Annotated in this window: 770 protein-coding genes, 7 tRNA genes, 2 other RNA genes and 13 pseudogenes (2 of these 792 running past the window's edge); 493 read left to right on the plus strand and 299 right to left on the minus strand. The window is 65.4% G+C overall.

Translation table 11 applies throughout. The features are described 5' to 3' along the window. A protein-coding gene (gene recQ, locus ACVILH_RS11930; protein ID WP_456713057.1) for a DNA helicase RecQ crosses the window boundary here: on the minus strand, window positions 1–1,802 show its 5' portion. 73 nt of this gene lie to the left of the window's left edge; the window shows 1,802 of its 1,875 coding nt (coding positions 1–1,802); its start codon is at window positions 1,800–1,802; the stop codon falls past the left edge of the window. Between the two features lie 273 nt (window positions 1,803–2,075). Further along, window positions 2,076–4,061, minus strand: a complete 1,986-nt coding sequence (gene tkt, locus ACVILH_RS11935) for a transketolase (protein ID WP_456713058.1) — start codon at window positions 4,059–4,061, stop codon at window positions 2,076–2,078. A 271-nt stretch (window positions 4,062–4,332) separates the two neighbouring features. On the opposite strand from tkt, the gene ACVILH_RS11940 reads away from it, so the two are divergent. Then, window positions 4,333–4,677: a DUF4164 domain-containing protein gene (locus tag ACVILH_RS11940; protein ID WP_456713059.1), complete on the plus strand. Its 345-nt coding sequence runs from the start codon at window positions 4,333–4,335 to the stop codon at window positions 4,675–4,677. After that, window positions 4,674–5,057, plus strand: a complete 384-nt coding sequence (locus ACVILH_RS11945; RefSeq protein ID WP_456713060.1) for a cell division protein ZapA — start codon at window positions 4,674–4,676, stop codon at window positions 5,055–5,057. Before ACVILH_RS11940 ends, ACVILH_RS11945 begins: the two co-directional genes overlap by 4 nt. A 270-nt stretch (window positions 5,058–5,327) precedes the next feature. Here the strand turns inward: ACVILH_RS11945 and ACVILH_RS11950 are convergent, their stop codons facing one another. Next, entirely contained in the window at window positions 5,328–5,723 is a 396-nt protein-coding gene (locus ACVILH_RS11950) for an ester cyclase (RefSeq protein WP_456713061.1), read from the minus strand. Window positions 5,724–5,790: 67 nt separating this feature from the next. After that, the gene (locus tag ACVILH_RS11955; protein ID WP_456713062.1) at window positions 5,791–5,994 is read right to left on the minus strand and encodes a hypothetical protein; all 204 of its coding nucleotides are present in this window, start codon (window positions 5,992–5,994) and stop codon (window positions 5,791–5,793) included. 205 nt (window positions 5,995–6,199) lie between these two features. On the opposite strand from ACVILH_RS11955, the gene ACVILH_RS11960 reads away from it, so the two are divergent. Both ACVILH_RS11960 and ACVILH_RS11965 read left to right on the plus strand, forming a co-directional pair. Then, entirely contained in the window at window positions 6,200–7,474 is a 1,275-nt protein-coding gene (locus ACVILH_RS11960) for a serine hydrolase domain-containing protein (RefSeq protein WP_456713063.1), read from the plus strand. Between the two features lie 3 nt (window positions 7,475–7,477). After that, window positions 7,478–8,119: a glutathione S-transferase family protein gene (locus ACVILH_RS11965; protein WP_456713064.1), complete on the plus strand. Its 642-nt coding sequence runs from the start codon at window positions 7,478–7,480 to the stop codon at window positions 8,117–8,119. Between the two features lie 322 nt (window positions 8,120–8,441). On the opposite strand, the gene ACVILH_RS11970 is transcribed toward ACVILH_RS11965, so the two are convergent. From ACVILH_RS11970 to ACVILH_RS11980, 3 genes are all read right to left on the minus strand, one after another. Next, window positions 8,442–9,689, minus strand: a complete 1,248-nt coding sequence (locus ACVILH_RS11970; RefSeq protein ID WP_456713065.1) for a TAXI family TRAP transporter solute-binding subunit — start codon at window positions 9,687–9,689, stop codon at window positions 8,442–8,444. Between the two features lie 120 nt (window positions 9,690–9,809). Further along, the gene (locus ACVILH_RS11975; RefSeq protein ID WP_456713066.1) at window positions 9,810–10,265 is read right to left on the minus strand and encodes a DsrE family protein; all 456 of its coding nucleotides are present in this window, start codon (window positions 10,263–10,265) and stop codon (window positions 9,810–9,812) included. Window positions 10,266–11,303: 1,038 nt separating this feature from the next. After that, window positions 11,304–12,215: a LysR family transcriptional regulator gene (locus ACVILH_RS11980; protein ID WP_456713067.1), complete on the minus strand. Its 912-nt coding sequence runs from the start codon at window positions 12,213–12,215 to the stop codon at window positions 11,304–11,306. Between the two features lie 133 nt (window positions 12,216–12,348). Between ACVILH_RS11980 and ACVILH_RS11985 the strand changes: the two genes are divergently transcribed. From ACVILH_RS11985 to ACVILH_RS12005, 5 genes are all read left to right on the plus strand, one after another. Next, complete coding sequence (locus ACVILH_RS11985; RefSeq protein ID WP_456713068.1) at window positions 12,349–13,548, plus strand: HlyD family secretion protein; 1,200 nt, start codon at window positions 12,349–12,351, stop codon at window positions 13,546–13,548. Window positions 13,549–13,590: 42 nt separating this feature from the next. Further along, window positions 13,591–15,183 (plus strand): MDR family MFS transporter, encoded by a 1,593-nt coding sequence (locus ACVILH_RS11990; protein WP_456713069.1) that lies wholly within the window; start codon window positions 13,591–13,593, stop codon window positions 15,181–15,183. 98 nt (window positions 15,184–15,281) lie between these two features. Next, a non-coding RNA gene (gene ssrS, locus ACVILH_RS11995) (6S RNA) lies at window positions 15,282–15,443 on the plus strand. Window positions 15,444–15,483: 40 nt separating this feature from the next. After that, entirely contained in the window at window positions 15,484–16,065 is a 582-nt protein-coding gene (locus tag ACVILH_RS12000) for a 5-formyltetrahydrofolate cyclo-ligase (protein WP_456716954.1), read from the plus strand. Between the two features lies 1 nt (window position 16,066). Then, window positions 16,067–16,891 carry a TIGR00282 family metallophosphoesterase gene (locus ACVILH_RS12005; protein WP_456713070.1) on the plus strand — a complete coding sequence of 275 codons (825 nt, stop codon included), beginning with the start codon at window positions 16,067–16,069 and terminating at the stop codon, window positions 16,889–16,891. Window positions 16,892–16,907: 16 nt separating this feature from the next. On the opposite strand, the gene ACVILH_RS12010 is transcribed toward ACVILH_RS12005, so the two are convergent. The 3 genes from ACVILH_RS12010 to ACVILH_RS12020 all read right to left on the minus strand — a co-directional run bounded on the left by ACVILH_RS12010 (window position 16,908) and on the right by ACVILH_RS12020 (window position 20,426). Beyond that, complete coding sequence (locus tag ACVILH_RS12010; RefSeq protein WP_456713071.1) at window positions 16,908–17,138, minus strand: hypothetical protein; 231 nt, start codon at window positions 17,136–17,138, stop codon at window positions 16,908–16,910. A gap of 66 nt (window positions 17,139–17,204) precedes the next feature. Continuing rightward, on the minus strand, window positions 17,205–18,635 hold the full coding sequence (locus ACVILH_RS12015) for a methyl-accepting chemotaxis protein (protein ID WP_456713072.1): 1,431 nt from the start codon (window positions 18,633–18,635) through the stop codon (window positions 17,205–17,207). Between the two features lie 45 nt (window positions 18,636–18,680). Next, on the minus strand, window positions 18,681–20,426 hold the full coding sequence (locus ACVILH_RS12020) for a methyl-accepting chemotaxis protein (RefSeq protein ID WP_456713073.1): 1,746 nt from the start codon (window positions 20,424–20,426) through the stop codon (window positions 18,681–18,683). Between the two features lie 227 nt (window positions 20,427–20,653). Between ACVILH_RS12020 and ACVILH_RS12025 the strand changes: the two genes are divergently transcribed. The 7 genes from ACVILH_RS12025 (at window position 20,654) to ybgC (ending at window position 25,632) form a co-directional block, all read left to right on the plus strand. Beyond that, a complete protein-coding gene (locus ACVILH_RS12025) occupies window positions 20,654–21,400 on the plus strand; it encodes a YebC/PmpR family DNA-binding transcriptional regulator (RefSeq protein ID WP_434856217.1) in 747 nt (248 codons plus the stop codon). 74 nt (window positions 21,401–21,474) lie between these two features. After that, window positions 21,475–22,002 carry a crossover junction endodeoxyribonuclease RuvC gene (ruvC, locus tag ACVILH_RS12030; protein WP_456713074.1) on the plus strand — a complete coding sequence of 176 codons (528 nt, stop codon included), beginning with the start codon at window positions 21,475–21,477 and terminating at the stop codon, window positions 22,000–22,002. Then, window positions 21,999–22,616 carry a Holliday junction branch migration protein RuvA gene (gene ruvA, locus ACVILH_RS12035; RefSeq protein ID WP_009026702.1) on the plus strand — a complete coding sequence of 206 codons (618 nt, stop codon included), beginning with the start codon at window positions 21,999–22,001 and terminating at the stop codon, window positions 22,614–22,616. Before ruvC ends, ruvA begins: the two co-directional genes overlap by 4 nt. Window positions 22,617–22,656: 40 nt before the next feature. Continuing rightward, entirely contained in the window at window positions 22,657–23,076 is a 420-nt protein-coding gene (locus ACVILH_RS12040) for a cytidine deaminase (protein ID WP_456713075.1), read from the plus strand. Beyond that, window positions 23,073–24,119, plus strand: coding sequence for a Holliday junction branch migration DNA helicase RuvB (ruvB, locus tag ACVILH_RS12045; RefSeq protein WP_456713076.1), 1,047 nt, complete (start codon window positions 23,073–23,075; stop codon window positions 24,117–24,119). Before ACVILH_RS12040 ends, ruvB begins: the two co-directional genes overlap by 4 nt. 84 nt (window positions 24,120–24,203) lie before the next feature. Next, window positions 24,204–25,124, plus strand: coding sequence for a metallophosphoesterase (locus tag ACVILH_RS12050; protein WP_456713077.1), 921 nt, complete (start codon window positions 24,204–24,206; stop codon window positions 25,122–25,124). Window positions 25,125–25,185: 61 nt separating this feature from the next. Then, window positions 25,186–25,632, plus strand: coding sequence for a tol-pal system-associated acyl-CoA thioesterase (gene ybgC / locus ACVILH_RS12055; RefSeq protein ID WP_456713078.1), 447 nt, complete (start codon window positions 25,186–25,188; stop codon window positions 25,630–25,632). Here ybgC and ACVILH_RS12060 read toward each other — a convergent pair. After that, on the minus strand, window positions 25,629–30,443 hold the full coding sequence (locus tag ACVILH_RS12060) for a DUF3320 domain-containing protein (protein WP_456713079.1): 4,815 nt from the start codon (window positions 30,441–30,443) through the stop codon (window positions 25,629–25,631). The two genes, ybgC and ACVILH_RS12060, sit on opposite strands and share 4 nt — an antisense overlap. 9 nt (window positions 30,444–30,452) lie before the next feature. Beyond that, window positions 30,453–31,097 carry a glutathione binding-like protein gene (locus tag ACVILH_RS12065; protein WP_456713080.1) on the minus strand — a complete coding sequence of 215 codons (645 nt, stop codon included), beginning with the start codon at window positions 31,095–31,097 and terminating at the stop codon, window positions 30,453–30,455. Between the two features lie 91 nt (window positions 31,098–31,188). Here ACVILH_RS12065 and ACVILH_RS12070 point away from each other — a divergent pair, with 91 nt between their 5' ends. Then, window positions 31,189–31,860, plus strand: coding sequence for a TetR/AcrR family transcriptional regulator (locus ACVILH_RS12070; protein ID WP_456713081.1), 672 nt, complete (start codon window positions 31,189–31,191; stop codon window positions 31,858–31,860). Between the two features lie 4 nt (window positions 31,861–31,864). Here ACVILH_RS12070 and ACVILH_RS12075 read toward each other — a convergent pair whose 3' ends face one another. Continuing rightward, complete coding sequence (locus ACVILH_RS12075) at window positions 31,865–32,830, minus strand: 2-hydroxyacid dehydrogenase (RefSeq protein ID WP_456713082.1); 966 nt, start codon at window positions 32,828–32,830, stop codon at window positions 31,865–31,867. 89 nt (window positions 32,831–32,919) lie between these two features. On the opposite strand from ACVILH_RS12075, the gene ACVILH_RS12080 reads away from it, so the two are divergent. The 5 genes from ACVILH_RS12080 to ACVILH_RS12100 all read left to right on the plus strand — a co-directional run bounded on the left by ACVILH_RS12080 (window position 32,920) and on the right by ACVILH_RS12100 (window position 35,960). Further along, the gene (locus ACVILH_RS12080; protein ID WP_456713083.1) at window positions 32,920–33,258 is read left to right on the plus strand and encodes a hypothetical protein; all 339 of its coding nucleotides are present in this window, start codon (window positions 32,920–32,922) and stop codon (window positions 33,256–33,258) included. A gap of 99 nt (window positions 33,259–33,357) precedes the next feature. Further along, window positions 33,358–33,726 carry a YciI family protein gene (locus tag ACVILH_RS12085; protein WP_456713084.1) on the plus strand — a complete coding sequence of 123 codons (369 nt, stop codon included), beginning with the start codon at window positions 33,358–33,360 and terminating at the stop codon, window positions 33,724–33,726. Further along, the gene (locus ACVILH_RS12090; protein ID WP_456713085.1) at window positions 33,723–34,994 is read left to right on the plus strand and encodes an RNA polymerase sigma factor; all 1,272 of its coding nucleotides are present in this window, start codon (window positions 33,723–33,725) and stop codon (window positions 34,992–34,994) included. The genes ACVILH_RS12085 and ACVILH_RS12090 overlap by 4 nt, the downstream gene beginning before the upstream one ends. 138 nt (window positions 34,995–35,132) lie before the next feature. Further along, window positions 35,133–35,501 carry a DoxX family protein gene (locus ACVILH_RS12095; RefSeq protein ID WP_456716955.1) on the plus strand — a complete coding sequence of 123 codons (369 nt, stop codon included), beginning with the start codon at window positions 35,133–35,135 and terminating at the stop codon, window positions 35,499–35,501. 30 nt (window positions 35,502–35,531) lie between these two features. Next, entirely contained in the window at window positions 35,532–35,960 is a 429-nt protein-coding gene (locus ACVILH_RS12100) for a VOC family protein (protein WP_456716956.1), read from the plus strand. Here the strand turns inward: ACVILH_RS12100 and ACVILH_RS12105 are convergent. Together ACVILH_RS12105 and ACVILH_RS12110 are read right to left on the minus strand one after the other, a co-directional pair. Next, on the minus strand, window positions 35,957–36,403 hold the full coding sequence (locus ACVILH_RS12105; RefSeq protein WP_456716957.1) for a hypothetical protein: 447 nt from the start codon (window positions 36,401–36,403) through the stop codon (window positions 35,957–35,959). The genes ACVILH_RS12100 and ACVILH_RS12105 overlap by 4 nt on opposite strands. 8 nt (window positions 36,404–36,411) lie before the next feature. Beyond that, a complete protein-coding gene (locus ACVILH_RS12110) occupies window positions 36,412–37,218 on the minus strand; it encodes an SDR family NAD(P)-dependent oxidoreductase (RefSeq protein WP_456713086.1) in 807 nt (268 codons plus the stop codon). A 935-nt stretch (window positions 37,219–38,153) separates the two neighbouring features. On the opposite strand from ACVILH_RS12110, the gene ACVILH_RS12115 reads away from it, so the two are divergent. From ACVILH_RS12115 to ftsH, 17 genes are all read left to right on the plus strand, one after another. Further along, a complete protein-coding gene (locus ACVILH_RS12115) occupies window positions 38,154–39,488 on the plus strand; it encodes a hypothetical protein (protein ID WP_456713087.1) in 1,335 nt (444 codons plus the stop codon). 344 nt (window positions 39,489–39,832) lie between these two features. Next, the gene (locus tag ACVILH_RS12120) at window positions 39,833–40,246 is read left to right on the plus strand and encodes a YciI family protein (protein ID WP_456713088.1); all 414 of its coding nucleotides are present in this window, start codon (window positions 39,833–39,835) and stop codon (window positions 40,244–40,246) included. A gap of 32 nt (window positions 40,247–40,278) precedes the next feature. Next, on the plus strand, window positions 40,279–40,695 hold the full coding sequence (locus tag ACVILH_RS12125; RefSeq protein ID WP_456713089.1) for a YciI family protein: 417 nt from the start codon (window positions 40,279–40,281) through the stop codon (window positions 40,693–40,695). Between the two features lie 30 nt (window positions 40,696–40,725). Continuing rightward, window positions 40,726–41,094, plus strand: a complete 369-nt coding sequence (locus ACVILH_RS12130) for a hypothetical protein (RefSeq protein WP_456713090.1) — start codon at window positions 40,726–40,728, stop codon at window positions 41,092–41,094. Between the two features lie 334 nt (window positions 41,095–41,428). Continuing rightward, window positions 41,429–42,148 (plus strand): TetR/AcrR family transcriptional regulator, encoded by a 720-nt coding sequence (locus ACVILH_RS12135; protein ID WP_456713091.1) that lies wholly within the window; start codon window positions 41,429–41,431, stop codon window positions 42,146–42,148. 129 nt (window positions 42,149–42,277) lie between these two features. Further along, the gene (locus ACVILH_RS12140) at window positions 42,278–42,766 is read left to right on the plus strand and encodes a DUF2852 domain-containing protein (RefSeq protein WP_456713092.1); all 489 of its coding nucleotides are present in this window, start codon (window positions 42,278–42,280) and stop codon (window positions 42,764–42,766) included. Between the two features lie 488 nt (window positions 42,767–43,254). Continuing rightward, entirely contained in the window at window positions 43,255–43,929 is a 675-nt protein-coding gene (tolQ, locus tag ACVILH_RS12145) for a protein TolQ (RefSeq protein ID WP_050886856.1), read from the plus strand. Between the two features lie 39 nt (window positions 43,930–43,968). After that, a complete protein-coding gene (locus ACVILH_RS12150) occupies window positions 43,969–44,448 on the plus strand; it encodes an ExbD/TolR family protein (protein WP_456713093.1) in 480 nt (159 codons plus the stop codon). After that, a complete protein-coding gene (locus ACVILH_RS12155; RefSeq protein ID WP_456713094.1) occupies window positions 44,445–45,479 on the plus strand; it encodes a cell envelope integrity protein TolA in 1,035 nt (344 codons plus the stop codon). Before ACVILH_RS12150 ends, ACVILH_RS12155 begins: the two co-directional genes overlap by 4 nt. Window positions 45,480–45,547: 68 nt before the next feature. Continuing rightward, entirely contained in the window at window positions 45,548–46,828 is a 1,281-nt protein-coding gene (gene tolB / locus ACVILH_RS12160) for a Tol-Pal system beta propeller repeat protein TolB (protein WP_456713095.1), read from the plus strand. 98 nt (window positions 46,829–46,926) lie between these two features. Beyond that, complete coding sequence (gene tolB / locus ACVILH_RS12165) at window positions 46,927–48,249, plus strand: Tol-Pal system protein TolB (RefSeq protein WP_456713096.1); 1,323 nt, start codon at window positions 46,927–46,929, stop codon at window positions 48,247–48,249. A 250-nt stretch (window positions 48,250–48,499) separates the two neighbouring features. Beyond that, window positions 48,500–50,839 (plus strand): putative bifunctional diguanylate cyclase/phosphodiesterase, encoded by a 2,340-nt coding sequence (locus ACVILH_RS12170; protein WP_456713097.1) that lies wholly within the window; start codon window positions 48,500–48,502, stop codon window positions 50,837–50,839. Window positions 50,840–51,126: 287 nt separating this feature from the next. Next, window positions 51,127–51,849, plus strand: a complete 723-nt coding sequence (locus ACVILH_RS12175) for an N-acyl amino acid synthase FeeM domain-containing protein (RefSeq protein WP_456713098.1) — start codon at window positions 51,127–51,129, stop codon at window positions 51,847–51,849. 280 nt (window positions 51,850–52,129) lie between these two features. Further along, the gene (gene pal, locus ACVILH_RS12180) at window positions 52,130–52,624 is read left to right on the plus strand and encodes a peptidoglycan-associated lipoprotein Pal (RefSeq protein ID WP_006612227.1); all 495 of its coding nucleotides are present in this window, start codon (window positions 52,130–52,132) and stop codon (window positions 52,622–52,624) included. Between the two features lie 173 nt (window positions 52,625–52,797). Continuing rightward, window positions 52,798–53,856, plus strand: coding sequence for a tol-pal system protein YbgF (ybgF, locus tag ACVILH_RS12185; protein WP_456713099.1), 1,059 nt, complete (start codon window positions 52,798–52,800; stop codon window positions 53,854–53,856). 96 nt (window positions 53,857–53,952) lie between these two features. After that, window positions 53,953–55,047 (plus strand): tRNA lysidine(34) synthetase TilS, encoded by a 1,095-nt coding sequence (gene tilS, locus ACVILH_RS12190; protein ID WP_456716958.1) that lies wholly within the window; start codon window positions 53,953–53,955, stop codon window positions 55,045–55,047. Between the two features lie 234 nt (window positions 55,048–55,281). Continuing rightward, window positions 55,282–57,204 (plus strand): ATP-dependent zinc metalloprotease FtsH, encoded by a 1,923-nt coding sequence (ftsH, locus tag ACVILH_RS12195; protein WP_456713100.1) that lies wholly within the window; start codon window positions 55,282–55,284, stop codon window positions 57,202–57,204. 145 nt (window positions 57,205–57,349) lie between these two features. On the opposite strand, the pseudogene ACVILH_RS12200 reads toward ftsH, so the two are convergent. Next, window positions 57,350–58,556, minus strand: a pseudogene (locus tag ACVILH_RS12200) (acetylxylan esterase). 188 nt (window positions 58,557–58,744) lie between these two features. Between ACVILH_RS12200 and ACVILH_RS12205 the strand changes: the two are divergent. From ACVILH_RS12205 to ACVILH_RS12215, 3 genes are all read left to right on the plus strand, one after another. Beyond that, on the plus strand, window positions 58,745–59,968 hold the full coding sequence (locus tag ACVILH_RS12205) for a glycosyltransferase family 87 protein (protein ID WP_456716959.1): 1,224 nt from the start codon (window positions 58,745–58,747) through the stop codon (window positions 59,966–59,968). Window positions 59,969–60,124: 156 nt separating this feature from the next. Further along, entirely contained in the window at window positions 60,125–60,799 is a 675-nt protein-coding gene (locus tag ACVILH_RS12210) for a TetR/AcrR family transcriptional regulator (RefSeq protein WP_456713101.1), read from the plus strand. A 110-nt stretch (window positions 60,800–60,909) separates the two neighbouring features. Then, window positions 60,910–62,517: a glycosyltransferase family 87 protein gene (locus ACVILH_RS12215; protein ID WP_456713102.1), complete on the plus strand. Its 1,608-nt coding sequence runs from the start codon at window positions 60,910–60,912 to the stop codon at window positions 62,515–62,517. A 20-nt stretch (window positions 62,518–62,537) separates the two neighbouring features. On the opposite strand, the gene pyk is transcribed toward ACVILH_RS12215, so the two are convergent. Both pyk and ACVILH_RS12225 read right to left on the minus strand, forming a co-directional pair. Further along, window positions 62,538–63,974, minus strand: a complete 1,437-nt coding sequence (gene pyk, locus ACVILH_RS12220) for a pyruvate kinase (RefSeq protein WP_456713103.1) — start codon at window positions 63,972–63,974, stop codon at window positions 62,538–62,540. Then, window positions 63,971–64,564: a DUF1036 domain-containing protein gene (locus tag ACVILH_RS12225; protein WP_456713104.1), complete on the minus strand. Its 594-nt coding sequence runs from the start codon at window positions 64,562–64,564 to the stop codon at window positions 63,971–63,973. Before ACVILH_RS12225 ends, pyk begins: the two co-directional genes overlap by 4 nt. 194 nt (window positions 64,565–64,758) lie before the next feature. Between ACVILH_RS12225 and ACVILH_RS12230 the strand changes: the two genes are divergently transcribed. Together ACVILH_RS12230 and ACVILH_RS12235 are read left to right on the plus strand one after the other, a co-directional pair. Next, a complete protein-coding gene (locus ACVILH_RS12230; RefSeq protein ID WP_456713105.1) occupies window positions 64,759–65,061 on the plus strand; it encodes a DUF1244 domain-containing protein in 303 nt (100 codons plus the stop codon). Between the two features lie 246 nt (window positions 65,062–65,307). Beyond that, window positions 65,308–65,583, plus strand: a complete 276-nt coding sequence (locus ACVILH_RS12235) for a DUF2312 domain-containing protein (protein ID WP_456713106.1) — start codon at window positions 65,308–65,310, stop codon at window positions 65,581–65,583. 102 nt (window positions 65,584–65,685) lie between these two features. On the opposite strand, the gene ACVILH_RS12240 is transcribed toward ACVILH_RS12235, so the two are convergent. The 3 genes from ACVILH_RS12240 to ACVILH_RS12250 form a co-directional block, all read right to left on the minus strand. Continuing rightward, window positions 65,686–67,335 carry a DUF882 domain-containing protein gene (locus ACVILH_RS12240; RefSeq protein WP_456713107.1) on the minus strand — a complete coding sequence of 550 codons (1,650 nt, stop codon included), beginning with the start codon at window positions 67,333–67,335 and terminating at the stop codon, window positions 65,686–65,688. A 270-nt stretch (window positions 67,336–67,605) separates the two neighbouring features. Then, entirely contained in the window at window positions 67,606–69,723 is a 2,118-nt protein-coding gene (locus ACVILH_RS12245; protein WP_456713108.1) for a L,D-transpeptidase family protein, read from the minus strand. A gap of 322 nt (window positions 69,724–70,045) precedes the next feature. Beyond that, window positions 70,046–71,542: a sigma-54-dependent transcriptional regulator gene (locus ACVILH_RS12250; protein WP_456713109.1), complete on the minus strand. Its 1,497-nt coding sequence runs from the start codon at window positions 71,540–71,542 to the stop codon at window positions 70,046–70,048. A 120-nt stretch (window positions 71,543–71,662) separates the two neighbouring features. On the opposite strand from ACVILH_RS12250, the gene ACVILH_RS12255 reads away from it, so the two are divergent. The 12 genes from ACVILH_RS12255 (at window position 71,663) to ACVILH_RS12310 (ending at window position 82,531) form a co-directional block, all read left to right on the plus strand. After that, window positions 71,663–73,639 carry a M3 family oligoendopeptidase gene (locus ACVILH_RS12255; RefSeq protein ID WP_456713110.1) on the plus strand — a complete coding sequence of 659 codons (1,977 nt, stop codon included), beginning with the start codon at window positions 71,663–71,665 and terminating at the stop codon, window positions 73,637–73,639. An 81-nt stretch (window positions 73,640–73,720) separates the two neighbouring features. Beyond that, window positions 73,721–73,945 (plus strand): AbrB/MazE/SpoVT family DNA-binding domain-containing protein, encoded by a 225-nt coding sequence (locus ACVILH_RS12260; protein ID WP_006612211.1) that lies wholly within the window; start codon window positions 73,721–73,723, stop codon window positions 73,943–73,945. After that, window positions 73,942–74,358 (plus strand): type II toxin-antitoxin system death-on-curing family toxin, encoded by a 417-nt coding sequence (locus ACVILH_RS12265; RefSeq protein WP_456713111.1) that lies wholly within the window; start codon window positions 73,942–73,944, stop codon window positions 74,356–74,358. The genes ACVILH_RS12260 and ACVILH_RS12265 overlap by 4 nt, the downstream gene beginning before the upstream one ends. Window positions 74,359–74,442: 84 nt before the next feature. Further along, on the plus strand, window positions 74,443–74,595 hold the full coding sequence (locus tag ACVILH_RS12270; protein WP_006612209.1) for an aa3-type cytochrome c oxidase subunit IV: 153 nt from the start codon (window positions 74,443–74,445) through the stop codon (window positions 74,593–74,595). 141 nt (window positions 74,596–74,736) lie between these two features. Next, window positions 74,737–75,864: a Re/Si-specific NAD(P)(+) transhydrogenase subunit alpha gene (locus tag ACVILH_RS12275; protein WP_456713112.1), complete on the plus strand. Its 1,128-nt coding sequence runs from the start codon at window positions 74,737–74,739 to the stop codon at window positions 75,862–75,864. 23 nt (window positions 75,865–75,887) lie between these two features. Continuing rightward, window positions 75,888–76,205: a proton-translocating transhydrogenase family protein gene (locus tag ACVILH_RS12280; protein WP_006612207.1), complete on the plus strand. Its 318-nt coding sequence runs from the start codon at window positions 75,888–75,890 to the stop codon at window positions 76,203–76,205. A gap of 58 nt (window positions 76,206–76,263) precedes the next feature. Further along, complete coding sequence (locus tag ACVILH_RS12285) at window positions 76,264–77,661, plus strand: NAD(P)(+) transhydrogenase (Re/Si-specific) subunit beta (RefSeq protein ID WP_456713113.1); 1,398 nt, start codon at window positions 76,264–76,266, stop codon at window positions 77,659–77,661. An 18-nt stretch (window positions 77,662–77,679) separates the two neighbouring features. Further along, complete coding sequence (locus ACVILH_RS12290) at window positions 77,680–78,480, plus strand: alpha/beta hydrolase (protein WP_456713114.1); 801 nt, start codon at window positions 77,680–77,682, stop codon at window positions 78,478–78,480. A gap of 97 nt (window positions 78,481–78,577) precedes the next feature. Further along, on the plus strand, window positions 78,578–79,915 hold the full coding sequence (locus ACVILH_RS12295; protein WP_456713115.1) for a sodium:proton antiporter: 1,338 nt from the start codon (window positions 78,578–78,580) through the stop codon (window positions 79,913–79,915). A gap of 77 nt (window positions 79,916–79,992) precedes the next feature. Next, a complete protein-coding gene (locus tag ACVILH_RS12300) occupies window positions 79,993–81,090 on the plus strand; it encodes a calcium:proton antiporter (RefSeq protein ID WP_456713116.1) in 1,098 nt (365 codons plus the stop codon). A gap of 15 nt (window positions 81,091–81,105) precedes the next feature. Beyond that, window positions 81,106–81,390, plus strand: a complete 285-nt coding sequence (locus ACVILH_RS12305; protein ID WP_434832062.1) for a cupin domain-containing protein — start codon at window positions 81,106–81,108, stop codon at window positions 81,388–81,390. A 238-nt stretch (window positions 81,391–81,628) separates the two neighbouring features. Continuing rightward, window positions 81,629–82,531 (plus strand): hypothetical protein, encoded by a 903-nt coding sequence (locus ACVILH_RS12310; RefSeq protein ID WP_456713117.1) that lies wholly within the window; start codon window positions 81,629–81,631, stop codon window positions 82,529–82,531. Window positions 82,532–82,734: 203 nt separating this feature from the next. Here the strand turns inward: ACVILH_RS12310 and rpsU are convergent, their stop codons facing one another. The 3 genes from rpsU to purE form a co-directional block, all read right to left on the minus strand. Further along, window positions 82,735–83,037, minus strand: coding sequence for a 30S ribosomal protein S21 (gene rpsU / locus ACVILH_RS12315; protein WP_006612200.1), 303 nt, complete (start codon window positions 83,035–83,037; stop codon window positions 82,735–82,737). A gap of 166 nt (window positions 83,038–83,203) precedes the next feature. Next, window positions 83,204–84,313 (minus strand): 5-(carboxyamino)imidazole ribonucleotide synthase, encoded by a 1,110-nt coding sequence (locus ACVILH_RS12320; protein ID WP_456713118.1) that lies wholly within the window; start codon window positions 84,311–84,313, stop codon window positions 83,204–83,206. Then, on the minus strand, window positions 84,310–84,798 hold the full coding sequence (purE, locus tag ACVILH_RS12325) for a 5-(carboxyamino)imidazole ribonucleotide mutase (protein ID WP_456713119.1): 489 nt from the start codon (window positions 84,796–84,798) through the stop codon (window positions 84,310–84,312). Before purE ends, ACVILH_RS12320 begins: the two co-directional genes overlap by 4 nt. A gap of 149 nt (window positions 84,799–84,947) precedes the next feature. On the opposite strand from purE, the gene ACVILH_RS12330 reads away from it, so the two are divergent. Beyond that, entirely contained in the window at window positions 84,948–85,619 is a 672-nt protein-coding gene (locus ACVILH_RS12330) for a GGDEF domain-containing protein (protein ID WP_456713120.1), read from the plus strand. Window positions 85,620–85,639: 20 nt separating this feature from the next. Here ACVILH_RS12330 and ACVILH_RS12335 read toward each other — a convergent pair whose 3' ends face one another. The 3 genes from ACVILH_RS12335 to ACVILH_RS12345 form a co-directional block, all read right to left on the minus strand. After that, on the minus strand, window positions 85,640–85,891 hold the full coding sequence (locus tag ACVILH_RS12335; protein ID WP_456713121.1) for a hypothetical protein: 252 nt from the start codon (window positions 85,889–85,891) through the stop codon (window positions 85,640–85,642). A gap of 73 nt (window positions 85,892–85,964) precedes the next feature. Next, window positions 85,965–86,177, minus strand: a complete 213-nt coding sequence (locus ACVILH_RS12340; protein ID WP_456713122.1) for a hypothetical protein — start codon at window positions 86,175–86,177, stop codon at window positions 85,965–85,967. Between the two features lie 149 nt (window positions 86,178–86,326). Beyond that, on the minus strand, window positions 86,327–86,533 hold the full coding sequence (locus ACVILH_RS12345) for a YdcH family protein (protein WP_006612194.1): 207 nt from the start codon (window positions 86,531–86,533) through the stop codon (window positions 86,327–86,329). Between the two features lie 291 nt (window positions 86,534–86,824). On the opposite strand from ACVILH_RS12345, the gene ACVILH_RS12350 reads away from it, so the two are divergent. Further along, window positions 86,825–87,010: a YdcH family protein gene (locus tag ACVILH_RS12350; RefSeq protein ID WP_456713123.1), complete on the plus strand. Its 186-nt coding sequence runs from the start codon at window positions 86,825–86,827 to the stop codon at window positions 87,008–87,010. A 174-nt stretch (window positions 87,011–87,184) separates the two neighbouring features. On the opposite strand, the gene ACVILH_RS12355 is transcribed toward ACVILH_RS12350, so the two are convergent. After that, on the minus strand, window positions 87,185–88,288 hold the full coding sequence (locus ACVILH_RS12355; protein ID WP_456713124.1) for an NAD(P)/FAD-dependent oxidoreductase: 1,104 nt from the start codon (window positions 88,286–88,288) through the stop codon (window positions 87,185–87,187). A 212-nt stretch (window positions 88,289–88,500) separates the two neighbouring features. On the opposite strand from ACVILH_RS12355, the gene ACVILH_RS12360 reads away from it, so the two are divergent. The 5 genes from ACVILH_RS12360 to ACVILH_RS12380 all read left to right on the plus strand — a co-directional run bounded on the left by ACVILH_RS12360 (window position 88,501) and on the right by ACVILH_RS12380 (window position 96,106). Beyond that, on the plus strand, window positions 88,501–91,200 hold the full coding sequence (locus tag ACVILH_RS12360; RefSeq protein WP_456713125.1) for a sensor domain-containing protein: 2,700 nt from the start codon (window positions 88,501–88,503) through the stop codon (window positions 91,198–91,200). A gap of 147 nt (window positions 91,201–91,347) precedes the next feature. Next, the gene (locus tag ACVILH_RS12365; protein WP_456713126.1) at window positions 91,348–92,898 is read left to right on the plus strand and encodes a glycerol-3-phosphate dehydrogenase; all 1,551 of its coding nucleotides are present in this window, start codon (window positions 91,348–91,350) and stop codon (window positions 92,896–92,898) included. A 50-nt stretch (window positions 92,899–92,948) separates the two neighbouring features. Continuing rightward, on the plus strand, window positions 92,949–94,121 hold the full coding sequence (locus ACVILH_RS12370) for an ABC transporter ATP-binding protein (RefSeq protein ID WP_456713127.1): 1,173 nt from the start codon (window positions 92,949–92,951) through the stop codon (window positions 94,119–94,121). Next, the gene (locus ACVILH_RS12375) at window positions 94,118–95,032 is read left to right on the plus strand and encodes an ABC transporter permease (RefSeq protein WP_456713128.1); all 915 of its coding nucleotides are present in this window, start codon (window positions 94,118–94,120) and stop codon (window positions 95,030–95,032) included. The genes ACVILH_RS12370 and ACVILH_RS12375 overlap by 4 nt, the downstream gene beginning before the upstream one ends. 261 nt (window positions 95,033–95,293) lie before the next feature. Further along, window positions 95,294–96,106, plus strand: a complete 813-nt coding sequence (locus ACVILH_RS12380; protein WP_456713129.1) for an ABC transporter permease — start codon at window positions 95,294–95,296, stop codon at window positions 96,104–96,106. Between the two features lie 22 nt (window positions 96,107–96,128). Here the strand turns inward: ACVILH_RS12380 and ACVILH_RS12385 are convergent, their stop codons facing one another. The 5 genes from ACVILH_RS12385 to ACVILH_RS12405 form a co-directional block, all read right to left on the minus strand. After that, window positions 96,129–97,118, minus strand: a complete 990-nt coding sequence (locus tag ACVILH_RS12385) for an alpha/beta hydrolase family protein (RefSeq protein ID WP_456713130.1) — start codon at window positions 97,116–97,118, stop codon at window positions 96,129–96,131. 7 nt (window positions 97,119–97,125) lie between these two features. Next, on the minus strand, window positions 97,126–97,977 hold the full coding sequence (locus tag ACVILH_RS12390; RefSeq protein WP_009030131.1) for a carbohydrate ABC transporter permease: 852 nt from the start codon (window positions 97,975–97,977) through the stop codon (window positions 97,126–97,128). Continuing rightward, window positions 97,977–98,849: a carbohydrate ABC transporter permease gene (locus ACVILH_RS12395; protein ID WP_456713131.1), complete on the minus strand. Its 873-nt coding sequence runs from the start codon at window positions 98,847–98,849 to the stop codon at window positions 97,977–97,979. Before ACVILH_RS12395 ends, ACVILH_RS12390 begins: the two co-directional genes overlap by 1 nt. A 111-nt stretch (window positions 98,850–98,960) precedes the next feature. Beyond that, complete coding sequence (locus tag ACVILH_RS12400; protein WP_456713132.1) at window positions 98,961–100,340, minus strand: ABC transporter substrate-binding protein; 1,380 nt, start codon at window positions 100,338–100,340, stop codon at window positions 98,961–98,963. A gap of 153 nt (window positions 100,341–100,493) precedes the next feature. Further along, window positions 100,494–102,440 (minus strand): AsmA family protein, encoded by a 1,947-nt coding sequence (locus ACVILH_RS12405; protein ID WP_456713133.1) that lies wholly within the window; start codon window positions 102,438–102,440, stop codon window positions 100,494–100,496. Between the two features lie 310 nt (window positions 102,441–102,750). On the opposite strand from ACVILH_RS12405, the gene ACVILH_RS12410 reads away from it, so the two are divergent. Both ACVILH_RS12410 and ACVILH_RS12415 read left to right on the plus strand, forming a co-directional pair. Beyond that, window positions 102,751–103,479 (plus strand): CoA transferase subunit A, encoded by a 729-nt coding sequence (locus ACVILH_RS12410; protein ID WP_456713134.1) that lies wholly within the window; start codon window positions 102,751–102,753, stop codon window positions 103,477–103,479. Further along, window positions 103,479–104,129 (plus strand): CoA transferase subunit B, encoded by a 651-nt coding sequence (locus tag ACVILH_RS12415; protein ID WP_434861163.1) that lies wholly within the window; start codon window positions 103,479–103,481, stop codon window positions 104,127–104,129. Before ACVILH_RS12410 ends, ACVILH_RS12415 begins: the two co-directional genes overlap by 1 nt. 4 nt (window positions 104,130–104,133) lie before the next feature. On the opposite strand, the gene ACVILH_RS12420 is transcribed toward ACVILH_RS12415, so the two are convergent. Continuing rightward, entirely contained in the window at window positions 104,134–104,283 is a 150-nt protein-coding gene (locus tag ACVILH_RS12420) for a hypothetical protein (protein ID WP_456713135.1), read from the minus strand. 34 nt (window positions 104,284–104,317) lie between these two features. Between ACVILH_RS12420 and ACVILH_RS12425 the strand changes: the two genes are divergently transcribed. After that, window positions 104,318–104,878, plus strand: coding sequence for a hypothetical protein (locus tag ACVILH_RS12425; protein ID WP_456713136.1), 561 nt, complete (start codon window positions 104,318–104,320; stop codon window positions 104,876–104,878). Window positions 104,879–105,202: 324 nt separating this feature from the next. Further along, window positions 105,203–105,943: a hypothetical protein gene (locus ACVILH_RS12430; protein WP_456713137.1), complete on the plus strand. Its 741-nt coding sequence runs from the start codon at window positions 105,203–105,205 to the stop codon at window positions 105,941–105,943. A gap of 77 nt (window positions 105,944–106,020) precedes the next feature. On the opposite strand, the gene ACVILH_RS12435 is transcribed toward ACVILH_RS12430, so the two are convergent. From ACVILH_RS12435 to ACVILH_RS12445, 3 genes are all read right to left on the minus strand, one after another. Further along, window positions 106,021–106,899: an SUMF1/EgtB/PvdO family nonheme iron enzyme gene (locus tag ACVILH_RS12435; protein WP_456713138.1), complete on the minus strand. Its 879-nt coding sequence runs from the start codon at window positions 106,897–106,899 to the stop codon at window positions 106,021–106,023. A gap of 82 nt (window positions 106,900–106,981) precedes the next feature. Continuing rightward, window positions 106,982–108,076: a copper-containing nitrite reductase gene (gene nirK, locus ACVILH_RS12440; protein WP_456713139.1), complete on the minus strand. Its 1,095-nt coding sequence runs from the start codon at window positions 108,074–108,076 to the stop codon at window positions 106,982–106,984. 354 nt (window positions 108,077–108,430) lie between these two features. Further along, window positions 108,431–108,640 carry a hypothetical protein gene (locus ACVILH_RS12445; protein WP_456713140.1) on the minus strand — a complete coding sequence of 70 codons (210 nt, stop codon included), beginning with the start codon at window positions 108,638–108,640 and terminating at the stop codon, window positions 108,431–108,433. Window positions 108,641–108,836: 196 nt separating this feature from the next. On the opposite strand from ACVILH_RS12445, the pseudogene hemN reads away from it, so the two are divergent. Both hemN and ACVILH_RS12455 read left to right on the plus strand, forming a co-directional pair. Next, a pseudogene (hemN, locus tag ACVILH_RS12450) lies at window positions 108,837–110,190 on the plus strand (oxygen-independent coproporphyrinogen III oxidase). 81 nt (window positions 110,191–110,271) lie between these two features. Continuing rightward, window positions 110,272–110,463, plus strand: a complete 192-nt coding sequence (locus ACVILH_RS12455) for a DUF1858 domain-containing protein (protein ID WP_456713141.1) — start codon at window positions 110,272–110,274, stop codon at window positions 110,461–110,463. On the opposite strand, the gene ACVILH_RS12460 is transcribed toward ACVILH_RS12455, so the two are convergent. Next, window positions 110,464–111,180 (minus strand): Crp/Fnr family transcriptional regulator, encoded by a 717-nt coding sequence (locus ACVILH_RS12460; protein WP_456713142.1) that lies wholly within the window; start codon window positions 111,178–111,180, stop codon window positions 110,464–110,466. A gap of 159 nt (window positions 111,181–111,339) precedes the next feature. Here ACVILH_RS12460 and ACVILH_RS12465 point away from each other — a divergent pair, with 159 nt between their 5' ends. Further along, window positions 111,340–112,557, plus strand: a complete 1,218-nt coding sequence (locus ACVILH_RS12465) for an NnrS family protein (RefSeq protein ID WP_456713143.1) — start codon at window positions 111,340–111,342, stop codon at window positions 112,555–112,557. On the opposite strand, the gene ACVILH_RS12470 is transcribed toward ACVILH_RS12465, so the two are convergent. Beyond that, window positions 112,542–116,006: a PAS domain S-box protein gene (locus ACVILH_RS12470; RefSeq protein ID WP_456716960.1), complete on the minus strand. Its 3,465-nt coding sequence runs from the start codon at window positions 116,004–116,006 to the stop codon at window positions 112,542–112,544. The genes ACVILH_RS12465 and ACVILH_RS12470 overlap by 16 nt on opposite strands. Before the next feature lie 314 nt (window positions 116,007–116,320). Here ACVILH_RS12470 and ACVILH_RS12475 point away from each other — a divergent pair, with 314 nt between their 5' ends. From ACVILH_RS12475 to ACVILH_RS12535, 13 genes and pseudogenes are all read left to right on the plus strand, one after another. After that, window positions 116,321–116,701 carry a phasin gene (locus tag ACVILH_RS12475; RefSeq protein WP_456713144.1) on the plus strand — a complete coding sequence of 127 codons (381 nt, stop codon included), beginning with the start codon at window positions 116,321–116,323 and terminating at the stop codon, window positions 116,699–116,701. Window positions 116,702–116,931: 230 nt separating this feature from the next. Next, a pseudogene (locus ACVILH_RS12480) lies at window positions 116,932–117,354 on the plus strand (phasin); the annotation flags it as partial. A 277-nt stretch (window positions 117,355–117,631) separates the two neighbouring features. Then, window positions 117,632–117,708, plus strand: a tRNA-His gene (locus ACVILH_RS12485). Window positions 117,709–117,847: 139 nt separating this feature from the next. Then, window positions 117,848–118,036 (plus strand): hypothetical protein, encoded by a 189-nt coding sequence (locus ACVILH_RS12490; RefSeq protein WP_456713145.1) that lies wholly within the window; start codon window positions 117,848–117,850, stop codon window positions 118,034–118,036. A gap of 348 nt (window positions 118,037–118,384) precedes the next feature. Continuing rightward, a complete protein-coding gene (locus ACVILH_RS12495) occupies window positions 118,385–118,729 on the plus strand; it encodes a hypothetical protein (RefSeq protein WP_456713146.1) in 345 nt (114 codons plus the stop codon). 265 nt (window positions 118,730–118,994) lie between these two features. Further along, on the plus strand, window positions 118,995–119,393 hold the full coding sequence (locus ACVILH_RS12500) for a hypothetical protein (protein ID WP_456713147.1): 399 nt from the start codon (window positions 118,995–118,997) through the stop codon (window positions 119,391–119,393). Beyond that, window positions 119,390–119,578 (plus strand): hypothetical protein, encoded by a 189-nt coding sequence (locus ACVILH_RS12505; protein ID WP_456713148.1) that lies wholly within the window; start codon window positions 119,390–119,392, stop codon window positions 119,576–119,578. Before ACVILH_RS12500 ends, ACVILH_RS12505 begins: the two co-directional genes overlap by 4 nt. A 761-nt stretch (window positions 119,579–120,339) precedes the next feature. Next, a complete protein-coding gene (locus tag ACVILH_RS12510; protein ID WP_456713149.1) occupies window positions 120,340–121,398 on the plus strand; it encodes a toxic anion resistance protein in 1,059 nt (352 codons plus the stop codon). 26 nt (window positions 121,399–121,424) lie between these two features. Continuing rightward, window positions 121,425–123,002 carry a substrate-binding domain-containing protein gene (locus ACVILH_RS12515; protein ID WP_456713150.1) on the plus strand — a complete coding sequence of 526 codons (1,578 nt, stop codon included), beginning with the start codon at window positions 121,425–121,427 and terminating at the stop codon, window positions 123,000–123,002. Further along, window positions 123,003–123,659 carry a 5-bromo-4-chloroindolyl phosphate hydrolysis family protein gene (locus ACVILH_RS12520; protein ID WP_456713151.1) on the plus strand — a complete coding sequence of 219 codons (657 nt, stop codon included), beginning with the start codon at window positions 123,003–123,005 and terminating at the stop codon, window positions 123,657–123,659. 9 nt (window positions 123,660–123,668) lie between these two features. Next, window positions 123,669–124,778, plus strand: coding sequence for a hypothetical protein (locus tag ACVILH_RS12525; protein ID WP_456713152.1), 1,110 nt, complete (start codon window positions 123,669–123,671; stop codon window positions 124,776–124,778). A gap of 69 nt (window positions 124,779–124,847) precedes the next feature. Continuing rightward, a complete protein-coding gene (locus ACVILH_RS12530; RefSeq protein WP_456713153.1) occupies window positions 124,848–125,189 on the plus strand; it encodes a hypothetical protein in 342 nt (113 codons plus the stop codon). Window positions 125,190–125,417: 228 nt separating this feature from the next. Continuing rightward, on the plus strand, window positions 125,418–126,095 hold the full coding sequence (locus tag ACVILH_RS12535; RefSeq protein ID WP_456713154.1) for an AAA family ATPase: 678 nt from the start codon (window positions 125,418–125,420) through the stop codon (window positions 126,093–126,095). Window positions 126,096–126,142: 47 nt separating this feature from the next. Here ACVILH_RS12535 and ACVILH_RS12540 read toward each other — a convergent pair whose 3' ends face one another. The 4 genes from ACVILH_RS12540 to trxB all read right to left on the minus strand — a co-directional run bounded on the left by ACVILH_RS12540 (window position 126,143) and on the right by trxB (window position 129,635). After that, window positions 126,143–126,277 (minus strand): hypothetical protein, encoded by a 135-nt coding sequence (locus ACVILH_RS12540; RefSeq protein ID WP_456713155.1) that lies wholly within the window; start codon window positions 126,275–126,277, stop codon window positions 126,143–126,145. A gap of 103 nt (window positions 126,278–126,380) precedes the next feature. Beyond that, a complete protein-coding gene (gene dapA, locus ACVILH_RS12545) occupies window positions 126,381–127,286 on the minus strand; it encodes a 4-hydroxy-tetrahydrodipicolinate synthase (protein ID WP_456713156.1) in 906 nt (301 codons plus the stop codon). Window positions 127,287–127,738: 452 nt separating this feature from the next. Then, a complete protein-coding gene (locus ACVILH_RS12550; protein ID WP_006610484.1) occupies window positions 127,739–128,662 on the minus strand; it encodes a LysR family transcriptional regulator in 924 nt (307 codons plus the stop codon). A 7-nt stretch (window positions 128,663–128,669) separates the two neighbouring features. Then, window positions 128,670–129,635, minus strand: coding sequence for a thioredoxin-disulfide reductase (gene trxB, locus ACVILH_RS12555; RefSeq protein ID WP_456713157.1), 966 nt, complete (start codon window positions 129,633–129,635; stop codon window positions 128,670–128,672). 281 nt (window positions 129,636–129,916) lie between these two features. Here trxB and ACVILH_RS12560 point away from each other — a divergent pair, with 281 nt between their 5' ends. Next, the gene (locus ACVILH_RS12560) at window positions 129,917–130,396 is read left to right on the plus strand and encodes an Lrp/AsnC family transcriptional regulator (RefSeq protein ID WP_006610482.1); all 480 of its coding nucleotides are present in this window, start codon (window positions 129,917–129,919) and stop codon (window positions 130,394–130,396) included. 125 nt (window positions 130,397–130,521) lie between these two features. On the opposite strand, the gene ACVILH_RS12565 is transcribed toward ACVILH_RS12560, so the two are convergent. The 5 genes from ACVILH_RS12565 to ACVILH_RS12585 all read right to left on the minus strand — a co-directional run bounded on the left by ACVILH_RS12565 (window position 130,522) and on the right by ACVILH_RS12585 (window position 136,438). After that, window positions 130,522–130,926: a DoxX family protein gene (locus tag ACVILH_RS12565; RefSeq protein ID WP_456713158.1), complete on the minus strand. Its 405-nt coding sequence runs from the start codon at window positions 130,924–130,926 to the stop codon at window positions 130,522–130,524. Window positions 130,927–131,174: 248 nt separating this feature from the next. Then, window positions 131,175–131,651, minus strand: a complete 477-nt coding sequence (greA, locus tag ACVILH_RS12570; RefSeq protein WP_456713159.1) for a transcription elongation factor GreA — start codon at window positions 131,649–131,651, stop codon at window positions 131,175–131,177. A gap of 212 nt (window positions 131,652–131,863) precedes the next feature. After that, window positions 131,864–135,328: a carbamoyl-phosphate synthase large subunit gene (gene carB / locus ACVILH_RS12575; protein ID WP_456713160.1), complete on the minus strand. Its 3,465-nt coding sequence runs from the start codon at window positions 135,326–135,328 to the stop codon at window positions 131,864–131,866. 233 nt (window positions 135,329–135,561) lie between these two features. Continuing rightward, window positions 135,562–135,638 (minus strand) — tRNA-OTHER (locus ACVILH_RS12580). Window positions 135,639–135,736: 98 nt separating this feature from the next. Beyond that, the gene (locus ACVILH_RS12585) at window positions 135,737–136,438 is read right to left on the minus strand and encodes a class I SAM-dependent methyltransferase (protein ID WP_456713161.1); all 702 of its coding nucleotides are present in this window, start codon (window positions 136,436–136,438) and stop codon (window positions 135,737–135,739) included. A gap of 107 nt (window positions 136,439–136,545) precedes the next feature. Here ACVILH_RS12585 and ACVILH_RS12590 point away from each other — a divergent pair, with 107 nt between their 5' ends. Next, window positions 136,546–137,073 carry a Dps family protein gene (locus tag ACVILH_RS12590; protein ID WP_456713162.1) on the plus strand — a complete coding sequence of 176 codons (528 nt, stop codon included), beginning with the start codon at window positions 136,546–136,548 and terminating at the stop codon, window positions 137,071–137,073. A 112-nt stretch (window positions 137,074–137,185) separates the two neighbouring features. Here the strand turns inward: ACVILH_RS12590 and ACVILH_RS12595 are convergent, their stop codons facing one another. The 3 genes from ACVILH_RS12595 to ACVILH_RS12605 are packed head-to-tail and all read right to left on the minus strand — an operon-like array spanning window position 137,186 to window position 139,002. After that, entirely contained in the window at window positions 137,186–138,079 is an 894-nt protein-coding gene (locus tag ACVILH_RS12595; protein WP_456713163.1) for an MBL fold metallo-hydrolase, read from the minus strand. Window positions 138,080–138,122: 43 nt separating this feature from the next. After that, window positions 138,123–138,575: a DUF6691 family protein gene (locus ACVILH_RS12600; protein ID WP_456713164.1), complete on the minus strand. Its 453-nt coding sequence runs from the start codon at window positions 138,573–138,575 to the stop codon at window positions 138,123–138,125. 7 nt (window positions 138,576–138,582) lie between these two features. Next, on the minus strand, window positions 138,583–139,002 hold the full coding sequence (locus ACVILH_RS12605; RefSeq protein WP_456713165.1) for a YeeE/YedE family protein: 420 nt from the start codon (window positions 139,000–139,002) through the stop codon (window positions 138,583–138,585). An 88-nt stretch (window positions 139,003–139,090) separates the two neighbouring features. On the opposite strand from ACVILH_RS12605, the gene ACVILH_RS12610 reads away from it, so the two are divergent. Beyond that, a complete protein-coding gene (locus tag ACVILH_RS12610) occupies window positions 139,091–139,432 on the plus strand; it encodes an ArsR/SmtB family transcription factor (RefSeq protein ID WP_456713166.1) in 342 nt (113 codons plus the stop codon). Here the strand turns inward: ACVILH_RS12610 and ACVILH_RS12615 are convergent, their stop codons facing one another. Then, window positions 139,433–139,966: a cupin domain-containing protein gene (locus ACVILH_RS12615; RefSeq protein ID WP_456713167.1), complete on the minus strand. Its 534-nt coding sequence runs from the start codon at window positions 139,964–139,966 to the stop codon at window positions 139,433–139,435. A gap of 138 nt (window positions 139,967–140,104) precedes the next feature. On the opposite strand from ACVILH_RS12615, the gene ACVILH_RS12620 reads away from it, so the two are divergent. Both ACVILH_RS12620 and ACVILH_RS12625 read left to right on the plus strand, forming a co-directional pair. Beyond that, window positions 140,105–141,274, plus strand: a complete 1,170-nt coding sequence (locus ACVILH_RS12620; RefSeq protein ID WP_456713168.1) for an ROK family transcriptional regulator — start codon at window positions 140,105–140,107, stop codon at window positions 141,272–141,274. Window positions 141,275–141,318: 44 nt separating this feature from the next. Next, the gene (locus tag ACVILH_RS12625; protein ID WP_456713169.1) at window positions 141,319–142,890 is read left to right on the plus strand and encodes an ABC transporter substrate-binding protein; all 1,572 of its coding nucleotides are present in this window, start codon (window positions 141,319–141,321) and stop codon (window positions 142,888–142,890) included. A 12-nt stretch (window positions 142,891–142,902) separates the two neighbouring features. Here ACVILH_RS12625 and ACVILH_RS12630 read toward each other — a convergent pair whose 3' ends face one another. Together ACVILH_RS12630 and carA are read right to left on the minus strand one after the other, a co-directional pair. After that, window positions 142,903–143,394: a PaaI family thioesterase gene (locus ACVILH_RS12630; RefSeq protein WP_456713170.1), complete on the minus strand. Its 492-nt coding sequence runs from the start codon at window positions 143,392–143,394 to the stop codon at window positions 142,903–142,905. Between the two features lie 159 nt (window positions 143,395–143,553). Beyond that, a pseudogene (gene carA / locus ACVILH_RS12635) lies at window positions 143,554–144,751 on the minus strand (glutamine-hydrolyzing carbamoyl-phosphate synthase small subunit). 192 nt (window positions 144,752–144,943) lie between these two features. Here carA and ACVILH_RS12640 point away from each other — a divergent pair. The 4 genes from ACVILH_RS12640 (at window position 144,944) to ACVILH_RS12655 (ending at window position 148,881) form a co-directional block, all read left to right on the plus strand. Further along, the gene (locus tag ACVILH_RS12640; protein WP_456713171.1) at window positions 144,944–145,399 is read left to right on the plus strand and encodes a GatB/YqeY domain-containing protein; all 456 of its coding nucleotides are present in this window, start codon (window positions 144,944–144,946) and stop codon (window positions 145,397–145,399) included. A 230-nt stretch (window positions 145,400–145,629) separates the two neighbouring features. Next, window positions 145,630–147,237: an acyl-CoA synthetase gene (locus tag ACVILH_RS12645; RefSeq protein WP_456713172.1), complete on the plus strand. Its 1,608-nt coding sequence runs from the start codon at window positions 145,630–145,632 to the stop codon at window positions 147,235–147,237. Between the two features lie 326 nt (window positions 147,238–147,563). Continuing rightward, window positions 147,564–148,340: a DUF2189 domain-containing protein gene (locus tag ACVILH_RS12650; RefSeq protein WP_456713173.1), complete on the plus strand. Its 777-nt coding sequence runs from the start codon at window positions 147,564–147,566 to the stop codon at window positions 148,338–148,340. Between the two features lie 118 nt (window positions 148,341–148,458). After that, a complete protein-coding gene (locus ACVILH_RS12655) occupies window positions 148,459–148,881 on the plus strand; it encodes a hypothetical protein (RefSeq protein ID WP_456713174.1) in 423 nt (140 codons plus the stop codon). Between the two features lie 12 nt (window positions 148,882–148,893). Here ACVILH_RS12655 and ACVILH_RS12660 read toward each other — a convergent pair whose 3' ends face one another. Next, window positions 148,894–149,430 carry an SRPBCC family protein gene (locus tag ACVILH_RS12660; protein ID WP_456713175.1) on the minus strand — a complete coding sequence of 179 codons (537 nt, stop codon included), beginning with the start codon at window positions 149,428–149,430 and terminating at the stop codon, window positions 148,894–148,896. Beyond that, window positions 149,423–149,737 (minus strand): ArsR/SmtB family transcription factor, encoded by a 315-nt coding sequence (locus tag ACVILH_RS12665; RefSeq protein ID WP_456713176.1) that lies wholly within the window; start codon window positions 149,735–149,737, stop codon window positions 149,423–149,425. Before ACVILH_RS12665 ends, ACVILH_RS12660 begins: the two co-directional genes overlap by 8 nt. A gap of 475 nt (window positions 149,738–150,212) precedes the next feature. Here ACVILH_RS12665 and ACVILH_RS12670 point away from each other — a divergent pair, with 475 nt between their 5' ends. Continuing rightward, complete coding sequence (locus ACVILH_RS12670; RefSeq protein ID WP_456713177.1) at window positions 150,213–150,833, plus strand: LysE family translocator; 621 nt, start codon at window positions 150,213–150,215, stop codon at window positions 150,831–150,833. Window positions 150,834–150,860: 27 nt separating this feature from the next. Here ACVILH_RS12670 and ACVILH_RS12675 read toward each other — a convergent pair whose 3' ends face one another. From ACVILH_RS12675 to ACVILH_RS12685, 3 genes are all read right to left on the minus strand, one after another. Then, window positions 150,861–151,445 (minus strand): Uma2 family endonuclease, encoded by a 585-nt coding sequence (locus ACVILH_RS12675; protein ID WP_456713178.1) that lies wholly within the window; start codon window positions 151,443–151,445, stop codon window positions 150,861–150,863. A 98-nt stretch (window positions 151,446–151,543) separates the two neighbouring features. Beyond that, complete coding sequence (locus ACVILH_RS12680; protein WP_456713179.1) at window positions 151,544–152,380, minus strand: PhzF family phenazine biosynthesis protein; 837 nt, start codon at window positions 152,378–152,380, stop codon at window positions 151,544–151,546. A 23-nt stretch (window positions 152,381–152,403) separates the two neighbouring features. After that, window positions 152,404–152,547: a DUF1127 domain-containing protein gene (locus ACVILH_RS12685; RefSeq protein ID WP_008961913.1), complete on the minus strand. Its 144-nt coding sequence runs from the start codon at window positions 152,545–152,547 to the stop codon at window positions 152,404–152,406. A gap of 86 nt (window positions 152,548–152,633) precedes the next feature. Here ACVILH_RS12685 and ACVILH_RS12690 point away from each other — a divergent pair, with 86 nt between their 5' ends. Continuing rightward, on the plus strand, window positions 152,634–154,043 hold the full coding sequence (locus ACVILH_RS12690; RefSeq protein ID WP_456713180.1) for an aminotransferase-like domain-containing protein: 1,410 nt from the start codon (window positions 152,634–152,636) through the stop codon (window positions 154,041–154,043). 100 nt (window positions 154,044–154,143) lie between these two features. Here ACVILH_RS12690 and ACVILH_RS12695 read toward each other — a convergent pair whose 3' ends face one another. Further along, entirely contained in the window at window positions 154,144–154,956 is an 813-nt protein-coding gene (locus tag ACVILH_RS12695) for an N-formylglutamate amidohydrolase (RefSeq protein ID WP_456713181.1), read from the minus strand. Window positions 154,957–155,138: 182 nt separating this feature from the next. On the opposite strand from ACVILH_RS12695, the gene ACVILH_RS12700 reads away from it, so the two are divergent. The 6 genes from ACVILH_RS12700 to ACVILH_RS12725 all read left to right on the plus strand — a co-directional run bounded on the left by ACVILH_RS12700 (window position 155,139) and on the right by ACVILH_RS12725 (window position 164,351). Beyond that, window positions 155,139–155,537, plus strand: coding sequence for a gamma-glutamylcyclotransferase family protein (locus ACVILH_RS12700; protein ID WP_456713182.1), 399 nt, complete (start codon window positions 155,139–155,141; stop codon window positions 155,535–155,537). Window positions 155,538–155,653: 116 nt separating this feature from the next. Continuing rightward, window positions 155,654–157,660, plus strand: coding sequence for a DNA primase (gene dnaG, locus ACVILH_RS12705; RefSeq protein ID WP_456713183.1), 2,007 nt, complete (start codon window positions 155,654–155,656; stop codon window positions 157,658–157,660). A 426-nt stretch (window positions 157,661–158,086) separates the two neighbouring features. Further along, the gene (rpoD, locus tag ACVILH_RS12710) at window positions 158,087–160,198 is read left to right on the plus strand and encodes an RNA polymerase sigma factor RpoD (protein WP_456713184.1); all 2,112 of its coding nucleotides are present in this window, start codon (window positions 158,087–158,089) and stop codon (window positions 160,196–160,198) included. Continuing rightward, complete coding sequence (locus tag ACVILH_RS12715; protein WP_456713185.1) at window positions 160,195–160,566, plus strand: hypothetical protein; 372 nt, start codon at window positions 160,195–160,197, stop codon at window positions 160,564–160,566. The genes rpoD and ACVILH_RS12715 overlap by 4 nt, the downstream gene beginning before the upstream one ends. A 591-nt stretch (window positions 160,567–161,157) precedes the next feature. Then, window positions 161,158–163,371, plus strand: coding sequence for a tetratricopeptide repeat protein (locus ACVILH_RS12720; RefSeq protein ID WP_456713186.1), 2,214 nt, complete (start codon window positions 161,158–161,160; stop codon window positions 163,369–163,371). Between the two features lie 440 nt (window positions 163,372–163,811). Then, window positions 163,812–164,351: a helix-turn-helix transcriptional regulator gene (locus ACVILH_RS12725; protein ID WP_456713187.1), complete on the plus strand. Its 540-nt coding sequence runs from the start codon at window positions 163,812–163,814 to the stop codon at window positions 164,349–164,351. A gap of 139 nt (window positions 164,352–164,490) precedes the next feature. On the opposite strand, the gene ACVILH_RS12730 is transcribed toward ACVILH_RS12725, so the two are convergent. Continuing rightward, window positions 164,491–164,727: a hypothetical protein gene (locus ACVILH_RS12730; protein WP_456713188.1), complete on the minus strand. Its 237-nt coding sequence runs from the start codon at window positions 164,725–164,727 to the stop codon at window positions 164,491–164,493. A gap of 337 nt (window positions 164,728–165,064) precedes the next feature. Here ACVILH_RS12730 and ACVILH_RS12735 point away from each other — a divergent pair, with 337 nt between their 5' ends. Next, a complete protein-coding gene (locus ACVILH_RS12735; RefSeq protein WP_456716961.1) occupies window positions 165,065–165,439 on the plus strand; it encodes a thiol-disulfide oxidoreductase DCC family protein in 375 nt (124 codons plus the stop codon). A gap of 100 nt (window positions 165,440–165,539) precedes the next feature. On the opposite strand, the gene ACVILH_RS12740 is transcribed toward ACVILH_RS12735, so the two are convergent. Then, complete coding sequence (locus ACVILH_RS12740) at window positions 165,540–165,854, minus strand: hypothetical protein (protein ID WP_456713189.1); 315 nt, start codon at window positions 165,852–165,854, stop codon at window positions 165,540–165,542. Window positions 165,855–166,005: 151 nt separating this feature from the next. Further along, window positions 166,006–166,518, minus strand: coding sequence for a hypothetical protein (locus ACVILH_RS12745; protein ID WP_456713190.1), 513 nt, complete (start codon window positions 166,516–166,518; stop codon window positions 166,006–166,008). 451 nt (window positions 166,519–166,969) lie between these two features. On the opposite strand from ACVILH_RS12745, the gene ACVILH_RS12750 reads away from it, so the two are divergent. After that, a complete protein-coding gene (locus ACVILH_RS12750) occupies window positions 166,970–167,788 on the plus strand; it encodes a lytic murein transglycosylase (protein ID WP_456713191.1) in 819 nt (272 codons plus the stop codon). A 173-nt stretch (window positions 167,789–167,961) separates the two neighbouring features. On the opposite strand, the gene ACVILH_RS12755 is transcribed toward ACVILH_RS12750, so the two are convergent. After that, complete coding sequence (locus ACVILH_RS12755) at window positions 167,962–168,804, minus strand: SDR family NAD(P)-dependent oxidoreductase (protein ID WP_456713192.1); 843 nt, start codon at window positions 168,802–168,804, stop codon at window positions 167,962–167,964. Window positions 168,805–168,956: 152 nt separating this feature from the next. Between ACVILH_RS12755 and ACVILH_RS12760 the strand changes: the two genes are divergently transcribed. Then, a complete protein-coding gene (locus tag ACVILH_RS12760; RefSeq protein ID WP_456713193.1) occupies window positions 168,957–169,361 on the plus strand; it encodes a response regulator in 405 nt (134 codons plus the stop codon). 133 nt (window positions 169,362–169,494) lie between these two features. Here the strand turns inward: ACVILH_RS12760 and ACVILH_RS12765 are convergent, their stop codons facing one another. Next, window positions 169,495–169,647: a hypothetical protein gene (locus ACVILH_RS12765; protein ID WP_456713194.1), complete on the minus strand. Its 153-nt coding sequence runs from the start codon at window positions 169,645–169,647 to the stop codon at window positions 169,495–169,497. 303 nt (window positions 169,648–169,950) lie between these two features. Here ACVILH_RS12765 and ACVILH_RS12770 point away from each other — a divergent pair, with 303 nt between their 5' ends. Both ACVILH_RS12770 and ACVILH_RS12775 read left to right on the plus strand, forming a co-directional pair. Next, window positions 169,951–171,186 carry a GGDEF domain-containing protein gene (locus ACVILH_RS12770; RefSeq protein ID WP_456713195.1) on the plus strand — a complete coding sequence of 412 codons (1,236 nt, stop codon included), beginning with the start codon at window positions 169,951–169,953 and terminating at the stop codon, window positions 171,184–171,186. A gap of 21 nt (window positions 171,187–171,207) precedes the next feature. Then, window positions 171,208–171,828 (plus strand): peptidoglycan recognition protein family protein, encoded by a 621-nt coding sequence (locus ACVILH_RS12775; RefSeq protein ID WP_456713196.1) that lies wholly within the window; start codon window positions 171,208–171,210, stop codon window positions 171,826–171,828. Between the two features lie 74 nt (window positions 171,829–171,902). Here ACVILH_RS12775 and rpoH read toward each other — a convergent pair whose 3' ends face one another. Continuing rightward, window positions 171,903–172,802, minus strand: coding sequence for an RNA polymerase sigma factor RpoH (gene rpoH / locus ACVILH_RS12780; RefSeq protein WP_456713197.1), 900 nt, complete (start codon window positions 172,800–172,802; stop codon window positions 171,903–171,905). 219 nt (window positions 172,803–173,021) lie between these two features. Then, complete coding sequence (locus ACVILH_RS12785; RefSeq protein WP_456713198.1) at window positions 173,022–174,002, minus strand: RluA family pseudouridine synthase; 981 nt, start codon at window positions 174,000–174,002, stop codon at window positions 173,022–173,024. Between the two features lie 31 nt (window positions 174,003–174,033). Between ACVILH_RS12785 and ACVILH_RS12790 the strand changes: the two genes are divergently transcribed. The 3 genes from ACVILH_RS12790 (at window position 174,034) to ACVILH_RS12800 (ending at window position 181,089) form a co-directional block, all read left to right on the plus strand. After that, window positions 174,034–174,372, plus strand: a complete 339-nt coding sequence (locus ACVILH_RS12790) for a hypothetical protein (protein ID WP_456713199.1) — start codon at window positions 174,034–174,036, stop codon at window positions 174,370–174,372. A gap of 301 nt (window positions 174,373–174,673) precedes the next feature. Then, window positions 174,674–174,748, plus strand: a tRNA-Glu gene (locus ACVILH_RS12795). A gap of 725 nt (window positions 174,749–175,473) precedes the next feature. Next, window positions 175,474–181,089 (plus strand): P-loop NTPase, encoded by a 5,616-nt coding sequence (locus ACVILH_RS12800; protein ID WP_456713200.1) that lies wholly within the window; start codon window positions 175,474–175,476, stop codon window positions 181,087–181,089. Between the two features lie 397 nt (window positions 181,090–181,486). Here the strand turns inward: ACVILH_RS12800 and ACVILH_RS12805 are convergent, their stop codons facing one another. Next, window positions 181,487–182,683 (minus strand): cytochrome P450, encoded by a 1,197-nt coding sequence (locus tag ACVILH_RS12805; RefSeq protein WP_456713201.1) that lies wholly within the window; start codon window positions 182,681–182,683, stop codon window positions 181,487–181,489. A gap of 163 nt (window positions 182,684–182,846) precedes the next feature. After that, the gene (locus tag ACVILH_RS12810) at window positions 182,847–182,975 is read right to left on the minus strand and encodes a hypothetical protein (RefSeq protein WP_456713202.1); all 129 of its coding nucleotides are present in this window, start codon (window positions 182,973–182,975) and stop codon (window positions 182,847–182,849) included. Window positions 182,976–183,211: 236 nt separating this feature from the next. Here ACVILH_RS12810 and ACVILH_RS12815 point away from each other — a divergent pair, with 236 nt between their 5' ends. Together ACVILH_RS12815 and ACVILH_RS12820 are read left to right on the plus strand one after the other, a co-directional pair. Then, window positions 183,212–183,487: a response regulator gene (locus ACVILH_RS12815; protein WP_456713203.1), complete on the plus strand. Its 276-nt coding sequence runs from the start codon at window positions 183,212–183,214 to the stop codon at window positions 183,485–183,487. A 42-nt stretch (window positions 183,488–183,529) separates the two neighbouring features. Continuing rightward, window positions 183,530–184,669: a LuxR C-terminal-related transcriptional regulator gene (locus tag ACVILH_RS12820; protein WP_456713204.1), complete on the plus strand. Its 1,140-nt coding sequence runs from the start codon at window positions 183,530–183,532 to the stop codon at window positions 184,667–184,669. Window positions 184,670–184,686: 17 nt separating this feature from the next. Here ACVILH_RS12820 and ACVILH_RS12825 read toward each other — a convergent pair whose 3' ends face one another. The 4 genes from ACVILH_RS12825 to ACVILH_RS12840 all read right to left on the minus strand — a co-directional run bounded on the left by ACVILH_RS12825 (window position 184,687) and on the right by ACVILH_RS12840 (window position 187,939). Continuing rightward, window positions 184,687–185,316 (minus strand): LysE family translocator, encoded by a 630-nt coding sequence (locus tag ACVILH_RS12825; RefSeq protein ID WP_456713205.1) that lies wholly within the window; start codon window positions 185,314–185,316, stop codon window positions 184,687–184,689. A gap of 275 nt (window positions 185,317–185,591) precedes the next feature. Next, window positions 185,592–186,350, minus strand: coding sequence for an SDR family NAD(P)-dependent oxidoreductase (locus ACVILH_RS12830; protein ID WP_456713206.1), 759 nt, complete (start codon window positions 186,348–186,350; stop codon window positions 185,592–185,594). A gap of 85 nt (window positions 186,351–186,435) precedes the next feature. Next, on the minus strand, window positions 186,436–186,966 hold the full coding sequence (locus ACVILH_RS12835) for a chromosome partitioning protein ParB (protein ID WP_456713207.1): 531 nt from the start codon (window positions 186,964–186,966) through the stop codon (window positions 186,436–186,438). Between the two features lie 223 nt (window positions 186,967–187,189). After that, window positions 187,190–187,939, minus strand: a complete 750-nt coding sequence (locus tag ACVILH_RS12840; protein WP_456713208.1) for a thioesterase II family protein — start codon at window positions 187,937–187,939, stop codon at window positions 187,190–187,192. A gap of 387 nt (window positions 187,940–188,326) precedes the next feature. On the opposite strand from ACVILH_RS12840, the gene ACVILH_RS12845 reads away from it, so the two are divergent. The 8 genes from ACVILH_RS12845 (at window position 188,327) to ACVILH_RS12880 (ending at window position 229,786) form a co-directional block, all read left to right on the plus strand. Beyond that, a complete protein-coding gene (locus ACVILH_RS12845; RefSeq protein WP_456713209.1) occupies window positions 188,327–188,551 on the plus strand; it encodes an MbtH family protein in 225 nt (74 codons plus the stop codon). Window positions 188,552–188,870: 319 nt separating this feature from the next. Continuing rightward, window positions 188,871–191,009, plus strand: a complete 2,139-nt coding sequence (locus ACVILH_RS12850) for an AMP-binding protein (RefSeq protein WP_456713210.1) — start codon at window positions 188,871–188,873, stop codon at window positions 191,007–191,009. A gap of 216 nt (window positions 191,010–191,225) precedes the next feature. Then, window positions 191,226–203,483, plus strand: a complete 12,258-nt coding sequence (locus ACVILH_RS12855) for an amino acid adenylation domain-containing protein (RefSeq protein ID WP_456713211.1) — start codon at window positions 191,226–191,228, stop codon at window positions 203,481–203,483. Continuing rightward, window positions 203,483–208,879, plus strand: a complete 5,397-nt coding sequence (locus ACVILH_RS12860; RefSeq protein WP_456713212.1) for an amino acid adenylation domain-containing protein — start codon at window positions 203,483–203,485, stop codon at window positions 208,877–208,879. Before ACVILH_RS12855 ends, ACVILH_RS12860 begins: the two co-directional genes overlap by 1 nt. Next, window positions 208,860–215,870, plus strand: coding sequence for an amino acid adenylation domain-containing protein (locus tag ACVILH_RS12865; protein ID WP_456713213.1), 7,011 nt, complete (start codon window positions 208,860–208,862; stop codon window positions 215,868–215,870). Before ACVILH_RS12860 ends, ACVILH_RS12865 begins: the two co-directional genes overlap by 20 nt. A 15-nt stretch (window positions 215,871–215,885) precedes the next feature. Further along, on the plus strand, window positions 215,886–222,308 hold the full coding sequence (locus ACVILH_RS12870) for an amino acid adenylation domain-containing protein (protein WP_456713214.1): 6,423 nt from the start codon (window positions 215,886–215,888) through the stop codon (window positions 222,306–222,308). A 15-nt stretch (window positions 222,309–222,323) separates the two neighbouring features. Then, on the plus strand, window positions 222,324–228,371 hold the full coding sequence (locus ACVILH_RS12875) for an amino acid adenylation domain-containing protein (protein WP_456713215.1): 6,048 nt from the start codon (window positions 222,324–222,326) through the stop codon (window positions 228,369–228,371). Beyond that, window positions 228,368–229,786, plus strand: coding sequence for an MATE family efflux transporter (locus ACVILH_RS12880; protein WP_456713216.1), 1,419 nt, complete (start codon window positions 228,368–228,370; stop codon window positions 229,784–229,786). The genes ACVILH_RS12875 and ACVILH_RS12880 overlap by 4 nt, the downstream gene beginning before the upstream one ends. A 666-nt stretch (window positions 229,787–230,452) precedes the next feature. On the opposite strand, the gene ACVILH_RS12885 is transcribed toward ACVILH_RS12880, so the two are convergent. Then, the gene (locus tag ACVILH_RS12885) at window positions 230,453–231,289 is read right to left on the minus strand and encodes a hypothetical protein (RefSeq protein WP_456713217.1); all 837 of its coding nucleotides are present in this window, start codon (window positions 231,287–231,289) and stop codon (window positions 230,453–230,455) included. A 537-nt stretch (window positions 231,290–231,826) separates the two neighbouring features. Between ACVILH_RS12885 and ACVILH_RS12890 the strand changes: the two genes are divergently transcribed. The 5 genes from ACVILH_RS12890 to ACVILH_RS12910 all read left to right on the plus strand — a co-directional run bounded on the left by ACVILH_RS12890 (window position 231,827) and on the right by ACVILH_RS12910 (window position 240,372). After that, a complete protein-coding gene (locus ACVILH_RS12890) occupies window positions 231,827–232,471 on the plus strand; it encodes a histidine phosphatase family protein (protein WP_456713218.1) in 645 nt (214 codons plus the stop codon). A gap of 125 nt (window positions 232,472–232,596) precedes the next feature. After that, window positions 232,597–233,577, plus strand: coding sequence for a catalase family peroxidase (locus ACVILH_RS12895; RefSeq protein ID WP_456713219.1), 981 nt, complete (start codon window positions 232,597–232,599; stop codon window positions 233,575–233,577). Between the two features lie 821 nt (window positions 233,578–234,398). Then, the gene (locus tag ACVILH_RS12900) at window positions 234,399–235,952 is read left to right on the plus strand and encodes an outer membrane protein (RefSeq protein WP_456713220.1); all 1,554 of its coding nucleotides are present in this window, start codon (window positions 234,399–234,401) and stop codon (window positions 235,950–235,952) included. A gap of 170 nt (window positions 235,953–236,122) precedes the next feature. After that, entirely contained in the window at window positions 236,123–238,951 is a 2,829-nt protein-coding gene (locus ACVILH_RS12905; RefSeq protein ID WP_456713221.1) for a DUF3160 domain-containing protein, read from the plus strand. After that, window positions 238,951–240,372, plus strand: a complete 1,422-nt coding sequence (locus ACVILH_RS12910) for a CapA family protein (protein WP_456716962.1) — start codon at window positions 238,951–238,953, stop codon at window positions 240,370–240,372. Before ACVILH_RS12905 ends, ACVILH_RS12910 begins: the two co-directional genes overlap by 1 nt. Window positions 240,373–240,385: 13 nt before the next feature. Here ACVILH_RS12910 and aroQ read toward each other — a convergent pair whose 3' ends face one another. Next, on the minus strand, window positions 240,386–240,841 hold the full coding sequence (gene aroQ, locus ACVILH_RS12915; protein ID WP_456713222.1) for a type II 3-dehydroquinate dehydratase: 456 nt from the start codon (window positions 240,839–240,841) through the stop codon (window positions 240,386–240,388). 257 nt (window positions 240,842–241,098) lie between these two features. Between aroQ and ACVILH_RS12920 the strand changes: the two genes are divergently transcribed. Together ACVILH_RS12920 and adh are read left to right on the plus strand one after the other, a co-directional pair. Further along, window positions 241,099–242,061, plus strand: a complete 963-nt coding sequence (locus tag ACVILH_RS12920) for a helix-turn-helix domain-containing protein (protein ID WP_456713223.1) — start codon at window positions 241,099–241,101, stop codon at window positions 242,059–242,061. Window positions 242,062–242,199: 138 nt separating this feature from the next. Next, window positions 242,200–243,717: an aldehyde dehydrogenase gene (gene adh, locus ACVILH_RS12925; RefSeq protein ID WP_456713224.1), complete on the plus strand. Its 1,518-nt coding sequence runs from the start codon at window positions 242,200–242,202 to the stop codon at window positions 243,715–243,717. Window positions 243,718–243,828: 111 nt separating this feature from the next. Here the strand turns inward: adh and ACVILH_RS12930 are convergent, their stop codons facing one another. From ACVILH_RS12930 to xylB, 9 genes and pseudogenes are all read right to left on the minus strand, one after another. Beyond that, the gene (locus ACVILH_RS12930) at window positions 243,829–244,296 is read right to left on the minus strand and encodes a J domain-containing protein (RefSeq protein WP_456713225.1); all 468 of its coding nucleotides are present in this window, start codon (window positions 244,294–244,296) and stop codon (window positions 243,829–243,831) included. Window positions 244,297–244,357: 61 nt separating this feature from the next. Continuing rightward, window positions 244,358–244,690, minus strand: a pseudogene (locus ACVILH_RS12935) (Rieske (2Fe-2S) protein); the annotation flags it as partial. 111 nt (window positions 244,691–244,801) lie between these two features. Next, window positions 244,802–246,673, minus strand: a complete 1,872-nt coding sequence (locus ACVILH_RS12940) for a DNA translocase FtsK (protein ID WP_456713226.1) — start codon at window positions 246,671–246,673, stop codon at window positions 244,802–244,804. Then, entirely contained in the window at window positions 246,655–248,766 is a 2,112-nt protein-coding gene (locus ACVILH_RS12945) for a hypothetical protein (RefSeq protein WP_456713227.1), read from the minus strand. Before ACVILH_RS12945 ends, ACVILH_RS12940 begins: the two co-directional genes overlap by 19 nt. Continuing rightward, the gene (locus ACVILH_RS12950; RefSeq protein WP_456713228.1) at window positions 248,763–249,542 is read right to left on the minus strand and encodes a hypothetical protein; all 780 of its coding nucleotides are present in this window, start codon (window positions 249,540–249,542) and stop codon (window positions 248,763–248,765) included. The genes ACVILH_RS12945 and ACVILH_RS12950 overlap by 4 nt, the downstream gene beginning before the upstream one ends. Before the next feature lie 216 nt (window positions 249,543–249,758). Next, window positions 249,759–250,706 carry an ABC transporter substrate-binding protein gene (locus ACVILH_RS12955; RefSeq protein WP_456713229.1) on the minus strand — a complete coding sequence of 316 codons (948 nt, stop codon included), beginning with the start codon at window positions 250,704–250,706 and terminating at the stop codon, window positions 249,759–249,761. A gap of 98 nt (window positions 250,707–250,804) precedes the next feature. After that, entirely contained in the window at window positions 250,805–251,755 is a 951-nt protein-coding gene (locus tag ACVILH_RS12960; RefSeq protein ID WP_456716963.1) for an ABC transporter permease subunit, read from the minus strand. A 115-nt stretch (window positions 251,756–251,870) separates the two neighbouring features. After that, a complete protein-coding gene (locus ACVILH_RS12965) occupies window positions 251,871–253,394 on the minus strand; it encodes a sugar ABC transporter ATP-binding protein (protein WP_456713230.1) in 1,524 nt (507 codons plus the stop codon). 163 nt (window positions 253,395–253,557) lie between these two features. Further along, window positions 253,558–255,000 carry a xylulokinase gene (xylB, locus tag ACVILH_RS12970; protein WP_456713231.1) on the minus strand — a complete coding sequence of 481 codons (1,443 nt, stop codon included), beginning with the start codon at window positions 254,998–255,000 and terminating at the stop codon, window positions 253,558–253,560. 126 nt (window positions 255,001–255,126) lie between these two features. On the opposite strand from xylB, the gene ACVILH_RS12975 reads away from it, so the two are divergent. From ACVILH_RS12975 to ACVILH_RS12990, 4 genes are all read left to right on the plus strand, one after another. Next, the gene (locus ACVILH_RS12975) at window positions 255,127–255,960 is read left to right on the plus strand and encodes an SDR family oxidoreductase (protein WP_456713232.1); all 834 of its coding nucleotides are present in this window, start codon (window positions 255,127–255,129) and stop codon (window positions 255,958–255,960) included. A 144-nt stretch (window positions 255,961–256,104) separates the two neighbouring features. Then, entirely contained in the window at window positions 256,105–257,238 is a 1,134-nt protein-coding gene (locus tag ACVILH_RS12980; protein WP_456713233.1) for a diguanylate cyclase domain-containing protein, read from the plus strand. Window positions 257,239–257,317: 79 nt separating this feature from the next. Continuing rightward, complete coding sequence (locus ACVILH_RS12985) at window positions 257,318–258,652, plus strand: acyclic terpene utilization AtuA family protein (protein WP_456713234.1); 1,335 nt, start codon at window positions 257,318–257,320, stop codon at window positions 258,650–258,652. 85 nt (window positions 258,653–258,737) lie between these two features. Further along, on the plus strand, window positions 258,738–260,288 hold the full coding sequence (locus tag ACVILH_RS12990; protein ID WP_456713235.1) for a GMC family oxidoreductase: 1,551 nt from the start codon (window positions 258,738–258,740) through the stop codon (window positions 260,286–260,288). Between the two features lie 3 nt (window positions 260,289–260,291). Here ACVILH_RS12990 and ggt read toward each other — a convergent pair whose 3' ends face one another. Beyond that, window positions 260,292–261,965, minus strand: a complete 1,674-nt coding sequence (ggt, locus tag ACVILH_RS12995; RefSeq protein WP_456713236.1) for a gamma-glutamyltransferase — start codon at window positions 261,963–261,965, stop codon at window positions 260,292–260,294. 190 nt (window positions 261,966–262,155) lie between these two features. Here ggt and ACVILH_RS13000 point away from each other — a divergent pair, with 190 nt between their 5' ends. Then, complete coding sequence (locus ACVILH_RS13000; RefSeq protein ID WP_456713237.1) at window positions 262,156–263,649, plus strand: amidohydrolase family protein; 1,494 nt, start codon at window positions 262,156–262,158, stop codon at window positions 263,647–263,649. After that, entirely contained in the window at window positions 263,646–264,575 is a 930-nt protein-coding gene (locus ACVILH_RS13005; protein WP_456713238.1) for a CobW family GTP-binding protein, read from the plus strand. Before ACVILH_RS13000 ends, ACVILH_RS13005 begins: the two co-directional genes overlap by 4 nt. 12 nt (window positions 264,576–264,587) lie before the next feature. Here the strand turns inward: ACVILH_RS13005 and ACVILH_RS13010 are convergent, their stop codons facing one another. The 3 genes from ACVILH_RS13010 to ACVILH_RS13020 all read right to left on the minus strand — a co-directional run bounded on the left by ACVILH_RS13010 (window position 264,588) and on the right by ACVILH_RS13020 (window position 267,200). Continuing rightward, a complete protein-coding gene (locus ACVILH_RS13010) occupies window positions 264,588–265,721 on the minus strand; it encodes a diguanylate cyclase domain-containing protein (RefSeq protein ID WP_456713239.1) in 1,134 nt (377 codons plus the stop codon). A 103-nt stretch (window positions 265,722–265,824) separates the two neighbouring features. Beyond that, the gene (locus ACVILH_RS13015; protein ID WP_456713240.1) at window positions 265,825–266,895 is read right to left on the minus strand and encodes a DnaJ domain-containing protein; all 1,071 of its coding nucleotides are present in this window, start codon (window positions 266,893–266,895) and stop codon (window positions 265,825–265,827) included. Further along, window positions 266,892–267,200: a hypothetical protein gene (locus ACVILH_RS13020; RefSeq protein WP_456713241.1), complete on the minus strand. Its 309-nt coding sequence runs from the start codon at window positions 267,198–267,200 to the stop codon at window positions 266,892–266,894. The genes ACVILH_RS13015 and ACVILH_RS13020 overlap by 4 nt, the downstream gene beginning before the upstream one ends. Window positions 267,201–267,314: 114 nt before the next feature. Here ACVILH_RS13020 and ACVILH_RS13025 point away from each other — a divergent pair, with 114 nt between their 5' ends. Next, entirely contained in the window at window positions 267,315–268,190 is an 876-nt protein-coding gene (locus tag ACVILH_RS13025) for a dihydrodipicolinate synthase family protein (protein ID WP_456713242.1), read from the plus strand. A gap of 146 nt (window positions 268,191–268,336) precedes the next feature. After that, entirely contained in the window at window positions 268,337–270,670 is a 2,334-nt protein-coding gene (locus tag ACVILH_RS13030; protein ID WP_456713243.1) for a xanthine dehydrogenase family protein molybdopterin-binding subunit, read from the plus strand. A gap of 269 nt (window positions 270,671–270,939) precedes the next feature. On the opposite strand, the gene ACVILH_RS13035 is transcribed toward ACVILH_RS13030, so the two are convergent. Beyond that, window positions 270,940–272,316 (minus strand): sensor histidine kinase, encoded by a 1,377-nt coding sequence (locus tag ACVILH_RS13035; protein ID WP_456713244.1) that lies wholly within the window; start codon window positions 272,314–272,316, stop codon window positions 270,940–270,942. Beyond that, window positions 272,291–272,956 (minus strand): response regulator, encoded by a 666-nt coding sequence (locus tag ACVILH_RS13040; protein ID WP_456713245.1) that lies wholly within the window; start codon window positions 272,954–272,956, stop codon window positions 272,291–272,293. Before ACVILH_RS13040 ends, ACVILH_RS13035 begins: the two co-directional genes overlap by 26 nt. 119 nt (window positions 272,957–273,075) lie before the next feature. On the opposite strand from ACVILH_RS13040, the gene ACVILH_RS13045 reads away from it, so the two are divergent. The 6 genes from ACVILH_RS13045 (at window position 273,076) to ACVILH_RS13070 (ending at window position 278,425) form a co-directional block, all read left to right on the plus strand. Next, window positions 273,076–273,855 carry an ABC transporter ATP-binding protein gene (locus ACVILH_RS13045; protein ID WP_456713246.1) on the plus strand — a complete coding sequence of 260 codons (780 nt, stop codon included), beginning with the start codon at window positions 273,076–273,078 and terminating at the stop codon, window positions 273,853–273,855. Between the two features lie 18 nt (window positions 273,856–273,873). Next, on the plus strand, window positions 273,874–274,740 hold the full coding sequence (locus ACVILH_RS13050; protein WP_456713247.1) for an ABC transporter permease: 867 nt from the start codon (window positions 273,874–273,876) through the stop codon (window positions 274,738–274,740). 38 nt (window positions 274,741–274,778) lie between these two features. Continuing rightward, on the plus strand, window positions 274,779–275,792 hold the full coding sequence (locus tag ACVILH_RS13055; RefSeq protein WP_456713248.1) for an ABC transporter substrate-binding protein: 1,014 nt from the start codon (window positions 274,779–274,781) through the stop codon (window positions 275,790–275,792). A gap of 598 nt (window positions 275,793–276,390) precedes the next feature. After that, window positions 276,391–277,002, plus strand: coding sequence for a LemA family protein (locus ACVILH_RS13060; protein WP_456713249.1), 612 nt, complete (start codon window positions 276,391–276,393; stop codon window positions 277,000–277,002). 15 nt (window positions 277,003–277,017) lie between these two features. Then, a complete protein-coding gene (locus ACVILH_RS13065; protein ID WP_456713250.1) occupies window positions 277,018–277,917 on the plus strand; it encodes a TPM domain-containing protein in 900 nt (299 codons plus the stop codon). Between the two features lie 10 nt (window positions 277,918–277,927). Continuing rightward, a complete protein-coding gene (locus tag ACVILH_RS13070; protein WP_456713251.1) occupies window positions 277,928–278,425 on the plus strand; it encodes a TPM domain-containing protein in 498 nt (165 codons plus the stop codon). 766 nt (window positions 278,426–279,191) lie between these two features. On the opposite strand, the gene ACVILH_RS13075 is transcribed toward ACVILH_RS13070, so the two are convergent. Continuing rightward, a complete protein-coding gene (locus tag ACVILH_RS13075; RefSeq protein WP_456713252.1) occupies window positions 279,192–280,175 on the minus strand; it encodes a helix-turn-helix transcriptional regulator in 984 nt (327 codons plus the stop codon). Window positions 280,176–280,263: 88 nt separating this feature from the next. Here ACVILH_RS13075 and ACVILH_RS13080 point away from each other — a divergent pair, with 88 nt between their 5' ends. From ACVILH_RS13080 to ACVILH_RS13090, 3 genes are all read left to right on the plus strand, one after another. Further along, window positions 280,264–280,908 carry a glutathione S-transferase family protein gene (locus ACVILH_RS13080; protein WP_456713253.1) on the plus strand — a complete coding sequence of 215 codons (645 nt, stop codon included), beginning with the start codon at window positions 280,264–280,266 and terminating at the stop codon, window positions 280,906–280,908. 1,106 nt (window positions 280,909–282,014) lie between these two features. Beyond that, window positions 282,015–283,928, plus strand: a complete 1,914-nt coding sequence (locus ACVILH_RS13085) for a hypothetical protein (RefSeq protein WP_456713254.1) — start codon at window positions 282,015–282,017, stop codon at window positions 283,926–283,928. A 204-nt stretch (window positions 283,929–284,132) separates the two neighbouring features. Beyond that, window positions 284,133–285,659, plus strand: coding sequence for a hypothetical protein (locus tag ACVILH_RS13090; protein WP_456716964.1), 1,527 nt, complete (start codon window positions 284,133–284,135; stop codon window positions 285,657–285,659). A gap of 1 nt (window position 285,660) precedes the next feature. Here ACVILH_RS13090 and ACVILH_RS13095 read toward each other — a convergent pair whose 3' ends face one another. The 3 genes from ACVILH_RS13095 to ACVILH_RS13105 all read right to left on the minus strand — a co-directional run bounded on the left by ACVILH_RS13095 (window position 285,661) and on the right by ACVILH_RS13105 (window position 289,272). Further along, window positions 285,661–286,869 (minus strand): CaiB/BaiF CoA transferase family protein, encoded by a 1,209-nt coding sequence (locus ACVILH_RS13095; RefSeq protein ID WP_456713255.1) that lies wholly within the window; start codon window positions 286,867–286,869, stop codon window positions 285,661–285,663. A 248-nt stretch (window positions 286,870–287,117) separates the two neighbouring features. Next, the gene (locus ACVILH_RS13100) at window positions 287,118–287,318 is read right to left on the minus strand and encodes a cold-shock protein (RefSeq protein ID WP_006609369.1); all 201 of its coding nucleotides are present in this window, start codon (window positions 287,316–287,318) and stop codon (window positions 287,118–287,120) included. 232 nt (window positions 287,319–287,550) lie between these two features. After that, window positions 287,551–289,272, minus strand: coding sequence for an adenylate/guanylate cyclase domain-containing protein (locus ACVILH_RS13105; RefSeq protein WP_456713256.1), 1,722 nt, complete (start codon window positions 289,270–289,272; stop codon window positions 287,551–287,553). 170 nt (window positions 289,273–289,442) lie between these two features. On the opposite strand from ACVILH_RS13105, the gene ACVILH_RS13110 reads away from it, so the two are divergent. After that, window positions 289,443–290,990: a glycosyltransferase family 39 protein gene (locus ACVILH_RS13110; protein ID WP_456716965.1), complete on the plus strand. Its 1,548-nt coding sequence runs from the start codon at window positions 289,443–289,445 to the stop codon at window positions 290,988–290,990. Here the strand turns inward: ACVILH_RS13110 and ACVILH_RS13115 are convergent, their stop codons facing one another. Beyond that, window positions 290,991–292,022 (minus strand): YcjF family protein, encoded by a 1,032-nt coding sequence (locus ACVILH_RS13115; RefSeq protein WP_456713257.1) that lies wholly within the window; start codon window positions 292,020–292,022, stop codon window positions 290,991–290,993. It lies immediately after the preceding gene. Then, window positions 292,019–293,482, minus strand: coding sequence for a YcjX family protein (locus ACVILH_RS13120; protein WP_456713258.1), 1,464 nt, complete (start codon window positions 293,480–293,482; stop codon window positions 292,019–292,021). Before ACVILH_RS13120 ends, ACVILH_RS13115 begins: the two co-directional genes overlap by 4 nt. A 208-nt stretch (window positions 293,483–293,690) precedes the next feature. Between ACVILH_RS13120 and trhA the strand changes: the two genes are divergently transcribed. From trhA to ACVILH_RS13140, 4 genes are all read left to right on the plus strand, one after another. Then, window positions 293,691–294,386 carry a PAQR family membrane homeostasis protein TrhA gene (trhA, locus tag ACVILH_RS13125; RefSeq protein ID WP_456713259.1) on the plus strand — a complete coding sequence of 232 codons (696 nt, stop codon included), beginning with the start codon at window positions 293,691–293,693 and terminating at the stop codon, window positions 294,384–294,386. 24 nt (window positions 294,387–294,410) lie between these two features. Then, window positions 294,411–295,205 carry an SDR family oxidoreductase gene (locus ACVILH_RS13130; protein WP_456713260.1) on the plus strand — a complete coding sequence of 265 codons (795 nt, stop codon included), beginning with the start codon at window positions 294,411–294,413 and terminating at the stop codon, window positions 295,203–295,205. 189 nt (window positions 295,206–295,394) lie between these two features. Further along, on the plus strand, window positions 295,395–295,673 hold the full coding sequence (locus ACVILH_RS13135; RefSeq protein WP_456713261.1) for a hypothetical protein: 279 nt from the start codon (window positions 295,395–295,397) through the stop codon (window positions 295,671–295,673). A 724-nt stretch (window positions 295,674–296,397) separates the two neighbouring features. After that, the gene (locus tag ACVILH_RS13140; RefSeq protein WP_456713262.1) at window positions 296,398–298,071 is read left to right on the plus strand and encodes an outer membrane beta-barrel protein; all 1,674 of its coding nucleotides are present in this window, start codon (window positions 296,398–296,400) and stop codon (window positions 298,069–298,071) included. 1,139 nt (window positions 298,072–299,210) lie between these two features. On the opposite strand, the gene ACVILH_RS13145 is transcribed toward ACVILH_RS13140, so the two are convergent. From ACVILH_RS13145 to ACVILH_RS13185, 9 genes are all read right to left on the minus strand, one after another. After that, window positions 299,211–300,938, minus strand: a complete 1,728-nt coding sequence (locus tag ACVILH_RS13145; protein ID WP_456713263.1) for a hypothetical protein — start codon at window positions 300,936–300,938, stop codon at window positions 299,211–299,213. A 329-nt stretch (window positions 300,939–301,267) separates the two neighbouring features. Next, window positions 301,268–302,890, minus strand: a complete 1,623-nt coding sequence (gene mdlC, locus ACVILH_RS13150; protein ID WP_456713264.1) for a benzoylformate decarboxylase — start codon at window positions 302,888–302,890, stop codon at window positions 301,268–301,270. A 99-nt stretch (window positions 302,891–302,989) separates the two neighbouring features. Beyond that, window positions 302,990–303,838, minus strand: a complete 849-nt coding sequence (locus ACVILH_RS13155; RefSeq protein ID WP_456716966.1) for an FAS1-like dehydratase domain-containing protein — start codon at window positions 303,836–303,838, stop codon at window positions 302,990–302,992. Between the two features lie 2 nt (window positions 303,839–303,840). Next, window positions 303,841–304,953 carry a CaiB/BaiF CoA transferase family protein gene (locus ACVILH_RS13160; protein ID WP_456713265.1) on the minus strand — a complete coding sequence of 371 codons (1,113 nt, stop codon included), beginning with the start codon at window positions 304,951–304,953 and terminating at the stop codon, window positions 303,841–303,843. A gap of 9 nt (window positions 304,954–304,962) precedes the next feature. Further along, the gene (locus ACVILH_RS13165; protein ID WP_456713266.1) at window positions 304,963–306,129 is read right to left on the minus strand and encodes an acyl-CoA dehydrogenase family protein; all 1,167 of its coding nucleotides are present in this window, start codon (window positions 306,127–306,129) and stop codon (window positions 304,963–304,965) included. Between the two features lie 158 nt (window positions 306,130–306,287). Then, a complete protein-coding gene (locus tag ACVILH_RS13170) occupies window positions 306,288–306,869 on the minus strand; it encodes a thiamine pyrophosphate-dependent enzyme (RefSeq protein ID WP_456713267.1) in 582 nt (193 codons plus the stop codon). After that, on the minus strand, window positions 306,869–307,414 hold the full coding sequence (locus ACVILH_RS13175; RefSeq protein WP_456713268.1) for a phosphonopyruvate decarboxylase: 546 nt from the start codon (window positions 307,412–307,414) through the stop codon (window positions 306,869–306,871). The genes ACVILH_RS13170 and ACVILH_RS13175 overlap by 1 nt, the downstream gene beginning before the upstream one ends. 557 nt (window positions 307,415–307,971) lie before the next feature. Further along, window positions 307,972–309,243: a cytochrome P450 gene (locus tag ACVILH_RS13180; protein ID WP_456713269.1), complete on the minus strand. Its 1,272-nt coding sequence runs from the start codon at window positions 309,241–309,243 to the stop codon at window positions 307,972–307,974. Window positions 309,244–309,585: 342 nt separating this feature from the next. Then, window positions 309,586–310,881: a cytochrome P450 gene (locus ACVILH_RS13185; protein WP_456713270.1), complete on the minus strand. Its 1,296-nt coding sequence runs from the start codon at window positions 310,879–310,881 to the stop codon at window positions 309,586–309,588. A gap of 226 nt (window positions 310,882–311,107) precedes the next feature. Here ACVILH_RS13185 and ACVILH_RS13190 point away from each other — a divergent pair, with 226 nt between their 5' ends. From ACVILH_RS13190 to ACVILH_RS13200, 3 genes are all read left to right on the plus strand, one after another. Further along, window positions 311,108–312,280: an isovaleryl-CoA dehydrogenase gene (locus ACVILH_RS13190; RefSeq protein WP_456713271.1), complete on the plus strand. Its 1,173-nt coding sequence runs from the start codon at window positions 311,108–311,110 to the stop codon at window positions 312,278–312,280. A gap of 202 nt (window positions 312,281–312,482) precedes the next feature. Beyond that, window positions 312,483–313,613, plus strand: a complete 1,131-nt coding sequence (locus ACVILH_RS13195) for a DUF898 family protein (protein WP_456713272.1) — start codon at window positions 312,483–312,485, stop codon at window positions 313,611–313,613. Then, window positions 313,588–314,721 carry a M48 family metallopeptidase gene (locus ACVILH_RS13200; RefSeq protein ID WP_456713273.1) on the plus strand — a complete coding sequence of 378 codons (1,134 nt, stop codon included), beginning with the start codon at window positions 313,588–313,590 and terminating at the stop codon, window positions 314,719–314,721. Before ACVILH_RS13195 ends, ACVILH_RS13200 begins: the two co-directional genes overlap by 26 nt. A 338-nt stretch (window positions 314,722–315,059) precedes the next feature. Here the strand turns inward: ACVILH_RS13200 and ACVILH_RS13205 are convergent, their stop codons facing one another. Together ACVILH_RS13205 and ACVILH_RS13210 are read right to left on the minus strand one after the other, a co-directional pair. Continuing rightward, on the minus strand, window positions 315,060–315,803 hold the full coding sequence (locus tag ACVILH_RS13205; RefSeq protein ID WP_456716967.1) for a DUF2927 domain-containing protein: 744 nt from the start codon (window positions 315,801–315,803) through the stop codon (window positions 315,060–315,062). Window positions 315,804–315,931: 128 nt separating this feature from the next. Further along, window positions 315,932–316,501 carry a L,D-transpeptidase gene (locus ACVILH_RS13210; RefSeq protein WP_456713274.1) on the minus strand — a complete coding sequence of 190 codons (570 nt, stop codon included), beginning with the start codon at window positions 316,499–316,501 and terminating at the stop codon, window positions 315,932–315,934. A 279-nt stretch (window positions 316,502–316,780) separates the two neighbouring features. Here ACVILH_RS13210 and ACVILH_RS13215 point away from each other — a divergent pair, with 279 nt between their 5' ends. After that, the gene (locus ACVILH_RS13215) at window positions 316,781–318,328 is read left to right on the plus strand and encodes an acetolactate synthase large subunit (protein ID WP_456713275.1); all 1,548 of its coding nucleotides are present in this window, start codon (window positions 316,781–316,783) and stop codon (window positions 318,326–318,328) included. A 135-nt stretch (window positions 318,329–318,463) separates the two neighbouring features. Then, window positions 318,464–318,979: a hypothetical protein gene (locus ACVILH_RS13220; RefSeq protein ID WP_456713276.1), complete on the plus strand. Its 516-nt coding sequence runs from the start codon at window positions 318,464–318,466 to the stop codon at window positions 318,977–318,979. Between the two features lie 96 nt (window positions 318,980–319,075). Here the strand turns inward: ACVILH_RS13220 and ACVILH_RS13225 are convergent, their stop codons facing one another. Then, the gene (locus ACVILH_RS13225; protein ID WP_456713277.1) at window positions 319,076–319,273 is read right to left on the minus strand and encodes a hypothetical protein; all 198 of its coding nucleotides are present in this window, start codon (window positions 319,271–319,273) and stop codon (window positions 319,076–319,078) included. A gap of 274 nt (window positions 319,274–319,547) precedes the next feature. After that, complete coding sequence (gene dinB, locus ACVILH_RS13230; RefSeq protein WP_456713278.1) at window positions 319,548–320,654, minus strand: DNA polymerase IV; 1,107 nt, start codon at window positions 320,652–320,654, stop codon at window positions 319,548–319,550. A gap of 334 nt (window positions 320,655–320,988) precedes the next feature. Between dinB and ACVILH_RS13235 the strand changes: the two genes are divergently transcribed. From ACVILH_RS13235 to ACVILH_RS13245, 3 genes are all read left to right on the plus strand, one after another. After that, the gene (locus ACVILH_RS13235) at window positions 320,989–321,894 is read left to right on the plus strand and encodes a ribonuclease Z (protein ID WP_456716968.1); all 906 of its coding nucleotides are present in this window, start codon (window positions 320,989–320,991) and stop codon (window positions 321,892–321,894) included. 329 nt (window positions 321,895–322,223) lie between these two features. Beyond that, window positions 322,224–323,921 carry a methyl-accepting chemotaxis protein gene (locus tag ACVILH_RS13240; RefSeq protein ID WP_456713279.1) on the plus strand — a complete coding sequence of 566 codons (1,698 nt, stop codon included), beginning with the start codon at window positions 322,224–322,226 and terminating at the stop codon, window positions 323,919–323,921. A gap of 274 nt (window positions 323,922–324,195) precedes the next feature. Then, window positions 324,196–327,552, plus strand: coding sequence for a PAS domain-containing protein (locus ACVILH_RS13245; RefSeq protein ID WP_456713280.1), 3,357 nt, complete (start codon window positions 324,196–324,198; stop codon window positions 327,550–327,552). Window positions 327,553–327,567: 15 nt separating this feature from the next. Here the strand turns inward: ACVILH_RS13245 and ACVILH_RS13250 are convergent, their stop codons facing one another. Both ACVILH_RS13250 and ACVILH_RS13255 read right to left on the minus strand, forming a co-directional pair. Continuing rightward, entirely contained in the window at window positions 327,568–328,266 is a 699-nt protein-coding gene (locus tag ACVILH_RS13250; protein ID WP_456713281.1) for an HAD family hydrolase, read from the minus strand. Further along, window positions 328,263–329,768 carry a mannitol dehydrogenase family protein gene (locus ACVILH_RS13255; RefSeq protein ID WP_456713282.1) on the minus strand — a complete coding sequence of 502 codons (1,506 nt, stop codon included), beginning with the start codon at window positions 329,766–329,768 and terminating at the stop codon, window positions 328,263–328,265. The genes ACVILH_RS13250 and ACVILH_RS13255 overlap by 4 nt, the downstream gene beginning before the upstream one ends. Before the next feature lie 147 nt (window positions 329,769–329,915). Here ACVILH_RS13255 and ACVILH_RS13260 point away from each other — a divergent pair, with 147 nt between their 5' ends. Beyond that, the gene (locus ACVILH_RS13260; protein WP_456713283.1) at window positions 329,916–330,887 is read left to right on the plus strand and encodes a hypothetical protein; all 972 of its coding nucleotides are present in this window, start codon (window positions 329,916–329,918) and stop codon (window positions 330,885–330,887) included. A gap of 239 nt (window positions 330,888–331,126) precedes the next feature. Here the strand turns inward: ACVILH_RS13260 and galE are convergent, their stop codons facing one another. Beyond that, window positions 331,127–332,278, minus strand: coding sequence for a UDP-glucose 4-epimerase GalE (gene galE / locus ACVILH_RS13265; protein WP_456713284.1), 1,152 nt, complete (start codon window positions 332,276–332,278; stop codon window positions 331,127–331,129). Window positions 332,279–332,329: 51 nt separating this feature from the next. After that, the gene (locus ACVILH_RS13270; protein ID WP_456713285.1) at window positions 332,330–334,063 is read right to left on the minus strand and encodes a family 1 glycosylhydrolase; all 1,734 of its coding nucleotides are present in this window, start codon (window positions 334,061–334,063) and stop codon (window positions 332,330–332,332) included. 305 nt (window positions 334,064–334,368) lie between these two features. Between ACVILH_RS13270 and ACVILH_RS13275 the strand changes: the two genes are divergently transcribed. From ACVILH_RS13275 to ACVILH_RS13305, 7 genes are all read left to right on the plus strand, one after another. Further along, window positions 334,369–334,869 (plus strand): YciE/YciF ferroxidase family protein, encoded by a 501-nt coding sequence (locus ACVILH_RS13275; RefSeq protein WP_456713286.1) that lies wholly within the window; start codon window positions 334,369–334,371, stop codon window positions 334,867–334,869. A gap of 158 nt (window positions 334,870–335,027) precedes the next feature. Then, a complete protein-coding gene (locus ACVILH_RS13280) occupies window positions 335,028–337,844 on the plus strand; it encodes a glycoside hydrolase family 2 protein (RefSeq protein WP_456713287.1) in 2,817 nt (938 codons plus the stop codon). A 41-nt stretch (window positions 337,845–337,885) separates the two neighbouring features. Then, window positions 337,886–339,052 (plus strand): 1,4-beta-xylanase, encoded by a 1,167-nt coding sequence (locus ACVILH_RS13285; protein WP_456713288.1) that lies wholly within the window; start codon window positions 337,886–337,888, stop codon window positions 339,050–339,052. Between the two features lie 141 nt (window positions 339,053–339,193). Continuing rightward, on the plus strand, window positions 339,194–340,324 hold the full coding sequence (locus ACVILH_RS13290) for a glycosyltransferase (RefSeq protein WP_456713289.1): 1,131 nt from the start codon (window positions 339,194–339,196) through the stop codon (window positions 340,322–340,324). Next, window positions 340,324–341,481: a beta-glucosidase gene (locus ACVILH_RS13295; RefSeq protein ID WP_456713290.1), complete on the plus strand. Its 1,158-nt coding sequence runs from the start codon at window positions 340,324–340,326 to the stop codon at window positions 341,479–341,481. Before ACVILH_RS13290 ends, ACVILH_RS13295 begins: the two co-directional genes overlap by 1 nt. Before the next feature lie 83 nt (window positions 341,482–341,564). Further along, window positions 341,565–342,707, plus strand: coding sequence for a UDP-galactopyranose mutase (gene glf / locus ACVILH_RS13300; RefSeq protein WP_456713291.1), 1,143 nt, complete (start codon window positions 341,565–341,567; stop codon window positions 342,705–342,707). A gap of 14 nt (window positions 342,708–342,721) precedes the next feature. Further along, a complete protein-coding gene (locus ACVILH_RS13305; protein ID WP_456713292.1) occupies window positions 342,722–344,527 on the plus strand; it encodes an ABC transporter ATP-binding protein in 1,806 nt (601 codons plus the stop codon). Window positions 344,528–344,638: 111 nt separating this feature from the next. Here ACVILH_RS13305 and ACVILH_RS13310 read toward each other — a convergent pair whose 3' ends face one another. Further along, window positions 344,639–344,848, minus strand: a complete 210-nt coding sequence (locus ACVILH_RS13310; protein ID WP_456713293.1) for a hypothetical protein — start codon at window positions 344,846–344,848, stop codon at window positions 344,639–344,641. A gap of 127 nt (window positions 344,849–344,975) precedes the next feature. Here ACVILH_RS13310 and ACVILH_RS13315 point away from each other — a divergent pair, with 127 nt between their 5' ends. The 9 genes and pseudogenes from ACVILH_RS13315 to ACVILH_RS13355 all read left to right on the plus strand — a co-directional run bounded on the left by ACVILH_RS13315 (window position 344,976) and on the right by ACVILH_RS13355 (window position 357,144). Further along, the gene (locus ACVILH_RS13315) at window positions 344,976–345,839 is read left to right on the plus strand and encodes an SIR2 family NAD-dependent protein deacylase (protein WP_456713294.1); all 864 of its coding nucleotides are present in this window, start codon (window positions 344,976–344,978) and stop codon (window positions 345,837–345,839) included. A 125-nt stretch (window positions 345,840–345,964) separates the two neighbouring features. Further along, window positions 345,965–346,189, plus strand: coding sequence for a hypothetical protein (locus ACVILH_RS13320; protein WP_456713295.1), 225 nt, complete (start codon window positions 345,965–345,967; stop codon window positions 346,187–346,189). A gap of 188 nt (window positions 346,190–346,377) precedes the next feature. Further along, window positions 346,378–347,724, plus strand: coding sequence for a carbohydrate porin (locus ACVILH_RS13325; protein ID WP_456713296.1), 1,347 nt, complete (start codon window positions 346,378–346,380; stop codon window positions 347,722–347,724). 186 nt (window positions 347,725–347,910) lie between these two features. Continuing rightward, on the plus strand, window positions 347,911–348,363 hold the full coding sequence (locus ACVILH_RS13330; protein WP_456713297.1) for a (2Fe-2S)-binding protein: 453 nt from the start codon (window positions 347,911–347,913) through the stop codon (window positions 348,361–348,363). Between the two features lie 10 nt (window positions 348,364–348,373). Further along, window positions 348,374–350,644: a molybdopterin cofactor-binding domain-containing protein gene (locus tag ACVILH_RS13335; RefSeq protein WP_456713298.1), complete on the plus strand. Its 2,271-nt coding sequence runs from the start codon at window positions 348,374–348,376 to the stop codon at window positions 350,642–350,644. Continuing rightward, window positions 350,644–351,948, plus strand: a complete 1,305-nt coding sequence (locus ACVILH_RS13340; RefSeq protein WP_456713299.1) for a c-type cytochrome — start codon at window positions 350,644–350,646, stop codon at window positions 351,946–351,948. The genes ACVILH_RS13335 and ACVILH_RS13340 overlap by 1 nt, the downstream gene beginning before the upstream one ends. Window positions 351,949–351,967: 19 nt before the next feature. Continuing rightward, a pseudogene (locus tag ACVILH_RS13345) lies at window positions 351,968–353,164 on the plus strand (NADH-quinone oxidoreductase subunit D). A gap of 417 nt (window positions 353,165–353,581) precedes the next feature. After that, window positions 353,582–355,990: a hypothetical protein gene (locus tag ACVILH_RS13350; protein ID WP_456713300.1), complete on the plus strand. Its 2,409-nt coding sequence runs from the start codon at window positions 353,582–353,584 to the stop codon at window positions 355,988–355,990. A gap of 47 nt (window positions 355,991–356,037) precedes the next feature. Beyond that, window positions 356,038–357,144, plus strand: a complete 1,107-nt coding sequence (locus ACVILH_RS13355) for an SLOG cluster 4 domain-containing protein (protein WP_456713301.1) — start codon at window positions 356,038–356,040, stop codon at window positions 357,142–357,144. 332 nt (window positions 357,145–357,476) lie between these two features. Here ACVILH_RS13355 and ACVILH_RS13360 read toward each other — a convergent pair. The 3 genes from ACVILH_RS13360 to ACVILH_RS13370 all read right to left on the minus strand — a co-directional run bounded on the left by ACVILH_RS13360 (window position 357,477) and on the right by ACVILH_RS13370 (window position 359,860). Further along, window positions 357,477–357,551 (minus strand) — tRNA-Val (locus tag ACVILH_RS13360). A gap of 226 nt (window positions 357,552–357,777) precedes the next feature. Next, on the minus strand, window positions 357,778–359,055 hold the full coding sequence (locus tag ACVILH_RS13365; protein ID WP_456713302.1) for a hypothetical protein: 1,278 nt from the start codon (window positions 359,053–359,055) through the stop codon (window positions 357,778–357,780). Window positions 359,056–359,197: 142 nt separating this feature from the next. Next, window positions 359,198–359,860 carry a DUF1134 domain-containing protein gene (locus ACVILH_RS13370; RefSeq protein WP_456713303.1) on the minus strand — a complete coding sequence of 221 codons (663 nt, stop codon included), beginning with the start codon at window positions 359,858–359,860 and terminating at the stop codon, window positions 359,198–359,200. Between the two features lie 120 nt (window positions 359,861–359,980). Between ACVILH_RS13370 and ACVILH_RS13375 the strand changes: the two genes are divergently transcribed. Beyond that, window positions 359,981–360,490 (plus strand): YHS domain-containing (seleno)protein, encoded by a 510-nt coding sequence (locus tag ACVILH_RS13375; protein WP_456713304.1) that lies wholly within the window; start codon window positions 359,981–359,983, stop codon window positions 360,488–360,490. A 5-nt stretch (window positions 360,491–360,495) separates the two neighbouring features. On the opposite strand, the gene cysQ is transcribed toward ACVILH_RS13375, so the two are convergent. Further along, window positions 360,496–361,329 carry a 3'(2'),5'-bisphosphate nucleotidase CysQ gene (cysQ, locus tag ACVILH_RS13380; protein WP_456713305.1) on the minus strand — a complete coding sequence of 278 codons (834 nt, stop codon included), beginning with the start codon at window positions 361,327–361,329 and terminating at the stop codon, window positions 360,496–360,498. A 246-nt stretch (window positions 361,330–361,575) separates the two neighbouring features. On the opposite strand from cysQ, the gene chpT reads away from it, so the two are divergent. From chpT to ACVILH_RS13425, 9 genes are all read left to right on the plus strand, one after another. After that, window positions 361,576–362,238 (plus strand): histidine phosphotransferase ChpT, encoded by a 663-nt coding sequence (chpT, locus tag ACVILH_RS13385; protein ID WP_456713306.1) that lies wholly within the window; start codon window positions 361,576–361,578, stop codon window positions 362,236–362,238. A 236-nt stretch (window positions 362,239–362,474) separates the two neighbouring features. Further along, window positions 362,475–365,261, plus strand: coding sequence for a hybrid sensor histidine kinase/response regulator (locus tag ACVILH_RS13390; protein ID WP_456713307.1), 2,787 nt, complete (start codon window positions 362,475–362,477; stop codon window positions 365,259–365,261). A gap of 27 nt (window positions 365,262–365,288) precedes the next feature. Further along, complete coding sequence (locus ACVILH_RS13395; protein ID WP_456713308.1) at window positions 365,289–365,759, plus strand: chemotaxis protein CheW; 471 nt, start codon at window positions 365,289–365,291, stop codon at window positions 365,757–365,759. Between the two features lie 67 nt (window positions 365,760–365,826). Further along, on the plus strand, window positions 365,827–366,192 hold the full coding sequence (locus ACVILH_RS13400) for a response regulator (protein WP_006613312.1): 366 nt from the start codon (window positions 365,827–365,829) through the stop codon (window positions 366,190–366,192). Between the two features lie 73 nt (window positions 366,193–366,265). Then, window positions 366,266–367,429: a protein-glutamate methylesterase/protein-glutamine glutaminase gene (locus ACVILH_RS13405; protein ID WP_456713309.1), complete on the plus strand. Its 1,164-nt coding sequence runs from the start codon at window positions 366,266–366,268 to the stop codon at window positions 367,427–367,429. After that, on the plus strand, window positions 367,426–368,295 hold the full coding sequence (locus ACVILH_RS13410; RefSeq protein WP_456713310.1) for a CheR family methyltransferase: 870 nt from the start codon (window positions 367,426–367,428) through the stop codon (window positions 368,293–368,295). Before ACVILH_RS13405 ends, ACVILH_RS13410 begins: the two co-directional genes overlap by 4 nt. A gap of 174 nt (window positions 368,296–368,469) precedes the next feature. Further along, window positions 368,470–370,221 (plus strand): circadian clock protein KaiC, encoded by a 1,752-nt coding sequence (gene kaiC, locus ACVILH_RS13415; protein WP_456713311.1) that lies wholly within the window; start codon window positions 368,470–368,472, stop codon window positions 370,219–370,221. Continuing rightward, on the plus strand, window positions 370,218–370,514 hold the full coding sequence (locus tag ACVILH_RS13420) for a circadian clock KaiB family protein (protein WP_012046401.1): 297 nt from the start codon (window positions 370,218–370,220) through the stop codon (window positions 370,512–370,514). The genes kaiC and ACVILH_RS13420 overlap by 4 nt, the downstream gene beginning before the upstream one ends. Before the next feature lie 11 nt (window positions 370,515–370,525). Beyond that, window positions 370,526–372,013: a sensor histidine kinase gene (locus ACVILH_RS13425; protein ID WP_456713312.1), complete on the plus strand. Its 1,488-nt coding sequence runs from the start codon at window positions 370,526–370,528 to the stop codon at window positions 372,011–372,013. A 71-nt stretch (window positions 372,014–372,084) separates the two neighbouring features. On the opposite strand, the gene ACVILH_RS13430 is transcribed toward ACVILH_RS13425, so the two are convergent. From ACVILH_RS13430 to ACVILH_RS13455, 6 genes are all read right to left on the minus strand, one after another. Then, the gene (locus tag ACVILH_RS13430; RefSeq protein WP_456713313.1) at window positions 372,085–373,167 is read right to left on the minus strand and encodes a DUF2252 family protein; all 1,083 of its coding nucleotides are present in this window, start codon (window positions 373,165–373,167) and stop codon (window positions 372,085–372,087) included. 394 nt (window positions 373,168–373,561) lie between these two features. After that, window positions 373,562–373,948 (minus strand): response regulator, encoded by a 387-nt coding sequence (locus tag ACVILH_RS13435; protein WP_456713314.1) that lies wholly within the window; start codon window positions 373,946–373,948, stop codon window positions 373,562–373,564. 105 nt (window positions 373,949–374,053) lie between these two features. After that, entirely contained in the window at window positions 374,054–375,229 is a 1,176-nt protein-coding gene (locus ACVILH_RS13440; RefSeq protein WP_456713315.1) for a glutathionylspermidine synthase family protein, read from the minus strand. Between the two features lie 323 nt (window positions 375,230–375,552). Continuing rightward, window positions 375,553–375,954, minus strand: a complete 402-nt coding sequence (locus ACVILH_RS13445; protein ID WP_456713316.1) for a hypothetical protein — start codon at window positions 375,952–375,954, stop codon at window positions 375,553–375,555. A 1-nt stretch (window position 375,955) separates the two neighbouring features. Beyond that, window positions 375,956–376,360: a DUF350 domain-containing protein gene (locus tag ACVILH_RS13450; protein ID WP_456713317.1), complete on the minus strand. Its 405-nt coding sequence runs from the start codon at window positions 376,358–376,360 to the stop codon at window positions 375,956–375,958. Between the two features lie 69 nt (window positions 376,361–376,429). Further along, window positions 376,430–377,173, minus strand: a complete 744-nt coding sequence (locus ACVILH_RS13455) for a GntR family transcriptional regulator (RefSeq protein WP_456713318.1) — start codon at window positions 377,171–377,173, stop codon at window positions 376,430–376,432. Between the two features lie 189 nt (window positions 377,174–377,362). On the opposite strand from ACVILH_RS13455, the gene ACVILH_RS13460 reads away from it, so the two are divergent. The 7 genes and pseudogenes from ACVILH_RS13460 to ACVILH_RS13490 all read left to right on the plus strand — a co-directional run bounded on the left by ACVILH_RS13460 (window position 377,363) and on the right by ACVILH_RS13490 (window position 386,856). Then, complete coding sequence (locus ACVILH_RS13460; RefSeq protein ID WP_456713319.1) at window positions 377,363–378,370, plus strand: ABC transporter substrate-binding protein; 1,008 nt, start codon at window positions 377,363–377,365, stop codon at window positions 378,368–378,370. Between the two features lie 312 nt (window positions 378,371–378,682). Then, the gene (locus tag ACVILH_RS13465; RefSeq protein ID WP_456713320.1) at window positions 378,683–379,495 is read left to right on the plus strand and encodes an ABC transporter permease; all 813 of its coding nucleotides are present in this window, start codon (window positions 378,683–378,685) and stop codon (window positions 379,493–379,495) included. A 2-nt stretch (window positions 379,496–379,497) separates the two neighbouring features. Then, entirely contained in the window at window positions 379,498–380,277 is a 780-nt protein-coding gene (locus ACVILH_RS13470; RefSeq protein ID WP_456713321.1) for an ABC transporter ATP-binding protein, read from the plus strand. Window positions 380,278–380,492: 215 nt separating this feature from the next. Next, window positions 380,493–381,650, plus strand: a pseudogene (locus ACVILH_RS13475) (helix-turn-helix domain-containing protein); the annotation flags it as partial. A 358-nt stretch (window positions 381,651–382,008) separates the two neighbouring features. Then, on the plus strand, window positions 382,009–382,737 hold the full coding sequence (locus ACVILH_RS13480) for a maleate cis-trans isomerase family protein (protein WP_456713322.1): 729 nt from the start codon (window positions 382,009–382,011) through the stop codon (window positions 382,735–382,737). A 20-nt stretch (window positions 382,738–382,757) separates the two neighbouring features. After that, a complete protein-coding gene (gene hydA, locus ACVILH_RS13485) occupies window positions 382,758–384,161 on the plus strand; it encodes a dihydropyrimidinase (RefSeq protein ID WP_456713323.1) in 1,404 nt (467 codons plus the stop codon). Window positions 384,162–384,663: 502 nt separating this feature from the next. Then, entirely contained in the window at window positions 384,664–386,856 is a 2,193-nt protein-coding gene (locus ACVILH_RS13490) for a phospholipase D-like domain-containing protein (RefSeq protein WP_456713324.1), read from the plus strand. Between the two features lie 1,317 nt (window positions 386,857–388,173). Here ACVILH_RS13490 and ctrA read toward each other — a convergent pair. Beyond that, the gene (ctrA, locus tag ACVILH_RS13495; RefSeq protein ID WP_006614002.1) at window positions 388,174–388,875 is read right to left on the minus strand and encodes a response regulator transcription factor CtrA; all 702 of its coding nucleotides are present in this window, start codon (window positions 388,873–388,875) and stop codon (window positions 388,174–388,176) included. Window positions 388,876–389,263: 388 nt separating this feature from the next. Between ctrA and fliI the strand changes: the two genes are divergently transcribed. The 4 genes from fliI to ACVILH_RS13515 all read left to right on the plus strand — a co-directional run bounded on the left by fliI (window position 389,264) and on the right by ACVILH_RS13515 (window position 392,897). Further along, a complete protein-coding gene (fliI, locus tag ACVILH_RS13500) occupies window positions 389,264–390,586 on the plus strand; it encodes a flagellar protein export ATPase FliI (protein WP_456713325.1) in 1,323 nt (440 codons plus the stop codon). A gap of 109 nt (window positions 390,587–390,695) precedes the next feature. Then, window positions 390,696–391,115 (plus strand): flagellar export protein FliJ, encoded by a 420-nt coding sequence (fliJ, locus tag ACVILH_RS13505; RefSeq protein ID WP_008960735.1) that lies wholly within the window; start codon window positions 390,696–390,698, stop codon window positions 391,113–391,115. 150 nt (window positions 391,116–391,265) lie between these two features. After that, window positions 391,266–391,814, plus strand: coding sequence for a sigma-70 family RNA polymerase sigma factor (locus tag ACVILH_RS13510; protein ID WP_172114569.1), 549 nt, complete (start codon window positions 391,266–391,268; stop codon window positions 391,812–391,814). A 60-nt stretch (window positions 391,815–391,874) separates the two neighbouring features. After that, window positions 391,875–392,897 carry an anti-sigma factor gene (locus tag ACVILH_RS13515; RefSeq protein WP_456713326.1) on the plus strand — a complete coding sequence of 341 codons (1,023 nt, stop codon included), beginning with the start codon at window positions 391,875–391,877 and terminating at the stop codon, window positions 392,895–392,897. Window positions 392,898–393,028: 131 nt separating this feature from the next. Here the strand turns inward: ACVILH_RS13515 and ACVILH_RS13520 are convergent, their stop codons facing one another. The 3 genes from ACVILH_RS13520 to ACVILH_RS13530 form a co-directional block, all read right to left on the minus strand. Next, window positions 393,029–393,229: a hypothetical protein gene (locus ACVILH_RS13520; RefSeq protein WP_456713327.1), complete on the minus strand. Its 201-nt coding sequence runs from the start codon at window positions 393,227–393,229 to the stop codon at window positions 393,029–393,031. A 371-nt stretch (window positions 393,230–393,600) separates the two neighbouring features. Next, window positions 393,601–395,730: a flagellar biosynthesis protein FlhA gene (flhA, locus tag ACVILH_RS13525; RefSeq protein ID WP_456713328.1), complete on the minus strand. Its 2,130-nt coding sequence runs from the start codon at window positions 395,728–395,730 to the stop codon at window positions 393,601–393,603. 1,112 nt (window positions 395,731–396,842) lie between these two features. Then, window positions 396,843–397,421 (minus strand): TetR/AcrR family transcriptional regulator, encoded by a 579-nt coding sequence (locus ACVILH_RS13530; RefSeq protein WP_456713329.1) that lies wholly within the window; start codon window positions 397,419–397,421, stop codon window positions 396,843–396,845. An 87-nt stretch (window positions 397,422–397,508) separates the two neighbouring features. Between ACVILH_RS13530 and ACVILH_RS13535 the strand changes: the two genes are divergently transcribed. The 6 genes from ACVILH_RS13535 (at window position 397,509) to ACVILH_RS13560 (ending at window position 401,792) form a co-directional block, all read left to right on the plus strand. Beyond that, window positions 397,509–397,874, plus strand: a complete 366-nt coding sequence (locus tag ACVILH_RS13535) for a glutathione S-transferase N-terminal domain-containing protein (protein WP_456713330.1) — start codon at window positions 397,509–397,511, stop codon at window positions 397,872–397,874. Window positions 397,875–397,926: 52 nt separating this feature from the next. Beyond that, window positions 397,927–398,154, plus strand: coding sequence for a hypothetical protein (locus ACVILH_RS13540; protein ID WP_456716969.1), 228 nt, complete (start codon window positions 397,927–397,929; stop codon window positions 398,152–398,154). A gap of 27 nt (window positions 398,155–398,181) precedes the next feature. Then, on the plus strand, window positions 398,182–398,817 hold the full coding sequence (locus ACVILH_RS13545) for a hypothetical protein (RefSeq protein WP_456713331.1): 636 nt from the start codon (window positions 398,182–398,184) through the stop codon (window positions 398,815–398,817). A gap of 493 nt (window positions 398,818–399,310) precedes the next feature. Continuing rightward, window positions 399,311–399,934, plus strand: coding sequence for a hypothetical protein (locus tag ACVILH_RS13550; RefSeq protein ID WP_456713332.1), 624 nt, complete (start codon window positions 399,311–399,313; stop codon window positions 399,932–399,934). Between the two features lie 201 nt (window positions 399,935–400,135). Then, the gene (locus ACVILH_RS13555) at window positions 400,136–400,705 is read left to right on the plus strand and encodes a hypothetical protein (RefSeq protein WP_456713333.1); all 570 of its coding nucleotides are present in this window, start codon (window positions 400,136–400,138) and stop codon (window positions 400,703–400,705) included. Window positions 400,706–400,868: 163 nt separating this feature from the next. After that, window positions 400,869–401,792, plus strand: a complete 924-nt coding sequence (locus ACVILH_RS13560) for an alpha/beta hydrolase (protein WP_456713334.1) — start codon at window positions 400,869–400,871, stop codon at window positions 401,790–401,792. 74 nt (window positions 401,793–401,866) lie between these two features. Here the strand turns inward: ACVILH_RS13560 and ACVILH_RS13565 are convergent, their stop codons facing one another. The 12 genes from ACVILH_RS13565 to napE all read right to left on the minus strand — a co-directional run bounded on the left by ACVILH_RS13565 (window position 401,867) and on the right by napE (window position 417,625). Beyond that, complete coding sequence (locus tag ACVILH_RS13565; protein ID WP_456713335.1) at window positions 401,867–403,492, minus strand: inorganic phosphate transporter; 1,626 nt, start codon at window positions 403,490–403,492, stop codon at window positions 401,867–401,869. Window positions 403,493–403,733: 241 nt separating this feature from the next. Continuing rightward, entirely contained in the window at window positions 403,734–404,600 is an 867-nt protein-coding gene (locus ACVILH_RS13570) for an NAD(P)-dependent oxidoreductase (protein WP_456713336.1), read from the minus strand. Between the two features lie 440 nt (window positions 404,601–405,040). Next, window positions 405,041–406,201 (minus strand): TAXI family TRAP transporter solute-binding subunit, encoded by a 1,161-nt coding sequence (locus ACVILH_RS13575; RefSeq protein ID WP_456713337.1) that lies wholly within the window; start codon window positions 406,199–406,201, stop codon window positions 405,041–405,043. 377 nt (window positions 406,202–406,578) lie between these two features. Then, the gene (locus tag ACVILH_RS13580; RefSeq protein WP_456713338.1) at window positions 406,579–408,801 is read right to left on the minus strand and encodes an O-linked N-acetylglucosamine transferase family protein; all 2,223 of its coding nucleotides are present in this window, start codon (window positions 408,799–408,801) and stop codon (window positions 406,579–406,581) included. A 272-nt stretch (window positions 408,802–409,073) separates the two neighbouring features. Then, on the minus strand, window positions 409,074–410,468 hold the full coding sequence (locus ACVILH_RS13585) for a hypothetical protein (RefSeq protein ID WP_456713339.1): 1,395 nt from the start codon (window positions 410,466–410,468) through the stop codon (window positions 409,074–409,076). Between the two features lie 167 nt (window positions 410,469–410,635). Then, window positions 410,636–411,754, minus strand: a complete 1,119-nt coding sequence (gene ppk2 / locus ACVILH_RS13590; RefSeq protein WP_456713340.1) for a polyphosphate kinase 2 — start codon at window positions 411,752–411,754, stop codon at window positions 410,636–410,638. A 146-nt stretch (window positions 411,755–411,900) separates the two neighbouring features. Further along, complete coding sequence (locus ACVILH_RS13595; protein ID WP_456713341.1) at window positions 411,901–413,010, minus strand: ATP-dependent DNA helicase; 1,110 nt, start codon at window positions 413,008–413,010, stop codon at window positions 411,901–411,903. A 436-nt stretch (window positions 413,011–413,446) separates the two neighbouring features. Further along, on the minus strand, window positions 413,447–414,109 hold the full coding sequence (locus tag ACVILH_RS13600; protein ID WP_456713342.1) for a NapC/NirT family cytochrome c: 663 nt from the start codon (window positions 414,107–414,109) through the stop codon (window positions 413,447–413,449). Next, window positions 414,106–414,558 carry a nitrate reductase cytochrome c-type subunit gene (locus tag ACVILH_RS13605; protein WP_456716970.1) on the minus strand — a complete coding sequence of 151 codons (453 nt, stop codon included), beginning with the start codon at window positions 414,556–414,558 and terminating at the stop codon, window positions 414,106–414,108. The genes ACVILH_RS13600 and ACVILH_RS13605 overlap by 4 nt, the downstream gene beginning before the upstream one ends. A 23-nt stretch (window positions 414,559–414,581) precedes the next feature. After that, the gene (napA, locus tag ACVILH_RS13610; protein WP_456713343.1) at window positions 414,582–417,086 is read right to left on the minus strand and encodes a nitrate reductase catalytic subunit NapA; all 2,505 of its coding nucleotides are present in this window, start codon (window positions 417,084–417,086) and stop codon (window positions 414,582–414,584) included. A gap of 15 nt (window positions 417,087–417,101) precedes the next feature. Beyond that, a complete protein-coding gene (locus ACVILH_RS13615; protein ID WP_456713344.1) occupies window positions 417,102–417,422 on the minus strand; it encodes a chaperone NapD in 321 nt (106 codons plus the stop codon). Window positions 417,423–417,439: 17 nt separating this feature from the next. Then, window positions 417,440–417,625, minus strand: coding sequence for a periplasmic nitrate reductase, NapE protein (napE, locus tag ACVILH_RS13620; protein WP_006614930.1), 186 nt, complete (start codon window positions 417,623–417,625; stop codon window positions 417,440–417,442). A gap of 386 nt (window positions 417,626–418,011) precedes the next feature. Here napE and ACVILH_RS13625 point away from each other — a divergent pair, with 386 nt between their 5' ends. The 6 genes from ACVILH_RS13625 to ACVILH_RS13650 all read left to right on the plus strand — a co-directional run bounded on the left by ACVILH_RS13625 (window position 418,012) and on the right by ACVILH_RS13650 (window position 422,668). Beyond that, window positions 418,012–418,968, plus strand: a complete 957-nt coding sequence (locus ACVILH_RS13625) for an aliphatic sulfonate ABC transporter substrate-binding protein (RefSeq protein ID WP_456713345.1) — start codon at window positions 418,012–418,014, stop codon at window positions 418,966–418,968. 35 nt (window positions 418,969–419,003) lie between these two features. Then, window positions 419,004–420,179, plus strand: a complete 1,176-nt coding sequence (gene ssuD, locus ACVILH_RS13630; protein WP_456713346.1) for an FMNH2-dependent alkanesulfonate monooxygenase — start codon at window positions 419,004–419,006, stop codon at window positions 420,177–420,179. Further along, a complete protein-coding gene (gene ssuC, locus ACVILH_RS13635) occupies window positions 420,176–420,982 on the plus strand; it encodes an aliphatic sulfonate ABC transporter permease SsuC (RefSeq protein ID WP_456713347.1) in 807 nt (268 codons plus the stop codon). The genes ssuD and ssuC overlap by 4 nt, the downstream gene beginning before the upstream one ends. Before the next feature lie 9 nt (window positions 420,983–420,991). Further along, complete coding sequence (locus tag ACVILH_RS13640) at window positions 420,992–421,852, plus strand: ATP-binding cassette domain-containing protein (RefSeq protein WP_456713348.1); 861 nt, start codon at window positions 420,992–420,994, stop codon at window positions 421,850–421,852. A gap of 14 nt (window positions 421,853–421,866) precedes the next feature. Continuing rightward, window positions 421,867–422,442: a flavin reductase family protein gene (locus ACVILH_RS13645; RefSeq protein WP_456713349.1), complete on the plus strand. Its 576-nt coding sequence runs from the start codon at window positions 421,867–421,869 to the stop codon at window positions 422,440–422,442. Between the two features lie 70 nt (window positions 422,443–422,512). Beyond that, on the plus strand, window positions 422,513–422,668 hold the full coding sequence (locus ACVILH_RS13650; RefSeq protein ID WP_456713350.1) for a hypothetical protein: 156 nt from the start codon (window positions 422,513–422,515) through the stop codon (window positions 422,666–422,668). Window positions 422,669–423,122: 454 nt separating this feature from the next. Here the strand turns inward: ACVILH_RS13650 and flbD are convergent, their stop codons facing one another. The 8 genes from flbD to ACVILH_RS13690 all read right to left on the minus strand — a co-directional run bounded on the left by flbD (window position 423,123) and on the right by ACVILH_RS13690 (window position 431,499). Then, the gene (gene flbD, locus ACVILH_RS13655; RefSeq protein WP_456713351.1) at window positions 423,123–424,502 is read right to left on the minus strand and encodes a sigma-54-dependent transcriptional regulator FlbD; all 1,380 of its coding nucleotides are present in this window, start codon (window positions 424,500–424,502) and stop codon (window positions 423,123–423,125) included. 53 nt (window positions 424,503–424,555) lie between these two features. Beyond that, the gene (fliN, locus tag ACVILH_RS13660) at window positions 424,556–424,903 is read right to left on the minus strand and encodes a flagellar motor switch protein FliN (RefSeq protein ID WP_434869518.1); all 348 of its coding nucleotides are present in this window, start codon (window positions 424,901–424,903) and stop codon (window positions 424,556–424,558) included. Between the two features lie 30 nt (window positions 424,904–424,933). Then, a complete protein-coding gene (locus tag ACVILH_RS13665; protein ID WP_456713352.1) occupies window positions 424,934–425,551 on the minus strand; it encodes a FliH/SctL family protein in 618 nt (205 codons plus the stop codon). Next, complete coding sequence (gene fliG / locus ACVILH_RS13670) at window positions 425,551–426,639, minus strand: flagellar motor switch protein FliG (RefSeq protein ID WP_009028513.1); 1,089 nt, start codon at window positions 426,637–426,639, stop codon at window positions 425,551–425,553. The genes ACVILH_RS13665 and fliG overlap by 1 nt, the downstream gene beginning before the upstream one ends. A gap of 45 nt (window positions 426,640–426,684) precedes the next feature. Then, the gene (gene fliF, locus ACVILH_RS13675) at window positions 426,685–428,286 is read right to left on the minus strand and encodes a flagellar basal-body MS-ring/collar protein FliF (RefSeq protein WP_456713353.1); all 1,602 of its coding nucleotides are present in this window, start codon (window positions 428,284–428,286) and stop codon (window positions 426,685–426,687) included. A 336-nt stretch (window positions 428,287–428,622) separates the two neighbouring features. Then, the gene (gene sciP / locus ACVILH_RS13680) at window positions 428,623–428,898 is read right to left on the minus strand and encodes a CtrA inhibitor SciP (protein WP_002714638.1); all 276 of its coding nucleotides are present in this window, start codon (window positions 428,896–428,898) and stop codon (window positions 428,623–428,625) included. Window positions 428,899–429,169: 271 nt separating this feature from the next. Then, a complete protein-coding gene (locus tag ACVILH_RS13685; RefSeq protein ID WP_456716971.1) occupies window positions 429,170–429,847 on the minus strand; it encodes a flagellar hook assembly protein FlgD in 678 nt (225 codons plus the stop codon). Between the two features lie 32 nt (window positions 429,848–429,879). Further along, window positions 429,880–431,499 carry a flagellar hook-length control protein FliK gene (locus tag ACVILH_RS13690; RefSeq protein ID WP_456713354.1) on the minus strand — a complete coding sequence of 540 codons (1,620 nt, stop codon included), beginning with the start codon at window positions 431,497–431,499 and terminating at the stop codon, window positions 429,880–429,882. A 358-nt stretch (window positions 431,500–431,857) separates the two neighbouring features. Here ACVILH_RS13690 and mnmA point away from each other — a divergent pair, with 358 nt between their 5' ends. From mnmA to ACVILH_RS13710, 4 genes are all read left to right on the plus strand, one after another. Beyond that, entirely contained in the window at window positions 431,858–433,051 is a 1,194-nt protein-coding gene (mnmA, locus tag ACVILH_RS13695) for a tRNA 2-thiouridine(34) synthase MnmA (RefSeq protein WP_456713355.1), read from the plus strand. Between the two features lie 27 nt (window positions 433,052–433,078). Then, window positions 433,079–433,714: a class I SAM-dependent methyltransferase gene (locus ACVILH_RS13700; protein ID WP_456713356.1), complete on the plus strand. Its 636-nt coding sequence runs from the start codon at window positions 433,079–433,081 to the stop codon at window positions 433,712–433,714. A 70-nt stretch (window positions 433,715–433,784) separates the two neighbouring features. Then, a complete protein-coding gene (locus tag ACVILH_RS13705; protein ID WP_456713357.1) occupies window positions 433,785–434,135 on the plus strand; it encodes a hypothetical protein in 351 nt (116 codons plus the stop codon). Window positions 434,136–434,353: 218 nt separating this feature from the next. After that, window positions 434,354–434,430: transfer RNA gene (locus ACVILH_RS13710), tRNA-Met, on the plus strand. 72 nt (window positions 434,431–434,502) lie between these two features. Here the strand turns inward: ACVILH_RS13710 and ACVILH_RS13715 are convergent. The 3 genes from ACVILH_RS13715 to ACVILH_RS13725 all read right to left on the minus strand — a co-directional run bounded on the left by ACVILH_RS13715 (window position 434,503) and on the right by ACVILH_RS13725 (window position 441,848). Further along, on the minus strand, window positions 434,503–435,069 hold the full coding sequence (locus ACVILH_RS13715) for a DUF4399 domain-containing protein (RefSeq protein WP_456713358.1): 567 nt from the start codon (window positions 435,067–435,069) through the stop codon (window positions 434,503–434,505). A 343-nt stretch (window positions 435,070–435,412) separates the two neighbouring features. After that, window positions 435,413–436,900, minus strand: coding sequence for a formylglycine-generating enzyme family protein (locus ACVILH_RS13720; RefSeq protein WP_456713359.1), 1,488 nt, complete (start codon window positions 436,898–436,900; stop codon window positions 435,413–435,415). Between the two features lie 34 nt (window positions 436,901–436,934). Beyond that, window positions 436,935–441,848: a helicase gene (locus ACVILH_RS13725; RefSeq protein ID WP_456713360.1), complete on the minus strand. Its 4,914-nt coding sequence runs from the start codon at window positions 441,846–441,848 to the stop codon at window positions 436,935–436,937. Between the two features lie 916 nt (window positions 441,849–442,764). Here ACVILH_RS13725 and ACVILH_RS13730 point away from each other — a divergent pair. The 13 genes from ACVILH_RS13730 to ACVILH_RS13790 all read left to right on the plus strand — a co-directional run bounded on the left by ACVILH_RS13730 (window position 442,765) and on the right by ACVILH_RS13790 (window position 455,868). Continuing rightward, complete coding sequence (locus tag ACVILH_RS13730; protein WP_456713361.1) at window positions 442,765–444,597, plus strand: hypothetical protein; 1,833 nt, start codon at window positions 442,765–442,767, stop codon at window positions 444,595–444,597. A gap of 179 nt (window positions 444,598–444,776) precedes the next feature. Next, a complete protein-coding gene (gene gspD / locus ACVILH_RS13735; protein WP_456713362.1) occupies window positions 444,777–447,074 on the plus strand; it encodes a type II secretion system secretin GspD in 2,298 nt (765 codons plus the stop codon). Between the two features lie 164 nt (window positions 447,075–447,238). After that, window positions 447,239–447,598 (plus strand): tetratricopeptide repeat protein, encoded by a 360-nt coding sequence (locus ACVILH_RS13740; RefSeq protein WP_456713363.1) that lies wholly within the window; start codon window positions 447,239–447,241, stop codon window positions 447,596–447,598. Between the two features lie 124 nt (window positions 447,599–447,722). Continuing rightward, window positions 447,723–449,378 carry a GspE/PulE family protein gene (locus ACVILH_RS13745; protein WP_456713364.1) on the plus strand — a complete coding sequence of 552 codons (1,656 nt, stop codon included), beginning with the start codon at window positions 447,723–447,725 and terminating at the stop codon, window positions 449,376–449,378. Between the two features lie 4 nt (window positions 449,379–449,382). Continuing rightward, complete coding sequence (locus ACVILH_RS13750) at window positions 449,383–450,597, plus strand: type II secretion system F family protein (protein WP_456713365.1); 1,215 nt, start codon at window positions 449,383–449,385, stop codon at window positions 450,595–450,597. 5 nt (window positions 450,598–450,602) lie between these two features. Continuing rightward, complete coding sequence (gspG, locus tag ACVILH_RS13755) at window positions 450,603–451,076, plus strand: type II secretion system major pseudopilin GspG (protein ID WP_456713366.1); 474 nt, start codon at window positions 450,603–450,605, stop codon at window positions 451,074–451,076. 2 nt (window positions 451,077–451,078) lie between these two features. Beyond that, on the plus strand, window positions 451,079–451,552 hold the full coding sequence (locus tag ACVILH_RS13760) for a pilus assembly FimT family protein (protein ID WP_456713367.1): 474 nt from the start codon (window positions 451,079–451,081) through the stop codon (window positions 451,550–451,552). Beyond that, the gene (locus tag ACVILH_RS13765) at window positions 451,530–451,919 is read left to right on the plus strand and encodes a PulJ/GspJ family protein (protein WP_456713368.1); all 390 of its coding nucleotides are present in this window, start codon (window positions 451,530–451,532) and stop codon (window positions 451,917–451,919) included. The genes ACVILH_RS13760 and ACVILH_RS13765 overlap by 23 nt, the downstream gene beginning before the upstream one ends. Continuing rightward, window positions 451,919–452,617, plus strand: coding sequence for a PulJ/GspJ family protein (locus ACVILH_RS13770; RefSeq protein WP_456713369.1), 699 nt, complete (start codon window positions 451,919–451,921; stop codon window positions 452,615–452,617). The genes ACVILH_RS13765 and ACVILH_RS13770 overlap by 1 nt, the downstream gene beginning before the upstream one ends. Then, on the plus strand, window positions 452,614–453,558 hold the full coding sequence (locus ACVILH_RS13775) for a general secretion pathway protein GspK (protein ID WP_456713370.1): 945 nt from the start codon (window positions 452,614–452,616) through the stop codon (window positions 453,556–453,558). Before ACVILH_RS13770 ends, ACVILH_RS13775 begins: the two co-directional genes overlap by 4 nt. Window positions 453,559–453,569: 11 nt before the next feature. Then, on the plus strand, window positions 453,570–454,640 hold the full coding sequence (locus ACVILH_RS13780) for a PilN domain-containing protein (RefSeq protein ID WP_456713371.1): 1,071 nt from the start codon (window positions 453,570–453,572) through the stop codon (window positions 454,638–454,640). After that, complete coding sequence (gene gspM / locus ACVILH_RS13785) at window positions 454,637–455,194, plus strand: type II secretion system protein GspM (protein WP_456713372.1); 558 nt, start codon at window positions 454,637–454,639, stop codon at window positions 455,192–455,194. Before ACVILH_RS13780 ends, gspM (ACVILH_RS13785) begins: the two co-directional genes overlap by 4 nt. A 53-nt stretch (window positions 455,195–455,247) precedes the next feature. Next, entirely contained in the window at window positions 455,248–455,868 is a 621-nt protein-coding gene (locus tag ACVILH_RS13790) for a hypothetical protein (protein ID WP_456713373.1), read from the plus strand. A 75-nt stretch (window positions 455,869–455,943) separates the two neighbouring features. Here the strand turns inward: ACVILH_RS13790 and ACVILH_RS13795 are convergent, their stop codons facing one another. Beyond that, on the minus strand, window positions 455,944–456,246 hold the full coding sequence (locus ACVILH_RS13795) for a hypothetical protein (RefSeq protein ID WP_456713374.1): 303 nt from the start codon (window positions 456,244–456,246) through the stop codon (window positions 455,944–455,946). A 592-nt stretch (window positions 456,247–456,838) separates the two neighbouring features. On the opposite strand from ACVILH_RS13795, the gene ACVILH_RS13800 reads away from it, so the two are divergent. The 4 genes from ACVILH_RS13800 (at window position 456,839) to ACVILH_RS13815 (ending at window position 461,042) form a co-directional block, all read left to right on the plus strand. After that, window positions 456,839–458,833 carry a multicopper oxidase domain-containing protein gene (locus tag ACVILH_RS13800; protein WP_456716972.1) on the plus strand — a complete coding sequence of 665 codons (1,995 nt, stop codon included), beginning with the start codon at window positions 456,839–456,841 and terminating at the stop codon, window positions 458,831–458,833. 401 nt (window positions 458,834–459,234) lie between these two features. Continuing rightward, window positions 459,235–459,693 carry an FMN-binding protein gene (locus tag ACVILH_RS13805; protein WP_006614956.1) on the plus strand — a complete coding sequence of 153 codons (459 nt, stop codon included), beginning with the start codon at window positions 459,235–459,237 and terminating at the stop codon, window positions 459,691–459,693. Further along, window positions 459,674–460,552, plus strand: a complete 879-nt coding sequence (locus ACVILH_RS13810) for an FAD:protein FMN transferase (protein WP_456713375.1) — start codon at window positions 459,674–459,676, stop codon at window positions 460,550–460,552. Before ACVILH_RS13805 ends, ACVILH_RS13810 begins: the two co-directional genes overlap by 20 nt. Beyond that, window positions 460,542–461,042 (plus strand): hypothetical protein, encoded by a 501-nt coding sequence (locus ACVILH_RS13815; RefSeq protein ID WP_456713376.1) that lies wholly within the window; start codon window positions 460,542–460,544, stop codon window positions 461,040–461,042. Before ACVILH_RS13810 ends, ACVILH_RS13815 begins: the two co-directional genes overlap by 11 nt. Before the next feature lie 139 nt (window positions 461,043–461,181). Here ACVILH_RS13815 and ACVILH_RS13820 read toward each other — a convergent pair whose 3' ends face one another. From ACVILH_RS13820 to gspD (ACVILH_RS13835), 4 genes are all read right to left on the minus strand, one after another. After that, window positions 461,182–462,303, minus strand: coding sequence for a hypothetical protein (locus ACVILH_RS13820; protein WP_456713377.1), 1,122 nt, complete (start codon window positions 462,301–462,303; stop codon window positions 461,182–461,184). Window positions 462,304–462,525: 222 nt separating this feature from the next. Then, the gene (locus ACVILH_RS13825; protein WP_456713378.1) at window positions 462,526–464,406 is read right to left on the minus strand and encodes an alkaline phosphatase family protein; all 1,881 of its coding nucleotides are present in this window, start codon (window positions 464,404–464,406) and stop codon (window positions 462,526–462,528) included. A gap of 241 nt (window positions 464,407–464,647) precedes the next feature. After that, a complete protein-coding gene (locus ACVILH_RS13830; RefSeq protein WP_456713379.1) occupies window positions 464,648–465,193 on the minus strand; it encodes a tetratricopeptide repeat protein in 546 nt (181 codons plus the stop codon). Next, window positions 465,165–467,474, minus strand: a complete 2,310-nt coding sequence (gene gspD, locus ACVILH_RS13835) for a type II secretion system secretin GspD (protein ID WP_456713380.1) — start codon at window positions 467,472–467,474, stop codon at window positions 465,165–465,167. Before gspD (ACVILH_RS13835) ends, ACVILH_RS13830 begins: the two co-directional genes overlap by 29 nt. A 254-nt stretch (window positions 467,475–467,728) precedes the next feature. Here gspD (ACVILH_RS13835) and ACVILH_RS13840 point away from each other — a divergent pair, with 254 nt between their 5' ends. The 10 genes from ACVILH_RS13840 to ACVILH_RS13885 are packed head-to-tail and all read left to right on the plus strand — an operon-like array spanning window position 467,729 to window position 475,852. Continuing rightward, a complete protein-coding gene (locus tag ACVILH_RS13840; RefSeq protein WP_456713381.1) occupies window positions 467,729–469,381 on the plus strand; it encodes a GspE/PulE family protein in 1,653 nt (550 codons plus the stop codon). A gap of 8 nt (window positions 469,382–469,389) precedes the next feature. Next, window positions 469,390–470,601, plus strand: a complete 1,212-nt coding sequence (locus ACVILH_RS13845; RefSeq protein ID WP_456713382.1) for a type II secretion system F family protein — start codon at window positions 469,390–469,392, stop codon at window positions 470,599–470,601. Window positions 470,602–470,623: 22 nt separating this feature from the next. Continuing rightward, window positions 470,624–471,100, plus strand: coding sequence for a type II secretion system major pseudopilin GspG (gene gspG / locus ACVILH_RS13850; RefSeq protein ID WP_006614965.1), 477 nt, complete (start codon window positions 470,624–470,626; stop codon window positions 471,098–471,100). Next, window positions 471,093–471,554, plus strand: coding sequence for a prepilin-type N-terminal cleavage/methylation domain-containing protein (locus ACVILH_RS13855; RefSeq protein WP_456713383.1), 462 nt, complete (start codon window positions 471,093–471,095; stop codon window positions 471,552–471,554). Before gspG (ACVILH_RS13850) ends, ACVILH_RS13855 begins: the two co-directional genes overlap by 8 nt. Then, window positions 471,547–471,954: a prepilin-type N-terminal cleavage/methylation domain-containing protein gene (locus ACVILH_RS13860; RefSeq protein WP_456713384.1), complete on the plus strand. Its 408-nt coding sequence runs from the start codon at window positions 471,547–471,549 to the stop codon at window positions 471,952–471,954. Before ACVILH_RS13855 ends, ACVILH_RS13860 begins: the two co-directional genes overlap by 8 nt. Continuing rightward, window positions 471,951–472,673, plus strand: a complete 723-nt coding sequence (locus ACVILH_RS13865) for a type II secretion system protein (RefSeq protein WP_456713385.1) — start codon at window positions 471,951–471,953, stop codon at window positions 472,671–472,673. The genes ACVILH_RS13860 and ACVILH_RS13865 overlap by 4 nt, the downstream gene beginning before the upstream one ends. Continuing rightward, window positions 472,673–473,617 carry a type II secretion system minor pseudopilin GspK gene (locus ACVILH_RS13870; RefSeq protein WP_456713386.1) on the plus strand — a complete coding sequence of 315 codons (945 nt, stop codon included), beginning with the start codon at window positions 472,673–472,675 and terminating at the stop codon, window positions 473,615–473,617. The genes ACVILH_RS13865 and ACVILH_RS13870 overlap by 1 nt, the downstream gene beginning before the upstream one ends. Next, window positions 473,614–474,684, plus strand: a complete 1,071-nt coding sequence (locus tag ACVILH_RS13875) for a PilN domain-containing protein (protein WP_456713387.1) — start codon at window positions 473,614–473,616, stop codon at window positions 474,682–474,684. Before ACVILH_RS13870 ends, ACVILH_RS13875 begins: the two co-directional genes overlap by 4 nt. Then, a complete protein-coding gene (gene gspM / locus ACVILH_RS13880) occupies window positions 474,681–475,241 on the plus strand; it encodes a type II secretion system protein GspM (RefSeq protein ID WP_456713388.1) in 561 nt (186 codons plus the stop codon). The genes ACVILH_RS13875 and gspM (ACVILH_RS13880) overlap by 4 nt, the downstream gene beginning before the upstream one ends. Then, window positions 475,241–475,852 carry a hypothetical protein gene (locus ACVILH_RS13885; RefSeq protein ID WP_456713389.1) on the plus strand — a complete coding sequence of 204 codons (612 nt, stop codon included), beginning with the start codon at window positions 475,241–475,243 and terminating at the stop codon, window positions 475,850–475,852. Before gspM (ACVILH_RS13880) ends, ACVILH_RS13885 begins: the two co-directional genes overlap by 1 nt. A gap of 14 nt (window positions 475,853–475,866) precedes the next feature. Here ACVILH_RS13885 and ACVILH_RS13890 read toward each other — a convergent pair whose 3' ends face one another. The 5 genes from ACVILH_RS13890 to ACVILH_RS13910 are packed head-to-tail and all read right to left on the minus strand — an operon-like array spanning window position 475,867 to window position 479,530. After that, window positions 475,867–476,358, minus strand: coding sequence for a prepilin peptidase (locus ACVILH_RS13890; protein ID WP_456713390.1), 492 nt, complete (start codon window positions 476,356–476,358; stop codon window positions 475,867–475,869). Between the two features lie 46 nt (window positions 476,359–476,404). Continuing rightward, entirely contained in the window at window positions 476,405–477,025 is a 621-nt protein-coding gene (locus ACVILH_RS13895) for a HupE/UreJ family protein (RefSeq protein WP_456713391.1), read from the minus strand. Continuing rightward, window positions 477,022–477,633 (minus strand): HupE/UreJ family protein, encoded by a 612-nt coding sequence (locus tag ACVILH_RS13900; protein ID WP_456716973.1) that lies wholly within the window; start codon window positions 477,631–477,633, stop codon window positions 477,022–477,024. Before ACVILH_RS13900 ends, ACVILH_RS13895 begins: the two co-directional genes overlap by 4 nt. Before the next feature lie 17 nt (window positions 477,634–477,650). Continuing rightward, window positions 477,651–478,628 (minus strand): HupE/UreJ family protein, encoded by a 978-nt coding sequence (locus ACVILH_RS13905; RefSeq protein WP_456713392.1) that lies wholly within the window; start codon window positions 478,626–478,628, stop codon window positions 477,651–477,653. Beyond that, window positions 478,625–479,530, minus strand: a complete 906-nt coding sequence (locus tag ACVILH_RS13910) for a peptidylprolyl isomerase (RefSeq protein ID WP_456713393.1) — start codon at window positions 479,528–479,530, stop codon at window positions 478,625–478,627. Before ACVILH_RS13910 ends, ACVILH_RS13905 begins: the two co-directional genes overlap by 4 nt. Before the next feature lie 271 nt (window positions 479,531–479,801). Here ACVILH_RS13910 and ACVILH_RS13915 point away from each other — a divergent pair, with 271 nt between their 5' ends. The 3 genes from ACVILH_RS13915 (at window position 479,802) to ACVILH_RS13925 (ending at window position 482,962) form a co-directional block, all read left to right on the plus strand. Next, window positions 479,802–481,826 carry a hypothetical protein gene (locus tag ACVILH_RS13915; RefSeq protein ID WP_456713394.1) on the plus strand — a complete coding sequence of 675 codons (2,025 nt, stop codon included), beginning with the start codon at window positions 479,802–479,804 and terminating at the stop codon, window positions 481,824–481,826. Window positions 481,827–481,932: 106 nt separating this feature from the next. Next, window positions 481,933–482,262, plus strand: a complete 330-nt coding sequence (locus tag ACVILH_RS13920; protein WP_456713395.1) for a hypothetical protein — start codon at window positions 481,933–481,935, stop codon at window positions 482,260–482,262. A 76-nt stretch (window positions 482,263–482,338) separates the two neighbouring features. Next, window positions 482,339–482,962 (plus strand): 2OG-Fe(II) oxygenase family protein, encoded by a 624-nt coding sequence (locus ACVILH_RS13925; protein WP_456713396.1) that lies wholly within the window; start codon window positions 482,339–482,341, stop codon window positions 482,960–482,962. Between the two features lie 8 nt (window positions 482,963–482,970). On the opposite strand, the gene ACVILH_RS13930 is transcribed toward ACVILH_RS13925, so the two are convergent. Continuing rightward, window positions 482,971–485,481 (minus strand): spermine/spermidine synthase domain-containing protein, encoded by a 2,511-nt coding sequence (locus ACVILH_RS13930; RefSeq protein WP_456716974.1) that lies wholly within the window; start codon window positions 485,479–485,481, stop codon window positions 482,971–482,973. A 507-nt stretch (window positions 485,482–485,988) separates the two neighbouring features. On the opposite strand from ACVILH_RS13930, the gene ACVILH_RS13935 reads away from it, so the two are divergent. The 5 genes and pseudogenes from ACVILH_RS13935 to ACVILH_RS13955 all read left to right on the plus strand — a co-directional run bounded on the left by ACVILH_RS13935 (window position 485,989) and on the right by ACVILH_RS13955 (window position 493,158). After that, window positions 485,989–488,574, plus strand: a complete 2,586-nt coding sequence (locus tag ACVILH_RS13935) for an ATP-binding protein (RefSeq protein ID WP_456713397.1) — start codon at window positions 485,989–485,991, stop codon at window positions 488,572–488,574. Between the two features lie 154 nt (window positions 488,575–488,728). Continuing rightward, window positions 488,729–490,087 (plus strand): NAD(P)H-dependent oxidoreductase, encoded by a 1,359-nt coding sequence (locus ACVILH_RS13940; RefSeq protein ID WP_456713398.1) that lies wholly within the window; start codon window positions 488,729–488,731, stop codon window positions 490,085–490,087. Between the two features lie 173 nt (window positions 490,088–490,260). Next, a pseudogene (locus ACVILH_RS13945) lies at window positions 490,261–491,722 on the plus strand (aldehyde dehydrogenase family protein). A gap of 117 nt (window positions 491,723–491,839) precedes the next feature. Next, window positions 491,840–492,244 carry a carboxymuconolactone decarboxylase family protein gene (locus ACVILH_RS13950; RefSeq protein ID WP_006614985.1) on the plus strand — a complete coding sequence of 135 codons (405 nt, stop codon included), beginning with the start codon at window positions 491,840–491,842 and terminating at the stop codon, window positions 492,242–492,244. Further along, window positions 492,241–493,158 carry an NAD(P)-dependent oxidoreductase gene (locus ACVILH_RS13955; RefSeq protein ID WP_456713399.1) on the plus strand — a complete coding sequence of 306 codons (918 nt, stop codon included), beginning with the start codon at window positions 492,241–492,243 and terminating at the stop codon, window positions 493,156–493,158. The genes ACVILH_RS13950 and ACVILH_RS13955 overlap by 4 nt, the downstream gene beginning before the upstream one ends. Before the next feature lie 179 nt (window positions 493,159–493,337). On the opposite strand, the gene fabI is transcribed toward ACVILH_RS13955, so the two are convergent. Genes fabI through ACVILH_RS13975 form a run of 4 tightly spaced genes read right to left on the minus strand, consistent with a single transcriptional unit; the run spans window position 493,338 to window position 499,206 of the window. Then, entirely contained in the window at window positions 493,338–494,159 is an 822-nt protein-coding gene (gene fabI / locus ACVILH_RS13960; protein ID WP_456713400.1) for an enoyl-ACP reductase FabI, read from the minus strand. A 12-nt stretch (window positions 494,160–494,171) separates the two neighbouring features. Beyond that, window positions 494,172–496,526 (minus strand): DUF3141 domain-containing protein, encoded by a 2,355-nt coding sequence (locus ACVILH_RS13965; protein WP_456713401.1) that lies wholly within the window; start codon window positions 496,524–496,526, stop codon window positions 494,172–494,174. Between the two features lie 16 nt (window positions 496,527–496,542). Beyond that, on the minus strand, window positions 496,543–497,766 hold the full coding sequence (locus tag ACVILH_RS13970; RefSeq protein ID WP_456713402.1) for an acetate/propionate family kinase: 1,224 nt from the start codon (window positions 497,764–497,766) through the stop codon (window positions 496,543–496,545). Between the two features lie 3 nt (window positions 497,767–497,769). Continuing rightward, complete coding sequence (locus tag ACVILH_RS13975; protein ID WP_456713403.1) at window positions 497,770–499,206, minus strand: bifunctional enoyl-CoA hydratase/phosphate acetyltransferase; 1,437 nt, start codon at window positions 499,204–499,206, stop codon at window positions 497,770–497,772. Window positions 499,207–499,427: 221 nt separating this feature from the next. On the opposite strand from ACVILH_RS13975, the gene ACVILH_RS13980 reads away from it, so the two are divergent. The 7 genes from ACVILH_RS13980 to ACVILH_RS14010 all read left to right on the plus strand — a co-directional run bounded on the left by ACVILH_RS13980 (window position 499,428) and on the right by ACVILH_RS14010 (window position 522,884). Beyond that, window positions 499,428–501,056 (plus strand): inorganic phosphate transporter, encoded by a 1,629-nt coding sequence (locus ACVILH_RS13980; protein ID WP_456713404.1) that lies wholly within the window; start codon window positions 499,428–499,430, stop codon window positions 501,054–501,056. Window positions 501,057–501,058: 2 nt separating this feature from the next. Further along, window positions 501,059–502,066, plus strand: coding sequence for a transporter (locus ACVILH_RS13985; protein ID WP_456713405.1), 1,008 nt, complete (start codon window positions 501,059–501,061; stop codon window positions 502,064–502,066). A gap of 28 nt (window positions 502,067–502,094) precedes the next feature. Then, complete coding sequence (locus tag ACVILH_RS13990) at window positions 502,095–503,435, plus strand: carbohydrate porin (RefSeq protein WP_456713406.1); 1,341 nt, start codon at window positions 502,095–502,097, stop codon at window positions 503,433–503,435. A gap of 982 nt (window positions 503,436–504,417) precedes the next feature. Continuing rightward, complete coding sequence (locus ACVILH_RS13995) at window positions 504,418–506,343, plus strand: DUF47 family protein (protein WP_456713407.1); 1,926 nt, start codon at window positions 504,418–504,420, stop codon at window positions 506,341–506,343. A gap of 11 nt (window positions 506,344–506,354) precedes the next feature. Beyond that, window positions 506,355–507,968 (plus strand): PEP/pyruvate-binding domain-containing protein, encoded by a 1,614-nt coding sequence (locus ACVILH_RS14000; RefSeq protein ID WP_456713408.1) that lies wholly within the window; start codon window positions 506,355–506,357, stop codon window positions 507,966–507,968. 154 nt (window positions 507,969–508,122) lie between these two features. Then, window positions 508,123–508,683 (plus strand): STN domain-containing protein, encoded by a 561-nt coding sequence (locus ACVILH_RS14005; RefSeq protein WP_456713409.1) that lies wholly within the window; start codon window positions 508,123–508,125, stop codon window positions 508,681–508,683. Window positions 508,684–508,808: 125 nt separating this feature from the next. Next, a complete protein-coding gene (locus ACVILH_RS14010) occupies window positions 508,809–522,884 on the plus strand; it encodes a filamentous haemagglutinin family protein (protein WP_456713410.1) in 14,076 nt (4,691 codons plus the stop codon). Between the two features lie 75 nt (window positions 522,885–522,959). Here ACVILH_RS14010 and ACVILH_RS14015 read toward each other — a convergent pair whose 3' ends face one another. After that, window positions 522,960–523,547, minus strand: coding sequence for an RNA polymerase sigma factor (locus ACVILH_RS14015; RefSeq protein WP_456713411.1), 588 nt, complete (start codon window positions 523,545–523,547; stop codon window positions 522,960–522,962). Window positions 523,548–523,973: 426 nt separating this feature from the next. Here ACVILH_RS14015 and ACVILH_RS14020 point away from each other — a divergent pair, with 426 nt between their 5' ends. The 15 genes from ACVILH_RS14020 to ACVILH_RS14090 all read left to right on the plus strand — a co-directional run bounded on the left by ACVILH_RS14020 (window position 523,974) and on the right by ACVILH_RS14090 (window position 539,938). Next, window positions 523,974–525,869, plus strand: a complete 1,896-nt coding sequence (locus tag ACVILH_RS14020) for a substrate-binding domain-containing protein (protein WP_456713412.1) — start codon at window positions 523,974–523,976, stop codon at window positions 525,867–525,869. A 743-nt stretch (window positions 525,870–526,612) separates the two neighbouring features. After that, window positions 526,613–526,894, plus strand: coding sequence for an energy transducer TonB (locus ACVILH_RS14025; RefSeq protein ID WP_456713413.1), 282 nt, complete (start codon window positions 526,613–526,615; stop codon window positions 526,892–526,894). 147 nt (window positions 526,895–527,041) lie between these two features. After that, the gene (locus tag ACVILH_RS14030; RefSeq protein WP_456713414.1) at window positions 527,042–527,569 is read left to right on the plus strand and encodes an RNA polymerase sigma factor; all 528 of its coding nucleotides are present in this window, start codon (window positions 527,042–527,044) and stop codon (window positions 527,567–527,569) included. 145 nt (window positions 527,570–527,714) lie between these two features. After that, window positions 527,715–528,800, plus strand: a complete 1,086-nt coding sequence (locus ACVILH_RS14035; RefSeq protein ID WP_456713415.1) for a FecR family protein — start codon at window positions 527,715–527,717, stop codon at window positions 528,798–528,800. A gap of 276 nt (window positions 528,801–529,076) precedes the next feature. After that, window positions 529,077–530,774: a ShlB/FhaC/HecB family hemolysin secretion/activation protein gene (locus tag ACVILH_RS14040; RefSeq protein ID WP_456713416.1), complete on the plus strand. Its 1,698-nt coding sequence runs from the start codon at window positions 529,077–529,079 to the stop codon at window positions 530,772–530,774. Next, complete coding sequence (locus ACVILH_RS14045; RefSeq protein WP_456713417.1) at window positions 530,774–532,750, plus strand: DUF2341 domain-containing protein; 1,977 nt, start codon at window positions 530,774–530,776, stop codon at window positions 532,748–532,750. The genes ACVILH_RS14040 and ACVILH_RS14045 overlap by 1 nt, the downstream gene beginning before the upstream one ends. Before the next feature lie 5 nt (window positions 532,751–532,755). Next, window positions 532,756–533,160 (plus strand): biopolymer transporter ExbD, encoded by a 405-nt coding sequence (locus tag ACVILH_RS14050; RefSeq protein WP_434834454.1) that lies wholly within the window; start codon window positions 532,756–532,758, stop codon window positions 533,158–533,160. Between the two features lie 213 nt (window positions 533,161–533,373). Continuing rightward, entirely contained in the window at window positions 533,374–533,664 is a 291-nt protein-coding gene (locus ACVILH_RS14055; RefSeq protein WP_456713418.1) for a hypothetical protein, read from the plus strand. Between the two features lie 74 nt (window positions 533,665–533,738). Continuing rightward, on the plus strand, window positions 533,739–534,413 hold the full coding sequence (locus tag ACVILH_RS14060; protein ID WP_456716975.1) for an energy transducer TonB: 675 nt from the start codon (window positions 533,739–533,741) through the stop codon (window positions 534,411–534,413). 38 nt (window positions 534,414–534,451) lie between these two features. Then, entirely contained in the window at window positions 534,452–536,344 is a 1,893-nt protein-coding gene (locus ACVILH_RS14065) for a putative porin (RefSeq protein ID WP_456713419.1), read from the plus strand. Window positions 536,345–536,365: 21 nt separating this feature from the next. Further along, window positions 536,366–536,947: a hypothetical protein gene (locus ACVILH_RS14070; RefSeq protein WP_456713420.1), complete on the plus strand. Its 582-nt coding sequence runs from the start codon at window positions 536,366–536,368 to the stop codon at window positions 536,945–536,947. Continuing rightward, complete coding sequence (locus ACVILH_RS14075; protein ID WP_456713421.1) at window positions 536,944–538,005, plus strand: peptidylprolyl isomerase; 1,062 nt, start codon at window positions 536,944–536,946, stop codon at window positions 538,003–538,005. The genes ACVILH_RS14070 and ACVILH_RS14075 overlap by 4 nt, the downstream gene beginning before the upstream one ends. Window positions 538,006–538,077: 72 nt before the next feature. Beyond that, the gene (locus tag ACVILH_RS14080; RefSeq protein ID WP_456713422.1) at window positions 538,078–538,596 is read left to right on the plus strand and encodes a YbjN domain-containing protein; all 519 of its coding nucleotides are present in this window, start codon (window positions 538,078–538,080) and stop codon (window positions 538,594–538,596) included. 9 nt (window positions 538,597–538,605) lie between these two features. Beyond that, window positions 538,606–539,634 carry a lytic transglycosylase domain-containing protein gene (locus ACVILH_RS14085; RefSeq protein WP_456713423.1) on the plus strand — a complete coding sequence of 343 codons (1,029 nt, stop codon included), beginning with the start codon at window positions 538,606–538,608 and terminating at the stop codon, window positions 539,632–539,634. Between the two features lie 16 nt (window positions 539,635–539,650). After that, window positions 539,651–539,938, plus strand: coding sequence for a hypothetical protein (locus ACVILH_RS14090; protein ID WP_456713424.1), 288 nt, complete (start codon window positions 539,651–539,653; stop codon window positions 539,936–539,938). Between the two features lie 54 nt (window positions 539,939–539,992). On the opposite strand, the gene ACVILH_RS14095 is transcribed toward ACVILH_RS14090, so the two are convergent. Further along, window positions 539,993–540,166 (minus strand): hypothetical protein, encoded by a 174-nt coding sequence (locus ACVILH_RS14095; protein WP_456713425.1) that lies wholly within the window; start codon window positions 540,164–540,166, stop codon window positions 539,993–539,995. 169 nt (window positions 540,167–540,335) lie between these two features. On the opposite strand from ACVILH_RS14095, the gene ACVILH_RS14100 reads away from it, so the two are divergent. The 6 genes from ACVILH_RS14100 to ACVILH_RS14125 all read left to right on the plus strand — a co-directional run bounded on the left by ACVILH_RS14100 (window position 540,336) and on the right by ACVILH_RS14125 (window position 547,712). Continuing rightward, on the plus strand, window positions 540,336–540,917 hold the full coding sequence (locus tag ACVILH_RS14100) for a hypothetical protein (RefSeq protein ID WP_456713426.1): 582 nt from the start codon (window positions 540,336–540,338) through the stop codon (window positions 540,915–540,917). 530 nt (window positions 540,918–541,447) lie between these two features. Further along, on the plus strand, window positions 541,448–542,863 hold the full coding sequence (locus ACVILH_RS14105; RefSeq protein ID WP_456713427.1) for a carbohydrate porin: 1,416 nt from the start codon (window positions 541,448–541,450) through the stop codon (window positions 542,861–542,863). A 138-nt stretch (window positions 542,864–543,001) separates the two neighbouring features. After that, the gene (locus ACVILH_RS14110; protein ID WP_456716976.1) at window positions 543,002–544,336 is read left to right on the plus strand and encodes a glutamate decarboxylase; all 1,335 of its coding nucleotides are present in this window, start codon (window positions 543,002–543,004) and stop codon (window positions 544,334–544,336) included. 54 nt (window positions 544,337–544,390) lie between these two features. Further along, window positions 544,391–545,941, plus strand: coding sequence for a putative glutamine/gamma-aminobutyrate antiporter GadC (gadC, locus tag ACVILH_RS14115; RefSeq protein ID WP_456713428.1), 1,551 nt, complete (start codon window positions 544,391–544,393; stop codon window positions 545,939–545,941). Between the two features lie 15 nt (window positions 545,942–545,956). Beyond that, entirely contained in the window at window positions 545,957–546,952 is a 996-nt protein-coding gene (gene glsA, locus ACVILH_RS14120; protein ID WP_456713429.1) for a glutaminase A, read from the plus strand. A 115-nt stretch (window positions 546,953–547,067) separates the two neighbouring features. Further along, window positions 547,068–547,712 carry a MarC family protein gene (locus ACVILH_RS14125; protein ID WP_456713430.1) on the plus strand — a complete coding sequence of 215 codons (645 nt, stop codon included), beginning with the start codon at window positions 547,068–547,070 and terminating at the stop codon, window positions 547,710–547,712. Between the two features lie 41 nt (window positions 547,713–547,753). Here ACVILH_RS14125 and ACVILH_RS14130 read toward each other — a convergent pair whose 3' ends face one another. Both ACVILH_RS14130 and ACVILH_RS14135 read right to left on the minus strand, forming a co-directional pair. Then, complete coding sequence (locus ACVILH_RS14130; protein WP_456713431.1) at window positions 547,754–549,013, minus strand: APC family permease; 1,260 nt, start codon at window positions 549,011–549,013, stop codon at window positions 547,754–547,756. 97 nt (window positions 549,014–549,110) lie between these two features. After that, entirely contained in the window at window positions 549,111–550,499 is a 1,389-nt protein-coding gene (locus ACVILH_RS14135; RefSeq protein ID WP_456713432.1) for a hypothetical protein, read from the minus strand. Window positions 550,500–551,139: 640 nt separating this feature from the next. Between ACVILH_RS14135 and ACVILH_RS14140 the strand changes: the two are divergent. From ACVILH_RS14140 to ACVILH_RS14160, 5 genes and pseudogenes are all read left to right on the plus strand, one after another. After that, window positions 551,140–551,379 (plus strand): annotated as a pseudogene (locus ACVILH_RS14140) (hypothetical protein); the annotation flags it as partial. 49 nt (window positions 551,380–551,428) lie between these two features. After that, window positions 551,429–552,217, plus strand: coding sequence for a hypothetical protein (locus ACVILH_RS14145; RefSeq protein ID WP_456713433.1), 789 nt, complete (start codon window positions 551,429–551,431; stop codon window positions 552,215–552,217). Between the two features lie 33 nt (window positions 552,218–552,250). Further along, window positions 552,251–553,759 (plus strand): hypothetical protein, encoded by a 1,509-nt coding sequence (locus tag ACVILH_RS14150; protein WP_456713434.1) that lies wholly within the window; start codon window positions 552,251–552,253, stop codon window positions 553,757–553,759. A gap of 102 nt (window positions 553,760–553,861) precedes the next feature. Then, complete coding sequence (locus ACVILH_RS14155; protein ID WP_456713435.1) at window positions 553,862–554,260, plus strand: HdeA/HdeB family chaperone; 399 nt, start codon at window positions 553,862–553,864, stop codon at window positions 554,258–554,260. A gap of 164 nt (window positions 554,261–554,424) precedes the next feature. After that, window positions 554,425–554,937 (plus strand): DUF1269 domain-containing protein, encoded by a 513-nt coding sequence (locus ACVILH_RS14160; RefSeq protein ID WP_456713436.1) that lies wholly within the window; start codon window positions 554,425–554,427, stop codon window positions 554,935–554,937. A 134-nt stretch (window positions 554,938–555,071) separates the two neighbouring features. Here the strand turns inward: ACVILH_RS14160 and ACVILH_RS14165 are convergent, their stop codons facing one another. Next, window positions 555,072–555,548 carry a DUF6789 family protein gene (locus tag ACVILH_RS14165; RefSeq protein WP_456713437.1) on the minus strand — a complete coding sequence of 159 codons (477 nt, stop codon included), beginning with the start codon at window positions 555,546–555,548 and terminating at the stop codon, window positions 555,072–555,074. Between the two features lie 364 nt (window positions 555,549–555,912). Here ACVILH_RS14165 and ACVILH_RS14170 point away from each other — a divergent pair, with 364 nt between their 5' ends. The 3 genes from ACVILH_RS14170 (at window position 555,913) to ACVILH_RS14180 (ending at window position 558,079) form a co-directional block, all read left to right on the plus strand. Continuing rightward, complete coding sequence (locus ACVILH_RS14170) at window positions 555,913–556,095, plus strand: hypothetical protein (RefSeq protein WP_456713438.1); 183 nt, start codon at window positions 555,913–555,915, stop codon at window positions 556,093–556,095. A gap of 179 nt (window positions 556,096–556,274) precedes the next feature. Continuing rightward, a complete protein-coding gene (locus ACVILH_RS14175; RefSeq protein ID WP_456713439.1) occupies window positions 556,275–556,814 on the plus strand; it encodes a hypothetical protein in 540 nt (179 codons plus the stop codon). A gap of 917 nt (window positions 556,815–557,731) precedes the next feature. Then, entirely contained in the window at window positions 557,732–558,079 is a 348-nt protein-coding gene (locus tag ACVILH_RS14180; RefSeq protein ID WP_456713440.1) for a hypothetical protein, read from the plus strand. 116 nt (window positions 558,080–558,195) lie between these two features. On the opposite strand, the gene ACVILH_RS14185 is transcribed toward ACVILH_RS14180, so the two are convergent. Then, a complete protein-coding gene (locus ACVILH_RS14185; protein WP_456713441.1) occupies window positions 558,196–558,753 on the minus strand; it encodes a hypothetical protein in 558 nt (185 codons plus the stop codon). 25 nt (window positions 558,754–558,778) lie between these two features. Further along, entirely contained in the window at window positions 558,779–560,146 is a 1,368-nt protein-coding gene (locus tag ACVILH_RS14190) for an APC family permease (protein WP_456713442.1), read from the minus strand. Between the two features lie 259 nt (window positions 560,147–560,405). Between ACVILH_RS14190 and ACVILH_RS14195 the strand changes: the two genes are divergently transcribed. The 6 genes from ACVILH_RS14195 (at window position 560,406) to ACVILH_RS14220 (ending at window position 568,075) form a co-directional block, all read left to right on the plus strand. Continuing rightward, window positions 560,406–560,954 (plus strand): LPXTG cell wall anchor domain-containing protein, encoded by a 549-nt coding sequence (locus ACVILH_RS14195; RefSeq protein WP_456713443.1) that lies wholly within the window; start codon window positions 560,406–560,408, stop codon window positions 560,952–560,954. 133 nt (window positions 560,955–561,087) lie between these two features. Further along, window positions 561,088–561,642, plus strand: a complete 555-nt coding sequence (locus tag ACVILH_RS14200) for a DUF992 domain-containing protein (protein WP_456713444.1) — start codon at window positions 561,088–561,090, stop codon at window positions 561,640–561,642. Window positions 561,643–561,659: 17 nt separating this feature from the next. Beyond that, complete coding sequence (locus tag ACVILH_RS14205) at window positions 561,660–562,118, plus strand: cysteine rich repeat-containing protein (protein ID WP_456713445.1); 459 nt, start codon at window positions 561,660–561,662, stop codon at window positions 562,116–562,118. A gap of 444 nt (window positions 562,119–562,562) precedes the next feature. Next, a complete protein-coding gene (locus ACVILH_RS14210) occupies window positions 562,563–563,981 on the plus strand; it encodes an MFS transporter (protein WP_456713446.1) in 1,419 nt (472 codons plus the stop codon). Window positions 563,982–564,114: 133 nt separating this feature from the next. Further along, window positions 564,115–565,281, plus strand: a complete 1,167-nt coding sequence (locus tag ACVILH_RS14215) for an AI-2E family transporter (protein ID WP_456713447.1) — start codon at window positions 564,115–564,117, stop codon at window positions 565,279–565,281. A 241-nt stretch (window positions 565,282–565,522) separates the two neighbouring features. Further along, window positions 565,523–568,075 carry a type III effector HrpK domain-containing protein gene (locus tag ACVILH_RS14220; protein WP_456713448.1) on the plus strand — a complete coding sequence of 851 codons (2,553 nt, stop codon included), beginning with the start codon at window positions 565,523–565,525 and terminating at the stop codon, window positions 568,073–568,075. Window positions 568,076–568,138: 63 nt separating this feature from the next. Here ACVILH_RS14220 and ACVILH_RS14225 read toward each other — a convergent pair whose 3' ends face one another. Genes ACVILH_RS14225 through sctL form a run of 11 tightly spaced genes read right to left on the minus strand, consistent with a single transcriptional unit; the run spans window position 568,139 to window position 576,527 of the window. Then, entirely contained in the window at window positions 568,139–569,182 is a 1,044-nt protein-coding gene (locus tag ACVILH_RS14225; protein ID WP_456713449.1) for an EscU/YscU/HrcU family type III secretion system export apparatus switch protein, read from the minus strand. Then, window positions 569,179–569,979: a type III secretion system export apparatus subunit SctT gene (sctT, locus tag ACVILH_RS14230; protein WP_456713450.1), complete on the minus strand. Its 801-nt coding sequence runs from the start codon at window positions 569,977–569,979 to the stop codon at window positions 569,179–569,181. The genes ACVILH_RS14225 and sctT overlap by 4 nt, the downstream gene beginning before the upstream one ends. A 56-nt stretch (window positions 569,980–570,035) precedes the next feature. Then, window positions 570,036–570,305 carry an EscS/YscS/HrcS family type III secretion system export apparatus protein gene (locus ACVILH_RS14235; protein WP_456713451.1) on the minus strand — a complete coding sequence of 90 codons (270 nt, stop codon included), beginning with the start codon at window positions 570,303–570,305 and terminating at the stop codon, window positions 570,036–570,038. A 20-nt stretch (window positions 570,306–570,325) separates the two neighbouring features. Further along, complete coding sequence (gene sctR / locus ACVILH_RS14240) at window positions 570,326–570,979, minus strand: type III secretion system export apparatus subunit SctR (protein WP_456713452.1); 654 nt, start codon at window positions 570,977–570,979, stop codon at window positions 570,326–570,328. Further along, window positions 570,972–572,033: a type III secretion system cytoplasmic ring protein SctQ gene (sctQ, locus tag ACVILH_RS14245; RefSeq protein ID WP_456713453.1), complete on the minus strand. Its 1,062-nt coding sequence runs from the start codon at window positions 572,031–572,033 to the stop codon at window positions 570,972–570,974. Before sctQ ends, sctR begins: the two co-directional genes overlap by 8 nt. Continuing rightward, window positions 572,030–572,482 (minus strand): hypothetical protein, encoded by a 453-nt coding sequence (locus tag ACVILH_RS14250; protein ID WP_456713454.1) that lies wholly within the window; start codon window positions 572,480–572,482, stop codon window positions 572,030–572,032. The genes sctQ and ACVILH_RS14250 overlap by 4 nt, the downstream gene beginning before the upstream one ends. Window positions 572,483–572,508: 26 nt before the next feature. Then, window positions 572,509–573,855: a FliI/YscN family ATPase gene (locus tag ACVILH_RS14255; protein ID WP_456713455.1), complete on the minus strand. Its 1,347-nt coding sequence runs from the start codon at window positions 573,853–573,855 to the stop codon at window positions 572,509–572,511. Continuing rightward, on the minus strand, window positions 573,852–574,493 hold the full coding sequence (locus tag ACVILH_RS14260) for a SctK family type III secretion system sorting platform protein (protein ID WP_456713456.1): 642 nt from the start codon (window positions 574,491–574,493) through the stop codon (window positions 573,852–573,854). Before ACVILH_RS14260 ends, ACVILH_RS14255 begins: the two co-directional genes overlap by 4 nt. A gap of 19 nt (window positions 574,494–574,512) precedes the next feature. After that, a complete protein-coding gene (gene sctJ / locus ACVILH_RS14265; protein ID WP_456713457.1) occupies window positions 574,513–575,373 on the minus strand; it encodes a type III secretion system inner membrane ring lipoprotein SctJ in 861 nt (286 codons plus the stop codon). A 4-nt stretch (window positions 575,374–575,377) separates the two neighbouring features. Continuing rightward, the gene (locus tag ACVILH_RS14270) at window positions 575,378–575,857 is read right to left on the minus strand and encodes a hypothetical protein (RefSeq protein ID WP_456713458.1); all 480 of its coding nucleotides are present in this window, start codon (window positions 575,855–575,857) and stop codon (window positions 575,378–575,380) included. Window positions 575,858–575,915: 58 nt separating this feature from the next. Next, a complete protein-coding gene (sctL, locus tag ACVILH_RS14275; RefSeq protein WP_456713459.1) occupies window positions 575,916–576,527 on the minus strand; it encodes a type III secretion system stator protein SctL in 612 nt (203 codons plus the stop codon). A 396-nt stretch (window positions 576,528–576,923) separates the two neighbouring features. On the opposite strand from sctL, the gene ACVILH_RS14280 reads away from it, so the two are divergent. The 11 genes from ACVILH_RS14280 to ACVILH_RS14330 all read left to right on the plus strand — a co-directional run bounded on the left by ACVILH_RS14280 (window position 576,924) and on the right by ACVILH_RS14330 (window position 589,624). After that, complete coding sequence (locus tag ACVILH_RS14280; RefSeq protein ID WP_456713460.1) at window positions 576,924–577,460, plus strand: nodulation protein NolW; 537 nt, start codon at window positions 576,924–576,926, stop codon at window positions 577,458–577,460. A 64-nt stretch (window positions 577,461–577,524) separates the two neighbouring features. Next, window positions 577,525–577,731 carry a hypothetical protein gene (locus tag ACVILH_RS14285; RefSeq protein ID WP_456713461.1) on the plus strand — a complete coding sequence of 69 codons (207 nt, stop codon included), beginning with the start codon at window positions 577,525–577,527 and terminating at the stop codon, window positions 577,729–577,731. 124 nt (window positions 577,732–577,855) lie between these two features. Next, window positions 577,856–578,077 (plus strand): hypothetical protein, encoded by a 222-nt coding sequence (locus ACVILH_RS14290; protein WP_456713462.1) that lies wholly within the window; start codon window positions 577,856–577,858, stop codon window positions 578,075–578,077. Window positions 578,078–578,287: 210 nt separating this feature from the next. Further along, window positions 578,288–578,467, plus strand: coding sequence for a hypothetical protein (locus tag ACVILH_RS14295; RefSeq protein ID WP_456713463.1), 180 nt, complete (start codon window positions 578,288–578,290; stop codon window positions 578,465–578,467). Window positions 578,468–578,615: 148 nt separating this feature from the next. Further along, window positions 578,616–579,530 (plus strand): SctD/MshK family protein, encoded by a 915-nt coding sequence (locus tag ACVILH_RS14300; protein ID WP_456713464.1) that lies wholly within the window; start codon window positions 578,616–578,618, stop codon window positions 579,528–579,530. A gap of 10 nt (window positions 579,531–579,540) precedes the next feature. Then, window positions 579,541–581,532, plus strand: coding sequence for an FHIPEP family type III secretion protein (locus ACVILH_RS14305; protein WP_456713465.1), 1,992 nt, complete (start codon window positions 579,541–579,543; stop codon window positions 581,530–581,532). 84 nt (window positions 581,533–581,616) lie between these two features. Beyond that, entirely contained in the window at window positions 581,617–582,381 is a 765-nt protein-coding gene (locus ACVILH_RS14310) for a tetratricopeptide repeat protein (RefSeq protein WP_456713466.1), read from the plus strand. A 324-nt stretch (window positions 582,382–582,705) separates the two neighbouring features. After that, window positions 582,706–583,983, plus strand: coding sequence for a type II and III secretion system protein family protein (locus ACVILH_RS14315; RefSeq protein WP_456713467.1), 1,278 nt, complete (start codon window positions 582,706–582,708; stop codon window positions 583,981–583,983). 23 nt (window positions 583,984–584,006) lie between these two features. Continuing rightward, a complete protein-coding gene (locus ACVILH_RS14320; RefSeq protein ID WP_456713468.1) occupies window positions 584,007–584,639 on the plus strand; it encodes a CpaD family pilus assembly lipoprotein in 633 nt (210 codons plus the stop codon). 319 nt (window positions 584,640–584,958) lie between these two features. Next, window positions 584,959–588,462: a type III effector HrpK domain-containing protein gene (locus ACVILH_RS14325; RefSeq protein ID WP_456713469.1), complete on the plus strand. Its 3,504-nt coding sequence runs from the start codon at window positions 584,959–584,961 to the stop codon at window positions 588,460–588,462. A gap of 373 nt (window positions 588,463–588,835) precedes the next feature. Then, window positions 588,836–589,624, plus strand: a complete 789-nt coding sequence (locus tag ACVILH_RS14330; protein WP_456713470.1) for a GntR family transcriptional regulator — start codon at window positions 588,836–588,838, stop codon at window positions 589,622–589,624. A gap of 426 nt (window positions 589,625–590,050) precedes the next feature. Here the strand turns inward: ACVILH_RS14330 and ACVILH_RS14335 are convergent. From ACVILH_RS14335 to mobA, 5 genes are all read right to left on the minus strand, one after another. After that, a tRNA-Ile gene (locus ACVILH_RS14335) sits at window positions 590,051–590,126 on the minus strand. 197 nt (window positions 590,127–590,323) lie between these two features. Further along, complete coding sequence (locus ACVILH_RS14340) at window positions 590,324–591,289, minus strand: Bug family tripartite tricarboxylate transporter substrate binding protein (RefSeq protein ID WP_456713471.1); 966 nt, start codon at window positions 591,287–591,289, stop codon at window positions 590,324–590,326. 67 nt (window positions 591,290–591,356) lie between these two features. Continuing rightward, window positions 591,357–592,568: an ABC transporter substrate-binding protein gene (locus ACVILH_RS14345; RefSeq protein ID WP_456713472.1), complete on the minus strand. Its 1,212-nt coding sequence runs from the start codon at window positions 592,566–592,568 to the stop codon at window positions 591,357–591,359. 182 nt (window positions 592,569–592,750) lie between these two features. Continuing rightward, window positions 592,751–593,341, minus strand: a complete 591-nt coding sequence (locus ACVILH_RS14350; RefSeq protein ID WP_456713473.1) for a cation transporter — start codon at window positions 593,339–593,341, stop codon at window positions 592,751–592,753. A gap of 9 nt (window positions 593,342–593,350) precedes the next feature. Further along, window positions 593,351–593,974, minus strand: a complete 624-nt coding sequence (gene mobA / locus ACVILH_RS14355; protein ID WP_456713474.1) for a molybdenum cofactor guanylyltransferase MobA — start codon at window positions 593,972–593,974, stop codon at window positions 593,351–593,353. A gap of 205 nt (window positions 593,975–594,179) precedes the next feature. Here mobA and mobB point away from each other — a divergent pair, with 205 nt between their 5' ends. The 4 genes from mobB (at window position 594,180) to ACVILH_RS14375 (ending at window position 597,876) form a co-directional block, all read left to right on the plus strand. Next, window positions 594,180–594,725: a molybdopterin-guanine dinucleotide biosynthesis protein B gene (gene mobB / locus ACVILH_RS14360; RefSeq protein ID WP_456713475.1), complete on the plus strand. Its 546-nt coding sequence runs from the start codon at window positions 594,180–594,182 to the stop codon at window positions 594,723–594,725. Window positions 594,726–594,835: 110 nt separating this feature from the next. Next, window positions 594,836–595,075 carry a sulfurtransferase TusA family protein gene (locus ACVILH_RS14365; protein ID WP_456713476.1) on the plus strand — a complete coding sequence of 80 codons (240 nt, stop codon included), beginning with the start codon at window positions 594,836–594,838 and terminating at the stop codon, window positions 595,073–595,075. 725 nt (window positions 595,076–595,800) lie between these two features. After that, a complete protein-coding gene (locus tag ACVILH_RS14370) occupies window positions 595,801–597,456 on the plus strand; it encodes an OFA family MFS transporter (protein ID WP_456713477.1) in 1,656 nt (551 codons plus the stop codon). Between the two features lie 174 nt (window positions 597,457–597,630). Next, window positions 597,631–597,876, plus strand: coding sequence for a hypothetical protein (locus ACVILH_RS14375; protein WP_456713478.1), 246 nt, complete (start codon window positions 597,631–597,633; stop codon window positions 597,874–597,876). Window positions 597,877–597,915: 39 nt separating this feature from the next. Here the strand turns inward: ACVILH_RS14375 and dapA (ACVILH_RS14380) are convergent, their stop codons facing one another. From dapA (ACVILH_RS14380) to ACVILH_RS14395, 4 genes are all read right to left on the minus strand, one after another. Then, complete coding sequence (gene dapA, locus ACVILH_RS14380; RefSeq protein ID WP_456713479.1) at window positions 597,916–598,866, minus strand: 4-hydroxy-tetrahydrodipicolinate synthase; 951 nt, start codon at window positions 598,864–598,866, stop codon at window positions 597,916–597,918. Next, a complete protein-coding gene (locus tag ACVILH_RS14385) occupies window positions 598,863–599,132 on the minus strand; it encodes a hypothetical protein (protein WP_456713480.1) in 270 nt (89 codons plus the stop codon). The genes dapA (ACVILH_RS14380) and ACVILH_RS14385 overlap by 4 nt, the downstream gene beginning before the upstream one ends. Window positions 599,133–599,273: 141 nt before the next feature. Continuing rightward, the gene (locus ACVILH_RS14390; protein ID WP_456713481.1) at window positions 599,274–599,558 is read right to left on the minus strand and encodes a hypothetical protein; all 285 of its coding nucleotides are present in this window, start codon (window positions 599,556–599,558) and stop codon (window positions 599,274–599,276) included. A gap of 18 nt (window positions 599,559–599,576) precedes the next feature. Continuing rightward, window positions 599,577–600,020, minus strand: a complete 444-nt coding sequence (locus ACVILH_RS14395) for a hypothetical protein (protein WP_456713482.1) — start codon at window positions 600,018–600,020, stop codon at window positions 599,577–599,579. 293 nt (window positions 600,021–600,313) lie between these two features. Here ACVILH_RS14395 and ACVILH_RS14400 point away from each other — a divergent pair, with 293 nt between their 5' ends. The 8 genes from ACVILH_RS14400 to ACVILH_RS14435 all read left to right on the plus strand — a co-directional run bounded on the left by ACVILH_RS14400 (window position 600,314) and on the right by ACVILH_RS14435 (window position 609,169). Beyond that, complete coding sequence (locus tag ACVILH_RS14400) at window positions 600,314–600,451, plus strand: hypothetical protein (RefSeq protein WP_456713483.1); 138 nt, start codon at window positions 600,314–600,316, stop codon at window positions 600,449–600,451. 10 nt (window positions 600,452–600,461) lie between these two features. Continuing rightward, complete coding sequence (locus ACVILH_RS14405; RefSeq protein ID WP_006614032.1) at window positions 600,462–600,551, plus strand: K(+)-transporting ATPase subunit F; 90 nt, start codon at window positions 600,462–600,464, stop codon at window positions 600,549–600,551. A gap of 33 nt (window positions 600,552–600,584) precedes the next feature. Further along, a complete protein-coding gene (gene kdpA, locus ACVILH_RS14410) occupies window positions 600,585–602,288 on the plus strand; it encodes a potassium-transporting ATPase subunit KdpA (RefSeq protein ID WP_456713484.1) in 1,704 nt (567 codons plus the stop codon). 16 nt (window positions 602,289–602,304) lie between these two features. Further along, window positions 602,305–604,422: a potassium-transporting ATPase subunit KdpB gene (kdpB, locus tag ACVILH_RS14415; protein WP_456713485.1), complete on the plus strand. Its 2,118-nt coding sequence runs from the start codon at window positions 602,305–602,307 to the stop codon at window positions 604,420–604,422. 123 nt (window positions 604,423–604,545) lie between these two features. Continuing rightward, window positions 604,546–605,154, plus strand: coding sequence for a K(+)-transporting ATPase subunit C (locus ACVILH_RS14420; protein ID WP_456713486.1), 609 nt, complete (start codon window positions 604,546–604,548; stop codon window positions 605,152–605,154). Window positions 605,155–605,210: 56 nt separating this feature from the next. Then, window positions 605,211–607,928: a DUF4118 domain-containing protein gene (locus ACVILH_RS14425; protein WP_456713487.1), complete on the plus strand. Its 2,718-nt coding sequence runs from the start codon at window positions 605,211–605,213 to the stop codon at window positions 607,926–607,928. Further along, window positions 607,925–608,614 (plus strand): response regulator, encoded by a 690-nt coding sequence (locus ACVILH_RS14430; RefSeq protein ID WP_456713488.1) that lies wholly within the window; start codon window positions 607,925–607,927, stop codon window positions 608,612–608,614. Before ACVILH_RS14425 ends, ACVILH_RS14430 begins: the two co-directional genes overlap by 4 nt. A gap of 252 nt (window positions 608,615–608,866) precedes the next feature. Continuing rightward, window positions 608,867–609,169 (plus strand): DUF6496 domain-containing protein, encoded by a 303-nt coding sequence (locus ACVILH_RS14435; RefSeq protein WP_456713489.1) that lies wholly within the window; start codon window positions 608,867–608,869, stop codon window positions 609,167–609,169. A 307-nt stretch (window positions 609,170–609,476) separates the two neighbouring features. Here the strand turns inward: ACVILH_RS14435 and ku are convergent, their stop codons facing one another. Beyond that, complete coding sequence (gene ku, locus ACVILH_RS14440) at window positions 609,477–610,355, minus strand: non-homologous end joining protein Ku (RefSeq protein WP_456713490.1); 879 nt, start codon at window positions 610,353–610,355, stop codon at window positions 609,477–609,479. 630 nt (window positions 610,356–610,985) lie between these two features. Between ku and ligD the strand changes: the two genes are divergently transcribed. Beyond that, complete coding sequence (gene ligD / locus ACVILH_RS14445) at window positions 610,986–613,709, plus strand: DNA ligase D (RefSeq protein ID WP_456713491.1); 2,724 nt, start codon at window positions 610,986–610,988, stop codon at window positions 613,707–613,709. Between the two features lie 68 nt (window positions 613,710–613,777). Here the strand turns inward: ligD and ACVILH_RS14450 are convergent, their stop codons facing one another. Continuing rightward, window positions 613,778–613,942, minus strand: a complete 165-nt coding sequence (locus ACVILH_RS14450; protein ID WP_006614022.1) for a DUF3309 family protein — start codon at window positions 613,940–613,942, stop codon at window positions 613,778–613,780. A 171-nt stretch (window positions 613,943–614,113) separates the two neighbouring features. Here ACVILH_RS14450 and ACVILH_RS14455 point away from each other — a divergent pair, with 171 nt between their 5' ends. After that, a complete protein-coding gene (locus tag ACVILH_RS14455) occupies window positions 614,114–614,425 on the plus strand; it encodes a polyhydroxyalkanoic acid system family protein (RefSeq protein ID WP_456713492.1) in 312 nt (103 codons plus the stop codon). Here ACVILH_RS14455 and treY read toward each other — a convergent pair whose 3' ends face one another. The 5 genes from treY to treS are packed head-to-tail and all read right to left on the minus strand — an operon-like array spanning window position 614,426 to window position 626,516. After that, window positions 614,426–617,230 (minus strand): malto-oligosyltrehalose synthase, encoded by a 2,805-nt coding sequence (gene treY / locus ACVILH_RS14460; protein WP_456713493.1) that lies wholly within the window; start codon window positions 617,228–617,230, stop codon window positions 614,426–614,428. It lies immediately after the preceding gene. A gap of 2 nt (window positions 617,231–617,232) precedes the next feature. Beyond that, window positions 617,233–618,999: a malto-oligosyltrehalose trehalohydrolase gene (gene treZ, locus ACVILH_RS14465; protein ID WP_456713494.1), complete on the minus strand. Its 1,767-nt coding sequence runs from the start codon at window positions 618,997–618,999 to the stop codon at window positions 617,233–617,235. Then, a complete protein-coding gene (gene glgX, locus ACVILH_RS14470; protein WP_456713495.1) occupies window positions 618,996–621,071 on the minus strand; it encodes a glycogen debranching protein GlgX in 2,076 nt (691 codons plus the stop codon). The genes treZ and glgX overlap by 4 nt, the downstream gene beginning before the upstream one ends. 4 nt (window positions 621,072–621,075) lie before the next feature. Then, window positions 621,076–623,214, minus strand: a complete 2,139-nt coding sequence (gene glgB / locus ACVILH_RS14475) for a 1,4-alpha-glucan branching protein GlgB (RefSeq protein WP_456713496.1) — start codon at window positions 623,212–623,214, stop codon at window positions 621,076–621,078. Further along, window positions 623,211–626,516 (minus strand): maltose alpha-D-glucosyltransferase, encoded by a 3,306-nt coding sequence (treS, locus tag ACVILH_RS14480; RefSeq protein ID WP_456713497.1) that lies wholly within the window; start codon window positions 626,514–626,516, stop codon window positions 623,211–623,213. The genes glgB and treS overlap by 4 nt, the downstream gene beginning before the upstream one ends. 342 nt (window positions 626,517–626,858) lie before the next feature. On the opposite strand from treS, the gene malQ reads away from it, so the two are divergent. The 3 genes from malQ (at window position 626,859) to ACVILH_RS14495 (ending at window position 631,728) form a co-directional block, all read left to right on the plus strand. After that, the gene (gene malQ, locus ACVILH_RS14485; protein WP_456713498.1) at window positions 626,859–628,811 is read left to right on the plus strand and encodes a 4-alpha-glucanotransferase; all 1,953 of its coding nucleotides are present in this window, start codon (window positions 626,859–626,861) and stop codon (window positions 628,809–628,811) included. Between the two features lie 41 nt (window positions 628,812–628,852). Next, window positions 628,853–630,664, plus strand: a complete 1,812-nt coding sequence (locus tag ACVILH_RS14490) for a glycoside hydrolase family 15 protein (RefSeq protein ID WP_456713499.1) — start codon at window positions 628,853–628,855, stop codon at window positions 630,662–630,664. Between the two features lie 121 nt (window positions 630,665–630,785). After that, a protein-coding gene (locus tag ACVILH_RS14495) for an IS630 family transposase (RefSeq protein ID WP_456713500.1) occupies window positions 630,786–631,728 on the plus strand; the annotation gives its coding sequence in 2 pieces (ribosomal slippage) (window positions 630,786–631,123 and window positions 631,122–631,728; 945 coding nt in all). 224 nt (window positions 631,729–631,952) lie between these two features. Here ACVILH_RS14495 and ACVILH_RS14500 read toward each other — a convergent pair. The 7 genes from ACVILH_RS14500 to ACVILH_RS14530 form a co-directional block, all read right to left on the minus strand. Further along, the gene (locus ACVILH_RS14500; RefSeq protein ID WP_456713501.1) at window positions 631,953–632,765 is read right to left on the minus strand and encodes an HAD family hydrolase; all 813 of its coding nucleotides are present in this window, start codon (window positions 632,763–632,765) and stop codon (window positions 631,953–631,955) included. Between the two features lie 18 nt (window positions 632,766–632,783). Continuing rightward, window positions 632,784–634,037, minus strand: a complete 1,254-nt coding sequence (pgl, locus tag ACVILH_RS14505; RefSeq protein ID WP_456713502.1) for a 6-phosphogluconolactonase — start codon at window positions 634,035–634,037, stop codon at window positions 632,784–632,786. Window positions 634,038–634,041: 4 nt separating this feature from the next. After that, window positions 634,042–635,562 carry a glucose-6-phosphate dehydrogenase gene (gene zwf, locus ACVILH_RS14510; protein WP_456713503.1) on the minus strand — a complete coding sequence of 507 codons (1,521 nt, stop codon included), beginning with the start codon at window positions 635,560–635,562 and terminating at the stop codon, window positions 634,042–634,044. Continuing rightward, window positions 635,559–636,608: a phosphogluconate dehydrogenase (NAD(+)-dependent, decarboxylating) gene (gnd, locus tag ACVILH_RS14515; RefSeq protein WP_456713504.1), complete on the minus strand. Its 1,050-nt coding sequence runs from the start codon at window positions 636,606–636,608 to the stop codon at window positions 635,559–635,561. Before gnd ends, zwf begins: the two co-directional genes overlap by 4 nt. A 14-nt stretch (window positions 636,609–636,622) precedes the next feature. Continuing rightward, window positions 636,623–639,469 (minus strand): bifunctional transaldolase/phosoglucose isomerase, encoded by a 2,847-nt coding sequence (locus ACVILH_RS14520; RefSeq protein ID WP_456713505.1) that lies wholly within the window; start codon window positions 639,467–639,469, stop codon window positions 636,623–636,625. A gap of 179 nt (window positions 639,470–639,648) precedes the next feature. Further along, the gene (locus ACVILH_RS14525) at window positions 639,649–640,095 is read right to left on the minus strand and encodes a DsrE family protein (RefSeq protein ID WP_456713506.1); all 447 of its coding nucleotides are present in this window, start codon (window positions 640,093–640,095) and stop codon (window positions 639,649–639,651) included. 52 nt (window positions 640,096–640,147) lie between these two features. Beyond that, a complete protein-coding gene (locus ACVILH_RS14530) occupies window positions 640,148–640,756 on the minus strand; it encodes a hypothetical protein (protein ID WP_456716977.1) in 609 nt (202 codons plus the stop codon). A gap of 442 nt (window positions 640,757–641,198) precedes the next feature. Between ACVILH_RS14530 and ACVILH_RS14535 the strand changes: the two genes are divergently transcribed. From ACVILH_RS14535 to ACVILH_RS14550, 4 genes are all read left to right on the plus strand, one after another. Beyond that, window positions 641,199–643,142: a PrkA family serine protein kinase gene (locus ACVILH_RS14535; RefSeq protein WP_456713507.1), complete on the plus strand. Its 1,944-nt coding sequence runs from the start codon at window positions 641,199–641,201 to the stop codon at window positions 643,140–643,142. Window positions 643,143–643,376: 234 nt separating this feature from the next. Then, on the plus strand, window positions 643,377–644,654 hold the full coding sequence (locus ACVILH_RS14540; RefSeq protein WP_434918111.1) for a YeaH/YhbH family protein: 1,278 nt from the start codon (window positions 643,377–643,379) through the stop codon (window positions 644,652–644,654). Beyond that, a complete protein-coding gene (locus tag ACVILH_RS14545; RefSeq protein WP_456713508.1) occupies window positions 644,651–646,189 on the plus strand; it encodes a SpoVR family protein in 1,539 nt (512 codons plus the stop codon). Before ACVILH_RS14540 ends, ACVILH_RS14545 begins: the two co-directional genes overlap by 4 nt. Window positions 646,190–646,644: 455 nt before the next feature. Then, a complete protein-coding gene (locus tag ACVILH_RS14550) occupies window positions 646,645–647,943 on the plus strand; it encodes a TMEM143 family protein (protein WP_456713509.1) in 1,299 nt (432 codons plus the stop codon). 253 nt (window positions 647,944–648,196) lie between these two features. Here ACVILH_RS14550 and ACVILH_RS14555 read toward each other — a convergent pair whose 3' ends face one another. The 10 genes from ACVILH_RS14555 to pqqA (ACVILH_RS14600) all read right to left on the minus strand — a co-directional run bounded on the left by ACVILH_RS14555 (window position 648,197) and on the right by pqqA (ACVILH_RS14600) (window position 659,372). Beyond that, complete coding sequence (locus tag ACVILH_RS14555) at window positions 648,197–649,252, minus strand: 2-oxoacid:ferredoxin oxidoreductase subunit beta (RefSeq protein ID WP_434918113.1); 1,056 nt, start codon at window positions 649,250–649,252, stop codon at window positions 648,197–648,199. 256 nt (window positions 649,253–649,508) lie between these two features. After that, window positions 649,509–651,359, minus strand: a complete 1,851-nt coding sequence (locus ACVILH_RS14560) for a 2-oxoacid:acceptor oxidoreductase subunit alpha (RefSeq protein ID WP_456713510.1) — start codon at window positions 651,357–651,359, stop codon at window positions 649,509–649,511. Further along, complete coding sequence (locus tag ACVILH_RS14565; RefSeq protein ID WP_456713511.1) at window positions 651,329–653,128, minus strand: FAD-dependent oxidoreductase; 1,800 nt, start codon at window positions 653,126–653,128, stop codon at window positions 651,329–651,331. The genes ACVILH_RS14560 and ACVILH_RS14565 overlap by 31 nt, the downstream gene beginning before the upstream one ends. A gap of 692 nt (window positions 653,129–653,820) precedes the next feature. Then, a complete protein-coding gene (locus tag ACVILH_RS14570; protein WP_456713512.1) occupies window positions 653,821–654,489 on the minus strand; it encodes a hypothetical protein in 669 nt (222 codons plus the stop codon). Window positions 654,490–654,639: 150 nt separating this feature from the next. Next, on the minus strand, window positions 654,640–655,629 hold the full coding sequence (pip, locus tag ACVILH_RS14575) for a prolyl aminopeptidase (RefSeq protein ID WP_456713513.1): 990 nt from the start codon (window positions 655,627–655,629) through the stop codon (window positions 654,640–654,642). Beyond that, on the minus strand, window positions 655,622–656,815 hold the full coding sequence (gene pqqE / locus ACVILH_RS14580) for a pyrroloquinoline quinone biosynthesis protein PqqE (protein WP_456713514.1): 1,194 nt from the start codon (window positions 656,813–656,815) through the stop codon (window positions 655,622–655,624). Before pqqE ends, pip begins: the two co-directional genes overlap by 8 nt. Continuing rightward, complete coding sequence (gene pqqD / locus ACVILH_RS14585; RefSeq protein ID WP_456713515.1) at window positions 656,812–657,120, minus strand: pyrroloquinoline quinone biosynthesis peptide chaperone PqqD; 309 nt, start codon at window positions 657,118–657,120, stop codon at window positions 656,812–656,814. The genes pqqE and pqqD overlap by 4 nt, the downstream gene beginning before the upstream one ends. Before the next feature lie 245 nt (window positions 657,121–657,365). Then, window positions 657,366–658,121 (minus strand): pyrroloquinoline-quinone synthase PqqC, encoded by a 756-nt coding sequence (pqqC, locus tag ACVILH_RS14590; protein ID WP_456716978.1) that lies wholly within the window; start codon window positions 658,119–658,121, stop codon window positions 657,366–657,368. Between the two features lie 20 nt (window positions 658,122–658,141). After that, complete coding sequence (gene pqqB, locus ACVILH_RS14595; RefSeq protein ID WP_456713516.1) at window positions 658,142–659,071, minus strand: pyrroloquinoline quinone biosynthesis protein PqqB; 930 nt, start codon at window positions 659,069–659,071, stop codon at window positions 658,142–658,144. 220 nt (window positions 659,072–659,291) lie between these two features. Further along, entirely contained in the window at window positions 659,292–659,372 is an 81-nt protein-coding gene (pqqA, locus tag ACVILH_RS14600) for a pyrroloquinoline quinone precursor peptide PqqA (protein WP_012029362.1), read from the minus strand. A gap of 304 nt (window positions 659,373–659,676) precedes the next feature. On the opposite strand from pqqA (ACVILH_RS14600), the gene ACVILH_RS14605 reads away from it, so the two are divergent. Next, the gene (locus ACVILH_RS14605; protein WP_006614239.1) at window positions 659,677–659,934 is read left to right on the plus strand and encodes a DUF6894 family protein; all 258 of its coding nucleotides are present in this window, start codon (window positions 659,677–659,679) and stop codon (window positions 659,932–659,934) included. Window positions 659,935–659,958: 24 nt separating this feature from the next. On the opposite strand, the gene ACVILH_RS14610 is transcribed toward ACVILH_RS14605, so the two are convergent. Together ACVILH_RS14610 and ACVILH_RS14615 are read right to left on the minus strand one after the other, a co-directional pair. Then, window positions 659,959–660,393, minus strand: coding sequence for a group III truncated hemoglobin (locus ACVILH_RS14610; RefSeq protein ID WP_456713517.1), 435 nt, complete (start codon window positions 660,391–660,393; stop codon window positions 659,959–659,961). 59 nt (window positions 660,394–660,452) lie between these two features. Beyond that, entirely contained in the window at window positions 660,453–661,556 is a 1,104-nt protein-coding gene (locus ACVILH_RS14615) for a lactonase family protein (protein ID WP_456713518.1), read from the minus strand. A 397-nt stretch (window positions 661,557–661,953) separates the two neighbouring features. Here ACVILH_RS14615 and ACVILH_RS14620 point away from each other — a divergent pair, with 397 nt between their 5' ends. The 7 genes from ACVILH_RS14620 (at window position 661,954) to ACVILH_RS14650 (ending at window position 671,238) form a co-directional block, all read left to right on the plus strand. Beyond that, on the plus strand, window positions 661,954–663,348 hold the full coding sequence (locus tag ACVILH_RS14620; protein ID WP_456713519.1) for an amidase family protein: 1,395 nt from the start codon (window positions 661,954–661,956) through the stop codon (window positions 663,346–663,348). Next, on the plus strand, window positions 663,348–663,824 hold the full coding sequence (locus tag ACVILH_RS14625) for a glutathione peroxidase (protein WP_456713520.1): 477 nt from the start codon (window positions 663,348–663,350) through the stop codon (window positions 663,822–663,824). Before ACVILH_RS14620 ends, ACVILH_RS14625 begins: the two co-directional genes overlap by 1 nt. After that, window positions 663,821–664,069: a DUF3297 family protein gene (locus ACVILH_RS14630; protein WP_008966534.1), complete on the plus strand. Its 249-nt coding sequence runs from the start codon at window positions 663,821–663,823 to the stop codon at window positions 664,067–664,069. The genes ACVILH_RS14625 and ACVILH_RS14630 overlap by 4 nt, the downstream gene beginning before the upstream one ends. A gap of 542 nt (window positions 664,070–664,611) precedes the next feature. Further along, the gene (locus ACVILH_RS14635) at window positions 664,612–665,667 is read left to right on the plus strand and encodes a hypothetical protein (RefSeq protein WP_456713521.1); all 1,056 of its coding nucleotides are present in this window, start codon (window positions 664,612–664,614) and stop codon (window positions 665,665–665,667) included. Between the two features lie 269 nt (window positions 665,668–665,936). Further along, window positions 665,937–666,413, plus strand: coding sequence for a hypothetical protein (locus ACVILH_RS14640; protein ID WP_456713522.1), 477 nt, complete (start codon window positions 665,937–665,939; stop codon window positions 666,411–666,413). Window positions 666,414–666,544: 131 nt separating this feature from the next. Continuing rightward, complete coding sequence (locus ACVILH_RS14645) at window positions 666,545–666,955, plus strand: SRPBCC family protein (protein WP_456713523.1); 411 nt, start codon at window positions 666,545–666,547, stop codon at window positions 666,953–666,955. A 719-nt stretch (window positions 666,956–667,674) separates the two neighbouring features. Then, window positions 667,675–671,238 (plus strand): PAN domain-containing protein, encoded by a 3,564-nt coding sequence (locus ACVILH_RS14650; protein ID WP_456713524.1) that lies wholly within the window; start codon window positions 667,675–667,677, stop codon window positions 671,236–671,238. A 985-nt stretch (window positions 671,239–672,223) separates the two neighbouring features. On the opposite strand, the gene ACVILH_RS14655 is transcribed toward ACVILH_RS14650, so the two are convergent. Together ACVILH_RS14655 and ACVILH_RS14660 are read right to left on the minus strand one after the other, a co-directional pair. Beyond that, entirely contained in the window at window positions 672,224–673,573 is a 1,350-nt protein-coding gene (locus tag ACVILH_RS14655) for a malonyl-CoA decarboxylase (RefSeq protein ID WP_456713525.1), read from the minus strand. Between the two features lie 127 nt (window positions 673,574–673,700). Further along, window positions 673,701–674,087: pseudogene (locus ACVILH_RS14660) on the minus strand (helix-turn-helix domain-containing protein); the annotation flags it as partial. A 220-nt stretch (window positions 674,088–674,307) separates the two neighbouring features. On the opposite strand from ACVILH_RS14660, the gene ACVILH_RS14665 reads away from it, so the two are divergent. From ACVILH_RS14665 to ACVILH_RS14675, 3 genes are all read left to right on the plus strand, one after another. Continuing rightward, window positions 674,308–675,231: a hypothetical protein gene (locus ACVILH_RS14665; protein WP_456713526.1), complete on the plus strand. Its 924-nt coding sequence runs from the start codon at window positions 674,308–674,310 to the stop codon at window positions 675,229–675,231. Between the two features lie 138 nt (window positions 675,232–675,369). Beyond that, window positions 675,370–675,609 (plus strand): hypothetical protein, encoded by a 240-nt coding sequence (locus ACVILH_RS14670; protein ID WP_456713527.1) that lies wholly within the window; start codon window positions 675,370–675,372, stop codon window positions 675,607–675,609. Window positions 675,610–675,773: 164 nt separating this feature from the next. Beyond that, complete coding sequence (locus ACVILH_RS14675) at window positions 675,774–676,571, plus strand: transporter substrate-binding domain-containing protein (protein WP_456713528.1); 798 nt, start codon at window positions 675,774–675,776, stop codon at window positions 676,569–676,571. Between the two features lie 90 nt (window positions 676,572–676,661). Here ACVILH_RS14675 and ACVILH_RS14680 read toward each other — a convergent pair whose 3' ends face one another. From ACVILH_RS14680 to ACVILH_RS14690, 3 genes are all read right to left on the minus strand, one after another. Then, a complete protein-coding gene (locus ACVILH_RS14680; RefSeq protein ID WP_456713529.1) occupies window positions 676,662–677,456 on the minus strand; it encodes a substrate-binding domain-containing protein in 795 nt (264 codons plus the stop codon). A gap of 182 nt (window positions 677,457–677,638) precedes the next feature. After that, the gene (locus ACVILH_RS14685; RefSeq protein ID WP_456713530.1) at window positions 677,639–679,126 is read right to left on the minus strand and encodes a flavin-containing monooxygenase; all 1,488 of its coding nucleotides are present in this window, start codon (window positions 679,124–679,126) and stop codon (window positions 677,639–677,641) included. A gap of 271 nt (window positions 679,127–679,397) precedes the next feature. Then, window positions 679,398–679,847, minus strand: coding sequence for a cupin domain-containing protein (locus tag ACVILH_RS14690; protein WP_456713531.1), 450 nt, complete (start codon window positions 679,845–679,847; stop codon window positions 679,398–679,400). A gap of 133 nt (window positions 679,848–679,980) precedes the next feature. Between ACVILH_RS14690 and ACVILH_RS14695 the strand changes: the two genes are divergently transcribed. Beyond that, the gene (locus ACVILH_RS14695) at window positions 679,981–681,027 is read left to right on the plus strand and encodes an AraC family transcriptional regulator (RefSeq protein WP_456713532.1); all 1,047 of its coding nucleotides are present in this window, start codon (window positions 679,981–679,983) and stop codon (window positions 681,025–681,027) included. Between the two features lie 2 nt (window positions 681,028–681,029). Here the strand turns inward: ACVILH_RS14695 and ACVILH_RS14700 are convergent, their stop codons facing one another. Continuing rightward, on the minus strand, window positions 681,030–682,250 hold the full coding sequence (locus ACVILH_RS14700) for a polyhydroxyalkanoate depolymerase (RefSeq protein WP_456713533.1): 1,221 nt from the start codon (window positions 682,248–682,250) through the stop codon (window positions 681,030–681,032). A 194-nt stretch (window positions 682,251–682,444) separates the two neighbouring features. On the opposite strand from ACVILH_RS14700, the gene ACVILH_RS14705 reads away from it, so the two are divergent. The 3 genes from ACVILH_RS14705 to ACVILH_RS14715 all read left to right on the plus strand — a co-directional run bounded on the left by ACVILH_RS14705 (window position 682,445) and on the right by ACVILH_RS14715 (window position 684,696). Then, the gene (locus ACVILH_RS14705) at window positions 682,445–683,101 is read left to right on the plus strand and encodes a glutathione S-transferase family protein (protein WP_456713534.1); all 657 of its coding nucleotides are present in this window, start codon (window positions 682,445–682,447) and stop codon (window positions 683,099–683,101) included. Window positions 683,102–683,456: 355 nt separating this feature from the next. Next, window positions 683,457–683,891 carry a cupin domain-containing protein gene (locus ACVILH_RS14710; RefSeq protein ID WP_006614217.1) on the plus strand — a complete coding sequence of 145 codons (435 nt, stop codon included), beginning with the start codon at window positions 683,457–683,459 and terminating at the stop codon, window positions 683,889–683,891. Between the two features lie 328 nt (window positions 683,892–684,219). Continuing rightward, the gene (locus ACVILH_RS14715) at window positions 684,220–684,696 is read left to right on the plus strand and encodes an HXXEE domain-containing protein (protein WP_456713535.1); all 477 of its coding nucleotides are present in this window, start codon (window positions 684,220–684,222) and stop codon (window positions 684,694–684,696) included. Window positions 684,697–684,719: 23 nt separating this feature from the next. Here the strand turns inward: ACVILH_RS14715 and ACVILH_RS14720 are convergent, their stop codons facing one another. Then, complete coding sequence (locus ACVILH_RS14720; RefSeq protein ID WP_456713536.1) at window positions 684,720–684,992, minus strand: hypothetical protein; 273 nt, start codon at window positions 684,990–684,992, stop codon at window positions 684,720–684,722. A 135-nt stretch (window positions 684,993–685,127) separates the two neighbouring features. Between ACVILH_RS14720 and ACVILH_RS14725 the strand changes: the two genes are divergently transcribed. The 4 genes from ACVILH_RS14725 (at window position 685,128) to ACVILH_RS14740 (ending at window position 689,054) form a co-directional block, all read left to right on the plus strand. Then, window positions 685,128–685,487: a hypothetical protein gene (locus tag ACVILH_RS14725; protein ID WP_456716979.1), complete on the plus strand. Its 360-nt coding sequence runs from the start codon at window positions 685,128–685,130 to the stop codon at window positions 685,485–685,487. A gap of 203 nt (window positions 685,488–685,690) precedes the next feature. Further along, window positions 685,691–686,617: an SMP-30/gluconolactonase/LRE family protein gene (locus ACVILH_RS14730; protein WP_456713537.1), complete on the plus strand. Its 927-nt coding sequence runs from the start codon at window positions 685,691–685,693 to the stop codon at window positions 686,615–686,617. 145 nt (window positions 686,618–686,762) lie between these two features. Continuing rightward, the gene (locus ACVILH_RS14735; RefSeq protein ID WP_456713538.1) at window positions 686,763–687,356 is read left to right on the plus strand and encodes a GNAT family N-acetyltransferase; all 594 of its coding nucleotides are present in this window, start codon (window positions 686,763–686,765) and stop codon (window positions 687,354–687,356) included. A gap of 63 nt (window positions 687,357–687,419) precedes the next feature. After that, window positions 687,420–689,054, plus strand: coding sequence for a GMC family oxidoreductase (locus ACVILH_RS14740; RefSeq protein ID WP_456713539.1), 1,635 nt, complete (start codon window positions 687,420–687,422; stop codon window positions 689,052–689,054). A gap of 488 nt (window positions 689,055–689,542) precedes the next feature. Here the strand turns inward: ACVILH_RS14740 and ACVILH_RS14745 are convergent, their stop codons facing one another. Further along, window positions 689,543–691,963 (minus strand): LPS-assembly protein LptD, encoded by a 2,421-nt coding sequence (locus ACVILH_RS14745; RefSeq protein WP_456713540.1) that lies wholly within the window; start codon window positions 691,961–691,963, stop codon window positions 689,543–689,545. A gap of 210 nt (window positions 691,964–692,173) precedes the next feature. Between ACVILH_RS14745 and ACVILH_RS14750 the strand changes: the two genes are divergently transcribed. The 30 genes and pseudogenes from ACVILH_RS14750 to ACVILH_RS14895 all read left to right on the plus strand — a co-directional run bounded on the left by ACVILH_RS14750 (window position 692,174) and on the right by ACVILH_RS14895 (window position 721,249). Further along, window positions 692,174–692,809 (plus strand): DUF2975 domain-containing protein, encoded by a 636-nt coding sequence (locus ACVILH_RS14750; RefSeq protein ID WP_456713541.1) that lies wholly within the window; start codon window positions 692,174–692,176, stop codon window positions 692,807–692,809. 42 nt (window positions 692,810–692,851) lie between these two features. After that, window positions 692,852–693,088 (plus strand): helix-turn-helix domain-containing protein, encoded by a 237-nt coding sequence (locus ACVILH_RS14755; protein ID WP_006614171.1) that lies wholly within the window; start codon window positions 692,852–692,854, stop codon window positions 693,086–693,088. 753 nt (window positions 693,089–693,841) lie between these two features. After that, window positions 693,842–694,852, plus strand: coding sequence for a phosphate ABC transporter substrate-binding protein PstS (pstS, locus tag ACVILH_RS14760; RefSeq protein WP_456713542.1), 1,011 nt, complete (start codon window positions 693,842–693,844; stop codon window positions 694,850–694,852). A gap of 95 nt (window positions 694,853–694,947) precedes the next feature. Beyond that, a complete protein-coding gene (gene pstC, locus ACVILH_RS14765; RefSeq protein WP_456713543.1) occupies window positions 694,948–695,946 on the plus strand; it encodes a phosphate ABC transporter permease subunit PstC in 999 nt (332 codons plus the stop codon). A gap of 4 nt (window positions 695,947–695,950) precedes the next feature. Further along, window positions 695,951–696,826 (plus strand): phosphate ABC transporter permease PstA, encoded by an 876-nt coding sequence (pstA, locus tag ACVILH_RS14770; protein ID WP_456713544.1) that lies wholly within the window; start codon window positions 695,951–695,953, stop codon window positions 696,824–696,826. Further along, window positions 696,823–697,644: a phosphate ABC transporter ATP-binding protein PstB gene (pstB, locus tag ACVILH_RS14775; RefSeq protein ID WP_456713545.1), complete on the plus strand. Its 822-nt coding sequence runs from the start codon at window positions 696,823–696,825 to the stop codon at window positions 697,642–697,644. Before pstA ends, pstB begins: the two co-directional genes overlap by 4 nt. Before the next feature lie 31 nt (window positions 697,645–697,675). Beyond that, window positions 697,676–698,392, plus strand: a complete 717-nt coding sequence (gene phoU / locus ACVILH_RS14780; RefSeq protein WP_456713546.1) for a phosphate signaling complex protein PhoU — start codon at window positions 697,676–697,678, stop codon at window positions 698,390–698,392. Window positions 698,393–698,408: 16 nt separating this feature from the next. After that, complete coding sequence (gene phoB / locus ACVILH_RS14785; protein ID WP_257166943.1) at window positions 698,409–699,116, plus strand: phosphate regulon transcriptional regulator PhoB; 708 nt, start codon at window positions 698,409–698,411, stop codon at window positions 699,114–699,116. 141 nt (window positions 699,117–699,257) lie between these two features. Then, window positions 699,258–700,574 carry a trypsin-like serine protease gene (locus tag ACVILH_RS14790; protein WP_456716980.1) on the plus strand — a complete coding sequence of 439 codons (1,317 nt, stop codon included), beginning with the start codon at window positions 699,258–699,260 and terminating at the stop codon, window positions 700,572–700,574. Between the two features lie 182 nt (window positions 700,575–700,756). Beyond that, window positions 700,757–701,872 (plus strand): HoxN/HupN/NixA family nickel/cobalt transporter, encoded by a 1,116-nt coding sequence (locus tag ACVILH_RS14795; protein WP_456713547.1) that lies wholly within the window; start codon window positions 700,757–700,759, stop codon window positions 701,870–701,872. A 13-nt stretch (window positions 701,873–701,885) separates the two neighbouring features. Next, entirely contained in the window at window positions 701,886–702,902 is a 1,017-nt protein-coding gene (locus ACVILH_RS14800) for an NADH-quinone oxidoreductase subunit B family protein (protein ID WP_456713548.1), read from the plus strand. Continuing rightward, window positions 702,899–704,338 (plus strand): nickel-dependent hydrogenase large subunit, encoded by a 1,440-nt coding sequence (locus tag ACVILH_RS14805; RefSeq protein ID WP_456713549.1) that lies wholly within the window; start codon window positions 702,899–702,901, stop codon window positions 704,336–704,338. Before ACVILH_RS14800 ends, ACVILH_RS14805 begins: the two co-directional genes overlap by 4 nt. Before the next feature lie 235 nt (window positions 704,339–704,573). Beyond that, window positions 704,574–705,672, plus strand: a pseudogene (locus ACVILH_RS14810) (hydrogenase small subunit). A gap of 21 nt (window positions 705,673–705,693) precedes the next feature. Further along, window positions 705,694–707,484, plus strand: coding sequence for a nickel-dependent hydrogenase large subunit (locus ACVILH_RS14815; protein WP_456713550.1), 1,791 nt, complete (start codon window positions 705,694–705,696; stop codon window positions 707,482–707,484). A 14-nt stretch (window positions 707,485–707,498) separates the two neighbouring features. Continuing rightward, the gene (gene cybH, locus ACVILH_RS14820; RefSeq protein WP_456713551.1) at window positions 707,499–708,242 is read left to right on the plus strand and encodes a Ni/Fe-hydrogenase, b-type cytochrome subunit; all 744 of its coding nucleotides are present in this window, start codon (window positions 707,499–707,501) and stop codon (window positions 708,240–708,242) included. Between the two features lie 10 nt (window positions 708,243–708,252). After that, window positions 708,253–708,837, plus strand: coding sequence for a HyaD/HybD family hydrogenase maturation endopeptidase (locus ACVILH_RS14825; protein WP_456713552.1), 585 nt, complete (start codon window positions 708,253–708,255; stop codon window positions 708,835–708,837). Window positions 708,838–708,861: 24 nt separating this feature from the next. After that, the gene (locus ACVILH_RS14830; RefSeq protein ID WP_456713553.1) at window positions 708,862–709,152 is read left to right on the plus strand and encodes a HypC/HybG/HupF family hydrogenase formation chaperone; all 291 of its coding nucleotides are present in this window, start codon (window positions 708,862–708,864) and stop codon (window positions 709,150–709,152) included. A 233-nt stretch (window positions 709,153–709,385) separates the two neighbouring features. Then, entirely contained in the window at window positions 709,386–709,832 is a 447-nt protein-coding gene (locus ACVILH_RS14835; protein ID WP_456716981.1) for a hydrogenase accessory protein, read from the plus strand. Continuing rightward, on the plus strand, window positions 709,829–710,692 hold the full coding sequence (locus ACVILH_RS14840; RefSeq protein WP_456713554.1) for a hydrogenase expression/formation C-terminal domain-containing protein: 864 nt from the start codon (window positions 709,829–709,831) through the stop codon (window positions 710,690–710,692). Before ACVILH_RS14835 ends, ACVILH_RS14840 begins: the two co-directional genes overlap by 4 nt. After that, window positions 710,689–710,901 (plus strand): rubredoxin, encoded by a 213-nt coding sequence (locus ACVILH_RS14845; RefSeq protein WP_257166931.1) that lies wholly within the window; start codon window positions 710,689–710,691, stop codon window positions 710,899–710,901. Before ACVILH_RS14840 ends, ACVILH_RS14845 begins: the two co-directional genes overlap by 4 nt. Then, window positions 710,898–711,401 (plus strand): [NiFe]-hydrogenase assembly chaperone HybE, encoded by a 504-nt coding sequence (gene hybE, locus ACVILH_RS14850; protein ID WP_456713555.1) that lies wholly within the window; start codon window positions 710,898–710,900, stop codon window positions 711,399–711,401. Before ACVILH_RS14845 ends, hybE begins: the two co-directional genes overlap by 4 nt. After that, window positions 711,398–712,495, plus strand: a complete 1,098-nt coding sequence (locus tag ACVILH_RS14855) for a nickel-dependent hydrogenase large subunit (protein WP_456713556.1) — start codon at window positions 711,398–711,400, stop codon at window positions 712,493–712,495. The genes hybE and ACVILH_RS14855 overlap by 4 nt, the downstream gene beginning before the upstream one ends. After that, window positions 712,488–712,829, plus strand: a complete 342-nt coding sequence (hypA, locus tag ACVILH_RS14860; RefSeq protein ID WP_456713557.1) for a hydrogenase maturation nickel metallochaperone HypA — start codon at window positions 712,488–712,490, stop codon at window positions 712,827–712,829. Before ACVILH_RS14855 ends, hypA begins: the two co-directional genes overlap by 8 nt. Continuing rightward, the gene (hypB, locus tag ACVILH_RS14865) at window positions 712,829–713,797 is read left to right on the plus strand and encodes a hydrogenase nickel incorporation protein HypB (RefSeq protein ID WP_456713558.1); all 969 of its coding nucleotides are present in this window, start codon (window positions 712,829–712,831) and stop codon (window positions 713,795–713,797) included. Before hypA ends, hypB begins: the two co-directional genes overlap by 1 nt. Continuing rightward, a complete protein-coding gene (hypF, locus tag ACVILH_RS14870) occupies window positions 713,794–716,052 on the plus strand; it encodes a carbamoyltransferase HypF (RefSeq protein ID WP_456713559.1) in 2,259 nt (752 codons plus the stop codon). Before hypB ends, hypF begins: the two co-directional genes overlap by 4 nt. After that, window positions 716,052–716,288 (plus strand): HypC/HybG/HupF family hydrogenase formation chaperone, encoded by a 237-nt coding sequence (locus ACVILH_RS14875; protein ID WP_456713560.1) that lies wholly within the window; start codon window positions 716,052–716,054, stop codon window positions 716,286–716,288. The genes hypF and ACVILH_RS14875 overlap by 1 nt, the downstream gene beginning before the upstream one ends. After that, the gene (gene hypD, locus ACVILH_RS14880; RefSeq protein ID WP_456713561.1) at window positions 716,285–717,412 is read left to right on the plus strand and encodes a hydrogenase formation protein HypD; all 1,128 of its coding nucleotides are present in this window, start codon (window positions 716,285–716,287) and stop codon (window positions 717,410–717,412) included. The genes ACVILH_RS14875 and hypD overlap by 4 nt, the downstream gene beginning before the upstream one ends. Beyond that, window positions 717,409–718,449, plus strand: a complete 1,041-nt coding sequence (gene hypE / locus ACVILH_RS14885) for a hydrogenase expression/formation protein HypE (protein ID WP_456713562.1) — start codon at window positions 717,409–717,411, stop codon at window positions 718,447–718,449. The genes hypD and hypE overlap by 4 nt, the downstream gene beginning before the upstream one ends. Before the next feature lie 3 nt (window positions 718,450–718,452). After that, window positions 718,453–719,910, plus strand: coding sequence for a sigma-54-dependent transcriptional regulator (locus tag ACVILH_RS14890; protein ID WP_456713563.1), 1,458 nt, complete (start codon window positions 718,453–718,455; stop codon window positions 719,908–719,910). Further along, window positions 719,885–721,249 carry a sensor histidine kinase gene (locus ACVILH_RS14895; RefSeq protein WP_456713564.1) on the plus strand — a complete coding sequence of 455 codons (1,365 nt, stop codon included), beginning with the start codon at window positions 719,885–719,887 and terminating at the stop codon, window positions 721,247–721,249. The genes ACVILH_RS14890 and ACVILH_RS14895 overlap by 26 nt, the downstream gene beginning before the upstream one ends. 18 nt (window positions 721,250–721,267) lie before the next feature. Here ACVILH_RS14895 and ACVILH_RS14900 read toward each other — a convergent pair whose 3' ends face one another. The 3 genes from ACVILH_RS14900 to ACVILH_RS14910 form a co-directional block, all read right to left on the minus strand. Further along, entirely contained in the window at window positions 721,268–722,128 is an 861-nt protein-coding gene (locus tag ACVILH_RS14900; RefSeq protein ID WP_456713565.1) for a formate/nitrite transporter family protein, read from the minus strand. Window positions 722,129–722,268: 140 nt separating this feature from the next. After that, on the minus strand, window positions 722,269–722,955 hold the full coding sequence (locus ACVILH_RS14905; RefSeq protein ID WP_456713566.1) for a GntR family transcriptional regulator: 687 nt from the start codon (window positions 722,953–722,955) through the stop codon (window positions 722,269–722,271). Window positions 722,956–722,998: 43 nt separating this feature from the next. Continuing rightward, window positions 722,999–723,712: a GntR family transcriptional regulator gene (locus ACVILH_RS14910; protein WP_456713567.1), complete on the minus strand. Its 714-nt coding sequence runs from the start codon at window positions 723,710–723,712 to the stop codon at window positions 722,999–723,001. A gap of 132 nt (window positions 723,713–723,844) precedes the next feature. Here ACVILH_RS14910 and ACVILH_RS14915 point away from each other — a divergent pair, with 132 nt between their 5' ends. From ACVILH_RS14915 to ACVILH_RS14960, 10 genes are all read left to right on the plus strand, one after another. Then, window positions 723,845–724,384, plus strand: a complete 540-nt coding sequence (locus tag ACVILH_RS14915) for a copper chaperone PCu(A)C (RefSeq protein WP_456713568.1) — start codon at window positions 723,845–723,847, stop codon at window positions 724,382–724,384. Between the two features lie 82 nt (window positions 724,385–724,466). Beyond that, window positions 724,467–726,245, plus strand: coding sequence for a PQQ-dependent dehydrogenase, methanol/ethanol family (locus ACVILH_RS14920; protein WP_456713569.1), 1,779 nt, complete (start codon window positions 724,467–724,469; stop codon window positions 726,243–726,245). A gap of 98 nt (window positions 726,246–726,343) precedes the next feature. Continuing rightward, the gene (locus tag ACVILH_RS14925) at window positions 726,344–726,841 is read left to right on the plus strand and encodes a c-type cytochrome (protein WP_456716982.1); all 498 of its coding nucleotides are present in this window, start codon (window positions 726,344–726,346) and stop codon (window positions 726,839–726,841) included. Then, a complete protein-coding gene (locus ACVILH_RS14930) occupies window positions 726,838–727,470 on the plus strand; it encodes a hypothetical protein (RefSeq protein WP_456713570.1) in 633 nt (210 codons plus the stop codon). The genes ACVILH_RS14925 and ACVILH_RS14930 overlap by 4 nt, the downstream gene beginning before the upstream one ends. A gap of 133 nt (window positions 727,471–727,603) precedes the next feature. Beyond that, entirely contained in the window at window positions 727,604–727,699 is a 96-nt protein-coding gene (pqqA, locus tag ACVILH_RS14935) for a pyrroloquinoline quinone precursor peptide PqqA (protein ID WP_009028016.1), read from the plus strand. Between the two features lie 182 nt (window positions 727,700–727,881). Next, on the plus strand, window positions 727,882–728,376 hold the full coding sequence (locus tag ACVILH_RS14940) for a (2Fe-2S)-binding protein (protein ID WP_456713571.1): 495 nt from the start codon (window positions 727,882–727,884) through the stop codon (window positions 728,374–728,376). Further along, window positions 728,373–730,670, plus strand: a complete 2,298-nt coding sequence (locus tag ACVILH_RS14945; protein ID WP_456713572.1) for a molybdopterin cofactor-binding domain-containing protein — start codon at window positions 728,373–728,375, stop codon at window positions 730,668–730,670. The genes ACVILH_RS14940 and ACVILH_RS14945 overlap by 4 nt, the downstream gene beginning before the upstream one ends. A gap of 539 nt (window positions 730,671–731,209) precedes the next feature. Then, a complete protein-coding gene (locus ACVILH_RS14950) occupies window positions 731,210–732,760 on the plus strand; it encodes an AMP-binding protein (RefSeq protein ID WP_456713573.1) in 1,551 nt (516 codons plus the stop codon). 42 nt (window positions 732,761–732,802) lie between these two features. Beyond that, complete coding sequence (locus ACVILH_RS14955) at window positions 732,803–733,741, plus strand: AEC family transporter (RefSeq protein ID WP_456713574.1); 939 nt, start codon at window positions 732,803–732,805, stop codon at window positions 733,739–733,741. A 28-nt stretch (window positions 733,742–733,769) separates the two neighbouring features. After that, complete coding sequence (locus ACVILH_RS14960; RefSeq protein ID WP_456713575.1) at window positions 733,770–735,482, plus strand: thiamine pyrophosphate-binding protein; 1,713 nt, start codon at window positions 733,770–733,772, stop codon at window positions 735,480–735,482. Between the two features lie 237 nt (window positions 735,483–735,719). Here the strand turns inward: ACVILH_RS14960 and ACVILH_RS14965 are convergent, their stop codons facing one another. Then, the gene (locus ACVILH_RS14965) at window positions 735,720–737,027 is read right to left on the minus strand and encodes an MFS transporter (protein ID WP_456713576.1); all 1,308 of its coding nucleotides are present in this window, start codon (window positions 737,025–737,027) and stop codon (window positions 735,720–735,722) included. Between the two features lie 151 nt (window positions 737,028–737,178). On the opposite strand from ACVILH_RS14965, the gene cyoA reads away from it, so the two are divergent. From cyoA to ACVILH_RS15000, 7 genes are read left to right on the plus strand one after another with little or no spacing between them, the layout of a single operon-like run. Beyond that, window positions 737,179–738,354, plus strand: a complete 1,176-nt coding sequence (gene cyoA, locus ACVILH_RS14970; protein ID WP_456713577.1) for a ubiquinol oxidase subunit II — start codon at window positions 737,179–737,181, stop codon at window positions 738,352–738,354. Window positions 738,355–738,379: 25 nt separating this feature from the next. Then, the gene (gene cyoB, locus ACVILH_RS14975) at window positions 738,380–740,389 is read left to right on the plus strand and encodes a cytochrome o ubiquinol oxidase subunit I (protein WP_456713578.1); all 2,010 of its coding nucleotides are present in this window, start codon (window positions 738,380–738,382) and stop codon (window positions 740,387–740,389) included. Then, window positions 740,386–741,015 (plus strand): cytochrome o ubiquinol oxidase subunit III, encoded by a 630-nt coding sequence (gene cyoC, locus ACVILH_RS14980; protein WP_456713579.1) that lies wholly within the window; start codon window positions 740,386–740,388, stop codon window positions 741,013–741,015. Before cyoB ends, cyoC begins: the two co-directional genes overlap by 4 nt. Beyond that, complete coding sequence (cyoD, locus tag ACVILH_RS14985; protein WP_006611377.1) at window positions 741,012–741,383, plus strand: cytochrome o ubiquinol oxidase subunit IV; 372 nt, start codon at window positions 741,012–741,014, stop codon at window positions 741,381–741,383. Before cyoC ends, cyoD begins: the two co-directional genes overlap by 4 nt. After that, window positions 741,380–742,213: an SURF1 family protein gene (locus ACVILH_RS14990; RefSeq protein WP_456713580.1), complete on the plus strand. Its 834-nt coding sequence runs from the start codon at window positions 741,380–741,382 to the stop codon at window positions 742,211–742,213. Before cyoD ends, ACVILH_RS14990 begins: the two co-directional genes overlap by 4 nt. Before the next feature lie 46 nt (window positions 742,214–742,259). Further along, a complete protein-coding gene (locus ACVILH_RS14995; protein ID WP_456713581.1) occupies window positions 742,260–743,609 on the plus strand; it encodes an ATP-binding protein in 1,350 nt (449 codons plus the stop codon). After that, window positions 743,599–744,132: a response regulator transcription factor gene (locus ACVILH_RS15000; RefSeq protein ID WP_456713582.1), complete on the plus strand. Its 534-nt coding sequence runs from the start codon at window positions 743,599–743,601 to the stop codon at window positions 744,130–744,132. Before ACVILH_RS14995 ends, ACVILH_RS15000 begins: the two co-directional genes overlap by 11 nt. 209 nt (window positions 744,133–744,341) lie before the next feature. Here ACVILH_RS15000 and ACVILH_RS15005 read toward each other — a convergent pair whose 3' ends face one another. From ACVILH_RS15005 to ACVILH_RS15015, 3 genes are all read right to left on the minus strand, one after another. Then, window positions 744,342–744,611, minus strand: coding sequence for a GCG_CRPN prefix-to-repeats domain-containing protein (locus tag ACVILH_RS15005; protein ID WP_456713583.1), 270 nt, complete (start codon window positions 744,609–744,611; stop codon window positions 744,342–744,344). Window positions 744,612–744,888: 277 nt separating this feature from the next. Further along, window positions 744,889–746,571 carry a SulP family inorganic anion transporter gene (locus tag ACVILH_RS15010; RefSeq protein WP_456713584.1) on the minus strand — a complete coding sequence of 561 codons (1,683 nt, stop codon included), beginning with the start codon at window positions 746,569–746,571 and terminating at the stop codon, window positions 744,889–744,891. Between the two features lie 34 nt (window positions 746,572–746,605). Then, entirely contained in the window at window positions 746,606–747,523 is a 918-nt protein-coding gene (locus ACVILH_RS15015) for a LysR family transcriptional regulator (RefSeq protein WP_456713585.1), read from the minus strand. A gap of 100 nt (window positions 747,524–747,623) precedes the next feature. Here ACVILH_RS15015 and ACVILH_RS15020 point away from each other — a divergent pair, with 100 nt between their 5' ends. Both ACVILH_RS15020 and ACVILH_RS15025 read left to right on the plus strand, forming a co-directional pair. Continuing rightward, window positions 747,624–748,058: a DoxX family protein gene (locus ACVILH_RS15020; protein WP_456713586.1), complete on the plus strand. Its 435-nt coding sequence runs from the start codon at window positions 747,624–747,626 to the stop codon at window positions 748,056–748,058. Window positions 748,059–748,337: 279 nt separating this feature from the next. Next, window positions 748,338–749,150 (plus strand): DODA-type extradiol aromatic ring-opening family dioxygenase, encoded by an 813-nt coding sequence (locus ACVILH_RS15025; protein ID WP_456713587.1) that lies wholly within the window; start codon window positions 748,338–748,340, stop codon window positions 749,148–749,150. A gap of 63 nt (window positions 749,151–749,213) precedes the next feature. Here ACVILH_RS15025 and ACVILH_RS15030 read toward each other — a convergent pair whose 3' ends face one another. Next, entirely contained in the window at window positions 749,214–749,717 is a 504-nt protein-coding gene (locus ACVILH_RS15030; RefSeq protein ID WP_456713588.1) for a hypothetical protein, read from the minus strand. A gap of 1,026 nt (window positions 749,718–750,743) precedes the next feature. On the opposite strand from ACVILH_RS15030, the gene ACVILH_RS15035 reads away from it, so the two are divergent. From ACVILH_RS15035 to ACVILH_RS15085, 11 genes are all read left to right on the plus strand, one after another. Continuing rightward, window positions 750,744–752,048, plus strand: coding sequence for an MFS transporter (locus ACVILH_RS15035; protein WP_456716983.1), 1,305 nt, complete (start codon window positions 750,744–750,746; stop codon window positions 752,046–752,048). Window positions 752,049–752,117: 69 nt separating this feature from the next. Next, window positions 752,118–753,350 (plus strand): cytochrome P450, encoded by a 1,233-nt coding sequence (locus tag ACVILH_RS15040; protein ID WP_456713589.1) that lies wholly within the window; start codon window positions 752,118–752,120, stop codon window positions 753,348–753,350. A 174-nt stretch (window positions 753,351–753,524) separates the two neighbouring features. After that, window positions 753,525–757,304, plus strand: coding sequence for an AsmA family protein (locus tag ACVILH_RS15045; protein ID WP_456713590.1), 3,780 nt, complete (start codon window positions 753,525–753,527; stop codon window positions 757,302–757,304). Window positions 757,305–757,329: 25 nt separating this feature from the next. Next, window positions 757,330–758,271: a LysR family transcriptional regulator gene (locus ACVILH_RS15050; RefSeq protein ID WP_456713591.1), complete on the plus strand. Its 942-nt coding sequence runs from the start codon at window positions 757,330–757,332 to the stop codon at window positions 758,269–758,271. Between the two features lie 122 nt (window positions 758,272–758,393). Beyond that, on the plus strand, window positions 758,394–759,275 hold the full coding sequence (locus ACVILH_RS15055) for a shikimate dehydrogenase (protein ID WP_456713592.1): 882 nt from the start codon (window positions 758,394–758,396) through the stop codon (window positions 759,273–759,275). A gap of 79 nt (window positions 759,276–759,354) precedes the next feature. Then, window positions 759,355–760,494, plus strand: coding sequence for an ABC transporter substrate-binding protein (locus tag ACVILH_RS15060; RefSeq protein WP_456713593.1), 1,140 nt, complete (start codon window positions 759,355–759,357; stop codon window positions 760,492–760,494). 73 nt (window positions 760,495–760,567) lie between these two features. Then, complete coding sequence (locus tag ACVILH_RS15065) at window positions 760,568–761,443, plus strand: branched-chain amino acid ABC transporter permease (protein WP_456713594.1); 876 nt, start codon at window positions 760,568–760,570, stop codon at window positions 761,441–761,443. After that, window positions 761,440–762,438 carry a branched-chain amino acid ABC transporter permease gene (locus ACVILH_RS15070; protein ID WP_456713595.1) on the plus strand — a complete coding sequence of 333 codons (999 nt, stop codon included), beginning with the start codon at window positions 761,440–761,442 and terminating at the stop codon, window positions 762,436–762,438. The genes ACVILH_RS15065 and ACVILH_RS15070 overlap by 4 nt, the downstream gene beginning before the upstream one ends. Then, window positions 762,435–763,178: an ABC transporter ATP-binding protein gene (locus ACVILH_RS15075; RefSeq protein WP_456713596.1), complete on the plus strand. Its 744-nt coding sequence runs from the start codon at window positions 762,435–762,437 to the stop codon at window positions 763,176–763,178. Before ACVILH_RS15070 ends, ACVILH_RS15075 begins: the two co-directional genes overlap by 4 nt. Before the next feature lie 11 nt (window positions 763,179–763,189). Beyond that, window positions 763,190–763,927, plus strand: a complete 738-nt coding sequence (locus ACVILH_RS15080; RefSeq protein WP_456713597.1) for an ABC transporter ATP-binding protein — start codon at window positions 763,190–763,192, stop codon at window positions 763,925–763,927. Continuing rightward, window positions 763,924–765,795, plus strand: a complete 1,872-nt coding sequence (locus tag ACVILH_RS15085; protein WP_456713598.1) for a bifunctional sugar phosphate isomerase/epimerase/4-hydroxyphenylpyruvate dioxygenase family protein — start codon at window positions 763,924–763,926, stop codon at window positions 765,793–765,795. The genes ACVILH_RS15080 and ACVILH_RS15085 overlap by 4 nt, the downstream gene beginning before the upstream one ends. Before the next feature lies 1 nt (window position 765,796). On the opposite strand, the gene ACVILH_RS15090 is transcribed toward ACVILH_RS15085, so the two are convergent. Further along, window positions 765,797–766,720, minus strand: a complete 924-nt coding sequence (locus ACVILH_RS15090; protein ID WP_456713599.1) for a LysR family transcriptional regulator — start codon at window positions 766,718–766,720, stop codon at window positions 765,797–765,799. Between the two features lie 88 nt (window positions 766,721–766,808). Here ACVILH_RS15090 and ACVILH_RS15095 point away from each other — a divergent pair, with 88 nt between their 5' ends. Beyond that, window positions 766,809–767,597: an NAD(P)H-dependent oxidoreductase gene (locus tag ACVILH_RS15095; RefSeq protein WP_456713600.1), complete on the plus strand. Its 789-nt coding sequence runs from the start codon at window positions 766,809–766,811 to the stop codon at window positions 767,595–767,597. A 21-nt stretch (window positions 767,598–767,618) separates the two neighbouring features. Here ACVILH_RS15095 and feoB read toward each other — a convergent pair whose 3' ends face one another. From feoB to ssrA, 7 genes are all read right to left on the minus strand, one after another. Beyond that, window positions 767,619–769,496: a ferrous iron transport protein B gene (gene feoB, locus ACVILH_RS15100; protein WP_456713601.1), complete on the minus strand. Its 1,878-nt coding sequence runs from the start codon at window positions 769,494–769,496 to the stop codon at window positions 767,619–767,621. 18 nt (window positions 769,497–769,514) lie between these two features. Further along, on the minus strand, window positions 769,515–769,790 hold the full coding sequence (locus ACVILH_RS15105; RefSeq protein WP_456713602.1) for a FeoA family protein: 276 nt from the start codon (window positions 769,788–769,790) through the stop codon (window positions 769,515–769,517). A 107-nt stretch (window positions 769,791–769,897) separates the two neighbouring features. Then, window positions 769,898–770,194: a ribbon-helix-helix domain-containing protein gene (locus tag ACVILH_RS15110; protein ID WP_006615022.1), complete on the minus strand. Its 297-nt coding sequence runs from the start codon at window positions 770,192–770,194 to the stop codon at window positions 769,898–769,900. After that, window positions 770,194–770,379, minus strand: a complete 186-nt coding sequence (locus ACVILH_RS15115) for a DUF4169 family protein (RefSeq protein ID WP_035648592.1) — start codon at window positions 770,377–770,379, stop codon at window positions 770,194–770,196. The genes ACVILH_RS15110 and ACVILH_RS15115 overlap by 1 nt, the downstream gene beginning before the upstream one ends. Before the next feature lie 238 nt (window positions 770,380–770,617). Beyond that, complete coding sequence (fumC, locus tag ACVILH_RS15120) at window positions 770,618–772,039, minus strand: class II fumarate hydratase (RefSeq protein ID WP_456713603.1); 1,422 nt, start codon at window positions 772,037–772,039, stop codon at window positions 770,618–770,620. Window positions 772,040–772,135: 96 nt separating this feature from the next. Beyond that, window positions 772,136–772,666: an SspB family protein gene (locus ACVILH_RS15125; protein WP_456716984.1), complete on the minus strand. Its 531-nt coding sequence runs from the start codon at window positions 772,664–772,666 to the stop codon at window positions 772,136–772,138. Between the two features lie 219 nt (window positions 772,667–772,885). Next, window positions 772,886–773,255: a transfer-messenger RNA gene (ssrA, locus tag ACVILH_RS15130) on the minus strand. 94 nt (window positions 773,256–773,349) lie between these two features. Here ssrA and ACVILH_RS15135 point away from each other — a divergent pair. The 13 genes from ACVILH_RS15135 to ACVILH_RS15195 all read left to right on the plus strand — a co-directional run bounded on the left by ACVILH_RS15135 (window position 773,350) and on the right by ACVILH_RS15195 (window position 786,279). Then, the gene (locus ACVILH_RS15135; protein WP_456713604.1) at window positions 773,350–773,946 is read left to right on the plus strand and encodes a chromate transporter; all 597 of its coding nucleotides are present in this window, start codon (window positions 773,350–773,352) and stop codon (window positions 773,944–773,946) included. Beyond that, window positions 773,943–774,476: a chromate transporter gene (locus tag ACVILH_RS15140; protein WP_456713605.1), complete on the plus strand. Its 534-nt coding sequence runs from the start codon at window positions 773,943–773,945 to the stop codon at window positions 774,474–774,476. The genes ACVILH_RS15135 and ACVILH_RS15140 overlap by 4 nt, the downstream gene beginning before the upstream one ends. Window positions 774,477–774,573: 97 nt before the next feature. Further along, window positions 774,574–775,353, plus strand: a complete 780-nt coding sequence (locus ACVILH_RS15145; RefSeq protein ID WP_456713606.1) for a tripartite tricarboxylate transporter TctB family protein — start codon at window positions 774,574–774,576, stop codon at window positions 775,351–775,353. A 7-nt stretch (window positions 775,354–775,360) separates the two neighbouring features. Beyond that, window positions 775,361–776,875: a tripartite tricarboxylate transporter permease gene (locus tag ACVILH_RS15150; RefSeq protein ID WP_456713607.1), complete on the plus strand. Its 1,515-nt coding sequence runs from the start codon at window positions 775,361–775,363 to the stop codon at window positions 776,873–776,875. Window positions 776,876–776,992: 117 nt separating this feature from the next. Then, complete coding sequence (locus ACVILH_RS15155) at window positions 776,993–777,988, plus strand: tripartite tricarboxylate transporter substrate-binding protein (RefSeq protein WP_456713608.1); 996 nt, start codon at window positions 776,993–776,995, stop codon at window positions 777,986–777,988. Window positions 777,989–778,170: 182 nt separating this feature from the next. Next, window positions 778,171–778,965: a thymidylate synthase gene (locus ACVILH_RS15160; protein WP_456716985.1), complete on the plus strand. Its 795-nt coding sequence runs from the start codon at window positions 778,171–778,173 to the stop codon at window positions 778,963–778,965. Between the two features lie 3 nt (window positions 778,966–778,968). Then, entirely contained in the window at window positions 778,969–779,454 is a 486-nt protein-coding gene (locus ACVILH_RS15165; RefSeq protein WP_456713609.1) for an N-acetyltransferase family protein, read from the plus strand. Continuing rightward, on the plus strand, window positions 779,451–779,963 hold the full coding sequence (locus tag ACVILH_RS15170) for a dihydrofolate reductase (protein WP_456713610.1): 513 nt from the start codon (window positions 779,451–779,453) through the stop codon (window positions 779,961–779,963). Before ACVILH_RS15165 ends, ACVILH_RS15170 begins: the two co-directional genes overlap by 4 nt. 251 nt (window positions 779,964–780,214) lie before the next feature. Beyond that, on the plus strand, window positions 780,215–781,342 hold the full coding sequence (gene hflK / locus ACVILH_RS15175) for an FtsH protease activity modulator HflK (protein ID WP_456713611.1): 1,128 nt from the start codon (window positions 780,215–780,217) through the stop codon (window positions 781,340–781,342). Then, window positions 781,339–782,292, plus strand: coding sequence for a protease modulator HflC (hflC, locus tag ACVILH_RS15180; protein WP_456713612.1), 954 nt, complete (start codon window positions 781,339–781,341; stop codon window positions 782,290–782,292). The genes hflK and hflC overlap by 4 nt, the downstream gene beginning before the upstream one ends. Window positions 782,293–782,400: 108 nt before the next feature. Continuing rightward, entirely contained in the window at window positions 782,401–782,607 is a 207-nt protein-coding gene (locus ACVILH_RS15185; protein ID WP_006615035.1) for a DUF2065 domain-containing protein, read from the plus strand. A 233-nt stretch (window positions 782,608–782,840) separates the two neighbouring features. Further along, window positions 782,841–784,346 carry a Do family serine endopeptidase gene (locus ACVILH_RS15190; RefSeq protein WP_456713613.1) on the plus strand — a complete coding sequence of 502 codons (1,506 nt, stop codon included), beginning with the start codon at window positions 782,841–782,843 and terminating at the stop codon, window positions 784,344–784,346. Between the two features lie 964 nt (window positions 784,347–785,310). After that, on the plus strand, window positions 785,311–786,279 hold the full coding sequence (locus ACVILH_RS15195; RefSeq protein WP_456711844.1) for an IS110 family RNA-guided transposase: 969 nt from the start codon (window positions 785,311–785,313) through the stop codon (window positions 786,277–786,279). Window positions 786,280–786,554: 275 nt separating this feature from the next. On the opposite strand, the gene ACVILH_RS15200 is transcribed toward ACVILH_RS15195, so the two are convergent. Both ACVILH_RS15200 and ACVILH_RS15205 read right to left on the minus strand, forming a co-directional pair. After that, entirely contained in the window at window positions 786,555–787,085 is a 531-nt protein-coding gene (locus ACVILH_RS15200) for an N-acetyltransferase family protein (protein WP_456713614.1), read from the minus strand. Then, window positions 787,078–788,043 (minus strand): LysR substrate-binding domain-containing protein, encoded by a 966-nt coding sequence (locus ACVILH_RS15205; RefSeq protein ID WP_456713615.1) that lies wholly within the window; start codon window positions 788,041–788,043, stop codon window positions 787,078–787,080. Before ACVILH_RS15205 ends, ACVILH_RS15200 begins: the two co-directional genes overlap by 8 nt. An 87-nt stretch (window positions 788,044–788,130) precedes the next feature. Here ACVILH_RS15205 and ACVILH_RS15210 point away from each other — a divergent pair, with 87 nt between their 5' ends. After that, a complete protein-coding gene (locus ACVILH_RS15210) occupies window positions 788,131–789,543 on the plus strand; it encodes an MFS transporter (protein ID WP_456713616.1) in 1,413 nt (470 codons plus the stop codon). Window positions 789,544–789,562: 19 nt separating this feature from the next. On the opposite strand, the gene ACVILH_RS15215 is transcribed toward ACVILH_RS15210, so the two are convergent. Further along, the gene (locus ACVILH_RS15215) at window positions 789,563–789,835 is read right to left on the minus strand and encodes a hypothetical protein (RefSeq protein WP_456713617.1); all 273 of its coding nucleotides are present in this window, start codon (window positions 789,833–789,835) and stop codon (window positions 789,563–789,565) included. A gap of 774 nt (window positions 789,836–790,609) precedes the next feature. Continuing rightward, window positions 790,610–791,500 (minus strand): phosphoserine phosphatase SerB, encoded by an 891-nt coding sequence (gene serB, locus ACVILH_RS15220; protein WP_456713618.1) that lies wholly within the window; start codon window positions 791,498–791,500, stop codon window positions 790,610–790,612. A gap of 3 nt (window positions 791,501–791,503) precedes the next feature. Between serB and miaA the strand changes: the two genes are divergently transcribed. The 9 genes from miaA to ilvC all read left to right on the plus strand — a co-directional run bounded on the left by miaA (window position 791,504) and on the right by ilvC (window position 800,033). Further along, a complete protein-coding gene (gene miaA / locus ACVILH_RS15225) occupies window positions 791,504–792,430 on the plus strand; it encodes a tRNA (adenosine(37)-N6)-dimethylallyltransferase MiaA (RefSeq protein WP_456713619.1) in 927 nt (308 codons plus the stop codon). Window positions 792,431–792,460: 30 nt separating this feature from the next. Continuing rightward, the gene (locus ACVILH_RS15230) at window positions 792,461–792,718 is read left to right on the plus strand and encodes a FitA-like ribbon-helix-helix domain-containing protein (protein ID WP_456713620.1); all 258 of its coding nucleotides are present in this window, start codon (window positions 792,461–792,463) and stop codon (window positions 792,716–792,718) included. Next, window positions 792,715–793,149 (plus strand): PIN domain-containing protein, encoded by a 435-nt coding sequence (locus ACVILH_RS15235; RefSeq protein WP_456713621.1) that lies wholly within the window; start codon window positions 792,715–792,717, stop codon window positions 793,147–793,149. The genes ACVILH_RS15230 and ACVILH_RS15235 overlap by 4 nt, the downstream gene beginning before the upstream one ends. 374 nt (window positions 793,150–793,523) lie before the next feature. Next, window positions 793,524–795,293 carry an acetolactate synthase 3 large subunit gene (locus tag ACVILH_RS15240; RefSeq protein WP_456713622.1) on the plus strand — a complete coding sequence of 590 codons (1,770 nt, stop codon included), beginning with the start codon at window positions 793,524–793,526 and terminating at the stop codon, window positions 795,291–795,293. Between the two features lie 337 nt (window positions 795,294–795,630). Beyond that, the gene (locus ACVILH_RS15245; RefSeq protein WP_456713623.1) at window positions 795,631–796,614 is read left to right on the plus strand and encodes a threonine dehydratase; all 984 of its coding nucleotides are present in this window, start codon (window positions 795,631–795,633) and stop codon (window positions 796,612–796,614) included. Window positions 796,615–796,788: 174 nt separating this feature from the next. Beyond that, window positions 796,789–797,331 carry an acetolactate synthase small subunit gene (gene ilvN, locus ACVILH_RS15250; RefSeq protein WP_456713624.1) on the plus strand — a complete coding sequence of 181 codons (543 nt, stop codon included), beginning with the start codon at window positions 796,789–796,791 and terminating at the stop codon, window positions 797,329–797,331. Between the two features lie 3 nt (window positions 797,332–797,334). Next, window positions 797,335–798,024, plus strand: a complete 690-nt coding sequence (locus tag ACVILH_RS15255; protein ID WP_456713625.1) for a class I SAM-dependent methyltransferase — start codon at window positions 797,335–797,337, stop codon at window positions 798,022–798,024. Window positions 798,025–798,260: 236 nt separating this feature from the next. Continuing rightward, window positions 798,261–798,863, plus strand: a complete 603-nt coding sequence (locus tag ACVILH_RS15260) for a LysE family translocator (RefSeq protein WP_456713626.1) — start codon at window positions 798,261–798,263, stop codon at window positions 798,861–798,863. 150 nt (window positions 798,864–799,013) lie between these two features. Next, complete coding sequence (gene ilvC, locus ACVILH_RS15265) at window positions 799,014–800,033, plus strand: ketol-acid reductoisomerase (protein WP_006613763.1); 1,020 nt, start codon at window positions 799,014–799,016, stop codon at window positions 800,031–800,033. 601 nt (window positions 800,034–800,634) lie between these two features. Here the strand turns inward: ilvC and ACVILH_RS15270 are convergent. Next, window positions 800,635–801,027 carry a winged helix-turn-helix transcriptional regulator gene (locus tag ACVILH_RS15270; RefSeq protein WP_456713627.1) on the minus strand — a complete coding sequence of 131 codons (393 nt, stop codon included), beginning with the start codon at window positions 801,025–801,027 and terminating at the stop codon, window positions 800,635–800,637. Window positions 801,028–801,123: 96 nt separating this feature from the next. On the opposite strand from ACVILH_RS15270, the gene ACVILH_RS15275 reads away from it, so the two are divergent. Further along, window positions 801,124–801,849 (plus strand): SDR family NAD(P)-dependent oxidoreductase, encoded by a 726-nt coding sequence (locus ACVILH_RS15275; RefSeq protein WP_456713628.1) that lies wholly within the window; start codon window positions 801,124–801,126, stop codon window positions 801,847–801,849. 105 nt (window positions 801,850–801,954) lie between these two features. On the opposite strand, the gene ACVILH_RS15280 is transcribed toward ACVILH_RS15275, so the two are convergent. Both ACVILH_RS15280 and ACVILH_RS15285 read right to left on the minus strand, forming a co-directional pair. Then, the gene (locus tag ACVILH_RS15280) at window positions 801,955–802,530 is read right to left on the minus strand and encodes a hypothetical protein (protein WP_456713629.1); all 576 of its coding nucleotides are present in this window, start codon (window positions 802,528–802,530) and stop codon (window positions 801,955–801,957) included. Between the two features lie 421 nt (window positions 802,531–802,951). Further along, window positions 802,952–804,064, minus strand: coding sequence for a DUF2336 domain-containing protein (locus ACVILH_RS15285; protein ID WP_456713630.1), 1,113 nt, complete (start codon window positions 804,062–804,064; stop codon window positions 802,952–802,954). A gap of 531 nt (window positions 804,065–804,595) precedes the next feature. On the opposite strand from ACVILH_RS15285, the gene ACVILH_RS15290 reads away from it, so the two are divergent. From ACVILH_RS15290 to ACVILH_RS15310, 5 genes are all read left to right on the plus strand, one after another. Then, window positions 804,596–805,453, plus strand: a complete 858-nt coding sequence (locus ACVILH_RS15290; RefSeq protein WP_456713631.1) for an SDR family oxidoreductase — start codon at window positions 804,596–804,598, stop codon at window positions 805,451–805,453. Beyond that, window positions 805,453–805,761, plus strand: a complete 309-nt coding sequence (locus ACVILH_RS15295) for a hypothetical protein (RefSeq protein ID WP_456713632.1) — start codon at window positions 805,453–805,455, stop codon at window positions 805,759–805,761. Before ACVILH_RS15290 ends, ACVILH_RS15295 begins: the two co-directional genes overlap by 1 nt. Window positions 805,762–806,011: 250 nt before the next feature. Beyond that, window positions 806,012–806,593 (plus strand): DUF3592 domain-containing protein, encoded by a 582-nt coding sequence (locus tag ACVILH_RS15300; protein WP_456713633.1) that lies wholly within the window; start codon window positions 806,012–806,014, stop codon window positions 806,591–806,593. A 173-nt stretch (window positions 806,594–806,766) separates the two neighbouring features. Next, on the plus strand, window positions 806,767–808,476 hold the full coding sequence (locus ACVILH_RS15305) for a sulfatase-like hydrolase/transferase (protein WP_456713634.1): 1,710 nt from the start codon (window positions 806,767–806,769) through the stop codon (window positions 808,474–808,476). Between the two features lie 111 nt (window positions 808,477–808,587). Next, on the plus strand, window positions 808,588–808,983 hold the full coding sequence (locus ACVILH_RS15310) for a rhodanese-like domain-containing protein (protein WP_456713635.1): 396 nt from the start codon (window positions 808,588–808,590) through the stop codon (window positions 808,981–808,983). A 195-nt stretch (window positions 808,984–809,178) separates the two neighbouring features. Here the strand turns inward: ACVILH_RS15310 and ACVILH_RS15315 are convergent. Then, window positions 809,179–810,736 (minus strand): annotated as a pseudogene (locus ACVILH_RS15315) (glycine betaine ABC transporter substrate-binding protein). Then, a complete protein-coding gene (locus ACVILH_RS15320; RefSeq protein WP_456713636.1) occupies window positions 810,733–811,518 on the minus strand; it encodes an ATP-binding cassette domain-containing protein in 786 nt (261 codons plus the stop codon). Before ACVILH_RS15320 ends, ACVILH_RS15315 begins: the two are co-directional and overlap by 4 nt. 116 nt (window positions 811,519–811,634) lie before the next feature. Here ACVILH_RS15320 and ACVILH_RS15325 point away from each other — a divergent pair, with 116 nt between their 5' ends. Both ACVILH_RS15325 and ACVILH_RS15330 read left to right on the plus strand, forming a co-directional pair. Next, the gene (locus ACVILH_RS15325; protein ID WP_456713637.1) at window positions 811,635–812,447 is read left to right on the plus strand and encodes an ABC transporter ATP-binding protein; all 813 of its coding nucleotides are present in this window, start codon (window positions 811,635–811,637) and stop codon (window positions 812,445–812,447) included. A gap of 232 nt (window positions 812,448–812,679) precedes the next feature. Then, on the plus strand, window positions 812,680–813,465 hold the full coding sequence (locus ACVILH_RS15330; protein ID WP_456716986.1) for an ABC transporter permease: 786 nt from the start codon (window positions 812,680–812,682) through the stop codon (window positions 813,463–813,465). Between the two features lie 326 nt (window positions 813,466–813,791). Here the strand turns inward: ACVILH_RS15330 and ACVILH_RS15335 are convergent, their stop codons facing one another. After that, on the minus strand, window positions 813,792–814,841 hold the full coding sequence (locus ACVILH_RS15335; RefSeq protein ID WP_456711532.1) for an IS110 family RNA-guided transposase: 1,050 nt from the start codon (window positions 814,839–814,841) through the stop codon (window positions 813,792–813,794). A 248-nt stretch (window positions 814,842–815,089) separates the two neighbouring features. Here ACVILH_RS15335 and ACVILH_RS15340 point away from each other — a divergent pair, with 248 nt between their 5' ends. The 3 genes from ACVILH_RS15340 to ACVILH_RS15350 are packed head-to-tail and all read left to right on the plus strand — an operon-like array spanning window position 815,090 to window position 817,747. Then, a complete protein-coding gene (locus ACVILH_RS15340; protein ID WP_456713638.1) occupies window positions 815,090–816,103 on the plus strand; it encodes an ABC transporter substrate-binding protein in 1,014 nt (337 codons plus the stop codon). 4 nt (window positions 816,104–816,107) lie between these two features. Beyond that, the gene (locus ACVILH_RS15345) at window positions 816,108–816,824 is read left to right on the plus strand and encodes an NUDIX hydrolase (RefSeq protein ID WP_456713639.1); all 717 of its coding nucleotides are present in this window, start codon (window positions 816,108–816,110) and stop codon (window positions 816,822–816,824) included. Continuing rightward, the gene (locus tag ACVILH_RS15350; protein ID WP_456713640.1) at window positions 816,821–817,747 is read left to right on the plus strand and encodes a polyphosphate kinase 2 family protein; all 927 of its coding nucleotides are present in this window, start codon (window positions 816,821–816,823) and stop codon (window positions 817,745–817,747) included. Before ACVILH_RS15345 ends, ACVILH_RS15350 begins: the two co-directional genes overlap by 4 nt. 264 nt (window positions 817,748–818,011) lie before the next feature. Here ACVILH_RS15350 and ACVILH_RS15355 read toward each other — a convergent pair whose 3' ends face one another. Continuing rightward, window positions 818,012–820,771: an EAL domain-containing protein gene (locus ACVILH_RS15355; RefSeq protein ID WP_456713641.1), complete on the minus strand. Its 2,760-nt coding sequence runs from the start codon at window positions 820,769–820,771 to the stop codon at window positions 818,012–818,014. A gap of 138 nt (window positions 820,772–820,909) precedes the next feature. Further along, the gene (locus ACVILH_RS15360) at window positions 820,910–822,133 is read right to left on the minus strand and encodes a FecR domain-containing protein (protein WP_456713642.1); all 1,224 of its coding nucleotides are present in this window, start codon (window positions 822,131–822,133) and stop codon (window positions 820,910–820,912) included. Between the two features lie 127 nt (window positions 822,134–822,260). Here ACVILH_RS15360 and ACVILH_RS15365 point away from each other — a divergent pair, with 127 nt between their 5' ends. The 4 genes from ACVILH_RS15365 to ACVILH_RS15380 all read left to right on the plus strand — a co-directional run bounded on the left by ACVILH_RS15365 (window position 822,261) and on the right by ACVILH_RS15380 (window position 826,368). Next, window positions 822,261–824,051, plus strand: coding sequence for a ShlB/FhaC/HecB family hemolysin secretion/activation protein (locus ACVILH_RS15365; protein ID WP_456713643.1), 1,791 nt, complete (start codon window positions 822,261–822,263; stop codon window positions 824,049–824,051). 101 nt (window positions 824,052–824,152) lie between these two features. Next, window positions 824,153–824,500 (plus strand): Mpo1-like protein, encoded by a 348-nt coding sequence (locus ACVILH_RS15370; protein ID WP_456713644.1) that lies wholly within the window; start codon window positions 824,153–824,155, stop codon window positions 824,498–824,500. After that, the gene (locus ACVILH_RS15375; RefSeq protein ID WP_456713645.1) at window positions 824,497–824,922 is read left to right on the plus strand and encodes a DUF3995 domain-containing protein; all 426 of its coding nucleotides are present in this window, start codon (window positions 824,497–824,499) and stop codon (window positions 824,920–824,922) included. The genes ACVILH_RS15370 and ACVILH_RS15375 overlap by 4 nt, the downstream gene beginning before the upstream one ends. Window positions 824,923–824,982: 60 nt before the next feature. After that, window positions 824,983–826,368 (plus strand): serine hydrolase domain-containing protein, encoded by a 1,386-nt coding sequence (locus ACVILH_RS15380; RefSeq protein ID WP_456713646.1) that lies wholly within the window; start codon window positions 824,983–824,985, stop codon window positions 826,366–826,368. Between the two features lie 73 nt (window positions 826,369–826,441). Here ACVILH_RS15380 and ACVILH_RS15385 read toward each other — a convergent pair whose 3' ends face one another. Beyond that, on the minus strand, window positions 826,442–826,888 hold the full coding sequence (locus tag ACVILH_RS15385) for a GNAT family N-acetyltransferase (RefSeq protein WP_456713647.1): 447 nt from the start codon (window positions 826,886–826,888) through the stop codon (window positions 826,442–826,444). A gap of 236 nt (window positions 826,889–827,124) precedes the next feature. On the opposite strand from ACVILH_RS15385, the gene ACVILH_RS15390 reads away from it, so the two are divergent. Then, window positions 827,125–827,739 carry a carboxymuconolactone decarboxylase family protein gene (locus tag ACVILH_RS15390; RefSeq protein WP_456713648.1) on the plus strand — a complete coding sequence of 205 codons (615 nt, stop codon included), beginning with the start codon at window positions 827,125–827,127 and terminating at the stop codon, window positions 827,737–827,739. A gap of 508 nt (window positions 827,740–828,247) precedes the next feature. Here ACVILH_RS15390 and ACVILH_RS15395 read toward each other — a convergent pair. Next, window positions 828,248–828,865, minus strand: coding sequence for an LpxA family transferase (locus ACVILH_RS15395; RefSeq protein WP_456713649.1), 618 nt, complete (start codon window positions 828,863–828,865; stop codon window positions 828,248–828,250). A gap of 293 nt (window positions 828,866–829,158) precedes the next feature. Next, window positions 829,159–830,406 carry a multidrug effflux MFS transporter gene (locus ACVILH_RS15400; RefSeq protein ID WP_456713650.1) on the minus strand — a complete coding sequence of 416 codons (1,248 nt, stop codon included), beginning with the start codon at window positions 830,404–830,406 and terminating at the stop codon, window positions 829,159–829,161. Window positions 830,407–830,618: 212 nt separating this feature from the next. On the opposite strand from ACVILH_RS15400, the gene ACVILH_RS15405 reads away from it, so the two are divergent. The 5 genes from ACVILH_RS15405 (at window position 830,619) to mcrC (ending at window position 835,823) form a co-directional block, all read left to right on the plus strand. Continuing rightward, window positions 830,619–830,939: a hypothetical protein gene (locus ACVILH_RS15405; RefSeq protein ID WP_456713651.1), complete on the plus strand. Its 321-nt coding sequence runs from the start codon at window positions 830,619–830,621 to the stop codon at window positions 830,937–830,939. A 1-nt stretch (window position 830,940) separates the two neighbouring features. Then, entirely contained in the window at window positions 830,941–831,555 is a 615-nt protein-coding gene (locus ACVILH_RS15410; RefSeq protein WP_456713652.1) for a CAP domain-containing protein, read from the plus strand. A 572-nt stretch (window positions 831,556–832,127) separates the two neighbouring features. Then, entirely contained in the window at window positions 832,128–832,358 is a 231-nt protein-coding gene (locus ACVILH_RS15415) for a hypothetical protein (RefSeq protein ID WP_456713653.1), read from the plus strand. Between the two features lie 109 nt (window positions 832,359–832,467). Then, window positions 832,468–834,675 carry an AAA family ATPase gene (locus ACVILH_RS15420; protein WP_456713654.1) on the plus strand — a complete coding sequence of 736 codons (2,208 nt, stop codon included), beginning with the start codon at window positions 832,468–832,470 and terminating at the stop codon, window positions 834,673–834,675. A gap of 11 nt (window positions 834,676–834,686) precedes the next feature. Then, window positions 834,687–835,823 carry a 5-methylcytosine-specific restriction endonuclease system specificity protein McrC gene (gene mcrC / locus ACVILH_RS15425; protein ID WP_456713655.1) on the plus strand — a complete coding sequence of 379 codons (1,137 nt, stop codon included), beginning with the start codon at window positions 834,687–834,689 and terminating at the stop codon, window positions 835,821–835,823. Window positions 835,824–835,883: 60 nt separating this feature from the next. On the opposite strand, the gene ACVILH_RS15430 is transcribed toward mcrC, so the two are convergent. After that, the gene (locus tag ACVILH_RS15430; protein ID WP_456713656.1) at window positions 835,884–836,624 is read right to left on the minus strand and encodes a Crp/Fnr family transcriptional regulator; all 741 of its coding nucleotides are present in this window, start codon (window positions 836,622–836,624) and stop codon (window positions 835,884–835,886) included. Window positions 836,625–836,750: 126 nt separating this feature from the next. On the opposite strand from ACVILH_RS15430, the gene ACVILH_RS15435 reads away from it, so the two are divergent. Both ACVILH_RS15435 and ACVILH_RS15440 read left to right on the plus strand, forming a co-directional pair. Continuing rightward, the gene (locus ACVILH_RS15435) at window positions 836,751–836,978 is read left to right on the plus strand and encodes a hypothetical protein (RefSeq protein WP_456713657.1); all 228 of its coding nucleotides are present in this window, start codon (window positions 836,751–836,753) and stop codon (window positions 836,976–836,978) included. A gap of 77 nt (window positions 836,979–837,055) precedes the next feature. Further along, entirely contained in the window at window positions 837,056–837,616 is a 561-nt protein-coding gene (locus ACVILH_RS15440) for an HXXEE domain-containing protein (RefSeq protein ID WP_456713658.1), read from the plus strand. A gap of 9 nt (window positions 837,617–837,625) precedes the next feature. Here the strand turns inward: ACVILH_RS15440 and ACVILH_RS15445 are convergent, their stop codons facing one another. The 7 genes from ACVILH_RS15445 to ACVILH_RS15475 form a co-directional block, all read right to left on the minus strand. Continuing rightward, window positions 837,626–838,801, minus strand: coding sequence for a PepSY-associated TM helix domain-containing protein (locus ACVILH_RS15445; protein WP_456713659.1), 1,176 nt, complete (start codon window positions 838,799–838,801; stop codon window positions 837,626–837,628). Window positions 838,802–838,818: 17 nt separating this feature from the next. Further along, window positions 838,819–841,134 carry a TonB-dependent siderophore receptor gene (locus ACVILH_RS15450; protein WP_456713660.1) on the minus strand — a complete coding sequence of 772 codons (2,316 nt, stop codon included), beginning with the start codon at window positions 841,132–841,134 and terminating at the stop codon, window positions 838,819–838,821. Window positions 841,135–841,463: 329 nt separating this feature from the next. Further along, window positions 841,464–841,775 (minus strand): hypothetical protein, encoded by a 312-nt coding sequence (locus tag ACVILH_RS15455; protein ID WP_456713661.1) that lies wholly within the window; start codon window positions 841,773–841,775, stop codon window positions 841,464–841,466. Between the two features lie 104 nt (window positions 841,776–841,879). Then, complete coding sequence (locus tag ACVILH_RS15460; protein ID WP_456713662.1) at window positions 841,880–842,479, minus strand: hypothetical protein; 600 nt, start codon at window positions 842,477–842,479, stop codon at window positions 841,880–841,882. Then, window positions 842,476–842,703 carry a hypothetical protein gene (locus ACVILH_RS15465; RefSeq protein WP_456713663.1) on the minus strand — a complete coding sequence of 76 codons (228 nt, stop codon included), beginning with the start codon at window positions 842,701–842,703 and terminating at the stop codon, window positions 842,476–842,478. Before ACVILH_RS15465 ends, ACVILH_RS15460 begins: the two co-directional genes overlap by 4 nt. Window positions 842,704–842,715: 12 nt before the next feature. Further along, window positions 842,716–842,901 carry a hypothetical protein gene (locus tag ACVILH_RS15470; RefSeq protein WP_456713664.1) on the minus strand — a complete coding sequence of 62 codons (186 nt, stop codon included), beginning with the start codon at window positions 842,899–842,901 and terminating at the stop codon, window positions 842,716–842,718. A 164-nt stretch (window positions 842,902–843,065) separates the two neighbouring features. Then, entirely contained in the window at window positions 843,066–844,625 is a 1,560-nt protein-coding gene (locus tag ACVILH_RS15475; RefSeq protein WP_456713665.1) for a serine hydrolase domain-containing protein, read from the minus strand. 185 nt (window positions 844,626–844,810) lie between these two features. On the opposite strand from ACVILH_RS15475, the gene ACVILH_RS15480 reads away from it, so the two are divergent. Further along, complete coding sequence (locus tag ACVILH_RS15480; RefSeq protein ID WP_456713666.1) at window positions 844,811–845,293, plus strand: hypothetical protein; 483 nt, start codon at window positions 844,811–844,813, stop codon at window positions 845,291–845,293. A gap of 29 nt (window positions 845,294–845,322) precedes the next feature. Here ACVILH_RS15480 and ACVILH_RS15485 read toward each other — a convergent pair whose 3' ends face one another. Further along, window positions 845,323–846,057 carry an alpha/beta fold hydrolase gene (locus tag ACVILH_RS15485; RefSeq protein ID WP_456713667.1) on the minus strand — a complete coding sequence of 245 codons (735 nt, stop codon included), beginning with the start codon at window positions 846,055–846,057 and terminating at the stop codon, window positions 845,323–845,325. 373 nt (window positions 846,058–846,430) lie between these two features. Here ACVILH_RS15485 and ACVILH_RS15490 point away from each other — a divergent pair, with 373 nt between their 5' ends. The 8 genes from ACVILH_RS15490 to ACVILH_RS15525 all read left to right on the plus strand — a co-directional run bounded on the left by ACVILH_RS15490 (window position 846,431) and on the right by ACVILH_RS15525 (window position 854,645). Then, window positions 846,431–847,807, plus strand: a complete 1,377-nt coding sequence (locus ACVILH_RS15490; protein ID WP_456712550.1) for an IS30 family transposase — start codon at window positions 846,431–846,433, stop codon at window positions 847,805–847,807. A 738-nt stretch (window positions 847,808–848,545) separates the two neighbouring features. Then, the gene (locus ACVILH_RS15495) at window positions 848,546–848,674 is read left to right on the plus strand and encodes a hypothetical protein (protein WP_456713668.1); all 129 of its coding nucleotides are present in this window, start codon (window positions 848,546–848,548) and stop codon (window positions 848,672–848,674) included. A gap of 126 nt (window positions 848,675–848,800) precedes the next feature. Beyond that, entirely contained in the window at window positions 848,801–850,378 is a 1,578-nt protein-coding gene (locus tag ACVILH_RS15500; protein WP_456713669.1) for a 2-isopropylmalate synthase, read from the plus strand. Window positions 850,379–850,645: 267 nt separating this feature from the next. Continuing rightward, window positions 850,646–851,665 (plus strand): TRAP transporter substrate-binding protein, encoded by a 1,020-nt coding sequence (locus ACVILH_RS15505; RefSeq protein WP_456716987.1) that lies wholly within the window; start codon window positions 850,646–850,648, stop codon window positions 851,663–851,665. Window positions 851,666–851,776: 111 nt separating this feature from the next. Then, window positions 851,777–852,349 carry a TRAP transporter small permease gene (locus ACVILH_RS15510; protein ID WP_456713670.1) on the plus strand — a complete coding sequence of 191 codons (573 nt, stop codon included), beginning with the start codon at window positions 851,777–851,779 and terminating at the stop codon, window positions 852,347–852,349. Beyond that, window positions 852,349–853,632 carry a TRAP transporter large permease gene (locus tag ACVILH_RS15515; protein ID WP_456713671.1) on the plus strand — a complete coding sequence of 428 codons (1,284 nt, stop codon included), beginning with the start codon at window positions 852,349–852,351 and terminating at the stop codon, window positions 853,630–853,632. Before ACVILH_RS15510 ends, ACVILH_RS15515 begins: the two co-directional genes overlap by 1 nt. Before the next feature lie 149 nt (window positions 853,633–853,781). Beyond that, window positions 853,782–854,393, plus strand: a complete 612-nt coding sequence (locus ACVILH_RS15520; RefSeq protein WP_456713672.1) for a Spy/CpxP family protein refolding chaperone — start codon at window positions 853,782–853,784, stop codon at window positions 854,391–854,393. 176 nt (window positions 854,394–854,569) lie between these two features. Next, window positions 854,570–854,645, plus strand: a tRNA-Lys gene (locus tag ACVILH_RS15525). Between the two features lie 16 nt (window positions 854,646–854,661). On the opposite strand, the gene ACVILH_RS15530 is transcribed toward ACVILH_RS15525, so the two are convergent. Next, entirely contained in the window at window positions 854,662–855,573 is a 912-nt protein-coding gene (locus tag ACVILH_RS15530) for a LysR substrate-binding domain-containing protein (protein WP_456713673.1), read from the minus strand. Window positions 855,574–855,789: 216 nt separating this feature from the next. Between ACVILH_RS15530 and ACVILH_RS15535 the strand changes: the two genes are divergently transcribed. The 11 genes and pseudogenes from ACVILH_RS15535 (at window position 855,790) to ACVILH_RS15585 (ending at window position 865,607) form a co-directional block, all read left to right on the plus strand. Beyond that, on the plus strand, window positions 855,790–856,821 hold the full coding sequence (locus tag ACVILH_RS15535) for an ABC transporter substrate-binding protein (protein WP_456713674.1): 1,032 nt from the start codon (window positions 855,790–855,792) through the stop codon (window positions 856,819–856,821). Between the two features lie 263 nt (window positions 856,822–857,084). Then, entirely contained in the window at window positions 857,085–858,128 is a 1,044-nt protein-coding gene (locus ACVILH_RS15540; RefSeq protein WP_456713675.1) for an ABC transporter ATP-binding protein, read from the plus strand. Then, the gene (locus ACVILH_RS15545) at window positions 858,125–859,006 is read left to right on the plus strand and encodes an ABC transporter permease (RefSeq protein WP_456713676.1); all 882 of its coding nucleotides are present in this window, start codon (window positions 858,125–858,127) and stop codon (window positions 859,004–859,006) included. Before ACVILH_RS15540 ends, ACVILH_RS15545 begins: the two co-directional genes overlap by 4 nt. Continuing rightward, window positions 859,003–859,809 (plus strand): ABC transporter permease, encoded by an 807-nt coding sequence (locus ACVILH_RS15550; RefSeq protein WP_456713677.1) that lies wholly within the window; start codon window positions 859,003–859,005, stop codon window positions 859,807–859,809. Before ACVILH_RS15545 ends, ACVILH_RS15550 begins: the two co-directional genes overlap by 4 nt. Window positions 859,810–859,817: 8 nt before the next feature. After that, window positions 859,818–860,957 carry an NAD(P)/FAD-dependent oxidoreductase gene (locus tag ACVILH_RS15555; protein WP_456713678.1) on the plus strand — a complete coding sequence of 380 codons (1,140 nt, stop codon included), beginning with the start codon at window positions 859,818–859,820 and terminating at the stop codon, window positions 860,955–860,957. Between the two features lie 31 nt (window positions 860,958–860,988). Then, window positions 860,989–861,285: a (2Fe-2S)-binding protein gene (locus tag ACVILH_RS15560; protein WP_456713679.1), complete on the plus strand. Its 297-nt coding sequence runs from the start codon at window positions 860,989–860,991 to the stop codon at window positions 861,283–861,285. Beyond that, window positions 861,282–862,685, plus strand: coding sequence for an FAD/NAD(P)-dependent oxidoreductase (locus ACVILH_RS15565; protein WP_456713680.1), 1,404 nt, complete (start codon window positions 861,282–861,284; stop codon window positions 862,683–862,685). Before ACVILH_RS15560 ends, ACVILH_RS15565 begins: the two co-directional genes overlap by 4 nt. Further along, window positions 862,682–863,815, plus strand: coding sequence for an NAD(P)/FAD-dependent oxidoreductase (locus ACVILH_RS15570; RefSeq protein ID WP_456713681.1), 1,134 nt, complete (start codon window positions 862,682–862,684; stop codon window positions 863,813–863,815). The genes ACVILH_RS15565 and ACVILH_RS15570 overlap by 4 nt, the downstream gene beginning before the upstream one ends. Window positions 863,816–863,822: 7 nt before the next feature. Next, entirely contained in the window at window positions 863,823–864,170 is a 348-nt protein-coding gene (locus ACVILH_RS15575) for a RidA family protein (RefSeq protein ID WP_006613705.1), read from the plus strand. Between the two features lie 130 nt (window positions 864,171–864,300). Then, window positions 864,301–865,170 (plus strand): annotated as a pseudogene (locus ACVILH_RS15580) (peptidase dimerization domain-containing protein). A 203-nt stretch (window positions 865,171–865,373) separates the two neighbouring features. Beyond that, the gene (locus ACVILH_RS15585; protein WP_456713682.1) at window positions 865,374–865,607 is read left to right on the plus strand and encodes a hypothetical protein; all 234 of its coding nucleotides are present in this window, start codon (window positions 865,374–865,376) and stop codon (window positions 865,605–865,607) included. 27 nt (window positions 865,608–865,634) lie between these two features. Here ACVILH_RS15585 and ACVILH_RS15590 read toward each other — a convergent pair whose 3' ends face one another. After that, window positions 865,635–865,793: a hypothetical protein gene (locus ACVILH_RS15590; protein ID WP_456713683.1), complete on the minus strand. Its 159-nt coding sequence runs from the start codon at window positions 865,791–865,793 to the stop codon at window positions 865,635–865,637. 187 nt (window positions 865,794–865,980) lie between these two features. Between ACVILH_RS15590 and ACVILH_RS15595 the strand changes: the two genes are divergently transcribed. Continuing rightward, on the plus strand, window positions 865,981–866,481 hold the full coding sequence (locus ACVILH_RS15595; RefSeq protein ID WP_456713684.1) for a ferritin-like domain-containing protein: 501 nt from the start codon (window positions 865,981–865,983) through the stop codon (window positions 866,479–866,481). Between the two features lie 186 nt (window positions 866,482–866,667). Here ACVILH_RS15595 and leuD read toward each other — a convergent pair whose 3' ends face one another. Continuing rightward, window positions 866,668–867,288 (minus strand): 3-isopropylmalate dehydratase small subunit, encoded by a 621-nt coding sequence (gene leuD / locus ACVILH_RS15600; RefSeq protein WP_456713685.1) that lies wholly within the window; start codon window positions 867,286–867,288, stop codon window positions 866,668–866,670. Next, on the minus strand, window positions 867,285–868,706 hold the full coding sequence (gene leuC, locus ACVILH_RS15605; RefSeq protein ID WP_456713686.1) for a 3-isopropylmalate dehydratase large subunit: 1,422 nt from the start codon (window positions 868,704–868,706) through the stop codon (window positions 867,285–867,287). Before leuC ends, leuD begins: the two co-directional genes overlap by 4 nt. A gap of 353 nt (window positions 868,707–869,059) precedes the next feature. Between leuC and ACVILH_RS15610 the strand changes: the two genes are divergently transcribed. The 11 genes from ACVILH_RS15610 to ACVILH_RS15660 all read left to right on the plus strand — a co-directional run bounded on the left by ACVILH_RS15610 (window position 869,060) and on the right by ACVILH_RS15660 (window position 881,556). After that, window positions 869,060–869,884, plus strand: a complete 825-nt coding sequence (locus ACVILH_RS15610; protein ID WP_456713687.1) for a GntR family transcriptional regulator — start codon at window positions 869,060–869,062, stop codon at window positions 869,882–869,884. After that, window positions 869,881–871,104 carry an ABC transporter substrate-binding protein gene (locus tag ACVILH_RS15615; protein WP_456713688.1) on the plus strand — a complete coding sequence of 408 codons (1,224 nt, stop codon included), beginning with the start codon at window positions 869,881–869,883 and terminating at the stop codon, window positions 871,102–871,104. Before ACVILH_RS15610 ends, ACVILH_RS15615 begins: the two co-directional genes overlap by 4 nt. 308 nt (window positions 871,105–871,412) lie before the next feature. After that, a complete protein-coding gene (locus tag ACVILH_RS15620; protein ID WP_434918304.1) occupies window positions 871,413–872,285 on the plus strand; it encodes an ABC transporter permease subunit in 873 nt (290 codons plus the stop codon). After that, window positions 872,282–873,250: a branched-chain amino acid ABC transporter permease gene (locus tag ACVILH_RS15625; RefSeq protein WP_456713689.1), complete on the plus strand. Its 969-nt coding sequence runs from the start codon at window positions 872,282–872,284 to the stop codon at window positions 873,248–873,250. The genes ACVILH_RS15620 and ACVILH_RS15625 overlap by 4 nt, the downstream gene beginning before the upstream one ends. Then, on the plus strand, window positions 873,250–873,993 hold the full coding sequence (locus tag ACVILH_RS15630) for an ABC transporter ATP-binding protein (RefSeq protein ID WP_456713690.1): 744 nt from the start codon (window positions 873,250–873,252) through the stop codon (window positions 873,991–873,993). The genes ACVILH_RS15625 and ACVILH_RS15630 overlap by 1 nt, the downstream gene beginning before the upstream one ends. Continuing rightward, window positions 873,986–874,687 (plus strand): ABC transporter ATP-binding protein, encoded by a 702-nt coding sequence (locus ACVILH_RS15635; protein ID WP_456713691.1) that lies wholly within the window; start codon window positions 873,986–873,988, stop codon window positions 874,685–874,687. The genes ACVILH_RS15630 and ACVILH_RS15635 overlap by 8 nt, the downstream gene beginning before the upstream one ends. 43 nt (window positions 874,688–874,730) lie before the next feature. Then, complete coding sequence (locus tag ACVILH_RS15640; protein WP_456713692.1) at window positions 874,731–875,609, plus strand: isocitrate lyase/PEP mutase family protein; 879 nt, start codon at window positions 874,731–874,733, stop codon at window positions 875,607–875,609. Next, complete coding sequence (locus tag ACVILH_RS15645) at window positions 875,606–877,339, plus strand: hydantoinase B/oxoprolinase family protein (protein WP_456713693.1); 1,734 nt, start codon at window positions 875,606–875,608, stop codon at window positions 877,337–877,339. The genes ACVILH_RS15640 and ACVILH_RS15645 overlap by 4 nt, the downstream gene beginning before the upstream one ends. Continuing rightward, window positions 877,336–879,393, plus strand: a complete 2,058-nt coding sequence (locus ACVILH_RS15650; RefSeq protein WP_456713694.1) for a hydantoinase/oxoprolinase family protein — start codon at window positions 877,336–877,338, stop codon at window positions 879,391–879,393. Before ACVILH_RS15645 ends, ACVILH_RS15650 begins: the two co-directional genes overlap by 4 nt. Beyond that, the gene (locus ACVILH_RS15655; protein WP_456713695.1) at window positions 879,390–880,004 is read left to right on the plus strand and encodes a cysteine hydrolase; all 615 of its coding nucleotides are present in this window, start codon (window positions 879,390–879,392) and stop codon (window positions 880,002–880,004) included. The genes ACVILH_RS15650 and ACVILH_RS15655 overlap by 4 nt, the downstream gene beginning before the upstream one ends. 172 nt (window positions 880,005–880,176) lie before the next feature. Then, window positions 880,177–881,556: an FAD-dependent oxidoreductase gene (locus ACVILH_RS15660; protein ID WP_456713696.1), complete on the plus strand. Its 1,380-nt coding sequence runs from the start codon at window positions 880,177–880,179 to the stop codon at window positions 881,554–881,556. Between the two features lie 251 nt (window positions 881,557–881,807). Here ACVILH_RS15660 and ACVILH_RS15665 read toward each other — a convergent pair whose 3' ends face one another. After that, window positions 881,808–882,353: an SOUL family heme-binding protein gene (locus tag ACVILH_RS15665; RefSeq protein WP_456713697.1), complete on the minus strand. Its 546-nt coding sequence runs from the start codon at window positions 882,351–882,353 to the stop codon at window positions 881,808–881,810. A 1,050-nt stretch (window positions 882,354–883,403) separates the two neighbouring features. Here ACVILH_RS15665 and ACVILH_RS15670 point away from each other — a divergent pair. Next, on the plus strand, window positions 883,404–884,198 hold the full coding sequence (locus tag ACVILH_RS15670) for a fumarylacetoacetate hydrolase family protein (RefSeq protein ID WP_456713698.1): 795 nt from the start codon (window positions 883,404–883,406) through the stop codon (window positions 884,196–884,198). A 481-nt stretch (window positions 884,199–884,679) separates the two neighbouring features. Next, window positions 884,680–886,173, plus strand: a complete 1,494-nt coding sequence (gene ccoG / locus ACVILH_RS15675) for a cytochrome c oxidase accessory protein CcoG (protein WP_456713699.1) — start codon at window positions 884,680–884,682, stop codon at window positions 886,171–886,173. 8 nt (window positions 886,174–886,181) lie between these two features. On the opposite strand, the gene ACVILH_RS15680 is transcribed toward ccoG, so the two are convergent. Beyond that, on the minus strand, window positions 886,182–887,120 hold the full coding sequence (locus ACVILH_RS15680) for an acetamidase/formamidase family protein (protein WP_456713700.1): 939 nt from the start codon (window positions 887,118–887,120) through the stop codon (window positions 886,182–886,184). A gap of 307 nt (window positions 887,121–887,427) precedes the next feature. Here ACVILH_RS15680 and ACVILH_RS15685 point away from each other — a divergent pair, with 307 nt between their 5' ends. Beyond that, window positions 887,428–887,796, plus strand: coding sequence for a transposase (locus ACVILH_RS15685; protein WP_456713701.1), 369 nt, complete (start codon window positions 887,428–887,430; stop codon window positions 887,794–887,796). Between the two features lie 71 nt (window positions 887,797–887,867). On the opposite strand, the gene ACVILH_RS15690 is transcribed toward ACVILH_RS15685, so the two are convergent. The 6 genes from ACVILH_RS15690 to xoxF5 all read right to left on the minus strand — a co-directional run bounded on the left by ACVILH_RS15690 (window position 887,868) and on the right by xoxF5 (window position 895,220). Next, window positions 887,868–890,201, minus strand: a complete 2,334-nt coding sequence (locus ACVILH_RS15690; RefSeq protein ID WP_456713702.1) for a molybdopterin cofactor-binding domain-containing protein — start codon at window positions 890,199–890,201, stop codon at window positions 887,868–887,870. A 2-nt stretch (window positions 890,202–890,203) separates the two neighbouring features. Then, the gene (locus tag ACVILH_RS15695; RefSeq protein ID WP_257170676.1) at window positions 890,204–890,656 is read right to left on the minus strand and encodes a (2Fe-2S)-binding protein; all 453 of its coding nucleotides are present in this window, start codon (window positions 890,654–890,656) and stop codon (window positions 890,204–890,206) included. 376 nt (window positions 890,657–891,032) lie between these two features. Next, on the minus strand, window positions 891,033–891,596 hold the full coding sequence (gene gfa / locus ACVILH_RS15700; protein WP_456713703.1) for an S-(hydroxymethyl)glutathione synthase: 564 nt from the start codon (window positions 891,594–891,596) through the stop codon (window positions 891,033–891,035). A gap of 33 nt (window positions 891,597–891,629) precedes the next feature. Next, window positions 891,630–892,739 (minus strand): S-(hydroxymethyl)glutathione dehydrogenase/class III alcohol dehydrogenase, encoded by a 1,110-nt coding sequence (locus ACVILH_RS15705; RefSeq protein ID WP_456713704.1) that lies wholly within the window; start codon window positions 892,737–892,739, stop codon window positions 891,630–891,632. Between the two features lie 63 nt (window positions 892,740–892,802). Further along, entirely contained in the window at window positions 892,803–893,282 is a 480-nt protein-coding gene (locus tag ACVILH_RS15710; RefSeq protein WP_456716988.1) for a c-type cytochrome, methanol metabolism-related, read from the minus strand. Between the two features lie 132 nt (window positions 893,283–893,414). Further along, on the minus strand, window positions 893,415–895,220 hold the full coding sequence (gene xoxF5, locus ACVILH_RS15715; protein WP_456713705.1) for a lanthanide-dependent methanol dehydrogenase XoxF5: 1,806 nt from the start codon (window positions 895,218–895,220) through the stop codon (window positions 893,415–893,417). A 407-nt stretch (window positions 895,221–895,627) separates the two neighbouring features. On the opposite strand from xoxF5, the gene ACVILH_RS15720 reads away from it, so the two are divergent. Next, window positions 895,628–896,581: a helix-turn-helix domain-containing protein gene (locus ACVILH_RS15720; protein WP_456716989.1), complete on the plus strand. Its 954-nt coding sequence runs from the start codon at window positions 895,628–895,630 to the stop codon at window positions 896,579–896,581. Between the two features lie 28 nt (window positions 896,582–896,609). Here ACVILH_RS15720 and ACVILH_RS15725 read toward each other — a convergent pair whose 3' ends face one another. The 3 genes from ACVILH_RS15725 to ACVILH_RS15735 are packed head-to-tail and all read right to left on the minus strand — an operon-like array spanning window position 896,610 to window position 899,573. Then, complete coding sequence (locus ACVILH_RS15725) at window positions 896,610–897,542, minus strand: substrate-binding periplasmic protein (protein ID WP_456713706.1); 933 nt, start codon at window positions 897,540–897,542, stop codon at window positions 896,610–896,612. Continuing rightward, window positions 897,542–897,883: a c-type cytochrome gene (locus tag ACVILH_RS15730; RefSeq protein ID WP_456716990.1), complete on the minus strand. Its 342-nt coding sequence runs from the start codon at window positions 897,881–897,883 to the stop codon at window positions 897,542–897,544. Before ACVILH_RS15730 ends, ACVILH_RS15725 begins: the two co-directional genes overlap by 1 nt. Window positions 897,884–897,908: 25 nt before the next feature. Next, a complete protein-coding gene (locus tag ACVILH_RS15735; RefSeq protein WP_456713707.1) occupies window positions 897,909–899,573 on the minus strand; it encodes a methanol/ethanol family PQQ-dependent dehydrogenase in 1,665 nt (554 codons plus the stop codon). A 264-nt stretch (window positions 899,574–899,837) separates the two neighbouring features. On the opposite strand from ACVILH_RS15735, the gene ACVILH_RS15740 reads away from it, so the two are divergent. Together ACVILH_RS15740 and pqqA (ACVILH_RS15745) are read left to right on the plus strand one after the other, a co-directional pair. Further along, window positions 899,838–900,230: a hypothetical protein gene (locus ACVILH_RS15740; protein ID WP_456713708.1), complete on the plus strand. Its 393-nt coding sequence runs from the start codon at window positions 899,838–899,840 to the stop codon at window positions 900,228–900,230. Window positions 900,231–900,432: 202 nt separating this feature from the next. Next, on the plus strand, window positions 900,433–900,513 hold the full coding sequence (gene pqqA, locus ACVILH_RS15745) for a pyrroloquinoline quinone precursor peptide PqqA (RefSeq protein WP_009031067.1): 81 nt from the start codon (window positions 900,433–900,435) through the stop codon (window positions 900,511–900,513). Between the two features lie 96 nt (window positions 900,514–900,609). Here the strand turns inward: pqqA (ACVILH_RS15745) and ACVILH_RS15750 are convergent, their stop codons facing one another. Continuing rightward, complete coding sequence (locus tag ACVILH_RS15750) at window positions 900,610–900,918, minus strand: EthD family reductase (protein ID WP_456713709.1); 309 nt, start codon at window positions 900,916–900,918, stop codon at window positions 900,610–900,612. 194 nt (window positions 900,919–901,112) lie between these two features. Between ACVILH_RS15750 and ACVILH_RS15755 the strand changes: the two genes are divergently transcribed. After that, window positions 901,113–901,325, plus strand: coding sequence for a hypothetical protein (locus ACVILH_RS15755; RefSeq protein ID WP_006609620.1), 213 nt, complete (start codon window positions 901,113–901,115; stop codon window positions 901,323–901,325). Between the two features lie 24 nt (window positions 901,326–901,349). Here the strand turns inward: ACVILH_RS15755 and ACVILH_RS15760 are convergent, their stop codons facing one another. The 4 genes from ACVILH_RS15760 to ACVILH_RS15775 are packed head-to-tail and all read right to left on the minus strand — an operon-like array spanning window position 901,350 to window position 904,151. Continuing rightward, the gene (locus ACVILH_RS15760; RefSeq protein WP_456713710.1) at window positions 901,350–901,697 is read right to left on the minus strand and encodes a hypothetical protein; all 348 of its coding nucleotides are present in this window, start codon (window positions 901,695–901,697) and stop codon (window positions 901,350–901,352) included. Between the two features lie 36 nt (window positions 901,698–901,733). Next, window positions 901,734–902,444, minus strand: coding sequence for an ABC transporter ATP-binding protein (locus ACVILH_RS15765; RefSeq protein WP_456713711.1), 711 nt, complete (start codon window positions 902,442–902,444; stop codon window positions 901,734–901,736). After that, window positions 902,434–903,171 carry an ABC transporter permease gene (locus tag ACVILH_RS15770; protein ID WP_456713712.1) on the minus strand — a complete coding sequence of 246 codons (738 nt, stop codon included), beginning with the start codon at window positions 903,169–903,171 and terminating at the stop codon, window positions 902,434–902,436. The genes ACVILH_RS15765 and ACVILH_RS15770 overlap by 11 nt, the downstream gene beginning before the upstream one ends. Next, window positions 903,171–904,151: an ABC transporter substrate-binding protein gene (locus ACVILH_RS15775; RefSeq protein ID WP_456713713.1), complete on the minus strand. Its 981-nt coding sequence runs from the start codon at window positions 904,149–904,151 to the stop codon at window positions 903,171–903,173. The genes ACVILH_RS15770 and ACVILH_RS15775 overlap by 1 nt, the downstream gene beginning before the upstream one ends. Before the next feature lie 86 nt (window positions 904,152–904,237). Between ACVILH_RS15775 and ACVILH_RS15780 the strand changes: the two genes are divergently transcribed. Beyond that, entirely contained in the window at window positions 904,238–904,597 is a 360-nt protein-coding gene (locus ACVILH_RS15780) for a hypothetical protein (protein ID WP_456713714.1), read from the plus strand. A gap of 23 nt (window positions 904,598–904,620) precedes the next feature. On the opposite strand, the gene ACVILH_RS15785 is transcribed toward ACVILH_RS15780, so the two are convergent. Continuing rightward, complete coding sequence (locus ACVILH_RS15785) at window positions 904,621–905,442, minus strand: quinoprotein dehydrogenase-associated SoxYZ-like carrier (RefSeq protein WP_456713715.1); 822 nt, start codon at window positions 905,440–905,442, stop codon at window positions 904,621–904,623. A gap of 56 nt (window positions 905,443–905,498) precedes the next feature. Then, entirely contained in the window at window positions 905,499–906,425 is a 927-nt protein-coding gene (locus ACVILH_RS15790; protein WP_456713716.1) for a quinoprotein relay system zinc metallohydrolase 2, read from the minus strand. A gap of 161 nt (window positions 906,426–906,586) precedes the next feature. Between ACVILH_RS15790 and ACVILH_RS15795 the strand changes: the two genes are divergently transcribed. Both ACVILH_RS15795 and ACVILH_RS15800 read left to right on the plus strand, forming a co-directional pair. After that, window positions 906,587–907,462 carry a substrate-binding domain-containing protein gene (locus ACVILH_RS15795; protein WP_456713717.1) on the plus strand — a complete coding sequence of 292 codons (876 nt, stop codon included), beginning with the start codon at window positions 906,587–906,589 and terminating at the stop codon, window positions 907,460–907,462. Continuing rightward, on the plus strand, window positions 907,459–908,022 hold the full coding sequence (locus tag ACVILH_RS15800; protein WP_456713718.1) for a PQQ-dependent catabolism-associated CXXCW motif protein: 564 nt from the start codon (window positions 907,459–907,461) through the stop codon (window positions 908,020–908,022). Before ACVILH_RS15795 ends, ACVILH_RS15800 begins: the two co-directional genes overlap by 4 nt. A gap of 230 nt (window positions 908,023–908,252) precedes the next feature. On the opposite strand, the gene ACVILH_RS15805 is transcribed toward ACVILH_RS15800, so the two are convergent. From ACVILH_RS15805 to ACVILH_RS15825, 5 genes are all read right to left on the minus strand, one after another. Continuing rightward, entirely contained in the window at window positions 908,253–908,864 is a 612-nt protein-coding gene (locus ACVILH_RS15805; RefSeq protein WP_456713719.1) for a hypothetical protein, read from the minus strand. Beyond that, window positions 908,861–909,715: an ABC transporter permease gene (locus ACVILH_RS15810; RefSeq protein ID WP_456713720.1), complete on the minus strand. Its 855-nt coding sequence runs from the start codon at window positions 909,713–909,715 to the stop codon at window positions 908,861–908,863. Before ACVILH_RS15810 ends, ACVILH_RS15805 begins: the two co-directional genes overlap by 4 nt. Next, window positions 909,712–910,527 (minus strand): ABC transporter ATP-binding protein, encoded by an 816-nt coding sequence (locus ACVILH_RS15815; protein WP_456713721.1) that lies wholly within the window; start codon window positions 910,525–910,527, stop codon window positions 909,712–909,714. The genes ACVILH_RS15810 and ACVILH_RS15815 overlap by 4 nt, the downstream gene beginning before the upstream one ends. Then, window positions 910,524–911,528, minus strand: a complete 1,005-nt coding sequence (locus ACVILH_RS15820) for a YVTN family beta-propeller repeat protein (protein WP_456713722.1) — start codon at window positions 911,526–911,528, stop codon at window positions 910,524–910,526. Before ACVILH_RS15820 ends, ACVILH_RS15815 begins: the two co-directional genes overlap by 4 nt. Before the next feature lie 332 nt (window positions 911,529–911,860). After that, window positions 911,861–913,069 (minus strand): ABC transporter substrate-binding protein, encoded by a 1,209-nt coding sequence (locus tag ACVILH_RS15825; protein WP_456713723.1) that lies wholly within the window; start codon window positions 913,067–913,069, stop codon window positions 911,861–911,863. Between the two features lie 140 nt (window positions 913,070–913,209). Between ACVILH_RS15825 and ACVILH_RS15830 the strand changes: the two genes are divergently transcribed. Then, a complete protein-coding gene (locus ACVILH_RS15830) occupies window positions 913,210–913,689 on the plus strand; it encodes a DUF3280 domain-containing protein (RefSeq protein WP_456716991.1) in 480 nt (159 codons plus the stop codon). Between the two features lie 630 nt (window positions 913,690–914,319). Here the strand turns inward: ACVILH_RS15830 and fghA are convergent. Next, entirely contained in the window at window positions 914,320–915,165 is an 846-nt protein-coding gene (fghA, locus tag ACVILH_RS15835; RefSeq protein WP_456713724.1) for an S-formylglutathione hydrolase, read from the minus strand. 99 nt (window positions 915,166–915,264) lie between these two features. After that, window positions 915,265–915,885 (minus strand): response regulator transcription factor, encoded by a 621-nt coding sequence (locus tag ACVILH_RS15840; RefSeq protein WP_456713725.1) that lies wholly within the window; start codon window positions 915,883–915,885, stop codon window positions 915,265–915,267. Window positions 915,886–916,052: 167 nt separating this feature from the next. Between ACVILH_RS15840 and ACVILH_RS15845 the strand changes: the two genes are divergently transcribed. From ACVILH_RS15845 to ACVILH_RS15860, 4 genes are all read left to right on the plus strand, one after another. Beyond that, window positions 916,053–917,417, plus strand: a complete 1,365-nt coding sequence (locus ACVILH_RS15845; RefSeq protein ID WP_456713726.1) for an ATP-binding protein — start codon at window positions 916,053–916,055, stop codon at window positions 917,415–917,417. A gap of 191 nt (window positions 917,418–917,608) precedes the next feature. Then, the gene (locus ACVILH_RS15850; protein WP_456713727.1) at window positions 917,609–917,965 is read left to right on the plus strand and encodes a hypothetical protein; all 357 of its coding nucleotides are present in this window, start codon (window positions 917,609–917,611) and stop codon (window positions 917,963–917,965) included. A 179-nt stretch (window positions 917,966–918,144) separates the two neighbouring features. After that, window positions 918,145–918,333, plus strand: coding sequence for a DUF2934 domain-containing protein (locus ACVILH_RS15855; RefSeq protein ID WP_456713728.1), 189 nt, complete (start codon window positions 918,145–918,147; stop codon window positions 918,331–918,333). 28 nt (window positions 918,334–918,361) lie between these two features. Continuing rightward, window positions 918,362–918,517: a hypothetical protein gene (locus tag ACVILH_RS15860; RefSeq protein WP_456713729.1), complete on the plus strand. Its 156-nt coding sequence runs from the start codon at window positions 918,362–918,364 to the stop codon at window positions 918,515–918,517. 401 nt (window positions 918,518–918,918) lie between these two features. Here the strand turns inward: ACVILH_RS15860 and ACVILH_RS15865 are convergent, their stop codons facing one another. Next, window positions 918,919–919,089 carry a hypothetical protein gene (locus tag ACVILH_RS15865; protein WP_456713730.1) on the minus strand — a complete coding sequence of 57 codons (171 nt, stop codon included), beginning with the start codon at window positions 919,087–919,089 and terminating at the stop codon, window positions 918,919–918,921. A 152-nt stretch (window positions 919,090–919,241) separates the two neighbouring features. Between ACVILH_RS15865 and ACVILH_RS15870 the strand changes: the two genes are divergently transcribed. Next, window positions 919,242–920,099 carry an SDR family oxidoreductase gene (locus ACVILH_RS15870; RefSeq protein WP_456713731.1) on the plus strand — a complete coding sequence of 286 codons (858 nt, stop codon included), beginning with the start codon at window positions 919,242–919,244 and terminating at the stop codon, window positions 920,097–920,099. Window positions 920,100–920,553: 454 nt separating this feature from the next. Here the strand turns inward: ACVILH_RS15870 and ACVILH_RS15875 are convergent, their stop codons facing one another. Both ACVILH_RS15875 and ACVILH_RS15880 read right to left on the minus strand, forming a co-directional pair. Continuing rightward, a complete protein-coding gene (locus ACVILH_RS15875; RefSeq protein ID WP_456713732.1) occupies window positions 920,554–920,868 on the minus strand; it encodes a (2Fe-2S)-binding protein in 315 nt (104 codons plus the stop codon). A 51-nt stretch (window positions 920,869–920,919) separates the two neighbouring features. Next, on the minus strand, window positions 920,920–921,753 hold the full coding sequence (locus ACVILH_RS15880; RefSeq protein ID WP_456713733.1) for a xanthine dehydrogenase: 834 nt from the start codon (window positions 921,751–921,753) through the stop codon (window positions 920,920–920,922). Window positions 921,754–922,089: 336 nt separating this feature from the next. Between ACVILH_RS15880 and ACVILH_RS15885 the strand changes: the two genes are divergently transcribed. Continuing rightward, on the plus strand, window positions 922,090–922,746 hold the 5' portion of the coding sequence (locus tag ACVILH_RS15885; RefSeq protein WP_456713734.1) for an SDR family NAD(P)-dependent oxidoreductase. Its footprint extends 204 nt past the window's final position; 657 of the gene's 861 nt are visible here — the first part of the coding sequence; it begins with the start codon at window positions 922,090–922,092; its stop codon lies off the right edge, out of view.

The raw sequence follows: 922,746 nt of genomic DNA on the forward strand, positions 1-922,746 counted from the left end.
TGCTCGAGCTTCTTGTCGCCGATCCCTGGTATATCGCGCAGCTGGCCGAGCGTGGTCGGGCGGGCGCTGGCGATGCCGTCGATGGTGGAATCGTGCAGCACCACATAGGCTGGTACACCACGCTTGCGCGCGATCTCCGAGCGCCACGCCCTGAGGCTCGCGAGCAGCGGCGCATCGGCGGCTGCGGCCGGCCTCGCCACCAACTCGCCACGTCGTGATTTGCTGCGGATGGCGCGGGTGCTCGCGGTGTCCTCACGCAGCATGACAGGCGTCTCGCCCTTCAGCACGCCGCGCGAACTCTCGGTCAGCTTCAGCGCGCCATAAGCCTCGCTGTCGGGGGCGAGGTGCCCCATCGCCACCAGCTGGCGCAGCGCGGCGCGCCACTGCTTCTCATTCATTTCGCGGCCGATGCCGAACACTGACAATTGATCATGTCCGAACTGCTTGACGCGCTCGGTGGCGCGCCCGACCAGCACATCGATCAGGTGCATGGCGCCGAAGCGCTGGCCGGTGCGATAGGCGCAGGACAACAGCTTCTGCGCGATCACCTTGCCGTCGCGCATCTTCGGTGGCGACACGCAGTTGTCACAATTGCCGCAGTTCTCGGCCGCCGGGCTCTCGCCGAAATAGCTCAGCAGCAGCTTGCGCCGGCAGCCCGCAGTCTCCGCGAGCGCGACCAGCGCATCGAGCTTGCGGATCGACATCCGTTTGAACGCCTCGGCGCCGGTGGATTCGTCGATCATGCGCCGCTGCTGCACGATGTCCGAAAGACCAAAGGCCATCCACGCGGTCGACGCCTTGCCGTCGCGCCCCGCGCGCCCCGTTTCCTGATAGTACGCCTCGATGCTCTTCGGCAGATCGAGATGCGCGACGAAGCGCACGTCCGGCTTGTCGATGCCCATGCCGAAGGCGACGGTGGCCACGACCACCACGCCGTCCTCGTTGATGAAGCGGTCCTGGTTGCGCGAGCGCACCGCAGGGTCGAGGCCGGCGTGATAGGGGATCGCGGTGATGCCGGCCTCGTTCAGCGCCGCCGCGGTGTCCTCGACCTTGGCGCGCGACAGGCAGTAGACGACGCCCGCGTCGCCGGGATGGCGCTCCTTGATGAAGGCCTTGAGCTGCGCCGGCCCGTTATGCTTGTCGACGATCTCGTAGCGGATGTTGGGACGGTCGAAGCTCGCGACGAATTGCGGCGCGTCGGTCAGGCTGAGCCGCTCGGCGATCTCCTTGCGCGTCAGCTCGTCGGCGGTGGCGGTGAGCGCGATGCGCGGCACGTCGGGAAAGCGCTCGGCGATGATCGACAGCCCGATATATTCGGGCCTGAAGTCGTGCCCCCATTGCGACACGCAATGCGCCTCGTCGATTGCGAACAGCGCGATCTCGGCGCGCTCCAACAGCGACAGGCAGCGCGGCGTCACCAGCCGCTCCGGCGCGACATAGAGCAGATCGAGGTCGCCTGCGATCAGCCGGCGCTCGACCTCGTCGGCCTCCTCGCGCGACAGCGTCGAGTTCAGCACGGCCGCGTTGACGCCGGCCTCCAAGAGTCCCGCGACCTGGTCGCGCATCAGCGCGATCAGCGGCGACACCACGATGCCGCAGCCTTTGCGCAGCAGGGCCGGCAGCTGATAGCACAGCGACTTGCCGCCGCCGGTCGGCATCAGCACCAGGCAATTGCCGCCCTCGGCGACATGCCGGACCACCTTCTCCTGCGCGCCGCGAAAGCCCGGCAGCCCGAACACCGAATGCAGCACCGCCAGCGCGCGATCGGCCGTGTCGGTCGGGGCGTTGGGGGCTGTGGGCATGCTGGGAGACTACGCGAACCAGGTCATCTGATCAGACGATTGTAGAGCGCTTTGTCGCGTTGGACAGCGTGATTTATCTTGGGAAGCGAGCTGCCTGCGCCGAACTCCGTTCACCTCTCCCCACCGGGGAGAGGTCGGCGCGAAGCGCCGGGTGAGGGGGCTTGCGCGACGGATGGACCGTAATCCCTCACCCGGATTGCATCTGGCGATGCAATCCGACCTCTCCCGATGGGAGAGGTGGACCGCCGTTGCTGCGACAGTGGAGGCTAGCAATCAGCCCAGCCGCTTCACCGCCGCATCCACCGCCGCCTCGGCGGTGATGCCGAAATGCTTGTACAGCTCCTTGTAGGGGCCGCTCTCGCCGAACGAATGCATGCCGATGAAGATGCCATCGGTGCCGATCACGGCGTCCCAGCCCCAGCGCACCGCGGCCTCGATCGCGATCTTGACCGGCGCGTTGCCGATGATCTTAGCCTTGGCCTCGGCCGGCTGCTCCAGCAGCAATTCCAGCGACGGCACCGAAACGACACGGGCGGCGATGCCGCGCTCGGCGAGCTGCTTCTGCGCGGCCACCGCGATCTCGACCTCGGAGCCGGTGGCGAACAGCGACACCTTGGCCTCGCCTTGCGCCGCGACCAGCTCATAGCCGCCATGGCTGCACGGATTGTCTGATGGAGCCGACGTGCGTAGCTGCGGCAGGTTCTGCCGCGTCAGCGCCAGCACGGTCGGGCCGTTGGTGCGGTTGAGCGCCAGCTCCCAACATTCGGCGGTCTCGACCGCATCGGCCGGGCGAAACACGCGCATGTTCGGGATCGCGCGCAGCGCCGCGAGATGCTCGACCGGCTGGTGCGTCGGGCCGTCCTCGCCGAGGCCGATCGAATCGTGGGTCATCACATAGACCACGCCCGCGCCCATCAGCGCCGACAGGCGCATCGCGCCGCGGGCATAGTCGGAGAACACCAGGAAGGTGGCGCCGTTCGGCGCGAAGCCGCCATGCAGGAAGATGCCGTTCATGGCCGCCGCCATGCCGTGCTCGCGGATGCCGTAATGGATGAAGCGGCCCTTCGGCGTCTTGGCCGAGAACGAGGTGGCCGACTTCGCCTTGTTGTTGTTGGAGCCGGTGAGATCGGCGGAGCCCGCGACGAACTCGAACGGCATTGCCGCCGCGATCACCTCGATCGCGGCCTCCGACGATTTGCGCGTGGCGATGTTGAGCGGATTTTCCAGCAGCGCCTTCTTGTGGTCCTTCAGCGCCTTGGCGAGTGCGGCGGGACGCTCGTGGCGCAGCCGGCGTTCGAATTCCGAACGTTTGCGCGGACCCATCTCGGCGAGCCGCGTCTCCCACTCGGCACGCGCTGGCGCGCCGCGGCGGCCGGCCTCGCGCCAGGCGGCGAGCACGTCGTCGGGCACGGAGAACGGCTCCTGCGAAATGCCGAGCTTCTCCTTGGCGCCCTTCAATTCCTCGGCGCCCAGCGCCTCGCCATGCACCTTGGAGGTGCCGGCCTTGGTCGGCGCGCCATAGCCGATCGTGGTCTTGCAGGCGATCAGGCTCGGACGCGAGGATTTCTGCGCCCGCGCGATCGCAGCGGCAATCGCTTCCGGGTCATGGCCGTCGATCAGCTCGGCCGCCCAGCCGGCCGACTTGAAGCGCTTCACCTGGTCGACCGAATCGGCGATCGACAGCGGGCCGTCGATCGAGATGCCGTTGTCGTCCCACAGCACGATCAGCTTGTTGAGCTTCCAATGCCCGGCCATCGCGATCGCTTCCTGGGAGATTCCCTCCATCAGGTCGCCGTCGGAGGCCAGCACATAGGTGTGATGGTCGACGATCTTCTTGCCGTATTCCGCCTGCAACATCTTCTCGGCCAGCGCCATGCCGACCGCAGTCGAGATGCCCTGGCCGAGCGGGCCGGTGGTGGTCTCGATGCCCTTGGTGCGGAAATTCTCGGGGTGGCCCGGCGTGAGCGAATCGATCTGGCGGAAGCGCTTGATCTGGTCGAGCGTCATCACCTCGTTGCCGGTGAGGTACAGCAGCGCATACAGCAGCATCGAGCCGTGGCCGGCCGACAGCACGAAGCGGTCACGGTCCGGCCAGGCGGGTGCGGCGGCATCATATTTCAGCACGCGGGTGAACAGCACGGTCGCGACATCGGCGGCGCCCATCGGCAGGCCGGGATGGCCGGATTTCGCCTTCTCGACGGCGTCCATTGCGAGCGCGCGGATGGCGTTGGCCATGCGGGAGTGATCGACCTGCGTCATGCTGGAATCCGTCCAAACGTGAAATGCTGATGACAGGAGAGCCGCCGGTATCGCTGGCGGGCCGGGATTTTGCGGGCTGATTAGCACCTCAGTTCCGGGAATCAAAGGCAATGCAACGTCGTTTGCGTCCCAAAAGTTGCTTAGTAGTGCATAGTTTCGGCCGAGCGTTGCACTCGGCTCGCCCAGCACGTAAGATTCTGGCCGTAAACGCTTGCCGGACAGCGGCTTTTGTCGCTATCCCCAGGCGGTATAAGGGCCTCGCATCCGCGTCATGAACGATCACCCTGCCAATCTTGCCGGCCAGGTGGAACCCGGCGCTGCCGATCTGGAGGCGGCGACGCGGCGCCTGATGACCGCGCTCGACGCGCTCGAGAGCGCGGTCGAGCGGCGGCGCGAGGCCGATCGCGACGAGGACGAGCTGGCGACGCGCATCCAGGCGCTCGGCGCCGACCGCTCGCGGCTCGCCGACGAGCTCGACGGCTCCTTGATGAAGACGCGCCGGCTGGAGCGCACCAACCGCGAGATCGCCGAGCGGCTGGACACCGCGATCGGCACCATCCGCGCAGTGCTCAATGGCGCCGGGCAAGACAGCGCTGAAGACGAGGATGACGAATGAGCCACATCAACGTCACCATCAACGGCCGCCAATATCGCATGGCCTGCGAGGAAGGCCAGGAGCTGCGGCTGCTGAAGCTCGCCGAGAGTCTCGAATCGCGCATCACTGGTTTGCGCGGCAAGTTCGGCGAGATCGGCGACGCCCGGCTCACCGTGATGGCCGCGCTCACCGTGTGCGACGAGCTGATCGACGCCAATCAGCGCGTGCAGCTGCTGGAGCAGGAGCTCGAAGGCCTGCGCAACGTCCGCAACCAGGCCAGCGACCGCGCCCGCGCGACGCAAGTCGCAGTGGCGAAAGCGTTGAACGCCGCGGCCGAGCGCATCGAGCGCACGACCCAGGTGCTGAACCGCACGATCGGCGGCGGCGTGGCGATCGGGTAGGGTAGGGCGAGCTACCAACTCATCATCGGCCTCGGCACTGATACGTCCTGTCATTCGCCAGTGCATATGACTGTGCCCTCTCCCCTTGTGGGAGAGGGCATGTACGAAATCAGTGCCAAGCTCGGTTGGGTGAGGGGTATCTGTCCGCAAATTGCGCTGGTGGAGAGAACCCCTCACCCAACCGCGGACATGGACAAGCCGGCGATGCCCTCTCCCACAAGGGGAGAGGGCGCTGTATCTGGCAGCACACTCGTCTCTTCGATATCTTGCTCACATTCGCCCGAGCTGCGCCTCGATCGCCAGCTTGTCGATCACCGACCAGACCTCTGCGATCCTCCTGTCGCGAAACTCGTAGAACACGTTCTCGCCGAAGGCGATGCGCCGGCCGTTTACGGGCAGGCCGAGAAACTCACCCTTCGGCGTGCAGTCGAAGTCCAGCCGGCACGCGACATGCGGCGGGCTCGCCACCAGCAGGCCGATGTTGAAGCGAAGATCGGGAATGGCAGCGAAGTCGCCGATCAGCATGTCGCGATAGCCAGGCAGTCCAAGCTGCCGGCCGTTATGCACGACGTGCTCGTGCACGAAATCCCCGAGCGCGGGCCAAGCCTGCGCATTCAGGCAGACAATGTAGGCGCGATAGTGATTGGCAAGCTCGGCTGCGGTCATCGGCTGCGCTTCGTTCGGAACGAGAGCGGGCCAACCTCGCGCAAGGGCAACGGTTCCGAGGATGTGATCAAATGCCCTCCAGGATCAGCACGATCACTTCCAACGGAAATGCTGCGAGCACTGCGCCGACGACGAGGCCGACAATGCCCAGCACCACCGCGCCGATCCAGCCGCCGGAGTGGAGGCCAGCGGCGACACCCACGAATGTCCCAGTTGCGATCGCACATACAGCCCAGATCGCGTAAACGATGCGTCCGATCGCCTTCAGCATGCGTGACCTCGCGAAGCAGCGGCCTCCCCCCTCCCAATCATTCGTCGTGCCACGCGGCGATTGTGCAGCAGCGAACGCGATCACGTCGTCGCGATGCAATCGTGTTGCGAGCGCTTGTCGTTCGCCGCGTGCTGCCCTACTGCTGGAGCAGGCGGACATCATCATATCCCGCGTCCACAAGCGGGTTCGTGTTCGCCTCAGGGAGGTGCTCTTGACCAGACCGATCCTTGCGGCGGCCGCCGCAGCCTTCACCACGCTCGCCACGCCGCTCGCCGCCGCGCCGCTGCCCGAAGCCAAGCCCGACGAGGTCGGCTTCTCGCAGGCGGGCCTCGCCCGCATGGACGATTTCTTCGCCCGCGAGATCGCCGCCAAGCGCGTGCCGGGCGCGGTGGTCGCGATCGCGCGTGACGGCAAGCTGGTGCACTACAAGGCCTATGGCCAGCTCGATCCGGTCAAGGGCACGCCGATGCCGCTGGATGCGATCTTCGCGCTGGCCTCGATGACCAAGCCGATGGCCGCGGTGGCGGGGCTCACCCTGATGGAGCAGGGCCGTCTGCCGCTGCAAGCCAAGCTCGCCGACTACTATCCGGGGTTCGCCGACATGAAGGTCGGCGTCGTCCAGGAGAACGGCGCGCTGCTCTCGGTGCCCCAGGCGAGGCCGATCCTGATCCACGATCTCTACCGCCACACCTCCGGCCTGATGTATGGCGGCCGCCCAGACAGCGCGAGCCCGGTGGCGCGGCTCTATCCCGACGGCATCGCGCCGGCGATCGAGGGCGACACGCAGGCCTTCATCGAGCGCATCACCAAGCTGCCGCTGGCGCATCAGCCGGGCACGCAATTCGAGTATGGCTTCTCGATCGACGTGCTCGGCGCCGTCGTCGAGAAGGTCAGCGAGCAGCGGCTCGGCGAGTATCTCTCCAACAATGTCTGGAAGCCGCTCGGGATGCAGGACGCGACCTTCGCGCCGTCGGAGGCGCAGCGGCCGCGGCTGGCCCGGCCGTTCCCGAACGATCCGCTGACCGGCAAGCCGCAGGCGATCAGGCTTCTGGACACGCCGACGAAGTCGGATTGCGGCGGCGCCTGCTCCTTTGCCACCGTCGGCGACTACATCCGCTTCGGCCAGATGCTGCTCAATGGCGGTGAGCTCGACGGCGCGCGCATCCTCAGCCCGAAGACGGTGCACCACATGACCTCCAACCATCTCGGGCCCGAGATCAAGAACACCGTCGCCACCGTCGAGCCGCATCGCGCCGGCTTCGGTTTTGGCTTGAGTGTCGCCGTGCGCACCAGTGAGGGCCTCTCGGCGGTGCCCGGCAATCCCGGCGAGTTCAGCTGGAATGGCGCCTTCGGCACGCAGTTCTTCTGCGATCCCAAGGAGCGCCTTGTCGTGGTCGTCGGCACCGCGGCGCCCGGCGACCTGCGCAAATATTATCGCGAGCAGGTGCAGGACATCGTCTATGGCGCGATGGTAAGGTAGCGCATGCTCACCGTTCATCATCTCGGCAAGTCCCAATCCGAACGCATCGTCTGGCTCTGCGAGGAGCTGGAGATTCCCTACGAATTGAAATGCTACGCGCGCGACGCCAGCACGATCCTGGCGCCCGCCGAGTACAAGGCGCTGCATCCGATCGGTGCGGCGCCCGTCATCACCGACGGCGAGCTCGTGCTCGCCGAATCCGGTGCTGTCGTCGACTATATCATTGCCAGATACGGCCAGGGCCGGCTGCGGCCGGGGCCTGACGATCCCGACTTCGCGCCGTTCCTGTATTGGTTTCACGTTGCCAACGGCACCTTGCAGGCGGCGATGGGGCGGCTGATGATCCTCAACCGGCTCGGCCTGCCGGACGACAATGCCATGCTCGGCGCGATGCGCCGCCGCGTCGAGCTTGCCTTCGCCGCTGTCGAGACCCGCTGCGGCGAGGCCGACTATCTCGCAGGCCCCGCGCTCACCGCGGCCGACATCATGACCGTGTTCTCACTGACCACCATGCGCTACTTCCAGCCCTACGATCTCGCGCCATACCCCAACATCCGCGCCTATCTGTCGCGCATCGGCGCCCGTCCCGCCTATCAGCGCGCGATGGCCAAGGGCGATCCGGGGATGGCGTTGTTGTTGAGCTGATCCGGAGAACCTTCGGGCGAAGAGCCCGGCGGCTTGCTCAGTGCAAACCTCTCCCCGCCCTTTGCGGGGAGAGGTCGGATTGCGCAGCAATCCGGGTGAGGGGCATGGCACGCGCGGGGCCCAGGCTGAAGTCCATCGGACGGGCACGGATAGCTCTGCGTCACGCAAGCAGATGCACCGCCCGTGCGGTTGCCCCTCACCCCAACCCTCTCCCCGTGAAGAACGGGGAGAGGGAGCAGACTGCCCGAGTAGCGATAGATCGCCTCACTCAACTATCATCGACTGATGAGTCGAAGCCGTACGCAGCCTTTTCTGGACTCACTCACTTCTGCCGCTTCCGGCTCCATTCCAGGAACGAGCGATACAGCTCCTCCTTCTCCGCCTTCGACGGCGGCGCCTTGGCTTGCGAGGCGAGGAAGGCTTCGAAGCGCTCCTGCTGGGTCAGGCTGCCGGTGGCCGCCGGCGGCAGGCCGATGTCGGCTTCCTTCTTCATGCGCTCCAGCACGGTCTCGACGTAAGGGTAGCGTTGCCAGCCCGGCACCTGGGCGTCGAGGTTGAGATCCTTCCAGCCGGGATGAAACGGCGGCTGCTGCAGCCGGGCGAGGTTGGTGAACAACGTGTCGACGAAGCGGTTGACGCGGTCGGCGCGGTCGCTGCCGGGCTTCCAATTGTACACGGCGAGCACCGAGGGAACGGCGATCGTCTCCACCGCGGTGTCCGCCGCAACCAAGCCGGGATAGTGCTCGGCCTTGATGCTGGTCGGATAGTAGAAATCGGAAAATTGCTGCGTGTACGGCACCGGCACGAAATGGAAGCCCGGATCGGCCTTCTTGCCGGCGAACACCTCGCCGGGCTTGGAGGCGACATACACCATCGCCGCGATCTCGCCCTTGTGCAGCTTCTCCAGCGCGACAGGCCCGCCGACGGCGACCGGCTCGATGTCGATGCCGAGCCGACGGAAGATCAGCGGCCCGGTATGCGCGGCGGCGACGCCGGACGTGCCGACCGCGACCTTCTGTCCCTTCAGGTCCTGCAGCGTCTTGAACTCGTCGCGCGCATAGATGTGCACGTCGGAGATGAAGAAGCGCAGCACGTAGCGGATGCGATCGTTGATGTTCGAAAGGCCGGCCTGCTTGGCGTAGAAGTCGAAGGCATCGGCATAGGTGATGGCGACGTCGACGCCGCGCAGATACAAGAGGTCCGCGATGTTCGAGGTCGTGCCGCGCGTCACCATCGGGATCAGGCGCATGTTGTCGCCGTCATCCATCGTGCGCGCCATCTCGCTGGCGAAGCGCACGAAGCCGCCGTCGGGCAGGCCGGCGGCGAGGCCGACCGTCCACTGGTTCATGCGCGCCTTGATGGCCAGCTCCTCCGAGGCGCCGCGCGGCTCGGGCGCACGGGTCTCCACCACCCGGATCTCGACGGCGCGCCGCTCGGGCGCACGCGCCGGCTTCAGGGAGAGCGGCGCCGTGGGCTGGTCTTGCGCCCAAGCTGTGGCGTTGAAGGTGAAGAAGGCAGCAGAGATCGTTGCCAGCGCCATCAGCGCTGGGCTCGCGAGCGTTCGACGCATGACGATAGTCCCCCGATCGCGTCTGCCCTCGTGTCCCCGTGAGCAGACTGATGTGACCGCTTCAATCCAAGGTCGTATTGTTGTGCGACCTAAACCGGGCAGATTTGCGGCGGCGACTACCTATGGTTTCAGATAGCTCCAGCCGCTCTCTTGTAGTTCCATCAGCCGGACGGCGCCTGATGGCACGAGGCTCGCCTCGGCGACGATCGCGATCGGATGCCCCTCGCGCTTCTCCATGCCGCGCTTGGTGATGTTGCAGGCGGAGAATCGGATCTTGGCGGGAAAGCTCAGCTCGGCGATCTGCTTCAGCCGGTCCTTCACCGGCGAGGTGTCCTCGCGCAGCATGTTGAGACCGGGCCCGTAGGTGACGAGCTCGATCTCGACCTCCTCGCCCTTCTCCTTGAAGGTTTCCATGATGTTGCTGGCATTGTTGAGCGCCAGGTTCATGATCGCCGGATCGTTCTGATCGACCTGGATCGAGACGCGGTGAATCTTGACGTCGGCGGCGAGGCTCGCACCCGCCGAGGCGATCAGCAGCGCGCACGTCGCCGCCGCAGTTCTGAGATGAAAGCGCATGCCAGGACTCCAATGGACGCAACAGGAATGCACGATACAAGGCATTGGGTGTGGCGGTGATCTGCCACAACCTCAGCTCCAATCGATGAGCCCCAATCGTGGCGAGACTATGCGCTGACGGCGCAGCGCCGCCGCCCTTGCCATGCCTACCGTTGTCGTCCCGGCGAACGCCGGGACCCATAACCACCGCTGTTAGTTGGTGCACTCGCTGACTGCTGTCGTGCCTCATGGATGAATCCCGCGGTATGGATCCCGGCGTTCGCCGGGATGACGACGGAATGCTGGGATGCGTCATGGCTAACCGATGCACGAGAAGTGTTGTCAGCGACCACACGACGGGCAAGCCGCACATACCCACCATGCGCCAACTGCCCGTCGCGTTACGATGTCGCACACCGCAGGCCTTGTCGTGTCGGGCAAATCAGGCCGATGCTCTCGCTCGTCCTGCTGCCGCATGAGGGGCGTGTCGCGACCGTCACGAGGCGTTGGCTGTGGGATGCGATGGGCGTGTGTCGACGCAGCGTGAAGCGATTTGCGCGGACGAACGGCGAGGCACGACCGGTCAAGTCGCGTGGTCCTGACACCCCGAAGCTGGTGTCCCCCTTGCGACGACGCCTCAGGCGTCGCGCAGGGCATGGTGGCCAACAAGCCCGGCGCACCAGGGAGATCGCGGAGCAGCCGTTCAAACCGTCGCGCAGGGGAGGCCGGGCGAGTCCGGCTGCACCTGTGGTACCTGCCGCCTGCATTTTTTCTCGCAGGCGGGCCGCGGGCGTCAGCCGACGTCCGGCCTTCCCTGCGCCCTCTGTTCCAAGGAGGGTGATTGAAAAGAACAACTCGGGCGCTGAGCGCCGCGAGAGAGCGATCCCATGCCTGAAGCTGGATTGGTCACCTCCGCAGGAGAATTCCGGCATGACCAAATGGATCTGCTGCCAAGCAGGACGGTCGGCGCACCAGCGCGGTCCTCATGGGTCGAGACGCGCTCCCGGATCGGTCGAGCCGCCGGCGAATTCCATCATCGCTTCGTTCCCGGGCCTTCGCTCACGCATAGGGGTCGATCAGCCGCTGCTGGTCAGCCGAGTGCCGCGCCAGCATATCGATAAAGGTCCTGATCTTGGCCGAGACCAGATGTCGGTGCGGGTAGACCGCGATCATGGCCATGTCGACAGGGCGGTAGTCGGGCAGCAGCCGCACCAGGCGGCCGGCTTCGAGATCATCGCTGACCAGAAAGCCGGCAGCCATCACGACGCCGACGCCGTCGAGCGCGGCGCGGCGCAGAGCCTCGCCGCTGTTGGTGATCAGGCTGCCGGCGATCCGGGCCGAGGCGGGACGGCCCTCGCGATCAACGAAGCGCCATTCGCTGCCATAGGGATAATTGATATGGCGGCAGCAATTGCGGCTGCCGAGCTCGGCGAGCGACGACAGCGCGCCATGCTTCTCCAGATAGGCGGGCGAGCAGCACAGCACATGCCGCCAAGTCGCAAGGTTGCGCACGATCAGGCTGGAATCCGGCAGCGTCGTCATGCGGACCGCGATGTCGAACCCCTCCTCGATCAGATCGACGTTGGTCTCGCCCATCATCAGCTCGACCTTGACGTCCGGATAGGTCGACAGGAACTGCGCCGCCACCGGTGCAACGAACGGGATGATATGGGTCGCCGAATGCACCCGGAGCGTTCCGCGGGGGCTCGTGTGCTGCGCGCTTGCGAGGTCGTCGGCCTGGGCGAGATCGGCCAGGATCTGCGTGCTGCGCTCATAATAGGCGCGGCCGATCTCGGTCAGGCTCACCCGGCGCGTCGTCCGGTTGAGCAGCCGGGCGCCGAGCCGCTCCTCCAGGGCCTGCACATGGTTGGAGACCATGGTGGTCGACATGTTGAGGCGGCGGGCGGCCGCGGAGAAACCGCCGGCGTCGACCACGCCGACGAAGGCGGTCAGGCTGTCGAAGCGATCCATGTCACCCCCGTATTGTCCATCTGAGATTGATAATCATTTCGTAGATCGCGGTATTATACCGAACCGCGGGACATCGCATCTATGGAGCGAAGGGCGGCGCCACTTCCGACATTCCGCCGCCCGGAGTCCCGCTATGTCGCACACGAGCTATGTTTCTGATCTCAAACCCAAAACGAGCCTGCTGCCGGGCCGCGCCCTGCTCAAGCGCTTCGGACTCGGGCTGTTCCTGGCCTTAGCCGCCGCCGCGGGTGGTCATTATGGCTATGATTATCTGAGGACCGGCCGCTATCTCGAATCGACCGACGACGCCTATGTGAAGGCCGATTCCACCATCGTGGCGCCGAAAGTCTCCGGCTACATCGCGCAGGTGGAGGTCGGCGACAATGAGAGCGTCAAGGCCGGTCAGGTGCTGGCGCGGATCGACGACCGCGATTTCAAGGCGGCGCTCGACCAGGCGCGGGCCGATGTCGCCGCGGCCGACGCCTCCGTGCGCAATCTCGATGCGCAGCTCGCTTTGCAGCAGCCCATCATCGCGCAGGGGGCGGCCGATGTCGCGGCGGCCGAGGCCAATCTCAAATTCGCCCAGGAGGAGCGGGCCCGCTACGACGAGCTGATGAAGTCGGGCTCCGGCACGATCCAGCGCGCGCAGCAGACCGATGCGGCGTTGCGCGCCGGCAATGCCCAGCTCCAGCGCGCGCAATCGGGCCTCTCCGCCGCGCAGCTCAAGGTGGAGGTGCTCACCACCGACCGGGCCAAGGCCGTGGCGCAGCTGGCCCGTGCCCGCGCCGCCGAGCAGCAGGCTTCGTTGAATCTCTCCTATACCGAGATCACTGCGCCGGTCGATGGCACCGTCGGTGCGCGCTCGCTGCGGGTCGGCCAGTTCGTACAGGCGGGCACGCAGTTGATGGCGGTGGTGCCGCTCGACGCGGTCTATGTGATCGCGAATTTCAAGGAGACGCAGCTCACTTACGTGCGGGCCGGCCAGCCGGTCGAGCTTCGCATCGACGGCTTCCGCGACCACGCGCTCCACGGCCATGTCGACAGCCTGGCGCCGGCCAGCGGGCTCGAGTTTGCGCTGCTGCCGCCGGACAACGCGACCGGCAACTTCACCAAGATCGTGCAGCGCGTGCCGGTCAAGATCGTGCTCGACGACCATGATCTCACCGGACTGCTGCGCCCGGGCATGTCGGCGGAGCCGACGGTGGACACCAAGGCCGCCGTGATGGCGGCCCAGGACAATGCCAGGCGCGTGGCCGGCAATTCCTCGCGGCAGAGTCACGGGTCTCTCGCCGAGATCGCGCCGCCCATCACGGCGACGGGCCGCCAAGACTGATCTTCATTTCCAAGACTAATTCTCCTTTCGATGAGCCTCTCCATGACGACGCATCAATCCACTGTGGCGCCACCCGCACCGGCCTCAGCCAGTGCGGTGTCCGCCAAGACCTGGATCGCCGTGATCGGCGCCACCCTCGGCGCCTTCATGGCGGTCCTGAACATCCAGATCGTCAATGCCTCGCTCGCCGACATCCAGGGCGCGATCGGCGCGGGCATCGATGACGGCGGCTGGATCTCGACCTCCTATCTGATCGCCGAGATCGTGGTCATTCCCTTGAGTGGATGGCTGGCGCGCGTCTTCTCGGTCAGGCTCTATCTGCTCACCAATGCGATGCTGTTCCTTTTGATGTCGGCGGCCTGTGCGCTGGCCCAGGACCTGACGCAGATGATCGTGCTGCGCGCGGTGCAGGGATTCAGCGGCGGCGTGCTGATCCCGATGGCCTTCACGCTGATCATCACGCTGCTGCCGCGGGCGAAGCAGCCGACCGGGCTGGCGCTGTTCGCGCTGTCGGCCACCTTCGCGCCGGCGATCGGGCCGACCATCGGCGGCTACCTCACCGAGAATTTCGGCTGGCAATATATCTTCTACGTCAACATCGTGCCCGGCGCGATCATGGTCGGCATGCTGTGGTATGCGCTGGAGCCGAAGCCGATGAACCTTGCGCTGCTGCGCGAGGGCGACTGGCTCGGGATCATCACGATGGCGATCGGGCTGTCGGCGCTGCAGACCGTGCTGGAGGAGGGCAACAAGGACGACTGGTTCGGCTCGCCCTTCATCGTCAGGCTGTCGGTCGTCGCCGTGGTCGCGCTCACCGCCTTTCTCGTCATCGAGCTCAGCGTCGAGAAGCCGCTTCTGAACCTGCGCCTGCTGGTCCGGCGCAATTTCGGCTTCGGCATTCTCGCCAATGTCCTGCTGGGCGTCGCGCTGTATGGCTCGGTGTTCATCCTGCCGCAGTATCTGGCGCGCATCCAGGGTTACAATGCCGAGCAGATCGGCATGGTGCTGGCCTGGACCGGGCTGCCGCAACTGGTGCTGATCCCGCTGGTGCCGAAGCTGATGCAGCGGATCGACGCACGGATCGTGATCGGGATTGGCCTGCTGCTGTTCGCCATCTCCAATTTCATGAACATCTTCATGACCAATGACTACGCTACCGATCAGCTGTTCTGGCCCAACATCGTCCGCGCCATCGGCCAGGCGCTGGCGATGGCGCCGTTGTCGGCGGTCGCCACCGCCGGGATCGAGCGGGAGAATGCCGGCTCGGCATCCGGCCTGTTCAACATGATGCGCAATCTCGGCGGCGCCGTGGGCATTGCGCTGCTGCAGACCGTGCTGACCAAGCGCGAGCAGTATCACTCAAACGTGCTGATGCAGTCGGTGTCGCTGTTCGAGCAGGCGACGCGGACCCGGCTGGAGCAGTTGACGAATTATTTCATCGCCCATGGCGTGACCGACCGGACGGACGCCGCGCGCCGCGCCTATGTGGCAATCGGCCACCTCGTGCAGAAGCAGGCCTTCATCCAGGCCTTCAGCGATACGTTCTATCTGCTGGGCGTGGCGCTGCTGGTCGCGGTGGCGGCCGCGCTGTTTCTGAAGAAGCCCCGCGGCGTCGCGGCAGGCGACGCTCATTGAGGTCACGCGACCGCCTCGGCGGCCCGCTCGGGCAATATGGCCGAGGACGGGCCTGGTCGCCCTGGCAAATCGCCCGCGCGGTTGCTACATAGGTCCTTGCGAGGCTGCGACGCGCGTCCGGAACCAACATATCCCCGGGGCCTTATCGATCCTTAAGGGAACTGTCCCTGGCCAGGTCCGTGGACCTGGACATATGGTGCCCACCTACTTTCGTAGGGAACTCCGGGATCGAGCGTTTCAACGGCGATTGCGGCTTCGCTCTGCTCTTTTCTCGCGCCGCTCCGGTCCCCTCGCATGCCGATGAAGGCCGCTCAGCACACCAAGCAGCAATTGCGCGCCGCCGCGCTTGCCGCGCGCGATGCGCTGTCCGAGGATGCACGCAAGGCCGCCGCCGCGACCATCGCCGCGCGCGGCCTGCCATTTCCCCTGAAGCCCGGCGCGGTGGTCTCCGGCTACGCGCCGATCCGCAACGAGCTCGATCCGATGCCGCTGCTGCACGTGCTCGCCGGGCAGGGCGCGCGGCTGGCGCTGCCGGTGGTGCTGGCGCGCGGCCATTCGCTGTCGTTCCGCGCCTACGCGCCGGGCGACCGGCTGACCCTGGGCGCGCTGGGAATCCCCGAGCCGTCACCGGTGGCGGCCGAGCTGGTGCCGGACGTCATGCTGGTGCCGCTCGCCGCCTTCGACCGCACCGGGCATCGCATCGGCTATGGCGGCGGCTATTACGATTACACCTTCTCGCACCTGCGGAAATCGCACCACGTCGTCGGCATCGGCCTCGGCTTCGCCGTTCAGGAAACCGAGGCGGTCCCGGCCTTGGCCCACGACGCGGCGCTGGATTATGTGCTAACCGAGCTCGAGACCTTGGATTTCCGGAGCATTTGAGTTGCGCATTCTCTTCGTCGGCGACGTCGTCGGCCGGTCCGGCCGCAGCGCCGTCACAGACCATCTTCCTGGCCTGATCCGCGACTGGCGGCTCGATCTCGTGATCGTCAACGGCGAGAACGCCGCCGGCGGATTCGGCATCACCGAAGCGATCTACCAGGAGCTGGTCGATGCCGGCGCCGACGCGGTGACGCTCGGCAATCATTCCTGGGATCAGCGCGAGGCGCTGGTGTTCATCGAGCGGGCGCCACGCCTGGTGCGCCCTGCGAACTATCCGCCGGGCACGCCCGGCCGTGGCGCGGCACTGATTGAGACCAAGACCGGAGCCCGTGCGCTGGTGGTCAACGTGCTCGGTCGCGTGTTCATGACGCCGTTCGACGATCCGTTCGCAGCCATCGCCCGCGAGATCGGCGCCTGTCCGCTGCGCGAGGCGGCCGATGCCATTGTGGTCGATGTGCATTGCGAAGCCACCAGCGAGAAGCAGGGCTTTGGCCATTTCTGCGACGGCCGCGTCAGCCTCGTCGTCGGGACGCACACGCATGTGCCGACGGCGGATCACCAGATCCTGCCCGGCGGCACCGCCTACATGACCGACGCCGGCATGACCGGCGACTACGACTCCATCATCGGCATGCAGAAGGACGAGCCGCTGCGCCGCTTCCAGTCCGGCATCCCGTCGGCCCGGTTCGAGCCGGCAATGGGCGAGGCGACCTTGAGCGGCGTCGCGGTCGAGACCGACGATGCCACGGGGCTCGCGGAGCTGATCGCGCCGGTGCGCATCGGCGGACGTCTGTCGCCGGCCAAGCCGACATTCTGGGGGGCTTGAAATCGCGGCGCGCGCGTCAGAAGCCGAAGAACTTTTCGCGCAAGGCATCCTCATAGGCCGCCTTGGCGTCCTTCACCTTGCCGCGCACCGCGTCCTCGTCGAAATGCGCCTGCTCCCAGCTGTCGATGTCGGCGACGTCGTGGTTGACAGAGGCGAGCTCCTCCTCGCGGCGGATCGCCACGATCCATTCCTCGACTGCCTCCTTGTAGGCCTTCTGCAGTGCATCGAGCTCGGGATGGTCGCTCATCTCTCAACTCCTCACCAGGGCGACGGAGTTATAGGAAGCGCCAATGACCGCACGACGACAGGCGGACTACGCGGTTGGCCGAAAGCCCATCCGGAAGGCGCCCCAATGCCGGCCCTTGACGACGATCGGCGCCGAGAGATCCTTCATCAGCACGAACTGCCCGCCGCCCATGTCGCGGCGATAGGTCTGCAGCAGGAAGGGCTTGTTGCCGGCGGCAGCGACCTTCTTCACCGCGCGGTCGTCGAACAGCCGGCGGTTGCGACAATTGGCGTTGTTCCAGACCGGGTCGGGCCCCTGCGGCTTGCGGTAGTTCGGATTGTGCGTCGGCAGATAGCCGCCGCGCGCCCAGGCGACGCAGAACACGATGCGCGGGTCGCTGCCCTGGATCGGGTCCTGGATCGCGGGCAGCACGCGGTCGGTGAACTCGACGTAGCGGGTGAGATACTGCTTGGGGTTGGTGCCGGGAATCTCGCGATAGCTCTCGTCCATCAAATCGGCGAGCGTGATCTCGCCCCGGTCGACCGCGGCCTCGAACACGGCCGAGATCTGCCGTGCGGCCTCGATGACGGTGCGGATCAGCGGCGCATCGGCGGTCTCGACGCCGCTCTCGGCGATCAGCCCGATCAGCGCCTCGGAGTGGTCGAGCAACTTGGCGATCCGGCTATCGGCCTGCTTCAGCTCGAGCGACGATTGGTCGACGCCCTTCGCAAGCTCCGCGAGCTCGGTGATGACCGTGTCGCAATGCGCGAGGTTGGAGGTCGCGGCCTTCGCCACGCCGTCGATCTCATGGCCGACGCTGGTGAAGCCGTCCTGGACGCGGACGATGATGCCGCCGATCTGCTGGGCGCCTTCGCCCGCGGTCTTGGCCCGCGAGGAGGCCTGGCCGCTCTCGCCGAGCAGGCTCTTCACCTGCGAGTCCAGCCCGCGCAAGGTGTCGCCGATCTGCTGCGTCGCCTGCCGTGTCGCCTCGGCCAGCGACTTCACCTCGCTGGCGACCACCGCAAAGCCGCGGCCGGCCGTTCCAGCGCGGGCCGCCTCGATGGTGGCATTGAGCGCCAGCAGATTGGTCTGCTTGGCGATCGCCTCGATCGCGACCGAGACCTTGGCGACCTGCGACAGGGCATCGCCGACCGAGCCGAGCCGCTGCTCGATGCGCTCCACCGAATCGACCAGCTCGGAGATGTGCCGCACCGCCGTCTCGACCACGTTGCGCGACTGCGCGATGTCGCCGACGGCTGCGGTCGTCGCGGATTGCACGGCCTGCGACGCGGTGGCGATGTCGTGATTGGCCGCGACCATCGTCTTGGCGGTGGCCTGCAGGTGCCCGAAGCGTTGCGACTGATAGCTGACCCGGTTGGCGACCTCCTGGACGTTGCCGGCGACGTCGGCCAGCTCGACGCCGAGCCCGCCGATGCGGTCGGCGATCTCGTCCATCAGCCGTTCGGCGCCGGAGCGCGCATCGTGATTTTCCAGAATGGCGCGTTGCGCGACGGACATGTCCAGGCTCCCGGGCGTGAAGAATTCAGCAGGTCACCGCTCAGCTCACAATTTGTAGGCGGTGCGGAAGCCGCCCCAATGCCGTCCACGGACACGGATCGGCACGTCGATTTCGCGCATCATGACGGTGTTGCCGTTGCCCATGTCGCGCGCGTAGCTCTGGATCAGATAGGGCCGCTGGTTGCGGCCGGCCGCCAGGCCCGCCGGATCGTTGAAGATGCGGCGGTTGCGGCAGTTGGCGGTGTTGAAGGCCACATCGCCCGGCCGCTGCGGATGCGAGTAGATCTTGTTGTGCACCGGCAGATAGCCGTTGCGATCGATGGCGACGCAGAAGGCCATGCGCTGGTCTTTGGCCAGGAACGCCTCCTGGAACGACGGCAGCGCGCGCTCGGCCCAATCGAGAATCCGGCTGCGATGCTGTTGCGGGTTGGTGCCGGCGATCTCGACATAGTTGGTGTCGAACATGTCCTCGAGCGTGATCTCGCCGCGCGCGACCGCGCTCTCGAAGATGCGATTGAGCTCGGTGCCGGCCTCCATGGCGCGGGCGACGAACTCGTTGTTCTCCTCATGCAGCGCCCAGAGCTTGTCCTCGATCTTCTCGCGCAGCTCCGCGCTCGGCGCATCGAACCGGGCCTGGGCGCCGGCCTTGACCTGCTCGGTGATGCGGAGACGGCAGGGGCCGACATCCTCCAGCACGGCGTCGAACCGCTCGTCGGTGGCGAGGCGGCTGGCGTCGGGACCGGTGATCAGGATGCCGTCGTTGGAGATCTCGTACACCGGCGCGGTGATCGTGCGCGCGCCCGACTTGATCTCGAGCTTGAGATGGCAGGGCAGCCGCTCGCTGCCGCTGCGCGCCGTGCGGTCGCCCTGGCGCAGCAGCACGGCGCAGCGCGCCTTCAGCTTCTGGGCATACATCGTCACCGCGCGGCCGGCGCTGGTGACGCGCTCGCCATAGCTCTCCGCCTGCTGGGTGGCGCTGCCGATATCGGCGGCGCTGTCGACCACCGAGGAGATGAATTGCGAGGCTTGCGCGGCATTATCAGACATCTCGCCGGTGGTCTGGTTCTGCTCGGCCACGGCGCCGTTGACGTTGGTGAAGACCGGGCGGATCGCCTCGATCGCTTGCGCGATGCGATGCACCGCATCGGCCGAGCCGGCGGCGTCCCTCTGCAGCGCCTCGATCTTGCGGGTGATCTCCTCGGTGGCGTTCTGGGTCTGCACCGCCAACGCCTTCACCTCCGTCGCAACCACGGCAAATCCGCGGCCGGCCTCGCCGGCGCGGGCGGCCTCGATCGTGGAGTTGAGGGCGAGCAAGGTGGTCTGGCGCGCGATCTGGGAGATCAGATTGACGACATTGCCGATCGCCGCGGAGGACTCGCGCAGGCGGTCGACAGTCTCGCGCGCCTCGCGGGCGGCGGCGCTGGCCTGGTCGGCGAGCTGGCCGGCGTCCTGGACCTGGGCGCGGATGCCGTGGGCGGATTGGGTCACCTTCTCGGCGGCCTGGGCGAACGTCGTGGCCGTGCCCTGCGCGGCGCTGCTGCGGCCGGACAGGGCGTCGGCGCGCTGGCGGATGTCGGTCAGCGTGCCCGCGGTCGCCTCTGCGCCGCTCGCCACGGCATTGGCGGCTCGTTCGAGCTGGCGGATCATGCCGCCGAGCTCGAGTTCCAGCAGGTCGAGAATGGCCTTGGCCGAATCATCGGGGGCCGCCGGCGGCTCGGGCGCGGCGACCGGCTTCGGCTCGACCACCGGCGCAGGCGCGGGGGCCCGTCTTGCAAGGAAACCAAACGCCATTGGGGTGGACCCCTGGTCGCGCGTGAGAAGGTGCAGAAGGCCGGTATCCTTGCACTTGACAGTGAAGCCATGGTTAACATTTGGCTTATGAGGGCAGGCGGCGCGGCGGTCCCCAGGGCCGCTCGCCCCCCCCTTGAAACCACCCCAAATCTTTGATTTTGACGATTCCCGGCCTATAAGGCCGCGCTTCCCGCAACTGACCTCCAGACGATTGCAAGAGACCTCGCATGGCCGGCCATTCCCAATTCAAGAACATCATGCATCGCAAGGGCCGGCAGGATGCGATGAAGTCCAAGCTGTTCGGCAAGCTGGCGCGCGAAATCACCGTCGCCGCCAAGCTCGGCACGCCGGACCCGGCGATGAACCCGCGCCTGCGCGCCGCCGTGGTCGCCGCCCGCGCCGAGAACATGCCGAAGGACAATATCGAGCGTGCCATCAAGAAGGCGCTCGGCGGCGAGGGCGAGAACTACGCCGAGATCCGCTACGAGGGCTATGGACCGGGCGGCGTCGCCGTCATCGTCGAAGCGCTGACCGACAACCGCAACCGCGCCGCCTCCGACATTCGCTCCTTCTTCACCAAGTCCGGCGGCAATCTCGGCGAAACCGGCTCGGTCTCGTTCATGTTCGACCGCGTCGGCATCATCGAATTCGAGCGCAGCGTCGCCTCCGATGACGCCGTGTTGGACGCCGCGATCGAGGCCGGCGCCGACGACGTCATCTCGGGCGAGGGCGGCCACGAGGTCTATGCCTCGCCGGACAGTTTCCACGAGGTCGCCAAGAACCTCGAGGCCAAGTTCGGCGAGCCGCGCAAGGCGGCGCTGACCTGGAAGCCGCAGAACACCGTGGCTGTGGACGACGAGACCGGCGAGAAGCTGGTGAAGCTAATGGATCTCCTGAACGAGCACGACGACGTGCAGAACGTCTACGCCAATTTCGAGATCTCGGACGCGCTGATGGCGAAGATGGGCGGTTGACGGACGGTTAACCACGAAGCTCCGGCCGTTCCGTTTATGTTTCCTCCGGGGCGGCGCGAGGCTATCTCTAACCCATGAAAGCCCAGCCGATTCGCGCAGCCACCCGCATCATCGGGATCGATCCCGGCCTCCGCCGCACCGGCTGGGGCGTGATCGAGAGCGAGGGCAACCGGCTGATCTATGTCGGCTGCGGCTCGGTCGAGCCGCCCGACGACCTGCCGCTGGCGAACCGGTTGCTTGCGATTCACGAGGGGCTGGCCAAGGTCCTGAACGACTTCCAGCCGCTGGAGGCCGCGGTCGAGCAGACCTTCGTCAACAAGGATGGCGTCGCCACCTTGAAGCTCGGCCAGGCCCGCGGCATCGCCATGCTGGCGCCGGCGATGTTCGGAATTTCGGTCGCCGAATACGCCCCCAACCAGGTCAAGAAGACCGTGGTCGGCGCAGGACATGCCGACAAGGGCCAGATCGCGGTGATGCTGAAGATCCTGCTGCCCAAGGCCGAGCCGCTGTCGGCCGACGCGGCCGATGCGCTGGCGATCGCGATCACCCACGCCCATCACCGCCAGGGCCAGGCGCTGCGCATGAAGGTGGCCGGCCTATGATCGGCAAGCTCAAGGGCCTGATCGACTCCTACGCCGAGGATTTCGTCATCCTCGATGTCGGCGGCGTCGGCTATCAGGTGCACTGCTCGGCGCGGACGTTGCAGGCCTTGCCGTCGCCCGGTGAAGCCGCCACATTGTCGATCGAGACCTATGTGCGCGAGGACCAGATCAAGCTGTTCGGTTTTCGCTCGGATGTCGAACGGGAATGGTTTCGTCTTTTGCAGACCGTGCAAGGCGTCGGCGCCAAGGTCGCTCTTGCTGTGCTCGGCACCTTGCCCCCGGCCGATCTCGCCAACGCGATCGCGCTGCGCGACAAGGCCGCGGTGGCGCGCACGCCGGGCGTCGGCCCGAAGGTCGCCGAGCGCATCGTGACCGAGCTGAAGGACAAGGCGCCGGCCTTTGCCGATGTCGACCCCGGCGTGGTCAGGCTGTCCGGCGCGATCGAGGACTCCCGCGCGCCGCAGCCGATCGCGGATGCGATCTCCGCGCTGATCAATCTCGGCTACGGCCAGCCGCAAGCGGCGGCTGCCATCGCCGCCGCCTCGCGCGCCGCCGGCGACAAGGCCGAGACCGCGCAACTCATCCGCCTCGGCCTCAAGGAGCTGGCCAAATAGATCGCCGCACCGGGCGAGCAGAAGGACAACGATCTCCATCATGGTGAGCAAGAAGGACAAGGAGCTGATCGAGGCGGCGACAGCAGCCGTAAAGGGCCGCTACCGCAACGATTGGCAGGAGGTCGGCGCGGCCATGCGCACCCGCGACGGCCGCATCATCACCGGCGTCAACATCGACGCCTATCTCGGCCGCAACGCCGTTTGCGCCGAAGCCATCGCCATCGGCCGCGCCATCACCGAGCATGGCGACCACGGCATCGAGACCATCGTCGCCGTGCGCCATCCCAAGCCCGGCGAACCGGGCGAGGTCGCCGTGGTCTCGCCCTGCGGCACCTGCCGCGAGCTGATCCATGACTACGACGCGAAGGCGCGCGTCATCGTCCCATCGAACGGCAAGGGGCCGGATGTCGTGACCATCGGCGAGCTGCTGCCGAACAAATACCGGCGCGGCAACGAATGAAGCCGCCTGCGCGCATGGTCAGCCCGGAGCGGCGCTCCGACGATGTCGGCGACACCGCGCTGCGTCCGCAGCAGCTGTCGGAGTTCGTCGGCCAGCAGCAGGCGCGCGCCAATCTGTCGATCTTCATCGAGGCGGCGCGCAAGCGCGGCGAGGCGCTCGACCATGTGCTGTTCGTTGGTCCTCCCGGCCTCGGCAAGACGACCTTGGCGCAGATTGTCGCGCGCGAGCTCGGCGTCGGTTTTCGCGCGACGTCGGGGCCGGTGATCGCCAAGGCCGGCGATCTCGCGGCGCTGCTGACCAATCTCGAAGAGCACGACGTGTTGTTCATCGACGAGATCCACCGCCTCAGCCCGGCGGTCGAGGAGGTGCTCTATCCCGCGATGGAGGATTTCCAGCTCGACCTCATCATCGGCGAAGGACCGGCCGCGCGCTCGGTGAAGATCGATCTGTCGAAGTTCACGCTGGTCGGCGCCACGACGCGCGCGGGCCTGCTGACCAATCCGTTGCGCGACCGTTTCGGCATTCCGATCCGGCTGAACTTCTACACGGTGGAGGAGCTCGAAGGCATCGTGACGCGCGGCGCCCGGGTGCTCGGCGTCGGCATGACCGCCGACGGCGCCAATGAGATCGCGCGCCGTGCCCGCGGCACGCCGCGCATCGCCGGCCGGCTGCTGCGCCGGGTGCGCGATTTTGCCTCGGCGGCCGACGCCAGCGCGATCGACCGCGCCATCGCCGATCACGCGCTCAGCGCGCTGGAGGTCGATGCCGCCGGGCTCGATGCGATGGACCGGCGCTATCTCACCACCATCGCGCTGAACTACGGCGGCGGTCCGGTCGGCGTCGAGACCATGGCCGCGGCACTGTCCGAGCCGCGCGATGCGATCGAGGACATCATCGAGCCCTATCTCATCCAATGCGGCTATCTGCAGCGCACCCCGCGCGGCCGGCTGCTGACCTCGCATGCCTTCAAGCATCTCGGCATGGCCGAGCCTGCCAACCGCGATCCCGGCCAGATCGGCCTGTTCGGCAATGATGATGATTAACGAAACTGCTGACAATCTGCACAGACGCACCCGAAATCGGTTGCAATGACCGGGGAGAAGAGAGCTGCTGCGAGGAGTTCATCCATGCTGTCGCGCCGTCGCTTCCTGTCGTTCTCAGGCGGGCTTGCCGCCACCGGTTTTTCCACCGCCACCTACGGCGTCGGCATCGAGCCGCTCCGCCTCGGCGTCACCGACTATCATATCCATCCGCGCAACTGGCCGGCCGGGCTGAAGCTGAAGATCGCGGCAATCGCCGACATTCATGCCTGCGATCCCTGGATGTCGCTCGCGCATATCGACGGCATCGTGCAGCGGACCAACGCGTTGCAGCCGGATCTGATCGTCCTGCTCGGTGACTACGTCGCCGGCCATCGTCACCACATCGGACGCATCGATGCCTCGGAATGGGCGCCGGTGCTCGGCCACTTGAAAGCGCCGCTCGGCGTCCACGCCATTCTCGGCAACCACGACTATTGGGACGACCGGACCGTACAGCGCGACGGCCGCGGCGCGCCGTTCGCCCAGAAGGCGCTCGAGGCCGTTGGCATCCCCGTCTATGAGAACGATGTCGTGCGGCTGAGCAAGGATGGTCATGCCTTCTGGCTCGCCGGGCTCGGCGATCAGCTGGCCTACATGCCGGCGCGACGCTTCCGGCCGGTGCCGCGGATCGGCGTCGATGATCTCAAGGCCACGCTTCGGAAAGTGACGGACAGCGCCCCCGTGATCCTGCTTGCCCATGAGCCCGACATCGCGCTGCGCGTGCCGGCGCGTGTGTCGCTGCAGTTGTCCGGCCACACGCATGGCGGCCAAATCCGCGTGCTCGGCTGGTCGCCCGCGGTGCCCGCGCGCAACGGCGTCAACCTCGCGTATGGCCACATCCGCACGCAATGCGACGTGATCGTCTCGGGCGGGCTCGGCTGCAGCATCATGCCGGTCAGGATCGGCATGCCGCCGGAGATCGTGCAGGTCAGCGTCGGCGGGGAACCGATGGAGGTGACGTCCTAGGCTTGCGCTCGCAGCTCACTTGCGCGAAACGATGGCCATGTCCGGCGATCGAGGATTTCCAGTGACCCAGCATCTCGACGGCGAGATCCGCGACGGCCGTCATCATATGCAGGTTCGCGTCTACTACGAGGACACCGACTTCTCAGGCATCGTCTACCACGCCAATTATCTACGCTTCATGGAGCGCGGCCGCACCAACCATCTGCGGCTGATGGGCGCCGAGCAGCACGCGCTGTTCGCGGAGGCCGCCAGCGAAGCCCCGGGCTTCGCCTTCGTGGTGCGCTCGATGACGCTCGATTTCCTGCGTCCGGCGCGCATGGACGATGTGCTCGACGTCGTCACCTGGCCGATCGCGGTGAAGGGCGCTTCGATCACGCTGGCGCAGGAGGTGCGACGCGGCGAGGACGTGCTGGTCAAAGCCGACGTCCGCGTCGCCTTCATCAGCGGCGGCAAGGCGCAGCCGATCCCGAAGGCGCTGCGCGACCTGATGAAGGCCGACCTTGCCTAGGCGGGCGAGCTCTCGGGTTTGGTGAGCAGCTCTCCGTCGCGCCGCAGGAGCGAAGCGTCAAGGAGATCGCGAAGGCCGCTCTGCACGGCCTCACGCAGCTGCGCGCTGGTCGAGCCGAAGCCGAACAGGCGGGCCACCGCCTGGAGCAGCTGGTCCTCCTCGGCGCCAAAGTTCTGCTCGACGACCTGCAGGATCGCTGCCTTGATCTCCTCCGGCGGCAGCATCTCGGGCTTGCGCAAGGTCGTCGATTGCACGTCCTCGCGGTTGCGCACCACGATGGTCTGGCCGGGCACAACGTAGAACGGACCGCCTGCGATCTGTCCTTTCGCCGCGGCCGCGTTCAGTGCCGCCCTTACGGCATCGCGAATACGGTTGCCGGCGCGCGCGAGGCCCCAGGCAGATCGAATGCGGACGATGATTTCCGACTCGTGCACCGGTCCTTCGACGGCGACGATCTCGACAACATGCCGCATCATGTTGGTGAGTGATGTTTCGTGCGGTTCGACCTCGCGCCGGACTCGCAGCTTCACCTCTTCATAAGGCGCCGCGGTCGGCGTCTGAGCGGCGACCTCGGCGGGGCGCGCTTCAGCCGACTCTGGCGTTGCGACTTGCGGATCTGCCGGTGGCGCGGACTGCGTCTCAGTGACGCCCTCGTCGATCTCCCGCCAATGCGCCTTCGCCGCCTCGATTGCGCGCAGCACCTTCTCGGTCTCCTCCTTGGGGCGGAGAAACCAGTCCGTCGACCAGATCCGATGCAGCACCCAGCCATGGGCTTCCAGCACGTTCTGGCGCAGCCGGTCGCGATCCCGCGCTGAGCGCGACGCGTGATATTGCGCGCCGTCGCATTCGATGCCCAGGAGGAAGCGGCCGGGCTTGTCAGGATCGACGATCGCGAGATCGACGAAGAAGCCGGCGGTGCCGATCTGCGTCTTCACGTCATGGCCGAGCGCCCGCAGCTTCGCCGCGACCTGCTCCTCGAAGACGGAGTCCGGATCGCGACCGGTCTCCTGCGCGATGCCGAGCTGGCCGGTCTGTGCGAAGGTCAGGAACGTCTTCAGCGCCGCGATGCCGTGGCCCTTGGCGCGCGACAGGTCGATGTCGTCGCCGGTGATCGAGGAGAACACCTCGCAGCGCAGCTTGGCACGGGAAATGAGCACGTTGAGGCGGCGCTCGCCGCCATCCGAGTTCAGCGGGCCGAAGCTCATCGAGACGAAGCCTTCCTTCGTCCGGCCATAGCCGATCGAGATGAAGATGACGTCGCGCTCGTCGCCCTGGATGTTCTCGAGGTTCTTGACGAAGAACGGCTCGCTGGTGCCGCGGGAGAAGAACTCTTCGGTCTCGGGGCTCTCCTTGCGCATGATCTCGAGCTGATCCTGTATGGCCTGGCGCTGGGCCACCGAGAAGGTCGCGACACCCAAGCTTCGCTCCGGCATTTCTTTCGCGTGGCGCATGACGGCCTCGGCCACGATCCGCGCTTCCCCGGGATTGGTCCGGCTGCTGCCGCGCTCGTAATGCGCATCGGGGTTGTAGTTGAACTTCAGCCCCATGCCCGCGACCGCGTCATAGGGGCTCGGCACGATGAACAAGCGATTGTCATAGAACTGCTTGTTCGACACTGCGATCAGCGACTGGTGCTTGCTGCGATAGTGCCAGTTGAGCATCCGATGCGACAGGCCCTTGGCGAGACAGAGGTCGAGGATGCTTTCGGCGTCCTTCACCTGGAAGGTCGGCTGATCCTCATCGTCGGCATCCTCGTCATCATTCCCCGTGAGCTTCGCGAAGAAGCGTGTCGGCGGCAGCTGCCGCTCGTCGCCGACCACGACCATCTGCCGGCAGCGTGCGACGGCGCCGAGCGCGTCGACCGGCTCGATCTGTGAGGCCTCGTCGACGACGAGCAGATCGAACGCGATCGCGCCGGGTTTCAGGAACTGGGCCACCGACAGCGGGCTCATCAGGAAGATCGGCTTGATCTGCTGAATGACCGGACCCGCACGCTCGAGCAGCTGGCGGATGGGCAGGTGATTGCGCTTCTTGGCGAGCTCGCCATTGAGCACGCCGAGCGGCCCGATGCCGCCGGCATTGCGCGGCAGCGCCGCGGCATGCTCATAGGCGATCTGGTCGCGGGCAAGCTGCATGCGCTCGATATCGAGCTTGCGGAAGCCGTCGACCAGCCGGTCATGCGACTCGCCGTCGAAGCGTTTGAGCTGCGGATTCTGTGCGAAGATCACGCCGCGCATGGCGTCGTAATAGGAATTGTCGAAGGTCTGTTCGAGCGCGTCGCCCGGCAGCGAGCCATCCAGCGCGCGGTCGACCAGGGCCGTAAGACCGTTGGCGCGTGCGAGGCGGACGCGCTCCATGAACGCGATCCAGCGGGTGAGGCGCTCGGTCGAGCTCCGCCACTCCGAAAGGGTCTGCGACAACGCGTCGAGCCGCAGCTGATCGCCCGGATCGAGCGTGATGCGGCTCGGCTCCAACTGCAAGAAGTCGATCAACCGCTGAAGGCCTGACCTCAGGCTCGTGAGATCGGACTTGAGCTGATCAATCGCCTGCCGGTCCTCGGCTGACAGAGTGAGCTGCGCCAGATGTTGGCGCGTCGCATCAGTAGCGAATGGTTTCGGGAACTCGCTCCACCAGGCGGTCAGCTTCGCAAGTGCATCCCAGTCCGATTGCTCCTTTTGCCAGGCGGTGCCGAAGGCCGCGCGACCGGCGCTCACAACGTCGTCGAAGGATTTGCGCGCGGCCTGCGCGGCGATCAGACCGTCGATCAGCAGGAGTCGCTGATCGAGCGCTTTCGGCATCGGCACCTTCAGATACGAGGCCAGCAGCGCCATCTGACCGCGATAGCGTGCGCTGAGCAGTCGAAGCCACGAGCCGCCTTTTTCTGCGATGACCTTGCGGCAATCGACCATCGAGGCATCCCAGGCGGAGTCGACGAAAGCCTGCTCGAATGCCGTCTTCAGCTTGGCGTAGCGCAGTCCCTTGTCGACGATGTCGGCAATTTCTTGCGGCCGGCTCCATACGGACTCGCAAAAAGCGGTCTTGTCGCAATCGGGCATCGCGGCCGCGGCCTCGGCAAACGCCAACGCGGCCGTGACGTCGGCCAAGGTGGCCGGCGAAGCCAGCGCCAATAGCGAGCCGATTCGCGTTGCGCCCGCGGTGACGCGAGCGAGCACGCTTGCAAGATCCTCCAGCGATCTCCGCAGCTCGGCCATCTCGACGGGGTCCAGCGCGTCGCGGCCGACGCCGCGCCATGGGTGCTGATGAGGGGCGCCGTCGGCCGCAATCCGTTCCGCCAGCTCGGCGATCAGCTCGCGTCGCCGTTCCAGCTCCAGCGGAGTCCAGGAGGGCGCGTCCTGCAAGGGCAGAGCCGGCTGCCTCGACGAGTCTCCGCAGCGCACGAGGTGGCCGAGCAGCCGGAAAGGCGTCAGCTCGCTCGGCTGATGCGGCTGATGCATCATGTTGGCATGCTGGTTGAGGCTGTCGCGGCTATCGGCCAGCCGCTGCACCAGGGTGGCCTCGCCACGCGGCGCAGGAACGCCAGCGGATTTGCAGCGCTTCAGCTCCTCCAGCAAGACGCGCTTGTTGGCCTTGTTGGAGTGCAGCTCGAGCGCCAGCGAGCCGAGACCCACGGCCTTCAGCCGCCGGTGCACGACGTCCAGCGCTGCCATTTTCTCCGCGACGAACAGCACCGTTTTCCCCTCGGCCGCAGCCGAGGCGATGATGTTGGTGATGGTCTGCGACTTGCCGGTGCCCGGCGGCCCCTTGACCACGAGGTCACGACCGCGGACCACCTCCTCGATCACCACGGCCTGCGACGAGTCGGCATCGACGACGTGGTTCATCGCGATCGGCTGGATCACGGGATCGATCTTGCCATTGTCAGCGACGATCGGCTCGGACGCCTCGAAGCCGTTCTGCAGCAGCGCCGTGATCAGCGGATGCCGGTCCAGTGCGCCGTCGGACGGCCAGGTCTCCGGATCGAGGTCGCGATACATCAGGAATTTTGAGAAGGAGAAGAAGCCGAGGACGATCGCGTCCGCCTTCACCTCCCATCGCTTCTTGGTCGCGACGGTCTCGGCGATGCCGGCCAGATAGGCGGCGATGTCGACGTCGTCCTCGTCGCCGAAATCCTCGATTCTGAGCCCGAACTCCTCGTTGAGCTTGGCCTGCAGCGAGAGATTGGGCGAGGGCGGCTCCGAGCGCGACACGAGATGGAAGCGCTCGGCCGCGCTGCTGCGTTCGAGGCGCACCGGCAGCAGAACGAGTGGCGCGAAGCGCTCGGTGTTCGACTTGTCATCCTCGAACCATTTGAGCAGGCCGAAGGCGAGATAGAGGATGTTGACGCCCTGCTCCTCCTCCAGCGTGCGCGCGTCGTACCAGATGTCGAGCAGGCGCTTCTGCAGCGGCTCGGACGACAATCGCGTCTGCAGCCGGGTATCGGGTGAGCGGCTTGGCTTGTCCGCTTCATGATCGGCCGACTTGTCGTTGGCAGCCGGTGGAGCGGGCGGCGGAAGCGGCAAAGTCGGAGCGGATGCGGAGTCGGATGTCTCCGCAATGGCTTCGGGCTTGGCCGGAAGAAACGTGAAGCGCTTGCCTTCGCCGAGCTGCTCGAACAACGTTGCTGAGCGCGCGCCGACAATATCGATCGTGCGGGTGGTCTTCGTTTTCAGCGGGATGTGCACGAGCCGGTTGCGCGTGCCCAGATCGAGCAGCGCGCGCCGGTCCGCCAGCAATCGGTCTCGTACGGATGTTCCTGCCACCTGCAATCCTCCTGCGATTCGAGGATTGCAACCCGACGTGACCGCGGTCAAGCATCGCGGCTAGGCAGCTGCCTTGTGCCTTGCGAGTTCCGCCTTGTAGAGCTCGAACTCCTCGCTGATTGCGCGGGCAATCGAGGGGCGTGCGCGCAGCCGCTCATAATAGGCTTTCACGGCCGGCCATTTCGGGAGCTCGATCGGCGGTGTGGCCATGGTCCAATTGATCACGGTCACGAGATAGGCATCGGCGACGGTGAAATGGTCGAGCAGAAACGCGCGACCATCGAGATATTTGTCGAGATAGTCGAGCCGCGAGAGGTTCTTCTTCAGGACATGAGTCTTCATCTCGTCGGGTGCGGTCCTGTCGAGGATCGGGATGAACAGCCCCTTGTGCAGCTCGGTGCCGATGAAGCACAGCCATTGATGCAGCCGGCTGCGGTCCATGCCGGGGCCGGTCCCGAGTTTCGCGTCGGGGAAGCGGTCGGCGACATATTGCAGGATGGCTGCGTTCTCGGTGAGCAACTCGCCGTCATCGGTGCGGAGCGTCGGGACCAGGCCGAGCGGGTTGACGGTGCGGAAATCCGAGCCGTCGTTGCGGACGATCTTCGTCTTCGGATCGACCTCGAGATAATTCGCCGCGGCGCCTGCTTCATAAAGAGCGATGCGGGTGGCGAGCGAACAGGCGAGTGGTGAGAAATACAGATCCATTGGACGTCTCCCTGGGGCTCCGGACCGGAGCGTTGATTGATTTTTATACTGTCTCGCATAATATATGCCTGGTCAAGGAATTTAGTGCGAAATGGTACAAAAAAAGAAGGGGCCGCCGCATGGCGACCCTCCTCCCGAAAAATCCGCAGCGCCGGCCGAGCCGAAGCGGCGCGGGCGGCCGCGGGCCTATGAGCCGGAGGTCGCCCTCGGCAAGGCGCTCGATCTGTTCCGGACGACAGGGTTTGCCGCGACCTCGCTCGACGATCTCAGCGCCGCCACGGGCATGAACCGGCCGAGCCTCTATGGCGCGTTCGGCGACAAGCGCGAGCTCTACATCAAGAGCTACCAGCGCTACCGAGATAACGCGCGTGCCCTGATGGGCGATATCTTCCGCAACGACTGGCCGGTGCGGCGGCAGCTCGAGCAGATCTTTGCCACGGCGCTCGACATCTATTTGTCCGGAGAAGAGGGACCGCGCGGCTGCTTCACGGTGATGACCGCCGGTTCGGAAGCCGTCGCCGATCCCGACATCCGCGCCATGGTGCAGAATGCGCTGACCGAGCTCGACAAGGCGTTTGCGCATTGCTTCCGGCGCGCCAAAGAAAAGGGCGAGCTTCCCGATGGCGCAGATCCCGTGGTGCTGGCGCAACTGGCGTCGGCGACGATCCACTCGATCGCGGTGCGCGCCCGGGCCCGGGTGCCGCGTGAGACCCTGGAGGCGATCGTCGCCGGCGCGATCGATGTGATGCTGGGCGGCAAGTAACGTCTCAGTATCCTCTCGTGCGATCGACCGTGTTGCGCAGCGCGCCGCCGGCCTCGAACGTCGCGATCTGCTCGGCGACGTAGCGCGAGATCGCATCGGCGTCGGTGTCCGCAGCGTTGTGCGGCGTCAGCACGACCTTCGGATGGGTCCAGAACGGGCTGTCGGCCGGCAGCGGCTCCTGGCCGAACACGTCGAGCGACACGGCGCCGAGCGTGCCGTCGTCGAGACAGGCGAGAATGTCAGCCTCGTTCTGCAGCCCGCCGCGGCCGGCATTGATTATGATCGGCGCGCCGAGCGGCGACGTGCGCCGGAGCTTCGCGAACAGGCTGCGATCGAGGATGCCGCGCGTATCGGGCGTCAGCGGCAGCAGGGACACCAGAATGTCGGTCCGCGCCAGGAAGGCGTCGAGCTGTGCCGCGCCGTGGAAGGTCTCGATGCCGTCGACCCGCTTCTCGCTGCGGCTCCAGCCGGCGACCTGGAAGCCGATGCGCTTGAGCACCTCGGCGGCGTCGATCCCGAGCGTGCCGAGCCCGAGAACGCCGACATTGATCGCAGCGGCCGGCCATTGATATTTCGGCGCCCAGCGCTTCACCCGCTGCGACTCGCGCAAGTAAAGCTCCTGGCGATGATGCATCAGCACGTGCAGCACGACCCATTCGGTCATGCGCTGCGTGAGGTCGTCGACGGCCACGCGCACCAGCGGCACGCCGGGCAGGGTCTTGTCGGCCATCAGGGCGTCGACGCCGGCGCCGAGATTGAAGATCACGCGCAGGTTCGGAAAGCCGGCGAGCTCGCCGGGGACCGGCTTCCAGACCGCCGCATAGTGCACGCTGGCCGGATCGAGGCCGGCATCCGGCAGCAGCACGACCGAGCGATCGCTGCAGACTTCGTTGAAGCGCGCCTTCCAGCGCTGCGGCGACCAATTGTCGGTGCCGCCATGGATCAGGAGCGCCAGCGCGCCTTTGCTCATTGCAGGGTCCTCTGAGCTTGCGTGATCTGCTCCACATACCAGATCGCGCCGGCAGGCCAATCTCCGGGCATCAACACGGAGACATCGTCATGCGCAAACTGCTTCTCGCCACCGCCCTGGTCATCGCTTCCGCCGCCGCGGCCCAGGCCCAGACCATCGACGTCGGCTCGATTCTGTCGGCCAACGGCATCTCCATCGGCAAGGGTGGCGGTCAGCCGCAGGCCGGTGGCGCGGGTCTGGCGCAGGGCGCCGGTCAGCAGGGTGGCCAGAGCGCCGCCGGTCAAGGACAGGGCCAAGCCCAGGGCCAAGGACAGGGGCAAGGGCAGGGCCAGTCGCAGCGGCAGGCCGGCCGGGCCAAGCAACCGCGCGAGAGCGCCCAGGAGACGCGGGCGCGCAACATCGCCGCCAAATACGGCATCTCCTGGTAGGCACGCCGTTCCTGCCGGCGGAACCCGCGAAAATTGTTCGCGGGTCTGTCGGCCCCGGGCATACTCCGCCGTCTTGGAGACGAAGGGAGAGGCCTGCCCATGCTGTATGCGCTGCTTTGCTATCACGATGAGGATGTCGTCTGCGCCTGGAGCAAGGACCAGGATGCGGCGGTCATGGCCAAGCTCGCGGTGATCCAGGAGCGGCTCGCCAAGCAGGGCCGGCTCGGGCCGGTGGCACGGCTGCTGCCCACCACGGCAGCGACGACCCTGCGCAAGGAGGATCCGCCGCTGGTGCTCGATGGTCCCTATGCCGAGACCAAGGAGCAGCTGCTGGGCTTCTACATCGTCGACTGCGCCAATCTCGACGAGGCGCTCGACGTCGCCCGCGAGTTCGGCGAGGCCAATCCCGGCGGCTCCTACGAGATCCGTCCCGTCGGTACCTTCCGTCCGGGGGGAGCGCTGGCATGAGCGACGCGGCCTGGATCGATGCGGCCCTGACATCAGCACGCCCCCAGGCCGTCGGCGCATTGCTGCGCTACTTTCGCGACCTCGACACCGCGGAGGAGGCGTTCCAGAACGCCTGCCTGCGGGCGCTCAAGAGCTGGCCGCAGAACGGCCCGCCGCGCGATCCCGCGGCGTGGCTGATCATGGTCGGCCGCAACGCCGCGATCGATGATGTCAGGCGCACCCGCCGCGAGCAGCCGCTGCCGGAGGACGAAGCCATCTCCGATCTCGGCGACGCCGAGAGCGCGATCGCCGACCGGCTGGACGGCTCGCATTATCGCGACGACATCCTGCGGCTGCTGTTCATCTGCTGCCACAAGGAGCTGCCGGCGACGCAGCAGATCGCGCTGGCGCTGCGCGTGGTGTCCGGCCTGACGGTCAAGCAGATCGCCCGCGCCTTCCTGGTCAGCGAGGCGGCGATGGAGCAGCGCATCACCCGCGCCAAGGCGCGGGTCGCGCAGGCCGACGTGCCGTTCGAGACGCCGGGCGCGGTCGAGCGCTCGGAGCGGCTGCTCGCCGTCGCCGCGATGATCTACCTGATCTTCAACGAGGGCTATTCCGCCAGCGGCGAGACGGCGGCGCTGCGCCAGCCGCTCTCCGAGGAGGCGATCCGGCTGGCGCGGCTGCTGCTGCGGCTGTTTCCAGGCGAGCCGGAGATCATGGGGCTCACGGCCCTGCTGCTGCTCCAGCACGCGCGTAGTGCGGCACGCTTCGATGCCGAGGGCTTGCCGATCCTGCTCGACGACCAGGACCGCACACTGTGGAATCAGCCGCTGATCGCCGAAGGGCTGGCGCTGATCGACAAGGCGATGCGGCATCGGCGCAGCGGGCCCTACCAGATCCAGGCGGCGATCGCGGCGCTGCATGCGCGCGCGGCGCGGCCCGAGGACACCGACTGGACTCAGATCGATCTGCTCTACGGCGCGCTCGAAGTGGTGCAGCCATCGCCGGTGGTGACGCTCAATCGTGCCGTCGCGGTCTCGAAGGTGCGCGGCGCGGAGGCCGCGCTCGAGCTGATCGCGCCGCTTGAGGGACGTCTTGCCAATTACTTTTACTTTTTCGGCGTGCGCGGCGCGCTGTTGATGCAGCTCGGGCGCAATGACGAGGCGCGGACGGCGTTCGATCGCGCCATCGCGCTCGCGCACAGCTCGGCCGAGGCCGCCCACATCCGCATGCAGCTCGACCGCTTGATGCGCGACGGCGCAACTGCGCAGGCCAGAGTAGGTCAATGACCCCGGGCTGAGACCGGAGTGAAAATTTTCTGCTTCGTTGTCGGCGGAGGGGGGTCTCCGGCGTCCTTGGAGCAGCATCATGGGGAGGAGCTTGGAATGTCGACGATCACCTTGGACCAGCCGGTCTCGCGCGCCGAATTGTGGGGCGGCCGCATCCTGAGCGGGCTGGTGATCGCGTTCCTGCTGTTCGACGGCGCGATCAAGCTCATCCCGCTCGATGTCGTCACGCAGACGATGGATCAGATGGGCTATGGCGGCAGCGAGGGGCTCGCCCGCACGCTCGGCCTGATCACGCTGCTCTGCACCGCGCTCTATGCGCTGCCGGCGACCTCGCTGCTCGGCGCGATCCTGCTCACCGGCTATCTCGGCGGCGCCATCGCCTCGCATGTCCGCATCGGCAGCCCGCTGTTCAGCCACGTGCTGTTCGGCCTCTATCTCGGGCTGATGGTGTGGGGCGGATTGTGGCTGCGCGACCGCCGTTTGCGCGCGCTGCTGCCGCTGCGCTGACGCATGATCTTTTCCACCAAGGAGGACGACATGATCTGCCCCTATCTCAACTACAACGGCGACTGTGAGCAGGCCCTCCAGCACTACGCAAGGACGCTCGGCGCCAAGATCGATATGATGATGCGCTATGGCGAGGCGCCGCCCGAGATGCCGTGTGACCCGGAGCACAAGGACAGGATCATGCACGTCCGCTTCTCGATCGGAGGTGAAATCCTCATGGCTTCCGACTCGCCGCCCCAATACGATCAAGGCAAGCCGCACGGGATTTCGGTCGCGCTCCAGATCACGGATCTCGCCGAGGCCGAGCGCAAGTTCAACGCCCTGCTCGAGGGCGGCGCCGTCACCATGCCGTTCGGCCAGACGTTCTGGTCCAAGGGCTTCGGAATGGGGGTCGATCGTTTCGGCATCCCCTGGATGATCAATTGCCCCGCTGAGGGCTTCGAGGCCTCGCGCCACTAGCGGCACGAAGGATACATCGCCTTCAGATCGCGCCCGCGCAGCACCAGCAGCCGCGACGTCAGTCCGCCGCGGCGCTCGATCCAGCTGCGCACCGGCGCGGGATAGGTCTGCAGCACCAGCTTCGAGGCCTCGGGCTCGGCATAGACGCGGCCGCGACGGTCGACCGAGCGCGCGGCGTGGAAGCCGAGTGCGGCGCGCCGCGTCACGCAGATGCGCTCCTCGGGCACGACGCTGAGCACCAGCGTGCAGGCGGACAGGCACGGGCCGTCGATCACGACGCGCTCGCCGGAGGCGCGCACCTTCTCGAACAAGGTGAGGAAGGATCCAACCTCGCCGCCCGGCGAGGAGATGATGCGGACATCGGCGCGCGCCAGCAACGTCGCGATGCCCCAGAGGACCACCGCGAGCAGCAAGGTCAGGATGATGCGCACCCGGCTCGGCATCGTCGTCCTCATGCGTTCCTGCGTTGACCTCGCAAGGTCGGCAGTCCGATTCCGGCCGCGTCGAAGCCGCCGTCCACGGCGAGCACCTGGCCGGTGATGTAGCTGGATCGATCCGAGCTCAGGAAGAAGATGGCTTCCGCCAGCTCCTCTTCAAGTCCGTAGCGGTTGAGCGGAATGGCGTCGTGATAGTCGGCGCGGATCTCCGGCGTGTGCACCGCCTTGGCCATCGCCGTCTCGACCGGACCCGGCGCCACGGCGTTGACGCGGATGCCGGCGGAGGCGAGCTCGACGGCGAGCTGCTTGGTGAGATGCGCCAGCGCCGCCTTGCTGGTGCCGTAGGCCGACCGCAGCGTCGAGGCGCGCACCGCGGAGATCGAGGTGATGTTGACGATCGCGCCGCCATGCTCGCGCATCAATGGCACGGCCGCGCGCGTGCACAGGAACGGTCCTGTCAGATTGACGTCGAGGATGCGCTGCCAGTCGGTCTCGCTGGTCTCCATGATCGGCGCGAAGCGCGCGACGCCGGCATTGTTGACCAGCGCATCGAGGCGGCCGAACGTCTTGGCAATGCGCTCCAGCGCATCGGCGACCATTGCCGCATCCGAGACGTCGCAATGCAACGCCAGCGTTTGCTTTGGCGATTTGAGCGCGACGGTGGCATCGGCCAGCAGCTTGCTCTCGATGTCGAGCAGCGCGACGCGCCAGCCCTCCATCAGGAATCGCTTGGCAGTCGCAAGCCCGATGCCGCGCGCGGCGCCCGTGATCAGGGCGACCTTGTCGCTCGGCGTCGTCCTCGGTAACTCCGTCACGGCCATCGCCTCCTTCGGCCGGCGGCCCGGCTCTTGCTCGTTGTGGGTCCTAGCACGCGCTGCGCAGAGTAGCTGTGAAGGTCGTCACAATCCCTAGCGTGCGTTAAATCCAACTTATGGGAATAGCGACAGGGCACCGAACTTCGCGGGCATTGTCAAACAGCTAGGGGTAGTAACAGACGCGGCAGCTCGCGTTCTCGCGGCACGGACGCGCCCGAGTCGTGCTGGTATTCGTGTCCCTCACGATCGGAGGGCGCAGGGAAGACCAGGAGCTCGCCGCCCCCATGGCCCCCGTGCGGAAGAGATGCACGGGGCAGGAACCACAGGTTTGGCTGGGACATCCCGGCCTTCCCTGCACGATGGTCTGACGGCTTATACGTGCTCTCCCCGGGGACCGGCTGTCTTGCCCCCGTTTTCGCCACAATGCACACACGCATCGGACACGGCATCAGCGTCGGGATGCCAGGACCACACGATTTCGCCGTACGCGCCGCGTTGTTCGTCTGCGTGTCTACTTCTGAGCATGATCTCGTCAGAAAGCTGTGGCGCAATGTGCGTCAACGCTCTCCGGTTCCGAATCATGCTCCACGCTGCAACGTCGACACGTCCACCGCATCCCGCTCCCCACGTTCGTGACGACCGCGAAACGTCCCTCTCGATCGGGAACAGGACATGGCTAAGAGAGCATGAATTCTGAAAAAAAGAAAGAAGAATTTGTTAACGGGAAGAACTGGACAAGGGTGATCGGCTTGAAAGTCTTCACGAAACAAGTTTCCTGGCGCAGCGGAATCCTGGTCGCGCCAAGGCTTCCGACGGGGCAGTCAGCGTCGGCGGCGAGCATCTCTCCCCGGCTGATTTGCCCGTCGGGTCGTGTGCGCGGGGTTCTCGCTTGGACGAGCCCCGAGCTGGTAGCGTAAAGTCAGAGTCTCGGTAGAATCGATATGCGCGGTCACGTCATCAGCCAGCGAATCACATCTTTGTCGTGCAGCACGGAGCAGCCGCTGCGTCGGCCTGCCGGCGTGCTGCGCGCGCGCCGCACCTTGCTGCTGTCCTGCGTCGTCGTCGGTCTGACGGCGAATGGCGCCTTCGCGGCGGACGGGACGGTTGCCGCGAAGCCGGCTGCCACGGAGCAGGCCGCACGCGAGGTCGCCTCGCCAGCGCCTCAGCCGCAAAAGGCAGACGCCTCGAAAGCCGAGCCGCAGAAGGCGGACGTGAAGGCCGAACCGCAGAAGGCCGAACCGCAGAAGGCCGAGCCGCAAAAGACGGAGTCCCAAAAGGCAGAACCGGAGACGGTGGGACGTCCGGCGGAGGCCCAGGCGCCCGCGCCCAAGCTGGTCGTTCCGTCGACCGAGCCTGCGAAGCCTGTCGCGGCCGAGCGCAAGCCCGACACGAACAAGCCCGATACCAGGACGGCTGCGCGCGAGACCAAGGACGGCAAGAACCTCACCGTCCCGCAGCGGATGCTGCCGCCTGACGTGGCGCAGATGATCGGGCGCAAGATCTGGCTCAACGAGGCCGGTGGCCGGCGCGACGCGATCACCTCATGGAATGCGGGCGAGGAATTTGCCTCGCTGGGCATCGGTCACTTCATCTGGTACCCGACCACCGCGAAGCCGCCTTATGAAGAAGGCTTCCCCGGGCTGGTCGCATTCCTGCGCAAGGGCAAGACGCCGCTGCCGGCGTGGCTCGACAAGAATCCGATCCCGGCCTGTCCGTGGACCAGCCGGGCCGACTTCAAGCGCAATTTCAATTCGCCGCAGATGAAGCAGCTGCGCCAGTTCCTGCTCGACACGATGGCCGAGCAGACCCAGTTCCTGGTCGCGCGCGCGCAGGGCGCCATGGACAAGATCCTCGCCAACACGCCTGATGGTGCCGAGCGCGAGCACATCGTCGCGCAATATTCGCGCGTCGTGCGGGCGTCGGAGGATCTGTATCCGCTGATCGACTACATCAACTTCAAGGGTGAGGGCACCAACCCTTCGGAGACGGCGGTCGACAAGGAGACCGGGCAGCGCCAGGGCTGGGGCCTGAAGCAGGTGCTGCTCAAGATGAACGGCACAACGACGGAGCCGAAAGCGGTGCTCGCCGAATATTCCGACGCGGTGCAGGTCGTGCTGCAGCAGCGCGTCCGCAATCTGCCGTCCAACCGCGTCTGGGAAGCCGGCTGGCTGCGCCGCGCGGAGACCTACCGCCGTCCGATCGCGCAACTTGACCAGGCCCCCGAACGCGCGCCGCGCAAATCGTCGCGCTACCGCGCGGACAATTCGGCGTTCTGATCGGCGCGCGATTGTGACGCGGCATTCGCCGCGTCCACGTCGTCAAGCTCAGCTTCGGCCCGCAGCGGCCTTCCTGTCGGCGACCAGCTTCTGGCAGGCCGCTCGCCGACGCTCGGTGGCGAACTGACGAGGGGCCTGCCTGTCTCGAGCGCCTCAGCGCGCGCCCCTCCGTCGCGCGCGTCCTCGCCGAGGCCGAGTCTGATGTCCACCTGTTCCCGCGCGAGCCCGGCTGAGCGCGCCGCTTCCCGAAAAAAAATTGCACGGCTTCTGTCGGTGGCCAGGATTGCCGCTCGTCTTGATGAGGAGAGCAGGGGGACCTGCCGCAGCATCAGGGAGAACGAACCATGCGGTTCATGGTGATCGTGAAGGCAACGCAGGACTCGGAAGCGGGCGTGCTGCCGACCTCAGAGGAATTCGCCGAGATGGGCCGGTTCAACGAGGGGCTGATCAAGGCCGGCATGATGGAGACGGGCGAGGGCCTGCATCCGACCGCCAGGGGCGCGCGGATCGATTTTTCCGGCGGCGAGGCTCGCGTCGCGCACGGTCCGTTCAAGGACACGGGCGACCTCGTCGGCGGCTACTGGATCATCAAGGCGGATTCGCTCGACCAGGTGATCGAGGCCATGACGCGCGCGCCGTTTCCGAGCGGCCAGCTTGAGATTCGGCGGATCTATGCGGCGGAGGATTTCGGCGAGGCGCTCGCGCCCGAGCTGCGCGCGCAGGAGGATCGGCTGCGGGCGCTCGCGGCGAACGGCTGACGCGTCGGGCTATCGGACGAGGAGCAGACGCGATGCGATTCATGATGCTGATGATCCCGCTCGGCTATGAGAGCGCGCCGCCGGACGTGAAGCTCGATCCAGAACGGGTCGCGGCGATGATGCGCTACAACGAGGCGCTCAAGGCGGCCGGTGTGCTGATCACGCTGGAAGGCCTGCATCCGCCGTCGATGGGCGCGCGGGTGTCATTCCCCGGCGGCAAGCCTGTCGTCACCGATGGTCCGTTCGCCGAGGCCAAGGAGGTGCTCGGCGGCTTCTGGATGATCGAGGTCGGCTCGCGCGAGGAGGCGATCGCCTGGGCCAAGCAATGCCCGGCGTCCGACAACGAGATCATCGAGATCCGCCAGGTGCAGGAGATGGCTGACTTCTCCGACGATGTGCAGCAGGCGCTCGCCGGCTTCGCCGAGCTGCCGCATGCGGGATGTGCCTGATCCAATCAGTTCAAGAGGGAGGGAAGTGCCATGAGCGACAACCACAACACCTATCTCGCCGTGTTTCTCGGCAGCAAGACGAGTCCGGCCTGGAAGGAATGGGACGCGCTGCCGGAGGCCGAGCGCAATGCGAGGGGACGGCAGGGCATGACGGCCTGGCAAGGCTGGGTCGAGCAGCACAAGGATGCGATCGTCGCGATGGGCGGGACGCTCGGCAAGACCAAGCGGGTGGACAAGGCCGGGATCAACGACATCGCCAACGAGATGGGCGCGTTCACGGTGGTCCGCGCCGCCTCGCACGAGGATGCGGCGAAGATGTTCGAGGGCCATCCTCATTTTGCGATCTTCCCCGGCGAGCGCGTCGAGATCATGCCGGTGCTGCCGATCCCGGGTGGTTAGGTCGCGTCGTTAGGCGTTGGCCGCAATCGTGGTTGCGGTGAGCCCCGCTGCCACCCTCCCCTGGAGGGGGAGGGTCGGCTCGGATCCGCGCAGCGGAGGCGAGCCGGGGTGGGGTGACAGACGATCGGCATCCTCGGTGCTGATGGTCGACGGGTCCTTTAGTCGTCGTCCGTTGACCCCACGCTGACCTCGCCCCGGGGCTCACCCCACCCCGCTCGCCCGCTGCGCGGGCGATCGACCCTCCCCCTCAAGGGGAGGGTGGCGGCTGCGTGTGCCCGTGAGCGCCCAAAAGTCTCTGGCCTCTTTCGCCCCGGCTCATGTAAAAGCCCTTCACATGAGCTGGCGCAAGGAGCAGCGCCGCGCCGAGCGCGGCTATCATCACGGCAACCTCAAGGAGGCGCTGCTGCAGGCGGCGCTCGACCTGATCGCGCAAAAGGGAGCCGCGGGCTTCACCTTCGCCGATGCGGCGCGGATGGCGGGCGTCAGCCCGGCCGCGCCGTATCGCCATTTCCGTGATCGGGATGAGCTGCTGTCGAGCATCGCGCAGCGCGGCTTCGAGCAGTTCGAGGCTCGGCTGTCGGCCGCCTGGGATGATGGCCGGCCCGACACGGTCACGGCGTTCGAGCGCGTCGGCAAGGCCTATCTCGCCTTCGCCCGCGAGGAGCCGGCATTCTACTCGGCGATGTTCGAATCCGGCGTGCCGGCGGATTCGACGCCGGGTCTGCTCGCCGCCGGCGACAGCGCGTTCGGCGTGATCCGTGCCGCCGCCGAGCGGCTGGCGGCGCTCGCGCCACCCGGCGTGCCCCGACCGCCGGCGATGATGATGGCGCTGCATATCTGGTCGATGGCGCATGGCATCGCGTCGCTGTTCGCGCGTGGCGACGCGGCGCGCCGCAAGCTGCCGATGTCGCCGGAGGAGCTGCTCGAAGCCGAGGTGCTGATCTATCTGCGCGGGCTCGGCTTCAGCACCGATCGCCAGACCGCCGCCAAGCCCGAGCCCCCGCCGCTGCCGGATGACGACAAGCCGGCGGGCCCGTGGGGCCGGGCGAAATAAGGTTCAACGCAGCGTCAAAAATAATCCGGGCGGCGCGTCAGGCGGCCGCCTTGACAAAATCACGGATTGAGCTAGCTATGTAAATGTTATTTACATTCACACGGCATGGCGCCGCGAATGGAGAGGGAGATGGCCTACACCGCAGATGTCAATCGATGGCGCGGTTCGGAGGAGGAGCAAAGGTATCGGCCCCATATGATGGAGTCGCCCTGGCATCCCGGCTGGATCGCGGTGACCGTGCTCGGCTTCATCATCTGGTGGCCGATCGGACTTGCCCTTCTCTTTTTCACACTCGGGAGCAGAAAGATGGCGTGCTGGAACGGGAGCGACCGCTGGTCGAACAAGATGGAGCGGATGCAGTGGAAGATGGACCGCATGCGCGACAAGATGGAGCGCCGCGGCTTCGGTTTCGGCTTCTCGCAGCCGTCGTCGAGCGGCAACCGCGCGTTCGATGAGTACCGCATGGAGACGCTGCGCCGGCTCGAGGAGGAGCAGCAGGAGTTCCGTGACTTCCTGACCCGCCTGCGTCACGCCAAGGACAAGGAAGAGTTCGACGCCTTCATGGCGCAGCACAAACCCCGTCCGGCGACGCCGCCGAACGACCAGCCCCAGAGCTGATCCTGAAGGGCTGATCACTCAAGCGCTGATCGACCGATCCTGACGCCGCAGGGCTTTCAGCCCCCGCCCTGACGGCACGAGACGCCCGCCCGCGATCCCGCTGGCGGGCGTCTTGCGTTCCGGGATACCGCCCGGATGCGGCAGGTCGCCGCTGCCATGCGCCGACCGAACGCCTGCGGAACTCGCAAGGGACTGATCACAAAGGCTCTATCTGGCTGTCCCGGCTCGCCCTTTGACCTCCGCAAAACTCCGCGGTAACCCCGCCTTAACCCCGGAGGGGGTTTGGTTAAGGGGCGCTTACGGGCGCCGAGCCCTTGTTTTGACACGTTGGCAGAGGAAGCAGGCCACATATGGCTTCGGCGGGCCTCTTAAAGCGATCAGTTCAGGGCTTTCTTGCGTAGGCGCTTAGCGCCGCGGCGGCATTCGGCGTGGAACGGCGGATGCATGGTCCCGGGTGTCCCGGGCTGTTGGTTGAGAGGATACTGCGGATGGAAGGCGACTTCTCCCTGATCGCGCTGTTCTGGCAGGCGCATTGGGTCGTGAAGGGCGTGATGCTCGGCCTCATCACCTGCTCGGTCTGGGTGTGGGCGATCGCGATCGACAAGCTGTTCCTCTATTCCCGGACGCGCCGCTCGATGGACCGCTTCGAGCAGGCGTTCTGGTCCGGCGAGTCGATCGAGGAGCTCTATCGGGTGCTGTCCGCCAAGCCGACGCAGTCGATGGCGGCGTGCTTCGTCGCCGCAATGCGCGAGTGGAAGCGGTCGTTCGAGGGCCATGCGCGGTCGTTTGCGGGCCTGCAAATGCGCATTGAAAAAGTCATGAACGTCTCGATCGCGCGCGAGGTCGAGCGGCTGGAGCGGCGCCTGCTGGTGCTCGCCACGGTCGGTTCCGCCGGCCCCTTCGTTGGCCTGTTCGGCACCGTCTGGGGCATCATGACGAGCTTCCAGGCCATCGCCGGCTCCAAGAACACTTCGCTGGCGGTGGTCGCGCCGGGCATCGCGGAGGCGCTGTTCGCCACGGCGATCGGCCTGATCGCGGCCATTCCGGCGACGATTTTCTACAACAAGTTCTCCTCGGAGGTGAACCGGCAGGCGCAGCGCCTGGAGGGCTTCGCAGATGAATTTTCCGCCATCCTGTCCCGTCAGATCGACGAGCGGGGATGAGGGCGGGTATAATGGCGACCGGATCGTGAGTATCGCAGCATGGGCATGAGCATGGGCAGCGCGTCCGGCGGCGGTGGTCGTCGCGGTCGGCGCAAGGCACCGGTGATGGCGGAGATCAACGTCACGCCGATGGTCGACGTCATGCTGGTGCTGCTGATCATCTTCATGGTCGCGGCGCCCTTGCTCACCGTGAACATCCAGGTCGATTTGCCGCAGGCGCAGGGCGGCTCGGCCTCGACGGCCGACGCCAAGCCGCCGCTCGAGGTCACCGTGAAGAAGACCGGCGGCGGCTGCGCCTCCAAGGTCGACGTTTATATTGGTGACTCGCCGATCGGCATCAACGAGCTCGGTCCGAAGATCAAGGCGATGAAGGAGGCGGCTGCCGGCGGCGGCGACAACGTCGTCAAGATCCGCGGGGACCGCGATGCCTGCTACTCCGACATGATGAAGGTGCTGGGCATGGCGCGCGACGCCGGCTATCGCGCCAGCATCGTCGTGCTGCCGGAACAGGGCTCATGACGGCAAAGGACCTCATCCGGTTCGTTCGCACGCGCAAGGGCACGGTTCTTTCCGTGGCCTTGCATGTGCTCGTGCTGGGCTGGGGTCTGTTCAGCTTCTCCGCGCGCTCGATGGTGGCGCCGCCAGAGGATCTGGTGCCGGTCGACGTGATCTCCGAGGACAACACCTCGAAGGCCAAGGCCGGCTCGCTCGCCGGCAAGAAGGAATCGCAGAAGCTGCTCGCCGACAAGATCGGCGAGAAGAAGCCGACCGAGGACATCGTCGGCAAGGTCGACACCAAGCAGGTCACCGAGACCGACGCCGCGCCGGAGCCGAAGCCCAAGCCGGAGAAGCCGGTCGAGAAGAAGCCCGACCCGCCAAAGCCGGTCGAGAAGCAGCCGGATACGCCTAAGCCCGTGGCTGAGAAGAAGCCGGATCCGCCGAAGCCTCTGCCCGCTGAAAAGCCGAAGCCGGAAGAGAAGAAGCCTGATCCGTTCAACCCGGACCAGATCGCGAGCGTGCTGAACAAGGACAAGCCGAAGCAGCCGCCGAAGCCGCAGCAGACTGCGGCCGCGACGCCCGAGCCGCCGAAGCACAAGAGCGAGCGCAAGTTCGACGCCGAGAAGATGGCGAGCTTGATCAATCAGAAGGACCCGACACGGCAGGCGGTGACGGGGGCGGAGCTGAACGCCAACGCGGCGCTGGGCGCAGTGCATGGAACAGCGGAGGCCAACGCCGCGAGCTGGCAGAATGCGTTCCAGCAGGCGGTCATCCGCTGCTTCAATGCGCCCTATAGCGGCGTCGATGAAGACAAGATCGAGGTCGATATCGACATCCAACTCCGTCCGGACGGCTCGCTGGCCGCAATCCCCTCGGTGGTTGGAACGCGAGGACCGTCACAGGTGAGCGTGGCGGTGGCGGAGAATGCCAAGCGCGCGGTCGAGAACTGTGCGCCCTACGCGTTTCTGCCGAAGAACCGGTACAACGAGTGGAAGTTGATCCCGACGACATTCAATCTAAAAATGATGAATTCGATGCGAGGCCGAACTTGACGACACCTCCGAAGCGCACGACAGGATTTTTCACGCGGCGCGAGCTGTTGCTGACCGGAGGCGCCGCAATGGCTGCCCTGGGCGCAGGCCCTGCGCTGGCGCAACAGCAGGGCCGTCTGCCGATCGGCCCGAGCGAATTCAAGCCGATCCCGATCGCGATTCCGCCATTCGTTGCCGGCGGTGTGGGGGATGCCGATGTCGGCAATGGCATCGCGCAGGTGATTACCAACAATTTCAAGCGCAGCGGATTGTTCGCGCCGGTCGACCCGGCCGCGTTTCCCGAGCGCATCAGCAATTTCGAGGCGCCGCCGCAATTCGCGAGTTGGAAGCCGCTCGATCTGCGCGGTCTGGTCACCGGCCGTGCGACGCGTCAGTCGGACGGACGGTTGAAGGCCGAGTTTCGGCTGTGGGACCCGAATTCAGGCCAGCAGCTCACCGGCCAGCAATATGTCACGGCGCCGGAATATTGGCGGCGTATTGCCCATATCATCTCGGACCAGATCTACACGCAGATGACCGGCGAAAAGGGCTATTTCGACAGCCGTGTCGTGTTCGTCGACGAGAGCGGCCCGTCGGACCGGCGCGTTAAGCGGCTCGCGCTGATGGATCAGGACGGCGCCAATGTCCGCTATCTCACCCGCGGCGCCGACCTCGTGCTGACGCCGCGGTTCTCGCCGTCGAGCCAGGAAATCACCTACATGGAGTTCGGGCAGGGCGACCCGAAGGTCTATCTGTTCAACATCGAGACCGGTCAGCGCGAGATCGTCGGCAACTTCCCAGGCATGTCGTTCTCACCGCGCTTCTCGCCCGACGGCCAGCGCATCATCCTGAGCCTGCAGCAGGGCGGCAACTCCAATTTGTTCGTGATGGATCTGCGCTCGCGCACCACCACACGGCTCACCGACACGCCGGCGATCGATACTTCGCCGTGCTATTCGCCGGACGGCAGCCAGATCTGCTTTGAGAGCGACCGCGGCGGCAAGCCGCAGATCTACGTGATGTCGGCGAGCGGCGGCAACGCGCAGCGCATCTCGTTCGGCGAAGGCAGCTACTCGACGCCGGTGTGGTCGCCGCGCGGCGACTACATCGCGTTCACCAAGCAGGGCGGCGGACAGTTCGCAATCGGCATCATGAAGACCGACGGCTCCGGCGAGCGCATTCTCACCTCGGGCTTCCACAACGAAGGCCCGACCTTTGCGCCGAATGGCCGCGTGCTGATGTTCTTCCGCGATCCCGGCGGCACCGCCGGCCCGTCGCTGTATTCGATCGACGTCTCCGGCCGCTTCGAGCAGAAGGTGCCGACGCCCGGCTTCGCGTCGGACCCGGCCTGGTCGCCGCTGCTGTCGTGAGGCCGGCAAGCGCCGCTGCTGTCGCACGCCGGCAATAGACTGCGTTTTTAATCAGTCCCTGACGCGTTGGGCGTCAGGGGGGGGATAAAGGTGCATCGATGCTGACGCGCCGTCATGTCGTCACCGCCCTCGGCTCGCTCGCGGTCCAATCGGCAGCGATCAACGGAGCGCCGGCACAAAATGCTCGGCGCTTCTTCCCTGTGCTGCAGGAGCAGGAGCCGATCCTGGTCGCCGTGGTCCCCTTTACCGGGACGCAGGCCGGCGAGAGTCTGGCCGCGCGCCTGAGCCAAGTGATCGAGGACGATCTCACCAGCTGTCGGCTGTTCAGGTTGGTCGATCCAGCCGCGTCGCGCGCAAGCCCTCTCGATTTCGACGCTGTCCCGCCGGCCAAGAGCCTGCAGGCCCTGCATGCGGATGCCGTCGTCGTCGGGCGTGTCAAAGAACTCGATGACGGCCGCATCTCGGTCGAGTTCAGGCTGTGGGCTGCGCGGTCAGGCTATCAGCTTGCCGGCCAACGTTACGCCGCCCCACGCGATGGCGGGAGGCGTGTCGCGCACATCGTCGCGGATCAGATCTATCAGCGCCTGCTCGGCGACAAAGGCTATTTCGACAGCCGCATTGCGTTCATCGAAGGTGAGGGCGGCCAGCGCCGTCCGGGCCGGCTCGTCGTGATGGACCGGGACGGCGCTAATTCGACTCACCTGACGTCCTATGGCGCAGCGATGTGGCCGCGATTTTCGTCGGTTGGCAATGAGATCGGCTATCTCCAATGGGAGGCGGGCGCCCAGCGCCTCGCGCTGCTCAATCTCGTCACCGGCCAAAGCGAGATCCTGGGCAGGCTGCCCGGTCTGTCAGTGTCGCCGCCGGGCTTTTCGCCTGATGGCAAGCGCATGGCGGTCAGCATCGCGCAGGACGGACGCGCCAGCCTGTTCGCGATCGACCTGGATTCGAAGAGCTTCACTCGGCTCACGGAAGCGCCGGCGAGCGATGTCTCGCCGTACTACGCACCGGACGGCAGCCGGGTCTGTTTCACCAGCAACCGTGACGGTGCGCCGGAGATCTACGTCATGCCAGCTCATGGCGGCGAGGCGCGACGCATCTCGTCCGGCGGGGGCGGTTACTCAACGCCGATATGGTCGCCGGCCGGCGACGCGATCGCTTTCACTAGGCGGATCGACGGTCAGGTTGCGATCGGAATCATGAAGACGGACGGCTCGGGCGAGCGCATTCTCGCCTCCGGCGTCGATCATGAGGAATGCCCGACCTTCGCGCCGAATGGCCGCACATTGATGTTCTCCCGGGAGTCCGGCGCCAATGCCGGTCCGTCGCTCTACACGATCGACGTCTCCGGCCGCTTCGAGCAGAAGGTGCCGACGCCGGGCTACGCCTCGGACCCGGCGTGGTCGCCGCTGCTGTCGTGAGGCCGACGCGCGCTCGATCAGGGCCGCTCACGCCGTGGTGGACGTGATTTTTTGAGTCGCGCGATGCGTGTTTTCGGAGAAAATGGAACCATTCGTTGCAGGAGCCCGGTAGTGTTTGCCTAGTTCGCTGAATTCGCGGCGGTTTTCGTGCCTTCCTGCGCTGCGGCAACGCTCCGCTAACGATGTTCGCTCAGAAAGACTTCACTTGCGAACGGTAATGTTGCGCACCGAACAGGACGCGTGCGCACGAATGCAGCTTGCCAGCCAGAACCGAGACGACGATCGAAGATTGTCGCCCGCCATCCAGGCGGCTCTCGTCGACTCTCTCTTCCAGGATCCCGGCCCGATGTTCGCCGGCGCGCTGTGTGCCGCCGTCGCTGCCGTGATGACCGCGATCAAGAGCGGCGATGTCAATTTGTGGCCGTGCGCGGTGATGCTGATCGTTGCCGGCGGGCTCCGCTCGCTCGATATGCGCTACTATCGGCATCTCTGCGACAGCGGGCGGCTGACCCCGGAGGCGGTCGCGCGCTGGGAGATCCGCTACCAGATCGGCGCGATGTTGTACGCACTCGTGCTCGGCATCTGGTGCGTGGTGGCCGTGGTCGACAATGATGACGCCGTCGTGCACCTGATCGCGATCTCCGTCACGCTCTGCTACATGTCGGCGGGCGCGGGCCGGACCTACGGCCGTCCCTGGATCTTCCATGTCCAGATCCTGCTCGCTTGCGGTCCGCTGGCGCTGGCGCTCGCGCTGCACGGCAGTCCTTACTACATGGGGATGGCCGCTTTCTGCGTGCTGTTCTTCATGTCGCTGAAGCACATCTCGACGAACCTGCAGCGGATCTTCGTCCAGGCCTTCGTGGCGCGCGAAGGCGAGGCTGCGCTCGCCAAGCAGTTCGACACCGCGCTCAACAACATGCCGCACGGGCTGTGCATGTTCCGCCCGGACGGACGGCTCGCCGTGATGAATCACCGCTTCGGCGAGATGATGAGCCTGCCCGAGGATATCCTGCAGCGCGGCGGCAAGGCCGCCGACATCATCAATGCCTGCGTCATCTCCGGCGCGCTCTCTGCCTCGAGCGGCCGGATGATCCTGTCGGAGATCGAGCACACCAAGACCCACAACATCATCACCAGCGATCCCGACGTCGTGCGCGACCGCTCGCTGTCCTGGACCTTCCAGCCGATGGCCGATGGCGGCGCGGTGGTTCTGCTCGAGGACATCACCGAGCGTCAGCACGCCGAGGCCCGGATCTCGCATCTCGCACGCTATGACGAGCTGACGACCTTGCCGAACCGCGTCAGCTTCCGCGACGAGATCGAGCGCCTGCTCAAGATCCCGCAACGCCACGGCGAGCTCTCGGCATTGCTGTTCGTCGACCTCGACCGCTTCAAGCAGGTGAACGATACGCTGGGCCATCCCTGCGGCGACCAGCTGCTCTGCGCGGTCTCCGAACGGCTGCGCGACATGCTGCGTCCGGAGGATTTCGTCGCCCGCTTCGGCGGCGACGAATTCGTCGTCTACCAGCGCAATATTCGCTCCAACGACGATGCCGCCATCCTGGCGCGCCGCATCGTCGATCAGCTCAGCGAGCGCTACAAGATCGACAATCATCTGGTCGAGATCGGCGCCAGCGTCGGCATCGCCATGACCGCGCCTGGGATCAGCGCCGACACGCTGCTCAAGAATGCCGACATGGCGCTGTATCGCGCCAAGGCCGAGGGCAGGGGCACCTTCTGCTTCTTCCGCGACGAGCTCGCCCAGACCGTGGAAGCGCGCCGCATCCTCGAGCTCGATTTGCGCAAGGCGCTGGCGAACGAGGAGTTCGAGCTGTTCTATCAGCCGCTGGTCAATCTGAAGTCCGGCAAGATCTCGACCTGCGAGGCGCTCTTGCGCTGGAATCATCCGGTGCGCGGCACGGTCTCTCCCGTCGATATCATTCCGGTCGCCGAGGACATGGGCCTGATCGTCGATCTCGGCCGCTGGATCCTGCGCAAGGCGTGCCTGGAATGCATGAAGTGGCCGGACGCGGTGAGCGTCGCGGTCAACTTCTCGCCGCAGCAGTTTCATCAGCGCGACGTGCTGAGCGAGGTTCGCTACGCGCTCGAAGTCTCGGGCCTGCCGCCGCATCGCCTGGAGATCGAGATCACCGAATCCTCGCTGTTGCGCAACACGCAGCTGACCCACGATGTGCTGTCGCAGCTCCACATGCTCGGCGTGCGCATCTCGCTCGACGATTTCGGCACCGGCTATTCCAGCCTCAGCTATCTGCACAACTTCCCGCTGGAGAAGGTCAAGATCGACCGCTCCTTCCTGGAGGGCATCGACAGCGACCGGCCGCTGACCCTGCTGCGCGGCGTCGCCCGCCTGTCGGCCGATCTCGGCATGTCCGTGGTGGTCGAGGGCATCGAGACCAACGAGCAGCTCGAGCTGATCAGCGTCGACGGCACCGTAACCGAGGCGCAAGGCTATCTGTTCAGCCGGCCCGTGCCCGCCGTGCGGATTCGCCAGCTCCTGAACGCCTCGCATGGCCGCCGGGCGGCCGAGGAGCCGATGGCCGCCATCGTCGCCACGCGCTCGATCGCCTGAGCGGTGCCCTGATCTGCTCGCATGGCTTGGTTCATAGCCATGCAATACAACCGTACGTCGTATCAGGACCGTGCAGGACGAGCGTATACCACGCGCTTTCGTTTCGAATTGATACGTAGTTGATCCGAAGCGAGCCTTCGCGGCCTGACAACTACCTGTGTAAGTCACGGTTGTGGCACCGGGATTCTACGTGCCGTTAACTCTGTACCGCCGAAAGCTTTGCTTCCCCGTTAACGCGCTGTTAATCTCAATCCTGCTCGTAAGGGTTGTGTGAAAAGGGGTTGCGAATGAAGTCGGCGGCTAGAGTGACTGCCGTTGCCGAACAGAAGTCGGATGCGCTGGAGAACGTGGACTATCGGCTGGCTCTGACCGCTGAAGACAAGGATGAGATCTATCGCCTGCGCTATCGCGCCTATTTGCGCGAAGGGGCCATCCTCCCATCGGCCAGCGAACGCGTCACCGATGAATATGACGATCTGCCCAACAGCTTCATCTTCGGTGTCTATGTGAATGGCGAGCTGTACAGCTCGATCCGCATCAGCGTGCTGAACTCGCAATGGCGCAAGTCGCTGTCGGCCGACATGTTCGCGGACCTGCTGCATCCCGAGCTCGACCGCGGCAAGGTCATCATCGATCCCACCCGCTTTGTCGCCGACCACGAGAAGGCGCGTCTGTTTCCGGCGCTGCCCTATGTGACCGTTCGTCTCGGCTATGTCGCTTGCGCTCATTTCAACGCCGACATCGGTCTTGCCAATGTCAGGCCCGAGCACCGCGCGTTCTACAAGAAGGTGTTCCTGCAGGAACCCTGGGGCGAGCCGCGGCTGTATTCCGGCCTGACCAAGCCCGTCGGCCTGGTCGCCGCGCACTACCCCTCGATCCGCGATCGCGTGTTCCAGCGTTTTCCGTTCATGCGATCCAGCGCCTTCGAGCGCCGCATGCTGTTCGTCCGGCCGTCACCCGACGCGTTCACTGATTCGTTCAGCATTCCCCAGGTCGCCAAAGCGGGCTGATCGCCCACACCGTTTCAAGCGTCTCCGGCCGTTCGGCCGGCGCTTGCTGTGGCGTTGCCGCAAAAATCAGCGAAAAAGCGCCCTGCTGCAGGCCGCCGGCCGCTTGCCTTCACCCTGGCGCCACATTTACAACCCATTAACCATCGCGGTCGCTTTTTCGGGTTTCGTTAGCATTTGACGGGGTTCGGCAAGACCCCATCAAGGTTGACGGAACGTTCGCTTAACCATCGCCCTGTAGACCGGATGGCAGTCTAAGAACGTGAGCGTGGAGGCTCCCGGAATGAAATATCAGATGCGTATCCTCCAGGGATTGAAGTTGGCTGCCGTGTTCGCGGTCGCGCTGTCGATGGGCGCCTGCGCCAACAAGAATCTCACCGGGGCCGACGGGGCGATGGCCAGCGCTGCGACTCCAGGCAGCCAGCAGGACTTCGTGGTGAACGTCGGCGATCGCGTGTTCTTCGAGAGCGATCAGACCGACCTGACCCCGCAGGCGATCGCGACCCTGGAGAAGCAGGCGCAGTGGCTGCAGAGCTATCCGCGCTACAGCTTCACGATCGAGGGCCATGCCGACGAGCGCGGCACCCGCGAGTACAACATCGCCCTCGGCGCGCGCCGTGCCCAGTCCGTGCGTAACTTCCTGGTCTCGCGCGGCATCGATCAGGGCCGCATGCGCACGATCTCCTACGGCAAGGAGCGGCCCGTCGCGGTCTGTAACGACATCTCGTGCTGGTCGCAGAACCGCCGCGCGGTCACGGTGCTGAACGCCAGTTCATAAAGCTGAACGAATAGCTCGTTCATGAAGCCGGCGTCGGAGATCGACGCCGGCTTCATGTTTTTGTCTTCGCTTGAACGTCATTTGTCTCTATTGCGGTTCTGACGTAGAGCCTCGCTCGCAGGGCTATTATTTCAACCTCTCGCCGATCCGGTCGTCAGGGCAGCATGTCATTCATGTTTCTTTCCAGGAGCGCCGCCGCAGGTCTCGCGGCGCTCGTCGTTGTCTCGTGCCAGATGTTGTCGTGGCAGGCATTCGCTCAGGTCGATGACGATCCGGAGATCCGGATCCAGCGGCTGGAAAATCAGCTGCGCCAGCTCACCGGCCAGAACGAGGAGCTGCAATATCGCAACCGCCAGCTCGAGGAGCGGCTGCGGCAGATGCAGAGCGGAGCGCCGCCGGCGGCAGCGCCCGCGGCCCAGCCGAGTGCGTCCGTGCCGCCGCCGACGCAGCTCTCTCCCGGTTACGGGCAGCAGGCCCAGCCGGCCTATGGCCAGCCGCAACCCGCGCAACAGCAGGCCTATCCGCAGCAGCAGCCTGGCTATCCGCCGCAGCAGCCGACCTATGCCCAGCCGCCGGTCGCAGCCCCTGCCCCGATCGTGCAGGACCAGCCGGCGCCTGGCGTCGGCGGGCGGCGGCGCGGTGATGCGTTCGATCCGAACCAGAATCCGAATGCGCCGGGCGCTCCGCAGGCGCTGGGCGGCGGCCAACTGCCGATGCAGCCGGGCGGTCAGCCGCCCCGTCCCGTTGCCGATCCCGCGACGCTCGCCAACTCCGGCGGCGGCCGCTATCCGCAAGGCGCGCCGCCGGCTGCGGCCGGCGCCGGTGGCCTTGCGACAGCGCCGCCGACCCAGACGCCGCGCGACGAATATGATCTCGGCATCGGCTACATCCAGCGCCGCGACTATGCCCTCGCCGAGCAGACGATGCGCAACTTCTCGCAGAAATATCCGAACGATCCGATGGTCGGCGATGCGCAATACTGGCTCGGAGAGAGCCTGTATCTGCGCCAGCAATATCGCGATGCCGCCGAGATCTTTCTCGCGGTGACGACCAAGTACACCAAATCGTCGAAGGCTCCCGATGCGCTGCTGCGCCTCGGCCAGTCGCTCGCGGCGCTGAAGGAGAAGGAGGCGGCCTGTGCCGCCTTCGGCGAGGTCACGCGCAAATATCCCAAGGCATCGGCCGGGGTGAAGGCGACGGTCGACCGCGAGCAGAAGCGGGTGAAGTGCTGAGCGCGGCCACGTTTGCGACCCGGCTGATTCGATCCTGAGCTCCGGTGTCACGCCGGAGTTTGTTGTTCCGCCGTGGCGCGCTTAGAATCGGTGGTCATGGCAGCCGATAGGACCGTGCAGGACAAAGCGTCAGAGCAGGGTGAGCCGATCTCCGCCAGCGAGGCCGAGCGCCTGCTCGCGCCGCTTGCGGCCGCGCCGGCTCTGGTACTTGCCGTCTCCGGTGGTCCGGACTCGATGGCCTTGATGTGGCTGGCAGCGCGCTGGCGCGCCGCGCTCACGGATGGGCCTCGCCTCGTCGCGGTGACCGTCGATCACGGTCTGCGTCCCGAGGCCGGACGCGAGGCGCGCATGGTCAAGGCGGTCGCGCGCCAGCTCGGGCTGCCGCACCGGACGTTGCGTTGGACCGACGACAAGCCCGCGACCGGCCTCCCCGAGGCGGCACGCCTGGCGCGCTATCATCTGTTGGCGCGCGCCGCGCGGCAGGCCGGGGCCAGCCATGTCGTCACCGCCCACACCCGCGACGACCAGGCCGAGACCGTGCTGATGCGGCTGCTGCGCGGCAGCGGCCTCGCCGGGCTCGCGGCCATGGCGACGCTCAGCGCGCGCGAGGGGCTACTGCTGGTGCGACCGCTGCTGGATGTGCCGAAGGCGCGTCTCGTCGCGACGCTTCGGTCGGAAGGAATCGCATTTGCCGACGATCCGACCAACCATGATCCCACCTATACGCGGCCGCGGCTGCGCGCGCTGATGCCGGCTCTGGCGGCCGAGGGCGGCGATGCGCGGACGCTGGCGACACTGGCAGCGCGGCTCGGACGCGCCAATGCGGCCATCGACCTGATGGTCGACGGCGCCGAGAAGTACCTTGCACTGCAAGCAGCCGCTGGCCCCGCGGGGGCGAGCCCGGAGCCCGGCCAAACCTTCGAGCCGCGCGCCTTTGTCGCACTCCCGGCGGAAATCAAGCTGAGGCTGCTGATGCGCGCCATCGACCGCATTGGAACCGAAGGGCCGGTGGAACTCGCTAAGGCCGAGGCGTTGCTCGATCGTCTGGACCGGACTCTTGCGGGGATCGCAGATGGTGGTAGGTCTGGGCCGGACAGGCTAAAACAAACCCTGGCTGGTGCGCTGGTAAGCATGACCAGCAAGGCCATCCGCATCACGCCCGCGCCGCCTCGGCGATCGCGTCGGACTTGAGGCGGACGAAGCCTTCGCTGACCCTTAACCACCTGCGTCGGCGGCGCTTTCCCGCGCCATTTTTTGAGCGGGAATCGGGCTAGGATGCGTTAAATAGTCCTGTCTGGTTCCCTTGGCATTGGTGCGAGTGGTACCTAGATTACGAAACGGTCGACCGGGGGATTCCCTCGTGGCTACCCAGGGATGAGTCCGAGGACGAACGGCCGCGATCCGCGCGACCACGAAGGAAAATCGATGAACGCCAATCTGCGCAATTTCGCCCTTTGGGTCATTATTGTCCTATTGTTGTTGGCGCTGTTCACGCTCTTCCAAAATCCTGGGCAACGCGCGTCCTCCACCGACATCAACTTCTCGCAGCTCTTGACCGAGGTCGATCAGGGCAATGTGCGCGACGTCGTGATCCAGGGGCCGGAGATCCACGGCACCTTCAAGAACGGCTCGTCGTTCCAGACCTACGCGCCGAGCGATCCGAACCTCGTGAAGCGCCTGTACGACGCCAAGGTGAACATCCAGGCCAAGCCGCCGGGCGACAACGTGCCGTGGTTCGTGTCGCTGCTGGTCTCCTGGTTGCCGTTCATCGCGCTGATCGGCGTGTGGATCTTCCTGTCGCGGCAGATGCAGGGCGGCGCCGGCAAGGCGATGGGCTTCGGCAAGTCGCGGGCGAAGATGCTGACGGAAGCGCATGGCCGCGTCACCTTCGAGGACGTCGCCGGTGTGGACGAAGCCAAGCAGGACCTGCAGGAGATCGTCGAGTTCCTCCGCGACCCCGGCAAATTCCAGCGCCTCGGCGGCCGCATTCCGCGCGGCGTGCTGCTGGTCGGCCCTCCCGGTACCGGCAAGACGCTGATCGCGCGCGCGGTCGCCGGCGAAGCCAACGTGCCGTTCTTCACGATTTCGGGTTCTGACTTCGTCGAGATGTTCGTCGGCGTCGGCGCCAGCCGCGTCCGCGACATGTTCGAGCAGGCCAAGAAGAACGCGCCCTGCATCATCTTCATCGACGAAATCGACGCCGTCGGTCGCCATCGTGGCGCCGGTCTCGGCGGCGGCAATGACGAGCGCGAGCAGACCCTCAACCAGCTGCTGGTCGAGATGGACGGCTTCGAGGCCAATGAGGGCGTGATCCTGATCGCCGCCACCAACCGGCCCGACGTGCTCGATCCGGCGCTGATGCGTCCCGGCCGTTTCGACCGCCAGGTCGTCGTCTCCAACCCCGACATCATCGGCCGCGAGCAGATCCTCAAGGTTCACGTCCGCAAGGTGCCGCTGGCGCCGGACGTCAATCTCAAGACCATCGCCCGCGGCACGCCCGGCTTCTCCGGCGCCGACCTGATGAACCTCGTCAACGAGGCCGCTTTGACCGCCGCCCGCCGCAACAAGCGGATGGTGACCCAGGCCGAGTTCGAGGAGGCCAAGGACAAGGTGCTGATGGGCGCCGAGCGCCGCTCGATGGTGATGACCGAGGAAGAAAAGATGCTGACCGCCTATCACGAGGCGGGCCATGCGATCGTCGGCCTCAACGTCCCGAGCCACGACCCGATCCACAAGGCGACCATCATTCCGCGCGGCCGTGCGCTGGGCATGGTGCAGTCGCTGCCGGAGGCCGACCGTCACTCGCACACCCGCGAATGGTGCGTCTCCAAGCTTGCGATGATGTTCGGCGGTCGCGAGGCCGAGGTGCAGAAGTTCGGGCCAGAGAAGGTCACCAACGGCGCCACCGGCGATATTCAGCAGGCCACCAACCTTGCGCGTGCGATGGTGATGGAATGGGGCATGTCCGACAAGCTCGGCCGCGTCCGCTATCAGAGCAATGAGCAGGAGGTGTTCCTGGGTCATTCGGTAGCGCGCTCGACCAACATCTCGGATGACACCGCCCGCCTGATCGACTCGGAGATTCGCGGCCTGATCGAGGCCGGCGAGCAGGAGGCCCGCCGCATCATCACCGAGAAGCGCGAGGATTGGGAGGCGATTGCCCAGGCGCTGCTCGAATATGAGACGCTGACCGGCGAGGAGATCCTCGACCTGCTCAAGGGCAAGAAACCGAACCGCGAGTCCGCGATCGAGCCGGCGACGCCGCGCGCCTCGGCCGTGCCGCCGGCCGGCAAGTCACGGCCGCGTCCTGATCCGGATCCCGGCCTGGAGCCGCAGCCCCAGGCGTGAGGCGGAGCAGGGGATCATCTCCCCCGCGAAGGGTAGTCCAGCAAGCCCGTCCAAGAGAATGAAACGAAACGCCCGGCTTCGCAGCCGGGCTTTTTGCTATCTGTGGTCGGCTGCAACTCGCGATCGGCCGGAGATCGCCAACGGCCTACGGCTTGTCGAACCAGGCCTTCCATTGCGGGACCGCCGTGGCAAAGGTGCCGCGATGCGTGGTCGGGCCGGTCGAGACCGCCTCGACCTTGATGTTCCCAGCGCCGATCGCCTGCTGATAGGTCATCGCCAGCCGGCCCAGCCCGGTCGAAATCGCCTCGTCGGTCTCGCCATAATAGTTGCGGACCGGGCTCTTGATGATCCAGCGGTAGGCCTGCGTCTGCGCGACGAGCCGGCCATAGGCCGAGGCCGCGAAATATTGCGCGTCGAAATAGTCCGGCTTGAGCAGCTTGTGCAGATCGGTCGGCACGTCGGCGACGTTGAAGGGCTCGCGCTCATAAGCCTTGCGCGCGACGTCGTAATAGCTGTCGCTGATCACCGAGCGCGCCAGGCCCGGAACCGCGTAGTAGTTCTCGAAGGCGAAGGCCGAGAGGATGAACAACGAGTTGACCCAGGCGGCGTCGTTCTTGCGCGGGAAGCTCAGGAAGCCGTTGAGCGCGACGAAACACGTCGACCGGCGCGCTCGCGGTCGCGGCCGCCGCGACCGGCACGCCTGTGCTTTCGAGCTTCTCGAGAAACGCCATGGTGACGAAGCCGCCTTGCGACCAGCCGGCGATGGACAGCCGGGTGGCTGTCAGATGCAGGTCATTGAGCACGGCGCGGCTCGCGATCAGCATGTCGTAGGTCGCCTGCTGATGGCTGGCCTTGACCATGTAGCCTTCCGGCTCCGTCGATGTGCCCATGCCGAAATAGTCGGCGCCGATCAGCAGATGGCCCTGGCCCGCGAACTGCGCGATCATCAGCTGCGTCTCGGGCGACTGCTCCGGGAAGGACGGCACCTCCTGCTTTCCATAGACCGTGCCGTGCTGATAGGACACCAGCGGCAGGCTGGTCTCGCTGATCTCGGGCACGGCCAGCAGGCCGGTGGCGCGGATCGGCTTGTTGCCGCGTTCGGGGATCACGGACGCGTAGGTGATGCGATAGAGCCGGACGGCGTTCACAGCCGGCGTATAGCTGACGGTGACGCCGGCGAATTTCGGCGTGTCGACCGTCAGGATCTTGTTCAGCCGGTCGACGTCCCAGCGCGCCAGGAATTCGTAGGAGACGTCGGAGGTCACGCGCACCGCGCCCTTGTCCTGCGCGCGGCCTGCCGCCGGCCAGATCAGGCACAGCGCGAGAGCGACGATGATATGAATCCTGGGCATGAGAGCTCCCGCGTGGCGACGGCCAGTTGTATCGGAGGTTCTTGCTACAGAGCGCGCGTAAATAATCAGTACGGCCGGCGCCGAAAGCCCGGCCCGGGCGCGCTTAAGCCTTCTTCAAGTCTCCCAGCCTATCCCTGATCAGGAGTGCGCCCCTGTCGGCGCGGGCGAGGTTTCTCATGGCCGACAACATGGCCGACAATTCTGTTGCCGCGAGGCCGCCGCAGCGCCCCAGCGTTCCGAGGAGCCTGTTCGTCGCGTGCTTCGCGCTCGCCTGCATCAACGCCGCGTTCTTTCCCGGGGGGCTGTCATCCGGCATCTGGATCTGGGGCGCCGACGGCCTCGGCATTCCCACCGATTTCGTCAATGTCTGGGCCGCGGGCAAGCTGGCGCTTCAGGGCCATCCGGCGCTGGCGTGGGACTGGGACGTGCAGCGCCAGCTCGAGCTCGATCTGTTGAAGCAGGATTTCCCCGGCTATTTCGCCTGGCACTATCCGCCGCCGTTCCTGTTCGTCGCGGCGTTCCTCGCGCAGTTTCCCTACATCACGGGCTTCGCCGGCTGGGTCTATGCGAGCTTCGTTCCATTCGCGCTCGCCATGCGCGCCATCGTCGGCCGCGGCTTCGGCCTGCTGCTCGCCGCCGGCTTTCCGGCGCTGTTCTCAAATGCGCTGGTCGGCCAGAACGGATGCCTCACGGCAGCCCTGGTCGGCGGCACGCTGTATTGGCTGCCGGTGCGCCCGGTGCTGGCCGGAATCTGCCTCGGGCTTCTGACCTACAAGCCGCAATACGGTCTGCTCTTTCCGATCGTGCTGATCGCCACCCAGCGCTGGACGGCGGTCGCCTCCGCGACCGTCACTGCGCTCGTGCTCGCCGTGGCGTCGCTCGTGGCGTTCGGTCTCGACAGCTGGCAGGCCTTCTTCCACTGGCTGCCGATGTTCTCGCAGGCCTTCCTGACCGAGGGCAAGGCGACCTGGTGGAAGCTGCAGAGCCTGTTCTCGCTGGTGCGCTATTTCGGCGGCTCGGAAGCGCTCGGCTGGACCTTCCAATGGGTCCTGACGGCGGCGGTCGCGGTGGTGCTGGTGACGCTGTGGCGCAGCCGGGTGCGCTATTCGCTGAAGGCGGCGGCCCTTGCGATCGGGCTGCTGCTGACCACGCCCTATCTGTTCATGTACGACATGATGGTGCAGGCGATTGCGGTGGCCTGGCTGGTGCGGATTGGCCTGCATGACGGCTTCCGGCGCTACGAGCTGCCGGCATTCGGCTGCATCGCGGCGCTGCAGATCACCTTCATGCTGACCGGCATTCCGCTCGGCCTCGCGGCCAACCTCCTGGTCGGCGGCCTGGTGTTGGCTCGCGCCGGATCATGGTGGCGCCGGCAGCCGATCCGGGCCGAGGCCGCGCTTGCGGCGGCCTGACATCGGCGCAGGCCTGCCCATCCATCATTCCGCTTGTCTTCTTTCCTGAACAGGTGTTCAGTTCTTTCAGCGATTTGCGAGGGTCATCCTCCAAAAACACTGAACCAGCGTTCGCCGGGCGTTTCCTGGACGGGCGTGTCCGGGACGAGAAGCGCCATGGTCTATCGGCGAACCCATCAGGTCGTGAAACGGCTGGCGGCCCGTCGCAGCGCGATTCTAGCCGCCGCGCGCGAAGCCGCAGCCGAAGGCGGCATGTCGGCCGTCCAGATCGCCCCGGTCGCGGTCCGGGCCAATGTCGCAGCCGGAACCGTGTACCGCTATTTTCCGTCCAAGGCCGACCTGATCTCCGAGCTGATCGCAGAGGTGTCGCGTGACGAGCTGGCCGCGGTCCGCCGCGCCGCCGATGCCGCGCCCGGTCCGTCCTCGGCGCTCGCCGCCGCGGTCTCGACCGTCGCCGTCCACGTGCTGTCGCAGCGCAAGCTTGCCTGGGGCATCCTGGCCGAGCCGGTCGATGTCGACGTCACCGCGTCGCGGATCGCCAGCCGCCGCGAGATCGTCGGCGAGATCGCCTCCCGCATCGACGCCGCCGTCCGCGCCGGTCACCTTCCGGCGCAGGACACCCAGCTCGCGGCCACCGCGCTGCTCGGCGCATTGCATGAGGCCCTGGTCGGGCCGCTGGCCACCGACACGCTCGACGATCCCGCCAAGCTGCGTGACACGGTCCAGGCCGTCACTTTGCTGGCGCTGCGCGCCGTCGGCGTGATGGATGCCCGCGCCCGCGGGCTGGTGGTGCAGGCGGTGCTGCCGGTGAAGAGCCTGGTCGGCGCCTGAGCCGGGCCGGCGGGCGTCCATTTAAGCAAGGATTCATGCCTCGCCGCCATGGTCGTGGGTGGCGCCGGACGGTCGCCGCCGCTCGCAGGTCCCCAGCGTTTCCTCAACCGATGACCACTGCACGCACACATCCGGCCACGTGGTTCGTGATCGCCGGATCGGCGATGGCCGGCGCCGTCTACGCCTACGTCGCCGGCGAGGACATCAACTGGGACTGGCAGAACTATCACGACTATGGCGCCTTCGCGCTGATGCATGGCCGCTTCGATCTCGATGTCGCCCCGGGCGGCTTTCAGAGCTTCCTCAATCCGCTCGTCTATTTGCTGCCCTATGTGCTTCGCCACAGCCTGGCCGCGCCTTGGTGGGGACTGGCCCTCGGTGCGTTCCACGGGCTCAACCTTGCGCTGATCTGGTGGCTCACGCGGCTACTGCTCGGGCGCGCGGCCGATGCGTTCACGATCGCTGCGGCCGTGATCATCGCAGCCGTCAGCCCGATGGCCCTGTCCGAGGTTGGCACCAGCTTCGCGGACATCCTGACCGCGATCCCAATTCTGATCGGGATCGCGCTGATCTTCCGCGACGACGATGGCGGCCGGCGCTTTTTCATCGCTGGCCTGCTGATGGGGGCCGCCACCGGACTGAAGCTGACCAACGCTATCTTCCTGGTCGGCGCCGGCGTTTCGCTGCTGCTGGTCGCGCGGCCGCTGCTGGCGATGACAGCCTTCGGCGCCGGCAGCGCGCTGGCGGGGATCGTCACGGCTGGGCCCTGGGCGCTGAAGATGGCGCGCGAGTTCGGCAGCCCGCTCTATCCGTTCTACAACACGATCTTCCGCTCGCCCGAGGCGCCGCTGGGCTCGATTGCCGACACGCGCTTCATGCCGCAAGGCCTGCTCGACGCATTGGCCTATCCTTTCTACTGGTCGGTCGGGGTGCATCCCTCGTCGGAATCGCCATTCCGCGATCCGCGCTTTGCGGTGGTCATCGTGCTGCTGATCGCGCTGATCGTCACCGCGCTCTGGCAGAAGCGTGAGGTGCTGACGCTGCGCGACCGGCGCCTCATCATCCTGTTCTGGGTCAGCTACGTCTTGTGGATGCTGGCGTTCTCGATCCAGCGTTATCTCATTCCCCTCGAGCTGCTCGCGGCGCCGCTGATCGTGCTGTTGCTCGTGCGTCTGATCGATGCCTGGCGCGAGCAGGGCGTGCCGGAGAGGCCGTCACGGCGCGTCCAGGTAGTGGTGCTGATTGCCGCGGCCGCTGTCGCGCTGGGCTCGCAGCCGAGCGACTGGGGGCGACGGCCATGGTCCGATCCGTATCGGCCGCAGCTTGCGCAGGCGTTGCAGCAGCCGGCCACGTTCCTGATGCTGCAAAAGCCGTTCGGCTATCTGGCCGCGCTGCTGCCGGAAGGCTCGCGCTTTTATCAGCTCGCGGAGATCGTCGTCCCGATCGTCCCCGGCGGCGTGCTGGATCGTCGCATCCGCAGCGGGCTGTCCGATCCGCTGCCCGGTGGGATCTGGGCGCTGTACTTTGCCAACAGCCGGCCGGACTACCAGCCGCGGCTCGAAGTGCTTGCCGATTACGATCTCAGGATCGATGAGACGCGCCCTTGCGAGCACCTGTGGGCGCCTGACCGCGTCGAGGTCATGGCCTGTCCGGTCGTGCGCGGGGCAATCTCTGCTGCCTCGACGGCCGGCCTGAAGCCGGCCAGCCGCGCCGACTGATCAGCTCACAGACGGTCAGCTCACAGATGCGCCTCGCTCGACGGCCCGACATAGGCGATGCGCACCATGTTGGTGGTGCCGGGGGTGCCGAGCGGCACGCCGGCGACGATGATGACGCGCTGGCCCGCGCGCACGAAGCCGTCACGGAACGCGATCGAGCCGGCGCGCTCGACCATGTCGTCCTGGTCGCGGGCATCCTCGGCGACGACGCAATGCACGCCCCACACCACCGATAGACGGCGGCCCGTTGCGAGGTTCGGCGTGATCGCGACCACCGGCGGCTTGGCCCGCTCGCGCGCGACGCGCACCGCCGTCGAGCCCGACGAGGTCCAGCAGATGATGGCGGGCAGATCCAGATTTTCCGCGATCCGCCGGGCGGCTTCGGCGATCGCATCACCCGCGGTCGATTCCGGCTCGGGGCGCTGGGCCGCGATCACCGAGCGATAGACGCTGTCGCGTTCGACCTCCTCGCCGATGCGGTTCATGGTCGACACCGCCTCGACCGGGAATTTGCCAGCGGCCGATTCCGCCGACAGCATGATTGCATCGGCGCCCTCGTAGACGGCGGTAGCGACGTCCGAGACCTCGGCGCGCGTCGGCACCGGCGACTGGATCATCGATTCCAGCATCTGCGTCGCGACCACCACCGGCTTGCCGGCGCGGCGCGCCAGCCGCGTCATCTGCTTCTGCAGTCCCGGCACGCGCTCCAGAGGCAGCTCGACCCCGAGATCGCCGCGCGCCACCATCAGCGCATCGGAGACATCGACGATGTCGTTCAGCCGCTCGATCGCCTGCGGCTTCTCGATCTTGGACATCACGGCGGCGCGGCCGCGAATGATCTTCTTGGCCTCCAGCACGTCGTCGGCGCGCTGCACGAAGGACAGCGCGATCCAGTCGATGCCGATATTCAGGGCGGCTTCGAGATCGGCGCGGTCCTTCGGCGTCATCGCCGACACCGGCAGGTCGGTGTCGGGCAGGCTGACGCCCTTGCGATCGGACATCTTGCCGCCGATCACGACGCGGGTGACCGCGCGGGTGGGAGAGGTCTCCTCCGCGATCAGCCGCACCTTGCCGTCGTCGAGCAGCAGCGCGTGGCCGGGCTGCAGCGCGGCCAGGATTTCCGGATGCGGCAGGTAGACACGGGTGGCGTCGCCGGGCGTCTTGTCGGAATCGAGCACGAAGCTCTGGCCGTTGTTGAGCTGGACCGGGCCTTCGGCGAACGTTCCGACCCGCAGCTTCGGCCCCTGTAGATCGACCAGGATGCCGATGGGACGGCCATAGCTCGCCTCGACGCTGCGGATCGTGGCCACCAGCTCCCGCAGCTTATCATGCGGGGTGTGGCTCATGTTGATCCGGAAGATGTCGGCGCCGGCCTCGAATAGCTTGCGAATCATCGCGCTGTCCGAGGAGGCGGGACCGAGCGTGGCGAGGATCTTGATGCGGCGCAGCCGTCTCATGGCTTGGGCGCTTGCCCCGAAGGCAGGCCGGACCCGGCAGGCGGCGCCGCCTGCGGGCCGTTCGGCAGGCCAGGCACGTTGCCGCCGGGACCGAGGGTGCCCGGAATGCCCGGCACCCGCTGCTGCGCCGGCTGCTCATTGGCCTCGGTCAGCTGCACCGTCCAGGCGCGCTGGTCGCCGGTGTCGACCTCGAAGAAGCCGGTGCGATCGAAGCCGCGGGCCAGGCAGTTGTCCGTGCCCTTGATCGTGAACTCCTTGTCGCGGGAGCACATGAAGGCCTGCCCCGACCACTCGCCGCCGCGGTCATAGTCGAGCGCGTAGATGTAGTAATAGCGCGCGACCAGCGTGCCCTTGAGCAGGGTTTCGCAGCTGCGAGACGAGACGTTCCACCAGCCCTCGGTGGTCCAGCCTTCCGCGTCCTTGTAGCCGAGGGCGATCCCGACCCGGCTGGAGGTGTTGTTGCAGAGCCGGAAATCGGCCGCCGCCGGGCTCGACGAGAGACAGAGCGCGGCAAGCCCGAGCAGCGAAAGCAGTCCAAGACCAGGGCGGCGGGGAATGCGATGCACGATGGCGGAGGTTTTGGGGATCATTGCGCGACGCTATATCAAACGTTGAACGATGTCGCGTGACTTGGCCGCGGCTGTCAAAAGCAAGGCGATCCCGCGCAAAGGCGGATCCGATCGAGCTCCAACGCCCCTGACGGTGCTGCGATATGGCCAAACCGGCGACAAGGCCGCATGATATAGCAGATGTCCGTCGCGGCGCGGAACAGGGAACGAGAGAGATGACCATGGACGCCACCACCCGAACCGAACTCGAAGCGGCCGCCTTCCGCAGGCTGATCGAGCATCTGCGCACCCGAACCGATGTTCAGAACATCGACCTGATGACTCTGGCCGGGTTCTGCCGCAACTGCCTGTCCAACTGGCTGAAGGATGCCGCCGACGCACAGGGCGCCGCGATGACCAAGGACGAGAGCCGCGAGGCCGTCTACGGCATGCCCTATGACGAGTGGAAGGCGAAATATCAGCGCGAGGCCAGCGCCGAGCAGATCGAGGCGATGAAGAAGGTGCATCCGGGCCATTGAGGTCCGGCTCGGCCGCGCATCATGCGGATCTGCGAATCGCGCGGCTGTCCGCGAGGTGCGGAAAACGCAAGCGATGTGGCCGATGTTGTTGGCTTGGGGCGCGCCGGGCCCAACAACATGTGGGCGCTTTGTGGATGAGGGCGATGTCGCCTTGACGCGAGGCGCGCCAGATTTGAGGGTCGCGGCGAACACGACAGCGCCCGTGGGCGCGTCCTCCGACACACGAGTTCCACTCAGGAGTATCAGATGGCCACCTCCGCCGCCGCGAAGGACGATGAGTCGCCCGCGACCCGCTTTGCCGTAGACCAGCTCAAGTCGATCATCGAGCGCATCGAGCGGCTGGAGGAGGAGAAGAAGGCGATCTCCGAGGACATCAAGGACGTCTATGCCGAGAGCAAGGGCAACGGCTTCGACGTCAAGGCGCTGCGCACGATCATTCGGCTGCGCAAGCAGGATCCGAACGAGCGCCAGGAAGAAGAGAGCATCCTCGAGACCTACATGCAGGCGCTCGGCATGATCTGAGCGCCCGCCGCGCTCACATTATCGCGGCCGCACCGGATTTCATCGAAGTGCCCCGCGGGGCACTCGAGCAGCGGGAATACGGCTCGAGCCGCCGATAGAGCGTCAGCGCAGCGCCGCGGCGCGCATCGTGAAGGACTTGGTCTCGAGCTTGATGATCGCCGGGCCGGTGAACTGGTCATAGCTCAATCCCGGTGTCGGATCGGCGGCGAAGGTCATCGCCAGCGCCGTCTGCGGCTTGACGAAATAGCTGCGCATGACTGTCAGATCGGGATCGCCCATTTTCGTGACCGACATCGACGAGGATGCGCTCGGCGTCAGCATGATCGCCCGCATCCAGGTCGAATCGGGACCCTTGGCGGCCGACACACGCGTGGCCATCGTGATCAGGGCGTCCGAGTTCTGACCGGCCTTTGCGTTGGACTCAGGGGCAGCGGAGCGCGTGGCCGCCGGACGGGAATTGCGCACCGGGATCGGCGCGGTGGTGGCGTTGCTGCGATCGGGCGGGCTCGGCGGAGCAAACGCCATGGCCTGCATCAGGCTCGCATTCTGCGGCTGGTCGATCGCCGACAGCGCCCGGCGCGCCGTGATCGCGGCCACCTGCTCGGGCGTCGCCTGCTTCGGTGTGCTTGGGTTCTCACCCCAGAAGCCGCGGGCGTTGATGATATCGGCGACACTCTTCGGCGCGCTGTCCCGATCGCCGCCATTGATCGCACTCGTGGTCTCGGACTTGGTCTCCGGCTTTGCCGCCGGCTGTTGCACGCCCTGGGCATCCGCGGAGGCGAGCTGCAGGGCATTGGCAATCTTGCCGCGGGCCGTCGCCGGCTTGCTGTCGGCGTTGCTTCTGTCCTTATCGGCGGTCTTCTCAGTGGCGGTCTTGTCAGCGGCGGCTTTCTCACTGGCCCTGGCACTGACCGCAGCGACCTGGACGGGCTTGGCGTCGGCCTTGCTGTCGCTCTCGCCGGATTCTTCGTCATCCTCGCTCGGACGGCCGCGGAACAGGCGGGCCAGCAGGTTCGATCCACCGGACGAGGCGTCGTCGCCGGAGCCGCGCTTCTCGATCTCAGCCTTGGCCAGCTCATAGCCCTTGAGCGGCACGCCATTGGTCGGGACGTGAACGGTCTTGCCGTCGGGGAAGACGCGGGCGAGCTGGTCGGCGGTCATCCGCGGCCAGTGGCGGATATTGCCGGTGTCGAGATGGACGAAGGGCGATCCGGAGGTCGGATAGAAGCCGACGCCGCCGCGCTGCAGGCGCAGGCCGGCGTAACGGATCTGCTCGAGCGGCACGCCGGGGATGTAGAAATCCATGGCATGGCCAAGCATATGCTGGCTGTGGCGGGCGACTCCGGAGCGCGCCGAGCGCCGGCGCAGCATCGAGTTCGTGGCCGGCGAGCGGTACGACGAGATGATCTGGATCGGCTGCTTGCCGTCGACGTCGCGATAGACTTCCCAGAGGATGTCGAACAGGCGGCGGTCCATGACCGTCTGGTCCTGGGTGCGCCAGTCCCGCAGGAAATAGTTGAGCTTCTTCAGCGCGTCCTCGTCGTAACGGCCTTCGCGCTTGAAGGTGACGGTGAGGTCTTCGCCGGAATGGGTGTGGTGGAAGGAGAGGGTGCGGGTGTCGTTGAGGGCCTCGGCATCACGGATGGTGCCCGCTCCCATCAGCAGGAGCAGCGACGCAAGGCCGGTGCGGCAGACGGCGTTCCATGCCGTTCTCGGCAGTGAACGCGATTGGCGCGCGAAAACAGACAGCAAGATGCAGCCCACCCCGTCGACGAGCGTTTACTCGAATACCCTCTTGCGGCCCGTCCGGCGGAAGAGAGAGGAAACGCTTACCTAAGGCGGGATGGTTAAGGGATACTCACCGACCCGCCCCCCAATTACCCTTAACATATACTCTTGAGTGTGGCGAAAAAGAGCCATCGAATCGTGGTTGATCATTGTGGTTAACCTAAAGCAAAGGCCCCGCCGGACGGCGAGGCCTTTGATCGCAAATTGGAATTTGATTGGCGCTGGCTGCGCCGGTCAGCGCGTGAACACCCGGCGGGCCGGACGTCCGACCGGGGCGGGCGGGGTCGGCTGGCCGCCGCCGCCGAACAGTCGCTCGAAGAAGTTCGGGCCGGAGGAGCCGGACGAGAAGCTGTTGTCGCTGACATTGACCGCGTTCGGCAGCGGCCCCTTCGGACGCGAATAGTTCGGCTGGGCGTGGGCGACGACGTTCTCGAGATCCTTGCCGCGGCTGTTCTTGAGGATCGCGATCATGGTCGCATCGCGGCCATAGATGTCCTTGCGGAATTGCAGCTTGCCGGCGTCGTCGACGAAGGCGGTCTGATAGGTGATGTTGACCGGGATCGGCGTCGGGAATTTCAGGTCGATCTCGCTCGAGCCGTACATGCTGCGGATGCGCTCCGGCGTGTAGCGCTCGCCCGGCATGGTGATGTTCAGGAGCACGGAGGCGTACTGATCCGGATACTGCACGCGCATGCAGCCATGGCTGAAGGCGCGCTCGTCACGCGCGAACAGGTGCTTGTCCGGCGTGTCGTGCTGATAGACCAGGAACTTGTTCGGGAAGTTGAAGCGGATGCGGCCGAGCGCGTTGGCCTCGCCCGGCGGCTGCGAGATGTGGATCGAGCCGTCGCGGGCGCGCTCCAGGCGCAGACCCATGCGGTCGAGCACGGTCGGATCCTGCTGCAGCGCCGGCAAATATTCGTTGTAGATGATCGACGGCGGCACGTTCCAGGTCGGATTGACCGTGATGAACTTCATCGTCTCGCTGAGCAGCGGCGTCGCGTGCTGGCCCGGCTTGCCGGTCACCACGCGGGTGGTCCACACCTGCGCGCCGCGCTGCATCACCTTCAGCGTGTAGTCGGGGATGTTGAGGATGACATAGGCGTCGCCGAGCGAGGGCGCGCCGAGGTCGCGCGGCAGCCAGCGCCAGCGCTCCATGTTGACGAGGACCGTATCGATCTGCTTGTCGCGCTTGGGCGTATTGAGCGCCTTGACGGTGCGGTCGTCGAGCACGCCGGTCGGCTTGAGATCGACGCTCTCCTGGAATTTGCGCACCGCCGCCGCGACCTTCGCATCGTAGCGGATGTCGTCGAGGTTCTCGGTGAGGCCGAGCTTGGCGCGCAGCTTGGGCACGCGCGGGTCCGACATCTGGGCCTCGGCCTCCGGCGCATTCTTGCCGCGGGCCGGCGTGTATTTCAGCGGCTCGCCGTCCTCGATGATCACAGGCGCGCCGTCACGGTCGCCGCGCAGCTCGGCGAGCTTGGCCTTCAGCAGCTTGTAGAGCTTGTGCGGCGGGTTGTAGCTGTCGAGCGCTGCCGAGGCATCCTTGGCGCCCGTGACATTGGCCAGCACCTCGCTCGGATCGATCGGATGCTCGGGATACTGGATGTCGGCCGAGACCTGCGACCAGTGCATGCGGCCGCTCTGCGCCTGCCGCGCATAGTCCATCATGCTCTCGGTGAGCTTGAGGTCGGCCTCCGCCAGCGCGTCCGGCGCGGAGCCTGCGGCGGCGAAGTCCGGCACCGGATAGTCGGCGGGGTTGAGGCCATCGGACGCCGCATCCTTCAGGCGCGCGATCACGCCCTTGGCGGCGGCGGTCAGGTTGCCGCTCTGGGTCCAGATCGGCGCGTAGTCGCGGCCGGTGTAGAACTTCTCGACGGCGGCGCGCTCGGCCTTGCGATCGAAATACTTCGCTCCCTTGGTCGCGATCAGGTCGCGCAGCCGATCGGCCACCGGCTGGTCGGCGGCGGGAACGGTGCTGGCGGCCTTCACCGGCTCCGACGGGGCTGGGGCGGTTGCCGTTGCAGGAGCCGCAGAAGACGGGGGCGCAGCAACCGTCTTGGCGGGCTCCGTCGCTGGCGCGGCGGCTGCATCAACCGGCTTCGTGGTGTCCGAAGGCTTAGCCTGAGTGGGCGACACCGTCGCGGTCGTGTCCGGCTTGAAATCGCTGGCGGTCGGCGGCGGAACGTTGGCGGGCTCCGGGAGCGGGACGGCCGCATCGATGGCCAGCTCGGCGGCGCTGCGAGGCGTGTCGCCCTGGGCGAGGGCCGAGGTCGCGGACACCGCGAGGAAGGTTGCCGCGACAGCCATCAGCACGCGGTCATATCCGCCACGGGTCGTCACACAATCTCGCATCGTCAATCCCTCGGATGATCTGTCCCGTCGGAGACAGGGTCGGTAACAAGGTCGATCTCTGCCCGCCAGTTCCGGGTCGAGCACCGCTCATGAGAATGGGTCACGCCTGTACGCAATGATTCACGCCCAAACGATACTCAAGCCCCATTTCTGCGGCCAGCGCCACACGGGACAACTCACGACAAACTGACTCTTGGGAAACCCCGGCCAAACCGATCGTGCGTTTGTGCCACGCGTTATTTCCTTTGTCTGTCACCGCAAGGCAACGGTTCAGATGTTCCACTGTCGCGCAGGGTTGCGGCGTTTTTCGGACGGCTGCGGATCATCCGAGCGGCGGTGACTCCGTCGATTGTGTCTCGCCAGTGGCCTCGTCCAGCTTGCGATACAGCGTCGAGCGTCCGATTTTGAGACGCCGCGCGACCTCCGACATCTGGCCGCGGTAATGGGCAATCGCGAAACGGATGATCTCGTGCTCCATCTCCTCCAGCGGGCGGACCTCGCCGGCCGCTGTCAGCATGGCCAGGCTGCCATGCGAGGGCAGGGGCGCGATGGGTACTTCACTACCCGGCACCATCGCCGGCAGCGTGGCGTGAGCGGGGCGCTCGACCATCAAGGGCGGCGCCGGCTCGATCGGCGGCGCATGCGTCGGGATCAGCGGAAAATCGGTGACGCCGAGCTGATCGGTCTCGCTCATGACGACCGCACGATAGACGGCATTCTCGAGCTGGCGGATGTTGCCGGGCCAATCGAGCTTGGTGAGATAGGCGACGGCCTCGCCGCTGATGCCTGACACCGGGCGATTCTCCTCAGCAGCGAAGCGCGCCAGGAAATGCCGCAGCAAATGTGGGATGTCCTCGCGGCGTGCGCGCAACGGAGGGATCGTCAGCGGCAGCACGTGCAGGCGGTAGAACAGGTCCTCGCGGAAGTGGCCTTCCTTGACGCGATCGAGCAGGCGGCGATTGGTCGCCGAGATGATGCGGACGTCGACCTTGACCGGCTTGCGGCCGCCGACCGCCTCGACGGCGCCCTCCTGCAGAGCGCGCAGGAGCTTCACCTGCGCGGTGAGCGGCAGCTCCGAGACCTCGTCGAGGAACAGCGTGCCGCCATGGGCTTCGACGAACTTGCCGGTGTGACGCTCGGTCGCGCCGGTGAATGCGCCCTTCTCGTGGCCGAACAGGATCGACTCCACGAGATTGTCCGGAATCGCGCCGCAATTCACCGCGACGAACGGCTTGCTCTTGCGCTCGCTGGTGCCGTGGATGGCGCGGGCGAACAACTCCTTGCCGACGCCTGATTCGCCCTCGATGAGGACCGGGATCGACGACGCCGCGGCCTTCTCGGCGATGCGCAGGATCGGCGCCATCGCCTCGGCGCGGGTGATGATATCGGTGAAGGTCAGCCGCCCTTCGCGGCTGTGCCGGATGCGCTGCAATTCGCCCTTCAGCGCCGAGGTGTTGAGCGCGTTGCGCAGCGAAACCTGCAGACGTTCGATGCCGACCGGCTTGACGACGAAATCCTGCGCGCCGGCGCGCATCGCGGAGACGACATTGTCGATGCCGCCATGCGCGGTCTGCACGATCACGGGAATGGAGATCCCCGCTTCGCGCATCTTGGACAGCACGCCCATGCCGTCGAGGCCGGGCATCACGAGATCGAGCACGATCGCGTCGATCGGGCCGGCATCGGGATTGGTCAGCTTCTCGATCACGGCATCGCCGGTCTCGACGACGACCGCCTCGTAGCCGCATTTCTGCACCATGTTCTCCACCAGCCGGCGCTGGACCGGATCATCATCGGCAATCAAAATGCTGGCAGCCATGGCTTTCCTTGCACGCTACGACTATCTGTCTCGAATCGGGGCACTCTCGCCGACGCCGATTAACGCAACCTTAAACCTCGCTGATCGGGATAAACGTTCGAACAACAGGTTACCCATCCGATGACCTCGCGCGCCTCTTCCGCTCTTCGCAAGCCGACCAAAGCTTCTCCTCCGTCCAAACCTGCCAAGGCCAAGCTGGCGAACAAGCCGGCCAAGAAGGCCGCGGCCAAAACCTCGAAGCCCGCCGCCAAGTCCGTGCGTGCTGCGGCGGCCAAATCGTCTGCCAAGCCGGCGAAGAAGATGGTCGCGGCCAAGACGGGAATCGGGGCGCTGCCCGAATGGAATCTCGGCGACCTTTATATGGGCATCGACGCGCCGGAGATCGCTCACGATCTCGCGAAGATGGATGCCGAATGCGTCGCGTTTGAGACCGACTACAAGGGCAAGCTCGCCGAGCATGTGGCGCGCGAAGATGGCGGCGAATGGCTCGCGAGAGCCGTGCGGCGCTATGAGGCGATTGACGATCTCGCCGGACGGCTCGGCTCTTTTGCGGGTCTCGCCCATGCCGGCGACAGCGTCGACCCCGCGATCTCCAAATTCTACGGCGACATTTCGGAGCGGCTGACGGCGGCCTCGACGCATCTGCTGTTCTTCCCGCTCGAGCTCAACCGCATCGATGACGCGGTGATCGAGCGCGCGATGGAAAATCCGGCGCTCGGCCATTACCGCCCGTGGATCGAGGATCTGCGCAAGGACAAGCCGTATCAGCTCGAAGACCGCGTCGAGCAGCTGTTCCATGAGAAGTCGCAGACCGGCTATTCCGCCTGGAACCGGCTGTTCGACCAGACCATCGCCGGCCTGCGCTTCCAGGTCGGGGGCAAGGAGCTCGCGATCGAGCCGACCTTGAACTTCCTGCAGGATCGCGACGGCGCCAAGCGCAAGGCCGCCGCCGAGGCGCTGGCCAAGACCTTCAAGGCCAATGAGCGCACCTTTGCGCTGATCACGAACACGCTCGCCAAGGACAAGGACATCTCCGACCGCTGGCGCGGCTTCCAGGATGTCGCGGACTCCCGCCACCTCAACAACCGCGTCGAGCGCGAGGTTGTCGACGCGCTGGTCGCGTCGGTGCGATCAGCCTATCCAAAGCTGTCGCATCGCTACTATCAGCTCAAGGCGCGCTGGTTCAAAAAGAAGAAGCTCGCGCATTGGGACCGCAATGCGCCGCTGCCCTTCGCGGCCAACGCGACCATCGGCTGGCCGGAGGCGAAGAACATGGTGCTGACGGCCTATCGCGGCTTCTCGCCCGAGATGGCCGACATCGCGCAGCGCTTCTTCGACGACAGCTGGATCGATGCGCCGGTGCGTCCGGGCAAGGCGCCGGGCGCGTTCTCGCATCCGACCACGCCGTCGGCGCATCCCTATGTGCTGATGAACTACCAGGGCAAGCCGCGCGACGTGATGACGCTCGCGCACGAGCTCGGCCACGGCGTGCATCAGGTGCTGGCTGCGAAGAACGGCGCGCTGATGGCGCCGACGCCGCTGACGCTCGCGGAGACCGCGAGCGTGTTCGGCGAGATGCTCACCTTCAAGCGGCTGCTGTCGGAGACCCGCGACGCCAAGCAGCGCCAGGCGCTGCTCGCCGGCAAGGTCGAGGACATGATCAACACGGTGGTGCGGCAGATCGCGTTCTATTCGTTCGAGCGCGCGGTGCATACCGAGCGCAAGAACGGCGAGCTCACCGCCGAGCGGCTCGGGCAGCTCTGGCTGTCGGTGCAGACCGAGAGCCTGGGCGAGGCGATCGAGATCAAGCCGGGCTACGAGAACTTCTGGATGTACATCCCGCACTTCATCCATTCGCCGTTCTACGTCTACGCCTATGCGTTCGGCGACTGCCTCGTGAACTCGCTGTACGCCGTCTACGAGCACGCCGCCGACGGCTTCGCCGAGCGCTATCTCGCGATGCTCTCGGCCGGCGGCACCAAGCACTATTCCGAGCTGCTGAAGCCGTTCGGCCTCGATGCCAAGGATCCCAAGTTCTGGGACGGTGGCCTGTCGGTCATCGCCGGCATGATCGACGAGCTGGAGGCGATGAGGTAGGGGTGTAAAACATTTGTTGAACGGAACGAGAGGGCGCGTTATACATCTGTATAACTCGCCCTTTTTCGGAGTGGTCCTCCCATGAAAATCGAAATCAAGAAGATTGGTAATTCCGACGGTCTGCTGCTGCCGCGCGAGCTGATGCAGCGGCTCGATCTCAAGCGCGGCCAGCAATTGCACATCGTCGAGTTGCCCGGCGGCGGGTTCCAGGCGCTGCCCTACGATCCGGATTTCGAGCGGACCATGGAGATCGCTGACGAGCTCATGGACGAGTATCGCGACACCCTCGCCGCGCTCGCCAAATGAGCGAGCAACAAGGGCCGCTGTGGATCACCTACGAGCAGGCCATCGCGATCCACGCCCGGCAGTTGCGCCGTTTCGGTGGCGCGCCGGGACTGCGCGACGAAGGCATGCTGCGATCGGCGCTGGAGCGGCCGATCAACAAATCGAGCTATGAGCAGGCGACGCTGCCCGAGCTTGCCGCGGCCTATGCGTTCGGACTGGCCAAGAACCACGCCTTCGTGGACGGCAACAAGCGCATCGCCTTCATGGCGATGATGACGTTTCTGCGCAGAAACGAAATCGCGTTCGCGCCGGACCCGGCTCAGGCGACGGCAGTTATCCTCTCCCTCGCCGGCGGCGAGGTCAGCGAGGCCAGCCTGACGCGCTGGATTCGCGATAATTGGCCCGGTCAATCAGGCGATCGGAAAAGCCGATAAAACCGCCTTGCATGCCAGCCGTTGCCCTTGCATTGGCTTTGGGGTATGCGACCTTAACAAAGCAATGTTCTCTGGGGGACCCCGATGGCAAACCATGGCGAGATCGCCTACTCGACGGCTGATGGCAACGACTACGCGGCGCATGAGGCCACCTATGAAGGCTTCATCAAGCTGGTGAAGTACGGCACGATCAGCGTTGCCCTGATCGTCATCTTGATGGCTATTTTCCTCGTTTAAGTTCGCACTGGGCCCGCCGGCATCCCCGCCGGCGGGCCTTCAGCTGACTGCCGCAGCCGATGGCTGACCCAGGCGTTGCGCTGAAGCCATCGACGTCCCGCCCGTTTTTAAGCTCGCGCGCGCATCCGCGCCGGAGGCCTCATGAAGATTGCCGTCGCCAAGGAAATCGACCCGTTGGAGCCGCGGGTCGCGGCCTCTCCCGACACGGTGAAGAAGTTCAAGGCGTTGGGCGCCGAGATCGCGGTCGAGCCCGGCGCCGGCATCAAATCCGGCCTGCCGGATTCGGAGCTCACGGCGGCGGGTGCCACGGTGAGTGCCGATGCACTCAAGGACGCTGACATCATCATCAAGGTGAAGCGGCCGGAGGCGTCCGAGCTCGCCAATTACCGCCGCGGCGCGCTGGTATTCGCGATCATGGATCCCTATGGAAATGACGCCGCGCTGAAGGCGATGGCCGATGCCGGCATCGCGTCCTTCGCGATGGAGCTGATGCCGCGCATCACCCGCGCCCAGGTCATGGACGTGCTGTCGAGCCAGGCGAACCTCGCCGGCTATCGCGCGGTCATCGAAGGCGCCGAGGCGTTTGGCCGCGCCTTCCCGATGATGATGACCGCGGCCGGCACCGTGCCGGCGACCAAGGTGTTCGTGATGGGCGTCGGCGTCGCCGGTCTGCAGGCGATCGCGACCGCGCGCCGTCTCGGCGCCATCGTCTCGGCAACCGACGTGCGCCCGGCGACCAAGGAGCAGGTGGAGAGCCTCGGCGCGAAATTCCTGGCGGTCGAGGACGAGGAGTTCAAGAACGCCCAGACCGCCGGCGGCTACGCCAAGGAAATGTCGAAAGAGTATCAGGCCAAGCAGGCCGCGCTCACGGCGGAACACATCAAGAAGCAGGACGTCATCATCACGACGGCGCTGATCCCCGGTCGTCCGGCGCCGCGCCTCGTCACCATGGAGATGGTGAAGTCGATGCGCCCCGGCTCGGTGCTGGTCGATCTTGCAGTCGAGCGCGGCGGCAACGTCGAAGGCGTCAAGCTCGGCGAGACCGTCGAGATCGACGGCGTCAAGATCATCGGCTTCCCAAACCTCGCCGGCCGTGTCGCGGCCTCCGCGTCGGGATTGTACGCCCGCAACCTCTTGGCCTTCATCGAGACGATGATCGACAAGAAGGAAAAGACGCTCGCGGTGAACTGGGACGACGAGCTGGTCAAGGCCACGGCTTTGACAAAGGACGGCGCCATCATCCACCCGAATTTTCAGCCCAAGGCATAGTTGAAGGCCTGAGGAGCAAAGCCATGGAACATGTCGTCCAAGCCGTCGATCCCTTCGTCTTCCGGCTCTCGATCTTCGTCCTCGCCGTCTTCGTCGGCTACTTCGTGGTGTGGTCGGTGACTCCCGCGCTGCATACGCCGCTGATGTCGGTGACCAACGCGATCTCCTCGGTGATCGTGGTCGGCGCGCTGCTCGCCGTCGGCGTGTCCATGGTGTCGAGCGGCAGCGGTCTGGCGCGGGCCTTCGGCTTCATCGCGCTGATCTTCGCCTGCGTGAACATCTTCGGCGGCTTCCTCGTCACCCAGCGCATGCTGGCGATGTACAAGAAGAAGTCCAAGTAACAACGCCGCATAACAACGCCGCGCGACGCGGGATGACAGGCATAACGGGGCATCTGCAATGAACGCCAATCTGTCGGCACTCCTCTATCTCGTGGCGGGTGTGCTGTTCATCCTGTCGCTGCGCGGGCTGTCGAGCCCGGCCACCAGCCGCCAGGGCAATCTGTTCGGCATGGTCGGCATGGCGATCGCCGTCGTCACCACCTTGGCGAGCCATCCGCCGGCTGACGCCGTCGCCTGGATCCTGGTGATCCTCGGCGTTGCAATCGGTGGCGGCATCGGCGCAGTCATCGCGCGCCGCGTGCCGATGACGGCGATGCCCGAGCTGGTCGCTGCCTTCCACTCGCTGGTCGGCATGGCCGCGGTGCTGGTCGCCGCCGGCGCGTTCTTTGCCCCTGAGGCGTTCGACATCGGCACGCCCGGCAACATCCATCCGCAGAGCCTGATCGAGATGTCGCTCGGCGTCGCCATCGGCGCGCTGACCTTCACCGGCTCCGTCATCGCCTTCCTCAAGCTGTCGGGACGGATGAGCGGCGCGCCGATCATGCTGCCCGCGCGTCACGTCATCAACATCGCGCTCGCGGTCGCGCTGGTGTTCTTCGTCGTGCGCCTCGTGCTGACCGGCGGCGGCTTCGACTTCTTCATGGTCACGATCCTGGCGCTGGCGCTCGGCGTGCTGATGATCATCCCGATTGGCGGCGCCGACATGCCGGTCGTGATCTCGATGCTGAACTCGTATTCCGGCTGGGCCGCTGCCGGCATCGGCTTCACGCTCGGCAATTCCGCGCTGATCATCACCGGCGCGCTGGTCGGCTCCTCCGGCGCGATCCTGTCCTATATCATGTGCCACGCGATGAACCGGTCCTTCATCTCGGTCATTCTCGGCGGATTCGGCGGCGAGACCGCCTCGGCAGGCGCCGCGACCGGCGAGCAGAAGCCGGCCAAGCTCGGCTCGGCTGACGACGCGGCCTTCATCATGAAGAACGCCTCCAAGGTGATCATCGTCCCCGGCTACGGCATGGCGGTTGCGCAGGCCCAGCACGCGCTGCGCGAGATGGCCGACACCCTGAAGAAGGAAGGCGTCGAGGTGAAGTACGCGATTCACCCGGTCGCAGGCCGCATGCCCGGCCATATGAACGTGCTGCTGGCCGAAGCGAACGTGCCCTATGACGAGGTGTTCGAGCTCGAGGACATCAACTCGGAATTCGCCCAGGCCGACGTGGCCTTCGTGATCGGCGCCAACGACGTCACTAATCCGGCGGCCGAGGAGGACAAGACCTCGCCGATCTACGGCATGCCCGTGCTGCAGGTCTGGAAGGCCGGCACGGTGATGTTCATCAAGCGCTCGCTCGCGTCGGGATATGCCGGCATCGACAATCCGCTGTTCTACCGCGACAACACGATGATGCTGCTCGGCGACGCCAAGAAGATGACCGAGAACATCGTCAAGGCGATGTAGTTGTTGCTGTCAGGAGCCATGACGTTTCTGAAATGGCTCCTGATCGTCGTGGTGGCGATCTACGCCACCGTGCTCGCGGTGCTGTTCGTGCGCCAGCGCGCGATGCTGTTTCCGATCCCGCCCGTCGGCCGCATCGCGCCCGCCGCTGCCGGTTTCGCGCAAGCTGAAGAGCACGTGCTGACCTCGGCCGACGGCGAGAAGGTCATCATCTGGCACGTGCCGGCGCAGCCCGGCCGCAAGGTCGTGCTGTATTTCCCCGGCAATGGCGATTTCCTGGCCGGCGTGGTCTCGCGCTTCAAGGCGCTGACGGCCGACGGCACCGGCCTGGTCGCGCTGTCCTATCGCGGCTATGCGGGCTCCACTGGAAGCCCGAGTGAGACCGGCCTGCTACAGGATGCCGCAGCCGCCTATGCTTTCACGCGCGAGTGCTATGATCCGGAGCGCATCGTCGTGTGGGGCTTTTCACTCGGCACTGGCGTGGCCACGGCGATCGCTGCGGAGCATCCGATTGCCAAGCTGATCCTGGAGGCGCCCTATACGTCGACGGTCGATGTCGCGTCGGAGATGCTGAAGGTCGTTCCGGTCAGCCTGCTGATGCGTGACAGCTTCCATTCCGACCGGCGGATCGGCCGTGTGCATGTGCCGCTCCTGATCATGCACGGCGAAAGGGATCCGGCGATTTCGATCCGGTTCGGGGAACGTTTGTTCGCGCTTGCGCATGACCCCAAGCGCTTCGTACGGTTTCCCGACGGCGGACATAACGACCTGGATCTTTTTGGTGCGACCAAGACAGCCAAGAGCTTTATCGACGATCGGTAGTCCTGGTCACGGGCGGCCCGCGCTGCTCGTCGCGGCCGCGGTCGTCGCATGCATGCCGGGGCAGGCGCATGCTGCGGAAGGCTTGAACGGCGCAGCGATGACCTGGCCGTTCGCGCTGCCCTTCGCGGGATTGCTGCTGTCGATCGCGCTCGGTCCGTTGCTGTTCGCCAAGTTCTGGCATCACCACTACGGAAAGATCGCTGCGGCCTGGGCTGTGGGGACGCTGGCCGCGCTGACCTGGCAGGCCGGGCTCGGGACGGCGCTGGCCGCATTTGTCCATGCCCTCCTTGCCGAATATCTCAGCTTCATCGTGCTGCTGTTCGCGCTTTTCACCGTAGCCGGCGGCATTCTCGTGAGCGGCGACATCAGGGGCACGCCGGCGACCAATACGGCCATTCTCGCGCTGGGCACGATCATCGCGAGCATCGTCGGCACCACCGGCGCTGCGATGATCCTGGTTCGCCCGCTGATCCGCGCCAATCTGCCGCGGCCTCACAACGTTCATGTGATGATCTTCTTCATCATCCTTGCCGCCAATGTCGGCGGCGCGCTGAGCCCGCTCGGCGATCCGCCGCTGTTCGTCGGCTTCCTGCGCGGCGTCGATTTCTTCTGGACCACGCGCAATATCTGGCTGCAGACCGCGATCGTCGCCGGATTGGCGCTTGCGGCCTTTGCTGTCATCGACACGTGGCGCTTCCGTCAGGAGAAGCCTGTCTCGGGCGGGGCAGGCACGAAGGAGCCCGTCCGCATCCGCGGCCTCGTCAACGTCGTCCTGATCGCAGCCATCGTTGCTAACACGCTGGTCTCGGCGACCTGGAAGCCCGGCATCTCCTTCGATATCGTCGGCACGCATCTCGAGCTCCAGAACCTCGTCCGCGATGCCGTCCTGCTGGGGATCGCGGGCCTCTCGCTCTGGCTGACGCCGGACGAGCACCGCGAGGCCAATGGCTTCAATTGGGAGCCGATCCGCGAGGTCGCCAAGCTGTTTGCCGCGATCTTCACGGCGATCATTCCGGTCATCGCCATGCTGAATGCCGGCCACAACGGCTCGTTCGGCTGGCTCCTCAACGCGGTGACGACGCCTTCGGGGGCGCCGCGCGAGGTCGCCTATTTCTGGTTCACCGGGCTGATGTCGGCCTTCCTCGACAATGCGCCGACCTATCTCCTGTTTTTCGAGCTCGCCGGCGGCGACCCCAAGGTGCTGATGGGCCAGCTCTCGGGAACGCTTGCCGCGATCTCGATGGGAGCGGTCTACATGGGCGCGCTGACCTATATCGGGAATGCACCAAACTTCATGGTGGCGGCGATTGCCAATGAGCGCGGCATCCGCATGCCGAGCTTCTTCGGCTACATGCTGCGCGCCGCGGCCGTGCTCATCCCGCTATTCCTGCTGCTCACGGTGCTGCCGATCCATCCGCTGCTCAGCCCGGACTGATAGCGCCGCCGCGGCTCCATAGGTGACGGTCGGCGCGCCGTCGCGCATAGTCCACGACAGATCGAGGAGCGCGAATCATGAGCGTGCAGGGCGCGACGCCGGCATCATCGGTGATCTTTCCCGGATTGGCGGTGACGCTGGTCATAGTTGTCACGTTGACCCACTATGATTTCACACCCTCGGCAGCCGGCCTGGTGTTCGCCGCGGTGCTTCTGGTCATCCTGTTCGGGACGGTGTTCGCCGCCGTGCATCATGCCGAGGTGATCGCCCATGAGATCGGCGAGCCGTTGGGAACGCTGCTCCTGACGCTGGCGGTCACGATCATCGAAGTGGCGTTGATCGCCACCATCATGCTCGGCGACAAGTCAGCGCCTGCGCTGGCGCGCGACACCGTCTTTGCCGTCGTGATGATCGTTTGCAACGGGCTGGTCGGCATCTGCGTCTTCATCGGCGGCCTGCGCTATCGCGAGCAGGATGTCCTCGTGTCCGGCGCAAACCTGTATCTCAGCGTGCTGTTCACGATGGCGACCATCACGCTGGTGCTGCCGAACTATACGCTGACCACGCCCGGCCCGGTATATTCGGCGGCGCAACTGGCCTTTGTCAGCGTCGTCACGATCCTGCTCTATGCCGTGTTTCTGTACACGCAGACCACGCGCCACCGGGACTATTTCGTCGGCAGCTCGACCGGCTTCAGTGACGACGCCATCCGGCTGCCACGGGCGAAGCTGATGCTCAGCGTCGGGCTGCTGCTGGTGGCGCTGCTGGCGGTCGTGCTGCTCGCCAAGAAGTTTTCGCTGGTGGTCGATGCCGGCGTTGCGGCCACCGGCTCGCCTCCCGCTGTCGCCGGCGTGCTGGTGGCGCTGTTGATCCTGCTGCCGGAGAGCGTCGCCGCGATCTCGGCCGCCCGCGCCAACGATCTGCAGAAGAGCATCAACCTCGCCCTCGGCTCCTCGCTCGCCACCATCGGTCTGACGATTCCGGCCGTGGCGGTAGCGGCCTATGCGCTCGACAAGCAGCTCGTGCTCGGCCTGGACGCCCAGGGCATGGTGCTGCTGGTCCTGACCTTCGTCCTGAGCATGCTGACCTTCGGCACCGGCAGAACGAACATTCTGTTCGGGCTGGTGCACATGGTCGTGTTCGCGATATTCCTCTTTCTGCTCTTCGTGCCCTGATTGAGAAAGATCTCCATGCTCAGCGCCCAATCCGACGTCCAGGTCGATACGCCCGAGGTTCGGGTCACCGAGTGGCGGCTGGCGCCGGGCAGCGCGACGGGACGCCATGTCCATGAGATGGATTACGTCATCGTTCCCGTGACCGCGGGGGAGATGACGATCGTGGCGCCGTCGGGCGAGCGCTCCAAGGCGCAGCTCGCAGTCGGGAAATCCTACTTCCGCAAAGCCGGGGTCGAACACGATGTGCTGAACGAGACCGGTTCCGAGATCGTTTTCCTCGAGGTTGAGCTCAAGCCCTAACCATTTGTTTACCGGCATGCCGCTGATTGTGGTAACTTAAGCCGGTGATCCGGAAAGCTGCGGCGGCGTCCGAGCGGTCTCGGATTGCAGCACGGCTTCGGTCTCAAAGGCTTTCAGGAAAACGACTTTTCGCGGTTGGTCCGGGCGCGCCTCGCACCGATACGGGCCGCGGAGAGTGGGGAATGGTCCCTTAATTGTGCCTCAAAGTTCCCGCAAATACCGCGCGGGAGTGGTCAGCATGCTGAAATATCTCACGAAGTTTGCTCTGGAGATCATCCCCTCGGTGCTCGCCACCATCATCGGGGCCTACATCGTCAATCACTACATCAATACCAAGCCCGACGCCCCGCCTTCGACGGTGGCGGCCGTGGCATCGGCTGCCTATGCCAAGCTGACCGGCTCCAAGGCTGATGCGCACAAGGGCGAGGTGCCGAAGGCGGCCGACAAATCCGCAGACAAGCCGGCTGATGGCACTAAGCCCGATGCCAAGCCAGCCGAGACCGCGGCGGCGCCGTCCAGCGTTCCTGCGCCGGGGATCAAGGCGAAGGGCGTGTCGGAGAAGTCGCTGACCGACAAGGCTGCCGAGAAATCGGTCGAGGTGAAGCCGACGGAGGCGGCGAGCCTTCCGGCCGAGACGCCGGCTGCGCGCCATACGACATCGCCGCGCGAGAAGCTGATTGCTCGGGGCACCCCCGCCGAGACGCCGGCGGCACAGCCGGAGGAGCGTCGCGATGCGGCCGACCTCGCGCGCGCTGCGATCGAGCGGCTGCGGGCGAGCGAGGGCGCTGGAAAGGGATCGACTGACAGGGCAGCGGCAGAGAAGCCGTCCACCGAGACGCCGCGCGTCGTGACGGCTGCGCCGCCTGTGTCGCCGGTTCGCCCGTTGCCGCCGCCTGTGACGGTGTCGGCCCCGCCGGCGGAGCAGGGCTTCGTGATGCCGTCGGCGCCGAACCCGGCCTACACGGGATCGGTGCAGCCCGATGGTCGGCCGACGCCTCCGGCCGAGATTCCGGCGCAGCAGCTGCGCCCGCTCGATCTGCGGGCGGAGAAGGATCCGTCGATCAAGGATCAGATGTCGACCGTGGCGCAGGACATGATGTCCGCGGCCAAGTCAGTGTTCCACTCGGTGCTGCCGAAGTAATCGGCGGCATCCATCCGTGAGCTGATCTGCGAAGCGGTAGACCGTCCGGTCTGCCGCTTTTTCTTTGACCGTCAGCCGCGCCAATAGCCTGTCGCGACTGCGTGACCGCTCATCCCAGCCGTGCCGCCGAGAAACAGGCGACCAACAAACAAAAACGCGAGCCCAAGGCCCGCGCTTTTCAACTCAGCAGATGATCGTGCGGATCAGCGCGGCGCGCCGGGGCGGGCGCCTGCACCCGGACCACGGCCAGCGCCACGGTCGCCACCGGCGCCAGCGCCGAACACCGGCTTCGGCTTCATCGGCAGCAGGCCTTCGCGCTGCAGCTTCTTGCGGGCCAGCTTGCGCGCGCGGCGCACGGCTTCGGCCTTCTCGCGGGCTTTCTTCTCAGAGGGCTTCTCGTAATGGCCGCGGAGCTTCATCTCGCGGAAAATGCCCTCGCGCTGCATCTTCTTCTTGAGCGCCTTGAGGGCTTGATCGACATTGTTATCGCGAACGAGAACCTGCACGCGGCATCCTCTTTCTCAGTCTATCGGTTTGAAATCTGGTGAAGCCAGGGCTGGCAAATGGCCGCGCCCTTAACCTTGAGCGCGCCCATGTATCAGAGGAGTCCCCGGCTGTCCACCCGCTGGCGGGCTCATGACCGCAAGTTTAACGCGGCCGAGGCGGTTTATTTCAGCCCTGCCGCGGCGGCAGCGGCGAGACCTGGGTGACGTGCCCCATCTTGCGGCCGGGACGGGCAGCCCCCTTGCCGTAGAGGTGCACGGTGGCGCCGGGAACCGTCAGCCATTGCTCATAGGTGTCGATCTCGTCGCCGATCAGGTTGGTCATCGTGACGTGACCATGGCGCAGCGGCTTGCCCAGCCGCCAGCCGGCAATCGCCCGGATATGCTGCTCGAACTGGGAGATCGAGGCGCCATCGAGGGTCCAATGGCCGGAATTATGCACCCGGGGGGCGATCTCGTTGACCAGCACGCCGGGATTGGGACCGCTGGTGACGACGAACATCTCGACCGCCAGCACGCCGACATAATCCAGCGCCGTGGCGATTCGGCTGGCGATGTCCCGGGCTTCATCCGCGAGCGCATCGGGAATGCTGGCCGGGGCGCGTGAAACCTTCAGAATGTGGTCGCGGTGCTCGTTCTCGGTGACATCGAAGCACTCGACCTGGCCATCGGCGGCGCGCGCTGCGACGACCGAGATCTCGCGCTCGAACGGCACGAAAGCCTCCAAAATCGCCGATTTGGTGCCGAGCTCGGCCCAGATCCGCTCGAGGTCATCGCCTTGGCGAATCTTGACCTGGCCCTTGCCGTCATAGCCGAACCGCCGGGTCTTCAGCACGGCCGGCAGGCCGAGCCGGAACGCCGCCTCGCGCAGGGTCGCGAGCGAGGAGACATCGGCATAATTGGCGGTGCGGATGCCGAGCGAGGTGATGAAATCCTTCTCGATCAGCCGGTCCTGGGTGGTCTCCAGCGCGGAGCGGCTCGGCAGCACGGGACGGCGCGCCGCGAGCACCATGGCCGCTGCTGACGGGACGTTCTCGAACTCGTAGGTCACGACGTCGACGTCGTTGGCGAACAGCTCCAGCGCCTCGACGTCGGCATATTCGGCGCAGGTCGCGTTCAGGACCACGTCGAAGGCCGGCGAGTCCGGATCCGGCGAGAACACCTGGCAGCGCAGCCCGAGGCGGGCCGCGGCCAGCGCCAGCATGCGGCCGAGCTGGCCGCCGCCGAGAATGCCGATGGTGTCGCCGGGCTTCAGCTTGACCCGATTGGAGCCGGTCACGCCGCGCCCTCCGGACGTTCGGCGATCGCATCGGTTTGGGCCTGGCGCCACGCCGACAGGCGTTCGGCCAGCCCCGGATCGGACAGAGCGAGCACGCTCGCGGCCAGCAGCGCCGCATTGATCGCGCCCGATTTGCCGATGGCCAGCGTTCCCACGGGAATACCGGCGGGCATCTGCACGATCGAGTAGAGGGAATCGACCCCCGACAGCGCCTTGGATTCCACGGGAACGCCGAACACCGGCAGCTCCGTCAACGACGCGGTCATTCCCGGCAAATGGGCGGCCCCGCCGGCGCCGGCGATCACGACCTTGAAGCCGGCGGCCTTGGCGCCCTTGGCAAACGCGTACAGCCGGTCGGGCGTGCGGTGCGCCGAGACGATGCGGGCGTCATAGCTCACGCCGAGCGCGCCGAGTGTCTCGGCGGCATGGCGCATGGTATCCCAGTCCGACTGGCTTCCCATGATGATGGCGATCGGGGCGGTCATGGACCTCAATTCTTCTCGGGAATCCATCAGCATGGGCCGGAGTATAGGATCGGTCCCGACAGCGGCAAGCCATGGCATGGAGGTCTGAATGGACTATCCTGTCTTGGTTAAACCCGGCAAGTCCAAACCGTGGCGCGTTTAGGTCCAGGATGAAAAAGAAGCGTATCAAGAAGGTTGGACCGGCCACGAAGCGCGGACCTCGATACCATCGCAAGGCTTCGTCCCGCGCCCGCCCGCCGGCGACCGCCGCCGCGCCGGCCGGCGCCCGTCAGACCATCCGCCGCCTCAAGGCCGAGCTGGCCGCGGCCGAGGCCCGCATCGCGGAGCTGACGGCCACCGCCGAGCGCGACTTCCTGCTCGACATCTTCAACCGCCGTGGCTTCGCCCGCGAGCTGCACCGCTCGATCGCCTTCATCAAGCGCTATGACGCGACCGGCGCCCTGGTCGTGCTCGATGTCGATCGCCTCAAGCCGATCAACGACACGTTTGGTCATGCCGCAGGCGACGTGGTTCTGAAGGCGGTCGCGCGCGTGCTGGGCGAGCAGGTTCGGTCCTCCGACGTGATCGGCCGCCTCGGCGGCGACGAGTTCGGCGTGCTGCTCTGGCACCTCAGCGAGACCGATGCGCGCGCCAAGGCGGCCGCGTTGGAGGAGGCGATCGACGGGCTGAGCTTCACCTTCGGCGACCAGACCGTCCGTGCAGGGGCCTCTGCCGGGGTCGCGCTACTGGACAAGCGCGTCAACCCGGTGCGTGCGCTCGAGGAAGCCGATCGCGCGATGTACATCCGCAAGGCGCAGCGGCGGCATGACGTCCGGGCTTGAGCCCGCGCGTCGCGGCTCGATCAGAGCTCACCGAGATCGTCGGGCAGCTCGCCGAATGTGCGCAGCAGCCGCGCATCGCTGAACTCGCCCATCAAGGGATCCCCGCTGCGGCTGAAGGCGATGGCACCGATATTGTCCGGCAGCCGCGACATCGCCTCGGCGCGGCGCAGCGCCGCTGTCGAGCTCTGGCATTCCTCGGCCGTCCCGGGGATCACGGCGCCCATGTCGTCTCGCCTGAAGGGCATGGCGACGTAGTAGGTCACGTCAGGCATGGCATCATCCTCCTGGTGCTGTCGATACTCCAAGCAGATGCGGCAAAGATCCTTTGTGAGCGCGCCGTGCGGCTCAGGCCGCGCTGCTCTGCGCTTCGTCCGTGGCGGTGTTCGGCATGCAGCCGCAGGCGATGGCCGCGCGCAGCTCCAACAGCTCCAGCTCGAGATATTCGTTGGCCATGATCAGGGCCTTGATCGTGGAGCGCAGATTGCCGTCGCACATCGCGATGGCCTGATCGCAGGCTTGTTCGTAGAGGCGGTCTTGCGGAGAGAACGAGGTGGGCATCGAACCATCCTTGGCGCTGGCAGGACCTTGCGGTCGGGGGTCTGCGAGGGACGGTTTTATTGTTCTTGTTTTGTTCCATTTTGTCAAGACGGGTTCGTGGGCATCCCCACCAATCCGCTTCAATAGGACACGAGCGCTGACGCTTCGCGTCACGCGATGATGTCAGGCGTAATCTGGTCTTCGATGAAGGCGATCCGATCGCGCAGCATGAGCTTCCGCTTCTTCAGCCGTTGCAGCCGCAACAAATCGGGCGCAGGCGACAGATGCAAGGCATCGATCGCTGCGTCGAGGTCGCGGTGCTCCTGCTGCAGGCGCGCGAGTTCGGCCTGCAGTTCGCGCTCGTCTTGGTCAGCCATGATCTATGATAGCAAAAAAGCGGAAGGAAGTGGGAAGCCCTGCGAAAGGCGGTGGCGAATATTGCGCTTGCGAAGCTGATAAGCAAGCCGCGAGCCCCCGGATCTCTGCGGCTGTCCCGTGAATTTCAGGTTGGCGCGCCCTGAAGAATCGTCCGCATCCGCTCACGCTTCGTTACGCACGGCGCTCAAATCTGCATGTGCGGTCTTTTGGCCCCATCGACAGGTCAAGGGACTTGTGTACACTCAATGGCCCTGGTCGAATCTCAGGTTCACCTACCAAGGAGGTTTCGAATGGCCCTTCAGGCGCATCTCGTTGAACTGGAGCGTAAGCATAAAGTTCTTGAAAACGAATTGCATGAAGCCCTCGTGCATCCATCGACAGACGATCTGCGCATTGCCGAGCTGAAGCGACGCAAACTGATGGTGAAGGATGAGATTGAGCGTTTGAGACAGGTCACGACCGAGACGCTTCACTGACTTGTGACGACGACCGACGGTACTTCCGAGCTCAATACTGAGCGTGCTGGGATGGTGATCGCACCATCCCAGACGCAACTTGACAGATAGGCTGACATCGCGACCGGCTGCCGTATCCTGCTAGCGTGGACGGATTGTCCGCGGGGCGTCCACGATTCCGATGCCTATCAATTGTTAGTTCGCGGCGAGCTCACCGACATGAGCGGCAATCGCCAGCGACGACGTCAGCCCGGGCGATTCAATTCCGAACAGATTGATCAATCCCGTCACGCCGTGATCGCGTGGTCCCTGGATAACGAAATCCTGCGATGCCACCGCGGGCGGCACGATCTTCGGCCGGATGCCGGAGTAGCTCGGCATCAGCGCACCATCGGGCAGTGTCGGCCAATATCTGCGGATCGCCGGATAGAAGCGTTCGGCGCGCGTGGGGTCGACCGTGTAGTCGATGGACTCGATCCACTCGACATCGGGACCGAAGCGGGCCTGGCCCGCCATGTCGAGCGTGAGATGGACGCCGAGCCCACCGGGCTCGGGAACCGGATAGATCAACCGGCTGAACGGCGCCTTGGCGCTGCAACTGAAGTAATTGCCCTTGGCGAGATAGGCGGTCGGCACCTGGTCCGGCGGCATGCCCTCGATCAGGCGGGCGACCGCGGGGGCGCTGAGGCCGGCGGCGTTGACGAGCAACTGACAGGACAGCGTCATCGGCTGCTCGCCGCCGGCATCGAGCTCGATCGCGCCGTCGACCGCCTTGGCGCGCAGCAGCGGGGTATGGAAGGCCAAGGCGCCGCCGGCATCCTCGATCTCGCCGCGCAGCGACAGCATGAAGGCGTGGCTGTCGAGGATTCCGGTCGAGGGTGACAGCAGCGCGGCCTCGCAGGCCAGCGCCGGCTCCATCGCCTTCGCCTCGGCGCCGGTCAGAAGCCGCATGCCCTCGACGCCGTTCGCCTCGGCATGGGCGCGGATGCCATTCAGCTTCTCGGTCTCCGCCGGGCTCGTGGCCACGATCAGCTTGCCGCAATTGCGGTAGGGAACACCATGCTCGTCGCAATAGCGGTACAGCATGCGCTTGCCGCTGACGCAGAAGCGGGCCATCAGGCTGCCGGCCTTGTAATAGATGCCGGCATGAATCACCTCGCTGTTGCGAGATGACGTGACGGTGCCGATGTCCTCGGCCGCCTCGAGGACGATGACCTCGCGGCCCGCTCTGGCCAGCTGGCGGGCAATCGCAAGTCCCACCACGCCCGCACCGACGACGACGCAATCAACCTTTTCCATACGCGTTCCTGAAACAATCCCGGGAGGTCACGGCTCTCTGCAATCGGCGGTGGGCGGAACCTTCATGCCAAGCACGCCGCTGCTTAGCAAACCATTCATCATAGGAGGTCATCGCCCGAATTTGCTTCGTCTTTTTCGAAGTTTGCCGAAACCGTTTACCCGATCCCAACCGGTCGGGCCAGAGAATGCCATCCGGATACCGCGGGTGATTGATGGCTGGCAAGTTTTGGCAGGCGAGCGACCGAAGCGCGTTTCCGGCGCGTGTCGTTGCGGCCTCGGTGGCCGCCATGACGGCCGGGACGCCGGCGTGCGGATGGGCTGCCTCGCCCGGTTTTTCCCCCTCATTCTATCTCGGCAGCGTCGAACCCGATGTGCTCTGGGAGGTGCTGATCGGCGGCATCGTCGTCTGCGCGTTCCTGGCGTCGGTCGTGATCTGGATTCATCAGGCGTTGCGGCGCACCCGGCGCGCCGAGCTTCGGCGCAACGCCTTCATCAGCTCGGCCCTGAATAATCTCAGCCAGGGGCTGATGCTCACCGACGCCGCCAACCGCGTCGTGTTCTACAACCACCGCTTCCTCGAGATCTACGGCATGAGCCGCGCCGACATTCCGCCGGGCTGCACCGGCCGGGACCTGGTCGAGCTGCGGCGGCAGCGCGGCCTGCTCACGATGTCGGTGGAGGACTATGCGCGGCAGGCGCGCGAGCCCGAGGGCTGCCTGACCGAAATGCCCGGCGGACGGGCGGTGCGCGCCAAGATCTTCCGGCTGCCGAATGGCGGGTCGATCGGCATCCATGAGGATTGCACGGTGCAGCGCAAGCTCGAGGACGAGCTGGCCTCGACCAAGCAGTTCCTGGAATCGGTGCTGAACCATGTTCCGGTCTGCGTCGCCGCCAAGACCATCGAGGACGGCCGCTACGTGTTCGCCAACCGCGCGTTCGAGGAGTTCTCGCGCATTCCGCGCGAGCGCATCGTCGGCAACCTTGCGCGCGACCTGTTCTCCGCCGAGACGGCCGCCAACATCGAGGCGGCCGACCGGGCGGCGACTCTGGCCCCGGACACGTCTCACCGCAGCGAGTTGGTCATCCAGCGCGGCCGCAAGCAGCTCATCCTGGATTCCAACCGCGTCGTGGTCCGCAACGACAGCGGCAAGCCGCAATTCCTCATCTCGGTGTTCGACGATGCCACCGAGCGCCGCTCGCTCGGGCGCGAGCTGGAGGACACCAAGAAGTTCCTCGAGCTGATCGTCGACAACATCCCGGTGTCGCTGATCGTCGAGAGCGTCAATGACGGCCGCTATCTGCTCGCCAACCGCAGCGCCGAGATCATCCTCAACCGCAAGCGTGAGGAGGCCACCGGCCTGACGGCGGCGGATATCTTCAATCCGCGCGAGGCCCGGCTGATCATCGCGCGCGACGAGGCGGCGATCAAGAAGCGCAGCCTGATGACCGAGGAGCATCCGATCTCGACCAAGGACGGCCTGCGCCTGTTCCTGACCCGGCGGGTGACGGTGCTCGGCGACAGCGGCGAGCCGCAATATCTGATCAAGACCTATGAGGACGTGACCGACCGGCGCCAGACCGAATCGCGGATGGCGCACATGGCCTATCATGACGGCCTAACCGACCTGCCGAACCGCGCCGCCTTCCTGCAGGCGCTGAGCCAGATGATCGAGGCGTGCCGGGACTCCGACGAGGAATTCGCCGTCCTGAACGTCGACCTCAAGGCGCTGAAGGATGTCAACGACGTCTTCGGCCATGCCATCGGCGACAAGCTCCTGATCGAGGTCGCCCGCCGCGTTCACACCGTCGCCCGCGGCGGCGTCGTCGCGCGCCTGTCCGGCGATGAGTTTGGATTGATCATCGACGGCAAGCAGCCGGAGGCGGGCAGGGCGCTCGCCGAACAGCTGGCGGAGGCGATTGCCGTCGAATTCCAGATCGACGGCAAGTCGATCCGCACCGCGCTGACCACCGGCATCTCGGTGTTCCCGCACAACGGCTCGGATCCGGCGTCGCTGCTCGCCAATGCCGGTGCCGCCTTGTTTCGCGCCAAGGCCAAGGCCCGCGGCAGCATCACCTTCTACGAGCCGGAGATGGACCAGCAGATCCGCGACCGCCGCGTGCTGCACCAGGAGCTCTCGGTCGCGATCAAGAATGGCGAGCTGTCGTTGTACTTCCAGCCGCAGGCGAGCTCGGGCCGCACCGTCGATTCCAGCGAGATCATCGGCTTCGAGGCGCTGGCGCGCTGGCAGCATCCGGTCCGCGGCTTCGTGCCGCCGAGCGACTTCATTCCGCTCGCGGAAGAGAGCGGCCTGATTGTCGAGATGGGGGAGTGGATCCTGCGCGAGGCCTGCCGCGAGGCGGCGTCATGGCCGAAGCCGCTGCAAGTCGCCGTCAACCTGTCGCCGGCCCAGTTCGTCCATGGCGATCTCGTCGCGCTGGTGCATTCGATCCTGCTGGAGACCGGGCTCTCGCCCGGACGGCTCGAGCTCGAGATCACCGAGGGCGTGCTGATCGAGGATTTCGACCGCGGCGTCTCGCTGCTGCGCCGGCTGAAGGCGCTCGGCGTCCGCGTCTCGATGGACGATTTCGGCAGCGGCTACTCGTCGCTCAGCTATCTGCAGGCGTTCCCGTTCGACAAGATCAAGATCGATCGCGCCTTCGTCATGAATCTCGGCCGCAACCCGCAATCGGCCGCGATCATTCGTGCGGTGATCGGACTTGGCCACGGCATGAACATGTCGATCGTTGCCGAAGGCGTCGAGACGCCGGAGCAGCTCGGCTTCCTCGCCGAGCAGGGCTGCGACTCCGTCCAGGGCTACCTGCTCGGCAAGCCCTTGCCGATCGACAAATATGACGGCGTCGTCGGCCGCGCGCATGACGATCTCGTCGCGACCGTGCGCAAGACCGGCTGACCGAGCACGCCTCACCGTAGGATTGCGGTCAGAGGCTGCCGCGCAACAGCGCCGATTTATCCGCTCATCTCACAGCTCCGCCGCTACGAGAATCAGTGACCGAGGTCTACGATCCCGCGTCCTGACACGCTCGAAGATTTGGGCAGCATGGCGGACTACGATCTCGCAATCATCGGTGGCGGTCTGAACGGCGTCAGCCTCGCGCGCGATGCGGCGGGCCGTGGCTTGCGCGTCATCCTGATCGAGCAGGGCGATCTTGGCGGCGCCGCGTCGTCTGCGACATCCAGGCTGGTGCATGGCGATCTCGCTGCGCTGGAGCGCCGCGGCTTCCTGCGCGTGCGCCGGGCGCTCGCCGAACGTGATGTGTGGCTGACGATTGCGCCGCATGTCGTGCGCCCGGTTCGCTTCGCGATTCCCGCCCACGCCAACGAACGGCCGCAGTGGCAGTTGCGCACCGGGCTCTGGCTGTATGATCGTCTCGCGACGCGCAACCGCCTGCCGGCCGCAGCGACGCTCGACGTCACCCATCATCCGGTCGGCGACGCGCTGAAGCGTCCGTTCGGCACGGCGTTCGAATATTCCGACTGCGTCGTCGACGATTCCCGCCTGGTCGTGCTGACGGCACTCGATGCCGCCGAGCGCGGCGCCGATGTCAGGACCGGCGCCCGCTGCATCCGCGCGGACCGCGATCGCATCTGGCGTCTGGCGATCATCGACCGCGGTCATCGCCGCATCATCACCGCGCACGCCCTCGCCAATGCGACGGGCGCCTGGAGCGTCTCGACCGCAGAGACCGTGCTGCGCCAGCGGCCGCCGCGCGTGGCGGCACGGCAGGTCGGCCAGATCGTCGTGCCCAAGCTGTTCGATGTCGACGCGGTCTACGTGTTCCAGAACTCCGACGGACGGCTGATCTTCGCCCAACCCTATGAGCGGGAGTTCACGCTGATCGGAACGGTGGCCCATCCATTCAGCGGCGATCCCGCGGTCGTGGCCATGCCGGCCGCGGATGTCAGCTATCTCTGCAAGGCCGCCAATCGCTATTTCCGCTCCGACATCCAGCCGGTCGATGCACTCAGGACGATCTCCGGCGCCAACATGATGCTGATGAAGGGCGACGACGGCCGGCAGATGGAAACGGTCGTCAGCCTCGATGCGGGCCGGGGCAGGGCGCCGCTGCTCACGCTGTGCGGCGGCGACGTCACCACTGCGCGGCGCCGTGCCGAGCAGGCGGTGTTGCGGCTCGCACGGTTCCGTTCGATGTCGCCGTGCTGGACGGCAGGCGCGCCGCTGCCCGGCGGTGACTTCGCCTGGGAGCGTTTCGAGGACCTCGTCGACGACGCTCGGGATCGCTGGCGCTTCCTCGACGAAGCCGAGGCGCGCCGCCTCGTCGGCGCCTACGGCACGCGGATCACAGAGATCCTGGGCGATGCCCGAAGCCGCGCCGATCTCGGCCAGGCTTTCGGGGCACATCTGACGGAGGCCGAGGTTCGCTATCTCATGACCAGGGAATGGGCTCGGTTTGCCGATGACGTGCTCTGGCGGCGGACCAAGCTCGGGCTGACCATGTCAGCCGCCGAGCGCGACGCCCTCAACGCCTTCATGGTCACCGTCGCCAGCGGCCGGAGCGGGTCTGTTGCACGTGAAGGGGACGGGGATAGCCGGGCCCGTACGGTTGAGCTGCAGTCGATCGGCGGCTAGCTTGCGCTGCGCCGCGCCATTGTGAGCCGGCAGGGTGATTTGACCGGATCATGGCTGACGACATCGCGACTTCAGAGCCTGCCGCCGAGCCGGCGGCATCGCCTCCGCCGGACCCGCGTCCTGATCCCCAGCCGCCGATCCTGCGGATCGAGAATGTCGTGAAGACCTTCGGCAGCTTCCGCGCCGTCGACGGCGTCTCGCTGGATATCCGCGCCGGCGAGTTCTTCGCGCTGCTCGGCCCGAGCGGCTGCGGCAAGACCACGCTCTTGCGCATGCTGGCCGGCTTCGAGACGCCGGACGAGGGCCGCATCCTGCTGTCGGGCGAGGACATCGCGCAAGTGCTGCCGCATGAGCGCCCGATCAACATGATGTTTCAGAACTACGCGCTGTTCCCGCATCTCAACGTCCGCGACAACATCGCCTTCGGCCTCAAGCGCGCCGGCATGCCGCGCGGGGAGATTGCCACGCGGGTGGCCGAGATGGTGGCGCTGGTCCGGCTCGAAGGGCTGGAGAAGCGCAAGCCCGATCAGCTCTCCGGCGGCCAAAGGCAGCGCGTGGCGCTGGCGCGCTCGCTGGCACGGCGCCCGCAGGTGTTGCTGCTCGACGAGCCGATGGCCGCCCTCGACAAGAAGCTCCGCGAGAGCACGCAGCTCGAGCTGATGGAGTTGCAGCGCCGGCTCGGCATGACCTTCATCATCGTCACCCACGACCAGGAAGAGGCGATGACGGTGGCCACCCGGATCGGGGTGATGAATGCCGGCAAGCTCGAGCAGGTCGCGGCGCCGCGGCGCCTCTACGAGGAGCCGGCCTCGCGCTGGGTCGCGGAGTTCGTCGGCGACATCAATCTGTTCGAGGGCGAGGTGACCACGCGGGAGCCGCTGCGGCTCCGGGTCGCGACCTCGACGGCGGGCGAACTGGTCGCGGCGCAGCCGGTGGCTCCCACCAGCGAGAGCAAGGTCGCGGTGGCGATCCGCCCTGAGAAAATCCGTCTCGCGCTTCGTCGGCCCGCAGGCGATGCGGCGGGGATCAATTGCGTCGAGGGCGTCATCAGCGATGCCAGCTATCTCGGCGGCAAGACGGTCTACAAGATCAAGCTCGATGGCGGCGCGGTGCTGCACGCCGCGCAGGCCAACACCGCGCGGCTCGATGCCGACGGCTATGGCCTGAACCAGCGCGTCGTCGCCTGGTTCACCCCTGATGATTGCGTGGTGCTGGAGCGATGAGCGCGCGCCGCATCTTCTCACGTCCGGCGCGCTTCGCCGCGATCGCGCCCTATGTCTGGATGGTGCTGTTCTTCCTGGTGCCGTTCGCCTTCGTCCTCAAGATCAGCCTGTCGCAGACCGCGATCGCGCAGCCGCCCTATACGCCTGTGTTCTCGCTGGCCGATGGATTATCCTCGCTTCGCGAGGCCTTTGCGGCGCTGTCGCTGGACAATTTCCGCCTGCTGCTGTCGGACGATCTGTATCTCGCATCCTATCTGCGCAGCGTCGTCGTCGCGCTGACGTCGACGGCGATCCTGCTGCTGATCGGCTATCCCATCGCCTATGGCATGGCGCGGCTGCCGCGGCGCTGGCAGGGCATCGCGATGATGCTGGTGATCGTGCCGTTCTGGACCTCGTTCCTGATCCGCATCTATGCCTGGGTCAACATCCTCCAGCATGACGGCCTGTTGAACCAGGTCCTGCTCGCGCTGCACATTGTGTCCGCGCCTGTCGTGTGGCTGTCGACCGACGCCGCCATGTATGTCGGCATCGTCTATTCCTATCTGCCGTTCATGATCCTGCCGCTGTTCGCGACCTTGACGAAGCTGGAGCCGGCGCTGGAGGAGGCCGCCGCCGATCTCGGCGCGACGCCGCGCGAGACCTTCTGGCTGGTGACGTTCCCGCTGTCGCTGCCCGGTGTCGGCGCAGGCAGCCTGTTGTGCTTCATCCCGATCGTCGGCGAGTTCGTTATTCCCGACCTGCTCGCCGGCTCGAAGTCGCTGATGATCGGCCAGACCCTGTGGCTGGAGTTCTTCACCAACAAGGACTGGCCGGTCGCCTCCAGCATCGCCGTCGTGCTGCTGGCCGTCCTGCTGCTCCCGCTGCTGCTGTACGATCGGCTGCAGCGTCGGCAGTTGGAGGAGAGCCGGTGATGGCAAGCTCGCTCTTGACGCTTGCTCCGCTGCCCACCCTCCCCTGGAGGGGGAGGGTCGCCTCACATGCAGCGAAGCGGAATGAGAGGCGGGGTGGGGTGATCCCTCCGCTGGCACCGGTGCGCGCGGATAGATCACCCCACCCCGCTCGCCCGCTTCGCGTGCGATCGACCCTCCCCCTCCAGGGGAGGGTGGTCCTCAGCCGAAGCTGCTTCGAAACGTTCTGCAGGCTGAGGTCTGCTTCGCGGGAGTTCATCCCGCATGTCTAATCCCTCCCGCCTGTCCCGCTTCAACGTCGCCTCGCTCTCGCTCGGGCTCGCCTTCCTGTATCTGCCGATCCTGATCCTGGTGATCTACTCGTTCAACGCCTCGCGGCTGGTGACGGTGTGGGGCGGCTGGTCGCTGCGCTGGTACCACGAGTTCTTCAATGACGGCGCCATGATCGACGCCGCCTGGATGAGCCTGCGCGTCGGCGCAACGTCGGCAACCGTCGCGACGGTGCTCGGCACGCTCGCCGCCGTGGCGTTGTCACGCGGCCAGGGGTTTCGCGGCCGCATGCTGTTCTCCGGCATGCTCTATGCGCCCCTGGTCATGCCCGAGGTCATCACCGGCCTGTCGCTGCTGCTCCTGTTCGTGGCGCTGGAGGCCGAGCGCGGCTTCTGGACGGTCACCATCGCCCACACCACGCTGACGATGTGCTTCGTCGCGGTCGTCGTACAGTCGCGCCTGGTCTCGCTCGACCGCAGCCTGGAGGAAGCAGCGATGGACCTCGGCTGCGATCCGTTCCGCGCCTTCGCGATGGTCACCCTGCCGCTGATCGCGCCGGCGGTGGTCGCCGGCTGGATGCTCGCCTTCACGCTGTCCCTCGACGACCTCGTGATCGCGAGCTTCACCACCGGACCCGGCTCGGCGACTTTGCCGATCCGGATCTATTCCGAGGTGCGGCTGGGTGTGAAGCCGGAGATCAACGCGATCTGCACCTTGGTGATCGGGCTCATCGCGGTGGTCATCGTGATCGCGTCCCTCGCGTCGAAGCTGTCGAGCGACCGGGGCGAGAGTGCAGCTCCGCTCTAACGATTGTTGTTGTCGTGCAGCGTCACTCGGCAGCGAACAGCTGCAACGCAGCCGCCAGGACCGCGCGATGGACCGCGCCGCGATCGACTGACGGCGGATCGACGCAACTGGCGGGATCGGCGTTGCGGCCCAGTTCGGTGCTCTCCGGCAAGAACACATAGTGCCCCGCGTCATCGGCGACGACATCGAACCTGCTGTGAGGCAACCGCTCCTGCAGCCAGCGCGCCGAGGGCAGCAGCGCATCGGCGCCGCCGACCATGATGCGCGTCGGCACGGTGATCGCGGCAACGCTGTCCTCCGAGAAGCCCTGCACCGAGCGGCCGGGCGCGAGCAGCAGCGCCGCCTTGATGCGGGGATCGTGATACGACTCCGACATCCGCCCCCAGGAGTTGCGGAAGATCTGGCTCGTCTCCATCAGCCGCGGCAGATGATCGACGAGGTCGGGAAACTCGCGCGGACCGCGGCCGAGATTGGCGCCGGGCGCGAACGGCGAGCGGATCATGATGGCGCCGAGCAGGGCGGTGGCGGTGACGCCGCCGAGCGAGTAGCCGACGGCGAAGATGCGATCCGGATCGATACGGCCTGCGAAGTCCGGATCAGCGACGAGGTGGTCGATCAGCAACGAGATGTCGCGTGGCCGCTCCCATGAGCACAGAAAGGCCTCGGCCCTATATGGCTCGGCATTGCTGTTGCCGTGGTGATTGAGGGCGACGGCGATGAAGCCGCGGGCAGCCAGCTCGCGGGCCAGCCATTCGAACTGCAGGCCGTTGCAGCCGGTGCCGTGCGAGTAGACGACGAGCGGATACGGCGCATCACCGACCAGCGGCGCATTTAGACCCGCAGGCCCCGCCTTGAACCATCCTTGCGGCCACGGCGCCACCGGAAGCGCGGTTTCGACGGCGCTGTCCGCGGCCGGGTACCAGGCGAACCAATCGATCGGTCGCGGCCCGTCGCCGTCCCAGTTCGGCCGCGAGGCGTCCGTGAAGCGACCCTGGCGAAACCCGACGCCCATCACGCCGTCACGACTTCACGGCGCCCGCGGTGAGACCGCCGACCATGTAGCGCTTGAAGGCGTAGTACACCGCGGCCGGCGGCAGCGCGTAGATGAAGCCGGTGGTCATCAACAGCTCCCACGGCGAGTCGTCGGCGGCGAGGAAGTTGCCGAGCGCGACGGGAAGCGTGATCGCCTTGTCGTTCGACAGCAGCAGGAACGCGTAGAGATACTCGTTCCAGGCCAGCAGCACCGCATAGGTTCCGATCGCGACCAGCGACGGCATCATCAGCGGCACATAGACGAGGCGGAAGATCTGCAACGGACTCGCGCCGTCCATCACGGCGGCTTCGTCCAGCTCGACGGGCAGCTTGTCGGAGGCCTGCTTCAAGACCCAGATCGCGTAGGGCGAGGCGATGGTGACCATCGCCAGAATCAGCGACCAGTCGTTGTTGAGCAGGCCGTATTTACCCATGGTGCGATACATCGGCACCGCGAGGAACGCCGCGGGTATGAAATAGGTGAACAGCGCGAGGTTCATCACCACGCGGCTACCGGGCACGCGCAGGCGCGAGATCGCGTAGGCCGCGCAGGTCGCGATGATCAGGGTCAGCGCGCCCACGGCGACCGCAATGATCACGGAGTTGCCGAACTGGATCCAGAAGTCGCGCAGGAAGTAATGCTGCTGGTGGAACACGATCGAGAAATTATGCAGGGTCGGATGATCCGGCCACAGCTTGCCCGAGAACGCGTCCTCCTTGGGCGAGATCGCGAACAGGAACATGTGGTAGATCGGGATCATCGTCCAGATGAAGACGGGAATGCCGATCAGCAGCAGCCGGGCCTCGGTGCCGACTTCGCGTAAGGTAGGGAGCTTCATCACGACAACCGCTTCATCATGAAATAGACCAGGGGGAGCACCAGCGGCATCGCGCAGACGATCGAGGCCATCGCGAGGCTGAGCTGATCGAGCCGGAGATAGCGGATGCCGAGCGTCGACAGCACATGCGTCAGATCGGCCGGGCCGCCGCCGGTCAAGAGATAGACGCTGTTGAAGTCGCCGAGCGTCCAGATCATCGAGAGCAAGGTGCAGGTGATGTAGAGCGTCTGCATCGACGGCCAGGTGATGTAGCGGAACTTCTGCATCCAGGTGGCGCCGTCGACCTCGGCGGCCTCGAACAGGTCCTGCGAGATCGCGAGCCGGCCGGTCATCAGGATCAGGGTCCAGAACGGCAGCGACTTCCAGATGTGCATGCCGATCGCCATGCCGAGCGCGATCGTCGGGTCGTTGAGCCAGTTCGGGCCGTCGTCGCCGGTCAGGCTGAAGATGAGGTGGTTGACCATGCCCCATTCTGGATTGAGCATGAAGCGCACCGACAGGATGGTCGGAATCGAGGGCACCGCCCAGGGCAGGATGAAGATGACCGACAGCCATTTGATCCAGCCGCGCTGCTGGATGAAGAACCCGGACAGAAACAGCGCGATCAGCATCTTCAGATTGATGCCGACCAGCAGGAAGATCAGCGTATTGACGGCGGCGCGCGCGAAGATCGGGTCGTTGACCAGCGCGACGTAGCTTGCGGGATCGCGCGCCAGCCACAGGCCGTAGCCCACGGGATAGACGACGAAAGCGAGGAACACGAGCAGATAGGGCGCGAGCATGACGATGCCCCACACCTGCGGCGGCGTCAGCCGCGCCGGCCGCGGCGCCTCCGCGAGCGCGGAATCGGAAGCTGAGAGCGTGATCGCCATGATGGTCTCTTCTGGTCGTCTCTTCCTGCCGATAACCAAACCGGCCGCATGGGCTGCGGCCGGCAGTCTTTGTTGTCAGGACGTCAGGCTAGTGCATCGCGAGGCGAGAGACTAGCCGGCGACCTCCTTCAGGCGTGCGATCAGCTCGTCGACGGCCTTCTCGACCGGCACCTTCTCGCTGACCACGCGGTTCATCGCTTTCGCCCAGACGTTCTCGTTGTTGAGAATCGTGAACTTGTAGTTCTTGGTGAAGTCGAACGGCGAGGTGCCGCCGGTGAACTGGGTGTAGACGGCCTTGCGATGGCGGTCGGCCTGCCAGAACGGGCTCCTCTGGCCGGCCGTCGTCACCGGGAACCAGCGGCCCAGCGCGCCCTCGACGTAGGGGCCGAGGTTCTCCTCCTGCATCAGGAACTTGATGAACTCCTTGGCCTGCGCCTTGTTCTTCGCGTTCGAGAAGACGAGGCCGGTCTTGACGTCCGAGCGATACTTGATCGGCGTGCCATCGGGCTTGTTGGGGAAGGACGCGGTGATGATGTCCTCCTCATAGGCCTTCTTGCCGGCGGCGCGCTGCTCGGGCGTCAGCGACTGGTTGGTGGAGTCCTCGAACCACTTCGCCGCGATCGAGATCGTGAAGTTGTGGGTCATCACGATGGTCTTGTTGTGGAAGGCGACGTTGTTGTCGGGATCCTTCCAGGTCGTCGACGACGGCGGCGTGCAGCCCTTGATGTAGGTGTCGGTATAGTCCTTCAGCGCCTTGACCAGGCCCTCGCGGACCTTGGGATCGTCGACCAGCAGCTTGCCGTCGTCGTCCACCAGCTTGACGTTGTAGGCGTCCATGAAGGTGTAGAACGACTGGAAGGAGTCGGTGGACTCCACGCCCATCGGCTGACCGACGCCATAGATGCGCTGACCGGTGGCCTTGCGGATCGCCGGCTGCACCTTGTCGCACCAGAACGTCCAATAGTCCTCCCACTTGGTCGGGATGTCGGCCTGCTTGAAGCCGGCCTTCTCCAGCATGTCGCCCCAGATCTCGACATGCATGCTCTGCTGCTTCAGCGGGAAGCCGTAATAGGCCTTCTTCTTGGCGACGTTGTTGAAGAGATAGGCCGTCTCGATCGTATTCGGGGCGAAGGCCGATTTCATCGGCTCCAGGATGTCGCTGAGATCCTCGAGCTTGCCTTCATAGGCCCATTTGCCCTGGGCCTGGACGTCGTAGGTGTCGGCATAGGCGACGTCGGGCACGGTGCCGGAATCGAGCGCGGCGACCGTCTTCGGGATCATGTCCTGGATCGCATATTGCGACAGCTCGACCTTGATGCCGGTCTTGGCTTCGAATTTCTTGACGACATTGAGCAGCGCATCGTCCTCGGACTTGTAGAAGCCCTTGCTCCACCAGATGGTGATGGTGTCCTGAGCGACGGCTGGTGCTGCAGCGCAAAAAAGCCCGGCGGCTACTGCGATTGAAAGCGCACCCATTCCCCTGGATTTCACGTGTCTCTCCCTGATCCGCCGATCTTGCATGATCGGTTGTGGGCGGAGACTAGCTCACGGGGCGGACGCGATCCAGAAGTAATATATCAGACATAGGTCGAGGCGCGGCGCGCGGCGGATCACGCTTAACGCGCGCGAGAGAAAGAGCTGCGATCAGTTCTGTTTTGTGGGACTCTCGCTCGTCGGCGCATCGGCCGGAGGCGCGTTGTCCTGCTGAGCAGGACGCAGCCCGCCGGTGAAGCGCTCCAGCACCGAGCGCACCGCGTCGCGGGTCTTGCGATCCTTCACGGCATCGAGCAGCGGCGCCGCTGCCGGGGCGCGGCGGATCAGGCTTTCCGGATCGGGGAAGATCAGCGGATCTTCCCAGGGGCCCTGCACCACGAACGGCAGCTCGAAGCCGTTGCCGCCATTGCCTGCCGACAGCAGGCTCGCGACGCCCTTGAAATCATATTCGCGGCTCGGCACCGACGCGGTGCCGGTCATGGTGATCCGCGCGGTCGGGCTCTCGACCCGGATGTCGTCCGCAGTGGCGACGCCGTCGGCGAACTTCACCGCGACCGTCAGCGAGTCATAAGGCGTCGATCCCGTGCGGAAATTGCCGCCACGCGACAGCGGACTGCGCTCCAGCCGCTTCAAAAGCTGCTCGACATTGAAGCCGGAGATCGCGCCGTCGCGGCCTTGCAAAGTGGCGCTGCCGTCGAGCGATTGCGCAAGCCCGAACGGGCTCGAGCCGGACGCCGTCAGCGAGACGTTGAGATTGCCGCGCCCGGACAATGAGGACACGCCGAACATCTCGTTGGCGCAGGCCTGCAGGTCGACATCGTTGAATTGCAGCTCGGCCTTCACGTCGGCGACCGTGTCGGCCCGCGCAATGCCGAACGAGCCGCGCACGATGCCGCCATACATCTGCGCTTCGCCCACCGACAGCGCGAGCACGCCGTTGCGCAGATTGGCGCCGAACGCCGTGCGTCCGATTTTGGAGGACCCCACGGTGACCTTTGCGGCCGATAGCCGCATGTCGAGGTCGGTGGTCGACAGCGCCTTGAGATCGAACAGCTGCCGGTTCCAGTCGCGCGCGCCATTGGCGAGCAGCCGGAAGGTCGAGATATACGGCGTGAAGTCGAGCGCATCGGCCGCAAGCGTCGCCTGCAGCGCTTGCCGGCCGTTGTTGGCGTAGGTCATCACGCCCTCGGCCGTATTGCCGTCGAGCTCGACATTGACATTGGTGAGCGCGATCGAGGCGCCGACCACATTGGCCCGCGCCCGCAGCGCGAACCTGCCGAAGCCGCCGCCGCCGAGCGGCGTCTGTCCGGTCCAGCGCAGCGCGTCGCGCAGCGAGGGGCTGTCGACCGTGAGCGTGCCCTCCATCAGCGCGCTGGTGCGGTTGGCGACCGTGCCGTCGAAGGCGACCTTCAGCGGCGGGCTCGCGAGGCGCATCTTCAGGCCGGAGCGGTCACCGGACAACGCCGCGAGGAAGTCGCTGACGCTGATCGAGCCCTCGATGCGCTGGCTGCGCCAGTCGAATTGCCCGGTCGCCGCGAAGGAGCGCGAGATCGAGGGCCAGGCCAGCGACAGGTCGATGTCGTCGAGCCGCTCGGAGGCATGATGGCTCGAATCCTCGTAGACCAGGATGCCGTCCTGGATGCGGATCTCCGAGAACGACATCTGGCTGTCGGGACCCGGCCGCATCGTGCGCGCGATGGTCTCGATGAAGGGCGTCCAATTGCTGTTGCCGTCAGCCTCGCGGGTGACGTTGATCTGCGGTCGCAGCATCATCACGTCGGCGATCTCGAAGCGCTGCAACAGCAGCGGCAGCAATTGCAGATTGGCGGTCAGCACGTCGACGCGCAGCGCGGGGTCATCGGCGCCGCTGCCCTTCAGGCCGACATCGTGGAACGAGACGTAGCTGCCGGGGAACAAGGAGACGTCGATATGGCCTTTGACGACGAGCTCGAGCCCGGTCACGGCGCGGATCTGAGTCTCCACGGCCTGCCGCAGTGCCTCACGATTGACCAGCCAGGAGCTCGCGAGCAGGCCCACGAAGGCAATGCCGAGCAGCACCGCAATCGGTGTGCCGAGGCGCCTCATTGCTTGGGCCATGGTCACGGACATGTCCTGGTTACGTCGGATCGCTGGTGAGAGAGGATGGGCAGGGCGCGCCGAAAACCCTTGCCAACATCAACAACTTGATGCGTTTTCTTGACGCTTTCAAGGCCGCGCCGTTGGTGTGGCTGGATTAGGGCGGAGGCCACGAATCGCAGCCCCCGGATCATTCCGGGGCCGCGCGCCGCTGCGACTGCTAATGCAGGACATGCCCGTTGGGAAGGCATCATTGACGCATTGCGAAGATTTCGCCTAATAATCCGGTCGATATCCGCGCCGTCCTCGCTTTGCATCAGGTCATTCCCGTATGAACAAGGTCTATCCGGACGCCAAATCCGCCCTTGCCGGCCTCCTCAAGGACGGCATGACCATCATGTCCGGTGGGTTTGGCCTTTGCGGCATCGCCGAAACGCTGTCCGATGCCATTCGTGATTCCGGGGTGAAGAACCTCACCGTCATCTCCAACAATGCCGGCGTTGATGGCATCGGCCTCAGCCGATTGCTGGAGACGCGGCAGATCAAGAAGATGATCTCGTCCTATGTCGGCGAGAATAAGCTGTTCGCACAGCAATATCTGGCCGGCGAGCTGGAGCTGGAATTCTGCCCGCAGGGCACCCTGGCCGAGCGCATCCGCGCCGGCGGCGCCGGCATTCCGGCCTTCTTCACCAAGACCGGCGTCGGCACGCTGGTCGCCGAGGGCAAGGAAGTGCGCGAGTTCGACGGCGAGAAATATCTGATGGAGCGCGGCCTGTTCGCCGACATCGCGATCGTGCACGCCTGGAAGGGCGATACTGCCGGCAACCTCGTCTACCGGAAGACGGCGCGCAACTTCAATCCGATGATGGCCACGGCGGCCAAGGTGACGATCGCGGAGGTCGAGCATCTCCTGCCGGCCGGCCAGATCGATCCCGACCACATCCATACGCCGGGCATCTTCGTGAAGCGCATCATCCAGGTCGGCACCGCGCTCAAGCGCATCGAGCAGCGCACCGTCCGTAAACGTGAAGCCGCCGCTGCAGCGGGGGAGGAAGTCTGATGGCCTGGACGCGAGAGCAGATGGCGGCGCGCGCCGCCAAGGAGCTGCGGGACGGCTACTACGTCAATCTCGGCATCGGCATCCCGACGCTGGTTTCGAACTACATCCCGCCGGGCGTCGACGTGGCCTTGCAGAGCGAGAACGGCATGCTCGGCATGGGTCCGTTCCCGTTCGAGGGCGAGGAGGATCCCGACCTCATCAACGCCGGCAAGCAGACCGTCACCGAGCTGCCGATCACGAGCTACTTCTCCTCGGCGGATTCCTTCGCGATGGTCCGCGGCGGCCATATCGATCTCTCGATCCTCGGCGCCATGCAGGTCGCCCAGAACGGTGATCTCGCCAACTGGATGATCCCGGGCAAGATGGTGAAGGGCATGGGCGGCGCGATGGATCTCGTCGCCGGCGTCAAGCGCGTCGTCGTGGTCATGGAGCACAGCGCCAAGGACGGCCCGAAGCTGCTCAAGCAGTGCACCTTGCCGCTGACCGGCGAGCGCGTTGTCGACATGGTGGTCACCGATCTCGCGGTGTTCACGATCGACAAGCACGGCAATGACGGCATGGCGCTGATCGAGCTCGCCGACGGCGTCACGCTCGACGAGGTCAAGGCCAAGACCGAGGCCGAATTCCGCGTCGCGCTGAAGAACACCTGAGGCGCTACCAGCGGCGGCAGAGCATCTCTGCAACCTTGACCGCGAGCCGGCACGCCGCATTGGTGCGCGCGCTCGTGGCAGCCTGCGGCGGCAGCTCCAGGCTGTGGAGCACGAGGCAGGGGATGTCGTGGCTGAGGCAGATCAGCCCCGTCACATAGGCAGTGTCGTCGGTGGCGAGGGCACCCGGGATGGCCGCCGAGATATCGGCATCGCTGCCGCTCCCGTTTGCGCGTCACCGTCATTCCCTCGAAGAACACGCCGATCTCGTCGAGCATCGTCGTCGCGGCCTCATGCGCAAGGCGGCAAAGCTCCGGGTCGGCCGGGAGGATCATGCTGCCTTCGTGCCGAACCGGCGGCTCGGCGATGCTCAGCGCATCCCGCAGCTTGATCTCGATCCGGAACGGCGCGACCGACGTCGCAATCACGAGATCGCCCGGGCCGGCGCCGACGAAGCGGGCGCCATGAGTGGCCTGCGCCAAGGCCGGTCCGAGGGCTCGCGCGCGTCCCGGCATGATGACCCAGCGGGCGCCGTGCTCCTCGATCGCGACGGCTGTTGCGCTGGCCACCTCGGTCATGGATCGCCCGAGGCAGATCACCGCATGGAAGCAGGCGTGACGGATGATCGCGCGGGTGGCGTTGCGCTGCTCGATCAGCGTGCCCGGTCCCATCGCCTGGATCAGGCCTTCGATGTCATCAGGCGTGCCGACGACAAAGCCGATCGTGTGGGCCTTGGCGTGGAGGAAGCGTAGCGCGTCGAGCATCGCATTGATGCTGGCCTTGTCGCGCTCGTCGAGCTGCGGCCATAGCGCCTCGAGCACGTCGAGCGAGGCCTCGATGCTGGCACCGATCACACCCTGGCTGAGCGGACGGCCGGGCGTCTCGCAACGATAGAGCTCTTCCAGCGTCTGCAGCACCGTCCGCCGGTCCTTGATCGCGGCAGCGCCCTGCAGGATGCGTGCGAGAACCATTGCGCGCTTGCTGGGCTCGAGCGGCACGGCCAGCCAGGCGAAATCGGCAAGCTCGGCTGCCTGCTCGCTGGCAGCGCGCTGAAACTCGCCGACGACCTGGCCATAGTGCCAGCTGAGCTGCCACGGCGTCACCTGCCGGCCGCGATACCGGCCGCGATCGATCCGTTCGAGGGCCTGGGCCTGCAGCTCGTGGCGCAGGTCAGGATCGAAGCCGGCCGCGCGCGTATCCAGCAGATGATGCGCGCGTGTCGCGACAGCCGGACCGAACCACTCCTGGTCGGGATCTCCGACCGCAAGCCCGCTCGGCATGCGGATGTGCACCGTTCGGCGAAACTGATCCAGCTCGCGCTTTGCAACCCGTGCCGCGGTGTCGGAGACGCTCTCCACTTCGCAGAACGCGTCGACGACGCTGGCCCAGTCCCAGAAATCATCGCCATAGAACGGAATGCGGTATTGCCGGCTGGCGACGATCCGCGCGCAGATCTCCTCGATGTGCTGTGCGACCCGATCGAGAATGTCACGGCGCGCCAGGGCCGGGTCGGTCAGGCATTGATGGACGATGCGCGCCGCATCGGCATTCACCACGTGCCAGTCCTTGGCGGGGAATTTCGGCGTCTTCAGCAGATATTCCAGCGCGTCGACCAGGCAGCGTCCGGCCAGCGCGCGCGGCGAGTTGTCGTCGAACCAGCTGGTATTGCCGATGCCGTACCCATGCAGGTCGGACGTGAAGAAGACCGGCGGATGTCGAGAAACCACGCTCGCCTCCTGGTCCGCTCACCGCGTCTTTCATGCAATTGTGTAACGTTTGTAGCTCGATCGTCGCAACCGAAAGTTGATTTTAGGTGACTGTCATTTGTGCCAGTGCTGGAACACCGGTGGTGGCGGCGCCGCCCGCCGGTGATCGAGCTTGCTGATCCCCGCGTTCAGGCGCGGACAGCGCGCATCAAGCGGTTGAGCCGCTGCGCGATGCGCTGGCTCCACGCGGGTTGCTCGCGCACGAGGCGGAAGCCCAGATTGGTTGGTGGTGTTCCAGAGGCGCAGCCGCCGGCGCGCGCGTCACGGATGAAATCGGTCACATAGGCCCGGTGTGCGCCCTCGGCGAGCCGCACGCCGCAATTGTTCATTGTCTTGATGACGTGGCCGGCATGATCCTGCAGCTTGCGACTGAAGCAGGTCGAGGTCCATTCCCAGACATTGCCGGCGAGATCGGCGACGCCATGCTCATTGAGGCCGAAGCTGCCGAAGCTCCGTGGCTTCGGATCATCGGGCAGCGCGGCTTCCCGCTCATAGCGGGCGATCCAGCGCCGCGAGGGGTCGGAATCATCGACTGCGACGCCGTCGTCCTTGAAGCGGCTGCCGGCAGCATGGGCCCACTCGGCATCGGTCGGCAGGCGATAAATGTGTCCGGTCTTGAGCGAGAGCCATTCGGCATAAGCGAGGGCGTCGAGCCAACTGACCTGCACGGCCGGACGGTCGATGGCGATGGCGACGTCGCGATCGAGCGCGCGGCACGCACGGGCGTCGACGCAGGCTTGATAGTCCGCTGCGCTGACTTGGTGGGTCATGATCGCAAGCGGACGATCGAAGCGGATCGTGGTGAGGGGGGCCTCGGCCGACCGTCCGTCGCGCAGATGATCGCCGGAGTCACGGTAGCGGAGCGTGCCGGGCGCGATCTCGGTCAGCGCCGGGCCGTCGAAGCCGGCGGGAGCTTGCAGGCCCGCAATGAGCGGGGCCAGGGCAGTCGGGCCGGCGACGCCGACGATGCAGGCGAGGGCGAGCTTGATCTTGAAGGCGATAAGCATGGCAGCACATCGGAGATGGTGGGGGCCGGGATACCGGCCCCCAGGGTCTTGAGTGATGAGCGTCCTGAATGACGAGCGCTGATTAGTTGGTCGAGCCGGTCGGAATCTCCGCCGGAGCCTTCACCTGCGTCATCAGGTCGTCGTTCCACTTGCCCTCGACCTTGAAATGCGCGGTGGCTCCGAGATCGGCCGCCTCGATCAGGTTGTGGGTGACGTAAGCGTAGATGCCTGGCTGCAAGAACTTGTACATCGCCGCCCCCGCTGAGCCGCCGCGGATGAACCAGGTCTCGAGCCCGGTCTCCGGCGGATTGGAGAATTTTCCGGTCTCCCAGACATAGTCGCCATGGCCGCCGATCAAATGCGGGCGGCTGTCGCGATTGGCCTGCGAATGCACGATCAGCACGTTCTCGCCGACATTGGCGGTGAGTGCATTCTTGCCGGTGAGCGCGCCGGCCTTGCCGTTGAACACGACGTGGGTCGGCGTCAGCTTCTTCATGACCTCCTCGGTGTCGCTATAGGCTTCGCCGGGCGAGTCGTAGGACTTGAAATTGCCCTTCTCGTCGCGCGGCACATAGAGGTCCTGCTCGCCGATGTAGTAGACGCGGTCATAGCGCAACGTATGGCCATGGCCGTCATTGAGACCATCGCGCGGCAGCACCATCACGGCGCCGTTCATGCCGGAGACGACGTGCCAGGGGATCATCGGTCCGCCCGGCGCGCAATGATAGACGAACACGCCGGTCCGCGTCGCCTTCCAGCGCAGCACCACCTGCTCGCCCGGATTGATCAGGGTCAGCGCGCCGCCGCCGAGCGCACCGGTCGCCGAATGGAAGTCGATGTTGTGCGGCATGGTGTTGGTCGCCGGATTGACCAAGGTCAGCTCGACATAGTCGCCCTCATGCACGACCATCAGCGGGCCCGGCATCGAGCCGTTGAACGTCATGGCCTGGAAGGTGGTGCCCTTCTCGTCGATCACCATCTTCTTCTCCTGGACCACGAGCTTGAACTCCATGATCTTCGGCCCCTGCTTGGTCGCCTGCTCATGCACATGCACGAACGGCGGGGCAACGAGATCGACCTTCTGGCGCGGCAGCTTGAGGTCTTCGGCCACAGCGGGAGCCGCAAGCATCATCGCGGCGATGGCTGCACTGAGCAGGGCGGTGCGGCGGGTCAACATGGATCGCTCCTTCGTTTGGATCTGTTGTGTGCCGCAAACAGCATGCGCCTGTTGGAACCGAACTTGTTTGTGCTGCAACAAGCAATCTTGCGTTTGCGAAGCCGCTCGGTGCGCTGACGCGCAGGCTTGCGCCCGCAAACCCCTACGTGCCTGCCAATGAGTTGCATCGGCGAGCCACATCTCAGTTCGGAGATGATGATGAAAGCGAGGATCAGGCCGGCCCGGCGCGGCAACCGGATTCAGCGTTCAACTTTGGGGCGCTCGGAATGAAAATAGCCTCGCCCGCAACAGACCCCGCCTCGAAATGAGAGCGTCGCGCCGGGCCAAAGCCCGGGTGGCTGACTGATGGGGTGGTCAGCTCAGCCAGCGCACCGCCAGCAGGACGACGAACGCCACGGCGGCTGCGACGCAGAACAGCGTCGTCATGAACATCGCGAGGTTGCCGAGCAGGCCTGACGGCGCTGAGTCGTCGCGAAAGGATTCGAACCCGTCCGATTGAGGAATATGGCCGCGGATTTCGGTGAGGACGGCGAACAGGCGGATGAGCAGGTCGAGAGCTTCCATTGCTTTTCCTCGAATCGGGGGCACGCGGATGATCCCCGCCAAAACAGGCGGCCACTTTGACCAAGCGCAATGTCGAGGGCGAAAGCCGGGATTTTACTGGTCATCCGACGGGGCATCTGCGGCTGCGTCCTTGAGGAAGCTCAAGGCCGTCTCCATTGCCTTGTGTCAAACACGCCTCAACTCAGGTGGACAGGACATGAGACCAGATCTCGCCGGCATGCTACGGCCAGGAGCGCCTCCCGCGCTACACAAGCTATCCGACGGCGCCGCATTTCTCGGCCGCAGTCGGTCCCTCGACCTACGCCGAGTGGCTGCGCGCGATCCCGGCCGATGCCACGGCATCGCTGTACCTGCATGTGCCGTTCTGCCGCGCGATGTGCTGGTATTGCGGCTGCAACACCATGGTCGCCAAGCGCGACGAGCCGATCGCCGTCTATGAGTCCGCGCTGCGCTGCGAGATCGACATGGTCGCGCGCCAGATCGGCCGTCGGCTGCCGGTCGGGCACATTCATTTCGGCGGCGGCACGCCGACGATCATGGCGCCGGAATCCTTCGTCGATCTCGTCGGCTCGCTGCGCCATTCCTTCTCGGTGCTGCCGACCGCCGAGGTCGCGATCGAGATCGATCCGCGCACGCTGACGCCGGCGATGATCACTGCGCTGGGGACGAGCGGCGTCAACCGCGCGAGCCTCGGCGTGCAGAGCTTCGATCCGGTGGTGCAGAAGGCGATCAACCGGGTGCAGAGCTTCGAGCAGACCGCCGCGGCGACGACAGGGCTGCGCCGGGCCGGCGTGGCCGGAGTCAATTTCGACCTGATCTACGGCCTGCCGTACCAGACCGTCGCCTCCTGTCTGGACACGGTGCAGCGTGCCGTCGAGCTGCGCCCCGACAGGCTGTCCGTGTTCGGCTATGCGCATGTGCCGTCATTCAAGACGCATCAGCGCAAGATCCCGGATTCGTCGCTGCCCGACAGCCTGGAGCGCTATGATCAGGCGTGTGCGATCAGCGATACGTTGAAGGAGTCCGGCTATGTCCAGATCGGTCTCGACCATTTCGCCTTGCCGACCGATGCGATGACGATTGCCTTCCGCGAAGGCCGGCTGCATCGGAATTTCCAGGGCTACACCACCGACGCCAACGACCTGCTGCTCGGCTTCGGCGCCTCGGCCATCGGCCAATTGCCGCAAGGCTACGTCCAGAACGCGCCGCAGGTGCGCGCCTATGAGGAGAAGATCGCCTCCGGCGGCCTCGCCACGGTGAAGGGCTATGGCCTGACCGATGACGACCGGCTGCGGGCCGACATCATCGAGCGCATCATGTGCGACTATGGCGTCGATCTCGACGCGATCTGCACGCGGCATGGCACGGCAACCGATGCGATGCTGCAATCGGCGCCGCGGCTGCAATCGCTGATCTCCGACGGCGTGGTCGAGCTCAACGGCAGCGCGCTGGCGGTGACCGAGCATTCCCGGTTCCTGGTGCGCAGCGTGGCCGCGGCCTTCGATGCGCATCTCGATGCGTCGAAGCAATTGCACAGCCGCGCCGTGTAGCGAGCCTGCCGCACTGCTTGTGCCGCGACAAAGACGAGGCAGGCCGCGCCGGTTACCATTCACGTTCGAATGGAGGCGCGCATGCCTATCACCTTTGACGAACTGGTCGACGACGTCATGCGGCGCAAGCCGGAGACGATCCGCGTCTTCATTGCGTTTAAGATGCGCTGTGTCGGCTGCCCGATCGCCTGTTTCCACAGCGTCGCGGATGCCTGCCGCGAGCATGGTGTCGATCCCGACGCGTTCCTGTCCGCGCTCTGCGCCGGCACCTGATCAGGAGCGCGATGCCGAGGCGTCGGAGCTCTGTTCGGCCAGCAGCACGATCTTGTGCGGCTCCCGCAGCACGATCTTCTGCCGACCGCTTTCGACCAGGCCCTGCTGCTCCCAGCCGGACAGGATCCGGCTCACCGTGTGCAGCGTCGTGCCGGTCATCTGCGCGATGTCCTGCCGGCTGATCGGAAAGTCGATCTGCACGCCGCGATCGAGCTTGCGGCCGGCCTGGTTGGCGAGCCGCAGCAGCGCATGCGCGATGCGCTGCTCGACCTGCTGCGTCGACATCTCGATGACGCGGGCATGGGTTTCCTGCAGCCGCTGGCCGACCGTTTGCAGCGTATTCGCAGCCAGCGACGGGAACTTTGCGACGAGGCGCGGCCAGGCGGCCGATGGCCAGGCCAGCACGATGCTGTCGTCGACCGCGGTCGCCGTCGCCGGATAATGCTGCAGGCCGATCGCCGGCGCGACGCCGAACGTGTCGCCGGGCACGACGTAGCGCACCACGATCTGATCGCCGGTCGGCGTCGTCTTGGTGGCGCGGACATGGCCGTGCAGCAGCAGGAAGAACGAGGTCGCATCGGCGCCCTGCTCGAACACCGCGCCGTTGCGCGGAACACGCGTGGAGCGGGCCTCCCGCAGCACCTCGGTGAGGTCGTCGGTCGAGAGCCCCGCAAACAGCGGCAGATGCGCGACCAGCGAGCGGTCGATGGAAGCCATGATGTTCTCCGGGCGGGGCACGGCGAAATTTGCGCCGCTCCATAACACGATTTCGCGATCGGCCGGAAGTTTGTGCTGGCGCAATCCGTCGCGAGCCATGCGCAACTACATCGGGGGAGGCGCCCCGATCGGCGCGGTTCCCATCGATATCGAGCGAGCATGCCCATGGCCATTCCGCGCAACTATCAAGGCTGGACCGTTCTCGCCAACGGCTTCCGTCCGTTCTTCCTGCTCGGCGCGATCCAGGCCGCGCTCGCGATCGTGGTCTGGCTTCCGGCCTATTATGGCAAGCTGAAGCTGGGCTCGGCATTTGCGCCGCGCGACTGGCACGTCCATGAGATGCTCTACGGCTATTTGCCGGCGATCGTCACCGGCTTCCTGTTCACGGCGATCCCGAACTGGACGGGGCGGCTGCCAATCCGCGGCCTGCCGCTGCTCGCGCTCGTCGTGGTCTGGCTGGCCGGACGTCTCGCGGTGACATTGTCCGCTTTCGGCCCCTGGTGGGCCGCGCTGCTGATCGATGCGAGCTTCCTGCTGCTAGTCGTCCTCGCCGCGGCGCGCGAGATCATTGCGGGCCGGAATTGGCGAAACCTGCCGGTGGTCGCCGCGGTCGGCGTCCTGCTCGCCGGTAAGGTCGCCTTCCATGTCGAGGCGCATCTGCACGGCGCGGCCGACTACGCGATCCGCATCGGCGTCGCCGTGATCGTGCTGCTGCTGGCCTTGATCGGGGGCCGCATCACGCCGAGCTTCACGCGCAACTGGCTGGTGAAGCACAATCCCGGCCGGCTGCCGGCGCCGTTCGGCCGTTTCGACATGATCGTCGTGCTGCTCAGCGCGCTGAGCCTGCTCGGCTGGATCGTGGCGCCGGACAGCGCAGCCATTGGCGCTGCGCTCGTCGTCGCGGGCGTGCTGCATGCAGTCAGGCTCGCGCGCTGGGCCGGCGACCGGACGCTGCGCGAGCGGCTGCTGGTGATCCTTCACATAGGCTACGCCTTCGTGCCGCTCGGCTTCCTGCTCAATGCCGCGGCGAGCGTCGGATGGGTGCTGCCGAGCGCTGGCCTGCACGCCTGGATGGTCGGGGCTGCCGGGATCATGACGGTCGCGGTGATGACGCGCGCCACCCTCGGCCACACCGGTCAGGCGCTCACGGCCTCGGTCGCGACGCAGGCGATCTATCTCGGCATCATCATCGCTGTGGTGACGCGGGTCTGCGCCGTGCTGGCGCCGGCGCATGCGGGCGCGCTGCTGCACGTCGCGGCGTTGGCCTGGGTCATCGCCTTTGCCGGCTTCGCGCTGGCGTTCGGTCCGCTGCTGCTCGGCCTCAAGCTGCGTGCGCTGGCGATCCGCTCCGCGGGATCGGCTCAGCCCGTGCTCTGATTGCGCGCCACCGCGCGCGAGAACACCACCTCCATCAGCGTGCCGGATTTCGGCGCCGCCTTGACGTGGAATTGCGCGCGGTTGGCTTCGACCAGGGCCTTGGTCAGCGACAGGCTGAGGCCCGCGCCCTCGGAGCTCAGCTCGGCTCCCGCACTCGCGCGGAACGGCTCGAGCGCCGCGGCCACCGCCTGATCGTTCAGCCCATGGCCGGTGTCGCGCACGCGCAGCAGCACCTCGCCGAAATCGGACAGGGCGGTCGAGACGATCACCTGGCCGCCGGCATTGGCGAGCGAGATCGAGGCCGAGATCAGGTTCATGGCGATCTGCCGCAGCGCCCTCGCATCGGCGACGACGGGCGGCAGCACCTGCGACAGCGAGGTGCGGATGATGATGCGCGCCCGGTTCGCCTGCGGCTGCATCACCGCGACGCAGCTCTCGACCAGCTCATTGAGGTTCTGGCTGGTGAAGGCGAGCTCGAGCTTGCCGGTCTCGATGCGCGACAATTCCAGCAGGTCGTCGATCAGCGACACCACGCGCTCGCCGGAGGCGCGGATGTCCTTCATGTATTCGGCGTAGCGCGTGTTGCCGAGCGTGCCGAAGCGCTCGCCGATCATCACCTCGGCAAAGCCGATGATCGCATTCAGCGGCGCGCGCACCTCGTGGCTGATCCGCGCCAGCATGTCGGCCTTGGCATTGGCCGCGCGGTCGGCGACGCGCCGGGCCTGCAGCAATTCGTTCTCGCCGCGGCGGAGCTGCGACAGATCGCGGAACACCGCGAAGAAATTCGGACCCTCCGGCCTGGTGCGGCCGATCGTCATCGACAGCGGGATGGCGCCGCCCTGGGCGACCTTGCCGAGCACCTCGTGGCCCTGGTCGCGCACGCCCGACGCACCGGCCTGCTGCACGCAATCGAGATAGTCGAGCACGAGCCGGGCGCTCTCGGGCGCGAACAGCTCGATCAGGTTGCGCCGAACCAGCTCAGTGCCGTCATAGCCGAACAACGCCTCCGCGCTGCGATTGCAGGCGTGAATGTTGCCGCCGGCATCGAACATCAGGATGCCCTCGGCGGTGACGTCGAGGATGGCAGCGAGATCCTCGGCCTCGGCGTGACCGGCGGCCGGAGGCGGCGGCACCACGAGCGCGGCTTGTGCTGCGGGTGGAGGCGCCGGTGCGGCTTCCGTCGTTGGCGGCAGCGCCGCGGCAGGGCCGGAGGTCGGCGCGAAGATCAGCGCGTGCGCGGTGTCGCCGTCCCAGGTGATCGTGAACAGGCGCGCCTCGGCCTTGATCTCCTCGCTGGAGGAGCCGTCGGCCGCCGAGATCGTCACCGGCGTGCCGGTTTCGGATCTGTTGGAGGATCCCGAGCCGCCCGGCTCGACATAGAGCGCATCGAGGCCGCCGGCCTGCTCGAGCGCCGGCAGGTCGGCATAGCCCATCTGCTTGAAGAAGGCGGGGTTGGCATAGAGCAGCCGGTCGAGCCGGTAGATCAGCATGCCCGTCGGCAGCAGGTCGAGCAGGATGCGGTCGCGCTGGCTGTCCCCCTGGGCCGGCGGCGCCTCGGGCGTCAGCCACTCCGTCTGCAGCCCGCCGCCGTGCTCGCTCGTCGCGTCGGCCTTGGCCGACATCTCGTCGTGCTGAGTTGGTCCAAAGGGATCACTCACGCGCGGCGCCATCTCGTGCGCTGGGCCGGGAAGGTCCGTGTTGCGGACCTCACCTTCGAGCCGGGCCGACAGCTGGCGCGCAAGTTCATGAAACGCATTGTTCTCCACCGGCGTCAGCGCCGGAAGCTTGCTCTCGCCGAGGGCGCGGAACGGCACGACGTTTCCGGCCGCCTCCAGGCCGACACCATCCATGTGGGACGCGTCCGTCGCGATGGAAGCATCCCGGGCTGACAGCGTGATGTTGTCCCGCCGTGGCGGCACATCTGCGGCCGGCCCATGGTCGGATTGCGCAAGCTCTGCAGGTGCAACATCAGCCGCAGCAGGATCGGTCCCGCCGTCCTGCGACGCCTCGGCCGTGCCCGGCCGCAGCGCCTCCAGCCGGTTCAGGGTGTCGAGATCCCGGCAGACGCCGAAGCCACGATAGCCGGAATAGGTCTGCTCCCGGGTGAGGACCGGCAGCCCCGAGAGCTCGACGGCAAGGCGCTCGCCGCTGTCGTCGGTCGGCCACGTCACGACGAGGTTGCTCCAGGTCTGCCGCGATTCGATGGCGGCGCTGACAAGACCATCCGGATCAAGTCCAAGTCTCTCGCTGATGTCGTGCCAGGGCTGGCCGAGCAGGGCTGCGCTCCGTGCGCCGATCAGGCGAACGAACTCATCGGAGCCGACCGAGAACCGCCCCTCAGCATCCATCTCCCAGGAGAAGCGCAGCGGATGGCGGCGCGCGCGCGTCGACGCCTCATCCGAAACGGCGCTGGCGTTATCGTCGGCCTGCGGCATCGGCGGCGTGGCGGCCTCGGTCGCGCGGTCCTCGCTGGCCGCAGCCTGCGATGGCGCGAATGCGGAGGGATGCAGGTCGGCCGTGGTCCGCGACACCAGCGGCTGCGGCTCGAACCGCTCCGCCTCGGCGGGCTCGTCGATCAGGAGGAATTCAGCCGGCGCTTCGTTCGACAAAGCGGGAGCTTCATAGTCGGTGTGGCGTTCGGTCATGTCGTCCATCGAAGGAGCAGGCGGAGGCTCGGCCGCATCCGCACCGGCGATGTCCACCGGGGGCGGTGATGCCGGGGAGGCATCGGGAGCGAGCTCTGCATCTTGTGGGAGCGCCGGGCTCGGCGCGTCGATCTCGTCAGGCCTGATCGGGACGGGCATCGCGACCAGCCCGGTCTGACTGCCGCTGCCGACACGGCACAGCAAAGCGCGCTCCGCGCCGAGCGTCACCTCGGCGAGACCATCGGCCAGCGCCGCGTGTCGGGCTGCGGCAAATTGCGGATCGCTCAGGTCGTGCATGCCGAACAACTGCCGCCCGGCCGCGCTGATGCCGGCGAACTGGCCGTCCTGGGTGAACGCGATCAGCGCATGCGTGCTGTTGTCCACCAGCCGCTTCAGACGCTCGGCCAGCGGAACGCTGCGCCCGGTGCTGTCGGTGCTGCTGATCAGCACGGCCCGGGTGCCGTCCGCCAGATCGAGCCTGGCGCAGCCGCAGGTCGCGAGCGTGCCGAGAGGCGCGCCGAAACCGCGGATACGTTCGAGCCGCAGCGCGCCGGTCTCCGGCAACCGTCGCGCCAATTGCGCGACCTGGCGGCGATGCTGATCGGCCGGTCCGAACGTCCTGGCGCTCAGCGCCGCGCCATGGCTCGCGCCGAAGACCCGCGCCCCCATTGCATTCGACCACAGCACGCGGCTGCCATCGGCCGACCACAGCCACGCCGGCAGGCTGCCTGCTGCGTGGACCGCCAGCCGGGGATCGCTCAGGACCTGCAATTCGAGATCGGCGTTGGGATCGGCGTGAGTCATGGGCAAAGACGAACGACTCTTCTGACTTTCATCGGTGGCCGGAACTGGCAGCGTTAAGAATTCGTTACTATCGCGCGTTTTGAGGGCAGAGGTCCACGGCCCGGCGACCGCGAGGTCCTGCTAAAGCTTGGATAACCTTAATGTGTTCCCGGCCTGTCCTCGGCGCTGCAAACCCGGACGCGCGCGGCCTTTTGCATTGCAAAAGCGCCCGACGCCGTCACGATGCGGATGGGACCGGCAGGCTAAGGTGACCGGCGCGACCCCGATGCGGGTCGCGTCTCGCGGGCCGGTTTGGGCAACAGGAGGAGGGACAGATGACGGACGACGGACGCCGATTCGAGATTCCGAAGGACATGCGCGCCATGGCCGAGGCCGGCCTCGACCAGGCCAGGCAGACGTTCGAGAAATTCCTGGCGGGCGCCGAAGCCACCGCCGGCTCGCTCGAGGAGCGCGGCGCCACGGTGCGCGCCGGCGCCAAGGACATCGGCGCCAAGGTCCTGTCCTATGCCGAGAAGAACGTGCAGTCCTCGCTCGACTACGCCCAGTCGCTGGTGCACGCCAAGGATCTGCCCGAGGTGCTCCGGCTGCACACCGACTACATCCAGGGCCAGATGCGATCGCTGGCCGAGCAGGCGACCGAGATGGGCCAGGCGATCCACAAGGCCGCGGTCGACGCCGCCAAGCCCAAAGCTTGAAGGCCTGCGCATCTCGTCGTGCACGCATGGATTGAGCGGCGCGTCCCTTCGTGGGCGCCCCGCGACAAAGAGTTCCAGATATCGGAATTAGTCGTTGCGTTGCACAAATTCGACACGATATAGCTCTACGCGAGGTTGTTACCTCCCAGGGGCGGTTCCTCTGCGTGATCCGAAAGTGACGTCTCGTTGCCGGGACGATTCAGCCTTAAATGTTCCCAAGGATGCATGCCATGACCAATGCCACCGATCCTTTCTCTGCATCGATCATCCCGTTCGAGGTGCCCGAGCAGGTGCGCGCGCTCGCCGAGAAAGGCGTGTCGCAGGCCCGCGAGAACTACGCCAAGTTCAAGGACGCGGCCGAGACCCACAATTCGGCCATCGAGGCGTTCTTCGCCAACGCCAGCAAGGGTGCCGGCGCCTATTCGTCCAAGGTGATGGAGTTCACCAAGGCCAACACCACCGCCTCGCTCGACTTCGCCCAGGAGCTGTTCGGCGTGAAGTCGCCGTCGGAAGCGCTGGAGCTGTGGGCCGGCTTCGCCCGCAAGCAGTTCGAGGCGTTCACCGCCCAGGCCAAGGAGCTCGGCGAGCTCGGCCAGAAGGTTGCCATCGAGACGGTCGAGCCGATCAAGGAAAGCGCCACCAAGCTGTTCAAGCCGCGGCGGCCTAAAGTCCAACCCTTGAGCCCCGCTCGGCGCCCCCAAGGCGCCAGCGGATGGCCGCGAATCCCGAGCCCGGCGCGCCCCGCGTCCGGGCTCGATCGTTTTCGAGCCCGCATTCTGGGCAGCCCCGCGAAAGCGCTCACAAAGGCAGCAAAAAACCGCGGGGAGGCGGCCGACTTTATCCGTTCTCGGACTTGCCAAATCCCCCCATTGCACCTAGTTTCCGCCCCGTTCGGGCGCCCCCTCTCGCGGGGCTCTGCCCGTTGCGGATGCAGTTGTAGCTCAGTTGGTTAGAGCGCCTGTCTGTGGAACAGGAGGTCGGTGGTTCGAGCCCACCCAACTGTACCAAAATCCCGACATGTCGATCGTTTGTCTCACCACAAGGCTCGTCCGATCTTGCGAGGTCACGAGCGTCGGGGGCTGCCGATGAGCGCCACGGCTGGCGCGGGGCAAGTGGGCGCCAAGCGATCTCGATGCCCGAGGACGCATGATGAATCCGAAATCAGCCGCAGCATTCAAGCAGCATGTCGAGCGGTCCGTCGAGCAATTGTCGCTCGCGCTTACGCTCGCCGAAGAAGCTTGTGAAGACGAAGAATTTCTCAGGCTGAAGGGGATGATCGGCGATGTCATCGCCCGGCTGGACGTCATGCTTCAGCGAGTGTCGGAGGGCGGATGAGCGCCAGCGTAATCCGCCAATTTCGTTGCGGATCGGCGCGTTGGTGGCAGAGCAGGCGGAACACGCTGCAGGTCGTAGTGGCCAAGGTCTCACGGCGAAGCCGGTCGGCTCCCCTCCCCCTTGCGGGGAGGGGTTGGGGGTGGGGGTCCCCGGGCGATGACAGTCGGGGGTGACGTGATGGCTGACATCACCGAAGGCGACGGACTTCCAGGAGATCCTTCGCTCCGCGCTCCACAACTCATAGCGGAATTCGTGGACCCCCACCCCCGACCCCTCCCCGCAAGGGGGAGGGGAGTTGGCAGGCGGGCCAATCCTCTGCACAATTCCGTTCGCCACTGGGGACCGACCATGGGAAGTGACCAGATCGCTGAGATAGCGCCAGCTGTCCGCGAAATTCTGGGTGCCGGTTCGGGCTGGATCGCGACGTTCGAGGTCACCGGCGATCCGACGAAATGGGTTCAGTTCGAGATCGGCTGCATCAACGCGGCATATTTGTCCGCCGACGCCCCGAGCCAGAAACTCGGAGGGCTCCCGGCATTTGCGCCGTTGATGTGGGAGCCGAACAAATATCTGACCGGCAGTCTCGATCTGTCCGACCCGCGATCGATCGCGCGATGGATCGATGATTATTTCTCCGCTGTTCTGGACTGTGCGGACGACTACTCTACTGATGTCGGTATAGCGCGTCTCTGACCGCTTGGAGGCCTGCAGACATCCTGGTGCAGACCCGGCAACTTATGCTGGAATGAGCAAGTCGCAATTCACTGCCAGGCGGACATTCGGCGTGATTGTGTCAGTATACCGATCGACGCAAGGCCACGATCGGGGCGACGATGCGGTAGGCGCGAAGTGGGGCGGACGCTCAGCTTAGACGATCGCTCACTCGGTTCCGGTCTGCGCCTAATACATCAAGGCCTGGGGATGATAACATCAGCCGCCTTTCAACGGTTTTAATCTGATGCAGAGACCTGAAAACTATACTATGTTTGTCGAGCTTCTGTTCGGGGGCAGCATGCTCATGCTGGCCATCGCGATCATCTGTCACCTCTGCACTCGCCGTTTCCTGCGTAGCCGTCATCTCGCACTGAGAGTTTGCGCACTGCCGCTCCTCACGATTTTGATGATCGTTCTCTCGGCCGTTGTTATAGCTGTACTCCCTGCATTCTATTCGGCTTCGTATGGTTATCTGCCAGCGCCTGACGAGCCTATAGGGCTCTTGGGCACCACAGCATCTCAGCTTGGTATTCTCCTGATGCTGCTCGCCTTCTTATTGGTTCTCGCTCACTTGCTGTCGCTGGCATTTTTAGGTCTTCGCGTCGCGCTTTTCCAGACAAGTCCGCATGAACTCCGCTGGTGAAGATCGCGATGGATCGTTTGGCATCGATCTTCCGTTTTCCAGAAAAAATCTTGACGCCCACCCCAAATCAGTGGTCTTATCCGCGCATCCCGTCCCAAGCGAAGGGGCGTACGCGCGGTCGTCACGATACGTGGGGCGGGGATGCGGTGGCCGTGATTGATCAGGCGCTACGGCGCGACGACTGATCCATGACGGACGATGAAGTCGTGTGGTCCTGGCCTCTCGGTGCTGAGGTCAAGTCAACGTGTTGCTTGACGGCACGCGCTGATGATGGGGGCAAGAATGCCGATCCCCAGGGAGATCACGTATAATTCGTAAGCCCATCGCGCAGGGAATGCCGGATGCTCGGCTGAACCTGTGGTGACTGCCGCCTGCTTTTTTGTTGCAGGCGGGCCATGGGTGAGGCCTTCACCCGGCATTCCCTGCGCCCTCGCGTTGGTGGGGGCATCGTATGAGCAACTCGGGCGTTTGGCGCTGCGAGGATGCGGGCGCGTGGGTCGAAATCTCACAACCGTCATCCGGTCATGGAGGGCACCAATGCCAGCCCAAATCTGCGCTGTCGTCCCTGCGAACGCAGGGACCCATACCGCGGAATCTAAGTGAGACGCGCAATTGCCAGTCATCGTCCCATTTGGGCCGGTGGTTATGGGTCCCTGCGTTCGCAGGGACGACAGCGGGGCATGTAGCGAAAGCGCGGCCGTGGAGCGAATGGCAGCATTTGCGTATCATGTGATGAACCGATCTCCCGCTGGATCGACGAATCCATCAGCCGCTCCCAGGCCGAGCCATCCGCCGGCCAAACTGCGGCCAAGGGTCGCCTTTGTCATGTTCTTGAACATGCTTCGCATTTGGTTCTTGTCCGCCGTCATCGAACCATTGAAATGCGGCCCTATGATCTCCACCCTTTTGTTCGGTCGCTCCTGGCCAAATCCCCCGAGGTATCCGCATGTCTGAGACCGTCAACCTGCCGGCGGTTCACGCCGACCAGTCGGTGGTCGCCCGCATCCGCTCCGAGATCGACATCTCGGATCGCTCCCGCCTCGTCACCTTCGGCGACCGTGCCCAGCGCTCGGTGGTCGAGTTCGCCGACCGCATCCTCGCCCAGACCCAGAACCGCGAGATGGGCGCCACCGGCAAGCTGCTGACCGACATTCTTGCCAAGGCGCGCGGTCTCGATCCGGCGACGCTCAAGGATGCCGGGCTGCTGACCCGGATGTTCTCCTCGATGGAGGCGAGGGTGCGTCGCTTCGCGGACGCGTTCGACGACGTGGCCTCCCAGATCGACCGTATCTGCATCGAGCTCGATCGCAACAAGGAGACCTTGCGGCGGGACATCGCGCTGCTCGACGATCTGCACGAGCAGACCAAGACCGCGCTGACCGAGCTCGACGCCCATATCGCGGCCGGCAAGGCCTTCGTCGAGGACTATCGCCGCGGCCCGCTGCTCGAGCTGGAGCGCGCCGCGAAGGCCTCGGCCGACGGCAGCGACGCGCTGATGGCGGCGCAAACCTATCAGGACGCGGTGCAGGCGCTCGACCGTCTGGAAAAGCGCATCTTCTATCTGCAGCAGGCGCGCCAGATCGGCATCCAGCAATTGCCGCAGATCCGCATCGTGCAGTCCGGCGACGAGACGCTGATCGAGAATCTTCAGGCCACCACTGAGCTGACCATCCCGGTCTGGAAGCAGAAGATGATCCTGCTGCTCGGCCTGCAGCGGCAGAAATCGGCGCTCGAATTGCAGAAGACGGTGACCGACGCGACCAACGAGATGATGCGGCAGGCCTCGGAGATGATGAAGACCCAGGCGATCGCGATCGAGCAGCAGTCGCAGCGCGGCATCGTCGACATCGAGACGCTCGACAAGACCAACCGCGATCTGATCGACACCATCACCGGCGTGCTGACCACTCAGCAGGAGGGCCGCAAGAAGCGCGAGGAGGTCGAGCACCGCATGGCGCAGCAGACCGCCGAGCTGAAGGCGGTGTTGTCGAAGGCGCCGGTGTGAGTGTCCAGGCCATGTGTTTTCAGGCCATGAGTCTCCAGGCCGTGTGGCGGGTGCTTGCGATCGGACTGACTGCGCTCTGGCTCGCCGGCTGCGGCCCAAGCGGGCCGGAATTCTCGATCCTCTCGGGCTCCGAGAACGACGTGTTGGAGCCGCTGGTCCAGGAGTTCTGCAAGTCGCGCGGCGCGACCTGCGACATGACCTATCAGGGCTCCCTCGATATCGCGTTGTCGCTCAAGCCGGGCAATGAGGCGAAGGCCGATGCGGTGTGGCCGGCGGCCTCGATCTGGATCGACATGTTCGACACCGGCCGCCGGGTGAAGTCGGTCAAGTCGATCACGCAGATGCCGGTGATCCTCGGCGTCCGCCGCTCCAAGGCGGAAGAGCTCGGTTGGATCGGCGCCAGGGTGACCACCAAGGACATCCTGGCCGCGGTTCAGGCCGGGCGGCTGAAATTCCTGATGACCTCGGCGACGCAGTCCAATTCCGGCGCCTCGGCCTATCTCGCGATGCTGGCCTCCGCCATCGGCAAGCCCGATCTGATCGAGGCCGGCGATCTCGAACGCGAGGGCGTCGTCACCACGGTGCGCTCGCTGCTGCGCGGCGTCGAACGCTCATCCGGCTCCAGCGGCTGGCTCGCCGACCTCTATCGCGAGGGCGAGCGCAACGGCACCCGCTATCAGGCGATGTGGAACTACGAGGCCGTCATCAAGGAGACCAACGACAAGCTCAAGGCCGACGGCTTCGAGCCGCTCTATGCTGTTTATCCCGAGGACGGCGTGTCGGTGGCGGATTCGCCGCTCGGCTTCGTCGAGCGCGGCCGCGGCAAGGAGGTGCAGGCGTTCTTCAACGAGCTGCAGGCCTTCCTGCTCAAGCCGGAGACGCAGGCCCGTATCGCCAAGACCGGCCGCCGGGTCGAGCTGGCGCGCGCGTCCCAATTGCCGGGCGATCAGACGACCAACATCGATCCGTCGCGCGCGGTCACCGTGGTGCGGCCGCCGGAGCCGAAGGTGATCCAGATCGCGCTCGCCGCCTATCAGGATGCGCTGCGGCGGCCGTCGCTGACGGCGCTGTGCCTCGATCTCTCCGGCAGCATGCAGGGCCATGGCGAGACCCAGCTCCTGGAGGCCATGCGTTTCCTGCTGACGCCGGCGCGGACGCGGGAGCTGCTGGTGCAATGGTCGAAGCAGGATGAAATCCTGGTGCTGCCGTTCAATGACCACGTGCTATGGGTGTCGAGCGCCAGCGGCGACGAGCAGGAGCAGGCCGGGTTGTTGAAGCAGACGCTCGAATTGCGCGCCGGGGGCGGCACGGATTTCTACACCTGCGGCGCGCGGGCGCTGGCGGCGATGAAACCAATCCTGGACAAGGGCTCGCACCTGGCGGCAATCGTGATCATGACCGATGGTAAGAGCTTTGGCGAGCGGGCCACCTTCGAGCAGCCCTGGCGGGCCGATGGCGGCCGCGTGCCGGTGTTCGGCGTCACCTTCGGCGACGAGGCCGACCGCAAGCAGCTCGATGCGCTGGCCAAGCTGACCGGCGGTCGTGTCTTCGACGGCACCAAGAATCTCACCGACGCCTTCCGCGCGGTGCGTGGATATAATTAGATGCCGAGTGCGTCGTCAGAGACCGGATGGATCGTTGGCGGCCTGATCGCCGCCGTCGCGATCCCTGCGCTCGCGATCGGTCTGAGCATGCCGTTCTGGCTCGCCTGTGTGATCGGTCTCGGCGCCGGCGGCGGCGCCATCGCGGTGCTGGCGCCGCGCGCGGCGTTTCCGCTGCTCGATGTCAGCGGCGCCGCACGGGGCAAGGTCCAGCTCGCGCGCGAGCTGCTTGGCGAGGCCGCGCCCTGCGCCGAGCGGCTGGAGCAGGCCGCGGGGCGCATCCGCGAGCGCAAGGTCGCCGACGGCGTCCGCCACCTCGCGGTGATCGCGCGGCGCATCTTTGCCGGCATCGAGAAGGACCCGTTGCGGCTCGACCGGGTCAGGCGCTTCCTGACCTATTATCTGCCGCGCGCCGCCGAGATCGCCGAGGCCTATGCCGAGCTGGAGCAGGCGCCGGTCGTCGACACCGCGCGGCTGGCCTCGACCCGCGAGCTGATCGACCGGCTCGATGCGGCGTTCACGCGCTATGCCGCGAGCCTGCAGGATGCCGATCTCGACAAGCTCGACATCGAGCTCAAACTTCTCAAGAGCGCCCTCGATGAGGATCTTGGCCCGGCTGCGCCGCCGGCCGTTCCGCTCGAGCGGCGGGACAAGGTCTAGGAGGGGCTGATGCCCATGTCGCGCCGCGCACTCGGGATCGGCCTGCTGGCGACGTCAGCAGCGGCCACCGGCGGCTATCTGTATCTCAACCAGCACCCGGAGATCGCCGGCAAGTTCGGCAAGCCGAAGCAACTGTTCGGCTTTGCCGGCGGCGAGAAGGAAGGCTTTCTCGCCAATGCGCGCGTGCGCAATCTCCTGGAGCGACGCTTCGGCCTGGTGCTCGACGCCCGCCGCGCCGGCTCGGTCGAGATGGTGCGCGAGCGGACCCTGCTCGACCAGAAGCCGCAATTCCTGTGGCCGTCCTCCTCGGTGCTGGTCGAGGTCGCCCGCGGCGCCGGCGTGAAGATCTCGCGCGACCAGGTGATCTTCAACTCGCCGATCGTGCTGTATTCCTGGGATCGCATCGCCGACGGCCTGGTGAAAGCGGGGATCGCCGAGCCTGCGGGCGGGCCGCGCTACACGGTCGATCTGTTGAAGCTGCTGAAGGCGATCATCGCCGGCGACAGCTGGGCGCAGATCGGCGTTGCTGATTTGTTCGGCCGCGCGCGCATCGTCTCCACGGATCCGAACCGCTCCAACTCCGGCTTCATGTTCGCGGGCCTTGCCGCGAACCTGCTGAGCGGCGACGTGATCGCGCTCGATGCGCTTGGCAAGATCGATGGCGACGTTGCCACCGTATTCAAACGGATGGGCTTCAAGCCGCCATCCTCCGGCAAGCTGTTCGACGACTACATCGCCGGCGGCGTCGGCGCGCAGCCGCTGATCGTCGGCTACGAGAACCAACTGGTCGAATGGGTGCTGCAGGATCCCGAGCGCTGGAAGCGCGTCGAGGCGAATGCGCCGGCCAAGCCGGTCATCATCTATCCCAAGCCGACGGTGTTCTCGGCGCATCCGCTGATGAGCCTCGATCGCGGCGCCGATGATCTCATCGAGGCGCTGACCAGCGAGGCGCTGCTCGAGCTCGCCTGGGAGGATCACGGCTTCCGCGGGCCGCTCGGCACCATCGGCAAGGCGCGCAATCCGTTGCTGCAATCGCGGCTGATCGACCGCATCGATTCGGTGCTGCCGATGCCCGATGCACCGGTGATGATGGCGCTGCTGGATCATCTGGCCGCGTGAGGAGAGCGGGATGCGCAGCTTGCGAATCCCGGGAGGTTGCACCTAGTGTTGCAAAACGGGGAGGGCACGATGAGGGGCGTCCTGCTGACACTGCTGGGAACGGCGCTGCCGGTCCTGACGATGGTTCCTGTTTCCGTGTATGCCTATACCGCCGAGCAGGAGCAGGCGTGCACGGGCGACGCGCTGCGTCTTTGTAGTTCCGAGATTCCCGATGTCGACCGCATCACCGCCTGCATGGCCAGGCGCAAGGCCGAGCTGTCGCCGCCGTGCCGCGCCCAGTTCGGTCCGCCGCCGCGTCAGGCCTCGTCGGGCCGTGCTGAAAAGCCGATGAGCCTTCGGCCGGCAGCAACCAAGAAGCCGGTCAATGCGCGCGCAGGCAAGGCGAAGAAGTCGCGCCCGGATGAGACCTAGCTGTCCAATGCGTGCAAGCGTGCATCCTCAACATGCGAGAGCGATCGGTGAATACCGGATGTTGCCGGAGATCGTCGCACGATCGGCCGCTTTTCTGCCGATGGTGTGACTCAAAAACCAATGCGTTTCGGCAATCAGGAGTTACGCGTTAGCAATCGCTAAATTTATCTTCCGCGAATCAGTCCGCTGATTCATTTTCGCCGCCGGGGTCAATCTGGAGGCCAAGGTATGAACGTTATTGTTTTCGCATCGCGTAAGGGCGGTTCAGGCAAGAGCACCCTGGCCGCCCATCTCGCTGCGCAGATCAAGGCGAGCAAGTCCTGTCTGCTCATCGATGCCGACCCCCAGGGGTCGCTGACGCTTTGGCACAAGCTGCGCGGCACCAACGAGCCGCCGATCAAGACGGCCGTGAACTCGGTGAGCGCGATCGTGTCCGCGGCCCGCCGCGACGGCGTCGAGTGGGTGCTGATCGACACGCCGCCGACGATCTCGGCCGTGGTCGAGGATGCGATCAAGAACGCGACCATGGTGATCATCCCGGCGCGTCCGGGCGTGTTCGACGTCAACGCGGTGCAGGAGACGATCCAGACCTGCCGCGCCGCGCGCAAGCCTTACGCAGTCGTGCTCAACGGCGCGCCGGCGCGTCGCGACGAGGCCGAGAGTCCGATCGTGACGATCGCGCGCGAGGCGCTGGCCAAGTTCAAGGCGCCGGTGTGGGGCGGCCAGATCACCAACCGCGCCGATCTCCTGATGGCGCTGGGACAGGGCGAAGGCGTGCGCGAATATTATGCCGAAGGCCGCGCGGCGGCCGAGATCGCGCGCCTGTGGGCTGCGATCGAGCGCTCGGTGAAGGCGATCCGCGGCACGGTGTCCGCCAACGGCGCGATGCACAAGCAGGCGGCGTGATCGAAAAGATGGGAGTTGAACGCGCGGGGGACCGCGCGTTTCGGAGATCAGGCGACCATCAGCAGATAGAACGCGATCGCCGGCGTCAGCGTCAGGATCACCGACCAGATCCCGACCGCCCAGAGAATGTCCTCGGTGCTGAATCCCTGATTCTCAGGGAATGGATGATCCTGAAAAGCCACGACGCCCCCGCGCTCGTTTTGAGGTTTTCAACATCCATAGCGGATCATCTTTAAACATCACGTTGCGGACTAGGTCGCATTTGCCGCCCTTTGTTAGCACCGATTAACCACCGCCGCCCCGCCGCTCGATCTCCCGATCGAGTCGGCCCGCGAGCTCCGCGCCGACCTCGACCATCGGCAGCCGCACCTCGGGACTCGCGATCAGTCCGGTCCGCGCCAGCCAATACTTGGCCGGAGCCGGGCTCGGCTCGGCGAACAACAGCCGCGTGAGATCCTCGACTTGCGGCCAGCACGCCGCTGCGGCGTCGGTCCGACCGGCCCTCGCGTGGTCGAGCATCGCCGCGAAGGTCTCGGTCTCGAGATGCGCCGAGAGCAGGATGGCGCCGTCGGCGCCGGCCTGCAGCGCGTCGAAGCTCTGGGCGTCCTCGCCCGTGAGAATACGGAAGCCCGGTGGCCGGCGCGCAATCAGGTCGCGCGTCTGCATTCGGTTGGCGCAGCAATCCTTCAGGCCCACGATGGCTGGATGCTGCGCGAGCTGCAGCAATGTCTCGTTGTCGAGCCCGACAGCCGAGCGATAGGGGATGTTGTAAAGCACGATCGGATGCGCCGTGCGCTCAGCCAGAGCCGTGAAATGTGCCAGCAGTCCGCGCTGCGAGGGACGCACGTAAGGCGGGCTTGAGATCAGATAGGAGTCGATCGGCCAGGATGCCGTTCGATCGAGCGCCTCGATGAGGTCTGATGTCGCCACGCCGCCGATGCCGAGACAGATCGGCAGTGAGCGACCGAGTGCGGCGAGCTCGTCACGGACGACGCCGACGAGACGCGCGCGCTCGTCCCACGACAGCGCCAGTCCCTCGCCGGAGGTCGCGCCGAGCACGACGCCGTCGATCGGCTTGGCGGCATAGTGCCGCACGAGATTGCGCAAGGATGGCTCATCCAGCGCGCCGTCGCGAAACGGCGTGATCAGCGGCAGCCATAGTCCGTGCAGTCGCGTTCGAAGGGTCGTCATGGTCCATCTCCTCGGGGTGTTGAGGCCGGAGACGGGACACACGAAAAAGTCCTTGCGGCGGGGCTCGTGATGCGGCGGTGAAGTCTGGAGAGATTCTAGCGCGCGCGTCCACAGGTCCCCGGCAGGGGACCTTTTTTCGACGACAGCTTGGCGTGCGACGTGGACATACGATCTACATGCGGGGTGAGCGTCGCACTGTCAATGTCACGCGTGCGTGATGATGCTATGTGCGCGCAAATATTCTCCGCGCAAAAAAATAGCCGGGCCCAATGAGCCCGGCTGGAGGTATGGCCAATAAGGCCGACACAATCACCTTCCAAGAAGGATTCCGAGCGCTTGCGCCACTGGAGGAGGGGGACAATGCGCAGCGCCAACGCTCAGCACGCGAGCACTATGGTCCTCGATCCGGCCCTGCAGCAAGCAGGTGCACCGCATGTCAGACATGCACAATCTCAAGCCGGCCAGCGCTGCGCTTTGCTCACGACAAAGTCACGGAACACTTGGACGCGCGCGACCGTCTTCAATTCCTCGGGATAAACGAAGTAGGTGTCGAGCTGGATCGAATCGGACTCACCGAACAACTGCACGAGGCGGCTGTTCTCTTCGACCAGGTAGTCGGGCAGCGCGGCGATGCCGAGTCCCTGCTGACAGGCGCGCACCAGGCCGAGGATGTTGTTGACGCGGAAATAGGCCTCGCGCGGACCGGAGCCGTTGCGGCCGGCGTCGACCAGCCAGCTGCGGTTCTGCAGATGCGGCGCGACCTGGCCGTCGGCCAGCATGATGATGCGGTGGTCGTCGAGTTCGTCGAGCGTGCGCGGCGTGCCGAACCGCTTCACATATTCCGGCGAGCAGTAGGCGTGGAAGCTGATCGCGAACAGCTTGCGCTGGATCAGATCCGGCTGCGTCGGCTTGCGCGTGCGGATCGCGACGTCAGCCTCGCGCATCGACAGGTCGAGCTCTTCGTCTGTGACGATCAGCGAGATCCGAATCTCCGGATACATCGCGGTGAACTCGCCGAGCCGCGGGATCAGCCAGTTGATGCCCACGCCCGGGGTGGTCGTGATCTTGAGATCGCCGCTTGGACGTTCGCGGCTGTCGGTCAGCTTGGCCCGCGCCGCCTGCAGCTGCATGAAGACGTCGTGCGCGGTCCGGAACAGCAGGTCACCTTGCTCGGTGAGGATCAGGCCGCGCGCGTGGCGATGAAACAGCGACACCGCGAGCTCCTGCTCCAGCGCACTGACCTGGCGCGAGACCGCCGATTGCGACAGCCCGAGCTGCTCCCCGGCATGCGTGAAGCTGCCAGCTTCCGCCGCTGCGTGAAACACCTTCAGCTTGTCCCAATCCATATCCGTAAATCCATCCCGTGATCGTGGCATCGTCAGTTCATTCTGCAGCGGCGCGTTCGCTCGCCGTGTGGGCGATGAAGCGTTCGGCCTCGAGGGCCGCCATGCAGCCCATGCCGGCGGCGGTGATCGCCTGCCGATAGGTTTCGTCGGCGACGTCGCCGGCCGCGAATACGCCGGGGACAGAGGTCGCCGTCGAGCCCGGCACGACCTCGACATAGCCGGAGGGTTTCAGCTTCAACTGGCCTGCCACAAGCTCCGTGGCCGGCGCATGGCCGATGGCGATGAAGACGCCGTCGGCCGGCAGCTCCGTGAGCGCGCCGGTCTTAACGTTCTTGAGCCGGACATGCGTGACCTTCGACGGCGAGCTCGCTCCGCAGATCTCGTCGAGCGCGCTGTCCCACACGACCTTGATCTTGGGATGCTTGAACAGCCGCTCCTGCAGGATGCGCTCGGCGCGGAAATGATCGCGTCGATGCACGACCGTGACGGTCGAGGCAAAATTGGTCAGGAACAGCGCTTCCTCGACGGCGGTGTTGCCGCCGCCGACCACCACGACTTCTTTGCCGCGATAGAAGAAGCCGTCGCAGGTGGCGCAGGCGGACACGCCAAAGCCCTTGAACGTTTCCTCAGACGGCAGACCGAGCCAGCGCGCCTGGGCGCCGGTCGCGAGGATGACGGTCTCCGCCAGATAGACATCGCCGGAATCGCAGGTCAGGCGGAAGGGGCGCTGACCAAGCTCGAGCTTGGTCACCAGGTCGGTCCTGATCTTGGCGCCGACATGGGTGGCCTGCTTCTCCATCTGCTCCATCAGCCAGGGGCCCTGGATCACGTCGGCGAAGCCCGGGTAGTTCTCGACATCGGTGGTGATGGTGAGCTGGCCGCCCGGCTGAATGCCCTGGATCAGCACCGGCTCAAGCATGGCCCGTGCCGCGTAGATCGCCGCGGTGTAGCCGGCGGGGCCGGAACCGATGATGACGACTTTGGCATGGATCGGAGCTTGCATGACGACGAGAACTCGCTGGAAAGGGGTAGATTGACGACGCAGCGAGCGGAATGCGTGGAAGAAACGCCCCGAAGCCCCATCGAAAATGTCAAATCCAAGTCTAAGGCATCTGGCAAGCTATGCAAGAATTGCAACGCATCTCGGCGAATTTTCCCTTCACGAGGCGGTCAACAGGGGAAATCTAGAGTAATAAAATTGCGCAAATTGACCGGCTTGCGCTAAGAGATTGCCATCCACCCGGGGGCCCGCTCCCGCCTGTTCCCGCCAGCCCCCCAATCCCCGTGACGAAGAACCTCGACGACATCGATCTCAAAATCCTGAGCGAAATTCAGGCCGACGGCAGGATCACGAATGTGGAGCTCGCCAAGCGGGTCGGCATCTCGCCGCCGCCCTGCCTGCGGCGCGTCAGGACGCTCGAGGAGGAGGGCTACATCACCGGCTATCGTGGCCTGCTCGATCCGCGCAAGCTCGGCTTCGATGTCACCGTGTTTGCCGCTGTGCATCTGTCGAGCCAGGCCGATGCGGACCTGAAGGCTTTCGAGGAGTTCGTCCGCGCCGAGCCGCTGGTGCGGGAGTGCTGGATGCTCTCAGGCGAAGTCGACTTCATCCTGAAATGCGTGGCCCCTGACATGGCGACCTTCCAGGAATTCGTCACGCATCTGACGGCGGCGCCGCATGTGCGCAACGTGCGGACGTCGCTGGTGCTGCACAATTCCAAATACGACGCGGCCGTGCCTCTCGAGGTCAAGGGACGCGGCTGAGCCCGGCCATCATTCCGGGGCAGCTCCGAAAGGAGCTGGTCCCGGAAGTTTGACGTTCGAGAACTCAGCTCTGGATTCCGGGTCGATGCCGACGCATCGCCCCGGAATGACTTGCGAGGATGAGCTTAGGCCTTTTTGCGCAGCAGCGCGTCGAGGCTGATCGGGCCGCCGCCGGCTGTCGCCAGATACAAGCACGAGAAGCAGAAGGCGATCGCCGCGGTGCCGTTGTTGAGCAGCGGCAGCCAGACTGGCTCGCCGGTCTTGAACATGTGGCCGAGGAAATAGGCGAAGGCCATCTGGCCCGAGAGGATGAACGCCACGGGCCGGGTCAGCAGGCCGACCATCAGCAGGGCGCCGAGCACGAGCTCGATCATGCCGGCCGTGTAGATCAGCGGCGGGATGTTGGCGAAGTACGGAATCACCGGAAACTTGAAGATCTTGGCCACGCCGTACTGAAACAGCAGCAGGCCGGTGATGAAGCGAAACAGGCTGAGCACAGCCGGTTGCCATTTCGAGAGCATCTGCTCCATGTGTGATCGTCCCCCAAATCAAAGTGATCGTGATGGCGCCGGACGGGTTTGAGCTTTGCCCGGTTCGCCGGTTCTCACCTAGCTCATTACCAGAACCCCGTCACCGCCATGAATCTTCCCGTCCCGATGAATTGACCGTGTGCTGTCGAACCCCCCGGAGGAAGACTGCCGGCAAAGGTGACATCTCGAACGAAAAAGGCTGCGCTTTCGCGCAGCCTGAAATGTCTTGTAACAAAGGCGAACTGGCGTCAGCGCCACTCGACCTTGGCGATCTCATAGGACTTTGCCCCGCCCGGAGCCATGACCTCGACAGTGGTCCCCATCTTCTTGCCGATCAGCGCGCGGGCGAGCGGCGAGGTGATCGAGATCTTGCCCTTCTTGGCGTCGGCTTCGACCTCGCCGACGATCTGCCAGACCGCCTTCTTCTCGGTATCCTCGTCGATCAAGGTCACCGTCGCGCCGAACTTGATCGTGTCGCCGGAGAGCTTGGTCACGTCGATGATGTCGGCGCGCGCGAGCTTGTCCTCGAGCTCGGCGATGCGGCCCTCATTGTGCGACTGCTCTTCCTTGGCCGCGTGATACTCGGCGTTTTCCGAGAGGTCGCCATGCGAGCGCGCTTCGGCGATGTGCTCGATGATGCGCGGGCGGTCCACCGACTGGCGCTGCTTGAGCTCGTTCTCCAGCGCGGCGTAGCCGCCGGCGGTCATCGGAACCTTTTCCACCATCTCTTCTCGTCCTTCAGTCGTGCAGGCACAGGCGCGCACGATCAGCATCTTCAGAATAGGCCTTTGCGGCTCAAAGCAAAGCCTGAAAGCTCGGCGGATGCCGGCTCGGCCAAAGGCCGGACCAACATCGAACCGCGCGGCGAGTTCCTGCCGGAGGGCGTCATTTCCGATCACTGCCAATCGCTTAGCGGGCGTTCGCCCGCGCCAAGCGATTAGTTTTCGGAAAAGTAACTCTGCAAGGTGCGGACCTCAAGGTCTCCCCCGAGGTAGGCACGGATGCCTTGCGCAGCCGCCACGGCACCCGAAAGAGTGGTGTAATACGGCACTTTATGCAAGAGGGCAGCGCGACGCAGCGATCGGCTGTCGGCCAGGGCCTGCGGGCCTTCGGTGGTATTGAAGACCAGCTGGATATCGCCATTGGTGATGGCGTCCACGATGTGCGGCCGTCCTTCCAGCACCTTGTTGATCTTCTCGGTCGGCACGCCCTGATCGACCAGGAAGCGCTGAGTCCCCGATGTGGCGACAACCTTGAAGCCATGCTCGTGCAGCATGCGCACGACCTCGGTGATTCGGGCCTTGTCACTCTCGCGCACCGAGACGAATACCGTGCCCTTGCGCGGCACGCGCGTGCCGCCGCCGAGCTGGCTCTTGGCGAAGGCGACCGCGAAGGAGCGGTCGATGCCCATCACCTCGCCGGTCGAGCGCATCTCCGGTCCCAACACCGTATCGACACCGGGGAAGCGGGCGAACGGGAAGACCGATTCCTTGACGCCGACATGCTTCGGCGCGCGCTTCTTGAGGCCGAAATCGGCGAGCTTCTCGCCCGCCATGATTCGCGCCGCGATCTTGGCGACCGGCGTGCCGACGACCTTTGCGACGAACGGCACCGTGCGCGAGGCGCGCGGATTGACCTCGAGCACGTAGATCGTGCCGTCCTTGATCGCGTATTGCACGTTCATCAGGCCGACGACGTCGAGGCCAAGCGCGAGCTCGCGGGTCTGCCGCTCCAGCTCGGCGATGGTGGCTTCATCGAGAGAATGCGGCGGCAGCGAGCAGGCGGAGTCGCCGGAATGGATGCCAGCTTCCTCGATGTGCTCCATGATGCCGACGACGAAGGTGTCCTTGCCGTCGGACAGGCAGTCGACATCGACTTCGGTGGCATCCGAGAGATAGCGGTCGAACAGCAGCGGGTTCTTGCCCAGCACCGTGTTGATCTGGCCGGTCTTGTCGTTCGGATAGCGCGCCTTGACGTCGGCCGGCACCAGCTCGGGGAGGGTGCCGAGCAGGTAGTCGCTGAGCTGGTTGTCCTCGCGGATGATCTGCATCGCGCGGCCGCCGAGCACGTAGGACGGACGCACCACCAGCGGCAGGCCGAGATCGGCGGCAACGAGCCGCGCCTGCTCGACCGAATAGGCGATGCCGTTCTTCGGCTGCTTCAGGTGCAGCTTGTCGAGGATGCGCTTGAAGCGGTCGCGGTCCTCGGCGAGGTCGATCGCCTCGGGCGAGGTGCCGAGGATCGGCACGTCGGCGGCTTCCAGCGCGCGCGCGAGCTTCAGCGGCGTCTGGCCGCCGAACTGCACGATCACGCCATGCACCGTGCCGTTCTGGCGCTCGGTCGCGATGATCTCGAGCACGTCCTCGGCCGTCAGCGGCTCGAAATACAGCCGATCGGCAGTGTCGTAGTCGGTCGACACCGTCTCCGGATTGCAGTTGACCATGATGGTCTCGTAGCCGGCATCGGCCAGCGCGAAGCAGGCGTGGCAGCAGCAATAGTCGAACTCGATGCCCTGGCCGATCCGGTTCGGACCGCCGCCGAGGATGATCACCTTCTTCCTGTCCGACGGCGCGCTTTCGTCGCCGAGCTGACCGGCGAACGGCGTCTCGTAGCTCGAATACATATAGGCGGTGGGGGATGCGAACTCCGCCGCGCAGGTGTCGATGCGCTTGAACGCCGGACGGACGCCGAGCGCCTGCCGCTTGGCGGCGACCTCGGCCTCGGTGGTGTTGGCGAGCACTGCGAGCCGGGCGTCCGAGAAGCCCATCGCCTTCAAGGTGCGCATGCCCACGGCGTTCGGCGGCAGGCCGTGACGGCGGACCTTCTCCTCCATCTCGACGATGCCGCGCATCTGCGCCAGGAACCACGGGTCGATCTTGCAGGAGTTGAAGATCTCCTCGTCCGACCAGCCGAGACGCATCGCCTGCGCCACCTGCAGGATGCGGTTCGGCGTCGGCGTGCCCAAGGCGGCGCGGATCGCGTTCTTGTCGTCGCCGCGGCCGAGGCCTTCGATGTCGATCTCGTCGAGGCCGGTGAGCCCGGTCTCCAGCCCGCGCAGCGCCTTCTGCAGGCTCTCCTGGAAGGTGCGGCCGATCGCCATCACTTCGCCGACCGACTTCATCGACGTGGTCAAGGTGGTCGAGGCGCCCGGGAATTTCTCGAAGGCAAAACGGGGGATCTTGGTGACGACGTAGTCGATCGTCGGCTCGAACGACGCCGGCGTGGCACCGCCGGTGATGTCGTTGGCGATCTCGTCGAGCGTGTAGCCGACGGCAAGCTTCGCCGCGACCTTGGCGATCGGGAAGCCCGTGGCCTTCGACGCCAAGGCCGAGGAGCGCGACACGCGCGGATTCATCTCGATCACGACCATGCGGCCGTCGGCGGGGTTCACGCCGAACTGCACGTTGGAGCCGCCGGTCTCGACGCCGATCTCGCGCAGCACCGCCAGCGAGGCGTCGCGCATGATCTGATATTCCTTGTCGGTGAGCGTCAGCGCCGGCGCGACGGTGATGGAGTCGCCGGTGTGCACGCCCATCGGATCGAGGTTCTCGATCGAGCAGACGATGATGCAGTTGTCCTTTTTGTCGCGGACGACCTCCATCTCGTACTCCTTCCACCCGAGCACCGATTCTTCGATCAGCACTTCGTTGGTGGGGGAGGCGTCGAGCCCGCGCTCGATGATGTCGAGGAATTCTTCCTTGTTGTAGGCGATGCCGCCGCCGGTGCCGCCCATCGTGAAGGACGGACGGATGATGGCGGGCAGGCCGATCTCGGACAGCGCCATCAGCGCCTCGCCGAGGGCATATTCCTGATAGCGCTTACGGCGGTCGTTTTCGCCGAGCGTCCACTGCCGGTCGAGCTCGTCGCGCGCGGCGCCGGTGAGCTTCTCGCGCTCGGCGTGGTATTTGTCCCGATACTGCTTCTTCAGCGCGGAGGCGTTGGCGAGACGCGACTTCGGCGTCTGCAGCCCGATCTTCTCCATCGCGTTGCGGAACAGCTGGCGGTCCTCGGCCTTGTCGATCGCGTCAGCCGTGGCGCCGATCATCTCGACGTCGAACTTCTCCAAGGTGCCCTGCCGGCGCAGCGACAGCGCGCAGTTCAGCGCGGTCTGGCCGCCCATCGTCGGCAGCAGCGCGAAGCCGCCGGGGATGACGTGGCGCTCCTTCTCGATGATCTTGGCGACGATCTCGGGCGTGATCGGCTCGATATAGGTCGCGTCCGCCAATTCCGGATCGGTCATGATCGTGGCCGGATTGGAATTGACGAGGACGACGCGATAGCCCTCTTCCTTGAGCGCCTTCACCGCCTGCGTGCCCGAATAGTCGAATTCGCAGGCCTGGCCGATCACGATCGGACCGGCGCCAATGATCAGGATGGTCGAGATGTCGGTTCGTTTCGGCATTCAAGCTCACGGGCAAGAAACGGCAGAGATTTGGGCACAAAAAAAGGGCGCGCGTGCCGCGCGTCCCCCACAGGCCCAGGGAAGGCCAAGGCGCGACCAGTGCTCGCGCGCGAGCGGTCTTTAGACCAGTTTCCTCTGAGCGAAAAGGGTTTTGGGCCGAAATCAACGGCCAATTTGGCTGGAAGGGGACTGCGGCTCGCTCGCCGAGCCGAAGCTCCGAGAGCAGCGAAGGCTGGAGGCCCGGCCTGGACTTGAACCAGGTTCAAGAGCGTTGCACCGCTCTTCGCGTCGTAGCTTCCGCCACCGGGCCGAGGGTGATCTTACCTTTCACGGGGCCGTGAGCCAGCCCGTGTTTCCATTAACCCTAATCCCGTTGCTGGAGATGACGGTGCCTTGGCCGCCGCCACGTCAGGTTCCGCTCACCGGCCGCGCCACGAAGGTCATTCGCCAGGGATTGTGGCCGATGTTCTTGGGCGCTCGAACGGCGCTGAAGCCGGCCTTCTTGAGCCGCCCCAGCATGTCGGCCTCGGTGTAGCGCTGCAGGCCGACCTTGGTCCGCAGCTGCCGGTAATCGGACAGGGCTGTGGCAACCAGGCCGACCAGCGCGTCCTTGAGGAAGCCGTCGCGAGCGGCGAACCGCAGCAGCGCCAGCACGTCTCTGCCCATGCCAACCTCGGGCCGCAGGATGTCGCCGAGGACGAATTGTCCCGACGGCTTCAACAGCCGGCGGATGACGGCCAAGGCCGTCTCGAATTCGCTCTCGCTCATGTACTGCGCGACCGAGTTCATCACGACGAGGTCGATGGACGCCTCCTGCATGCTGCGGAGCTCGTCGAGGGAGCGGACCCGGATCTTGGTGTTCGGGGCGAACCGCGCGATCAGCCGGCCGCGCACGCCCGGGGCCGGCTCAGCCAGGATCAGCGTCATGCAGGCGTCGGCGACCTTGCCGGCCGACAGCGCCTCGCCGCAGGAATAGTCGAGCACGACCGCGTCCGGCGAGGGGATGTAGCTGACGATGTCGCGCGCGATCCCCTGGAAGTGCAGGTCGCGGTGCAGCTTGCTCGCATAGATCGTGTGCGTGGAATCGTAATAGTCGATCCAATCGTCCATGTCGGGTTCCGGCAAACACAGTTCCTTGATCGGAACTGGAGGGGTTAGCGAGCGTTAACGGGTCCGATCCCCCGTGTCCACGCTGCTTCTAACAGGAAGGTTAGCCCGTGAGTAAAACAAAGACCGACAAGACCGCCCCCGAGCTCGATACCCCGACCGATCTGTCGCCGGACGCCGTGAACAAGATTTCGACGGCGCTCAACACGCTGCTGGCTGATGCCTTTGCGCTGTACCTCAAGACCAAGAACTTCCATTGGCACGTCAGCGGCCGGCATTTTCATGACTACCACGAGATGCTGGATGAGCAGTCGGATGCGATCTTCGCCACCACGGACCAGCTGGCCGAGCGCGTGCGCAAGCTTGGCGGCACGACGCTGAAATCGATCAGCCAGATCAGCAAGCTGCAGACCATCAAGGACAACAATGAGGAGTATGTCCCCCCGCGCGAGATGCTGCGGGAGTTGATGGAAGACAACAAGCACATCGCCGCGGCAATGCGGAAGGCGCATGAGCTGTGCGACGACAACGACGATCCCGCCACCGCAGGTCTGCTCGAGAACTTCATCGACGAGACCGAGCGGCGCACCTGGTTCCTGTTCGAGGCCAGCCGCCAGGAAGGCAGCAACGCGGCGTAAGCTGCTCGCTGTAACATGATCTCAGGGGGCGCGCCGGGACCGACCGGCGCGTCTCTCATTCATGGCGTTGTGCGCCGCGTGCTGGACATCGGCGCGCCCACAGGCTCGCGTGTCAGAGCGCGTTGAGCGGCACCTTCAGGAAACGGCGTCCGCTCTCATCCGCGCTCGGCAATTGCCCAGCCTTCATGTTCACCTGCAGCGACGGAATGATCAGCTTGGGCATATCCAGCGTGCGGTCGCGTGCTTCGCGGGCTGCGACGAACTCGTCTTCGGTGATGCCGTCTCGCACATGGATGTTGTGCGCGCGCTGCTCGGCCACCGTCGTTTCCCAACGGATGTCGCGGCCGTTCGGGCCGTAATCGTGACACATGAACAGCCGCGTCGCCTCAGGCAGCTCGAGGACCCTGCGGATCGAGCGGTACAGCGTGCGGGCATCTCCGCCCGGAAAATCGGCCCGCGCCGAGCCGCCATCGGGCATGAACAATGTGTCGCCGACGAAGGCGGCATCACCGATGACGTGAGTCATGCAGGCCGGCGTGTGCCCCGGCGTATGCATCGTAAACGCCGTCATGCCGCCGATCCGGTAGGTGTCGCCGTCCTGGAACAGGCGGTCGAACTGGCTGCCGTCGCGCTGGAATTCGGTGCCCTCGTTGAAGATCTTGCCGAAGGTCTCCTGCACGATCCGGATGTTGGCGCCGATGCCGATCTTGCCGCCCAGCTTGGCCTGGATGTACGGCGCCGCCGACAGGTGATCGGCATGGACATGGGTTTCGATCAGCCATTCCAATTGCCAGCCGTTGTCCTGGATCAGGCGAATGATCTTGTCGGCCGACACAGGCGCGATGCGGCCGGATGCGTAATCGATGTCCATCACGGAATCGATCACGGCGCAGGCCGGCGAGCCGGGGTCCTTGACCACATAGCTGACCGTGTTGGTGGCCGGATCGAAGAACGGCGCGATGTCGGACTTCACTGACAGATCGACCGGATGCGGGATGCTGGACATGTGAACCTCCGCCAAAGCGTGTGTCTTGCTGATTCCGACTTGTTCATTCCGACAGCGCAACGCCGAGCGCCGGTTGGCGGTTCGCGAGCACGCGCGCGGCGGCCATCCCGACCATCATGGCGATGACGAACAGGGCGATCCCGGGCGAGCCGTAGCCCAGCGCGACGAAGGCCGGGCCGGGACAGATGCCGGCCAGGCCCCAGCCGATGCCGAAAATGGCGGGTCCCGTCGCGATTCGCCAATCCAATGTCTGCGCGTGCGGCAGATGGAAGCGGTCGTCGAGCACGGGGCGTTGCCGTCGGAAAACGAGCCGGAAGCCGATGAAGGCCGTGCCGACAGCGCCGGCCATCACGAAGAGCAGGCTGGGGTCCCAACCGCCGGAGCGGATCGCGGCGAGGTCGAGAAAGCTCAGCACCTTTTCCGGATTGGACATGCCCGAGAGCAGCAGCCCGAGCCCGAACACGATGCCGATGACGAACTGGACCAGAATGATCATGTCGGCCTCACATCACATGCCGCACGAGGAAGGTGGTCGCGACCGCGGTCGCCATGAACACCAGGGTCGCCACGATCGAGCGCGGCGACAGGCTGGCGATGCCGCAGACGCCGTGGCCCGAGGTGCAGCCATTGCCCCAGACCGCGCCGAAGCCGACCAGCAATCCCGCCAGCACGAGCGCCGTCGGGCCGGCCTGGAGGACGAGCGGTGGCAGGCTGCCTGTCGTCAGTCGCACCAGCAGGGTGGCGGCGACGAGACCGGCGATGAAGGCGAGCCGGCCGGCGAGCGTGCTGTCCCAAGGCGGCAGCAGCCGCGCGGCGATGCCGCTGACACCGGCGATCCGGCCGGTCAGGCCCATCATCAGGACGGCGGCGAGCCCGATCAGGGCGCCACCCGCAAGCGCGGTCAAGATTGGTTCGCTGATCATCGCTGTGCGGCCCTCGGCAGTCTGTGTGCGTTGCAATCCCTATTCATATGCATTATTGCTTATATACGAAATTAGAGAAGTAACAATCATGACAGCGCGGGTCGCACGCAAGGCCAAGGTACGCTCGGTGGTACGCTCGGTGGCCGAGGGGCTGGAGGACAAGGCGGAGGAGGCGGCGCGCCTGCTCTCGGCGATGGCCAACCCCAAGCGGCTCATGGTGCTGTGCAACCTGATCGACGGCGAGCGCGCCGTGGGAGAGCTTGCCGAGCAGGTGGGCTTGCGCCAGTCGGCGCTGTCCCAGCACCTCGCGATGATGCGCGCGCTCGATCTGGTCGCGACCCGGCGCGACGGCCAGACGATCTATTACCGCCTGGCGAGCGGAGAGGTTCGCGAGGTCCTGCAGACCCTGTATCGGCTGTATTGCGCCTGATCAGCGCGCGCGATGCCACAGGCGCGTGAGCGGACCGCTCGCGCCGCGCACCGGATCGGTCTCGGGCAGCGGCACGTTCGGGATCGACTGCAGAGCGCGCGCATGATTTTCCGGCGTTGGCCTCGTGACCTGCATCTTCGGCCCCGGCGGATAGGCGCCGACGATGCAGAAATCCGCGCTGGCGGAGATGCATTGGTGTCCGGTGCCGGCCGGCAGGATGGCCACGTCACCAGGTTTCAGCTCGAGCTCCCGTCCGTGATCGCCGCCGAAGCGCACCCGCGCCGTGCCGCTGGCGACGCCGAGCACCTCATGCACGGTCGCATGATAGTGCAGATAGTCGTAGACGCCGTTGCGCCACAGGTCGCCCCAGCCGTTGCGGCCGAACATACTCTCGATGCTTCCCGCGGGATCGTCGCGATCGAGAGTGACGGCCGCCCTGTAGACCAGGAACGGCATCGGATTGTTCGGCACCAGGCCGTCATCGGCAAACACGATGCTGATCGGCTCACTGCTGCCCGTGATCGTCGATGTCATGCGGGCTCCCAGCGGACCTCTCTCCCCCTCAACACGATCGGCGTCAGCAACGTTCCGGCAAGCCACGCCGAGCGGATTGACACCTCATGCCCGGCTGGATAGCGTTACAATAAGTAAGAATGAAGTCGGGAGGACTGTGTGCGGCTCGTCCGTAGTCGGCACGATACGAGATCTGCAATTCTGGGTTACCTGTGGTGCTCCGGCGGCTCCTTCCGGCCGGATCTGGCGCAGGGCGTCGCGCTGACCGAGGCCAGCATCTCACGCATCATCAGCGATCTGAAGACCGAGGGCGTCATCCAGGAGACAAGGCGCGCAGCGCCGTATCGCGGCGGACCCAGCCTGTTCGTCACCTTGAGCAGCGGCATTTCCGTCGCCGCAATCGAGGTCTCCAACAACCAGCTTTACGCCGCCGTCGGCACGCTGGCCGGCGAGACGCTGTACTCGGAGCGCTACGACCTGCCTGACGGCCTCGGCGCCGCCGCCGTCACGACGACGGTGACACAGGCGGTGCGCGAGCTCGCGGCCTGGGCCGTGCCACGCGGCCTCGTGCTGGAGCAGTTGGCCGTCTCGATCCCCGGCTATGATCCGGATCTGCGCGCCAGCCCGATCGTGCCGCTCGATGCCGAAGCGCTCGCCCACGTCCTGCAGCGCGAGCTGCCGGAGACGCCGGCGCGACTGACCAATTCGATGGTGGCTCGCGCCGTCGCGCATCGCCTGCAGATGGGAACGGGTGTGCTCGGCGGCTCGTATTTCTTCGTGTTCGTCGGTCACGGCGTCGGCGCGGCCATCGTCGACGAGCTCGCAGAAAGCGGCGATGTCGAGACCTGCGAGATCGGGCATGTCGTGATCGAGCGTGGCGGCCGCTGCTGTCGCTGCGGCCATGGCGGCTGCCTCGAACCCTATGTGTCGACCGTTGCGCTCGCCGACATTCTTCAGGTGCGGGAAAGCGAGCTGATCGGCCGCGGCGACCGCTGGCCGGATGACTTCAGCATCCCGGCGGCGGCGCGCGCAGAGATCAAGGCGCGTTTAGGCCTGCTGGGCCTTTCGATCGGCAACGCGCTCAATCTCAACCGCCAGCGCAATGTCGTGATTGCCGGATGGCCGGGGGCGCTGCCGGCCGAGGATCGCGCCGTGGTGATGGACGCCATCGGCGCATCGCGCCTCGGCGGCCTGCAGGGCATCGCGCTCAGCTTCGCGCCGGCGAGCCTCGGGCGCGAGCCGGTCTCCGGACTGGCGCTCGCCGCCTTCTCGTTCATCCGCCGCAGCGGCGCGCGCCGCAAGCAGCGGCAGCAATTGATCTCGAATTGACACACGTCGGCGGCCGTCACGTCCGACGATCAGGGGAGGGAAGCATGAAACCACATCACGTCCTGGCGGGCGCTCTGCTCTGCTTGGCAGCGGTGCTGCCGGCCACGTCCGCGCGCGCCGAAGCCGTGCTGAAGGTGAAGCCGTCGGGCGACCTCAAGGTGCTCGATCCGACCATCGCCGCGGATTCGATCGCGCGCAATTTCGGCTACATGATCTACGACACGCTGTTCACCGTCGACGACAGGCTGCAGGTCAAGCCGCAGATGGTCGACAGCTGGACCACCTCCGCCGACCGCAAGATCTGGACCTTCAAGCTGCGCGACGGGCTGGCATTCGGCGACGGGGCGAGCGTGACGGCGGAGGACGTCGTCGCCTCGCTCAAGCGCTGGAGCCAGGCTGATGCGATGGGGCAGATGCTCAATGCCCACGGCGCGGCCTGGGACGTCGTCGACGCCAGGACGTTCAGCCTGACTTTGAAGGAGCCCTGGGGCTTCGTCCTCGATGCGCTCGCCAAGCCGGGCGCACCGGTGCCGTTCATCGTTCCGGCGCGCGTCATCGCCGCGACTGCTGCCGGCCAGCCGCTTGCAGATCAGACCGGATCAGGTCCCTTCATCTTCAAGAAGGATGAATGGGTGCCGGGCTCCAAGCTGGTGTTCATCAAGAATCCGCATTACGTGCCGCGCGCCGAGCCGGCCTCGGGCCTTGCCGGCGGCAAGGTCGTCAAGTTCGACCGCGTCGAATGGCTGATCATTCCCGACCAGCAGACCGCGCTCGACGCGTTGAAGAAGGGTGAGCTGGATATCGCCGAGGACATTCCGACCGATCTCGTGCCGGTGGCGAAGGCCGGCAAGAACGTGGTCGTCTCCAACCAGGACGAGATCGGGGTGGCGCAGCAGATCCGCCTCAACTCGACCCAGCCGCCCTTCGACAATCCCGCCATCCGCCGCGCCGCCCTGCTGGCCGTCAATCCGCAGGACTACATCGAGGCCTGGGGCGGCGGCGAGGGCGGGCTCATCAAGGCCTGCAAGTCGTTCTACATCTGCGCCTCGCCCTACTACACGGAGGCCGGCTTTCCGTCCTTCGATCTGGAGAAGGCGAAAACGCTGCTGCGCGAGAGCGGCTATGACGGCACGCCCGTCGTGATCCTCGATGCCTCGGAGAATGCGCAGATCCATCCCGCGAGCCTGGTCGCCGAGCAGCAGCTCAAGGCGGCCGGTTTCAAGGTCGATGTCCAGGCGATGGACTGGGCAAGCGTCGTCAGCCGCCGCGCCAAGAAGGAGCCGGTCGGGCAGGGCGGCTGGTCGATCTTCATCTCCGGCCCCGGCGGCCTCGACATGATGCTGCCGATCAGCCATCTCGGCCTGCGCTCGAACTGCGACAAGGCCTGGTTCGGCTGGCCCTGCGATGCCGAGATCGAGAAGCTGCGCAGCGCGTTCGGCGATTCCGCCGACATGGCCGAGCGCAAGGCGCTGGCCGAGCAGATCCAGCAGCGCGCCGTGCAGACGGTGCCGTACATTCCGATTGCGGTGGCCTATCAGTTCCGCGCGGCGCGCGCGGATCTGGTGGGAATCCTCAATCCGCCGGCGCCGGTGTACTGGAACGTCTCCCGCAAGTGAGACGGCGCGGGGCTAGCCCTTCGGCAGCTCGAACACCAGGCACGTCGTAGTCGCGTGCGCCAGCAGCCGGCCCTGCTTGTCGATGATGCGTGCTTCGGCCGTCGCCGCGCGGCGGCCGAATGATAGCGTGGTGCCTTCGGTCCGCACCACGCCCGTGGTCTTTGTCATCGCCTTGATGAAGGAGATCTTGAACTCGAGCGTGGTGTAGCCGCTGCCCTGCGGGCAGCGCGTGTGGACGGCGAGCCCCATCGCCGAGTCCAACAGGATCGCAGCATAGCCGCCGTGCACGGATCCGATCGGATTGTAGTGCCGCAGGCCGGGCACGCTGTGCATCACGACATGGCCGGGCTCCGCGGTGCAGTCGAACGGCGCGACCGTGTGCATGATCGGCGGCTGCGGCAACGTCCCGGCAAAGATGCCGCGCACGAAATCGAGCCCGGGCATCGAGGCCAGCACCGACACCGGGACGACCCCGTAGCCTTCGCCCACATCCGCTTCGCTCATATCATTCTCCCTATAAATGATGATCATCATACAAAGAGCGCGGACGCAACGCGAGCGCAAACGCTGGCTGGATGATCACGAAATCATGGGTAAAAAGAAGTGATGGGCAAAAAAATGCCCGGGAGCGACCCGGGCATTCGATCTCTTAAGCGCTCAGCGTCAGGCCGCGCTGCGCTTCTTCTCGCGCATCAGCTCGGCGAAGCGCTGGAACAGGTAATGCGAGTCGCGCGGGCCGGGCGAGGCCTCCGGGTGGTACTGCACCGAGAACACCGGCTTGCCTTCCAGCGCGATGCCGCAGTTCGAGCCGTCGAACAGCGAGATGTGCGTCTGGGTCGCGCCGGCCGGCAGGGTGTCCTGGTCGACCGCGAAACCGTGGTTCATCGAGGTGATCTCGACCTTGCCGGTGGTCTCGTCCTTGACCGGATGATTGGCGCCGTGATGACCCTGATGCATCTTCTTGGTCTTGGCGCCGACCGCGAGGCCGAGCATCTGGTGACCCAGGCAGATGCCGAAGGTCGGCGTGCCCGAGGCGATCACCTGCTGGATGACGGGCACGGCATATTTGCCGGTCGCGGCGGGATCGCCGGGTCCGTTGGACAGGAACACGCCGTCCGGCTTCATCGCCATGATGTCCTCGGCGGAGGTCGTCGCCGGCACCACCGTCACCTTGCAGCCGACTCCGGCGAGCAGGCGCAGGATGTTGCGCTTGATGCCGTAGTCGATGGCGACGACGTTGAACTCCGGCTTGGTCTGGTGGCCGAAGCCCTCGTTCCACACCCAGGGGGTCTCGTCCCAATTGAAGCGCTGCGCCGAGGTGACCATCGGCACGAGGTCCATGCCCTCGAGGCCCGGCCATTCCCGCGCTTCCTTCTTCAGGGCATCGAGATCGAATTTGCCGTCCTTTGAGTGCGCGATGACGGCATTCGGCATGCCCTTGGAGCGGATCAACGCGGTCAGCGCGCGGGGTGTCGATGCCCGACAGGCCGATGATGCCGCGTGCGCGCAGCCACTGGTCGAGATGCCGGCTGGCGCGGTAGTTCGAGGGATCGGTGATCGCGGTGCGCAGGATCACCCCGCGCGCGCCCGGCGTCGCCGCCATGTTCACCGTCTCGATATCCTCGTCGTTGGTGCCGACATTGCCGATATGCGGGAAGGTGAAGGTGATGAGCTGGCCGGCATAGGAGGGATCGGTCAGGATCTCCTCATAGCCGGTCATCGCGGTGTTGAAGCAGACCTCGCCCACGGCATGGCCTTCGGCGCCGAGGCCGTAGCCTTCCAGCACCGTTCCATCGGCGAGCACGAGGAGCGCGGTCGGTTTATGGTCCGGCCAGGCGGCGTCAGTATCGATGTGTGTCATGAGGCCCCTACATAGTGGGGCAAGCGCCCGGCGTCAAAGCGGGAAGCGGCCGATTCACACGCGATTTCGGTCAATTTGCGCGGAGAATGGCCCGGTTTCGGCGCGGACACCCGGAACGGATGCGGAACCGAGTTGTCTCAAATGGGCGAACCGCCTAGACCAGCCGCCAATTGAATTCGAGAGGGCGAGATCATGCTGCGCGACGACATCAACAATGCGGTCAAGGAGGCGATGAAGGCCAAGGACGAGCGCAAGCTCTCCACCCTTCGCATGGTCAACTCGACCCTGAAGAACGCCGACATCGCCGCCCGCGGCGAGGGCAAGCCGCCGCTCACCGACGCCGACGTGCTCGCGGTGCTGCAGAAAATGATCAAGCAGCGCCAGGAGTCGGTCGAGCTGTACGAAAAGGGCGGCCGCGCCGAGCTCGCCGCCAGCGAGCGCGAGGAGATCGCGGTGATCTCCGCCTATCTGCCGAAGCAGATGAGCGACGACGAGGTGAAGTCGGCGATCTCGGCCGCGGTGGCCGAGACCGGCGCCGCCGGCATGAAGGACATGGGCAAAGTGATAGCCGTGCTGAAGGCGAAGTACACCGGCCAGATGGACTTTGCGAAGGCGAGCGGCCTGGTGAAGGCCGCGCTGACGGGCTGATCTGCTGCCGACTGTTGCGCGAAAGCGTCCCGCAAACGCGGTGCGCTCCCTCTCCCCGTTCTTACGGGGAGAGGGTTGGGGTGATGGGCAGCCACGCGCACCGACCGTGCGGAGAGCCCCCTCACCCGGATTGCATCTGACGATGCAATCCGACCTCTCCCCGCAGGCGGGGAGAGGTAAGAGACCGAGCCGGCGCTTGAACTAACAACCGAGAGGGAAACGCCTCCGCCATGCTTCAGGAAACGTCCGACTACGACCAACTGTATCGCGACTTCCGCTGGGACATCCCGGCGCAGTTCAATATCGCCGCCGCGACCTGCGATCGCCACGCCGACGGCTCGGGCCGCCTCGCGCTGATCGTCGTCGAGGAGGACGGCGCCGCACGCCGCGTGTCGTTCGACGAATTGCGGGACTATTCCTGCCGCTTCGCCAATGTGCTGAAGGCCGACGGCCTCGCCCAGTGCGATCGCGTCGCGGTGTTCCTGTCGCAATCCCTGGAGCTGCCGATCGTCCATCTCGCCGCGTTCCGCGCCGGCCTTGTCTCTGTGCCGCTGTTCACGCTGTTCGGCGAGGACGCGCTGCAATTCCGGCTGCAAAACTCCGGCGCCAAGGTCGTGGTCACCGACACCACGGGCCTCGCCAAGCTCGCCCGCATTCGCGACCAGTTACCGGAGCTCAAGACGATCTACGTCATCGACGGCGAGGGCAGCGGCGCCCGGCCGTTCTGGCCGACATTGGAACGCGCCTCCGCTCAGTTTCCGACCGTCGCCACCTCGAGCGACGATCCCGCGATCATCATCTACACCTCGGGCACGACCGGAAATCCCAAGGGCGCGCTGCACGCCCATCGCGTGCTGCTCGGCCATCTGCCGAACGTCCAGATGGTGCACGGCTTCCTGCCGAAGCCCGGCGATATGATGTGGACGCCGGCGGACTGGGCCTGGATCGGCGGACTGTTCGATGCGCTGTTTCCGGCCTGGTATCATGCCGTGCCCGTGGTGGGCTATCGCGCGAAGAAGTTCGTGCCGCAGGCGGCGATGCAGCTGATGGCGGACTATCACGTCCGCAATGTCTTCCTGCCACCGACCGCGCTGAAGCTGATGCGCCAGGCCAACGTCAAGCACCACGGCGTGAAGCTGCGCAGCATCCTCACCGGCGGCGAGTCGCTCGGCGCCGAGCTGCTGGACTGGGTGCGCGCGACCTTCGGCATCGATGCGCACGAGATCTACGGCCAGACCGAGTGCAATCTCGTCGTCGGCAACAACGCAAAGCTGTTTCCGATTCGGCCGGGCTCGATGGGCAAGGCGACGCCGGGCTTCGAGGTGCTGATCGTCAACGACAGAGGCGAGGAGCTGCCGCGCGGCGACCGCGGCATCATCGGCGTACGCCAGCCCAATCCCTGCACCATGATTGAATATTGGCGCAATCCGGAGGCGACGGCCAAGAAGTTCGCGGGCAACGTGCTGCTGACCGGCGATCTCGGCACCCAAGATGAGGACGGCTATTTCTGGTATGCGAGCCGCGAGGATGACGTCATCACCTCGGCCGGCTACCGCATCGGCCCCGCCGAGATCGAGGACACGTTGCTCAAGCATCCGGCGGTGGCGCTCGCTGCCGTCGTCGGCATTCCCGATCCCGTGCGCACCGAGGCGGTGAAGGCGTGGATCGTGCTGCGACCCGGCTTCGTTGCGAATGACACGCTGTCGCGTGAGATCCAGGACTTCGTCAAGGTGAAGCTCGCCGGGCACGAATACCCGCGGCATGTGGAGTTCACCGACAGCCTGCCGATGACGGCCACGGGCAAGGTGCTAAGGCGGGAGTTGCGGGCGCGGGGGTAGTAAGGGGACATCCTTTTGAGGCACGGTCGCGCGGCCTGCTTACCTCTCCCCGCGTGCGGGGAGAGGTCGGATTGCATCGAAGATGCAATCCGGGTGAGGGGGGACAGGTCTAACCACGTACACTTCTCGTGCGGCTGCCCCTCACCCCAACCCTCTCCCCGCAAGTGCGGGGCGAGGGAGTCGACCGCCCGTGCTGCTACGGACTCATCCTTACTGGATGTAGATCACTCCTGCGCCGTCGCATTTTGCCCACAAGTTGAAATTGAAATTCGCACCCTCCCGCTGTTAGCATCCTCCCTAATAAAAACGTGCAGGAGGGACCGCCGATGACCGCATCCGTCTCGGGACGCACCGATCCCGTGGTGCGCCGCATCACCACGGCCGACATTGCCGAGGCCTTGACCCAGGGCTTGCGCGATTTCCAGGCGCAGCCATTGTTCGGGCTCGCCTTCGGCCTGATCTACGTGCTGGGCGGCATCAGTATCGTGCTGTGCGTGACCGCCTTCGGCATGGTCTATCTCGCTTATCCCCTGGCCGCAGGCTTTGCGCTGATCGGCCCGTTTGTCGCCATCGGCCTCTACGAGGTCAGCCGCCGCCGCGAGCTCGGCCAGCCGATCTCCTATGGTGCGATCTGGCGCACGATCACCTCCCGTGCCGAGATCGCCTGGATGGCGTTCGTCACCGTGTTCTTCTTCGTCATCTGGATGTACCAGATCCGGCTCCTGATCGCGCTGCTGCTCGGGCTCAACGCGTCGTTCTCCAGCTTCAAGGAGTTCATGACGGTGGTGTTGACCACCAATGAGGGCCTGCTGTTCCTCGCGATCGGCAATCTCGACGGCGCCGCGCTGTCGCTGGTGCTGTTCTCGCTGACCGTCGTGTCGTTTCCGCTGCTGCTCGACCGTGATGTCGATTTCGTCACCGCGATGATCACCAGCGTGCGCGCGGTCGTGGCCAGCCCGGGGCCGATGATCGGCTGGGCCGCCGTCATCACTGTGCTGCTGATCGTCTCGGCGTTGCCGTACTTTCTCGGCCTGCTCGTCACCGTGCCGGTGCTGGGCCATGCCACCTGGCACCTCTATCGCCGCATCGTCGCGCCGGCGTGACGACGAGAGCTGGCCGGGACGAAGGTCGGATGGTCGTCAGGCGCGCCGCCGCGTAGGCTTCTTGCAAGGCGCGGCGGGCCGTCGGATGCCCGATCAGCGCGACCACCGGGGATGGATGATGCCGGACAACATCGCCTTATTCTCCACCATCATCCTGCTGCTGCCGATGTTCTATCTGCTGCTGGCCGCGCCGGCCTTCCTGCTGGTGCGGCTCGACATCGCGCCGGTGACGAGCCTCTTGCGCGGCATGTTCGCGTCCTACTTCGTGGCGCTGGCGATTGCGGGCAGCATCGGCACGCTCGCGGTTCTGGCGGATGGCCGACCGCTTCTGGCCCTCGGCCTCGCCGCGGTCGCCGGCTTCGCGCTGCTCTCGCGCCGCTGGTTTCTGCAACGCATGGACGCCCGCATCCGCGACCGCGATTCCGGCGATACAAGCGCCGTGCGCCGCCTGCGCCTGTTGCACTGGGGCGGCATGCTGAGCAACGCGGTCCAGGTCGGCGGCGTATTGGCCTGCATCCCACAAATCGCGGCGGTGTCCTAGACGACGTCGTCGCTACGGCATCCCGACTCCCAGCGCCTTCATGGCCGCGAGCATGCGCGCGGGCGGCGCCATTCGGACGGCGAGCGGCTTGCCGGTTTCGAGCAGGCTCTTGAGGCTCGACAGGATTGCCGGCCAGCCCTGGCGTCCGCCGGACAGGATGTCGTCCGACAGCGGCCGTTCATGCGCTTCGGTCATGGTGAGGCGCACGGTGTCGCCGGCCGCTTCGATCTCATAGGTGACGAGCGTGTGGCCGAGCGCCTCGACGAGGCCTGGCCAGTTGACGTCCCAGGTGATCGTCAGCCGCCGCCGAGGCTCGCACACGATCACCTCGCCACTGATGTGCTCCGAGCCATCGGGTGCGCGGACGATGAAGGCACCGCCGGTGCGCAACTCCGCCTCCACCGCGAAGCCGAAGAAATATTGCCGGCTGAACTCGGCGGAGGTCAGCGCCTCCCAGACCTTCTCCGGCGTCGCGGCGATGTAGATCGTGTAGACGGTCTCCGGCTTGAACTTGGAAATGTCGATCGTGGTGCTGCCCGGCTCAGTCATCGCTGTCCTCCAATCGCGTCTTCAAATCGTCGAGCGCAGCCATTCTGTCGTGCTCGAACTTCTTGATCCAGCGCGCGCCGATCCGATGGATCGGCACCGGATTGAGAAAATGCAGCTTCTCGCGGCCGTGTCTGATCGTCGTGACGAGGTTGGCCATTTCGAGAATCGCAAGATGCTTGGTCACGGCCTGCCGCGTCATCGCGAGGCCGTCGCACAGCTCGGTCAGGGTCTGTCCGTTCCGCGAATGAAGCCTGTCCAGCAACGCCCGCCGCGATGCATCCGCCAGCGCCTTGAAGACCTCGTCCATGCCCGCTTAATATGCAACCAAAAGGTTGCTCGTCAAGGACTGCAGTGGCGGCCTGGGTCAGCTTGTTTGTACCGGGATGATGCGGCTCGCTCGGTGCACCTCTCCCCGCCCTTTTGCGGGGAGAGGTCGGATTGCGCAGCAATCCGGGTGAGGGGCATGGCACGGACGGCGCCCAGATCGCGGTCCATCGGACGGGCACAGCGAAGGCGCATCGATCGAAGCGCCTGATTACTAAAGTACGGAGCAAACCGAGATTAGCTCATCGCACGTCAGCGACACCACCCGTGCGGTGCCCCTCCCCCCAACCCTCTCCCCGTGAAGAACGGGGAGAGGGAGCGCGCCGTTGCTGCGGCCGCAGCTCGGGTCCCAAAAGCGATCCATGCTCAATCATGCCGTCCAAGCTCAATCAACCGAGGCTTCCCTCCGAAGGCATGTCGTGCATTAGTGATCACATCCATCCGCACCGAGTCCCTCCATGTCCCTGCAACTCTATCTCGCCTTCATCGCCGCCTGCATTGCGCTGGCGCTGTTGCCCGGGCCCGTGGTGACGCTGCTGATCGCCAACGGCCTGCGCCATGGAACCCGCGCTGCGCTGATCAACATCGCCGGCGTGCAGACGGGGCTTGCGATCGCGATCGGGATCGTCGCGATGGGCCTGACGACGCTCATGGCGACGATGGGCTATTGGTTCGAATGGGTGCGCCTGATCGGCGCGGCCTATCTGGTGTGGCTGGGCATCCAGCTGATCCGCTCGCCGGTCGAAGGCATCGCCGAAGGCGAGGCGCCGCCTCCGCCGCCGCGCGGCGGCTTCTTCCTGCAGGGCCTCGTGGTGCTGCTGTCGAACCCGAAGGTGATGGTGTTCTTCGGCGCCTTCCTGCCGCAGTTCATGGACATGAGCCGGGATCACGTGCCGCAAGTCGGACTGCTCGGCGTCACCTTCATGGTGGTCGCCGGCCTCACCGATGCGGTCTATGCACTGCTCGCCGGCCGCGCGCGGAAAATGTTCTCCGCCAGGCGCACCCGCCTGGTCTCACGCATCTCCGGCGGCTTCATGATCGGCGGCGGCCTGTGGCTGGCGCTGACTCGGGCGCGGTGAGACTGCAATCGCCGGCCGGTGTCGCGCTTACTCGACGAGTCGCGGCTTCGGTCGGAATTCGAGTCCGGCGTAGACCTCGCGAAGCTCGAGCGTGACGTTCAGCTTCTTCAGCTCAATCACCGCCTCGATTCCCCTGAGCACGACATCCGTCCAGGTGCCGTGCGGCTCGCGTGAATAGAGATGGACGTTGGGGCTGTCGGTGTCGACGAACAGAATGTAGTCGAGACAGGGGAGCGCCTGATATTCGGCCAGCTTGACCGTCACGTCGAAGCCGCCGGTCGTCGGCGACAGCACCTCGACCAGCAGCGCCGGCCGGTCCGCCACCAGCGAGTCGTCATCGGGCTTGCCGCAATCGACGCCGAGATCGGGCATGCGACGGGTCGATGGTGAGGTGACCACGTAGGTGTCGCCGGTGAAGGTCTGGCACGGGCCGCCTCTGGTCTGGGCGTGCAGCGCCGCGGTCAGGTTGACGACGATCGCGTCGTGGCGCCGGCCAGCACCGGCCATCATGACGACGTCGCCATCGACAAGCTCGTAGCGCTCATCTTGCGCTTTCACCCAGGAAAAGAACTGTTCGGGCGTCACCGCCGCCGGGCCGATCTTGATGTTCATGCGAGAGCGCCTGTTCGGCTGAACTATAGGCGAGCCGGTCGGCATGTGAAAGCATCGCCCCGGCCTGGATCCGAGCTCCCGTCGACGCTGTCCGTGGCCTACAGGCTGATCGTGCCTTGCACCACCGGCGCGACGTCGCCACCGACCCAGATCGTCTCGCCGTCCTGGGCGACGTGCACGCGGCCGGCGCGGCCGAGCACGGTGCCCTGCGACGCGACATATTGCTTCGGAGCAATTCCGGCGCCGATCAGCCATTGCGCCAGACTTGCATTGAGGCTGCCCGTGACGGGATCCTCGACGCCGCTCCAGGTGAAGGCGCGGACTTCGAACTGCGCGTCGTCCCCGTCCTTTGCAGGGTCCCATGGCGCGACGACGCCGACCGGCTGCTGCGAGAGGGCGAGCACGTTGAACTTGATGTTCAGCAGCTCCTGGCGCGAGTCGATCAGCACGCCGATCCAGCCCGGGCCGTTGTCGATCCACTGCACCGCGCGCATGGCGCTCGTCTCGATGCCGAGGGCGGCTGCGATCCTGCTAGTGAGCTCGGCATCGACGGCGCCGGAGCGCTTGAGCGGCGGCGCCGCGAACGCCAGTCTGTCGCCGTCGCGCTTGATGCGCACGAGACCCGCGCCGCATTCCTGCACGACGTATTCGCCTTTCGGCCGGCCGCCGAGCGCGAGCCAGACATGGGCGGAGCCCAGCGTCGGATGGCCTGCAAAAGGCAGCTCGCGCTGTGGCGTGAAGATGCGCACGCGGTAATCAGCGCCTGGATTTTGGGCGCGCGAGAGAAAGGTCGTCTCGGACAGATTGGTCCAGTTGGCGATCGCCTGCATCGCCGCATCGTCGAGGCCGTCGGCCTCGGCGATCACGGCAAGCGGGTTGCCCTTGAAGGGGACTGCGGAGAACACGTCGACTTGCTGAAATGGAAGCGTCGGCATGACGGTTCTCCTCGAGGTCGTCGTCAGTCGCGCCAGAACGGCTTGTTGGCCTCGTCGTGAACGACAGTCGGATCAAGTCCGCAGTCGCGCATCTGCTCGGCGTCGAGCAGCGCGAGTTCCGAGCGCCAGAACAGACGCTGCAGCCACAGCTGGGGGACCTGGAGCAAATTGCTCTTTCCTTGAGCAACTTGCGGAGTTGCCCAACGCTGCGCCAGGGAATATGCCATGAGTCACCTATTGGTCTTCGATTGCGTTGTTCGAAGAGCAATCGCGCAGTACATATCTCGGTGCAATCGAAACATTGCTCTCGGTGCAATATAGCATGAATGCTTCGTATACGACCCTGGTGGACGACATCGCCGAGGAGATCGCGCAGGGCCGGCTGAAGGCCGGCGACCGGCTGCCGCCGCAGCGCCAGTTCGCCTATGAGCGGGGAATTGCCGCATCCACAGCAGCCCGCGTCTATGCCGAATTATTGCGCAGGGGTCTCGTGGTGGGCGAGGTTGGCCGCGGCACCTTCGTCGCCGGCGAGCCGGTGCCGGTCCCGCCGTCGTTGCGGCTGGAGGCGTTCGACGGCCGCATCGATCTCGAGTTCAATTTTCCGACGCTGCCCGATCAGGCGGCACTGATCGCGAAATCGCTCGCCGCCTGGCAGAGGCCGGAGAAGCTCGCGCCGGTGCTGGCCCCGATCACCCAGCGCCGGCTGGTCGAGGCCGGGCGCACCGCCGCGGCCTTCTTCGCCGGCGATCGCTGGCGGCCGCGCGCGGAGAATTTCGTGTTTGCCGGCAGCGGCCGTCAGTCGCTGGCCGCCGCGATTTCGGCGCTGGTGCCGGTCGGCGGCCGGCTCGGCGTCGAGGCCGTGACCTACCCGATGATCAAGGGCATCGCCGCGCGGCTCGGCGTCACCCTGGTGCCGCTGGCGATGGACGCCGAGGGCGTCCGCCCGGACGCGCTGACCAAGGCCCATCGCACCAGCGCGTTGAACGCGATCTACATCCAGCCGGTCATGCAGAATCCGCTGGGCCTGACGATGAGCGAGGCGAGACGCGAGGAGATCGTGCGACTCGTGCGCAAGCACGACCTGATGATCATCGAGGACCTCGTCTACGGCTTCCTCAGCGACCAGGTCTCGCTGTCGGCGCAGGCCGAGGAGCGTGTCATCGTGGTCGACAGCCTCGCCAAGCGTCTCGCGCCGGGCATCGCCGTCGGCTTCCTCTACGTGCCGTCGCATCTGCGCGAGAAATTCGCCGCGACCGTGCGCACCGGCGCGTGGTCGGTGACCTCGCTGGCACTGGCCGCCGGCATGGGCCTGCTCGCCGACGGCACCGCCGCCGAGATCACCCGGCGCAAGCGTGCCGACGCCGTGGTGCGCCAGGCGATCGTCGCCGAGTGCCTGGCCGGCCATCGCATCGATGCCGATCCGCGCTCCTATCACGTCTGGCTGCATCTGCCGGAGGGCTGGCGCGCCGAGGCGCTGACGGCCGCGGCGGCGCGCGCAGGCATCGCGATCACGCCGGCGAGCGCGTTCGCGGTGGCCCATGGCCACTCACCGAATGCTGTGCGGCTGGCGCTGGGCCTGCCGAGCCATGATGATCTGCGCACGGCGCTATGGCGGCTCGCCGGCCTGCTGTCGCACCACGACGCATCGGACATGACGGAGTAGCGAGCCGCCGCTGCTGCTCACCGTCATTCCGGGGCAAGGCCGCAGGCCTTGAACCCGGAATCCCGAGACGGTCGGCGCTGCTGCTCGACAAGTGCGAGGACTAGGCCAGCCCCTTGCTGCGCAGCTCAGTCTCGATCTCGCCGAGGATGCGGACCAGCCGCTCGGCCCAGATCTGCTGGCGCTCGGGCGCGGCGATTTCGTCCTGCCGGATCTCGATGCCCGAATTGATCAGCCCGCGGCCTTCGCCGTGCACGGGAATGGTGTAGTCGGTGCCGTTGCCGACAGCATAAGGCTGGTTGTCGCCGACGACGAGATCGGGCTCGGCGCGCAGCGCCTTCAGCAGCAGTGGCGGCAGCACCTTGTCGTGCTGATACAGCGTGCCGATGTGCCAGGGCCGGGCGATCCCCGCATAAACAGGCGTGAAGCTGTGCAGCGAGACGAGGATGGTTGGCCGTCCCGCCGCCTTGCGGGCATCGAGCACGGCGGTGATGCGGTCGTGATAGGGCTCGAAGACCGCGCGGCGACGGAGCTCGGCGTCCTCATGCGTGAGGCCCTCGTTGCCCGGAATGGTGGTGCGCTCGCTGATCATCGGAATCGAATTCGGCGCGCCCGGCGAGCGGTTGCAGTCGATGACGAGCCGCGAATAGCGTTGCGCCACCAGATGCGCATCGAGCGCGCGCGACACCTGCTCGGCCACCCCGGCGATGCCGATGTCCCAGGCGATGTGCCGCTCCAATTCGCTTTCGGGCAAACCGAGATCGCCGAGCGCGCGCGGCAGGAGCCGGCCGTAATGATCGCAGGTGATGAACAGGGCCGAGGCGCCGCCTTCGTTCTGCTCGATCACGGGGGAGGGCTCGTCGGACAGCAGCAGATGGCGCGGCTCGGTGCCAGGAATGGTCGTGGTCTGGTTCATTTTGCCTCTACGGAGCGGCCAACCCCGCGAGCCGGCCCTCGCGCGTCAGCGGCAAATCAGTCGATCACCCGACGATGCCGATTGCAGCCGATGGCGCAACCCAGAAATGCGCGAGCCCGGTCCATCCCTGTTGATCCCCGCCGGCGGTCGCATCGCGCGGCAAAGTCGGATAGAGACGGGCCATGACCCCCGATCTGCTCTTCGTCTACGGCACCTTGATGCGCGGCTTCGACCATCCGATGGCGCGGCTGTTGTCGGCCAATGCCGATTTCGTGGCCGAGGCCCACTGCCGCGGCCGGCTGTACCGCATCCAGCATTATCCCGGGCTGGTCTTGTCGGACGATACGGCCGATGTCGTTCATGGCGAGTTGTTCCGGCTGCATCAGCCCGCGCCGATGCTGCGCGAGTTCGACATGTACGAGGCCTGCGGCGAGGGATTTGCGCAGCCGACCGAATATGTGCGCCAGCGCCTCGGCGTCACGCTGGCCGACGGCTCGGTCCGCGAGGCCTGGACCTACGTCTACAATTGGTCGGTGGACGAGGCCGCCCGCATCGCCTCGGGCCGGTTCCTGGCGCCGTAACGGCGCGTTCGCTGCGTGCAGCCTGTGAATAGCCCTGATAAGGCCAAGGAAGTTCACATTTCGTACACGGCTGCCTATATGCGTAAGTCCACCCCCACCGGACCTCAACGCCGCCCATGGCCCGCTTCACGCCCGAATTTCTCGATGAGCTGCGCGCCCGGCTTCCGGTCTCGGATGTCGTCGGCAAGCGCGTGAAGCTCAAGAAGGCCGGGCGGGAGTGGAAGGGGTTGTCGCCGTTCCAGCAGGAGAAGACGCCGTCCTTCTACGTCAACGACCAGAAGGGTTTTTATCACGACTTCTCCTCCGGCAAGCACGGCAACATCTTCGACTTCGTGATGGAGACCGAAGGCTGCTCGTTCCCGGAAGCCGTCGAGCGGCTGGCGGGGATCGCCGGCCTGGCACTGCCGGTGGCGACGCCGGATGCGGCGCGCGAGGCGCGGCAACGCAAGACGCTGTATGACGTCATGGAGCTGGCGGCGAAATTCTTCGCCGACACCTTGGCCTCGCGACACGGCGCAAGAGCGCGGGGCTATCTCGCCGATCGCGCGATCCTGCCGCAGACCCAAGTTCAGTTCCGGCTGGGCTACGCGCCGCCGGATCGCTTCGCGCTGAAGGAATATCTCGGCGCGCAGGGCGTGCCGGTGAACGACATGGTCGAGGCCGGGCTGCTGATCGGCGGAGAGGACATTCCGGTCCCGTACGACCGCTTCAAAGACCGCGTGATGTTCCCGATCACCGACCTGCGTGGCCGCGTCATCGCCTTCGGCGGCCGCGCGCTGCAGAAGGACGTGCCGGCGAAATATCTCAACTCGCCGGAGACGCCGCTCTTCCACAAGGGCGACAACCTCTACAATCTCGCCAGCGCCCGCCAGGCCGCCCATAACGGCGCGCCGATGATCGTCGTCGAGGGCTATGTCGACGTCATTGCCCTCGTCGCTGCCGGCTTTGCCGGTGCCGTGGCGCCGCTCGGCACCGCGCTGACCGAGAGCCAGCTCGCGCTGATCTGGAAGATGGTCGACGAGCCGATCCTCTGCTTCGACGGCGACCGCGCCGGCCAGAAGGCGGCGTACCGGGCCGCAGACATCGCTTTGCCGCATCTCAAGCCGGGAAAAAGCCTGCGCTTCGCGCTGCTGCCCGAGGGCCAGGACCCGGACGACCTCGTCCGCTCCGGCGGCCGCGGCGCGGTCGAGGAGGTGCTCAAGGTCGCCAAGCCGCTCGCCGAGGTGATCTGGTCGCGCGAGATCGAGGGCGGCAGCTTCAATACCCCGGAGCGGCGCGCCGCGCTGGAGGCGCGGATCGGCCAGCTCACCGGCGGCATCGCCGACGAGGTGGTGCGGAGATACTACAAGCAGGACCTCAGCGATCGGCTGTACCGCGCGTTCGCGCCCGACGGCGGCAGGGGCTTCGGCCGCGGCTTCGGTGCCGAATCAGGACGCCGGTTTGGCCCGCGCAGTCCCGGTTCCGGACAACAGGGGCGGTTATCCACAGGAGGCGGCCGCCGCGGCGGGCCGCAATCCACAGGCCCGGCGATGGCCCGCGGGCCCTACATGGCGGCGAGTCCGCAGCTCGCCATGAGCCCGATCATGCGCGGCCAGCGCTCGGCGATCTCGCGCCGCGAGGCGCTGATCCTGCAATGCCTGATCAACCATCCCTGGATCCTGCACGACCACCTCGAGGAGGTCGCAGCATTGGAACTTGCCCACCCCGAGGCGCACAAGCTGCGCGCCGCCATTATCGCTGCCTTCGCCCACGACCACCATCATTCGCCGGATCCGGACGAGCAGGCCGAGAAGATGCGGGCCGACCTGGAGAAAGGAGGCTTTTCCGAGCTTCTTCAACGGGTTGAGCGCGCGATCACGACCGCCGCGGTGTGGGCCGCCAAGCCCGGCGCCGCGCGAGATGACGTTCTTGCGACCTGGCACCAGCTCGTTGCCTTGCATCGGCAATGGCACTCATTACTTAGGGAATTGAAGGATGCCGAGCTTGCCTTGGGCGAGGAGCCGAGCGAGCCGAACATGGGCTGGTTGAGGGACGTGAAGGCCAGGATGGCCGAGATGGACGGCACCGAAGCGCTGATCGAAGGCTTCGGGGAACTGTCCGGACGTACCAATCGCAACGTGTGAAAATCGGGCCCGGCGCCCTGTCATGGACGAGCACATTTTGGTCTGGTCTGCCCGAGCGGGATCAGGTCCGCGCGAAAAGACTCGCCAAATCCATGGTTTGGCTGCAAAAACAGGGTTAATCGAAGTTTAAGAGGTCCGGGGCATTTTCTGCAAGTGATGGGTTGGTTTCGCTGTCGGATACCACGCCGGTAATTGGGCGCCGGATTCGATTGCAAAACCGGTATCGCTTTTGCAAGAAACGCGCGCCGGTCCGAAAACGGGACGACACCAGCGTAGGACGAGACGAGCGAAAGACCTTTGGGGGTGGCGACGTGAGATGTGCGCCGCCCTTTCCGCGTCGACAACAGTTTGAGTAGAGCAGGCGGGCGCCGCGATGCCAAGGGCGAAGATGCCACGGGCGAAGCGGGCGCGTTTCGGGAGCAATGAATGGCCACGAAGGCAAAGACGCTGCAGGTGAAGGACAAGGAAAAGGACGACAAGGCGGCCGACGCTCCCGAAAAGGACGCCGCCGATGCGCCTTCGCCGTTGCTCGACCTGTCGGACGCCGCCGTCAAGAAGATGATCAAGCAGGCCAAGAAGCGCGGCTTCGTGACCTTTGATCAGCTCAACGAAGTGCTGCCTTCCGACACCACCTCGCCGGAACAGATCGAAGACATCATGTCGATGCTGTCCGACATGGGCATCAACGTGACCGAGGCCGAGGAGGCCGACGAGTCCGAGGAGAAGGACGACGGCGAGGACGAGACCGACAACGAGCTCGTCGAGATCACGCAGAAGGCCGTTACCGAGGTCAAGAAGTCGGAGCCCGGCGAGCGCACCGACGATCCCGTGCGCATGTATCTGCGCGAGATGGGCACCGTCGAATTGCTCTCGCGCGAGGGCGAAATCGCGATCGCCAAGCGCATCGAGGCCGGCCGCGAAGCGATGATCGCGGGCCTTTGCGAAAGCCCGCTGACCTTCCAGGCCATCATCATTTGGCGCGACGAGCTCAATGAAGGCAAGATCTTCCTTCGCGACATCATCGATCTCGAAGCCACCTATGCCGGCCCGGAGTCCAAGGGCGGCATGAACCCGCAGATCGCCGGGCCCGCGAACGGCGAGGCGGCCGCAGGCGAGGGCGGTGAGATCCAGGCGGCCGTTGCTGCGCCGCCGGCGGCGCCGCAGCAGGCCACGCCGTTCCGTGCCGCGCCGAACGGCGCGCCCGCCGAGGAGAAGGATCCCGGCGAGGCGGCGGCCGAAGCCGACATGGACGACGACGAGTTCGAGAACCAGATGTCGCTCGCCGCCATCGAGGCCGAGCTGAAGCCGAAGGTCGTCGAGACCTTCGACAAGATCGCGTCCGAGTACAAGAAGCTGCGCCGCCTGCAGGAGCAGGACATCGCCAACCAGCTGCAGAGCGAGTCGCTGTCGCCCTCGCAGGAGCGCAAGTACAAGAAGCTCAAGGACGAAATCATCGTCGAGGTGAAGTCGCTGCGCCTCAACCAGGCCCGCATCGATTCGCTCGTCGAGCAGCTCTACGACATCAACAAGAAGTTGGTCTCGTTCGAGAGCCGGCTGATGCGGCTCGCCGACTCCCACGGCGTCGCCCGTGAGGACTTCCTGCGCAACTACCAGGGCTCGGAGCTCGATCCGCGCTGGCTGAACCGCGTCTCCAAGCTCTCCGCCAAGGGCTGGAAGAACTTCGTCCATTACGAGAAGGACCGCATCAAGGATCTGCGCCAGGAGGTGCAGTCGCTGGCTGCGCTCACGGGTCTGGAGATCGGCGAATTCCGCAAGATCGTGCACTCCGTGCAGAAGGGCGAGCGCGAGGCCCGTCAGGCCAAGAAGGAGATGGTGGAAGCCAACCTCCGTCTCGTGATCTCGATCGCCAAGAAGTACACCAACCGCGGCCTGCAGTTCCTCGACCTGATCCAGGAAGGCAACATCGGCCTGATGAAGGCGGTCGACAAGTTCGAGTACCGCCGCGGCTACAAGTTCTCGACCTACGCCACCTGGTGGATCCGGCAGGCGATCACCCGTTCGATCGCCGACCAGGCCCGCACCATCCGCATCCCCGTGCACATGATCGAGACGATCAACAAGATCGTCCGCACCTCGCGCCAGATGCTGAACGAGATCGGCCGCGAGCCGACCCCGGAGGAGCTCGCCGAAAAGCTCGGCATGCCCTTGGAGAAGGTGCGCAAGGTCCTCAAGATCGCCAAGGAGCCGCTGTCGCTCGAAACCCCCGTGGGTGACGAGGAGGACAGCCACCTCGGCGACTTCATCGAGGACAAGAACGCGATCCTGCCGATCGACGCCGCCATCCAGTCGAACCTGCGCGAGACGACGACCCGTGTGCTCGCCTCGCTGACCCCGCGCGAAGAACGCGTGCTCCGCATGCGCTTCGGCATTGGCATGAACACCGACCACACGCTGGAAGAAGTGGGTCAGCAGTTCTCGGTGACCAGAGAGCGTATCCGCCAGATCGAGGCGAAGGCGCTGCGCAAGCTGAAGCACCCGTCGCGGTCGCGGAAGCTGCGGTCGTTCCTGGATAATTGATCGCCCTTCGGGCAGACGTCATTGCCGGGCTTGACCCGGCAATCCATCAGATGATGACGGCGGGCCGAAAGGTTCGCCGTTTTTATGTGTGGCCGGCAATGATGCCAGGATTCGAAAGACATGCGCTGATGTCCTCAACCCTGTTCGCGACCGTGCGCCTGCTCGAGAAGCTCGGCCACCGCTTCTTCATCGAACGAACGCGACCCGATACAATCCGACTCTCCATGACGTTGGTGGGCGAGCGGATGGAAATTGACGTGTTCGAAGACGATCACCTCGAATTCAGCCGCTTCCGCGGAGACGAGAGTGTCGAAAGTGGATATGATGAGCTGATGCGCATTTTGCAGTCTCAGACAAGCGACGCCTAACTAATTGCTCTATCAATCTCTGTGCTTCCGCTAATATATCCGTCGCTCTCCATGATGCAGGCGTCGAACGGTGGGCAAAGGTGGGCCCGCAGCGTATCGGCTCGTGCTGTTGCTTGCTGCGCTGTGCCCACCGCCCACGCGCTGCACTCCTGACGGTGGGCACGCGCCGCGCGGCGTCGCCTTGCCCACCCTACGACTCATGAGGCTGCTCGTGCGCTTTGAGATACAGCGCCCTCTCCCCTTGCGGGAGAGGGCGCATTCATGGGCACCTCGCTGCCTCATCGTTCTAATGTCTTGTATCGCCGCGATTCAGACGATCGCATCGACGACATGGGGCTTGATGACGGTGACAATGCACTAATCTCCCATGGCCCATAGTCGCAGACTGGTCTGGTCTCGATCTGGACCCGCTCCCCCATGACCACGACGGGCGTGGATTCAATTACCCTGCGGAGGGCGAATGCTTGTGGTGGTCGCAATTGTCCACCGCAACATAGTTAATGCATTCTTTACGCTTCTCACCGAAGCTCCGGCGGGCGACCGAATGACGCTCGCATTCCGGCACTCTGCCCCTCGTGACAGAACATGACGATGGCGGCTGATCCCCTGGAAGTCGTCAGCATGCAGCCAGCCTTGCGAAAAGGCGACGAGATCGCCGACCTGTTCGCTCGGGCGAGTGCGTTTCACCGGTCTGGCGATCTGGAGAAGGCGCAGGCCGGCTACAAGAAGATCCTGAAGAAGCGGCCGAACCATTTCGGCGCGCTCTATCAGCTCGGACTGTCCGAGCACCAGAGCAGCAATTCGGACTCGGCGGAGCGCCTTCTGAAGCGGGCGCTGCTGGTCGAGCCGCAAAACGTTGCGGCAAGATATGCGCGCGCGGTCGTCCTGTCCGCGCTGCAGCGGAACGGCGAGGCGTTGACCTGCTTCGACGATCTCCTCGCCTTGAAGCCGGATTTCTTCGACGCGCATCTGGAGCGCGGCAAGCTGTTGTCGCGGCTCCGGCGCTTTGCGGACGCGATCTCAAGCTACGACACCGCCCTCCAGCTCAATCCGCAGCGGCTGGACCTGTTGATGAACAAGGGCGAGGCGCTGCACTATCTCGGCCGGTTCGTCGACGCGATCGCGTGCTACGATCAGCTTCTCGCGGCGCATCCCACGCATGTTGCCGCCGTGATCAATCGGGGCTGCGCGTTCAAGGATCTGCGTCGCGCCGATGAGGCGATCGCCGAATTCAATCGCGCGCTGGCGCTCGCGCCCGACGACACCACGGCGCTGATCAATCGCGGCGAGACGTTCCTCACGCTCAAACGCAACGACGAGGCGCTCGCTGATTTCGACCGGGTGATCGCGCTCGATCCGAGATTTACCCTGGGCTGGCTCGGCCGCGCCAACGTGCTGATGTTGAACAAGCAGGTGAGCGAGGCGCTGGAGGCCTGCCAGCGCGCGCTTGCGATCGAGCCGAGCTCCGCGAAGGCGCTGAGCCAGATCGGTCAATGTCATGCGTTGCTCGGCGATGCCGAGGCCGCTGTCGCATTCTTCGATCGGGCGCTCGCGATCGACCCGGCCGACGAGATCGCGCTGGCGAACCGGATCTTCTCATTGGACTTCTGCGAGGTCGGCTTCGCGCAGCACCAGGCGGCTCGATCGGAGTGGTGGCGCCGGATCGGATCCAGGATCGCCGAGGCGCATCCACCCGACCATGCCAACGTTCTCGACCCTCACCGGCGGCTGGTCGTGGGCTATGTGTCGGGCGATTTCCGGGAGCATTCCGCCGCCCGCACCTTCCGGCCGGTGCTGCAGAACCACGACAAATCGCAGGTCGAGGTGATCTGCTATTCGAACTCGCCGGTCCAGGACGAGATCACGGCCTCGCTCAAGCAGGCTGCCGATCGCTGGCGCGACGTGATGCAATGGTCCGACGATCAGCTCACGGAGTGCATCCGGGCCGACCAGGTGGACATTCTCGTCGACCTCTCCGGACACTCGCGCGGCAACCGTCTCGGCACGTTCGCGCGCAAGCCGGCCCCCGTCCAGGTCACCGCGTGGGGCCATGCGACCGGCACCGGCCTGACGACGATGGATTATCTGTTCGGCGATCCGGTGATGGCGCCGCCGGAGGTGCGTCATCTGTTTGCCGAGCAGGTCCATGATCTACCCTGCATGATGATCATCGAGCCGCCGCCTGAGGGGCTGCGCAGCCTCGAGGCGCCCGTGATCTCCAATGGCCATGTGACCTACGGCGCGTTCACCCGGGCGAACCGATTGTCCAGCGCCGTGATCGACGTCTGGGCCCGCATCCTGCGCGCCGACGTCACCTCTCGATTGCTGGTGAAGGATTATCTGCTCAGCGATATCGCGATCCAGGCCAAGTTGCTGGCCGAGTTCGCTGCGCGCGGCATCGCGGCCGATCGCATCGACCTGATCGGGCCGACCTCCCGCGACGAGCACCTGGCCGCCCACCGGCTCATCGACATCTGGCTCGATCCGTTTCCGAATGGCGGCGGCGTCTCCGCCTGGGAAGCCCTGCACATGGGCGTGCCGGTCGTCTCGAAGCTCGGCAGCGGCATGTGCAGCCGCGCCGGCGCCGCGATCCTGACCGCGATCGGCATGGCCGACTGGGTCGCCGCGACTGATGATGACTATGTCGACATCGCGCTGCGCTCGACGCCTGATCAACTCAGGACGATCCGTCGCCAACTCCCCGACCTCATCGCCGCCCGCTGTGCTCCGCCCATCTACACAAGGGCCGTCGAAGCGGCCTATCGCACGATGTGGCAGACCTATTGCCGCGGGCGGCAGAGTTGACTCGGGTGACGGCGGGCCTCTGGCCGTCGTGGACACCTCTCAGGTAAGAGAGGATCATACCAGTGAAGTCATGGACTGTCGGGTGTTCCGGCGGGAACGTCAGGTTGTTTACCTCCATTGTTCATGATATGTTCCAGTTAGCGCGCACTTCCGTTGACATCTGTTAACGGTCTGAATATCTCCACCTCTCAAGGTGAAGCCGGTGGCCGACAGACCAAGACATCCAAAGAAGGACGTCGAGGAGGCGGTTCGATACTGCGAGCAGCACGGCTGGAGGTTCCGCAAGATGGGCCATTGGGGCTGGATGTATTGTCCCCACCCGGACCATGCAGATCGCTGCCACGTCGTGGTGAATGGTACTCCGCGAGATGCCGGCACGCACGCGCGGCAGATCAGGCGCGCTGTCGACCGCTGTCCCCACGGTGGCAGGGAGCAGGACGATGAAGACGTTTGAGTTCAGCATCATCGCGTCCGGCCTCGATCCTGAGGCAGAGGATTTTGGCGACCGCTTCTATGATGCGGGTTGCGACGATGCCTTGGTGGCCTATCAGAAGGGGCACATCATCATCGATTTCGCCCGCGAGGCGGCCACGATCGATCAGGCCGTCGCGTCCGCAATCGAGAACGTCCGGAAAGCTGGTGCCGTCATCGATCGGATCGAGCCTGACCCGCTTGTCAGTCTCGCCGACATCGCCGCGCGCACGGGGCTGACGCGTGCCGCGATCACCAACTACTTCAAGGGCAGCCGTGGCCAGAATTTCCCGGCGCCCGTCGCCAAGGTAACCTCGGAAAGCCCGCTATGGGATTGGGCCGAGGTCGCGCGCTGGATGGCGTCGAGGGCTAAGGTGCCGGCCGATCTGATGGTCGAGGCGTGCGTTCTGAAGGAAGCCAATGCCGCGATCGGTGCAGGAGAGGTGCATCTTGCGGATCGCCTCAAGCAAAGCGCTGATCAGGCTATGCAGGCGTTGAAGGTCGCTTGAACGACGCTCCGAAGCGGCGGGTGGGGCAGACACACGGGGCACGAAGCTGGCCTCGGTGATGCGCCCACCGAGCGTCGCCGCAGACACTTAAGGTGAGCACGCGCTTGCGCGCTTTGCCCACCCTACAACAAAGGGCCCGCTACTTCTTCTTCGCGCCAACGCGCTCCAGCGACTTGATCGCCAGCGGCGGGCGGCCGGATTTTTCGGCGATGTTGCGGTCCTGCTCCATGATGAAGCCGCGTGCGGGCTCGTCACCGTCGAGGCCGCCCAGCAGCTCGGCCGGGACGCGGCGGTTGGAGCGCTGCGAGCCGTCCTCATAGGTGACGTTGAAGAAGGCGAATTCGCCTTTGGGATTGGAGCCGGGTTTCTTTGCCATGGGGGCTTTTCCAGGATCAGGAGCGCCGCGTCAACGAGGACGGACGCCGGTCTGCTCGTCGATTTTGCTGAAGAGAATGGTTAAGGGCTCGAGCCGGGCAGGGCAGCGATGGCACCGATGCCTCGCGTCTTCCGCTCGGGGGCGAGCGCATCGCGCGGGGCGCGCGATGCGTGCCGGCTGAGACCAGCCTGATATGGGGATCGTGCGGCGGTTTTCCTACCCTTGTGCCTAGCCTGCGGCCACATTCGGGCTCCTCGATTTTGCCGGATCGGCATGCCCCCATGCGCCCGATTCCATGTCAGCCTGATGAACGCCGCCTTCCGGGACGCCGATGTCGATGCCGCAACTCACCATCTGGTACAACACGCGCTGCCCGGTCTGCGACGCCGGCATCGACTGGCAGCGCAACAAGCTCTTGGCGCTGGTGAAGTCGGGCCGCGTCGCGTTCAAGGATATCAACGAGGAGCCGCAGGCGCTGGCCGCATTCGGTGCCGACGTCGACGACGTCCGCCGCCGCCTGCATGCGACCGACGAGGACGGCCAGCTGATCACCGGTGCCGACGTCGCGCTGCTGCTATGGAAGCTGACGCCGGGCGAGGGCTGGCTCGCCACGCTGCTCGGCAACCGCGTGATGCGGCCGCTGACGCGCTTCGGCTACGACCGGTTCGCGGATGGGCTGTTCGCCTGGAACAAGTGGAAGGGGCATTGGTGAGGGTTGCGCGCTTGAGCCACCGCTCTCGCCGCGCGATCGGCGTGCTCCCCTCCCCCTTGCGGGGATGGGAGCGCACCGTTCGTGGAGAAGCAGCTCGGCTTTAGCGTCCCCGCACCTTCACCCGCGCATGTACCCGCGTGCCGCCGCGCGGACCATCCTCATCGTCGCTGCGGCCGAGCGCCATGATCGCGGTGCCCATCGCGGTCGAGCCGAAGGTGACGAAGAACGAGCCGAGCAGCAGGCCGATGGCGACGCCCGGCGAATGATCGGCGAAGATCAGGTGGCGCAGGCCCCACGGATCGAGCACCAGCAGGCCGCCGACCAGAACCACGGCCATCGCGAGCCCAAGCGCGAGGTTGATCGCGAGCAGGCGGAACAGAGGCGACTGCAGCAGTCGACGCTGGCGGGGCGGCATCGGCGATCTCCGTTGGGATCGTGAACGACAGCAGAATCGTAGCACCGATCACGCCTCGCTCAAGGCCGGAGCCGCCCGGGAGAGGCATGGCTGAGCCGACCTGCCGTGGCTCGTTTTGGCACAGGCGCGCAGATCGCCGCGCCGCGCCGCCTCAGGCCGCCTCGCCCTCGGCGACGCCGTGCTGCTTGGCGATCACGGCCTGCCAGACGCTGGCGATCGCGCGCTGCGTCTCCGGCGCGATCAGGCAGTGGCCCTCATGGTCGAAGCCGCAGAAGCGTGCCGACGGATCCTTGCGGGTCTCGATCAGCGCCTTGTTGATCATCTCCAGCGAGGCCATCACCTGGCCGATGTTCTGCAGCCGCGTGTGATGCAGGATGTCGATCAGCCGGTAGATCATCACAGGCGGCTGCCCCAGCGCGATGCCGGGACGGCCGAACTCGAAGAACACGTTCATCGCCGGCAGCACGCCCTGGATCTGCGCCAGGATCTTCGCGGCATCGTCATTGGTGCAGGCGACGAGATGCGCGCCCTGCACCGGCAGGCTCGGCGCCGGCGGCGTCTCCGGGCCGAGCCCGAGGCCGGCCAGCACCTGATGCTCGATCCAGCGCCGCACCTCCGGTGGCGCCGAACGGATCTGGTCGGCAGTCAGCGTAATCCCGATCATGGCGTCGTCTCCTTTTGCGCGGGAGATTAGGAAGTGAGCATGGCGCGGTATTGACGAGGATCAAGGGGGGCCTATCCCTTCTGCCTCAGCAACATCGCTGCCAAATACAGTGCCCTCGCCCCTTGCGGGAGAGGGCATGTGCGGCCTGTCCGAGCATGCGGTTGGGTGAGGGGTCTCTCTCCGCGAGCGACACTTGCGGAGAGAGACCCCTTACCCAACCGAGCTTGCTGCGCTGTCCTACATGCCCTCTCCCACAAGGGGCGAGGGCGCATTAACACCCGGCTCGCCCGCGGCGCGATTGCTGGAGCGATGCCCGGCATGACGAGATGATTGAGCGTCTGGGCCATTTCTGCAAATGCGCCGATCGCCACATCCTCCGCCCCTATTTTGACGCCGCGCTTTCTGCCATGGCATGATCCTCCCCGATTGCATGAATCATCAGGGATCCCGCATGCTCCTGCGTCGTCTTGCCGTGCTGCTCGCGGCCTCGCTCTCCGCCTGTGTCGCTACCAGCTCCGCGCAGGCCGCGCGCTGCGGCGGGGATTTCAATACGTTCATCTCGAGCTTCTCCGCGGAGGCGCAGAGCGCCGGCGTCTCGGCCGGTACGATCAGCCAGGCCTTGTCCGGCGTGACGCTCGATCCGGCCGTGCTCGCCTTCGACCGCCGCCAGCGCTACACCTTCAACAAGAGCTTTGAGCAGTATGTCTCGACCCGCGTCGGCGCCGGCCGGATCAATGGCGGCCGCGCGATGCTGCAGCGGCATGCGGCGCTGCTCTCGAAGATCGAGCAGCAATATGGCGTGCCGCGCCAGATCCTGGTTGCGATCTGGGGACTCGAGACCGATTTCGGCAAGGGCGATATGGGCAAGCTGCCGGTGATCCGCACGCTCGCCACGCTCGCGCATGATTGCCGCCGCACCGAGCTGTTCCAGGGCGAGCTGCTGGCCGCGCTGAAGATCGTCGAGCGCGGCGATCTCAGCTTGCGCGACCTGATCGGCGCCTTCGCCGGAGAGATCGGCCAGACCCAGTTCCTGCCGTCGTCCTACATCAAATACGGCGTCGATTTCGACGGCGACGGCCGCGTCGATCTGCGCCACTCCACCGCCGACGTGCTCGCCTCCACCGCCAACCTGCTGCACAGCAACGGCTTCAAGATGGGCCAGCCCTATGACGAGGGCTCGGCGAATTTCGATGCGATGCGCGAGTGGAACAGGGCGGTGATCTACCGCAAGACCATCGGCTACTACGCAGATCAACTGATGGGGCGATAAGGCGCACGGCTTCAATTCGACGACCTGACGTAGCCGCCGCCTGCTTTTCTTATTGCATGTGGGCTGCAGGCGTCAGCCGAGGCCTCGCTCTCCCTGTGCTCTCCATTTGTTGAGCGCGGCGAATGCCCGACACTCGGCGCGTCACGCACCGCGAGACCGCCTTCGCGCGACGATCAGCTCGCGCCGACCTTGGCGGCCGCCTTCTCCAGCCGCTTCGCCAGCACCTTCCAATAGGTGGCGGGCATGAACCGCTGCAGCAGATCCATGAAGCGCGCATCGCCGCCGATCAGGATGCGCGGCTCGTTGCGCTCGATGCCCTGGATGATGCGCAGTGCCGCGTCGCGCGGGCTCGTCTTGGCGAGCCGCTCGAAGCGTTCGATCGATTGCACGCGGCGCGCATTGTCGGTCATCCCCACGCCGGCGCGGGCGTTGCGCGCGATCGCGGTCGCGACGCCGCCGGGATGCACGACCGACAGCTTCACCGGGCTGTTGGCCATGGCGAGCTCGTGACGCAGGCTCTCGGAAAATCCACGCACTGCGAACTTCGCCGCCGCATAGGCCGACTGGCCGGGCGGCGCGATGATGCCGAAGATCGAGGACAGGTTGACGATGTGCGCCTCCGGCTTCTGCGCGAGATGCGGCAGGAAGGCGCGGGTGCCGTGCACGACGCCCCAAAAATTGATGTTGAACAGCCACTCGATCTCCGCCTGGTCGATCTCATGAAAGGCGCCGAACAGCGCGACGCCGGCATTGTTGACGACGATGTTGAGCGACGGATGGGCGGCCGTTGCATCCGCCGCGAATTGCGCGATCGCTCCGGGGGCGCTGACGTCGAGTCGGTGCGTGGTGATCTTGCGGCCGCGTGGCGCAAGCTCGGCCGCGACGCTGGCGAGGCCCGCTTCGTCGCGGTCCGCGAGCGCGAGGTCACAACCGCGGGCGCCCAATTCCAGCGCCAGAGCGCGGCCGATGCCGCTTGCGGCGCCGGTGATTGCAGCGGCCTTGTCGATTGCCGTCATTGTCGCATCCCCCTTTGACTGCCGGTTCCGGCTCGCGTTCCAAGCGGCCTGATCACGTTGCGTCACTTTTTCGCATTGGAACCGAACCATCCGGCGGCTTTGCTTTTAACTCAGACTGCTGATGGGAATGTCAGGTTTTTTGGAGGTATTGCATGGGACAGTCGCAGCCGTTCCGCGCCACGGCGCTGATCGTTGAGGACGATCCGACTCAGCGCGAGATGATCTCGCTGCTGCTCGAGGAGAGCGAGTACGACGTGATCGCGTGCGAGAGTGCCGAGGCGGCGGAGATGGTCTTGAACAAGCCCGGCAACCGCGTCGTGTTGCTGATGACCGACGTCAATCTCGCGGGCCGCATGAGCGGCGTGGAGCTTGCGCACATCGCGCGGGCGCGTCATCCGCACATCAACATCGTGGTCACCTCGGGCCGGCCGCTGTCGCAGCCGCTGCCGGGTGATGCCAAGTTTTGGGCCAAGCCATGGGCGCCGCTCGACGTGTTGCGCGAGGCGGAGGTCACGCTCGAACGCGCGCCTGAGCTGCAGCGGAGACTGGGGGAGTAGGACAGCGTGATGCCTTAACGGCCCGGAGCGGTCACCCCATTTCTGATATCGCGAAGATCGGGGTGGCGAGCAATGGAGGCGGGGGCCGCAGCAGAGACCGGGTGGAAGCCGCGCTCCCACCCGGGGAGTGCAACTACTTCTTCTTGGCGGCCTTCTTGGTCTTCTTCGCCGCTTTCTTGGTCGCCTTCGCGGCCTTCTTTGCCTTCTTCGCCATGGAATCCTCGTCAGGAGTTGATGGATTGCAACGCGACTTCGAGGCTTTCGCTGGCGCAAGCCAGCTATGCATCAGCCTCGGGAGTTGATCCCAGCAGATTCGCGAAGCTCTGCCTCACGCTGTCACCAGCGGGCATCGGCTTATCCACAGCTCGCTGCTTCGGTTGGTCGCGCGTTGTTCGCATCGGCCGGGGAGAGCAGGGTTAACACCGGGCAAATCGTGTCTTCATTGATTCAAAACCAAGGCGCAATCTTGGTTGTGCAATTGAGGAACCGTTAAGTGCGCGGCGCTCATGTTACCGCAAGCCACAGGGAAGGTCATGAGCGCGGCGTTGCTGAACATCGAGGACGGGACTCGCGTTGTCCCGCTGTCGGAATGCTGAACGTTCCGACCTTGTGGACCGCCTTCGTGGTCAACTTCCTCGCGCTCGGCCTGATCTGGGCCTATGTGATGCGCAGCTATCCCAATCTGGAGTCGGCGCGCTTCTGGACAGCCTCGGCCTTCATGTGCGCGCCGGCCGCGCTGTTCGCGCTCGCCCGGTTCTACGTCGGCTCGTTCCTGCCATTGCTGGTCGCCGCGTCCCTGATGATCTTTGCGATCTGCCTCGCCGCGATGGGCGTCGAGCGCTTCTATGGGCGACGGGCGTCATGGCGGCTGAGCGCTGTGGTGGTCGGGTTGAGCTGCGCGTCGATCGCGTTCTTTCTCTATGTCCACGACAACGGCCCGATGCGCATCCTGAGCTACTCGGTCGGGCAGGCCGTCCCGGTGGTCATGATCGCGCGGTTGGTGCTGGATGCCCGGCATGGCCCGATCAACCCTGGGGCCAGGCTTGCGGGGCTGCTGTCGATCCTGATCGTTGCCGTCTTCATGGTCCGCGCCGTCGGTGCCTTCCTCGGGGCCGACTTCAACTTCAGCCATTCCACCAGCGGCCAGGCCGCCGCGGTGCTGCTGCTGATCTTCCTGTCGATGTCGCTGAATTTCGGCTTTCTGCTGATGGCCGTCGACCGGCTGCGCAACGAGGTCGCCGATCTCGCGCTGCTCGATGACCTCACCGGGGTCGCCAACCGGCGTCACCTGATGCAGCGACTCACCGAGGAATGTGCGCGCGCGGAGCGGTCGCGGCGGCCGTTTGCGCTGTTGGTGATCGACCTCGACGGCTTCAAGCTCATCAATGACACTCATGGCCATGCGGCGGGCGATGCCTGCCTGCAGCATTTCACCTTGATGGCGCAGACGCGGCTGCGGCCTGGCGACATGCTCGCCCGCACCGGGGGCGACGAGTTCTGCATCCTGCTGCCGTCGTCCGGGGTGCGCGAGGGCGCTATGATCGCGCAGCGTGTCCTCAAAGTCTGCCGCGACGACGCGGAGGCCTGCGCCGGGGCCGACGTGCCGATCGAAGTGTCGATCGGCGTCGCCGAATGGACTCACGATGTCGGCGCGTTTCCGGACCGGCTGATGGCGCGGGCGGATCAGGCGCTGTATGCGGCCAAGAAGGACGGCAAGAATCGTTTTGCCGTCTATCAAAGCGAGCTGGATACGCCCGCATTGGCGCCCGACCAGATCGAGGCCATCACCATGCACCACCCACGTCAGGATGCCGCGGCGGAGTAGGGTCTGCTAACATCCCCGGCCATGAGGCCGATCCTGTTCTTCCTCCGCGCAGCGCTCACGCTGCTTCTCATCTCTCCCGCGGCGGCCGACGATCTCGCCGTGCTCGCCCGCGCTTCCGGCACGCCGGAGATTCCGGGCCTCAGAATCGTCTGGCTGGCACCGTGGGGCGCGCCGGAGAAGGCGCATCCCTGGACCAACATCATCGTCCACCAGACCGAGGGCCCGGCGGGATCGGCGAAGGCCGGGGCGCTGGCGCAGGCCAAAAACCCCAGAAGACGCGGCGTCACCTTGTGGGTGGAAACCGACGGCACGGTGTATTGGGCGGTGCCGGAAACCCTGGTGACCCTGCATGGTGACGGCGCCAATCGCAACGACAACCGCTATATCGACAACGGCCCGACCTACCGCAAGGTCGTGCGCGACAATTCGATCGGCGTGGAGTTCGCCGGCAACTATCCCGACGTCACCGCGCCTCCGACCGACGCCCAGATCGCCGCGTGGCGCATTCTCTCGAAGCTGCTCCGGCTGCGCTATCAGATCCCGCGGGAGCGGATCTATGCGCATAACTGGATCGACTACAAGGACGCCCGCTATTGCGAGGGCTGTGCGCTGGCCGAGCTCGCGCGCGCCATGCCGGACTAGCCTCACTCAACAAGAAGCCGGCGTTTCCGCCGGCTCCGATCGCTTTCAAAACCACCTCTGAGCAAGCCGCGCGTCTAGTGCGCGGCCTCCAGCGCCGCCGCCTCCTGCTTGGCGATGGCGCCCTTGACGGCGGACTGCACCTTCTCGAACGCGCGCACCTCGATCTGGCGCACCCGCTCGCGCGACACGCCGAACTCGGCCGCGAGGTCCTCGAGCGTCATCGGCTCGTCGGCCAGGCGCCGCGCCTCGAAGATGCGGCGCTCCCTGGCGTTGAGCACGCCGATCGCGCCGGTCAGCGCCTGCCGGCGGTGGTCGTACTCCTCGTGCTCGGCCATGATGGCTTCCTGGTTGGGCGAGGTGTCGACCAGCCAGTCCTGCCATTCGCCCGCTTCGCCGTCGTCGCGGATCGGCGCGTTCAGCGATGCGTCGCCGCCGAGGCGGCGGTTCATGTCGATCACGTCCTGATCGGTCACGCCGAGGCGCTTGGCGATCAGCTTGACCTGATCCGGACGCAGATCACCTTCATCCAGCGCCGAGATCTTGCTCTTGGCCTTGCGCAGGTTGAAGAACAGCTTCTTCTGGTTCGCGGTGGTGCCCATCTTAACGAGCGACCACGACCGCAGGATGTACTCTTGTATCGACGCCTTGATCCACCACATGGCGTAGGTGGCGAGGCGAAAACCCTTCTCGGGCTCGAACCTCTTCACCGCCTGCATCAGGCCGACATTGCCTTCCGACACGACTTCGGATATCGGCAGGCCGTAGCCGCGATAGCCCATGGCGATCTTGGCCACGAGTCGGAGATGGCTGGTGACGAGTTTCTGTGCTGCGTCGCTGTCGTCATGCTCGCGCCAACGCTTGGCGAGCATGTACTCCTCCTGCGGTTCCAGCATCGGGAACTTGCGGATCTCGGAGAGGTAGCGAGCAAGTCCGGATTCTCCGTTGAGAACCGGTAGTGTAGCTGTACGGGCCATCGAGCGCCCTCCAGTTGGTTCAGGCCCCCGATAGCGGCGGGCCAGGCAAAGCGGTCACTTGGTTAAAGCCAACCGGTTTGCGACGTTCCATGCGTCGACCATTCGACGCAGACGCAACATACACCATTTTTCTCCTCCCGTGGAAGGATTCCGGGGGTCACGTCCCCGTGTGGCAGCTATAACCGCTTGTCATACTTGCGTTTTCCTGAACGGCCTGCGTCATAGCGCCGCTCGCAAGGCGCGCTCCAAAAGAGAAAGATCCTCCGGCAAGTCCGATTCCCAGCGCATGATTTCTCCGGTGCGGGGGTGCTCGATTACCAGCAGATAGGCATGCAGCGCCTGCCGCCCGAGCTGCTCCAGCGCCGTCCGCGCCGCCGGCGCGAGCTGGTTCGCCTTGGTCTTGAAATGCGGGCCGTAGACCGAATCGCCCATTAGCGGGTGGCCGAGATGAGCGAGATGCACCCGGATCTGGTGGGTGCGTCCGGTCTCGAGATGGCAGGCGATCAGCGCCGCCACCGGCTTGCCGTCCCGGCCGGTAAAACTCTCCATCACCTCGTAATGCGTGATCGCCTCGCGGCCTTTTGCGCGCACCGCCATCTTGTCGCGCGCATGCGGATGCCGGTCGAGGGCTGCATTGATGGTGCCATGCGGCCGATGCGGCAGGCCCCAGGCGAAGGCGAGATAGCCGCGCTCCATCGCGCCGGTGCGGCCGTGATCGGCGAACTGCGCGCTCAAGGAGGCGTGGGCGTGGTCGTTCTTGGCGACCACCATCAGGCCGGTGGTGTCCTTGTCCAGCCGGTGCACGATGCCCGGCCGCTTGACCCCGCCAATGCCGGAAAGACTGGCGCCGCAATGCGCGATCAGCGCATTCACCAAGGTGCCGCTCTCGTGCCCGGCGGCGGGATGCACCACCAGGCCTGCGGGCTTGTCGATGACGATGATGTCGTCGTCCTCGTAGACGATTGAGAGCGGGATCGCCTCGGCGGCGGGCTCGGCCGGGACGGCTTCGGGCACGTCGATTGTGATCGTGTCGCCGGCTGCGACGTGATAAGCGGGGTCCCGCACCGCCTCAGCGTGAAGCGACACCTGTCCGGCCAGGATCAGCGCCTTCAGCCGGGACCGCGACAGCTCCGGCAGCTTGGCTGCCAGCACGCGATCGAGCCGCGGCGAGCCTTCGTCGCCGGCGACAATGACCGTCATCAGACCGTGGGATTGTGAAGTCGAGATGTCCATGAATTCTACCCTGGCGCCCGAGCCGTCCTCGCCCGAGCAGGCCCAGCTGATGGCGCGGCTGCGGCGCATGATGATGATCGCGGGCGTGACCACCTCGGTCGCGATCGCAGTGCTCTTGGTCGCCATCGGCTATCGCCTTTTCCGCGGCGAGGGAAGCACGGCGTCGGGTCCGGACCTCACCGCCATGCTCCCGAAGGGCGCCCGCATCGTCTCCACCGGCACCGCCGGCGACCGCCTGGCGGTGACCGTGGACATCGCCGGCGCCACCGAGATCCGCACCTTCGACGCCAAAACCCTCAAACCCACCGGCCGCCTCCGCTTCGCGGTCGAGCCGTAAGGGCAGGGCGGACGCTCTCCACGTCGAGCGGGACTCGCGGCCCCCACCCCCGACCCCTCCCCGCAGCCGAAATCGCTTCGCGATTGCGGCGGGGGGAGGGGAGCCCACCACGCTCGCGGCCGCCTGATTCCGTCCCCATTGTGAACCGCTCCCTCCACCACCCGGGCAGTCGACTCCTCTCCCCCTTGCGGGGAGGGGTCGTGGGTGGGGGTCCCCACGGGGACTCTCTCCACCACCCCCAAAAAACTCCCATCCCGCATCTTGCGGCGCGGCGCGTTCAAGGCTATGCGGTTCACCTCACGCTCCCTTCGTCTAGCGGTTAGGACGCGGCCCTCTCAAGGCTGAAACAGGGGTTCGATTCCCCTAGGGAGCGCCATTATTAGGCGCTCAACCCTTTATCTCCGATCTGCACGCGCGGCTCCTCAGCCTCGCGGCGCGCATGCGCGTCCGAGCTTTGCTCTCAGGCACGCCCTTTCAACAGAAGGGCGCAGGGAAGGCCGGGTGCAGGCCGCACCCATGGCCCGCCTGCAACAAAAAAGCAGGCGGCAGTCACCACAGGATTGGCCGAACAACCGGCCTTCCCTGCGCGATGGATTTAACGGCTGCTCCGTGCTCTCCCAGGGGACCGGGCTTGCTTGCCCCCGTCGTCGGCATCGTGACCGACCAAGACACCAGCGTCGGGGTGTCGGGACCACACGGCTTGACCGTCCGCGAGGGGATCGTTCGTCCGCACGCGAAACGCGTACTGCGACCCCGGGCGGCCACCGCATCTCCCGCTCCAGGGTCCGTGACGATCGCGAAACGCCCCTTCAGTGAGCAGGAGACGGCGAAGAGTGTCGATCTGATTTGCCCGACGACACAAGGCCGGATTTGCCCGACGGAATGCGACAAACTGGCACGACGGGCAGTTTGAGGATGGGTGGAATGCTCGCAAGGGTACGATCAGAGCAAGTTTCGGCCGGAGCCTCTCATAGCTTGTCTCACGGCTTAGCACATACAGCCACCAAATGGGTAAGGTTAGTAGATCAACTCAACCATATGTTGCGCAAGTTCGATACTGAAAATATGCTCGACCACCAGTCATCCTCCAGGACATTTTCGATGAACATGCGGTTCGTAGATTTTCCGCCGGAGTTGGAGCGCTTTAGACTCTTGGCCGAGAATGCATTTGATTCCTGGGCGCCGGGCTCCGAGATCGCGTATCGGCGGTTGAAGCAGGGCTTTTCTGGAGCGGCAGTAGTTCGCGCGGATGTAAGGACGCAGAATGCGACGACGGACCTACGGAGCGGCGAGTACATCGTAAAGTTCAGTGAGCCCATAAAGTGGGACGACCAAGAATCCGAAGATGTATGTCATGCAAGAGCACAGAATTTTTCTCCGAGGTTTGCAAAAAAGCATATTCCGCTTTTGCTGAAGGTGCGTAAGGTCGAGGAATTTACATCGGAACAGATCGAAGCCGCGAGAGGGGAGTTTTCCGCAAGCCAGGAAACTGCTTATCTTCCTGGTTATGCGGCCTTGTATGAAATCGCCGGTGGAAGTCTGTCCCGATTTGCGCCATTGGATCGGTTGGATGCGGATTATTTTTCCAAAACTGTTGCTAACATCTCCAAGGACCTTGCCGTAAGTTGGTCAAAGCCAAATCCCGACCGGCAGCTAACCGTAGCTGAGTTGCTAGTGGATTGGCTTGGTTACAGGCTTGATCATGAATCTAATGCGGGTTTCCGCAAATTTATAGCGGAACAGACGCATTCCACGAGGCGATATAGCTACGGAAATAGGTATCTGATTGATCCATTGTACTTCTACCAAATCTGCAGCAGAGAAATTAACTCCAAGATTTATGTAGTTGATGGATTGCTCCATGGTGATCTTCACAAGGGAAATATCTTAGTTCATCAGCGCGATCCGGCGGATCAACCCTATTGGATTATAGATTTTGCTCTCTCGAGATTGGGGCCAATTGGCTTTGATCAAGCCTATCTCGAAGTCGGTTGTCTGATTGAGCAGGCTGTAACGCTTCCTGCTGTGGAGTATCTCGACTTATTGGACGCAATCTTCCGCGAGGACAATATCTTCCAGCTCCACTCGACGTCCGCGCGGCAACTTGGTGAAGCCATATGCTCAATTCGATCTGGTCTGAGCGCGTGGTCGGATTCTGCTCAGCGTTACCGCAAAGACCATATAACACAACAACTTCAGCTTTCAAGAATAGCTGCGGGGATGAATTGGGCAAACAAAAGCGGCCTAGACACAGCGAAAAGGCTAGCGGCGCTTGCCTATTCATCGCTTGCTGCCGAGCAGTTTCTGAAGGAGAACTTTAGGTCTGTATATCAAAAGATCTGGACAGAACTAGAGGTGAGTGGGGCGGACTCTACAAGTATCCGTTCAGGATTATCTCAGGCTGATCACGAGTTATGGAAGCAATTAGTTGCTGCATCTAATCATTTTGATTCTTCATCGAATCGCTACGCGTTGGTTGTAGATCCTATTCCTTCGGAATCCATACCCCAGACGCTTGGCCCAGGAGTCTGGTCCGCCATATTTGATCTTGATCCACATTCAGATGACAGTGGACTTTACCAACGCGTAGGTAGATCGCTCGAGCTGTCAAGGGGCGTTCACATCTTCGACGACGAGTTTCCCTCGCTGGACTTTCGTCACGGTACTGCATGGATGATGGCCGGCGGCTGGGCTGAGAAAAGGAAGCTATTCGAAAGCGACCAAGAATGGAAGTACCAGCAGCGAAAGACAATATTGCGCTTCTCTGAGTTTCTAATCCAGAGCACGGCCCCCAGTCCTCTCTTCGTCTTTATTGTCGCAAATGATCGGGGAAATCGCTACCGGCTGAAGCAAATCGTCGAAGCGATCGATTACGCGTCTGATGGAAGCGCTTACTTCATTCTAATCGGTGGAGCAAAGGAAAGTGAGTTCGATATTCGACATGGGGTGGAGATCCCTCTGTCCGCAGCGAACTTCTTCAACTTGCTAGAGCGGCACACGGTCGGAGCATTGTTCTCAGACGAGCCCGATTTGCCGGCCGCGGACGGTAGTCGGATCGCGGTACCTTACGAGAAGCTTAGGGTTATTGAAGAGAATCTGTCGGTTCTACATTCAAAGATTCTTTTAGACGACGGAACGCAGGAGAATCTTGCGGCTGGAGCCTTCTGGAGGGGGAGGCCGGTCTCCTGGAGAGAACTTGATGCAGGAATGGATGTGACTCGTGCCGTGCACGCCGAGCTAATGGATACGCTGAGGAGAAAGCTCGATTCGTATAGCACCGAAACTCAACTTCTTTTTCACACTCCAGGGGCTGGTGGAACTACAGTTGCGTACAGGGCTGCATGGGACCTGCACAACGAGTACCCGACCGCAATTCTTCGATCTGCTACAAGAGGTTTGGCAGATAGGATTCGAGAGTTGTTTCAATTAACTCAGAAGCCTGTCTTGATCGTTGCGGAATCGACTGTTCTCACGGAAAATCATCGAGAGGAACTCTATCGATCTCTTCGGCAGTCGAACTGCCGGGCAGTTATTCTCTATGTGCGAAAGATAATCGAGAACGGAAAAACCCGGGCGGGTTTCGTTGTTCCAGATCCAATGTTGTCAGAAGAATGCCTGCTATTTGAAAGGTCATATGCGTCGCTAGTGTCTGACGATACTATCAAAGTCAAGCTAAGGCAGGTTTCCGTCGATAAGGCTTATGAGCGATATAGAATCCCCTTCTTTTTCGGCTTGATCGCGTTTGAGCGAGACTTCACCTCTGTTGATCGATTTGTTGATACTCATTTGCATGGAGTTCGTGGGCGCGTTGCGGAGACAATCGAGCTACTAAGCTTCGTCACGTTGTTCTCCGATTATGGACTCCCAAAAAGCCTCCTGGCGAGTGTTTTGGGTCTGTCGTCGACCACGGAGGCGCCCATAGAGGTGATGCTCGGCGAGGGGGTGGCGCGATTGCTTGTCTTGCGAGATAGCGGCTATAGGATTATGCACCAGCTTATTGCTGAAGAAGTGCTAAATTGGATCTACTCCACGACGGAAGAAGGGTGGCAATATCACCTTCAACAGCTGGCGCTTCGTTTCATTGAGACAGTAAGTCGGTACGCTGGCGCGGGTTCTGAGTTCACTCTCAACCTATTTCGTACTATTTTCATAGATCGGCAGGGTGGGTACGTCGATGACGTTAAGGATCGCCAGAAGTTCTCTCCGATAATCGAAGATCTGGACAGAATCGTGAACCCCACTCACGGGCATCAGATCTTCAAGAAGCTAACGGACGAATGTCCAGATCATTCTCACTTCTGGATGCATCGTGGGCGACATCACATCTATCGCCTGCGCGGTGATGCTGGCGTGGCTGAGATCTATCTAGAGCGAGCCGTGTCGCTGGCGTCAAGCGACCCCGTTATTCATCACGCTTACGGGCTCGTGATTCGGTATCGCGTTCAAGAAATGCTGCGTCTTGCGCGAAATAGAGATGTTCGAGACATATTAGATGAGGTTTTGCCATTTTACCGTAAGGCGGCGGAGCAGTTCACCTTGGCGAGGGAGCTGGATCCGGAAAATATGCATGGTTACGTCACGCATATTCAAATGAATGTAAGTGTGTGTGGCGCTATCAAGAAACTGACCGGCATGAAAAGCATAGCGCAGATAAGATTCACTTCATATGCGGATCTGGCCGAATTTACCGAAGGCGCCATGGTTGAAGCGCAGGCGCTGTTACGAAATGTCAGCGCTCTCTACTCTACACTAACTACGTCCCAGGCTAGGTACGTCGTCGTTTGTTCAAAGGCGATAAGGATTCTTTATAACGACTACGATGAGGCGATACGGCTACTCGAGAGGGCTGATGCCGGAGGGGCGGGCGGGGCTTATGTGCGGCGATCGCTGGCTAATGCTTACTTGGGCAGAAGAGAACGAAAGTGGAGCGCGCTATCTGGTGTTGAGATAAAACGTGTCGCGGAGCTAATGAAGAAGAATCTCGATGGGCCGGATCATCAAGATGACGATTATAGGCTGTGGTTTGAGGCTTACCGTATGTTGCCGGACTTTGATCCGGTTACTGCGCTGGATCGCCTTTCGGTTTGGAGTCTTAAGACATCTTCTTGGAGGCCTTATTACTATCTTTATGTCCTCACCTTTGTCAGGTGGCTCAATGGAGACATTGTTTCGTTGGAGGAGATGGAGAAGTTTGTCAGCCAGTCTAAGGATCGTCTGATAGGGCGGAGAACGAATTCGGACTTTTGGCTCGGTCGTCGATTTGGCAAATGGGCGCTTGTTCATGAGAGTGAACTGGGCGAGTGGGATAAAGATAACAAGGACCGTTACAAGAGGTTTTGGAAGGACCCATCGCCGTTAGCGTTCAAAAATGGTCAGATCGATAGCAGGATTGATGGGCCGCAGGCATCTAAAATCGTTATTGAGGGAGTGGTGAAGGCATTCTTCGTGCCGGGGAGAGCGTTTTCTGCGAATCGAGATGAAGGCAAGTTGGTTCATTTTTATATGGGCTTTAGTCCGGAGGGGCTCCGCGCTTGGTCGGTTGAGTACGGTCACGTAGCGGGCGGAAATCGGCTGCGTGAGACGGAGCGGGTCTTTAGTGCAGTCGAGCCGTATGATTCGATCTCTGATGCAGACAAAATGATGCAAGCAATAGCGCTGCAGAAGGCTCGAGTCGTTGGATTTATCGAGGACATTGTTGCGGCCGGTGCGTCTCGTGATGCTGTGCTTGGGGCCGAAGAAGTGTCCGCGCGGGTCGATGCGGCCTTTGGATTTCGGGATGTGTTCCGATCTCTAGGGTGCGCCTCGCCGCGCGATCTGATCATGCTGGCGAGAAATGTCCGAATTCGAGACACGAGTGATGGGGCGGTTGTCGGTTTGGTGGCGTCGAGCCAATCGAACTCTACAGCCGATCGCGTCGACAAATTCGCGGGATACATAGAAAAGACGTACGAGACGTCCGGCACTGTCCGTGTTCGTATCGAGAACGGAAACATCTACATTGCGCCGAGTTCCACTGTGAAACTGCGTCAGGCTGGGAGTGTCACGGTCATGTCTCCTGCTGTTGTAACGATTGCTACAAGCGGAGGACGTGGTGTCGTTCAAAGGATCGATCTTGTTGAAGATCGCGTTTTTTTTGAAGGTATTGGTCTTGTGGCTGCGCAGGATTTGATGGAGCTTCTGTGTAAAAGGTTTGTCGCATATTCGTGGGCTCAGCCGAACGAGCAGCAATTTCTTTATGGCGTCGTTCCCGTCAAGCGCTGTTACGACCTTCTCAATGTTGAAGGATTTAGCCAATTGTTTTCGAAGGTTGTGCAAGGATCTGCGTCGCTACGGGCTAGCGTGCATAAAGGGCAAGGAGCGGGGGCTCTGAACGTTGATATTGGTCGATTGTCGGGCAGCTCCAGTCGGCAAGAAATAAGTAGGAAAAAGAGGGGGCGGCACGGAGGACGTGCTGACGGAGAAAGTGGGCGCTCGGATGAAAATCGTGAGTTGAGGGAGCTTTGTGATGAAATCGTCGGAATAGTATCAGAGTTCCCCGTGGACGGAGTTGAGCTCTCGGACCTAGGAAACCGTCTTGCCGCAATCGATCCCCATTGGAAAAGTCGGGTTAAGGGGACCAAGCTGAAAAAGCTCATTTCGGTTGTCCAGTTGAGCGATGAATTAGAAGTCGTAAAATCAGGAGAGGGTCAGCGAGTGCGAGTTCTCCGTTCTACTTAGTGGGCGCCGGCTCGATCAAATTGCGCCGGACGTTGAGGCGCTGTGGCTTGCGACCGCGGCCAGTGCGAATGTGGACGTTCGGCTAGTGTGTCGACCGTGTATGTGTGTTTAGGGCTGCTCGTGCATCAACGTTGCGCAGCTAAATGGCTTCGGCTTCAAATAGGCAAGATGCCGTCCAAGCAGAATAGACTTAAGGGCAACTGTTCAGGCCTGTGGGTCAGGTAACCTGGAGCGGAGCCGTCGTGGGCGACGAAGGGTCCGGGCTAGTGGCATAGCAGTCGTAAGTAAGCTTAGAACTCGTAGGTCGTGCCGAGCCGCGGGCGGCACGAAAATAACCGCGCGTCCTTTTCGGCAGTGGATAGGAGCAAGAACGAGAAGAACGCGTCTAATCGAGCTACTACTCCACCCTCACCGCCAACCCCAGCGGCCCCCGAAACCCAAACCCGTGCCACCGCACGCTGGCCGCATCCACCAGCTCCATCTTCGGAAACCGCTCGAACAGCATCGGCAGCAGGATCGCGCCGACGGTGCGGCGGGAGAGGTGGGCGCCGGCGCAGTGGTGGGGGCCGTTGCCGAAGGCCTGGTGGGGGTTGGGGTCGCGCAGCGCGTTGTAGCGCTCGCCGTCGGTGAACAGGTCCTCGTCGCGGTTGGCCGAGGCCTGGATGGTCATCACGGTGTCGCCCTTCGGGATCAGGCAGCCGCGGATCTCGATGTCCTCCATGACAAGGCGTGAGCTCGCCTGGATCGGCGCGACCCAGCGCACGCCTTCCTCGAAGGCGGAGCGCCATTTGTTGTCCGCGCGGACGGATTCGAGTTGCTCCGGGTTGGTCAGGAGGCCGTAGAGGATCGTCAGCAGTGCGTCGCGCGGCTCGTTGATGCCGCCGCCGATCGCGATCTTGATGTTGGCGATGATCTGGCTTTCGGCGATCGGGTTCTTCGCGTTGACCATGATGGAGAGGGCGGAGGAATCCGGCTCCGCCCTAACACGCTCCATATTGGCGCGGATGCAGCGGTCCATCTCGGCATTGGCGCGGTCGCTGGCGTCGAACGGACCCGGCGTCCAGCCGAAATTGCCGGCGCCGTCGATCAGGGTCTGCGACCAGCGCTGCATCTCCTCGTCGCTGGCGTCAGGCACGCCCATGACATGGGCCAGGATGCGCGCGGCCAGCGGGCCGGCCAGCGCGGGGAAGAGATCGACGGTCTCGCCGCGCGGCAGCCGGTCGAGATACTCATTGGCGAACTTCGTGTAGAGCGGCTCCCAGACGGCTTCGATCGTCTTCGGCATCAAGGCCGGCATCATCGCCATGCGCTCGGTGCGGTGCTCGTCGTGATCCTTGCGCATCAAGGTGTGCGCGAGGAAGGCGCGCTTCATCGGCGTGTTCGGATCGTCGGACGAGAACAGCGCCGCATTGTCCTTTACATACTTGGTGTCAGCCGCCTTGGTGAGGAACGTCCGGCCGACCGACTTGACCCGCAGCACTGGCGCCTCGCGCCGCAGGCGTTGGTAGATCGGGTAGGGATCGCGCGTCAGCTCGGCGATGGTGATGGTCTCGTCCAGCGGAGCCAGTTGAGGAGCCAGGGTCGCGGTCGGCATGGGGCGCTCCTGTCGGGGATGCGGGCCAGCGCGTAGCCTGCTCGACGATAGTGGCCGCGACCGGGCCGTGCAATGCCGGTCCGATGCGCCTCGCAGGACGCGCGTCTGGTCTGAACGGCGTCGGACAACGCCGGTTCCGCGGCTGGCCTCCTCTCCGCGGGAATCACCCCGCCAGCCACAGCAACAGCAGCATGACCGCGGTGACCGCCATGATCACCGCGTTGCTGGTCAGGGCCGCGCGGGGCGGCATCCCGCCGTCTCCCGCAGCGCCGTCGTCTCTGTGCCCGATCATCGGGTGTGTCCCCCCACCGCGCCGGAATGCGCCTCGACTCAGCCGAATCGCCGGCCGGTGGCGAGCTGTTGCTTTCGAGGGCGCCCCCATTTGGTGATCAATGTAAGAAAAAGTGCAGAGCTGAGCGTCTGCACCCCGTCCGTTTGGCGTTGTCGGGCGACCCATGAGAGGGCGTATCGGGCCACCTCCGGCCGGATGTGCTGAAATGGTAATATGGTAGTCGGAAGGTCAAGCACGTGCGGTCGGCTCTCTTCGTCGACGATCATCCCATCTCCAGGGATGCCGCGCGCCGCGCGCTCGAGCTGGAGATCGAGGGCCTGCGCGTCGCCACCGCGGAAAACAGCGGCGCGGCGCCGGCGCTGCTCGCCGGCCGCGAGGTCGATCTCTGTCTCGGCGACGATCGCCTGCCGGACGGCGACAGCTTGTCGCTGCGGCGCGGCGTGTTGCTGCTGCGCAAGCCGGTGCAGCCGCTCCGGCTCAGCGCGCTTCTCGGCTCGATGGCAGCGGAATAGCGCGCATCCTCCTTTGATGTCTTCGTTGGGAATTGGAATAGCATGCACGTCACCGAGAGCTCCGTCATCGCCTGCGTCGGCACCATCTACCAGGCCGCGCATGAACCGAAGCTGTGGTCGCAGGCGGTCGAGTCGCTGCGGACGCTGTTCGACGGATCGAAAGCATGTCTGGTGCGGATCGGACCGGAGCGCGGGCCCGAGGATCTGATCGCGCCGAGCAACGACCCGGCGTTTCAGGAGCGCTACATCGCGGAGTTCGCCGACGAGCCCAACATCATCGAGCATGCGGTCGCGCGGGCGGAGGTCGGGACGGCCTATAGCGATCTGAGCTTCATCGGCAAGGAAACGTTGCGCGCGAGCCGTCTGTGGAACGACTGGATGGCGCCGCAGGACATGTATGGCGGGCTCACTTGCAAGCTCGCTGCGGCGGGGGCGTCGACCTGGTTCTTCGACGTGCAGCGCGGCCGCAACCAGACGCCGTTCGACGCCGCCGATCTCGAGCTGCTCGGCACGATCGCGCCGCATCTCACCCGCGCGGTGGAGATGTCGCGGCAGATCAGGATCGCGCAGCTGGTCTCCACCAGCCTGTCGCAGCTGCCGTTCGCGCTGATGGCGGTCGATGCGGGCTTGCGCATTCTCGCCAGCAACGAGGCGGCCGAGCAGATCCTGTCGGAGCGCGACAGCGGCCTGTCGGAGCGGCGCGGCGTGCTGGTGACGCCGGACCTCCAGAGCACGGCCAGGCTGCAGCGGCTCGTGGCCTCATCCTGCGCTGTCGCGCGCGGTCTGCCGGGTGTCGGCGGTGATCTTCTCATCGCCCCTGCGCGGCAGGCCGGCGATGCCGGCGCGCTGGCGATCTCCGTCGGTCCCGCGCTGGGCCTCGACAGCCCGACGATCGCGCTGGAGGCGTGCGCGATCCTGATTGCGCGCAAGGTCTCGCAGCAGCTGCCTGCGGGATTTGGCGAGGCCATCGCGCGGTTCTTCGAGCTGACGCCGCAGGAGGCCCGCGTTGCGGCCGCGATCGCGGCCGGCCAGTCGCTCAAGCAGGCGGCCGAGCTGATCGGCATCCGCGTGAGCACGGCGCGCACGCATCTCGCGCGGATCTTCGACAAGACCGGGACCAGCCAGCAGAGCCAGCTCGTCGCTCTGCTCCGGAGCGTGCAGGTGACGCTGCCGCGCAAATAGACGAGGGCGCCGCGCGCTCAGGTCATCAGGCTTCCGCAGGCCTTGGCGAGGGCGAGCGCGCCGAGCCCCATCAGCAGCAGGCTGGCGAGCTTGTTGCTCAGGCCGAGCACGCTCGTATCGAAGCGCAGGCGGACGATGGCGATCGTCGCGCTCAGGATGGTCCACCACAGCACCGAGCCGATGAACACGCCGGCCGCCAGCAGAAGCCCCGCCGCATGCCCCATCAGCGTATGCAGCGCCGCGCAGAACAGGATGATGGTGAGCGGATTGGCGACGCCGAGCCCGATCGCACTCGCATAGGTCCTGATGAGTCCCATACGATCGACCTGATGCGTCGCCGCCAGCGCGACGGGCTGCCGGCGCATGCGGATCGCGAACCACAGCAGGACGACGCCCGAGACGAGGCCGAGCACGAGCGAATTGGTTTCCGCCCAGCGCTGGAGGATCGCTCCGATGCCGGCGACGGCGAGCACGCTGTAGGCGAGATGCACCGTGGCCGCTCCCAATCCTGTCGCGAGACCCGCGGCTGCGCCCGACGTCAATGTCCGCTGAATGCAGAGGATTCCCATCGGTCCCACCGGAGCCGCCACCGTCAGCCCGACGCCGATGCCGGCGATGAGCGTCGCAACTGATTGAGGCAGGGACATCGTCGAGCCATCCGTTCGTTCCGGCTCGCTGACTAGCAATGCAGGGCGCATGCGGCGTCATTCATTTGACTGAGAGCATGCGCGTGCCGCGGCACGTTGGTGTCGCGACGGATAGTTCTGTGGCGCAGGTCACACGCGCGGCGGCGAACAGATGCGTCGCGTGGCTATTGCATATGAGCAAAGCCCGCAGCCGAGGGCGCGCCGCCCACCATCCTTCGCGACGCTCGCCTGCGGCGGACCCTGCGGAGTGCCGGGCGATATGCCATCGTCCGGCCTCACACCCATCCGCCATCCACGATGTAGTTCTGGTTCGTGCACGCGCCGCTGTCGTCCGAGGCGAAGAACAGGACGACGCGGGCGATGTCGTCGGGCATGATCTTGCGCTTGAGGCATTGGCGTTGCATCAACTCGGCTTCGCCTTCGGGGGTCAGCCAGAGCTTGCGCTGGCGCTCGGTGATGGTCCAGCCGGGGAGGATCGAGTTGACGCGGATGTTGGCGGGGCCGAGGTCGCGGGCCAGTGCGCGGGTGAGGCCCTGGATGGCGGATTTCGCGGTCGTGTAGCAGGGCATGCCGCCCTGGCCGAGCACCCAGCTCACCGAGCCCAGATTGACGATCGCGCCGCCGCCGGCGCTGCGCATGTCGGGCGCGACCGCCTGGGCGGCGAAGAACTGGTGCTTGAGGTTGACGGCCATGCGCTCGTCCCAATACTCCGGCGTCACCTCCTCGATGCTATGGCGGTCGTCGCGGGCGGCGTTGTTGACGAGGATCGTGATCGGGCCGAGCGCTTTGCGCACATTGTCGATCGCGGCGCGAAGCGCGGCGATGTCCCTGACATCGGCATGCTCGAAATGGATGCGCGCCTGCGCCGGCAGGCTGTTCAGCAGCGTCTGTGAAGCGTCGCGGTCGATGTCAATGAAGGCTGTGCGCGCGCCCTGGTCGAGGAAGTTGCGGACGATGGCTTCGCCGATCCCTGAGCCGCCGCCGGTCACGAGCACCGTGCGGTCGTTGAGGCTGGGATAGATGGCGGTCGGCATGGGACGTCCTCGCGATGTCAATCGGTGATGGGTGAGCGGCGATCGTGCGGCATGGCGGCAGCGCGCCGCCGTGCGGGCGGACCTGTCAGTAGCGGCCGCCGCTGCGCTCCTGCTGCTTGATCCAGTCGGACAGCGTCTTCGGCGCGGCGACGGTGGCACCGGAGCGCGCCGGCTTGGCTGCGCCGCTGCGTCCGCTCCGGGGCGTCGTCTCACCGGGCCCGCGCGGACGTGTCGCAGCATGCGCGCCCGCGCTGCCGCGCGACGCCGCGGCGAGCTTGTCCGCTTCCTCCTTCTCCAGCCGCAGCTTGCGCAGCCGCTCCATCTTCTCGCGCTCGGGATCGGGCGGCGGTGGCGGAAGCTCGCGCTGGCGGGCTTCCTCGGCCGAGATCAGCAGCGCCTTGATCGCGCCTTCGCCGAGCGCCTTGCAGGCTTCGAGGCGATGCAGGCCTTCGACCAGCACGAAATGATCCTTGTCGCGACGGATGAGAATGGGCTCGCGCTGGCCGAGCTCCAAGATGCTCTCCGCCAGCGCCTCGACCACGTCCGGCCTCAGCGCCTTGCGCTTCTTCTCGGGAACATGGATCTTGTCGATGGGGACGCTTTCCGGGGCGGACACAGTCGGGACTCCCTTGTCGTTACGCCCACGGCTCCTGTCGATCATGCCAGATCCGGCGGGCCGGTCGGATGATCGCGAGCGAATTCCAACAGCGGCGCGCCGCATCGCGAGACAGGAAGACGCCGGACGCGGGCGGATACCATAGGGACATTGCGCCGGCCTCCGCAAGCGCGGCGATGCGGGCCGATCGCGCAAGGCCTCTCTGCCGCTCCCGCATCGTTCCTCAGCTGCTCGCAGCCTGCGAGGCCGCAAGGTCCGGTGTCGCAGCGAGCGCCGTGCGCAGGTCGTGCTGCAAGGCCGCGGCGAGCGTGGCGGCTTGGTCGCGGAGATAGAAGTGATCGCCGGGAAACATCCTGTTGACGCAAGGACCCGTCGTCTCCTTGCGCCAGGCGCGCAACTCGGCCGCATCGACCTCGGCATCGGTGAGGCCGCCATAGGCCGCGATCGGAACGGACAACATGCGGCGCGGCTCGGGCGCGTAGGTCTCGCAGGCGCGGAAGTCGGCGCGCAGAATCGGAAGCAGCAGCGCCATCAGATCATCCTCTGCGATCACCTCGGGGGGCGTCGCGCCGAGCTCGCGCAGATGCGCGATGAACTCCGCATCCGGCGCGGCATGCATCGCGGGTGTTTGTCGCGGCGCGCCTGGAGCGCGATGGCCGGAGACGGCGAGAAGCGCGGGATGTGAGCCGTGGCGCTGAACGAGTCGATGACAGACTTCGAATGCGACGAGGCTGCCCATGCTGTGTCCGAACAACGCGTAGCGCGCAGGACGGTGTGACGCCATCGTCTCGGCCAATTCGTCCGCAATGCGCGCGATCGAATCAAGCAGCGGCTCACGCATGCGGGTTCCGCGTCCGGGGTAGTCGACGGCAACGATCTGGATGTCGGGATGGAAGAAGCGTTGCCACGCGCTGAACACGCGGCCACTGCCACCAGCATAGGGCATACAATAAAGATTAGTCGTTGCACTCATCTGTCGCTCATTGTGATCAGATCATTCGGAACGTCTGAGGGCGGCAAGAGTTGCTGGCCCTTTCACGCGTGTCTTCTCACGCGCTGTCCTCGCGTGACCTCGTCTTTGTTTGTTAAAGTTTTATGGTGGTCGCGCGCGACGTGGAGCCGCGGTCGGTTCAAATAAACGTTAGAGAGATTTTACAACCTAAAGTGTGTTCCCGCTTTACATTGGTATTGCGGTAGGGAGAGGCCTCCTGTATGAGGAGCGATATAGGATGAGCTAACAAGTTCGATCGGCTTCTTCCGCGATCGTTCGTTGTAGCTTGACTTGTGGCTGCTGTGTTGCGTCGCCCGAGGTGTCGGGGGCGTGTGTCGCAGCGGCTGTCCAACGAGGAGGTCGAACGTCATGCATGCCAATGCGAAGCCGAGTGCACCGGCCGAGGAGGAGTTCATCGTCGTCCTCAACGACGAGGAGCAGTACTCGATCTGGCCGGCCGGACGTGCCATCCCCGACGGCTGGCGCGCCGAGGGCGTGCGCGGCGCCAAGGCTGATTGCTTGAAGCACATCGATGAGGTCTGGACCGACATGAGGCCGCTCAGTCTGCGTCGCCGCATGGCGGAAGCTTCCTAGCGGCGCGGGAGGCCTATCTGTCGCTGCGCTCATCGCGAGACGCGGGCGGCAGTTTCTGGAGTTGCACGTCGGCCTGAGTGTGGTTGTCGGATGTCGGGCGTAGGCGAAGCTGATCCTGGTGGGTGGGTCGCTGGTCCGTGTAGTGCCTTGCGAGACGGCCGTTTGGAGTTGCGACCGAGTGGATGCGGTCGCGACGTGGTGATGTGCTGTCGACAAGGAACCCATGTCCGCCGAAGGTGCCGGCGGACGTCGTTGTGATGCGTTCGGCTGGGGACTGAGGCCGATGATGAGATCCGAGAGTTCGATAACGAGCCGCGCCGTGAGCACCGGTGCCGCAACGATGGTGGAGGCGCTGCGATCGAACGCGCTGATGATGCCGGAGCGCGCTGCATTCCGCTTCCTGCCCGCGGCGTCGGTGACGGCTGACATCAGCTATGCCGAGCTCGATCGCGCGGCAGCGCGATTGGCGGTGCGGCTGCGCGAGGCGGGACTTGGGCGCGGCGACCGTGTCCTGATGTTCTACCCGCCCGGGCTGGAGTTCGTGAGCGCGTTCTTCGCCGTGCTCTATGCGGGCGCAGTGGCTGTGCCGCTCGCACTGCCGCGTCGCGCGGGAGGCGGCGGCGCCATCGCGGCGCTGATCGAGAATTCCGAGCCGGCGATGGTGCTGACATCGGCGTCGTTGCAGGCGCGGCTCGATGGCCTGGTGTCGGCATCGGGCCATCCGCTGCCAACGATTGCAACGGACGCGCTTCCGCTCGATGACGCAGGCCTCGCGAACTTAGGTGAGGGCGAGCTGATCATCCCGTCGCCCGATGAGCTCTGCGTGCTGCAATACACGTCCGGCTCGACCGGATTGCCGCGCGGCGTCGCCGTCACTCATGGCAATGCGGCGCGCAATGCGCTTCTGCTCGGCCGTCAAGCCGAACTCGACACCGGATCGGTGTGGGTCAGCTGGGTGCCGCACTTCCATGATCTCGGCCTGTTCGGCAGCATCTGCACCTCGCTCTATCACGGCGCGACGGCCATCCTGATGCCGCCGGCCGCCTTTGTCAGCCGTCCGGTCCGCTGGCTCGAGGCGATCTCGCGCTTCGGCGGCACGATCACGATCGCGCCGAACTTCGCCTATGATCTCTGCCTGCGGCAGGTGGCCGAGGAGGACTGCGTCGGCCTCGATCTGCGGCGCTGGCGCGTCGCGGGCTCCGGCGCCGAGCCGATCAATCAGCAGACCATGGACCGCTTTGCGGAGCGCTTCGCGCCGTACGGGCTCGACCGGCGCGCGATGTGTCCGTTCTATGGGCTCGCCGAAGCCACGCTGCTCGTCTCCGGCGGGCCGGTGTGGCGCGGGCAGTCGGCCTTGACCGTGTCACATGCAGCGATGAAGCAGCGCGCGATCGGCGACGCCGAGACGGCCGACGATGCCTACAGTCTGCCCTCATGCGGTGTGCCCAGCCCGGAGCATCGCATCCGCATCGTCGATCCCGACACGCGGCAGCCTTGCGCGCCGGATGCGATCGGCGAGATCTGGATCGACGGCTCGACCACAGGCCCCGGCTATTGGCGCAATCCGGACGAGACCGAGCGCGTGTTCGGCGCCCGCCTGGCCGATGGCGAGGGCCCGTATCTGCGGAGCGGCGATCTCGGCGTGATGCGCGACGGCACGCTCTATGTGTGCGGGCGCATCAAGGATGTGATGATCGTTCACGGCCAGAACGTCTATCCGCAGGATGTCGAGCTGACGGCGCGCGAAGCCGTTCCCGAGATCACCGAAGCGGCCGCGTTCACGACGCTCGATCGTGCATCGGAGCAGCCTATCCTGGTGATCGAGCAGCCGCGGCGGGGCTGGCGTGATACCGCCGCCGTGCTCGAGACCGTACGGTCCGCGGTATCAGCGCGGCACGGCATCGAGCTCACGCGTGTCGTGGTGACGCAACATCGTCTGCTGCCGAAGACCTCGAGCGGCAAGATCCAGCGCTCGCGCGCCCGCGCGATGCTGGCCGACGGCTCGCTGCCGATCCATGCCGAGTGGAGCTCGGAGCTTGACGAGGCCGCGGCGGAAGAGCAGCGGCTCGACGCGGTCGAGCTCGTCATCGCCTTGAAGGGGCAGACGCGGCCTCAGCAGGAGCGGTCGATCGAGGACTATCTGCGCGACATCCTGCGCGACCTGGCCGGCATTGATGCCGACCAGCTCGGTCCGGATGATCCGCTGATGGCGTTCGGCGTGACGTCGCTCGGGCTGATGCGCATCAGGAGCAGGATCGAGAGCGACTTCATGGTGCGGATCGATTCGGCAAGGCTGTGGCAGGACTGCTGCCTGGCCGAGCTCGGACGCGAGCTGCACGCGCGTTTGCTGGTCTCGCCGCTGTGGGCCGAGGCCGACATGCTGCGGGGTCTCGCCATGGAGGTCGCCAGAATGGACGACAGCGAAGTCGCCCGCGCATTGGGTGCAGGCCAGGCCTGACCCTTGGTCTGACCCCTTGGCCTGACACTTTCCCGATAGTCACGCAGGACTATCCAAAGAGATCAACGATCGATCGCCGTGCCTGCCATCAATGAGGCAGGTGCGTCATCCAAAAATACAATTTTAAATTGAGTAATGGTGCCGGCGTCCTGTCGCGCGTGTCGACATCGGACGTTGGAAAGAGCGTGTGACACCAACAGAAGCAGGCGACCGCCGATGCAGAAGTTCGAGAGCCAGGCACCGTCGACGACGGCGATGCGAGACAGCCGCCGCGCCCTGCTACGGCGCAGGGTCCGCGACCTGTTCGAGCAGCAGGCGGCGCGGATACCGAGCGTGCCGCGCGGCGGTGATCTGCCGCTGTCCTTCGCGCAGGAGCGGCTGTGGTTCTTCGATCGGCTCGGCCGCCTGGGACCGGCCTATCAGATCGGTCTCGCCACGCGCCTCAACGGCGAGCTCGACGTCGCAGCGCTGTCGGCGGCGCTGACCGAGATCGTCCGTCGCCACGAAAGCCTGCGCACCCGCTTCTGCCTGCGCGACGGCGGGCCTGCGCAGCAGATCGATCCGCCCTGGCCGGTCGAGCTCGTGGCCGCGGAGAGCGCCGGGACATCGCCGCAAGCGTGGGCGCGCGGGGTGATGGAGGCGCCGTTCGAGATCGACCGCGATCGGCTGTTTCGATGCGCGCTGCTGAGAGTGGCGCCGCACGAGCACATCCTGGCGCTCTCGATGCATCACATCATCTCCGACGGCTGGTCGGTCGGCCTGCTGTTTCGCGAGCTGGCTGCGCTGTACGGAGCCTATGCGGAGCAGCGCCCATCACCACTTGCGGAGCTGCCGATCCAGTACGCCGACTATGCGAGCTGGCACCGCCGTTGGGTCGAGGATGAGGTGCAGCGGCCGCAGCTCGCTTATTGGGAGAAGCGCCTCGCCCATGCGCCGGCCGGCCTGGAGCTGCCGTCCGACCACGTGCGCCCGGCAGCGCAGAGCTTCCGCGGTGCGGCGCATCGCTTCGCGCTCGATCCTGACATGTCGGCGGCGCTCGCCGCCCTGAGCCGCCGCGAGGGCGCCTCGCTCTTCATGGTGCTGCTGGCCGCGTTCAAGGCGCTGCTGTCGCGCTGGACGGGGCAGGACGACGTCATCGTCGGCTCCCCGATTGCAGGACGCGGGCGCGCGGAGGCCGAGCAGTTGATCGGCTTCTTCGTCAACATGCTCGCGCTGCGCACTGATCTCGGCGGCGATCCGTCGTTTCGCGAGCTGGTGCAAAGGGTCAAATCGTCGGCGCTCGGCGCCTATCAGCACCAGGACCTGCCGTTCGAGAAGCTCGTCGACGCGCTGCAGCCGACGCGCGATCTGAGCCGGCAGCCGATCTTCCAGACCGTGTTCGTTCTGCAGGACGTCTCGGTCGAGCAGATGACGCTGCCCGGTCTCGAGGTGGAGCGCTTCGACGAAGGCGCGGTCTCCGTGCGCTTCGACATCGAAATGTCGATGACCGAGGTCGACGGCCGGCTGACCGGCTGCCTGCTCTATGCGACCGATTTGTTCGAGGCCGCGACCGCCGAGCGGCTGGTGTCGCATTTCGTCGAGCTGCTGCGTGGCGTGATCGCCGATCCCGATGCGCGGCTGTCTCGACTGCAGCTGCTGTCGAATGACGAGCGCGAGCGTGTCGTCAGGCAGTGGAGCGCCGGGCCGGCGTTGCCGGTGTCTTATCGGACATTGCATGAGCTGTTCGCCGCGCAGGCGGCTCGCACGCCGGATGCTCCGGCGCTGGTAAAGGGCAGCGATCACCTGACCTATGCCGAGCTGGATCGCCGCGCCAATCAGCTCGCGCATCATCTCACCACCCTCGGTGTCGGTCGCGATGCGATCGTCGGCATCTGCGTCGAGCGATCGTTCGAGATGGTGATCGGCATTCTCGGCATTCTCAAGGCCGGCGGCGCCTATCTGCCGCTCGATCCGAACTATCCGGCCGAGCGGCTCGCCTACATGATCTCAGACTCCGCTGCGCGCATCGTGCTGACCCACAGCGCGCTGGCCGATCGGCTCGCCGTCGGCACCAGGATGCTCTGTCTCGACATTGTGAGCGCCGACGTCGCGCGCCTTGGCACGACGGCACCAGCCGTAGCGATCGATCCGGACAATCTCGCTTACGTGATCTACACGTCCGGCTCGACCGGACGGCCCAAGGCGGTGATGGTCCCGCATCGCGGCGCGACCAACCTCGCCGAGGCGCAGGTCGCGCCGCTGCAGATTGCGCCGCAGAGCCGGGTGCTGCAGTTCGCCTCGTTCAGCTTCGATGCGGCGGTGTGGGAGCTCCTGATGAGCTGGCGCAGCGGCGCCGCTCTCGTGCTCGCGGATCGTCACGACACGATGCCTGGCGAGCCGCTGCAGGATCTGCTGCGGCGGGAGCGAATTGGCGCCGTCCTGCTGCCGCCGTCGGCGCTCGGCACGCTCGATGCCGGCGCCTTGCCCGACCTGAGGACGCTGCTCGTCGGCGGTGAAGCCTGTGCGGCAGAGCTCGTCGCGCCGTGGACCGGCCCGCGAATCGTGCTCAACGCCTACGGCCCGACCGAGGCGAGCGTCTGCACCACGGTCTATCCCTGCACGGCGGACAAGCGCGCGCCCGCCATCGGACGCCCGCTCGCCAACACCAGTGTCTACGTTCTCGATCAGCATCTTCAGCCCGTGCCGATCGGCGTGCCGGGCGAGCTACACATCGGCGGTGCCGGATTGGCGCGCGGCTACCTGTCTCGCCCGGGCCTGACCGCCGAGCGCTTCATCCCGAACCCGTTCGGGCGCGGCGACCGCCTCTATCGCACCGGCGACCTCGTGCGCTGGCGATCGGACGGGACGTTGGAGTTTCTCGGACGTCTCGATCAGCAGGTGAAGGTCCGCGGCTTCCGGATCGAGCTCGGCGAGATCGAAGCCGCACTGCTCGCAGATCCCAAGGTCAGCCAGGCAATCGCGCTGGCGCGCGAGGACCGGCCCGGGCACAAGCGGATCGTCGCCTATGTCGCAGCCGACCTGGATCGGCTGAAGCAGGAACGTCGCACGTCTGGAACGAAGGACGATGCAGACGGCGTCGCCGGCTGGCAGGCGCTGTTCGACGAGACCTATGGCGGCGCAGGCGAGGCGCAGGCGCCGAGCTTCGTCGGCTGGAACAACAGCTACACCGGCGAGCCGATCCCGGAAGCGGAGATGCGCGAATGGCAGATGGCCACCGTGCAGCGCATCGCCGGATTCGGCCCGCAGCGGATTCTCGAGATCGGCTGTGGTGTCGGCTTGCTGTTAGAACATCTCGCGCCGCTCAGCAGCGTCTATCGCGGCACGGATATCTCGGCGGCGGCCATCGACGGCTTGCGGCGATGGGCGAAGAGCAAACCGGAGCTGGCGCATGTCGAGCTGGCCCAGCGCGAAGCCATCGCGATGTCCGACCTCGCGCCGGCATCGGTCGACACCGTCATCATCAATTCGGTGGTGCAGTATTTTCCGGACACCGACTATCTGGCTCAGGTGATTTCCGGCACGTTGGATGCCGTCGCCGATGGCGGCCGCATCTTCGTCGGCGACGTCCGCCATTTCGGCCTGTTGCTGATGTTCCGCACGGCCATCGAGATCGAGCGCGCCAATCCGGCCGCGCGTGCCGATGATGTCAGGGCCCGTGCAGTCGCAGCCGCCAAGCGCGAGACGGAGCTCGCGGTCGATCCGAGCTTCTTCCTGGCGTTGCAGAGCCGCCTGCCGCGGATCACCCATGTGGAGATTTTGCTCAAGCGGGCCGAGGCGCATAACGAGCTCAGCCGGTACCGCTACGACGTGGTGCTTCATGTCGGCGGCAGCGTGCCGGAGGCGCCGGAGCGCATGATCGACTGGTCGGAGAGCGCGTTTGCTCAGCTATCCGGCATTCTCACTGAGGAGCGGCCGGCCAGTCTGGCCGTGCTGCACGTGCCGAATGGGCGGCTGGCGCTCGATCTGGCTCGTCTGCAGTCGCTCGGGGAGTGCGAGCCTGCGGCGCGTCTCGCCGATCTGGCGCGCAGCATCGATGAGCGCGAGGCCATCGGCGAGGATCCGGAAGCGTATTGGGCGCTGGGCCAGCGGCTCGGCTATGAGGTGCGGGTCAGCTGGACGTCCGGCTCGACCGATGGCAGCTACGACGTCGTCTTCATCGATCGCGAGCACGCCGACCGCCCGGTGCGCTTGCCGCATCCGGCGCAAATATCCGGCCGCATCCACGGCAACGATCCCGGCGCGGCGCCGCTGCTGCACGCCTACGTTCAACAGCTTCGCCAGGCGCTGCAGCAGAGATTGCCGGACTACATGGTGCCGGCCGCGATCGTGCCGATCGATGCCTTGCCGCTGACGCCCGGCGGCAAGGTCGACCGTGCGGCATTGCCGGCGCCTGAAGGCCGGCCGGAGCTCGGACAGATCGTTGCGCCCCGGAGCGAGAACGAGCGCAAGCTGGCCTCGATCTGGTGCGACATCCTGAAGCTCGATCAGGTCGGCGTGACCGACATTTTCTTCGAGCTCGGCGGCGACTCGATCCAGTCGATCCAGGTCGTGGCGCGAGCCAACCGGGTCGGCTTGAAGCTGACCTCGCGTCAGATCTTCGAGCATCAGACGATCGCAGCACTGGCCGCGGCGGCGGGGCATGAGATCGATCCGGCGTATGCGCAGGAGAGCCATCCAGCATCGGAGCGCCGCTTCGCCGGCGTGTCGCCTGTGGATCTGGCGCAGGTGCGCGGCGCGATCGCCGATCCCGCTGACATCGAGGATGTTTATCCGCTGACGGCGACGCAGCAGGGCATGCTGTTTCACAGCCTGTATGAGCCGGCATCGCGGGCCTACGTCACCACGCTCGGCTGCCGTCTCTCCGGAGAGCTCGATGTCGATGCGTTCCGCCGCGCCTGGGACAGCGTCGTCGAGCGTCATGCCGTGCTGCGCTCGGCATTCATCGGCGATCACCTGGAGACGCCCTTGCAAGTCGTGATGGCCAGCGCCAGGCCGGCATTCTCGCTGGAGGATTGGCGCAGCCTTTCAGAGGTCGACAAGAGCAGCCGGCTTGCCGAGCTCGAGGAGGTCGACTGCACACGCGGTTTCGATTTCGCGCGGCCGCCGCTGATGCGGCTCGTGCTCGTCAGGTTTGCCGAGCAGGATTACCGCCTGTTGTGGTCCTGCCACCACATTCTGCTGGATGGCTGGTCGATCACGACCCTGCTCAACGAGCTATTCGCCTGCTATGGCGCGCTCAGCCGCGGTGACATGCCGCGTCTTGCGCCGGCGCATCCGTTTCGCAATTACGTGGCATGGCTGCAGCGCCAGGACGTTACGGCTGCGGAGGCGTTCTGGCGCCGTCGTCTGCTGGGGTTCGAGGCACCGACCCAGCTCCCTCTCGAACGTCCGTCGCGCCCTGTCGCGGACGGAATGCGGCACGCTGAATATGATGAGGTGCTGCGCATCGGCGCTCATGCCCTGGAAAGCTTTGCGCGACAGCACCGGCTGACCGTCAACACGCTGGTGCAGGGCGCCTGGGCCTTGCTGCTCGGACGTTACAGCGGCAGCGACGACGTGGTGTTCGGCGTCACCGTGTCGGGACGCCCGGAAACGCTGCCGGACGTAGAGAATGCGGTTGGACTGTTCATCAACACGCTGCCGCTGCGCGTCGGCCTGTCGGGGTCCGCGACGGTGTTGGACTGGCTCGGCGACATCCAGGCGCGGCAGGGCGAGCTGACCGACTATCAATATAGCGCGCTGGCCGATGTGCAGCGCTGGAGCGACGTGCCCGGCGGCACGCCGTTGTTCGACAGCATCGTGGTGTTCGAGAACTACCCGGCCGAGCTGCAGGCGCAAGCGCAGGACCACACGATTCGCCTGGACATGATCCGTGCCGTCAACCGCATCAACTACCCGCTGGCGCTTCAGGTCGCGATGGGCGCCTCGCCGTCGCTCAAGCTGATGTATGATCCCGCCCGCTTCGAGCAGGCGTCGATCGCGAAGTTGGTTAGGCAATTGGTGCGCCTGCTCGGTGAGATCGTCGCCGATCCCGCGCGGCCATTGTCAGCGATCCCGCTGCTGGGCGACGACGAGCGCCACCAGGTGGTCCACGCCTTCAACGCGACCTCGGTGAGCTATCCGCAGGGGCTGCTGCACGAGCAGATCGCCGCGCAAGCCAGGCGGACGCCGGAGGCGGTGGCGCTGCGCTTCGATGACCAGACGCTCAGCTACGCCGCGCTGGAGCGGCGGGCCAACCAGCTGGCGCATCATCTGCAGCGCCTGGGCGTCGGTCCCGACGTCGTCGTCGGCCTCTGCGCCGAGCGCTCGCTGGAGATGGTGGTCGGGCTGCTCGGCATCCTCAAGGCCGGCGGCGCCTATCTGCCGCTCGACCCGAGCCTGCCGTCGGAGCGGCTGACGATGATGCTGGAGGATGCCGGGGCCAAGGTGCTGCTGGCGCAGGATGCCCTTGTCGAGCGGCTGCCAGCAAATGACGCCGTCGTGGTGCGGTTCAATGCGGATGCGGCGGCGATCGCAAAGCAGGCCGAGACCGCGCCGACCACGTCCTGCGATCCGGACAATCTAGCCTACGTGATCTACACGTCGGGCTCAACGGGGCGGCCGAAGGGGGTGATGAACAGCCACCGCGGCATCGTCAACCGCATCGCCTGGATGCAGGACGCCTACCGGCTGACGCCCAATGATGTCGTGCTGCAGAAGACGCCGTTCGGCTTCGACGTCTCCGTATGGGAGTTCTTCTGGCCACTGACGGAAGGTGCGGAGCTGGTGATCGCCCGTCCCGGGGGTCATCAGGATCCGGCCTATCTGTCCGAGCTGATCGAGCATCGCGGCGTGACGGTGATGCACTTCGTGCCGTCGATGCTGCAGGCCTTCCTCGAGTCGGCGGAGCTCTATCGCTGCGGCAGCCTGCGTGACGTCATGTGCAGCGGCGAGGCGCTGCCTGTGGAGACGCAGAACCGGTTCCTCCAGGCCTTGCCGAGCCGGTTGCACAATCTGTACGGCCCGACGGAGGCGGCGGTCGATGTCAGCTTCTGGCCGTGCCGGATCGAGGATGGTACGAGCCAGGTACCGATCGGGCAGCCGATCAGCAACATCCAGCTCTACGTGCTGGATGCGCAGCTTGAGCCGGTGCCCGTCGGTGTTGCCGGCGAACTCTACATCGGCGGCGTCGGTCTTGCGCGGGGCTACCTGCATCGGCCAGGACTCACGGCGGAGAGGTTTGTGCCAAGCCCGTTTGCGAGGGGTGAGCGGCTATATCGCACCGGCGACCTCGCACGCTGGCGCGCCGACGGCGTGTTGGATTATCTCGGGCGGCTCGACCATCAGGTGAAGCTGCGCGGCTTCCGGATCGAGCTCGGCGAGATCGAGGCGGCACTGCTCTCGCAAGCCGGCGTCGCGCAGGCGGCGGTGGTGCTGCGCGAGGACGGCGGAGCCAAGCGGCTGGTGGGCTATGTCGTGGCGCAGCCCGACGCTGCCATCAACAGCGATACACTGCGCCAGCAGTTGCAGCGGAGTCTTCCGGACTACATGGTGCCCTCGGCGATCGTGCCGCTCGCATCGCTGCCGCTGACGCCGAACGGCAAGCTCGACCGCAACGCGCTGCCGGCGCCGGAATGGCAGGGCGCGGCCGAGACAATGGTCGCCCCGCGCAACGCCACCGAGGCGGCGCTCGCCGCAATCTGGCGCGACGTGCTCAAGCGCGAGCAGGTCGGTGTCACCGACAACTTCTTTGCCCTCGGCGGTGACTCGATCCAGTCGATCCAGGTGGTGGCGCGTGCCCGGCAGGCGGGCTTGTCGCTGACGGCGCGGCAGGTGTTCGAGCAGCAGACCATCGCCGCGCTCGCGGCGGTGGCCGGCGAGACCACGACCACGGTGGCCGAGCAGGGGCTGGTGTCAGGCGCGGTGCCGCTGACGCCGATCCAGCATTGGTTCTTCGCCCAGGATCTGGCGGTGCCGGATCACTTCAACCAGGCAGTGCTGCTCGCCGTCAGCGCGCTGACGCCGGAGCTGGTGATGTCGGCGCTGGACGCGCTGCTGCGCCAGCACGATGCGCTGCGGCTGCGGTTTGCGCGTGGAGACAATGGCTGGCAGCAGATGCATGACGCCAGCGAAGCGGCGCTCCGCTCAGCGACATCGTTCGAAGCTGTCGACCTCTCGGGCCTCGATGAGGCCGTGCAGGCCCCGGCGTTGCGCCGGCATGCGGAGCGGCTGCAGGCAAGCCTGGACCTGGCACATGGCCCTTTGCTGCGTGTGGCGTTGTTCGATCTCGGCGAGGGCCGTCAACGCCTGCTGCTGATCGCGCATCATCTGGTGGTGGACGGCGTGTCCTGGCGGATCCTGTTGGAGGATCTTGGCGCGGGGCTATCGGCCTTGCAGCGTGGCGAGCCTATACGGCTGCCGCCGAAGACGACATCGTTCCGGCACTGGGCGGAGCGGCTGGCGGCGCATGCAGGATCGGACGCCGCACAGCGAGAACTCAGCTACTGGCAGAGTAAGCGGTGGGAATCGGCCCCTCGGCTGCCGCGCGATCATGCCGATGGTGCAAACACCGCGGGCGAGGTGCAACTGGTCAAGGTCGCACTCGATGCGGCGGAGACGCAGGCGCTGCTGCAGGAGGTGCCGGAGGTCTACCACACCCAAATCAACGACGTGCTGTTGACGGCGCTGGTGCAGGCGTTTGCTGGTTTGACCGACGAGCCCCGCCTGCTGGTCGGGCTGGAAGGCCATGGCCGCGAGGAGCTGTTCGGCGATGTCGATGTGTCGCGCACGGTGGGCTGGTTCACCAGCCTGTTCCCGGTGCTGCTGGATGTCGACGGGACGAGCGATCCCGGTGCCGCGCTGAAGCGAGTGAAGGAGCAACTGCGCGCCGTGCCGCAGCGCGGCGTCGGCTACGGCGTGCTGCGCTACCTCGTGGGCGTCGATATACCGGCACCTGACGTGGAAGTGAGCTTCAACTATCTCGGCCAGCTCGACGGCGCCGCCGGCGGACAGCGCTTCGGCTTCGCACCCGAGGATGTCGGCCGCGACCAGCATGCCTCCAACCGCCGCGCACATCTGATCGACGTCTCCGCCCATGTCGGCAAGGCCGGCCTGGAGCTGCGCTGGTTCTATGGCGGCGCGCTGTTCGAGCCCGCCACGATCAAGCGGATAGCTCAGCGCCACGTCGCGGCACTGCGCGAGCTGATCGCGCATTGCCGGACTAGCGCGGGCGGGCTGACGCCGTCGGACGTGCCGCTGGCGCAGCTCGACCAGGCCACGCTCGACCGCGTCGTTGCCTCGGCCGGCGGAGCGAGGGCGGTTGCCGACCTCTATCCGCTGTCACCGTTGCAGCGGGGGCTGCTGTTCCACAGCCTGTATGAGCCGGATGCTGCTGTCTATGTGATCTCGCTGGCGTGCCGGCTGCACGGGACGCTCGACGCGGCCGCGTTCGAACGAGCGTGGCAGCTGGTCGTGGCGCGGCATGCCGTGCTGCGCACCGCCTTCGTCGGCCATGAGCTCGACAGGCCGCAGCAACTGGTGCTGCGCCAGGTTGAGCTGCCGTTCGTCCACGAGGACTGGCGGCACCTGTCATCAACTGAGCAGGCCGCGCGCTTCGCCGAGCTGCAGCGCACCGAGCGCAGCCGGAGCTTCGACTTCGCACAACCGCCCTTGATGCGGCTATGCCTGGTCCGGATCGGTGACGATGATCACCGGCTGTTGTGGAACGTGCATCACATCGTGCTGGACGGCTGGTCGCTGCCGCTGCTGCTCGACGAGGTATTTGCGGCCTATCAGGCGTTGAGCCGGCGCGAGACGCCGGTGCTGTCCGAGGTGCGGCCGTTCAAGGACTATATCGGCTGGCTGCAGCGCCAGGACGTGGTCAGAGCGGAAGCCTATTGGCGCCGGCGGCTCGCCGGGTTTGATACGCCGTCCTCGTTCGGGCTCGCCCGTCCGGCAGCGACGTCGCAGGCCGACGCGGCCGAGCGTCATGCCGAGCTGCACGGCGAGCTCGCGCTCGCCGATCTCGACCGCTTTGCCCGGCAGCACCGGCTGACCGTCAACACCTTGGTGCAGGGCGCCTGGGCGCTGCTGCTCGGGCGTTACGGCCGCTCCGAGGACGTCGTGTTCGGCGTCACCGTCTCGGGCCGTCCGGCGGATCTTGCCGGGGTCGAGCGCACCGTCGGGCTGTTCATCAACACGCTGCCGCTGCGGGTCGAGCTGCCGGGGCAGGCGACCGTGCTGGAGTGGCTGGCCGAGATCCAGGACCGGCAGAGCGAGCTGACGGACCATCAGTCGACGTCGCTGGCCGATGTGCAGCGCTGGAGCGAGGTCAGTGACGGCACGGCGCTGTTCGAGAGCATCGTGGCGTTCGAGAACTATCCGGTGGAGATGACGGCGGTCAGCGGCCAGCAGCAGCTGCGGATCAGCGAGGTGCAGCCGCTGGAGCGGACCAATTATCCGCTGACGCTGCAAGTCACTGTTGGATCTGCGTTGTCGTTCCGCCTGATCGCGGACACGACGCGGTTCGCCGCTGAGGCCGCCGGGCGGCTGGTGACGCATCTGGTTCGTCTGCTCGGCGAGATCGTCGCCGATCCTGCGCGGCCCATCTCTGCGATCCCGCTGCTGAGCGGCGAGGAACGCGATGAGGTGGTGCGCGGCTTCAACGCCACCGAGGTGAGCTACCCGCAAGGACTGCTGCATGAGCAGATCGCCGCGCAGGCCAGGCGGACGCCGGACGCCGTGGCGCTGCGCTTCGAGGATGAGACCCTGACCTACGCCGCGCTGGAGCGGCGTGCCAACCAGCTGGCGCATCATCTGCAGACGCTCGGCGTTGGCCCCGACGTGGTCGTCGGCCTCTGCGCCGAGCGCTCGTTGGAGATGGTGATCGGGCTGCTCGGCATCCTCAAGGCCGGCGGCGCCTACCTGCCGCTCGATCCGAGCCTGCCGCCGGAGCGGCTGGCGATGATGCTGGAGGACGCCGGGGCCAATGTGCTGCTGGCGCAGGATGCGCTTGTCGAGCGGCTGCCGGCAAATGACGCGGTCGTGGTGCGCTTCGTGGCAGATGCTGCGGAGATCGCAAACCAGGTCGAGACCGCGCCGGCTACGTCCTGCGATCCGGACAATCTGGCCTATGTGATCTACACGTCGGGCTCGACGGGCCGGCCGAAGGGCGTGATGAACAGCCACCGCGGCATCGTCAACCGCATTGCCTGGATGCAGGACGCCTACCGGCTGACGCCTGACGATCGGGTAATGCAGAAGACGCCGTTCGGCTTCGACGTCTCGGTATGGGAGTTCTTCTGGCCGCTCACTGAAGGCGCCGAGCTGGTGATCGCCCGTCCCGGTGGACATCAGGATCCGGCCTATCTGTCCGAGCTGATCGAGCAGCATGGCGTGACGGTGATGCACTTCGTGCCGTCGATGCTGCAGGCATTTTTGGAGGCTGCCGATCTCGATCGCTGCGGCAGCCTGCGCGACGTCATGTGCAGCGGCGAGGCGCTGCCGGTGGAGACGCAGAACCGGTTCCTGAGCGCATTGTCGTGCCGGCTGCACAATCTGTACGGCCCGACGGAGGCAGCCGTCGACGTCAGCTTCTGGCCATGCCGGTTCGAGCCGGGCGCAAGCCAGGTGCCGATCGGGCAGCCGATCAGCAACATCCAGCTGTATGTGCTGGATGCGCAGCTCGAGCCGGTGCCAATTGGCGTAGCCGGCGAGCTCTACATCGGCGGCGTCGGTCTGGCGCGGGGCTATCTGCATCGCCCAGGACTCACGGCGGAGCGGTTCGTGCCGAGCCCATTTGCGAGGGGCGAGCGGCTGTATCGCACGGGTGACCTCGCGCGCTGGCGCGCCGATGGCGTGCTGGATTATCTCGGCCGTCTCGATCACCAGGTGAAGCTGCGCGGCTTCCGGATCGAGCTCGGGGAGATTGAGGCGGCGCTGCTGGCGCAGACCGGTGTCGCGCAGGCGGCGGTGGTGCTGCGCGAGGACGGCGGAGCCAAGCGGCTGGTGGGCTATGTGGTGGCGCAGCCGGACGCTGCCATCAATATCGACACACTGCGCCAGCAACTGCAAAGGACCTTGCCCGACTACATGGTTCCCTCGGCGATCGTGCCGCTCGCCGCGCTGCCGCTGACGCCGAACGGCAAGCTCGACCGCAACGCGCTGCCGGCGCCGGAGTGGCAGGGCTCGGCCGAGACGATGGTCGCGCCGCGCACCGCCACCGAGGCGACGCTCGCGGCAATCTGGCGCGACGTGCTCAAGCGCGAGCAGGTCGGCGTCACCGACAACTTCTTCGCGCTCGGTGGCGACTCGCTGTCGGCGACCCGCGCGATTGCCCGCACGCAGAAGGAGTTGAAGCTGAACGTTCCTCTCAAGGCAATGTTCGAGGCGCAGACGCTCGCGGCGCTCGCCGAGCGCCTCGACGTGCTCGGCTGGGCCAACGTGCCGCAGCCGTCATCTCGCGAGGATGCGGAGCTCGAGGAAGGAGTCATCTGATGATCGAGAAGCTGCTCTCCTCGCTGCGCCAGGACGGTGTTCAGATCTGGTCCGAGAACGGACGTGTGCGTTATCGCGCGCCGAAGGGCGTCATGACGCGTGAGCGGCTCGACGAGCTGCGCGCCCGGCAGCTGGAAATCGCGACATTTCTGCGGGAGGCAAGCGCGGCGGGCGACGCGCTGCCGCCGATCGAAGTCAGGCGCAGCGGAGACCTGCCGCTGTCCTTTGCCCAGGAGCGTCTCTGGTTTCTCGAACAACTCGGCCTCGCCACCTCCTCCTATCATGTGGCCGTGGCGATCCGAATGGACGGCGACCTCAATGAGGAGCCGTTGCGGAAGACCTTCGAAGCCATCGTCGACCGGCATGAAGTCCTGCGGACGCGCTTTGACAATGTCGCAGGACAACCCCGGCAGATCGTTGAGTCAAATTCGTCATGCCGGCTGGAGCTGATCGATCTGTCGGCTCTCGACGAGGATGAGCAGGCGGCCGAGGTCGACCGAGAATCTATCGTCCATGCCACACAGCCGTTCGATCTCCAGGCGGGCTCTCCCTTGCGCATCCGGCTGCTTCGACTCGCATCCCGCGAGCACATTCTGCTGCTCGCCATGCACCACATCGTCTCCGACGCGTGGTCGATCGAGGTGCTGATCGGCGAGATCACCGCCCTCTATCGCGCGTTCTGCTCCGGCGAGCCGGCTGCGCTCAATCCATTGCCCATGCAATATGCCGACTATGCGCTGTGGCAGCGCGGTTGGCTGGCGGGCGAGGCTCTTGAACGTCAGCTGCAATATTGGACCCAGCGCCTGTCCGGCGCACCACCGCAGCTCGAGCTTCCGATCAGCCGGTCGCGTTCCGCGGCCACGGCCTCGACCGGCGAGACCTATGCGTTCAGCCTGTCGGAGAAAACCACCTCGCGGCTGCGGGCGCTCGCCCGCGGCGAGTCCGCCACGCTGTTCATGGTCCTGCTCGCCGCGTTCCAGCTGCTATTGTCGCGCTATAGCGGCCAGAGCGATGTGGTGGTGGGATCTCCGGTCGCGGGCCGCCGGCGGCATGAGCTGCACGACCTGATCGGCTTCTTCGCCAACATTCTCGTTCTCCGGGCCGATTGCTCCGGAAACCAGCTCTTCGTCGATCTGCTGGCGCAGGTGAAGGAGACGGTGCTCGATGCCCATGCGCATCAGGACCTGCCGTTCGAGCGCCTGGTCGAGGCGCTTCAGCCGAATCGCGATCTCGTCAGGCATCCGCTGGTCCAGGTGATGTTCGCGCTTCAGCAGGAGCCGTTCGAGGAGCTCGTGCTTCCCGGCCTGCGGCTCACGTCGATGCCCGCGCGGTCGCTCGAGACGAAGTTCGATCTTACGCTGCATGTCTATGAGAAGACGGCCGGACTCACGGCCTCGATCGAGTATGCCGCCGAGCTGTTCGATCCCGATACGATCGCGCGCTTCGCAGCTCATTTTCAGCATCTGCTGGACGCGATCGCTGCGGATCCGCATGCGCGGCTGGCTGATCTTCCGTTGATGCGGGATGCCGAGCGGCTCGAGATCATCTTCGGCATGAACCGGACGGCGCGGCCGTTCCCGCGAGATGCATCGCTCGACCAATTGTTCGCGGCTCAAGCCGCGCGCCGCCCGCAGGCCGTCGCCGTCGTCGACGACGCGCGCAGCGTCAGCTACGCCGAGCTCGATCGCTGGAGCAACGGCATTGCAGCGGCCTTGGCGTTGCGAGGCGTCACGCCCGGCGCGAGCGTCGGGCTCTCGGGTGAGCGGTCGGCGGGGCTGATCGCCGGCATGCTGGGAATCATCAAGGCCGGCGCCTGCTACGTGCCGCTCGATCCCGGCTATCCGGAGGAGCGGCTCGCCTTCATGGCGGGGGATGCCGACGTGGCGGCCGTCGTGATAGGCCGCGGTGGCGCGGCGCCGGCGGGCTTGCCGTTGCTACATGCCGATGAGGTCGAGCCGGTCGAGACATTTCAGAGCCGATCGGCGGGTGGTGAGACCGTCGCCTATATCATGTTCACGTCCGGCTCGACCGGCGTGCCCAAGGGCATCGCCGTGCCTCATCGCGGCGTCTCGCGCCTTGTGCTGGGAACGGACTATATCGAGCTCTCTGCGGATGACCGCATCACTCATCTCGCGAGCCCGTCCTTCGACGCGGCGACGTTCGAGCTGTGGGCCGCGCTCCTGAACGGCGCCGCGCTGGTGATCATCGACCGCGACACCGCCCTGGACTCGGATCGCCTGGCTGCGTCGGTGCGCAACCACGGCATTACCTGCTTCTTCGCCACCACCGCGCTGTTCAACCGGTTGGCGCAGGATGTCCCGGAGATGTTCGCGCCGCTACGCGTGGCTCTGTTCGGCGGCGAGGCATGCGATCCGCAGGCGGTCGCCAGCGTGCTCGCCAATGGCGCGCCGCAACGCCTGCTGCACGTCTATGGTCCGACCGAGGCAACCACGTTCAGCACCTGGATGGAGGTCGATCATGTCGCGCCCGACGCGCGCACCGTTCCGATCGGCGGACCGCTCGCGAATGGCAGCTGTCACGTGCTCGACGACCGGTTGCAGCCGGTGCCCATCAATGTTCCCGGCGAGCTCTATGTCGGCGGCGATGGCCTCGCGCACGGCTATTGCCGACGGCCCGCGCTGACCGCGGACAAATTCATTCCCGATCCATTCGCCCGCCCCGGCAGCCGTCTCTATGCAACCGGCGACATTGTCAGGCGATTGGCCGACGGCAATATCGAATATCTCAGCCGGCGCGACGGGCAGGTCAAGATCCGCGGCTTCCGCATCGAGTTGCAGGAGATCGAAGCCGTGCTGCGCCAGTCGCCTGAGGTCGGGCAGGCCGTTGTGCTCGTCCGCGAGGGCAGGAGCGGTGCGCAGCTCATCGCCTACGTCGTGGCCGCACCGGACGCGACGCCGTCGCCCGACACGCTTCGGCAGCAGCTGAAGCAGTCACTGCCCGACTACATGGTCCCGGCGCAGCTTGTCATCCTGGACAGCCTGCCGTTGACGTCGAACGGCAAGGTCGACCGCGCGAGGCTGCCCGATCCCGAGGAGACGCCAAGCCGCAGGCAGGCGGCGCCGGCCACCGTGACCCAGCAGATGTTGGCAGAGATCTGGTCCGACGTCCTCGGCGTGACCATGCCGGGCATCGACGATGACTTCTTCGGCTCCGGCGGTCACTCGCTGGTGGCGTCGCGGCTGCTCGGACGCGTGAACGTCGCGTTCAACGTGAGCCTGCCGCTGCGGCGCGTGTTCGAGCAGCCCTCGATCAGGATGCTCGCCGCTGCTGTAGAGCAGGCGCAGCGCGACGAGGCGGACATCGTCGCGCCGCCGGTGATCGCACGGCCGCGACCGTCCGCGATTCCATTGTCCTATGCGCAGGAGCCATTGTGGTTTCTCGATCAGGTCGGGCTGGTCGGCGCTGCCTACAACATGGCCGGCGCGCTTCGGCTGCAGGGCAGACTCGATATCGAGGCGCTGATCGCGAGCCTGCGCGAGATCGTGCGCCGTCACGAAATCCTGCGAACGCGGTTCGGCGTCGTCGATGGCCACGGTGTGCAGATCATTGCGCCAGGGGACGCGCTTCGGTGTGAGGTCCTCGATCTCCGGGGTCGTCATGGCGGCGATCTGGACAGTGATATCCAGCGCCTGATCAGCGACCATGCGAACACGGCGTTCGACCTGCAGGCCGGTCCGCTGATGCGCACGACGATCGTCCGTGTGGGGGACGAAGAGCATCTGCTGCTGATCAATCTTCACCACATCATCGCCGATGGCTGGTCAGTCGGCGTACTGTTCCGCGAGCTCGGACATCTCTATGGCGGCCAGTTTGGGGCACCGCAATCGCCGCTCGCGCCGCCCCCCGTCCAATATGCCGACTACGCCATCTGGCAACGGCAGTGGCTCGATGGCGATGTCGGTGAGCATCAGCTCGATCATTGGCGTCGGCGCCTCGCCGGCGCAACGACGACGCTGGCCTTGCCGACGGACCGTCCACGTCCGGCTGTGCAATCCTTTGCCGGTGCGACGTCGCGCTTCGCGGTGCCGGCCGGGCTGTCGGATCAGCTGCGGGACCTGGCGCGTCGGGAGAGCGCGAGCCTTTATATGGTTGTCCTGGCCGCGTTCTCGACGCTGCTGTCCCGCTACAGCGATCAACCCGACATTCTGATCGGCTCGCCTGTCAACGGACGTTCGCGACCCGAGCTGGAAGACCTGATCGGCATGTTCGTCAACATGCTGGTGATGCGTTGCGACCTCGCGGGTGATCCGGCCTTTCGCGACTACCTGGCCGGTGTCAAGGCGACGGCGCTGGATGCCTATGCGCATCAGGATCTGCCGTTCGAGAAGCTGGTCGAGGCGCTGCAGCCGGAGCGGGATTTGTCGCGGCAACCGCTGTTCCAGGCCTGCCTGTCGTTCGAGAACATTCCGTTCGACGGGCTGGATATCGCGGGCTTGACGGTCTCCACGGTGGCCGCGGACGAGCATCCGACGACGAAGTTCGATCTGACGCTCTTCGTCCGCGAGACAGCGGACGGAATTGAGTGCGCGCTGGAATACGCCACGGATCTGTTCGATGCCGCGACGATCGCGCGGCTCGCGGATCACTTCGTGCGACTGCTCCAGGACATCGCGGCACGCCCGGAGGCGCGTCTGTCGGAGCTGAACCTGCTGAGCGCCGAAGAGCGACGGCAACTGGAATCGTGGAGCGGCAGTAGCGCCGCTTATGAGCAGGACCGCTGCCTGCATCAGCTGTTCGCCGCGCAGGCGGCGCGCGATCCGGCCGCGCTCGCTGTCGTGATGGAGGGTGAGGAGCTCAGCTACGGCGCGCTGGAACGGCGGGCCAATCAGCTGGCGCATCATCTGCAGCGCCTCGGCGTCGGCCCTGACGTGATCGTCGGACTGTGCGTGGAACGCTCGCTCGACATGGTCATCGGCGTGCTCGGCATCCTCAAGGCCGGCGGGGCCTATCTGCCGCTCGACCCGCGTTATCCGGCGGAGCGGCTGGCCTATATGCTTGACGATGCCAGGGTCGCCGTGCTGGTGACGCAGGCTGCGGTACGCGAGCGACTGCCGACGACGGACGCGGTTCTGGTGCAGCTCGATGCCGATGCTGCGGCCATTGCCCAACATCCCGAGACGGCGCCGCTCACGTCCTGCGATCCCGATCATCTCGCCTACGTCATCTATACCTCCGGCTCGACCGGGCGGCCGAAGGGCGTGATGACGTCGCATCGCGGCATCATGAACCTGGCGGACGCACAGCTCGATCGGCTGCCGCTCACGGCCAGCGATCGCATCCTGCAGTTCGCTTCGATCAGCTTCGATGCGGCGGTGTGGGACCTGGTGATGAGCTGGCGCGTCGGCGCAGCCCTTGGTGCTGGCAGATCAGCATGATCTGATGCCGGGCAAGCCGCTGCGCGAGCTGCTCGAACGGCAGCGGGTGACGGCGGTGTTGTTGCCGCCGGCGGCTTTGGCCGCGTTGCCAGTGACGCCTTTGCCGGATTTGAAGATCCTGATCGCGGGCGGCGAGGCCTGCACGGCGGAGCTGCTGCGGCCGTGGCTCGCGGGCCGCAGCGTGTTCAACGCCTATGGCCCGACTGAATCGAGCGTCTGCACGACGGTGCATCGGTGCGGTGACGACCGGCGTCCGCCGATCGGGCGGGCGCAGCCGAACACCCGCACTTACGTGCTCGATGCGCAGCTTGCGCCAGTGCCAATTGGAGTTGCCGGCGAGCTGTACATCGGTGGCGCTGGTCTCGCGCGCGGCTATCTGCATCGGCCCTCGCTGACAGCGGAACGGTTCGTGCCGAGCCCATTTGCGAGGGGTGAGCGGCTGTATCGCACCGGCGACCTTGCACGCTGGCGCGCCGATGGCGTGCTGGATTATCTCGGCCGTCTCGATCACCAAGTGAAGCTGCGCGGCTTCCGGATCGAGCTCGGCGAGATCGAGGCGGCGCTGCTGGCGCAAAAAGGCATTGCGCAGGCGGCGGTGATGCTGCGCGAGGACGGCGGAGCCAAGCGGCTGGTGGGCTATGTGGTGGCGCAGCCGGACGCTGCCATCAATATCGACACACTGCGCCAGCAACTGCAACGGACGTTGCCCGACTACATGGTGCCCTCGGCGATCGTGCCGCTCGCATCGCTGCCGCTGACGCCGAACGGCAAGCTCGACCGCAACGCGCTGCCGGCGCCGGAATGGCAGGGCGCGGCCGAGACAATGGTCGCCCCGCGCAACGCCACCGAGGCGGCGCTCGCCGCAATCTGGCGCGACGTGCTCAAGCGCGAGCAGGTCGGTGTCACCGACAACTTCTTTGCCCTCGGCGGTGACTCGATCCAGTCGATCCAGGTGGTGGCGCGTGCCCGGCAGGCGGGCTTGTCGCTGACGGCGCGGCAGGTGTTCGAGCAGCAGACCATCGCCGCGCTCGCGGCGGTGGCCGGCGAGACCACGACCACGGTGGCCGAGCAGGGGCTGGTGTCAGGCGCGGTGCCGCTGACGCCGATCCAGCATTGGTTCTTCGCCCAGGATCTGGCGGTGCCGGATCACTTCAACCAGGCAGTGCTGCTCGCCGTCAGCGCGCTGACGCCGGAGCTGGTGATGTCGGCGCTGGACGCGCTGCTGCGCCAGCACGATGCGCTGCGGCTGCGGTTTGCGCGTGGAGACAATGGCTGGCAGCAGATGCATGACGCCAGCGAAGCGGCGCTCCGCTCAGCGACATCGTTCGAAGCTGTCGACCTCTCGGGCCTCGATGAGGCCGTGCAGGCCCCGGCGTTGCGCCGGCATGCGGAGCGGCTGCAGGCAAGCCTGGACCTGGCACATGGCCCTTTGCTGCGTGTGGCGTTGTTCGATCTCGGCGAGGGCCGTCAACGCCTGCTGCTGATCGCGCATCATCTGGTGGTGGACGGCGTGTCCTGGCGGATCCTGTTGGAGGATCTTGGCGCGGGGCTATCGGCCTTGCAGCGTGGCGAGCCTATACGGCTGCCGCCGAAGACGACATCGTTCCGGCACTGGGCGGAGCGGCTGGCGGCGCATGCAGGATCGGACGCCGCACAGCGAGAACTCAGCTACTGGCAGAGTAAGCGGTGGGAATCGGCCCCTCGGCTGCCGCGCGATCATGCCGATGGTGCAAACACCGCGGGCGAGGTGCAACTGGTCAAGGTCGCACTCGATGCGGCGGAGACGCAGGCGCTGCTGCAGGAGGTGCCGGAGGTCTACCACACCCAAATCAACGACGTGCTGTTGACGGCGCTGGTGCAGGCGTTTGCTGGTTTGACCGACGAGCCCCGCCTGCTGGTCGGGCTGGAAGGCCATGGCCGCGAGGAGCTGTTCGGCGATGTCGATGTGTCGCGCACGGTGGGCTGGTTCACCAGCCTGTTCCCGGTGCTGCTGGATGTCGACGGGACGAGCGATCCCGGTGCCGCGCTGAAGCGAGTGAAGGAGCAACTGCGCGCCGTGCCGCAGCGCGGCGTCGGCTACGGCGTGCTGCGCTACCTCGTGGGCGTCGATATACCGGCACCTGACGTGGAAGTGAGCTTCAACTATCTCGGCCAGCTCGACGGCGCCGCCGGCGGACAGCGCTTCGGCTTCGCACCCGAGGATGTCGGCCGCGACCAGCATGCCTCCAACCGCCGCGCACATCTGATCGACGTCTCCGCCCATGTCGGCAAGGCCGGCCTGGAGCTGCGCTGGTTCTATGGCGGCGCGCTGTTCGAGCCCGCCACGATCAAGCGGATAGCTCAGCGCCACGTCGCGGCACTGCGCGAGCTGATCGCGCATTGCCGGACTAGCGCGGGCGGGCTGACGCCGTCGGACGTGCCGCTGGCGCAGCTCGACCAGGCCACGCTCGACCGCGTCGTTGCCTCGGCCGGCGGAGCGAGGGCGGTTGCCGACCTCTATCCGCTGTCACCGTTGCAGCGGGGGCTGCTGTTCCACAGCCTGTATGAGCCGGATGCTGCTGTCTATGTGATCTCGCTGGCGTGCCGGCTGCACGGGACGCTCGACGCGGCCGCGTTCGAACGAGCGTGGCAGCTGGTCGTGGCGCGGCATGCCGTGCTGCGCACCGCCTTCGTCGGCCATGAGCTCGACAGGCCGCAGCAACTGGTGCTGCGCCAGGTTGAGCTGCCGTTCGTCCACGAGGACTGGCGGCACCTGTCATCAACTGAGCAGGCCGCGCGCTTCGCCGAGCTGCAGCGCACCGAGCGCAGCCGGAGCTTCGACTTCGCACAACCGCCCTTGATGCGGCTATGCCTGGTCCGGATCGGTGACGATGATCACCGGCTGTTGTGGAACGTGCATCACATCGTGCTGGACGGCTGGTCGCTGCCGCTGCTGCTCGACGAGGTATTTGCGGCCTATCAGGCGTTGAGCCGGCGCGAGACGCCGGTGCTGTCCGAGGTGCGGCCGTTCAAGGACTATATCGGCTGGCTGCAGCGCCAGGACGTGGTCAGAGCGGAAGCCTATTGGCGCCGGCGGCTCGCCGGGTTTGATACGCCGTCCTCGTTCGGGCTCGCCCGTCCGGCAGCGACGTCGCAGGCCGACGCGGCCGAGCGTCATGCCGAGCTGCACGGCGAGCTCGCGCTCGCCGATCTCGACCGCTTTGCCCGGCAGCACCGGCTGACCGTCAACACCTTGGTGCAGGGCGCCTGGGCGCTGCTGCTCGGGCGTTACGGCCGCTCCGAGGACGTCGTGTTCGGCGTCACCGTCTCGGGCCGTCCGGCGGATCTTGCCGGGGTCGAGCGCACCGTCGGGCTGTTCATCAACACGCTGCCGCTGCGGGTCGAGCTGCCGGGGCAGGCGACCGTGCTGGAGTGGCTGGCCGAGATCCAGGACCGGCAGAGCGAGCTGACGGACCATCAGTCGACGTCGCTGGCCGATGTGCAGCGCTGGAGCGAGGTCAGTGACGGCACGGCGCTGTTCGAGAGCATCGTGGCGTTCGAGAACTATCCGGTGGAGATGACGGCGGTCAGCGGCCAGCAGCAGCTGCGGATCAGCGAGGTGCAGCCGCTGGAGCGGACCAATTATCCGCTGACGCTGCAAGTCACTGTTGGATCTGCGTTGTCGTTCCGCCTGATCGCGGACACGACGCGGTTCGCCGCTGAGGCCGCCGGGCGGCTGGTGACGCATCTGGTTCGTCTGCTCGGCGAGATCGTCGCCGATCCTGCGCGGCCCATCTCTGCGATCCCGCTGCTGAGCGGCGAGGAACGCGATGAGGTGGTGCGCGGCTTCAACGCCACCGAGGTGAGCTACCCGCAAGGACTGCTGCATGAGCAGATCGCCGCGCAGGCCAGGCGGACGCCGGACGCCGTGGCGCTGCGCTTCGAGGATGAGACCCTGACCTACGCCGCGCTGGAGCGGCGTGCCAACCAGCTGGCGCATCATCTGCAGACGCTCGGCGTTGGCCCCGACGTGGTCGTCGGCCTCTGCGCCGAGCGCTCGTTGGAGATGGTGATCGGGCTGCTCGGCATCCTCAAGGCCGGCGGCGCCTACCTGCCGCTCGATCCGAGCCTGCCGCCGGAGCGGCTGGCGATGATGCTGGAGGACGCCGGGGCCAATGTGCTGCTGGCGCAGGATGCGCTTGTCGAGCGGCTGCCGGCAAATGACGCGGTCGTGGTGCGCTTCGTGGCAGATGCTGCGGAGATCGCAAACCAGGTCGAGACCGCGCCGGCTACGTCCTGCGATCCGGACAATCTGGCCTATGTGATCTACACGTCGGGCTCGACGGGCCGGCCGAAGGGCGTGATGAACAGCCACCGCGGCATCGTCAACCGCATTGCCTGGATGCAGGACGCCTACCGGCTGACGCCTGACGATCGGGTAATGCAGAAGACGCCGTTCGGCTTCGACGTCTCGGTATGGGAGTTCTTCTGGCCGCTCACTGAAGGCGCCGAGCTGGTGATCGCCCGTCCCGGTGGACATCAGGATCCGGCCTATCTGTCCGAGCTGATCGAGCAGCATGGCGTGACGGTGATGCACTTCGTGCCGTCGATGCTGCAGGCATTTTTGGAGGCTGCCGATCTCGATCGCTGCGGCAGCCTGCGCGACGTCATGTGCAGCGGCGAGGCGCTGCCGGTGGAGACGCAGAACCGGTTCCTGAGCGCATTGTCGTGCCGGCTGCACAATCTGTACGGCCCGACGGAGGCAGCCGTCGACGTCAGCTTCTGGCCATGCCGGTTCGAGCCGGGCGCAAGCCAGGTGCCGATCGGGCAGCCGATCAGCAACATCCAGCTGTATGTGCTGGATGCGCAGCTCGAGCCGGTGCCAATTGGCGTAGCCGGCGAGCTCTACATCGGCGGCGTCGGTCTGGCGCGGGGCTATCTGCATCGCCCAGGACTCACGGCGGAGCGGTTCGTGCCGAGCCCATTTGCGAGGGGCGAGCGGCTGTATCGCACGGGTGACCTCGCGCGCTGGCGCGCCGATGGCGTGCTGGATTATCTCGGCCGTCTCGATCACCAGGTGAAGCTGCGCGGCTTCCGGATCGAGCTCGGCGAGATCGAGGCCGCGCTGCTCTCGCAGACCGGCGTCGCGCAGGCGGCGGTGGTGCTGCGCGAGGACAGCGGAGCCAAGCGGCTGGTGGGCTATGTCGTGGCGCAGCCGGATGCGTCCATCAACAGCGACACGCTGCGCCAGCAACTGCAACGGACGTTGCCCGACTACATGGTGCCCTCGGCGATCGTGCCGCTGGCAGCGCTGCCGCTGACGCCGAACGGCAAGCTCGACCGCAACGCTCTGCCGGCGCCGGAATGGCAGGGTGCTGTCGAGACGATGGTCGCGCCGCGCACCGCCACCGAGACGACGCTCGCCGCAATCTGGCGCGACGTGCTCAAGCGCGAGCAGGTCAGCGTCACCGACAACTTCTTTGCGCTCGGCGGTGACTCGATCCAGTCGATCCAGGTGGTGGCGCGGGCGCGGCAGGCGGGCTTGTCGCTGACGGCGCGGCAGGTGTTCGAGCAGCAGACCATCGCGGCACTCGCGGCGGTCGCCGGCGAAGCCACGACGACGGTGGCGGAGCAGGGGCTGGTGTCCGGCGTGGTGCCGCTGACGCCGATCCAGCATTGGTTCTTCGCCCAGGACCTGGCGGTGCCGGATCACTTCAATCAGACGGTGCTGCTCGCCGTCAGCGCGCTGACGCCGGAGCTGGTGATGTCGGCGCTGGACGCGTTGCTGCGCCAGCACGATGCGCTGCGGCTGCGCTTCGTGCGCAGCGAGCACGGCTGGCAGCAGATGCATGACGCCAATGAAGCGGCGCTCCGCTCCGCGACATCGTTCGAAGCTGTCGATCTCTCGAGCCTCGATGAGGCCGTGCAGGCCCCGGCGTTGCGCCAGCATGCGGAGCGGCTGCAGGCGAGCCTGGACCTGGCACATGGCCCGTTGCTGCGGGCGGCGTTGTTCGATCTCGGTGAAGGCCGTCAACGCCTGCTGCTGATCGCGCATCATCTGGTGGTGGATGGCGTGTCCTGGCGGATCTTGCTGGAGGATCTTGGCACGGCGCTGTCGGCCTTGCAGCGCGGCGAGCCGGTTCGGCTGCCGCCGAAGACGACATCGTTCCGGCACTGGGCGGAGCGGCTGGCGGCGCATGCGCGGTCGGACGCGGCACGCAATGAGCTGAGCTACTGGCAGAGCCAACCCTGGCACACCGCACCACGGCTGCCACGCGATCATGCTGGCGGCGCGAACACCGCGGGCGAGGTGCAACTGGTGAAGGCCGCACTCGATGCAGCGGAGACGCAGGCGCTGCTGCAGGAGGTGCCGGAGGTCTACCACACCCAGATCAACGACGTGCTGCTGACGGCGCTGGTGCAGGCGTTCGCAGCCCTGACCGGCGCGCCGCGCCTGCTGGTCGGGCTGGAAGGCCACGGCCGGGAAGAACTGTTCGGCGATGTCGACGTGTCGCGGACGGTCGGCTGGTTCACCAGTCTGTTCCCGTTGCTGCTGGATGTCGACGGGACGAGCGATCCCGGCACGGCTCTGAAGCGGGTGAAGGAGCAGCTACGCGCAGTGCCACAGCGCGGCGTCGGCTATGGCGTGCTGCGCTATCTCGGCGGCGTGGATATGCCGGCACCTGATGTGGAAGTGAGCTTCAATTATCTCGGCCAGCTCGACGGCGCCGCCGGCGGACAGCGCTTCGGCTTTGCATCCGAGGACGTCGGCCGCGACCAGCATGCCTCCAACCACCGCGCGCATCTGATCGACGTCTCCGCCCTGATCAGCAATGGGTGCTTGCAGATGCAATGGGCCTACAGCTCCGCATGTCACGACGTCTCCACCATCGAGGCCTTGGCGCACAGGTTCGTCGCCGAGCTCCGCCGAATGATCGAGCACTGCGAGACGAGCGAGGGCGGCTTCACGCTGTCCGATTTCCCGCTCCTGCAGCACAGCCTGAGCCTCTGAAACCGGAGCCGGACTATGAACATCGATAAGAACCGAAGCAAGAACCGGCTTGGCCAGGACGCGCTCGAGCGCGTGATCGCATCCGTGGGCGGTGCGCGGCGCGTGGCCGATATCTACCCGCTGTCGCCGCTGCAGCGGGGGCTGCTGTTCCACAGCCTGTATGAGCCCGATGCGGCTGTTTACGTGATCTCGCTGGCGTGCCGGCTGCAGGGAGCGCTGGATACGGCCGCCCTCCAGCAGGCGTGGCGCCTCGTGGTGTCGCGGCACACGGTGCTGCGCACGGCCTTCGTCGGCCATGATCTCGACACGCCACTGCAGGTGGTGTTGCGCGAGGCCGAATTGCCGTTCCGTCATGAGGATTGGCGGTCACTGCCCACGGTCGAGCAGGACGCGCGCTTCGCCGAGCTGCAGCGGTCCGAGCGTAGCCGAAGCTTCGACTTCGCAAAGCCGCCCTTGATGCGGCTTTGCCTGGTCCGGATCGGTGACGACGATCATCGGCTGGTGTGGAACGTGCATCACATCGTGCTCGACGGCTGGTCGCTGCCGCTGCTGCTCGATGAGGTGTTCGCGGCCTATCAGGCGTTGAGCCGGCGCGAGGCGCCTGCGTTGTCTCATGTGCGTCCATTCAAGGACTACATCGGCTGGCTGCAGCGGCAGGACATGGCCAGAGCGGAAGCATATTGGCGCCGGCGCCTCGCCGGGTTCGACACGCCGTCCTCCTTGACACTGCCCCGTCCGTCTCGTGATCACGTCAGTGGGGAGCGTTACGCCACCCTCGATCGCGACCTGAAGGTCGATTTTTCCGCTCTCGAAGACTTCGCAAGAGAGCATAGGCTGACCCTCAACACGCTGGTGCAGGGCGCCTGGGCGCTGCTGCTCGGACGTTACGGCGGCTCGGATGAAGTTGTGTTCGGGGTCACGCTGTCGGGCCGGCCGGCTGAGCTCGCCGATGTCGAGCGCATGGTCGGGCTGTTCGTCAACACATTGCCGCTGCGGATCCAACTGTCCGGCGAGACCGCGGTGCTGGATTGGTTGCACGAGATCCAGGACAGGCAGAGCGAGCTGACGGACTATCAATATAGCCCGCTGCCCCTGGTGCAGCGCTGGAGCGAGCTGGACGACGGCAGCGCTCTGTTCGATAGCATCGTCGCCTATGAGAATTATCCGGTGGCCATGACAGCCGGCGCCGATGTCGCGCGACGCCTCCAGATCGGCGAGATCCAGACGACCGAGCGGACCAGCTATCCATTGACGCTTCAGATCGTCATCGAGCGCTCGATCACCGTCAACCTGATCTATGATGCCGAGCGGTTCGCAGCAGCCGCGATGGAACGAATGATGGCTCATCTCGGCCGTCTGCTTGGCGCGATCATCGCAGACCCTGCGCGGCAGCTCGGTACGATCTCGCCGTTGAGCGCAGAAGAGCGGCGCGAGTTGATCGCGCCTCCGACCAATGCAGCAGCGTTTCGCCCGACGAACTGCCTGCACGAGCTGTTCGCCTCGCAGGCCGAGCGCACGCCGGACGCCGTGGCCGTCAGCTGCGACGAACACATGCTCAGCTACGCCGCGCTGGACAAGCGCGCCAACCAACTGGCGCATCATCTGCGCGGGCTCGGCGTCGGTCCGGACGTGATCGTCGGGCTTTATGTCGAGCGCTCGATCGACATGGTGGTCGGCGTGCTCGGCATCCTCAAGGCGGGCGGCGCCTATCTGCCGCTCGACCCCAGCCATCCGCCGGAGCGGCTGGCGGGTATGCTGGAAGATGCCGGAGCGCACGTGCTGCTGACGCAGGATGCGTTGTTGCGGGAGATGCCGGCAACGCACGCTCCGGTGGTGCGCTTCGACGTTGATGCCGCGGCGATCGCACGTCATCCCTCCGCTGCGCCGGTGATCGCCTGCGATCCGGACAATCTCGCTTATGTGATCTACACCTCCGGCTCGACCGGGCGGCCGAAGGGCACGCTGATCAGCCACGCGAGCGTCGTGAGATTGTTCGCGGCGACGGATGCCTGGTTCGGCTTCGGCGCCCACGACGTCTGGACATTGTTTCATTCGCTGGCCTTCGACTTCTCGGTCTGGGAGCTCTGGGGCGCGCTGCTCAAGGGCGGCCGGCTGGTGGTGGTGCCGTACTGGGTCAGCCGCTCGCCGGACGATTTCCATGCGCTGCTGTCACGTGAAGGCGTGACCGTGCTGAACCAGACGCCTTCTGCCTTTGCCGCCCTCATCCGCGCGGATCGCGAGACGCAGCGGCCATTGGCGTTGCGCACCGTGATCTTCGGCGGCGAAGCCTTGAACTTCGCCGAGCTGGCGCCGTGGTTCGAGCGGCATGGCGATGTCACGCCGCAACTGATCAACATGTACGGAATCACCGAGACAACGGTGCATGTGACGTGGCGGCCGGTGCATCAGGCCGACATCGGCGCCGCTGCAAGCGCGATTGGACAAACCATTCCCGACTTGCAGGCCTATGTGCTCGGCCCACGCATGGAGCCGGTGCCGATTGGCGTTGCCGGTGAGCTGTATATCGGCGGCGCAGGCCTCGCGCGAGGCTATCTGCATCGTTCCGGTCTGACCGCGGAGCGGTTCGTGCCGAACCCGTTCGCGAAAGGCGAGCGGCTATATCGCACGGGAGATCTGGCGCGCTGGAGCGCAGTCGGCGCGCTGGATTATCTCGGCCGGATCGATCATCAGGTCAAGATTCGTGGCTTCCGAATCGAGCTTGGCGAGATCGAGGCGGCCTTGCTGGCACTGCCCGATGTGGAGCAGGCGGCGGTCGTGGTGCGCGAGGATGGCGGCGATCGCCGATTGGCCGCCTATGTCGTGCTTTGCGACGGCATCGCGCTCGATGCGGACCGCATGCGACGAGGGCTGCAGCAGAGCTTGCCGGACTACATGGTGCCGTCGGCGATCGTCGCGCTCGACGCGCTGCCGCTGACGCCGAACGGCAAGCTCGACCGCAAGGCGCTGCCGGCGCCGGAGCGTCTGTCGACCGACGGCTATGAGGCTCCGCGAAATCACGCCGAAACGATCCTGGCGGCCATCTTCGCAGACGTGCTCGGGTTGGATCGCGTCGGCATCCACGATGATTTCTTTGCGATCGGAGGTCATTCTCTGCTCGCCACCCAAATCGTCGCGCGTGCGCAGCAGGAGCTTAATGTCCAGGTGGCCCTGCGCGTTCTGTTCGAAGCGCCGACCGTCGCCGGCTTGGCCGACCGCTTGAGCCTCGCGCCGGAGAGCAACGCCGCGCCGCTGTTGCCTGTGTCGCGACAGCAACCGCTGCCGCTGTCGCATGCTCAGGAGCGGTTGTGGTTCGTGGAGCAGCTTGGGCTGTCGGGCAGCAGCTACACGGTCTCCGCGGCGGTGCGGCTCGTGGGCGCGCTGGATGTGGACGCGCTGTCGGCGGCCTTGAGCGAGGTGGTCCGGCGGCATGAGAGCCTGCGCACGCGGTTCGCGCGGCGCGGCGAGAGCGCGGTGCAACTGATCGATCCGCCTTGGCCTGTCGTGCTCTCGCCGGAGGTGGTCGCAACCGAGGAGACTGCGCGGCAGCGGCTGGCGGCGTTGATGCAGCAGCCGTTTGATCTTGCGCAGGACCGGCTGCTGCGCGTGGCATTGCTGCAGCTGTCGCCGGACATGCATGTGCTGGCGCTGTCGATGCATCACATCGTCTCTGACGGCTGGTCGATGGGCGTGCTGGTCGGCGAGATCGAGACGCTGTATGCGGCGTTCTGCGCCGGGCAGCCGGCGCCCTTGCCGGAGCTGCCGATCCAGTATGCCGACTACGCGCTATGGCAGCGGCGCTGGCTGGAAGAGACGGCGCTGCAGCGGCAGCTGGACTATTGGACGGCGCAGCTCGCCGGTGCGCCAGGGAGCATCGAGCTGGCGACCGACCGGCCGCGGCCGGCGGTGCCGAGCTTCCGCGGCGCGGTGCATCGGTTCGCGGTCGATCAGGCCTGCACGGCGGCGCTGACGCGGCTGGCGCGGCAGGACGGCGCGACGCTGTTCATGGTGCTGCTGGCGGCCTTCGATGTGCTGCTGTCGCGCTGGAGCGGCCAGAATGATTTGGTCGTGGGCACGCCGGTGGCGGGCCGGACACGGATCGAGACCGAGCGGCTGATCGGCTTCTTCGTCAACATGCTCGCCTTGCGCTGCGACCTCTCGGGGTCGGCGACGTTCCGCGACGTGCTGTGGCAGATGAAGGCGACCGCGCTGGATGCCTACGCGCATCAGGATCTGCCGTTCGAGAAGCTGGTGGAGGCGCTGCATCCGGTCCGCGACCTCAGCCGCGAGCCGGTGTTCCAGGTCGTGTTCGCGCTGCAGAACATGCCGCAGCGTTCGCGCGGTCTGCCCGGGCTGACATTGGAGCCGTTCGAGGCGGAGGCGGTGACGGCGAAGTTCGAACTCGAGCTGGCGATGAGCGAGGTCGAGGATGGGCTCTCGGCGACGCTGACCTACGCGACGGATCTGTTCGATGCGGCGACGATCGCGCGGCTCGCGGATCACTTCGTGCGGCTGCTTCGGGAGGTTGCGGCAAGGCCGGATGCGAGTCTGTCCGAACTGAGCCTGCTGAGTCCGGACGAGCGACAGCAGCTGGAATCGTGGAGCGGCAGTAGCGCCGCTTATGAGCAGGACCGCTGCCTGCATCAGCTGTTCGCCGCGCAGGTGGCACGCGATCCGGCCGCGCTCGCTGTCGTGATGGAGGGTGAGGAGCTCAGCTACGGCGCGCTGGAACGGCGAGCCAATCAGCTGGCGCATCATCTGCAGCGGCTCGGCGTCGGCCCTGACGTGATCGTCGGACTGTGCGTCGAGCGTTCGCTCGACATGGTCATCGGCGTGCTCGGCATCCTCAAGGCGGGCGGCGCCTATCTGCCGCTCGACCCACGTTATCCGGCGGAGCGGCTGGCTTATATGCTTGACGACGCCAAGGTCACCGTGCTGGTGACGCAGGCCGCGGTGCGCGAGCGCGTGCCGGCAACGGATGCGGTGGTGGTGCAGCTCGATGCAGATGCCGCTGGCATCGCCAAGCAGCCGGACACGGCGCCGCTGACGTCCTGCGATGCCGATCACCTCGCTTACGTCATCTACACCTCCGGTTCGACCGGACGGCCGAAGGGCGTGATGACGTCGCATCGCGGCATCATGAATCTGGCGGATGCGCAGCTCGACCAGCTGCCGCTCACGGCCAGCGATCGCATCCTGCAGTTCGCCTCGATCAGCTTCGATGCGGCGGTGTGGGATCTCGTGATGAGCTGGCGGGTCGGCGCGGCCCTGGTGCTGGCAGCCCAGCACGATCTGATGCCGGGCGAGCCGCTGCGCGAGCTGCTCGAACGCCAGCGGGTCACGGCGGTGTTGCTGCCGCCGGCGGCGCTCGCTGCGTTGCCGGTCGCGACCTTGCCAGACTTGAAGATCCTGATCGCGGGCGGCGAGGCTTGCACTGTGGAGCTGCTGCGCCCGTGGCTCGCGGGCCGCTCCGTATTCAATGCCTATGGTCCGACCGAGTCGAGCGTCTGCACGACGATGCATCGGTGCGGTGACGAGCGGCGTCCGCCGATCGGGCGGGCGCTGCCGAACACCCGTACTTACGTGCTCGATGCGCAGCTGGAGTCAGTGCCAATCGGCGTGGCTGGCGAGCTGTATATCGGCGGCGCAGGCCTCGCGCGCGGCTATCTGCATCGGCCGTCGCTGACGGCGGAGCGATTCATTCCGAGCCCGTTTTCATCGGGCGAGCGGCTGTATCGCACGGGCGACCTCGCGCGCTGGCGTGCCGATGGCGTGCTGGACTATCTCGGTCGGCTCGATCATCAGGTGAAGCTGCGCGGGTTCCGGATCGAGCTTGGCGAGATCGAGGCGGCGCTGCTGGCGCAAGCCGGCATCGCGCAGGCGGCGGTGGTGCTGCGCGAGGACGGCGGAGCCAAGCGGCTTGTGGCGTATGTGGTGGCGCAGCCGGACGCTCCCATCGATAGCGACACGCTGCGTCAGCAGCTGCAACGGAGTCTTCCGGACTACATGGTTCCCTCTGCAATCGTTGTCCTCAACTCTCTGCCGCTCACGCCGAACGGCAAGCTTGATCGCAATGCGCTGCCGGCGCCGGAGCGGCGGCGTGATCTCGACGGCCAGCTGCCGCGCAATCCCGTCGAGACCGTGATTGCTGGCCTGTTCGCCGATCTGCTTGGTCTCGAACGTGTCGGCATTCATGACAACTTCTTCGAGCTCGGCGGCCACTCATTGCTGGCCATGCAATTGCTGGAGCGCATGCGGGCCGCGCTCGGCGTCGCACTGTCGGTTCGTCTGATCTTCATGGCGCCGACGATTGCAGGCCTTGCCGAGCATGTCGAGCAGGCGCTGGCGAGCGAGATCGAGGCGATGTCCGCGGAGGAGATCGAGATGGCGCTGCAGGATCTCGATGGGATCGACATCGAACGCACGGCGTCTGTGGCCTGAGCTGGAGCATTAGGGATGACCGACATAGCGACGTTACGACGAGAGCTGCTGCAGCGTCGGCTCGCAGCCGCCGCGACGGGCCGCCAGCCTGGTCCGCCCGCGATCCCGCGTCTCGGCGAAACCGAAGCGCCGCTGTCGCATTCCCAGGAGCGGTTGTGGTTCGTGGAGCAGCTTGGGCTGTCGGGCAGCAGCTACACGGTCTCCGCGGCGGTGCGGCTCGTGGGCGCGTTGGACGTCGAAGCGCTGTCGGCAGCCTTGAGCGAGTTGGTCCGGCGGCATGAGAGTTTGCGCACGCGGTTCGCGGGGCGCGGCGAAAGCGCCGTACAACTGATCGATCCGTCTTGGCCGGTCGCGCTCTCGCCGGAGGCGGTCGCAACGGAGCAGGCGGCGCGGCAGCGGCTGGCGGCGTTGATGCAGCAGCCGTTCGATCTTGCGCAGGATCGGCTGCTGCGTGTGGCGCTGCTGCAGCTGTCGCCGGACATGCATGTGCTGGCGCTGTCGATGCATCACATCGTCTCTGACGGCTGGTCGATGGGCGTGCTGGTCGGCGAGATCGAGACGCTGTATGCGGCGTTCTGCGCCGGGCAGCCGTTGCCCTTGCCGGAGCTGCCGATCCAATATGCCGACTACGCGGTGTGGCAGCGGCGCTGGCTGGAAGAGACCGCGCTGCAGCGGCAACGGGACTATTGGACGGCGCAGCTCGCCGGCGCGCCAGGGAGCATCGAGCTGGCGACCGACCGGCCTCGGCCCGCGGTGCCGAGCTTCCGCGGCGCGGTGCACCGGTTTACGGTCGATCAGGCCTGCACGGCGGCGCTGACGCGACTGGCGCGGCAGGACGGCGCGACGCTGTTCATGGTGCTGCTGGCGGCCTTCGACGTGCTGCTGTCGCGCTGGAGCGGCCAGAATGATTTGGTCGTGGGCACGCCGGTGGCGGGCCGGACACGGATTGAGACCGAGCGGCTGATCGGCTTCTTCGTCAACATGCTCGCCTTGCGCTGCGACCTCTCGGGGTCGGCGACGTTCCGCGACGTGTTGCGGCAGATGAAGGCGACTGCGTTGGATGCCTATGCGCATCAGGATCTGCCGTTCGAGAAGCTGGTGGAGGCGCTGCATCCGGTCCGCGACCTCAGCCGCGAGCCGGTGTTCCAGGTCGTGTTCGCGCTGCAGAACATGCCGCAGCGATCGCGCGGTCTGCCCGGGCTGACATTGGAGCCGTTCGAGGCGGAGGCGGTGACGGCGAAGTTCGATCTCGAGCTGGCGATGAGCGAGGTCGAGGATGGGCTCTCGGGGACGCTGACCTACGCGACGGATCTGTTCGATGCCGCGACGATCGCGTGGCTTGCAGATCACTTCGTGCGGCTGCTTCGAGAGATTGCGGCACGGCCGGATGCGCGGCTGTCCGAGCTGAACCTGCTGAGCACTGACGAACGGCAGCAGCTCGAATCGTGGAGCGGCAGCAGTGCCGCCTATGCGCAGCACCGTTGCCTGCATGAGCTGTTCGCGGAGCAGGCGGCGCGCGATCCGGCCGCGCTGGCCGTGGTGATGGAGGGCCAGGAGCTCAGCTATGGCGCACTGGAGGGGCGGGCCAACCAGCTGGCGCATCACCTGCAGCGCCTCGGTGTCGGCCCCGACGTGATCGTCGGTCTGTGCGTGGAGCGCTCGCTCGACATGGTGGTCGGTGTGCTCGGCATCCTCAAGGCGGGCGGCGCCTATCTGCCGCTCGACCCACGTTATCCAGCGGAGCGGCTGGCTTATATGCTTGACGACGCCAAGGTCACCGTGCTGGTGACGCAGGCTGCGGTACGCGAGCGCGTGCCGGCAACGGATGCCGTCGTGGTGCAGTTCGATGCCGATGCTGCGGTGATTGCCGAGCAGCCGGAGACGGCCCCGTTCACGTCTTGCGATCCCGATCATCTCGCCTACGTCATCTACACCTCCGGCTCGACCGGGCGGCCGAAGGGGGTGATGACGTCGCATCGCGGCATCATGAACCTGGCGAATGCGCAGCTCGATCGGCTGCCGCTCACGGCCAGCGATCGTATCCTGCAGTTCGCCTCGATCAGCTTCGATGCGACCGTGTGGGACTTGGTGATGAGCTGGCGCGTCGGCGCGGCCCTGGTGCTGGCAGCCCAGCACGATCTGATGCCGGGCGAGCCGCTGCGCGAGCTGCTTCAAAGGCAGCGGGTGACGGCAGTGCTGCTGCCGCCGGCGGCGCTGGCCGCGTTGCCGGTCGCGACCTTGCCCGACTTGAAGATCCTGATCGCGGGCGGCGAGGCCTGCACGGCGGAGCTGCTGCGTCCGTGGCTCGCGGGCCGGGCCGTGTTCAACGCCTATGGCCCGACCGAGTCGAGCGTCTGCACGACGATGCATCGGTGCGGCGATGACCGGCGTCCGCCGATCGGGCGGGCGCTGCCGAACACTCGTACTTACGTGCTCGATGCGCAGCTGGAGCCAGTGCCAGTCGGCGTGGCTGGCGAGCTGTATATCGGCGGCGCAGGCCTCGCGCGCGGCTATCTGCATCGGCCCGGACTGACGGCGGAGCGATTCATTCCAAGCCCGTTTGCATCGGGCGAGCGGCTGTATCGCACGGGCGATCTCGCACACTGGCGCGCCGATGGTGTGCTGGACTATCTCGGGCGGCTCGATCATCAGGTGAAGCTGCGCGGGTTCCGGATCGAGCTTGGTGAGATCGAGGCGGCGCTGCTCTCGCAAACCGGTGTCGCGCAGGCGGCGGTGGTGCTGCGCGAGGACGGCGGAGCCAAGCGGCTGGTCGCGTATGTGGTGGCGCAGCCGGACGCCGTCCCCGACAGCGATACACTGCGTCAGCAGCTGCAGCGGAGTCTTCCGGACTACATGGTTCCCTCGGCAATCGTTGTCCTCAACTCTCTGCCGCTCACGCCCAACGGCAAGCTTGATCGCAATGCGCTGCCGGCGCCGGAGCGGCGGCGTGAGCTTGATGGTCAGTTGCCGCGCAATCCCGTCGAGACCGTGATTGCGGGGCTGTTCGCTGATCTCCTCGGCCTCGAACGGGTCGGCATTCACGACAACTTCTTCGAGCTCGGCGGTGACTCCATTCAGTCGATGCAGCTGGTGTCGCGGGCGCGGGCGGCGGGCCTTGCGATCACGCCGCGGCAGATCTTTCAGCATCAGACCGTCGCGGCGCTGGCGCAGGCGGCAGCTGCCTCCCAGGCTTCGGTCGAGGCCGACGATCCGCTGCAGCCTTCGCCGCTGACGCCGATTCAACGCTGGTTCTTCGAACGATCAGGGCCCATCCATCACTTCAACCAATCCGCGCTGCTGCAGGTCCCGCCGGATATCAAGCCGGCCCGGCTCGAACGCGCGCTGGCGTCGCTCCTCATCCATCACGATGCGCTGCGCAGCCGCTTCCTGCGCGACGAGTCCGGCTGGCGGCAGGAGCCGCGCCCGGTTGCAGACGTCGCCGTCACGCTCACGCATGTCGACGTCGCCGAGCTGGCGCCGGAGGCTCGGGTCGAGCAGCTGCACGCCGCCGCCGCCACGCTTCAGAACAGCCTCGATCCCGCGACGGGCCGGCTCGTCGCTGTCGCCTGGTTCGATTTCGGCGCTGAGACCCCGGGACGCCTGCTGCTCGTCATCCATCATCTGGTCGTCGACGGCGTCTCCTGGCGCATCCTCGTCGAGGACCTGATGGCCGCCTATGAGCAGCTCGCGCGCGGCGACGCTGTCAACCTGCCGGCAAAGACGACGTCGTTCAGCCAGTGGACAACGCGGCTGGCCGACCACGCGCACGCGCCCGACACCGTGCAGCAGCTCGACCTCTGGACCTCGATCTGTCGAGATGCTCCGCTCCTGCCGGTCGACCGCGCAACCGGCGCGCGCCCCGCGACTTACGGCGACACGGATTCCCTGACGATCGATCTGTCTGAGGACGACACGCAGGCGCTGCTGACAATCGTGCCGAAAGCCTATCACAGCCGCATCAACGACGCCCTGCTGGCGGCGCTCGCGATCGCCCTGGCGGATTGGCGCGCGGCGCGCGGCGGCAACGAGACCATCAGCCTCGTCGATCTCGAAGGGCATGGCCGCGAAAGCATCTTCCCGAGCGTCGATCTGTCGCGCACCGTCGGCTGGTTCACCACGATGTTTCCGGTGCGGCTCGATGCTGGACAAATCGACCTGGCTGACGCCATCCGTGGCGGGCCCGCCGCGGGCGTGGTGCTCAGGCGGATCAAGGACCACCTGCGCGACGTCCCGGATGGCGGCATCGGCTGGGGGCTGTTGCGCTATCTGAATCAGGACACGGCAAAGATCCTGCAAGACCTGCCGCGTGCGTCGATCAGCTTCAACTATCTCGGACGGTTCGACGAGCGCGGCGCGGCCGGCTGGGCCGCGGCGTCGGAAGACACCGGTCCCGCGATCGCCGCTGAGCGCGAACGCGAGCACCTGATCGAGGCGGTGTCGGTGATCCGCGGCGGCACATTGCTGGTCGAGTGGCGCTGGTGGCCGGAGGCGCATGACCGCGCGTCGATCGCGGATCTGGCCGAGCGCTTCAGGGCGGCGCTGAAGGGCATGATCGCGCATTGCCGCGCCTGCGAGCGCAGCCAGTTCACGCGGTCCGATCTCCCATTGGTCGCGCTCGACGAGTCCAGGCTCGTAAGCCTGCAGCAGCGCTACCCGGATATGGAGGACATCTGGCCGCTCGGCCCGATGCAGCAGATCATGCTGAGCCATGCGCGCCGCGCTCCGGACAGCATCGCCTATCACGAGCAGCTTCAATTGACGCTCGACGGCGCGCTCGATGCCGGCGCGCTCGAGACGGCGTGGCGTGGCCTGATCGCGCGGCACGGTTCGCTGCGCGTCGCGTTTCCGGATGACGGGGAGGCACCGGTCCAGATCGTGCGGCGGACGCCCGATCCGCGCTGGCGCTTCATCGATGGGGCGGAGCTGCCGCAGGATGGCGTGGACGCGCAAGTGGAGGGGTTCCTGCTCCAGGACAGAAAGGCCCGGTTCGACCTCGCCGGCGGCGACGTGCTGCGGGCGTCGCTGCTGCGCCAGTCGCGCACCCGTCACATGCTGGTTCTGAGCTTCCATCACATCCTGTTGGACGGCTGGTCCGTGCCGCTCGTGCTGCGCGAGCTGCTGGCGCTCTATCAGGCCGCGCGCCTGATGCGGCCGGCGTCGCTGCCGGCGCCGGTGTCGTATCGCGAGGCCCTGTCCTGGCAGGGCGCGGCGAATGTCGCGCTCACCCGCGAGTTCTGGACCAGCCGCCTGCGCGGCGTCGAGCTTCCCAACCGGCTCGACCTCATCAGTGGCAGCGCGCAAGAGAACGCAGACGCGGCCGGCGAGGTGCAGGCGCGCATTCTCGAACGCTTGACGGCCAAGATCCAGGCCGCCGCGCAAGCATTGCGGCTTACGACGAATACGCTGGTTCAGGGCGCCTGGAGCCTGGCGCTGGCGCGCCACGCCAACACCGGCCGCGATGTGCTGTTCGGCATGACCACGGCGGTCCGGCCGGCGGATGTCGCTGGAGTCGAGCAGATCATCGGGCTGTGCACCAACACGCTGCCACGGCGGGTGACGCTGGCCCCCGAGATGCGTCTCTCGGACTGGCTGGCGGAGCTGCAGGCGCGGCAGGCCGACGAGCAGATGCACGACCGCTGCCTGATGAGCGACATCTGCGGCTGGCTTGATCTGCCGGGCGATCAGCGGCTGTTCGAGTCCGTCGTCGTGTTCGAGAACTATCCGACCGGTCATGCGCTCACCGCTCGCGAGGCGACGGCGCCCGACGACATCAACGTCGTGTCGTTCGAGAGCGTCGAGGCAGGCATCGATTTCCCGCTGTGCCTCGTGGCCTCCGTCGACAGCTGCATGAGCTTCCGCCTGATCTTCGGCCGGCGGCGGTTCGACGCGGATGCCGTCGCGCGCCTGCTCGACGATGTCGTCGAGCTGATGCTCGCGATCACAGCCGATCCCGAGCGACGGCTTGCCGATCTCTTACCGGGCCAACAGCCCTCCGCCGCTACGCCGCGCGCCCCGTTCACGGGGATGGTGACGGACGCGACAGCATATGTGGATGCGCGATGACCGGCCATCGCGAGGCGGCCGGCACGGCGGAGGCGGTCGCCGACATCGTGCCGGAGCCTGACGCGATCCCGCACGTAGCGGCGGCCCCGTCGCTGTGGTGGCCGCTGGCGCGCTTCGCGATTCCGCAATCGGCCAGCGCGGCGCTGCAATTGCTGTCCGGAACGGTCACCGCGATCTATTTCGGCCAGCTGCTCGGCGGCTCCGCGCTCGCCGTCGCCTCGGTGTTCTTTCCGATCTTCTTCCTGCTGGTCTCCTTTCTCATCGGCCTGATCTCCGGCGGCATCGTGCTCGTGGCGCGGGCGCATGGCGCTGACGATCCCGATGGGGTCAGGCGCGCCGCCGGCACCACGCTGTGCGTCTGCGTCTGCCTCAGCGTGGCGATCGCCGCCATCGGCTATGGCTTCGCGCCCGCGCTGCTCGGGCTGATGGCCACGCCGCCGGACATCATCGCATCGGCCATCGACTATGCGCACGTCACCTTCCTCTCGCTGCCACCGGTGACATTGCTGTTCGCCTATGCCTTTCTTCTGCGCGGCACGGGCGATGCGAAGACGCCGCTGATCGTGATGATCGTGTATTTCGGCACCTCCATGCTGCTGACGCCGGCCCTGATCCTGGGCTGGGGCGGATTGCCGAGATGCGGCGTCACCAGCGCCCCCCTGGCCAACATCGCCGCCTGCGCCGTCGCGCTGCCGGTCCTCGTGATGCTGCTGCGCCGGCAGGGCCATCCCATAGCGCTCGGCCGCGAGATGATCCGGCGGCTGCGGATCGACCGCGCGCTCGTCGGCCCGTTCTTCGGCCTCGGCATTCCCGGCGGCGTGCAGACCATGGTGGCGTCGCTGGCCGAGGTCGCGGTGATCACGTTGGTCAATTCGTTCGGGTCGAGCGCGACGGCGGCGTATGGCGCGGTCAACCAGGTGATCGGATATCTGCTCGCGCCGATGCAGGCCGTGGGCCTCGCCGCGACCGTGATCGCGGCGCAGTCGATCGGCGCCAGGCAGTTCGGACAACTGCACCGGGTGGTGCGATCCGCGGCGGTCATGAACGTCGTGGTCGGCGCCGTCAGCGTCGCGGGGCTGCTGCTGTTCGCGGAGACGATCCTGTCCTGGTTCGTCACCGATGCTGCGACCCTGGCGATGGCGGAGCGCGCTCTCAAGCTCATGCTGTGGAGCTACGTCCTGGTCGGACTAGCCGACGTGATCGTCGGCGTGATGCGGGCGTCGGGAACGGTGGCGTGGCCGACGGTCATCGCGCTCTCCGGAATCTGGCTGGTTCAAGTGCCCGCCGCCTATCTCTGCTCCGGCGCCGCCGGCCTGGACGGAGTCTGGCTCGGCTATCCCGCCGGCTTCGCTGCGGCCTTGCTGGCGCAGCTCGCTTATTTCAGCCTGATCTGGACACCTCGCGCCGAGCGCTGACAAGACCGCACGCGTCTCCGCAGCCTCGCGGCGCGCTCTCGCGTCCGAGCTTTGCTTGTCAGGACGCCCTTTCAGAAGAAGGGCGCAGGGAAGGCCGGGTGCAGGCCGCACCCATGGCCCGCCTGCAGAAAGAGTAGCAGGCGGCAGTCACCACAGGATTGGCCGAACAACCGGCCTTCCCTGCGCGGTGGATTTAACGGCTGCTCCGTGCTCTCCCAGGGGACCGGGCTTGCTTGCCCCCGTCATCGGCATCGTAACCGACCAAGACACCAGCATCGGGGTGTCGGGACCACACGGCTTGACCGTCCGCTAGGGCATCGTTCGTCCGCACGCGAAACGCGCACGCCGACCCCACGCGGCCACCGCATCCCCCGCTCCACGGTCCGTGACGATCGCGAAACGCCCCTTCTAGCCGAGCAGGAGACGGCGGGGAGGATCGACCTGATTTGCCCGACGACACAAGGCCGGATTTGCCCGACGGAATGCGGCAGATTGGCACGACGGGCAGTTTTGGGGGCGGTGGCTGTAGGTGGCTATTGCCCGACGGGTGCGCAATACGAGAAAAGGCCAAGACAACGCGAACTAGCTTCCTAGCGATCATCTGCTTAGTTTGGTGCACCCCCACCGCAACGAGCGGATGAGGTGCGCAGGTGTGAGGCGTCCGGTCTATTGTTGCTCGGTCTGAACTCGAAAATCGTCGGATGTACCGATCAGCCAGACCGTAGGATCGAACTCGGCAAGCCGAGCCTGGATTCTTATGACCATCGCGTCGAGGTACAGTAGCAAATTAGGGTCTGTGATTTCCTCCTTGATCTGTTCGATCATTTGGATTGCTAAAAGTAGAGATGCTCTTTGGAAGTGGGAGGTGCAGGATTCAGGATCTTTCCCGCGCATAAGATTGCGGAGTTGCTTGTCGACCGAGCCATCATCTTCTCGAGGGTCGATTGTAACGTGATGCAGAAACTGACCAGTCCTATGCGGCGGTAGCGGAAAATGATGTGATAGAACGACGATCTTGAAGTAATCAAGATCCCGTTCGTACACATCAATATTTGGCTGCGGTCCAAAAAGTGCTCCTGCCGCTCCAACGAAGACGGCGTACAGCAAAGTCATTGGCTCATCAATTGGCGTGAGACGCGCGCGAGCTGCCTTATCGCTAGACGCGATTAGGTATCGATCAATCGCGAGGTTAGGGCATCGCCTGATGAATAGAGGTTGGAATCCAGTATTCGACTTTACTGCATCCGTAAGTGCGGTCGATCTATACATTGAGTGATCGCTCAAGAATATTTCGTGTGTGATTGTATTGAATTCGCTGCTGTTTGGGCTTTTGTGCACCGAGTACTTCTGGTGGACGATCTTGGGGTTGTCTGGAGAAAACTCAAACGTCTCGGCAAAACCGAAGCCGATTGTGAGGTCGCCGTTTTTGCGCTGGAGAATTGAAAACAGGTTCCTATCATTCTCAGAGACCGCGATTGTAAATCTTATCTTTTGTTGGGGCATGCGTCGTCCGTGATTGAGTTTGAATCAGAAAATCTGAGAACAGCACGCTTAACGTCTGGGCTTCGACCGGTAGGATGAAGAAACTAATCAGCGGTTGATCAAAGATTGCGATGCAACGAGAAGGGCGACATTCTCTCTATCTTACTGCAGATTTTACGGCAAACTCAGCGTTCGCTAAAAATCCAGGCCTATACCAACGCACGCCCGCCGTTCCGACAACATCATGATGTCAGACGCCCGAATAGCATCGGCAGCAGGACGGCGTCGGCGATGCGGCGGGAGAGGTGGGCGCTGACGCGATCCGGGCTGTTGCAAAATGCCTAGTGAATGTTTGGATTGCGCAGCGCGCTGGGGTCTCGTCGGCGCTGCCGCGTCCCTTGGAGCGCCGCGCAGCACTGTCATGATCTCCCGCGATCGGAGGACGCTCGTGGGACGGTCCTGTGATAGGGTCGGCTCGACCGTGTCGGGGTCGAGAGACGCTTGCCTCGTCGAACAACCAGCAAGACCTCTCGCCCGCCAATCCCGGAGGGACGTGTCATGCCTCACATCAGATCGTTTCGTTTCTCGGCCCTCCCAGCAGCCGTGCTGGGCGCGGTGCTGCTGCTGGCCGGTGCTGTCCGCAGTGAGCCGTTGTCGGCCGGGCTGGTCGAGCAGTTGCGGGCGGGGGGCCATGTCATCGTGTTTCGCCATGGGGCGACGGTGGCGGCGGCGGCCAAGGTGGATTCGATGAGCCGGCCGAATGTCCCGGCGCAGCGGCAGCTCAATGACGAGGGGCGGGCGCAGGCCAGGGCGATCGGCGAGGCGCTGCGCAAGCTGAAGATCCCGGTGGCCCAGGTGCTCACCAGCACGGTGCAGCGGGCCGTCGACACCGGCAGGCTGTTCGGCCTCGGCGAGGTCGCCACGACCAGCGATCTGGCCGAGAGCGGGCCGGAGAGCTCAGCCGAGGATAATGAGCGGCGCGCGCAGGCGCTGCGCAGGCTCGTGGCCACCGCGCCGCCGGCCGGCGGCAATGTCGTCCTTGTGTCGCACAAGCCGAACCTCGTCGATGCGTTCGGCGCCGGCTGGTCGGACGTGCGCGAGGGCGAGGCGTCGGTGTTCCAGCCGGACGGCAAGGGTGGCACCCGGCTCGTCGCCCGTGTCTCCGCGACGGCATGGACGGAGCTGGCCGCGGAGGCCCATTGAGCGCGGCGGCGCGGCGCTGAGGCTGCGAACGGGGGGCCGGCGTGGCACTGGCCTGCGACCACGAAAGTCGCTCTCGCGTCAATCGGGACTGCTATGCTGCATCGCCTCAACAGGAGATGCCGCCGATGATCACACGCCGACTCGCAGCCGCGCTGGCCGGATTTGCGCTGGCCATGCCCACCCTCGCCCTCGCGCAGGACGCGCCGATTGAGGAGCAGCTCGTCAATGCCATGAACAAGGTGTTCGGCGTCCATGCCGGCTTCCGCGCCAATCACGCCAAGGGCGTGGTGGTCGAAGGCAAGTTCAAGCCGTCTGCGGAGGCAGCAAGCCTGAGCAAGGCGGCTTTGTTCAGCGGCGGCGAGATTCCGGTGACGGTGCGGTTCTCGGACTCCACCGGCGTGCCGAACCTGCCCGACGGCTCCGACGACGCCAACCCGCACGGCATGGCGGTGAAGTTTCATCTTGCCGACGGCAGCGACGTGGACCTCGTGATCAACTCGCTGAAATTCTTCCCGGTGTCGACGGCGGCGGAGCTGCGCGATTTGTTCCTGGCGATCGCCGAGTCCGGGCCGACTGCGGCCAAGCCGACCAAGCTCGAGCAGTTCATCGGCAGCCACCCCTCGGTGCCGGCGGCGCTCGGCACCATCGCGACGCCCGACAGCTTCGCCAACGAGGCCTATTTCGGCGTCAACGCTTTCGTGCTCGTCAACAAGGCCGGCGAGAAGCAGGCCGTGCGCTGGCAGATGCTGCCGGAGAAGGTGGTGCATCTCGACAAGGCCGAGGCGGCCAAGCGCGCGCCGGACTACCTGATGGCCGAGCTGCCGGAGCGGCTGAAGCAGGGGCCGGTCAGCTTCCGCTTCAAGGCGCAGCTTGCGGCCGCCGGCGACGACACCAAGGACCCGGCGAAGCCGTGGCCGGAGGATCGCAAGCTCGTCGAGCTCGGCGTGCTGACGATCGACAAGGCGGTCGCCGACAGCGACGCCGCGCAGAAGAAGCTGTTGTTCCTTCCGGGCCAGCTCACCGACGGCATCGAGGCCTCGGACGATCCGATGATCGACATCCGCAACGGCGCCTACGCGGTCTCGTTCTCCCGGCGCAATCCGTAAGTCCTGAAGGCAGCGCGCATGATGTGAGCATCGTGCGCGCTGCGGCCGCTGTGACGGAAGCGCGCTCGGCGCGATCCGCCGAGGGACGCAATGTGATGGCATTGCGGCGGCCCCTGCGAGCTTCGGTCGCGAGATCGATCGGCTCTCGCCACATTCGCTTCCATTGCGGCGCGGCTGCGCCATTCTTTGTCCCGATCGATGGCGACGCGCGGCGGTATGATCATAGCAGCGGCGTTGCCGATGAGCGTCACCCGCGCCGTCGCGTGTCGCATCGAGGGCACATTGATCTCATCGCGACTGCGACATCGCATCTAACAACCACGACGAGTAGTTCGCCCCGCGCTGGTCTCGCCGCTTCGCAGCCTGGTCGCGAAACAGCCTATGGCAAAGGGTGCATCCGCATCTCTGTGTGACGCGCAGCGCGTTCATTCGTCGACGAACGATCCCGCCCTCTCCGCACTCTGCGACGTAATCATGTCCGCCATCGCTGGATTTTGCCTGAATTCTGCATCTTCGATGCAACACTCGAAACGGAAGTGTTAACGGCGGACCGCCGCGATCCGCATTCCGCAGCAATGACATTTTTCAATTCAGATCGCGACACAATCTGACCCTCCTGATGCGGCCGTCGTTGTTGCGGCACGTGTTCAGGAGTTATGAGTTCGATGCGTCGCGTATTTGGCGTGTGTCTTTGCCTATCGACTTTCGCAGGAAGTACGACATCGGTCTGGGCGACTGATCTCGCCCTGCCGCCCCCGCTCCCGCCGCCAGACGTCTTCGCCTATAGGTGGAGTGGCTGCCACGCCGGCGCCAACGCCGGGATGGCGTGGTCGCGTCAGCAGCAGGGCTGGAGCCAGCTCGCCAATGCCGGCGCTGCGCCCGCGCAGCCTGCGCCACAGCCTGCGGGCAACGCCAACAACCCGCCGGTGGTGAAGCCGCCAGTGGTTGCAAACCCGGCGCCGAACCCGCCGCCGCCGAACAACCCCGGCGGGAATGGTGGCGGCAAGCCGCCGGACAACAAGCCTCCGTACAACAAGCCGCCCTATAACAAGCCGCCGCATGATGGCGATCATGGCGGTGGCTGGTGGAAGCCAACCAAGCCCCCTGTGTGCGAAAAGGATCACGACGGCGGGTACAGCAAGGCGCCCAACAAGCACGATCACGACGACCATCATTGGCCGCAGGTCGGGTCGAAAGGTGGCGACAAGCCGTCGTGGCCGGGGCAGGGGCCGTCCAAGGACAAGGACGACGACTACAAGAACGTCAAGTACAGCGACAACTGGTTCGGCAAGCGTCACGACGACGACCACGACAAGTCGGGCGGCTGGTCGCAGCTGCACTCCAACGGCTATTCCGACCGCTCGACCTGGCTGCATCACGACAAGGACGACGACAAGAAGGGCGGCAGCTGGGGTGGCAAGAAGGATGATGCCGACAAGCCCGTCTCATATGGCTGGTCGAAGCAGCCGGCGAAGAGCGACAGCTACGCCTGGATGAAGCCGGATCACGATGACAAGAAGGGCGGCGGCTACGGCTGGGGCGGCAAGCCGAAGGACGACGACGACCATGGCAAGGGCGGCTACGGCAAGCCTGACAAGGATCATTGGGAGCAGCACGGCAACAACGACTATCACGGCGGATGGCCGTATCAGCCGGGCAAGCCGGGCTGGCCGCCGAAGAACCCGCCGCCGAAGGATGGCGGTGGACAGAAGCCGCCGCCGCAGGGCAACAACAACCCGCCGGTGCAGAATCCGCCTGTCCAGAATCCGCCCGTGCAGAATCCGCCCGTGGTGGGTGGCGGCAATGTCGCGCCGCTGCCGGTCGCGGCCGTGCAGATCCCGACCGCCATCTCCAGCAATGGCAGCGACGTCGTCGGTGGCCTGCAGCTCGGCTGCGACTATGAGTTCGACCGTATCGTCGTCGGCATCCAGGCGATGGCCGATCTCGGCAACATCAACGTGACAGGTCCGCTCGCGCCGGGGCTTTCGCTGAGCACACGCACCAGCAACCTCTATACGGCCACGGTGCGCGCGGGCTATCTGGTCACGCCGGAGATCCTCGCTTATGTCCGCGGCGGCGCGGCGTGGACGCGCACCAACGTCACCGTCACCAACACCGCCACCGGGCAGTCCTCGAGCGTTGCCTTCAACCGCAGCGGCTGGACGGTCGGCGCCGGCGTCGAGTGGATGTTCGCCCGCAACTGGTCGGCCTTCGCCGAATATGACTACGCCGATTTCGGCACCGCCACTGGCGTGCTGCCGGGCGCGGCGGCGATCACCGGCGGGCCGAACGTCGTCAGCCAGAAGACGCAGCTCCACACCGCGATGATCGGCGTGAATTACCGGTTCGAGATGCTGTCGCGCGGCGGACGCTGAGCGACGGACACTATCCTTTAAAGACGAGAGGCCGCCCGGTGATCCCGGGCGGCCTTTTTGTTGTGCGTGCGCCGTCTGGTATTGAACGTTTCGGCGGCGCGCAGGGACAAAAAGGTCCTATCGTCGGAAGCACCGTCGACGATGTCGCGTGCAGGACCACGGAGAATCGGATGAAGATCGTCTCACATGCGCTGCTGGCTGCTTGCGCGCTCCTGCTCGCGATCTCAGGCGGCCGCGCGCAGGCGCCGCTCGTCGACGAGGCGGCGGCGCCGAGCGAGCCGTATCAGGGGCCGTTCGCCTATGACGAGGAGCAGATCGTGGTGGCGCGGTCTCCCGCCGAGGCGGTGTCGTTCGATCTGCCGCCGGGCCTCGCCTTGCGCGACTACGAGGCCTCGCCTGCTGGCACCGAGGTCGCGGTCATCGTCGAGGATTCCTCGCGCCGCCAGCAGGTGGCGTTCTGGGCATTCGGCCGCGACGGCTTCTCCCGCCGGATCGATGTGCCCGCACAGACGCGGCTTGCCTCGCTCACCTGGCACCCCCAGGGCAGGGCGGTGTTCCTGCTGGCTGCGGGCGAGCGCGGGTCGCAGATCCTCAAGCTCGATGCCAAGGCGGCGAGCTTCAAGGCGCAGACGGTCTATTCCAGCGCAGCGTCGTTGCGGCGGCTGGTGGTCGGGCCGCGGCCCTATGAGGTGAGCGGCGAGACGGCGCCGGTGCTGCGGCTGTTCTTCGGCGAGAAGCTTGCCAGCGGCGCCTATGCGCTGCGCACGGTCACCGAGACCGGCAAGGGTCTCTACACCGTGGTCGGGCCGCAGCGCGATGCCGGCAAGACGGACGACGAGGAGACGCCGAACACGACCATCGCACCCTCGGCGCTGCCGCTGCAATTCCATCCCGCCGGCAATCAGCTGGTGTGGGAGGATGGCAAGAGGTGCCTGCACAAGCTGAGCTACGCCGCCGACAATTGGGGCAAGAGCGCGCCGTTCGGCCGCGACTGCGGCCATACGCTAACCTACACGCCGAACGGCATCGCCACGATCGACTGGCAGCCGGGGCAGCCCGGCATCCGCATCAAGGGCCTGATCGACGGCTCCGATCAGGCGGCGCTCGGCGACTACAAGCTCGACTCCGTGCCGTCGCAGATGCCGGACGGACGCGGCGTCATCGCGCTGACGGCGAATGGTCCGACCAAGACCCTGCGCTACCTGCCGATCTCGGTGCCGCTCGCCGATGTCGCCAATGCCTGGATGTATATGGAGAGCGCCGCCGACCAGCAGGCCTTCCTGCGCGACCGCGGCCTGTTCCGGAAGCTGCCGGAGCTGGACCAGCTGTTCAAGCTCTACGACACCGAGTCCTATCAATGCGGCGCGCCCGATACGCGGGTGCCGACGCGGCCTTATCTCGTCACCACCGATTTGTTCTGGGAATTGTACAGCGCGGCCTTCGATGGCCTGTTCATCATTCTCGAGCGCGAGCAGGCGGGGCCCGCCTTCGCCCGCTTCGTCGCCGCGGCTGACGCCGAGCTTGCCAGGCGCCATCCGGGCAGCCGCATGGCCAAGGCGTTCGCCGCGGCGCATGCCGTGCTCGACGGCCGCAGCGAATCGAATGCGGAAGCGCGCCTGATCGTCGCAGCCCGCGGCTCCGAGCAATCGGTGGCGCTGCAGGCGCCGCTGGACTTCGCGCAGTTCAAGCCGCGCGGGCACTACACCACCGATGCGCAGAAGCGCTATTTCGGCGCGGTGCGCTATCTCAGCGCGCTGCCGCTGTCGGCCGAGGACACCGCGATGCTGCGCGGTCTCGATGCGGTCGTGGCCAAGGCCGCGACCGACTGGATCGCCGTCTACCGGCCGTTCATCGCCTCGTCGCGGCTCGACCTCGTCTGGGGCGGCGCCGCCTCGACCATCGCCTCGCATCCGGATAACAGCGGCACGCGGCTGTTCCCGCTCTCCTGGGGCTGGGACAATGAGGCGCTCGACAATGTCGTCGATCATGCCGAGCGGCCGGGCGCCGAGCGCATCACGTCGCGCGACGGCGGCTCGCGCCTGTTGCCGTCGGGTCTCGACTTCGCGGCCATAGCCGGCAACCGGCTGGCAGGCGAGCTGCTCAGCCGCGACATCGCCACCTATCCCAATCTCGCCGGCCGCATCGCGGCCGTGCGCCAGCGTTTTGCGGCCGCCGGAGGCAAGTCGCGCAGCGGCCTCTACGATTCCTGGATCGCGGCGCTGGCCACGCAATGGGCCGACACGACGACAACGTCTGCGGTCGCAGGCCCGGTGTGGAACGCGAAGCGCCTGCAAACGGGTCTCGCCTCATGGGCGACGCTGCGCCACGCCACCGTGCTGGTCAACGACAAGACGGTGGCCGAATGCGGCGAGGGCGGCTTCGAGGCGATCGTGATGCAGCCGCCGCGCGGCTATGTCGAGCCCGATCCCGCAAGCTTCGCGGCGATCGCCGATCTGTTCGAGGCGACCATCGCGATGGTGCGGGACAACCGGAGCCTCGCAGCCGATGCTGCGGCGAATGCACGGCTGCGCGACGGCATCATCCGGCGCCTGACCGAATCCCGCGATACCATCCGCAAATATCAGGGGATCGCCGAGAAGGAGTTGAAGGGCGAGGCGCTCAGCGCTGACGACTACAAGCTGATCCAATATGTCGGCCGCGCCGCCGAGCACAACTTCCTGATCTTCTCCAGCCTGTCGAACCCGCAATATGCGCTGTCCAACCCCGATCCGATGATGAAGGTGGTCGACGTCGCCGATGCGCCGGGACAAACGCGCGAGCTCGGCGTCGGCCGGCCGCTCGAATGGGACCAGATCGTGCCGCATAACGGCCGTGCACAGATCGTCAAGGGCGGCGTCTATTCCTACTATGAGTTTGCCTCGCCGCAGCCGATCGATGATGCCCAGTGGCGCAAGATGGTCGATGCGCAGCCGCGGCCGGACTGGGTGTCGCGATATCTCTCCGCCAACGTGCTGTCCTGTCCGGCGCGTCAGCCGTGATGCGGAGCGTGCTGGCGCTGCTGCTCGCGCTTGGCGTGGCCACGGCAGAGGCGGCGGAGCCTGATCCGACGCGGCTGCTGTTCACCGGCGATATCATGCTGTCGCGGCAGGTGGCGCGGGAGATCGACGCCCGCCGCGGCCTGTCGCCATGGCATGGCCTGCGCGACATGCTCCGGCGCGCCGATGTCGTGGTCGGCAATTTCGAGGGCACCGTCGGCGCGGCCGAGGCGTGCGACGCGCCGAAGGAGCTGTGCTTCGCGGTCGCGCCGCCTCTGCTGCCGCTGCTCAAGGATGCCGGCTTCACCGCGCTCGGCATCGCCAACAATCATTCGGGTGATCTCGGCGCCGCCGGGCGCAAGGCGACGCGCGAGGCGCTGCAGGCGGCCGGGCTCGGCGCGATCGGATCGGCAGAATCTCCGGCCTTCCTCAAGGTCCGCGGGCGCACGCTGGCGCTGATCAGCCTCAATCTCGTCGCTGGCCGTGACGGCCAGATCGATCAGGTGCCGTCCTGGCAAGTCGCGCAGAAGCTGCGGCTGGCGCGCGCGCTGGCGGACTGGGTGATCGTCTCGGTGCATTGGGGCAAGGAGCTTGCCGACTGGGTTGTGCCCGAGCAGGAGGCGGCGGCGACATGGCTGGTCGCGCAGGGCGCCGATCTCATCATCGGCGCGCATCCGCATGTGGTGCAGCCGCCCGCCTGCGTCGCCGGCAAGCCGGTGTTCTATTCGCTCGGCAATCACGTGTTCGACCAGAAATATCCGCAGACCAGGCGCGGCCTGATCGCGGATTGCGAGATCAAGGACGATCGGTTGAGCTGCGGCGGCCTGGCGACCAGGACCCCTGATGGCTCGGCCTATCCCGCCTTGGCGGCCGCACAGGACCAGCCGCAGGCAGCCCTCGCGCAATGCTCCGTCAAGGCGAGCGCACCGTTGCGCGTGGCGGGCCAAGCCATCAGTCCCTGGATCCGCGACGGCGAGATCGTCTCGGACCGTCTCGTGCTCGAAGGCCGCGCCGAGGCGAGCCACTGGCGCACGCCGCCGCGTGCCCTGATGTCAGTGGAAGCCGGGCGTCTCTTTGCCGATCAGCCGCCGCTGCTGTTCACGCTCGAGCGTCATGCCTCGCCGATCGACGGCGAGGACGGCCCGCGTCCCTATGTCTACGAGGTCACGCCGCATGGCCTGGTGGCGAAGTGGCGCGGCTCGGCGCTGGCCTGGCCGCTGCTCGATGCGGTGCTGATCGCCGATGCTGCCGGGCAGTCCTATCTCTGCGCCCTGCATCGCGGCGATTCCTTCATCATGCTGGATACGGCGACGCCGACGGCGACGCGGACCCAGGTCTATGCCTGGAACGGCTTCGGCTTCACCGGCGTGAGCGACGGTGCGCTCGATGCGCGTTGCAGACAGCGCTTCGACCTCGGCGGCTGAGCGAATAGTCGGGTCACGCGCCGGCTTGGCCGTCGTCGAGCAGCTTGGCCACGCGCCGCAGCGCGAGCTGATAGCCCTGGGTGCCCAGGCCTGCGATCACGCCGTCGGCGCGCTTGGAGACGAAGGAGTGGTGGCGGAATTCCTCGCGCTTGTGCACGTTGGAAATGTGCACCTCGATGACCACGCGGTCGAACGCGTTCAGCGCGTCGAGGATCGCGACCGACGTGTGGGTGAACGCGGCCGGATTGATGACGATCGCAGCGGCAGTCTCGCGCGCCTCGTGAATCCAGTCGATCAGCTCATATTCGCGGTTCGACTGATGGAAGCTGATCGCCAGCCCGAGCTCCGCCGCGAGCGCCCGGCAGTCCCGTTCCACATCGGCCAGGGTCTCATGGCCATAGATGTCAGGCTGGCGCTTGCCCAGCAGGTTCAGGTTGGGGCCGTTGAGAACGTAGACGAGGCGGCTCATGGGAGAACTCCGGTTCGGATGCGCTGCACCTGCGCTAGCCGTCGGGACGTGCTTGCCATGAAGCGCGCGCGTTTGGCAACCTCGGCGGCTCGCCGCGGTGTTCGAGCGCGTTCCTCGGTCTCGCGCCTGCGCTGAGCCCGCTCCGGCCCTCGCCTTGACGCGGATCAAGGCCGGGTGCTGTAGTCATCCCAATATGACGGCAAGACCCGCGGGGACGGTCACCGACCGCAGGGGCAGGGGAGAACCGGAGGAGGAAGATGGGGCGGTCGCCCAATAATTCCCATTCGGATCGTGTGCTCGACGTCGTGGCCAAGGGGGCGCCGGAGGTGTCTGCGCTGGCCGCCTCGTGGCGCCGCTCCGGTCATCTCCATGCGCTCGATCCTGCGACCCATGCACCGTCCCGCCGTCTGACGGCTAGCGAGATCACGGTGGCGCGCGAGCGCCTGGGGCGACTGCTGGCGATCGCGCAAGCGAGCCTCGACCGGCTGTTTCTCGCCGTCGGCGGCGTCGGCTGCTCGGTGCTCTTGGCTGATGCCGACGGCACCGTGCTCGACCGGCGCGGGGCCCGCGGGGACGATGCGACGTTCGAGGCCTGGGGATTGTGGACCGGCGCGGTGTGGAGCGAGCGGCACGAGGGCACCAATGCGATCGGCACCTGCCTTGTCGAGAAGCGGCCGCTGACCATCGATCGCGACCAGCATTACCTCACCCGCAATTCCCGGCTGTTCTGCACGACCGCGCCGATCTTCGATGAGCATGGCCAGCTCAGGGCGGCACTGGACGTGTCGTCGTGCCGGACGGATCTGACCGAAGGCTTTGGCCGCCTGATCGCGACCACGGTGGCCGATGCTGCGCGCCTCATCGAGGCGGAGAATTTTCGCCAGGCGTTTCCGCAGGCGCGCATCGTGCTGACGCCGGAGAGCGAGCGCGAGATCAACTCGCTGCTCGCGGTGGACAGCAACGATCTCGTCATCGGCGCCACGCGCGCGGCGCGCCGCGTGCTCGGCCTGTCGGCCTCGGCGCTGGCGCGGCCGGTCCCGGCGAGCGACCTGATCAGGGGCGCGCGAAGCGAGAGTGACGACATCGACGCGGCCGAGCGCGCGGTGCTGAAGCGCGCGCTGGCGCGCGCAGGCGGCAACGTCTCGAAGGCCGCCAAGGAGCTCGACATGTCGCGCGCCACCCTGCATCGAAAGATGAAGCGGCTCGGGCTGGAGCGCTGACGCGCCGATTTGCAAGTCACCTTGTCGCAGAACTGCGACACTTCCAGCGACGCACCGCTGCCGGCCACTGGCCTGAAAACCCGGTTTGACAGAGCCTCTCTCCAACGCCGTGTGCATCGGCGTCTATGGGAGAGAGAGATGACCAAGGTTGACGTCCATGCGGCGCTCAAGCCGCCTTTCGCTGCGCGTTACGACAACTTCATCGGCGGTCTGTGGAAGTCCCCGAACGCCGGCAGATATTTCGACAACATCTCGCCGATCACCGGCCAGCCGGTGTGCCAGATCGCGCGCTCCGACGCCTCCGACATCGAGGCGGCGCTCGATGCGGCGCATGCCGCCAAGGATGGCTGGGCGCGCACCAGCGTCACCGAGCGGGCGCTGATCCTCAACAAGATCGCCGACCGCATGGAGGCCAATCTCGCCAAGCTCGCGCTCGCCGAGACCTGGGACAATGGCAAGCCGATCCGCGAGACCACCGCCGCCGACATCCCGCTCGCGATCGATCATTTCCGCTACTTCGCCGGCGTCATCCGCGCCCAGGAAGGCTCGATCGCCGAGATCGATCATGACACCATCGCCTATCACTTCCACGAGCCGCTCGGCGTCGTCGGCCAGATCATTCCCTGGAATTTCCCGATCCTGATGGCGGCCTGGAAGATGGCGCCCGCGATTGCCGCCGGCAATTGCGTCGTGCTCAAGCCGGCCGAGCAGACGCCGGCCTCGATCCTGGTGCTGATGGACATCATCGGCGATCTCCTGCCGCCCGGCGTGCTCAACGTCGTCAACGGCTTCGGCCTCGAAGCCGGCAAGCCGCTGGCGTCGTCGCCGCGCATCGCCAAGATCGCCTTCACCGGCGAGACCTCGACCGGCCGGCTGATCATGCAATACGCCTCGCAGAACCTGATCCCAGTGACGCTCGAGCTCGGCGGCAAGTCGCCGAACATCTTCTTCAAGGATGTCTGCGCCGAGGATGACGATTTCCTCGACAAGGCGATCGAAGGCTTCGTGATGTTCGCGCTCAACCAGGGCGAGGTCTGCACCTGCCCGAGCCGCGCGCTGATTCACGAATCGATCTACGAACGCTTTATGGAGCGCGCCTTGAAGCGCGTCGGCGCGATCGTGCAGGGCAGCCCGCTCGATCCGGCCACCATGATCGGCGCGCAGGCCTCGTCCGAGCAGCTCGACAAGATCCTGTCCTACATCGACATCGGCAGGAACGAGGGCGCGCAGCTCCTGATCGGCGGCGAGCGCAACGTGCTCGGCGGCGATCTCGCCGGCGGCTACTACGTCAAGCCGACGGTGTTCAAGGGACACAACAAGATGCGCGTGTTCCAGGAGGAGATCTTCGGGCCCGTCGTCTCGGTCACGACCTTCAAGACCGAGGAGGAGGCCTTGGCGATCGCCAACGACACGCTGTACGGCTTAGGGGCCGGCGTGTGGAGTCGCGACGCCAACACCTGCTACCGCTTCGGCCGCGCCATCCAGGCCGGCCGCGTCTGGACCAACTGCTACCACGCCTATCCGGCGCATGCCGCCTTCGGCGGCTACAAGCAGTCGGGCGTCGGACGCGAGACCCACAAGGTGATGCTCGACCACTATCAGCAGACCAAGAACATGCTGGTCAGCTATAGCCCGAAGAAGCTCGGCTTCTTCTAGAGGCTGGGAGCCGGGCCGGTCGGGCGTGCGCGCCTCGACTGGCCCGAGCGCTGGTCCAGGCTAATAGTGTATGCCATATTTGGATGGGCGCGCGTTGCGCCTCCCAGCCTGTTAGTCCAGTTGTGCCAGCAGCGCCTCGCGTGCTTCGGAGATGCGACGGTAGAGCTCGTTGCTGCCGCCGGCATCGGGGTGGGCTGATTTGGCGAGCTTGCGGAAGCCCGTGTTGATCTCCGTCGCCGTCAGACGGCCCTGCAACGGCAGCTCGAGCAGCGCGCGATGGGCCTCGTCCTCCTCGTCCCGCGTGAGCTGATCCAGCAGCGCGCGCCGTGCCGCCCGCGCCGCGATGCGCAAGCCGTCCTGATCCTCGCGCCAGCGCTGCGGCGACATCACCAGGCAAGCGCCGAACGCGATGCGGCCGTCGGCCTCCAGCGCGTCGAGGCTGAACGGCCCGACGACCTCATAGGGCGGCGCCAGCGAGACGAGCCGTCCCGTCGCGCTGTCGACGATGGGGCCGAGCCGGACCGTATCGACGATCCCCATCGATCCGTTCCAGATCACCCATTCCACGGCGCTCGTCATGCGGCCACTCACGTCGATGCGGCGCCCGCCCGCCGCGATCCTTTCGCGCGCAGGTCAGGCGGGGCGTCCGCGCCGGCTTCAGCGGCCCGACATCGACCTGGATCTCGTCGCCTGCGATCTGCAGCGGATAGGAATGCAGCGCGTTGCGGACGAGATGCGTGACGCATTTGCCGCTCGCGCCGTCGAAGCCCCATTGGTGGTGCGGGCAGGTGATCGTCCTGCCGTCGAACGTCGCCTCGCTCAGCGGCACGTCGGCATGCGGACAGCGGCCACGCCATGCCGTCAGCGCGCCGCCGGCGGGCCAGAGCAGCAGCACGCTCTTCTTGCCGACCTGATACAGCCCCATGCCGCTTTCGGAGATCGCGCTTGTCGGACAAACTGCAGTGAAAGCCATCGGACCGCCCGCTGATGATGCCGTTGGACGGGCTCTCGCAAGTTCCGGACCAGCGGAAATCGCGGGCAAATGGCGGAGCATTGTCGCAAAGGCGACAAGGCGGCATGCGGCCTAAGTACGCGCGAGCGCAGCCAGGAATTCCGTCTGCGGGATGAACAGGCCCTGGGCGCGGACCAGGCCGCGGCCGAGATCGCATAGCAGGTCACCCTTGCCGAACAGGCTCTCGGCACCCGGCTCGTCGAGCACGATCTGCGCGTTCACCGCGTTCGCCACTTTGAGGCAGACCTTCAGCGGCAGATTGGATTTGATCAGCCCGGTGACGACAGCGCGGTCGGGACGTTGCGTTGCCAGCACGAGATGGATGCCGGCGGCGCGGCCCTTGCCGGCGATGCGCGCGACCAGCGCCTCGAACTCCTTCTTGTCGTCGCGCCCGGCCAGGATCAGGTCGGCGAACTCGTCGAAGATCAGCACCAGGAACGGCATGTCGGTCTTGCCGGATTTGATGTAGTCGCCGAGATTGACGACACCGGCGCCGTTCAGGATCTGGTAGCGGGCATCCATCTCCTTGACGGCATCGCGCAGGATCCGCAGCGCCTCGGCGAGCGTGGTGGCGACGGGGCGCCACAGATAGGGGCTGCCGCCGACGCCGGAGAAGGTCAGGATCTTCGGATCGATCAGCGCGATCTTGACCTGCTCCGGCGAGCCGCGCAGCAGCATGCTGGCAACCATCGCCTTCAGCCATTCGCTCTTGCCGCTCCCGGTCGAGCCGGCGACCAGCGCGTGGCATGTGTTGGGATCGGCGAAGTCGGCCACCACGGGATGTCCTTCGACATCGATGCCGACCGGGAAGCTCACGGTGCTCTTCAGGGCCGATGCGAGCGGCCCGGCGAGCGCGTCCTTCAGCAGGCACGGCTTCGGATCGGGCCGCGGCAGATCGAGCAGCACGAAGCCTTTGCCGGCCTTGATCAGCGGCGGCTCGGCGAGGTCGAGCTTGACCTGAAGGTCGGCGGCGCGGTTGGCGAGCGACGACACCTTCACGCCCGGACCCGGCGTGAGCCGCAGCCGGATCAGTTGCGGCCCCTCAATCACATCGGCGCAGTCGACAGCAAGATTGAAGCTGCGGAAAGCCTCGACGACAGCCTTGCCGAGAGGACTAGCGCCCGCGGGCATCGCAGACGTGCCACCGTCGGCTGGCTGGCGCGCGATTGGCAGTGTTGTCGGCGTTGCAGGGCGCGAGGGCGCGGCGGCCGTCTTGTCGAACATCTCCAGCAGCACGGGCTCGACCATGCCAGTGAAGATGTCCTTCAACTCGTCGGGAGCAACAGCGACTTCCTGAAACTCCGGCAGGTAGTATTCGAGCGTGCCGGAGAACTCGCAGCCCGGGCGCCAGATCGGCAGCAACTGTGCGTAGATCGCGAGCTGAACCAGATCGGCCTTCTGCCGCGCGCCCTGGCTGAGCTTGTAGTCCACGACCTCCAGATGTCCATCGGGATGGATGCGGATCGCATCCACACGGCCGCGCACGTCGACCGTGATCTTGCCGGCCGGCACGGGAATGTGGGCCAGATCCTGCTCGGCGCCGATGAAGACGTCCTGCCAATTCTCGAAATGGCGTGTGCGCGACCGCAGCGCCATCAGTCGGCCGCAGAAGTGGCGCATCCGCTCGGTGAAGACGGCGGCGTCCTCGCCGCGGCCGGCCTCGAACAGCTTGTCGGTGAGGCTTTGCAGCGACGTCGCCCAGAGATGATCGACCAGCGCCTCGACCGTATCGGCCTGCGCCGCGACCGCCAGGCTTTCGCGAGCCGTCAGCCAGTCGACCAGCTTCTCGACCTCCCTGTGGAACTGCACGCCCATCGCACGCGCCGAGCCGATGGGCGCAAAGCTCCTGGTCGACGGCTTCTCGCCCCGCAGCCATCTGGCGCGCCAATCGGAATCGAGCACCGCGAAGGTGAGCTCGGTCGCCGTTATGCTGTGATGCGCCATTGCAGGAAAATGGTCTTCGGCCCGGGATGGGCCTTGAGATTGGGATGCGCCTCGACGCTGCGCAACAATGGATCGCGCAGCTCCTTGCGCCCGAGCCGGTCGAGAACGACCGAAATGTCGACGATACGCTGCTCGCGAACGAGGTCGAGCACGTGACCGAGTTGCTCGCCATCAAGGCCGTCCGATGCGGCGTTGGATTGTTGCGTCTTCGCGGGCTGCTGCGCAGCCGGCCCGCCAGCATCGACGCTCCGCACCTGGATGGGCAATCCGGCCGATGCGATGTCGGACAGCATCGCCGCGAACCGCGCCTGAAGGAACGCCAGCGTCTCAGGCCCTGCAAAGGCAATGTTGCCCTGGAGCGCGTTGGAATAGAGCTCGCGCGCGGCGTGCAACTCGCACACCTGGTCCGCCGTCAGCTCGACGATGTGAAACCCGTGGCCTTTCGCGCGATCCATCGTGGCCTTGGCCACGGCCCATGATGCGCGCGGCACGCGGGGCAGGTCGGGCGTCCGGAACACGTAGGTGAGCGTGCGGCGCCCGGCCTGCGTTTCGCCCAAGGCGATCGCCTCGTCGGCGATCGCCTTCCACCGCCGCCAATGATCGCCGCCCTCGAAGGCGAAATAGACGCTGCGCTCCGGCCAGCGCCATTCGAACGAGAAGTAGCGGCGGCCCGAGGTCCGGCCGGCCTTCACGCCCGCCATGGCCTGGCCGACGTCCTTGGCGAACCACATCAGGCAGTCCTGATTGTACGCCTGCAGCGCCTTCTGGGAGCGGATGTTGTTGAGCTCGATCTGGAAGAGATCGTCGAGGGTTTGCGGGGTGGATCGTTGGCTTGGCTTTGCCAGCCCTTGGAATCGCTCGGCGGCTCTCATTAGAAGAGCTCGCACGCCAAGCTCCGAAAGCGGTGTGAAGACCCGTTGCAGCCAGTCGTCGGCAAAGAACTCCTGGATGCATTCGTCTTCGACTGCGCAGGCTCGAAATCGCTCCTGGATCAGCTCCTGCGCTCCCTTCTGAGAGATGCCCTCCAGTCGGATCTCTCTGGACAATCGCTGCAACTGCGGCGGCGAGATGGAGGGAGCGATCTCCGTGATCCAGTTCTCCTGGTTTGCGGTGACGACCGTCAAATGGTTAGGGAGGTCGACGTACAATTGATCGAAGCAGTTACCCAAGGTCCGGATCAGGGCCGCATCACTGGCATAGAATTCAGTCTGATCGAAGCAGAACAAGAAAGGACGATAATAGGAAGCGAGCTTACAGAGTCCTTTCAGCCGTTCGAAGCTCAGCGCATTGATCTCCTGGGGCTCGGAGTCGCCGCTGGCGTCGTTGTCCGCTCGCAACAGGCCTAGCCATTCCAGTTCGTCCGCTTCTAGTGGCTCGGCGCGCATCCATTTGAGCGCTGCCTGACGAGACTCGCCGTCGGGAGTGTCGGTGGCGTAGGCTGCCAGAACCTTGAGCCAGGCTCTCTCTCGTCCCTGAAGATCGATGTGACGCCTGTTCAGCAGATTCGACAACCGATTGATCGGACCCGCGTCTGCAAACAGCCCGCCCAGCCATTTCGTCCAGCGAGCGGTTTCGGCAGAGCCCAATTCGCCGTTTGCGAGCTGTCGCAGGAATGGAACGGCCTCAGCGATTTCGGGATAGCCAGGCACACCCTGTTGCGCAAAATCAGCGACGACGTGAGCGAGGGTTCCGACCGCCAATGATTGAAGCTGACTCTGCGCGTCTCCGTTCTCGTCCTCCGGACGGATGAGCTCCTGGACGGTAAGGAGAAGGACAGAATGCCAAGCCTTGTAGGGGTCCTGGAATGGTCGCAGGTAGACCTTGGTAGCACGGCGTCCTAGTCTGGAAAACAGTCGCCCAAGCAGATGCGACTTTCCATAGCCGCGATCCGGTGAGATGACGAGCTGGGCTTTCTTCGATTGGACCGGACGATTGCGCGGGAGCTCGCCCGCATCGAGATATGAGAACTCCGCCAAAATTCTCTCGAGAGGGGTGTCGTTGAGCCCCCTGACGGAGAAAGAGACTTCGCGTGGCTCGCGGACAACGTCATCCTCGAAGGGGTTCACCTTGATGTCCGCGCAGGCCGAATTCATGGCTCGCCCTTGACGACGACTGTCACGAACGGCTCCGAAAAGCCGGGCAACCGGATGGCCGCGTCGAGAACCTCATGAGGCAGCTCGACCGACGTAGTCGGGTGGATCGTCACGCGGCCGGCCTTGGCTTCACCGACGAGTAGCTGATGCATGGCGTCTCTCGACGCTCCGCTGGCTTTGATCAGATCGTAGATCTTGACCGCTGAAAAGCCACCCTGTTCCAGCTTGAGTCTGCGATAGACTGGTAGCACCGTATCGAGTGTGAGCTGCGCTGCGTTCGCAGATTGGTCGTTGGACGGCTGAGCGGGTCTGGGCGGCGGCTCCTGAGTTGTCGTTTCGAAGCCGAAATGATCCGCTGCGACATCCCGATGTAGGAAATACTTGGAACTGCCGCAGCTCAGCTCCACGATCGCTCCGCTGGATTTGGCGTGTGTGAGACCGTCGGGGAAGAACTTCTTGTTCATCCCCGTGATCTTTTTCTCAAGGGTCGGCTTCGACAATAGCTTTGTGCCTGCGGAGGCAATCAACGCTTCGATGGCCCGGCTCGCGGTCTCGATCGTTGGTCCATAATCAGGGGCGAAATAATAAAACGACCGTCCGGACTTGAATGGCCCCCGGATTGCACCCTTGTGAAGCAGGGCGTCAAGCGTCTTACGGACTTCTGCAGCTCGTTCTTTCGACTTGCCTACGAATTTCTTGTCGATTTCGCCCTTCGTGACACCGGAGTGTCCAGCGCCCGTGATCGCCGACAAGATGTCATCAAGCGTGGCAGCCATCGACATTCATCTCCAGTTCCAAGTTCACGAGCGCAGGTTGATCTCTCTTTCTCTTGCCGATTTTTGCCACATCTCCCGCTCGGGCGCGAGTCCATCATTCTCGTTCTTTTGTGGCATCCATTCGGATGCAACTATAACGGAATGATAGATGGTCAAGTGAAACGCCGCCTCGAAGAGGCGGCGTTCTCGATATCATCTAAGCCGCGAACCGAACTTCTATTCCTTCCGCTCCGACGTCCAGCCCTTGTACTCGGCGACATTGTCGCGCGTGATCAGCTTCGACGGCAGCAGCTCGACGGTGGAGGCGGGCTTCTGGCCGTTGAGGAGGCCGACACCGATCTGCACGGCGCGGCGGGCCATGAAGAAGGGGTCCTGCGAGGCCGAGGCCTGGATCTGCGGGGTGGCGGGATCCTTCAATGCGGCCTCGATGTCCGGGGCGCCGTCGACGGCGGTGATGATGATGCCGGTGCGGCCCTGCTGGCGGGCGGCGAGATCGGTGCCGATGGCTTGCGGATCGTTGATCGCAAAGATCGCGTCGATCTTCGGATAGCGCGTCAGATAGCCCTGCGCCACGGTGAGGCCGCCCTCGCGCGAGCCCTTGCCGTCCTGGTCGCTCGACAGCACCTTGATGCCCGGGGCCTTGGCGAACACGCTCTTGCAGCCATTGACGCGATCGATCACCGCCGACACCTGCGGGCCGTTCTGGATGATCACGTCGCCTTTGCCGCCGAGCTTGTCGACAATGTACTGGCACGAGATCTCGCCGGCCTGCACGTTGTTGGTGGTGACCGTGGCGTCAGCGCCCTCGGCGGCGGTATCGACCGCGACGACGAGGATGCCGGCGGCTTGCGCCTTCTTGATCGCGGGGCCGATCGCTTTGGGATCACCGGGATTGAGCAGGATCATGTCGACGCCGGCGGCGATGAAATTGTCGATCTGGGTGACCTGCTTGCCGAGGTCGTATTCGAAGCCGACCGCGGTGATCTTGACGTTGGGATTGGTCTTCTTGGCCTCGAACTCCGCGCCCTTGGACAGCGCGACGAAGAACGGGTTGCCGAGCGAGCCGAGCGAGACGCCGATCGATTTCAGCTCCTTGGCCGAGGATGGTGCGGAGCTCATGACAAGCGCCAACGCGGCACCGGCGAGCGAAATGGTCTTCAACATTGGTTTCCTCCCTGGTCCTTCTTGAAACCCTGCGCACGGCGGACCAGCGGCCGTGGAAGAACGATGAGGCAGGCGCCCACGGCGCACGCCGGTTGATCTCACGTGCGCGCCGAGCCTTGCAGCCGGTAGCGGTCGAGCGCGACGGCGCCGATGATGACGAGGCCCTTGATGACGTATTGCCAGATGTCGGACACGCCAACCAATATGAGCCCGTTCGACAACACCGCGATGATGAGCGCGCCGACGAGCGTGCCCCAGATCGAGCCGATGCCGCCGACAAAGGAGGTGCCGCCGAGGATGACAGCGGTGATCGCGTCGAGCTCGTAGGACTGGCCGAGCTGCAGGCCGTTGGCCGCATAGAGCCGCGCCGCCTGCATGCCGCCGCCGAGGCCGGCGAGCAGGCCGGACATGCCGTAGACGAAAATCAGGACACCCCAGACCTTGATGCCGGCGAGCCGCGCCGCGCTCTCATTGCCGCCCACGGCATAGATGTGCACGCCGAGCACGGTGCGGCGCAGGATCAGCCACGAGCCCAGGATGACGAGCAGCGCAATCACCGACAGCCAGGGAATCGAAAGGACGCCGGGAATGATCGTCAGCGACGCATTGCCGATGAAGGCGTAGGGGATCGACGGATTGAACACGGTGGTGTCGGCGCCCATCAGCCGGGCGAGGCCGCGCACGGCGGTGAGCGAGCCCAGCGTGACGATGAAGGGCGGCAGCCGGAGCAGCGCGATCAGCGCGCCATTGAGCACGCCGAAGGCGAGGCCGGTCAGCACCGCGACCGGCAGCCATAGCGCACCGAGCTCGGGCATCTTCGACAGAGTGAGGCCGGCCATGGCCGCCGCTGCGAGGATCGAGCCGACGGAGAGATCGATGCCGCCGGTCAGGATCACGAAGGTCATGCCGGCCGCGAGCACGGTGTTGACCGCGGCTTGCTGCAGCACGATCCCGAGATTCTGCCCCGTGAAGAAGCGGCCCTCCGACAGCATGTGGAAGCCGATGCACAGGATCAGCAGCACCGGCAGCATGCCGGCGGCGCGGATCATCAGCCGCAGCCGCTGCTGCTTGTTGTCGGATGTCGACGGCAGGGTCGCCACCTTTGCTTGCGCTGCCGCGGGCTTTTCTTGGGCTGCCGCGGGCTTGGCTTGCACCGAACTGTTGTCAGGCATCGACGTGCTCCGTCCCGGTGGCCAACGCCATGATGTCTTCCTGGGTGATGGGTGATGCCGTGCTCTGCTGCAGCTCGCCGGCGAGATGGCCCTCGCGCATGACCAGCACGCGGTCGCAGATGCCGAGGATCTCCGGCAGGTCGGACGAGATCACCAGGATCGCGGTGCCCGCCTTGGCGAGATTGTCGATGATCGAATAGATCTCGGACTTGGCGCCGACATCGACGCCACGTGTCGGCTCGTCGAGGATCAAGACCTTCGGCGCGGTCGCGAGCAGCCGCGACAGCAGCACCTTCTGCTGATTGCCGCCGGAGAGACCGCCGACGGTGACGCCGGGATTGGGCGCGCGGATGCCGAGCGCGCTGAATGCCTCGGCCGCTCGCGTCCGTGCTTTGTCGCGATCGAGGATGCCGCCGAGCCTGGCGTCGCGGCCGATCACCGCGAGGTTGATGTTGTCGGCGCAGGACATGTCGAGGAACAGGCCGAGCGCCTTGCGATCCTCGGTGAGATAGGCGATGCCGGCATCGAGCGCATCGCGCGGCGTGGCGATCTCGATGCGCTCGCCGTCGAGCTCGACATGCCCGGTGGTCTTGGGCGTCGCGCCGATGATGAGATGCGCAAGCTCGGTGCGCCCCGCGCCGATCAGCCCGGCGAGGCCGACGACCTCTCCCGCATGCACCGTGAGCGAGCAGCCCTTGACGCGATGGCCGTCGCCGAGCTCGACGGCCGTGAGCACGGCGCGGTCGCGCTTGGCGTGCGGGTCGTGATCCTTCTTGTAGAACGACGAGACATCGCGGCCGACCATCATGCGGACGATGCTGTCGGCGCGGATCTCCGGTCTATCGAGCGAGCCGACCAGGCGGCCGTCACGCAGCACGGTGACGCGGTCGCCGAGCGCATAGACCTCGTCCATGCGGTGCGAGATGTAGATGATCGCGAGGCCCTCGCTGCGCAGCTGGCGGATCAGCGCGAACAGCTTCTCGCTTTCGCCGGCGGACAGCGACGTCGTAGGCTCGTCCATGATCAGGATCTTGGAGCGCGCATGCAGCGCGCGAGCGATCTCGACCAGCTGGCGCTGTCCCATCGACAAATCCGCGACCAGCGTCGATGCCGAGAAATCGGCGCCGAGCCGCTGCAGGATCGGCCCGACGGCCTCGCGCATCGCGTTGCGCGCGAGCAGGCCCGATTGCGACAGCTCGCGTCCGAGATAGATGTTTTCGGCGACCGTCAAGTTCGGCGCCAGCGACAACTCCTGGTAGATGATCGCGATGCCGGCGTTGCGGCCGCCCATCGGCCCCTCGATGCGCGCCACCTGGCCGTCGATGCGGATCTCGCCGCCGGGATCGGGGCGGTAGGCGCCGGAGAGGATCTTCATCAGGGTGGATTTGCCGGCGCCGTTTTCGCCCATCAGCGCATGCACTTCGCCGGCATAGACGGTGAGGTCGACCTTCTGCAGGGCCTTGATGGTGAAGAATGACTTCGACACCCCGCGCATCTCGAGGATCGGACCGTTCATCGTGCCTCCCAACGCACGCCGTCTTATCTCCCGCGGCTCGTTGATGTCGGCGCGGGGACGCCATTAAACTAGAGGCTGTTGCCGAATACAATATGAAAGACCGGAATGAAAGATCGGACGCCGCAACGCGTCGCCGCGAGAGGCCGTGCCTGCGCGCCGGCTCCTAGGGCCGGCGATAGAGGCTGCGCCAGCGCGGCAACCGCTCGGCATAATCGGCCGCGAGCGCAACGCTCGGCGCGAAGGTCCGCACGCGGGCCGGCGGCGTGCAGACATCAGCGATCCCCTCGCCTGTGACGGCGAGACGCGCCAGCCGCGCGGCGCCGAAGGCAGCGCCAGTCTCGCCCTCCGCCAGCCGATGGATCGGGATGTTGAGGACGTTCGCCAGGATCGCGAGCCAGAGGTCGGAGCGCGAGCCGCCGCCGATCGCATCCGCTTCGGCAATCACGAGACCGGTGTCGGTCAATGCGTCACGACAATCGGCCAGCGCGAAGGCGACGCCTTCGAGCACGGCCTGCACGATCGCGTTGCGATCGGTCGCATGGCTCAAGCCATCGAGCAGGCCGCGCACATCGGGATCGTCATGCGGTGTGCGCTCGCCGGCGAGGTAGGGCAGGAAGCTGACCGGAGATGGCGCTGACGGAGCATGGCCCAGCGGCGCCAGCAACTCGGCTTCGCTGGCGCCGAGCAGCCGCGCGATCCAGGCGAGACACGAGGCGGCCGACAGCATCGCGCCGGCCTGCAGCCAGAGCGCCGGGATCGCATGACAGAAGGTGTGAACCACGCGTTCGGGATTGGCCGTGACCGACTCGACCGGCGTGATGACGGCGCCAGATGTGCCCAACGTAATGAAGGTGGCGCCCGGCCTGACAGCACCGATGCCGATTGCGCCGGCTGGGTTGTCACCCGCGCCGCCGGCGATGACCGGCTGTTTGGTCATGCCCCAGCGTTGCGCGAGATCGGCGCGCAATCGACCGGCGGACGCGCAGCCTTCGACCAGGCGCGGCATCTGCCCGCGCGTGAGGCCGGTGGCGGCGAGCCCCTCGTCCGACCAGTCGCGCCTGATGACATCGAGCCACAGCGAGCCGGAGGCGTCCGACATATCCTCGATCGCCTCGCCTGACAGCACCAGCCGGACATAGGCCTTGGGCAGCAGCACGAGGCGTGTGGCGCTAAAGATCTCGGGCTCGTGGGCCGCGATCCAGACCAGCTTCGGCGCGGCGAAGCCCGGCATCGCCTTGTTGCCGGTGATCTGCCGCAACGCCGGCCAGCGCTGTTCCAGCACTGCGCAAGCGGCTGCCGAGCGGCCGTCGTTCCAGAGAATGCACGGACGCAATGGCTTGAGATGGGTATCGAGCAGCACCGGGCCATGCATCTGGCCTGAGAGCCCGATGCCAGCGACCTGCGCCAGCTCGCGGCCATGATCGGCCTTCAGTGCATCGAGCGTCGCGAACACGGCAGCGATCCAGGCTGCAGGATCCTGCTCGGCCCAGCCGGGCCGCGGCACGTCGATGCTCAGCGCCTGGCTGCGGCTCGCGATCACCCGCTGCGCGTCGTCGACGAGAATGGTCTTCACGGCCGAGGTGCCGAGATCGATGCCGAGATACATGACGCCTCACGCCGCAGGCACGGTGACGGATCCGGCGTGGAGCGATATCAGAGTCCCGCCAGCCTTGTCATCCGAACGCGAGTCATCGCAAGGCATGACAGCGAGATCATTCCGAGGAGCTTTGACATGCAGCCATCCGCCCCATCGACCGAACGCGCCTCCCGTCTCATCGGCCAATACGCGCTGGTGACCGGCGCCGCGCAGGGCATCGGCCGCGCGATCGCGGTGCGCTTTGCCGAGGAGGGCGCGCATGTCGCGGTCAATTTCGGCGGGCCGTCGTCCTCCGGAGAGGAGACCCTGGCGCTGGTGCGGGCGGCATCGTTTGCGCGCGGACACGAGGCACGCGATCACTTCGCGGTGAAGGCCGACATCGGCGTGGAGTCCGACATTGCCGCGATGTTCGAGACGGTGCTGGCGCGCTGGCCGCGGCTCGACTGCCTCGTCAACAATGCCGGCTTCCAGCGGGAGTCGCCGAGCGAGGCGCTCGACGTCGACGCCTATCGCGCCATTCTCGAGGTCAATCTCAACGGCGCCGTGCTGTGCGCGCGCCATGCGCTGGCGCACTTCGTCGCGCGCGGCGGCGGCAACATCATCAATACGTCGAGCGTGCACCAGATCATCCCGAAGCCCGGCTATCTCGCTTATTCGATCAGCAAGAGCGCGATGGCCGGCCTGACGCGGACGCTGGCGCTGGAATTTGCCGGGCGTGGCATTCGGGTGAATTCAGTCGGGCCGGGCGCCGTGGATACGCCGATCAACGCAGCCTGGACCGACGATCCGGTGAAGCGGGCGGCGGTCGAATCGCACATCCCGATGGGGCGCGTCGCGAGCCCCGAGGAGATCGCCGGCGTGTTCGCCTTCCTGGCCTCATCAGAGGCGAGCTACATCACCGGGCAGACGATCTACGCCTGCGGCGGCATCACCCTGTTCGGCGAGTTCCGCGAGAATTGGGCGAGCTGATCGCGACTGGCTTGGCTCGAACTGCGCGCCTCCTGGTGACGATCCGTTAAGCATCCGCATTGCATGGCTGCGCCGCGCGGGAGCGGCGATAGTTCGTTAAGGCGTGGGTACGATAGTGCGCGCAATTCGTGAAGTGGATTGGCGATGCAACGATTGGACCCGGAGATTCGTCGCGAGCTCGCGCATCTGCTGTACAGCTCGATGCCGCTGGTCGGGACGATTTCGGCGGCCGCCGTCGTCATCGGCAGCGTGATGGCCTGGGTCGCGCGCGACCCGGGCTATGCCGTCATCACGGCTGCGCTGCTCGTCATCGGCGCGTTGCGCGTCGTCAAGCTGTTGATGTTCGCCGCGCGGTTCGACCGGCTCGATCATGAGGCCATCATTCGCTGGGAGCGTCTCTACGGCCTCGGCGCAGCCGCCTTCGGCCTCGCCGTCGGCGCCTTGTCGGCGCGCGCATTCCAGATCGGCGATGGTCCGGGCATCTGGATGTGCTTCGGGCTGTCGATGGCGTTCTGCGTCGGCATCGTGTCGCGCGTCAGCCCGTGGATCGTGATGACCTCGTCCGCCGTGCTGCTGATCCCGACCGTCATCGCCTGCCTGATGCAGCCCGAGCCTGTGTATCGCATGGGCGCCGGCATGATCGTGCTGTTCTGGATCACCTTGCGCGGCACGTCCTATCGGCTCACGGCGGCATTCACCGAGCGGATCACGGCGCAGCAGGCCTTGGCGCGCCAGGCGCATCGCGATTATCTCACCGGCATGCCGAACCGCGCCGCCTTCATCGCCGCGCTCGGCCGTTGCGAGCGTCCCGTCGGGATCATCGCGGTCGATCTCGACGGCTTCAAGCTCGTCAATGATCGCTTCGGACATCAGGTCGGCGACGCGCTGCTGTGCCAGGTCGGTGCCCGGCTGCAGGATTGTCTTGGCGACGGCTGCGTCGCGGCGCGGTTCGGCGGCGACGAGTTCATGCTGCTGTTGCCGGCCGCCGAACGCCATGCGGCGCTGGCGCTTGCCGAGGCCGCTGTCTCCGCGCTGTCGCAGCCGTTCACCTTGGCCGGAGCACGCGTGCAGATCGGCGCGAGCGCCGGCATCCTGGTCACCGAGGACCGGATGAGCGAAACGGAAGCTCTGCTCGACCAGGCCGATCGCGCGCTCTATGCCGCCAAGCGCGCCGGCGGCCAGCGTTGCTGCTGGGCCGATGCGGACAGCTCCATGGCGACGACGTGGACGCAGGCTCCGACGGCGCCGCCGCTCGCCGTGTTCGACTCGCTGCTCTAGCATGCGCTCTGGCGATGCCCGCGCCGGGCCGCTATCCTGCCGCTGATAAGAGTGGATCGAGATCAGGGAGGAGCAGCCGGTGCGCAGCATCAGGATCGGCGCCGGCGCCGGCTATGCCGGCGACCGCATCGAACCCGCGGTCGAGCTCACCGAGAAGGGCGCACTCAACTATCTGGTGTTCGAATGCCTCGCCGAGCGTACCATCGCGCTGGCGCAGCAGGCGCGTCTGAAAGACCCCGCTGCGGGGTATGACCCTCTGCTCGCCTCGCGCATGCAGGCGGTGCTGCCGATCTGCCGCGCCAACAACATCCGCATCGTCACCAACATGGGCGCGGCCAATCCGCCCGCGGCCGCAGAGGCCACCCGCGCGATCGCGCGCAAGCTCGGGTTTGCCGGGCTCAAGATCGCCGCCGTCACCGGCGACGACGTGCTGGAGCGGCTGAAGACGAGCGATGCTGCGCTCGACACTGGCGACACGGTCGCGGGCCTCGGCAACCGCATCGTCTCGGCGAACGCCTATGTAGGCGCGCGCGGGATCGCCGAGGCGCTCGCCGCCGGCGCCGATGTCGTGATCACCGGCCGCGCCGCCGATCCGGCGCTGTTTCTCGGGCCGCTGATCCATGAGTTCGGCTGGGCCTGGGATGATTGGGACCGGCTCGGGCAGGGCACCGTCGTCGGCCATCTGCTCGAATGCGCCGGCCAGATCACCGGCGGCTATTTCGCCGATCCCGGCGTGAAGGACGTGCCCGATCTCGCCCGTCTCGGCTTCCCCATCGGCGAGGTGCGCGAGGATGGCGCGCTGGTCGTGACCAAGGTTGCGGGCTCCGGAGGCTGCGTCACCGCAGCGACGGTGAAGGAGCAGTTGCTGTATGAGATCCACGATCCCACCCAGTATTTCCAGCCCGACGTGGTGGCGGATTTTTCGCGCGTCGCCGTCGAGGAGCTCGGCCCCGATCGGGTGAGAGTGGTGGGGGGGCGCGGCAAACCCAAGACCGGTATGCTGAAGACCTCCGTCGGCTATCTCGATTCGTATGTCGGCGAAGGCCAGATCTCCTATGCCGGGCCCGGCGCGGTCGCGCGGGGTCGCCTCGCGCTCGACATCGTGCGCGAGCGGCTGGCGCTGACCGGCGTCGTGGTGAACGAGCTGCGCTGTGACCTGATCGGGCTCAATGCGCTGCATGGCGACGCGCGCGCTACAGGCGCCGAACCCTATGAGGTGCGCGTTCGCGTCGCGGGGCGCACGGAGACGATGGCCGAGGCGGTCAGGATCGGCAACGAGGTCGAGACGCTCTACACCAACGGTCCGGCCGGCGGCGGCGGCGCCTGGAAATCGGCGCGCGAGGTGATCGCCGTGGCGTCCTGCCTCGTGCCCGAGACTGCGGCGAAGCCCTGCATTGGCATGCTGGTGGCTTGAGTTTTCCAGGACTTCACGGATCGCCGTCGCTGGCGCAAGCTGCCGCCCATGATTGCGACGAACGCGAGCTGTGGGAATTCAATCGATGTATGACGTCATTGTGGTCGGCGGCGGCTCTGCGGGCGCGGCCGTCGCGGCGCGCCTGTCCGAGGATCGCGACCGGCGGGTGCTGCTGCTCGAGGCCGGCGCCGACTGGCGGGCGGCCGATGTGCCCTGGGAGATCGCGACGCCCAACCCGATCCCGATCATTCATGATCGCGCCTTGCAGGAGAAATGGCAGTGGCCGCAGCTGATGTCGCGCCGCGTGGCGGGGCAGGAGATGCGCTTCTACTGGCGCGGCAAGGGGCTCGGCGGCAGCTCGATGATGAACGGCCAGATCGCGATCCGCGGCGTCGCCGACGCGTTCGACGAATGGGCGGCCAATGGCTGCACGGGATGGTCGGCGCAGGAGATCATGCCGCTGTTCTCGGTGATCGAGGATGATCTCGCGCTTGGTGATCAGGAGGGGCATGGGCGCGGCGGACCGCTGCCGGTCTATCGTGCGCCGCTGGACGCATGGGGGCCGATCGATCGGGGCTTACGCGATGCCGCGCTGGCGACCGGCTATCCCTGGTGCGACGATCTCAACGGGCCCGACGGCGAGGGCGTCGCCTGCTATCCGATCAACAGCCGCAACGGCCGCCGCATCTCCACCAACGAGGGCTATCTCGAGCCGGCGCGGGGCCGCGCCAATCTGGAGATCCGCGGACGCGCGCTGGTCGATCGTCTGCTGATCAGCGATGGCCGTGTCACTGGCGTGGGCGTCCATGTCGAAGGCGAGGGCGTCAAGGAGATCGCGGCGCGCGAGATCGTGCTGTGCGCCGGCGCGATTCACAGCCCCGCGATCCTGCTGCGCTCCGGCATCGGCCCTGCTGCGGATTTGCAGGACATGGGCATCGGCGTCGTCAGCGATCTCCCGGTCGGCCGACACTTCTTCGATCATCCGCTGTTCCGCACCACGATCCAACTGCGCGAGGAGCTGCGTCCGACCGATCGCGACACGCGCCACACCAATTGCTGCGTCACCTATTCGTCGGGGCTCGCCGATGGCGGCAAGCGCGACATGATCCTGATCGCGTTCAATCACCGCGGCATCGGCGTGCCCGGCGCGATCGGCGCCGGCCTGTTCAACGCGTTCTCGCGCGGCACGTTGAAGCTGGCCTCGACCGATCCGACCGTCGATCCGGTCGTCGAGGAGAACATGCTCGCCGATGTCAGGGACATCGCGCGGATGCGGGACGCGGTGAAGCGGCTGGCCGTGATCACGGTGCAGCCGGCGCTGCAAGGCATCGCGGATTGGATCCGGTTAGGTGATACCCAGCTCACGCTGCCGCAGGCGGCCGCGCTGCCGGATACCGAGCTCGATGCACTGTTGCGCCAGATCACGGGCGACATCCAGCATGCCGCAGGCACCTGCCGCATGACCGGCTTCAATGATCCAAATGGCGTGGTCAATCCAGACGGCACGGTGAAGGGCATCGCCGGCCTGCGCGTCGCCGACGCCTCGATCATGCCGTCCGACTGCCGCGCCAACACGCATTTCACCACGGTGGTGATCGGCGAGGCGATCGCGCGCATGATGCGGAAGACCGCGTAAGCCTTAGGCGATCGCGAAGCGGAGGCCGGCGCGGGCGCGGCCGCCGGAGATCGCGATCGGCGTGCCGTCGGCGCGCCAGCACGCGGCGCCCGTCATCGTGCCGTCGTCGCCGAACGCGATCGCGTTCATGCCACCGGCGACGACCGGCTCGCGCTTGATCTCATGGCCGCGCGCGGCCAGCGCCTGCGCCAGATCATCGGGAAAGCCCGGCTCGAGCTCGAGCACGCCGCCCTGCGTCCACAGCCGCGGCGCCTCCACCGCTTCCTGCAGCGACATGCCATGGTCGATCAGGTTGACCAGCGCCTGGAACGCCGAAGGGAAGATGCGCAGGCCGCCGGGCAGGCCGAGCGCATAGCGCAATTTGCCGTCGCGCAGCGCCATCATCGGCGCCATCGACGTGAACACGCGCTTGCCAGGCGCGATCGACAGCGCGCGGCCGGGATGCGGATCGAAATTGTACATGTAGTTGTTGGCGGTCATGCCGGTGCCGGGGATCTGCACGCAGGCGCCGAACAGCCCGTTGATGGTCTGCGTCGAGGCCACGACGTTTCCTTCCGCATCCGCCACGGTGACATGCGTGGTGTTGGCGGATTCCGTCGGCGACAGGCCGGGACCGAAGGTTCCGGCCCTGATCATGTCGATCTCCGCGCGCCGCTCGGCCGCATACGCCTTCGATGTCAGGCGATCGACCGGCACGTCGACGAAAGCAGGATCGGCGGTCGCGACCGCGCGATCGGCGAAGGCGATCTTCAGCGCTTCGGCGAGCAGATGCGCCCCATCGACGGAGCCGAAGCCGAGGGCTGCGACATCGAAGCCTTCGAGAATGTTGAGCATCTGCACGATGTGCACTCCGGAGGAGGAGGGCGGCGGCGGGCCGAGGATTTCAGTGCCGCGATAGGAGCCGCGAATGGGCTCGCGCTCGATCACGCGATAGGCCTTGAGGTCGGCCGTATCGATCAGCCCGCCATGGCCAGCCATGTAGTTGGCGAGCGCGTCGCCGAGCGGTCCGCCGTAGAGCGCGTCCGGTCCGCGCTCGGCGATCAGCCGCAGCGTCGTCGCGTAGTCGCCCTGGATCACGCGCATGCCGGCCTTGACCGGCTCGCCACCGGGCAGGAACAGCGCCGACAAATGCGGGTCGCGAGCGAGGTCGCCCGCGACCTGTCGGACGCAGTCGGTGAGATAGGGGCTCGCGATGAAGCCATGCTCGGCGAGCCGGATGGCTGGCGACATCACCTCGGCGAGCGGCAGCCGGCCGAAGCGCGCCAGCGCCTCGCACCAGCCTTTCAGCGCGCCCGGCACGGCAACGGCCAGCGGCCCGACGACATTGCGCCGATCACGCGTCTCGCGCGCCAGCGCGATCTCGTCCGAGACCGGATCGTACATATCTACGCTGGCGCGCCCCGGCGCGGTGCTCAAGCCGTCGAGCACGATGTGGCGACCGTCGGCCAGGCGGATGTGCGACAGCCCGCCGCCGAGAATGCCGACCATCATCGGCTCGACGACGGTGAGCGCGAACAGCGCCGCGATGGCGGCGTCGATCGCATTGCCGTCGCGCATCAGCATCTCGGCGCCGGCGCTCGATGCGAGCGGATGGTTGGCCACCACCATGCCGCGCGAGCCCGTGGCAGGCTGCTTCTCGCAAGTGAAGCGGGCGATGCGCTGGCTGGACGAAGCCATTCGGGATCTCCTCTGTCGCCCCCGATCCTGACCGATCCGTTGCGTCAGGGGAAGAGCGCCGCCGCAGGGACGAACTGATAAGTGTGCCACGCATGGCTCTGACATCATCGATCTCTTCCGCCACGTTCTCATCGCGGCGCATCTGTGTTAGGGCTTCCAGCAGTTCCACTTCGCGAGCCCAGCTGATTTCATGCCTCACTACGATCTGATCATTCGCGGCGGTCGCGTGCTCGACCCCGAAACCAAGCTCGATGCCACGGCCGATGTCGCCATCAAGGACGGCGCGATCGCCGCCGTGGGCGATGTGGGCGGGGCGGCCGATCAGGTGATCGAGGCCAAGGGCCTCGCCGTCGTCCCCGGCTTCATTGATCTGCACGCGCACGGCCAGTCGCTGCCGGCCGACCGCATGCAGGCGTTCGACGGCGTCACCACGACGCTGGAGCTCGAGGTCGGTGTGCTGCCGGTGGCGCGCTGGTATGATGAGCAGGCCGCGATCGGCCGCACGCTGAACTACGGCGCCGCGGCGGGCTGGGTGTTCGCGCGCATCGCGACGATGACGACGCAGCAGACCGCCTCGACCATCGGTGGCATGGGCGAGGCGATGCGCGACAAGCGCTGGGTCGAGGAGGTCGCGACACCGGCGGAGACCGCGGAGATCGTCGAGCGCACGAAGCAGGCCCTCGACCAGGGCGGCCTCGGCATCGCCTTTCCGAACGCCTATGCGCCCGGCACCGGCATGAAGGAGCTGTCGGAGCTGTGCAGCCTCGCGGCGAAGCAGGACGTGCCGACCTACACCCACATCGCCTACATGTCGAACGTCGACCCGCGCAGCTCGGTCGATGCCTATACACGGCTGATCGGCCTGGCCGGCTCGACTGGCGCGCACATGCACATCTGCCATTTCAACAGCACCAGCCTGCAGGACGTCGAGCGCTGCGCCGAGCTGGTGCAGACCGCGCAGAAGCTGGGGCTGAAGGTCACGACCGAAGCCTATCCCTACGGCACCGGCTCGACCGTCGTCGGCGCCGGCTTCTTCGCCGATCCCGCCTTCTGTCAGCGCATGGGCACCGGCTATGACGCGATCGAGATGGTGGCCGAGCGGCATCGCCTCGGCAGCCGCGACGAGCTACTTGCGCGGCAGCAGGAGGATCCCGGCGCGCTGGTGCTGATCCATTTCCTCGACGTCGCCGTCAACCAGCGCCATCGCGACCTGCTCGACGTGTCCGTGCTGTTTCCGGGCGCTGCGATCGCCTCGGACGCGATGCCGTGGATTCTGTCCAACGGCACGGACTACACCGGCGACGCCTGGCCGCTGCCTGACGATGCGGTGTCGCATCCGCGCTCGTCGGCGACCTTCACGAAGTTCCTGCGCGAATGGGTGCTGGACCGCAACACGGTGTCGCTGATGGACGGCATCGCCAAATGCACGCTGATCCCGGCGCAGATCCTGGAGACCTCGACGCCCGCGATGCGCAGGAAGGGCCGGCTGCAGGCCGGCTGCGACGCGGATATCGCGGTGCTCGATCTCGCAGGCCTGCGTGATCGCGCCGACTTCCTCAACATGAACCGGGCCTCCGAAGGCGTGCAGCATCTGCTCGTCAACGGCCAGGCCGTGATCGCCCATGGTGATCTCGTCCGCGACGCAAGGCCGGGACGCGCCGTGCGCCGGCCCCTGCTGTCGTGATCGTCCCCGTCCTGCTCGTCGCCGGTGCCCTCGGCGCCGGCAAGACGACATTGCTCAATCACTTGCTCGCCAATCCGGACGGACGGCGGATCGCCGCAATCGTCAATGATTTCGGCGCGGTCGATATCGACGCGCAGCTGCTCGGCACGGTGACCGAGGAGGTGATCAGTCTGAAGAACGGCTGCATCTGCTGCTCGCTGCAGGGCGACCTCTTGCGCACGCTCTCCTCCGTGATCAAGCGCGACCCGGCGCCCGATGCGATCGCGATCGAGACCTCGGGCATCTCCGATCCCGCCGAGATCATCCGCAACCTGATGGACCCCGTGATCTTCAAGGTCGCGCCGCTCGAGACGGTGGTGACCCTGGTCGATCCGCAGCGGCTGCATGACGATCCTGGGATTGCGGAGGAGGCGCTCTGGCGCTCGCAATTACGTGCCGCCGACTTTGTGCTGCTGACGAAGGCGGACCTGCTCGATCGCGCCGCGCTCGATCAGGCGCGCGCCATCGTCGGCCGCTTCAAGCCGTCCTCCGCGATCTTCGAGATCGCGCAAGGCGTCGTCGCGCCGGACCTGCTGTTCAGCCGCGACATCGATACGCCGCGGATGTTGCCGCCGCAGCTCCCGGCCGCCGCCGAGCCGTTCGTGACGGTGACATGGACATCGCAGGCGCCGCTGTCGCTGGCGCGCTTCCAGGAGGTGATCGGCCGGCTCGCGCCGCGCACGCTCCGCATCAAGGGCGTGCTGTTGTTCACGGAGCACCCCAACCAGCCGATCCTGTTCCAGTCGGTCGCGACGCGCGGCACGCTCGCAGCATCGCCGGTGGCGCCGCCCGATGGCCTGACCGCGCAGCTGGTGTTGATCGGCCGCGAGGGCGAGCTCGATGCTGATGAGATCGACGCGCTGCTGCGCGGCGTGATCGTGTCCTGAGATCGGCGGAGCTCAGCCCGCCCGACGCAAGGCGCCGCTGTCGGAATCGACCCAGGTGCAGCCGCCACCGCCGGCGCGCTTGGCGGCGTAGAGCGCGCTGTCGACCTGGCGCAGCAGCTCGTCGACTGCGTCGTCCGTAAGCGGGCGATCATTGACGAGCAGTCCGGCGCTGGCGCCGATGATGACGGGAATATCGGACAGCAGGAACGGCATCGACAGCGCGCGGACAGCCTCGCGCGCGAGCTGAAGCGCCTCGTCGCGCGCACTGCCGCTCGCGACCGGCTTCAGCAGCATGAACTCGTCACCGCCGAAACGCGCGGCGAGACCGTCCGATCCGACGCAGCTCGACAGCCGGCCTGCGACCTGGCGCAGCAGGTCGTCGCCGGCGTGATGACCGTGGCGGTCGTTGACCGGCTTGAAGCCGTCGAGATCGATGGCGATGATGGCGACGCTGCCGGTTGCGCCTTCCAGCGCAGCGAGGAACGCCGCGCGGTTCGGCAGCCCGGTCAGGAAGTCGTGGTGGGCCTGGCGCGCGAGCGCGTGCTTGGCTTCGAGCCGCTCGATGAAGGCGGTGCTGAGATGGCGCGACGCTTCACGGATCGAGAACCAGAACAGCACCAGCATGGCGGCGCCGAGCTGATAGGGCAGCTCGGGACGCATCAATCCCGCGACCAGCGTCGGCGCGAACAGCACGGCCGTGGCCGTCAGCACGACCCAGGGGCGGATCGCCGCGCGCGAGACCATGCCGACGCAATAGGACATCGACAGGCCGAAGGCGATCCACGCGCCCGGAGCATCGTTGAGCTGAAATGCGCGAAACGTCAGGGCGCCGAGCGCGAGGCCGAACGCGGTCGCGCCGGCCGCATAGACCTTCTCCCACAGGATCACGTCGCGGTCGGACAGGCGCGCCGCATGCTGCTGGTAGCGCAGCAGGCTCACGACGCGGCCGATGGCGTTGACGATGATCGCGCAGGCGATCGCGATGTAGCCGGGGTCGCGATTGATGACCGCGAGCGTGACCGATCCCGTGATCGCCGCCGCGTTGATCGACATCACCTGCGGCAAGGACGTGTATAGCAGGTCGACCAGCTCGCGCCGGATCGCCGGGTTCGGATGGATGAATGTGGAAAGCAGCCCCTGTCCCATGACACCACCATGGGACACCTTTCCTAACAGTTGATGGCTGATGACGATTCGCGCGGCGGGGGTTCGCGGTTACCTTAAATCTTCGTCAATCGCGCATGAACGTTCATGGCGCGCGGCTGGGATCGCCAATGGCGTAGATCGGGGTCGCCGTCGACAGCCGCGCCGGCAGCGGCGCCGCAGTGGCGACCTTCGGGGCCTCGGGCTTCGCCTCGATCTTGGCCTCGACCCGAGCATCGATCCTTGCACTTGCATCGACCTTGGGCGGCTCAAGCTTCAACGGCCGCAGCGGCTGGCGCTTGGCCATCGCATCCAGCACCGCCCGGTTGGTCTTGTCGATCCGCTTGGCGGCGGCGACGTCGGCGAAGGCGCGGTCGAACTTGCGCATCCGGTAGAACACGATGCCGCGGTCGATATAGGCTTCCTGGTAGCGCGGATCGAGCTGGATCGCCGCGTCGAGATCGGTCAGCGCAGCGGCGAGGTCGCCCTTCTGGAACGATGCCATGCCGCGATCGTGCAGCGCGCGGGCGTCGTTCGACGCCGTGCCGCCGGGCTGCGCTGCGTCCGATGGGCAGGGCGTGGCCTGGCCGCAGGCGGGGGTGTCCTGCTCGGCCGAATAGACCGCGTCGACCTTGCTGACCCGCAGCGGCAGCGGCTCGGCCGGCGCATTGGCCTTCGTGACAGGAGCCGGCGTATCGCTTGCGGTCGCCGACGGCGCTTCGCCAACCGTGGTCGCGGCGGCCGCGCTCTCGATCGGATTGGCAGGCACCTCGGTCGGCTTGACCTTGTTGGTCGCGACCACGATCGGCTTGAGCTGCGCAACGGACGCCGCGGACATGTGCGTGAACAGCAAATAGCCCGTCAGCGCCACCGCGGAAGCGCCGGCCAGCGCCATGACGCCGGAGGCGACCTTGTGCACCTTGGCGGCGACGGCGATCTTGGACTCCTGCCGTTCCTCCTCATGCGCAGCGCCGAGCAGGCGGTCGTAGGCCGTGCGCTGCTCCTTGTCGCCGAGGATGTCGTTGGCGCGGATGATCTGGCGAAACCGCAGCGCGGCGTCGGGGTCTCCGGGATTGATATCCGGATGACTCTCTTTGACCGCCTTGCGGAAGGCGGCCCGGATGTCCTCAGCGTCATCGTCCGGAAGAGCTCCGAGTAAATCGTAAAGCGTCTTCATGGTCGCACTCGCTGCAGGCTTCCCTCGTCTCCGATCGAAATTCCTACGGCGAATTTACGCTGGAGCACTCGAACTAACTCTTTCCACTTGGCACAATAGCCGTCTAATTCGGCGGAAAAATGACTGAAAATGGCGAAGTCCGTAGCCATTTTTGCCGCGATTGGAGCCATCACGCCTGCACCTTCGACCGGGCGAGACGCAATCTTGGATTGCATCGTCAGGAACTCATCGCGTCCGCCCGAGGATCTCTGGCTATGGTGAAGAAAAAGTTTGAAGCAGCGTTTAACGCCGGGGGCTGAACTCATCGTCTTGTCATTGTTGTCGTGAGTTCCGCCGACCGTGCCTCGCGCTTGCCCCTAGGCCGGGCCGCGCGGTGCCCGGCTTGCGGACGAGCCGGGCCGGCCGCTATACCCGGCTGCATGACTGATTTTCATGGTGTCTTTCCCTATCTCGCCTCGCCCATCAGCGCCGACGGCGTGATCCGCACCGACGTGCTGGGGCGGCTCTGTGACGACCTGATCCATGCCGGCGTGCATGGGCTGACGCCGCTCGGCTCGACCGGCGAGTTCGCCTATCTCGACCGCGCCCAGCGCATGACCGTTGTCGAGACGACCATTGATGCTGCGCAGGGCCGTGTTCCCGTCATTGCCGGAGTGGCCTCGACCGCGATCGCCGATGCCGTGGCGCAGGCCCGGGCTTACGAGAAGCGCGGCTCGGATGGCATCCTGGCCGTGCTCGAAGCCTATTTTCCGGTCAGCGATGCCGGGGTGGAGGCCTATTTCCGTGCGATCGCCGACGCGGTCGACGTTCCCGTGGTGATCTACACCAACCCGCAGTTCCAGCGCTCCGACCTGTCGCTCGACGTGATCGCCCGGCTCGCGGAGCATCCGCGCATCAACTACATCAAGGATGCCTCGACCAACACCGGGCGGCTGCTCTCGATCATCAATCGCTGCGGCGATGCCATCAAGGTGTTCGCGGCCTCGTCGCACATTCCGGCGGCGGTGATGATGATCGGCGGCCATGGCTGGATGGCCGGCCCCGCCTGCATCATCCCGCGGCAGAGCGTCGAGCTTTACAATCTCTGCATGGCGTCATGCTGGGACGATGCGATGATGCTGCAGAAGAAGCTGTGGCGCGTCAACGAGGCCTTCGCCCGCTTCAACCTCGCCGCCTGCATCAAGGCAGGGCTCTCGATCCAGGGCTACGACGTCGGCGATCCCGTGCCGCCGCAGGCTGCGCTGACCTCAGAGCAGCGCAAGGTCGTGGAAGAGGTCTTGCGCGACCTGGGGTGAGACTCGGGTGGCTGCTTTTGCCCCGCTTTCTCCATCGTCATTCCGGGCTCGCGCTGCGCGCCCCGGAATGACGGGCGGTGGTTGTGTCGGGCAGCAAATCCGCTAAAACCCCATGCAATTACATTGAACTGGCCAAGGATTCTCGAATGAACATTCTTCCCAACAATATGCGGTTCGGTGCGGGCCAGCCCGTCAAGCGGCTCGAGGATCAGCGGCTGCTGACCGGGAAGGGGCAGTTCATCGACGACAAGCCGGAGGACGGCGCGCTGTGGCTTTACGTGCTGCGTTCCCCGCATGCCCATGCGAAGATTTTGTCGATCGACACCGCCGCCGCGCGCGAGATCGCGGGCGTCGAGGCGATCTACACCGGCGCGGATCTCGTCGCCGACGATATCGGCACCATTCCGACCTTGGCGATCTTCAAGCGTCCCGACGGCAAGCCGATGACGGTGCCGCCGCGCCGGCTGTTGGCGCACGAAGTCGTGCGCTACACCGGCGAGGCCGTGGCAGCCGTCGTCGCGACGTCGCGTACGATTGCCCAGGAAGCGGCTGAAGCGATCGTCGTCGATTACGAGGTGCTGCCGGCGGTGACCGATCCGGTCAAGGCGATCGAGCCCGGCGCCCCGGTGGTCTGGGCCGAGGCGCCCGACAACATCGTTGCCGCGATGAGCTATGGCGATGCCGCCAAGGTCGAGGAGGCTTTTGCCAGCGCGCCCCACAAGGTGTCGCTCGACATCAACAGCCAGCGTTTGGTGCCATCGGCCATGGAGCCGCGCTCGACCATCGCGGAGATCGAGAAGAAGACCGGTCGACTGTTGCTCTATGTGCAGTCGCAGACGCCGGCCTCGACGCGCGACGTGCTCGCGGACGCCGTGCTGAAACGGCCGAAGGACAGCCTGCGCGTGCTGGTCGGCGACATCGGCGGTGGCTTCGGCCAGAAGACCAACCTGTATCCCGAGGACGGCATCGTCGCCTATGCCGCGACCAAGCTTTCGAAGAAGATCCGCTGGCGCGCGGAGCGCACCGATGAGTTCGTCGGCGGCACCCATGGTCGTGACCTGACCTCGACCGCCGAGTTCGCGCTCGACGCCAAGGGCAAGGTGCTGGCCTATCGCGTGCGCTCGATCGGCGCCACCGGCGCCTATTCGTCGGGTGCTGCCAACATCATCCCGCTGGTGCTCGGGCCGTTCGTGCAGACCGGCGTCTACGACCTGCCGCTGGTGCATTTCGAGATCAAGACGGTCATGACGCACACCGCGCCGGTCGGAGCCTATCGCGGCGCCGGGCGGCCCGAGGCGGTGTTCATCGTCGAGCGGCTGTTCGACACCGCCGCGCGCCAGATCGGCATCGATCCGCGCACCATCCGGAAAGCGAACTACATCAAGCCGGCGCAGCTGCCCTACACCAACGCCGTCGGCCAAGTGTATGATTCCGGCGCCTTCGCCCACATGCTGGAGCGCGCCGCCAAGCTCGCCGACTGGGACGGCTTCAACGCGCGCAAGCGCGAGGCCAGGAAGCGCGGCATGCTCTATGGCCGCGGCCTCACCAGCTACATCGAATGGACCGGCGGCCGCGCCCATACCGAGAAGGTGTCGCTGCATGCGACCTCCGAGGGCCGCGTCATCCTGCATTCCGGCACCATGGCAATGGGGCAGGGGCTGCAGACGACCTACACGCAGATGATCTCCGATACGCTGGGCATCCCGCTCGACAAGATCGACGTCGTGCAGGGCGACACCGATCTCGCCACCGGCTTCGGCAGCGTCGGCTCGCGCTCGCTGTTCGTCGGCGGCACGGCGGTGGCGGTGTCGTCGAACGACCTGATCACCAAGGCGCGCGAGAAGGCCTCGAACCTGCTGGAGACCGCGGTCGAGGACATCGAGTATCGCGACGGGGTCCTGACCGTCGTCGGCACCGACCGCCGCATCAGCCTGTTCGACATCGCCGGGAAGGAGCAGGGCGCCAAGCTGTCGGTCGACAGCGAGGGCGAGGTCGATGGGCCGAGCTGGCCGAACGGCACGCATATCTGCGAGGTCGAGATCGATCCGGAGACCGGCATCAGCCGTGTCGTGCGCTACACCACGGTCGACGACGTCGGCGTCGCGGTGAATCCGATGCTCGTCGCCGGCCAGATCCATGGCGGCGTCGCCCAGGGCATTGGCCAGGCGCTGTACGAAAACGTCGCCTACGACGCCGACGGCCAGCTGCTGACCGCGACCTATCAGGACTACTGCATCCCGCGCGCCGACGACGTCCCGCCGATCGCGGTCACGCTCGACGATTCCGCCCCGTGCAAAACCAACCCGCTCGGCGCCAAGGGCTGCGGCGAATCCGGCGCCATCGGCGGCCCGCCCTGCGTCACCAACGGCGTCATGGACGCGCTGTTCGAGCTGGGCATCACCAATCTGCAGACGCCGCTGACGCCGGAAAAGGTATGGGCCGCGATCCGGGACGCGAAGGCGAAGAAGGCGGCGGCGTAAGGCGAACGAAGGGAGTAGTAGAGCGCGACACTCGCGACAAAGCGACAGTCCGCTCCCTCTCCCCGTTCTTCACGGGGAGAGGGCTGGGGTGAGGGGCAGCCACACGGGCGGTGCAAGTAGTTAAACTCTATTCTCTTCTGTTCAACTACATCTTGATCCAGGAGAGAGTGAAACAGGAATCCCAATTGATACTTCCCGTGCGGCTGCCCCTCACCCCGACCCTCTCCCCGTGAAGAACGGGGAGAGGGGGCGCACCGCCGTCGGTGCAGCTACTTGCCGTCCACCGGCAGCTCCAAGCTCACCCTGAAATCGCCTGCCGTGCCGCGAAAGCCCAGTCTGCCCCCGTGCGCCTCCGCGACCTCCACAGCGATCGCCAAGCCCAGCCCCGAGCCGTGCGAGCCGTCGCCCTTCTGAAACGGCGAGAGCATTCTTTGTTGCGCGTCCGCCGCAATGCCTGGCCCATCATCCCAGACGATGATCGCGACATGCGCTGTCGTTCTCTCCACGCGCACCATCAGTCGTGTGGCCGCCCCATGCGCCAGAGCATTGTGAATGAGATTGGCGAGCGCCTCGCGCAGGCTGATGGCATCTGCTGCGACGATGACATCGTCGTCGCATTCCACGAAGCTCACAGAGACCTCGCGCTCCAGCGACAGCGGCACGCTCTGCGACAGCACGGACTTTGCCAATGCGTTGATGTCGGTCGCAGCAAACCGCGGCGCCTGGGCGCGGTGCTGGATCATCGCGTGATCGAGCAACTGGCTGGTGAGGCGGGCGAGGTCGGAGATGCGGCTGCGCAGTCGATCGAGCGCCTTCGGATCGTTGGTCTGCTCGCTCAGCAGCTCGACCTCCGCATCGATCGCAGCTAGCGGTGTGCGTAGTTGATGCGTGGCATCGGCGATGAAGCGCTGCATCAGCGCGATGCGCTCGGCGAGGCGCTGCATGAAGCCGTCGATGGCGCCGACCAGGGCGCGGACCTCGCGCGGCGGCGTGATCGCGATCGGGCTGAGATCGTCCGGCCGGCGTTTGACGATCTCGGCCTCGATCCGCGTCAGCGGCGCGAACACCAACCGGAGGCACAAAGCGGTGGCAACCAGCGCCAGCAGGCTCATGGCCGCGATCAGGCCGATCGCTTTGGACCCCAAGTCCCAGGTCAGCGCATCGCGCGCGCGCAGCGTCTGCGCCAGCACGATTTCGCTCCAGCCGTCGCCTGGGGCGCCGTCGAGCCGGCGGGCCACCGCGGCGACGCGCACCGGCTGGTCGCGATAGACGCCATCGCGCAGCACCACGCCCTCGCGCAACGCGCTTTTGGGCGCCTGGATCGTCAGATCGTCATAGCCGGCAATGACGACGCCGCGCGGATCGGTCACGCGGTAGAACACGAGATCATAGGCCGACAACGTCGCGAACGCCGCCGCCGGCGGGTCGAGCGTGACCACGCCGCCCTGCATGTAGATGTTCTCGGCGACCTGAACCGCGCCGCCGGCGAGCAGCTTGTCATAGGCATCGCGCGCGGCCGTGGCCGCATATTGCCAGGCGGCGAGGCTGAGCACGACAGCGCCCACAGCCAGGATCGCGCCGATCGCGATCAAGAGCCGCGCGCGCAGCGACGTCCTCAGATCACGAAGCGTGGAGCTGATAGCCAAGGCCGCGCTCGGTCTTGATTTCGACGGTCGTCGCCGCAAGCTTGCGTCTGAGACGCGCGATGAACTGCTCGACGGCGTTCGGGCTCGGGTCCTGGTCGAAGCTGAACAGCTGTTCGACCAGTTCGTCTTTCGCTACATAGCGCCCGGGCCGCGCGGCCAGGATCTCCAGCACGGTCAGCTCGCGCCGCGTCAGATCGAGCGGCTGGCCGGCGACGCTCGCCGTGCGCCCGGCGCGGTCGATCACCAGCGGCCCCAGGGTCAGCAGATTGTCCGATTGTCCTGCCGCGCGACGGAGCAGGGCGCGGGCACGCGCCTCCAGCTCGCGATAATCGAACGGCTTCACCAGATAGTCGTCGGCGCCGAGGTCGAGCGCGCCGATGCGGTCGTCGACCGCGGAGCGCGCCGTCAGCACCAGCACCGGCGTGCGCAGGCCGCGCTTACGCAGATGCTTGAGCACGGCAAAACCGTCCATGTTCGGCAGCATCACGTCGAGCACGATGAGATCATAGGTCTGCACCTCGATCAGCTCGCTCGCGGTGCGGCCGTCCTTCTCCCAGTCGACGGCGTAGCCGATCCGCTCGAACCGGCTGGTCACGGCGGCGCCGATCTCGGGCGTGTCTTCCACCAGCAGGATGCGCAAGGTCGTGGTCTCAGCCCCGGAGTCAGGTTCGCGTCAGTCTCCTCCTCTATCACTTCGCATAAGGGCGCCGAAGTGCACCAAGCGAAATTTTGCGCTGCAACATCAGGAGGGGAGGACGCATGACCGTCCATCAGACACCATCACAATTCGAGCCGCTGCTCTCGGTCGAGGGCGTGACGCTGCAGTACAAGACGCCGGACACCCTGGTCACGGCGACCTATCGCGTCGATTTCAAGGTGTTCGATTCCGACCGCTTCGTGCTGCTCGGACCCTCCGGCTGCGGCAAATCCACGCTTCTCAAGGCGATCGGCGGCTATCTGAAGCCGACCGAGGGCCGCATCCGGCTCAAGGGGCACGAGGTCACCGAGCCCGGCCCGGACCGCATGATGGTGTTCCAGGAGTTCGACCAGCTCTTGCCCTGGAAGACGGTGCGCGAGAACGTCGTGTTCGCGCTGACCGCGAGCGGCCGGCTCGGCGCTGACGAGGCGCAGGAGCGCGCAAGATCCTACATCGACAAGGTCGGCCTGACCAAGTTCATCGATTCCTATCCGCACATGCTCTCCGGAGGCATGAAGCAGCGCGTCGCGATCGCCCGGGGCATGGCGATGGAGCCGGACGTGCTGCTGATGGACGAGCCGTTCGCGGCGCTGGACGCGCTGACCCGGCGCAAGATGCAGGATGAGCTGCTGCAGCTCTGGCAGGACACCCGCTTCACCGTGCTGTTCGTGACGCATTCGATCGAGGAGGCGATCAAGATCGGCTCGCGCATCCTGCTGCTGTCGCCGCATCCCGGCCGCGTCCGCGCCGAGCTCAACAGCGTGCCGCCGGGCACGATGGGCTCGCCCGAGCAGGTCGCGCTCGAAGGACGTATCAACGACATGCTGTTCGGCCATCATTAAAGGGACGGGAGAGAGATCATGAGCGAGACGCTGACCCTGCGCCCCGAAATCGTCAATGCGGAGACCCCCCTCGGCGACGTCAAGGTCGAGGCGAGCCTGTCCTGGCTGGAACGCATCTACCGCATCAGTGCGGTCCGCAAGGCCATCATCCTCGTCGCGCTGGCCGCGCTGTGGCAGGCCTATGGAGTGTGGCTCGGCAATCCCCTGCTGTTTCCGACCTTCACCGACACGCTCTCGGCATTCTCTGAGAACATCGCCAATGGCGTGATACCGGCACGCACCCTGGTGTCGCTGGAGACGCTGCTGATCGGCTATGGCGTCGGCATTGCGCTCGCCGCCGTGCTGACCACGATCGCGATCGGCTCGCGGATCGGCGCTGATCTCTTGGAGGCGCTGACATCGATGTTCAACCCGCTGCCGGCGATCGCGCTGTTGCCGCTGGCGCTGATCTGGTTCGGCCTCGGCAAGGGCAGCATCATCTTCGTGCTGGTGCATTCGGTGCTGTGGGCGATCGCGCTCAACACCCATTCCGGCTTCCGCTCGGTGTCGAACACGCTGCGCATGGTCGGCCTGAACTACGGGTTGCGCGGGCTGAAGCTGGTGCGCTTCATCCTGATCCCCGCGGCCTTCCCGGCGATCCTGACCGGCCTCAAGGTCGGCTGGGCCTTCGCCTGGCGCACCCTGATCGCGGCGGAGCTGGTGTTCGGCGTGTCCTCCGGGTCCGGCGGCCTCGGCTGGTTCATCTTCGAGAATCGCAACCAGCTGGAGACGGCGAACGTGTTCGCCGGCCTGTTCACCGTGATCATCATCGGCCTCGTGATCGAGAACGTCGTGTTCGCCACCATCGAGCGCAAGACGGTGCGGCGCTGGGGCATGCAGCATTGATCGGTTATAAGCATAACAACAAGGGATAGGAGACGAGAATGTCCTGGAGCAAATCACTCGCGGCCGCCGCGTTCGGGCTTGCCGCGCTGCTCGGCGCCACCGATGCACAGGCTGAGGTCAAGGAGGTCAGGCTCTCCAAGGGCTATGGCATCCTCTATCTGCCGCTGATCGTGATGGAGGATCAGAAGCTGATGGAGAAGCAGGCCGAGAAGGCCGGGCTCGGTCCGTTCAAGGTGAGCTGGCAACTGCTCGACGGAGGCAACATCATCAACGACGCGATGATGGCCGGCTCGCTGGACATCGCCGGCACCGGCGCGCCCGGCTTCATCACTTTGTGGGCCAAGGCCAAGGGCATTCCGGCGGTGGAAGTCGTGGGCGTCAGCGGCCTCTCGTCGACCTCGCTGTGGATGAACAGCAACAATCCCGAGATCAAGTCGCTGAAGGATTTCAAGCCGAGCGACAAGATCGCGCTGCCGGGCATCAAGACCTCGCTCTCGGCGGTGATGCTGCAGATGATGGCGGCGCACGAGTTCGGCCGTGAGAACTACGCCAAGCTCGATCCGATGACCGTCGGCCTGCCGCATCCGGAAGCGGTCGCGGCGCTGACCTCGGGCAAGACCGAGATCACGGCGCATTTCACCTCGCCGCCGTTCTCCTATATCGAGCTGAAGGATTCCAAGATCCACCGCGTGGCCAACTCGGCTGACGTGCTGGGACGTCTCACCATGGACGTCGTGTTCGCGCCCAAGCGTTTCGTCGACGCCAATCCCAGGGTCGTGCAGGCCTTCCTCGACGCGCTCGATGAGGCCTGTACGCTCATCGCCAACGACAAGGCCGCCGCCGCCGAGATCTACGCCCGCACCGCCAAGGTGAAGACCACCAAGGAGGAGGTGCTGGAGATGCTCCAGGACAAGGATACTTGGTTCTCCGCGACCCCGGAGGGGGTGCTCAAGATCGCCGAGTTCATGCACGGCGTCGGCTCGATCAAGGTCAAGCCGGCGAGCTGGCAGGACATGTTCGTGACGCAACTGCGTGACCGCAAGGGTAGCTGATACTTTCGGAGCGGAGCCGCAGCGGCGGTGCGCCCCCTCTCCCCGTTCTTCACGGGGAGAGGGTCGGGGTGAGGGGCAGCGGCACGGGTGGTCCACCTGCGGGGCATTGGAGCCAGGCCTCGGTTTCCTCCGCAGCTTGATGAGTTGAGTTATCTCGCATCGGCGCAAACTCATCTTGCCCGTCCGATGGACTGCTGTCTTCGCTCCGTATGTGCCATGCCCCTCACCCGGATTGCTGCGCAATCCGACCTCTCCCCGCAAAGGGCGGGAGAGGTTGCACCGGCCGTGCCGGCAGCGATCGCCCGATGCTCCCAAGGCTTCAACTCGGATTGTCGTTTCATCGGCGTCCCGCGCCGCAGCGGCGGTCTGCTCCCTCTCCCCGTTCTTACGGGGAGAGGGGTGGGGTGAGGGGCCGCGACACGGGTGGTCTGAATTGCTAGACTCCGGACAGCCCTGAAGATTCTTTGCGGCGAAAGGCCCGCTGGAACTCCCTGAACCTCCGCCGCGACGTCCACCCCCCACCTCCGGCGGCGTCATTGCGCCGTCGGCAAAGCTGTGCTGTGTGATGCTGACACATCCGGACGAAGGGGGACGCGCGATGCGGAGATTGCTGACCGTGCTGGCGGCGCTGATGACCTTGAGCCTGACCAATTGCGGCTACAACGCCATCCAGACCAATGACGAGCAGGTCAAGGCGGCCTGGTCCGAGGTGGTCAACCAGTATCAGCGCCGTGCCGATCTCGTGCCCAACCTCGTCAACAGCGTAAAGGGCTTTGCGCAGCAGGAGAAGGACGTGCTGTTCGGCGTCACCAACGCGCGCGCCAAGGTCGGCAGCGTGCAGGTCACCCCCGAGGTCGTGAACGATCCCGCGGCCTTGCAGAAGTTCCAGGCCGCGCAGGGCGAGCTGACCGGCGCATTGTCGAAGCTCATCGCCGTGTCCGAGAACTATCCGCAGCTCAAATCGGATCAGCTGTTCCGCGATTTGATGTCCCAGCTCGAAGGCACCGAGAACCGCATCACCGTGGCGCGCAACCGCTACATCAAGGCGGTGCAGGAGTATAACGTGGGCATCCGGACCTTCCCGAACAATCTCACCGCAAGCTGGTTCGGCTACAAGGAGAAGGCCAACTTCACCGTCGAGAACGAGCGCGAGATCTCGGTCGCGCCCAAGGTCGACTTCAACGCGCCATCGCCTGCGCCGGCCAAGTAGCCGGAGCGGCTGCTCGTGCGCGCGCTGTCCGCCGTCAAGGCGCTGCTTGCGACCGTCTTCGTCTGCCTCGCCACGTGGGCGTGGGCCGACGTGGCGGTGCCGCAGCTCACCGGCCGCGTGGTCGACCAGACCGGGACCCTGTCGTCGTCGGATATCGCGAGCCTGACGCAGAAGCTGAAAGACCTGGAGACGCGCAAGGGCAGTCAGGTCGCGGTGCTGATCGTGCCGACCACCGAGCCGGAGACGATCGAGCAGTTCGCGATCCGCGTCGCCGAGGCCTGGAAGATCGGCCGCAAGAAGGTCGACGACGGCGCGCTGCTGGTGATCGCCAAGACTGATCGCAAGCTGCGCATCGAGGTCGGCTACGGGCTCGAAGGCAGCCTCACCGACGTCACCTCCCGCCGTATCATCGACGAGGTCATTACGCCGAAATTCCGCACCGGGGATTTTGCTGGCGGCATTGACGCAGGCGTCGATCGGATCATCGGCGTGATCAATGGCGAGCCGCTGCCGGTGCCGCAGCCGCAGGCCTCGCACGGCGATGTCGATTTCGATTCCATCACCTCGTTCGCGCCGGTGGCGCTGTTCGGCGCGCTGGTGATCGGCGGCATCCTGCGCACGCTGCTCGGCCGTCTCTTAGGCTCGCTGGCCACCGGCGGCGCGATGGGCGCGATCGCCTGGCTGATGGTCGGATCGGCCGGGTTGGCCGCGTTGTCGGCGATCGGAGGCTTCATCATCGCCTTCATCGCCGATAGTTTTGCGTCGATGCCGGGGCCGGGCCGCGGCCGCCGCGGCGGCTGGTCGAGCGGCTCGTCCTCGTCAGGCTGGAGCAGCGGCAGCAGCTCGAGCGACAGCGGCAGCTTCTCCGGCGGCGGCGGCAGTTTTGGCGGCGGCGGCGCCTCGGGCAGCTGGTGAGGCCAACGCGATGAGCATCAAACGGATCGGCCGGCATCTCCTGCATCACGACTGGCAGCTCAAGCGCATCTTCACGCCGGAGGTGCTGGCGCGCATCGAGCACGCCATCAAGCATGGCGAGCGCACGCATGCGGGGCAGGTACGCTTCGTCGTCGAAGGCGCGCTCGACGGCCGGCCGCTGTGGCGCAACCAGTCGCCGCGCGAGCGTGCGCTCGACGTGTTCTCGCAGCTTCGCATCTGGGACACCGCCCACAACAACGGCGTCCTGATCTACCTGCTGCTCGCCGACCGCGACGTCGAGATCATCGCCGACCGCGGCATCCATGACCGCGTCGGCGCCGAAGGCTGGGAGACGATCTGCCGCGCGATGGAGGCGCAATTTCGTGCGGGGCGCTTCGATCAGGGCGTCATCCAGGGCATCGCCGCGGTGTCACGCGAGCTCGCCAAACATTTTCCGCCGCACGCCGGCGAAACGAATGAGCTGCCAGACGCGCCGGTGGTGCTGTAGCTCGCTACTGACCACATCGATCGATATGAGCGTTGCTGTCATTGGCGCTCCAGGCGTGGCTTCTGTTCACCTCTCCCCGTCGGGGAGAGGTCGGCGCGCAGCGCCGGGTGAGGGGGCTCTCCGACGGCTCGCACCAGAATCCCTCACCCGGATTGCATCGTTCGATGCAATCCGACCTCTCCCTTCGGGAGAGGTGATCTCATGCTGCCGCGCCAGTGCGCAGCGATGAGCGGCCGGACGCGTCGGTGGTGATGTAGCTCGCCACTGACCACATCGATCGATAGGAGAGGTTGCTGTCGTTGGCGCTCCAGGCGTGGCTTCTGTTCACCTCTCCCCGTCGGGGAGAGGTCGCGCGCAGCGCCGGGTGAGGGGGCTCTCCGACGGCTCGCACCAGAATCCCTCACCCGGATTGCATCGTTCGATGCAATCCGACCTCTCCCTTCGGGAGAGGTGATCTCATGCTGCCGCGCCAGTGCGCAGCGATGAGCGGCCGGACGCGTCGGTGGTGATGTAGCTCGCTACTGACCACATCGATCGATAGGAGAGCTTGCTGTCGTTGGCGCTCCAGGCGTGGCTTCTGTTCACCTCTCCCCGTCGGGGAGAGGTCGGCGCGTAGCGCCGGGTGAGGGGGCTCTCCACACGACGGCTCGCACCAGAATCCCTCACCCGGATTGCATCTTTCGATGCAATCCGACCTCTCCCTTCGGGAGAGGTGATCTCATGCTGCCGCGCCCGTGCGCAACGATTCGGAGAGAGCGTCGGCGACTCATATCGTCTGCGCAACCGCGCCATAGCGTTCAGCCATCGCCTTCGCCAGCTCCGCCATCTTGGCCCGCAGCTCGGGTGGATCGAGCACCTCGGCCTCCGGGCCGAAGCGCAGCAGCTCGCCGGCGGCATGCCACAGCGTCGTTCCGGTCGGGATGGTCGCGATGCGCCAGCCGTCGGCATCGACCTCGTCCGCGAGGCGCGTGCGGGCGCGCACGTAAGGCTGGCTCCACACCTCCAGCAGCTTCACGCCGAGCGGTGACAGCCGCACCGTCGCCGCGTTCGGATGCATCTCAGCCTCTAGCCGCTCGGTCGCGGCGCGCCAATAGCTGGCGAGATCGAAATCCCTGGGCCGGGCGAAACTCTCATCGGTGACGGCACAATCGAGAATACGCGCGACGCGGTAGGTCCGCACGCTGCGCTCGACCCCGCCGGCGAGATACCAGCTGCCGCCCTTGAGCACGAGGCCGAGCGGGGCGACGCGGCGGCGCTTCTCGGCGCGCCAGGTCTGATAGCGGATGTCCACCATCACCTCGCGCAGCAGCGCGTCCGCAATGGCGCGCAGAGGCGGCGGCTCCTCGGATTCGCCGAACCAGCCGGGCGCGTCGAGATGGAAGCGCGCCTGCATCCGCCCGGCGTTGGCGCGCAGGTTTTGCGGCAGCGCCGCCACCAGCTTGGTCTGCGCCGCGCTCATCGCATCGTCGAGGCCGAGCGCCGCGGCGGGGCCGGGGAGGCCTGCCATGAACAGCGCATCGGTCTCCGCCGGCGACAGCCCGTTCAGCCGCACGCGATAGCCGTCGAGCAGGCGGAAGCCACCCTCGGCGCCGCGCTCCGCATAGACGGGGATGCCCGCAGCCGAGAGCGCATCGATGTCGCGATAGATCGTGCGCACCGAGACCTCGCAGGCCTCCGCAAGCTCCGGCGCGGTGGCCAGGCCCTTGGCCTGCAACGTCGTGAGGATGGAGAGCAGCCGGCTCGCACGCATGCCTGCCTTAAAACATACCTGACATGGATTGTCAGGTATGCTGTGCGACAAGCCTGGGCATCGAGAGCCGGCCAAGGGAGGAGCCATCATGACCGCCGACGACACCATCACGCTGTATTATTCGCCGCAGACCCGCGCCGCCGGCGCCCGCGTCCTGCTCGAGGAGCTCGGCGCGCCCTATCATCTGCACGTCCTCAACATGAAGGCGGGCGAGCAGCGCAAGCCGGACTTCCTCGCGATCAACCCGCTTGGCAAGGTGCCGACCGTCGGCCACCGCGGCCAGATCGTCACCGAGCAGGTCGCGATCTTCATCTATCTCGCCGACCTGTTCCCGCAGGCCGGCCTGACGCCGGCGCTCGACGATCCCCTGCGCGGGCCCTATCTGCGCTGGATCGCCTATTACGGCTCCTCGTTCGAGCCAGCGGTGATCGACCATTTCATGAAGCGCGAGCCCGCCCCGGTCACACAGTCGCCTTACGCTGACTACGATACCATGCTGTCAGCCCTGGAGCAGCAGCTCGCCAAGGGCCCCTATCTGCTCGGCGAGCGCCTGACGGCGGCCGACATCCTCTGGGGCATCGCGCTGAATTGGACGATGATGTTCGGGGTGGTGCCGCGCAAGGACGTGTTCGTGCGTTATGCGGAGCGCATCACGTCGCGTCCGGCGTTTCAACGCGTCACAGCCGCGGATGCGGAGATGGCTGAGCAGCACGCGGCGGCGGCTGGCGGATAGGATCTCAGTTATCAGTTGCCGCGCTCGTCAGTGAGCAGACTCCTTCACGCCCTGGAAAGACCGCGCCGTGACACTCCGCTGTCATCCCGGCGAACGCCGGGATCCATAACCCCAGCGAGTGGCTTGTGGCAGGCTGGTCGTTGATATCTTCCGTATCATATCGGCTGCGGCGTATGGGTCCCGGATCGGCGTCACGCCGTGCTGGCGCACGGCGTGACTTGTCCGGGACGACAGCGGAGGATGACGCGTCTGCATCGGCTACACACTAATCAGGTGAGACGCCGACGATCTGAGTGAAGTCCTGCATCATTGCCGTAGCGCCTAGCCTATGGACTCCACAACACGACGGGCAATCCTTGCATCCACGTCATGCGCCAACTGCCCGTCGAGCCAGTTTGTCGCACCTATGCGCCTTGTCATGTCGGGCAAATCACATCGATGATCCCGGCCATCCCGCCTGCGATGAAGGGGCGTTTCGGCCGATCGTCACGAGGCGTAGCAGCGGGGAGCGGTGGACGTATCTGACCTGGGGCTTGCGCAAGCGGGCCGGCGAGCAGGTTGGGTGCGTACGGTCAAGTCGTAGGGTCCTGGCATCCCGACGCTGATGCCCAGCGCAATGCGTGCAAGCGCATTGTCGCGACACGGTGACCAGAAAGCCCGGCGCACCGGGGAGACTACGAAGCAGCCGTAAAGCCATCGCGCAGGGAAGGCCGGGTATGTCCGGCTGAGCCTGTGGTTCCTGCCCCGTGCATTTTTGTCCGCACGGGGGCCGCGGGTATCAGTCGATACCCGGTCTTCCCTGCGCCCTCTGATTTCGAGGAGGGTCAATGCCGTCAGATCTCGGGCGTATCAGCGCCGCGGGAGGATTCGTGCTGCCGGTTGCAGGAGCCTCGCCGCCGTCGCGAATCGACCAGCTGCGCAGCGGACGGGCGCCGCGGCGATGAATATTCGGGCACCGCTTGCCACATCTGCTCCATCTTGTCGGCGCAAATCCGCCCCGGATGAATTCCTAAAACTCAGGTAAGCCCAGCAAAAGTAAGATTTTGGCAATCAATCAAACGCTAACTAAGGTTACCAAGGGCTGAACGTCATCGGGAGACTTGAACGTGAGCGAGCAAAAGGCCGAACAGACCAGCCTCGGCACTGCTAGTCCTGTCGTCGTCGGCGCTGAGCCAGCACTGAAGACCTCTGCGTCCCCCGGCGCCGTCGACAAGGCCGTGCCGGCGATCGCTCCGGTCGCACAGCCGATGATCTCGCCCGACCACGAGGCGCCGTCGGCCGACCAGCCCGCCACGGCTGCAAACACCCCTGCGGTCCAAGCCCCGGCCTCTGAGCCCAAAGCCGAGCCGGTTGCGGTGCTCGCCGCGACCGACGCGCCTCCCGCCGCGGAGACCAAGGCCGAGGTGGTCAAGCTCGAGCCGGCCAGGACTGATCAAATCAAGACCGACCAGATCAAGACCGACCAGATCAAGGCCGATGAAATCAAGGCGGAGCCGCCGCCGATCGAGAGCGTGAAGGCGGAAGCCGGCAAGGCTGAGCCCAAGCGGCTCGACCTCGTGAAGTCCGACAAGGGCAAATCCGAGAACAAGTCTGAGAAGAAGGCCGATGCGGCGAAGGCCGATCCGCTCAAGCTCAATGCAGGCCAGGGCTCATCCAGTCAAAACGCCGCCAAATCCCCGCCGACCATCCTGGACCTGATCAGGACCGAGCCGGCCAAGCCGGCGGAGCCGGTCAAGACCGTCACGGCGGCGGGGGACCTGCTCAAGGTCGAGACGCCCAAGCTGTCGACGCTCGCGTCCAATGCGCCGAAGATCGGTCCGATGGGGGCGACGCCGGTCAAGCCGGAGACGACGAGCAAGCCGGTGGCCGCGAAGCCGGACGTTGCTGCGAAGCCTGAAGCGGTTGCCAAGGTCGAGCCTGTCGCGAGGCCCGAACTCGGATCGAAGCCGCCGGAGCCGGCGGTGAAGCCCGAGATCGCGGTGAAGCCCGAGGCTGCCGCCAAGGTCGATCCCAGGCGTCCCGCCGTTGAGTCTGCGCCGGCGAGCAAGGTCGGCATGGCCGGCTCAGCCGTGGAGAAGGCCGCGGCCTGGGCCAAAGGCAAGCTCAAGGCCGAGCCGTTCAAATTCGATGCGACGACCAAGCCGTCGCCTGCCGCGGCTGCGATGGCCGGCGGCGCCGCCGCGGCCTTGCCGCAGCAGCCCGGCCCAGCCGCGTCGCGCATCCCCGCCACGGGCCGGATCGGCCTGCCGGCGATGGCTGCCGTGCTGCTGCTGGCGATGGTGGTCGGCGGCGTGGCCGGTGGGCTCGTGACCGCCGCCTTGGTCGATCGCTCCGGCGGCGGCACGGCGGAGGCGACCGGCGCGGGCGCGGCGGATCCGACGCTGAGCGCTGCGGTGTCGCGCATCGACAACGAGATCGCCAACCTCAAGGCGAGCCTCGAGCAGACCAACCAGACCAGCCTGGTCGAGCTCAATAAATCGGCCGAGCGCCTCGACCGGCTGGAGAAGGTGCTGGGTGAGCTCGCGACCAAGGCGTCGGGCAAGCCGAGCGAATTGCAGCGGCTGAGCGAGGCCGTCGAGCGGCTGCGCGCCGCGCAAGCTTCGGCGAGCTCGCAGCCGTCGGGCCGCGACAATACCGCCTCGGTCCCGCAGGCGGTCGGCGCGATCAATGCGGCGGCGCCGCCGTCCGGCGTGCCGATGCGGCAGGAGGCGAGCCGCGCCGAGCCCACCAGAACGGACGCGAGCACGCCGAGCAGGACGGAGCCTGGCCGGGCCGAAGCCACCCGCGCCGAGACGGCGAGGGCAGAGGCGGCTCGCGCCGAGGCCGCCAAGCCGAAGGTCGTCGAGGGCTGGGTGCTGCGCGACGTCGGCCGTGGCGGTGCGCTGATCGAGGGCCGCGGCGGGCTGTACGAGGTCTATGCCGGCGATCCCGTCCCCGGCCTCGGCAAGGTCGATGCGATCCGCAAGCAGGACGGCCGCTGGGTGGTCTTCACCACCAAGGGGCTTGTCGTCGCGCGCTGACCGACCATCTCTTCAGGATGCGAATTCGACGAGGCGCCTCACTGCGACGTGAGGCGCCTCGTCGCATAATGGCCAGACGCCGCCGCCTTTCGGCTATCTTCGGCCATTAGCAAGCCCTGCGCGCGACACGGCCGACTGCCGCCTCGCGCGGGCCGATTGCGGAAGAGGAGGCGCGTGGTGCGACTGTCGGTGTTGAGCCTGTTGATGCTGTGCTGCGGCTCGCTTGCACATGCAGACGAGAGCGCGCCGCTCGAACGCGGCACCGCGATTCTCGAGCCGTTCGCCCTGCGCGAGCTCGACAAGGGCGCCTTCGGTCTCGGCAAGATGCTGGCGCCGGCGGCCGCCAATGACGCGCCGCTGGCGGATGCCGCGCTGTTCGCGCTGCCGTCGATGGCTCCGGTCCGCAAGGCGCTCGATGCCGAGTTCGACCGTTATGTCGAGAAGCACAAAGCGAGCCTGCCGAACGAAAGCATCGGGGTCGGCACCTCCTATGCCTTCCAGCTGTTCGATCGCACGGTGCTGGACACGTCCGATGCGCGCTTCGTGCTCGCCGGCGTCGTCAACCGCATGGACCGCGCCTTCGTCGATCCCGAGCATTGCGGCGAGGTGCGGCTGCTCTACCGGTTGACGCGGACCACGCCGCCGCCGGCCAAGGACGGCGAGGTGGCCTCGCCGCGTCTGCCGATGACGTTGAACATCGTGCTGAAGGCGCGCAGCGACGCGGAGGCGAAAAGCAATTCGCCGAGCTGCGCCGAGATCGCCAAGCGCTGGCTGGCGACGTCGGAGTTGCAGATCACCGGTCCTGAGCTCGCGGCGAAGCTGTCGGCGCCGGATGGGCCGCTGGCGCTGATCCGGCCGGAGAACATTCATCGCATCGAGACCAACCTGCAGATCGCGCATGCGCCGAAATCTCAGGTCCGCGATTTCCGCACCGACTACATGATGAAGGTGTTCGACTATCAGGCCGCGAGCGGCACCTTCGAGGAGGCGGTGCTGGAGGACCAGATCGACCGCGACCGGCTGCTGTCGGATGCTGCGCTGGCGAGCGAGTTCAAGGCCTGGCTGCTCGATCCCGTCCATCTCGGCGAGCTCGACCGCGGCATGGCGGTCATCCCCGACAAATTCCTGGCCAAGGTCGCGGTGGCGCCGACACCGGTCGGATTCGTCAATTCCGACATGTTGTCGGCCTACGGGCTGGTGCAGAGCGAGGCGGGCGGACCGGCTGCCGTGTTCAGCGAGGCCGACGTGGTCGGGGCGCTGGCGAAGGCGGCTGCGCAAGGCATTCAGCTCGAGACCATCCAGTCGGTCGCGGGCTTCGAGCGCCGCCTCAACGATTCCAGCTGCGGTGGCTGCCACCAGACCCGCGGCATCGGCGGCTTCCACTTCCCAGGCGTCGACTGGATGGCGGAGAAGCCGTCCAACACCGTCGTGGTGCCGGGCTCGCCGCATTTCTTCGGCGACCAGGTCCGCCGCCGCGACATTTTCATGGCTTTCGCCGAGGGCCGCACGCCGGACTTCTCGCGCGGCTTCGCCAGCCGCCCGCAGCTGCGCGGCAGCGATGAGCTCGCCGGCACGGTCTACAATGACGGCTGGGGCGGGCATTGCTATGCAAGCCGCGCCGACGCCGCCGAGAACGACAAGAGCTTCTCGCGCTGGAGCTGCGCGGCGAACCTGTCCTGTCAGACCGGCCCGGCGACGCGGTTCGGCATGTGCTTCATCGCGACGCGCTAGCTCAGGCCACCGCGCCGCGCGCGCGCAAGGTCTGGATGGCCTCGTCGTCGAAGCCGGCGCCGCGCAGGATCTCGTCGCTGTGCTGGCCGACACCGGGCGGCTTGCGCGGGGCGACCTTGCGCTGGCCGTCGATGAAGATCGGGCTGTTGACGGTCAGCATGGTGTCGTTCTCGAACGGCACCAGCACCTCGTTCTCGATCATCTGCTTGTCGTTCGGAATGTCGTCGAGAATGCCGACCACGCCGAACACAAGCCCGCTGCCGTCGAGGATCTTGCGCCACTCGGCCAGCGGCTTGGTTGCGAACACCGCATCGAACTCCTGGATCAGCTCGACCGAGCGGGCGTGGCGGTCGGCCTTGGTGACGAAGCGGGGGTCGTCAATGAGGTCGTCGCGGCCGAGGCAGCGGGCGAGGATCGGCCACTGCTTCTCCTCGTTGAGCAGCGACAGCATGATCCAGCGGCCATCCTGGCACTTATAATGGTTGGCCACCGCGTTCAGCGCCCGCTCGCGCGGCCGGCGCTCGACGAAGGTGGCGCCGCACAATTTGGCCTGCGCCAGCACCGATGCCGCCCACACCCCGTTCGCCATCAGGTTGGAGGCGACGTGGCTGCCCTTGCCGGTCTTCTCGCGCTGATAAAGCGCCGTGACGATCGCGCCATAGAAGGCCATCGCGCAAGGGTGGTCGCCCATGCCCGCGACCGAGCGCGCCGGCGTCGTGCTCTCGTCGGCGCGGACGAGATCCATCAAGCCGGATCGCGCCCAATAGGCGTTGCTGTCAAAGCCCGGCTTGTCGGCTTCCTCGCCCTTCTCGCCATATCCCGTGAACGACGCATAGATCAGCCGCTCATTGAGCGGCGCGAGCTTTTCGTAGGTGAGGCCGAGCTTGGCCCGCACCGATGGCGGGAAGTTGGTGATGAAGACGTCGGCCTGACGAACCAGGCGTTGCAGCACGCTTTGCGCGTCCGGCTTTGACAGGTCGAGCGCGAGGCTGCGCTTGTTGCGGGCTTCAAGATACCATGCGTAGTTGTGCTCGCTGCGTGGATAGCCCGGCAAATTCGGCAGGTTGCGGTAGGGATCGCCGGCGCCGGGGGGCTCGATCTTGATGACGTCGGCGCCGAAATCGGAAAGAACGGTGGCGGCGGCGGGGGCGGCGATGAAGCTCGCGCAGTCCAGCACCTTCAGGCCATGGAAAATGCCCTTGTCGTCCATGAGGCGTCACTCCCGTCATTGTTTCCGCGCGCTGGAATTCATGATCGGCGCGGTTCGGTGCCCATTTGACCCGGGACGGGCGGTCGAGGCAATGGCGGGGGAAAGGGAGGAAACTACAAACAAAGATAAAGATGTGATCAGGAGCGGTCGCCGCTCCTGTCTGGTCTCGTCGCGTGAAAATATGCTGGCTGCAATGAGCGGAACCGTTGCCCCGAAAAGCCGCGAGGCGGAATGGGCGCGCGTCGTCGCTATACTTTCAAGTTCTCGGCCGAGCTCCTGCCGCGGTTGGCGATCTCCTCATATTCGATCGTCTGGCCCTCGTTGAGGGTTGTCAGCCCGGCCTTCTGCACTGCGGAGATATGAACGAAAATGTCTTTGCCCCCGGCCGCTGGCTGGATGAAGCCATAGCCCTTGGTCGGGTTGAACCACTTGACCGTACCTTTAGCCATACGTTGCCTCCGCGGGAGCAATCCAGTTCGAGCCGGCGGTCCCCGCAAACCGTCAGGCCCGGATGAAAGACTACTGCGGTTGCCAGAGGCTTGATAGCGCAAACAGCGGGCGCTTCTGGCCCGAAATGATCGATATCGTGGCGGCTTTGCGGCTTTTGACCGTCGCGCGCCCACCCGTCGCAACCGTTCTCGATATGACAGCGCAGCAAGCAGAGAGGTTCAATCAGACCTTTCATGCGACAGCGCCTCCGCCAGCCACCAGATTGGTAGGCTCCGCAGCGGTGCGGACCCGCATCGGCTCGGCGCGGCCGCGGATCTCCACCTCCTGCAGTGGCAGGATATCCGGACTCATCCCGGCCCGCGCGTAGACATCGTCGGAGATGATGACCTGACAGCCGAGGGCCTTCGTCATGTCCTGCAGCCGCGAGGCGACGTTGACGGCATCGCCGAGCGCAGTGAACACCATGTGGTCGCGATAGCCGATCTCGCCAACGATGACCTCGCCGCCGTGAATGCCGATGCCGAAGCGGATCGGCTCATGCAGATCGTGGCTCAGGAGCTGATTGAGCTCGGCGATGTTGGCTGCGATGTCGCCTGCGGCCCGGATCGCCTGGCGGCAGGCCACCTGCGGATCTGTCGACAGTCCGAACAGCGCGAGCATGCCGTCGCCGACGAACTGATTGGGCTGCCCGCCATTGCTGAGCACGGCTGCCGAGACCGCGGCGAGAAAGCGATTGACGATGAACACGACATCGAACGGCAGCCGCTTCTCCGCAAGGCTCGTCGATCCCCGCATATCGACGAACAGGCTGACGAGATAGCGCTCCTGACCGATCCCGGCGCCTGGGCTGCCATGCCCGCCCGGCGTCAGGTTCGGCATGAACAATTGGAAGAACGACAGATCGTCGGTCGGACGCAACTGACAGGCCAGCCGGATCGACGGATCGTCGGTGCCGACCTGCGCCAGCACGAATGCCTCGCGCGGCGATGGCGCCGGCAGGTGGCTCGGATCGCCGATCACCCGGATGCGGCAGGTCGAGCAGCGCGCGCGTCCGCCGCACATGCTGGCGTGCGGGACGTTGTTGCGCTGGCTGGCCTCCAGCACGGAAAGACCCTTCGGCACCCGGATGATGCGGCCATTGTTGTAGGACAGCGTCACCATGCCGCCGCGTCGCTCGTGCAACGCACGGGCGCCGCGAGCGGCGAGTACGATTCCGATCAGGCCGAGATAGCCGATCAGGAAGCCATTCATGATGGTCTCGAGCTTGGCCCCCTCGGCCGGGGTTCCCATCTGCTTCTGAGACAGGTTCTCGGCGCGCCATTGCGCGGTCGTGCCGGCGGCGATGACGTCACGGCCGCCGCGGTAGAAGCCGAGCAGGGCCAGCGCCGGAATCAGCACCGCGCAGGCGAGCAGCCACGGTGCGGCCCGCTTGTAGAACGGCTTCAGCCGCAGCCAGAAATGCAGGCCGATGCAGCCATGCGTCCATGACGTCAGCAGCGCCGTCGACATCAGCCAGAGCCGCCAGGATGGGCCGGACCAATAGGAGTAGAGAACCTGCGGATAGAGCTTCTCGTGTCCGTAGAGCGTCTGACCGAGACGGACGCCGGCGAGGTGGCTGAAGATCAGCACCGGAATGCTGAGGCCGAGCACGAGCTGCAGCGGCTCCATCGTGCTGCGGCTGAATTGCCGGCGCTGGTACAGCGCCCACACGCCGAGGCCGGCATGGGTGAGAACGGCGGCATAGAACAGCACGGCCACCGGGGGAAACTGCCAGAACGCCAGATGGTAGGCCAAGCCTCCGGCGAGCGCCTGTAACGAGATGTTGCCAAGGGCGTGGTTGAGAAAATGACTGAGCAGATAGCTGAAGAGAATGAGGCCGCAGATCAGGCGCAACTGGCGCAGGCCGATGCCGCGAAGGGTGGTTTGCAGGCGGTGGGAAAGCGAGCGGGTCATGCAGTCCGTGTCGTCATGAACCGTGATGGTAGAGATTTATTCCAGAGCGGCCTAGAGGGGCGGATCGCAGCGATCCCGGAGCTTCGCGTGCAAGCGTTGACTCGCCCCGCGGAGTCGAGGAAAAGCACGGCGTGCCGGCCATTTCCCCAGACATCGACAGTGCCAAATCCATGCGCGCCGCTTGGCTGATCGCCGCGGCCGTGATCGCCACGATGACTGTCATCCGCATCGTCTATGCCGGGATGCTCGATCTGCGGACGGACGAAGCCTATTACTGGACATGGTCGAAGGAGCTGCAGCTCTGCTTTCTGGACCATCCGCCGATGATCGCCTGGTTCATTCGGCTCGGCACCGCGCTGTTCGGCGATACCAATCTCGGTGTCCGCTTCGCCGGAATTCTCGCGATGGCCGCGACGCAACTCCTGCTCGCCGACATCGTTCGCCGCGTGACGCACAACACCGGCGCCGTGATCCTTGCCGTGCTGCTGCCGGAAGCCGCGTTGTATTACGGTCTGCTGATGGCCAAGGTCGCGCCGGATATTGCGGCGATCCCGTTTGCGCTCGCGATGATCTGGGCGCTGGTCCGGATGGCGGCGAGCGATGACGGCCGCTGGTGGCTCGCGGCCGGACTGTTCGGCGGGCTCGCGCTGCTGTCCAAATTCACGGTCGTCATGCTGCTGCCGGCGGTCGCGGCCTTCCTGCTCGTGCCGGCCTGGCGCAACCGCTGGCTCCTCAGCCCTTATCCCTGGTGCGGAGCGCTGATCGCGCTGATCGTGTTCTCGCCCGTGCTGATCTGGAACGCCCAACACGACTGGGCCTCGTTCCGCTTCCAGTTCGTCCGCGCCACCGCGCCGCATGATTTCTCCTGGGCGACGCTCGGCGACTATATCGGGCTGCAGTTCGGACAGGTCGGCTTCGTCCTGTTCCCGGTCACGCTCACGGCGCTCGCGCTGACGGCCTGGCGCGGCTATCGCAGCCGTGAGCCCGTGGCGATCCTGTTGTCGACCGCGGTGCTGGTGCCGTTCCTCTACTTCCTGCGCAAGTCTCTCACGCTTCGCATCGGCGACACCTGGCCGATGTTCATGTGGCCGATCGGGTTCGCGGCCGTCGCGATCAACATCGTCAAGCTGCAAGAGGATGGCGCGCCGGCCTGGTTCATCCGCTCGACCATGCGCTGGGCGCGCATCGCGGTCGTCAGCGGCATTGCCATGGTCGTGCTGATCTTCCTCTATTACGTCGCGGCGCCCTGGAATTTCCTGGGCCGAACCGATCCGATCGGGGCCGAGGCGGGCTATCAGCAGGTGGCGGCGCGGGTCGAGCAGGAGCTGGAAAAAAACGGCGCCAGCTGGATCGCGACGTCGGACTATCGCACCTATGCGATGATGCGCTGGTTCTTCCGCGGCCGCGTGCCGGTGGTCCAGATCAACGAGCGCGCCCGCTTCATGGGCTTTCGTGATCCCGGCATGGATCTGATCGCGGGACATCCGGGCCTCTATGTCGTGCGCGAGCCGGACAACACCGGCCTGCTGCTTGCCGGCACAACCGCGCGCCGCGAGCCGCTTGGCACGGTGGAGCGGAGCTGGCGCGGCCGCGTCATGGATAGCTACGCGCTGGGCAAGCTGACGGGTTGGACGCCGGAGCTGTCGCCGCCGCCGGACTCGCCGCTGTATCAATGGCGCTGGCTCGCCGGCGATCTCGATGCGACGCCACGCGCCTGATCATTTGTCCTCGTCTTCCTGCTTGCGCAGCAGATCCTTGGCGAGATCGGCGAGCGCCGGGCGCGGCAACGCCGCGAACGGCATCGGCCTGGTGACGTCGATCGCCGCGAGGCCGAGCCGCGCGGTCAGCAGGCCGTTGAGCACCCCTTCGCCGAGCCGTTGCGACAGCTTGGCCGCGATGCCGTGACCCAGCACCTGCTGGATCAGACTGTCGCTCGCGGCCATGCCGCCGGTGATGGCGAGATGCGCGACGACGTGGCGCAAGAGACTGATCATGCCGAGCGCGCCGGGTCGTCCGCCATACAGCCGCGCCAATTGTCGGATCATCCGCAGTGAGGCGACGAAGACGAACAGCACGTCGATCAGCGCGCGCGGGCTGACCGCCGTGACCACCGACACACGCTGTGCCGCAACCGAGACCAGCCGCCGGGCCTCCACATCGAGCGGCGCCATCAGCTCGCGCTCGGCAAGCTTGATCATGTCGGCGCCGTCGATGATGTCGTCGGCATGGCCGGCGAGCGCGGCGCGCGGCCTCGCCAGCCGGGGATTGGCATGCGCGATCCGCAGCAGCTCGGCGATTACCTCGCGGCTCTCGGCGCGATCGTCGGACAGCAACACCGCGGCCGCGCGCTGATGCAGCTTCTCGATGGTGGCGAGCCGCACCAGCCCATAGGTCTCGCGGCCGATCACGGCGGCCAAGGCGATTGCTGCTGCCGCAGCAAAACCTGAACCGACATAGCCAAGCGCCTCGCTGCGCGCGAACAGATCCTCGATCAACCGGGTGACGCCGAGGCCCAGGCCGAGCAGCACGAGGCCGCCGACCGATCCCCAGAACAAGCCGCCCCAGGGAAAGCCGCGCTGCGCCGGCAGCACGGTCTCGACCGGCACCGGCAACAGGGCAGGATCGGCCTCGGGGGTGATCTGGATGGTGGCCCGGCCCGGCCGGGCCGCGTCCTCGATATCGACCACGACGACATCGGGATCGTCCAACCGGAAGGTCTGGGGACGACGAGGCTTGGCGCGATCGCTCATTGCAGCCGGTCTCCGATCAGGAACTGAAGGGCGCGGTCCATGCGGATATGGGGCAGAGCCGGATCGCCGCCAGCCTCCGGAGCCAGCAGTGGCGGCCGGAAGCGCAGGAAACGGAAATCGGTGCCGTCGGCGCTCGCGCTGGACAGGCCGCGATAGGCGCCGCCCTTGAACAACTCCTCCGCATCGGCCGGCAGTTCCCCCGGAAACGTCGCGACCTCGGTGTTGCCGTCGAAGATCTCGCCATTGGCGCTCTCGCCGGCGGCCGGCGTGCCGAGCAGCGACGGCAGCTTGTCGCGGCCGCGCGCGACCAGCGCTTCGCGGGTCGCGCGCACCGCCGCGAGCGCGACCACATCGATGACGGCGCCGGTGCTCTCGGCGCGGGCGACCGCGCGGTTGACCGCGCGGCGCAGCACTGCCTCCAGCCGGTCGTGGCTGGTGTGGTGGAGATGGTCGGCCTTGGTGGCCGCGAACAGGATGCGGTCGATGCGCGGCCGAAACAGCGCCGTCAGCAGATTGCCGCGGCCGACGCGGAAGCAGTCGAGAATGCCGGTCAACGCCGCCTCGAGATCATGCAGCGCCTCGGGACCGGCATTGAACGCGGCGAGCGCATCCACCAGCACGATCTGGCGATCGAGCCGGGCGAAATGATCGCGGAAGAACGGCCTGACGACGATATCCTTGTAGGACTCATAGCGCCGCGCCATCATCGCCCAGAGCGAGCCACTCGGGGCGCTGCCGTCGGCCGGCACGTCGAGCGGCGCGAAGGTGAGCGCCGGCGAGCCTGCGAGATTGCCCGGCATCAGGAAACGTCCGGGCGGCAGCAGGCTCATCGCAAAGCGCTCGTCGCGGCAGGCGCGCAGGTAGTCGGTGAACAGCCGGGTCGCCTCGAGCGTCGCCGGCTCGTCCTCGCGGCCCTCGGCCGACAACGTCGCGAGATGCGCGTGCCAGGCCTTGGCGACATGCGCCCGCGGCTCGCTGCGCGACAGCGCGAGGCTTTCGCTCGCCCACTGCTCATAGCTCTTGGTGAGCAGCGGCAGGTCGAGCAGCCATTCGCCGGGATAGTCGACGATGTCGAGGGTGAGCGTGCGCTCGGCGCCATTGCCGCGCTGGAATTCGATCACCAAACGAAGCTCGCTGATGTCGACCGTCGAGCTCGGCCAGCGGCGGTCAGCGACCAGCGCTTTCACATGGCTCTCATAGGCGAAGCGCGGCACGCCGTCGTCCGGTTGCGGCGCGAGATACGCCTTTGCGATGCGGCCCGAGGCCAGCGCCTCGAACACCGGCATGCGTCCGCCGCGAACGAGGTCGTGGATCAGCGCGGTGATGAACACGGTCTTGCCGGCCCGTGACAGCCCGGTGACGCCGAGCCGTAAGGTCGGGTTCAGGAAGCTCTCGCCATAATCGAGCAAAGCGCGGGCCGAGAGCCGCGCTTCCTCGACGAGTTCAGAAAAGGACACCATGGGAGGAGGGGATTCGCCAGTTGAAAAGGGCGTGAGCGATTTTTGACAGGTGGCGACGCAAAAGGAGGGATTCAAGCTCACATTTCCGCACCGTTTCCGGATAGAACCAGACCTTGAACGGAACGTTGACCACTGGAAACCATAATCATTGCGGCACAATTGTCCTTTGTGGCCAGTTGTGCCGACCAGCCCAGCGCCAGGTTCTGAGATGACCGTATTTCAACTGAAGCAGTTCGCATCGACCTCCGTCCACGCCGCCACCGGGGCGATGCGGTGGAATTACGACAAGGTCGAGATCATCGCCGACGGCGTCGTGCATATCGTCGGCATCGCCGCCGGCCTGGTGGCCGCGACCGTGCTCGTGGTGCTGACCTCGATCTACGCCAGCGCCGTCGACATCGTCGTGGTGTCGATCTATGTCGCGGGCCTGCTGTCGATGCTGACCCTGTCGGCCACCTACAATCTCTGGCCGGTGTCGCCGACCAAATGGGTGCTGCGCCGGTTCGATCACTCCGCCATCTACGTGCTGATCGCGGCGACCTATACGCCGTTCATCGCCGCATTGAAGGACACGCTGTTCTCGTCGGTGCTGCTGCTCGGCGTCTGGGGTGTCGCCATCTTCGGCATCGTGCTGAAGCTGCGCTGGCCTGGCCGCTTCGATGCGCTCTCGATCGGGCTGTATCTCGCGCTCGGCTGGAGCGGCATCATGATGTACGACCGGGTGATCACGCTGATGCCGACCTCGGTGTTGGCCTGCGTGCTCACCGGCGGCATCCTCTACAGCCTCGGCGTGATCTTCCATTCCTGGCGGCGCTTGCGCTTCCAGAACGCGATCTGGCATGGTTTCGTGTTGCTGGGCGCCGGCTTCCATTATACCGCGGTGCTCGATCTGGTTCTGACATAAGAAATTCCGCAGGGAGGGCTTTGCATGCAGGTGACCGGAAAGATTGTCGTGGTCACCGGCGGAGCCCGCGGCATCGGCAAGGCGCTGTGCGAGGCTTTCGCGGGCGCCGGTGCGGCCAAGGTGATCGTGGCCGATCTCGACGGGGCCGGCGCCAAGGCCGTCGCTGAGAGCATCGGCGGCGCGGCGTTCACATGCGACGTCTCCCAGGAAGCCGACATCAGCCGCGTCATCGACGAGACCGAACGGCAGTTCGGGCCGATCGCGCTGTTCTGCTCCAACGCCGGCATCGGCGGCGGCTTCGATCCGCTCTCGGTGAATGTCGGCGGCACCTCGGACGAGCCATGGGCGCGCAGCTGGGCGATCCACGTCATGGCCCATGTCTGGGCGGCGCGGCATCTGATCCCGCGCTACAAGGCGCGCGGCGGCGGATATTTCCTGAACACGATCTCGGCGGCGGGCCTTTTGTCGCAGGTCGGCAGCGCGCCGTATTCGACGACCAAGCACGCCGCAGTGGGATTTGCCGAGAACCTCGCGATCTCGCACAAGGCCGACAACATCAAGGTCTCGATCCTGTGCCCGCAGGGCGTCGACACCGACATGCTGCGCTCGATCCCCAAGGGCCCGCAATCCGGCGATGGCGACCTGTCGCCGGAGCAGGTCGCGCAGGACGTGATCAAAGGTCTCGCCGAGGAAAGCTTCCTGATCCTGCCGCATCCCCAGGTGCTCGGCTACATGCGCAAGAAGACCGAGAACTACGACCGCTGGCTCGGCGGCATGGCGAAGATCCAGGCCAGGATGCGCGAGGAGTTCGGGAAGTAGGGCGCAGGCTTTTTTCAGCAGATCGCAAGACCGAACTGCGTCGACATCCTCCGCCGTCGTCCCGGCGAACGCCGGGACCCATAACCCCAGGGAGTGGTTTGAGGCACGCGCGTCGACCATCTCGCCCGACACGTCCGCCGCGGCGTATGGATCCCGGCTTTCGCCGGGATGACGATGGGGAGAGATCGTGTGCATGTCATCGACAGCCGAATTGATCAAACAGCTGAACATGATTTCGCATCCCCGCGGCGCTTGACGCCCGAGTTGTGCATCGAACTTGTCCCTCCGAAGTTCGAAGGGCGCAGGGAATGCCGGGTGATGGCCTCACCCAAATCTTTTGAGAAATTGGCCCGCCTGCGGAAAAAAATGCAGGCGGCAGGTACCACAGGTGCAGCCGGATCGACCCGGCATTCCCTGCGCGACGGTCTTAACGCTTATATCGCGCTCTCCTCGGTGTCCGGCTTGTAGCCACCGTCGGTCGTGAGACACGTCAGCATCGTCACGACCTTGACGCCAGCGTCGGGGCGTCAGGACCACGCGACTTCACGTCCGCAACAGCGTCGTTCGTCCGCACCTCCGTCAGGAGGCGCTGCGAGCTCTCGCGGCCATCGCATCCCCGCCTCGCGTGTCGTGACGATCGCGCGCAACGCCCCTTCGAGTGAGACAGGATGCGCGGAACAATCGTCCTGATTTGCCCGACGTGACAAGAGCTCCTGCTGCGTCATTTCAACACGACGGGCAATTGCGGGATGGCCGGTCTGCATCATCTGCCCGTCGTGCAACGGGGCGCATGCAGTTGCGCTGCATGGTAGCCGTGTCACGGCCATGGTCGGAGCCCATTTTTGACGGGATTTCGCTGACCTTCGCCGTTGAGCGAACGGGGTTGACGTCTGATTGATCGCTGCCGACTCATTAGTCGTGTCATCGTGGATGCGTCCCTTCGTTCGCTCTCCTTCATGACCGCGAGTTGCGACGGCTTCTCATTCTCGCCTGAAACTTCCCCAGCTCGGCAAAACTTCCGCCGACCTTTGCCGGTTATTTCCAAGGCGGGGAAGCCGTCGCGCGGATGCGCAGCGTGTCGTCGCGGCAGCGCCTCCGCCCCAGTTGATTGCGTGCTCTCGAATCCGGCTTTGCCTTGCAAGCTCATTCACCTCACAAGACCGGCGCGTTCGCGGTACGGACGAAGCGGCTCATGGTGACGCGAACCCAGCGCGGGGTCACGCTCGCGCTCGTCGAGGTGCTGCTGCTGGCGGTCATGGTGGCCGACCCGGCCTCTGCACAGCAGACCATCAAGGCGAAGCCGATGGACGTCGTGCCCGGGCGTGCCGATCGCCTGTTCTTCCGCCATATCACTGCGCGCAGCATCTACTACAACGTCCCGCGAATCGCGACCGACAGCCGGATCCTGATGATGCGGCAGGACCCGCGCGGCATCAGCGCGCTGCTGCGCCCTGTGCGCGAGGCCGGTGCGCCGTCCTTGGCGGCGCCGGGCAAGGGGACACCGGGCGGCAGCTTCGCCTTCGGCCCCGCGACGTTTCAGCCCGCCCGCGGCGCGGCACTCGCCGTCGCGCAGCCGGTGAGCCGGGCCACAGCGGCATCGCAGGTCGCCCCGAAGCCAATCGCGGCAACGCCGCCGGCCGCACCCGAGCCGACCGTGGCTGCGGCGCAGCCCGCCGCCGTGCTGCGCAATCGCGACGTCCTGCCCGAGCGCAATCTCGACACCGTGAAGCCGCAGCCGGTGGCGCCGGATGCGAAGCCCTATGAGCCGACCGGTGTCACGGTTGGATCGTTCCTGGTGAAGCCGGCGGTCGAAATCCAGGCCGGCTATGACACCAATCCGACGCGGCGCAATGGCGGGCCCGGATCACCCGTCGCGATCGTCGCCACGGAGGTCTCGGTGCGCTCGCAATGGGAGCGGCATCAGCTCAATGCGGATGTCCGCGGCGCCTATACCGAGGACACCAATGTCCGCTCGCTCAGCCATCCGACCTTCGAGGCGCGGGCGCAAGGGCGCTATGATGTCACCGAAGGGACAGCGCTCACCGGCGAGGCGCGCTTCGTCAACGATGCGCTGGCGCTGCCCGGTGCGCTCAAGCTGCCGCGCGCCACCACCTTCGGCGGCAGCGCCGGCGTGCTGCAGAAGATCGGTCCGACCGAGATCGCGTTCAAGGGATCGGCCGATCGCGTCGTGTTCAACGACGCGATGATCACCGCCAACGTGCCGCTGCGGACGCAGGACCGCAACTACACCCAGCCGGGCGCGCAGCTGCGCGTCACCTATGTGCTGACGCCGAACATCTCGTCCTTCATCGACATGAGCTTCGACCGCCGCAACCATGATCTGCAGGTCGACTTCAACGGCCAGCGCCGCGACTCCACCGGCATCGCCGGGCGCGCCGGCGCCGTCGTCAACATGGGATCGGTGACCGGCGAGGCCTCGGTCGGCTATCTGACGCGGCGGATGGACTCGCCGATGATGCCGAACATCAACGGCGTCATCGCGGATGCGACCTTGGCCTGGGCTGCGACCGAGGCGACGACCTTCGTGCTGGTGGCGCGCTCGCAGGCGTCGGAGACGCCGGCGATGAACGTCTCCGGCATTCTGTCGCGCGACGTGATCCTGCAGATGGATCATCAGTTCGAGCCCTGGCTGATCGGCACGCTGCGCGGCGGCTACGGCCAGGATCAGTTCGTCGGCATCGGCCGCGTCGACCAGCGCATGTTCGTCGCCGCCGGCGGCCTCTACAAGCTGAACCGCAACGTCCAGCTCAAAAGCGAGCTGCGCACCGAATGGACCCGCTCCAACGTGCCGCTCAACAATTTCATGGCCGTGGTCGGCCTCGTCGGCGTGCGGTTTCAATATTGAGCCGGGGCGGAAGCGGCGCGGGCGGTGGCTGCTCCTGACCGCAATCCTTTCGATGCGATCGACGCTCGTCGCATCGAGTGCGTGCTCTCGATCGTCTCGCGGAGCTTGCAGAATGAGTTCGTAGCAGCGAAGTAGCTCCGCCCGTGTGGCTGCCCCTCACCCCGACCCTCTCAGCGCGAGCGAAGCTCGTCGCGGCCCCGTGAAGAACGGGGAGAGGGGGCGCACCGTCCTTGCGGCAGGGGCTCGTGGTCTATTGAGCGCCGGGATATTAGTTGATCGAACGATCTCGGCCGACGCGGGCGCTGCAAACCTCTCCCCGCTCTTTGCGGGGAGAGGTCGGATTGCGCAGCAATCCGGGTGAGGGGCATGGCAGATACGGACCTCCGAGTCCGGTCCGTCGGACGGGCAAACGGCGCCGCGTCGAATAGCAATCATTCGAGTTCCCCTTCAATCATCGCACGAAGCTGGCACAATCAGTTCGTGACACAGAAGCGGCACCGCCCGCGCGGCTGCCCCTCACCCCGCCCCTCTCCCCGTGAAGAACGGGGAGAGGGGGCGCACCGTCGTTGCGGCAGGGCGTGGTCTAATGAGCTTCGGGATATTAGTTGATCTCAAAATCCTGGCCGGCACAGGCGCTGCAAACCTCTCCCCGCTTTTTGCGGGGAGAGGTCGGATTGCGCAGCAATCCGGGTGAGGGGCATGGCGGGTACCGAGCTCCGTGCTCGGTCCGTCGGACGGGCACAACGCCTCCACATCGGATGGTGAGCATTGAAGCTGGGCCTCGATCAGCGCGCGGAGCTTGCAGAATAAGTTCGTAGCAGAGAAGTAGCAGCGCCCGTGCGGCTGCCCCTCACCCCAGCCCTCTCCCCGTGAAGAACGGGGAGAGGGGGCGCACCGTCCTTGTGGTGAAGGCCGCGCAAACAAAAAAGAGCCCCGCAGGGGGCGGGGCTCGAGGCGATGCATGTCCGGCGGATGGGGGGCCGGGGGCGGGTCCGGCGGCGGGGTGAGGTCAAGTCCCGTCGTCTGATCCGTGATCCCCGGCCGGTCGGCATGCGGCTGGTGCTGGCCTTGTTGTCATTGTCGGGCCCGCGCCGTCCCCCAGGTGAGCAAACCGGAGCGCGGCGCGGAGCGCCGGGGCCTTACTGCTCGAGCGCGGCGAGCGCCGCGTTGCCGATCTTCTGCGCCTCGGCCCAGGCGGCCTGGGTGGCCTGCTGGGCCGCCGTATAGCCGGCCTGGATCTGCTGCTGGGCGGCGGCACGCAGCGCCTGCTCCTGCTGCTCGCCGGAGTCGCGGGCCTGGGTGAGCGCCTGATTGTCGGCGTTCAAGGTGGCGTTGGCGGCGTTGAAGGCGTTGGCGGTGGTCTGCGCCTTGGCCTGGGCCGCGGCCAGCGCGGCCTGGTTGGCGGCCGTATTGGCGCGTTCGACCTGCTCGGCCGCCTCCTGGGCGTCCTGCGTGGCCTGCTGCGCCGCCTGGCGCGCCTTCTCCAGCGCCTGACGGTCGGCATTGACCTTCTGCTCGGCCGCTTCGACCGCCGCATCCAGTGCGCCGATCTTCTGGTTCAGCGCGGCCTCGACCGTCTTCTGGTTCGCCGCTGCCGCGGCGTTGGCGGCTTGCGTCTTCTGCTGGGCGACGGCGCGGGCCTGCTCGCCGGTCTTCAGCGCCGCCTGCAGGGCAGCCTGCTCGGCGGCTTCATTGGCCTGCTGGTTCTTGTTATTGTTGTTGTTGCCGTTGCCGGCCGCTGCGCCGCCGCCATTGTTGGCGTTGCCGCCATTGCCGGCGGCCGCGCCGCCGCCGTTGTTGGCGTTGCCGGCATTGCCTGCGGCCTGACCCGCCTTCGCGGCGGCTTCCGCCGTCTCGCGCGCGGTGTCCTTGGCGGCGTTGGCGGCTTCCTTGGCCTCGTTGGACACGTCGATGTCCTTGTCGAGCTTCTGGAAGGCGGCCTGCAGCGCGGCCGAGGCGGTGGTGAGCTTGGCGGCAGCCGCGGTGGCGGCGGCCTTGTTGGCGGCGGTCGGGTTCTTCTCGGACTGCTCCTGGGCTTCGATCGCGGCGCCCTTGGCGTTCTGCTCGGCCTGGCGCGCGGCGTCGATCGCCTTGCGGTCGGCGGCGACCTGCGCCTCGGCGGCGGCAGCGGTCTGGGCCGCAGCGGCTGCGGCCGCATTGGCCTTGGCGACGGCGTCGTTGTTGGCGGCAGCGGCAGCCTTGGCCGGGGTTGCCGTGGCGGCAGCCGGCGCCGCGGCGGCCTTCGCAACGGCGACGGTGGTCGTCTTGGCAGCCGGCTTGGCTGCAGCGGTCGCCGTGCTCGTGGCGGTCGCAGCCGCAGTCTTGGCGACACCCGTGGTAGTGGCAGCGGCCGCGGTGGCCGCCGCCGGCTTCGCGACCGGAGTGGGCGTTGCGGCGGCAACGGTGGTGGTCTTGGTCGCGGTGCCCGTGGTCGCTGCGGTCTTCACCGCAGCCGTTGCAGCCGTGCTCGCTGCGGCGGTGGCGGCGGTCGTGGCGGCCTTGGCAGCCGCGCTGGCTGCGGCCTTCGCGGCGGCGTTGGCGGCCGCCTTTGCAGCGCTATCGGCGGCGGCCTTTGCGGCAGCCTTGGCAGCCGCGTCCTGCGCTGCCTTCGCGGCGGCTGCGGCGGCAGCCTTGGCGGCCGCATCCTGGGCGGCCTTGGCGGCGGCCTTGGCAGCAGCTTCCTGCGCAGCCTTCGCGGCGGCATTAGTGGTGGCCGAGGTGGCGAGCGCAGTCGTGATGGTCGCCTGCGCATGCGCCTGATGCGGCACGGCCGCCACCGCAAGCGCGGACATCAGGGCAAGCGCGCTGACCTGGCGATAGAGGTCGGTTCGCGATGTCGTCGTTTGAAGCTTCTTGTTGTCCGCCATCAGCTCAACTCCATGGGTACGCTGGATTGGATGGTGGAACCTTCTGATAATGATTTTTGCTTGCAGAATGGTCGGACCTTGCACGCAGCATGGCGTCCGCTTGCAACCTGACGGCAGGATTTCGCGATGTTTGCGGCGGAGCGGCTGCGCCGCGATGGCGCAGGGGAGCAGAAAGCTTTCGAAACAAGCGCTTGCGGCTGAAACCGGCGGTTGCACCGATGCGGCGGGGGCGTGAGCATAGTGCGGCAGGCCCCGCCTGCGTCATTGCAGGTGCGACGTATTATCGCATGATGCGAGATTGACAACGCGTCCGTTGAGCGAACGCGATCTCAGCCCTTCTGCGCGTAGAGCAGCGGCACCGCGGAATCGACCATCACCTCGACGAGGCTGGTGCCGGCATGGCTGAGGCTGCGCGCGAGCGCGTCCGCCAGATCGGCGGCGCGGCTCACGCGCACGGCATCGCAGCCCATCCCCTCGGCGAGCTTGACGAAATCGAGGCCGGGCAATTCTAGGCCCGGCACGTTGCGCACCTGCATGACCTGGCTGAACGAGCGCATCGCGCCGTAGCCGGAATTGTTGATGACGACGACCGTGACCGGCAGCTTGCGCTGCGCCGCCGTCCACAACGCCTGCAGCGAGTACATCGCCGAGCCGTCGCCGATCAGGCAGACGGTGCGATCCTTCGGTCGTCCGAGCGCCATGCCCACCGCGGCCGGCAGGCTGAAGCCGAGGCCGCCGCTCGACATCGTGTAGAACGAGTCGGCGCCCGGCATCGGCATGTGCTTGTACATGACCGGGCGGTGCGAGGGGATCTCTTCGACCAGCGCTGCGCCGGCGGGGAGGGCCTGCGACAGCGTGTGCAGGAGATAGTCGACGGGAATGGGATCCGCGGGCTGCGGCGCCTCCGGCAGCACGCGGCCCTTCGGCGCGGCGCGCTTCGTGTCCGGCAGCAGCTCGAGCAGCAGCGACAGCGCGGGGCGCATCGTCGCGATGATGCTGGTGCCGATCGGCGGCACGGCCGCGCCGTCGGCATCGTCGGTGATCTGATAGAGCGTGGTGGCGCCGTCGAAGATCGCGGCGTGACCCTCGACATGGAAGGTGAAGACCGGCGCGCCGATGACGACGACGAGGTCGTGCGGCTTCAATGCGTCCGACAACTGACCGGGGGAGGCGTGCAGAAAGCCTTGGAATTGCGGATGGCGCTCGGGAAACGAGCAGCGCGCGGAGAACGGGCTCACCCAAACGCTGGCCTTGGTCTTCTCAGCGACCTGAACTATCAGATCCACGCAAGCCGCGCGATCGATGCCGGGGCCGACGACGAGGGCGGGATTTTTCGCAGCCGTCAGCGCTGCGACAAGTTCCTCCATCGCGGCTCGATCGGGGCCGAGCTCGCGGCTCACCTTGCGCGCTGAGATCGGTTGCGCCGGATGCATCCAGTCGTCGATCGGGATCGAGACGAAGGTCGGGCCGCAAGGCGGCTGCATCGCGGTGTAGTAGGCGCGCGCGATCGCGGCCGGGACGTCCTCGGGCCGCGCCGGCTCGACGCTGTATTTGACGTAAGGCCGCGGGAATTCGCTCGGGCGCTCGGCGTAGAGGAACGCCTGCAGCGGCAGGATCGAGCGCGCCTGCTGGCCGGCGGTGATGACGAGCGGCGTCTGGTTGCGATGCGCGGTGTAGATATTCCCCAGCGCATTGCCGACGCCGGCGGCCGAATGCAGGTTGACGAAGCCGGCATTGCGCGTCGCCTGCGCATAGCCGTCGGCCATGCCGACCACGCTCGCCTCCTGCAGGCCGAGCACGTAGTCGATGTCGTCGGGCCAGTCGCTGAGGAACGGCAGTTCGGTCGAGCCGGGATTGCCGAAGACCTTTTTGATGCCGAAGGCGCGCAGCAGCTCGAAGGTGGCCTGCTTGACGGTGACGGGCTTGGTTGTTGTTTTCGTTGTCTTGGCCACAGGCGTTTCCTTCGATTTTCGTCGTCGCAAGCGAAGCAATCCAGAGACGTCGCGGACCCCTGGATTGCATCGCTTCGCTCGCAATGACGATAGACTATATCACCACGTCGCGGTGCCCTTCATCGTCGGCTGGCGCTCGGCGTTGGCGGTCCACAGCTCCAGGCCGCCGTCCTTGTCGGAGGCGTTGACCGAGAACTCGCTGCCCTCGAACAGCGGCTGCACGCCGCGATAGGCGAATTTCGCCGGCGGCTTGCCCTTGAGCCTGGCGGCGAACTCGACCAGGAGCGCGGCTTGCAGCGGTCCGTGGAAGACGAGGCCGGGATAGCCTTCGACCTTGGTGACGTAGTCGCGGTCGTAATGGATGCGGTGGCCGTTGAAGGTCAGCGCGGAGTAACGAAACAGCAGCACCGGGTCCGAGACGTGGCTCTCGCTGTGCTGTGCGACCGGCGGAGGCGGTGGTGCCTTGGGTGAGGCGGCCGGTGCGCCGCCCATGCCGCGATAGACGATGTCCTGGCGCTCGCGGATCGCGACACCGCGCGGCGTCGACACGACATGCTCGACGGCGACGAAGCAGAGCTGGCCGGTCGAGCCGCTCTTCAACGTGACGTCGGTGATGGTCGAGACGCGCGTGGCGAGGTCACCGACGCGCAGGGGATCGATGAACTGCACCTCGCCGCCGGCCCACATCCGGCGCGGCAACGGCACCGGCGGCAGGAAGCCGCCGCGGGTGGGGTGGCCGTCGGGGCCGAGCTGATCATGCGGAAACACCGGCTGGCCCAGGCACCAATGCACCGTGTACGGCGCGACATCACCGGTTACGGGCTCGCCGATCTCCTGGAACAGGGTCGCGCGCAGCCCCTTGGTGAGCTGCGCGGTGACGATGTCGGTGGCCTCAGCGCTGCGGCCGGCCCATTGCTTGAGATGATCGAGATCGAGCGTGTCCGTCATGATCATCCCTTTTTCGGGTGGCGTGATGCCGCTTCGCCGATCGCGGGTACGGCGCCATATGATCTATCATCGCCGACCACGATCGCCGCCGGCGCCGGATAGGAGACGACGCCGTTCGGCGTGTTCACCTCGATGCGCCGCAGATGCGGATGCGTTGCGAGATCCGCCATGCTGTTGACCTCGGCAAACGCAATGTCGGCGCTTGCGAGCTTCGCCAGCAGCTCGTCGCGCGACAGCGCGGCGAAGCGCTCGGCGACGATTGTGTCGGTCAAAGCGCGGTTGCGGACGCGCTCGACCATGTTGGCGAAGCGCGGATCGTCGGGCAGGGCCGGCTGCTCCAGCACCTTGGCGCACAAGGTCTTCCACTCGCGCTCGCTCTGGATCGAGATCAGGATGTCCTTGCCGTCCTTCGAGGTGAACACGCCATAGGGCGCGATCGAGGGATGGGCGAGGCCGATGCGCTTCGGCGCATTGCCTGCTTCCGCGTTGAGCAGGGGCACCGTGAGCCAGTCGGCCATCACGTCGAACATCGAGATGCGGATGTCGGCACCCTCGCCGGTGCGGCCACGCTTGATCAGCGCCTCCAGGATCGCCGCATGTGCGGTCGCGCCGGTGGCGACGTCGACGATGGACATGCCGACGCGCGACGGGCCCTCGGGGCCGCCGGTGATCGAGGCGAGCCCGCTCTCGGCCTGGATGAGCAGATCATAGGCCTTGCGGTCGGCATAGGGGCCGGTGTCGCCATAGCCGGTGATGGTGCAGAGAATCAGCTTCGGATAGTCCTTGCGCAGCCGCTCGCGCGCGAAGCCGAGTTTGTCCATCGAGCCGGGCTTGAGATTCTGCAACAGCACGTCGGCGCCGGCGATGAGTGTCTCCAGCTCGGCGCAGCCCTCGGGCTTGGACAGATCGACGATTCGTGAATCCTTGCCGCGATTGAGCCAGACGAAATAGCTGCTCTGTCCCTTCGCGGCGGCGTCATAGCCGCGGGCGAAATCGCCCTCGGGCCGTTCGATCTTGATGACGTGAGCGCCGGCATCCGCCAGGCGCGACGAACAGAACGGCGCAGCTACCGCCTGCTCGACGGCGACGACGGTGATCCCTTCAAGCGGAAGCATCGACAGACCTCAATACGACCTGGGCATGCCGAGCACGTGCTCGGCGACGTAGGAGAGGATCAGGTTGGTCGAGATCGGCGCGACCTGATACAGCCGGGTCTCGCGGAACTTGCGCTCGACGTCGTATTCCTCGGCGAAGCCGAAGCCGCCATGGGTCTGGATGCAGGCATTGGCCGCCTCGAATGAGGCGTCGGCTGCGAGCATCTTGGCCATGTTGGCCTCGGCGCCGCAATCCTGCCCGGCCTCGTATTTGCGGGTGGCTTCCTTGACCATCAGCTCGGCGGCGCGCATCGACGCATAGGCCTTCGCGATCGGGAACTGGATGCCTTGATTCTGGCCGATCGGGCGGCCGAACACCACGCGCTCCTTGGCGTAGTTGGTCGCCTTGGCGATGAACCATTTGGCGTCACCGACGCATTCGGCGGCGATCAGGATGCGCTCGGCATTCATGCCGGAGAGGATGTAGCGGAAACCCTTGCCTTCCTCGCCGATCAGGTTCTCGGCGGGCACGCGCATGTCGGTGAAGAACACTTCTGTCGTGGCATGGTTCATCATCGTCCGGATCGGGCGGATCGTGAGCCCGGCCTTCTTGGCCTCGCGCATGTCGACCAGAAACACGGACAGACCATCGGTGCGCTTCTGCACCTGGTCCTTCGGCGTGGTGCGCGCGAGCAGCAGCATCAAATCGGAATATTCGGCGCGGCTGGTCCAGATCTTCTGGCCGTTGACGACGTAGCTGTCGCCGTCGCGTTTCGCGACGGTCTTCAACGAGGTGGTGTCGGTGCCCGAGGTCGGCTCGGTGACGCCGAACGCCTGCAGCCGCAACTCGCCGCTCGCGATTTTTGGCAGCCACTTCGCCTTCTGCTCGGTCGAGCCGTGCCGCAGCACCGTGCCCATCGTGTACATCTGGGCGTGGCAGCCGCCGCCATTGCCGCCGGCGCGCTGAATCTCTTCCAGGATCGCCGCCGCCGCCGATAGCTTGAGGCCGGCGCCGCCATATTCCTCGGGGATCAGCACCGAGAGATAGCCGGCCTGGGTCAGCGCATCGACGAAGGCGGAGGGATAGGCCATCTCGCGATCAAGCTTGCGCCAATATTCGCCGGGGAACTGGGCGCAGAGCTTGGCCACCGCGTCGCGGATGTCGGCATAGTCGTCGTGCTGATGCTGGTCTGTCATGTCGTTGTTCCCCAGGCTGCTGTCACACGGCCTGCGGTCTCCCTGGGTTTGTTAGTGATAGCCTATGACGAAGCGTGCGGCGCTTGGCAAGCTTGGCATGCCAGCGTTGCAGCCGGGCGTCCAGGCCGCGGTATGGGGATGAAGGGCGCATCCATGCTTTAGCTGACGGGATAGCCGAGATGGCTGCGAAAGCGGTTCTTCAGGAACACGCCGTCGCGCGGCGGCAAGGCCCGGTCCACGTGATCGGTGGAGATGACGACGCGGGCGAAATGCGGACCGGCACGATCGTGCAGCTTCGGCCGGAAGGCGTCGAGCGCGGCATGATCGGCGATCGTGCTCACCGAGGGGAAGCCGGCACCGGTGGCGATCAACTCGAGATTGGCGCCGAGGCCGGAATGGCTCATCTGCATTCCCGTTTCGCCGAAATGCGCATTGTCGAGCACGACGACCGACAGGTTGTTCGGCTTTTTCGCCGCTGATGTCGCGAGACTGCCAAGCCCCATCAGCTGCTCGCCGTCGCCGGTGATGACGGCGACCTGGCGCGAGGGCTGCGCCAGCGCGAGCCCGAGGCCGATCATGACCGCGCCGCCCATCGCGCCCCAGAGATAGAAATTCGCGTCGTGATCGCCGGCGGCAAACACATCGTAGGACGACGAGCCGAGGCCGCTGACGACCAGGAGATCGCCGCGATCTTGCAGCAGCGCCGCCACTGCCGCGCGACGGTCGAGCGCTGTACTCATCACTTGTCCTCCGTCCACTTCTTGGCGCCGATCATGCGCTGGGAGATCAGCACCGCGATCGGCTGATCGCTGTCGAAGGCGAGCCTTGCGGCTGCGGCCGCCATCTCGCCGGCCTCCTCGGGGCGCTCCAGCCGGAACACGGTGACGCCCATGATCTCGAACGCGGCCTGCGTCGCCCTGCCCATCGGCACCTGCCACGGATTGAACTCGGCCCACTCGCCGCGCATCGTCACGAAGGTCAGGAACGGGAACCGGCAGCTCGCCAGCAGCGACAGCATGTTGACGCAATTGCCGACGCCGCTCGACTGCATCAGCAGCACCGCGCGCTGGCCGCCGAGCCAGGCGCCGGCCGACAGCGCGACGCCTTCCTCCTCGGTGGTCAGGACGGTGGTGGCAATCGCGGGATCGTCATGCGTAAGGCGGATCAGGCGGGAGTGGCCGGCGTCGGGCACGTAGCACAGCTGCCGGACATCGGCCGCCTTCAACGCCTGGTAGATGGCGAGCGGCCAGTCGTGTGCTGTCGTCGGCGTGTCGGAAGCGGCCATGGCGTCCTGCGGAAAATGAGCACCGACGGTGCAGCGAATGATTTAGCCCGGAAAAGGCCAGCGGGGCCCATTGAATTTGGTTCACCCTGCCATGCCGGATTCTTATACGCAGTGGCGGCGCCTCATGGTTCGAGACGCCGCTGCGCGGCTCCTCACCAAGGCGGGCGCCCGGAATAGGCGTAACTCTGAAAGTTCTCCATGAACACGCGGCGGTTTTTCATGAGTCGGACAGTCGAGCGCGACGCTTGCTGCCAGCCTCTCCCCGCGTGCGGGGAGAGGCCGGATTGCATCGCAGATGCAATCCGGGTGAGGGGGACTCTCCGCACGTCTGGTGCTCGTGGCCGCCCCTCACCCCAACCCTCTCCCCGTGAAGAACGGGGAGAGGGAGCGCACCGACATCGCCGCGCCGCTATTTCTCTCATCTCTACATGCACCCGGCATCAGCTCGCTTGCGTGTTCATGGTCCGGTGTGCAGTGCCGCCTCGGCTTTCGACCCTCATGGTGAGGAGGCGCGTAGCGCCGTCTCGAACCATGAGGCCACGAGCCTCGCCCTTCGTTCACCCCGGGATCCGCACCGGCAGGCTCTCATAGCCGCGGACGAAGCTGGAATAGACGCGCTTCGGCTCGCCGACGACCTCGATGCGGTCGAAGCGCTTGAGAATCTCCTGCCAGACGATGCGCAGCTGCAACTCGGCCAGCCGCATGCCGACGCAGCGGTGGATGCCGAAGCCGAAGGAGAGGTGGATGCGCGGCCTGACACGGTCGATGATGAAGGCGTCGGGATTCTCGATCACCTCGCCGTCGCGGTTGCCCGAGACGTACCACATCACGACGCGGTCGCCCTTCCTGATCTTCTGGCCGCCCAATTCAGTATCGACCAGCGCCGTGCGCCTCATATGCGCGAGCGGCGTCTGCCAGCGGATCACCTCGGGCACCATGGTCTCGATCAGCGCCGGATTGTCGCGCAGCTTCTGGTACTCGGCCGGGTTTTCGTTCAGCGCCAGCACCGAGGCGGTCATGGTGTTGCGCGTGGTGTCGTTGCCGCCGACGATGAGCAGAATCAGATTGCCCATCAGATTGTCCGGCGTCATGTGCCGCGTCGCCTCGCTATGCGCCATCATCGAGATCAGGTCGCGGCCGGGATTGGCCTGGCGCTCCTTCCACATCCGGCCGAAGGTCTCGGCGCAGTCGGCGAGCTCGCGCCGGCGTTCTTCTTCCGAAGACACGATGCCGCTCTTGGGTAGCGCCGTGGAGACATCCGACCAGCGCGTCAGCTTGCGCCGCTCCTCGAATGGAAAGTCGAACAGGGTCGCCAGCATCTGCGTCGTCAGCTCGATCGACACCTTCTCGACCCAGTTGAAGGTCTCGTTGCGCGGCAGCGAGTCCAGCACCTTGGCCGAGCGCTGCCGGATCAGCACCGCCATCTCGTCGAGATGCTCCGGCGTGAACATCGGCTGCACCGTCTTGCGCTGCTCGCCATGGCGGGGCTCGTCCATCGCGATGAAGCTCGGCCATTCATAGCCGGGCGGCACGTCGCGGATCATGATGCCGCCATTGCTGACATCGGAGGAGAAGATCGCATGACTGGTGTCGACATGCATGATGTCGTGATAGCGCGTCACCGACCAATACGGCTCGATCGGCGCCTTGGTGCAGTAATGCACCGGCGCCTCCTTGCGCAGCCGCTCGAACCACGGCCACAGCGTGTCGTTCTGGAACAGCCGCGGCGCGCCCGGATGAAAGTCCTCGATCGGAGTCGAATACGCCTCCAGCCGCGCCTCGCGCAGCAGATCGGCATGGTCGGAACGAAGCGCGGCCTGGGCGGTCATGGGGTGGTCCTTCTTGGTGAAAGGTCGCTCAACAAACGAGATGAATATGAGCACCTTGTACGGTGCGAATGAATGCGCCCTCTCCCCTTGCGGGAGAGGGCATGTGGGAAAGCTCAGCAAGCTCGGTCGGGTGAGGGGTATGTCTCCACGAGTGTCGTCCGCCGAGAGATACCCCTCACCCGACCGCGTGCGCGGAAGGGCCGGAGATGCCCTCTCCCGCAAGGGGAGAGGGCACTGTATCGCGCAGCGTGCAGAGTGGCGAATGAGAAAAGCGTGCTCATCCATTCAGACCGTTCGTGGCGCACCCGAATTCCGCAGTTGATTCGTTTCCTCAAATACAACCTACGCCGCAATCTTCACCGGCAACGTCTCATATCCCTTCACGAAGCTGGAATAGACGCGCTTGGGCTCGTCCGTCACGTCGATATGATCGAAGCGCTTCAGGATTTCCTCCCAGATGATCTTGAGCTGCAACTCCGCGAGACGCAGGCCGACGCAGCGGTGGATGCCGAAGCCGAAGGAGAGATGGGTCCGCGGGCGGGCGCGGTCGATGATGAAGTCGTAGGGACGCTCGATCGCGCTGTCGTCGCGGTTGCCGGAGACGTACCACATCACGACCTTGTCGCCCTTTTTGATCTGCTTGCCGCGGAACTCGATGTTATCAAGCGCCGTGCGGCGCATATGCGCGAGCGGGGTCTGCCAGCGGATCACCTCGGGCACGAAGCTATCGAGCAGCGCCGGGTTGTCCTTGAGCTTGCGATATTGATCGGGGTGCTGGCTCAGCGCGTAGATGCTGCCAGACATGGTGTTGCGCGTCGTATCGTTGCCGCCGACGATCAGCAGCACGAGATTGCCGAGGAAGTTCTTCGGGTCCATGTCGCGCGTGGCCTCGCTATGCGCCATCATCGACAGCAGGTCGCTCTTTGGCGGCTGGCCCTGCCGCTCCTGCCGGAGCCGGGCGAAGTAGCGCGCGCAGTCCATCAGCTCGGCCTGCCGCTCGTCCTCGGTCGCGACCAGACCCCCGGGGCCGGGCAGCGTGGTCGCGATGTCGGACCAGCGCGTCAGCTTGCGGCGGTCCTCCCAGGGGAAGTCGAACAGCACGGCCAGCATCTGCGTGGTCAGCTCGATCGACACGCGGTCGACCCAGTCGAACACCTCACCGACCGGCAGGTTGTCGAGGCATTCGGCGGAGCGCTTGCGAATGTTGATGGCGAGCTCGTCGAGATGCGTCGGCGTGAACATCGGCGCCACGGTCTTGCGCTGGGCGGCATGCCGCGGCGGGTCCATGGCGATGAAGCTCTCGCGGCGCAGGTCGGGCGGCACGTCGCGGATAGTGATGCCGCCGAGCGCCGAGGCCGACGAGAACACCGCGTGGTTGGTCTCGATCTCCATGATGTCGTCGTAGCGGGTGATCGACCAATAGGGACCGAACATCGAGTCCTTACAGTAGTGCACCGGGTCCTCGCGGCGCAGCCGGTCGAAATAGGGCCAATGCGTTTCGGTCCGGAACAGCTCGGGATTGCCGGGATCGAATTCGGCCAGCGGCAGCGTGGCAGCGCGCCGGGCTGCTTCGTCGATCTCTCGGGTGGCTGCGGCGTCGTGGCGATGTGCTTCGGCCGGCTTGGCGGTCCCGTGCATGGACGTCTCCCTCAGGCCGGCTTCTTGACGTGTCCGGCAATATTTGGCGCGATTACATCCTGCCCGGGAGCGATGGGCAAGCGCGGAATTTGACGGGTGACAAACGCTGCCGTCTTGTGTCGCAAAGTTGGCATTCGGCCGGATGTGGGGCGTGACAAGCGCCACGTCACGGAATAAGGCTTTGGGCAATTGTTGCAAAGCAGAAGACGAGCAGGAGGCCGCCACCATGATCGCCAACGCGCAGCGCATGTTCAACTTTGACCTTGGCGAGACGGCGGATGCGATCCGCGAGACGGTGGCGAGCTTCTCGCAGGAGCAGATCGCGCCGCGCGCGGCCGAGATCGACCGCTCCAACCAGTTTCCGCGCGACCTCTGGCCCAAGCTCGGCGAGCTCGGCCTGCACGGCATCACCGTCGAGGAGGAGTATGGTGGTGCCGGCCTCGGCTATCTCGAGCACTGCATCGCGATGGAGGAGATCTCGCGCGCCTCGGCTTCCGTCGGCCTGTCCTACGGCGCCCACTCCAACCTTTGCGTCAACCAGATTCGCCGCAACGGCAACGAGGCGCAGAAGCAGAAATATCTGCCTAAGCTGATCTCCGGCGAGCATGTCGGCTCGCTGGCGATGTCCGAGCCGCAGGCCGGCTCCGACGTCGTCTCGATGAAGACGCGCGCCGACAAGAAGGGTGACCGCTTCGTCCTCAACGGCAACAAGATGTGGATCACCAACGGCCCCGTCGCCGAGACCTTGGTGGTCTACGCCAAGACCGATCCGCAAGGCGGGCCGCGCGGCATCACCGCCTTCCTGATCGAGAAGGGCATGAAGGGATTTTCGACCGCGCAAAAGCTCGACAAGCTCGGCATGCGCGGCTCCGACACCTGCGAGCTGGTGTTCGAGGATTGCGAGGTGCCGGAGGAGAACGTGCTGGGCCAGGTCGGCCGCGGCGTCAACGTGCTGATGTCGGGCCTCGACTATGAGCGGGCCGTGCTCGCGGCAGGTCCGCTCGGCATCATGCAGGCCTGCATGGATGCGGTGCTGCCTTACGTGCATGAGCGCAAGCAGTTCGGCCAGCCGATCGGCACCTTCCAGCTCGTGCAGGGCAAGGTCGCCGACATGTACACGACGATGAATGCCGCGCGCGCCTATGTCTACGCCGTGGCCAAGGCCTGCGATCGCGGCGAGACAACGCGCGAGGACGCGGCCGGCGCGATCCTGTTCGCGGCGGAGAAGGCGACGCAGTGCGCGCTCGACGCGATCCAGCTGCTCGGCGGCAACGGCTACATCAACGATTATCCCACGGGCCGGCTGCTGCGCGACGCCAAGCTCTACGAGATCGGCGCCGGCACCAGCGAGATTCGGCGCATGTTGATCGGCCGGGAGTTGTTCGAGAAGACGTCGTAAGCTCCAAGTTGCCTGAAACGGCGCGTCGGCACGTTCGGACACCGGCCGGATGCAGATATTTTGCGCGACTCCGCCCAGGCCGGTGTTTTTTTCCGGCCGACTTGCGTACAAACGGAGTCGAACCTTGGAGTCGTCCCGGCGACGAATAACCGGGTCAATTTGTATGTTTTTGCGTAGTTCGGGGGCGTAAGCCGTGAACCAGATGAGTTATGTTCCGCAGCAGCCTCCGCCGCTGCCGTCTTTGCCAGCGACCTTTTCCGGAGCCCGCAGCGAGTTCTTCCGGCTGGTCAGCCGTGGCGCGGCCATCGAATTGATCACGCTCGGCTTCTACAGGTTCTGGCTGGCGACCGACATCCGCCGCCATCTGTGGGTCAACACCTCGGTCGATGGCGATGCCGCCGAATATACCGGGCGCGGCAAGGAGCTCCTGATCGGCTTCCTGTTCGCGATGGCGATCCTGGTCCCGATCTATCTTGCCTATTTCCTGATCACCGTCGAGGCCGAGCGCTTCAAGGCGTTCGCCAGCGTGCCGCTGCTGATCTCGTTCTACGCGTTCGGCCAGTTCGCGATCTATCGCGCGCGGCGCTATCGGCTGACGCGCACGGTGTGGCGCGGCATCCGGTTCTGGATGGACGGCTCCGGCTGGGCCTATGCCGGTCGCGCGATGCTGTGGACGCTGCTCGCCATCGTCACGCTCGGCATCGCCTGGCCGTGGCGGACCGCAGCGCTCGAGCGCTACAAGATGCGGCACTCGCATTACGGCAATCTGCAGGGCGACTTCGAGGGCCGCGGCTGGGACCTGTTCAAGCAGGTCTGGTATCTGTGGCTGATCGCGCCATTCGCAATGATGCTGTTTCCGCTGTATCCGTTCGTCTATGCCCAGCTCAAGGCGGTCGAGTGGCGCTGGTGGGTGTCGGGCATTCGCTTCGGCGGCGTCCGCCTGGAGTCGACGCTGCCGAACAGCGCGTTCTATGCGCTGTACTGGAAGATCATCGGCTGGATGCTGCTGCTGCTCGTGGTCTTCATCCTGTACGTGGTTGGGGCATTCGCGCTGGTCGCGACCCTGTTGGGCGGCGGCACGGGTGCGCAGGAGATACAGGCCGTCGCCAACCATATGGGTCTGCTGGTGCCGCTCGGGCTCGGCTACATCGTCATCATTCTGGCGGCCAACGTCGTGATGCGGCTCTATCTGGTGCGCGACGTCTGGGCGACGGTGCTGGCCTCGGTCCAGGTGCACGGCATCGAGGCCATGGCCGACGTCGCCGCCAAGGGCGACCTGGCCAGCGCGCTCGGCGAGGGGTTTGCCGATGGACTCGACGTCGCCGGATTCTGATCCTCAACTCGAGGCGCCGCGCGAGGTGGAAGCGGCGCCGGCTGCTCCGCCCGGCGGTCCCGCCGTCTATTTCGACGGGCTGTCGAACCGGCGCCAGAACGTCATGATCGGCTTTGCCAATCAACTGGTGATGCGTAGCGCCGACAACTTCGTGTCGTGGCCCTATGAGGATATCCGCCGTGTCGATGGCCCGAGCGGCACGCTGCGGGTCAGCTGCCTGTCGGCCTCGCCGCTGGCGCGGCTGGAAATTCGCGACGCGGCGCTGTCGGCCGAGCTGATCGCGCGCTGCGCCGATATCGACCAGCACCGGCTGACGCGCAGCGGCATTGCGCGGATCGTCGGCTGGTCGCTGGCGGCCGCGGCTTCGATCATCGCCGTCGTGCTGGTGGTGATCCCGTTTGCCGCCGAGCGGCTGACGCCGCTGGTTCCGCCGGCGATGGAGAAGCATCTCGGCGAGGCGGCGGTGGTGCAGATCCATTCGCTGTTCGGCGACAAGGAATGCAGCGCGGCGGCCGGTCAGGCGGCCTTCGCCAAGCTGGTCACGGCGCTGCGCCGGCCGGCGGATCTCGACGACGGCATCGGATCGGAGGTGCTGGATACGCCGATCCCCAACGCCTTCGCGCTGCCGGGCGGGCGCTTCTTCCTGTTTCGCGGGCTGCTCGACAAGGCGAATGATCCCGATGAGGTCGCGGGCGTGCTGGCGCATGAGCTCGGCCATCTCAAGCATCGCGACAATCTGCGGCAGCTGATCCACAACGGCTCGAGCTCGTTCCTGATCGGATTGCTGTTCGGCGACATCACCGGCGCGGGCGCCGCGATCTTCGCCTCCCGCTCGATGATCAACGCGTCCTATTCGCGCGAGGCGGAGCAGGCGGCCGACAGCTTCGCGATCGAGGTGATGCACAAGCTCGGCCGGCCGACCCGGCCGATGGGCGAGCTGCTGTTCCGCATCACCGGCAAGGAGGCGGGCAAGCAGCCCACGCTATGGGCGAGCCATCCGCTCACCGAGGACCGCCTCGCCCGCATGCGCGCCGCCGACCGCCCCGCCAGCGGCCCGCCGCTGCTGAGCGCGGAGGAATGGAAGGCGCTGAAGGGGATTTGCAAATAGCACGATCCGTACGAGGACGTATACGAGCTGTTGCGGCGACGGACGGTGCGCTCCCTCTCCCCGTTCTTACGGGGAGAGGGTCGGGGTGAGGGGCAGCCACACGGGCACCATCCGTTGTCGGCCCGGAAGTCAGCCCTGCGGCGGGGCTGCGTGCATGATTGGCGACTCCGATGGACCATGCGCGCGGCCTAGCGCGTGCCATGCCCCTCACCCGGATTGCTGCGCAATCCGACCTCTCCCCGCAGAAGGGCGGGGAGAGGTGCAGACCGATCGTGCGGGATCGGTGTGGCGCAAACTGGTGTCGGAAAGGGAATCAGTTTGATTGGCAGTGCCGCCAACTACTCCGCCAGATTATTCGTCTTTCTCACCCACGCCCGCACATCCGTCAGCACGTCCGGCAGCACGGCCTTGACCTCGGCGAGCGTCATGCCGGGCTTGACGCGGGGGTCGTAGAGCAGATTGAGGATGTACTGGTCGTAGACGTCGAAATAGCCCATCGAGACGTTGTCGTTGAACATCGTCCAGGGCACGCTGGAGGTGTCGTTGATCGGCCCGAGCGATTGCAACAGCTCCTCATAGGCGCAATCGAGGAAGACGAAGTCGCCGTTGTCGACGGTCAGGATGACGTCGGAATGCTCGATCTCGAACGCTTCGTTCTTGCGGAAGCCGGACAGGCATTGCGGGTCGAGCGAGGTCTTGATTTCGCGGGCGCGCTCGCTGCCATAGGACTGGCTGATGGTGTGGTAGAGGTCGCGGTCGCGCACCAGCTTGACCCGCACATTGGCGTCGTCGTCGCTGTCGGTCATCGCGATGTCGAGATTGCGGATGCGGGCGCCGATGTCGCTCACGACCTTGGCGAGCTGTGCCTTGCGGTCGGCGCGGCGGCCGTCGGCGAAGACGCGCACCGGCGTGCTGTATTTCCGGATCCGGTCGACCCGTCCGGCGAGGTGATACTCGGCGCCGAACGCGGTCTTGAAGAAGCCGTCGATGATCTCGGCGTCGGTGAAGCTCTTCTTCTCGGCGCGCTGGCGCGCTGCGATGGCCGGGATCTCGGCAGTCGCAGCCGGCAACGGGATCGTCATGGTCACGAGCGAGGCTAGCGCCGCGGTCAGCGCAAGCGCGGTCCTCGGCACGGGGCGCCAGGAGCGGCGATGCTCCTGGCGGGGACGGGCGCTCTGGCCTTCCGACATCATTCCGATCAATCAGGCTCTCAGTTCTTCACGACCACGGTGGTGCCGACCGAGACGCGATCATAGAGATCGGCGACGTCGTCATTGGTCATGCGGAAGCAGCCCGACGACACCGCCTGGCCGATCGTCTCCGGCTCGTTGGAGCCGTGGATGCGGTACAAGGTCGAGCCGAGATACATCGCGCGGGCGCCGAGCGGGTTCTCGATGCCGCCGGCCATGTGGCGCGGCAAATCGGGGCGGCGGCGGAGCATCTGCGCCGGCGGGGTCCAGGCCGGCCATTCCTTCTTGGCGGTGATGCGATGCACGCCGCTCCAGCGGAACCCGTCGCGCCCGACGCCTATGCCGTAGCGCAGCGCCTGGCCGTTCTGCAGCACCAGATAGAGCCGTCGCTCCGACGTGTTCACCACGATCGTGCCCGGCGCGTACTGGCTCTGGAACATCACGGTCTCGCGCGGGATCGGGCTGACGCTGCTCTGATAGAAGTTCGGCCCGCCGCCGAAGATGTCCCTGGTGTCGAACATTTCCGCCCGCGCCGTCCCGGCGCCGACCACTGACGCGACCGCAGCAATTCCCAAAGCAAAGCGCTTCATTTCCATCCCCTGGCAAATAGCAAATTCCGTTCGCAGACAGGCCATAAACGGTTGCACTTCGCAACCCACGGCGCCGTGAGGCGGCCATGTGGCGGCGATCCGTGACCCAAATCCCACGACGCCCGCGCGCGGTCGGAGCCCAATACCCTGTTAGCAATGTCCGCGTATGACCATCGGCGTGATGGCAGCAATGCGGCCGGGCCCTTTGACGGGGCCGGCGAACAATGATTGATCTGCCTTTAGCTTTTGGACACGGCGCGGATTTAACGGGAGCAAATGATGAACGGTGCGGAAAGCCTGGTGCGGACCCTGGTCGCGGGGGGCGTTGACGTCTGCTTTACCAATCCGGGCACCTCCGAGATGCATTTCGTCGCCGCGCTCGACCGGGTCGAGGGCATGCGCTGCGTGCTCGGCCTGTTCGAGGGCGTGGTGACCGGCGCCGCCGACGGTTATTTCCGCATGAAGGGCACGCCGGCCTCGACGCTGCTCCATCTCGGCCCCGGCCTCGCCAATGGCCTCGCCAATCTGCACAACGCCAAGAAGGCGCGCTCGGGCATCGTCAACATCGTCGGCCAGCACGCCACCTACCATATCGGCTTCAACGCGCCGCTGACCTCCGACATTGAGGGCCTGGCCCGGCCGATGTCGGACTGGGTGCGGACCTCGCCCAGCGCCAAGGCGGTGGCCGCCGACGGTGCGGCTGCGATCGCCGCCGCGAAGAGCGCGCCGCCGCAGATCGCCACCTTGATCCTGCCCGCCGACACCGCCTGGAACGAGGCCGACGGCATCGCCCAGGTTCCCACCGACGCGCAGCGCCCGAGCTATTCTGATGACGCGGTGGAGAAGGCGGCCAAGATCCTGCACGCCCACGGCCCGGAGACGCTGGTGCTGATGACCGCGGGCGCGCTGACCGAGCAGGCGCTGACCTTCGCCCAGCAGATCGCCGGCAAGACCGGCTGCCGCGTGATGGGCCAGACCTATCACCCGCGCATGGCGCGCGGCGCCGGCCGCTTCTCGATCGACCGTATCCCTTACGTGATCGAGCAGGCGCTGCCGATCCTGAAGAACTACAAGCACATCGTGCTGGTCGAGGCCAACGACCCCGTCGCCTTCTTCGCCTATCCGAACAAGCCGAGCATGCTGAAGGCGGAGGGCACCGAGGTGCACCGCATGACCGCCTGGGGCGAGAACTCGGCCGCCGCGCTCGAGGCGCTGGCCGGCCATCTCGGCGCCAAGGCAACGGATGCGAAGCCGCAGGCGCTTGCCGAGCTGATCAAGCCGACCGGCGCGCTCAACCACACCACCATCGCGCAAGCGATCGCCTACGCGATCCCCGAGAATGCGATCGTGGTCGACGAATCCATCACCACCGGCCGCGGCTTCTTCCCGCCGACGGCCGCCGCCAAGCCGCATGACTGGCTGCAGAACATGGGCGGCTCGATCGGCTTCTCGACCCCCGTCGCGACCGGTGCCGCGGTGGCCTGTCCGGATCGCAAGGTGATGTGCCTCGTCGGTGACGGCAGCGCGATGTACACGATCCAGTCGCTGTGGACTCAGGCGCGCGAGAACCTCAACGTTGTCACCGTGGTGTTCGCCAACAGGATCTACCAGATCCTGCGCGGCGAGTTCGACGGTGTCGGCGCCGGCGAGCCCGGCCAGCGCGCCCAGGACATGCTCAAGATCGACCGCCCGACGCTCGACTTCGTCGCCATGGCCAAGGGCATGGGCGTTCCCGGCCGCGCGGTCACCACGGCGGACGAGTTCAACGCCGCGCTGGCCGAAGCCAATGCCGAATATGGCCCGCGCCTGATCGAAGTGCAGATGTAAGCCGTCTCACCCGCAACTGGCGGCCGCAAATCGGCCGCCGGTTGGTGGCAGCGTCAGCGCCGCTTTTTGGGTTGGCGACTCAGCGCGATCGCGTGTTGATGGTGTCGTCTCCATCGTCTGTTTTGTTTGGGCGGCATGCACAGCGAATTGAACCGGCTGATCTCCGCGCTGCAGGAGTTTTATGCGCGCGAGCGCTTCGTCCTCGACCGTGATCTCGGTGAGCGCGCCCTGACGCACCGGCTGTCCGTGCATCTGGAGCGCAACTTCCTCGGCTGGGACGTCGATTGCGACTACAACCGGCTCGACGACCGCACCATGCTGCTGCCGCGCGGCTCGATTGTGTCGACCGACGACGAGCTGGGGAAATCGGTCTATCCGGATATCGTCGTGCACAAGCGCGCCGTGCCCGAGAACCTGCTGGCGATCGAGGTCCGCAAGGCCAGCAATCATCAGCCGCTCGCGCATGACCGCCACAAGCTGATGGCGCTGACCGATCCGCATCTGTGGTTTGCCTATTGGATCGGCGTGCTGGTCATTCTCGACCGCCGCAGCGTGATCACACCGGAGGTCTACGTCGGGGCGCGGATCGATCCGGCGCTGTCGGCCTGGTTCGCAGGGCGGTTGCAGCAGATGGGTCTGGCGCCCGGCTGAAACGCCGCGGCCCTCCAAGTGAAAAAGGCCGCCCCCGAAGGAGCGGCCCAATCCCGTGACGAAGCGGCAGGCCTTCGAACAGGCCCGCGCCGTCGCTCACTTCGACATGGCGTCGCCGGAGGTCTTCTTCGCCGACTTCTTCTTCGTCTTGCTCATCTTCATGTCGTCACCTCCGCTCATGGCGTCGCCGCTCTTCGCCGACTGGCCGGTGGTCATCGGCTTCTCGGTCGACTGTGCGAGGGCGGCCGACGAGACGAACGCGAGGGCGGCGGTGGCGATGATCAGTTTACGCATGCGGAAAACCTCCGTGGGTTGGAAACGCCAGGACCTTAGGCGAATTTGCTCCGCGGCGTTCTGACGCAGGAATCAGGAAAATGTGAGAGTTCCGCCTTCCAAAAGCCGCCTTGCGCCGTCCCCGCGGGAAGGTCTGGCGCATTCTGTGACGAATGTGCCGGACGCAGGGAGGTCATGCGCGGATGAGCGAGGTCAAAATGGCCGGGTGGCGCCGTTCAGCCGAGAAGTCGGGGATCAAGCTGGCGCTGCGAGCAATCTTGTCGCAGCCCATCGCTCAGATCGGCATCGCGAGTTGCGTCTCGACACCGGCATCGGCCTCGTGCAGCGACGACAGCGACACGCCGAGGAGCCGCACCGGCTTGGGCAGCGGCATCTCGGCCTGAAGCAGCGCCAGGGACAGGCGCTCCAGCTCGGCGCGACTTGAGACCGCCACGGCGACCGACCTGCTGCGCGTGATGATGTCGAAATCGGCGAACTTGACCTTCAGCGTGACGGTGCGGCCCCTGTTGCCGGTCGCTTCGCAGTGGCGCCAGACCTTGTCGATCAGCGGCTGCAGCTCGGCCGCCATCGGCGCGAACTCGGTCAGATCCATCGCAAACGTGTTTTCCGCGCCGACGGATTTGCGGATGCGATTGGCGCGGACCGGGCGATGATCGATCCCGCGCGAGATCCAGTAGTAATAGTTGCCGGCCTTGCCGAAATGCTGCTGCAGGAAGGGCAGGGTCTGACGGCGGATGTCGAGACCGGTGTGAATGCCGAGCGCATTGAACCTGGCGGCGGTCGCCGGGCCGATGCCGTGAAACTTGCCGACTGGCAGGCTCTCCACGAAGGCCGCGCCCATCTCCGGCGAGATCACATACTGGCCGTTCGGCTTGCGGTGGTCGGAGGCGAGCTTGGCGAGAAACTTGTTGTAGGAGATGCCGGCCGAGGCATTGAGGTCGGTCTCGGCCTTGATCCTGGCGCGGATTTGCAACGCGATGTCGCGCGCCAGCGGGATGCCCTGCAGATTGTCGGTGACGTCGAGATAGGCCTCGTCGAGCGACAGCGGCTCGATGATCGGCGTGTGCTCGGCGAAGATCGCGCGGATCTGCTGGCTGATTGCCTTGTAGACCTCGAAGCGCGGCTTGACGAAGATCAGGTCCGGGCACAGGCGCTTGGCGGTCACCGACGGCATCGCCGAGCGCACGCCGAATCTGCGCGCCTCATAGCTCGCGGCCGCCACCACGCCGCGCTCGCGCGAGCCGCCGACGGCCACCGGCCTGCCGCGCAGCTCGGCATTGTCCCGCTGCTCGACGGACGCATAGAATGCATCCATGTCGATGTGGATGATCTTGCGGATGACCGTCGGCGCGGCATCCGGGTCCGGACCGGAGCTTGGCATGGCCGAGATGTATCAGACCCCCGCGCCAAAGTCTGTCAGCAGGACCGGCCGGGGCTCCGGCCTTTCGAACAGGCTATCGGGACGAACATCGGTTTGACCGGAGCGTTTGTCCGGAAGTGCCGTCATGGCCGCTCCAAGCTCCGCCGTCGTCCCGGCCTTGAGCCGGGACCCATACCCCCAGGGAGCGGTTTGAGGCAGGCTGGTCAGGTGTGGCGGCGGCGCGGTGAGGTGGCGAGGTGGAGAAGAGGAGCTTCGAGTTGATGAGACAGCCGGCGCCGGTGCCGGGAGCAGAACCGCTGATGCGCCTGCGGCCGGCCGGAGCGACAGGGTGCCGATGTTCGAGCTGATCTTCCTCGGAACCTCCGCGAGCGTTCCGTCGCAGGACCGCAACCATCCGGGGCTTCTGATCCAGGCCGGCGGGCACCGGATCCTGGTCGATTGCGGCGAGGGCATTCAGCGCCAGTTGCTGGCGAGCGGGGCGGGCCTTCGGCGGCTCGACCGCATCCTGCTGACCCACGGCCATCTCGACCACATCCTCGGCATTCCCGGACTGTTCTCGACCCTGCGGCTGCGCAGGAGCGATGATGTCATGAGCGTGCACGGCAGCCCGGGCACGCTCGATGTCGTCATCCGCATGCTCGCAGGGCTGTGGGGCGAGGGCCGCGCGCCGATCCCGCTTGAGCTCGTACCGCTCACGCCCGGGCAGGTCCTCGACGCCGGCGCGTTCGCAATCAGCTGCTTCCCGGTCCGGCATCGCGGCACCGACAGCTTCGGCTTCGCATTCGTCAGCCCAGCGCGCCGTCATCTGTTGCCGGGGCGTCTTGCCGCGCTCGCGGTGCCGGATGGGCCGTTGCGAAAGACGCTGGCGGAAGGGAAAGCCGTCACGCTTGAGGATGGCCGCACCGTCGACCCCGAAGATGTCCTCGGGCCTGCCAGCGGAGGGAAGAAGCTCGTGATCGTCGGCGATACGGAGACCACCGAGGATCTGCAGGAGCATGTCCGCGACGCGGATCTGCTGGTGATCGAGGCGACCTTTCTCCAGCGCGACGCCGCGACCGCGCGCGACTACGGTCACCTGACGGCCACGGAGGCCGCCACCCTTGCAGCGTCCAGCAATGTCGGCCAGCTCGTCCTCAACCACATCTCCGGCCGCTACACGGACGAGGAGATCCTCGACGAGGCGAGGGCGATCTTTCCCGCCACCCATATCGCCTCAGACTTCGACCGGCTGAGCGTGTAACGGGACCTCTGCCGGGGACCATGCAACGCCCGTGAATCATATGCGGCGCCACATCTCTTGATGAGCAATCCGATCAGGCAACAACGGTGCGCATCGCGTGACGAAACATGTTCGATCGAAGCGAGCCACGATGCCGTATTTCAGGCCGAGACTCATCGAGCTTAAGAGGCCATGTCCGCATATTTGCGGAGTTGATTGTTTCCGCCTGGCCACGAGCCAAAGGACAACCGTACTACCACGGGTGGGACCGGCGTCCCTGTAGTTATCTTATGTTATTGATTTGGACCTATCGGGTTAACCGACGGCAACCTTGCCTTGTGGAAATTGACATGAGACTTTTAGATAATCTGAAGATCGTCTGGAAGCTGGCGCTGATCGTGAGCGTTTTGGGCGCTGTGATCGTCGGTTGCGTGGCATATAGCACCGTTCAGCTGAATACCACGGTCGACGACTTTACCGATCTGATCGCTCTCCAAAGAGCCAATGTGAACCTGTTGAGGACCCAGAGGTCCGCCGAGACATATCATGCGGCTCTCTATGCAGTGCTGACCGAGACCACCCAGAGCGGCAATGCAAAGCGGGTGACGGACGCGACTGAGGCGCGAGACGGGATTGCGCGACTCGTTGAAGATGCCGCCAAGGAGAACCCGAGCAAGGCGGCTGAAATCCGCGAACTCGGCGCGAGATTCGCTTCGGCTTTCGCGGTCTGCGATCCGGTCCTGCAAGCCGGTGCGAAGTCGACCACAGTCGAAGAAAACAACAAGATCGCAACCCGTGTGCACAACGAATGCGAGCCGTCGCTCGAACGGTTGCTCAACGACGTACAACAGTTTCTGACGGCTTCGGTCGACCGAGTCAGCAAGCAGAGAAAGAGTCTTGCAGCTGAGGCGGAAACGGCAAATCGCAACGTGCTGCTGGTCGGTGCCGTTGGACTCGCGCTGGGGGTCGTCGTGGCGCTGTTCATCGGCCTGAAGTCAATGTCAGGTCCGATCGCTCGCCTCAAGCTCGCCATGGAGCGGCTCGCCAGGAACGATCTGACGGCCGATGTGCCGGAAACGTCGCGGAGCGACGAGATCGGCGATATGGCAAAGACCGTCGAGGTCTTCAAAACCAACGGCCTTGAAGTGGCGAAATTGAAGCAGGCGCAGGAGGATACGGCGCGCGCGGCTGCCGAGCAGCGTCGTCGCGACATGCTCGAGCTTGCCAATCGCTTTGAGGAGGCGGTCGGTGAGATCGTCGACACCGTCTCGTCTGCTTCGACAGAGCTTGAGGCGTCGGCAAACAGCTTGAGCACGACGGCGGAACGGTCCGAGCAGATGTCAACAGCGGTTGCTGCGGCATCAGAAGAAGCCTCGACCAACGTCCAGTCCGTGGCGTCCGCAACCGAGGAGCTCACATCCTCGGTGACGGAAATCAGTCGGCAAGTGCAGGAATCGGCGCGTATGGCAACCGAGGCTGTTGGACAAGCGCGGAAAACCAACGATCAGGTCGCGGAGTTGTCCAAGGCGGCTGGCCGCATCGGTGACGTTGTCGAACTGATCAATACGATTGCCGGGCAGACCAACCTGTTGGCGTTGAACGCGACGATCGAAGCGGCGCGGGCCGGCGAAGCAGGACGTGGCTTCGCGGTGGTTGCGACCGAGGTCAAAGCGCTGGCCGAGCAGACAGCGAAGGCCACGGGAGAAATAGGCCAGCAGATCGGCAGCATCCAGGCCGCAACCAACGAGTCGGTCGATGCAATCAGGGCCATCTCATCGACAATCGAAAAGCTGTCCGAGATCGCTTCGACAATTGCGGCTGCCGTGGAAGAGCAGGGCGCAGCAACGCAAGAGATTTCCCGCAACGTCCAGCAGGCTGCGGCCGGAACGCACCAAGTGTCCACAAATGTGGTTCAGGTCCAGCGCGGCGCATCCGAAACGGGATCGGCCTCGAGCCAGGTGCTGTCGGCAGCAAAATCTCTGTCACGCGACAGTGAGCGGCTCAAACTCGAGATCGGGCGCTTCCTCTCGACGGTGCGGGCTGCATAGCCGAGGTCGGGCTGGGATAGGGATGCCGACGACTCCATGAAAGCTGAACGTCGCCGGCAGGACTGCGGTCCATTGATTTTGGTTCCCTTTGTCAGGGAACTTCCGGCACAATAATGTCTTAAGTTCACGTTGTCAGGAGCTCTCGACAGAAGCGATCTGCGATCGAGAATTTTGCTTTGGGATAGAGACTCGCGCGGCCTGGCCGACTACCGTGCCTCCAAGGCGGCCGTGAGCCGTTTGCGGCGGTTAGAACCTTTGCTGACTGGGTGGGGCAGTGCGTGAGACTTCGAGCTTCCTTGACCGCCTGACGGCCATGGGCGGCGAGACCGGGCGCCTGATCGCATTCTACGACTGGTCGGCGACATCGCTCGGCCCTCTGGATCATTGGACGGCAAGCCTGAAAATCGCGACCGAGCTGATGCTCCGATCGACCGTCCCCATCGTCATGCTGTGGGGCGAGGACGGCATCATGCTCTACAATGACGCCTATTCCGGATTTGCCGGCGGACGGCACCCGAGGCTATTGGGATCGAAGGTGCGCGAAGGCTGGCCGGAGGTCGCCGACTTCAACGACAATGTCATGAGAGTGGGGCTCGCCGGCGGCACGCTGTCCTACAAGGACCAGGAGCTGACGCTCTACAGGAATGGACGGCCCGAGCAGGTCTTCATGAACCTGGACTACTCGCCGGTCCCCGGCGACGATGGCCGTCCCGGCGGTGTCCTGGCCATCGTGGTTGAGACGACGGAGCGCGTGCGGAGCGAGCGCCTGCAGGCGTTTCGGCTCGATCTCAAGGAGCGGCTGCGAGAGCTGTCCGAACCAGGGCGGGTGATGGATGTCGCCGTGGAGGCGCTCGGGACCTATCTCGGTGCCAACCGTGCCGGCTACAGCGAGATCCAGGGCGACGAGGTCGCCATCCTGGCCTGCTACGCCAATGGCGTTGCGCCGCTCTCGGGAACGTACCGGCTGGACGCCTTCGGGCCGGAGAGCAACGCGCGGCAGCGCGGCGGCCGCATCGAGGTGTGTGACGATGTCCTGGCCGACCCGGCCCAGGTGCACGCGACGTGGGCCGCGATCGAGACGCGCGCCTTCGTCTCTGTCCCTCTCGTGCGGAACGGCCGCTTCACGGCGTCGATGTTCGTCAATTTCCAGGAGCCGCATGTGTGGCGGGATGACGAGATCGGCCTGATCGAGGATGTGGCGTCCCGCACCTGGGAGGCGGTCGAGCGCGCGCGAGCCGAGGCGGCGGCGGCCCGCGCCCAGTCGGAGCAGGCGGCCACGGCGTCGACGCTGAATGCTCTGATCACGAATGCCCCGATCGGGTTCGCTTTCTTCGATCGCGCGCACCGCTACACGCGGATCAACGACGTGCTGGCGCACATCAATGGCATCGCGGCCGACACCCATCTCGGCCGGACCATCGAGGAGCTGCTGCCGGTCAATGCGAGGCTGGTCGGTCCGGTGCTCGATCAGGTGTTCGCCACGGGCCGGCCCATCGACGGTCTGGAGATCGACGGCGAAACGCCTGCGAGCCCAGGCGAGCCGCGCTCCTGGCTGACCGGCTTCTTTCCCGTCTTCGAGGGGGACGCGGTCGTCCAGGTCGGCGCCACGGTGGTCGACATCACCGAGCGCAAGCGCGCCGAGGAGAAACTCCGCGCCAGCGAGGAGCGCCTGCGCCTTGCGACCGAGAATGCCGAGGTCGGCTTCTGGGACGTCGACGAGGTCAACCAGCGGCTGCATTGGCCCGCGATCGTGAAGGCGATGTTCGGCATCTCGGCGGATGTGCCGGTCACGATGCAGGATTTCTACGAGGGCCTGCATCCTGACGATCGGCGCGCCGTCAGCGAGGCCTACGCGGCCGCCGCCGATCCAGCACGTCGCGCGGTCTACGATGTCGAATACCGAACGGTCGGCAAGGAGGACAGCGTCATCCGCTGGGTCGCAGCCAAGGGCCGAGGCGTGTTCGACGACGAGGGCCGCTGCCTGCGCGTGCTCGGCACGGTCATGGATATCAGCGTCCGCAAGGCGAGCGAGGCCGCCTTGGCCGCAAGCGAGGCGCGGCTTCGCGAACTCAACCAGACGCTGGAGCGACGGGTTGCCGAGGTGCTGGCGGAGCGCAAGCTGCTCGCCGATGTGGTCGACGGCACCGACATCTTCGTGCAGGTCGTCGACCGCGACTTCAACTGGTTGGCGATCAACAAGGCGTCCTCTGCCGAGTTCGCGCGGATCTTCGGCGTGCGGCCGCCGCGGGCGGGCGACAACATGCTCGCGATGCTGGATCAACGCCCCGAGCATCGGGCGGCCGTGCAGGAGGTCTGGGGTCGGGCGCTCGCGGGCGAGGAGTTTGTGGAGATCAACGCGTTCGGCGATCCCTTGCTCGCCCGCCGTTACTACGAGATGCGCTTCCGCACGCTGCGCGACGCGCAAGGTCAGCCGCACGGAGCCTATCAGTTCGTCACCGACGTGACCGAACGCCTGCTCGAGCAGAGCCGGCTGAAGGAAGCCGAAGCGGCGCTCGCCCAGGCGCAGAAGATGGAGGCGGTCGGGCAACTGACCGGCGGCATCGCGCACGATTTCAACAATCTGCTCGGCGCCGTCGTCGGCTCGTTCGATCTCATCAGAAGACGGCCGAACGACATCGAGCGGGTGCGCCGCTATGCCGAAGCCGGGCTGCAGGCGGCCGAGCGGGGCGCCAAGCTGACGCACCAGCTGCTGGCCTTCTCCAGGGCGCAGCGGTTGGAAATCAAGCCGGTCGCGGTGTCGTCCCTCGTCGAGGGCATGCGTAATCTGCTGGACCGGACGCTTGGCCCCATCGTCCATCTCGAGGTGGATCTGCAGGGCGACGGCGCCGTGCTCTCGGATCCGACGCAGCTCGAAATGGCGATTCTGAATCTTGCGATCAACGCGCGCGATGCAATGCCGGACGGTGGCGACCTCACGATCTCGACGCGGCCTGTGCGCATCGACGGCGACGTGGATCTGGAAACGGGCGACTACGTCGAAATCGCCGTCACGGATACGGGCTCCGGCATGCCGCCCGAGGTCGTGGCGCGCGCCTTCGATCCGTTCTTCACGACCAAGGGCGTCGGCAAGGGGACGGGCCTCGGCTTGAGCCAGGTCTACGGCATCGCGCGACAGGCGGGCGGCACGGTGCGCATCGACAGTCAGGTCGGTCGCGGGACCACGGTTCGAATCTATCTGCGCCGGACGGCTGCGCCCGACGTGACCGACGCAGCCGTGGAGCAGGGCATTGTCAGCCGGCCAAGAACTGCCGCGACGATCCTCATCGTCGATGATGATCCCGACCTGAGAGGTGTGCTGATCGCCTCGCTGGAAGAGCTCGGTTACCTGGTCCTGGAAGCTGAGGATGGGCATCAGGGACTGGCGATGATCGACCACCGCGTGCCGGACCTGCTGATGGTCGACTTCGCGATGCCGGGCATGAGCGGAGCCCAGGTCGCCAAGGCGGCGCGTCAGCGCCGGCCTGATCTGCCCATCGTATTCGCGAGCGGCTATGCCGATACCGGTGCGATCGAGCGCGCGGCGGTGGATGCCGCCGTCCTGCGCAAGCCGTTCAGGGTGGACGAGCTCCAGGCTGTGCTGGCCGAAGCGCTCGGGGCGAAACATCGGTAAGACAGGCGAGACCGATTAGCTGGAGACACGGGCCGTATCCTCCAGCTCGCGTCTCGCTTTCATGAGCGCGTCACGAACCGCAAGCAGATCAGGCGCGACGGCGTCGGCCAAGCCGGTCATTTCAGGTGTCGCGATCAGGAGGTCCGGAACCATGATCACTTTCATTCCGGCGGCGTGCGCCGCCCGAATGCCGTTATAGGAGTCCTCCAGGGCGAGGCATCGATCGACCGGCTGGTCGAGCTCGACCGCGGCGCGCAGGAAAAGGTCCGGATGCGGCTTTCCGCGTGCGACGTCGGTGCGTGTCACGACCGCGTCGAATCGGCTGGCCAAATCGACGGCGGACAGCGTGCGCATGGCCTTCTCGCGCGATGAGGACGTCGCCACCGCCTTCGCCAGTCCCGAACGCTCGATAAATGCCATGAGCTCCGGCACGCCCGCCTTCAGCTCCAATTGGCCGCACTCCACCATCGCATGGCATGCCGTAGCGGCCGCTTGGATGAAGTCTTCCGCCGCGAAGTCCACACCAAACCGATGCCGAAGGAGGGTCAGTGAGCTGTCCTCGGGAAGGCCGATCATGCGCGTGAAGATGTCGAGGTCTGCCGTGATCCCGAAGCGGCCGGCGGTCTCGATCAGCGCGGCGCGAGCAAGGCGCTCGCTGTCGACCAGCAGCCCGTCCATATCGAAGATCACGGCGCGTATATCGGACAGGTTCACAGGTCGACCTCTGCATCACAGACGATCTTCGACACGGCGCCCCGCGCGCCGCAGCGCTTCAGGTTGTCGATGGCATGAGCGAGCTCCTGGCCGAACCGCGGATTCCGCGGCAGCTCACGGCCGAATATATCCTCTCTGCGCAAGAGCGCCTGCACGAAAGCCCTCGTCTCGCCTCCGGACGTCACCGATAGCCGTTGCAGTTCGGGAGCGGCCTCGTCGTCAAAGGCGCCTGCAAACGGCAATATCCCCGCGGTACAACAAGCCCAGGCGGCGATGGCCAGCATCGTGCACGGTGCGGGTCGTCGAGAGGCGATGTTGGACGCCAATGATGAGAGCAGCCGCGCTTGCAGCTTTTCAGAGCCATTCCTTGCGATGCGCCCGAGCTGATGGACGATCTTCCGGTTTCGCCAGCGCCGCAGCAATTGATTGCTGTAGGAGGCCAGATCGTGATCGCTCTTGGGGATGGTGGGGATCTGCTCGTCGCGCATCAGTCGGGCTGCATAGCGGTGGAAGAGTGGATCGAGGATGAAGTCGGAGACCGTGTTCAGGCCCGCCAGCATGCCAAGGAATGCAATCGCCATATGCGTGCCGTTGAGCAGGTTCAGCTTCGAAAGCTCCCATGGCGTGACATCCGGGACGAACAGGGCGCCGGCCTGCTCCCATCGTGGCCGCGGGCCGTCGAAATCTTCGATCACCCATTGGCGAAACGGCTCGGTCGCCACTGCGGCCAGATCCTGCAGACCAAGGAGTCCACTGGCGGCCGCGCTATCAGCCGAGGTCGGGACCGGAACGATCCGATCCACGACGGATGACGGGCATTGGACGTTGCGGCTGATCCAATCGCCCAGCGCCGCACTTCGGTGGTCTGCACGATCGATGAGGGCGTCACGTAAGCGGCGCCCATTGTGCGGCATGTTATCGCAGGAGATCAGCACGGGCGGTGCGGATCCTTGCGCCCGCACCGTTGCGAGCCCGTCGACGAGGAGTCCGATCGGGTCTGTCGACATGTCGCTGTCCTGTGCAGGAGCCGGCGCATATCCCGAGGGCGTCACCGTCAAGGTGACGATTCGAATCTGCGGATCTGAAAGCATCGCGATGATGCGACCGCGCTGATCCCCCGCGAACAGCAAACCTCTCAGGACGCCCACCACGTCGGCCCGGGAGCTGTCATCAGCGCGCTCCATGACCGTGTAGAGCAGATCCTGGGGGGCGAGGGCCTGTCTCACCTTTCGGCTGCGAAAGCTCACCCCGACGACACCCCACCGGCTCGCCGATGCGCCTTCCAGCTCGATGGCGCGCTGGGTGAAGACATTCTGGTGTGCGCGGTGAAAGGCGCCGCAGCCGAAATGCAGAATGCCGGGCTGCAGCATCCCGGGATCAAACGAGGGCCAGCGGACGCTTGCGTTATGAGGCCGTGCGCTCGACAGGTTCAGGCGACGTATCGGTCGGGGAAGATCGGCCAGCCGGGCGGTGAAGATGCTTCGATGAAAGGCCTTGGTCATGATCCGATCCGAGAGAGCTCGAATCGACAATGCGGCTCATCCGCGCCTGTTTCTATTTGTCGTACGTGTTTGTTTGATGGAAAAAAAGCAACCAAGCTCTGCTACCGGCATTCTGCATCCGATGGGCAACATTGAAGGAGACGGCCGGTGAGACCCCATCTGGTGATCGCTCGGGTTGGCAGGAGATCTTTGCATCCGTTCTGGCTTGAGCGGGCCAAGGAGCGCAGCTGGGATCTGTACCTCTGCCCCTTTCAGGAGATCGAGCCGGCGGCCGACTTCGAGTGCACCATTGGTGACGTCGTGCCTGGACCGAAATGGGCGGGGCTGAGGACGCTGCTGAATTCCTGGAACGGCTGGAGAGACTACGACTACATCTGGCTGCCGGATGACGACATCTTCACCAGCCAGGACGAGATCGATGCGCTCTTCAGGTTCGGCGCCGCGCTGGACTTCGATCTCTATGCGCCGGCGCTTCAGGAGAACTCCTACTACGCGCACTACATCACGATGACCAACCAGAGCTTCTTCGCGAGGCGCGTCGGCTTCGTGGAGATCATGGTCCCATGCTTCCGTCGCGAAACCCTGGAGCGATTGTTGCCCACGCTGGATCTCACGACCACCGGATGGGGGTGGGGCCTGGACTCGGTTTGGCCGAAGCTCCTGGGGTACGAAGGCCTCGGCATCCTCGACGGCGTTTCTGTCCTGCATACGAGGCCGGTTGGCAGCTTCCGAGATTCCGATCTCGGGAGGCGCGTGATGGCGGAATCCGATCGGCTGCTCGATCAGTATGATTGCCGTCAGGTCATGACGACCTTCTCGGGGATTGATGAGGCCCTGACGGAAATGACACCCTCACCGGACGAGTTGTTGGTGCGCCTCGTCGAGGGCTGGCATTATCTGCTTGACCGTGATCCGGCAATCCTGCGGTGGACCGTCGAGCACCAACGGGCTGCTTTCGAATGGCGGCAATATACAGCCGACGGGGCTCCCAGCGGACCGCGACGAAAAGCCGTTCCGCTCGCTCTCGATCGTGGGCGGCCGCGGTCGCCGGCGCATATCGACGCGGATCGAAACGGCGCCGATCTGGTCACGACCGCCGCGGCGCTCTGGACAAGTTGATAGGGCATCTCGCTGGAGCCGGCTTGCCGAAAGAACCCGCGGTTCGGACAAGCGTCTGCGTTGATGAGGCGATCCGATCCGCGGAAATCTGTTGGGCCTGACCTCACGAGAGCGTCGGCGCAAGAGACCGAGCAGCGGCCATCTTGCGAACGACGAGCCGGTGCAGACCTATGAGCTGGCCGGCGTCATCGCGACGGGAGGATGCACCTGGCGCAGGAGAGCGACGGACAAGGAGAAGCTCATCCGCTCTGCGAGACCGAGACGGGTGAGGCAAGTGTATCAAGAGGCGCCGGCTCGCTGGACATCACAGGTGAGAGCGACACATTTTCCACCCCTTCGCGGTTGTGATGTTGCTCGGCATATCCATCCGGATTGAGCGACTGCCAGCGCCAGTGATCGGCGCACATCGTTGCGAGCGAACGGGTGGCTGACCATCCGAGAAGCGTCCGCGCTGCATCCGTTGCCGCATAGTAGCTGTCGAGATCGCCGGGACGGCGCGCCACGAATTGATAGGGAAGCGGCTTGCCACTCGCGAGCTCAAAGGCGCGGATGACGTCGAGAACGCTATGACCAAGGCCGGTGCCGAGATTGAGGGCGACGCAGCCCGGGCTGTCCAGCCGGTCGAGCGCGGCGACATGGCCTTCCGCGAGATCCATGACGTGGACGTAGTCGCGGATTCCCGTGCCGTCCGGCGTATCGTAGTCGTTGCCGAACACTTTGAGATGATCGCGGCGCCCGATCGCGACCTGCGCCACGAAGGGCAGCAGGTTGTTAGGAACACCGAGCGGGTCCTCGCCGATCAATCCGCTGTCATGGGCCCCGACCGGGTTGAAGTAACGCAGGAGAGCGGCGCTCCACGCCGGATCGCTCGCGCATTGATCGCGCAGCATGTCTTCGATCATCAGCTTGGTGCGCCCGTAGGGGTTCACCGGCGCCAGCGGGTGATCCTCGGTATAGGGCAGGAATTGCGGCTGCCCATAGACGGTCGCCGACGAGCTGAAGACGATGCGGCTGACGCCGGTGCTCACCATGGCCGCAAGCAGCCGCTGCGTGCCGATCACGTTCTGATCATAATAGTCGAGCGGCCGCCTGACCGACTCCGGCACGGATTTCAGGCCGGCAAAGTGCATCACCGCATCGCAGCCACAGGCCCTGATGGTTCGTTCGATCGCGGCCTGGTCGCGGATGTCGCCTTCGGCCACGGCAAAGGTGCGGCCGGTGATCTCGGCCACGCGCTGCAGCGCGCGCGGGCTGCTGTTCGAGAAGTTGTCGAACACGACGATGTCGTGGCCTGCCGAGAGTAGGGCTACGCAGGCATGCGAGCCGATATAGCCGGCGCCTCCGGTGACGAGGATGGTGCGTGTTGGCGCGTGGAGAGAGGCGATGGTCATGATCGATCCTGCGGTTCAATCCAGGCCAACCCGGTATGCTGGCGTTGGCTCCTATCCGGCTGCGAGGTTTCGACCGTCGTCCTTTGCAGCCGCCTCGTCTCGCCGCTGCAACCCTCGCGCGGTCGGCCACCAGAACCCATGTTCTCCGTCGATCAGCAGGTCGAGCGCGTCATCGAGATGGTCGCGACCTGCTGAGATCACCAGCGTGGCGCTAGTCCATGCCTCATGTGGGCGGGCTCCCATTCGATCACCGGCGTCGTCCCGCGTGCCGTCGTCGTAGATCAGCAACTGAATGCTGAGCGCATCGCAGGTGAGCGCAAGCTCATGCAGGCGGCTGTCGTTGGCTACTTGATCCGCGCAGGCTCGCGTGGCGACCACCGCCCAAGGCTGCAGGGCCTTCAACACGGAGCGAAGGCGGTCAGGGGCTTTGGCATCGGCTTCGCTCCAACTGACCGCCGCCATGGCCAGTCCGCGCATATCGGCCGCGTTGCTAAAGATCCGCAGCCATTCGGCGTCATTGCTGACAACCAGGAGCGGCCGACGGACAGCCGTGGGTGGCGCCACGCGTCGGCGTGACGGCGGGTGATAGAGTCGTTCGGGGCGATGCCACCAGCCGGGCGAGTTCACCACGACCGGATGTGCGAAACGGCCCTCGCGCGCCAGACCTTCCACCGCGCGGCCGAGTGCGGTCAGCCGCGGCGGGTCGCTGCGGATGTCGAAGGCGCCAGGCTCATAGCGGCCATCGTCGCGCGTCAACAATGAGTTCCAGTCGACCGCACCGAGCATCGACCAGACCGTCACCGCCCGGATGTCGGCGCCGCTGCGTTGGATCTCGGCTGCCGCGTTCCAGACCTCGAGCAGCCAGCGCAACTGCTCCTCGCGGGTGCAGCCGTGATGCACCTCGGTGATCGCGATCGGCAGTCGATACCGCGCCCAGACCTCGGCAAGGCGCGCGGCCGGGCCGAGCTGCGTCGCCGGCAGCGGCATGCGCACCGCCTCGACATCGGCATAGCGGTCGCGGCCGTTCCCGCCGGAAAACTCTTCGGGGAAAGCGTCCGTGCGGGGGTGCAGGTAGCGCTCGCTGGTGAGGTAGTGGTTGGCGCCGATGATGTCGGGAGGACAGCGATTGTCCTTCAGGCGTTCCAGCTCGAATGCGGCGATGCCGTTGTCGCGGATGAAGGCGTACAGCGGATGATGAGGATCGACCTGACCGCACAGCAGGTCGAGGCTCAGCCAGCGCCGCGCATTCTCGAAATCCGCCTGGTAGCGCAGCCGTGGCGTGCTGAAGACCTTGCCGACGTCCTCTGTCTGGACGAGCTGGGCAGACGGCGTGATCTGGCGGATCGCCTGCATCGCGAGGGCGGTCGCTTCGCATTGGTTGAGCAGCGCGCGCAGGAAGCTGTGCTCATCGCGCGTGTGCGGATACCAATGGCCGTAGAGGCAGCTCAGGCGCGCGGTCGTCAGCGGCTCGTTGATGGGCGTGAACAGCTCGAGCCAGGGGTAGCGTCGAGCGACGCGCGCCCCGTGGGCAGCGAGCAGATGCGGAAAAGCGGGATCGAGCAGATCGGTGTAGCGCGGCCCGCTGCCGTGATGGAGCAGTCCGGCGACGACGCGGATTCCAAGTGTTCTGAGCCGCGCCAGCCGTGCATCATGCCAGCGCCAATCGCAGCTATCGGGATCGTCGGGCGCGATCGTCTCCCACAGGATCGGGTAGCGGAGCGTGCCTATGCCGAGCGCGGCGATCCTGTCGAGGTCGTCGAGACGATCGTGATGGCCGGTTTCCACGACCTGGTTCCTGAACCGATCTCCAAGGCGAACGACCGTACATTCTATTCCGCCCCACATGTCGAGATCTGGCATTGCGCTCGTTCGGACTTGAGGTGAGGCGAAACCATCATTGTCTGTTGGCCGGACCTGCCGGGGCATCCGGTTGCGGATGACGACGTCGCCGCGAGCGCCAATCCACCCGGGACCTAACGTCCCGGAATTTTCGCAAGTTCCTAAGCCAACAGACGGGCTGCCCGCAACCGACAGGAACCTCGCTCGCTGTCGCGAGGTTGGCTGACCAAATCGTCTCGAGGAGAGCAGCCATGGCACAGACAGACAAGACGCTCGAAGACCTGTTCCTCATTCTGATGCAGGACACTTATTCAGCGGAGAAGCAGGTGCTGCGCGCGCTCGGCAAGATGGAACGCGCTGCCGAATCCGAGAGGCTTGCGGCCGCGCTGGACGCGCATCGTACGGAGACCGAGGTGCAGATCGAACGGCTGCAGCAGATCTTCGAGCTGCTCGGCAAGCCCGCGCGCGGCAAGCCCTGCGAGGCCATGCAGAGCATGCTCGATGAGGCCGACGAGATCCTCCAGGAGTTCAAGGGCAGCGAGGCGCTCGATGCCGGGCTGATCGCGGCTCAGCAGGCGGTCGAGCACTACGAGATCACGCGCTATGGCACGCTGAAGAGCTGGGCCGAGGAACTCGGGTTGACGGAAGCCGTACCGCTGCTCGGCCAGACGCTGGAGGAGGAGCGCAAGACCGACGCGATCCTGTCGCTGCTCGCCAAGGAGCGCGTCAACGTGGAAGCCGCCGAGGCGTAAGGGTCAGCAGACGGATCGAAAGTAATACGCGGCGCGAGTTCCGCCGCGTTCTTTGTCGCTCGTCATCCGGTTGTTTGCGGTGCGGGTCACATTCTTGGACACGGCGCGCATTTTCGCCACTTTCCGGCGCTTAAGGCGCGGACGCCGGAGATGACATCGTGAACAACAAACAACTATCACTTGACGGCGTGTGGTCCTTCCTGCACGTGCCTCAGGACAGCATCACGCCCGCCGAAGTGCGCGAGATCAGCGTTCCCGGCGTGTGGCAGGCGCAGTTCCCCGACCTGCGGATGCGCGCCGGCATCGGCATCTATCAGCGGCGCTTCACGCTCGATCGTGGCTGGCGCCGCGATTGCGTGTTCCTCAGGTTCGGCGCCGTCTTCCACTTCGCGCGGGTCTGGATCAACGGCCAGCATGTCGGCGATCACGAGGGCGGGTTCCTGCCGTTCTCATTTGATGTCACTTCCCTTCTGCAGGATGACGAGAACGAGATCGTCGTGCGCGTCGAGAGCCCGACGGACGACCCCAATGAGTTCGCGGACGCGCCGTTCGCCGAGATCCCGTTCGGCAAGCAGAGCTGGTATGGTCCGCTTTCCGGCATCTGGCAGTCGGTGCGGCTCGAGCAGCGCATTGCCGATCACGTTGCGCAGCAGCTGATCCAGAGCGATCCCGACACCGGCTTGGTGACTGCAAGGATCGCCCTGGCTGCGCCACTCAAGGCGGCCTCGTCGCTTGAGATGCGCATTCTGGGACCGGGCGGAGCGGTCGCGGGAACCGCGCATGTCGATGCAGCGGCGGGCGCAAGCGTGATTCTCGCTCAAGCGGTCGTCGATGACGCGCTCAAATGGTCTCCGGCACAGCCCAACCTCTATCGCGTGCAGCTCACCTTGCGGCGCGACGGCGAGGTGATCGACGAGGCCGGGGAGACCATCGGCTTTCGCAAATTCGAGACCAGGGACGGCCAGTTCTATCTCAACGACGAGCCACTTTATCTGCGTGGCGCGCTCGATCAGGACTACTACGCGGACACGATCTGCACGCCGCCTTCGATGGAGTTCCTGGAGGATCAGTTCCGCAAGGCGCGCGAGCTCGGGCTGAACTGCCTGCGCTGTCACATCAAGGCGCCCGATCCGCGCTATTATGAGGCTGCGGACCGCGTCGGTCTGCTGATCTGGGCGGAGCTGCCGAACGGCGGATTCTCGACGGAGCGGTCGCGTGCGCGCAAGGAGCGGATGCTCAAAGGGATCGTCGACCGCGACGGCCATCATCCCTCGATCGTCTGCTGGACCATCATCAACGAAAACTGGGGCGTCGACCTCGTCCATGATGCCGAGCACCGGGCATGGCTGCGCAAGCTGTATGCCTGGCTCAAATCCTATGATCCGTCGCGGCCCGTGGTCGACAACTCGCCGGTCGCGCCGAGCTTCCACATCGAAACGGACATCGCCGACTACCACTTCTACGCGGCCTATCCGGACAGCCGGGCCGATTGGGACCGGTTCGTCGACGGTCTCGCGGGGCGCGCCGATTGGCTGTTCAGCCCCGAGGGCGACGCCGTGATCACGGGCCGGGAGCCCCTGGTGTGCTCGGAGTTCGGCAATTGGGGGCTGCCGGATCCTACGCAGCTTGCAGGTGTCGATGGTCAGGAGCCGTGGTGGTTCGAGACAGGTCATGATTGGGGCGAGGGCGTGATGTACGCCCACGGGATCGAGAACCGGTTCCGCGACTGGAGCCTCGACCGCGTGTTCGGATCGCTGCGCGCCTTCGTCGAAGCAGCGCAATGGCAGCAATATCACTCGCTCAAATATGAGATCGAGCGGATGCGGCGCCGGCCGGAGATCGCCGGCTATGTCATCACCGAGTTCACCGATTGCCATTGGGAGTCCAATGGCCTGCTGGACATGCTGCGGAATCCGCGGGTCTTTCACGCCGTATTCGCGCGCATCAATGCCGACACCGTGATCGTGCCGGACTGGCAGCGGTTGTCGTACTGGGATGACGAGCAGGCAACCATCGGTGTCTCGATCGCGAACGGGGCGGAGGCCATTGAGGGGGCCACGCTTGCATGGTCGGTCGACGGCCAAGAAAGCGTTTCCGCCTGCCGCGCAGCACGCGGAACGGTGACGGAGTTGGAACCCCTCGTGCTGAAGCTGCCCCCGGTCGAGACGGCCCGCAGCATCAGGATTGGATTCGAGCTGCGAGCCGCTGACCAGAGGCTGATTGCTTCGAACAGCCTCGACCTCGCGGTGCATCCCGCGAGCCTGCGTCATGCTGCGCACGATAAGACGGTCTGGGCGCCGTCGGAGGAGCTGCGCCAGCGACTACGCGCCCAGGGCTATAGGCTTGTCGGTGCCATGGCCGAGGCGGAGCTCATCATTGCCACCGCCTATGACGAGGCCATCGCCGCTCATGTCAGGGCCGGCGGCACGCTGCTGCTGCTCGCCGATCACGAGATGTCGCTCAATCCGTTCTTTCCGCATTGGCAGAACGTCCGCGTGCAGAGCCGCGCCGGCGCGCTGTGGCGCGGAGACTGGGTCTCGACCTTCGCCTGGCTGCGGCGCCGCGGCGCCTTCGCGCATGTGCCCGGAGGGCCGCTGATCGATGCGACCTTCGACCGTGTCATCCCCGAGCTCGTCATCAGCGGCTGCAACCTGCTCGACTTCCAGGCCCGCGTCCACGCCGCGCTGGTGATCGGCTGGATCCACAAGCCGGTCGCGCTGGCCGTGGAGCGCGGCTACGGCAAGGGACGCGTGCTCGTCTCCACCTTCCGCCTGTTCCGCGATGATCCGCTGGCCGATCCCACCGCCACCGTCTTGCTGGATGCGCTGGTCACGACCGCGCTCCGGGCGCAGACCTTGCCCGCGACCGCGGCTGAACAGCTCTCCGGCGGTCCTGATCGAGAGACGCTGCTGGGCTCGGGAAGCGGCGACACCATCCGTCACATGCCGGTGCCATTTGCGATGACGCCACGCTGAACGCGATCACCGCTCGGGCGGGAGATCAGGAGAACCGGACCATGCGCAGCGCACTGAGAAGCATCCTGCTCGGTCTCCTCCTGATCGTCACACCAGCGACAGGCCAGGCGGAGCAATGGACGGCCGCTGACGCAACGAATTGGGCTGCGGGCCAGCCCTGGCTGGTCGGCGCCAACTACATTCCTGCCGACGCCAGCAACGCGCTGGAGATGTGGCAGGAGGAGAGTTTCGATCCTGCGCGCATTGAGCTCGAGCTCGGGTGGGCCGAGCGGCTCGGCTTCAACACCTTGCGCGTCTTTCTACACGACCTGCTGTGGCAGCAGGACGCCACGGCATTCACGCGCCGGATCGACCGCTTTCTGGCGATCGCCGATCGGCACCATTTGCGGGTCATCTTCGTCCTGTTCGACTCCTGCTGGGACCCTGATCCGAGGCTCGGGCCACAGGCGCCGCCCGTGCCGGGCGTGCATAACTCGCGCTGGGTGCAAAGTCCCGGCGCGGCTGCGCTCGATGACGAGCGGCAATGGCCGCGGCTCCAGGCCTATGTCGAAGGCGTGGTCGGCGCCTTCGCGAACGACCGGCGCATTCTCGCATGGGACATCTGGAACGAGCCCGATAACATCAATCGCGACAGCTACTTTCAGCGGGAGCCGGCCGACAAGATCGAAAAAGTGCGCTCGCTGCTTCCACAAGCGTTCGCCTGGGCGCGGATGTCACACCCCACCCAGCCGCTGACCAGCGCGGTCTGGCGCGATCCGTCGACCACGCGACCGCCCGACGAGATCGAGCAGATTCAGCTCTCGAACTCCGACATCGTCTCCTTCCACAGTTATGACGAGCCGGACACGTTCGAGCGGCAGATCGTCTTCCTTGCAAGCGGCGGCCGGCCCATTCTGTGCACCGAATACATGGCGCGTCCCCGCGGCAGCACGTTCGAAGCCATCCTGCCGATCGCGGCCCGCCATCATGTCGGAGCGATCAATTGGGGATTTGTGAACGGCAATACGCAGACGCATCTGCCGTGGGATTCGTGGCAGACACCCTATGTCGGTCGTGAGCCGCCGGTGTGGTTTCATGACATCTTTCAGTCCGACGGCCGTGCCTATCGCGATGGCGAGATCGCTTTCATCCGCCAGCTGATCGATGCGCAAAACGCTCGTGCGATCGAACAGCCTCGGAAGGCGGGAGCCGGCACCGGCCGCAATTAACACGTGTTATCAGACAAGACCGCAGCAACCGACATAGGAACGAGTGTCATCTCCCGGCCTTGATCTGCGAGCCGTGAGGGACCGTCCATGCCACCTGCGATAAGCCTCGACCCAAGCCGCGAACGCGGCGGACTGATCTGCTTGTCTCACCTGAGATGGAATTTCGTCTACCAACGTCCGCAGCACCTGTTGTCACGCGCCGCAGCCTTCGTCGACGTCTTCGTCTTCGAGGAGCCGATCTTCGATGCCGTGGAGCCCAAGCTCGTGGCCAGCGACGGCGGTCCCGGCGTTCAGGTCCTAGTGCCGCATCTGCCGCCGTCGGACGACGTTCAGCTCATCGAAGCCCAGCAACGCGAGCTGCTGGACGCGTTCATTGCCGCGCAGTCCTTTCCCGAGCTGATCCTGTGGTACTACACGCCGATGGCGCTCGGCTTCAGCGGCCATCTGCGCCCCGATCTCTGCGTCTATGATTGCATGGACGAGCTGACGGCATTTCGCTTTGCTCCACCGCGGCTGGTTGAGCGCGAGATCGAGCTGCTGGCGTGTTGTGATGTCGTCTTTACCGGAGGTCAGAGCCTCTACGACGCCAAGCAGGACCGCCATCCGCACGTGCATTGTTGCCCCAGCAGCATCGACAAGGCCCATTTCGCCCAGGCACGCCAGCTTCGCGGCCGCACGGAGCCGCCGGATCAAAGTGCCATACCGCCGCGCCGCGCCGGCTTCTTCGGCGTGATCGATGAGCGTATGGACATGGCCCTGCTGAAGTCGGCGGCTGAGCAGGCCCCCGACGTGCAATTCGTGATGATCGGCCCGCTCGCCAAGATCGAGCGCTCCGAGCTGCCCGATCTGCCAAATCTGCACTGGCTCGGCCCGAAGCAGTACCGCGAGCTGCCGCTCTACCTCGCCGGTTGGGACTGCGGCATCATGCCGTTCGCCCGCAACGAGAGCACCCGCTTCATCAGCCCGACGAAGACGCCTGAATATCTCGCTGGTGGCCTGCCGGTGGTGTCGACCGACATCAATGACGTCCGCAGGCCCTATGGGGAATTGGGCCTGGTCGCGATCGCAGCGACGGCGGACGAGTTTGTGCGTGAGGTCCGGCTAAGCATCGACGAGCGCAGCGACGCGCACCGGCTGAAGCGCGTGGATCAGTTTCTGGCCGACAAATCCTGGGATTCCACATTTGCACGAATGGTTCAGGTGATGAGGCAGCATGGCGCTGTGCTCGGAGCGGTGCCGGCCGCAACGGCAGATCGGATCGAGCGTGTCTAGTGGCCGGCGACGACTTGCAACCATCGGCACATGTCGCGTCCGCCCTGTTCGATAGTTTCTTCATCGGCGGGTTCGAGTGCTCGACCCATCGCCGTCCCGACGGCAGGCGTCTGGACCTCATCGCCGCCAGCGGCCATGACCGATCCGCATTCGACGACTACCGGCGCCTGAAGCAGGTCGGGCTCCACACCTTCCGCGATGGGCTTCGATGGCATCTCATCGAGCAAAGTCCAAGCCGTTATGACTGGTCGACGGCGCTCGCCAGCGTGAGAGCAGCGCAGCGGGCCGGCGTTCAGGTGATCTGGGATCTCCTGCATTATGGCTGGCCCGATGACATCGATATCTTCGCGCCGGAGTTCGTCACCCGGTTTGCGCGCTTCGCAGCAGGCGCTGCGCGTCTGGTGAGAGAGGAGAGCGGTGGGATCGGCTACTTCTGTCCGATCAACGAAATCTCATACTTCGCTTGGGCCGGCGGCGACAATGCATTGATGAATCCGTTCTGCGTCGGCGAAGGGGGACGGCTCAAGCGGCAGCTCGTCCGCGCCTCGATCGCCGCAATCGACGCCATTCGGGTGGTCGATCCGGCTGCCCGCATCGTGCACGCCGAGCCGCTGGTGCATATCGCTCCCGCGGGCGATGGCGACGAGGCGCTGGCCGAGACCCTGAACGGCTATCAGTACGAAGCCATGGACATGCTGACCGGCCGCATGGCGCCCGAGCTCGGGGGCAGGCCGGATTGTCTGGATATTCTCGGGGTCAACTATTATCCGGACAATCAATGGCTCACGAACCGGGCGACGATCCCGCTCGGGCATTGTCGCTATCGCGCCTTCCGCGAGTTGCTCGGCGCGTGCCATGCGCGCTACCGAAGACCCATGTTCATCTCCGAGACCGGCGCGGAGGGCAGCGCCCGTGCGGCCTGGCTGTATTATGTCGCCCGCGAGGTGCTCGCCGCCCGCCATGAGGGCGTCCCGGTCGAGGGGCTCTGCCTCTATCCGGTGCTCGACTATCCGGGATGGGTCAACGACCGCGCGTGTGAGACCGGATTGCTGGGATCGATCGGGCGAGACGGATGCCGGTCCTTTCACGAGCCCTTGCGGGAAGAGCTGATCGCGTCCGCGGCCTGTCTCAGGCGGGCCATGTCTGTCGTTTGTTAGGCGCTTTCCGCGCGGCCGCGCTGCATTAGGAACGTTCAATTCACACTCAGCTTCTCTCTCGGTCAGATAACGGGAGTATGCACGTGTTCGATTGGTTGATCGTCGGGGCGGGATTTGCAGGCAGCGTGCTCGCGGAGCGGCTCGCTACGCAGTTGAAGCAGACCGTGTTGATCATCGACCGGCGACCACATATCGGCGGCAATGCCTATGATTGCTACGACGCGGCCGGCGTGCTGATGCATCGCTACGGCCCGCACATCTTTCACACCAATTCCAGCGAGATATTCCAGTACCTGTCGAGCTTCACGGAGTGGCGGCCCTATGAGCACCGGGTGCGGGCGAGCGTGAAGGGGCAGCAATTGCCGATTCCGATCAACCGCACGACGCTGAATCGTCTGTACGGCCTGCAGCTGTCGACGGAAGAGGAGGCCGAAGCGTTCTACGAAAGCCGTCGCGAGCCGATCGATCCGATCCGAACCTCGGAGGACGTCGTCGTCGACCGGGTCGGCCGCGAGCTGTACGAGCTGTTCTTCAGAGGCTATACGCGCAAGCAATGGGGGCTCGATCCCTCGCAGCTCGACAAGTCGGTGACGGCGCGCGTGCCGACGCGTGCGAACACCGATGACCGCTATTTCGGTGACAGCCATCAATTCATGCCCAAGGACGGCTATACACGGATGTTCGAGCGCATGCTCGACAATCCGCGGATCTCGATCATGCTGCAGACCGACTTCAACATGATCAAGAAGCTCGTCCCGTATCGCAATTTGATCTTCACCGGCGCCGTCGATGAGTATTTCGATCGCTGCTACGGCGCGCTGCCGTATCGCTCGCTGCGCTTCGAGCACGTGACGCTGCCGAAGGAGTGGCATCAGGACGTCGCGGTCGTGAATTATCCCGGCGACGAGCCGTTCACGCGGGTCAGCGAATACAAGCATCTGACGGGACAGGTGCACCCGTTCACGACGATCACCTATGAGCATCCGACTGACGTCGGTGACCCCTATTATCCGATCCCCTGCGACAGCAATCGCGCGCTCTACCGCAAGTATCAGGCGCTGGCCGCGAGCCAGAGCGATGTCCATTTCGTCGGTCGCCTTGCGACCTATCAGTATTACAACATGGATCAGGTTGTGGGCCAGGCGCTTGCTACGTTTCGGCGCATTCGGGACGCCGGCCAGCGGGTGGCGCCCGACGTGACTGATCGCAGCTACGCAGCGGTATGACAGAGGCGACCTCTATGCTGCGGCCGAAGCTCGTGAGCCTGCTTTCGTGTGATCCGAAGCAAGCGGGTCCGTTGGCGTTCGTCTGGCACTACGTCAAGATCAAGCGTCGGCAGTTCGCGCCGTTGTTCGGCTGTGTCGTCATCGCCGGCGCCTGCGCGATCGCGGTTCAATATGAGATGAAGGCGCTGGTCGATGCGATGGCTGCGCCAGAGCGCCGGGTCGGCGTGGTGCTGCTGGCGTTCGGGCTGTTCATCTCCATCGTCGCGGTCGAGACGATCTGCTGGCGCATCGCCGGCTGGCTCGGCGCGCGCGCGATCGTCAGCGCCGGCGTGCAGATCCGCCTCGATCTGTTCGAGCAACTGGTCGCCAAGCCGCTGGGCTTCTTTGCCGAGGCATTCTCCGGCGCGCTCGGCTCGCGCATCACGGCGGTGAGCGGCGCGTTCGGCGCGATCATGAACACGTTCATCTGGAACATCCTGCCGCCGTGTGTCGACTTCATCGGCGCGCTGGTGCTGTTCAGCATCATGGATGTCGGCATGGCGGTCGCGGTGTTCGCGCTCGTCATCGCGATTGGCAGTGGGCTCCTTGTGTTTGGTCTGCGCGGTAGGGGGCTGCACCACGTCTATGCAAGACAGGCGGGCAGGGCGTCCGGCGAGCTTATCGACACCATCGCCAACATCCGCGCCGTCAAGATGTTCGGAATGCGACATCGCGAGCACCGGAGACTTTCGGCGATCCTGCACGAGGAGGCCGACGCTCAGGGGCGCAGCTGGACCTATCTCGAAAAGAGCAGGATGCTGCACGATTTCTTCCTGTGGCTGTCGGCGGCCTGCATCTTCGGCTGGGCCGTCTATCGTTGGACGATCGGCGCGTTCTCTCCGGGCGACGTGGTGCTGGTCAGCGCGCTGACCTTTCGGATCCTGCACGGCTCGCGCGATCTCGCGATGGCCCTCATCGGCACCAGCAACCAGATCGCCGTGATCAGGGAGACGCTGGAGGTGCTTGAGGCGCATTCGACGCCTAGCGTCGGCAGCATCCATCTCGGGCGCAGCGAGCCGCCACCCATTAATATCGCCCGATTGTGCTTTGCCTACCGCGAGGATGATCCTGTCCTCAGCGATATCAGCTTCGACATTCCGCCCGGACAGCGCGTCGGCATCATCGGCGAGTCCGGTGCTGGAAAGTCGACGTTGCTTGCGCTGTTGCATCGGTTGCATGACCCGCAGCGCGGCGAGATCCGGCTCGGCGGTCATCCGCTCGCTGCGATGTCCGAGCAGGGCTTGCACGATCTGATCGCCTTCGTTCCGCAGGATGTCGGCCTGTTTCATCGCACCATCCTCGAGAACCTTCGCTACGGCCATCCCGACGCCTCCGAGCAGGAGATCATGGCGGCTGCGGAGATCGCGCAATGCGGCTTCATCCACGACCTGCCGGATGGCCTCCGCACGGTTGTGGGCGAGGGCGGCACGGTGCTGTCGGGCGGCCAGCGCCAGCGCATCGCGATCGCCAGGGCGTTGCTCAAGAACGCTCCGATCCTGCTGCTCGACGAGGCGACCTCGGCGCTGGACGTGGAGACCGAGCGGGCGCTGCGGCAGGCCCTTGCAGGCGCCTTCGCGAACAGGACCATCATCTCCGCCACGCATCGGTTCGCGACGCTCGAGGCGTTCGACAGGATCATCGTGCTGCAAAACGGGCGGATCATTCAGGATGGCAGCCCGGCTGCGGTCATCGGTGGGCATCCGAGATGGGATCACTCGCATCTCCGCCCGGAGTCTCAGCCCGGCCTCAGGCGACGCCAGGGATTTGAACAGGCCGGGTGACCGCCGAGGACGATGTCACGCTCGCCGCTTGCCTGATTTTGGCGATCACTGCCGACGTCAAGAAGGCCCGTAGAGCAGGTCGTCGGCCGCAGCCGAGTTGCTTCTGGAGCGTCAGCGTTCGATCGGGTCTTTTGACCGCTCGCGAAGCTCGCGTTCGATCTGCGCCAGCGCCCTGTTTGCAACGATGAGCGGGCGGTGCTCGCCCTGCTCGAAGAGACGGGGGACATACCGGCCGACGAGGGCGTTCGCCTCGGTCGGGCTGCAGCCACGGCGCAGCAAATAGCCGGTCGCGATGTCGATCGCCTGAAACAGCGCAGCCATGTTGTGGTCGATGGACATAACAAAATGATTTCAGCAGCTCTGAGGAGAACCGGCGGTCTGATCGGCCGTTCCTGAGGCTCTGGCGCAGGCTGGTTGGAACGCGTCGTGTCGTCCTCATTTGTCTTCCATGGAGCTGATCCAACACAGCGGCGAGCCGCGTCTCGCGCAGGACGTGCTGGTGTCTGCGATGCAGCGCCGGCATGCCATCCTCTTCGTCGGCGCCGGCGTGTCGATGACGGTCGGGCTGCCATCCTGGCAGTCGCTGATCGATCATCTGATCGACGAGCTCGATCTCGACGGCAGCGTCATCGACGGCATGCGCGACGGCTATCAGATGCTGGCGGAGTACTATCGCCTCGAGCGAGGCGGCATCGGTCCGCTACGCAGCTGGCTCGATCGCAACTGGAAGGTCGCCTCTGACTGCATCGCGCAGTCACGACTTCACCGGTTGATCGTCGATCTCGATTTCCCCGTGATCTACACGACCAACTATGACCGCAATCTGGAGACGGCCTTCGAGGTGTGGGGCAAGCCCTACGCCAAGATCAGCAACGCCAAGGAGATCGCGTCGGCTCCGGCCGGCGTCACTCAGATCGTCAAGTACCATGGCGATTTCGACGACGATGCGTCGCTGGTGCTGACCGAAACCGACTTTCTCAACCGGCTGTCATTCGACTCGCCGCTGGATCTCAAGCTCCGCGCGGACGCTCTGGCGAATACCATCCTGTTCGTCGGCTACAGCATGTCGGATCCGAACATCCGGCTGTTGCTGTATCGGATCTGGCAGATCTGGGAGGAGTCGGGCTATCGGCACGATCGGCCGCGCTCCTTCGTCTTCGCGCCTCTGCGCAATCCGGTCCAGGAGGCGATCCTCGCGCGTTGGGGAATCACCAGTCTGTCGCCAGCCGACACGGAGAACGCCGATCAAGCACTCACGGCCTTTCTCGGCGATCTCCGCGCCAGAATGCTGAGGAGGGAGCGGAGGGATTGATATCGTTCGAGGAACTCATCAGCTCCCGCGCCGATCGTACCGCACTGCTTTACCTATGTTGGTGCAGTCCTGTCTCCGAAAGGCAAAATGGACGCGCTACGTTTCACAAGACTGCGGACTAGGACATGGATGCGGATTATCGAAAGAAGCGACGCCGGCGCGTGAAACAGACCTTGCCGCTGGGCGAGCGTCTGCTGCAGACGGCCCGCGCGGCACGTGATGCTGCCCAGCAGATGCAGCCTGGCGCAGATCAGGTCCAACTGCTGGCGCGGGCGCGGGAGGCCGAAGCGATTGCGCAGCTCGAAGCGTTTCTGCGAGGCCCGACGCGCTATCCGCCCCGGCGCCCCTGACTCATGCTGGGCACATGCTCCAGCCGTCACCATGATGTGAAACTCAGCGACGGATGGCGCCAATGCCGGATAGCGGTCGGTTGGATCATTCTCGTCGACGCACCACCGGCGCAGGTTGCGCGATCGGATTGTGGGTCCTGCTGCTCAGCGGTGGATTGGCCGCAGCCGACGATGCCACGCAAGCTTCATTGCCAACGCAGCTCCGTCATCTGACAGACGCGAGCGGAGCCCGCAGCGCGCTGGAGCAACGCGGCATCCGCTTCACCTTCACCTATTATGGCGACGCCTTCGCCAATCCGAGCGGCGGGGTGAGACAGGGCGCTGGCTTCGATGGGCGGTTCGGAACCATCATCGATGCCGATCTTGACAGGCTGGTCGGCTGGAGCGGCGCCACCGCGCATGCCAGCATCCACGATATCTTCGGATCGCAATTCAGTGCGACCCATCTCGCCAACCTGATGACGGTGAGCGGTATCGAGGCGCCGCCATCGGTTCGGCTGTTCAATCTCTGGATCGAGCAGACGATCGGATCGAAGCTCAATCTGCGCGTCGGGCAGTTCACGGCCGCGCAGGAGTTCATGACCAGCGACACGGCGAACCTGTTCGTGAACTCGACCTTCGGCTGGCCGACGTCGTTCGCGCAGGATCTGCCGAGCGGCGGTCCGGCCTATCCCGAAGCGACCCCGGGTGCCCGGCTGTCCTGGGCGATGGACGACGCCTTCACTTTGCGCGCCGCTGTCTTCAACGGCGACCCGGCCGGTCCCGGACCGGGCAATCCCGTGCAGCGCGATCCGCTGGGGTTGGCGTTCCGCCTCAACGATCCGCCGTTCTTCATCGTGGAGGGCATCACGGCCTGGGGCGACGCGCCGCCGGCGCATCGTCGTGCGATCAATCCCAATCAGGAGGGGACCGATGTCGGGGGCCGGCGTGGCAGCCGAGGTCAGCAGGCGACACTGCCCGGCTCCTTCAAGCTCGGAGCGTGGTATCACGCCGGCGCCTTCGCCGATCAGCGGCTCGACATCAACCGCCAGCTATTGGCAGTCACGGCGGCAGCGCCGCTCCAGCATCGCGGTAATTGGAGTTTCTACGCTGTGCTCGACCAGGATCTGTGGCAGGCCTCCGACGACGGCGGTCGCCATCTCAGCGGGTTCCTGCGTGCCAGCGTCAGTCCGGTCGATCGCAACCTGGTCGATCTCTATGTGGATGGCGGGCTGACCTTCAAGGGCGCAGTGCCCAAGCGGCCCGACGATATCGTCGGGCTCGGGCTCGCCTATGGCCGCATCTCGCGTGCGGCGCGCTTAGCCGATCTTGATCTTGCCGGCCTGAGCAGCCGCAGCGGCCCGATCCGCGATGATGAGCTCGCCGTCGAGCTGACCTATCAATGGAAGCTTGCCGACAATTGGATGCTGCAGCCGGACATTCAATACATCGCCCATCCGGGCGGCCATGCCCCGGCGCCCTCCAATCCGACGCTCGGTGCTATGGCCATTCCGGATGCGCTGGTCTTCGGTCTGCGCAGCTTCGTGAAGTTCTAGGCCTGCGTCCCTGCTCATCACGTCACGCCCCCATCCACGAGCGAGGAGCCGAGCGGCGGTCGGCCTGATCCGATGATCAGACTTGGCGATCAGACTTGGTGATCAGACTTGGCGGTCAAATAGGAACGTCGGACAGCATCATGCATTCGCCCCGCTTGCATGAGGCACGGTCCCGGAGTTCGCGGCATGGTCGATCTGAACATCAACGGTGAGACCAGGAGCTACGACGTCCCGGACGACATGCCGCTGCTCTGGGTGCTGCGCGACGTGGCTGGCCTGGTCGGCACCAAATTCGGCTGCGGCATCGCGCAGTGCGGCGCCTGCACGGTGCATGTCGACGGCCGGCCGGCGCGATCCTGCGTGATGTCGGTGAGCGCCGTCGGCAACCGGCCAATCAGGACCATCGAGGCGATCGGCAGAGACCCCGTCGGGCAGAAGGTGCAGAAGGCCTGGGTCGATCTCGACGTCGTCCAATGCGGCTACTGCCAGTCCGGCCAGATCATGTCGGCGGTGGCCTTGCTCAACGTCAAGCGCGAGCCTTCGGACGCGGACATCGACGCCGCGATGGCCGGCAATGTCTGCCGCTGCGGCACCTATCCGCGCATCCGCGCCGCGATCAAGACCGCCGCAAAGGCCTGAGGTGTCACCGATGTCCGGGCCGGCTTACATTCACATTCCCAACCGTCTCTCACGCCGCAGCCTGCTCGGCGCAGGACTCGTGATCGGCTTTGCCGCTGCAGTCAGCCGCAAGGCGCACGCCGCCGGCGAGCAGCCCGGCCTCGGCAAGATCCAGGACGTCACCGGCAAGGGACAGACTGGCGCGGCCTTCACCGGCTTCGCGCCCGGCGGCTTCGTGCGCATCAGTCCCGATGGCCGGATCACGCTGATCGTGCCCAATGTCGAGATGGGGCAGGGCATCTACACTGGTGAGGCGATGCTGATCGCCGAGGAATTGGAAGCCGGGCTCGATCAGATCCAGGTCGAGACGGCACCGCCTAACGAGCAGCTCTACCGCCAGCCGCTTTTGAAGTCACAGACCACCGGCGGCTCGACGTCGATCCGCGGCGCCTATGGTCCGCTGCGGCAGGCGGGTGCGGCGGCGCGCACGATGATCATCGGCGCAGCCGCGCAGCGCTGGCGCGTCCCGGCGGCCGAGTGCACGGCAAGCCGAGCCGTGGTGACGCATGTCCGCACCAACCGCAGTTTGAGCTATGGCGAGCTTGCGCTCGATGCCGGCCGGCAGCCGGTGCCGCAGAATGTGCCGCTGAAGGACCCCTCACAATGGAAGCTGATCGGCACAGCGGCGCGGCGCACGGACTCCCGAGGCAAGACGGACGGCAGCGCGACCTTCGGCATCGACATTCGCGTGCCCGGCATGAAGGTCGCGGCGGTGGCGGCCTCTCCAGTGATCGGCGGCAAGCTCGTCTCGGTCGACGACTCCGCGGCCCGTGCCATTCCCGGCGTTCGTGATGTGATCAGGATCGCCAATGCAGTGGCCGTGACGGCGGACCATTACTGGGCAGCTCGGCAGGGTCTCGCAGCGCTTCGCATCACCTGGGACGATGGACCGAATGCGAGAATGTCGAGCGCGCAGCTCGTCGATGATCTCAAGGGTGCCTACGGCAAGGTGAAAGCCATCGTCGCGCGCCACGATGGTGACGTCGACGGCGCGATGGCTCGCGCCACGCAGCGCGTCGAGGCGGACTACGAGCTGCCGTTCCTGGCGCATGCCACCATGGAGCCGATCAACACCACCGTCCACGTACGCCCGGATGGTTGCGATGTCTGGGTCGGCACGCAGGTGCCGACCGTCGCGCAGCAGCTCGTGGCGCAGGCGACCGGCCTGCCGCTCGACAAGGTCGCGGTTCACAACCAGCTGCTCGGCGGCGGCTTTGGCCGGCGCCTCGAGGCGGACTCCATTCAGCAGGCCGCCGAGCTCGCCAAGCATGTCAGCTATCCCGTCAAAATCATCTGGAGCCGCGAGGAGGACATTCAACACGACATGTTCCGCCCGGCCTATTACGACCGCATGTCGGCAGCCCTCGGCAGCGACGGCCTGCCGCTCGCCTGGGTCGATCACATCACTGGCGGCTCGATCACGGCGCACTACATGCCGCAGGGATTGCCGCCGGGCGAGATCGATCCGGACGCGGTCGAAGGCGCGAAGGAAACGCCCTACGACTTTCCCGCCATGCATGTCGACTGGACGCGGGCCGATCCGCCGATCCCCTTCACCTGGTGGCGTGGCGTCGGTCCGACGCACAACGTGTTCGTGGTCGAAAGCTTCGTCGATGAGCTTGCCCATGCGGCCAAGCGCGATCCGATCGACTACCGCAAGGCGTTGCTCGGCAAGAACCCGCGGTCGCGTACGGTGCTGGAGATGGCGGCCGAGAAGGCCGGCTGGGGCACGCCGCTGCCGCCGCGCAGCGGCCGCGGTGTCTCGCTGCACGATTCCTTCGGCAGCCATCTCGCGATCGTGTTGCAGGTCGCGGTGGCGGACAATGGCGAGATCAAGCTGCAGCGCGCGGTGGCCGTGATGGATTGCGGCCTCACCATCAACCCCGACCAGGTCAAGGCGCAGATGGAAGGTGGTCTGAACTTCGGCCTGACGGCTGCGCTCTACAGCGACATCACGTTTCGGAACGGCCGCGTGCAGCAGAGCAATTTCAACGATTATCGCATGCTGCGCATTCACGAGAGTCCCGCCATCGAGGTGCATCTGATCAGAAGCACTGAGGATCCCGGCGGTGTCGGCGAGACCGCGACCGTGTCGGCTGCGCCGGCGCTTGGCAATGCCCTGTTCGCCGCGACGGGCGTGCGGCTGCGGCGTTACCCGTTCGACCGCGGCCGGCTCGCCAGCCAGGCGATGGCCTCGAATGCACGTCAAGGAACGACTGCTCTCGCTTCTGAGGATCGCTGATGCGCCGGCTCGGTTTGACGATCCTCGGGATCGTGGTGGTGCTCGCGGTGGCCGCGGCAGCGTTCTTCTTCTGGCCGCACGGCCTCACCGATGTCGCAGAGGCGCGCTCGCGCATGCCGACGGGTGCCGACTCTGTCAAACGCGGCGAATATCTTGCCAAGGCGGCGGATTGCGCCGCCTGCCACTCGGTTGGAAGCAGCCGGCCCTATGCGGGTGGACTGCCGTTCCAGCTGCCGTTCGGCACGATCTACGCGACCAACATCACGCCCGACCGCGACACCGGCATCGGCCAGTGGAGCGACGCCGAGTTCGTGCGCGCCATGCATCATGGCGTGGGCCGCGACGGCCGCGATCTCTATCCCGCCTTTCCTTATGCCTCCTATGCTTTGATGAGCACGGAGGATGCGCTCGCCATCAAGGACTATCTGTTCAGCCTGTCGCCGGTGCACGCCGAGGCGCCGCCGCACCAGCTGAAATTCCCCTACGACCAAAGCTATCTGCTGCGCGCCTGGAAGCTCTTGTTCGTCCCGCGCCAGCAGTTCAATCCCGATCCCGGGCAGTCGACGGCTCAGAACAGGGGCGCCTATCTCGTCGAGGCGCTTGGCCATTGCGGCGAATGCCACACGCCGCGCAACAGGCTCTACGGCCTGGACAGCGGCCAGAAGTTCGCGGGCGCCGTCACTACGGGATGGAAGGCCTACAACATCACCTCGGATGCGACGGCGGGCATCGGCGCATGGTCGGATCAGGCGCTCGCGGACTACCTCAGCAAGGGCTTTGCGCAAGGCCACGGGGCGGCCTCGGGCAGCATGGCCGAGGCGGTGGAGTACAGCCTCAGCCACCTGACGCCCGAGGACATCAAGGCGATGGTCGCCTATCTGCGCACCGTGCCGGCGCATCCCGCGCCCCACGAGCTCGCAGTTGCCGCCGCGCCGCGATCGCTGACGGACTCGACGCATCTGACGCCGGCCGCAGCCGACAACGATCAGGAGTCGCTCGGGCTCGAGGTTTTTCAGGGCGCCTGCGCGAGCTGCCACGGCTTCGACGGCACCGGCGTCAACGATCCGCGTGCCGCGCTGGCGGGCAGCCAGACGGTGAACGATCCGAGCGGCGTCAATCTGCTCCAGGTGCTGCTGCAGGGATCCCGCTTCCGAACCGACCATGTGGAGGCCGCGATGCCGTCCTTCCACGCCTATCGCGACGTCGAGCTCGCGGCGGTGGCCAATTATGTGCTGGCGCATTTCGGCGCGAAGTCGGCGCAGATCTCGCCGGATCAGGTCGCGCAGGCGCGGCGTGGACAATAAGCCATGGGGAAGTAGCTCGATGAGCGACACGCAGCAAAGCTTTCGCAACTTCACCATCAATTTCGGCCCGCAGCATCCGGCAGCGCACGGTGTGCTGCGGCTCGTTCTGGAGCTCGACGGCGAGGTCGTGCGCCGCGTCGATCCACATATCGGGCTGCTCCATCGTGGCACCGAGAAGCTGATCGAGGTGAAGACCTATCTCCAGGCCATCCCCTATTTCGACCGGCTCGATTACGTCGCGCCGCTGACGCAGGAGCATGCGTTCTGTCTGGCCATCGAGCGCCTGCTCGGCATCGCGGTGCCCAGGCGCGGGCAGCTGATCCGCGTCCTCTATCACGAGCTCAGCAGGATTCTTTCGCATCTCCTCAACGTCACAACGCAGGCGATGGATGTCGGCGCGCTCACGCCGCCGCTGTGGGGATTTGAGGAGCGCGAGAAGCTGATGACGTTCTATGAGCGTGCATCAGGCAGCCGGATGCATGCCAATTATTATCGGCCCGGCGGCGTCCACCAGGACCTGCCGCCCAAGCTGATCGACGATATCGAAGCCTGGTGCGATCCATTCCTGCGTGTGGTCGACGACCTCGACGCCCTGCTATCCCGGAACCGGATCTTCAAGCAGCGCAACGTCGATATCGGAGTCGTCACGCTTGCGCAGGCCTGGGAGTGGGGCTTCTCAGGGGTCATGGTGCGTGGCTCGGGCGCAGCCTGGGACTTAAGGAAGGCGCAACCCTACGACTGCTACGCCGAGATGGATTTCGACATCCCGATCGGCCGCAACGGCGATTGCTACGACCGCTACCTCATCCGCATGGAGGAGATGCGGCAGTCGGTCCGCATCATGAAGCAGTGCATCGCCAAGCTGCGCGCTGCGGACGGGCAGGGCCCCGTTCTGATCCAGGACAACAAGGTCGCCCCGCCGCGGCGTGGCGAGATGAAGCGCTAGATGGAGGCGCTGATCCATCACTTCAAGCTGTACACCGAAGGCTTCCACGTCCCGCCCGGCGAGATCTACGTCGCCGTGGAAGCGCCAAAGGGCGAGTTCGGCGTCTTCCTCGTGTCCGACGGCAGCAACAAGGCCTATCGGTGCAAGATCCGCTCGCCCGGCTTCGCCCATCTGCAGGCCATGGACATGCTGTGCCGGGGCCATCTGCTGGCCGACGTATCAGCCATCCTCGGCTCGCTCGATATCGTGTTCGGCGAGGTGGATCGTTAGGGCCTCAGCACCTTTCCGCTTGCCCGTGCAGTTGAATTGCTCCCGCCGCCTCAGAGGCACGGGAAGGCGGCTGGCGCCGCATCGATGACCTGGGTCCGCCGGACCGCGGCGATGTCTTTTCTCATTTGCCGGCGACGGGGCGTGCCGAGTTGATCCTGTCAGTAGGCATATGACGGAGGTAAATGTCAGGAAAATTTTTTACCGTGATCTTGCAGGTGATCAGTATCCGATTGTAGAGTTCGGTTCGAAAGCAATTTCTTCTCTGAACGTCATTCTAACGGCGTGATCATTGCCGGTCCGCCGACATAACAGCTTCATCCAATCCTACTCCTAATCTCCTCGTCCCGATCATCTCCCAATTCTTCTTCAGCCTTTCTTCTGCAGCCTTGCGCTACCGAATTTTCCGGAGCGATTTCGATGAGCAAGAAGCCGGCGCCAGGTCCCACGCAGGGCACCATGGCCACGCAAACCCGAAAGCCGATCGGAACCAAGGCGATCTTCCCGCCGCGGCGGGACTACGCCTCCCTATCGCTGAAGGATCTTCTCGATGCGCGGGAGGCGTACCACGTCTACCTGTCGCAACTCGACAATGTCATCGCGACCGCCGTTGGTCGCTATTGTATTCATCAGGACGACTGGTACGCCCAGCATCCACCGGACCGCCCGCGTCCCAAGGATGTCGCCAGGATCACGGCGCCCCGCACATTGGCCAATTCCGTCATTCGGCCCTGGTCATGGCCAGCGGTGCTCGTTTTTGTGCGGCACTGGAAACAACCGCATCAGCTTGGCAGCGAGATCGTGCCGCCGACGCTGTATCTTCCCGATGGCCGCGTGGTGCCGACCTGTGTGATCGAGGCCCCACCTGATGAGGAGCCGCCGGCGCCCGCCGAAGGACCGTTTCACGCCAGTCATATGCTCGGCGGCGGCTATGCTTGCCTCCGCGAGCATCAGGGTCAACAATCCCTCGGCACCTTTGCATGCCTCGTACGCAAGGGCGGCTCTTACTACGCTCTGACTAACCGGCACGTTGCGGGCGGCGACGGCGAAACCGTAAAGGCCTATATCCGCGGAGCCTATGAGCCCGTCGGGACTACGGCTGATATTGCCGTCGACCGCGAACCCATGGCAGCCGCATTCCCGCTCCGGGGACAACAGAGCTCCCTCCTCACGCTCGATGCCGGGCTCGTCAAGATCAACAACATCAATGACTGGACCTCACAGGCCTTCGGCATCGGTGAAATCGGCGAACTGTACGATGCCACCGAACACTCCATCACGCTCGACATGATCAGTTGTCCGGTGCGTGCCTTTGGTGGCGTCAGCGGCGTCATCGAGGGAGAGGTGAGGGCGCTGTTCTTCCGGTACGAGGTGGTCGGCGGACAGGAACACGTCACCGACATGCTGATCGGCCCTCGCCGCAACGACAAGAAGGGGCAGGAGAAAAACCCTAAAGTCGACCATCCGCTGACCAGGCCAGGCGATTCCGGCACGTTGTGGTTCTACGATCCGCCGTCCAAACCACGGCCTGAGGAGGCCAACGAGGATCTCAACCTGCAGGCCGCCACCGCCGAGCGCGGCGTCCGTGCGAGGCGGCTTCGGCCGCTGGCCATGCAATGGGGCGGGCAACGGATTCGCGGCAGTGACGGCCAGAAGAGCGCCTATGCGCTGGGCTCGTTTCTCTCGACCATCTGCCGAACCCTCGATGTCGAGGTGATCCGGAACTGGAGCCTGGGTCATGACGAATATTGGGGCAAGGTCGGACATTTTTCGATCGGCTGGAAAGCCTGCGATCAGTTGAAAGGCGATCTTGAGCGCCTCATGAAACTCAATCAGGTCCGTATCGGCTTCCCGGACGAGACCATCTCCCAGGGCAAGCAGTTCCGGGTCGGACGCGACGGGTTCGTGCCACTGGCGGATGTGCCCGACTATGTCTGGGTTCACAGTTGGCGGCAGTACGAGCCCATTCAGCACTTCGCTGATATCGATATCGAGGACATCGACGGCGGGCCCTCAATGCTCGCGCGCTGCGTCCAGGACCCGGCCAATATCGCCGCCAGTCGCTGGAAGGAGTATTTCGACGGTTTTGCCCAGGCCGAGGTCGGGCCGGAAGAAGGCACGCTGCCCTTCCGGGTCTGGCAGATATGGGACGCCATGGTGGCCTATCTCCAGGCCAAGGACGTGCTGCGCTTTGTCGCCGCCGCCGGGGTCATGGCGCACTATGTCGGAGACGCCTCCCAGCCGCTCCATTGCTCCTATCTTCACCATGGCGTGCCGCCGATGCGCAAACTCCATGGCCGCAACTACCCGCTGCCGCGTGACAGTAAGGAATTCCAGCAGTTCAAGGACAGCGCCGAGGCCAAAATCCACGGCATCTATGAAGAGAATATGCTGGAGGTCGACACGGCAACCGCCCTCGCGAATGTCGATGAGGAGCTTGGACGCCGCGAGGAGCCCGAGCTCGTTGACAACGGGCATGGTGCTGCTCAGGCTGTCATCAGCCTGATGGCAGCCGCACAGAAGCGCCTCGCGCCCCTGACCATTATCAAGGCCGACGATCCAAGCGAGAGCGTCCCCGATCGCGCCGCCGCGCTCTGGGCCAATCCAAAGATCAGGAAAGCCACCATCGAATCCCTCGCCGATAGCGTCCAGGTGCTCGCCGCTTTGTGGAGCTCCGCCTGGAAGGCGGGCGGTGGAGCTAGCATCCCGAAGGCCAAGATCCGCGAATACACCGAGGACGAGCTTCAGCCGATCTACCGCAATGACCACAATTTCGTGCCGAGCCTGAGCCTCGATGAGATGGTCGAGAGCGGCAAGTTCGAGCCGTAGTCAAGCTGGTCCACGCATAGAGAGTTTGACCCAAGCAGGAGGGCGCCATGACCGTCATACCTCGCCAACTCTATACGGCCGACGACCTGCTGGGCGGCTTCAATCCATGGGACAAGATGGGGTACACCCTCTCGCAGGATTTTGCGATCTACAGGGAGTTCGCCATGAATGGCGGGCCCTTGCCTGCGACGCTTGCGATCCGGGCGGCTCAAGCCGAACATGATGCCGCAATCGCCGACGCCCTGCGGGTCTTCCTCAAAACCGTGCAACGACCCTTGGTCGGCATTATGGGTGGTCACGGCCTGACTCGTGACCACGCCGCCTATAAAGCCATTGCGCATCTTGCGCGCGATCTTGCCCATGCAGGCTTTCTGCTCGTCACCGGCGGCGGACCGGGTGTGATGGAAGCTGCCCATCTCGGCGTTGCCTTTTCAGCCGCCGAGACCTCCGGTCCGCTCGACGACGCGATCGGCATGATCAGCAAGGTGCCCAAGGCCCCTTCGCTCGATGAGCTGTTCGAGCCCGACTGGACCGTCAAACGTGACAAGCTGGAGGCCATTGCTCAGGCGCGCGAGTGGCTCAAAGTCGGCCTCGAAGTCCGCGCCAAGGCCCCTTCCATTCTTCCCGTCAGCCTTGCCATACCGACTTGGCTGTACGGCGCGGAGCCCACCATGCCATTCGCTACGCATTATGCGAAGTATTTCCAGAACAGCCTGCGCGAAGAAGCACTCGTCAACAACTCCCGCGCCGGGATCATCTATGGCCGCGGCGGCGGCGGGACGCTGCGCGAGATTTTCCAGGATGTCGAACGCAACTACTACGTCAAAAAACTCGAAGACATGACGCCGATGATTTTCTTCGACGGCGACAATTTCTGGAGCACCGATGCCGTCATGAACGACACCGGCGCCGAGAAGCCCGGCATCCAGGTCGAACCCGTCGTCCGTCACATTTTCGCCTATGGCCTGACGTCCTCCACCAAGACCAAACCCGAGGTCGACCAAGCGCTCGAGAGCAAACTGCTCTTCACAACCGACCATCAGAAGATCATCGGTGTGCTGCGCAGTCACGAGAAGGTTGCGCAACAAAACCTCACTTACGCGCTGGCCGCCCAACCGCTCAAGATCCCCACGCTTCGCATGAATCGCTACTGATGAAAGGCTGACGCCTCGTGCAGAACGGCCGGCTGTTTCTCATGTCATGCGACACGCTGACCTGCCCGTGAGGACCTCCTCCTCCGAGGCGAAGCGGCTCAATGGGCTATCGAGGACGAGAATGCCAAGCTGAGATTATGTCCGCCATCCGCAACCGCACGCTCCAGCGTCTTGCGGAGCGCCTCTGCTTGATGGTTCGGCAGGTGCGACTGGGGCCAACGAGATGATGGCCAGGCGCTCAGATTGATCGCGTGCCCAGATTGTGGCCCGGCGAAGCGCGGGCACATCGTTGGGGAAACGATCCGATAAGTTCCTGAGTGATCTGGCCTGGATGGTGGGCGCACAAGGGATCGAACCTTGGACCTCTCCCGTGTGAAGGGAACGCTCTCCCGCTGAGCTATGCGCCCGGATCCTGGTGGCTGCCGGCCGTGAGGCCTCAAGGCAGCTGCCGAAGCAGTCCGTCGGAGCCCGCGATTTACGAAGCGCGGGTGGGGGGTGTCAAGGATTTGCGGAGTCCGGGACGAGGAAAACTGCGGGTGGGGTGCCAGCCCGCCTCGAAGGGACCGAAATAGATCGTTTCGCGCTGATCCTCCCCGAGGGGAGGACCAATTCAGGCGTCGGACCGTTCCGCCATTAAGCCCCGATCTGCCGGGCCCGCGAGGCATGAGACTGCAGCGCGCGGATGCGGTCGGCGAGGGTGCCGCCCTGGGGAGCGCCGGGGGCCGCCGCGGCTGCGGGAGCGCCGTTGGCATTCGCGGGCTTAGCGGCGGGCTCCGCGGCGAGCATGGCCTCGATGGTCGAGTTCGGGCCCTCGATCTGCATCGCAAGCTTGGCCACTTCAGCGGCGATGTCGTTGATGCGCTCACGGAGCAGCGCGTTCTCCATGCGCTCCTGGGCCCAGGTGCTTTCGGCCTGCTGCTGGATCGCATTCATCTCGCGCTGCAGCTTGGCGCGCTCGTCGCGGGCGGCCTGGAGCTGCTCTTCGAGCGCAGCCTTCTCCGACTTCAGCCGGTCGAAGGCGGCGGACTTGCCGCTGCCCATTCCGGCCAGCTCCTCGCGCAGCTCCTTCAGCGCGCGGTCGGCGGCGGCATTGGCCTCTCGCAGCTGGTTGTTCTCGAAATCGCGCTCAGCGAGCAGCTTGCCCTGGGTCGACAGCCGGCCTTCGAGGTCGGCCACACGAGATGCCAGCATCTCGGCCTCCTTGACCTGGACGATCAACTGGCGGTCGAGCTCGGTGACGCGCTGGCTGAGGTTCTCGACGCGGGCGCGGGCGTCATTGAGCGCCTTGGTCGCGGTGTCGGATTCGTCGCGCTCCAGCGCCAGGCGGGCCTGGGTGGCGGAGAATTCCTTCTCGGCGTCGGCGACGCGGGTGCGCAGCTCCTCGACCTGGGTCTTCACCGTGACCAGCTCGACCTGGCGGCTGTCGGCGAGCATCGACTTGTCATTGAGCTCGGCGGTGAGGCGGACCAGCTCGGCCTGCTTCTCCTTTAGCGCCTGCTCGGCGGCGCGCAGCGCCTCGGTCTTGGCGGCGAACTCTTCTTCCGTCGCGCGGAGCTGATCCTTCAGCGCCTTCTCGCGCGCTTCCAGGGCGAAGATCGCGGCGTTCTTCTCGCCGAGCTCGATCTTCATGCGGTTGATGGCGTCGGTCTTCTTGCCGAGATCGGCGAGCTGGCCGGTGGCTTTGTTTTTGAGCGCGTCGACGCTCATCTCCAGCCGCCGCGCCGACATCGCGAACTCCGCGCGTAACTGGTCCTTGTCGGCCTGGATCTCGGCCATCGAGAGCGGCGTGGCCGCTTCCAGCCGGCGCGTCGTCAGCCGTACCGCACGATTGTGCACCAGCGGCACGATCATGAGGGCACAGAGCATGGCGATCAGAAAACCGATCGCAAAATACATGATCGGCTCGACCATGACGCACAACTCCCGGTCCGAAATGATTAACGGAATCACAATGCACGGCGGGCTGATTCATTGCCAGCCCAATGCCGTGTTAACCTTGATCCGTCACGGGAGAGCGTGTCTCAACGGTACCAGTTGGCGGTCTCAGCCCGTATCAGAACGGGTTCCAGGTCGAGTTCGGGGTGAACTTGAGATAGCCGACATTGGCGCCGAGCCGCAGGCCGATGCCGGACCGGATCGGCACCAGCACGATGTTGTTGGCGGTCAGCGCCGTCATGCCGAAGCCGCCGACGATGTAGGCCGAGCCGTCGATGCCGACGAAGCGCTGGTAGATCGCGCTGGTGGCCGGCAGATTATACACCAGCGTCATGGTGCGGGCGCCGTCGCCGCCCCAGTCGAAGCCGAGCGAGGGACCCTGCCAGTAGACGCGGAGGTCGCCGGCATTCTTGGTGTACAGCGTGCCTTCGCCGTAGCGGAGACCGGCGACGAACGCGCCGGCGCCTTCCTCGCCCAGGATGTAGCCGTTCGGCAGGCCCCATTGGCTGACCGCGCGCTCGATCACGGAGGCGAGGCCGCGCGAGACGTTGCCGAAGAAGCGGTGGCCGGCATTGACCAGCTCGTCCGGATTGAAGCTGTCCGGGCTCGGCGCCGGGCGCGGCGGCGGCGCTGGCTGCTGATAAGGGGGCGGCGCAGCCTGATAGGGCGGCGCGCCCTGATAGGGTTGCGCCGGCGGGGGGGCCTGCTGCGCGGCAACCGACGCGGTCAGGGCCGTCAAGGCCGCGAACGTCGTGGCGGCGAGGCGGATTGCGAAACTCATCGATGGAAAATCCCCTGCTATCGGCGGCCCGACCGTGACCTTAACCAGACGCCAACCACATCCGGCGATGGTCGGACGAGGGGCATCGCCCCTGCCAGTCCCATGTTATCGGCACGAACTATGACCGCACAACGGCAACAAGGACACCAGAGCGGCTCAAAGCCGCGTTTTCGCCGCGTAATCGCCGCCGTCGCCCTCATTTCCCTGTTGCTGCCGTCGGGCGTGCCGGCCGCCACCACCCAGCGGATCATCGCCAACCGCTACAGCGGGCTGGCGATCGACGGCTTCGACCCGGTGTCCTATTTCGTCGACGGTCAGGCCTTGATGGGCGAGGCCGACTTCGAGGCGGCGCAGGGCGGGGTGGTCTGGCGGTTCCGCAACGAGGGCAACCGCGCCTCCTTCCTGGCCCATCCGGAGGTCTATGGCCCGCAATTCGGCGGCTATGACCCGACCGACGTCGCGCGCGGGGTTACGGTGGCCGGCAATCCGCGCTTCTTCGCCGTGGTCGAGGACCGGCTGTTCCTGTTCAATCGCGAGGAGAGCCGGGATGCCTTCAAGGCCGATCCCGGTCGCTATCTCGCCAAGGCAGAGGCGCGCTGGCCGGCGCTGCAGGACGATCTGCCGCAATAGGCCGTTCAGACCGGCCTCACCGCGCCGGGATCGCCCCAGGCGATGAAGGACGGCACGATGAAGCTGTCGGCGCGCTCGCGATAGCGGAGCGGCGTGCCGGCCTCGCTGGTGACCGTGCCGCCGGCCGCCACCACCACGGCGTGGCCCGCCGCGACGTCCCATTCCGAGGTCGGGCCGAGCCGCGGATAGATGTCCGCCAGCCCCTCGGCGAGCCGGCCGAACTTCACCGCCGAGCCCAGCGCCAGCCGCTCCGCGCCGGGGCGCGCCGCGATGAAGGCCTCGCTGCGGGCATCGCCATGCGAGCGGCTGACCGCCGCCACCCAGGGCTCGCCCGGCGCGGGCATCCGCCGGGTGCGAATCGGCACCGGCTCGGTCAAGCCGGCATCCGTAAACGACAGCCGCTCGGCGCCGCGGCCGACCAGGCCGCGCCAGATCAGGCCGATCGCGGGCGCGCAGACGATGCCGAGCAGGGGGCTGGCGTCGGTGACCAGCGCCAGATTGACGGTGAACTCGCCGCGGCCGGCGACGAACTCCTTGGTGCCGTCGAGCGGGTCGATCAGGAAGAAGCTGCCCTTGAACGGCGCGGCACTGTGTCCGACCCGCTCTTCCGAGAGAGCGGGTATGTCCGGCGCCAGCCGGGCCAAGCCCTCGGCGATGACCCGGTCGGCAGCGAGGTCGGCCTCGGTGACCGGGGAGCCGTCGGATTTGTCGGTGACGGCCATCGCGCGGCGGTTCACCGCCAGGATCGCCTGCGCCGCCTCGACGACGAGCTCGGTGAGCGGCGTCATCAGCGCTGCGGCGGCGTCGACCCCGAGAGTGCCTGCGGTCTGGCCCGTCATCGCGCCACGCTCTGCTCGGCCGTTCCCTGCGCAGCTTGCATCATTCGAGTCCTCGTTCTGGTCGGCCGCCCCGGCGCATCCGGATACGGCCATTCGCACGCATATTGAGCAGCTTTTTGCCGGGGAAAACCGCCACGTACTTTCCCGTGTCCTGCCCTCAGCTCGGTGGCGGTCCCTGCTTTCGCAGTGTATCAAGCGTTAACGCAAGCATGATTCGTCCAAGTTCGCGGATTTCAGGAACATCGAATGTCCGGCACGTCCTCTTCCGAGATCGCCAATCCGATTCCCGCTCCCGATACGCTCGAACTTGCCGCTCTGCTCTGCTCCAAGGTCTGTCACGACCTGATTAGTCCGGTCGGCGCCATCGTCAACGGCCTCGAGGTGCTCGACGACAATCCGAAGCCCGAGGATCGCGACTTTGCGCTGGAGCTGATCCGCAAGAGCGCCAAGACCGCATCCGCCCGGCTGCAGTTCTGCCGCCTCGCCTTTGGCGCGGCCGGCTCGGCCGGCGCGCAGATCGATCTCGGCGATGCGCAGACCATGGCGCGCGGCCACATCGAGGATGCCAAGACCTCGATCACCTGGAATCTGCCGCGGCTGCTGCTGCCGAAGAACCGGGTCAAGCTGCTGCTCAACATGATGGTGGTGGCGCAGCAGACGATCCCGCGCGGCGGCATGCTGACGGTCGATCCGGTCGGCGAGGGCGAGGCGATGAGCTTCCGCGTCGCCGCCACCGGCCTCAACGCGCGGCTGCCGCAGAACATCGTCAACATTCTCGGTGGCGAGCTGCAGGCGACGATCGACGCCCATGCGGTGCAGCCTTACTACACCCGCCTGCTCGCCGAGGCCTGCGGGCTGAAGGTGACGCTCGCCGCGGACGGCGCTGCGATGGTGGTGCAGGCGGCCTGATCGCGATCAGCACGCGTCGATCCTGCGACGTCTTGTCGTCGATAAGCGCCTGAAACCGTTTACCATGGTTAAGCAAGTCTTAGCGATGTGTCCGGATTTGTCCCGACACATCTTATCTCTTTGTTGAGTCCGTTCATTTGCGCTTACTCAACTAATATTAAACGCTTTGGACCGAAACTGGCCACGGTTTGAAGGGCGCGGCATGTCGCGCTCCGTTGCGTGCGAAGGCCAGTTTCATGGATGACCTGTTGCGTGAGTTTCTGACGGAGACCAGCGAGAGCCTGGATACCGTCGATAATCAGTTGGTGCGGTTCGAGCAGGAGCCGAACAACGCCAAGATCCTGGATAACATCTTCCGCCTGGTGCACACGATCAAGGGGACCTGCGGCTTCCTCGGCCTCCCGCGGCTGGAAGCGCTGGCGCACGCCGCCGAAACCCTGATGGGCAAATTCCGCGACGGCATGCCGGTCACCGGCGAGGCCGTGACGCTGATCCTGACCACCATCGACCGCATTAAAGATCTGCTGGCGCAGCTCGAAGCCAATGAGTCCGAGCCCGAGGGCGAGGACCGCGACCTGATCAGCGAGCTCGAGGCGATGGTCGAGCGTGGCATGGCCGCGATGGCCGCAGGCGAAGCCGCGCCGCCGCTCGTTCCCGCTGCTCCCGCAGCACCGCCGGCGCCTGCGGTGACGCAGGGCAAGCTGATCGATCAGACGCTGGAGCGTCCGCTGCGTCCGGGCGAGGTCTCGCTCGACGAGCTGGAGCGCGCCTTCCGCGAGACCGCGATCGAGACCCCGCCGGCGCATGAGAAGGCGCCCGAGCCCAAACCTGCTGCGCCGGCAGCCGTCGCCAAGGCTGAGCCTGCAAAGGCGGAAGCCAAGCCTGAGACCAAGGCCGAAGCGCCGAAGAAGGCGGCGCGGCCGAAGGCCAATGCCGATGGCGAGGTGCAGGAGAGCGACAAGGTCGCCAACCAGTCGATCCGCGTCAATGTCGACACGCTCGAACATCTGATGACGATGGTCTCGGAGCTCGTGCTGACGCGCAACCAGCTCTTGGAGATCGCCCGCCGCAACGAGGACACCGAGTTCAAGGTGCCGCTGCAGCGCCTCTCCAACGTCACCGCCGAGCTGCAGGAGGGCGTCATGAAGACGCGCATGCAGCCGATCGGCAATGCCTGGCAGAAGCTGCCGCGCATCGTCCGCGATCTCGCGACCGAGCTCGGCAAGCAGATCGAGCTCGAGATGCACGGCGCGGACACCGAGCTCGACCGCCAGGTGCTCGACCTGATCAAGGATCCGCTCACCCACATGGTGCGCAACTCCGCCGATCACGGCCTGGAGACGATGGCCGAGCGCGCCGCCGCCAACAAGCCCGACCAGGGCACGATCCGTCTCTCCGCCTATCATGAAGGCGGTCACATCATCATCTGCATCGCCGACAACGGCCGCGGCCTCAACACCGAGCGCATCAAGGCCAAGGCCTTGGCGAATGGTCTCGTCACCGAGGCCGAGCTCGAGAAGATGACGGAAGCGCAGATCCACAAGTTCATCTTCGAGCCGGGCTTCTCGACCGCGGCTGCCGTCACCTCGGTCTCGGGCCGCGGCGTCGGCATGGACGTGGTGCGCACCAACATCGACCAGATCGGCGGCACCATCGACATCAAGTCGGTCGCCGGCGAGGGCACCTCGGTCACCATCAAGATCCCGCTGACGCTCGCCATCGTCTCGGCGCTGATCGTCGAGGCCGGCGGCGACCGCTTCGCGATCCCGCAGCTGTCGGTCGTCGAGCTGGTGCGTGCGCGCGCCAACTCCGAGCATCGCATCGAGCGCATCAAGGACACGGCCGTCCTGCGCCTGCGCAACAAGCTGCTGCCGCTGATGCATCTGAAGAAGCTCTTGAAGATCGACGACGGCTCGTCGACCGATCCCGAGAACGGCTTCATCGTGGTCACACAGGTCGGCAACCAGACCTTCGGCATCGTGGTCGACTGCGTGTTCCACACCGAGGAAATCGTCGTCAAGCCGATGTCGACCAAGCTGCGTCACATCGACATGTTCTCGGGCAATACCATCCTGGGCGACGGCGCGGTCATCATGATCATCGACCCCAACGGCATCGCCAAGGCGCTCGGCGCCGCCGGCTCGGCCTCGCAGGCCGTGGCCGACGAGCATTCGTCGCATCACATCGTCGGCGGCGAGCAGCTCACCTCGCTCCTGGTGTTCCGCGCCGGCACGGCGCAGCCCAAGGCGGTGCCGCTGGCGCTGGTCACGCGGCTGGAGGAGATCGCGGCCGACAAGATCGAGATCTCGAACGGCCGCTACATGGTGCAGTACCGCGATCAGCTGATGCCGCTGGTGCAGATGGAAGGCGTCTCGGTGCAGACCACGGGATCGCAGCCGATCCTGGTGTTCGCCGACGAGACCCGCGCGATGGGCCTCGTCGTCGACGAGATCATCGACATCGTCGAGGAGCGGCTCAACATCCAGGTCTCCGGCGCCAAGGACGGCATCCTCGGCTCCGCCGTGATCAAGGGCCAGGCGACCGAGGTGATCGACGTCGGCCATTTCCTGCCGATGGCCTTCGCCGACTGGTTCATCCGCAAGGAGATGGCGACGGAAGCACAGACGCAGTCGGTGCTGCTGGTCGACGACTCGCCGTTCTTCCGCAACATGCTGGCGCCAGTGCTGAAGTCGGCCGGCTACAAGGTGCGCACCGCGGCGTCGGCCATCGAGGGCCTCGCCACGCTGCGCTCGGGGCACACCTTCGACATCGTCGTCACCGACATCGAGATGCCGGAGATGAACGGCTTCGAGTTCGCCGAGACCATTCGCGCGGACCAGAACCTGCATCATCTGCCGGTCATCGCGGTGTCGTCGCTGGTGTCGCCGGCGGCGATCGAGCGCGGCCGCCAGGCCGGCCTCTACGACTACATCGCCAAGTTCGACCGTCCCGGTCTGATCGCGGCGCTCAAGGAACAGATCGAGGAACGTGCCCGCGCCGACGCGGCGAAGCGTGCGGCGTAACGGGGAAGGGCTGGGGAGTAGCGTGCCATGAGCAGCAAGATTGAAACGACCGAGGGCGCCGTCGTCGAATACGTCACCGCAATGATCGGCGGCCAGCTGTTCGGCCTGCCGATCTCGCGGGTGCAGGACGTTTTCATGCCGGAGCGGGTGACGCGCGTGCCGCTGTCATCCACCGAGATTGCCGGCGTGTTGAACCTGCGCGGCCGCATCGTCACCGTGATCGACATGCGGGCGCGGCTTGGCCTTGCCCGCGCCGATGACGGCAAGCCGCCGATGGCCGTCGGCGTCGACCTGCGCGGCGAGTCCTACGGCCTCCTGATCGACCAGATCGGCGAGGTGCTGCGGCTGCCCGAGGAGGGCCGGGAGGAAAATCCCGTCAACCTCGATCCGCGCATGGCGAAGCTTGCCGGCGGCGTGCATCGCCTCGATGGCCAGCTGATGGTCATCCTCGATGTCGATCGCGTACTCGAGCTCGCCGCCGACAAGATGGCGGCCTGAGCCGCAGCGTAAGCCCGCCCACGCGAGCCCGCGCGGTCGGTTTGGACCCTGATCCCGAGAGGCTGAAATGAGAACGTGTCTGGTAGTTGACGACTCGAGCGTCATTCGAAAGGTGGCCCGCCGCATCCTGGAAGGTCTGGATTTCCAGATCGTGGAGGCGGAGGACGGCGAGCAGGCGCTCGAGATCTGCAAGCGCGGCCTGCCCGACGCGGTGCTGCTCGACTGGAACATGCCGGTCATGGACGGCTATGAGTTCCTCGGCAATCTCCGTCGCATGCCCGGCGGCGACGCGCCGAAAGTGGTGTTCTGCACCACCGAGAACGACGTCGCGCATATCGCGCGGGCGCTGCATGCCGGCGCCAACGAGTACATCATGAAGCCGTTCGACAAAGACATCGTGACGGCGAAATTCCAGGAAGTCGGGCTGATCTGATCTCCGTCAGTCCGGCGGACCCGTGCTCGTCCGGGCTTGCGGTCGCCCTATGCCTCTGTCCTGTTGGTGAACTATGAGCGTCGCGTTGGCCAGTTCTTTTCCAAGTTCGACCAGACAGGAACCCCTCCGGGTGATGGTCGTGGACGATTCCGTGGTCATCCGCGGCATGATCTCGCGCTGGATTGCGTCTGAGCCCGATATGGTCGTGGCGGCGTCGCTGCGCACCGGCCTGGAGGCCGTCAACCAGATCGATCGCGTCAATCCCGATGTCGCCGTGCTCGACATCGAGATGCCCGAGCTCGACGGCATCGCGGCGCTGCCGAAGCTGCTGGCCAAGAAGAAGAACCTCGCGGTGATCATGGCGTCGACGCTGACGCGTCGCAACGCCGAGATCAGCTTCAAGGCGCTGTCGCTCGGCGCGGCCGACTACATCCCGAAGCCGGAGAGCACGCGCGAGGCGTCGGCTGCAGACAATTTTCACCATGATCTGATTCAGAAGATCCGCACGCTCGGCGCCAAGGCGCGTCGCTCCGCCCCTCACGCGCCGCATGTGCAGGAGCTCAGGCCGGCTCCGGCGATGCGACCGGTCGCCGCTCCCGTCGCGCCGGCCGTGCCCGCCGCGGCGCTGGCGCGCCGCGCGTTCAGCTCGCAAATGCCGAAGGTGCTGCTGATCGGCTCGTCCACGGGCGGTCCGCAGGCGCTGATGTCCGTCGTCACCGAGCTTGGTGCCGTCATCGACCGCTTCCCCGTGCTGATCACGCAGCACATGCCGCCGACTTTCACCACCATCCTTGCCGAGCATCTGGCGCGTTCGAGCCGCAGGCCGGCGCATGAGGCCATCGACGGCGAGGTCATCAAGGCCGGCCAGATCTATCTGGCGCCGGGCGGCCGCCACATGCGCGTCGCGCGGCACGGGGCTGACGCCGTCATCGCGCTCGACAATGGTCCGCCGGTCAATTTCTGCAAGCCGGCCGTCGATCCGCTGTTCACCTCCGCGGTGGAGATCTGGCAGGGCGCGACGCTCGCCGTGATCCTCACCGGCATGGGCTCCGACGGCATGCGCGGCGGCAAGGACATCGTCGCCGCCGGCGGCAGTGTCATCGCGCAGGACGAGGCGACCAGCGTGGTGTGGGGCATGCCGGGCGCGGCCGCCAATGCCGGCATCTGTGCGGCCATCCTTCCCTTGAATCAGATCGCGCCGAAGCTGGTGCGTCTGTTTGCTGGAGACCGTTCGTGACCCCCCTGGACTATGAGTTCTTGCGTAAGCTCCTGAAGGAGCGGTCCGGTCTCGACCTCTCGGCCGACAAGCAATATCTGGTCGAGAGCCGGCTGCTGCCGCTCGCCCGTCGCGCCAACCTCCCGGGCATTCCGGAGCTGGTGCAGAAGATGAAGAGCGGCGGTGAGCAGCTTACGACGCAGGTGGTCGAGGCGATGACCACCAACGAGACGTTCTTCTTCCGCGACAAGATTCCGTTCGATCATCTCCGCGAGGGCATCTTGCCTGGGCTGATCCAGGCGCGCGCCAGCCGCAGGTCCCTGCGTATCTGGTCCGCGGCCTGCTCGACCGGCCAGGAGCCGTATTCGATCGCGATGTGCCTGCGCGAGTTCGGACCCGCGCTGGCCGGCTGGCGGATCGAGATCGTCGCCACCGACCTGTCGCAGGAAGTGCTGGAAAAGTCCAAGGCTGGCCTCTACAGCCAGTTCGAGGTGCAGCGCGGCCTGCCGATCCAGCTCCTGGTGAAGTACTTCACCCAGCTCGGCGAGCTCTGGCAGCTCAGCGCCGACATCCGCGGCATGGTCCAGCACCGCCAGCTCAATCTGCTGCACGACTTCTCGCATCTCGGCAAGTTCGACGTGATCTTCTGCCGCAACGTGCTGATCTATTTCGATCAGGACACCAAGGCCGCGATCTTCGAGCGGATGGCCAAGGTGATGGAGCCGGACGGCACCTTGTTGCTGGGCGCGGCCGAGTCGGTCGTCGGCATCACCGACGCCTTCCGCCCCAATCAGGAGCGGCGGGGTCTGTACCAGATCAACCCCGTCCGCAGCCCGCGCGGCGGCGCGGCCCTGCTGCCCGGCCTGAAAGTGGTGGCGGCGCGCTGATCGCTCGCCTGGCGGTTAAGTCCTTCAACGGCCGGCGCAAATGCCGGCCGTTTGTCGTTGGATCACCCGCACTGCAAAATCTTTTCCGACGTCGGGAACCTTTCGCGCCTTCAAGCGTCGATTCACGCCTTGGTGTGGCCGAAGCGTGTTCGCTCGACGGCGGGGGAAAAATTGATGAAAACGAGCGTGCGTCCTCGAATCGTGGCGCGGGATCTCCCTGTCATTGCGAAATCGCCGACCGGGATCGACGGCCTCGATGAGGTGACCTTCGGTGGCCTGCCACAGGGCCGGCCGACCTTGTTGTGCGGCGCCGCCGGCTGCGGCAAGACCCTGTTCGCCATGACGTTTCTTTACAACGGCGCGGTCGCCTATGACGAGCCGGGCGTGTTCATCGCGTTCGAGGAGCAGCCGGAGGACCTCATCAAGAATGTCGGCTCGCTCAGCTACGACGTCGAGCGGCTGATCGAGCAGAAGAAGATCCTGGTCGATCACATCCATCTCGATCGCAACGAGATCGAGGAGGCTGGCGATTACGACCTCGACGGTCTGTTCATCCGCATCGGCTTCGCGATCGACTCGATCGGCGCCAAGCGCGTCGTGATCGACACCATCGAAACCCTGTTCGGCGGCCTCGACAATCAGGCCGTGTTGCGCTCTGAGCTGCGCCGGCTGTTCGAATGGCTCAAGAGCAAGGGCGTCACCGCCATCATCACCGGCGAGCGCGGCGACGGCACGCTGACCCGCTACGGCCTCGAGGAATACGTCGCCGACTGCGTCATCCTGCTCGACAACCGCGTTCACGATCAGCTGTCGACGCGGCGGCTGCGCGTCGTGAAGTATCGCGGCACGGCGCACGGCACCAACGAATATCCCTTCATCATCGACCAGGAAGGCATCACGGTGATGCCGATCACCTCGTCGGGGCTTTCGCATGATGTCTCGACGGAGCGGGTCTCGACCGGCATCGCCGATCTCGACGGGATGCTCGAAGGCCATGGCTACTACAAGGGATCGAGCATCCTGATCTCGGGCATGGCCGGCGCCGGCAAGTCGACGGTCTCGGCGCACTTTGCCAACTCGATCTGTGCGTCCGGGCAGCGCTGCATCTACTTCGCGCTCGAGGAATCGCCGCAGCAGATCGTGCGCAACATGAGATCTGTCGGTCTCGACCTGCAGCAATGGGTGGATCGCGGTCTGCTGCGCTTCTCGGCGCGCCGTCCCAACCTCTACGGGCTCGAGACCCACCTCGCGGCGATGCATCGCGAGGTGAAGGAGTTCGATCCCGCCGCCGTCGTCGTCGATCCGATCTCGTCGCTGATGGGGGCCGGGCTTGCCGGCGACGTGCATTCGATGACACTGCGGCTGATCGACTTCCTGAAATCCCGCGGGGTCACCGCGCTGTTCACCAATCTCGGCGCCGGCAGCGCAGAGACGGCGACGACTGAGATGCAGATCTCCTCGCTCACCGACACCTGGCTGCTGCTCTACAATCGCGAGAGCAATGGCGAGCACAATCGCCAGCTCTATCTGTTGAAGTCGCGCGGCATGGCGCACTCCAACCAGGTGCGCGAGTTCCTGATGAGCGGCGACGGCATCTCGTTGCGCGAGGTCTATGTCGGTCCGGAAGGGGTGCTCACGGGATCGGCGCGGGTGGCGCAGGAGGTCAGGGATCGCGCGGACCGCCTGTTGCGCTCGCAGGAGATGCAACGCCGCACGCGGGAGATCGAGCGTCGCCGCCGCGAGATCGCGGCGCAGATCGAAACGCTGAAAGCGCAGCTTGCCAGCGAGGAGGGGGAAATGGAGCTTCTGAACCTGGAAGGCGCGGCCCGTGAGGATCAGCGCTCGGCCGACCGGATTGCCCTGGTGCAGAGCCGCACGTCGAAGCGGGCGGCGGGCTCGCCGCAACCGATGACGGCGCGCAAATGACGGCCGCACCGATGGAACAGGATGGCTACAATCTTCGGCTCTATGTCGCGGGCCAGACGCCGAAATCGCTGGCCGCGCTCGCCAACCTCAAGAAGCTCTGCGAGACGCATCTGCCCGGCCGCTACACCATCGAGGTGATCGATCTGATGAAGGATCCCGCGCTGGCGCAGCGCGACCAGATCGTCGCGATACCGACGCTGATCCGGCAATTGCCGGAGCCGCTCAAGCGCATCATCGGCGACCTCTCCAATGCGGAGAAGGTTCTGGTCGGTCTGGATATCGCACCGAGCTGAACGGAGGTTTCGTGGCGGCCAAGGACGCAATGCAGGCGGCGCGGCCGCGGAACGAGGCGGAAGAGACCGTCGAGGCGATTCATCGCGGCAACGTCGATGCCGTGGTGGTGCAGGGCCCGAGCGGCCCGCAAATCATCATGCTGCAGGGCGCGGACGCGCCCTATCACGTTCTGGTCGAGCGAATGAGCGATGGTGCGCTGACGCTCGATGCCGATGGCAGCATCGTCTACGTCAACTCCAGGCTCTGCGCGCTGACGGGGCTCGATGCGCAGCAACTGGTGGGACGCAGCTTCGCCTCGCTGTTTGCGGGCGCCGTGCCGCAGCAGCGCGCCGGCGATGCGGCGAGCGATGCCCAGCTGCGCCGTGCCGATGGCGGCGATCTGCCGGTCTCGGTCTGGATGCGGCAGATGGCGATGGGCGGCGTGGTCGCCACGCTGGTGACCCTGACCGACATGTCGATCCAGCGCCGCGCGGAGGAGGTCGCCAGCGCCGAGCGCTTCGCACGCTCGATCCTGGAGCAGGCGACCGATGCCGTCGTCGTGCTGGCGCTCGATGGGCGTATCACGCATGCGAGCTGGGTGGCCGAGCAGCTCGCCGAACGCTCTCCGGTCGGACAGTTGTTCTCAGAAGCGTTTCCGCTCGATGCCTTGAGTGAAAACCAGCAGGGCACCTTGACGCGCTTTTCGCGCGAGAGCCTCGATCGGGCGCTGGCCACCAAGCCGTTTCACGGCGTCGAGGTGCGCCTGCGCGATGAGCGGATGTCGGGGCGTTCGTTCCTGCTGTCGGGCGGCCCGCTGGTCAACGACGCCAAGGAGACGGTCGGCTCGATCGTGACCTTGACCGACATCACCGAGCGCAAGCGCGCCGAGGAGCAGCAGACCGTGCTGGTCGCCGAGCTCAACCACCGCGTCAAGAACATCCTGGCGATCGTGCAGTCGGTGGCCGGACAGACACTGCGGACATCGCCGTCGCTGCCGGCCTTCAACAAGGCGTTCTCCGGACGCATCCAGGCGGTCTCCATCGCGCACGACATCCTGACCCAGACGCGCTGGATCGGCATCGGATTCAACGAGCTGCTGACGACGGTTCTAGCGCCCTATGGCGTCGGCGAAGGCCGCATCAGCATCGAGGGGCCGCCCGTGCTGCTGGAGGCGCGGCTGGTGCTGCCGCTGTCGATGGTCCTGCATGAGCTCGCCACCAATGCCTCGAAATATGGCGCGCTCTCCGCGCCATTCGGCCAGGTCACCATCAACTGGCGGCTGTGCGACGATCGACGTCGCCTCGAGCTCGTCTGGCTCGAGCGTGGCGGCCCGGAGATCGAAGGCAACGGGTCCCGCGGCTTCGGCACCACCTTGATCGATCGCGTCGTCCGCTTCGATCTCGACGGCGAAGCGGACCTGGCGTTCGCTCGTGAGGGAATTCGCTGCACATTGCGATTCGCGCTGACGGCCGAGACCATGCCGGAGCAGGTGCCGGCGTCCGCGGTGCAGCCGGACTGATCGCTCGACGCGGGCGTCGAGCGGTACGCGCGCATCATGTCCAGGGCTGCATGTCCAGGGCTGCGAGGCGCTCACCCGTTGTAGCGCCACACCTCGTAGTCCTTCTCGGTCGCGTCGCGCGCGGCGTGGGCGGCGCGGCGCAGCCAGCCGGGCTCGCGCCGCTTCAGATCGGCGGCAATGTGTGTGGCGGCGTCACCATGGGCCGCATGGATGGAGGCGAGGTCGATGCCCATGGCGCGTAGCTGCTCGCGCTCGAGGTCGGCGCCGCCATCCTTGCCGAGGTCGATCTTGCGCGAATCCGCGGACAGCCGCCGAATAAGATAGTCGCCATCGGCGGTGGGGTGAACGCCGAGCGACGGGTCAGGCGCACGATAGAGGCCCGTCGATAGATCCATGAAGCTGGACCTCGGCATCGTCTGTTGCGGCGCCTCGCGCTTCCATTCCCAGGCGGAAGGCACCAGCGCCTTGGCCTCGCGGACCACGTGGCCGCCGCGCCAGTTCGCCACCACGACGAAGCGTGGGCGCCCGAGACTGCCGCCGCCGGCGACGCGGCGACGGAATTTCGGGTTCTCGGCTCCCTCCGGCAGGCTGGCGACGAGCAACTGACGGACCTGCTCCGGCAGCGACTTGGCGTGCCCGAGCGCGTCGATGTCGTCCCAGAACTTGCGCCGGCGGTGATCAGTGCATTTCACATAGGCGCGGATCCAGATTGCGTCCTCGTCGAGCAGCGCCGGCCGCGGAGTCTTCAAGCCGTCGCGGTAGCCTTCAAGGATGGCATCCGCGGCATCGCCGCCGGAGATCGCCATCTTCGGCGCGAGCTTGGCGCTGGTCGCGAGCCGGACCAGATCGAACGCATAGGGCATGATTGCGGCTTCGTCGAAATCGTTGACGCCCCACACCCAGCGCCCGTCGGCGTCGCGCCAGGTCCCGAAGTTTTCCAGATGGATGTCGCCCACGCACAGCGTGGCCGGCGCTTCGGCAATCTCGGGGACGATCCTCTCGATGCGCCGTGCCCAGCGATAATAGGTCGCCCGCAGGAACACGAACGGATCCTCGCGCATCCGCCGATGCTTGGCGTCGAGGTCCTCGTCCACCACCTTGCATTGCGTGCGCAGCCACGTCTCGTATAATTCGGTGTCTTCGATGATCGACAAGCGCTGCTCCTGACCATGTCTATCCAGCGTGTATATGCACGCGCAATCTGCGCCCGGCGCCAGCCGCGGAGGATGCGAGGTTGGCGCCCGGCTTGGCCGCAAGCTGATCCAATTGATCCGAGGCTGATCCAGAGACTTATCCGACGGATGTCGTCCATTCCGTCGCGTCAAGACGCCGTAGTTGCAATCCGATTGCTGACCATGATCTCGTTCTTCCGCTTAGCAATAAGGCTCAAATGGCCGAGCCAAGGAACGGCCTCGGCCGGCTATAAATGCCGGGACCGACAAGTAACAAATCCGTCACAAAGCTTATTGAGTTTTGTCGGAACCAGCAATCAAAAGTTGCGGGAGTTGGTCGAGGTCGAGGGCGGGCGCGGTTGCAGCAGCGGATCAGTCACGTCGCGGAGCGCGTGAACGCCGTCTCGCACATGGCGCGCAGCGCGCGTTCGTCGAACGGCTTGGCGAGTCGCGGCAGGTTGCGGAATTCCGGCGGGAACAGGGTCGCATCATCGTAGCCGGAGGTGATGACGATCCTCAGTCCGAGCGCGATCAGTTGCGGCAGGATGGCAAAGATCTGCTCGCCGCGCAGATTGACGTCGAGCAAGGCACCATCGAGGTTGCCGCGTTCGGCTTCGCGCAGCACCTCTGCGACGCGCGACACCGGGCCGATCACCTCGCACCCGAACCCCTGCAGCACCGTCTCGAGCTCGAGCGCAATCAGGCCCTCGTCCTCGGCGACCAGGATGCGCAAACCTTCGAGCTGAGCGTTGTCGGTCGTCATGCCTCACATCCGGTCGCTGTTGCCGCGTCCAGGAGTTCCGTCCATGCTCTATCTAACCATCCGGCGCGGCCTGTCGAGGCGTTTTCGCGGCCTATTGCTAACGCTCTACACGATCGCGTGCGGCAAAAAGCGCGACCGGTTACTGGTGATCGGGGTTGCATCCTCCCGGATGGACATCCCGCAGGGCGCATGGGCGACCAGCCAGCTGCCGATCACCGGGAAGACGCCGCCGAAATCCGGCAGCGGCGCCAGCGCCTGGCGGATGAAGCCTTCGGCGCCGTAGGGACCGTCCTGCGCCGACACGGCCACGCCGTCGGCGACCAGGCTGACATTGGCGCCCTCGCGCGAATAGATCGGCTTGCGCACGAAGCTCGCGCCGAGGCTCGCCGCCTTCGGGTCGTCCTCGAAATAGGCCGGCAACAGGTTCGGATGCCCTTCGTTCATCTGCCAGAGCAGCGGCAGGATGCCCTTGTTGGAGAGGATCGCCTTCCACGGCGGTTCGACCCATTGCGTCGGCGCGCGCGAAAGCTTCGCGCCGAAGGCGTCCTGGAACATCCACTCCCAGGGATAAAGCTTGAAGGCAAGAGCGATGTCGTTGTTGTCGAGATCGACGAAGCCGCCGCCTGTGTCGCGCCAGCCGATGTCGGCGATGTCAAGGATCGTTGTCGACAAGCCGGCCTGCACCGCCGTATCGGCGAGATAGGCCAGCGTGGCCGCGTCCTCGGCTTCGCCGGTCATTCCCGCCAGGTGCAACCGCCGTCCGTTGCCCAGCGTGCGCCAGCGCTCGATCAGCCGCTCATGGATGGAGTTGTACTGGTCGGAGCGACCGGGGATGATTCGCCGCTCGATCGCCTGCTCGAGCCAGGTCCACTGAAACACAGCCGCCTCGAAGATTGAGGTCGGCGTATCCGCATTGTATTCGAGCAGCTTCGCCGGCGTGCGGCCGCCGTCGCGAAAGCCTGGAAAGCTGAGATCGAGCCGGCCGTAGAGACTGTCATCTCTCCGCTTCCAGCTCTCCGCCAGCAGCGGCCAGAAGGCCGGCGGAATCTTCAGCCGCTCCAACAACGCCTCATCGGCCACGACCTTGCCGACGAGATCGAGGCACATCTGCTCGATCTCGGCGGTCGGCTCCTCGATCCCCAGCTCAATCTCCGCGATCGTGAATGCGTAGTAGGCACGCTCGTCCCAATAGCGCGTTCCGTCGAGCTCGTAGAAGTCGAAGCCGCATTGCTCGGCCGTCTGCCGCCAGTCGTCACGCTCGGGGCAGGGGATGCGCTGCATCTCCGCTAACTCCGGACGCAATCAGGCGTGCCGCGGCCTGCGACGAGGCACGCAGCAGACCGGAGCGCGCCAGCAACGACGCGGCCATTGCTGATGGCGCGCGGTTCCGATGAGGAGCCGCACGGTTTGCGTGGCGAATCTGTCACGACCGCCGCGCGCGCGGCAGTCGTGATCATCGTCGGCGCCATCAGGCGCGAACGTGCCAACGGATGATTTCCGATGAGTCGGCAGGCGCGTTTTTTATGATTTTGAGTCTGTGTCAAAGATCCGGATCCAAGAGACATCACAAACGCGGTGATTTCACGGCGGTGTCGCGACCGAAATCAGCCGCCACCGCCGAAGCCATGGCCGAACCCGCCGAAGCCGCCGCGCGAAACGTGAGAGGATGAGGCCTCGGCAACATGGGACGAACTGCCGCCGCCGCGCGAGTCCGAATCCCCGCTCGAAAATCCCCAGCGGCCGGAGCCGCTGCCGCCGCCACCGCCACCGCCGCTGCTCGACCGGCGCGTGCTGCATTCGCTGGTTTGCGGCGCAGCCGCCATCGTCGGCGTCTCCGCCTCTTGCGGACAGCTCTGCTGGCGCGGCATCAGCGTGTAGGCCGTGCCGCCGACCGCGAGCGTGCCCATCAGCAGCAGCGCGACATGGCCGGAGCGCTTCACCGGCGGCGTCGGTGGAGGCGGTGGGAGCGGCCTGCGCTTGCCGAATTCGGGGCGTTGCTCGGTCATGTCAGTAGATCATCGAGGCGGCGTTGAGCGCGCCGGCCGAGAGCGAGGCGAGCCCGAGCCAGATCGCCGAGGCCAATTCGCCTGCGACGATGCGGTTGGCGAGGTCCGGCACCGGGATGCGCACGAGATAATAGACGATCACCTGCACGATGAGAGCGACCAGCGCCCAGATCAGGCAGTCCAGCACGTTGGCGGAATGCGCAATGGCGCTGACCAGCGGCAAGGTGAAGCCGAGCAGGCTGAGGCCGAGCGCGATCGCGGCCGAGGGATGATTGTCCCGGATCAGCTGGAACTCGTTGTAGGGCGTGACGCGGGTATAGATGAACAGGTACACCGTCACCGCGACCAGCGCGGTACAGAAATACACCAGAAAGGCCGGCAGGCCGGCGAGGGATTGCAGGATCATGATCAGGCCCGACGCGGAAAGCTCTCTTCTGTCGCGGCGCCAGTCTGACCGGTTCGACGTGAAGAAAGTCTATGCGCCGGCCTGCTTGGCCTGATCCAGCATCCGCAGCACGGACTCGCCGGTCTTGCGGGTGTGCGCGCTCAGCGCCTGCGCAAAGCCATGGCCGTCGCGGGCGCGCAGCAGCGCCATGAACGCCTCGTGCTCGCGCAACGACTCGTCCCAGCGGCTGGCATCGTAATTGGCCACCGCGCGGGCGCGGAAGACGCTGGCGTGCAAGGTGCTCCACATGTTCAGCAGCACGCTGTTGCCGGCGAGCCTGGTGATCTCTACGTGGATCTGCTGGTTGAGCCGGAAGTATGCGCCTCGCTCGGCGGCGCGATGCAGCGCCACCAGCTCGGCATGCATCGCGTCGAGCTTCGCGACATCGTCATCGCTGGCCCGCGCAGCCGCCGCGCGGCCGGCGGCGGCATCGAGCGCGACCATCACGTCGAAGATCTCGGCGATCTCGCGTGCATCGATGGGAGTCACCACCGGCGTGCGATGCGGACGCAGCGCGATCAGACCTTCGGCGGCGAGGATCTTGAAGGCCTCGCGCAGCGGCGTGCGCGACACGCCGAAGGTCTCGCACAGCATCCGCTCCGGCAGGGCTGCGCCCGCGGCGAGCTCGCCGTCGATAATCATCTCGCGCAGCTTGGCGACGAGCTGATCATGCAGCGACAGCCGCGCCAGCGGCCGTGTGGGCTGCTCGGAGGACAGCTTCAGCCGCGCCGGCTTGAAGCGGGTCTTGAGCTTGGGCCGGGATGCCGTGGTCATGACAGCTGCTGTGGCTCCCCCGTGATTGCCTGAATTTCGGGCGGCGCGCCCGCAGATCAGGCAAGTCACTAAATATGGATGACGACAAAGATATTGAAATTACAATATAAAATCAAGATTGCATATCGCATCCAATTGGCATGTCGCTTGCTGATAGGGAGAAAAGCCCTCGATTGATCTGCCTCGGAGATGACCGTGAACCGTTTCGTGCTGCCCATTCTCGCTCTGCTCGCGCTGGCGCTCCCCTCGCTCAGCTTCGCCGACGACGCACCCAAGATCAAACTCGGCTACGCCAAATGCGCGCATTGCACGCCGATGTCGCTGACGCCGCAATTCGCGGAAGGGGTGGCCATCGATGCAGTCGGCTTCAACACCGGCACCGATGCGCTGACCGCGCTGGTGTCGAAGAACATCGACGTCGCGCAGGTCACCTATCTGCATTACGCCATCGCGCTCGACAAAGGTTTTGACGTCGTCGCCATCTCCGGCCAGGTCAATGGCGGCTCGGCGATGTTGCTCGCCAATGATCTCGATGTCCCGCAGGGCGACTGGGGCGCGTTGAAGGCGCTGATCGCCAAGTCCAAGGCGGACGGCAAGCCGTTCCGCGTCGCGGCCTCGCGCGGCAATGCGCAGGATATTCACATGCGCGGCGCCTTCGCCAAGCAGGGCATCGACATCAACAAGGACGTGCAGTTCGTCAACATTCCTAATCCGTCCGACCATCTCCAGGCGTTGCGCCGCGGCGAGGTCGAGCTGATCTGCACCGTCGAGCCGTTCGCCACCCAGATCATGCAGGCCAAGGCGGCAAAGTTCTTCGGCTTCCCCTACGATCAGGCCGCCGGCAAGCTGACCAATCTGATCCTGACCCGCTCGGATGTCATCGCTTCCAACCCGAAAGCGCTGGAGGGCGTGGTGCGCGCGGTGGTGAAGGTCGACGCCCACATCGCCGCCGACAAGCCAGCGCTGATCGATGTCATCTCCAAGATCACCGGCCTCGACAAGGCGATCGCCACCGGCGCGGTCGAGAACCTCGATCCCGATCCGAAGATGTACCGCTCCTCCGCGCTCGCCATCGCCACGATGATGCGCGACCTGAAGTACATCAACTCCGATGTGACGGCTGCCGTCGAAAAGAACCTCGACTACCGCTTCCTGGAAGCCGCGACCGGCAAGCCGAAGAGTGAGCTTGGGTACTGATGAAGCTATGATTGCTACTATGAGGCAGGATCGAGCCGCGAAGACGGTGCACCCTCTCCCCTTGTGGGAGAGGGTGGTTTCTCACGAAGTGAGAAACCGGGTGAGGGGTCTCTCTCCGCGATCTCCCCTGTTGAGGCATACCCCTCACCCAACCGAGTTTGCTGCACGTTGGTACATGCCCTCTCCCACAAGGGGAGAGGGCGCAGTCATGGGCGGCTCGCCCGCGGTTGCTGTCACGGCACAGGCGGTCTCGGCGTCTCCACCATCGGCGTTCACCCGATCAATCTCAGTCCAGCGCCCTATGGCCTTCCAATGACCTCTGCACTCGCGCATTTGCGCAAGCTCGATCGCGCCATTGTCCCCGTGCTCGTGCTCGCCGGCTGGGAAGCGTTCTCCCGCTCCGGCGCGCTGCCGGCGGCCTTGCTGCCGGCGCCGTCGACGGTGGTGTGGGCATGGGCGGACTGGCTGATCGGCACCGACGGCAACACCCAGACCTATAGCGGCCATTGGCTCGCCGACATGCTGGCGAGCCTGTCTCGCGTCGCCGCTGGCTTCGCCATCGCCACCCTTCTTGGCGTCGCGCTCGGCGTCGCCATCGGCTGGTCGCGCAAGACCGAGATCGTGATCGAGCCGACCTTGCAGATGCTGCGCCCGATCCCGCCGGTGTCGTGGATCCCGCTCGCCATCATCTGGTTCGGCATCGCCAACAAGCCGGCGATCTTCCTGGTGTTTCTCGGCGCGTTCTTCCCGATCCTGCTCAACACCATCCATGGCGTGAAGACCTGCGACCGCAACCTGATCCGGGCCGGCGCCATGGTCGGCGGCAGCGAGCGCAAGCTGCTGCGCTACATCGTCGTGCCCGCGGCAATGCCCAGCATCTTTGCAGGGTTGCGCATCGGCATCGGCTCGGCCTGGATGCTCACCGTCACCGCCGAGATGGTCGCGGTGAAGAGCGGCCTCGGCTACGTGCTGTGGGACAGCTACTACTTCCTGCGTTACGATCTGGTGCTGGCGGCGATGGCGAGCATCGGCCTGCTCGGCTTCTGCAGCGACCTCGCCATCCGCATGGTGATGGCCCGCGTGCTGCATTGGCAGCGCAACACCACTTTGCGCGGCGGAGAGTGACAATGGCGACCATCGACATCTCCGGCGTCTCGAAGATCTTTGCCGACAAGAAGCGCAACGCCGACGTCACTGCGCTCGCGGACATCAACCTCTCCATCGCCCGCAACGAGTTCGTCTGCCTGCTCGGCCCCTCCGGCTGCGGCAAGTCGACGCTTCTCAACATGATCGCCGGCTTTGAGCAGCCGAGCGCTGGCAGCGTCAGCATCGACGGCCGGCCCGTCACCGTCCCAGGCGCCGATCGCGGCGTCGTGTTCCAGCACGCCAATCTGATGCCGTGGCTGCCGGTGTGGGAGAACGTCGCCTTTCATTTGCTGCTCTCCGGTGGCCAGAAAGCGGAGCGCCGCGCCCGCGCGCAGGTCTACATCGACATGGTCGGCCTCACCGGGTTCGAGAACCATTATCCGTCCGAGCTATCCGGCGGCATGAACCAGCGCGTCGGCATTGCGCGGGCGCTTTTGATGAATCCGCAGGTCATCCTGATGGACGAGCCGTTCGGCGCGCTCGACGAGCAGACCCGCATGGACATGCAGACCGAGCTGGTGCGCATCTGGCAGCAGCATCAGGGCACGATCGTGTTCGTCACGCATGGCATCGACGAAGCGCTGACCTTGGGCACGCATGTCGCCGTGATGAGCGCACGCCCCGGGCGGATCGTCGAGATCATCAAGATCGACCTGCCGCGGCCACGGGATATCACCTCACCGCAGTTCAATGCGTTGAAGCGGCATATCCTTGCGCTGTTGCGGGGGCAGAGGGTGGAGCAGGAGAGGGCGCTGGCATGATCCGCGGCCGGCTCTATGGCGCAGAGATTCAGGGCCTGCTCTTGCCGCGGGGGCGGATCGCTGCATCATCCATGACATCCGCCTTCGCGGCACGGTCGGTGCACCCTCTCCCCTTGCGGGAGAGGGTGGTTTCTGGTCCAAACCGGCTACATAGGTGACAGAACAAACCGACGACATGGGTGACAGGTTGAGGTGATCGGCAGGAGGACTTGCCGATGGGCTGGAAGGAAACCTGCGCTGTGGACGAACGGATGCGTTTTGTGTTGGCAGTTGAAGCGGGAGAGAAGTCGTTTGCGGCACTCTGTCGGGAGTTCGGGATCAGCCGGCAGCAGGGCTACAAGTGGTGGCACCGCTACCAGGAGGAGGGTTTGGAGGGTCTGTTCGACAGGTCCCGAGCGCCTTTGCATCACCCCCAAGCAATCTCGGGGAAGATCGCCGAGCTCTGCCTCGAAGTCCGACGGGCTCATCCGACCTGGGGACCAGCGAAGGTACGCGCCTTTCTCAAGCGGAAGCGGCCCAGCACGACATGGCCCGCGGCCAGCACGATCGGAGCGCTGTTTGACCGCGAGGGTCTCACGGTGAAGCGGAAGATTCGTCGCCGCAGCCCTCCTTCGAGCTTTCCATTTGCCGATTGCGAGCAAGCCAACGATGTCTGGTGCATCGACTTTAAGGGCTGGTTTCTGACTGCGGATGGCACCCGTTGCGAACCGCTCACGCTGACGGACGCAGAGAGCCGCTGTCTGCTGCGGTGCCTGCCGTTGCAGCGTACCGACGGTGAGCATGTCTGGCCCGTGCTGGATGCGGCATTCCGCGAATTTGGCCTGCCGCTGCGGATGCGATCGGACAATGGCGCACCCTTCGCATCACAGGGTGCGGGCGGGTTGTCGCGGCTATCGGTGAAGCTGATCAAGGCCGGCGTCACACCGGAGCGCATCACGCCCGGCAAGCCGCAGCAGAACGGCCGCCACGAACGTATGCACCTGACGTTGTTGCAGGACACCGCGAAGCCGCCGGCCCGAACGTTGCGCGAGCAGATCAAGCGCTTTCAGAGCTTCCAGCGCATCTTCAACGAAGAACGGCCGCACGAGGCTCTCGACAACGCAACGCCAGCCGAGCGCTATCGTCCCTCGCCGCGCGCCTATCATGGCGTGCTGCGCTCACCCGAATACGAAGCGGACAGGGATGTCCGGCGTGTTCGCCACAATGGCGAGATCAGGTGGGGCGGCGAAACGATCTACATCAACCAGGCGCTCGCGGGTGAGCCGGTCGGCCTCTTGGAAACCGAGACGGGCTGGACTGTGAGCTATGGACCCGTCCTGCTCGGTACCATCGATCCAAAGAAGCACCTGCTCAGGCCGCCGAAGCGAAAGCGCCGTGGACTTGTGGACAACGCTACGCGTTGCCCACAGGGTCCACAGCGGCAAACGCAGCAAAAACCACAACAATTGAAGATCTGAACAAAACGAGAATTGTGTCAACTATGTCGTCGGTCAGATCTGTCACCTATGTCCCCGGTTGCTCATCTCACGAAGTAAGAAACCGGGTAAGGGGTCTCTCTCCGCGATCTCATCTGCCGAGGCAGACCCCTCACCCAACCGAGTCCGCTGCACGGTCGTACATGCCCTCTCCCACAAGGGGAGAGGGCGCAGTCACGGGCGGCTCGCCCGCGGCTGCTGTTGAAGTATTTCTCCATAGGCCGCAATTGGCTATGGCAAAGGGATTCACTCACCAATGACCAAACGCACCCTTCTCGGCATGCTGACGCCGTCATCCAACACGGCGCTGGAGCCGATCACCTCGGCGATGGTGGCTGACCTGTCGAACGTGTCAGCGCATTTCTCGCGCTTCAAGGTCACCGAGATCGCGCTCTCCACCGACGCGCTCGCGCAGTTCGACATCAGCAACATTCTGCGCGCCGCCGAGCTGCTGGCGCATGCCAAGGTCGACGTCATCGGCTGGAACGGCACGTCCTCCGGCTGGCTCGGCTTCGAGGCTGACGTCAAGCTCTGCGAGCAGATCACCGCGGCCACCGGCATCCCTGCGACCACCTCGATGCTAGCGCTGAACGAGATCCTGGCGATGTCGAAGGCCACATCGCTCGGTCTCGTCACGCCCTATCGTGACGACGTGCAGGCTCGCATCATCTCCAATTACGCCAAGCTCGGCATCACTTGCCGCGGCGACCGGCATCTCAATCTGCAGGACAATTTCTCCTTCGCGGAGGTGACCCCGGCCGAGATCGAGACCATGATCCGCGAGGTCGTGCGCGAGAAGCCGGATGCCATCGCTGTCGTCTGCACCAACATGCGCGCCGCGCCGCTGGTGGCGCGGCTGGAGCTCGAGACCGGCATTCTCATTCTCGACACCATCGCCACCGTGGTATGGAAGTCGCTGAAGCTGGCCGGCGTCGATGTCGCCGGCGTCAGCGGCTGGGGATCGCTGTTTCAGAAATTCGCTTGAGATTGGGGAGAGCGCGTCACATGGCTGCCTTCGACACCGTCATCCGCAACGGCACCGTCGCCACCGCGAGCGACACCTATAAGGCCGATGTGGCCATCAAGCGGGGCCGCATCGCCGCGATCGGCGAGGCCATCACCGATGCCGACGAGATCGTCGACGCCTCCGGCCTCCTGGTGCTGCCTGGCGGCATCGACAGCCACGTCCACATCAGCCAGCCCTCCGGCCCCGGCATCGTCATGGCCGACGATTTCGAGAGCGCGACGCGCGCCGCGGCTTTCGGCGGCAACACTTTCGTGATGCCCTACTGCCTGCAGGAGAAGGGCCAGCCGCTCCGCGCGGCGCTCAGGGATTATCACGCGCTCGCCGACAAGGCCTGCTACGTCGACCACTCCTTCCACCTCATCATCGCCGATCCCACTGACGCGGTGCTAGGCCAGGAGCTGCCGGCGCTGGTCGCCGACGGCTATTCGTCGCTGAAGATCTTCATGACCTATGAGGGTCTGGCGCTCAACGACTACGAGATCCTCGGCGTGCTGCAGGTCGCGCGCGAGCAGGGCGCGCTGGTGCAGATCCATGCCGAGAACTACGATGCGATCCGCTTCCTCACCGACCGGCTGGAGCGCGCAGGCCACATCGCGCCTTACTATCACGGCAAGTCGCGCCCGATCCCGGTCGAGCGCGAGGCGACCCACCGCGCGATCTCGCTGGCCGAGCTGATCGACGTGCCGATCGTCATCGTCCATGTCTCCAACCGCGAGGCGATGGAGGAGATCCGCCGCGCGCAGATGCGCGGGCTGAAGATCCACGGCGAGACCTGCCCGCAATATCTGGTGCTGACGGAAGAGGACATGCAGGGTCTCAACATGGAAGGCGCCAAATATGTCTGCTCGCCGCCGCCGCGTGACAAGGCGAGCCAGGAGGCGTGCTGGGAGGGCCTGCAACAGGGCGTGTTCTCGCTGTTTTCCAGCGATCACTGCCCGTTCCGCTATGACGACGAGGCCGGCAAGCTGACGCCGAAGGGCCGCACCAGCTTCCGCTGGGTCCCGAACGGCATCCCCGGCGTCGAGACCCGCCTGCCGATCCTGTTCTCCGAGGGCGTCAGCAAGGGCCGCATCACCCTCAACCAGTTCGTCGCCTTCACCGCGACCAACCATGCCAAGACCTACGGCCTGAAGGGCAAGGGCTCCATCGCCATCGGCTACGATGCTGATATCGCGCTGTGGGACCCGAAGAAGACCGCCAAGATCAGCCAGGCCGGTTTGCACCACGGCTCCGACTACACGCCCTACGAAGGCATCGAGATATCAGGCTGGCCGGTCGCCACGATGCTGCGCGGCAAGTTCGTGGTGCGCGATGGCCAGCTCGTCGGCGTCAAGGGTGACGGCCGCTACGTCACGCGCGGCAAGCCTGGCGCGGTTGCGTAGGGCAGGCATTCTTCCGTCTCTCGTTGCACCGACCGTATCGTACTACGAGATGAGCCGAGATCACGCCGCGACGACAGTGCGCTCCCTCTCCCCGTTCTTCACGGGGAGAGGGCTGGGGTGAGGGGCAGCCACACGGGTGGTGTTACCAGGGTTGCAGCTCTCCAACGGAATGCATCTGGCGTGGAATGTGACGCGACATCTTCATGATGACGTCCAGTCGTGGTTCGTGAATGAGTGCGGAAAGCCTTTCACTGACACCACCCGTGCCGCTGCCCCTTACCCCGACCCTCTCCCCGTAAGAACGGGGAGAGGGAGTGCACCGCCGCTGCGGCGACGGCTTGAGGCCATCACCACGCCCGGCTTTCGTCGACTAGCTCACCGTCCCCCTCCGCTGCACCGCACTCGCCCGCCGCGACCTCCGCCATTCGCTTTCTTGTCCCGGATGTGTCGAACCATCGTTACAACTGCGCGACATACTTCTTGTCAGACAAGGAGTGCTGCCATGCCCGCGCTTGCATTTTCCAACAATGATATTGCCGTCGTCGCCTGGACCTTCGATCGGCGTCTCGACGGCTGTCTCGGCTTCGCCATCCACCGGATCGACGTCAACGCCAACACCGACACCGTGCTGCCGGCGCTGGCCCGCTTTGCCGGTCAGACCGCCGACAAGCTCGGCACCGACCAGGCTCCGGTGCAGAAATTCTGGTGGAAGGACCTGTATGCCAAGCGCGGCGGCAGCTACAAATATCGCATTGTGCCGATGGGCGGCACGCCCGGCCAGACGTTGACGCCGCTCGAAGGCGTCGCGCCGCTGGAGAGCAACCAGGTCACGCTGACGCCCGAGCGGCCGCCGTTCCAGGCCTATTTCAACCGTGGCATCACCGCGACCCAGGCGCTCAGCCGCGCGCTGAACGACAAGCCGAGCGTGCCGGCGCTGGCGCCGCACATCCTCGATCCCACCGATCCGATCCGCATCCACCTGATGGGGCAACTGCAGGATGGCCTGACCTCGCTCCTGAAGCGGGCTGATGCCGGCGGCGGCACCATCCATGCCGCGCTCTACGAGCTGAACGATCCCAAGGGGCTCGAGAAGCAGCTGCACCAGAACCCGAAGAGCCGCATCGTCATCCTCGGCAACGAGCAGGGCAAGGACTCCGACGACGCTGACGCGGAGAACCGCGCCAACCTCAAGGCCGCCGGTGTCACCGTGATCGACCGCATCCTCGGCAAGGGCTCCATCCCGCACAACAAGTTCATGGTGCTGAGCGAGAACGGCAAGCCGGCGGCGGTGCTCTCAGGTTCGACCAACTGGACCTCGACCGGCCTGTGCACCCAGACCAACAACGCGCTAGTGGTGGAAAGCCCCGAGCTTGCCGAGCGCTATCTGTCCTATTGGAACGCGCTGAAGGCCGATGTCGATGCCGCCGACGGCGAGAAGTCGGCGTTGCAGTCGCAGACCCTGCGCGACTTCGCCCATGCCAACAACGCCAGCTCGATCAAGACGCCGATCGATCTCGGCCATGGCGTCACCATCGAGCCGATGTTCTCGCCGAACACGCAAGGCAAGCTCGGCAGAAATCCGGATACGCCGAACGACATGGGCCGGGTGTTCGATCTGATGGACAAGGCGAAGCACGCCGTGCTGTTCCTCGCCTTCGATCCCGGTAACAACTCCATTCTCAACAAGGCCGGCGAGCTGCTGGCGAAGAAGCCCGATCTGTTCGTGCGCGGCGCGCTGACAACTCCGGTGCGTGCGACCGAGTTCTCGAAGTCGCTGCATGCAGGCGGCCATTCGGAGAGCGGCGGCGACGAGGTAGCGGACGACGCCGCGCCCGAGGTGAAGGTGGTCGGCGAGCGCGGCACGCCGAAACGGAGGGGTGAGAAGCCGAAAGATGAAGACCCTGCCGATTTTCGTGCAGTTCCTGCCGGTGCAGTTCGTCCGTCGGACGTCTTTGGAAAATGGGAGGCCGAGCTCGCCAAATACGGCTTCGCCATCATCCACAACAAGATCGTGGTGATCGATCCGTTCAGCGACGATTGTGTCGTCGTCACCGGCTCGCACAATCTCGGCTTCCGCGCCTCGCACAACAATGACGAGAACATGCTGATCATCCGCGGCCACCGCGGCCTCAGCGAGGCCTATGCCTGTCATGTCCTCGATCTCTACGACCACTACGCCTGGCGCTTTCTGCTGAAGCAGCACCCCGACATCTTCGGCAAGCCGCTGCAAGGCGACGACACCTGGCAGGACCGCTACATCAAGGGCGCTGAGGAAAAGTCGCCGGAGCTCCGGTTCTGGCTGTCGGCGGCAGGTGGGGTCGCCGCAAGCGGCGGCGAGAGCAGCAGCGGCGGGGTGGCTCCGAAGAAGCCGGCGAAGTCTGGCGGAGCTGACAAGCCGACGAAGACACCGTCTGCGAAGACCAACCCGACGGATTCATCGGCCAAACCAGCCAAACCCACCAAGAATGCCACGAAGAAAGTAGCGGCCGCCGCTAAAACGACCGCCGACCGGAAGAAAACAACCAAGAAGAAGGTGGCCAAGAAGGCGACGAAGACCGCCCAGAAGCGAAGCGCGGCCGCGAAGAAGTCAAAGGCAAAGACCACGAAAAAAGCGGCGAAGCGACCTGCAAAGAAGGCGGCCAAGGCGACTAAGAAAAGCGCCGCGAAGAAGAGGGTCACTAAGAAGGGAGCTTGATCCGTGCGATCCGGCTCATCTGTGAGATGTTGCTGCGCAACGCTCGGTGGGAGCTGAGCGGGTGCTTGTCAGTTCGAGCCACACTCGCGCGGCAATGGCGGTGCGCCCCCCCCGTCCCCCTTGCGGGGAGGGGTCGGGGGTGGGGGTTTCTTGCTCGGGAGGATTTTGGGGCAGAGACTGACAAGCGGCGTCTTGGTCATGAGATCGCCTGCTGATCAGCGTCAGATAGGGGGGCTTTCATGTGGACCTTTTCCGGGGACCCCTACCCCAGACCCCTCCCCGCAAGGGGGAGGGGAGCGCACCGGTGGCGTAGCGAAAGCTCTCGTCCGGCGTTGCAGAGGCTCGGTTGAGCGCAACCAGACTCGAATTCGAGAATTTCTGTTTCTCGAAAATTTCTCTTTCGCTTTCTCAGAAAACGTGCTTTACTCCGCCCCGTCTCGCCCCAACGAGGGAATGCTTCGCGGTCGTCACGGACGTCGGGTGTGGGATGCGATGGGCGCTTGGGGTCGCAGCATGGTTCGCCGTGCCGACGAACGATCCCGGGTGCACGGTGAAATCGCGTGGTCCTGGCCTCCCGGTGCTGAGGCCAAGCGCGTGGGCGTTGCGGTTGACGCTGCCTGCGGGTGATGGGGGCAAGACAGCCGGTCCCCAGGGAGATCGCGTATAAGTCGTAAAGCCATCGCGCAGGGAGGGCCGGGTGTTTCGGCCAGACCTGTGGTGACTGCCGCCTGCTTTTTTCTCTAGCAGGCGGGCCACGGGCGCGGCCAGCGCCCGGCCTTCCCTGCGCCCTCAGTTCGGAAGAGGGCGGTGAGAATGGCTCATCACTCGGGCGCAGGGCGCCGCGAGATCGCGAGGGTGTGTGACGACGGTTTCTTGGCGAGCTCGATGAGCGCGATTGCGCTCATGTGTGAGATGCAACTGCGCCACGCGTGGGGAAGGTGAGGGAGTGCTTGGCAGTTTGAGCCACGCCCGCGCGGCAATGGCGGTGAGCTCCCCTCCCCCTTGCGGGGAGGGGTTGGGGGTGGGGGTTTCTTGCTCAGGAGGCAGTTTGGGGCAGGGACTGACAAGCGGCATGTTGGCGGTGAGATCGCTTGCTGATCGGCTTACGTCGAAGGGGCCCACATGGAAACTATTTCCTGAGACCCCCACCCCCGACCCCTCCCCGCAAGGGGGAGGGGAGTCCACCTATCGCTTTACGGGGGCTCGTGTCCAACCCTGATCAGCTCACCCCCCCACAAACAAAAACCCCGCCATTCGCGGCGGGGCCCAGTCTGGGAGGAGCGGGCCGTGAGGCCTGCCGGAGTACCCAGTGAAAGATCAGGCGGGGATGCGCTCGTCGAGGTCGTGCGGCTCGCGCAGCACGTAGCCGCGGCCCCAGACGGTCTCGATGAAGTTGCGGCCTTCGGACGCGTTGGCGAGCTTCTTGCGCAGCTTGCAGATAAAGACGTCGATGATCTTCAGCTCGGGCTCGTCCATGCCGCCGTAGAGATGATTGAGGAACATCTCCTTGGTCAGCGTCGTGCCCTTGCGGAGCGAGAGCAGCTCCAGCATCTGGTATTCCTTGCCGGTCAGGTGCACGCGCTGGCCGCCGACTTCGACCGTCTTGGTGTCCAAGTTGACGACGAGGTCGCCGGTCTGGATGACCGACTGGGCGTGGCCCTTGGAGCGGCGGACGATCGCGTGGATGCGGGCGATCAGCTCGTCCTTGTGGAACGGCTTGGTCATGTAGTCGTCGGCGCCGAAGCCGAGACCCTTGACCTTGTCCTCGATGCCCGCGAGGCCGGACAGGATCAGGATCGGAGTCTTGATCTTGGAGACACGCAACTGCTTGAGCACGTCGTAACCGGACATGTCGGGCAGATTGAGGTCGAGAAGGATGATGTCGTAATCGTACAACTTGCCGAGGTCGACGCCTTCTTCGCCGAGGTCAGTCGTGTAGACGTTGAAGCTCTCGGACTTCAACATCAGCTCGATCGACTGCGCGACGGCGCTGTCATCCTCAATCAGCAAAACGCGCATGCCAGTTCCCCATAGTCGCCGCTCCGGGCGTCAGGTCGGCCGCCATCGCGGCACTCAAAACGCCTTTGAACAACTGATTCGGATCCTGACGAGAGATGGTTAACAAATCCTGATTCCGCTGCGCAAGCTCTAACCGTGCAATTTTTGTCGAATCGCCGTAAGGTGTTGCGAAGAAGCAGTTTTTCTCAGCCGTCCTCGTTCAAGCTCCATGTGAAGAGATGGAACTAACCGACTCTCGTTCCTCACCGCTTTTGGGGGGCGGCAAAGCGCACTACGTCAGTCACTCCAGACCATGACGCAATGATTAATGATGCGAGTAAACACAGAGTTAAACCGGCGCAGCGAATCTGCCCCTACTTAAGGTTTTCGCAATGAAGGCGCTTTGGTGATGAAAGCTCTTGCCGAGCAGATCAGCGACATCGACGCGGTCAACACCTATGGCCGCGTCGTCGGCGTGAAGGGGCTGATGGTGGAGATCGCCGGGCCGATTCACGCGATGTCCGTCGGCGCGCGCCTCGTGATCGAGACCGGCAGCTCGGTCATTCCTGCCGAGGTGATCGGCTTTTCCGGTAAGAATGCGGTGGTGATGCCGTTCGCGGGCCTCGAAGGCGTGCGGCGCGGCTGCCGGGCGGTCATTGCCAACTCGGCCAATCAGGTGCGGCCGTCGCCAGCCTGGCTCGGCCGCGTCGTCAACGCGATGGGCGAGCCGATCGACGGCAAGGGCCCGCTGCCGAATGGCGCCGCACCGGTTCCCTATCGCAACAATCCGCCGCCGGCGCATTCGCGCAAGCGCGTAGGTCTCCCGCTCGATCTCGGCGTGCGAGCACTGAACACGTTTCTCACCTGCTGCCGCGGCCAGCGGCTCGGCATCTTCGCGGGCTCCGGCGTCGGCAAGTCGGTGCTGCTGTCGATGCTGGCGCGCAACGTCGATGCCGCGGTGTCGGTGATCGGGCTGATCGGCGAGCGCGGCCGCGAGGTGCAGGAGTTCCTGCAGGACGATCTCGGCGAGGAGGGTCTCGCACGCTCCGTCGTCGTCGTCGCGACCTCCGACGAGCCGGCGCTGATGCGGCGGCAGGCGGCGTATCTGACGCTCGCAATCTCCGAATATTTTCGCGATGAGGGTAAGGATGTTCTCTGCCTGATGGACTCCGTGACCCGCTTCGCGATGGCGCAGCGGGAGATCGGGCTGTCGGCCGGCGAGCCGCCGACCGCGAAGGGCTACACGCCGACCGTGTTCACAGAGCTGCCGAAGCTGCTCGAGCGCGCCGGTCCCGGCAGCGGCGACGGCACCATCACCGGCATCTTCACGGTGCTGGTCGACGGTGACGATCATAATGAGCCGGTGGCGGACGCGGTGCGCGGCATTCTCGACGGCCATGTCGTGATGCAGCGTTCGATCGCCGAACGCGGTCGCTATCCGGCGATCAACATCCTGAAGTCGGTGTCGCGGACGATGCCGAAATCGGCCGATCCGGTGTTTCTGCCGACCATCATGCGGGCGCGGCAGGTGATGGCGACCTACGCCGACATGGAAGAGCTGATCCGTCTCGGCGCCTATCGCGCCGGCTCCAGCCCGGAGGTCGACGAGGCGATCAAGCTGCACGAGCCGCTGGAGGCCTTCCTGCGGCAGCGCAAGGACGAGGTCTGTACCCTTTCTCAAGGGTATCTGGAGCTGGAACAGATCCTGGGGCGCTTGGAAACGGAAAGCTAACTTTGTCGGGACATCATCCGCTCCATGTCACGAGCCTAGTCGGCGAGCCCAGTAAGGGCGGCCGGCCCTGTCCCGCGCCGTCTACGGGACTTCTGGGGAGTATGAGTCGATGAAGTCGCGCGAAACGCTGATCCGTCTGAAGAAATTTCAGGTGGATGAGAAACGCCGCCGGGTGACGCAGATCGAGGGCATGATCGCTGACTTCCAGCGCATGTCGGCCGAGCTCGAGCGGGAGATCCAGACCGAACAGGAGCGGGCCGGGATCAACGACCCGACCCATTTTGCCTATCCGACCTATGCCAAGGCGGCGATCCAGCGCCGCGAGAACCTGACGCGCTCGGCCGACGAGCTGCGCGCCCAGCTCGAGGATGCAAAGGCTGCGCTGTCGGAGGCATTCGAGGAGATGAAGAAGGTCGAGCTGCTCGACGAGCGCGATCAGGCCCGTGAAAAGGCCGAGGAGAGCGCCCGCGAGCAGGCGGACATGGACAGTATCGGCCTGATGCGCGCCCGGCTCGGCGTCATCGCCTGAGCCGGACCGCCATGGTCGGAAATCATCGAAAACCCGGGCCGCGAGGTCCGGGTTTTTCGTCGCGCCCGCCCGGCTGGAGCGCCGCGCGCGATATGTGCTACGGGAGGACAGGGTCGAGTGAAGGAGTGGGGCGATTTTCGGGGACGCTGAATGCTGACGCCGGCAGAGCTGGTCTGGCTGCTTGCCGCGGTCGCCAAGGGGGATGAGGCTGCCTTCGAGCGCCTCTATGCGGCGACGCGCGCGAAACTCTATGGCGTCGTGCTCCGTATCTTGCACCGTCAGGACCTCGCCGAGGAGGTCGTGCAGGAGACCTATGTGAAGGTCTGGAATAACGCGGCGCAGTTCGATCCAGCGGTGTCTTCCCCCATTACCTGGATGGCCGCGATCGCCCGCAACCGCGCGATCGACCTCGTGCGCAAGCGCGGCGAGCTGTCTTTGGAGGATGAGCCCTCTGCGCTCGAGGTCGCGGCCGAGACGCCCGATCCGCTGGCGCGGCGCGAGATGTCGGAGGAGCTCAAGCGTCTCCTGGAATGCGTCGGCCGGCTCGAGCCCGACCGGCAGAAGCTTGTGCTTCTTGCCTACTATAACGGCTGGAGCCGCGAGCAATTGGCGACCAAGTTCGAGGCGCCGGTGAACACGGTGAAGACCTGGCTGCGGCGGAGCATGATGGATATCCGCCAGTGCCTCGGGATCGGATGAGGGGCGGTTCGGACTGAGCGTGGACGATCGAGCTTTTGGGTGACGTGACCTGGACCTGTGATGGCGTATAGCGAAGACCATATCGCGCTGGCGGCGGAGTATGCGTTGGGCACGCTCGACGCCGCCGAGCGCGCGCAGGTCGAGACCATGATGACCGTCGACCAGGCGTTCGCGGCGCTGGTCCAGGCCTGGGAGTTTCGTCTCGGGCCGCTCAACCAGATGGTCGGGCTGGTCGAGCCGCGCCCGGAATTGTGGGAGCGGATCAAGGCCGAGATCGCGCGGTCCGGCGCAAGGGCAGCGGTCATTTCGCCGCCTCCGGCCGAAGCGGATGCTGAGGCTCCGGCAGCCGTGATTCCACCGGACTCCGAAGCTCCGGCTGTCGTTGCACAGGCTCCGGCCGTCGACGCACTTCCGCCGGAAGCTCCGAGCGCTGACGCCGCCGTGGAGATTCCACGCCAGGATACGCCGGCCGAAGCGCCGCCGGTCGTGCCGCCCCGTCGCCCCGCCGCAACGCAGGAGGTTGCGAACGACAACGCCAATGTCGTTCAGCTCGTCTCCAAGGTTCGGCAGTTGCGCACCGTCGCCAATGTCATGACCGCAGTCGCCGCGGTGCTGCTCGCGCTGCTTGGCGTCCAGCTGTATCGCCCGGAGCTGCTGCCGCAGCCGCTGCAGCCGAAGGCGCGCATCCAGACCGTCGAGGTTAAGGTGCCGGCCGCGCCGCAACCCGCCGCGCAGCTCGTCGCGCTGCTGCAGAAGGATGCGGCCTCGCCGGCCTTCATCCTCACCGTCGATGCCGGCAGCAAGAGCTACACCGTGCGCCGCGTCGGCGCCGCGCCGGAGCCGGGCAAGAGCTTCGAGCTGTGGCTCGTCTCCGACAAGCTGCAGAAGCCGCGCTCGCTCGGCGTGATCGGCGGCAGCGACTTCACCAGCCGTCCCGTTCTCTCCGCCTACGACGCCGACACCGTCAACCGCGCCACCTACGCCGTCACCGTCGAGCCGGAGGGCGGCTCGCCGACGGGGCAGGCGACCGGGCCGATCGTGTTTACGGGCAAGCTGATCGAGACGGTGCCGCCGGGCAAATGAAGCAAAAAGACAAAAAGAAAACGCCCGTGGGGAGCGGGCGTTTTCGGTAGTCGACTTGGGGTTGGGTCTACTACATATCCACGCGGCCAGTTGGGGGGCTGTGAGAACCGCGTGAATTCCTGAAATTCCAATCAGCGAACCAGTGACGATTGCGAGCTTGTCACCGCGACCGGCTTGCCGGCCTTGATGACCTTGGCTGTCTGCGTGTAGTTCGGCTCCGCATTCAGACGGGCGGAGATGCCGAAGCCGGCCACCGCGATGCCAGCCACGAGCGCAACCACCACGCTCTTGAGGTGGGTCGTCCGATCCGCGCTGTAAATCGAGTGGTTCATGGAAGCCTCCTGCCGTCTTCCGTCCTTCGCTGATTCGTGTGAGCCGGCGGCGTTCCGGTTCATCGTCTCGCATCCAAGAACGTAGGAAACCTCGATTCTGTTTCGTAGTGGTCATCACAAGCGTGTGATAAGGCGTGATGCCGCGCGATTGCGGATGAATACGAGATGAATAACGCATTGTATTACAGTGGCTTGCCTGAAAGTTCGGTGTGTGGCGGAAAAGTCAGCCAGCTAACGCAAAATTAAGAAATCGTTTGCCTGTGGCGGTGAAGCACAGGCGGTTTTGCCTGGAAAAATGGCAAAACCGGCCCGTTGGACCGGTTCTGCCTTCAACAACTTGGGACTGACTCGCAGGTTCCGCGCCTCCTGTCTCAAACGCTCCCGACCGTCTTCAGCCGCGCCCGCGGATGAATCTCGGCCTGCGACAGCACCGTGGTCTGGGCGCGGAAGCGCTCGACCAGCGAGCGGACGAAGGGACGGATCGCCGCCGACGTCACCAGCACCGGCGACTCGCCCTCGCGCGCGGCGCGCTCGAAGGCGTCGCGGGTCGCGGTCATGAACTCCGACAGCTTCGACGGTTGCATCGCCAAGCTGCGGTCCTCGCCCTGGCCGATCAGCGATTCCGCAAACGCCTGCTCCCATTTCGGCGACAGCGCGATCAGCGGCAGATAGCCCATCGGCGAGGTATTCTGGGCGCAGATCTGGCGGGCGAGTCGGGCGCGGACGTGCTCCACGATCGTCGCCGGGTTGCGCGAGAAGGCGAGCGCGTCGGCGACGCCTTCGAGGATGGTCGAGAGATCGCGGATCGAGATCCGCTCCGACAACAACAGCTGCAGCACGCGCTGCAGGCCGGAGATCGTGATCTGCGTCGGCACGATGTCCTTGACCAGCTCGCCTTGCTCCTTCGGCAGCTCCTTCAAGAGCTTCTGCACCTCGCCGTAGGAGAGCAGGTCGCTCATATTGGCCTTGAGCAGCTCGGTCAGATGCGTCGATAGCACCGTCGCCGCATCCACCACCGTGTAGCCCTTGAGCGTCGCCTCTTCCTTCAATCCGGCATCGACCCAGGTGGCCGGCAGGCCGAAGGTCGGCTCCGTCGTGTGGATGCCGGGCACCGCGACCTGGTTGCCGCCGGGGTCCATGACCATGAACTGGCTCGGCCAGATCTTGCCGGAGCCGGCGTCGACCTCCTTGATCTTGATGATGTAGGTGTTGGCCTCGAGCTGGACGTTGTCGAGGATGCGCACCGACGGCATCACAAACCCCATCTCGATCGCCAGCGACCGCCGGAGCGCCTTGATCTGGTCGGTCAGCCGATCTGTGCCGTCTGGCGCGTTGACCAGCGGCAGCAACGCATAGCCCAGCTCGATCTTGAGGTCGTCGATCTTCAGCGCGGCGGAGATCGGCTCCTCGGCCGCGACGGCCGTGGCTGCTGCCGTAGGCGCGGCGGCGGCTGCGGCGACCTCCTCGGCCTTCGCCACCTCCTTGTGCCGGCGCGCCTTCAGCGCCAGCGCGGCAGCGCCGCCACCGAGCGCGAGGAAGGGGATGGTCGGAATGCCCGGCAGCAGCGCCAGCACCAGCATGACGGCGGCGGACATGCCGAGCGCCTGCGGATAGCCGGAGAACTGCTTGATCAGCGCCTTGTCGGCGGCGCCGGTCACGCCGGCCTTCGAGACGAGCAGGCCGGCCGCGGTGGAGACGATCAGCGCCGGCACCTGGGTGACGAGACCGTCGCCGACGGTCAGGGTGGTGTAGGTGCGGGCCGCCTCGGCAAAGCCCAGGCCCTGCTGGGCGACGCCGATGATGATGCCGCCGATGATGTTGATGAAGACGACGAGGAGGCCCGCGACCGCGTCACCTCTGACGAATTTCGATGCACCGTCCATCGCGCCGAAGAAGCCGCTTTCGTCCTCCAGCTCCTTGCGCCTGATCTTGGCGACCTTCTCGTCGATCAGGCCGGCGGAGAGGTCGGCGTCGATCGCCATCTGCTTGCCCGGCATGGAGTCCAAATGGAAGCGTGCCGCGACTTCGGCGATGCGGCCCGAACCCTTGGTGATGACGACGAAGTTCACCGTCACCAGGATCGCAAACACGATGATGCCGATGACGAAGTTGCCGCCCATCACGAAATTGCCGAATGCCTCGATGACGTGGCCGGCCGCATCGGTGCCCTCATGGCCGCGCGACAGGATCAGCCGGGTCGAAGCCAGGTTCAGCGACAGCCGCAGCATCGTCGAGATCAGCAGGATGGTCGGGAAGGACGAGAATTCCAGCGGCGCCTGGATGAACAAGGCGGTCATCAGGATCAGGATCGACAAGGTGATCGAGATCGCCAGGAACAGGTCGAGCACCAGCGAGGGCAGCGGCAGGATCAGCACCACCAGGATGGTGAGGATGCCGAGCGCCAGCGCGATGTCGCCGCGCAAGATGATGGTCTTGAGGTCGTTGAATGAGAATCCGCCGGCCGGGGATCCGGCCCCCTGACCCGCCGTGACGTCGACCATGGCTTTCGCCCCTTCCCGCGGGCCGCGTTTGCCGGCCCCAAACGACTGCGCGGCGGCCACGGGGCCACCGTTTCGAAACTGAGGTACCGCGCCGGCGTCCACGGAAGCTCTCCCCCGTCAACTGCACCCAACCACGACACGCATAGTCCCACTGGGCAATTTTTGCCCGGTGTATGGTTAGCGTTCGGTTAACGGCGGTTAACAAGAGGCTGCGGGGAGCGGGGATGTGCGCTCCTGCCGCATGGTCTGCCAGCCGCTCCGGCTTGCGGGGATTGCTCCTCATGGTGAGGAGCGCCGAAGGCGCGTCTCGAACCATGAGGCCGAGGTCCGGGCCTCGCCCTTCGAGACGACCGCCTTCGGCGGTCTCCTCAGGGTGAGGGGAGGTGCCGGAGCGCGGGGCTTGAAAACCCTCAACAGGCGCTTGGTCCTTCCCGACGAGGGCGCTGAGCATGATCAATGTGCAGCTCCGGCCTCCGCCCATCTCATCATGGTGAGGAGCGTCGCCCTTGCGACGCGTCTCGAAACATGAGGCCCCTGGCGGTGCAATCTGGCAGCCAACGAGCTATTCCGTCTGGTAGACACGCGCCATCATCTCCCGCGGCGCATCGCGCCCGAGTTATGCAATCAGATCCGCCCTCAAAACCGGGGAGGGCGCAGGGAAGGCCGAGCGCTGGCCGCGCCCGTGGCCCGCCTGCAGCAAAAAAAGCAGGCGGCAGTCACCACAGGTCTGGCCGAACACGCCCGGCCTTCCCTGCGCGACGGTTGGAACGGCTTATACGTGGTCTCCCTGGTGCGCCGGGCTTGTTGGCCACCATGGCGACAATGCGCTTACGCGCATTGCGCTGGACACCAGCGTCGGGGTGTCAGGACCGCACGACTTCGCCGTGCGCAACGAACCGTTCGTCCGCGCGACCGAGGCCACGCTGCGATTCCTTGCGCCCATCGCATCCCACCTCCCACGTCTCGTGACGGTCGCGACACGCCCCTCCGGCGGAAGCAGGACGGGAGAGATATACAAGAATTCTGGAAAAAAGAAAACAAGAATCTTTCGATAAACCGAACATGGGGGTGGGGCGCCGCCTCGCCGGCCGCCTTTTCAGCACAGCATCCTTCTACGCGAGGGACCATCCATGCAGCAACTCTCCCAATGTTTTGCGGAAGCGAGAGGAGGCTCCTCGTCGGGGCAGCGCCAGTTCGCGGAGCAGCATGCCGGTGAGAACGTCAACGAACACCGGAGCTCGATCGGCGGCTCGCGGCACACAAGCGGCAACGAGCGCAATCTGGGCTGTCTTGTTCCACGTCTCCTGGAGGTCCGCGATGCTTGCGCGGTACCTCTCCGCCCGGGCTGCAGCCAGGAACGCCTCATAACAGGCGAGGTGCACCTCCGGATTGCTGGCGGCCTCGTCTGCGTACCAGCGAGCCAATTGCTCGATCCACTTCGTCCTTGAGAAAGTATTGCCGGCGAGCTTTCGACTGAGTGCGTGCTGCCTGCCTCGCTCACGCTCTATGGCGGACTGCAGAGCCGCCTCGATCAGCTCGTCGCGACTCCGGTAGTGGTATGTCACCGCCCCCAGCGACAATCCCGCCTCGAGCGCGACCGCGCGATGCGTCACACCCGCCAGCCCATGGCGGCCGATCAGCTTCAGCGTGGCCAACAGTGCAGCGTCGCGAGCAGCCGGAGCTTGCATCATTCAGTCTCCCCGGAAGCCGCTGGCCTTGACGACAGAACATATGTTCTGTATCGCAGAACAAACGTTCTGCTGCGGAGCTCTCCGACAATGAACTATGTTCTCCATTATTTTCCGGAGTCCGGCAACAGCTATAAGCTTGCTCTCATGCTGCGGCTCTGCGGGCAACCATTCAAGCTGGTCTGGACAGATTTTGCCGGCGGGGTGACCTGGTCGAAGCAGTGGCGGGAACAAGTGAACGAGATGGGCGAAATCCCTGTTCTGGAGGAGGGTGGACGGAAGCTCACGCAAACGGGTCCCATCCTTCTGCGCTTGGCAGAGCGATACGGGCGCTTCGAAGGTCAGACGGAGGAGGACAGATTCGCCGTGTTGCGTTGGCTGTTTTGGGACAATCACAAGCTCAGCGGATACCTGGCAGCCTATCGTTACAGACGCGCCTTTTACGGAAAATCCTGATCCGCACGAGCTCGGCTTTCTCAAGCGGCGAACCGACGATTGTCTAAGAATTCTGGAGCGGCATTTCGACAGCAATATCTTCGCTGTCGGACCGGCGCCGACCATCGCCGACGTCTCGATGCAGGCCTATCTCTCCTACCCCGGTGACGAACATGGCTACGATCTCCCTGCGAACTTTCCTGCGACGTTCGCGTGGCTGGAGAGGCTGAGGAGCATTCCGGGCTGGACGAGCGCCTATGACCTTCTTCCGGGCCACCGATTAACGAATTTCGCCCGGTGAGCCTGCAAGACCGGGCGACTGTCCTGATTGGCAGGAGGCAAGCGCAAGCTGTCGTTGCGCTTTGATCGCAATCTCCGAGGACATCTTCCCCGCAGCGTAAACCGTAAGTTCGCGGAGGTCATCATTCGTGATATTTTGTCACGACGACGCGTGCGTGATCCCGGCACTGTGGCGAGCATCCATCAGCCGATGGAGCGGGCGTTTGTGCAAGGTCACCGTAACGCCTGCGGTCATCGGAATGGAGCCTTCGATAATGGGCCTTTGGCAATGGAGCCTCTGATGAAGTGCCCTCGGGTTTATGCCACGGCCGACGGCGAGTCGCATTTCGATGAGGTCGACATTCCGGTGAGCGCGCGGCAGGTCCACCCGGAGGCGGCCGTTTTCGGCGTGTCCGCAACATATGCGAGCACACATATCAGCTTCACACGCATTCCGGCCGGGGCAGGACTGGTCGATTGGCACACCGTGCCGCGGCGCTCGCTCACCGTGCGGCTCAGCGGATCGGCGGAGTACCAGACCAGCGACGGAGACCGAAGGCACGTCCCGGCCGGAGGCTTCATCCTGTTCGAGGACACGCACGGCAAGGGACACAGGACGGTCCATTCTCCGGAGGAGCAGACCGTCATCTGGATCAGTCTTCCGCAGGGGCTCGGTCAAGCCTGACGCGGGTGGCTGCGGTCAGCCCGGTGGTCTGTCGATCATCTGCAAGGGCGCCGCAAAGCATCCCGAGCGCCGGATCGCCCGGATCCTGTCAATCGACGGCACCGTGGCTGCTGCGCCGCGGCTCTCATCTGACCGTGTGCTCAATGCGGACTTGTCGCGCCCGCGCGCTAAGATAGAATGACGGACAGTGTCGCTCCATGAGTGAATGCCATGTCGGATGGTTTTGAATATTCGATCGATTTGTCCTTGGCCCAATCGAGAGCGTGTCGAGATATCTCCACGCGAGCCTTCGAGCAGCGGCTTCAACTGCTGCGCTGAAACTCACGTCTTGAAGCGCTCACCTCGGAGCAGGGCTGCGTCGGCTCGTCTCGCTGGGTGAGCTGCCCCAAAAATCGCACGAGACTCTGCCCGAGAAACAGCGGCCGCTGCGGTGCTTCATCGCCGATCCACTGCTATCATGCAGCCGTACGACTCGACGCGATGGAGGACCGTGATGGCAGTGAACATGGCGCAGAAGCGAGCCAAGAAGGCGCAGCGGCGCAAGCAATTGGCGACCCTGGCGAAGCGCGAGGACGCGATCTACAACAGCCTTCCGGCCCGGTTGGCAAGGGCGGCACAAGCGCCGATCCGGCATTGCTGCGTCAATCAGGGTCTGTTCGAGGTCGGCATGGGGACGCTGCTCCTGACGCGTGGCCATGCGTCGCCCTACAACGTCGCCGTGTTTTTGCTCGACACGTTCGCGCTGGGCGTCAAGGACGTGATGTTCAGGACGCTGGAGAGCGCGCAGATCGAGCAATATATGGCGATGGCGGATGCGGGCGGGACCATGGTCCCGATCGCTCCGAGCGAGGCCCGCAAGCTGCTGCGCGAGCTTGTGGCATGGTCGAAAACCCATGGCTTCGCTCCGCATCGGGAGTTCGCCGCGCTGGAAAAGTTCTTCGGCGACGTCAATGCCGATGACAGCGACGCCGTGTTTCAATTCGGCAGGGATGGTCAGCCGGTCTTGATCGGCGAGATTGATCTCGATCCCGACGTGGAGTGGGAGTTGGTGGACGAGGAGCCGGATACGAAGCTCGTGGATCAAAGCGAATTGAGCCGTCGCGGCGACGCCGGCTGAGGCGAGCCGGCGAAGTCATGCTTGGCCTCGAGCCGTGATCGCGGGTCCTGCGCGAGCGTCAATCAGTGCGTGGCGTGGGGCCGTAGGCAAGGTCGCGTGACCGCCTGCAGTCATCGGGCCGGGACAAGTCCGCTTTGAGCACGAGGTCGGATGAAGGCAGCACGCGCACTTCGATAGAACGGAAGCAGTGTCGCTCCACGAGTGAATGCAATGACGGATAGTTTTGAATATTCGATCGACTTGTCCCTGGCGCAATCGCGAGCGGAAAAGATCATCGCATGCATCAAGCGGTGGCAGGCGGAGCACGACCTCCGTCCGTTCGAATATACGAGGCATCTGAGGGTTTCGCCAACGTCGATTCCTCATAGCCATCCCGTGTTGACGCTGAACACCGAGCTCTACGATCCGGCCGCGATCTTGTGCGAATATCTGCATGAGCAGATGCATTGGTATCTCACCAAATTGAAGGTCGCTGACGACGGCGCGCCTCTGATCGTCGAGTTGAAGCGCCGCTATCCGGTGGCGCCTGTTGGATTTCCGGAGGGAGCAAACGATGAATATTCGACCTATCTTCATTTGCTGGTGAATTGGCTGGAGATCGAGGCGGCCTCCGTGTTTGTCGGCCGTGACCGTGTAGAAGAGATCGCCCGCAACAAGCGCTATTATCGTTGGATGTACCGAACGGTGCTGTCGGATTGGCGTTCGCTCGATGAGCTTTACCGAAGCTACGATATCGTGCCGATCAAGCCGGCCGAAAGCTTCCGGGATTGAACGGATTGGCCACGGGAGGTCAATAATCGCCGTCGCCTATTTTCCGGATGTCCAGTTCCGTAATTTCTCGGGCATCTGCGTTCGTGACATTTTGTAACGACGCTGCGTGCGGCCTTCTTTAAGCAACACGTGCTGCTATCGTCTGACGACGATGGAGCTCTCGATGTTGCGTTCGACACTTGCTGTTTTGCTGGCTGCTGGCCTGTTGCTGCTGCAGCCGGTTTTCCCATCAGCTGCATTCGCCGGTCCCTTCCTGGAGCGGTTGCAGGCGCGGATGACGGCGCGTGAGGCCGGGAGCCAGGGTACGCCGTCGACTGAATACGCCTATGGGAGCGATCCGCTGCAGAAGCTCGACGTCTGGCAGGCGAGGGGAGGCGCGGCTGCGCCGCTGGTCGTGTTCGTGCATGGCGGCGGATGGAAGCGGGGCGACAAGCGCAACGCGACCGGGGCGGCCAAGGTCGAGCACCTGCTCGCGCAGGGCTATGCATTCGCCTCGATCGACTACCGGCTGGTGCCGGCGGCGACCGTCGAGCAGCAGGCGGCGGACGTTGCCATGGCAGTCGCGTGGTTGCGCAACAATGCTGGGCGGCTTGGGATCGATCCGTCGCGCATCGTGCTGATGGGGCATAGCGCTGGCGCACATCTCGTTGCGCTGGTCGGGACCGATCCGAGGTACTTCACGGCAGCGGGGCTGTCCTTGCGCGATATCAGCGGCATCGTCGCGCTTGATGGCGCGTGCTACGACGTGGCGCGCCAGCTCGCCGACAGCGGTCGCTTCATGCTCGACACCTACATCCAGGCGTTCGGCACCGAGCCAGAGCGCCAGCGCGCGCTGTCGCCGACGCTGCAAGCAGCAAAGCCGAATGCGCCGGCCTTCCTCATCCTCCATGTCGACCGCGCCGACGGCAAGGCACAGTCCGAGGCGCTTGGCGCCGCCCTGATGCAGGCGGGCACGCCGGCGGAAGTCCAGGGCGTCGGCGGCACCGGCCTGCGCGGCCATATGGAGATCAATCGCGAGCTCGGCGATCCCAGCCATCCGGCGACGGCGATCGTCGACGCCTGGCTGCGCAAGACAATCGGCAAGTGACGATCCCCGATCAACCGTCTCTCACGCGTAAAGCGCCTTGTCGATGTCCTTACCTTACAACGATCCAAGCCCGATCAGTGCACGATCTGCCGAAAGATCAAGTAAAGCACGCCAGCAATGAGCATCGCGGCCGGCAATGTCAAAATCCACGCCAGAACGATGTTCCTGATGGTTCCGGTCCGAAGGCCGGAGCCATTGGCCGCCATGGTCCCGGCAACGCCGCTCGACAGGATGTGAGTCGTCGACACCGGCAGACCATAGAACTCGGCGCCGAGGATGGTGCCCGCCGCCACGAGCTCAGCGGAGGCGCCCTGCGCATAGGTCAGGTGCTGCTTGCCGATCCGCTCGCCGACCGTGACGACGATGCGCCGCCAGCCCACCATCGTGCCGAGGCCAAGTGCAATCGCGACCGAGACCTTGACCCAATTCGGAATGAAGCGCGTTCCTGCTTCCAGGCTCGAGCGATAATCCTTCAGGATGCCGGAGTCCTCCGAGCTGAACTTGGCGCCCGAATCCGGCAGAAGACGGATCGCGTCGAAGGCCAGGTACATGTCATTGCGCATGTTCGGTGTCGCAGCGGCGGGAATACGGCGGATCGACCCATAGTTCTTGACGCCATTTGCCACGTCGTCGGACAGCGCCGCCAGGGCCCCGAAGACCTCCGGCCGATTCAGATCGCGCGTCTTGAGCGCAGTTCCGATCAGGTCGCGGGCGTTGCCGGCATCGCGCTGCGGCGTGCCCTGGGCGCGGGCTTCGAAGATCGCCTTCGCCTTGCCAGCGAGGTCGACGAACGCCGGCGTGCTCGACTCCGGCATGGTCCGGTTCAGCGCATAGGCGGTGGGCGCTACGCCGATCAGGATCAGCATGATGAGACCCATGCCCTTCTGTCCATCATTGCCGCCATGGGCGAATGAGACGCCGGTGCAGGTCAGGATCAGAATGCCGCGGATCCACCATGGCGGCGTGCGGTCGCGCGGCTCCTCATAGAGCTTGCGAATGGGGACGAGCGTCTTGAGCAGCAGAAGCAGGAGAGCAGACAGGATGAAGCCGACCGCTGGACTGAACAACAGCGCCTTTCCAACGCTGACCGCCTGGGACCAGTCGACGCCCGATGTCGCCTCGCCGGCGGGCGCGATCCATTGATTGGCGAGGCCCACGCCCATGATCGAGCCGATCAGACAGTGGGAGGAACTGTTCGGGATTCCGATCCACCAGGTTGCCAGATTCCAGATGATAGCTGCGATCAGCAGCGCGAAGATCATGGCATATCCGGCTGCGCTGCCGACCTGCAGAATCAGATCGACCGGTAGCAGCGTGATCACGCTGTAGGCGACCGCACCCGTCGACACCACCACGCCGAGGAAATTGAACACGCCGGACCAGATCACGGCGGTGAGCGGCGGCAGACTATGCGTGTAGATGACGGTGGCCACGGCATTCGCCGTATCGTGGAACCCATTCACGAACTCGAACCCGAGCGCGATCATCAGTGCCACGCCCAGCAGCACCATCGCGCCGAGCGCGAGCGGCTCTCCGACATTGTGGGTGTCAGTGAAGATGCCGTAAGCGGCGTAGCCGATTCCGCTCACGAAGAAGAGCAGGAAGACCGCGACGACACTGACATGCGGTTTCTCGTGAAGGTCGGGCCTGGTCACCGATTGGACGGACGCCTGCGCGCCATGTAGTGCAAAGTCGGACATTGGCTTGCGATCGCGCTCCCATGTGGCAATCGTCAAACCGACGCGCATCTGGGAAGTTCCGGGAGCGGACGGATTTGTCAGGGCCGGAATTGATCGACGCTGGGGCTGCAGACCCGCACGCTGCACCACGATTCGCCGAGGAGCGCGTTAACACAGGCGGACTGTGACAGCGCGATGACGTCAAAAATCAGCCTGTCCGTCGCAAGCTAAGCTGCCAGTCGGTTGTTAGTCGGCGTGGCTGTCACGCCCGCCCCGCCGCCTTCCGCACGGCCAGCGCCATGCCGGCCCAGTCGATGTCTTCGCCTTCCATCGCGATCGCCGCGCGCAGATGATCGCGCACCACGCCGAGCAGGGGCATCGGCACGCGTGACGCCGTCGCCGCGGCGTCGGCGAGGTTCATGTCCTTCAGGCCCAAGGGCGCGGCGAAGCCGGCGGGGCGGAAGCGGTCTTCGAGCAGCAGCGCGCCGTAGGTGTGATAGATCGGCGCATTGAACAGCGTGCTGGTCAGGACCTCCAGCATGGCGCTGCGCTCGACGCCGCCGGCCTCGACCAGGGTCATCGCTTCCGCCATCGCCTCGACCGCAGCCATGATCATGAAGTTGCCGCCGAGCTTGACAAGGTTCGCCGCCGCCGGCTCGTCGCCGACATGGAAGCTGCGCTGGCCGATCGCCGCGAACAGCGGCTCGCAGCGCGCGAGGAGATCGGGCCGGCCGGCGGTGACGACGAACAGTTTTGCAGCCTGGGCGGCCACCGGCCTGCCGAACACCGGCGCCGAAACAAAGCCGCTGCGCTGGCCATGGTCCTGTGCGAGGCGCCGGGCCAGCGCGACCCCGATCGTGCTGTGCGAGACGTGGAGAGCAGGGGCGTCGAGCAGACCGTTCTCGCCATAGACCACCGCCTCGACCGCAGGGTCGTCGGCCAGCATGGTCATCACGACGTCGCCTTGCGCTGCCGCGGCGGGGGTCTCTGCCCAGCGCGCGCCTTTGGCGAGCAGGTCCTCCGCCTTGGCCCGCGTGCGATTCCAGACGGTCAGCTCGTGGCCGGCCGCAATCAGATTGCTCGCGATCGCATGGCCCATCTGGCCAAGTCCGATGAATCCGACCTTCATCTGCGCTCCTCGCTTGCAGCCCGCTGGCATGACGTCGGCTGCGCGTCGTTCGTTCCAAGTTATAGCGGCACGTTTGATCTGGCACGAGCGGCCCGCTGGCTCAGCCCGTGAACGAGCGTGGCGCCTGGCCATCGAGCTGCCGGCCGGAGGCCGGCATTGTGGCGGCATGCTGCGCTCGGTCCGGCATGCGCCATCAAGTTTTTCTGATCGTTGCGACCACGGAAACCGATTGGCGGTTGCTCTCGTCCTTCTTTAGACGTCGTCTGGCATAGGACTGCTCGAAACGGCCGATGTCCTTCTGCTTGATCGCCTCCGCCGGCGGCGCGTCGGCCCGCAAGCCGGCGACGGGCGCAAGCGAGCCAAGCCCGGCCTCGCGCTCGACGTTGTGGTTTGAGCATGATCTTTTCGGAAAACCGCTGCGTACTTTTCCGGATCATGCTCTACCGCGCCGGCTGATCGCCTTCGCGCTTCATCCAGCCCTGGAATTGCTCGAACAGGGCCTTGGCTTCGGCATCGCTGAGACGCCTGCCACCGGTCGCGTTCCTGGCGCTCATCCACTCGTCGAACTGCTGCTTGACGGCGACGTCGGCCTCGGGTGGACGGCTGCTGGCCAGCAGCTCCTCGGCGGCGCGGAAGCGGGTCCAGCCGGGCAGGGAGGAGGCGATGTTGATCTCGTTCCATTTCGGATGGAACGGCGGCTGCTTGAACTGATCGAAGCGCTTGAAGAAATATTCGACGAAGCGCGAGACGCGGCGATAGCGCTCGGTCTCCGGCGACCAGTTGTAGACCGCCAGCACCTGCGGCACGCCGATGGTCTCGATGGTCTCGCCCGGCTTGAGCAAATTGGGATAGTCCTGCGAGGTCAGCTTGGTCGGCACGTAATAGTCCTGCAGGCTGCGCGCAAACGGCACGGGCAGGAAATGGAAGCCCGGCTCGGGCTTGAACTTGGCGAACAGGTCGGTCGGCTTGCCGGTGACGTGCACCACGCCGGCGATCTCGCCGGTCCGCATCTTCTCGAGCGCCACCGAATTGTTGATGAACACCTTCTCGGCGCCGATCTTGAGCCGGTCGAACACGATGCCGCCGGTGAGGTTGGCCGCGCTGCCCACGGTGTTGAAGGAGACCTTCTTGCCCTGGAGGTCCTCCAGCGTCTTGATCTCGGGGCGGACATAGACGTGCATCTCGTTGATGTAGAACGAGCAGATGTAGCGGATGCGGTTCTTGATGTTGGCGAGGGTGCCGTTGCGGACGAACTCGTCGAGCACGTCGGCCGAGGTGATGGTGACGTCGACGCCGCGCAGATAGAGCAGGTCCTCGATGTTGCCGAGCGCGCCATAGGTCACCATCGGCAGCACGCGCAGGTTCGGCCGGTCGTCGAGCACCTTGGCCATTTCGGCGGCGAAGCGGATGTTGGTGCCTTCGAGCAGGCCGCCGGCAATGCCGACCGTCCATTCGTTGGACTCCTGCAGCTTGCCGCCTTCGCCGGCGGCTGCGGCGGTGGCCGATTTGGCCGGCTTCACGGTCTGGGCAGCGGCCGGCAGCAGCGATGCCGCGAAACTCAATCCTGTCGCAACGACGCAACTCAACAATGCGACCCGCATAACCCCACGCCCTCCGTTGCAGGCCGCACTGCAATCGCGAGGCCCGATCTGCTTTTCGTTCGTATTATCGCCTCGCTCGATGATGCCGGTCTACTACTCGCCGGTTGGTAGCAGTTTGGCCGGCAGAAAGGCGCAACGTCGCCACTAAAAAGCCATAGGCTTGATTGCGCCTCGTCTAAGGCAGGCCGGGCGTGCTGATGGCGACATCGCGGCGACGCGATTCCGGCCTATGTCACAATGGCACAGCGGGAACTTTTGCAGCTAACGGTTGTGGTTGGTACGCCACGGCCATAGGACTCGCGCGCTGGTGCGATCGGCGGCGAACACCGAGTCACATCTTCCGGCTCACACCTGATGAGCCGGGCAGGCGCGTGCGATCACGCACCCGCCTTCGCGCAATAGGCCTGCCAGAATTGCCGATAGGCCGATTCGACGCAGCGCGTGTAGTTCGCGACATCGCCGGCCGGCGAGCGCGCAACCTGGCCCGGCAGCTCCGCGCGCAGCTTCGACAACAGCTCGGGCTGTGCGGCGAAGGTCTTGGCGATGTGGATGTAGCCGTCATCATCGTTGCCGACCCAGTCGGCGAGCCCCGCGGCGGTCAGGATGCCCCCTGCCGCACGCGAGGCCGCACCGGCGCCGAGCTTGGCGACGACGGGAACGCCCATGTAGAGCGATTCGAAGGTCGAGATGCCGCCGTTCTGCGGGAACGGATCGAGCGAGATATCGATGCGCTCGTAGGATTTCAGATGCTCGCTGCGCTCGCTGGCGCCGAGGCAGACGAGGCGCGCCTCCGGCACGCCGCGGCTGACGAAGCGGCCGATCAGGCCGTCGCGCACCAGGGGATCGTTGAGCGCGAGATGCTTGATCACCAGTCTGGCGTCAGGGACCTCCGCGAGCAGCCGTGCCCACAGCACGATCGCCTCGTCGGAGATCTTGTCGATGCGATTGTAGACGCCGAAGGTGACGTGGCCGTTCTGCAGCATCGGCAGCGGTGAGGGCGTGACGTCGAGCAGCGGATCGATCGTGATCACCGACGGCAGATCGTAGACATGCTCGGCGAATAGCGGCCGGACGCTCGCGGGCACCGTGACCGGATCGGCGAAGAAGTAGTCCATGGTGGCAAGGCCGGTGCCGGTGCCGCTGCCCCAGGCCGTGACCTGGATCGGCGCCGGCTTGCGTGCGAACACCGGCATGCGGGTGCCCGTGGTGTAGCCGGAGAGATCAACCAGGATGTCGACGCCGTCGGCCTGGATGCGATCGGCGAGCTCGTCGTCGGAGAGGTTCGAGGCCTCGACCCAGACGTCGGCTATCGACTTGAAGTTTGCCGTGAAGGTGTCGTGCCGCGGCGAGGTCGAGTAGCAGTTCACCTGGACCTGCGTCTTGTCGTGGCCGCGCAGCACCGGCAGGAAGGCGAAGGCCGCCGAATGCATGCGGAAATCAGCCGAGACGTAGCCGACGATGATGCGTCTGTTCGGATCGAGCGCGCGCGGCGCCAGCGTCCGGCGCGGGAATTTCGAGCCGACCTCGGTCCACCAATATTTTCGCGCCGCCTGCTGAACGCCGAAGTCGGCGCCGGGCAGGAAGTCGAGATAGAAGATCTTCTTGGTGATCGCCTCGTCATAGTCCGGCTGCACCTCCAGCGCCTGGTCGAATTGCGCGACCGCGCCGGCGACGTCGCCGAGCCGGCCGCGGCAGGCGCCGAGCAGGGTCAGCGCGACCTGGGCCTTCGGATTGGTGTCGAGCACGCGCTTGCAGGCCGCGATGGCCTGCGCGACGTTGCCGTTGAGCATCGAGATCTGCGCCTTGCCCTGCCAGCCGACCTGCAGGTTCGGATCGAGCGCGACGGCGCGGTCGAAATCGGCCTCGGCCTGCGCAGTGCGTCCCGAGATCATGTAGAGGCGGCCGCGATGCGCCAGTAGCTCGGCATGCATCGGACGCGCGGCGAGGGCCGTGTTGAAGGTCTCCTCGGCCTGCTCGAAATGGTGCAGCTCAAGATGCGCCAGCCCCTTGTTGACCAGCGCCTCGAAATGCGTCGGGTTGAACACCAGCGCCTGCTCGGCGCTGGTGGCGGCGCCGTCCCAGCGCCGCAGCATCAGCTCGGCGACGCTGCGGTTGCACCAGGAATCGACGTCATCAGGCTTCAGCTCCAGCGCCCGCGTCGCGGCGGCGAGCGCGGCCTCGCCCTGCTTCAGGCGCAGCAGCGCGATGGTCAGGTTGCGCAGGGTGATCGGCGCATTCGGCCGCAGCGCCAGCGATCGCTCGAGCGCGGCGCGGGCCTCCTCGAAGCGCTCGCAATTGACCAGCGCCCAGCCGAGATTGGAATGCGCGTCGGCCGAATTGGGCTCGAGCGCGACGGCCTGCGCCAGGAAGGTGGTGGCCTCGGCGAAGCGCGCCGATGAGACGAGCGATACGCCGAGCAGATGCATGGCCTCGAAGCAGCTCGGCACCTCCTGCAGGAGCTTGGCGCAGGTCGCCTGCGTGTCGGCGTGGCGGCCGGCGCGGAACGCGGTGTAGGCCGCCGTCAGCTGCGTCTCGACCAGCTTCTTCTGCTTCTTTTCCTGCCGTGCCTTCTGGAAGGCGCGCGAACCGACGGTGCTCAAGGGCTCATTCTCCGGGCGGACGTAGCGGTGTCGCGTTCGAAACGACCTGTCGCCGCATCGGGGGATCGCCCCGCGGGTCTGCAGGGTGAGCCGATCGCGGCGTCGTGCCGGCCACCGCACGGCCAGGACATGTCGGACAGGTTGTCCGCCGGCCGGCCACGCGCAGCGCGACGCGGCAAGCTTGGCCGGTTTATGGTTAGCAATTGGTTAACACCGGTGGCGGAGCGGAGGCGCCGCTCCGCCACGGGAGGGATGCTGTCGGGACAGGTGCGCTACGGCTTGATCGCCGTCGCGCCGGGAACACGGAACAGATCGACCAGCTGCTTCGACTGGCGCGGATAGGCGTCGAACAGCTGGAAGTCCAGGTCCTTGGTGCCGGCGTACTTGCCGTGGCAGTTGATGCAGCCGTTCGGCTGCTGCGCAGCCTGCATGTAGGTCTCGAGCGTGGTGTTGGCGAGGAAGGGCGGCTGCGTCGGCGTGCCGATCGGCACGCCCTTGCCGGCCCATTGCGCATTGACCAGCCGGTAATACTGCCAGACGTTGTCGAGCCGCAGCGTCTTCAGCGCGGTCTGATAGAGCACGCTCTTCTGCGCCGCGACGTCGTCGAGCGGGATCACGCGCATCACCTGGGTCGGCGTATTCGAGCCCTTGGCCGGCGGCTGGTTGACCTTGCAGTCGGTGCAGGCGGGATTGAAGAAATTGAACTTGGCGCCCGCGGGAATCGTCTGGCTCTGGGTCGGCGCGTTGTCGACCTGCTCGAACGTCGCCCACAGCCATTGCGGCAACTGGTCGGTCTTGATCACGATGTGCAGGCCGACGAGGCCGAGCTTCCTGGCGTCGCAGCGCTTGGTCGCGGGATCGAACACCAGCGCGTCGGTCGTGTAGAAGCGGGTGGCATCATCGGGCTGCTTGCTGCCGGGGCCGCCCATCACCTTCCACGCCGCCTTGACCTTCACCGTGGCGGAGCGGTCGGTGGTGTTGGAGGAGGCCGGGAAGGCGATCTTGGCGCCGCTCTGGTTGCGGCTGTCGTAGAACTTGTTGCTGACGACATAGTCGTAATAGACCCGGTTGAGCTTGACCTCGTACCAGACGTTCTGGCCGTTCTGGTCGACGAGGCGGTTGCCGTCCGACTCCTTGTCGCCGGCGATCAGGACGTCGCTGATCTTGGCGGTGCGCACCAGCGTGCGCCGCGCCGCGGCCGGATTCTCCTTGGCCTGGATCAGGCATTGCGGCGGAATCCGCTCGGCGGCGTCGAACGGCGCCGGCTTGACCGGCGGATCGAGATAGATGTCGTCGGAATCCTTGTAGGTCTCCCACACCACCGGCCCGGTCGGCATCGTCCTGGGGCCGCCCTCGGTCATGTAGGTGAAGCCGCCGATCACGTTCTCGCGGTCCGGCACGCCGCGCTCGACGATCGGGTTCGGCGCCGGCCAGTTGAGCGCGATGAAGGAATCCCAGGCCATGTTGTCGACATAGACCTGCAGCCCGATCGCGCCGACATTCTGCGTCACCAGGTCGGCCGGGATGTCCGGGCTGAACACGTAAGACGGCGGCGTGAACTGGCGGCCTTTGACGGCGGGGCCGGCCGATGTCTCCGCCTGCTGGGCCTGGGCGAGCGCGCCGGGCAGCAAGGCCAGCGCAGTCAATGCAATGAGTGTTCGTTTCAAATTGACCTCCATCGGAAGGCGTTTCGTGAATCAACCGATGGATTAATATCGCAGAATGCTCGCTCAAAAGATGAGCTGCTTCACATTTGGCATGTTGCCTGGGACGGCCCGAACGCAAAGCGGCCGCCCACGGGGCGGCCGTCCCACTTTTGGTCGGCTCGCCGATCTCAGCTCGCATGCTCCTCGCGCTCATGGATGACGCTGGCGCGGCCGACGATGAGGTCATCGACCGGGCCGATGCGCGAGACGTCCTTGCCGGCATAGGGCAGGGAGTGCAGCACGCAGCGCATTGCGTTCAGCCGCGCGCGCTTCTTGTCGTCGGACTTGATCACCGTCCACGGGCAGTCGGCGGTGTCGGTGGAGAAGAACATCGCCTCCTTGGCGCGGGTGTAGTCGTCCCATTTGTCGAGTGACGCCGTGTCGATCGGCGACAGCTTCCACTGCTTCAAGGGATGCGCCTCGCGCTCCTTGAAGCGGCGGCGCTGCTCCTCGCGGCTGACCGAGAACCAGAACTTGATGAGATGCATGCCGCTGCGCACGAGGTTGCGCTCGAATTCCGGCACCTGACGCAGGAACTCGTCATACTCCGCCTGCGAGCAGAACCCCATCACCCGCTCGACGCCGGCGCGGTTGTACCAGGAGCGGTCGAACAGCACGATCTCGCCTGATGTCGGCAGGTGCTCGACATAGCGCTGGAAGTACCATTGGCCGCGCTCGACGTCGCTCGGCTTGTCCAGCGCGACGACGCGCGCGCCGCGCGGGTTGAGATGCTCCATGAAGCGCTTGATGGTGCCGCCCTTGCCGGCGGCGTCGCGGCCCTCGAACAGCAGCACCAGGCGCTGGCGCGCATCCTTCATCCAGTTCTGCAGCTTCAACAGCTCGGTCTGCAGGATGAATTTCTGCTCCTCATAGTCCTTGCGGAGCATGCGGTATTTGTAGGGGTAGCCGCCGTGGCGCCAGGTATCGGAAAGCTCGTCCGAGGTGCGGCGCTTGTCGCGCTTGGCCTTGCCGTCGATCAGCGCCTTCATCAGTCTGGCGTCGTCGGGCGCCGCGCCGTCGAGCATGGCCTTCACCGGCGCGCTGTTTGCATCGAGTCTGGGCGGTCCGTTTAGCACGGTCTCGAACGCGGACAGCGAGGTGATCTGCGCCGCCTGCATCGACTCATCGATCAGCGACTGCGCGATCGGGTCGAGCTTCGCGGCGGATTGCTTTCGTGCGACTCGTGCCGAGGCGCTCGCACGTCTGCTCTTGCCCGCGTTGCTCTTGGTGCCCTTGGAGTTTGCCATGCGATTTCGCCCCGCCTGTTGCCGTCGTGCAGAGATGTGAATCGTTTTTTATCCGCCAAGCGCGCTGCGGCAGGTTGACCTGGATCAACCGGTCGCAGGCGTTGCGGGAACGAGGCAAGGCGATACCTCTGCTGCCTGCATCAAGGTTAAACGACGATGGACAGCCGCTTCGCAGCTCGCGTGATGCCGGTGTAGAGCCAGCGGGCGCGGGCTTCCTGGAAAGCAAAACTCTCATCGAACAACACGACGTCGTCCCATTGCGAGCCCTGCGATTTGTGCACGGTCAGCACATAGCCGTAGTCGAACTCGTCATAGGGCTTGCGCTGCTCCCAGGGGATGTCCTCAATGCCGCCGGCGAAGCATTCGCCGCGTACCGAGACCTTGGTGACCTTGCGGCCGAAATCCTCCTCGGGCGCGACCCGCATGGTGACGATCTTGGACTTCGAGACCGCGCGCGACTTCACCCGCCACAGTCCGCCATTGAACAGGCCCTTCTTGCGGTTGTTGCGCAGGCAGACCAGCTTGTCGCCGGCGACCGGCAGCGGCTCCTCGATGTCCAGGCGCTGACGGAATCGGTTGTTGTAGGCGCGGCGGGTGGCGTTGCGGCCGACCAGCACCTGGTCGGCCTCCATCACCCGCGACGGATCGAGCTCGCGTCGCTCCACCACCTCGCTCTCGCCATAGCGGCCGATGTCGAGCGTGTTGCCCTCGCGCACGTCCATCGACATTCGCACGATCGGATCGTCCTGCGCCTGGCGATGCACCTCGGTCAGCATCACGTCCGGCTCGCTGTCGGTGAAGAAGCCGCCGCCCTTGACCGGCGGCAGCTGCGCGGGATCGCCGAGCACCAGCAGCGGACAGTCGAACGAGAGCAGGTCGCGGCCGAGATCGGCATCGACCATCGAGCATTCGTCGATGATGATCAGCTTGGCCTTGGAGGCCGGCGCATCGTCCCACAATTCGAAATTCGGCTGCTCCTCGCCGCTCTCCTGGGCGCGATAGATCAGCGAGTGGATGGTCGAGGCGTTGTCGCAGCCCTTGCTGCGCATGACGAGCGCCGCCTTGCCGGTGAACGCCGCAAACTTGACCTCGCCGTCGACGCCCTCGGCGATGTGGCGGGCCAGCGTCGTCTTGCCGGTGCCGGCATAGCCGAACAGCCGGAACACCTGCGGCGTGCCGTTCCGGCCGGGCTTTTCCTTCAGCCAGTCGCTGACGGCTTTGAGGGCGGAATCTTGATGCGGGGAGAAGGTCGTCATGGCTCACAAGGATGGAGCCGCGGGGCGACTCGGGACATTCCGTGAACCTAAGGGCTGATCGGGAGAGATCAAGCGTTGATGCGGGAGAGGCGCCGCTGCGTTCGGCGATGAGTGGCCGAATGTGCGTGGAAGTCGGGCACGTACGACCCGAATGGTGCGCCCCCCTCCCCCCGCGCGAAGCGAAGCTTCGCTAGGCGGGGAGGGGTTGGGGGTGGGGGTCCCAGCAAAGACTGCCCGTGTGGACCCCCACCCCCGACCCCTCCCCGCAAGGGGGAGGGGAGCCGACTGCGGGCGCGGCGACAGCATCGCATGGCTTCGAGTAACGAGAGTGCAAGAAGCGAAAACGGTGCGCTCCCTCTCCCCGTTCTTCACGGGGAGAGGGTTGGGGTGAGGGGCGGCCGCACGGGAAGTGTGTCGATGACAAGCAGTAAGAGGCCTACTGCCAGCCCGGCACGCCGCGCATGTCTGGCAGGTGATGCGCGATGCCCTTGTGGCAGTCGATGCAGGTCTTTTCGCCGGTGAACAGGAAGCGCTGGTGGGCTTCGACGGCGCGGGGAGACTGCTTGGTGATGTCCATCGACTGCGAGCTGTGGCAGTTGCGGCATTCGAGCGAGTCGTTCGCCTTGAACCGCGCCCATTCGTGCAGCGCGAGCTCCAGCCGGCGATCGGTGAACTTCTCGCGGGTGTCGATCGAGCCGAACAGATGGCCCCAGACCTCCTTCGAGGCCTGCATCTTGCGCGCGATCTTGTCGGTCCAGTTGTGCGGCACGTGGCAGTCCGGGCAGGAGGCGCGGACGCCGGAGCGGTTGGAGAAGTGCACGGTCGTCTTCAGCTCGGCGAACACGTTGTCCTTCATCTCGTGACAGCCGGTGCAGAACTTCTCGGTGTTGGTGATCTCCAGCGCGGTGTTGAAGCCGCCCCAGAAGATCACGCCGGCGACGAAGCCCGCGAGCACCAGCACGCCCAGGCCGAAGATCGAGCTCGGCTTGAGCAGCACATCGATCAAATCGAGCACGAATTGCCAGGCACGGCGGATAAAGCCGAGCCGCTTCTCGGGGACCTGCGCTCCCGTCCCCTGCGGGATGTCGGCGCTGCTCATTGCTTGGCACCGGGCTTGTCGTGCGACAGCACGGTATCGATGTCGACGAAGTCGTTGCTGACCGGCGGAGTCGCGACACTCTGCGGCACATGGCACTGGGTGCAGAAGTAGCGCCGCGGCGACACCGAGGCGAGGAACTGGCCGTCGCGATCCATAAAATGGGTGATCGACAGCATCGGCGCCTTCGATTCGGCAGTGCGGGCGCGGGCATGGCAGGACAGGCATTTGTTGCCCTGCATGTCGACCTGATAGCCGTCGATGGAGTGCGGAATGACCGGCGGCTGCTCCGGATAGTTGCGCACCTCCTTTTCGGCGGTGTTCTTGGTCGGCTGCATCGGCGGCGCCGGGCCTTCATCGTTGAGCGGTGTCGGGCCACGCAGCGAGGACGAGACGCTCTGGGCGAGCAGGGTGCTCGAGCCGGCCGCCAAGCTGGCCGCGAGCAGCATCATCGCAAGTTTCTTGATCATGTCGGTCACACCCGCTCGATGCGCACGGCGCACTTCTTGTAATCGGTCTGCAGCGAGATCGGATCGGTGGCGTCGAGCGTCACCTTGTTGATCAGCTTGGACTCGTCGAACCAGGGCACGAAGACGAGCCCGCGCGGCGGCTTGTCACGGCCGCGGGTCTCGACGCGGGCCCGGATGAAACCGCGCCGCGAGGCGACTTTCACCTCATCGCCGCGCCGCAAGTTCGCCTCCTGCGCATCGTCGGGATGCATGAAGCAGACGGCTTCGGGGAACGCCTTGTAGAGCTCCGGCACGCGGCGGGTCATCGTGCCGGAATGCCAGTGCTCGACGACGCGCCCCGTCGACAGCCAGAACGGATAGTCCTTGTCGGGCGATTCCGCCGGCGGCTCGTAGGGCAGCGCGAAGATGCGGGCCTTGCCGTCGGGAAAGCCGTAGAACTGCACGCCGGTGCCGGGCTTGACGTAAGGGTCCGAGCCCTCGCGGAACCGCCAGCGCGTCTCCTTGCCGTCGACGACCGGCCAGCGCAGGCCGCGCTCCTTGTGATAGGTCTCGAACGGCGCGAGGTCGTGGCCGTGGCCGCGGCCGAACGCGGCGTATTCCTCGAACAGCCCCTTGTGGACGTAGAAGCCGAACGCCTTCGACTCGTCATTGGCATAGCCCGGCTCGATCTGGTCGAGCGGGAATTTGTCGACCTGACCGTTCTTGTAGAGCACGTCGAACAGCGTCTTGCCGCGGACCTCAGGCTTCTTCGCGATCAGCTCTTCCGGCCAGACCTCCTCGATCTTGAAGCGCTTGGAGAACTCCATCAGTTGCCAGAGATCCGAGCGCGCTTCGCCCGGCGCCGACACCAGCTGATGCCAGAACTGCGTGCGCCGCTCGGCATTGCCATAGGCGCCTTCCTTCTCCACCCACATCGCGGTCGGCAGGATGAGGTCGGCGGCGAGCGCGGTCACGGACGGATAGGCGTCGGAGACGACGATGAAATTGTCGGGGTTGCGGAAGCCGGGATAGGTCTCTTCGTTGGCGTTCGGGCCGGCCTGGAGGTTGTTGTTGACCTGCACCCAATAGGCGTTGAGCAGGCCGTCCTTCAGCATCCGGCTCTGCAGCACGGCGTGATAGCCGGGCTTGTCCGGGATGGTGCCTTCCGGCAGCTGCCAGATATGCTCGGCCTTGGCACGGTGCTCCTTGTTGGTGACGACCATGTCGGCGGGCAGCCGGTGCGAGAAGGTGCCGACCTCGCGCGCGGTGCCGCAGGCCGAAGGCTGCCCGGTCAGCGAGAACGGGCTGTTGCCGGCTTCGGCGATTTTGCCCGTGAGCAGATGGATGTTGTAGACGAGGTTGTTGCACCAGACGCCGCGGGTGTGCTGGTTGAAGCCCATGGTCCAGAACGAGACCACCTTGGTCTTGGGATCGGCATAGAGCTCGGCCAGCGCCTGCAGCCGGTTCAACGGCACGCCGGACATCTCGGCCGCCTTCTCCAGCGTGTAGTCGGAGACGAATTTGGCGTATTCATCGAACGAGATGTCGGTGGCGTCGTTGGCTTTCGCCGCGCCCGTCGCCTTCTTCTGCAGCGGATGCTCCGGCCGCAGGCCGTAGCCGATGTCGGTCTGGCCCTTCTTGAAGACGGTGTGCGCCTGGACGAAGTCCTTGTTGACGCGGCCGGTGGTGATGATGTGGTTGGCGATGGCGTTGAGGATGTAGAGGTCGGTCTGCGGCTTGAACACCATGCCGACATCGGCGAGGTCGAACGAGCGGTGCTCGAAGGTCGAGAGCACGGCGACCTTGACATGCGGCGCGGACAGCCGGCGGTCGGTAACGCGGGTCCACAGGATCGGGTGCATCTCCGCCATGTTGGAGCCCCACAGCACGAACGCATCGGTGGCCTCGATGTCGTCGTAGCAGCCGGCGGGCTCGTCGATGCCGAAGGTGCGCATCATGCCGGCGACGGCCGAGGCCATGCAGTGCCGCGCATTCGGATCGATGTTGTTGGTGCGGAAGCCGGCCTTGAACAGCTTTGAGGCCGCATAGCCTTCCCAGATCGTCCACTGCCCGGAGCCGAACATGCCGACGCCGGAGGGGCCGCGCTTCTTCAAGGCGTCCTTGAACTTCAGCGCCATGATGTCGAAGGCTTCGTCCCACGACACGGGCGTGAACTCGCCATTCTTGTCGTATTTGCCGTTGGTCTTGCGCAGCATCGGATGCGTCAGGCGGTCATGGCCGTACATGATCTTCGAGAGGAAATAACCCTTGACGCAGTTGAGGCCGCGATTGACCTCGGCCTTGATGTCGCCATGGGTGGCGACGACGCGATTGTCTTTCGTGGCGACCATCACGCTGCAGCCGGTGCCGCAGAAGCGGCAGGCGGCCTTGTCCCATTTCAATTCGGTGGCCTCGCGCTCGGTGACGAGGTTGGCGGCGCGCGCGGCCACGGGCATGCCGGCGGCGGCTGCGGCAATCGCGGCAGCTTCCAGCTTCAGCATCTGGCGGCGATCGATCTTCGGTTCGGTCATGATGGTCTCGGTTGATTAGCCGGCGTCGATGGCGTGGAAGACGAGGCAGGCGGAATGCACGTTCGGCAGCAGCCCGATGCGGTTCATGGTGGCGCCGAGCGCGCCGGCGTCGGGCGCGTCAACGACGACGATCAGCTTGCCTTTGACGTCGCGGGCGTGGATCTCGCAGCCGTCGAGCGCGAGAATGTCGGCGGCGACGCGGTCGAGCTGATCCGGGCGGGTCTGCACGATGATGCTGGCGATCTCGCCGGCGGGCGGCGTCACGACGGGCTCGGCCGTCAGCACGCGGCCGGTGATCAGCGCGCGGCGGTCGAAAGAGGTGCGGTGAGAGAGCATGGGAGACGTCCTTCCGATCAGTGGGCGGCGGGCGGGCCGGGAGGGCCGGCCATCATCTGGTAGACCCACACCGCCAGCCCGTAGGAGCCCACCGTGGCAACGGCGAGCGCGGGCATCAGCACGGCGGTGAGGAACAGGAAGGCAAAAACTTCCATGCGTCTGCGACGCGCACGCGCGTTCGCATCGCTGCCAACGAGCGACATGAGAGAATTCTCTGCTATGGGTACGGGAGGGTTTGCGGCATCCGGGCCGCGCCTGATCTTATACTACAGGACGTGGGCGGAACCGGCGTTGACGTGGATCAAGGCGGGAACTGGGCGGCGTCGCCCCGCTGCGGATTGCGGGGATTCGAGCGGCACCGTCCTCGATCGTGGTTGATGGCTCGTGAAGATGCGTGATTGCGTCGCAGAGGCCTGAGAAATTCTCCCTGCTTTCGGCCGTCGGCTTGAAACAAACATCCCCTCACGTCGCGCGTGAGTAGGACCGGCATCGCTATTTTCCAGGGGTGCTCGACAGCCGTTTGGCGGGCCACCATCATCAGCTCTCGCATTGCATCAACGTGGATGCGCAGCCGTGATCGGAGAGGGCAATGAAGCGTCGTGATTTTCTGAAACTGTCCCTGGCATCGGCCGCGGTGATGAGCTGCGCGGCGCCGCTGCATGCCGAGGGCAAGCCGAAGGAGATCCGCATCGGCACCCAGAAGGGCGGCTTCTTCCCGGCTGTCAGGGCCCGCGGGACGATCGAGAACGCGTTCAAGGCCGACGGCATCAGCGTGGTCTGGGTCGACTTTCAGTTCGGTCCGCCGTTGCTCGAAGCCATCAATGTCGGCAGCGTCGATTTCGGCTATGTCGGCGATGCGCCGCCGATCTTCGCCCAGGCGGCCAATGCCAAGATCCGCTACGCCGCGGCCGTCAAGCAGAACGGCAACACGCAGGCGATCATCGTGCCGAAGGATTCGCCGATCAAGACGCTGGCCGATCTCAAGGGCAAGCGCATCGCCTTCGGCAAGGGCTCGAGTGCGCACAATCTGCTCGTCGCGGCGCTGGAAAAGGCCGGCATCGCCTGGAGCGACATCACGCCCGCGCCGCTTGCGCCGGCCGATGCGACCGCCGCCTTCGTCAAGGGCTCGGTCGACGCCTGGTCGATCTGGGATCCATATCTCGCGCTCGCCGAGATCAAGGAGAATGCGCGCGCCATCGTGTTCGACAAGGACGTGCACAAGCCGAACTCGTTCTACATCGTCGGCAGCGACTTCGTTGAGAAATATCCTGCCATCGTTGCCAAGCTGAATGCCGCCTTCGCTGCCGAGGGTATCTGGGCGAACACCCATCACGAGGAGGTCGCCAAGGCGCAGGCGGAAGCGACCGGGGTCGATCTCGAAGCGGTCAGGCGCTTCGTCGACCGCTCGGTCTACAGCGTCGTGCCGATCGACGACGAGATCATCAAGAGCCAGCAGGCGGTCGCCGATCGCTTCGCCCGCGTCGGGCTCATTCCGAAACAAGTCAACGTCGCTGACATCGTCTGGAAGTGGACGCCGTCCACCTGATCCGAGACCGCGACATCAGTTCGAAAGACAATGATATGAGTAACGCTTCGAAGCCCAACGTCCTCTGGTTCCTGCCGACCCACGGCGACGGCCGCTATCTCGGCACCTCCGAAGGCGGCCGCGAGGTCAACTTCAACTATCTCCGCCAGATCGCGCAGGCCGCCGATCAGCTCGGCTATTACGGCGTGCTGCTGCCGACGGGTCGCAGCTGTGAGGATTCGTGGATCGTCGCCTCGGCGGTGGCGCCGTTCACCGAGAAGCTGCGCTATCTCGTGGCGGTGCGTCCCGGCCTGCAATCGCCGAGCGTCGCCGCGCGCATGACCGCGACGCTCGATCGCGTCAGCAATGGCCGGCTGCTCATCAACGTCGTGACCGGCGGCGATCCCGTCGAGAACAAGGGCGACGGCATCTTCCTGTCGCATGAGGAGCGCTACGAGGTCACCCGCGAGTTCCTGACCGTCTACCACAAGCTGCTCGAAGGCGAGGCCGTCAACTTCGCCGGCAAGCACATCACGGTCGAGGACGGTCGCCTGCTGTTCCCGCCGGTGCAATCGCCGCGCCCGCCGCTGTTCTTCGGCGGCTCCTCGGATGCCGGAATCGATGTCGCGGTCGACACCGTCGAGAAGTATCTCACCTGGGGCGAGCCGCCGGCCGATGTCGCCGCCAAGGTCGCCAAAGTCAAGGCCGCCGCCGACAGTCGCGGCCGCAAGCTGTCCTTCGGCATTCGCCTGCATGTGATCGTGCGCGAGACCAATGCGGAGGCGTGGGCTGCGGCCGACGATCTCATCAAGCACGTCACCGATGAGACGATTGCCTCGGCGCAGAAGATTTTCGCGCGGATGGATTCGGTCGGCCAGCAGCGCATGTCGCAGCTGCATGGCGGCCGCCGTGACAAGCTCGAGATCAGCCCGAATCTGTGGGCCGGCGTAGGCCTCGTCCGCGGCGGTGCCGGCACGGCGCTGGTCGGCGATCCCGACACGGTGGCGGCGCGTATCCGCGAGTATCAGGACATCGGCATCGATACCTTCATCCTCTCCGGCTATCCGCATCTCGAGGAGGCCTATCGCTTCGCCGAGCTGGTCTTCCCCAAGCTCGGCCTGAACACGGTGGAGCAGGGCGGCAACGTGACCAAGCTCCGCGCCAATACGGGTCCGTTCGGCGAGACCATCGCCAATGAGCATCGTCCCCTGCAGCGGGCGTCGCAGTCATGAGCCTGATCGAAAGCCTTCCCAAAGTCCGCAAGCTGACCGTCCCCAGGGCGGATGGTCTGCTGCCGTGGCTCGTCCCGCTCGCGATCCTGCTGATCTGGCAGGCGGCCTCGGTCGCGGGCCTCGTTTCGCCGCGCGTGCTGCCGGCGCCGAGCGACGTCGCGCGCGCCGGCTGGAAGCTGTTGTGGTCGGGCGAGCTCGGCCGCAACATCTGGGTCAGCTTCTGGCGCGCCTCGATCGGCTTTCTGATCGGCGGCAGCATCGGCTTCGCCTTCGGCCTCGCCAACGGCCTGTCGCAGCTATCGTCGAAGCTTACCGACACCACTTTGCAGATGGTGCGCAACGTGCCCCATCTGGCGCTGATCCCGCTGGTCATCCTGTGGTTCGGGATTGATGAGAGCGCAAAGCTGTTTCTGGTCGCGCTCGGCGTGTTCTTCCCGGTCTATCTCAACACGCTGCACGGGATTCGCACGGTCGATCCGCAACTCATTGAAATGGGCCGCGTCTACGGCATGACGGACGGCGAGCTGTTTCGCCGTGTGATCTTCCCCGGCGCGCTGCCGTCGATCTTCGTCGGCCTGCGCTTCGCGCTCGGCATCATGTGGCTCACCCTGATTGTCGCCGAGACGATCGCGGCGTCCTCGGGGCTCGGCTACATGGCGATGCAGGCGCGCGAGTTCATGCAGATCGACGTCGTCGTGCTCTCCATCCTGATCTACGCCCTGCTGGGCAAGGTCGCCGACAGCGCCTCGCGGCTGCTGGAGCGGCTGACGCTGTCCTGGCATCCGGCGTTCAGCAAGCATTGAGGTTCTCTGATGCAGCAAGTGCTCCGACTTCCCGTGTCCAGCGCCCAGGCGATCGACGCTCCCGAGGTGATCGGGCATGCTGATGCTTTCCGCCCTGTGACGAAGCCCAGCGTGAGTCCTGCCAAACCCCAGACCCGTGGCCTGCCGCTCGTGATCCGCGATCTCCGCAAGGCGTTCGGCGACAACGAGGTGCTGCGCGGCATCGATCTGGAAATCCCGGCCGGCCAGTTCGTGGCCATCGTCGGCCAGAGCGGCTGCGGCAAAAGCACGCTGCTGCGCCTGATCGCAGGCTTGGACAAGCCGACGTCAGGCACGATCAGCTTCGGCGAGACGGCGGCGCGCGCGGAGGACGTCCGCGTGATGTTCCAGGAGCCGCGGCTGCTGCCCTGGGCGCGCGTGCTCGCCAATGTCGAGGTCGGTCTCGGCCGCGACCGCAAATCGGCCGGCGCGCATGAGCGCGCGCGGCAGGCGCTGGAGGAGGTCGGTCTCGCAGAGAAACGCGACCAATGGCCTGCCGTGTTGTCAGGTGGCCAGAAGCAGCGTGTCGCACTGGCGCGCGCGCTGGTGAGCGGGCCGCGGCTGCTGGCCTTCGACGAGCCGCTCGGCGCGCTCGATGCCCTGACGCGGATCGCGATGCAGCGGCTGCTGGAGCGGGTCTGGGCCGACCAAACCTTCACCGCAATCCTGGTCACCCATGACGTGGCGGAAGCCGTGGCTTTGGCCGACCGGGTGCTGGTGATCGAAAATGGGCGGATTGCCGAAGATATCACCGTCGATCTGCCGCGGCCGCGCCAGCGCGGGTCGGCCGAGCTTGCGGCGCTGGAAGGCTCGATCCTGGGCCAGTTGCTTGGACCGGGCGCGGCGGGGTAGGAAAGATCAACGCAATGAACTCTATCGTCCGCCACATGCCTGATGCCACGGCGCTTCCGCCGGATTTCCGCTCTGCGATGCGCCAACTGGTCGGCGGCGTCAGCGTCATCACGGTCGGACGTGGTGACGAGATCACCGGCATGACCGTGAGCTCGCTGTCATCGCTCGCGGTCGACCCGCCCTCGATCATCGTCAGCCTCAACCGCAACGCCTCGTCCTGGCCGATTCTGCAGCGGGAGCGCGTGTTCGGGGCCAATCTGCTGGCGGCGGACCAGATCGGCGTCGCCGAACGGTTTGCCGGTAAGGGCGGCTTGCGCGGCGCCGAGCGGTTCGCCGGGGCCGAATGGCGCAAGCAGGTCACCGGCGTGCCGCTCCTGGTCGGCGCGCTGGCGACGCTCGACTGCGAGGTCGAGGAGATCATCGAGCGGCATTCCCATGCCATCGTCATCGGCAAGGTGGTGCACGTCGCGGTCGCGCCGCAGTCCGCGGCCCTGGCGTATTGGCATGGCAGCTATGTCACCGTCGATCGCGACGACGATCTCAGCCGGCTCGCGGCGCTGAGCGTGCCGGATCCGCGGCTGACGCCTTAAGCCGCGAGCCGCGCTGGCGCCGCGGCGACGGACGCCGTAAAAGCCGCTGTCGGTCTCGGCAGCGGACATCATGAAACGGATCGGAACCTGGGCTCTCTACGCGATCGGCACGATTGCGATTGCGTACCTCGCGCTCTATGCCTATGCGGCGTTCACGCAGCGGACCTTCACGCCCGGTGATCCGATCCACATCTTCCGCAATCCGGAAGCGCCGAGCTATTCGTGAGGCGCGGGCTGGGCGGCGCCGCCGTTGCGCTGGCTCACGCACCCAGGGGTCGGTCGACTGCGTGCAATCCAGCAACTGCATCCAGTCGGACGTGAGAAATTGCACGCGGCAGCGGCGCCAGACGCGTGTCTGGGTCTTCCCGTCCGGCGAGATCTCGCTGTCGGACAGCGAGAGGTAAGGCGGCCGCCAGCGGTAGCGGCGCTCATTGTCCCAGCCGTCGCAGCCGCCCACCCCACAGGCGAGCGTTCGCGAGATCAGCTTGCCTCTGCTGGCGAAGCACCAGCTGCGTGCGCCCCATTCCTCCTGGGAGGAGGGCTTCACCAGCGGCGCGTGCGACGTCTGCTCCCAGCATCCGGCAAGCACGCCGCCTGTCTGCGCCACTGCCGTTGAAACGAAGAACGGCGCGCTCGTCATGAGCGCGCCGCCAAGAAGCAGCCGGAGAATGCCGGCCTGATTAAACAGCACTCGGCATGCGCGGCGTCTCGCCGGCGCCGGGCGGCGGGATCGGCACGCCGCCATCGGCATATTCGTTGAGCTTGTTGCGCAAGGTGCGGATCGAGATGCCCAGAATGTTGGCCGCATGAGTCCGGTTGCCCAGGCAGTGCTTCAGGGTTTCGAGGATCAGGTCGCGCTCGACGTCGGCGACGGTGCGGCCGACGAGGGCACGCGTGACCTGCTCGGCGGCCATCGTAGCATGCGCGACGGCCGGCTGGGTCTTGCCGATGTCGAGACGGGCGCCATCGGGAGTGAGGATCGCGTCAGGGCCGATCTCATCGCCCTGCGCCATCAGCACGGCGCGATGCATCGTGTTTTCGAGCTCGCGCACGTTGCCCGGCCAGCGGTTGGTGGTCAGGATGCGCTTGGCCTCCGCGGAGATCGGCCGCAGCGGCACCGCATTGGCCTCGGAATATTTGCGGGCGAAATGCTGGGCGAGCTCGAGGATGTCGGCCGGGCGCTCGCGCAGAGGCGGGATCTTCAGGTTCACGACGTTGAGCCGGAACAGCAGGTCCTCGCGGAACGTGCCCTCACGCACGGCGTCGGCCAGGTTGCGGTTCGAGGTCGCGATGATGCGGATGTCGACCGGGACGGGGCGGGTGCCGCCGACGCGGTCGATCACGCGCTCCTGAATGGCGCGCAAAAGCTTCGACTGCAGCCGCACGTCCATCTCGGAGATTTCGTCGAGCAGCAGCGTGCCGCCATTGGCCTCCTCGAACTTGCCGATGCGACGCGCGACCGCGCCGGTGAAGGCGCCCTTCTCGTGGCCGAACAGCTCGGATTCCAGCAGATGCTCGGGGATGGCGGCGCAGTTGATCGAGATGAACGGACGCTTGGCGCGGGCGGAGCGGGTGTGGACGTAGCGAGCCAGCACCTCCTTGCCGGTGCCGGATTCGCCGGTGATCATCACCGAGGCATCCGAGCCCGCGATCTGCTGTGCCAGCTTGATCACCCGGGCCATCGCGCCGTCGCGATAGACGAGGTCGCGGCTGTCATTGGCGACGGCGGCGAGCACGGCGGCGATCAGCTCGGGATCCGGCGGCAGCGGAATGTATTCCTTGGCGCCGGCATGGATGGCGGCGACCGCGGCGCGGGCGTCGCTGGTGATGCCGCAGGCGACGATCGGCACATGGATGTGCTCGGCATCGAGCCGCATCACAAGATCGCGGATGTCGAGCGCGACGTCGACCAGCAAGAGGTCGGCACCCTTGCCGCCGCGCAGCACGCGCATCGCCTGCTCGTTGTCCTCGGCGTGGGTGACGGTCGCGCCATTCTCCATGGCGATCTTGGTGGCCGCGGTGAGCTGCCCTTTCAACGTTCCGACGATGAGAAGCCGCATGGTGGTCTCCTATCCGGCCGCGCCGCTCTCGATCAGCGCGCCGATCCTATCTGTCAGTTGCGGTCGGACTTGATGATTTCGGTCATCGTCACGCCGAGCTTGTCCTCGACCAGCACCACCTCGCCGCGGGCGACGAGCCGGTTGTTGACGTAGATGTCGATGGCCTCGCCGACCTTGCGGTCGAGCTCCAGCACCGTGCCGGGTCCGAGCTTCAAGAGCTCGCCGACATCCATCTTGGAGCGCCCGAGCACGGCCGAGACCTGGACCGGCACGTCGAACACGGCCTCCAGATCGGCGGCGATGCGCGCGGCGTGCTCTTCCTCATTGTAACCGACGTCGCCGGTGATCGGCGGAGCGTCGGCCGAATTGAGGTCGGGAAGCGGGATCTCGTTATCGCTCATGACTTAAACTCCCTCGGCCATTGCCACGGCCTAGCTCTTCTTGGACGCCATGTAGCGTCCCACCAGTTCGTTGATCTTGGCGTCGATCGCCGCGCGCTCCAGCACGACGCCGCCATCGGCCCATTCGATGCGGCAGTCGCCGGTCGCGATCTCCGGCTCGGCGAGGATGACGAGGCGCCCCTCGAAGCCGCTCTGCCGGGCGAGCTTCTCGATCTTCTCGCGCGCCTGCTCATACAGCGCATCGTTGATGCGCAGCACGAGGTGCGGCGTGGCCACGAGATGCGCGAAGCAGTCGTGCACCAGGCCGGTGATCTCGCCGAGCGGCTCGGCCTCGATCAGCGCGGCGCAAAGCTTGCGGGCGACGGCGACGGCAACCTCGACGGCCTCCGTCTCCATCCGCTGCTCAATGCCCGCATAGCGCGCGGCGATGCCCTGGAGATGGATGTTGATCTGCTCCAGCGCGGCAGCGACGCGACGGTCGGCCTCGACCTTGGCCTCGCGCTGCGCCGCTTCGTAGCCATTGCGGTAGGCGGCGGCTTCGGCGGCTGCGACCTTCTGTGCGATCTCGGCGGCCGAGACGCCGCGCTCCCGCGTCTTCTCGGGAGCGGCGAAGTCGGTATCGAACAGGAACTTCGCGGGCTGAGCCATCAATACACCAGTTCGTCGTCAGCGCGGTTCTTGCTGAGCATGATCTCGCCCTTGGCGGCGAGGTCCTTGGCGAGGTTGACCAGCAGGGCCTGCGCCTCGTCGACGTCGCGCAGGCGCACCGGTCCCATCGCGGCCATGTCGTCCTGCAGCATCTTGGCGGCGCGGGAGGACATGTTGCCGAAGAAGAAGTTGCGCACTTCCTCGTTCGCGCTCTTGAGGGCCACGCCGAGCTTGTCCTTGTCGACATTGCGCAGCAGCGTCTGGGCGGAGGCGGAGTCGAGCTTGATCAGGTCGTCGAAGGTGAACATCAGCGCCTTGATGCGCTCGGCGGATTCGCGGTTCTCTTCTTCGAGCGAGGTGATGAAGCGGGTCTCGGTCTGGCGGTCGAAATTGTTGAAGATCTCGGCCATGACCTCATGGGCGTCGCGGCGGCGGGTCTGCGACAGGTTCGACATGAACTCGGTGCGCAGGGTCTGCTCGACCCGCTCGATGACCTCCTTCTGCACCGCTTCCATGCGCAGCATGCGGCCGATCACGTCGAGCGCCATGTCCTCGGGCAGGATCGCCAGAACACGCGCGGCATGCTCGGGCTTCAGCTTCGACAGCACCACCGCGATGGTCTGCGGATATTCGTTCTTGAGGTAGTTCGCCAGCACCTCCTCCTGGACGTTGGAGAGCTTCTCCCACATGTTGCGGCCGGCGGGGCCGCGGATCTCGTCCATGATGCCGGAGACGCGCTCCGACGGCAGGTATTGCTGCAGCAGACGCTCGGTGGCGTCGAAATTGCCCATCAGCGCGCCCGAGGCCGACATCCGCGAGACGAATTCGAGCATCAGGTCCTCGACGACATCGGCTTCGACCGTGCCGAGCGTCGACATTGCGAGGGACAATTCGCGCACCTCGTCGTCGTCGAGCTGCTGCCAGATCTTGCCGCCATATTGCTCGCCGAGGGCCAGCATCATCACGGCGGCTCGCTTCGGGCCGCTCAGCGGCTCGGTCTTCTCGCGCTGCGCCTGGCGGCTCGCCAGCGTCGCGATGACGGTGGAGATGTCGGCGGTGTTGGCGTTCTGGGTCTGCGGAAGCGACATGGCGATTGACGTTCGATTCAGTTGCGACGGGTCAGATAAAGCGGATCATTGCTGCTGCGGCTCGGCGAGCCACTGGCGGATGATGGAGGCGGCTTCGCCCGGGTTGCGGTCCGCGAGCTCGCCGACCCGGTGGACCGACTGGGCGTGGACCTGGCCCTGCACCTGGGCGACGTCGATCATGGTGGCGGTCTGCTGGGCGTGGGCGACCTGCGCCTGGGTCTCGTCGGTGATCGCCGGCACGCCGCCGGTCAGGGCTGCGATTTCCTCGGTGGCGATGATCTTCTTCACCAGCGGCCGGACCACCATGAACACCACCACGATCCCGAGCAGCATCATCACCGCGAGCTCGATGACGTACATCACGTCATCCTTGGTGAAGTGCAGCATGCCGAGGAAGCCGGTGGGCTCGCTGATCTGCGGAACGACGGGACCGTCGGCGAATTTGAGGTTGACCACCTCGACCTGGTCGCCGCGCTTCTGGTCGAAGCCGATGGCGGAGCGGACCAGGGCCGCGATGCGGTCGAGCTCGTCCTTGCTGCGCTCCTTGTAAACCAGCTCGCCCTTCTCATTCTTGGAGTAGGCGCCGTCGACGAGCACCGCGACCGAGATGCGATTGACCCGTCCGGCCTCGGTGACCTCGGTCTTGGTGGTCCGGGAGATCTCGTAATTGTTGGTCTCCTCGGTCTTCTTGCTCTGGTCCTTGGGCTGCTGCGGCGGCTGGTTCTGCTGGTTGCCGGGCAGCTCGTTGTTGACCGTAACCTGACCGTTGCTCTCCGACGTCGCCGACTGCTCTTCGCGGGTCTGGCTGGAGCGGAGCACCCTTCCTTCCGGATCGTAGCGGTCGGAGGTCTGGGTGATGCGGTTGAAGTCGAAGTCCGCCGAGAGTTGGACCCGGGCGCGGCCTGATCCGACCACCGAGGACACGATGTCCTCGACCTGCTTGCGCATCCGCTTCTCGAAGGCATTGCGGCGCTCGTCGCCGACCTGCTGGTCGATGTCGGTCTGCGTGCCGTCGGCGAGCAACTGTCCGGCCTCGTCGACGATCGACACCCGCTGTGGCTTCAGGCCGTTGACGGCGGAGGCGACGAGGTGGCGGATGGCGCGGATCTGGTTGGCCTCGAGGGCGCCGCGCACGCGCACGACGATCGAAGCCGACGGCTCCGGGGTCTCGCGCGAGAACAGCGGCCGCTCGGGGAGGACGAGATGGACGCGCGCGGCCTGGACGCGGTCGATGGCGCGGATGGTGCGGGCGAGCTCGCCCTCCAGCGCGCGCAGATGATTGATGTTCTGGACGAAGCTCGTGGTGCCCAGCGCGTCCGACTTGTCGAAGATCTCGTAGCCGACGCCGCCGCCCTTGGGCAGGCCGCCCTCGGCGAGCTTCATGCGCAGCCGGGTCACCTTGTCCTTCGGGACCAGGATGACGCTGCCTTCATTGCGGATCTCGAACTGGATGCCCTGCCGCTCCAGATCCTTGATGATGCTGGAGGAGTCGTCCATGCTCAGGTCGGTGAACAGGGTGGTCATCTGCGGCGCCGTCACGCGCATGATGACGAAGCCGAAGAAGCCGACCAATGCAGCCGTAACCGCCACCATGGCGGTGAGCCGCGCGGCGCCCAAACCCTTCAGGAAGTCCAAGAGACCTTGCAAGCAACTGCCCCATAGTTCGGCATTCGACGGGTGGCTGCTGAAGGGTGTGATTTGAGCTTCGCGGGCCTTTACGGCCGGTTGCAGAGATCGCGAAATTCAATCCTTAAACCTTCACCGACACCCGCATTCCAGGTGATGATCCGAGGTCAGCCTCTGCGCCCGCAGTCCGGGAGTGTCGCGGAGGTTGAATCGAACCACTGGGCAATATTTGCCTATGGGAAGGTTTCGATATGGTTAACGATGGTTAAAGGGTCCTAACAAAGTGTAGACATACAAAAAATCGGCTTGGCGGGGCCAAGCCGATTTTCGAAGAATCCCGGTCGCGTCGTTAACGCTTTATTGGCGATATTGCTGAATTCGGGTGGTGCGCAGCCCGGCGAGACCATGCTGGTCGATCGAGAACTGCCACGACAGGAATTCGTCGACGGTCAGGGTGTAGCGGCTGCACGCCTCTTCGAGGGACAATAATCCGCCGCGGACCGCAGCGACGACTTCGGCCTTGCGGCGAATAACCCACCTCTTGGTGCCTGGCGCAGGCAAATCCGCGATGGTGAGCGGGCTGCCGTCAGGCCCGATGACGTATTTCACCCTCGGGCGATGGGGTTCTGTCATGGCGTACTCACAAACTCTTAACCACTGAACTCACGGTAAGACCCTACGCCGCCTCGCTTAAAATTTGCCTAAGCAAAGGGCGGGAATCCGGCGCTTGGAGCCAACGCCGCCGCTCCCGGCGGCGAAAAGCCCCGAGAGCGAGATCGTGGTAAATGATGGGTTAAGAGTTTCCGGCGGTTACGCCGGTGTCTCGCCGTGCTGGCCGAGCTTGATGATCAAGCTCGGCAGCGCGCGTATCCGTCGTCTTAAGATCGGGGCAGGGCGTTAAGGCTTAGTTAACGATCCGCTGGATCTGGTTGACCGTGTAGGTCTGGCCTCCGATCGACAGCATCGGCGGCTGCTGGGTCAGGTCGACCGATGACACGGTGCCCTGGACCTGGGTCGAGACCGCCACGGGATTGCCTGAGCTGTCCTTGGCGGTGATCTGGAGCTTGTACTGGCCATCAGGCCATTGCGTGCCGTCGCTGCCCTGGCCGTTCCAGACATAGGGCTGGTTGTCGCCGGCCGTGCCGTTATAGGTGCCGCTGAAGACGGTCTGGCCGACGCTGTTGGTGATCGTCGCCGTCATCGTGCAGTCCTTGGGAATGCTGACGTTCCAGTTCGCCTTGCCGCTGGCGAGCGCCGTGGTCGAGCCGTTGACGACCGCGGTCTTGCCGACGAAGGCGAGCGCCTGCGTCGCCTGCGTGGTCTGCTGCATCGTCAGCAGCGAGGCCAGCTGGTCATTGGTCTTGAGCTGTTGCTCGACGCCGGCGAACTGCACCAGCTGCTGGGTGAACTGGTTGGTGTCCAGCGGGTCGAGCGGGTTCTGGTTCTGCAGCTGCGTCGTCAGCAGCGTCAGGAACGTCTGGAAATTGCCGGCGATGGTCGACCCCGCGGAGGTCCCCATGCTGCCGTTGTTGGACGTGTTGGTGGTCTTGGTCGTTCCCGAGACTGCCGGGCTTGCCGTGATTGCGTCGCCGCTATGGCCATGGAAGCCTCCTGTTAAACCCTGATATCGACACCGCCCTGCGCGCCGAACATCCGTCCATAGGACCGTCCGGCGAGCTGGACCGGGACGTTTTCGTCCTCGGTCACGATCAGGCGTTGTGAGTTGCCGTTCTGCTGGTAGTCGCCGCCGTTCTGGCCTGACGAGTTCTGGTCGCGCAGCGAGAATTGCATCCCGCCGCTGTTGCTCTTGAGACCGGCGTCCTGCAGCGCCTGCTGCAATTGCGGCGCGGTCTGCTGCAGCATCGCCAGGGTCTCCGGCTTCTCGACCCGGAGATGCGAGGTCACCTGACCATTGCGGTCGACATCGATGCGGACGTCGATGCGGCCGAGCTCGGCCGGATCCAGCCTGATCTCGAAGCGGCTCTTGCCGTTGAGCGCGGAGGCCGCGATCTCGACGGCGAGGCCGTGCAGCGGCACGCTCGCTGTCGTCGCGGCGGTGGCGGTGAGATTGGCCGAGGTGATTTGGTTGGTCTGGGCGGCCGGAGTCGAGAGCTGTGGCTGGAGCGCGGCCGCAGCCTGCGCCGAGGGATCGGGCACCGGCACATTGGTCTGCCCGTTGGCCTGCGCAGCGCCGCGCTCATGCCCCGACGGGACCGGGGCGGTGTTGCCCTTCGCCGCCTCGAGCTCGGTGCCATCAGGCTTGACGGCAGCCTGTTGCGTGAGACCGGCGGCTTGCGTCTGCGGATGGGGGCCCTGAGCCGTGCCGTTGCCCTGATCGGCGCTCTTGCCGATCTCGCTTGTCGTAAAACCGGTCTTCGCCTGAGCCGCGGCCTTGCCCGTCGGCTTGCCGCCCGGCGTGGTCGATGCGAGCGCGGCCGTGAAGGTTTGATCGGATGTGGATGTCGTATCGGTCGCAGCCGTCGTCGTCGCGTCCGCGGCGGCGCTGGCGGCGTCGGCTTCGCCTGTCGTCTTGGCGGCGCCGGCCGTCTTGGCCGCCGCGGCCACCAGGCCGGCATTGGCGTCGACCGAGCCATTCAGGAGCTGACCGGCGGCCCCGGCCGCTGCGGTCGGGCTCGTCACCGGGGAGGCGCCACCGCCGTCGGTCGCGACCGGGCCGGTGGCGGCGGCCGCGGGCGAGACGTCGGTTGGAATGGCTACGGCCACCGGTGCCGGCACGGTGGCCTGATCGGTGCTGACAGCCTGCACTGCCGTCGCCGCATCGGCATTGGCCTTGTCGCCGTCCTTCTTGTCGGAGGTCTTTCCGTCGGTGCTGTCCGTCGTGTCAGACGTGCTCTTGGCCGATTTGTCAGTCGTGGCGTCCGACGCAGCATTCGATCCGGCCTTGTCGGCGCGTGCCGGGCCATCATCGGCCTTATCCTGCACCTTGTCGGACGACTTGTCGGAGGACTTGTCGGAGGACTTGTCGGAGGACTTGGCCTGGCTGGTGCGGTCCGTGTCACCGGCGCGGCTGGTGTCGCGGCTCGGCGCGGCGTTGCTGGCGCGGGACGCAGGGGTGGGGGACGGCAGCGACGAGGTCGACGGCTCCGGCGGGGTCGCGGCATCGACCAGCGCCGAGAAGCTGTCGGACGGCTGCGCGGCCTCCTGGCGGGACGGTTTCGGCGCCGTGGTTTTGAGAGCCGGGCCGGCCTGGATGTCTGACGTGACGCTGAACACCTTGGAACCTCTCGCGATGAAACTCGACGTGCCAGTTCAGCAAGGAGCGGGCCAAGCTTGCTCGCGCGAAAAATGTAAATAAGATCAATGGTTTATTCGAGAGGCAGGGAAGGGGCGCCGGCGCTGCATCCCCGCCATTTCTGCCCGGCCGGCAAGATTTGCCGCGGCGGTCCGCGGCCAGCGCGATTGCTTCGCAGGAAGTGCGCCTATATTAAAGACAGATGCGTCTCGTGTTGTTTCCGACCGGGAGACCGTGTCCGGACATCGCTGGAAGCAAGCCATCCGCAAAGACGGCACATGCGCGGTGTTCCCGTGCCGGGGACCCGCAGCCTGATGCCGCGATCGCAGTGACCTGACCATGCTCAACAGTCTCGATCTCGAAGGCCGTCCCGAGGACACCAGGGTCGTCGTCGCCATGTCCGGCGGCGTGGACTCGTCGGTCACGGCTGCGCTGTTGAAGTCGGAAGGCTACGACGTCGTCGGCATCACCCTGCAGCTCTACGATCATGGCGCGGCGACGCATCGCAAGGGCGCCTGCTGCGCCGGCCAGGACATCCACGACGCGCGCAACGTCGCCGAGCGGCTCGGCATTCCGCATTACGTGCTGGACTACGAGGATCGCTTTCGCGAGTCGGTGATCGACAATTTCGCCGCGAGCTATGCCTCGGGCGAGACGCCGGTGCCGTGCATCGAGTGCAACCGCGCCATCAAGTTCGGCGATCTCCTGAAGACCGCGCGCGAGCTCGGCGCCTCGGTGCTGGCGACCGGCCATTACGTGGCCTCGCGCCGGCTCGCGAACGGATCGCGCGCGCTGGTCTGCGCTGCGGATTCCGATCGCGACCAGAGCTATTTCCTGTTCGCGACGACCCGCGAGCAGCTCGATTACTTGCGCTTTCCGCTTGGCGACATGACCAAGCCGGAGGTGCGCGAGCTTGCGCGCCGCTTCGGGCTCGAGGTCGCCGACAAGCACGATAGCCAGGACATCTGCTTCGTCCCGACCGGCCGCTACACCGACATCATCGGCAAGCTGCGTCCGAACGCGATGGAGCCCGGCGAGATCGTCGATCTCAATGGCCGCGTGCTCGGCACGCATCAGGGCATCGCCAACTACACGATCGGTCAGCGCAAGGGCCTCGGCATTGCCGCGGGGGCGCCGCTCTACGTGATCAAGCTCGAGGTCGCGACGCGCCGTGTCGTCGTCGGTCCGCGGGAGGCGCTGCGGACGCATCGCATCACCTTGCGCGAGGTCAACTGGATCGGCGACGGCGCGCTGGACTCGGCCGTGCGCGACGGCCTCGAGCTGTTCGTGCGCGTGCGCTCGACCCGTCCGCCGCAGCCGGCCTGGCTGCGCGGCGCCGACGGGAGTTACGAGGTCGAGCTCGCCGGTGGCGAGGAGGGCGTCTCGCCGGGGCAGGCCTGCGTGTTCTACGACGCAGCCGTGGGCCGCGCGCGCGTGCTCGGCGGTGGCTTCATCCAGAGCGCGGTGGCCGAGAGCAGCGCGAAAGCCGGCCTCCTCAGGCCGCAGCGCGTGGCCGAGCCGGTTCGCGGCTGATCAGCACACATCATTCAGGGCAGGGGCATGGGGGACATCGACCGCGCGGGGGTCGAAAAGGCCTACGAGCGTTGGGCGCCGATCTATGATCTGGTGTTCGGCAAGGTCTTCGATCACGGGCGCCAATCGACCATCGCGGAAGCCGATCGCATCGGCGGGCGCATTCTCGACGTCGGCGTCGGCACTGGGCTGTCGCTGTCGGACTATGCCCGGACCACCAAGATCTGCGGCGTCGACATTTCCGAGCCGATGCTGCGGCGGGCGCAGGCGCGCGTCCGCGAGCTGAAGCTGTTCAATGTCGAGACGCTCGCGGTGATGGACGCGAAGCATCTCGCCTTTCCCAATGATTTCTTCGACGCCGTCGTCGCGCAATACGTCATCACCGCGGTGCCCGATCCCGAAGCGACGCTGGATGATTTCGTCCGCGTGTTGAAGCCGGGTGGCGAGCTGATCCTGGTCAACCACATCGGCGCCGAGAGCGGTCCGCGCCGCCTCTTCGAGCTCGGCTTCGCGCCGATCGCGCGCCGGCTCGGCTGGCGGCCGGAGTTCCCGTGGGCGCGGCTGGTGAATTGGGCCGCCAAGCATGGCGGCGTTACCTTGGCTGAACGCCGGCCGATGCCGCCGCTCGGTCACTTCTCGCTGATCCGCTATCGCAAGAGCTGAGCCCGCGGCGTTGGCTCGCTGCATGGGCCGTCGGCTCGGAACGCGAAGGCGGGGTTCGCGTTGCTCCGCCATGAGCATCAGACAGTCATTGTTCCTCGCCGTCGTGCTGGCATCGGCCACCACTCTGGCTCATGCCCAGGCCCCGCCGACGCCGGCCACGCCGCCGCAGGCGACTGCACCGGCGCCCGACGCCAATGCCGCCTGCGCGCCGAATGTGCGGGCGACGCCGACGCCGGACGGCATCACCACCGGCCGCGCCGGCGAGCCGCTGGGCGACAAGCTCGCCAAGACCAATGGCGTGCTGTGCCCGCCGAGCGGCGTGGATCCCGAGATGCATGCGCCGACCCCCGACGCGGGCACGACGCCAGTGATCCCGCCGCCCGGCAGCCCCGGTGGCAATCCAAACGTGCAGCCGAAGTAAGGCCCCGAAAGCCCCGCGACGCCATTGCCTTGGCCATCGGCTGTGCGCGCGCTTGCGAACGATCCAAAGGATTGAGGAACAGGGATAAAGTCGCCGGCACGAAAACCGTGACAGCCCGCGAGGTTTGCTTGACAGGGCACGGAACGGCTCCTTATATGCCGCCCGTTCGCAAGGTTCGCCGCGCTCACTGACCGGCCTCACCCTTGATCGAATGCCGTGGCGGGGTAGCTCAGCTGGTTAGAGCACGGGAATCATAATCCTGGGGTCGGGGGTTCGAGTCCCTCCCCCGCTACCATCTTTCCCTGCACTCCTTTCTGCAAAGCGCAATCGTCTGTCGATCCCGGCTCACGGCCGGGCGATCCGGCGATCACTTGGGACCCGCGAACAGGCTCTTGAGAAAATCGGCAGCGCCCGCCGATTTTGACGGGTCGGGCGGCGGCGCTTCTGCGGTCGGGGTTTCGGCAGGGCGCGCCATGCGAGTCTTCGATCGTCCATGAGCCTGCGCGACGTGCCGGCTGCGGCGCTGCGAGCCGCCCTCAACGGTGATCGTGATCTTCTTCGACATCAGCGGCGGATCGAAGTTGAAGTGCATGCCGTCGCCCATGACGAGCTGCAGCGTGTGCTTGCCCGGAGGCAGCTCGATGAGAGCCTCGGTCTCGCCCCCGCCGTAATGAAGATGCTTCTTGTCCTGCGGAATCGGCTCACCGGGGCTGATGCGCTCGTCATTGTCGATCAGGAGATGATGGTGGCCGGTGTTGGAGAAGCTGTCGCCTGCATGGGTCACGCCCATGTTGCGCAGCCCGAAGCGGCACCAGAACGGGCTCTTCACGGTGTCGCCATCGGTCGGAGAAATGAAGTAGACGTAGGCGTCCTTCGGCGCGCTCCTGCTCTGCGCCCACGCGTGAAGCGGGACGAGCGTCAGCGTCGCGGCCACGATGGCCAGTAAGACGCTCGCAACCGATGCATGATGGAATCCTCGCCAAAACGTCAGATCGGATCGCGGCGCCGATCGCGCCGATGTCTTGCTTCCCACAACACTCTACTCACAAACTTCTACAAATAAGGCACCTTGCGGCCGGTCCATGAATGGAACCAAGCGCGGCGAAATTGAGGTTCCGATCAGGCTTCCCCGACGATTCCCGATAAGAATTAGACTAAAGAGGAGCGCAGAACGTGCTTCCTGCTGATTCAAGGTAGCAGGTCGCTCCGCGCTGACGGAAATTTCGCCCGGCTGAGGACGACGCCCACCGGCATTGGCCCCAAGCGGGCGTTAGGTCTCACAGCGAAAGCGCGACGCGAAAGCCGTGGGTGGGGTATCTGATCCGCCCGTCATAGCGATCGCGGCTTCCGCTGCGGGCATAGCTCGCGTCCTTCTTCCACGAGCCCGAGCGAATGACGTGGACGTAGCTCTGCTCCTCAAGCCATGCCGAGCCATCGGACGGCGCTCCTTGATAGGTCTTGTGCCAGCTGTCGGCGACCCATTGGTCGACGCCGCCGCCCATGTCGAACAGGCCGAATGGATTGGCCTGGAAGGATCCGACCTTCATCAGTTGCGGCGCCGCGCCGCTCTCGTTGCATCCGTTGCAATTGGCCATTCCGGCGCGCATCTGGTCGCCCCACCAGAACTTCGTGGCCGCCCCCGCGCGCGCCGCATATTCCCATTCGGCTTCGCTCGGAAGGCGGAACGGCTTGCCGACCGTCCGCGAGAGCCAGGCCAGATAGGCCGCGGCGTCCTCGTAGCTCACATTGGTGACGGGGTTGTCGTCCGGGCCGCTCGTGACGTCGGCGCAGGCCTTGTCGGCGACGCATTCCTTCCATTCGCCGATCGTGACCGGGTACTTGCCGAGCGCAAACGGCTTGATCGTGACGCGGTGGACCGGAAGCTCGGAGCTCTCGGTGCCGCCCATCGCAAAGCTTCCGCCGGGGATCATCACGACATCAGGCAAGCGGATGTTCGCCTGCCGATCCTGGGCAGAGGGCGAAGCCGGCGCAGACGGCGCGGCCTCCGCAGCGAGCGTCGCGGCTGGGACCTGTGTGACCGGCGGAGTGTCGGTCGGAGCATCGGATGCCGGCGAGTCCTGCGACATGGCCGGGGGCGCAGCCGCGGTCGAGACGGCCTGCACGCTCGCAGCGCGCGAGGCAGGTTCGATGGGGGCGGAGTCCGACGACGAGCTGGATGCTTCGGCCGTTTGCGGCGGCGTCGAGGTTGACGCGACCGGCGCGCGCAGGAGCAGGAGAGAGCTGCCGACGGCTGCGAGCAACAAGGCGCCGAGGCCAGCCGCAACAGCGGTTCTGAGCAGCGGGCTGCGCTCCGCGGTTGCGGCAGCCTCACGAAGCCGTGCGGCCAGCTTCAACTGTCCGTGCACCTGCCAGATGTCAGCCTGGCTGCGCGCCTCGTTCGGCGTGTAGTGAGCGGTCGAGACGCCGGGGATGCTGCAGACGACCTGTCGCGCTTCACCTCGGCTGGGCGCAGTCGCCTCGACGTCGGCGCGGTCGCAGCGTTCGGCGAGCGATTGCTGGAGAGCGCCGCACATCATCAGCAGCAGTCCGCGGTCGGACCTGGTTCGGCGCTCCTGGATATCGGGACACGAAATCTGTGCCGCAAGATCATGAAAGCTCGGCGCGCGCAATGCGCTCAGCGCGACCTGCACGACGCGACCGCATCGGTCGCAAGGCACGGGATAAGCCATCGCAGCCTGCGGACGCTCCTGCCCATCGCGGGCAGAGGCCTGCAACGGCGCGAGGGTGTCGAGCCCTATCATCATGCGCGGGCTACCAAGCGCCGGCAGCGCCTCCAGCTCATTGTCCCCAGGCGCTGAACGCGTCCTTGAATGCGCGATCACCCTCCGCTCCCTTCTCGATCGCCAGCACGGCGCGGCTGCCCCCGTTGTACACGATCGGGATATCGATCCATTCCTTGCCCTTGAGGAGCAGGACGTTTCGCTTGGTGTCGACCTCGCTGGCCGACAGTGCAATCATGAAGAATTCCGGCGTGACCTTGGCCGTCAGAGTGGCCAAGGCAGCACCGCGGCCCGCTTCCTTGGCCTTCATGCTGACGCCCTTCAAGGTCTCGACTCCCGCGTGAGCGGGATCGTCGGGCAGGTTGAACTTGACCTCCAGGATGTGGCTTGCCGGCATGTCGCTTTCGACGTTTCGTCGGAGGGACAGCGTCGCCTTCATCCGCTTGTCGATCTCGACATCGCCCTTGAGCGAGGCAGGCACGCTGCCGGCGGCCGGCTCGACGCGCCAGGTCACCTTGCCAAGATAGCGCTTGCCGAGCGGATCCTGCGCATCCTCCTGGTACAGCACCGCTTGCGATTGAGCCGGCTCGACCGGACCGCTGGCCGCAGCCCGGCCGTCCGGCGTCAGTCGCTCGGCCGTGACCTTGCGCGGCTCGGTGCTGTCCGGCAACGCGGCCGCAGGCGAGGCGACGTTCCAGAACGCTCCAAGCTGGTTCGCGACCGAGCGCCAGGAGGTCGTGATCCCACCGGATGCTTGTCGCCAGTAGATCGAGCCGCCAACCATCGTCAGGGCGATGACGGCTGCCGCCGCGACGGCGCGCCGGCGGAGAGAGCGGCGCGGCTGCGCGCTCGCCTGATCAGCTAGCGGGCGATGCAGCAGATGATGAGTGACGGTGGAGCTGCGCAGCCGGGGCGCCCGAACGCGCGTGGCGATCGTCTCTGGTGGTGGCGTCTCGGTTGTCGCAACGGCCGGTGCGACAGCATCGTTGAATGTTGACGTGGTTTCGACGATCGCCAACGGCGCCGGCGCGGGCAAGTCATACGCAACGATCGGCTCCTCTGCGGTCGAGAGGCGACGTGCCGATCGGCGCGATGCTCGCGCCTCGCTGTCTGCTTCGTCGGGATCTGTCCGGCTGAGCAGCCAGTCGGGCGCCGGACCTTCCATCGGCAATGGCGCTTCGGCGTGCCTGTCCTGGCGGGCTAGCGAAAGGCCTTCAGCGACCGTGGCGATCTCGTCTTCCAGCGAGGAGGCTGGGCGTGTTGCTGCCGATGCCGGCACGTCTTCCGCCGCGTGTGCCGGCGCCGTGGAGAGATGGACTCCAGCCGCCAGCGCTTGCATCGGCGCAAATGCCGGTGACGGAGTGGCCATCGAAGCTGCAAGCGGGGCGACGCGGCGGGCGTGCTCGCGAAGCCGGATCACCCGGTTCGGGAACAGACGTTGGAGCAGCTCACAGAGTGCCGCCTTCGGCGGCATGAGGTGGCGCATGGAGATCGGTGCGCCATCGAGGCCGTCCGCTGCGCCGACCATCTCATCCGCAACATGATCTTCTGCGACGGCGAGAACCTTGCGTCCTCTGAGGAGGACGGTGAGCTCGCGCAAGTCGGACTGAGAGGCGTCGTCGACGACGACGAGATCGAACGCACCCAGCCGCGCGGGAAGGTGCTCGGCGACGCGCCAAGCCGGCATCAGGTGGCAGGGAATGCCGTCATGGCAAGCTTCGAGGGTCTCGCGCGCCATTTGGCGCAGGCGGGAGGCGCTGGGACCGGAGCAGGTTGTTGCCAACTTGCGCAGTGTCGTCAGGAACAGGTTGAACGCCTGTCGCACGGCGCTCCCAGTATTCTGCGCAAGGTCGAGCTGCATCCGCGCGACCACGACCTGCTCGAACAGCTCACGCAGCCGCGCCTCCAATGCCGAGCGCTGATCCGATAGATCCTGCAGGCGCTGATGCTGACCGAGAGCTTCGGTCTGTCGCATCAACACGGCCCAGTTCCAGGCCATGGTCCAATCTTCGACCAGCACCGGATCGCCGCTGTCATGGCGGGCGGGCTCGGTTCTGATGCGCCTCGCGAGCGCTCCCGCTCCGGCCTCGGTTGCCGCGGCACAAACCTCCTGAATGAGCTCGATATCCTGGCGCCGCTCATGCAGCCTGCGCAGCATGGCGACCATCGCGGTCCAGCGCGTCTCGATGTCATGGGCGTCGACGTCGTCACGACCAATCTGAGACAGCACCTCGGCCTGAGCGCGCGCAGTGATCGTACCACAGCCGTCAAACAGCTTGCTGAGCCTGGCGAGCTCCGCGCGCTGCTGCACCAAACGGGTCGCGCCGCTCCTGATCACCGATGCAAGCGAGCCGAGCCTTGGTCCGTCAGCCAGCAATCGATCGATCTCGCCCTCGGGCATCGAGAGCTTCGCCGCTGCCGTCAGCACATTCCGCTTCGCCAGCGCCGCCTTCACGATCGCGGTCTCGACTTGCCTGACGACGCGCTCGTAGTCGTGGACTGCGTTCGACGAATCCTGCTGCGGCAACGGCGCGCCGATCTCGGCCGCCAGCGACCGCCAGCGGACGTCGAGCGAGTGCAGGTGACGCCGCCAGGTGAGATAGTCGCGAACATGGGCCCAATCGGCCGCGCCCTTTGGCGGGAATCCCGAGACCCTGATCGCCTCCAATGCCTGCTTCAGCGCGCGCCCGGCCAGCGACAGCGTCGCGAACGCCCGTTGCCCGGACGACAGCCGTTCGACAGCCGCCACCAGCGCATCATTGGTGAACGCGTCGGCAGGCGTCTCAACCGGCCTCACCAGGAAGTCGCCGCGCCGGGCCAACAGCGCTGAGGCGTCGCGGGCAAAATCAACCAGGATGCCGCCGCTTGCGGGCATCTCATCGTTTGGCGCGCCAATCGGCGACAGCGCTGCAAGCCATGGCTCGCCGGCGACGATCCGATGCGCGTCCGCCCAGGCGTCGAGGTCGCCGGCGAGCCGGTCCGCGCCCTCAACGTCGATCGCCGCGATGATCTCATGCGCCAGCCGCTGGTCACCCTTGTCCGCGGCCATCCGCGTCGTGATCGGCTGCAGATCATGATGCAGACGCGCCATCGTCGCGGCGTCCGGCAGGCTGCCGACGTCGGGCAGGTGATCATCGACGTAAGCGAGATCATCGCCGAGCCGCAGCCTGGCCTGTCGCGCCTGCTCGATGGCCGCAACAAGGAGGTCGGTCTCGCTCACAAATCGCAGCGGCCGATCGGTGAACCACGCATGGGCGTCGCGGTCGGAAGCGAGCTCCGCCAACTCCTCGAACGACGGAGCGCCGTCGTCGGACCGCAACGCCGTGCGGCTGGCGATGTCAGCGACCTCCTCATCGAGCCGGCTGATGGCATGGCTGGTCGCAATGATACTCTGCTCGAGCGCATTGACCTGTTCCGCCCGGTCACGCAGGCTCGTGGCGTCGACGATCGACTGCAGCCGGCCAATCACGCTCTCGGCGTGCTTCAGCACGTCCTTGTCCGATCCCGTCAGATCGAGCGTGAGATCACGAACGGCACCAGGCAGCTTCTCGGCGAGCAGCGAGAGCGTCAGATCATTGCGAGAGACGATCAGGACGCGCAGGCCGAGCGCGAGATGGTGGCAGACCACGTTGGCGATCGCGGACCGCCGGTCGGGGCCGGAGGCGCCCCGCACGATCACCCCGTTCGACCGCTGAAGCTGGCGCACGATCTCCATCTGGTCGGAGTTCGTCGGGAGCGGAAAGAACAGGTCGCCGCGATCGGTCGGCACTTGCGCATCCGGGACGATGTCGATCGGATCGCCAATGACGCCGGACAGCCGTCGGCGCCGGCTGTCGATCGTATCGTGATCGGGCGCGCCGAGCAGAAGATGGCCCATGCCCGCGAGACAGCACTCTGCGGGCGACGTGTATTCCATCGCTCGCGTCAGGCGCTCAAGGTCCTGCCGCAGCAATGCCTCCGAGCGCGGCCGCGCAAAGATCACCCAGCGATCCGACACCACCAGCTGCCCGCTCTCGTCGGGCAGCAGCAGCGCCGAGTCCGGCGATGTCGGGCAGTAGATGCCTTGCGGATCGAGCTGAGCGCCGATGGCACTGAGGATCGGCTCGAAGCTGGCCGGGGTGAACGGCGAGAGCTCGCCGCCGCGCTCCAGCATCTGTCCCGCCGTGTGGGCCGCCGCCTTTGCAGCCGGTGTGAGCGGCTCGAAAGCCTTCAGATTGGCGGTCGCGCCGGCGAGGCGCGGTCTTATGCGGATGTCCGCATCGGCGCCACGGAGAAACTCAATCGTGACCAGCCGTTCGAGCAGCGGCAGGTCCAGCTCATGTCCGTTGCGACGCCATCGTGATACGCCCAGACCCCACACGATCTCGCAACCACGATGGTGGTCTCCGGATCCCGCGGCGTGAGCCATCTCGCGGAGCTTCTGATAGGCCGCGATGGTGCGGCGACGCGGGCGCTCGATCGCGGCCCACGCCGCCCACGGACCGCCGAGATAATGGTCCAGGCGTTCGACCACGTCGGTCCGCTGCTCCAGGTGCAGCCGCACGTTCCAGAGCCCGTCACGTCCAGACGCCGGAGAGCAGAGGTCCGTGCGCGCGTGTCCGTCGGCAACCATCCGCTCCTTCTCTGCCTCCGACACAGTGACCGTGACACGCTGCCGGACCAACGGACGCCGGTCCGGATCGGAGGATACCTCGATCCATTTCGCCAGATCGCTCTCGACAGCAGGCGGATCAGATGGAAGCAGGTGTTCGATCGAGAGCCATACCGGCCCGTCCGCATCGAACGTATTGAAGGTGATGCCGGGCAGCTTCTCCAGCTCATGCTGGTGGACGACATGGCGCCGTCGATCCCCAAGCTCATGGTCTGACAGACGCTCTATTGTCGCCGCGTCATCGGCGATCGTCTCCAGGAGTTGACCAAGCAGGTCCTGCAATGGCTCGGTCGTTGCCTCCGTCCGATGGATGGCGTTCATGACTCTCCTCCAATCATGGCCGCAGTGACGCGCGCGATCGGTTCATTCTCGGTCGTCCTGTTACCGGCTCATCCGGCTCTGCAGCGAACCCCACCCGCCGCCATCTGCGAAGGCGGTCTGACGGCTGCAGTCGAGATGCGGTCGGTTGATGTCGTCGGTCCAAGCTCTGGCACGAATACTGTTCGCAAGCGGGACAGCCGACACTCACTCGCCAGCAATAGGTGAAGGCAATGCGGCGTAATGATGGGGAGGATATTAGTGAGAGGCCTGATTAGGACGACGGACCAACTGATTTACAATCATTCAAAGAAGTCGCGCGAGCGACGACCGATTGAGTTTTAGAATCTCTTTAAACGATCGGCTTTCTACTCCGAGCGCGCTGCCTTGATTGTCAGTTGAAGGTATTCATTTCCGCGTCATGACAGAGGTCCTCAGCCGCCATGCGTCATGTCGCCGCAATCCGGACTGTGCCAGCAGCGGCTTTTCTTCACTGGATTCAAGAGCTGCTTGAAGATTGCGCCATTGCCTCACCGCAATCTCTGTCGAAGTGCGGCAATCGATCTGGAAGTGTGGCGTCACCAAACAAGACGCGACGCGAGCGCGCAAATGCAACCAGACGGAGTGCTCATCGGGCGTTCGCGCGCGGTGCATCTCGCGTTGGGCAATTCATAGAGAACTGAATTACTTAGCTCGGCGCAAAGGATCTAATTACGAGCCGCCGGCCGAGGCGCCGCCTTGCTCGTCCGAGCGTCTTCGGCTCGCGCAGCCAAAGTGCTGACACGCGGACATCGCTCGCCAGCCCAAGTATCGACATCGCCCGCCTCTAGCGCGAATGGCTTGCAGTTATGCGCGAGCAGTTTCGGTCGCGCGGGCAGGGGATCTACGTCCGCGCGACAATCATGGGGAGGTCTGACTGATGAGATTGACTAGCTGCAGTATTGAGCGCGCCGGCGATCCGGCATCTCCACACCCTGTTGCTTCGACCGCTCGGCATGGCGCTCGTTCAGCTCGCAGCCGCGGAATACTCTGCTCGTCTCTGCTTGCCGCAGTATCCACCTTGGCGCTCACGGCGGGTGCTGCCCGGGCGGCCGACGACGCGCATTCGCGGCCGGCCGAGAGCGCGGCGGTCAAGGCGCTGATGGCGAAGCTTGATGCCATGGAGCAGCGCATCAATACGCTCCAGGGCGAGCTGAAGGATGCCAAGGCGAAGAAGACGGCCAGCGTCGGGCAATCCGCGTCACTCGCGTCCAGGCGCTCATCTGACCCAGTCGGGCTGACCGGCAAGGACGCCCAGGCAGGCGCCGCAAAGGCATCCGGCACTGCGCCGCAGACGAGCGCTCAGCCCAGCGTCAACGCCATGGCGTTTGCCAGCTCGAAGGACGTCAAGTCGGGGTCGACAGCGGTCTCCGAGCCGCAATCGCCGTCTCCTGTCTCGCGACTGGCCGCCGCATTCGCGGACTCCGACCCCAAGCCGAAATTCCTGCCGGCTGCTGATATCAACAAGGCTGCTCCACCGCCCGGGAGAGATCTGTTCGGCGCCGCACCGTCGCCAGTGCCGGGGATGCGGATCGGCATGTATGGCGAGATCAAGCTCGGCTCGACGCAGAACCCTGCCGCCAACGGCCAGTGGCAGAGCGGCTTCGACATGGCCCGCTTGGTGCTGCTACCGACGTATCAGGTCAGCGACAACATCACCTTCAATGCAGAGCTGGAATGGGAGCATGGCGGCACCGCGTTCGACAATGACGACAAGCTGCACGGCGCCGTCGAGGTCGAGCAGGCCTTCTTCGACATCAAGTTCAACGATCACTTCACCCTGCGATCGCCGGGTGTCGATTTGATCCCGATCTCGTTCACCAATCTCTATCATGAGCCGACGCTGTTCTATAGCGTGCAGCGGCCCGAGCTCGCCAACGGGCTGATCCCGACGACCTGGTATGCCCCGGCTGCCGGCTTCTACGGCAAGATCGTGGACGGATTGAACTATCAGTTCCAGGTCAGCCAGAGCGCCGAGGATTTCGGCGACGATTTCGCCCATCGTGGTGACAATGGCCATATCGTCCCCGGCGGTTACGAGGCCGGCATCAGCGGCTCGGAGGCGCTCGCGCTGTCGCGCGCGCCCATCGGCGACTTCCGCCAGATGAGCAATGAGCTCGCTTATACGTTCCGGCTGAGCTATGCGCCGTCGTTCCTTCCCGGATTTGCCGGCAGCTCGGCGATCTATTATTCGCCGAACGTCACGCCGCGCGGCGCCTATGCCACGCAGGCCGACGGCACGGAGACGCCGCTCGGCAGGAATGCGATGACGATCTTCAATACTGAGGCTCGGTATCGCGTTCCCAATACCGGGCTCGAGTTCCGCGGCGAATATGCCTATGTGCATTTCTCCAACCCGGAGAACCTGCGGGCCAACAACGATCTCGACGACACGAACAATGTCGGCAAGAGCATGTGGGGTTATTCGGCCGAGGTCGCCTATCACTTCAGGGCGCCCAACGACTATGACATCGTGCCGTTCTATCGCTACACGCGCCAGAACTTCCAGACGTCGGGCATGCTTGGCGCCGACATCCTCAACGGTTTGAACAACCCGACGGGCAGCGGCGACATGACCTTCCACGATGTCGGTCTGGCCATCTTCCCCAATCCGAGCCTGGTCTACAAGATCAACTACACCAAGGTCATCGATCACAGCGCGACCGGTGCGATGTCCGACCGGGTTCTCGCCGGTGTCGGCTGGCTCTGGTAGTCGCGTGGGATAGGCCGCAGCCTTCCGGACAGCGGCCTGTTTCCAATGGGGGGAGTGGTCCCCGGGACGGATCGAAGATCGACCTGTCCCGGGGAAACCTGACGAAGGACTCGGCACATCGGGTGGGCGCGCGAGTGGTAAAGATTGGTGAATTGAGCCGAGGCCGGCGGCGATGCCGCATGCTTGCAACGCTGGCGGTGATGTCGGCGGCGCTTGCGGGATGTAATCCGGCGACGCTGGGCAGTGACAATCGCGGCGACGACGTGATGGACAAGGTCGGGAGACTCGATCTGTCGCCGCGCTACCCAAAGCAAGTCATGCCCGAACAGTCGCCGGCGGCGCGCCGCGCCCGCGCGGAGATCTATGGCGGCAACGACGATGCAAGAAGCGCACGCGATGCACGCGCGGAAGTGCCGGCTGCGAACGCGCTCCCGGTTCAAGAGGTTGCGGCGCATTCGCAGGCTGTCGGAAACGGCTTCGAGCTGAATTTCGAGAACACGCCGATCGCGACCGTGGCCAAGGTCGTGCTCGGCGACATCCTTGGTGTCGGCTATTCGATCGATCCGAGGCTTCAGGGCACGGTCAGCCTGTCATCGGTCCGCCCGGTCCCGAAATCCGACGTGGTCTATGTGCTGGAGAACGCACTGCGGCTGTCCGGAACGGCGCTGGTTCGCGACGGCTCGGGTTATCGGCTGATCCCGCTCGGCGAGGCCGCGGGTGCAGGCACGGTCGATGCGCCCGGAGGCTCGACGGAGGCTGGCTACGGCATCACGGCGCTGCCGCTGCAATATGTCTCGGCTCCGACACTGTTGAAGCTGCTCGACAGCTTCGCGCTCAAGCCAGGAATGGTGCGGGCCGATCCCGGCCGCAACCTGCTGCTGATTCAAGGAACGGGAGCGGAGCGCCGAACCGCCGTCGATGCCGCGCTCAGCTTCGATGCGGATTGGATGCGCGGCCAATCGGTTGGAATCTTTCCGATCGCCAACGGCAATCCAGAGCCGATCGTGGCCGAGCTCGAGAAGATCATGGATACGGGCGAGAGCGGGCTCGGTCAGAACATGGTCAAGTTCCAGACCGTCAGCCGGATGAATGCGGTGATGGTGATCAGCCGCAAGCCGGCGCTGCTGCACACCGCCGAGACCTGGATCAAGCGGCTGGATGCCGGCAACACGTTGCGCAACAGCGTCCACGTCTACCGCGTAAAATACGGCGAAGCGCGACAGATGGCCCGGGTGTTGAACGAGATGTTCACGGGCAATGCGAGCAGCGCGGATGTGTCGTCGACCGATCTCGCTCCCGGATCCGGTGCCATGTCGACGTCGAGCAGCGAGCGGCTCTCGGCCGCCGGCACGACGGCGCAATCGAGCGGCAGCTTCTCGGGACAGCCGGGCAACAACGGACTGGTCGCTAATCGTGGCTTTGGTGGCGCGCCGCCTCCGACGCCGGTCGCAGCCGATGCCGGAGCTGAGCCGCGCACATCTGCCGCGGGCGGCAAGCCGCTGATGGACGGCGTGCGGATCACGCCGGACATCGTCAACAATACGCTCCTGATCTACGCCGACCGGGAGAACTACCGCATCATCGAAGCCACGCTGCGACAATGCGACCGGCCGCAGTTGCAGGTCGCGATCGACGCCACGATTGCCGAGGTCACGCTGAACGACAACCTGAACTACGGTGTGCAGGCGTTTCTCACCAGCAAAAATCTTGGCCTGAAACCGGATCAGGGCTCGCTGCTGAACACCAGCTCGACCTCGGCGCCGACGACGGTCGCATCGGCGGCGGGGACGATCACCAACGCCTTCCTGAATCGCGCATTCCCGGGGTTCAATTTTCTGATCGGGTCGGAATCGCAGCCGAGCGCGATCCTGAGCGCGTTGCATACCGTGACCGACGTGAAGGTGCTGTCCAATCCTTCGCTGGTGGTGATCGACAATCAGGCGGCCACCTTGCAGGTCGGCGACCAGGTGCCGGTGTCGACCGGCAGTGCCACCGTGCTGACGACCAACAATACCGTGGTGAACACGATCGACTACCGCAACACGGGAATCATCCTGCGCGTGGCCCCGCGGGTCAACGAGAACGGCAATGTGCGGCTCGAGATCGAGCAGGAGATCAGCAACGTTTCGCCGCAGACCGCCAACAGCCTCACGCCTACGGTGGCGCAGCGCAAGGTGAAGAGCTCGGTTGCCGTGGCGAGCGGCCAGACGGTGCTGCTGGCCGGCCTGATCAGCGAGACACAGCAAGGGACGCGGAACGGTGTCCCCGGAATCGACCAGATCCCGGGTCTCGGCGAGCTGTTCAGCAACAATGATCGCAGCCGCGGTCGCACCGAGCTGATCATCTTCATCCGCCCGCAGATCATTCGCGACGGCACAGATGCCCATTATGTCGCCGAGGAGCTTCGCTCGAAGCTGCGCGGAACGATCAGGCCGGTGTCGACGAGCGCCCTCCAGACGTCGCGGGTCAGTCGATGAGATGGCATGCGACGCTGTTGGCCAGTACCCTCGCCATCGCGGTCGGAGTCCCCGCGGCGGCTGCGCGAGGTCGTGACGACGGATGGGCCGCACTCGCGCGCGGCGATTACGTCCGCGCTGCCGCTCTGCTCGGGCCGTTGGCGCAGCGCGGCCAGCCGCGAGCCATGACCGCGCTTGGCTACATGTACGACAACGGCTTCGGCGTCCCGCAATCCTACGACGCTGCGGCGGAGCTCTACATCGCTGCTGCCGAGCACGGCGACCCGGCGGCTCAGCACCTGCTCGGGCTCAGCTACGACAAGGGCCACGGCGTCGATCAGGACATCGTGCTGGCCTATAAATGGCTGAGCCTCGCCGCTGCCGCGGCATCGCACCGGCAACGCGAGCCTTACTTGCGAATTCGCAATGCGGTCGCGTTGAAGATGTCGCGAGAGCAGATCGTCGAGGGGCAGCAGCTCTCATTGGAATGGCAGCGAAGTCGATTCGGAACGTCGAACGTAGGTGTGCCGGCACCTGGTTTGTAGTTGTTCTAATTCGGCGATCTCATAAGTGTCATCTTTGGTCCTGACAAAGAAGGGTGTCATCCGAAGGATCGCGATCGTGCCCAGGGCATGAGCGGGTCGGATCCGCTCCATCACGGGAAGCGCCATGGCCTCGACTTCTCATCATCGCCCGACCGACGATCTGCAGGACCGCGATCTCGCCCGGCTCGGCGGCATGCGGCATGAGCGGACTGAGGGGTCGGAAACAGCGACCGATACGATGTCTGGCGGGAGCGCCGACGACATCGCCCGGCAACTCGGATTGTCGCGGATCACGCTCTCGGAGCTGCTGGCCGCCGAGCCCTTGGCTGACCATTTTTCCCGGCGTTTCCTGCGAGAGACGATCGTCTTCCCGTTTCAATCGGCGCGCCATGGGCGGTGCCTTGCGGTCGCCGATCCCGGCGACACGGCGTCGGCCCGTGCGGCAGAGCTGGTGTTCGGCGGCCCTGTCGCGCTGGTGGTGGCGTCGGCCGAGGACATCTCCGCGGCGCTGAGCCGGCTCGCGGATGAGGACGATCTCCCCTCACGCGTCGAGACGGCGCAGCCGCAACTGCGTGAGGACGATATCGAAAGCCTGCGCGACCTCGCAGCCGGAGCGCCCGTGGTGCGCGCCGTCAACGATCTGCTGGAGCAGGCGGTCGAGCTGCGTGCCAGCGACATCCATGTCGAAGCGATGCGCAGCGGGCTGTCGATCAGGATGCGCGTTGACGGCCTGCTGAAGCCGGTCTCTTCTCCGGCCGGCGTGCTGCCGCAAGCGGTGATCTCGCGGATCAAGATCGTCGCCGGCCTGAACATCGCGGAGCGGCGGCTGCCTCAGGATGGGGCCGCACGGCTGCAGGTCGGCCGCTCCGAGTTGGACGTTCGCGTCGCGATGATGCCGACGCAACATGGTGAGTCCGCGGTGATCCGGCTGCTGCCGAGGGATCGCGGACTGCTCGCGATCGAGAAGCTCGGCTTTTCCGCGCACGACGATCGCTCGCTCCGCCGGCTGTTGGCGCTGCCGCACGGCATGATCGTGATCTGCGGCCCGACGGGCAGCGGCAAGACCACGACGCTGGCGACGGCGCTCTCGATTCTCAACGAGCCGACGCGGAAGATCCTGACCATCGAGGATCCGGTTGAATATGAGCTGCCGGGCATCAACCAGTCGCAGGTCAAGCCGGCCATCGGGCTGACCTTTGCCTCGGCATTGCGATCCTTCGTGCGACAGGATCCCGACGTCATCATGGTCGGCGAAGTGCGTGACGGCGAGACCGCCCACGTGGCGGTTCACGCGGCGCTCACCGGCCATCTCGTGCTTACCACCTTGCACACCGAGAATGCTGCGGCGGCCGTGCCGCGGCTGCTCGATCTCGGTGTGGAGGATTTCTTGCTCCGTTCGACCCTGCGGGCGGTGATCGCGCAGCGGCTGGTCCGCAGGTTGTGCGAACGGTGCAGGGCGAAGCGAACGCTGAGCGCAGGCGATCTCAGTGCCGACCCCCGTTACGCAGCGGTCGGCTTCGGCGCCGGCGACACCGTCTATGAGCCTGTCGGCTGCGAGAGTTGCGGTGCCACCGGCTATCGCGGCCGGCTTGGCATCTTCGAGATTCTCGAGCTCGATCTGGAGATCCGATCCCTGATCCAGGGTGCGACCGACGCAAGCGCAATCGACCGCGCTGCCATTCGCCGGGGCATGACGACGATGCTCGATGACGGCGTCGCCAAGTGCCGGGCCGGAGCGACATCGGTCGCGGAAGTCCTGCGCGTCACAACGTTACGGTGAGCCGGTGAGCACCTTCCGCTATCGCGCCCTGACCGAGACTGGTGACGTCGTTCACGGCACGATCTCGGCCGCGACGGCCAAGGAGGTCATGGATCGCATCGAATATCTGCGTTTGTTGCCGATCGAGACGTTCGAGGAGAGAGCGGGGGGCGCTGTCGCGCGGGACACGCTGGCCTGGTTCGGTAGTCCGACTCCGTCCGATGTCACGATCTTCACGCGCGATCTGGCGTTGTTGCTGAAGGCGGGCGCGCGGCTGGAGGATGCGCTCGACCTTCTCGCGGGCGATGCGGATATCGGGAGACTGCGCCCGATCGTCGGCCGCTTGCGGTCGAGCATCCTTGCAGGAGAGAGCCTCGCCGAGGCGCTGGCGCATCATCCTCGGCAGTTTCCCGCGATGTATCTTGCATTGGTGCGGGTCGGTGAGGCCTCCGGAACGCTGGACCACGTGCTCGACATGCTCGGCGCCGAGCGGACCCGCGCGGAAGCGACGCGTCGCAAGCTCACCGATGCGATGCAGTACCCGCTGTTCGTCCTCATCGCGGCCTGTCTGGTGATGCTGTTCTTCTTTGTCGTCGTGCTTCCGCAGTTCTCGACCGTGCTGCGCGACTTCGGCGCCAGGAGCGACGCGACCATCACCACGTTTCTCGATATCTCGGATTTCCTGCGCGGCAACGCTCCCGCCCTCGCGCTCGCCGCCGGCGCAATGGTGGTCGCGGCTGCTCTGTTGCTTGGCCGCGCGAGCGTGCGCGCCGCCGTGATCGCGTGGCTTTGCCGGCTGCCAGGCCTTGCGACGGTGTTTCGGTCGTACCGCACCAGCGTATTCTGCCGCAACCTCTCGATCCTGCTCGGCAGCGGGCTGACCTTGACGGCGATCTTACGCATCCTGGTCGATATCATGTCGGTCACCGGCAGCGGTGCCACGTGGAGTGCTGCCGCCGACCGCGTTCGACACGGCGGCAAGCTCTCCGATGCCGTGGCGGCGGTGGACATTCTGCCGCCGATGGCTGTGCGGATGATCCGGATCGGCGAGGAGACCGGACAATTGCCGGTGCTCGCCGGCCGCATCGCCGAGTTCTACGAGGCCAAGCTGCAGCGCAGCCTCGACCGTATCGTGGGAATCGTCGGGCCTGCCGCAATCATTCTCATCAGCACCGTCGTCGGAGGCCTCATCGTATCGGTGATGAGCGCGCTCCTCTCGGTGACCCAACTCGTCGGATAGAGATCATGGACGATCATTCCAAAACATCAACGCCCAGCCAGATCGGAAGCGATGATCCTGAGGGCGGCTTCACCCTGGTCGAGATGCTGGTCGTCATCGCTATCATCGGCATGATCATGGGCCTGATCGGCCCGCGCGTGCTGTCGTCGCTGAACGAATCCCGGGTCAAGACGGCGCGGATTCAGATCCAGAGCTTTTCGAGCGCGCTCGATCTGTTCTACCTCGACACCGGACGCTATCCGACCACCTCGGAAGGCCTGACGGCGCTGGTGCGGCCGGCATCGACCATTCCGGGCTGGGCCGGACCGTATCTCAAGGGAGGAAACGTTCCGAGCGATCCGTGGAATCATGCCTATGTCTACCGGTCTCCGGGACAGCAGGTGCCCTACGAGATCGTCTCCTATGGATCGGACGGGCAGGAGGGCGGCACCGATCTCGCCACCGACATCTCCTCCTCCGTCGCCGTCGGTGGTCGATAGGAATGGAAGACCGCGACGGCCGCACGGCCGGCTTCACGCTCCTCGAGGTGGTCTGTGTGCTCGCGATCGTCGCGTTGATGGCGGCCGTGTCGTTGCCGGCCATGTCCAGGCAGACCTCGCGGCCGCGGCTGGAGGCCTATGCGCTCGAAGCGGCTGCGGTGTTGAAGGCCGATCGAAATGCCGCCATCCGTCGCGGGCTCGCGGTCACCACGCACATCGATGCGCGGTTGCGGGCGATCCGCTCGGGGACGAGCGGGCAGGTGGTCCGTTTTCCGGACGACGTCCGGGTCGAGACGATGCTGCCGCGCAACTGCGATGATCGGCCGTCATTCGAGGCCATCAGCTTCTTCGGCTCGGGACGATCGTGCGGCGGCGTCATCACGCTGACGCATCTCGACGCCGGCTACCAAATTCACGTCAACTGGCTGACCGGAAGGATCGAAGTGGCCTCGCATGCTGGCTTCACCAAACCATAGCCGGGCCGCCGGGTTCACGCTGATCGAGACGCTGGTTGCGCTCGCAATCGTCGCGGTTTCGCTCGTCGCGATCGCGGCTCTGATGGGCTCGTCGAGCCGTGGAAGCCGCAGGCTGGAGCAGCATGTCGCGTTGGTGCAGGCGGCTCACAACGCGCTGTGGCTGGCCTTCCCGTCGCGTCTTTCAGCTGCGCGGACGCAGTCCGGGGAGACGATGGCTCATGCCTGGCGCGCGCAGGCGCAGCCATTCGCGGCGGATGCCGGTGCGTCCGCGTGGACGCCGCAACGGATCACGCTGCAGGTTCGATCGCCATCCGGCGCGACCATGGAGGTCGAGACCATCCGTCTGTTCCGAAGGCAGGCCGAGTGATGGCGCGTCGCTCCGATCATCCTCAGGCCGGCTTTACGCTGATCGAAGTCCTGGTCGCGATGGCGCTGATGGGGCTGCTGGTCTCGGCCCTCGCGGCGATCACCGCGCAGTGGATCCCGAACTGGAATCGCGGCCTGCATCGCATCCAACGCAATGAATCGCTGAGCGTCGCGCTCGACCGCATCAGCGCCGACATCGCGGCTGCGGAGTTCATCCGGCCCGATGGTCAGACCAAGTCTGTGCTGTTCGAAGGATCGGAAACGTCGGTCACCTTCATCAGGGTCTCGCTGGGACCTCGGAGCGGCCGTGGGCTCGATCTGGTTCGCATCTCGGAAATCGGCGACGGTGACGGCGCGGTGCTCGTCCGAAAACGCGCTGGGTTCGCGCCCGGCAGTGCGCGCGAGCTCGTCGATCCCATCGTGCTGCTGCAGGCGCCTTACCGCGTGTCGTTTACCTATGCAGGGGCCGAGCGAAATTGGGTGCCGTCATGGCAGGGCGCCGAGAAGCTGCCGGCAGCGGTCCGCGTGACGGTGCGCAACACCGCCGATCCGAGCGCGCCGCCGATCTCGCGGATCGCGCTGATCCATATCTCGGCTCCGGCCGACAGCGTCTGTAGCCCGGCAGACCGGACATGTGACAGGCAGACCCCGCAGGCGGACATGACGATCGGGCGCGCTGCGGCAAGGTCGGAGCCATGACTATGGGCGGCGCCACCATCTCGACAGACGCCGGAGGCCATGATCGCGAAGGCGGCTTCGTGCTGGTTGCAGCACTCTGGATCCTGATCTCGCTGGCCGGATTGGCGGGAGCCCTCTCGGTCTATCTCGTCAGCACGGTCCAACGGCTCTCGCTGGACGACGCCCGGATGCGATCCGGCGCGCTGGTCTCCGCGGGCCTCGAGCTTGCCGCCTACAAGCTCACCGCCACGCCGAAGTCGCAGCGCTCGCCCGCAGGGGCATTCTCGTTCCGGCTCGATCATGCACAGGTGTCGGTCGTGTTCCGGTCCGAAGCAGGCCGCATCGATCTCAATCATGCGTCCCAGCAGATGCTCGCCAATCTGTTCGCCGCGCTGGGCGCTCGCGCCGACAGGGCCAATGAGTATGCCGAGCGGATCATCGGCTGGCGGACGCCGCCGGCCGAGAACGCTGCCGATTCCGAGCGTGAGCTCTATCGCACCGCGGGGATGGACTACACGCCGCGGGGGGCGTCCTTTGCCAATGTCGAGGAGCTTCGTCTGGTGCTCAAGATTCCGCCGGCCCTGGTCGACCAGGCGATGCCGTTCGTGACCGTCTTCAGCGGGCGGCGTGAGATCGATCCGCTGGAGGCGGCGCCCGAAGTCGTCGCCGCGCTGCCTGGCATGACCCAGGATGTGTTGAAGAGCTTCCTTGACCAGCGCGCCGGTCTCCGACGCGAGGCAAGATCGCTGGCATCGGCGCTAGGAGCCGCGCGTGTCGGGACGACGCTGGAGGTCGGCGACGCCTTCCGTGTGGGGATCACGATCGCCTTCGATGCCGGGCGGCGCGCCGCGGCTGAGGCCGTCATCCTGCTGGGCGACGGGGACGAGCCATACCGTGTCCTGTCGTGGCGGGACGATGTCGCAAGCCCGGTGATGCCCAGGCCCTCAGGAAAGGCGCTGTGATGAGAATGGCAATGACCGGGCGCGGCGAGTTCGCAGCATGGATCGGCTCTGTGGCCGAGGCGATCATCGGTCTGATCGGCCGGCTTAATCTCAAGCCCACGGTGCAACTGATCGAGACTGACCAAAACGTCTTCATCATGAAGTCGGCCGGGAGATCCGGTCCGCCGGATCATTCGGTTGTTCTGTCGCGTGGCGAGGCGGCAATGCCGGGGCTTCCCGAGACATGGCTGGATCTCGTGCGAGGCAGCCGGCTCGAGGTCACGCTGCGGGCCGATCGATTTCTGTGGCGACCGCTGGAGCTCCCCAAGCGGGCGGTCGAGTTTCTGGATCCGATGATCCGCTCGCAGATCGATCGGCTGACACCATGGGCGGCTCAGGACGCGGTGTTCGGAGGCACGGAGCCAGTCGACATTTCGGCTGACCGGATTCGCACCAATATCATCGCCGCGCCGCGGACGAGCATCGAGCCGCTCCTGCGGCTTGCCGAGTCCTGGCGTGCCGCCGGAATCGTGCTGATCGCCGCTCCCTGGGATTCTCCGCACGAGCTCGCCAAACCAACAGCAACGCGGCTGATCGAGCACAAGCTGCGCGGAGCATGGGACGCAGGCCGCGTCCGCCGCGTTCTGACGGCCGCGCTGGTCGTCGCAGGGCTGGCGGCGACGCTGTCGTTCGGCATCACTAGCATTCTCAGCGGCAAGCTCGAGGAGCAGCACCGTGTGCTGTCGCAACGTATATCGGAGCGACGCGCAGCGCTGCGGTCGGACGCCGCGGGCGCGGACAACAGCGCGTTCGGGGCTCTGCTGCGTAGCAAGCAGGAGAGGGCCGCCAGCGTGCTGGTGCTCGAGGCGCTTTCGCGCGTGCTGCCGGACGAGACCTATGTGACCGAGCTACGGATCGACCGGAGCAGGCTGCTGATCACCGGCATCAGTCGCGACGCGCCCGCATTGATTGGGCTGCTCGAACAATCCGAGCATTTCAATCAGGCGACGTTCTCTGCGCCGACGACGCGCGCGGCCGATGAGTCCGGAGAGCGCTTCCACATCGAGGTCGGTCTGAAGGCATACTTTGGAGGCAGCACATGAGCATAGCCAGGATGTTCGCGCGCGCGCCGGCCTCGCCCGGCATCGCCGCCTCTATCTATGCCGGGCTGCTGATCGCGCTATGTGCCGCTACGGTGCTGCCGATCAAGAGTCTGCTCGACTTGCACAGCGAGGTGGGTGCGCTGACAGATACGCTGCATCTTCTCGATGCTCATAGTCTCACTTTTGAGCGCGAGCGCGGAAGCGGTGCGACAGCTCGGAGCGGATCGGCCTTTCTGGAAGGCTCCAGTGTTACGGTGGCCGGTGCTGCGCTGGTGCAGCGCGTGAATGACGTGGTGAGCCGTCACGGCGGCAGCGTGTCGTCGTCGCAACTGGATGTGCAGAGCTCACCGGCCAAGGCGCGTCAGATCAGCGTCAGCGCGAATTTCGAGGCGGATCAGGCCGCTCTACAGCCGCTTCTCTACGATCTGGAGGCCGGAATGCCATGTCTGTTCGTCGACGAGCTCGTGGTGGAGGTGGGCGGGCCCACCGCCGCGACGAGTGGCAAGCTGCGCATCATGATGACGGTGTCCGGACAATGGCAGGGACCGCGATGATGAGGTCTCTGATCCAATTGATCGCCGGTGGTTGCTGCTGCGTTCTCGCTGTAATGCCTGCTTTGGCGCAACCTGAGGGGGGGCGTATCGATCCGGCCACTGCGGTCTCCGATCAGCAGCCGTCGGCGACCAGCGAGCCGCTCGCGTCCAACTCGCAGGCGCGGGCGGCCAATCCGCTTTGGGGCATTCCGCTCGATCGGCTCTCGGCCACGCGCGAGCGTCCGATCTTCTCGCCCTCGCGGCGTCCGCCCCAGGTTGAGCCGCCTCCGCCTGCTATCGTGGCCGCGCCGGAGGTGCAGGAGCCGGTCCGGCCGGAGCGGCCGCAGCTGTCGCTCGTCGGCACCGTCGTCAACGGCAATCAGGGCCTTGCGATCTTCGTCGATCCGGGCAGCAGGACGCCGCTGCGCGTCCGGACCGGTGCGGACTATCAGGGCTGGACGTTGCGTCACGTCGAGGCGAGGTCGGCCACGCTGCAAAAGGGCGACGACATCGTCGTCCTGTATTTCACGCAGCAGCCGGGACAGCTGATCGGTCCCGTCGCGACGAGCAGCGCGGAAGCTCCGGTGACGCAGACGGCGCCTCCATTGGCGCAAGCAGGGCCACCGTTTCTGTCGCCCGAGTCGCGGCTGCTCCGGATGCATCAGCGGCAAAGGTCAGGCCGCCGCCAACTCTAACGGTGGGGTGATGGGGGATCGAGAGCCGACCGCGGTCGGCCGTAGATCCTTTGACGGACAGAAGCTCCGGCGCCTTCAGCGCTTGCACAATCCGCTGGTCAGCACCCACCCTTTATCGGTGAGCGCGGCTGAGACGATATCGAAATACAGTCGCTTGTCAGGATCGTCCTCGGAGACGAACGAGACCTGACACAGGAAGCGCCCGCTCTCGTCGCCCTTGCTGCAGGTAGCCTCGACGATCTTGAGGCCCTTGTCGTGCCGGACACCCGATGCCGGAGCTTCCTGCTCATAGGCCTTCTGAATCACCTCCGTGGTCGGCGCGCCGCAGGCGATGCCGGTCACATTGCAGGCCCATGCGAGAGCAACAGCAAGCAGCATTCTCAGGTCTCCTTGAGGCGGATCATCAGCGGAGTGTCGGTTAGCGTCCTTGGGACGACAGGCAATCCGTGATGATCTGAAATCGTAGCCGGACAACTAAGCAGGCTGGTTGTCGTTTTTGTGTCGCGCGGTGTGCGGCGTGCGCACACAGGGGTTGTTTGTTCTCCTGATTAGATCGATTCTTGAACAGCGCGTCCGCTTTCTCACAAAGCGAAAGAAACGGTCACAAAGGAGACACCCGACGTCCATAGCCAGAAAGGGGAGGGTGCGAGGGCGCATTGCTGACGGCCTTAAAGTCAGCCCTCGCTGAGGCGGCGCCGATGAAGCGGCAACGCTTCGTACCGATCTTAGTCTCGAAGCCAAATGGGGATCAGGCATGGTAGTCGGGTGTCTGCACAAGCCAACGAAGAAAGCATTGATATCGGCAGCCGCGCTATTGGCCGGCTTGTCCCTCGCAGGCGGCGCAGCGCGCGCCCATGACTTGGCCGAGCCCACGGTGTTCAGGAGCTGGCACGGGGTCCTGGACCTGCTGATGATTGCCAAGGCGAAGCCGATCTCGACGATCACCTATGCTCCGCCGGGCGGCTCGCCGATGAATCCGACCGGCTGGGTCTACGAGATCTGCCGCAGGCCCGCGTCGGGGAATACTTGTCCCGCAGGAGCCGCGGTGGCGGAGTATGGCGGGGTGCGTCTCGCGCTGCAAAAGGGCGACACGCTCAAGATCAGGCTGGTGAACCAGCTGCCGCAGCTCGACCCGGCCAAGGTGAATCACAACACCGATCCCGGTCAGGCCAATCTGTTTCGCAATCCCACGAACCTGCATACGCACGGGCTGATCGTGGAGCCGCGTGCGCCGACGCTGAACGATCCGACCTTCGGCGACTACGTGTTCGTCCAGATCTTCAACTCCGCCAACGGCATGCCGGTGCCGCAGACCACGCATCAGCACGGCTCGAACAAGATGGATTATGCGGATTTCCGCATCAACATTCCGCGCAATCATCCGTCCGGACAGTTCTGGTTTCACCCTCACATCCATGGCATCTCGCTCAACCAGGTCTCGCAAGGGCTGGCGGGCATTATCTCGGTCGGCGAGGTCTCGGACTACGCACATGGCGACGCCAAGGATACGCCGTTTCCTGACGCGAGCGTCCGCCACCTGATCCTGAAGGATCTTCAGGTCGCTCCCGGCGGCGCGGTCAACTTCGACAGCGGTGCAGTCAACGTCCAGCCGGGCGAAGTGATCAATCAGCAGGACCCGGGCTTCTGCGCGCAGTTCCCGGCGGACAGCTCCGAAGTTCGCGAAGGCTCGTGCCCCGGCGTGGATGCGTCGGCCGATGGCGGCACGAATTTCAGCGGCGGCAAATGGTATTTCACGGTCAACGGCAGGACATTCCCGAAGATCAAGGTGACCGATCCCGATGGTGAGGTCTGGCGCCTGACCAATGCCTCCGGCAGCCTGTCCTACAATCTCCAGCTGACCGACGACGACACTCAGAAGCCGATGATCATGCAGCTGATCTCGGTCGACGGCGTCAGCGTGAACCTGCCGCAGGATACGACGATGGATACCATGGTCCATCTCGGCGGCGCCCGCTTCCGCGTGGTAGCTTGTCCGCCGTTGCCGACCTCGCGCTTCCACTCCAAGCCGGTCTGCGTCACCCAGATGGTGATGATGCCGAGCTCGCGCACCGAAGTCTTCGTCACCTACCGTGATCCCCAAACCGGAGCGATCGCGAGCCCTGGGCGCACCGCGTCCGCGACCTTCAAGATGGCCGGATTGACCATGGGCAGCGGTGACCAATGGCCGGCCGTCGATCTCGCCAAGGTGCGCTTCCACCAGCATGGCTGGCGCAACCACATTGCCTATGCGATGGATATCCGAGGCGACGCGCTGGCCACGATGCAGCCCTCCGGCATTCTTGATGCGAAAGTCCCGTATGCGAATGCGGCGCCGCTACGCGACGGCTGTCGTCCGCTGCCTCCGGGACATCGGCGCCGGATCTTCTTCGGCCTGGCTGATCTGAACGACGACGGCACGTTCGGCCTCGGCTATGAGGAGGTCGATCAGAACGGCAACCCCGTGCCCGGAACGCAGCTTCCGGTGAGCCAGTTCGATCCTGCGCAGAACATCGTCTGCCTGCCGCTCGCCGCCGGACAGCGTCCGGTTCACGAGACCTGGGAGCTGGTGCAGCTCTCGACGGAGAACCACAACTTCCACATCCACCAGACGCGGTTCAGGACCATCAACAGCAAGGCCGGCGAGAACACGCCGCTTGCGGTCTCGTTCAACAAGAACATCGGCGCCGGCATGCTGCAGGACAACGTCCCGCTCGGAGTGGCTACTCCCAACGTGCCGGAGGTGATGGACGCACAGAATGGCGTTTGCAGCATCGAGCAGTGGCGCAACGGGCAGTGCACCTCCAAGCCCGTGGTGGTGGACATCCCGTTCTCCCAGGTCGGCGAGTTCGTCTACCACTGCCACATCCTGGAGCATGAGGACGGGGGCATGATGGCGAAGATCAAGGTGGTGCCGTCGCCCTATGGCGCCTCCCCGTGGGAAGCGATGAACCAGATGCCTTGGTAGGCGCAGCCGCGCCGACCCCGGCTCGAGATGTCGGCGCCGCAATCGCGGCGCCGACGACGCTGATGGCCATGGTGCGCTGGCCTGTGTTGGGCTCGGACGGGCGCGTGCCGTACACCGCGGCGCTTGTGCGGTGAAAGCACGGTCAGCAACATCGTTATTCCCCAGCCGCTCCGGCAAATCGCCAATTTCGACGCGGCAATTCGCCGCAATCGGACCACTTACTAAGCTGGCACTGACAATCGGAATGGTTTGCAAGCGCCCGCGTGATGCGTGGCGGGAAGCTGAAATAGGCCGTCGCCGGCAGCCGTCTGTTCGAAGCGAGATTGGTCATTCGCCGTCGAGGACACAGGCGCCGGTTGCAAGGGAGGATGTGACATGAAAACGGATTTGAGAGGGGCGCGATGAGCAGCTGGTTGAAATGGACGGTGCCCGCGGCAGCCATCATGTCGGTCGCTTCGCCCGGCTACGCCATGCAGTATATGAGCGTCGAGGAGGCGCAAAAGGCTGCGTTTCCCGGCGCGAGCTTCACCGAGGTGCAAGCCGGTCGGGTCTGGAAGGCGAGCAATGGCGGCTACTTCTATTACGACCATGTCGTCGGCAAGCACCTTCTGATCGACTACACGGTTGCGATCGGACCGGACGGGCGCGTGCGCAAGGTCGAGATCCTGAATTACCGCGAATCGTATGGCGGCGAGGTGCATGACGCGAGCTGGCTGGGGCAATTCGTCGGCAAGAGCAGCCAGAACGAGGTTCGGATCAATTCCGATATCCGCAACATCTCGGGCGCGACGCTGTCATCGACCCATCTGACCGAGGGCGTGAAGAAGGTCCTGACCTATCATGCCAGCCACTTCCGCTAATCTGCGGCGCGCCAGGCCTCTGCTGGGAACGTTCGTCGAGATCAGTCTCGACGAAGCTCCCGCGCATGACGCCGATGAGGTGATCGAGGCCGCGTTCTCCGCCGTCGCCGATGTGCATCGGCTGATGAGCTTCTTTGATCCGGACAGTGACGTCTCGCGTCTCAACCGCGACGCGTTCACGCGCCCGGTGATGGTGCATCCCTGGACCTACGCCGTGCTGAAGACGGCCGTGGACATGGCGCGTCTTTCGGACGGCGCTTTCGACATCGGTGTTGCCGGCTCGGCGCGGCCGTCCGACGGCTCACCTCGGCAAGCTAGCTCCACGATCGAGTTGCTGGCGGACCACCACGTCCGCTTCAACCACGCCGGGCTCAAGGTCGATCTCGGTGGTATCGCCAAGGGATTCGCCGTCGACTGCGCCATCGAGGCGCTCAAGCGATGTGGCGTCCGCTCGGCCCTGGTGAATGCAGGCGGCGATCTCGCCGCGTTCGGTCCCCGTGCGCACATCGTCGATATTCGCGACCCGCGCGCGCCCGACAGGATCCTGTGTCAGCGGGCCGTGCGCAACACGGCGATGGCGTCATCGGCGCGCCGCTTCGATCCATTCAGCTCAGTGGATACGATGGAGACCGCGGTGGTCGATCCGGCAACGAGGCAGCCGGCCCGCGGCATCCATGGCGCAACCGTCTGCGCGCCAACCTGCATCGTCGCCGATGCGCTGACAAAGATCGTCATGATCATGGGCGAGCGAGCGGACGGGCTGCTCACACAATGTCAGGCAAGCGCCATGCTCGTTGCGGCGGACGGCGACATCCTCACGACACCGGACTGGCAAGGAGATCTGCAGCATGCGGCTTAAAGGTGCGTTTCGCTTCGCCCTCTATGCGATTTTCGGGCTTCTCTTCGTCAGCGGAGCATTGTGGATCTATGCCGATCAGATGAAGACCCGCTCGGAGATGGACAGCGAGTTCTGGCAACAGGCCGCCGCGTTCCTGCTGAGCACACATGGCGGAGCCGCGATGGTGACGTTGCTGCTGCTCGGTGCGCTCGGTCCCATGCATGTCCAGCGCGCCTGGCGCGCCCGCAAGAACCGGGCGACGGGCGTTCTCAGCCTCGCGCTCTATGGTCTGCTGATCGCGACTGCGTTCGGACTTTACTATGTAGGGTCGGACCTCGGAAGCCCTGCGGCCCTGGATCAGCACCGTCCATATCGCCTTCGGTCTCGGCGTTCCCGTTATCATCTCGGCCCATATCGTCGCTGGGCGTTGGAGCGTGACTGCGGCGCCGCAGCCCTTGCGCACCCAGCACGCGGCTGCCGCCACCTTGGTGCCCTCGGAGACGCCGGCTGATCCCGCGCTGGTTGGTGTCATGAGCAAGGTGGGGTGACGCCGAGGGGCTGCTGGCAACCGAGCCACTCTCGACAGCCCGCGACCAGCGCCAGTCGCGTCGGATCGTCCAGCAAGCTGGACGATCCGATTTGCGATAAGGTCAGTTGCCGGCCGGCGCCGGAACAGCGGTGCGGTTCGCAGGCACGGTGACCGGCTGGTAGGAGAATACGTCGCGGCTGCGCGGATCGACCGTCACCTTCAGCCAGCGGACGTCGTTGTTGCCATTGGCCTGGTTGTCGCCGAACGTCTCGACGCGGACGAAGTTCTCCAACCGCTGGCCAGCGCTGTTCAGGAACGGCTGGTCGATGCGGAAGTAGTGCGAGTCGCCGTGAACATAGGCGACCGGCTTGCGGAAGGCCTCGACCTCAGTCCGCAGCGCCGTCAGGAAGCTGGCGAAGCCGTCAGGCTGCCCATCGGTTTCGGCGAGCGTCTTGGGGTCGCGCAGCGGCGCCCGCGTGGGATCGGCGAGGTCCCAGCCCGGATTACCCTGGCTGATGAACATCACCGCGGCCGAGCGGCGCTTCTTGGCCTCTGCGAAGGTCTGCTGCATCCAAAGAATGACGGCGGCGTTGCGCGCGTTGTATTCGTCGGGATCGGGATTGGTGTCGCACAGATTGTTGCAGGAGCCCTGGACGTTCAGCGTCGCGTAGGTGACGCGACCGACGGTCCAGCGACGGTTCTCGACGCAGCCGACCTTGGTGCCGTTGGCGCCGAGGCACAGAGCGTCGGTCTGCAACTCCTGGCGCAGCTTGCGCTGGCCGAGCGAGAACGGCGTCGAGAAGAACACCTTGCGCTCATAGTCGAGCCGCTCGCGCGAATTGTAGCCGCCGTTCGAGGGGCGGTCGCAGTCGACCCAGTCATTGTCGCCCGGCGTGAACATCGCCGGCGCCTCGAGGCTGTTGAAATAGGCGAGCGCCTGCGCGTAGAGGCCGGCATCGCAGGCCGAGTTCGAGCCCTGCTTCAGGTCGCCGTCATGGACGGTGAACTTCAGCCGGTGCGCATTCATGTCGGCGATCAGGTTCGGGACGCCGACCGTGGCCTGCAGCGTGGAGTACGGCAGGTCGCCCCACAGGCCGATGGTGTAGCTGTCGTCATCGTCGCGGTCATGGTCATGGTCATGCGCGAAGCCTGGCGCCGCGGCGGCGAATGAGAGCAGCGAGACCGTCACCGACAATGTGAGCAGCTCGCGACAGGCAGAATTGAATGATGATCGGAATGACATTCGACAAGATCCCCCAAGACCTCGGTTGCATCGTCCGCTTGAACGCAAGCGGTCATGCAACGATGCGGAGCGTCGATAACGGGGACGTGACGGTCGGCTGACAATCAGCTGACGGATCTGCGATGGTGCAGATGGATACCTCTCTGCGCGGCGATGACGCGAAAAGCCCGCCGCGTCGTGCGGCGGGCTCTTGCATCCGATGGACGTGCTCTCGCCTGTTCGTCAGCGATCGCGATCGTATCCGTCATCGTCGTGGTCGTGGTCGTGATGGTGCCATCCGCCGTGGTCGTGATCGCCGTCCTCGTCGGCGAACACGAACAGGTTCATCAGATCGCCGATCGCCGGACGGTTCTTCGGCACATAGCGGTTGTCGTCCCGATCGTGGATCGGATTGGGCAGCCGGTCGCGGCTGACCGCGGAGATCGCCGGCAGCCGCCAGTTGCGCTCGATGAACTTCAGCAGCGAGACGTGGTCGTAATAGGTGTGGTCGACATGTCCTTTCTTGGCCAGCGGCGAGACCAGGATGAAGGGAATGCGGGTGCCGTCGCCGAGGAAGTCCACCGGCTGGACATAGCCGGAGTCGTAGTAGCCGCCGCCTTCATCGGTGGTGATGAAGATGGCGGTCTTGGCCCAGAGTTGCGGGTTGGCCTTGACGCGGTTGATCAGCGCCTCGAGGAACTTCTCATACAGATCCGTGGTCGAGTCGGCGGGATGGCCGGCCAGCGCCTCGAACGGACGCACGAACGATACGGCAGGCAGCGTATTGTTCTGGACGTCCTTCACGAACGCGCCGTAGTTCTGCAGCTTCGCCTCTTCCGCCGGGTTCGTCATCACCTTGATGAAGCCGGTGAGCGGATCGCAGATGCCGCAATAGGAGTGGAACAGCAGCGGCACGCCGTCAACGCTGGTCGCGAAGGTGGTGGCGTCGTCGCCGCGGTCGGCGCTGTAATATTTCCACGACACGCCCTTGGCCGTCATCACGTCGGCAATGGTCGGCGCGCTCTGCGGCGGCAGCACGAACTTGTCGGAGCCGAGCGCGTTCGGCTTCGCGCTGGTCTGATTCCAGAACATGCTGTAGTTGTTGACGAGATAATAATGGTTCGGCGCGCAATTGTTGCGGAAGACGCCGTTCTTGAACAACTGCTCGTTGATCGCGGCGACGCCGGGCGCGCTCGGATCCGAGCAATTCACGTAAGAGCCGCCGCTATAGCCGTCCTGCTTGTAGTAATTGTTGGTGCCGGGGACGGGATCGGGATTCTCGATCTGGTTGGCGTAGGGCACGGCGGGCGCGCCGTTCAGCGTCTCGGGATTGGTGAAGAACGCCGCATGGCCGGTGACGAGCGACTGGAAGTTGGCGCCCGTGCCGCCCATGATCGCCTGGTGATAATTGTCGCTGATGGCGTAGTCGTCGGCGAGCTGCTTGAAGAACGGCGCATCGCCCGGCTGCGGCTTGCCCGAGGCGTCGGTGAAGGGATTCATGTTGTAGAAGCCCATCGAGATGGCGCCTTCCATCGGATTGAAGCCGCCGGCAGGATAGGGCTTGCCGTTGGAGCCGGTGCCGATGGTCTGCTCGACCCACACGAACTTGTCGTGCTTGCCGCCGTCGATGTCCTGCCACATCTGGAAGAAGCGATGCACGGGGTCGCCGGTATAGGCGGCGTAGGTCACGTATTTCGAGATCTGATACGGCCCGTTGGGCAGGTTCGCCGGGAAGCGGGTGTCGAGCACGTTCTGCGGCAGCCCGATGCCGTAGGTGGTGTAGGGCTGGGGCAGCGTCGCGTAGGCGCCGGTCGAAGCCGTCTCCGCCGTGTAGCGCACCTCGTCACGCCCGATGCGCTGCTCGGCCTTCTTGAAATGCGGGCCCGGCGAGCCATCCTCGTTGACGATGCCCTTGCTGAGCAGGTTGTCGATGCTCTGGCCGGCCTTCGGCTTGTAGGTGCCGAACAGGTTGTCGAAGGTGTGGTTCTCGCCGACGATGATGATGACGTGCTCGATCGGCGTGCTGGTTGCCGGTCGGGCGAAGGCGGGGGCGATGCTGGTCGCCGTGAACACGGCGGTGGTCGCAAGGGCAATCGCCTTGGACCTCGTGACTGTTCTGGTCATGACGTCTCCGAACGAAGGGAGGGCTGGCGCGCGAGCTGAGGCAACGCCTGCGACAAAACATCGCAGCAACAAATTGCAATGCGGTGTCGGTCTTGCTTCGGATTTGTGAAATGCGCCTAAGCCGCCGGTCTCATCAGCTGCGACAAGCCATGGGCGCGCTCATGTCATGCCGCGCGCGACCCGCGATCAGTACGTTGGAATGGCGTGTTGCGGACGATGTCCGCCAAGCGGCTATGCCCGCTTACAGCTGACCCGGCAACCAGCTCAGCGCCAGCGCCTGTCCCTGCGCGATCTGATCGGATGACATCTTCGAGGCGACGGCATTGCGCAGGCGCAGGTAATAGCTGCGCTGCGCCGGCGAGGCATGCCCGGCGGCGAGGTTCAGCCATTTATAGGCGAGCACCACGTCCTGCGGGACGCCGTGGCCCTTGTCGTACATCAGGCCGAGCATGGCCTGGCCGAACGGGTTGCCGGCGGCGGCGGCCTGGCAGTAGAGATCGCTGGCGACGACATAGGCTTGCGGCGTGCCGAAGCCGTTTTCATACATGAAGCCGAGCATCGCCTGTGCCCGCGCGTCGCCGCGCAGTGCCAAAGGCGTCAGCATGCGAACGGCGCGGACGAAATCGCCGCGCGCATAGGCGTTGCGTGCGGCTGCCGCTGAATCGGCATGGCTTGGCGATGCGGCGCCGAGCAGCAGGCTTGCCGTGGCGAGGGTTATCGCCAGCCGGCGCATCCGCGCTCGCAGGACGCGTGTGATATCAGCGGGTGGTGCGGACACGCAGGTCATCCGTGATGCTGGCTCCGACCGATCCGCGGAGCTTGGAGCGGAGTTCCTCGGCCACCTGATGCGCATCGCTGCCGTCGCGAATGATCTGCGGCCGGATGAAGATGATCAGCTCGGTCCGCGTGCCCTTCTTGTCCTGATGCGAGAACGCGTCGCCGAGCACCGGGATCTCGTCGAAGCCGGGAATGCCGTTGCGGTTGCCGTTCTGCTGCTCGCTGATGAGGCCGGCCAGCAGCACGGTCTGACCATTGGCCACGGAGATGGCGCTCTTCACCTTGCGCTGTGACACCGTCGGCGTCAGGCTCGCTGCGGTTTGGGCAGCGACATTGCTGATCTCCTGCTCGACCTCGAGCCGCACATTGCCGTTGGCGGCGATGCGCGGCACGACGCGCAGGATGATGCCGGTGTTGCGATAGTCGATGGTGTTGACGACCGTGTTGCTCGACGACAGCACGGTGGCGCTGCCGGTCGACACCGGGACGACGTCGCCGACCTGAAGCGTGGCGGTCTGGTTGTTGATCACGACCAGAGACGGGTTCGACAGCACCTTCACGCTCGTCACGGTGTGGAGCGCATCGAGGATCATGTTGGGCGACGCCTCGCTTCCGATCAGGAAGTTGAAGCCGGGAAGCGCGCGGTTGATCAGGGCCGTGGTTGCCGCCGAGGTCGCCGCCGTCGCGACCGACGTGGCCTGGGTGTTGGTGATCGATCCCTTGTCGGCGCCAAGGCCGAGGAACTTGCTCGAGAGATACGACTGCACGCCGTAGGAGAGCTCGTTGGTCAGCGTGACCTCGGCGATCGTTGCATCGATGCCGACCTGCAGCACCGGCTGATCGAGCTGCTGCAGCGTGCTGGAGATGATGCGGTAGTTCTCGCGATCGGCGTAGATGAGCAGCGAGTTGTTCACGGTATCCGGCGTGATGCGCACATTCGGCATCAGGGACTGGCCACCGCCGCCGCCGGCGGCGCGAGGTTCGAGCCCGGTCGAGGTGGAGGCGCTGCCCGATGATGATGTGCTGGAGCCTTGCATTCCGGACAGACCCCCGGCGCCTTGCGCCCGGCCTGACGGATTGGCGCCGGAGCCGGATGATCCCGCGGCATTGGTGTTGAAGGAGAGCCGGTCGGCCACCGATGTCGTCGTGCCGTCCGAGCCCGGCGCGGTCTGGCTGTCGGTGCTGTCGGTCGAGGACGACGGGCCGGCGCCGCCGAACATGTCGGTCAGCACCTTCGCCAATTGGCGGGCATCGCCATAGCGGATCCGGTAGACGTGAACGCTGGTGCGGCCGGAGTCGGATTGATCGAGCCGGCGGATCCAGGTCGCCGCGACCTGCAGCAGCGCCGGCTTGCGCGTCACCACCATGATGGCGTTGAGCCGGTTGACCACCTGCAGCTTGACGAGATTCTGGCTCATGCCGTTCTCGCCGGTGTCCATGATCTTTTCGAGCTCGGCGATGACGGGCTCGGGCGCGGAGTTGCTGACCGGGAAGATGCCGACCGACTGGCCGCGCATCCAGTCGACATCGAAGCTCAACGCGGTCTCGATCGCGGAGCGGCGCTCGGCGCCGGTGCCCTGGATGAGGAGCAGGTTGCGGGTCGGATCGGCGCGCACGCTGCCGGCGCGCGTCGCGAAGCTGTCCATCAGCTTCAGGATCGTCTGCGCGCCGACATATTGCAGCGGCACCACCGAGACGCCGTAGCCGGGCTCCGCGCGGGCAGCCTCGGCATCGACCCGGCCGCCGCCGATGGCGTCGCCGAGCGGCGTCAGCTTATAGCCGCCGCCTTCGCGCAGCAGCACGACGCCCGACAGACGAAGCGCGCTCTCGAGCACGAAGAGTATGTCCGACTTCGGCACCGGGCGCGCCGACACCAGGCTGACGCTGCCCTGCACCCGCGGATCAATGGAATAGCCGGCCCCGAGGATGTCGCCGATGACGACCTTCGCGACCGACGCGATCGGCGTGTTCTCGAAGTTGAGATCGTAGCCTTTGCCATCCGCAGCGGGTAGCGGCCTGGCCTCAGCAACCTCCTGGACCATCGTCCCTTGATAGGTCCGCGCGGTCGCGCGCTCGACCTCGGGACGTCCCTGGATCGAGGCGACCGGCGTATTGTCACGCGGCAGGATATCGATCGAGCGCACCTTGTCGATGACGTCGACATCCGCCGGCGCGCTGGCCTGGGAGTTGAGAGTGGCCATGTTGCATGACGCGAGCAGCACTGCGATCGCGAGCACCGAGACCTGACGGACAACCGCAGCGGACTGGCTTCGATTGCCGATACGAAACATGGACTTGCCGATCTACTCGTGTTGACCGGTCGAGCTGGGAGCACGTCCCCTCTGGACCTTGCCGCCTGCATAGCGGTCCAATGTGACACTTATGTATATCCGCCCGAAGCTGCGCACCTTTGCATGATCTGTGTGTCCGAAATGTCGGCGTCGCCGGCCTTCGTACAGCTGTCATGATCGCGATCGATAACGGCGGCAGCCAGTAGCGGGGTGCCGAGACGAGGGGCCGGCGCGGGCGCTACCCGGATCACGCCATGAGCGGTACGCTGTCGACCCAGTTCCAGGATTACTTGCGCCAGCGCCATCCTCAGGCGGGTGAGCGCGATGCTGCGGGCGAAGCGCAGGTTGCGCTTTGGGATCGGTTCGGGCTGAGCGCCGAGGTCTTTGCCGAGGAGGCCGCACGCTTCACCGGTCTCGAACGCGTCTCGCTGCGTGAGCTGCTCGCGGCCGCGCCTGCGACCGCGCAATTCTCCGATCGCTTCCTGCGTGAGGTGCTCGGCTATCCCTATCAGGCGGCCGAAGGCGTTGCCGTGTTTGCCGTCGCCGATCCGACCGATCAGGCCGTGCGCAGGGCGGCCGAGCTCGTGCTTGGACCGGCGACCGTCTTCAAGGTGGCGTCCCACGAGGACATCGCCGTCGTTCTCGGCCAGCGACTTGGCGGGACCGAGGACGTCGAGGTCTCGGCGACGCAGGAGCTGCGCGACGACGACATCGAGAGCCTGCGCGATCTCGCCAGCGGTGCGCCGGTCGTGCGCGCGGTCAATGATCTGATCGAGAAGGCGGTGGAGATGCGCGCCAGCGATATCCATATCGAGCCGTTCTCGACCGGGCTCGTGGTCAGGCTGCGCGTCGACGGGCTGCTGCGTCCGATCGCGGCGCCCACCGGCGTGCTGCCGCAGGCCGTGATCTCGCGCATCAAGATCGTCGCTGGCCTGAACATCGCCGAGCGGCGCTTGCCGCAGGATGGCGCGGCGCGGATTCGCGCCGGCCGCGCCGAGATCGACGTCCGCGTCGCGATCATGCCGACGCAGGCGGGCGAGTCCGCCGTCTTGCGCATCTTGCCCAAGGATCGCTCGCAACTGGTGGCGAACCGCCTTGGCCTGTCCGCGCGCGACGATGCGGCGCTGCGACGGCTGATGACGCTGCCGCACGGCATGATCGTGATCACCGGGCCGACCGGCAGCGGCAAGACCACGACGCTCGCGACAATCCTGTCGATGCTCAACACGCCCGAGCGCAAGATCCTCACCGTCGAGGATCCGGTCGAGTATGAGATCCCCGGCATCAACCAGTCGCAGATCAAGCCGGCGATCGGTCTGACCTTTGCCAGCGCGCTGCGCTCCTTCGTGCGTCAGGACCCTGACGTGATCATGGTCGGCGAAATCCGTGACAGCGAGACCGCGCATGTCGCCGTTCATGCCGCGCTGACCGGCCATCTCGTGCTGACCACGCTCCACACCGAGACGGCAGCGGCAGCGGTGCCGCGACTGCTGGATCTCGGCGTCGAAGGTTATCTGCTGCGATCGACCTTGCGCGCGGTGATCGCTCAACGCCTGGTGCGTCAGCTCTGTGAGCATTGCAAGACGGCCAGGCCGCTCGATGACGAAACCTGTCGCGATGATCCGCGCCTTGGCCATCTCGGCCTCGTGCCCGGCGACGTCATCTGGCATCCGACCGGCTGCGAGCGGTGCGGCCACAGCGGCTACCGCGGTCGCGTCGGCGTGTTCGAGCTGCTCGAGCTCACCAGCAGCCTCCGCGAGTTGATCGCCGACAGCGCCGACGGTCTCGCCATCGACCGGCGCGCCGTGCAGGAGGGGATGACGACGATGATGGACGACGGCCTCGCCAAGTGCCGCGCCGGCGTCACCTCGGCGTCCGAGCTGCTCCGTGTCCTCGTCGCGCGCTGAGGTGGGCTGTGCCGAGCTATCGCTATCGCGCGCTGACGCAATCCGGTGAGGTCGTTGTCGGGTCCCTGGTCGCGCCGTCGCGTGGCGAGGTCGAGCGCCGCGTCTCCTATCTCCAATTGCTGCTCATCGAAGCCGTCGAGGACAAGCGGGCGGGCGCGTCATCAGTCGCAGGACTCTCGTTCGGCGGTCCGTCCGCAGCCGAGGTCACCACGTTCACCCGCGATCTGGCGCTGCTGCTGAAGGCCGGCGCGCGGCTCGACGACGCGCTCGACCTGTTGTCGAGCGATTCCGACATCGGTAGGCTGCGTCCCGTCGTGGCGCGGCTGCGCGCCGCCATCATGGCCGGCGAGAGCTTTGCCGACGCCGCGGCCGCGCAGCCCTCGCTGTTCTCGCCGATGTATGTCTCGCTGATGCGCGTGGGCGAGGCGTCGGGAACGCTCGATCACGTCCTGACGGCGCTCGCCGGCGAACGCGAGCGGTCCGAGGCGACCCGCCGCAAGCTCACCGATGCGATGCAGTATCCGGCCTTCGTGTTTCTGGCGGCCATCGGCGTGATGCTGTTCTTCCTCGTTGCCGTGCTGCCGAACTTCTCCGCCGTGCTGCGCGATTTCGGCGGCGGCGCGGACACGACGCTGGGCTTCTTCATGTCCTTGTCGGACATCGTGCGCGGCAATGCGGCGGCGATCTCGCTCGGCTGCGCCGCGCTGATCGCCGGCGGGTGGTGGCTGCTGCGCCAGGCCACGGTGCGCGCTGCGCTGACCAGCGTGATCGCGGTGACGCCCGGGATCGGCGGCATTCTGATGTTCTATCGAACCAGCCTGTTCTGCCGCAATCTCGGCCTGCTGCTGGGCTGCGGCGTGACGCTGAGCGCGGCCCTGCGCATCCTCGTTGACGTGATGGCGGTGACCTCGCAGCGCGCGCCGTGGTCGGCCGCTGCGGATCGTGTGCGTCACGGCGGCAAGCTGTCCCAGGCGCTGTCGGCCGACAACATGCTGCCGCCGATGGCGCTGCGCATGCTCAGGCTCGGCGAGGAGACGGGACAGCTGCCGACGCTCTCGACCCGGATCGCCGAGTTCTACGAAGCCAAGTTGCAGCGCTCGCTCGACCGCATCGTCGGCATCGTCGGCCCGGCCGCGATCTTGCTGATCAGCGTCGTGGTCGGCGGCCTGATCGTCTCGATCATGACGGCGCTGCTGTCGGTCACGCAACTCGTCGGCTGAATTTGAGACCATGGAGACGGACATGACTTCGAGCACGAAAGCCAACCCCGCGAGCCGGGCGCGCCGCGAAAATGAGCGCGGCTTCACGCTGGTCGAGATGCTGGTCGTGATCACCATCATCGGCCTGATCATGGGACTGATCGGCCCGCGCGTCCTGAACTATCTCAGCGAGTCCAAGACCAAGGCGGCGCGGATCCAGCTGCAGAGCTTCTCGAGCGCGCTCGATCTGTTCTATCTCGACGTCGGCCGCTATCCGTCGACCTCCGAAGGGCTTGCGGCGCTGGCGCAGCGGCCGGCCGGGTTGAACGCGTGGAACGGTCCCTATCTGAAGGGTGGGGCGGTGCCGAAGGATCCGTGGAACACGGCCTATGTCTACCGTGCGCCGGGCGATCGCGGCCCCTACGACATCATGTCCTACGGCGCCGACGGCCAGGAGGGCGGCAGCGGCACGGCGGCCGACATCGTGCTGGGAACGCAGACGAGCGCGCGCGGTGAGTAACGAGCGGCAGCGCGGCTTCACTCTGCTCGAGATGGTCTGCGTGCTCGCGATCATCGCGCTGCTGACGTCGGTCGCGCTGCCTTATCTCCCACGCCAGACCTCGCGGCCGCGGTTGCAGGCCTATGCCCTCCAGGCAGCCGCGTTGCTGAAGACCGATCGCGCCGCGTCGATGCGCCAGGGGATGCGGGTCGATACTCAGATCGATACGTCGCAACGCCTGATCCGCGCCGGCACGGGTGCAGCGCTGAGGCTGCCCGACGATGTCTCGTTCCAGGCGACGCTGCCGCGCAGTTGTCAGCATCGGCCGGTGCTGGCGACGATCAGCTTCTTTCCCGACGGCCTGTCCTGCGGCGGCGCGATCACCCTGTCGCGTGCCGATCTCAGCCTGGAGATACGCGTGAACTGGCTGACCGGACGGATCGACATCGTCTCGCGCGGAGCGGCTCATGGTTGACCAGGAGAAGGCCGGCCGCAGCGAGGCGGGTTTTACTCTGATCGAGGTGCTCGTCGCCCTCGCTGTGGTCAGCGTGTCCCTCGTTGCGATCGGAGCGGTGGTTGCGCGCAACGCGAGCGGCGTGCGCAAGCTCGAGCAGCACGTGACTCTGGTGGCGGATGCGCGGCTCGCGCTGGCGACGATGCTGTCGGATCGCAGCCGCCTGCCACCCGGCCGCAGCGATCAGCGTTCCGGCTCCGGCTCGGTGGCGGTGCAGATCAGCCCGCTCGGTGGTGATTGGAGCCAGCCGGCGGGGCAGCAGGGCTGGATTCCGGAAATGATCATGCTGCAGGTGAGAACCGGCTCCGGCGCGCTCGCCAATGTGCCGACGGTTCGTCTGGTGCAAGGACCACGCGAATGAGCGCTCGCGCGGCGAGATTGCAGGAGGCCGGCTTCGCGCTGATCGAGGCGCTCGGCGCGCTCGCCATCGCCGGCCTCGTGTTGTCGGCGCTGCTCGCCGTCAGCTCGCAATGGCTTCCGGCCTGGAAGCGCGGACTGGATCGGGTGCAGCGGGCCGAGATGGTGGCGGCCGCCCTGCGCAGGGCTGGCGATGATTTCGCCGCCGCGCAGTTCGTCTCTCCTAATCGGGAGCAGAAAGGGCCGTTGTTCATAGGCCAGGAGTTCTCGGCGATGTTCGTGCGCAGCGAGCTCGGGCCGAATGCCGGACATGGCCTCGACGTCGTCCGTATCGGCGAGGAGGGCGGGCGGAACGAGCGTGCCGTGCTGCGCTCGCGCGCGCCGTTCGCGCCGGTGCCGGTCGGCCAATCCGCGGCAGACCAGTTCCGGTTCAGCGATCCCGCGGTGCTGCTGTCGGCGCCGTTCCGAATGTCGTTCGCCTATGCCGATCGGTCCATGGTCTGGACGACGGAGTGGCGCGATGCCACCAAGCTGCCGTTTGCCGTGCGCATGACGATCTACGACGAGAGCAGGGGGCGGGAGCCCGTGCTCGTCAGCGCCGTCAGGATCGAGGTCGATTCCCCCGGCGGCGCCTCCGTCGATGGGATCGCCGCGGGCAATGCGAGCCGGCCCCCGGCGGCGGCTCAGCCATCGCCACCGTTTCAGAGTCAGCCGATCGACTGATGATGCCGTGTTGTCCAAGCCACGCCTCGGCTCAGGGGCGCTCGACGCAGGATGGCTTCATCCTGATCGCAGCCTTGTGGATGCTCGCAGCGCTTGCCGCTCTCGTCGTGATCGTCTCGCAGCAACTGGGCAGCTCGGCGCGGCTGTTGCGGCTCGAGGACGAGGCCGTCGAAGCCGAGGCGCTGATCTCGGCCGCGACGGAATTGTCCGCCTATCGGCTGCTGCTGTCGAAGGAGGAGGATCGGCCGAAGCAGGGCGGCTTCCGTCTCACCCTCGCCGGCAACGACATCGCAGTCAGCTATGTCAGCGAGGCGGCGCGGATCGATCTCAACGCCGCCTCGAAGGAGATGCTGGAAAATCTCTTCGTTGCCGTCGGCGCCGAACGGGATGCGGCGAAGGAGCATGCCGAGCGGGTCGTCGCCTGGCGCTCCAAGCCGACAGACGCGGCGAAGGCGCAGGCGGAGGAGGCCCGCTATGCCTCGGCCGGGCTCCAGCGGATGCCGCGGCTCGCGCCGTTCGCCCATGTCGGCGAGCTCGCGCTCGTGATCGGCCTGCCGGCCGCGCTGATCGATCGCGTGCTCCCGCTGGTCACCATCTTCAACGGGTCACCCGGGATTGACCCCTCGATCGCGCCGACGGAGGTCGTGGCCGCGTTGCCGGGCATGACGCCGCTGATCCTGAAGGATTTGGTCAACTCGCGCGGCTCGTCGTCACAGGATGCGGATAGCCTGGCCAAGATGTTGGGGCCGGCTGCGAAGGATGCGGCCAAGGGCAAGAGCAAGGCCGTGCGTCTGCACATCGTGGTGGGACCTGCGGGCGGACTGCATCATGCGGCGACCGTGGTGATCATCCCCGGTGAAGGCGAGCAGCCCTATCGGCTGCTGGCGCGGCAGGACGAAGGACCGCAACCGAGGAGCGCGCGGCAGGCGCGAGCGACGCCATGAAGGTGACGGAAAGCATCGAGCACGGATTGACGGCGTGGACGGCCAGCGTGGCTGCTGCGATCGAAGCCGTTGCGGATCGCCAGCTCAGGCGCCCGCTGGTTCGTGTCACCTATCAGGGGCCCGACAATGTGGTCCTGTCGGTGCAGGCGCCTACGGGCAAATCCGAGGTCCAGCGGATCGTCGTCAATCTGGCGAAGGGCGACGCCCGCGCTGCGCTGCCGCCGGAATGGTCGCGGATCTTGCGCGGCTCGGTGATGGAAATCCATCTGTCGAGCAACAACGTGCTGGTGCGTCCGCTCGACTTTCCGAAACAGGCCGAGCCGTTCCTCGACGGCATGATCCGCACGCAGATCGGCCGGTTCACGCCATGGACGCTCGATCAGGCGCTCTATGGCTTCAGCGCGCCGCGCACAGCCGACAACGAGCGGATCACGCTGACGCTCGCGGCCACGCCGCGCGCCCTCGTCCAGCCGTTGCTCGCCTTTGCTGATGCTGCCGGTGCGGCGAAGATCACCGTACTGGCGGACGACGGTCTGAACGGCGGTGCTTCGATTCCGATCTTCAAGGCCTCGCTGCGCTCGGCGCTGGCGGGCGGCCGCGATCTCGGGCGCCTGCTCAAATTCGGCTGGCTCGCGGTGGCCGCGGCGACCGCGGTGCTGCTGGTGGCGACGACGCTGATCGGCGGATATCTCGATGCGGAGCGCGATGATGCACAGGCGCAGGTCGCGCGGCTGCGGGCCGCGCTGCGACCCGCGATCGGCGCCTCCGCTGCGGACGGGCTTCTTGCCAAGCGCAAGCAGTCTAGCCTCGCCAGCGTGATCGTGCTGGATACGCTGTCGAGGATTCTGCCGGACGGCACTTACGTGATGGAGATGCATGTGGAGAATGATCGCCTGCAGATCTCCGGCCTCACGCAGGATGCCCCGGCGTTGATCCGGCTGATCGAGCAGTCGCCGCAATTCAGCCGCGCCACCTTCTATGCGCCGACGACGCGGACCGCCGGCGAAGCGGGCGAGCGTTTTCATATCGAGGCGCGCATCAATCCCTATTTCGGAGACCGGGCATGAGCTGGCTGGCACCGCTGCGTCGCATCTTGCTCGGCTCGCCGGCGATTGCCGCCGCGCTCTACGTCGCGACGTTGATCGCGCTGATCTGGGCGGGGGCTACAGCCCTCGCCGACATCATCGACAAGCGCGAGCAGCTCAACGACGCCAGCGCGCAACTGGCGCAGTTCTCCGGGCGAAAACGGCCGGGCGCGACGGCTGCGAGCGTTGCGGCGACACCGGGCGGCTCGGTGTTCGTCGAAGGGCGGACGGTGACCATCGCTGGCGCCGCCTTGGTGCAGCGCCTGACGGACGCCGTGGCCAAGGTCGGCGGCAACGTGCTGTCGACGCAGGTCGAGCTGCCGGCCGCGCGCGCCAATGCCAGCATGATCAGCGTGGTCGCAAATTGTGAGCTGGAGCAGCCGGCGCTGCAGCAGCTGCTCTACGACATCGAGGCCGGATGGCCGTTCCTGTTCGTCGACCAGCTTCATGTCCAGCAATCGGTCGCCGAGGCAGCCGGTGGCGCCGGGCGCCTGCGGGTGCTGCTCACCGTGTCCGGGCAGTGGCAAGGACAGACGTGATGCGCTCGTTCGTCAGCCGCCGCCCAATCGCTCTGGTCATCGCTTGCACGATCATTGGCGTTCTCGATCCGGCATGGGGCGAGGAGGCGGATGACCCGGTTGAGTCGCTCCAGCCCGCCGGGCCTAATCTCGCGCCGCCGTCCGTCAGCGCGAAGCCTCCCGCCGCCACGACGCCAGCGGCCACCAGCGCCAATCCGCTGTGGGACGTTCCGATCACCGCGCTGTCGGCGACGCGTGATCGTCCGATCTTCTCGCCGTCGCGGCGCCCGCCGCCGCCGATCGCGGCCCCCGTGATGGTGATGCGCGCGCCGCCCCCGCCGCCGCCGAAGGAGCCGGAGCGGCCGAGCCTCCAGCTCGTCGGCACGGTGATCGGCGGCGAGGACAGTTTCGGCATCTTTCTCGATTCGTCATCGCAGACCTCGTTGCGTGTGCGCCTGGGGGCATCGCATGACGGCTGGCTGCTGCGGTCCGTCGAGCCGCGCCAAGTCACGCTGCAGAAGGATGCCGACACCGTGACCTTGCCGATGCCGATGCTTGGCCAGGCCGGAGATGATGCGGTTCAGGCGCCCCCGCCGGCGCCGCGCGAGCGGATGGCGCGGCGTTCACGCTGACCAGCTCCAGCCGCTTACGGCAGCGCGATCCAATCGGCTCCCGCGCTCTGCAACGCGAACACCGCGAGCAGTCCGATGACGAGGAACGGCCCGAACGGCAACGCCGTGGCTCCGCTCATGCGCCGCCCAGCGATGGAGAGACCCGCGACCGCCACCAGTGCCGCGGTCGTGGCAATGAGAAGCAGGATCGGCAGGCCGGACAAGCCGGCCCAGAGCGTCGCAGCCATCAGGAATTTGACGTCGCCGAGGCCCAGTCCCTGACGGCCGCGGGCCATCACATAGAGGCGGCGCAGCAGCAGCAGCGCGATGCCGACGGCTATGGCTGCCGCGCCATCCCACAAGGCCTGCGCGACGTCGAACAGCGCGACAGTCCGGGCAAAGCCGCTGATGGCCAACAGCCCATTCATCCAGTCCGGCAGCAGCCCGCTGCGCAGGTCCGACCAGACGAGGCCGGCGCAAGTCAGGACGAGGACGATGATGCAGATGATGTTGATGCTGTCGGTCACGCAGTCCGGATAGTCGCAGCCGCCGAGGACTGCAACATCGGCATGCTCATGCCGCGAAGGATAGTCCCGCCATCATCAAGCCGATCGCAGCGACCCAGCCGCCGACCGCACGCACCGCGATGCCGCGCCAGGTCGAGATCGGCGCGGTCTCGGGACGGCGGAAGGTCAGGGTCAGCGCCATCACCAGCGTGATCACCACATAGCCCGCAGCGGCGAGACCGGCGGCGTAGAGCACATGGTCCGTCTGCGGCGTCAGCTCGCCGGCATTCACGACGCCGCGCATCACCCCGATGGCCAGCGCGATGACGCACATCAGCATGACGGGAATGCGCAGGGCGGACGCCAGCAGCAGCCCGAGCACGAGGATGCTCAAGGCATCGACGAGCGGCGACATCGGCGCGAGGCCTGTCCTCGCCGCGAGCGCAAGACCCGTGCAGAGGCCGAGCGGAAACACCAGCACCAGCCATCGACCGCTGGCCGCGCCGAGCGAGCCGGCGAGCAGGCCGAGCGCCGCCCAGGTGAGCACGTCCTGCAAGGTGAGCAGGGGATGCAGGGCACCGGCATAGAAATCGCCGAGGCGCGCGGAGACGATGTGTGCGTCGGCGATGCGGCTCTGCGCCAGCAGCACAAGAGCGGCGAGCAGGGCCGTTTTGAGGCGCGCGCTCATGCTGCGACTCCGAGGCTTGCGACCAGGAAGTAGCCGCCGAGCGCGGCGATCGCGGCGCCGACACCCTGGATGATGCGCTCCCCGCCCGGCCAGCGCGCGAGCGCGCCGATGGTGATGCCGCACGCATGAAGCAAGCCGGTGGCCACGACGAAGCCCAAGCCATAGGCCAGGGGATTGGCGGAGGTGGGAAGCTCGGCGCCATGCGCATGGCCGTGGAAGATGGCGAAGATGGCAACGATCGCCGCCGCGGCCGCGAACGGCACGCGAAGGCGCAAGGTGACGGCGAGGCCGAGGACGAGCGCCGACAGCGCGATCACCAGCTCCGGGACCGGCAGCCCGATTTTGAGAATGCCGAGCACCGCGCCGAACGCCATCACCAGCGGAAACACCACCGGCAGCACCCAGATAGCGACGCCGCCGAGCTGCGCGCCCCAGATGCCGACCGCGACCATCGCGACGAGATGATCGAGCCCGGTCAACGGATGCAGCAGGCCGCTGGCCAGCCCGCCGCCGACGCCCGCCTGCTCATGCGCAAGCAAGGGACTCGCGTTGAGAGCCGACAGCAGCGCAGCACTCGCGACTATCTGCAGGATCTTGCGCCCGATCATCATCGCTCCCTTACTCGTCATGCCGCGACCAGGACGCGGGCGAGGCGGCCCAGGAACCAGAACATCGAGACCGAGCCGATCGCGTAGGCCGGCAGCTCCACGCCCCAGCGCGGCATCACGGCGCCGAGCCGGCGATGCGCCCAGATCAATGCGAGCACCAGCGCCACGAACAGGATCTGCCCGATCTCGACGCCGACATTGAAGAACAGCAGGGCTGCCGGCAGGATCCGCCGCTCCAGCCCGAGACCCGCCAGCGCGCTGGCGAAGCCGATGCCGTGCACGAGGCCGAAGCTGAAGGCGACGGCCCAGGGATATTTCGCAGTCAGCCCGATCTCGCCGCGCTGCTGCTTGACGATCTCGACGCCGACGAACACGATGCTGAGCGCAATGCAGGCGTTGAGCGGCCCTTCGGGAACGCCGATCAGCCCGAACGCCGTGGCGGCGAGCGAAAAGCTGTGGCCGATCGTGAACGCCGTGATCGTCTTGAACAGCCGCCAGCCGCCCTGCACGATCCAGATCAGGCCGAGCACGAACAGCAGATGATCGGCGCCGAGCAGGATGTGATCGATGCCGAGATTGACATAGGTCTTGCCGAGCTCGAGCCAGGTCTCCAGCGTCGGGGCGCCGGTGCCGAGCACGGTGACGACAGGATTGGCCGCCGAGATCGTGTAGCTGTTGGTCTTGCCGTCGAGCGAGGTGACGCGGATGATCGCCGCCGACATGTCCTCGCCGAGATTGGCGATGGTCATCTGCCCGACCAGGCCCTTGTCGCCGCAATTGAGCTCGGGCAGGCGCAGGAAGCAATGCGCGGGCATCCTGAGCTCGATGCGATTCTCGCCGTCCTTCGGCAAGGTCGTCCAGCGCCCGATATAGGCGCCGGGGCGCATCTCGCGGAATTCGAGCACGGCGAGCGTCGCCTGATGCGCCGCCACGGGGCGCGGGAGCAGCGACGCTGCGAGCGCGAGCAGGACGAGGAGCAGCGCGCGCAGGCTCACGGCTCGTACCTGATCGTGTAGTTGGCCTTGAGCCGGCTCACCGCCTCCCAGGCCTGCTTGCGCGTCTCATCGGTGTGCCAGATCTTGGCCGCCTCGGCGCGGATGTCCTCGAACTTTGCCGGCGCGCCGGGCTTGCGCGCGTCGAGCCGGACCACGTGCCAGCCGTCCTTGGATTGCAGCAGCGTCCACTCCTGCAGCGGCATCTTGAGGAGGTTGTCGCGGAAGCTCTGACCAAAGGCGTCGGCAAGGCTCGGGACGGGGCGATCGAGAATGGCGCGGGTCTGGTCGCGCAGCTCCTCGGATTCGCGCTGCGCCTGGATGTCGTCCAGATTGCGTCGCGCGGTCGCCTCGTCGCTCGGCGGCGTCATGAAAAAGCTGACGCGCTCGGGCTCGTCGAAGCGCTGATGGTTCTCGGCGAACCAGGCCTTTAGCTGCTCGTCGGTCGGCTGCGGCACCCGGACCTGGTCGAAGATCAGGTATTGCAGCTTGAAGGCGACGCGGTCGCGGATCATCTCGTCGCCGCGGTCGACGCCGAGCAGCTTGCCTTCTCTATAAAGAATCTCGCTGGCCACCCAGGCCTCGGTCATCTTCTGCAGCTCGGCCTCGCTCGGCACGCGCTGCTTGTCCTCGTCGAACGTGTCGATGAAGGATTGGCGCAGCGCCTTGGTGACGGTGATGACCTTCTCGTCCTTGGCCGGCGGATGAAGAATCGCGTCGGCTGCAAAAATGAGACCGCCGAGAACGAGGAAGTGCAGCAGCGGCTCCCTGAGCAGGCCGCGCAGAACGCCGGGGGGAGGCGGAGCATCGCTCCGGCCGTGCAGCTCGCGATGGCCATCTTGCGGGGGTGCGCTTGCGGAGGCGCTCTCGAAGGTCGCCGCGTTCGACATGACAGGAGCTGACATCAATTCTTTACAATCGGACCGCGCTCGTCGGCGCGGCGGGGTTATGCAACGCCGCACTCGCCGTTGTCACCGGACAATCCGCGCTGTCACAAAAATTTCGCAAGCGTCCCGGTGCGCTCCCCCTCGCGAAGATCGTGGAGCAACGTCCAGAAAAATAAATCCTTCAACAAACTGTCTCCGAGTTTTGGTTTGGTCGCCGCGCGACAAGACAGCGCATCACTCGCGTTGTCATCATGGTTTTGAACGCGACGAATTCTTTAGGGGCGACGACATGGTTCCATCTGCCAAGAAAATCCTGCTGACAGCGGCGTCGGTGACGCTCGCCTTGTCGCAAAATGCCGGCGCGGACGAGCGTTGGGGCGAGACGAGGAAGAGCAATCCGTATGTCGCCGGCGACATGCACAACCACAACACCTGCACCGACGGCTCCGTGGCGGCCGGCTATTCGATCGATCGTTCGGTCGGCAAGGGCAGCGCGGCGGCCGGTGGCAACAATTTCGATCTCGACTGGTTCACGCTCGGCAACCATGGCGGCTCCGGCAATCGCGACTGCCGCTTCAGCGATGCGAGCGCCAACATCCCGGGCGACAACACCACCACCTACTGGAGCCAGACGCTCGGCAAGACCATCGACGGCATCACCGTCACCAGCCTGAAGGGCACGCCGAACGGCACCGGCACGGGTGCCACGATGTGGCGCTGGCAGTCGATCCAGGAGATCGAGTATCCGACCATCGTCGCGCGCACCGCGACCTATAACAAGGTGCTGGTCGAAGGTCTGGAGTGGATCGTTCCGGGCCATGAGCACACCGACGTTGCGGTCATCGCGGGCCAGAATCCCCGCGGCACCGGCAATGCCGACAAGATGGCCGAGTTCGAATACCGCTACGATCGGGCCGACACCGACGCGATCGGTCCGGTCGATTCCAGCAACAACCCGATCTGGACCGGCAAGGACAACGTCAACAACTCCGGCTCCGCCGGTCACGGCAAGGCTCTCGCCGGCATCACCTGGCTGCAGGCGAAGTATCCGCTGCAGTCCTACGCGATCCCGACCCACACCGAGCGTCAGGGACCGTTCAATCCGAGCGGCACCGCCGGCTACAACATCGAGCACTTCCGCGACTTCAACAATGCCGGCCCGACCGTGGCGTTCGGCATCGAGGCTCCCGGCCACATGGCCGAAGGCGGCATCACCGGCGGCTCCGGCTCGTACAAGTCGAACGCGGTCGGCGGCGGCACCTACGGCATGCATGGCATCTACACCGCCAAGGTCGGCGGCCTGTGGGACGGCCTGCTCGGCGAAGGCCGCAACTTCTTCGTGTTCCAGAGCTCCGACTGGCACAGCCGCGGCGTCTACGGTGCGCGCGATGCCAGCACGACGGCGGACTTCATCCCCGGCGAGTACACCCGCCTCTACGTTCCGAACGAGCGTCGCTTCGACCAGCAGTCGATCATCGACGGCATGCGCTCTGGCAACTCCTACTCGGTGAACGCCCAGATCATCGGCCCCGACATGGTGTTCCGTGCCAAGGGCGAGTGGGATGACGACTGGAAGACGATGGGCGAGACGCTGGTCGTGCGTCGCGGCGAGAAGATCGTGCTCGAGATGGAGGTGACCGTTCCGGCCTCCAACAACAGCCCGTACAGCTTCAACAACCCGCTGCTGCTGCCGGTCGGCATCAAGCAGCCGCTCAACAAGCCGTCTCTCGACCACGTCGATCTGATCACCGGTGACATCACCGGCCCGATCGCGCCGGGAGCTCCGGGCTATGCGGTCGCCAATGCCGGCGGCGTCGCCGGTGCTGATATCGTCTACAATCCGTCGGCGAAGATCGCGAAGCAGATCCAGGCGACCAAGATGCAGAGCTACAGACTGCGCGATGGTTCGACCCGCCTCAGCTTCCGGACCACCTTCACCGCCGGCAGCACGCCCTTCTACATCCGCGCCCGCGGCACCAACATCCCGCCGGCGACCCCGAACGTGTCCGACAGCGCCGGCAACCCGCTGCTCGACCTCAACAACGTCAATGTCAGCTGCACCGACGCGGCGTGCCCGTCGCATCTCGGCGTGGTCAACGGCGTGAAGAAGGTCACCAACGACGTGCAGGCCTGGTCGAACACCTGGTTCTATGCGAACCCGATCTTCGTCCGCACCCATGGCACGCCCGAGCTGCTGGTGGAGAAGAACAAGGAGCTGGCGCGCAAGCTCGCTCATGAGCATCACCACTGGCACGATTGGGACCACTGGGGTCATTGGGGCCACTGGGGTCGCTGGGCCTTCAACCGCGACTGATTGATCTCCATCGATCCGGCGGGCGTCGTCCCGCCGGATCTGCCATCGGCGCCGGTTCGCGAACCGGCGCCTCGTCTTTGAGATATGCCGTGTTCGGATGCTCCCGATGTTCCGCCTGCTCAGCGTGATCCTCACTGCTCTCGTTCTGTCGGTTGGCAGCGCGTCGGCGCATGACGAGGAGCCCACCAAGGAGAGCTGTGACGCCGCGGTGGCCGAAGCGCGGGCGCTCGCAGCAGGCCTGCCCGCCGACGACGTCGCGCGCTATTTCGCAGAGCGTCACATCCAGCAGGCTTTAGTCGAAGCCGGCAATGGCGAGTTCGACGATTGTGTCGAGAAGGCCGAGCAGGCGGTGTTCGAGGTGCGCGAGCGGCCGCACAGCCTGAAGCCGGGCGAGCGCCTCAACATTTTGCGCGCCGACGAGATCCCGTCGCGCTGACGCTCTTCGTCATGCCAGTGTCATGCATCTCGGCACATTGTCGGCGCCGTTCCGACGCGTGCAAGGCAGTCAAGGCATGGACCAGATCGAAGCTCTCTTCCCGATACCGCTGATGCGTTCGCCGGCGCTGCTGAGCGCGGAGTTGAAAGATGCGGCCGTGGCGGCGATCCGCAGCGCGAAGATCGAGACCAACCTGCGCTCCGGCCAGTTGTTTCACACCGAGGTCGCCGACCCCCGCGCCAACAATCTGTTCCAGACCATCGCCGATCTCGCGGTGCCCAAGCTGGTCGATTTCGGCGAGCTGCTGTTCGGCGAGAAGCTGAGCTGGACGGTCAAGGAAATGTGGACCAACATGCTGGAGACCGGCGGCAACCAGACCCTGCATGCCCACGCCAACAGCTTCATCTCCGGCATTTTCTATTTGACGCCGTCACATCCCGGCAGCCGCACCGTGTTCGTGCGTCCGCCCGGCGGGAGCGACTTCTCGTTCCGGCACCACACGCGCAGCGCGGCCGTGGGTCCGTTCAATGCGGGCAAATATGTGTTGCCGGAAGCCGAGCCTGGCGATCTCGTGCTGTTTCCGAGCTATCTCTATCACGAGGTGCCGCGCAACCAGGGCGACCAGCGCATCACCATCGCATTCAACGCGATTCCCGACCATCTGGATTGCTGGGGCTACCGCGTCAGCTTCGGCACCTGACCTCCTATCTATTTTCCAAATTCCTTCGACAGCAGCTCGCGCGCCTCGCGGCGGGACGGCGCTGCCGCGTCGATCGCCTGCAGCAGATGTTCTGCCGCCGCGCGATCCGATGCGAGCAGTGATCGCGCCATGCTGATCAGCGGCGCGTAAGCGGGCTCGAACTCGGGGCTGAGGCGGATGGCCTCGATCAGGCCCGGCGCGGCGGCCGCGATCAGCGCGGGTCCGCGCGGATCACCGGTCAGCGCGGCGCCGGCTTGTAGGAAGCGGTTGCGGGCCTGCCAATAGGCTTGGAGGCGCTGATCCCATGCCGCGTGCAACGAGGGATCGATCAAGTCCGTTGCGTCGGTCTTCACCTGCGCGATGACGGTCAACAGCAGCTCCCACGGCGGCGCGGTGAGGGCCGTGACATTGCGCCGGGCATCGAAGGTGACGAACGGAAAATCGTCGGTGTTGTCGGGACCGGGACCGGCGAGCCGCGCCAGCGAGTGCGCGCCGGCCACGTACTGGCCGAGCAGATCGAGCGGCTGGGCGAAGCCGAGCGGGAGAACGACGGGACGAAGCTGCGGGGCCGAGAGCCGGGCCGCGATCCGATCGGGATCGAGGGCTTGCGGACGGCGCGATCCGACCAGAGCCAGCATCGGCGTGCGCACGCTGTAATGGTTCAGCCAGGCGGCGCCGTCGGGGAAGACCGCGAGGAAGCTTCTGATGATGGCGCGCAGCGACGGCGCATCCAGCTGATAGAGCGGCAGCCATTGGCAGAACACGCCGTCGTCGCTCAGACGGCTGCGGACAGCGCCGAAATGCTCGCGCGTATACAGCGCGCCGCTGCCGTCCAGCGCGGGATGGAACAGGTCGGCGACGATGACGTCGTAGCGCTTGTCGTCGGCGACGATGAAGCGTCGTGCATCGGCGACGGTGACGGGCGGCATCGCCGGCTTGGCCGCGCCCGTGTCGAACCAGGGCAGCAGCGCCACGACCTCCGCCGACAGCTCGACCGCGCGGACATCGAGGTCCGGCATCTGCGCGCCGCCCAGCACCGTGGCTCCGGTCCCGACGCCGAGGAACAGCGCGTTACGCGGCGACGGATGCAGCAGCAGCGGCAGCATCGCCTGACGGAAATCTGAGCGCACCGAGCTGGTGCCGCCCATGCGGAAATGTCCGTTCACCTGGAGATAGCGCGCGCCGGAGGCGTCATCGACGACGCTCGCGGTTGCCATCGGTCCTTCGCGCAGCGCCAGCAGCTTGCCGCCAGTGGGCACCTTCACCATGCTCGGTGCGGGCATCCACAGCAGAGCGAGCCCGAGCAGGCCGGGCGCGAACGCCCAATTCAGAGCTGCGCGGCGTGGCGGCAGCATGAGGTAGCCAAGCGCGACGAGCACCAGCGCGGTCCAACTGCCGAAGGCAGGAATCAGGAGCTGCGCCGCCAGCAGCGGCGCGACGGCGGCGCCGAGGCTGTTGATGCCGACGGCCCGGCCGACCGATCCGCTGATGTCGCGGACCTCCTGCATGAGCTGACCGAACAACGCGCCCATGGCCATCGACGGCAGCAGGAACAGGATCAGCGCGAGGCCAAGCTCGCCGGCAATGCCGAAGCCTGCCGCCTGATCTGCAATTCCGGCGATGAACGGTGCCAAAGCGGCCGTGCCAAGACAGGCCAGCGCGGTGATCGCCAGCAGTCCGGTCCTGCCGAAGCTCGCCGCCGTGCCGATGCGTTGCCAGATGAGGCCGCCGGCCGCGGTGCCCAGCAGGTAGGCCGCCAGCAGGCAAGCGAAGCTGTAGACAGTGTCCTGCAGCATCTGCGCGGCGAGACGGACGACCAGAACCTCGAAGGCGATGCCGATAAGGCCGGTCAAGAACAGCGTGGCGCTCAGGCGCAGGCCGATGGCGCTTGTTGCTGCGCGCCGTTCTTGCGCGGCCGGTTCGGCTGTAAGCAACGGGCCGAGCCGCAGGGCAGCGAAGGCGCAGGCCGCGTTCACGCCGGCCAGACAAAGAAGCGTCGTTGCCAGCCCGAGCGTCGGGATCAGCACGAAGGTCGACAGCAGGGTGCCTGCGACCGCGCCGGCGGTGTTCGCGCCATACACTCCGGCACTGACGGTGCCGCTGCGACGCGCGGCCGACATCATGCGCTCGAGCGCGGTGAGCGTGCCGCCCATCGCCACGGTGGCGGGAAACAGCACGAGGGTCGGCAGCAGGAAGCTCGCACTCCACAGCAGCACGGGCGACGGCGTGGTGCCGAGCAGCGGAGCAAGCGCGCGTGCGCTCGCCGGCAACAGCCAGATCGCGCACAAGCCCCACGCGCCGATCACCAGCTCCAGACCGGCATAGACCAGGTGCGGTCGGGCGCTCCGGCGGATGCGTCCATCCAGGACGAAGGCGCCGAACGCCAGGCCGGCGAAGAAGCCGGCGATGGCGCCGAGCACCGCCATCATCTCGGTGCCCAGCGCCAGCGCGAGCTGTCGCGTCCAGACGATCTCGTAGCCGAGGCCCGCGAGACCGGAGGCTGCGATCAGCAGCTTCATCGCGTGCAGCGGAATTGCGCCGAGCCCATCGAGACTCGTGGTGCCACGAGATCCCGCGCGCTGCTTGTCAGCGCCTTCGTTCGCGCCGCGCGCATCTGCATCGAGGATTTCGGTCAAGGGTCGCTAACCTGGGCTGTCGTCGGTCATCGCGCGGTTCGCTGCAGGGATTGGTCCCGCGCGGGCGACCGAGGTCCGCTGCATCCGACGGCCTTCTTCTGTGTGCGTTTCGTGACGGTGGTTTGACAGGGCTCCCCATCCGAGGTGCCAAACTTACCGGGCCGCTCAGGGCATAAGCGTGGTGCGGCCTGGGCCTGCGACGCCAGGGGATACCGCCGATCATGACATCCGGCTGAAAGACGTGCTATCCAGGCATCATGATCGTTCGCGAGGCGTTGGCCCCGAGATGACGCGTTCTGCGAGGCTCCGGAAGCAAGGCTGACGGGAAATCGGCTGAATTCCCGCGGCGATCGATGGACCTGCTCGATCACCTCCTGACGTCCCGGCGGCATGTTGGACAACACCCAAACGACACCAGTCGATCCGCGCGGATCGCGGCAGAGAGGCGTCCTGGGCGCACTGATCGGCGGAGACCCGGCGTCAAGAATGGACCGGCGCTGGACGCCGCGGATCATCGTCCTCAGCGGGCTCATCCTGGCGCTCCTGTGTGATGCCTTCGTGGCGCACATGCTGTTCGTGAACTATCGCGAGACCTATCGGACGACCGAAGCCGCCAACGGCGATCTCGCCCGCGCGCTCGAAGAATACATGCTGCGCAACATCCAGGGCGTCGACGTGCTGCTCGCCATCACGATCGGCAATCTCACCCAGAATCCGTCTCTGCTCACGCCCGGCAATCCGGCCCTGATCAGCGAGCTGAAGCACCGCGTGGCGCCGTATCCGATCGCGAGCGGCATCGTCGTGCTCGATGCGGAGGGAAATCTGCTGGCGGACAGCGAGGGCAATGGCGGGCCCGGACGGGAGAACAACTTCTCCGACCGGGCCTATTTCAAGGTCCAGCGGGAGAATCCCGATCGCGGTCTCTTCATCGATGTGCCCTTGGTCGCGCGCGTTCACACCGGTCTCTTCATCGCCGTGAGCCGCGCATTCAAGACGCCCGACGGACGTTTTGCCGGCGTCGTCTTCGTGCCCGTCGACTACGAAAATCTTCGCCAGTTCTTCCTGTCGCTGAATGTCGGCCAGCGCGGCACCGTCACCCTGTATCGTGATGACGGCACCATCCTGCTGCGAACGCCGAATGCGGACGAGCTCGCCGGCCGCAACGTTCGATCGAATCGCCTGTTCTCCGTCTTTCTGCCGCAAGCGCCTCATGGCAGCTTCGAAGGCAGCGGCGTGACCGACGGCATATCGCGGAGCGTCAGCTATCGGCGGGTCGCCGGCCTGCCGCTGGTGGTCACGGTGGCCCGTCATCCGGTCGAGTATCTGGCCGGCTGGAAGAACAATGCGGTCTACTACAGCCTCATTGCCGCCGGGCTCAACCTGCTGATCGTGGGCTTCGGCTTCAGCCTGGCGCGGCAATGGCAGCTCCGCGCGACCTCCGAGCAGGCGCTGCGGGACAATCTCGAGCAGCATCAGCTTGTCACCGAGAACGTGCCTGCGCTGATCGTTCACGTCGGGGCTCATGGCGACATCCGCTACGCTAACCGTGTTGCGCGCGAATGGTATGCCGAGCCATCGGCCCAGGCCATCCGCAAGCGCAAGATCGACGATTTCATCGACCCCCTGTCGATCGCAGAGGCGAGGCCGAAGATCCAGGCGGTGCTGTCCGGCCGCACGATCGCAAGCGAAGAGAAGGCGACGTTTCCCGACGGACGTGAACGGTGGTGCGAGACCATCCGGGTGCCGGATTCCGGCCAAGACGGCACGGTGCGCGGCTATTTCGTGCTGTCGGTCGACATCACCGAGCGCAAGCGCATCGAGGAGGAGCTGCGTCAGGCGCAGAAGATGGATGCGATCGGACAGCTCGCCGGCGGCATCGCGCACGACTCCAACAACATGCTGGCCGCAACGCTCGGCAATCTCGACCTGCTGCTCGATGAGTTGCCGTCCACCGACGTCGCCTGCCGCGGCATCGTCGAGCGCGCCATCGAAGCGGCGGAGCGGGTCGCCGATCTCAATCGGCGCCTGCTCGCCTTCGCCCGCAAGCAGACGCTGCAGCCGCAGATCACCGACGTCAATCAGCTGGTCTGCGGGATGACCACGATCCTGCAGCGGACGCTCGGCGAGACCATCGAGATCGAGCTGGCGCAGGATCCGCAGCTCTGGCACTGCCTGATCGATCCGACGCAATTACAAAATGCGCTGCTCAACCTGGCGCTCAACGCACGGGATGCCATGCCCGGCGGCGGCTGCCTGACGATCACGACCGCGAACGCGGTGCTCAACGAGCCGCTCGATGATGGCGACGAGCGCATCGCGCCCGGTGACTACGTCACCATCGCGGTGTCGGACGGGGGAGACGGCATGTCGCCCGACGTCGCCCGTCGCGCTTTCGAGCCCTTCTTCACGACCAAGGAGTTCGGCAAAGGCAGCGGACTCGGCCTCAGCATGGTCTATGGCTTCGCGCGACAGTCGGGCGGCACGGTGGTGATCTCGAGCCGCCTCGCGGAGGGGACGCGCGTCACGCTGTATCTGCCGAGCGCAGGGCCTGGGCCGACCGAGCCGCCCCGCACCGGCATCGACAAATTGTCGCGGCCGGAGACTGGCGAGCGCATTCTGGTGGTGGAGGACAATCCGCTGGTCGGCGCGATGGCGTCGACCACGCTGTCGTCGTTGGGCTACAGTCCGGTCGTGGTCATCAACGCCGGCCTCGCAATCGCCGAGCTGGAGCGGTCGAACCAGATATCGCTGCTGCTGACCGACATCATGCTGCCGGGCGGCATGACCGGCATCGACCTCGCGCGGCAGGTGCGCCGCAGGTGGCCGGACCTGCCCATCCTCTTCATGTCCGGCTTCGCAGATCCCTCGCTGGTGCCGGAAGACTTCCGTGCCACCTCGCAACTTCTCACCAAGCCATTTCGCCTCGGCCAATTGTCGGAGGCGATCGCGCGTGCCCTTGGTGGTCGCAAGAGCTGACCAGAAGAGCTGAAGCGAAACGGGCACCGGTAAAGCGTCGTGCTGTGCACGGGCAAGCCTCATCGAGCACGGCGCCTTGAAGTTCTCACGAACCACGCGCAAACAACCTGGATGGAACTTCAGATTCGTTCTGCTACCTCAGGAGACGCCGTTCGTGAATCTCTACGCCAAGCTTCTGGAGCGAAACGCCGCGCGCCGGCCGATCAAGGTCGGGCTGATCGGCGCGGGCAAATTTGGCGCGATGTATCTGCATCAGGTGCCGCGCACGCCCGGCATCCATCTCGTCGGCATTGCCGATCTCTCCCCGGCGCGCGCGATCGAGAACCTGAAGCGCGTCGGCTGGGACGAGCAGCGTTACGCCGCATCGTCCCTCGACGACGCATTGAAGCATGGCACGACATTCGTCACCGATGATTGGCAGGCGCTGGTCGGATGCGCTGCGATCGACGTCATCGCTGAATGCACCGGAAATCCGATCGCCGCCGTGGAGCATTGTCTGGCGGCGTTTGCCGCCGGCAAGCCGATCATCAACGTCACCGTGGAGGCCGATGCGTTCTGCGGGCCGATCCTCGCGCACAAGGCCAAGCAGGCCGGCGTCATCTACAGCCTCGCCTATGGTGATCAGCCGGCGCTCGCCTGCGATCTCGTCGACTGGGCGCGCGCCTGCGGCTTTCCGGTCGTCGCCGCCGGGCGCGGCCACAAATGGCTGCCGCATTATCGGGAATCCACGCCGGAGACGGTGTGGGACCATTGGGGCCTGACCGCCGAGCAGGCGGCGCGCGGCGGCATGAATCCGAAGATGTTCAACGCCTTTCTCGACGGCTCCAAGCCGGCGATCGAATCCGCTGCGATCGCCAATGCGACCGGTCTCGCAGCGCCGTCACAGGGCCTCGCATTTCCGCCGGGCTCGGTCGACGACATTCCGACCTTGATGCGGCCGCGTGCGGAAGGCGGCGTGCTGGAGGCCAAGGGGCAGGTGGAGGTCGTCTCCTGTCTCACGCCGGATGGCCAGCCGATCGCCAACGACATTCGCAAGGGCGTCTGGGTCTGCTTCGAGGGCGACAGCGACTACGTCCGCAACTGTTTCGAGGAATACAAGGTCGTCACCGATCCGAGCGGCCGCTACATGTCGTCCTACAAGAAATGGCATCTGATCGGCCTCGAGCTCGGCATCTCCGTCGCATCCGTCGCGTTGCGCGGCGAGCCGACCGGCGCCGCGATCTGCTTCAATGCCGACGTCGCGGCGACGGCGAAACGGGACCTCGAGCCCGGCGATCTGCTCGACGGCGAAGGCGGCTATACCGTGTATGGCAAGCTCGCGCCGGCCGAGGCGTCGTTGGCGCAAGGTTATCTTCCGCTCGGGCTCGCCCATCAGGTGCGACTGGTTCGGCCGGTCGCCAAGGACGCCTGCATCACCTGGTCCGACGTGGCCATCGACGAGAGCTTGCCGGCCGTCCGTCTGCGCCGCGAGCAGGAGAAGTTGTATGCGCCGACCATGAGCCGGCATGCGTGACGGCAGCCGCCGGGCGGGCGCGGTTGTCCGGCGAGCCTGCAAATGCCGGTGAGGGGCCGCGCCATGATGTGCAATCCGCGGCGTCTGATGCTAGAGCAGCCCTGGTTGAATTAAACGATCCAACGACCCGACCGCCACGGGAGCGATGGAACGGAAGACATGGGAGAGCTGCCATGAACGCCAATGTCAAACTGCCTGCCGCCAAGGGCGTCTTCATCGACAATAAATGGCAGCCGGCGCAATCGGGCCGGACCATTGCGATGCTGGCGCCGGCGACAGGGCAGGTGATCGCCTCGATCGCCGCCGGCGACAAGGCCGACATCGATCTCGCGGTCGCCGCGGCGCGCCGCGCGCTCGAAGGTCCCTGGGGCCGGCTCACGGCTGTGGAGCGCGGGCGCCTGCTGTCGAAGCTCGGCCGTCTCGTCGAGGACCATGCGGAGGAGCTGGCGAAGCTCGAGGCCGCCGACACCGGCAAGCCGATGAAACAGGCCAAGGCCGACGTCGTCGCGGTTGCACGCTACTTCGAATATTACGGCGGCGCCGCTGACAAGGTGCATGGCGACACCATTCCGTTCCTCGACGGCTTCTTCGTCACGACCCTGTACGAGCCGCTCGGCGTCACCGCTCATATCATTCCCTGGAACTACCCGGGCCAGATGTTCGGTCGCACCGTTGCGCCGGCCCTTGCCATGGGCAATGCGACGGTGATCAAGCCGGCCGAGGAGGCCTGCCTGGTGCCGCTGCGGCTCGCCGAGCTCGCAGCGGAGGCCGGCTTCCCCGGCCGGCGCGATCAACGTCGTGCCGGGTCTCGGCGAGGAGGCAGGCGCGGCGTTGTCCGCGCATGACGGCATCGACTTCCTTTCCTTCACCGGCAGCCCCGAGGTCGGCACCTTGGTGCAGACGGCGGCGGCGAAGAACCATATCGGCTGCACGCTCGAGCTCGGCGGCAAGTCGCCGCAGATCGTGTTCGCCGATGCCGATCTCGACGCGGCGCTGACGTCCGTCGCGGCGGCGATCGTGCAGAATGCCGGGCAGACCTGCTCGGCCGGCTCGCGCGTGCTCGTCGAGCGCACGATGTGGGACCGCTTCCTGTCCGAGCTCAAGCTGCGCTTCGAGAAGATCACCGCCGGCACGCCGGAGATGGATCTCGATCTCGGCCCGGTCATCAGCGCGGTGCAGAAGAAGCGCATCGAGGGCATGCTGGCGCGCGCCGAGAGCGGCGGCGCGACACGGGTCGCCTCGGGTCGGATCGCCGAGGGTGTGCCGAGTGAAGGCTTCTATGTCGCGCCGGCGCTGTATCACCACGTCGACCGCAATTCCGAGCTGGCGCGGGAAGAGGTGTTCGGGCCGGTGCTGGCCGCGATGCCGTTCGATGACGAGGCCGACGCGATCAGGCTCGCCAACGGCACGGATTTCGGCCTCGTCGCCGGCGTCTGGTCGGGCGACGGCTCGCGGGCGATGCGCGTCGCGCGCAAGGTCAAGGTCGGGCAGATGTTCGTCAACGGCTACGGCGCGGGCGGCGGCATCGAGCTGCCGTTCGGCGGCATGAAGAAGTCGGGCCATGGCCGCGAGAAGGGCTTTGAGGCGCTCTATGAGTTCGGTGCGATGAAGACCCTGATCGTCAAGCACGGCTAGACCGGCTGCCGCGGAGCTCCGATCGGTTCTGCCGCGCGGCCGTCGCTGACAGTCCGCGCGGTGAAGCGCCAAGATGAGGCGCAACTCACAACGTTCAAGGGTGAAGGAGACGCTGAGATGAGCGACGAGAACGAGCTGTTCGAGAAGGGTCTGAAGGTGCGCCGCGAGGTGCTCGGCGCCGGCTATGTCGACGGCAGCCTCGCCAAGGCCGATGACTTCATGATGGCGTTCCAGCACATCACCACCGAGATGTGCTGGGGCTATGCCTGGACTCGTCCGGGGCTCGATCGCCGCACCCGCAGCATCGTCAATTTGGCGATGCTGACCGCGCTGAGCAAGCCGAGCGAGCTCAAGCTTCACGTCAAGGGCGCGCTGACGAACGGCGTCACGGTCGATGAGATCAAGGAGATCCTGCTACACGCCACCGTCTATTGCGGCATTCCCGCCGGCCTCGAGGCGTTCAAGGCCGCCCATGAGGTGCTCGTCGCGGAAGGCGCCATCCCGAAGAAGGACGGCGCATGAGCGCGCCGCAACGCATCCTGTTCGTCGGCATCGGCAACATGGGCTGGCCGATGGCCGCGCGTCTGCTCGGCGCCGGCTTTGTGGTCGCAGTCAATGATGCCGTGCCGGGCCGTGCCGCGGATTTCGTGCGCCAGATCGGAGGCACCGAGGCGGCGGATCTCGCGGCCGCTGCATTGCAGGCCGATGTCGTCATCACGATGCTGCCGACCAGCAAGCATGTCGGCGAGGCCGTCACCGCGTTGCGCGCCGGCTTGAAGCAGGGGCAGATCCTGATCGACATGAGCTCCGGCGCCCCCGTGGCGACGCAGGCGATCGCAGCCGATCTCGCTCCGCTCGGCGTGACCATGCTCGACGCGCCGGTTTCCGGCGGCGTGCCGCGCGCGAGAACCGGCGAGCTCGCCATCATGGCCGGCGGCGATGCGGCCGCGCTCGACCGCGTCGAGCCACTGCTGCGCGCAATGGGCACCACGATCCATCGCATCGGCGGCCTCGGCTCGGGGCAGGCGATGAAGGCGCTGAACAATCTCGTCTCCGCCGGCGGCTTCCTGATCGGCATCGAGGCGCTGCTGATCGGCCAGCAGTTCGGCATCGATCCGGCGCTGATGACCGACGTGCTCAACGCCTCCACCGGCATGAACAATTCGACGCAGAAGAAGTTCAAGCAGTTCGTGCTGTCGCGCCAGTTCAACAGCGGCTTCGGCCTCGACCTGATGGTCAAGGACCTTTCGATCGCCCTCGAGGTCGCACGCGCAGCCGGCGTCGCCGCGCCGTTCTCCAACCTCTGCCGCGAGCTGAGCGCGAGCGCGCAGGGCCTGCTCGGCCCGGGCCAGGATCACACCGCGCTCGCGAAGCTGAGCGAGGCGCTCGCCGGCGTCGAGCTGGGCGGTGAACCAAGCCCACCTTCACAGAGTTGAGATCGGCGGATGGCAGCTCCTTGCAGATCGGCAGGCAGCGGTAGCGAGCATCGAACTTGCTGGCGGGCCCGGACTCGAACCTGCCGAGGCAGCGAATTTTGATTCCGCCATTCGGAGGTTCGATCCGTCCGTGCGCAGCCGGTCCGTTCGACAGCGGACGATGCTTGCGTCAGCCGACCTCAGGCCATGTTGTGCAGCCCGGCGTCCACGTAGATCGTGTCACCTGTCATGCCTGACGCGCCGCCGCCGACCAGGAAGACCACCACGCGGCCGATCTCTGCGATGTCGACCAGCCGGCGGCCCGGGCTGCGCGTCACCGCCGCTTCGATCAGCTCGTCGAAATGGGCGATGCCGCTGGCGGCGCGGGTCTTGAGCGGGCCGGGCGACACCGCATAGACGCGGATGTTCTTGTCGCCGAGCTCGGCTGATAGATAGCGCACGCCGGCTTCCAGCGACGCCTTGGCGAGGCCCATGATGTTGTAGTTGCTCACGACCTTGTCGGCGCCGTAATAGCTCATCGTCACGAGCGCGCCACCGTTGGTCATCAGCGGCTCCGCGGCGCGCGCGAGCTCCAGGAACGAATACACCGAGATCCGCATCGCGCGGGCAAAACCGTCGGCCGAGCAGTCGATGACGCGGCCGTGCAGGTCGTCCTTGGGTGCGTAGGCGATCGAATGCACGACGAAATCGAGCCGGCCCCAGTCCTGCTTGATCCGCGTGAACACCGCCTCCAGCTCGCCCGGCTGCTCGACGTTGAGCGGCAGCAGCAGACCCGCGCCGATCCGCTCGGCGAGCGGGGCGACGAAATCGCGGGTGCGGGCGTCGGCATAGGTCAGCGCCACCTCGGCGCCGAAGGCACGCAGCTTGGCCGCGCAGCCGAAGGCGATCGAGCTCTCATTGGCGACGCCGACCACGAGGCCGCGCAGCCCCTTGAGCATGTCGCCGATCCGGTCGTCGGGATTCCAGATGGTCGGCAGCGGGTCGTGCGCAGTCTCGGACATCATCGTCTCCCGTCAGGCGACGTCGCGGATCGTGCCGTTCTCCTTGAGCGGATCGGCCGCCACCGCAGCCAGCGCCAGCGGCGGCAGGCCGAGCGCCTCGCGGAGCCGCTGCAGGGTGCGGATCGTATTCGGCTCCATGTCCTCGACGCTGCCGGCGATGAACTCGACGACGCCGACGGCGCGGTTGCGGTCGTCGATCTCGGGCAGCAGCTCGGCCAGCGTCTTCACGGCCTGCTCGGGCTCGAACTCGACGATGATCGACTGCTCGCGGATCAGAGCGGCGCGGCGCTCGGCGCCCAGCGAGGCGAACGGCTCGTCCTTGGTCAGCACCTTGGCGGAGCGCTCCAGCCGGTCGCGGCGCACCGAGCCGCGCGATTCCGCGAGCAGGATCAGCATCCGGATCACCGCCTCCGCGAAGCCGCCGCGGTCGATGCCCAGCAAAATCGCCTGCACCTCGGGCAGGAAGCGCAGCTCCTTCGGCTCGCGATGCACGCGCTGGAAGGCGTGGGTCGAGGCGATCGCATCCATCAGCGGCGAGCTGTAGATCGACAGGAACGTCGCCTCATAGAGGGTGTCGCGGATGTCTCGGAGGACGTCGAAGGCCTGCACCACGCTCTTGGCCCAGAACTGCTCGAGCGCGAGGAACGGATTTGAGGCAGCCGCCGGCGTTCGCGATGCGCGCGCCTCCTCGGCCGCCTTGCGGATCGCCTGGGTCGCGGCGTTGTCGCCGCCAAAGCTGCGCCGCATCACGCGCGCCGGATGCGCATCGCGCATCAGCTTCGCTACCTGGTCCGTCACGATCGACTGCACCAGCGGACGTGCGGTCAGGTCATACAGCTCGGCGCCGAGCTCGGACAGCCGCGCCACGGCGGCAAAGCCGCGCTCCTCGCTGCGGTCATTGTCGTCGATCGCCAGAATGTCGGCGATCTTGCGCTCGTGGAACGAGACGTGGAAGCGGGCGTCGAGGCCGTCGCCGATCTGCTCGTCGATCGTCATCTCGTACAGGCCGGGCGCGAGCGCCTCGATCGTCTTCATCGTCGAGGCGACCTCGGTGTGCTCCTTCCTCGCGATCGAGGACGACACGAAGATGCCGAGATGGCCGACCTTGTCGTGCACCATGTAGATGATGCGCTGGCCGCGGATGCGGATCTCGTGCTCGTCGGCGTAGGTGTCAGCGATCCAGTTCAGCGCCTGCTGTGGCGGGGTGATGTTGTCCCCCCAGCTCGCGAACACGATGATCGGCGAGCGGATCGCCTTGAGGTCGAGCTGGCGGCCGCGCTCGATGCGCGCCTCGCCGCGCGACAGCCGGTTGCCGATGAACAGCTGCTCGACGATCCAGCGGATCTCCTGCTCGTTCATGAAATGGAAGCCGCCCCACCAGCGCTCGAATTCGAGGAAGCTCGCGCGGCCCTTTTCCGGGTTGGTGTAGAGATCGAAATACTTGCCGAAATAGTTGCGGCCGGGATTGAGCATCTCGAAGTTCGACACCAGGTGCACGCCGTCGAACTCGCCGCCGCCGAGATCGGACAGCACCAGCGCCGGCAGGATGCCGCCGAGCAGGCCGCCATTGTAGCGCATCGGGTTCTCGCCGAGCCGTCCCGACCAGTAGGCGACCGGCGCGCCGTTGACGACCAGCGGACCCGTGATGTCGGGATTGGCCGCGGCCAGGACCAGCGTCGCCCAGCCGCCCTGGCAATTGCCGACGATGATCGGCTTCGGCGCCTCTGGATGCCGGCGATGCACCTCCGCGATGAACTCTGCTTCAGCGCGCATGACATCGGCGAGCGTCTGGCCCGGCTCGGGATGCGGCCTGAACACGACGAAATACACCGGATGCCCGTCATGCAGCGCGACGCCGACCTGGCTGTCCTGCTTGAACCCGCCGATGCCGGCGCCATGGCCGGCGCGCGGATCGATGATCACGTAGGGCCGCTTCCATTCATAGGTGACGACGCCTGCCGGCGGCAGGATCTTCAACAGCATGTAGTTGACGGGACGGGCGAGGCTCTTGCCGTCGAGCGCGACCTCGTGGTCGTAGATCAGCACCGGCGGCGTGCCCGCCGCCTCGTGCTGCGCATCATTGTCGGCGCGCTCGCGCAGCACGTCGAGCGTCAGGGCCAGGCGCTGGCCCGCGTCGATCCAGTAGGCGTTGGCATGGTCGAGCAGATTGGCCTGCGCGGCACTGAACGATTGCGCGAGACCGGCACCTTCGGCGATCAGCTCCTGGACGCGCTTGCCGTGCTCGCGGGCGAACGTCTCCAGATGCCGGCTGAGGCTCTGTGAGACGCGCTGCGTCTGCGTTGCCGTGATGTTGGCGGCACCGAACGAGCGGGCCAGCGCGGTGGCGGGGCTGTAGGGCGAAGGCATTTGCGGTCCCCTTCGGTCAGGCAGTCGGGCGCGTCAGTGGCATCGAGCCCGCGGGCTGCATGAGGCCCAGGATCTCGGCGGTGTGCTCGGCGATCATGCGGTCCTCATCGGTCGGAATCACGAGCACGGCGACGCGCGAGTCCGGCCGGCTCACGGTCTGCGCGTTCTGTCCATTGGCCTCGCGGTCGATGGTGATGCCGAGCCAGGCCATGTCACCGAGGATCTGCTCGCGCGCGCGCCACGCGTGCTCGCCGATGCCGCCGGCGAACACGATGGCGTCGACGCCGCCGATCGTGGCGGCGAGCCCTGCGATCTCGCGACGCACCCGCGCGACGAAGTAGTCGATCGCCTCGCGCGCCTCCGGCGCATCTGAGGCTTCCAGCTCGCGCATGTCGTTGGAGATGCCCGAGAGGCCCTTCAATCCGGCGTCGTGATAGAGCAGATGGGTGACTTCGTCGGCGCTCATGCCCTTCTCGGTCAGCAGATAAAGCACGACGCCGGGATCGAGCTGGCCGCAGCGCGTGCCCATCGGCAGGCCGTCGAGCGCGGTGAATCCCATGGTCGAGGCGATCGAGCGGCCGTCGCGCAGCGCGCAGACCGAGGCGCCGTTGCCGAGATGGGCGATGATGACGCGTCCCGATGCGAGGTCAGGCGCAACGCTGCGCAGCCGCCGCGAGACATATTCGTAGGACAGTCCGTGAAAGCCGTAGCGGCGCACGCCCTCGTCATAGAGTCGCCGCGGCAGCGCGAACGTATCGGCGACGAACGGGTGCTGGCGGTGAAACGCCGTGTCGAAGCACGCGACCTGCGCCGCGTCGGGAAAGGCGCGCAGCGCGGCGGCGACGCCGGCGAGGTTGTGCGGCTGGTGCAGCGGCGCCAGCGGCACGAATTTGCGCAGGCGCTGCAGCGTTTCGTCGTCGATCACGACCGGCTCGGCATGATCAGGTCCGCCATGCACGACGCGGTGACCGATCGCCACGACGTGACAGCCCTGTTCGTGCCCCCGCAACCAGTCGATCGCAAGCAGCAGTGCCGCGCCATGATCGACCGTGCCCCCGGGGGAATTGATCCGCTGCATCTCGGCGCGCCCGTCGGCCGGGCCGGCCTCGAAGGTCGTGTCGTCGCCGATATCGTCGATATGGCCTTTCGCGACCGCGCGCAGCGCGTCCGCGCCGATCTCATAGGCCGCGAACTTGATCGAGGACGAGCCGGCATTGACGGTGAGAATGACGTCCGTCATCGGCTACTCCGCCGCCATCGCCTGCGCAGCGCCGGTGAAGGCGCGGCCCTCGCGGCGCCAGTGCTGGTAGAGCTGGGCGAGCGCGCAGGAGGCGAGCCGGGCGCGGTCATTGTCGGCGCGGCTCGTCAGCATCACGGGCACGCGGGCGCCGACCACCAGACCCGCGGCCTCGGCGCGCGCGATGAAGGTCAGCTCCTTGGCCAGCATGTTACCGGCTTCCAGGTTCGGCACGATGAGGACGTTCGCATGGCCCGCGACCAGCGAGGCGATGCCCTTGGTCTTGGCTGCCGCCATGTCGATGGCGTTGTCCATTGCCAGCGGGCCATCGACGATGCCGCCCTTGATCTGGCCACGCTCGGCCATCTTCGACAGCACCGCGGCATCGAGCGTGGACGGAATGTTCGGATTGATGGTCTCGACCGCCGAGAGCACGCCAACCCGGGGACGGTCGAGCCCGCAGGCGCGGGCGACATCGATCGCGTTCTGGATGATGTCGACCTTGGCGAGCAGATCCGGCGCGATGTTGATCGCAGCGTCCGAGATGAAAAGGATCTCGTCCAGGGTGGGCACGTCCAGCGCGAAGACGTGGCTGATCCGGCTGTTGGTGCGCAAGCCACCATCCTTCTTCACGACAGCCGCCAGCAGCTCGTCGGAATGGATCGCGCCCTTCATGACAGCGCCGGCCTCGCCTGCCAGCACCATCGCGACGGCGCGCGCGGCGGCTGCGCGATGATCGGTCTCAGGCACCAGCGCCCAACCGCTGATGTCGGCGTCGATCTCGCGCGCCGCGGCCGAGATGCGATCGGGGTCACCGATCAGCACCGGATGGATCAGGCCGCGCTCGGTCGAGAGCAGGGCACCCGCCAGCGAGTTGTGGTCCTCCGGGCAGACGATCACGGTCCTGAGCGGCGGCAGCTCTGCAGCGAGCTCGATCAGCTTGGCGAAATGATCGGCATGGTCCACGATCAGCGCCGGCAGCTCGCGCACCGGCGTCTCGATCGCGATCATTGGCGCGTCGACCTCGGCAAGCCCCGCGCAGACGAGCTCGCCGCCTTGGTCGGTGATCTCGGCGCGAAACACCGCGACGGGCTGCTCGCGCTTCTCGCAGCAGGTCACGGTGATGCGCAGCCGATCGCCGACATGCACGCGCTTCTTGAATTCCAGCGATTGCGAGCGATACAAGGTGCCGGGCCCGGGCATGACGTTGCCGAGCACCGCAGAGATCAGCGACCCGACCCACATCGAGGGCGCGACGACGTCCTTCGTGCCATGATTCTGCGTGCCGTGATTGGCGCTGGCGTCCGGCAGCATCAACGGGTTGGTATTGCCCGAAACATGGGCAAACAGGATCAGGTCCTGGACCGCGCATTTGCGCTCGATGGCCGCGCTGTCACCGACCTTGAGCTCCGCCCACGTCTTGTTGCGTATGGTCGGGGTCATTTCGCGCTCCATTGCCGAAATTCGCATCATCTCGCTGCGGCCGCCGATCAGCGGAGCAACACGTGCTGCGGTGCATCAGCTATACGGCCCGAGCGTGACGACTGATTGACTGGCTCGGTTGTCAACCGTTGTCGGCTGCGGTGCGACCGCTTGTCATCTGCGCTTCGCATCCGCGTTCCAAGATCAGGCTTCCTGGTTTGTGGGGTAACGGGGAGAGCCAAATGGCCGAAATCACAGTCAACCAAGCCGTCGGAGACGAGCGGCCCATCCAGCCGGCCGGACGGCCCAATCTCGACAAGGGCTTCAACCCGCTGACGATGATCCTCTTCCTCGGCATCCTCGCCGCGGGCCTGATCTTCGTCGCCTACAGCATCTATGTCGACGTCGACGCCACCGGCGTGAAGGTCACGACCTATCTGCCCTATATGCTGCTGTTCGTTGCGCTCTTGATCGCGCTCGGCTTCGAGTTCGTCAACGGCTTCCATGACACCGCCAATGCGGTGGCCACCGTGATCTATACGCACTCGATGCCGGCCGAATTCGCCGTGATGTGGTCGGGCTTCTTCAACTTCCTCGGCGTTCTGCTCTCCAGCGGCGCGGTCGCGTTCGGCATCGTCTCGCTGCTGCCGGTCGAGCTGATCCTGCAGGTCGGCTCCAGCGCCGGCTTCGCGATGGTGTTCGCGCTGCTGATCGCCGCCATCATCTGGAATCTCGGCACCTGGTATTTCGGCCTGCCGGCGTCGTCCTCGCACACGCTGATCGGCTCGATCATCGGCGTCGGCGTCGCCAATGCGCTGCTGCGCGGCCGCGACGGCACCTCGGGCGTGGACTGGAGCAAGGCGACCGAGATCGGCTATGCGCTGTTGCTGTCGCCGCTGGTCGGCTTCATCTGCGCCGCCGCGCTGCTCTATCTGCTCAAATTCCTGGTTCGCAATCCCGCGCTCTACGCCGCTCCGGAAGGTCCGAAGGCGCCGCCGATCTGGATCCGCGGCCTCCTGATCCTGACCTGCACCGGCGTGTCCTTCGCGCATGGTTCGAATGACGGCCAGAAGGGCATGGGCCTGATCATGCTGATCCTGATCGGCACGGTGCCGACGGCCTATGCGCTCAACCGCACGCTGCCGGAATCGCATATCGCGAAATTCCAGGAGACGTCGCAGGCCGCCTCAAAGGTGATCGCCGCCAAGGCCGCCGGCTACAACGTGATCGGCGACCCGCGTCCGGCCGTCACGCTCTATGTCTCGCAGCACAAGATCAACGAGGGCACCTATCCCTCGCTCGCCGTGCTGGTGAAGGATGTCGGCGATCAGGTGCGCAACTACGGCTCGCTGAACAAGGTGCCGGCGGAAGCGGTCGGCAACACCCGTAACGACATGTACCTGACCTCCGAGGCGATCCGCTTCCTGATGAAGGACAAGGAGAGCGAGCTCAACAAGGACGAGATCGCGACCCTGAACGCCTATAAGGGCTCGCTCGATGGCGCCACCAAGTTCATCCCGACCTGGGTCAAGATCGCGGTGGCGATCGCGCTCGGCCTGGGCACGATGATCGGCTGGAAGCGCATCGTGGTCACGGTCGGCGAGAAGATCGGAAAGTCGCATCTGACCTACGCGCAAGGCGCGTCGGCCGAGCTGGTCGCCGCCGCCACGATCGGCGCGGCCGACGTGTTCGGCCTGCCGGTGTCGACCACGCACGTGCTGTCCTCCGGCGTCGCCGGCACCATGGCGGCCAACGGCTCCGGCCTGCAGACGTCGACCGTCCGCAACCTGCTGATGGCCTGGGTGCTGACCTTACCGGCGGCGATCCTGCTGTCGGGCTCGCTCTACGTGATCTTCAGCCGGATCTTCTGACGATGCGCGCTGACCGGGCGGCGCTGGCAGCCGTGACGGCGCCGCCCCTGGAGGGGCTGGTGTGGGCCTTCCGCTTCACCGCGGACGGCACGCCCCAGCCGCTCGCCAACGACCAGCCGTTTCATCTCGATCATGACGGCTGGTATTGGCTGCATTTCAATCTGGCCGATGCGCGCGCCGTGCAGTGGCTCGGCAATTCCGAGCTGCCGCCGGCCGCGCGCGATCTGCTGCTGTCGAAGGACAGCTTTCAGCAGTTGCATGGCACTGAGGACTGCGTGCATGGCGTGATCGCCGATCTCGCCCGCGACATCGGCGGGTCCACGGAAGAGGCGGGCCGGCTGCGCTTCGTGATGACCGAGCGTCTGCTGGTCAGCGGGCGCCATCACGCCCTGCATGCGGTGGACGTGACGCGGCGGTCGCTCGAAGCCGGCCAGCGTGTGCCGACCGCCGCCGTCCTGTTCGAGCGGATCGTGGAAAATGTCGCCGAGGCGATGGAGCACATCGTCGACGGCTTCGAGCAGCAACTCGACGAGATCGAGGAGAAGCTGCTGTCGAACGAGGGCGACAACCAGCTTCCCGCGCTCGGCCGTCTGCGCCGCACCTGTGTGCGCGTGCACCGACATCTGTCCGAGCTGCGCGTCGTGCTGCATCGTTTCGACCGCAATGCGCCTGAAGACATCAAGCCGGCTTTGCAGCTTCGCGCCCGCCATCTCGCGGAGCGGCTCGACGGCCTCGACCACATGGTCGTCGAGCTGCGCGACCGCAGCCGGCTGCTGCAGGAGGAGCTCCATCTCCAGATGGAGGAGCAGACCAACAACAGTCTGCGCGTGCTGTCGGTCCTGACCGCGTTGCTGCTGCCGCCGACCTTGGTCACCGGCATCTTCGGCATGAACACCAAGGGACTGCCGCTGACCGACAACGAGAGCGGCTTCCTGTGGGCCGTCATGCTGATGGGGCTCACGGCGGTCGGCGCGTTCTGGCTGATGAAGCGCATCGGCCTGATCAGATAGCGAGTCTCGCGTGTCGGTTCGAGCGTCAATGTCTGGGCGGTTCTCATCGGCTGCGCTCGCGCTGCTCATCATGATGGCGTTGCCGCCCGCGCTGCGCGCCGATGACCGTGCCGCGGCGAGCGGGCAGAAGGACGTCCAGCAGCGGCTCGCCGAGTGGGGCATCCAGCTCAACCTGACCTATATCGGCGAGGTCTTCGCCAATCCGGTCGGCGGCATCCGCAACGGCGCGATCTACACCGGGCGCCTCGATGTCGGCACGACGATCGACCTTGAGAAGCTGGTCGGCTGGAGCGGCGCGACCTTTCACGCCAACGCCTACCAGATCCATGGCGACGGGCTGTCGCGCAGCTATGTCGGCAATCTGATGCTGGTCAGCGGCGTCGAGGCGCTGCCCGCCAGCCGGCTCTATGAATTCTGGATCGAGCAGGCGCTGCTCGGCGGCAAGCTCCAGGTCCGCGTCGGCCAGCAGCCCTCGGATGTCGAGTTCATCGACAGCAAATATGATGATCTGTTCGCCAATTCGGCGCTGGGCTGGCCGGGCATCACCGGCATCATCCTGCCGAGCGGCGGACCGTCGCCGCCGCTCGCGGTGCCCGGCATCCGCGTGAAGGCGCAGTTGACTGACAGGCTCACCGGCTATCTCGCCGTGTTCGACGGCGACGCCGCGCCGCCAGGGCCCGGCGATCCACAGCTCAAGAACCCGCATGGCATCCTGTTCCGGGTGCAGGATCCGCCCTGGGTGATCGGCCAGCTCAGATACAATTTCGAGCTCGGCGCGACGGCCTTGCCCGGCACCATCGCGGCCGGCGCCTGGTATCATTTCGGCTCGTTCGACAACCAATATCTCGACAGCGACGGCCGCTCGCTCGCCGATCCCTCAAGCTCCGGGCAGCCGGCGCGGATGCGCCGCAATCAGGGCGTGTTCGCCGTCTTCGAGCAGTTGCTGATGCGCAGCCCGCTGGACCCGGCCAAGGGAGCGGGCCTGTTCGTCCGGACCTCGGTCAGCCCCGCGGATCGCAACCTCATCAGCTTCTACCTCGATGGCGGCGTCCAGTTCACCGGCTTCAGCGCGGCGCGTCCCGACGACAAATTCGGCATCGCCGCGACCTATGCGCGGATCTCGCGTGACGTCCGCCGTTACGATCAGGATGTGCAGCTGTTCACCGGCATCGCCACGCCGGTCCGCGATTTCGAGGCCATCTTCGAGGCGAGCTACTCGTTCCAGATCACGCCGAATGTCGCCGTCCAGCCGATCGTCGAATACGTCATGCATCCCGGCGGCGGCACGGTCGACCCCAACGATCCGACCCAGACCCGCCGCATCCGCGACGCGATCGTGTTCGGCGTCCGAAGCACCACGACGTTCTGAGAGGGCAAGCCTCAAGAGGTGCGGAGAGGCTAGTGCCGCACTTCCGATCGTCCATGGGTCGTGCGCTTATCGAGAAAGACGAACGTCAGCGCCGCGACGTCGGTGCGCTCCCTCTCCCCGTTCTTCACGGGGAGAGGGGTGGGGTGAGGGGCCGCCGCACGGGAAGTGCCGGTTCCGAAGGACCGAAAGATCGATGCTGCATTCACCCGATGCAGTTCGTGTCGCGTTCTAAGGTGGACTTCGCTTTCACTGCCCGTGTGGCTGCCCCTCACCCCGACCCTCTCCCCGTAAGAACGGGGAGAGGGAGCAGACCGCGGGTGCGGCCGACATCCGAAAAATTCTGAAAAGCAAAAATAGTGATTGCGCTTTTCCAGAATTCATGATTATCTCCGCTCATCCCGCCTCACTCGGAAGGGGCGTTGCGCGCGATCGTCACGACACGCGAGGTGGGGATGCGATGGCCGTGAGAGCTCGCAGCATGTCCTTATTCGGCGTGCGGACGAACGAGCTGTCACGGACGGTCAAGTCGCGTGGTCCTGGCCTCCCGAAGCTGAGGTCAAGTTCGCGCCGCTGCTGACGCGCGGCGCTGATGACGGTGGCCAACAAGCCGGCGCACCGGGGAGATCGCGAAGCAGCCGTAAGCCCGTCGCGCAGGGAATGCCGGAGTGCTCGGCTGAACCTGTGGTACCTGCCGCCTGCATTTTCTTTCGCAGGCGGGCCATGGGTGAGGCCTTCACCCGGCATTCCCTGCGCCCTCCGGTCATCTGGTCAGGGGGCACGCGATCCGCATAGCTCGGGCGCTCCGCCGCGAGAACGCATCACCTTGTTCCGGAATGACGACAGGCGAGCAGTAACGCTGCCCGGCACGGCGTGCGAGCTCGGCTGTGAATGTGACAGATCGATGAATGATCCAGCGCAAATACTCTTCATGTGCGGCTGCTACCAACGCGTCGCGTAACGATGACATGAACGATACGGGCCCATGAAGACTGACATCGTCAAAGAGCTCGGACAGGCCGACATCCTGTTGCCGCGCCTCGTGGCCGAAGGACTGGCGGCCAACGATCGCATCAAGCTTCGCCTCAGCGCGCTGCAGGCCGCCGTCCAACATGCGAGAGATCCGCGCGGCGAGGTGCCCGATCTGACCATGGAGAGCCGCGCCGCGGGACTGGCGCATGCGGCCCTGGTGACGTTGATCGGTGGCGCCCATCTCGCCGGTGACGACAAGGTGGTGGCCCCCGGGCTCGCGCCGCTCCTGAAGGGCATCGAGAGCGACATTCTCGCGATGATCAGCGCCGTGGCCGCGGGCGACCCCGCGGGAGGCCAGCACTTCGACAAGCGCCTCGCCGCGATCCGCAGCGCCGGACATCTGGACGCGACGCCGGAGATCGAGATCGCCCGCATCGGCCGCCTGACGGGCGTCGATCACGACGGGCCGGACAGCCTGCACCGGCTGGTCATGGACCTGCACAAGGCGCTGAACCGTCTGGCCGCGAGCCATTCCGAGCAGGTCATCGCCGGCGCGCATGTGTTCGGCGTGCAGGAGGCCGATCGCGCGCCGATCGAAAGCTTCATGCGCGGGCTCGGTGAGACCCGGCCGCTCAAGTTCAATCATCCGGGCCTCGATGCCACCGCGATCCGCGCCGGCGATCGGCTGGTGATCCAGAACGATATCGGCACCACCGATGCGCATGTCATCGTCATCGTCGTCACCGCGAGCACGGTGACCATCACCTACACCGACGTTCACCTCGCCCGCGCGAAATTCTTCGTGTCGCTGTTCGACGGACGCGCGCTGAAATGGAGCGGTCTCGACAAGCATGCCGCCGCCGGGCTCGAGGATGAGGGCACGTTCTATCTCGTCACGGGATCCTATGAGTATGGCGGGCCCGATGACCGCGACGATCTGCTTGCCGCGATCGGCGCCTCGCTGGTGTTCCTGATCGACTGGAACAAGGCGCGCAAGCTGCTGCGCAGCTGGGTCGCCAAGACCGATGCGGTTCGCATCCTCGAATGGGCCGCGCGCCAGCGCATCGGTCACCGCGGCTTCCTGGAGCTCGGCGGCAACGAGCTGCTCGGCGCGGCCGTGCGCAGCGCGGCGCCGACGCGTCTCGGCTTCGGCGAGCGGCTGGACCAGGTGCTGGGGCGCGAGGCCGCGATCAGCTTCCTCAAGGCCTGCCTGCAGATCTCGACCGAGGCGCTGCTGGAGGGACAGTCGTCGCGGCTCGCGCGCGACCGGATCGGTGCCGATCTCGTCAGACATCTCGACCGCGTCGACAGCGCCTTGCTCGCGATGGTGCTTCGCCAGATCGGTCTGGCGCGCGACGTCGCCGCGCTGGTCCAGCAATCGCTGGCGATGACCGAACCTGATCCGGCGGCCGTCAAGCAGCTCGCGGAGCGCGCCGGCCGGATCGAGCAGAAGGCCGACAGGATCGCGATCGAGGCGCGTGCGGAGATCACCCGGCTCAATGCGCGCGCGGTGATCGGCGATCTGGTCGACCGGGTCGAGCAGGCGATCGATGAGCTGGAGCAGGCGGCGTTCATCGCGTCGCTGACGCCAGCCCCGATGAAGCCCGAGATCAGCTCCGCGCTGCAGGCGCTCGCCGCTGTCGGCGTGACCGCGACCGAGCATGCCGCGGCCGGCCTCGCCGCCGCCGCCGAGGTTCAGGAGGGGCGCCGCGCGGATTCCGAGGATGCGTTGGCGGCGGTCGCCCGGCTGATGGATGCGGAGCATCAGGCGGATGCGCGGGAGCGCGAGATCACGACGCTGGTGTTTTCCGGCGGCCTCGACGTGACCGCATCGCTGGCCGCGCTGGAGCTCGCGCGCGCGATCGAGCGCGCCACCGACTGCCTGGCGAGCTTCGGCCATCTGCTGCGGCGCTATACGATGAGTGACCTCTCGGCGTGAGGAATGATGCAATGACGATCGTACGGATTGGCGATGGCCGGCGTGAGCTGCCCGGCGCCGAACAGGTCGGAGCGAAGGCGGCCAACCTCGCCCGGATGGCCGCGCTGGATCTGCCGGTGCCGCCCGCCTTCGTGCTGCCGGTGCAGCTCTGCGCCGATGTCGTTGCGGGTAAGAGTCAGGCCACGCGTCAGCTCGTCGACGGCTTGAAGGAGGGCATCGCCTTCCTGGAGCAGGCGACGGGAAAATCGTTCGGCTGCTCGCGCAATCCGCTGTTGGTTTCGGTCAGGTCCGGCGCGGCGCGGTCGATGCCCGGCATGCTCGACACCGTCCTGAATGTCGGCTGCACGTCGCGCGCCGTGCGCGGCCTCGTGCGCGCGACCGGACGGCCACGGCTGGCCTGGGACTGCCGCCGGCGCCTGCTCGAGAGCTATGCCGAGACGGTGCTCGGGATCGATCCCGGGCCGCTGGCGGAGCGGTTGACTCAGATGATCGCGGCAGAAGACGCGGCGAATGAGCGCGAGCTCGACAGCGAGGCGCTGGAGCGGCTGGCGTCCGAGGAGCGGCGGCTGCTGGAGGATTCCGACGATGACGGCTGGCTGGAGGACGCCGCGGTCCAGTTGGAGCGCTCGGCGCGGGCGGTCTATCGCTCCTGGACCAGCGAGCGGGCGCGGACCTATCGACGGCTCCAGGGACTGGAGGATCTCAAGGGCACGGCGGTGACGGTGCAGGCCATGGTGTTCGGCAATGGTGGCACCTCGTCGGGCGCGGGCGTTGCATTCTCGCGCGATCCGTCGACGGGCGCGGACACGCCGGTCATCGACGTGCTGTTCGACTCGCAGGGCGAGGACGTGGTGTCTGGCCGGAGGACGCCGGAGACCGAGGCGGCATTGTCACGGACGCTGCCGGAGGTCGCGCAGCAATTGCGCGCGACATTGAAGCGGCTGGAAGGCGAGTTCCGCGACGTCCAGGACATCGAGTTCACCATCGAGGAAGGCCGCCTGTGGATCCTGCAGACGCGCGCCGCCAAGCGCACGCCGCGCGCCGCGCTGCGCATTGCGGTCGATCTGGTGCATGAGCAATTGATCACGCCGCAGCAGGCGCTCGAGCGGATCGCGGGCGTCGATGTCGACGCGCTGACGGAGACCTCGCTCATGGCGACCGGGCAGCCGGCGGCGGTCGGGGTCGCGGCCTCCGGCGGCGTCGCGACGGGGCGGGCGGTCTTTGACAGCGCGTCCGCGGAACGGCTGGCGGCATCCGGTGATCCGGTGATCCTGATCCGTCATGACACCAGCACGGCCGATATCGCCGGCTTTGCCGCGGCAGCGGGGATCGTCACGGCCGTCGGGGCTCGCACCGCGCACGCCTCTCTCGTCGCCCGCCAGATGGGCAAGCCCTGCGTCGTCGGATGTGCTGCGATCCGGATCGACGGCGAGGCGCCCTTGGCGCGGATCGGCGACGCCGTGATTTCGCCGGGCGACTGGATCACGATCGACGGCAATGCCGGCTCCATGTATCTGGGACGCGGCGACATCGTTGCGCGGCGGCCGGACGCCGAGCTTGCGGAGCTGTCGACATGGCGCTCGCTGCACGCCGTCGATGTTGCAGGCGTCGCGCCGGCCGCGTGAGAATTAACGTGGGGGCAGGATGAGCGCGATGCGTCGGACGGCTTCGTGGCATCTCGTTGTCGCTGCGCTCGCTCTCCTCGCCGGCGCGGCAAGTCACGCCGGTGAAGCCACAGGCGATGAGCAGCCGCGCCTGTTCTCGATCCCGGCGCAGCCCTTGGCCACGGCGTTGCAGGCCTTCGGCCAATTGGCCGGGGTTCAATTGCTGTATGAAAGCAAGTCCGCCGAAGGCCGGCAATCCGCCGCGGTGGAGGGCCGCTATACCGCGCATGACGCGTTGATCAGGCTGCTGGCGGGGACCGATCTCAAGGTGCAGTACAGTCGCCCCGGCGCGGTGACGCTGACGCTCGATGCGCCCCAGCGTGTGGAGGGCGCCGCGCCGCGCTTCGGCTCCGACCTGTCGCTAGGCACGATGCACGTCCAGGGCGGAAGTTCGCCATCGGCACCGTCACAGGAGTTCAGCGACTCCGTGCGGATCGACGTCCATAACGCGCTGCGCAACAACCCCAGGACGCGCGACGGCAATTATCGCGCCGTCGTGAATCTGTGGATCAATTCCGAGCGCACTATCGACCAGGTCATGGTGGCGAGCACGACGGGGGATCCCGCGCGCGACACGGCCCTGGTTGCGGCGCTGCGCGGCCTCATGATCAGCCGTCCCCAGCCGCCGGGCATGGCGCAGCCGGTGCGGATCGGGGTCAGCGTGAGGACGCACTGACGACCGGGATCAACCGCCTGCCGAAACTCTTTCAGTCCCGGCCCCGATCGATCGTCTGTTCAGCAGTGAGCCCAGCCGCGACCGGCGGGCGAGCGCGACGATCACGGTGACGTCAGGAGCGGACGATGGCGCAGGGCAGGTCAACGCAGGCGAAGCGCGCTGCAACGGCGGCGCTGCGTCGGCGGCGTGTTGCGCGTTCGCCGATCGAGACCACGCCATCCTGGTCCGCTCCGCTGCAAGCCACGCCAGCGGCTCCGTCCCGTTTCCGCCGGCTGCTCTGGCTCGGCTGCGTGAGCGCCGTCGCGCTGCTCGTAACCGGCGCGGTCGTTCAGGCCCGTCCGCTTGGTGCGACGGGGGCGGCGTCGGCGGCCGCGGCGGCGAGTGCTGCGGCCTCGGCGGCCTCGCAGCAGGCCGCCACGATCGCCAAGCAGTCGCAGGATGCCATGACTCGGGCGGCGGCGGTGCTCAAGGCGATGCAGGCGGCCCAGGCGGCCGCGCGCAACGCCGCGATGGCCGGTGTGTCGACCAGCCTCGGCAACGGCCTGCCGGCGGTGACCGATGGCCTGTCGCCCGGCGGGCTCGTCGTCGATCCGCGCGTCACCAACGCGTCGCAGGCCGGAGCTGCGACCAATCTGTGGACCGGCGCCGATCAGCCGGTGCAGTCGAGCGCGAGCAACGGGCGGACGACCGTCACGATCAACCAGACCGCGCCCCAGGCCATCATGACCTGGTATCAGTTCAATGTCGGGAAAAACACCACGCTGGTCTACAACCAGCAGGGCAATCCCGGCTGGATCGCGCTGAACCGCGTCGATGCGACCGGCAGGCCGAGCCAGATCCTCGGCAACATCAAGGCCGACGGCACCGTCCTGCTGATCAATCCGAACGGCATCATCTTCGGCGGCGGCAGCCAGGTGAATGTCGGCTCGCTGATCGCGACCACCAACGACATTGCCGGAACCTCCGCTGCGGCGGCCGCCTCGGTCTTCTCCGGCACGAGCCCGAGCTACACCCCGCAGAGCGTCACCGCGAACGGCACGTCCTACTCGTTCGCCGCGCCGGCCAATGAAAGCAGTGCCAACGACTACTTCGCGCAGAACGGTCTGTTCGTCACTGCGCCCACGACCTCCAGCACCTCGCTCGTCGGCGAAAAATCCGCCGTCTTCGTGATGGGCGACCAGACGCTGGGATCGGTCGGCGGTGGCGCAATTCAGGTGCAGCCAGGAGCGGGCATCACCATCAATGCCGCGGCTTCGACGACTCGCAACGGTTTTCTGGCTCTGATCGGACCGACGGTCACCAATTCCGGCACGCTGACCGCCAACAACGGCCAGATCATCCTGGCGGCCGGAAGTGGCATCGTGCTCACCGAGCCGCCGTCGACCGCGACGGGCGTGGCGCAGGCTCTGACGGCATCGTCGTTCTCGCCGAGCACGACTCAAGTCTATCTCAACAGCAACGGCGACTACATCCAGCTGTCGCCCGCGGTGGCCACCAAATCGCTTCGGACCGCGCTGCCTAACGGGGCTCTCGCGACGAACGATGGACTGATCGTGTCGAACGACGGCGCCGTCAGCGTGGTGGCCGACAGCATCCGCCAATTGGGCGTGATCGAAGCCACCACGAGCGTCAATCGGCCAGGCTCCATCCGCCTGAGCACCTACTATACCACACCCTCCGCCGATGGCGCGGTCGGCAGCATCGTCCTGGGACCGAGCAGCCTGACCACGATCCTGCCGGATGAGAGCAGCAGCACCATCCCGACCAGCACGGCCACCTCGACCTATGTCGCTGCCTACGTCCAGCCGCAGATCTCCATCAAGGCGAGCGGCGACATCGATGTGCAGGGCAGCTCGGATGGCGCGACAGGCGCCTTTCTCAGGGCGCCCGCAGCGGCGGTCGAGCTGAGCGCCGGAGTGACGAACAGCAGCGGGAGCCCCGTTGTCGGGACGACCGGCACGGTGTTGCTGGAAGCGGGGAGCAGCATCGACCTGTCAGGTCTGGCCGGCGTGCTGCTGCCGACCTCCAACTATCTCCTGACCTTCAAGGTGACTGCGGCAGAGGTCGCCGATACGCCGTTGGCCCGCGGCCTGATCGGCAGCACCGTCACCATCGATTCCAGGCTGAGCGGGACCCGGGCGGACGGCTCGTCCTGGGTCGGCTCGCCGCTGCTCAATGCCCAGGGCTATACGGGTCTCATTCCGAAGACCATCGACGAGCTGTTGACCACGGGCGGAAAGCTCTCGATCTCGGCGGGACAGAACGCGATCACCTTGCCGGGCTCGTCGATCAACCTGTCCGGCGGCTACGTCCAGTATGCTCCCGGATTCGTCGGCACGACCCAAGTGGTCGGATCCAACGGGCGCATCTACAACATCGGCAGCGCGCCGTCGGATCTCAGCTATACCGCTCTCGCCGGCTTCAGCGTCGATCATTCGCGCTGGGGCGTCAGCGAGATCTACGCCAGCGCGCTGTCGCGCGGATATTATGATCCGGGCTACATCTCCGGACGCTCTGCCGGCAGCGTCGGCTTCACCGCCGCGGCGCCGATCCTGGAGGGCTCGTTCGGCTCGGCGATCGTCGCAGGCGAACGCCAGCGCGCCGGACTTGAAGTCATGCCCACCGGCGCCGGCCTCAGCGTCGCTCTGTCGGGGACCAACGCCGCCGCTTACACCGTGCTGCTGGAGCCTACGGCCGACGCCGGACTGGATCCGTTCGGTCTGTCGACGTTCAAGCTGGGCTCATCCTGGACGCCGACGCTGGTCCGGCTTGCCGACGGCACGCTGGCCTTCCCGATCTTCAGCGATCTCCTGACGGGCTCCGCCTTCGGCAGCATCAGCATCGACACCGGCAGCAATGCCATGCTGCAACTGACGGCGGATGCGGCCCTCTCCGTGCGGCCCGGCGGCAGCGTGACGCTCGGCAATGTCGCGCGGATCGATGGAACGATCACGGCGCGGAGCGGCAGCATCTCCCTGACCGGCTCTACGATCGCAAACGGCATCCCGCAGTCCGTCGCGCTTCAGGATCTTCTCGTCACCGGAACGCTGGACGTCAGCGGGCTGTGGGTCAATGACAGCGGTGCCGACACCGGCTCGCTGACGGGGGCGGCCTATGTCAATGGCGGCTCGGTCACGATCACCACGATCGCGAGCGATCTTCCCGAAAAGCAGTTCATCAACAGCGGAACGACCACCGCACAAAAGGATTTCAGCACAGGCCTCAATTATTTCGCCGTCACGTCGATCACGGATACCACGCGCAGCATCAGGTTGGCGCAGGGAAGCGTGATCGATGCATCCAGCGGCGGCTATGTCGATCGCACCGGAGCGATGAAGAAGGGTGCTGACGGACTGCCGCTCGGCAAAGGCGGCAGTGTGACCCTCAAGACTTATGCTGGGGCGTCGTTCGTCACGTCCATCTACGACGTCGCGGCGACCGCGATCGCAGGTCCCGCCGGGGTCGTGGTCGCGGCGGGAGCAGGATTCTATTACTATGCAGACGATGGCAGCGGAGCGCTTATCGCTCCGCTCAGCAGTCGCGCCAACACCTATCTCGAGGGTAGCATCCGCGCCCGGGGCTTCGCGGGCGGTGGCACGTTCACCTTGCAGGCGCCCTATGTTCAGATCGGCGGCACCAGTACCGTCTCCTACACTCCCGGTGAAACGCAGAGCAGCGGCGTCGGCCAGATCAATCTACCGACCTCCTTCTTCAACAACAGCGGGTTCGGCAGCTACGCGCTGATCGGGCTTGCGGAAGCCAATGTCGCCGCGAACACCACGCTGACGCTGCAACAATCGAATCTCCTGAGCCCGGCTTCCGGATCGCTGGCAGGCATCGCGACGAATGCTGCAAAAGCGACCGATCTCGCCCAGGCCGGGACCGTCATCGATGGCCTGCGTAAGCCGGTCAATCTGTCGCTCACGCAGTCCGGCATCGATCTGTCGCAGTCCGGATTTGCCAACGTGACCGGCGGCATCACCATCGCGGCGGGCGCTACGGTCACGACCGATCCCGGCGCATCGGTCAACATCGTCGCCGATCAGGCGATCAGCTTCAAAGGCAGCATCGCGGCCGGCGCAGGCGCTTCGGTCACGCTGGTCTCGAACAAATCGTCCATGACCGTGGCCGGCAATGTCCGGGCGCAGGGCGGGACCGTCAGCATCGCGAGCGCGGGAAATCTCATTATCGCGGCCGGGAGCGTCATCGACGCCAGCGGCGCGTTCGTGCCGGACCCGACGGTGACCCGCTATAAGACGGGCACGATGTATGATGGCGGCACGGTGACGCTGCTCAGCAACAACACCGTCGAGGTGCAGCCGGGCGCGGTGATCGATATCGCCGGTGCGGCGGGGGTGATCGAGGTTCCCACCGGCCGCAGCGTCGAGAGCAGGGCGGTATGGAGCAATGGCGGCGCATTGCAGATCGGAGGCTTCACCGTCTATCTCGGCGGCAGCCTGTTCGCGGCGGGAGGTTCGGCGCTCGCCGCAGGCGGATCGCTGTCGCTCGGCGATTTCGTTCTGCCCGGGACGCTTGCGCCCTACGCCGGGGTCTTCGCAAGCGCGATCTACAACTCCGACACGCAATCGGTGATCGGCGTCAGGTCGGGCATTCTCGTCGCCCAGAGTGGATCGGCGACGCCGTCGACGACGGTGACGCTGACCGCTGACATGATCAACAGCAGCGGACTCGATTCCGTCACCCTTTCGTCGGGCGGCTATTTCCAAGGAAGCGCAAGGCCCGCGACGATCGGCTTCGCTGGTACGACGGACGTCCATGTGCCCGGATCGCTGGTGCTCCATAGCGGTAGCAATCTCATCAGCATCCTTCCGGCGGGTTCGACGCTCGCTGGTCTGTCCAGCACGCCCGCGAGCGTCGGTGGCGCGACCGTCAGCCTGGATGCCGGCTACATCCGCCTGGCGGGAACGACCGCCGAACAACTGACATTGGCTCCCGCGGTGAGGAACGCTGCGGACGGCACGCTCTATGTCGGCTCGGACGGCGCTTCGCATGGCCGCTTCGTCACGCAATGGATCGATCTCCAGGGCAATCTGTCGCTGGCGAACGTGGCCAATGCCACGCTGACCACCGCCGGCTCGGTGCGGCTGCTGCCCGGCCGCTATGGCAGCGAAACCCTCGTGCCCACGGGCTTGACGCTCGGCGGCTCGTTCGTCACACCGGGCCGGCTCACCATCACCGCGGCGGAGATCTTCCCCGCCACCAACACTGCCTTTCTGCTGATGTCGACGATGGCCGTCAGCGACTCCTCGCCGACGCTCACGATCAAGCAATATGCCGGCAGCACGCCGAGCGCTCCGCTCTCGGCTGGCGGAACGCTGGTGCTGGATGCGCAGAACATCGAGCAGGATGGCACGTTGTGGGCGCCGCTCGGCAGCATCGTCGTCGGCCTGCGCTCGGCAGCCGACATGCCGCTGGCGGTGACGAAGGCGGCGGTGTCCTCATCGGCCACGACCTATTCGGGAGCGCTGGTCCAGACCCAATCGGTCACGCTCGGGACCGGCAGCCTGACCGCGGTCTCGACCGGCGGCCTCGACATCCCCTATGGCTCCACGGTCGACGGCGCCACCTGGTACTATGGCCTCGACCTCAACGCGAACGCGACCATCGCCTCGACAAATGCCGTCACGCAGCAAACGGCGGCGCCGGCGAAGTCGATCAGCATCTTCGGTGGGTCGGTCGCGCTCGGCGGGAGCATCGATGCCAGCGGGGGCGGGGACGTCTATGCGGTCGAGTTTGTCGCGGGCACGGGCGGGACGCGCAACGTCCTTCTCAATTACCAGCAGGTATCCACCGTCAGCTCAAGCGGCACGACCCCCAGTCTTGCATCCACCTATGCCGATGGACGGCAGGTGTATGCGCTGGTGCCGGCCTACGAGGCTCAGGTCGCCGCCTACGACCCGGTCTTCAACTCCTATCCCTATTATTCAGGACGGAGCGTGACGTCCGCGGGCCTGACGACGAGCGGCAGCAAGCTGTCCAGCTTCTCGGCGACTGCGATGAACAACGCCACCGGCATATCGCCGGGGACCTCCGTCACCTTGAGCGGCGGCAATGGAATCGCGGCTGGCACCTACGTGCTGCTCCCGGGCATGTACGCGACACTGCCCGGCGCCTACCGCGTGGTCCAGTACACGACGAGCAACGGCACATCGCCCGGCAGCTTCACCGGCGCCGACGGCTCGGTCTACATGACCGGCTCCCTGGGCAATGCGATCACCGGCTCCCGCTCGTCGCAAACCATGCTGTTCCAGCTGCAATCGCAGGCGGTCTGGGGCCAATACTCCAAGATCAACATCACCAGCGGCACCAGCTATTTCTCGAACTATACGGCCAACAATGGTCTCGCTCCGACCGCCTTGCCGGTCGACGGCGGTCTCCTCGTGATCGGCGCCACCAGCAGGCTGACGCTTGGCGGCAACAACAATTTCGCTGCCGGCAGCAGCGATCTCGCACCAACGGTCCAGGGCGCGACGGGACAGATCGACATTGCTGCCGCGAACATTGCAGTCGTCGCCAGCGATCGTCTGGGCCAATTCGGAACCGTCGCCGCCAATGGCGGCTTCACGGCGAGCTCGGCGTTCGCCAACTACCTCTTCCTCGACGCCGACCAGCTCAGCAACTTCGGCGCGGGCAGCGTCCTGATCGGCGGCACGGCGTCCGTCAGCTCTCCAGGGGCCGTCACGGCCGTCGCGCTCAATCTCGAGGTCGCCACTGATGCGGCGCATTCGCTCAGCGGGCCTGAGCTGATCCTCGTCACCCAGGGCGGCGGCAGCAGAGGCCTCACCGTGGACGCCGGCAGCGTCGTGAGCACGAAGGGCACGGTCTCCGGGACGAGCCGCAACATCGCCTTGAGCGGCGACGGCGCGCTGCTGCGGGTCTCGAACGGCAGCATGGTCTCGGTCACGCGCAGTGGCGCCATTGGGACCGGCAGCTTTGCGATCGGCACGAACGTCGGAACGTCACAACTGGTAGCCGGCGCCGGCGTCGTGATCACGGCCGGCAACTCGCTGATGATCGACACCAGCGGGTCCGGTGCATTTGCGCCTGATCGCGTGAATGGCGGCGCGGCCGCAGCGGGCGTCACGCTCAAGGCGTCGAACCTGTCGGTTGCAGCGAACACGTTCAATTTCGGCCCCGAGGGATTGACGGCGAGCGGCCTGAATCTGACATCGGCTCAGTTCAACAGCCTGTTTGCCGGCGCCTCGTCGGTGACCCTGCGCAGCAACGCCGGGTTCGATTTCTACGCGCAGACGGGTCTGACGCTCGGCGATACCGCCAACCCGATCGGGACGCTGACATTCGACGGATCCGGCTTCTACAGCATCGGCAACAACACCGCAGGCGCGGGTGCTGCGGATTGCTCGGCCTACTGTGCCACCATCGCGGCCACCAACATCACCCTGATCAACAGCCGCGGCGCGTCCGGGGTCAGCTCCGATGCGTCCGTCACCGCGGGAGCGGGCGGCACGCTGAATCTCAATGCAACCAAGGTGATCACCGCCGACGCCGGCGCCAAGAGCTTCGGCGGGTTCAGCAAGGTCAATTGGACCGCGGGCGAGAGCATCGCTTTTGCTGGAACCGGCAGCATCGATGCCGCCGCCGCCACCGCGACGGCAAAGTTCAATCTCAGCTCGATCGCGATCAGCAGCGCCGGGACCGGCTACACCAGCGTGCCGACAGTCACGATCGCCGGTTCTGGTGGAACCACCGCGACCGGCACGGCGCTGCTCGGCATCGTGTCGTTCAACGTGTCGACCACCGGCACCGGGTCGGGTTATCGCGCAAGTGATCTGGTCACCATCAAGGACACCCTCACAGGGGCCACAGCCACTGGAACAGCCGTGGTCAACTCAACCGGAGCGATCACCGGGGTCAACATCATCTCGGGCGGATCCGGCTTCAGCGGCGTGCTCGCCAATCTGAGCGTCACGGTCACGACCGGCGGCACGGGGGCCGCGATCGGCACTGCAGCCGTACCGACCGCCGGGCTTCAGCCGCAGTTCGGCGTCGTCGGCGTGAACGTGCAGGGAGGCGCCGGCTTTACGGGAATTCCGACGGTCACGATTTCCGGTGGCGGTGGCTCCGGCGCTGCGGCGCAGGCGGTCACGACCGTGAGTTCGCTGACCGTGGCCAATGGCGGCACCGGCTTTACGAGCGCGCCGATCGTCACCATCACCGGAGGCGGCGGCTCCGGCGCAACGGCGACCGCCACGCTCGGCGGCTCGGCGGTGTCTGGACTGACCTTGACCAATGGCGGTACCGGCTACACCAGCGCCCCGACGATCTCGATCTGGGGCGGCACCGATCTCACTCTGTCGACGCCCGATGTTGTGGTGAAAGCCGGCGCAAGCCAGACCATCACCGCCCGTGGCAATGTGGTGATGCAGGGCAACGGCTCCGCCAGCACTTTCGGCAGCGATGGCAACATCAGCGGCAGTCTGGCCCTGACGGGGGCCTCGATCACGGCGCGCAATGGCGTGCAGATCGATGCCGCCGGCGGCAAGGTCAGCTTGATAGCGGCGACCGGTGACGTTGTCCTCGCTTCGGGGGCTGCGATCAAGGCCCCCGGTCTGCGTCTGGCGGTGAACAATCAGCTCGTGGACACGCCAGCGGGCAGCGTGCAGCTGACGTCTAATCTCGGCAATGTCAGCGTCGTCGGCGCCAGCGTCGACGTCTCCAACCCCTATGCCGGCTACGCAGGCTCGCTTGCGATCCAGACCGGCAACAACGGCACCACCGGCATCGCCACCCTGGCGGGCACCCTGAACGGATCGGCGCAGTTCAACGATCTCGGCGGCAATTTCAGCCTGCTCGCCGGCGGTCTAGCCGGCGCGCTGCCGCTCGACGGCACGAGTCCGAACTTCTCCGGCAGCTTCACCGTGACGCTGCAGACCGGCAACATCGAGCTTGCTGCGGGCACCAGCCTGACCTCGCGCAATGTCCAGCTGACCGCCAATGCCGGCAGCGTCAATGTCGGCGGCACGATCGACGCGCGCGGCCTGAGCGGCGGGCAGATTTCGCTGTTCGGCACGGGAACGCTGCCCTCCTCGTCGGGCTGCACGACCTCCTGTGGCGTGTGGCTGCAATCATCGGCGCGGCTGCTGGCAAGCGCCGTCACCCAGGGCGACGCCGCGTTCGGCCGCTATTCCTCGGTCGACAATGGAGCGACCAATCCCAGCGGCGGCACCATCACGCTGGCGACGACCGGAACGCCGACGGCGGGCGGATATGATCCGACCTACGGCTTCCAGCAGGTGACCAGCGCCAATTCGGGCTGGATCAAGGTCGATGCGGGCGCGCTGCTGGACGTCAGCGGCGGCCCGACCGCGCCGGCCGGGCAGGTCATCGTGCGCGCGCCGCTGCTCAGCGACTACACGGTCAATGTGCGCTTCAAGGGCAGCGTCGTGACCAACGGCTCAACGCCTGGCGGCGGGCTGGCCTTGAACGCCTACGCCACCTGGAGCACCACCGACAACACGACCGGCGGCACGCATTTCGACGGCATCATCGATCCCGCCGGCTGGTTCGACGGCACCGGCACGCGCGTTGCAGGGACCGTGATCGCCGGCGATACGATCAGCTACAGCACGACGACGACCTTCACCGCGGTGCCGACGATTCTGGTCGGCGGCGCCAGCGGCGTGGCCACCGCGATCATGACCACTCAGACGGGGAATCTTACGCCGACAGCAGCCAACAAGGGGTCGGGCTTCGGCACAGCGACTCGAACTTGCAAGGGCGGTGGTGCGACATGGACCTGCTATTCCGATCCCGCTATGACGCTCAATCCTGTCGTCGTGACATTGACGGGGGGCGGCGCTGGAAGCGGCCTGGTCGTAACCAAGGTGACGGTCAGTGCAGGTGCCGTCCAGTCGGTCACGGTGGATAACACTGCCGCCATCGGCTACACCAGTCCGGTCACGCTGACCGTGACGGGCGGCACGACGGCGGCGACCGTCACCACGAACCTGGTCATCGCCGGGCTCATCGCCACCAATCCGAACACGACCTACGCCGGGTCCCCCGCCCCGACCGTCACGGCCAACGGCGTGACCCTCACGGCCAAGTACACGGTCAACCAGCCCTATTCGTTGTCGCAGACGACCAGCGTCGCCCAGGGCATCGGCATCTTCGTGCCGACGACGGCCTATGCCAATCACGTCAATTTCTACCAGGGCACGCTGACCGGCTTCGTCCAGAAGTCGCTGGCGAGCTCGGTCGCTGCGGGGAACGGCGACGCGTTCGACTTCGCCAGCGGCCTCGGCGCCATCCTGCATGTGCGCCCCGAAATCGTGCTGTCGAACCCGTCGACCTCGATCAATGGCGGCAACGTCACCGTGGCCAGCAACTGGAATCTCGGGGGCGTGAAAGGCCTGGTGAACGCCACGGCCTTCACCGCGGTCAACGGCACGCTGGTCAGCGCCAACACCGTCATCACCGATGCCGCCGGCAAGCTCCTCTCCAATTACACGAACTATACGGGGCAACTGGTCGCGACGGTACAGACGCCGCTGGCCTATCGCACCGCGGCCGGCGAGCCGGGATCTCTGACCCTGCGGGCCGTCAACGACGTCGCCGTCAAGGCGACCATCAGCGACGGCTTCTTTGAGACCCGCGACTATTTCGGCGGTTCGGTGGCCGTGGCCGACCTGATCGCCAACAATCCGGCCCGGTCGGGCAACGTGGCGGACTACAACACGACGGCGGCCGCTGATCTGATGACGCGGGTCCAGGGCGTCAACAACGGCTCGTTCTCGATCAACCTGGTCGCCGGCGCGGCGTTCACCAGCGCTCGCGACACCACGGTGAACCCGTACGCGGTGGCTCCTGTGTCGGCGCTCACGGCAAGCCGCACCGGGAATGTGACGATCGACGGCCACTTGTATTCGCCAGTCACGACGACGTCGGGAACGACGACGACGACATCGCTCCGGATGATCCCGACACTGGTGCGAACCGGGACGGGAAGCATCACCATCGCTGCCGCCGGCAACTTCCAACTACTCGACAAGTCCGCGCCCGGCGCTGTCTACACGGCGGGTGCGGCGACATCGACGCCGGCCGATTTCACCGCTCTGACGCTTCCGTCCAATGCCAATTGTGCCGGGCTCAATTGTGCGAACGGCTATGTGAGCACTCCGTCCTGGGCAACTGGCGGCGGCTCGGTGTCGATCACCGTGGGGCAATCGATCATCGGTGTGGAGACGCCGATCGACGACGCGGCGGGCTCGCAGACCGGCACGGCCTATCAGTCGATGATGCAGCTGTGGAGCAACTGGTACTTCCACGGCGGCTGGGGCAATGGGACGGCGACGCCGTTCGCCAACTGCAACTTCCTGACGAGCTGCCAGACGGCCGCCTGGATCAATTACGCCACGTTCTTCCAGGGCATAGGCGTGCTCGGCGGCGGCAATGCGACGCTCGTGGCCGGCGCCGACATCAGGCAGACTGCGGTCTCGCTGCCTGAAACGCTCGTCGTCGCAGGAGGCATCACGACCGCCGATCCGGCGCACATCGTGACCTATGGCGGCGGCAACCTCGTGATTCAGGCCGGCGGCAACCTGCAGAGCGGCAATATGCTGGTCGGACTCGGCAGCGGCCGTATCAAGGTCGCCGGCGCGGTCAGCGCGGACCCGAACACGTCGCTCTCGGCGACGCTCCAGACCGGAAATTCCAATGCCACAGCGAAGGGCAAGAACACGTCGCCGACCGGCAAGCCGCTCGATCTGATCCTGGGCGTGCAGAACGGCTTCATTGGCGTCGTTTCCGGCGGCGGCATCAGCCTGCTCTCGGTCTACGACCCTGCGCAGCTGCCCGTGGTGACGCTCGTTCCCGGCGCTTTCACCGGCGTTCTTCCGATTGCGTCGACCACCTCCACTCTGTCCTGGATGGGAACGCCGTTCACCAGCTACGGGGCCCAGAGCGGGATTGACCTGACCGCCGTGTCCGGCGACATCACGATCGCAACCGCAACTGCGTCTTCGCTGGTGTCGAAAGGAACGAGCTATGGTTCGAATGTCCCATCGATCTACCCCGCCAGCCTCGACATCATGGCTTTGAGCGGGTCGATCATCATCGGTGGGCAGACCATCAACATCGTCCCAATCCCGAGCGCGAATGGTTCAGCTTCGGGGACGCTTTCGCTGCTGGCAGCCCAGTCGATCACTTTCAGCGGGGGGGCAAAACTCGTCATGCCGGATCTCCTGACCGGAGCGTCCAGCCTCTACGTGCATGGCGCCGCCACCGGGCCAAGCTACATCAATCCGCTTGGGCAGACCTTTGCCGATCTGACCCAAGCGCTTCATGCCAATGACCCGGTGCCGGTGATCATCGCCGCCGGGCAGGACATCACGTTCGCAAGCACGGCCAGCCTGACGCTGATCAAGCCGGCGGACATGACTGCGGGCAACAACATTCTCTCCGTAATCACGCCGACATCGGCGGTCGACGGCGTTCCGCAGACCAACACCGGACAGGCCACCATCACCTTCCAGAACAATAATTCCGTCGACGTCACGTCGCTGGTGGCAGGAAACTCGATCATCGGCGGCTCCTATACGCTCTATGGCCCGGGATCGTGGCTGGTCCAGGCCGGGCGCAACATCGGTCCGCTCCGCCAGAGCCTGAACGGCTACGCGGGATTGATCGCGGCGGGCAACGGCAGCAACTCCGGCACCAATGCGGACCTGACGACGACGAAGCTCGTCAAGTACTTGCCGAACCGGAGTGCCGACATCTACGTTCTTGCCGGTGTGAAGCCGGCGGGCACGAATTATGCGGCAGTGATCGCCGAATATGTCGATCCCGCCCGCTCAGCTACCAGTGGAATCGATCTGCTCCGACTCATCGCCGCCAAGCTGAACGATGGGCTCGATCCCGCCAAGAGCTGGGACGCCAACGCCCGCGCTCAGGCATGGCGCGACTTCAACGCACTCGCCGTCGACAAGCAGAACGCGCTCGTCGATCAGGCCTTGGGCAGCTACTTCGGAACCGGCGCGCGGGCCAACTACGTGGCCTTCGTCAATCAATACGTGGTGCGTTCCCCGCAGGAGGTCGGTTTCGATTTCCTCGCAGACATCGCCGGCGTGCTCGGAATCAGCCGTGAGGCGGCGAGCGCGAGATTCGCCACGATCGCGGCGGGAGGCGATACGCTGAGCTTGCGCGAGAAGCTCGCCATCAATAGCAGCTTCAGCGACTTCCTCATCCAGGTCGGCAAGGATCACAACGATCCGGCCAGCGCCTACGCCGGTCAGTATGGCCGCGCCTATGCCGCGATCGCGACGCTGTTCCCGGCGTCGCTCGGCTATACCGATAACCGCTCCGTCAACGGCGTCAATGGCGCCGCCAATCGCGTCGTGACCGGCACGATCTCGCTCGGCGGCTCGGTCCTGGAGACCCAGATGGGCAGCGACATCAACATCCTGGTGCCCGGCGGCAACATCAATGTCGGCCGCAATGGACGCGACCTGCTGTCTCCGATCCAGGAAGGAATTCTCACGCTCGCCGGCGGGACGATCCGCGGCTACAGCGACGGCACGATCCAGCTCGCGCAGAGCCGCATGATGACTCTTCAGGGCGGCGACATCGATCTGTTCTCCGCAAATGGCGACATCAATGCCGGTCAAGGCTCCAAGACCTATGCGGCAAGTGCGCCGCAGCAGACCATCTGTGACGCCAACGGCTATTGCTATTTGAATCCGACCGGGCTGGTGACCGGCGCCGGCATCGCAGCGCTGATCACGTTGAACGGGCAGGATCCGACCAAGAGCAATGTCAACCTGTACGCGCCGACCGGCACGATCGACGCGGGCTCGGCCGGCATCCGTGTCGCCGGCGATCTCAGCCTGGGTGCGGCGCGCGTCCTCAATGCCTTCAACATCAATGTGCAGGGCTCTGCGACAGGAATTCCCACGGTCGCGCCGCCGCCGGTGGCGGCATTGACTCTCGGCAACAACACCGTGGCCGCCCCGCAGAAGCTCGCGCCCTCGCAACAGCCGTCCGCAGACGGGCGGGCCTCCGTCATCATCGTCGAAGTGCTCGGCTATGGCGGCAGCGGCCAGGGAAATTCCGGCGGTGAAGCTCCCGCGCGCAGTGGAGGCGGTGCTACGCCGTCTCAGAGCAACAGCGCCAAACCGCAGGACTGCACCGACGGCGCGGGGGAGTGTCGGTCCCGACCTTGATGCAGCCGTTGTGTCGACGCAGCGGGCGCCAGAGTTGTGGCGGATCATCGCGCGAGGCGCGGTCCGGCTCGCCGGCTAGCCGGTGTCCTCCAGCGCAGGAGTCCACGGGCGCAGGGCAGGGCGGTGAGCATCGCTGCGCGACGGCAGCCGGCGCTCCAGCGATCGCTCGAGCTGGCTCGCACAATAGAGCAGCGCCTCGCGCAGCTCGACCTGTATGCGGCGCACGGACACGCGGTGTCGCTGCGCGATCTGATGCACCGATTGCTCGTCGACGAAGGTGGCGAAGATGATATCGCGCTGGCGCGCCGACAGCCGCGGCAGGATGCGGCTCAGGGCCGCGATCTCCGAGCGGGACTCGACGATGCGGGCCGGATCGGGGGAGTCGTCGGGAATGTCCAGCAGCGCGTCGATCTCGGATGTCGTAAGCCTGCGGCTCTCGGCGACGCGCCGGTTGTTCGCAAGATTGAGCGCCGTCCGGAACAGATAGGCGCGTGGACTTTGCACGGCACCAACGTCGTTGCCGCATTCCAGGCGAAGGAACGTATCCTGAAGCGCCTCGCCCGCCAGCTCGGTCGAACCCAACCGCCGTGCGAGTCGCCGTTTCAGATCGTCATAGCCATCGATCAGCGCGTTGAGCAGCGCCGCTCGGCCCGAATCCCGCATCTCTGAAACGCCCGCCCCAGGGTGACCTTTCGGAACACGCGGCCGCGAAGGTCTCGTCACTAATAACGTACCGGCTCACGATGACTGACCCATGACATGTGTTGCGGCGCATGTCTGAAATCCGTGCGGAACGCTGACAGCAGCGATCGTCAGCAATGACCGGTGATCGAACGTCACGCAGAAATTTTTCAACAAAGAGATTCGCTGAGAGGCGGCGTGAACTGTCTCTCCCATGCAAGCCACCGATCGCAACGATGCGGATGAGCGTGGAAGGCCGTCAATCGTTTCAATGACCGCGCGGGTCGCACGAGAGCGGGATGTCTCGTCGACTAATAATTGCATGGTGACGGTTTTCTTCCTCGAAGCACACGGCATCGCTGCGTCTCGATGGCTCGCAATTCGACTGCAACCTCACGGAGACTTCCGATGACTCGTCGTTCTTCGATCGACCGCCTGCGCGGCACCGCCTCGGTGCTCGTGCTGTCGGCTGCTGCGGCTCTCGCCGCGGCCGTGCAGCCTGCTGCGGCTCAGACCGCGGTGTATGGCGGCGGCAGCACGCTGGTGTCGCTCGCCATGCGTCAGGCCATGGACTGCTACAATGCCCAGACCGTGACCAATGACGGCTACAGCTTCTCCTCCAGCTTCAATGCGACGCTCCCGACGCCCGGCCTGCTGCCCGGCTCTCAGGACGGCGCCAATTGCGGTCAGGTCGGCGCGCTCGGAACGGTCGGCCTCTATGCGGCTGTCGGCTCCGGTGCCGGCCAGCGTGCGTTCATCACCAATGATCCGAAGCAGCTGCTGCGCGGCAGCGCGCCGTCGCTGTCGCTGCCGGCCGTTCCGCCGGTGTTCCTGGAGAGCAGCGTCCCGGCGCTCGCGACCTATCCCTACGCACGCGTCGACTTCGGCGCCGGCGACTCGCCGCTTCCGAACACGCTCACCGCGACCGCGCTGACCAACTTCACCCCGGCCAGCAACTGGCAGGACCAGACCGCGATCGCTGCCAGCAACGCGACCTCGGCCACCACGTATAATGTCGCTAGCTTCGGCCCGGCGATCCAGCTGCCGCTGATCGAGGCGCCGGTCGCCATCGTCGTCAACACCAGCAACACTCCGGTTGCGACCTGGACCGTGAATTCGGCCGGCACCGCGGGCACGCCGGGCTCGGCGATCCAGCTCTCGACCGCTCAGCTCTGCGCCATCTTCTCGGGCGAGGTCCGTGACTGGAGCTCGACCGCTGCGATCGCCGCGCTCGACAATCTCGGCCAGGCTCGCGTGCAGACCTTCATGGACGACAACACCGGCAACGGCGGCGCGGCCCAGGCCTATGTGTCCAACTCGCTGCCGATCCAGGTTGCGTTCCGGTCCGACGGCTCCGGAACCAGCTACATTCTGACCAACTTCCTCGCCAACAGCTGCCCGCAGCTCGACGTCGATGGCTCGCACAACTACGCGAAGATCTTCACCGGCGTCGGTGTCACCTTCCCGAGCACCGCGGTGACGCTCAACAACCAGGTCGCGGGCACCACCTCCACCACCACCGTCGCCGCCAAGACCAACGCCTCGGCCGCCAATCTGCCGTCGACGACGTTCGCCAACCTGATCGCCAACATCAAGGCCGTGAAGGGCGTGGACGTTTCGACCGGCACGGGCGGCTGGCTCGCCGGCAACGGCACCGGCGATGTCGCCGATACCGTGAGCAGCAACGCGCAGGACGCCAAGGGCAACTACCTGGGCGGTCGCATCGGCTATGTCAGCAACGACTTCGCCAAGCCGTATAATCCGGCCAGTGGTGCTCCGGTCTCGGCCAGCATCCAGAACGACGAGCAGCGCAGCCGCGGCATCTATCACCCGGATCAGGAGAGCTTCATTGCTCCGACCCCGGCGTCCGCGGATCTGGCGTTCCAGAGCGTGACGGTGCCGACCACCACCAACTATCAGGCCTGGAACGTCTACAACCAGACCTATGCGGGCGTCGGCCAGTTCGGCGGCGTGTCGGTTGACGGCAAGTCGCAGCTCGGCCTGCCGATCACGGCGGGTGCCTATCCCGTCACGGGCACGACCTTCGCCTATCTCTACAGCTGCTACAACACGTCGTCGGCCCCGACCCGCGTGACCGACATCACCAACTTCCTGTCCTGGTTCTATGCGAGCCAGGATGCGGCCAGCGTGCTCCAGAACAACGGGTTCAACGCGCTGAATCCCAACTTCGCCACGGCGATCAACACGTCCTATCTGACGGCTGGCAGCGGCACTGCCATCTCCGGCAGCTCGACCCAGGTTGACGGCTGCAGCTCCGTGGCCGTCGGCGCGGGTGCGCAGTAAGCGGCCATCGAGCCGAATACCGCGTATTGAACGCTGATCAAATCTCGAGGCCGGGCGCGCTGATCGCGCCCGGCTTCTCCTTTTCGATCTCGCCGAATGATGTCATGGGAGATCATCTCTTCTGGAGAGCCTGATGCGCTTGCATCGCACCTCGACAAGCATCGAATAACGAGATACCACCTTGCTCATTTCGACGATGCCAGCGGTGAAGATCGGATTGAGCTCAATGCTTTCGGCCGCTGAGCTCATGATGTCCGTCTGAGCGATTGGATGGGTTGAATGCGATGAGAGACCACTCGTGGCGATCCGGGCATCTGGACGATATGCCGTTGCAGGATTGGCATGCGGCGGCCCCGGCGCTTGGGCTGCGCTCGCTCGCAGCCGTTGCAATGACTGTTCCGGCGCTCTTGGCGTTTGGTGTCTATTGGCTCCGTCACACTCCGGCCGGTAACGATCTCGGTCCCGGCGACAACGTGATGCAGGTCCGTCTCGTCTCCTCGCAGACGGCCGAGCCTCTGCATCGGGATGTTGTGGCCACCGGGCCTAAGCTGGCGTTGACGAGCGCCGCGAGGCCTGATTCGACGATCTCCGCTGCGCAAAGTGATGCCGCTTCTGGCAACGCTCCAGTGTCGGAGCCAGCGTCCTTGTCCGTCCCGGCGGATGTGCCGCGCGCGCCGGCGTGGGATGCGCCGATACCCGGCTCGCATTTGGCATTCGCTGTCGCGACGCCCGATCAAAAGACCATGACGTTCGTTCGGACGGTGAAGTCCCACATCGCCAGATTCCAATACTATCCGGAGCGCGCCGAGCGCGAGCGCATCCAGGGCACCGTCGGCCTCGTCCTCACTCTGCAGCGCAATGGCGCGGTCACCAATGTTCGCGTCGCCTCGAGTTCGGGGGTCGCGCTGCTCGATGCTGCCGCCGTCGACATGGTGAAAAGAGCTCAGCCGTTGCCGAGCATTCCCGTCGAGTTGCCCGGACAGCTCAATCTCGACTACACGATTGCGTTTGACCTGCCACAGTAGCCGTGCAACGGCGGCGCCATCTCAGGTCGTCACGTGGCTGTCATTCTCCCCCGGTAGGTACATTGGTGGGGCTGAAATCGGCCGGAAAAAAGGCTGATGTGACGGGGCGGCGTTGTGTCTTACTCGAACAGCAAATCGCTGCGCGACGTGCTCGCGGCTGATTACGAGAGTTTGGCTCGCCGCCTGACGCGTTGCCTCGGCTCACCGGACGTTGCGCGCGAGGCGCTTCATGAGGCGTTCGTACGGGCCGACCGCGTGTCGGACGCCGTCCCGCTGCGCAGTCCCGTCGACTATCTGTTTCGGATGGCGCTCAATTTGGCAAAGGACCATCGCAAAGGCGAGCGCCGTCTCCTCAATGCTTCGGAAATCGAAGCGATCATGGCGTTGCCGGACGACCGGCCTGGTCCGGCTGCCGCCTTCGAGTCGCGCCTCGAATTCGAGCAGTTTGAAAAAGCGCTCGCCGAGCTGCCGCAGCGAAAGCGCGAGGTGTTCATCTGCGCTCATATCGAGCTTGTTCCGCATCGTGAGATCGCCGCACGCTTCGGCGTCAATGTGCGGACTGTCGAGTTCGATCTGCAGCATGCCATGGAGCATCTCAGCCGCCGGCTCGGACGCAAGGTCGTGCGTCGATTTGGTCCTCGCGCGTCGTCTCGATCTAACGAACCGGGCTCGTAAGGCGTTTCCAGCCAGAGGCAGCCTTGCCGCATTCCGGGCAGATACGCTATGCAACGACGCATCGCGGCTGAGTTTCAGTTCAAGCTGCCGCCCATATCGGGACTCATCGTGCAGATTGTTCGATTTTCCATTTCGGTCCAGCGCTATGCCGGTCGTCTATCGAATGACCGCGGGGCGTCGCCATGAGGGAGCCGCCCTCTGGCCGCCGAAACGAGCGAGCGACCTGATCTTGATCGCAGGCGACGACGACAGCACGGAAATGGATCAGACCCTGCGTCAGGGCCTGGCATGGGTGATCCGTCTGCATTCCGGGGAGGCCACCTCGGATGACGCCGCCGCCTTGATGGCGTGGCGACAACGGAGTCCGGAGCATGAGGCTGCGTTCCGCCAGGCCGTCACGCTGTGGCGCCGGTTCGGTGATGCGACCCGCAAGCTCGCTGCCGACCAGGCCTTCGCCCATGCCGATGCTCGGCGCGCGCCGCCGTCACGTGCCGCGATCGGCCGCCGCGCGCTGATCGGAGGCGCCATGGCGACCGCCGCTTCGCTGGCCGTTGGATATTTGGCGGTGCGGCCGCCCCTGGAGCTCTGGCCGTCGCTGCAGGAGCTGTCGGCGGACATGCGGACAGCCAAGGGCGAGCGGCGCAGCGTTGCGTTGACCAGTGACGCCTCGGTCGTGCTGAACACCCAAACCAGCATCGCGCTGCGGACCGCCGAAGGACCACGACGGTTCGAGCTGCTCTCGGGAGAGGCCGCCGTGCAGTGCGCGCCGACAGCGCAGGACCCCTTGATCATCGATGCGGCGGGCGGGCGCGTCACGGCGTTGCACGCGGATTTCAATCTGAAGTGCCTGGGCGGTGTCGTGACCGTCTCCTGTCTCGACGGCAGCGTCGATGTCGCCTGCGGCGGACGGGGGGCCAAGATCGTCAGAGCCCAGCAGGTCTCATATTCGGTCGAGCAGGGACTGGGGTCGACCTCCCGGCTGGACGTCGACGCCGTCAAGGCGTGGCAGAACGGTCTGCTGATCGTCCGCGACTGGCCGGTGAACCGCCTTGTTGCCGAGATCAACCGCTATCGGCCGGGCAAGATCGTGGTGATGGACGAGCAACTCGGACGACGCATGATCTCGGGCACATTCCGCCTCGATCGCCTGGACGACTTCATCAGTCAGGCCGAGAGCCTTTTCGGCGCCAAGGCGCGGCCTCTGCCGGGCGGGCTCGTCCTGCTGAGCTGACGCGCTTCGCGGGACCAAGATCTGCGTCTTTGCCAGCGTACGGATTCCGCACGGCAGGCGGGTGACTACAGTCGTTAATGGTTGTCCTTATCCACGCGTCGTCCGAACGCCGACGCACGACCGGCGAATCGTTCCACTCGGTCGAAGCAATCCTTAAAAAATGATTCAGTCTCGCCCGGGTCCGATCGTCTTTCCGACCGAGGCACCATGGCCGCGGCTTCCTGTCGCGACGTCATGTGCGTGCCGGATGGTGAGCGGACGTCGGTGCGGGTCAGAATGGAAGAGCAGAGAGGCGGGCCATGCTCCGCGCGGCCGAATTCGTTCGGCGCGGAGGTCGTGCTGCTGGCTGCTGCTGTCCTGATCAGCAGTTGCATCGCTCCGGTGCAAGCCCAGGCGGCAGGAGCGTCGCAGGGCGCCGCTCCGGCCAAGCCTGCTCCTGGCCCCGCATTGCGCTTCGATATCGACGATTTCGCCATTCGGGGAGCGGAGAAGCTCGCGCAGGTCGACCTCGAAGAGGCGATCTATCCCTTCCTCGGTCCGAACAAGACCGCCGACGATGTCGAGAAGGCGCGGGCGGCGCTGGAGAAGGCCTATCACGACAAGGGATTTCAGACGGTGTCGGTCGAGGTGCCGCCGCAGAATCCGACCAACAAGGTGGTTGTGCTGAACGTGAGAGAGCTGAAGGTCGGCCGCCTTCGCGTCAGGAATTCGCGTTATTTCGATACGGACAAGATCAAGGAAGGCGCGCCCTCGCTGAAGGAGGGCGCGGTGCCCAATTTCAACGATCTCACCAAGGACATCTACGGTCTCAATCAATGGCCGGATCGCCGCGTCACGCCGGCGCTGCGGGCGGGCGTGACGCCGGGAACGGTCGATGTCGATCTCAACGTCGAGGACAAGGCGCCCTTCCACGGCAGCCTCGAGGTCAACAATCGGCGCTCGGGTGGTACGACCGAGACCAGGACGATCGGCACCGTTCGCTACGACAATCTCTGGCAGCTCGGACATTCGCTGACGCTCAGCTATCAGGTGGCGCCGCAGCGGCGCAGCGATGCGGAGGTCGTGTCGGCCTCGTACCTCGCCCGGTTGCCGGTCGATTGGCTCGCCGTGCTCGCCTATGCCGTGAAGTCGAACAGCGATGTGGCGACCGTCGGCGGCACCAACATCGTCGGCCCTGGCCAGATCGTCGGCACCCGTGCGGTCATGACGCTGCCCGGGCGCGATGGCTTTACGCAGACCTTGTCGGCCGGCGTCGACTACAAGCACTTCTTCCAGCTGGTCTCGCTGAACGGCAGCGGATTTTCGTCCCCCGTGACGTATTTTCCTGCGGTTGCGAGCTACACGGGGACGTTCCAGGGCGAGAACTTCATGACGCAGTTCAATGCGTCATTGACGTCCAACCTGCGTCCGCTGTCGAGCGACCATCAGGCGTTCGAGAACAAGCGCTTCTCCGCGTCCGCGAGCTTCACGCATTTCAACCTCGACCTCACGCATACGCAGGAGCTGCCCGAAGGCTATCAGCTGTGGGGGCGACTGCAGGCGCAGAAGGCCGATGGCCCGCTGGTGTCCAGCGAGCAGTTCAGTGCCGGCGGTCTCGACACGGTGCGTGGCTATCTGGAATCGGAGACTCTTGGCGACGATGGCGTCGCCGGCAGCTTGGAGCTGCGCAGTCCCGACATCGGCGCCATGCTGCAGAAGCAGATGAAGGATGAGACGGGGAAGGGCGCGCCGCGTTTCACGACCTTCAACGAGACGCGGCTGTTCCTGTTCGCCGATGCCGGTGTGGTGCACGTGCAACGTGCGCTGCCCGATCAGACATCACAATCAAATCTTTGGAGCTATGGCATCGGCACCCGCTTCAGGATGTTCAGCGCGTTCAACGGGCTGTTTGCGCTGTCGGTGCCGATGACGAACGAAACCTACACCCGCGCGGGGCATCCGCGCCTCAATGTCCGGCTCTGGGGCGAATTCTGATGATGACGGGACATAAGAACCGGGATGCGGGCAGCCCGCGTGCTGTCGTGAAGCTTGCCGCGCGCCTGTTCGGCGCCATCGCCGCGCTGGCGATCCTGTCGTCTCCGGCCCGCGCCTGGTGGAACGACGATTGGCAGCTGCGCAAGAAGATCAGCATCGATGCCAGCGCATCCGGCGCCAACATCACCGATCCGATCGGCACCGTCCCCATGTTGGTCCGGCTGCACTCCGGCAATTTCCGGTTCAGTGCAACCAAGGAGGATGGCAGCGACCTGCGCTTCGTCGCCGGCGACGACAAGACGCCGCTGAAGCATCATATCGAGAAGTACGACGCGCTGCTCGGCGAGGCGCTGGTCTGGGTGTCGGTGCCCAGTCTCGCCTCCGGCGCCAAGACCGAGATCTGGCTCTACTACGGCAACAAGAAAGCCGTGCCGAACGCGGATGCCAAAGGCAGCTACGATCCGGATTTCGCGGTCGTGTATCATTTCAACGAACGTGGCACGCCGTCGTTGGATTCCACGGTCTGGGGCAACAATGCACAAAGCGTCGGACAGCCCGCCGAGGGCGCGCTGATCGGCACGGGCCTCCGCCTTGATGGGCGCACGCCGCTCATGCTGCCGTCGGGATCATCGCTCGCAACGGTGGCCGACGCCGGCTGGACGTTGTCGCTATGGGTCAAGCCGGCCGCGCTGCAGCCGAACGCCGTCCTGTTCAGCCGCCGCAATGGCGGCGACGGCATCCTCATCGGTCTCGACAATGGCGTGCCGTTCGTTGAGGTGACGACGTCAGGCTCGTCACAGCGCAGCGCGGCCTCGGCGGCGATCGCGGCGGCGAGCTGGCATCATCTGGCGGTCGTTGCAGCATCCGCAAAGACCACGCTCTATCTCGACGGCAATCTCTATGCCGCGCTCGACACCGGTCTGCCGGCGCTCGATACCACGGCGCAGATCGGCGGCTCCGACGCCGGCGCGAGTCCGGCTCCGGCGCAGCCGGCCTCTGCGGCGGCCGGTGATGCAGCCGCCGCTGATGCTGCTCCCGCGTCGTCTTCCGCCAACGACACAGCAGTCGCCGGCGCGACGGCGACGGGGTTTGTAGGTGACATCGACGAGCTTCAGATCAGCAAGGTCGCGCGTCCGCCGGGCTTCATTCGCATCGCTGCGATCGGCCAGGGGTTGGATCAGGGCAAGCTGATCGCCTTCAGCGTGGACGAGGAGACGGCGAGCTGGCTGTCGGGCTATTTCGCGGTGATCCTGAAGTCGGTCACGCTCGACGGCTGGGTGGTGATCGGCGTGCTACTGGTGATGGCAGTGGTCAGCTGGATGGTGATGGTCGACCGCGCCTCCTATCTTCGCCGGCAGGCCAAGGCAAATGCCCGCTTTCTGCGGGTGTATCGTGATCCCAACTTCGACCTCACCATCCTCTCCAGCGGCAACGTCGAGGCCGTGGCGTCGCTGTCGGGCGGCATCGGCAAGCGCGATGCGCTCGTCATGCGCTCGTCCTCGCTGTATCGGATCTACCGTATCGCGGCCGAGGAGATTCAGCGGCGTTCGGCGCGAAGCGCCTTGCCCTATCTCTCCGCCACGTCGATCGCGGCGATCCGCGCAGCCCTCGATGGCGGTGTCGTCAGGGAGATCCAGCGCCTGAACAGGCTGATGGTCATCCTGACCATCGCGATTTCCGGCGGCCCGTTCCTCGGACTGCTCGGCACCGTCGTCGGTGTGATGATCACCTTCGCGGCGATCGCGGCGAGCGGCGACGTCAACGTCAATGCGATCGCACCGGGCATTGCAGCGGCGCTGGTGGCGACCGTCGCCGGCCTCGGCGTCGCGATCCCGGCGCTGTTCGGCTACAACTACCTGATCTCCCGGATCAAGGATCTCACCGGCGACATCCAGGTCTTCGTCGACGAATTGGTGACGCGGCTCGCGGAGCTCTATTCCGCGGATGAGCCCGATCGTCGCATGGCGGCGGAGTAGTCGTCATGCAGGTCAATGCCGACTCCAAGCCTTATGACGATATCAACATCACGCCGATGTTGGACCTCGCTTATGTGCTGCTGGTCATCTTCATCATCATGACCACGGCCACCGTGCAGGGACAGAAGGTCAACCTGCCCAAGGCCTCGGCCGCGCCGAGCCTCGCCACGCAGACGACGAAGGCGATCACGGTCGCCAATGACGGCAAGATCTTCCTCGACACCATCCCGGTAACCTTGCCGGAGCTGGAGCAGCGCCTGATCCAGCAGAAGGCGCTGACGCCGGAATTCCCGGTGGTGCTGCGCGGCGACGCGCAGGCGCAATATCAGAGCGTGATGGACGTTCTCGATCTGCTCGGCCGCATCGGCCTGACGCAGGTCGGGCTCGCGACCAAGCCGCTCGTGAAGTGATCGATGCGGATTTGATCACATGGGCAAAATGCCTCCCACCCAACCGCCTGGCCCGCATTCCTCGGACGGAGTGCTCGTGCAGATGCGTGAGCTCGTCCGGCGGACGGCGATGCCGCTGTCGACGCGATCCGAGGCGAGGTCTGAAGTAGCTGCCGAGAGCCCGCCATCTGCGGCGGTGCTGCCGTTTCCGGCCAGCAGCGAGGCCTTGCTGCCTTGCTGGCCAGTCTCGTGCCGACGCTGCGTGGACTCTACCTCGGAGCGGAGGATGAAAGCGATCCGTTCCTGATCACGATGTCGCACGGTCCGCATCCGCGCCTGTCGATCGATCGCGATGCCTATGTCGAGATCCGGCATCAGCCGGATACGTTCCTGCTGAAGATTGCTGCCGCGCCGGATTCGAAGATCACGTTCGAAACGCCGGATTTCGCCATGCTGGTGAAGTTCGTGCTGCAATATCTGGCCGAGCGGCACGGTGACCTCCGTTCGAGCGGGAGCTCGTCGTGAGCAAGCCCGAGACCAGCCGACCCGTGTCTGCCGACGTCACAACAGCGGGCGCGCCGTCGAGCCGGTTGCGATCGATGCTGCGCATCATCATCGTCATCGCAGGCATCGTCCTCCCGTTGGGCAGCGTCGCTTATTGGGTGCTGGCCCAGCGCGATCAGCCGCTTCCGCCGCGCCAGGTTCACGAGATCACGCTGATCGCGGTGCCGCCGCCACCCCCTCCGCCTCCGCCGCCAAAGGTGACGCCGCCGCCCGAGCAGAAGATGGTCGAGCAGCCGAAAATGGCGGAGCCGGAGTTCAAGGAGGAACGTCCGGTCGACAAGCCACAGGACAAGCCGATCAAGGATGCCAAGAACGATCAGCCGCCGGGCCCGCTGTCGCTCGATGCGAAGGCGACCGGCCCCGGCGATCTGTTCGGCCTCGGCGGCAAGCCCGGCGGCAGTCCGTATGGTGGGGGCGGCGGCGGTGGCAGCCGCTGGGGCTGGTACGCATCGATCATCCAGCAGCAGATCGAGGCGGCGCTGCGTGCCAATGAGAAAACCAAGAAGGCGGTCATCCGCGTGCAGATCAGCCTCTGGGCGGACAGCTCAGGGCGCGTCAGCCGCGTGCAACTGATGTCGTCGACGGGGGATGCCGAGCTGGACCAGGCGCTCCGCGACGACGTGCTCGGCAGTCTGACGCTTCGTCAGCCGCCGCCCAAGGACATGCCGATGCCGATCGTGACGCGCGTCACGGCAAGCCGGCCGAGCTGATTTCCGTCATGGACTGCGAACTGAGGGGACTGGGGACGATGTTCGAGACTTTTCCAAATGCACGCCGGTGTGCGCTCTTGATAGCTGCCTCCATCGCAGCGACGGAGTGTGCCGCCCCGGCATTTGGCCAGGCCGCAGGTCAAGCCGCCATGCCGGACAGTAAGGCCGGTTCAGCCAGGCCCAAATTGTCGGATGCAAAGCCGGCGTCGCCGAATGCGACCATCAATCTCGTTCACCTGCTCGTCAAACAGGGCGTTCTGACGGAGGAGCAGGCGGCCGGGCTGATCAAGCAGGCCGATGACGAGACCTATATCGCGCGCCAGGCGGCGAAGACCGCATCCCTCAGGGCCGACGAAGCGGCCAAGGCCGCGACTGCCGCGGCGGCGGCGAGCGAGCCGAAGGGGACACGGCACGTCACCTATGTGCCCGAGATCGTCAAACGGCAATTGCGCGAGGACATCAAGCGCGAGGTGATGGCCAAGGCGGAGCAGGAGAATTGGGCCTCGCCCGGCAAATATCCCGAATGGGCGCAGCGGATCCGCTTCTATGGAGATGTCCGCGCCCGCTATCAGGGCAGCTTCTTTCCGACGGGCAATGATCAGTTCAATGCCATCAATTTCAACGCGATCAACTCCGGATCTCCGTATGACATTATGAGCTCATCGAATTTTCCGACCTATAATGCCAGCCAAAACCGCAATCAGGTGCGGTTCCGGGCTCGGCTCGGGATGGACGCCGATCTGACCAACGGATTCCTGGCAGGCCTGCGGATCGCGACCGGCGAAAGCAACTCCCCGGTCTCGACCAATCAGACGCTCGGCGGCAGTGGTTCGAACTTCTCGAAATATTCGCTTTGGCTCGACCGCGGCTATCTCAAGTATCAGACCCCGGAGCAGAACCTCATTGCGTCGATCGGACGATTCGACAATCCGTTCTGGTCGCCAACCGATGTGATGTGGTACCGCGAGCTCGGTTTCGACGGCTTGGCCGTTCAAGCGAAGTATCAGGTGTCGGAGGCGTTCACGCCGTTCGGCGTGGTCGGTGCCTTCCCGATCTTCAACACGGACTTCAATGCGGGCATGAACAATGCCAATTTGAATCTGGCATCCAATAACGGAAACATAGGATTCTCCAAATACGCGAGCCACGACAAGTGGCTGTTCGGCGCCCAGGGCGGCTTTGCCTATCGCTTCGATCCGGTGCGTGAGATCCGCGTCGCCGCGGCCTATTACGACTTCGAGAACGTCCAAGGACAGATATCGGAATGCACGCCGCAGACGATCTCGGACGGTTGTCCGTCCGACCTGTCGCGCCCGTTGTTTGCGCAAAAGGGCAACACCTATATGAGCCTCCGGAACCTGGGTTTTGGGTCCTGGAATAATTTCGGGCAGAGCAACCTCTATCAGTATTTCGGCCTCGTGCAGAAGTTCCGGCCTGTCGTCGCGAGTGCATCTTTGGACCTCGGCGACTTCCATCCCTATCACATCGTGCTCGACGGCGAGTTCGTCTGGAACACGGCGTTCAACCGCGCTCTCGCGGTGAGTGGGCCTGCTGGCACGCTGCCTGGAAACGTCGGCGGCTACATCTACAACAATTATGGTCCGAGCTCTGGCGGCACGGCCTATCCGTTCAATGGTGGTGACAAGGGATGGATGGCCCGGGTCACCGTCGGGAACAAGGAGATCAAGCATTTCGGCGACTGGAACGCGCATGTCGGCTACAAATATCTCGAATCCGACGCCACCCTGGACGCCTTCGCCGACGCCGATTTCGGCCTCGGCGGGACCAACCTGAAGGGCTACTTCATCGGCGGCAATGTCGGTATCAGCGACAACGTCTGGGCCTCGCTGCGCTGGATGAGCGCCAACAATATTGCCGGCGTGCCCTATGCCGTCGACGTCGTCCTCGTCGATCTCAACGCGAAGTTCTGACCGATGCGCACGCGATCATTGATGCTCATCATCGCCGCGGCCGCTTGGAGTCCGATCGGGCCGTCTCATGCGGCCGACACGGACGCCGATCGGCTGCGCGAGGCGCTGCGCGCGGCGACCCTGCAGACACGGCAATTGGAGGACCAGCGCGCCGCGCTGCAGGCCAAGCTTGCCGATGCGGAGAAGGAAAAAGCCGCCGCCAAGGCCCAGATCGAGGCCGCAAAGGCCGAGACCCGCAAGATCGAGAAGCGCGAGCGCGAGACGACGGAGGAGTTCAACCGCCGCCTTGCGGAGCGCGACGAGACGCTGGACAAATGGAAGGCCGCCTATGAGGAGGCGGCCAGCGTCGCCCGCGATCGCGACGCGGCGCGTGCGAAGTTTGAGGCCGAGGCGAAGACCTACAAGGCCTCGGCGGACAACTGTGTCGCCAAGAACACGCAGCTGATCAAGCATGGCCAGGACCTGCTGCAACGTTATCAAAGTGTCACCGTCGGCGACACAATCGTTGCGCGTGAGCCCGTCCTCGGTCTGCGGCGCGTCGAGATCCAGAACGCGATTCAAGACCTCCAGGACAAGATCCTCGACCAGAAGGCAGCACCATGAGCTCTTCATCGTTCGGCCGCGCAGCCCGCATGCGATCCTTCCAGATGTCCGCGCTCGCGATGGCGTTGGCCTGCATTCCCGTGGCCGCGTCCGCTCAGACCGCGCCGCCGCCGCGCAGCCCCGCACCCGTCGCCGTAAAGCCGAAGCCCGCAGCGCCGGTTGCGGCGGCGACAACGCAGCCTGCGCCGGCGGTCCCGGTGCAAAGCGTGGCGCAGGGAAAGACCGGCGGGAGCGAGGAGGTGATCGCGCGCGTCGGCGGCACCAACGTGTCGGCCGACGAGATCCGCAACTATGTCGCGGCGCTCGGGCCGCGCGAGCGTGCCGCGTTCGGGCAGGATCCCAACCTGCTCAGTCAGGCCGTCCGCATGATGCTCGCTAACCGCATCGTGCTGCAGGAGGTCGTCGCCAAGAAGTGGGACCAGCAGCCCAACATCGCCGAGCAGCTCGATCGTGTCAGGGAGAGCGCGGTCGTGGAGCTGTATCTGCAATCGGTTTCGACGCCGCCGGCCGGCTTCCCGAGCGATGATGAGCTGCAGAAGGTCTATGACGCCAACCGCGCCGCCTTCCTGATGCCCCGCCAGTTCCAGCTGGCGCAGATCTTCGTGGCGCTGCCGAAGGACGCTGACAAAGTCGCGGAGGAGAAGGCCAAGAAGGCGATCGATGACATCCAGCGCAGGCTGAAGGCGCCCGGCGCCGATTTCGCGGCCATCGCCAACGACAACAGCGATGTCAAGAACGGCGGCGATCTCGGCTGGATCGTCGAAAGCCAGATCCGGCCCGAGATCCGCAACTCGGTGATGGAGCTCGCCAAGGGCGCGATGACGGAGCCGGTCCGTCTCGATGACGGCTGGCATATCATCAGGCTGGTGGACAGCAAGGCGGCTTACACCCGCACCCTCCCGGAGGTGCGTGACGCCCTGGTTCAGCAGATGCGCAACGAGCGCGCCGCCGCTTTGCGGCGGGCCTATCTCACCGAGATCGTCAAGCAGCATCCTCCCGTCATCAACGAGCTCGCGCTGTCGAACCTGCTCAGCGAGCAGGTGTCTGCGGCGCGATAGCACGCCGGCGCTCCTGATGGCGGACTTGCAGAGCCGCCGCTCAATGTCCCGTTCTCACGGAGCTTTCGACCGATGTCCGAGACCATGATCGACACACTGTCCCTCGACCGGCTGCGCGAGCTGTTTCAGCTTGCCGGCTATCGGGTGGAGACGCTGACGGATCCCGCCGCTGACCTCCGTTATCTGCGCTCGGCGACCAACGGGATTGCGTTCGATATTCGCCCGGGCAATGCCGTGCCGGGCGATGAGCTGGCCTTCGTCGACGTGGCGCTGATCGCGGTGCTGCATGTGCAGGGTGAGATGCCGCTGGATCTGGTCAATCGCTGGAACGCGACCCGCCGCTTCGCTCGGCTGCATTTCAGCGCGCCGTTCCTGGTGCTGACGGCCGACATGTCGGTCGCCGGCGGCGTTGCGCCGAACCATGTGCGTGGTCAGATCGAGATCTGGGATCAACTCGTGCAGCAGCTCGTAACCTTCCTGCGCGAAGAGATCGCGGCTCTGGCGACGCCGAAGCAGGCCCAATCTGCTCCCCAAGCGGCTGCGAGCAGTGGCCGCACGGCCGGGCTCGACGCCGCGCATCCGATCCAATAGGTCGGTGAGGTGGCCATCGTCAGCGCCGATGCCGTCGCGTCTGGTCGGTCTCCGATGAAGCGTCTCGGCATGATCGCGCTCGCTGCCACGGCGCTTGCGGTGGCATCTGCTGGTGATGTCGAGCAGGCGCGGGCGGAGCCTGCCGCTGAGCAGCGTGCGGATGTCGATGCGATGGCGGATGCAACGACACCACCGAGCGCCGTCTCCCCGGTCTCAGCCGCAGCATCGCCGCCGAAGCCGTCGTCGATCGTCTCCAGCGGCGCAAAGTCCCTTGCTGTCGTCCCCGAGCGAATTGGCGGATATCGTGACCTGATTGCCAAGGAGGCGGGACGACAGGGATTGGCGCCCGAAATCGCCGAAGCGGTGATGGCGGTCGAGAGCGGCTACAACCCGGATGCTGTGGGCGGCTCCGGCGAGATCGGACTGATGCAGATCATGCCGTCGACGGCGCGTATGCTGGGCTTCAACGGCAGCACGGCCGAGCTCGCAGTGCCGGAGACCAACATCCATTATGGTGTGCGCTATCTTGCGCAGGCCTGGCGGCTGGCCGGCGGCGACCTCTGCACGGCCACGATGAAATATCGCGCCGGCCACGGCGAGACGCGGTTCTCACATCTGTCCGTGAACTATTGCATCGCGGTTCGGGGCAAGCTCACGGCCCGTGGCTTCGCCGTCACCGGCGACGTCCCGACGCCGACCTTCGGTGCTCCCGGCCCGGCTTTCGGTGTTGCCGCACGCTTTGGCGGACCCTGTGGCCGCAAGTGCACCGTGACAGGGGGCCACGGCAGCGCGCGTCGATCTTGCATCTCTCAACGCGCGGCTGAGCATGCTCGTTACCCAGGCACGGGCAGGAAAGTGAGCCATGGCCTCGCATTCCAGGCGCCCACGCTCATCCTCGGCGACGGCGGCCGTGGCCGTGGCGCTGTCGACTCTGATGATGAGTCCGGTCCAGGCAGCCGAGCCGGACTTGCTGCCGCCCGTGACGGTGGATGCGCCGGATCGTCCGCCGGCCAGCCCATTGCGGCCGGGACCAGGTGAAACGGCGCCGGCTCCCATGCTGGTCGGCAGCCGCGGAGACACGTCAGGCAAACCTGGCGGCTGCGCCGACGGCGACGTCGGCCGCGACGGTTCGTTCGACTGCATCAACCAAAAACTGCGGCGCAAGGTTGACACCGTCAATCCGCCGATCGATCAGGCGCCCATCGATGCGCGATCGTCCGATCTCAAGGTCGGGACCGTGAACGTGCCGGCGGTCCAACAACAATATGGCAGCAATTTCGGGCGCTCAGTCGTACCCTTTCGGCCCACCGCAGTGTTTCCGTCCGGCTTTGGCCGACGCTGACGACGTCGGCAGGCGGACATGATCGCGTATTCGCCTCGTGTTTTTGAAGACGCTTCAGCTCACCCGGATGTCTCTGGCGTCCGCCAGCGGCAGACCGATTTCAGCTGCTCTTTGCTTGCGATCCTGATTGCGGAATTCCAGCTCACGCTGCTCGAATTGGAGCAACTCGTCGCGCAATGCCTTGAGGAAGCGATCGCGTTCGCCAGGAAGATTCTGACGCGAGTCCATGATAGTTCACTCCATTGTCGACTAGAACACGGTCGGCTTCGAAACGGCGTGATATTACAGATTTATGAACTCTCGGGCAAGGCAGAGCTCGGGCAAGGCAGAGAAAGACGAGAGGAGGCGCGGTCACGGCGCTGTTCGCCGTCGCCGGGCCATGGCAAGGACGGATGTGATGCGATCATGGGTCCTCTCACGCGCGGTCTCGCTTATCGTGGCCTGTGTGCTTGTCAGCTCCTGCGGGCAGGCCCTTGGTGATGGCGATCAACGGGTCATTGCGCTGACATTAGCTCGGACCGTCGCGGCAGGGACGACGGCGAGCAGCGCAAACCCTCTTTGGGACGTTCCGCTCGCCGCATTGTCAGCGACACGTGACCGTCCGCTCTTCTCCGCGTCGCGCCGGCCGCCGCCGCCGATCGTGGCGCCTGTCACCGTGATGCGCGCGCCGCCGCCCATGCCGAAGGAGCCGGAACGTCCGGCACTGCAACTCGTGGGTACGGTGATCGGTGACGACGAGAGCTTTGGCATCTTCGTCGATTCTGGCTCGCAGAAATCACTGCGCTTGCGCGTCGGCGCGTTGCATGAGGGGTGGCTGCTCGATGCCGTGAAGCCGCGCGAGGTAACCCTGCGGCGCGAGCTGGATGTCATGACTTTGCCGATGCCGCCACTCGGGCCATTCGCCGAGGGCGCGGCTCGACCATCACACGCGGCGACACGCACAGGGGACCGGAGCGTGCGGCGCCGCGCTGAGCGGTGATCCGTCCGTTCTCGACGGCATGGGCCGGTTTCCCAGGGGAAAAGACGCGGCGCCCGGCTGATCGTTCGACGGTCGCAAATGGCCGACATCGCGTCGATCGTGGTGTTTGCTTCCTGTATCTGAGCCGCTCAGCCGCAATGCTTTCCTGTTTGAGCTGAATTAGCTCTGATCTTTAGGCCGGGGATACGTAGCAATCTGAAACGCGCGCGACGAACCATCCGCACGGAACGAAATCATTGTTGGCGATCGCCTCGCTGCTGATCCTCGAACCAGACTGATCGTCTCGATCCGAAATTGGCATCGTTGCTCCGATAGACCATCTCTGTCGCAGATCCCGCAACGGCCCCATGCACACAACGATTAAGCCGATCGGCGCACTCCATGGGATAACCCCTGGTTTGAGGTGTTGCGTTGAAGATCTTTGATAGGCGCTGACTGCTCAAACTGGGCACGCAGCGGATTGACCCCAGGCAGCCAATTTCGGTGAATGCACATGCGAGGTTGACTGCTGTGGATTAGGGGTGAGTTCAATGCTCACGCGATCTCTCGTCGCTTGTGTCGTGTTTGTCTGCGCGGCTGCTATAGGCGTGCCTGCCGTTGCGCAAACAGGCGCTGCGCCGAGAGGCGACCTCCAGCAATCCGCCGAGAGCACCAGCGAGCCAAAAATTGTCCGCGGCTCCAGATCCGGCAGCAGAGCCCAGCGCAAGGACAACGAGATTAATCGTGCGCGGACAGCGCCGCTCTCTCGCGCAACCGAGACACCTCGTCGGATCGATCGTCGCACGGGACGGCTGCATGATCGTCTGCGAGCTCAATCAGCAATCGAGGAAGACGCACGCCGTGATGTCTTCACGCCTTATGCCGATTACCTCGCGGCCAAGAAGCAGCTCGGGGAAGCTGGCGTCACCTTTCAATTGGCTCCGACCGTGATGGCTCAATGGGGCTGGCCAGCTGGCGGAGCCGCCGCCTCGCAGGTACTGCTCTCTCCCAACTTCAACTGGGACATCACCGACAACGCGCTTCTCGGACGGAGTTCGATACAACTCTCCTACGGCTATAATCGATATTTCAGCCGACAAAACGGCGCGACATTATCGGCCGCGACCGGTGTGAATTCCTTCGTCAACGAGGCGCCGACGAACGGATATTATTTCTACCAAGCGACCTGGACGCAGGAGTTTTCCGGCAACTGGGCGCAGATCACGGTCGGTCAGTTTCCCATTTTCCTCTTCGACTCGAATGCCTACGCCGGGAACCAGCAGCAGAATTTCGTGAACTATGCGCTGGCTCAGAATGCGTCCGCCGCCTACATCACGACCAGCCTCGGCGGCTATGTGCAGCTCAATCCAACCGATACTGTCTCGGTGGTCGCCGGCATCCAGGACGCCAACAACACCACAGGCAACCATATTCAGACCAGCACGGTCGGAAACGGCCCTTGGACATGGTTTGCCTATGGGCAATGGAATCCGCAGTTCGCCTCCCTCGGTTCGGGACAATACGGTCTCCTCTACTACAACCAGCCTGCCGTTGCGGCACAGTGGCAGAATGGTGTTCCGGCGCTCGCCGCGGGGCAGGGGTGGTCGCTCAATGCTGTGCAGAACCTCAATCCGAAGATCGGTCTGTTCGCACGAATCAACACGGCGAGCGGACCGACGCCGGTGATAGCTACTTCTGTCGCATTCGGCTTCGTCTACAACAATCCGCTCGGCCTTGGCTCGCGCGATCAGCTCGGCGTTGGGCTGGCCTGGAACAAGACCAACCTGTCGGCCTTCGCTGGGCAGAACGTGCGCGAATCCGAAAGCGCTGTCGAACTCTATTACAACCTGGTGCTCTCCAAATTTCTTCAGGTCGGTCCATCGTTTCAGGTCATCATCAATCCAGCGCTTCATCCGGGACGATCGACCGCGGAAGTCCTGACGTTACGGGCGTCGGGTCTGTTTTGAAGGTCGTCCCGGGCGGGGTCAACGAATGCTGAGCCGTCGACAGCCATAGAGAGCAAATTCTGATCGTCACATATTGATGAGGGACTCGACATGCCGATGACACTCTCCAAGGATGATTCCGTGTTCGGCTCGGCCGACATGGCGCGGGCGGCCGGGCGGACGTCATTTCCGGCGGACGAAATGCGAGCGGATGTCGCCTATCAGATCGTTCACGACGAGCTTCTGCTCGACGGTAATGCGCGGCAGAACCTGGCCACCTTCTGCCAGACGTGGGACGACGACAACGTGCACCGTCTGATGGATCTCTCGATCAACAAGAACTGGATCGATAAGGAGGAGTATCCGCAATCCGCCGCGATCTCCATTCGTTGCGTCAATATGGTCGCCGACCTCTGGAATGCGCCGAAGACTGCTGGAAATGCGACCGGCACCAACACGATCGGCTCGAGCGAGGCCTGCATGCTCGGCGGCATGGCTATGAAATGGCGGTGGCGGAAGAAGCGCCGCGAGATGCGCAAGCCGGACGACAAGCCGAATCTGGTCTGCGGTCCCGTGCAGGTGTGCTGGCACAAGTTCGCCCGATACTGGGACGTCGAGTTGCGCGAGATCCCCATGGAGCCGGGACGGCTGTTCATGGACGCGGAGCGGATGCTCGAGGCCGTCGACGAGAATACGATCGGCGTCGTCCCGACGTTCGGCGTGACCTACACCGGCAATTACGAATTTCCCGAGCCGCTGCAGACAGCGCTGGATCGCCTGCAGAAATCGGCCGGCCTCGATATCGACCTGCACATCGATGCGGCCAGCGGCGGTTTTCTTGCGCCGTTCTGCGCGCCGGAGATCGCATGGGATTTCCGGCTCCCCCGCGTCAAGTCGATCAGCTCGTCGGGGCACAAATACGGGCTGGCGCCGCTCGGCTGCGGCTGGGTGATATGGCGCGATGCAGCCTCGCTGCCCGAGGATCTCATCTTCAAGGTGGACTATCTCGGAGGCCAGGTCGGCACCTTCGCGATCAACTTCTCGCGCCCGGCGGGGCAGGTCATATCCCAATACTACGAGTTTCTCCGGCTCGGGCGCGAGGGCTACACCAAGGTCCAGACGAGCGCCTATCGCGTCGCGCAGTACATCGCCGGGCAATTGGCAGATCTGGGTCCCTATGAGTTCATCTGCAACGGCGACGAGAAGACCGGCATTCCGGCGGTCTGCTTCAAGCTGCGGGCGAACGCTGATCCGGGTTATTCGCTCTACGAGCTCTCCGATCGGCTTCGTCTGCGCGGATGGCAGGTGCCGGCCTTCCTGCTGAACGGCAAGGCGTCGGACATCACCGTCATGCGGATCATGTGCCGGCGCGGGTTCGAGATGGATCTGGCCGAGCTCTTCGTCGACGACTTCAAGGCGGCGCTCGCCTTTCTGCGCAAGAACGGCGCACCGAAGATCGGAGCCGCCGACGGCACCGGCTTCCATCACAATTGAAGTGTCCGTCGGACCGACAGCTATCTTTTTGACACGAGTTTCAGGAGCTCGGCTATGACATCGAACGCTTCGACCGGCTCGCAGGTCGGCAAGATCAGCATATTGACCCTGGCGATCATGAATGTCGTCGCCGTCGTCAGTCTTCGCGGCCTCCCGTCCGAGGCCGAATACGGCATGAGCTCGATCTTCTACTACCTGCTCGCCGCCGTGGTGTTCCTCATTCCCGTATCTCTCGTAGCAGCCGAATTGGCAACGGGCTGGCCGGAGAAGGGTGGCGTCTTCCGCTGGGTCGGCGAAGCCTTTGGGCCGCGCTGGGCATTCCTGGCGATGTTCATGCTCTGGATCGAAGTCACGGTCTGGTTTCCGACCGGACTGACGTTCGGAGCCGTCTCGCTGGCTTTCATCGGTCCGGACCAGCGTTGGGACCAGGCCTTGTCGTCGAATAACTGGTTCGTCCTCGGGGTCGTGCTCGCCATCTACTGGATGGCCACGCTGATCTCGTTTCGGGGCGTGGAGGCGTTTGCCCGCGTGTCGAAGTGGGGCGGCATCATCGGCACGATCGTTCCGGCCGCGATCCTCATCGCGCTCGGCTTTGCCTACCTCTTTGGAGGAGGGAAGCCCCAGATCTCGCTATCGGTCGACAAGATCATTCCCGACTTCACCAACTTCAATAATGTCGTGCTCGCGGCCGGCATCTTCCTGTTCTACGCCGGCATGGAGATGAATGCGATCCACGTCAAGGAAGTCAGCAACCCGACGCGGAACTATCCCATCGCCATCCTGATCGCAGCGCTCGGCACTGTCGCGATCTTCGTCTTGGGGACGCTCGCGATCGCCTTCATCATTCCCCAGGCGGATATCAACCTGACGCAGAGCCTGCTCGTGGCGTATCGAGACATGTTGCGGTGGGCCGGACTCCCATGGCTCGCGCCCGTGATGGGGGCTGCGCTCGCCTGTGGAGTCCTGGCGGGAATCGTGACCTGGGTCGCGGGACCCTCGTCCGGTCTGCTGACGGTTGCCAAGGCAGGCTACCTTCCGCGGTTCTGGCAGAAGACGAATAGCCACGGCATGGCGGTCAACATTCTTCTCGTCCAGGCCGTCATGGTCTCTGCCCTGTCCATCATGTTCGTCGTGTTGCCGTCGGTCCAGGCGGCCTACCAGATCCTCAGCCAGCTCACCGCCATACTCTATCTCGTGATGTATCTTCTCATGTTCGCGGCGGCGATATCGTTGCGCTACACCCAGCCCGACCGGGTCCGGCCTTACCGAATCCCCGGAGGCAATCTCGGCATGTGGATTGTCGGCGGCCTTGGATTTCTCGGCTCGCTGCTGGCCTTCGTGCTGTCCTTCATTCCACCTGGCCAAATCTCGGTCGGTAGCCCGACGCTTTACGTCGCCATCCTCGCGACTCTGACGGTCGCCTTCGTGATCCTGCCATTCGTGATCTATGCGCTACGCAAACCGGAGTGGCAGGATCAGCAGTCCGATTTTGCTCCGTTCAGCTGGGAGTCGAGAAGCCAAGGCGCAGACACCCGGACTTGGCAGCAGATCCCCAGCGGTGCCGACGGGCAGTTGGCGCCCGGCGCCTTCACCCAACGCACCTGAGGCGGAATGCCGGCCATGACAATTTCAGCGCAAGCAGCTCGTTCGGACGACATCTCGTCCGAAGCCATCGAGACGGCCGTGCAGGCGGCCCATCGCTCCGGGAAGAACGTCAGTGGTGGCGCAAATGCGGACTACATTCCATCGCTGGCATCGGTCCCGAGCCATCTCTTCGGGGTTGCCGCGATGACTCCGGACGGCAGGCTGTTCTCTGCCGGCGACACCTCCTACGGCTTCGCCATCGAATCGATCTCCAAGGTCTTCACGCTCGCACTGGCCATGGATCAGCTGGGGCCTGCGGAGATACGCAAGAAGATCGGTGTCAGCCCCACGGGATTGCCGTTCAATTCCGTCATCGCGCTGGAGCTGCACAGCGGCAAGCCGCTGTCGCCTCTGGTCAATGCAGGCGCGATCGCAACCGTCAGCCTGATTCCCGGCAAAACAGCCGACGAGTGCTGGGCCCAAATCCTGGACGCTCAATGCCGCTTCGCCGGCCGCAAGCTGTCGCTGAGCGACGACATCAATCGCTCGGAGCAGGGCACGAATTTTCACAACCGCGCGATTGCATGGCTGCTCTACAGCGCGAACACCTGCTACAGCGATCCGATGCGGGCGGTCGACGTCTACACGCGGCAATGCTCGACGCTCGTCAGCACCGAGGATCTGGCGACGATGGGGGCGACCCTCGCGGCCGGCGGCATCAACCCGAAGACGCAACAGCGCATCATCAAGGCCGAGAACGTGCCCTTCATCCTTGCGGAGATGGCCATGGAGGGCGTCTATACAGCCTCCGGCGACTGGGCTTTCGCGGTGGGGATCCCGGCCAAGAGTGGCGTCGGTGGCGGATTGCTGGCCGTCGCTCCGGGCCGCATTGCGATCGCGGCATTTTCGCCTCCGCTCGATGATGCCGGCAACTCGGTCAAGGCCTGGCATGCCGTCGCATCGGTCGCGCACGATCTCGGCCTCAATCTTTACGCGCCATCGCAGACTGAGGCAACTCGCGTCAGCGCGTAGTGGGGGAATGGCTTGATGGTGAGCTCCGGGTGCTCGTCTGGTCGAGACCGTGCTATGCCCAGCCTGGGCCATCCATCACGTGCAGCCGCGGCCAGCGCGCCATGACAGGGAAGCCGTGACGCTCTCGGCCCACCAGCTCATTCTCTTCGTGATCAGCCTTCTCGCGATGTTTTCGCCACTGGCGATCATTGGCCCGGTCGCAACGCTGCTTCAGGGGGCGCCCGTGGCTGTTCAGCGCAGGATAGCGCTCCTCGTCGCGCGGAATTATGTGTTGGTGATGTGTCTCACCATCGCTCTTGGCCAGATCGCGCTCAAGGCACTCGGCATCTCCACCGCGGCGCTGACCTGCACCGGCGGCGTCGCACTTCTGCACCAGGGATGGCCACTCTTCACGCGGGCGGGAAAAGCCGCCGACCGTGACATCGTTGCCGCGAAGCAAAGCGTTCAGTGGGAAACGTTGACGGCCGTACCGCTCACATTCCCGCTCACGATCGGAGGCGGCACGATTGCGGTCGTCATCGGAACGGCCGCGCTTTATCCAAGCTGGCCGGAACTGGTCTTGCTGTCAGCCGCCTGCTTGATGGTTTCCGTGGTGGTCTTCACGACCTTTCTGTTTGCGGGTCGTTTGGTTGGCTCGCTGAGCGTCAGTGCGGTCGACGCCGTGAACAGGATCTCCGGGATCATCCTGTTCGCACTCGGGATAGAATTGACAGTAAAGGGATTGAAGGACCTCGTCCTCTATGGCGGTGCGCAGTTATGATCGAAGGCTGCGCAGCTCAGCTTGACGTCCCGAGACAAAAGTCATGCTGGTCGACCTGACCCGTGCTTGTTCATCAGACTGGCGAGCACGCCGCAACCGGCCATCAGCGCGGCGAGCAGGATCAGTGCGGACGGCTGTTGAGTCCAGAGTTGATGAACCAATGCCGCCAGAACGGCCAGCATCATCGCAGCGCCGACGATGATCAGAAGCCGTGAGCCGCCCGCTTCGGACATCAGTCGCCAGTGCGCGACAAAAACGGAGAGATAGGCGCAAAGGAACGCGCCACCCGCGACGTTCGCGATGGAGCTCAGATCAAATGTGAAGATGATGCCGATCACGAACGCCATCAGCACGACGAAGCCGCCGCGGGATCCGATCAGTCGCGCCGCAAGGTTGCTGTCGGCCTGGCCGGCGCTCAGCGCGGTGCCGAGCTTGAAGATGGTGAACAGCGTGGCATTCAGCGCCGAGGCGGTTGCCACCACCGCGCCGATGGAGACGAGCACGAACCCGGTATGACCGAGGATCGGCTTGGCAACTTCAGCGACGGCCGTGTCGGCATACTTGAGAAGTTTCTCGGCAGGCAGATTGCCCAGCACGACCACCGCCAGCGACAAATAGAGCACCATCACCAGACCGATGCCGAGGAAGATCGCCCGGGGAATGGTCTTGCCTGGATCCGCCACATTCGCTGTCGCGTTCGTCATCATGCCGAAGCCGGCATAGGCAAAGAAGGTCAGGGCGATGCTCGAGAGCAATTCTCCGACGCCGACATTTCTGCCCTGCTCGATGAGCGCAACATCGATCGTCGGCAATCCCGCAGCCATGACTATGACGAGGACGGCGAGCTTGAAGCCCACGAGCATGACCTCTGCACGGCTCACGGTGCGGTCGTCGGCCAGATTGATGACCGCGAGCAGAACGACGATTGCGGCTGAGAGGAGATCAATGGCGAGCTTGCCGCCGCCGTCCTCGAATAGCAGCCGCGCGGCATAGGTGCCGCAGGCCTTGCCGACGATCGCCGACGTGGCCAGCAGCGTGATGAAGTACAACAGAGCCAGGCCGCCGGCGACCCTCGGAGACGGGAACGCCTGCGCCAAATACTCGACGATGCCACCATTGGTTGGAAAGCGGACGGCGAGGCGGGCATAGGAGAGGCCGCTCAAGATGGCGATGGCGCCAGCCGCCAGGAAGCTCGCGTAGACCTGTTTCCCGGCCGCGGTGACCGCCTGGCCGAGCAGCGCGAAGATGCCGGCGCCGACCATCGATCCCACGCCGATGGCAGCGACACTGAGCATGGTCATGGAGGCGCGGCCGGCAGGTCTGGAAGGCTCATTCATGGATGTTGCCATGTCAGATGAGCCGGGACCTGGCGCCCGAGGCCTTCAACCCGTCTCCGTCTCATTGACGACCGAAGGTGATTCTGAAAGGGCCGCCGATCGAGTTGAAGATCAGATCGCCTTGCGGGTCAAACTGCAGCAGAGCATAGGCGCCATTGCCATAGTTCGTTTTGCCGAAGATGGTCCGATGCACGGTCTTGCCGCTTTGCCAGTCGAGACCGTTCACGTCCCACCCATCCTCTGCCGAGTAGCCGTTGACGAAGACGATACCGGATGGAGCGCTTGCCACCGGAACCATGCTTGTCGAGATGACGTCGTTGCGCGTCCAGACAGAGCGCCACTCATGAAGCTTCGGATCCCATTCGAACCGCTCGACACCCCTTGCGGGCTTGATGATGGCACCGATCGCCAACACATCGATCAGCTTGTCCGGGTGTCCGTCGGCCGCGACGTTGTTCACGACGAAGGCGCCATAGCCGTCGACGACCACCGATTGTTCGGATTGAACCCAAGCTATCTCTCCGGGCTGGCCCGCCGTCACCTGCAACTGTCCGGCAATCCGGCGCGACTTTGTTCCCGGCTTTTGCTTGAAGTCTCCGGGAATGTCGTCGCGCCAGAAGGCTACGATCTTCATGCGATCGTTGCCATCGGTCAGGACAACGAGACGATCGCTGTCCTTTTCGAATCCCATCAAGGTCGGCGTCGAGCCCGTCCCGGTGCCGGCCTTGACCGCAGGCGGCCAATTGCCGCCCTCGTAAGTCGATGACCATGCGCCGTCCGCCTCGGAATCGGACAGTCGCGTTCCGGTCCAGATCAGCTTGCGCAAGATCCCGTCGGCCATCGGGGTGAAGCTTCCACTCGCGACATAGATTCCATTATTGTCGTCGACGGAAACGGAGTTGGAGATCAACTGTCCGGCTTCGATCGTGTAGAGAGACGGCTTCTGCTTGAATGCGCGATCGATCACGGCAATGGCCCCGGCCGAGCCGATGATCAGGTGGCCGTCATAGGTCATGTTCATGCCGATCAGGCGCACCGCCTTGCCGAGCCCCGGCATGTCGGCCGCGGGAATGAAGTCCGCCGCGTCAACGGATCGCTTCACCTCGAGCCCCGCTGCCGGGTTGGCCGCGTCGCGAAGTCCGATCGCGAGAATCTTGGTTCCGGCGTTGACGTAGGCGATGTTGTCGCGATCGGCCACGGTGTAGAGCCCATTGGCCGTGATGGCCTGCGGCACCGGCCCGAGTATGCTCTTGGCCAACGTCTCGATGTCGGCGATCGATGTGAAGCTGCGATCCAGCAACTCCCTCAGCTGTGCTGGCGCCACACGCTTCACTCCGGGAAGATCGATTTCCGCGACGGCGCTCCAGCGGCCCTCGCGCGCATCGACATAGGCAACGCGATCAGTCGAGATCGCCCACATGAAGCCGGGCTCGGCGGCGGCCAGCGTCATGATGTTGATCGGACCGCCCGGGATGAACGGCGTCTTGGCGAGGTCGACGCGGAATTCTCCGCGCACGACGGGATAAGGCAGGGTATCGGTCTGCGCGGGATTGAAATGCGTCATCCCCGATACGGGCGCCGACAGGAATGGATTCGGCTTTGGTCCTTCTGCTGCGATCGAGGGGATTGGCAACGCAGCAACGAGCGAGCAAATCACGCCGATCAGGGATCGTTGAGAAACGCGTCGCATCAATCGGACTCCTGTTTCGAGGACGACGCTGAGTTCTCGCTAACGGAAGACCGCGCGTAAAGCGACCGAGCGCTCAAAATGAGCGGCCTCACCGTAGGCCGATGATCGAGCAGATTGTAGTCTCGTGCTCGCGATGTATGTGCGTGATGGGGCGATCATGAGAGCTGCCGCAAGAGCTGTCGTAAGAGCTGCCCTGAGACGGGCGTGGTGTATTTGCCTGATCGGGGCACTCTCGGTCGTCGCAAGCGATGGCAGCATCGCTGCCGCGGGCAACAATCGCATTCAGCGCTCTCCTGCGGCTCACCGGGTCCATCGCCCGGCACTCAGACCACCCGCCAATCGTCCCGTCGTCCGCCCGCCGGTCGCAGGTCGTCCGGTGGTCCGTCCGCCCGTCGCGGGCCGGCCGATCGTGCGCCCTCCGGTCGCAGGCCGTCCCGTCGGGCGACCGGGAGTCGTCATTGTCCGGCCGCCGGGCCGCTGGCGTCCGGGTGGCGCCATCGCTGCAGGAGTTGCTCTTGGCTTCATCGCCGGTGCCGCAGCCGCAGCCTGGGCCGGCCCTCCGCCGCGCCCGGACTATTGCTGGTTCTATACCGATGAAAGCCAGACGCGGGGTTTCTGGGATGTGTGTCCGACTTATTAGTCTGAAAGCGGACCATGCGGGATTGCGCGGTCGGTTGCTATTCGCTCTGATGGCGCTGGCGGCATTGTTTACTCCGCTCGCTGCATCGGCTGACGAGCCGAAGGTGCGAGGGGTCAATCCGGCTGATATCGACACGCGAGTGGACGTCATCGGCAAGTACAACTGGCTGACCAACGGGGCGGCGGTTTACACGACGACCCTGAAATATGATTATCGCGTGTCTGAGACCATCGGCTTCAACGTCGAGTTTCCCGTTCTGAACAACTTCCGCGCCCCCGGCGGGGCCAGCCCTGCGATCTACTTCCCGGAAGCTCCTGACAGCTCCCCGATTTTGGCACGACCGAGCGCGGGCGGCGTGAACGACTGGGGCGTCGGCGATGTCTTCACGCGGATCCGTTACATCAAGTCGTTCGGGCAATTGTCGCTCGGAGGCGCATTGGAGACCGTCTTGCCGGCCGCATCGACGGCGACGCTAGGAGCGGGAAAAGTCCAACTCAGTCCAGCTGCGCTAGCCGTCTATGCGTGGTCTCCCGCATTGATCTCAGCGGTCGTCGTCAAATCGACCAACTCGGTCGCCGGTCAGCCCAATCGTCCCAACATCCAACTGCTCAGCCTGCGCGGGATCCAGGCGTTCGTGTTTCCGAACCGCATGTTTGTGACCTTGGATGTGCAGCGCTACTGGGAGACGATCAACTCTCGGGATCAGTGGTGGGAGACGGCAGTCGAGCTCGGATACCAGGTCAACCCGACCTTCGTCACCTCGATGCGGTTCAGTCGCAAGTATGGCGACCGGCCGGACCGCGGAGCCATCGAGCTCGCGGTGAAGAAATTCTTCTGAAGAGTGCTGCGGATGGAGTAGGCGAGGGTCGGCATGAGTTTGATGCAATTGCGACCCGCAGCACGGAGCGTCCGTTTCGTCACGGTCAGCTCGGGTCGAAAGGAATCGATCGCTTGGCCCGGCCGCAGCCGCAGGCTCGGCGTTATCTCGCTCGCGATGCTGGGAATGCTGGCATCATTGCCGGCGCAGGCGCAGCCGCCGAACAATCCGCTGCAATTCGTGTCGGGACCGTGGGATATCACGTTCGGCTTTGAAGGTGGCGTGCAGACCACAGGCGAACGGGGAAGCTGGTGGAATCTCGCGGCGACCACCGCGCCAGGATCGAACTATCGCGCCGACCGCGGTTGGGCCGAAGCCTGGTTCAAGCCGCTTCTGAAGACGTCCTATTCCGTCACTGACACGCTGCAAGCCTACGGCGGGCTCGCTATCGTCGGCACAGGCACCTTGGGCCGGGATGTCTTCGAGGAAGGCAATACAGGTCGATTGCTGTTGGAGAATGCCTACGCCGGCGCCCGCTGGAGCGCACCAGGCGGCGCCGTGGTGGACGTGTCGCTGGGCCAGCAGGACTACAGGATCGGATCGGGGATGCTGATCGCCACTGGCGCCGGCAACGGGTTTGAAAGGGGCGCCCTGCTGATGGCGCCGCGCACCGCCTGGCAGATGACCGGAATAGCCAAAGTGTCGATCGGCAATGTCTCGATCGATGGCTTTTACCTCGCGCCCAACGAATTGAGATCGAGTGATTCGATGACCCGGCTGGCCGGAGCAAAGACGGAAGTCCAGTTGGGCCAGGACCAATATGCGGGCCTCGCCTATATCAACGTGCTGTCCTCCGCCTATCCTTCGATCCAGGCGCCACTGACGCTGATTCCGGATGGCCGGAGCGGAATGAGCACGCTGCATGGATACGGACGCTTCGAGCCATTCTCAGGCCTGCCGTCGCTCTGGATCGCCGGCGAGTTTGCCTACCAATGGAACGATCGCATCAATCAGCGGGCTTACGGCGGTCAGGGCGAGATCGGCTACAGAGCTCAGTCCCTGCCGTTCGCTCCGGCCTTTTCCTACGCCTACCGCTATTTTTCCGGAGACGATCCGGCGACGGCGAGAAACGAGCGCTTTGATCCGCTGTACTACGCGGGAAGTCCTCCGCTCTGGGCGACCGGCGGAAACGGATCGTTGGCCTTCTACAATTCCAATGTCAGCGCTCACCGCTTCCGGATCGATCTTGCGCTATCCAAGCAGGACTTCCTGAAGCTCTGGTACTGGTACATCGACGCTGCGCAGCTCAACAGCCCGGTGCAGTTTGGCCAGGCAGCGCGGCTCGGCCTCGTCGGAGAAGGTCTTCCCTCTGTCGTCGTCGGGGTGCAGCGTCCGCACCTCTCCGACGACTATTATGTCGAATTCACGCGGGTGCTCTCGGCCAATCTGTTCTGGACCGTGGGCGTAGCGCTCTCGGTGCCGGGTGAGGGCCTGAAGGGGATCGCACCAGGCAAAGTGGAGAACTGGTGGGGCGGCTACACCAATCTCAGTTGGCGGTTTTGACGCTGTCATTTCGTTGATAGACCGCAGGTGCTGCATTCCACTTCGTGCTCAAATCGGGCAGGGCCCTTCTTGAGATGCCGCTTCATTCGACTGACTATCTGTGTGCAGGTGATCCTCGCGAGCGCGCAGCAATTGACAGGCATTGCCATGAACAAAGCGACATTTGCCACGGTTGTGCTGATGTGCTCGGCGCTGGCAGCGGCAGCACATGCCAAGGAGGACGACAAGAAGAAGGGCCAGCCGGCGCTGGGGCAATGGACCTGCCAGAACTTTCTTGAGGTCCAGGATGTCCTTCAGCCGAGGGTCATCTACTTCGCTTCAGGATACGCTGCGAAGCGCAAGGCAGATGATGCGATCATCGATATCGATGGCACGGAGAAGATCGTTCCGATCGTGATCAGCGAGTGCAGCAAAGCGCCAAAATCGAGGTTTTGGTCGATCGTGAAATCAGCATGGCGGAAGGTCGAGGCGGATCTGAGGGCTCTCGAAGAAAAAATATAGTCGAAGACAAGCCGTGGGTCCCAGTCAGGCTGATGCGCATCGAATGGCTTTCGTCGCCTTGCTCGCGGTCCTGACGACAGGCGAACGGATCGAACGGAACACGCGTCTTCTGAGAGGATCGTCGAACCGGGGTTATTTGTGTCCAATGTAGGGAAGTGATGAGCATGAGCGAGCTAGTTGTTATCGTCTACCCGAGCGAAGCGCAGGCGGAAGAGATGCGCAACAAGCTGTTTGATCTACAGAAGCAGTACCTCGTCGAGATCGGCGACGCCGTCGTCGCCGTCAAGACAGCCGATGGCAAGGTGAAGCTTCATCAGCTATTCAGCCCAACTGCGGCGGGAGCTGCTCAAGGAAGCTTCTGGGGTCTGCTGATCGGAATCGTCTTCCTGATGCCGATTGTCGGCGTGGCCTTGGGCGCCGCGAGCGGCGCGCTGGGCGGCGCCATGAGCGATTTCGGCATCAACGATCGATTCATGAAGGATATCGGCGGCACCATCCAGCCCGGCAATGCGGCGCTGTTTGTGCTGATCAAGAAGATGACGGCCGACAAGGTTCTCGATGCGGTCAAGGGATCGGGAGGAACTGTCATCAAGACGTCGCTGGATCATACCAAGGAGCAGGCGCTGCGCGATGCGCTCGCGGCGTCGACCCCGTCGGTCACGGCGCCACACGCCTGACCAATCGACGGCGGACCGGATCGCCGCTACGCGATCCGGTCTCGTATCTGCCTACTTGTCCTCGTCGCGCACTGCGGGCTCTCGACAGAATCGCCGTCATTCAATCGCGTCCGGACGGGCTTATGACCCTGATCTTAGTTCGGGGTCACGTCCTCGATCGCGGCAGCACCACGCTGGCTCGAGAACACCAAGGAAAGCACCGTTCCATAGACAATCGATACGGTCATATTGAACACGGCGACGCCGGCAGTGAGCGGGGCTGCTGCCCAGCTGATCACGCAGGTGATGATCCAAACCAACATGCCGAATGCCAGGCCTTTGAGGAGCGGGCCGCCGGGAAGGTGCGAGCTGAGCGGGCCGAACGACAGCCCTCCGCAAAACACACCGCCAATGACGAACGCGAAGCCGCCAAAGGTCGGCGGAAGGGCTGTGCTCGTGAATTGAGAAGCGAGCGTCACGAAGTCGGTCGCCAGACTGAATCGCGGCACGACGCCGAACTGTGCGCCGCCGAGAACGCCTATCGCCGCGGCAACGGTTGCGGCTACGCCGGCGGTCAGGCCGGATTTGGCAGTCTCAGGTTGCATGGAACGTCTCATGTTGACGTCGGCCACGTTTCTCTGCGCAGTCGCTATAGTGAGTTGATGACATGGCGAGGCCGACGTCAAACCAATGGTTGCTCATTTTGAGCGACCCACACGCGGTGCTTCTCGCTGGCGCAACAACAACCGTCGCACATCAGAGACCCGTTCGCCCGGGAAAATGCCCCATTGTCCGGCAGTGGCTTGCGGCGAGCTCGACGGGCTCTGACGCTCAGCCTGGCCTGACGCGAACTGTCTCTGAGCAGGCTAGGAGAATAGCCAGTACGGCCTTACTCCGCTCCGCCCAAAACGGGCGGCACCCGGCTTTCTCGTCTGGCCGGTTGGTGGTCAGCTAGTGGTTCTGAGCTGCAAGTCTGGATGGCTGGGGAGAGTTGCCATGACCGACAAGTCTGACGCGTCAGCCGCGGGAGCCGATGACACGCCGTCGAGGCTCGACACTGATCTCGAATTCGATCCCCTGCTGGAGGAAGGCCGAGCCTCCAAGCTGCGAGTGGCGCTCTACGCAGTCGCCTGCCTGCTCACGGTGGCGGTCGTGCTGTGGGGGATTCATTCGAATTAGAGGTCCGTTCTGTCGTGTGCGCATCGTGGTTTTTTGTCGCAGTGACGCTCGATCGGTATGCGCGAAACAAAGATGTAATCTTTGGTTGATTAATGTATGTTAATGTCCGGCAACAGGAAGAAAAGGCGCAGCGCTCAGAGCAGAGGATATTTCTCCTCGTCAACAAACGGGAGCCGCCGATGACGCGCGAAATCTCGCCGAAGGGACGTCTCGCCGAGGTCGGCGATCATCTGGGCTTGAACTACGCCGAGGTGCAATACTGCTTTGTGCAGTTCTTCAGTGAGCATATTGCCGACTGCTCGCGGCAATTCGATGGCGATCTGCAGCAGATGTGCATTTTAGCGGTCATTGGCCAGACCGTTCTCGCCTCCTCTGTCCGCTCGCCCGACGGAGGTCCATCTCGCGTCCCGGCGATCAGTGCATCGCGTCTCGCCGACGTCTGCGGCATCCCGCGTGAGACGGTTCGCCGGAAGCTGAGGCTGCTTGAAGAGAAGAAATGGATTTGTCGCGCAGGCGATGAGCAGGTCTGGACGTTGTACGTGGAAAACGATGGCTCGCGAGCCCGCAAGGAGCTCAGTGACCTCGACACCCGCAGCATCAAGCGTCTTGCAAGGCTCTACGTAAGCATTGAGCGCGTGCTGGCGAGAGGGGCGACACCGAACATGTCGGCGGGGCAGCCGCCCTCGGCTTCAGCAGCATTGAAGGACTGTCGGGGGTGATGCGAAGCCGATCGCTTGCTTTATGCCCCCCGTTCGAAGTCCGCAATGCACTCTCTTGATTGCCGGATACGTTAGCCGGTTGCATCGCTCTCGTGCGGCCGCAGATAATTGCGATGCGCCTGTTGCATTCGCTGGGCACCGCCCAGCCCTGACCGCCCGGTCCGTGATTGCAGTTCCGGTTACTCCGGCCCATTGAGCTCGGGTGGTGCTCTGCCTTCTGCGATTTTTCCGTCATAACGCTCATCAATGGCGCGGGATCGCTCGTCGTCAAACCGCGCTCGTAAGCGTCGGCGGATCGGTTGCCGCATCGTCAATCGGCAGCGCTTGCAATGACGCTCCTGATTGCCGAGTTGTTCATGTATCGACGTGCGCCCCGGCGAAGCTCATCCGTCCGTGTTCCACACGAGAATCCAGAGCGGCCCGGTATAACTCCGGTGCAGTGTTCCCACGCGTATTGCAATGATGAACATCAACCGCGTTCAACTAACGAGGTGATGTGGAATTGGCGACATTAGGGTGCGAGTCGTTCGGTCTCGATATCCAGATCCGATAAGTGTCGTCTCGCTGGATTGGTTGGGCGTCTTATCTTTGTACCATTGTAGCAGTAGATCGTTTGATCCTGCGACCAGCGGCCGCATCGTGGCGGAAAACGAGCAGAGCGCAAAATACCGGTGGGCAGCCGACGAGATGAACGAAGAGCTTTGCGTTGGATCGTACTTAAGTGTGAGAACGTCGTGGCGTAATAGAATGGAGCTCTGATATTGATCGAGGTTTCAATGCCGCTCAATTCAAGCATCCCATCAATTGACCAGCCTGGAGACTTGGCGGAGTATTTCACGAGCAGAATCGCCGCGTCCGATTGCGGCCGGCCGAGATAACGCCAGACATCAGGTTGCCGGAAATCAGAAACAAATGCCATGATCGAAGCACAAGCCGAGCCCGTCGTCTTTACCTTGATCAGCGCCCACCACCTCGCTGCGGCGAAGCTGAAGTTCTTGGAGTCGGCTGCCGCCAAGCATCGCGGGCCGTGCGATAGCCGAAAGTTGCTGGATCTGGAGAGAACGATCGAGCAGGCGGCTGAGGATGAGCACCGCGCGCTCTGCGAGCTCATTGGATGCGTGCCGATGACCCTCACGGGAGTAGGCGCAGAGCTTCGTTATCTCCACGGAATCGTCCGCAGCAATCCGGACCGCTTCGACAGTGAATTGACCGCTGAGCTGCTTCAATCGTTGATCAAGGCCACCGAGCACATGCGCCGGCGCTAGCTCCCGTCGTCTATGCCAGGCTCAGCTCATCACCTATGCTATTCGGATAGATAGGCCGTGCTGGCCTCGCGCTCTCGTGTCCACGGCGATCGAACCATACCGGACGTCGCAGGCAATCAACGCCCTGCCGCCTTGGACAGGATGGCGGTCATCAGTGTTGTCGTGGTCAAGCCGGCGCTGGCGGCCTGAGCGCGGAGTGAATCATACACGGCGGGCGGCAGCGGCACGGTGGCAAGAATCTCGCTGCCGCTCGGCAGCATGTTTGCTGCAAGCTTGGCCTGCAGGAGGCGGTCGAACTGTCGTAGGAGCTTCCATTTGGTCGCGAGCGGGGCGCTCAGTGTCGCCACTGAGGCGCAGTAGCCGGCGAGAATGTCGTCCGTCATGTCGCTGTAGGACGCATTCGGGTTGGCGTTCTGCATCCGGACGATCAAGGCATCTATTTCGTTGGCAAGCTCGCTCGTCGAGGCCGCTGCCATGCCTGCGAAGCTCGATTTCAGCGCGGAAGCGGCAGGGATGTCGGGACACTCGAGTCCCGCGGCGCTGGCAGCGTTGATCACAGGCGACAGCAAGAGCAGTGCGATCGCTGCAGAAGCAAAGTGTCTCTTATTCGACATCGATATCCCCCAACCCGCTGCATGACGGGACGATTGTGCGGCCGGACTGAAGCGCGTCATTGGGCGTCAGAAGCGGACCCGGGTGTCAGTGAAGGGAGTCCTCCTTCGCGCAGGATGTCGTCATCGACGGCCCGGCGACGTGCATATGCCCCATCGAGCGGTGGACGATCTCGATGAGGAAGGAGATCGCAACGATCCCGACGACCGACGCGGCCGCTTCGATCGTGCTTGGGGAGGACAGGAACTCGACCATCGTCACGACGAGCGCCACAAGGCAGGACGTCATGGCAACCAAGACGAGCCATCGCCGAGCGCCGGTCGTGTCGGCCAGCCGAAAAGCCGCGAGATTGACCGTGGCGTAGACGAGCAGGAATCCGCCGCTCGTGGCGGCGGACAATGCTTGTAGCGACAGCAAATTGACGGCGGCGAGCGAAAGAACGCCGATGGTGATCAGACCGGTCGTCGATTTCGTGCGGACGCGCTGTTGAAAGATCGAAGGCAGTTCATGCGCTGCCGCCAGCCGGTCCGGCAGCCGCCCTGCGCCGAAGTAATCGGCATTGATCGCCGATGCGGAAGCCAGAATGCCGCCGAGAGCCATGATCGCGAACCCCGCCGGTCCAAGGAAGCTCTCCGCAGAGGCCGAGATGGCAAAATCCCTGGCCTGCTCATAGGAGGAGATCGGCAGGCTCGTGACGCCGACCACGAAGGCCAGCAGATAGATGGCGATCGCGATGAGGACACTGCCGAGAAAGCCGATGGGCAAGGTTCGGCGCGGATTGCGCACGTCGCCCGATGCATTTGCGATCAACTCGAAGCCTTCATAGGCGAGGAAGCCAAGCATGCCGTTGGCGACGATCGTCGTCGGTGCCGGCCAGGCTGCGGGCGCAAGACGCGCCCAATCCAGTCGGCCGACGAGCAGACCTGCGCCGATGAAGATCAGGAGGACGAAGAGCTTGCCGAAATTGAACAGGTGCTCGGACTGTTGCATCGCTTTGGCGCCGAGCAGATTGATCCATCCCAGCAGGATGATGGCCAACGAGGCGATGACGTGGAACGCAGCCGGACGGAGCGGTTCGGGCAGATAGGGTACGGAGTAGGACGCGAGCGCTGCTGCATAGACGCTCATGATGGCGACATAGCTGAGGATCAGGAGAACATTGACCCCGCCGGCGAAAAGGCCGGTGCCGAAAGCCTTGTTGATGAACGACACGGTGCCACCTGGGCCGGGATAACGAAGCGTCAGGCCGATATAGGCGTAGGCCGTCAATAGCGCGATGAGGCCGGCCAGCAGGAACGCCAACGGTGTCGCGCCCTTGGCGCCGAGAATGGTCAGTCCGAAGGTTGCAAAGAAGCCGCCGCCGACGATTGCGCCGACGCCGATCGATAGAACGCCCGTCACTCCGATCGTTCCTGCGGTCGTCAACTGCGGAGGATCGCCTGATATGTCGTTCATCGCTTGCGCAATCTCTCAAGAGGAGGCCTTACAGCAAATCACCGCAATATCGGCGTGGCCAGTCGAAGGGCGCTCAGAATGGGCGTGTCGAACAGAGCGAGCCGAGGAGGTGCGCGAGGGGGGCAGGGTGAGGTTGTCGACGAATCCCAATTTGGGCAGACGACCTATTGCGTTGACCGGGCGACCGGCAGACCTTGCGCGCAAGTCCCGTCGGATCAGACAGTGCTCATCGCGTCGGCCGAAGCTGGTTGAACCCGAGATGTTGAACGAATCGACCCAGAAGCTGGCAGACCGGGAGGGCGGAGATCTTCTCGCTGTCTTCGCGCGAGAATGGCCGTATCTCGCGATCCTGGTTCTTGCCCTCCTCGGCATTGCCTATAGTAGCTATGCGAGGACACCGATCACGATCTACTGGATGGTGCTTGCTCCCTTCGTCGGCGCCGTCTGCATCAGCACGCGCTGGCGCGGAGCGGGAACGCGCGCGGAGCAGCTTCGTCTCATTCAGACCCAGACGCTGCATTGGCTGGCCGTCCTCGGCGCGATCCGGCTGATGTTCATCGCCGATGTCGACCGGATGATGAATGCGGATGCGAGCGCGCTCGCTGTCCTGACCTTGATCGCGCTCGGGACATTTACGGCCGGCGTCCACATCGCATCCTGGCGCGTCTGCACCGTGGGGGTGGTCTTGGCGCTCGGCGTCCCCGCGATTGCCTGGCTCGAGCAGTCCACGCTCATCCTGCTTCTGATCGGCATCACACTTGCAGTCCTGATGGCCCTGCTGTTTTCGATCCGCAGGCGGACGGACTGAGGCCATATGATCGACGTCGGGGACGATAGGGCCGGCGGCCAAGCTCATCATGACGGCCATTTCCTCCATTGTGGCTGCCGCAAACCGCGAGACGAGTGTTGCTCAGAATGAGCAGATCGAAACTTGATAACCGATGCATCGTCAGATTTCGTTGTGCTCTGTTCGCGATGGTGCGGCATCGAGAGGGCGGCTTGGCATGATGCGGCGGTACGGTCTGCTTGTTCTTGCGATGAATCTAGCCATCCTTGTCTCTCCGGCTTTCGGGCAAGCCGCGCCACCCGTGCCTGGCGTGAAATCCGGCATTCTCAGTTGCCGTCTCTCCCCCACGATCGGCTTCATCGTGGGATCGGTCCAGACGATCTCCTGCGTCTTTACAGCCCCGGATCCTTACCCCCGGGAGGCTTACATCGGCACGATCAGTACATTCGGAGTCGACATCGGGGTCGTAGCCGGAGGCCAGCTTGCCTGGGCCGTGTTCAGTCCGACGGCCGGTCCGCTGAGGGACGCGCTGGCCGGCACCTATGTCGGCGGGAGCGGAGACGTGGACGTCGGCGTTGGCGTGGGCGCGAATGTTCTGTTCGGCGGCTCGGGGCGTTCGATCGCGCTGCAGCCCATTTCCGTTGAAGGTGAGGTCGGGCTCAGCCTCCAATTGGGAATCTCGACGATGACCCTGCGGCCTGCATCCTAGAGCTCGGAGAATCGTTCGTGTCAATTCAGCTTCATCAACGATGGTTCGGAGCAGTTCTTCTGCTCGGCTGCACGCTCGCATGCTCGGCCGCTGACGCACAGGACCTCGACAGCGCGGTGCGAGCGAAGCTTTCCGCATCAGTCGGCGAGATGGAGACTATTTGCTCCGACGAGATCAAACAATTTTGCAGCGGCTTGACGCCGGGAGAAGGGCGGACCGTGCTCTGCCTGCAAGCCTATGAAGACAAGCTTGGTCCCAAATGCACGGTCGCGATGCACAGGACGGCACATGACGCGCAGCGGCTGGTCGCGGCTCTCAGAGACGCCACCGGTGCATGTCGGACCGACGTGTCCAGGCTTTGCGCGCAGATCAAGGCAGGGAACGGGCGTATCATCCAGTGTCTTGTCGGAAACAGCTCCATTGCCGGGATCTGCTCCGAAGCGTTGCAGAAGCTCCTGGACTTAGCTCAGAAATAGCTGAGGCGAAGCTCCCCTAGCGAAGAGCGAGAGAGTTGCGCGGCCAAAATCTTGCGGAGGGCGCGGTCTAGCTGAAGCTTCCATTGAGGGACCGGGCAGTCTCGCGCGACAGCAGGCGGCCGATTGGACATAACGCCCAAGTCCGACGTCGGCTCCTGCCTGAAAGAACCGGGCTCGGGGATCGCGTGTTGCGCTCAGAATGGGCGGGTCGATCCTTGACCCCGATCCAACCTGGTCCTTCCTTATTTGTGAGCAGCTGTAGGCGCGCACGCTGCACCTTTCCGGGGAATAGCCCAACGGACTGGCGCAGAACCATCGCTCCGCAAGCCGACGGGAAATGACCGGTGGAGGGAACGCTGCATGGAGTTACGGGCCAATCGCCCGCCGGCCTTGGGCAGTTCGTCGTCAGGTGCCGCGAGACGACAGACCTCCTCGGACGCGTCCGTGGACGACGCGCTCGCCGAAGCGCCGATGACGCCGGCTCGCTACGTTCATTGGTTCGTCGCGAGCGGCGGGGCCTTGCTCGGCGGCTTTTCGATCGTCTCGCTCGGCGTCGCCATTCCTCTGCTCAAGCATGAGCTTGCGATCACCCCGCTACTCACCGGTCTCATCGGCTCGGCTCTGATGCTTGGAGCCGTGTTCGGCGCCGCGCTGGGCGGGATTGCGGCTGATCGGGTTGGTCGCAAGCGCGCCTTCATCGCAGATATGGCGATCCTTGCGGTCGGCTCGGTGCTGAGCGCCGCATCGTCGAACCCGTGGTGCATTCTTGCAGGTCAGTGCCTGATTGGCGTCGGAGTAGGAAGCGACTTTCCGACGAGCAGCTCCTACGTCTCCGAGATCATGCCGCGGGCCATCCGCAGCCGGATGACGGTTGCGACGATCTCATTGCAATCCGTGGGAATGATCGTGGCGGCGGTGATCGCAATGGTCATTCTCCGGGCAGATCCGTCGATCACGGCGTGGCGCGTTCTGCTCGGAGCAAGCGCGTTGATCGCGTTGGCGTTCATGACCGCCCGCCTGGTGCTGCCGGAGAGTCCGCGGTGGCTCGCGGACAGGAAGCGCCTTGCCGAATCTGCGTCATTCCATCCGGCAGTGACGAGCGGTGCCGTCGCCACGGTGAGCACCAACGCATCGGTGAGTGCCGATGCACGGACGGCTCGCCGGCCCGCAAGATCCGGGTTTGCCGCGCTGTTCACGCCTCGTTACCGGGCGCGGACCATGCTCGTCTCGCTCCCCTGGTTCTTGATGGATATTGCGACATATGGCGTCGGATTGTTCACGCCGGTGATTCTCGGCGCCATGCATTTCGGCTCCAAGGAGGGCGGGACGCTCGCCGCGGTCTTCGCCGATGCAAAGGGAAGTGCCGCCGTCGATCTATTCCTGTTGTTCGGGTTCATGGCCGGCATATGGGCGGTCACGCGTTTCGGTCGAATCCCGATGCAGGTTCTCGGCTTCGCAGGAATGGCCGTAGGAATGGCTGTGTTGATGCTGGCGATCATGGTCGGCGGTGGCGGTGATGCGCATCTCGGGTTGGTCATCGCAGGCTTCGTGATCTTCAACTTCGCCATGAATGCGGGGCCGAATGCGACGACATTCACGCTTGCGCCTGCGCTGTTTCCGACGGCCATCCGGGCATCCGCGAGTGGCTTTGCAGCCGCGTGCGCAAAGGTCGGGGCGACCATTGGGACCTTCGTCGTTCCCCAATTGCAGGCTGCTTGGGGATTGACCGGCGTTCTCGCGGTCATGGTCCTCGTCAGCATCGCCGGGCTCGCGGCGACGGTGGCGTTTGCCCACGACATGCGTGAGGAAGACAACGTGGAGGAGGCGGTCGACGAGCGGCTCAGTCGCGCGTCGTGCTGTTGATTGCGGAACGGCAGAGGCCGAGGCGACGACCAGTGCGAGGCTGGTCCCTTAAGGGCAGAGTCGTCACCTTCACGCTGCGGTTCGGCTGCGGCTCTCATGCGGTAGGTCTGGCTGGCCAGGGCAAGATGACATCATGAGCCGCATGCAGGCGGTCGTCTTCTGGATTGCCGTGCTGGCTGCGATCACAGCGGCGGTTGCGCTCTTGAGGTACCCGCTGCGACCCTTCTTCGCCGGTCTGGTCTTGGCCTATTTGCTTAATCCGCTGGTCGGCCGACTAGAGCGCCTGGGAATGAGCCGGCTCATCGCGGCGCTCGCGATCGTCGTCACCGTCGGCGCAGGACTTGCCGCCGTCATCATTCTCGTGTTGCCCATCATTGCCAGCGAGCTCAGGTATTTCGTCGACAGCTTCCCGCGATATCTCAAGCAGCTCGAGAGCATCGCGATGTCTCCGCACAGGCCGTGGCTCAGCAAGATTGTCGGACAAGCCCTGGCTCAAGCCGAGCTGTCCGTCGATGAGTTGACGAAGGTGGTCGAGAGCACGCTCGGCGAGCTCCTCAGCTCACTTTGGTCCGGCAGTCGAGCATTCATCACGGTGTTTTCGCTTGCCGTCGTCACTCCTGTCATCACCGTTCACTTGATCCGAGATTGGAACAAGATGCTATCCGCGCTGCAAGGCTGGACGCCGCCTGCGCATCGTCACACCGTGCGCACCCTCGCCCGTGAGATCGACCGGGCCGTCGGCGGGTTTGTGCAGGGCCAGGTGCTATTGTGCGGCATTGTCGGCTTGTTCTATGCCGTCGCGCTCTATTCAGTGGGTTTGAATCATGGAGTGCTGATCGGCATCGCGGCGGGGCTGATAAGCTTCGTACCTTATCTTGGATCGATCGCGGGGGTGTTCGTGTCGACATGCGTCGCCATCGCTCAGTTTTGGCCGAACGTCGGCCCGATCGTCATCGTGCCATTGATATTCGTCGTGGGGCAAATGGTGGCGGACTACGTCTTGTCGCCATACCTGGTGGGGCGTCGAATCAATCTCCATCCTGTGTGGGTGGTGCTGGCACTTTTCGTGTTCGGCTATCTGTTCGGCATGGCGGGGCTGTTGTTGGCCGTGCCTGTCGCGGCCGCCATTGGTGTGCTCATCCGGTTTTCCTTGAAGCAGTACCTCGCCAGCTCGTTCTATTCGACGAGGTTGCCGAACGACGCTCCTGGTTGCAAAGACGGCAGAGGCGATGACTGTCTCGGTCGGTCGCAGAGCGGCGCGCGAGGAAGGGACGATGAGAGCAGATGCCTCCCGGCGTGAGATCACAGTCAAATGCGCGAGTATTTGAAGCGATGCGATCTCCGCAGTCGTTCAAATATATTCGCAATATATGCTTCAGCTTCGAAAACGAGAATCGATAGACTCATCCCGATCCAGATCGAGTTGCGTGCGTGTCTCGCCCGGCCAGCCAGCGTCAGGCTGGAGCGATGCGTCGAGATCATCAGGTGCACGCAGAGGTCGAAGCAATTCGCGACATCGCGACATGATAGGATGAGAGCCCATGACGGTCCAGCCGGTGACGAACAAGCCTCGCTACGATGACATCCCTGAAGACCAGGAGCCGGTCGGCGCTCGCGCCCAGCGGTTCGACAATGTGCTGACATCATCCGGCCGCTCATTCGTCGCGCAGCTGCCGTCGACCGGGGCGCCGCTGGTGCCCTCCGTGAAGCTCGCGACGACGCCGAACGCGGGCGGCGCGCTCGGCCAGAGCGATTTCGAGACGCCCGTGGATTCGCTGCTCACGCGCGGCGATCAGATCATGAAGGACTGGGCCGACACCGACGCCGACCCGCCGGAGGTCCTGCCCGGCCGCACCGCCCCGCGCGTGCCGGTTCACGTCAACAACAGCCCCAACGTGCTTCCCGATGCGGACAAGAAGACGCTGGCGGAATGGGAAAACGATCCCGTCATCCGCAACGCGATCGATCCCGAGCACAAGGGCATCACCCGCGAGAAGCTGTCGAACTTCCTGAGCGGCCTGCGCTCGGACATCAACAAGGCCGGGGAGTCCTACAACCAGTTCCTCAAGGATCATCCGAACGCCGACGCCGCGTCGAAGGAGCTCGCACATCAGGCGGCGTCGTTGATGGCCTATAGCCGCTTCATCACCGGCGGCAGCAATCAGTTCACGCCCCAGAACCTCGCGGCGTTCGCCTCGTCGCAGGACAAATTCCTGCCGGCGGATGTGCGCGACGCGGCGCGCCTGTTCTCGAATCCGGCGATCTTTGCGCAGCTCGACACGGCCGGCATGGATCCCGCGACCTCCAAGACCGACGGCATCTTAGATTTCGGCAACATCACCGCCTTCATGAAGGACTCGCTGCCGTCCGACACCGCCGGGCTCGGCAAGTTCCTGCAAAACGCTGCCGCGCAGCAGGCGCTGGCTGGCGTCGATACCAGCAAGGTCGGCCCGGACATCTTCACCAATCCGAGCAAGTATGACGCCAAGACCAGGGCCGCGGTTCTGCTCCAGCTCGAGCAGGCGCAGATCAGCCTGCGCAGCGGCATGGCCGACGGCCTATGGGACAAATATGGCTGGACCATCAGCACCGACGCGAATGGCGAGCCGACGAAATTCTTCAGCGGCAACGCGGCCAGCGTCGAAAGCCAGCTTGAGGCGAGGATCAACACGCTGTCGTCCGACAAGGAGGTGCAGCAATATCTGGCGACGGCGCCGGTGAGCAACCTACAGACCATGCTCGACGGCGACGCCTCGCTGAAGGCCGCAGTCACCGACGAGTACAAGGATTTCCAGTCGGGCGCGATGCTCGCGGCCGATCTCGACCAGAAGGACAAGGACGGCAAGCCAGTCTCGATGGGCGACGCGCTGGGCAATTTCGTCGCGCAGGGCAACTTCTTCAGCGCGGCGCTCGGCACCAACGGCAACAAGCTCGACGTCGACATTCCCGGCACCGTCCAGAAGTCGTCGAAGTACAACGACATCGTGTCCTACTACAAGACCAACGTGGTCACGGGGAAGGATTTCGAGGACGCGCTCGCGAAGGGCGAGGACATCGTCACCGCGGCCGGCAAGTTCGGCTCGGAAATAGCAGCCTTCAGCTCCGTCCTGCCGGCCAGCCAGCAGGACACGGCGACGCTGATGCAGAACTACTCGGACATCGTGTCCAAGCATCTGCTGGACAGCGGAACCGCGGCGGATCTCAAGGCCTATACCGACGCCAACGGCAATATCGACGAAGCCAAGCTGCTGAACGTCATCAACCTGATGGAGCAGCAGAACCCCGACGCGTTCAAGGACGAGAAGGGCAACCGGCTTTCGACGACGCAGATCATCTCTTATTTCAAGCAGGTCTATGACGAGGCCCGCAACGGCGAGAAGCTCAGCCAGTCGCTCGACAAAATCTTCGGCACGAAGACCACCAACCCGCTCACCGATTCCTACAACAAGGGATATCTCCATGCGGTGAGCGCGCTGTTCGCCGGTGGAATTCTCGTCGCCAAGTCGGTGAAGGGCGCAAGCAGCCCGGCGGATATCGCGAGCCTGACGGCGACGGCCGCCAATCTCACCGGCCTCCTGATGGAGTCCGGCTCGAAATATGCCAAGAGCGCGGCGCCCGCCCGCCTCGAAGGCGATGCGCTCAAGGCGTTCGAAGGGCGGATGAAGCAGATCGAGAGCTATGGCAAGGCGCTCGGCGGCGCCGGCAGCGTCATCGGTGGCGTGCTGGGCCTGATCGGCGGCATCGACATGCTCAATCATGGCGACAAGGTCGGCGGTGGGATCGCCATCACCAGCGGCATCCTCGGTCTCATCCAGGGTGGGGCTTCGATTACCGAGGCGGTCGCCGGGCTCGCGGCCGCGGAAGGAATCGCGGCGGGTGCAGCCGTCGTGGGCTCTGCGGTCGGCGTCGTCGCGGGCGTGTTGGCGATCGTGTTCCTGTTCGTCTCCGGCCTGCAGCAGGCGGCGAAGTTCTCGCACGACCAGACCACCTTCTACGGCAAGCTCGACATCCTGGCGCAACTCGGCATCACCGGCAGCACCTGGCGCGCGCCGGTGCCGGAGCCCAAGCCGCATAGCGGTCCGGCGGTCACTTGACGCCGAGAGGGCGGGACGCTGCGGCGTCCCGCCTCTCGATCGCGCGACGTCGGGATCGCCTGGTCAGCCCGCTTGCGCCGCGGCGAGATGCAGCGCCCGCGCGACCGGGTCGAAGAAGCGATCGGAGATGAAGCTTCCGATCTCGATCTGGCGGTCGAGCTCGGCCGCGAGGTCGGGGTCGGCCACCCGCGTGACGTCGCCCGCGAGCGCGAGCAGATGCTCGGCGCGCACGCCGCGACCCTTGCAGGTCAGAACCGGCACGGGGGTCTCGCCGCGCACATAGCGAAGCCCGACCACGACATTGTCGCCTTCGATGAACAGCGTGGTGGCTTCAGCGCCGGTCGCCGCGCCGCCGGCCAGCAGCTCACGCCGGCCGCGCTGCTGCGCCTTGCGGATCTCGGGGATGCCGTCCTGCTCCTTGCGCTCGCGCTTGAGCTCGGTGCGCGTCATCCGCATCTGCCGCCGGAACAGCCAGCGCTGAACCGGAAGGTCGGCGAGGCCGGCGGCCAGGAGCAGAATGCCGCCGGCCACGAGCAAAGGCTGCACCGCGGCGCCGAACAGCGGGGCGACGCAGGCGATGCCGCAGGTCGGGGCGCGCAGGATCGCATTGGCGCTCATGATGCCGATGCCGACGCAGCAGCTCGTCAGCAGCAGGAGCTTGAGGACGGTCTTGGCAAGCTCGATCACGCCGCGTGTCCCGAACATCCGCTTCAGCCCCTCGACCGGGTCGAGGTGATCGGCCTTCGGCTTCATCGGCTCCATCGCGAACAGAAAGCCGCCCGACACGATCAGGTTGGTCAGGATCGAGACGCCGACGCCTGCGATCATCAGCTTGGACAGGAACAGCACGGCGGCAAGCGCCAGCATGTCGACCAGGCGCGCGGCGGTTTCGGGGAACGGGCGCGTGCTCACGCCGCCGAGCTCGTTGAGCACGCCGTGCAGCGAGTCCCTGAGGTCGCCGAGCGACAGCCAGAGGATGATCAGCACCGCGCTCGTGGTCGTGGCGGCGACGAGGTCCGGTCCGCGAAAAATCTGGCCTTTCCTGCGGGCGTCGCGCAGCTTCTTCTCGGTCGGCGGAAGATCGGCCTCTTCGCTTTGTCCCTTCACGGCAGGATCCTGCGCATCGCATCCAGGACATGGTGAAGTGTGCCGAGCTCGCTTGCAAAATAGCCGACCAGGAAAGTGCCATAGAGCGGCATGACGAGGAAGAAGAACAGGTTGCGCGCCGCCATCGACATGTCGAACACGTTCAGCTGCGGAATGAAGCGCGCGATCAGCATCAAGGTCAGCGTTGCAAGGAACATCGCGAGCAGCACGGGGAAGGCGAGAACCAGTCCGAGCCGAAGCAACTGCTCGAGCACGCCCAGCACGGCGAGAGCGGAGGAGACGTCGAGCCGCGGCAGCAGCGACAGGATCGGCCAGATGCCGTAGCTGTCATAGAGGCTCTGCGTCACCGTGCGCAGGCCACCGGCGGTGACGAACAGCGCGGTGATGACCAGGAGGAACAACGTCCCGAGCGCGGATGCCTCGCTGACCGCGTTGGGATCCTGAAGCTGCGCCTCGGGCGCCTGCCGCTGCAAATCGATCAGGTCGCCCGCGACCTGCGCGGCCCAGAACGGGATCGACAGCAGCAGGCCGAGGATGAGGCCGGTCAAGCTCTCCTTGAACACCAGCACCACCAGTCTCAGCGTCGAGGCGCCGCTGTCGGGCAGCGAGTCCACCAGGGTCGGCACCACCGGCAGGGCGATCGCGACGACGAAGCCGCCGCGGATCAGGCCGGTCAATCCCAGGCGAACGAATACGGGCATGACCACGACCAGCGCCAGCGGCCGCGCAGTGGCGAGCGCGATCGCGGTCAGATGGGCGAACACCGTCGTCAGCAGCGGTTGCAGGTCGACAGGCATGGTCTCCACTTGGGGCCGCGGCCGGCCGCCGCGCTGGCGTCGAGGTGCGAGCGGCGCTATCGGGTCAGCGCGGGAAACTCGGAAAAGACCTGTTCTGTGTAGCGGACCAGCGGCGCGGCCAAGGTCGTGCCGTACATCGCAAGCGTCAGAACCACGGCGACCAGCTTGACGGTCTGCGGCAGCGTCTGATCCTGGATCTGGGTGGCCGCCTGCAGCACCGACACGGTCAGCCCGGCGATCATCGCGACCAGCAAGGGCGGCAGCGTGAATGTCATGATGACGAGGAGCACCGATACCAGGTGATCGACGATGGAAGCGTCTCCCACGCTTGCTCTCCTTGTTTGCTTCAGCTGTAGCTCAGGACCAGGCCGTGCAGCAGTTTCGACCAACCTTCGACCAGCAGAAACAGGAACAGCTTGAAGGGGACCGAGATCGCCACCGGCGGCACCATCGACATGCCGAGCGACATGAGGACGGCAGAGACGATCAGGTCGATCGCGATGAACGGAAGATAGAGCAGGAAGCCGATCTCGAAGGCGCGCTTGAGCTCGGAGCTGACGAATGACGGCACCAGGATGATGAGATCGTCGCTGGCGACCGCCGCATGCGGCTGGCCCGCCCACAAGCGATCGGTGGCGGCGAGAAAGAACTCGCGCTCGGCCGGGGTGGTGAAGCGCTTCAGATGGTCGCGCACCGGCTCGCGGGCTCTGCTCGCAGCATCCGTCCAGTCGCTGAAGGTCTTGAAATCGGAGGGCAGCGCGTTGACGCGATCGTAGATCGTCTGCGCCAGGGGCATGCTGATGAAGATCGTCAGCACGATCGCGATCGCATAGAGCACGAGATTGGGCGGCGTCTGCTGGATGCCGAGCGCGTTGCGCAGCAGGAACATGACGACGGCGATCTTGATGAACGAGGTCATCGTCACCACAACGAAGATCACGAGCCCGAGCCCGGCGATGAGCGCCAGGATGGCGAACAGATTCGGCTGCAGCTCAGTCACGGTCGAACATCCGAACGATCCGCACGCCCACGGTGTCGCCGATCTGGATCACCTCGCCGCGTCCGACCCGGCGGTCGCCCGCCAGGATGTCGACTGCGGTCTTGGGATCCTGGCCGAGATCGAACACATGCCCCGGCGCCAGCGTTCGGAGCGAGCCAAGCGGGACGGACAAGCGTCCGATCTCGAACAGCAGCGTGATCTCCAGGTCATCGAGCTCGGCAGAGACCGTCGGGTCGTCACTCATGTCTTTGAGGTCCAAGGTGGTCCGCAGCCGGCTCACATCGTCGCTGATGGGCCGGGGAGGCGATTGAAGCACGGCACGTTGGCCGCTCAGGCTGGCAACGGCAAAGCGGCGTCCTCCGAACACCACCGCAATGTCGCCGTCGCGATCGGCATGGTCCTCGACAAGGAGCGCATCGCCCACGCGAAGGCTCGCAAGCTCGCCGATGGTCAGCCGGGTGGCGCCGAGCCTGAATGCCGCGATGATGGAGACATCGTCATCGATATCCGACGTCGGTGCGCCGATGAGGGCGGCCAGCGCCTCGGGATGCTCTGCGGGCCAATGCAGCGTGGCCACGAAGGTCGACGCGCCCAGCGTGCCGGAGAGTCCCAGGCCAGGACCTGCCGTTGCCAGCGAGTCCGGATGCAGATGCGAGAGCTCGATCGACATCCCGCTCCGCGCCTCGATCGCGTCGAGCAGCGGAGCCGTGGCGAGCTCGATGAGGAGCAGCAGGCTCGTATCGCTGAGTTCATCACGCGGCGGCGCGGAGAGGGCGATCAGCAGCCGGTCGGTGACGGCCTTGGGCAGGGCGAGGTCGCAGCGCAGGCCGCCAATGCTCAGGCCGAGCCGATCGAGCGGCGTGTCGTGCGGGCCGTCCGACGGAATGGCGGGGCCGACGCGCAGCGGGAGACCTGCGATGTCCGGAACCTCCGCCGACCAGCGTCGGTGCCAGATGTTGGTGAGGCCAAGCTCTGACCGGCTGATGCGATCGAGCGGCAGCGGACGGATCAAGCGATGGCTCTCGGCTGCGCTCTCCATGACAGGTCCGATCATGGCCCAGCTCTCCCGCGCCAGGACTCCGCGGCGTCATGCTCCTCGGCGATGATCGATGTCGCGGTGGCGCGCTTCTCCAGGCCGGCTACGACATGCTCCAGACGCTGCCGCGCGCGGCGTCGCTCGCCGAGGAAGCGCCGCGCGTCGGCGACCGCGCCTGCGGCCGCAGTCACAGCGCGGCCGGCCGCCTCGGACCGGGCGGATGCTTGCGCGACCTGACTGTCGAGCGCTGCAATCCGGCTGATCGCCAGATGAATGTCATTTGCCTCCAGGCAGCGTCCGCGCATCGCGCGGTAGATCCCAGCCTCTCCATCGCTGCGCTCGCTGTTCTGCACGGCAAGGGTCGCGGCCGCCGCGGCGGCGGCATCGGCGGCGGATCGTTCTATCGCGGCGTGATGCGCAAGCTCGACTTCGGCGCTCCGCTCGCGGTGCTGCCGCAATTTCATCATGCGTCGAAGAGGAGCTCGGACATCCGTCATGACGCGAGCCCTGCGAGCCGCGCCGTCGTGTCCGACAGAGGCGTGCGATCATGAGATGATTGCGACAGGAACGCGCTGATCGCGCCGCGCTTCGCGACCGCCTCGTCCGCGATCGGGTCGGTGCCGCGCTTGTATTCGCCGACCTGGAGCAGGAATTCGACTTCGGCATAGCGGGCGAGCAACTGCCGGACGTGCTGCGCCGCCCGCAGATGCTCGGCCGTCACGACGCGGTCCATGACGCGGCTCAAGCTCGCGAGCACGTCGATCGCCGGATAATGTCCGGACTGCGCGAGCTTGCTGGACAGCACGATGTGTCCGTCGAGGATGCTGCGGGTCTCCTCGGCGACGGGATCGGCGGTCCCGTCGCCCTCCACCAGCACGGTATAGAAGGCGGTGATGCTGCCCAGGGCTCCGGGACCCGATCGCTCCAGCAGCACCGGCAGCTCGGCGAACACCGACGGCGGGAAGCCACGCCGCGTCGGCGGCTCGCCGGCCGCGAGGCCGATCTCGCGCAAAGCGCGCGCGAAACGGGTGATGCTGTCCTGGATCAGCAGGACGTGCGCGCCGGTGTCGCGGAAATGCTCGGCGATCGTGGTTGCGACATGTGCCGCCTTTACGCGCTCGATCGCAGGCCGGTCGGAGGTCGCCACCACGACCACGGCGCGCGACCGCAGTGCTGGCGTCAGGTGGCGATCGATGAACTCGCGAACCTCGCGGCCGCGTTCGCCGATCAGCGCGATGACCACGACGTCGGCATCCGCGTTCTGCACGATCTGGGCAACGAGCGAGGACTTTCCGGATCCCGGCTCGCCGAAGATGCCGAGGCGTTGACCTTCGCCGCAGGTCAGGAGTCCGTCGATGGCGCGGATGCCGAGGGTGATCGGGCGATCGATCAGGCGGCGCGACAACGCCGCGGGCGCCGGCCGGCGCACCGGCGCCATCGGCGCGGCCGGCAGCGGCCCGCGCTCGGCGGTGTCGAGCGGACGCCCGAGGCTGTCCACCACGCGGCCCAGCAGGCAGGCACCGACCGGAATTTGCAATCCGTGACCTTTCGGAATGACCTCCGTCAAGGTCGACAGGCCGTCGAGATCGCCGACGGGGCTCAGGAGCGCCGCCGAGCCGTCCAGCCCGATGATCTCTGCTGTCACATCGGCTCCGCCGTTCGGCGTCCGGAGGATGCAGATGTCGCCGAGGCGTGCGTTCGGGCAGAGCGCTTGAACGAGGGTCCCGCTCACACGCGTGACTCGGCCGACGAGCGGCCGGGTCTGGGCCGACGTCGCGGCACGCCGGATGTTCGGCAGGATGTCTGCGATCGCAGACGGAGGAGGCGACGCGGATGTCATGATCGTCGATCAGTCATAAGGGCTGCGGACGAGTCAGCCACGAGATGGTCGATGATCCCGCGGCCATGCTCTCGGTGCGTCGTGGAGACGAAGCTTGCGAGGGAGACGTCGGGTGGGAGCTTGAGGATGAGGCGCGAGCGGGCGCATGCCGGAAGCTCGGCAATCCAAGCCGTCAGGCAATGCATGCCGTCGCTCCTGATCGCCTGTGCGAGATCGGCCGGAGCGATCTGCGGACCATCGGGCGGGGCGAGCGCGAGGTGCCGGATCGCGACATCGCGAAGATCGGCGTCGAAGCCGGCCAGCACCTGCGCCAGCGTTCGGCCGAGGATGATCGACCGCAGCGACTGCGCGTGCCAGATCGCGCCGGCGCGATCCGCCAGTTGCATCAGACGATCGAGCGGCCAGCTCGCTGCCGACTCATTCGCCGCGCAGCCTCCGCAGGGCTCCAATCCGGCATGACGTGCGACGATGTCGGACAGCTTGGACCGCAGGCGTGCGACGGACCGCAGCCGTTCCGCCAGCGCTGGTGGAATGTCCGGTACGCAGGCGGCCAAGCGCTGCGGGTGAACATAGTTCGCCGGCAGCCGGCAGAACTCCGGCAGCTGCAAAGATGGATGATCCGCGGCCCGTGTCGTCATGTTGCACGCCTGCCTTCATTCACTCGGCTGCGCGGAGCGGCCGGCGCGAGGCATGGGTTGCATCGGTGAAGTGGACACCGGAATCCGCAGGGCCGTGCGTCGATCCGCGGCGCCAGAGCCACAGCAGCAGCGCTGCGCCGAATACGGCAAGACCGATGCCCACGCTGATCACAACCATGCGCATGTCTGGCATCGGCACGCGTCCACGATCCGCGCCCGCGATGGGCTCCACCGGGACGCCCGATGCGACCAGACCATCCTCGCTGGCCGGTACGAAGACCACCGAGACCTTGTCATAGGCGAGCCCCTCGACGCTGTTCGCGACCAGCGTCTTGATCTGCGGAAGCAGCGCGGCCGCCTGCATGCGCCGGTCATGCTTGATGAAGACCGAGGCTGATGAGGGCGTCTGATCGGGACGAAGCGGCTCGCTCTTCGGAAGCACGACGTGAACCCGCGCCGAGATCACGCCGTCGATCTCGGAGACCGTGCGTGACAATTCCTGGCTCAGCGCGAAAATGAATCGCGCCCGCTCCTCGGTCGGCGACGCCACGAGACTTTCGCTCGGAAAAATCTCCGCCATGGTCTGGAACTTCGCGTGCGGCAGGCCCGCCGCGTTCAGCAGCGTCACGGCTGAGGCGAACGACGTCTCTTCGACGCGCACCGTGCTGGTGCCGTCCTTCATCTCGACGCGATCGGCCGGGAGCCCGTTGCGCAGCAAGGTGGCGACGATGAGATTGGCCTCGCGCTCCTGCAGCTTGCTGTAGAGATCGACCTTGCAACCGCACAGGAGCAGCATCGACGACACCGCCAGCGTCACGCCGAGCGCGCGTGGCCAACGCTGCAGTCGAACATGCTGCCGTCGCAATCCACCGATCGGCATCGGATCACTGGCCCTTCAGGAATGTGTTGAAGATGCGCGTCGATTCGGTCGATGCCTTGGAGACCAAGGTGGTCTCGATGGCGAACGCAAAAGCCTGCTCGAGCATCGCTGCGGCATGCTTGGCATCGAAGACGGCAGGGGCCGCGCCGGTCTTTTCAGGGACCGCCGTTGCGGAGGCCGATGGCTGTGGGATCGACCCGGTGACGTCGGTGGCTGGCGACGACTCCGCGCGCCCTGCGAATCCCGATGTCTGCCAGGCTTGGGCCTGGTCGTAGAAGGCGCCGAGATGATCCATGATCTTGCCGCCGAAGCCGTCCGAGGAGGGAGGCGGCGTGATGCGCATTTCCACGGCTGGCGGAGCGACGGTCGGCTGCCCCGCGGTCTGGTCGAGGGCGAGCTGGAATGCTCCCTGTCCCGGCGCAGCTGCGGCGCCGCGCGGAGCAACCGTCGAGCTGATTGCCTCCACGGCCTCAACAAAGCTCATGTCGTGATCTCCAACCACCGGCGATCGCCGGCCTATGCAAAATCCGCAGGACGCAGCGTCATGTCGCCTGAGCGCAGGATGAGAGCAGGCTCTCCGTCAGCAGCTGCAGCTGCGTATCGATGGTCAGATCGATCTGGCCGAACGCGCTGACGAGCAGGCACGCTCCGTCCGGAACGCTCGAATCGGCGTCGACCCGCAGCGCCGGCTCGGGCATGATGCGCGCGAGGTGCTCGCGCAGTGGCGCGACGTTGTCCGGCGCAGCGCGCACCACCAGCTCGCCGCGTCCTTGCATCGCTTCGACGGCCTTATTGACGGCGCGCGCATTGAGCTCGGCGGGATCGAGCGGCGCCAGCATGTCACGCAGGATGTCGACCACGATCTGCCGCAAATCGGTCTCGAGCTGCGCGACGAAAGCGTCGCAGCTCGCCTTGGTCGACGCGATCAGCCGGACGGCTTCTTCGACGCCCGCCCGACGCCCATCATCGAATCCGCGGCGCCGCTCCGCCTCATAGGCCTGCTGTGCGCTGGCGAGCAACTCGGCGCTGCGCTGCTGCGCATCCTCGATCTGCGTCCGGCTTGCGTGCCAGACGGGCAGTTGATCGGCTCGGACAATCGGGCTGTCCAGTCGCCGTCGCCCTTCCGCAATCGCTGCTTGCGCTGCTGTGGCCATTCCACTCTCCGAGCAATTTCGGTTTCAACATAGGGGCATGCGCCGAATGTTGTCAGAAAATATTCGAAATATATCGCGGTGCGTCGTGTTGACGAAACGATCTGTAAACTAATAGTCCTCCGCAGCAACAGGCGCTGTTGGTCGGCACTCCACCCGAGATCTCGTGGTTGAGCTCATGAGTTGCACGACGAGCGTTGTCTTGCGGGGGCAGGGCTGTCGCTATGGGACGCGGGCAGTAGGTAGATGGGGAGTCCGATGAGCTTGTGCTTCGACCCGATCCGACCGTCGGCGCGTCGCGTCTCGTGCGAGACCCATTGTGGCGCTTTTCGGACGATCTCTGCAGCAGTCTCGCTTCTTCTCGCTTCCTTGCTCATCTTCGCGGACTCCTCGCCGAGCATGGCCGGCGAGCCTGCATGGCCCTCGGGGGCTTACCAATACAGTGTCGTCGAGCAGGATCTGCCGGTCGTGCTGCAGGAGTTCGGGCGCAACGCGGGCGTGCGAATCGAGGTGAGTGCCGCGGTTCATGGCCGCGTGCGCGGACCGTTGCCGGTGCTCACGCCGCGCGAGTTTCTTGACTATCTCTGCGCCAACTTCGGCCTCGAATGGTACTACGACAGCTTCCGTCTCTATGTGAGCGCGGCCAAGGAGAACACCAGTCAGATGGTGCCGCGGTCCGGCGTTCCGGTCGAGCGGTTGCAAGCGACGATGGCCGATCTCGGCCTCAACGACGAGCGCTTCGCGCTGCGCGCCGTCAAGCAATCCGACCTTCTGCTGGTGGCCGGGCCACCGCAATACGTGGCGCATGTCGAGCGGACATTGGCCGCACTGAAGACCGCGACGCGGCCGCACGCCGCGGAGCCGTCGGCGGTCGTCGTCTATCGCGGTGACCAGACCGCGGTCGTCAAGCTGGCTGGCGACGGCAGCGTTCCATGAGGATGGGTCGCGGCTCGCTACAGGGATCGGAAAGCCGGGCGCGACTGAACAGGGGAGCAGGTGAATGAGTGTTGATGCAGTGACAGGCGTGACCGGAGCAAGCGCGCAGCCGGCCTCGGCGGACTCCGACCAGGCGAAGTTCGAGGAGGCGCTCCAGGAGATGATGCCGCAACTTGCGAGCTTCATGCTGATGCCGGTGATCCAGGACGCCACGCAGGAGATGATGGAAGCGGGTGATCAGAACGCCAATGCGCCCGATCCTGCCGGCTGATCGTCCCTCGACCTCACATTGATCCATTCGCGGCCGCGCGACCGGTCGCGCCCCGATACGTCCGGGCGGCCGTGCCATGGTGGTCCTGCTGCTCGGAGTATGCAAACCCGAAAGGAACTCACTGATGTCGGTCAATTCCTGCTGTCACAATGATTGCGGCTCCTCCTCGGGAGCGTCGAGCTCGAGCGGTGCCAACAACGGCTCGCCGTCGACGGTCGATGCCTCCATCGCGCAGATGCAGGCGGCCTTCAACCAGGCGATCCAGACCAACGCCAAGATCACCTCGATCAAGACCACGCTCGGATCGGTCGAGACGGTGGCGCAGCAGCGCCCGAACATCGGTTGATGTTCGAGCCCACCACGGAGCTGGGCGATGCATCGTCCAGCTCCTCTCCCAACGGTCAGCAAGCGTGCTTCGGCCGAGAGGTGAAACCAGGGGAGCAGTAGAGCGCACCGCAGGTGCGGATTGCTGTGATCCGAACGTTCACCTCCCGGCCCAAGGCGGTAGACCGCACGGCCGTACGACAAGCCAACGACGTCAACAGGAGCTCTCGTCATGACCACCGTCAGCCCGACTTCCGGCACCACCACCACCCCGACCTCGGTCGATTCCTCGATCGCGCAGATGCAGGCCGCCTTCAACGAGGCGATCGCGACCAACGCCAAGATCACCTCGATCAAGACCGAGCTCGGCTCGATCGAGACGGTTGCCCAGCAGCGTCCGAACATCGGCTGATATCGCTTCGGCCTTCGGGTTCCAAGTAACAGCGCGGAGCGTCGGTTCGCCGATCGCTCCGCCTCCCTGCTGCCGATGACGCCTTCGGGCGGTTTGTTTTTTGTTTGTATCAAGTGAGCTCTCAGCCATGCGTCAGACGCGATCGCCGGTGATCGAACTGCAGGTCCAGTCGGGTCACCACACGGGTGTCGTCGAGCGCCTGACGAACGACAGCTACACGATTGGACGGTCCGTCCAGGCGGACATCTCGTTGGCCGACCCGACCATCTCCGACATGGCGGTTCGCGTCGAGGCCGATGTCGATGAGCTCCGCGTCGAAAACCTCGGAGCGGCCGTCGATCTGAACGACACGCGCATCTTGACGGGGGATGTCGGCATCGCGCGATTTCCGTCAGACCTGGTGATCGACGGCGTTTGTCTTCGTTGGCAGCGGCCCGCCTCGCACTTGTCCGGGATGCGCCGAGCCGTTCAGACGATGGCGGGCGTCTCGGCGCTCGCGGTTGCGGTGATGCTGGTATCGTTCATCGCGTCGGGATCTGGGTCGCAGGCGCCGGCCGGCGTGGTGGCGGCTGCGTGCGAGGCGCCATGCGCGTCGCAGCCGCCGGATGAGGACTTGCGGCTCGCGGCGGTTACGTTCCGGCCCGACGCTGATCGCACAGTGGTGAGCACGCCGGAGACTGCGGCCGCGGCCTTGCGCCAACGCTTGAGCGCAGTCGGCTTGACCGCGATCGACGTGTCGGTGGAGGCCAAGGCGGTGGTCGCGAGGGGGGCGACTGATCCGGCGGCGCTCCCGGCCTGGCAGCAGGCCCGGCAGTGGTTCGACGAGACCTTCGGCACCAGCGTGGTTCTCATTAGCAAGGTCGAGACGCGGCAAGTCCCAGCGATGGTCGAGCCCCTGTCGGTGCAGTCGATCTGGGCCGGCAAGGTGCCCTATGTGATCGATCAGCGCGGCCAGAAGCTGTTCCAAGGCTCCCTGGTCAACGATGGCTGGAGCATCGAGCGCATCGAGCGTGGACGGATCACCCTGCGGCGCAGCGCCCAGGTCTTCGTTCTCCAGCTCTAGCCGATCGCGCATGACCACCTTGCAGAATCTCCTGACATGGGCGGGCGCGCGGCGCGACCTCGTCGTCGTCATGATCATCGTCACGGCCATCGTGACGATGATCCTGCCGATGCCGACCGTGCTGGTCGACTTCCTGATCGCGCTCAACATCGGTCTCTCGATCCTGCTGCTGATGGTGGCCTTCTTCCTGACGGCGCCGGTCGAGTTCTCGGCGCTGCCGGCCATCATTCTCATCTCGACGGTCTTCCGGCTCTCGATCTCGATCTCGACGAGCCGGCTGGTGCTGGTGCAGGCGGATGCGGGCGCGATCATCCGCACCTTCGGCGAGTTCGTGATCGCGCAGAACGTCACGGCGGGCCTCGTCGTGTTCCTGATCATCACCATCGTCCAGTTCGTGGTGATCACCAAGGGATCGGAACGTGTCGCCGAGGTGGCGGCGCGCTTCACGCTCGATGCGCTGCCGGGCAAGCAGATGAGCATCGACGCGGACTTGCGCAACGGCGACATCAATCAGCTCGAGGCGCGCCGCCGGCGCCGTCTGCTCGAGCGCGAGAGCCAGCTCTACGGCGCCATGGACGGCGCGATGAAATTCGTCAAGGGCGACGCGATCGCCGGCCTCATCATCATCGCCGTGAACCTGATCGGCGGCATCGCGGTCGGCACTCTGCAGCACAAGCTCCGCCTCGGCGAGGCCGTGCAGATCTATTCCCTGCTCACCATCGGCGACGGGCTGATCTCGCAGATCCCGGCCCTGTTCGTGTCGATGGCCGCCGGCACGGTCGTGACCCGCGTCACGACCGACGGCAGCACCAATCTCGGCTCGGACGTCGTCGGACAAATCGCGGCGCGGCCGGACTCGTTGCGCTTGGCGGGCCTGATCATGTTCGGCCTTGCCTGGGTGCCCGGGTTTCCGGCCGCGATCTTCCTGCTGCTCGGCGCGACCTTCGGAGGCATTGGTCTCGCGGAATTCCTGGGGCGCCGATCTGGGCGGCAGCCGCGCGCGGCGGGGATGCGCGAGGCCGTGTCGCCTGGCGCCGGGCTCGCGATGCCCGCGCTGCCGACGGCGCCGATCATGGTTGTCGCCGAACCTCTCTTGTTCGATCAACTGCGCCGCGGCGGGTTCGAAGAGCGCGTCCGGAGCGCGCGCCAGGAGGTGGCGGACCGCTATGGATTTGCGTGCCCGGTCGTCGGCTTCGCGCAAGCGTCCGATCTCGACCGGGATCACTACCGCATCGAGCTCAACGCCGTTCCTCTTGTGGTCGCCGACGTCAGGCACGAGGCGCCGCGGATCAAATCGGCCAGCGCGGAAGCGAGCTCCGGCGCCAACGATCGTCCTGATGCTTCGATCGACATGATGACGCAGCAGCTCAGGCAGTTCCTGGTTCGTCACGCCGCCGAATTCCTTGGCATTCAGGAGGCGAAGAGGCTTCTTGCCAGGCTCGACGGCGATTATGCGGACCTCGTGCGCGAGGCGCAACGCGTGGTGCCGCTGCCGCGGATGACGGATGTCCTGCGGCGCCTGCTGGAAGAGCAGGTCTCGATCAGCAATCTGCGTCTGATCCTCGAGACGCTCGTCGAATGGGGTGGTCGAGAGGCGAGCTCGGCCGCGCTCGCCGAGCAGCTCCGATTGGCCTTGAAGCGTCAGATCTGCTTTTCCTCGGCGGACGCGCGGCAGACGATCCGATGCCTCGTGCTCGAACGTGAGACCGAGGCGCTCATTCGGTCCGCCGGTCAACATGCTGATGGCGTGGCGTCCGCCGCCGATCCCGAGCTCGCCGCGCGCCTCGTCGATCGCGTGACAGCCAGCCTCGCAGCGGCCGACCGCGCCGACGGCAGCCGGCGCTGTGTCGTGTTGACGTCGAGCGATATCCGCCGTGTCGTCTGGGGGATCCTGGTCAAGGCAGCGTCTGATGTTTCGGTCCTGTCCTATCAGGAGATCGCTCCGGGGTTCTCGGTCGAGCCGGTCGAGACGATCCGCATCGCCGGCAAGAACGCCGCTTGATCGGCGATGCCGGGCGGTTGCGAGCGTCATCAAAATGAGTTGGAAAAAATGCAGTTCCGGAATGAGAAGCAGGTGAGAAAGCGGATGCCGAAGCTCGTCGCTCTGGCAAGGCTCGCCGGACTATTGGTGGGAGCGACCATGCTTGCGTCCTGCGCGTCGGTCGTCGATGGCGTGCCGATGCCATCGGCAGAGCAGGCGGAGCCAGCGAAGATGATGCGCCTTGCGCGCGCGGCGGAAGCCAAGGGCGACAAGGATGGCGCCTACGCCTTGTATCGCAGCGCTGTCGACGCCGATCCGAAACAGCCGGAGGCGCAGGCAGCGCTGGGCCGGGCGCTGGTCGCACGCGACCAACCGGAAGCCGCGCTTCGCCATTTCGAGGAAGCCGGCAGGCTGAAGCCCGACGACGTCTCGCATCGCATCCGGGTGGGGCAGGCCCAGCTTGCTGCCCGCGAGCCGGAGCAGGCCAAGGCAACCTTCGAGGCGGTCATCGCGGTCGATCCGCAGGCGCTGCTGGCGCGAAACGGCCTGGGCATGGCGCTCGATGCGCTCGGGCGCCACGTCGAGGCGCAGCAGCAGTATCGTCAGGCGATGACGATCGACCCGGACTTCGTCGCGGCCCGCAACAATCTCGGACTGTCGCTCGGCCTCAGCGGACAATATGACGACGCCATCCGCCAGCTTCGCCCGATCGCGCTCGGACCCGACGCCGTGCCGCGCGCGCGGCAGAACCTTGCGCTGGTCCTTGCTTTGCGCGGAGACGAGGACGACGCCAGGAAGCTCGCCCGCGTCGATTTGCAGGAGGACGATGTCCAGAGCAATCTCAAGGCGCTGGCGCAGCTGCGGCGATGATCATCGCTTGCGTCCTTGTCATCGTAGTTCCTGCGCGCCAAGCCGCAGCCGTGAACTGTTCTGTGTTACCCGCATGCACTTGTCGCCGATGATGGAGGCGCTACGATGTTGCTCATAAGTATGCAATCGTGTGGCGTTCGGAGTTGAGTTGTGTGGATGACCACAGCAAATTGCGGGCGTCGCGGCCCCATTGCCGCGGCGATGGAGACCGAACGATCCGGCACGCAGGCTAAGCAGGAGCATCGTGGGCGCGTTGCTCGTCTCCTCGACAAAGCCGTTCTCACGAGCCTTCATTGTCTGCTTGTCGCGCTAGCGATCGTGCTGATGGCGCGCGTTGATGACGTCTCCGCGGCAGCCCGGCGTGACGAGGTCCGCGTGTCGATGTCCCAAGGTGAGTTGATCGATCTTGGACGCACGGCTGCCAGGATCTTCGTCGCGGATCCCGCGATCGCCGACGTCCAGGTCCCGCACGCCGACCGCGTCTTCGTCTTCGGAAAGAAGCCGGGTCGCACGACATTGTTCGCGCTGGACTCCGATGGCGCGACGGTCGCGTCCTTCGTCGTGGTCGTCCGCCATGACGATAGCGATCTCAGACGGTTGCTAAAGGCGCAATTCGGCGACCTCAAGGTCTCGCTCACGCGCACGCCGCGCGGCGCGGTGTTGAGCGGGACGGTGCCGTCGGCCGAAATCGCCGAGAAGGTGCGTGCGAGCGCGGCGCAGTTCCTCGGCGACAACGAGCCGCCTTTGAACGAGCTGCGCGTCAATGGCGGATTGCAGGTCAATCTGCGGGTTCGCGTGGCCGAGGTGTCGCGCAACGCGGTCAAGCAGCTCGGCGTGACCTGGCAAGCCATCGCGTCGACCGGCGGGTTCACCATCGCGCTGTCGAACAGCGCGGGAAACTCTGTCGGTCCCCGCGGCTTCAACGTCACCGCCCTGATCGACGCGCTCGGACAGGAGGGCCTGGTGTCTGTCCTGGCGGAGCCGACGCTCACCGCGGTCTCTGGCCAGAAGGCGAACTTCCTGGCCGGCGGCGAATTTCCGATTCCGGTCGCGCAGTCGCTTGGAAACGTGTCGATTGAATTCCGTCGCTTCGGCGTGGGCCTGGAATTCACGCCGACCGTGCTGTCGCACGACCTCATCAGTCTCCAGGTTCGGCCGGAGGTCAGCCAATTGTCGACGGCCGGCGCGGTGACGTTCAATGGAACCCAGATCCCGAGCCTCACGGTGCGGCGTGCCGAGACGACAGTCGAGCTCGGCAGCGGCCAGAGCTTTATCATCGGCGGTCTGCTGCAGGACAATTTCAACACCGAGATCGACAAGATCCCGGGCCTTGGAGATGTCCCTGTGCTCGGCGCATTGTTCCGCTCGACCCAGTTTCGCAAGAACGAGTCCGAGCTCGTGATCATCGTCACGCCTTACATCGTGCGTCCGCTCGACGACCAATCGTCGATCCGGCTGCCGACCGATTTCGTCGGTCCGTCGACCGACCTCGACCGTCTGCTGTTCGGGCAACTCGCGGTGACCAAGCCGGGCAGGGCAGCCGGCCGGCCGCGGGCGCCGACGCCGCATCTGCGCGGCGACGCCGGATTCATGTTCGAATGATCATGGCAGCTGGAGCGCGATCGATGTCCTCGTCCATTGTCCGGTTCTCGCCTGCGCTCGCGGCCGCTTCCATCATCGTCGCTTGGGCGATGAGCGGAGTCCAGGCGCAGGCCTCGCCGCGGCTCGCGATCGATACGGTCAGCCGCGTCTACGAGCTGCCGCTCGCCGCGTGTTCCCGCGCGAAGGGGTCCATCCTGCGCTTCCTGGAGGACATGGCGGGCGGTCGCCCCGAGAGCCTGCGGCTGGCCGTCGTGGCGCCCATCTCCTCCGCGTGCGCCGGCATCGTGCTCTCCGCCGCCGACTCGGCCGGCGTGCCGCGGGATCACGTGATGCTGGCGCGCGGTCGGAGCAAGGCGTCGGCCGCCGGCATGGCCCGGATCACTGCCGAACGCTCCTTCGTCGGGGCCGTCGAATGCGACGTGCTGCCCGAAATCAACTATACCTCTGCCAACGATAATCCGTCCGATCCGGCGCTCGGCTGCAGCACCTTGAACGGCCTCGCCAGGATGGTGGCCGATCCCGAGGATCTGATCTCCGGCAAGGGACGGGTGAGAGGCGAGGGCGAGCCGGCGGCGAGCGCCATCGCGCGTCAGCGCCACCAGCTTGCGCCGGTGCCTCCGCCGTCCGATCGTGTGAAGACGACGGCCACGCCATGATCTCCGACTGACGGGCCATCATGTGGTTCGGATCGTCGTTGTTTGAAATGTCGAACATGATCATGTCCGCACGCGCGGGAGAAGCGCGCGCGCTTCGCGATGTGCTCATCGTACGGATAAACGCCAGCCATTGAGATTGACGTCGTGTAGGACGCTGTTCCGGCTGCGACCGGAATATATTAGGAATATATCCGTCCAGCTTCGTCCGACTCAGAATTATCGTGCGCGCGCCGATCAATGAACGCTGCAGCGTTCTCTCGGACCGATCCGTACCGGCAACCACCCAAGCCATGCGATCCGCGCGTTCAAGAGGAAGACGATGTCCATTCAGCCCACCGCCTCCAATCGCCATCCAGGCCCGGATGGTCTGCCGGCCTACGACGATCGCTGGGTCATCGATGCGCAGGTCCAGTTCGACGCCAAGCTGCTGCAGCAGAACAATGGCGCCGGCCCCAAGCCTCCGAGCGGCACGGACGAGGCGCTGCAAAACCTCGACACCTTCACGGGCGTGACAACCGACAGCGTCGATCCGACCACCGGCGAGACCCAGCAGCAGATGCTGAGCGAGCTCTCGGCGAATTGGGACAAATGGGGCATGCACACCATGACCCAATGGATCGGCACCGATGCGTCGGGGCGCGCGGTCATCACCTTCGCTCCGCCAGCCGATCTGCCGCAGCACGCGAAGGATGTTCTGAACTATCTCAATAATCATCCGACGCTGCTGAATGGCATCGTGCAGGATCATAGCGGCGGCAAGGCGGGTGACCCGGTCACCCACGCCGCGTTGGACGATTTCATCAAGGAGACCAGGAATGACGCGCTCAATGCCGACGTCAGCCTGCAGTTCAAGGGATTGAAAGGCGCCGACTCCGCCCGCGTCAATCTGCTCAATCCGACCTTGGGGTATGCGGCCGAGCTGACGGCCAATTGGCATGCCTGGGGTCTGCACCAAGGCATCGACTTCGCCCATCCTCCGGCGGACCTGCCGCCGGAAGCCAAGAAGGTGCTCGGCTATTTTGCGGATAATCCGGCGCTGCTCGATGCGATCGTGGTCAATGCCGGCGGCAAGCCGGGCGATGCCGTCACGCAGGCGGCCGTCAACGCCTATCTCGGCAAGGGCGTGGAGGAGACCGCCGCGGCGATCAAGGCAGCCGGTACGGCAACGCCGGATGAGGGCATGCTGCAGACCGAACGGCTCGCCGCGAACTGGGACACGTGGGGTCTGCACCAGGGCGTCGATTTCAACAATCCGCCCGCCGGGCTGCCGCAACAGGCCAAGGACACCTTGGCCTACTTCGCGCAGCATCCGACGCTGTTCAATGCCATCGTGCAGGGAGCCGGCGGCAAGGCCGGTGATCGCATCACGCTTGCCGCCGTCCAATCGTTCATCGGCAAGATGGCGGACGAGGCAAAGGACCCCGCTGCCGTTGCCACCAAGGCGTCTGACTGGAACTCCTTGGCGCCCAATGCCGCGGATCAGCAGGCCCTCAACACTCCGCTTACCGCCGCCGCAGACCTCGCCGCGCATTGGGACGAGTGGGGCATGCACCAGGGCGTCAATTTCGCCAATCCACCAGCCGATCTGCCTCAGGCCGCCAAGGACGACCTGAAGATCCTGACGTCGAACCCCGCGCTCATGAAGGCGCTCGATGCTGGCGGCGGCGACGGCGCGGCGGATGGAACGATCACCCTGAACGACGTGAAGGGGTTCATCAGCCATGCCAAGGCGGATCTCAGCGCAGCCACGAAGGGCTATTCGGAGTGGTTGAGCAAGCATCCCAATGCCAGCGCCGAATCGAAGGAGCTGGCGCGCCAGGAATCGCTGCTGACCGCGAACGCCACGTTGATCTCCGGCGCTGCCGACAAGTCCAAGGGCAACGGCAATATCAGCATCGAGGATCTGCAGGTGGTGGCCGCCAATCCGGCCATCTATGGAGCCGAGCTGTCGCAAGCGGCGCGATTGTTCTCCAAACCGGGCATGTTCCAACTGCTCGACGTGGCGGGCGACGATTCCGCCACCGCCAAGCCTGACAACATCGTGGTGCGATCCAATCTCGAGGCCTGGCTGAAGGACGCCGCGCCGGTCAGCGACGCCGACTTTGCCAGCGTCATGCAGCACGCATCGCTCGTCAGCGCCGTGGCCGGCACCGATACGTCCAGCCTCACCGCCGACGTGTTCGCGCATCCGGGGAACTACACGGGCGCGCAGAAGGCCGCGGTGCTCGCGCAGCTCGAGCAGACCTATGCCAAGCTGCTGGCGGGACAGAAAGCGGGACTATGGCCGGATGCCGGGACAAGCCAATATCCCAACCTCAACCCCAACATCAACAAGGTCGCCAACGATCTCCTGACTCACATCTCGCAGCTCAGCGGCGACGCCGATGTGCAGAAGTTCCTGTCCACGACGGTGACGAGCAATCTGCAGTCCATGCTGGCCGACGATCCATCCTTGCTGGCGAGCGTGAAGAGCTCCTATCAGGCGTTCCAGAACGGTCAGACGCTGGATGCCGCCATCGCCGCAAAGGGGACGGACGGCAAGCCCGTCAGCTTGCCGAGCGCGCTGGCGTCTTTCGTGCAGGCGGGCAACTTCTTCGCCCAGGCGCTCGGGTCTGGCGGAAAGACCATCGATGTCAATATTGCCGGCATCGTCCAGAAATCCAGCCACTATCAGGAGATCCTGGCCTACTACCAGAACAACGTGGTCACCGGTAAGGATCTGCGCGACGCGCTGTCCAGCGGAACCGATCAAGGCACCGCGCTTGCGAACTTTGCCTCCGAAGTGGCCTCGTTCGGCGCCGTGCTGCCAGCAAGTGTGGTGCAGCAGAACAACGCCACCTTGGCAAAGAACTATGGCGATATCGTCGCCGAAGCAGTCCTCGGCGGCGCCGGCGCGGACCAGCTCACCAAGATATTTGCATCCAGCAACGGCCAGTTGGACGAAACTCAACTCAACGCCATCATTGCGCAGGTCGAGGCTCAGGACCCGACCTTGTTCACCGACGAGAATGGCAAGCCGGTCTCGAAGGATAAGATCGTCAACGCCTTCCGCCAAGTGTTCGACGCAGTGCGCAGCGGCGCAAAGGTGTCCGACGCGCTGGACAAGCTGAAGTTCCCCAATCTCGGCAATCAGACCATCCAGGGTGCCTACGGCACGGGCGTGCTCCATGCCGTGAGCTCGCTGATCGCCGGCGGCGTTCTGGCCGCGAAGGCGACCACGGGCGACACGTCGCCGGCCCAGATTGCGAGCCTCGTCTCCTCGGGCTGCATCGTGATGGGCACCGCGCTGGAGGCAGGAGGAAAATACGCCGCCAAGAATCCAGACTTCAATTTGGCCAAGATGACGTCGGCCGATCTCAAGATTCTCGAGAACGCCGGTAAGCTCATCGGCGGCCTTGGAAGCACGATCGGTGGCGTTCTCGGCATCATCAGCGGTGTCGGGCAACTCGCCGACGGCGACAAGGCGAATGGTGCGCTCAGCATCGCATCGGGCACGGCCGGCGTGATCGCGGGCGTGTTCGCCCTCGGCGACGCTGCCGCCGGCATTGCGGTCGCCGCAGGAGTGACCAGCTTCGTCGGGGTCGATCTGGCCGCTCTGGGGGCGAGCCTTGCGGCCTTGGGAGGAGCGTTTGCGATCGGTGCGGGCGTGCTCGGGCTGATCGGATTGTTTGTCTATCTGGGCATCGAGGGTGCCAAGCAGCAGCGGCGCTCGAGCGAATTCCAGGGCGAGGTCCTGCCGGTGCTGAATCAGTACGGCATCACCGGAGGTCCGGTCGAAAGCGGAGATCTTCCGGAGCCGCCATCGGTCGGCGTCGGCAGCTAGCAGCCTCGCGCGCGTTGCGGCTTCGTCCAGAGCCGCCGAGTGCGGAGCATCTTCCTCGCACTCGGCCGACTGAGCAGATTGACGCGAGGCCATCATGAACGGTGAATCTGAAACGACTGTCCGCCATGGCGGCACGCGTTCGATCTGGACAAAGCACGCCGAGATGCACGAGGTCTGCACGTTTCCGAAGCATCAGAGCGACTCGCAGGTTGTCGCCTGCTTTTGGTCGCAATGAACGGTGGCGCGAGCGATGCTGACTTGCACGTCATGGTCGCGAGGCACTGGGAATTTTGACGTTAGATATGCGCAGACATAAAACTTAAAAAATCAAGATGCATACCAGCGGTCGTGACGGGATTTGTGGGGGCGTTGGGTGGACGGTGAGTTAAGTAAGGTTGATGTCGCCCACGCGAAGCTGAAGATTCTGGTGACACGATACGACCTGGTCTCTTCTGAGCGCCATTTGTGCGTCCTCCCTGGTCAGCATCTGAACATCGATGAGCTGTCCGACCGGGTCGGGGCGAGCGCGACTCCCGTTCGTCAAGCGCTCGAGCGCCTGCACGGCGAGGGGCTGATCGAATCGGTGCCTAAGCGCGGCTTCTTCGCGAAGACGCCGGACGCGACCGAGCTGCAGGAGCTCTATGAGTTCGCTCTGCTGGTTCTCGATCGTAGTCTTCTCAAGGCGCAGGAGATGAGTACGGCGGGCGACCTGGAGCTGGACGTGCGCAGCGCCCCGGGATCGTGGGCGAGCGATCACCAGCACAATGCGCGCTTCATCGAAGCGGTGTCCGAGCGGATCGTCCGCCATTCGAGAAACGGGCAGATGCTGCGAATGATCAGGAATTTCCACGATCGCAGCCATTATGTGAGATGCCTCGCGCTCGCTCACTGTCCCGACGTCTCGACTCACTTCCGGGAGATTTCGGGTCTGGTCGATCGGCTTCACGCCGGCCAGATCGATCCGGCCCGTGCGATCCTCCACGCGCAGATGACGCACGAGATCACGCATCTGCCGGAGATCCTCCGGCACGCCCGTGGGCGTTGGGCGGAGTTGGCAGGCGACGCCGGCGAGAGCGGCGGGACGTCAAAGGAGCCGTCGCCGGTTCGGGCCGTGCCCCCTCCGCAACTAGGGCCGGGACGGAGAAATCTGCGTTCGATCTAGGTGGAACATGTTTGGTCAGTGCATGTGAGGACTGCCAGTGAAGGCGGCAAGATGTGGCTGTCTGCTCCGCGTGTCACGAGAGAAGACGCGGCTAAGTCGAACGACGCGAAGCTGAGCTGATCCGCGATCCAGCATCTCGCTGACGCTCTCACCAAACAGATGAAGAGCGCGGCCACAGCAGTCATAGAGTTGGTCTTGCACGTCAAGCAGAACGTCTTCGCGTGGCAGATGATCGGACAGCCGCCAGCGTCGCGGCGGCAGGGCAGCGTCCTCGCGGCCTGCAATCTCCTACATCATTGAGCCCTCCCGCGGCTGGCGTGAGCCAGCCGATGCTGAGCCGTGGCGCTTCCGCACGAACGAAAAGGGGACGTATCTGGTGCGGCGAGGAGGCCGCGACAGATCAAGCCAGCAAGCCGCTGAAATCGGTGGTGGGCCCGGCAGGACTCGAACCTGCAACCAGACCGTTATGAGCGGCCGGCTCTAACCATTGAGCTACAGGCCCCGCGGCGCGGGATGGTTTGGGAGGGGCGGGGGCTAGCCTGCCCCGCATCTTCCAACGACCCGGCGACGGTGCGGCCTCCGTTTACAGCCGTTGCAGCGATCGGGCAATGCCGCTGCCGGATCGTTTTGCCGCGGGCGCGCGCCCGTGGCGCTCCGAAAGCCGTTCCGGGCCGGGGATGCAGCGCGGTCCCGCGGGCGTCAATCCACCGAGACCCCGGCGAACTCGACCACCTTGCGCCATTTCTCGGTCTCGTCGGCGACGAGCTTGCCGAACTCGGCCGGCGTCATGGCGCGGGGGATGCCGCCGGTTTCCGCCAGCCGCGCCACCAGCTTGGGGTCCTTGAGCGCCTCGCCGACGGCCTTGTTGAGGAGCTCGACGATCTCCGGCGGCGTGCCCTTCGGCGCGGAGATGCCGTAGAAGCCGACCGATTCGTAAGCAGGCACGGTCTCGGCGATTGCCGGCACGTCCGGCACCGTCGGCCAGCGCTGCGGCGAGGTCACGCCGAGCGCGCGCACGCTGCCGCCGCGGGCCTGCTCGAGCGCCGTCGGCAGATTGTCGAAGATCAGCTGCACCTTGTTGGAGATGATGTCGGGAAACGCCAGCGCCGAGCCGCGATAGGGCACGTGCAGCATGTCGCATTTCGTCATCGCCTTGAACAGCTCGGCCGCCATGTGCACCGAGGTGCCGTTGCCGGACGAGGCGAAAGCGATCTTGCCCGGATTGGCCCGGCAGTAGTCGATGAACTCCTGCACCGTCCTCGCCGGCAATTCGTTGCTGACCACCAGCATGTTGGTGAGCTGCATGATGCTGGCGACCGGCACGGTGTCGCGGATGAAATCGTAAGGCAGCTTCTTGTACAGCGAGGTGCTGATCGCGTTGTTGGGCGCGACGAACAGCAGCGTGTAGCCGTCGGGAGCCGCGTTGATCGCGGCGGCCGCGGCGATGTTGCCGCCCGAGCCGGTGCGGTTCTCGACCACCACCTGCTGGCCGAGCCGGTCCGACAGTCCTTGCGCCATGATGCGGGCGACGATGTCGACCGGGCCGCCCGGCGCGAAGCCGATCAGCCAGCGGATGGGGCGGTCGGGAAAGGCGGCCGCGGCCGGCTGTGCGGCAAGTCCCGCGGCAACGATCAGTCCGAACAGCAGTGCACGCGCCAGCTTCATGTTCGCTTCCCCGGGGCTGTTTGCTTTGGCAGGCCGCGTGCGGCCCGCTGGTCGATCAACGACGCCGTCACTTCTTGATCAGCGGGCACGCCGGATCCGGCGGGCCGAACGCGTCCTCGCCCTTGATGGTCGCGAGGATCTTGTAGTAGTCCCACGGATATTTGCTCTCCTCCGGCGACTTGACCTGCGCCAGCACGAGATCGTGCACCATCAGATTGTCGGCGCGGAGCTTGCCGTTGCGGGCGAAGAAATCCTCGACCGGCGTCTCGCGCATCTTCGCGGCGACCGCGAGCGGATCGTCGCTGCCGGCCGCCTTGACGGCGTTGAGATAATGCGTGACGGCGGAGTAGACGCCGGCCTGCCACATCGTCGGCATCCGGTTCATCTTGGCGAAATAGCGCTTCGACCATTCGCGCGTCTTGTCGTCCATGTCCCAATAGAACGAGGTCGTCAGCAAGAGGCCCTGCGCGGCGGGCAGGCCGAGCGAGTGGATGTCGGTGATCAGCGCGAGCAGCGCCGCCATCTGCTGGCCGCCCTTGAGAAGGCCGAACTCGGCCGCCGTCTTGATCTCGTTCATGTTGTTCGGGGGACCGGCGGCGATGCCGATGATCTTGGCTTTCGAGGCCTGCGCCTGCAGGATGAAGGAGGAGAGGTCCGGCGTCGCGAATGGCGGCCGGACGGCGCCGACGACCTTGCCGCCATTGGCGGTGACCACGCTCGAGGCATCGCGCTCCAGCGAGTGGCCGAAGGCATAGTCGTCGGTGATGAAGAACCAGCTGTCGCCGCCGCGCTTGACGACCTCCTTCGCCGTGCCGGTGGCCAGCGCCTTGGTGTCGAACACCCATTGCATGGCGTAGGGCGAGCAGAACTTGCCGTGGAAATCGGCCGCGCCGGTCGATTGGGTGATGAACAGCTTCTTCTTCTCGGTCGCGATGGTCTGCACCGCGAGGCCGACCGCGGACACCGGGACGTCGACGATGAGATCGACCTGCTCGGTATCGTACCAGCGCCGCGCGATCGCAGCGCCAATGTCCGGCTTGAGCTGATGGTCGCCGACGATGACGCTGATCGGCTTGTCCAGCACCTTGCCGCCGAAATCATCCACCGCCATCTGCGCCGCGGTAACCGAGCCCTGGCCGGTCGGCGTCGAGGCCGGGCCGTTCATGTCGCTGAGCACGCCGATCTTGACGACGTTGTCGGAGATCTCAGCCTGCGCGGCGGTCGTGACCAGCAGCGCTGCGGCCGCCCACGCGGCGGTCCTCAAGGAGCTCAGTTGCAATCCGTCCTCCACCGATGCCGGCATGACGCCGTTGTTGGTCGCGGCTCTGCCGGCCGCTCCGCCTATCTGCAATCAATCCGAGCCGGCCGTCAATCACGCCTCGCAGCGGAGCCGGGAAGCGATCACATGCGCTGCACCGCCATAGGCGCCTCGCAGCACGAGAGCAGTGCTGGTGCCGCGGCTCAGGCCTTGGCCGCCTTGTGCTCCTCATGTGCGGCCTCCCACACCTCGCGCGCCGCATCCGCATTCATCAGCGCGATGCCGATTCCGACGATCAGGTCCGGCCAGATAGAGCGCCAGACGAAGGCGGTGACCAGGCCGGCCGCGATGATCGCGATGTTGGCATAGGCGTCATTGCGCGCCGAGAGGAACGCGGCCTTGGTGAGGCTGCCCTGATGGTCCCTGACGCGCGCCAGGATCAGCGCGCAGCCGAGATTGACGATCAGCGCGCCCAGCCCGGTGATGGTGAGCGGCAGCGGCGCGGGCACGACCGGCGCGACGAACTTCTCGCCGGCGGTCCACAGCCCCGCCAGCGCCGGCGCGAGCAGGATCAGCGCCAGCACCTTGCCGAGCTGCGCGCGCTTTGTCGGGCTCCAGCGCAGCGCCAGCGCGATCAGCAGATTGACCGAGGCATCCTCGAGGAAATCGACGCTGTCCGCGAACAGCGACACCGAGCCGATCGCCAAGGCCACCGCGAACTCGATGCCGAAATAGCCGAGATTGAGGGCCGCGACCGCGATGACCGCGCGGCGGACCGGGGCTGTCGCATCCATCACGCGTCCTCACTCATCGAGCACCGCCAGCCGCTCCGCCTCGGCGAGATCGTCGGCGGTGTTGGCGTTGAAGAACGGATCGAACGGGACGACCGGCCATGTCACGCTCACGACCTTGTAGCGCGCCGTGAAGCGGGTGACCTTGCGGATATCCTCCGTCACCAGAGCGCGGCGGAGGTCGTCGCGCAGGGCGACCGGCCAGACGCCGATGACGGGATGGGTCTGGCCGCCGGATGCCGCCAGCGCGAGCTCGGCCTGGTCCGCTTCGCGCGCCGCGGTGAGCCGTGTCACCAGATCGCGCGGCAGGAAGGGGCAGTCGGTGGCTGCGCTCAGCATCCACTGTGCCGACGGCCGATGCGCTGCAACCCAGTCGAGCCCGGCCAGGATGCCGGCCAGGGGACCTGGAAATCCCTCGATCGTGTCGGGCACCACGGTGAGGCCATAATCGGCAAACCGTGCGGGGTCGCCATTGGCATTGAGGATCAGCCCGTCGCATTGCGGCTGTAGCCGGGCGATCACGCGCGCCAGCAGCGTGCGGCCGCCGATCGCCCGCATCGGCTTGTCGCCGCCGCCGATGCGCCGGGCGAGGCCGCCGGCGAGCAGGACGGCTGGAATCGAGGTCGTGGCCATCATCGTAGGTCGTTACCATGCATCGCAGCACCGCGTCAGCGTCTGCTTCCGTCGTGATCCACGATTTGCCGACGAACGCGGGCGGAGCTCCGGCAAGGCTGCGTGAGCCCGAAAGCTCCGCCAGCGGAGGCTGCGTGCCGGCATGACATCCCCGCTCAGCCGTTATAGAGCAGTCGAAACCGCTCGGTCTGTCGACCTGGAGATTGCGATGAAGATCATCGGCCTCGCCGGCTGGAGCGGCGCCGGCAAGACCACGCTGCTCACGCGGCTCATTCCATATCTCAACGTGCAGGGGCTGCGCGTGTCCGTGATCAAGCACGCCCACCACCGGTTCGATGTCGATACTCCGGGCAAGGATTCCTGGCGCCACCGCGAGGCTGGGGCCGCGGAGGTGCTGGTCGCGTCCGGCACGCGCTGGGCCTTGATGCATGAATTGCGCGGCGCGCCGGAGCCTCCGCTGGCCGATCTCCTCGCGCGGTTGTCGCCGGTCGATCTCGTCGTCATCGAAGGCTACAAGGCCGGCCCGCATCGCCGGATCGAGGTGCATCGCGCGGCCAACGGCAAGCCGCTGCTCTTCCCCGCCGATCCCGGCATCGTTGCGATCGCCAGCGACATTCCGGTCGAGGGGGCTCTGCCGCGCGCCCATCTCGACGACATTCCAGCCATCGCCGCGTTGGCCCGGGAGCACGCCATGCCGCTTGCGGACATCCTGGCGCTGCAAGATCAAGCGGCACAGCAAGGATGGAACTCTTGAGCGGCGCATGGAACCAGGGGGAACCGCCTCGTTCTCAGGCTGGAACTCGGGTTCCGCGCGGCCGAAATGACCGGGTTGACGGGCCCCGGCCGCTTCGCCATGGTCCGCCCATGAGCATCACGAGGCTGGATTTGACGGGCTTGAAGTGCCCGCTGCCGGCACTGAAAACGCGCAAGGCGCTGCAGTCGCTGCGGCCCGGCGAGCGCCTGGAAGTCTGCTGCACCGATCCGCTGGCGGTGATCGACATCCCCAACCTGATTCGTGAAACCGGCGATCAGGTGGACATCGTCGATCGCAGCGATCATGCCATTTTGTTTCTCATCGAGAAGGCGGCGGAGCCGTCGGAATAATCGGCATCGATCGCGTGTTCATCACACCATGGAGGTTGTCCCAACTAAGTAGTTCGTGCGCGCTCGTCGGAGTTGGAGGCTGTCAAGCCGCATAGCCGCTTCCTATCGTCGCATGCCCGCCGGACGTCGCCCACAACAATGCCGCGTTCGCAGTCCAGGCTGTGCTGATGCGGGGAGGCAAGGAGAGGTTGCCGCTGTCTTCACGATTTCGCGAGCGTGCCGCGCTCCGAATGATGTCGGTCGTGATGGCCAGCGCATCTGATTAGTTGATTCTGTGAGTGATGATGGATCATCCGAAGTAGTCGAGACCATCATGACTACAGCCGAGAGTGGCGGTGGCGTCGGTTGCACGCCGATTTTTCATGTTTGTTAGCAACACACGCGCGCTGCAGTGCGATCAATCCACGAAGTTTGACCAATTATTACCATTTTACTATCGACATTTTGCCGCGCTTCTGCACCAATTGGGGCGCTTCCGCGGAGGTTGCGGAACGTAAGTCATGCCCGCTGGGGAGCGGGCCAGGCGGAACGCGGCACAATGATGACACGGCGCATGAGACCCGGTGGGGGGTAGCATGCCCGTGGAACTCGTTCTTGGCGTTTGTGCGTCGCGAAAATGGTCTGGTACGTCGACGGCGGGCAGGGTGAGTGAGCGTATTGATTCTGATCAAGGGGACAGAACATGACGTCGTTGCGTTGGACGGGAGTCCGTAGGGGAGGAATGCATGGCTACTATTGAGAGCGCGGGCTCGCTCCCGAGCGCGCAAGCGGGGATCTTCGATCGCGAGCACACGGTCGCGAAAGCAGGGTTCAACCGCTGGCTGGTTCCCCCGGCTGCGCTTTGCATCCATCTGTGCATCGGCATGGCCTATGGCTTCTCGGTGTTCTGGCTGCCGCTGTCGCGCGCCATCGGCGTAACGCAGAGTCAGGTCTGCACCGACATGACCCTGGTGCAGGAGCTGTTCACGACCACCTGCGACTGGAAGGTCGCCAGCCTCGGCTGGATGTATACGCTGTTCTTCGTGCTGCTCGGCGGCTCGGCCGCGATCTGGGGCGGCTGGCTCGAGCGCGCCGGACCGCGCAAGGCCGGTGCCGTCGCGGCCTGCTGTTGGGGCGGTGGTCTTTTGATCGCAGCCCTCGGCATCTATGTGCACCAGCTCTGGGTCACGTGGCTGGGTGCCGGCGTGATCGGCGGCATCGGTCTTGGCCTGGGCTACATCTCGCCGGTCTCGACGCTGGTGAAATGGTTTCCGGACCGGCGCGGCATGGCGACCGGCATGGCGATCATGGGCTTCGGCGGCGGCGCGATGATCGGTGCTCCGCTCGCCAACCTGCTGATGAACTATTTCAAGACCCCGACCTCGGTCGGCGTCTGGGAGACCTTCGTCACCATGGGCGTGATCTACTTCGTGTTCATGATGATCGGCGCCTTCGCCTATCGCGTCGCCCCGGTCGGCTGGCAGCCCGAAGGGTGGACGCCGCCGGCGGTGAAGAAGGCGATGATCTCCGAGCATCATGTGCATCTCGACAACGCGCACAAGACGCCGCAGTTCTGGCTGGTCTGGGCGGTGCTCTGCCTGAACGTGTCGGCGGGCATCGGCGTGATCGGCATGGCGTCGCCGATGCTGCAGGAGATCTTTGCCGGCAAGCTGATCGGTCTGCCCGACGTCAGCTTCAACCAGCTCGACGCCACGCAGAAGGCGACGATCGCGGGCATCGCGGCAGGCTTTGCCGGCCTGTTGTCGCTGTTCAACATCGGCGGCCGGTTCTTCTGGGCGTCGCTGTCGGATCACATCGGTCGCAAGGCGACCTATTACTGCTTCTTCCTGATCGGCATCGTGCTCTACGCACTGGCGCCGACCTTTGCAGCGATGGGCTCCAAGCTCTTGTTCGTCGGCGCCTTCGCCATCATCCTCTCGATGTATGGCGGCGGCTTCGCCACGGTGCCGGCCTATCTCGCCGACCTGTTCGGCACCCAGTTCGTGGGTGCGATCCACGGCCGGCTGCTCACGGCCTGGGCAACCGCCGGCATCGTCGGTCCGGTGGTGGTCAACTACATCCGTGAGTTCCAGCTTGCCGCCGGCGTGCCGCGCGACCAGCTCTACAACACCACGATGTACATCCTCTGCGCCATGCTCCTGGCCGGCCTGATCTGCAACATGCTGATCAAGCCCGTCGACCCGAAGTGGAATATGAGCCCGGATGAGGTCGCGCAATATCAGGCGCAGCTCGCCAAGAACGAATCGGCGATCCAGCACGGCTCGTTCGGCATCGGCAAGGGCGGCTTCGATGTGAAGGCTGCGCTGTTCTGGGCCTTCGTCGGCGTGCCGCTGGCCTGGGGCGTCTGGAAGACGCTGGAGAGCGCGGTCAAGATCTTCTGATCCGGTTCATCGGATTGAAGCCTGCGGGGCGGCCGGTCTGGCCGCCCCGTTTCGTTTGCGCTTATGCATTTCCTATAAGCAATGAGTTCGGCCCGTCTCGCATTCCTACGCTGACAGCCGCCATTCTCTGCGCCGCCGGCCAATGCCGTGCCGGCGGTTTTGCGGAGAATGGACATGAGCTCGGTCATGGTGCTTCGTGGGATCCGCGGCGCTCACGCCGTCCGCGCATCCGGGCCGTCGCGCCTGCGCAGAATGATCCGCAGGACATTCAAGGCCGTTCACGCCGCAATCGCCGCAGCCAAGCTCCGCCGCCTGCGCAACGAATTGCTGCTGCGCCGAGGATCCTCCGCCTGCATCGAGGCTGACATCTCGCGCCAGCCGCAAGTGCCTTTGATCCTCCGCGAGAAATGGGACTTCTGAGCCTCCTGCCGGCGTGGCGCATTTGCGGCGCCTTTGGTCTCAGAGCGGATAGATCGACCCCGGAGCAGCCCCGGAAGGCGCCATGCTGATCCGCGCCAGCGCCTGTGCGACCGCGTCCTTCGCAGCGACGTCCAGCTCAGTCAGCGGCAGGCGGACATCGGCTGCTATCAGACTCTGCAGGCTCAGCGCATGTTTCAGCGTCGCGGGCGCATCGCGGTGGACCAGATCGATCAGCGGCTGCAGCCGGCGATAGAGGCGCCGGGCCGCGTGCCAGCGTCCGGACTGGCAGGCGGCGAGGATCGCCTTACATTGCTGCGGAGCGACATTGGCGACCAGTGAGAACCAGCCGTCAGAACCGGCCGCCGCCAACGGCACGGGCGCCATGTCATCGCCCGCGAGCAGGCGGAAGCCGGGCGGCACCAAGGAGCGCAGGCGAACGGTGCGAGCGACATCGCCGGTGGCGTCGCGCAGGCCGACGAACTGCGCCCATCGCGCCAGCCGGACCAGGATATCGTCAGGCAGTGCGCGGGCCGTCCGCGACGGGCAGTCGTGCAGGATGATCGGCAGCGCGGTTGCATCGCCGACCGCACGGAAATGCGCGTAGATGCCCTCCGCCGTTGGCCGGTTGTAGTAGGGGACCACCGACATCACAGCGTCAGCGCCCGCGGCTGCCGCCTGTCGTGTGTTCTCCACCGCCTGCAGCGTCGAGTTGGAGCCCGCGCCGGCGATGATCTGAGCCTGGTTGCAGGCCGCGGCGACCGCCGTCCGAATGACGAGGTCGCGCTCCGCCGCTGTCAGTGTCGCTGCTTCGCCTGCCGTCTCGCACACCAGGATCGCGCTGGCGCCAGCCTCGATCTGCCGCACGCACAGTCGGGTGAGCGCGGGAGCGTCGAGTTCGCCATCGGCGGTGAACGGCGTCGGAATGTCCGCGATCACGCCGGTGAGCCAGCGTGCCGCAACTCCGCGCCCGGCAGGGGAGGTGTGGCTCATGCGACCGGTCGTTTCCCATACAGCAGGCCGATGGGCGCGAGACGTCCATCGGCGTCGAGCTCGATCGTGCGCGACAACTCGACGATCGTCTCCGGATGATGGCCGTTCTCGAACAGCGCGTATTTCATCGCCTCGGCGCGGCTGACGAACAGGCCGCCGTAGAGGCCGTTCTGCTCCTGCGCGACCCATTGGCCGCGGCTGTTGCGCCCGATCAGCACGAGCGCGGCCGCAGATTTGTTGCACGAGGGAGGTTCGACGAGCTTCATGGCTGTGGTCCTTCTGATGTGACGCGAGCCTCCTATCTGGGAGGGCCTCGCTGTCGCGGGTTGGATATCGCGCTTGCCGGATAGGAAATCGATGGGGCGGTGCCGGCGACGTCATAGCCGCCGCGTAAAGGGGGACGTGGCCTAGGATTCGGCGAGCGGGGTCAGCGCCATCGCGGCGCAATACAGCGCGAGATAGCCGATCATCTCGTCCCAGTGATTGAGGCCCGCGGTGAAGACGCGCTCGCGCCGCATTGTGGCGAGCACGGCGCAGAGAATGACGGTCATCCACAGCAGGGACGCGAGGCTGCGTCCGAAGCCGATGCTGCCGAAGCTCGCGAACACGGCGAGGATCGCCGTGCGCAGGCCGAAGCGCAGCAGGACGCGGGCCGCGGACAACTCCACGGGCTTGTCGGCCGAGAGCATCATGGCCAGGCTCTCGCCGCCTCAGAAATTGTCGCAGCAGAGCAGGGTGGTGAGATCGGGCTCGGCGCAACGGCGTCCCGAGCCGGGGGCTGGGTGCGGCTCGAGACGCTGCGCCTCCACCGCGGCGTGGAGGATCGCCAGCGACAGATCGCTATGCGTCGCCTCGGCGCACTGGTCGAGCCAGTCGGGCATCTCGCGCCGCTGCGACAGCGCGCAATGCCATTCACCATGATCATAAGCGAGGCGGCGCAGCGACCAGCCCGGCAGCCTTAGCGCGATCACCTCCAGCGCTGCGTCGATGCGCGCCTCCTCGCGCAGCAATAGATCGATCCGCACCCGACGTCTTCCGCGCGCCGACAGCGGCGACACGCCGTCGTCCTCGCCGAGCAGGCTCGTCAGCAGCGTGGCGGCTTCCTGCGCGGCCTGCGGGGGCTGCGCGGTATCCTGGATGATCGTGAGCGGCATGGTGGTGTTCCGTCGTCGGTGAGCGGCGGCCCGCCGGGGGCCGCGCCCGACAATCTGGCGGCGGTGGCTGTAGGAATGCGAGAGGGCGGGGGCGGGGAAGAAATAAGCGCCGTATAAAAGCCGCGCCGCGCGCACGCCGGCTCATATGCCCGCGATGGCGGCGGCCGGGCGTTCCGGGCCGTGGAATCCCCCAGTCTTTATGGGATTCCTATAACTTTCCCAGCCGCGCTGTCTCGAAAACCTATGAGGTCCGATGCCACCTGGGAGCGTGGAACGGACCGTGGCTGCCACTCATGCTCCACGGCCGCTCCGAGGCTTGCGCGCATCTCGCGCATGAGGAGCACATCATGCTGGACCTTCTGATGCTGGTGCTGGGCGCCGGCTTCTTCGCTTTGGCGATCGGCTACACCTATGTCTGCGAGCGGCTGTAGGAGACGCGCCATGATCGTCGACTATTCGCTCGCCGGCGCCGTGTCGCTCGGCCTCCTGATCTATCTCACCTACGCGCTGCTGCGGCCTGAGCGGTTCTGACCGCCCCATCAGCACCTCCCAAGGACAATCCCCATGACCGTCATCGGCTGGATCCAGATCCTGCTTTTCTGCGCCGTGATCGTCGCGCTCACCAAGCCGCTCGGCTGGTACATGACGCGCGTCTTCAACGGTGAGCGTACGTTCCTCTCGCCGGTGCTGCGGCCGGTCGAATCCGCGGTCTACTGGATCGGCGGCGTCGACGAGCGCCGCGAGCAGCATTGGCTGACCTACACGGTCGCGATGCTGCTGTTCCACGTCGGCGGCTTCCTGATCATCTACGGCGTGATGCGGCTGCAGGCCGTGCTGCCGTTCAATCCTGCTGGGCAATCCGCGGTCGCGGAGGACCTGTCGTTCAACACCGCGATCAGCTTCCTGACCAACACCAACTGGCAGAACTACGGCGGCGAGAGCACGGTCTCCTATCTCGTCCAGATGCTCGGCCTTACGCACCAGAACTTCCTGTCGGCGGCCACCGGCATCGTGCTCGCGATCGCGCTGATCCGCGGCTTCTCGCGTGCGTCCGCGCGCACCGTCGGCAATTTCTGGGTCGATGTGGTCAGGTGCACGCTCTACATCCTGCTGCCGCTGTGCATCGTCTACACGCTGTTCCTGGTCTGGCAGGGCATCCCGCAGACGCTCGGACCCTATGTCGAGGCGACGACGCTGGAAGGCGCCAAGCAGACGATTGCGGTCGGCCCGGTCGCCTCGCAGGTGGCGATCAAGATGCTCGGCACCAATGGCGGCGGCTTCTTCAATGCCAACGCCGCGCATCCGTTCGAGAACCCGACCGCGCTGTCGAACTTCATCCAGATGATCTCGATCTTCGCGCTCGGCGCCGCGCTCACCAACGTGTTCGGCCGCATGGTCGGCAATCAGCGCCAGGGCTGGGCGATCCTCGCCGTGATGGGCGTGCTGTTCATCGCCGGCGTCGCCGTGACCTACTGGGCCGAAGCGAGCGGCAGCAACGTGCTCAACGCGCTCGGGCTGACCGGCGGCAACATGGAGGGCAAGGAGGTCCGCTTCGGCATCGTCGCGTCGTCGCTGTTCGCCGTGATCACCACGGCGGCGTCCTGCGGCGCGGTCAACGCGATGCATGACAGCTTCACCGCGCTCGGCGGCATGATCCCGCTGATCAACATGCAGCTCGGCGAGATCATCGTCGGCGGCGTCGGCGCGGGCCTCTACGGCATGCTGCTGTTCGTCGTGCTCGCGATCTTCGTCGCCGGCCTGATGGTCGGGCGCACGCCGGAATATGTCGGCAAGAAGATCGAGGCCCGCGAGGTCAAGATGGCGATGCTGGCGATCCTCGTCCTGCCGCTGATGTATCTCGGCTGGACCGCGGTCGCCGTGGTGCTGCCGTCGGCCGTGGCCTCGATGGCCAATGCCGGACCGCATGGCTTCACCGAGGTGCTCTACGCCTTCACCTCGGCGACCGCCAACAACGGCTCGGCCTTCGGCGGCCTGACCGGCAACACCTTCTTCTACAACCTGACGCTCGCAAGCTCGATGTTCGTCGGCCGCTTCTTCATGATCATCCCGGCGATGGCGATCGCTGGCTCGCTGGCCGAGAAAAAGTCGATCCCGCCGTCCGCCGGCACCTTGCCGACCACAGGCGGGCTGTTCGTCGGCCTCGTCGTCGGCGTCATCCTGATCATCGGCGGCCTCACCTTCTTCCCCGCACTGGCCTTGGGTCCCATCGTCGAGCATCTCGCGATGACCGCCGGCACCGTGTTCTGATCTCGGAGCAACCTCCATGGATACAATCAAACTGCAGACGCGCTCGTCGATGTCGACGATGCTCGATGCCAAGATCGTGCTGCCGGCCATCAAGGCGGCGTTCGTCAAGCTCGATCCGCGGCTGATGATCAAGAATCCCGTGATGTTCGTGGTCGAGGTCGTCGCCGCGCTCACCACGGTGATCTTCCTGCGCGACGTCGTCACCGGCGGGGCCAATCTCGGCTTCACCTTCCAGATCATCCTCTGGCTGTGGTTCACCGTGCTGTTCGCCAATTTCGCCGAGGCCGTCGCCGAAGGCCGCGGCAAGGCGCAGGCGGAGTCGCTGCGCAAGACCCGCACCGAGAGCCAGGCCAAGCTGCTCACGGGTTCTGATACGTCCGATCACAGCTACAAGCTCGTGGCCGGCACGACGCTCAAGGTCGGCGACATCGTGCTGGTCGAGGCGGGAGACACGATCCCGTCCGATGGCGAGGTCATCGAAGGCGTCGCCTCGGTCAACGAGGCCGCCATCACCGGCGAGTCCGCGCCTGTCATCCGCGAATCCGGCGGTGACCGCTCGGCGGTGACCGGCGGCACGCAGGTGCTGTCGGACTGGATCCGCGTGAAGATCACCGCCGCCCAAGGCTCGACCTTCATCGACCGCATGATCAAGCTGGTCGAGGGCGCCGAGCGGCAGAAGACGCCGAACGAGATCGCGCTCAACATCCTGCTCGCGGGCCTCACCATCATCTTCGTGTTCGCGACCGTGACGATCCCGAGCTACGCGGCCTATGCCGGCGGCTCGATCTCGGTGGTGGTGCTGGTGGCGTTGTTCGTGACCTTGATCCCGACCACGATCGGCGCGCTGTTGTCGGCGATCGGCATCGCCGGCATGGACCGCCTGGTGCGCTTCAACGTGCTGGCGATGTCCGGCCGCGCCGTCGAGGCCGCCGGCGACGTCGACACGCTGCTGCTCGACAAGACCGGCACTATCACGCTCGGCAATCGCCAGGCGACCGCGTTCCGCCCTGTCAGAGGCGTCAGCGAGCAGGAGCTGGCGGATGCCGCGCAGCTCGCCTCGCTCGCCGATGAGACGCCGGAAGGCCGCTCGATCGTCGTGCTCGCCAAGGAGAAATACGGCATCCGCGGCCGCGACATGGCCGAGCTCGGCGCCACCTTCGTGCCGTTCACGGCGCAGACCCGCATGAGCGGCGTCGACGCCGGCGGCTCCCCGGTGCGCAAGGGCGCGGTCGATGCGATCCTGAACTACATCAACGGCGGCACGATGCAGGTCGCTTCGGGCAACACGATGCGCGCGATCCAGCCGATGGAGAGCGAGTTGGCCCGCGAGATCCGCGCGATTGCCGACGAGATCGCCAAGGCCGGCGGCACGCCGCTGGCGGTGGCGAAAGACGGCCGGCTGCTCGGCGTCATCCAGCTCAAGGACATCGTCAAGGGCGGCATCCGCGAGCGCTTCGCCGAGCTGCGCCGCATGGGCATCCGCACCATCATGATCACCGGCGACAACCCGATGACTGCCGCGGCGATCGCCGCCGAAGCCGGCGTCGACGACTTCCTGGCGCAGGCCACGCCCGAGGACAAGCTCAGGCTGATCCGCGACGAGCAGGCCAAGGGCAAGCTGGTGGCGATGTGCGGCGACGGCACCAACGACGCGCCGGCGCTGGCGCAGGCCGATGTCGGTGTCGCCATGAACACCGGCACGCAGGCCGCCCGCGAGGCCGGCAACATGGTCGATCTCGACTCCAACCCGACCAAGCTGATCGAGGTCGTCGAGATCGGCAAGCAGCTGTTGATGACGCGCGGTGCGCTGACGACGTTCTCGATCGCCAACGACGTCGCCAAGTACTTTGCCATCATCCCGGCGATGTTCCTGGCGTTCTACCCGCAGCTCAACGTACTGAACGTGATGAACCTCGCCAGCCCCGAGAGCGCGATCCTCTCAGCGATCATCTTCAACGCGCTGGTCATCATCGCGCTGATCCCGCTGGCGCTGAAGGGAGTCGCCTACCGCGCCATCGGCGCCGGCGCGCTGCTCGGCCGCAACCTGCTGATCTACGGCTTGGGCGGCATCATCATCCCCTTCATCGGCATCAAGGCGATCGACCTGATCGTGACCGCCTTGCATTTGGCCTGACAACCCCGACCGCTCAACCGGCGTCATTGCGAGCGAAGCGAAGCAATCCAGAGTCCCGCGCGCAGTCCTGGATTGCTTCGTCGCTTCGCTCCTCGCAATGACGCAGAGACATAGGAGACACCGATGCTCAAAGAAATCCGTCCCGCCATCTTCGTTCTGCTCGCGCTCACGCTGATCACGGGCCTGCTCTATCCGCTCGGCATGACGGTCGTCGCCGGCGCCATTTTCCCAACGCAGGCCGAAGGCAGTCTCATCTCACGCAACGGCCAAGTGGTCGGCTCCGCGCTGATCGGCCAGGAGTTCAAGGACGACAAATATTTCCACGGCCGGCTCTCGGCGACGACGACCGCCGATCCGAACGACTCCACCAAGACCGTGCCGGCGCCGTACAACGCTGCCAACTCCTCGGGCTCCAATCTCGGACCCACCAGCAAGGCGCTGGCCGATCGGGTCAAGGAGGACGTCGACAAGCTCAGGTCCGAGAACCCTGCGCAGGCCGTGCCGGTCGACCTGGTGACGACGTCGGCGAGCGGCCTCGATCCGGACATCTCGCCCGAGGCTGCGCTGTTCCAGGTGCCCCGCGTGGCCAAGGCACGCGGCATTGCCGAGGATCGCGTGCAGGCGCTGGTGGCGAAAAACACCGACGGGCGGCTGATCGGCCTGCTCGGCGAACCCCGCGTTAACGTGCTTGCGCTCAATCTGGCGCTCGATGCCGCAACGGCAACCAAATAATGAGGTCGCGCGGCGCCGCGCTCTTGGCGTCGCGGCGCCTCCGTCTATAATGCCGCATGGCCAGTCAACGCCGCGATCCTGACCAACGTCCCTCGCCGGAAGCCCTGCTCGAAGCAGCCCGGCGGGAGGACAGTCCTGCCGGCAAGCTCAAGATCTTCGTCGGCGCCGCGCCGGGCGTCGGCAAGACCTATGAGATGCTGTCGAGCGCGCATGCCCGAATGAAGGCCGGCGTCGATGTCGTGATCGGCTTCGTCGAGACCCATGGCCGGGTCGAGACCGAGGCGCTGGTGCGCGGCCTCGAGGTGATTCCGCGCAAGCGTATCACCTACAAGGATCAGGTCATCGAGGAGATGGATCTCGATGCCGTGATCGCGCGGCGGCCGAAGCTCGCAATCGTCGACGAGCTCGCCCATACCAACGCTGCCGGCAGCCGGCATCCCAAGCGCTATCTCGACGTCGAGGAGCTGCTGTCGCACGGCATTGATGTCTACACGGCGGTCAACGTCCAGCACATCGAGAGCCTCAACGACGTCGTCGCCCAGATCACCCATGTCCGCGTGCGCGAGACCGTGCCGGACTCCATCCTTGATCGCGCCGACGCCATCGAGCTGATCGATCTCACGCCCGACGACCTGATCCAGCGGCTGAAGGAGGGCAAGGTCTATGTGCCCAAGCAGGCCGAGCGCGCGCTGGAGCATTATTTCTCGCCCGGCAATCTGACGGCGCTGCGCGAGCTGGCGCTGCGCCGGACCGCCGAGCGCGTCGACGAGCAGTTGCTCAACCACATGCAGGCCAATGCCATCGCCGGCCCCTGGGCGGCCGGCGAGCGCATCCTCGTCTGCGTCTCCGAGGATCCGCGCGCCGCCGGCCTCGTGCGCTACACCAAGCGCCTCGCCGACCGCGTGCACGCGCCGTGGACCGCCGTCACCATCGAGACGCGCCGCAACCTGCAGCTCTCGGACAAGCAGCGCGACCGTCTCGCCGATACGCTGCGTCTGGCCGAGTCGCTCGGTGGCGAGGCACTGACGATTCCCGGCGTCGGCCGCCGCATCGCCGACGACCTCATCGGCTTCGCGCAGGCCAACAACGTCACCCAGATCATCATCGGCAAGTCGCAGCGCTCGCGGCTGTTCGAGATCGTCAGGGGCTCGGTGGTGCATGATCTCGTGCGCCGCGCGGGCAACATCTCCATTCACGTCATTCCAGGCGAGGAGACGCCTGGCGAGACCGGGACGTCGGTGCAGACGCGCGCCCGCAGCGAGCCGCTGCAGGCCAAGCCCTACGTCATGGCCCTGCTGATCGCGGCCGTCGGTCTCGGTCTCGCCGAGCTGATCCAGCCGTTCTTCGGCATCGAGAACGTCGACCTGGTGTTCCTCACCGCCGTCGTCGGTGTCGCCGCGCGCTATGGCTTGTGGCCGTCGCTGCTGGCGAGCCTGTTCGCCTCGCTTTGCTACAACTTCTTCTTCCTGCCGCCGATCTACACGTTCACCATCACCGATCCCACCAATGTCGCCGCATTCTTCTTCTTCATGCTGATCGCGCTCCTGGTCTCCAACGTCGCCTCCCGCGTGCGCGTGCAGGCCGACACCGCGACCCAGCGCGTCCGCACCACCGAGCAGCTCTACGCCTTCAGCCGCAAGCTCGCCGGCACGGCGACGCTCGACGACGTGCTGTGGGCGACGGCCTATCAGGCCGCGCTGATGTTGAAGGTCCGCGTCGTGCTGCTGCTCCCGCAAGACGGCAAGCTCACCGTGATGGCCGGCTATCCGCCGGAGGACCAGCTCGACGACGCCGATCTCGCCGCCGCGAGCTGGGCCTGGAGCAATGATCGCGCCGCGGGCCGCGGCTCCGACACCTTGCCCGGCGCCAAGCGCCTGTTCCTGCCGATGCGCACCGGCCGCGGGCTGATCGGCGTCATCGGCATCGACGACGACCGCACCGGGCCGCTGCTGACACCCGACCAGCGCCGGCTGCTCGACGCGCTCGTCGACCAGGGCGCGCTCGCGATCGAGCGCGTGCTGCTAGTCGAGGACATGGACAAGGTCAAGCGCAGCATGGAGCAGGACCGGCTGCGCTCGGCGCTGCTGACCTCGATCTCGCACGATCTCAAGACGCCGCTGGCCTCGGTGCTCGGCGCGGCGTCGACGATGCGCGATCTCGCCACGCGGCTGTCGGACCGCGAGAAGCTCGACCTGCTCGCGACCGTCATCGACGAGTCCGAGCGGCTCAACCGCTTCATCGCCAATCTGCTCGACATGACGAAGCTCGAATCCGGCGCGATCAAGCCGAACAGCGCGCTGCACGATCTCGGTGAGATCGTCGGCAGCGCGCTGCGCCGGGCGAGCAAGATCCTGTCTGGTCACCACGTCTCGCTGGAGCTGGCCGCAGACCTGCCCATGGTCGAGGTCGATGCCGTGCTGTTCGAGCAGGTGCTGTTCAACCTGCTCGACAACGCCGCCAAATACGCGCCTGCCGACACGTCGATCGCAATCCGCGGTCTGCGCGATGCGAACTGGATCGTGCTCGACATCAGCGACGAGGGCGACGGCATCCCGGCCGCCGAGGTCGAGCACGTGTTCGACAAGTTCTACCGCGTGCAGAAGGGCGACCAGGTGCGGCCCGGCACAGGGTTGGGGCTCGCGATCTCGCGCGGCTTCATCGAGGCCATGCATGGCCGCATCGTCGCCGGCAACCGCACCGACCGGCGCGGCGCCGTGCTCACCATCCGCCTGCCGGTGCCGGCGCAGGCCAAACCGCTGGACACCGCCGCATGACAGGCGCTCCCATCAAGGTGCTCGCCATCGACGACGAGCCGCCGATCCGCAAGTTGCTGCGCATGGGGCTCGCGACCCAGGGCTATGACATGCTGGAAGCGCCGAGCGGCAAGGTCGCGCTCGAAAAGCTCGCCGAGGAGCCGTCGCTCATCATCCTCGATCTCGGCCTGCCCGACATCGACGGCCACGAGCTGCTGCGCACCATCCGCGCGCGCAATGAGAGCATTCCGATCGTGGTGCTGTCGAGCCGCGGCGACGAGGCCGGCAAGGTCAAGGCGCTCGATCTCGGCGCCGATGACTACATCACAAAGCCGTTCGGCATGGACGAGCTGCTGGCCCGCCTGCGCGCCGCCTTGCGCCACCAGTTGCAGGTGCAGGGCGAACGACCCGTCTTCCGCACCGGCGAGCTCTCGGTCGATCTCGTCCGCCGCATCGTCAAGCTCGGCGACCGCGAGATCAAGCTGTCGCCGAAGGAATATGATCTGCTGCGCGTCCTGGTCCAGCACGCCGGCAAGGTCCTGACGCATCGCTTCCTGCTGAAAGAGCTGTGGGACGAGTTGACCGACGCGCAATACCTCCGCGTCTACGTCCGCCAGCTCCGCCAAAAGATCGAAACCGACCCCGAGCGCCCGCAATTCGTCCTGACCGAGACCGGCATCGGCTATCGCCTGCGCGCGCCGGATTAGCGCTTCTATGCGATGACGAGCAGCGCAGCCACGGATCGGCGGTGTACTGCTGAGCGATAGATCGCCGGCTGTGGCGCCGAGCACGCTGCGCTCCCTCTCCCCGTTCTTCACGGGGAGAGGGTTGGGGTGAGGGGCAACCGCACGGGCGGTGCACACCGTCATGCGAGAACTTTCTCATTCCCATGAGTTTCTTCCAATCGGAACCATCGCCGCTCGCCGTCATTGCCGTGCTGTCACAGGGAGACCATGTCGATGGCAAAAACAGCACGCAAATATTCCAAGGGCGCCTCCAAGGACGTCGAGCGCGCGATGAAGAAGCGCAAGGCCGGCACGTTGAAGAGCGGCGGCTCCGGTCGCAAGGTCAAGAGCCGCAAGCAGGCGATCGCGATCGGCCTGTCAGAAGCGCGCCGCGAAGGCAAGAAGGTGCCCGCGAAGAAGAGCGCGAAATCGTCGGCGAAGAAGACGGCCAAGAAGTCGTCGAAGAGTTCGAGCAAGAAGAGTGCGAAGAAGACTACCAAGAAAGCGACGAAGAAGAAGTCGTCGAAGAAGAGCTGACCGGCCGCTCCTCCACGCCGCGAGCGCCGTGAGGCACAGTCGTCGCCCAATCCTCCGCTGTCGTCCCGGCGAACGCCGGGACCCATAACTTCAGGGCGAAGCAATTGGGCGGGATGCCCGACCAGTCTTGTCTCACCAACGTCGCCGCGGAGTATGGATTCCGGCGTTCGCCGGGATGACGGCGGTGGGCGTGGGGGTGCTTGCGCTACCCAAGCAGTTTGTAGCCCGGATGAGCGCAGCGACATCCGGGTTCTCACGAACTGTATGCGTGGACCCGGATATCGCTGCGCTCATCCGGGCTACAACGTCAGCCCGCCTTGCGCTGTCGCGCCGCCGAACGATGCGCCTTCTTCGCCGGACGCCGATGTGAGGTCGTACGTCGCGACGGTGCGCGTGACGCCTTCTTCCCACCCTTACCCAGGCTCTGCTTCAGCGCATCCATCAGGCTGACCACGTTGTCCGACCGCTCCTCAGGCTCCGGCAGCTTGATCGGCTTGCCCGAGGCCTTGCGCTTCACCAGCGCCTTCAGCGCGGTCTCGTACTGGTCCTTGAAATCCGACGGCTTGAAGTGCGCTGCCTTGGTCTGCAGGATGTGGCCGGCCAGTTCCACCATGTCCTTGGTGATCTTCGGCGACTTGATGTCGTCGAAGAATTCCGCCTCGTCGCGCAGCTCGTAGGGAAAGCGCAGGGTGGTGCCGAGCATGCCCTTGCCCATCGGCTCGATGGCGATGATGTGCTCGCGATGCGTCAGGACGATGCGCGCCAGCGCGACCCGATCCTGGTCCTTCATGGCGTCGCGGATCACCGCGAAAGCGTCGATCGCGGCCTTTCCATCGGGCGCGATGTAATAGGGATGGTTGAGATAGCGCTGGTCGATCTCGTCGCGCGGCACGAAGCTGTCGATGTCGATCGTATGATTGCTCTCGATCTGGACCGCCTCCAGCTCCTCCGGCTCGATCTCGACATACTGTCCCTTGACCAGCTCGTAGCCGCGACCCTTCTGATCGCCCTCGACGATGTCGCCGGTCTCGGCATCGATCATCTGCTGCTTGAGCCGGTTGCCGGTCTCGCGGTTGATCAGGTGAAACCGCGTCTTCTCCACCGAGGTGGACGCCGGATAGAGCACGACAGGGCAGCTGACGAGCGAGAGTTTGAGCGAGCCTTTCCAATAGGCGCGGGGGGCCATCGTGGTCTCCGTGAGCGAATGAGATAGAGCGCAAACGGATGAGGAGTGCTGCGGGTTCCCCCGCGCAGTTTGCCCGTCGGGTTACTTTGTCGCAGCTAATATCCCTTGCCACGTCGGGCAAATCGGATCGATCTTTCCGCGCATCCCGCCTCATGCAGAGGGCGTACGCGTCGTCACGATACGTGGAGTGTGGGAGGCGATGGACGAGACGGCAGCGTGCGCTTGATGCGCGGACGAGCGCTGGCTCTCGGACGTGAAGTCGCGTGGTCCTGGCGCCCCGATGCTGGCGTCAAGTCCGCAGCGCTGACGAGGCGCGCGGACGACGGTGGCTAACAAGCCGGACACCGGGGAGATCGCGAAGTAAGCGTTAACACCATCGCAGAGGGAAGGCCGGTTGAGGGCCGTACCTGTGGTGACTGCCGCCTGCTTTTTGTCTGCAGGCGGGCCATAGGCCGCGGTCAGCACCCGGCCTTCCCTGCACCCTCTCGCTTGGGGAGGGCGGACGGCAGCAACACCCCGGGCTCCCCGAGTGCCGGGAACGCGGAACTTTGCCCGGTGTTATCATCTGGATCGGCCGGTTCCACCACCCCGCCGGCTTTGCTACGCTACCGCTCAAAGCGAGGGATCACCGTGGCGCTCAACAAGCTCTCCACCTATCGCAAGAAGCGCGACTTCGAGAAAACGGCAGAGCCGTCGGGCGACGCCAAGGTCGCGCCGGCCGACCGTCCGCGCTTCGTCATTCAGAAGCACGATGCCACCCGGCTGCATTACGATCTCAGGCTCGAATTCGGCGGCGTCTTCAAGTCGTGGGCGGTCACCAAGGGGCCGTCGCTCGATCCGCACGACAAGCGTCTGGCGGTCGAGGTCGAGGACCATCCGCTGGACTACGGCGATTTCGAAGGCACCATTCCCGAAGGCGAATATGGCGGCGGCACGGTGATGTTGTGGGACCGTGGCTATTGGGAGAGCGAAGATCCCGAGCGCGGCTTCAAGAAGGGCGACCTCAAGTTCACGCTGGAGGGCGAGAAGCTGCACGGCAGCTGGGTGCTGGTGCGGATGCGCAACGACCGCACCGGCGGAAAGCGCACCAATTGGCTGCTGATCAAGCATCGCGATGAATTCGCCAGGGAAGGCGAGGCCAACGACATCATCGATGCCGACAAGTCGGTGGCGTCGGGGCGTTCGATGGAGCAGATCGCGGCTGGCAAGGGCAAGGCGCCGAAGCCGTTCATGCTGGCGAAGACAGAGCGCATGAATGCCGACGCGGTGTGGCACTCCAATCGCAGCGATGGCGAAGCGAAGTCGAAGGTTTCGACCAAGTCCTCATCGCCGAAAGCCAGGGTAGCGAAGAAGAAGGCGTCGAAAGGGAGCGCTGCCAAGGCTCGCGCGACGAAGACGGCCGAGCCGAAGACCGTCGCGTCGCTGCCCGACTTCGTTCCGCCCGAGCTCTGCACCTCCGTGGCGGCGCCGCCATGCGGCGAGGGCTGGGCGCACGAGATCAAGTTCGACGGCTATCGCGTGCAGATCAGGGTCGAGGACGGCCAGGCGACGTTGAAGACACGGAAGGGTCTCGACTGGACCGCCAAGTTCAGCGCGATCGCGCAAGCCGCGGCCAAGCTGCCGGATGTGATCATCGATGGCGAGATCGTCGCGCTCGACAAGGACGGCAACCCGAACTTCTCGGCTTTGCAGGCGGCGATCTCGGCTGGGCAGACCGATGAGTTGGTGTTCTTCGCCTTCGACCTGATGTTCGTCGAGGAGTTCGATTTGCGCCGCCAGCCACTGCGCGAGCGGAAAGCGCGCCTGGCGAAGCTGCTGAAGGCCAACATCAAGGGCAAGACCCCGCGCATTCGCTATGTCGAGCATTTCGAGAGCGACGGCGAGGCCGTGCTGGACTCGGCCCGCAAGCTGAACCTCGAAGGTATCGTCTCGAAGAAGCTGGACTCGGCTTACCACTCAGGACGCACCGAGAGCTGGACCAAGGCCAAGACGCGGCCCGGGCATGAGGTGATCATCGGCGGCTGGAAAACCACCAACGGCAAATTCCGCTCGCTGATGGTCGGCGTCAACAAGGACGATCATCTCGCTTATGTCGGCATCGTCGGCACCGGCTTCGGCCAGGACACCGTGAAGGAGATCATGCCGGCGCTGCAAGCGGCGGCGGCTGACAAGAGCCCGTTCAGCGGCAAGAACGCGCCGCGTCGGGCGCGTGAGGTGCATTGGCTCAAGCCGGAGCTGGTCGCCGAGATCGAATTTGCCGGCTGGACCGCCGACAACAACGTCAGGCAGGCCTCGTTCAAGGGACTGCGCCAGGACAAGCCGGCGCGCGAGGTCGTCGCAGAAGAACCGGCCGTCACCGCCAAGGTCACGAAGCCTGTGGCGCGCGCCGCGGCCACGGTCGCGACCGGCGGCACCACGGTCCATAAGACGCCGTCACGGTCCAAGACCTCGGCCACGGTGATGGGCGTCGCGATTTCCAAGCCGGACAAGGCGCTGTGGCCGGATGCAGGTGACGGCGAGCCCGTGACCAAGCTCGATCTCGCCACCTATCTCGAAGCGGTCGGCGAATGGATGATCGATCATATCAAGGGCCGGCCATGCTCGATCGTGCGTGCACCGGACGGCATCGGTGGCGAGCGGTTTTTCCAGCGGCACGGCATGCAGGGCATGTCCGACCTGCTCGAACTGGTGAAAGTGTCCGGCGATCGCAAGCCCTACCTGCAGATCGATCGTGTCGAGGGACTGATCGCGGTGGCGCAGGTCGCAGCCGTCGAGCTGCATCCGTGGAATTGCGCGCCCGATGCCTATGACGTGCCGGGCCGGCTGGTGTTCGATCTCGATCCGGCGCCGAACGTCGCCTTCGAGGAGGTCATCGCGGCGGCCAAGGAGATGCGGCAGCGCCTGAAGACGCTGGGCTTGGAGAGCTTTTGCAAGACCACGGGCGGCAAAGGCCTGCATGTGGTGACGCCGCTGCTGCATGGCGCACGCGACAAGGTGACATGGCCGGAAGCGAAGGCGTTTGCCCAGGGCGTGTGCCAGTGGATGGCAAATGACAGCCCCGAGGACTATCTGCTCAACATGTCGAAGAAGCTGCGCAAGGGAAAGATCTTCCTGGACTATCTGCGCAACGATCGGATGTCGACGGCGGTCGCGGTGCTGTCACCGCGGGCGCGCGACGGCGCGACGGTGTCGATGCCGATCACGTGGGCGCAGGTGAAGAACGGGCTCGATCCCAAGCGCTACACGGTTCGCAGCGTTCCGGCGCTGCTCGCCAAGACCAAGGCTTGGGAGGGTTATGATGACGCGGCCGGGGCGATCAAGCCTGCGATCAAGAAGTTGACGGACAAATTGTGAGAGGCTGTTAGATCGTTCGGGCAGACATGGTGTTTGCCACGTCTGCCCGAAACATTATTACACGTGAACTAAATTCGTCCGAGCAGGACGAGGATCAGAACGATGACGATGATCAGGCCGAGGCCGCCGCCGCCGTAATAGCCGGTGCCGTAGAACGGGCCGCCGCCGATGCCGGAGAAGCCGCCGAGCAGCGCGATGATGAGAATGATGAGGATGATCGTTCCGATGGACATGTACTTCCCTCCAGAGCCCGGCAGCGGGGCGGTGCGTCACTCTGCCTTCGCCGAGGAAACTGGTCGGAACTTCGAAAGTTCCGGAGATGGATCAGGTAAAATCGGGTGTGTGGCTTTGCGGTCGTGATACGCCGTGACTACATCAGGACGGTTGTTAGTCAGGAGAACGCGATGTCAAGACCGCTTGTCGTTTCCATTCCGCATCGCCTTGGCAAGGACGAAGCCCTGCGCCGGCTGCAATCCGGTCTGCGCCGGGCCGCAACCAGCATCCCCGTGCTCAGCGTCGACGAGGAGCGCTGGGAGGGCGACAAGATGTTCTTTCGCGTGCGCGCGCTCGGGCAGGCAGCGTCCGGCCATGTCGAGGTGGCCGACGATCGCGTCCAGGTCGAGGTCACGCTGCCCTGGCTGCTGCAGCGCTTTGCCGAGGCCGCGCAGAACGCCATCCGCAGCCGCGGCCAGCTGCTGCTGACGAAGAAGAGCTGATCAGCTCTGCGACTCCAGCGCCGGCGTTTGCTGGGCGCCGGTGTGCGCGGAATTATCCACACGAGCTGCGAGCAGCGCAGCCGGAAGGTGAGTGAACAACGCGGAGACGGGGAGAGCGCCGTTCTGGATCGGGGGAGCGGAATAGCCGGGCAGGTGCACGGTCGCGTCGAACGCATCCGTATGCGGCCAAACCCGGCCGTTGTCCGTAAACGGCGCCAGCGTGCGCGCGGCAACCACGATGACCGCCTCGCGGCCGCGGCGGCGCGCAAAGGCAACGATGTGCTCGGCATGACGGCCGCTCACTTCGAGCGGCTCATAGGAGCCGTCGGTGAAGACCGATGGCAGCTCGTTCCGCTGCTTGATGAGCTGCCGCGTCCAGGCCAGCTTGATGCGGCCGTCAGGCCAGTGGTCTGCGAGGCCAGCCCAGTCCGGCGCCTCGCTCTCGCGCAACGCGTGCTCACGCGCGGCAAAATCGACCGGGCGGCGGTTGTCGGGATCGACCATCGACAGATCCCAGAACTCGGTGCCCTGATAGAAATCCGGCACGCCCGGCATGGTCGCCTTGAGCGTCAGCTGCGTCAGCGAGTTCAGCGCGCCCAGCAGCGCCACGCGCTTGGCGACAATCTCCAGCGACTGCAGGAACTCACCCGAGCGCTCCCGATCCAGGATGCCGTCGATGAAGCTGCGCAGGCCGTTCTCATAGGCCTCGTTCGGATTGAGCCAGCTGGTCTCCTCCTTGCCCTCCCGCGCGGCCTTCAGCGCATAGGCCTGGAGGCGCTCGGTCAGGCTCTCGTCAGTACCGGTGGCCGGCCAGATGCCGACCAGCGTCTGGTACAGCATGTATTCGAATGTTGCAGAGGGCGCACGCATGTTGCCGTCGGTGACCACATGCGCTGCGTTCATCGTCTTCCAGCGCGCGACCGCGGAGGTCCAGTCGCTCGGCAGCTCGGTGAGAGCGGCGAGCCGCGTGCGGGCATCTTCGCCGCGCTTGGTGTCGTGGGTCGCGGTCGCCGTCATGCCGTGCGGCCAGTGCTTGGCGCGGGCCTGCATGAGCTTGTGGAAGTCGCCGATCGCCAGCGCATGCGCCGACGGATCGCCGCCGACCTCGTTCAGCGCGAGCAGCCGGTGGAAGCGGTAGAAGCCGGTGTCCTCCAGCGATTTCGCCATCATCGGGCCGGTGAACTGCTGCACCTTCAACGCGAAGCGGCGGACGCGCGGGACGCTGTGGGTGGTGCTGCGATCGCGCTTGATCAGATCCATCGTGAGCGCGTCGCGCAGGAAGTCGAAGATCGAGCCATCGGAGGCAAACCATTCGGCCCGCGCGCCGGCGATGGCGTGGTCGATCAGCTTGCGGTCCGCCTCGGTCGGGCCGGCGCCGGTCAGATAAGTGCGATAGACCGGGAAGTGCAGCACATAGAGTTCGAGCGCCTGGCGCAAACTGTCCTCGGAATAGTCGCGCGTGGAGTAGTGCCCGTTGGCGATGCGCGCGAGCAGCCGTGTCAGCACGGTGAACTCGCTGGTCAGCAGCGTTTCCAGCACGCGCCGCTTGGCTTCCTTGATGACGGGCGCCAGCCTCGGCGGCTTGTTGCTGATCTGGCGCCAGATCTCGTCGAGCGGCTCCAGTCCCCTGCCGTCGATCAAGAGCTGCGTGATCACGTTCATCCACTCATAGCCGGTGGTGCCGTGCACGCCGGCAAAGCTCGGCAGCTTCTCGTGCTCGCAGAGGATCTTTTCGATCACGACGTAAAACGGACCGACGGCCGGTCCGCGCGCGTCGCGAATGAGACGGCGCAGCCGCTGGAAATATTGCGCGGGATCGCGCAGCCCGTCGATGTGATCGAGCCGCAGCCCCTGAAGCTGGTCGTCGGCGATCAGCTTCTTCACCAGCCGGTGGATGGCCTCGAACGTGCCGGCATCCTCGACGCGAAGGCCTGCGAGCGTATTGACGTCGAAGAAGCGGCGATAGTTGATGTCGCTCGACGCCAGCCGCCAGTGGCCCAGCTTGTAGTGCTGCCGCTCCAGCAGATGGTGCAGGGCCAATGTCTGCGCGGGGCGATCTTCGCCCGCTTTGTAAGCCGACAGGCCGCGTGCGATGACGTCCGGCGCGCCGGCGATGGCCTTGAGCGCGGCCTTGAAGCTTGGTGCTTCCTTGCGATTGGGATGGCGCAGGCCGGGGTAGCGCGACGCGAGCTCCAGGATCGCCTTGCCGGCCTCGCTGCTCTCCTCGCCGGCCTCCTTGACGATGATGCGCAGCATCTCGCCATAGCGCTCCGGCGCGACCGGCAGGCGGTGCTCGAAGTACCAGCAGGAGAACGAGCCTTCGTCCGGATCGTAGCGCAGCTCGATGTCGCCGTGCTCGAGCGCGTGGCCATAGGAGGTGCCGATGATCGGCAGCAGCACGCCGCCGCGCGCGCGATAGGGCAACTGGTCCCAGTCGATGTCGAACGAGGCCGCGTGCGGCGAGGCCTGGCCCCATTCGAGCACGTCGAGCCACCACGGATTGTCGTCGAAATGCACGCCGACATGGTTGGGCACGAAATCGAGGATCAGGCCGAGATCGTGCGCCTTCAGCGCCGCGGTGAGCTTTGCAAAGCCGTCCTCGCCGCCAAGCTCCGGATTGAGCTTGGAATGATCGGTGATGTCGTAGCCGTGTGTCGAGCCCTTGCGGGCCTTCATGAAGGGCGAGGCGTAGACATGGCTGATGCCGAGCGCCTTCAGGTAGGGCACGACGCGCGCCGCTGCCTCGAAATTGAAGTCGGCGGTGAGCTGCAGGCGATACGTCGCGAGCGGAATGGCTGGAGGCATGACTATCCTCCAATGCTCCAGAATACCGACCAGGGCGGCAGATGGCCGCCCGGCGTGCCGCCCCAGATCGGCGTGCCCGCGAGTGGGCTCGCCTCACCCGCGATCTCCTTGTCGGAGACGTTGGCGAGCAGCCGCAGCGTGCTGCCGTCGCCCATGGTCCAGTGGGCGCTCAGGCGGCCGTCGTCGCTGACATCGGCCTTGCCGAAGCTCGCACCCGGCAGAAGCGGCGCGACGTGCTTGTGGCGTGCGATGAGCAGATCGCGCACCAAGGCGAGGCGCTCGCGGCCGGGAGACTCATTGCGGGCGTCCCAGTCGATGATCGCGGACTTGAAGGTCTCGATGTCGAGCGGATCGGGCACCTCGTCGCCGTATTTGGCATACGCCCACTCATACTCCTTGCGCCGTCCCTTGCGCACGGCGTTGGCCAGATCGCCCTGGAAGTCGCAGAAGAACGGGAATGGTTTTGTCGAGCCCCATTCCTCGCCCATGTACAGCATCGGCACGGTCGGCGCGAGCAGGGTTACCGCGAGCGCGGCCGCGATGCCTTCCGGCGGGGCGAGCGCCTCGAGCCGGTCGCCGAACACGCGGTTGCCGATCTGGTCATGGTTCTGCAGGAAGTTCACGAACGCGCCGGGGGCCAGATGACCGCTCGGCTCGCCGCGGGGATCGCCGCCCCAGAAGGCCGCCGGCTCGCCCTGGTAGACGAAGCCGGAGGCGAGCGCACGCGCGAGTCCGCTGCGCGGAGCATCCTGATAGTCGCCGTAGTAGCCGCCGCTCTCGCCTGTCAGCATCACGTGCCAGACGTGGTGATAGTCGTCGTTCCACTGCGCGCGGAATTTGCCGCGCGGCGGCTCCTCCGCGGAGTCCAGCATGCTGGCCCGGTTGTCGCCGTTCTCCAGCACGAGATGGATGTGCCGTCCGCTCTGCTCGACCAGCTTGCCGACGGCGGCGCTGAGATCGTGCAGCATCGGGATCTCACCCTCGTTGGAGAGGATGTGGTTCACGGCGTCAAAGCGCAGCCCGTCGAAGCGATAATTGGTCAGCCAATGCAGCGCGTTCTCGATCGCAAAGGCGCGCACCTCCGGCTTGCGGTAGTCGATGGCGCTGCCCCAGGGCGTATGCGCGTCCGTGAAGAAGGTCGGCGCGTAGCGACCGATGTAGTTTCCCTCGGGGCCGAAATGATTGTAGACGACGTCAAGGAACACCATCAGCCCGCGCAGATGCGCCTCGTCGATCAGCGCGCGCAGATCGTCGGGACGGCCATAGACGCTGTCGGGCGCGTAGAGCAGCACGCCGTCATAGCCCCAGTTGCGCGAGCCTGCGAAGTCGGCCAGCGGCATCAGCTCGAGCGCGGTGATGCCGGTCTCGACGAGATGATCGAGCTTGTCGATCATCGCGCGATAGGTGCCGTCCTGCGTGAATGTGCCGACGTGGCTTTCCAGGAACACGGCGTCCTGCCACGGTCGCCCGCGCCACTCCTTGGAGTGCCAGGTGTAGGTGCTGTGATCGATCACTTCGCTCGGACCCGAGACATCCTCGGGCTGGAAGTCCGAGCCGGGATCGGGAACGTCGAGCTCGTCATCGATGCGGAACTTGTAGCGTGCGCCGGCGCCGACACCGGGGACATCGAGCGTATACCAGCCGCCGTCGCCGCGCTGCATCTCATGACGTCCGTCGAGAACGAGATCGACGCGCTTGGCGGCGGGAGCCCAGAGGCGGAACGTCGTGCCATTGGCGGTGATGCGGGGGCCGAATTGACGCGTGCTCATGACAGGCCCGCATACGCGAGGACAGAGCGGGGCGGGGCCTTGAGGTCAGCCCCTGCGGCGAAGTCGGCCGGCTTCTGCTGGGCTTGGGTGGTGTCGAGAACCTGTTGCCAAATCTTGGTTTCGGCGAGCTTGGGCAATTTGAATCCGATCTCTTCGGGGGCCGCGTTCAGAACGATAAAGATCGGAGCCTGCTCCTGTTCCACCGGGCCGAGCACATAGGCGAGAAATCGTCCGTCTGGAAAGGTCCAGTCGGTTTGCGTCATCTCCTCCGCCGCAGGCGTCAGCCACAGCACGCCGAAGCTGCCGTCGGAGCGGCGGCCGTCGAGCCAGCGGCGCGCGCGGATCTGGCCGAAGCGGCGGCGCAGCTCGGTCATGTGCGCGATGAATTCGATGAGATCGTCGCCTTCGCGCCCCATGCCGCTCCAGTCGACCCAGCCGACCTCGTTGTCCTGGCAATAGGCGTTGTTGTTGCCGGCTTGCGAATTGCCGACCTCGTCGCCCGCCAGCAGCAGCGGCAGGCCTTGCGCGAGGAACAGACAGGCGAGCTGGTTCTTGCGCGACTGCCGCCGCAGCGCATTGATCGTGACGTCGTCGGTCGGTCCTTCGTGGCCAAAGTTATTGCTGTGGTTGTCGTTGGAGCCGTCGCGATTGTCCTCGCCGTTCGCCTCGTTGTGCTTGCTGTTGTAGGCAAAGAGATCGGCGAGCGTGAAGCCGTCATGGACGGTGACGTGGTTGACGCTGGCGCGCTGGGTGCGGCCGTCATGATTGAAGATGTCGGACGAGCCGGTCATGCGGCTCGAGACCTCGCCGATCAGGCTGCCTTCGCCGCTCCAATAGCGCCGCATGGCGCTGCGATAGCGGTCGTTCCATTCCGACCATTGCGACGGGAAGGCGCCGACCTGATAGCCGCCGAGGCCGACGTCCCAGGGCTCGGCCACAAGCTTGACGCCGGACAGAACGGGATCCTGGCGAATGGCGGTCAGAAACCCGCTGCGCCGGTCGAAGCCGTGCTTCTCGCGGGCGAGGGTGGTGGCGAGATCGAAGCGGAAGCCGTCGACATGGCAGACCTCGACCCAGTAGCGAAGAGAGTCCATCACCATCTGCAGCACGCGCGGATGCGTGAGATTCACCGACGAGCCGCAGCCGGTAAAATCATCGTAGAAGCGGGGATTGTCGGGCTTCAGCCAGTAGTAGGATGCGTTGTCGATGCCGCGGTAGCACAAGGTCGGCCCGAGATGGTTGCCTTCGGCGGTGTGGTTGTAGACGACGTCGAGCATCACCTCGATCCCGGCATCGTGCAGACGCGCCACTGTGGTTCTGAAGGCGTCGAGCGGATTGTCCTGGGCGTAGCGCTGCTCCGGCGCGAAGAACGAGATGGTGTTGTAGCCCCAATAGTTGACGAGCTTCTTCTCGACCAGCATGCGGTCGTCGATGAAGGCATGGATCGGCAACAGCTCGATCGTGGTGACGCCGAGCCGCTTCAGATGCTTGATCATCGCCGGCGAGGACAGCCCGCCATAGGTGCCGCGCAAATTCGGCGGGACATCATCGCGCTTGTTGGTCAGGCCCTTGACGTGGGCCTCGTAGATGATCGTGTCCTCCCACGGGATCTGCGGGCGCATCTCGCGGCGGCCCCAGTTGAAGGTCTCGTCGATGACGACCGCCTTGGGCATGCCGCGCGCATTGTCGCGCCGGTCGAACGACAGATCCTCGCGCGGCGAGCCTGCGCGATAGGCGAAATGCGCATCGCTCCACACCAGGCGCCCTGCGAGGCGCTTGGCATAGGGGTCGAGCAGCAGCTTGTTGGCGTTGAAGCGGTGGCCGCGCTCCGGCTCGTAGGGGCCGTAGACGCGGTAGCCGTAGAGCTGCCCCGGCGAGACGTCGTTGAGATAGCCGTGCCAGACGTCCTCGGTGCGCTCCGGCAGCTCGATCCGCTCGATCTCGCGGCGGCCCTGGCTGTCGAACAGACACAGCTCGACCTTCTCGGCGTTGGCGGAGAACAAGGCAAAATTGGTCCCCCGCCCGTCCCAGGTGGCACCGAGGCGGGCGTGACTTCCTGCGGCCAGACGCATCGTGTCAGGCTTCCGGGACGAGAAATACCGCTGCCATGGGCGGGAGGATGAGGTTGAGGTGCTGATCTTCAGAGGCATGGACCTGGCCGACATTGCCGACATTGCTGCCGCCATAATGCGAGGAGTCGGAGTTGAAGACTTCCCGCCATGTGCCGCCGAGCGGCGCGCGGACCCGGTAATTGTAATACACGTTGGGCGAAAAGTTCACGACCACGACGCAGCGGGCGCGGTCATCAAAGCCTTTTCGCACCCAGGCGAACACGTTGCGGTCGGCGTCGTCGGTGATCAGCCACTCGAAGCCCTCCGGATCGCAGTCGCGCTCATGCAGGGCCGGCTGGTTGCGGTAGAGATGGTTGAGGTCGCGGATCAGGGCCTGGATGCCAGCATATCGCTTGTCGCCGAGCAGATGCCAGTCGAGCGAGGTGTCGTGATTCCATTCCCGTTCCTGGGCGATCTCGCAGCCCATGAACAGCAGCTTCTTGCCGGGGTGGCCGAACATGAAGCTGTAATAGGCGCGCAGATTCGCGAAGCGCTGCCAATCGTCGCCGGGCATGCGGCCGAGGATCGAGCGCTTGCCGTGCACGACCTCGTCATGCGACAGCGGCAGAATAAAATTTTCCGAAAAGGCGTAGTGCAGCCCGAACAGGATCTCGCCGTGGTGATATTTGCGGTGGATCGGATCCTTGCTGACGTAGCGCAAGGTGTCGTGCATCCAGCCCATGTTCCACTTGTAGCCGAAGCCGAGACCGCCGGTATCGACCGGGCGGGATACCTGCGGCCAGGCGGTGGATTCCTCGGCTGCGGTGGTGGCCTGCGGGAAGTGGCCGAACACGTCGATATTGGTCCGGCGCAGAAACTCGATGGCTTCGAGGTTTTCGCGGCCACCATATTTGTTCGGGATCCAGCCGCCGGATGGTCGGCTATAGTCGAGATAGAGCATCGAGGCGACCGCATCGACGCGCAGGCCGTCGATGCCGTAGCGCTCCAGCCAGAACAGCGCGTTGGAGCGCAGGAAGTTGGCCACTTCGGTGCGGCCGTAATTGTAGATCAGCGTGCCCCAGTCGAGATGCCGGCCCTGCATCGGATTGGCATGCTCGTACAATGCGGTGCCGTCGAAATGGCCGAGACCGTGCGGATCGTCCGGAAAATGCCCGGGCACCCAGTCGAGCCACACCGCGAGGCCCTCGCGATGGCAGGCATCGATCAGCGCGCAGAAATCCTCAGGGCTGCCGAACCGGCTGGTCGGCGCGTAGAGGCCAGTGGGCTGATAGCCCCAGGAGCCGTCGAACGGATGCTCGTTGATCGGCAGAAATTCGATGTGGGTGAAGCCCATGTCGCGCGCATAGGCCGGCAGCTGCTCGGCGAGCTCGCGATAGGTCAGCCATTGATTATTGTCCTTGCGCCGCCAGGAGCCGAGATGCACCTCGTAGATCGAGACCGGCCTGTTCAGCTTGTTGATGTCATGCGGCGCGGGGCGCGGTCGCGGCAGCCGCGTTTCGTCGACCACGATGGAAGCCGTCTTGGGGCGAACTTCGGCGGCGAACGCCATCGGATCGGACTTCAGCGGCAGGTGCTCGCCTTGCGGGCCGATGATGTCGAACTTGTAGTGATCGCCGGCGCGGGCGTGCGGGATGAACAGCTCCCAATAGCCATTGCCGCGCACCCGCATCGGGTGTCGCCGCGCATTCCAGAAGTTGAAATCGCCGACGACGCTGACGCGCCGCGCGTTGGGCGCGAGCACGACGAAGCCCACGCCGTCGACGCCGTCGATCACCATCGGATGGGCGCCGAGCTTGTCGTAGAGCCGCTCGTGATTGCCCTCGCCGAGCAGATGCAGGTCGAAATCCCCGAGGATCGGCAGGAAGCGGTAGGGGTCTTCCAAATCCGTGACGGAATCGCCGAAGGTCGCGCGCAGGCGGTAGCGCTGCATCGACGACATGGTCCCGGTGAACAGGCCGGCATCATGGATGCGCGTCAGCGGCGCGACCTCGCCGTGCTCGCCCACCACCTCGACCCGCGAGGCCTCCGGCAGAAAGGCGCGCACGACGGTTCTGCCGTCGACATCGTGTTGACCGAGATAGCGAAACGGGTCGGCATGCCGGCCCTCGATGATCGCAAACGCCTCGGGAGAAAGATGGGTCATAAGGACTCGCTGGCAGGTGCTGACTCGGACAGGACGCGAAGCAGATTGCCCAGCGCGACGCGCAACCAATCCGGCCGGTGGGCCAGATCATATTCGAGCGCTCCGAGGGCTTTTTCCAGCAGGAAAAAGTGTAGGAGCGCCTGTGCGGCATGCGGGTCGGCGGGCCAGAGCTGCTCCGGACTCTTGACCTCGCGGTAACCGGCCAGAAATGCCGAGGTCGCCTGGTCGCGCCATTCGGAGAGCGCGGGCCCGAGCCTGCCGTGATCATCGGGCGCGGCGCGCAACGCGCGCTCCAGCGCCACGCGAACCGAGCAGTCGATCGAGCGCAGGAAGCCGGCAATGTCCCGGGCAGGCGGTGCTTTCCGGCGGCGCTCGGCCAGCGGCTGCTCCTCGTCGCCATCGAAATCGATGATGACGATGTCGTCCTTGACGATCAGCATCTGGCCCAGATGAAAATCGCCATGCAGGCGGATGTCAAAGCCGCCGACACCGCGCGGGATCAGATGGCTGAGACGCTCCGACAGTTCGCCGCGCCTGGACAGCATCTGATCGGCCAGCCCCCGTTCGGGGTCCTTGAGGTGGTCACGGCGCTCGCTCAGGCTGGCGAAGACGCGACTGGCCTGGGACTGGAGCCGGTCGATCCAGTGATCGAGGCTGTCCGTCGTGGTCGGCTCTGGCGCGAATTCCGCGATATCGCTGCGCGAGGCGAGCGCCACATGCAACTCGCCGGCCCGCCGGCCTGCTTGCGTCATGTAGCGCAGGTATGGCGGCAGCTCCTCGCTCTGCCGTTCGTCGCCGCTGGTTGCGAACACGCGTTGGTCGTCGATGTAGCGGTCGAGATAGGCGGCGGTGACGGTCCAGCCGTCACCCTGGTTCTCGACGAAGCCATGGACGCAGCCGATCGTCCGCCGCTCGCCGTCCTGGATCACTTCGACGCTGCCGAGCAGCGGCGGCACGTTGGCAAAGCCGACGGTCTCCGTCAGGAAGCGGCTGAGATCGATCTCTGGATGAGGGCCTGTCTCGAGCTCGCGGTAGATCTTGATGAAGAACTCGTTGTTGACGACCGCCTTGCTGCTGCAGCGGTCGGTCTCGATGATGCGCACCTGCTCGGACTCGCGGATCGGCTTGTCGGGAAAGCGCGACGTCGGGCGGAATTCCAGCCTTATTCCGTTTTCCTCGACCGTGAGCGACTGCGCGAGGTTACGCAGCAGCAGCGCGAGGAAGATCGGATTGGTGGCCGCATCCAGCAAGGTACCCTCGCGGGCGCCCTGGCGCACGGCGGCGAAGGCCTGCGGATTGTAGCGCTCGCGGTCGAAGCGGACCCATTCGATCTGCATTGGCAGGAGGTAGCGGAGCTCGTCCTTGCGCTCGGCGGATTTGAAGAAGATCAGCCACGGCCTGTTGTCGCCGATGTCGCAGAACGGGATCGCCGATGTGAGTGTTGGGTGAATGGTCTCGGGCGCACGTTCAGGGTACCATCGCGTGCGCGCGAGGTGGCCAGGCAGCACGTCGCGCTCGAACAAGCTGCGGGTGCGCGCGAGCGACACCCAGGTCGAGCCGAGCGGCACCACCAGCGTCTCGAATTCCGGCACCGCGCGCTGAACGACCGGCTCGGACTTGTCACGCTCCTTGAGCTGGAACCAGTAGAAGCCGTAGGGCGACAGCGTGATCATGTAAGGCAGCTCGCCGATCGCGGGGAAGCGGGAGCGGCCGAGCATCTCGATCGGAATGCGATCCTTGAAGGCGGAGAGATCGAGCTCGGTCGCCTGCGCCGAGCGCGACAGGTTGGCGACGCAGAGGATGACTTCGTCCTTGTACTGGCGCACATAGGCCAGCACCGAGCGGTTGGCCGGGCGGATGAACGTCATGGTGCCGCGGCCGAAAGCGAGCGTCGACTTGCGCACCGAGATCAGCTTCTTGGTGGCATTGAGCAGCGACGACAGGCTGCGCGACTGCGCCTCGACGTTGACCGCCTCGTAGCCATAGACCGGGTCCATGATCATCGGCGCGTATAGCCGCGCCGGATCGGCGCGCGAGAAGCCGCCGTTGCGGTCGGGCGTCCACTGCATCGGCGTGCGCACGCCGTTGCGGTCGCCGAGATAGATGTTGTCGCCCATGCCGATCTCGTCGCCGTAATAGATGATCGGCGTGCCCGGGAACGACATCAGCAGCGAGTTCATCAGCTCGATCTTGCGCCGGTCATTGTCCATCAGCGGCGCGAGCCGCCTGCGGATGCCGACGTTGATGCGGGCGCGCGGATCGTTGGCATAGGTCGACCACAGATAATCGCGCTCGACGTCGGTCACCATCTCGAGCGTCAGCTCGTCATGATTGCGAAGGAACAGCGCCCATTGGCAGCTCGAAGGGATGTCCGGTGTCTGGCGCAGGATGTCGGTGATCGGGAAGCGGTCCTCCTGCGCGATCGCCATGTAGATGCGCGGCATCAGCGGGAAGTGATAGGCCATGTGGCACTCGTCGCCCTGGCCGAAATATTCCTGCACGTCCTCCGGCCACTGATTGGCTTCGGCCAGCAGCAGCTTGTCCTTGGCGTAATTATCGAGCTCGACGCGCAGGCGCTTGATGATCGCATGCGTCTCGGGGAGATTCTCGTTGTTGGTGCCGTCGCGCTCGCAAAGATAGGGAATGGCGTCCAGACGGAAGCCGTCGACGCCGGCATCGAGCCAGCGCTTCATCACCTGGATGATGGCATTGACCACCCGCGGATTGTCGAAGTTGAGGTCCGGCTGGTGCGAGAAGAAGCGGTGCCAGTAGAACTGGCCGGCCTCGGGATCCCAGGTCCAGTTCGACTTCTCAGTGTCGGTGAAGATGATGCGGGTGCCCAGATATTTCTGGTCGGTGTCGCTCCAGACATACCAATTGCGCGCGCTAGAGCCCGGCGGGCTGCGGCGGGCCCGCTTGAACCAATGGTGCTGGTCGGAGGTGTGGTTGACGACGAGCTCGGTGATGACGCGCAAGCCCCGGCGCTGCGCTTCCTGGATGAAGCGCTTGAACTCCTTCATCGTCCCGAAATCGGGATTGATGCTGCCGTAATCGGCGATGTCGTAGCCGTCGTCGCGGCCGGGCGAGGGATAGAACGGCAGCAGCCACAGCGCAGTGACGCCGAGGTCCTGCAGATAATCGAGCTTCTCGGTGAGGCCGGCAAAGTCGCCGATGCCGTCATTGTTGCTGTCGGCGAACGCCTTGACGTGCAACTGGTAGATGATCGCGTCCTTGTACCAGAGGCCGTCACCATCGGTCTCGGTCTGGAGGCTCGGGGCATCCAGGGGTGACATCACGTTCATGAGGCCCTCACACCGAAGAGAGAAGAAGAAGGGATCGGCGGTGGTCGGAGGCGCGCCGGCGCCGCCAGATGCGGCTCTCCTCAAAAGAGGGCAGAATAGGGGAGAAAGCGCCGCGGACGATGACGCTCTCGAACGTGTGCGGAAATTTGTTCACGGTGATGCCATTGACAAGAAAACCGTGTCCCGGTTCGCTAGGAACCGGAACCACCCGATACAAAGCCGCAGTCCCGGTTTTTGTTCCCTAGGGAACGAGGGCCAACGCGGCGCGTTAGGGCCTATCCTCTTGCCGTCCCACAACATTTTCACGACGTGCGACCCTCGTGACGTCAGATCGCGTGCCGAATGGACCTCTATAGCCAAGCTCATAGTCTCGGAATCCTGACAGAATTCTACGACGGTCAGGGGAATCGCCGCGTCACCGACGAGGCCGCGCTTAAGATCATCGTCGAGGCCTTCCCGAGGGCCACGCCGCACCAGCTGCTCAACGGCGCAGTCGTGATTCGCTCCGGACAGCCGGCGCGCAGCCGACTCAACGAGGCGGCCAAGCTGCCGGTCGCATGGACGATCAAGCGCGGCGATGTCGCGGTTGCGCATGGTGAGGCGCAGGAGCTGTCGCTGGAATGGCCGGGCGATCTGCCCATCGGCAGCTATCGCGTCGAGCTCGCTGATGCGTCGTCGTGCCGCGACGAACTGCCGCTGCTGGTGACGCCGGACAAGGCCTTCACCGGCGAATTCGATCGCGTCTGGGTGCTGGCCGTGCAGCTCTATGGCATCCGGTCGCGCCGCAACTGGGGCATGGGCGATTTCACCGATCTTGCCGATCTGATCACGCTGTGCGCCAAGCTCGGCGCCGATGGTGTCGGCCTCAATCCGTTGCACGCGCTGTTCGACGACCGGCCCGGCGATTTCAGCCCTTATGCGCCGAACAGCCGGCTGTTTCTCAATGCGCTCTATGTGGATGTCGAACAGGCGCCGGGCTTTGCCAATGGGCCGGACAGCAAGGCCCTCGAGCCGCTGCGGCAGGCCGACCTGGTCGATTATAAAGGCGTCGCTGCGTTGAAGTGGCCTGCCTTGCGCGCGGCGTTTGATGCGTTCATCGCTGCGCCGAGCAGTGCCGACGCCGCCGAGTTCAAGGCCTATCGCGCCGAGCGTGGCGAGTTGCTGGCGCGGTTCACCTGCTTCGAGGTGTTGCGTCATCGCTTCCAGAAGCCGTGGTGGGACTGGCCGGAGGAATGGCGGCAGCCGGATGCGGCGCGCTGCGCGGCGCTGCTCAGTGGTCCCGACAGCCGTGAGGCCGATTTCGTTGCCTATGTGCAATGGCTCGCCGAACGGCAACTTCGCCGCTGCAAGGATCTCGCGCATCGGCTGGGCATGAAGGTGGGGCTTTATCTAGATGTCGCGGTCGGCGTTCAATCCGACGGCTTCGACGCCTGGAACGAGCAGGGGTCGATCTCGCGCACGCTGTCGGTCGGCGCGCCGCCTGATCCGTTGAACACGGTCGGGCAGAACTGGGGGCTGGCCGGCTTCAACGCGCCCGGGCTGGAGCTGAAGAATTTCGAGCCGTTCCGCGAGATGATCAGGGCTTCGATGCGCCATGCCGGCGCGATCCGGCTCGATCACGTTCTCGGCTTGAAGCGGCTCTATCTCGTGCCGCACGGCTTTCCGGCCAAGCAGGGCGCCTATGTGCAGATGCCGTTCGACGCGCTGCTCGCGGCCACCGCGATGGAGAGCGTCGCCAACCACTGCATCGTTATCGGCGAGGATCTCGGCACCGTGCCGGAGGGGTTTCGCGAGCAGATGGCGGATTGGGGCCTGTGGTCCTACAAGGTGATGATCTTCGAGCGCGACGACAGCGGCCGCTTTCGCGACCTCGACTATTACCCGCCCAACGCCCTGGTCACGCTCAACACGCATGACCTCTCGACCTATGCCGGCTGGCGCTCGTTCGGCGATCTCAACACCAAGCGTGCCCTGGGCATCGATCCCGGCGAGACCGATCAGGATCGCTGGCGGGCGCTCGGGCTATGGGACGAGGTGCTGCGTCACAACGGCATCCCAACCAATGACGTTCACGCCGCGATCGGCTTCCTGTCGCGCACGCGCTCGCGGCTGCTCGTCATTTCGATTGAGGATCTGCTTGGGGTCGTCGACCAGCCGAACATTCCCGGCACCATCGACGAGCACCCGAACTGGCGCCGCAAGATCCCGGTGCCGATCGAGGACATTGCCGCGAGCACCAGTTTGGAGGCTTTACGGACCGCCACCGCCGAACGGATCAGCGCCGCCGGCGTTTAACATAGGAGGTGCGGGCGGGGGCATTTGCACACGGATGTGGAATGTCCTGCAGGATCGAAGATTACGCGCTGATCGGTGATTGTGAGACGGCGGCACTGGTGAGCCGCAACGGGTCGATCGACTGGCTGTGCTGGCCGGCGTTCGACTCGGACGCCTGCTTCGCCGCTCTGCTTGGCGACCATCGCAACGGCCGCTGGCTGATCGAGCCGCGCGGCGAAGTGACCAACACGTCGCGGCGCTACCGCGGCGACAGCCTCATTCTCGAAACGCGGTTCGAGACTGCGACCGGCACGGTCGAACTGATCGACTTCATGCCGCCGCGCGGCAGCGCCTCCGACGTCGTCCGTCTGGTTCGCGGCGTATCTGGCAAGGTCGCGATGCGCATGGACATGATCATCCGCTTCGGCTTCGGCATCGAGATTCCCTGGGTACGGCGCTCCGAGGACCGCTCCGCGCTGCTTGCCGTCTGCGGGCCGGACATGGCGGTGCTGCATACGCCGGTCGCGACCCGCGGCGAGGACATGACGACCGTCGCTGAGTTCGAGGTGGCGGCGGGCGAGACCGTGCCGTTCGTCTTGACCTATGGCGCGTCGCACCTGCCGGTGCCCAAGGCCATCGACTCCGAGCAGGCGCTACGCGATACTGAGGCGTTCTGGTCGGACTGGTCACAGCGCTGCACCTATCAGGGCGACCATCGCGATCTCGTGATGCGCTCACTGATCACGCTGAAGGCGCTCACTTATGGTCCGACGGGCGGCATCGTCGCGGCGCCGACGACATCTTTGCCCGAAAAACTCGGCGGCTGGCGCAATTGGGATTATCGTTTCTGCTGGCTGCGCGACGCGACGTTCACGCTGCTGGCGCTGATGAACTCTGGCTATACCGAGGAAGCGCTGGCGTGGCACAATTGGCTGCTGCGCGCGGCGGCCGGCGCGCCAGCTCACATGCAGATCATGTATGGCATCATGGGCCAGCGCCGGCTCACCGAATGGCAGGCGGAATGGCTGCCGGGCTACGAGGGCTCGCAGCCGGTTCGCATCGGCAACGCCGCTCACGCGCAGCTACAGCTCGATGTGTATGGCGAGCTGATCGACGCTTTCCATCAGGCGCGCATGACCAAGCTGAAGCTGAACGACGGCACCTGGGCGCTCGAGCGCGCCGTGGTCGACCATCTCACGGATGTCTGGGACCAGCCCGATCACGGCATCTGGGAGCGCCGCGGCGACGGCCGGCACTACGTCTTCTCCAAGGTCATGACCTGGGTCGCCTTCGACCGCGCCATCAAGAGCGCCGAGCGCTTTGATCTGAAGGCGCCGCTGGAGCGCTGGCGGCGGCTGCGCGACACCATCCATCGCGACGTCTGCGAAAAGGGCTATGACGCGGAGATCGGCAGCTTCGTCGAAGCGTACGGGTCCAAGCTGCTCGATGCTAGCCTGCTGCTGTTGCCGGCGGTCGGCTTCCTGCCGTGCTCCGATCCGCGCATCCGCGGCACCATCGCGGCCATCGAGCAGCATCTGGTGCGCGACGGTTTTGTGCTGCGTCACGATCCACGCGAAGTGTCGTCACAAGAGCAGCAGCCGATCGAGGGCGCTTTCCTGGCCTGCACCCTGTGGCTGGCGGATGCTCATGTGCTGTCCGGCGACATTGCAAAGGCGGAGACGCTGTTCCAGCGCGTCGTCGACATCGCCAACGATGTCGGACTGCTCGCAGAGGAATACGACATCGATGCGCGCCGCCAGACCGGCAACTTTCCGCAGGCGCTGACGCATATTGCGCTGATCAACACGGCGCAGAATCTGAGCGGCGCCAAGACAAAGAGCGACAAGCCAGCCAAGCAGCGCTCGGACGCCTGAGCCGGCAACAGGTCGAAACGTCAATTGTGAACTAGAGCACGTTGTTTTTCTTTGGAATCGGATTCCCAGGCGAGTGAATCTCTGATTCAAGCTTCATGCTGGGGTACGGAGGCCAGCATGGATGACGCGACCCTATTCGGACGATATCCGTGAGATTGCTCTGGCGCGGGCAGATGCCGGCGAGAGCGTGCGTTCGATCGCAGGCAGTCTCCAGATCAGCCCGTCCTGCATCCCGAAATGGAAGAAGCTCAGGCAGGAGACCGGCGGTATCTCTCCCGGCAAGATCGGCGGTCACAAGAAGCCAGTTCTATCTGGAGGCAACGCTGATTGGTTGCGTCAACGCATCAGTTCGGGGCCTTTCACGCTGCGTCAATTGACAAGAGAGCTGGCGACCCGCGGGGTAAAGACAGATGTCCGCGCGGTGTGGACCTTCGTACATGCTGAAGGGCTGAGTTATAAAAAAAACGATCCGCGCCGCCGAACAAGATCGACCAGACGTCGCGCGTAAGCGAGCGCGCTGGAAAGCTCACCGGGGTAAGATCCACGTCTCTCGGCTGGTCTTTATTGATGAGACGTGGATCAAGACCAGCATGGCGCCACTGCGCGGTTGGGGTCCTTGTGGACAACGTCTGGAGGCATCGGCTCCCTTCGGCCACTGGAAGACCATGACCTTCATCGCGGCCCTGCGCCACGACCGGATCGCCGCGCCGTGGGTTATTGATGGCCCCATCAATGGCGAACTCTTCACGCTCTACGTCGAAAATGAACTGGCTCCGACCTTGAGCAAGGGAGACGTCGTTATCCTCGACAATCTCGGGAGCCATAAGGGCCAAAAAGTTCGTGAGATCATCCGCGCCAAGGGAGCGCATCTGCTCTTTCTGCCGCCCTACAGCCCAGACCTCAATCCGATCGAGCAGGTGTTCGCAAAACTCAAACACCTCCTGCGGGCTGCAGAACCACGGACGATCGAGGCGACCTGGCGAAAAGCCGGAGCTCTCCTCGATATGTTCTCGGAAAAAGAATGCGCCAACTACCTGAAAAACTCAGGATATGTTTCCGTATAAAAACATCATGCTCTAGATTGGAGTGGGTGTTGCCTGCAGCCCACCGCGGCCTCAGTCTCACCTCTCCCCATCGGGGAGAGGTCGGCGCGCAGCGCCGGGTGAGGGGGTCTATCCGCACGATTACTCGCGCTTGATCCCCTCACCCGGATTGCATCTGGCGATGCAATCCGACCTCTCCCTTCGGGAGAGGTGAAGAACGGCGCGCCAGCAAATTCGCTGCGGCTTCAGCCCTGTGCGTTCTCGGCCAGGATCATCTCCATGGCGTTGGCGAAGCCTTCGTCGTGGTTGGAGGTGGTGACGCGCTTGGCCTTGCTCTTTACGTCGTCGCTGGCATTGCCCATCGCGATCGACAGGCCGCTGACCTCGAACATCGCGATGTCATTGTGCATGTCGCCGATGGTCGCGACCTGGTCGAGCGAAATGCCGAGGCGCTGGGCCATCGCGGTGACGAAGGTGCCCTTGTTGCGGCCGGGCGGTGTGATGTCGAGATAGTAGCTTTGTGAGCGCACTGCGGTGGCCTCGCCGCCCAGCAGCTCGCGCATCTCGCCTTCGCACCGGGCCAGCAGATCGAAGTTGCGGCTGGCGCCGACGATCTTGCACGCGCTCGACAGATAGGGCGTGAAATCGTCGATGATGGTGGGATCGGCGCGGATCGCGCGCTGCTCGTTCGGCACGTAGTCGCCGTCGGGATTGCGCGTCAGCCACGCGTCGGCGGTGAACACCCAGATGTCGATTCCGCGCTGATGCAGAAGGTCGACCGAGCGCTCGGCCGCGTCTGTCGGGATCAGGCTCTGCTCGAGCGGCCGCATGTCGGGATTGACGATGGAGCTGCCATTGAACGGGCCGACCGGCAGGTCGATCTGCAACGGCGCGATCAGGAAGCCCATGCCGATCGCCGGGCGGCTCGAGGTGATGGTAAAGGCGATCCCGGCCTCACGCAGCTCGCGGGCGGCCTTGGCCGCGCGTTCGGTCAGGATCTTGTCCTTGGTCAGCAGCGTGCCGTCAACGTCGGACACGACGAGAGCGATACGGGTCATGTGCCCTTCCATTGGCGGTCAGACACGATCCCGACCGGTTGCAAGCTGTTTTAGGATGTCGTCAACGATGCTCTCGACCGGTTCGTCGACCGAGACGGTGATAGGATGCTCGTCGGCGCCAGGTGGTTCCAGCGTGGCGAACTGGCTGTCGAGCAGCCCGGGCGGCATGAAATGCCCTTGGCGGTGATCCATGCGGTCGCCGATGAGCTCGCGGTCGCCCTCGAGATAGACGAGGCGGACGTCGCCGCTATCGCCGACCAGGATCTTGCGATAGGCCTTCTTGAGCGCCGAGCAGGCGATGATGATGGGCACGCCCTCGGCGCGGCAACGCGCGATCTCGTCGGCGATCGCCTGCAGCCAGGGCCAGCGGTCCTCGTCGGTGAGCGGCTGGCCCGCGCTCATCTTGGCGACGTTGGCCGGCGGATGAAAGCTGTCGCCGTCCTCAAACCGCCAGCCGAGACGTTGGCCCAGCGCTTCGCCGACCGTGCTCTTGCCTGAGCTCGACACGCCCATGACGATCAGCGCATGTGGGAGCTTCGCCGAATTCTCCGGCCACGCCGCATCGTCGATGAGAAATGTCGTCCTCTCGTTTGACCGCGCGCGATTGGCCGGCAGGTCCTCGCCGGCCAGCACCCGCGTCAGGATCGGCCGCTTGTCGGCTCCGCCCACCTCGAACAGCATGGTGCGGCAGGAGGCCAGCACCGGCAGCGTCAGGCTGACTCGCGGCACGAACGGGGCGACATGCGCCTTGTCAACGCCGACGACCCAGCGATCTCTGACATCGACCGCCGGGTAGCCTGGAAACAGCGAGGCAACGTGGCCGTCGGGGCCAATGCCGAGCAGCACGAGGTCGAACAGCGGTCGCGCAGGGTCGAGCGCGTCAGCGCCATAGAACGCCATCAGCTCGCGGGCATAGGCGTCCGCGCTGCTCTCGGGAGAGTCGGTGTTCGTCAGGATCGGATGAATATTTTTAGCGGGCGCGCACGCATCGAGGAAGGCGTGACGCGCCATCGTCATGTTGTGCAGCGGATCGCCTGGCGGAACAAAACGCTCATCGCCGATGAACCAGTGCACGCGCGGCCAGGGAATGCGGTCGCGATAAGACTGTGTTGCGAGCAGCTCGTAGAGCTGCTTCGGACTGGAGCCCCCGGTGAGGCAGATCGCGATGCGGCCCGAATTGGCGGCGATCCGAGCGAGCAGGAGATCGGCGGCCGCCTGCGCCATCGCGGCCTTGTCGGCGACGCGCACCAGCTCGGGAAACGGCGTGCCCATCGCGTCAGGCCAGCTTGCGCCAGCTGCGGCCGTCGCGCGCCAAGAGATCGGCAGCCGCCTTGGGACCTTCGCTTCCCGCGCTGTAGGTATGCAGGCCGTCGCGGCCGGCCTTCTTCCAGGCCTCGATGAACGGCTCGACCGCCTTCCAGCCAGCCTCGACGCTGTCGGCGCGCTGAAACAGGATGTTGTCGCCGATCATGCAGTCATAGATCAGCGTCTCGTAGCCGGTCGCCGGCTCCGCCTGGAAATAGTCCTTGTAGTTGAACTTCATCTGCACGCCGTCGGTGCGGATGGTCGGCCCGGGAATCTTGGTGTTGAACTGCAGGGTGATGCTCTGGGTCGGCTCGATGCCGATGACCAGATAGTTCTCCGCCAGCGTATCGATCGGCGTGCAGCTAAACATCGCGAACGGCGCCTGTCGGAACTTGATCGCGACCTCGGTGCGCTTGACGCCGAGCGCCTTGCCGGTGCGCAGATAGAATGGCACGCCGGCCCAACGCCAATTGTCGATCGTCAGCTTCAGCGCAGCATAGGTTTCGGTCGTGCTGTCGGGATTCACGTCTTTGGTCTCGCGATACGCCGTCAGCTCGGTGTCGCCGACCATGCCGGCCTTGTACTGGCCGCGGACGGAATTCAGCAGCGCTTCCTCTTCGGTGAGCGGCTGAATGGCCGAGAGCACCTCGGCCTTCTCCGAGCGCACCGTGTGCGCATCGAAGCGCGCCGGCGGCTCCATCGCGACCAGCGACAGCAACTGGAACAGATGGTTGGGCACCATGTCGCGCAGTGCGCCGGTGGCGTCATAGAAGCTGCCGCGCGTACCGACGCCGAGCTTCTCCTCGACCGTGATCTGGACGTGGTCGATGTGATGCCGGTTCCAGATCGGCTCGAACATGCCGTTGGCGAACCGCAGCACCAGGATGTTCTGCACCGTCTCCTTGCCGAGATAATGATCGATCCGGTAGATCTGATGCTCGGTGACGAGCTCCAGCAGCTGATCGTTGAGCTTCTTGGCCGAGGCGAGATCGGTGCCGAACGGCTTTTCCACCACCAGCCGGCGCCACGCCTTGCCGTCCTCCTTCAGCAGCCCGACGCGGCCGAGCTGCTGGGCGATCGGCGCGAAGGCGGCGGGCGGCGTCGCCAGATAGAACAGCCGGTTGCCGTGCGTCTCCCGCGCGGCTTCCAGTTTTTCGAGCCGCTCTTTCAGCTCGTCAAAGCTGTCCGGCTCCTTCGGGTCGGCTTCGATCGCGGTCACGCAATGCAGCAGGCGTTGGGCGACCTCGTCCTCGATCGGCCGTGTCGCATATTTGCGCAGGCCTTCCATTAGGTTGGTGCGCAACTGCTCGCTCGACATGCCCTTGCGGGCGATGCCGACGATGCAGAACCGATCCGGCAGCAGATTGCCGGCGGCGAGATTGTACAGCGACGGCAGCACCAGGCGGTGCGTGAGGTCGCCGGTGACGCCGAAGATCACGAAGGCGCAGGCGTCGGGCTTCTGGTGTGGGGGCTGATGAGGGTGAGGTGTCACGCGCGGTCAGCCTTGTCATGATCCCTAGGTTTGACGATCTCAGGCGCGCTCTGGCGCGCGGGATCAGGATGCTGCTCGGGCTCCTTATGGCCGCCGAAGCCTTCGCGCATGGCGGAGAGGATCTTCTCCGCGAAGGTGTGCTCCTGACGCGAGCGGAAGCGCGCGAACAGCGCCGCCGTCAGCACCTCCGCCGGCACGGCCTCGTCGATCGCGGCATTCACGGTCCAGCGGCCTTCGCCGGAATCCTCGACATAGCCGGAATATTTCTCCAGCCCCGGCTGGCGCGCCAGCGCGCTGGCTGTGAGATCGAGCAGCCACGACGGAATCACGCTGCCGCGGCGCCAGACCTCGGCGATATCGGCGAGGTCGAAATCGAAGCGATGCGCTTCGGGAAGCGCGTCGCTGTTCGCATGGCGCAGGATGTCGAAGCCTTCGGCATAGGCCTGCATCAGGCCGTATTCGATGCCGTTATGAATCATCTTGACGAAATGGCCGGCGCCGGTCGGGCCGGCGTGGATATAACCCTGCTCGACGCGCGGATCGCGGCCGTCACGGCCCGGCGTGCGCGGGATGTCGCCGATGCCAGGTGCGAGCGTCGAAAAGATCGGATCGAGCCGGTCGACCACTTCCTTGTCGCCGCCGATCATCATGCAATAGCCGCGCTCCAGACCCCAGACCCCGCCGGAGGTGCCGACGTCGACATAATGCAGGCCGCGCTCCCGCAGCGCCTTGCCGCGGCGGACGTCGTCCTGCCAAAAACTGTTGCCGCCGTCGATGATGACGTCATCGGAGGACATCAGCTTGGTGAGCTGCTCGACCGTTGCTTCGGTGATCTTACCGGCCGGCAGCATGATCCAGGCGTGCCGGGGTGTCGCGAGCTTGCCGACGAACTCTTCCAGGCTTGCTGCTCCCGTCGCGCCCTCCGAGACCAGCGCGGCGACGGCCTTCGCATCGCGATCATAGACCACGCACGAATGCCCCGCGCGCATCAGGCGGCGCACGATGTTGCCGCCCATCCGCCCGAGGCCGATCATTCCCAATTGCATCGATGAGGCCCTTCCTAGCTCAGCGCTTCCGTGATGGCGCTGTCGAGCATCTTCAAGCCCGATTTCAGATTGCCCTTGAGATGGACGCGCAGGGCGCGCCGGCCGCGCTCGGTGAGCACGTCGAAATCGCCGCGCGCCTGCGCCGCCTTGATCACGCCGAAGCTCGCCTTCTGGCCGGGGATCGGCAGGTCCTGCGCGTCATCGGCGGTGATCTGCAGGAACACGCCGCTGTCCGGGCCACCCTTGTAGGCCTGGCCGGTCGAATGCAGGAAGCGCGGCCCGAACTCGGCGCAGGTCGCCAGATGCTTGGTGTCGCGCAGCCTCAGGCGCATGCGCTGCAGCGCCTCGGTGTTCGCATCATTGTGCTCGATATAGCCGAGCAGGGCGATGTAGTCGCCATCGCCGGCCCGGCCGAGATGCGCCTTGAGCCAGGAGGCGAGGGTGCCGTTGGCGCCGTGCTCGCGCAGGCTCTCGGCATTGTGGCTGTCGGTGTAGAGCTCGCAGCCCTTGACGGAGACGACCGGCTCCTCGGCGGGCAGTGATCCAGTCTGCTCGAACGCGGCCGTGAGCTCGCGGGTCTTGATCTTCGCCGACTCCACGTCGGGCTGATCGAACGGATTGATGCCGAGCACGGCGCCGGCAACCGCTGTGGCCATCTCGAACCGGAAGAACTCCTGCCCGAGCTGGTCGATCGAGGCCAACACGATGCGCACAACCGGATGACCGGCCTCTTCGAGCGCGGTGAGCTTCTCGTCGTGGCCGGCGACGTCGTCGCCATCGACCTTGATGTCGATGAAGAAGCGATCGTGGCCGTAGACCTCGGGCGAGGCAACCGGCTCGCCGTCGATCGGGATCAGGCCCTTACCTTCCTTGCCGGTGGACTCGGCGATCAGCTGCTCGGCCCAGGCGCCGAAATCGGCAATCTTGGGCGAGGCGAAGATCGTCACCTTGTCGCGGCCGTCGAGCCCGGCGAGGCCCATGGCCAAGCCGAGCTGCACGCCCGAATTCTGCAGCGGCGGAACGTCGGGGCCGCAGGAGCGGACCATCGACAGTGCATTCTTGATCAGCTTGCGCACGTCGATGCCGGCGGTCGCGGCCGGCACCAGGCCGAACGGCGACAGCACCGAATAACGGCCGCCGATCGTCGGCTCGCCGTGGAAGATGCGCGCGAAGCCTTGCGCCTTGGCTGCCTTCTCCAGCGACGAGCCGGGATCGGTAACGGCGATGAAGCGATGGCCGGCCTTCTTGGCGCCGATCGCGTCGCTGACGCGCGCGAAGAAGTAATCCTTCATCGCGTTGGGCTCGGTGGTGCCGCCCGACTTCGAGGAGACGATGAACACGGTGCTCGTAATGTCGATCTTCTTCTCCATGGCGCGGACCTGCGCCGGATCGGTGGAGTCGAGCACGTGCAGCCGGGGGAAGCCCGCCTTGCGCGGGAACGTTTTTGCGAGCACTTCCGGGCCGAGGCTGGAGCCGCCCATGCCGAGCACGACGGCGTCGGAGAATTTCTGCCCCTTCACGCGCTGGGCATAGTCCTCATAATCCGCGACATCAGCGCTCTGGGCGCTGGTCAGCCAGCCCAGCCATTTGTGCTCGTCCTTGCCGGTCCAGACTGAAGCATCCTTGTGCCAAAGGCGGCGGATCTTGGCGGCCTTGCGCCACTCCTCGGTCGCCGCGGCGACCTTCTTCTCCAGATCAGCAGCAACCGCAATCGACTGCTGCCCGAGCGCTTCGCCGAGCACCACCGCGCGCTTGTGCGCCACCGCGCCGTAAAGCTTGTCCGCGGCATCCGCGAACTGCTTGACGCCGTCGACGACGAGGTCCGCAGTGATGTCATCGAGCGAGATGCCCGTCTTGGCCAGATCCTCCAGCGCGGCCTGGGCCGCCTCGACGTTCTCTTCCAGGCTGTCGCGCACCTCTCCGTGGTCGCGGAAGGCGTCCAGCGTCGCCGGCGGCACGGTGTTGACCGTGTTCGGACCGATCAACTCCTCGACATAGAGGACGTCACGATAGTCCTTGTTCTTGGTGCCGGTGGAGGCCCACAGCAGCCGCTGCGGCTTGGCGCCCTTCGCGGCCAGCTTCTCCCAGCGCTCGCCGGAGAACAGTCGCTTGTAGTCCTGATACGCCATCTTGGCATTGGCGATCGCGATCTTGCCCTTCAGCGCGGTCAGCCGCTCCTTCTCGGAGGGATCATTGGCCTGGGCGATCTTCTCGTCCAGCTGCTTGTCCACGATGCTGTCGATGCGGCTGACGAAGAACGAGGCGACGCTCGCGACATGCGACGGATCGCCGCCATCGGCGACATAAGCCTCGAGGCCGGCGAGATAGGCTTCTGCCACCTGCCGATAGACGTCCTGCGAGAACAGCAGCGTGATGTTGACGCTGATGCCCTTGGAGATCAGGTGCTGGATCGCCGGCAGGCAGGCGTCGGTGGCCGGCACCTTGATCATCAGGTTTTTGCGGTCAACGGCCTTCCAGAGCTGCTCGGCTTCCGCGATCGTGCCCTTGGCGTCCAGCGCCAGATAGGGCGACACTTCGAGGCTGACGAAGCCGTCATTGCCCTTGAACTGGTCGTAGACCGGCCGCAGCACGTCGGCGGCGTTCTGGATGTCCTCGACCGCGACAGCCTCGAACAGCTGGGTCGGCGAGCGGTCGCCGTGCTTCAGCGCCTTGGCGATCGGGGCGTCATATTCGTCGGAGCTGCCGATCGCCTTCTCGAAGATCGCGGGATTGGAGGTGACGCCCTTGACGCCATCCTCGTCGATCAGCCGCTTGAGGTCGCCCTTGGCGACGAAGCCGCGTGCGAGGAAATCGAGCCAGACGGCCTGGCCGTGTTCTTCGAGAGCTTTGACCGGATTCATGTTGCCTATCTATGTGCGTCGGCTTGCTTTTTCGGGTTCCAATCGGGGCATCCTGCCAGACCGACATGGACCCAATATGAACAACTATGCGCCACCGATATGGATAACGCCATTCATATTGGATTGATCCCTGTGCACTCCCAAGCGGCTCGGGCGGATTTCGGGGAGCGGAAGGGCCGTCAGGGCCGGATGTAGAGATAGCCCTGGGATTGCAGCTCGGCGATCCTGACGACGCCGCCTCTCTCCGCCACGACGAAGCCGGGCAGGAGATCGCGCAGCGCGATGTTCTGGGCCTTCATCGTGTTGCCGCAGGCGGCGAGCTCCAGGCCGGCTTTGGAGAAAAGTCCGACGCGGCTGCGGATGTCCGGCGCTGCGCCCGAAGTGAAGGCGCGCAGAGCAGGGCCGTGGATCACCAGCGCGATCGTGACATGATCCGGGCCGCCGACGCCGTCGTAATGATTCTGGATGTTGCCGAGAACGAAGCCGACCTCGTCGAGCTCGTTCAGATGGTAAACGACTTTTAATCTGCCGGGCGCGGTGGCCTCGCTTGCCGCTTGCACGCGCGAGCCAGCGAACAGCGAGCCAATTGCGGCGGCGGCTGCGCTCAACATGCTGCGCCGATCCATCATCCGCCTCCTTGCAAAGCCAATAACGCGCCACATCTGTTTCGTGATGGTATCATTTGTGCCGGATAGCTGCGAGCTCCTTGCGGTCGGTCACCAGGCCCGCGCACTCGGCGACGTCGCTGCGGTCGACGCGGAAGATCTTGTCATCCGCGCCCGCGACGAGCGCGTCGCCCGCCTCAGCATCCGGCTTGTTGTCGCGTTGCCAGACCGTGATGCGAGTGAGGCGCACGATCGCGGATTTGTCATCCTTCGACATTGCGATCTCGATGCCGCCGCCCTCGCAATCGACCGGGCAGTTGTAACGAATCTCACCTCCGGCGTCGTTGACACGCGCGTGCTCGCACGATCCACTGGAGTCGAAATCACCGGGACGGTCGCGGTAGGTCACGCCGAGACGGAAGGAATAGGTCATCTCGCGCTCGCCCGGCGGGATCTCCGCGGTGATGAGCAGCTGCATGGCAGAAACTTTCTGCTTGGGGTGACGCACAAGGTGCTCGGCATCGTAGCGACGCGTGAAGCAGGCATAGGCTTTCTGTCCCGGCGCCCTGGTGAACACCTTCGTGTCGAAAATGCGCGCTTGCGCCTTGCTCACGACGTCATCAGCGCGCGCCGCGGTGGCAAACGCAAGCGTCGAAAGCGCGAGGAGGACAATCCGCTTCATCAATATCGCCGTCACAATCTGAATCATTCCCGCGGGATTACACCGCGAATGAATCGTTCCAATCTTGTGTCGCGATCGGGAAGATCTTCGTTCATTCACGGTTCACGTCTGGCGCGACCATGCTTGTCGGGTGTCGCAGGCGGCAGTTCACATGCCTTCACAACACCTTGTGCGGCGCAGGGAGACTACGGTGCCGGGGTATTGCGGATGTTGCGAAGCAGAGACATTGAGGTACAAATAGAGCCGATTGGCACCAGTTTGCCGAACTATTGAGCGAAGTGCATGTTGATAGGGCATATGCTGCATGCACTTTGCGTTGCGGAAGAGGACCAAGACGGTGCCCAATAGGGGCTAGCGCGCTTCACTCTGAGTCGATCGAGATCAGGAGGAACGTACTTCGATCTCAGCTCTTGGTGCGGCGGAACCTACGTGGAGAGGGATCATGTACAACGATTCGTTGTTCAACGCGTTCGCGAGGTCGTTCGAGGCCCGAAGCCAGACCGACATGTCGATGCAGGAATATCTAGAATCGTGTCGAACCGACCCGATGCGATACGCGAACGCCGCTGAGCGACTACTAGCTGCGATCGGTGAGCCTCAGATGATTGACACGGCCAAGGACCCACGCCTTGGCCGTATTTTTTTGAACCGCACGGTTCGCCTGTATCCCGCCTTCGCCGGCTTCTACGGAATGGAAGACACGATCGAGCGCATCGTCGGCTTCTTCCGTCACGCCGCGCAGGGCTTGGAAGAGCGCAAGCAGATCCTCTATCTCCTCGGCCCGGTCGGCGGCGGCAAGTCGTCGCTCTCCGAGCGGCTGAAGCAACTGATGGAGGTGCATCCCATCTACGTGCTGAAGGCCGGCGATGAATTGAGCCCGGTGTTCGAATCTCCGCTCAGCCTGTTCGATCCCGACACCTTGGGCCCGATGCTGGAGGAGAAGTACGGCATTCCGCGCCGCCGCCTCGCCGGCCTGATGAGCCCGTGGTGCTACAAGCGGCTCGAAGCCTTCGGCGGCGACATCTCGCAATTCCGCGTCGCCAAGATCCAGCCGTCCCGGCTGCGCCAGATCGGCATCGCCAAGACCGAGCCGGGCGACGAGAACAACCAGGACATCTCCTCGCTGGTTGGCAAGGTCGACATCCGCAAGCTCGAAACCTACGCGCAGAACGATCCGGACGCCTACAGCTATTCGGGCGGCCTGAACCGCGCCAACCAGGGCATCCTCGAATTCGTCGAGATGTTCAAGGCGCCAATCAAGATGCTGCATCCGCTGCTGACCGCGACGCAGGAGGGCAACTATATCGGCACCGAGAACATCGGCGCGATCCCCTATAACGGCGTGATCCTCGCCCACTCGAATGAAGCCGAGTGGCAAAGCTTCAAGACCAACAAGAACAACGAGGCCTTCATCGACCGCATCTGCGTCATCAAGGTCCCGTACTGCCTGCGCGTCACCGAGGAGCGCAAGATCTACGAGAAGCTGATCCAGGGCTCCGAGCTCGCCACCGCGCCCTGTGCGCCGGCGACGTTGGATACGCTGGCCCGGTTCTCGGTGATGTCGCGCCTGCGCAAGCACGAGAACTCGACGCTGTACGCCAAGATGCGGGTCTATGACGGCGAGAGCCTGAAGGAATCCGATCCGAAGGCGCGCAGCGTGCAGGAATATCGCGACGCCGCCGGCGTCGATGAGGGCATGGACGGCATCTCGACCCGCTTCGCCTTCAAGGTGCTGGCCGCGACCTACAACCACGACACGTCGGAAGTCTCGGCCGACGCCGTGCATCTGATGTATGTGCTGGAGCAGTCGATCAAGCGCGAGCAGCTGCCTGAGGAGATCGAGAAGCGCTATCTCGAATTCATCAAGGCCGATCTCGCGCCGCGTTATGCCGAGTTCATCGGTCACGAAATCCAGAAGGCGTATCTGGAATCCTACTCCGATTACGGCCAGAACCTGTTCGACCGCTATGTTGACTATGCCGACGCCTGGATCGAGGATCAGGACTTCAAGGATCCCGATACGGGACAGCTGCTCAACCGTGAGCTCTTGAATCAGGAGCTGACCAAGATCGAGAAGCCGGCGGGGATTGCCAACCCGAAGGACTTCCGCAACGAGGTCGTCAAGTTCTCGCTGCGCTCCCGGGCCCAGAACGGCGGAAAAAATCCGTCCTGGACCTCCTACGAAAAGATCCGCGAAGTCATCGAAAAGAGGATATTCTCCCAGGTTGAAGACCTTCTGCCGGTCATCTCCTTCGGCACCAAGAAGGATGGTGAGACCGAGAAGAAGCATGACGACTTCGTCGCGCGTATGGTCGAGCGCGGCTATACCGAGCGGCAGGTCCGCCGCCTGGTCGAGTGGTACATGCGGGTGAAGCAGGCGGGTTGATCGTGGTCCGGCGCCGGTGTTGACTGCGCGTGTGACAGGCCGACGGTTTGGCGTCGGCGCCAGGACTATGAATAACGGCGATGAACGACACGGAGGTTCGATGCCGGGTGTTTGGCCAGCGTCGAACAGGCGAATGATGCGGGTGCGGTGTCGGACGGATGCTGCATCGCCGCATTGCGGCGGGGGAGAGCAGGAGTCGAAGCCGCTGCAGCAGGAGGCGTATGGAACGTGGTCATGCACATCATTGATCGGCGCCTGAATCCGGGCGGCAAAAGTCTCGAAAATCGTCAGCGATTTTTGCGGCGCGCCAAGGCTCTCGTTCAAGGAGCGGTCAAGAAGACCTCGCAGGACCGCGACATCAAGGACGTGCTGGAAGGCGGCGAGGTCTCGATCCCGCTCGATGGCATGGACGAGCCGCGCTTCCGCCGTGAGGGCGGCACCCGCGACATGGTACTGCCGGGCAACAAGAAATTCATCGAAGGCGACATCCTGCCGCGCTCCGGCGACGGGAGCGGCCGCAAGTCCGGTCCGGGGCAGGGCGACAGCGAGGACGCCTTCCGCTTCGTGCTGAGCAAGGAGGAGTTCGTCAACCTCTTCCTCGACGATCTCGAGCTGCCTGACCTGGCCAAGCGCAAATTCGCCGAGGCCGAGAGCGAAGGCCTGGTGCGCGCCGGCTATTCGACGTCGGGCTCGCCGGCCAACATTTCGATCAGCCGCACCGTCACCCGGGCGATGGCCCGCCGCGTCGCGCTGCGCCGTCCCAGGCCGGAGGCGATCGCCGAGCTCGAGGCCAGGATCGCCGAGGAGACCGACGAGGACAAGAAGGCGGCGCTGGTCGCCGAGCTCGAAGCCTTGAAGGCCAAGGCCAAGCGCATTCCGTTCATCGATCCCATCGACATCCGCTACCGCCGGTTCGAGGCGGTGCCGAAGCCGATCGCGCAAGCCGTGATGTTCTGCCTGATGGACGTCTCCGGCTCGATGTCCGAGCACATGAAGGATCTCGCCAAGCGGTTTTACATGCTGCTCTACGTGTTCCTGACGCGGCGCTATCGCCACGTCGAGATCGTGTTCATCCGCCACACTGACCGCGCCGAGGAGGTCGACGAGCAGACCTTCTTCTACGGCCCGGCCTCCGGCGGCACTCTGGTGTCGAGCGCCTTGCAATGCATGCATGACATCGTCCGCTCGCGCTTCCGTCCCTCGGACTGGAACATCTACGCGGCGCAGGCCTCGGACGGCGACAACGCCACCTCGGACTCGGAGAACGTCTCGCGGCTCTTGGTCGACAACATCCTGCCGGTGTCGCAGTTCTTCGCCTATCTTGAGGTCGGCGAGTCCGGCACCTATTCGTTCGAGATGCCGGACTCCGCGCTTTGGTCGCTGTATGAACGGCTCCGCGCCAACGGCCAGCCGCTGTCGATGCGCAAGGTGCGCGACCGCAGCGAGATCTTCCCGGTGTTCCACGATCTGTTTCAGCGTCGCGGCACCACGCAGGAGAGGGCGGCATCATGAGCGGATTGCTGTTCGAAGGCGCGGACTGGAATTTCCTCACCCTGCAGCGCATCCACGATGCCTGCGAGGCCGTGGCGCAAAAGGAGCTCGGGCTCGACACCTATCCGAACCAGATCGAGGTCATTACCGCCGAGCAGATGCTCGACGCCTATTCGTCGGTCGGCATGCCGCTGTTCTACAAGCACTGGTCGTTCGGCAAGCACTTCGCCTATCACGAGGCCTCGTATCGCAAGGGCCTGATGGGCCTCGCCTATGAGATCGTGATCAACTCCTCGCCCTGCATCTCCTATCTGATGGAGGAGAACACGGCGACGATGCAGACGCTCGTCATCGCGCACGCCGCGTTCGGCCACAACCACTTCTTCAAGAACAACTATCTGTTCAAGCAGTGGACCGACGCCGACGGCATCCTCGATTATCTCGATTTCGCCCGCGGCTATATTGCCCAATGCGAGGAGCGCTACGGTCGCGTGGCCGTCGAGCACACGCTCGACGCTGCGCATGCGCTGATGTCGCACGGCGTCGATCGCTATCCCGGCAAGAAGAAGCTCGACTTCCGCGAGGAGGAGAAGCGCGCCGGCAAGCGGCGCCTGTACGAGGAGGAGCAGTTCAACGATCTCTGGCGCACGGTGCCGACGGGCCCGGCCAAGACCAGCGCGGTGCTGAACGTCGAGCGCCGCCGCGCGCTGCTCGGCCTGCCGCAGGAGAATCTGCTTTATTTCCTGGAAAAGAGCGCACCACGGCTGGCGCCCTGGCAGCGCGAGCTGCTGCGCATCGTCCGCCACATCGCGCAATATTTCTATCCGCAGGGCCAGACCAAGGTCATGAACGAGGGCACGGCGACCTACGTGCACTATCGCATCATGAAGCGGCTGCACGAGGAGGGTCGACTCACCGACGGCAATTTCCTCGAATTCCTGCAGTCGCACACCAACGTCGTGTTCCAGCCGGAGTTCGACGACCCGCGCTTCTCCGGCTTCAATCCGTACGCGCTCGGCTTTGCAATGATGCAGGACATCGAGCGCATCGTGAAGGATCCGACCGAGGAGGACCGCGAGTGGTTCCCGGACATTGCCGGCACCGGCGACGAGATGGCGGTGCTACGCGACGTCTGGGCCAATTACCGCGACGAGAGCTTCATCAGCCAGTTCCTCAGCCCCAACCTGATCCGCCACTTCCGGCTGTTCCATCTGCATGACGATCCGGCCGAGCGCGCCGGCATCCTGGTCGACGCCATCCACGACGAGCGCGGCTACCGCCGCATCCGCCGCGAGCTGTCGAAGCAGTACGACGTCGGCTACATCGACCCCAACATCGAGGTCGTCGACGTCGACCTCGCCGGCGACCGCCGCCTGATGCTGCGGCATACGGTGGTCAAGGGCGCCCAGCTCAGCGAGACCGACACCAAGCGCGTGCTGCAGCACCTCGCCGACCTCTGGAGCTACGACGTCCAGCTCACCGAAGTCGACGCCGCCACCGACAAGGTCCTGAAGGAGTACGTGCTCAATCCCCGGATACAACCGGCGGCCGCCTAGCGCGGCCGCCAGGGGGTAGATAGTTCAAGCCTTGTTCCATGAGAGTCGAGCGCTCGCCGCACGGGCGGTGCGCTCCCCTCCCCCTTGCGGGGAGGGGTCGGGGGTGGGGGTCCCCGGGCGCCGAACTCACTCGGGGAAAGTTCAATGCGTGTCCTTCCGAATCGGATTTGAGAGCCTTCGGGCGCACCCGTCGCTCTCGACGCCCGTATCTCAGCTCTAACCTTCCATCGCCTCAGATCCAGCGGAGTTCGTGGACCCCACCCCCGACCCCTCCCCGCAAGGGGGAGGGGAGCGCACCGTCATCGCCGCTGAAAGCTGTGCTTCAATCGGCGGGCTTCCTCAAGCCAGCGCGTCCTGTCCGGTTGAGCCGGGAAGAAACCTGACGAGTGGCGCGAGTCCCATGAGACCGCTATGGTGCGGGCGCGATCCGGCTCAAGCAGTTTGGATCGGCTGTCGTGGTGTCGATCGAAGTGGGCGTGCGTGACGTGGTTGGATCAGGCGAGGCGGCGAACCGGCGGGACCGGTTCATTCCGATCCGCAAGTCCGATGTCCTCGACGCCGTGATCTCGCATGGCGGCCTCGACGAGGCGCAGTCGGCCGATCTGCGCCGGCTGGCGCAGATGCTCGGCGCCATCCTGCATCATGAATATTTCGACGAGCTCGATCGGCTGCGCGACGCCTATTTCGACTTCGATCCCGAGATCCCTGCCAGCCGCCATCGCTCGCCGGCAGAGAGCGACGCCGCCTATCGCAACCTCACCGACGAATTCGTTCGTGTGCTCGGCGAGGCCAATTTCATCGAGATCACCCATGACGAGATCGAGCGCGCCTTTGCCGAGCATGCGCTGGTCCGGGTCAAGCTGAAGGCGCCGATCTCGGATTATCGCTCCGTTCGCATGTTCCGCCGCGGCGTGCACCAGGAGACGATCGAGGTCCCCATGCTCTACGGCCTGCGGCGCCGCAAGCAGGAGATCGAGGTCTATGACGACATCATCCTGATGGTCGCGACCAAGCCCGATGAGCCCACCAAGAAGAAGCGCAAGACCGCCGCCTGGCGTGGGCGCAACAAGATCCGCGGCGGCGCCGTGCTGTTCAAATATTTCCGCCACATCGCGCGCTTCGATCTCGAAGCGCTGCTGCCGAATGTCCGCGTCGTGATGGGCCTGCGCGAGCAGCTGACATTAGGGGTGCCGGCGCTGGTCGGCGGCGTGCCGATCCTGCTCAAGCTGGCCTCGACGCTCACCGTGCTGTTCATCGTCGCCGGCTTCTATCTCGGCCTCAGCGGCACGGTGCATGACAACGACACCGAGCAGGCGCTCGCCGCATTATCGGGCCTGTTCGCGCTCGGCGCCTTCATCCTGCGGCAATGGGGCAATTTCCACCGCCAGTCGCTGATCCATCAGAAGCAGGTCACCGACAACATCTACTTCCGCAACGTCAACAACAACTCCGGCATCTTCAACTATCTGATCGGCGAGGCCGAGGACCAGGACTGGAAGGAGGCGCTGCTGGCCTATGGCGGTCTGCTGCTGGCGTCGGTGCCGCTGAGCCGTGCGGCGCTCGGGAGCCATGTCGAGGAATTGTTGCAGCAGATGTTCGGGCTCGGGCGCGCGTTCAACATCGATGAGGCGCTGATCAGGTTGCGCGAGTTCGGGCTCGTGAGCGGTGATGACGACGCGTTGTCGGCGCTGCCGCTTCCAGAGGCGATCGCGCAGCTCGAACGCGTCTGGGCGAATGCGCTGCGGCAGGCGTAAGGCGTTATGACTGCTTCACGATCATCGGCTCGTATGACGAGCGCCGGTGCTGTGAGTCGAAGCCGTTGCCCCACTCTCCGTCCACCTCTCCCCGTTGGGGAGAGGTCGGCGCGCAGCGCCGGGTGAGGGGGCTCTTTCGATCACGTTCAGTCTAACCCCTCACCCGGATTGCATCTGGCGATGCAATCCGACCTCTCCCGATGGGAGAGGTGTTCTTTGCTCCCGCTGGCGGCGAGGGACGCCGCGGTAGCTATCAGCGCAGGCTCGCGTTGATCTTGTCGAGCACGCTCTGCCCCGGGCACAGATCCGCCGCTTCCAGCCGGTTCAGCGGCCGCTCCACCGTGTTGAGGTGGCTGTGCAGATCGTCCGCTTCGGGGTCGACATACAATAGCCCGGTCACGATCTGCCCTTGCGCGGCGTGCTTCTGCAGAAAGGTCATCGCGCCCAGGCGGTCGTGCGGATCGTAGTCGGCGTCGAGCTTGCGCAGCGCCAGGCGGGAGCCGTCGTGCTGCTCGACGATCTGCACCGTGCCGGGATCCTGGTCGATCTCGATCGGATCGCGGCCAGTCAGCACGTCCAAACGGTTCACGGCGTCGTTGTGCTCGCGGACATAGTCGAAGCTCTTGGTCGAGCCGGCGTGATTGTTGAAGGCGATGCACGGGCTGATGACGTCGATGAACGCCGCGCCCTTGTGCCGGATCGCGCCCTCGATGATCGGCACCAGCTGCTTCTTGTCGCCCGAGAACGAGCGCGCGACATAGGTGGCACCTAACTGCAGCGCGATGCCGACGAGGTCGATCGGGTTGTCGGTGTTGGTGACGCCCTTCTTCGACTTCGAGCCGCGGTCGGCGGTGGCCGAGAACTGGCCCTTGGTCAGGCCGTAGACGCCGTTGTTCTCGACGATGTAGGTCATGTTGACGCCGCGGCGGATCGCATGCGCGAACTGGCCGAAGCCGATCGAGGCGGAGTCGCCGTCGCCGGAGACGCCGAGATAGATCAGCTCGCGATTGGCGAGGTTGGCGCCGGTCAGCACCGACGGCATGCGGCCATGCACGGTGTTGAAGCCGTGCGAATTGCCGAGGAAGTAGTCCGGCGTCTTCGACGAGCAGCCAATGCCGGAGATCTTGGCCACCCGATGCGGCTCGATCGACAGCTCGAAGCAGGCCTCGATGATCGACGCGGTGATCGAATCGTGGCCGCAGCCGGCGCACAGGGTCGAGATCTTGCCCTCGTAGTCGCGATGGCTGTAGCCCAGCGCGTTCTTCTTGATGCCGGGATGCTGGAATTTCGGCTTTGCGATATAGGTCATGGGAACGCCTCGACGGTCCGCCTGCCGGAACGCGAGGACACGGGAGCAGGCATCGTTGATAATGTTGGCCGAGCTGTTGCGCAGCGGGCGGTGGACTCCCTCGCCCCGCTTGCGGGGAGAGGGTTGGGGTGAGGGGGACTCTCCGCGCACCGAGCTCGTAGAGAGTCCCCCTCACCCGGATCGCATCTGGCGATGCGATCCGACCTCTCCCCGCACGCGGGGAGAGGTGAGCGACCAGTCTCTTGCTCGGGCAAAATCACGATACGGCCTTCCGCAGCGGGGTGACTCGCATCTGGTCCTGATGGGTGCCGATCGCGTCCGCGATGAAGCGGGCGGTGATCGGGGTGCCGTCATAATGCAGGATGGGCACGAGACGGACCGGGTCGATGCCGTTCTCGGTGACGATCAGCTGGCGCAGCTGGGCGTCGCGGTTCTGCTCGACGACATAGACGAAGTCGTGCTCGGCGATGAAGCTCGCGACGCTCGAATGGAACGGAAAGGCGCGGATGCGCAGGCGGTCGAGCTGGTGGCCGCGCGCCTCCAGCAGGCCGATCGCCTCGTCCATCGCCGGCGCGGTCGAGCCGAAATAGATCACGCCGTACTTCGTCGGCTTGGCCGCATTGGCCTGCAAGGGACGCGGCACCAGGTCCTGCGCGGTCTGGAATTTGCGCAGCAGGCGCTGCACATTGTCCGCATAGACGGCGCCTTCCTCCGAGTAGCGCGCGTAACGGTCGCGCGAGGTGCCGCGAGTGAAGTACGATCCCTCGGTCGGATGCGTGCCGGGATAGGTGCGGAACGGAATGCCGTCACCGTCGACGTCGAGGTAGCGGCCGAAGTCGCGGCCCTGATCCAGCATCTCCGCCGTCATCACCTTGCCGCGGTCATACTGCCGGGCGTCATCCCATTTCAGCGGCCGGCACAGCCGCTGATTCATGCCGATGTCGAGATCGAGCATCAGGAAGACGGTGGTCTGCAGCCGCTCGGCGAGATCGAAGGACGCGGCGGCGAATTCGAACGCCTCCGCGGGATCTTCCGGAAACAACATCACATGCTTGGTGTCGCCATGCGAGGCATAGCCGCAGGCGATCAGGTCGCATTGCTGCGTGCGGGTCGGCATGCCCGTGGAGGGCCCGGCGCGCTGCACGTTCATGATGACGGCCGGGATCTCGGCAAAATAGGACAGGCCGATGAACTCGGTCATCAGCGACACGCCGGGTCCTGAGGTCGTGGTGAAAGCGCGGGCGCCGTTCCAGGACGCACCGATCACCATGCCGATCGAAGCGAGCTCGTCCTCGGCCTGCACGATGGCGTATTTGGCCTGGCCTGTCTCCGGATCGTGCCGCAGCTTCTTGCAGTGATTGGTGAACGCTTCCGCGAGCGACGATGACGGCGTGATCGGATACCACGCGCACACCGTGGCGCCGCCATAGACCGCGCCGAGCGCAGCGGCATTGTTGCCTTCGAGGAAGATGCGGTCGCCGACCTTGTCGGCCTTTTTGATGCGCAGCCCGATCGGGCATTTCAGATTCTGCAACGCCCAGTCGCGGCCGAGATGCAGCGCATGGACGTTGGAGGACAGGAGCTTCTCCTTGCCCTTGTACTGCTCGCCGATCAGCTGCTCGATCAGCTTGGGATCCATCTCGAGCAGCGCCGACAGTGCACCGAGATAGATGATGTTCTTGAACAGCTGGCGCTGCCGCGGGTCCGAGTAGGTCGAGTTGGTGATCGCGGTCAGCGGCACGCCGATGACGTTGACGTCGTCGCGGAACTTGGTCGACGGCATCGGCTTGGTCGAATCGTAGAACAGATAGCCGCCCGGCACGATGCCGGCGACGTCCTTGTCCCAGGTCTGCGGATTCATCGCCACCATCAGGTCGGTGCCTCCGCCGCGGGCGCCGAGATGGCCCGCCTCGGTGACGCGGACCTCGTACCAGGTCGGCAGGCCCTGGATGTTGGAAGGGAAGATGTTGCGGGGGCTGACCGGCACGCCGTGGCGGAGCACGGCGCGCGCGAACAATTCGTTGGCGCTGGCCGAGCCGGAGCCGTTGACGTTGGCGAAGCGGACGACGAAGTCGTTTACGCTGCTGAGCGGCGCTTGCTGGGACATGCGGTACCTGCGTGAGTCGTCTCGATGAAATATTTCTGCATGTCCCACGCACCGGTGGGACAGCGTTCGGCGCACAGGCCGCAATGGAGGCAGACGTCCTCGTCCTTCACCATCACGCGCCCGGTCTTCAGGTCCGAGGACACGTAGAGGTCCTGGTCGGGATGAAGCGACGGCGCCCGCAAGCGCGAACGCAGATCGGCCTCGTCGCCATTCTCGGTGAAGGTGATGCAGTCCATCGGACAGATGTCGGCGCAGGCGTCGCATTCGATGCACAGCGTGTTGGAGAACACCGTCTGCACGTCGCAGTTCAGGCAGCGATGCGCCTCGCCGAGCGCGAGCTTGACGTCGTAGCCGAGCTCGACCTCGGCGCGGATGTCCTTCAGCGCCACGACCTTGTCACGGTGCGGCACCTTGAAGCGCTTCTCCGGAGAGACGTCGTTGTCATAGCTCCATTCGTGGATGCCCATCTTCTGCGAGGAGACATGCACCTCGGGCAGCGGCCGCTCGGTGATGTCCTCGCCGGAGAGCAGGCGGTGGATCGACAGCGCCGCCTCATGGCCCTGCGCGACCGCCCAGATGATGTTCTTCGGACCGAACGCGGCATCGCCGCCGAAGAACACTTTTGGATTCGTCGAGACGAAGGTCCTGGGATCGACCACCGGCATATGCCATTTGTCGAATTCGATACCGCAGTCGGCCTCGATCCAGGGGAAGGCGTTCTCCTGGCCGACGGCAACGAGAACGTCGTCGCACTCATAGGTCACGTCGGGCTCGCCCGAGGGCACCAGCGAGCGCCGGCCCTTATCGTCGTATTCGGCCTTTACCTTCTGGAAGGTGACGCCGGTGAGCTTGCCATTGTTGTGAACGAAGGCGACCGGCACGAGATAGTTGAGGATCGGAATGTCCTCATGCAGCGCGTCTTCCTTCTCCCACGGCGAGGCCTTCATCTCCTCGAAGCCGGAGCGCACGATGACCTTGACGTCCTCGCCGCCGAGGCGGCGCGCGGTGCGGCAGCAGTCCATCGCCGTGTTGCCACCGCCGAGCACGATCACGCGCTTGCCGATCTTGTCGGTGTGGCCGAACGAGACGCTGGACAGCCAGTCGATGCCGAGATGGATATTCCCCGCGGCGTCCTTGCGGCCGGGGATGTTCAGCTCGCGGCCGCGCGGCGCGCCGGAGCCGATGAACACGACATCATAGTTGTCGGCGAGCAGCGCCTTGAGGCTGTCGATGCGATGGCCGGATTTGTAGTCGACGCCGAGGCTCAGCACATAGCCGGTCTCCTCGTCGATCACGCTGTCCGGCAACCGGAATTTTGGAATCTGCGAGCGCATCATGCCGCCGGGCTTGGGATCAGCGTCGAACACGGTGCAGTGATAGCCGAGCGGCGCAAGGTCGCGCGCCACCGTCAGCGACGCCGGGCCGCCGCCGACCAGCGCGATGCGCCGGCCGTTCTTCGGGGCAGGGCGCGGCATGCGCTGCTGCACATCGTCCTTGAAGTCGGCGGCGACGCGCTTCAGCCGGCAGATCGCGACGGGACTCTCCTCGACGCGGCCGCGCCGGCAGGCCGGCTCGCAGGGGCGGTCGCAGGTGCGTCCGAGAATGCCGGGGAAGACGTTCGACTTCCAATTGATCATGTAGGCGTCGCTGTAGCGACCCTCGGCGATCAGGCGGATGTATTCGGGGACCGGCGTGTGTGCGGGACAAGCCCATTGGCAGTCGACCACTTTATGGAAGTAGTCGGGCGCCGAGATATCAGTCGCTCTCATTCCTACCCTGTCCGCGCGGCGAACCACGAGCGCGCGGCCTTCCTGACGTGAGGACGACTGATGATCAGGATCAGCAGAGGATCGGTTGAGGTCCGGAGCAGGCCCTGGTCGTCGCCCTTCTGTTTTTTGAATGGCTCAATTGAATAGTCATATCAGACTAGAGCCATTCCAAGGCGCGCACAAAGGCAAATTTGCAGGGCTGGTGGTCATGCACAGTGGTGCGTTGCCGCATTGCAGGCGCGATGCGGCCATGTGTTGCGATGCGGTATTTGGTGCGACGTTCGAGCAAGAACGGGTTGCGATAATCGGCGAGTTGAGTGAGGAGGTACGCGAGCTGCCACACACTCCGTCGTCATGCCGGGCTTGACCCGCCTGCGCGGCCGCAGCGGCTTCGGCGCGGCGAAGGCCCGGGCATCCACGTCTTCAAGTGGCCGGGAGCGCCCGCCAGCCGGGGCGAACTAAGAGTGTGCCGGTTTCGTCACCGCGCAGACGGTGCACCTCGCCCCGCTTGCGGGGAGAGGTCGGATTGCATCGTCAGATGCAATCCGGGTGAGGGGGTACAGGTCTCACCATCAGCACCGCTCGTGCGTCTGCCCCTCACCCCAACCCTCTCCCCGTGAAGAACGGGGAGAGGGAGCGGACCGAGACTGCGGCTTGCGGCCGTGACGGCGTGGAGAGAGCTGAGTTGAAGTTTAATTTGCAGTAATGTCAGCGCGGCTGAGGTCCCACATCAGGCGATAGATGCCGGCGGACATCTGCGTTGCCAGCGGCCCGTCGATCGCAGCGAAGCGCGTCGTCATCAGCGTTGCAATCGCGTGGCTGTCGGTGCCGTCGATCAGGATGAACCAGTCGGCGTCGCGTAAGGTTGCTGGGACACCAGCCGCGGGACCGGAGAGATCGGCATCGCCTTCGAGCAGATGCATCGAGATCACGCCCCTGAGCTCGCGCGGATCCAGCTCGATCTGCAGCGCGTCGCGCAGTGCGCCATCCTGTCCCGGCTTCGGTCGCAGCCGGATGATGCCGAGCACGGCGCCGCGGCCAGCGCCTTTCGAGATCGTGATCCGCGCGACGCTGCGGATCATGTTCTTGAATCGCGCCATCACCGTCTTCGACCACTCCGTCGGCGCCTCCAGCCGCGCGCGATACGGCGCGCTGTCGAGCACGTCGATCGTCTCGGTCGAATACAGGCAGAGATATTTCGGGCTGCCCTGCTCGGCGACATAGCGCCGCGCCTCGATGAAGCCCGGGATCGCGACGCGCTCCTCGAGATGCTCGCTGTCGTACCAGCGGTTGAAATCGGCCTCGTCAGCGGCATCGATGTTCATCGATGTCAAAAGCATGCCTGTCCCGGCGATGGGCATTTCGAGCCTCCTGGTGCGTGCGGGTGATCCTCATCCTGAGGAGGCCGCCAAAGGCGGCCGTCTCGAAGGATGAGGCCCGGATGTCACGGGCCCCATGCTTCGAGACGGCGCTCAAGCGCCTCCTCAGCATGAGGGGAATGAGTGATGTGTTTAAGGCGCGCTCGCGCGCGTCGCCATATCGCAGATGGCTTTCATGACCGCATCGCGGATGCCGGGGTCATAAAGATTGTGACCTGCGGCTTCGATGACACGGATTTCGGCCTCGCGCCACACCTCAGCCAGCCGTGCGGACGTCGAGGGCGGGCAGAGCAGGTCGTAGCGGCCCTGCACGATGATGCCGGGAATGCCGGCGAGCTTGCCTGCGTCACTCAGCAACTGGTCCGGCGCCATGAAGCTGTCGTGGGAGAAGTAATGCGCTTCCATGAACGGGGTCGCCGGCAGGGCGTTGCCCGAACGGATCGCGAGGCGGTCGAGGTGGGTGCGTGCGGGCTTCACTTCCGACAGCGTCCGCTCGACGTCGTGCCAGGCACGGGCAGCCGGGCCGTGAATGGCGGGATCGGGATCGAGGATGCGGCGGAAATAGGCGTCGCACGGATTGGCGCGCTCGTTCTCCGGCAGCATCTCGAGAAAGTCGCGATGCAGCGTGGGGTGAAAGCGCGCCAGCGTCTCGCCGAACGCCATTTCGACTTCCGCGCGGGTGCCGAGAAAGGTCGCGCGCAGCACTAGGCCGCTGACGCGCTCCGGATGCGCCTGCGCATACGCAAGCGCCAATGTCGCACCCCAGGAGCCGCCGATCACCATCCAGCGCTCGAAGCCGAACTTGGCGCGGATCGCCTCCATGTCGGCGATCAAATCGGGCAGGGTGTTGTTGTCGCGGCTGCGCGTGGGCCGCGAGCGGCCGGCGCCGCGCTGGTCGAACAGCACGGCATGGAAGCGCTCGGGATCGAACAGGCGGCGGTGATCCGGCTGGCAGCCGGATCCGGGACCGCCATGCAGATAGACGGCGGGAATGCCGCCGGCGCGGCCGCTGCTCTCGACGTAGATCTGATGGCTGCCGGAGACGTCGAGCCATTCCGAGGTCAGCGGCGCGAATGGATCGTTGCGGCGCGCGGCGGCGCGGCCGGCTTCGGCGTCAGGCATCGGTGTTCTCGGGCGTGCCGCCGGCAAAATTGCGATACAGGAAGCGGTCCTGGCCGGAGGCCGCGTCGCGCTCGGCCTGCTTGAAGATGCTCTCGTGCAGCGGCGACAGGGTGCAGGCGGGATCGGTGTTGGCGGCGTCGCCGGTCAACGCGAACGCCTGGCAGCGGCAGCCGCCGAAATCGATCTCGCGGAACTCGCAGGATTTGCAGGGCTCCTTCATCCAGCCGGTGCCGCGATAGCGGTTGAAGGCGTCCGAGTTCTGCCAGATCCAGGCGATCGAGTTGTTCGAGCGCACCGACATGAAATCGAGCCCGGTGATGCTCTCGGCCGCATGGCACGGCAGCACCTTGCCCGACGGCGAGATGTTGAAGAACTGCCGGCCCCAGCCGCCCATGCACTTCTTCGGCCGCAGCGCGTAGTAGTCCGGCACGACGTAGTCGATCGTGAGCGTGCCCTTCAGCCGTTCGCGCTCCTCTTCGACCAGCCGGTCGGTCTGTTCCAATTGTTCGTAGGTCGGCATCAGGCTCGCGCGATTCTTCAGTGCCCAGCCGTAATATTGTACGTTGGCGACCTCGAGCCGGTCGGCGTCGAGATCGACGGCCATCTGGATGATGTCCGGGAGCTGATGCAGGTTCTGCCGGTGCATGACCGCGTTGACCGTGAGCGGCAGATCGAGTTCGCGCGTCCAGCGCGCCACCTCGAGCTTCTTGGCATGGCCGCCCTTGTAGCCGCCGACGCGGTCGGCGACGACGGGCTCGTTGCCCTGGAAGCTGATCTGGACGTGGCACAGACCGGCATCGGCCAGCTCCTTCAGCCGCTCGCGCGTCAGCAGCACGGCCGAGGTGATGAGGTTGGTGTAGAGGCCGACGTCATGGGCGTGCTGCACCAGCTCGACGATGTCCTTGCGCGCGGTCGGCTCGCCGCCGGAGAAATGCACCTGCAGCACGCCGATCTCGGCGAGCTCCGACAGCACCTTCTTCCACTCGGCGGTCGTCAGCTCCTGCCCGGCGCGATCGAGCTCCAGCGGGTTGGAGCAGTAGGGACATTGCAGCGGGCAGCGATGGGTGAGCTCGAGCAGCACGGCCAGCGGAATGCCGTAGGTCTCGGCGACGGAGCCGCGGCGCTCCAGCACGGCGAGGCCGTCATTGCTGTCGACCGGCGGCGTCGTCTCGGTCAGCTCGGTCATGATGTCGTCTCCCGAACCTCGGTGAGAAAGCCCTTGTCGGCGAGATCCTGCAGCATCGCGACCACGTCGTTGGCGATGACGTCGCGCGGCGCGGCATACTTCGCTGCGAGCTCGTCGATGATCCCGGCGACGCTGCGCGCGCCGTCGCACAGCTTGAGCACCTCGACCGCGATCTCATCCGGCGCCAGCACCCGCTCCGGCGCCAGGATCACCCACACCTGCCGCGTCTCGTCATATTTCAACTTGGTATGCCGCGGCAGCACCACGCGGCTGATCTCGGTGACTTGGATGTGACGCGGGGCCATGGTGGGTCTCTACACGATAACGGGTGCGTTCGTTGCGATGTCGCGGCATCGGCGATGCCCACCCTCCCCTTGAGGGGGAGGGTCGTTGCGCATCGCGCGCGATGCGCAACGGGGTGGGGTGCTCTCTCCACGTGCACCGCGGTTGGTGGCTTCACCCCACCCCGCCTCGCGCTTCGCGCGAGCCGACCCTCCTCCTCCAGGGGAGGGTGGCACCGGTGTGGCTGAGAGAACCGCGAAGATCACGTTCATCCCTCCTTCGGCACGAACGCGCCGGGCGGAATGTGGCCCTCGACATACGCGTGATACAGCGCGTCGAGCTGCACCCACAGCACGTTGGTCTTGAAGATCAGCGCATTGCACACCGCGGCGCGCTGCTCGGGCGTCGTCGCGTGCTCCTTGACGTAATGCAGCGCGAAGTTGGCGTCGCGCGGCGCCTGGGTGAGCCGGCGCTTGAAGTAGCTCATTGTGTCGTTGTTGACGAAGTCATAGTGCTCCAGCATTCCTGAGATGCGCTCCTCGTGAATCCCGGGCGCGAACAGCTCGGTCAGCGACGAGGCGATCGCCTCGAGCGGCGAGCGGTCGCGGCAGAAATGCACATAGGCTTCGACCGCGAAGCGCGTTGCCGGCAGGATGCCCTCCGTGGACTCCACATAGGCCGTGTCGAGCCCGAGGCCCTCTGTCAGCTTCAGCCAGCGCTCGATGCCGCCCTCGCTGCCGACATCGCCGTCATGATCCTCGATGCGGTGCCGCCATTCCAGCCGCGTGGCGCGATCGCGGAAGCGGGTCATCACCATCGCGTCCTTCAGCGGGATCGTCGACTGGTAGTAGTAGCGGTTCAGCGCCCAGGCCTGCACCTGGCCCTTGTTGAGCTTGCCGCTGTGCAAGAGCTTATGGAACGGGTGATGGTTGTGATAGCGCGTGGCGCCAATGTGGCGCAGCGCCGCTTCCAATTCCCCAGCATTGTTCAGCGTGACGCCGCGTCCGATCGACAGCGCCGTCATTCCGCTCAGATTGACCTCACTCACAGTACGATCTCCATCCCTTCAGCGGGGATTTCCCATCCCTCGCGCTCCAACGTTTGCCGCTCGGGTGAGGCGTGCAGCCACGCCGGATTGGAGTTGTTGATGTGCAGGAAGATCTTCCTACCGATCCCGAGGTCCGCCAGCTGCTTGATTGCGCCGCTTTCTCCGGACATCGCGATATGGCCCATGCTCTGCCCGGTCTTGTTGCCGAGTCCGGCCTGGATCATCTCGTCGTCGCGCCACACCGTGCCGTCGAACAGCACCAGCGGCGCGCCTTTCAATCTTAGTCTCAGCTCGTGGTCGACATCGGCGCAGGCGGCGATGACGTAGGCATATTGCCCGGTCTCGATGTCCTCGATCTTCAAGCCGAGCGTATCGCCGGTCGAGGCGCTGCCGCCGGGATGCTGCTTGTCGCGGAGATACCAGGCGCTGGTGCCGGACACCGCGAACGCCGTGATCTCGAGCCCCGACGGCGCGCCGTCCTGCAGCAGCGGGCGGAACGGCACGTCGATCACGATCGGCACGCGCTTGACGTTCTCCTCCTTCAGCACATCGAAGATGTTGTTGGACTTGAGGATCGCAAGCACCTTCGGGTGCCCATGGATCGAAAAAGGCGAGCTCTCGCGCATCGACAAGAGCCCGGTGATCGCGTCGATCTCGCCATTGGTCAGGATCACGCCGGCGATCGGGCTGTGGCGCAGGGCACCGGGCTTCGGATGCAATTGCGGCGTCGCGGTGACCTGCTGACGCAGGTCGGGCGAGGCGTTGATCAGGAACCAGTTGGCGCCGTCGGCGCTGACGGCGACCGAAGCCTGGCTGTTGCGGATCTCGGGATGGTCAGTGCGCGCGGCACGACACACGGCGCAGCCGCAATTCCACTGCGGGACTCCGCCGCCCGCGGCGGCGCCCAGGACGACGAGGCGAAGCATGAGCCGTCTCCTGGAATTCAGCTGTGGTGGCGCACGCGATTACCGGCGGCAGGATGACCTGGGGTCAGAATGATCTGAGATCAGGATGACCGGAGGTCAGGACAGCGACGAGGGTGGGACATCGGACCCGCATACGGGCTGGCACATACGCGATCACAGATCCCCACCCTCAAGCGTCGACATCCCGATCCCATCGGGACCTGGACGTCACACCCGCCAATTATTTGCGGGCGGCGCAGGCATACATGTTGATTTCCATGCCGACCGGCACTTCAACAATCTTCGGAGCTTTCCAGGCCATTGTCCTCTCCTTCGCGATGGGACGGTTATCGTCCTCGGAATTAAACTACCGTTCTACGAAAAGTTCGCCAGTGGAATCTTTTTGTTTGAGCCTCTCAGGCCTGTTTATTGCAGTGCGAAGCCGCAGGCGCGAGTTGCTGTCGTTTTCGCCGGATCGAGCCGCGAAAACAACGAATTCGTGATCGATGGCTTCGCATGGCCGTTCTGTTCCGCCCTTATTCCTGGGGTGGAATGGGCTGGATAAAGCAGTTGTGAGACGCTCGAGCCTTCAAAACCCCCGCGCGCGACCCCATTGGAAACTGACGATGCCAAGATATTTCTTCAACACACGGATCGGCGAGGAGCTGGTCTCCGACACCGACGGCGAGGTGCTGCGCAATCCCGACCGCGCCTGGGAAGTCGCGCGCGACATGATCAAGGAGCTGCTGCGCACCGAAGGTGGCAATGCGGCGCTGATGACGGCCGTCATCGAGGTCACCGACGAGGACGGCGAGATCGTGCTGGAGTTTCCGTTCTCCGAGGCGATCTTCAACATGACCGCGCAGTCGATGACGCGACACTGAGCGTATACTGGATCGAGCGCGGACTCAGATGGAGTGGCGGGGCCGGACCAGCTCGCCGCGGGTGCTGGCGATTCCCATCTCGAAACTATCCGCAATGCGCCGCGCGCGGATGATGAAGATCTCCGCGAGCTCCTGCGGGAACAGATCCGTCGCCGTCGCCTCGAACAGTTGCAGCCAGCGGTCGAAATGCGGGCCGCGCAGCTCCAGCATCAGATGCGGCCGCATCGGCGCGCCATTGTAGCGCCCGGTCTTCAGGAACATCGACGACCAGAAATCGCTGATCTTGCCGATGTGCTCGTCCCAATCCTCGACCGTGCGGTTGAAGATCGGCCCGATCAGCTCGTCCGCGCGCGCACGTCCGTAGAAGGTTTCGACCAGCCGGCGGATCGCGGCGTCGTCGAGTTCCGGATGTTGAACCGCGAGGGGATGACGGTCAGGCTGGGCGGCGGGCATGCTCATGCGATGCATATAGGCACTGATCGCACCGATGAAAATGCCGCGCCGCACTCATCCCCCGCTCACGGCAGGCTGACGAACTCGACCCAGTTCGGCTTCTTGCCCACCGCATACGACTTCACCTTCTCCAGCGCGCCGCGGGCCGGATCGATCTTGTAGACCGTCATGCCGTTTGACACCTCGCCGACGGCGGCGAGATAGCGCCCCGCCGGATCGATAGCGAAGCCGCGCGGCTGGGTCTCGGTCGGCACGCTGCCGACCAGCGTCACGCGCCCGCTGACCGGATCGATCTTGAACGCGGCCAAGGTGTTGGAGCCGCGCTCTGACGTGTAGAGGAATGTCCCATCAGGCGTCGCATGAAGATCGGCCGCCCAGGGCTTGCCGGTGAAGCCCGGGGGCAGGGTGGTGATACGCTGCTGCTCGGTCCAAATGCCCTTGTCGGCGTCATAGGCATAAACAGCAAGATCGGCGTTGAGCTCGTGCAAGAGGTAGATGAACTTGCCGTTCGGGTGAAAGATGAAGTGCCGCGGGCCTGATTTCTCCGGCGTCTTCACCGTCAGCTTGTCCTGCGCGGTCAGCGTGCCCGTGGCCGCATCGAAGGCGAAGCCGAGCACCTGGTCGGAGCCGAGATTGGTCGCGAACACGAAGCGGTTGTCGGGCGAAGGCAGGAAGGCGTGCGCGTTCAGCCCGGTCGGGATCACCTGGCTTGAAGCTGCGACGACGCCGTTCGCCTGCACCGGGTTCACCGCCACCTTGTTGCCGCCATAAGAGGCGCTGAACAGCACCTTGCCGGTGCGGTCGAAGGCGATGTTGGCCATGCTGTCGGCGAGCGGTCCGTTGCCGATGTGGGTGAGCTGGCCGGTCTTGGCGTCGATCGCAAAGCTCTCCGCCTGGAACGGCTGCGACCGCACACCGGCGATCAAAACCTTCTTGTCCGGGCTGACCGCAAGCGGAGTCGACGAGCCCGGCTTCTCGACGCCTGTGAACGCCGCCGTCTGCACCGGGCTCATCTCGCCGGTCGTGGCGTCGAACTTGAACACGCTGATGTCGTTGCTGTCGGCATTGCCGACATAGGCGTAGGTCTCGGCGTGGCTTACGCGCGGCGCCAGCGTTGCTGCGGCTGCGAGGACGAATGTTGCGGCCATGATGGTGCCCGATCTGATCATGTGTTTCCCCCTTTGTGATGTTGTTGCTTCAGCTCTTAAAGTCGTTTGCCAGGCTTGACCAAGCCTGTTTCCGGATCGATCGATGCAGGACGGGTATTGATCGATCCGCGCTGTCGATCGGGCAGTCAGTCCGTCGTCGGCGACGGCTCCTCGCCACACCTCGCGAGGCCAGTTTGTTTCTCCGTCATGCCCGGGCTTGTCCCGGGCATCCACGTCCATCCACGGGTGCCGAACGACGTGGATGGCCGGGACAAGCCCGGCCATGATGAGGAGGAAAGGGCGGGGCGCAACAAGACCCATGCGCTTTGCTGATGGACCATTTCGTTGGGCCGCGCCCAGACCGCTTTCTCCGCTTTGTCCGCCGCGCTAAGAACGCGGGACCACCACGGAGCTCCTCATGACCGATCTCTGGCGCCTTCCGGCTGCCGATCTCGCCGCCCTCATCAAGTCGAAACAGGTCTCTGCCAGGGACGCCGCGACGTCAGCGCTGGCCCGGCTCGACGCCGTCAACCCGGCGATCAACGCCGTGATCGACCACCGCCCCGAGGACGTCCTGCAGCAGGCCGACGCCATCGACGCGAGACTCGCGCGCGGCGAGGATCCGGGCCCGCTCGCCGGCGTGCCCGTCACGATCAAGGTCAATGTCGACCAGACCGGCTACGCCACCACCAACGGCCTCAATCTGCAGAAGGACGCGATCGCCTCGGCGCACAATCCGGTCGTCAACAATTTCGTCAAGGCCGGCGCCGTGCTGCTCGGCCGCACCAACACGCCGGCGGTGTCCTATCGCTGGTTCACCAGCAACCTCATCCACGGCCACACCAAGAACCCGCGCGACCCCGGCATCACCCCGGGCGGCTCCTCCGGCGGCGCCGGCTCGGCGACTGCGGCCGGCATCGGCCATATCGGCCATGGCACTGATATCGCCGGCTCCGTCCGCTATCCCGCCTATGCCTGCGGCATCCACGGCCTGCGCCCGACCGTCGGCCGCATCCCCGCCTTCAACACCTGCCTGCCGGAGCGTCCGATCGGCCCGCAGATCAGCGCCGTCTCCGGCCCGCTCGCCCGGACGGTCAACGACGTCAGGATCGCGCTGGCGGCGATGTCGGCGCGCGACGTCCGCGACATCTGGTGGATGCCGGTGCCGCTGGAAGGTCCTCCCTTGCCCAAACGCGTCACGCTCTGCGTCAATCCCGACGGCCTGAACCCGGTGCCCGAGGTGGTCGCCGCGCTGCGCGACGCCGCCAGGCGGCTCGAGGCCGCCGGCTGGACCGTCGAGGAGATCCAGGACACCCCGCCGATGCAGGAGGCCGCGCTGCTGCAGACGCGGCTGTGGCTCGGCGACGGCTATGAGGCGCAGCTCGCGGCCGCCGAGAAGGAGGGCGACCCCGGCGCGCTCGCCTGCCTGCGCGGCAACCGTGACAAGGTGCATCCGTTCGACCTCTCGGCGACGCTCGCACGTCGCGCCGCGCTGACCCGCCAGTGGCTCCTGTTCATGGAGCAGCATCCGCTGCTGCTCATGCCCGTCTCCGGCATGCTGCCGTTCGCCGACCAGCTCGACCGCAAGGACGAGGACTCGTTCAAGCAGGTCTGGCACGCCCAGCTGACGCAGATCGCGATTCCGTTCTTCGGCCTGCCGGGCCTCGTGGTCTCCACCGGCATGGTCGGCCGTGTCCCCGTCGGCGTGCAGCTCGTCGGCCAGCGCTTTCGCGAGGACATGTGCCTCGCCGCGGGCGAGGCCATCGAGGCCGGCGGTGTGCCGCCGTCGCCGATCGATCCGGTGCTGGGCTGATGGCCGCGATCTACGATTTCACGGCCAGTTCGCTCACCGGCGAGGAGGTGCCGCTGAAGCGCTTCGAGGGCCAGGTGCTCCTGATCGTCAACACGGCGAGTGCCTGCGGTTTCACGCCGCAATATCGCGGGCTCGAGGCGCTGCACCGCGCCTACGCCGCCAGGGGCTTTGCCGTGCTCGGTTTTCCCTGTAACCAGTTCGGCGCCCAGGAGCCCGGCACAGCCGAGGAGATCGGCGCGTTCTGCTCGTCGAAGTACGATGTCACCTTCCCGCTGTTCGCGAAGATCGACGTCAACGGCGCAGAGGCGCATCCGCTGTACACGTTCCTGAAGGGCGAGAAGACCGGCCTGTTGAGCTCGGCGATCAAATGGAATTTCACCAAATTCCTGGTCGATCGCTCTGGCCGCGTGGTGTCGCGCCATGCGCCGACCACCACGCCCGAGGCGTTGAAGAAAGAGATCGAGGCACTGCTGTGAGCGACAACGAGACCTTCACCTTCCCCGACCGCCTTTCGGTCGATCCGAAGAGCCCCTATTACAACGCGGAAATCCTGTCGCGCGACGTCGGCATCCGCTTCAAGGGCGCCGAGAAGACCAATGTCGAGGAATACTGCATCAGCGAAGGCTGGATCCGCGTCGCCGCCGGCACCGCGAGGGATCGCCACGGCAACCCGCTGACGATCAAGGTGCACGGCCCGGTGGAGCCCTATTTCAAGGATTGAGGGTAGGGGACGCTGCCCTTGCCGAATGCGTCAGCGGTCTGCCACTCCGGGCTCTCCGTCATCGCGAGCGAAGCGACGCGATCCAGGGCCGAGCAAGGACTCTGGATTGCTTCGCTTCGCTCGCAATGACGTGGAGAGAGCGGGTCCACCCCTCGCTGTCGTCGGTAGCGGCAGGGGGATAGTTCCCGCAACATTTACGATGGCTGTTACGAACTCAGCCATATCGTCTCCACCGGTGTCGTCCCGGGCTTGACCCGGGACCCATACTCCGCGGCGGTCGTGGCCTGGCGCGGTCTCACGACGAGCCTGCCTCACACGTCTCCCTGTGGTTATGGATCCCGGCGTTCGCCAAGACGACGGCGGAAGAGAGGATGGCGAACGAAATATTTGAGCGCCGCTCAAAATATTTGTTGAACGCCGCTCACGTTCGGCTACACTCACCCTCATCTGCCCCGCCTGTGTCGGCCCATAACGCGCAACGCGAGCAGCGTTTGCGCGAGGGGACTCGCATGCCCTCCGGCGGACCACCTGAGGTAACGACCATGTCCTATTCCGAAACCGACCTCCGCGCCGCCGCCGGCGCGGGCGCCATCAGCCCCGACGAGCTGCAGCGCCTGCTCGCCTATCTGCACCAGCGCGCCCCCTCCACCGACATGCCCCGCGCCAAATTCGATGCCGCACACCTCCTCTGGTACGCCGGTGCGCTGATCGTGATCGGCGCCATGGGCCTGTTCACGACGGTGGCGTTCTCGCAAATGGGCGGCCGCGCTTTGACCGCCTGCGCGCTCGCTTATGCCGTGGCCTTCGGCTTCGCCGGCGACCACCTCTGGCGCCGCAGCCTGCGCGTCCCGGGCGGCCTCTTGATCGCCATCGCCGTCTCCATGGCGCCGCTCGCTGTCTATGGCATCCAGGCCGAGCTCGGCTGGTGGGGCAGGTTCGGCAAGCCCGGCACGGTCCAGGACTTCTATGTCTGGATCAAGGGCAGCTGGCTGTTCATGGAGCTCGCCACCGTTGCGGCAGGCAGCCTCGCGCTGCGCTTCTACCGCGTGCCCTTCATCTATGCGGTCATCTCGGTGGCGCTGTGGTTCATGTCGATGGACCTCACGCCCTGGATCTTCCATGTCAGCCACATCGATTGGGAGATGCGCCGCATCGTCTCGATCTGGTTCGGCTTGGGCATGCTCAGCCTGGCCTGGATCGTCGACTACACCAGCGACAACCGCGACTTCGGCTTCTGGCTGCATCTGTTCGGCCTGATGGCCTTCTGGGGCGGCATCAGCGCCACGGACGACGCGACCGAGCTCGGCAAGGCGATCTACTGCCTGATGAATGTCGGCCTGCTCGCGATTGCCGTCATCATCGTCCGCCGCGCCTACGCCGTGTTCGGCGCCGTGGGCATCACGATGTATCTCGGCCATCTCGCCGACGTCGTCTTCAAGGACTCGCTGCTCTTCCCGTTCGCGCTGTCGCTGATCGGCGTCGCGGTGGTGGCCGCCGGGCTGGCGTATCACCGGAAGCAGCAGGTGATTGCGGACTGGCTGGCGGCCCATCTGCCGGCGGCGGTGCTGCGGTTGCGGCCGCCGCAGGCCGCTGCCTGAAGTAGCGCGGATGAGCGCCAGCCGACGCGTCTTCCGCCTCGGCGTCAGCGACATCCGGGTTCACCCGCGACGGCTCGTGAGAACCCGGATGTCGCTCACGTCTCCGCCCTCCGGGCGTCGGCTGGCGCTCATCCGGGCTACGACTCCGTATCTATTTCGAATTTTGCGGATCGCGGCGGCTGTGCACGAAAATAGTCATCGACAGCGAAAAGGCTGGAGCGCGAATATCCTGTCCAGTCACCGAGGCGCAGGCAGTGAAGGTCGGAAGAGTGCCAGACGTTGCCGAAATCCAACGGTTCAAGCAGCCCGCGGGCTTAGATGGTCAAGTTCCAGACGTCCGATGGGAATTCCGCATCGATCTCGGAGATCAACCGGATCTGGTGTGGGGAAGAATAATCGAGGTCGTTGGAGAGATCATCAGTTTCGATTCTGATAGCTGGGCTGCGGATGACGACTGGCGGCTGAGGCTCCCTGATTGGTTGATTTCGTCGATGCTCACCTTGGACGCCTGCAAGGCCTTGATGCTGATCACGCCGCGTGAAGAGTGGGGAAGCCTGCCGTGGGAGTTCGGATCGTGGCTCGACAGGATGCGGGAGCGACAATGGAAATGGTGGGGATATGAGAGAGCCGGTCGGGATGTCAGGCTCATCCTTCAGGTTACGGATATCCCGCCGGGGATCGACGGGTTCAAGCAGATCCTGTTGGCGGCCGGCGCCAGGATCTTGTTCGACGGGTCTCCTGATTGAACAAAATGAAGTAGCGCTGGTGAAGGCAAGATTTGTTCTGCCGTGTGTCGGGATCTACCAGTCTCCATCGTCCTTCGAGCGCAACTCCTGCACACCTGCAATCAGCCAGGAACGAACCTGGAGCCTCTGTCATGCGGATCACCGTCGAAACCACCGTCGCAGCCCCCATCAATCAGGTCTGGCGCGCCTATACGACGCCGGCCGATATCGTGAAATGGAATGCCGCGTCGGACGACTGGCATACGACCAGGGCCACGGTCGACCTCCGGGAAGGCGGAGACTTCTCGTCGCGGATGGAGGCCAAGGACGGCAGCATGGGGTTTGACTTCGCCGGGACTTACACCAAGATCGTGGAGCACAGACTGATCGCCTACGCGTTCGGCGACCGGAAAGCCGAGGTTCATTTCGAGCCCGGCGCGAAGGGCGTTCTCGTCCGCGTTGTCTTCGATCCGGAAACGATCTACCCGGCAGAGCAGCAACAGCAAGGCTGGCAGGCCATTCTCGACAATTTCAAGCGCCACGTCGAGGCGAAGGCGTCGTGAGCGTATTGGGCGCACGGCGTCCCCAATGGGGGCGTCGTGATCGCCTCAATCATTCGTCTTGATAATTTCTGATAATGAGAAGTTGTGCGTGCGTCCTGCCTCATCGTCGTCCCGGCGAACGCCAGGACCCTACGCCGCGGCGGCGGTGGCTTGGCACGATCTAACGGCTGGCCTGCCTCAAATGACGCCCTGTGGTCATGGATTCCGGCGTTCGCCGGGATGACGGCGGTGTGGGTGGCTTGAGCACACTGTCTCACCGGCGTTGTTGCGCACCGCAACCTTGGCCGTTTGACGCCGCTGTCGTCCCGAAAACCGGTATCTCAACACTGCGACCGTGATTGACGTGGGGATGAACGAAGACAGGCCCCCGAATGACGCATGATGGGGAGGGATCGCGGCGCTTGCCGGGATGACGGTGCTGGATGTTGTGTCGTCGTGAGCCGCTTGATCCGGCGATACAATTTTAAATAGTCGTAAAATAAGAAAACAACTATCATTTGATCCGCATCATGCCGGGATGCGTCAGGCGAGGAGAAGTGGAGGGCACGACGATGTCCGCTCCGTCGTGGGGATGGTGGCGGAGTGCCCGGGGATCGTAACCAAGGCGGGAGGAAACGATGGTCTCGTTGGCGGTACGGCGCATGATGCGCGCCTCTGATGCTTGCTTCGTCCGGTTGGTGCGCAGAGGCGCTTACCGGTCCATCTCACGCGCAATTCTGTTGAGCGTCCTGGCGCTGAGTTCATGGCCGGCCCATGCGGCACCGGACGATGTTCTCACCCAGCATGTCGACAATGCGCGCACCGGCGCGCAAACCCACGAGACGACGCTCAAGCCCGGCAACATCACGGCGACGACCTTCGGCAGGCTCTACGAGCGCCAGGTCGACGGCCAGATCATCGCGCAGCCGCTCTATGTCAGCGGGCTCACCATCCCCGGCAAGGGATCGCACAACGTCGTCTTCGTGGTCAGCCGCAAGAACGTCGTCTACGCCTTCGATGCTGACGATCTCGATCCCGATCCCACGCATGGCCTGTTGTGGACTCATCCCGTGACGATCGAGCCGGCGGGGCCGGTGCCCAATATGTGCGGCGAAACCCGCGGGCCGGTCGGCGTGACCAGCACGCCCGTCATCGATCGTGCGAGCGACACCATGTACCTCGTCGCCCGCAAATCCGACGGCACGATCTGGCTGCATGCACTTGACATCACGACGGGCGCGGCGAAAGCGGGCACGCCGGGAGCCGTTCAGGTGAAGGCCAACATCGGCGGCCTTGTTTTCAATCAGGGCCTGGAGCTCAACCGCGCCGGCCTGCTGCTGCTGAACGGCGCCGTCATCATGGGATTCAGCGCACTCAACTGCGACAACCCGGGTTGGCACGGTTGGGTGCTGGCCTACCGGGCGTCCGACCTGGCCCAGGCCGGCGTCTATTCGACGACGGGGCCAAGCGGCTGGGGCGGCGGCATCTGGGCGGCCGGCAAAGGCATCGTCGCCGACGGCGCCGCGGGCATCTATTTCCAGACCGGCAACGGCTCCGTCGGCGGCGGCGATCTCGGCGAAAGCTTCGTCAAGCTCAAGCTGGGGCCGGCGCCGAGCTACGGCCTGTCGCTGGCCGGGAGCTACACTGTCAGCAATTGGGCTGCGCTCAACGACGGCGACACCGATCTCGGTGCCAGCGGTCCTCTGCTGCTGCCCAATAATCGTCTGGCCGGCGGCGGCAAGCAGGGCAAGCTCTATGTGTTGAACACGGCCACGATGCAGCCGTCGCAGAACGGACCGACACCCGGGCCGGTCCCCCTCGGGGGCTCAGACGGCTTCCAGGCTTTCGTCAACACATGGCACAATGATCCCAGCCAGCGCACCTGCATGTCCGGCGGCATCACACACTCGGTCTGCTACATGCCGCATCCCCGCTATGAGGAGAGCGAGCTCGCCGGCCCCAATCTGCACAGCGGGCCGATCTACTGGAACGGCAAGCTCTACGCGATGCCGGAAAAGGACTTCATTCGCGCGTTCGACTACAATGCCGGAACGGGCGTCCTGTCGACGAGCGCATCCGCCGTCAGCAGCGTGCGTCCGCCCGACGGCATGCCAGGGGGCGCGCTGTCGTTGTCGGCCGACGGCAACGCCAATGGCGTGATCTGGGCGCTGTTTCCCAAGGTCGACGGCCAATGGGAGAACGGGCCGGGCGTGCTGGTGGCGTTCGACGCGCTGACCTTGAAGGAGCTGTGGCGCGACGATGACGACATGGCTTATTCAAAATTCACGCCGCCGACGATTGCGGGCGGCAAGGTCTTCCGGCCGACCTTCGCCAATAAGCTGATCGTCTATGGGCCCAAGTCGGGCGCGACGGCGATCCCCTGCTACAACATCGCGCAGCTCTACGACAACTACACGGGTCCGGAGGGCGTTCTCGGCGCACCGAAGGGAGCGGAAACGGCCTTGCCGGACGGCGGCAAGCGGCGTGATTTCGCGGGAGGCTCGATCTACTGGACAGCGGCGACCTGCGCGCACGAGGTGCATGGTGGGATCCTCGGCAAATGGCAGGCGAAAGGACTCGCGCAGGGCTTTCTCGGCTATCCCGTCAACAACGAAAAGCTGACGCCGGACAGCATCGGCAAATACAATCACTTCCAGAATGGCTCGATCTACTGGACCGCGAACACCGGCGCTCATGAGGTGCATGGCCTCATCCGCGACAAATGGGCCTCGCTCGGATGGGAGCGCAGCGCCCTCGGCTATCCCGTCTCCGACGAGACCGACGAGGTCGATGGAAGCGGACGCTTCAACCTGTTCGAGCACGGCGCCATCCATTGGCGCAGCGCCGACAATTCGGTCACCGTGGACGCCGACCCATCAATCCTGATCGGTCCGCAGCAGGACGGCGCCGATCGCCCCGGGGCCGATCTGAGCAATTTCGATCTGCCGCAGCCCGAGCCGACGCTGTGCGAGGAGCGCTGCGCGCATGACAAGAATTGCAAGGCCTGGACCTACGTCAAGCCGAACACGACGCAGGGATCATCGCCGCGCTGTTGGTTGAAGAATGCCATTCCGGTGACGCAGGCCAGCACGTGCTGCGTCGCCGGCGTCAAGGTCGATCTGCATCCCGCCAATCTCGGTCCGATGCAGGGCGCCTTCGACCGGCCCGGCGATGATTTCGCAAGCTTCGATCTCGCCGCCAACGATCCCTATCTCTGCCAGGGCGAATGCGCGCGGAACGGCATGTGTCAGGCCTGGGCCTTCGTGCAGGACCCCAAGCCGTATTGTTGGCTGAAGAAGGCCGGGCCGCCGCTGGTGCCGAACAAGGCCGTCACAGCCGGCGCCCACCTTGGCATCACGGCCGCAAGCGGCGGGGTGCTCTATCAGCTCCACAAGACCGGCAAGATCTGGACTTATCTGGGTCAGCCCTGCAATGGCGATGTCTGCCAGGGCTGGCGAATGCTCGACGACAACGCGGAGTCGGTCGCGCTTGCCGCAGCAGGCAACGATCTCTATCAGTTGCACGACAGCGGCAAGATCTGGCGCTTCTCCGGCACGCCGTGCGCCGGCGCGAGCTGTCCTGGGTGGCAGATGCTCGACGACAATGCCGAGACGGTCGCCATCACCGCGGGGACGGGGGCATTGTACCAGTTGCACAAGAGCGGCAAGATCTGGCGCTATACGGGAACGCCGTGCAGCGGCAACAACTGTCCGGGCTGGCAGATGCTCGACGACAATCCGGCCGCCGTCGGCATTGTCGCGGCCGGCTCTCACCTCTACCAACTGCATAACACCGGTAAGATCTGGCGCTACACCGGGACACCCTGCAGCGGCAACGCTTGCCCGGGATGGCAGATGCTCGACGACAACACCGCGACCGCAGCCATCGTGGCGGCCGGAAATGAGCTTTATCAGCTCCACAACACCGGCAGGATCTGGCGTTACACCGGCACGCCATGCACGGGGAATTCCTGCACGGGTTGGCAGATGCTGGACAACAACAAGCAGACCGTCCGCATCGTCGCCGCGACCAACGGGCTCTATCAGCTCCACAGCAGCGGCAAAATCTGGCGCTATACCGGCACGCCCTGTGCGGGCGAATCCTGCCCGGGTTGGCAGATGCTCGACAATAATCCTAAGGCGAAGGCAATCTCGGCGAGCGGCAGCGATCTCTATGAGCAGCACAGCGACGGCTGGATCTGGCAATATACCGGCGCTCCCTGCGCCGGCGACGCTTGCCCCGGTTGGCTGCGGGTCGACGACAATCTGGACACCAAGTTGATCGCGACAGGAGGAGCGAAATGAGGTTCGGCGCAGGCCGATGAGCGAGGCCCAAAATGTCGCTTGACAAATTCTGAAATTCAGCAATATTGTGCGCATCCTGCCTCATCGCAGAGGGGCGTACGCGTCGTCACGAACGTCGGGGCAGGGATGCGGTGGCCGTAGCGGCAACGGTGGACGACCGGCGCCAGTGCGGACGGAGAAGTCGTGTGGTCCTGGCCTCTCGACGCTGAGGTCAAGTCTGCGTTGTTGCTTGGCGGCACGCGCGGGCGATGGGGGCAAAAGAGCCCGATCCCCAGGGAGAGCACGAAGGACACCGTTCCAACCATCGCGCAGGGAAGGCCGGAATGCACCGGTCGTACCTGTGGTTCCTGCCCCGTGCCTTTTCTCACGCACGGGGGCCATGGGTTGCGGCCAGCACCCGGTCTTCCCTGCGCCCTCTGCCTTGGATCGGAGGGACATGCCGATGCAGCACTCGGGCGCCACGCGCCGCGAGGCCACGGTCGCACGTCCCCATGCTGTTTGAGATGTGAAAGCGGCTTTCCCTCACGGTCGTCCACCGACGCGGCCGTTGACTCCGCTGTCGTCCCGGACAAGCCGTGACGCGCAAGGCGCGTCGCGGCGCCGATCCGGGACCCATACGCCGCGGCGGATGTGGCTTGGCGATGTCTCACGACGAGCTGGCCTCGAACGAGGCCCTGTGGTTATGGATCCCGGCGTTCGCCGGGATGACGGTGGTGGTTGTGGTGCGAGCGCGGTGTCTCATGGACGCAATTGAGAGCCACCGCCGCAGCCATTTCCTCCGCTGTCGTCCCGGACAAGCCGCGACGCGCGAGGCGCGTCGCGGCGCCGATCCGGGACCCATACTCCGCGGCGGATGTGGCGTGGCGCGGTCTCACGGCTGGCCTGCCTCAAACAACGGCCTGTGGTTATGGATCCCGGCGTGCGCCGGGATGACACTGACTTTGTAGCGCGGGTGTTCCGTCTCATGAGCCTTGTGAGTGCTCGACTACGACGACAACCGCATGTCCAGCAGCCGCCGGCCTTCGCCGCGCAGCAGCTTCTTCACGGCGCTCGATGCGACGACCTCGCCGTCATTGGCATACGCCTCGTGGTTCTTCTCGATGTCCTCGAGGCGATACAGATAGTTCACCATGACAGTCGCCGACTCGCGCTGGCCTTTCGCCGAGAGGTCGCCGAGCCAGTTGATGCGCTCGAGCCTTGCGCCGTTGCCGAGGTGGAAGCGGGCGACGGGGTCGATCAGCTTGCCCTTGGAGGTGCGCGCCTTCAGGAAGTAGTGCGCGGCGAGCGGCTCGATCACGCTGCGCAGCTCCGCGGTGATCGAGGCGTCCTCGACCCAGCGCGGCTCGTTGAGCAGCTTGAGCACGTTGCGATCCTCTTCGGTCGCATCCTCGGTCGATTTCAGCCAGCCCATGAAGCCCGGCACCGGCGACAGTGTCACGAATGTGTCGAGCTTCGGCAGCTCGCGCCTCAACTCCTCGACCACCTGCTTGATCAGGAAGTTGCCGAACGAGATGCCGCCGAGGCCACGCTGGGTGTTGGAGATCGAGTAGAACACCGCGGTGCGGGCGCGATCGGCGGGCACAGGCGCGCGGTCGACCGCAAGCAGCGGCGCGATCGCGCCGGGGATGGTCTCGGTCAGCGCGATCTCCACGAAGATCAAGGGTGCATCCGGCATCGCCGGATGGAAGAAGGCGTAGCAGCGCCGATCGATCGGATCGATGCGGCGGCGCAGATCGTCCCAGTCGTGGATCTCGTGCACCGCCTCGTAGCGGATGATCTGCTCCAGGATATTGGCGGGCGTCGACCAGTCGATCCGGCGCAGCACGAGAAACCCCCTGTTGAACCACGAACTCAAGAGATGCACGATGTCGCGATCGAGCGCGGCCAGTTCCGGATTTGCCTTGAGGAGATCCAGGAGATCGGTGCGCATCGCGACCAGCTCGGGCGTGCCGCCCGGCGCGCGATTGAGCCGGCGGATCAGCTCCTGCCGCCGCGGCTCGGAGGCGAAATGCAGCGCGCTCGCGCCCTCGTCGGACGGCGCTGCGCGCCACGCCTCGATCGCCTTGGTCAGCCTGGCATTGTCAGGACCGAAATCGTGAACCAGCGCAGTGAAGAACGCCTTCCGGCCGTCGGCGTCGAGATCATGATAGCCGTCGAGCACGTCGCGGGCCATCGCGGTGCCCGAGGCCTCGCCGGCACCGGACACCAGCGCCTCGCACAATTCGGCGAGGCTCTTCGCGTCGTGCTTGTCGACGGCAGGCCCGCCGCCGCGCAGCAATGTCCGGCCGCGCTCGGAAATGGTGGTGATCAGGTCAGTAAAAAAGGCGTTGGCCATCTGGTCTCGGTCGAATCCCGCAAAGCGACAGGCTGTGATGTTACATGGATTTATGGCAAAGGTGGCGACATTCAAACATAACAAATCGTCAACGCTGGCCTCGCTGCCCGCATGCGCGGCAGCGCCGTCATTCGCTGGCGCCGGCGAGCTCCGTCGGCGTGCGGCCGGTCACCTGCCGCAAGGCATGCGAAAGCGCCGGCACGCTGGCGTAGCCGAGATCGGCGGCGAGCTGCTTGACCGAGAGGTGACGGTCGGTCGCGAGACGTTCGATCGCCGCAGCAATAGGGGCAGGCTGGCACCACGCCTTGATGCTCAGCCGCGTCTTCGCTGCGAACAGCCGCGACAGGGGTCGCGCGGAGCTGCCGACGGCGCTCGCGAGGGTCGCGAGATCCTGCTCGCTCGCGGGCGAGGCGAGCACGAGCAGGGCGGCGCGCTCCGGCCCGCCGGTGGCGTCGAAGAGGGCGAGGATCGCCTGATGCAGCAGCGGCGAGACCTGCACGACGAATTCGCGATCGGGAGGCGACACCGATCAATCAGAAGGAGACGTCACGCACAGCCGAATCCCGAAAAAGGTTGCGCATCAGCCAATCCACCCATTTTTTCCCAATTGCGAAGCCCTGACCGTCGGCGCAGCGTTTGCCTCGAATAAATACTGACAATTATCGATCGAGCGTCACGCGCAACGTTGCGCCGGCGACAATGAATTCAAGCTCAATGCCATTGAGGATCGCCCCATGATCAATCGCTTCGGATGGATGCTCGCTGTCGGCTTGGCAACTGCAACAGGGTTCGCTGCACCGCAGGCGCTGGCGCAGACCGATGCGCAGCGCAATGCGATCAAGTCGGCCTGCCGGTCGGACTACATGTCGAAATGCTCCAGCGTGACGCCGGGCGGCGCCGCGGCATTCCAATGTCTGCAGAAGAACATGGCGAGCCTGTCATCGTCGTGTCAGACGGCGGTGAAGGCGCTCGAGCCTGCTGCCGACGCGAAGCCCGCTGCCGAAACAAAGCCGGCTCCACCGCCGCCCGTAGCGAGCAAGCCGGCCGCAGCCGAAGCGAGTCCGCCGGCCGAGCCGCCGAAACCTGTCGCGCAGCCGGTGCCAGCGGCGGCACCGGCTCAGGCGGTCGCGGTCGCCAAACCTGAGCCGGCCAAACCTGAGCCGGCCAAGCCGGAGCCCGTGAAGCCGGAGCAGGCCAAGCCGGTGGCGGCGGCGCTGGCCGCGAAGCCGAGCGACGCGCAGGTGGCTGCGATCCGCAGCGCCTGTGGCTCGGACTATCGCAAGGTCTGCAGCAGCGTGCCGCCGGGCGGCTCGGCGGCGCTGCAATGTCTGGAGCAGAACAAGGCGAGGGTCTCAGCATCCTGCGCGCAGGCGATCGCCGGCGGTGGCGCGGCTCCGGCTGCGAAAGGCGCGGCGGTTGCGGCTGCGCCCGCGGCGACACCGGCCGCGGCTCCGCCGGCTCCTCCGATGGTGCTGCGTCCACTGCGGCCATTGGAGGAGCTGCGGATCGTCCGCGCGGCGTGCGGCGGGGATGCGCGCGCGCTGTGCAGCGGCATCGATCCCGGCGGCGGCCGGATCGCGCAGTGCCTGGCGGCCAATGCGAGCGCGCTGTCGCCGGGCTGCAAGGGCATGCTGGCGGAGTTTGCCGTCAATCGGTAACGGGGGCGGCGCAAGCGCGCACCAGTGAAGGCGCAATTTCAATCCACCCAAATTGTCACAGTTGCCAGGCGAGGGCGCGCTCGGCAGATTTCGAACAGGGTGGATATTTTACTAACCAATGATCATCGGGAGTTCGACATGCGCGCCATTCTTTCACGTATCCTTCTTTCCACCCTGTGCGGCCTTTTCGTCCTCGCCTTGATGCCCTTCGTATCGATGTCGGACGCGAATGCCGTTGTCTGCGCACGCGGCGTCGTCCGCGCTGGCTGTGCCGGCGCGGGCGGCGCCGTGGTCGTCCGCAAGCCGCCGGTGGCGGCTGCGGCGACGGTCTGCCGCACCGTGCTGGTGAACGGCGTGCGGGTGCGCCGCTGCGTTTAAGGCGGGCTTAATAAGTATTTGGTATCGCATTATTCGAATCGTTAATTGCGGCGTGTAAGTTTTATGCGCCGCATGCTGCTTTGCATAAGCGAGGTAAGCTGTATTTAACGGTGCTCCCGGCAAGGTGCGGTCTGTATCCACTTGCAATTCGATGGGAGAGGGCCATGGCGTTCTGGCGCTGGCTGCGTGATGCAGCCCTGGCAGCTGCGGTAGTCACGGTTATCGGTAACAATGCATTCGCAGCCGGCTTGAAGGAAGAGATCGCGCCGACCGGCAAGCTGCGGGTCGCCATCGCCGTGGGGGCGGCTGGCGGTGCATTCTGGTGCATCAAATCGGACAGCGGTTACGCCGGCGTGCCGGTGGAGCTTGGCAAGGCGATGGCTGCGCAGGTCGGCGTGCCCGTCGAGTTCGTCGAGCATTCGAATGCGAACTCGATCGTGGAGGGCGCGCCCCAGGGCGCCTGGGATGTCAGCTTCCTGCCCAAGGATTCCGAGCGCGAAGCCAAGATTTCGTTTGGCCCCGTCTACGACTCGGTCGACACCACCTTCATCATCCGCGCCGGCCTCGACGTCCCCAATATCGCGGCGCTTGACCAGGCCGGCCATGAGGTCGCGGCCATCAACGACACGACGGTCATGCGCAGCGCGAAATCGTTCATGAAGAAGGCGACCGTCGTCGGCTTCAAATCCTACGAGGAGGTCTTCGCACTGCTCTCTGCGGGCGAGATCGACGCGCTCGCTCTCGCGCGCGATCAACTGATGGTGCTTGCCAAGCAGATTCCCGGCACGAAGGTCTTGAACGAGAACTTCAAGAAGACCGATACCGCCGTCGCGGTGCCGCTGAAGCATCCGCAGTCGCTGGCCTTCGTGACCAAGTTCATGACCGACGCCAAGGCCAACGGCATGCTCAAGAAGGCCTATGGCGCCAACAATCTCAGCGAGTCCACGCTGTTCACACAGTAGTCGCGCCGGCCACTTGAACTGAGACAATCGAACTCTCCCCGCGAACCGCCGCGAGGGAGAGTTTTTCGTCGGGACATCGGCGTCGCCCGATTAGTTCGGCGCCCGCCTGACGATCGGATCGAGCCCGCTCTCGGTGATCGTCTTGCGGGCATCCGGTGATTGCAGGAAATGGACCAGCGCCTTGCCGGCCTCCGGCTCCTTGGCGTTGGCGGCGATGCCGGCCGAGAACACGGTGATCTTCTGCAAGCCCGCCGGCAGCGGCCCGACGATGTCGATGCCGTGCACCGGCTTCAGCTCGCTGATCTGCTGGAAGCCGATCTCGGCCTCACCCTGGGCCACGATCTCGCCGACGGGAGTGGCCGGAATCATCCGCGCCTTGCCCTTCATCTCCTCCCGGATGCCGAGCTTGTCGAACATCTCGGTCGAGACATAGACGCCGCTGGCGCTGTCCGAATAGGCGATGGTCTTCGCGGCGATCAGCATGCGCTTCACCGCGTCGGCATTCGAGATGTCCGGGTGGGGCGTTCCCGACTTGACGGCGACGCCGATCGGCGAGTTGGCGAGCTCGACATAGCTGTCGGGCATCACCTTGCCCTTGGTGGTGAGATCGCTCAGCGCGTAGCCGACCATGATCAGCACATCGGCCGGCTCGCCGCGCTCGAGACGAACCGGAATCGCATTTGCCGTCGTTCCCATCGACGGGCCGTAGGCAATGCTGACCTTGTGGCCGGAGCGCCGCTCGAACTCGGGCACCAGGGATTTGAAGGCAGCGGTCATGCCGCCAGAGATCATCACATGGATGTCGGCGGCCTGAGCTGCAGTGGTGACCAGGATGGCCGCCGAAGCGGCAAGGCCGATGGTACGGAGACGGGTGGTGATTGTCATGGACAGGCTCCGGGCGGACCGCAGGAAGCGGAGGGCGCCCTGGATAGCGCGGCCTTGCCGGGAAGACCAGCCTGGGACGAGCAGGGCCGCGCGCCTGCGATCACCGCCGGAGGCCGCTCTCCCGCCATGTTTGTGGCGCCGTCCTGGTTGCCGAGCGGCGACGCCAAGCGCGGTTCAGCCCATCAGCTCGCCTGGTAGGATGGTGCAGACGCCAGGAACTCGGCATAGGCGTCCGCATCGGGCGGCGTGAACATCTCCGCTAGCGCATGTCGCTTGCGCCGCGTCGCGCCGATGTCGGCGAGCAACTCGTCAAAGTGCTTGAAGTGATAGGGCGCGACGCAAAGCCCGCCATAGACGCCAGCGGCTGGACGCTCGACCCGCTTGAAGTGCAGCATCATCTCGATGTTGTCGCGCATCTCGCGCTCGCTCGGCTGATGTGCAAGCTGCTTGTCGGCGTAGCGCACCAGCCAGTGGGCCGCCATGTCGGCGCAGAGCACCGTGCAGAAGCTGGAGTTGAAGCCGACGAAGCCCATGTCGGGCAGATCCGGGTTGGCGATCAGCCGATACAGGCGATACTGCCCGTCGGGATCGACCAGCTTGGCGCGGTCGGCCTCCGACAGAAAGGGAACGCCGAGCTTGTAGCCGATGGCGAGGACCGCGACATCGGCCGCGATCCGCTCACCGGTGCTGGCGACGATCGTGTTCGGCTCATAGTGGTCGAACGTGCCAATCACCGCCTTGATGCGGCCGTCCGCCACCATCGGGAAGAAGTCGGGCGTCGCGATCGGCACCGAGCAGTTGACGCCGTCCTCGATCCTCTCCTTGGGCACCATGTTGCATTTGGCGAGCTTGAGCTGCGCCTTGAGCAGGCTTTCGAGGCCGCGCCAATTCGCCCAGACCAGCGGCTTGGCGAGACGATGTGCGAGGCGGGAGAGCGGGCCGATGCCCCAGCTCGCGAACATCTGCTCCTGCGCGCGGATGTAGAGGATGCGCTTGAAGTTGACGAGGCCGCCGATGAAATAGGGGATGCGCCACACCGGCTCGCGAAACACGATGGTCACCGATCGCGCGCCGGAGCGCACGGCGTTGACGGCGATGTCGGTGGCCGATTTCGAGCCGCCGAGCACGACGACGTTACGGCCTCGGGCGATGGCGGCATCGTTGTATTTCGACGAGTGCATGATCGCGCCGCCGGCCGCCTTGAACTGATGTTCGCCGGGAAGTGATAGCGTTTGCGGCTCGTTGAACTGTCCGGTGCACACGGCCACGAAATCGAAGTCCTCGCGGCCGGCGTGATCGCCGGTCTTCAGATCGAGCGACCAGCCCGGCCGGCCGTCGGAGCGCCGCTGCATCGACAGCACGGTGGTGTTCAGGCGCATCAGACGGGTGAGGTCGTGGCTCCTCGCATAGTCGGTCAGATAGCCATAGACCTGCGGCCCCCTGGGCCACTCCGGATAGCTGTCGGGCATCGCCTTGTCGGTGTAGCGATAGAGCTCCTTAGGGCTCTGCGTCTGCACGTCGGGGTAGGAGCGCGCCGGCTCCCATACACCGCCGAGATCGGCGCTGCGTTCGACGATGGTGACATGGTGGCCGCGGGCGGTGAATGCCTTGGCGGCTGCGAGGCCGGAAACGCCGGCGCCGATCACGCAGACGTTTTTTCGAGTGATCATGGGACCTCCTGTGGTCGAGCGAAAGTGGCGTGCGGGCAGCCGCGATCGGCCGCGCCGCAAGGCTCGTTGAAAGTGTGATGATGACGAAGGTCGCCCGGCGCGACCGCAGCATGCGACGATGGACAGGCCAGCGTCGGGACACGGCGAGACTGTTCTCGCCGCTCAGAAGTCGTTCACGCCAACCCCCAACTCATTCGGCAAGGCGTGCAGCACCGATCGCGCTCACTGCGCGCCGCGATGCAGTGATGAGTTTGTGGGTCGGCGTCGTCGCCTAGTCGTTGGCCTCAGGCGGCAGAAAATTGACCTCGTGCTCGGCTGAGATCCTGACGACTTCTGCCGGGTCGGCGAGATTGTCCAGCATGTTGAACAGCGCTTCGAGCTTCTGCATCGGCGAGACCCAGAACAGCGCGCGCGCCGGCTTGTCCGACTTGTTGAAGTAGCCATGCGGAATGCCGCGCGGCATGCGCACGAGATCGCCGGCCTGCGCCTTCACCCAGACGCCGTCGAGCTTGAGATCGAGCACGCCCTCCTGCACCAGGATGAACTCGTCCTGCGTGGGATGGACGTGCACCGGCACGAATTGTCCGGGATCGCTGTTGGTCTCGAACGCGAAGGTGGACTCGGTGACGGCCTTGGGGAAGTAGAGCTGACCCAGGATGTTCCAGGTCTTGCCGGCATAGCCGGTGCCGGCCCGCGTGATGCCTTTTTCCAGCGTGGTCATGGCGGATCTCCTTGCTGCACACGCATGAAGGATCGAGCAGGTGGCAGTGCGGTGTCTATCCAGAAAACGAATCCCTCGACGCCAGATGCTAATTATTATAGGTTTCAAGTGATTTCGACTGATGATGTGGGCCATGACTGCAGCCGCAGCCACTGATCGTAGTTGGAAAGAGGCCGCCTGGCCGCGGCTCGCGGCCTATCGCCGTGTTGCAACGCACGATGTCGATGAGGCTGCTGAACAAATAGGCCGCATCTTTTGTCCGCACGGGCTGCAGCCGACGGCTCAGACTGCGCGCGATTTCCTCGCGCTGCATAATTGCGCGGCATTCGACGGCTTCTCCATCAACTACGTCGAATATGGCGGCGTGGTCACGATCGATCCCGGCTGCCTCGATCGCTTCTTCCTGGTTCAGCTGCCAGTCGCAGGAGCGGCCAGCATCCACACGGCGGCGCGCGAGGTCGCGACGGCGCCGGATGGCGCGGCCTCCTTGTTGTCGCCCACGATGCCGACCCGAATGGTCTGGGACAATTGCGCCCAGCTGATCCTGCTGCTCGATCGCCCGTTGGTCGAGCAGCGTGCGGCGGCGTTGTCGGGCCGCGCGGTCCGGCCCATCGAGCTCGATCCCGCCATCGCGCTGTTTGGAGAGCGTGGTTCGCGGCTGCGGGCGCACATGCTCGCGCTGGCGGAGCTCGCCGAAGGTCTGGGCGGCGAGCGAAGGCTGTCGCCCATCGCAGCCGCCGATTGGCGCGAGACGCTGCTCGATATTCTCTTCCGGCAGCCGGGCGGAGGCGGATTATCGGAGGCGATCAGTCTCCATTCCGGACGGAGCGAGGCGCTGCCCCGGGCTGTTCGCCGCGCGCGCGATCTGCTCGCCGCGCAGGCGACGGAGCCGCTCGATCTCGCGGAGCTCGCAGCGGCCGCCGGCGTCGGCATCCGCGCGCTGCAAGGCGGCTTCCGCCGTCATTTCGGCATGTCGATCTCGGACATGCTGCTCGACATCAGGCTGGCCCGGCTGAATGCGCAGTTGCTGATGGCCTCTCCTGAGGCGCGCATCATCGATGTCGCCTTCGAGCTCGGCTTCACCCATCTCGGGCGGATGGCGGGCGCGTATCGCGACAAGTTCGGCGAGACGCCCTCAGCGACGCTGCAACGGGTGCAGCGCGGCCGCCTCGCGAATTGACTTTACGAATTGACGTGCACGAAGTCGCGCAGCAGCGGATAGATCTCGTTGTTCCACTTCTTGCCGCTGAACACGCCGTAATGACCGACGCCGGCCTGCATGTGGTGGACACGGCGATAGGCGCGCACATTGGTGCAGATGTCCTGTGCCGACAGCGTCTGGCCGATCGAGCAGATGTCGTCGCGCTCGCCTTCGACCGTCATCAGGCCGATGCGCCTGACGGCCTTGGGGTCGACCGGGCGGCCGCGATGCATCAGCTTGCCCTGCGGCAAGAGATGCTCCTGGAAGACGTCGCGCACGGTCTCGATGTAGAACTCGGCCGGCAGGTCCATGACGGCAAAATACTCGTCATAGAATGTCTTGATGGTCTCGGCCTTCTCGACCTCGCCCTTGGCGATGTGATCGGCGAGGTCCAGGTGCTGCTTGACGTGGCGCTCGAGATTCATCGACACGAAGGCCGTGAGTTGCACGAAGCCTGGATAGACCTTGCGGAATGCGCCCCTGCATTGAAAGGGCACGTAGTGGATCAGATTGTCCTCGAACCAGTCGATCGGCTTGCTCTTGGCGAACTCGTTGACCTTGGTCGGCTGGATCCGCGTATCGATCGGCCCGGCCATCAGGGTCAGCGTCGCCGGCCGGGACGGGTGGTTGCCCTCGCACATCACGGCGGTCGCGGCCAAGGCCGAGACCGAGGGCTGGCAGATCGCGACCATGTGCGGGCGAGGTCCGAGCTGGCCCAGAAACGTGATGAGATGATCGGTGTAATCTTCCAGCCCGAAGCGGCCCTGGTCGCGGGGAATGTCGCGGGGATTGTGCCAGTCGGTGATGTAGACGTCGTGGTCCTGCAGCAGCGTCTTCACTGTGCCGCGCAAGAGCGTGGCGAAGTGTCCGGACATCGGCGCGACCAGCAGCACCTTGGGCTGATCCGCAGCGCCGTCCTTTTTGAAGTGCAGCAGCGAGCCGAACGGGGTCTTGAACGTCACCTCCTCGGTGACGCCGATTTCGCGATTGCCGACCATCACGCTGTCGATGCCGTAGGCGGGCCGCGCATAGGTCAGGGCTGAGCGCGAGATCAGTTCGAAGGCCGCCGACACGCGCCGCATGGCGCGGCTGGAGAGGCCTGACGGGATCAGGTTGAGATAGCGCATGGCGGCCGCTGCGCCCTGGCGCCACGGCTCGCTCAGGTCCATGTGGTTCTGATAGGCTTGGTACAGCAGCGCCATCGGGTCCGATCCGTTACAGATATTGACCTATGCAATATCGGAGCCACAGCGGCTGAGTCTTGCCTGAAAAACTGGCATGTCGCTTGCTCAATGAACTCGAATGAAATCGCTGGAGTATCCGGCTCCGCGCGAGACGCCGCAGGCAATTGCGGCTGTGCGGACCCGAACGAGAGACGACAAAGGGGCAGGGCGAGATGAGCAAAGCGACGTTGACGATCAGCAGCAAGAATTACTCGTCATGGTCGCTGCGCGGCTGGCTGCTCGCCAAATTCGCCGGGCTCGATTTCGATGAGGTGATCGTCGGCCCGGACGATGCCTCGGCGCGCGCCGAGATTCTGCTGCTGTCATCGTCGATCCTGGTGCCGTGCCTGCGGCATGACGGCGCCACCATCTGGGACACGCTGGCGATCGCGGAATACCTCAACGAGACCTTCCCGCAGGCCGGCCTGCTGCCGGCCGACCGTGTCGCGCGCGCGCATTGCCGCTCGATCTCAGGCGAGATCCATTCCGGCTTCACCACCTTGCGCGCCTCGCTGCCGGTCAATCTCAAGGGCCATTTCCCGGGCTTCAAGGTCTGGACCCGCGCCCAGGCCGACATCGACCGCATCTGGGCGATCTGGCGCGACTGCCTGGACAAATCAGGCGGTCCATTCCTGTTCGGCCAGCAGCGCGGGATGGCGGATGCGATGTATGCGCCTGTCGTGACGCGCTTCGTCACCTATGACGTCAAGCTCGAGCCGCAGCTCAAGGCCTATGCCGAGCTGATCATGGCGATGCCCGAGATGCAGGAATGGATCGCGGCGGCCAAGGCGGAGCCGGAGGAGATCGAGGAGCTCGAGGTCGAGTACTAAGGGCGTCGCGAGCTGCGGCCGTTGGCTTCAGGCTGAGCTCCACGCTGTCCAACGAACATGAGAGGCGCTCACGGCTCGGGCAAGCGCTGCCCATTTTCAAGCCGGGTGGATGCCTCGTCGCGCCGGATGTGGCGCGTCGTGACCGCATCGGCCGCCGATGCGCTCTGTCGCAAAAGCCGCCTGTTAACAATCAGTTCGGATCGGCGTGCCGCATCGGGCGATCGATCACGTGCTGCACGGCAGGGTGTGGCGTGGTTTTCGCATGGCACAATGGACTTTCGGGCTTGGTGGCCAGTGTGGCCCATCGATGGGCCACGACGGTCGCCGAAGCCGCGATCAACCGGTGGAGGCCGTCATGAACCAGCATGCCGTGGTGACCAAGTTCTCGCACGTGAAGCCTGAGGACACCGACTACAAAGGCGGTGGCCTGCGCGACTTCTTCCTCTACCGCGATCTCGGCATTGCGGACGCCACCGGCGGCCAGGTGATCTGCCACCTCGTCAAAGCCAATCCCGATTGTCCGCCCGTCGACGGCACCGGCTGGCATCGTCACGACTGCGATTTCCAGATCGTGATCATGATGAAGGGCTGGGCCCGCTTCATGTACGAGGATAAGCCGACCCTGGTAAAGGCCGGCGACGTCGTGCATCAGCGTCCGGGGATCGTCCACTACCTCTACGACTATTCCCCTGACATGGAATATATGGAGATCGTCAGCCCGGCCGACTTCAAGACGGTCGAGATGCCGCCAGCCACCGACAAGGTGCCGCCGGTCACGCCCTGGACCTGACGAGCCAGCGTCACACCCCACCTGCCGCCACCGGTTAACGCTTGGCATCCGGTCGTCCCCTGCGGCTGGATGCATCATCTCATCATGTCGTGGGTCATGCCACCGCGCGCCGACATGTAGGCGTGAACAGCTGCGGACATGGCGTGGCGTCCGATTCGGACGTGATTCGTTCAGGGCGCGTTCCAGAGATTAAGGCGGCAGCCCCGCACCGTCGCGTTTTGACACACCAGATCGGATCGCGGCAGGCGATCCCGCGTGTGAAGCCCCCTCCGACGCCTCTTTGCCTGGTCATCCCGTGCCGCTACACCGCGCGCATGGGAGATCGATCATGACATTGACCACATGGGCCTGGCTCGCCTTGGCAGCCTACGGCGCGCATATTCTCGAGGAGTACACCTTCGATTGGCGCAATTGGGCGCGCGGGGTGATGAAGCTGCCGGTCGAGTGGAGCGATTTCTATGTGACCAATGCGCTGGTCATCGTGCTCGGCGCGGTGCAGGCGGAGCTGGCCGAGACGTGGCCGCTGGCGCCGCTCGCCTATGCCGCGCTGATGATCATCAACGCTGTGTTCTTTCACGTGCTGCCGTTTGTGCGCAGCGGCGGGCGATTCTCGCCCGGGCTTGCCACGGCGCTGATTCTGTTTTTTCCGGTGGCGATTGCGATGTGGCGGCGGGCTTGGAGTGACGGGGTGCTCGACGGTGGGACGGCTGCGCTGGCCATTGTCGCTGGCGCGTTGTTGATGGCCTATCCCGTCGTGATGCTCAATTTGCGATCGAAACCATATTTTCGGCAAGACCGGCCCTGAGCAGAACTCAGGGCCTGGTGTGATCAATAAGACGAAGCGCGATCGGCAACGAAGCTGGGCTGCGGACGGCGCGCATTGCGCTCGTCATAACGAGAGCGCGGGAAGCGCCAGCCGATCACGGTGGCTTCGAGCGCACCACCGGATTCCTTGTTGTGCCATTTGCCATCGATGTAGAAGCAGGGGAACGGCAGCTGATAGGTGCCGCTGTGATCCTCGCACAGCACCTCGACCGTCTGTCCGGGCGGCGGCTCACCGCTGCCGTCGAATTGCGCCAGCCGTTTTTCGCGCGTAGCCATTCTGTCCATCTCCCTAAAAACGGGTCCCAGGCAAGAACATCAATGCGCGATTGAGGTCTCAGTATGGTATCAATCAGAAAACACCGCCAGTTCCATGCAAAATCATGTGTTTGGCAAGTCAATGAGAAAATTGTGATGCGAATTGTCGCGGTCGCGAGCGTGCTCGCAACATCGTTATGCTCTGTCGTGCATGCGCAGGACATTCCCGGTCTCGAGATCTGCACGGCAGAAAAGGCCATGGATCGCCGGACATCATGTCTGCAGAGCAACATTGATTTTCTGCAGAAGACGATCAGCAAGCAGTCGCTCGATCAGCAGCAGAAGCTCGATGCGGCGAATCGTCAGATCCAGGCCTTGAGAGCAGCGCTGATCGCGCAACAGGGAATCATCGACGAGCTCAAGGCATCGCAGGCGAAGCTCGTCGATGAGCTGAAGAAGAAGGCCGATGCGCCGGCCGCGAAGGACTCGGCCCCCGCCAAGCCGAGCGGCAAATAGTCCCGCGCGCGAGCACAAGAAGGATCAGCCGCCCCGCTGAACCACATCCACTTGCGTCGACACGCTGCAAGCATCTGTCGCAGCAGGGCTGCCCTGCGGTCGGGCGCGCAGCCGCTTGCTTGGCAAGGCGTGCCGGCTTTGCGATAACATCCCGCATAACAACAATGCGCCGCATCGCGGCGTGACAAGCGGGAGGTCGTCCGATGTCCAACATGCGCGTGCTCGCCACCGATCTCGAGTTCCCCGAAGGGCCTGTCGTGATGCCCGACGGCTCGGTGGTGCTGGTCGAGATCCGCGGCCGCCGGCTGACGCGAGTCTACCCGGACGGCCGCAAGGAGATCGTGGCGCAGATTCCGGGCGGGCCGAATGGCGCGGCGCTCGGGCCTGATGGCAAGATCTACATCTGCAACAATGGCGGCTTCTCGTGGATTCCGACCGGCAAGATGATCATGCCGGGCCCGCAGCCTGAGGACTATCTCGGCGGCTCGATCCAAACAGTCGATCTGCAGAGCGGCAAGGTCGAGACAGTGGTCAGCCGCTGCGGCGAGCACGAGCTGCGCGGGCCAAACGATCTCGTGTTCGATCGTCACGGCGGGCTGTGGTTCTCCGATCTCGGCAAGCGCCGCGCCCGCGACATGGATGTCGGCGCGTTCTATTATCTCAAGCCCGGCATGAGCGAGATCGTCGAGGCCGTGCACGGCATCCTTCCGGCCAACGGCATCGGGCTGTCGCCGGACGAGAAGACCGTCTACATCGCGGAGACGCCGACCGCGCGGCTCTGGGCCTATGACGTGCCGGAGCCCGGCACGGTGAAGCCGCGCGACGTGATCTATCGCGGCGAGCGCGGCCGGCCGATCTGCGGCCTCGGCGGCTACCAGATGTTCGACTCGCTCGCGGTCGAGGCCAACGGAAATGTTTGCGTCGCGACGCTCGTCTCCGGCTGCATCAGCGTGATCGCGCCGGACGGCACGCTGGTGGAGCAGGTCCCGACCGGCGACCGCGTCACCACCAACATCGCCTTCGGTGGCCCCGAGCTGAAGACCGCCTACATCACGTTGTCCGGCAAGGGCGAGCTGGTGGCGATGGACTGGCCGCGACCGGGGCTGCCGCTGAATTTTCTGAACAAGTGACGCTTCGCGTGATAGTTCCGTCATTGCGAGCGTCAGCGAAGCAATCCAGGGCCGCATACGCTGCTCTGGATTGCTTCCGCCGTTGCCCTCCGGGCTATGGCGGACACGTCGTCGCTCGCGCTCCTCGCAATGACGGAATTTGCTGATGCCTTTTCTCGAACCGGTCACCCTGCGCGGCACGCACGCCAGCCTGGTGCCGCTCTCGCCGGACCACCACGACGCGCTGGTCGAGGCCGTCCGCGACGGCGAATTGTGGAAGCTGTGGTACACCGCAGTTCCGAAACCCGAGACCATGGCCAAGGAGATCGAGCGCCGGCTCGGCCTGTTCGCAGCGGGCCACATGCTGCCGTTCACGGTGCTCGATGCCGCGGGCAAGGTGGCCGGCATGACGACCTACATGAACGTCGACGCCGCCAACCGCCGCGTCGAGATCGGCTCGACCTGGTATGCGAAGCGGGTGCAGCGCAGCGCGCTCAACACGCAGTGCAAGCGGCTGTTGCTGGCGCAGGCGTTCGAGGCGATGGACTGCATCGCGGTCGAGTTCCGCACGCATTTCTTCAACCACCAGAGCCGCCGCGCCATCGAGCGGCTCGGCGCCAAGCAGGACGGCATTTTGCGCAGCCACCAGATCGCGCCGAACGGCACGCTGCGGGATACCGTCGTCTACAGCATCACCGCGGCGGAATGGCCGACCGTGCGGGCGCATCTCGATTATCAACTGCATGACAAGCCGCGCTGATCGCGCTATGGCCGCCGTGCCGCGCGAGGCGGCCAGCATGACGAGACCGGGACGACAGACGAGATGGATGTTTTCGACTATGTGATCGTGGGCGCCGGCTCGGCCGGCTGCGTGATCGCCAATCGCCTCAGCGAGGACCCGTCGGTGACGGTGTGCGTGCTGGAGGCGGGCCCGCGCGACTGGCACCCGTACATCCATCTGCCCGCCGGCTTCATCAAGACCTTCTACATGAAGAGCATCAATTGGGGCTACCAGCAGGAGCCGGGGCCCTACACCAATGGCCGCAGCATCTACGCGCCGCGTGGCAAGACGCTCGGCGGCTCCTCCTCGATCAACGGCCATGTCTACAATCGCGGCCAGAGCCAGGATTTCGACACCTGGGCGCAGATGGGCAATCGCGGCTGGAGCTATTCCGACGTGCTGCCGCACTTCCGGCGCATGGAGAAGCGCATCGGCGCCGGCGAGGAGCAATATCGCGGCCGCGACGGCAGCCTCGCAGTCACCACCATGGAGTGGAAGGACACGCTGTGCGAGGCCTTCATGGACGGCGCTGTCACGCTCGGAATCCCGCGCAATCCCGACTACAACGGCGCCATCCAGGAGGGCGTGTCCTACGTCCAGCGCACCATCCAGAACGGCCGCCGCGTCTCGTCGGCGACCGCGTTCCTGAAGCCCGCCAGCAAGCGTCCGAATGTCGAGATCCGCACCCATGCGCATGCGACCGGCGTCATTCTCGAGGGCAAGCGCGCTGTAGGCGTGCGCTATCACCGCGGCGGCCGTGGCGGCGTGCCGGTCGAGGTGCGCGCGCGCAAAGAGGTGATCCTGTCCGGCGGCGCCTACAACTCGCCGCAGCTCTTGCAGCTCTCCGGCATCGGCGCGCCCGAGCTGTTGCAGGAGCACGGCATCGAGGTGCGCCATGCGCTGCGCAGCGTCGGCGAGGGCCTGCAGGACCACTACGCGCCGCGTACGGTGGCGCGCGTCAAGAACATCAAGACTATCAACGAGCTCGCGCGCGGCCTCAATCTGTGGGGCGAGGCGCTGAAATGGGCAGTGACGCGCAAGGGCATCCTGTCACTGTCGCCGACCATGGTCTACTGCTTCTGGCATTCCGGCGAGACCGCCGAGAGCTCCGACCTGCAGCTCACCTTCACGCCCGCGAGCTACAAGGAGGGCGTGCAGGGCCAGCTCGAGGACGAGCCCGGCATGACGGTCGCCTCCTGGCAGCAGCGCCCGGAGAGCCGCGGTTACGTCCGCATCCGCTCCGCCGATCCATTCGCGCAGCCGATCATCCAGACCAACTATCTCACCGCCGAACTCGACCGTCGCGTCATCGTCGCCGGCATGAAGCTCGCGCGTCGGCTCTTGGCGTCCGCACCGCTCGCGCCGTACTACGCCTACGAGGATTTCCCGGGCCCGAAGGTGCAAAGCGACGACGAATTCCTCGCCGCCGCCATCCAGCGCGCCACGACGACCTTCCATCCCGGCTGCACCTGCCGCATGGGCCCGGCCGACTCCACCTGGGCCACCGTCGACGACCAGCTCCGCGTCCACGGCCTGCAAGGCCTCCGCGTCGCCGACGCCTCGATCATGCCGCGCATGATCTCGGCGAATTTGAATGCCGCGACCTTGATGATCGGCGACAAGGCCGCGGATTTGATTTTGGGCAAGGGCGCGACGGCGGAGAGGCTGTCGGCGTAAGTGGGGCGTTGGTTCTTGGCTGAGGCCTAGCACTCGCCGCGCCAAAGGTGCGCTCCCCTTCCCCTTGCGGCAGGGCAATCGCATGTGGCGATCGCCGTTTGTGCTCGTCTCTCTCCACGTTGTCATGGCCGGGCTTGTCCCGGCCATCCACGTCGGCCGGCATGCTGAGAACGACGTGGATGCCCGGGACAAGCCCGGGCATGACGGAGTAACTAACTTGCAGGATCATTCGTCGAGACCGCCCGGAATTTCCACATGCGATAAGCCTGCCCTTGCGGGCAGGGGTCGGGGGTGGGGGTCTCCGGGCGCTGAACTAAGTTGTAATCCGAAGTTCGGCAGGTCTGCGTCGATGTGTGAGCATCGAATCGCCCATCTTGAACCGGCTGTCTCGCGCGCACTCAATCGCGCATCATTCACAGCGCGACTCGTGGACCCCCACCCCCAACCCCTCCCCGCAAGGGGGAGGGGAGCGCACCACCGTTGCCGAACTAATTCACCGGCACCGGCAGCAACACGTTGCCGATGGTTCGCAGGCCGAGTGTGAGCATCACGGTCTGGTTGATCGGCGGCGTGGGGCCAGCGACGGCGGTGTTTAGCGAGGTGACGTAGCTGGCGGCGAGCGTGAAGCAGTCGTCGACATAGCCGGCGCCGACGATGTACTGGTTGATCTTGTTGGCGATGAGGTCCCAGCGCGCGCCGCCGGACACCACCCAGTTCTGCGCCAGCTTGACCGAGCCGTTGCCGAGCAGACCTTCGCGCCGTTCGAGGGCGCCGACCGCCGGCTGGGCTGCGTAATTGCCGTAGGTCAGCGCCAGCGACCAGCGGTCGAAATTGGCTTTCCCTTCCGCCTCGAAGCGCTGCACGTTCAGGCTCTGCTGGTCGAGCCGGCTGCGCATGCTCAAGGAGTAGGTCCGGTTCGGCGAATAATCGACCCGCGTCACGTAGTCCGACACGGTCTTGTCCAGGCCGGAGCCGATGCCGGTGTTGGTCATGTCCTGCACGGCGTAGGAGTTCAGCCCGAACAGGTGGTAGGACTGGCCGAACAGCACATTGACCGTGCCGCCGCGGTCGAACTGCGTCGTGGCCTGCGCGCCGACATTGGCGCGGCCGCCGCCTTCGGTGCGGCTGCCACCGGAGAACTTGTCGACGCTGAACAGGTTGCTCGTGTCGAACACCAGGCTCTGGGCGTCCTCGTTCGGCAGCCGGCCGGCAGAGGTCTCGTTCTGCCGGACGATGATCTGCGCGATCGGCTCGATCGTGGTGGTGCCCCACGGCTGAACGTTGATGAGCGGATAGCGGTACTCCAGGCCGACGGTCGGCATCAGCCGCAGCGCCTGGGTGTCGCCGGTCGGCAGGAAGTTGCCGAGACCGGGCTGTGCCGTGACGTTGGCATTGATCGCGTCGGCGCGCAGGATCGCGAACGGCGTCCAGATCTGGCCGTAGGGATCGGTGAACGAGCGCCGCCACTGTGCCTGCGCGCTCAGGCGCGTATAGGTGCCGGGCGTGGCCCGTAGCAGGCACGATGCCGGCAGGCGTGCGAGCGGGTCGGCAGACGTCACCGTACACAGGCCATTGTTGCTGGCCGTCGTGGTGATCGGATCGAGCACCGCCTGCTCGCGAGTCAGATTGACGAAGTTCGTCTTGTAGCTGAACTCGCCGCCGAACACCGGAGTGTTGAGCACGCTCGCATAATCCAGCACCGGATACACGATCGGCACCGTCTGCTGGTTGCCCGAAAAGCTCAGATAGTGCGTCGCCCTGACGTCGAAGAAGCTGCGGCTGCCGACGCCGGTCAGGTAAAGCTGCGAGATCGCCTCCGTCGGCAGGCTCATGAACGCGTTGAACGGATCGCGGTACTGCGCCAGCCGGTAGTCCGACGGGAGCATGTAATCCGACAGCAGCATGCCGTCCCAGCCGAATGCCCATTTGTCCGACAGTGCGAGCTGGCCCTTGGTGTCGATGCCGCCGCGGAGCTGGCGGTCGCCGGGCTGGCCGGCGAACGCGTTGCGGTTCAGCTGGTCGATGCCGTACAGCCGGACCTGATAGCTGCCATTGCTGAGGCGCTGGCGGAATTCGGTTTGCAGCAGCACGCCCTGTCTGGAGGTGATGCGCGGCGTGAACGTCGCATCATGATCCCCGGCGATCGCCCAGTAGTAGGGCAGGTCGACACCGATGCCGTAGCCATTCGCCTGCGAGAAGCCCGGCATCAGGAAGCCGCTCTTGCGCTTCACCGTCGGATCCGGCGTCGAGAAGTAGGGCAGGTAGGCCAGGGGAACGCCGAAGAACTCGAGCTGCGCGTTCTCGAAATACAGCATCTTCTCGGTCTGGTCGTGGATGATGCGCGCCCCCTTGACTTGCCACAACGGCGGCTTCTTCGGATTGTCCCTGCACGCGGCGCAGGCGGTGTACACGCCGTTCTCGAACACGGTGGTCTTGCCGCCTGAGCGATCGGCACGCGTCGCCGCCATCCGCGTCTGATCCTCGGCCTCGACGCGCAGCGAATCGACAAAGCCGTCGCGATAGTCGTCGGAGAGATCGAGGCTGTTGGCGTAGGTGATCTTGCCGTCGGCATCGGTCATGCGGATGTTGCCCTCCGCATGCAGCCGCTTGGTCCTCTGGTCGTAGATCACCCGGTCGGCCTCGACCGAAGCGCCATTGTAGAACATCTGCACATTGCCGACCGCCGCGACGCGCGCATTGTTGGTGTCGTATTCGACCGTGGTCGCCTGCACCAGCATCTGGTTGTCGTCGGGAACGCGCGGACGCTGCGCCTTCGGCGCAGGGGCATTGTAGGTGAAGTTTTGCGCGGCGGCGGGATGCGGCGCCAGGGCACCCCAGGACGTGGCGACGCCCAGAGCAAGGGCGGCGCGGACGATCGCGCGCCTCACGCGGAGCGCACCAGCTGCCATCTGGAAGCCAGCAAACGAGTTGACTTCAATTTGGCCGGCCCTCCCGATCGCTCGCTTCGACATGGATTCACGCAAACTCGGGATGAACAGCAGATGAGCGCAGCAGGCCGAATCGTCGTTGGCTTTTCCGGCGTGCGAGTGCAATCTGCGGCTGGCTGATTGACGCGATAGAATTATCGTTTTACGATAAAAATGTAAAGCGGATCAAAGATGGTTGAGATCGTTCGCCTGAAACATGTGGCCGCCAGCCCACGCCGTGCGGTGCCGACCGATGCCGCCTTCGACGACAATCCTGCCGCGCAGAGAGTGCTGCGCAGCAGGATCAGATGGCTGTGCCGCTCCATTCAGTTGGCTGCGGTGGCCTGGAGCTTATGGGTGCCCGTTTCCTTCCTCTGGCGTTGGCTGCCGGTCGATCCGGCCGGCCTCGTCGGTCCGCTCGGCTACGCGCTCAAGACCGATATGACCGGTCTGTCGGCGACCCAGGTGGAATGGTTCCTGGCTCTGACGTTGGTGGTCTGGATTCCCGATCTTGCCGTGGGCTACTGCATCTGGCGTCTTTTCGGGACCTACTTGCAGGGACGGATTTTTACGATCGATGCAGCGCTCTGGATGCGACGCGTCGGCTTCAGCGGCTTGGCGGCTGTCGCAGCCGACATGACCATTCGCAAGCTCGGCCTGCTGGTGTTGACCAGTCACGTCCAGCTGCCGCTATCCACCTTGCTCACCTTCCAGACCGTCCTGCCGGCAGACTTGCTGCGCATGCTGTTCTCACTGTTCGTCATTGCGCTCGCGCTGATCTTCAAAGCCGCGGCCGAGCTCGCCGACGATCACGCCAAGATCATCTGACAAGATCATCTGACAATATCACTCAAGAAGATCGTTTGCCCCATGCCGATCATCGTCAATCTCGATGTCATGCTCGCCAAGCGCAAGATGCGCTCGAAGGAGCTCGCCGAGCGCATCGGCATCACCGAGCAGAACGTCTCGCTGCTCAAATCCGGCAAGGTGCGCGGCGTCCGCTTCGATACGCTGGAGAAGATCTGCGAGGTGCTGCGCTGCCAGCCGGGCGACATCCTGGAATACAGGCCCGACGGCGCCGAGGAGCCGCAGCGGCTCGCCGGGTGACGTCACGCTGACATCGCCGTGGTCGAAAGCGTGCGCAAGCTGTCATCCCGTCACTGCGATGGAAGGCGCCGACCAAGACCTCCGCCGTCGTCCCGGCCTTGAGCCGGGACCCATAACCCCAGGGAGCTGTTTGGGGTACGCGTGGAGACGGATCTCATCTGGCCACATCAGACGGTGGCGATGGGTCCCGGCTCGAGGCCGGGACGACACTGAATGTGACGCGCGGGCAGAGGCAAACGAAGCGCCAGCTGATGGCAACGACGGTGACCAGCACCCGCCCCAAACTCCGCTGTCGTCCCGGCCTCGAGCCGGCACCCATCACCCCAGGAGTTGTTTGAGGCACGCAGGTGGATGGATCTCTCCCAGCCGCATCGGCCGGTGGCTGGGTCCCGGCTCGAGGGCCGGACGACACTGAATGTGGGGGGCGGGCGGGGGCCACGGCAAATGCATCCGGAGAGCGGCCCGATCGAGCTTTGCTGCAGGGCCACAAGGCCCGACAGCCGATCTCTCGTCACGTCGCTACAGGCGTGAGCGCTGCTCGTTCAGCAGCTGGGTGCAGTCACCCCAGGATACCACCCCATCCACCGTAGAACCTCGGATGAAAATCGAAAATTCACGATTCATCAATGGCTTGTGACTGTCATCCAGCTGTCATCGAACCTTTATAAAAGCCACATCGTGGCCCCCTAAAGCGGCCCGGGAAGCGCAATCGGGTGCAAACGGCGCTTCGCTTCCCAAGCATGGAGACCAGCTATGAATTTCGTCAAAGCTATCGTCGCTGCCGGCTTGGTCGCCGCATCGACGTCGGCATTTGCTGCCGACATCACCGGCGCGGGCGCGACGTTCCCGTTCCCGATCTATTCCAAGTGGGCTGACGCCTACAAGAAGGAGACCGGCAACGGTCTGAACTACCAGTCGATCGGTTCCGGCGGCGGCATCAAGCAGATCCAGGCCAAGACCGTGACCTTCGGCGCCACCGACGCGCCGCTCAAGGCCGAGCAGCTCGAGAAGGACGGCCTGGTGCAGTGGCCGATGGTGATGGGCGGCATCGTGCCGGTCGTCAACCTCGAGGGCGTGAAGCCGGGCGAGATGGTGCTGGACGGCGAGACGCTCGCCAACATCTATCTCGGCAAGATCACCAAGTGGGACGACGCCGCGATTAAGAAGCTGAACCCCAGCGTCAAGCTGCCGGCCGAGGCGATCGCCGTGGTCCGCCGCTCCGACGGTTCGGGCACGACCTTCAACTTCACCTACTACCTCTCCGAAGTCAGCCCCGACTGGAAGAGCAAGGTCGGCACCAACACCGCCGTCGAGTGGCCGGTCGGCGTCGGCGCCAAGGGCAACGAGGGCGTGTCGGGCAACATCAGCCAGACCAAGAACTCGATCGGCTATGTCGAGTACGCCTATGCCAAGCAGAACAAGCTGACCTACACCGCGATGGTCAACAAGGCCGGCAAGACCGTGCAGCCGACCGTCGAGGCCTTCCAGGCCGCCGCCGGCAATGCCGACTGGGCCAAGGCTCCCGGCTACTACGTGATCCTGGCCAACCAGGCCGGCGAGAAGTCCTGGCCGATGACGGCTGCGACCTTCATCCTGATGCACAAGGAGCCGACCGACAAGGCGGCCTCTGCCGAAGCCATCAAGTTCTTCAAGTGGTCGTTCGAGAAGGGCGACAAGATGGCCGAGGAGCTCGACTACATCCCGATGCCCGACAGCGTCGTGAAGCTGATCGAGAAGACCTGGTCGTCGGACATCAAGAGCTGATCGTCGACTAACGACATTCCCCTCTCCCGGTCGCCGGGGGAGGGGCGCTACTGGGGCTCAGCGTGTCAAAAAAACAGGGGGCAGAATTGGCAGAGATGGCGGTTCAGACCGAAGTCAGCGATATCGCGGCTGCTGCCGGGCCCTATGACCGGGCACGCGCGCTCAGCGCCTTCAAGCTCGGCGATGTGACGTTCTACTGGATCACCCGCCTGTCGGCGATCTCGGTGCTGCTGATCCTGGGCGGCATCATCATCTCGCTCGTCATCGGCGCCTGGCCGGCGATGAAGACCTACGGCTTCGACTTCCTGCTGACCAAGCGCTGGGCGCCTTCCGCCGATCCGCCGGTGCTCGGCGCGCTCGGGCCGATCTACGGCACGCTGGTCACGTCCTTCATCGCCATGCTGATCGCCATTCCGGTCGGTCTCGGCGTTGCGATCTTCCTGACCGAGCTGTGCCCGCAATGGCTGCGCCGCCCGATCGGCATCGCCATCGAGCTGCTCGCCGGCATTCCCTCGATCATCTACGGCATGTGGGGCTTCTTCGTGCTGGGCCCGTTCCTGGCCTATACGTTCCAGCCGTTCATGATCAGCCTCTGCGCCAACATCCCGGTGCTGCAGGACATCTTCGCCGGCCCGCCGTCCTATCTCAGCCTGTTCAACGCCTCGCTGATCCTGGCGATCATGGTGCTGCCCTTCATCACGGCGATCTCGGTCGACGTGTTCAAGACGGTGCCGCCGGTGCTGAAGGAAGCCGCCTATGGCGTCGGCTGCACCACCTGGGAGGTCGTCCGCAGCGTCGTGATCCCCTACACCCGCGTCGGCGTCATCGGCGGCGTCATGCTGGCGCTCGGCCGCGCGCTCGGCGAGACCATGGCGGTGACCTTCATCATCGGCAACTCGTTCCGGATCTCGTCCTCGATCTTCGCGCCGGGCACGACCATCTCGGCCGCGATCGCTTCCGAATTCCAGGAGAGCGACGGCCTGCACCAGTCGAGCCTGATCCTGCTCGGCCTCCTGCTGTTCGTTCTGACCTTCTTCGTGCTCGCCGCAGCCCGCTTGATGCTGATGCGGCTCGAGACCAAGGCGGGGAAATAAGCTCATGACTGCTGTCGACGTTCAGCCCACGCCCGTCAACCCGATCTACGCGCGCCGGCGCCGCACGGACATCATGGTCCGCGCGCTGTGCTTTGCCGCCGCCGCCTTTGGCGTCACCTGGCTGGCGCTGATCCTGTTCACGCTATTCTACAACGGCCTTGCGGGCTTCAGCCTGCAGGTCTTCACCGCCGACACCCCGCCGCCGGGCTCCAGCGACGGTGGCCTGCGCAACGCCATCGTCGGGTCGGTCATCATGACCATCATCGGCGTCGGCATTGGCGCGCCGCTCGGCCTGTTCGCCGGCACTTATCTCGCCGAATACGGTCGCAACGACCGGCTGACCTCGGTGATCCGCTTCATCAACGACATCCTTTTGTCGGCACCCTCGATCATCATCGGCTTGTTCATCTATGGCGCTGTTGTCGTGCCGATGGGCGGCTTCTCGGCCTTCGCCGGCGCGCTAGCTCTGGCGGTGATCGTGATCCCCGTCGTGCTGCGCACGACCGAGGACATGCTGCTGCTCGTGCCCAATCCGCTGCGTGAAGCGGCCTCCGCGCTTGGCCTGCCGCGCTCGCTGGTGATCCGCCGCATCGCCTACCGCGCCGCGCGTTCCGGCCTCATCACCGGCGTGCTGCTGGCGACCGCCCGCGTCGCGGGCGAGACCGCGCCGCTGCTGTTCACTGCGCTGTCGAACCAGTTCTGGAGCCTGAGCCTCTCCAAGACGATGGCGAACCTGCCGGTGACCATCAATAACTTCGTACAGAGCCCCTATGCCTACTGGAAACAGCTGGCCTGGAGCGGCGCCCTTCTGATCACATTGACCGTGCTGGCCCTGAACATCGGCGCGCGCATCCTCGGCGCCGAGAGGAGCTCGAAATGACCGACATGTCCGTATCCGTGAGCAGCCCGACGGCCGCCATTCCTCCGAAGTCGCTGCCGGAGGCGCCGGCCAAGGTGACCGCCCGCAACCTGAACTTCTACTATGGCGATCACCACGCGCTGAAGAACATCAATCTGTCGCTCGGCACCAACCGCGTCACGGCCTTCATCGGCCCGTCCGGTTGCGGCAAGTCCACGCTGCTGCGCATCTTCAACCGGATGTACGATCTCTATCCGGGCCAGCGCGCGGTCGGCCAGCTGATGCTGGACAACACCAACATCCTCGACCCCAAGCTCGATCTCAATCTGCTGCGCGCCCGAGTCGGCATGGTGTTCCAGAAGCCGACGCCGTTCCCGATGACCATCTACGAGAACATCGCCTTCGGCATCCGGCTCTATGAGAAGATCTCGAAGTCCGAGATGGACGACCGCGTCGAGAAGGCGCTGCGCGGCGGCGCGCTGTGGAACGAGGTCAAGGACAAGCTCAACGCCTCCGGCCTGTCGCTCTCGGGCGGCCAGCAGCAGCGCCTGTGCATCGCCCGCACGGTGGCGGTGCGCCCCGAGGTGATCCTGTTCGACGAGCCGTGCTCGGCGCTCGATCCGATCTCGACCGCCAAGGTCGAGGAGCTGATCCAGGAGCTCGCGGAGAGCTACACGATCGCGATCGTGACGCATAACATGCAGCAGGCGGCGCGCGTCTCCGACAAGACCGCCTTCATGTATCTCGGCGAGTTGATCGAGTTCGACGACACCAGCAAGATCTTCACCTCGCCGAGCGATCGGCGGACTCAGGATTACATCACCGGCCGGTTCGGCTGACGCCGACAGCATTGCCTTTCAGGAGATCATCATGGCCAGTGAACATACCGCCAAGGCGTTCGACAGCGATCTGCAGGATCTGACCCGCCTGGTGTCCGAGATGGGCGGGCTCGCCGAGCGGCTGATCGTCGACTCCGTCGATGCGCTGGTGCGGCGCGACGTGGCGCTGGGCCAGAAGGTGGTCGCCGGCGACGCCGAGGTCGACAAGCTGCAACGCATCATCGAGGAGCGTGCGGTGCTGACGATCGCCCGCCGCCAGCCGATGGCCGTCGATTTGCGCGAGATCGTCGGCGCCATGCGCGTCGCCACAGATCTGGAGCGCATCGGCGACCTCGCCAAGAACATCGGCAAGCGCGTCGCGGCGCTCGAGAGCGACTTCCATCCGCTCAAGCTGATCCGCGGCCTGGAGCACATGACCGACCTCGTTCAGTCGCAGGTCAAGACCGTGCTCGACGCCTATGCGGCGCATGACCTGCCGGCGGCGATGACGGTGTGGAAGGGCGACGAGGAGGTCGATGCCATCTGCACCTCGCTGTTCCGCGAGCTCCTGACCTACATGATGGAAGACCCGCGCAACATCTCGTTCTGCATCCATTTGATGTTCTGCGCCAAGAACATCGAGCGGATCGGCGACCATGCCACCAACATCGCCGAGACCGTGTTCTATATGATCGAGGGCCAGCAGATCATGGACAAGCGCCCGAAGGGCGACATGACCAGCTTCGCGACCACGATCCCCGGCAACTAAGAAAGACGATTGAGACATGGGCGCGCGAATTCTGGTGGTTGAGGACGAGGAGGCGCTGACGACGCTCCTTCGCTACAACCTCGAAGCCGAAGGCTACGAAGTCGAGACCGTGGCGCGCGGCGACGAGGCCGACACGCGGCTCAAGGAGCGCGTGCCGGATCTCGTCGTGCTCGACTGGATGCTGCCGGGACTGTCCGGCATCGAGCTGTGCCGGCGCCTGCGGGCACGGACCGAGACCCGGCAGCTGCCGATCATCATGCTGACGGCGCGCGGCGAGGAGAGCGAGCGCGTGCGCGGCCTCGCGACCGGCGCCGACGACTACATCGTCAAGCCGTTCTCGGTGCCGGAGCTCTTGGCGCGCGTGAAGGGCCTGCTGCGGCGCGCGAGCCCGGAGCGGCTGGCGACCGTGTTGTCCTATGGCGACATCGAGCTCGACCGCGAGAAGCGCCGCGTGGCGCGCTCGGGCCGGCCGATCGATCTTGGCCCGACCGAGTACCGGCTGCTCGAATTCTTCCTGGAGCATCCCGGCCGCGTCTTCAGCCGCGAGCAGCTGCTCGACAGCGTCTGGGGCCGCGACATCTATATCGACGAGCGCACCGTCGACGTGCATATCGGCCGCCTGCGCAAGCTGCTCAATCCCGGCCGCGAGCAGGATCCGATCCGCACCGTGCGCGGCGCGGGCTATGCGCTCGATGATCGCTTCGCCAAGTCGGAGCAGGCCTGAGGGATAAACGGGCTTGCGGGTGGAGCGGGGGTGATACCCGAGCGGCTCGGATTAAGGACAAAGCGGTCCGCTTTCCGCCACGCCGCCGCCGTCTTGATCGTGCCTGCTGAGCAGCCGATGTTTCGGTCTCAGCGGACGCCCTTGATCAAGACCCTTCTCATAAGTCTCGCCGTGCTGCTCGGCAGCCTCGCGGGCGCCACGGCCGCCGAGCTCGAGGACGCCGTGACTGCGGCGTCGAACGGACAGGCGGCAGCGGCGTTGCGCCGGTTGCAGCCGCTCGCCAGCAAGGGTGATGCGCGGGCGCAATTCGATCTCGGCTTCATGCAGGCCTTCGGCGTGGGCGTCGCACGCAACCAGGCCGAGGCGCTGGTCTGGTACCGCAAGGCTGCGGATCAGGGGCTCGCCATCGCCCAGCACTATCTCGGCATCGCCTATTTCAACGGCGAGGGCGCGGCCCGTGACCACGGCGAAGCCGCGCGCTGGTTCAACCGCGCTGCCGCGCAGGGCTTTGCCCAGTCGCAATACATGCTCGGCCTGATGATGCTCGATGGCCAGGTCATGTCCCAGGACGTCGTGCAGGGCTATGCTTGGCTGGTGATGGCCGGCCGCAACGGCGTCAGGTCGGCTGGCCGCGAGATCCAGCGTATCAAGCTCAGCGACGCACAGCGGCGTCAAGCCGAGCAGATTATCGCGGCGTGGCGGGCGAAGCCGGAATCGGCCGATGCCGGCATTGCCAATCCGCGCGCCGAGCAGCTTCTCGGGCTCGACCGGCATTTCGGCGACGTCGTCGATCCCACCTCCTGGCCGGCATCGTCGATCGGTGTCGTGACTCAGGCGCAATTCAGCTCGGGAGGCTCGTGCACGGGCACTCTGGTGGCGCCGCGCGTGGTGCTGACGGCGGCGCATTGCGTCTTCAACGGCCTCGCCCAGGTCAGCCCCGGCAACGTCCATTTCCTGGCAGGCCTGAACAAGGGAACCCCTGCCGCATCGTCGGTCGCCGACAAGCTGATCGTGGCGCCCGACTTCATCCCGACCCAGCACGACCAATGGTCGACCGACCGCTCGCCGGCCGATTGGGCGCTGATCATCCTGAAGGATGCGCTGCCCTCGAAGCCGGTGCCGGTGAAGTCGGTCAGCCGCGACGAGCTCGCGGCCGCGACCAAGGCCGGCACGATCTCGGAGATCGGCTATGGCCAGGAGCGGCGCTATTCGCCGACCGGGCAAAGGAATTGCAGCGCCGGCATGACCCGGGACGGCCGTCTGCTGACCGTGCATTGCCTCGCCAATTTCGGCTATTCGGGCTCGCCGATCCTGGCCGAGATCAACGGCGAGCCGGCCGTGGTCGGCATCTTCTCGGCGTTCCACGAGGAGACCCGCCTGATGTTCGCCGCGCCCGCCAGCCAGTTCGAGGCTGCGGTGCGGCGCGAGATCGCGGCGCACAGCGCCTCGGCGCGGTGAAGCGCAGGCAGGAAGAGAGTTGGTCGTCGGCTGGTCAATGTTTGAGCTTGACCGGATAGCCGGTTGCCAAGCGAGGAGATCAATCCGGGTTCGACCAGGCCGCGAGGATTGATTCGAGCGGGATTTGCGCGCGGGAGCGCGAGGCTTGCCTTTTGGCGCGGGTCTTGCTCTCCTGTCCGAGTATGACGATTTTGCCAATTGATCATCCTCGGCCCGCCGCCGCGCTCGCGGCCCGGCTCCGCACGGACCGCGCGCGCAGCGTGGCGCTCGTGGCCGGCCTCGTGCTCGCCAACGCGCTCGCCTGGGCCTGGGCGTTCGCGCTCTATGCCGACCGGCCCGCCATCGTCGGCACCGCGCTGCTGGCCTGGCTGCTCGGCCTCCGCCACGCCGTCGATGCGGACCATATCGCGGCGATCGACAACGTGGTCCGCAAGCTGGTGCAGGACGGCGACAGGCCGCGCGCCGCGGGCCTCTACTTCGCGCTCGGCCACTCCAGCGTCGTCGTCATCGCCACCATCGTGGTGAGCCTCGTCGCCGGCGCCGATCTGCTGAGCGAGGACAGCACCATCCGCGCGATCGGCGGCACGATCGGCACGTCAGTCTCCGCCGGCTTCCTGCTATTGATTGCCGTCGCCAATCTGATCCTGTTCGTGAGCCTCTGGCGCAGCCCGTCTCATCCGCATGCCGATCACGAAGCGGCCAGCAATGTTGGGCGCGGCTTGCTGATCCGGCTGTTGCGACCGGTGCTCCGCGTCGTCTCGCGCGCCTGGCACATGTATCCGCTCGGCTTCCTGTTCGGCCTCGGCTTCGACACCGCCAGCGAAATCGGCCTGCTGAGCCTGTCCGCCACCGAAGCCGCGCGTGGCGCGAGCCTCGCCCATGTGCTGGTCTTTCCCGCGCTGTTTGCGGCGGCGATGGCCACCGTGGATACCGCCGACAGCATGCTGATGGTCGGCGCCTATCGCTGGGCGCTGACCGATCCCGCGCGCAAGCGGCGCTACAATCTGGTGATCACCGGCGTGTCGGTCGCGATTGCGGTGGTGATCGGCGGCGTCGAGGCTGTCACGCTGCTGGCGCCACAGTTGGGCTTCACCGGTGCATGGGCCGACCTCGGTGACGAGATCGGCAACCTCGGCATCGTTGCGATCGGCCTGTTCGGAGTGATCTGGTTCGGCGCGATGCTGTTCAACCGGCGGCAGCGCGGTTCCGAGCCCGCCGGCGGCGCAGCGCTTGCCACCGTTGGGACCGGAGCGCTAAACCCGCCGGAGACACAGGGCGCAACGCATCAGCTCGGATAAGGCAGGACCCACGATGGCCGGCTCGGAGGGAATGACCAGGATGCTGTGGCTGCAGGGCGCGAGCTGCGGCGGCTGCACCATGTCGATCCTGGAGAGCGGCGCCTCCGGCTGGTTCGACGAACTGCGCCAATCCGGCATCGACCTGATCTGGCACCCGTCCGTCAGCGAGGAGACCGGCGACGAAGTCGTCGAGCTTTTGGACGCGATCCGCGACGGCCGCGAGCGGCTCGATCTCCTGGTGCTCGAAGGCTCGGTGGCGCGCGGACCCAACCTGAGCGGCCGCTTCAACATGCTCGCCGGCACCAACCGCTCGATCTATCACTGGCTGCTCGATCTCGCGCCGCTCGCCGACTACGTCGTCGCGGTTGGAAGCTGTGCGGCTTACGGTGGCATTCCCGCAGCCGGGATCAATCCAACTGATGCGGTGGGGCTGCAATTCGAGGGCAGCGATGCGGGTGGCGCACTCGGCTCCGGCTTCCGCTCGAAGCGCGGACTGCCGGTAATCAACGTCGCGGGCTGTGCGCCGCATCCCGGCTGGGTGATGGAAAGCTTGTTGGCGCTGACATCAGGCGACCTGACAGCCGGTGGGCTCGACGCCGTCGGACGTCCGACCTTCATCGCCAACCATCTCGCGCATCACGGCTGCTCGCGCAACGAGTTCTACGAGTTCAAGGCGAGCGCGGAAACGATGTCGGAGCGCGGCTGCCTGATGGAGCATCTCGGCTGTCGCGCGACGCAGGCCGTCGGCGACTGCAATCAGCGCTCCTGGAACGGTGGCGGCTCCTGCACCAAGGGCGGCTACGCCTGCATCGCCTGCACCTCGCCGGGTTTCGAAACCACGCAGAACTATCTGCAGACGGCCAAGCTCGCCGGCATTCCTGTGGGACTTCCGACCGACATGCCCAAGGCCTGGTTCGTCGCGCTCGCGGCGCTGTCGAAATCGGCGACCCCGCGTCGCGTGCGCGTCAATGCGACCGCCGACCACGTCGTGGTGCCGCCGAGCCGGTCGGGCGACAAGCGCAGTCCATGACGCGGATCACCGTCGGCCCGTTCAACCGCGTCGAGGGCGACCTCGAGGTCCGTCTCGATATCGAGAGTGGCCGCGTCGCGCGCGCCGAAGTGACGGCGCCGCTCTATCGTGGCTTCGAGCAGATCCTGGAAGGACGGCCGCCGCTCGACGCCCTGGTGATCGCACCGCGCATCTGCGGCATCTGCTCGGTGTCGCAGTCGATCGCCGTCGCCGCCGCGTTGCGGCAGGCGATGGGAGTCGTGCCCGCGCCCAATGGTGTGCTTGCGACCAACATCGCGCACGCCGCGGAGAATGCCGCCGATCACCTCACGCACTTCTACATCTTCTTCATGCCGGACTTTGCCCGCGACGCCTACGCGTCACACACTTGGCACGGTGCGGCCGCCGAGCGCTTTACCGCAACGAAGGGCAGTGCTGCACGCGAAGCGCTGCCGGCGCGGGCGCGGCTGCTGGAGATCATGGGCGTGATCGCCGGAAAATGGCCGCACAGCCTCGCGTTCCAGCCCGGCGGTACGACGCGCGCCATCGAGCTCGGCGAGCGCATTCGGCTGAACGCGATTGCAGCTTCGTTTCGCGGCTTTCTCGAACGTGTCGTGTTTGCCGATAAGTTGGAGAACGTGCTCGCCTTGTCGTCTCCTGATGAACTCGACATTTGGCGCGAAGGACGTGGTGGCGACTTTGCGCATTTCCTTCGGCTGGCTGATGCGCTTGCGCTTGCGGATCTCGGCAAGGGGCCGGGGCTGCTGATGAGCTTCGGCGCGTATCACGATGCTGACGGTGCGCGTTTCCGCGCCGGCCTTCGCGCCACCGACGGACAGGTCGGCATGCTGCCGTCGGATCAGATCACCGAGGACGTCTCGCACGCCTGGATGCGGGAGACACCGCGCGATCCGGCCGAGAGCCGCACCGAGCCGGATGCCGACAAGCCTGACGCCTATAGCTGGTGCAAGGCGCCGCGGCTTGCGGGAGACCCGGTCGAGGTCGGCGCAGTGGCGCGGCAGGCCGTCGATGGACAGAAGCTGATCACGGCATTGCTGTCCGACAGCGGCAGCAATGTCCGTAATCGCGTCATCGCCCGGCTCATCGAGACGGCTCAACTTGCAGTCTCGATCGAAGGCTGGATCAAGGCGCTGCGTCTCAACGAGCCATTCTGCGAGACGAGCGGCGAGGCGGCGGATGGCAACTACGTTGGCCTCGTCGAAGCCGCCCGCGGCAGCCTTGGTCATTGGCTCGCGGTGCGCTCCGGCCGCATCGCGCGCTACCAGATCATCGCGCCGACCAGCTGGAACTTCTCGCCACGCGATGCCGACGGCATCGCCGGCCCGCTCGAGCAGGCGCTGGTCGGAACCGAGGTCGGCGAGGCCGGCGCGCGCGCCGTCAGCATCCAGCACGTCGTGCGATCGTTCGATCCGTGCATGGTCTGCACCGCGCATTGAGCGCATCGCAGCACGCACGCAGAGAGCGGAAACTAGCTTATCGGGTGCAAAGCGCGTGATTTCCGATATCCGGCCGATCCGCAATCCCGAACTGTTTATTGATCAACGAGCCTCAACCCAACCATCTGGAATCATTATGATTCAAATCCAGCACTGATGCTGGCCCGCATCTTGCTGTCCCCTCTCGCCAGATCGCGATCGGATGATCGCCAACGCGATATCGGGGGGAGGACTCATGGGCGCGACGACGGAAACTTTTTACAGCGTGATCCGGCGCCAGGGCATCACGCGGCGCAGCTTCCATAAGTTCTGCAGCCTGACGGCGACGAGCCTCGGGCTTGGTCCGCTGGCCGCGACACGCATCGCCAATGCGCTGGAGACCAAGCCGCGCACGCCTGTGATCTGGATGCATGGCCTCGAATGCACCTGCTGCTCGGAGAGCTTCATCCGTTCGGCGCATCCGCTGGTGAAGGACGTCGTGCTGTCGATGATCTCGCTCGACTATGACGACACGATCATGGCGGCGGCCCGGCCAGCAGGCCGAGGAGATCCTCGAAGAGACCCGCGCGAAATACAAAGGTCAATACATTCTCGCGGTCGAGGGCAATCCGCCGCTCAATGAAGGCGGCATGTTCTGCATCGATGGCGGCAAGCCGTTCGTCGAGAAGCTGAAGGTGATGGCCGAGGACGCGATGGCGATCATCGCCTGGGGCGCGTGTGCGTCCTGGGGCTGCGTGCAGGCCGCGAAGCCCAATCCGACGCAGGCCACGCCGATCGACAAGGTGATCACCAACAAGCCGATCATCAAGGTGCCGGGCTGCCCGCCGATCGCGGAAGTGATGACCGGCGTCGTCACCTACATCACGACGTTCGGCAAGCTGCCCGAGCTCGACCGCCAGGGCCGGCCGAAGATGTTCTATTCGCAGCGCATCCACGACAAATGCTATCGCCGGCCGCATTTCGATGCCGGCCAGTTCGTCGAGGAATGGGACGACGAGGCCGCGCGCAAGGGCTATTGCCTGTACAAGATGGGCTGCAAGGGCCCGACCACCTACAACGCCTGCTCGACCGTCCGCTGGAACGGCGGCGTCTCGTTCCCGATCCAGTCGGGTCATGGCTGCATCGGCTGCTCCGAGGACGGCTTCTGGGACAAGGGCTCGTTCTACGACCGGCTCACCACGATCAAGCAGTTCGGCATCGAGCGCAATGCGGACGAGGTCGGCATGGCCGCGGCGGGAACCGTAGGCGTGGCGGTCGCGGCGCATGCGGCGGTCACCGCGGTCAAGCGGCTCGCGACCAAGCGCGATGACGCCAGCGCCAAGCAAGATCATTAATTCAGTTCAGGGCAGGCAACGATGGGCATCCAGACTCCCAACGGCTTCAATCTCGACAATTCCGGCAAGCGCGTCGTCGTCGATCCGCTCACGCGCATCGAGGGACATCTGCGCGTCGAGGTGAACGTCGACAATAACAACGTGATCCGCAACGCGGTGTCGACCGGTACGATGTGGCGCGGCATCGAGACCATCCTGCGCAATCGCGATCCGCGCGACGCCTGGGCCTTCACCGAGCGGATCTGCGGCGTCTGCACCGGAACGCATGCGCTTACGTCGGTGCGAGCGGTCGAGAATGCGCTGGGGATCATGATCCCCGACAACGCCAACTCGATCCGCAACATCATGCAGCTCTGTCTGCAGGTGCATGATCATCTCGTGCACTTCTATCATTTGCATGCGCTCGACTGGGTCGACGTCGTCTCTGCGCTGAAGGCCGATCCGAAGGCGACCTCGGCGCTGGCGCAGTCGATCTCGGACTGGCCGCTGTCGTCGCCCGGCTATTTCAAGGACCTGCAGATCCGGCTCACCAAGTTCGTCGAGTCAGGCCAGCTCGGCCCGTTCAAGAACGCCTATTGGGGCCACGCGGCCTACAAGCTGCCGCCGGAGGCCAACCTGATGGCGGTCGCGCATTATCTGGAAGCGCTCGATTTCCAGAAGGAGATCGTCAAGATCCACACTATCTATGGCGGCAAGAACCCGCATCCGAACTGGCTGGTCGGCGGCGTGCCCTGCGCGGTCAATGTCGACGGCACCGGCGCGGTCGGCGCCATCAACATGGAGCGGCTCAACCTCGTCTCGTCGATCATCGACCGCTCGATCGAGTTCGTGCAGAAGGTCTATCTGCCTGACGTCGTCGCCATCGGCTCGTTCTACAAGGACTGGCTCTATGGCGGCGGCCTCTCCGGCAAGAGCGTGATGTCCTACGGCGACATCCCGGAGAATGCCAACGACTATTCGGCCAAGAACCTCAAGCTGCCGCGCGGCGTGATCCTCAATGGCAACCTCAACGAAGTGCTGCCGATCGACCACGGCGATCCCGAGCAGATCCAGGAGTTCGTGACGCATTCCTGGTACAAATATCCCGACGAGAGCAAGGGGCTGCATCCCTGGGACGGCGTCACCGAGCCGAACTACCAGCTCGGTCCGAACGCCAAGGGCACCAAGACCGACATCAAGGAGCTCGACGAGGGTGGAAAATACTCCTGGATCAAGGCGCCGCGCTGGCGCGGCAACGCGGTCGAGGTCGGGCCGCTGGCGCGCTACATCATCGGTTACGCCCAGAACAGACCGGAGTTCAAGGAGCCGACCGACAAGCTGCTCAAGACGCTGAACCTGCCGGTCACGGCGCTGTTCTCGACGCTCGGCCGCACCGCCGCTCGCGCGCTGGAATGCGACTGGGCCGCGGGTCAGATGCGCTACTTCCAGGACAAGCTGGTGGCGCGCATCAAGGCCGGCGATTCCTCGACCGCCAATGTCGAGAAGTGGAAGCCGGAGAGCTGGCCGAAGGAGGCCAAGGGCTACGGCTTTACCGAGGCGCCGCGCGGCGCACTCGCGCACTGGATCAAGATCAAGGACACCAAGATCGACAACTACCAGTGCGTCGTGCCGACCACTTGGAACGGATCGCCGCGGGATCCCAAGGGTAATATCGGCGCGTTCGAGGCGTCGTTGATGGATACGCCGATGGCGGATCCGGAGAAGCCGCTGGAGATCCTGCGGACGATCCATTCGTTCGATCCGTGCCTGGCGTGCTCGACGCACGTCATGAGCCCGGACGGCCAGGAAATGGCGACGGTCAAGGTCAGGTAGGGCGGAGAAGCACCATGATGGATGCCATTACGCGCCCTGCGGAGGCCAAGTCCAACCTCGCCACGATTGCAGCGGATGCGGCCGGTGAGCACGCGATCGGCCGGCCCACGGTCTATGTCTACGAAGCCCCGGTGCGCATCTGCCATTGGGTCAATGCGCTCGCGATCGTGGTGTTGATGATCACCGGCTACCTGATTGGTTCGCCGCTGCCGAGCGTCGAAGGCGAGGCGTCGGGCAGCTTCGTGATGGGCTACATCCGGTTCACGCATTTCGCGGCAGGCCAAGTGCTGGCGGTGTTCTTCCTCGCCCGCATCCTCTGGGCCTTCGTCGGCAACCACCACTCGCGGCAGATCTTCTACATCCCGGTGCATCGCAAGCAATTCTGGAAGGAGGTGCTGCACGAGATCCGCTGGTATGCATTCCTGGAGCGTGAGCCGAAGATGTATGTCGGCCACAATCCGCTGGCGCAGACGGCGATGTTCACCGGCTTCACGGTGTTCGTCGCCTTCATGATCGTCACCGGCTTCGCACTGTATTCGGAAGGCGAGGGCATCGACAGCTGGCAGTACAAACTGTTCGGCTGGGTATTTTCGATCTGGCCGAACAGCCAGGACGTCCACACCTATCATCACCTCGGCATGTGGGCGCTGGTGATGTTCGTGATGGTGCACGTCTATGCCGCCATCCGCGAGGACATCATGTCCCGCCAGAGCATCATCTCCTCGATGATCTCCGGCGAGCGGCAGTTCCGCGAATAGGGGTCGCGTGATGGCTGAAGCAAAGCTTGACCGCATCCTGGTGCTCGGCATCGGCAACATCCTGTGGGCCGACGAAGGGTTTGGCGTGCGCGTGGTGGAGGAATTCCACCGCCGCTACGCCGTGCCGGACAATGTCACGATCCTCGATGGCGGCACGCAAGGGCTCTACCTCGTGAACTACGTCGAGGAGGCCGATGGCCTCATCGTGTTCGACGCGATCGACTACGGCCTTGCCCCGGGCGAGCTCAAGCTCGTTCGCGACGAGGAGGTGCCGCGCTTCACCGGCGCGAAGAAGATGAGCCTGCACCAGACCGGCTTCCAGGAAGTCTTGAGTGCGGCCGATCTGCTCGGCCGCTATCCACAGCGCCTTGCGCTGATCGGCTGCCAGCCGCTCGACCTGGAGGATTGGGGCGGGCCGCTGACCGCGCCGGTGCGCGCGCAGATCGAGCCTGCGATCGACTTGGCTTGTGCTGTTCTGGCGGAGTGGGGCATCACGGCCGTGTTGCGGCCCGAGCCACTCGCCGGCGATGCGCGCCTGCTCGCCAACGACATTGATCATCATAGCTTCGAGATGCGCGCGGACCCGGCCGAATAGCTGGCGAGCGCGAGGGAATTTGCCATGTGCCTGGGCCTGCCGATGACGATCTTGGAGACCGACGGCGTCTCGGCGCGGTGCAGCTTCGATGGCGAGGAGCGCCGCGTCTCGGTGCTCCTGCTGTCGAACCCGCCGGCCGGCGCGAAGGTGCTGGTCTATCTCGATAACGCCGTGCGCCTGCTCGACGACGAGGAGGCGCGGCTGATCGGCGACGCCTTGCGCGGCCTGCAGGCCGCGATGAGCGGCGAGAATTGCGACGATTTCTTCGCCGACCTGATCGGTCGTGAGCCGCAGCTGCCCGAGCACCTGCGCTGAGGCAGCGCATCGGCCTCTGTCCGCTAGCCGACAACAAGATATCCAATCGCCAAGAAAGTTGTCGGCTTTCCTCTGCAAAGCAGCTTTGCAGAGATCTTAGCGGACTCTGAACGCCGAAAAATTGCTGAGAATATTCATTGACTTGAAGCGGTCACCGCGGCGGCGATCGTCTGGCACGTCGATTGCTGTCCATCCAGAGACCGACAACGATAACTGGTCAGGAAGGAACATCCATGGAGGGGCTGCAGCGTGACGCCACGCGCATGCGAGGCGGGTTGCCGGAAGTCGATGCCGGCTCTGTCGATGCGTTCCTGGAGGACGTGAACCGTGCCGGCGGTATTTCCGTGCTGCTGTCGGCCGGCGATCCGGCGCGCTTTCCGGAGGCGCTGGATGTCGCCATCGTCTTGCCCGAGCTGATCACGGCGTTTCAAGGCCGGCTGCAGGGCGCGGTGATCGCGCGCGATGCGGAAGCGGAGCTCGGCACGCGCTTCGGCGTACGGGTGCAGCCATCGCTGATCTTCTGCCGCGGTACCGAGACGCTCGGCGTGATCGCCAAGATCCAGGACTGGTCGGTCTATGTCGACCGCATCTCGCGACTGATCGATCGCCCGACCGGCGCAGCGGCGGCCGTTGTTGCCAGCATCGTTCCCGCGCATCAGCCGTCAGGAGATCACCGATGAAGCCCGGATTCTGGATTGCCCCCGAGGGAGCCGAGCAGCCGGTCAGCGTGTTTCCGATCGGCGAAGAGGCGCTCGAGCTTCAGTACAAGGGGCTGACCGCATCCGGCGCCCTTGCCAAGCTCGCGACCCTCGACTCCGAGGAGCTGGCGCGGAGCTGTCCGCGCGCGGTCGAGCTGCTGTCGACGATCGCGTCGGCGATCGGATCGCAGACTGCGGACGCGCCAACTCAGTTGTTTCGGCTGGCCGGCCTCAACGATCTCGAACGTCGGCTGATCGACGACGTGCTCGGCGAGGGTGAGGTCGCCGGCGTAGTGGCGCTGCCCGACGGCTCGCTGGCGCAGATCCAGGAGTCGGTGCTCGCGGGCATCTGGCGCGTGCGCTTGGAGCGTGACGAGAGCCACGACTACATCGAGATCGGCGCCGTGCCCGAGATCATCGCGCGCGCCGCGATCGATCTGACGGCCGGTGACGTCGTCATCGGGCCGGCGCCCGAGGGCACGATGAACGCGCTGCCGGTGCTCGCCGAGATCCGCGAGCGCGCGCTCGCCTGGCGGCCGGGGCAGCGCTCGCAGACCATCAACTTCACGCTGCTGCCGATGAGCCCCGTGGACATGAGCTTCCTGCAGGAGACGCTCGGCAACGGGCCGATCCAGCTGATGTCGCGCGGCTACGGTACCTGCCGCGTGCTCGCGACTGGCGTGCGCCACGTCTGGTCGGTGCAGTTCTTCAACGCGATGGATACGATCATTCTCGACACACTGGAGGTTGGCGGCGTGCCCGTCGTTGCGCTCGCCGCGCCCGAGGATTTCGAGGACTCCGCCGAGCGCCTGAAGCAGATCATCGAGGCATACTTCACATGAGCGCCGGCTTCGAGAATTTCGGCGTACGCAGCGATCTCGCCGACGAGGTGACGCTGGAGTGCGGCATCTGCTGGACGCGCTATGATCCGGCGGAGGGCGATGGCGTCGCGCAGATCGCTCCGGGCACGCCGTTCTCGGCTCTTCCCGAGGATTGGCATTGCCCGAACTGCGATGCGCCGAAGGCCAAGTTCATGGTGGTGGAGTCATGAGCGCGATCGCGGCCGGGGAGGGGAGACATGAGCTCACGCCGGCCGCGTGGGGCGAGCGTCTTGCCGCCGTCTATCGCGAGATCGGCGACCGCGCGATGCGCGAGCTGCCGATCTATCATAATGCGCTGGAGGTCGAGGCCATCGGCTTCACGAGCGTCCACGGGCGGACGATCGGCATCATCCTGACGCCGTGGTTCATGAACATTGTCAGTCCCGCTGAGCAGGGCGAGATCGGATCGACGATCGAGATCGCGCTGCCCGCGGGGACGTTCGAGTTCACGATCGGCGATGTCGCCGGGATCGGACGCATCGCTAGCTGCTCGCTGTTCTCGCCAATCTCCGAGTTCGAGGATATGGCAGCGGCGCGCATCGCGGCTGATGCCGCGCTAACGGCACTGTTGACCGCGCCTGAAGAAACCGGGCCGACTCGCGCCGAGACAGCCTCGCGCATCGATCGCCGCGCCTTCCTGCGTGGAACACTGTCGGAGAGCCGCGCATGACGCCGGCCTTCCGCAACCATCTCGATGTCGAGCTGTCGGTCGCCGATCGCGTCATCGTCGCTGTCGACATCCTCTCGCGGACCCGGCCGCCGCTGGGCCGGCTGGCCGTGGGCAAGCCGGTCGACGCACTGCTTGCGGCGCTGCCGAGGCTGTTCTCGTTATGCGCGACCGCGCACCAGGTCGCTTTGCTGTCGGCCGTCGAGGCCGCGCGCGGCGAGCAGGCCGGCGCGCTGACGCGCCACCGCCGTATCAAGGCGCTGATCGCCGAGCGCCTTTCCGAGTTGGTGCGCGGCCTGCTGCTTGCGCCGGCAGTGACGCGTGGTGCGCTGCAAATGGCGCAACCGCTGTTGCAGGCCGTCACGGCGCTGCAACGCCCGCCGGATCGCGATCCGCCATCGCGCAGCGAAACCTTGTCACAGATCAAGATGGGCCTGGAGGCTCTCGGCATAGACTGGACGACGGAGTTCGTCCTGCCGGGAACTCCGCTCGCGATGATCTTGATGGCGGCCGAGAGGGTCGCCGATGGGGAAGGATGGAGGCACATGCCATCAGCGCATGGCGTGCTGTCGGCCGCCGACGATCATGCGGTCGTCACCCGGCTGATGGACGACGGAGCCGCCTTCGCGGAGGCGCCTGATATCGATGGGCGCGTGCCGGAAACCGGCGTGTGGGCTCGGCGTACCGCGCGTGTCGTATCTCCCCAAGCTGGACCGGCTGACCGGCTCGCCGCCAAGGTAGCGGAGATCGCGACGTTGCTGCGCTGGATCGAGGCCGGTGAGGCGGAGGATGCGTCGGCGGACGCCGACGTGCTCGCGAGCTATGCGCTCGGTCCGCGCCGCGGCGCGGCTGCGGTCGAATGCGCGCGCGGCCGGCTGCATCACGTCGTCGAGCTGGATGCTGATGGTGCGATCCGGCGCTTCGAGTTCCTGGCGCCGACGGAGTGGAACTTCCATGCACGCGGGCCAGTGGTGAACAGCTTGGCCGGTGCAATGCTGCGAGATAGCGGGGATCGCGATGCCATCAACGCCATGATCGGGGCATTCGATCCCTGCGTCGGCTATCGCCTCTCGGTGCGGGAGATGGCCGATGCATGAGATGGCGCTGTGCGAGGGCATCGTCGAGATCGTCGAGGCTGAGGCGCGCAACGGCGCGTTCTCCAAGGTGAAGACGGTGTGGCTGGAGATCGGCGCGCTGAGCCATGTCGCGCCCGAGGCGCTGCGATTCTGCTTCGAGGCGGTCACGGCGCATACCATCGCGCGCGGCGCGGCGCTGGAGATCATCGAACAGAAGGGCACGGCCTGGTGCCTCGGCTGCTCTGGCAGCGTCGAGATCAGCCGGCGCTACGACGCCTGTCCCGCATGCGGCAGCCATCAGCTGCAGGTGACGGGTGGCGAGGACATGCGGGTCAAGGAGCTGGAGGTCGAGTGATGTGCACGGTGTGCGGCTGCGGTGACGGCAAATCCGCGATCGAAGCGGGTGATCATCATCACGATCGCGGCGATCACGATCATCATCATGACCACGCGCACGATCACGACCATGATCATGCCGGGCATCATCACCATCACGGCCATCACCACCATGATCACGACCACGGTCATGGCCACCACCATCATCACCACGGTGATGATGCGCATGACCATCCTCACGCCCATGGCGCTGCCGATCACATCGACTGCGCGGCCAATCCGGCGGGGCAGGAGATCGCCGGCCTGTCGAGCGGACGCATCATCCAGATCGAGCGCGACATTCTCGGCAAGAACAACCGCCTCGCCGCCGAGAACCGCGCGCGCTTCGCGGCGCACGACGTGCTGGCGTTCAACTTCGTCTCCAGCCCCGGCGCAGGCAAGACGTCGCTGCTGGTGCGTGCCGTCGCCGAGCTGAAGCAGAGCCGGCCCGTCGCGGTGATCGAGGGCGATCAGCAGACCTCCAACGACGCCGAGCGCATCCGCGCCACCGGCGTGCCGGCGATCCAGATCAACACCGGCAAGGGCTGCCACCTCGATGCGGCGATGGTCGGCGAGGCCTATGGCCGGCTGCCGTCGCTGCGCGGCGGGCTGCTGTTCATCGAGAATGTCGGCAACCTCGTCTGTCCGGCGGCGTTCGACCTCGGCGAGGCCTGCAAGATCGTGGTGTTCTCGACCACCGAGGGCGAGGACAAGCCGCTCAAATATCCGGACATGTTCGCGGCGTCAGCGCTGATGCTGATCAACAAGATCGATCTGGCGCCGGTGCTTGACTTCGATCTGGCGCAGACCGTCGAATATGCCCGCCGCGTCAATCCGAAAATCGAGGTGCTGACGATCTCCGCCAGGACAGGTGAAGGCTTTTCCGCCTTCTATGCCTGGATCAGGAAGCAGGCGGATCGCATGCGAGCGAGCGTGGTGCAGGGATGAGCACCGCGGGCCCGACATTGGCGGCGGATCGCACGCGCCTCAGGCTCCGCGTCCGCGGCGCCGTGCAGGGCGTCGGCTTCCGTCCCTATGTCCATGGCCTCGCCACGCGCCATCGCCTCGGCGGCTTCGTCGCCAACGATGCCGATGGCGTCGTGATCGAGATCGAGGGCGAGAACGTCGTATCGTTCGTCGAGGCGCTGCCGCGGCAGGCGCCGCCTTTGGCACGCATCGACGATATCGCCGTCGAGCCGATCGCGGCTGAAGCCAGCGCGGATTTCCGCATCGGCGAGAGCGTCGGCGGCCGTGTGACGACACGCATCGTGCCGGATGCTGCGACCTGTCCGCAATGTCTCGCCGAGCTGTTCGATCCCGATAGCCGCTTTCATCGCTATCCTTTCGTCAACTGCACCCATTGTGGACCGCGCTTCACCATCGCCGAGCGACTGCCCTACGACCGGGCGACGACCGCGATGAAGCGCTTTCCGATGTGCAAAGCGTGCCGCGCGGACTACGAGGATCCGCGCGGCCGCCGTTTCCATGCCGAGGCGATCTCGTGTCCGGACTGCGGACCCCGGCTCAGCCAAGACGTGGTTGAAATCGCCGCCGCGCTTGCGGAGGGCAAGATCGTCGCCATCAAGGGACTGGGCGGCTATCAGTTGCTGTGTGATGCGCGCGACGAGCGCGTGGTCCAGCGGCTGCGCACGCGCAAGCAGCGCGACGGCAAGCCGTTCGCGGTGATGCTGGCGTCAGTCGAGGCAGCCGCTGAGGTTGCCGATGTCGATGCCGCCGAGCGCGGCTTGCTGGAGCAGGTGGCGCGTCCGATCGTTCTGCTGCGCTCGCGCCCGTGCCTCGCGCCATCGGTGGCGCCCGGCCTTGCCAAACTCGGCGTAATGCTGCCGGTCGCGCCGCTGCATCATCTGATCTTCGACGCGCTGCGCGGGCATGGCGGGACCACCACATGGGCGCTGGTCTGCACCAGCGCCAATCCGAGCGGTGAGCCGCTGCTGACCGACAATGACGAGGCGCTGGCCGCTCTCGCTGATATCGCGGATCTGATCGTCACCCATGACCGCGACATTGTCATCCGTGCCGATGATTCCGTCGTCACTATGATGGCAGGTGCACCGCGTTTCATCCGTCGCGCTCGCGGCTATGTCCCGGAGCCGATCCGGCTGCCGCGCGCTTTGCCGCCGCTGCTTGCGGTCGGTGCTCACCTCAAGTCGACGGTGACCGTGATCCGCGGCGACGAGGCCTTCGTCTCACAGCATCTTGGTGATCTCGACTCCGCCGCGGCGATCCGATTCTTCGAAGAGACGATCGCGCATCTCACCTCCATCCTCGACGTCACGCCGGTGGCGATCGCGCATGATCTGCATCCGGACATGGCCTCGACGCGGTTCGCGCAGATGTTGGGCCTGCCGAGCTTCGCCGTGCAGCATCACCATGCGCACGCCGCGTCGGTCGTCGCTGAGCATGGCTTGCGGATGCCTGCGCTGGCGGTGGTGCTTGATGGCTACGGCTACGGCATCAATGGCGGCGCCTGGGGCGGCGAACTGCTGCTGTGCAACGGCGCCAGCTTTCAACGCCTTGGCCATCTTGCGCCGTTGAAGATGCCAGGCGGCGATCGCGCCGCGCGCGAGCCGTGGCGCATGGCGGCTGCCGTGCTGCACGATCTCGGGCGCGACGCCGAGATCACGTCGCGCTTTGCGGACCAGCCACAGGCGCGCCATCTGCCGATGCTGCTCGACCGCGCCGACGCTGCTGCGACCACCAGCGTCGGCCGGCTGTTCGATGCCGTGGCGGGATTGCTCGGCGTCAGCACGCGCCAGAGCTATGAAGGCGAAGCCGCTATGAAGCTCGAGGCGCTGGTTCGCACCACTGCGGTCCTCGGGCAGGGCTGGACGATCGCCGATGGCGTGCTGTCGCTGCGTCCCCTGCTCGCCCACTTGATCGCCGGCGACTTGGAGCCCGTCGAAGCTGCCGGCCTGTTTCACGGCACCTTAGCCGCAGCCTGCGTCGACTGGATCACGTCAGCATCGCGCGCAACCGGCGTGAACACCGTCGTGCTGAGCGGCGGCTGCTTCCTCAATGCGCATTTGGCGGAGCTGATCGTCAGCGGCTGTCGGGCGGCCGGCATTGACGCGCTGCTGCCGCGCCGCCTGCCGCCCAACGATGGCGGACTCAGTCTGGGGCAGGCCTGGGTGGCCGGGCTGCAACTGACCGACAACGACAACAGAACTGGAGGGATCGTCTGATGTGCCTGGCCATTCCCGCCGAGGTGATCAAGCTGTTGCCCGACGACATGGCGATCGTGTCGATCGACGGCGTCAGCAAGGAGGTCTCGGTCGCGCTGATCGAGGAGATCGCGGTCGGCGACTACGTCATCCTCCATGTCGGCCACGCGCTGGCCAAGATCGATCCCGAGGAGGCACGCGAGACGCTCGACCTGCTCCGGCAGATGGGCGCAGCGACGGCGGAGGTCGTATCATGAAATACGCCGACGAGTTTCGCGACAAGGAGCTGGCGCTGGGCCTTGCGCGCGCCATCCGCGCCAAGGCGGATCCCGCGCGCGCCTATCGCTTCATGGAGTTCTGCGGCGGCCATACCCATGCGATCGCGCGCTACGGCCTGGAGGACATGCTGCCGGACAATGTCCGCATGATCCACGGCCCCGGCTGTCCCGTCTGCGTGCTGCCGGCCGGGCGCATCGACATGGCGATCGCGCTGGCCGAGCGGCCTGAAATCATCTTGTGCGTCTATGGCGACCTGATGCGCGTGCCGGGCTCGCGCGGCTCGTCGCTGCTCAAGGCGAAGGCGCGCGGTGCCGACATCCGGATGGTCTATTCGACGCTCGATGCGATCGCGCTGGCGGAGCAAAACCCCGGCCGCGAGGTCGTGTTCTTCGCCATCGGCTTCGAGACCACGACGCCGCCGACCGCAGTGATGATCCGGGCCGCCGAGAAGAAGCAGCTCACCAATTTCAGCGTGTTCTGCAATCACGTGCTGACGCCCCCGGCAATGCGCGCGATCCTCGACAGCGACACGCCGATCGAGATCGACGGCTTCGTCGGTCCCGCCCACGTCTCCACCGTGATCGGCACCGAGCCCTATGCGCCGTTCGCCCGTGACGATGGCAAGCCGGTCGTGATCGCCGGCTTCGAGCCGCTCGATATGATGCAGGCGATCCTGATGCTGATCGAGCAGGTCAATGACGGCCGCCACGAGGTCGAGAACCAGTATCGCCGCGCCGTCACCGGCAGCGGCAATCTGCGCGCGATCAGGGAAGTGGCCGAGATCTTCGAGCTGCGCGACCAGTTCGAATGGCGCGGCCTCGGCAGCATTCCGGCGAGTGCGCTCAGGCTGCAGCCAGCCTTCGCGCATCTCGATGCCGAGCTGCGCTTCGCGATGGCCGAACTCGTCGTCGCCGACAATCCGGCCTGCGAATGTCCGGCGATTCTGCGCGGGTTGAAGAAGCCGGTCGACTGCAAGCTTTTCGGCACCGCTTGCACGCCGGAGACGCCGATCGGCTCCTGCATGGTGTCGTCGGAAGGCGCCTGCGCGGCGCATTGGACCTATGGCCGCTTCCGCGACCATCAGCGGAGGCTCGCCTCATGAGCATGCATCAGCGCCGGCTCGATCTGAAGAACGGCTGCGTCGACCTCTCGCACGGCGCCGGCGGCCGCGCGATGGCGCAGCTGATTTCAGGCCTGTTCCACGAAGCCTTCGGCAATGAATGGCTGGCGCGGGGCAACGACCAGTCGGCGTTCGACGTCGCTGCCGGTCGCATGGTGATGACGACCGACGGCTATGTCGTCTCACCACTGTTCTTTCCCGGCGGCAATATCGGCTCGCTCGCCGTGCACGGCACCGTCAACGACATCGCCATGGCCGGCGCGAAGCCGCTGTATCTCTCCGCGAGCTTCATCATCGAGGAGGGCTTCCGCTTCGATGATCTCAAGCGCATTGCCGATGCTATGGGGCAGGCGGCGCGCGAGGCGGGCATCGCGATCATCACGGGCGACACCAAAGTCGTCGAGCGCGGCAAGGCTGATGGCGTGTTCATCTCGACCGCCGGCGTCGGCGTGCTACCTGATGGCCTGGACCTCTCGGCTGACAAGGCACTGCCCGGGGACCGCGTGCTGCTGTCCGGCAGCCTGGGTGACCACGGCGTTGCCATCATGTCCAAGCGGCAGAATTTAACGTTCGACACCGAGATCGTGTCCGACTCCGCGTCGCTGCATGGTCTCGTCGCAGACATGGTCGCGGCCGGCGGCCAGGGCATCCGGCTGATGCGCGATCCCACGCGCGGCGGGTTGGCCGCGACGATGAACGAGATCGCCCAGCAGTCCAATCTCGGCTTCCGCCTGCAGGAAGAAGCCATTCCGGTGAAGCCCGCGGTCGCCGCCGCCTGCGAGCTGCTCGGGCTTGATCCGCTGCATGTCGCCAATGAAGGCAAGCTCATCGCGGTGGTTGCTCCTCATGTCGCCGACGCTGTGCTCGCAGCGATGAAGGCGCATCCACTGGGACGGGATGCGGCTGACATTGGCGAGGCGGTCGCCGACGATCATCGCTTCGTTCAGATGGCGACGAGTTTCGGCGGCGGCCGCATCGTCGACTGGCTGTCGGGCGAGCAGCTGCCGCGGATCTGCTGAGACATGGGAATCCAGGGAACCATATTGGTCGTCGACGACGAGATCCGGTCGCAGGAGGCGCTGCGCCGCGTCCTCAATCAGGACTTCGAGGTGCTGTGCGCCGGCAACACTGCGGACGCCGAGAAGCTGCTCGAAGGCGAGAACGTGCATGCCGTGATCTGCGACCAGCGCATGCCGCAGGAATCCGGCGTCAGCTTCCTGAAGCGCGTGCGCGAGCTGTGGCCGGATCCCGTGAGGATGATCATCTCGGGCTATTCGGACTCCGAGGACATCATCGCCGGGCTGAACGAGGCCGGCATTTATCAGTACATCACAAAACCCTGGCAGCCGGACCGCCTGATCGAGATCGTCCGCGAGGCTGTCCAGCTCTACAGGCTGCAGAAGGAGACCGAGACCGCGGGTGTCGACGTCAAGGCGACGCCGGCGCATATCAAGAAGGTGGTCTCGGTCAAGCGCGGCGCCGCCAAGCAGCTGTACGATTTCGACCGCATCGTGCATTCCGCCGCGAGCCCGATGCGCAACGTCATCGAGCTCGGCCGCCGCGCCGCGGACTACGATATTTCCGTGCTGATCACCGGCGAATCCGGCACCGGCAAGGAGCTGCTCGCGCGCGCGATCCATTACGGCTCGGCCCGCGCCAACAAGGCGTTCGTGGTCGAGAACTGCGGCGCGCTGCCGGACGAGCTCTTGGAAAGCGAGCTGTTCGGCTGCAAGAAGGGCGCCTTCACCGGCGCCTATCAGGACCGCATCGGCCTGTTCGAGGTCGCCGACGGCGGCACCATCTTTCTCGACGAGATCGGCGAGACCTCGCCGGCGTTCCAGGTCAAGCTGTTGCGCGTGCTGCAGGAGAGCGAGATCCGGCCGCTCGGTGCGCAGCGCGTGCGCAAGGTCGACGTGCGCGTCGTCGCGGCGACGAACCGGGATCTGGAGGCCGAGGTCGAAGCCGGACGCTTCCGCCGCGATCTCTATTATCGTCTTGCAGCTTTCCCGGTGCACATGCCCTCGCTGCGGGAGCGTCCGATGGACATCCCGCTGATCGCCGAGGGTGTGCTTGCGGCGGTGAAGACCTCGTTCAACCGGCCACATCTGCGGTTCGCGGCGGCGGCACTCGACGAGTTCTCCAGGTATCACTGGCCGGGCAATGTCCGCGAGCTGCAGAACGAGATCCAGCGCATGGCCGTGCTGGCCGATGCCGACGAGCTACGCTGCCCGCCCTTTGCTGGGCGGCGCAATGGAAAGCGTGCTGCGCCGGCGGTCGCCAACGGCAAGCTCAACGGCTCCGGCAGCCTGAAGGACAGGGTGGAAGATCTCGAAAAGAACATCATCGTCCATTGCCTGGAAAAATATGATGGTAACATCAGCCGGGTCGCGAGCGAGCTCGGTCTGTCACGCGTCGGCCTACGGAACAAACTGTCGAGATACGACCTGAAGAAAAATGGCAAAGGCCACGCACTCTCCTGAGTCCGGCACGGACACGCTGCTGAAGCTGATCGCGAGCAGCAGCTCGCTGGAGTTCGACAGCGAGCGCGAGGGCGTGTGGATCGAAGTCATCCGCAAGATGGACGAGGTTTATTCGGACCTCTTGCGCTACGAGGTCGACCTCGAGCACAAAAACGCCGAGCTCGAGGAGGCGCAGGCGTTCGTCACCAACGTCATCGAGTCGGTCTCTGACATTCTGGTCGTGTGCGACGCCAAGGGGACGGTGCAGCAGGCCAACTCCGCGTTCCAGCGGACCTCGGGCCGTACGCTGGAGGAGATCGCCGGCCGCAACATGGCCGAGATGATCGATGTCGACCATCGCAGCAAGCTCGCGGCGCTCCTGAAGCCGCGCGGCGGCACTGAGGTGGTCGACGGCGAGCTGCGCTTTGCTGCTGATGGATTGAGTTCCGACCTGTTCGCGATCAACAGCTCGCCGCGGCACGACCATCGCGGCCGCTTCATCGGCGTGGTGCTGACGGGGCGTCCCATCGGCGAGCTGCGCCGCGCCTATGAAGCTCTGCACAAGGCGCATCAGGAATTGCAGCGCGCGCAGCGGCAACTGGTCGAGCAGGAGAAGATGGCGAGCCTCGGCCGCCTCGTGGCCGGCGTCGCGCATGAGCTGAACAATCCGATCAGCTTCGTCTATGGCAATGTTCACACCTTGATGCGCTACCGGACCGCGCTGGTGGGGTATCTCGATGCGGTGCATGAGCAGCCGGTCTCCGAGGAGGTCGCAGCGCTCCGCTCGGAGTTGCGGATCGACGCCATCGTCGAGGATTTCGGGCCGCTGATCGAGGGCACGCTGGAAGGTGCGGTGCGGATCAGCGAGATCGTCAAGAACCTGCGGCGCCTGTCGTTCTCCAAGCTCGGCGAGGTCGAGCGGGTCAATATCGAGCGGCTGATCAACACGGCTGTGCTGTGGGCCGGCCGCACCAAGCAGCATCGCGTCGACATCCAGATCGAGGTCGAGCCGGATCTGTGGATCTCCGGAAACGAGGGCCAGCTGCATCAGGTGATCGTCAATCTGGTCGAGAACGCCATCGACGCGATGCGCGCGACCGAGCTGCCGCGTCTCGTGGTCGCCGCGTCGCGGCAGGGCGGCGAGATCGCGTTCCGGATCACCGACAACGGTCCCGGGATCGACAAGGATCATCTCAGCCACATCTTCGAGCCGTTCTTCACGACCAAGCGCGTCGGCGAAGGGACGGGCCTGGGCTTGTGGATCAGCTACGGCATCGTTCGCGAGCATGGGGGCGAGCTGTCCGCCCGCAACGAGCCCGATGGCGGCGCGACGTTCTCGTTCGCTCTGCCCGCGGCGTGACGGCCGGCTCGCGCTGGGTCAGTCGTCCTGATCGAGCTCCGCCGCGACCTGCCCATAGTTGAGAATGGCGACCAGCGTCGTGCCGCCCACGATGTTGCCGAGCAGGGTGGGTAAGAAGAATGCCCCCGCATAGTCGGCAAGCGAGACATCGCCCTTGAACACCAGGAACGCGCATTCGACCGAGCCGGCGACGACATGCGCGAACTGCCCCAGCGCCACCAGATAGGTCATCACCACGACGATATGGGCACGGGCGGCGCGCACGGCCGGCAGCAGCCAGGCCATCAGCGCGATCAGCCAGCCCGCGAAAACGGCACGCGCGAACGTCGTCGAGAACGGACCCTCGACCGTGTGCCGGCTGATCTCGGTGAAGGCATCGACGATTCGCGGCTCGAACACGTCGGTGTAAGCCAGCGCGGCGGCTGCTGCCCATGTGCCCGCGACGTTGGCTGTTAGCACCAGGCCCCACAGCCGCGCGACCTGTCCGAGCGTCTTGAGATCGCGGTGATGCAGCAGCGGCAGGATTGGCGTCAGCGTGTTCTCGGTGAACAGTTGCTGCCGGCCGAGCACCACGACGAGAAAGCCCGCGGTATAGCCGAGCGGTGCGAACAGCCGCCGGGCCGCTTCGTCGGAGACGAAGGCGTGAAACTCGCCCTGCACGATCAGCGAGAGGCTGATCGACAGACCCGCGGCGAGGCCCGACAGCAGGATCGCCCACCAGCGCCGCTCCAGCTCGCTTTCGCCCTCGGCGCGGATCGTCTCGTGGATCAGCGCGGCGTTCGGCCGGCTCTGCGCCTTGATCTGCTGCCGCTGCTCATCGGAGACGCCCTCGACGTCGTCGGCGGGGCTGAAGGTCGGCGCGGTTGCCTTGCTGCTCACGTCGGATGATCCGTCGGCTGGCGTGGGCGCGTGCCGACGCTATGCGGAGAGCTGATCTCCGTGCGGCCAGAACGTCCGATGCGCGACCAAGGTTCCACACGCGGCCCGCGACATCGTTGCGCGGCAGCACGCCGATGTCGTCAAGACGGCGTTGCGACCGGCACGCGATCGCGCTGCTTGGAGAGCCGCGCCAGCAGCACGGTGGCGGTCCGCGTGATGTGCTGACGCGCCAGATCCTCCGCCTTTTGCGCGTCGCCCGCGATGACAGCGTTGAGGATGTCCTCATGCTGATCCCAGATCCGCCGCGGCGTCTCGTCGCGCATCAGGACCTCGCCCATCAGCCGGCGCAGATGCAGCCAATGCGGCTGGGTGGTGTCCTGGATGATGGCGTTGCCTGAGATCTCGTAGAGGAATTCGTGAAACTTGACGTCAGCCTCGATCAGCTTCTCGACCGAATGCTCGCGCTCGGCGCGGCGGCCTTGCTCGATCAGCTCTGGTCCTTCTTCGGCGGCGCGCTCGGCGCCGCGGCTCGCCGCAAGTCCGCAGGCCAGGCCTTCAGCCACGGCGCGGATCTCGTAGAGGTCGCGGATGAAGTCGATGTCGATCGGCGCCACCTCGAGCCCACGCCCCGGCGCGTCGCGGACGAAGCCCTGATTGCGCAGCAACAGCAATGCCTGCTGCACCGGCTGGCGCGACACGCCGAGGTCGCGTGCCAGATCGTCCTGAATGAGGCGCGCGGATTCCGGCAGCTCACCCCCGACGATGTCGGAGAGGATGCGTTGGTAGACGCGTTCGGTCAGGCTCGGCTCGGTCTTCAGCGGCGGCATGCGGCCTCCTGAAGCTGTGGGGCCAGCGGGAGCGTCACGTCGCTCATAGCGAGAGCTTTCGCGCCGAGAGCGTGCGCCGCTGCTTCGGCCTGTCGCCCTGCTGGGCTTCGATGTGATGAATGAAGACGCCCGCGGCGCGCGAGATGTGATCGCGGCTGAGCCGTTCGGCGTCTTCGCTGCGGCCTTCGATGATGGCGGCGAGAATGCCCTCGTGCTCGTCCCAGACCGTCTGCGACATGCTCTGCTCCTTTTGCAGCACGTCGGACATCACGCGCTTCAGATAGGGCCAGTGCGGCGCCATCGTCTCATCGATCAGCGCGTTTCCCGAGATCTCGCTGAGAAAGCGATGGAAGGCGATGTCGGTCTCGATCTTGCGGCCGACGAGCCCGCTTTTCACCGCCTCATGTCCGGTAGCGATGTAGGCCGGGCCTTCGCGCGCGGCGCGATCGCCAGCGCGATGCGCCGCGAGTCGTGCGGCCAGGCCTTCGAGCACGGCGCGCATCTCATAGAGATCGCGGACGAAGTTCGGGTCGAGCGGCGCGACGATCAGCCCGCGGCCGGGCGCGCTCTGCACCAGGCCGCAACCGCGCAGCAGGATCAGCGCCTGCTGCACCGGTTGACGCGAGACGCCGTAGGCCTGGGCGAGGTCGTCCTGGATCAATCGCGATCCCGGTGTCAGCACACCGCTGACGATCTCGTCAGTGATCGCTTCGACGACCTGGTCGACCAGAGATGGAGCAGAAGGCACGATTCGCATGGGTCATCACATTTTAGAGAACAATAGCACGCCGGGCGCGAATATCCATTTGCGAGGAATTCGAATTCAGAGTACGAATTCAGAAGCAAGGAGCCAAGCTAAAACGGCTTCAACATTTCGGGGAGGGCGTCCGTGTCGGATCTACCGGCTCGTTCGAAGCGTGATGACGGCTGCTCGGCGTCCTTGGAGGGCAGCGCGCGCGCCGGCCTGCGGGCGCTTGTCGTGCGTCGTGGAGTTGCAGCATTCGCCGCTGCGCTCGTCGCGCTGATGTCTCAGTCGCTGATGTCTCAGTCAGTGCTCGCGGGCGAAGGTCTGACCTTGTCCGATGCCTGGGTGCCTGCTGCCCCCGAAGTCGGCCGCGACATTCCCCTGTCTCTGACCATCAAGAACGATACGACCTCGCCCGAAGCGTTGATGCGCGTGCGCTGTCCGATCGCGAATTTCTCCGAGCGTCACACGGTCGATCGCGGCGAGGGCGCGCCGGCCATGCGCTCCATCCCCAACATTCCGATCGCCGCGGGCAGCACCTTGGTGCTGCTGCCGACGGCCTATCACGTGATGCTGCTGCAGACGCGCGAGCCGCTCGAGCCCGGCAAGCGCTTCAGCTGCACCATCGTTTTCCAGAAAGCGGGATCCATCGAAACGGAGGTCGAGGTTCGCAAGTCCCCCTGAAGCCTGTTTGTCGCCTGCGGCCCTTCGCTGACCGGCGGAGCGGTTTTCGTTCGAACGCATAATCAAGATGGGAGAGGAAACGATGAGGATCAACGTCGGGACGACCCTGCGGGCGGTGCTGCTCGCCAGCGCGGCCTTTGCCTGCTTCAATCTCGCGGCGCCGGTACAGGCGGCCGACGAGATCACGCCCGAGCGGCTGCTCAATGCGGACAAGGAGGCCGGCAACTGGCTGCACCATCATAAGAACTACTCGGGCACGCGGTTCTCGTCGTTGAAGGAGATCAACAAGGACAACGTCAAGAACCTGAAGGTCGCCTGGACGATGCATCTGGGTGGCGTCGAGGGCGGCGGCATCTGGAGCCATGGCGGTCTCGAAGGCACGCCGATCGTCGAGAACGGCATGATCTACGTCACCGACGGTTGGGGATCGGTCTACAAGATCGATGCGCGCGGCGGCAAAGGCCAGCTCGTTTGGAAGATGGATCCGAAGACCGATCACGACTGGGCCGGCGCGATCGCCTGCTGCGGCGTCGACAATCGCGGCGTCGCGCTGTGGGGCAATCTCGTCGTCTCGCACACGCTCGACGGCCGCCTGATCGCAACCAACAAGGAGACCGGGCAGGTCGCCTGGCAACGCCAGGTCGCCGATCCCGACAAGGGCGAGGTGATCACCGGCGCGCCGCTGATCGTGAAGAACATGGCGATCTCCGGAGTCGCCGGTGCCGAATACGGCATCCGCGGCTGGATCGCGGCGACCGATCTCGGCACGCAGAAGGAAGTCTGGCGCACGCACACGATTCCCGCGAAGGGCGAGCCCGGCAGCGAGACCTGGAAGGACAGCAACGACGCGGCTGCGGCCGGCGGCGGCTCGACCTGGGTGACCGGCACCTACGACCCGGCGACCGACACCATCATCTGGGGTGTCGGCAACCCCGGTCCGGACTGGGACAACGCCTATCGTCCGGGCGACAACCTCTACACCGACAGCTCGCTGGCGCTGGACGCCAACACCGGCAAGATCAAGTGGCACTATCAGCACACGCCGAACGACCCTTACGACTATGACAGCGTCGCCGAGAACGTCCTGGTCGACGTGCCCACGCCGAACGGACAGGTCCAGAAGCTCGCTCTCGAGGCGGACCGCAACGGCTTCGCCTATGCGATCGACCGCACCAACGGCAAGTTCCTATGGGGCCTGCCGTTCGTCAAGAAGGTGACCTGGACCAAGGGGCTCGATCCGGAGACCGGCAAGCCGATCGAGTACGATCCGAAGAACCCGGTGCAGCGCTACAATGCGTCGGTCACGCCGCATCGTGAAAACAAGGTCGCGGACATCTGCCCCGGCAATATGGGCGGCAAGAACTGGCCGCCGACCTCGTACAATCCGGATCTCAAGCTCTGGTACATCCCGGTGATCGAGAGCTGCAACCGGATCACCGTCGAGGAGGCGACCAAGGACAAGCTGAAGGCGCGTGAGTTCTGGACCGGCGGCGGACCGAGCCAGCCGTTCAAGATCACCGGCAGCGTGACCGCGATCGACGTCACCACCGGCAAGATCGCCGGCAAGATGGAGACGCCGTTCCCGAATCTCGGCGGCATGCTGTCGACGCCTGATCTGGTCTTCACCGGCCAGCCCTCGGGCGAGGTGATGGCGCTCGACGCCAAGACCCTGCAGAAGCTGTGGGAGTTCAACACCGGCGGCGGCGTCAACGCGCCTCCCGTGACCTTCTCGGTCGACGGCAAGCAGTATGTCGCGATCCTTGTCGGTCTCGGCGGCGCCTGGGACAAGTGGTTCATCGAATCCACGCCCGAGCTGAAGAAGATCCAGCCCGGCTCGATGCTCTACGTCTTCGCGCTGTAAGTCGATCAAGGAGCGGAGGCTTGAGCCTCCGCTCCTTCCTTTTTCCCGTTCGACAAGTAGGTCAGATGAACTTCAATGCGATCACGTCCGCCGCGGCGTTGGCTTTCGTTCTCATCTCCGGCTCGCTCGCTTCGGCTCAGTCTGCTGCCCCCACCGATCCGACCGAGGCCGGCAAGGCGGTGTTCAAGCGCGCCAATTGCGTCGGCTGTCACAAATGGCATGGCAATGGCGGCGGCGGCTATGGCGGCGACGCGCTATCGCTGCGCAAGACGCAGCTCACCCGGGAGCAGATCATCGAGACCGTCACCTGCGGACGCCCTGGAACGGGCATGCCCTATTTCGCCCGCGGCTCCTACGACACCACGAAGTGCTACGAGATGAGCCGCCAGGATGTCGGCGAGCGCATGCCCCCGGAGGGCGGCACGTTTCTGCGTCCCAACGATATCGAGGCCGTCGCGGACTACGTCCTCGCGCATATCAAGGGGCGGGGCGAGCCGACCTATGACGAGTGCACCGCCTTCTTCGGCAACACCTCGCGCGTCTGCGACATCTACAAGGCCAATGCGACCCAGCCTGCAAGCGAGCCATCGAAATGAAACGCTCAGACTGCACTGCGATCTTCGCGACGTTCCTGCTGACCTTCGTCATGCACGCGGCCTCCGCGCAGGCGGTGCCGAGCTACGATCTGCGAGACATCACCGTCGGCATGCCGATCGCGGATCTGCCGAACGAGGGCTATGTCAACCTCAGTTGCGCCGGGGCACCCGACCGCAAGCTCGATGCGTGGTCGGGCTGGCGCGATTGTCCGGCCGATGAGCAAGGGCGGCGCGCGGTGCGCTTCGAGTTCGATCCGGAGACCAGCCAGGACGGCACCAAGGTGGCCGGCCATCCGGTGCTGCTCACGGCGGTCATCGATGACAAGGCCACCGTCTCCGGACTCAACATCGAGACCGATCCGAAGGCGCGGCTCTATATCCGCAAGAAAGCCTTCCTGCTCGGCAATCAGGTGAAGTCGCGCTATGGCGCCGACGGCTGGGACTGCAAGGAGCTGCAGCCCACCGCGGGCGAGCAGCCGGTCGGCGGCGTGTTCCTGCGCGAGATCTGCAAGAAGACGGTGCCCGGACGGATGCTGACGGTGGAGCGCGAGCTGTTCCGCAAGCCGGATCAGGACATCAAGAGCTTCGTCGACCAGACGCTGGTCCGCATCACCAGGCAGACCAACTAACTGAGCCAATCCGTGCCTCGCTCAGTGCGGCGAGGTTCGCGTGTTATGCCTGCGATCGCCGGGTGCGGAGAGTTGCCGGAGATGCAGGTGGCCGTCGGTTGCGGCGATGATCATCCTCTCCGGGAGAACGAGCATGAGCTGGACTGCCCCCAAGATCGTCGAAGTCCCCGTCGGCATGGAAATCAACATGTATGCCTGCGCGAGCCGCAAGGCCGAGCGCAAGAGCTGAGCGGAGACCGTCCAAAGTCTGCTGTGGCAGCGATCGCAGCAATTGTTGTCGCTGCCACTGGTTGAGCTGCAATTCCCCTCGGACACCGCGCGGATGATGGGGCAGCGCGTTGCCGAGACGTGCCGGAACGCCGATGGGCGTTCGCTCCAAAGCAAACCTGTCCCGTAAGGAGGTTTTTGGCAATGGCGAAACTCAGTATCAACGGCAGAGATGTCTCTGTCGACGCGGCGAACGACACGCCGCTGTTGTGGGTCATCCGCGAGGAATTGCAGATGACCGGAACGAAGTTCGGCTGTGGCGCCGGACTGTGCGGCGCCTGCACCGTCCACGTCGAGGGCGAGGCGGTGCGCTCGTGCCAGACCATGGTTGGCGACGTCGCGAACAAGAAGATCACGACCATCGAGGGCCTGTCGGAGAAGGGCGATCATCCGCTGCAGAAGGCGTGGATCGCCGAGCAGGTGCCGCAATGCGGCTACTGCCAGTCGGGACAGATCATGCAGGCCGCCTCCCTGCTCGCCAAGACCACGAGCCCGAGCAAGGAGGAGATCACGGCGCATATGGACGGCAATCTCTGCCGCTGCATGACCTATTCGCGAATCCAGAAGGCGATCTCGCGCGCGGCCGCGGAGATGCGCACCGCGTCCAACACCACCTCGAACGAGCGGAGCCCCACATGACTACGCATGTGAAGAACGCCGCGGGCGAGCGTATCGCCGGCCACACGACCGATCTCAGCCGCCGTTCCTTCCTGGTCGGCACCGCCGCAACCGGCCTCGTGCTCGGCTATGCCGGCCTTGCCGATAGCGCCGTCGCGGCCACCACGCCCTCGGCCTTCGAGCCGACCGTGTGGTACGCGATCGCGCCGGACGGTCTCGTCACCGTGACCTGCGGCAAGGCCGACATGGGCCAGCATATTGCGTCCACCATGGCGCAGATCATCTGCGAGGAGCTTGGTGCGGCGTGGAAGGACATGCGCGTCCAGCTCGCCTCCAACGATCCGAAGTTCAACGATCCCGTGCTCGGCGCCCAGATCACCGGCGGCAGCTGGAGCACGATGATGAACTTCGACGCGATGAGCCGAGCCGGCGCCGCCGGCCGCATCGCGCTCACCGAAGCTGCTGCGAGCTCCATGGGCGTACCGGCCAAGGAGCTCGTCGCGCGCGACGGCGTCGTGATGCATCCGAAGTCGAAGAAGCAGATGAGCTATGCCGAGATCGTCAAGAGCGGCAAGATCACCAAGAGCTTCACGCCGGACGAGCTGAAGGCGATCACCTTGAAGACGCCCGATCAATACACGATGATCGGCGTTTCCGTGCCGCAGCTCGACATCCCCTCGAAGACCAACGGCACGGCCAAGTACGGCATCGATACGATGCTGCCGGGCATGGTCTACGGCAAGGTGGTGACGCCGCCGGTGCGCTTCGGCGCGACCGTCAAATCAGTCGATGACAGCGAGGCCAAGAAGGTTCCGGGCTTCATCAAGGCGGTGACGCTGGACGACAAGACCGGCTCGACCTCTGGCTGGGTGGTTGCAGTCGCCAACACCTATGCCAATGCCAGGAAGGCGGCGGATGCGCTGAAGATCACTTACGACAAAGGCCCGTATGCCAATGTCAGCACCGAGACCATCCTCGCTGAAGCCAAGAAGCTGCAGGCGCAGGATGACTCCGGGCAGTTCTTCGTCAAGGACGGCGATGCCACGGCAGCCCTGTCGGGCGCTGCCAAGGTGCTGGAGGCCGAGTACACCACCAGCATCAACATCCATGCGCCGCTGGAGCCGATGAACGCCACCGCCGAGTTCAAGGGCGATATCCTGCACATCTATTCCGGCAATCAGTTCGCGACCCGCTCCGGCGCGATCGCGGCCGGAGCGGCCGGGATCGATCCCAAATATGTCGTGATGCACCAGGCCTGGCTCGGCGGCGGCTTCGGCCGCAGGCTCGATGCCGACATGATGGTGCCGGCGGTGCAGGCGGCCAAGGCTGTCGGCAAGCCGGTGAAGGTGATCTATTCCCGCGAGAACGACATGACGATGGACTACTCGCGGCCGCTCACCTACCAGAAGGTCAAGGCGGGCCTCGACGGCGATGGCAAGCTCATTGCCTTGAGCCATGACGTCGTCTCGGCCTGGCCGACGGCGCGCTGGGGCATCCCGGACTTCCTGACCCCCTCGGTCGACAAAAAGGGCCCGCTCGACTCGTTCACGGTCAACGGTGCCGACTTCTTCTACACCGTGCCCAACCACCATGTGCGCGCGATCAAGAACGAGCTCGCGCATAATGCGACGCCGTCCGGGCAGCTCCGCTCGGTGGCGCCGGGTTGGACGTTCTGGGCGGTCGAGAGCATGATCGACGAGATCGCCGCCGCGTCCGGGCAGGACCCGGCGCAATTCCGCATCGCACTGCTCGACGGCAAGGGCAAGAACGACGGCGGCGCGCAGCGGCTGCGCAACACGCTGCTCGCGGCGATGGGCCTGTCCGGCTATGGCGCGAAGAAGCTGCCGAAGGGCGAAGGCATGGGCGTGGCCTGCGTGTCGTCGCAGGAGCGGGCGACCGCGAGCTGGACGGCGTGCGTCGCCCATGTCGCGGTGGCCGATAGCGGCGCGGTCACGGTGAAGAAGCTCACCGTGGCGACCGACGTCGGCACCCAGGTGCATCCCGACAACATCCGCGCCCAGGTCGAGGGCGCGGCGCTGTGGGGATTGTCGCTGGCGATGTACGAGAAGGCGACGTTGAAGGATGGCGGCATCGAGCAGACCAACTTCGACAGCTACACGCCCTTGCGCATGAGCCAGGTGCCGGAGGTCGCGATATCAGTGATCGCCAATGGCGAGAAGGCGACCGGCGTCGGCGAGCCCGCGGTGACCGTGATCGCGCCGGCGCTCGGCAACGCCATCTACAACGCCTGCGGCGCGCGGCTGCGCTCGCTGCCGATCACGGCAGAGGCGGTGAAGGCGGCGATGAAGGCGTAGCGTTGACAAGCAGGGTGGGGCGGTCCGCCGCTCCACCCATCTTTAACGAGTTATTTCGTTTCTTGAATCCTCGCGCACACGCGGCACGTCTATTAGTTAGCTGGTTCTTTTTGATCTTGGCCTTTACCGGTCTGGGGACCGTAGCTCGTCGATCTCTGCTGAATCGCCGTGGCGCATCGTCAAGCAGGCAAAAACATAGATTGGCAATCTGCCAATTCAGATCTCCACTGTCGTCCCGGACAAGCGCGCAGAGCGCGCGCCGATCCGGGACCCATAACCACAGGCAGATATGCGAGGCATGATGGTCGACCAATCTCACCTCGCCACGGCCGCCGCGGAGTATGGATCCGGGGTCGGCGTCCGTCACCGCTGCGCGTTGCCGGACTTGCCCGGGATGACACCTTTGGTGTCGCGGCATAGGTGACCGTACCAAAGCACCGTCGCTTTCCCCGCTGTACTGCGGATGACCCTCCTCGGGAGAAGTCGCTTGATTCGAATTCGAATTCAGAATACGAATTCAATAAGGGGTGGAGGAAGCGATGAGGGACCTTCTGAACTTCGGCCAGATGCTGTCGGCCCACGCCCGGATGTCGCCGGAGCGCACCGGCGCCCGCGATCTCGAGCGCGCGATGAGCTTCAGGCTCTGGAACGAACGCGCCTGCCGGTTGGCCAACGCGCTGCTCGGCCTCGGTCTCGCCAAGGGCGACCGCGTCGCGATCCTCGCCTACAACTGCGTCGAGTGGTGCGAGATCTATGCGGCGACCGCCAAGGCCGGCCTCGTCGCGCTGCCGATCAACTTCCGCCTCACCGCGCCGGAGGTGCAGTTCATCGTCCAGAACGCGGAAGCGTCCGCCATCATCGTGCAGGACGAGCTTGTCGGGCTGGTTGAAGATACGCGCAAGGATCTCGGCATCGCCGACGATCGTTTCATCCACTTCGGCACCAAGCCGCGCCCGGCCGGCTATCGCGGCTATGAGGAAATCATCGCCGCCGCGTCATCGCGCGAGCCGGACCAGCAGGTCCCGCTGTCCGATCCCTGGACCCTGATGTACACGTCGGGCACCACAGGCAAGCCGAAGGGCGTGCTGCGCAGCCATCGCAGCGCCGTTCTGTTGTCGATGGTCACCGAGATCGAGCTGAAGCTGAGCCGCAACGACGGCGCGCTGCTGGTGATGCCGATGTGCCATGCCAATTCGCTGAATTTCTTCGGCGCGTTCGGCTATATCGGCGGCGTCAATTCGATCTATTCGCGCAAGAGTTTCGATCCCGAGCACGCGGTGGCGACGCTCGCCGATGGCGGCTCGACCTTCACCTCGCTGGTCCCGACGCATTACATCATGATGCTCGATTTGCCGCGCTCGGTCCGCGCGCAGCACGATTTCAGCGCGGTGACCAAGCTGATGATCTCTTCCGCGCCGGCGCGCCCGGAGACCAAGCGTGAGGTGATGGAGATGTTTCCGAAGTCCGGCCTCTACGAGCTCTATGGCGCCACCGAGACCGGCTGGGTGACGATGCTGCATCCACACGAGCAGTTCACCAAGCTCGGCTCTGTCGGCCGCGAATGCGTCGGCGCAGCACCGATCCGCATCCTCGACGAGGCCGGCAACGAGGTGCCGGACGGCGAGGCGGGCGAGCTCTATTCAAGCAACGCACACACGTTCGACTGCTACTGGCGCCTGCCGGAGAAGACGAAGGAGGCGTTTCGCGGCGACTATTGCTCCGTCGGAGACATCGCGCGCCGGGACGCCGACGGCTACATCCACCTCGCCGACCGCAAGAGCAACATGATCATCTCCGGCGGCGAGAACATCTATCCCTCAGAGGTCGAGGCACTCGTCGGCGCGCATCCCAGCGTCAAGGACATCGCTGTGGTCGGGCTGCCCGACGACAAATGGGGCGAGCGCGTCCATGCCGTGATCGTGCCGCGCGACGGCATGATGGTCAGGGAGTGCGAGCTGGTCGACTGGGCCAAGGAGCGTCTCGCCGGCTTCAAGCGGCCGCGCTCCTATGCCTTCATCACCGACAGCGAGATGCCCCGCAACGCCACGGGCAAGATCCTGCATCGCGAGCTGAAGAAGAGATTTTCGTGAGGTGGTCGCTGCAATGCGCTGCGCGTCTGATATGTAGCAGCGATGCAGGCCGTTCTCAATTCCGCTCTTCCCATTTTCGCGCTGATCCTCACCGGCTTCCTGTGCGGACGCTTCGGTGTCTTCGATCGCACCGCGACCGACAATCTCAACCGCTTCGCCGTCTATCTGGCGCTGCCGGCGCTGATCTTTACGGCGATGTCCAAGATCGGCGTCGAGCAGGTCAGCCAGTTCGGATTCATCGGCGCGTTCTGCGGCGGCATCGCCGCGACCTTCGCGACCGGTTTTGTCATCAGCCGCTTGCGCGGCCGCCGTGTTGCGAACGCCAGCATCGAGGGGCTCGATGCCGGCTACAGCAATGTCGGCTTCATGGGCATTCCGATGTGCCTGCTGGTGTTCGGCCCCGACAGCGCGCCGGCCTCGATCATCGCCACGTTGTTCACGGCCTGCGTGCTGTTCCTGTTTGCGATCGTCGTCGTGGAGATGGATCTGCAGAAGGGCGCGACGCTCGGGGCCACCATCGCCAAGGTCGCGCGCTCGCTCTTGACCAGTCCGCTGTTCATCGCGCCTGTCGCCGGCCTCGTTGTGGGGCTCAGCGGCTTCGCGCTGCCGGCGCCGTTCATGAGCTTCACGACCTTGCTCGGCGGCGCGGCCTCGCCGGCGGCACTGGTCTGCATCGGCCTCTTCTTGGCGCAGGAGCGCGTCGTCACGCACGATGCGAAATCGATCGCTATTCTCGTGTCGCTGAAGCTCGTGATGCAGCCCGCAGTCACCGCGCTGCTCGCCTTCCACGTCTTCGCGATGCCGCCGCTGTGGTCGCATTCGGCCGTCATCCTGAGCGCACTACCGATCGGCTCAGGGCCGTTCACGATCGCCAAGCTGTATGGCCTCGAAGCCGGCGTCACCTCGGGCTCGATCCTGGTCTCGCACATCTTCGCCGTGCTCACCGTGTCACTGCTCGTGGCCTGGCTGGCGCCGGGCTGATCGCATCCTCATCCGCCGGAGTGGTCCGATGAAAGTCTCTCCCGACAGCGCCGCCGACCTGATCGCCCGCCTGCTGAAGCGCCGTGGCGTCAACCGCGTGTTCGCGCTGTGCGGCGGCCACATCATGCCGATCTGGATGCGGCTCGATGCGGAGGGGATCCAGATCATCGACGTGCGCGACGAGCGCGCCGCGGTTCACATGGCGCAGGCGCATGCGGAGCTGACTGGCGAGCTCGGCGTCGCGCTGGTCACGGCGGGACCCGGCATGACCAACGCGATCACCGGCATCGCCAATGCCCACGTCTCGCGCGCGCCGGTGCTGGTGATCTCCGGCGGCAATCCGCGGCCGCAGGAGAACCGCGGCGGCCTGCAGGACATGGATCACACCCAGCTGGTACGTTCGATCACCCGCTATGCGCGCACCGTGCGCGAGCCGTCGCTAGTGCTGCAGGAGCTCGACGAGGCGATCGCGCGTGCGTTCGGTGATGGCGGCGAGCCCGGGCCGGTGTTCATCGATTTTCCGGTCGACACGTTGCGCGGCATCGTGCCGAAGGTGGTGCAGCTCGAAGAGCACCTCGCGCCCAAGCCGCGCGCGGCCGCGCGGCCGGATCCGGCCGAAGTCGAGAAGGCCGTCGAGCTGCTCTGGTCGGCGCGCCGCGTGCTGGTCATCTCCGGCCGCGGCGCGCGCGGCGCGGGGCCCGAGCTGATCGCGCTGCTCGACCGGCTCGGCGCCGTCTATCTCGATACCGGCGAGAGCAGGGGCCTCGTCCCCGACGATCATCCCTCCGTGGTCGGCGCGATGCGCGGCGCCGTGATGGGCGATGCCGATGTCGTGCTCACCGTCGGCCGCAAGCTCGATTTCCAGCTCGCCTATGGCTCGCCGGCCGTGTTCAAGGACGCCAGGTTCGTGCGCATCAGCGACACCGCCAGCGAGCTGCGCGACAATCGCCGCGGCGCGGCCGAGATCCTGGCGTCGCCGGCCGAGACGCTCCGCGCGATCGTGGCGCTCGCGGGCAATCGCGAATCGGCCGTCGATCGGCAATGGGCCGCGGAACTGCGCGCTGCGCATCAAGAACGCGCCGCCAAGCTGAAGCAGAGCATGGCGACGGCGGCGCCCGGCTCGGACGGACGCTTGCATCCGAACCGCGTACTCTCTGCGTTGCAGGAGGCCATCGGCCATGACGCCGTGGTCATCACCGACGGCGGCGATTTCCTGTCCTTCGCACGCGTCGGCCTCAGCGCACCCTTGATGCTCGATCCCGGCCCGTTCGGCTGCATCGGCATCGGCGTGCCCTATGGCATCGCGGCCAGCCTCGCTTATCCCGAGAGACCGGTTGTGGTCGCGACCGGTGACGGCGCGTTCGGCTTCAACGCCATCGAGGTGGATACTGCCGTGCGCCACAAGGCGCCGGTGCTGATCGTGGTCGCCAACAATGGCGCCTGGCAAATCGAGGTGCACGACCAGACGGTCACGCACGGCAAGGTCGTCGGCACAAAACTGCAATTCGCCGATCACGCCGCCATGGCCCGCGCCTTCGGCATGCATGCCGAACGCGTCGAGACCGAGGAGCAACTCGGCCCCGCGATCCAGCGCGCGCTCGCCAATCGCCCGGCGCTGCTCGATATGATCGTGACGCCGGAGGCGGTGTCGTCGGATGCCAAGACGGGATTGGCATGGGTGCCGGACCTGCAGCCGCTCGCGGCGTGGGACGAGGCGGAGCGGAAGTGGCGCGCAAGCTAACTGAGGTCCGCACCGGGACCTCAGCTGCGCTTGCGAGAATTCAGTGTGAGATGCACCTCTCCCGAAGGGAGAGGTCGGATTGCATCGCAGATGCAATCCGGGTGAGGGCCTTTGGTCTATCGAGACGCCGGCGCCCCCTCACCCGGCGCGGTGCGCCGACCTCTCCCCGGCGGTGAGAGGTGGACGGAGCTCGTGGTCGGCGGCGTCGTTCGATCGAAGCGTTCGAGACGCTTGCACTCACGTCTGCTGCAACTGCCTCGGTGCACTCAGCCACAGCGCCAGCAGCGTGCACACCGCACCCGACAGCAGATACCCACCAGCCGACAGCAGGCCGAAATACGATGCCAGCAGCAGCGCGGCGAGCGGCGCGAATCCTGCGCCGAACAGCCAGGCCAAATCCGCCGTCAGCGCCGAGGCCGTGTAGCGATAGGTGCGGGCGAAGTTGGCGGCGATCGCACCTGACGACTGGCCGAACGACAGGCCGAGCAGGATGAAGCCGAGCACCATGTAGACGGTCTCGCCGACCGGGCCGGCATCGAGCAGCTGCGGCGCGAAGCCGGAGAACACGGCGATCGCGATCGCCGAGCCGATCAAGAGCGACTTGCGTCCAATGCGGTCGGCAAGCATGCCCGACGCGACGATCGCGATTACGCCGAACACCGCGCCGACAGCCTCGATGATCAAAAAGCGCGCCGGCGTCTCCTTGGTGAACAAGAACACCCAGGACAGCGGAAACACGGTCACCATGTGAAACAGCGCGAAGCTCGCCAGTGGCGCGAACGCGCCGATCACGATGTTGCGGCCCTCGTGACGGATGGTGTTGGCGACGCTGGCCGGCTGCAGTTCGCGCGACTGGAACAGCTCGTCATATTCAGGGGTCACCACCATGCGCAGCCGCGCGAACAGCGCCACGACGTTGATGGCAAAGGCGACGAAGAACGGATAGCGCCAGCCCCAGTCGAAGAAGTCGGCCGCCGAGAGATGGCCGACGAAGAAGGCGAACAAGGTGCTGGCGACGATCAGCCCGAGCGGCGCACCGAGTTGCGGAATCATCGCATACCAGCCGCGCTGATGCTCCGGCGCGTTCATCGCGAGCAGCGAGGCGAGGCCATCCCAGGCGCCGCCCCAGGCGAGGCCCTGGCCGATTCGCGCCAGCGCCAGCAGCCAGATCGCGCCGGCGCCGACGGTGTAGTAGCTCGGCAGGAAGGCGATCGCGACGGTCGATGTGCCCAGCAGGAAAAGCGCGATGATCAGCTTGGCGCTCTTGCCGTAGCGGCGGTCGATCGCCATGAACATCACGCTGCCGAACGGGCGGGCGATGAAGGCGAGCGCGAACAGCGCGAAGGAATACAGCGTCTGCGTCAGCTCGTCGGCGAACGGGAAGACCAGGCGCGGAAACACGATCACCGAGGCGATGGCGTAGACGAAGAAGTCGAAGAACTCCGACGTGCGGCCGATGATGACCCCGATCGCGATCTCGCCCGGATTCGCCTCATGCCTGCGGGAGAGATCGGTCTCGCCGTCCATGGCCGCTGCCTGTGTCATCGCTGCTCGCAGTCCTCTCGCACTCTATTCGAGCCCGTAGATGTCTGCCCTGAGCTTGGTCCGGTATTGGACAAATTGTCCAATGTTGGGCATGGCCTCCGGTCGCTACGTGAGGCCTCGTTCAGAGATCCGCACTTCGACGAGGTTAATCGTGCGTTACTGGAAAACGTTGGCTCTGCTACCCCTAGGGTTTGCGCTCGGCGGCTGCAATCTGGTGGTGCTCGCGCCTTCCGGTGATGTCGCCGCCCAGCAGCGCGATCTCGTGATCATCGCCACCGTGCTGATGCTGCTGATCGTGGTGCCGGTGATGGTGGCGACCGCCATGATCGCCTGGCGTTACCGCCAGTCCAACAAAGCCGCGACCTACACGCCGGACTGGGACCACTCGACCCAGCTCGAGCTTTTGATCTGGGCGGCGCCGCTGCTGATCATCATCTGCCTGGGCGCCGTGACTTGGATGGGCACTCATCTGCTCGATCCCTACCGCACCCTCGGCCGCATCTCGGCGGACCGCGCGGTCACGCCGCAGGACAAGCCGCTCGAGGTCAACGTCGTCGCGCTCGATTGGAAGTGGCTGTTCATCTATCCGGAATATGGCATCGCCAGCCTTAACGAGCTGGCTGCTCCGGTGAACCGGCCGCTCGATTTCCGCATCACCTCGTCCTCGGTGATGAACTCGTTCTATATTCCGGCACTCGCCGGCCAGATCTATGCGATGCCGGGCATGCAGAGCCGGCTGCACGCGCTCATCAACAAGCCGGGTGTCTATCGTGGCTTCTCGGCGAACTACAGCGGGGCCGGCTTCTCCGGCATGCGCTTTGCCTTCCACGGCCTGTCGGATGCGGAGTTTTCGAGCTGGGTCGAGAAGGCCAAGGCCAGCGGTAACAAGCTCGACAAGCCGGACTATCTGACCCTGGAGCGTCCGAGCGCCAACGAGCCGGTGCGCTACTACGCGTCCGTCGATGGCGACCTGTTCCGCGCCATCCTCAACATGTGCGTCGAGACCGGCAAGATGTGCATGAGCGAGATGATGGCGATCGACGCCAGGGGCGGCATGGGCATGGCCGGTATCAGCAACACGCTGCCGCTCGCCTACGACAAGTTCGCCGGCCGCGGCGCCGTGTTCGGCGCCGAGCCCAGCTTCGTCGCGGGCGGCGTCTGCTTGCCGGGCGACCAGGTCACGCGCATGGCCGAGGACTCCTCGCCGACCGTGCTGGCGCCGCTCGACTGGACGCCGCTGCAGGGCCGTGGGCTGGAACGGCCCGGCCTGATGCGGCCGTCCAAGGCGTCGTTCATCCCGTTGCCGACCTCCAAGTCGAATTCCTGACGTTCGGATTCGCGAGGATCACATCATGTTCGACACTGCCAATCTCACCAAGCTCATCTTCGGCCGGCTGACCCTGGAGTCGCTGCCGCTGCACGAGCCGATCGTCGTCGGCACCTTTGCCGTGGTCGCGCTCGGCGGCATCACGCTGCTCGCCGCGCTGACCTATTTCCGGCTGTGGGGCTATCTCTGGAAGGAGTGGTTCACCACCGTCGACCACAAGCGCATCGGCATCATGTACATGGTGCTCGGCATCGTCATGCTGCTGCGCGGCTTCGCCGATGCGCTGATGATGCGCCTGCAGCAGGCGATCGCCTTCAACGGCTCCGAGGGCTATCTCAACTCGCACCACTATGATCAGGTGTTCACGGCCCACGGCGTGATCATGATCTTCTTCGTGGCGATGCCGCTAGTCACCGGCCTGATGAACTATGTCGTGCCGCTGCAGATCGGCGCCCGCGACGTGTCGTTCCCGTTCCTGAACAATTTCAGCTTCTGGATGACCACGGCCGGCGCCGTGCTGGTGATGTGCTCGCTGTTCATCGGCGAGTTCGCCCGCACCGGCTGGCTGGCTTATCCGCCGCTGTCGAATTTGTCGTACAGTCCTGACGTCGGCGTCGACTATTACATCTGGGCCTTGCAGGTCGCCGGCGTCGGAACGCTGTTATCCGGCGTCAACTTGATCTGCACCATCGTCAAGATGCGGGCGCCCGGCATGACCATGATGAAGATGCCGGTCTTCACGTGGACGTCGCTGTGCACCAACGTGCTGATCGTCGCCTCCTTCCCGGTGCTGACGGCGGTGCTGGCGCTGCTGTCGCTCGACCGCTATGTCGGCACCAACTTCTTCACCAATGATTTCGGCGGCGATCCGATGATGTATGTCAACCTCATCTGGATCTGGGGCCATCCGGAGGTCTACATCCTGATCCTTCCGGCGTTCGGCATCTTCTCCGAGGTGACCTCGACCTTCTCGGGCAAGCGGCTGTTCGGCTACACCTCGATGGTCTACGCCACCGTCGTCATCACCATTCTGTCCTACCTGGTCTGGCTGCACCATTTCTTCACCATGGGCTCCGGCGCCAGCGTGAACTCGTTCTTCGGCATCACCACGATGATCATCTCGATCCCGACGGGCGCGAAGATGTTTAACTGGCTGTTCACGATGTATCGCGGCCGCATCCGCTTCGAGCTGCCGATGATGTGGACGGTCGCCTTCATGCTGACCTTCGTGATCGGCGGCATGACCGGCGTGCTGCTCGCGGTGCCGCCGGCCGACTTCGTGCTGCACAACAGCCTGTTCCTGGTCGCGCATTTCCACAACGTCATCATCGGCGGCGTGCTGTTTGGCCTGTTCGCCGGCATCGCCTACTGGTTCCCGAAGGCGTTCGGCTTCAAGCTCGACCCGTTCTGGGGCAAGATGTCGTTCTGGTTCTGGACGGTGGGCTTCTACTTCGCCTTCATGCCGCTCTACGTGCTCGGCCTGATGGGCGTGACACGCCGCCTGCGCACCTTCGACGACCCGAGCCTGCAGATCTGGTTCGTGATCGCCGGCATCGGCGCGTTCATGATCCTCTTGGGTATCGCCAGCTTCCTGATCCAGATCGCCGTCAGCGTCCTGCGCCGCGAGCAGCTCGCCGACACCACCGGCGATCCCTGGGATGCGCGCACCTTGGAATGGGCGACCTCGTCGCCGCCGCCAGCCTACAACTTCGCCTTCACGCCCGTCATTCACGACAATGACGCGTGGTGGGACATGAAGCGCCGCGGCTACGTCCGTCCGCTTGCCGGCTTCAAGGCGATCCACATGCCGAGCAACACCGGCACCGGTGTGATCCTGGCGGGGCTGAGCACGACCATGGCGTTCGGCCTGATCTGGTACATGTGGTGGATGGCGGCAGGCAGCTTCGTCGCGCTGCTGGCGGTCGCGATTGGCCACACCTTCAACTATCACCGCAGCTTCCACATCCCGGCTGACGAGGTCGTCAGCGTCGAGCGGGCGCGCACCGAGCTGCTCGCGGCAGGAGCCAAGTCATGACGATCGCAGCAGGCACCCTGAAGGCCGGCGAGCCGGTCTTCTACGTCGTCGACGAGCACGAACACCCGGAAGGGAGCAGCACGATGCTCGGCTTCTGGATCTATCTGATGAGCGACTGTCTCATCTTTGCGATCCTGTTCGCCGTCTACGGCGTGCTCGGCACCAAATACGCCGCGGGACCGGCGCCGAAGGACCTGTTCGACCTGTCGCTGGTCGCAGTCAACACCTCGTTCCTGCTGTTGTCGTCGCTGACCTACGGCTTCGCGATGCTGTCGATGCAGCAGAACCGCGTCGGCGCGATGCAGGCCTGGCTGGTGGTGACCGGCCTGTTCGGCCTCGCCTTCCTCGGCATCGAGCTGACCGAGTTCGCGCACATGATCCATGAGGGCGCAACGCCGCAGCGCAGCGCCTTCCTGTCCTCGTTCTTCACCCTGGTTGGAACCCACGGCCTGCACGTCACGTTCGGTCTGGTCTGGCTGGTCACCCTGATGGTGCAGGTCAAGCGCTTCGGCCTGATCGAGGCCAACAAGCGCCGGCTGGTCTGCCTCAGCATGTTCTGGCACTTCCTCGACGTGATCTGGATCGGGGTCTTCACCTTCGTCTATCTGATGGGAATGCTGCGATGAGCTCGGATGTCCACGCCCACGCGGACGCGCACCACTCGGCCGATGATCATGCCGGCACGCGCTCCGGCCAGTTGATCGGCTTCGGCCTCTCCGTCGTCCTGACCGCGATCCCGTTCCTGCTGGTCATGAACGGCTCGCTCGACAAGCAGGTGACGGCGCTGATCATCATGGCGTTCGCGGCCGTGCAGGTCGTCGTCCACATGATCTTCTTCCTGCACATGAACACCAAGGCCGAGGGCGGCTGGACCATGATGGCGCTGATCTTCACCATCATCATGGTGGTGATCGCGCTCTCCGGCTCGCTGTGGGTCATGCATCACCTGACCACCAACATGATGCCGGTGCACGAGATGGGTTCGACGCCGTGAACTCAGCTCCTGCCGATGGGGCAGGGGGACGGGAGGCGCCGGGCGCGTGGCGGCCGGCGACCCTGACGATCGGCGCAGCATGGGTCGCGTGCGTCGCGATCCTGCTGGCGCTCGGCGTCTGGCAGGTCGAGCGCCGTGCCTGGAAGCTCGATCTGATCGAGCGCGTCGATCGCCGCGCGCATGCTGCGCCGGTTCCCGCGCCTGAGCGGGCCACGTGGCCGTCCATCAATCGCAGCGACGACGAGTACAAGCGGGTGACCTTGAGCGGCCGCTTCCTCAATGACCGCGAAACGCTGGTCCAGGCGCTCACGGTCGAGGGGCCCGGCTATTGGGTCGTAACGCCGCTGCAGATGGCCGATGGCCTGGTGCTGGTGAACCGCGGCTTCGTGCCGTCGGAGCGCCGCGAGCCGGCGACCCGCCGCGTCGGGAACCCGGATGGCCCGGTCAGCGTCACCGGATTGCTGCGGATCTCCGAGCCCGGCGGCGGCTTCCTGCGCCACAACGATCCCCAGGCCAATCGCTGGTATTCACGTGACGTCGTGGCGATCGCGGTGGCGCGCGGCCTGTCCGATGTCGCGCCGTTTTTCGTCGATGCCGATGCGACGCCCAATCCGGGTGGCTATCCCATCGGCGGCCTCACCGTGATCGCGTTTCCGAACAACCATCTGGTTTACGCGCTGACCTGGTTTACATTGGCGCTGATGCTGGCCGGCGCCGGCGTGCAGCGGCTCCGCCGCGCGCGTCGCGACGCCGGCGCGGCGACAGCGCAGGATATGGAATGCGATCATCGGCAGCGGGACATCGGCAAGAGCGGGGTGTCGCCATTGTGAGCGAACGCTGCTTGCCGACATCGGCGCCGGCCGCGGACGCCGCGGCATGAGCGAAGCGCCGAACCTGCCGATCGGGGCTGTGGCCGCGATCGCGACACCGGAGATTCACGCGCCCGTCCCGACCAAGGACGCGACCAACCGCAAGAACATGGTGCTCCTGATCCAGCTGCGCTGGATCGCCGTGGTCGGCCAGATCGTCACCATCGCCTTCGTCACCTACTGGTTCGGCATCGCGCTCCCGGTCGTGCCGATGGCCGCGATCATCTGCGCGCTCGTGGTGCTCAATATCGCGAGCCACATCTGGCTGCGCCGGCGCGACGACGTCGGCAACCGGCATCTGCTGATCGCGCTGATGCTCGACGTCGTGGCGCTGACCTCGGAGCTCTATCTCACCGGCGGCGCGTCGAACCCGTTCACCTGCCTCTATCTGCTCCAGGTCACGCTCGGCGCCGTGCTGCTCGATGCGCGCTCGTCCTGGTCGCTGGTCGCGCTCACCGCGCTCAGCTTCGTCTGGCTGACCATCGAGTACCGGCCGCTGGCGCCGCCGCATCATCACGTCAGCGATCCGTTCGACCTGCATATCGCCGGCATGTTCGTCGGCTTCGTGCTTGATGCCGTGCTGCTCGTCGTGTTCGTCACCCGCATCAATCAGAACCTGCGCGAGCGCGACACCAAGCTCGCCGATCTGCGCCAGCATGCCGCCGAGCAGGACCACATCATCCGCATGGGCCTTCTCGCGTCCGGCGCGGCCCATGAGCTCGGCACCCCCTTGGCCTCGCTGTCGGTCATCCTCAACGATTGGCGGCGCATGACCGCGATCTCGTCCGATCCGGGCCTCGCCGAGGATTTCACCGAGATGGAAGCCGCGGTGCAGCGCTGCAAGTCGATCGTCACCGACATTCTGGTGTCGGCCGGGCAGGCGCGCGGCGAGGGCTCGGCGCCGACGACATTGAAGGCGTTCCTGACCACGCTGGTGTCGGAATGGACCACCGCGCGCTCGGCGCGCAACCTGATGTTCCGCAATGAGTTCGGCTCCGATCCCGCGATCGTCTCCGACGTCGCGCTGAAGCAGGCGATCGTCAACGTGCTCGACAACGCCTTCGAGGTGTCGCGCGACTGGGTCGAGTTCGTCGCCGAGCGCGATGGCGATTCATTGCTGCTCAGCGTCAGCGACCGCGGGCCGGGCTTCGATCCGGCCATGCTGGCGCAGATCGGGCGGCCCTATCAGTCGAGCAAGGGCCGTCCGGGCCGCGGCCTCGGCCTGTTCCTTGTGGTCAATGTGATCCGCAAGCTCGGCGGCGGCGTTTCGGCCTGGAACCACCGGGGACGCGGGGCAACCGTGCGGCTGTCCTTGCCGCTCTCGATGCTTGCGATTGGAGAGCCCAGTGGAGATTGAACGCACTCTCCTGATCGTCGAGGACGACGATGGCTTTGCGCGCACCTTGAAGCGCTCCTTCGAGCGGCGCGGCTACCAGGCCGTGATCGCAGCCTCGCTCGAGGAGGTCGACGACATCATCAAGGACAAGACGTTCGGCTATGCCGTCGTCGACCTCAAGCTCGGCGGCGCCTCCGGCCTCGTCTGCGTCGAGAAGCTGCACGCCCATGATCCGGAGATGCTGATCGTGGTGCTCACAGGCTTTGCCAGCATCGCCACCGCCGTCGAGGCGATCAAGCTCGGCGCCTGCCATTATCTGGCCAAGCCCTCCAACACCGACGACATCGAGGACGCCTTCCGCAAGGCCGAGGGCAACGCCCAGGTCGCGCTGCCCGAGCGCTCCACCTCGATCAAGACGCTGGAATGGGAGCGCATCCACCAGACCCTGATCGACACCGACTTCAATATCTCCGAAGCCGCGCGGCGCCTCGGCATGCATCGCCGCACGCTCGCGCGCAAGCTCGAGAAACGGCCCGTGAAGTAGTTACAGCGAGTCGCACCCCTGCCCGCCGCGCACCCGGTGCGCTCCCTCTCCCCGTTCTTCACGGGGAGAGGGCTGGGGTGAGGGGCAGCCGCTCGGGAAGTGTTCGTGGTTAGACCTGAACCCTCTCACCTGCAAATCGCGAAGGCCCAGAAATAGACAACGCCGCCGCAATGGAATGCGACGGCGTCGTCCTGATCACGTCCGGAAGATCAGCGGCAGACGCGGCGGGGGCCCCACGGCGTCGGACGGATCCAGCAGGTGCGCGGACCATAGCCGTAGCCATAACCGTAATAGGCGCGCGGGGCGGGACGGCAGCGGCCCCAGCGATCCGGGAACCAGCCCGGACCGCAGCCGCCGGCGACGCGCTCCACATTGCTGTCCGGAGCACCCGGCTGAGCCGGCAGCGTGAAGGCCTGCGCGGCCGACGCGCCCAGCGTGACGGTCGCGGCGAGCAGGGCGGAGGTGAGCAGATTGCGCATGTGAGTTGCGGTCCTCTCGTTGGTTTCGAACAAGTACAGTCCTTAGACGTCTTCGATCGCAGTTTGGTTTCGCACTTTTTCGACGCCGCGAAACCGCCACCGCATACCACAGTGCTCAGCAGCGAGGTCGATCTCGCAGTGCAGCTCTGCTGATCAAGTGACGCAACGCTGCAGTGTAATCGCTGCGGCGCATGCGTGACAGTATCTTTGCTGCAACGAACATGAATGCAGGCTGACTTGCGCGCTCATGCGAACGACCCTGCCGATCGCGCTCAGCTCAGGCCACCCCGAGCTTCTGCAGCGCGAGATCGACGCTGTGGAACACGTGGTCGCGCGGCAGCACGTCGTAGAGGCCGAAGCGCTCGAACGCCTCCTGGGCCCGTAGCGATTCCAGCCGCGCCACGGCGAATACGATGCCGTCCGCATTGCACTGCCTGATGACCGCGAGCAGGGCCTGCGCCGCGGTGAAGTCGATCTCGACCATGGCGCTGGCCTCAAGCACGAGCAGCCGCGGCTGGCGTCGCTGCAGCAGATGCTGCAGATCCGTGCGGAAGGTCGCGGCGTTGAGGAAGCTCAGCGGCGCCTGGAAGCCGACCACGGCGATGTCGGACAGCTCCTCGCCCGGCAAATGCGGGTGGGCCGGCCACCAGATCGTGGTGTCGGGCACGCGCTCGAAGGTGATGAGATGCGCGCGCGTCGTGCTCCAAATGCCGTGCAGCAGCGACAGCGCAATGCCGAGCGCGACACCCTGCTCGATCGGCAGCACGACGATGGCGGCGGCGGTGGCGACGATCAGCAGGAACTCGCCCTTGGAGGCATGATAGACCTGCACGATTTGCGTCACGCGGATGATGCGCAGCGCGACGAACAACAGCACGCCGCCAAGGGCTGCCTCCGGCACATGCGCGAGTAGCCGCGCGCCGAACAGCACCAGCAGCAGCACGATGATCGCGGCGGAAAGGCCCGCGACCTGCGAGCGGCCGCCGGTCTCGACCACGATGCCGGTGCGCGGCGGGCTTGCATTGACCGGGAACGTGCCGAACAGGCCTGCCAGCAAGCTGCCGGCGCCGGCGCCGAGGAAGTCGCGATCGATGTCGGCCGGCCGGTCCGGCTCCGAGGGAAACGAGCGCGTCGTCGCCGCGGTCTGCATGATCACGACGACGGCGATCAGGAACGCCAGCGGCACCAGCTTCACCCATTGCTCCGGCCCGATCAGCGGCACGGACGGCATCGGCACGCCGCCGGAGATCGCGCCGATGACCGGCACGCCGCGCGCATCGAGGCGAGCGGCGATCACGAACAGCGTCGCGGCGACCAGCGCGATCAGCGCGCCGGGAATGCGAGCGCTGATCCGCTCGCAGACCGTGACGGTCGCGAGCACGCCGAAGCCGATGACGAGCGTGTAGATGTTGGTCTTGCCGAGCTCGCCGGCCAAGGCCGCGATCCGCGCCAGGGTCGGTCCGCTCGGCGAGGGCAGGCCGAGCACGCTCGGTAGCTGCGAGACGATGATGTGCACCGAGATGCCCGCGAGGAAGCCGACGGTGACGGGCACCGACAGCAGATTGGCGATGCCGCCGAGCCGGAAGCCGCCGGCGAGCACCAGCATCACGCCGACCAGCAGCGCCAGCGCTGCGGCCAGGCTGCCATATTCGGGCGTGCCGCTGGCCGCGAGCAGCGCCAGGCCGCCGGCAAAAATCGGCGTGATCGTGGAATCGGCGCCGCACGACAGGAAGCGGTTGGCGCCGAACAGCGCGAAACCGAGCGATCCCGCCAGGAAGGCGAAGAACCCGGTCTCCGGCGTGAAGCCGCCGAGCTTGGCCGTCGCCATCTGCTCGGGGATCGCGATCGCCGCGAGTGTCAGCCCGGCGGTGAGATCGGCGGGCAGGGCGCTGAGCCGCCAGCCCCGCAGCGAGCGCAGCATCGGCCAATGATGATTGCCGTCGTGAGTTTGCTCAGTCATGTCGATCTCTCAGCGCGTTGTGGTCGGCGCGTGGTCATGCGAGGCCGCGATCCCAGGGGGGCTCCGGCGCGAAGGCCGCGGCGAGGTAGTCGATGAAGGCGCGCACCTTGGCCGAGGGCGTGCGGTCCGGCAGGTAGACCGCGTGCACCGCCAGCAGATCGGATGGCGGCACGTCGAGCGTCACCGGCACCAGCCGTCCAGCGCGCAGCTCGTCGCCGACGATGAAGGTCGGCTGGTAGATCACGCCTTGCCCGGCGAGCGCAGCGGCCAGCAGCGCATCGCCATTGTTGGCGCGCAGATTGCCGCTCACCGTGACGTCGACGGCCGCCTTGCCGCCCATGCGCCAGCGCGACGGGCCGGCAGCGGCCAACGTGTAGCCCAGGCAGTTGTGTGCGGCGAGATCGGCGGTGGTGCGCGGGGTGCCATGCGCGGCGAGATAGGACGGCGCGGCGCAGATCATCATCCGGCACGGCGCCAGCCGCCGCGCCACCAGCGTGGAATCCTTGAGCGTGCCGATCCGGATGGCGAGATCCCAGCCCTCCTCGATCAGGTCGACCAGCCGGTCATTGAGGCCGAGCTCGACGCTGACGCCGGGGTAGAGCGCGGCGAAGCCGGCGAGCAAGGGCGCGATCTGGCGGGTGCCGAAGGCGAGCGGGACGTTGAGGCGGAGCAGGCCGCGCGGCTCGACGCGATCGGCGGCGATCGCGCTCTCGGCGGCCTCGAAATCGCCGAGCACGCGCTCGGCGAGATCGAGATAGCGCCGGCCTGCCTCGGTGATCGTCAGCCGCCGCGTGGTGCGATGGAACAGCTTTGTCCCGAGCCGCGCCTCCAGCGCCGCGAGATGCTTTGTCACCATGGTCGGCGACATGCCGAGCACGCGCGCCGCCCCGGACAGGCTGCCGGAGCCTGCCACCTTGGAGAGAACTTCGAGACCGGTCAGGCGGTCGAGCAAGCGCTATCTCGCTCTATAGGTGTGAACTGAATTTCCCTTGTACCGGATTATCGTCCAGGGGGAAATGATCCATATCCCGGGGGTCCCCACGGAGGTCTTGATGATCGATTCCCGCACCGCGCCCTATGCCGCGCTCCTGCTCCGCCTCACCCTCGGCGGCCTGTTTCTGACCCATGCCGGCCTGAAGCTGTTCGTCTTTACGCCGGCCGGCACGGCAAAATTCTTTGGCAGCATCGGCCTGCTGCCCGAGCTCGCTTATGTCACGATCACCGCCGAGATCCTCGCCGGCATCGCCTTGATCCTCGGTGTCGCCACCCGCTGGGTCGCGCTCGCCGCCGTGCCGATCCTGCTCGGCGCCATCTTCACGGTGCACGGCTCGGCCGGCTTCTTCTTCAACAACCCGAAGGGCGGCTGGGAATATCCGGCGTTCTGGGCCGTCACCCTGGTGGTCCAGGCCCTGCTCGGCGACGGCGCCTATGCGCTCGGCGCGCTCCGCGGCAACCTCGCCGGCGGCCAGCTGCGCAGGGCGCACTGATCGTCAGGAGCGCTTCACTGCCGCTACAATCTCGGTGTCATCCCGGCGAACGCCGGGATCCATAACCACCGGCGGAATGAGTTGGGCACGCTGGTCGACGCCCAGCCTACCTCGAACTGAGATCACGCGGCATGGGTCCCTGCGTTCGCAGGGACGACAGCGGAGTGTGGGACGAAGCGCGTCGCCACACACTCGGTGTCATCCCGGCTCGAGGCCGGGACGACGGTTGTGGGCGAGGCGCGACCTGAGATATCCGGAGAGAGAACGAGGAGCCAAGCCATGACCCTGCCCAGCATCTTCCTCTCGCACGGCTCGCCGATGCTGCCGCTGACGGCCTCGGCCGCGCGTGACTTCCTGGCCGGCCTTGGCAACAGCCTGCCGCGGCCGAAGGCCATTCTCGTGATCTCGGCGCATTGGGAGACGGACATCCCCGCCGTCAACGTCGTCGCGCAGAACGAGACGATCTACGATTTCTACGGCTTCCCGCGCGAGCTCTATCAGCTGCGCTATCCCGCGCCCGGCGCGCCCGATCTCGCCCGCGCCGTTGCAGAGCGATTGCAGCAAGCAGGTTTGCCGGTTGGCGTCGACCGCGAGCGTGGCCTCGATCACGGCGCCTGGGTGCCGCTGCTGCTGATGTACCCGCAGGCCGACATTCCCGTGGTCCAACTGTCCATCCAGACCGAGCAGGGCCCCGCGCATCATCTCGCGCTCGGCCGCGCGCTGGCGCCGCTCCGCGACGAAGGCGTGCTGATCATCGGCAGCGGCAGCTTCACGCACAATCTCGGCGAGTTCCGCAAGCGCCGGCTCGACATCGACGATCCCGCGCCGTCCTGGGTGGTCGACTTCGCCGACTGGGTGCATCAGGCCGCGATCGACGGCCGCGTCGATGATCTCGTCGACTACCGCTCCCTCGCGCCGCACGCCCGCGACAACCATCCGACCGACGAGCACTTCCTGCCGCTGTTCGCAGCCCTCGGCGCCGCCGGCGAGGGGGCCCGCGTCGAGCGCCTGCACAACAGCGCCAACTACGGCGTGCTGCGCATGGACGTCTATGCGTTCCATGGCGCCGATGAGGCCAAGGCTGCGGCCTGAATCACAGGTCGCGCATGCGGAGGGCTGAAGCGACCGGTCGACGCAAATTGCCGGTTCGGCTCGCTACTCGTCGCTGGGCGGGGGCAGCCAAACAAATTTGCGTTGCTTGCTGTTCCACTTCAGCTTTTCGAAATTGTCGCAATCCATGCATGTCCAGGCGACGATCGTGTTGTCGTCCTGCAACGAAAGCGCTGCGTATTGATGCGGCGTCTTGACCGCCTCGAGCAGGCGGATGCGCGGCTTGCCGCCGGTGGGCAGGTCGAGGATCATGAGAAAGCGTCCCCTCGCGCCCTTGCAGTCCTCGTAGACGCCGACCAGCGCCACCTGCTTCATCGGCGACCCGTCGAAATGGCCCTCCAGAGCAAATGACCGCTGGCTCGCTTCCATCGCGTCTCCGCCGCCTTCGTAGAGAAATTGTCGCGGGATGAGGTCCTTGCGAAACTCGGTCGCCTTGCACCAGCCCTTTCGGATCTGGCCGACGGGAATGCCGCGGACCTCGGTCGTGAACGGATGAAACTCGGCGAGAACCCACCAGGCGGTGCTCCTGGTATCTCCTTCGACGGTCATGAAAGGCTGCTCGGCGCGAGCGACCACCGCGCTTGAGACCAAGATGCAGCACAACGCTGCCGTCCGTTGCAGGCCGCGGATCAAGCGACGAAGGACAGATCGATCATGCGTCATGACGGAGTTCTGTTATCCTGTTTGTAGACCTGAGTTGCGCCAGCGTAGTTGGCGTCTGGGTGAAGCGTCAAGGCGGGTGAGCCTTCCGGCGCTTCGTGCTTCGCGCGAGATCGAGAATGGACTCTGCGACGGGAGTGCGATTGCCCGTCGGGTTAGTTTGTCGCAGTCGATTTCGCTTGTGTCGTCGGGCAAATCACCGCGATCTTCTCGCGCATCCCGTCTCACTGAAGGGGCGTTGCGCGCGATCGTCACGACACGCGAGGCGGGGAGCGGTGGCCGCGAGAGCTCGCAGCATGTCCTGACGGATGTGCGGACGAACGATGCGCTTGCGGACGTGAAGTTGCAGGGTTCTGATACCTCGATGCTGGTATCACCGCGCAACGCGTGACACGCGTTCGCGTATGGCGGCCAACAAGCCGAGCGCCAGGAAGCCTGCCTATAAGCGTGAAGACCACCGCGCAGGGAGGGCCGGGCGTTTCTCGGCCACACCTGTGGTACCTGCCGCCTGCATTTGTTTGAGCAGGCGGGCCACGGGCGCGGCCAGCGCCCGGCCTTCCCTGCGCCCTTCTGTTCGAGGGCGATCAATCAGCAGAGCTCGGACGCGATGGCGCCGCGAGGAGCGCGCAGCCATGACCCACGGAGCGCGCCACACATTCGCTGTCGTCCCGGCCTTGAGCCGGGACCCAACCACAGGATGGTGTTTGGGGCACGCGCGACGACCAGTCTTTTCTCACCGCGAGATCACGCGGTATGGGTCCCGGCGCGGGGGCCGGGACGACACCGAGGGGGAGGACAGTGCACCGCACACATGACCTCGGAGGTCACTGACGCCGAGGCGCGAGCGGCAGAAAGTCCTTGACCCGTTGCTACGCAAATGATGCGAAGGATGCACAGGGAGTGAAAACAACACCCATGCGCCTGCCGTTCTATTATGGCTGGGTCATCGTCGCCGTGACCTTCGTGACGATGGCGATCGGCGTCAATGCGCGCACCGCGTTCTCGCTGTTCTATCCGCCGATCCTCGCCGAATTCGGCTGGGATCGCGGCGTCACCGCCGGCGCGTTCTCGTTCGGCTTCGTCGCCTCGGGCATCGTCAGTCCGCTGATCGGACGGCTGATGGACCGCACCGGCCCGCGCGCGGTGATGGAACTCGGTGTCGCGCTGATGGGCAGCGGCCTGCTGCTGGCGCCGCTGACCACGCAGCCCTGGCATCTCTACGTCACGATCGGCGTGATGGTCGGCGCCGGCAGCGTCTGCCTCGGCTATTCCGGCCAGTCGCTGTTCCTGCCGAACTGGTTCATCCGCCGCCGCGGTCTCGCCATCGGCATCGCGTTTGCCGGCGTCGGCATCGGCTCGATGACGTTGCTGCCCTGGGTGCAGCACATGATCGCGCAGACCAACTGGCGCACCGCCTGCACCGCGATGGGCATCGTCGTGCTGGTCGTGCTCGCGCCGATCAATCTGCTGTTGCGCAAGAAGCCGGAGGAGATGGCCTTGCATCCCGATGGTGACGCGGCCCCGCTCGCCAATGCCGCGAAGCCCGTCTCCAACATCGTCGATCCGGTCTGGGCCGGCATCGACTGGACCTTGTCGCGCGCGCTGCGCACCACACGGTTCTGGTGGCTCGCGCTCGGCTACTTCTTCGGCCTCTATGTCTGGTACGCCGTGCAGGTGCATCAGACAAAATATCTGCTCGAGATCGGCTTCAGCTCGAACGTTGCCGTATGGGCGCTCGGCGCGGTAAGCCTGCTCGGCATTCCCGGCCAGATCGCGCTCGGCCATCTCTCCGATCGGCTCGGTCGCGAGGCGGTGTGGGGGCTCGGCTGCCTTGGCTTTGCGATCTGCTTCGCGGCGTTGATCGCGCTCAAGGCATCGCCGTCGCTCGTGCTGGTCTACATCATGGTGGCGACGCAGGGCGCGCTCGGTTACGGCATTACGTCGGTGATGGGCGCGGTCGTGCTGGAGATCTTCCAGGGCGCCCATTTCGGCAGCATCTTCGGCACGCTGATGCTGATCGGGCTGTGCGGCGGTGCCGCAGGCCCATGGGTCACCGGCGTGCTGTATGATCTCACGACCAGCTACACCCCAGGCTTCGCCATCGCTTTCATCGGCGCCTTCGTGTCGGCGGCCGCGATCTGGATCGCGGCGCCGCGCCGGGTCCGGGTGGTGGCGGGGCAGTTACATAGGTTGAAGACCCCTACGGAAGTCGCGGCATGATGTGAACTGGCCGACTTGCCCTAGCAACGCGGCCGCCGAATAATCGGCAAACTCTGGGAGAGGGACCACATGAACGAGCATGTCCAGGCCGCCAAGGCCGCGCCGCTGTTCAATCCGCTGTCGCCGGAGTTCATCCGGGATCCCTATCCGTTCTATCAGCAGCTGCGCGACAACGATCCCGTGCACGTCACGCCGTTCGGCTCGTTCCTCGCCAGCCGGCACGCGGAGCAGAGCCTCGTGCTGCGCGACAAGCGCTTCGGCAAGGACTTCGTCGCGCGCTCGATCCGCCGTTACGGGCCCGAGATCATGAACGAGCCGATCTTCCGCAGCATGAGCCATTGGATGCTGCAGCAGGATCCGCCTGATCATACCCGGCTGCGTGGCCTCGTCGTGAAGGCATTCACGGCGCGCCGCGTCGAGGACATGCGGCCGCGGATCCAGGAGATCGTCGACCAAACGCTCGACGAGATCATTCCGAACGGCCGCATGGACCTGATCGAGGACTTCGCGTTCAAGCTCCCGGTCACGGTCATCTGCGACATGCTCGGAATTCCCGAGGAGCATCGCGAGGCGTTCTACAAGAGCTCGCGCGAGGGCGGCCGCCTGCTCGAGCCGGTGCCGCTGTCGAAGGCGGAGATCGCCGAGGGCAATGCCGGCAACGCGGTCTCCAGGGCGTATTTCCAGCATCTGTTCGAGCTGCGCCGCAAGCAGCCGGGCGACGATCTGACCACGCAGCTGCTGCAGGCGGAGGAGGACGGCGCCAAGCTCAGCCACGAGGAGCTCACCGCCAACATCATCCTGCTGTTCGGCGCGGGGCATGAGACGACCGTCAATCTGATCGGCAACGGCCTCCTCGCGTTGTATCGTAACCCGGAGCAGCTGGCGCTGCTGAAGGCGCGTCCCGAGCTGATCACCAATGCGATCGAGGAGTTCCTGCGCTACGATTCCTCGGTGCAATTGACCGGGCGGGTGGCGCTTGAGGACATCGACGATCTCGGCGGCCGCCGGATTCCCGCGGGCGAGACCGTGCTGTGCCTGCTCGGCTCGGCCAACCGCGATCCCGCTGTCTATCCGGATCGTCCGGAGCAGCTCGACATCACCAGGGCGAACGTCAAGCCGCTGTCGTTCGGCGGCGGCATCCACCATTGCCTCGGCGCGCAACTCGCCCGCATCGAGGCCGAGGTCGCGATCGGAACCCTGCTGCGGCGTCTGCCGGAGTTGAAGCTGGATGACGCGGACAACCCGGACTGGCGGCCGACCTTCGTGCTGCGCGGCCTGAAGCGGCTGCCGGCGCACTGGTAACCATGTCCGTTAACGGAGTTGTTGTGCAACGCCCCCGGAAAGAACGACAGCGCTGTGACTTCGCCATACTTAATCCTATATGATGCAGCGCTCCGGTATCGACGTCCGTGGGGCCGCGGCCGCGCGGGCTGAAGGCTTTGCGACGCCGGAGCGTTGTCCTTTGAGGGAGACCCCGTGCAGACGACCCTGCTCGGCTTGGCGATTGCCTTCATCCTTGCGCTCCTTGCTGCGCTGATCGGCCCGTACTTCGTCGACTGGAACCAGTTCCGGCCGCAGTTCGAGGCCGAGGCGGGCAAGATCATCGGCGTGCCCGTGCGGGTCGCCGGTGCGCTGGACGCACGGCTGTTGCCGACGCCGACCCTGCGGCTGCGCCAGGTCACCTTCGGCGGCGCCAACCACCTCGGCAAGCTGCGCGCCGACAAGCTCGACGTCGAGTTCAGCCTCGGCGACCTCATGCGCGGGGAGTGGCGGGCGAACGAGCTGACCATCGGCGGCATGGCTGCCGATCTCGGCCTCGATGCCAAGGGCCAGGTCGACCTGCCGACCGCCTCCGGCAAGTTCAATCTCGCCGCGCTCGCCATCGACCGCTTCAACCTGACCGGCCGCGTCGCCCTGCACGACGCCGCCAGCCGCTCGACCCTGGAGCTGACCGACATCGTGTTCTCCGGCGACGTTCGTTCGCTGGCCGGCTCGCTGCGCGGCGACGGCGCGGTGTCGATCCGTGGTGGCCGCTATCCGTTCCGGCTGTCGTCGAGCCAGGACAAGGACTCCAACGGCCTCCGCGTCCATCTCAACATCGATCCCGGCGAGCGCCCGGTCATGGCCGATGTCGAGGGCCTGATCAGCTTCCCCAACCGCTCCCCTAAGTTCGAAGGCGCGCTGACGCTGTCATCGCCGCCGAAGGAGGCCGCCGAGAAGGATAAGCCGGCGAAGGACCAAACGGCGAAGGAGCCATCGGCCAAGGCGGCCACGACCGCGACCCTCGCCCCCGGCGCGACGCCGTGGCGCATCGCCACCAAGGTCGTCGGCGATCAGGCCTCGGCCAAGCTCGACCAGATCGAGGTCAGCTTCGGCCAGGAGGATCGCTCGCTGAAATTCGCCGGCAGCGGCGACATCCGCTTCGGTGCCACGCCGACGCTGAAGGCATCGCTCGCCGCGCGCCAGCTCGACGCCGACAAGCTCCTCACCGGCGGCGACGACGTGAAGGACCGGCGCGCCATCGCGCCTGCGCTGGTGCTGCCGGCGCTGCGCAACTGGATCGCGCAACTGCCGACCTTGCCGATGCCGGCCAACGTGCAGTTCTCCACCGAGCAGATCATGCTCTCCGGCCGGCCGGTGCAGAACTTCACTGCCGATCTGCACAACGAGCCGACAGCCTGGAGCCTCGAGAAGGTCGACCTGCGCGCGCCGGGCTCGACGCGCCTGACCTTCCGGACGATCGGCATCTCGACCTCGGTCACCGCGGGCTTCACCGGCGCGCTCGATCTCGACTCCTCGGAGCCGGACGCGCTGGTCGCCTGGCTGCAGGGCCGCACCGACAACAGCTACCGCACCCAGCGCCCACTGCGCATCCGCGGTGACCTCAACGTCGCGCCGGAGCGGGTCGCGATCGACGGCCTGAAGGCCGACATCGACGGCGGCTCGGTCGATGGCCGCGTCGCCCTGATCAACCGTGCGGCCGGCGCCGGCTCGCGCTTCGAGGCGGTGCTGAAAGGCGACCGGCTCGATCTCGACGCGGCGATGGCGGTGACGCGCTCGCTGGTCGGCGTCACCGGCGAGTGGCCGGCGGAGGCCAGCGTCGCGCTGGATGTCGGCCGCGCCAAGCTGAGCGGCCAGGAGCTGCGTCCGCTGGCGGCACGCTTCTCCTACGATCCGAAGACCATCGCCATCGACCAGATCAAGTTCGGCCAAAGCGGCGGCGTGATCACCGAGGGCTCCGGCCGTTTCGATCGCGCCGATGCCACCGGACGGCTGACGGTGACGTCGATGGCCGGCTCGCTCAAGGAGATCACCGCGCTGGTGCAGCCGTTCGCACCGCAAATCGCGGCGCGCTTCGATTCTCTCGCCACGCCGCCCGGCGCCGCGCGGCTCAAGCTCACGCTCGATCTCGCGAGGGATCCCGGCAGCGCCGATCGCAGCCAGGCCAAGGCCGTGCTCGATCTCGACGCGCCGCAATTGAAGGGCTCGGCGACGCTGACCGCGAAGCCATCGGCGGCGGCGCTGCGCAGCTTCGAGGTCGATGCGATCGACCGGACCGAGCTCGGGGTCGAGAGCCGCATCTCCGCCGAGCAAGGCAACGTGGTGCTGGCGCTGCTCGGGCTCGACCGGATCGCCGTGGTCGGCAACGGTCCGGCCGAATTCCAGTCGAGCGTGACCGGCGGCTGGCGGACGCCGTTGCGGGTCACCGCGAAACTCTCCGGCATCGGTCTCGATGGTGATGCGCAGGGTACGGTAGAACCGTGGGGCGATGCCACCAAGGCGAACGTCAATCTGCGGCTGCGCAATGCCAATCTGGCGCCGCTGCTGGGCGTGAAGCCGCAGGACACGGCGGCGCAGAACATCCGCCTGTTCGGCAAGCTCGGACTGTCGGGCGGCCGCCTGACGCTGGAGGATATCGACAGCACGGTCGGCGGCTCGCGGCTGCGTGGCCGGCTGGCGGTGAATCTCGATGACGACAAACAGGTCGACGGCGAGGTCGGGCTCGACGCGCTCGACGTGCCGCAAGTGTTCGCGGTGCTGGTCGGCGCCGCCGGCCGCGAGCAGGCGGAGCCGCTGGGCGCCGGGCTCGTGAAGGGCTGGCATGGCCGCGTCGCGTTCCAGGCGCTGAGCGGCGCCGTGTTGAACGGCACTGAGCTGAGGCCGCTCGCCGGCGCGATCAAGAGCGACGGCCAGTCGGTCACCATCGAGAATCTCAAGGGAAAGCTCGGCGGCGGCGACGTCATCGCCACCGTCGAGGCGCGGCCCAATCCGAACGGTCTCGTCTTGAACGGGCGTGTCGAGCTCGCCGGCATCGACGGCAATGCGCTGCGCTATCGCAATTTGAAGATGCCCGCGGGCAAGATCTCGGCGCAGATGACGCTGGCTGCCGAAGGCCGCAGCGTGCAGGGCCTGGTCAATGCGCTCTCCGGCAACGGCACCGTCACGCTCGACAATGCCTCGATCGTCAATCTCGATCCGCGCGCGTTCGATGCCGCCTTGCGCGCCGCCGATGCGGGGCAGGTGACCGATGACGCCAAGCTGAGACAGGTCGTGGAGCCGGCGCTGGCGTCGGGCACGTTGTCGGTCGCGTCGGCGCAGATCCCCTTCATCATCCGCGACGGCCGCGTCCGTGTCGGCGCCACGACCTTGGAGGCGCAGGGCGCGCGCGCGATCGTCTCCGGCGGCTTCGACATTCCGGCCGACCAGGCCGACATCCGCGCCAGCCTGAGCTCGAACACCGTCGGCAATGCGAATAGCAGGCCGGAGGTGCAGCTGTTCGTGATGGGCACGCCCGATGCGCTGACGCGCGTGGTCGACGTGACCTCGCTGTCGTCCTGGCTGGCGGTGCGTGCGATCGATCGTGAGACGCGGCGCCTGGATGCGATCGCGCGCGGCGAGGTGCCGCCGGCCTATCCGTCCTCGACGGCGTCGCTGCCCGGCTCGGAGGCCGCGCCGGTGACGCCCAATGCCGCCGACGTGCCGATGCCGGGACGCGATCCCCGTCGCGATCCGCGCGCCAAGATCGGCGGCCCGCGCCCGGCCGTGCCGCCGCTCGCGACGCCGCAATCTGCTCCCGCCGCGCCGCCGGCAGCGGCTCCACAGGCGTCGACCGTGCCGCCTGTCGCGGCGAGCCAGTCGCAGCTCGCGCCGCTGCCGCCGCCGGTCGAGATCAAGCCCGCGCCCGGTGTGCTGCCGCCGCGACCGCGGCCGGTGCCGCGTCCGCCGGTCGTGCTGACGCCGCCGGGCAGCCCGTGATATCGGGCATGCGGGAGCCGCGCCGATGATGACGCTGCGCCAGGTCGAGGTCATCCGCGCAGTGATGGTCACCGGCACCATCAACGGCGCGGCGCGGCTGTTGAAAGTGTCGGCGCCCGGCGTCAGCCGGCTGGTCAAATACACCGAGCGCTCGCTTGGCATCCGCTTCTTCCAGCGCCAGAACGGCCGCTACTTCCCGACCCCGGAAGCGCAAAACATCTTCGAGCAGATCAACAGCGTCTACGAGAAGGTCGACGATCTCAGCTACATCATCTCCAACATCGGCCGCGGCGCCCTGTCCGAGCTCCGCGTCGGCTCGGTGCCGAGCATTTCCCAGGTGATGGTGCCGCGCGCGATCGAGCGCGTCCGCCGCCGCTATCCCGATCTCGGCATCGACATCAACATCCTCAAGATCGAGGAGGCGATCGACTATCTGATGCTCGGCAAGGGCGAGTGCGTGGCGATGAGCTACCGGCTCGATCATTCCGGCCTGGACTTCATGCCGCTGGCCTCTGGCGAGCTGTTCTGCATCGTGCCTGAGGGCCACGAGCTCGCCGGCCGCAAGCAGGTGTCGGCGGCGGAGATGACGCGCTATCCGCTGATCGGCATCGATCCGAACGACCCTTACGGCCGCATCATGGCCGAAATCTTCGCGCGCAACAAACTCAGCTACAACATCTCGATCAAGGCGCGCTTTGGCACCACCGTGTGCGCGCTGGTGAAGGCTGGGCTCGGCATCGCCGTGATCGACCAGTTTACCGTCGCCCATGGCGGCTATCCCGGCATCGAGCTGATCAAGATCGCCGAGCCGACGCGCTTCGACACCTACATCGCCGTCAAGCGCGGCACGCCGCTGTCGCTCTATGCCGAGCACTTCATCGATTGTCTGCGGACAGAGATGCGCGCGCTCGAGCCGGGGCGCCGTCAGGCTGTGAAAGCCGTAAAAGCCGCGGCCGGCAAAAGATAACATCATGTTAGGTTCAGCGGATATTTGGGTAATTGTGTTAGGCGGCGGACGCGCTATCGTCCGCACGCCATTCCATCGCTCCCGCGGCGATCGCGCGAGCTGCAGACGAGACTGAAGCGAACGTGCCTGATCTTTCCGCACTCAAAGCCCGCAAATTCCTGACCGGCTTGATCGGTGCCCCGATCGCGCATTCGGCCTCTCCCGCGATGCACGAACATGCCGCGGCCGCGCTGGGCATGCGCTGCCACTATCAGCTGATCGAGGTCGCCGGCGCCGACCGCGCAGGCCTGAAGATGCTGCTGGAGGGCGTGCGTCGGATGGGCTTCGCCGGGGTCAACGTGACCTATCCCTACAAGGAAGCCGTCGTTGAACTGCTCGACGAACTCGCGCCGAAGGCGGCCGCGATGGGAGCCGTCAATACCGTCGTCGTGCGCGATGGCCGGCTGATCGGCCACAACACCGATACGACCGGCTTCGAACGCGCCGTGGCGCCGCTGATCGCTCAGTCCGGTCGCGGCGTCGTGTCGCTGATCGGGGCAGGCGGAGTCGGGAAGGCGATTGCCTTCGCACTTGCGAACCTCGGCGTTGCCGGCCTGCGCATCTTCGACACGGAGCGCGCTCGCGTCGAGAAGCTCACCAACTCCCTGCCAGCGGGCACTGAGGCGGTGATCGTCGACAGCGTCGAACAGGCGCTGCAGGGAGCCGTGGGCGTCGTCAACGGCACGCCGATCGGGATGCTGCCGAACCGCGGTACGCCGGTGCCGGATCATCTGCTGCGCGCCGATCTTTGGGTCGCCGACGCCGTCTACTCGCCGCTGTGGACGCCGCTGTTGAAGTCCGCAAAGGCCAGGGGGGCGCGAGTCCTGCTCGGGCGCGAGCTCGCGATCTACCAGGCCGCCGACGCCTTCGAACTGTTCACCGGGCTCGCGCCGTCGACAGAGGCAATGGGCGCTGCCTTCGACAATCACATGGCGGAGAGATATGCGGCGGTTGACGCCGCCTGAGCCGACCGCCAATACGCGGCGGAACAAATCGTTCAAGCAAGAAACGCAAACAAGCGTTTAGAGCAGAGGAGGAAACAACGTGAGATCGATCATCCTGGCTGGCCTGTGCTCGGCCGTGCTGCTGTCCGGAGCCGCTTACGCGCAGTCCGGCGCCCCCATCAAGATCGCCAACGTCGCCGAGCTCTCCGGCGGCGGCGCCACCGTCGGCAACAACTGGAAGAACGGGATCGACCTCGCCGTCGAGGAGATCAATGCCAAGGGCGGCATCCTCGGCCGCAAGATCGAGGTCAGCCACGCCGACTCGCAGTCGAACCCCGGCGTCGCGCGCGCGCAGGTGCAGAAGGCGCTCGACAACGAGCCCTACGTGCTGCTCGGGCCGGGCTATTCCGGCTCGGTGAAGGTCACCGCGCCGCTGGCCGCTGAAGCCGGCATCACCCAGATCATGGGCGGCGAGGCCGCCGAGCTCACGCAGGCCGGCAACAAGTTTCTGTTCCGCACCTCGTTCGGCCAGCAATCCTCGATGCCGAAGGTCGCGAAGTACATCAACGACGAGCTGAAGGCGAAGTCGGTCGCGGTGGTCTGGGTCAATAACGACTTCGGCCGCGGCGGACGCGACGTCATCACCAAGGAGTTCAACCGTCTCGGCATCAAGGTCGCTGCTGATCTCTCGACCGAGGCCGGCCAGGCCGACTTCGCCGCCGACGTCAGCAAGATCAAGGCGGCGGCACCTGATGCCGTGTTCATCTATGTCAACGAGGAAGAGAGCGCGCGCATCCTCAAGGAGATCAAGCGCCAGGGCGTGACCGCGCCGCTGATCGGCGAGACCACGCTGGTCGGCCAGAAGGTGATCGAGCTCGCCGGCGACGCCGCCAACGGTGCCCGCGGCCATGTCGGCCTCACCACCGATGCGCCGGTGGAAGCCGTCAAGGCGTTCCGCGACCGCTTCGTGAAGAAGTACAACTACGTGCCCGATCACAACGGCCTCAAGGGCTATCTCGCGATCTACATGGTCAAGGCCACGACCGAGAAGATGGGCAAGGTCGACTCCAAGGCCTTCGCCGATACGCTGCACGGCCTGACCATCAAGACCTCGACCGAGCCGAACATCCTGATGGATGTGACCTTCGACCAGAACGGCGACATCGACCGTCAGGGCTTCCTGGTCGAGGTGGTCGAGGGCAAGCAGGTCGTCAAGCAGGTGCTGCCGAAGCTGAACTAAGGACAACGGTCGATCGGCGGCGCTGGGATGGGATGCCTGACGCCGCCGTCACCCAAAGCTCACGGGGGAAACCATGTCCAATCTGCTCGACTTGATCGTGGCGGGCCTCGCCACCGGCGCCATCTACGCGCTCGTCGCCGTCGGCTTCACGCTGCTCTGGCAAACCTCGCAGACCATCAACTTCGCGCAAGGCGAGTTCGTGATGCTGCCGGCCTTCCTGATGCTCGCGGTGATGCATGTCGGTGCGCCGTTCTGGCTCGCCGTGCTCGTCGGCATCGTGTTATCGGCGCTGCTGCTCGGTCTCGGCTTCAAGATGCTGCTGGTCGATCCGATGCTGCGCCATGGCGTGCTGCCGTTGGCGATCGCCACCATGGCGCTGGCGATCGGGATCAAGGAGGCGGTGAAGCAGTTCTTCAGCGCCGAAGCCTCGCCGTTTCCCTCGATCGTGCCGGTCGGCGATGTCTCCATCCTCGGTCGTGCGATTTCGCTGCAAAGCCTCGGCGTGCTCGCCGTCGCGATCCTCGCGGTCGTGGGGCTGACCGCGCTGTTGAACCGCACCTCGCTAGGTCATCAAATGCAGGCTGCGGCGCAGAACCCCACCGTGGCGCGGATCATCGGCGTGCCGGTCGAGCGCATGATCATGCTGACCTTCCTTATCAACGCCGTGCTGGTGGCGCTCGCCTCGCTGCTGATCACCCCCATCTATCTGGCGAAGTTTTCCAGCGGTGAGGTGCTGGGGCAGGCGGCCTTCATCGCGGCGATCGTCGGCGGCTTCAACCAGGTGCGCGGCGCCATCGCGGGAGGTTTGCTGATCGGCGTCGTCGACAACCTCGCCGCCGCCTATGTTTCCACCCAGTATCGCGCCGCCGTTCCCATGGTGCTGCTGATCCTGGTCATCCTGTTCCGGCCGCAGGGTCTGCTTGGTCGCGCCGAGGAGCGCACGGTATGAGCAAGCACAGCAGACTGCTTCTCGCCGCGCTGGCTGTCGTCGTCATCGCCGGCCTGATCATTATCCCGATGAACTTCAACCGCTATGGCCTGTACATCCTGAGCCAGTGGGCGGTGATGACCATCGCCGCGATGGGTCTCAACCTGACGCTCGGCTATGCCGGGCAGGTGTCGCTGGCGCAGGGCGCCTTCGTCGGCATCGGCGCCTATGGCGCGGCGATCCTGACCACCCACGGCTGGCCGCTCATTGCGGCGCTCGGGCTGGTCATCGTCATCTGCTTCGTCGTCGGCTGGCTGCTCGGCTATCCCGCGCTGCGCGTGCAGCACCACTATCTCGCTTTCGTCACGTTGGCGTTCTCGACTCTGGCGTTCCTCGTGTTCCGCAACGAGAGCTGGCTCACCAACGGCATCTACGGCATCAGCAACATTCCGCGCCCGGAGATCTTCGGCTTCCCGACACGCAAGCCGCTGCCGTTCTATTATCTGTGCCTCGGCTCGCTCGGGCTCGTGACGCTCGCGATGTGGTGGCTGATCCGCTCGCCCTGGGGCCGCGCCTTCATGGCGCTGCGCGAGAACCCGATTCGCGCGCAGTCGCTCGGCATCGACACGCGCCGCTACACTCTCATGGCGTTCGCGATCGGCTCGGTGCTCGGCGGGATCGCCGGCGTGCTCTATGCGCCGCTGACGCAATATGTCGATCCCGTCCCGTTCAATCTGCAGCTCTCGCTCGATCTGCTGATGATGGTGATCGTCGGTGGCGCCGGCTTCATGCTGGGGCCGTTCCTCGGTGCGATGATCGCGGTGCTGCTGCCGGAATGGCTGCGCGTCGCGGAAGGCTACTATCTGATGCTCTACGCGCTCGCGGTGATCGCGCTGCTGATCTACTCGCCGACCGGCATTCTCGGCATTCTCGATCGCTATCTCAGCTCACGGCGCACCCAGGCGGCCTCGGCGCTGCGCGCCGCTGCGCAATCCAAGCTGGAGGCGGCGCAATGACCGCAGTCCTCGACGTTCGCGACGTCAAGAAGAGCTTTGGCGGCATCACCGCCGTCGATGGCGTCAGCTTCGACGTGCAGGAGGGCGAGATCCTCGGCCTGATCGGCCCGAATGGCTGTGGCAAGTCGACTTTGTTCAACTGCATCCTCGGCCAGCTCGTGCCGAGCGCAGGCGAGGTCAGGGTCGACGGCAAGCTCGTCACCGGGCAGCGGCCGGCGGAGCTCAATCGCCTTGGCGTCAGCCGCACCTTCCAGCTGCTGCAGGTATTCCCGAAGCTGTCGGTGCGCGACAACCTCATCCTCGCCGGCCAGGAGCATCGCGGCAGCATGCTGTCGCGCCTGTTCGGCCCGTCCGATGCGGGCCTCACAGAGACCGCCGACCAGATGATCGGCTTCTTCAAGCTGGAGCATCTCGCCAATGAGCCTGCCGGCGGCCTGTCCTACGGCCAGCAGAAGCTGCTCGATGCCGCCATGGCCTTCATGGGCGGTCCGCGGCTGGTGCTGCTGGACGAGCCCGCAGGCGGCGTCAATCCAACCATGCTCGGCGATCTCAAGGAGCGGCTGATCGCGATCAACCGCGAGCGTCGCGCTACTTTCGTCGTGATCGAGCACAACATGGAGTTCGTGATGTCGCTGTGCTCGCGCGTCATGGTCATGGCGGAAGGCAAGGTCTTGGCGATCGGCAAGCCCGATGAGATCAGGGCCAATCCGGCCGTGATCGAAGCCTATCTCGGACACTGACGGAGGCGGCCGTGAGCGACCCCATTCTCGACGTCCAGAACCTCGTCGGCGGCTACGGCAAGATGACGATCCTCAACGGCACCACCTTCTCGGTGCCGAAGGGATCGATCACCACCGTGATCGGCCCGAACGGCGCCGGCAAGTCGACCGTGTTCAAGGCCATCTTCGGCCTCTTGAAGCTGCGCGACGGCAAGGTCGTCTTCAAGGGCCGTGACGTGACGGGGCTCAGCCAGCGCGCTCTGCTCGGCGCCGGCATCTGCTACATCCCGCAGGGCCGCAACATTTTTGGCGAGCTGTCGGTGCGGCACAACATCGAGCTCGGCGGCGTGGCTGCGCCGGCCAGCATCGATCTTCCGGCTCGCGTGGAGGCGGCGCTCGATGTCTTCCCCGTGCTGCGCAAGAAGGCGGAGAGGCAAGCGTCCACACTTTCGGGCGGCGAACAGAAGCAACTCGAAATTGCCCGCGGGCTGCTGCTCGAGCCGCAGCTCGTGCTGATCGACGAGCCCTCGATCGGCCTGTCGCCGCTGATGGTGCAGCAGACCTTCGACATGCTGAAGCAGCTGCGCGACCGCGGCGTCTCGGTGCTGCTGATCGAGCAGAATGCGCGCTCGGCGCTGGAGATCTCCGATTACGGCATCGTGCTCGAGCTTGGCCGTACCCGGATCATCGACAAGGCCGACCGCGTGCTTGCCGATCCGCGCATCGGCCAACTGTTCCTGGGCGGCGCGATGGAGGAGACGGCGGCATGAACCAGCGCTCGATCGCAACGGTCTCCATCTCAGGCGCGCTCGACGAGAAGCTCAAGGCGATCGCCGCCGCCGGCTTCGAGATGGTCGAGATCTTCGAGAACGATCTCGTCGCCTTCGGCATGCGCCCGCGCGAGATCGGGCAGATGTGCCGCGACCTCGGCCTTTCGATCTGCGCCTATCAGCCGTTCCGCGATTTCGAGGGCATGCCGGAGCCGCAGCGCGCGCGCAACTTCATCCGCGCCGAGCGCAAATTCGACCTGATGCAGGAGCTCGGCACCGACCTCTTGCTGATCTGCAGCAACGTCTCGCCTCTGTCGCTCGGCGGCATCGACCGCGCCGCCGGCGATTTTCACGAGCTGGGAGAGCGTGCCGCCAAGCGCGGCCTGCGCGTCGGCTACGAGGCATTGGCGTGGGGCCGTCATGTCCATGACTATCGCGATGCTTGGGAGATCGTGCGTCGCGCCGATCACAAGGCGATCGGCGTCATTCTCGACAGCTTTCACGCGCTGGCGCCGGCGCTGCCGACCAACGCGATCCGTGCCATTCCTGCTGATAAGATCTTCCTGGTGCAGCTTGCGGATGCGCCGAAGCTCGAGCTCGACGTGCTCTCGTGGAGCCGACATTTCCGCAGCTTTCCGGGGCAGGGCGATCTGCCCGTCGGCGAGTTCATGGAGGCGATCGCCGCGACCGGCTATGCCGGGCCGCTGTCGCTGGAGATCTTCAACGATCAGTTCCGCGCCGGCTCGGCGCCGCGCACCGCACTCGACGGCATGCGCTCGCTGCTCCTGCTCCAGGATGATCTCGCCGGAAAGATGCCGGCCGCATCCGAGCCGCGGTTCGAACCGCGTGTGAAAAGCCACGGCATCGGCTTCGTCGAATTCGCCGTCAGCAAGGACAAGGCGGAGAAGCTCGGCACGCTGTTCGGCCAGCTCGGCTTCCGCAACACCGGGCGGCATCGCAGCAAGGCTGTGCAGCGCTGGTCGCAGGGTGCGATCGAGCTGGTGATCAATTGCGAGCCGGCGAGCTTTGCGCATTCGCATTACGTCACGCATGGTGCCGGCGTCTGCGCGCTCGCACTCGAGGTCGACAGCGCTGATCGTGCCATGGCGCGCGCGCAGTCGCTGAAGACACGCACCTTCACGCAGCCGGTCGGGCCAGGAGAGCTCGAAATTCCGGCGATCCACGGCGTCGGCGGCAGCCTGCTGTATTTCCTGGACACGCATGGCCGGCACTGGGACGTCGACTTCGAGGCCGTTGCCAGCGACAAGGCGCCCGACCGTCTCTTGGCCGTCGATCACATCGCGCAGTCGATGCCGCACGAAGAAATGCTGTCCTGGCTGCTGTTCTACGCGGGGATCATCGATTTCTCGCGCCTGCCGCAGATGGAGATCGCCGACCCCCGGGGCCTCGTGCAGAGCCAGGCGATCGTCAATGGCGATCGCAGCCTGCGCTTCATCCTCAACGGCTCCACGGCGACGCGCACCTTGTCGTCGCGCTTCATCTCCGAGTTCTTCGGCTCCGGCGTCCAGCATATCGCGTTTGCCTGCGACGACATCTTCGCTACTGTGGCCGAGATGCGCGCCCGCGGCGCCGGCTTCCTCGACATTCCCGACAACTACTACGACGATCTCGAAGCCAAATACGATCTGGCGCCCGAGACGATCGCGGCGCTGCGCGCCAACGAGATCCTGTACGATCGCGACGGCGACGCCGAGTTCTTCCAGGTCTACACCCACATCTTCGAGGAGCGCTTCTTCTTCGAGATCGTGCAGCGCCGCAACTACCAGGGCTTCGGCGCCCCCAACGCCGCGATCCGACTCGCGGCGCAGGCGCGCGAGGTCCGGCCGGACACGATGCCGCGGCTGTAGATCACGGCTCCGGCCGGATGCCCGGCAGTCTGGCGATCTCCTCGGCGAGATCATCGATCAGCAGCCGCACACGCGCGATGCCGGCGCGCTCCGGCACGATCAGCATGTTGAGAGGCGTCGATGACAAACGGTGGTCGGGCAAGATGACCGTCAGCCTGCCCGTCGCAATGAGATCGTCGACCAGCCAGGCATGGCTCGCTCCGATGCCGCGGCCAGCCAGCACGGCCTCCCGAACCCCTAAGCCGTGATTGGTGCGGAAGCAGCTTCTGAACGGCACCTCGTGACGTGCGCCGTCCGGCCCCATGAGGACGAGCAACTCGCTGCCCGCGACGTTGGTCATGCGGATGCCGTCGTGGCCGATCAGCTCCTGCGGTGTGCGTGGCGTGCCGCGCCTTGCTAAATAATCAGGCGATGCGACCAGCAGCCGGTGCGAGTGGCCGAGCGACCGCAGCTTCAGGGAGCTGTCGGTGAGCGGCGCCAGGCGCAGCGCGATGTCGACACCCTCGCGCACGAGGTCGATGCGCTCGTCGGTCAGGTTGAGATCGATCGCGATGTCCGGGTAGCGGTCCTGGAAGGCGAACACCAGCCGCGTGATGTGCAGGATGCCGAACGCCGCCGTGCAGGAGATCCGGATCGTGCCGGCGGCGGCGCCCCGCGCGCCGCGTGCCTCGTCGCCGGCCTGCTCGATGAGGCGCAGGATCTGCACGCAGTTCGCGTAATAGCGGCTGCCCTCGTCGGTCAGGGTCACGCGCCGGGTGGTGCGGCTGAGCAGCGGGACGCCGATCGTGTCCTCCAGCTCCTGCAGGTGTCGCGAGACGGTGGACTGGCCAATCCCGAGCTCGCGCGCGACCGCGGACAGACTGCCGCGCTCCGCCACCCGGACGAAGCTGCGCATATTGACGAGACTGATGTCTGACTTATCCATAAATCGGCATAATGTTATCGATATACCACGGATAGCGGATGAGTGGGCGGGCGTCTATGTTTTGGCGAGTTCCACAGAGGATCCAGCCATGAACGTCCTGCTCGTCTTTGCCCACCCCGAACCCGGCTCGCTCAACGGCGCCCTGCGAGACGTCGCCGTCGCCGAACTCCAGGCCCAAGGCCATCAGGTAAAGGTCTCCGACCTCTACGCCATGGGCTGGAAGGCCGCCGCGGATCGTGCCGACTTCCCGCAGTTGCCGATGGATGCGCGCCTGAACGTCGCCGCCGCGTCGGGAGAGGCCTTCAAGACGCATACGCTCACCGACGACGTCCGAGCCGAGCAGGACAAGCTGCTATGGGCCGACGCTGTGATCCTGCAGTTTCCGCTGTGGTGGTTCACGATGCCGGCGATCCTCAAGGGATGGGTCGACCGGGTCTATTCCTACGGCTTCACCTACGGCGTCGGCGAGCACAGCGACAAGCGCTGGGGCAACCGCTACGGCGAGGGCGTCTTTGCCGGCAAGCGTGCGATGCTGGTCGTGACCACCGGCGGCTGGGAGGAGCATTATTCGGAGCGCGGCATCAACGGGCCGATCGACGACCTCCTGTTTCCGATCAACCACGGCATCCTGTTCTATCCCGGCTTCGACGTGCTGCCGGCCTTCGTCGCGCACAAGGCCAGCCGGATCGACGAGGCCGGCTTTGCTGATATCGCCGAGCGGCTGCGCGGGCGGATGCGGAGGCTGTTCACGGACCAGCCGATCCCATACCGGCAGCAGAACCACGGCGACTATCTGATCCCGTCGATGCAGCTGCGGCCCGAGCTCGGCGATGCGGATGCGCGCGGCTTCGCCCTGCATGTGGACGCCGCACGATGACGCGTGAGGGCGCGGAGCTGATCAGCCCGCCCCCATCGCGACCGCAATATGGTAGGTCGCAAAGGCTGCCGCATAGGCGAGCGCGAACATGTAGACGAAGGTCACGGCCATCCAGCGCCAGCTTCCGGTTTCGCGGCGGATGACGGCGAGCGTCGAGGCGCATTGCGGGGCGAAGATGTACCAGGCGAGCAGCGCCAGCGCGGTGGCGAGGCTCCATTTGGTCGCGAGCACCTGGCCGATCTGCTCGGCCGCCTCCTTGCCGCCCTCGATCGCATAGACGGTTCCGAGCGCAGCAACCGCGACCTCGCGGGCGGCCATGCCGGGCACCAGCGCAACCGCGATCTGCCAGTTGAAGCCGACCGGCGTCAGCAGCGGCGCGATGGCCTGGCCGATCATCGCTGCCAGGCTGTAGTTGATCGCGGGCTCCGTGGCGCCGTCCGGCGGCTGCGGGAACGACGCCAGGAACCAGATCAGCACCATCATCGCGAAGATCGTGGTGCCGGCGCGCTGCAGGAACATCTTGGCGCGGGTGTAGATGCCGATCGCGATGCCGCGCAGCCTGGGCAGCTTGTAGTCCGGCAGCTCCAGCATGAACGGCGCCGGCTGGTAGTCGCGCATCATGAAGAACTTGACCAGGAACGACACCAGGAGCGCGCTGACGATGCCCGCGGCGTAGAGCCCGAACATCACGAGGCCCTGCAGGTTGACCAGGCCCCACACCTTGGTCGGCGGGATGAAGGCCGAGATGATCAGCGTATAGACCGGGATGCGCGCCGAGCAGGTCATCAGCGGCGCGATCAGGATCGTGGTTAGGCGGTCGCGGCGGTTGTCGATCACGCGCGTCGCCATGATGCCGGGGATGGCGCAGGCGAAGCTCGAGAGCAGGGGAATGAAGGCGCGGCCGTGCAGGCCGGCGCCGCCCATGATGCGATCCATCAGGAATGCGGCGCGCGCCATGTAGCCGAAATCTTCCAGCAGCAGGATGAACAGGAAGATGATGATGATCTGCGGCAGGAACACGATGACGCTGCCGACGCCGGAGATCACGCCGTTCTGCAGGAAGCTCTGCAGCAGGCCCTCGGGCAGCTGGTCATGCACGAGCCCGCCCAGCGCGTCGAACGCCGCCGACAAGAGCTGCATCAACGGCTGCGCCCAGGCGAACACCGCCTGGAACATGATGAAGAGGATCGCGAAGAGGATGAACAGGCCGCCGACCGGATGCAGCGCCACCGCATCGATGCGGGCGGTCCAGGTGTCCGGGCGCTCGGGCAGGCTGACGGTCGCCGCGATGATGCGGTCGGCCTCGCGCTGGGTGGCGCGCAGCTCCGGCACGGTGAGGGGACGCCAGGTGTTGGCACGATCGCCGGTGGCCGCGGCGGCCTGGGACAACAACTGGTCGGTCAGTTGCAGCAGGTCGTCGGTGCCGCCCTTGCGGACCGCGATCGAGGTCACGACCGGCACGCCCAGCGCCTGCGACAGAGCGTCGACGTCGACCGTCACGCCGCGGCGCTTGGCGATGTCGAACATGTTGAGCACCAGCGCCAGCGGCCGGCCGGTGCTCTTGAGCTCGAGAAGGAGACGGATGGTCAACCGAAGGTTGGTCGAGTCGGCGACGCACAAGACGAGGTCCGGCAAAACCTCGCCGGTGGCGCGTCCGAGCACGAAATCCCGGGTGATCTCCTCATCTGGACTGCGGCCGCGCAGAGAGTAGGTGCCAGGAAGGTCGACCAGCGAGACCTGGCGCCCTTGCGGCGTCACGAACGCGCCCTCTTTGCGCTCGACAGTCACGCCAGGATAGTTCGCGACCTTCTGACGGCTTCCCGTCAGAGCGTTGAACAGCGATGTCTTGCCGCTGTTGGGTGTTCCCACCAGGGCCAGATGCAGCAGAGGGCTTTCCATGACGACGCTTTCCGCGGCCTATGCCACGATGACGGCCATGGCCTCGCGCCGGCGGACCGCGACGGTGATGTTGTCGACACGGACGGCGATCGGGTCGCGCCCGACGATCCCTTCATGCAGAATCTCGACCCGGGCCCCTTCGACGAAGCCCAGTTCGATCAGTCGGCTCTCCAGCTCGACATCCGGCAGCGACGACGTCGTGCCCTCAGCCGCAAGATGCTGGATTGTTCCGGTATAGCCCCGCCGGGCCAGACCGAGCGGCAGAGGCGGCCGTGTCTCGCAGATTTCGCTCATAGCCTGTATTTTCAATCGCGTGCCAAGAGGTCAAGCGCGGCATGTGCAATGCCGCGGCATCTTAGAGCGATTTTAAACAGACCGGGCCGGCCGCCCTCTGATCTGCCTCAAGGAGCCGCAGCGGAGGCCGCGTGCCGGCTGTCCACCGCCGCCTTGGGCTCGATCCCCGAAGAGGCCGAGGACGCCGCGGCGCGGCTCTTGAAGTGGTCGAGCACGAACAGACGGATCGCCGAGGACAGGTTGCCCTGCTGGCGATTGTTGTCGATCTCGCCGACCAGCTCGGACAGGGTCATGTTCCGGAGACCCGAAATCTCCTTCATGCCATTCCAGAAGGCCTCTTCGAGGCTGACGCTGGTCTTGTGACCTGCGACCACGATTGAACGTTTTACGACGGGCGACTTCATCACGCGTCCTCGCCATTGATACGATGTTGATCGAGTAATTCGTTCGCGCGCTTGTCGCGTTGTGCGTCAGTTGCGCGTTCGGACTTCGTCCTGCCAAAGCGAGCGCGGTTGCTTTCGGCGACCTTTGCTGCCTGATCGCGCTCAACGCGCTTTCTGAAACGCTTCAAATTGATGACGTCCCCCATGCTTGCTCCAATCATCTAAGGCATCGAACATCGTAGTGAGAGAACGTGCGCGTCGCGCAGATAGACCTAGGCGTTCTCGAGACAATCACGTCGTCGCTCCCTGATAGTTCGATAGCCGTTCGCGTCGTTGCGAGCTGGTGTCTTAGTCACCAAACGCAGCAGAACTTGTAGTCGAGACTAACCTTTAGGGGTTAACAGCGAGAATTGCATCACCCCCCGTAGTACTACGGGACTACCGTCACGCTCGCCCGGGGCGCGTCATCTTCTCGGGCTTCACGAGCATGTCGAACTCGTCGTCAGAGACGAAGCCGAGCCGCACTGCTTCCTCTTTCAACGTGGTGCCGCGATGATGTGCTGTCTTCGCCACTTTTGCTGCGTTGTCGTAGCCAATCTTCGGCGCGAGCGCCGTGACCAGCATCAGAGAACGCTCCATCAGTTCGCGAATCCGTGTTTCGTCGGCCTGAATGCCGACCACGCAATGTTCGCTGAATGAACGGGCGGCATCGCCCAGTAATTGTATGGACTGCATCATGCAATGTGTGAGCAATGGTTTATAGACGTTCAATTCGAAATGGCCCTGGCTGCCGGCCAGAGTAATTGCGGTCTGATTCCCAAACACTTGGCAGCATACCATGGTCAGTGCCTCGCACTGAGTCGGATTTACCTTGCCAGGCATGATCGAGGAGCCCGGCTCATTCTCGGGCAGGATGAGTTCGCCGAGGCCCGAGCGCGGGCCCGATCCCAGCAGGCGGATGTCGTTGGCGATCTTGAACAGGCCGGTCGCGGCCGCATTGATCGCGCCGTGCGCATAGACATAGGCGTCGTTCGACGCCAGCGCTTCGAACTTGTTCGCGGCGCTGGTGAAGGCAAGACCGGTGAGGTCGGCGACATGCCTGGCGAACAGGGCCGCGAATTTGGGATCCGCATTCAGGCCGGTGCCCACGGCGGTGCCGCCTTGGGCCAGCGGCAACAGGTCGCGTGCGGCCGTCTCGATCCTGGCGATGGCGCTCTCGACCTGCGCGGCATAGCCGGAGAACTCCTGGCCGAGCGTGAGCGGGGTCGCGTCCTGGGTGTGGGTGCGCCCGATCTTGACGATGTCCTTGAACGCCTCCTGCTTGGCGCGCAGCGCCGCCAGCAGCTCCGTCAAAGCCGGCACGAGATGGCCGGAAATCCCCCGCGCTGCGGCGATATGCATCGCCGTCGGGAACGAGTCGTTCGACGACTGGCTCATGTTGACGTGATCGTTCGGGTGCACGGGCTTCTTGGTCCCGCGCTCGCCGCCCATCAGCTCGCTGGCGCGATTGGCGATCACCTCGTTGAGGTTCATGTTGGTCTGCGTGCCCGAGCCGGTCTGCCAGACGACGAGCGGAAAATGGTCGTCGAGCTTGCCCGCGATGATCTCCTGGGCAGCCTGGATGATGGCGTCAGCCATGGCAGGCTCGATCAGCCCGAGCTCACGGTTGGTGCGTGCGGCGGCGAGCTTCACCAGCGCCAGCGCGTGCACGAGACCCAGCGGCATGCGGTCATGGCCGATGCGGAAGTTCTGGCGGCTGCGCTCGGTCTGCGCACCCCAATAGCGGTCGGCGGCGACCTCGATTGGGCCGAAGCTGTCGGTCTCGGTGCGCGTCGGCGCTGATGATGAACTGGCTGATTTTGTCATGAAGCATGCCCATAATTGGTGGTGAACCGGGTTTGACCGGTTCAAGCATGCTTCAATCTATGTGCTCGCGAGCCGTTCCGGACGCGGCGAATGCGCCTATTTCTTGCGGAAGCGGTCGAGACGGACGACTTCGGCGCCCTCGCTGGGGCCTGCCGGAGGCTCAGGCTTGTCGTCGCTCGACTCGGCCGCCGGTGCTGCCGGCAGCGGCGCAACGACGGCAGGGGCGGGGGCGGCGGGAAGCTTCGGGCTCGCCGGCGTTTCCGCGATCGCTTCCGAGGGCTCGAACTGCAGTCCGAACTGGACCGACGGGTCGAAGAAGCTCTTGATGGCGTGGAAGGGCACCACCAGCCGCTCCGGGACGCCGCCGAACGAGAGGCCGACCTCGAACCGATCCTCCGTCACCACCAGGTCCCAGAACTGGTGTTGCAGGATGATCGTCATCTCCTCGGGATACTGCGCCAGCAGCCGTGGCGACAGCTTCACGCCGTCGGCCTTGGAGATGAAGGTGATGAAGAAATGATGCTCGCCGGGAAGGCCGTGGGCGGCGGCATCGGTCAGCACCCGGCGCAAAACCCCGCGCAGCGCGTCGCGCGCCAGCACATCGTATCGAATATGATCGGTCATGATCGGTCCTGTATTCTGATGGGCCGTGCCCATGCCGGACGACCGCGCCCGATTGGCTGCAGCGCTCCGACTCGCATTCCGTTGCATCGTAGCCCGGCCGGGCGCCGAGGTCAGCAGCCAAGCGAGGCCGCCGCAAGATATGGGGCGCGGGAACGCAGGCGGGAGTCCGGATAACGAACGATTCGACGGACCGTGAAGCAAATATGCCGCAGGAGAAGGTAAAGTGGAGGCTTCTGTTGCCAGGTGCCTCCGAACCCCGCCTAACGGAGCTTAACCCGTTAGGACTTTAAGGTGGTCTTTCAAACTGCGTTACGCAGCCTGAGCAACCGGAGCAAAGTTGTCGTTGGCAACTATTGCAGTAGCCCGATAACGGCGGAACAATACCGGGAAAAAGCTCGCCCTTTACGCCCTCGTCGATCCTATTTCGCCCCCGCCAAAACCCGTCTCAGTCACTTCCTGATCGGGTCGGGCTTTGGTGGAGGCGCCGGGTACCGCCCCCGGGTCCGAATGGTTTATTTCGACGGCGATTTATTTCCATAGCCGGCAAGCCGGCACCTCCAATATAGGCTGCCCGCCGGCGGATGCACAGGGCCGAGACGCCCCGATCGGCGACAAAAATGTGGGTCGTTGCCCGGAACCGTCCGTTCCGGCTTGGCAGGCGCGATTTCGTGCTCCTAGATTGCCCAATGCCTCCCGAGATCGCGCCGGCTGCTGCTCCCGCGGCCGACATCGTCCAAACTCCGCCCAGCCTTGGCACCCTGTTCTTCGCCTTCGCGAAAATGTCCCTATCGGGCTTCGGCGGCGTGCTGGTGTTCGCGCGGCGGGCGATCGTCGACGAGCATCGCTGGATGACGGCGGAGGAGTTCAACGAGACGTTTGCGCTCTGCCATTTCCTGCCCGGGCCGAACATCGTCAATCTCGCGATGGTGTTCGGCGCCCGCTTGCGCGGGATCGCGGGTGGCCTTGCGGCCTTCGCCGGCCTGCTCGTGCCGCCGATGCTGTTGATCACGCTGCTCGGAGCCCTCTATGGGCACTTCGGACAGGCCGAGGCGCTGCGGCGAGGGCTTGCGGGCGTATCCTGCGTGGCGGTCGGGCTGCTGGCGTCGGTGGTGTTCCGGATGCTCACGCCGCTGCTGAAGAAGAGCGATGTCGTCGGCCTCGTCGTCATGGCCGCCGTCTTCATCGCCATCGGTCTGGCGCGGCTGCCGTTGCAGGAGGTGCTGCTGGTCGCCGTGCCGCTCAGCCTCGCCATCACCTATGCCCGGACGAGGTGGGCGCGATGAGCGGGGACGACAATCCGCTCGCCCAGTTGTTCTGGACCTTCGCGCTGATCTCGCTGTTCGCGGTCGGCGGCGCCGTGGCGGCGATCCCGGAATTGCACCGTGTCGCGGTCGATGTCCGGCACTGGATGACCGACAAGCAGTTCGCCGATGTCTTCGCGCTCTCGCAATTGTCGCCGGGGCCGAACGTCCTGATCGTGACCTTGATCGGCTATTCTGTCGCAGGCGTCGCGGGTGCGGCGGTTGCGACCCTTGCGATGTGCGGTCCGACGGCCGTTCTGTCCTATGTCGTCAGCCGCTGGCTGTCGAATGCGCGAGGCGCGCGATGGCCCGCTTTGGTGCAAGCGGCCCTGGTGCCGCTGTCGATCGGCTTGATGGCCGCCAGCGCATGGATTCTCGGTCTCGCCTCCGATCAGACATGGCGCGCATTCGCGCTGACCGTCGTCGCCGCTGTCGTCGCATCGACGACGCGCCTCAATCCGCTCTGGCTTTTGGCCGCGGGCGGCTGCCTTGGTTTCGCTGGCCTTCTCTAGGGAAAGCCGCTAGCAAAACAGCTGCGGGTCCGATTGCTTCGGATCGCCGAACGAAAACAGTGCCGGCCATCAAGGCCGGTCGGGGGAGGGCGGGGACATGGCCGAGACCACGGGCCAGTTGTCAGGTGGAGTGGCAGACGAGCCGCGGGCGCGCAGCATCACCGGCGCATCGATCATTCTGGCGCTGGCCTTCGCGCCGCAATTCATCGAGTTGCTGATCGGATTGGCCGGACTGATCGCGCCGCTCTCCGGACGCGGTCCGCTCCAGGTCATCGGCGCACATGTGTCGGCCTTGTCGACCGCGCTTCCGGGCCTGGCGCAGCAATATGCCGCAGGCGGCAAGGTCTCGCTGTCTTCCGACATCCTGCTGGCGCTGATCTACACCTATCCGCTGATCGCAGTGGCCATGTTCACGTTCATGGTGCGTCCGCGCGCGCCGCAGGATTATTTCGGCGGCGTCGTGCTGATGGCGATCGCGCTGTTTGCATTGTGGGCGTCCAGCGATCTGCAGGGCATGCGCGGCTTCTCGTTCGGCCCCGGAACGGCGCCGCAGATGTTCGGTCTGCTGCTGCTCGGGCTCGGAGCTGCCATCGCCGTGATCGGCCTCGTCACCCCGGGCGCGCAGCTTGCGACCTATCACTGGCGCGGACCTCTGTTCGTGTCGCTTGCAATCCTGACCTTTGCGGTCTCCATCCGGCCGCTCGGACTTCTGATCACGGGGCTCGCGAGCTTCCTGATTGCCGCCATCGGCAGTCCGGAGACGCGCTGGCGCGAGGCGTTGATCGTCGGCGTCTGTCTGACCGGCGCCTGCGCGCTGCTGTTCCCATACGTGTTGGGGCTGCCGATGCCGCTGTGGCCGCGTTTCCTTCTGCAGTGAGGGCGTGATGGATCTGTTTGCAAATCTCGCCCACGGCTTCGGCGTCGCGCTGTCGCCGATCAATCTCCTGATGTGCCTGATCGGGGCGCTGGTCGGCACGCTGGTCGGCGTTCTCCCGGGCATCGGCACTATCGCGACTGTCGCGATGCTGCTGCCGATCACCTTCGGCCTGCAGCCGGTCGGCGCGCTGATCATGCTGGCCGGCATCTATTACGGCGCCCAATATGGCGGCTCGACCACCTCGATCCTGGTCAACATTCCCGGCGAGGCAACGTCGGTCGTGACCGCGCTCGACGGCTTCCAGATGGCCAAGCAGGGCAGGGCCGGCCCGGCACTGGCGATCGCCGCGATCGGCTCATTCTTTGCCGGCTGCGTCGCGACCGTGCTGATCGCGATCCTCGGCGCGCCGCTGACCAAGCTCGCGCTGGCATTCGGCCCTGCGGAGTATTTCTCGCTGATGGTGCTCGGCCTGATCTTCGCGGTCGTGCTGGCCAAGGGCTCGGTGCTGAAGGCCATCGCGATGATCGTGCTCGGCCTGCTGCTGTCGATGGTCGGCTCCGACATCGAGACCGGCGCGTCGCGCATGGCCTTTAACATTCCCGAGCTTGCCGACGGCCTCGGCTTCGCCACCGTCGCGATGGGCGTGTTCGGCTTCGCCGAGATCATCCGCAACCTCGATGCCGGCGCGGAGATGGACCGCGATCTCGTGCAGAAGAAGATCACGGGCCTGATGCCGACGCGGAAGGATCTCAGCGATTCCACGCCGGCGATCCTGCGCGGCACGGTGCTCGGCTCGATCCTCGGCATCCTGCCGGGCGGCGGCGCTGTCATCGCGTCCTTCGCGGCCTATACACTGGAGAAGAAGCTTGCGCGCGATCCATCCCGGTTCGGCCGCGGCGCGATCGAGGGCGTGGCGGCGCCGGAGAGCGCCAACAACGCAGCGGCGCAGACCTCCTTCATTCCCTTGCTCACCCTCGGCATCCCGCCGAATGCTGTCATGGCACTGATGGTCGGCGCGATGACCATTCACGGCATCGTGCCGGGCCCGCAGGTGATGCAGAAGCAGCCTGACCTGGTCTGGGGCATGATCGCCTCGATGTGGATCGGCAATCTCATGCTGATCATCATCAACCTGCCGCTGGTCGGCATCTGGGTGCGGCTGCTCCGCGTGCCCTACCGGCTGATGTTCCCGTCGATCGTGATCTTCTGTGCGATCGGCATCTACTCGGTCAACAATGCGCCTGTCGACGTCATCCTGGCCGGCGCGTTCGGCCTCGTCGGCTATTGGCTGATCAAGCACGATTTCGAGCCCGCGCCGCTGCTGCTCGGCATGGTGCTGGGGCCGTTGATGGAGGAGAACCTGCGCCGCGCGCTGTTGATCTCGCGCGGGGACTGGTCGGTGTTCGTGACGCGGCCGCTGTCGGCCGTGCTGCTGGCGATCGCCGCGGGTCTCCTGGTGCTGGCGGTCTTGCCGACCTTGCGCCGCAAGCGCGACGAGGTGTTCGTCGAGAGCGAGGGCTGAGCCTGCGTCGGCACGCCGCAGGCGGAAGTCGAATCGACCTCGGACAAGGCGCTGTGATGTAGCTATCACAGCGAAAAGGCCTGCAGCAGAGCGGGCCTCCGAGGGAGGACAGATTCGATGAGCTGGTGCAGTCGTGCACTTTCGTTTGGTTGGCTGGCGGCCATCGCCGGCGTCGTAGCCGGGCTCGGTGTCTCGACGACACCGGCGAAGGCGCAGAATTATCCGGCGCGCAGCATCACGATGATCGTCCCGTTCGCGGCCGGCGGCCCGACCGACGTCATAGCGCGCATCGTCACCGCGCACATGGCGCAGACGCTGGGACAGAGCATCATCATCGAGAACGTCGTCGGCGCCGGCGGCACCACCGCGACCACGCGCGCGGCTCGCGCCGCCAATGACGGCTACACGCTGATCACAGGCCACATGGGCACGCATGCCGCCGCCGTGCCGCTCTATCCCAAGCTCGCTTATCATCCGGAAAAGGATTTCGAGCCGGTCGCGCTGCTCGCGGGCACGCCGATCCTGATCCTGGCGCGCAAGGATTTCGCACCCAAGGATACAAAGGAGTTCGTCGACTACATCAAGGCCAACGCTGAGAAGGTCAACGCCGCCCATGCCGGCGTCGGCTCGGTCTCGCACGTCTCATGCGAGCTCCTGAACTCGATCCTCGACGTCAAGCCGGTCGGGGTGCCGTTCAACGGCACGGGACCTGCGATGAATGCGCTGGTCGCCGGCCAGGTCGACTACATGTGCGACCAGATCGTCAACGCCGTGCCGCAGATCAATGCCGGCACCATCAAGGCCTATGCGATCGCAACGCCCGAACGCAATCCGGCGCTGCCGAACGTCCCGCCCACCACGGAGGCCGGGCTGCCCAAGTTCCAGGCCCAGGCCTGGAACGCGATCTTCGCGCCGAAGGGCACGCCGGCCCCGATCCTGGCCAAGCTCAACGCCGCCGCGGCCAAGGCGCTCGACGACGAAGGCGTGCGCAAGCGCCTGCTCGAGCTCGGCAGCGTCATTCCGGCACCGGCCGACCGGACCCCGGAGGCGCTGGGGGCGCTGGTGAAGGGCGAAGTCGTCAAATGGAGCGCCGTGCTGAAGCCGGCGAGCTAGCCTCAACAACAGATGACGAGGGTGCGAGGGGCGGGACCGCAGGGGTTCCGCCCTTGCCATTTGCGGCGCGGCGACCGACATTTTCCAGGGTATAATCCGCGATCGGGTCGAGTCGAGGCTAGGGCCCGGCGATGTCCGCCGTTAAATTCGCCGCCTTCCGCGAGGGGCCGCCGGCAAGAACCATGCACCAATATCACGACCTGCTCGAACGCATTTTGTCCGACGGCGCCGAGAAGCACGACCGCACCGGCACCGGCACCTATTCCGTGTTCGGCCACCAGATGCGCTTCAATCTCGCCGCCGGCTTCCCGATGGTCACTACCAAGCGGCTGCCGCTGAAGGCGATCGTGCATGAGCTGCTGTGGTTCCTGAAGGGCGACACCAACATCAAATATCTGCACGACCACGGCGTCACCATCTGGGACGAGTGGGCCGATGCCAATGGCGATCTCGGCCCCGTCTACGGCTATCAGTGGCGCTCCTGGCCAACGCCGGACGGCGGCCACATCGACCAGATCAGCAACGTCATCGACATGATCAAGCGCAATCCGGATTCGCGCCGGCTGATCGTCACGGCATGGAATCCCGCCGACGTCGAGAAGATGGCGCTGCCGCCGTGCCACTGCCTGTTCCAGTTCTATGTGGCGAACGGCAAGCTGTCCTGCCAGCTCTATCAGCGCTCGGCCGACGTCTTCCTCGGCGTGCCTTTCAATATCGCCTCCTATGCGCTGTTGACGATGATGGTTGCGCAGGTGACCGGCCTGAAGCTCGGAGACTTCGTGCACTCGTTCGGCGACGTGCACCTCTATTCCAACCACGTCGAGCAGGCCCGCCTGCAGCTCACCCGCGAGCCGCGGCCGCTGCCGACCATGACGCTCAATCCCGACGTGAAGGACATCTTCGCCTTCCGCTACGAGGATTTCGCGCTCGCCGGCTACGACCCGCATCCGCACATCAAGGCCGAGGTCGCGGTCTGACGCATGCCGCTGTCGATCCGTCCTGCCAGGCCTGATGACACCGGCACCGTGCTGGCGCTGATCCGCGAGCTCGCCGACTACGAGAAGCTCGCGCATGAGGTGGTGGCCACCGAGGCTGACATCGCGGGGGCGCTGTTCTGCGAGCACCCGAAGCTGTTCTGCGATCTCGCGGAATGGAACGGCAGCGTCGCCGGCTTCGCCGTGTGGTTCGTCAACTTCTCGACCTTTGCCGGCAAGCCAGGCATCTATCTCGAGGACCTGTTCGTGCGGCCGGTGTTCCGCCGCAACGGCATCGGCCAGGCGCTGCTCGGCCATCTCGCGAAGACCTGCGTCGAGCGCGACTACGCGCGGCTGCAATGGTCGGTGCTCGACTGGAACGCGCCATCGATCACCTTCTACAAATCGCTCGGTGCCGAGCTGATGGACGACTGGACGCTGTGCAAGGTCACGGGCGCGTCGCTGGCGCAGCTTGCGGAGAAGGCGCCGTGATCGAGATCGTGTTCGTCGTCGCCATGGCCGAGAACCGCGTCATCGGTGCTGATGGCGCAATCCCGTGGCGTCAGAAGAGCGACATGCGCCGCTTCAAGGCGATGACGATGGGGCGGCCGATCGTGATGGGGCGCAAGACCTTCATGTCGTTTCCGCGCCGTCCGCTGCCCGGCCGGACCAACATCGTGATCACCCGCGATACTGCGTTTCGAGCTGATGGCGCCATCGTCACCCACACTGTCGACGAAGCGCTCGACATCGCGCGCGGGGATGCGCTGCGGCGTTCAGCCGCGGAGATCGCGGTCATCGGCGGCGCCCAGATCTATGCCGCGACCCTGTCGCTCGCCGACCGCCTGGAAATCACCGAGGTCCATGCGTGTCCGCCGGGCGATACCCTGTTTCCAGTGATCGACCCGATCCAATGGGAGGAGGTGGCGCGGGAGCGTCATGCCTCGGGGCCGGACGATCAGGCCGAATTCTCCTATGTGACCTATCGCCGGATACGCTGATCTTGCGAGGCTGCGAACGGCGCGGCTGCCCTTTCAAGACCATCCGTTAAGGATGAAGTCCCGTTGTCCGGCCCGCGTGGCGGTTTCGGGGGCGCGGCAAACGGGCGCTTCCGGCCCTGTTTACATTGACAAAACCCGGTTCGGGCTTAGCTGGAGCGCTACGTTGTAAGGGGCGGGGCCGTCCCTTATAACCCGGCCGCCGTCGGGGGCCGGCGTTCGTGCAGTATCAGCCTCGCGGAGGAGATCGATCGATGGCGTGGAAGAATCAGGGCGGAGGCCCGTGGGGCCCGGGTCCGAAGGGGCCCTGGGGCTCGGGACCGCAACCGGTCGGTCCGAGGCCGCCCGACCTTGAGGATCTTCTGCGGCGCGGTCAGGACCGGCTGCAGCAATTCGTGCCGGGCGGCGGCTTCGGCACCGCCGGCGTCCTCCTGGTCGTGCTCGGCGCCATCATCATCTGGCTGGCCTCCGGCATCTACCGCGTGCAGTCCGAGGAGCTCGGCGTCGTCCTGCGCTTCGGCAAATATGTCCGCGATGAGCAGCCGGGCCTGCGCTACCATCTGCCTTACCCGATCGAGACCGTGCTGCTGCCCAAGGCGCTGCGCGTCAACTCGATCTCCATCGGCATCACCGCCGGTGACGACGGCCGGCGCGGTGGCCGCGGCGGTCGCGACGTGCCCGAGGAGAGCCTGATGCTGACCGGCGACGAGAACATCGTCGACGTCGACGTCACCGTGCTCTGGCGCATCAAGCCGAAGGGCGCCGCCGACTTCCTGTTCAACATCCAGAACCCGGAAGGGACCGTGAAGGCGGTGGCCGAGAGCGCGATGCGCGAGGTGATCGGCCGCTCCAACATCCAGCCGATCCTGACCGGCGCCCGCACCGTGATCGAGCAGAACGTGCAGGAGCTGATGCAGAAGACGCTCGATAATTACGGCTCCGGCATCCAGATCACCCAGGTGCAGATGCAGAAGGTCGATCCGCCGTCGCAGGTGATCGAGGCCTTCCGCGACGTCCAGGCGGCGCGCGCCGACCTCGAGCGTCTGCAGAACGAGGCCCAGACCTACGCCAACAAGGTCGTCCCCGATGCCCGCGGCCGCGCCGCGCAGATCCTGCAGGTCGCCGAAGGCTACAAGGAGCAGGCGATCGCCGAGGCCAAGGGCCAGAGCGCCCGCTTCCTCAAGGTCTATGACGAGTACAAGAAGGCGCCCGACGTGACCCGCGAACGCATCTATCTCGAGACCATGGAGCGCGTGCTCGGTGGCTCCGAGAAGCTCGTGCTCGACAGCGGCGCCTCCGGTGGCCCCGTGCCGCTGCTGCCGCTCGGCGATCTCGCGCCCCGCCGCCAGGCGCCCGGCGCAGCCCAGGGAGGCGTCCGATGAAGTCCCCCGTTGCAGGCATCGTCGCCCTCGTTGCCGTGCTCGTCATCGTCGTGGTCGGCTACAGCTCGCTGTTCACGGTGAGCCAGACCGAGCAGGCGCTGGTGGTGCGGTTCGGCAAACCGGTCGATGTCGTCACCCAGCCGGGCCTGAACTTCAAGGCGCCGTTCGTCGACAACGTGATCTCGATCGACAAGCGCATCCTCGACCTCGAGAACCCCTCGCAGGAGGTGATCGCGTTCGACCAGAAGCGGCTCGTGGTCGACGCCTTCGCGCGCTACAAGATCAAGAACGCGCTGCAGTTCTACCAGAGCGTCGGCTCGATCCAGACCGCCAACGTCCAGCTCGGCACGCTGCTCAACGCGGCGCTGCGTCGCGTGCTCGGCGAGGTCACCTTCACGCAAGTCGTTCGCGACGAGCGCGAGGCGCTGATGCGCAAGATCCGCGATCAGCTCGACAAGGAGGCCGATGCCTATGGCATCCAGGTCGTCGACGTCCGTATTCGTCGCGCCGACCTGCCGGAGGCCAACAGCCAGGCCGTCTACAAGCGCATGATGACCGAGCGGCAGCGCGAGGCCGAGGAGTTCCGCGCGCTCGGCGGACAGAAGGCGCAGGAGATCAGGTCCAAGGCCGATCGCGAAGCCACCGTCATCGTCGCCGAGGCCAACTCGCAGGCCGAGCAGACCCGCGGCGCCGGCGATGCCGAGCGCAACCGGCTGTTCGCCGAGGCCTACGGCAAGGACCGCGACTTCTTCGCCTTCTACCGCTCGATGACGGCGTATGAGAACGGCCTGAAGTCCGGCGACACCCGCTTCCTGCTGCGGCCCGACTCCGAGTTCTTCCGCTACTTCGCCAACCCCTCGGGGAAGGCGCCTGCGGAGGCGCCGTCGTCGACAGCCAGCACGGCGGCCGCCAACGCGACAGCGGCTGCGGTGCAGGCTCCCAAGCCCTGACGGCGCTGACCCGGTTGATCCCGGCGAATAAGAGTTGACATGGACGGGGCGAAGCCGTTGCTTCGCCCCGTCTGATATCAAGAAGGTCGAATGGGAGGTCCGGGTCCGATGAGGTCCATTGCGTTTTCCGATTTCCTCATCGGATTAGGTATCCTGTTCGTGCTCGAAGGCCTGATGTTCGCGGCCAGCCCCGACTGGATGCGGCGGGCGATGAAGACCGCGATGGCCACCCCTGACAATGTGCTGCGCGCGGTTGGGATCGGCTCGGCGGTGGCCGGCCTGGTTCTGATCTGGGTCATCCGGCGGCCGATCTGAGCGGGGGCGGACGACCGACCCGCGGCTCTGCCGATCCCAGGAACGAAGCCTGCGTCCGGCCATTGCCCTCGCCGCCCGGCCAACGCCATTGTGAGGCGATGGCTGCGCCATTTTGCCGTATTAGGTCGCCTTCAATGATGAATCTGGCGGTCCGGTCCGGCGTGCTTGCGTCGCCGCCCGGTTCCGGCGCACTGTAACGATTGATTTTGCCGACTTTTCTGGAGATCCGCCCGATGACCGCAACGCTTGCTTTCCGCCGTCGCCTGCGCCCCGTCCTGGCCGCGGCCGTCCTCGCCGCCGGCTGGGCGCTGGCGCCGTTGCCGGCCTCGGCGCGCGGACCGGAGGGCATCGCCGACGTCGCCGAGAAGGTCATCGACGCCGTGGTCAACATCTCGACCTCGCAGACGGTCGAGGCCAAGGGCGGCGGCTCCTCCGAGGGCCGCAACGCCAATCCGCAGGTGCCGCCGGGCTCGCCGTTCGAGGAGTTCTTCGACGACTTCTTCAAGAACCGCCGCGGCGGTCCGGGCGGCCGGGGCGGCGCCGACAACTCGCCCCGCCGCACAAACTCGCTCGGCTCCGGCTTCATCGTCGACGACTCCGGCATCGTGGTCACCAACAACCACGTCATCGCCGATGCCGACGAGATCAACGTGATCATGAACGACGGCACCAAGATCAAGGCCGAGCTGGTCGGCGTCGACAAGAAGACCGACTTGGCGGTGCTCAAGTTCAAGCCGCCGCGGCAGCTCACCGTGGTCAAGTTCGGCGATTCCGACAAGCTGCGGCTCGGCGACTGGGTGGTCGCGATCGGCAACCCGTTCAGCCTCGGCGGCACCGTCACCGCCGGCATCGTCTCGGCCAAGAACCGCGACATCTCGTCGGGTCCCTATGACAGCTACATCCAGACCGACGCCGCCATCAATCGCGGCAATTCCGGCGGTCCGCTGTTCAACCTTGACGGCGAGGTCATCGGCGTCAACACCCTGATCATCTCGCCGTCCGGCGGCTCGATCGGCATCGGCTTCGCCGTGCCGTCGAAGACGGTCGCCGGCGTCGTCGATCAGCTACGCCAGTTCGGCGAGCTGCGCCGCGGCTGGCTCGGCGTGCGCATCCAGGGCGTGACCGACGAGATCGCCGAGAGCCTCAACATCAAGCCGGCGCGCGGCGCGCTGGTGGCCGGCGTCGACGACAAGGGCCCGGCGAAGCCCGCCGGCATCGAGCCGGGCGACGTCGTCGTCAAGTTCGACGGCCACGACATCAAGGAGCCGAAGGACCTGTCGCGCATCGTCGCCGATACCGCCGTCGGCAAGGAGGTCGACGTCATCGTCATCCGCAAGGGCCAGGAGCAGACGCTCAAGGTCAAGCTCGGCCGGCTCGAGGACAATGAGAAGGTCCAGCAGGCGGCGATCAAGAAGGACGAGCCGGCCGAGAAGCCGGTGACCCAGAAGGCGCTCGGCCTCGATCTCGCCGCGCTCTCGAAGGACCTGCGCACGCGCTACAAGATCAAGGACAGCGTCAAGGGCGTCGTCGTCACCGGCGTCGACCAGTCCTCCGACGCCGCCGAGAAGCGCCTGTCCGCCGGCGATGTGATCGTCGAAGTCGCGCAGGAGGCTGTCACCTCCGGCAACGACATCAAGAAGCGCGTCGACCAGCTCAAGAAGGACGGCAAGAAGTCGGTCCTGCTGCTGGTGTCCAACGCCGACGGCGAGCTGCGCTTCGTGGCGCTGAGCTTGCAGTAAGGGCCGCAGGCGTTCGTTCCGGACACAGCTGCGTAGGGTGGGCAAAGGCGCGCCCGCCCTTTGCGCGATGAGGCACGCCCTATCGCGCGCCGTGCCCACCATCTTCTTTCCCTGCGGGTCGACGGTGGGCACGCGACCGCCCTGCGGGCGTTCGCTTTGCCCACCCTACCGCGCCACAAACTCCGCCGTCGTCCCGGCCTCGAGCCGGGACCCATACCCCCAGGGAGCGGTTTGGGGCAGGCGGGTTATTGGCATTTTGCCCATCACATCCGCTGCGGCGTATGGGTCCCGGCTCAAGGCCAGGACGACGATGGGGAAACATCCGATTCACATCTCAAACAGCGCAGGCTAGCCAGTCAGTATGAGGACATGAGGTCGCATTCTCGCGGCTGATATCGCCCGAGGTCTGCAATCGCTCGTCCCTCGCAAACAGGCAGAGGGCGCAGGGAATGCCGGGTGACAGCCTCACCCATGGCCCGCCTGCGGAAAAGAATGCAGGCGGCAGGTACCACAGGCAAAGCCGAAACACGCCGGCATTCCCTGCGCGATGGGTTTCACGCTTATACGCAGTCTCCCTGGTGCGCCGGCTTGTTGGCCACCATGCCGCGACAATGCTCGCGCATTGCGCGGGTGATACCAGCTTCGGGGTATCAGGACGCTGCGACTTCACGTCCGCAACCAAGCCGTTCGTCGGCGCGCCCGAAGACACGCTGCGGCTCGATCGCGGCCATCGCATCCCCGCCTCGCGTGTCGTGACGATCGCGCGCAACGCCCCTTGTGTTCAGAAATTCTGTCAGAATGTGCGAACGGGCGGTTCTCGCAAAACCGCCCGTCGCTGGATCTGAGCCCGTAACGCCCCAAACGCGGCAGAGCCTGTATCAGAGCGAGGGACAGCTCCGGTGATCTTCCTCAACCCGAACAGTTGCAAGGGCTTCGAGCCCATACAAGGCAAGGAAGGGAGTGGATGATGACACAGATCGCAAATGGTGTCGCTGGTATCGATGTGGCCAAGGACAAGGTGGACGGCTGCATTCGGAAACTCGGAGTACGGCAGACATTCCCGAGCAGTTCGCTTGGGCATCGCCAGTTGGTGGCCTTGCTTCGCAAGCACAAGGTGACCAAGGCCGTCATGGAGGCCAGCGGCGGCTATGAGCGCGAATGGGCCAAGGCGCTGCGCGAGGCCGGGATAGAGGTGCGGATCGTTGATCCCAAACGGGTTCGCAGCTTCGCCTTGTCGGCGGGTCGACTGGCGAAGAACGACACGATAGACGCAGAGATGATCGCCTGGTTCGCCGAGACGTTCGACGAGGCACCGAGCCAGATCTACGATGCTGCACGCGAGGAACTGGCGGGGCTGGTGAAAGCGCGCAAGAATCTGATGGATCTGAAAACCCGTTTGCAGAACCAGACCGAGCATGTTGTGCCGGGATTGGCGCAGAAGGCCCATTCCCAGGTGTTGAAGACGCTCGCGGCTCAGATTGCGAAGCTCGAGGCTGCGATCTTCGCCAGGGTCAAGGCGACGCCGGAATTTGCCGAGCGCGCCGAGATCATTGAAAGTGTGCCGGGGCTTGCCGTCATGACCTCCGCGCTCCTCATCGCAGGAGCGCCGGAACTCGGCAAGGTGAGTGATAGGATCGCCGCTGCCCTGATCGGTGTTGCCCCTTACGACGACGACAGCGGCAAGCGCCGAGGCGAGCGCCACATCAAGGGAGGTCGGCGCTGGGTGAGAAACGGCCTGTTCCTTCCCTGCCTCGGAGCAGCGACGCAGCATAATCCGGTGCTCAAGACCTACTATGAACACCTCATCGCCAAGGGCAAAGAGCCGAAAGTTGCCCTCATCGCCTGTATGCGCAAGCTGATCATCATCCTCAACACGATGATCGCCCGCGGCGAAAAATGGAATCCCAAGCAGCCGCGCGTTGCGATGAGCTGATCGAGCGCCACATGCGCTCGGTTCACGACCGAGCGCATGCCAAGCCAACAGGACGGCGAGCGGACGGGGTCAAGGCCTTCAGCCGCCGAAGGCGGGGGCGCGTCTCGCGCCAGCCTTGAGGCCGGCCGTTCGCCGGCCTACCTCAAAAGCACAGTTGCTCAGCGGTGAGGCGGGATGACGCTAAACAACCATGTATTCCGAAAAATAGCAAGTCGTTTTTATTTATCGGAACGATGGCCGATCGGAAGCTCTCGCTGCGAACCGCCGACGACAGTTCACGCCATCTGGGCGAGATCGGGCCAGTGCACGCGCAGGATGGTCTTGCCGCCGGCCGCGGGGATCTCGGACCGGCCGGTTTCGACGACGGTGCCGCCAAGCCGCCGGTAGAACCGAAGGCCTGCCGTGTTCGCCTCGAACACCCACAGATGCAGCCCTGGGCTTGCGCCGCTCGTCGCGAGTCGGCGCGCCGCGCCACGGAGCAGCCGCTCGCCGAGGCCGGAGCCGCGGGTGTCGGAGCGAACGTGGAGATTGTCGACCAGGCTTCCCCATACCGGATCGGCATCGCGATAGCAGCAGACGAAGCCGCGCAACGGACCATCCGGATCGCAGGCGACGGTGACGAGCTGATCGGCGGCGGGTGCACTTAGCCGCTGCGTCCAGACGTTCAGCCTGTCGGCCTCGATGGCGCCGCCGAGAAACTCCGGCGCGAGAATATCGGCATAGGCATCGCGCCAACTCGCCGCGTGGAGCGCTGCGATGGCTGGGGCATCCTGCTCATGTGCCGGCCGGATCAAGAAGTCAGTCACGAATCCCTCCAATTGAGCTGCGGTCCCTCTGCCCGCCGTCGGACAGGCGGGCGGCTTCGCCGGCAAGCCAGCTCGTGAACAGCTTGACGCGCGCGTCGGTGCTCAGGATGGCCGGCCAGCGAACGACATGCACCTTGCTGGACGGCACGTCCCACTCTGCCGAAAGCACCCGGGTCAAGCGGCGCTCGGCCAGCGCGTCGTGCACGAGCAGAGACCGTCCCAATGCCACGCCTGCACCTTCGATGGCCGCCGCAAGAGCCAGGCTGATCGTATCGACGCGCATGCCGGCCGGATTCTCCGGCCCGAGGCCGAGCCGCTCGAACCACGCCGGCCACGACCATTCCGCGCCATCATCGCGCCCGGCTCGTCCCTTGTGGATGATCGGATAGGTCGCGAGCTGCCGGACGGCCTGAAGCGGGCGGCTGCGCGGCAGCAGCCGCGGCATCGCGACGGGGAAGACGTGCTCCCTGAACAGCAGCCTCTGTGTCGAGCTCGCGCGCGCCAATGCTTTCGGAAGCCACAACACCTGAAGGTCGACATCGGCGGCCCGCGCCTGCGCTTCGCTTTCGGCGACGACCAGCTCGACGCCGATCTCGGGATGCCTGGACATGAAGCCGGGGAGGCGGCGCACCAGCCAGTAATGCGACAGCGCGGCGCCGACGCCGACCTTCAGCACGGCCGGCTGCGCTTCCGCGCGGTAGCGCGCGCGCAGCGTGGCCATCTCGTCAAGCAGGCTTGCAATATCGTTGAGCAGCGACGCGCCTGCCGTCGTCGGCGACAGCCCGGTGCCGCTGCGATGATTGAACAGCTTGGCGCCGAGATAGGTCTCGAGCTTGCGCAGCCGGTGGCTCACCGCGCTCTGCGTCAGGCCGAGCTCGGTCGCCGCGAGCGTCATGCTGTGGTGACGTGCGGCGGCCTCGAAGGCAACGAGACCGTCAAATGGCGGAAGCGAACGCATGCACGGGAGTATGAATGATTTTCATGCTGACGTGAATGGTCGCCCATTCCAATGTTGAGGTGTTGCCATCATGAGTGAGGCCGTTCAATGCCGACGACACGTTCCGTGCTGCTCGACGCCGATAGCGAGATCCTGCTGTCGATGCGGCCTGCGATCGCCCTCAGCCTGGCGGCGTTCCTCACCAATTTTGATGTGACGGCGGTGGTTGTCGCCTTGCCCACCGTCGCGGCGGAGCTTCGACTGGGGATTTCCGGCCAGGCCTGGATGATGGACGCCTATAGTCTTGCCTTCACGGCCACGCTCGTCATCGCCGGCGGTCTCGCCGACGGGTTTGGACGCAGGCGAACGATGCTGGGCGGCAATCTCGTGTTCGCCGCGGCATCGGCGGCCTGTGCGTTGGCGGGCGATGGTCTGACCCTGGGGCTCGCGCGGATGTTGCAGGGGCTTGCGGCGGCCTTCGTGATCACCGGCGGCATCGCGCTGATCGCCGGGCTCTACCCGCAGGCCGCTGCCCGCAGTCGCGCCCTGGCGTGCCTCGGGGTCGTCTCTGGCATCGCTATGGCGCTCGGTCCCAGCCTCGGAGGCGCCGTCTCGGAATGGCTGGGCTGGCGCTGGATTTTCCTCGCCAATCTGCCGGCGTGCCTGCTCGCCGGGCTGAGCATTCCCCGGCTCGTTCCGGAGATGCGCCGGTCGCAGCATCGCCCGCTGGATTATGTCGGCATGGGGCTGCTCAGCGCCGCGCTGAGCGTGTTCGTCGTCACGTTGCTGCATGCCGAGGGGCAGTCCCACATGATCGCCGGATGCCTGCTCTCTGCGCTCTTGCTGGCGGTGTTCATCGGCCAGCAGCGACGCCTGGCACAGCCGATCTTCGATCCGGCGATCTTCGTCAATCGCGGGATGATCGCGGTCGCCTTGTTGTTGAATGCGGTCTCGCTCGGCTACTGGGCTGTGCTGGTCTATTTGCCGGGTTTTCTGGGCACCACGTTTGGCTGGACCGCCGGCGAGTCCGGCTTTGCGATGCTCGCGGCGACCGTCCCGATGCTCGTCGTGCCGCCGATCGGCGCCAGGCTCATCATTCACTGGGGATGGCGACGACATTTCAGCGTCGCGCTGGCGATCATGGCGGCGGGAAATGTCCTCTTCGTCGGTGCGCTGGCCGTGCCCGATCCGGCGCTGCAATCGTGGGTCGTGCGCCTCGCCATGGGCGGCATTGGCATGGGTGCTGCGCTGGCTCATCCCCAACTGTCGGGAGCCGTGGTTGCGCTGGTGCCGGCTGATCATGCCGCGATGGCGGCTGCGGCGACAGTCATCATGCGCCAAGCGGGCTTCGCAATCGGCATTGCCGTGCTCGGCGCGGTTCTGGGCAGGTCGGGCGCAGTCCTGAACTACGCATCGGTCTTCGTTGTGGCCGCATCGGCCTGCACTTTGGCGGGACTGTCGGCCCTGCTGCTGCCCTCCCGCCGGTCGCAAGGACAGGCAGAGAGAAGCAGCAGCAAGTGATGTAGGTGCGAGACGCCGCTTAGTTGCGGACGCTGCCGACGGTGGTCGGGACGACGAGCGCCGCGCTGCGGCGGTGGTGGGCGAGGACGGCGAGCTGGTGCGGCGAGGCCGAGCTGTCGGCGTTGATCGCAACGGTCTGCTCGGTAGCCGACGACGCGCCGACGACGGAGAGCTGATGCGGGGTCGCGGGCAGCGCGCTGACTGTGTAGCTCGGCAGCTCGCCGGCCGTGGCCGCGCCGGTCAGCAGCGCGAGCGCAACGAGGGAGCCGGGAATGATGTGCTTGATGGTCATGGGAAGAGTCCTTGTGTGACGATGATCGATTGCATCAATTGCAACCGTTTTCGTTTCCTTGGACGCTCCCTAGCGTTGTGGGTGTTATATGCGCTGCAGCATGATTTGACAATTCATCGATTGGTGAGGCGGTCAAAATGGCATCGATTTACCTGCTGTGATGCAGAAGACGAATGATCTGATTTGTGATCTCGAATGAGATTGGAATGGAGTTGCGCGGGAGTGGGCTGGATTGAAACAAATGCTTGGGCGCGGCGTGAGGCGACGGAGCGCGTGTCATCCACCAGCGAATCTCGCTTGCACTTGCGAGCACGAGGCCCGATCGCGATGGCCCAGCATTCGCGAAAGTTTTAGCTAAATGTCACAGAGGGGCGCAGGACGACTCATCGTTTGCAGTCGTGTGACGTCACTCGATGAGTGGAATGAATGGTGGCCGCGCCGTCGTTACTGGGAGGAGCGAAGCGATGAAGCAATCGAGTCTCTCACGTGTCGTCCAGGATTGCGTCCGCCTTCGCCTTTCGAGCTATGGCGGACACGTCGCTTCGCTCGCAATGACGAGGGAGTGGCTGCTTGATGCAGTGCCCTCTCCCCTTGCGGGAGAGGGCATGTAGGACGGAGCCGCAAATTCGCTCGGGTGAGGGGTATCTCTCCGCAAGTAGCGCTCGCGGAGAGATACCCCTCACCCTAGCGAATGTGTGGACGGGCCGGCGATGCCCTCTCCCGCAAGGGGAGAGGGCACTGTATTGCGCAGCGACCCCCGCGGCCGCAGCCCCGTTACTCCACGAACTGATCGCGGGTGTAGCCCTGGGCGTAGAGCAGAGCGGTGAGGTCGCCGTGGTCGATGCGGGCGGACGCGGCGGCGGAGACGGCGGGCTTGGCGTGATAGGCGACGCCGAGGCCGGCGGCCTCGATCATGCCGAGATCGTTGGCGCCGTCGCCGACGGCCAGCGTGTCGATCTCGTCGACGTCGAAGGACTCGCGCAGCTCGACGAGAGTGGCGAGCTTGGCGTCGCGGCCGATGATCGGCTCGCGCACCTCGCCGGTGAGCTTGCCGGCGTCGATGACGAGCTCGTTGGCGCGGTTCTCCTGGAAGCCGATCTTGGCTGCGACGGCATTGGTGAACAGCGTGAAGCCGCCGGAGATCAGGCAGGTATAGGCGCCGTGGGCGCGCATGGTCATCACCAGCTGGCGGCCGCCCGGGGTCAGCTTGATGCGCTTGGCGAGCACCTCGTCGACGACGCTGACCGGCAGGTCCTTCAGCAGCGCGACGCGCTCGCGCAACGCCGGCTCGAAGGCGATCTCGCCGCGCATGGCGCGCTCGGTGATGGCGGCGACCTTTGGCTTCAGCCCGGCAAAATCGGCCAGCTCGTCGATACATTCCTGGCCGATCATGGTGCTATCCATGTCGGCCAGAAAAAGCTTCTTGCGCCGGACGGCCTCGGGCTGCACCACGATGTCGATCGGCATGTCGCCGCGCAGGTCGCGCAGCCGCGCCTCCAGCTTGTGGATCTCGCCGTCATGCGAGAACGGGATGTCGATCGCGACCTCGTCGAACAGCCAGCGCGGCGTGCCCGGCTGCGGCAGCACGGCCAGGAAGGCCTCCACGATCGTGGTATCAAGCGCGGGATCGGCGGGATTGCAGATGAAGGTGGCGACGAGAGACATCAGGTGACTTTGCCAGGGATCAACAAAGCCGTGCTTATCGCAGGGCCGACCGCCAGCGGCAAGTCGGCGCTGGCCATGGAACTTGCGCAAAAAGCGGGCGGGGTGGTCATCAATACCGATTCCATGCAGGTGTACCGTGATCTCCGGGTGCTGACCGCGCGGCCGACGCCCGAGGAGGAAGCTGCCGTGCCGCACCGGCTCTATGGGCATGTCGATGCCGCCGTGAACTACTCGGCCGGCCATTATGTCCGAGATGCCGCCGAGGTGCTCGCGGAGGTCCAGCGCGACGGGCGGCTGCCGATCTTCATCGGCGGCACCGGGCTGTACTTCAAGGCGCTGACGCGGGGACTGTCGGCAGTGCCGCCGGTGCCGGACGAGGTGCGTGACGCCGTGCGCGACAGGCTCGAGCGCGATGGCGTCGAGGCGCTGCATGCCGAGCTGTCGCGTCGCGATCCGGAGGCAGGGGCGCGGTTGAACGTCCGCGACCGCACCCGCATCGCCAGGGCGCTGGAGGTGATCGAGGGCACCGGTCGGCCATTGGCCGAGTGGCATGCGGAGACGACGCCTCCGCTGCTGCCGCAGGGGAGCTACCAGGGTGTGTTCATCGCGCCGGATCGGGAAGCGCTGTATGCGCGGATCGACGCGCGGTTCGAGGTGATGCTGGAGGCGGGCGCGCTGGTCGAGGTCGAGCGGCTGGCTGCGCGGGGCCTCGATCCGCTGCTGCCGGCGATGAAGGCCCATGGCGTGCCGGCGCTGATCCGTTATCACAGGGGCGAGATCTCGCGGGTGGAGGCGGCCACCATCGGCAAGGCGGACACGCGGCATTACGCCAAGCGGCAGTTCACGTGGTTTCGACACCAGCTGCCGGAGTTCGAATGGATGAGCCCGGAGGCGGCGAGGGCTTGGGTTAGAGCATTGAAGATTTTATGATATCGTGATATCAAGTCTGCGGAGGCGATGATGGCCGATATCCTGATCCGAAAAGTGGACGACGAGACCAAGGAGCTGCTGCGGCTCAGAGCGGAAAGGCGGGGCAAGAGCTTGGAAGCCGACCTCCGGGAGACGCTCGAAAAGCTCGCGCGCGAAGAAGCCCAGTCGCCAGATGATGCTCAGCCGTTCGGAACTTGGCTGGTGGGGATTTCGCGACCGGGGATCGAACTGGACGAAGCGCTCGATCTGTTGCGTTCCGCACCGGTTCGGCCGGCTCAGTTTGAATGATCCTGCTCGATACCAACGTGATTTCCGAGTTGCTGAGGCCAGTGCCGTCACGGGAGGTCGTCAGCTGGCTCGACGCAAACTTTGCTGGCAGTGCAATTTCAAGCATCACCATCTTTGAGCTCGGTGCAGGGCTCGCGATGCTCGATGCCGGCAAGCGCAAGGATGCGCTGGAGAACGCGATCACGCGAACAGTCAGGCGGTTTGGCAGTCGCATCTACGCTTTCGACACAGCCGCGGCGCATGCAGCTGCAGCGCTGCTCGCTGAGGCTCGGGCGCGCGGACTTGCACTTCATCAGATCCCGAACAAGCTCGCTGACCTGCAGATCGCCGGGATTGCGATGGCCTATGGCCTCGATCTTGCGACCCGCAATGTTGGTGACTTTGGAGGCCTAGGGATCAAGCTGATCAACCCATGGTCGGCCAGAACCTGACAGTCATGTCGTAATTACCGCTCGCCGAACCGCAAATTCCGCGCTACCTTGACAAAATCGCGCTGACGAGCCTGCTTTGCCTTGACATCAGGGTCACCATGGTTATGTTCGCGCAACCTTTGGGAAGCCAGATCGCCGTCATGCGCAACTTTATTGCCATTCTCCTTATCGTAGTCGTACCCAGGCGCATCGCCGGGGATGGCTAGCGGCCATCCAAAATCCGAGCGGTGCGCAGGGCCTTCCAGGGCCCTTTTTTATTGCCCGGAAGCCACCACCGACCCTGAACCAAGCGACCCAAGACGAACCGACCCAAGCCAGACCGAACCGACCGACCAAACGACCACCCGCTTTCGAGAAGCGATCCGGAGCCTGCCATGACCGACAAGAGCCACGATCCGAACCAGATGACCGGCGCCGCGATGATCGTGCGCGCGCTCATCGACCACGGCGTGCAGCACATCTTCGGCTATCCCGGCGGCGCGGTGCTTCCGATCTATGACGAGATCTTCCAGCAGAGCGAGGTCGAGCACATCCTGGTCCGCCACGAGCAGGGCGCCGGCCACGCGGCCGAAGGCTATGCACGCTCGACCGGCAAGCCGGGCGTCGTGCTGGTGACCTCCGGTCCCGGCGCCACCAACATGGTGACGCCGCTGGCGGACGCGATGATGGACTCGATCCCGCTGGTCTGCATCACCGGCCAGGTGCCGACGCATCTGATCGGCAACGACGCCTTCCAGGAATGCGACACCGTCGGCATCACCCGGCCCTGCACCAAGCACAATTGGCTGGTCCGCAACGTCAACGATCTCGCCAAGGTGCTGCACGAGGCGTTCTATGTCGCGACCACGGGCCGGCCCGGTCCGGTTGTCGTCGACGTGCCGAAGGACGTGCAGTTCGCCACCGGCACCTATCATCCGCCGCGCAAGTCCGACGTCCACATCTCCTACGCGCCGCGCGTCAAGGGCGATGCGATGCAGATCCGCAAGGCGGTCGCGCTGCTGGCCTCGGCCAAGCGGCCAGTGATCTATTCCGGCGGCGGCGTCGTCAATTCGGGGCCCGAGGCCTCGCGGCTGCTGCGCGAGCTGGTCGAGGTCACGGGCTTCCCGATCACCTCGACCTTGATGGGGCTGGGCGCCTATCCGGCGTCGGGTCCGAACTGGCTGGGCATGCTCGGCATGCACGGCACCTACGAGGCCAACATGACGATGCATGATTGCGACGTCATGCTGTGCGTCGGCGCGCGCTTCGACGACCGCATCACCGGCCGCACCGACGCGTTCTCGCCGAACTCGAAGAAGATCCACATCGACATCGATCCGTCCTCGATCAACAAGAACATCCGCGTCGACGTGCCGATCATCGGCGATTGCGGCGACGTGCTCGCCGACATCCTGCAGGTGTTCAAGGCCGAGGCGAAGAAGCCGGATATCAAGTCGTGGTGGCAGGAGATCGCCGTTTGGCGCGCGCGCAACTCGCTCGCCTACAAGCCGAACCGCGACGTGATCATGCCGCAATATGCGATCCAGCGGCTGTTCGAGCTGACCCGCGGCCGCGACACCTACATCACCACCGAGGTCGGCCAGCACCAGATGTGGGCGGCGCAGTTCTATGGCTTCGAGGAGCCGCACCGCTGGATGACCTCCGGCGGCCTCGGCACCATGGGCTACGGCCTGCCGGCGGCGATCGGCGTGCAGGTCGCGCATCCGGATAGCCTCGTCATCGACATCGGCGGCGACGCCTCGGTGCAGATGACGATGCAGGAGATGTCGACGGCCGTGCAGTATGAGCTGCCGGTCAAGATCTTCATCCTCAACAACCAGTATATGGGCATGGTGCGGCAGTGGCAGCAGCTCCTGCACGGCAACCGGCTGTCGCATTCCTACTCGGAGGCGCTGCCGGACTTCGTCAAGCTCGCGGAGGCCTATGGCGGCGTGGGTCTGCAGGTGTCGAAGCCGGGTGATCTCGACGGCGCGATCAAGGAGATGATCTCGGTCAAGAAGCCGGTGTTGTTCGACTGCCGCGTCGCGGCGCTGGAAAACTGCTTCCCGATGATCCCGTCGGGCAAGGCGCACAACGAGATGATCCTGCCCGCCGAGGCGAGCGATCCCGCCGCCGCGTTCGCGGGCGGCAAGGCGCTGGTGTGAGTTCGTCTCGTGAGCACAGCGCCCACTCCAAACTCCACTGTCATCGCCCAGCTTGACCGGGCGATCCAGTACGCCGCGGCCGTCGTGAGTCCCACGACCGCTGCGGCGTACTGGATGCCCGCCTTCGCGGGCATGACACAGTGGTGCGGCGCTCTTCACCTCTCCCCGCGTGCGGGGAGAGGTCGGATTGCATCGAAAGATGCAATCCGGGTGAGGGGGGCTCTCCGCGGGGTCGGTGCCCGTGGCTGCCCCTCACCCCAACCCTCTCCCCGTAAGGACGGGGAGAGGGAGCCCAGCTGCGTTCGTGGCTACCGGCGAACCACACATGAGCAGGCCCATGTTCACCCTCGCTGAGCTCGAAGCCGCGCACGCCATCGTCGGCACTGCCGTGCCGGCGACGGCGGCGCATGCGTGGCCGTTGCTGGCGCAGCGGTTGGGGACACATGTTGTCGTCAAGCATGAGAACCACACGCCGGCCGGGGCCTTCAAGGTGCGGGGCGGGCTGGTCTATGTCGATAACCTCAAGCGCACGCAGCCCGACGTCCGCGGCCTCATCACCGCGACGCGCGGCAATCATGGCCAGAGCGTCGCGTTTGCCGGCCGCCGCAACGGGCTGCCGGTCACGATCTACGTTCCACGCGGCAACTCAGTCGAGAAGAACCGGGCGATGGCGGCGTTCGGGGCCGAGCTGATCGAGCACGGTAGCGACTTCCAGGAATCGCGGGAGGAGGCGATCCGCCACGCCGCGCGCGATGGCCTGCACATGGTGCCCTCGTTCCATCCGGACATCGTGCGCGGCGTCGCGACCTATGCGCTGGAGCTGCTGCGTAGTGCTCCCGATCTCGACGTGCTCTACGTCTCGGTCGGGCAGGGCTCGGGCATCTGCGGCTGCATCCTCGCGCGCGACCTGCTGGGCTTGAAGACCGAGATCGTCGGCGTGCAGTCGACCGGCGCGCCGTCCTATGCGCTGTCGTTCGCGGCGCGCAGCGTCGTGCCCACCAACACCGCGGACACCCATGCCGACGGGCTCGCCACGCGCAGCCCGGATGCGGATGCGCTCGCGATCATCCTCAAGGGCGCCTCGCGCATCGTGCAGGTCAGCGACGCCGAGATCGCCGCCGCCGTGCGCATCTTCTGGACCGACACCCACAATCTCGCCGAAGGTGCCGGCGCGGCCTCGCTCGCAGCCGCCCTGCAGGAGAAGCCCAGGCTCGCCGGCAAGCGCGTCGGCCTGGTGCTGACCGGCGGCAATATCGATCTCGATCTGTTCAGGCGCTGGGTAATGCCGGTGGCCGCTGAAGAAATCGCGGAGTTGTCTTAATGGGCACCCCGCTCACTCCACACACCGCCGTCATGCCCGGGCTTGACCCGCCTGCGCGGCCGAAGCCGCTTCGGCGCGGCGAAGGCCGGGCGTCCACGAGCCGCGCGCGCGCCGCTCGACGTGGATGGCCGGGACGAGCCCGGCCATGACGGCTGAAATCCGATGGGGACACCAATGAACCAGCCAGCCTCCGCCTACTTCCTCGAAGACCGCCACGATCCCAACGAGACCCACACGCTGTCCGTGCTGGTGCAGAACGAGCCCGGCGTGCTCGCACGCGTGATCGGCCTGTTCTCCGGGCGCGGCTACAACATCGAGAGCCTCACCGTCTCCGAGACGGAGAGCCAGAAGCATCTCTCGCGCATCACCATCGTCACGACCGGCACGCCGATGGTGATCCAGCAGATCAAGCACCAGCTCGACCGCATGATCCCGGTCTACCGCGTCGTCGACATGACGCTCACCAAGCGCGCCATCGAGCGCGAACTGGCGATGATCAAGGTGCGCGGCATCGGCGAGCCCAGGGTCGAGGCGCTGCGGCTGGCGGATGCGTTCCGCGCCCGCGTCATCGATGCCACCACCGAGAGCTTCGTGTTCGAGATCACAGGCAACACCGACAAGATCAGTCAGTTTATCGATCTGATGCGCCCGCTCGGCCTGGTCGAAGTCGCCAGGACCGGGATTGCGGCGATCGGGCGGGGACCGGAGGGGATGTGAGTCATGCTGGCGCGCGATTGGTACTACAACGAACGCAACCGGATCGGGCTCGATCATGCGGTGGCATCGATCTACGGCGCAGGCGATGATGCCGACGAGCGCGCGCGCGCCGCGTTGAGGATGCTCGGCGTCAAGCCGGGCTGGCGGGTGGCCGACATCGGCTGCGGCAACGGCGTGCTGGCGACGGAAGCGGCGCTGATGGGCGCCGTGGTCGACGCGATCGACATCTCGCCGGCGATGCTGGCGCTGACGAGGATCTACACGAGGGATCGCCGCACCGCGGTGCGGATGCATTCGGCGGGGCTCCTGTCGTTCGCTTATGAACCCGCGAGCTACGATCTGATCGCCAGCGAGTTCACGCTGCATCACCTGCCGGATTTCTGGAAGGCGGTGGCGCTGGCGCGGATCTTCGCGGCGCTGAAGCCGGGCGCGCAGTTCTTCCTGCGTGATATCGTCTATGTCTCGATGCCCGACGGCGCCGAGCGCTCGGTCGAGCAATGGGCTGATTTCAACATCAAGAACCACGACCTCGCCCGCGACAGCGTCATCACCCACATGCGCGACGAGAACTCCACCTTCGCCTGGGTGATGGAGCGCATGCTGAGCGAGGTCGGGTTCGTGACGGTCTCGGCCGACTACCACGCCCCGATGCACGCGACCTATGTGCTGCAGAAGCCGGCGGGGCAGGGCTGAAGCGAGGTGTGTTGATGTTCGAGCGAAATGGTGAGGTGGCCACGCTGCCACCCTCCCCTGGAGGGGGAGGGTCGATCGCGCATGAAATGCGCGATCGGGGTGGGGTGGGCCCCACCCACAGCTCGCGCGCGGAGAAATCACCCCACCCCGGTTCACATCGCGGCTTCGCGCGATGTGAACCGACCCTCCCCCTCCAGGGGAGGGTGAAGAGTCCTCGCGCGGTGGGAGCTCACTGAATGTCCCAGCATCTCCTCATCGCCTTCGTCACCTTCGCCTTCGTCATGTCGTTCACGCCCGGGCCGAACAACATCATGCTGCTGTCATCAGGCGTCACCTACGGCTTCCGCCGCACCGTGCCGCACATGATGGGCGTCAGCTTCGGCTTCGCCTTCATGGTCGGCGCCGTCGGCGTCGGCCTGGCGACGGTGTTCATCACCTATCCGGTGCTGCAGGAGGTGCTGAAATATCTCGGCGCCGCCTATCTGATTTATCTCGCCATCGCGATCGCGTTCTCCGGGTCGACCAAGCCGGAGGAGGCCACGCTGCGCGGCCCGATGTCGTTCTGGGGCGCGGCGCTGTTTCAATGGGTCAACGCCAAGGGCTGGGTGATGGTGATCAGCACCATCACCGCCTATGCCGCGATCGCGCGCTTTCCCGCCAATGTTGCACTGCAGGTCGCGATCAGCTTCGTGATGGCGATCGGCTCGACCGTCACCTGGACCCTGTTCGGCACCGCGCTGCGGCCGCTGCTCAGCTCCGAGCGCGCCGTGCGCGGCTTCAACATCGTGATGGCCGTGCTGCTGCTGGCCTCGCTCTATCCCGTCTTCATGGACGCATGAGGGAGCGCGCCGCCATGCGAGATCGGGGTTTCCATCCGCCCCCAAAATGCTCTAGACACGGGCCGGATTTTGTCCGGGCGCAGCCGCCCGTGCCTCACCCAAGCGTCTGACTTTTCAGCCAATTCCGGCATCTCTCAAGAGGAAACGACAATGCGTGTCTACTACGATCGCGACGCCGATCTGAACCTGATCAAGGGCAAGAAGGTCGTCATCGTCGGCTACGGCAGCCAGGGCCATGCCCATGCGCTGAACCTGAAGGATTCCGGCGTCAAGGACGTCGCGATCGCGCTGCGCAAGGGCTCGGCCTCGGCCAAGAAGGCTGAAGGCGCCGGCTTCAAGGTGATGGAGGTCGCCGAGGCCGCCAAATGGGCCGACCTCGTGATGATGCTGACCCCGGACGAGCTGCAGGGCGACATCTACCGCGAGCACCTGCACGACAACATGAAGCAGGGCGCGGCGCTCGTGTTCGCGCACGGCCTCAACGTCCACTTCAACCTGCTCGACCCGCGCGCCGATCTCGACGTGCTGATGATCGCGCCGAAGGGCCCCGGCCACACCGTCCGCTCCGAGTACCAGCGCGGCGGCGGCGTGCCCTGCCTGATCGCGATCGCCAAGGATTCCTCGGGCAACGCCCATGACCTCGGCCTGTCCTACGCGTCGGCGATCGGCGGCGGCCGCGCCGGCATCATCGAGACCACCTTCAAGGAAGAGTGCGAAACCGACCTGTTCGGCGAGCAGGCGGTGCTGTGCGGCGGTCTGGTCGAGCTGATCAAGGCCGGCTACGAGACGCTGACGGAAGCCGGCTACGCGCCGGAGATGGCCTATTTCGAGTGCCTCCACGAGGTGAAGCTGATCGTCGACCTGATCTATGAAGGCGGCATCGCCAACATGAACTACTCGATCTCCAACACCGCCGAATATGGCGAGTACGTTACCGGACCGCGCATCATCACCCCCGAGACCAAGGCCGAGATGAAGCGTGTGCTCGACGACATCCAGTCCGGCCGCTTCGCCCGCGACTGGATGCTCGAGAACAAGGTCAACCAGTCCTCGTTCAAGGCCACCCGTGCCCGGCTCGCCCAGCACCCGATCGAGGAGGTCGGCGCCCGCCTGCGCGACATGATGCCCTGGATCAAGAAGGGCGCGCTGGTCGACAAGAGCAAGAACTGAGCTATCTGCTCGCGGGTCGGGACCTGCTGATAGCGCGTCTCGACCTGAACCACGATCGAGAGCCTCCGTCGGTTTCGGACGGAGGCTTTTTCGTAAACTGCAGCCGCCAGTCCCCGGCTTGAACCATCTCGACGAAGGGTGTCGCGGTTCAGTCGGCTGCGCGCTCTGCCAAATCAAGCAGCCTGCGGAACGGGACATCGCTCGAGCATGATGTGTTTGTGCGCAATCGCGCCTCGCGCACGCGTCCGATTCCGTGGCGAGCAGCTTCGAGATCAGCCCCGCTGTCACCCTCCCCTGGCGGGCAGGGCTATCGCATATGGAAATTCGGAGCGGCTCGACGAACGATGCTGCCGATCGTTTTCTCCGTGCCCGGACTTGTCCGGGCATCCACGTGGTTCTCAGCATGCCGAACGACGTGGATGGCCGGGACAGCCCGGCCATGACGCTGTGGAGATGGACCAGCGCAAAACTCCAATCGTCACATGCGATAGCCCTGCCCTGAAGGGGAGGGTGAGACTGAGCTCGCGGCGCCTTCTGTCATGATCATCGGAGGGGTATGGCGATTGAAGCATGATGCGTTTCCACGCGATCACATCATGCTCTAGATCTCCTCCTCCGCCCCTCCGTTCCTTCTCGATGTGTCATAGGCACGCTGCGCTCTTTCCAGTGCGGCGCCGTTGGCGAGCGACCAGTTGTAAAGTGCAGCAAAAGGTTCGCGTAGCGAGCAGCCAAGAGCAGTAATTGTGTACTCGACCCCGATCGGCTGCCCCGGCAGGACCTTGCGACTGACAAGGCCATTGCGCTCTAGACGCTTCAATGCCTCGGACAAGGCCTTGTGGGTGATGCCCTCCAGGCGGCGTTTGAGCTCGTTGAACCGCGCCGGCTGCGTGCAGAGGACGCTCAGGATGAGCACCGTCCACTTGTTGGCGATATGTTCGAGAATGGGTCGTGTCGCGGTGACATCAAGCGGCAGTTCGAGCACGTCTTTGGACATGGGTATACGCCTCGATATCTGAGCACCATCCGGTGCGTTCTTGTGATTAGATATAGGAATGATACCTGTTCGTCATCACTAGGGATGTGAGGACGTATGAGCAGGCTTTCAGGAAAAATCGTTGTCGTCGTCGGTGGCCACGGCGGTATCGGTGGCGCCATCGCAGAGAGGTTCGCAGCGGAAGGCGCCACGGTTTACGCCACAAGTCGTCGCGCCGAAGAGGGGGAGGTCGCGCTTGGGGCCGGCAGGCTGTGCGTGCGCCGCGTCGATGCTTCCGATTTGACCAAGCTCGCCGCCTTCTTCGACACGGTGAGCAGCGAAGCCGGACGGGTGGACGTGCTCGCTGTCAATGCCGGCATCTCCGAGTTCGCGACCCTCGACGACGTCAGCGAGGATCATTTCGACCGGACCTTCGGCCTCAATGTGCGCGCGCTGCTGTTTGCCGCCAAGGCTGCGACGGCGATCATGCCGGATGGTGGCTCGATCGTGTTGGTGGGCTCGATCGCCGACGCGATCGGGACCAAAGGCTATGGCGTCTACGGAGCCACCAAGGCCGCCGTGCGCTCGTTCGCACGGACCTGGGCCAACGAGCTGGCGCCCCGCAACATCCGCGTCAACGTCGTGGCGCCAGGACCAACCGACACCGCCATGATGGCGGCGGCGTCCGACGAGGTGCGCGAGACGCTGACGAAGCTGATCCCGCTCGGCCGTATGGCTCGTGCCGACGAAGTCGCCTCGGCCGCGCTGTTCCTCGCCAGCGACCAAAGCAGCTTCATCACCGGAGCCGAGCTCCCGGTGGACGGCGGCATGGCGCAGGTCTGATCCGCGCCGTCTGTCGAACGCCCGCGCGTCAAGGTTGCCATGGGCGCGCTGGGACGACCGGAGCGTGAGGTGGAGACGGCTTCTCACCCGTTGATGCTGGTCCGCTCAGGACACCGCGCGGCGTGATACGCGCGGTGTCAGCAGACCAACGATCTCGCAAGCCGCGACCAGGCCGACGAGCCAGGCGGCGCTGGTCAGGCCGAGGCGGGTGATGATCGGCAGCGTGAAGCTCGCGGCGCCGCCAAGTGCGGGCGTGGCGGCGAGCAGCACCAGCTCATAGGCAGCGTAGGCGCCAAGCAGGGCAGCGGCGAAGGCGAGTGGGGCCGGGCTGGAACGCAGGGCTCCCAGGGCCACGCGTGCGACGACGGTAGCCACCAGCGCAGCCGTGCCGATCACGGCGCCCCAGGCCAGCGTCGTGGCGTCGATCGGGTAGTGCAGGGCGCCGAAGCCGATGCCCTGGTTGACCATGAAGGCGCCGATAATCACCGGTAGCCCCGCGCGCAGCGGCAGCAGGGTGGCCGCGATCACCGCAAAGGCCGCGAACGGCGTCGCGCAGGCGAGCACCAGGCTCGCCAGCGCGCAAGCCGTTGTCAGCAGCACGAAGCAGAACGCCGCGGCATGGCGCTCCGGGACGGGCGCGAGGCGGGCCTCGGAACGGGAGCCTGGAACGTCGACAGCCATGAGACATCTCCTGTTGCTGCTATCCTAGTCCATCTGCGAGACCGCTGTCAGCCGCCTCGCATGATGGCGGAGCTTGCCCTGGCCATCCAAGTCCCGCGGTCATCTGCGAGGTGCTGCCCTCGCACGATCGGCTTGGCAAGGCAGCCCTCGCTGTCGGATGCTGGCGTGACTTGCGGGCGCGGTGACTTCTTTTGGTCTGAGCGTTGGGTTTGAGAGGCCGGGCTGCCTGCGATTCCCAAAGCTGTCGTCCCGGCCCTGAGCCGGGACCCATAGCCACCGACTGCCGTGTTGCGAACGACGGCGACCCAGACCTTGTTCGCCAACTCACATCACGCGGTATAGGTTCCGGCTCGAGGCCAGGACGACGGCGGAGTGTGAGCATACGTCGGGTATCTTATTGAGATGGAGTGCGAGCCCCCGCTCACTTCTCGACTTTGTTATGCACCATCCAGAACCGCAGCGTGCGCTGGGCGGTGTCGAGGGACAGGCGGCCGTAGTCGCGCTCGGCGAGCTTGAGGGTGTCGCTGTCGATGGCGTGCTTGATCGGGCGGTGGGTCAGGATCTTGGCCACCACCGACCAGGTCAGTCCGGCCGCGCGGCAGGGGATCAGCACGATGTCGGTGCGCGGTCCCTCCAGCACCTTGGCCATCATCTCGGTCGGCACGTTATTGAGCAGGCCGAGGGCGGCTGCGACCTCGCCGAAGCGGCGGGTCTCGGCGAAGAAGCCGATGGCGGAGTCGTTGAGCTCGTTCAAGCCCTTCATCCGCTTGACGGCCTCTTCGGCCAGCGAGAAGTCACGGCCGATCAGGCCGCCATCGCTGCGCGCGACGTCCGCGATCGCCTTGATGACCTTCTTGATCTCCTGCTGCAGCGCCGGCGGCGCCGAGGCCAACAGCTTGGTGCGCACGGAATCGGTAGCGCGGCGCAGCAGGTCGCGCAGATGCTTGTTGGGCAGGTCGACGCGCAGGCCGATGATCTCGGTCAGCTCGTCGTCGTCCTCGGCATGCGCCATCATCCCGGAATAGCCGGTCTCGGAGAACCGCGCGGTCTGGTTGTTGGCGAGCTTTCGGATGACGCGGATCTCACCGCGGTCGACGATGATGTCGGTGACGGCCTCGGTCAGATGCGGGCGGCTCGAGATCGCCATCAGGTGATCCTGGCCCTTGGTCTGCGCGACCTCGACTAGCGTGTGCTCGGTCAGCCGGGTCGAGTGCATCAGGACGTCCTTGGCGACCGAGATCTCGTCGTCGCGGGCGAGCTGCTGGATCACATCGACGGGAGCGTAGTCGACCGGCGCGAGATGCTTGCTGAGCTCGGCGCGCGCCCGGGTCTCGACTCGCGAGACCAGCATGCAGAGCACGTTGTCGAACACCTTGATCTGCTCCTCGGTGAGGCGTTCGCCGTCATGGAGGAACAGGTTGGTGACCTGGCGCAGGGTGTGGACGCGCTTCTCGGACGAGCCGCTGCGGACCGCGTCCTCGAGCTCGGTGATGATCGAGTTTTCTGAAGCTGGAAGCTGGTCTGGCTGATGCACGTTGACGCTCGTCTGCTCCGGGTGTCCGGGAGCGCGGCGATGCGGTCTGGTCCGCAGGAGCTCTCGGCGCGACCATTTTTCGAGACGGGCGATAACAATGTGTTAGGGAGGCGGGACGTAGTACACCGGGGAAACACGGATACGGAAAATTAACGTGAAGGCTGTAAGGCTCGGTTTGGAGCGCCATCTGCGCCTCAATCCAGTGCTGCCGGGCCGCTCAGCCGATGCCGCGGCCTTACGTCTCGTGGGCTCCGGTGAGAGACCGAAAGGTTAATGATCTCATAAGGTCATCGGCCGTCCTTCATCCGGTTTGCGCGCCTCCCACGATGTCACGTCAACTGTCATCTCCCCAAGCATCGAATTTTAAATCACATTCTTAGCGTGACCCGTTTCGATGGTGAGCGCGCCCGACGGCATGCCCTCCGGGTTCCCGAATTCCGGCAGAGGCGGGCCCGCGCCGGGGAGTGAAAACAGCGCCAGCATGAGGCCGCATCCCGTGCGATAATCGCCGCGCAAATCTCTGAGGTCGCCATGAAATCTGTCGTCATCACCGGAGCCTCCACCGGCATCGGCTACGCCTGTTCAAAGCTTCTGCTCGCACGCGGCTTCCGCGTGTTCGGCAGCGTTCGCAAGCCTGACGATGCCGCGCGGCTGCGCGCCGAGCTCGGCACGAGCTTCACGCCGCTGCTGTTCGATGTGACCGACGAGGCGGCAGTGAGGGCGTCGGCGCAGGAGGTGAGGGCGGCGCTCGATGGCGAGGCGCTCGCGGGGCTCGTCAACAATGCCGGCATCGCCGTCGCCGGTCCGGTGACGGAGCTGCCGATCGCGCAGTTTCGCCACCAGATGGAGGTCAACGTCATCGGCCCTGTCATCGCGACCCAGGCGTTCGCGCCGCTGCTCGGCGCCGACCCGGCAATGCGCGGAGAGCGCGGGCGGATCGTGATGATCAGCTCGGTCGCCGGGCGCAACGGCAATCCGCTGCTGGCGCCATATTCGACTTCGAAGCATGCGCTCGAAGGTCTGTCGGAAAGCCTGCGCCGCGAGCTGATGCTGTTCGGCATCGACGTCATCATCGTCGCACCCGGCGCGGTGAAGACGCCGATCTGGGGCAAGGCCGAGGAGGTCGACCTGACGCCCTATCAGACGTCGCCATTTTTCCCGGCGCTGCAGAAGATCCGCGGCTTCATGCTGCATCTCGCCAAGACCGGGCTGCCGCCCGAGACCATCGCCGAGCATGTCGTCGCGGCGCTGACGTCTCCGGCGCCGAAGGTGCGCGACGAGATCGCGCCTGATCCGCTGCGGCATGTGATCACGCGCCTGCTTCCGAAGCGGATGGTCGATCGCATCATCGCCAAGCGGCTCGGCCTGTTGCCGGTGACCAAAGCCTGATGCCGGTGGTGACCACGACCGGCAAGACCCAGGCGGAGCTCACCCGCCTGGTCGAGGACGCCATCCGTGCCGAGCCGGGCTGCGAGACCGCACGCGTGCCCGCCGTGCTGGCGCTCGAGGTGCGCAGCGGCCGCAACTGGGAGATCCCGCACGTCATCCTCGGCGACAGCCTGATCAGCGATGTCGACCGCGCCGTGATGAGCGTGCAGCGCCGGCTCGGGCGGGAGTTTCACCTGACGGAGGATCATGCGGCGGAGACGGCATCGGACTCGTCCGACGCACCATGTCGGGCAGCGGATGGGTCCTGACGGCTTGCGTCGCGGTCGCGCGAATCAAGCGCAGGCACACGCATGCCTGGGTGTGGGAAACCGGCGACACCGGGCGGCAAGTCGTGATCGTCGCGCAGCTTTGAATGCGGCGCTGGACGAGGTGTAAGCCGCGGAATTGACTCGCGTATCGGATTGGCTGCAGGCGCGATGCCCCGGTTGTGCAGGATTTGCGTGTCGTATTTTACCCATGATTGGTTTTTTCGATGCAGCTTTCCGCGGGGGCATTGGAATGTTCGATCATCAATTCTTTGGCGGGCTCGCTCACGACCAGATTGCGCTGCTGTTCATGGCCGCTGCGGCGAAGGCGCCGCGCCGGGCCGCGGTGCGCATGCCGACACGGGTCGCCGGCATCACTGCGTGCCTTCTCGTCGTCGTGACCATCATCATGGCCTGCTACATCGCGCATCTGGAATTGACCGGGCTGCGCGCCGCCGGCCAGGTGATCGCGATCCGGGTCGACGCTGCGGGTCTCGATCGGGAGCCGACCTATTATCCGGTGATCGAGTTCGCCGCCGCGTCCGGTGCGCTGCTGCGCTTCGAGGATTTCGGCGGCAGCTCGCCGCGCTATCGCGTCGGCGATCCGGTCCCGGTGTTGTATCGCGGCGACGAGGCGTCGCTGTTTGCCATCGTCGATCGCGATCGCAGCTCGAACCTGCTGCTTCCATTGTTGCCGCTCTGCGCAGCGCTGTGGTTCGGCTGGCCGTTCGTGCGCCGCGTCCGGCTGCGTCTGCCGGTCATGGCACCGGGCCGCGCAGCACCGCAGGCGGTGCGCGGTGCGATGCGGTCGCGGCGACGAATGATGAACGTTTGACACCAGCGCGCGGCCGCAGGCCGTCGCTGCGACGCGAGAACGCACAAGTCGCACTCCGTGCAAATCCGGAGTGTTGTTATTTGTGACGATTTCATTACGGTCGCATGACAGGATTTGATGTCCTTGATCTGCCGGCATGCGCCGGCGAAGGACGTCGCCTGATCGACCGCCCGATGTCCCTGACGCCGAATCACGAACCGATCACGACGCTCACCGCGGGGAGCGCCACCCGCTCAGCCGCGGTGCGGTTCTCCGCCGTGGCGGCGCCGCATGTGGCCGCGCTGGCCCTGATGCTGCACACCGAGACCGATTTCGGCTCGCGGCTCGGCTTTCTGCTGGCCTGGGGCATCCTCAACGGCTTCTGGCTGGTGCTGCTGCGGCGCCCTGCGGTGTCGGGCGCGTTGGCGCTGACCATGGTCGTGGTGCTGGTGCTGCTGTCGCAGCTCAAGCATGCCGTCGTCCAGATGACCGCGAACTTCGTCGACGTGATGCTGATCGACCATGACAGCGCGGCCTTCCTGTTCACGATCTTCCCGAACCTGAAGCTCTCGGTGCTGGTGGCGGCGGCGGTCGTGCTGCCGCTGATGGGCCTGTTGTGGTGGGCCGATCCGTTTCGCGTGCCGCGGCTGCCGGCGCTGGCCGGCAAGCTCGCCTGTCTGGCTGCGCTGACGCTGTATTCGCTCAACTGGCGCGACGAGGCGTGGCGTGGCTATTACGACGACGGCTATCTCTCGAAGTTCGCGCGCTCCGGCGTGACAGCCGTGTCGGACTTTCTCGCCAACGGCTTCATGGAGTCCGATGCGACGGCCGACCGCAAGCTGGCAGCCTTCGTCCCGGATTCCTGCCATCCCGCGGGCCGGCGGCCGAACATCGTGCTGATCCATGACGAGTCGAGCTTCGATATCCGCTCGGCTGACGGCATCAAAGTGCCGGACGGCTATGGCAGCCACTTCAAGTCGTTCGACGGCAAGGCGCGGCAATTCATGGCCGAGAGCAATGGCGGGCCGAGCTGGTTCACCGAGTACAACGTGCTTGCCGGCCTGTCGTCGCGCTCGTTCGGCCGCTTCGCCTATTTCGTGACGCGGATCGCCTCGGGGCGCGTCGAGCGTGGCCTGCCGCTGGCGCTGCGCAATTGCGGCTACGACACCGTGTCGCTGTATCCCGCGCATGGCGCCTTCATGAGCGCGCGCAGCTTCCAGACCACGGTCGGCGTCGACCGCTTCCTCGACGCGCGCGATCTCGGCGCCAAGGGTGTCGAGCCCGACGGCTTCTTCTACGACGCCGCGCTCGATTTGATGCAGCAGCGGCAGCGCAACAAGCCGCTGTTCATGTTCGTCTATCTCGCGGCCAACCATTTTCCCTGGGAGACGACGTTCCGTCCCGACCTGACGCCGTCCTGGCGTGCGCCCGGCAATGGGCCTGCAATCGACGAATATCTGCGCCGCCAGGCGATGAGCGCGTCGGACTATCAGCGCTTCCTCGCCAATCTGAAGAAGCGCTTCGGCGACCAGCCGTTCCTGATCGTGCGCTATGGCGATCACCAGCCGGAGTTCTCGCCGCACATCCTCGATCCCAAGCTCGACGAGGCCGGCATCGGCGCGAAGCTCGAAAGCTACGATCCGCGCTACTACCAGACCTATTACGCCGTCGATGCCGTCAATTTCGAGCCGCGCCCAAGCGGCGTCGTGATAGACAAGATCGACGCCGCCTATCTGCCGCTGGTCACCCTGGAGGCCGCCGGCATTCCGCTCGACCCCTCCTTCGCCGAGCAGAAGGACATCATGCTCCGCTGCAAGGGCGTGTTCTACGCCTGCGGCGATGGCGCCGAGGCCCGCCGCTTCAACCGCATGCTGATCGACGCCGAGCTGATCCGCGGCCTGTGAGGGACTGCTGCTGAGGCCTCACGGCATTGCGACGTCCGTCCTCCGATCGGAGGATTGCGGCGGCCGCCGCGCTGGGCTACCGCTGGCTTCCGTTCAATCGGGAGGTCCGACATGCCCACATCCGTCAAGGAGCTGATGGCCGCCGCCAACGCCGCGGTGCCGAAGATCACGCCGGCCGAGGCCCAGGCGATGATTGCTGCTGGCAATACGCTGGTGCTCGACGTGCGCGATGCGCCGGAGATCGAGAAGAGCGGCAAGATCGAAGGCGCCCACCACGTCTCGCGCGGCATGCTCGAATTCCGCGCCGATCCGGACTCGCCGTATCACGACAAGGCGTTTGCGAAGGACAAGAGCATCATCCTGTATTGCGCGTCCGGCGGACGCTCGGCGCTGTCGGGAAAGACGCTCAAGGATCTCGGCTACGACAAGGTGTTCAACGTCGGCGCGTTCAAGGACTGGGCCGAGAGCGGCGGCGCGATCGAGAAGCCGATCGAGCCGGGGATGTAAGCCATCTCGAAGGCCGCGCCCGTTGTGAGATCAATCTGGTCGCCGCGATCTCCTTTCACCTCTCCCCGCCGGGGAGAGGTCGGCGCGCAGCGCCGGGTGAGGGGGCTTGCGCCGCGATTTTGACCTGATCCCCTCACCCGGATTGCATCTTGCGATGCACTCCGACCTCTCCCTTCGGGAGAGGTGAAGACGGGCTTACTTCGAAATCTTGCTCCGCAGCCAGCGCGCGACCGCCTGTGGCGAAGACTCCGCGTCGCTTCCGGAAGCGCGCAGATTGGCTTGCTGCATCGTCGCGATGTCGATGCGGCCGAGCAGGGGACGCAATGCTTCTTGCAATGCGCGGTCATCGCTGCGCCTCGGTGACAGCAGCAGAATCGCGTCGTAAGGCGGGATCGCATGCTTGGGATCGTCGAGCACGACGAGATCGTATTTCGCGATCAGCCCGTCGCTGGTGTAGCCGGCGATGACGTCGACCTCGCCCGAGGCGACCGCGGCATACATGAAGTCCGGCTGCATCTGGCGCTGGGCGCGGAAGGCGAGGCCATAGGCGTCGCGCAAGGCGGCCCATTCCGGCCGGGAGAAGAACTCGTAGTCACCGGCGATCGACATGCCGGATGTATGGCGCGTGAGGTCCTCGATCGAGCGGATGCCGAGCGCCTCGGCCTTCTTGCGCGGCATCACCAGCGCATAGGCGTTCTCGAAGCCGAGCTCGCCGAGCAGGGTGACCTTGTCCTTGGCGAGATCCTGCTTCAAGGCGGCGAGCAGCGCCTCGCGCGGCAACTGCTCGGTGCGATGAAACTGGTTGGCCCACAGCGTGCCGGAGTAATCGACATAGGCATCGATGTCGCCGTTCCTCAGCGCCTCATAGATCACGCTGGAGCCGAGCCCCGCGCGCGACGTGGCCGTGAGGCCCGCGGCCTGCAGCCGCTCGCTGATCAGGGCCGACAGCACATATTGCTCGGTGAAGGTTTTTGCGCCGATCACATAGCGCGCGGAGGTGCCGGCGAGCGAAGGCAGCAGGCTTACCGCGACCATCAGCGCGATCGTCGCCGTGCCGAGTCCCACCCGCGCGCGGCTGCGCCTGCGCAGCCCGTTCTCGATCAGCGCCAGCAACTGATCGACCACCAGCGCCAGCACCGCGGCGGCGACGCAACCGAATACGACCAGCACCCAGTTCTGCGTCTGCAGCCCTGCGAAGATGTAGTTGCCGAGCGAAGTCTGGCCGATCGGCGTCGACAAGGTCGCCGTGCCGATCACCCACACCGCGGCGGTGCGGATGCCCGCCATGATAACCGGCAGCGCCAGCGGCAGCTCGACCATGGTCAGCGCCTGGCGTTCGTTCATGCCGACGCCCTTGGCGGCCTCGATCAGGCCGGGCGTCGACGCCATCAAGTCCGGTGATGGTGTTGCGCAGCACCGGCAGCATCGAATACAGCGCCAGCGCCAGCACCGCCGGCAGGAAGCCGAACGCCGAGAACGACAGGCCGAACCAGCGCAGGCTCAGCGCCGCCAGCGCCAGCAGCAGCGGATAGAACAACGCCAGCAGCGCCAGACCGGGCACGGTCTGCACCACGCTGGCGAGGCCGAGCAGCAGATTGCGCAGCGACGGTGTGTTGCGCGCGAGCAGCGCCAGAGGAAAGCTGATCACGAGGCCGAGCGCCAGCGCGGCGATGCTGACGCGCAGATGACTGCCGAGATAATCGGCGAGATGCGACAGCGCCTCGGCCAAGCGCGGATCGGACAACAGGCTCATGCGGCGCCGCCTTCGGGCAGCAGCGCTGCGAGCCGTACAGCCTGGCGCCGCGGCGTCGACATCAGCTCCGTCACATACGGCTCGCGGCTGGCTGCGAGCTCCGCCGCCGTGCCGACCTCGGCCAGGCGGCCCGTCCGCATCACCGCAATGCGGTCGGCCAAGAGCAGCGCCTCGGTGATGTCATGGGTGATCATCAGCGTGGTCAGTCCGAGCTTGTCGTGCAGCGCGCGATAGTCGTGGCCCAAGGCATCGCGCGTCAGCGGATCGAGCGCGCCGAACGGCTCGTCCATCAGCACGATGCGGGGCTTGGCGGCGAGCGCGCGGGCGACGCCGACGCGCTGGCGCTGGCCGCCGGAGAGCTCGTCGGGCATACGGTCGCGGTAGGCCTTGCGATCGAGCTGCACGAGGTCGAGCAACTCGTCGACGCGGGCGGCGATCTCGTGGACCGGCGTGCCCTGCAGCTTTGGGGTGATGCCGATATTGGCCGCAACCGTCATGTGTGGAAATAGCGCGCCGTTCTGGAAGACATTGCCGATGCGCCGTCGCAGGGCGACCGGCTCGAGACCGCCGATGTCCTCGCCGCCGATGCGGATCGTGCCGCCGTCCGGCGCGATCAGGCGGTTGGTGAGCCGCAGCAGCGTCGTCTTGCCCGAGCCGGAGCCGCCGACGATCGCCAGGAGCTCGCCATCGGCGATGTCGAGCGAGACGTCGTCCACCGCGACCACCGGACCAGGGAAAGTCTTGCGGACGTGATCATAGGTGATGAGGGGCGTGCGCGGCATGCGGCCTTTCGGGGCGAGGGGCCTCGGCTCCAGACCTAGCACGTCCGCGGGCTGCGTTGAACTTCACGGCGCAAGCGGCTAAGCCGTCCGGGCCAATTTCGGGGAGGAACTTGGACGTGACGCAGTCAACGGCCGCCGCGGTCTCGCTTGAGGGGACGACGGTCGCATTCCGTCTTGCCGGCGGGCGCACCTATACCGCCGTCGAGACGGCTCAACTGAGCGTCGAGGACGGCGAGTTCGTCGCCATCGTCGGGCCGACCGGCTGCGGCAAGTCCACGCTTCTTAACGTTGCGGCGGGGCTGCTGAAGCCCGCGGCCGGCCAGGTGCGCATCTTCGGCCAGCCGCTGGCGGGGCTCAATCGCGAGGCGGGCTACCTGTTCCAGGCCGATGCGCTGTTTCCCTGGAAGACGGCGCTGGAGAACGTCGCGATCGGCCTCGAGGTCGCGGGCACGTCCCCGACTGAAGCCGCAGCCAAGGCGCAGCAATGGCTGACGTCGGTCGGCCTCGGTGCCTTCGGCAACCGCTATCCGCATATGCTGTCGGGCGGCCAACGCAAGCGCGTCGGCCTCGCCCAGGTGCTGATCCGCAATCCCCGCATCATCCTGATGGACGAGCCGTTCGGGCCCTTGGACGCGCAGACGCGGCAGATCATGGGCAATCTGCTGCTCGACCTCTGGAATGCTGACCGCAAGGCGGTGCTGTTCGTCACCCATGACCTGGAAGAGGCGATCGCGCTCGCCGACCGCGTCGTCATCATGTCGGCCGGACCCGCCTCGCGCATCATCGGTGACTGGCGCGTGACCCTGCCGCGCCCGCGCGACATCTTCGAGGTGCGCATGAAGCACGAGTTCCACGAGCTGCATCGCGAGATCTGGCAGACGCTGAAGGCCGAGGTCGAGAAGACCTACAAGCAGGCGGAGGCGGTGTGATGGTGGCGCGCGTGATAGCGGCAGTGGCGCGGTCAACGATGAGAGCTCAGCTTTCTCCGCTCGTACAGTGCTCTCCCTCCCCCCTTGTGGGGGAGGGGCGGGGAGGGGGGTACCCCGCAAAGACTGTCGGTTGGAGCACCCCCCTCCCCAGCCCTCCCCCACAAGGGGGGAGGGAGCAGAGCAGTGCGCGACGCTGCGATCTCGCGTCCCTCATGCACATGGAAGCAGCATGATGTCGCGTGTCACCCTGCTCGCGCTGCAACTGCTCGTCGCGATCGTTGCCATCGCGTTGTGGCAGTTCTTCGCCACCGTCCCGGTGTTCGGCCGCATCCTGCTGCCGCCGTTCTTCTTCTCCAACCCGGTCGATGTGTTTGCCCAGGTCGTCAAATGGTTCGCGACCGGCGCGATCTGGAAGCATCTTGCGATCACCCTGTGGGAATCGATCCTCGCGTTCGCGATCGGCTCGCTCGGCGGCGTGCTGGTCGGCTTCTGGTTCGCGCGCAAGCCGCTGGTCGCCGCCGTGTTCGATCCCTACGTCAAGATGGCCAACGCGCTGCCGCGCGTGGTGCTGGCGCCGATCTTCACGCTGTGGCTGGGCCTCGGCATCTGGTCCAAGGTCGCGCTCGGCGTCACCTTGGTGTTCTTCATCGTCTTCTTCAACGTCTATCAGGGCGTGAAGGAGGTCTCGACCGTGGTGCGCGACAACGCGCGCATGCTGGGCATGAGCGAGCGGCAACTGATGCGCCACGTCTATTGGCCGTCGGCGCTGTCCTGGATGTTCTCGTCGCTGCACACCTCGGTCGGCTTCGCCGTGGTCGGCGCCGTCGTCGGCGAATATCTCGGCTCGGCCGCGGGCCTCGGCTATCTCATTCAGCAGGCCGAGGGCGTGTTCGACGTCGCCGGCGTGTTCGCCGGCATGTTCGTGCTGTCGGCCTTCGTCATCATCATCGACATCGGCGTGACGCTGGTGGAACGGCGGCTGCTGGTGTGGCGCCCCGATGCGGCGGATGGACGATGATGTGCGCGGTGGTTCCACAGCCACCGCTGTCGTCCCCGCGAACGCGGGGACCCATATGTGGACGGCCCCCGTGGCACAAGAGCTTCGTTGAGGTTCGACCAGATCGCTTGCATCCATATGTCCGGCCTTTGGGTGCGGCCTTTCGGACCGCTGGCCAAGATGGTTTCCGCGACACGAGTTCCAATCAACCACGCGACCTTGTTCAGCCAATGGGTCCCACGGAATTCCTCGCATCTCGGTTCGATCGATCGCACCATCTCCTCTGCTCTTGCAGCTCCGGTTCGGCCGGTGGGATAGCCCTCCGGTCAGCCGAAAACTTTTGTTTGTTACGCGGCGGCCGCGACGGGGGCCTTCGCCAGGCCAGCCAGTCGAGCCGCATCAAAGGTCTCGCCCGTGGTCATCAGCTTCCACGCGATGCGCGCCATCTTGTTGGCAAGCGCTACCGCGGCAAGCTTCGCCGACTTGCGTTTCAACAGATCGATGAGCCAGGCAGGCCCTTTTCCCTTCGCCTTGGCGACCTGGACGACCGCGGTTGCGCCCACCACGAGCAGTTGGCGCAATCGCTCGTCGCCTGCCCGCGTGATCTTGCCGAGCCGGGTCTTTCCTGCGGTCGAATGATCCCTTGGCGTAAGGCCGAGCCAGGCTGCGAACAGTCGGCCGGAGCGGAAGGCGTGGGGATCTGGCGCCTTCATCACCAACGCCGCGGCAGTGATGGGACCGATGCCCGGGATCTGTGCCAGACGCCGGCTCAAGGCATTGGCGCGGTGCCAGGCGAGAAGCTTGGCATCGATCGCCTTCAAATCCCCCTGGACGCGCGCGTATTCGCTGGCCTGCATCGCAAACAGCTCCCGCGCCGGCTCTGGCACGCTTTCGTCCTGTTCGATCGTGGTCAGCAACGAGGCGAGCTTGTCGAGTCCTTTGGCCACGGTCAGGCCGAACTCAGCCGCGTAACCACGGATCATGTTGCTCAGCTGGGTGCGACGGGCGACCAGTTGCTCCCGGATGCCCAGCAGCATCAAGGCGGCCTGCTGATCCGCCGTCTTGACCGGCACATAACGCATCCGTGGCCGGCTCGAGGCCTCGCACAGCCCCTCTGCGTCCCGACCATCGTTCTTGTTGCGCTGAACGTACGGCTTCACCAGCTGCGGTGCGATCAGCTTGACCGTATGGCCCAGCTTGCCGAGCTCCCGCGCCAAGTGGTGAGATGCCCCACAGGCCTCTATCACCACCACTGTCGGCGGCAAATCGGCGTAGAACTTCAACATCGCCTTACGCGACAGCTGCTTGCGCAGCACCACACGCTCTTCCGCATCCACCCCGTGCAGCTGAAAAATATACTTCGACGTATCCATTCCAATGCGGATAATCTGGCTCACGGACGGCTCCCTGGTATGAGACTTCGACAACCTCATTCTGGCACAACTGATGCCGTAGGGGGCCGTCCACACCATCAACCACAGGGAGTGGTTTTGGGCACGCAGGACGACCAATCTTTTCCCACCGCGACATCACGCGGTATGGGTTCCTGCGTTCGCAGGGACGACAGCGGAGGTTGGCGCGACCATCTCGCCTTCTCATTCAAACCACGCCGTCATAATCTGACCGACACGAACGGAGGAAACACATGAACAAGATCATCGGCCGGGTCACCGGCGCGCTGCTGGCGCTGACGCTGAGCACGGGGCTTGCGTCCGCGGCGAGCAAGGTGACCATCGCGGTCGGCGGCGGCGCCTGCCTGTGCTATCTGCCGACAGTGCTGGCCAAACAGCTCGGCGAATACGAGAAGGCCGGGCTCGATGTCGAGCTGGTCGACCTCAAGGGCGGCTCGGATGCGCTGAAGGCCGTGCTCGGCGGCAGCGCCGACGTCGTCTCCGGCTATTTCGATCATTGCGTCAATCTCGCTGCCAAGAAGCAGGAGATGCAATCCTTCGTCGTGTACGACCGCTATCCCGGCCTGGTGCTGGTCGTCGCACCGTCGCACAACAAGGAGATCAACTCGGTCAAGGATCTCGCAGGCAAGAAGGTCGGCGTCAGCGCGCCGGGCTCCTCGACCGACTTCTTCCTGAAGTACATGCTGAAGAAGAACGGGCTCGATCCCACGGGCACTGCCGTGATCGGCGTCGGCCTCGGCGCCACCGCGGTGGCGGCCATGCAGCAGGGGCAGATCGACGCGGCCGTGATGCTCGATCCCTCGGTCACGGTGCTGCAGGGCGCCTATCCGGACCTCAAGATCCTCTCTGACACCCGCACCCAGCACGACACGCTCGAGGTGTTCGGTGGCGAATATCCGGGCGGTGCGCTGTATTCGACGGTGGCCTGGATCGCCGGCCATGAGAAGGAGACGCAGGCGCTGACGAATGCGATCGTTGCGACGCTCGGTTGGATCCACGCGCATACGCCGGAGGAGATCATGGCCAAGATGCCGGAGGAGCTGGTCGGCAAGGACAAGGCGCTGTATCTCGCCGCGCTGAAGAACACGATCCCGATGTATTCGCAGACCGGCAAGATGGACCCGAAGGGCGCCGATGCCGTGCTCGCCGTGTTCTCGACCGGCTCGCCTGAGGTCGCCAAGGCCAATATCGACGTCAGCAAGACCTTCACCAACAAGTTCGTCGAGCAGGCGAAGGGTGCGAAATAGCGGGATGACAGACGTTGTCATCCACCGCGTCACCACGCTCGACCTCAAGGTCGAGCCGTGGGACTGGCCGTTCGCACGCGAGCGCCGCGACGACATCGCGGCGCATTTCGCCGAGCGGCAGCGCGAGAAGCCTGGCCTGTGGAACGGGCGCATCCTGCTCGGACGTGAGGCCCGCTTCGATCACGGGCAGTTCTCCGCGCGCTATTTCGAGACGGATTTCGCCAGCCTCTTGGCATGGCGCGACTGGGGCTTTCCGGACCGCACCGCCTTCAACGGCTTCGGCATGGGCGCGCTGCGCTCCAGTGACGGCGCCTTCGTGCTCGGCGAGATGGGCGCGCACACCGCCAATGCCGGCCGGCTGTATTTCCCGGCCGGCACGCCGGATCTCGACGACGTCGACGGCAGCACGCTCGATCTTGCGTCCAACGTCGCGCGTGAGGTCGAGGAGGAGACCGGGCTGACCCCGGCGGACTATCAGGCGGCCGCGCATTGGGACTGCGTCGTGACCGGCGCCTCGGTCGCCCTGATGCGTGTGCTCGACGTGGCCGAGACCGGCGAGGTCCTGCAGCGTCGGATCGAAGCCAATCTCGCCGCGCAGGATGAGCCGGAACTCGCAGGCGTCCGGCTGGTTCGGAGCAGGGACGATCTGACGGCAGCGATGCCGCGCTTCGTCACCGCCTTTCTCGAAACCCAGTTCAGCGCCGGAGAGTCGTCTGCATGAGCAAGAAAGCCCGCTCGCTTGCCACCGAGCTCGATCCCTATATCTCGCCGTTCCGGATCGACGGCGGGCACAAGTTTCATCTCAAGTCGCATAAGACCAAGGTGAAGGGCGGACTCGACAAGGAGCAGGGCGAGGCGATCATCGAGCAGAACCGCCAGCGGCTCGCCGACTTCCAGGAGAAGCTCTACGCGCAGGACCGCTGGTCGGTGCTGGTGCTGCTGCAGGGCATGGATGCCTCCGGCAAGGACAGCGCGATCAAGAGCATCTTCGAGGGTGTCAATCCGCAGGGCTGCGAGGTGACCTCGTTCAAGCAGCCGACCTCGAAGGAGCTCGACCACGACTTCATGTGGCGCACGGTTCTGGCGCTGCCCGAGCGCGGCCGCATCGGCATCTTCAACCGCTCCTATTACGAGGAATGCCTGGTCACGCGCGTGCATCCGGAAGTCCTGAAAGCAGAGAAGCTGCCGCCAAAACTCGTCACCAAGAACATCTGGCGCGAGCGCTTCGAGGACATCTCCGCCTTCGAGCGCTACCTCACGCGCAACGGCACGGTGATCCTGAAGTTCTTCCTCAACATCTCCAAGGAGGAGCAGCGCGAGCGCTTTCTCGACCGGCTGGAGGAGCCGGCGAAGAACTGGAAGTTCTCGATGGGCGACGTCACCGAGCGCGCCAAGTGGCAGCGCTACCAGGCGGTCTATCAGGACATCGTGCGCCACACCTCGACGCCTTACGCGCCGTGGCACGTCGTGCCGGCCGATCACAAATGGTTCGCCCGCGTCGTCATCGGCTCGACCATCGTCGCCGCGCTCGAAGGCCTCGACCTGCATTTTCCGCGCGTCGATCCGGCGTCGCGCGACGAGTTCAAGGCAGTGCGCAAGGCGCTGGAGAGCGACGGCAAGGGCGGGAAGACGGGCCGCAGCTAGAGCGATGTTCGTTGTTGAATGAAAGCACTTGCCGCGATCTCCGTCACCTCTCCCCGTCGGCGAGAGGTCGGCGCGAAGCGCCGGGTGAGGGGGCTGCGAGACAAAATGTAACCCCTCACCCGGATTGCATCTGGCGATGCAATCCAACCTCTTCCTTCGGGAGAGGTGAACGGAGATCGCGGCTGCTCTTCAACCGAACCAAACCTATCGTGCTCTCAGGATGGACAGTCGCGACGGCGGCTGTGGCGTGTTGCTCGAGCCGAGCTAAGCCGCGCCGGCCTGCTGCCTCTCCTCAGGCGCGAGGAACCTCCGCTCGAAGTCCGCTGATGGCATCGGCTTGCCGAAATGATAGCCCTGGCCCTGCTCGCAGCCGAGCCGGAGCAGGAAGTCGGCGGTGGCCTGGTTCTCGATGCCCTCGGCGATGACCGACAATCCGAGCTGCTTGCTGAGGCTCACCGTCGAGCCGACGATCGCCGCGTCGTCGGACTCCGTCAGCACGTCACGGACGAAGGAGCGGTCGATCTTGAGGCCGTCGAGCGGAAACTTCTTGAGATAGCTGAGGCTCGCATAGCCGGTGCCGAAATCGTCGAACACCAGGCTGACCCCGAGCGCCTGCAGGCGGTTGAAGGTCTGCAGCACGCCGGGCTCGTCATGCAGCAGGATGTCCTCGGTGACTTCGAGCTCGAGCAGGCCGGGCGACAGCCCGGTCACGGTGAGCAGCTTGCCGACGAAGGCCGCGAGGTCGCCGACCTGGAATTGCGAGGGCGACAGGTTGACGCCGACACGGATCTCGTGGCCCGCGAGCTGCCACTCTCGCGCCTGCCGGCACGCCGTCGCCATCACCCATGTGGCAACCGCTTCCGACAGCGGCGAGGTGTTGACGACCGGGATGAAGTCGCCTGGCGGCACCAGGCCGCGGGTCGGATGCCGCCAGCGGATCAATGCCTCGGCGCCGATCACGCGCCCGCTCAGGAGATCCACCTGGGGCTGGTAGAACAGCTCGAATTCGCGCCGCTCGACCGCGAGCGCAAGCTCGGCCTCGAGCGTCAGCCGCTGCTCGAGCTGCTGGCGGATCGCGCTCTCGAAGATCACGTGGCTGCCGCGCACATCGGTCTTGGCGCGGCACAGTGCAAGGTGGGCGTTGCTGAGCAGCTCGTCCGCGGTCTGGCCGCCGTCGGGATGAACCGCAACGCCGAGGCTGATCTTGACGCGCTGCTGCCGGCCCTGGGCCTCCAGCGGCGCATCGAACAGCCGCGCGAGATGTTCGGCGAGCTCGGCCACCGTGCCGCCGATCGCGGAGCAGGGGATGGCGATGGCAAACTCGTCGCCGCTAAGACGGGCGACGCGGCCCATCCTGCCGATCTCGGCGCGTAGCCGCTCGGCCGCCGCGCGCAGCACGCTGTCGCCGAAGCTGTGGCCCAGCATATCGTTGATGTGCTGGAAGCCGTCGAGGCCGATCACCAGCAGCACCACTTGATCGGACGCGGCGTCGGCCGTCTCGATCATCGCCGTGAGCTCGGTCTGCAGCGTGTTGCGATTGATCAGGCCGGTCAGCGTGTCGTGCTCGGCGAGGTATCGGATGCGCTCCGCCTCGCGCTTGCGCTGGGAGATGTCGCGCAGGATCACGCCATATTGCAGGCCGTCGGCGCCCTGCCAGGCCGAGACGCTGGCCTCGACCGGAAACACCTCGCCGTCCTTGCGGCGGCCGTCGAACTCGACGGTGGCGCCGCCGGGCAGCAAGGTGGCGGGCAGCGCCGCCTCTTCGCGCGGGAATAGCTCGTCGGCGGTGCCATCGGCGCGCAGACGCGCAAAGGCCTGGCCGACGATCTCGTCGGCGCTGTAGCCAAAGATCGCGACCGCGCCGGGATTCCACACCGTGATCCGCTTGTCCTGATCGGTGCAGACCAGGCCGTCGCCGATCGACATCGCGATCCGCTCGAACCGGCTTTCGGCGACATGCCGCAACAGGCCGCGGAAGTCGATCTCGTCGAGCGCTGTGGCCACGAGATAGGCGACCAGCGCGATCTGCAGCAGGGAGCTGTCGAGCACCAGCGCGTAGCGGTCGTGCAGCAGCAGCGCGATCGCCTCGATGCCGATGCTGATCAGCACGATCAGCGCGCTCCGCCGCGCTGCCGAGAGTCGTCGCCAGCCGGCGAGCATCATCGCCACGATCAGCAGCAGGGCGGCGACGGTCGCCACCGTCGTGGTCTTGAGCAAAGTGCGATGCTGAAGGATCGATTCCGCCGCCAGCGCCTGCAGCACGACACCGGGCAGCACGCGCCCGTTCGGCACGCTGTAGTAATCGCCGAGCTCGATCGCGGTCGCGCCGACGATCACGCGCTTGCCCTTGATCGCGGCGAGCGCGTCTGCGTTGCCGCGGAGCACGTCGACATAGGAGACTTTCGGCAGCGACGACGGATCGATGCCGTAGTCGATCAGGAAGGCACTGTCCTTGACCGTATTGCTGCCGGCGAGGAACGCTCCGAAGGTTTGCACGAAGGTCTTGTCATGACCGTACTCGCAATATTCGCCGAAGGTGTAGCTCCTGACACGGCCGTCACGGGCCACCTCCACGTTAACCAGTGCGGACCAGGCCAGTTGCTCGAATTGCGGCAAGGGCCGGTTGATGTGGAGCGCGGTGCCCCGCTGCGTCGCGTCGAGCTGCCGGAAGGCCGGCAGCACGACCGTGCTCGTCGCAGCCCTCAACGCGTCCTGAAAGGCCCGGTCGGCCGCTGCGTCCGAAGGAGAGCTGAAGTCCACGTCGAAGGCGACGTCGCGCGCGCCGGCGCGCTGCAACTGGTCGAGCAGGCGCGCATGCGTGGTGCGCGGCCAGGGCCAGATGCCGAGCGCCTCGATCGAGCGCGGATCGATCGTCACCACCGCGATCTCGCCGCTCGCGGGATGCTTGTTCAACCGGAAGCGCAGATCGACGAGCGCGTTGCCGAGCAGCTCGTAGCAGCCGGACAGGCCCACCGTGAGCAGCGCAACGACGACCAGGATATGCGGCATGAACCGCCTGAACATTCCCCCTCCCGCCTGTTCGCGGCCCGGCTTGGCACCCGGCGTCCGCGATCCCGGATTCATTGTTGTCTCCCCGTCTGCGGGGCGTGGATGCGCCCCGACAGGTCTGCTTGCATGACGACGACGGCGTTCTGCGAAGCCTCAATCCTTGCTGTGGCCGTAGGCATGACCCCGACCGCGGCCGTTGCCATGGTCGTCGTCGCCGCTTCCACTGTTGCCGTTGCCGTTGTTGCCCTTGCCACTATTGCCGTTGTTGCCAGCGTCGCCGTGATTGCCGTTTCCGCCGTTGCCGTTGCCGTTGTTGCCGCCTCCGTTCGAGGCCGCAATGCTGAGGCCGGCAGCGCCGTTCGTGCCCGCGTTGCTTGCCGACGCGCTCGGCGAGCCCACTGCGGCCGTCACAGCGGCAGCCAGAGAGGAGGCCCCGCTTGCGCCGTTGCTGATCGAATTGCCGCTGTTGCCTCTCGCGTCGGTCCAGGCGGTGCTGCGTCCCGCGCCGTTGGCTGATGTATTTGCGCCATGCGCGAGGCCGCGCGTCGCCTTGTGAATGTTAAGGTTGACCTCGCCGATCGCGCTCGAGATCCGCACCACGTTCGGCCGCGCGGCAACAGAGGTCGTCGCGGAACGCTGCGCCGGCAGCGCCGATGCGCCGGACCGGACCGGGGAGGCATTGGCGTTGAGCGCGTGGATCACGCCGCCCTTGACCTCGCGCGGGGCATGCAGCCCGTCGCGCGGCACCGGGACACGATCGAGCGTCGGCGTGCGCGGACGGCCCTGCTCGATCGGCATGAACGTGCCGCTGCCGGACAGGCTGAGCCCGGACCGGCCGTTGGCGAAGGTGGTCGCGGCCTGTCCCGGCAGGACCTGGGCGATCTGTCCGCTCTTGAAGTCCGCGACCTGCACCTGGCCACGGCTGACCTCGACCTTGGCGGTGCGGGCAGAGATCGTGACGCTGAACTGCGTGCCTTTCACGACGGCGGCGAGAAAGGGCGTCTCGACCTCGAAATGCTGCACATTGCGCTTCTCGACATCGAGCAGGATGGAGCCCGCGCGCTGCAGGATCGTCGTCGCCATGCCGTCCTTGGCCTCGGCGGGGAGGCCGACCTCGGAGTTCGGCGCGATCACCATGGTCTCGGCGCCGCGCGTGAGCCGCACGCGTCCGTTGGGGCCGGTGCGGATCGTATCGCCGGGCTTCAGCGCCTCCTCGCGGCCGAGCGACACCTGCGCGGCTCCCTGCGTGGTGACCCAGACGTCACCGGAGGATTTGCTGACCAGCCACGGCTCCCCGTCGGCGGCGATTGCGGCAGGCGCTGCGCCGACAAGGCACGCGGCGATCAGTCCCGAGATCAGGAGGTGCTTGGATGACATGGCACGAACTCGCGTCATTGGCGGCCTTTGAAACTAATCCAAATCCTTCAAGAGACCCTTAGGAGTTGCAGCCGCCTTTCCTTCACCCGTTTACGCTTCATTGACCTTAACAAATTAAGAACGAAGCATGGGTCGCTGTTGTGTCAGAGGTGCTGGGAGGTCTGCGGAGCGGCGCGCGAAGGCGACCGCGCCGTGCGGCTTGCGCGTGCTCGGCGGCGCCGCGGCCGGGGTTTCTCTGCTCGCAGCCTTGCTCACGAGCACCGCCCATGCGCAGCAGGTCGGCCAGCCGAGCTTCGATCCGCGGCAGACCGAGAAGTATTTCGACGAGCAGTCGCGGTCCGCGCAGCCGGCACCGCCGCGTCCGCGTGCGCCTCAATTCGGCACGCAGGGTGGAGGCGATCATAAGCCTTTGTTCACCCTGCGCGGCGTCACCTTGACGGGAACCTCGGCGCTTTCGGCCGAGCAGCTTGCGGCGGCCTATCAGCCTTACATCGGCAAGCCGGTCTCGCAGGCCGACCTCGCCGCCATCGCGTCGGCGATCAGCGATCGATATCGCGCCGCCGGGTTCCATCTCAGCCGGGCGATCATTCCGCCGCAGGACATCAGCAACGGCCGGGTGCGGATCCAGGTCATCGAGGGCAGCATCACCGAGGTGACGCTGAAGGGCGAGGGCGCGGAGGAGTTCGGCATCCGGCCGATGCTGGATCCCGTGCTGGCCGAGCAGCCGTCGCGGCTCGCCACCCTGGAACGCCAGCTGATGCTGATCAACAGCCGCGGCGGCGTGCGCCTGGTCGATTCCGCGCTGGAGGAGATCGGCGGCGCCACCGGCCGTTTCCGTCTCGTGCTCGAGCTCAAGACCTGGCACGTCTACGGCTCCGCGGGTCTCGACAATCTGGGCTCGTCGACCGTCGGCCCCTGGCAGAGCTACGCCACGGCGGCGTTCAACTCGTATCTGCTGCCGGGCGACACGCTCACCGCCAATTTCTCGACCACGCCCGGCGATCCGCGCCAGCTCATGTTCGGGCGGCTGTCCTATGACGTGCCGGTCGGCATCGACGGCGTCCATGTCGGCGCGTCGGCGCTGTACAGCGAGGTGCGGCCGGGCGACATCAGGCGGCTGTTCAACGACAACACCGTGACCGAGACGGTCGAGCTACGCGGCGGCTTCGCGCCGATCCAGTCGCAGGCCGCCTCGTTGAACCTGACGGTCGCGGCCGCCTTCAGCGACGTCACCGAGCGCGACGTGTTCGGCATCTGGTATCGCGATCGCATCCGGACGCTGACCTTCACCGGCGATTATCGCTGGAAGGACGATCTCGGCGGCGACAGCTATTTGACGCTCGCTTATCGCCAGGGGCTCAACGCGTTCGGCGCAACGCCGGCCGGCGACGTCATGGCCTCGCGGCCCGGCGCGTCGCCGAGCTTCGCGATCGTCAACGGCTGGTTCACGCGCTACCAGACGCTCACGGATGCGTGGTCGCTGAAGATCGCCGCCGCCGGCCAGCTCGCCTCGGGGCCGCTTTACAACTCGCAGCAATTCTATCTCGGCGGCCTGTCCTATGGCCGCGGCTATGGCAGCGCCGAGATCAGCGGCGACAATGCGGTTGCCGGCACGTTCGAGGTTCGCTTCGAGCAGAAGCCGGACTGGACCTATCTGAAGAGCTATCAGCTCTACAGCTTCTTCGATGCCGGGCTCGCCTGGAATGACGGCTTTCGTCCGTCGGACGGCGTGGCGCTGACGTCGGCCGGAGGCGGCGTGCGCTTCACCTTCCCCAACGATTGGCGCGCCGATCTCGGCGTCGCCGTCCCGCTCGGCTACCGCGCCCCCGACAACACCCCGCGCAGCGCCCGCTTCCTGCTGTCGCTGTCGAGCGTGCTCAAGCTGTGCCCGCAGCGCGGGCAGGGGCCGTGCATCTGAGAAGTTGCGGGGGGCGGGGATCTGCCTCTTCTAAAGACGGCCTTCGATTTGTGCGCGGGAGCAATATCTGGCAAGCTACCGCTGAACGTGAGGTCGCCGCTATGAACACGCTCACTTTTGATGACTATTGGCTCGGCTATCTTGCCGGCCATGCCCGTCGATTAACGCGCGTTTTCCATTATTTCGGGCTGTTTTTCGGGCAGCTGCTCGGCCTCTTTTTGTCATTCTACGTCGCTTGGTGGCTGGCGCTGATCGTTTGCCCGTCAAGCTACATGATCGCCTATTTCAGTCATGAGCTCGTTGAAGGCAACAGCAACAAGCCCTACGCGACAAGACCAGTTTGGAGCGTCGTGAGCTTTTTTCGAATGCTTGCGCTTGAGCTCACAGGACGACTGAACACCCAAATCGTTCGGCTGACGCCTGCGCATTTTGCGGCGGAGCATCCGTGACGCAGCTGATCGCGTTGCTCATGGGGGCGTTTCTTGCGGTCGCGGTTGCATTCCATGTTTACTGGGGGATTGGGGGCCAGTACGGTCGGAATGTAGCTGTGCCGCAGCGTGAGGACGAGACCCCGCTATTTGAGCCAACGGCGACTGCGACGCTGGCGGTCGCAGCCGTCCTTTCCGTCGTGCTCGTGGCGCTGGTTGTCTATGTCATGCGCGTCAATGTGTTGCTACCGCGTGGCCTGCTTCGATCAGCCATGGCTTTGTTCGCGGTGATATTCCTTGGGCGTGGATTGAGTTGGCACCCCTATGTCGGACTATTCAAGGCGGTCCGAACGACGAGCTTCGCCCGCAATGACACCCGCTTCTACAGCCCGGGCTGTATCGCCACTGGGCTGGGCTTTCTTTTTCTGGCATGGGAGGGCTGACGGCCAGTCGGAATGGCCATCGCTTCCGGTGTCGGCTTGGGGCCAACAAGAGACGCCGCTATGAGAATGATTGTTTTCACCGTCCTGCTGCTCGGTGCCCTCATTCAATTCGGCCCTGCCACAGCCGAAGACGGCTTCCCAGCCGCCGAGTGGCAGCGCGTCAGCCCGGCAGAATTGGGCTGGTCGGAGGCCGGATTGGCCGAGGCGCGCTCGTTTTCGGATCAGATCCGCTCGAGCGCGGTCATGATCGTTCAGCATGGAAAGGCCGTGGCGGAGTGGGGCGATACGACGAAGCCCATGGAGCTCGCATCCATCCGCAAGAGCCTGCTCAGCGCCCTGATCGGCATCGCGGTGTCGGATCACCTGATCAATCTCGACAGCACGCTCGGCGAGCTCGGCATCGACGATCATCCGCCTGGCTTGAGCGCGATCGAGAAGGGCGCGACAGTGCGCGAGCTCCTCGAAGCGCGGTCCGGAGTCTACCACGCGGCGCTGTACGAGACGCCGGACATGGCCAGGATGAGACCGCCGCGCGGCAGCCATCCGCCCGGCACCTTCTGGTATTACAAGAATTGGGACTTCAACACGCTCGGCACGATCTACGAGCACGCAACCGGCACCGGGATCTTCGAGGCGCTCGACCAGAAGATCGCCAGGCCGATCGGCATGCAGGACTACCGGCCACAGGATGGCAGCTACGTCCGCGGCGAAGCGTCGATGCACCCCGCTTATGCGATCCGCATGAGCGCACGGGACTTGGCGCGCTTTGCGCTGCTCTATCTGCACAAGGGCGATTGGGCCGGACGGCAGATCGTGCCGCAGGCGTGGGTGGAAGAGAGCACGCGCAGCTATTCGAGGGCGACGTTCGGGTTCGGCTATGGCTATCTCTGGTGGATCGGCTTCATGAGCAGTGCCATGGCGCCGACGGTGAATCTGCCCGAGGGCAGCTTTTTGGCCCAAGGGGCCGGCGGCCAATTCGCCCTGGTCGTGCCCGCACTCGACCTCGTCGTAGTGCATCGCGTCGACCGCGACTTGCCCTACACCGAGCCGTCGATGCGGAGCATGGGCAGGCTGTTCTGGCTGATCCTCAAGGCTGGCGGCTATGATCCCGGCCCTGATGCCTCGCTCCGCGCAGCGACCGGCGAGCGACCGACGGGTGAGACCCTGGCCACGACATTCAAGGGCAAGACGATCAGCTTCGGTGCCAAGCTCACAAATGGTCCGTTCACGATGCGCTTCGAGCCCGACGGAAGGATGACCTATCCGCACTGGGACCAGTCCCTTGGACCCGAAGCCGGGACATGGACGGTCGCGGACGACAAGCTCTGTCTCGTGGTCTCGGAGGCCAGACGCCGCTGCTACATTCCGGTTCTGAACGGTGAGCAGATCGAATTGTTCGACCAGCTTGGCGTCATGCAGATCGCGGGCGTGGCGCTGCCTCAGTAAGCTGCGTGTGGCTATCTTTCCGATGGCTTACTTTCGGCAGAAAACCTTGGTGGTAGCGGCGAAGACAAGACAATCATGGCGACGGGCCGTCGCCGACCAATCGCTTTGACATAAAGACACGGCTTGTACCCGCTGGCAGGCAGGGAATCTCGCCGAAGCGTTTCCATCCAAGGCGAGCGTAAAAAGCTGGAGCCTGAAAGCTGATTGTATAAAGCACGGCTGAAATACAACCGCGCCGTTGTCCCTCTTGCTCGAACGTTTGAAGAATTGAAGTCCCAAGACCAGTCCGCCGATGCTCTGGAACAATGTAAAACAGATCCAGGAACAACAGTCCGAGGGATGATCTGCCGAGAGCGCCCCCGATGATTGCGTCTGTCGTAGGATTTCGGGCGATAACAGCGAGAGGCAAACGGTCGCTGTAGCCCGTAACTTCGTCATTAAAAGCATTGAGCCCGCCGCCGACTGCGCTCTCAATGTCCGCAGTGATGTGGTCTGTAACGACGATACTGGCCTTAATCATCCTATCTATCCCTTCACCGATCGGTCCAGCCACTTATGGTCTAAAGCTGCCAGAACTCTGCTGACAGGGTTGTGGCAGCAGGTCCGAGATGGGGCAAAGGCAGATTTTGTCGTGGAATCAAAATCGACTATGACGAGTAGTATTTAATGGTTGCTCGCGAATGAAATCTGCTCAGGGCTACCGCGTTTTTCAAGCCTGCTGTAGATCGATAAGCAACCCATTCTGTGGAGGATTTCGTGAACGTTCGCATCGCGCTGCTCGCCGTTGTTGTCTCATGTATTGCAACTCCCGCATCCGCGCAATCACCACGCCTGCCGCCAATTCCACCATCGAACTACGACGATGCCCAAAGAAAAGCTGCTGCGGAATTTAAGGCAGCGATCAAGCGGCCGCCATATGGCCCTTTCGAAAAGATGATGTATAGCCCCGAAGTGATGATCGCCGCCCGGGAGATGGGAAGCTATCTACGCCGCAAATCAGCCATCGGCGCCACCTTGAGCGAGTTGGTAATTCTCGTCGCCGCCCGCGAATGGTCGCAGGATTTTGAATGGAGTTCGCATGCCCCTATCGCTCTAGAGGTCGGTATCGCCAAGGAGACTGTTGACGCAATCGGAGATGGTCGTCGCCCTCAAGGCATGAGCACCGACGAAGAGATTTGTTACGACTTCACAGTCGAAATTCTGCGAAACAAGCGCGTATCGGACGCGACCTATGACCGGGCGAGATCTCGCTTCGGAGACAAGGGTATCCTCGATCTCGCGGCGATCAGTGGTTATTACACCTTCATAGCAACGATACTGAACACCGCCCGAGTGCCGGCCAAAGAGAAGCTACCTCGCTTCCCCGATTGAGCCAATTCGAAAACACGAATGAACCCGCCACTGCTATGTGCCTGAGGACAAGACCTGCTCTTAGCGTTGTACGGCTAGCTCGCAAGTCTGAGATCTCAGCCTTGATGGCGTACACGACCGGAGATCTCGTTCCGTTACGCGATAAGACAACGATAGTGGTCGCAAATGACGTTCGTGACGGGCTAAAAGCGGCCTAGCCGCGGCTGACAACTTCCAGTTGCACCCCGGCAGCAGACATCGCGGGTGCCAAGCGGAAGGTCCAAAATTGTGAAGGGTTTCGGACGCCGGTCGCCGGAATATGCCGCGCCGTTAATGCGGCCGGCATCCGAAACCCTTCACAATTTTGGAATATGCGATTCAATCAAGCCACTTCCGATCTATCACCAACAGCGAACACTCGGCGGCGCGGGCTGACGGAGCCTCAGTCCCGAGCTGTTTTGCCGTTCTGAGTTTGATCGCCAGCCATAACTTGCTCGCTTGTTCGATAGGCAGGTCGCCAGGTCCCGACTTAGGCAAGCGGATTTGGGTGCTGATCGACCTTGCCTAACCTCGTCAGGCGAAAGCCGGGTTCGATCAAAGCCCCCGGAGCAATGACGGCGTTCGCGCCAATTCGGACGTTATCTCCAATCAGCGCGCCGAACTTGTCGACACCGGTGTCGATAACGCTTTCCTGCCAGACGATCCTGATGCGCTTGTCGTCCATCTCGTTGCGATAATTCGCAACGATGGCGCCCGCCTCGATGTTGACGCCGGCGCCGATGATGGAGTCGCCGACAAAACTCAGATGCGCCACTTTGGAGGCGCAAAACATGATGGTCGTCTTGAGCTCGCATGCCGGCCCGACAATGCATTCCTCTCCGAGGAATATGCCGCCGCGCAGATATGCGCTTGCCGCCACGAACGATCCGGGCCCGAGGATTGCGGGGCCTTTGATGATCGCGCCGGGCTCGATCGTCGCGGATTCATGGACCGCCGTATCGCCTTCAAATGCGTAGCCGGAACCGAGTCCGGCTATCATTGAGCGAATGAGTTCGGAGGCCTGGGTGGTGATCTGCCACGGCTCCAATCCGTGCCGTGCGAAGCTGCTCGAATGCCATGAGGCGACGAAAGCGCTTGGATCGATCATGGAATGGAGTCTCGCGTGACCGCGCGGCTGAAATCCTCGGCGAATGCGAGGTCGGAAAACACCTTATGCAGGTTTACCGGTCTCGTCCACGTCGCCAAGATCAGCCAGCGTGCGGGTGACGAAAGTTTTCGCTACATGTCAAAGGGGCTGGCTCGAGTCCGGTTTGGGTCAAAGTCTTGTGCGGTTGACAGCCGATGCAGCGAGACTCTTCACACAAGGCTGCGCAGCGGCCTCCCCAATGGGAGGATAAACGAGACCGCGCCCGGCGCTCGGGTCGATCTTGTGGATCAGACCTAAACCGGCTTGCCCGAGCCGTGGAACAGCCGGCCCTTCTCCGTGATCAGCACGATGGCGAGCGCGGTCGCGGTGCAGGCGAGGAAGCCGGTGGCGAATGGCAGCGGCGTGCCGTCGAAGGCCTGGCCGACGAGGGCGCCCGCGGCCATGCCGAGCAGGGTGGTGATCGAGCCGTAGAGCGAGGAGGCTGTGCCGGCATTGGCGCGCTGCGGCTCCATCGCCAGCGCGGTGAAGTTCGCGAACATCAGGCCGAACGAGAACATCATCCCGGCCGACAAGGTCATGAACAGCCACAGCGGCAGCTGACCGAGCATCGCGGCGCTGAAGCAGATCAGCGCGATGACGACGCTGCCGACCAGCGCGCCATGCGAGATCATCCGCATGCCGAGCCGGCCGACCAGCCGGGCATTGAGGAAGCCGGCGACCGCGATGGTCACGGCGATGGCGGCGAAGGCCAGCGGGAAATAGTGGCCGAGCCCGTAGAAGACGGTGAACAGCTGCTGCGACGACAGCACATAGCCGAGCACGGCGCCGAAGATGCCGCTCGCGGCCAGCGCGTAGCCGAGCGTCTGCCGGTTGGTCAGCGTGGCGCGGAACGCGCCGCTGATCGCGGCCACCGAGAACGGCTTGCGCTCGGTCTCCGGCAGCGTCTCGGGCAGGCGGGCCATCGTCCAGAGCAGCGCGATGATGCCGTAGACGGTCAACACGACGAAGATGCCGCGCCACTGCGTCAGCAGCATCACGGCCTGGCCGAAGGCCGGCGCGATCACGGGGATGGCGATGAACACCATCATCGCCAGCGACACCACGCTCGCCATGCGGCGGCCGGCATAGCAGTCGCGCACGATCGAGGTCGCGATCACGCGCGTGGCGGCGGTGCCGAGCCCTTCCAGCGCGCGCGCCAGCAGCAGCGTCTCGAACGACGGCGCGGCGATCGCGAGCAGGCTGGCGATGACGTACAGCACCATGCCGCCGAGCAGCACCGGACGGCGGCCGAAACTGTCGGACAGGGGACCGATCGCGAACTGGCCGAGGCCGAAGCCGATGATGAAGGCCGACAGCACCATCTGAACCCGGTTGGCCGAGCCGATGTGGAACGCCGAGCCGATCTCCGGAAGCGCCGGCAGCATCATGTCCATGGCCAGCGGGTTCAGCGCCATGATCGCGGCAATGACGATCACGAACTCGGTGAAGGCCATCGGCCGGTGGCGGACGATCTCGATGGTGTCGGCACTGGTATCAGCCAAGGCGCGGGCCTTCCGTCATATGTCTGGGCAGAGGGGGTGACGCTGATCTGTATCGTACGTGTTGCGATGCACAAGGCGCGTTTCGGAATGGCTGCTCATCGCGGTTTCGCGCTGCGCTGGCGTGATTGTGACCGGGTGTGAGCTGGTGAAAATTGCGCCAGTGCGGCGGCGATGATAACGGGCCTGTGATCATCCCCGCGGGTTCGGCGCGCATGAAGACCTACAAGATCGTCGTTTACGTCGCCACCGCCGACGCTGACGCCGTGCGCAGCGCGATGGGCGAGGCCGGGGCCGGACGGATCGGAAACTATGATTACTGCTCGTTTACCGTGACCGGCACCGGCCGCTTCCGGCCGCTCGCCGGCGCGAAGCCGACCATCGGCGCGGTCGGCCGCCTGGAGGCGGTTGCGGAGGACCGCATCGAGACCGTCTGCGCCGAGGACCGGCTGAAACCCGTGCTGACCGCGATTCGCGCCGCGCATCCCTATGAGGAGCCGGCGATCGACGTCTATCCGATCGAAATGGTGGACTAGCATGCGGGCATATGGATCGGTTCGCGCGGCGCTGGCGGCCGCGATCATCGGGCTGTCCTCTCAGGTGGTGATGGCGCAGGACGCCGCGCCGGCCGAGCAGATCTCGGCGTTCCGCCTCCAGCATGGCGAGGGCCGCGTCACGCGCGATGCCGTGCTCGACCGCATCGCCATGGAGCAGGCGCGGGCGATGGCCGAGAAGGACGATCTCAGCCACGAGGTGCTCGGCCCCTTCACGCGCCGTGTCGCGCCGTCGAAGGCCGGCCGCGCCGCCGAAAACATCGCCTATGGCTACGACAATTTCGACAAGACGCTCGGGCAGTGGATCAACTCCGCCGGCCATCGCAAGAACCTGTTGCTGCCGAAGGCCACCAAGGTCGGCATCGCCAGCGCGCGCAACGCCAGCGGCAAGCGCACCTATTGGGCGATGGTGATCGCCGGCGACTATGAGACCGACAAGCCCAAGGGCAATCCGAAGAGCAAGGGCAAGTCTGTCGTGGCGCAGACCGCCGCCAAACCGGACAAGGGCGACGCCAAGCCCGGGACGCGCTGGGGCGCCAAGCCTCCCGCCTCGAAGGACTGCCATCTCAACATCAAGGTAATCGGGCTGTGCATCTGAGCTGCGCCGTTCTGGGCAGTCTGATGAGGCCAGACGAAAAAACCGACGAGCGCGCATGCGAGACTCGAGGCCGACGGGTTATCCATCGTCGTTGTAGCTGAGCAGAGCTTTCAGTCGCTGTTTGTCAGTCGAGGTCTCTGAAGGCTGCGCTCGCACGAGACGAAGCTGGAACTTCCCGGTTTTGTGTGATCGTTGTTGCATTGCAGGAGTTCTGTCGTCGCGATGATTGTCCGACTTGGGTCGGCTATCGTCATGCTGTTCCTTTCAGGGAACTCCCAATAGGCGGCTCGCTTCTCGAAGACGCAAGAACTCGCTCGTGCATGAAAACAGCGAACGCGATGCTGCCCGAACGTCATCATTCGAAATGATGATACGCTAGGCCAACTACATCCCTTGCATCATGTCGCCGGATGCGCTGATACTCGATGGACGCAGCTTGTGATTGCTTTTTCGCCTGCGACCTATCTCTGACTCATCTCATTATTCGAGACTGCTCACGTCTTTTTCCGGTCAGTTTGCGTCAGGCCGGTTCATTGATTGATCAAAAAGAAAAACAATTGGTGTGCTGAATAATGACCGAGATTGATCATGAGAAACTGAACCGGCTTTCGCGGGCGCGAAAGCCCGATCGGTCGCTTCAGCCAGCCATCACGGGGGCTGCGGTTCCTGGTGAGCGCGAGAGAGATCTCGCCCGGTTGCAGGAGCTGAAGCAGAAGCGTCATCCCACCAAGCGCTCGACGCCATCCTATGAACGCGAGAAGGCTCGCCACAAGCGTCTGAAGACAGGGCGCCGCAGCACGTGAGCTGCTGGCCCGGATGAAATCCGCCGGCGAGACAGCGCCGTCTCGCGACGTGCTGCTTCCCAACACTCTCCTATGTTTGCCGCCCCCAATCCGAGGACATGATTGCAAAATGGTGATCACTCTGAACGACAAGGCGCTTCACGACGCGTTCAACGGCCCATTCCAAGCCTATCGTGACGAGCCATGGGCGGTTGATTGGAGAGAGAGCTATGTCGGGCAAGTCGAGCTGGTCAGACGCGCCGAGCGGGCGCAATGGTTGGATCCGGCCTTTCAGCGTAAACTCTGGGACGATAATCCGGTCGCCAATATTGGCCCGGGCAGGACCGTCAACGTCGAGCAGGCCTATTCCGACGCCGGGCTGTCCAGCAGACTCCTGGAGATCCGCGACACCTCGATGGAGGGCGATCTCTCCACGCGGGGGCGGAGACTGCAAGAGGCGTTCGATGAGATCCTCGCAAAGGTCTATCAAGTCCACGCCAAGCGCAGGCCCATGGCTCGTCTGGTTCGGCTGATGGCCGCAATGTTTCCCAGAGACATGACCTGTCTCATGGACGGACCGCGGGTGTGGGCGACGCAGCGCCTGATCGGCGCGCCCCGTCTCGCCGGAGACTTCATCGCCCAGCATGCCGCCATTCGGCAGCGAATCAGAGATGCCGTCGGCGACGCGTCCAATGTCGCCGAAGAGGTCGATCAGTCGATCTTTGCCTGGTTCCTGTGGAGCGAGATCGTCGATCGCCCGGACGAAGGCGCCGTGACCGTCGAAGCGAAGCCGGTACCCTCCAGCGACAGACCATCGCTCTCCTTGCTGCCGCCCAGCGCACAGCGTCGTAGCCTGGCATGGATGGCAGACAATGTCAGTGTGCTTGTTGCCGTTGTCCGCGAAGCCGAGCATGGCATCACGCGAGAGGACCTGATCAACGTCATTCTGACCGAGGCGTCACAGATCAATGCCAGCAGTGCGGCCATTGTCATTTCCCAGGCAACGGGAGGGCTGGGGCTGGTTCATCTCGTGGATGGAGCTTTTCGGCCAACGCAGCGCGGCCTCGAACTGCTATCTGCAACGGAGCCGGAAGAGATTCTGAGAGCGCCTTTGGTCGGCAGGGTGTTCGGCATGGGGCAACTCCTGCTTCGTCTGTCGAAACATCCTGAAGGGATGGGACAGATGGAGGCAGCCCGATGGCTGAAATCGCTGGTCCCGACCTGGACCACGACGATGCCGGGCTCTCATATCATCGCATGGGCCAAGGTGACGGGACTGCTCAGATCGGAGATCGTCCACGGCAGTCAACGCCTGTACCTCACAGATGAAGGACAAACCTATGTCTCGGTTCTTCCGGCCGATTTCGAAGAGCAATGGAAGATCGATGCCAAGGCGAATGAACTGAGCGTAGAGATTCAGGACGTCGTCCCTGACGAAGACCGACCGCGCAGCTCCTATGATGCGAACACGATCATCGCCGATGGATGCTTTCTGGACCAAGCGAGCATCCAACGAGCGCTCAGGCTCCTGCAAACCAAGAAGAACCTGGTTTTGCAGGGGCCGCCGGGCACCGGAAAGACCTGGCTGGCGAAGCGTCTCGGCTACGCCTTGATTGGAGAGAAGGACCCCTCGCGATTGATGGCCGTGCAGTTTCAGCCGTCACTGTCCTACGAGGATTTCGTGCGCGGGTATCGCCCCGACGGAAGCAAAGGACTGGAACTGGTCGACGGCACCTTTCTGGATGCTATCACGCAGGCGAAGCGGGAGCCGAAGAGGCCTTATGTGCTGGTGATCGAGGAGATCAATCGCGGCAATCCGGCGCAGATCTTCGGCGAGTTGCTCACCTTGCTGGAGTGGGACAAGCGGAAAGAAGAGGAGGGTCTCCGGCTGGCTTACCCGCGGGGCCCGTTCGAGCAGGTCTATGTCCCGGACAATCTGTACGTCATCGGAACGATGAACCTCGCCGATCGCTCGCTCGCGCTGGTCGATCTCGCGTTGCGTCGCCGCTTCGCCTTCCTGACGCTGGAGCCGAGCTTCGGCGCCGCCTGGCAGTCCTATTGCAAATCGAAGGGGGCTCCGGATGAGTTGCTGGAGAGAGTCCGGCTCGCGATGGCCGGGTTGAACAAGGCGATCACCCAGGATCTCGGATCGCAATTCAATGTCGGCCACAGTTTTCTCACCCCTCCGGACACCTTGGCAAACTCGTCTCCGGCCGAATGGAAGGAGTGGGTCCGCGACGTGATCACGACCGAGATCAAGCCATTGCTGCTGGAATATTGGTACGACGACAAGCGCAAGGCCGAAGACCATGTCAAGACGCTGGAAAGCTGCGTGTAGGAACGACTGCCGTGAGCGACGACATTTGGCGCAGCGAAGCAGGCATTCCGATACGCAATCTCTGGATGCTGCTCGTCTATGCCTCGGAGCTGGCCGATTTCCGCGATCAATGCCGCGTCGATACGGATGATGATCTCGAGCTCGTCGACATTCTCGGCCGATTGCTGGCGAAGGTGACGGAGCGCCGGCTGCGGTCGAACCTGTCTCGTGGCTATCGGCGCATCAGCGCGGTGATCCCACGCGTGAGAGGTCGCATCGATTGGTTCGCGACGCTCTCGAGCAGCCATCTGGAGCGCGGGCGTCTGGCCTGCAGGTTCGAGGAGTTGTCGTTCGACATTCCGCGCAACCGCCTGGTCCGGTGCGCGCTCATCTCGATCGCCGGGCGCGTCAGGGATCAACACGTTGCAAGCAACTGTCTGCGCCTCAGCGATGACATCGGACGGCTGGGCGTGGCGGCCTCGCTCCCGAGCAAGCAGGACATCGCAGGAGATACGATCGCGGGCCATCAAACGGAGGACCGCCTTCTGGTGAACACGGCGCAACTCGTCTTTGCAGGAGTTCTGCCGAGCGAGGTGTCCGGGGAGACGAGGTTGTCGAGGCTCGCGCGAGACGAGATTTTGCTGCGGAAGATCTTCGAGAAGGCGGTCGCCGGCTTCTATCGGCACGAACTGCATGCGTCGGACGGCTGGAAGGTTCGCGTGCAACGACACCAGGACTGGCCGCTCGAGCCGAACTCGTCCGGTGACGTGACGCTCCTGCCGGGCATGAGGCCGGACATCATCCTTCGTCAGGGAAATCATCACCGGATTGTCCTCGATACGAAATTCACCAACATTCTCTCGAGGGGAATGTCCGCGGCGGAGAAGTTCAAGAGCGCGAACATCTATCAGATCTATGCGTATCTTCGCTCCCAGGCGGAGCGCGGATCGCTCTACGCCAAGGCCGAGGGGATCCTGCTCTATCCGTCGGTCGACGAGGACATCGATGAAGCGTTTCATATTCAGGGGCACATCATCCGCTTTGTCACGGTGAACCTGGCGTTGAAGCCCGCCGAGATCATGAAGCGGCTTCGCGAGATTCCTCTGCGGCATGCCGGGGCGTCACGGCAGCAGGAACCGGCCTCATCGAAAGAGCTCTACAGTCCTTGAGAGCGTACGTCCCTCGATGCGTCGGATCACCGGGTCAAGCTGAGCTCTGGGTGCGGTCGCTCACCGCGGCTGCTTCTTCAAATGCAGATAGCCGGGATCGAACTCGCCGATCGCGCAGAGCCGGGGCCAGTTGTGCACCGTCAGCGTGCCGCTGCGGAAGTCGGCGGCGCGGCTGGCGCGTAGCTCGACGAGGGTGCGGTTGACGGTGGCGATCGCCATGCCCAGGGCTTCGCCGAGCTGCACCAGGCTGAGCGGCAGATGCAGCTGATCGTCTTGCACCTGGCCGAGCGCCCGGGCGCGGTAGAACAGCTCGCAGAACAGATGTGCCATGCGTGCCGGCTTGGATCGCGCGCTGTTGTTGGTGATGGCCTCGCGGAAGATCGAGGCATCGATCAAGGTTTCGCGCCAGATCGCAAAGCCGAGCGCCGGCCGCCGGGTGATGGCCCGCATCAGCTCCTTGTGCAGGATGCCCGCGACCAGCGCCGGGCCGATCGCGCATACCGCATGATCCATGCGGTCGAGGAACAGCGCCTGCGCATCGGGCCAGTCGCCGGCCATATGGAAGGAGAGGTACTGGCGGCCGCCGCCTCGCAGCAAATGATAGCGTGCCACCCATCCCGAGATCACGACCACCGAGCGGTCCGGCTCGTCGCCCTGGCGAATGAGGTCCTCCTGATCGGCCAGCGCGCGGGGCGGGAAGCCGAAATCCTTGATCTCGGCGATGTCGTCGCCCGACAGCCTTGAATGCTCCTTGAGCTTGTTGACGACGATCTTGTCGGCATCGATCCCGTCGGCATCCATCGAAGTCGCGCTCGTTGATCTCTGGACATATCAAATGAGACGACGCGCGCGATGGTTCCTACTAAAGTCGGCATGGTATCAGGGGATGCGGATGGAGTTGCCGGTCGCCGCATCGGGAGAACAGCCGTGCCCCACACTGGGTTCCTCTACCGGCTCCGCCGATTGTTCGGCGGCAACGAGCCGCATCTCGAGACGATCGCCGCCGCGCTGAGCGAGGGACGGTTGAAGCAGCCGGCGCATCCGATGTCCGATCAGGAGCTGTCGCGCGCGATCCGCGAGTTTCAGAGCCTGCCGCCGTCCGAGTCGAGCTTGAAGAAGCTCGCCGAGCGGCTCGGCGGCGCGGGGCCGGGCTAGACGTCCACGCTGACGCACGGTGCTTCCCCGGGGGAACCCGGCTTGGCAAGTCCTTCCGAGTCGCGCATCACTAGGGGATGCTCGACCTCCTTGCCCGCCACTGGGTTGCCGGCGCCGTGTTCATGGCGGCCGCGCTGCTCGCGCTGGTGCCGCTGCTCGCGGCCGACTGGCCGCTGGCGCTGCTGCTGATCTTCCTGCATTCGCCGGGCTACATGATCCATCAGGTCGAGGAGCACACCGGCGACCGCTTCCGCAGCTTCGTCAACACCGTCATGTTCGGCGGCCGCGAGGCGCTCACCACCGGCGACGTGCTCTGGGTCAATTGCGGCGCGGTCTGGGGCATCGATCTCGCCGCACTCTATGTGGCGTGGATCGCCGGGCCCGGCTGGGCGCTGGTCGCGCCCTATCTGATGCTGGTCAACTCGCTCGGCCATATCGGGCCGGCGCTGCGCTTCCGCAGCTACAATCCCGGCCTGGTCACCGGGATCGTCCTGTTCATTCCGCTCGGCCTCGTGACCGTGCTCACCATTCCCGCGACGCTGGCGCAGCACGCCCTCGGCTTCGGCCTGTCGCTGCTGCTCCACATCATCATCGCGGCCAATGCCATCCGGCGTGCGTCGCACGCCGCGGTCGCCTGAGCGCGCCGCCTATTCGCCCGGCACGAGATGCGCCGTCGTCAGCGGCGGCATCGGCCGCCGCAGCCTGCGCCGGGAGACGTAGAGCAGCACGCCGGTGACGGCGAACAGCGGCATCAGCGCGGCGGCGAGCATGAACAGGAGCTGGCCCGGCCAGCCCAGGATGCTGCCGCGATGGATGTCGAGGATGCGCGCGAGCACGCGCTCGCCGGTCGTCTTGTCGGCATAACGATCGGCGGAGATCAGCCGGCCGGTCGCGCCGTCGATGCGGAATTCGTCGCGGCGGCCGTCATTGTCCTCGCTCGGCCAGGTGCGCACGCGCACCGCCGTGGCGCCGCCGGCGGGCAAGCTGAGCTGCATCACCGCGAAACGATCGCCGGCCTGCTCGCGCAGCGTCGCCCAGACGAGATCGAGCGCGACGGGCTTGGCCTCTACAGTGGAATTCGCGCCGCCGCCGCGCGCGGCCTTGGTGGGCATCGGGGCCCGCGAGGCCGGTGCCAGCAGCCAGGTCAGCCCGTCCTTGTACCAGGCATAGGAATAGGTCAGGCCGGTCAGCGCGATCACGAGATACACCGGCAGCACCCAGGTGCCGATCACGCTGTGCAGCGAGCGATGCAGGCCGCGGCCGCGCAAGGCCAGCTGCGGCTTCAGCCAGGCATTCGCGCTCGTCGCGCGCTTGGGCCAGCGCAGCACGATGCCGGTGATCAGCAGCACGACGAGGCCGAGCACGGCGGCGCCGGTGATCTGCCGGCCGGCGCCGTTGCCGTCGCCGGGCAGCAGCAGCCAGCGATGCAAATGACGCACGGTGGTGAAGAAGCTCTCGCCACTGGCCTCGCCGAGCACGCGGCCGTCATAGGGATCGACCAGCAGCGAGGCGGGATGGCCGCCATCCTCCTTGCGCGCGAAGCGGACGCGCGCGGCCGCTGCGGGATCGCGCGACAGCGTGATCATCGCGACCTTGCCGCGCGCGGGATCGGCCTGCAGCCGTGCGGCGAGCTCGGCCGGCGTCAGCGGCGCCTCGGCGCGCGGAGCGACGTGGGCGAGCTTGCTGTTAAGAGCGGCCTGGATCTCGTCCTCGAAGCCCATGATGGCGCCGGTGAGGCCCATCATCGAGAGGATCAGCGCGGCGACGAGGCCGACGATGGAGTGGATCTGCAGCAGGGCAGGCTTGATGCGGATGGGCGTCACGCGGCGTCCTCTCTCGGCTAGAACTTCACGGTCGCCGACAGCGACACCCGCCTGGCGTCGCCGACCGCGACGTTGAGCACGCTGTTGGCCGAGGGGTAGTAGACGTTGTCGAACAGGTTCTTGACGTTGAGCTGGTAGATCACCGGCAAGTTCTGATGCTTGGTCTCGTAGGTCGCGAACAGGTCGGCGACGACGTAGGACGGCATCACGAAGCTGTTGGTGGCATCGCCGGCGCGGTCGCCGACATAGCGCGCACCGCCGCCGACCCTGAGCTTGCCAGGCACGGCGGTGCCGAAATCATAGACCAGGAACAGCGAGGCGGTGTTGAGCGCGACGTTCTGCAGCCGCTTGCCGCGATAGGTCGGATCATCGGTGACCCTGGCATCGGTGTAGCCATAGCTGCCGATCATGCTCCAGGCGTCCGAGAGCCTGCCGGTGACGTCGACCTCGGCGCCGCGCGAGCGCACCTTGCCGGCGGCGGTGTATTCCAGCACGCCGTTGCCGTTGAGCTGCGACACCAGCACGTTCTGCTTGTCGATGTCATAGACCGCGACGGTGCCGGACAGCCGCTTGTCGAGATCGAACTTGAAGCCGGTCTCCCAGGACGTGCCTTGCTCCGGCGCGATGTTGGAGCCGAGCACGATGCCGCCGGTGAGCGGCGAGATGGTCGAGTTCGGCTTCAGCGATTGCGTGTAGCTGGCGTAGAGCGAGAGCTGCTCATTCAGCTTGAGGATGGCGCCGCCGAGCGGCAGCACCTTGTCGGCGGCGACGTTGGTGTTGGTCTGGAACGGCCGGCCGCGGCCGGCGATCTGCTCATAATCCATGTAGCGGACGCCGCCGACCAGCGCGAATTTGTCGGTGAGATGCAGCGTGTCCTGCAGGAACAGCGAATATTGCCCGAGCTTGTCGGTCTGGTCGCTGTCGCTGGCCGAGACCGTCGCGCCCGGCTGCAGCAGTCCATAGACCGGATTGTAGACGTTGAACGGGGTCGAGGCCGGCACAGTGAAGCGGAGCAGATCCTGGCGATAGATCGTGCGGTATTGTGCGTCGCCGCCGAACAGCACCTCGTTGCGCAAGCCGCCGATCCAGAAGCTGCCCTGCATATAGGACGTGCCGTAGCTGACCCGGCTCAGCGAGCCGAAGGTGCCGTCATTGCTGCGCCTCTCGAGTCCGGTTTTCGGATCGATCGACGTGACGCGAAGCTGGTAGGCGCTGAAGCTCTCGGTGTTGTAGCTGTAGGCGGCGTTGAGCTTCCAATCCTCGTTGAGCTTCTGCTCGACCGAGGCCTGCACCAGGTCCGACTGGCCCCACATGTTGTTGAAGGGCTCGTCGAGCCGCCGCGTCGCGGGGATCGCGAGCGGCGCGCCGTTGACGAAGGCGGTGCCGCGATCGAACGGGGTGATGAACTCGCGGTGCTCGTAGTTGAGCTGCACGGTGGTCGTGTCGCCGTACCAGGCCAGCGACGGCGCCACCAGCATCTCGCGATGGCGGCCGAAATTGCGCCAATAATCCTCGCTGACGCCGTAGCCGATGAAGCGATAGGCGAGGCCGCCATCGCCGATCGGGCCGGTGATGTCGAGCGTGCCATCGGCGCCGGTCCGGTTGTTGGCATAGGCCGAGCCGAGCAGGGTGACCGAGCCGTGCTGATACAGCTCCGGCCGCTTGGAGATGGTGTTGACGATGCCGCCGGGATCCATGATGCCGTAGAGCAGCGACGCCGGGCCCTTCAGCACCTCGACGCTCTCCACCGCGGCATTGAGGCTGCGGCCCTGCACCAGCGGCAGGCCGTTGCGCATGATCGAGCCGTCACGATTGTCGCCGAAGCCGCGGCGCATCACCGCATCCTGCGTGCCGGCGAGCGTGTTCGCCTGGGTGACGCCGCTGATATTGGCAAGCGCATCATCGATGTTGCGCGGCAGCTGGTCCCTGATCACCTGCTCGGGCACGATGTTGACGGATTGCGCGCTGTTGAGCGGCGAGGCGCCGGTGCGCAAGGTCGTTGCGCTCGGCATCGCCCGGTAATTGAGCTTGGCGGCATTCAGCACCACGGCTTCCGCAGCGGCGCGCTCAGCGCGGGTCGGCGTCGGCGCTGGCGGCGGCTGCGTGGCCCGTCGTGCCGAGGTGGCTCTGGCCTGGCGCAGCGGCGCGCTGACGGCGCTCGCGGGCTTGCGCTTCTGCGCCGGCGCATCCACCGTCACCGGCGGCAGCGAGGCCTGGGCATGTCCAGGGGTGGGAGAGCAGACCAGCTCTGCGGTCAAGGCACTCGCGAGCGCCATTGCGCCGCTTATGCCGGTACGCGCGCGAGCCCCGCGCCGGCCTTCATACGTCGTCATCGTTCACTGCACTTCCCAGCACTTCCAAGTCGCGCCGTTCGCGGGAACGGGTCGCTTGAGGTGAGGTCTAGCAATGCGATGCAGCAAAGAACACGGCGCCTTGGCTTGAATAGCTCTAAGTCGCCGGGTGTTTCGTTGTTGGAAATCGTTCGAAGCTGTGCTGCGCGCGGCGTCTTTGCGGCATCGCGCGGATCGTGGTCACGGCGCGCTGCGTGATGGAGCAACCTGCGCGATCCCTGCGCAAACGACAGCGCTCCATCCGGACTGCGGATGAAGCGCGGTCGTCTCGATTTTCGGAACTAAGCGGGCGACATCAGCGCCTCGCTGTGTCAGCGCTTCGGTGTGATCGTGCCGGAATGCGGGCTCATCGTGCCCATGGTGCCGTTGTCGGTGCCGTCGCTCATGCCGGTGGCGCTGCCGCTGCGGCCGCCGGTCGCGCTGGTGTCGGTGCCCTCAGGCAAGCGACCCATATTGGCGCCGGTGGTGCCGGTGTCCGTCGGCTGACTCATGCCGGGGCTGGTCGCGGTGCCCGAGCCGCCGGTGCCGGTGTTGGCGCCGGCGCCGCTGCTGCTCTGGGCCACAGCGAGCGAGCTCGTGAGCGCAAAGGCGGCGGCGAGCGCCAGGGTGGTCGTGGTCTTCATGGCTGATCCTTTCTCTGCTTGCGAGCGGAGCCAACAGCAGCGCGTGGCCGCCGTTCCCGTCCGCTTCGCTCGCAGCGCCGTCTCAGTTGGTCGCAGCCGCTTCCTCAGCCGCGGCCGCGGTTGTCGTTGTGATCCTGGAACTGCTCGGTCTCGACCCAGCGTCCATCCTGGCCGCGCTCGCGCGAGCTCTCCGTCTTGTCGCGGTTCGACAGCACCATGTTGTCGCCGACCAGATCCTCCTGCAGATCGGTCATCGCGCCGGAGCCGTCGCCCTTCGCCTTGATGCGGGGCGCGGGCGCGCCGTCGGCGTTGCTCGGCTTGGCGTCGAACACGCGGCTGCGGTCCTGATCGCGCTCGATCTCGCGCGCGAGCTGATCGGAGTCAGGATTGTCAGGCTTGCGCTCGAGCATGCGCAGCTGCTGCTCATGGGTCTTGCGGCCCTGCAGCTCCTTGTGCCGCGGCGGCTGGTCGCGATCATGTTGCGGCGGCCCGCGGCGCCGGTCCATCACCTCCGCCTTGTCGATGCCGCCTTGCGCATTGGTGTCGTTCTCGACGTCACCCTCGATGGTGTTGGCGCCTTCGAGCTCCTCGAGATCATCCAGGCTCGCCTGCGCCATGGTGACGCCCTTGGAGCCGCCGATCAGCGGATTGCGCACGAGATCGACATTGGTCGGGCGCGGCATCTTCGGATGCTTGTTGCTCATTGGCTGCCCTTTCCATGCGCCGGGTGCGTGTTGCCGCCCTTGGCTTTGGACTCGTGCGTATGATGCGAATCCTGCTCGCCGCCGCCCGAGGACACGCGGCTGTGCCGGCGCTGCGGATCGTCGGCCGGGGGCTTGTCGATGTGAAGCGGCTCCTTGGCATTCTCGTGCGAGGCGCCCGGTCCGCCCTGGCGAATGCTCGCTTTGGTCTTGGTCGAGGTCGACATCCAATCCTCCGCTCAGCGGTCCTGCTGATAGCCCTGGTTGGTGGTGTTCTGCTTGATGTTGCCGGTGCGGCCCTGCTGATCGGCATTGCCGGTCACGGCACTGCGCGGCTTCGACGCTTCATGCGCGTTGCCGGTTTTCGCATCGCCGGTGCCCATCGGGCTCTGGTTCTCGGGAGGAACGGGGGGCGGCTTGGTCATGGCCTGCTCCTTGTGATGACAGGAGCTTGACCAACGTGCCCGATGCAACGAGGTTCTAATCAGGTCGCGTGATCGCTCGTTCGTGAGGAGTGCGAGGGGTTCCCGGCACGACTTCATGGGAGCGAGGTCTTCGCAGTTCCCCGAGCGAGGCCGAATCGTGAGCTTCAAGGCAGCGCGTGGCCCTCGACCGCCACGTCCTTGCCGTAGCGGCCCTTGGTCCTGAACGTCACCTTGTCGCCATCGAAGCTGAGCCGCCAATTGCGCTCCTCGCCCTGGCCGATGAACTGCGCGTCGATCATGAAGGTCGTGGCATCGGCCCAGCTGCCCTTCATGGCCCGATAGGTGAAGGGCTGCCAGGGGTGGGGCGGCGCGGTCTTGCGATAGAGGCCGTCGAGGCCGATCGGGCTCTGCAGATGCACCGTGCCTCCGGCGCGGTCCCGCGAGGGGATGTCCCAGGTGACCTGCGGATCCGGGCCCGTGAGGTCGAGCTTGATCGTGTTGATGCCGAGCGGGCCGGGCGGGAAGCTGTAGGTCTTGCCCGAGATGGCCGCCGCGATCTCCGGCACGGCCCCGACCGGGCCTTGAGCTTCGGTCGCAACTTCGCGGACGGCTGCGGCGAGCGCGGCATTTGACTCGGGTGCCGCCGGCAGCGCGCTGTCCGACGTCGCAGTCGCCGCGATGGCATTGGCGAGCTTGCGGAACGGACAGAAGTCGCGCGCGGTCATCACCGCTACGATGTCGCGGTCGGGCATCACCATGATGACCTGGCAGTGATAGCCCACCGCCATGAACACATGCTTGTCCGGCAGCGCCCAGAACTGATCGGCGTAGGAGAGCCCTGGATCGAACTTCGCATTCATGCTGACGGTGGCGTGGTTGACGGCCTCGATCCAGTCCGGCGGCAGCAATTGCTGCTCGCCCCAGCGGCCGCGCCGCAGATAGAGGTAGCCGATTTTCGCCATGTCGCGCGGTTTCAGCGCTAGCCCGAAACCGCCGGCGGAAATTCCCTTGGAATCCTTGAACCACGCATGCTCGGTGATCCCCAGCGGCCCGAACAGCCTCGCCTCGGCAAAATCCTCCGCGCTCTTGCCGGTGAGCTTCGTGACGATCGCCGAGAGCAGATGCGAGTTGCCGCTGTTGTAGTAGAACGTCTCGCCGGGCGCATGCGCCATGGGACGGTCGAGAACGTACTGCACCCAGTCCGGGCTCCGGCCCATCTCGTAGAGCGATGTCTCGGCGCCGCCGCTATAGCCTTCGTCCCAGTCGAAGCCGGAGGTCATGTTGAGCAGATGCTGCACCGTCAGCGCCTGCTTGCGCGCATCGACATTGTCGATCTTGAGGTCCTTGAAAAAGTCGAGCACCGGATGATCGAGGCTGTCGAGCACGCCGTCCTTGAGCAGCATGGCGATCAGGGTCGCGACGACCGCCTTGGTCGAGGAATTGATGATGTGCGGCTCGTCGGCATTGTAAGGCGCGTAGGACGCATCGAGCACGATTTTGCCGTGGCGCGCGATCAGCAGGCTGTCGAACCGCATCGCCGTGCCCATCGCGACGAGCTTCGCCAGCGCCGCCGAATCCATCCCTTCGTCCTCGGGCGTGGCAGTCGCCCAGTCGGGTTGAGGGAAGCGGGCGAGCCCAGTGTCCTCGGCCAATGCAGCGCCGGTGAACAGCCGCGCCACCAGCAGCGCCGACAACAACCAGAGGCCAGTCCTGAGACGCGCCATGTCGAATGTCTCCGATGAGCGACATTCAGAATACGACATCAAAAGACTGTAAGCGACCAAAGATTGTGTGAAGCGCGGCGCGCACGCCGCGAAAGCGGCATTTTGCTGGCGTAGAGTGTCCTGATCGAATTCGAAAAGGAATGTAGAGTGTCCTGATCGAATTCGAAAAGGAATTTCGAAAAGGAATGCTGGCGCGCATGTTTCGATCAGGGCTGCTGCTCGCTTTCAATGTCGGTGTGTTCCTCGCGCTTTTGCTCACCGCCTCCGTGCTGCCGGCGCTTGCCGATGGCGAGCGTGTGATTGCGCTGCCCGATGCGCGTGCCATGACGTCGGACGTCGGCGATGATGCCGCGCGCCTCACCGCCCAACTGCGTCAACGGCTTCAAGCGGTGCCGTCGCTGCGCGTCGTCGACGGTCCACCGGTCCTGTCTGCATCTATTGACCGCGTTCCGGACTTTCGAGCGAGCTCCGAAATGCATGTCGACCTCATGCTGTTGGCCTTTGCATCGCGGACAGCGGACGGCCGGCATCGGCTTGTGCTGAGGGTCTGGGATACAGAAAAGCACACGCAGGTGATGGGGCAGACGTTTGTCTACGGTGTCGGTCAGCACCCCGAAGCCGAGATCGCCGAGACGACCGCGAATGAATTGGCTGCGGTTCTGCAATAATGAGACGCGGATCTGCGTTGGACGGACTCTCATTCCGCCCAATGCGCCCGCAGGGCCGCCGCAATGCTCTGCGGCCGCTCGACGATGCTCCAGTGGCCGGCGTCCTGCTCGACATGCAGCCGCGCGGCGTGCGCGTGCGCGAAGCGGCTGAGCGTGTCGAGGGGTACGAAGGAATCTTGCGTGGCCGAGATCACCAGGCCACGCCGCGGCAGTTTCGCGAGCCGCGCGATCCAGTCGCCGCCGAAGCGAAGGCCGTCGGCGGAACGATACAGCGCAAGGATCGCGCGCCGCATCGGCGCCTGCCAGGCGGCCGCTTCACGTGCAGCCATCTCCGGCGGCAGCCCGCTCTGTCGGAACATCCGCGCCATCGCAGCTTGCGAGGACACCGCCATGAAGATCTCACCGAGGACCCTCGTATTCCAGATCCGCGCGATCCGATGTCCGCGATAGTTGGGATCGAGTGCGCCGCCGGCAACCGCCCACGAGCGCACCAACTCCGGCCGTAGCGACGCCGCGCGCAGCACCAGCAGCGCGCCCCAGTCGTGCCCGACCAGGTCGAGCGGCCCGACCGCCGCATGCTGTGCCTCCATGAGCGCGACCAGCCAGTCGGCGTAGGCGTCCTTGGTGCAGGCGAAGCCGGCCGGCACATCGCCGCAAAAGCCGGGCAGGCAGGGAAGGGCCACGGTCTCGCCGAGGGCTGCGATCAGCGAGCCCCAGATCGCGGGCGTGTCCGGTACGCCGTGGAGGAAGATGCGGTTGGTCATGAACGCAAGTTACCACAGGCTCGATTTTCGTATTGGCCGAAATTTCTCTTTCCTTTTTTCGGATATCGTGCTTATCTCCGGACATCCCGCCTCATCGAAGAGGGGCGTACGCGTCGTCACGATACGTGGAGTGCGGGGAGCGATGGCCGCGAGGCGACGGTGGACGACCGGCGCTTTGCGGACGGCGAAGTCGTGTGGTCCTGGCACCCCGAAGCTGGTGTCAAGCTGCTCGCGTTCATGACGAGCGCGGCGGTGACGGGGGCAATCAAGCCGGTCCCCGGGGAGAGCGCGAAGTAAGTCGTAAAGCCGTTGCGCAGGGGAGGCTGGGAGGCGGATTCAATCGGTCGTCGCAACACTCGATGAGGAGGTTGCGATGGGGATTCGAAAGAGATGGTCAACGCGAGGCAAGCTGGGATCGATGGGGCGCCCACCAGTTGCGGGGCGTGCGGAACAGCAGAAATTTTGGCGGGGGATTGCCGCTGGGTTGAACAGCGAGAATGCTGCGCTGGCCGCTGGATTGGCCGATGCTGTCGGCCCCCGGTTGTTTCGAAAGGCAGGCGGCGTGGTACCAGCGATGTTCAGGCCGTCGGCGAAGCCGCTCTCCGGACGATACCTCTCTTTTTCTGAGCGCGAAGAGATTGCACTGCTGCATGCGCAGCGCCATTCTGTACGAGAAATAGCACGGCGCCTTGATCGGTCTCCCTCGACCATCTCTCGTGAGCTCGATCGCAATGCTGCGACGCATGGCGGCAAGATGGCCTATCGGGCGACGGCCGCCCAGTGGCATGCAGATCGATCGGCCCGGCGTCCCAAGCCGAGCAAGCTTGCAAGCAACGCGGCCTTGCGCACTTATGTTGAAGAACGGCTGGCTGGAGTTGTCGCGCCTCCAGGCGGCGCTCGGCGGAAGACCTATCGTGCGGGTTCGGACCAGGAGCGGCGATGGGCAAAAGCCTGGAGCCCCGAGCAGATCGCCCAACGCTTGCCGATCGACTTCCCGGATGACGAGACGATGCGGATCAGTCACGAAGCCATTTACCAAGCACTTTTTGTTCAGAGCAGAGGAGCGCTGAATCGCGAGTTGACGGCCTGCTTGCGAACGGGACGTGCGCTGCGGGTGCCTCGAGCGCGCACGCGGAAGCGCAGCAGAGGCTTCGTCTCGCCGGAGATCATGATCAGTGAGCGTCCGGCTGAAGTCGCGGATCGCGCCGTGCCGGGACATTGGGAAGGGGATCTGATCGTTGGCTCCGAGAGTTCGGCAATCGGCACGCTGGTCGAACGCAGCACGCGGTTTACAATGCTCCTGCACCTTCCACGGTTGCCAGGGTTTGACGACGGCCCCCGTACGAAAGATGGTCCTGCGCTCTCCGGACACGGAGCTGAAGCGGTACGCGATGCGATCACGCGCACCATCATCACCTTGCCCAAGGAACTGCGCCGCTCGCTCACTTGGGATCAGGGGGCCGAAATGGCCAAGCATAGCGACTTGACGATCGCTACGGAAATCCAAGTCTACTTCTGCGATCCAAGGAGCCCCTGGCAGCGTGGCACCAACGAGAACACAAACGGCCTGCTGCGGCAGTACTTTCCGAAGGGCACAGATCTGAGCATCTACGATGCCGACGAGATCGCCGCTGTGGCCGCAGCGCTCAATTCCAGGCCGAGAAAGACGCTGGGATGGAAAACCCCAGCCGAGGCGCTTGACGAGTTGCTGTCGGGAATGAAAACACTTGATGTTGCGACGACCGCTTGAGGCCGCCGGAGGTCCTGGCCGTACCTGTGGTTCCTGCCCCGTGCATTTCTTCACGCACGGGGGCCGCGGGTGTCGGCAGACGCCCGGCCTTCCCTGCACCCTCGAATGGCAGAGGGTTTCGATATCGATGATCAGCCCGGGCACGGACGTGCCGCGGGGATGGAAAGGTGCGTGCGGATGCTTGTTGAGTTGACGACGTCCATCATGCGTGATGCGCGACTCTGGTTTGTCGAGCTCCGTGTCGTCGTTGAAGATATAAGAGCGGGCGTAGTGCACGGTGCGCTCCCTCTCCCCGTTCTTCACGGGGCCGCGACGAGCTTCGCTCGCGCTGAGAGGGGTGGGGTGAGGGGCCGCCGCACGGGTGGTGCCGCTATCGAGCGCCCGACGTGCGAGTCCGATGGATCTGTAAGGTGGCTCCGTCAGTGCCATGCCCCTCACCCGGATTGCTGCGCAATCCGACCTCTCCCCGCAGGGGCGGGGAGAGGTTGCACCGCTCGTGCGGCGCGAGATCGCTGCAATGAATCTCGGAATCTCGTCTGTCGATGCGAACGGGCTCTTACGGCAGCAGCCGCTGCGCAGGCGTCATGACCCCAGCCCCCCAATACGTCACCCCTCCTGACCCTTATTCGGCGTTGCGAGGCCCTCTTATTCCCGGTAGAAGCACCGTCGAGGACACCCGGCAACATTCCGTCAATGGTTTTGCCGCACCATTTTCGTGTCTTCGCAAAGGGTTTGGCAATGCTGATTCGCAGCGCAGAGATCGAGGCCATCGCCGGGGCAGACGCCCGGTCGATCGCGCTCGCCTCGCTGGCGCCTGCTCGCGGCCTGATTGGCGCGCTCGAGCTTCTGCTTCTTAGCTGCCCCTGAGGGCCGGCTGGGCGGGATGCGCCTGGGCACTCAGGGGGCTGCTTCGACACCGAACACCCTTCAGCGCCCAAGTTTCCAGAGATACTGGCACCAAGCGCACCACCTTCAGACTCCGAGGAATAGCCAATGTCCAATCCTGTTCAGTCCGACAAGGACCGCGTCGTCATTTTCGACACCACTTTGCGCGACGGCGAGCAGTGCCCCGGCGCCACCATGACGTTCGAGGAGAAGCTCAACATCGCGGCCATGCTCGACGACATGGGCGTCGACATCATCGAGGCCGGTTTTCCGATCGCCTCGGACGGCGACTTCGAGGCCGTCAACGAGATCGCCAAGCGGTCGAAGAACGCGGTGATCTGCGGCCTGTCGCGCGCCGGCGCCAAGGACATCGATCGCTGCGCGGAAGCCATCCGCCCGGCCAAGCGCGGCCGCATCCACACCTTCCTGTCCACCTCGCCGGTGCACATGAAGTACAAGCTGCAGATGGACCCGCAGCAGGTCTATGAGCTGGTGGTCTCCTCGGTGACGCGCGCGCGCAACCACACCGACGACGTCGAATGGTCGTCCGAGGACGGCACCCGCACCGAGTTCGACTTCCTGTGCCGCTGCGTCGAGGCCGCGATCAAGGCCGGCGCCACCACCATCAACATTCCGGACACCGTCGGCTACGCGGTGCCGGAGGAATATTTCGATCTGTTCAAGCGCGTGCGCGAGACGGTGCCGAACTCCGACAAGGCGGTGTTCTCCGTGCATTGCCACAACGACCTCGGCATGGCCGTTGCCAATTCAATGGCCGGCGTGCGCGCGGGCGCCCGCCAGATCGAATGCACCATCAACGGCATCGGCGAGCGCGCCGGCAATGCGGCGCTGGAAGAGGTCGTGATGGCGATGCGCGTGCGCAACGACAAGCTGCCGTTCTGGAACAAGATCGACACCACGCAGCTGACCCATGCCTCGAAGGTGGTGTCGGCGGCGACCTCGTTCCCGGTGCAGTACAACAAGGCCATCGTCGGCCGGAACGCGTTCGCGCATGAGAGCGGCATCCATCAGGACGGCATGCTGAAGAACGCGCAGACCTACGAGATCATGCTGCCGGAGACGGTCGGCGTGAAGCAGACCTCGCTGGTGATGGGCAAGCATTCCGGCCGCCACGCCTTCATCCACAAGCTGGAGGAGATGGGCCACAAGCTGTCGAGCAACCAGGTCGAGGACGCCTTCGTCCGCTTCAAGGCCTTGGCCGACCGCAAGAAGCAGATCTACGACGAGGACATCGAGGCCCTGATCGACGAGGGCATGGTGAGCGCCCATGACCGCATCAAGCTGCTGTCGCTGTCGGTGATCGCCGGCACCCGCGGCCCGCAGCGCGCCACCATGAAGCTCGACATCGATGGTGTGACGAAGATCGAGGAGAGCGAGGGCAACGGTCCGGTCGACGCGGTCTTCAACTGCATCAAGTCGCTGGTGCCGCACGAGGCCAAGCTGGAGCTGTATCAGGTCCATGCCGTGACCGAGGGCACCGATGCGCAGGCCGAGGTCTCAGTCCGGCTGTCGCAGGACGGCCGCTCGATGACGGCGCGCGCCGCGGATCCCGATACGCTGGTGGCCTCGGCGAAGGCGTATCTCGGCGCGCTGAACAAGCTGGTCATGAAGCGCCAGCGAGACGTCGCGCAGGGGCATGGCGCCTCGGCGGCGGCTGCGAGCTGACCTCACGCGTGGTCATTCCGGGGCAGCCGCGAAAGCGGCTGAACCCGGAATCCCGAAGTTGGTTTGCACCTACGCCTATTATCTCGAGGTTCCGGGTTCGCGCGTTGCGCAGCCCGGAACGACGCCGTAGATGATGCATCGCAGCAAGCGAATCCCGCCCGTGCTGCTAACGGTCAATGGCATTTCCGCCAGTGACTCGCTAACAATGTCCTTGGCATACAAAGCGGGGGCGTCATTGCAATGCCCCCCGAATTTCGGGAGGACACTTTGCAGCAGCTCAAATTCCGCCATGTGATCGCCACCTGCGCGCTCGCGGTGCTCGCGCTGGCCGGCCCGGCTACGGCCGCCGATACGCCGATCGTGATCAAGTTCAGCCACGTCGTGGCGGCCGACACGCCGAAGGGCAAGGCGGCGGACAAGTTCAAGGAGCTGGCCGAGAAGTACAGCGGCGGCAAGGTCAAGGTCGAGGTCTACCCCAACTCCACGCTCTACAAGGACAAGGAAGAGCTCGAGGCGCTGCAGCTCGGCGCCGTGCAGATGCTGGCGCCGTCGAACTCGAAGTTCGGCCCGATCGGCATCCGCGAGTTCGAGGTGTTCGATCTGCCCTACATCCTTCCCGACCTGAAGACCCTGCGCAAGGTCACCGACGGCCCGCTCGGCGCCAAGCTGCTCAAGCTGCTCGACTCCAAGGGCATGACCGGGCTCGCCTACTGGGACAACGGCTTCAAGCAGATGACCGCCAACAAGAAGCTGGTGCAGCCGTCCGACTACAAGGGCCTGAAATTCCGCATCCAGTCGTCGAAGGTGCTGGAGGCGCAGTTCCGCGCGCTCGGCTCGATTCCGCAGGTGATGGCGTTCTCGGAAGTCTACCAGGCGCTGCAGACCGGCGTGGTCGACGGCCAGGAGAATACCTGGTCGAACATCTATACGCAGAAGATGCACGAGGTGCAGAAGTTCGCCACCGTCACCAATCACGGCTACATCGGCTACGTCGTGGTCGTGAACAAGAAGTTCTGGGACGGCATGCCCGCCGACGTCCGCTCGGCGTGCGAGAAGGCGATGAAGGAGGCGACCGAGTACGGCAACGGCCAGTCGGCGAAGGAGAACGACGACGCGCTGGCCGAGATCAAGAAAACCGGCAAGACCGAGATCGTGACGTTGACCCCGGAGCAGGACGAGGCGATGCGCAAGGCGATGATGCCGGTCTACAAGGACGTCGCCTCCCGCGTCGGCCAGCCGCTGATCGACGAATTCCTCAAGGAGACCGGCCGCAGCCCGATCAACTGAGCCTGACCTCGGAGAAGCTTGCATCGCCGCGGCGCGCCGCGGAGATGGTGATCGCGGAGATCGGACGATCCGTCGCCCGATCCGGCCCTTGCCCGTATCCTGGTGACCTCAATGCTGCTTCGTGCTCTCGACCGGCTCGAGGAGATCATCATCGCGAGCCTGATGGGCGCCGCGACCCTGATCACCTTCATCGCCGTGGCCCATCGCTTCCTGGTCGACGTCCCCGTCCTCTACCCCTATCTGTTCCAGATCAATCTCGCCTGGTCCCAGGAACTCTGCATCTACATGTTCATCTGGATGGCGAAGTTCGGCGCCGCCTATGGCGTCCGCACCGGCATCCATGTCGGCGTCGACGTCCTGATCAACCGGCTGAACGCGCGCTGGCGCAAGGGCGTCATTCTGTTCGGCCTGCTCGGCGGCGCCGTGTTCACGGCGATCGTCGGCACGATGGGCGCCAAATTCGTCATCGAGCTGATGCACACCGACCAGGTCTCGCCCGACCTCGAGCTGCCGAGCTGGCTGGTCTATTCCTGCATCCCGCTCGGCTCCTATCTGATGTGCTTCCGCTTCCTGCAGGTGATGTGGGCCTATTGGCGCGACGGCGAGCTGCCGCACCATGACGCCACCCATGTCGACGACATCGAGGTCAGTCCCAAGGCGCCGATCGCGCTGGGAGAAGCGTGATGAGCGCGGCGCTGATCTTCGGACTGCTGTTCGCCCTGATGTTGACGGGCATGCCGATCTCGATCTCGCTCGGCCTGACCGTGCTGATGTTCCTGTTCACGATGACCGAGGTGCCGATCGAAAGTGTCGGCCTGAAGCTGTTCTCGGGACTCGACAATTTCGGCATCATGGCGATCCCCTTCTTCATCCTCGCGGGCACCTTCCTGACCCGCGGCGGCGTGGCCCGGCGGATGATCGCCTTCACGACGTCGCTGGTCGGACATCTGCCCGGCGGCCTCGGCCTCGCCGGCGTCGCGGCCTGCGCGATGTTCGCGGCGATCTCGGGCTCCAGCGTCGCCACCGTGGTGGCGATCGGCTCGATCATGATGCCGGCGATGGTGCAATACGGCTATCCCAGCCGCTTCGGCGTCGGCGTCATCTCCACCTCCGGCGCGCTCGGCATCTTGGTGCCGCCGTCGATCATCCTGGTGCTGTATGGCGTGTCGACCAACACCTCGATCGGTGCGCTGTTCATGGCGGGCATCGTCCCGGGCATTCTGCTGGCCTTGATGCTGGCCGCCGTGACCTGGTTCGTCGCCTGGCGCAACGGCTATCCGAAGATGAAGCGGGCGACGCTCGGCCAGCAGTTCAAGGCCTTCCGCGAGAGCCTGTGGGGCATCCTGCTGATCTTCATCGTGCTCGGCGGCATCTATGGCGGCATCTTCACGCCGACGGAGGCCGCCGCGGTCGCCGCCGTCTACGCCTTCTGCATCACCGTGTTCGTCTACAAGGAGCTCAAGCTCGTCGATGTCCCCAAGGTGCTGCTGCAGGCCGCGAGCATGAGCTCGATGCTGCTCTACATCATCACCAACGCGGTGCTGTTCTCGTTCCTGATGACGCATGAGCAGATTCCGCAGGCGATGGCGGCCTGGATCATCGACAAGAACTTCTCGATCTGGATGTTCCTGCTGGTCGTCAACGTCATCCTGCTGCTCGCCGGCAACGTGATGGACCCGTCCTCGATCCTCCTGATCATGGCGCCGATCCTGTATCCGCTCGCGACCAAGCTCGGCGTCAACCCGGTTCATCTCGGCGTGCTGATGATCGTGAACACCGAGGTCGGCCTCTGCCATCCACCGGTCGGCCTCAACCTCTACATCGCCTCCAGCATCGCCAAGATGGGAATCAGCGAGATCACCATCGCGGTGCTGCCCTGGCTGTGTGCCATGCTGGTCTTCCTCGGACTGATCACCTACGTCCCCGAAATCTCGCTATGGTTGCCGCGCCTGCTGGGGATGATCTGAGGCACAGCAACGCAATGAAACCGAATTGCAGAAACAGAAAGGTATTTGAAGCAATTACATCTTCGTAAGGACGTACACTCTGTCCAAACTGTAAGTTGAAGGCGCAGGGCGGCAGGCTCATGCTGGTCCGGCTTTCCAAGGAGGTTGGCATGAGAAAGTTCACCATTGCCGCTGTCGCCGTGCTCGCCATCGCCGGCTCGACCGCGGTCTACGCCCAGCGTGGCTGGATTCATGATCACATGCATCACGCGCGGATGAATCCTGAAGACCGCGCCGCGATGCTCGATGCCCGCATCGCTTCGGTCCATGCCGGCCTGAAGCTGAGCGCGGACCAGGAGAAGCTGTGGCCGCCGGTCGAGGCCGCCGTGCGCGATCTCGTCAAGCTGCGGTTCGATCGCGCCAATGCGCGGATGAAGGCGGCCGATGATGCGCAGGACAAGGATGTTGATCCCGTCGCCCGTCTGCGCGACCGTGCCGACACCATGGCCGCGACGGCCGATGCGATGAAGAAGGTCGCCGACGCCGCCGACCCGCTCTACAAGACGCTCGACGAGGGCCAGAAGCGCCGGCTGTCGATGCTGACCCGGCCGATGGACCGCATGATGGGACCCGACGGCCCGCGCCACCACCGCTGGATGGAGCGCGGCGAGGGCGACGGTCCGCGCTTCGGCGATAACCGATTCGGCCCGGGGCCGATGGGCCACCCGCCGATGGACCGCATGGGCTGGTCCGACGAGGACCGCGACTCCGGGCGGCTGTAAGAATCGGTTAACGATCCCTCTGAATCCGCTGGACTTTCCGCTTGAGACAAACCGCCGCCCGCCGGCGGTTTTTCTGCATCGAAAATGGCAAATAATCGTCAGTGATCGCTGGACATCCCGGAATCGCTTTGCTAAACGACCGGCTCTCGCGGGGGCTTTCTCCGGATGCAAGATCCGGGCGCATAGCTCAGTTGGTAGAGCAGCTGACTCTTAATCAGCGGGTCCTAGGTTCGAGCCCTAGTGCGCCCACCAAGCCTCCCAAAATTTCTCAAACATCGGTCGTCGCCGCGAGCGCGCTCAGCGCGCGCCGGACCGTCTCGACCAGATCGAGCGCGACGGGCGACGGGCTGCGTTGAGGCGGAAAGACTGCGGCGAATTCGAAGTCGATGCGCGGCGAGAACGGGCGCGCGACGACGCCGCGGCCATCGAACTCGCGCGCGGTGAAAGGATCGCAGATTGCGACGCCGAGGCCCGACGACACCATTCCGCACATGATCTCCGACAGCGTCGTCTCGACCCGCAGCACGCGTTGGATGTCCTCGCGGTGGAAGACCTGGTCGATCAGGTGACGGCTCGTCGACCCCGCCGACAGCGAGATGAAGGTCTCGCCCTCGAAATCGCGCGGCACCAGCGTCTCCTTGGCTGCGAGCCGATGGCCGGCCGGCAGCACGGCGACGCGCGGCAACGCCGGCAGCTTCACGCTCGGCAGGCCGGCATGGGCGATTGGCACTTCGGCAAAGCCGACATCGCATTGCGCGTTCAGCACCCAGTCGATCACGATCGGTGAGATCACGCCGAAGAAGGCTAGGTTGAGATTCGGCCGCTCCTGCAGGAAGCCGCCGGCGAGCCGCGGCAGATAGCCATTCGACAGCGCGGGCAGAGCGGCGATGCGCAGCGTGCCGGTGCGGCGGCCGCGGATTTCCTCGGCGGCCGCGGTGATGCGATCGAGGCCGACGAAGGAGCGCTCGACCTCCATGTAGAGCGCCGTGGCGGCTGCAGTCGGGACCAGTCCCGTGCCGCGCCGCTCGAACAGCTCCATTTTCAGCAGCGCCTGGAAGTCCCGCAGCAGCCGGCTGACGGCCGGCTGCGTGACCGCCATCAGCTTGGCCGCCTCGGTGACGCTGCCGGTCAGCATCATCGCCCGGAAGGCTTCCACCTGCCTTGAGTTGATCCGGGCCATGATCTCTCATCCATAATATCTAAGCATGAATAGCGTGCCATTATTCATTGGACGATCAAAGGGGCGACTGCGATCTTTTTTGGCAGGGGCGAGGACGGCTCGTTTTTTAGGCTACGGGTGTCCGGTGGTCGGGCCGCCGCAACCACGAGGCCGGTCCGATCTCCCTTGCGGTCCTTAGATACCGCATCGTGTTCAGGGCAACGGGAGATCGGTCCAATGAAGCGCCTTCACCTATTCTCCGCCGTCAGCATCGGGGTGCTTGCCTCGACCTCGCTCGTTCAGGCTCAGCAGAAGACGCTGTATGTCGCCGGCTATGGCGGCTCGTTCGAGAAGACCGTCCGCGAGGAGGTGATCCCGCCCTTCGAGCAGGCCAACGGCGTCAAGGTCGAATACGTCGCCGGCAACTCCACCGACACGCTCGCCAAGCTGCAGGCGCAGAAGGGCAACCAGCAGATCGACGTCGCGATCCTCGACGACGGCCCAATGTATCAGGCCATCCAGCTCGGCTTCTGCGACAAGGTCACGGGCCTGCCCAGCGACCTGCTCGACATCGCGCATTTCAAGGACGACAAGGCGGTTGCCATCGGCCTCGTCGCGACCGGGCTCGTCTACAACAAGAAGGTGTTCGCCGAGAAAGGCTGGGCCGCGCCAACGTCGTGGAATGATCTGAAGGATCCGAAATACAAGCAGCAGCTGGTGATCCCGCCGATCAACAACACCTACGGTCTCAACGCGCTCTTGATGCTGGCCAAGATGAACGGCGGCAGCGAGACCAATGTCGATGCCGGCTTCAAGATCTTCAAGTCCGAGATCAATCCGAACGTGCTGGCTTACGAGCCCTCGCCGGGCAAGATGACCGAGTTGTTCCAGTCGGGGCAGGCCGTGATCGCCGTGTGGGGCTCGGGCCGCGTGCAGAGCTTCGCCAACACCGGCTTCCCCGTCGACTTCGTCTATCCGAAGGAAGGCGCCGTGAGCCTGCTGACGACGGCGTGCCCGATCGCCAAGCCCTCGGTGTCGCCGCTGGCCTCGAGCTTCATCAAGCTGCTGCTCGATCCGAAGATCCAGCTCACGATGCTGAAGGAATATGGCTACGGCCCGGTGGTGAAGTCGGTCGTCATTCCCGAGGGCGTGGGCACGATGGCCCCGATCGGCGAGCGCGCCGCCAAGGTCTATGCGCCGGATTGGACCGTGGTCAACGAGAAGCGCGAGGAATGGACCAAGCGCTGGAATCGCGAAGTCGAGCGCTGATAGTACTCTGTATCCCGGACGGCGGTGCGCTCCCTCTCCCCGTTCTTCACGGGGAGAGGGCTGGGGTGAGGGGCAGCCGCGCGACGAGTGTTCGCCGAGACCTGTACCCCCTCACCCGGATCGCATCTGACGATGCGATCCGACCTCTCCCCGCAAGCGGGGCGAGGTAGCACCGAGCGCGTTGCTGGACCAGAGATGATGTCCGGCAGTGTGAGATCATCATCCAAGCCAAACTACTTCCTTGTGTCGTTCGGAAACCATCGATGTCCTTCCTCGAGCTCGACCGCGTCGGCAAATCCTTCGGTCCCAACACGGCCGTCGAAGAGTTCAGCCTTGCCGTGACCAAAGGCGAGTTCATCTCCTTCCTCGGTCCGTCCGGCTGCGGCAAGACGACGACCTTGCAGATGATCGCGGGCTTTCTCGACCCGTCGCACGGCACGATCCGGCTCGAGGGCAAGGACCTCGTGGCGGTGCCGCCGGCCAAGCGCGGGCTCGGCATCGTGTTTCAGAGCTACGCGCTGTTTCCGCACATGACGGCGGCCGAGAACGTCGCCTTCGGCCTGGAGATGCGCAACATCGCGCGCAGCGAGCGCGAGGAGCGCGTGCGTGCGGCGCTTACGCTGGTTGGGCTCGCCGGCTATGAGGACCGTCATCCGCGCCGCATGTCCGGCGGACAGCAGCAGCGCGTCGCGCTGGCGCGGGCGCTGGTGATCCGCCCGAGCGTGCTGCTGCTCGACGAGCCCCTGTCCAACCTCGATGCGCGGCTGCGCGAGGACATGCAGATCGAGCTGCGCCAAATCCAGCGCAATCTGGGCACCACGACCATCCTCGTCACCCACGACCAGATCGAGGCGATGTCGCTGTCCGACCGCATCGTGGTCATGAGCAAGGGCCGGATCGAGCAGATCGGCACGCCCCAGGAGGTCTATGAGCGGCCGGCCTCCGCCTTCGTCGCTCAGTTCCTCGGCAAGACCAATGAGTTCGCAGCACATGTGGAGCGCGCGGCGGGACAAGCCAGACTGCTTGCCGGCTCCTGGAGCGCGCCGGCGCCGGCCGGAATCTCGGGCGCGGTGACGCTCAGCGTGCGGCCGGAGCGCATCAGCTTCGGCGACGCCGGTCTTGCAGGCCGGATCACGAGCCGCATCTTCCAGGGCAATCACTGGCTGTTCCAGTGCGACACCGAATGCGGTCCCGCGATCGTCATCCGGCAGAATGACGGGCAGCCGCAGCCGGAGCAGGGCGCCGCGGTGCATCTGAACTGGCAGGCCGCCGACATGAGCCTGCGCGCCGCGCGAGTCGCCGCATGAGCGCGACTGCCGCCACCGATACATCCGACGCTCGCGCCGGCCTCTCGCTGGCGCTGCCGGCCCTGATGCTGTTCATCGGCGTCGTCGTGATTCCGCTGGCGATGACGGTGATGCTGTCGTTCCACGATTGGGGACAGTACAAGGGCATCGAGCCGGTCTTCATCCTGAAGAACTGGATGGAGATCGTCGACGATCCCTACTACCTGGAAATGTTCTGGCGCACCTTCCGCGTCGCCGTGCTCGCGACCCTGATCACGGCGGTGTTCGGCGTGCCCGAGGCCTACATCCTCAACCGGATGCAGGGGCCGTGGAAGGGGCTGTTCCTGCTGGTGATCATCGGCCCGCTGCTGATCTCGGTGGTCGCGCGCACGCTCGGCTGGGCGCTCCTGTTCGGCGGCAACAACGGCCTCGCCAACAAGCTCTTGATGGCGCTTGGCCTGATCGATTCACCGGTCCGTTTCATGTTCACCGAGACCGGCATGATCATCGCATTGGCGCATGCGATGATGCCGTTCATGGTGCTCGCGGTGTGGACCGCGCTGCAACGGCTCGACCCGCAGGTGGAGAACGCCGCACTGTCGCTCGGCGCCGGCTCGCTCACTGTCGTCCGCCGCATCGTGCTGCCGCAGATCATGCCGGGCGTGCTGTCGGGCGCGATCATCGTGTTCTCGCTGTCGGCCAGCGCCTTCGCGACGCCCGCGATCATCGGCGGTCGCAGGCTGAAGGTTGCGGCGACGCTCGCTTATGACGAGTTTCTCAACACGCTGAACTGGCCACTCGGCGCTGCCGTTGCCGTGCTGCTGCTGATCGCGCTGGTGCTGATCGTGGTCGGCTCCAACGCGCTGATCGAGCGCCGCTATCAGGAGATGTTCCGATGAGCCGGAATGGTCCTGTCGCATTGGTCTTCCACACGCTGTTCGTGGTGTTCATGGTGGCGCCGATCGTGGTCGTCTGCTGGGTCGCCTTCACTCCGGAAGGCTTTCTTTCGATCCCGATCACGCAGTTCTCGCTGCGCTGGTTCAGGGCGCTCGCCAGCTATCCGGAATTCGTCCACGCCTTCGGCGTCAGCCTCTGGCTCGGCGCGCTGTCGTCCTGCATCGCGCTGTTGTTTGCTGTGCCGGCCGCGCTCGCGCTCAGCCGCTATCGCTTCCGCGGTCGGGACGCGCTGTCGGCGCTGTTCCTGTCGCCGCTGATGATCCCGCATGTCGTGCTCGGCATCGCCTTCCTGCGCTTCTTCACGGCCGTCGGCATCGGCGGCACCTTCGTCGCGCTGGTGATCGCCCATGTCGTGGTCGTGTTTCCGTTCGCGCTGCGGCTGACGCTTGCGTCCGCCACCGGCATGGACCGTTCGGTGGAGATGGCCGCGATCTCGCTCGGCGCCGACGGCTGGACCATGTTCCGCCGCGTTACCTTGCCGGCGATCCTGCCCGGCATCGTCTCGGGCTGGATGCTCGCCTTCATCCAGTCGTTCGACGATCTGACCATGACGGTGTTCCTGGCAACGCCCGGCACCGAGACCTTGTCGGTGCGCATGTTCCTCTACATCCAGGACAACATCGATCCGCTGGTGACATCGGTGTCCGCCAGCGTCATCGCCATCACCATGACCGTCCTTGTTCTGCTCGACCGCCTGTACGGGCTCGACCGCGTGCTGACCGCCAAGGGCGGCGACGGACGATAGGAGACCCTATGATGAAAGACTATGACGTCGCCGTCGTCGGCGGCGGTCTGCTCGGCTCCGCCATTGCCTGGGGACTGGGTCGGCTCGGCCAGCGCGTCGCCGTGCTCGACGAGGGCGACATCGCCAAGCGCGCCTCGCGCGCCAATTTCGCGCTGGTGTGGGTGCAGAGCAAGGGCCTGGGCATGCCGGCCTATACCGGCTGGACGGTGCGCGGCTCGAAGGCGTGGCCGAAGCTCGCCGACGAGCTGAAGGCGCAGACCGGGCTCGATGTGGTGCTGCAGCAGAATGGCGGCTTTCACCTCACCCTGGGCGAAGCCGAATACGAGCAGCGCACGCAGCTCGTCGCGCGCATGCACAACCAGGTCGGCGCGGCTGACTACCAGATGGAGATGATGTCCGCGACTGACGTGAAGAAGATGCTGCCGCTGATCGGTCCGGAGGTCTCCGGCGGCAGCTTCTGTCCCTACGACGGCCATGTGAATTCGCTGCGCACCTTCCGTGCCCTGCATGCCGGCCTAAAGACGTTCGGCGTCGACTATCTGCCGGAGCGCGCCGTCAGTGCGATTGTGCGCGCGGGCAATGAGTTCAGGTTGACGACGGCGCAAGGCGAGATCCGTGCTGCGAAGGTCTTGCTTGCTGCCGGCAACGCCAACCAGATGCTGGCGCCGATGGTGGGGCTTTCGGCGCCGATGGGGCCGACGCGCGGCCAGATCGTCGTGACCGAGCGCACCATGCCGTTCCTGCCACATCCCCTCACCACGATCCGCCAGACCGACGAGGGCACCGTGATGATCGGCGACAGCAAGGAGGATGAGCTCGACGATCGCGTCCAGAATCATCCGATCAACGCCGTGATGACCGACCGCGCCCAGCGCATGTTTCCGCATCTGGCGCGGCTCAACGTCGTCAGGAGCTGGAGCGGCATCCGCGTGATGCCGAAGGACGGCTTTCCGATCTACGAGCAGTCGCAGACTCATCCCGGCGCCTTCGTCGCCTGCTGCCATTCCGGCGTGACGCTCGCCGCCAACCACGCTTTTGAGATCGCGCGGATGGTGAAGGATGGCGCTCTGGACGAAGAGCTCGTCGGCGCATTCACGGCGAAGCGCTTCGAGACCACGGCGGGAGCCGGCGGCAGTGGCTACTACTGAAATGACGGCGCAGGGCGCCACGGAGACGGTAATGTTCAAACGAGCTGAAGGTGATGCGAGGCGATCGGTCACGATCCATGTCGGCGGCCAGGCGATCGCCGCGCGCGAAGGCGACACGGTGTCGGCGGCGCTGCTCGCCTCCGGCCTCGACGTTCGGCGCGCAACGGCGGTGAGCGGCGCGAAGCGGCTGCCTTACTGCATGATGGGCGTGTGCTTCGACTGCCTCGTGACGATCGATGGTGTCGGCAACCGCCAGGGCTGCCTCGTGCCGGTGGCCGAGGGCATGCAGATCGAAATCCAGAAGGGCAAGCGGGAGATTGGCAAATGAGCGCCGCGCCGAGGCATGAGAACTACGACGTCGTGGTGATCGGCGCAGGTCCCGCGGGCCTCGCCGCAGCCGCCACGACCGCCGAAGCCGGTCTCTCGACGCTGTTGCTCGACGAGAACGCCGGTCCCGGCGGCCAAGTCTGGCGCGCCATCAATTCCACGCCGCTCAAGAACGAAGCGCTGCTCGGCGCGGACTACTGGTCCGGTGCCGAGATCGCCAAGGCGGCGCGCGACAGCGGCGCGGAGATCATCCATCGCGCCACGGTGTGGAGCCTCGATCGCAATCTCGAGATCGGCGTCTCCGTGGGCGGAGGCTCGGCCTTCATCAAGGCCAAGCGGGTCATCATCGCGACGGGCGCGCAGGAGCGGCCGTTTCCGATTCCCGGTTGGACCTTGCCCGGCGTGATGACGGTCGGCGCGGCGCAGACGATGCTGAAATCCTCAGGGCTGGTGCCGGACTGCCCGACGGTGCTGGCCGGGCAGGGGCCGCTGCTGTGGCTGCTCGCGGCGCAGATCCTGCGCCTCGGTGGCCGCATCGATCGCATCCTCGACACCACGCCGCGCGCCAACTACATCGCGGCGCTGCCTCATGCGTTCGCGTTCCTCACCTCATCCTATTTCGGCAAGGGGCTCGCAATGATGCGCGAGGTCCGCGCGAAGGTGCGCGTGACCAGCGGCGTGACCGAGCTGGCTGCCTCGGGCAACGGCAAGCTCGAGAGCGTGACCTATGTTGCCTGCGGCAAGCGCGAGACGCTGCCTGCCGAGCTCCTGCTGCTGCATCAGGGCGTGGTGCCCAACGTCAATCTGCCGATGGCGGCCGGCGTCGAGCATCGCTGGAACGAGCTGCAGCTGTGCTGGACTCCGGTGCTGGACGCGTTGGGCAACAGCTCCGTTCCGGGCATTGCGATCGCGGGGGATGGCGCCGGTATCGGCGGTGCGCAGGCGGCTGAGGTGCGCGGACGACGGGCGGCGGGCGATGCCATCAAGGCGCTGCGGCCTCAGGCGAAGGTGGTCGATCTCACCGCGGAGTTGTCGCGCGCCGAGCGCGGCCGTGCCTTTCTCGATGTCCTGTTCCAGCCCGCAAAACAGTTCCGTATCCCGCAGGGCGACACCATCGTCTGTCGCTGCGAGGAGATCACCGCCAAGGACGTGCTCGACTCCGTCGCGATCGGCGCGACCGGGCCGAACCAGCTCAAGGCCTATCGCCGCACCGGAATGGGTCCGTGCCAGGGCCGGCTGTGCGGCCTCACCGTCACCGAGCTGATGGCCGAGGCGCGCGGCAAGAGCCCGCAGGAGATCGGCTATTACCGCCTGCGCGCGCCGGTGAAGCCGATCACGCTGTCGGAGCTGGCGAGCCTGCCGAAGAATGATGAGGCGACCAAAGCGGTGGTGCGCGGATGATCATGCAAGCGGATGCCATCATTGTCGGTGGCGGCATCCACGGCTGCTCGACGGCGCTGCATCTCTGTCTCGCCGGGCTGAAGCCTGTGCTGATCGAGAAGGATTATGCGGGACGGCATGCCTCCGGCGTGAATGCCGGCGGCGTGCGCCAGCTCATGCGCGGCGTCGCCGAGATTCCGCTGTCGATCCGCTCGATGGCGATCTGGGAGACCATCGGCGACCTCGTCGACGATGATTGCGGCTTCGAGAGCCACGGCCAGGTGCTCGTCGCGGAGAATGATGCCGAGCTCGACGCCTGCCGCGCCCGTGTCGCAGACCTGAACTCGCGCGGCTTCACGCACGAGGAGCTGATTGACGCAACGGAGCTGCGCCGCCTCGTGCCGGCTGTCGCCGAAAGTTGTCCGGGCGGCGTGGTGTCGCGTCGCGACGGCGCCGCACAGCCTGCAAAGACCACCACGGCGTTCCGGCGCAAGGCGGAGCAACTCGGCGCGACCGTTCGCGAGGGCGTGGCCGCGACCAACATCCGCAAGAACGGCAAGCTCTGGCATGTGGACGTCGGGGCCGAGACCTTCGCAGCTCCGGTGCTGGTCAACGCGGCGGGCGCCTGGGCTGGCCGGATTGCCGCGCAGTTCGGTGAGCCCGTGCCGGTCGAGACCATCGCGCCGATGCTGATGATCACCTCCCCGGTCCCACACTTCATCGATCCCGTGGTGATCCTGCGCGGCCGCAAGCTGTCGTTCAAGCAGTTCCCCAACGGCACGGTGCTGATCGGTGGCGGACATCTCGCTCTGCCTGACCAGGACCGCAACGAGACCGTGCTCGATTGGCGCAAGCTCGCGGAGAGCGCGCGCACCGTGTCCGAGCTGTTCGAGGTGATGCGCAGCGCGACCATCAACCGGGCCTGGGCCGGCATCGAGGCGCGCACGCGCGACGACATTCCGGTGTTCGGTCCGAGCGCGCTGCATGAAGGGCTGTATCATCAGTTCGGCTTCTCGGCGCATGGCTTCCAGCTCGGCCCCGGCGCGGGCGCCGTGATGGCGGAGCTGATCGTCCATGGCGGGACACAGACCCGCATCGGCGGGCTCAGCATCGAGCGCTTCCGCATTTCCACCCCATCAGCAACAGCATGAGGACCATATGACCATCACCCGCAAGATCCGCTCCGCCATTCATCATCGCATCGTCGAGGCCAATGGCTTCGTGTTCATCGGCGGCACTATCGCCGACGACACCTCGGTGTCGATGGGTGAGCAGACCCGCAACATCCTCGGCAAGATCGACGGCTTCCTCAAGGAAGCGGGCACTGACAAGTCGCGCGTCGTCTCGGGCCAGATCTTCGTCACGGATCTGTCGAAGAAGAAGGAGATGGATGCGGCCTGGACCGAGTTCTTCGGCGACGATCTGCCGGTCCGCGCCACTGTCGGCGTCTCCGATCTCGGCGGTGGCGCGCTGATCGAGATCGTGATCACCGCGGTCAAGGGCTGAGCAGCGCAATCAGACGATCGGTCTCGTGATGACGCGCGGAGCTCGCTCCGCGCGTCATTTGCTTTCTGGATGATTCCGATCGAACAAGGCGGCTCTCTTTGCTGATCTCGATCAGGGGAAGCCGAACCGCATGACCGACGCGAACGGCCTGCCATCTCCGTCCGCTGGCCTCGATGCGGTGTTCGCCCATATCGACGGTCACCGGCAGGAGTTCCTCGCGCGCGTCATGGACTATGTGCGCCATCCCTCGATCAGCGCGCACAATATCGGCATCGCCGAGGTCGCGGCGCTGCTGGTGCGGATGCTGCGGGAGATCGGGCTCGAGGCGGACACCGTGGCGGCGGCGAGTCATCCGATGGTGCTGGGGCGCTGGCACAAGAAGCCGGATGCGCCCACCGTGCTGCTCTATGGCCATTACGACGTGCAGCCGCCGGACCCGCTCGATCTCGACGCCGCCAAAGCGAGCCTCGGTCTCAGCCGGCGCGCCGGCTGAACGCGGCTACTACGAAAGGCTGATGTTCCATCCGACGCTGACCATCAACGGCTTTCATGGCGGCCATCGCGGACCGGGCAGCAAGACTGTCCTTCCTTGTGAGGCGCTTGTGAAGTGCGACATCCGTCTGGTCGAGTCGATGACGCCGGATGACGTGCTGGCCAAGGTCGAGGCACATGTGAAGAAGCATGCACCCGAGGTCGAGTTCATCGCTCACGCCGGCATGCTGCCGTCACGCGTGCCGCTCGATTCGCCGTTCGCGGCGATCATCCGTGACGAGATCACGCTGGCCCAGCGCGTCACGCCGCTCGAATTTCCCTGCACCGGGACAGCCTGCCGGACTACGTCTTCACCAAGACTCTCGGTGTGCCCGCCTTCGTCGTCCCCTACGGCAATGCCGACGAGGCCAACCATGCGCCGAATGAGAACATGACAATTGATTGCTTTCATAACGGAATCCGAACCGGAGCGGCGGTGCTCGACCGCGTCGGCGCGAGCCGCGGCTGAGGCCGGCAGCCGCTCATCACGATTTTTTGCGCCGCCGATGTGGTCATCGCGCGGCCACGAAACGATGGCATTGAGCCCGCGTTCCCTGATGGTGCGGTCCGAATCGATCACGCGCGGCGAGATCGCGCATGGATTAACGCAGTTGATATCGCCTAATCTCGATGCGGATTAGTAACCGTGGCTTCAGGGCTCGGAGCTGGCAGATGCACGACCCCGTTGACCTTCCGCGTGATCAGACGAGTTCCGCCGGAGCCGCCGCGCATAGCGCGCCGGAGAGCGCCGCGGCCGTGACGATCGCGCCGGAGATCCAGCTCGACAAGCTCCCTGCAATCGAATCGACGTCGGAGTGTCACGACGCCAGCGATGCGCGCGACGACCATGAGGGCGCAGAGCGCATCGAGACATCCAGGCTCGTCACGCCGACGATGTGGCGGTGACCGGCGCACCGAACCCGCAGGCGCCGATCAGGACTTGCGTTCCGTCGGCGCCGTGACCGGATCGGCTGTGCCCTGTGACGATGTCTGCTCCTGTTGCTTCAGCTGCTTGTCGATCGTCTCGCGCGAGCCTTCGGCCGGTTCCTTGTCGAATGGACTCTGTCGTTCCTGCATCGGTTGTTCTGCCATTTCGCTCTCCTTCTGCATCGGGGGCGAACGGTAGCCAGTGCGAGGCGTTCCAACCGGGGCGTCATCCCAAATAGATGCTCCACGTGCATGCGACAAAGAAGCGACGGTTCGATTGGAACGTTCGGCCGGAGCGACAGGTTGTGCGGACAGTATGGCGCTTCACTTACGACAGAGAGGAACGCGAGACATGAGCAACAAAGCGCGAGATATTTTCATCCTCGGCCTCCGCAACGCCCATGCCATGGAGATCCAGGCGCGGGAGTTGATGGAGCGGCAGTCCGAGCGGATGGACGACTACCCCGAAGTCAAGGCACGGCTGCAGAGCCATCTGCAGGAGACAAATCAGCAGCTGCAACGGCTGGAGCAATGCCTGGACGCGTGTGGCGAGAGCAATTCGACGCTCAAGGACACCGCACAATCGGCGATGGCCAACATGATGGCCATGGGACACGCGATGTCCGGCGATGAGATCCTGAAGAACACCTTCGCCAACAACGCGTTCGAGAATTTCGAGATCGCTGCCTACAAGTCGCTGATCGCACTCTGCGGCGCCGCCGGCGTCGAGGAGGCGCGTGGCCCGCTGCAGCAGTCGCTGCAGGAGGAGGAGCGGATGGCGGAGTGGGTCGATTCCAACGTCGAGAAGGTCACGCTGCAATTCGTCCAGCACGAGGAGCGGCAGGCGGCCTGATCGATTGTATCTCGAAGGCTGGATCGGGAACCCGTCAACTCGATCGCAACCTCCGGTATCATCCGGATACCCGCGACTCGGTTGATCGGGTACACCAAATCCAGCCCTTCTTGGGGCGTTTCCTCCCTGGACTTGGGCCGCCTGCACTGAATGTGCGGGCGGCTTCTTTCTTTCGGAGGCCTGGCGTCAGGTGTCCCGGTCCGGAAGCCGGACCCATGGCCGGTCGTCCCAGTCGCGTTCCTCGAAGCCGACGATATCGCCATTGTGCGACAGCGTGAGGTCGAGATCATCCCAGCCGTTCAGCAGCTTGAGCTGCCAGATCGGATCGATGGTGAACGAATAGTTGCGATTGCCGATCCTGATCAGGCAATCCTCGAGATCGACGGTCATCGTCGATCCCGTCGTTTGAATGAGGTCCAAGATCTCCTCGGCATCCGCTTCGCTGACTTTCGCCGGCAGCAGGCCGTTGTTGACGGCGTTGGACGCGAAGATGTCGCCGAAGCTCGGCGCGATCACGCAGCGAAAGCCGAAATCGACCAGCGCATAGACCGCGGCCTCGCGCGAGGAGCCGGCGCCGAAATTGCGCCGCGTGACCAGCACGGCGGCATCCCGAGCGCCGGGTGCATTGAGCGGGAAGTCGGGCCGCGGCTGACCGCTTTCGTCGAAGCGCAGGTCGTGCAGCAAATATTGGCCGTAGCCGTCGGCGCGCGAGCGCTTCATGAAGCGCGCGGGAATCAGTTGATCGGTGTCGATGCTGGCGAGCGGCAGCCCGCAGGCTGTCGTCGTGAGACGATCGAACGGCGTCATGCCTTCCTCCCGAGCAGAGCTCTCACATCGGTCAGATGGCCGGTCACCGCTGCGGCGGCGACCATGGCGGGTGACATCAGGTGGGTGCGCGCGCCCGGTCCCTGCCGGCCCTTGAAGTTGCGGTTGGTGGTCGACGCGCAGCGCTCGCCTGATGGCACGAGATCGCCGTTCATGCCGACGCACATCGAGCAACCCGAGCCGACCCAATCGAGGCCGGCGTCGATGAAGACGCGGTCGAGGCCTTCCTGCTCGGCCTGCTGCTTGACGAGATGCGAGCCGGGCGACACCAGTCCTGGCACAAGCACCTTGCGGCCGGCGAGAACGCCAGCCGCAGCGCGCAGATCCTCGATGCGGCTGTTGGTGCAAGAGCCGATGAAGACGCGGTCGATGGTGATCGTGTCGAGCGCTTGGCCCGGCGTCAGGCCCATGTAGTCGAGCGCTTCGCGGACATGGCTCGCGCGCGAGGGATCGTCCACAGCGGCAGGATCCGGCAGGCGGGCGCTGATGGGCAGCGCATCCTCGGGACTGATGCCCCAGGTCACGGTGGGCGCGATGTCGATGCCTCGCAGCGGGATCTCGCGATCGAATATCGCGTCGGCATCCGTCGGGAGCTTGCGCCAGGCGGCGATGGCGCGATCGAGGATCTCGCCCGCCGGCGCGAAGGGCCGCCCGTTCACATAGGCGAAGGTGGCCTCGTCCGGCGCAATCATGCCGCAGCGCGCGCCGCTCTCGATGGAGAGGTTGCACAGCGTCAGCCGTCCTTCCATCGACAACGCGCGGATCGCTGATCCCGCATATTCGATCGCATGACCCTGCGCGCCGTCGGCCCCGATCGCGGCGATGATCGACAGCGCGATGTCCTTGGCGGTGATATCAGGCGCAGTGGCACCCTCGATCGTGATGCGCATCTGCTTCGGCCTCTTCTGCCATAGCGTCTGCGTCAGCAGTACATGCGCGACTTCGGAGGCGCCGATGCCGAAGGCGAGCGCGCCGAACGCGCCGTGGGTCGAGGTGTGGCTGTCGCCGCAGACCATGGTGAGGCCGGGCAGCGTCAGGCCTTGCTCCGGTCCGACGACGTGGACGATGCCCTGGCGCGGATCGTCGAAGCCGAACAGGCGGATGTCGTTCGCGCGGCAATTATCGTCGAGCTGGCGGATCATGCCGGCGATATCGGGCGCGATCTCGCGGAGGTCGCGCGTGCGGGTCGGCACGTAGTGATCGGCGACGCCGATCGTCAGATCCGGCCGGCCCACATGGGCGCCCTTGTCCTTCAGCTTGTTGAAGGCGTGGAACGAGCCTTCATGCACGAGGTGGCGGTCGATATACAGCAGCTCGGCGCCGTCGTCGCGGCGTGTCACCACGTGGGTGTCCCATACCTTCTCGAACAGCGTGCGCGGCTGCCGCGCTGCATCGCTCATGTTCGAACCTCCTCCGTCGATCTCAATTCATTTCTCATGTCGTGCGTATCGACGCCGCAGGGAAGGGGGCGCGCGCCGGCATGTGTCCCTGATACACCGCCTCCAGCGCCGTGCGCGGCGCATTGTTGTCGCCGGCCTGGACTACCGGCACGGCGCGTGATCTCGCCGATCGAGAGTGGCCGATGCTGCGACAAATCGCGTGATCCTCCGATGAAGCCGCCCATGGCTTGATCCCCATGGCTTGATCCTTGCTCCGGCGACGGTCGTGGAGCCCGTTGACCGGAGCTGTTATATTTTCTATACACCTACTGTATTGGAAGCAAGATAGCTCTGTCACCACGGGACTCCCCGCCTTGCGCACCGCGTCCGAGCCACTGAAGGCACGACGGATATACCTGCTGCTGAAGGACAAGATCGCATCCGGCGAGCTTGCGGACGGCGAGCGGCTGCCCGGCGAGTTCGCGCTGGCCGAAGAGCACGGCGTCTCCCGCGTCACCATCCGTCAGGCGCTCGATCTGCTCGCTGGCGAAGATCTCATTCAGAAGAAGAGCGGGCTCGGCACCTTCGTGCATCGCCCGGCTTCCAAGGTTCGCACCGTTCTTGCCGACGTCTCCAACGTGTTCGCGCATCTGATCGAGATGGGCCGCACGACCGACGTCCGGCTGTTGTCGTTCGACTACGTCACGCCGTCCGACCAGATCCGCGAAGCCTTGCAACTCGCGCCCGACGAGCGCTCGCAGCGCTCGGTGCGCGTCCGCCTCGTCGATGGCGTGCCGTTCTCCTATCTCATCGCCAACGTGCCCGAGCGCATCGGCCGCAATTATTCGCGCGAGGATCTCGCGCGCATGCCGCTGCTCGAATTGATCGAGCGTTCCGGTCTCACAAGCGCCTCGGCGCGGCAGGAGATCAGCGCCGTGCTGTCGAGCCCCGACGTGGCCGAGGCGCTCGACATCGATGTCGGCATGCCGCTCGTCGCCCTGCGCCGCACGGTCTACGGCAAGGACGGCCAGCCGATGGAGCACCTGCAGGCGCTCTACCGGCCCGACCGCTACACATTGCAGATGAACCTCGAACGGACGGGCGACGAAGGGCACCGGCACTGGAGCCCGACCGCTGAGGTGTACCGCAGGGAGCGCCCGCGCCGGCGGCCGCCAGTCAGGAAAGTGGGGAAGTCATGACGCTTGGCTCGAAGTCGCTGTCACGCCGTACCGTGCTCAAGAGCGGTGTCGCGCTCACCTCGATGCTGGCCGCTCCGGGCCTGCTGCGCGCGGAGCCTGCGCCGGTCAAAGTTGGATTGCTGCAGCCGATCTCCGGTGCGTTCGCGCTGGATGGTGACCTCGCCAAGATCGGCGCGGAATTCGCGATCAAGGAGATCAACGACGCCGGCGGCATCAAGGCGCTCGGCGGCGCCAAGCTCGAGCTCGTGATCGGCGACAGCCGCTCCAACGCCGAAGCGGGCGCGCAGGCGACCGAGGAGCTGCAGTCGGCCGGCGTCGCCGCCGTGCTCGGCGGCTTCGCTTCGGGCATCGCGCTGACCGCGACGCAGACCGCGTCGCGCTACGACCTGCCGTTCGTCGTCGACTGCGCAGTGGCCGATACCATCACCGAGCGCGGCCTGAAGAACACGTTCCGCTTCAATCCGAACTTCAGCATGGCGACGTCCGTCGCGCTGAAGAACCTCGTCAAGCTCAATGACGATGCCGGCAAGCCGATCAAGACGGTGGCGATCGTGCACGAGGACGGCCTGTTCGGCTCGGGGCTCGCCAAGATCATGCAGGAGAAGCTGCCGCCGCTCGGCTTCCAGATCGTCGAGACCATCGCGCATCCGACCCCGGCGCGCGACATGACCAACGTCGTGCTGCGGCTGCGCGCGCTCAATCCCGATTTGATCGTGCCGTCGCACTATTTCAACGAGTTCGTGCTGATGGCCCGCACCCTGCAACAGCAGCGCGTGCGCCCGAAAGGCATCTACGCCGTGTTCGGCGGCGCCGCGTCGAGCTATCGCTTCGTCAACGAATTCCCCGAGGCCGCCCAGGGCGTGATGGACTGCAATCACTGGGGCGATCCCAAGAGCCCGATCACCGCCAAGCTGCGCGAGACCGTGACCGCCGCCGGCAAGTTCTACGCCTACAACACGCCGATCAACTATTCGCTGGTGAAGGTGTTCGCCCAGGCCGTCGAGAAGGCCGGCAGCGCCGACCGCGCCAAGATCATCGAGGCGTTGGCAGCGAACGAGTTCGACAGCGGCGTGATGCCCTACGGCAAGACCAAGTTCGACGCCAAGGGGCAGAACACCAGCGCGCTGCCGCTGAACACGCAGGTCCAGGGCAAGGACATCAAGGTGATCTACCCGTCGGAGTATGCCGACGCCAAGCCGGTGTTCCCGATCAACGGGTGATCGGGGTAGGGGGCTTGAGAGGACAGCCCGCAGTCTCTGGATTGTAGCTGTTCCTGTTCGCTGAGTTCGAGCATTTTGCACCACGATCGGTGTGCTCCCTCTCCCCGTTCTTCACGGGGAGAGGGTCGGGGTGAGGGGCAGCCACACCCACCGACCGTGCCGAAAGCCCCCCTCACCCGGATTGCATCTTCGATGCAATCCGGCATCTCCCCGCACGCGGGGAGAGGCGAAGACCGAGCCAGCGGCGAACGGGTCGCGTACGAATCAAAAGCGGGTCGCTCGCAGCGTCCGCTGAACTTGAGGATATGATGTATTCGCCCCAGATCGTCGTGGAGGCGCTGTTGAACGGACTGATGCTGGGTGCGATCTATGCCTTGATCGCGCTTGGCCTGACCCTGATCTACGGCGTGCTGCACATCGTGAATTTCGCCCACGGCGCGCTGCTGACGGTGGCGATGTTCATGGTGTGGCTGGCCTGCGCCCGCTACGGCATGGATCCCTATCTCGCGATCCTGTTCGTCGCGCCCTTCATGTTCGCGCTCGGTTACGCCCTGCAGCGCTTCATCATCGGCCCGGCGAGCCACGGCAAGGACAACGGCATCCTCTTGGTTACTCTGGGTCTGTCGATCATCATCGAGAACGCGCTGCTCGCTGCGTTCCAGTCCGACACCCGCACCATCACCACGGACTACTCGTTCCGCGTCGTCGAGCTCGGCCCGCTCCTGCTGTCGTTCCCCCGCGTCGTCGGCTTCGGCGTCACCATCGCCACGACGCTGCTGCTCTGGCTGGTGCTGCACCAGACCGACATCGGCAAGGCGATCCGCGCAGTCGCGAAGGAGAAGCTCGGCGCCGCCCTCGTCGGCATCAGCGTGCCGCATGTCTACGCCATGACCTTTGCGATCGGCTGCGCCTGTCTCGCCGTCGCCGCGGGCCTGCTGATGCCGTCGTTCTATGTCAGCCCGAAGACCGGCGCGGCCTTCGTGCTGGTCGCCTTCACCATCGTCGTGCTCGGCGGCATGGGCTCGATCCCCGGCGCGCTGATCGGCGGGCTGCTGATCGGTGTCGTCGAGGCGGCGTCCAGCCTGTTCCTCGGCGACAGCCTCGGCCAGATCGGCATCTTCCTGATCTTCATCGTCACATTGCTGGTGCGCCCGACCGGCCTGTTCGGCGCGCGCGCATGACCAGGCCGCGTCTCACCACTCTCGTCATCATCGTCGCAGCACTCGCCGTGGTCCCGTTCCTTGGCCTGTCCGGCGCGCTCTTGAACCTGATGATCTTCATGATGATCATCGCCTTGGCGGCGCAGGGCTGGAACATCCTCGGCGGCTATGCCGGCCTGTCGTCGTTCGGCCACGCCGCATTCTTCGGTGCCGGCGCCTATGCGATGGCCGTGCTGCAGACCCGCTTCGGCGTCAATGCCTGGATTGCGCTCGTCATCGGCATCGCGTTGGGCGCGCTGGTCGGCGCTGTCATCGGTTTCCTCAGCTTCCGCTCCGGCCTGAAAGGCTCGTATTTCGCGCTGATCACCTTGGCCTTCGCCGAGGTTGCCCGCATCCTCGCCAACAGCACCGATTTCACCGGCGGCGCCGCCGGCATCCTGCTGAAGCTGCAGCCGGGCCTGCCGTACCTGCAATTCGCCGATCGCCGCTATTTCCTGCTGATCGCGCTCGGCTTCGTCGCCATCGGCCTTCTCGTCAGCTGGTGGCTGGAACATTCGCGCTTCGGCGCCTATCTCGTCGCGCTGCGCGAGAACGAGCAGGCGGCGCAGGCGCTCGGCGTCAACGTGTTCGCGGTGAAGATGAAGGCGATCGCGATCTCCGGCGCGCTGACCGCCGCCGCGGGCTGTCTCTATGCGCAGAACTACCTGTTCATCGACGCCAATGTCGCGTTCGGCTCGTGGATCTCGATCGAGGCGCTGTTCGCAGCCATCGTCGGCGGCTCCGGCACCGTGCTCGGGCCACTGGTCGGCGCGATCGTGCTGCTCGGACTCGGCGAGCTCACCAAGAGCGTCTCCGGCGGCATTCCCGGCATGGACCTGCTGGTGTTCGGCGTCATCCTGGTGCTGTCGGTGGCATTCTCGCCGAACGGCCTGGTCATGCTGATGAAGAGCCTCGGCCTGCGCGCGCCGAAGGCGAAGGAGGCGTGATGCTCGAGGTCAAATCCCTCACCAAGCGCTTCTCCGGCCTCGTCGCGGTCGACCAGGCCTCGCTGTCGGTTGCCAAGGGCTCGATCACCGGCCTGATCGGCCCCAACGGCGCCGGCAAGACCACGCTGTTCGCGATGGTCGCTGGCTTCCTGCAGCCGGATGGCGGCAGCGTCAACTATGACGGCCGCGACATCACGCAGCTTGCGCCGCATGTCAGGGCACGGCAGGGCATCGCGCGCACCTTCCAGATCGTGCAGCCGTTCGAAGGCCTGAACGTGCAGGAGAACATCGCCGTCGGCGCCTATCTGCATACGCCGGATGCCAAGGAGGCTATGGCGCAGGCCGCAGACATCGCCAAGCGCGTCGGCCTCGGCGCCGACCTCGCCAAGGCGTCGTCCGATCTCACCGTCGCCGGCCGCAAGCGTCTCGAAGTGGCGCGCGCGCTCGCAACCAGGCCGAAGCTGCTGCTGCTCGACGAGGTGCTGGCAGGTCTCAACCCGTCCGAGATCCGCGACGTGCTGCCGCTGGTGCGCGACATCCGCGACCAGGGCGTCACCATCCTGATGATCGAGCACATCATGCAGGCCGTGATGAATCTCTGCGACAAGGTCTATGTGCTGTCGCAGGGACGCATGATCGCCGAGGGCGAGCCGAGGGCCGTGTGTGAGGATCCCCAAGTGATCGAGGCCTATCTCGGCCATGGCGCGGCCGAACGTCTGCGCGCGGAGCAGGCCGATGCTTGAGGTCCGCGATCTCCGCGCCGGCTACGGCGGAACGGAAGTGCTGCGCGGCGTCAGTTTCGACGTCAACGCCGGCGAGGTCGTCGCCGTGCTCGGCTCCAACGGCGTCGGCAAGACGACCTTGAACAAGGTGCTCTCTGGCATCGTACCTGCCACGGCCGGCACAATCCGCTTCAACGGTGCTGCGCTGGAGCATGCGGCGGCGCCCGACATCGTCACCGCCGGCCTGATCCATGTGCCCGAGGGCCGCAAGATCTTCCCCAATCTGTCGGTGCGCGAGAACCTCGAACTCGGCGCGTATTGCAGGCCGCGGCGCGGGCGTGCCGAGCGCATCGAGCAGATCTACGCGACCTTCCCGAAGCTGAAGCAGCGCGCGCGGCAATATGCCGGCACGCTGTCCGGCGGCGAGCAGCAGATGCTGGCGATCGGTCGCGGCCTGATGGGCGAGCCGAAGCTACTCATCCTCGACGAGCCGTCGCTCGGCCTGTCGCCGCTGATGGTGGAGGAGATGTTCGCGCTGATCGCGCGGCTCGCGGCCTCAGGCCTCGCCATCATGCTGGTGGAGCAGAACGTCGTGCAGTCGCTCGAACTCGCCGGCCGCGCCTACATCATGGAGAACGGCATCATCACGCTTTCCGGCCAGGCGTCCGAGCTGAAATCGAATGCCGAACTGAAGCGCGCCTATCTCGGTCTGTGACATCAGCTTCAGCGAATGGTTTGAGACAAACAAGGAAACGACAATGAGCCTGAGATCCACTCTGGCATCAGCCGAGCCGACGATCGCGCCCGGCGTGTACGACGCGCTGACCGCGAGCATCGCCGCTGAGGCCGGCTTCAAGGCGCTGTATCTGACCGGCGCCGGCATCGCCTATACCAAGCTCGGCCGGCCCGACATCGGGCTGGTGTCGATGATGGAGGTCGCCGACACCATCGCCATGATCCGCGACCGCGTCGACACCCCGCTCGTCGTCGACGGCGACACCGGCTTCGGCAATGCGCTCAACGTGCAGCGGACGATCCGGCTGTTCGAGCGCATGGGCGCCTCCGCCATTCAGCTCGAAGACCAGACCACGCCGAAGCGCTGCGGCCATCTGACCGACAAGGCCGTGATCAGCGCCAGCGAGATGGTCGGCAAGATCAAGGCCGCGCTCGATGCGCGCCAGTCATCGGAGACCTTGATCGTCGCGCGCACCGATGCGCTGGCGATCGATGGCATGGAGGCCGCGATCGAACGCGCCGAGCGCTATGCCGAGGCCGGCGCCGACGTGCTCTTCGTCGAGGCCCCGAAGAGCAATGAGCAACTGTCAGCGATCGCAGGCCGGCTGGCCTCGAAGCGGCCGCTGCTCGCCAATATGGTCGAGGGCGGCTCGACGCCGATCCATGCAGCATCAGAGCTCGGCGCGCTCGGCTTCAAGCTCGTGATCTTCCCCGGCGGCATCGTGCGCGCGCTCGCCTTCTCGGCGCGGGCCTACTATCAGTCGCTGGCGCAGGCCGGCTCGACCAAGCCGTTCGCCGACCGCATGCTCGATTTCGCCGGCCTCAACGCGATGCTCGGCACGGCCGATATCCTGGCCAATGGCGCCCGCTACGCGGCTGATGACGAGGGGACCTGGGCATGACCAGCTTGGATCCGATCACGCTCGCCGTTCTGAAGGGACGGTTGGAGCAAATCGCCGACGAGATGGACGCGACGCTCTATCGCTCCGCGTTCAACCCGACCATCGCCGAGGCGCGCGACGCCTGCCACGGCATCTATCACGCGACGACAGGCGATACGCTGGTGCAGGGGCAGGGCGGCCTCCCGATCTTCGTCGGCGCGATGGCCTTTGCCGTGCGCGCCGTCATCGCCAAGGTCGAGAAGGAGGGCGGGTTAGAGGAGGGCGACACCTTCATCTTCAACGATCCCTATGACGGTGGCACGCATCTCAACGATTTCCGCCTGGTGCGTCCGGTGTTCCGAAACGGCGGCGTGTTCTGCTGGATCGCCTCGGTCGGGCACTGGCTCGACATCGGCGGCAATGTCGCCGGCGGCTACAACCCGAAGGCGGTCGAGAGTTTCCAGGAAGGCATGCGCATTCCCCCCGTGAAGCTGATCGCGGCCGGGCGCATGAACCACGACATCCTCGGCATCATCGAAGCCAATTCGCGCGTGCCGATGTCGAACTGGGGCGACCTCAACGGCCAGCTCAACGCGCTCGATCTCGGCGAGCGCCGACTGCGCGCGCTGCTCGACGATTACGGCGATCAGACTGTCTCAAACGCGTTCGAGGCGTTCTCCGATCGTGCCGAGACCCTGATGCGCGCCGCGATCGCCTCGCTGCCCGACGGCACCTATTCGTTCGAGGACGTGCTCGACAATGACGGCATCGTCGATGTGCCGCTGACCGTCGCGCTCGATGTCACCATTGCCGGCGACACGCTGACGCTCGACTTCACCCGCTCGTCGGCGGCCTGCAAGGGCCCGATCAACATCTCGCGCTCGACCACGATCGCGGCCTGCTACGTCGCGCTGAAGCATGTGTTCACCGAGGTGCCGGCCAATGCCGGCTGTCTGCGGCCGATCTCGTTCAACATCACAGACGGCTCGCTACTCGCCGCAGGGCCGCCGAAGCCGGTCGCGGGCTATACCGAGACCATCCTGCGCTTGATCGGCGTCGTGCTCGGCGCGCTCGCCAAGGCCGATCCGTCGCGCGCCACCGCCGCGCCGTTCGGCACCATCAATGCGCTATCGATCGCCGGCCATCGCAAGGACAACAGCCGTTTCGTGATGTTCTCGTTCTTCGGCGGCGGCCTCGGTGGCAATCCCGCCAGCGACGGCCTCAACCATGCCAACAACCCGATCTCGACCGCGACCATTCCGCCCGTGGAAATCCTCGAAGCAGCCTATCCCGTCATGTTCACGCAATGGGCGTTGCGCCCGGATTCCGCCGGTGCCGGCACGCATCGCGGCGGCGTCGGTGCCGTCTATGAGGTCGAGCTGCTGGCCGATGCCGACGTCGCGCTGCTCGGCGAGCGCGGCAAGGCGGCGCCGTTCGGCGTCGCTGGCGGTGGTAGTGCTGCGCTCAATCATTTCGCCTGGCAGACGGAGCAGGGCGAGGCGAGCCCGCCGATGGTGTCCAAGATCACCGATCTGCATTTGAAGGCCGGCAAGCGCGTGCGGCTGGAGACACCCGGCGGCGGCGGCTGGGGCCCGCCGCAGGCGCGGCCCGTCGCCGATGTCGCCCACGACGTCGCGCTCGGCTTCGTCTCGCCGACGCAGGCGCGCGACGTCTACAAGGTTGCCGTGTCGGCTGATGGCGCGGTCGACGAGGCCGCGACGCGCACGCTCCGCGCCGGAGGTGCGGCATGAGCAAGCTCGGCACCATCGTCGGCGTCGACGTCGGCGGCACCTTCACCGATCTCTTCTACTTCGACGAGACGAAGCGCAGCTTCCGCACCAACAAGGTGCCGTCGAACCGCGGCGACGAAGCCGTCGGATTCCTCGAAGGCCTGCAGGGCTTCGGCGCGGTCTCGCATCTCACCTCGATCGTGCATGGCACGACCGTCGGCACCAACGCGCTCTTGGAACGCAAGGGCGCGCGCATCGGCCTGATCACCACATCAGGCTTCCGCGACGTGCTGGAGATGCGCCGCCGCGACCGCCGCAACACCTGGGGCCTGTGGGGCGACTTCGTGCCCGTGGTGGAGCGCGACATGCGCGCCGAGGTCGATGAGCGCGTGCTGTCGGACGGCACGATCCGCACAGCTATCGATATTGAGCAGGTGAAGGCGACCGCGCAGGATTTGCTTGCCAAAGGCGCGCAAGCGCTGGCGATCGTGTTCGTCAATGCCTTCGCCAATCCGGACAATGAGCGCCGCGCACTCGAAGCCGTGCAGGCGATCTGGCCGAACGACAATGTCGCGTGCTCCAGCCAGATCCTGCCGGAGATCCGCGAGTTCGAACGGACCTCGACGACCGCGCTCAACGCCTATCTGCAGCCGGTGGTTGGGTCCTATCTGCAGAAGCTGCAGAACGCGCTCACTGGCGAGGCGTTCGACGGCCGCTTCCACATCGTGCAGTCCAATGGCGGCGTGATGTCGACCGATGCTGCGCGGCGCTTCCCGATCCGCACCGCGCTGTCAGGTCCTGCGGCCGGCGTGATTGCGGCGGCGGAGATCGCCAAGGCCGCCGGCTTCCCCAACGTCATCACCGGCGATCTTGGCGGCACCTCGTTCGACGTGTCGCTGGTGGTCGACGGCGCGACCTCGCTGGCGGCGCAGACCACGATCGATTTCGGCCTCGTCGTGCGCACGCCGATGATCGAGATCACGACCATCGGCGCCGGCGGCGGCTCGATCGCCCATGTCGATGCCGGCGGCCTGCTGCAGGTCGGCCCGGAGAGCGCCGGCTCGCGGCCGGGGCCGGTGTGCTATGGCGGCGGCAACGAGCGGCCGACGCTCACCGACGCGAACGTCGTGCTCGGCCGCATCAATGCGGACAGGCCGATCGGCGGCAAGCTGACCGCTCTCGATGTCGAGGCGGCCAAGCGCGCCATCGCCAAGCATGTCGGCGAGCCGCTGGGCCTTGGCGTGATGGAAGCGGCGGAAGCCATCGTGCGCATCGCCGACAGCAAGATGGCCGGCGCCATCAGGCTGATGTCGATCGAGCGCGGCCATGATCCGGCGCGCTTCGCGGCCGTGCCGTTCGGCGGCGGCGGCGCGCTGCACGTCTCGGCGCTGATCAAGGATGTCGGGCTGAAGGCGGCCCTGGTGCCGCGCTATCCCGGCGTCACCTCGGCGCTCGGCTGCGTCATCGCCGACATCCGCCACGACCAGGTGCAGACGCTCAACATGTTCGTCGACGGCCTCGACATCGCGGCGCTGACGCGCTGGATGCTCTCCGAAGCCGCGCATGCGCAGGGCGTGGTCAAGGACGCACGGCTCGCGGTCGAGCGCATCGCCACGCTGTTCGAGCTCGACATGCACTATGTCGGCCAGACCCACACCATCCGCGCGACCCTGCCGGCGGAGATCCGCGACGGCGCCATCGCATTGACGGTCGAGGATGTGCGCAAGGCGTTCGAGACCGCGTATCAGAAGAGCTTCAGCCGACTGTTGCCGGGCGTGCCGATCAAGATCGTGAACCTGCGCACCGCGGCGATCGGCGTGCGCCCGCGCTTCGACCTCGCAACGCTTGCGCCTGACAGCAGCGCCGATCTCGCCAAGGCGAGGCTCGGCAGCCGCAACGTCTGGTTCGACGGCCAATGGTGGGACACGGCGATCTACGCGCGTCTCGATCTGCCCGTCGCCACCGAGGTCGCGGGCCCCGCGATCCTCGAGCAGCCGGATGCGACAACGGTGATCGCGCCCGGGTTCAAGGCGCGGGTGGACCAGTTCGGCAACGTCATCGTGGAGCTGATATGAGCGATCACAACATTCCCGTCGCGCAGAGCGCGCTGCTGATCGTCGATCTGCAGAACGATTTCCTCGATCCCAAGGGCGCCTATGGCCGCGCCGGCCAGACGGCGGCCGATATCGCGGCACTGCCGCCGCGGCTGAAGCCGTTCGCGGATCTCATGCGATCCAAGGGCGGCTTCGTGATCTCGACGCAGTTCACGCTGGTGCCCGGCAAGGGTGGCGAACCGATGATCTCGCCGCATCTGAAGCAACTGCGGCCGTTCCTCGCCAAGGGCGATTTCCTGCCGGGCGCCTGGGGCCATCAGCTCGTCGACCTGCTGCAGCCGGCCGATGTCACGATCGAGAAGATCGCGTACTCCGCGTTCTACATGACCCGTCTCGAATGGGTGCTGCGCAAATGCGGCATCGAGAAGCTCTATGTCGCGGGCATCGTCACCAATGGCGGCGTGGCCTCGACCGTGCGCGATGCGCATATCCGCGATTTCGAGACGGTGGTGCTGGAAGACGGCTGCGCCGCGTTCACCGCGGAGACGCATGCCGCCGCGATCGCGGCGCTGAAGCCGGTGTGCCGTGTGACCTCGGTCGCGGAGGCGACGACGGAGCTGGCGGCGTCATGAAGCAAGTCGCCTTGGACGGGCACCTGCGGGGCCTCATGGTTCGAGACGCGCCGAAGACGGCGCTCCTCACCATGAGGGGTGATAGTACCGCCGCAACCAAAGTCCTCGTCCTGAGGAGCGCGCCGGAGGCGCGCGTCTCGAAGGACGGCCACAAGCGCCGTAAGGGACGAACATGAGCGTCATCGAAATTATCGATCGCACGCCCGAGCTCTCAGTCGATTGCCTGATCATCGGCGCGGGTGCGGCGGGTCTCGTCGCCGCGCTGTCGGCGATCGAGAACGGTGAGAGCGTGCTGGTGCTGGAGCGTGATGCGGTGCCGCAGGGGTCGACGGCGCTGTCGGCCGGATTGATTCCGGCGGCGGGAACGCGCTGGCAGGCGGCGCTCGGCATTGACGACAGTCCCTCGTGCTTTGCCGCGGACATCATGCACAAGGCGCATGATGAGCCGGATGCAGCGCTGGTGAAGCTTGTTACGACGACGATCGGCCCAACGCTCGAATGGCTCGCCGACCGGCATCAGCTGCCGTTCTCGCTGGTCGACAATTTCACCTATCCCGGCCACTCGCGCTGTCGCATGCACGGTCTGCCGAGCCGCGCCGGGCGTGAGCTGATCGATCGTCTGCGCACGGCCACTGAGGCGGCCGGCATCGACATCCTCTGCGACGCGCATGCGACGACACTACTGCTCGATGCTGACCGGCGCATCATCGGCGTGCGCTTCACCCGGCCTGACGGGAGCACCGACGAGATCGGCTGCCGCCGCCTGATCCTCGCCTGCAGCGGCTATGGCGGTAATTCGGCGCTGGTCGCACGGCACATTCCGCAGATGTCGAGCGCCACCTATTTCGGCCATGTTGGCAACCAGGGCGACGCGCTGAATTGGGGCGAGCAGCTCGGCGCGGCGACGCGGCATCTCGGCGGCCATCAGGGCCACGGCTCGGTCGCGCATCCCGCCGGCATCCTGATTAGTTGGGCCACCATCACCGAGGGTGGCTTTCAGGTGAATGCGAAGGGCGAGCGATTCTCCAACGAGGCCTCGGGTTACTCCGAGCAGGCGGCCAATGTGCTGGCGCAGCCGGACGGCATCGCCTGGACCATCTTCGACGCACGCATCGCCGGCATCGCCGCGCAGTTCGAGGATTTCCGCAACGCCGTCGCGCATGGTGCGGTGCTGGAGGCGGACGACATTGCGAGCCTCGCCGCAGCGATGCGCGTCCCGGCCGATGCCCTTGCCGCGACATGCGCTGACGTGAATGAAGCGAAGGCGCAGCACCGCACCGACCGCTTCGGCCGCAGCTTCGCCGGCGTGCCGCAACTCGCGCCCCCCTATCGTGCGGTCAAGGTCACCGGCGCGTTGTTCCACACGCAAGGCGGCCTCGTCATCGACGACCGCGCCCGCGTGATGCGCACAGATGGCACTGCCATCGACAATCTGTTCGCGGTCGGCGGCGCAGCCTGCGGCGTCTCCGGGGCCGATGCCTCCGGCTATCTCTCCGGCAACGGCCTGCTCACGGCAGTCGCTCTCGGCCGCGTCGCAGGGCTGGCGCGCTGAGCACGTTCGGCGCGGGGGATCTGTCTCACTCCATTGTTTATCACAGATCGCGCGGCTCGTTCGGTTTACCTCGCCCCGCCAGGGCGAAGCGAAGCTTCGCTGAGGCGGGGAGAGGTCGGATTGATCGAAGATGCAATCCGGGTGAGGGGGGCTTTCCGCACGGTCGGTGCGCGTGGCTGCCCCTCACCCCAGCCCTCTCCCCGTGAAGAACGGGGAGAGGGAGCGCACCGCGGTCGAGGCGAGCGGTTCGACTAACAACTACACGCCAGCATGACCTCGTTCCGGCGCAGCATCGGCAGGGTCCAGGGTGGGTTGTAGAATGCGAGCAAGGGCGCGCCTGACACGGTCAGTCCCTTGCGCTGGGCGTACTCACGCAATTCGCGGGTCTTGTCGGCGAGAATGCCGTCGGAGTACGAGCCCGAAAAGGTGAGCGCGATCATGCGTTGCGCGGGCACGGGCGTCAGCTTGATCCTGTTGTCCGCGGGCGGCGGCAGCGTATCGAGCGACCAGTTCGACGGCATCACGAAGCTGACGCTCCAGCGGTCGCTGGTGGTCTCATCGCCCGCGGCCGGCGGTGTTGTCGCCTGCTGCTGCACCGGCGCAGTCATCGCAATCTTGGCCTTGCCCTGGTTGGCGCCGAAGATATAGCCGCCAATGATGCGGAATCCCTCCTCGATGGCCGGCTTGCGCGCGCCCTGCACCTCGGCCCGCGCGATGATCATCGGCGCGTAGGCGCGGATCTCATAGTCGCCGTCGCGGCTGACGATGTCGTATTTGGGATGTTCGACCCGGCTCATGAGCGGCCCCCGCGGCAATGGCGGCGCCCGCGAGAACGAGCGCGGTGGCGCCTGCGACCCAGATCAGCATGCGGCGTCTCCTCGGTGGTGTCGGCTCGGTCATCGCATTTGCGCCGTTGGTTTGTGTCGACGAGGGAACGAGGCGGGAGGTCCTGCGGATCAGGTTGCTCGGTGCACCCCGCGCGCCGCCCGACCGGCGACTTCCCCGAACCTCGCAAGCGAAGCATAGCAGTGTAGCCTGGATGAGCGCAGCGATATCCGGGATCTCACGAGCGGGAGAGGTGACCCGGATGTCGCTGCCCTCATCCGGGCTACGCGCAAGCCGACGGCGGCGCGTGCCCCGTCGGGCGACTCAGGGCTCAGACCCGCATGATACGCCGCTCGCGAGGCTCCTTATGACCCGAATGGCACGTGCGTTGGGAACGCGAATTCATTCGCACCTTCAACGCGATCACCTCTGTCCAGATGGCTGCGCAAAAATATATCGGTTTCCATTTATCAGAAATCATGCTTTCCTGTCCGCATCCCGTCCTCATGCAGAGGGGCGTACGCGTCGTCACGATACGTTGAGGCGGGGAGCGGTGGCCGCGGGCCTGTCAGGTGCTTTTGCGCTGGACGATTGGCAGTTCGCGGACGGTCAAGCCGTGTGGTCCTGGCGCCCCGATGCTGGCGCTAAGCCTTGGCGACATGACGTGTCATCAGGTGACGGGGGCAAACAAGCCCGGTCCCCGGGGAGAGCTCGGAGCAGCCGTTAAACCCATCGCGCAGGGAGGGCCGGGTCTGTCCGGCTGAACCTGTGGTACCTGCCGCCTGCATTTTTTTCGCAGGCGGGCCACGGGCCTCAGTCGAGGTCCGGTCCTCCTTGCGCCCTCGCATTGTCGAGCGAGGGTCTCGATCATCGCTTCGGGCGCGTGTTGCGCCGCGAGAGCGATGGCGCGTGCGCGGATGGTGGCGCTGGCATAATGGATATGCTTATCAGTTGGCGGGCGCCGCGTCGGCGCGTCAGAACCAACAATCAGCCGGACGCAACGGCTGCTCCAGGAGGAACCCATGACAGACACCTCACGCCGCGATCTTCTCGTCGCCGGCGGCGCCGCCGCGGCGGCCGCGCTCATCACGGACACGCGCCCGGCCGCCGCACAGGCCGGGCCGAAGCCGATCTTCGCGGTGCCGGCTGTCACCATCCCGATTGTGGGCGAGGACGGCGTGTTCCCGGTGCGGCGCATCTACTGCATCGGTCGCAACTACGCGGCGCATGCGATCGAGCGCGGCTCCGATCCGAACCGCGAGCCGCCGTTCTTCTTCCAAAAGCCGACCGACGCGATCCAGAACGCCGCGGTCGGCGAGGTCGCCGAGCATCCCTATCCGTCGCTGACCAAGAACTATCACCACGAGGTCGAGCTGGTCGCGGCGCTGAAATCCGGTGGCACCAACATCCCGGTCGAGTCTGCGCTCGATCACGTCTACGGCTACGCGTTGGGCCTCGACATGACCCGCCGCGACCTGCAGAACGGCATGGCCGCCGAGAAGAAGCCGTGGGAGATCGGCAAGAGCTTCGATCATGCCGCCGTCCTCGGCCCGATCCATCCGGTGGCCAAGGTCGGCCACTTCACCAAGGGCGCGATCTCGCTCGCGGTCAACGGCACGGTGCGTCAGAACTCCGATCTCACCAAGATGATCTGGAGCGTCGCCGAGCAGATCGCGAAATTGTCCGAAGCGTTCGAGCTCAAGGCCGGCGACATCATCTATTCCGGTACGCCGGAGAATGTCGGCCCGGTGGTCAAGGGCGACGTGCTGTTGTGCAAGCTCGAGGGCTTGCCGGACATGTCGATCAAGATCGTGTGAGACAGGAGGTCGATCTGCTGCGTGCTTCGACAGCTGCGAAATCAGATGGAAGCTGGTCGCGGCGAGGGACAGTGCGCTCCCTCTCCCCGTTCTTCACGGGGGCGCGACGAGCTTCGCTCGCGCTGTGAGGGTTGGGGTGAGGGGCGGCCACACCCACCGACCGTGAGGAAAGCCCCCCTCACCCGGATTGCATCTGGCGATGCAATCCGGCCTCTCCCCGCGCGCGGGGAGAGGCTTGCAGCGAGCGTCGCCGCGCGCGCTGTTATCTCAAAGGGCGACAGGCGCAACCATCCCTCCGGATGCCGCACCTGCCGCCGCGGCACTCGCGGTGCCGCGCCCCTCATCGGCTGCCCTGCACTGGCACTCGTTGTTCCCGCGCAAACAGCCGCTGCCAGCCGTTCGCAAGTTTGTGGGCCGACAAAGAGCCTTCTCCCACCGCAGCCTATCGTCGCCTGCAAGACGCAAGCGAACGAGGGCAGACGTGGCCATCACCATCGAGATCGATCACGCCAGGACGCGCCGCATGGCGCAGGGGCAGGGCCAAAGCCAATCTCCGGCTCAAGCCAAGGCACCCGCGCGCAAGCCGGCACGGTCGCCGCGTCAGCTTGGCGGCCCCGTGGTTCCGCAAGGCGTCAAGGGACCGATCCGCCGGCTCAAATGGCTGATCCTGATGCTCACGCTTTCGGTCTACTACGTCACGCCCTTCATCCGCTGGAACCGCGGTCCGAACGCGCCGGACCAGGCTGTGCTGCTCGATTTCGCGCACGGAAAACTCTATCTCGGCCCGGCCGAGATCTGGCCGCAGGACCTCTATCTCATCACCGCGGCGATGCTGCTCGCGACGTTGATCCTGGTGCTGGTGAACGCGCTCGCCGGCCGCCTGTGGTGCGGCTTCGCCTGTCCGCAGACGGTGTGGACCGACCTTTTCCTGCTGGTCGAGCGCCTGGTCGAAGGTGACCGCCGGCAGCGGCTGAAGAATATCGGTGCGCCGATCACCGCAAAGCGCGTCGCGCAGATCGCGACCAAGCATGCGCTGTGGATGATGATCGCGCTTCTCACCGGCGGCACCCTGATCTTCTACTTCACCGATGCGCCGGAGCTCGTGCGCGATCTCGCCTATGGCGAGATGTCGGCGACCGCATTGACCTGGACACTCGTCTTCGCCGGCACGACGTACGGCCTCGCCGGCTTCGCGCGCGAGCAGGTCTGCACCTTCATGTGCCCGTGGCCGCGCCTGCAAGGCGCGATCTGGGATCCCCAAGCCTTCACCGTGAACTACCGCGACTATCGCGGCGAGATCCGGATGTCGGCGAAGAAGGCGGCCGAGGCGCGTGCGCTGGGCGAGCCGGCCGGCGATTGCGTCGATTGCGGCGCCTGCGTCGCGGTCTGCCCGATCGGCATCGACATCCGGCAGGGGCCGAACTTCGCCTGCATCAATTGCGGCCTGTGCGTCGACGCCTGCGACAGCGTGATGGCCAAACTGGACCGTCCACGCGGGCTGATCGACTACGAGAGCTGGGACAATATCGAACGCGGACGCCTTGGCGAGCCGCGCGTGTCCCGCCTGCTGCGGCCGAAGACGATCGGCCTGGCGCTCGCCTGCGTCGCGCTGGCCGGCGTGATCGCGGTGTCGTTCGTGACCAAGACCACCGCCGTGCTGTCGGTGCAGCACGACCGCGATCCGATGTCGGTGCGACTGTCCGATGGCTCGGTCCGCAACGCCTATACGGTGAAGCTGCTCAACAAGTCCTCCGCCGTCCAGACTTTCAAACTCGCAATCAGCGGCGCCGATGCGGCGCTCGCGATCGTTGGCCATGCCACAGCGGACGCGATCGAGGTCGAGCCGGACGGCTCGGAGACGCTGCGCGTGACGCTGACCATGCCCGAGCCTGTCGAGGCCGACATCACCTTCCAGGCGGTCGATGCCCAGGGGCAGGTCGTGCTGAGCGCGCACGACCGCTTCGTCAACCGGTAGAGGAGGGACTACAGATACGCCTTCGGCAGCAGCATGTGGATGCCCTTGTTGCCGTCCACCAGCTGGGTGACTCGCAGATTGCCGGCCAGCGAGCACAGCATGTAGGCCTGGTTGCGCGAGAGGTTCGTGCGGGCGCAGACATGCTTGACCATCTCGCGCACCGCCTGCTTGGCGGCGTCGTCGAGATCCTCGTCGAGGCCGATCGACATCAGATGCGTGGCGTTCTCGGCGAACGGCCAGGTGATGTCCATGTCCTTGCGCACGGTCAGCCGGAAGGTGCCGCTGACGCCGGTCTCCAGCGCGGTGATGCAGACCTCGCCGTCGCCCTGCACGCCGTGGCCGTCGCCGGCAAAGAACAGCGCGCCCTCGTTGAACACAGGCAGGTATAGCGTGGTGCCGGGCCGCAGCTCCTTGTTGTCCATGTTGCCGCCGAAGCTGCGCGGCACCGGCGAGCCGCACCGCCCCCATGCCGGCGGCGGCGCGGTGGCGATGATGCCGAAGAACGGATCGAGGGCGATCTCGGTGCCCCAGGGCATGATGCAGACCTGGCGCTCGTGATCGACCTTCGGATGGATCGTCTCGTAGTCGGTGAACTCCTCGGGCAGGGTGCCGAGCAGCGGCAGGATCGAGACAAACCCCCAGTCCTGGCTGACCTTGCAGCTGAGGATGTCGACCTGGAGCGTATCGCCGGGCTGCGCGCCCTTCACGTAGACCGGGCCGGTGATGAAGTGCGGACCCGGCCCCTGGACCATGCTGTCCAGCGCAGTGAGATAAGCGGGCGGAACGATGCTGCGGTCCTCTGGCAGCGTCTCCTTGCCGCCGGCGGGAAACGAATGCAGCGTTACCGTGTCGCCGGAGGCGACTTCGAGAACCGGCGGCGTGGTGCTGTCGAGATAGCCCCACACCATGCTCTCATGCGTCGCGGGAATCTCGTGGCGTTTGGACATGGGCTGTCTCCGTCAGGCTCGGCTCTTGGCGCTGATAACAAGGCAGGATGCGGCGGGCGGCAATGCCAAAAACTGGTCAGCCTTGCTCATGGCCCCGGCAGATCGGCGCGACGTCCTCCGCTGATGTCAATTTTGCCAATCGGCGACGAGGCGCCGGCGGGTCCCGACGTTCCCACGCCGTCGCGCTTGACCGTTCCCACAGTGCGCATCCGCGAGCTGCGGTCACGAGCGTTATGCGCCGGGGTACTACCAAGCTCATGGAATTCATGCGAGAATGTTGGAATTGGCCACGTAGGGGTCTGTGAGCATGCGACGCTCCCTGCACACCGAGCACGAGATCCTGGTCTTGCTTTGCGAGGCGGAGTCGGGAGTTCCGATTGCTGAAATTTGCAGCACGGCCGGCGTGTCGCTGCGCACCTTCTACCGCTGGCGGGAGCGCTATGGCGGTCTCACCAGTCCTGCCCTGCGGCATCTGAAGGAGCTGGAGATCGAGAACCAGCGGCTGCGCTCGCTGGTGACCAAGCTCGTCGAGGGCCAGCCGGCCAATACACCCAAGGCGACGCCGGCGCCGCTCCGTCAGGACTGCGGCAGCACGCCTCATGGCGTGGCCGGTGCGCCGGGGCAGGCCCGGGGCGCCGTGATCGGCCGCTATGCCTCGGTGCGCTACGGCCGCTAGCTCATCACTGGTCTGCTCAAACGAACATCGGCCGGATCGCTCCGGCCGATGATGTCGTCGGATCGCCGCTCTCAGATCGCGAGCTGATTGCCGATCGGCAGCGCACGCAGGCGCTTTCCGGTGGCGGCGAAGATCGCGTTGGCGAGCGCCGGTGCAAACGGCGGTACGCCCGGCTCGCCGACGCCGCTCGGCGGCGTGTCGGCATCGACGGGCACGATGTGCACGTTGGTGACCAGCGGTGCCTCGTCGATCCGGACCACCTGGTGGTCGTCGAAGTTGTGCTGCTGCACGCGGCCGTTCTTGAAGCTGACCTCGCCATATTTGGCGAGGCTCAACCCCATGATCGCCGCGCCTTCGAGCTGCGAGGTGATGCGCTCAGGGTTCACGAAGACACCGCAATCGATCGCGCTGTCGACCTGATGCACCGTCAGCTTGCCCTTGTCGTCGACCGACACCTCCACGATGGTGGCGATGTAGCTGACGAAGCTGCGATGCGCGGCGATGCCGAGCCCGTGACCCTTGGGAACGCTGCGGCCCCAATTGCCCTTCTCGGCGACGAACTCGACGACACGGCGCAGCCGCCCGGTGTCGATCGGATAGCTCTCATAGGGCTCGCCGTAGTTCCAGAGATCCTTCACCGAGGCGAGCTTGACGACGCGCGGGCTGCCGATCAGCTCGAGCAGCATGTCCTTCTGGTCGCGGCCGGTGGCGGCGGCGATCTCGCCGACCATCGACTGCACGGCGAAGGCGCGCGGGATGTTGGAGACCGAGCGGAACCAGCCGATGCGGGTCATCGCCTTGGCGGCGGGGTTCTCGCACTGGATGTTGGCGATCTCGAACGGCATGTCGACGAGGCCCATGCCGAGCTCGAACGGCGCGGCATGGTCGGCGCCGGCCGCGAAGGTCGACAGGATGGTCGGCGCGACGCTGCGGTGACGCCAGGCGACGACCTTGCCGCTCTTGTCCAGGCCCGCTTCGATGCGCTCGACCGAGACCGTGTGCAGGAAGTCGTGCTGGATGTCGTCGTCACGCGTCCACTGCACCTTCACCGGTGCGCCCAGCTCCTTGGAGAGCAGGGCGGCTTCGAGCGCGAAGTCGCATTTCGATTTGCGGCCGAAACCGCCGCCAAGCAGGGTGACGTTGACGGTGACGTTCTCGATCGGGATCTGCAGCGTCTTGGCGACATCCTCGCGGGTGCCGCCCGGGCTCTGCACCGGCGCCCAGATCTCGGCCTTGTCGCCCTTGACGTCGGCGACCGCGACCGGCGGCTCCATGCTGGCGTGGGCGAAATGCGGCAGATAGTACTCGCCGGTGATCACCTTGTCGGCCGACTTCAGCGCGGCGTCGGCATCACCTTCCTGGCGCACGACGAGGCCGGGCTGCCGCGCGGCGGCTTCGAGCTCGGCGCGATAGGCGACGGAGTCGTAGGCCGCGTTGGGACCGTCGTCCCATTCGACCTTCAGCGCATCGCGGCCCTTGATCGCGGCACCCGTGTTGCGCGCGACCACAGCGACGCCGCCGAGCGGCTGGAACTTCGACGGCCACGGCCAGCCTTTGACTTCGAGCACCTTCTCGACGCCAGAGACCTTCAGTGCCTCCGCCGAATCGAACGACTTCACCTTGCCGCCCGTCACCGGCGGCCGGGCGATCACCGCGTATTTCATGCCGGGCAGGCGGACGTCGGCGCCGTAGCGGGCCTTGCCGACGGTGATGTCGTGCAGGTCGACGATGCTGACCTGGCCCTTGCCGAGATAGCGGAAGTCCTTCGGCGACTTCAGCTTGATAGTGTCGACCGCAGGCACCGGCTGATTGGCCGCGTCGGCCGCAAGCTCGCCGAAGCCGAGGCGCTTGCCACTGGCGCTGTGCACGACCTCATGGTTGACCGCTTTCACCTCGCTCGCGGACACGCCGAGCTTCTTGGCGGCAGCGGCCTCCAGCATCGCCCGCGCCATCGCGCCGATCTGGCGCATCGGCAGCAGATAGTGCCGCGTGCTGCGCGAGCCGTCGGTGTCCTGGTTGCCGAACTTCACCTCGTCGCCGGGCGCCTGCACGACGCGGACCTTCGACCAGTCGGCTTCCATCTCCTCCGCCACGATCAGCGGCAGGCTGGTGCGCACGCCGGTTCCCATCTCGGAGCGATGCGCGAGGATGGAGACGATGCCGTCGGGCGCGATCGACACGAAGATCTTGGGATCGACGACCGTGCCATGCGGCATCTTCCCGGCGCCGGTCTCATAGGCGGCGAAGGCCGGCCGCGACAGCAGGGGCGCGGCGAGCACGAAGCCGCCGGCGAGACCCAGCGTCTGCAGGATGGCGCGGCGCGAGACGTTCTCGACCTTGAGGTGCCGCTCGAAGCCGCGGCGCGAGGTGGGCTTCGCGATATCGGGATTTGCGATGATGGTCATGATCACACCCCCGTCGAGGCCAGATGGACCGCATTCTCGATCCGCTGATAGCAGCCGCAGCGGCAGATGTTGCCGGACATCGCGTCCCGGATCTGGTCGTGCGACGGCTTCGGATTCTGGTTGAGCAGCGCGGCCGCCTGCATGATCTGACCGGCCTGGCAGAAGCCGCATTGCGGCACGTTGACCTGGCGCCACGCCTTCTGCACCGGATGATCGCCGGTCGGATGCAGCCCCTCGATCGTCGTGACCTCGCGGCCCGCGACATCGGAGATGGCGGTGATGCAGGAGCGCGCGGCCTCCTTGTCGACCATCACGGTGCAGGCGCCGCACAGCGCCTGGCCGCAGCCATATTTGGAGCCGGTCAGCCCTAGCTCATCGCGCAGATACCACAGCAGCGGCAGGCTCGGATCGCCATCCCAGCTCTGCTCCTGGCCGTTGATTTTCACCTTGATCATGTTCGCCCTCGCTCTGTCGGACCAATGGTCGTTGGTTCTGATCGTTGGTGGACGCGCGCGGGACCACATGTCCCATGTGCTCGCGTCCAATGTGCACGCGCCGGATCAATTGAGAGTTGTCGGAAAACGACTCATGATAGCAGACCGCGACGGGCATCGGTCTACACAGCCGCGTGTGTTATCGGAGCAGGCGTGCGCTGCGTATGGGTCCTGCTGCAATGCAAACGCGGAGCAGGGCGCACAGCTCCGCCGACAGCGGTGGCCGTTCACTCAAAAACCACCGCCAAAAAAGAATGCCTCGCCAGCGTGGGGCAGGCGAGGCACCAAGTCTTCAGGAAGGAACGCTTCAGTCGTTACGCTTGGTACTCTGCGGCCGTCAGGCCGCCTTTGCTTTCGCCACGTGGGTGGCAATCGCATCCATCAGCGCCGGCGACAGGCAGTCATAGGGCTCTAGCCCCAGCTCCTTCAGCCGTGCGCGGATCTCGCCCATCTGCTCCGGCTTCACGCCCGATTCGATCACCGAGGAGACGAACGCGGCAAAGCCCGGCGCTGCCGAGCCCTGCTCCTGGAACAGCTCGGGATGAACGAAGTCGAGGCCGTAGAAGGGATGGCCCGTGTTCTCGATCCGGCCATACATATGCGTGCCGCAGCCGGTGCAGGCATAGCGCTGGATGACGGCTGCGGGATCGACGATCTTCAGCTTGTCGCCGTTCTCGAGAACCGTGACGTTCTGCCGCGGCACCACCGCCACGACCGAGAAGGTTGCGCCGGAGGGCTTCCAGCACTTGGTGCAGCCGCACGCATGGTTGTGCGCGACGTCGCCCTGAATGCCGACCTTCACCGGCCGGTCGTGGCACTTGCAGACCAGGGTGCCGCCGGCGAAGTGGCCGCTCCCCTGTTTGACGCCGTTATCAACGGACGGGTGAATGTGGACAGTCATGGCGCAATCCTCCTCAGTTTTGCGTGGCTCGGGTCAGAACACGACGACGGAACGGATCGATTTGCCCTCATGCATCAGGTCGAAGCCCTTGTTGATGTCTTCGAGCTGAAGCGTGTGGGTGATCATCGGGTCGATTTCGATCTTCCCGTTCATGTACCAGTCGACGATCTTGGGGACGTCGGTGCGCCCGCGCGCGCCGCCGAACGCGGTGCCCTTCCAGACGCGTCCGGTGACGAGCTGGAACGGGCGGGTCGCGATCTCCTTGCCGGCCTCGGCGACGCCGATGATGATCGATTCGCCCCAGCCGCGGTGACAGGCTTCGAGCGCCTGGCGCATGACGGTGGTGTTGCCGGTGCAGTCGAAGGTGTAGTCGGCGCCGCCGTCGGTGAGCGCGACGAGATGCTGGACGATGTCGCCGGTCACCTTCTTCGGGTTGACGAAATGGGTCATGCCGAAGCGGCGGCCCCATTCCTCCTTGCCGTCATTGAGATCCACGCCGATGATCTTGTCGGCGCCGGCCATCTTGGCGCCCTGGATGACGTTGAGGCCGATGCCGCCGAGGCCGAAGACGATGACGTTCGCGCCCGGTTCGACCTTGGCGGTGTTGACGACGGCGCCGACGCCGGTGGTGACGCCGCAGCCGATGTAGCAGCTCTTATCGAACGGGGCGTCCTCGCGGATCTTGGCGACCGCGATCTCCGGCAGCACCGTGAAGTTCGAGAAGGTCGAGCAGCCCATGTAGTGATAGATGGTCTGGCCCTTGTAGCTGAAGCGCGAGGTGCCGTCGGGCATCAGACCCTTGCCCTGGGTCGCGCGAATCGCGGTGCAGAGATTGGTCTTGCGGCTGAGGCAGCTCTTGCACTGGCGGCATTCCGGTGTGTACAGCGGAATGACGTGATCGCCGGGCTTGACCGAGGTCACGCCGGGGCCGACCTCGCGCACGATGCCGGCGCCCTCATGGCCGAGGATCGAAGGGAAGATGCCTTCGCTGTCGAAGCCGTCGAGCGTGTAGGCATCGGTGTGACAGATGCCGGTCGCCTTGATCTCGACCAGGACCTCGCCGGCCTTCGGCCCCTCGAGGTCGACCTCGACGATCTCCAGCGGTTTCTTGGCTTCGAAAGCGACCGCGGCGCGCGTCTTCATGTCTCAAACTCCTGTTTCATTCTCGCAAGGCCGCGACCCTGCCCAGAGCGCGGCCTTCGTCAGTCATTTCTTGCCCATGCAGGAGTTTTCCGCTTCCGTATAGGCTGGCGGTTTGTCCTCATGCTTGGCCGGGCGAACGCGTCCCACCGCGTCATTGCCGCGGGCGCGCAGGTAGATGTAGAGGTCATCCATGTAGCAGGCGACGTTCGGATTGTCGCCAAAAGCCGGCATGACGTTCTCCTGGGACGTGCTGACATTCTTGCGGCCGCTGGCGATCGTCCCGATGAAATCGCCGTAGCTCATGTTCTTGACCGAGTCCTTCAGCGCAGGCGCATAAGTCGACCCCATGCCGTCCGGACCGTGGCAGACGTGACATTCCGAGTGATAGCGGCGGTATCCGGAGTAGGTGTACCAGTCGACCGTTCCGTCGGCGCCCACCTTGTAGGTCGGAATGCCGTCCTTATCGAAGTACTTCCCATCCTCCGACTTGACTGCCGCAGGATCTCCGGGGCCCTCGGCCCAGGCATTTTCGGCGACAGTCATCCCGCCGGTTGCCAGGATCAGAGCCGTGGCGACCGCAAACCAGATTCTACGCAAGGGCGTTTTCCCTTAATTTTTTGGGTAGGCGAACCGGCGCATGGAGCAGATCCATGCGCCGGAAGCAGGCTAGTCTGCTTACTGCTGCGGCAGCGAGAACACCGTGAGCGCGCCACCGAGGGCGGTGTAGTTGCTCAGCGCTGCGTAACCGCCGACGGCACCGAGGCCGGCGGTCGGATCGGTCAGACCCGCCGCGAGACCGATGCCGGCCCAGCCGCCGACACCCGAGAGCACGGCGACGTACTGCTTGCCGCCAGCCTCATAGGTCGTGACGTTGCCGATGATGCCGGACGGGGTCTTGAACTTGTAGAGCTCCTTGCCCGTCTTGGCGTCGACTGCCTTCAGGTAGCCTTCGAGCGTGCCGTAGAACACCACGCCGCCGGCCGTCGCGAGCGCACCCGACCACACCGAGAACGGCTCCTTGTTCGACCAGGCGATCTTGCCGGTCTTGCCGTCCCAGGCGATGAAGTTGCCCATATGGCTTTCACCCTGGGGCGGATACATCGACAGGGTCGCGCCGACATAGGGCTGACCTGCGGTGTAGCTCACCTTGAAGGGCTCGTAGTCCATGCAGACATGGTTGGTCGGCACGTAGAACAGCTGCGTGTCCGGCGAGTAGGCCGCCGGCTGTTCGTCCTTGGTGCCGAGCGCGGCCGGGCAGATGCCCTTGGTGTTGACGTCCTCGCCCTGCTTGTCGGTCGAGTACTGATCGACAACCTTCGGCCGGCCATAGGTCGCCGAGTTCTTGTCCATGTCGACGCCGGAGGTCCAGTTCACCTTCGGATCGTACTTCTCGGCGACCAGCAACTCGCCATTGGCGCGGTCGAGCGTATAGGCGAGGCCGTTACGGTCGAAATGCGTCAGCAGCTTGCGCGGCTGGCCGTTGATGGACTGGTCCGACAGGATCATCTCGTTGACGCCGTCATAGTCCCACTCGTCGTGAGGCGTCATCTGATAGACCCACTTCGCGACGCCGGTGTCGGCCGCACGCGCGAAGATCGTCATCGACCATTTGTTGTCGCCGGGACGCTGCTTCGGATTCCAGGTCGAGGGGTTGCCCGAGCCGTAATACACCATGTCGAGCTGCGGATCGTAGGAGATCCAGCCCCAAGTGCAGCCGCCGCCGGTCTTCCACTGATCGCCCTGCCAAGTCTTCAGGCTGGAGTCCTTGCCGACTGGCTTGCCGAGCGAGGTGGTGTTGGCGTCGAACAGGATCTGATCGTCCGGACCTTCGGAGTACGCCTTCCAGACCTGCTTGCCGGTCTTGATGTCGTAGGCGGTCATGCTGCACTGGACGCCGAACTCGCCGCCGGAGGTGCCGACCAGGACCTTGTCCTTGACGACGAGCGGCGCCGAGGTGCCGGTCTGGCCCTTGCTCGGATCGCCGTTGACGGCGGTCCAGACCTGCTGGCCGGACTTGGCGTCGATCGCGACGAGCTTGTCGTCGGCCTGGTGCAGGAAGATCTTGCCGTCACCATAGGCGACGCCGCGATTGACCGTATCGCAGCACATCACCGGAATGACGTTCGGATCCTGCTTCGGCTCGTACTTCCAGACGATCTTGTTGTCCTGCGACAGATCGATCGCGTAGACCTTGTTCGGGAACGGCGTGTGCACATACATCATGTTGCCGATGATGAGCGGTCCGCCTTCGTGGCCGCGCAGCACGCCGGTGGAGAAGGTCCACGCGACCTGCAGCTTGCCGACGTTCTGGGCGTTGATCTGATTGAGCTTGGAGTAACGCGTGTTGGCGTAGTCGCCGGCCGGCATCACCCAGTCCTTCGGGTTGGCCGACATCTTGACCAGCTCTTCGCTGGCAAATGCGCCACCCGCGGCAAGCGCCGCGACTGACGTCAGACATGTTGCGAGCAGAACTCTTCGCATCGTCTTTCCTCCCGGGTTCAACTGAGGTTCCGCATCACGCGGCCCAGTATTCGTTTTCGGCATCATTGATTATCCACTTCCGAAACGGGAAACTTGCCCAAAAGAGAAAAGCGCTTGCTCAAGAGTGAAGCGGAGAGAAGTTTTTGGAGGAGAATTTGCTTTGCTGGTCCGCAACATGAAACGCATTCTTGCTGCGCAGCATCAATTCGCAGCGTCCCGGTTCCACTGAAGGTTGATGTTTTTCTTGACCTTACAGGAGCGAAGGCGGAGGATCATCGAGGGCGCTTTATGGAACAGCTGTGTCGCGAGGGATATCGCGGCCTTAAAATCGGAGTAATCTGCCAGCACTCTCATCCGCCGTCCTGCGGCGGACCCGTTGCGTCTCGATCTTGAATCGGTGGATGAAGATGTCCGATACGATCCGCTCGCTTACTACCTCGGGGTTCTCGCCCAAGAGTCAGATCCAGCGTTGGTCAGATGCACTGACCGATCTCTGCGGACGGTTCGATGTCGACCCGCTGGAGGGGGCCTCCTTCGAAGGGCGCATCAATTTCACCACGGTCTCTCGCCTGAAATTGTGCCAGATCGAGGCAAGTCAGCACCGCATCGCCCATACCTATGCGCGTGCGCAGAAGGTGGCGCATCCCTACATCAAGATCCTGTTCCAGACTTACGGAATCTCCTATTTCGAGCAGGAAGGCCGTCAGATCGAGATCGGCCCGGGCGATTGCCTGGCTTACGATGTGTCGACGCCGCACACGATCATCAGCCCGGCGTTGACGCGTCATGATGTCGTGATCGTGCCGAAGGAGCTGCTGCAGGAGCGTGGCTTCCGGTCCGAGAAAATGCCGGCCTACAAGCTGTCGGCGCGAAGCGGAACCGGCCGGATTGCTTACGACGTCACGCATTCGGCGTTCGACGAGGCCACGCGGCTGTCGCCGAACTCGGCGGCCAGTGTTGCCGAGTCGCTGATCGATCTGTTGCTGCTGCCATTGCGCGAAGCAGACCGCATGCTCGACCGTGCCGGACCCGAAGCGGTCTACGTTCGCGCCCAGGCCTTCATTCGCGAGCATCTTCGCGATCCCGACCTCTGCATCGACCAGATTTCGGCAGCTCTCGGTTGTACGAAGCGCTATCTTCACATGGTGTTCAGCGATCGTGGCATGACCGTCAGCGACTACATCTGGCGCGCCCGGCTGCAGCACTGCCGGCAGGAGTTGGAAACGCAGGGCGGCAAGACCATTACCGACGTTGCATTCTCGTGGGGCTTCTCGAGCTCGTCGCACTTCAGCCGCGTGTTCCGCAAGTATTTCGGCGTGGTGCCATCATCGGTGCACAAGACGGCCGCGCGCGCCGATTGAGTGCGAGCCGATTGAGTCGAGAGCGGCGCTAGCGCGCGCCGCTCCGGATGATCTTCTGGAAGGCATCGCCGAGGATTAACGGCTCGCGCGGCGGGAGATAGGTCAGGCCCGCGGTCACGGCGAACTTGGCCAGATCGCCCGACGCGGCGATCTCCGCCAGGACCTTGTCGACCGACGCCAGCAGCTCGGCCGAGCTGGCCAAGGCGACATAGCCTCTGTTGGCGCCGATTGGATAATTGTAGCCGGAGGCCACGAGCTTGCTCTCCGGATGAGCTGCCCGATACGCATCGAAGCGCCTGGTATCGAGCAGCGTCGCATCGAGCTTGCCCTGTTCGAGCGCGCCCAGGAGGTCATCCCGCGTCGGAATGAGATGGGTGATGTCGTCGATCAGGCGGCCCTTGTCGAAGGTCATCAGGATCGCGTCGGCCAGGGTGCCGCTCTCGATCCCGAGCCGGAGTCCGGCGAGATCGCCGATATCGCTGATCCGGCGCTGCGTCGCGGCAGGTCCGAGAACGACCGTCAGCGTCGAGAACATATACGGCTCGCTTGGCGCCAGCACGCCGAGCGGAATGCGCCGCCGGCGATCATCACGCGTCGCGCCATCGAAGTCCGGCAGCTTTGCCGTCTTGACGCCGGGCGCGACCAGCCCGTCCTGTGTGAACGCGTAGCTCGCCACGAGCGAGCAGCGCCCATCGGAGAGCAGGGCGTTCGCCTCGAGCGCGGGGCTCGAATCCTCGTCGAGCTTGCTCTCGAACCATTGGATCTCGAGCGTCTTGCCGAGGCGATCGGCAATCGCCTGGCCGAGCAGGACATCGAAGCCGCTGCCGGGCTTGCCGCGATGATGGACCGACAGGGGCGGGAGATTTTCATCCATGCAGATGTGCAGCACGTCCTCAGCGGCCCGGACCGCTGAGGACGCCGATATCAGCAAGGCGGCTGCCCACAAAACGATGCGCCGCATCACTGTGCTCTCCGGCTGGAGACGTAGGCCCACAGCGCGGTGATCTCATCATCGCTGAGAATGTCGCCCCAGGGCGGCATCCGGCCGTTCTTGCCTTGCTTCACGGTGGTGACAAAGCGCGGCTGATCGTCGGGAAACCGGCGGAGGTCGGGGGTGATGGTGCCGGAGTTCACCATGTTCGGGCCGTGGCAGTGCGAGCACTTCTGCGCGAACGTCGTCTTGCCCAGGTCGATCGCGCTATGGGCGCTCTCGCCGTTCTGCTGTTGAGCGAAAGCGGCTGCGGACAGCGCAGTCGCGACCGAAATTACGGCGGCAAAAGTCGCCGCCGTTCTCATGAACATCATGTCTTTCACGGGCAATCTACACTCAGTTCTTGACCGCGAAGACCCAGAGCGAGCCGCCGGCCGGAACGTTGGCGAGGCGCTCGTCACCGGAGAACAGCGAGTACACGCCGCCATAGCCGGAGGTCACAGCAACATACTGCACGCCGTCCTGCTGCCAGGTGACGGGCTGGCCCTCGATGCCGGAGCCGGTCTGGAACTGCCAGAGCTTCTTGCCGCTGTCGGCGTCGAACGCCTCGAACTCGCCGGTCAGCTTGCCCGAGAACACCACGCCGCCGGCGGTCGACAGCACGCCGGAGAAGCGCGGAATGTCGCTCGGCTGCTCCCACTTGGTCTTGCCGCTCATCGGATCGATGGCCTTGAGCTGACCGCGCGGACCTTCCGGCCAATCCCAGAGGTCCGTCAGGTCCATGCCGAGATACCACTCGCCGGCCTTGTAGGTCGCGGGCTCGGTCTTGTAGTGGCCGCCGAACACCAGCGTGTTGGCGTAAGCCAAGCCGGTCTGCGGGTTGAACGACATCGGCTGCCAGTTCTTGCCGCCGAGGATCGACGGATAGACCGTGACCTTCTTGCCCTCGCGCGCGTCACGCGTGACGTCGGTCTCGACCGGCTTGCCGGTCTTCATGTCGATGCTGGAGGCCCAGTTGACCTTCACGTAAGGGTTGGCCGCCAGCAGCTTGCCGTTGGTGCGATCGAGCACGTAGAAGAAGCCGTTGCGGTTGGCGTTCATCAACACCTTGGTCGGCTTGCCCTCCACGTTCATGTCGGCGAGCACCATCTCGGCGACCGCGTCGTAGTCGAACGGGTTGTTCGGCGAGAACTGGAAGTGCCACTTCATCTTGCCGGTCTTCGGGTCGAGCGCGAGCACCGAGCAGGTGTAGAGGTTGTCGCCGGGCCGCACCGCCGCGTTGAACGGGCCGGGATTGCCGACGCCCCAGAACACGGTGTTCTGCTCGGGGTCATACGAACCGGTGATCCAGGTCGAGCCGCCGCCGAGCTTCCAGGTGTCGCCCTTCCAGGTATCGCCGCCGGGTTCATCCGGGGTGGGCACCGTGTGCGTGCGCCAGAGATGCTTGCCTGTCGCCGGATCCCAGCCATCGATGAAGCCGCGCGTGCCGAACTCCGCGCCGGAGATACCGGTCAGCACGACGCCGTCGGCCACCAGCGGCGCGACCGTCATCGAATAGCCTTCCTTGATGTCGGCCGCCTTCTGGCGCCACAGCTCCTTGCCGGTCTTGGCATCGAGCGCGATCACATTGGCGTCGAGCGTCGTGCGGAAGACCTTGCCGTCGTAGAGCGCGGCGCCGCGATTGATGATGCCGCAGCAGACGACGCGCGGCGTCTCGGCGGGATAATCGATCTTGCTCTTCCAGATCTGCTTCCCGGTCTTGGCGTCGACAGCCATGGTCGCATTATGCGTCGTGACGTAGAGGACGCCCTGATAGATCAGCGGCTGCGACTCCTCGCTGCGGTCGTCAGCGAAGCTGTAATTCCAGACCGGGACGAGGTTCTTGGCATTGTCCTTGTTGATCTGCGTCAGCGTGCTGAACCGCTGCAGATTGTAGCCCATGCCGTAATTGAGGACGTTTGCCGTATCAGTTGCACCCTTGACCAACTGATCGGCGCTCTGCGCGCTCGCACCATGTGATGCAAGAATAGCGAGGCCCGCGGCCAGCGCGATCCGCTTCATTCATTTCCTCCAAGATTTTTATGCGCGCCTATCCTGACGCTGCGGGAACAACACTCCGCTCGATTCCGGGAAGCGTCAATACGAAAAGCTGGGCAACTCTCATCGCACCGCCGGGAATGTTTTCCCGCGCGGCGGCAAGCGATCAGGCAAGCCTTTGTGATCGCAGATTGTTTGCGGCTGGCATGATCGCACCGCTTTCGTGCTGCTGTGCGGCATGAACATTGCTTCGCTGCAACATGCCGGGATCAACAGAGGAGTAGACGGATGAGGCGAACCATCCTTTGGCTCGGCATGCTGTGTTGCCTTTGGGTGAGTGCGAGTGCACGTGATCTCGGACAATGGGGCGCGGTCGATCCGGCCTTGCGCAAGTGGTACGAGGCCCTGATGCAGCCGGATGTGCCGACCGCGTCGTGCTGTGGGGAGGCTGATGCCTACTTCGCCGACGAGATCCACGTCAGGGATGGCAAGACCTACGTCATCATCACCGATGATCGTCCGGACGAGCCGCGTGGGCGGCCGCATATCGATGTCGGCACGGAGATCGAAGTTCCCGATCACAAGCTGAAGTGGGACAAAGGAAATCCGACCGGACACGGAATCGTTTTCTTGAGCCGTAACCGCTACGTGTTCTGCTACGTGCAGCCGGGTGGCGCGTAAGAAGCTGTTGTCGCCGAGTTCGCGATGATTGAGGCGGAACGTTGTCGGCCAACATGGTTCGATTTCGTTCTGCTCAATTGATCCTTACCGCGTGGCGACGCTCTCCCGTCGTCGAGTCTTGCGTTCACACCGACGCGGCCCTAGCTTCGAAGCGGCGCCAGCGATGCGCCAGTCAATGATAGTCAGAACTTGGGAGCTTGAAATGGCCTGGAAGACACCGAAGATCGTCGAAGTGCCGGTGGGCATGGAAATCAACATGTACGCTTGTGCGGCGCGCAAGTAAGCCGTAGCGATCTGCCAAGTCATTGCGAATGATCAGTTCGCGGATGACTTGGCAGATCCATTCCGTCGGCCGAACGCCTAGATCGTGCGGCTGGGGTCAGACATCCTGCGTATCGAATATATACAGGTCGACGCCACCGTCGGCGAAGTTCGGCAGATCTCCCGCCGCCGCCTTGCCTTCCGCTGAGCCCATGCCGGCCTGCAAGGCCTCCATCGAATCGAACACCAGCGTGGCGACGAGGTGGATGTTGGTGGGACCCGCCGGTCCGTTCACCGGTCCACGGCTGATATCGTAGGACTTCAAGCCCGGAATCTTCTTCGCCAGCGGCACGTGGACGTTCATGTAGTGCTTGTCGAACGCCTCGGCGCTCTTGGGGGTCTTGTAGAGTACGAGAACCTTGGGCATCTGCTTCCTCCGCATTGGTCTTTTTGAGGTCGATCGACCGGTACCCATTGCAGCCGATCTGCCGGCTCGGATCAAGCGCCGGGCGCCGCGACCTGGGTTCCGTTGCAGAAAATAGCGCGCAGACAGAAACCGATGCAGCCGGACGTCGTAGTTTGAGGTAGTCTCTGTCCGGCTTTGCCGAGGGATATCGAGCCATGAGCCCCATCGATCTCGTCATCACCGTCTGCGCTGTGCTGTCCCCCACCACCTGCGAGGAGCAGCACCTCGTGTTCGCCGACGGCGGCGCATCGCTGCAGCAATGCGCGATGAAGGCGCCGCCCTATATCGCCCAATGGATCGGCGAGCACCCGAAATGGACCGCGGTGCGGTGGCGTTGCGAGTATCCGCACAGCAACGACAAGGCGTGAAGCGGTCGGCAAGCTGCTTGCGGTCTACTTCGTGCAATCCTTCAGATCCTTGTCGGCCACCGAGACCACGGCGTCGGCCTTGATGTCGAGGTCGCGAACGATGCACTGGCGATCGCCGGCATAGCTCACCTTGGCATCATAGCGGCCCGGCTCGACCCCGCTGAGCTTCAGCCGCTCGTCGTGATCGAGCTCCTTGTCCTTATCGTTCAACGTCTGGTTCGGGCCCCAATTGTTCTGCCCGGCCGGCGACAGCTGGAAGCCGGTCATCGTTGCCGTGGTCAGATTCCACAGCCGGATGCCCTTGCTCTGGGCGGAGACCGCGATCGGCAGGGCTGACACAACGATCGCGGTCGCGGCGAGGGCGGATCTCATGGCGTTTCCCCTAGGTTCTGATGTCTATTGTCCTCACTATGACATGGAAAAATCCCGCCGCGCCAGATCGGCCCTGATGGCGGCCACGGTCTCCTCGCTCCGCTCGGCGCGCGGCATCGCGATCGGCGTCGTGCGCAGCAGGCGGGCCGGGCGCGCCGACAGCAGGAAGATGCGGTCGCCGAGCCGCGCTGCATCGTCCATGCTGTGCGTGACCAGCAGCGTGATCATCGGCCGCGAGGCGACCAGCGTGGCGATTTCCTCGCGCAGCCGTGCTGCGAGTGCGTCATCCAGCGAGGCCAGCGGCTCGTCGAGGATCAGGAAGTCCGGCTCGACCGCGAACGCTCGCGCCAGCGCGACGCGGCGGGCGAGGCCGAGCGACAGCTCGCCGGGAAAGTGGTTACGATGGCCATCCAGCTCGAGCACGCCGAAGATCGCGGCCAGCCGGTCGTCGGCCACCTCGGGCGCCGCCAGCCGGACATTGTCCTCCACCGACCGCCACGGCAGCAACCGCGGCTCCTGGAACACCATCGCGAGCCGTGCGCCCGCGGGCTGCGAGACACGTCCCTCGTAGTCGTTGTCGAGCCCTGCGAGGATCCGCATCATCGTGCTCTTGCCGCAGCCGGAGGGGCCGACGACGACGCCGAGCTCGCCGCGCTCCAGCGTGAAGGCAATGCCTGATATCACCTCCTGGCGCTTGCCGTTGGCGCTGGTGTAGCTCTTGGAGCGGATGTCGACCTCAAGCCGCACGGAGCCGCCACCTGGATGCGCGCTGCTCGAACGGCTGCACGAGAACGGCCTCGATCACCAGCACCACCGCTGCGAAGCTCAGCGAGTAGGCGAGCAGCAGCGGGATGTCGAACAGCTGGAAGGCGACGCCGATCTCGAAGCCGATGCCGTTGGGACGCCCGAGCAACTCCGCGACCAGCACGATCTTCCACACCAGCGACAGCCCGGAGCGCGCGGCCGCCGCGATATAGGGCGCGAGTTGGGGCAGCAGCACGTGGCGCAGGATGCGGCCGCGCGGGAAGGCAAACACCTTGGCCATCTCGTCGAGCGATGGATCGAGCGCGCGGGCGCCTTCGCGCAGCGTCACGACCGCCGTCGGCAGCTTGTTGATCGCGATGGCGGCGATGGCGGCCACTTCGGTGAGACCCGCCCAGATGTAAGCGAGCACGATCACCACCAGTGCCGGCAGATTGAGGAGCAAGATCAGCCAGGGATCGCCGAGGCGGTTCACGAGGCGGTTGCGTCCCATCCAGTAGCCGAGCGCCGAGCCAATGGCCATCGACAGGGTGAAGGCGAGCGCCACGCGGGCCAGCGTTGCGCCGAGATGCAGGAAGAGCGCGCCGGATTTGGCTTCCGCGATGGCGACCGCCAGAACGGCCGATGGCGGCGGCAGCTTGGCGCTGCCGGCGACGGTTGCGGCCACCCACCAGGTGGCCAGCAGAAGCGCGAAGGACAGAAGCCGCAGCACTAATCCCTCGCATCCGCCCTGTAGTAGGTGCCGGGGCTGAGCTCAGCGGCGGGGCCGACCAGGTCGCGGCCGCCGATCGAGGCGAGCACGCCATAGAGAATACGGGCGTCGGCTTCTTCCTCGGCAACAGGGCGGCGCGGAATGCCTTCACGGTAGCGATCGCGATAGGCGCGCAAGGTCGCTTCGTCCTGCGCGCCGGTGAGCGGCGCGATCGTCTGCCAGTCGGGATCGGACGTCGCCAGGATCTCCTTGGCCTTGGCCGTGACCGAAAGGAAGCGATTGACGAGATCGCGGTTCTTGGCAGCCCACTCCTCGTCGAACACGTAGCCAATCATCGCCGTGCGGCCCTTGGCGCCGAAGGAGGGCAGGATGTCCTCGATGCCGGCGAGGCGGCGAAAGCCCTTGGCTTCCAGCGCCGCGCAGAAATTCCAGTAGTTCAAGCCCGCATCCATCTCGCCGTCGGCGAGCTTGGCGGCGAGCAGCGGCGGCGCGCCATAGGTGATGGTGGCCTGCGACTTCAGCTCGATGCCGTCGCGCTTCAGCGCGGCCTGCAGCAGCAGCCAGCTCTTGTCGAGGGGCCCGCCGGCCACCGCGAGCTTGCGCCCCTTGAGATCGGCCAGCGTCTTGATCGGCGAGTTGGCCTGCACCATCACCGCGCCCAGTGCGCTGGAGTAGGGTGAGAAGGTCAGCTTGGCGCCGAGCGCGCGCTCGCGCGAAACCCACAGCCAGTCCGACACCATGATGTCGGCATTGCCCGCGCGCAGCGCGATCTTGCCGGCCTCGGGGCTCGCGAGCTCGACCGCGTCGATCGTGATGTCCGCCTGCTTGTCGAGCTGATGGGCGCGGATGACCGCCAGTTCCCAGGCGAAAGTGCCGGTCTTCTGCACCCCAACCTTGACAGTCTCCGCGGCGCGCACGACCGAGAGCGGCAGCAACGCGCAGGCGATGAGTGCAATCAACAAGCGACCGAGCTTCGTCATGGGCGCGTCTGCGTTTCCTCGAGAAGTGTCCTTTTCAGCCTCTTTGCCTTAGCATAGCGTGGGCGGCGATGCCGCGGAGGACTGTCATGCGTTGTGCTGTTCCGGTAGGACCGATTGTCGCCACCTTCTTTGCCGTGACCGCGCTGGCTGCGCCGGCGCGGGCCGAGGAGCTCAACGACTATCCGACCTCGGCGCGGGCCGAATATGTGTTCGGCTGCATGAAGGCCAATGGCGAAACACGCGAGGCGATCTCGCAATGCTCCTGCTCGATCGACGTGATCGCCTCGATCATCCCTTACGAGCGCTATGTCACGGCGGAGACCGTGCTCAGCATGTCCCAGGTGAAGAGCAATCTCGGCACCCAGTTCCGCACCTCCGAGCAGGCCGCCAACGCGCTCAACGATCTGCGCCGCGCCCAGGCCGAAGCCGAAGTCAGATGTTTCTGACGCCTCGCGTCTCGCCCTCTCCATCAGGTGCCTGAGCCCTCCGCCGGCCATTCGTGCTCGAACACATGGCCCTGCGTGTCCCGTGCCTCGGCGCGGAAATGCTTGGCGCCGTTGGAGACGTAAGTGAAGCGGATGTTGGGATCCTCCGAGATCGAGATGCCGCCTTCGACCGACAGCACCAGGCTGCTGTCCTGCGACAGCGTCAGCTGGTCGACGAAGAAGGCGGGGATGTAGAGCTGCGTCAGCTGGTCCATCTGCAGCCCGGAATTGTTGGGATGCCCGACCATCACTTGCGCCTCGCGGAGGCCGCTGGTCGCGCCATCACTTCCTTGCGTGAACTGCCGATAACGCATCTGGCCGATGCGGGCCTTGGCCTCGTCCGGATTCTTCGCCGCCGGCGCCGAGCAGCCGCCGGACGCCTTCACGAACGTCTTGACCACGTAGAGCTGGCCGTCGGTCAGCTCGGCCACGGCATGCACGTCCGTGTAGTTGTTGACGCGCACGCGCGTCGAGATCGCCGTGACGTTGGCATCGGAGCCGAGCGTGAACTTGGCGGCCATCGGCGCCGGGTTCTGGTCGATCACCAAGGTGATCGTCTTGATGCGGCGGTCATCGGCAGGCGAGAGCTTGCTGCGCAGGGTGACCGGAACGACCGAGGCATCCTCGGCACGCGTCGGCATCTCGATCGACAGCACATTGCCGCCGTCCTGCATCGGCTTGTTGTTGAAAATGTCTTGCACCAGTCCCGGCCAGGGATCGTACCCGTCAGCGGCCTTCGCAGGTGCGAAGGCCAACGCGAGACAGACGCCGAGAAGCAATATGGACGGCAGGCGGAGCCGGGTCATGGCGCAGTCCTCCGGAGGCATTTTGGTTTGCTGGCGATCATAGCTCGTCCCCACGGTCATTCCCATTCCATTTCCGAGAACGCCGCGGTGGCGTTGCGCGCATTGTAGTCGTCGAACAGCTCCCATTTGCCGCGTTCCGATGCGGCGGCGCCTGCCGCATCCGCGATCGGCTTGCCGGCCTTGATCATTCGTCGAACGTCGATGGCCAGAGTATCGAGATAGCGGCGCTCGTCCGCGAGCGCCAGCGGCCACGGGCTGACCGGCCCATGGCCCGGCACCACGCGGTCGGCCGGCATCGCGCCAAGAGCGGCGATGTCGGCCATCCAGCCGCGCAGGCTGCCGTCCATCACGGGGATGTGACGCAGGAAGACGAGATCGCCCGCAAACAAGGTCTGGCTCTGCTCATCGAAGACGGTCAGGTCGCAGTCGCTATGCGCCGTGCTCCAGGCCTTCAGCGTGAGCATGCGGCCGCCGAGATCGAGCGACGTCTGATCCTCGACGACGATGGAGGGCGGCACCAGGCGGACCTCGTCGATCAGCTCCGCGCCCATTAGGCGGCGGAACGCCTCGATGTAATGCGGTCCGCGCAAGGCCAGCGCACGGGACAGGTTCTTGGCGCCGACGAAGCTGGTTCCGTCGGCCTGGAACGCGGCGTTGCCGAACACATGATCGGGATGCGCATGGGTGTTGATGACATAGCGGATCGGCTTCGTGGTGCGAGCGCGGATCGCCGCAAGCAACGCGCGGCCCTCTTTTACGCTGCCGCCGGTGTCGATCACGGCGACGGCCTCATTGCCGACGATGAAGCCGACATTGGCAATCGCGCCTTCGTTGTCGGCGGTCATCATGGCGGTCTGCCCGATATGGACGAACACACCTGGCGCGATTTCGCTGACCGCGAGTTCCCGCTGCTCGGCATGTCCAGCACTGCCGAGCGCGAGGACGCACGAGGCCACGATCGCGATGATCAAGCGGCTGATCATCGGTTCGCCTCGCTCGCGTGCGACTTGTGCGTCCTGCCGCCAGCGTTGCGGCGCAGCATCCAGTCACCTCTTCGGGATGACCGCAGCTGTTGCGCATGCGAGGCCCGCGGCCTAGCATTCTGAAAAAGACCTCGATGCGCTCGATAGGGATGGAAATCAGAATGACGAAGCGTTGGACTGTTGTCGGCTCGCTGGCCGTTGCCGCGGGCCTCACTCTGCTCGGACCTGCTGCCTCCTACGCGCAAAGCAATGACGGCCTGGACCTGTCGATCGAGCTGCTCGATCCGAAGGTGCTGCGGGTCTGCGCCGATCCGCGCAATCTGCCGTTCTCGAACGAGAAAGGCGAGGGGTTCGAGAACAAGCTCGCGGATTTCCTCGCCGCCAAGCTGCAGAAGAAGGTCGACTACACCTTCTTCCCGCAGGCCACCGGGTTCGTGCGCATGACGCTCGGCTCGCACCGCTGCGACGTCATCATGGGCTTTCCGCAAGGCGATGACCTGGTGCAGAGCACCAGCCCCTATTATCGCACGGCCTACGCCATCGTGACCAAGCCGGACTCCGACCTCGCCGACGTCACGACGCTGGAGGACGCCAAGCTCAAGGGCAAGCATATCGGCATCGTGGCCGGCACGCCGCCGGCCACCAACATGGCGCTGGCCGGGCTGATGACGACGGCAAAACCCTATCCGCTGATGATCGACACGCGGGTGGACTCGTCGGCGGAAGCGATGATCAACGATCTCAAATCCGGCGAGATCGATGCCGGCGTGCTGTGGGGGCCGATGGCCGGCTACTATGCCAAGCAGGCGAGCCCGCAATTGCACGTGACGCCGCTGGTGAAGGAGACGTCCGGGCCGAAGCTGATCTATCGCATCGCCATGGGCGTGCGCGGTGCGGATCAGAACTGGCGGCGGCAGCTCAACAAGCTGATCCAGGAGAACCAGGGCGAGATCAACAAGATCCTGCTCGATTTCGGCGTGCCGCTCTTGGATGAGAGCAATCATCTGATCACCGCCGAGGCTGCAACGAAGCCGTGATCGTTCGGCTCACAGCGGCTGTCCTTGCCGCCGCACTGCTGCTCATCGCTGCAGCCGCGTGGGCCGACGATCTCGTGGCTGAGCCGGACAGCTACCGCACCGAGACCTACCGTGCGCCGGTGCCGACGACGCTGAAAGGCGCGCGTGTGTTGTCGACGCAAGAGACCGAGGCGATCTGGCGCGACAAGGCTGCCGCCTTCATCGATGTTCTGCCGCGGCCGCCCAAGCCGAAGAATTTGCCGGCCGGCACGGTGTGGCGCGAGCAGCCGCGGCTCGACATTCCCGGCAGCATCTGGCTGCCCGACACCGGCTACGGTGTGATTGCCCCTCAGACGGAGGACTATCTCAAGCGCGGCCTCGCGCGGGCGTCGGGCGGTGATCTGGGGCGTTCGCTCGTGTTCTATTGTCTCGAGGACTGCTGGATGTCGTGGAATGCCGCGCGGCGTGCGCTGACCTATGGCTACCGCAACGTGGCCTGGTACCCCGACGGCACCGACGGCTGGGCCCGCGCCGACCTGCCACTGCAGCAGACCGAGCCCGAGCCGCGGCCGGAGGAGTGAGCTCACAGCTCGGCAGTCACAGACTCCGTGGCTTGTTGTTTTGCTCGTCATGGCCGGGCCCGTCCCGCCTGCGCGGCCGAAGCCGCTTCGGCGCGGCGAAGGCCCGGCCATCCACGTCGCGCCAAGCCGACGGACGTGGATGCCCGGGACAAGCCCGGGCATGACGTTGTCGAGGCGGAGGTGCCCTCGCGTGACAGGATCGTCTAGTCTGGCGAGCGACATCCGCTGACCTACTCCATGTCCTGCTGGATCTCGCGGGCCAGCGCAAACAGGCGCTGGTCGATGGCGGTGGGGACCTCGCAGACGAACTTCATGACGCGGCGACGATCCTCGAAGATGCGGGTCTCCCAGTTGAGCTGATTGCTCAGCTCCTCGATCTTGGCCTCGTCGCGCGTGGCGCTGCTCTGCATCTCCTGTAGCTTGATCGTGTCGCCGCGGACCTTATCGACCGCCTCGCGCTGCTTGCGCATGACGCGCTCCAGCCCGTTCATGACGGAGGTGCGCTGCGCGTTCAGCGTGTCGAACAGGCCGGCGAACAGCAGCTTGCCCTTGCGCGTCTTCTCCTCGGCCGTGCCGGTGAGGAAATCGGCGACGTCCTTCTGGGCTTGTTCCAAGGGGAAGCGGCGGGCCGCGAGCTTGGCGACGAGCTCCGACACCTTGGGATCGTCTTTCCAACTCGTCCCGACATCGTCGACCGGCGGACCGGCCCACACCGCTGCGATGGAGATTTCCGGCACCTTCGCCTGCGGGCAGGGCCAGTCGGGATAACGCGGATCGGCCGCCTGCGCGGCGCCGGCCGCTGCGAACAGAGCGCCGGCCAGCAGTATCGATCTCACCCTCATGCCTCGCCTCCCGGACCACGCCTGATAAAACCACGCGACGGATCGTAGGCCAGGATCGCGCCAATCATGAACACGGCGGTGCAGCCGCCGACCACCGCGAGCGACACCCAGTTCAGCTTGCCATAGAGTGCAAAGCGAATGAGCTCGACCGCGTGAGTAAAGGGATTGGCCTCGCAGAGATAGGCGAGCCACGGGCTGCCTTCCTCGACGCGCCAGAGCGGATAGAGCGCCGAGGAGGCGAAGAACATCGGGAAGATCACGAAGTTCATGACGCCCGCGAAATTCTCCAGCTGCTTGATGCCGGAGGAGATCAGCATGCCCAGGGCGCCGAGCATCAGGCCGGACAGGATCAGGGCCGGCAGCACGGTGAGATAGCCCATCGGCGGCGGGGTGATGTCCCAGAACCAGGCGATGATCAGGAACGCGTAGACCTGGAGCACGGACACCGCGGTGCCGGCGAGCAGCTTGCAGAACAGCAGATAGCCGCGCGGCAGCGGGCTCACCAAGAGGGTGCGCATATTGCCCATCTCGCGGTCGTAGACCATCGACAGCGACGACTGCATGCCGTTGAACAGCTGGATCATCGCCATCAGGCCGGGCGCGATATAGACCTCGTAGAGGATGTAGGTCTCGTAGGGCGGGATGATCGAGATGCCCAGCACCTGGCGGAAGCCCGCGGCGAAGATGAACAGCCAGACCAGCGGCCGCACCAGCGCCGAGACGAAGCGTTCGCGCTGATGCAGGAAGCGCAGGCCCTCACGCCAGACGATGCCGATCAGGCAGGTGATATATTCGCCTGCGGAGAAGCCGCTGCGTGTCCGCGCCGGCGCATGAACGGTGGTGACGGTCATGTCTCCGTACTCCGTGCCGGGCTGGGCTGGGTCGTCAGTCGGGCAAATGCCGCGTTGACGTCGGATGCGCCGGTCTCGGCGATCACCTGCGGCACCGGCCCGCGCGCCAGCACGCGGCCCTGATGCAGTACGACGAGATCATCGGTCGGCGCGATCTCGTCGAACAGATGCGTCGCCCAGAGCACGCCGATGCCCTGCTCGGTGACGAGCTGGCGGACATGGCCGACGATGTCGGCGCGAGCCTTGACGTCGAGCCCCACCGTGGCTTCGTCGAGCAGCAGCAGGCGAGGCCGGTGCAGCAAGGCGCGGGCGATTTCCAGACGCCGCATCTGGCCGCCGGAGAGGTCGCGCACCTTGTTGCCGGCGCGGTCGGCCAATCCGATCCGCGCCAGCAGCTCCTCGCTGCGCGCGCGGGCCTCGCGGCGGGAGATGCCGTGCAGCGCGGCATGATAGAGCAGGTTCTGCCGCAGCGACAGATCGAGATCCACCGTGCGCGGCTGGAACACCACGCCGAGCAGCCGCAGCGCCTCGCCCGGGGTGCGGCCGATGTCATGGCCGAAGATGTCGATCTTCCCGGACTGCACCGCGAACAGCCGGGTGATCAGCGAGAACAGCGTGCTCTTGCCGGCGCCGTTCAGGCCGAGCAGGGCGGTGAAGCTCGCAGGCTTCACCGCGAACGAGACGTCGCTGAGCGCCTTGCGCGCGCCGTAGGAATGGCTGACGCCTTCGACCGACAACGCCGGGACCTGATCGGGCGCCGGCCGTGGTGCCGTGCTTGTGGTGTCGAGAGCGGGTGCGTTCTGCGTGCTCATGGCTGTGCAATCGTGATGCCCCAGGGCAGCTCGCCGACCTGGATGGTCTTGATCACCTTCTGCGCGGCGACGTCGATCACCGAGACGTCGTTGGAGACGCCGTTGGTGACCAGCAGATATTTTTCGTCCGGCGTGAACTCCATGTGCCAGACGCGCTGGCCGACCAGCAGATATTTCTTCACCTCATGCGTCGTGCCGTCGACCACCGCGACGCGGTTGGCCGGGCCGAGCGCGACGAAGCCGGTCTTGCCGTCCTTGGTCAGGCTGATGCCGACCGGCTGGATCGCCTCGCTGCGCAGGCCGGGCACGGCGAACTTGATCTTGCCTGTCACCTCGCGCTTGGCCGGATCGATGATCGAGACGGTGCCGCCGATTTCGGCGGACACCCACAGCTCGGAGCCGTCGGTCTTGAATTCCGCATAGCGCGGCCGCGCATCGACCAGCACGTTGGCCACGATCTTGCGCGTCGACGTGTCGATGAAGTGCGCCATGTTGGTGGTCTCGGACGTGCAGATCAGGATCTTGCCGTCCGGGCTCAGCATCATGCCCTCGGGCTCGACGCCGACCTGGACGTCGCCGATGCGCACGCGCTTCTCGAGATCGAGCACCGTGACCGTGTTGTCGTTCTCGTTGGCGACATAGAGCGTCTTGCCCTGGGCGTCCTGCGCAAACAGCTCGGGATCGGGCCCGGAGGGCAGGGTATCGACGACCTCCATCTTCTTGGCGTCGATCAGCTGAATGGTGTCGTCATCGCCGACTGCCACCATCACGAACTTGCCGTCGCGGGTGAAGGCAATGCCGCGCGGACGTTGCCCCACCTTGATGGTTTTTGTCACCGTCCAGGTGTCGGTGTCGATCACGGAGACGGTGTTCCCCTTTTCGTTGGAGACGAAGGCGACGTAGGCGGAGGCGGGGGAGATAGTGGCGAGCGACAGCGCGGCGGTGAGCAGCGAGGCGGTTAGGGGCGCCCCTAGCGAAAGCCGATCGCGGAAAGTATTCATTCGAGTCGTAGCGCGAAGGAGTCGAGCTGTCGCCACGGCGGCGGTGCGCTCCCTCTCCCCGTCCTTCACGGGGGCGCGACGAGCTTCGCTCGCGCTGAGAGGGTTGGGGTGAGGGGCTCTTTCCGCCAGCACAGTGCTGGGAGAGTCCCCCTCACCCGGATTGCATCTGCGATGCAATCCGGCCTCTCCCCGCACGCGGGGAGAGGCTGACACCGCCCTTGCCTTATCGTTCGTCGGCCAATCGTCGATCGGCGAATCCAACCGGTCCCGCTCCTCGCCGTGCATCTGATCTGTCGGACGCAACATCTTCATCACCATCATCACATCCGACATCATTGCAGCTTGCATTTGGTTTCGGGGCGGTCGACGCCGAGGGTGTCCAACTCGGAGACCTGGTGCAGGAATCCTTCCTGCGGCGAGACCGAGACGATCATGCGGCCATCCGCCAGCAGGATCGGCTGCCGCAGCTGCAGGTTCCAGTCGCGCAACGACAGCCGCGTGCCCTTGAAGGCGGCGATGGTGAAGTTCGGGCTCTTCAGATAGTCAGTCATCGTCTTCGCATCGCCGGAGTTGGTGCGTGAGGCGGCTTCGCCGACCATGCGCACGGCCATCCAGGCCTGCATGTCCAGCGCGTCCATGCGGCGCGAGGCGAGCTTCATGAAGCGGTTCTGCAATTGCGTCGCGCCCCATTGGTCCTGCGCCGGATCCCAACTGGTCGGACGCAGGCCCGCGGAGCCCGCGACGGGGCGCGGGTCCCAGGTGCGATAGGGCAAATAGTTGGCGAACACCTCGCTCTCGTCGGCGGCGACCAGCACGTCATAGGCCGGCGCCTTCTGCGTGAACACCGGCATCTGGCGCTGGATCAACGTCACCCCGCTATCGGTGCGCCGCGCGCCGCCGGTGTCTTCGAAGACGCGCTCCTCGACGATCTTGGCGCCGAACCGGGTGGCGGCGCGGCGCAGTGCGTCGGCGAACAGCTTGTCCTTGTCGTGCGAGCCGGTGACGAGCAGCCAGCGCTTCCACTGCTTCCACACCAGATATTGCGCGAGGCCATCGGCCAGCATCGAGCGCGTCGGCGCAACGTGTATGATGTTGGCGCGGCAGTCCTGCTCGCGCAGGCGGTCGTCGGTGGCGGCGACATTGAGCAGCGTGATGCCGCGGCCGCGCAGGCCATCGGCGACCTTCAGCAGCGCGTCCGCCGGCAGGTCCGCGAGGATGAAGCCCGTCTTGTCGGCAAGCTCGTTGGCGGCCTGCGCGGCATCCTCATCATCCTTCACGCGGCGGTCGATCAGCGTGAAGCGCTGGTTGAGGAACTTGCCGGTGGTGTTGTTGTCCTCAATCGCGAGCTTGGCGCCGGCCACGCCGTCATCGGCCGCCGGCTGGTCGAGCGGCGACAACGTCTGCGGGACGCCGGCGCGGCCGAGATAGCCGATCGCAATATCGACCGTATCAGCAGCGACAGCGGCAGTCGCGGCGACCATGAGGCCGATCGCGCCGATCAGGGATCGGGCCAGAACTCCAAGGACCACGTGTCCTCCCATTGTTCCCCGTCCTGTGCCGGCGAGGTTTCGTCTTGCAAGATGAACGATTTGGCCTAGCTTTCAACCCCACTTTTCGCCGCTGCGGCATCATTCGGATCACGACCTTGAAACTGGCTGTTCTCCTCGCGTCCCTGATCCTGATGTCCCTGACATCAGCCCATGCCGAGCCGCCCAAGGTGGCGGTGTTCGATTTCGAGCTGATCGACACCAGCCTGCAGGGCGAGGTGCAGGGGCCACGGCAGGACGAGCAGCAGCGGCTGGCGCATGCGGCCGAGCAGTTGCGGACGGCGCTGCAGGACTCCGGCAAATTCCAAGTGCTCGACATCGCTCCTGTTAACGATGCGGCGCACCACAGCAATCTGCAGGCCTGCGGCGGCTGCGACGTCAAGCTCGCCTCCGACATCGGCGCCGATCTCGCCATCACCGGCACGGTGCAGAAGGTGTCCAATCTCATCCTCAACATGAACATCTATCTGCGCGACGCTCACACCGGGAAGCCGGTCGCGGCCATGACCGCCGACATGCGCGGCAATACCGACGAATCCTGGACGCGGACCATGGCCTGGCTGATCCGCAACCGCGTGCTGGCGCCGAACTATGGCGCGCCGCAGGCGCAGTAGATATCAGGACAAAGCCGCGCGTTCTCGCGGCTGATGGAGCCCGAGCTTTGCATCTCGACCGCCTCTCAAACAGAGAGGCGCAGGGAAGGCCGGGAGCCTGCCGCCCCCATGGCCCGCCTGCAGAAGAAGAATGCAGGCGGCAGGTACCACAGGTTTGGCTGGGACATCCCGGCCCTCCCTGCGCGGATGGTCTTAACGGTTGCTTCGCGTTCTCCCCGGTGCGCCGGGCTTTCTGGTCACCGTGCGCGACGACACGTTCTCACGCGCCGCCGCGGGGGCATCGGCTTCGGGATGCCAGGACCACGCGACTTGGCCGTACGCCGTGGTGCGTTCGTCGGCACATTCTCTCGAACATGCTGCGCGCCGCCGGCGTCCACCGCATCCCACCTCCACGTTCGTGACGACCGCGATACGCCCTCTCGATAAGGCGGGATGCCGCTAGACAATCATGAATTCCGGAAAAGCGAAAGAAGATTATTTTTCGCCTGCGCACTGGACAGCAGTGATCGTGTTGAGCACGCGTGCGAAATTGCCCTCGGGGCGCACGGGATGTTCCGGCGCGGGACGCGATCAACGCACCGCCCGTCGTGCGGCATCGCGCCCGACGGGCGAATCAGGCCGAGGCCGATGTCAGTGCCCGAGCCGGGCCGCGTGCCAGCGCAGATGATCGGCCATGTAGGTCGAGATGAAGTAGTAGCTGTGGTCATAGCCGTCCTGCTTGCGCAAGAGCAGCGGGATGTTGGCCTTCTCACAGGCCGCCTTGAGCAATTCGGGGCGGAGCTGCTGCTCCAGGAACTGGTCGGCGGTGCCGACATCGACCAGCAGGTCGGAGACGCGTGCGCCGTCCTCGATCAGCGCCACCGCGTCGTGCTTGCGCCACGCCGCCTTGTCGCTGCCGAGATAGCCGGTGAGCGCCTTCTCCCCCCACGGTACGTGCGACGGTGCGACGATCGGCGAGAACGCGCTGGCCGCGCGGTAGCGGTCGGGATTGCGCAGCGCCACCGTCAGCGCGCCGTGGCCGCCCATCGAATGGCCCATCACCGATTGCCGGCGCGGATCGACCGGGAAGTTCGCGGCCACCACGTGCGGCAGCTCCTCGGTGACGTAGCTCCACATCCGATAGTTTTTCGCAAACGGCTCCTGTGTCGCGTCGACATAGAAGCCGGCGCCGAGGCCGAAATCATAGGCATTGTTGGGATCGCCGGGAACGCCGTCGCCGCGCGGCGAGGTGTCGGGCGCGACGAAGATCAGGCCGAGCTCGGCGCAGGCGGCGCGGAACTCGCCCTTCTCGGTGACATTGGCGTGGGTGCAGGTCAGGCCGGAGAGATACCAGACGACCGGCAGCTTCGCGCCTTCGGCGTGCGCCGGCACGAACACCGAGAATGTCATCTCGGTCTTGGTCTCCTGGCTGGCATGGCGGTAGACGCCCTGGACGCCGCCATGGGACTTGTTCTGCGAGACAGTCGTGAGCGTCATGGGATCACCTGTGCGGCAAATGATAGAAGAGTTCCGGCGAGCGCTTCGCCAACGCGGTGTGGGCTGCGTCGTTCAATCAAGACACGTGTCAGGACCAGTCTATGCGACGCCGTTCTCGATCGCCAGGCGCACCAGCTCGCCGGACGTGCGCACGCCGAGCTTCTGGCGGATGATCGAGGAGGTGTTGGCCACCGTCTTGTAGGACGAGTGGATCAGCCAGGCGATTTCCGACAGGCTCTTGCCGGCGCTGAGCAGGCGCAGGATCTCGAGCTCGCGCGACGTCAGCTTCGCCAGCGGGCTCTGCGCCACGGCGGCGCCCGCAAACGCGATGCTGCGGGCGATCGCCGGCGGCAGATAGCTGCCGCCGCGGGCGACCTCGCGGATCGCTTCAGCCAGATCGTTCGGGTCGCCGCTCTTCGACACATAGCCCTTGGCGCCGATGTCGATGGCACGCGCCGCGAACACCGGATCGTCATTCATGCTGAACATGATCAGCCGTGCCTGCGCGTCGCGGGCAAGGATGCGGCGGGCCAGCTCGAAGCCGGAGACGGTCGGCAGGTTGATGTCGATGACGCAGACGTCGGGGCGCTCGGTGATGAAGCTGGTCTCGCCGCTTTCCGCGTCGGCCGCCTCGAGCAGGACGACATCCGGATCGGACGAGAGCAGGGCGCGGCAGCCGGACGCCACGATGGGATGATCATCGACGATCAGTACGCGCATGGCCTTGGGGTCCCGGACTCTCAACTCGCGTCATTGTTGCGATGCATCATGGATGCATGCTGCGCGGCATTGCATGATGTTGCAATTAGATCGCCGGCGGATTTGTCTGTCAATGTGAGTGCGTGTGAAAACACTGAGTGACAAATTTGGACTTTGGGGCGGAGACAATGTGGCAGAATTGGTCGTTGCGCAGGCGCATCAACGTGCTGCTCGCTCTGGTGCTGACGCTGGGGCTCGGCATCAATATCGGCCGCCTGGCGCTGGAGGCGGCGCCGCGCGTGCTCGCCGAGGACCAGAGCGTCATCCGCCTGACCCGCGCTTTCATCGAGACCATCATGGACGAGGTCAATGACGCGCCGGATCCGGACAGCCGGCTGAACCGCATCGTCAGCGATCTCGGCCAGCTGCGCCATGTCAGCGTCACCCGCCAGGGCATGCCGGTGCAGGCGCCGTCCTCGCCGGGCGCGGGCCGTGCGGCGCCGGCCTGGTTCATCGCGCTGGTGCATCCCGACAAGACCTCGGTCAGCATGCCCGTGATCGTGGCCGGCCGCGCCGACACGCTGGTGATCACCTCGCATCCCGACGACGAGATCGCCGAGATCTGGGACGGCATCGTCACGCAGCTCGTCGTCGGCTCGCTGGTCGGGCTTGCGCTGTTCGGCATCACCAGGCTGGTGGTCGGCCGTGCGCTGGCGCCGCTGTCGGATCTCTCCGAGGCGATGAGCCGGATCGAGGCGGGCGCCTATGATGCCCGCGTCACGCCGGGCGGCGCGCCGGAGCTCGCAGCGCTCTGCGCCAAGCTGAACCATCTCGCCGGCGCGCTCGGAGAAGCGGTCGAGGAGAAGCGGCGGCTCGCCGAGCGCACCGTGTCGCTGCAGGACCTCGAGCGGAAGGAGATCGCGCGCGAGCTGCATGACGAGTTCGGGCCGCATCTGTTCGCTCTGCGCGCCCATGCCAGCGCGCTGATGCGACTGCCGGATGCGGCGGCGCTCGACGTTGCGGCGATGCGCCGGCACGGCCAGGCGATCCTCGATCAGGTCAACGCCGTACAGCAGTTCAACCGCCGCATCCTGGAGCGGCTGCGTCCGGTCGGCTTGGCCGAGCTGGGCTTGCGCGAAGCGCTCAGCGCGCTGGTGCGGCTGTGGCGGGAGTCGCGGCCTGAGGTGGCAATCGAGACCTCGGTTGCCGACACCCTTGAGCGCAGCAACGAGACCGCGGAGCTGACGATCTACCGCGTGGTGCAGGAGGCGCTGACCAACGTCTTTCGCCATGCCGAGGCCACCTCCGTCGATGTCAGCATCGAGCCGCTACAGCAGACCGTCGCCGGCCAGCGCCGCAGCTACACGCGGGTGCGCGTGCGCGACGACGGCCGCGGGCTCACGCCCGAGCACAAGCTCGGCTTTGGCCTGACCGGCATGCGCGAGCGGCTGCTGGCGCTCGGCGGCACCTTGACGGTGGCGTCGACGGGCACTGGCGTCACAATCGAGGCGGTGGTGCCGGCGGATGCAATGGTGCCGGCCGACGCGGCGTAGCTGCGCTTTCTTTCGGCCTGCGCAAACGCGGCTCGCGACACCCTCGCTGCGCTGAATGATCGACCGGTTGTTGCGGCGCCAGCCGGCAATCGGCCGTAGGAACCAACGAACATACACCGCATTTCAACGAGCAACTTTGGATCCGCGTGAGCCGCAGGCCGGAGCACGCGCCGGTAGCTTGCGGTGATCAGATGACCAGAACCTTGCTTGCGCTGAGCGGCGCCGCCCTGGTGGCTGCGCTGTCCTTCAACCATGCCGTCGCGCGCGACGACGGCCGCTATGCCAACTCGCCACTCAAGGGTTGGTTCGACAGCCTCAAGAGCGGCCGCGGTCCGTGCTGCTCGGACGCCGACGGCTTTGCCGTGTCGGACCCCGACTGGGATCTGCAGGGCACGCATTATCGCGTGCGGCTCGACGGCGAGTGGATCGTCGTGCCCGACGATGCCGTGATCACCGAGCCGAACCGCGCCGGACGCACGATGGTGTGGCCGATCAAGGGCTCGCTCGGCACCTCGATCCGCTGCTTCATGCCGGGCAATCTGAGCTGAGGGCGCGCGTCGGCAGAGAGAGCGCGCCGTGAGGCGCGCGTGTTGTCGCAGCAACGGATGCGTTGGAACTTCGCTTTGCACTGATGATTGCTCTCGCGGGTCATGCGGCGGTCATGGCCTAGTGCGCCTCCTCTCCCTCCAGCCCCGGAGAGGGGGCGCACACTGCAACGAGGAGCATCATGGATCAGAGCAGCGACACCGATTTGCAGGACAGAATTCGCGAGCGCGCTCACCATTTGTGGGAGCAGGCCGGCCGGCCTGACGGCCGCGAGCACGAGTTCTGGTATCAGGCCGAGCAGGACATTGCCGAGATGCAGGAGCTGCACGACCAGGCCACGGCCCCGCCGCCGACGATGCTGCCGGATTGACCGATAGCATCAACTGAAAGGACCAGGGATGAGCAAGGAAACACCGAAGGACGATCCGCGCCAGGAAAGCGACTGGGGATCGATGAAGCAGACCGACAAGCCGTGGGCCGAGAAGCCGGAAAAGGACCAGCGCTCCGATGCGGCGAAGGATCTCGAGCAGTGGGGCGAGAGCAACACGCATTGAGGTGAGTGTAAGGGTGCGGCGGCGTGAAGGGGGGCGGTGGCCATCATTGGCACTTCCCGTGTGGTTGCCCCTCACCCCGACCCTCTCCCCGTGAAGAACGGGGAGAGGGGGCGCACCGTGCGCGGGGCGAGAGCTCGGTCTGCATCTCAGAAACACAATCCAACTATCAATCATTTAAATATCAATCGTCGGAACTTCGCTGCGTCATCATGCCTGTGCATTGCTACGAGTGACCGTGGTAGTGCGTCGCGGGTCCATGATGAGTCCATCTGTTAGCCCGGGCGGCGCTGCGCTCCCTCTCCCCGTTCTTCACGGGGAGAGGGTCGGGGTGAGGGGCAGCGGCACGGGTGGTGAATGTTGTGGCACTCGATCTCCTCACTCATTAACGCCGATCAAACTCATCACGCCGTATGCCCGGGATCAGCATCATCCGGCGTCTTCTTCTCGCGTTGCGGCGTCATCTTTGCTGGATCCTCGCCGCCGGGCACGCCGCGCGGACCGAGCTGATCGCGCTGGATGTCATCCTCGGAGCGGTCGGGTTCGCGTCCGTTGATTGGGAGATCCTTTGCCATGGGTCGCTCCTTCCTCGTCGTCATCACGAGAGCAATGCGAGGGCAAGGGCTGACGTTCCGTGCGACCAACTGACGGCCGCGAGCCTCGCCGCGCACAGGAACGCCGCTCCGGCGCTGCGATTGATGCTGCATCCCAAGTCAGGAGACCACCGATGTCCGATCACCCCACGCCGCCCTTTCCGCCGCAGCAGCAGGCCATGCCGGGCACGACGGATCAGATGCAGCCGAAGCCCGATCATGGCGAGACCAGCTACAAGGGCTCGGGCAAGCTCGCCGGCAAGAAGGCCGTCATCACCGGCGGCGACAGCGGCATCGGGCGCGCGGTCGCGATTGCCTATGCGCGCGAGGGCGCCGACGTCCTGATCGCTTATCTCGACGAGCATGACGACGCCCGTGAGGTGCAGCAGCTGATCGAGAAAGAGGGGCGGAAAGCCGTGCTGATGCCCGGCAACATCCAGCAGCCTGCGCATTGCAAGGCGATCATCCAGCGCGCCGTCGACGAACTCGGCGGCATCGACATCCTCGTCAACAACGCCGCGCACCAGGCGACCTTCAGCGACATCGGCGACATCTCGGATGAGGAGTGGGAGATCACCTTCCGCACCAACATCCACGCGATGTTCTATCTCACCAAGGCGGCGGTGCCGCACATGAAGCCGGGCAGCGCGATCGTCAACACGGCCTCGGTCAATGCCGACATGCCCAATCCGGGCCTGCTCGCCTACGCCACCACCAAGGGCGCGATCCAGAATTTCACCGGCGGCCTTGCCCAGATGCTGGCGGAAAAGGGCATCCGCGCCAACGCTGTCGCGCCCGGTCCGATCTGGACGCCGCTGATCCCCTCCACCATGCCCGAGGAGAAGGTGAAGAGCTTCGGCCAGCAGGTGCCGATGAAGCGCGCCGGCCAGCCGGCGGAGCTGGCGACGGCCTATGTGATGCTGGCGGACCCGCTGTCGAGCTACACGTCGGGCACGACGGTGGCGGTGACGGGCGGCAAGCCGTTCATTTGAGATTGGGTGTGTTGGCAGAAGAGCAGGGGCGGCATTTCGGCTTGGACTCGAGCCCCCCTTCAGGCGATTTTGGGGAAAGAGACCCCTCACCCGACCGAACTTGCCGCGCGGTCCTACTTGCCCTCTCCCACAAGGGGAGAGGGCGCAATCACGACGAGCGCGGTATTGAGAGATTATGCCGAGCTGATCACCTCGGTCAAATGATTGAACTGCCCAATACAGTGCCCTCTCCCCTTGTGGGAGAGGGCAGCACCGGCCTATCCACGAAGGCGGTTGGGTGAGGGGTCTCTCTCCGCAGAGAAGGCTTGTCGTATGTCACCGCGGGCTCTCCATGTCGAAGCGGCGGTGCGGTGCTCCGCCTCTCGACTGAGATGTTTCGCGCCCTTGCGGGAGCGTGTCGGCTTTGTCCGACATCCGACAGCGCGCGATCCGACATGTCGGGTGCGCGGACGGCTCACGCCGCGGACATCAGCGCGCAAGGCGCGGGCTCGGTCTGCACCGGCCAGACGGCCGCGCTCGATGTATCGCCCGCGCGTTCGTCGATAATCCGCTTCACCGAGCGCGAGCAGAGCCCGCACTGAACCGAGCAGCCCAGACAATCATACACTTGTGCCGGCGAACCGAAGGTGATGTCGGCGGTCGTGACAATGTTGCGAATGGCCGTGTCGCTGATGACGTTGCAGGAACAAATGATCATGGCTGTTGCTCGCTCCTGCCAACGATAAGCAACGGCGATGCCAAGCCCGATACCAAGGCGGGCGCGCGCCACGCCGACTAATCAGAATCGTTCGAAAGCGAGGGGGACCAGCAGTGCGGGCGATCAGCGAGAGGCCGCCGCGGTTGCGCTGATGCGCGCGGCGGCATGAAGCCGGATCGCGGCCATCGTCGCCTGTGCCAGCGCCTGGCCCTGCGCGTCGATGCCGGTCCATTGCGCGTGGCGGCCGCGCGGATCGATCTCGGCAAGCGCGACGCCGGCCGGCACGTCGCTGCCGTCGCGAACGATGCCGCGCAGGATGCCGTCCATGGGGGCGGTCATTGGCTCGCCCGAGAGATGACCGACGACGAAGCCCTTGTAGATCCGCGTGCCGATCTCGACCGGCGTATGCCAACGGCCTTCGTGCGGCGACAGCACCAGCCGCTCGGCGCCAACACCGCCGAGCTCGCCGACCTCATCCTTTGCCAGCGTCCAGCCCTCGCGGACGATCTGGCCGAGCCGGTCCGGGCGGGTCTCGATCGCAATGTCGCAATTGGCCGAGGGCGAGAAGCCGGGGCCGATGCCGATCGACAGCCGCGTCATGCCGCGCAGATTGGGCGTCACCTCGCGCGTCTGCAGCCGCGCGTCGATCAGCACGTCGATGCCGCGCACCGGCAGCAGATCGATCAGCCCGAGCGGCGTGACCAGGACGTGCTGGGGATCGCCCAGCGCCTTGAACACGTCCATCGTGCACTCGATGCGCTCGCCGGTTACGTTCTCGACGCGCACGCTGTCGCCGAACAGGGCGTCGTGGAACGCCATCTTCCGCCGCATGACCGGCGGATTGGGGTCATGCGACAGCACCACGCAATAGCCTGCGCGATGCAACTGCACCGCGATCGCCGAGGCAACGTCGTTGGTCCCGAGGATCACGGCGAAGCGCACTGCATTCGTCCCCATGTCCCGGTCCATACGGCGTTGACGTCTCCTGGCTGTCCGTCGTGAGACTGGAAAGCCAGCTTCCATGTCGGATGATCAGCTCGTTAGCAAAGGCTGTTGAGCAAGAGTTGGACCATCGCGCGGCGATTCCAAAAACAACGACCTTTGAAGGGGTTGGAAGCGGCGCGGCCGAAAGCCGACGCTGGCAATGTCCTGAACCGGCCAATTTGTCGCAAACCCGACAGGATTGCCGGGCTTGCGCGCGATTTTCGCTGGCCTGGAATCTGCACAACCGGCCCGCATGACGATACCGCGAACAGTGTTGGCGATGCGCGGTGCAGGATCAGGACGGATGCGGTGAGCCTCGATCTCGACCAGGACGTCCGGCAGCCGGCGAGCGATGCGGCTGACATCGCGTCGTGCCCGTTTCACCGGGACATGGCTCACAGGGACTTGGCGGCTGCCGAGCGGCCGGGGCGCGCCGAGCAGAAGACGTTGGTGCTGACCGGCGGCTCGCGCGGCATCGGCCATGCGACCGCAAAGCTGTTTTCCGACGCCGGCTGGCGCATCATCACCTGCTCGCGCCAGCCATTCGACGGCGTGCGCTGCCCGTGGGATGCGGGTCCCGACAATCATGTCCAGATCGATCTCAGCGACCGCAAGGCGATCCCGCAGGCAATTGCCGACATCAAGGCGCGGCTCGACGGCGCGCCGCTGCATGCGTTGATCAACAATGCCGCGGTCTCGCCCAAGGCCGAGGACGGCAGCCGGCTGGATTCGCTCTCGACCTCGGTCGAGACCTGGATGACGGTCTTCCACGTCAACTTCCTCGGACCGATCCTGCTGGCGCGCGGGCTGTTCGAGGAGCTGAAGCGCGGGCAGGGCGCTGTCGTCAACGTGACGTCGATCGTAGGGACGCGGGTGCATCCGTTCGCCGGCACGGCGTATGCGACCTCCAAGGCGGCGCTGGCGTGCCTGACCCGCGAGATGGCGCACGACTTCGCGCCGCACGGC

The sequence above is a fragment of the Bradyrhizobium sp. USDA 4353 genome (assembly GCF_054063215.1).

What these genes read in the sequence shown, in the direction of transcription:
- tkt (WP_456713058.1), bottom strand. Translation starts at nt 4,061, where the DNA reads ATGACGCAGGTCGATCACTCCCGCATGGCCAACGCCATCCGCGCGCTC.
- ACVILH_RS11940 (WP_456713059.1), top strand. Translation starts at nt 4,333, where the DNA reads ATGAACGATCACCCTGCCAATCTTGCCGGCCAGGTGGAACCCGGCGCT.
- ACVILH_RS11945 (WP_456713060.1), top strand. Translation starts at nt 4,674, where the DNA reads ATGAGCCACATCAACGTCACCATCAACGGCCGCCAATATCGCATGGCC.
- ACVILH_RS11950 (WP_456713061.1), bottom strand. Translation starts at nt 5,723, where the DNA reads ATGACCGCAGCCGAGCTTGCCAATCACTATCGCGCCTACATTGTCTGC.
- ACVILH_RS11955 (WP_456713062.1), bottom strand. Translation starts at nt 5,994, where the DNA reads ATGCTGAAGGCGATCGGACGCATCGTTTACGCGATCTGGGCTGTATGT.
- ACVILH_RS11965 (WP_456713064.1), top strand. Translation starts at nt 7,478, where the DNA reads ATGCTCACCGTTCATCATCTCGGCAAGTCCCAATCCGAACGCATCGTC.
- ACVILH_RS11970 (WP_456713065.1), bottom strand. Translation starts at nt 9,689, where the DNA reads ATGCGTCGAACGCTCGCGAGCCCAGCGCTGATGGCGCTGGCAACGATC.
- ACVILH_RS11975 (WP_456713066.1), bottom strand. Translation starts at nt 10,265, where the DNA reads ATGCGCTTTCATCTCAGAACTGCGGCGGCGACGTGCGCGCTGCTGATC.
- ACVILH_RS11980 (WP_456713067.1), bottom strand. Translation starts at nt 12,215, where the DNA reads ATGGATCGCTTCGACAGCCTGACCGCCTTCGTCGGCGTGGTCGACGCC.
- ACVILH_RS11985 (WP_456713068.1), top strand. Translation starts at nt 12,349, where the DNA reads ATGTCGCACACGAGCTATGTTTCTGATCTCAAACCCAAAACGAGCCTG.
- ACVILH_RS11990 (WP_456713069.1), top strand. Translation starts at nt 13,591, where the DNA reads ATGACGACGCATCAATCCACTGTGGCGCCACCCGCACCGGCCTCAGCC.
- ACVILH_RS12000 (WP_456716954.1), top strand. Translation starts at nt 15,484, where the DNA reads ATGAAGGCCGCTCAGCACACCAAGCAGCAATTGCGCGCCGCCGCGCTT.
- ACVILH_RS12010 (WP_456713071.1), bottom strand. Translation starts at nt 17,138, where the DNA reads ATGAGCGACCATCCCGAGCTCGATGCACTGCAGAAGGCCTACAAGGAG.
- ACVILH_RS12015 (WP_456713072.1), bottom strand. Translation starts at nt 18,635, where the DNA reads ATGTCCGTCGCGCAACGCGCCATTCTGGAAAATCACGATGCGCGCTCC.
- ACVILH_RS12020 (WP_456713073.1), bottom strand. Translation starts at nt 20,426, where the DNA reads ATGGCGTTTGGTTTCCTTGCAAGACGGGCCCCCGCGCCTGCGCCGGTG.
- ACVILH_RS12025 (WP_434856217.1), top strand. Translation starts at nt 20,654, where the DNA reads ATGGCCGGCCATTCCCAATTCAAGAACATCATGCATCGCAAGGGCCGG.
- ruvC (WP_456713074.1), top strand. Translation starts at nt 21,475, where the DNA reads ATGAAAGCCCAGCCGATTCGCGCAGCCACCCGCATCATCGGGATCGAT.
- ruvA (WP_009026702.1), top strand. Translation starts at nt 21,999, where the DNA reads ATGATCGGCAAGCTCAAGGGCCTGATCGACTCCTACGCCGAGGATTTC.
- ACVILH_RS12040 (WP_456713075.1), top strand. Translation starts at nt 22,657, where the DNA reads ATGGTGAGCAAGAAGGACAAGGAGCTGATCGAGGCGGCGACAGCAGCC.
- ruvB (WP_456713076.1), top strand. Translation starts at nt 23,073, where the DNA reads ATGAAGCCGCCTGCGCGCATGGTCAGCCCGGAGCGGCGCTCCGACGAT.
- ACVILH_RS12050 (WP_456713077.1), top strand. Translation starts at nt 24,204, where the DNA reads ATGCTGTCGCGCCGTCGCTTCCTGTCGTTCTCAGGCGGGCTTGCCGCC.
- ACVILH_RS12065 (WP_456713080.1), bottom strand. Translation starts at nt 31,097, where the DNA reads ATGGATCTGTATTTCTCACCACTCGCCTGTTCGCTCGCCACCCGCATC.
- ACVILH_RS12070 (WP_456713081.1), top strand. Translation starts at nt 31,189, where the DNA reads ATGGTACAAAAAAAGAAGGGGCCGCCGCATGGCGACCCTCCTCCCGAA.
- ACVILH_RS12075 (WP_456713082.1), bottom strand. Translation starts at nt 32,830, where the DNA reads ATGAGCAAAGGCGCGCTGGCGCTCCTGATCCATGGCGGCACCGACAAT.
- ACVILH_RS12080 (WP_456713083.1), top strand. Translation starts at nt 32,920, where the DNA reads ATGCGCAAACTGCTTCTCGCCACCGCCCTGGTCATCGCTTCCGCCGCC.
- ACVILH_RS12085 (WP_456713084.1), top strand. Translation starts at nt 33,358, where the DNA reads ATGCTGTATGCGCTGCTTTGCTATCACGATGAGGATGTCGTCTGCGCC.
- ACVILH_RS12090 (WP_456713085.1), top strand. Translation starts at nt 33,723, where the DNA reads ATGAGCGACGCGGCCTGGATCGATGCGGCCCTGACATCAGCACGCCCC.
- ACVILH_RS12100 (WP_456716956.1), top strand. Translation starts at nt 35,532, where the DNA reads ATGATCTGCCCCTATCTCAACTACAACGGCGACTGTGAGCAGGCCCTC.
- ACVILH_RS12105 (WP_456716957.1), bottom strand. Translation starts at nt 36,403, where the DNA reads ATGCCGAGCCGGGTGCGCATCATCCTGACCTTGCTGCTCGCGGTGGTC.
- ACVILH_RS12110 (WP_456713086.1), bottom strand. Translation starts at nt 37,218, where the DNA reads ATGGCCGTGACGGAGTTACCGAGGACGACGCCGAGCGACAAGGTCGCC.
- ACVILH_RS12115 (WP_456713087.1), top strand. Translation starts at nt 38,154, where the DNA reads ATGCGCGGTCACGTCATCAGCCAGCGAATCACATCTTTGTCGTGCAGC.
- ACVILH_RS12120 (WP_456713088.1), top strand. Translation starts at nt 39,833, where the DNA reads ATGCGGTTCATGGTGATCGTGAAGGCAACGCAGGACTCGGAAGCGGGC.
- ACVILH_RS12125 (WP_456713089.1), top strand. Translation starts at nt 40,279, where the DNA reads ATGCGATTCATGATGCTGATGATCCCGCTCGGCTATGAGAGCGCGCCG.
- ACVILH_RS12130 (WP_456713090.1), top strand. Translation starts at nt 40,726, where the DNA reads ATGAGCGACAACCACAACACCTATCTCGCCGTGTTTCTCGGCAGCAAG.
- ACVILH_RS12135 (WP_456713091.1), top strand. Translation starts at nt 41,429, where the DNA reads ATGAGCTGGCGCAAGGAGCAGCGCCGCGCCGAGCGCGGCTATCATCAC.
- ACVILH_RS12140 (WP_456713092.1), top strand. Translation starts at nt 42,278, where the DNA reads ATGGCCTACACCGCAGATGTCAATCGATGGCGCGGTTCGGAGGAGGAG.
- tolQ (WP_050886856.1), top strand. Translation starts at nt 43,255, where the DNA reads ATGGAAGGCGACTTCTCCCTGATCGCGCTGTTCTGGCAGGCGCATTGG.
- ACVILH_RS12150 (WP_456713093.1), top strand. Translation starts at nt 43,969, where the DNA reads ATGGGCATGAGCATGGGCAGCGCGTCCGGCGGCGGTGGTCGTCGCGGT.
- ACVILH_RS12155 (WP_456713094.1), top strand. Translation starts at nt 44,445, where the DNA reads ATGACGGCAAAGGACCTCATCCGGTTCGTTCGCACGCGCAAGGGCACG.
- tolB (WP_456713095.1), top strand. Translation starts at nt 45,548, where the DNA reads ATGGCTGCCCTGGGCGCAGGCCCTGCGCTGGCGCAACAGCAGGGCCGT.
- tolB (WP_456713096.1), top strand. Translation starts at nt 46,927, where the DNA reads ATGCTGACGCGCCGTCATGTCGTCACCGCCCTCGGCTCGCTCGCGGTC.
- ACVILH_RS12170 (WP_456713097.1), top strand. Translation starts at nt 48,500, where the DNA reads ATGCAGCTTGCCAGCCAGAACCGAGACGACGATCGAAGATTGTCGCCC.
- ACVILH_RS12175 (WP_456713098.1), top strand. Translation starts at nt 51,127, where the DNA reads ATGAAGTCGGCGGCTAGAGTGACTGCCGTTGCCGAACAGAAGTCGGAT.
- pal (WP_006612227.1), top strand. Translation starts at nt 52,130, where the DNA reads ATGAAATATCAGATGCGTATCCTCCAGGGATTGAAGTTGGCTGCCGTG.
- ybgF (WP_456713099.1), top strand. Translation starts at nt 52,798, where the DNA reads ATGTTTCTTTCCAGGAGCGCCGCCGCAGGTCTCGCGGCGCTCGTCGTT.
- tilS (WP_456716958.1), top strand. Translation starts at nt 53,953, where the DNA reads ATGGCAGCCGATAGGACCGTGCAGGACAAAGCGTCAGAGCAGGGTGAG.
- ftsH (WP_456713100.1), top strand. Translation starts at nt 55,282, where the DNA reads ATGAACGCCAATCTGCGCAATTTCGCCCTTTGGGTCATTATTGTCCTA.
- ACVILH_RS12205 (WP_456716959.1), top strand. Translation starts at nt 58,745, where the DNA reads ATGGCCGACAATTCTGTTGCCGCGAGGCCGCCGCAGCGCCCCAGCGTT.
- ACVILH_RS12210 (WP_456713101.1), top strand. Translation starts at nt 60,125, where the DNA reads ATGGTCTATCGGCGAACCCATCAGGTCGTGAAACGGCTGGCGGCCCGT.
- ACVILH_RS12215 (WP_456713102.1), top strand. Translation starts at nt 60,910, where the DNA reads ATGACCACTGCACGCACACATCCGGCCACGTGGTTCGTGATCGCCGGA.
- pyk (WP_456713103.1), bottom strand. Translation starts at nt 63,974, where the DNA reads ATGAGACGGCTGCGCCGCATCAAGATCCTCGCCACGCTCGGTCCCGCC.
- ACVILH_RS12225 (WP_456713104.1), bottom strand. Translation starts at nt 64,564, where the DNA reads ATGATCCCCAAAACCTCCGCCATCGTGCATCGCATTCCCCGCCGCCCT.
- ACVILH_RS12230 (WP_456713105.1), top strand. Translation starts at nt 64,759, where the DNA reads ATGACCATGGACGCCACCACCCGAACCGAACTCGAAGCGGCCGCCTTC.
- ACVILH_RS12235 (WP_456713106.1), top strand. Translation starts at nt 65,308, where the DNA reads ATGGCCACCTCCGCCGCCGCGAAGGACGATGAGTCGCCCGCGACCCGC.
- ACVILH_RS12245 (WP_456713108.1), bottom strand. Translation starts at nt 69,723, where the DNA reads ATGCGAGATTGTGTGACGACCCGTGGCGGATATGACCGCGTGCTGATG.
- ACVILH_RS12250 (WP_456713109.1), bottom strand. Translation starts at nt 71,542, where the DNA reads ATGGCTGCCAGCATTTTGATTGCCGATGATGATCCGGTCCAGCGCCGG.
- ACVILH_RS12255 (WP_456713110.1), top strand. Translation starts at nt 71,663, where the DNA reads ATGACCTCGCGCGCCTCTTCCGCTCTTCGCAAGCCGACCAAAGCTTCT.
- ACVILH_RS12260 (WP_006612211.1), top strand. Translation starts at nt 73,721, where the DNA reads ATGAAAATCGAAATCAAGAAGATTGGTAATTCCGACGGTCTGCTGCTG.
- ACVILH_RS12265 (WP_456713111.1), top strand. Translation starts at nt 73,942, where the DNA reads ATGAGCGAGCAACAAGGGCCGCTGTGGATCACCTACGAGCAGGCCATC.
- ACVILH_RS12270 (WP_006612209.1), top strand. Translation starts at nt 74,443, where the DNA reads ATGGCAAACCATGGCGAGATCGCCTACTCGACGGCTGATGGCAACGAC.
- ACVILH_RS12275 (WP_456713112.1), top strand. Translation starts at nt 74,737, where the DNA reads ATGAAGATTGCCGTCGCCAAGGAAATCGACCCGTTGGAGCCGCGGGTC.
- ACVILH_RS12280 (WP_006612207.1), top strand. Translation starts at nt 75,888, where the DNA reads ATGGAACATGTCGTCCAAGCCGTCGATCCCTTCGTCTTCCGGCTCTCG.
- ACVILH_RS12285 (WP_456713113.1), top strand. Translation starts at nt 76,264, where the DNA reads ATGAACGCCAATCTGTCGGCACTCCTCTATCTCGTGGCGGGTGTGCTG.
- ACVILH_RS12290 (WP_456713114.1), top strand. Translation starts at nt 77,680, where the DNA reads ATGACGTTTCTGAAATGGCTCCTGATCGTCGTGGTGGCGATCTACGCC.
- ACVILH_RS12295 (WP_456713115.1), top strand. Translation starts at nt 78,578, where the DNA reads ATGACCTGGCCGTTCGCGCTGCCCTTCGCGGGATTGCTGCTGTCGATC.
- ACVILH_RS12300 (WP_456713116.1), top strand. Translation starts at nt 79,993, where the DNA reads ATGAGCGTGCAGGGCGCGACGCCGGCATCATCGGTGATCTTTCCCGGA.
- ACVILH_RS12305 (WP_434832062.1), top strand. Translation starts at nt 81,106, where the DNA reads ATGCTCAGCGCCCAATCCGACGTCCAGGTCGATACGCCCGAGGTTCGG.
- ACVILH_RS12310 (WP_456713117.1), top strand. Translation starts at nt 81,629, where the DNA reads ATGCTGAAATATCTCACGAAGTTTGCTCTGGAGATCATCCCCTCGGTG.
- purE (WP_456713119.1), bottom strand. Translation starts at nt 84,798, where the DNA reads ATGACCGCCCCGATCGCCATCATCATGGGAAGCCAGTCGGACTGGGAT.
- ACVILH_RS12330 (WP_456713120.1), top strand. Translation starts at nt 84,948, where the DNA reads ATGAAAAAGAAGCGTATCAAGAAGGTTGGACCGGCCACGAAGCGCGGA.
- ACVILH_RS12335 (WP_456713121.1), bottom strand. Translation starts at nt 85,891, where the DNA reads ATGCCTGACGTGACCTACTACGTCGCCATGCCCTTCAGGCGAGACGAC.
- ACVILH_RS12340 (WP_456713122.1), bottom strand. Translation starts at nt 86,177, where the DNA reads ATGCCCACCTCGTTCTCTCCGCAAGACCGCCTCTACGAACAAGCCTGC.
- ACVILH_RS12345 (WP_006612194.1), bottom strand. Translation starts at nt 86,533, where the DNA reads ATGGCTGACCAAGACGAGCGCGAACTGCAGGCCGAACTCGCGCGCCTG.
- ACVILH_RS12350 (WP_456713123.1), top strand. Translation starts at nt 86,825, where the DNA reads ATGGCCCTTCAGGCGCATCTCGTTGAACTGGAGCGTAAGCATAAAGTT.
- ACVILH_RS12355 (WP_456713124.1), bottom strand. Translation starts at nt 88,288, where the DNA reads ATGGAAAAGGTTGATTGCGTCGTCGTCGGTGCGGGCGTGGTGGGACTT.
- ACVILH_RS12360 (WP_456713125.1), top strand. Translation starts at nt 88,501, where the DNA reads ATGGCTGGCAAGTTTTGGCAGGCGAGCGACCGAAGCGCGTTTCCGGCG.
- ACVILH_RS12365 (WP_456713126.1), top strand. Translation starts at nt 91,348, where the DNA reads ATGGCGGACTACGATCTCGCAATCATCGGTGGCGGTCTGAACGGCGTC.
- ACVILH_RS12370 (WP_456713127.1), top strand. Translation starts at nt 92,949, where the DNA reads ATGGCTGACGACATCGCGACTTCAGAGCCTGCCGCCGAGCCGGCGGCA.
- ACVILH_RS12375 (WP_456713128.1), top strand. Translation starts at nt 94,118, where the DNA reads ATGAGCGCGCGCCGCATCTTCTCACGTCCGGCGCGCTTCGCCGCGATC.
- ACVILH_RS12380 (WP_456713129.1), top strand. Translation starts at nt 95,294, where the DNA reads ATGTCTAATCCCTCCCGCCTGTCCCGCTTCAACGTCGCCTCGCTCTCG.
- ACVILH_RS12385 (WP_456713130.1), bottom strand. Translation starts at nt 97,118, where the DNA reads ATGGGCGTCGGGTTTCGCCAGGGTCGCTTCACGGACGCCTCGCGGCCG.
- ACVILH_RS12390 (WP_009030131.1), bottom strand. Translation starts at nt 97,977, where the DNA reads ATGAAGCTCCCTACCTTACGCGAAGTCGGCACCGAGGCCCGGCTGCTG.
- ACVILH_RS12395 (WP_456713131.1), bottom strand. Translation starts at nt 98,849, where the DNA reads ATGGCGATCACGCTCTCAGCTTCCGATTCCGCGCTCGCGGAGGCGCCG.
- ACVILH_RS12405 (WP_456713133.1), bottom strand. Translation starts at nt 102,440, where the DNA reads ATGGCCCAAGCAATGAGGCGCCTCGGCACACCGATTGCGGTGCTGCTC.
- ACVILH_RS12410 (WP_456713134.1), top strand. Translation starts at nt 102,751, where the DNA reads ATGAACAAGGTCTATCCGGACGCCAAATCCGCCCTTGCCGGCCTCCTC.
- ACVILH_RS12415 (WP_434861163.1), top strand. Translation starts at nt 103,479, where the DNA reads ATGGCCTGGACGCGAGAGCAGATGGCGGCGCGCGCCGCCAAGGAGCTG.
- ACVILH_RS12425 (WP_456713136.1), top strand. Translation starts at nt 104,318, where the DNA reads ATGGCCGCCGAGATATCGGCATCGCTGCCGCTCCCGTTTGCGCGTCAC.
- ACVILH_RS12435 (WP_456713138.1), bottom strand. Translation starts at nt 106,899, where the DNA reads ATGCTTATCGCCTTCAAGATCAAGCTCGCCCTCGCCTGCATCGTCGGC.
- nirK (WP_456713139.1), bottom strand. Translation starts at nt 108,076, where the DNA reads ATGTTGACCCGCCGCACCGCCCTGCTCAGTGCAGCCATCGCCGCGATG.
- ACVILH_RS12445 (WP_456713140.1), bottom strand. Translation starts at nt 108,640, where the DNA reads ATGGAAGCTCTCGACCTGCTCATCCGCCTGTTCGCCGTCCTCACCGAA.
- ACVILH_RS12455 (WP_456713141.1), top strand. Translation starts at nt 110,272, where the DNA reads ATGCCTATCACCTTTGACGAACTGGTCGACGACGTCATGCGGCGCAAG.
- ACVILH_RS12460 (WP_456713142.1), bottom strand. Translation starts at nt 111,180, where the DNA reads ATGGCTTCCATCGACCGCTCGCTGGTCGCGCATCTGCCGCTGTTTGCG.
- ACVILH_RS12465 (WP_456713143.1), top strand. Translation starts at nt 111,340, where the DNA reads ATGCCCATGGCCATTCCGCGCAACTATCAAGGCTGGACCGTTCTCGCC.
- ACVILH_RS12470 (WP_456716960.1), bottom strand. Translation starts at nt 116,006, where the DNA reads ATGACTCACGCCGATCCCAACGCCGATCTCGAATTGCAGGTCCTGAGC.
- ACVILH_RS12475 (WP_456713144.1), top strand. Translation starts at nt 116,321, where the DNA reads ATGACGGACGACGGACGCCGATTCGAGATTCCGAAGGACATGCGCGCC.
- ACVILH_RS12490 (WP_456713145.1), top strand. Translation starts at nt 117,848, where the DNA reads ATGATGAATCCGAAATCAGCCGCAGCATTCAAGCAGCATGTCGAGCGG.
- ACVILH_RS12495 (WP_456713146.1), top strand. Translation starts at nt 118,385, where the DNA reads ATGGGAAGTGACCAGATCGCTGAGATAGCGCCAGCTGTCCGCGAAATT.
- ACVILH_RS12500 (WP_456713147.1), top strand. Translation starts at nt 118,995, where the DNA reads ATGCAGAGACCTGAAAACTATACTATGTTTGTCGAGCTTCTGTTCGGG.
- ACVILH_RS12510 (WP_456713149.1), top strand. Translation starts at nt 120,340, where the DNA reads ATGTCTGAGACCGTCAACCTGCCGGCGGTTCACGCCGACCAGTCGGTG.
- ACVILH_RS12515 (WP_456713150.1), top strand. Translation starts at nt 121,425, where the DNA reads ATGAGTCTCCAGGCCGTGTGGCGGGTGCTTGCGATCGGACTGACTGCG.
- ACVILH_RS12520 (WP_456713151.1), top strand. Translation starts at nt 123,003, where the DNA reads ATGCCGAGTGCGTCGTCAGAGACCGGATGGATCGTTGGCGGCCTGATC.
- ACVILH_RS12525 (WP_456713152.1), top strand. Translation starts at nt 123,669, where the DNA reads ATGCCCATGTCGCGCCGCGCACTCGGGATCGGCCTGCTGGCGACGTCA.
- ACVILH_RS12530 (WP_456713153.1), top strand. Translation starts at nt 124,848, where the DNA reads ATGAGGGGCGTCCTGCTGACACTGCTGGGAACGGCGCTGCCGGTCCTG.
- ACVILH_RS12535 (WP_456713154.1), top strand. Translation starts at nt 125,418, where the DNA reads ATGAACGTTATTGTTTTCGCATCGCGTAAGGGCGGTTCAGGCAAGAGC.
- dapA (WP_456713156.1), bottom strand. Translation starts at nt 127,286, where the DNA reads ATGACGACCCTTCGAACGCGACTGCACGGACTATGGCTGCCGCTGATC.
- ACVILH_RS12550 (WP_006610484.1), bottom strand. Translation starts at nt 128,662, where the DNA reads ATGCCACGATCACGGGATGGATTTACGGATATGGATTGGGACAAGCTG.
- trxB (WP_456713157.1), bottom strand. Translation starts at nt 129,635, where the DNA reads ATGCAAGCTCCGATCCATGCCAAAGTCGTCATCATCGGTTCCGGCCCC.
- ACVILH_RS12565 (WP_456713158.1), bottom strand. Translation starts at nt 130,926, where the DNA reads ATGGAGCAGATGCTCTCGAAATGGCAACCGGCTGTGCTCAGCCTGTTT.
- greA (WP_456713159.1), bottom strand. Translation starts at nt 131,651, where the DNA reads ATGGTGGAAAAGGTTCCGATGACCGCCGGCGGCTACGCCGCGCTGGAG.
- carB (WP_456713160.1), bottom strand. Translation starts at nt 135,328, where the DNA reads ATGCCGAAACGAACCGACATCTCGACCATCCTGATCATTGGCGCCGGT.
- ACVILH_RS12585 (WP_456713161.1), bottom strand. Translation starts at nt 136,438, where the DNA reads ATGGACGATTGGATCGACTATTACGATTCCACGCACACGATCTATGCG.
- ACVILH_RS12595 (WP_456713163.1), bottom strand. Translation starts at nt 138,079, where the DNA reads ATGTCCAGCATCCCGCATCCGGTCGATCTGTCAGTGAAGTCCGACATC.
- ACVILH_RS12600 (WP_456713164.1), bottom strand. Translation starts at nt 138,575, where the DNA reads ATGATCATTCTGGTCCAGTTCGTCATCGGCATCGTGTTCGGGCTCGGG.
- ACVILH_RS12605 (WP_456713165.1), bottom strand. Translation starts at nt 139,002, where the DNA reads ATGATCAGCGAACCAATCTTGACCGCGCTTGCGGGTGGCGCCCTGATC.
- ACVILH_RS12610 (WP_456713166.1), top strand. Translation starts at nt 139,091, where the DNA reads ATGACAGCGCGGGTCGCACGCAAGGCCAAGGTACGCTCGGTGGTACGC.
- ACVILH_RS12615 (WP_456713167.1), bottom strand. Translation starts at nt 139,966, where the DNA reads ATGACATCGACGATCACGGGCAGCAGTGAGCCGATCAGCATCGTGTTT.
- ACVILH_RS12625 (WP_456713169.1), top strand. Translation starts at nt 141,319, where the DNA reads ATGAAACCACATCACGTCCTGGCGGGCGCTCTGCTCTGCTTGGCAGCG.
- ACVILH_RS12630 (WP_456713170.1), bottom strand. Translation starts at nt 143,394, where the DNA reads ATGAGCGAAGCGGATGTGGGCGAAGGCTACGGGGTCGTCCCGGTGTCG.
- ACVILH_RS12640 (WP_456713171.1), top strand. Translation starts at nt 144,944, where the DNA reads ATGCTGCGCGACGACATCAACAATGCGGTCAAGGAGGCGATGAAGGCC.
- ACVILH_RS12645 (WP_456713172.1), top strand. Translation starts at nt 145,630, where the DNA reads ATGCTTCAGGAAACGTCCGACTACGACCAACTGTATCGCGACTTCCGC.
- ACVILH_RS12650 (WP_456713173.1), top strand. Translation starts at nt 147,564, where the DNA reads ATGACCGCATCCGTCTCGGGACGCACCGATCCCGTGGTGCGCCGCATC.
- ACVILH_RS12655 (WP_456713174.1), top strand. Translation starts at nt 148,459, where the DNA reads ATGCCGGACAACATCGCCTTATTCTCCACCATCATCCTGCTGCTGCCG.
- ACVILH_RS12660 (WP_456713175.1), bottom strand. Translation starts at nt 149,430, where the DNA reads ATGACTGAGCCGGGCAGCACCACGATCGACATTTCCAAGTTCAAGCCG.
- ACVILH_RS12665 (WP_456713176.1), bottom strand. Translation starts at nt 149,737, where the DNA reads ATGGACGAGGTCTTCAAGGCGCTGGCGGATGCATCGCGGCGGGCGTTG.
- ACVILH_RS12670 (WP_456713177.1), top strand. Translation starts at nt 150,213, where the DNA reads ATGTCCCTGCAACTCTATCTCGCCTTCATCGCCGCCTGCATTGCGCTG.
- ACVILH_RS12675 (WP_456713178.1), bottom strand. Translation starts at nt 151,445, where the DNA reads ATGAACATCAAGATCGGCCCGGCGGCGGTGACGCCCGAACAGTTCTTT.
- ACVILH_RS12680 (WP_456713179.1), bottom strand. Translation starts at nt 152,380, where the DNA reads ATGCCGACGCTTCCATTTCAGCAAGTCGACGTGTTCTCCGCAGTCCCC.
- ACVILH_RS12695 (WP_456713181.1), bottom strand. Translation starts at nt 154,956, where the DNA reads ATGAACCAGACCACGACCATTCCTGGCACCGAGCCGCGCCATCTGCTG.
- ACVILH_RS12700 (WP_456713182.1), top strand. Translation starts at nt 155,139, where the DNA reads ATGACCCCCGATCTGCTCTTCGTCTACGGCACCTTGATGCGCGGCTTC.
- dnaG (WP_456713183.1), top strand. Translation starts at nt 155,654, where the DNA reads ATGGCCCGCTTCACGCCCGAATTTCTCGATGAGCTGCGCGCCCGGCTT.
- rpoD (WP_456713184.1), top strand. Translation starts at nt 158,087, where the DNA reads ATGGCCACGAAGGCAAAGACGCTGCAGGTGAAGGACAAGGAAAAGGAC.
- ACVILH_RS12720 (WP_456713186.1), top strand. Translation starts at nt 161,158, where the DNA reads ATGGCGGCTGATCCCCTGGAAGTCGTCAGCATGCAGCCAGCCTTGCGA.
- ACVILH_RS12725 (WP_456713187.1), top strand. Translation starts at nt 163,812, where the DNA reads ATGAAGACGTTTGAGTTCAGCATCATCGCGTCCGGCCTCGATCCTGAG.
- ACVILH_RS12730 (WP_456713188.1), bottom strand. Translation starts at nt 164,727, where the DNA reads ATGGCAAAGAAACCCGGCTCCAATCCCAAAGGCGAATTCGCCTTCTTC.
- ACVILH_RS12735 (WP_456716961.1), top strand. Translation starts at nt 165,065, where the DNA reads ATGCCGCAACTCACCATCTGGTACAACACGCGCTGCCCGGTCTGCGAC.
- ACVILH_RS12740 (WP_456713189.1), bottom strand. Translation starts at nt 165,854, where the DNA reads ATGCCGCCCCGCCAGCGTCGACTGCTGCAGTCGCCTCTGTTCCGCCTG.
- ACVILH_RS12745 (WP_456713190.1), bottom strand. Translation starts at nt 166,518, where the DNA reads ATGATCGGGATTACGCTGACTGCCGACCAGATCCGTTCGGCGCCACCG.
- ACVILH_RS12750 (WP_456713191.1), top strand. Translation starts at nt 166,970, where the DNA reads ATGCTCCTGCGTCGTCTTGCCGTGCTGCTCGCGGCCTCGCTCTCCGCC.
- ACVILH_RS12755 (WP_456713192.1), bottom strand. Translation starts at nt 168,804, where the DNA reads ATGACGGCAATCGACAAGGCCGCTGCAATCACCGGCGCCGCAAGCGGC.
- ACVILH_RS12760 (WP_456713193.1), top strand. Translation starts at nt 168,957, where the DNA reads ATGGGACAGTCGCAGCCGTTCCGCGCCACGGCGCTGATCGTTGAGGAC.
- ACVILH_RS12765 (WP_456713194.1), bottom strand. Translation starts at nt 169,647, where the DNA reads ATGCATAGCTGGCTTGCGCCAGCGAAAGCCTCGAAGTCGCGTTGCAAT.
- ACVILH_RS12770 (WP_456713195.1), top strand. Translation starts at nt 169,951, where the DNA reads ATGCTGAACGTTCCGACCTTGTGGACCGCCTTCGTGGTCAACTTCCTC.
- ACVILH_RS12775 (WP_456713196.1), top strand. Translation starts at nt 171,208, where the DNA reads ATGAGGCCGATCCTGTTCTTCCTCCGCGCAGCGCTCACGCTGCTTCTC.
- rpoH (WP_456713197.1), bottom strand. Translation starts at nt 172,802, where the DNA reads ATGGCCCGTACAGCTACACTACCGGTTCTCAACGGAGAATCCGGACTT.
- ACVILH_RS12785 (WP_456713198.1), bottom strand. Translation starts at nt 174,002, where the DNA reads ATGACGGTCATTGTCGCCGGCGACGAAGGCTCGCCGCGGCTCGATCGC.
- ACVILH_RS12790 (WP_456713199.1), top strand. Translation starts at nt 174,034, where the DNA reads ATGAATTCTACCCTGGCGCCCGAGCCGTCCTCGCCCGAGCAGGCCCAG.
- ACVILH_RS12800 (WP_456713200.1), top strand. Translation starts at nt 175,474, where the DNA reads ATGAACATGCGGTTCGTAGATTTTCCGCCGGAGTTGGAGCGCTTTAGA.
- ACVILH_RS12805 (WP_456713201.1), bottom strand. Translation starts at nt 182,683, where the DNA reads ATGCCGACCGCGACCCTGGCTCCTCAACTGGCTCCGCTGGACGAGACC.
- ACVILH_RS12810 (WP_456713202.1), bottom strand. Translation starts at nt 182,975, where the DNA reads ATGATCGGGCACAGAGACGACGGCGCTGCGGGAGACGGCGGGATGCCG.
- ACVILH_RS12820 (WP_456713204.1), top strand. Translation starts at nt 183,530, where the DNA reads ATGCACGTCACCGAGAGCTCCGTCATCGCCTGCGTCGGCACCATCTAC.
- ACVILH_RS12825 (WP_456713205.1), bottom strand. Translation starts at nt 185,316, where the DNA reads ATGTCCCTGCCTCAATCAGTTGCGACGCTCATCGCCGGCATCGGCGTC.
- ACVILH_RS12830 (WP_456713206.1), bottom strand. Translation starts at nt 186,350, where the DNA reads ATGCCGACCGCCATCTATCCCAGCCTCAACGACCGCACGGTGCTCGTG.
- ACVILH_RS12840 (WP_456713208.1), bottom strand. Translation starts at nt 187,939, where the DNA reads ATGAGTGCAACGACTAATCTTTATTGTATGCCCTATGCTGGTGGCAGT.
- ACVILH_RS12845 (WP_456713209.1), top strand. Translation starts at nt 188,327, where the DNA reads ATGCATGCCAATGCGAAGCCGAGTGCACCGGCCGAGGAGGAGTTCATC.
- ACVILH_RS12855 (WP_456713211.1), top strand. Translation starts at nt 191,226, where the DNA reads ATGCAGAAGTTCGAGAGCCAGGCACCGTCGACGACGGCGATGCGAGAC.
- ACVILH_RS12860 (WP_456713212.1), top strand. Translation starts at nt 203,483, where the DNA reads ATGATCGAGAAGCTGCTCTCCTCGCTGCGCCAGGACGGTGTTCAGATC.
- ACVILH_RS12870 (WP_456713214.1), top strand. Translation starts at nt 215,886, where the DNA reads ATGAACATCGATAAGAACCGAAGCAAGAACCGGCTTGGCCAGGACGCG.
- ACVILH_RS12875 (WP_456713215.1), top strand. Translation starts at nt 222,324, where the DNA reads ATGACCGACATAGCGACGTTACGACGAGAGCTGCTGCAGCGTCGGCTC.
- ACVILH_RS12880 (WP_456713216.1), top strand. Translation starts at nt 228,368, where the DNA reads ATGACCGGCCATCGCGAGGCGGCCGGCACGGCGGAGGCGGTCGCCGAC.
- ACVILH_RS12885 (WP_456713217.1), bottom strand. Translation starts at nt 231,289, where the DNA reads ATGCCCCAACAAAAGATAAGATTTACAATCGCGGTCTCTGAGAATGAT.
- ACVILH_RS12890 (WP_456713218.1), top strand. Translation starts at nt 231,827, where the DNA reads ATGCCTCACATCAGATCGTTTCGTTTCTCGGCCCTCCCAGCAGCCGTG.
- ACVILH_RS12895 (WP_456713219.1), top strand. Translation starts at nt 232,597, where the DNA reads ATGATCACACGCCGACTCGCAGCCGCGCTGGCCGGATTTGCGCTGGCC.
- ACVILH_RS12900 (WP_456713220.1), top strand. Translation starts at nt 234,399, where the DNA reads ATGGCGTGGTCGCGTCAGCAGCAGGGCTGGAGCCAGCTCGCCAATGCC.
- ACVILH_RS12905 (WP_456713221.1), top strand. Translation starts at nt 236,123, where the DNA reads ATGAAGATCGTCTCACATGCGCTGCTGGCTGCTTGCGCGCTCCTGCTC.
- ACVILH_RS12910 (WP_456716962.1), top strand. Translation starts at nt 238,951, where the DNA reads ATGCGGAGCGTGCTGGCGCTGCTGCTCGCGCTTGGCGTGGCCACGGCA.
- aroQ (WP_456713222.1), bottom strand. Translation starts at nt 240,841, where the DNA reads ATGAGCCGCCTCGTCTACGTTCTCAACGGCCCCAACCTGAACCTGCTG.
- ACVILH_RS12920 (WP_456713223.1), top strand. Translation starts at nt 241,099, where the DNA reads ATGGGGCGGTCGCCCAATAATTCCCATTCGGATCGTGTGCTCGACGTC.
- adh (WP_456713224.1), top strand. Translation starts at nt 242,200, where the DNA reads ATGACCAAGGTTGACGTCCATGCGGCGCTCAAGCCGCCTTTCGCTGCG.
- ACVILH_RS12930 (WP_456713225.1), bottom strand. Translation starts at nt 244,296, where the DNA reads ATGACGAGCGCCGTGGAATGGGTGATCTGGAACGGATCGATGGGGATC.
- ACVILH_RS12940 (WP_456713226.1), bottom strand. Translation starts at nt 246,673, where the DNA reads ATGGCGCATCACAGCATAACGGCGACCGAGCTCACCTTCGCGGTGCTC.
- ACVILH_RS12945 (WP_456713227.1), bottom strand. Translation starts at nt 248,766, where the DNA reads ATGAATTCGGCCTGCGCGGACATCAAGGTGAACCCCTTCGAGGATGAC.
- ACVILH_RS12950 (WP_456713228.1), bottom strand. Translation starts at nt 249,542, where the DNA reads ATGGCTGCCACGCTTGATGACATCTTGTCGGCGATCACGGGCGCTGGA.
- ACVILH_RS12955 (WP_456713229.1), bottom strand. Translation starts at nt 250,706, where the DNA reads ATGTTGAAGACCATTTCGCTCGCCGGTGCCGCGTTGGCGCTTGTCATG.
- ACVILH_RS12960 (WP_456716963.1), bottom strand. Translation starts at nt 251,755, where the DNA reads ATGATCCGCGCCGCCGGCATGCTGCCGGTGCTGCTGATCCTGTGCATC.
- ACVILH_RS12965 (WP_456713230.1), bottom strand. Translation starts at nt 253,394, where the DNA reads ATGAACGGTCCGATCCTCGAGATGCGCGGGGTGTCGAAGTCATTCTTC.
- xylB (WP_456713231.1), bottom strand. Translation starts at nt 255,000, where the DNA reads ATGTATCTCGGCATCGATCTCGGCACCTCGGCCGTGAAGACCATTCTC.
- ACVILH_RS12975 (WP_456713232.1), top strand. Translation starts at nt 255,127, where the DNA reads ATGCAGCCATCCGCCCCATCGACCGAACGCGCCTCCCGTCTCATCGGC.
- ACVILH_RS12980 (WP_456713233.1), top strand. Translation starts at nt 256,105, where the DNA reads ATGCAACGATTGGACCCGGAGATTCGTCGCGAGCTCGCGCATCTGCTG.
- ACVILH_RS12990 (WP_456713235.1), top strand. Translation starts at nt 258,738, where the DNA reads ATGTATGACGTCATTGTGGTCGGCGGCGGCTCTGCGGGCGCGGCCGTC.
- ggt (WP_456713236.1), bottom strand. Translation starts at nt 261,965, where the DNA reads ATGGCTTCGTCCAGCCAGCGCATCGCCCGCTTCACTTGCGAGAAGCAG.
- ACVILH_RS13000 (WP_456713237.1), top strand. Translation starts at nt 262,156, where the DNA reads ATGCCTCACTACGATCTGATCATTCGCGGCGGTCGCGTGCTCGACCCC.
- ACVILH_RS13010 (WP_456713239.1), bottom strand. Translation starts at nt 265,721, where the DNA reads ATGGGACAGGGGCTGCTTTCCACATTCATCCATCCGAACCCGGCGATC.
- ACVILH_RS13015 (WP_456713240.1), bottom strand. Translation starts at nt 266,895, where the DNA reads ATGAAGACGCTTTACGATTTACTCGGAGCTCTTCCGGACGATGACGCT.
- ACVILH_RS13020 (WP_456713241.1), bottom strand. Translation starts at nt 267,200, where the DNA reads ATGAGTTCAGCCCCCGGCGTTAAACGCTGCTTCAAACTTTTTCTTCAC.
- ACVILH_RS13025 (WP_456713242.1), top strand. Translation starts at nt 267,315, where the DNA reads ATGACTGATTTTCATGGTGTCTTTCCCTATCTCGCCTCGCCCATCAGC.
- ACVILH_RS13030 (WP_456713243.1), top strand. Translation starts at nt 268,337, where the DNA reads ATGAACATTCTTCCCAACAATATGCGGTTCGGTGCGGGCCAGCCCGTC.
- ACVILH_RS13045 (WP_456713246.1), top strand. Translation starts at nt 273,076, where the DNA reads ATGACCGTCCATCAGACACCATCACAATTCGAGCCGCTGCTCTCGGTC.
- ACVILH_RS13050 (WP_456713247.1), top strand. Translation starts at nt 273,874, where the DNA reads ATGAGCGAGACGCTGACCCTGCGCCCCGAAATCGTCAATGCGGAGACC.
- ACVILH_RS13055 (WP_456713248.1), top strand. Translation starts at nt 274,779, where the DNA reads ATGTCCTGGAGCAAATCACTCGCGGCCGCCGCGTTCGGGCTTGCCGCG.
- ACVILH_RS13060 (WP_456713249.1), top strand. Translation starts at nt 276,391, where the DNA reads ATGCGGAGATTGCTGACCGTGCTGGCGGCGCTGATGACCTTGAGCCTG.
- ACVILH_RS13070 (WP_456713251.1), top strand. Translation starts at nt 277,928, where the DNA reads ATGAGCATCAAACGGATCGGCCGGCATCTCCTGCATCACGACTGGCAG.
- ACVILH_RS13075 (WP_456713252.1), bottom strand. Translation starts at nt 280,175, where the DNA reads ATGCGTGCGAGCCGGCTGCTCTCCATCCTCACGACGTTGCAGGCCAAG.
- ACVILH_RS13080 (WP_456713253.1), top strand. Translation starts at nt 280,264, where the DNA reads ATGACCGCCGACGACACCATCACGCTGTATTATTCGCCGCAGACCCGC.
- ACVILH_RS13090 (WP_456716964.1), top strand. Translation starts at nt 284,133, where the DNA reads ATGCTGTGCTGCGGCTCGCTTGCACATGCAGACGAGAGCGCGCCGCTC.
- ACVILH_RS13095 (WP_456713255.1), bottom strand. Translation starts at nt 286,869, where the DNA reads ATGGACGACAAGGGCATTTTCCATGGCCTGAAGGTGCTGGACTGCGCG.
- ACVILH_RS13100 (WP_006609369.1), bottom strand. Translation starts at nt 287,318, where the DNA reads ATGGCTAAAGGTACGGTCAAGTGGTTCAACCCGACCAAGGGCTATGGC.
- ACVILH_RS13105 (WP_456713256.1), bottom strand. Translation starts at nt 289,272, where the DNA reads ATGACCCGCTCGCTTTCCCACCGCCTGCAAACCACCCTTCGCGGCATC.
- ACVILH_RS13110 (WP_456716965.1), top strand. Translation starts at nt 289,443, where the DNA reads ATGCGCGCCGCTTGGCTGATCGCCGCGGCCGTGATCGCCACGATGACT.
- ACVILH_RS13115 (WP_456713257.1), bottom strand. Translation starts at nt 292,022, where the DNA reads ATGAGCGATCGCGCCAAGCCTCGTCGTCCCCAGACCTTCCGGTTGGAC.
- ACVILH_RS13120 (WP_456713258.1), bottom strand. Translation starts at nt 293,482, where the DNA reads ATGGTGTCCTTTTCTGAACTCGTCGAGGAAGCGCGGCTCTCGGCCCGC.
- trhA (WP_456713259.1), top strand. Translation starts at nt 293,691, where the DNA reads ATGACCGTATTTCAACTGAAGCAGTTCGCATCGACCTCCGTCCACGCC.
- ACVILH_RS13130 (WP_456713260.1), top strand. Translation starts at nt 294,411, where the DNA reads ATGCAGGTGACCGGAAAGATTGTCGTGGTCACCGGCGGAGCCCGCGGC.
- ACVILH_RS13140 (WP_456713262.1), top strand. Translation starts at nt 296,398, where the DNA reads ATGGTGACGCGAACCCAGCGCGGGGTCACGCTCGCGCTCGTCGAGGTG.
- ACVILH_RS13145 (WP_456713263.1), bottom strand. Translation starts at nt 300,938, where the DNA reads ATGGCGGACAACAAGAAGCTTCAAACGACGACATCGCGAACCGACCTC.
- ACVILH_RS13155 (WP_456716966.1), bottom strand. Translation starts at nt 303,838, where the DNA reads ATGACGGACACGCTCGATCTCGATCATCTCAAGCAATGGGCCGGCCGC.
- ACVILH_RS13160 (WP_456713265.1), bottom strand. Translation starts at nt 304,953, where the DNA reads ATGCTTCCGCTTGAAGGGATCACCGTCGTCGCCGTCGAGCAGGCGGTA.
- ACVILH_RS13165 (WP_456713266.1), bottom strand. Translation starts at nt 306,129, where the DNA reads ATGACAGACCAGCATCAGCACGACGACTATGCCGACATCCGCGACGCG.
- ACVILH_RS13170 (WP_456713267.1), bottom strand. Translation starts at nt 306,869, where the DNA reads ATGAGTACAGCGCTCGACCGTCGCGCGGCAGTGGCGGCGCTGCTGCAA.
- ACVILH_RS13175 (WP_456713268.1), bottom strand. Translation starts at nt 307,414, where the DNA reads ATGGCCGCTTCCGACACGCCGACGACAGCACACGACTGGCCGCTCGCC.
- ACVILH_RS13180 (WP_456713269.1), bottom strand. Translation starts at nt 309,243, where the DNA reads ATGACCGCCCAGGCCGCGCTTCGTTCCGACCATGCCGATCTGCTGCGC.
- ACVILH_RS13185 (WP_456713270.1), bottom strand. Translation starts at nt 310,881, where the DNA reads ATGCACGGGACCGCCAAGCCGGCCGAAGCACATCGCCACGACGCCGCA.
- ACVILH_RS13190 (WP_456713271.1), top strand. Translation starts at nt 311,108, where the DNA reads ATGATCGCCAACGCGCAGCGCATGTTCAACTTTGACCTTGGCGAGACG.
- ACVILH_RS13195 (WP_456713272.1), top strand. Translation starts at nt 312,483, where the DNA reads ATGAGTTATGTTCCGCAGCAGCCTCCGCCGCTGCCGTCTTTGCCAGCG.
- ACVILH_RS13200 (WP_456713273.1), top strand. Translation starts at nt 313,588, where the DNA reads ATGGACTCGACGTCGCCGGATTCTGATCCTCAACTCGAGGCGCCGCGC.
- ACVILH_RS13205 (WP_456716967.1), bottom strand. Translation starts at nt 315,803, where the DNA reads ATGACGATCCCGTTGCCGGCTGCGACTGCCGAGATCCCGGCCATCGCA.
- ACVILH_RS13210 (WP_456713274.1), bottom strand. Translation starts at nt 316,501, where the DNA reads ATGAAGCGCTTTGCTTTGGGAATTGCTGCGGTCGCGTCAGTGGTCGGC.
- ACVILH_RS13215 (WP_456713275.1), top strand. Translation starts at nt 316,781, where the DNA reads ATGAACGGTGCGGAAAGCCTGGTGCGGACCCTGGTCGCGGGGGGCGTT.
- ACVILH_RS13220 (WP_456713276.1), top strand. Translation starts at nt 318,464, where the DNA reads ATGCACAGCGAATTGAACCGGCTGATCTCCGCGCTGCAGGAGTTTTAT.
- ACVILH_RS13225 (WP_456713277.1), bottom strand. Translation starts at nt 319,273, where the DNA reads ATGCGTAAACTGATCATCGCCACCGCCGCCCTCGCGTTCGTCTCGTCG.
- dinB (WP_456713278.1), bottom strand. Translation starts at nt 320,654, where the DNA reads ATGCCAAGCTCCGGTCCGGACCCGGATGCCGCGCCGACGGTCATCCGC.
- ACVILH_RS13235 (WP_456716968.1), top strand. Translation starts at nt 320,989, where the DNA reads ATGTTCGAGCTGATCTTCCTCGGAACCTCCGCGAGCGTTCCGTCGCAG.
- ACVILH_RS13240 (WP_456713279.1), top strand. Translation starts at nt 322,224, where the DNA reads ATGAGACTTTTAGATAATCTGAAGATCGTCTGGAAGCTGGCGCTGATC.
- ACVILH_RS13255 (WP_456713282.1), bottom strand. Translation starts at nt 329,768, where the DNA reads ATGACCAAGGCCTTTCATCGAAGCATCTTCACCGCCCGGCTGGCCGAT.
- galE (WP_456713284.1), bottom strand. Translation starts at nt 332,278, where the DNA reads ATGACCATCGCCTCTCTCCACGCGCCAACACGCACCATCCTCGTCACC.
- ACVILH_RS13275 (WP_456713286.1), top strand. Translation starts at nt 334,369, where the DNA reads ATGGCACAGACAGACAAGACGCTCGAAGACCTGTTCCTCATTCTGATG.
- ACVILH_RS13285 (WP_456713288.1), top strand. Translation starts at nt 337,886, where the DNA reads ATGCGCAGCGCACTGAGAAGCATCCTGCTCGGTCTCCTCCTGATCGTC.
- ACVILH_RS13305 (WP_456713292.1), top strand. Translation starts at nt 342,722, where the DNA reads ATGCTGCGGCCGAAGCTCGTGAGCCTGCTTTCGTGTGATCCGAAGCAA.
- ACVILH_RS13310 (WP_456713293.1), bottom strand. Translation starts at nt 344,848, where the DNA reads ATGGCTGCGCTGTTTCAGGCGATCGACATCGCGACCGGCTATTTGCTG.
- ACVILH_RS13315 (WP_456713294.1), top strand. Translation starts at nt 344,976, where the DNA reads ATGGAGCTGATCCAACACAGCGGCGAGCCGCGTCTCGCGCAGGACGTG.
- ACVILH_RS13320 (WP_456713295.1), top strand. Translation starts at nt 345,965, where the DNA reads ATGGATGCGGATTATCGAAAGAAGCGACGCCGGCGCGTGAAACAGACC.
- ACVILH_RS13330 (WP_456713297.1), top strand. Translation starts at nt 347,911, where the DNA reads ATGGTCGATCTGAACATCAACGGTGAGACCAGGAGCTACGACGTCCCG.
- ACVILH_RS13335 (WP_456713298.1), top strand. Translation starts at nt 348,374, where the DNA reads ATGTCCGGGCCGGCTTACATTCACATTCCCAACCGTCTCTCACGCCGC.
- ACVILH_RS13340 (WP_456713299.1), top strand. Translation starts at nt 350,644, where the DNA reads ATGCGCCGGCTCGGTTTGACGATCCTCGGGATCGTGGTGGTGCTCGCG.
- ACVILH_RS13350 (WP_456713300.1), top strand. Translation starts at nt 353,582, where the DNA reads ATGAGCAAGAAGCCGGCGCCAGGTCCCACGCAGGGCACCATGGCCACG.
- ACVILH_RS13355 (WP_456713301.1), top strand. Translation starts at nt 356,038, where the DNA reads ATGACCGTCATACCTCGCCAACTCTATACGGCCGACGACCTGCTGGGC.
- ACVILH_RS13365 (WP_456713302.1), bottom strand. Translation starts at nt 359,055, where the DNA reads ATGGTCGAGCCGATCATGTATTTTGCGATCGGTTTTCTGATCGCCATG.
- ACVILH_RS13370 (WP_456713303.1), bottom strand. Translation starts at nt 359,860, where the DNA reads ATGAGTTTCGCAATCCGCCTCGCCGCCACGACGTTCGCGGCCTTGACG.
- ACVILH_RS13375 (WP_456713304.1), top strand. Translation starts at nt 359,981, where the DNA reads ATGACCGCACAACGGCAACAAGGACACCAGAGCGGCTCAAAGCCGCGT.
- cysQ (WP_456713305.1), bottom strand. Translation starts at nt 361,329, where the DNA reads ATGACGGGCCAGACCGCAGGCACTCTCGGGGTCGACGCCGCCGCAGCG.
- chpT (WP_456713306.1), top strand. Translation starts at nt 361,576, where the DNA reads ATGTCCGGCACGTCCTCTTCCGAGATCGCCAATCCGATTCCCGCTCCC.
- ACVILH_RS13390 (WP_456713307.1), top strand. Translation starts at nt 362,475, where the DNA reads ATGGATGACCTGTTGCGTGAGTTTCTGACGGAGACCAGCGAGAGCCTG.
- ACVILH_RS13395 (WP_456713308.1), top strand. Translation starts at nt 365,289, where the DNA reads ATGAGCAGCAAGATTGAAACGACCGAGGGCGCCGTCGTCGAATACGTC.
- ACVILH_RS13400 (WP_006613312.1), top strand. Translation starts at nt 365,827, where the DNA reads ATGAGAACGTGTCTGGTAGTTGACGACTCGAGCGTCATTCGAAAGGTG.
- ACVILH_RS13405 (WP_456713309.1), top strand. Translation starts at nt 366,266, where the DNA reads ATGAGCGTCGCGTTGGCCAGTTCTTTTCCAAGTTCGACCAGACAGGAA.
- kaiC (WP_456713311.1), top strand. Translation starts at nt 368,470, where the DNA reads ATGAAAACGAGCGTGCGTCCTCGAATCGTGGCGCGGGATCTCCCTGTC.
- ACVILH_RS13420 (WP_012046401.1), top strand. Translation starts at nt 370,218, where the DNA reads ATGACGGCCGCACCGATGGAACAGGATGGCTACAATCTTCGGCTCTAT.
- ACVILH_RS13435 (WP_456713314.1), bottom strand. Translation starts at nt 373,948, where the DNA reads ATGACGACCGACAACGCTCAGCTCGAAGGTTTGCGCATCCTGGTCGCC.
- ACVILH_RS13440 (WP_456713315.1), bottom strand. Translation starts at nt 375,229, where the DNA reads ATGCAGCGCATCCCCTGCCCCGAGCGTGACGACTGGCGGCAGACGGCC.
- ACVILH_RS13445 (WP_456713316.1), bottom strand. Translation starts at nt 375,954, where the DNA reads ATGACCGAGCAACGCCCCGAATTCGGCAAGCGCAGGCCGCTCCCACCG.
- ACVILH_RS13450 (WP_456713317.1), bottom strand. Translation starts at nt 376,360, where the DNA reads ATGATCCTGCAATCCCTCGCCGGCCTGCCGGCCTTTCTGGTGTATTTC.
- ACVILH_RS13455 (WP_456713318.1), bottom strand. Translation starts at nt 377,173, where the DNA reads ATGACCACGGCATCCCGGCCCAAGCTCAAGACCCGCTTCAAGCCGGCG.
- ACVILH_RS13460 (WP_456713319.1), top strand. Translation starts at nt 377,363, where the DNA reads ATGACCGTGAACCGTTTCGTGCTGCCCATTCTCGCTCTGCTCGCGCTG.
- ACVILH_RS13465 (WP_456713320.1), top strand. Translation starts at nt 378,683, where the DNA reads ATGACCTCTGCACTCGCGCATTTGCGCAAGCTCGATCGCGCCATTGTC.
- ACVILH_RS13470 (WP_456713321.1), top strand. Translation starts at nt 379,498, where the DNA reads ATGGCGACCATCGACATCTCCGGCGTCTCGAAGATCTTTGCCGACAAG.
- ACVILH_RS13480 (WP_456713322.1), top strand. Translation starts at nt 382,009, where the DNA reads ATGACCAAACGCACCCTTCTCGGCATGCTGACGCCGTCATCCAACACG.
- hydA (WP_456713323.1), top strand. Translation starts at nt 382,758, where the DNA reads ATGGCTGCCTTCGACACCGTCATCCGCAACGGCACCGTCGCCACCGCG.
- ACVILH_RS13490 (WP_456713324.1), top strand. Translation starts at nt 384,664, where the DNA reads ATGCCCGCGCTTGCATTTTCCAACAATGATATTGCCGTCGTCGCCTGG.
- ctrA (WP_006614002.1), bottom strand. Translation starts at nt 388,875, where the DNA reads ATGCGCGTTTTGCTGATTGAGGATGACAGCGCCGTCGCGCAGTCGATC.
- fliI (WP_456713325.1), top strand. Translation starts at nt 389,264, where the DNA reads ATGAAAGCTCTTGCCGAGCAGATCAGCGACATCGACGCGGTCAACACC.
- fliJ (WP_008960735.1), top strand. Translation starts at nt 390,696, where the DNA reads ATGAAGTCGCGCGAAACGCTGATCCGTCTGAAGAAATTTCAGGTGGAT.
- ACVILH_RS13510 (WP_172114569.1), top strand. Translation starts at nt 391,266, where the DNA reads ATGCTGACGCCGGCAGAGCTGGTCTGGCTGCTTGCCGCGGTCGCCAAG.
- ACVILH_RS13515 (WP_456713326.1), top strand. Translation starts at nt 391,875, where the DNA reads ATGGCGTATAGCGAAGACCATATCGCGCTGGCGGCGGAGTATGCGTTG.
- ACVILH_RS13520 (WP_456713327.1), bottom strand. Translation starts at nt 393,229, where the DNA reads ATGAACCACTCGATTTACAGCGCGGATCGGACGACCCACCTCAAGAGC.
- flhA (WP_456713328.1), bottom strand. Translation starts at nt 395,730, where the DNA reads ATGGTCGACGTCACGGCGGGTCAGGGGGCCGGATCCCCGGCCGGCGGA.
- ACVILH_RS13530 (WP_456713329.1), bottom strand. Translation starts at nt 397,421, where the DNA reads ATGATGCAAGCTCCGGCTGCTCGCGACGCTGCACTGTTGGCCACGCTG.
- ACVILH_RS13535 (WP_456713330.1), top strand. Translation starts at nt 397,509, where the DNA reads ATGAACTATGTTCTCCATTATTTTCCGGAGTCCGGCAACAGCTATAAG.
- ACVILH_RS13550 (WP_456713332.1), top strand. Translation starts at nt 399,311, where the DNA reads ATGGCAGTGAACATGGCGCAGAAGCGAGCCAAGAAGGCGCAGCGGCGC.
- ACVILH_RS13560 (WP_456713334.1), top strand. Translation starts at nt 400,869, where the DNA reads ATGTTGCGTTCGACACTTGCTGTTTTGCTGGCTGCTGGCCTGTTGCTG.
- ACVILH_RS13565 (WP_456713335.1), bottom strand. Translation starts at nt 403,492, where the DNA reads ATGTCCGACTTTGCACTACATGGCGCGCAGGCGTCCGTCCAATCGGTG.
- ACVILH_RS13570 (WP_456713336.1), bottom strand. Translation starts at nt 404,600, where the DNA reads ATGAAGGTCGGATTCATCGGACTTGGCCAGATGGGCCATGCGATCGCG.
- ACVILH_RS13575 (WP_456713337.1), bottom strand. Translation starts at nt 406,201, where the DNA reads ATGCGGGTCGCATTGTTGAGTTGCGTCGTTGCGACAGGATTGAGTTTC.
- ppk2 (WP_456713340.1), bottom strand. Translation starts at nt 411,754, where the DNA reads ATGGCAAACTCCAAGGGCACCAAGAGCAACGCGGGCAAGAGCAGACGT.
- ACVILH_RS13595 (WP_456713341.1), bottom strand. Translation starts at nt 413,010, where the DNA reads ATGACGACCTTCTCCCCGCATCAAGATTCCGCCCTCAAAGCCGTCAGC.
- ACVILH_RS13600 (WP_456713342.1), bottom strand. Translation starts at nt 414,109, where the DNA reads ATGAGCAGCGCCGACATCCCGCAGGGGACGGGAGCGCAGGTCCCCGAG.
- ACVILH_RS13605 (WP_456716970.1), bottom strand. Translation starts at nt 414,558, where the DNA reads ATGATGCTGCTCGCGGCCAGCTTGGCGGCCGGCTCGAGCACCCTGCTC.
- napA (WP_456713343.1), bottom strand. Translation starts at nt 417,086, where the DNA reads ATGACCGAACCGAAGATCGATCGCCGCCAGATGCTGAAGCTGGAAGCT.
- ACVILH_RS13615 (WP_456713344.1), bottom strand. Translation starts at nt 417,422, where the DNA reads ATGCTCTCTCACCGCACCTCTTTCGACCGCCGCGCGCTGATCACCGGC.
- napE (WP_006614930.1), bottom strand. Translation starts at nt 417,625, where the DNA reads ATGTCGCTCGTTGGCAGCGATGCGAACGCGCGTGCGCGTCGCAGACGC.
- ACVILH_RS13625 (WP_456713345.1), top strand. Translation starts at nt 418,012, where the DNA reads ATGAAGCGTCGTGATTTTCTGAAACTGTCCCTGGCATCGGCCGCGGTG.
- ssuD (WP_456713346.1), top strand. Translation starts at nt 419,004, where the DNA reads ATGAGTAACGCTTCGAAGCCCAACGTCCTCTGGTTCCTGCCGACCCAC.
- ssuC (WP_456713347.1), top strand. Translation starts at nt 420,176, where the DNA reads ATGAGCCTGATCGAAAGCCTTCCCAAAGTCCGCAAGCTGACCGTCCCC.
- ACVILH_RS13640 (WP_456713348.1), top strand. Translation starts at nt 420,992, where the DNA reads ATGCAGCAAGTGCTCCGACTTCCCGTGTCCAGCGCCCAGGCGATCGAC.
- ACVILH_RS13645 (WP_456713349.1), top strand. Translation starts at nt 421,867, where the DNA reads ATGAACTCTATCGTCCGCCACATGCCTGATGCCACGGCGCTTCCGCCG.
- ACVILH_RS13650 (WP_456713350.1), top strand. Translation starts at nt 422,513, where the DNA reads ATGAAACGGATCGGAACCTGGGCTCTCTACGCGATCGGCACGATTGCG.
- flbD (WP_456713351.1), bottom strand. Translation starts at nt 424,502, where the DNA reads ATGCGGCTTCTCATCGTCGGAACGTTGAAAGGGCAGCTCACCGCGGCC.
- fliN (WP_434869518.1), bottom strand. Translation starts at nt 424,903, where the DNA reads ATGAGCGATAACGAGATCCCGCTTCCCGACCTCAATTCGGCCGACGCT.
- ACVILH_RS13665 (WP_456713352.1), bottom strand. Translation starts at nt 425,551, where the DNA reads ATGGCTCAGCCCGCGAAGTTCCTGTTCGATACCGACTTCGCCGCTCCC.
- fliG (WP_009028513.1), bottom strand. Translation starts at nt 426,639, where the DNA reads ATGTCGCTTCCGCAGACCCAGAACGCCAACACCGCCGACATCTCCACC.
- sciP (WP_002714638.1), bottom strand. Translation starts at nt 428,898, where the DNA reads ATGACAGAACCCCATCGCCCGAGGGTGAAATACGTCATCGGGCCTGAC.
- mnmA (WP_456713355.1), top strand. Translation starts at nt 431,858, where the DNA reads ATGCTCAACAGTCTCGATCTCGAAGGCCGTCCCGAGGACACCAGGGTC.
- ACVILH_RS13700 (WP_456713356.1), top strand. Translation starts at nt 433,079, where the DNA reads ATGGGGGACATCGACCGCGCGGGGGTCGAAAAGGCCTACGAGCGTTGG.
- ACVILH_RS13705 (WP_456713357.1), top strand. Translation starts at nt 433,785, where the DNA reads ATGAGCATCAGACAGTCATTGTTCCTCGCCGTCGTGCTGGCATCGGCC.
- ACVILH_RS13720 (WP_456713359.1), bottom strand. Translation starts at nt 436,900, where the DNA reads ATGATGATAGGGCTCGACACCCTCGCGCCGTTGCAGGCCTCTGCCCGC.
- ACVILH_RS13725 (WP_456713360.1), bottom strand. Translation starts at nt 441,848, where the DNA reads ATGAACGCCATCCATCGGACGGAGGCAACGACCGAGCCATTGCAGGAC.
- ACVILH_RS13730 (WP_456713361.1), top strand. Translation starts at nt 442,765, where the DNA reads ATGAGATTGACTAGCTGCAGTATTGAGCGCGCCGGCGATCCGGCATCT.
- gspD (WP_456713362.1), top strand. Translation starts at nt 444,777, where the DNA reads ATGCTTGCAACGCTGGCGGTGATGTCGGCGGCGCTTGCGGGATGTAAT.
- ACVILH_RS13740 (WP_456713363.1), top strand. Translation starts at nt 447,239, where the DNA reads ATGACCGCGCTTGGCTACATGTACGACAACGGCTTCGGCGTCCCGCAA.
- ACVILH_RS13745 (WP_456713364.1), top strand. Translation starts at nt 447,723, where the DNA reads ATGGCCTCGACTTCTCATCATCGCCCGACCGACGATCTGCAGGACCGC.
- gspG (WP_456713366.1), top strand. Translation starts at nt 450,603, where the DNA reads ATGGACGATCATTCCAAAACATCAACGCCCAGCCAGATCGGAAGCGAT.
- ACVILH_RS13760 (WP_456713367.1), top strand. Translation starts at nt 451,079, where the DNA reads ATGGAAGACCGCGACGGCCGCACGGCCGGCTTCACGCTCCTCGAGGTG.
- ACVILH_RS13765 (WP_456713368.1), top strand. Translation starts at nt 451,530, where the DNA reads ATGCTGGCTTCACCAAACCATAGCCGGGCCGCCGGGTTCACGCTGATC.
- ACVILH_RS13770 (WP_456713369.1), top strand. Translation starts at nt 451,919, where the DNA reads ATGGCGCGTCGCTCCGATCATCCTCAGGCCGGCTTTACGCTGATCGAA.
- ACVILH_RS13775 (WP_456713370.1), top strand. Translation starts at nt 452,614, where the DNA reads ATGACTATGGGCGGCGCCACCATCTCGACAGACGCCGGAGGCCATGAT.
- ACVILH_RS13780 (WP_456713371.1), top strand. Translation starts at nt 453,570, where the DNA reads ATGACCGGGCGCGGCGAGTTCGCAGCATGGATCGGCTCTGTGGCCGAG.
- gspM (WP_456713372.1), top strand. Translation starts at nt 454,637, where the DNA reads ATGAGCATAGCCAGGATGTTCGCGCGCGCGCCGGCCTCGCCCGGCATC.
- ACVILH_RS13790 (WP_456713373.1), top strand. Translation starts at nt 455,248, where the DNA reads ATGCCTGCTTTGGCGCAACCTGAGGGGGGGCGTATCGATCCGGCCACT.
- ACVILH_RS13795 (WP_456713374.1), bottom strand. Translation starts at nt 456,246, where the DNA reads ATGCTGCTTGCTGTTGCTCTCGCATGGGCCTGCAATGTGACCGGCATC.
- ACVILH_RS13800 (WP_456716972.1), top strand. Translation starts at nt 456,839, where the DNA reads ATGAATCCGACCGGCTGGGTCTACGAGATCTGCCGCAGGCCCGCGTCG.
- ACVILH_RS13805 (WP_006614956.1), top strand. Translation starts at nt 459,235, where the DNA reads ATGAGCAGCTGGTTGAAATGGACGGTGCCCGCGGCAGCCATCATGTCG.
- ACVILH_RS13810 (WP_456713375.1), top strand. Translation starts at nt 459,674, where the DNA reads ATGCCAGCCACTTCCGCTAATCTGCGGCGCGCCAGGCCTCTGCTGGGA.
- ACVILH_RS13815 (WP_456713376.1), top strand. Translation starts at nt 460,542, where the DNA reads ATGCGGCTTAAAGGTGCGTTTCGCTTCGCCCTCTATGCGATTTTCGGG.
- ACVILH_RS13820 (WP_456713377.1), bottom strand. Translation starts at nt 462,303, where the DNA reads ATGTCATTCCGATCATCATTCAATTCTGCCTGTCGCGAGCTGCTCACA.
- ACVILH_RS13825 (WP_456713378.1), bottom strand. Translation starts at nt 464,406, where the DNA reads ATGACCAGAACAGTCACGAGGTCCAAGGCGATTGCCCTTGCGACCACC.
- ACVILH_RS13830 (WP_456713379.1), bottom strand. Translation starts at nt 465,193, where the DNA reads ATGACCTGCGTGTCCGCACCACCCGCTGATATCACACGCGTCCTGCGA.
- gspD (WP_456713380.1), bottom strand. Translation starts at nt 467,474, where the DNA reads ATGTTTCGTATCGGCAATCGAAGCCAGTCCGCTGCGGTTGTCCGTCAG.
- ACVILH_RS13840 (WP_456713381.1), top strand. Translation starts at nt 467,729, where the DNA reads ATGAGCGGTACGCTGTCGACCCAGTTCCAGGATTACTTGCGCCAGCGC.
- gspG (WP_006614965.1), top strand. Translation starts at nt 470,624, where the DNA reads ATGACTTCGAGCACGAAAGCCAACCCCGCGAGCCGGGCGCGCCGCGAA.
- ACVILH_RS13860 (WP_456713384.1), top strand. Translation starts at nt 471,547, where the DNA reads ATGGTTGACCAGGAGAAGGCCGGCCGCAGCGAGGCGGGTTTTACTCTG.
- ACVILH_RS13865 (WP_456713385.1), top strand. Translation starts at nt 471,951, where the DNA reads ATGAGCGCTCGCGCGGCGAGATTGCAGGAGGCCGGCTTCGCGCTGATC.
- ACVILH_RS13870 (WP_456713386.1), top strand. Translation starts at nt 472,673, where the DNA reads ATGATGCCGTGTTGTCCAAGCCACGCCTCGGCTCAGGGGCGCTCGACG.
- ACVILH_RS13875 (WP_456713387.1), top strand. Translation starts at nt 473,614, where the DNA reads ATGAAGGTGACGGAAAGCATCGAGCACGGATTGACGGCGTGGACGGCC.
- gspM (WP_456713388.1), top strand. Translation starts at nt 474,681, where the DNA reads ATGAGCTGGCTGGCACCGCTGCGTCGCATCTTGCTCGGCTCGCCGGCG.
- ACVILH_RS13885 (WP_456713389.1), top strand. Translation starts at nt 475,241, where the DNA reads ATGCGCTCGTTCGTCAGCCGCCGCCCAATCGCTCTGGTCATCGCTTGC.
- ACVILH_RS13895 (WP_456713391.1), bottom strand. Translation starts at nt 477,025, where the DNA reads ATGAGCGCGCGCCTCAAAACGGCCCTGCTCGCCGCTCTTGTGCTGCTG.
- ACVILH_RS13900 (WP_456716973.1), bottom strand. Translation starts at nt 477,633, where the DNA reads ATGATCGGGCGCAAGATCCTGCAGATAGTCGCGAGTGCTGCGCTGCTG.
- ACVILH_RS13910 (WP_456713393.1), bottom strand. Translation starts at nt 479,530, where the DNA reads ATGTCAGCTCCTGTCATGTCGAACGCGGCGACCTTCGAGAGCGCCTCC.
- ACVILH_RS13915 (WP_456713394.1), top strand. Translation starts at nt 479,802, where the DNA reads ATGGTTCCATCTGCCAAGAAAATCCTGCTGACAGCGGCGTCGGTGACG.
- ACVILH_RS13920 (WP_456713395.1), top strand. Translation starts at nt 481,933, where the DNA reads ATGTTCCGCCTGCTCAGCGTGATCCTCACTGCTCTCGTTCTGTCGGTT.
- ACVILH_RS13925 (WP_456713396.1), top strand. Translation starts at nt 482,339, where the DNA reads ATGGACCAGATCGAAGCTCTCTTCCCGATACCGCTGATGCGTTCGCCG.
- ACVILH_RS13930 (WP_456716974.1), bottom strand. Translation starts at nt 485,481, where the DNA reads ATGAAGCTGCTGATCGCAGCCTCCGGTCTCGCGGGCCTCGGCTACGAG.
- ACVILH_RS13935 (WP_456713397.1), top strand. Translation starts at nt 485,989, where the DNA reads ATGTTGGACAACACCCAAACGACACCAGTCGATCCGCGCGGATCGCGG.
- ACVILH_RS13950 (WP_006614985.1), top strand. Translation starts at nt 491,840, where the DNA reads ATGAGCGACGAGAACGAGCTGTTCGAGAAGGGTCTGAAGGTGCGCCGC.
- ACVILH_RS13955 (WP_456713399.1), top strand. Translation starts at nt 492,241, where the DNA reads ATGAGCGCGCCGCAACGCATCCTGTTCGTCGGCATCGGCAACATGGGC.
- fabI (WP_456713400.1), bottom strand. Translation starts at nt 494,159, where the DNA reads ATGTCCGAGACTGCGCACGACCCGCTGCCGACCATCTGGAATCCCGAC.
- ACVILH_RS13965 (WP_456713401.1), bottom strand. Translation starts at nt 496,526, where the DNA reads ATGCCTTCGCCCTACAGCCCCGCCACCGCGCTGGCCCGCTCGTTCGGT.
- ACVILH_RS13970 (WP_456713402.1), bottom strand. Translation starts at nt 497,766, where the DNA reads ATGACGGACGTCATTCTCACCGTCAATGCCGGCTCGTCCTCGATCAAG.
- ACVILH_RS13975 (WP_456713403.1), bottom strand. Translation starts at nt 499,206, where the DNA reads ATGACCCCGACCATACGCAACAAGACGTGGGCGGAGCTCAAGGTCGGT.
- ACVILH_RS13980 (WP_456713404.1), top strand. Translation starts at nt 499,428, where the DNA reads ATGGCCGAAATCACAGTCAACCAAGCCGTCGGAGACGAGCGGCCCATC.
- ACVILH_RS13985 (WP_456713405.1), top strand. Translation starts at nt 501,059, where the DNA reads ATGCGCGCTGACCGGGCGGCGCTGGCAGCCGTGACGGCGCCGCCCCTG.
- ACVILH_RS13990 (WP_456713406.1), top strand. Translation starts at nt 502,095, where the DNA reads ATGTCTGGGCGGTTCTCATCGGCTGCGCTCGCGCTGCTCATCATGATG.
- ACVILH_RS13995 (WP_456713407.1), top strand. Translation starts at nt 504,418, where the DNA reads ATGAAGACTGACATCGTCAAAGAGCTCGGACAGGCCGACATCCTGTTG.
- ACVILH_RS14000 (WP_456713408.1), top strand. Translation starts at nt 506,355, where the DNA reads ATGACGATCGTACGGATTGGCGATGGCCGGCGTGAGCTGCCCGGCGCC.
- ACVILH_RS14010 (WP_456713410.1), top strand. Translation starts at nt 508,809, where the DNA reads ATGGCGCAGGGCAGGTCAACGCAGGCGAAGCGCGCTGCAACGGCGGCG.
- ACVILH_RS14015 (WP_456713411.1), bottom strand. Translation starts at nt 523,547, where the DNA reads ATGCGGGATTCGGGCCGAGCGGCGCTGCTCAACGCGCTGATCGATGGC.
- ACVILH_RS14020 (WP_456713412.1), top strand. Translation starts at nt 523,974, where the DNA reads ATGACTCGTCGTTCTTCGATCGACCGCCTGCGCGGCACCGCCTCGGTG.
- ACVILH_RS14025 (WP_456713413.1), top strand. Translation starts at nt 526,613, where the DNA reads ATGACGTTCGTTCGGACGGTGAAGTCCCACATCGCCAGATTCCAATAC.
- ACVILH_RS14035 (WP_456713415.1), top strand. Translation starts at nt 527,715, where the DNA reads ATGCCGGTCGTCTATCGAATGACCGCGGGGCGTCGCCATGAGGGAGCC.
- ACVILH_RS14040 (WP_456713416.1), top strand. Translation starts at nt 529,077, where the DNA reads ATGGAAGAGCAGAGAGGCGGGCCATGCTCCGCGCGGCCGAATTCGTTC.
- ACVILH_RS14045 (WP_456713417.1), top strand. Translation starts at nt 530,774, where the DNA reads ATGATGACGGGACATAAGAACCGGGATGCGGGCAGCCCGCGTGCTGTC.
- ACVILH_RS14050 (WP_434834454.1), top strand. Translation starts at nt 532,756, where the DNA reads ATGCAGGTCAATGCCGACTCCAAGCCTTATGACGATATCAACATCACG.
- ACVILH_RS14060 (WP_456716975.1), top strand. Translation starts at nt 533,739, where the DNA reads ATGCTGCGCATCATCATCGTCATCGCAGGCATCGTCCTCCCGTTGGGC.
- ACVILH_RS14065 (WP_456713419.1), top strand. Translation starts at nt 534,452, where the DNA reads ATGTTCGAGACTTTTCCAAATGCACGCCGGTGTGCGCTCTTGATAGCT.
- ACVILH_RS14070 (WP_456713420.1), top strand. Translation starts at nt 536,366, where the DNA reads ATGCTCATCATCGCCGCGGCCGCTTGGAGTCCGATCGGGCCGTCTCAT.
- ACVILH_RS14075 (WP_456713421.1), top strand. Translation starts at nt 536,944, where the DNA reads ATGAGCTCTTCATCGTTCGGCCGCGCAGCCCGCATGCGATCCTTCCAG.
- ACVILH_RS14080 (WP_456713422.1), top strand. Translation starts at nt 538,078, where the DNA reads ATGTCCGAGACCATGATCGACACACTGTCCCTCGACCGGCTGCGCGAG.
- ACVILH_RS14090 (WP_456713424.1), top strand. Translation starts at nt 539,651, where the DNA reads ATGCTGGTCGGCAGCCGCGGAGACACGTCAGGCAAACCTGGCGGCTGC.
- ACVILH_RS14095 (WP_456713425.1), bottom strand. Translation starts at nt 540,166, where the DNA reads ATGGACTCGCGTCAGAATCTTCCTGGCGAACGCGATCGCTTCCTCAAG.
- ACVILH_RS14100 (WP_456713426.1), top strand. Translation starts at nt 540,336, where the DNA reads ATGCGATCATGGGTCCTCTCACGCGCGGTCTCGCTTATCGTGGCCTGT.
- ACVILH_RS14105 (WP_456713427.1), top strand. Translation starts at nt 541,448, where the DNA reads ATGCTCACGCGATCTCTCGTCGCTTGTGTCGTGTTTGTCTGCGCGGCT.
- ACVILH_RS14110 (WP_456716976.1), top strand. Translation starts at nt 543,002, where the DNA reads ATGGCGCGGGCGGCCGGGCGGACGTCATTTCCGGCGGACGAAATGCGA.
- gadC (WP_456713428.1), top strand. Translation starts at nt 544,391, where the DNA reads ATGACATCGAACGCTTCGACCGGCTCGCAGGTCGGCAAGATCAGCATA.
- glsA (WP_456713429.1), top strand. Translation starts at nt 545,957, where the DNA reads ATGACAATTTCAGCGCAAGCAGCTCGTTCGGACGACATCTCGTCCGAA.
- ACVILH_RS14130 (WP_456713431.1), bottom strand. Translation starts at nt 549,013, where the DNA reads ATGACCATGCTCAGTGTCGCTGCCATCGGCGTGGGATCGATGGTCGGC.
- ACVILH_RS14135 (WP_456713432.1), bottom strand. Translation starts at nt 550,499, where the DNA reads ATGACGCTGGCCGCCGCCGAGCCCGGCTTCATGTGGGCGATCTCGACT.
- ACVILH_RS14145 (WP_456713433.1), top strand. Translation starts at nt 551,429, where the DNA reads ATGGCGCTGGCGGCATTGTTTACTCCGCTCGCTGCATCGGCTGACGAG.
- ACVILH_RS14150 (WP_456713434.1), top strand. Translation starts at nt 552,251, where the DNA reads ATGAGTTTGATGCAATTGCGACCCGCAGCACGGAGCGTCCGTTTCGTC.
- ACVILH_RS14160 (WP_456713436.1), top strand. Translation starts at nt 554,425, where the DNA reads ATGAGCGAGCTAGTTGTTATCGTCTACCCGAGCGAAGCGCAGGCGGAA.
- ACVILH_RS14170 (WP_456713438.1), top strand. Translation starts at nt 555,913, where the DNA reads ATGACCGACAAGTCTGACGCGTCAGCCGCGGGAGCCGATGACACGCCG.
- ACVILH_RS14175 (WP_456713439.1), top strand. Translation starts at nt 556,275, where the DNA reads ATGACGCGCGAAATCTCGCCGAAGGGACGTCTCGCCGAGGTCGGCGAT.
- ACVILH_RS14180 (WP_456713440.1), top strand. Translation starts at nt 557,732, where the DNA reads ATGATCGAAGCACAAGCCGAGCCCGTCGTCTTTACCTTGATCAGCGCC.
- ACVILH_RS14185 (WP_456713441.1), bottom strand. Translation starts at nt 558,753, where the DNA reads ATGACGCGCTTCAGTCCGGCCGCACAATCGTCCCGTCATGCAGCGGGT.
- ACVILH_RS14190 (WP_456713442.1), bottom strand. Translation starts at nt 560,146, where the DNA reads ATGAACGACATATCAGGCGATCCTCCGCAGTTGACGACCGCAGGAACG.
- ACVILH_RS14195 (WP_456713443.1), top strand. Translation starts at nt 560,406, where the DNA reads ATGTTGAACGAATCGACCCAGAAGCTGGCAGACCGGGAGGGCGGAGAT.
- ACVILH_RS14200 (WP_456713444.1), top strand. Translation starts at nt 561,088, where the DNA reads ATGCATCGTCAGATTTCGTTGTGCTCTGTTCGCGATGGTGCGGCATCG.
- ACVILH_RS14215 (WP_456713447.1), top strand. Translation starts at nt 564,115, where the DNA reads ATGAGCCGCATGCAGGCGGTCGTCTTCTGGATTGCCGTGCTGGCTGCG.
- ACVILH_RS14220 (WP_456713448.1), top strand. Translation starts at nt 565,523, where the DNA reads ATGACGGTCCAGCCGGTGACGAACAAGCCTCGCTACGATGACATCCCT.
- sctT (WP_456713450.1), bottom strand. Translation starts at nt 569,979, where the DNA reads ATGCCTGTCGACCTGCAACCGCTGCTGACGACGGTGTTCGCCCATCTG.
- sctQ (WP_456713453.1), bottom strand. Translation starts at nt 572,033, where the DNA reads ATGATCGGACCTGTCATGGAGAGCGCAGCCGAGAGCCATCGCTTGATC.
- ACVILH_RS14250 (WP_456713454.1), bottom strand. Translation starts at nt 572,482, where the DNA reads ATGATGAAATTGCGGCAGCACCGCGAGCGGAGCGCCGAAGTCGAGCTT.
- ACVILH_RS14255 (WP_456713455.1), bottom strand. Translation starts at nt 573,855, where the DNA reads ATGACATCCGCGTCGCCTCCTCCGTCTGCGATCGCAGACATCCTGCCG.
- ACVILH_RS14260 (WP_456713456.1), bottom strand. Translation starts at nt 574,493, where the DNA reads ATGACGACACGGGCCGCGGATCATCCATCTTTGCAGCTGCCGGAGTTC.
- sctJ (WP_456713457.1), bottom strand. Translation starts at nt 575,373, where the DNA reads ATGCCGATCGGTGGATTGCGACGGCAGCATGTTCGACTGCAGCGTTGG.
- ACVILH_RS14270 (WP_456713458.1), bottom strand. Translation starts at nt 575,857, where the DNA reads ATGAGCTTTGTTGAGGCCGTGGAGGCAATCAGCTCGACGGTTGCTCCG.
- sctL (WP_456713459.1), bottom strand. Translation starts at nt 576,527, where the DNA reads ATGGCCACAGCAGCGCAAGCAGCGATTGCGGAAGGGCGACGGCGACTG.
- ACVILH_RS14280 (WP_456713460.1), top strand. Translation starts at nt 576,924, where the DNA reads ATGGCCGGCGAGCCTGCATGGCCCTCGGGGGCTTACCAATACAGTGTC.
- ACVILH_RS14285 (WP_456713461.1), top strand. Translation starts at nt 577,525, where the DNA reads ATGAGTGTTGATGCAGTGACAGGCGTGACCGGAGCAAGCGCGCAGCCG.
- ACVILH_RS14290 (WP_456713462.1), top strand. Translation starts at nt 577,856, where the DNA reads ATGTCGGTCAATTCCTGCTGTCACAATGATTGCGGCTCCTCCTCGGGA.
- ACVILH_RS14295 (WP_456713463.1), top strand. Translation starts at nt 578,288, where the DNA reads ATGACCACCGTCAGCCCGACTTCCGGCACCACCACCACCCCGACCTCG.
- ACVILH_RS14305 (WP_456713465.1), top strand. Translation starts at nt 579,541, where the DNA reads ATGACCACCTTGCAGAATCTCCTGACATGGGCGGGCGCGCGGCGCGAC.
- ACVILH_RS14310 (WP_456713466.1), top strand. Translation starts at nt 581,617, where the DNA reads ATGCCGAAGCTCGTCGCTCTGGCAAGGCTCGCCGGACTATTGGTGGGA.
- ACVILH_RS14315 (WP_456713467.1), top strand. Translation starts at nt 582,706, where the DNA reads ATGGCGCGCGTTGATGACGTCTCCGCGGCAGCCCGGCGTGACGAGGTC.
- ACVILH_RS14320 (WP_456713468.1), top strand. Translation starts at nt 584,007, where the DNA reads ATGTCCTCGTCCATTGTCCGGTTCTCGCCTGCGCTCGCGGCCGCTTCC.
- ACVILH_RS14325 (WP_456713469.1), top strand. Translation starts at nt 584,959, where the DNA reads ATGTCCATTCAGCCCACCGCCTCCAATCGCCATCCAGGCCCGGATGGT.
- ACVILH_RS14340 (WP_456713471.1), bottom strand. Translation starts at nt 591,289, where the DNA reads ATGAAGCTGGCGCGTGCACTGCTGTTCGGACTGATCGTTGCCGCGGGA.
- ACVILH_RS14350 (WP_456713473.1), bottom strand. Translation starts at nt 593,341, where the DNA reads ATGGATGCGACAGCCCCGGTCCGCCGCGCGGTCATCGCGGTCGCGGCC.
- mobA (WP_456713474.1), bottom strand. Translation starts at nt 593,974, where the DNA reads ATGATGGCCACGACCTCGATTCCAGCCGTCCTGCTCGCCGGCGGCCTC.
- mobB (WP_456713475.1), top strand. Translation starts at nt 594,180, where the DNA reads ATGAAGATCATCGGCCTCGCCGGCTGGAGCGGCGCCGGCAAGACCACG.
- ACVILH_RS14365 (WP_456713476.1), top strand. Translation starts at nt 594,836, where the DNA reads ATGAGCATCACGAGGCTGGATTTGACGGGCTTGAAGTGCCCGCTGCCG.
- ACVILH_RS14370 (WP_456713477.1), top strand. Translation starts at nt 595,801, where the DNA reads ATGGCTACTATTGAGAGCGCGGGCTCGCTCCCGAGCGCGCAAGCGGGG.
- ACVILH_RS14375 (WP_456713478.1), top strand. Translation starts at nt 597,631, where the DNA reads ATGAGCTCGGTCATGGTGCTTCGTGGGATCCGCGGCGCTCACGCCGTC.
- dapA (WP_456713479.1), bottom strand. Translation starts at nt 598,866, where the DNA reads ATGAGCCACACCTCCCCTGCCGGGCGCGGAGTTGCGGCACGCTGGCTC.
- ACVILH_RS14385 (WP_456713480.1), bottom strand. Translation starts at nt 599,132, where the DNA reads ATGAAGCTCGTCGAACCTCCCTCGTGCAACAAATCTGCGGCCGCGCTC.
- ACVILH_RS14390 (WP_456713481.1), bottom strand. Translation starts at nt 599,558, where the DNA reads ATGATGCTCTCGGCCGACAAGCCCGTGGAGTTGTCCGCGGCCCGCGTC.
- ACVILH_RS14395 (WP_456713482.1), bottom strand. Translation starts at nt 600,020, where the DNA reads ATGCCGCTCACGATCATCCAGGATACCGCGCAGCCCCCGCAGGCCGCG.
- ACVILH_RS14400 (WP_456713483.1), top strand. Translation starts at nt 600,314, where the DNA reads ATGCTCCACGGCCGCTCCGAGGCTTGCGCGCATCTCGCGCATGAGGAG.
- ACVILH_RS14405 (WP_006614032.1), top strand. Translation starts at nt 600,462, where the DNA reads ATGATCGTCGACTATTCGCTCGCCGGCGCCGTGTCGCTCGGCCTCCTG.
- kdpA (WP_456713484.1), top strand. Translation starts at nt 600,585, where the DNA reads ATGACCGTCATCGGCTGGATCCAGATCCTGCTTTTCTGCGCCGTGATC.
- kdpB (WP_456713485.1), top strand. Translation starts at nt 602,305, where the DNA reads ATGGATACAATCAAACTGCAGACGCGCTCGTCGATGTCGACGATGCTC.
- ACVILH_RS14420 (WP_456713486.1), top strand. Translation starts at nt 604,546, where the DNA reads ATGCTCAAAGAAATCCGTCCCGCCATCTTCGTTCTGCTCGCGCTCACG.
- ACVILH_RS14425 (WP_456713487.1), top strand. Translation starts at nt 605,211, where the DNA reads ATGGCCAGTCAACGCCGCGATCCTGACCAACGTCCCTCGCCGGAAGCC.
- ACVILH_RS14430 (WP_456713488.1), top strand. Translation starts at nt 607,925, where the DNA reads ATGACAGGCGCTCCCATCAAGGTGCTCGCCATCGACGACGAGCCGCCG.
- ACVILH_RS14435 (WP_456713489.1), top strand. Translation starts at nt 608,867, where the DNA reads ATGGCAAAAACAGCACGCAAATATTCCAAGGGCGCCTCCAAGGACGTC.
- ku (WP_456713490.1), bottom strand. Translation starts at nt 610,355, where the DNA reads ATGGCCCCCCGCGCCTATTGGAAAGGCTCGCTCAAACTCTCGCTCGTC.
- ACVILH_RS14450 (WP_006614022.1), bottom strand. Translation starts at nt 613,942, where the DNA reads ATGTCCATCGGAACGATCATCCTCATCATTCTCATCATCGCGCTGCTC.
- ACVILH_RS14455 (WP_456713492.1), top strand. Translation starts at nt 614,114, where the DNA reads ATGTCAAGACCGCTTGTCGTTTCCATTCCGCATCGCCTTGGCAAGGAC.
- treY (WP_456713493.1), bottom strand. Translation starts at nt 617,230, where the DNA reads ATGCCTCCAGCCATTCCGCTCGCGACGTATCGCCTGCAGCTCACCGCC.
- treZ (WP_456713494.1), bottom strand. Translation starts at nt 618,999, where the DNA reads ATGAGCACGCGTCAATTCGGCCCCCGCATCACCGCCAATGGCACGACG.
- glgX (WP_456713495.1), bottom strand. Translation starts at nt 621,071, where the DNA reads ATGCGTCTGGCCGCAGGAAGTCACGCCCGCCTCGGTGCCACCTGGGAC.
- glgB (WP_456713496.1), bottom strand. Translation starts at nt 623,214, where the DNA reads ATGACCCATCTTTCTCCCGAGGCGTTTGCGATCATCGAGGGCCGGCAT.
- treS (WP_456713497.1), bottom strand. Translation starts at nt 626,516, where the DNA reads ATGAACGTGATGTCACCCCTGGATGCCCCGAGCCTCCAGACCGAGACC.
- malQ (WP_456713498.1), top strand. Translation starts at nt 626,859, where the DNA reads ATGGACCTCTATAGCCAAGCTCATAGTCTCGGAATCCTGACAGAATTC.
- ACVILH_RS14490 (WP_456713499.1), top strand. Translation starts at nt 628,853, where the DNA reads ATGTCCTGCAGGATCGAAGATTACGCGCTGATCGGTGATTGTGAGACG.
- ACVILH_RS14500 (WP_456713501.1), bottom strand. Translation starts at nt 632,765, where the DNA reads ATGACCCGTATCGCTCTCGTCGTGTCCGACGTTGACGGCACGCTGCTG.
- pgl (WP_456713502.1), bottom strand. Translation starts at nt 634,037, where the DNA reads ATGGGCACGCCGTTTCCCGAGCTGGTGCGCGTCGCCGACAAGGCCGCG.
- gnd (WP_456713504.1), bottom strand. Translation starts at nt 636,608, where the DNA reads ATGCAATTGGGAATGATCGGCCTCGGGCGGATGGGCGGCAACATCGTG.
- ACVILH_RS14520 (WP_456713505.1), bottom strand. Translation starts at nt 639,469, where the DNA reads ATGAATCCGGTCAAAGCTCTCGAAGAACACGGCCAGGCCGTCTGGCTC.
- ACVILH_RS14525 (WP_456713506.1), bottom strand. Translation starts at nt 640,095, where the DNA reads ATGGATCGGCGCAGCATGTTGAGCGCAGCCGCCGCCGCAATTGGCTCG.
- ACVILH_RS14530 (WP_456716977.1), bottom strand. Translation starts at nt 640,756, where the DNA reads ATGAAGCGGATTGTCCTCCTCGCGCTTTCGACGCTTGCGTTTGCCACC.
- ACVILH_RS14535 (WP_456713507.1), top strand. Translation starts at nt 641,199, where the DNA reads ATGTACAACGATTCGTTGTTCAACGCGTTCGCGAGGTCGTTCGAGGCC.
- ACVILH_RS14540 (WP_434918111.1), top strand. Translation starts at nt 643,377, where the DNA reads ATGCACATCATTGATCGGCGCCTGAATCCGGGCGGCAAAAGTCTCGAA.
- ACVILH_RS14545 (WP_456713508.1), top strand. Translation starts at nt 644,651, where the DNA reads ATGAGCGGATTGCTGTTCGAAGGCGCGGACTGGAATTTCCTCACCCTG.
- ACVILH_RS14555 (WP_434918113.1), bottom strand. Translation starts at nt 649,252, where the DNA reads ATGACCTATATCGCAAAGCCGAAATTCCAGCATCCCGGCATCAAGAAG.
- ACVILH_RS14560 (WP_456713510.1), bottom strand. Translation starts at nt 651,359, where the DNA reads ATGTCCCAGCAAGCGCCGCTCAGCAGCGTAAACGACTTCGTCGTCCGC.
- ACVILH_RS14565 (WP_456713511.1), bottom strand. Translation starts at nt 653,128, where the DNA reads ATGAGAGCGACTGATATCTCGGCGCCCGACTACTTCCATAAAGTGGTC.
- ACVILH_RS14570 (WP_456713512.1), bottom strand. Translation starts at nt 654,489, where the DNA reads ATGCCCATCGCCGGGACAGGCATGCTTTTGACATCGATGAACATCGAT.
- pip (WP_456713513.1), bottom strand. Translation starts at nt 655,629, where the DNA reads ATGCCTGACGCCGAAGCCGGCCGCGCCGCCGCGCGCCGCAACGATCCA.
- pqqE (WP_456713514.1), bottom strand. Translation starts at nt 656,815, where the DNA reads ATGACCGAGCTGACCGAGACGACGCCGCCGGTCGACAGCAATGACGGC.
- pqqD (WP_456713515.1), bottom strand. Translation starts at nt 657,120, where the DNA reads ATGGCCCCGCGTCACATCCAAGTCACCGAGATCAGCCGCGTGGTGCTG.
- pqqC (WP_456716978.1), bottom strand. Translation starts at nt 658,121, where the DNA reads ATGACGGCGCTGTCGATCGGACGCGGCGTCACGCTGAACAATGCTGGG.
- pqqB (WP_456713516.1), bottom strand. Translation starts at nt 659,071, where the DNA reads ATGCTTCGCCTCGTCGTCCTGGGCGCCGCCGCGGGCGGCGGAGTCCCG.
- pqqA (WP_012029362.1), bottom strand. Translation starts at nt 659,372, where the DNA reads ATGGCCTGGAAAGCTCCGAAGATTGTTGAAGTGCCGGTCGGCATGGAA.
- ACVILH_RS14605 (WP_006614239.1), top strand. Translation starts at nt 659,677, where the DNA reads ATGCCAAGATATTTCTTCAACACACGGATCGGCGAGGAGCTGGTCTCC.
- ACVILH_RS14610 (WP_456713517.1), bottom strand. Translation starts at nt 660,393, where the DNA reads ATGAGCATGCCCGCCGCCCAGCCTGACCGTCATCCCCTCGCGGTTCAA.
- ACVILH_RS14615 (WP_456713518.1), bottom strand. Translation starts at nt 661,556, where the DNA reads ATGATCAGATCGGGCACCATCATGGCCGCAACATTCGTCCTCGCAGCC.
- ACVILH_RS14620 (WP_456713519.1), top strand. Translation starts at nt 661,954, where the DNA reads ATGACCGATCTCTGGCGCCTTCCGGCTGCCGATCTCGCCGCCCTCATC.
- ACVILH_RS14625 (WP_456713520.1), top strand. Translation starts at nt 663,348, where the DNA reads ATGGCCGCGATCTACGATTTCACGGCCAGTTCGCTCACCGGCGAGGAG.
- ACVILH_RS14635 (WP_456713521.1), top strand. Translation starts at nt 664,612, where the DNA reads ATGTCCTATTCCGAAACCGACCTCCGCGCCGCCGCCGGCGCGGGCGCC.
- ACVILH_RS14645 (WP_456713523.1), top strand. Translation starts at nt 666,545, where the DNA reads ATGCGGATCACCGTCGAAACCACCGTCGCAGCCCCCATCAATCAGGTC.
- ACVILH_RS14655 (WP_456713525.1), bottom strand. Translation starts at nt 673,573, where the DNA reads ATGGCCAACGCCTTTTTTACTGACCTGATCACCACCATTTCCGAGCGC.
- ACVILH_RS14665 (WP_456713526.1), top strand. Translation starts at nt 674,308, where the DNA reads ATGATCAATCGCTTCGGATGGATGCTCGCTGTCGGCTTGGCAACTGCA.
- ACVILH_RS14670 (WP_456713527.1), top strand. Translation starts at nt 675,370, where the DNA reads ATGCGCGCCATTCTTTCACGTATCCTTCTTTCCACCCTGTGCGGCCTT.
- ACVILH_RS14675 (WP_456713528.1), top strand. Translation starts at nt 675,774, where the DNA reads ATGGCGTTCTGGCGCTGGCTGCGTGATGCAGCCCTGGCAGCTGCGGTA.
- ACVILH_RS14680 (WP_456713529.1), bottom strand. Translation starts at nt 677,456, where the DNA reads ATGACAATCACCACCCGTCTCCGTACCATCGGCCTTGCCGCTTCGGCG.
- ACVILH_RS14685 (WP_456713530.1), bottom strand. Translation starts at nt 679,126, where the DNA reads ATGATCACTCGAAAAAACGTCTGCGTGATCGGCGCCGGCGTTTCCGGC.
- ACVILH_RS14690 (WP_456713531.1), bottom strand. Translation starts at nt 679,847, where the DNA reads ATGACCACGCTGGAAAAAGGCATCACGCGGGCCGGCACCGGCTATGCC.
- ACVILH_RS14695 (WP_456713532.1), top strand. Translation starts at nt 679,981, where the DNA reads ATGACTGCAGCCGCAGCCACTGATCGTAGTTGGAAAGAGGCCGCCTGG.
- ACVILH_RS14700 (WP_456713533.1), bottom strand. Translation starts at nt 682,250, where the DNA reads ATGGCGCTGCTGTACCAAGCCTATCAGAACCACATGGACCTGAGCGAG.
- ACVILH_RS14705 (WP_456713534.1), top strand. Translation starts at nt 682,445, where the DNA reads ATGAGCAAAGCGACGTTGACGATCAGCAGCAAGAATTACTCGTCATGG.
- ACVILH_RS14710 (WP_006614217.1), top strand. Translation starts at nt 683,457, where the DNA reads ATGAACCAGCATGCCGTGGTGACCAAGTTCTCGCACGTGAAGCCTGAG.
- ACVILH_RS14715 (WP_456713535.1), top strand. Translation starts at nt 684,220, where the DNA reads ATGACATTGACCACATGGGCCTGGCTCGCCTTGGCAGCCTACGGCGCG.
- ACVILH_RS14720 (WP_456713536.1), bottom strand. Translation starts at nt 684,992, where the DNA reads ATGGCTACGCGCGAAAAACGGCTGGCGCAATTCGACGGCAGCGGTGAG.
- ACVILH_RS14725 (WP_456716979.1), top strand. Translation starts at nt 685,128, where the DNA reads ATGCGAATTGTCGCGGTCGCGAGCGTGCTCGCAACATCGTTATGCTCT.
- ACVILH_RS14730 (WP_456713537.1), top strand. Translation starts at nt 685,691, where the DNA reads ATGTCCAACATGCGCGTGCTCGCCACCGATCTCGAGTTCCCCGAAGGG.
- ACVILH_RS14735 (WP_456713538.1), top strand. Translation starts at nt 686,763, where the DNA reads ATGCCTTTTCTCGAACCGGTCACCCTGCGCGGCACGCACGCCAGCCTG.
- ACVILH_RS14740 (WP_456713539.1), top strand. Translation starts at nt 687,420, where the DNA reads ATGGATGTTTTCGACTATGTGATCGTGGGCGCCGGCTCGGCCGGCTGC.
- ACVILH_RS14745 (WP_456713540.1), bottom strand. Translation starts at nt 691,963, where the DNA reads ATGGCAGCTGGTGCGCTCCGCGTGAGGCGCGCGATCGTCCGCGCCGCC.
- ACVILH_RS14750 (WP_456713541.1), top strand. Translation starts at nt 692,174, where the DNA reads ATGGTTGAGATCGTTCGCCTGAAACATGTGGCCGCCAGCCCACGCCGT.
- ACVILH_RS14755 (WP_006614171.1), top strand. Translation starts at nt 692,852, where the DNA reads ATGCCGATCATCGTCAATCTCGATGTCATGCTCGCCAAGCGCAAGATG.
- pstS (WP_456713542.1), top strand. Translation starts at nt 693,842, where the DNA reads ATGAATTTCGTCAAAGCTATCGTCGCTGCCGGCTTGGTCGCCGCATCG.
- pstC (WP_456713543.1), top strand. Translation starts at nt 694,948, where the DNA reads ATGGCGGTTCAGACCGAAGTCAGCGATATCGCGGCTGCTGCCGGGCCC.
- pstA (WP_456713544.1), top strand. Translation starts at nt 695,951, where the DNA reads ATGACTGCTGTCGACGTTCAGCCCACGCCCGTCAACCCGATCTACGCG.
- pstB (WP_456713545.1), top strand. Translation starts at nt 696,823, where the DNA reads ATGACCGACATGTCCGTATCCGTGAGCAGCCCGACGGCCGCCATTCCT.
- phoU (WP_456713546.1), top strand. Translation starts at nt 697,676, where the DNA reads ATGGCCAGTGAACATACCGCCAAGGCGTTCGACAGCGATCTGCAGGAT.
- phoB (WP_257166943.1), top strand. Translation starts at nt 698,409, where the DNA reads ATGGGCGCGCGAATTCTGGTGGTTGAGGACGAGGAGGCGCTGACGACG.
- ACVILH_RS14795 (WP_456713547.1), top strand. Translation starts at nt 700,757, where the DNA reads ATGACGATTTTGCCAATTGATCATCCTCGGCCCGCCGCCGCGCTCGCG.
- ACVILH_RS14800 (WP_456713548.1), top strand. Translation starts at nt 701,886, where the DNA reads ATGGCCGGCTCGGAGGGAATGACCAGGATGCTGTGGCTGCAGGGCGCG.
- ACVILH_RS14805 (WP_456713549.1), top strand. Translation starts at nt 702,899, where the DNA reads ATGACGCGGATCACCGTCGGCCCGTTCAACCGCGTCGAGGGCGACCTC.
- ACVILH_RS14815 (WP_456713550.1), top strand. Translation starts at nt 705,694, where the DNA reads ATGGGCATCCAGACTCCCAACGGCTTCAATCTCGACAATTCCGGCAAG.
- cybH (WP_456713551.1), top strand. Translation starts at nt 707,499, where the DNA reads ATGATGGATGCCATTACGCGCCCTGCGGAGGCCAAGTCCAACCTCGCC.
- ACVILH_RS14825 (WP_456713552.1), top strand. Translation starts at nt 708,253, where the DNA reads ATGGCTGAAGCAAAGCTTGACCGCATCCTGGTGCTCGGCATCGGCAAC.
- ACVILH_RS14830 (WP_456713553.1), top strand. Translation starts at nt 708,862, where the DNA reads ATGTGCCTGGGCCTGCCGATGACGATCTTGGAGACCGACGGCGTCTCG.
- ACVILH_RS14835 (WP_456716981.1), top strand. Translation starts at nt 709,386, where the DNA reads ATGGAGGGGCTGCAGCGTGACGCCACGCGCATGCGAGGCGGGTTGCCG.
- ACVILH_RS14840 (WP_456713554.1), top strand. Translation starts at nt 709,829, where the DNA reads ATGAAGCCCGGATTCTGGATTGCCCCCGAGGGAGCCGAGCAGCCGGTC.
- ACVILH_RS14845 (WP_257166931.1), top strand. Translation starts at nt 710,689, where the DNA reads ATGAGCGCCGGCTTCGAGAATTTCGGCGTACGCAGCGATCTCGCCGAC.
- hybE (WP_456713555.1), top strand. Translation starts at nt 710,898, where the DNA reads ATGAGCGCGATCGCGGCCGGGGAGGGGAGACATGAGCTCACGCCGGCC.
- ACVILH_RS14855 (WP_456713556.1), top strand. Translation starts at nt 711,398, where the DNA reads ATGACGCCGGCCTTCCGCAACCATCTCGATGTCGAGCTGTCGGTCGCC.
- hypA (WP_456713557.1), top strand. Translation starts at nt 712,488, where the DNA reads ATGCATGAGATGGCGCTGTGCGAGGGCATCGTCGAGATCGTCGAGGCT.
- hypB (WP_456713558.1), top strand. Translation starts at nt 712,829, where the DNA reads ATGTGCACGGTGTGCGGCTGCGGTGACGGCAAATCCGCGATCGAAGCG.
- hypF (WP_456713559.1), top strand. Translation starts at nt 713,794, where the DNA reads ATGAGCACCGCGGGCCCGACATTGGCGGCGGATCGCACGCGCCTCAGG.
- ACVILH_RS14875 (WP_456713560.1), top strand. Translation starts at nt 716,052, where the DNA reads ATGTGCCTGGCCATTCCCGCCGAGGTGATCAAGCTGTTGCCCGACGAC.
- hypD (WP_456713561.1), top strand. Translation starts at nt 716,285, where the DNA reads ATGAAATACGCCGACGAGTTTCGCGACAAGGAGCTGGCGCTGGGCCTT.
- hypE (WP_456713562.1), top strand. Translation starts at nt 717,409, where the DNA reads ATGAGCATGCATCAGCGCCGGCTCGATCTGAAGAACGGCTGCGTCGAC.
- ACVILH_RS14890 (WP_456713563.1), top strand. Translation starts at nt 718,453, where the DNA reads ATGGGAATCCAGGGAACCATATTGGTCGTCGACGACGAGATCCGGTCG.
- ACVILH_RS14895 (WP_456713564.1), top strand. Translation starts at nt 719,885, where the DNA reads ATGGCAAAGGCCACGCACTCTCCTGAGTCCGGCACGGACACGCTGCTG.
- ACVILH_RS14905 (WP_456713566.1), bottom strand. Translation starts at nt 722,955, where the DNA reads ATGCCGCCGCTGAAGACCGAGCCGAGCCTGACCGAACGCGTCTACCAA.
- ACVILH_RS14910 (WP_456713567.1), bottom strand. Translation starts at nt 723,712, where the DNA reads ATGCGAATCGTGCCTTCTGCTCCATCTCTGGTCGACCAGGTCGTCGAA.
- ACVILH_RS14920 (WP_456713569.1), top strand. Translation starts at nt 724,467, where the DNA reads ATGAGGATCAACGTCGGGACGACCCTGCGGGCGGTGCTGCTCGCCAGC.
- ACVILH_RS14930 (WP_456713570.1), top strand. Translation starts at nt 726,838, where the DNA reads ATGAAACGCTCAGACTGCACTGCGATCTTCGCGACGTTCCTGCTGACC.
- pqqA (WP_009028016.1), top strand. Translation starts at nt 727,604, where the DNA reads ATGAGCTGGACTGCCCCCAAGATCGTCGAAGTCCCCGTCGGCATGGAA.
- ACVILH_RS14940 (WP_456713571.1), top strand. Translation starts at nt 727,882, where the DNA reads ATGGCGAAACTCAGTATCAACGGCAGAGATGTCTCTGTCGACGCGGCG.
- ACVILH_RS14945 (WP_456713572.1), top strand. Translation starts at nt 728,373, where the DNA reads ATGACTACGCATGTGAAGAACGCCGCGGGCGAGCGTATCGCCGGCCAC.
- ACVILH_RS14950 (WP_456713573.1), top strand. Translation starts at nt 731,210, where the DNA reads ATGAGGGACCTTCTGAACTTCGGCCAGATGCTGTCGGCCCACGCCCGG.
- ACVILH_RS14955 (WP_456713574.1), top strand. Translation starts at nt 732,803, where the DNA reads ATGCAGGCCGTTCTCAATTCCGCTCTTCCCATTTTCGCGCTGATCCTC.
- ACVILH_RS14960 (WP_456713575.1), top strand. Translation starts at nt 733,770, where the DNA reads ATGAAAGTCTCTCCCGACAGCGCCGCCGACCTGATCGCCCGCCTGCTG.
- ACVILH_RS14965 (WP_456713576.1), bottom strand. Translation starts at nt 737,027, where the DNA reads ATGACACAGGCAGCGGCCATGGACGGCGAGACCGATCTCTCCCGCAGG.
- cyoB (WP_456713578.1), top strand. Translation starts at nt 738,380, where the DNA reads ATGTTCGACACTGCCAATCTCACCAAGCTCATCTTCGGCCGGCTGACC.
- cyoC (WP_456713579.1), top strand. Translation starts at nt 740,386, where the DNA reads ATGACGATCGCAGCAGGCACCCTGAAGGCCGGCGAGCCGGTCTTCTAC.
- cyoD (WP_006611377.1), top strand. Translation starts at nt 741,012, where the DNA reads ATGAGCTCGGATGTCCACGCCCACGCGGACGCGCACCACTCGGCCGAT.
- ACVILH_RS14995 (WP_456713581.1), top strand. Translation starts at nt 742,260, where the DNA reads ATGAGCGAAGCGCCGAACCTGCCGATCGGGGCTGTGGCCGCGATCGCG.
- ACVILH_RS15005 (WP_456713583.1), bottom strand. Translation starts at nt 744,611, where the DNA reads ATGCGCAATCTGCTCACCTCCGCCCTGCTCGCCGCGACCGTCACGCTG.
- ACVILH_RS15010 (WP_456713584.1), bottom strand. Translation starts at nt 746,571, where the DNA reads ATGACTGAGCAAACTCACGACGGCAATCATCATTGGCCGATGCTGCGC.
- ACVILH_RS15020 (WP_456713586.1), top strand. Translation starts at nt 747,624, where the DNA reads ATGATCGATTCCCGCACCGCGCCCTATGCCGCGCTCCTGCTCCGCCTC.
- ACVILH_RS15025 (WP_456713587.1), top strand. Translation starts at nt 748,338, where the DNA reads ATGACCCTGCCCAGCATCTTCCTCTCGCACGGCTCGCCGATGCTGCCG.
- ACVILH_RS15030 (WP_456713588.1), bottom strand. Translation starts at nt 749,717, where the DNA reads ATGACCGTCGAAGGAGATACCAGGAGCACCGCCTGGTGGGTTCTCGCC.
- ACVILH_RS15035 (WP_456716983.1), top strand. Translation starts at nt 750,744, where the DNA reads ATGCGCCTGCCGTTCTATTATGGCTGGGTCATCGTCGCCGTGACCTTC.
- ACVILH_RS15040 (WP_456713589.1), top strand. Translation starts at nt 752,118, where the DNA reads ATGAACGAGCATGTCCAGGCCGCCAAGGCCGCGCCGCTGTTCAATCCG.
- ACVILH_RS15050 (WP_456713591.1), top strand. Translation starts at nt 757,330, where the DNA reads ATGATGACGCTGCGCCAGGTCGAGGTCATCCGCGCAGTGATGGTCACC.
- ACVILH_RS15065 (WP_456713594.1), top strand. Translation starts at nt 760,568, where the DNA reads ATGTCCAATCTGCTCGACTTGATCGTGGCGGGCCTCGCCACCGGCGCC.
- ACVILH_RS15070 (WP_456713595.1), top strand. Translation starts at nt 761,440, where the DNA reads ATGAGCAAGCACAGCAGACTGCTTCTCGCCGCGCTGGCTGTCGTCGTC.
- ACVILH_RS15075 (WP_456713596.1), top strand. Translation starts at nt 762,435, where the DNA reads ATGACCGCAGTCCTCGACGTTCGCGACGTCAAGAAGAGCTTTGGCGGC.
- ACVILH_RS15085 (WP_456713598.1), top strand. Translation starts at nt 763,924, where the DNA reads ATGAACCAGCGCTCGATCGCAACGGTCTCCATCTCAGGCGCGCTCGAC.
- ACVILH_RS15090 (WP_456713599.1), bottom strand. Translation starts at nt 766,720, where the DNA reads ATGGATAAGTCAGACATCAGTCTCGTCAATATGCGCAGCTTCGTCCGG.
- ACVILH_RS15095 (WP_456713600.1), top strand. Translation starts at nt 766,809, where the DNA reads ATGAACGTCCTGCTCGTCTTTGCCCACCCCGAACCCGGCTCGCTCAAC.
- feoB (WP_456713601.1), bottom strand. Translation starts at nt 769,496, where the DNA reads ATGGAAAGCCCTCTGCTGCATCTGGCCCTGGTGGGAACACCCAACAGC.
- ACVILH_RS15105 (WP_456713602.1), bottom strand. Translation starts at nt 769,790, where the DNA reads ATGAGCGAAATCTGCGAGACACGGCCGCCTCTGCCGCTCGGTCTGGCC.
- ACVILH_RS15110 (WP_006615022.1), bottom strand. Translation starts at nt 770,194, where the DNA reads ATGAAGTCGCCCGTCGTAAAACGTTCAATCGTGGTCGCAGGTCACAAG.
- ACVILH_RS15115 (WP_035648592.1), bottom strand. Translation starts at nt 770,379, where the DNA reads ATGGGGGACGTCATCAATTTGAAGCGTTTCAGAAAGCGCGTTGAGCGC.
- fumC (WP_456713603.1), bottom strand. Translation starts at nt 772,039, where the DNA reads ATGACAAAATCAGCCAGTTCATCATCAGCGCCGACGCGCACCGAGACC.
- ACVILH_RS15135 (WP_456713604.1), top strand. Translation starts at nt 773,350, where the DNA reads ATGCCTCCCGAGATCGCGCCGGCTGCTGCTCCCGCGGCCGACATCGTC.
- ACVILH_RS15140 (WP_456713605.1), top strand. Translation starts at nt 773,943, where the DNA reads ATGAGCGGGGACGACAATCCGCTCGCCCAGTTGTTCTGGACCTTCGCG.
- ACVILH_RS15145 (WP_456713606.1), top strand. Translation starts at nt 774,574, where the DNA reads ATGGCCGAGACCACGGGCCAGTTGTCAGGTGGAGTGGCAGACGAGCCG.
- ACVILH_RS15150 (WP_456713607.1), top strand. Translation starts at nt 775,361, where the DNA reads ATGGATCTGTTTGCAAATCTCGCCCACGGCTTCGGCGTCGCGCTGTCG.
- ACVILH_RS15155 (WP_456713608.1), top strand. Translation starts at nt 776,993, where the DNA reads ATGAGCTGGTGCAGTCGTGCACTTTCGTTTGGTTGGCTGGCGGCCATC.
- ACVILH_RS15160 (WP_456716985.1), top strand. Translation starts at nt 778,171, where the DNA reads ATGCACCAATATCACGACCTGCTCGAACGCATTTTGTCCGACGGCGCC.
- ACVILH_RS15165 (WP_456713609.1), top strand. Translation starts at nt 778,969, where the DNA reads ATGCCGCTGTCGATCCGTCCTGCCAGGCCTGATGACACCGGCACCGTG.
- hflK (WP_456713611.1), top strand. Translation starts at nt 780,215, where the DNA reads ATGGCGTGGAAGAATCAGGGCGGAGGCCCGTGGGGCCCGGGTCCGAAG.
- hflC (WP_456713612.1), top strand. Translation starts at nt 781,339, where the DNA reads ATGAAGTCCCCCGTTGCAGGCATCGTCGCCCTCGTTGCCGTGCTCGTC.
- ACVILH_RS15185 (WP_006615035.1), top strand. Translation starts at nt 782,401, where the DNA reads ATGAGGTCCATTGCGTTTTCCGATTTCCTCATCGGATTAGGTATCCTG.
- ACVILH_RS15190 (WP_456713613.1), top strand. Translation starts at nt 782,841, where the DNA reads ATGACCGCAACGCTTGCTTTCCGCCGTCGCCTGCGCCCCGTCCTGGCC.
- ACVILH_RS15195 (WP_456711844.1), top strand. Translation starts at nt 785,311, where the DNA reads ATGATGACACAGATCGCAAATGGTGTCGCTGGTATCGATGTGGCCAAG.
- ACVILH_RS15205 (WP_456713615.1), bottom strand. Translation starts at nt 788,043, where the DNA reads ATGCGTTCGCTTCCGCCATTTGACGGTCTCGTTGCCTTCGAGGCCGCC.
- ACVILH_RS15210 (WP_456713616.1), top strand. Translation starts at nt 788,131, where the DNA reads ATGCCGACGACACGTTCCGTGCTGCTCGACGCCGATAGCGAGATCCTG.
- ACVILH_RS15215 (WP_456713617.1), bottom strand. Translation starts at nt 789,835, where the DNA reads ATGACCATCAAGCACATCATTCCCGGCTCCCTCGTTGCGCTCGCGCTG.
- serB (WP_456713618.1), bottom strand. Translation starts at nt 791,500, where the DNA reads ATGTCTCTCGTCGCCACCTTCATCTGCAATCCCGCCGATCCCGCGCTT.
- ACVILH_RS15230 (WP_456713620.1), top strand. Translation starts at nt 792,461, where the DNA reads ATGGCCGATATCCTGATCCGAAAAGTGGACGACGAGACCAAGGAGCTG.
- ACVILH_RS15235 (WP_456713621.1), top strand. Translation starts at nt 792,715, where the DNA reads ATGATCCTGCTCGATACCAACGTGATTTCCGAGTTGCTGAGGCCAGTG.
- ACVILH_RS15240 (WP_456713622.1), top strand. Translation starts at nt 793,524, where the DNA reads ATGACCGACAAGAGCCACGATCCGAACCAGATGACCGGCGCCGCGATG.
- ACVILH_RS15245 (WP_456713623.1), top strand. Translation starts at nt 795,631, where the DNA reads ATGTTCACCCTCGCTGAGCTCGAAGCCGCGCACGCCATCGTCGGCACT.
- ilvN (WP_456713624.1), top strand. Translation starts at nt 796,789, where the DNA reads ATGAACCAGCCAGCCTCCGCCTACTTCCTCGAAGACCGCCACGATCCC.
- ACVILH_RS15255 (WP_456713625.1), top strand. Translation starts at nt 797,335, where the DNA reads ATGCTGGCGCGCGATTGGTACTACAACGAACGCAACCGGATCGGGCTC.
- ACVILH_RS15260 (WP_456713626.1), top strand. Translation starts at nt 798,261, where the DNA reads ATGTCCCAGCATCTCCTCATCGCCTTCGTCACCTTCGCCTTCGTCATG.
- ilvC (WP_006613763.1), top strand. Translation starts at nt 799,014, where the DNA reads ATGCGTGTCTACTACGATCGCGACGCCGATCTGAACCTGATCAAGGGC.
- ACVILH_RS15270 (WP_456713627.1), bottom strand. Translation starts at nt 801,027, where the DNA reads ATGTCCAAAGACGTGCTCGAACTGCCGCTTGATGTCACCGCGACACGA.
- ACVILH_RS15275 (WP_456713628.1), top strand. Translation starts at nt 801,124, where the DNA reads ATGAGCAGGCTTTCAGGAAAAATCGTTGTCGTCGTCGGTGGCCACGGC.
- ACVILH_RS15280 (WP_456713629.1), bottom strand. Translation starts at nt 802,530, where the DNA reads ATGGCTGTCGACGTTCCAGGCTCCCGTTCCGAGGCCCGCCTCGCGCCC.
- ACVILH_RS15290 (WP_456713631.1), top strand. Translation starts at nt 804,596, where the DNA reads ATGAAATCTGTCGTCATCACCGGAGCCTCCACCGGCATCGGCTACGCC.
- ACVILH_RS15295 (WP_456713632.1), top strand. Translation starts at nt 805,453, where the DNA reads ATGCCGGTGGTGACCACGACCGGCAAGACCCAGGCGGAGCTCACCCGC.
- ACVILH_RS15300 (WP_456713633.1), top strand. Translation starts at nt 806,012, where the DNA reads ATGTTCGATCATCAATTCTTTGGCGGGCTCGCTCACGACCAGATTGCG.
- ACVILH_RS15305 (WP_456713634.1), top strand. Translation starts at nt 806,767, where the DNA reads ATGTCCCTGACGCCGAATCACGAACCGATCACGACGCTCACCGCGGGG.
- ACVILH_RS15310 (WP_456713635.1), top strand. Translation starts at nt 808,588, where the DNA reads ATGCCCACATCCGTCAAGGAGCTGATGGCCGCCGCCAACGCCGCGGTG.
- ACVILH_RS15320 (WP_456713636.1), bottom strand. Translation starts at nt 811,518, where the DNA reads ATGCCGCGCACGCCCCTCATCACCTATGATCACGTCCGCAAGACTTTC.
- ACVILH_RS15330 (WP_456716986.1), top strand. Translation starts at nt 812,680, where the DNA reads ATGTCGCGTGTCACCCTGCTCGCGCTGCAACTGCTCGTCGCGATCGTT.
- ACVILH_RS15340 (WP_456713638.1), top strand. Translation starts at nt 815,090, where the DNA reads ATGAACAAGATCATCGGCCGGGTCACCGGCGCGCTGCTGGCGCTGACG.
- ACVILH_RS15345 (WP_456713639.1), top strand. Translation starts at nt 816,108, where the DNA reads ATGACAGACGTTGTCATCCACCGCGTCACCACGCTCGACCTCAAGGTC.
- ACVILH_RS15350 (WP_456713640.1), top strand. Translation starts at nt 816,821, where the DNA reads ATGAGCAAGAAAGCCCGCTCGCTTGCCACCGAGCTCGATCCCTATATC.
- ACVILH_RS15355 (WP_456713641.1), bottom strand. Translation starts at nt 820,771, where the DNA reads ATGTTCAGGCGGTTCATGCCGCATATCCTGGTCGTCGTTGCGCTGCTC.
- ACVILH_RS15360 (WP_456713642.1), bottom strand. Translation starts at nt 822,133, where the DNA reads ATGTCATCCAAGCACCTCCTGATCTCGGGACTGATCGCCGCGTGCCTT.
- ACVILH_RS15365 (WP_456713643.1), top strand. Translation starts at nt 822,261, where the DNA reads ATGGGTCGCTGTTGTGTCAGAGGTGCTGGGAGGTCTGCGGAGCGGCGC.
- ACVILH_RS15370 (WP_456713644.1), top strand. Translation starts at nt 824,153, where the DNA reads ATGAACACGCTCACTTTTGATGACTATTGGCTCGGCTATCTTGCCGGC.
- ACVILH_RS15380 (WP_456713646.1), top strand. Translation starts at nt 824,983, where the DNA reads ATGAGAATGATTGTTTTCACCGTCCTGCTGCTCGGTGCCCTCATTCAA.
- ACVILH_RS15385 (WP_456713647.1), bottom strand. Translation starts at nt 826,888, where the DNA reads ATGATTAAGGCCAGTATCGTCGTTACAGACCACATCACTGCGGACATT.
- ACVILH_RS15395 (WP_456713649.1), bottom strand. Translation starts at nt 828,865, where the DNA reads ATGATCGATCCAAGCGCTTTCGTCGCCTCATGGCATTCGAGCAGCTTC.
- ACVILH_RS15405 (WP_456713651.1), top strand. Translation starts at nt 830,619, where the DNA reads ATGAAGACCTACAAGATCGTCGTTTACGTCGCCACCGCCGACGCTGAC.
- ACVILH_RS15410 (WP_456713652.1), top strand. Translation starts at nt 830,941, where the DNA reads ATGCGGGCATATGGATCGGTTCGCGCGGCGCTGGCGGCCGCGATCATC.
- ACVILH_RS15415 (WP_456713653.1), top strand. Translation starts at nt 832,128, where the DNA reads ATGACCGAGATTGATCATGAGAAACTGAACCGGCTTTCGCGGGCGCGA.
- ACVILH_RS15420 (WP_456713654.1), top strand. Translation starts at nt 832,468, where the DNA reads ATGGTGATCACTCTGAACGACAAGGCGCTTCACGACGCGTTCAACGGC.
- ACVILH_RS15430 (WP_456713656.1), bottom strand. Translation starts at nt 836,624, where the DNA reads ATGGATGCCGACGGGATCGATGCCGACAAGATCGTCGTCAACAAGCTC.
- ACVILH_RS15440 (WP_456713658.1), top strand. Translation starts at nt 837,056, where the DNA reads ATGCTCGACCTCCTTGCCCGCCACTGGGTTGCCGGCGCCGTGTTCATG.
- ACVILH_RS15450 (WP_456713660.1), bottom strand. Translation starts at nt 841,134, where the DNA reads ATGACGACGTATGAAGGCCGGCGCGGGGCTCGCGCGCGTACCGGCATA.
- ACVILH_RS15455 (WP_456713661.1), bottom strand. Translation starts at nt 841,775, where the DNA reads ATGAAGACCACGACCACCCTGGCGCTCGCCGCCGCCTTTGCGCTCACG.
- ACVILH_RS15460 (WP_456713662.1), bottom strand. Translation starts at nt 842,479, where the DNA reads ATGAGCAACAAGCATCCGAAGATGCCGCGCCCGACCAATGTCGATCTC.
- ACVILH_RS15465 (WP_456713663.1), bottom strand. Translation starts at nt 842,703, where the DNA reads ATGTCGACCTCGACCAAGACCAAAGCGAGCATTCGCCAGGGCGGACCG.
- ACVILH_RS15470 (WP_456713664.1), bottom strand. Translation starts at nt 842,901, where the DNA reads ATGACCAAGCCGCCCCCCGTTCCTCCCGAGAACCAGAGCCCGATGGGC.
- ACVILH_RS15475 (WP_456713665.1), bottom strand. Translation starts at nt 844,625, where the DNA reads ATGGCGCGTCTCAGGACTGGCCTCTGGTTGTTGTCGGCGCTGCTGGTG.
- ACVILH_RS15480 (WP_456713666.1), top strand. Translation starts at nt 844,811, where the DNA reads ATGCTGGCGCGCATGTTTCGATCAGGGCTGCTGCTCGCTTTCAATGTC.
- ACVILH_RS15485 (WP_456713667.1), bottom strand. Translation starts at nt 846,057, where the DNA reads ATGACCAACCGCATCTTCCTCCACGGCGTACCGGACACGCCCGCGATC.
- ACVILH_RS15490 (WP_456712550.1), top strand. Translation starts at nt 846,431, where the DNA reads ATGGGGATTCGAAAGAGATGGTCAACGCGAGGCAAGCTGGGATCGATG.
- ACVILH_RS15495 (WP_456713668.1), top strand. Translation starts at nt 848,546, where the DNA reads ATGCTGATTCGCAGCGCAGAGATCGAGGCCATCGCCGGGGCAGACGCC.
- ACVILH_RS15500 (WP_456713669.1), top strand. Translation starts at nt 848,801, where the DNA reads ATGTCCAATCCTGTTCAGTCCGACAAGGACCGCGTCGTCATTTTCGAC.
- ACVILH_RS15510 (WP_456713670.1), top strand. Translation starts at nt 851,777, where the DNA reads ATGCTGCTTCGTGCTCTCGACCGGCTCGAGGAGATCATCATCGCGAGC.
- ACVILH_RS15515 (WP_456713671.1), top strand. Translation starts at nt 852,349, where the DNA reads ATGAGCGCGGCGCTGATCTTCGGACTGCTGTTCGCCCTGATGTTGACG.
- ACVILH_RS15520 (WP_456713672.1), top strand. Translation starts at nt 853,782, where the DNA reads ATGAGAAAGTTCACCATTGCCGCTGTCGCCGTGCTCGCCATCGCCGGC.
- ACVILH_RS15530 (WP_456713673.1), bottom strand. Translation starts at nt 855,573, where the DNA reads ATGGCCCGGATCAACTCAAGGCAGGTGGAAGCCTTCCGGGCGATGATG.
- ACVILH_RS15535 (WP_456713674.1), top strand. Translation starts at nt 855,790, where the DNA reads ATGAAGCGCCTTCACCTATTCTCCGCCGTCAGCATCGGGGTGCTTGCC.
- ACVILH_RS15540 (WP_456713675.1), top strand. Translation starts at nt 857,085, where the DNA reads ATGTCCTTCCTCGAGCTCGACCGCGTCGGCAAATCCTTCGGTCCCAAC.
- ACVILH_RS15545 (WP_456713676.1), top strand. Translation starts at nt 858,125, where the DNA reads ATGAGCGCGACTGCCGCCACCGATACATCCGACGCTCGCGCCGGCCTC.
- ACVILH_RS15550 (WP_456713677.1), top strand. Translation starts at nt 859,003, where the DNA reads ATGAGCCGGAATGGTCCTGTCGCATTGGTCTTCCACACGCTGTTCGTG.
- ACVILH_RS15555 (WP_456713678.1), top strand. Translation starts at nt 859,818, where the DNA reads ATGATGAAAGACTATGACGTCGCCGTCGTCGGCGGCGGTCTGCTCGGC.
- ACVILH_RS15560 (WP_456713679.1), top strand. Translation starts at nt 860,989, where the DNA reads ATGTTCAAACGAGCTGAAGGTGATGCGAGGCGATCGGTCACGATCCAT.
- ACVILH_RS15565 (WP_456713680.1), top strand. Translation starts at nt 861,282, where the DNA reads ATGAGCGCCGCGCCGAGGCATGAGAACTACGACGTCGTGGTGATCGGC.
- ACVILH_RS15570 (WP_456713681.1), top strand. Translation starts at nt 862,682, where the DNA reads ATGATCATGCAAGCGGATGCCATCATTGTCGGTGGCGGCATCCACGGC.
- ACVILH_RS15575 (WP_006613705.1), top strand. Translation starts at nt 863,823, where the DNA reads ATGACCATCACCCGCAAGATCCGCTCCGCCATTCATCATCGCATCGTC.
- ACVILH_RS15585 (WP_456713682.1), top strand. Translation starts at nt 865,374, where the DNA reads ATGCACGACCCCGTTGACCTTCCGCGTGATCAGACGAGTTCCGCCGGA.
- ACVILH_RS15590 (WP_456713683.1), bottom strand. Translation starts at nt 865,793, where the DNA reads ATGGCAGAACAACCGATGCAGGAACGACAGAGTCCATTCGACAAGGAA.
- ACVILH_RS15595 (WP_456713684.1), top strand. Translation starts at nt 865,981, where the DNA reads ATGAGCAACAAAGCGCGAGATATTTTCATCCTCGGCCTCCGCAACGCC.
- leuD (WP_456713685.1), bottom strand. Translation starts at nt 867,288, where the DNA reads ATGACGCCGTTCGATCGTCTCACGACGACAGCCTGCGGGCTGCCGCTC.
- leuC (WP_456713686.1), bottom strand. Translation starts at nt 868,706, where the DNA reads ATGAGCGATGCAGCGCGGCAGCCGCGCACGCTGTTCGAGAAGGTATGG.
- ACVILH_RS15615 (WP_456713688.1), top strand. Translation starts at nt 869,881, where the DNA reads ATGACGCTTGGCTCGAAGTCGCTGTCACGCCGTACCGTGCTCAAGAGC.
- ACVILH_RS15620 (WP_434918304.1), top strand. Translation starts at nt 871,413, where the DNA reads ATGTATTCGCCCCAGATCGTCGTGGAGGCGCTGTTGAACGGACTGATG.
- ACVILH_RS15625 (WP_456713689.1), top strand. Translation starts at nt 872,282, where the DNA reads ATGACCAGGCCGCGTCTCACCACTCTCGTCATCATCGTCGCAGCACTC.
- ACVILH_RS15630 (WP_456713690.1), top strand. Translation starts at nt 873,250, where the DNA reads ATGCTCGAGGTCAAATCCCTCACCAAGCGCTTCTCCGGCCTCGTCGCG.
- ACVILH_RS15635 (WP_456713691.1), top strand. Translation starts at nt 873,986, where the DNA reads ATGCTTGAGGTCCGCGATCTCCGCGCCGGCTACGGCGGAACGGAAGTG.
- ACVILH_RS15640 (WP_456713692.1), top strand. Translation starts at nt 874,731, where the DNA reads ATGAGCCTGAGATCCACTCTGGCATCAGCCGAGCCGACGATCGCGCCC.
- ACVILH_RS15645 (WP_456713693.1), top strand. Translation starts at nt 875,606, where the DNA reads ATGACCAGCTTGGATCCGATCACGCTCGCCGTTCTGAAGGGACGGTTG.
- ACVILH_RS15650 (WP_456713694.1), top strand. Translation starts at nt 877,336, where the DNA reads ATGAGCAAGCTCGGCACCATCGTCGGCGTCGACGTCGGCGGCACCTTC.
- ACVILH_RS15655 (WP_456713695.1), top strand. Translation starts at nt 879,390, where the DNA reads ATGAGCGATCACAACATTCCCGTCGCGCAGAGCGCGCTGCTGATCGTC.
- ACVILH_RS15660 (WP_456713696.1), top strand. Translation starts at nt 880,177, where the DNA reads ATGAGCGTCATCGAAATTATCGATCGCACGCCCGAGCTCTCAGTCGAT.
- ACVILH_RS15665 (WP_456713697.1), bottom strand. Translation starts at nt 882,353, where the DNA reads ATGAGCCGGGTCGAACATCCCAAATACGACATCGTCAGCCGCGACGGC.
- ACVILH_RS15670 (WP_456713698.1), top strand. Translation starts at nt 883,404, where the DNA reads ATGACAGACACCTCACGCCGCGATCTTCTCGTCGCCGGCGGCGCCGCC.
- ACVILH_RS15680 (WP_456713700.1), bottom strand. Translation starts at nt 887,120, where the DNA reads ATGTCCAAACGCCACGAGATTCCCGCGACGCATGAGAGCATGGTGTGG.
- ACVILH_RS15685 (WP_456713701.1), top strand. Translation starts at nt 887,428, where the DNA reads ATGCGACGCTCCCTGCACACCGAGCACGAGATCCTGGTCTTGCTTTGC.
- ACVILH_RS15690 (WP_456713702.1), bottom strand. Translation starts at nt 890,201, where the DNA reads ATGACCATCATCGCAAATCCCGATATCGCGAAGCCCACCTCGCGCCGC.
- ACVILH_RS15695 (WP_257170676.1), bottom strand. Translation starts at nt 890,656, where the DNA reads ATGATCAAGGTGAAAATCAACGGCCAGGAGCAGAGCTGGGATGGCGAT.
- gfa (WP_456713703.1), bottom strand. Translation starts at nt 891,596, where the DNA reads ATGACTGTCCACATTCACCCGTCCGTTGATAACGGCGTCAAACAGGGG.
- ACVILH_RS15705 (WP_456713704.1), bottom strand. Translation starts at nt 892,739, where the DNA reads ATGAAGACGCGCGCCGCGGTCGCTTTCGAAGCCAAGAAACCGCTGGAG.
- ACVILH_RS15710 (WP_456716988.1), bottom strand. Translation starts at nt 893,282, where the DNA reads ATGACTGTCGCCGAAAATGCCTGGGCCGAGGGCCCCGGAGATCCTGCG.
- xoxF5 (WP_456713705.1), bottom strand. Translation starts at nt 895,220, where the DNA reads ATGCGAAGAGTTCTGCTCGCAACATGTCTGACGTCAGTCGCGGCGCTT.
- ACVILH_RS15720 (WP_456716989.1), top strand. Translation starts at nt 895,628, where the DNA reads ATGTCCGATACGATCCGCTCGCTTACTACCTCGGGGTTCTCGCCCAAG.
- ACVILH_RS15725 (WP_456713706.1), bottom strand. Translation starts at nt 897,542, where the DNA reads ATGCGGCGCATCGTTTTGTGGGCAGCCGCCTTGCTGATATCGGCGTCC.
- ACVILH_RS15730 (WP_456716990.1), bottom strand. Translation starts at nt 897,883, where the DNA reads ATGTTCATGAGAACGGCGGCGACTTTTGCCGCCGTAATTTCGGTCGCG.
- ACVILH_RS15735 (WP_456713707.1), bottom strand. Translation starts at nt 899,573, where the DNA reads ATGAAGCGGATCGCGCTGGCCGCGGGCCTCGCTATTCTTGCATCACAT.
- ACVILH_RS15740 (WP_456713708.1), top strand. Translation starts at nt 899,838, where the DNA reads ATGAGGCGAACCATCCTTTGGCTCGGCATGCTGTGTTGCCTTTGGGTG.
- pqqA (WP_009031067.1), top strand. Translation starts at nt 900,433, where the DNA reads ATGGCCTGGAAGACACCGAAGATCGTCGAAGTGCCGGTGGGCATGGAA.
- ACVILH_RS15750 (WP_456713709.1), bottom strand. Translation starts at nt 900,918, where the DNA reads ATGCCCAAGGTTCTCGTACTCTACAAGACCCCCAAGAGCGCCGAGGCG.
- ACVILH_RS15755 (WP_006609620.1), top strand. Translation starts at nt 901,113, where the DNA reads ATGAGCCCCATCGATCTCGTCATCACCGTCTGCGCTGTGCTGTCCCCC.
- ACVILH_RS15760 (WP_456713710.1), bottom strand. Translation starts at nt 901,697, where the DNA reads ATGAGATCCGCCCTCGCCGCGACCGCGATCGTTGTGTCAGCCCTGCCG.
- ACVILH_RS15775 (WP_456713713.1), bottom strand. Translation starts at nt 904,151, where the DNA reads ATGACGAAGCTCGGTCGCTTGTTGATTGCACTCATCGCCTGCGCGTTG.
- ACVILH_RS15780 (WP_456713714.1), top strand. Translation starts at nt 904,238, where the DNA reads ATGCGTTGTGCTGTTCCGGTAGGACCGATTGTCGCCACCTTCTTTGCC.
- ACVILH_RS15785 (WP_456713715.1), bottom strand. Translation starts at nt 905,442, where the DNA reads ATGACCCGGCTCCGCCTGCCGTCCATATTGCTTCTCGGCGTCTGTCTC.
- ACVILH_RS15790 (WP_456713716.1), bottom strand. Translation starts at nt 906,425, where the DNA reads ATGATCAGCCGCTTGATCATCGCGATCGTGGCCTCGTGCGTCCTCGCG.
- ACVILH_RS15795 (WP_456713717.1), top strand. Translation starts at nt 906,587, where the DNA reads ATGACGAAGCGTTGGACTGTTGTCGGCTCGCTGGCCGTTGCCGCGGGC.
- ACVILH_RS15805 (WP_456713719.1), bottom strand. Translation starts at nt 908,864, where the DNA reads ATGAGGGTGAGATCGATACTGCTGGCCGGCGCTCTGTTCGCAGCGGCC.
- ACVILH_RS15810 (WP_456713720.1), bottom strand. Translation starts at nt 909,715, where the DNA reads ATGACCGTCACCACCGTTCATGCGCCGGCGCGGACACGCAGCGGCTTC.
- ACVILH_RS15815 (WP_456713721.1), bottom strand. Translation starts at nt 910,527, where the DNA reads ATGAGCACGCAGAACGCACCCGCTCTCGACACCACAAGCACGGCACCA.
- ACVILH_RS15820 (WP_456713722.1), bottom strand. Translation starts at nt 911,528, where the DNA reads ATGAATACTTTCCGCGATCGGCTTTCGCTAGGGGCGCCCCTAACCGCC.
- ACVILH_RS15825 (WP_456713723.1), bottom strand. Translation starts at nt 913,069, where the DNA reads ATGGGAGGACACGTGGTCCTTGGAGTTCTGGCCCGATCCCTGATCGGC.
- ACVILH_RS15830 (WP_456716991.1), top strand. Translation starts at nt 913,210, where the DNA reads ATGTCCCTGACATCAGCCCATGCCGAGCCGCCCAAGGTGGCGGTGTTC.
- fghA (WP_456713724.1), bottom strand. Translation starts at nt 915,165, where the DNA reads ATGACGCTCACGACTGTCTCGCAGAACAAGTCCCATGGCGGCGTCCAG.
- ACVILH_RS15840 (WP_456713725.1), bottom strand. Translation starts at nt 915,885, where the DNA reads ATGCGCGTACTGATCGTCGATGATCATCCCATCGTGGCGTCCGGCTGC.
- ACVILH_RS15845 (WP_456713726.1), top strand. Translation starts at nt 916,053, where the DNA reads ATGTGGCAGAATTGGTCGTTGCGCAGGCGCATCAACGTGCTGCTCGCT.
- ACVILH_RS15850 (WP_456713727.1), top strand. Translation starts at nt 917,609, where the DNA reads ATGACCAGAACCTTGCTTGCGCTGAGCGGCGCCGCCCTGGTGGCTGCG.
- ACVILH_RS15855 (WP_456713728.1), top strand. Translation starts at nt 918,145, where the DNA reads ATGGATCAGAGCAGCGACACCGATTTGCAGGACAGAATTCGCGAGCGC.
- ACVILH_RS15860 (WP_456713729.1), top strand. Translation starts at nt 918,362, where the DNA reads ATGAGCAAGGAAACACCGAAGGACGATCCGCGCCAGGAAAGCGACTGG.
- ACVILH_RS15865 (WP_456713730.1), bottom strand. Translation starts at nt 919,089, where the DNA reads ATGGCAAAGGATCTCCCAATCAACGGACGCGAACCCGACCGCTCCGAG.
- ACVILH_RS15870 (WP_456713731.1), top strand. Translation starts at nt 919,242, where the DNA reads ATGTCCGATCACCCCACGCCGCCCTTTCCGCCGCAGCAGCAGGCCATG.
- ACVILH_RS15880 (WP_456713733.1), bottom strand. Translation starts at nt 921,753, where the DNA reads ATGGGGACGAATGCAGTGCGCTTCGCCGTGATCCTCGGGACCAACGAC.